The sequence below is a fragment of the Nocardia sp. CA-128927 genome (genome assembly GCF_050955855.1).
Classification (GTDB): Bacteria; Actinomycetota; Actinomycetes; order Mycobacteriales; family Mycobacteriaceae; genus Nocardia.
Genome location: NZ_CP192087.1, coordinates 451,152 through 1,373,897, shown reverse-complemented (window position 1 = coordinate 1,373,897; position 922,746 = coordinate 451,152). Strand labels below are relative to the sequence as shown.

793 protein-coding genes, 10 tRNA genes, 1 other RNA gene, 11 pseudogenes and 2 riboswitches (2 of these 817 running past the window's edge) are annotated in these 922,746 nt (G+C 67.1%); of the genes and pseudogenes, 359 read left to right on the top strand and 456 right to left on the bottom strand.

Features of this window, described 5'->3' with window-relative positions; genetic code table 11:
- Positions 1-332 carry the end of an SDR family NAD(P)-dependent oxidoreductase gene (locus ACQPW1_RS06330; RefSeq protein WP_433661805.1) on the top strand. 652 nt of this gene lie to the left of the window's left edge, so 332 of the gene's 984 nt are visible here — the last part of the coding sequence; its start codon lies beyond the left edge, outside the window; it ends in the stop codon at positions 330-332.
- Between the two features lie 39 nt (positions 333-371).
- Here the strand turns inward: ACQPW1_RS06330 and ACQPW1_RS06325 are convergent, their stop codons facing one another.
- The gene (locus tag ACQPW1_RS06325; RefSeq protein WP_433665165.1) at positions 372-1,247 is read right to left on the bottom strand and encodes a sucrase ferredoxin; all 876 of its coding nucleotides are present in this window, start codon (positions 1,245-1,247) and stop codon (positions 372-374) included.
- Positions 1,248-1,267: 20 nt separating this feature from the next.
- A complete protein-coding gene (locus tag ACQPW1_RS06320; protein ID WP_433661804.1) occupies positions 1,268-2,023 on the bottom strand; it encodes an alpha/beta fold hydrolase in 756 nt (251 codons plus the stop codon).
- Positions 2,024-2,235: 212 nt separating this feature from the next.
- On the opposite strand from ACQPW1_RS06320, the gene ACQPW1_RS06315 reads away from it, so the two are divergent.
- Complete coding sequence (locus ACQPW1_RS06315) at positions 2,236-2,937, top strand: class I SAM-dependent DNA methyltransferase (RefSeq protein WP_433661803.1); 702 nt, start codon at positions 2,236-2,238, stop codon at positions 2,935-2,937.
- On the opposite strand, the gene ACQPW1_RS06310 is transcribed toward ACQPW1_RS06315, so the two are convergent.
- Positions 2,934-4,631 (bottom strand): DNA polymerase Y family protein, encoded by a 1,698-nt coding sequence (locus ACQPW1_RS06310; protein ID WP_433661801.1) that lies wholly within the window; start codon positions 4,629-4,631, stop codon positions 2,934-2,936. The genes ACQPW1_RS06315 and ACQPW1_RS06310 overlap by 4 nt on opposite strands.
- 54 nt (positions 4,632-4,685) lie before the next feature.
- Positions 4,686-5,465, bottom strand: a complete 780-nt coding sequence (locus tag ACQPW1_RS06305; protein ID WP_433661800.1) for a hypothetical protein — start codon at positions 5,463-5,465, stop codon at positions 4,686-4,688.
- 418 nt (positions 5,466-5,883) lie between these two features.
- On the opposite strand from ACQPW1_RS06305, the gene ACQPW1_RS06300 reads away from it, so the two are divergent.
- Entirely contained in the window at positions 5,884-7,005 is a 1,122-nt protein-coding gene (locus tag ACQPW1_RS06300) for a serine/threonine-protein kinase (protein ID WP_433661798.1), read from the top strand.
- Positions 7,006-7,106: 101 nt separating this feature from the next.
- Here ACQPW1_RS06300 and ACQPW1_RS06295 read toward each other — a convergent pair whose 3' ends face one another.
- Positions 7,107-7,754 (bottom strand): response regulator, encoded by a 648-nt coding sequence (locus ACQPW1_RS06295; protein WP_433661797.1) that lies wholly within the window; start codon positions 7,752-7,754, stop codon positions 7,107-7,109.
- 217 nt (positions 7,755-7,971) lie between these two features.
- Complete coding sequence (locus ACQPW1_RS06290) at positions 7,972-9,237, bottom strand: ATP-binding protein (protein WP_433665164.1); 1,266 nt, start codon at positions 9,235-9,237, stop codon at positions 7,972-7,974.
- A gap of 275 nt (positions 9,238-9,512) precedes the next feature.
- On the opposite strand from ACQPW1_RS06290, the gene ACQPW1_RS06285 reads away from it, so the two are divergent.
- Both ACQPW1_RS06285 and ACQPW1_RS06280 read left to right on the top strand, forming a co-directional pair.
- On the top strand, positions 9,513-11,141 hold the full coding sequence (locus ACQPW1_RS06285; RefSeq protein ID WP_433661795.1) for a PspC domain-containing protein: 1,629 nt from the start codon (positions 9,513-9,515) through the stop codon (positions 11,139-11,141).
- Positions 11,134-11,346, top strand: coding sequence for a hypothetical protein (locus ACQPW1_RS06280; protein ID WP_433661794.1), 213 nt, complete (start codon positions 11,134-11,136; stop codon positions 11,344-11,346). The genes ACQPW1_RS06285 and ACQPW1_RS06280 overlap by 8 nt, the downstream gene beginning before the upstream one ends.
- 62 nt (positions 11,347-11,408) lie before the next feature.
- Here ACQPW1_RS06280 and guaA read toward each other — a convergent pair whose 3' ends face one another.
- Positions 11,409-12,977, bottom strand: coding sequence for a glutamine-hydrolyzing GMP synthase (guaA, locus tag ACQPW1_RS06275; protein ID WP_433661793.1), 1,569 nt, complete (start codon positions 12,975-12,977; stop codon positions 11,409-11,411).
- A 135-nt stretch (positions 12,978-13,112) separates the two neighbouring features.
- On the opposite strand from guaA, the gene ACQPW1_RS06270 reads away from it, so the two are divergent.
- Complete coding sequence (locus ACQPW1_RS06270) at positions 13,113-13,913, top strand: alpha/beta fold hydrolase (RefSeq protein ID WP_433661792.1); 801 nt, start codon at positions 13,113-13,115, stop codon at positions 13,911-13,913.
- Positions 13,914-13,916: 3 nt separating this feature from the next.
- Here ACQPW1_RS06270 and ACQPW1_RS06265 read toward each other — a convergent pair whose 3' ends face one another.
- Positions 13,917-15,071 carry a GuaB3 family IMP dehydrogenase-related protein gene (locus tag ACQPW1_RS06265; RefSeq protein WP_433661791.1) on the bottom strand — a complete coding sequence of 385 codons (1,155 nt, stop codon included), beginning with the start codon at positions 15,069-15,071 and terminating at the stop codon, positions 13,917-13,919.
- Positions 15,072-15,336: 265 nt separating this feature from the next.
- Positions 15,337-16,806 carry an IMP dehydrogenase gene (gene guaB / locus ACQPW1_RS06260; protein ID WP_433665163.1) on the bottom strand — a complete coding sequence of 490 codons (1,470 nt, stop codon included), beginning with the start codon at positions 16,804-16,806 and terminating at the stop codon, positions 15,337-15,339.
- A 387-nt stretch (positions 16,807-17,193) separates the two neighbouring features.
- Here guaB and ACQPW1_RS06255 point away from each other — a divergent pair, with 387 nt between their 5' ends.
- Positions 17,194-17,607, top strand: a complete 414-nt coding sequence (locus ACQPW1_RS06255; protein WP_433661790.1) for a DUF5319 domain-containing protein — start codon at positions 17,194-17,196, stop codon at positions 17,605-17,607.
- Positions 17,608-17,816: 209 nt separating this feature from the next.
- Here the strand turns inward: ACQPW1_RS06255 and ACQPW1_RS06250 are convergent, their stop codons facing one another.
- The 3 genes from ACQPW1_RS06250 to ACQPW1_RS06240 all read right to left on the bottom strand — a co-directional run bounded on the left by ACQPW1_RS06250 (position 17,817) and on the right by ACQPW1_RS06240 (position 20,571).
- Positions 17,817-18,899, bottom strand: a complete 1,083-nt coding sequence (locus ACQPW1_RS06250; RefSeq protein WP_433661789.1) for an anti-sigma-D factor RsdA — start codon at positions 18,897-18,899, stop codon at positions 17,817-17,819.
- Positions 18,892-19,470 carry a sigma-70 family RNA polymerase sigma factor gene (locus ACQPW1_RS06245; protein WP_357386413.1) on the bottom strand — a complete coding sequence of 193 codons (579 nt, stop codon included), beginning with the start codon at positions 19,468-19,470 and terminating at the stop codon, positions 18,892-18,894. Before ACQPW1_RS06245 ends, ACQPW1_RS06250 begins: the two co-directional genes overlap by 8 nt.
- A 225-nt stretch (positions 19,471-19,695) precedes the next feature.
- Positions 19,696-20,571 carry a hypothetical protein gene (locus ACQPW1_RS06240; RefSeq protein WP_433661788.1) on the bottom strand — a complete coding sequence of 292 codons (876 nt, stop codon included), beginning with the start codon at positions 20,569-20,571 and terminating at the stop codon, positions 19,696-19,698.
- 628 nt (positions 20,572-21,199) lie between these two features.
- Between ACQPW1_RS06240 and ACQPW1_RS06235 the strand changes: the two genes are divergently transcribed.
- From ACQPW1_RS06235 to ACQPW1_RS06225, 3 genes are all read left to right on the top strand, one after another.
- The gene (locus ACQPW1_RS06235; RefSeq protein WP_014981828.1) at positions 21,200-21,493 is read left to right on the top strand and encodes a WhiB family transcriptional regulator; all 294 of its coding nucleotides are present in this window, start codon (positions 21,200-21,202) and stop codon (positions 21,491-21,493) included.
- 364 nt (positions 21,494-21,857) lie between these two features.
- On the top strand, positions 21,858-22,433 hold the full coding sequence (locus tag ACQPW1_RS06230) for a sigma-70 family RNA polymerase sigma factor (RefSeq protein ID WP_433661787.1): 576 nt from the start codon (positions 21,858-21,860) through the stop codon (positions 22,431-22,433).
- Position 22,434: 1 nt separating this feature from the next.
- A complete protein-coding gene (locus ACQPW1_RS06225) occupies positions 22,435-22,668 on the top strand; it encodes an RskA family anti-sigma factor (protein WP_433661786.1) in 234 nt (77 codons plus the stop codon).
- Positions 22,669-22,733: 65 nt separating this feature from the next.
- On the opposite strand, the gene groL is transcribed toward ACQPW1_RS06225, so the two are convergent.
- Complete coding sequence (groL, locus tag ACQPW1_RS06220; RefSeq protein ID WP_433661785.1) at positions 22,734-24,344, bottom strand: chaperonin GroEL; 1,611 nt, start codon at positions 24,342-24,344, stop codon at positions 22,734-22,736.
- A 147-nt stretch (positions 24,345-24,491) separates the two neighbouring features.
- On the bottom strand, positions 24,492-24,791 hold the full coding sequence (gene groES / locus ACQPW1_RS06215) for a co-chaperone GroES (RefSeq protein WP_014981824.1): 300 nt from the start codon (positions 24,789-24,791) through the stop codon (positions 24,492-24,494).
- A 749-nt stretch (positions 24,792-25,540) separates the two neighbouring features.
- On the opposite strand from groES, the gene ACQPW1_RS06210 reads away from it, so the two are divergent.
- Positions 25,541-27,088: an Hsp70 family protein gene (locus ACQPW1_RS06210; protein ID WP_433661784.1), complete on the top strand. Its 1,548-nt coding sequence runs from the start codon at positions 25,541-25,543 to the stop codon at positions 27,086-27,088.
- Positions 27,089-27,117: 29 nt separating this feature from the next.
- Here ACQPW1_RS06210 and tsaD read toward each other — a convergent pair whose 3' ends face one another.
- The 7 genes from tsaD to ACQPW1_RS06175 form a co-directional block, all read right to left on the bottom strand.
- The gene (tsaD, locus tag ACQPW1_RS06205) at positions 27,118-28,161 is read right to left on the bottom strand and encodes a tRNA (adenosine(37)-N6)-threonylcarbamoyltransferase complex transferase subunit TsaD (protein WP_433661783.1); all 1,044 of its coding nucleotides are present in this window, start codon (positions 28,159-28,161) and stop codon (positions 27,118-27,120) included.
- Positions 28,158-28,652, bottom strand: a complete 495-nt coding sequence (gene rimI, locus ACQPW1_RS06200) for a ribosomal protein S18-alanine N-acetyltransferase (RefSeq protein WP_433661782.1) — start codon at positions 28,650-28,652, stop codon at positions 28,158-28,160. The genes tsaD and rimI overlap by 4 nt, the downstream gene beginning before the upstream one ends.
- A gap of 4 nt (positions 28,653-28,656) precedes the next feature.
- Positions 28,657-29,415: a tRNA (adenosine(37)-N6)-threonylcarbamoyltransferase complex dimerization subunit type 1 TsaB gene (tsaB, locus tag ACQPW1_RS06195; protein WP_433661781.1), complete on the bottom strand. Its 759-nt coding sequence runs from the start codon at positions 29,413-29,415 to the stop codon at positions 28,657-28,659.
- Positions 29,416-29,470: 55 nt separating this feature from the next.
- Positions 29,471-29,917 (bottom strand): tRNA (adenosine(37)-N6)-threonylcarbamoyltransferase complex ATPase subunit type 1 TsaE, encoded by a 447-nt coding sequence (tsaE, locus tag ACQPW1_RS06190; RefSeq protein ID WP_433661780.1) that lies wholly within the window; start codon positions 29,915-29,917, stop codon positions 29,471-29,473.
- Positions 29,910-30,998, bottom strand: coding sequence for an alpha/beta fold hydrolase (locus tag ACQPW1_RS06185; protein WP_433661779.1), 1,089 nt, complete (start codon positions 30,996-30,998; stop codon positions 29,910-29,912). The genes tsaE and ACQPW1_RS06185 overlap by 8 nt, the downstream gene beginning before the upstream one ends.
- Positions 30,995-32,206 (bottom strand): alanine racemase, encoded by a 1,212-nt coding sequence (gene alr / locus ACQPW1_RS06180; RefSeq protein ID WP_433665162.1) that lies wholly within the window; start codon positions 32,204-32,206, stop codon positions 30,995-30,997. Before alr ends, ACQPW1_RS06185 begins: the two co-directional genes overlap by 4 nt.
- A 288-nt stretch (positions 32,207-32,494) precedes the next feature.
- Positions 32,495-33,943 (bottom strand): NAD(P)H-hydrate dehydratase, encoded by a 1,449-nt coding sequence (locus ACQPW1_RS06175; RefSeq protein WP_433661778.1) that lies wholly within the window; start codon positions 33,941-33,943, stop codon positions 32,495-32,497.
- 103 nt (positions 33,944-34,046) lie between these two features.
- Between ACQPW1_RS06175 and ACQPW1_RS06170 the strand changes: the two genes are divergently transcribed.
- Positions 34,047-34,475 (top strand): plastocyanin/azurin family copper-binding protein, encoded by a 429-nt coding sequence (locus ACQPW1_RS06170; RefSeq protein ID WP_433661777.1) that lies wholly within the window; start codon positions 34,047-34,049, stop codon positions 34,473-34,475.
- A gap of 50 nt (positions 34,476-34,525) precedes the next feature.
- On the opposite strand, the gene ACQPW1_RS06165 is transcribed toward ACQPW1_RS06170, so the two are convergent.
- Positions 34,526-35,017 (bottom strand): MarR family winged helix-turn-helix transcriptional regulator, encoded by a 492-nt coding sequence (locus ACQPW1_RS06165; protein WP_433661776.1) that lies wholly within the window; start codon positions 35,015-35,017, stop codon positions 34,526-34,528.
- A gap of 138 nt (positions 35,018-35,155) precedes the next feature.
- On the opposite strand from ACQPW1_RS06165, the gene ACQPW1_RS06160 reads away from it, so the two are divergent.
- Positions 35,156-36,346 (top strand): MFS transporter, encoded by a 1,191-nt coding sequence (locus ACQPW1_RS06160; RefSeq protein ID WP_433661775.1) that lies wholly within the window; start codon positions 35,156-35,158, stop codon positions 36,344-36,346.
- A gap of 258 nt (positions 36,347-36,604) precedes the next feature.
- Here ACQPW1_RS06160 and glmS read toward each other — a convergent pair whose 3' ends face one another.
- A complete protein-coding gene (glmS, locus tag ACQPW1_RS06155; protein ID WP_433661774.1) occupies positions 36,605-38,488 on the bottom strand; it encodes a glutamine--fructose-6-phosphate transaminase (isomerizing) in 1,884 nt (627 codons plus the stop codon).
- 36 nt (positions 38,489-38,524) lie between these two features.
- On the opposite strand from glmS, the gene ACQPW1_RS06150 reads away from it, so the two are divergent.
- Positions 38,525-39,382, top strand: a complete 858-nt coding sequence (locus ACQPW1_RS06150) for a dienelactone hydrolase family protein (protein ID WP_433661773.1) — start codon at positions 38,525-38,527, stop codon at positions 39,380-39,382.
- Between the two features lie 13 nt (positions 39,383-39,395).
- Here the strand turns inward: ACQPW1_RS06150 and ACQPW1_RS06145 are convergent, their stop codons facing one another.
- The 5 genes from ACQPW1_RS06145 to ACQPW1_RS06125 form a co-directional block, all read right to left on the bottom strand.
- Positions 39,396-39,743, bottom strand: a complete 348-nt coding sequence (locus ACQPW1_RS06145; RefSeq protein WP_433661771.1) for a hypothetical protein — start codon at positions 39,741-39,743, stop codon at positions 39,396-39,398.
- A gap of 102 nt (positions 39,744-39,845) precedes the next feature.
- The gene (locus ACQPW1_RS06140; protein WP_433661770.1) at positions 39,846-41,522 is read right to left on the bottom strand and encodes a hypothetical protein; all 1,677 of its coding nucleotides are present in this window, start codon (positions 41,520-41,522) and stop codon (positions 39,846-39,848) included.
- 8 nt (positions 41,523-41,530) lie between these two features.
- Positions 41,531-41,857, bottom strand: coding sequence for a hypothetical protein (locus ACQPW1_RS06135; protein WP_433661769.1), 327 nt, complete (start codon positions 41,855-41,857; stop codon positions 41,531-41,533).
- Between the two features lie 176 nt (positions 41,858-42,033).
- On the bottom strand, positions 42,034-42,342 hold the full coding sequence (locus ACQPW1_RS06130; RefSeq protein WP_433661768.1) for a DUF6802 family protein: 309 nt from the start codon (positions 42,340-42,342) through the stop codon (positions 42,034-42,036).
- Between the two features lie 104 nt (positions 42,343-42,446).
- On the bottom strand, positions 42,447-42,638 hold the full coding sequence (locus ACQPW1_RS06125; RefSeq protein ID WP_433661767.1) for a PspC domain-containing protein: 192 nt from the start codon (positions 42,636-42,638) through the stop codon (positions 42,447-42,449).
- 177 nt (positions 42,639-42,815) lie between these two features.
- Here ACQPW1_RS06125 and ACQPW1_RS06120 point away from each other — a divergent pair, with 177 nt between their 5' ends.
- Positions 42,816-44,471: an ABC-F family ATP-binding cassette domain-containing protein gene (locus tag ACQPW1_RS06120; RefSeq protein ID WP_433661766.1), complete on the top strand. Its 1,656-nt coding sequence runs from the start codon at positions 42,816-42,818 to the stop codon at positions 44,469-44,471.
- Between the two features lie 57 nt (positions 44,472-44,528).
- Here the strand turns inward: ACQPW1_RS06120 and glmM are convergent, their stop codons facing one another.
- The 5 genes from glmM to ACQPW1_RS06095 all read right to left on the bottom strand — a co-directional run bounded on the left by glmM (position 44,529) and on the right by ACQPW1_RS06095 (position 51,660).
- Positions 44,529-45,905: a phosphoglucosamine mutase gene (glmM, locus tag ACQPW1_RS06115; protein ID WP_433661764.1), complete on the bottom strand. Its 1,377-nt coding sequence runs from the start codon at positions 45,903-45,905 to the stop codon at positions 44,529-44,531.
- Between the two features lie 280 nt (positions 45,906-46,185).
- Complete coding sequence (rpsI, locus tag ACQPW1_RS06110; RefSeq protein WP_433661763.1) at positions 46,186-46,701, bottom strand: 30S ribosomal protein S9; 516 nt, start codon at positions 46,699-46,701, stop codon at positions 46,186-46,188.
- The gene (gene rplM, locus ACQPW1_RS06105; RefSeq protein ID WP_135234871.1) at positions 46,698-47,141 is read right to left on the bottom strand and encodes a 50S ribosomal protein L13; all 444 of its coding nucleotides are present in this window, start codon (positions 47,139-47,141) and stop codon (positions 46,698-46,700) included. The genes rpsI and rplM overlap by 4 nt, the downstream gene beginning before the upstream one ends.
- Before the next feature lie 159 nt (positions 47,142-47,300).
- Positions 47,301-49,097: a hypothetical protein gene (locus ACQPW1_RS06100; protein ID WP_433661762.1), complete on the bottom strand. Its 1,797-nt coding sequence runs from the start codon at positions 49,095-49,097 to the stop codon at positions 47,301-47,303.
- A gap of 76 nt (positions 49,098-49,173) precedes the next feature.
- The gene (locus ACQPW1_RS06095; protein ID WP_433661761.1) at positions 49,174-51,660 is read right to left on the bottom strand and encodes an FHA domain-containing protein; all 2,487 of its coding nucleotides are present in this window, start codon (positions 51,658-51,660) and stop codon (positions 49,174-49,176) included.
- Between the two features lie 108 nt (positions 51,661-51,768).
- Between ACQPW1_RS06095 and ACQPW1_RS06090 the strand changes: the two genes are divergently transcribed.
- Positions 51,769-53,217: a metallopeptidase gene (locus tag ACQPW1_RS06090; RefSeq protein WP_433661760.1), complete on the top strand. Its 1,449-nt coding sequence runs from the start codon at positions 51,769-51,771 to the stop codon at positions 53,215-53,217.
- A 12-nt stretch (positions 53,218-53,229) separates the two neighbouring features.
- Here ACQPW1_RS06090 and ACQPW1_RS06085 read toward each other — a convergent pair whose 3' ends face one another.
- Positions 53,230-54,522, bottom strand: coding sequence for an FHA domain-containing protein (locus ACQPW1_RS06085; RefSeq protein ID WP_433661759.1), 1,293 nt, complete (start codon positions 54,520-54,522; stop codon positions 53,230-53,232).
- Positions 54,523-54,668: 146 nt separating this feature from the next.
- Here ACQPW1_RS06085 and ACQPW1_RS06080 point away from each other — a divergent pair, with 146 nt between their 5' ends.
- From ACQPW1_RS06080 to ACQPW1_RS06055, 6 genes are all read left to right on the top strand, one after another.
- The gene (locus ACQPW1_RS06080) at positions 54,669-55,874 is read left to right on the top strand and encodes a DUF7373 family lipoprotein (RefSeq protein ID WP_433661758.1); all 1,206 of its coding nucleotides are present in this window, start codon (positions 54,669-54,671) and stop codon (positions 55,872-55,874) included.
- Between the two features lie 83 nt (positions 55,875-55,957).
- Positions 55,958-57,172: a DUF7373 family lipoprotein gene (locus ACQPW1_RS06075; protein WP_433661757.1), complete on the top strand. Its 1,215-nt coding sequence runs from the start codon at positions 55,958-55,960 to the stop codon at positions 57,170-57,172.
- Entirely contained in the window at positions 57,169-58,392 is a 1,224-nt protein-coding gene (locus tag ACQPW1_RS06070) for a DUF7373 family lipoprotein (protein ID WP_433661756.1), read from the top strand. The genes ACQPW1_RS06075 and ACQPW1_RS06070 overlap by 4 nt, the downstream gene beginning before the upstream one ends.
- A 76-nt stretch (positions 58,393-58,468) precedes the next feature.
- Positions 58,469-60,028, top strand: coding sequence for a protein kinase domain-containing protein (locus ACQPW1_RS06065; RefSeq protein WP_433661755.1), 1,560 nt, complete (start codon positions 58,469-58,471; stop codon positions 60,026-60,028).
- Positions 60,029-60,524: 496 nt separating this feature from the next.
- A complete protein-coding gene (locus tag ACQPW1_RS06060; RefSeq protein WP_433661753.1) occupies positions 60,525-60,842 on the top strand; it encodes a WXG100 family type VII secretion target in 318 nt (105 codons plus the stop codon).
- Positions 60,843-60,881: 39 nt separating this feature from the next.
- Positions 60,882-61,184: a WXG100 family type VII secretion target gene (locus ACQPW1_RS06055; RefSeq protein ID WP_433661752.1), complete on the top strand. Its 303-nt coding sequence runs from the start codon at positions 60,882-60,884 to the stop codon at positions 61,182-61,184.
- A 111-nt stretch (positions 61,185-61,295) separates the two neighbouring features.
- Here the strand turns inward: ACQPW1_RS06055 and ACQPW1_RS06050 are convergent, their stop codons facing one another.
- Both ACQPW1_RS06050 and eccCa (ACQPW1_RS06045) read right to left on the bottom strand, forming a co-directional pair.
- On the bottom strand, positions 61,296-62,753 hold the full coding sequence (locus ACQPW1_RS06050) for a type VII secretion-associated protein (protein WP_433661750.1): 1,458 nt from the start codon (positions 62,751-62,753) through the stop codon (positions 61,296-61,298).
- Positions 62,753-66,784 carry a type VII secretion protein EccCa gene (gene eccCa / locus ACQPW1_RS06045; protein ID WP_433661749.1) on the bottom strand — a complete coding sequence of 1,344 codons (4,032 nt, stop codon included), beginning with the start codon at positions 66,782-66,784 and terminating at the stop codon, positions 62,753-62,755. The genes ACQPW1_RS06050 and eccCa (ACQPW1_RS06045) overlap by 1 nt, the downstream gene beginning before the upstream one ends.
- Positions 66,785-67,032: 248 nt before the next feature.
- Here eccCa (ACQPW1_RS06045) and eccD (ACQPW1_RS06040) point away from each other — a divergent pair, with 248 nt between their 5' ends.
- From eccD (ACQPW1_RS06040) to ACQPW1_RS06030, 3 genes are all read left to right on the top strand, one after another.
- On the top strand, positions 67,033-68,499 hold the full coding sequence (gene eccD, locus ACQPW1_RS06040) for a type VII secretion integral membrane protein EccD (protein WP_433661748.1): 1,467 nt from the start codon (positions 67,033-67,035) through the stop codon (positions 68,497-68,499).
- Positions 68,496-69,911 carry a type VII secretion-associated serine protease mycosin gene (gene mycP / locus ACQPW1_RS06035; protein ID WP_433661747.1) on the top strand — a complete coding sequence of 472 codons (1,416 nt, stop codon included), beginning with the start codon at positions 68,496-68,498 and terminating at the stop codon, positions 69,909-69,911. The genes eccD (ACQPW1_RS06040) and mycP (ACQPW1_RS06035) overlap by 4 nt, the downstream gene beginning before the upstream one ends.
- A gap of 164 nt (positions 69,912-70,075) precedes the next feature.
- Positions 70,076-70,858, top strand: a complete 783-nt coding sequence (locus tag ACQPW1_RS06030; RefSeq protein ID WP_433661746.1) for a potassium channel family protein — start codon at positions 70,076-70,078, stop codon at positions 70,856-70,858.
- Between the two features lie 5 nt (positions 70,859-70,863).
- Here the strand turns inward: ACQPW1_RS06030 and eccB (ACQPW1_RS06025) are convergent, their stop codons facing one another.
- A complete protein-coding gene (eccB, locus tag ACQPW1_RS06025) occupies positions 70,864-72,354 on the bottom strand; it encodes a type VII secretion protein EccB (protein ID WP_433661745.1) in 1,491 nt (496 codons plus the stop codon).
- Between the two features lie 112 nt (positions 72,355-72,466).
- Between eccB (ACQPW1_RS06025) and eccE (ACQPW1_RS06020) the strand changes: the two genes are divergently transcribed.
- On the top strand, positions 72,467-74,116 hold the full coding sequence (gene eccE, locus ACQPW1_RS06020) for a type VII secretion protein EccE (RefSeq protein ID WP_433661744.1): 1,650 nt from the start codon (positions 72,467-72,469) through the stop codon (positions 74,114-74,116).
- A 207-nt stretch (positions 74,117-74,323) separates the two neighbouring features.
- Here the strand turns inward: eccE (ACQPW1_RS06020) and ACQPW1_RS06015 are convergent, their stop codons facing one another.
- On the bottom strand, positions 74,324-74,884 hold the full coding sequence (locus tag ACQPW1_RS06015) for an NADPH-dependent FMN reductase (protein ID WP_433661743.1): 561 nt from the start codon (positions 74,882-74,884) through the stop codon (positions 74,324-74,326).
- A gap of 165 nt (positions 74,885-75,049) precedes the next feature.
- On the opposite strand from ACQPW1_RS06015, the gene ACQPW1_RS06010 reads away from it, so the two are divergent.
- On the top strand, positions 75,050-76,069 hold the full coding sequence (locus ACQPW1_RS06010; protein ID WP_433661742.1) for a GAF domain-containing protein: 1,020 nt from the start codon (positions 75,050-75,052) through the stop codon (positions 76,067-76,069).
- A 4-nt stretch (positions 76,070-76,073) separates the two neighbouring features.
- Here ACQPW1_RS06010 and ACQPW1_RS06005 read toward each other — a convergent pair whose 3' ends face one another.
- Both ACQPW1_RS06005 and ACQPW1_RS06000 read right to left on the bottom strand, forming a co-directional pair.
- Positions 76,074-77,090 (bottom strand): NAD-dependent epimerase/dehydratase family protein, encoded by a 1,017-nt coding sequence (locus ACQPW1_RS06005; RefSeq protein ID WP_433661741.1) that lies wholly within the window; start codon positions 77,088-77,090, stop codon positions 76,074-76,076.
- A gap of 32 nt (positions 77,091-77,122) precedes the next feature.
- Entirely contained in the window at positions 77,123-77,932 is an 810-nt protein-coding gene (locus ACQPW1_RS06000) for an S-methyl-5'-thioadenosine phosphorylase (protein WP_433661740.1), read from the bottom strand.
- Positions 77,933-78,121: 189 nt separating this feature from the next.
- On the opposite strand from ACQPW1_RS06000, the gene ACQPW1_RS05995 reads away from it, so the two are divergent.
- Positions 78,122-78,445, top strand: coding sequence for a metal-sensitive transcriptional regulator (locus ACQPW1_RS05995; protein ID WP_357386312.1), 324 nt, complete (start codon positions 78,122-78,124; stop codon positions 78,443-78,445).
- Between the two features lie 88 nt (positions 78,446-78,533).
- Here the strand turns inward: ACQPW1_RS05995 and ACQPW1_RS05990 are convergent, their stop codons facing one another.
- The 13 genes from ACQPW1_RS05990 to infA all read right to left on the bottom strand — a co-directional run bounded on the left by ACQPW1_RS05990 (position 78,534) and on the right by infA (position 89,437).
- The gene (locus ACQPW1_RS05990; RefSeq protein ID WP_433661739.1) at positions 78,534-79,448 is read right to left on the bottom strand and encodes a TAXI family TRAP transporter solute-binding subunit; all 915 of its coding nucleotides are present in this window, start codon (positions 79,446-79,448) and stop codon (positions 78,534-78,536) included.
- 346 nt (positions 79,449-79,794) lie between these two features.
- On the bottom strand, positions 79,795-81,225 hold the full coding sequence (locus ACQPW1_RS05985; protein WP_433661738.1) for a sensor histidine kinase: 1,431 nt from the start codon (positions 81,223-81,225) through the stop codon (positions 79,795-79,797).
- Positions 81,226-81,238: 13 nt separating this feature from the next.
- A complete protein-coding gene (locus ACQPW1_RS05980) occupies positions 81,239-81,898 on the bottom strand; it encodes a response regulator transcription factor (RefSeq protein ID WP_433665161.1) in 660 nt (219 codons plus the stop codon).
- Between the two features lie 46 nt (positions 81,899-81,944).
- Positions 81,945-83,408 (bottom strand): MFS transporter, encoded by a 1,464-nt coding sequence (locus ACQPW1_RS05975; RefSeq protein WP_433661737.1) that lies wholly within the window; start codon positions 83,406-83,408, stop codon positions 81,945-81,947.
- A gap of 224 nt (positions 83,409-83,632) precedes the next feature.
- A complete protein-coding gene (locus ACQPW1_RS05970; protein ID WP_433661736.1) occupies positions 83,633-84,463 on the bottom strand; it encodes an LLM class F420-dependent oxidoreductase in 831 nt (276 codons plus the stop codon).
- A gap of 63 nt (positions 84,464-84,526) precedes the next feature.
- A complete protein-coding gene (truA, locus tag ACQPW1_RS05965) occupies positions 84,527-85,423 on the bottom strand; it encodes a tRNA pseudouridine(38-40) synthase TruA (protein ID WP_433665160.1) in 897 nt (298 codons plus the stop codon).
- Between the two features lie 95 nt (positions 85,424-85,518).
- Positions 85,519-86,055 carry a 50S ribosomal protein L17 gene (gene rplQ, locus ACQPW1_RS05960; protein ID WP_357386302.1) on the bottom strand — a complete coding sequence of 179 codons (537 nt, stop codon included), beginning with the start codon at positions 86,053-86,055 and terminating at the stop codon, positions 85,519-85,521.
- Between the two features lie 49 nt (positions 86,056-86,104).
- A complete protein-coding gene (locus ACQPW1_RS05955; RefSeq protein WP_014981770.1) occupies positions 86,105-87,163 on the bottom strand; it encodes a DNA-directed RNA polymerase subunit alpha in 1,059 nt (352 codons plus the stop codon).
- Between the two features lie 139 nt (positions 87,164-87,302).
- The gene (rpsD, locus tag ACQPW1_RS05950; RefSeq protein ID WP_357386299.1) at positions 87,303-87,908 is read right to left on the bottom strand and encodes a 30S ribosomal protein S4; all 606 of its coding nucleotides are present in this window, start codon (positions 87,906-87,908) and stop codon (positions 87,303-87,305) included.
- Positions 87,909-87,930: 22 nt separating this feature from the next.
- Positions 87,931-88,344 carry a 30S ribosomal protein S11 gene (gene rpsK, locus ACQPW1_RS05945; RefSeq protein ID WP_040731638.1) on the bottom strand — a complete coding sequence of 138 codons (414 nt, stop codon included), beginning with the start codon at positions 88,342-88,344 and terminating at the stop codon, positions 87,931-87,933.
- A 10-nt stretch (positions 88,345-88,354) separates the two neighbouring features.
- Positions 88,355-88,729 carry a 30S ribosomal protein S13 gene (gene rpsM, locus ACQPW1_RS05940; protein WP_379286811.1) on the bottom strand — a complete coding sequence of 125 codons (375 nt, stop codon included), beginning with the start codon at positions 88,727-88,729 and terminating at the stop codon, positions 88,355-88,357.
- A gap of 217 nt (positions 88,730-88,946) precedes the next feature.
- Complete coding sequence (gene rpmJ / locus ACQPW1_RS05935; RefSeq protein ID WP_011207363.1) at positions 88,947-89,060, bottom strand: 50S ribosomal protein L36; 114 nt, start codon at positions 89,058-89,060, stop codon at positions 88,947-88,949.
- 155 nt (positions 89,061-89,215) lie between these two features.
- On the bottom strand, positions 89,216-89,437 hold the full coding sequence (gene infA / locus ACQPW1_RS05930) for a translation initiation factor IF-1 (protein ID WP_003418601.1): 222 nt from the start codon (positions 89,435-89,437) through the stop codon (positions 89,216-89,218).
- Positions 89,438-91,183: 1,746 nt separating this feature from the next.
- Between infA and ACQPW1_RS05925 the strand changes: the two genes are divergently transcribed.
- A complete protein-coding gene (locus ACQPW1_RS05925) occupies positions 91,184-92,680 on the top strand; it encodes an AAA family ATPase (protein WP_433665159.1) in 1,497 nt (498 codons plus the stop codon).
- A 304-nt stretch (positions 92,681-92,984) separates the two neighbouring features.
- On the opposite strand, the gene ACQPW1_RS05920 is transcribed toward ACQPW1_RS05925, so the two are convergent.
- Positions 92,985-93,377 carry a DUF4254 domain-containing protein gene (locus ACQPW1_RS05920; protein WP_218473858.1) on the bottom strand — a complete coding sequence of 131 codons (393 nt, stop codon included), beginning with the start codon at positions 93,375-93,377 and terminating at the stop codon, positions 92,985-92,987.
- Between the two features lie 278 nt (positions 93,378-93,655).
- Between ACQPW1_RS05920 and ACQPW1_RS05915 the strand changes: the two genes are divergently transcribed.
- Entirely contained in the window at positions 93,656-94,465 is an 810-nt protein-coding gene (locus ACQPW1_RS05915) for a GntR family transcriptional regulator (RefSeq protein WP_433661735.1), read from the top strand.
- A complete protein-coding gene (locus ACQPW1_RS05910) occupies positions 94,462-95,070 on the top strand; it encodes a GNAT family N-acetyltransferase (protein ID WP_433661734.1) in 609 nt (202 codons plus the stop codon). Before ACQPW1_RS05915 ends, ACQPW1_RS05910 begins: the two co-directional genes overlap by 4 nt.
- 3 nt (positions 95,071-95,073) lie before the next feature.
- Here the strand turns inward: ACQPW1_RS05910 and eccCa (ACQPW1_RS05905) are convergent, their stop codons facing one another.
- From eccCa (ACQPW1_RS05905) to eccD (ACQPW1_RS05895), 3 genes are read right to left on the bottom strand one after another with little or no spacing between them, the layout of a single operon-like run.
- Positions 95,074-99,150 (bottom strand): type VII secretion protein EccCa, encoded by a 4,077-nt coding sequence (gene eccCa / locus ACQPW1_RS05905; protein ID WP_433661733.1) that lies wholly within the window; start codon positions 99,148-99,150, stop codon positions 95,074-95,076.
- Positions 99,151-99,199: 49 nt separating this feature from the next.
- The gene (mycP, locus tag ACQPW1_RS05900) at positions 99,200-100,609 is read right to left on the bottom strand and encodes a type VII secretion-associated serine protease mycosin (RefSeq protein ID WP_433661732.1); all 1,410 of its coding nucleotides are present in this window, start codon (positions 100,607-100,609) and stop codon (positions 99,200-99,202) included.
- Between the two features lie 12 nt (positions 100,610-100,621).
- Entirely contained in the window at positions 100,622-102,097 is a 1,476-nt protein-coding gene (gene eccD, locus ACQPW1_RS05895; RefSeq protein ID WP_433661731.1) for a type VII secretion integral membrane protein EccD, read from the bottom strand.
- 242 nt (positions 102,098-102,339) lie between these two features.
- Here eccD (ACQPW1_RS05895) and eccA point away from each other — a divergent pair, with 242 nt between their 5' ends.
- The gene (gene eccA / locus ACQPW1_RS05890) at positions 102,340-104,172 is read left to right on the top strand and encodes a type VII secretion AAA-ATPase EccA (protein WP_433661730.1); all 1,833 of its coding nucleotides are present in this window, start codon (positions 102,340-102,342) and stop codon (positions 104,170-104,172) included.
- A 32-nt stretch (positions 104,173-104,204) separates the two neighbouring features.
- Here eccA and eccB (ACQPW1_RS05885) read toward each other — a convergent pair whose 3' ends face one another.
- Positions 104,205-105,722 carry a type VII secretion protein EccB gene (gene eccB / locus ACQPW1_RS05885; protein WP_433661729.1) on the bottom strand — a complete coding sequence of 506 codons (1,518 nt, stop codon included), beginning with the start codon at positions 105,720-105,722 and terminating at the stop codon, positions 104,205-104,207.
- Positions 105,723-105,848: 126 nt separating this feature from the next.
- Here eccB (ACQPW1_RS05885) and eccE (ACQPW1_RS05880) point away from each other — a divergent pair, with 126 nt between their 5' ends.
- Positions 105,849-107,648: a type VII secretion protein EccE gene (gene eccE, locus ACQPW1_RS05880; RefSeq protein WP_433661728.1), complete on the top strand. Its 1,800-nt coding sequence runs from the start codon at positions 105,849-105,851 to the stop codon at positions 107,646-107,648.
- Positions 107,649-107,740: 92 nt separating this feature from the next.
- Here the strand turns inward: eccE (ACQPW1_RS05880) and ACQPW1_RS05875 are convergent, their stop codons facing one another.
- The 22 genes from ACQPW1_RS05875 to ACQPW1_RS05770 all read right to left on the bottom strand — a co-directional run bounded on the left by ACQPW1_RS05875 (position 107,741) and on the right by ACQPW1_RS05770 (position 150,166).
- Positions 107,741-108,034 carry a WXG100 family type VII secretion target gene (locus ACQPW1_RS05875; protein WP_433661727.1) on the bottom strand — a complete coding sequence of 98 codons (294 nt, stop codon included), beginning with the start codon at positions 108,032-108,034 and terminating at the stop codon, positions 107,741-107,743.
- 50 nt (positions 108,035-108,084) lie between these two features.
- Complete coding sequence (locus tag ACQPW1_RS05870; RefSeq protein ID WP_150404153.1) at positions 108,085-108,381, bottom strand: WXG100 family type VII secretion target; 297 nt, start codon at positions 108,379-108,381, stop codon at positions 108,085-108,087.
- Between the two features lie 87 nt (positions 108,382-108,468).
- Positions 108,469-109,260: an ESX secretion-associated protein EspG gene (locus ACQPW1_RS05865; RefSeq protein ID WP_433661726.1), complete on the bottom strand. Its 792-nt coding sequence runs from the start codon at positions 109,258-109,260 to the stop codon at positions 108,469-108,471.
- On the bottom strand, positions 109,257-110,243 hold the full coding sequence (locus ACQPW1_RS05860; protein WP_433661725.1) for a PPE domain-containing protein: 987 nt from the start codon (positions 110,241-110,243) through the stop codon (positions 109,257-109,259). Before ACQPW1_RS05860 ends, ACQPW1_RS05865 begins: the two co-directional genes overlap by 4 nt.
- Positions 110,244-110,289: 46 nt before the next feature.
- On the bottom strand, positions 110,290-110,634 hold the full coding sequence (locus ACQPW1_RS05855) for a PE domain-containing protein (RefSeq protein ID WP_433661724.1): 345 nt from the start codon (positions 110,632-110,634) through the stop codon (positions 110,290-110,292).
- A gap of 14 nt (positions 110,635-110,648) precedes the next feature.
- The gene (locus tag ACQPW1_RS05850) at positions 110,649-112,040 is read right to left on the bottom strand and encodes a hypothetical protein (RefSeq protein WP_433661723.1); all 1,392 of its coding nucleotides are present in this window, start codon (positions 112,038-112,040) and stop codon (positions 110,649-110,651) included.
- Positions 112,037-112,354, bottom strand: a complete 318-nt coding sequence (locus tag ACQPW1_RS05845) for a type VII secretion target (RefSeq protein ID WP_433661722.1) — start codon at positions 112,352-112,354, stop codon at positions 112,037-112,039. The genes ACQPW1_RS05850 and ACQPW1_RS05845 overlap by 4 nt, the downstream gene beginning before the upstream one ends.
- A gap of 88 nt (positions 112,355-112,442) precedes the next feature.
- On the bottom strand, positions 112,443-112,745 hold the full coding sequence (locus ACQPW1_RS05840; protein ID WP_433661721.1) for a YbaB/EbfC family nucleoid-associated protein: 303 nt from the start codon (positions 112,743-112,745) through the stop codon (positions 112,443-112,445).
- A gap of 26 nt (positions 112,746-112,771) precedes the next feature.
- Positions 112,772-113,128, bottom strand: coding sequence for a hypothetical protein (locus ACQPW1_RS05835; RefSeq protein WP_433661720.1), 357 nt, complete (start codon positions 113,126-113,128; stop codon positions 112,772-112,774).
- A 67-nt stretch (positions 113,129-113,195) separates the two neighbouring features.
- Complete coding sequence (locus ACQPW1_RS05830; protein ID WP_433661719.1) at positions 113,196-113,978, bottom strand: ESX secretion-associated protein EspG; 783 nt, start codon at positions 113,976-113,978, stop codon at positions 113,196-113,198.
- Complete coding sequence (locus tag ACQPW1_RS05825) at positions 113,975-115,777, bottom strand: hypothetical protein (protein ID WP_433661718.1); 1,803 nt, start codon at positions 115,775-115,777, stop codon at positions 113,975-113,977. The genes ACQPW1_RS05830 and ACQPW1_RS05825 overlap by 4 nt, the downstream gene beginning before the upstream one ends.
- A gap of 306 nt (positions 115,778-116,083) precedes the next feature.
- Positions 116,084-116,350 carry a hypothetical protein gene (locus ACQPW1_RS05820; RefSeq protein WP_433661717.1) on the bottom strand — a complete coding sequence of 89 codons (267 nt, stop codon included), beginning with the start codon at positions 116,348-116,350 and terminating at the stop codon, positions 116,084-116,086.
- A gap of 18 nt (positions 116,351-116,368) precedes the next feature.
- On the bottom strand, positions 116,369-134,563 hold the full coding sequence (locus tag ACQPW1_RS05815) for a hypothetical protein (protein ID WP_433661716.1): 18,195 nt from the start codon (positions 134,561-134,563) through the stop codon (positions 116,369-116,371).
- A gap of 5 nt (positions 134,564-134,568) precedes the next feature.
- Positions 134,569-135,087: a YbaB/EbfC family nucleoid-associated protein gene (locus ACQPW1_RS05810; RefSeq protein ID WP_433661715.1), complete on the bottom strand. Its 519-nt coding sequence runs from the start codon at positions 135,085-135,087 to the stop codon at positions 134,569-134,571.
- A 16-nt stretch (positions 135,088-135,103) separates the two neighbouring features.
- A complete protein-coding gene (locus ACQPW1_RS05805) occupies positions 135,104-135,436 on the bottom strand; it encodes a hypothetical protein (RefSeq protein ID WP_433661714.1) in 333 nt (110 codons plus the stop codon).
- 188 nt (positions 135,437-135,624) lie between these two features.
- Positions 135,625-137,247, bottom strand: coding sequence for a hypothetical protein (locus ACQPW1_RS05800; RefSeq protein ID WP_433661713.1), 1,623 nt, complete (start codon positions 137,245-137,247; stop codon positions 135,625-135,627).
- 127 nt (positions 137,248-137,374) lie between these two features.
- Positions 137,375-137,824: a TY-Chap domain-containing protein gene (locus tag ACQPW1_RS05795; RefSeq protein WP_433661712.1), complete on the bottom strand. Its 450-nt coding sequence runs from the start codon at positions 137,822-137,824 to the stop codon at positions 137,375-137,377.
- Positions 137,821-138,312, bottom strand: coding sequence for a DUF6301 family protein (locus ACQPW1_RS05790; protein ID WP_433661711.1), 492 nt, complete (start codon positions 138,310-138,312; stop codon positions 137,821-137,823). The genes ACQPW1_RS05795 and ACQPW1_RS05790 overlap by 4 nt, the downstream gene beginning before the upstream one ends.
- A gap of 123 nt (positions 138,313-138,435) precedes the next feature.
- Positions 138,436-139,401: an alpha/beta hydrolase gene (locus ACQPW1_RS05785; RefSeq protein ID WP_433661710.1), complete on the bottom strand. Its 966-nt coding sequence runs from the start codon at positions 139,399-139,401 to the stop codon at positions 138,436-138,438.
- Positions 139,402-139,545: 144 nt separating this feature from the next.
- Complete coding sequence (locus ACQPW1_RS05780) at positions 139,546-148,536, bottom strand: hypothetical protein (RefSeq protein WP_433661709.1); 8,991 nt, start codon at positions 148,534-148,536, stop codon at positions 139,546-139,548.
- Between the two features lie 25 nt (positions 148,537-148,561).
- Complete coding sequence (locus ACQPW1_RS05775) at positions 148,562-148,885, bottom strand: hypothetical protein (protein WP_433661708.1); 324 nt, start codon at positions 148,883-148,885, stop codon at positions 148,562-148,564.
- A gap of 498 nt (positions 148,886-149,383) precedes the next feature.
- Complete coding sequence (locus ACQPW1_RS05770; RefSeq protein ID WP_433661707.1) at positions 149,384-150,166, bottom strand: MerR family transcriptional regulator; 783 nt, start codon at positions 150,164-150,166, stop codon at positions 149,384-149,386.
- A gap of 169 nt (positions 150,167-150,335) precedes the next feature.
- Between ACQPW1_RS05770 and ACQPW1_RS05765 the strand changes: the two are divergent.
- From ACQPW1_RS05765 to ACQPW1_RS05750, 4 genes and pseudogenes are all read left to right on the top strand, one after another.
- Positions 150,336-151,896 (top strand): annotated as a pseudogene (locus ACQPW1_RS05765) (amino acid permease).
- Between the two features lie 120 nt (positions 151,897-152,016).
- A complete protein-coding gene (locus ACQPW1_RS05760) occupies positions 152,017-154,329 on the top strand; it encodes a tetratricopeptide repeat protein (protein ID WP_433661705.1) in 2,313 nt (770 codons plus the stop codon).
- A gap of 63 nt (positions 154,330-154,392) precedes the next feature.
- Complete coding sequence (gene dtd / locus ACQPW1_RS05755; protein ID WP_433661704.1) at positions 154,393-154,836, top strand: D-aminoacyl-tRNA deacylase; 444 nt, start codon at positions 154,393-154,395, stop codon at positions 154,834-154,836.
- A gap of 112 nt (positions 154,837-154,948) precedes the next feature.
- Positions 154,949-156,472: a hypothetical protein gene (locus ACQPW1_RS05750; protein ID WP_433661703.1), complete on the top strand. Its 1,524-nt coding sequence runs from the start codon at positions 154,949-154,951 to the stop codon at positions 156,470-156,472.
- Between the two features lie 4 nt (positions 156,473-156,476).
- Here the strand turns inward: ACQPW1_RS05750 and ACQPW1_RS05745 are convergent, their stop codons facing one another.
- Positions 156,477-156,758: a PLDc N-terminal domain-containing protein gene (locus ACQPW1_RS05745; protein ID WP_433661702.1), complete on the bottom strand. Its 282-nt coding sequence runs from the start codon at positions 156,756-156,758 to the stop codon at positions 156,477-156,479.
- Between the two features lie 425 nt (positions 156,759-157,183).
- On the opposite strand from ACQPW1_RS05745, the gene ACQPW1_RS05740 reads away from it, so the two are divergent.
- Genes ACQPW1_RS05740 through ACQPW1_RS05730 form a run of 3 tightly spaced genes read left to right on the top strand, consistent with a single transcriptional unit; the run spans position 157,184 to position 158,901 of the window.
- The gene (locus tag ACQPW1_RS05740) at positions 157,184-157,642 is read left to right on the top strand and encodes a DNA-directed RNA polymerase subunit beta (protein WP_433661701.1); all 459 of its coding nucleotides are present in this window, start codon (positions 157,184-157,186) and stop codon (positions 157,640-157,642) included.
- The gene (locus ACQPW1_RS05735) at positions 157,639-158,067 is read left to right on the top strand and encodes a DUF4254 domain-containing protein (RefSeq protein WP_433661700.1); all 429 of its coding nucleotides are present in this window, start codon (positions 157,639-157,641) and stop codon (positions 158,065-158,067) included. Before ACQPW1_RS05740 ends, ACQPW1_RS05735 begins: the two co-directional genes overlap by 4 nt.
- A 42-nt stretch (positions 158,068-158,109) precedes the next feature.
- Positions 158,110-158,901 (top strand): class I SAM-dependent methyltransferase, encoded by a 792-nt coding sequence (locus tag ACQPW1_RS05730; RefSeq protein WP_433661699.1) that lies wholly within the window; start codon positions 158,110-158,112, stop codon positions 158,899-158,901.
- 539 nt (positions 158,902-159,440) lie between these two features.
- On the opposite strand, the gene map is transcribed toward ACQPW1_RS05730, so the two are convergent.
- The 9 genes from map to rpsH form a co-directional block, all read right to left on the bottom strand.
- The gene (gene map, locus ACQPW1_RS05725) at positions 159,441-160,241 is read right to left on the bottom strand and encodes a type I methionyl aminopeptidase (protein WP_433661698.1); all 801 of its coding nucleotides are present in this window, start codon (positions 160,239-160,241) and stop codon (positions 159,441-159,443) included.
- Positions 160,242-160,263: 22 nt separating this feature from the next.
- Positions 160,264-160,821: an adenylate kinase gene (locus ACQPW1_RS05720; RefSeq protein WP_433661697.1), complete on the bottom strand. Its 558-nt coding sequence runs from the start codon at positions 160,819-160,821 to the stop codon at positions 160,264-160,266.
- Positions 160,818-162,140, bottom strand: coding sequence for a preprotein translocase subunit SecY (secY, locus tag ACQPW1_RS05715; RefSeq protein ID WP_433661696.1), 1,323 nt, complete (start codon positions 162,138-162,140; stop codon positions 160,818-160,820). The genes ACQPW1_RS05720 and secY overlap by 4 nt, the downstream gene beginning before the upstream one ends.
- Before the next feature lie 182 nt (positions 162,141-162,322).
- Positions 162,323-162,766: a 50S ribosomal protein L15 gene (gene rplO / locus ACQPW1_RS05710; protein ID WP_379286737.1), complete on the bottom strand. Its 444-nt coding sequence runs from the start codon at positions 162,764-162,766 to the stop codon at positions 162,323-162,325.
- A 1-nt stretch (position 162,767) separates the two neighbouring features.
- On the bottom strand, positions 162,768-162,947 hold the full coding sequence (gene rpmD, locus ACQPW1_RS05705; RefSeq protein ID WP_396965266.1) for a 50S ribosomal protein L30: 180 nt from the start codon (positions 162,945-162,947) through the stop codon (positions 162,768-162,770).
- Positions 162,947-163,606, bottom strand: a complete 660-nt coding sequence (gene rpsE / locus ACQPW1_RS05700) for a 30S ribosomal protein S5 (RefSeq protein ID WP_194834058.1) — start codon at positions 163,604-163,606, stop codon at positions 162,947-162,949. The genes rpmD and rpsE overlap by 1 nt, the downstream gene beginning before the upstream one ends.
- A 28-nt stretch (positions 163,607-163,634) precedes the next feature.
- Positions 163,635-164,042, bottom strand: coding sequence for a 50S ribosomal protein L18 (gene rplR / locus ACQPW1_RS05695; RefSeq protein WP_433661695.1), 408 nt, complete (start codon positions 164,040-164,042; stop codon positions 163,635-163,637).
- A 2-nt stretch (positions 164,043-164,044) separates the two neighbouring features.
- The gene (gene rplF, locus ACQPW1_RS05690; RefSeq protein WP_433661694.1) at positions 164,045-164,584 is read right to left on the bottom strand and encodes a 50S ribosomal protein L6; all 540 of its coding nucleotides are present in this window, start codon (positions 164,582-164,584) and stop codon (positions 164,045-164,047) included.
- A gap of 14 nt (positions 164,585-164,598) precedes the next feature.
- Entirely contained in the window at positions 164,599-164,997 is a 399-nt protein-coding gene (gene rpsH, locus ACQPW1_RS05685; RefSeq protein WP_069161946.1) for a 30S ribosomal protein S8, read from the bottom strand.
- 621 nt (positions 164,998-165,618) lie between these two features.
- Here rpsH and ACQPW1_RS05680 point away from each other — a divergent pair.
- Entirely contained in the window at positions 165,619-166,440 is an 822-nt protein-coding gene (locus ACQPW1_RS05680) for a hypothetical protein (protein ID WP_433661693.1), read from the top strand.
- A 6-nt stretch (positions 166,441-166,446) separates the two neighbouring features.
- Here the strand turns inward: ACQPW1_RS05680 and ACQPW1_RS05675 are convergent, their stop codons facing one another.
- The 5 genes from ACQPW1_RS05675 to ACQPW1_RS05655 are packed head-to-tail and all read right to left on the bottom strand — an operon-like array spanning position 166,447 to position 169,480.
- Positions 166,447-166,860, bottom strand: coding sequence for a hypothetical protein (locus ACQPW1_RS05675; RefSeq protein ID WP_433661692.1), 414 nt, complete (start codon positions 166,858-166,860; stop codon positions 166,447-166,449).
- A complete protein-coding gene (locus tag ACQPW1_RS05670) occupies positions 166,860-168,179 on the bottom strand; it encodes a polymorphic toxin type 24 domain-containing protein (RefSeq protein WP_433661691.1) in 1,320 nt (439 codons plus the stop codon). The genes ACQPW1_RS05675 and ACQPW1_RS05670 overlap by 1 nt, the downstream gene beginning before the upstream one ends.
- Entirely contained in the window at positions 168,176-168,478 is a 303-nt protein-coding gene (locus ACQPW1_RS05665; RefSeq protein ID WP_433661690.1) for a WXG100 family type VII secretion target, read from the bottom strand. Before ACQPW1_RS05665 ends, ACQPW1_RS05670 begins: the two co-directional genes overlap by 4 nt.
- Positions 168,479-168,493: 15 nt before the next feature.
- Positions 168,494-168,805: a WXG100 family type VII secretion target gene (locus tag ACQPW1_RS05660; protein ID WP_433661689.1), complete on the bottom strand. Its 312-nt coding sequence runs from the start codon at positions 168,803-168,805 to the stop codon at positions 168,494-168,496.
- A 27-nt stretch (positions 168,806-168,832) separates the two neighbouring features.
- Positions 168,833-169,480 carry a TetR family transcriptional regulator gene (locus ACQPW1_RS05655; RefSeq protein ID WP_433665158.1) on the bottom strand — a complete coding sequence of 216 codons (648 nt, stop codon included), beginning with the start codon at positions 169,478-169,480 and terminating at the stop codon, positions 168,833-168,835.
- Positions 169,481-169,567: 87 nt separating this feature from the next.
- Here ACQPW1_RS05655 and ACQPW1_RS05650 point away from each other — a divergent pair, with 87 nt between their 5' ends.
- Positions 169,568-169,969: a nitroreductase family deazaflavin-dependent oxidoreductase gene (locus tag ACQPW1_RS05650; protein WP_433661688.1), complete on the top strand. Its 402-nt coding sequence runs from the start codon at positions 169,568-169,570 to the stop codon at positions 169,967-169,969.
- A 271-nt stretch (positions 169,970-170,240) separates the two neighbouring features.
- On the top strand, positions 170,241-170,447 hold the full coding sequence (locus ACQPW1_RS05645; RefSeq protein WP_433661687.1) for a hypothetical protein: 207 nt from the start codon (positions 170,241-170,243) through the stop codon (positions 170,445-170,447).
- Positions 170,448-170,546: 99 nt separating this feature from the next.
- Here the strand turns inward: ACQPW1_RS05645 and ACQPW1_RS05640 are convergent, their stop codons facing one another.
- From ACQPW1_RS05640 to rplN, 4 genes are read right to left on the bottom strand one after another with little or no spacing between them, the layout of a single operon-like run.
- The gene (locus ACQPW1_RS05640) at positions 170,547-170,732 is read right to left on the bottom strand and encodes a type Z 30S ribosomal protein S14 (RefSeq protein ID WP_040731429.1); all 186 of its coding nucleotides are present in this window, start codon (positions 170,730-170,732) and stop codon (positions 170,547-170,549) included.
- A 2-nt stretch (positions 170,733-170,734) separates the two neighbouring features.
- A complete protein-coding gene (gene rplE / locus ACQPW1_RS05635) occupies positions 170,735-171,298 on the bottom strand; it encodes a 50S ribosomal protein L5 (RefSeq protein WP_150404096.1) in 564 nt (187 codons plus the stop codon).
- Between the two features lies 1 nt (position 171,299).
- Entirely contained in the window at positions 171,300-171,617 is a 318-nt protein-coding gene (gene rplX / locus ACQPW1_RS05630) for a 50S ribosomal protein L24 (protein WP_150404095.1), read from the bottom strand.
- A 1-nt stretch (position 171,618) separates the two neighbouring features.
- Positions 171,619-171,987 (bottom strand): 50S ribosomal protein L14, encoded by a 369-nt coding sequence (gene rplN / locus ACQPW1_RS05625; protein ID WP_396995662.1) that lies wholly within the window; start codon positions 171,985-171,987, stop codon positions 171,619-171,621.
- Between the two features lie 429 nt (positions 171,988-172,416).
- Between rplN and ACQPW1_RS05620 the strand changes: the two genes are divergently transcribed.
- A complete protein-coding gene (locus ACQPW1_RS05620; RefSeq protein ID WP_433661686.1) occupies positions 172,417-174,465 on the top strand; it encodes a M13 family metallopeptidase in 2,049 nt (682 codons plus the stop codon).
- 97 nt (positions 174,466-174,562) lie between these two features.
- Positions 174,563-176,602: a M13 family metallopeptidase gene (locus ACQPW1_RS05615; protein WP_433661685.1), complete on the top strand. Its 2,040-nt coding sequence runs from the start codon at positions 174,563-174,565 to the stop codon at positions 176,600-176,602.
- On the opposite strand, the gene ACQPW1_RS05610 is transcribed toward ACQPW1_RS05615, so the two are convergent.
- Both ACQPW1_RS05610 and ACQPW1_RS05605 read right to left on the bottom strand, forming a co-directional pair.
- A complete protein-coding gene (locus tag ACQPW1_RS05610; protein ID WP_433661684.1) occupies positions 176,592-177,797 on the bottom strand; it encodes an MAB_1171c family putative transporter in 1,206 nt (401 codons plus the stop codon). The two genes, ACQPW1_RS05615 and ACQPW1_RS05610, sit on opposite strands and share 11 nt — an antisense overlap.
- Before the next feature lie 61 nt (positions 177,798-177,858).
- Positions 177,859-179,637 (bottom strand): MFS transporter, encoded by a 1,779-nt coding sequence (locus ACQPW1_RS05605; RefSeq protein WP_433665157.1) that lies wholly within the window; start codon positions 179,635-179,637, stop codon positions 177,859-177,861.
- 171 nt (positions 179,638-179,808) lie between these two features.
- Between ACQPW1_RS05605 and ACQPW1_RS05600 the strand changes: the two genes are divergently transcribed.
- The gene (locus ACQPW1_RS05600) at positions 179,809-180,786 is read left to right on the top strand and encodes an ABC transporter substrate-binding protein (protein ID WP_433661683.1); all 978 of its coding nucleotides are present in this window, start codon (positions 179,809-179,811) and stop codon (positions 180,784-180,786) included.
- Positions 180,787-180,831: 45 nt separating this feature from the next.
- On the top strand, positions 180,832-182,214 hold the full coding sequence (locus ACQPW1_RS05595; RefSeq protein ID WP_433661682.1) for a SagB family peptide dehydrogenase: 1,383 nt from the start codon (positions 180,832-180,834) through the stop codon (positions 182,212-182,214).
- Here ACQPW1_RS05595 and ACQPW1_RS05590 read toward each other — a convergent pair.
- The 7 genes from ACQPW1_RS05590 to ACQPW1_RS05560 form a co-directional block, all read right to left on the bottom strand.
- Positions 182,183-183,277 (bottom strand): MAB_1171c family putative transporter, encoded by a 1,095-nt coding sequence (locus ACQPW1_RS05590; protein WP_433661681.1) that lies wholly within the window; start codon positions 183,275-183,277, stop codon positions 182,183-182,185. The two genes, ACQPW1_RS05595 and ACQPW1_RS05590, sit on opposite strands and share 32 nt — an antisense overlap.
- Before the next feature lie 145 nt (positions 183,278-183,422).
- Complete coding sequence (locus tag ACQPW1_RS05585) at positions 183,423-184,514, bottom strand: MAB_1171c family putative transporter (RefSeq protein WP_433661680.1); 1,092 nt, start codon at positions 184,512-184,514, stop codon at positions 183,423-183,425.
- Between the two features lie 86 nt (positions 184,515-184,600).
- On the bottom strand, positions 184,601-189,148 hold the full coding sequence (locus ACQPW1_RS05580) for an amino acid adenylation domain-containing protein (protein ID WP_433661679.1): 4,548 nt from the start codon (positions 189,146-189,148) through the stop codon (positions 184,601-184,603).
- Positions 189,145-194,247, bottom strand: a complete 5,103-nt coding sequence (locus ACQPW1_RS05575) for an amino acid adenylation domain-containing protein (protein ID WP_433661678.1) — start codon at positions 194,245-194,247, stop codon at positions 189,145-189,147. Before ACQPW1_RS05575 ends, ACQPW1_RS05580 begins: the two co-directional genes overlap by 4 nt.
- An 18-nt stretch (positions 194,248-194,265) precedes the next feature.
- Complete coding sequence (nbtC, locus tag ACQPW1_RS05570; protein WP_433661677.1) at positions 194,266-197,358, bottom strand: nocobactin polyketide synthase NbtC; 3,093 nt, start codon at positions 197,356-197,358, stop codon at positions 194,266-194,268.
- Positions 197,351-198,676, bottom strand: coding sequence for a polyketide synthase (locus ACQPW1_RS05565; RefSeq protein WP_433665156.1), 1,326 nt, complete (start codon positions 198,674-198,676; stop codon positions 197,351-197,353). The genes nbtC and ACQPW1_RS05565 overlap by 8 nt, the downstream gene beginning before the upstream one ends.
- A 19-nt stretch (positions 198,677-198,695) precedes the next feature.
- On the bottom strand, positions 198,696-199,451 hold the full coding sequence (locus tag ACQPW1_RS05560) for a thioesterase II family protein (RefSeq protein ID WP_433661676.1): 756 nt from the start codon (positions 199,449-199,451) through the stop codon (positions 198,696-198,698).
- A gap of 246 nt (positions 199,452-199,697) precedes the next feature.
- Here ACQPW1_RS05560 and ACQPW1_RS05555 point away from each other — a divergent pair, with 246 nt between their 5' ends.
- Positions 199,698-200,363 (top strand): GNAT family N-acetyltransferase, encoded by a 666-nt coding sequence (locus ACQPW1_RS05555; RefSeq protein WP_433661675.1) that lies wholly within the window; start codon positions 199,698-199,700, stop codon positions 200,361-200,363.
- 10 nt (positions 200,364-200,373) lie between these two features.
- Here ACQPW1_RS05555 and ACQPW1_RS05550 read toward each other — a convergent pair whose 3' ends face one another.
- A complete protein-coding gene (locus tag ACQPW1_RS05550) occupies positions 200,374-201,678 on the bottom strand; it encodes a SidA/IucD/PvdA family monooxygenase (RefSeq protein WP_433661674.1) in 1,305 nt (434 codons plus the stop codon).
- A 150-nt stretch (positions 201,679-201,828) separates the two neighbouring features.
- Between ACQPW1_RS05550 and ACQPW1_RS05545 the strand changes: the two genes are divergently transcribed.
- From ACQPW1_RS05545 to ACQPW1_RS05535, 3 genes are all read left to right on the top strand, one after another.
- A complete protein-coding gene (locus tag ACQPW1_RS05545) occupies positions 201,829-202,308 on the top strand; it encodes a hypothetical protein (protein WP_433661673.1) in 480 nt (159 codons plus the stop codon).
- Positions 202,309-202,421: 113 nt separating this feature from the next.
- Positions 202,422-203,123 carry a siderophore-interacting protein gene (locus ACQPW1_RS05540; RefSeq protein ID WP_433661672.1) on the top strand — a complete coding sequence of 234 codons (702 nt, stop codon included), beginning with the start codon at positions 202,422-202,424 and terminating at the stop codon, positions 203,121-203,123.
- A gap of 169 nt (positions 203,124-203,292) precedes the next feature.
- Positions 203,293-204,699 carry an alpha/beta hydrolase family protein gene (locus ACQPW1_RS05535; RefSeq protein ID WP_433661671.1) on the top strand — a complete coding sequence of 469 codons (1,407 nt, stop codon included), beginning with the start codon at positions 203,293-203,295 and terminating at the stop codon, positions 204,697-204,699.
- Positions 204,700-204,750: 51 nt separating this feature from the next.
- On the opposite strand, the gene ACQPW1_RS05530 is transcribed toward ACQPW1_RS05535, so the two are convergent.
- Both ACQPW1_RS05530 and ACQPW1_RS05525 read right to left on the bottom strand, forming a co-directional pair.
- Positions 204,751-206,487: an ABC transporter ATP-binding protein gene (locus ACQPW1_RS05530; protein ID WP_433661670.1), complete on the bottom strand. Its 1,737-nt coding sequence runs from the start codon at positions 206,485-206,487 to the stop codon at positions 204,751-204,753.
- On the bottom strand, positions 206,484-208,334 hold the full coding sequence (locus ACQPW1_RS05525; protein WP_433661669.1) for an ABC transporter ATP-binding protein: 1,851 nt from the start codon (positions 208,332-208,334) through the stop codon (positions 206,484-206,486). Before ACQPW1_RS05525 ends, ACQPW1_RS05530 begins: the two co-directional genes overlap by 4 nt.
- 378 nt (positions 208,335-208,712) lie before the next feature.
- On the opposite strand from ACQPW1_RS05525, the gene ACQPW1_RS05520 reads away from it, so the two are divergent.
- From ACQPW1_RS05520 to ACQPW1_RS05490, 7 genes and pseudogenes are all read left to right on the top strand, one after another.
- Positions 208,713-208,880, top strand: a complete 168-nt coding sequence (locus tag ACQPW1_RS05520; RefSeq protein WP_433661668.1) for a hypothetical protein — start codon at positions 208,713-208,715, stop codon at positions 208,878-208,880.
- A gap of 38 nt (positions 208,881-208,918) precedes the next feature.
- Positions 208,919-209,371, top strand: coding sequence for a TIGR03667 family PPOX class F420-dependent oxidoreductase (locus ACQPW1_RS05515; protein ID WP_433661667.1), 453 nt, complete (start codon positions 208,919-208,921; stop codon positions 209,369-209,371).
- A 13-nt stretch (positions 209,372-209,384) separates the two neighbouring features.
- Positions 209,385-209,756: pseudogene (locus ACQPW1_RS05510) on the top strand (putative glycolipid-binding domain-containing protein); the annotation flags it as partial.
- 79 nt (positions 209,757-209,835) lie between these two features.
- Positions 209,836-210,003: a hypothetical protein gene (locus ACQPW1_RS05505; RefSeq protein ID WP_433665155.1), complete on the top strand. Its 168-nt coding sequence runs from the start codon at positions 209,836-209,838 to the stop codon at positions 210,001-210,003.
- Between the two features lie 11 nt (positions 210,004-210,014).
- Positions 210,015-210,944 (top strand): RluA family pseudouridine synthase, encoded by a 930-nt coding sequence (locus ACQPW1_RS05500; protein WP_433661666.1) that lies wholly within the window; start codon positions 210,015-210,017, stop codon positions 210,942-210,944.
- A gap of 207 nt (positions 210,945-211,151) precedes the next feature.
- The gene (locus ACQPW1_RS05495; protein ID WP_433661665.1) at positions 211,152-211,895 is read left to right on the top strand and encodes a lysostaphin resistance A-like protein; all 744 of its coding nucleotides are present in this window, start codon (positions 211,152-211,154) and stop codon (positions 211,893-211,895) included.
- A 236-nt stretch (positions 211,896-212,131) separates the two neighbouring features.
- Positions 212,132-214,768: a hypothetical protein gene (locus tag ACQPW1_RS05490; RefSeq protein ID WP_433661664.1), complete on the top strand. Its 2,637-nt coding sequence runs from the start codon at positions 212,132-212,134 to the stop codon at positions 214,766-214,768.
- 112 nt (positions 214,769-214,880) lie between these two features.
- Here ACQPW1_RS05490 and ACQPW1_RS05485 read toward each other — a convergent pair whose 3' ends face one another.
- The 5 genes from ACQPW1_RS05485 to ACQPW1_RS05465 all read right to left on the bottom strand — a co-directional run bounded on the left by ACQPW1_RS05485 (position 214,881) and on the right by ACQPW1_RS05465 (position 219,498).
- Complete coding sequence (locus ACQPW1_RS05485) at positions 214,881-217,073, bottom strand: MMPL family transporter (protein WP_433661663.1); 2,193 nt, start codon at positions 217,071-217,073, stop codon at positions 214,881-214,883.
- Between the two features lie 34 nt (positions 217,074-217,107).
- Positions 217,108-217,545, bottom strand: a complete 438-nt coding sequence (locus tag ACQPW1_RS05480) for an EXLDI protein (RefSeq protein ID WP_433661662.1) — start codon at positions 217,543-217,545, stop codon at positions 217,108-217,110.
- A 273-nt stretch (positions 217,546-217,818) separates the two neighbouring features.
- On the bottom strand, positions 217,819-218,286 hold the full coding sequence (locus ACQPW1_RS05475; protein WP_433661661.1) for an NUDIX domain-containing protein: 468 nt from the start codon (positions 218,284-218,286) through the stop codon (positions 217,819-217,821).
- 4 nt (positions 218,287-218,290) lie between these two features.
- The gene (locus ACQPW1_RS05470; RefSeq protein WP_433661660.1) at positions 218,291-219,226 is read right to left on the bottom strand and encodes a hypothetical protein; all 936 of its coding nucleotides are present in this window, start codon (positions 219,224-219,226) and stop codon (positions 218,291-218,293) included.
- A gap of 74 nt (positions 219,227-219,300) precedes the next feature.
- On the bottom strand, positions 219,301-219,498 hold the full coding sequence (locus tag ACQPW1_RS05465) for a helix-turn-helix domain-containing protein (RefSeq protein WP_433661659.1): 198 nt from the start codon (positions 219,496-219,498) through the stop codon (positions 219,301-219,303).
- Between the two features lie 113 nt (positions 219,499-219,611).
- Here ACQPW1_RS05465 and ACQPW1_RS05460 point away from each other — a divergent pair, with 113 nt between their 5' ends.
- Positions 219,612-220,076: a hypothetical protein gene (locus tag ACQPW1_RS05460; RefSeq protein ID WP_433661658.1), complete on the top strand. Its 465-nt coding sequence runs from the start codon at positions 219,612-219,614 to the stop codon at positions 220,074-220,076.
- 18 nt (positions 220,077-220,094) lie between these two features.
- Here ACQPW1_RS05460 and ACQPW1_RS05455 read toward each other — a convergent pair whose 3' ends face one another.
- The 17 genes from ACQPW1_RS05455 to ACQPW1_RS05375 form a co-directional block, all read right to left on the bottom strand.
- Positions 220,095-221,270 carry an MFS transporter gene (locus ACQPW1_RS05455; RefSeq protein WP_433661657.1) on the bottom strand — a complete coding sequence of 392 codons (1,176 nt, stop codon included), beginning with the start codon at positions 221,268-221,270 and terminating at the stop codon, positions 220,095-220,097.
- 358 nt (positions 221,271-221,628) lie between these two features.
- Positions 221,629-222,852 carry an IS110 family transposase gene (locus ACQPW1_RS05450; protein ID WP_433654210.1) on the bottom strand — a complete coding sequence of 408 codons (1,224 nt, stop codon included), beginning with the start codon at positions 222,850-222,852 and terminating at the stop codon, positions 221,629-221,631.
- A 275-nt stretch (positions 222,853-223,127) separates the two neighbouring features.
- Positions 223,128-223,931 carry a phosphatase gene (locus ACQPW1_RS05445; RefSeq protein ID WP_433665154.1) on the bottom strand — a complete coding sequence of 268 codons (804 nt, stop codon included), beginning with the start codon at positions 223,929-223,931 and terminating at the stop codon, positions 223,128-223,130.
- A 105-nt stretch (positions 223,932-224,036) separates the two neighbouring features.
- The gene (locus tag ACQPW1_RS05440) at positions 224,037-224,471 is read right to left on the bottom strand and encodes a PIN domain-containing protein (protein ID WP_433661656.1); all 435 of its coding nucleotides are present in this window, start codon (positions 224,469-224,471) and stop codon (positions 224,037-224,039) included.
- Positions 224,468-224,728 carry a DUF6364 family protein gene (locus tag ACQPW1_RS05435; protein WP_433661655.1) on the bottom strand — a complete coding sequence of 87 codons (261 nt, stop codon included), beginning with the start codon at positions 224,726-224,728 and terminating at the stop codon, positions 224,468-224,470. Before ACQPW1_RS05435 ends, ACQPW1_RS05440 begins: the two co-directional genes overlap by 4 nt.
- A 119-nt stretch (positions 224,729-224,847) precedes the next feature.
- A complete protein-coding gene (rpsQ, locus tag ACQPW1_RS05430) occupies positions 224,848-225,123 on the bottom strand; it encodes a 30S ribosomal protein S17 (protein WP_433661654.1) in 276 nt (91 codons plus the stop codon).
- Entirely contained in the window at positions 225,120-225,359 is a 240-nt protein-coding gene (gene rpmC / locus ACQPW1_RS05425) for a 50S ribosomal protein L29 (RefSeq protein ID WP_039822417.1), read from the bottom strand. The genes rpsQ and rpmC overlap by 4 nt, the downstream gene beginning before the upstream one ends.
- A complete protein-coding gene (rplP, locus tag ACQPW1_RS05420; protein WP_357386121.1) occupies positions 225,359-225,775 on the bottom strand; it encodes a 50S ribosomal protein L16 in 417 nt (138 codons plus the stop codon). Before rplP ends, rpmC begins: the two co-directional genes overlap by 1 nt.
- A 4-nt stretch (positions 225,776-225,779) precedes the next feature.
- Positions 225,780-226,583, bottom strand: coding sequence for a 30S ribosomal protein S3 (gene rpsC / locus ACQPW1_RS05415; RefSeq protein ID WP_040731339.1), 804 nt, complete (start codon positions 226,581-226,583; stop codon positions 225,780-225,782).
- Positions 226,584-226,985, bottom strand: coding sequence for a 50S ribosomal protein L22 (gene rplV / locus ACQPW1_RS05410; protein WP_357386119.1), 402 nt, complete (start codon positions 226,983-226,985; stop codon positions 226,584-226,586).
- A complete protein-coding gene (gene rpsS / locus ACQPW1_RS05405; protein WP_357386117.1) occupies positions 226,982-227,263 on the bottom strand; it encodes a 30S ribosomal protein S19 in 282 nt (93 codons plus the stop codon). Before rpsS ends, rplV begins: the two co-directional genes overlap by 4 nt.
- A 15-nt stretch (positions 227,264-227,278) precedes the next feature.
- On the bottom strand, positions 227,279-228,118 hold the full coding sequence (rplB, locus tag ACQPW1_RS05400) for a 50S ribosomal protein L2 (RefSeq protein ID WP_357386115.1): 840 nt from the start codon (positions 228,116-228,118) through the stop codon (positions 227,279-227,281).
- A 33-nt stretch (positions 228,119-228,151) separates the two neighbouring features.
- Positions 228,152-228,457, bottom strand: coding sequence for a 50S ribosomal protein L23 (gene rplW / locus ACQPW1_RS05395; RefSeq protein ID WP_040731336.1), 306 nt, complete (start codon positions 228,455-228,457; stop codon positions 228,152-228,154).
- Positions 228,454-229,128 carry a 50S ribosomal protein L4 gene (rplD, locus tag ACQPW1_RS05390; RefSeq protein WP_375918601.1) on the bottom strand — a complete coding sequence of 225 codons (675 nt, stop codon included), beginning with the start codon at positions 229,126-229,128 and terminating at the stop codon, positions 228,454-228,456. Before rplD ends, rplW begins: the two co-directional genes overlap by 4 nt.
- Positions 229,125-229,790 carry a 50S ribosomal protein L3 gene (gene rplC / locus ACQPW1_RS05385; RefSeq protein WP_433661653.1) on the bottom strand — a complete coding sequence of 222 codons (666 nt, stop codon included), beginning with the start codon at positions 229,788-229,790 and terminating at the stop codon, positions 229,125-229,127. The genes rplD and rplC overlap by 4 nt, the downstream gene beginning before the upstream one ends.
- Positions 229,791-229,804: 14 nt before the next feature.
- Complete coding sequence (gene rpsJ / locus ACQPW1_RS05380) at positions 229,805-230,110, bottom strand: 30S ribosomal protein S10 (protein ID WP_003938093.1); 306 nt, start codon at positions 230,108-230,110, stop codon at positions 229,805-229,807.
- A 536-nt stretch (positions 230,111-230,646) separates the two neighbouring features.
- The gene (locus ACQPW1_RS05375) at positions 230,647-231,063 is read right to left on the bottom strand and encodes a hypothetical protein (RefSeq protein ID WP_433661652.1); all 417 of its coding nucleotides are present in this window, start codon (positions 231,061-231,063) and stop codon (positions 230,647-230,649) included.
- A gap of 183 nt (positions 231,064-231,246) precedes the next feature.
- Here ACQPW1_RS05375 and ACQPW1_RS05370 point away from each other — a divergent pair, with 183 nt between their 5' ends.
- Positions 231,247-231,723 carry a hotdog fold domain-containing protein gene (locus ACQPW1_RS05370; protein ID WP_433661651.1) on the top strand — a complete coding sequence of 159 codons (477 nt, stop codon included), beginning with the start codon at positions 231,247-231,249 and terminating at the stop codon, positions 231,721-231,723.
- 9 nt (positions 231,724-231,732) lie between these two features.
- Here ACQPW1_RS05370 and ACQPW1_RS05365 read toward each other — a convergent pair whose 3' ends face one another.
- Both ACQPW1_RS05365 and ACQPW1_RS05360 read right to left on the bottom strand, forming a co-directional pair.
- A complete protein-coding gene (locus tag ACQPW1_RS05365; protein WP_433661650.1) occupies positions 231,733-232,668 on the bottom strand; it encodes an esterase/lipase family protein in 936 nt (311 codons plus the stop codon).
- Between the two features lies 1 nt (position 232,669).
- On the bottom strand, positions 232,670-233,674 hold the full coding sequence (locus ACQPW1_RS05360) for an alpha/beta hydrolase (RefSeq protein WP_433665153.1): 1,005 nt from the start codon (positions 233,672-233,674) through the stop codon (positions 232,670-232,672).
- Positions 233,675-233,908: 234 nt separating this feature from the next.
- On the opposite strand from ACQPW1_RS05360, the gene ACQPW1_RS05355 reads away from it, so the two are divergent.
- Positions 233,909-235,099 (top strand): lycopene cyclase family protein, encoded by a 1,191-nt coding sequence (locus ACQPW1_RS05355; protein ID WP_433661649.1) that lies wholly within the window; start codon positions 233,909-233,911, stop codon positions 235,097-235,099.
- Here ACQPW1_RS05355 and ACQPW1_RS05350 read toward each other — a convergent pair.
- The 3 genes from ACQPW1_RS05350 to ACQPW1_RS05340 are packed head-to-tail and all read right to left on the bottom strand — an operon-like array spanning position 235,069 to position 237,739.
- Positions 235,069-235,917, bottom strand: a complete 849-nt coding sequence (locus ACQPW1_RS05350; protein ID WP_433661648.1) for an ABC transporter permease — start codon at positions 235,915-235,917, stop codon at positions 235,069-235,071. The two genes, ACQPW1_RS05355 and ACQPW1_RS05350, sit on opposite strands and share 31 nt — an antisense overlap.
- Before the next feature lie 17 nt (positions 235,918-235,934).
- Entirely contained in the window at positions 235,935-236,759 is an 825-nt protein-coding gene (locus ACQPW1_RS05345) for an ABC transporter permease (RefSeq protein ID WP_433661647.1), read from the bottom strand.
- Positions 236,756-237,739, bottom strand: a complete 984-nt coding sequence (locus ACQPW1_RS05340) for an ATP-binding cassette domain-containing protein (protein WP_433661646.1) — start codon at positions 237,737-237,739, stop codon at positions 236,756-236,758. The genes ACQPW1_RS05345 and ACQPW1_RS05340 overlap by 4 nt, the downstream gene beginning before the upstream one ends.
- A gap of 365 nt (positions 237,740-238,104) precedes the next feature.
- Between ACQPW1_RS05340 and ACQPW1_RS05335 the strand changes: the two genes are divergently transcribed.
- A complete protein-coding gene (locus tag ACQPW1_RS05335) occupies positions 238,105-239,631 on the top strand; it encodes an aldehyde dehydrogenase family protein (protein ID WP_433661645.1) in 1,527 nt (508 codons plus the stop codon).
- 135 nt (positions 239,632-239,766) lie between these two features.
- On the top strand, positions 239,767-241,563 hold the full coding sequence (locus tag ACQPW1_RS05330; RefSeq protein ID WP_433665152.1) for a transposase: 1,797 nt from the start codon (positions 239,767-239,769) through the stop codon (positions 241,561-241,563).
- Between the two features lie 132 nt (positions 241,564-241,695).
- Here the strand turns inward: ACQPW1_RS05330 and ACQPW1_RS05325 are convergent, their stop codons facing one another.
- Entirely contained in the window at positions 241,696-242,904 is a 1,209-nt protein-coding gene (locus tag ACQPW1_RS05325) for a TetR/AcrR family transcriptional regulator (protein WP_433661644.1), read from the bottom strand.
- Positions 242,905-243,035: 131 nt separating this feature from the next.
- Between ACQPW1_RS05325 and ACQPW1_RS05320 the strand changes: the two genes are divergently transcribed.
- Positions 243,036-243,857 (top strand): enoyl-CoA hydratase-related protein, encoded by an 822-nt coding sequence (locus tag ACQPW1_RS05320; RefSeq protein ID WP_433661643.1) that lies wholly within the window; start codon positions 243,036-243,038, stop codon positions 243,855-243,857.
- Positions 243,858-244,165: 308 nt separating this feature from the next.
- Complete coding sequence (locus ACQPW1_RS05315; protein WP_433661642.1) at positions 244,166-245,191, top strand: SDR family oxidoreductase; 1,026 nt, start codon at positions 244,166-244,168, stop codon at positions 245,189-245,191.
- A gap of 910 nt (positions 245,192-246,101) precedes the next feature.
- Here the strand turns inward: ACQPW1_RS05315 and ACQPW1_RS05310 are convergent.
- The 7 genes from ACQPW1_RS05310 to ACQPW1_RS05280 form a co-directional block, all read right to left on the bottom strand.
- Positions 246,102-247,337, bottom strand: a complete 1,236-nt coding sequence (locus ACQPW1_RS05310; RefSeq protein WP_433665151.1) for an Nramp family divalent metal transporter — start codon at positions 247,335-247,337, stop codon at positions 246,102-246,104.
- A gap of 126 nt (positions 247,338-247,463) precedes the next feature.
- Positions 247,464-248,456 (bottom strand): alpha/beta hydrolase, encoded by a 993-nt coding sequence (locus ACQPW1_RS05305; protein ID WP_433665150.1) that lies wholly within the window; start codon positions 248,454-248,456, stop codon positions 247,464-247,466.
- A 371-nt stretch (positions 248,457-248,827) separates the two neighbouring features.
- Positions 248,828-265,663 (bottom strand): non-ribosomal peptide synthase/polyketide synthase, encoded by a 16,836-nt coding sequence (locus tag ACQPW1_RS05300; RefSeq protein WP_433665149.1) that lies wholly within the window; start codon positions 265,661-265,663, stop codon positions 248,828-248,830.
- 318 nt (positions 265,664-265,981) lie between these two features.
- Entirely contained in the window at positions 265,982-278,194 is a 12,213-nt protein-coding gene (locus ACQPW1_RS05295; protein ID WP_433665148.1) for an amino acid adenylation domain-containing protein, read from the bottom strand.
- A 267-nt stretch (positions 278,195-278,461) separates the two neighbouring features.
- Complete coding sequence (locus ACQPW1_RS05290) at positions 278,462-285,808, bottom strand: amino acid adenylation domain-containing protein (protein ID WP_433661641.1); 7,347 nt, start codon at positions 285,806-285,808, stop codon at positions 278,462-278,464.
- Positions 285,809-286,184: 376 nt separating this feature from the next.
- Entirely contained in the window at positions 286,185-287,171 is a 987-nt protein-coding gene (locus tag ACQPW1_RS05285; protein ID WP_433661640.1) for a DNA-binding response regulator, read from the bottom strand.
- A gap of 91 nt (positions 287,172-287,262) precedes the next feature.
- Complete coding sequence (locus ACQPW1_RS05280) at positions 287,263-288,093, bottom strand: M23 family metallopeptidase (protein WP_433661639.1); 831 nt, start codon at positions 288,091-288,093, stop codon at positions 287,263-287,265.
- A 248-nt stretch (positions 288,094-288,341) separates the two neighbouring features.
- Here ACQPW1_RS05280 and ACQPW1_RS05275 point away from each other — a divergent pair, with 248 nt between their 5' ends.
- Complete coding sequence (locus tag ACQPW1_RS05275; RefSeq protein ID WP_433661638.1) at positions 288,342-289,388, top strand: NAD(P)H-dependent flavin oxidoreductase; 1,047 nt, start codon at positions 288,342-288,344, stop codon at positions 289,386-289,388.
- A gap of 63 nt (positions 289,389-289,451) precedes the next feature.
- A complete protein-coding gene (locus ACQPW1_RS05270; protein ID WP_433661637.1) occupies positions 289,452-289,844 on the top strand; it encodes an SCO5389 family protein in 393 nt (130 codons plus the stop codon).
- Positions 289,845-289,898: 54 nt separating this feature from the next.
- On the opposite strand, the gene ACQPW1_RS05265 is transcribed toward ACQPW1_RS05270, so the two are convergent.
- The 4 genes from ACQPW1_RS05265 to ACQPW1_RS05250 all read right to left on the bottom strand — a co-directional run bounded on the left by ACQPW1_RS05265 (position 289,899) and on the right by ACQPW1_RS05250 (position 294,601).
- On the bottom strand, positions 289,899-291,536 hold the full coding sequence (locus tag ACQPW1_RS05265) for a long-chain fatty acid--CoA ligase (protein ID WP_433661636.1): 1,638 nt from the start codon (positions 291,534-291,536) through the stop codon (positions 289,899-289,901).
- 56 nt (positions 291,537-291,592) lie between these two features.
- Complete coding sequence (locus tag ACQPW1_RS05260; RefSeq protein WP_433661635.1) at positions 291,593-292,831, bottom strand: serine hydrolase domain-containing protein; 1,239 nt, start codon at positions 292,829-292,831, stop codon at positions 291,593-291,595.
- Between the two features lie 187 nt (positions 292,832-293,018).
- Complete coding sequence (locus ACQPW1_RS05255) at positions 293,019-294,128, bottom strand: cation diffusion facilitator family transporter (RefSeq protein ID WP_433665147.1); 1,110 nt, start codon at positions 294,126-294,128, stop codon at positions 293,019-293,021.
- Positions 294,129-294,205: 77 nt separating this feature from the next.
- Positions 294,206-294,601, bottom strand: a complete 396-nt coding sequence (locus tag ACQPW1_RS05250) for an ArsR/SmtB family transcription factor (RefSeq protein ID WP_433661634.1) — start codon at positions 294,599-294,601, stop codon at positions 294,206-294,208.
- 92 nt (positions 294,602-294,693) lie between these two features.
- Here ACQPW1_RS05250 and ACQPW1_RS05245 point away from each other — a divergent pair, with 92 nt between their 5' ends.
- A complete protein-coding gene (locus ACQPW1_RS05245; protein WP_433661633.1) occupies positions 294,694-294,924 on the top strand; it encodes a hypothetical protein in 231 nt (76 codons plus the stop codon).
- Between the two features lie 34 nt (positions 294,925-294,958).
- Here ACQPW1_RS05245 and ACQPW1_RS05240 read toward each other — a convergent pair whose 3' ends face one another.
- Positions 294,959-295,909, bottom strand: a complete 951-nt coding sequence (locus tag ACQPW1_RS05240; protein ID WP_433661632.1) for an extracellular catalytic domain type 1 short-chain-length polyhydroxyalkanoate depolymerase — start codon at positions 295,907-295,909, stop codon at positions 294,959-294,961.
- A gap of 173 nt (positions 295,910-296,082) precedes the next feature.
- Between ACQPW1_RS05240 and ACQPW1_RS05235 the strand changes: the two genes are divergently transcribed.
- From ACQPW1_RS05235 to ACQPW1_RS05210, 6 genes are all read left to right on the top strand, one after another.
- Positions 296,083-297,225, top strand: a complete 1,143-nt coding sequence (locus ACQPW1_RS05235; protein WP_433661631.1) for an acyl-CoA dehydrogenase family protein — start codon at positions 296,083-296,085, stop codon at positions 297,223-297,225.
- An 80-nt stretch (positions 297,226-297,305) separates the two neighbouring features.
- The gene (locus ACQPW1_RS05230) at positions 297,306-298,787 is read left to right on the top strand and encodes a flavin-containing monooxygenase (protein WP_433661630.1); all 1,482 of its coding nucleotides are present in this window, start codon (positions 297,306-297,308) and stop codon (positions 298,785-298,787) included.
- A gap of 97 nt (positions 298,788-298,884) precedes the next feature.
- On the top strand, positions 298,885-299,730 hold the full coding sequence (locus ACQPW1_RS05225; RefSeq protein ID WP_433665146.1) for a DUF1542 domain-containing protein: 846 nt from the start codon (positions 298,885-298,887) through the stop codon (positions 299,728-299,730).
- A gap of 84 nt (positions 299,731-299,814) precedes the next feature.
- Positions 299,815-301,188 carry a S41 family peptidase gene (locus tag ACQPW1_RS05220; protein WP_433661629.1) on the top strand — a complete coding sequence of 458 codons (1,374 nt, stop codon included), beginning with the start codon at positions 299,815-299,817 and terminating at the stop codon, positions 301,186-301,188.
- Between the two features lie 88 nt (positions 301,189-301,276).
- Positions 301,277-302,200: a methyltransferase domain-containing protein gene (locus tag ACQPW1_RS05215; protein WP_433661628.1), complete on the top strand. Its 924-nt coding sequence runs from the start codon at positions 301,277-301,279 to the stop codon at positions 302,198-302,200.
- Positions 302,201-302,274: 74 nt separating this feature from the next.
- A tRNA-Arg gene (locus ACQPW1_RS05210) sits at positions 302,275-302,347 on the top strand.
- A 46-nt stretch (positions 302,348-302,393) separates the two neighbouring features.
- On the opposite strand, the gene ACQPW1_RS05205 is transcribed toward ACQPW1_RS05210, so the two are convergent.
- Positions 302,394-302,657 (bottom strand): hypothetical protein, encoded by a 264-nt coding sequence (locus ACQPW1_RS05205; RefSeq protein WP_433661627.1) that lies wholly within the window; start codon positions 302,655-302,657, stop codon positions 302,394-302,396.
- A 684-nt stretch (positions 302,658-303,341) separates the two neighbouring features.
- Between ACQPW1_RS05205 and ACQPW1_RS05200 the strand changes: the two genes are divergently transcribed.
- Positions 303,342-307,433, top strand: coding sequence for an NACHT domain-containing protein (locus tag ACQPW1_RS05200; protein WP_433661626.1), 4,092 nt, complete (start codon positions 303,342-303,344; stop codon positions 307,431-307,433).
- 735 nt (positions 307,434-308,168) lie between these two features.
- Positions 308,169-308,579, top strand: a complete 411-nt coding sequence (locus ACQPW1_RS05195; RefSeq protein ID WP_433661625.1) for a hypothetical protein — start codon at positions 308,169-308,171, stop codon at positions 308,577-308,579.
- Between the two features lie 20 nt (positions 308,580-308,599).
- Here the strand turns inward: ACQPW1_RS05195 and ACQPW1_RS05190 are convergent, their stop codons facing one another.
- Positions 308,600-309,478: an alpha/beta fold hydrolase gene (locus ACQPW1_RS05190; protein ID WP_433661624.1), complete on the bottom strand. Its 879-nt coding sequence runs from the start codon at positions 309,476-309,478 to the stop codon at positions 308,600-308,602.
- A gap of 97 nt (positions 309,479-309,575) precedes the next feature.
- On the opposite strand from ACQPW1_RS05190, the gene ACQPW1_RS05185 reads away from it, so the two are divergent.
- The gene (locus ACQPW1_RS05185) at positions 309,576-310,247 is read left to right on the top strand and encodes an AfsR/SARP family transcriptional regulator (protein ID WP_433661623.1); all 672 of its coding nucleotides are present in this window, start codon (positions 309,576-309,578) and stop codon (positions 310,245-310,247) included.
- A 6-nt stretch (positions 310,248-310,253) separates the two neighbouring features.
- Entirely contained in the window at positions 310,254-312,824 is a 2,571-nt protein-coding gene (locus ACQPW1_RS05180; protein ID WP_433661622.1) for an ATP-binding protein, read from the top strand.
- Positions 312,825-312,827: 3 nt separating this feature from the next.
- On the opposite strand, the gene ACQPW1_RS05175 is transcribed toward ACQPW1_RS05180, so the two are convergent.
- Positions 312,828-313,151: a putative quinol monooxygenase gene (locus ACQPW1_RS05175; RefSeq protein ID WP_433661621.1), complete on the bottom strand. Its 324-nt coding sequence runs from the start codon at positions 313,149-313,151 to the stop codon at positions 312,828-312,830.
- A 126-nt stretch (positions 313,152-313,277) separates the two neighbouring features.
- Positions 313,278-314,165, bottom strand: coding sequence for an SDR family NAD(P)-dependent oxidoreductase (locus tag ACQPW1_RS05170; RefSeq protein WP_433661620.1), 888 nt, complete (start codon positions 314,163-314,165; stop codon positions 313,278-313,280).
- 70 nt (positions 314,166-314,235) lie between these two features.
- Here ACQPW1_RS05170 and ACQPW1_RS05165 point away from each other — a divergent pair, with 70 nt between their 5' ends.
- The 3 genes from ACQPW1_RS05165 to ACQPW1_RS05155 all read left to right on the top strand — a co-directional run bounded on the left by ACQPW1_RS05165 (position 314,236) and on the right by ACQPW1_RS05155 (position 317,232).
- Positions 314,236-315,159 (top strand): LysR family transcriptional regulator, encoded by a 924-nt coding sequence (locus ACQPW1_RS05165; protein ID WP_433661619.1) that lies wholly within the window; start codon positions 314,236-314,238, stop codon positions 315,157-315,159.
- Between the two features lie 158 nt (positions 315,160-315,317).
- A complete protein-coding gene (locus tag ACQPW1_RS05160; RefSeq protein WP_433661618.1) occupies positions 315,318-316,466 on the top strand; it encodes a lipase family protein in 1,149 nt (382 codons plus the stop codon).
- 106 nt (positions 316,467-316,572) lie between these two features.
- Positions 316,573-317,232 carry a DJ-1/PfpI family protein gene (locus ACQPW1_RS05155; RefSeq protein WP_433661617.1) on the top strand — a complete coding sequence of 220 codons (660 nt, stop codon included), beginning with the start codon at positions 316,573-316,575 and terminating at the stop codon, positions 317,230-317,232.
- Between the two features lie 88 nt (positions 317,233-317,320).
- On the opposite strand, the gene ACQPW1_RS05150 is transcribed toward ACQPW1_RS05155, so the two are convergent.
- A complete protein-coding gene (locus ACQPW1_RS05150) occupies positions 317,321-317,785 on the bottom strand; it encodes a hypothetical protein (RefSeq protein WP_433661616.1) in 465 nt (154 codons plus the stop codon).
- A 117-nt stretch (positions 317,786-317,902) separates the two neighbouring features.
- Between ACQPW1_RS05150 and ACQPW1_RS05145 the strand changes: the two genes are divergently transcribed.
- The 3 genes from ACQPW1_RS05145 (at position 317,903) to ACQPW1_RS05135 (ending at position 320,431) form a co-directional block, all read left to right on the top strand.
- Positions 317,903-318,523 (top strand): PadR family transcriptional regulator, encoded by a 621-nt coding sequence (locus tag ACQPW1_RS05145; RefSeq protein ID WP_433661615.1) that lies wholly within the window; start codon positions 317,903-317,905, stop codon positions 318,521-318,523.
- Between the two features lie 75 nt (positions 318,524-318,598).
- The gene (locus tag ACQPW1_RS05140) at positions 318,599-319,606 is read left to right on the top strand and encodes an adenylate/guanylate cyclase domain-containing protein (RefSeq protein WP_433661614.1); all 1,008 of its coding nucleotides are present in this window, start codon (positions 318,599-318,601) and stop codon (positions 319,604-319,606) included.
- 57 nt (positions 319,607-319,663) lie between these two features.
- A complete protein-coding gene (locus ACQPW1_RS05135; RefSeq protein ID WP_433665145.1) occupies positions 319,664-320,431 on the top strand; it encodes an RluA family pseudouridine synthase in 768 nt (255 codons plus the stop codon).
- Between the two features lies 1 nt (position 320,432).
- Here ACQPW1_RS05135 and ACQPW1_RS05130 read toward each other — a convergent pair whose 3' ends face one another.
- Positions 320,433-321,077, bottom strand: a complete 645-nt coding sequence (locus ACQPW1_RS05130) for a TIGR03086 family metal-binding protein (RefSeq protein WP_433661613.1) — start codon at positions 321,075-321,077, stop codon at positions 320,433-320,435.
- Positions 321,078-321,165: 88 nt separating this feature from the next.
- Between ACQPW1_RS05130 and ACQPW1_RS05125 the strand changes: the two genes are divergently transcribed.
- The gene (locus ACQPW1_RS05125; RefSeq protein ID WP_433661612.1) at positions 321,166-321,603 is read left to right on the top strand and encodes a MarR family winged helix-turn-helix transcriptional regulator; all 438 of its coding nucleotides are present in this window, start codon (positions 321,166-321,168) and stop codon (positions 321,601-321,603) included.
- 152 nt (positions 321,604-321,755) lie between these two features.
- A complete protein-coding gene (locus tag ACQPW1_RS05120; protein ID WP_433661611.1) occupies positions 321,756-322,535 on the top strand; it encodes a metallophosphoesterase in 780 nt (259 codons plus the stop codon).
- Between the two features lie 26 nt (positions 322,536-322,561).
- On the opposite strand, the gene ACQPW1_RS05115 is transcribed toward ACQPW1_RS05120, so the two are convergent.
- Entirely contained in the window at positions 322,562-323,620 is a 1,059-nt protein-coding gene (locus ACQPW1_RS05115; protein ID WP_433661610.1) for an AraC family transcriptional regulator, read from the bottom strand.
- A gap of 85 nt (positions 323,621-323,705) precedes the next feature.
- Between ACQPW1_RS05115 and ACQPW1_RS05110 the strand changes: the two genes are divergently transcribed.
- The 5 genes from ACQPW1_RS05110 (at position 323,706) to ACQPW1_RS05090 (ending at position 329,712) form a co-directional block, all read left to right on the top strand.
- Positions 323,706-325,172: a flavin-containing monooxygenase gene (locus tag ACQPW1_RS05110; protein WP_433661609.1), complete on the top strand. Its 1,467-nt coding sequence runs from the start codon at positions 323,706-323,708 to the stop codon at positions 325,170-325,172.
- 36 nt (positions 325,173-325,208) lie between these two features.
- Positions 325,209-327,341: an ATP-binding cassette domain-containing protein gene (locus ACQPW1_RS05105; RefSeq protein ID WP_433661608.1), complete on the top strand. Its 2,133-nt coding sequence runs from the start codon at positions 325,209-325,211 to the stop codon at positions 327,339-327,341.
- Positions 327,338-328,078 carry an energy-coupling factor transporter transmembrane component T family protein gene (locus ACQPW1_RS05100; RefSeq protein WP_433661607.1) on the top strand — a complete coding sequence of 247 codons (741 nt, stop codon included), beginning with the start codon at positions 327,338-327,340 and terminating at the stop codon, positions 328,076-328,078. The genes ACQPW1_RS05105 and ACQPW1_RS05100 overlap by 4 nt, the downstream gene beginning before the upstream one ends.
- A gap of 83 nt (positions 328,079-328,161) precedes the next feature.
- A complete protein-coding gene (locus ACQPW1_RS05095) occupies positions 328,162-328,836 on the top strand; it encodes a hypothetical protein (RefSeq protein WP_433661606.1) in 675 nt (224 codons plus the stop codon).
- 219 nt (positions 328,837-329,055) lie between these two features.
- Positions 329,056-329,712: an ammonium transporter gene (locus ACQPW1_RS05090; protein ID WP_433661605.1), complete on the top strand. Its 657-nt coding sequence runs from the start codon at positions 329,056-329,058 to the stop codon at positions 329,710-329,712.
- A gap of 100 nt (positions 329,713-329,812) precedes the next feature.
- On the opposite strand, the gene ACQPW1_RS05085 is transcribed toward ACQPW1_RS05090, so the two are convergent.
- A complete protein-coding gene (locus ACQPW1_RS05085) occupies positions 329,813-331,120 on the bottom strand; it encodes a lipase family protein (RefSeq protein ID WP_433661604.1) in 1,308 nt (435 codons plus the stop codon).
- Positions 331,121-331,523: 403 nt separating this feature from the next.
- On the opposite strand from ACQPW1_RS05085, the gene ACQPW1_RS05080 reads away from it, so the two are divergent.
- Positions 331,524-332,171, top strand: a complete 648-nt coding sequence (locus ACQPW1_RS05080) for a cysteine hydrolase family protein (protein WP_433661603.1) — start codon at positions 331,524-331,526, stop codon at positions 332,169-332,171.
- 52 nt (positions 332,172-332,223) lie between these two features.
- Here the strand turns inward: ACQPW1_RS05080 and ACQPW1_RS05075 are convergent, their stop codons facing one another.
- The 5 genes from ACQPW1_RS05075 to ACQPW1_RS05055 all read right to left on the bottom strand — a co-directional run bounded on the left by ACQPW1_RS05075 (position 332,224) and on the right by ACQPW1_RS05055 (position 337,072).
- Entirely contained in the window at positions 332,224-332,403 is a 180-nt protein-coding gene (locus ACQPW1_RS05075) for an antitoxin (RefSeq protein ID WP_433661602.1), read from the bottom strand.
- Positions 332,404-332,473: 70 nt separating this feature from the next.
- Positions 332,474-334,810, bottom strand: coding sequence for an ATP-dependent DNA ligase (locus ACQPW1_RS05070; protein ID WP_433661601.1), 2,337 nt, complete (start codon positions 334,808-334,810; stop codon positions 332,474-332,476).
- Between the two features lie 52 nt (positions 334,811-334,862).
- Positions 334,863-335,162, bottom strand: a complete 300-nt coding sequence (locus ACQPW1_RS05065) for an antitoxin (RefSeq protein WP_433661600.1) — start codon at positions 335,160-335,162, stop codon at positions 334,863-334,865.
- Between the two features lie 39 nt (positions 335,163-335,201).
- Positions 335,202-336,344, bottom strand: coding sequence for an MBL fold metallo-hydrolase (locus tag ACQPW1_RS05060; RefSeq protein WP_433661599.1), 1,143 nt, complete (start codon positions 336,342-336,344; stop codon positions 335,202-335,204).
- The gene (locus ACQPW1_RS05055; protein ID WP_433661598.1) at positions 336,344-337,072 is read right to left on the bottom strand and encodes an enoyl-CoA hydratase; all 729 of its coding nucleotides are present in this window, start codon (positions 337,070-337,072) and stop codon (positions 336,344-336,346) included. The genes ACQPW1_RS05060 and ACQPW1_RS05055 overlap by 1 nt, the downstream gene beginning before the upstream one ends.
- A 90-nt stretch (positions 337,073-337,162) precedes the next feature.
- Here ACQPW1_RS05055 and ACQPW1_RS05050 point away from each other — a divergent pair, with 90 nt between their 5' ends.
- On the top strand, positions 337,163-338,266 hold the full coding sequence (locus ACQPW1_RS05050) for an NAD(P)-binding domain-containing protein (protein ID WP_433661597.1): 1,104 nt from the start codon (positions 337,163-337,165) through the stop codon (positions 338,264-338,266).
- Here ACQPW1_RS05050 and ACQPW1_RS05045 read toward each other — a convergent pair.
- The 6 genes from ACQPW1_RS05045 to ACQPW1_RS05020 form a co-directional block, all read right to left on the bottom strand.
- Positions 338,263-339,117 carry an aldo/keto reductase gene (locus ACQPW1_RS05045; RefSeq protein WP_433661596.1) on the bottom strand — a complete coding sequence of 285 codons (855 nt, stop codon included), beginning with the start codon at positions 339,115-339,117 and terminating at the stop codon, positions 338,263-338,265. The two genes, ACQPW1_RS05050 and ACQPW1_RS05045, sit on opposite strands and share 4 nt — an antisense overlap.
- A gap of 221 nt (positions 339,118-339,338) precedes the next feature.
- Positions 339,339-340,853, bottom strand: a complete 1,515-nt coding sequence (locus ACQPW1_RS05040) for a carboxyl transferase domain-containing protein (protein WP_433661595.1) — start codon at positions 340,851-340,853, stop codon at positions 339,339-339,341.
- 51 nt (positions 340,854-340,904) lie between these two features.
- Positions 340,905-341,507 carry a GTP-binding protein gene (locus ACQPW1_RS05035; RefSeq protein ID WP_014981574.1) on the bottom strand — a complete coding sequence of 201 codons (603 nt, stop codon included), beginning with the start codon at positions 341,505-341,507 and terminating at the stop codon, positions 340,905-340,907.
- Positions 341,488-341,862 (bottom strand): DUF742 domain-containing protein, encoded by a 375-nt coding sequence (locus ACQPW1_RS05030; protein ID WP_040731099.1) that lies wholly within the window; start codon positions 341,860-341,862, stop codon positions 341,488-341,490. Before ACQPW1_RS05030 ends, ACQPW1_RS05035 begins: the two co-directional genes overlap by 20 nt.
- Positions 341,863-341,869: 7 nt before the next feature.
- A complete protein-coding gene (locus tag ACQPW1_RS05025; RefSeq protein ID WP_011207200.1) occupies positions 341,870-342,283 on the bottom strand; it encodes a roadblock/LC7 domain-containing protein in 414 nt (137 codons plus the stop codon).
- Entirely contained in the window at positions 342,280-345,981 is a 3,702-nt protein-coding gene (locus ACQPW1_RS05020) for an ATP-binding protein (RefSeq protein WP_433661594.1), read from the bottom strand. Before ACQPW1_RS05020 ends, ACQPW1_RS05025 begins: the two co-directional genes overlap by 4 nt.
- Positions 345,982-346,297: 316 nt before the next feature.
- Here ACQPW1_RS05020 and ACQPW1_RS05015 point away from each other — a divergent pair, with 316 nt between their 5' ends.
- The 5 genes from ACQPW1_RS05015 (at position 346,298) to ACQPW1_RS04995 (ending at position 352,437) form a co-directional block, all read left to right on the top strand.
- Positions 346,298-348,346, top strand: coding sequence for an AMP-binding protein (locus tag ACQPW1_RS05015; RefSeq protein ID WP_433661593.1), 2,049 nt, complete (start codon positions 346,298-346,300; stop codon positions 348,344-348,346).
- A gap of 143 nt (positions 348,347-348,489) precedes the next feature.
- Complete coding sequence (locus tag ACQPW1_RS05010) at positions 348,490-348,876, top strand: hemophore-related protein (RefSeq protein ID WP_433661592.1); 387 nt, start codon at positions 348,490-348,492, stop codon at positions 348,874-348,876.
- Positions 348,877-348,925: 49 nt separating this feature from the next.
- The gene (locus ACQPW1_RS05005; RefSeq protein ID WP_433661591.1) at positions 348,926-349,636 is read left to right on the top strand and encodes a response regulator transcription factor; all 711 of its coding nucleotides are present in this window, start codon (positions 348,926-348,928) and stop codon (positions 349,634-349,636) included.
- Positions 349,633-350,997 carry a sensor histidine kinase gene (locus ACQPW1_RS05000; protein ID WP_433661590.1) on the top strand — a complete coding sequence of 455 codons (1,365 nt, stop codon included), beginning with the start codon at positions 349,633-349,635 and terminating at the stop codon, positions 350,995-350,997. The genes ACQPW1_RS05005 and ACQPW1_RS05000 overlap by 4 nt, the downstream gene beginning before the upstream one ends.
- 270 nt (positions 350,998-351,267) lie before the next feature.
- Positions 351,268-352,437 carry a hypothetical protein gene (locus ACQPW1_RS04995; RefSeq protein ID WP_433661589.1) on the top strand — a complete coding sequence of 390 codons (1,170 nt, stop codon included), beginning with the start codon at positions 351,268-351,270 and terminating at the stop codon, positions 352,435-352,437.
- 57 nt (positions 352,438-352,494) lie between these two features.
- Here the strand turns inward: ACQPW1_RS04995 and ACQPW1_RS04990 are convergent, their stop codons facing one another.
- The 4 genes from ACQPW1_RS04990 to pdxH form a co-directional block, all read right to left on the bottom strand.
- Positions 352,495-352,854 carry an FKBP-type peptidyl-prolyl cis-trans isomerase gene (locus ACQPW1_RS04990; protein WP_433661588.1) on the bottom strand — a complete coding sequence of 120 codons (360 nt, stop codon included), beginning with the start codon at positions 352,852-352,854 and terminating at the stop codon, positions 352,495-352,497.
- 43 nt (positions 352,855-352,897) lie between these two features.
- Positions 352,898-354,208 (bottom strand): citrate synthase, encoded by a 1,311-nt coding sequence (locus tag ACQPW1_RS04985; RefSeq protein WP_433661587.1) that lies wholly within the window; start codon positions 354,206-354,208, stop codon positions 352,898-352,900.
- Positions 354,209-354,396: 188 nt separating this feature from the next.
- Positions 354,397-355,680 carry an MFS transporter gene (locus ACQPW1_RS04980; RefSeq protein WP_433661586.1) on the bottom strand — a complete coding sequence of 428 codons (1,284 nt, stop codon included), beginning with the start codon at positions 355,678-355,680 and terminating at the stop codon, positions 354,397-354,399.
- 70 nt (positions 355,681-355,750) lie between these two features.
- A complete protein-coding gene (pdxH, locus tag ACQPW1_RS04975) occupies positions 355,751-356,479 on the bottom strand; it encodes a pyridoxamine 5'-phosphate oxidase (RefSeq protein ID WP_433661585.1) in 729 nt (242 codons plus the stop codon).
- Positions 356,480-356,607: 128 nt separating this feature from the next.
- On the opposite strand from pdxH, the gene ACQPW1_RS04970 reads away from it, so the two are divergent.
- Entirely contained in the window at positions 356,608-357,756 is a 1,149-nt protein-coding gene (locus ACQPW1_RS04970; protein ID WP_433661584.1) for a citrate synthase 2, read from the top strand.
- Between the two features lie 102 nt (positions 357,757-357,858).
- On the top strand, positions 357,859-358,734 hold the full coding sequence (locus tag ACQPW1_RS04965; protein ID WP_433661583.1) for a polysaccharide deacetylase family protein: 876 nt from the start codon (positions 357,859-357,861) through the stop codon (positions 358,732-358,734).
- A gap of 77 nt (positions 358,735-358,811) precedes the next feature.
- Here the strand turns inward: ACQPW1_RS04965 and ACQPW1_RS04960 are convergent, their stop codons facing one another.
- Positions 358,812-359,480, bottom strand: a complete 669-nt coding sequence (locus ACQPW1_RS04960; protein ID WP_433661582.1) for a hypothetical protein — start codon at positions 359,478-359,480, stop codon at positions 358,812-358,814.
- A gap of 167 nt (positions 359,481-359,647) precedes the next feature.
- Here ACQPW1_RS04960 and serC point away from each other — a divergent pair, with 167 nt between their 5' ends.
- From serC to ACQPW1_RS04945, 3 genes are all read left to right on the top strand, one after another.
- Positions 359,648-360,772, top strand: coding sequence for a phosphoserine transaminase (gene serC / locus ACQPW1_RS04955; protein ID WP_433661581.1), 1,125 nt, complete (start codon positions 359,648-359,650; stop codon positions 360,770-360,772).
- Positions 360,773-360,971: 199 nt separating this feature from the next.
- The gene (gene sepH, locus ACQPW1_RS04950; RefSeq protein ID WP_433661580.1) at positions 360,972-362,045 is read left to right on the top strand and encodes a septation protein SepH; all 1,074 of its coding nucleotides are present in this window, start codon (positions 360,972-360,974) and stop codon (positions 362,043-362,045) included.
- A 442-nt stretch (positions 362,046-362,487) separates the two neighbouring features.
- Entirely contained in the window at positions 362,488-363,231 is a 744-nt protein-coding gene (locus tag ACQPW1_RS04945) for a DUF6928 family protein (protein ID WP_433661579.1), read from the top strand.
- Here ACQPW1_RS04945 and ACQPW1_RS04940 read toward each other — a convergent pair.
- Positions 363,228-363,512: a DUF2537 domain-containing protein gene (locus ACQPW1_RS04940; RefSeq protein WP_433661578.1), complete on the bottom strand. Its 285-nt coding sequence runs from the start codon at positions 363,510-363,512 to the stop codon at positions 363,228-363,230. The genes ACQPW1_RS04945 and ACQPW1_RS04940 overlap by 4 nt on opposite strands.
- The gene (locus ACQPW1_RS04935; protein ID WP_433661577.1) at positions 363,509-364,309 is read right to left on the bottom strand and encodes a TrmH family RNA methyltransferase; all 801 of its coding nucleotides are present in this window, start codon (positions 364,307-364,309) and stop codon (positions 363,509-363,511) included. The genes ACQPW1_RS04940 and ACQPW1_RS04935 overlap by 4 nt, the downstream gene beginning before the upstream one ends.
- Positions 364,310-364,414: 105 nt before the next feature.
- Between ACQPW1_RS04935 and ACQPW1_RS04930 the strand changes: the two genes are divergently transcribed.
- A complete protein-coding gene (locus ACQPW1_RS04930) occupies positions 364,415-365,620 on the top strand; it encodes a GNAT family N-acetyltransferase (RefSeq protein WP_433661576.1) in 1,206 nt (401 codons plus the stop codon).
- 124 nt (positions 365,621-365,744) lie between these two features.
- Positions 365,745-366,146, top strand: coding sequence for a YccF domain-containing protein (locus tag ACQPW1_RS04925; RefSeq protein WP_433661575.1), 402 nt, complete (start codon positions 365,745-365,747; stop codon positions 366,144-366,146).
- A gap of 1 nt (position 366,147) precedes the next feature.
- On the opposite strand, the gene ACQPW1_RS04920 is transcribed toward ACQPW1_RS04925, so the two are convergent.
- Positions 366,148-366,585 (bottom strand): MarR family winged helix-turn-helix transcriptional regulator, encoded by a 438-nt coding sequence (locus tag ACQPW1_RS04920; protein WP_040731040.1) that lies wholly within the window; start codon positions 366,583-366,585, stop codon positions 366,148-366,150.
- A gap of 62 nt (positions 366,586-366,647) precedes the next feature.
- Between ACQPW1_RS04920 and ACQPW1_RS04915 the strand changes: the two genes are divergently transcribed.
- On the top strand, positions 366,648-366,887 hold the full coding sequence (locus ACQPW1_RS04915; RefSeq protein ID WP_433661574.1) for a DUF2530 domain-containing protein: 240 nt from the start codon (positions 366,648-366,650) through the stop codon (positions 366,885-366,887).
- Positions 366,888-366,901: 14 nt separating this feature from the next.
- Here ACQPW1_RS04915 and ACQPW1_RS04910 read toward each other — a convergent pair whose 3' ends face one another.
- Positions 366,902-368,959: a neutral/alkaline ceramidase gene (locus ACQPW1_RS04910; protein WP_433661573.1), complete on the bottom strand. Its 2,058-nt coding sequence runs from the start codon at positions 368,957-368,959 to the stop codon at positions 366,902-366,904.
- A 125-nt stretch (positions 368,960-369,084) separates the two neighbouring features.
- On the opposite strand from ACQPW1_RS04910, the gene ACQPW1_RS04905 reads away from it, so the two are divergent.
- Positions 369,085-369,699 carry a TetR/AcrR family transcriptional regulator gene (locus tag ACQPW1_RS04905; protein ID WP_433661572.1) on the top strand — a complete coding sequence of 205 codons (615 nt, stop codon included), beginning with the start codon at positions 369,085-369,087 and terminating at the stop codon, positions 369,697-369,699.
- A 29-nt stretch (positions 369,700-369,728) separates the two neighbouring features.
- Here ACQPW1_RS04905 and ACQPW1_RS04900 read toward each other — a convergent pair whose 3' ends face one another.
- Positions 369,729-372,767: a sacsin N-terminal ATP-binding-like domain-containing protein gene (locus ACQPW1_RS04900; protein WP_433661571.1), complete on the bottom strand. Its 3,039-nt coding sequence runs from the start codon at positions 372,765-372,767 to the stop codon at positions 369,729-369,731.
- 1,091 nt (positions 372,768-373,858) lie between these two features.
- Positions 373,859-374,662: pseudogene (locus ACQPW1_RS04895) on the bottom strand (DUF3027 domain-containing protein); the annotation flags it as partial.
- A 17-nt stretch (positions 374,663-374,679) separates the two neighbouring features.
- Here ACQPW1_RS04895 and ACQPW1_RS04890 point away from each other — a divergent pair.
- The 3 genes from ACQPW1_RS04890 to ACQPW1_RS04880 all read left to right on the top strand — a co-directional run bounded on the left by ACQPW1_RS04890 (position 374,680) and on the right by ACQPW1_RS04880 (position 378,121).
- Positions 374,680-375,456, top strand: coding sequence for a glutaminyl-peptide cyclotransferase (locus tag ACQPW1_RS04890; protein WP_433661570.1), 777 nt, complete (start codon positions 374,680-374,682; stop codon positions 375,454-375,456).
- Positions 375,457-375,614: 158 nt separating this feature from the next.
- On the top strand, positions 375,615-377,609 hold the full coding sequence (locus ACQPW1_RS04885) for an MFS transporter (protein WP_433661569.1): 1,995 nt from the start codon (positions 375,615-375,617) through the stop codon (positions 377,607-377,609).
- On the top strand, positions 377,606-378,121 hold the full coding sequence (locus ACQPW1_RS04880) for a DUF2771 domain-containing protein (protein ID WP_433661568.1): 516 nt from the start codon (positions 377,606-377,608) through the stop codon (positions 378,119-378,121). The genes ACQPW1_RS04885 and ACQPW1_RS04880 overlap by 4 nt, the downstream gene beginning before the upstream one ends.
- Positions 378,122-378,217: 96 nt before the next feature.
- Here the strand turns inward: ACQPW1_RS04880 and ACQPW1_RS04875 are convergent, their stop codons facing one another.
- Positions 378,218-378,649: a cold-shock protein gene (locus ACQPW1_RS04875; protein ID WP_191094095.1), complete on the bottom strand. Its 432-nt coding sequence runs from the start codon at positions 378,647-378,649 to the stop codon at positions 378,218-378,220.
- Positions 378,650-378,851: 202 nt separating this feature from the next.
- Between ACQPW1_RS04875 and ACQPW1_RS04870 the strand changes: the two genes are divergently transcribed.
- On the top strand, positions 378,852-379,118 hold the full coding sequence (locus ACQPW1_RS04870; protein WP_433661567.1) for a hypothetical protein: 267 nt from the start codon (positions 378,852-378,854) through the stop codon (positions 379,116-379,118).
- A 453-nt stretch (positions 379,119-379,571) separates the two neighbouring features.
- Positions 379,572-380,204: a resuscitation-promoting factor Rpf1 domain-containing protein gene (locus tag ACQPW1_RS04865; RefSeq protein ID WP_433661566.1), complete on the top strand. Its 633-nt coding sequence runs from the start codon at positions 379,572-379,574 to the stop codon at positions 380,202-380,204.
- A 73-nt stretch (positions 380,205-380,277) separates the two neighbouring features.
- Here the strand turns inward: ACQPW1_RS04865 and ACQPW1_RS04860 are convergent, their stop codons facing one another.
- Positions 380,278-380,466 (bottom strand): hypothetical protein, encoded by a 189-nt coding sequence (locus ACQPW1_RS04860; RefSeq protein ID WP_433661565.1) that lies wholly within the window; start codon positions 380,464-380,466, stop codon positions 380,278-380,280.
- A gap of 350 nt (positions 380,467-380,816) precedes the next feature.
- Here ACQPW1_RS04860 and ACQPW1_RS04855 point away from each other — a divergent pair, with 350 nt between their 5' ends.
- Positions 380,817-383,111: a helicase-associated domain-containing protein gene (locus ACQPW1_RS04855; protein WP_433661564.1), complete on the top strand. Its 2,295-nt coding sequence runs from the start codon at positions 380,817-380,819 to the stop codon at positions 383,109-383,111.
- Here ACQPW1_RS04855 and ACQPW1_RS04850 read toward each other — a convergent pair whose 3' ends face one another.
- The gene (locus ACQPW1_RS04850; RefSeq protein WP_433661563.1) at positions 383,112-383,630 is read right to left on the bottom strand and encodes an LppU/SCO3897 family protein; all 519 of its coding nucleotides are present in this window, start codon (positions 383,628-383,630) and stop codon (positions 383,112-383,114) included.
- A gap of 301 nt (positions 383,631-383,931) precedes the next feature.
- Between ACQPW1_RS04850 and ACQPW1_RS04845 the strand changes: the two genes are divergently transcribed.
- Entirely contained in the window at positions 383,932-384,750 is an 819-nt protein-coding gene (locus ACQPW1_RS04845; protein WP_433661562.1) for a hypothetical protein, read from the top strand.
- Between the two features lie 30 nt (positions 384,751-384,780).
- Here ACQPW1_RS04845 and ACQPW1_RS04840 read toward each other — a convergent pair whose 3' ends face one another.
- From ACQPW1_RS04840 to ACQPW1_RS04820, 5 genes are all read right to left on the bottom strand, one after another.
- Entirely contained in the window at positions 384,781-386,184 is a 1,404-nt protein-coding gene (locus ACQPW1_RS04840) for a M1 family metallopeptidase (protein WP_433661561.1), read from the bottom strand.
- Positions 386,185-386,254: 70 nt separating this feature from the next.
- Complete coding sequence (locus ACQPW1_RS04835; protein ID WP_433661560.1) at positions 386,255-386,893, bottom strand: LysE family translocator; 639 nt, start codon at positions 386,891-386,893, stop codon at positions 386,255-386,257.
- Between the two features lie 50 nt (positions 386,894-386,943).
- Positions 386,944-387,612 (bottom strand): DUF3239 domain-containing protein, encoded by a 669-nt coding sequence (locus ACQPW1_RS04830; RefSeq protein WP_433661559.1) that lies wholly within the window; start codon positions 387,610-387,612, stop codon positions 386,944-386,946.
- 41 nt (positions 387,613-387,653) lie between these two features.
- The gene (locus tag ACQPW1_RS04825; RefSeq protein ID WP_433661558.1) at positions 387,654-389,312 is read right to left on the bottom strand and encodes a DNA repair helicase XPB; all 1,659 of its coding nucleotides are present in this window, start codon (positions 389,310-389,312) and stop codon (positions 387,654-387,656) included.
- Positions 389,313-389,427: 115 nt separating this feature from the next.
- A complete protein-coding gene (locus tag ACQPW1_RS04820) occupies positions 389,428-390,030 on the bottom strand; it encodes a GNAT family N-acetyltransferase (RefSeq protein ID WP_433661557.1) in 603 nt (200 codons plus the stop codon).
- 106 nt (positions 390,031-390,136) lie between these two features.
- Between ACQPW1_RS04820 and ACQPW1_RS04815 the strand changes: the two genes are divergently transcribed.
- Positions 390,137-391,042 (top strand): sigma-70 family RNA polymerase sigma factor, encoded by a 906-nt coding sequence (locus tag ACQPW1_RS04815; protein WP_433661556.1) that lies wholly within the window; start codon positions 390,137-390,139, stop codon positions 391,040-391,042.
- Positions 391,043-391,088: 46 nt separating this feature from the next.
- On the opposite strand, the gene ACQPW1_RS04810 is transcribed toward ACQPW1_RS04815, so the two are convergent.
- On the bottom strand, positions 391,089-391,292 hold the full coding sequence (locus ACQPW1_RS04810) for a hypothetical protein (RefSeq protein ID WP_433661555.1): 204 nt from the start codon (positions 391,290-391,292) through the stop codon (positions 391,089-391,091).
- Between the two features lie 173 nt (positions 391,293-391,465).
- On the opposite strand from ACQPW1_RS04810, the gene ACQPW1_RS04805 reads away from it, so the two are divergent.
- The gene (locus ACQPW1_RS04805) at positions 391,466-392,644 is read left to right on the top strand and encodes a pyridoxal phosphate-dependent aminotransferase (protein WP_433661554.1); all 1,179 of its coding nucleotides are present in this window, start codon (positions 391,466-391,468) and stop codon (positions 392,642-392,644) included.
- Between the two features lie 65 nt (positions 392,645-392,709).
- Entirely contained in the window at positions 392,710-393,255 is a 546-nt protein-coding gene (locus ACQPW1_RS04800) for a dihydrofolate reductase family protein (RefSeq protein WP_433661553.1), read from the top strand.
- A 36-nt stretch (positions 393,256-393,291) separates the two neighbouring features.
- Here the strand turns inward: ACQPW1_RS04800 and ACQPW1_RS04795 are convergent, their stop codons facing one another.
- The 4 genes from ACQPW1_RS04795 to ACQPW1_RS04780 all read right to left on the bottom strand — a co-directional run bounded on the left by ACQPW1_RS04795 (position 393,292) and on the right by ACQPW1_RS04780 (position 396,582).
- Entirely contained in the window at positions 393,292-393,963 is a 672-nt protein-coding gene (locus tag ACQPW1_RS04795; RefSeq protein ID WP_433661552.1) for a trimeric intracellular cation channel family protein, read from the bottom strand.
- Positions 393,964-394,029: 66 nt separating this feature from the next.
- On the bottom strand, positions 394,030-394,674 hold the full coding sequence (locus ACQPW1_RS04790) for a LysE family translocator (RefSeq protein WP_433661551.1): 645 nt from the start codon (positions 394,672-394,674) through the stop codon (positions 394,030-394,032).
- Positions 394,675-394,803: 129 nt separating this feature from the next.
- Positions 394,804-395,895 carry a 3-deoxy-7-phosphoheptulonate synthase gene (locus ACQPW1_RS04785; protein WP_433661550.1) on the bottom strand — a complete coding sequence of 364 codons (1,092 nt, stop codon included), beginning with the start codon at positions 395,893-395,895 and terminating at the stop codon, positions 394,804-394,806.
- Positions 395,896-396,111: 216 nt separating this feature from the next.
- Positions 396,112-396,582 carry a carboxymuconolactone decarboxylase family protein gene (locus tag ACQPW1_RS04780; protein ID WP_433665144.1) on the bottom strand — a complete coding sequence of 157 codons (471 nt, stop codon included), beginning with the start codon at positions 396,580-396,582 and terminating at the stop codon, positions 396,112-396,114.
- A gap of 178 nt (positions 396,583-396,760) precedes the next feature.
- On the opposite strand from ACQPW1_RS04780, the gene ACQPW1_RS04775 reads away from it, so the two are divergent.
- Together ACQPW1_RS04775 and ACQPW1_RS04770 are read left to right on the top strand one after the other, a co-directional pair.
- On the top strand, positions 396,761-396,925 hold the full coding sequence (locus tag ACQPW1_RS04775) for a DUF5993 family protein (protein ID WP_433661549.1): 165 nt from the start codon (positions 396,761-396,763) through the stop codon (positions 396,923-396,925).
- On the top strand, positions 396,925-397,554 hold the full coding sequence (locus tag ACQPW1_RS04770; RefSeq protein ID WP_433661548.1) for a disulfide bond formation protein B: 630 nt from the start codon (positions 396,925-396,927) through the stop codon (positions 397,552-397,554). Before ACQPW1_RS04775 ends, ACQPW1_RS04770 begins: the two co-directional genes overlap by 1 nt.
- 10 nt (positions 397,555-397,564) lie before the next feature.
- Here ACQPW1_RS04770 and ACQPW1_RS04765 read toward each other — a convergent pair whose 3' ends face one another.
- Both ACQPW1_RS04765 and ACQPW1_RS04760 read right to left on the bottom strand, forming a co-directional pair.
- A complete protein-coding gene (locus ACQPW1_RS04765) occupies positions 397,565-398,443 on the bottom strand; it encodes an oxidoreductase (RefSeq protein ID WP_433661547.1) in 879 nt (292 codons plus the stop codon).
- Between the two features lie 28 nt (positions 398,444-398,471).
- Complete coding sequence (locus ACQPW1_RS04760; RefSeq protein WP_433661546.1) at positions 398,472-401,936, bottom strand: amino acid adenylation domain-containing protein; 3,465 nt, start codon at positions 401,934-401,936, stop codon at positions 398,472-398,474.
- Positions 401,937-402,124: 188 nt separating this feature from the next.
- Here ACQPW1_RS04760 and ACQPW1_RS04755 point away from each other — a divergent pair, with 188 nt between their 5' ends.
- Positions 402,125-403,738, top strand: a complete 1,614-nt coding sequence (locus ACQPW1_RS04755; RefSeq protein ID WP_433661545.1) for a (2,3-dihydroxybenzoyl)adenylate synthase — start codon at positions 402,125-402,127, stop codon at positions 403,736-403,738.
- Between the two features lie 78 nt (positions 403,739-403,816).
- Here the strand turns inward: ACQPW1_RS04755 and ACQPW1_RS04750 are convergent, their stop codons facing one another.
- A complete protein-coding gene (locus tag ACQPW1_RS04750) occupies positions 403,817-405,133 on the bottom strand; it encodes a salicylate synthase (RefSeq protein WP_433661544.1) in 1,317 nt (438 codons plus the stop codon).
- Positions 405,134-405,259: 126 nt separating this feature from the next.
- A complete protein-coding gene (locus tag ACQPW1_RS04745; protein ID WP_433665143.1) occupies positions 405,260-406,024 on the bottom strand; it encodes a DUF2127 domain-containing protein in 765 nt (254 codons plus the stop codon).
- Between the two features lie 133 nt (positions 406,025-406,157).
- Here ACQPW1_RS04745 and ACQPW1_RS04740 point away from each other — a divergent pair, with 133 nt between their 5' ends.
- The 3 genes and pseudogenes from ACQPW1_RS04740 to ACQPW1_RS04730 all read left to right on the top strand — a co-directional run.
- On the top strand, positions 406,158-408,620 hold the full coding sequence (locus ACQPW1_RS04740; RefSeq protein ID WP_433661543.1) for a glycerol-3-phosphate 1-O-acyltransferase: 2,463 nt from the start codon (positions 406,158-406,160) through the stop codon (positions 408,618-408,620).
- Positions 408,617-410,044, top strand: a complete 1,428-nt coding sequence (locus ACQPW1_RS04735; RefSeq protein ID WP_433661542.1) for an HAD-IB family hydrolase — start codon at positions 408,617-408,619, stop codon at positions 410,042-410,044. The genes ACQPW1_RS04740 and ACQPW1_RS04735 overlap by 4 nt, the downstream gene beginning before the upstream one ends.
- A 141-nt stretch (positions 410,045-410,185) precedes the next feature.
- Positions 410,186-410,515, top strand: a pseudogene (locus ACQPW1_RS04730) (DUF6069 family protein); the annotation flags it as partial.
- A gap of 186 nt (positions 410,516-410,701) precedes the next feature.
- Here the strand turns inward: ACQPW1_RS04730 and ACQPW1_RS04725 are convergent.
- The 9 genes from ACQPW1_RS04725 to ACQPW1_RS04685 all read right to left on the bottom strand — a co-directional run bounded on the left by ACQPW1_RS04725 (position 410,702) and on the right by ACQPW1_RS04685 (position 415,091).
- A complete protein-coding gene (locus tag ACQPW1_RS04725; RefSeq protein ID WP_433665142.1) occupies positions 410,702-411,403 on the bottom strand; it encodes a polyprenol monophosphomannose synthase in 702 nt (233 codons plus the stop codon).
- Positions 411,404-411,686: 283 nt separating this feature from the next.
- Entirely contained in the window at positions 411,687-411,854 is a 168-nt protein-coding gene (locus tag ACQPW1_RS04720; RefSeq protein WP_433661541.1) for a hypothetical protein, read from the bottom strand.
- Between the two features lie 343 nt (positions 411,855-412,197).
- Entirely contained in the window at positions 412,198-412,692 is a 495-nt protein-coding gene (locus tag ACQPW1_RS04715; protein ID WP_433661540.1) for an SRPBCC domain-containing protein, read from the bottom strand.
- Complete coding sequence (locus ACQPW1_RS04710; RefSeq protein WP_433661539.1) at positions 412,689-413,006, bottom strand: ArsR/SmtB family transcription factor; 318 nt, start codon at positions 413,004-413,006, stop codon at positions 412,689-412,691. Before ACQPW1_RS04710 ends, ACQPW1_RS04715 begins: the two co-directional genes overlap by 4 nt.
- A 114-nt stretch (positions 413,007-413,120) precedes the next feature.
- Positions 413,121-413,702 carry an HD family phosphohydrolase gene (locus ACQPW1_RS04705; protein ID WP_433661538.1) on the bottom strand — a complete coding sequence of 194 codons (582 nt, stop codon included), beginning with the start codon at positions 413,700-413,702 and terminating at the stop codon, positions 413,121-413,123.
- A 320-nt stretch (positions 413,703-414,022) separates the two neighbouring features.
- Positions 414,023-414,096, bottom strand: a tRNA-Phe gene (locus ACQPW1_RS04700).
- A 59-nt stretch (positions 414,097-414,155) separates the two neighbouring features.
- Positions 414,156-414,229, bottom strand: a tRNA-Asp gene (locus ACQPW1_RS04695).
- A gap of 28 nt (positions 414,230-414,257) precedes the next feature.
- A tRNA-Glu gene (locus tag ACQPW1_RS04690) sits at positions 414,258-414,330 on the bottom strand.
- 95 nt (positions 414,331-414,425) lie between these two features.
- Positions 414,426-415,091 (bottom strand): TetR family transcriptional regulator, encoded by a 666-nt coding sequence (locus ACQPW1_RS04685; protein WP_433661537.1) that lies wholly within the window; start codon positions 415,089-415,091, stop codon positions 414,426-414,428.
- 859 nt (positions 415,092-415,950) lie between these two features.
- On the opposite strand from ACQPW1_RS04685, the gene ACQPW1_RS04680 reads away from it, so the two are divergent.
- From ACQPW1_RS04680 to ACQPW1_RS04660, 5 genes are all read left to right on the top strand, one after another.
- Positions 415,951-416,023: transfer RNA gene (locus ACQPW1_RS04680), tRNA-Lys, on the top strand.
- A 190-nt stretch (positions 416,024-416,213) separates the two neighbouring features.
- Positions 416,214-416,807: a DUF937 domain-containing protein gene (locus tag ACQPW1_RS04675; protein ID WP_433661536.1), complete on the top strand. Its 594-nt coding sequence runs from the start codon at positions 416,214-416,216 to the stop codon at positions 416,805-416,807.
- A 284-nt stretch (positions 416,808-417,091) separates the two neighbouring features.
- Positions 417,092-418,063, top strand: a complete 972-nt coding sequence (locus ACQPW1_RS04670; RefSeq protein ID WP_433661535.1) for an acyl-ACP desaturase — start codon at positions 417,092-417,094, stop codon at positions 418,061-418,063.
- A gap of 646 nt (positions 418,064-418,709) precedes the next feature.
- On the top strand, positions 418,710-419,855 hold the full coding sequence (locus ACQPW1_RS04665) for an acyl-CoA dehydrogenase family protein (RefSeq protein WP_433661534.1): 1,146 nt from the start codon (positions 418,710-418,712) through the stop codon (positions 419,853-419,855).
- 154 nt (positions 419,856-420,009) lie between these two features.
- Entirely contained in the window at positions 420,010-420,876 is an 867-nt protein-coding gene (locus ACQPW1_RS04660) for an SDR family oxidoreductase (RefSeq protein ID WP_433661533.1), read from the top strand.
- A gap of 5 nt (positions 420,877-420,881) precedes the next feature.
- Here ACQPW1_RS04660 and ACQPW1_RS04655 read toward each other — a convergent pair whose 3' ends face one another.
- Positions 420,882-421,934, bottom strand: a complete 1,053-nt coding sequence (locus tag ACQPW1_RS04655; RefSeq protein WP_433661532.1) for an AraC family transcriptional regulator — start codon at positions 421,932-421,934, stop codon at positions 420,882-420,884.
- 122 nt (positions 421,935-422,056) lie between these two features.
- Between ACQPW1_RS04655 and ACQPW1_RS04650 the strand changes: the two genes are divergently transcribed.
- From ACQPW1_RS04650 to ACQPW1_RS04635, 4 genes are all read left to right on the top strand, one after another.
- Entirely contained in the window at positions 422,057-422,977 is a 921-nt protein-coding gene (locus ACQPW1_RS04650) for a MaoC/PaaZ C-terminal domain-containing protein (RefSeq protein WP_433661531.1), read from the top strand.
- Positions 422,978-423,050: 73 nt separating this feature from the next.
- Positions 423,051-424,256 carry a lipid-transfer protein gene (locus ACQPW1_RS04645; protein WP_433661530.1) on the top strand — a complete coding sequence of 402 codons (1,206 nt, stop codon included), beginning with the start codon at positions 423,051-423,053 and terminating at the stop codon, positions 424,254-424,256.
- Positions 424,257-424,410: 154 nt separating this feature from the next.
- The gene (locus ACQPW1_RS04640; RefSeq protein WP_433661529.1) at positions 424,411-424,845 is read left to right on the top strand and encodes a type II toxin-antitoxin system Rv0910 family toxin; all 435 of its coding nucleotides are present in this window, start codon (positions 424,411-424,413) and stop codon (positions 424,843-424,845) included.
- 28 nt (positions 424,846-424,873) lie between these two features.
- Entirely contained in the window at positions 424,874-425,752 is an 879-nt protein-coding gene (locus ACQPW1_RS04635; protein WP_433661528.1) for an SDR family oxidoreductase, read from the top strand.
- Positions 425,753-425,762: 10 nt separating this feature from the next.
- Here ACQPW1_RS04635 and ACQPW1_RS04630 read toward each other — a convergent pair whose 3' ends face one another.
- Together ACQPW1_RS04630 and ACQPW1_RS04625 are read right to left on the bottom strand one after the other, a co-directional pair.
- Positions 425,763-426,131, bottom strand: coding sequence for a type II toxin-antitoxin system death-on-curing family toxin (locus ACQPW1_RS04630; protein WP_433661527.1), 369 nt, complete (start codon positions 426,129-426,131; stop codon positions 425,763-425,765).
- Positions 426,128-426,352 carry a toxin-antitoxin system HicB family antitoxin gene (locus tag ACQPW1_RS04625; protein WP_433661526.1) on the bottom strand — a complete coding sequence of 75 codons (225 nt, stop codon included), beginning with the start codon at positions 426,350-426,352 and terminating at the stop codon, positions 426,128-426,130. Before ACQPW1_RS04625 ends, ACQPW1_RS04630 begins: the two co-directional genes overlap by 4 nt.
- A 97-nt stretch (positions 426,353-426,449) precedes the next feature.
- Here ACQPW1_RS04625 and ACQPW1_RS04620 point away from each other — a divergent pair.
- The 3 genes and pseudogenes from ACQPW1_RS04620 to ACQPW1_RS04610 form a co-directional block, all read left to right on the top strand.
- Positions 426,450-426,785, top strand: a pseudogene (locus tag ACQPW1_RS04620) (tRNA-dihydrouridine synthase); the annotation flags it as partial.
- 78 nt (positions 426,786-426,863) lie between these two features.
- Entirely contained in the window at positions 426,864-427,127 is a 264-nt protein-coding gene (locus tag ACQPW1_RS04615; protein ID WP_433661525.1) for a type II toxin-antitoxin system Phd/YefM family antitoxin, read from the top strand.
- Positions 427,112-427,510 carry a PIN domain-containing protein gene (locus ACQPW1_RS04610; RefSeq protein WP_433661524.1) on the top strand — a complete coding sequence of 133 codons (399 nt, stop codon included), beginning with the start codon at positions 427,112-427,114 and terminating at the stop codon, positions 427,508-427,510. The genes ACQPW1_RS04615 and ACQPW1_RS04610 overlap by 16 nt, the downstream gene beginning before the upstream one ends.
- A 58-nt stretch (positions 427,511-427,568) precedes the next feature.
- On the opposite strand, the pseudogene ACQPW1_RS04605 reads toward ACQPW1_RS04610, so the two are convergent.
- Positions 427,569-427,847: pseudogene (locus ACQPW1_RS04605) on the bottom strand (IS110 family transposase); the annotation flags it as partial.
- 151 nt (positions 427,848-427,998) lie between these two features.
- Here ACQPW1_RS04605 and ACQPW1_RS04600 point away from each other — a divergent pair.
- From ACQPW1_RS04600 to phoU, 7 genes are all read left to right on the top strand, one after another.
- Positions 427,999-429,393 carry an acyltransferase domain-containing protein gene (locus tag ACQPW1_RS04600; protein ID WP_433661523.1) on the top strand — a complete coding sequence of 465 codons (1,395 nt, stop codon included), beginning with the start codon at positions 427,999-428,001 and terminating at the stop codon, positions 429,391-429,393.
- Positions 429,390-434,927: an SDR family oxidoreductase gene (locus tag ACQPW1_RS04595; RefSeq protein ID WP_433661522.1), complete on the top strand. Its 5,538-nt coding sequence runs from the start codon at positions 429,390-429,392 to the stop codon at positions 434,925-434,927. The genes ACQPW1_RS04600 and ACQPW1_RS04595 overlap by 4 nt, the downstream gene beginning before the upstream one ends.
- 24 nt (positions 434,928-434,951) lie before the next feature.
- Positions 434,952-435,728 carry an SDR family NAD(P)-dependent oxidoreductase gene (locus tag ACQPW1_RS04590; protein WP_433661521.1) on the top strand — a complete coding sequence of 259 codons (777 nt, stop codon included), beginning with the start codon at positions 434,952-434,954 and terminating at the stop codon, positions 435,726-435,728.
- 630 nt (positions 435,729-436,358) lie between these two features.
- Positions 436,359-437,561: a glutamate ABC transporter substrate-binding protein gene (locus ACQPW1_RS04585; RefSeq protein WP_433661520.1), complete on the top strand. Its 1,203-nt coding sequence runs from the start codon at positions 436,359-436,361 to the stop codon at positions 437,559-437,561.
- Positions 437,562-437,850: 289 nt separating this feature from the next.
- Positions 437,851-439,008 carry a tRNA dihydrouridine synthase DusB gene (gene dusB, locus ACQPW1_RS04580; RefSeq protein WP_433661519.1) on the top strand — a complete coding sequence of 386 codons (1,158 nt, stop codon included), beginning with the start codon at positions 437,851-437,853 and terminating at the stop codon, positions 439,006-439,008.
- A 191-nt stretch (positions 439,009-439,199) separates the two neighbouring features.
- Complete coding sequence (locus tag ACQPW1_RS04575) at positions 439,200-441,476, top strand: LCP family protein (protein ID WP_433661518.1); 2,277 nt, start codon at positions 439,200-439,202, stop codon at positions 441,474-441,476.
- A gap of 101 nt (positions 441,477-441,577) precedes the next feature.
- Complete coding sequence (gene phoU / locus ACQPW1_RS04570) at positions 441,578-442,240, top strand: phosphate signaling complex protein PhoU (RefSeq protein ID WP_357379486.1); 663 nt, start codon at positions 441,578-441,580, stop codon at positions 442,238-442,240.
- A gap of 136 nt (positions 442,241-442,376) precedes the next feature.
- On the opposite strand, the gene pstB is transcribed toward phoU, so the two are convergent.
- The 6 genes from pstB to ACQPW1_RS04540 all read right to left on the bottom strand — a co-directional run bounded on the left by pstB (position 442,377) and on the right by ACQPW1_RS04540 (position 448,377).
- Positions 442,377-443,153 (bottom strand): phosphate ABC transporter ATP-binding protein PstB, encoded by a 777-nt coding sequence (gene pstB / locus ACQPW1_RS04565; RefSeq protein WP_433661517.1) that lies wholly within the window; start codon positions 443,151-443,153, stop codon positions 442,377-442,379.
- Between the two features lie 9 nt (positions 443,154-443,162).
- Positions 443,163-444,065: a phosphate ABC transporter permease PstA gene (pstA, locus tag ACQPW1_RS04560; protein WP_433661516.1), complete on the bottom strand. Its 903-nt coding sequence runs from the start codon at positions 444,063-444,065 to the stop codon at positions 443,163-443,165.
- Complete coding sequence (gene pstC, locus ACQPW1_RS04555) at positions 444,065-445,036, bottom strand: phosphate ABC transporter permease subunit PstC (protein ID WP_433665141.1); 972 nt, start codon at positions 445,034-445,036, stop codon at positions 444,065-444,067. Before pstC ends, pstA begins: the two co-directional genes overlap by 1 nt.
- 94 nt (positions 445,037-445,130) lie before the next feature.
- A complete protein-coding gene (gene pstS / locus ACQPW1_RS04550; protein ID WP_433661515.1) occupies positions 445,131-446,243 on the bottom strand; it encodes a phosphate ABC transporter substrate-binding protein PstS in 1,113 nt (370 codons plus the stop codon).
- Between the two features lie 243 nt (positions 446,244-446,486).
- Complete coding sequence (mshD, locus tag ACQPW1_RS04545) at positions 446,487-447,407, bottom strand: mycothiol synthase (RefSeq protein ID WP_433661514.1); 921 nt, start codon at positions 447,405-447,407, stop codon at positions 446,487-446,489.
- A 205-nt stretch (positions 447,408-447,612) separates the two neighbouring features.
- Entirely contained in the window at positions 447,613-448,377 is a 765-nt protein-coding gene (locus ACQPW1_RS04540) for a winged helix-turn-helix transcriptional regulator (protein WP_433665140.1), read from the bottom strand.
- A gap of 233 nt (positions 448,378-448,610) precedes the next feature.
- Between ACQPW1_RS04540 and ACQPW1_RS04535 the strand changes: the two genes are divergently transcribed.
- From ACQPW1_RS04535 to ACQPW1_RS04510, 6 genes and pseudogenes are all read left to right on the top strand, one after another.
- A complete protein-coding gene (locus ACQPW1_RS04535) occupies positions 448,611-449,417 on the top strand; it encodes an LmeA family phospholipid-binding protein (protein ID WP_433661513.1) in 807 nt (268 codons plus the stop codon).
- Entirely contained in the window at positions 449,414-449,854 is a 441-nt protein-coding gene (locus ACQPW1_RS04530; protein WP_433661512.1) for a thioredoxin family protein, read from the top strand. Before ACQPW1_RS04535 ends, ACQPW1_RS04530 begins: the two co-directional genes overlap by 4 nt.
- A 288-nt stretch (positions 449,855-450,142) precedes the next feature.
- Positions 450,143-450,619: pseudogene (locus tag ACQPW1_RS04525) on the top strand (DUF4395 domain-containing protein); the annotation flags it as partial.
- Between the two features lie 124 nt (positions 450,620-450,743).
- The gene (locus ACQPW1_RS04520) at positions 450,744-451,577 is read left to right on the top strand and encodes a sulfurtransferase (protein WP_396964904.1); all 834 of its coding nucleotides are present in this window, start codon (positions 450,744-450,746) and stop codon (positions 451,575-451,577) included.
- Between the two features lie 4 nt (positions 451,578-451,581).
- A complete protein-coding gene (locus ACQPW1_RS04515) occupies positions 451,582-451,887 on the top strand; it encodes a DUF1416 domain-containing protein (RefSeq protein WP_433661511.1) in 306 nt (101 codons plus the stop codon).
- 268 nt (positions 451,888-452,155) lie between these two features.
- Positions 452,156-452,863, top strand: a complete 708-nt coding sequence (locus tag ACQPW1_RS04510) for an FABP family protein (RefSeq protein WP_433661510.1) — start codon at positions 452,156-452,158, stop codon at positions 452,861-452,863.
- A 362-nt stretch (positions 452,864-453,225) separates the two neighbouring features.
- Here the strand turns inward: ACQPW1_RS04510 and cydC are convergent, their stop codons facing one another.
- From cydC to ACQPW1_RS04485, 5 genes are all read right to left on the bottom strand, one after another.
- Positions 453,226-454,911 carry a thiol reductant ABC exporter subunit CydC gene (gene cydC / locus ACQPW1_RS04505; protein WP_433665139.1) on the bottom strand — a complete coding sequence of 562 codons (1,686 nt, stop codon included), beginning with the start codon at positions 454,909-454,911 and terminating at the stop codon, positions 453,226-453,228.
- 83 nt (positions 454,912-454,994) lie between these two features.
- The gene (locus ACQPW1_RS04500; protein ID WP_433661509.1) at positions 454,995-456,791 is read right to left on the bottom strand and encodes an ABC transporter ATP-binding protein/permease; all 1,797 of its coding nucleotides are present in this window, start codon (positions 456,789-456,791) and stop codon (positions 454,995-454,997) included.
- A gap of 2 nt (positions 456,792-456,793) precedes the next feature.
- Entirely contained in the window at positions 456,794-457,825 is a 1,032-nt protein-coding gene (gene cydB, locus ACQPW1_RS04495) for a cytochrome d ubiquinol oxidase subunit II (RefSeq protein WP_433661508.1), read from the bottom strand.
- A gap of 9 nt (positions 457,826-457,834) precedes the next feature.
- Positions 457,835-459,325 (bottom strand): cytochrome ubiquinol oxidase subunit I, encoded by a 1,491-nt coding sequence (locus ACQPW1_RS04490; RefSeq protein ID WP_433665138.1) that lies wholly within the window; start codon positions 459,323-459,325, stop codon positions 457,835-457,837.
- A 220-nt stretch (positions 459,326-459,545) separates the two neighbouring features.
- Positions 459,546-460,466 carry an aminodeoxychorismate lyase gene (locus tag ACQPW1_RS04485; RefSeq protein WP_433661507.1) on the bottom strand — a complete coding sequence of 307 codons (921 nt, stop codon included), beginning with the start codon at positions 460,464-460,466 and terminating at the stop codon, positions 459,546-459,548.
- A 279-nt stretch (positions 460,467-460,745) separates the two neighbouring features.
- Between ACQPW1_RS04485 and ACQPW1_RS04480 the strand changes: the two genes are divergently transcribed.
- The 4 genes from ACQPW1_RS04480 to ACQPW1_RS04465 all read left to right on the top strand — a co-directional run bounded on the left by ACQPW1_RS04480 (position 460,746) and on the right by ACQPW1_RS04465 (position 464,038).
- Positions 460,746-461,858 (top strand): YgfZ/GcvT domain-containing protein, encoded by a 1,113-nt coding sequence (locus ACQPW1_RS04480; RefSeq protein WP_433661506.1) that lies wholly within the window; start codon positions 460,746-460,748, stop codon positions 461,856-461,858.
- A 112-nt stretch (positions 461,859-461,970) separates the two neighbouring features.
- Positions 461,971-462,705: an MOSC domain-containing protein gene (locus tag ACQPW1_RS04475; RefSeq protein WP_433661505.1), complete on the top strand. Its 735-nt coding sequence runs from the start codon at positions 461,971-461,973 to the stop codon at positions 462,703-462,705.
- Positions 462,702-463,655 carry an asparaginase gene (locus ACQPW1_RS04470; RefSeq protein WP_433661504.1) on the top strand — a complete coding sequence of 318 codons (954 nt, stop codon included), beginning with the start codon at positions 462,702-462,704 and terminating at the stop codon, positions 463,653-463,655. The genes ACQPW1_RS04475 and ACQPW1_RS04470 overlap by 4 nt, the downstream gene beginning before the upstream one ends.
- 176 nt (positions 463,656-463,831) lie before the next feature.
- The gene (locus tag ACQPW1_RS04465) at positions 463,832-464,038 is read left to right on the top strand and encodes a DUF3073 domain-containing protein (protein ID WP_433661503.1); all 207 of its coding nucleotides are present in this window, start codon (positions 463,832-463,834) and stop codon (positions 464,036-464,038) included.
- 148 nt (positions 464,039-464,186) lie between these two features.
- Here ACQPW1_RS04465 and purM read toward each other — a convergent pair whose 3' ends face one another.
- The 6 genes and pseudogenes from purM to purF form a co-directional block, all read right to left on the bottom strand.
- A complete protein-coding gene (gene purM, locus ACQPW1_RS04460) occupies positions 464,187-465,263 on the bottom strand; it encodes a phosphoribosylformylglycinamidine cyclo-ligase (RefSeq protein ID WP_150403869.1) in 1,077 nt (358 codons plus the stop codon).
- 129 nt (positions 465,264-465,392) lie between these two features.
- On the bottom strand, positions 465,393-467,084 hold the full coding sequence (locus ACQPW1_RS04455; protein ID WP_433661502.1) for an ABC transporter ATP-binding protein: 1,692 nt from the start codon (positions 467,082-467,084) through the stop codon (positions 465,393-465,395).
- A 247-nt stretch (positions 467,085-467,331) separates the two neighbouring features.
- Positions 467,332-468,192: pseudogene (locus ACQPW1_RS04450) on the bottom strand (ABC transporter permease); the annotation flags it as partial.
- A gap of 92 nt (positions 468,193-468,284) precedes the next feature.
- A complete protein-coding gene (locus tag ACQPW1_RS04445) occupies positions 468,285-469,295 on the bottom strand; it encodes an ABC transporter permease (protein WP_433665137.1) in 1,011 nt (336 codons plus the stop codon).
- 122 nt (positions 469,296-469,417) lie between these two features.
- Positions 469,418-471,034, bottom strand: coding sequence for an ABC transporter substrate-binding protein (locus ACQPW1_RS04440; protein WP_433661501.1), 1,617 nt, complete (start codon positions 471,032-471,034; stop codon positions 469,418-469,420).
- 487 nt (positions 471,035-471,521) lie between these two features.
- Positions 471,522-473,102, bottom strand: coding sequence for an amidophosphoribosyltransferase (gene purF, locus ACQPW1_RS04435; protein ID WP_433661500.1), 1,581 nt, complete (start codon positions 473,100-473,102; stop codon positions 471,522-471,524).
- Between the two features lie 234 nt (positions 473,103-473,336).
- On the opposite strand from purF, the gene ACQPW1_RS04430 reads away from it, so the two are divergent.
- A complete protein-coding gene (locus tag ACQPW1_RS04430; protein WP_433665136.1) occupies positions 473,337-474,605 on the top strand; it encodes a YhgE/Pip domain-containing protein in 1,269 nt (422 codons plus the stop codon).
- Between the two features lies 1 nt (position 474,606).
- On the opposite strand, the gene ACQPW1_RS04425 is transcribed toward ACQPW1_RS04430, so the two are convergent.
- Positions 474,607-476,634 carry an ATP-binding protein gene (locus ACQPW1_RS04425; protein WP_433661499.1) on the bottom strand — a complete coding sequence of 676 codons (2,028 nt, stop codon included), beginning with the start codon at positions 476,632-476,634 and terminating at the stop codon, positions 474,607-474,609.
- 162 nt (positions 476,635-476,796) lie between these two features.
- The gene (locus ACQPW1_RS04420; RefSeq protein WP_433665135.1) at positions 476,797-477,189 is read right to left on the bottom strand and encodes a sterol carrier family protein; all 393 of its coding nucleotides are present in this window, start codon (positions 477,187-477,189) and stop codon (positions 476,797-476,799) included.
- Positions 477,190-477,335: 146 nt separating this feature from the next.
- Between ACQPW1_RS04420 and ACQPW1_RS04415 the strand changes: the two genes are divergently transcribed.
- Both ACQPW1_RS04415 and ACQPW1_RS04410 read left to right on the top strand, forming a co-directional pair.
- Positions 477,336-477,956 carry a TetR/AcrR family transcriptional regulator gene (locus ACQPW1_RS04415; protein ID WP_433661498.1) on the top strand — a complete coding sequence of 207 codons (621 nt, stop codon included), beginning with the start codon at positions 477,336-477,338 and terminating at the stop codon, positions 477,954-477,956.
- Between the two features lie 26 nt (positions 477,957-477,982).
- A complete protein-coding gene (locus ACQPW1_RS04410) occupies positions 477,983-479,146 on the top strand; it encodes an FAD-dependent oxidoreductase (RefSeq protein ID WP_433661497.1) in 1,164 nt (387 codons plus the stop codon).
- A 176-nt stretch (positions 479,147-479,322) separates the two neighbouring features.
- Here ACQPW1_RS04410 and ACQPW1_RS04405 read toward each other — a convergent pair whose 3' ends face one another.
- Positions 479,323-479,958 carry a lysostaphin resistance A-like protein gene (locus ACQPW1_RS04405; protein ID WP_433661496.1) on the bottom strand — a complete coding sequence of 212 codons (636 nt, stop codon included), beginning with the start codon at positions 479,956-479,958 and terminating at the stop codon, positions 479,323-479,325.
- Positions 479,955-481,640, bottom strand: coding sequence for an alpha/beta hydrolase (locus ACQPW1_RS04400; protein ID WP_433665134.1), 1,686 nt, complete (start codon positions 481,638-481,640; stop codon positions 479,955-479,957). Before ACQPW1_RS04400 ends, ACQPW1_RS04405 begins: the two co-directional genes overlap by 4 nt.
- 302 nt (positions 481,641-481,942) lie before the next feature.
- On the opposite strand from ACQPW1_RS04400, the gene ACQPW1_RS04395 reads away from it, so the two are divergent.
- On the top strand, positions 481,943-482,233 hold the full coding sequence (locus ACQPW1_RS04395) for a YiaA/YiaB family inner membrane protein (protein ID WP_433661495.1): 291 nt from the start codon (positions 481,943-481,945) through the stop codon (positions 482,231-482,233).
- A 54-nt stretch (positions 482,234-482,287) separates the two neighbouring features.
- Here ACQPW1_RS04395 and ACQPW1_RS04390 read toward each other — a convergent pair whose 3' ends face one another.
- Positions 482,288-483,982: an alpha/beta hydrolase gene (locus ACQPW1_RS04390; RefSeq protein ID WP_433661494.1), complete on the bottom strand. Its 1,695-nt coding sequence runs from the start codon at positions 483,980-483,982 to the stop codon at positions 482,288-482,290.
- 110 nt (positions 483,983-484,092) lie between these two features.
- Complete coding sequence (purL, locus tag ACQPW1_RS04385; RefSeq protein WP_433661493.1) at positions 484,093-486,429, bottom strand: phosphoribosylformylglycinamidine synthase subunit PurL; 2,337 nt, start codon at positions 486,427-486,429, stop codon at positions 484,093-484,095.
- A gap of 199 nt (positions 486,430-486,628) precedes the next feature.
- Between purL and ACQPW1_RS04380 the strand changes: the two genes are divergently transcribed.
- Complete coding sequence (locus ACQPW1_RS04380) at positions 486,629-487,936, top strand: glycosyltransferase 87 family protein (protein WP_433661492.1); 1,308 nt, start codon at positions 486,629-486,631, stop codon at positions 487,934-487,936.
- Positions 487,937-487,942: 6 nt separating this feature from the next.
- Here the strand turns inward: ACQPW1_RS04380 and ACQPW1_RS04375 are convergent, their stop codons facing one another.
- From ACQPW1_RS04375 to ACQPW1_RS04360, 4 genes are all read right to left on the bottom strand, one after another.
- A complete protein-coding gene (locus tag ACQPW1_RS04375; protein ID WP_433661491.1) occupies positions 487,943-489,364 on the bottom strand; it encodes a S1 family peptidase in 1,422 nt (473 codons plus the stop codon).
- Positions 489,365-489,513: 149 nt separating this feature from the next.
- A complete protein-coding gene (locus ACQPW1_RS04370) occupies positions 489,514-490,809 on the bottom strand; it encodes a M18 family aminopeptidase (protein ID WP_433661490.1) in 1,296 nt (431 codons plus the stop codon).
- Between the two features lie 150 nt (positions 490,810-490,959).
- A complete protein-coding gene (locus ACQPW1_RS04365; RefSeq protein WP_433661489.1) occupies positions 490,960-491,349 on the bottom strand; it encodes a hemophore-related protein in 390 nt (129 codons plus the stop codon).
- A 4-nt stretch (positions 491,350-491,353) separates the two neighbouring features.
- Positions 491,354-491,497: a hypothetical protein gene (locus ACQPW1_RS04360; protein ID WP_433661488.1), complete on the bottom strand. Its 144-nt coding sequence runs from the start codon at positions 491,495-491,497 to the stop codon at positions 491,354-491,356.
- A gap of 282 nt (positions 491,498-491,779) precedes the next feature.
- Between ACQPW1_RS04360 and ACQPW1_RS04355 the strand changes: the two genes are divergently transcribed.
- A complete protein-coding gene (locus ACQPW1_RS04355; RefSeq protein ID WP_433661487.1) occupies positions 491,780-492,775 on the top strand; it encodes an alpha/beta hydrolase in 996 nt (331 codons plus the stop codon).
- Positions 492,776-494,779: 2,004 nt separating this feature from the next.
- On the opposite strand, the gene ACQPW1_RS04350 is transcribed toward ACQPW1_RS04355, so the two are convergent.
- Positions 494,780-495,211 (bottom strand): MarR family winged helix-turn-helix transcriptional regulator, encoded by a 432-nt coding sequence (locus ACQPW1_RS04350; protein WP_433661486.1) that lies wholly within the window; start codon positions 495,209-495,211, stop codon positions 494,780-494,782.
- Positions 495,212-495,262: 51 nt separating this feature from the next.
- Here ACQPW1_RS04350 and ACQPW1_RS04345 point away from each other — a divergent pair, with 51 nt between their 5' ends.
- The gene (locus ACQPW1_RS04345; protein WP_433661485.1) at positions 495,263-496,339 is read left to right on the top strand and encodes a substrate-binding domain-containing protein; all 1,077 of its coding nucleotides are present in this window, start codon (positions 495,263-495,265) and stop codon (positions 496,337-496,339) included.
- Positions 496,340-496,409: 70 nt separating this feature from the next.
- Here the strand turns inward: ACQPW1_RS04345 and purQ are convergent, their stop codons facing one another.
- A complete protein-coding gene (purQ, locus tag ACQPW1_RS04340; protein ID WP_433661484.1) occupies positions 496,410-497,087 on the bottom strand; it encodes a phosphoribosylformylglycinamidine synthase subunit PurQ in 678 nt (225 codons plus the stop codon).
- Entirely contained in the window at positions 497,084-497,320 is a 237-nt protein-coding gene (gene purS / locus ACQPW1_RS04335) for a phosphoribosylformylglycinamidine synthase subunit PurS (protein WP_150403849.1), read from the bottom strand. Before purS ends, purQ begins: the two co-directional genes overlap by 4 nt.
- A 127-nt stretch (positions 497,321-497,447) precedes the next feature.
- Between purS and ACQPW1_RS04330 the strand changes: the two genes are divergently transcribed.
- Entirely contained in the window at positions 497,448-498,092 is a 645-nt protein-coding gene (locus ACQPW1_RS04330) for an MBL fold metallo-hydrolase (protein ID WP_433661483.1), read from the top strand.
- Between the two features lie 19 nt (positions 498,093-498,111).
- On the opposite strand, the gene ACQPW1_RS04325 is transcribed toward ACQPW1_RS04330, so the two are convergent.
- Positions 498,112-499,476, bottom strand: coding sequence for a dipeptidase (locus ACQPW1_RS04325; protein ID WP_433661482.1), 1,365 nt, complete (start codon positions 499,474-499,476; stop codon positions 498,112-498,114).
- A 223-nt stretch (positions 499,477-499,699) separates the two neighbouring features.
- Between ACQPW1_RS04325 and ACQPW1_RS04320 the strand changes: the two genes are divergently transcribed.
- On the top strand, positions 499,700-501,097 hold the full coding sequence (locus ACQPW1_RS04320) for a glutamate decarboxylase (RefSeq protein ID WP_433661481.1): 1,398 nt from the start codon (positions 499,700-499,702) through the stop codon (positions 501,095-501,097).
- 138 nt (positions 501,098-501,235) lie between these two features.
- Here ACQPW1_RS04320 and ACQPW1_RS04315 read toward each other — a convergent pair whose 3' ends face one another.
- Positions 501,236-501,937: a DUF2334 domain-containing protein gene (locus tag ACQPW1_RS04315; protein WP_433661480.1), complete on the bottom strand. Its 702-nt coding sequence runs from the start codon at positions 501,935-501,937 to the stop codon at positions 501,236-501,238.
- A 195-nt stretch (positions 501,938-502,132) separates the two neighbouring features.
- Here ACQPW1_RS04315 and ACQPW1_RS04310 point away from each other — a divergent pair, with 195 nt between their 5' ends.
- Together ACQPW1_RS04310 and ACQPW1_RS04305 are read left to right on the top strand one after the other, a co-directional pair.
- Positions 502,133-502,531 carry a type II toxin-antitoxin system Phd/YefM family antitoxin gene (locus ACQPW1_RS04310; protein ID WP_433661479.1) on the top strand — a complete coding sequence of 133 codons (399 nt, stop codon included), beginning with the start codon at positions 502,133-502,135 and terminating at the stop codon, positions 502,529-502,531.
- Positions 502,528-502,923: a type II toxin-antitoxin system VapC family toxin gene (locus ACQPW1_RS04305; protein ID WP_433661478.1), complete on the top strand. Its 396-nt coding sequence runs from the start codon at positions 502,528-502,530 to the stop codon at positions 502,921-502,923. Before ACQPW1_RS04310 ends, ACQPW1_RS04305 begins: the two co-directional genes overlap by 4 nt.
- 78 nt (positions 502,924-503,001) lie before the next feature.
- Here the strand turns inward: ACQPW1_RS04305 and ACQPW1_RS04300 are convergent, their stop codons facing one another.
- Positions 503,002-505,176 (bottom strand): S9 family peptidase, encoded by a 2,175-nt coding sequence (locus tag ACQPW1_RS04300; RefSeq protein WP_433661477.1) that lies wholly within the window; start codon positions 505,174-505,176, stop codon positions 503,002-503,004.
- Between the two features lie 89 nt (positions 505,177-505,265).
- Positions 505,266-505,649 (bottom strand): MerR family transcriptional regulator, encoded by a 384-nt coding sequence (locus ACQPW1_RS04295; protein ID WP_433661476.1) that lies wholly within the window; start codon positions 505,647-505,649, stop codon positions 505,266-505,268.
- Positions 505,650-505,695: 46 nt separating this feature from the next.
- On the opposite strand from ACQPW1_RS04295, the gene ACQPW1_RS04290 reads away from it, so the two are divergent.
- Positions 505,696-506,784, top strand: coding sequence for an alkene reductase (locus ACQPW1_RS04290; RefSeq protein WP_433661475.1), 1,089 nt, complete (start codon positions 505,696-505,698; stop codon positions 506,782-506,784).
- 121 nt (positions 506,785-506,905) lie between these two features.
- Here ACQPW1_RS04290 and ACQPW1_RS04285 read toward each other — a convergent pair whose 3' ends face one another.
- Positions 506,906-507,139 (bottom strand): hypothetical protein, encoded by a 234-nt coding sequence (locus ACQPW1_RS04285; protein WP_433661474.1) that lies wholly within the window; start codon positions 507,137-507,139, stop codon positions 506,906-506,908.
- 166 nt (positions 507,140-507,305) lie between these two features.
- On the opposite strand from ACQPW1_RS04285, the gene ACQPW1_RS04280 reads away from it, so the two are divergent.
- Both ACQPW1_RS04280 and ACQPW1_RS04275 read left to right on the top strand, forming a co-directional pair.
- A complete protein-coding gene (locus ACQPW1_RS04280) occupies positions 507,306-508,511 on the top strand; it encodes a sensor histidine kinase (protein WP_433661473.1) in 1,206 nt (401 codons plus the stop codon).
- Positions 508,508-509,173 carry a response regulator gene (locus tag ACQPW1_RS04275; RefSeq protein WP_433661472.1) on the top strand — a complete coding sequence of 222 codons (666 nt, stop codon included), beginning with the start codon at positions 508,508-508,510 and terminating at the stop codon, positions 509,171-509,173. The genes ACQPW1_RS04280 and ACQPW1_RS04275 overlap by 4 nt, the downstream gene beginning before the upstream one ends.
- A gap of 25 nt (positions 509,174-509,198) precedes the next feature.
- Here ACQPW1_RS04275 and ACQPW1_RS04270 read toward each other — a convergent pair whose 3' ends face one another.
- Complete coding sequence (locus ACQPW1_RS04270) at positions 509,199-510,158, bottom strand: alpha/beta hydrolase (RefSeq protein ID WP_433661471.1); 960 nt, start codon at positions 510,156-510,158, stop codon at positions 509,199-509,201.
- Positions 510,159-510,294: 136 nt separating this feature from the next.
- Complete coding sequence (locus ACQPW1_RS04265) at positions 510,295-510,717, bottom strand: HIT family protein (protein WP_433661470.1); 423 nt, start codon at positions 510,715-510,717, stop codon at positions 510,295-510,297.
- Positions 510,718-511,027: 310 nt separating this feature from the next.
- Here ACQPW1_RS04265 and ACQPW1_RS04260 point away from each other — a divergent pair, with 310 nt between their 5' ends.
- On the top strand, positions 511,028-511,465 hold the full coding sequence (locus tag ACQPW1_RS04260; protein WP_433661469.1) for a hypothetical protein: 438 nt from the start codon (positions 511,028-511,030) through the stop codon (positions 511,463-511,465).
- Between the two features lie 28 nt (positions 511,466-511,493).
- On the opposite strand, the gene purB is transcribed toward ACQPW1_RS04260, so the two are convergent.
- The 3 genes from purB to ACQPW1_RS04245 all read right to left on the bottom strand — a co-directional run bounded on the left by purB (position 511,494) and on the right by ACQPW1_RS04245 (position 514,935).
- On the bottom strand, positions 511,494-512,915 hold the full coding sequence (gene purB, locus ACQPW1_RS04255) for an adenylosuccinate lyase (protein ID WP_433661468.1): 1,422 nt from the start codon (positions 512,913-512,915) through the stop codon (positions 511,494-511,496).
- An 83-nt stretch (positions 512,916-512,998) separates the two neighbouring features.
- A complete protein-coding gene (locus ACQPW1_RS04250; RefSeq protein ID WP_405167493.1) occupies positions 512,999-513,643 on the bottom strand; it encodes a TetR/AcrR family transcriptional regulator in 645 nt (214 codons plus the stop codon).
- Positions 513,644-513,771: 128 nt separating this feature from the next.
- Positions 513,772-514,935: a pyridoxal phosphate-dependent aminotransferase gene (locus ACQPW1_RS04245; RefSeq protein WP_433661467.1), complete on the bottom strand. Its 1,164-nt coding sequence runs from the start codon at positions 514,933-514,935 to the stop codon at positions 513,772-513,774.
- Positions 514,936-515,073: 138 nt separating this feature from the next.
- On the opposite strand from ACQPW1_RS04245, the gene ACQPW1_RS04240 reads away from it, so the two are divergent.
- The gene (locus ACQPW1_RS04240; protein WP_433661466.1) at positions 515,074-516,072 is read left to right on the top strand and encodes a M23 family metallopeptidase; all 999 of its coding nucleotides are present in this window, start codon (positions 515,074-515,076) and stop codon (positions 516,070-516,072) included.
- Here the strand turns inward: ACQPW1_RS04240 and purD are convergent.
- On the bottom strand, positions 516,065-517,342 hold the full coding sequence (purD, locus tag ACQPW1_RS04235) for a phosphoribosylamine--glycine ligase (RefSeq protein WP_433661465.1): 1,278 nt from the start codon (positions 517,340-517,342) through the stop codon (positions 516,065-516,067). The genes ACQPW1_RS04240 and purD overlap by 8 nt on opposite strands.
- 160 nt (positions 517,343-517,502) lie before the next feature.
- On the opposite strand from purD, the gene ACQPW1_RS04230 reads away from it, so the two are divergent.
- The 3 genes and pseudogenes from ACQPW1_RS04230 to ACQPW1_RS04220 form a co-directional block, all read left to right on the top strand.
- Positions 517,503-517,880 (top strand): PH domain-containing protein, encoded by a 378-nt coding sequence (locus ACQPW1_RS04230; RefSeq protein ID WP_433661464.1) that lies wholly within the window; start codon positions 517,503-517,505, stop codon positions 517,878-517,880.
- Positions 517,881-517,920: 40 nt separating this feature from the next.
- A complete protein-coding gene (locus tag ACQPW1_RS04225) occupies positions 517,921-518,346 on the top strand; it encodes an HIT family protein (protein WP_433661463.1) in 426 nt (141 codons plus the stop codon).
- 703 nt (positions 518,347-519,049) lie between these two features.
- Positions 519,050-519,298: pseudogene (locus tag ACQPW1_RS04220) on the top strand (IS256 family transposase); the annotation flags it as partial.
- A 302-nt stretch (positions 519,299-519,600) separates the two neighbouring features.
- Here the strand turns inward: ACQPW1_RS04220 and ACQPW1_RS04215 are convergent.
- The 4 genes from ACQPW1_RS04215 to ACQPW1_RS04200 all read right to left on the bottom strand — a co-directional run bounded on the left by ACQPW1_RS04215 (position 519,601) and on the right by ACQPW1_RS04200 (position 522,924).
- Entirely contained in the window at positions 519,601-520,731 is a 1,131-nt protein-coding gene (locus tag ACQPW1_RS04215) for an AAA family ATPase (protein WP_433661462.1), read from the bottom strand.
- Between the two features lie 756 nt (positions 520,732-521,487).
- Positions 521,488-521,559 (bottom strand) — tRNA-Thr (locus ACQPW1_RS04210).
- Positions 521,560-521,674: 115 nt separating this feature from the next.
- Positions 521,675-521,917, bottom strand: coding sequence for an MbtH family protein (locus ACQPW1_RS04205; protein WP_011207082.1), 243 nt, complete (start codon positions 521,915-521,917; stop codon positions 521,675-521,677).
- Positions 521,918-522,090: 173 nt separating this feature from the next.
- A complete protein-coding gene (locus ACQPW1_RS04200; RefSeq protein WP_433661461.1) occupies positions 522,091-522,924 on the bottom strand; it encodes an alpha/beta fold hydrolase in 834 nt (277 codons plus the stop codon).
- A gap of 144 nt (positions 522,925-523,068) precedes the next feature.
- Between ACQPW1_RS04200 and ACQPW1_RS04195 the strand changes: the two genes are divergently transcribed.
- From ACQPW1_RS04195 to ACQPW1_RS04180, 4 genes are all read left to right on the top strand, one after another.
- Positions 523,069-523,260, top strand: a complete 192-nt coding sequence (locus ACQPW1_RS04195; protein ID WP_150403824.1) for a hypothetical protein — start codon at positions 523,069-523,071, stop codon at positions 523,258-523,260.
- 88 nt (positions 523,261-523,348) lie between these two features.
- A complete protein-coding gene (locus ACQPW1_RS04190; protein WP_433665133.1) occupies positions 523,349-524,905 on the top strand; it encodes an alpha,alpha-trehalose-phosphate synthase (UDP-forming) in 1,557 nt (518 codons plus the stop codon).
- A 231-nt stretch (positions 524,906-525,136) separates the two neighbouring features.
- Entirely contained in the window at positions 525,137-525,874 is a 738-nt protein-coding gene (locus tag ACQPW1_RS04185; RefSeq protein WP_150403823.1) for a response regulator transcription factor, read from the top strand.
- Entirely contained in the window at positions 525,871-527,328 is a 1,458-nt protein-coding gene (locus ACQPW1_RS04180) for a sensor histidine kinase (protein WP_433661460.1), read from the top strand. The genes ACQPW1_RS04185 and ACQPW1_RS04180 overlap by 4 nt, the downstream gene beginning before the upstream one ends.
- A 13-nt stretch (positions 527,329-527,341) precedes the next feature.
- Here the strand turns inward: ACQPW1_RS04180 and ACQPW1_RS04175 are convergent, their stop codons facing one another.
- From ACQPW1_RS04175 to ACQPW1_RS04120, 12 genes are all read right to left on the bottom strand, one after another.
- Positions 527,342-527,827, bottom strand: coding sequence for a h domain protein (locus ACQPW1_RS04175; protein ID WP_433661459.1), 486 nt, complete (start codon positions 527,825-527,827; stop codon positions 527,342-527,344).
- On the bottom strand, positions 527,824-528,627 hold the full coding sequence (locus tag ACQPW1_RS04170) for a hypothetical protein (RefSeq protein ID WP_433661458.1): 804 nt from the start codon (positions 528,625-528,627) through the stop codon (positions 527,824-527,826). The genes ACQPW1_RS04175 and ACQPW1_RS04170 overlap by 4 nt, the downstream gene beginning before the upstream one ends.
- Positions 528,624-530,051 carry an MCE family protein gene (locus tag ACQPW1_RS04165; RefSeq protein WP_433661457.1) on the bottom strand — a complete coding sequence of 476 codons (1,428 nt, stop codon included), beginning with the start codon at positions 530,049-530,051 and terminating at the stop codon, positions 528,624-528,626. The genes ACQPW1_RS04170 and ACQPW1_RS04165 overlap by 4 nt, the downstream gene beginning before the upstream one ends.
- On the bottom strand, positions 530,048-531,292 hold the full coding sequence (locus ACQPW1_RS04160; protein ID WP_433661456.1) for an MCE family protein: 1,245 nt from the start codon (positions 531,290-531,292) through the stop codon (positions 530,048-530,050). Before ACQPW1_RS04160 ends, ACQPW1_RS04165 begins: the two co-directional genes overlap by 4 nt.
- Positions 531,289-532,557, bottom strand: a complete 1,269-nt coding sequence (locus ACQPW1_RS04155) for an MCE family protein (RefSeq protein WP_433661455.1) — start codon at positions 532,555-532,557, stop codon at positions 531,289-531,291. Before ACQPW1_RS04155 ends, ACQPW1_RS04160 begins: the two co-directional genes overlap by 4 nt.
- Positions 532,554-533,618 carry an MCE family protein gene (locus ACQPW1_RS04150; RefSeq protein ID WP_433661454.1) on the bottom strand — a complete coding sequence of 355 codons (1,065 nt, stop codon included), beginning with the start codon at positions 533,616-533,618 and terminating at the stop codon, positions 532,554-532,556. Before ACQPW1_RS04150 ends, ACQPW1_RS04155 begins: the two co-directional genes overlap by 4 nt.
- Positions 533,618-534,640, bottom strand: a complete 1,023-nt coding sequence (locus ACQPW1_RS04145; RefSeq protein WP_433661453.1) for an MCE family protein — start codon at positions 534,638-534,640, stop codon at positions 533,618-533,620. Before ACQPW1_RS04145 ends, ACQPW1_RS04150 begins: the two co-directional genes overlap by 1 nt.
- Complete coding sequence (locus ACQPW1_RS04140; protein ID WP_433661452.1) at positions 534,637-535,833, bottom strand: MCE family protein; 1,197 nt, start codon at positions 535,831-535,833, stop codon at positions 534,637-534,639. The genes ACQPW1_RS04145 and ACQPW1_RS04140 overlap by 4 nt, the downstream gene beginning before the upstream one ends.
- A gap of 6 nt (positions 535,834-535,839) precedes the next feature.
- Positions 535,840-536,691, bottom strand: coding sequence for an MlaE family ABC transporter permease (locus ACQPW1_RS04135; RefSeq protein WP_150403814.1), 852 nt, complete (start codon positions 536,689-536,691; stop codon positions 535,840-535,842).
- Positions 536,692-536,695: 4 nt separating this feature from the next.
- Complete coding sequence (locus ACQPW1_RS04130) at positions 536,696-537,460, bottom strand: MlaE family ABC transporter permease (RefSeq protein WP_433661451.1); 765 nt, start codon at positions 537,458-537,460, stop codon at positions 536,696-536,698.
- A 342-nt stretch (positions 537,461-537,802) separates the two neighbouring features.
- Positions 537,803-538,705: a 3-oxoacyl-ACP reductase gene (locus ACQPW1_RS04125; protein ID WP_433661450.1), complete on the bottom strand. Its 903-nt coding sequence runs from the start codon at positions 538,703-538,705 to the stop codon at positions 537,803-537,805.
- A 45-nt stretch (positions 538,706-538,750) separates the two neighbouring features.
- A complete protein-coding gene (locus tag ACQPW1_RS04120) occupies positions 538,751-538,939 on the bottom strand; it encodes a ferredoxin (RefSeq protein WP_378742615.1) in 189 nt (62 codons plus the stop codon).
- Positions 538,940-539,095: 156 nt separating this feature from the next.
- Here ACQPW1_RS04120 and ACQPW1_RS04115 point away from each other — a divergent pair, with 156 nt between their 5' ends.
- Entirely contained in the window at positions 539,096-540,289 is a 1,194-nt protein-coding gene (locus ACQPW1_RS04115) for an acyl-CoA dehydrogenase family protein (protein WP_433661449.1), read from the top strand.
- A 21-nt stretch (positions 540,290-540,310) separates the two neighbouring features.
- Entirely contained in the window at positions 540,311-541,411 is a 1,101-nt protein-coding gene (locus tag ACQPW1_RS04110; RefSeq protein WP_433661448.1) for an acyl-CoA dehydrogenase family protein, read from the top strand.
- A gap of 121 nt (positions 541,412-541,532) precedes the next feature.
- Here ACQPW1_RS04110 and ACQPW1_RS04105 read toward each other — a convergent pair whose 3' ends face one another.
- Positions 541,533-542,123: a TetR family transcriptional regulator gene (locus tag ACQPW1_RS04105; RefSeq protein WP_433661447.1), complete on the bottom strand. Its 591-nt coding sequence runs from the start codon at positions 542,121-542,123 to the stop codon at positions 541,533-541,535.
- A 101-nt stretch (positions 542,124-542,224) separates the two neighbouring features.
- Here ACQPW1_RS04105 and ACQPW1_RS04100 point away from each other — a divergent pair, with 101 nt between their 5' ends.
- Complete coding sequence (locus ACQPW1_RS04100; RefSeq protein ID WP_433661446.1) at positions 542,225-543,406, top strand: FAD-dependent oxidoreductase; 1,182 nt, start codon at positions 542,225-542,227, stop codon at positions 543,404-543,406.
- Between the two features lie 40 nt (positions 543,407-543,446).
- Here ACQPW1_RS04100 and ACQPW1_RS04095 read toward each other — a convergent pair whose 3' ends face one another.
- Positions 543,447-544,277 carry an acyl-CoA thioesterase domain-containing protein gene (locus ACQPW1_RS04095; RefSeq protein ID WP_433661445.1) on the bottom strand — a complete coding sequence of 277 codons (831 nt, stop codon included), beginning with the start codon at positions 544,275-544,277 and terminating at the stop codon, positions 543,447-543,449.
- Positions 544,278-544,302: 25 nt separating this feature from the next.
- Complete coding sequence (locus ACQPW1_RS04090) at positions 544,303-545,955, bottom strand: acyl-CoA synthetase (protein WP_433665132.1); 1,653 nt, start codon at positions 545,953-545,955, stop codon at positions 544,303-544,305.
- A gap of 98 nt (positions 545,956-546,053) precedes the next feature.
- On the opposite strand from ACQPW1_RS04090, the gene ACQPW1_RS04085 reads away from it, so the two are divergent.
- On the top strand, positions 546,054-546,836 hold the full coding sequence (locus ACQPW1_RS04085; protein ID WP_433661444.1) for a crotonase/enoyl-CoA hydratase family protein: 783 nt from the start codon (positions 546,054-546,056) through the stop codon (positions 546,834-546,836).
- Between the two features lie 53 nt (positions 546,837-546,889).
- Here the strand turns inward: ACQPW1_RS04085 and ACQPW1_RS04080 are convergent, their stop codons facing one another.
- Positions 546,890-547,306 carry a VOC family protein gene (locus tag ACQPW1_RS04080; RefSeq protein WP_433661443.1) on the bottom strand — a complete coding sequence of 139 codons (417 nt, stop codon included), beginning with the start codon at positions 547,304-547,306 and terminating at the stop codon, positions 546,890-546,892.
- A 189-nt stretch (positions 547,307-547,495) separates the two neighbouring features.
- Here ACQPW1_RS04080 and ACQPW1_RS04075 point away from each other — a divergent pair, with 189 nt between their 5' ends.
- Entirely contained in the window at positions 547,496-548,494 is a 999-nt protein-coding gene (locus ACQPW1_RS04075; protein ID WP_433661442.1) for a sigma-70 family RNA polymerase sigma factor, read from the top strand.
- Between the two features lie 48 nt (positions 548,495-548,542).
- On the opposite strand, the gene ACQPW1_RS04070 is transcribed toward ACQPW1_RS04075, so the two are convergent.
- Complete coding sequence (locus ACQPW1_RS04070; RefSeq protein ID WP_433661441.1) at positions 548,543-550,099, bottom strand: acyl-CoA synthetase; 1,557 nt, start codon at positions 550,097-550,099, stop codon at positions 548,543-548,545.
- Between the two features lie 22 nt (positions 550,100-550,121).
- Positions 550,122-551,159, bottom strand: coding sequence for an LLM class F420-dependent oxidoreductase (locus ACQPW1_RS04065; RefSeq protein ID WP_433661440.1), 1,038 nt, complete (start codon positions 551,157-551,159; stop codon positions 550,122-550,124).
- Between the two features lie 142 nt (positions 551,160-551,301).
- Between ACQPW1_RS04065 and ACQPW1_RS04060 the strand changes: the two genes are divergently transcribed.
- From ACQPW1_RS04060 to ACQPW1_RS04040, 5 genes are all read left to right on the top strand, one after another.
- Positions 551,302-552,291, top strand: a complete 990-nt coding sequence (locus tag ACQPW1_RS04060; RefSeq protein ID WP_433661439.1) for a Zn-ribbon domain-containing OB-fold protein — start codon at positions 551,302-551,304, stop codon at positions 552,289-552,291.
- Positions 552,292-552,303: 12 nt separating this feature from the next.
- On the top strand, positions 552,304-553,341 hold the full coding sequence (locus ACQPW1_RS04055) for a thiolase domain-containing protein (RefSeq protein ID WP_433661438.1): 1,038 nt from the start codon (positions 552,304-552,306) through the stop codon (positions 553,339-553,341).
- A 74-nt stretch (positions 553,342-553,415) separates the two neighbouring features.
- A complete protein-coding gene (locus ACQPW1_RS04050) occupies positions 553,416-554,582 on the top strand; it encodes a thiolase domain-containing protein (RefSeq protein WP_433661437.1) in 1,167 nt (388 codons plus the stop codon).
- Positions 554,583-554,587: 5 nt separating this feature from the next.
- Entirely contained in the window at positions 554,588-555,478 is an 891-nt protein-coding gene (locus ACQPW1_RS04045; RefSeq protein ID WP_433665131.1) for a TIGR03619 family F420-dependent LLM class oxidoreductase, read from the top strand.
- Positions 555,475-555,894, top strand: a complete 420-nt coding sequence (locus ACQPW1_RS04040) for a nuclear transport factor 2 family protein (RefSeq protein ID WP_433661436.1) — start codon at positions 555,475-555,477, stop codon at positions 555,892-555,894. The genes ACQPW1_RS04045 and ACQPW1_RS04040 overlap by 4 nt, the downstream gene beginning before the upstream one ends.
- A gap of 82 nt (positions 555,895-555,976) precedes the next feature.
- On the opposite strand, the gene ACQPW1_RS04035 is transcribed toward ACQPW1_RS04040, so the two are convergent.
- Positions 555,977-557,278 carry a cytochrome P450 gene (locus tag ACQPW1_RS04035; protein WP_433661435.1) on the bottom strand — a complete coding sequence of 434 codons (1,302 nt, stop codon included), beginning with the start codon at positions 557,276-557,278 and terminating at the stop codon, positions 555,977-555,979.
- A gap of 97 nt (positions 557,279-557,375) precedes the next feature.
- Between ACQPW1_RS04035 and ACQPW1_RS04030 the strand changes: the two genes are divergently transcribed.
- Together ACQPW1_RS04030 and ACQPW1_RS04025 are read left to right on the top strand one after the other, a co-directional pair.
- The gene (locus ACQPW1_RS04030) at positions 557,376-558,539 is read left to right on the top strand and encodes a steroid 3-ketoacyl-CoA thiolase (protein WP_433661434.1); all 1,164 of its coding nucleotides are present in this window, start codon (positions 557,376-557,378) and stop codon (positions 558,537-558,539) included.
- A 362-nt stretch (positions 558,540-558,901) separates the two neighbouring features.
- On the top strand, positions 558,902-559,318 hold the full coding sequence (locus ACQPW1_RS04025; RefSeq protein WP_011207048.1) for a helix-turn-helix domain-containing protein: 417 nt from the start codon (positions 558,902-558,904) through the stop codon (positions 559,316-559,318).
- Positions 559,319-559,639: 321 nt separating this feature from the next.
- Here ACQPW1_RS04025 and ACQPW1_RS04020 read toward each other — a convergent pair whose 3' ends face one another.
- The 5 genes from ACQPW1_RS04020 to ACQPW1_RS04000 form a co-directional block, all read right to left on the bottom strand.
- Positions 559,640-560,650, bottom strand: a complete 1,011-nt coding sequence (locus tag ACQPW1_RS04020) for a hypothetical protein (RefSeq protein WP_433661433.1) — start codon at positions 560,648-560,650, stop codon at positions 559,640-559,642.
- Positions 560,647-561,162 carry an ImmA/IrrE family metallo-endopeptidase gene (locus ACQPW1_RS04015; protein ID WP_433661432.1) on the bottom strand — a complete coding sequence of 172 codons (516 nt, stop codon included), beginning with the start codon at positions 561,160-561,162 and terminating at the stop codon, positions 560,647-560,649. Before ACQPW1_RS04015 ends, ACQPW1_RS04020 begins: the two co-directional genes overlap by 4 nt.
- A gap of 87 nt (positions 561,163-561,249) precedes the next feature.
- Positions 561,250-562,134, bottom strand: a complete 885-nt coding sequence (locus tag ACQPW1_RS04010; protein ID WP_433661431.1) for a hypothetical protein — start codon at positions 562,132-562,134, stop codon at positions 561,250-561,252.
- Between the two features lie 332 nt (positions 562,135-562,466).
- Positions 562,467-563,378: an SDR family oxidoreductase gene (locus ACQPW1_RS04005; RefSeq protein ID WP_433661430.1), complete on the bottom strand. Its 912-nt coding sequence runs from the start codon at positions 563,376-563,378 to the stop codon at positions 562,467-562,469.
- 31 nt (positions 563,379-563,409) lie between these two features.
- On the bottom strand, positions 563,410-564,198 hold the full coding sequence (locus tag ACQPW1_RS04000; RefSeq protein ID WP_433661429.1) for an SDR family oxidoreductase: 789 nt from the start codon (positions 564,196-564,198) through the stop codon (positions 563,410-563,412).
- 98 nt (positions 564,199-564,296) lie between these two features.
- Between ACQPW1_RS04000 and ACQPW1_RS03995 the strand changes: the two genes are divergently transcribed.
- From ACQPW1_RS03995 to ACQPW1_RS03975, 5 genes are all read left to right on the top strand, one after another.
- Positions 564,297-565,061, top strand: a complete 765-nt coding sequence (locus tag ACQPW1_RS03995; protein WP_433661428.1) for an enoyl-CoA hydratase family protein — start codon at positions 564,297-564,299, stop codon at positions 565,059-565,061.
- 12 nt (positions 565,062-565,073) lie between these two features.
- The gene (ipdA, locus tag ACQPW1_RS03990) at positions 565,074-565,958 is read left to right on the top strand and encodes a cholesterol ring-cleaving hydrolase subunit IpdA (protein ID WP_433661427.1); all 885 of its coding nucleotides are present in this window, start codon (positions 565,074-565,076) and stop codon (positions 565,956-565,958) included.
- Entirely contained in the window at positions 565,955-566,713 is a 759-nt protein-coding gene (locus tag ACQPW1_RS03985) for a CoA-transferase subunit beta (RefSeq protein WP_433661426.1), read from the top strand. The genes ipdA and ACQPW1_RS03985 overlap by 4 nt, the downstream gene beginning before the upstream one ends.
- Positions 566,710-567,771 carry an NAD(P)H-dependent flavin oxidoreductase gene (locus tag ACQPW1_RS03980; RefSeq protein ID WP_433661425.1) on the top strand — a complete coding sequence of 354 codons (1,062 nt, stop codon included), beginning with the start codon at positions 566,710-566,712 and terminating at the stop codon, positions 567,769-567,771. The genes ACQPW1_RS03985 and ACQPW1_RS03980 overlap by 4 nt, the downstream gene beginning before the upstream one ends.
- 256 nt (positions 567,772-568,027) lie before the next feature.
- Positions 568,028-568,357: a YbjQ family protein gene (locus ACQPW1_RS03975; protein ID WP_433665130.1), complete on the top strand. Its 330-nt coding sequence runs from the start codon at positions 568,028-568,030 to the stop codon at positions 568,355-568,357.
- Here the strand turns inward: ACQPW1_RS03975 and ACQPW1_RS03970 are convergent, their stop codons facing one another.
- The 3 genes from ACQPW1_RS03970 to ACQPW1_RS03960 are packed head-to-tail and all read right to left on the bottom strand — an operon-like array spanning position 568,358 to position 571,660.
- Positions 568,358-569,830, bottom strand: coding sequence for a CoA transferase (locus ACQPW1_RS03970; protein WP_433661424.1), 1,473 nt, complete (start codon positions 569,828-569,830; stop codon positions 568,358-568,360). It lies immediately after the preceding gene.
- Positions 569,831-569,840: 10 nt separating this feature from the next.
- Positions 569,841-570,749 (bottom strand): 3-hydroxyacyl-CoA dehydrogenase NAD-binding domain-containing protein, encoded by a 909-nt coding sequence (locus tag ACQPW1_RS03965; protein ID WP_433661423.1) that lies wholly within the window; start codon positions 570,747-570,749, stop codon positions 569,841-569,843.
- Entirely contained in the window at positions 570,746-571,660 is a 915-nt protein-coding gene (locus ACQPW1_RS03960; protein WP_433661422.1) for a hypothetical protein, read from the bottom strand. The genes ACQPW1_RS03965 and ACQPW1_RS03960 overlap by 4 nt, the downstream gene beginning before the upstream one ends.
- A 223-nt stretch (positions 571,661-571,883) precedes the next feature.
- On the opposite strand from ACQPW1_RS03960, the gene ACQPW1_RS03955 reads away from it, so the two are divergent.
- On the top strand, positions 571,884-572,564 hold the full coding sequence (locus ACQPW1_RS03955; RefSeq protein ID WP_433661421.1) for a LysR family transcriptional regulator: 681 nt from the start codon (positions 571,884-571,886) through the stop codon (positions 572,562-572,564).
- A complete protein-coding gene (locus ACQPW1_RS03950) occupies positions 572,558-572,761 on the top strand; it encodes a hypothetical protein (RefSeq protein ID WP_433661420.1) in 204 nt (67 codons plus the stop codon). The genes ACQPW1_RS03955 and ACQPW1_RS03950 overlap by 7 nt, the downstream gene beginning before the upstream one ends.
- Positions 572,762-572,768: 7 nt before the next feature.
- Here ACQPW1_RS03950 and ACQPW1_RS03945 read toward each other — a convergent pair whose 3' ends face one another.
- The 3 genes from ACQPW1_RS03945 to ACQPW1_RS03935 all read right to left on the bottom strand — a co-directional run bounded on the left by ACQPW1_RS03945 (position 572,769) and on the right by ACQPW1_RS03935 (position 575,408).
- Positions 572,769-573,962, bottom strand: coding sequence for an acetyl-CoA C-acetyltransferase (locus ACQPW1_RS03945; RefSeq protein ID WP_433661419.1), 1,194 nt, complete (start codon positions 573,960-573,962; stop codon positions 572,769-572,771).
- 9 nt (positions 573,963-573,971) lie between these two features.
- Positions 573,972-574,586, bottom strand: a complete 615-nt coding sequence (locus ACQPW1_RS03940) for a TetR/AcrR family transcriptional regulator (RefSeq protein WP_433661418.1) — start codon at positions 574,584-574,586, stop codon at positions 573,972-573,974.
- Positions 574,587-574,679: 93 nt separating this feature from the next.
- Complete coding sequence (locus ACQPW1_RS03935) at positions 574,680-575,408, bottom strand: hypothetical protein (protein ID WP_433661417.1); 729 nt, start codon at positions 575,406-575,408, stop codon at positions 574,680-574,682.
- Between the two features lie 352 nt (positions 575,409-575,760).
- Between ACQPW1_RS03935 and ACQPW1_RS03930 the strand changes: the two genes are divergently transcribed.
- Entirely contained in the window at positions 575,761-575,916 is a 156-nt protein-coding gene (locus ACQPW1_RS03930) for a hypothetical protein (RefSeq protein WP_433661416.1), read from the top strand.
- A gap of 6 nt (positions 575,917-575,922) precedes the next feature.
- Here the strand turns inward: ACQPW1_RS03930 and ACQPW1_RS03925 are convergent, their stop codons facing one another.
- Both ACQPW1_RS03925 and ACQPW1_RS03920 read right to left on the bottom strand, forming a co-directional pair.
- Positions 575,923-576,717, bottom strand: coding sequence for an SDR family oxidoreductase (locus tag ACQPW1_RS03925; protein ID WP_433661415.1), 795 nt, complete (start codon positions 576,715-576,717; stop codon positions 575,923-575,925).
- On the bottom strand, positions 576,714-577,928 hold the full coding sequence (locus ACQPW1_RS03920; RefSeq protein ID WP_433661414.1) for an acyl-CoA dehydrogenase family protein: 1,215 nt from the start codon (positions 577,926-577,928) through the stop codon (positions 576,714-576,716). The genes ACQPW1_RS03925 and ACQPW1_RS03920 overlap by 4 nt, the downstream gene beginning before the upstream one ends.
- A 78-nt stretch (positions 577,929-578,006) precedes the next feature.
- On the opposite strand from ACQPW1_RS03920, the gene ACQPW1_RS03915 reads away from it, so the two are divergent.
- The 10 genes from ACQPW1_RS03915 (at position 578,007) to ACQPW1_RS03870 (ending at position 587,093) form a co-directional block, all read left to right on the top strand.
- Complete coding sequence (locus tag ACQPW1_RS03915) at positions 578,007-579,560, top strand: FadD3 family acyl-CoA ligase (RefSeq protein ID WP_433661413.1); 1,554 nt, start codon at positions 578,007-578,009, stop codon at positions 579,558-579,560.
- A complete protein-coding gene (locus tag ACQPW1_RS03910; RefSeq protein WP_433661412.1) occupies positions 579,560-580,441 on the top strand; it encodes an enoyl-CoA hydratase in 882 nt (293 codons plus the stop codon). Before ACQPW1_RS03915 ends, ACQPW1_RS03910 begins: the two co-directional genes overlap by 1 nt.
- Positions 580,442-581,584, top strand: coding sequence for an acyl-CoA dehydrogenase family protein (locus tag ACQPW1_RS03905; protein WP_433661411.1), 1,143 nt, complete (start codon positions 580,442-580,444; stop codon positions 581,582-581,584).
- Positions 581,581-582,600 (top strand): acyl-CoA dehydrogenase family protein, encoded by a 1,020-nt coding sequence (locus ACQPW1_RS03900; RefSeq protein WP_433661410.1) that lies wholly within the window; start codon positions 581,581-581,583, stop codon positions 582,598-582,600. Before ACQPW1_RS03905 ends, ACQPW1_RS03900 begins: the two co-directional genes overlap by 4 nt.
- Positions 582,597-583,652: an acyl-CoA dehydrogenase family protein gene (locus ACQPW1_RS03895; RefSeq protein ID WP_433661409.1), complete on the top strand. Its 1,056-nt coding sequence runs from the start codon at positions 582,597-582,599 to the stop codon at positions 583,650-583,652. Before ACQPW1_RS03900 ends, ACQPW1_RS03895 begins: the two co-directional genes overlap by 4 nt.
- A gap of 92 nt (positions 583,653-583,744) precedes the next feature.
- Complete coding sequence (locus tag ACQPW1_RS03890) at positions 583,745-584,011, top strand: hypothetical protein (RefSeq protein WP_433661408.1); 267 nt, start codon at positions 583,745-583,747, stop codon at positions 584,009-584,011.
- Complete coding sequence (locus ACQPW1_RS03885; RefSeq protein WP_433661407.1) at positions 584,002-584,418, top strand: type II toxin-antitoxin system VapC family toxin; 417 nt, start codon at positions 584,002-584,004, stop codon at positions 584,416-584,418. The genes ACQPW1_RS03890 and ACQPW1_RS03885 overlap by 10 nt, the downstream gene beginning before the upstream one ends.
- A gap of 124 nt (positions 584,419-584,542) precedes the next feature.
- On the top strand, positions 584,543-584,986 hold the full coding sequence (locus ACQPW1_RS03880; protein ID WP_433661406.1) for a MarR family winged helix-turn-helix transcriptional regulator: 444 nt from the start codon (positions 584,543-584,545) through the stop codon (positions 584,984-584,986).
- 9 nt (positions 584,987-584,995) lie between these two features.
- Positions 584,996-586,243, top strand: coding sequence for an MFS transporter (locus ACQPW1_RS03875; protein ID WP_433661405.1), 1,248 nt, complete (start codon positions 584,996-584,998; stop codon positions 586,241-586,243).
- A 97-nt stretch (positions 586,244-586,340) separates the two neighbouring features.
- Positions 586,341-587,093 (top strand): DUF427 domain-containing protein, encoded by a 753-nt coding sequence (locus ACQPW1_RS03870; protein WP_433661404.1) that lies wholly within the window; start codon positions 586,341-586,343, stop codon positions 587,091-587,093.
- A 101-nt stretch (positions 587,094-587,194) separates the two neighbouring features.
- Here ACQPW1_RS03870 and ACQPW1_RS03865 read toward each other — a convergent pair whose 3' ends face one another.
- The 3 genes from ACQPW1_RS03865 to ACQPW1_RS03855 all read right to left on the bottom strand — a co-directional run bounded on the left by ACQPW1_RS03865 (position 587,195) and on the right by ACQPW1_RS03855 (position 588,767).
- Positions 587,195-587,461 (bottom strand): type II toxin-antitoxin system RelE family toxin, encoded by a 267-nt coding sequence (locus ACQPW1_RS03865; protein WP_433661403.1) that lies wholly within the window; start codon positions 587,459-587,461, stop codon positions 587,195-587,197.
- Complete coding sequence (locus tag ACQPW1_RS03860; protein ID WP_433661402.1) at positions 587,458-587,712, bottom strand: type II toxin-antitoxin system Phd/YefM family antitoxin; 255 nt, start codon at positions 587,710-587,712, stop codon at positions 587,458-587,460. Before ACQPW1_RS03860 ends, ACQPW1_RS03865 begins: the two co-directional genes overlap by 4 nt.
- Positions 587,713-587,849: 137 nt before the next feature.
- The gene (locus ACQPW1_RS03855; RefSeq protein WP_433661401.1) at positions 587,850-588,767 is read right to left on the bottom strand and encodes an AraC family transcriptional regulator; all 918 of its coding nucleotides are present in this window, start codon (positions 588,765-588,767) and stop codon (positions 587,850-587,852) included.
- Between the two features lie 94 nt (positions 588,768-588,861).
- On the opposite strand from ACQPW1_RS03855, the gene ACQPW1_RS03850 reads away from it, so the two are divergent.
- A complete protein-coding gene (locus ACQPW1_RS03850) occupies positions 588,862-589,920 on the top strand; it encodes a saccharopine dehydrogenase NADP-binding domain-containing protein (RefSeq protein WP_433661400.1) in 1,059 nt (352 codons plus the stop codon).
- A gap of 40 nt (positions 589,921-589,960) precedes the next feature.
- On the opposite strand, the gene ACQPW1_RS03845 is transcribed toward ACQPW1_RS03850, so the two are convergent.
- Positions 589,961-590,034 (bottom strand) — tRNA-His (locus ACQPW1_RS03845).
- Between the two features lie 98 nt (positions 590,035-590,132).
- Between ACQPW1_RS03845 and ACQPW1_RS03840 the strand changes: the two genes are divergently transcribed.
- Positions 590,133-590,546 (top strand): cupin domain-containing protein, encoded by a 414-nt coding sequence (locus ACQPW1_RS03840; protein WP_433661399.1) that lies wholly within the window; start codon positions 590,133-590,135, stop codon positions 590,544-590,546.
- A gap of 3 nt (positions 590,547-590,549) precedes the next feature.
- Here ACQPW1_RS03840 and ACQPW1_RS03835 read toward each other — a convergent pair whose 3' ends face one another.
- From ACQPW1_RS03835 to ACQPW1_RS03825, 3 genes are all read right to left on the bottom strand, one after another.
- Positions 590,550-591,491 (bottom strand): NAD(P)H-dependent flavin oxidoreductase, encoded by a 942-nt coding sequence (locus ACQPW1_RS03835; protein WP_433661398.1) that lies wholly within the window; start codon positions 591,489-591,491, stop codon positions 590,550-590,552.
- Positions 591,492-591,616: 125 nt separating this feature from the next.
- The gene (locus tag ACQPW1_RS03830) at positions 591,617-591,946 is read right to left on the bottom strand and encodes a hypothetical protein (protein ID WP_433661397.1); all 330 of its coding nucleotides are present in this window, start codon (positions 591,944-591,946) and stop codon (positions 591,617-591,619) included.
- Positions 591,946-593,202, bottom strand: a complete 1,257-nt coding sequence (locus ACQPW1_RS03825; protein ID WP_433661396.1) for a Rieske 2Fe-2S domain-containing protein — start codon at positions 593,200-593,202, stop codon at positions 591,946-591,948. The genes ACQPW1_RS03830 and ACQPW1_RS03825 overlap by 1 nt, the downstream gene beginning before the upstream one ends.
- 198 nt (positions 593,203-593,400) lie before the next feature.
- On the opposite strand from ACQPW1_RS03825, the gene hsaA reads away from it, so the two are divergent.
- The 5 genes from hsaA to ACQPW1_RS03800 all read left to right on the top strand — a co-directional run bounded on the left by hsaA (position 593,401) and on the right by ACQPW1_RS03800 (position 597,269).
- Entirely contained in the window at positions 593,401-594,564 is a 1,164-nt protein-coding gene (hsaA, locus tag ACQPW1_RS03820; RefSeq protein ID WP_433661395.1) for a 3-hydroxy-9,10-secoandrosta-1,3,5(10)-triene-9,17-dione monooxygenase oxygenase subunit, read from the top strand.
- Between the two features lie 8 nt (positions 594,565-594,572).
- Positions 594,573-595,451, top strand: coding sequence for a 4,5:9,10-diseco-3-hydroxy-5,9,17-trioxoandrosta-1(10),2-diene-4-oate hydrolase (gene hsaD, locus ACQPW1_RS03815; RefSeq protein ID WP_433661394.1), 879 nt, complete (start codon positions 594,573-594,575; stop codon positions 595,449-595,451).
- Complete coding sequence (gene hsaC / locus ACQPW1_RS03810; protein WP_433661393.1) at positions 595,451-596,356, top strand: iron-dependent extradiol dioxygenase HsaC; 906 nt, start codon at positions 595,451-595,453, stop codon at positions 596,354-596,356. The genes hsaD and hsaC overlap by 1 nt, the downstream gene beginning before the upstream one ends.
- Positions 596,357-596,418: 62 nt before the next feature.
- The gene (gene hsaB, locus ACQPW1_RS03805; protein ID WP_433665129.1) at positions 596,419-596,985 is read left to right on the top strand and encodes a 3-hydroxy-9,10-secoandrosta-1,3,5(10)-triene-9,17-dione monooxygenase reductase subunit; all 567 of its coding nucleotides are present in this window, start codon (positions 596,419-596,421) and stop codon (positions 596,983-596,985) included.
- A gap of 41 nt (positions 596,986-597,026) precedes the next feature.
- On the top strand, positions 597,027-597,269 hold the full coding sequence (locus ACQPW1_RS03800) for a DUF433 domain-containing protein (RefSeq protein ID WP_433661392.1): 243 nt from the start codon (positions 597,027-597,029) through the stop codon (positions 597,267-597,269).
- 59 nt (positions 597,270-597,328) lie between these two features.
- Here ACQPW1_RS03800 and dmpG read toward each other — a convergent pair whose 3' ends face one another.
- Genes dmpG through ACQPW1_RS03780 form a run of 4 tightly spaced genes read right to left on the bottom strand, consistent with a single transcriptional unit; the run spans position 597,329 to position 601,722 of the window.
- Positions 597,329-598,369 carry a 4-hydroxy-2-oxovalerate aldolase gene (gene dmpG / locus ACQPW1_RS03795; protein ID WP_433661391.1) on the bottom strand — a complete coding sequence of 347 codons (1,041 nt, stop codon included), beginning with the start codon at positions 598,367-598,369 and terminating at the stop codon, positions 597,329-597,331.
- Between the two features lie 12 nt (positions 598,370-598,381).
- On the bottom strand, positions 598,382-599,293 hold the full coding sequence (locus tag ACQPW1_RS03790) for an acetaldehyde dehydrogenase (acetylating) (protein ID WP_433661390.1): 912 nt from the start codon (positions 599,291-599,293) through the stop codon (positions 598,382-598,384).
- A 10-nt stretch (positions 599,294-599,303) separates the two neighbouring features.
- Positions 599,304-600,089 carry a 2-keto-4-pentenoate hydratase gene (locus ACQPW1_RS03785; RefSeq protein ID WP_433661389.1) on the bottom strand — a complete coding sequence of 262 codons (786 nt, stop codon included), beginning with the start codon at positions 600,087-600,089 and terminating at the stop codon, positions 599,304-599,306.
- A gap of 1 nt (position 600,090) precedes the next feature.
- A complete protein-coding gene (locus tag ACQPW1_RS03780; RefSeq protein ID WP_433661388.1) occupies positions 600,091-601,722 on the bottom strand; it encodes an FAD-binding protein in 1,632 nt (543 codons plus the stop codon).
- Between the two features lie 104 nt (positions 601,723-601,826).
- On the opposite strand from ACQPW1_RS03780, the gene kstD reads away from it, so the two are divergent.
- Positions 601,827-603,545 (top strand): 3-oxosteroid 1-dehydrogenase, encoded by a 1,719-nt coding sequence (kstD, locus tag ACQPW1_RS03775; RefSeq protein ID WP_433661387.1) that lies wholly within the window; start codon positions 601,827-601,829, stop codon positions 603,543-603,545.
- The gene (locus ACQPW1_RS03770; protein WP_433661386.1) at positions 603,545-604,405 is read left to right on the top strand and encodes a MaoC/PaaZ C-terminal domain-containing protein; all 861 of its coding nucleotides are present in this window, start codon (positions 603,545-603,547) and stop codon (positions 604,403-604,405) included. Before kstD ends, ACQPW1_RS03770 begins: the two co-directional genes overlap by 1 nt.
- A 63-nt stretch (positions 604,406-604,468) precedes the next feature.
- On the opposite strand, the gene ACQPW1_RS03765 is transcribed toward ACQPW1_RS03770, so the two are convergent.
- The 6 genes from ACQPW1_RS03765 to zapE form a co-directional block, all read right to left on the bottom strand.
- Positions 604,469-604,948: a hypothetical protein gene (locus tag ACQPW1_RS03765; RefSeq protein ID WP_433661385.1), complete on the bottom strand. Its 480-nt coding sequence runs from the start codon at positions 604,946-604,948 to the stop codon at positions 604,469-604,471.
- Positions 604,945-606,219, bottom strand: coding sequence for a DUF58 domain-containing protein (locus ACQPW1_RS03760; protein WP_433661384.1), 1,275 nt, complete (start codon positions 606,217-606,219; stop codon positions 604,945-604,947). The genes ACQPW1_RS03765 and ACQPW1_RS03760 overlap by 4 nt, the downstream gene beginning before the upstream one ends.
- The gene (locus ACQPW1_RS03755; protein WP_433661383.1) at positions 606,216-607,178 is read right to left on the bottom strand and encodes an AAA family ATPase; all 963 of its coding nucleotides are present in this window, start codon (positions 607,176-607,178) and stop codon (positions 606,216-606,218) included. Before ACQPW1_RS03755 ends, ACQPW1_RS03760 begins: the two co-directional genes overlap by 4 nt.
- Before the next feature lie 29 nt (positions 607,179-607,207).
- Positions 607,208-607,705 (bottom strand): hypothetical protein, encoded by a 498-nt coding sequence (locus ACQPW1_RS03750; RefSeq protein ID WP_433661382.1) that lies wholly within the window; start codon positions 607,703-607,705, stop codon positions 607,208-607,210.
- Positions 607,702-608,622 (bottom strand): DUF4129 domain-containing protein, encoded by a 921-nt coding sequence (locus ACQPW1_RS03745; RefSeq protein ID WP_433665128.1) that lies wholly within the window; start codon positions 608,620-608,622, stop codon positions 607,702-607,704. Before ACQPW1_RS03745 ends, ACQPW1_RS03750 begins: the two co-directional genes overlap by 4 nt.
- A gap of 173 nt (positions 608,623-608,795) precedes the next feature.
- Positions 608,796-609,812 carry a cell division protein ZapE gene (gene zapE, locus ACQPW1_RS03740; protein WP_433661381.1) on the bottom strand — a complete coding sequence of 339 codons (1,017 nt, stop codon included), beginning with the start codon at positions 609,810-609,812 and terminating at the stop codon, positions 608,796-608,798.
- 63 nt (positions 609,813-609,875) lie between these two features.
- On the opposite strand from zapE, the gene ACQPW1_RS03735 reads away from it, so the two are divergent.
- Positions 609,876-610,463 carry a TetR/AcrR family transcriptional regulator gene (locus ACQPW1_RS03735; RefSeq protein WP_433661380.1) on the top strand — a complete coding sequence of 196 codons (588 nt, stop codon included), beginning with the start codon at positions 609,876-609,878 and terminating at the stop codon, positions 610,461-610,463.
- A 19-nt stretch (positions 610,464-610,482) separates the two neighbouring features.
- On the opposite strand, the gene ACQPW1_RS03730 is transcribed toward ACQPW1_RS03735, so the two are convergent.
- From ACQPW1_RS03730 to ACQPW1_RS03720, 3 genes and pseudogenes are all read right to left on the bottom strand, one after another.
- Positions 610,483-610,914, bottom strand: coding sequence for a type II toxin-antitoxin system VapC family toxin (locus ACQPW1_RS03730; protein WP_433661379.1), 432 nt, complete (start codon positions 610,912-610,914; stop codon positions 610,483-610,485).
- The gene (locus ACQPW1_RS03725) at positions 610,914-611,171 is read right to left on the bottom strand and encodes a type II toxin-antitoxin system Phd/YefM family antitoxin (protein ID WP_433661378.1); all 258 of its coding nucleotides are present in this window, start codon (positions 611,169-611,171) and stop codon (positions 610,914-610,916) included. Before ACQPW1_RS03725 ends, ACQPW1_RS03730 begins: the two co-directional genes overlap by 1 nt.
- A gap of 54 nt (positions 611,172-611,225) precedes the next feature.
- Positions 611,226-611,567: pseudogene (locus tag ACQPW1_RS03720) on the bottom strand (NUDIX domain-containing protein); the annotation flags it as partial.
- A 280-nt stretch (positions 611,568-611,847) separates the two neighbouring features.
- Between ACQPW1_RS03720 and ACQPW1_RS03715 the strand changes: the two are divergent.
- The 5 genes from ACQPW1_RS03715 (at position 611,848) to ACQPW1_RS03695 (ending at position 619,651) form a co-directional block, all read left to right on the top strand.
- A complete protein-coding gene (locus ACQPW1_RS03715; RefSeq protein WP_433661377.1) occupies positions 611,848-613,245 on the top strand; it encodes a site-specific integrase in 1,398 nt (465 codons plus the stop codon).
- A 305-nt stretch (positions 613,246-613,550) separates the two neighbouring features.
- Positions 613,551-615,089, top strand: coding sequence for a hypothetical protein (locus tag ACQPW1_RS03710; RefSeq protein WP_433661376.1), 1,539 nt, complete (start codon positions 613,551-613,553; stop codon positions 615,087-615,089).
- A 203-nt stretch (positions 615,090-615,292) separates the two neighbouring features.
- The gene (locus tag ACQPW1_RS03705) at positions 615,293-617,212 is read left to right on the top strand and encodes a hypothetical protein (protein ID WP_433661375.1); all 1,920 of its coding nucleotides are present in this window, start codon (positions 615,293-615,295) and stop codon (positions 617,210-617,212) included.
- A complete protein-coding gene (locus tag ACQPW1_RS03700) occupies positions 617,212-617,634 on the top strand; it encodes a hypothetical protein (RefSeq protein ID WP_433661374.1) in 423 nt (140 codons plus the stop codon). The genes ACQPW1_RS03705 and ACQPW1_RS03700 overlap by 1 nt, the downstream gene beginning before the upstream one ends.
- Before the next feature lie 115 nt (positions 617,635-617,749).
- The gene (locus tag ACQPW1_RS03695; protein WP_433661373.1) at positions 617,750-619,651 is read left to right on the top strand and encodes a hypothetical protein; all 1,902 of its coding nucleotides are present in this window, start codon (positions 617,750-617,752) and stop codon (positions 619,649-619,651) included.
- A gap of 197 nt (positions 619,652-619,848) precedes the next feature.
- On the opposite strand, the gene ACQPW1_RS03690 is transcribed toward ACQPW1_RS03695, so the two are convergent.
- Positions 619,849-620,094, bottom strand: coding sequence for a helix-turn-helix domain-containing protein (locus ACQPW1_RS03690; protein WP_433661372.1), 246 nt, complete (start codon positions 620,092-620,094; stop codon positions 619,849-619,851).
- A 224-nt stretch (positions 620,095-620,318) separates the two neighbouring features.
- On the opposite strand from ACQPW1_RS03690, the gene ACQPW1_RS03685 reads away from it, so the two are divergent.
- The 13 genes from ACQPW1_RS03685 (at position 620,319) to ACQPW1_RS03625 (ending at position 634,265) form a co-directional block, all read left to right on the top strand.
- Positions 620,319-620,795, top strand: a complete 477-nt coding sequence (locus ACQPW1_RS03685; protein WP_433661371.1) for a DUF3558 family protein — start codon at positions 620,319-620,321, stop codon at positions 620,793-620,795.
- A 135-nt stretch (positions 620,796-620,930) separates the two neighbouring features.
- On the top strand, positions 620,931-621,314 hold the full coding sequence (locus tag ACQPW1_RS03680) for a hypothetical protein (RefSeq protein WP_433661370.1): 384 nt from the start codon (positions 620,931-620,933) through the stop codon (positions 621,312-621,314).
- Positions 621,311-621,991: a DUF3558 domain-containing protein gene (locus ACQPW1_RS03675; RefSeq protein WP_433661369.1), complete on the top strand. Its 681-nt coding sequence runs from the start codon at positions 621,311-621,313 to the stop codon at positions 621,989-621,991. The genes ACQPW1_RS03680 and ACQPW1_RS03675 overlap by 4 nt, the downstream gene beginning before the upstream one ends.
- Before the next feature lie 14 nt (positions 621,992-622,005).
- Positions 622,006-623,361 (top strand): hypothetical protein, encoded by a 1,356-nt coding sequence (locus ACQPW1_RS03670; protein WP_433661368.1) that lies wholly within the window; start codon positions 622,006-622,008, stop codon positions 623,359-623,361.
- The gene (locus tag ACQPW1_RS03665; protein WP_433661367.1) at positions 623,361-624,077 is read left to right on the top strand and encodes an ESX secretion-associated protein EspG; all 717 of its coding nucleotides are present in this window, start codon (positions 623,361-623,363) and stop codon (positions 624,075-624,077) included. Before ACQPW1_RS03670 ends, ACQPW1_RS03665 begins: the two co-directional genes overlap by 1 nt.
- A gap of 154 nt (positions 624,078-624,231) precedes the next feature.
- Entirely contained in the window at positions 624,232-624,519 is a 288-nt protein-coding gene (locus ACQPW1_RS03660) for a hypothetical protein (protein WP_433661366.1), read from the top strand.
- On the top strand, positions 624,516-627,044 hold the full coding sequence (locus ACQPW1_RS03655) for a hypothetical protein (RefSeq protein WP_433661365.1): 2,529 nt from the start codon (positions 624,516-624,518) through the stop codon (positions 627,042-627,044). Before ACQPW1_RS03660 ends, ACQPW1_RS03655 begins: the two co-directional genes overlap by 4 nt.
- Position 627,045: 1 nt before the next feature.
- The gene (locus ACQPW1_RS03650) at positions 627,046-627,576 is read left to right on the top strand and encodes a DUF3558 family protein (protein ID WP_433661364.1); all 531 of its coding nucleotides are present in this window, start codon (positions 627,046-627,048) and stop codon (positions 627,574-627,576) included.
- Between the two features lie 13 nt (positions 627,577-627,589).
- Positions 627,590-628,123: a YbaB/EbfC family nucleoid-associated protein gene (locus ACQPW1_RS03645; RefSeq protein WP_433661363.1), complete on the top strand. Its 534-nt coding sequence runs from the start codon at positions 627,590-627,592 to the stop codon at positions 628,121-628,123.
- Positions 628,124-630,164: 2,041 nt separating this feature from the next.
- Positions 630,165-632,120, top strand: coding sequence for a DciA family protein (locus ACQPW1_RS03640; RefSeq protein ID WP_433661362.1), 1,956 nt, complete (start codon positions 630,165-630,167; stop codon positions 632,118-632,120).
- Positions 632,121-632,142: 22 nt separating this feature from the next.
- Positions 632,143-632,547 carry a hypothetical protein gene (locus ACQPW1_RS03635; RefSeq protein ID WP_433661361.1) on the top strand — a complete coding sequence of 135 codons (405 nt, stop codon included), beginning with the start codon at positions 632,143-632,145 and terminating at the stop codon, positions 632,545-632,547.
- A gap of 201 nt (positions 632,548-632,748) precedes the next feature.
- Positions 632,749-633,030, top strand: coding sequence for a hypothetical protein (locus ACQPW1_RS03630; RefSeq protein WP_433661360.1), 282 nt, complete (start codon positions 632,749-632,751; stop codon positions 633,028-633,030).
- A gap of 437 nt (positions 633,031-633,467) precedes the next feature.
- Positions 633,468-634,265, top strand: a complete 798-nt coding sequence (locus ACQPW1_RS03625; protein ID WP_433661359.1) for a restriction endonuclease — start codon at positions 633,468-633,470, stop codon at positions 634,263-634,265.
- Between the two features lie 145 nt (positions 634,266-634,410).
- On the opposite strand, the gene ACQPW1_RS03620 is transcribed toward ACQPW1_RS03625, so the two are convergent.
- Entirely contained in the window at positions 634,411-634,626 is a 216-nt protein-coding gene (locus ACQPW1_RS03620; RefSeq protein ID WP_433661358.1) for a helix-turn-helix domain-containing protein, read from the bottom strand.
- Positions 634,627-634,900: 274 nt separating this feature from the next.
- Between ACQPW1_RS03620 and ACQPW1_RS03615 the strand changes: the two genes are divergently transcribed.
- Positions 634,901-635,797: a hypothetical protein gene (locus tag ACQPW1_RS03615; RefSeq protein ID WP_433661357.1), complete on the top strand. Its 897-nt coding sequence runs from the start codon at positions 634,901-634,903 to the stop codon at positions 635,795-635,797.
- Positions 635,798-635,967: 170 nt separating this feature from the next.
- Here the strand turns inward: ACQPW1_RS03615 and ACQPW1_RS03610 are convergent, their stop codons facing one another.
- The 4 genes from ACQPW1_RS03610 to ACQPW1_RS03595 all read right to left on the bottom strand — a co-directional run bounded on the left by ACQPW1_RS03610 (position 635,968) and on the right by ACQPW1_RS03595 (position 637,775).
- Entirely contained in the window at positions 635,968-636,309 is a 342-nt protein-coding gene (locus ACQPW1_RS03610) for a DUF6247 family protein (protein WP_433661356.1), read from the bottom strand.
- 109 nt (positions 636,310-636,418) lie between these two features.
- Positions 636,419-636,940 (bottom strand): NUDIX hydrolase, encoded by a 522-nt coding sequence (locus ACQPW1_RS03605; RefSeq protein WP_433661355.1) that lies wholly within the window; start codon positions 636,938-636,940, stop codon positions 636,419-636,421.
- An 81-nt stretch (positions 636,941-637,021) separates the two neighbouring features.
- Positions 637,022-637,162: a hypothetical protein gene (locus ACQPW1_RS03600; RefSeq protein WP_433661354.1), complete on the bottom strand. Its 141-nt coding sequence runs from the start codon at positions 637,160-637,162 to the stop codon at positions 637,022-637,024.
- 37 nt (positions 637,163-637,199) lie between these two features.
- Entirely contained in the window at positions 637,200-637,775 is a 576-nt protein-coding gene (locus tag ACQPW1_RS03595; protein ID WP_433661353.1) for a TetR/AcrR family transcriptional regulator, read from the bottom strand.
- A gap of 91 nt (positions 637,776-637,866) precedes the next feature.
- On the opposite strand from ACQPW1_RS03595, the gene ACQPW1_RS03590 reads away from it, so the two are divergent.
- Positions 637,867-639,006 carry an agmatine deiminase family protein gene (locus ACQPW1_RS03590; RefSeq protein ID WP_433661352.1) on the top strand — a complete coding sequence of 380 codons (1,140 nt, stop codon included), beginning with the start codon at positions 637,867-637,869 and terminating at the stop codon, positions 639,004-639,006.
- Between the two features lie 8 nt (positions 639,007-639,014).
- On the opposite strand, the gene ACQPW1_RS03585 is transcribed toward ACQPW1_RS03590, so the two are convergent.
- The 6 genes from ACQPW1_RS03585 to ACQPW1_RS03560 form a co-directional block, all read right to left on the bottom strand.
- Complete coding sequence (locus ACQPW1_RS03585) at positions 639,015-640,193, bottom strand: lipid-transfer protein (protein WP_433661351.1); 1,179 nt, start codon at positions 640,191-640,193, stop codon at positions 639,015-639,017.
- Positions 640,186-640,605 carry a MaoC family dehydratase gene (locus ACQPW1_RS03580; RefSeq protein WP_433661350.1) on the bottom strand — a complete coding sequence of 140 codons (420 nt, stop codon included), beginning with the start codon at positions 640,603-640,605 and terminating at the stop codon, positions 640,186-640,188. Before ACQPW1_RS03580 ends, ACQPW1_RS03585 begins: the two co-directional genes overlap by 8 nt.
- Positions 640,602-641,537: a bifunctional MaoC family dehydratase N-terminal/OB-fold nucleic acid binding domain-containing protein gene (locus ACQPW1_RS03575; protein ID WP_433661349.1), complete on the bottom strand. Its 936-nt coding sequence runs from the start codon at positions 641,535-641,537 to the stop codon at positions 640,602-640,604. Before ACQPW1_RS03575 ends, ACQPW1_RS03580 begins: the two co-directional genes overlap by 4 nt.
- Before the next feature lie 33 nt (positions 641,538-641,570).
- Positions 641,571-642,731 (bottom strand): acyl-CoA dehydrogenase family protein, encoded by a 1,161-nt coding sequence (locus ACQPW1_RS03570; protein WP_433661348.1) that lies wholly within the window; start codon positions 642,729-642,731, stop codon positions 641,571-641,573.
- Positions 642,716-643,780, bottom strand: coding sequence for an acyl-CoA dehydrogenase family protein (locus ACQPW1_RS03565; protein ID WP_433661347.1), 1,065 nt, complete (start codon positions 643,778-643,780; stop codon positions 642,716-642,718). The genes ACQPW1_RS03570 and ACQPW1_RS03565 overlap by 16 nt, the downstream gene beginning before the upstream one ends.
- Before the next feature lie 77 nt (positions 643,781-643,857).
- Complete coding sequence (locus tag ACQPW1_RS03560) at positions 643,858-646,011, bottom strand: acyl-CoA dehydrogenase family protein (protein WP_433661346.1); 2,154 nt, start codon at positions 646,009-646,011, stop codon at positions 643,858-643,860.
- Positions 646,012-646,151: 140 nt separating this feature from the next.
- On the opposite strand from ACQPW1_RS03560, the gene kstR reads away from it, so the two are divergent.
- From kstR to ACQPW1_RS03525, 7 genes are all read left to right on the top strand, one after another.
- Positions 646,152-646,799, top strand: a complete 648-nt coding sequence (kstR, locus tag ACQPW1_RS03555) for a cholesterol catabolism transcriptional regulator KstR (RefSeq protein WP_364738632.1) — start codon at positions 646,152-646,154, stop codon at positions 646,797-646,799.
- A gap of 376 nt (positions 646,800-647,175) precedes the next feature.
- Positions 647,176-649,746 carry a trehalose-phosphatase gene (gene otsB, locus ACQPW1_RS03550; protein WP_433661345.1) on the top strand — a complete coding sequence of 857 codons (2,571 nt, stop codon included), beginning with the start codon at positions 647,176-647,178 and terminating at the stop codon, positions 649,744-649,746.
- 187 nt (positions 649,747-649,933) lie between these two features.
- On the top strand, positions 649,934-650,818 hold the full coding sequence (locus ACQPW1_RS03545) for a metal ABC transporter solute-binding protein, Zn/Mn family (RefSeq protein WP_433661344.1): 885 nt from the start codon (positions 649,934-649,936) through the stop codon (positions 650,816-650,818).
- A gap of 11 nt (positions 650,819-650,829) precedes the next feature.
- Positions 650,830-651,768 (top strand): metal ABC transporter ATP-binding protein, encoded by a 939-nt coding sequence (locus ACQPW1_RS03540; RefSeq protein ID WP_433661343.1) that lies wholly within the window; start codon positions 650,830-650,832, stop codon positions 651,766-651,768.
- A 29-nt stretch (positions 651,769-651,797) separates the two neighbouring features.
- Positions 651,798-652,634: a metal ABC transporter permease gene (locus ACQPW1_RS03535; protein ID WP_433665127.1), complete on the top strand. Its 837-nt coding sequence runs from the start codon at positions 651,798-651,800 to the stop codon at positions 652,632-652,634.
- A 757-nt stretch (positions 652,635-653,391) separates the two neighbouring features.
- Positions 653,392-654,564 carry an acyl-CoA dehydrogenase family protein gene (locus ACQPW1_RS03530; RefSeq protein ID WP_433661342.1) on the top strand — a complete coding sequence of 391 codons (1,173 nt, stop codon included), beginning with the start codon at positions 653,392-653,394 and terminating at the stop codon, positions 654,562-654,564.
- Between the two features lie 55 nt (positions 654,565-654,619).
- Entirely contained in the window at positions 654,620-655,429 is an 810-nt protein-coding gene (locus tag ACQPW1_RS03525; RefSeq protein ID WP_433661341.1) for an enoyl-CoA hydratase/isomerase family protein, read from the top strand.
- On the opposite strand, the gene ACQPW1_RS03520 is transcribed toward ACQPW1_RS03525, so the two are convergent.
- From ACQPW1_RS03520 to carD, 6 genes are all read right to left on the bottom strand, one after another.
- A complete protein-coding gene (locus tag ACQPW1_RS03520) occupies positions 655,426-655,704 on the bottom strand; it encodes a DUF4190 domain-containing protein (RefSeq protein ID WP_433661340.1) in 279 nt (92 codons plus the stop codon). The genes ACQPW1_RS03525 and ACQPW1_RS03520 overlap by 4 nt on opposite strands.
- Before the next feature lie 81 nt (positions 655,705-655,785).
- Complete coding sequence (rlmB, locus tag ACQPW1_RS03515; protein ID WP_433661339.1) at positions 655,786-656,760, bottom strand: 23S rRNA (guanosine(2251)-2'-O)-methyltransferase RlmB; 975 nt, start codon at positions 656,758-656,760, stop codon at positions 655,786-655,788.
- Positions 656,760-658,190, bottom strand: coding sequence for a cysteine--tRNA ligase (gene cysS, locus ACQPW1_RS03510; RefSeq protein ID WP_433661338.1), 1,431 nt, complete (start codon positions 658,188-658,190; stop codon positions 656,760-656,762). Before cysS ends, rlmB begins: the two co-directional genes overlap by 1 nt.
- A 64-nt stretch (positions 658,191-658,254) precedes the next feature.
- A complete protein-coding gene (gene ispF, locus ACQPW1_RS03505) occupies positions 658,255-658,722 on the bottom strand; it encodes a 2-C-methyl-D-erythritol 2,4-cyclodiphosphate synthase (protein ID WP_433665126.1) in 468 nt (155 codons plus the stop codon).
- Between the two features lie 2 nt (positions 658,723-658,724).
- A complete protein-coding gene (gene ispD / locus ACQPW1_RS03500; protein WP_433661337.1) occupies positions 658,725-659,450 on the bottom strand; it encodes a 2-C-methyl-D-erythritol 4-phosphate cytidylyltransferase in 726 nt (241 codons plus the stop codon).
- A gap of 2 nt (positions 659,451-659,452) precedes the next feature.
- The gene (carD, locus tag ACQPW1_RS03495; RefSeq protein WP_011206964.1) at positions 659,453-659,941 is read right to left on the bottom strand and encodes an RNA polymerase-binding transcription factor CarD; all 489 of its coding nucleotides are present in this window, start codon (positions 659,939-659,941) and stop codon (positions 659,453-659,455) included.
- A 360-nt stretch (positions 659,942-660,301) separates the two neighbouring features.
- Here carD and ACQPW1_RS03490 point away from each other — a divergent pair, with 360 nt between their 5' ends.
- Positions 660,302-661,009 (top strand): hypothetical protein, encoded by a 708-nt coding sequence (locus ACQPW1_RS03490; protein WP_433661336.1) that lies wholly within the window; start codon positions 660,302-660,304, stop codon positions 661,007-661,009.
- A gap of 121 nt (positions 661,010-661,130) precedes the next feature.
- Positions 661,131-662,543, top strand: coding sequence for a DNA repair protein RadA (gene radA / locus ACQPW1_RS03485; RefSeq protein WP_433661335.1), 1,413 nt, complete (start codon positions 661,131-661,133; stop codon positions 662,541-662,543).
- 25 nt (positions 662,544-662,568) lie between these two features.
- On the opposite strand, the gene ACQPW1_RS03480 is transcribed toward radA, so the two are convergent.
- Both ACQPW1_RS03480 and ACQPW1_RS03475 read right to left on the bottom strand, forming a co-directional pair.
- Positions 662,569-663,258: a hypothetical protein gene (locus ACQPW1_RS03480; RefSeq protein WP_433661334.1), complete on the bottom strand. Its 690-nt coding sequence runs from the start codon at positions 663,256-663,258 to the stop codon at positions 662,569-662,571.
- 122 nt (positions 663,259-663,380) lie between these two features.
- On the bottom strand, positions 663,381-664,004 hold the full coding sequence (locus tag ACQPW1_RS03475) for a carbonic anhydrase (protein ID WP_433661333.1): 624 nt from the start codon (positions 664,002-664,004) through the stop codon (positions 663,381-663,383).
- Between the two features lie 90 nt (positions 664,005-664,094).
- On the opposite strand from ACQPW1_RS03475, the gene ACQPW1_RS03470 reads away from it, so the two are divergent.
- Positions 664,095-664,985 carry an A/G-specific adenine glycosylase gene (locus ACQPW1_RS03470; RefSeq protein WP_433661332.1) on the top strand — a complete coding sequence of 297 codons (891 nt, stop codon included), beginning with the start codon at positions 664,095-664,097 and terminating at the stop codon, positions 664,983-664,985.
- Here the strand turns inward: ACQPW1_RS03470 and ACQPW1_RS03465 are convergent.
- On the bottom strand, positions 664,982-665,728 hold the full coding sequence (locus ACQPW1_RS03465; RefSeq protein WP_433661331.1) for an alpha/beta fold hydrolase: 747 nt from the start codon (positions 665,726-665,728) through the stop codon (positions 664,982-664,984). The genes ACQPW1_RS03470 and ACQPW1_RS03465 overlap by 4 nt on opposite strands.
- A gap of 93 nt (positions 665,729-665,821) precedes the next feature.
- Here ACQPW1_RS03465 and mhuD point away from each other — a divergent pair, with 93 nt between their 5' ends.
- The 4 genes from mhuD to ACQPW1_RS03445 all read left to right on the top strand — a co-directional run bounded on the left by mhuD (position 665,822) and on the right by ACQPW1_RS03445 (position 668,026).
- Positions 665,822-666,136, top strand: a complete 315-nt coding sequence (mhuD, locus tag ACQPW1_RS03460; RefSeq protein ID WP_433661330.1) for a mycobilin-forming heme oxygenase MhuD — start codon at positions 665,822-665,824, stop codon at positions 666,134-666,136.
- 73 nt (positions 666,137-666,209) lie between these two features.
- Positions 666,210-666,370: riboswitch (cobalamin riboswitch) on the top strand.
- A gap of 29 nt (positions 666,371-666,399) precedes the next feature.
- On the top strand, positions 666,400-666,594 hold the full coding sequence (locus ACQPW1_RS03455) for a CbtB domain-containing protein (protein WP_433661329.1): 195 nt from the start codon (positions 666,400-666,402) through the stop codon (positions 666,592-666,594).
- 56 nt (positions 666,595-666,650) lie between these two features.
- Positions 666,651-667,445, top strand: a complete 795-nt coding sequence (locus tag ACQPW1_RS03450) for a CbtA family protein (protein WP_433665125.1) — start codon at positions 666,651-666,653, stop codon at positions 667,443-667,445.
- A gap of 35 nt (positions 667,446-667,480) precedes the next feature.
- On the top strand, positions 667,481-668,026 hold the full coding sequence (locus ACQPW1_RS03445; RefSeq protein WP_433661328.1) for a hypothetical protein: 546 nt from the start codon (positions 667,481-667,483) through the stop codon (positions 668,024-668,026).
- Positions 668,027-668,151: 125 nt separating this feature from the next.
- Here the strand turns inward: ACQPW1_RS03445 and ACQPW1_RS03440 are convergent, their stop codons facing one another.
- The 3 genes from ACQPW1_RS03440 to ACQPW1_RS03430 all read right to left on the bottom strand — a co-directional run bounded on the left by ACQPW1_RS03440 (position 668,152) and on the right by ACQPW1_RS03430 (position 669,754).
- Positions 668,152-668,592: an OsmC family peroxiredoxin gene (locus ACQPW1_RS03440; RefSeq protein ID WP_433661327.1), complete on the bottom strand. Its 441-nt coding sequence runs from the start codon at positions 668,590-668,592 to the stop codon at positions 668,152-668,154.
- A gap of 192 nt (positions 668,593-668,784) precedes the next feature.
- A complete protein-coding gene (locus ACQPW1_RS03435) occupies positions 668,785-669,105 on the bottom strand; it encodes a DMT family transporter (protein WP_379281985.1) in 321 nt (106 codons plus the stop codon).
- A gap of 1 nt (position 669,106) precedes the next feature.
- Positions 669,107-669,754 carry an FMN-dependent NADH-azoreductase gene (locus tag ACQPW1_RS03430; RefSeq protein ID WP_433661326.1) on the bottom strand — a complete coding sequence of 216 codons (648 nt, stop codon included), beginning with the start codon at positions 669,752-669,754 and terminating at the stop codon, positions 669,107-669,109.
- Between the two features lie 152 nt (positions 669,755-669,906).
- On the opposite strand from ACQPW1_RS03430, the gene ACQPW1_RS03425 reads away from it, so the two are divergent.
- Complete coding sequence (locus tag ACQPW1_RS03425) at positions 669,907-670,524, top strand: TetR/AcrR family transcriptional regulator (protein WP_433661325.1); 618 nt, start codon at positions 669,907-669,909, stop codon at positions 670,522-670,524.
- 49 nt (positions 670,525-670,573) lie between these two features.
- Here the strand turns inward: ACQPW1_RS03425 and ACQPW1_RS03420 are convergent, their stop codons facing one another.
- Together ACQPW1_RS03420 and ACQPW1_RS03415 are read right to left on the bottom strand one after the other, a co-directional pair.
- Positions 670,574-671,425: an ABC transporter permease gene (locus ACQPW1_RS03420; protein WP_433661324.1), complete on the bottom strand. Its 852-nt coding sequence runs from the start codon at positions 671,423-671,425 to the stop codon at positions 670,574-670,576.
- Entirely contained in the window at positions 671,422-672,324 is a 903-nt protein-coding gene (locus ACQPW1_RS03415; protein WP_433661323.1) for an ABC transporter ATP-binding protein, read from the bottom strand. The genes ACQPW1_RS03420 and ACQPW1_RS03415 overlap by 4 nt, the downstream gene beginning before the upstream one ends.
- A 291-nt stretch (positions 672,325-672,615) precedes the next feature.
- On the opposite strand from ACQPW1_RS03415, the gene ACQPW1_RS03410 reads away from it, so the two are divergent.
- Entirely contained in the window at positions 672,616-674,076 is a 1,461-nt protein-coding gene (locus ACQPW1_RS03410) for a sensor histidine kinase (RefSeq protein WP_433661322.1), read from the top strand.
- A gap of 8 nt (positions 674,077-674,084) precedes the next feature.
- On the top strand, positions 674,085-674,747 hold the full coding sequence (locus ACQPW1_RS03405; protein ID WP_433661321.1) for a response regulator transcription factor: 663 nt from the start codon (positions 674,085-674,087) through the stop codon (positions 674,745-674,747).
- Here the strand turns inward: ACQPW1_RS03405 and ACQPW1_RS03400 are convergent, their stop codons facing one another.
- Positions 674,748-675,392, bottom strand: coding sequence for a vWA domain-containing protein (locus tag ACQPW1_RS03400; protein WP_433661320.1), 645 nt, complete (start codon positions 675,390-675,392; stop codon positions 674,748-674,750).
- A 124-nt stretch (positions 675,393-675,516) separates the two neighbouring features.
- On the opposite strand from ACQPW1_RS03400, the gene ACQPW1_RS03395 reads away from it, so the two are divergent.
- From ACQPW1_RS03395 to ACQPW1_RS03380, 4 genes are all read left to right on the top strand, one after another.
- Entirely contained in the window at positions 675,517-675,786 is a 270-nt protein-coding gene (locus ACQPW1_RS03395; protein ID WP_433661319.1) for a hypothetical protein, read from the top strand.
- A gap of 22 nt (positions 675,787-675,808) precedes the next feature.
- Positions 675,809-676,615, top strand: coding sequence for an LLM class flavin-dependent oxidoreductase (locus tag ACQPW1_RS03390; protein ID WP_433661318.1), 807 nt, complete (start codon positions 675,809-675,811; stop codon positions 676,613-676,615).
- Positions 676,616-676,748: 133 nt separating this feature from the next.
- The gene (locus ACQPW1_RS03385) at positions 676,749-678,335 is read left to right on the top strand and encodes a flavin-containing monooxygenase (protein ID WP_433661317.1); all 1,587 of its coding nucleotides are present in this window, start codon (positions 676,749-676,751) and stop codon (positions 678,333-678,335) included.
- A 14-nt stretch (positions 678,336-678,349) separates the two neighbouring features.
- Complete coding sequence (locus ACQPW1_RS03380) at positions 678,350-678,862, top strand: SRPBCC family protein (RefSeq protein ID WP_433661316.1); 513 nt, start codon at positions 678,350-678,352, stop codon at positions 678,860-678,862.
- Positions 678,863-678,926: 64 nt separating this feature from the next.
- Here ACQPW1_RS03380 and ACQPW1_RS03375 read toward each other — a convergent pair whose 3' ends face one another.
- The 19 genes from ACQPW1_RS03375 to ftsH form a co-directional block, all read right to left on the bottom strand.
- Positions 678,927-681,482 (bottom strand): ATP-dependent Clp protease ATP-binding subunit, encoded by a 2,556-nt coding sequence (locus ACQPW1_RS03375; RefSeq protein WP_433661315.1) that lies wholly within the window; start codon positions 681,480-681,482, stop codon positions 678,927-678,929.
- A gap of 275 nt (positions 681,483-681,757) precedes the next feature.
- On the bottom strand, positions 681,758-682,699 hold the full coding sequence (locus ACQPW1_RS03370) for an esterase/lipase family protein (RefSeq protein ID WP_433661314.1): 942 nt from the start codon (positions 682,697-682,699) through the stop codon (positions 681,758-681,760).
- Between the two features lie 100 nt (positions 682,700-682,799).
- Positions 682,800-683,378, bottom strand: coding sequence for a DUF1772 domain-containing protein (locus ACQPW1_RS03365; RefSeq protein ID WP_433661313.1), 579 nt, complete (start codon positions 683,376-683,378; stop codon positions 682,800-682,802).
- 130 nt (positions 683,379-683,508) lie between these two features.
- Positions 683,509-684,072: an FHA domain-containing protein gene (locus ACQPW1_RS03360; protein WP_433661312.1), complete on the bottom strand. Its 564-nt coding sequence runs from the start codon at positions 684,070-684,072 to the stop codon at positions 683,509-683,511.
- Between the two features lie 282 nt (positions 684,073-684,354).
- Complete coding sequence (locus tag ACQPW1_RS03355) at positions 684,355-684,714, bottom strand: histone-like nucleoid-structuring protein Lsr2 (RefSeq protein WP_396991883.1); 360 nt, start codon at positions 684,712-684,714, stop codon at positions 684,355-684,357.
- Positions 684,715-684,829: 115 nt separating this feature from the next.
- Positions 684,830-686,329, bottom strand: coding sequence for a lysine--tRNA ligase (gene lysS / locus ACQPW1_RS03350; RefSeq protein WP_433665124.1), 1,500 nt, complete (start codon positions 686,327-686,329; stop codon positions 684,830-684,832).
- A gap of 263 nt (positions 686,330-686,592) precedes the next feature.
- Positions 686,593-687,015: a rhodanese-like domain-containing protein gene (locus tag ACQPW1_RS03345; protein ID WP_433665123.1), complete on the bottom strand. Its 423-nt coding sequence runs from the start codon at positions 687,013-687,015 to the stop codon at positions 686,593-686,595.
- Positions 687,016-687,068: 53 nt separating this feature from the next.
- Positions 687,069-687,731, bottom strand: a complete 663-nt coding sequence (locus tag ACQPW1_RS03340) for a cysteine dioxygenase (protein WP_433661311.1) — start codon at positions 687,729-687,731, stop codon at positions 687,069-687,071.
- A gap of 182 nt (positions 687,732-687,913) precedes the next feature.
- Entirely contained in the window at positions 687,914-688,711 is a 798-nt protein-coding gene (locus ACQPW1_RS03335; RefSeq protein ID WP_433661310.1) for a type III pantothenate kinase, read from the bottom strand.
- A gap of 1 nt (position 688,712) precedes the next feature.
- Positions 688,713-689,132 carry an aspartate 1-decarboxylase gene (gene panD / locus ACQPW1_RS03330; protein WP_433661309.1) on the bottom strand — a complete coding sequence of 140 codons (420 nt, stop codon included), beginning with the start codon at positions 689,130-689,132 and terminating at the stop codon, positions 688,713-688,715.
- Positions 689,133-689,157: 25 nt separating this feature from the next.
- Positions 689,158-690,087 carry a pantoate--beta-alanine ligase gene (gene panC, locus ACQPW1_RS03325; protein WP_433661308.1) on the bottom strand — a complete coding sequence of 310 codons (930 nt, stop codon included), beginning with the start codon at positions 690,085-690,087 and terminating at the stop codon, positions 689,158-689,160.
- Positions 690,087-691,001: a Rossmann-like and DUF2520 domain-containing protein gene (locus ACQPW1_RS03320; protein WP_433665122.1), complete on the bottom strand. Its 915-nt coding sequence runs from the start codon at positions 690,999-691,001 to the stop codon at positions 690,087-690,089. Before ACQPW1_RS03320 ends, panC begins: the two co-directional genes overlap by 1 nt.
- Before the next feature lie 199 nt (positions 691,002-691,200).
- The gene (locus ACQPW1_RS03315) at positions 691,201-692,190 is read right to left on the bottom strand and encodes a DUF6779 domain-containing protein (protein ID WP_433661307.1); all 990 of its coding nucleotides are present in this window, start codon (positions 692,188-692,190) and stop codon (positions 691,201-691,203) included.
- Between the two features lie 70 nt (positions 692,191-692,260).
- Positions 692,261-692,731, bottom strand: a complete 471-nt coding sequence (locus tag ACQPW1_RS03310; protein ID WP_433665121.1) for a DUF3180 domain-containing protein — start codon at positions 692,729-692,731, stop codon at positions 692,261-692,263.
- On the bottom strand, positions 692,728-693,282 hold the full coding sequence (gene folK / locus ACQPW1_RS03305; RefSeq protein ID WP_433661306.1) for a 2-amino-4-hydroxy-6-hydroxymethyldihydropteridine diphosphokinase: 555 nt from the start codon (positions 693,280-693,282) through the stop codon (positions 692,728-692,730). Before folK ends, ACQPW1_RS03310 begins: the two co-directional genes overlap by 4 nt.
- Positions 693,283-693,355: 73 nt before the next feature.
- Complete coding sequence (gene folB, locus ACQPW1_RS03300) at positions 693,356-693,790, bottom strand: dihydroneopterin aldolase (protein WP_433661305.1); 435 nt, start codon at positions 693,788-693,790, stop codon at positions 693,356-693,358.
- Positions 693,787-694,674, bottom strand: a complete 888-nt coding sequence (gene folP / locus ACQPW1_RS03295) for a dihydropteroate synthase (protein ID WP_433661304.1) — start codon at positions 694,672-694,674, stop codon at positions 693,787-693,789. Before folP ends, folB begins: the two co-directional genes overlap by 4 nt.
- 11 nt (positions 694,675-694,685) lie before the next feature.
- Positions 694,686-695,291 (bottom strand): GTP cyclohydrolase I FolE, encoded by a 606-nt coding sequence (gene folE / locus ACQPW1_RS03290; RefSeq protein ID WP_433665120.1) that lies wholly within the window; start codon positions 695,289-695,291, stop codon positions 694,686-694,688.
- Between the two features lie 223 nt (positions 695,292-695,514).
- The gene (gene ftsH, locus ACQPW1_RS03285) at positions 695,515-697,926 is read right to left on the bottom strand and encodes an ATP-dependent zinc metalloprotease FtsH (RefSeq protein ID WP_433661303.1); all 2,412 of its coding nucleotides are present in this window, start codon (positions 697,924-697,926) and stop codon (positions 695,515-695,517) included.
- A gap of 360 nt (positions 697,927-698,286) precedes the next feature.
- Between ftsH and ACQPW1_RS03280 the strand changes: the two genes are divergently transcribed.
- Positions 698,287-699,234: a hypothetical protein gene (locus ACQPW1_RS03280; RefSeq protein WP_433661302.1), complete on the top strand. Its 948-nt coding sequence runs from the start codon at positions 698,287-698,289 to the stop codon at positions 699,232-699,234.
- A gap of 4 nt (positions 699,235-699,238) precedes the next feature.
- Here the strand turns inward: ACQPW1_RS03280 and ACQPW1_RS03275 are convergent, their stop codons facing one another.
- On the bottom strand, positions 699,239-700,075 hold the full coding sequence (locus ACQPW1_RS03275) for a DUF1266 domain-containing protein (RefSeq protein ID WP_396964538.1): 837 nt from the start codon (positions 700,073-700,075) through the stop codon (positions 699,239-699,241).
- A gap of 199 nt (positions 700,076-700,274) precedes the next feature.
- Here ACQPW1_RS03275 and ACQPW1_RS03270 point away from each other — a divergent pair, with 199 nt between their 5' ends.
- The gene (locus tag ACQPW1_RS03270; protein WP_433661301.1) at positions 700,275-700,538 is read left to right on the top strand and encodes a DUF2277 family protein; all 264 of its coding nucleotides are present in this window, start codon (positions 700,275-700,277) and stop codon (positions 700,536-700,538) included.
- A gap of 12 nt (positions 700,539-700,550) precedes the next feature.
- On the opposite strand, the gene ACQPW1_RS03265 is transcribed toward ACQPW1_RS03270, so the two are convergent.
- The gene (locus ACQPW1_RS03265; RefSeq protein ID WP_433661300.1) at positions 700,551-701,849 is read right to left on the bottom strand and encodes a PucR family transcriptional regulator; all 1,299 of its coding nucleotides are present in this window, start codon (positions 701,847-701,849) and stop codon (positions 700,551-700,553) included.
- A gap of 197 nt (positions 701,850-702,046) precedes the next feature.
- Here ACQPW1_RS03265 and ACQPW1_RS03260 point away from each other — a divergent pair, with 197 nt between their 5' ends.
- From ACQPW1_RS03260 to ACQPW1_RS03250, 3 genes are all read left to right on the top strand, one after another.
- Positions 702,047-703,702, top strand: coding sequence for an aldehyde dehydrogenase family protein (locus ACQPW1_RS03260; RefSeq protein WP_433661299.1), 1,656 nt, complete (start codon positions 702,047-702,049; stop codon positions 703,700-703,702).
- A gap of 64 nt (positions 703,703-703,766) precedes the next feature.
- Entirely contained in the window at positions 703,767-704,600 is an 834-nt protein-coding gene (locus ACQPW1_RS03255; protein ID WP_433661298.1) for an SDR family oxidoreductase, read from the top strand.
- Positions 704,601-705,036: 436 nt separating this feature from the next.
- On the top strand, positions 705,037-705,930 hold the full coding sequence (locus tag ACQPW1_RS03250; protein WP_433661297.1) for a LysR family transcriptional regulator: 894 nt from the start codon (positions 705,037-705,039) through the stop codon (positions 705,928-705,930).
- Here ACQPW1_RS03250 and ACQPW1_RS03245 read toward each other — a convergent pair whose 3' ends face one another.
- Positions 705,931-707,496 carry an amidase family protein gene (locus tag ACQPW1_RS03245; protein ID WP_433661296.1) on the bottom strand — a complete coding sequence of 522 codons (1,566 nt, stop codon included), beginning with the start codon at positions 707,494-707,496 and terminating at the stop codon, positions 705,931-705,933.
- A 182-nt stretch (positions 707,497-707,678) separates the two neighbouring features.
- On the opposite strand from ACQPW1_RS03245, the gene ACQPW1_RS03240 reads away from it, so the two are divergent.
- Genes ACQPW1_RS03240 through ACQPW1_RS03230 form a run of 3 tightly spaced genes read left to right on the top strand, consistent with a single transcriptional unit; the run spans position 707,679 to position 713,685 of the window.
- A complete protein-coding gene (locus ACQPW1_RS03240) occupies positions 707,679-710,258 on the top strand; it encodes a serine/threonine-protein kinase (RefSeq protein WP_433661295.1) in 2,580 nt (859 codons plus the stop codon).
- Positions 710,255-712,969, top strand: a complete 2,715-nt coding sequence (locus tag ACQPW1_RS03235) for a serine/threonine-protein kinase (protein WP_433661294.1) — start codon at positions 710,255-710,257, stop codon at positions 712,967-712,969. Before ACQPW1_RS03240 ends, ACQPW1_RS03235 begins: the two co-directional genes overlap by 4 nt.
- Entirely contained in the window at positions 712,966-713,685 is a 720-nt protein-coding gene (locus tag ACQPW1_RS03230; RefSeq protein WP_433661293.1) for a cyclase family protein, read from the top strand. Before ACQPW1_RS03235 ends, ACQPW1_RS03230 begins: the two co-directional genes overlap by 4 nt.
- Here the strand turns inward: ACQPW1_RS03230 and hpt are convergent.
- The 4 genes from hpt to dacB form a co-directional block, all read right to left on the bottom strand.
- On the bottom strand, positions 713,682-714,233 hold the full coding sequence (hpt, locus tag ACQPW1_RS03225) for a hypoxanthine phosphoribosyltransferase (RefSeq protein WP_433661292.1): 552 nt from the start codon (positions 714,231-714,233) through the stop codon (positions 713,682-713,684). The two genes, ACQPW1_RS03230 and hpt, sit on opposite strands and share 4 nt — an antisense overlap.
- A 117-nt stretch (positions 714,234-714,350) precedes the next feature.
- A complete protein-coding gene (gene tilS, locus ACQPW1_RS03220; protein WP_433661291.1) occupies positions 714,351-715,367 on the bottom strand; it encodes a tRNA lysidine(34) synthetase TilS in 1,017 nt (338 codons plus the stop codon).
- Between the two features lie 63 nt (positions 715,368-715,430).
- Positions 715,431-716,561: a zinc-dependent metalloprotease gene (locus tag ACQPW1_RS03215; protein WP_433661290.1), complete on the bottom strand. Its 1,131-nt coding sequence runs from the start codon at positions 716,559-716,561 to the stop codon at positions 715,431-715,433.
- Between the two features lie 13 nt (positions 716,562-716,574).
- Positions 716,575-718,014 (bottom strand): D-alanyl-D-alanine carboxypeptidase/D-alanyl-D-alanine endopeptidase, encoded by a 1,440-nt coding sequence (gene dacB / locus ACQPW1_RS03210; protein WP_433665119.1) that lies wholly within the window; start codon positions 718,012-718,014, stop codon positions 716,575-716,577.
- 173 nt (positions 718,015-718,187) lie between these two features.
- Between dacB and ACQPW1_RS03205 the strand changes: the two genes are divergently transcribed.
- Entirely contained in the window at positions 718,188-718,679 is a 492-nt protein-coding gene (locus ACQPW1_RS03205; protein ID WP_433661289.1) for an inorganic diphosphatase, read from the top strand.
- 55 nt (positions 718,680-718,734) lie between these two features.
- On the opposite strand, the gene ACQPW1_RS03200 is transcribed toward ACQPW1_RS03205, so the two are convergent.
- On the bottom strand, positions 718,735-721,797 hold the full coding sequence (locus ACQPW1_RS03200; protein ID WP_433661288.1) for an AfsR/SARP family transcriptional regulator: 3,063 nt from the start codon (positions 721,795-721,797) through the stop codon (positions 718,735-718,737).
- A gap of 469 nt (positions 721,798-722,266) precedes the next feature.
- Here ACQPW1_RS03200 and ACQPW1_RS03195 point away from each other — a divergent pair, with 469 nt between their 5' ends.
- Both ACQPW1_RS03195 and ACQPW1_RS03190 read left to right on the top strand, forming a co-directional pair.
- Positions 722,267-723,457 (top strand): serine hydrolase domain-containing protein, encoded by a 1,191-nt coding sequence (locus tag ACQPW1_RS03195; protein WP_433661287.1) that lies wholly within the window; start codon positions 722,267-722,269, stop codon positions 723,455-723,457.
- An 88-nt stretch (positions 723,458-723,545) separates the two neighbouring features.
- Positions 723,546-725,048, top strand: coding sequence for an alpha/beta fold hydrolase (locus tag ACQPW1_RS03190; RefSeq protein WP_433665118.1), 1,503 nt, complete (start codon positions 723,546-723,548; stop codon positions 725,046-725,048).
- A 41-nt stretch (positions 725,049-725,089) separates the two neighbouring features.
- Here ACQPW1_RS03190 and ACQPW1_RS03185 read toward each other — a convergent pair whose 3' ends face one another.
- From ACQPW1_RS03185 to ACQPW1_RS03165, 5 genes are all read right to left on the bottom strand, one after another.
- The gene (locus ACQPW1_RS03185) at positions 725,090-725,734 is read right to left on the bottom strand and encodes a response regulator (protein WP_433661286.1); all 645 of its coding nucleotides are present in this window, start codon (positions 725,732-725,734) and stop codon (positions 725,090-725,092) included.
- Positions 725,722-726,969 (bottom strand): sensor histidine kinase, encoded by a 1,248-nt coding sequence (locus ACQPW1_RS03180; protein ID WP_433661285.1) that lies wholly within the window; start codon positions 726,967-726,969, stop codon positions 725,722-725,724. The genes ACQPW1_RS03185 and ACQPW1_RS03180 overlap by 13 nt, the downstream gene beginning before the upstream one ends.
- Positions 726,970-727,045: 76 nt before the next feature.
- Positions 727,046-728,854 (bottom strand): MDR family MFS transporter, encoded by a 1,809-nt coding sequence (locus ACQPW1_RS03175; RefSeq protein ID WP_433661284.1) that lies wholly within the window; start codon positions 728,852-728,854, stop codon positions 727,046-727,048.
- Positions 728,841-729,356: a MarR family winged helix-turn-helix transcriptional regulator gene (locus tag ACQPW1_RS03170; protein WP_433661283.1), complete on the bottom strand. Its 516-nt coding sequence runs from the start codon at positions 729,354-729,356 to the stop codon at positions 728,841-728,843. Before ACQPW1_RS03170 ends, ACQPW1_RS03175 begins: the two co-directional genes overlap by 14 nt.
- Before the next feature lie 89 nt (positions 729,357-729,445).
- Entirely contained in the window at positions 729,446-730,267 is an 822-nt protein-coding gene (locus ACQPW1_RS03165; protein ID WP_433661282.1) for a crotonase/enoyl-CoA hydratase family protein, read from the bottom strand.
- Positions 730,268-730,613: 346 nt separating this feature from the next.
- On the opposite strand from ACQPW1_RS03165, the gene ACQPW1_RS03160 reads away from it, so the two are divergent.
- From ACQPW1_RS03160 to ACQPW1_RS03150, 3 genes are all read left to right on the top strand, one after another.
- Positions 730,614-730,934 carry a 2-oxo-4-hydroxy-4-carboxy-5-ureidoimidazoline decarboxylase gene (locus tag ACQPW1_RS03160; protein ID WP_433661281.1) on the top strand — a complete coding sequence of 107 codons (321 nt, stop codon included), beginning with the start codon at positions 730,614-730,616 and terminating at the stop codon, positions 730,932-730,934.
- 52 nt (positions 730,935-730,986) lie between these two features.
- Complete coding sequence (locus ACQPW1_RS03155) at positions 730,987-731,463, top strand: YbaK/EbsC family protein (protein ID WP_433661280.1); 477 nt, start codon at positions 730,987-730,989, stop codon at positions 731,461-731,463.
- Positions 731,464-731,646: 183 nt separating this feature from the next.
- On the top strand, positions 731,647-732,198 hold the full coding sequence (locus tag ACQPW1_RS03150; protein ID WP_433661279.1) for a flavin reductase family protein: 552 nt from the start codon (positions 731,647-731,649) through the stop codon (positions 732,196-732,198).
- A 40-nt stretch (positions 732,199-732,238) separates the two neighbouring features.
- Here the strand turns inward: ACQPW1_RS03150 and ACQPW1_RS03145 are convergent, their stop codons facing one another.
- Complete coding sequence (locus ACQPW1_RS03145) at positions 732,239-733,558, bottom strand: aminotransferase class V-fold PLP-dependent enzyme (RefSeq protein ID WP_433661278.1); 1,320 nt, start codon at positions 733,556-733,558, stop codon at positions 732,239-732,241.
- Positions 733,559-733,604: 46 nt separating this feature from the next.
- Positions 733,605-733,718: riboswitch (SAM riboswitch) on the bottom strand.
- A gap of 149 nt (positions 733,719-733,867) precedes the next feature.
- Here ACQPW1_RS03145 and ACQPW1_RS03140 point away from each other — a divergent pair.
- The 3 genes from ACQPW1_RS03140 (at position 733,868) to ACQPW1_RS03130 (ending at position 740,100) form a co-directional block, all read left to right on the top strand.
- Positions 733,868-734,515, top strand: a complete 648-nt coding sequence (locus ACQPW1_RS03140) for a LysE family translocator (RefSeq protein ID WP_433661277.1) — start codon at positions 733,868-733,870, stop codon at positions 734,513-734,515.
- A gap of 336 nt (positions 734,516-734,851) precedes the next feature.
- Positions 734,852-738,766, top strand: a complete 3,915-nt coding sequence (locus ACQPW1_RS03135) for a Pls/PosA family non-ribosomal peptide synthetase (RefSeq protein WP_433661276.1) — start codon at positions 734,852-734,854, stop codon at positions 738,764-738,766.
- Positions 738,766-740,100: a M1 family metallopeptidase gene (locus ACQPW1_RS03130; RefSeq protein WP_433661275.1), complete on the top strand. Its 1,335-nt coding sequence runs from the start codon at positions 738,766-738,768 to the stop codon at positions 740,098-740,100. The genes ACQPW1_RS03135 and ACQPW1_RS03130 overlap by 1 nt, the downstream gene beginning before the upstream one ends.
- Positions 740,101-740,106: 6 nt before the next feature.
- Here ACQPW1_RS03130 and ACQPW1_RS03125 read toward each other — a convergent pair whose 3' ends face one another.
- The 3 genes from ACQPW1_RS03125 to ACQPW1_RS03115 all read right to left on the bottom strand — a co-directional run bounded on the left by ACQPW1_RS03125 (position 740,107) and on the right by ACQPW1_RS03115 (position 741,255).
- Positions 740,107-740,295: a hypothetical protein gene (locus ACQPW1_RS03125; RefSeq protein WP_433661274.1), complete on the bottom strand. Its 189-nt coding sequence runs from the start codon at positions 740,293-740,295 to the stop codon at positions 740,107-740,109.
- Positions 740,296-740,350: 55 nt separating this feature from the next.
- Positions 740,351-740,812 carry a DUF2752 domain-containing protein gene (locus tag ACQPW1_RS03120; protein ID WP_433661273.1) on the bottom strand — a complete coding sequence of 154 codons (462 nt, stop codon included), beginning with the start codon at positions 740,810-740,812 and terminating at the stop codon, positions 740,351-740,353.
- Between the two features lie 62 nt (positions 740,813-740,874).
- Complete coding sequence (locus ACQPW1_RS03115) at positions 740,875-741,255, bottom strand: glyoxalase superfamily protein (RefSeq protein WP_433661272.1); 381 nt, start codon at positions 741,253-741,255, stop codon at positions 740,875-740,877.
- A gap of 75 nt (positions 741,256-741,330) precedes the next feature.
- On the opposite strand from ACQPW1_RS03115, the gene ACQPW1_RS03110 reads away from it, so the two are divergent.
- The 3 genes and pseudogenes from ACQPW1_RS03110 to ACQPW1_RS03100 form a co-directional block, all read left to right on the top strand.
- Positions 741,331-741,612 carry a hypothetical protein gene (locus ACQPW1_RS03110; RefSeq protein WP_433661271.1) on the top strand — a complete coding sequence of 94 codons (282 nt, stop codon included), beginning with the start codon at positions 741,331-741,333 and terminating at the stop codon, positions 741,610-741,612.
- Positions 741,613-741,850: 238 nt separating this feature from the next.
- Positions 741,851-742,903 (top strand): alpha/beta fold hydrolase, encoded by a 1,053-nt coding sequence (locus tag ACQPW1_RS03105; protein WP_433661270.1) that lies wholly within the window; start codon positions 741,851-741,853, stop codon positions 742,901-742,903.
- A gap of 133 nt (positions 742,904-743,036) precedes the next feature.
- Positions 743,037-743,177, top strand: a pseudogene (locus tag ACQPW1_RS03100) (putative quinol monooxygenase); the annotation flags it as partial.
- Between the two features lie 186 nt (positions 743,178-743,363).
- On the opposite strand, the gene ACQPW1_RS03095 reads toward ACQPW1_RS03100, so the two are convergent.
- The 6 genes from ACQPW1_RS03095 to ACQPW1_RS03070 all read right to left on the bottom strand — a co-directional run bounded on the left by ACQPW1_RS03095 (position 743,364) and on the right by ACQPW1_RS03070 (position 748,184).
- A complete protein-coding gene (locus ACQPW1_RS03095; RefSeq protein ID WP_433661269.1) occupies positions 743,364-744,017 on the bottom strand; it encodes a Uma2 family endonuclease in 654 nt (217 codons plus the stop codon).
- A gap of 91 nt (positions 744,018-744,108) precedes the next feature.
- On the bottom strand, positions 744,109-744,477 hold the full coding sequence (locus tag ACQPW1_RS03090; RefSeq protein WP_433661268.1) for a hypothetical protein: 369 nt from the start codon (positions 744,475-744,477) through the stop codon (positions 744,109-744,111).
- Positions 744,478-744,647: 170 nt separating this feature from the next.
- Complete coding sequence (locus tag ACQPW1_RS03085) at positions 744,648-745,931, bottom strand: RNA polymerase sigma factor (RefSeq protein WP_433661267.1); 1,284 nt, start codon at positions 745,929-745,931, stop codon at positions 744,648-744,650.
- Positions 745,932-745,946: 15 nt separating this feature from the next.
- On the bottom strand, positions 745,947-746,366 hold the full coding sequence (locus ACQPW1_RS03080; RefSeq protein WP_433661266.1) for a YciI family protein: 420 nt from the start codon (positions 746,364-746,366) through the stop codon (positions 745,947-745,949).
- Between the two features lie 454 nt (positions 746,367-746,820).
- Positions 746,821-746,896: transfer RNA gene (locus ACQPW1_RS03075), tRNA-Thr, on the bottom strand.
- Between the two features lie 82 nt (positions 746,897-746,978).
- Positions 746,979-748,184, bottom strand: a complete 1,206-nt coding sequence (locus ACQPW1_RS03070; protein ID WP_433661265.1) for a DNA polymerase III subunit delta' — start codon at positions 748,182-748,184, stop codon at positions 746,979-746,981.
- Between the two features lie 119 nt (positions 748,185-748,303).
- Here ACQPW1_RS03070 and ACQPW1_RS03065 point away from each other — a divergent pair, with 119 nt between their 5' ends.
- Entirely contained in the window at positions 748,304-748,849 is a 546-nt protein-coding gene (locus ACQPW1_RS03065) for a DJ-1/PfpI family protein (protein ID WP_433661264.1), read from the top strand.
- A gap of 58 nt (positions 748,850-748,907) precedes the next feature.
- On the opposite strand, the gene topA is transcribed toward ACQPW1_RS03065, so the two are convergent.
- Both topA and ACQPW1_RS03055 read right to left on the bottom strand, forming a co-directional pair.
- The gene (topA, locus tag ACQPW1_RS03060) at positions 748,908-751,829 is read right to left on the bottom strand and encodes a type I DNA topoisomerase (protein ID WP_433661263.1); all 2,922 of its coding nucleotides are present in this window, start codon (positions 751,827-751,829) and stop codon (positions 748,908-748,910) included.
- A 320-nt stretch (positions 751,830-752,149) separates the two neighbouring features.
- Positions 752,150-752,356: a cold-shock protein gene (locus ACQPW1_RS03055; RefSeq protein WP_011206895.1), complete on the bottom strand. Its 207-nt coding sequence runs from the start codon at positions 752,354-752,356 to the stop codon at positions 752,150-752,152.
- 436 nt (positions 752,357-752,792) lie between these two features.
- On the opposite strand from ACQPW1_RS03055, the gene ACQPW1_RS03050 reads away from it, so the two are divergent.
- A complete protein-coding gene (locus ACQPW1_RS03050) occupies positions 752,793-755,159 on the top strand; it encodes a DEAD/DEAH box helicase (RefSeq protein ID WP_433661262.1) in 2,367 nt (788 codons plus the stop codon).
- Positions 755,160-755,471: 312 nt separating this feature from the next.
- On the opposite strand, the gene ACQPW1_RS03045 is transcribed toward ACQPW1_RS03050, so the two are convergent.
- The 7 genes from ACQPW1_RS03045 to ssd all read right to left on the bottom strand — a co-directional run bounded on the left by ACQPW1_RS03045 (position 755,472) and on the right by ssd (position 761,865).
- Entirely contained in the window at positions 755,472-756,077 is a 606-nt protein-coding gene (locus ACQPW1_RS03045) for an Rv3654c family TadE-like protein (RefSeq protein WP_433661261.1), read from the bottom strand.
- 76 nt (positions 756,078-756,153) lie between these two features.
- A complete protein-coding gene (locus tag ACQPW1_RS03040) occupies positions 756,154-756,468 on the bottom strand; it encodes a TadE family type IV pilus minor pilin (RefSeq protein WP_433661260.1) in 315 nt (104 codons plus the stop codon).
- Between the two features lie 62 nt (positions 756,469-756,530).
- The gene (locus ACQPW1_RS03035) at positions 756,531-756,716 is read right to left on the bottom strand and encodes a DUF4244 domain-containing protein (protein ID WP_433661259.1); all 186 of its coding nucleotides are present in this window, start codon (positions 756,714-756,716) and stop codon (positions 756,531-756,533) included.
- Between the two features lie 269 nt (positions 756,717-756,985).
- The gene (locus ACQPW1_RS03030) at positions 756,986-757,609 is read right to left on the bottom strand and encodes a type II secretion system F family protein (protein WP_433661258.1); all 624 of its coding nucleotides are present in this window, start codon (positions 757,607-757,609) and stop codon (positions 756,986-756,988) included.
- Between the two features lie 726 nt (positions 757,610-758,335).
- Positions 758,336-759,127: a type II secretion system F family protein gene (locus tag ACQPW1_RS03025; RefSeq protein ID WP_433661257.1), complete on the bottom strand. Its 792-nt coding sequence runs from the start codon at positions 759,125-759,127 to the stop codon at positions 758,336-758,338.
- Positions 759,128-759,284: 157 nt separating this feature from the next.
- The gene (locus tag ACQPW1_RS03020; protein WP_433661256.1) at positions 759,285-760,469 is read right to left on the bottom strand and encodes a TadA family conjugal transfer-associated ATPase; all 1,185 of its coding nucleotides are present in this window, start codon (positions 760,467-760,469) and stop codon (positions 759,285-759,287) included.
- Positions 760,470-760,752: 283 nt separating this feature from the next.
- Positions 760,753-761,865, bottom strand: coding sequence for a septum site-determining protein Ssd (gene ssd, locus ACQPW1_RS03015; protein ID WP_433661255.1), 1,113 nt, complete (start codon positions 761,863-761,865; stop codon positions 760,753-760,755).
- A gap of 471 nt (positions 761,866-762,336) precedes the next feature.
- Here ssd and ACQPW1_RS03010 point away from each other — a divergent pair, with 471 nt between their 5' ends.
- Entirely contained in the window at positions 762,337-763,143 is an 807-nt protein-coding gene (locus ACQPW1_RS03010; protein ID WP_433661254.1) for an HAD-IB family hydrolase, read from the top strand.
- A gap of 503 nt (positions 763,144-763,646) precedes the next feature.
- Here the strand turns inward: ACQPW1_RS03010 and ACQPW1_RS03005 are convergent.
- The 5 genes from ACQPW1_RS03005 to ACQPW1_RS02985 form a co-directional block, all read right to left on the bottom strand.
- Complete coding sequence (locus ACQPW1_RS03005) at positions 763,647-764,393, bottom strand: oxidoreductase (protein ID WP_433661253.1); 747 nt, start codon at positions 764,391-764,393, stop codon at positions 763,647-763,649.
- A 142-nt stretch (positions 764,394-764,535) separates the two neighbouring features.
- Positions 764,536-766,242 carry a dipeptide ABC transporter ATP-binding protein gene (locus ACQPW1_RS03000; protein ID WP_433661252.1) on the bottom strand — a complete coding sequence of 569 codons (1,707 nt, stop codon included), beginning with the start codon at positions 766,240-766,242 and terminating at the stop codon, positions 764,536-764,538.
- Entirely contained in the window at positions 766,239-767,216 is a 978-nt protein-coding gene (locus tag ACQPW1_RS02995) for an ABC transporter permease (RefSeq protein ID WP_433661251.1), read from the bottom strand. The genes ACQPW1_RS03000 and ACQPW1_RS02995 overlap by 4 nt, the downstream gene beginning before the upstream one ends.
- The gene (locus ACQPW1_RS02990) at positions 767,209-768,135 is read right to left on the bottom strand and encodes an ABC transporter permease (RefSeq protein ID WP_433661250.1); all 927 of its coding nucleotides are present in this window, start codon (positions 768,133-768,135) and stop codon (positions 767,209-767,211) included. The genes ACQPW1_RS02995 and ACQPW1_RS02990 overlap by 8 nt, the downstream gene beginning before the upstream one ends.
- Positions 768,136-768,195: 60 nt before the next feature.
- A complete protein-coding gene (locus ACQPW1_RS02985) occupies positions 768,196-769,785 on the bottom strand; it encodes a peptide ABC transporter substrate-binding protein (RefSeq protein ID WP_433665117.1) in 1,590 nt (529 codons plus the stop codon).
- A gap of 413 nt (positions 769,786-770,198) precedes the next feature.
- On the opposite strand from ACQPW1_RS02985, the gene acs reads away from it, so the two are divergent.
- The 4 genes from acs to ACQPW1_RS02965 all read left to right on the top strand — a co-directional run bounded on the left by acs (position 770,199) and on the right by ACQPW1_RS02965 (position 775,076).
- Positions 770,199-772,151: an acetate--CoA ligase gene (acs, locus tag ACQPW1_RS02980; RefSeq protein ID WP_433661249.1), complete on the top strand. Its 1,953-nt coding sequence runs from the start codon at positions 770,199-770,201 to the stop codon at positions 772,149-772,151.
- A 179-nt stretch (positions 772,152-772,330) separates the two neighbouring features.
- Entirely contained in the window at positions 772,331-773,548 is a 1,218-nt protein-coding gene (gene nhaA, locus ACQPW1_RS02975; protein ID WP_433665116.1) for a Na+/H+ antiporter NhaA, read from the top strand.
- A 39-nt stretch (positions 773,549-773,587) separates the two neighbouring features.
- The gene (locus ACQPW1_RS02970) at positions 773,588-774,094 is read left to right on the top strand and encodes a phage holin family protein (protein WP_433661248.1); all 507 of its coding nucleotides are present in this window, start codon (positions 773,588-773,590) and stop codon (positions 774,092-774,094) included.
- 46 nt (positions 774,095-774,140) lie between these two features.
- The gene (locus ACQPW1_RS02965; protein WP_433661247.1) at positions 774,141-775,076 is read left to right on the top strand and encodes an alpha/beta fold hydrolase; all 936 of its coding nucleotides are present in this window, start codon (positions 774,141-774,143) and stop codon (positions 775,074-775,076) included.
- A 45-nt stretch (positions 775,077-775,121) separates the two neighbouring features.
- On the opposite strand, the gene ACQPW1_RS02960 is transcribed toward ACQPW1_RS02965, so the two are convergent.
- The 4 genes from ACQPW1_RS02960 to nth form a co-directional block, all read right to left on the bottom strand.
- Positions 775,122-776,315 carry a MarP family serine protease gene (locus tag ACQPW1_RS02960; protein WP_433661246.1) on the bottom strand — a complete coding sequence of 398 codons (1,194 nt, stop codon included), beginning with the start codon at positions 776,313-776,315 and terminating at the stop codon, positions 775,122-775,124.
- A 76-nt stretch (positions 776,316-776,391) separates the two neighbouring features.
- Positions 776,392-777,108 (bottom strand): NUDIX hydrolase, encoded by a 717-nt coding sequence (locus tag ACQPW1_RS02955; protein WP_433661245.1) that lies wholly within the window; start codon positions 777,106-777,108, stop codon positions 776,392-776,394.
- Complete coding sequence (locus tag ACQPW1_RS02950; protein WP_433661244.1) at positions 777,105-777,743, bottom strand: TlpA family protein disulfide reductase; 639 nt, start codon at positions 777,741-777,743, stop codon at positions 777,105-777,107. Before ACQPW1_RS02950 ends, ACQPW1_RS02955 begins: the two co-directional genes overlap by 4 nt.
- A complete protein-coding gene (gene nth / locus ACQPW1_RS02945) occupies positions 777,740-778,573 on the bottom strand; it encodes an endonuclease III (protein WP_357379819.1) in 834 nt (277 codons plus the stop codon). Before nth ends, ACQPW1_RS02950 begins: the two co-directional genes overlap by 4 nt.
- Positions 778,574-778,679: 106 nt before the next feature.
- On the opposite strand from nth, the gene ACQPW1_RS02940 reads away from it, so the two are divergent.
- Together ACQPW1_RS02940 and ACQPW1_RS02935 are read left to right on the top strand one after the other, a co-directional pair.
- Positions 778,680-778,907: a hypothetical protein gene (locus ACQPW1_RS02940; protein ID WP_014981184.1), complete on the top strand. Its 228-nt coding sequence runs from the start codon at positions 778,680-778,682 to the stop codon at positions 778,905-778,907.
- Positions 778,908-779,121: 214 nt separating this feature from the next.
- Positions 779,122-779,796 (top strand): Crp/Fnr family transcriptional regulator, encoded by a 675-nt coding sequence (locus tag ACQPW1_RS02935; RefSeq protein ID WP_011206875.1) that lies wholly within the window; start codon positions 779,122-779,124, stop codon positions 779,794-779,796.
- Between the two features lie 79 nt (positions 779,797-779,875).
- On the opposite strand, the gene ACQPW1_RS02930 is transcribed toward ACQPW1_RS02935, so the two are convergent.
- From ACQPW1_RS02930 to ACQPW1_RS02920, 3 genes are read right to left on the bottom strand one after another with little or no spacing between them, the layout of a single operon-like run.
- Positions 779,876-780,667, bottom strand: a complete 792-nt coding sequence (locus ACQPW1_RS02930; RefSeq protein ID WP_433661243.1) for an MBL fold metallo-hydrolase — start codon at positions 780,665-780,667, stop codon at positions 779,876-779,878.
- Positions 780,668-780,710: 43 nt separating this feature from the next.
- Positions 780,711-781,178, bottom strand: coding sequence for a RidA family protein (locus ACQPW1_RS02925; RefSeq protein ID WP_433661242.1), 468 nt, complete (start codon positions 781,176-781,178; stop codon positions 780,711-780,713).
- 12 nt (positions 781,179-781,190) lie between these two features.
- Positions 781,191-781,352, bottom strand: coding sequence for a DUF4177 domain-containing protein (locus tag ACQPW1_RS02920; RefSeq protein WP_150400783.1), 162 nt, complete (start codon positions 781,350-781,352; stop codon positions 781,191-781,193).
- 370 nt (positions 781,353-781,722) lie between these two features.
- Here ACQPW1_RS02920 and ACQPW1_RS02915 point away from each other — a divergent pair, with 370 nt between their 5' ends.
- Both ACQPW1_RS02915 and ACQPW1_RS02910 read left to right on the top strand, forming a co-directional pair.
- Positions 781,723-782,742: an ArsA-related P-loop ATPase gene (locus tag ACQPW1_RS02915; RefSeq protein ID WP_433665115.1), complete on the top strand. Its 1,020-nt coding sequence runs from the start codon at positions 781,723-781,725 to the stop codon at positions 782,740-782,742.
- Positions 782,739-783,869, top strand: a complete 1,131-nt coding sequence (locus tag ACQPW1_RS02910) for an ArsA family ATPase (RefSeq protein ID WP_433661241.1) — start codon at positions 782,739-782,741, stop codon at positions 783,867-783,869. Before ACQPW1_RS02915 ends, ACQPW1_RS02910 begins: the two co-directional genes overlap by 4 nt.
- A 95-nt stretch (positions 783,870-783,964) precedes the next feature.
- Here the strand turns inward: ACQPW1_RS02910 and ACQPW1_RS02905 are convergent, their stop codons facing one another.
- On the bottom strand, positions 783,965-784,288 hold the full coding sequence (locus ACQPW1_RS02905) for a WhiB family transcriptional regulator (RefSeq protein ID WP_014981178.1): 324 nt from the start codon (positions 784,286-784,288) through the stop codon (positions 783,965-783,967).
- 359 nt (positions 784,289-784,647) lie between these two features.
- On the opposite strand from ACQPW1_RS02905, the gene ACQPW1_RS02900 reads away from it, so the two are divergent.
- Positions 784,648-787,017, top strand: a complete 2,370-nt coding sequence (locus tag ACQPW1_RS02900; RefSeq protein ID WP_433661240.1) for a penicillin-binding protein — start codon at positions 784,648-784,650, stop codon at positions 787,015-787,017.
- Positions 787,018-787,073: 56 nt separating this feature from the next.
- Here ACQPW1_RS02900 and ACQPW1_RS02895 read toward each other — a convergent pair whose 3' ends face one another.
- Positions 787,074-787,538: a GatB/YqeY domain-containing protein gene (locus ACQPW1_RS02895; protein WP_433661239.1), complete on the bottom strand. Its 465-nt coding sequence runs from the start codon at positions 787,536-787,538 to the stop codon at positions 787,074-787,076.
- 158 nt (positions 787,539-787,696) lie between these two features.
- On the opposite strand from ACQPW1_RS02895, the gene ACQPW1_RS02890 reads away from it, so the two are divergent.
- The 3 genes from ACQPW1_RS02890 to ACQPW1_RS02880 all read left to right on the top strand — a co-directional run bounded on the left by ACQPW1_RS02890 (position 787,697) and on the right by ACQPW1_RS02880 (position 790,693).
- Positions 787,697-788,659, top strand: a complete 963-nt coding sequence (locus ACQPW1_RS02890; RefSeq protein WP_433661238.1) for a metallophosphoesterase — start codon at positions 787,697-787,699, stop codon at positions 788,657-788,659.
- Between the two features lie 38 nt (positions 788,660-788,697).
- Positions 788,698-790,524 carry a hypothetical protein gene (locus tag ACQPW1_RS02885; RefSeq protein ID WP_433661237.1) on the top strand — a complete coding sequence of 609 codons (1,827 nt, stop codon included), beginning with the start codon at positions 788,698-788,700 and terminating at the stop codon, positions 790,522-790,524.
- Between the two features lie 95 nt (positions 790,525-790,619).
- Positions 790,620-790,693 (top strand) — tRNA-Pro (locus tag ACQPW1_RS02880).
- A 412-nt stretch (positions 790,694-791,105) separates the two neighbouring features.
- Here the strand turns inward: ACQPW1_RS02880 and ACQPW1_RS02875 are convergent.
- Entirely contained in the window at positions 791,106-792,155 is a 1,050-nt protein-coding gene (locus tag ACQPW1_RS02875; protein WP_433661236.1) for a GAF domain-containing protein, read from the bottom strand.
- A gap of 248 nt (positions 792,156-792,403) precedes the next feature.
- On the opposite strand from ACQPW1_RS02875, the gene ACQPW1_RS02870 reads away from it, so the two are divergent.
- From ACQPW1_RS02870 to ACQPW1_RS02830, 9 genes are all read left to right on the top strand, one after another.
- Complete coding sequence (locus ACQPW1_RS02870; protein WP_433661235.1) at positions 792,404-793,417, top strand: acyl-CoA dehydrogenase family protein; 1,014 nt, start codon at positions 792,404-792,406, stop codon at positions 793,415-793,417.
- A 119-nt stretch (positions 793,418-793,536) separates the two neighbouring features.
- A complete protein-coding gene (locus ACQPW1_RS02865; protein ID WP_433661234.1) occupies positions 793,537-794,727 on the top strand; it encodes a DUF418 domain-containing protein in 1,191 nt (396 codons plus the stop codon).
- 87 nt (positions 794,728-794,814) lie between these two features.
- On the top strand, positions 794,815-795,546 hold the full coding sequence (locus tag ACQPW1_RS02860; protein WP_433661233.1) for an SDR family NAD(P)-dependent oxidoreductase: 732 nt from the start codon (positions 794,815-794,817) through the stop codon (positions 795,544-795,546).
- Between the two features lie 196 nt (positions 795,547-795,742).
- Positions 795,743-796,246, top strand: a complete 504-nt coding sequence (locus ACQPW1_RS02855; protein WP_433661232.1) for a GNAT family N-acetyltransferase — start codon at positions 795,743-795,745, stop codon at positions 796,244-796,246.
- Positions 796,247-796,568: 322 nt separating this feature from the next.
- Positions 796,569-797,708: a Fic family protein gene (locus ACQPW1_RS02850; protein WP_433661231.1), complete on the top strand. Its 1,140-nt coding sequence runs from the start codon at positions 796,569-796,571 to the stop codon at positions 797,706-797,708.
- Between the two features lie 88 nt (positions 797,709-797,796).
- The gene (locus tag ACQPW1_RS02845) at positions 797,797-798,498 is read left to right on the top strand and encodes a GntR family transcriptional regulator (RefSeq protein ID WP_433661230.1); all 702 of its coding nucleotides are present in this window, start codon (positions 797,797-797,799) and stop codon (positions 798,496-798,498) included.
- 25 nt (positions 798,499-798,523) lie between these two features.
- Complete coding sequence (gene uca / locus ACQPW1_RS02840) at positions 798,524-802,180, top strand: urea carboxylase (RefSeq protein WP_433661229.1); 3,657 nt, start codon at positions 798,524-798,526, stop codon at positions 802,178-802,180.
- Entirely contained in the window at positions 802,181-803,890 is a 1,710-nt protein-coding gene (gene atzF, locus ACQPW1_RS02835; protein ID WP_433661228.1) for an allophanate hydrolase, read from the top strand. It abuts the gene before it with no gap.
- Positions 803,891-804,184: 294 nt separating this feature from the next.
- Entirely contained in the window at positions 804,185-805,426 is a 1,242-nt protein-coding gene (locus tag ACQPW1_RS02830) for an FAD-dependent monooxygenase (protein ID WP_433661227.1), read from the top strand.
- A 49-nt stretch (positions 805,427-805,475) separates the two neighbouring features.
- Here the strand turns inward: ACQPW1_RS02830 and ACQPW1_RS02825 are convergent, their stop codons facing one another.
- Both ACQPW1_RS02825 and ACQPW1_RS02820 read right to left on the bottom strand, forming a co-directional pair.
- On the bottom strand, positions 805,476-806,066 hold the full coding sequence (locus ACQPW1_RS02825) for a TetR/AcrR family transcriptional regulator (RefSeq protein ID WP_433661226.1): 591 nt from the start codon (positions 806,064-806,066) through the stop codon (positions 805,476-805,478).
- Positions 806,063-807,289: a cytochrome P450 gene (locus ACQPW1_RS02820; protein WP_433661225.1), complete on the bottom strand. Its 1,227-nt coding sequence runs from the start codon at positions 807,287-807,289 to the stop codon at positions 806,063-806,065. The genes ACQPW1_RS02825 and ACQPW1_RS02820 overlap by 4 nt, the downstream gene beginning before the upstream one ends.
- 691 nt (positions 807,290-807,980) lie before the next feature.
- On the opposite strand from ACQPW1_RS02820, the gene ACQPW1_RS02815 reads away from it, so the two are divergent.
- A complete protein-coding gene (locus ACQPW1_RS02815; protein WP_433661224.1) occupies positions 807,981-808,421 on the top strand; it encodes a hypothetical protein in 441 nt (146 codons plus the stop codon).
- Positions 808,422-808,474: 53 nt separating this feature from the next.
- Here the strand turns inward: ACQPW1_RS02815 and bla are convergent, their stop codons facing one another.
- The 3 genes from bla to ACQPW1_RS02800 all read right to left on the bottom strand — a co-directional run bounded on the left by bla (position 808,475) and on the right by ACQPW1_RS02800 (position 811,515).
- A complete protein-coding gene (gene bla, locus ACQPW1_RS02810) occupies positions 808,475-809,398 on the bottom strand; it encodes a class A beta-lactamase (RefSeq protein ID WP_433661223.1) in 924 nt (307 codons plus the stop codon).
- Between the two features lie 130 nt (positions 809,399-809,528).
- Entirely contained in the window at positions 809,529-811,016 is a 1,488-nt protein-coding gene (locus tag ACQPW1_RS02805) for a catalase (RefSeq protein WP_433661222.1), read from the bottom strand.
- Positions 811,017-811,071: 55 nt separating this feature from the next.
- Positions 811,072-811,515, bottom strand: a complete 444-nt coding sequence (locus ACQPW1_RS02800; protein WP_433661221.1) for a Fur family transcriptional regulator — start codon at positions 811,513-811,515, stop codon at positions 811,072-811,074.
- Between the two features lie 358 nt (positions 811,516-811,873).
- Here ACQPW1_RS02800 and ACQPW1_RS02795 point away from each other — a divergent pair, with 358 nt between their 5' ends.
- Together ACQPW1_RS02795 and ACQPW1_RS02790 are read left to right on the top strand one after the other, a co-directional pair.
- Entirely contained in the window at positions 811,874-813,226 is a 1,353-nt protein-coding gene (locus ACQPW1_RS02795) for a serine hydrolase domain-containing protein (protein WP_433661220.1), read from the top strand.
- A 66-nt stretch (positions 813,227-813,292) separates the two neighbouring features.
- A complete protein-coding gene (locus tag ACQPW1_RS02790; protein WP_433661219.1) occupies positions 813,293-814,645 on the top strand; it encodes a serine hydrolase domain-containing protein in 1,353 nt (450 codons plus the stop codon).
- Position 814,646: 1 nt separating this feature from the next.
- On the opposite strand, the gene ACQPW1_RS02785 is transcribed toward ACQPW1_RS02790, so the two are convergent.
- Entirely contained in the window at positions 814,647-815,180 is a 534-nt protein-coding gene (locus tag ACQPW1_RS02785) for a PaaI family thioesterase (protein ID WP_433661218.1), read from the bottom strand.
- Between the two features lie 231 nt (positions 815,181-815,411).
- Between ACQPW1_RS02785 and ACQPW1_RS02780 the strand changes: the two genes are divergently transcribed.
- A complete protein-coding gene (locus ACQPW1_RS02780; protein ID WP_433661217.1) occupies positions 815,412-816,041 on the top strand; it encodes a TMEM175 family protein in 630 nt (209 codons plus the stop codon).
- 19 nt (positions 816,042-816,060) lie between these two features.
- Here ACQPW1_RS02780 and ACQPW1_RS02775 read toward each other — a convergent pair whose 3' ends face one another.
- The 3 genes from ACQPW1_RS02775 to ACQPW1_RS02765 form a co-directional block, all read right to left on the bottom strand.
- Positions 816,061-816,975, bottom strand: coding sequence for an aminotransferase class IV (locus tag ACQPW1_RS02775; protein ID WP_433661216.1), 915 nt, complete (start codon positions 816,973-816,975; stop codon positions 816,061-816,063).
- A gap of 77 nt (positions 816,976-817,052) precedes the next feature.
- The gene (locus tag ACQPW1_RS02770) at positions 817,053-817,310 is read right to left on the bottom strand and encodes a Txe/YoeB family addiction module toxin (RefSeq protein WP_433661215.1); all 258 of its coding nucleotides are present in this window, start codon (positions 817,308-817,310) and stop codon (positions 817,053-817,055) included.
- Positions 817,307-817,555, bottom strand: a complete 249-nt coding sequence (locus ACQPW1_RS02765; RefSeq protein WP_433661214.1) for a type II toxin-antitoxin system Phd/YefM family antitoxin — start codon at positions 817,553-817,555, stop codon at positions 817,307-817,309. Before ACQPW1_RS02765 ends, ACQPW1_RS02770 begins: the two co-directional genes overlap by 4 nt.
- 166 nt (positions 817,556-817,721) lie before the next feature.
- On the opposite strand from ACQPW1_RS02765, the gene ACQPW1_RS02760 reads away from it, so the two are divergent.
- The gene (locus ACQPW1_RS02760) at positions 817,722-820,160 is read left to right on the top strand and encodes a glycoside hydrolase family 3 protein (protein ID WP_433661213.1); all 2,439 of its coding nucleotides are present in this window, start codon (positions 817,722-817,724) and stop codon (positions 820,158-820,160) included.
- Positions 820,161-820,199: 39 nt separating this feature from the next.
- Here the strand turns inward: ACQPW1_RS02760 and ACQPW1_RS02755 are convergent, their stop codons facing one another.
- Positions 820,200-821,234 (bottom strand): aspartate-semialdehyde dehydrogenase, encoded by a 1,035-nt coding sequence (locus ACQPW1_RS02755; protein WP_433661212.1) that lies wholly within the window; start codon positions 821,232-821,234, stop codon positions 820,200-820,202.
- 78 nt (positions 821,235-821,312) lie between these two features.
- Entirely contained in the window at positions 821,313-822,578 is a 1,266-nt protein-coding gene (locus ACQPW1_RS02750; protein WP_433661211.1) for an aspartate kinase, read from the bottom strand.
- A gap of 289 nt (positions 822,579-822,867) precedes the next feature.
- Here ACQPW1_RS02750 and ACQPW1_RS02745 point away from each other — a divergent pair, with 289 nt between their 5' ends.
- Positions 822,868-823,284, top strand: a complete 417-nt coding sequence (locus ACQPW1_RS02745) for a secondary thiamine-phosphate synthase enzyme YjbQ (RefSeq protein ID WP_433661210.1) — start codon at positions 822,868-822,870, stop codon at positions 823,282-823,284.
- 1 nt (position 823,285) lies between these two features.
- Here the strand turns inward: ACQPW1_RS02745 and ACQPW1_RS02740 are convergent, their stop codons facing one another.
- Positions 823,286-825,994, bottom strand: a complete 2,709-nt coding sequence (locus tag ACQPW1_RS02740) for a helix-turn-helix transcriptional regulator (protein ID WP_433661209.1) — start codon at positions 825,992-825,994, stop codon at positions 823,286-823,288.
- 168 nt (positions 825,995-826,162) lie between these two features.
- On the opposite strand from ACQPW1_RS02740, the gene ACQPW1_RS02735 reads away from it, so the two are divergent.
- Complete coding sequence (locus ACQPW1_RS02735) at positions 826,163-826,768, top strand: dihydrofolate reductase family protein (protein ID WP_433661208.1); 606 nt, start codon at positions 826,163-826,165, stop codon at positions 826,766-826,768.
- A gap of 56 nt (positions 826,769-826,824) precedes the next feature.
- On the opposite strand, the gene ACQPW1_RS02730 is transcribed toward ACQPW1_RS02735, so the two are convergent.
- Both ACQPW1_RS02730 and ACQPW1_RS02725 read right to left on the bottom strand, forming a co-directional pair.
- Positions 826,825-827,400: a dihydrofolate reductase family protein gene (locus ACQPW1_RS02730; protein ID WP_433661207.1), complete on the bottom strand. Its 576-nt coding sequence runs from the start codon at positions 827,398-827,400 to the stop codon at positions 826,825-826,827.
- Positions 827,401-827,428: 28 nt separating this feature from the next.
- The gene (locus tag ACQPW1_RS02725; RefSeq protein WP_433661206.1) at positions 827,429-828,004 is read right to left on the bottom strand and encodes a dihydrofolate reductase family protein; all 576 of its coding nucleotides are present in this window, start codon (positions 828,002-828,004) and stop codon (positions 827,429-827,431) included.
- 59 nt (positions 828,005-828,063) lie between these two features.
- On the opposite strand from ACQPW1_RS02725, the gene ACQPW1_RS02720 reads away from it, so the two are divergent.
- The 4 genes from ACQPW1_RS02720 to ACQPW1_RS02705 all read left to right on the top strand — a co-directional run bounded on the left by ACQPW1_RS02720 (position 828,064) and on the right by ACQPW1_RS02705 (position 830,960).
- Positions 828,064-828,654, top strand: coding sequence for a TetR/AcrR family transcriptional regulator (locus ACQPW1_RS02720; RefSeq protein ID WP_433661205.1), 591 nt, complete (start codon positions 828,064-828,066; stop codon positions 828,652-828,654).
- A gap of 67 nt (positions 828,655-828,721) precedes the next feature.
- Complete coding sequence (locus ACQPW1_RS02715; protein ID WP_433661204.1) at positions 828,722-828,904, top strand: DUF1918 domain-containing protein; 183 nt, start codon at positions 828,722-828,724, stop codon at positions 828,902-828,904.
- 282 nt (positions 828,905-829,186) lie between these two features.
- On the top strand, positions 829,187-829,657 hold the full coding sequence (locus ACQPW1_RS02710) for an SRPBCC family protein (RefSeq protein WP_433661203.1): 471 nt from the start codon (positions 829,187-829,189) through the stop codon (positions 829,655-829,657).
- Positions 829,658-829,748: 91 nt separating this feature from the next.
- Positions 829,749-830,960: a low temperature requirement protein A gene (locus tag ACQPW1_RS02705; RefSeq protein ID WP_433661202.1), complete on the top strand. Its 1,212-nt coding sequence runs from the start codon at positions 829,749-829,751 to the stop codon at positions 830,958-830,960.
- Here the strand turns inward: ACQPW1_RS02705 and ACQPW1_RS02700 are convergent.
- The 4 genes from ACQPW1_RS02700 to ACQPW1_RS02685 all read right to left on the bottom strand — a co-directional run bounded on the left by ACQPW1_RS02700 (position 830,938) and on the right by ACQPW1_RS02685 (position 836,221).
- The gene (locus ACQPW1_RS02700; protein WP_433661201.1) at positions 830,938-831,777 is read right to left on the bottom strand and encodes an ion transporter; all 840 of its coding nucleotides are present in this window, start codon (positions 831,775-831,777) and stop codon (positions 830,938-830,940) included. The two genes, ACQPW1_RS02705 and ACQPW1_RS02700, sit on opposite strands and share 23 nt — an antisense overlap.
- Positions 831,778-831,848: 71 nt before the next feature.
- A complete protein-coding gene (locus ACQPW1_RS02695; protein ID WP_433661200.1) occupies positions 831,849-833,495 on the bottom strand; it encodes a GMC oxidoreductase in 1,647 nt (548 codons plus the stop codon).
- A 179-nt stretch (positions 833,496-833,674) separates the two neighbouring features.
- Positions 833,675-835,294 (bottom strand): alpha/beta hydrolase, encoded by a 1,620-nt coding sequence (locus ACQPW1_RS02690; protein WP_433661199.1) that lies wholly within the window; start codon positions 835,292-835,294, stop codon positions 833,675-833,677.
- A 159-nt stretch (positions 835,295-835,453) separates the two neighbouring features.
- A complete protein-coding gene (locus ACQPW1_RS02685; RefSeq protein WP_433661198.1) occupies positions 835,454-836,221 on the bottom strand; it encodes a sulfite exporter TauE/SafE family protein in 768 nt (255 codons plus the stop codon).
- A 267-nt stretch (positions 836,222-836,488) separates the two neighbouring features.
- Here ACQPW1_RS02685 and leuA point away from each other — a divergent pair, with 267 nt between their 5' ends.
- Together leuA and ACQPW1_RS02675 are read left to right on the top strand one after the other, a co-directional pair.
- Positions 836,489-838,282 carry a 2-isopropylmalate synthase gene (gene leuA, locus ACQPW1_RS02680; RefSeq protein ID WP_433661197.1) on the top strand — a complete coding sequence of 598 codons (1,794 nt, stop codon included), beginning with the start codon at positions 836,489-836,491 and terminating at the stop codon, positions 838,280-838,282.
- A gap of 505 nt (positions 838,283-838,787) precedes the next feature.
- Positions 838,788-840,269 carry a MinD/ParA family ATP-binding protein gene (locus tag ACQPW1_RS02675; RefSeq protein ID WP_433665114.1) on the top strand — a complete coding sequence of 494 codons (1,482 nt, stop codon included), beginning with the start codon at positions 838,788-838,790 and terminating at the stop codon, positions 840,267-840,269.
- 60 nt (positions 840,270-840,329) lie between these two features.
- Here the strand turns inward: ACQPW1_RS02675 and ACQPW1_RS02670 are convergent, their stop codons facing one another.
- Positions 840,330-841,589 (bottom strand): KasA/KasB family beta-ketoacyl-ACP synthase, encoded by a 1,260-nt coding sequence (locus ACQPW1_RS02670; protein ID WP_433661196.1) that lies wholly within the window; start codon positions 841,587-841,589, stop codon positions 840,330-840,332.
- Between the two features lie 246 nt (positions 841,590-841,835).
- On the bottom strand, positions 841,836-842,765 hold the full coding sequence (locus ACQPW1_RS02665; RefSeq protein ID WP_433661195.1) for a LysR family transcriptional regulator: 930 nt from the start codon (positions 842,763-842,765) through the stop codon (positions 841,836-841,838).
- A 133-nt stretch (positions 842,766-842,898) separates the two neighbouring features.
- Here ACQPW1_RS02665 and ACQPW1_RS02660 point away from each other — a divergent pair, with 133 nt between their 5' ends.
- The 10 genes from ACQPW1_RS02660 (at position 842,899) to ACQPW1_RS02615 (ending at position 852,941) form a co-directional block, all read left to right on the top strand.
- A complete protein-coding gene (locus ACQPW1_RS02660) occupies positions 842,899-843,846 on the top strand; it encodes an EamA family transporter (protein ID WP_433661194.1) in 948 nt (315 codons plus the stop codon).
- A 256-nt stretch (positions 843,847-844,102) separates the two neighbouring features.
- Positions 844,103-845,878, top strand: coding sequence for a hydroxysqualene dehydroxylase (locus ACQPW1_RS02655; RefSeq protein ID WP_433661193.1), 1,776 nt, complete (start codon positions 844,103-844,105; stop codon positions 845,876-845,878).
- A 46-nt stretch (positions 845,879-845,924) separates the two neighbouring features.
- Positions 845,925-846,575: a pyridoxamine 5'-phosphate oxidase family protein gene (locus tag ACQPW1_RS02650; RefSeq protein ID WP_433661192.1), complete on the top strand. Its 651-nt coding sequence runs from the start codon at positions 845,925-845,927 to the stop codon at positions 846,573-846,575.
- A gap of 69 nt (positions 846,576-846,644) precedes the next feature.
- The gene (locus ACQPW1_RS02645; RefSeq protein WP_433661191.1) at positions 846,645-847,922 is read left to right on the top strand and encodes a MurT ligase domain-containing protein; all 1,278 of its coding nucleotides are present in this window, start codon (positions 846,645-846,647) and stop codon (positions 847,920-847,922) included.
- 73 nt (positions 847,923-847,995) lie between these two features.
- Positions 847,996-848,706, top strand: a complete 711-nt coding sequence (locus ACQPW1_RS02640; RefSeq protein WP_433661190.1) for a type 1 glutamine amidotransferase — start codon at positions 847,996-847,998, stop codon at positions 848,704-848,706.
- A 112-nt stretch (positions 848,707-848,818) separates the two neighbouring features.
- On the top strand, positions 848,819-849,514 hold the full coding sequence (locus tag ACQPW1_RS02635; RefSeq protein WP_433661189.1) for a DUF2637 domain-containing protein: 696 nt from the start codon (positions 848,819-848,821) through the stop codon (positions 849,512-849,514).
- Positions 849,515-849,579: 65 nt separating this feature from the next.
- Entirely contained in the window at positions 849,580-850,014 is a 435-nt protein-coding gene (locus tag ACQPW1_RS02630; protein WP_433661188.1) for a hypothetical protein, read from the top strand.
- Between the two features lie 196 nt (positions 850,015-850,210).
- Positions 850,211-851,098, top strand: coding sequence for an ABC transporter permease (locus tag ACQPW1_RS02625; RefSeq protein WP_433661187.1), 888 nt, complete (start codon positions 850,211-850,213; stop codon positions 851,096-851,098).
- The gene (locus tag ACQPW1_RS02620; RefSeq protein ID WP_433661186.1) at positions 851,095-852,162 is read left to right on the top strand and encodes a taurine ABC transporter substrate-binding protein; all 1,068 of its coding nucleotides are present in this window, start codon (positions 851,095-851,097) and stop codon (positions 852,160-852,162) included. The genes ACQPW1_RS02625 and ACQPW1_RS02620 overlap by 4 nt, the downstream gene beginning before the upstream one ends.
- Positions 852,159-852,941, top strand: a complete 783-nt coding sequence (locus ACQPW1_RS02615) for an ABC transporter ATP-binding protein (protein ID WP_433661185.1) — start codon at positions 852,159-852,161, stop codon at positions 852,939-852,941. The genes ACQPW1_RS02620 and ACQPW1_RS02615 overlap by 4 nt, the downstream gene beginning before the upstream one ends.
- Before the next feature lie 7 nt (positions 852,942-852,948).
- Here the strand turns inward: ACQPW1_RS02615 and ACQPW1_RS02610 are convergent, their stop codons facing one another.
- The 6 genes from ACQPW1_RS02610 to ACQPW1_RS02585 all read right to left on the bottom strand — a co-directional run bounded on the left by ACQPW1_RS02610 (position 852,949) and on the right by ACQPW1_RS02585 (position 862,298).
- Entirely contained in the window at positions 852,949-853,323 is a 375-nt protein-coding gene (locus ACQPW1_RS02610; RefSeq protein WP_433661184.1) for a type II toxin-antitoxin system VapC family toxin, read from the bottom strand.
- Positions 853,320-853,577: a type II toxin-antitoxin system Phd/YefM family antitoxin gene (locus ACQPW1_RS02605; RefSeq protein ID WP_433661183.1), complete on the bottom strand. Its 258-nt coding sequence runs from the start codon at positions 853,575-853,577 to the stop codon at positions 853,320-853,322. The genes ACQPW1_RS02610 and ACQPW1_RS02605 overlap by 4 nt, the downstream gene beginning before the upstream one ends.
- Before the next feature lie 66 nt (positions 853,578-853,643).
- Positions 853,644-854,732, bottom strand: a complete 1,089-nt coding sequence (locus ACQPW1_RS02600) for a zinc-binding metallopeptidase family protein (RefSeq protein ID WP_433661182.1) — start codon at positions 854,730-854,732, stop codon at positions 853,644-853,646.
- Between the two features lie 5 nt (positions 854,733-854,737).
- Positions 854,738-855,652, bottom strand: coding sequence for a transglutaminase family protein (locus tag ACQPW1_RS02595; protein ID WP_433661181.1), 915 nt, complete (start codon positions 855,650-855,652; stop codon positions 854,738-854,740).
- Positions 855,649-858,654 (bottom strand): circularly permuted type 2 ATP-grasp protein, encoded by a 3,006-nt coding sequence (locus ACQPW1_RS02590; RefSeq protein WP_433665113.1) that lies wholly within the window; start codon positions 858,652-858,654, stop codon positions 855,649-855,651. Before ACQPW1_RS02590 ends, ACQPW1_RS02595 begins: the two co-directional genes overlap by 4 nt.
- Positions 858,655-858,692: 38 nt before the next feature.
- Positions 858,693-862,298, bottom strand: a complete 3,606-nt coding sequence (locus tag ACQPW1_RS02585; protein ID WP_433661180.1) for a DUF2126 domain-containing protein — start codon at positions 862,296-862,298, stop codon at positions 858,693-858,695.
- Positions 862,299-862,472: 174 nt separating this feature from the next.
- Between ACQPW1_RS02585 and ACQPW1_RS02580 the strand changes: the two genes are divergently transcribed.
- The gene (locus ACQPW1_RS02580) at positions 862,473-862,679 is read left to right on the top strand and encodes a hypothetical protein (protein WP_433661179.1); all 207 of its coding nucleotides are present in this window, start codon (positions 862,473-862,475) and stop codon (positions 862,677-862,679) included.
- A 25-nt stretch (positions 862,680-862,704) separates the two neighbouring features.
- Positions 862,705-863,349, top strand: a complete 645-nt coding sequence (locus ACQPW1_RS02575; RefSeq protein WP_433661178.1) for a hypothetical protein — start codon at positions 862,705-862,707, stop codon at positions 863,347-863,349.
- A 1-nt stretch (position 863,350) separates the two neighbouring features.
- Here the strand turns inward: ACQPW1_RS02575 and ACQPW1_RS02570 are convergent, their stop codons facing one another.
- From ACQPW1_RS02570 to ACQPW1_RS02560, 3 genes are all read right to left on the bottom strand, one after another.
- The gene (locus ACQPW1_RS02570) at positions 863,351-863,968 is read right to left on the bottom strand and encodes a LysE family translocator (protein WP_433661177.1); all 618 of its coding nucleotides are present in this window, start codon (positions 863,966-863,968) and stop codon (positions 863,351-863,353) included.
- A gap of 70 nt (positions 863,969-864,038) precedes the next feature.
- Positions 864,039-864,647: a recombination mediator RecR gene (recR, locus tag ACQPW1_RS02565; protein WP_433661176.1), complete on the bottom strand. Its 609-nt coding sequence runs from the start codon at positions 864,645-864,647 to the stop codon at positions 864,039-864,041.
- A 20-nt stretch (positions 864,648-864,667) separates the two neighbouring features.
- Positions 864,668-865,009, bottom strand: coding sequence for a YbaB/EbfC family nucleoid-associated protein (locus ACQPW1_RS02560; protein ID WP_433661175.1), 342 nt, complete (start codon positions 865,007-865,009; stop codon positions 864,668-864,670).
- A 238-nt stretch (positions 865,010-865,247) separates the two neighbouring features.
- Here ACQPW1_RS02560 and ACQPW1_RS02555 point away from each other — a divergent pair, with 238 nt between their 5' ends.
- The 4 genes from ACQPW1_RS02555 (at position 865,248) to ACQPW1_RS02540 (ending at position 867,642) form a co-directional block, all read left to right on the top strand.
- A complete protein-coding gene (locus tag ACQPW1_RS02555; RefSeq protein WP_433661174.1) occupies positions 865,248-865,829 on the top strand; it encodes a hypothetical protein in 582 nt (193 codons plus the stop codon).
- Between the two features lie 149 nt (positions 865,830-865,978).
- A complete protein-coding gene (locus ACQPW1_RS02550) occupies positions 865,979-866,389 on the top strand; it encodes a hypothetical protein (RefSeq protein ID WP_433661173.1) in 411 nt (136 codons plus the stop codon).
- 71 nt (positions 866,390-866,460) lie between these two features.
- Positions 866,461-867,276 carry a MerR family transcriptional regulator gene (locus tag ACQPW1_RS02545; protein ID WP_433661172.1) on the top strand — a complete coding sequence of 272 codons (816 nt, stop codon included), beginning with the start codon at positions 866,461-866,463 and terminating at the stop codon, positions 867,274-867,276.
- 15 nt (positions 867,277-867,291) lie between these two features.
- Entirely contained in the window at positions 867,292-867,642 is a 351-nt protein-coding gene (locus ACQPW1_RS02540) for a VOC family protein (protein ID WP_433661171.1), read from the top strand.
- 66 nt (positions 867,643-867,708) lie between these two features.
- Here the strand turns inward: ACQPW1_RS02540 and ACQPW1_RS02535 are convergent, their stop codons facing one another.
- On the bottom strand, positions 867,709-868,143 hold the full coding sequence (locus ACQPW1_RS02535) for an SRPBCC family protein (protein WP_433661170.1): 435 nt from the start codon (positions 868,141-868,143) through the stop codon (positions 867,709-867,711).
- A 207-nt stretch (positions 868,144-868,350) separates the two neighbouring features.
- On the opposite strand from ACQPW1_RS02535, the gene ACQPW1_RS02530 reads away from it, so the two are divergent.
- Both ACQPW1_RS02530 and ACQPW1_RS02525 read left to right on the top strand, forming a co-directional pair.
- Positions 868,351-869,790, top strand: a complete 1,440-nt coding sequence (locus ACQPW1_RS02530) for an FAD-binding oxidoreductase (RefSeq protein WP_433665112.1) — start codon at positions 868,351-868,353, stop codon at positions 869,788-869,790.
- On the top strand, positions 869,787-871,103 hold the full coding sequence (locus ACQPW1_RS02525) for a class I SAM-dependent methyltransferase (RefSeq protein WP_433661169.1): 1,317 nt from the start codon (positions 869,787-869,789) through the stop codon (positions 871,101-871,103). Before ACQPW1_RS02530 ends, ACQPW1_RS02525 begins: the two co-directional genes overlap by 4 nt.
- Before the next feature lie 8 nt (positions 871,104-871,111).
- On the opposite strand, the gene ACQPW1_RS02520 is transcribed toward ACQPW1_RS02525, so the two are convergent.
- The 3 genes from ACQPW1_RS02520 to ACQPW1_RS02510 all read right to left on the bottom strand — a co-directional run bounded on the left by ACQPW1_RS02520 (position 871,112) and on the right by ACQPW1_RS02510 (position 876,025).
- Positions 871,112-874,684 (bottom strand): protein kinase domain-containing protein, encoded by a 3,573-nt coding sequence (locus tag ACQPW1_RS02520; RefSeq protein WP_433661168.1) that lies wholly within the window; start codon positions 874,682-874,684, stop codon positions 871,112-871,114.
- A 197-nt stretch (positions 874,685-874,881) separates the two neighbouring features.
- Entirely contained in the window at positions 874,882-875,532 is a 651-nt protein-coding gene (locus ACQPW1_RS02515) for an SgcJ/EcaC family oxidoreductase (RefSeq protein WP_433661167.1), read from the bottom strand.
- Positions 875,533-875,563: 31 nt separating this feature from the next.
- The gene (locus ACQPW1_RS02510; protein WP_433661166.1) at positions 875,564-876,025 is read right to left on the bottom strand and encodes an SgcJ/EcaC family oxidoreductase; all 462 of its coding nucleotides are present in this window, start codon (positions 876,023-876,025) and stop codon (positions 875,564-875,566) included.
- A 93-nt stretch (positions 876,026-876,118) separates the two neighbouring features.
- On the opposite strand from ACQPW1_RS02510, the gene ACQPW1_RS02505 reads away from it, so the two are divergent.
- Positions 876,119-876,571 (top strand): MarR family winged helix-turn-helix transcriptional regulator, encoded by a 453-nt coding sequence (locus ACQPW1_RS02505; RefSeq protein ID WP_433661165.1) that lies wholly within the window; start codon positions 876,119-876,121, stop codon positions 876,569-876,571.
- Positions 876,572-876,687: 116 nt separating this feature from the next.
- On the opposite strand, the gene ACQPW1_RS02500 is transcribed toward ACQPW1_RS02505, so the two are convergent.
- The 4 genes from ACQPW1_RS02500 to ACQPW1_RS02485 form a co-directional block, all read right to left on the bottom strand.
- Positions 876,688-877,794: an esterase-like activity of phytase family protein gene (locus tag ACQPW1_RS02500; protein WP_433661164.1), complete on the bottom strand. Its 1,107-nt coding sequence runs from the start codon at positions 877,792-877,794 to the stop codon at positions 876,688-876,690.
- A 122-nt stretch (positions 877,795-877,916) separates the two neighbouring features.
- A complete protein-coding gene (locus tag ACQPW1_RS02495; protein WP_433665111.1) occupies positions 877,917-880,052 on the bottom strand; it encodes a 3-hydroxyacyl-CoA dehydrogenase NAD-binding domain-containing protein in 2,136 nt (711 codons plus the stop codon).
- 59 nt (positions 880,053-880,111) lie between these two features.
- Entirely contained in the window at positions 880,112-881,326 is a 1,215-nt protein-coding gene (locus ACQPW1_RS02490; RefSeq protein ID WP_150400710.1) for an acetyl-CoA C-acetyltransferase, read from the bottom strand.
- A gap of 291 nt (positions 881,327-881,617) precedes the next feature.
- The gene (locus ACQPW1_RS02485) at positions 881,618-884,488 is read right to left on the bottom strand and encodes a DNA polymerase III subunit gamma and tau (RefSeq protein ID WP_433661163.1); all 2,871 of its coding nucleotides are present in this window, start codon (positions 884,486-884,488) and stop codon (positions 881,618-881,620) included.
- A 467-nt stretch (positions 884,489-884,955) separates the two neighbouring features.
- On the opposite strand from ACQPW1_RS02485, the gene ACQPW1_RS02480 reads away from it, so the two are divergent.
- From ACQPW1_RS02480 to ACQPW1_RS02455, 6 genes are all read left to right on the top strand, one after another.
- Positions 884,956-885,780: a hypothetical protein gene (locus ACQPW1_RS02480; RefSeq protein ID WP_433661162.1), complete on the top strand. Its 825-nt coding sequence runs from the start codon at positions 884,956-884,958 to the stop codon at positions 885,778-885,780.
- Between the two features lie 132 nt (positions 885,781-885,912).
- Positions 885,913-887,214 carry an ammonium transporter gene (locus tag ACQPW1_RS02475; RefSeq protein WP_433661161.1) on the top strand — a complete coding sequence of 434 codons (1,302 nt, stop codon included), beginning with the start codon at positions 885,913-885,915 and terminating at the stop codon, positions 887,212-887,214.
- A gap of 86 nt (positions 887,215-887,300) precedes the next feature.
- Positions 887,301-889,583: an MMPL family transporter gene (locus tag ACQPW1_RS02470; RefSeq protein WP_433661160.1), complete on the top strand. Its 2,283-nt coding sequence runs from the start codon at positions 887,301-887,303 to the stop codon at positions 889,581-889,583.
- The gene (locus tag ACQPW1_RS02465) at positions 889,580-890,257 is read left to right on the top strand and encodes a TetR/AcrR family transcriptional regulator (protein WP_433661159.1); all 678 of its coding nucleotides are present in this window, start codon (positions 889,580-889,582) and stop codon (positions 890,255-890,257) included. The genes ACQPW1_RS02470 and ACQPW1_RS02465 overlap by 4 nt, the downstream gene beginning before the upstream one ends.
- 114 nt (positions 890,258-890,371) lie before the next feature.
- A complete protein-coding gene (locus ACQPW1_RS02460; RefSeq protein WP_433661158.1) occupies positions 890,372-891,076 on the top strand; it encodes a hypothetical protein in 705 nt (234 codons plus the stop codon).
- Between the two features lie 392 nt (positions 891,077-891,468).
- The gene (locus ACQPW1_RS02455; RefSeq protein WP_433661157.1) at positions 891,469-892,758 is read left to right on the top strand and encodes an ROK family protein; all 1,290 of its coding nucleotides are present in this window, start codon (positions 891,469-891,471) and stop codon (positions 892,756-892,758) included.
- Here the strand turns inward: ACQPW1_RS02455 and ACQPW1_RS02450 are convergent.
- Both ACQPW1_RS02450 and ACQPW1_RS02445 read right to left on the bottom strand, forming a co-directional pair.
- Entirely contained in the window at positions 892,696-893,073 is a 378-nt protein-coding gene (locus tag ACQPW1_RS02450) for an amidohydrolase family protein (RefSeq protein WP_433661156.1), read from the bottom strand. The two genes, ACQPW1_RS02455 and ACQPW1_RS02450, sit on opposite strands and share 63 nt — an antisense overlap.
- Entirely contained in the window at positions 892,988-893,539 is a 552-nt protein-coding gene (locus ACQPW1_RS02445) for an amidohydrolase family protein (RefSeq protein ID WP_433661155.1), read from the bottom strand. Before ACQPW1_RS02445 ends, ACQPW1_RS02450 begins: the two co-directional genes overlap by 86 nt.
- A 67-nt stretch (positions 893,540-893,606) precedes the next feature.
- Between ACQPW1_RS02445 and ACQPW1_RS02440 the strand changes: the two genes are divergently transcribed.
- Complete coding sequence (locus ACQPW1_RS02440; RefSeq protein WP_433661154.1) at positions 893,607-893,996, top strand: MerR family transcriptional regulator; 390 nt, start codon at positions 893,607-893,609, stop codon at positions 893,994-893,996.
- Positions 893,997-894,021: 25 nt separating this feature from the next.
- On the opposite strand, the gene ACQPW1_RS02435 is transcribed toward ACQPW1_RS02440, so the two are convergent.
- On the bottom strand, positions 894,022-895,653 hold the full coding sequence (locus ACQPW1_RS02435) for a DUF2207 family protein (protein WP_433661153.1): 1,632 nt from the start codon (positions 895,651-895,653) through the stop codon (positions 894,022-894,024).
- Between the two features lie 76 nt (positions 895,654-895,729).
- On the opposite strand from ACQPW1_RS02435, the gene ACQPW1_RS02430 reads away from it, so the two are divergent.
- On the top strand, positions 895,730-896,917 hold the full coding sequence (locus ACQPW1_RS02430; protein ID WP_433661152.1) for a neutral zinc metallopeptidase: 1,188 nt from the start codon (positions 895,730-895,732) through the stop codon (positions 896,915-896,917).
- 83 nt (positions 896,918-897,000) lie between these two features.
- Here the strand turns inward: ACQPW1_RS02430 and ACQPW1_RS02425 are convergent, their stop codons facing one another.
- Positions 897,001-897,351, bottom strand: coding sequence for a hypothetical protein (locus tag ACQPW1_RS02425; RefSeq protein WP_433661151.1), 351 nt, complete (start codon positions 897,349-897,351; stop codon positions 897,001-897,003).
- Between the two features lie 473 nt (positions 897,352-897,824).
- On the opposite strand from ACQPW1_RS02425, the gene ACQPW1_RS02420 reads away from it, so the two are divergent.
- Genes ACQPW1_RS02420 through ACQPW1_RS02410 form a run of 3 tightly spaced genes read left to right on the top strand, consistent with a single transcriptional unit; the run spans position 897,825 to position 899,510 of the window.
- Positions 897,825-898,151, top strand: a complete 327-nt coding sequence (locus ACQPW1_RS02420; RefSeq protein WP_433661150.1) for a hypothetical protein — start codon at positions 897,825-897,827, stop codon at positions 898,149-898,151.
- Positions 898,132-898,674: a DUF6879 family protein gene (locus ACQPW1_RS02415; RefSeq protein ID WP_433661149.1), complete on the top strand. Its 543-nt coding sequence runs from the start codon at positions 898,132-898,134 to the stop codon at positions 898,672-898,674. The genes ACQPW1_RS02420 and ACQPW1_RS02415 overlap by 20 nt, the downstream gene beginning before the upstream one ends.
- On the top strand, positions 898,671-899,510 hold the full coding sequence (locus ACQPW1_RS02410) for a helix-turn-helix domain-containing protein (RefSeq protein WP_433661148.1): 840 nt from the start codon (positions 898,671-898,673) through the stop codon (positions 899,508-899,510). Before ACQPW1_RS02415 ends, ACQPW1_RS02410 begins: the two co-directional genes overlap by 4 nt.
- An 80-nt stretch (positions 899,511-899,590) precedes the next feature.
- On the opposite strand, the gene ACQPW1_RS02405 is transcribed toward ACQPW1_RS02410, so the two are convergent.
- Positions 899,591-900,166, bottom strand: a complete 576-nt coding sequence (locus ACQPW1_RS02405; protein ID WP_433661147.1) for an HhH-GPD-type base excision DNA repair protein — start codon at positions 900,164-900,166, stop codon at positions 899,591-899,593.
- Between the two features lie 250 nt (positions 900,167-900,416).
- On the opposite strand from ACQPW1_RS02405, the gene ACQPW1_RS02400 reads away from it, so the two are divergent.
- Together ACQPW1_RS02400 and ACQPW1_RS02395 are read left to right on the top strand one after the other, a co-directional pair.
- Positions 900,417-900,998 (top strand): phosphatase PAP2 family protein, encoded by a 582-nt coding sequence (locus ACQPW1_RS02400; RefSeq protein WP_433661146.1) that lies wholly within the window; start codon positions 900,417-900,419, stop codon positions 900,996-900,998.
- Positions 900,999-901,173: 175 nt separating this feature from the next.
- Positions 901,174-901,980, top strand: coding sequence for a methyltransferase domain-containing protein (locus ACQPW1_RS02395; RefSeq protein ID WP_433661145.1), 807 nt, complete (start codon positions 901,174-901,176; stop codon positions 901,978-901,980).
- Between the two features lie 52 nt (positions 901,981-902,032).
- On the opposite strand, the gene ACQPW1_RS02390 is transcribed toward ACQPW1_RS02395, so the two are convergent.
- Both ACQPW1_RS02390 and ffs read right to left on the bottom strand, forming a co-directional pair.
- On the bottom strand, positions 902,033-903,322 hold the full coding sequence (locus ACQPW1_RS02390) for an aminotransferase class I/II-fold pyridoxal phosphate-dependent enzyme (protein ID WP_433661144.1): 1,290 nt from the start codon (positions 903,320-903,322) through the stop codon (positions 902,033-902,035).
- Between the two features lie 185 nt (positions 903,323-903,507).
- Positions 903,508-903,602, bottom strand: an RNA gene (gene ffs / locus ACQPW1_RS02385) — signal recognition particle sRNA small type.
- A gap of 139 nt (positions 903,603-903,741) precedes the next feature.
- On the opposite strand from ffs, the gene ACQPW1_RS02380 reads away from it, so the two are divergent.
- The 9 genes from ACQPW1_RS02380 to ACQPW1_RS02340 all read left to right on the top strand — a co-directional run bounded on the left by ACQPW1_RS02380 (position 903,742) and on the right by ACQPW1_RS02340 (position 909,492).
- Positions 903,742-903,826: transfer RNA gene (locus ACQPW1_RS02380), tRNA-Ser, on the top strand.
- 137 nt (positions 903,827-903,963) lie between these two features.
- Positions 903,964-905,205, top strand: a complete 1,242-nt coding sequence (locus ACQPW1_RS02375) for a tyrosine-type recombinase/integrase (protein ID WP_433661143.1) — start codon at positions 903,964-903,966, stop codon at positions 905,203-905,205.
- Positions 905,202-905,822: a hypothetical protein gene (locus ACQPW1_RS02370; protein ID WP_433661142.1), complete on the top strand. Its 621-nt coding sequence runs from the start codon at positions 905,202-905,204 to the stop codon at positions 905,820-905,822. Before ACQPW1_RS02375 ends, ACQPW1_RS02370 begins: the two co-directional genes overlap by 4 nt.
- A 119-nt stretch (positions 905,823-905,941) precedes the next feature.
- Positions 905,942-906,178: a hypothetical protein gene (locus ACQPW1_RS02365; protein ID WP_433661141.1), complete on the top strand. Its 237-nt coding sequence runs from the start codon at positions 905,942-905,944 to the stop codon at positions 906,176-906,178.
- A 96-nt stretch (positions 906,179-906,274) separates the two neighbouring features.
- On the top strand, positions 906,275-906,679 hold the full coding sequence (locus ACQPW1_RS02360) for a hypothetical protein (RefSeq protein WP_433661140.1): 405 nt from the start codon (positions 906,275-906,277) through the stop codon (positions 906,677-906,679).
- Positions 906,680-906,823: 144 nt separating this feature from the next.
- Positions 906,824-907,249, top strand: coding sequence for a helix-turn-helix transcriptional regulator (locus tag ACQPW1_RS02355; RefSeq protein ID WP_433661139.1), 426 nt, complete (start codon positions 906,824-906,826; stop codon positions 907,247-907,249).
- A 123-nt stretch (positions 907,250-907,372) separates the two neighbouring features.
- A complete protein-coding gene (locus tag ACQPW1_RS02350) occupies positions 907,373-907,762 on the top strand; it encodes a hypothetical protein (protein ID WP_433661138.1) in 390 nt (129 codons plus the stop codon).
- Between the two features lie 340 nt (positions 907,763-908,102).
- Positions 908,103-908,930 carry a hypothetical protein gene (locus ACQPW1_RS02345; RefSeq protein WP_433661137.1) on the top strand — a complete coding sequence of 276 codons (828 nt, stop codon included), beginning with the start codon at positions 908,103-908,105 and terminating at the stop codon, positions 908,928-908,930.
- 187 nt (positions 908,931-909,117) lie between these two features.
- A complete protein-coding gene (locus ACQPW1_RS02340) occupies positions 909,118-909,492 on the top strand; it encodes a hypothetical protein (RefSeq protein ID WP_433661136.1) in 375 nt (124 codons plus the stop codon).
- Between the two features lie 199 nt (positions 909,493-909,691).
- Here the strand turns inward: ACQPW1_RS02340 and ACQPW1_RS02335 are convergent, their stop codons facing one another.
- The 5 genes from ACQPW1_RS02335 to ACQPW1_RS02315 all read right to left on the bottom strand — a co-directional run bounded on the left by ACQPW1_RS02335 (position 909,692) and on the right by ACQPW1_RS02315 (position 915,771).
- Positions 909,692-910,636 (bottom strand): BsuBI/PstI family type II restriction endonuclease, encoded by a 945-nt coding sequence (locus ACQPW1_RS02335; RefSeq protein ID WP_433661135.1) that lies wholly within the window; start codon positions 910,634-910,636, stop codon positions 909,692-909,694.
- Positions 910,633-912,135 (bottom strand): Eco57I restriction-modification methylase domain-containing protein, encoded by a 1,503-nt coding sequence (locus tag ACQPW1_RS02330; protein WP_433661134.1) that lies wholly within the window; start codon positions 912,133-912,135, stop codon positions 910,633-910,635. The genes ACQPW1_RS02335 and ACQPW1_RS02330 overlap by 4 nt, the downstream gene beginning before the upstream one ends.
- Before the next feature lie 106 nt (positions 912,136-912,241).
- Entirely contained in the window at positions 912,242-913,471 is a 1,230-nt protein-coding gene (locus tag ACQPW1_RS02325; RefSeq protein WP_433661133.1) for an ImmA/IrrE family metallo-endopeptidase, read from the bottom strand.
- A 61-nt stretch (positions 913,472-913,532) separates the two neighbouring features.
- Entirely contained in the window at positions 913,533-914,216 is a 684-nt protein-coding gene (locus tag ACQPW1_RS02320; protein WP_433661132.1) for a hypothetical protein, read from the bottom strand.
- A 331-nt stretch (positions 914,217-914,547) separates the two neighbouring features.
- Positions 914,548-915,771: an IS110 family transposase gene (locus tag ACQPW1_RS02315; RefSeq protein ID WP_433654210.1), complete on the bottom strand. Its 1,224-nt coding sequence runs from the start codon at positions 915,769-915,771 to the stop codon at positions 914,548-914,550.
- A gap of 251 nt (positions 915,772-916,022) precedes the next feature.
- On the opposite strand from ACQPW1_RS02315, the gene ACQPW1_RS02310 reads away from it, so the two are divergent.
- Positions 916,023-916,208: a hypothetical protein gene (locus ACQPW1_RS02310; protein ID WP_433661131.1), complete on the top strand. Its 186-nt coding sequence runs from the start codon at positions 916,023-916,025 to the stop codon at positions 916,206-916,208.
- A gap of 57 nt (positions 916,209-916,265) precedes the next feature.
- On the opposite strand, the gene ACQPW1_RS02305 is transcribed toward ACQPW1_RS02310, so the two are convergent.
- The 4 genes from ACQPW1_RS02305 to ACQPW1_RS02290 form a co-directional block, all read right to left on the bottom strand.
- Complete coding sequence (locus tag ACQPW1_RS02305) at positions 916,266-916,517, bottom strand: hypothetical protein (protein ID WP_433661130.1); 252 nt, start codon at positions 916,515-916,517, stop codon at positions 916,266-916,268.
- Positions 916,514-916,837: a hypothetical protein gene (locus ACQPW1_RS02300; RefSeq protein ID WP_433661129.1), complete on the bottom strand. Its 324-nt coding sequence runs from the start codon at positions 916,835-916,837 to the stop codon at positions 916,514-916,516. The genes ACQPW1_RS02305 and ACQPW1_RS02300 overlap by 4 nt, the downstream gene beginning before the upstream one ends.
- Positions 916,830-917,207: a hypothetical protein gene (locus ACQPW1_RS02295; protein WP_433661128.1), complete on the bottom strand. Its 378-nt coding sequence runs from the start codon at positions 917,205-917,207 to the stop codon at positions 916,830-916,832. The genes ACQPW1_RS02300 and ACQPW1_RS02295 overlap by 8 nt, the downstream gene beginning before the upstream one ends.
- A gap of 88 nt (positions 917,208-917,295) precedes the next feature.
- On the bottom strand, positions 917,296-918,102 hold the full coding sequence (locus tag ACQPW1_RS02290) for a hypothetical protein (protein WP_433661127.1): 807 nt from the start codon (positions 918,100-918,102) through the stop codon (positions 917,296-917,298).
- 235 nt (positions 918,103-918,337) lie between these two features.
- Between ACQPW1_RS02290 and ACQPW1_RS02285 the strand changes: the two genes are divergently transcribed.
- Both ACQPW1_RS02285 and ACQPW1_RS02280 read left to right on the top strand, forming a co-directional pair.
- Positions 918,338-918,622, top strand: coding sequence for a hypothetical protein (locus ACQPW1_RS02285; protein WP_433661126.1), 285 nt, complete (start codon positions 918,338-918,340; stop codon positions 918,620-918,622).
- A 227-nt stretch (positions 918,623-918,849) separates the two neighbouring features.
- Positions 918,850-919,317 carry a hypothetical protein gene (locus ACQPW1_RS02280; RefSeq protein WP_433661125.1) on the top strand — a complete coding sequence of 156 codons (468 nt, stop codon included), beginning with the start codon at positions 918,850-918,852 and terminating at the stop codon, positions 919,315-919,317.
- 531 nt (positions 919,318-919,848) lie between these two features.
- On the opposite strand, the gene ACQPW1_RS02275 is transcribed toward ACQPW1_RS02280, so the two are convergent.
- Positions 919,849-920,283: an NUDIX hydrolase gene (locus ACQPW1_RS02275; RefSeq protein WP_433661124.1), complete on the bottom strand. Its 435-nt coding sequence runs from the start codon at positions 920,281-920,283 to the stop codon at positions 919,849-919,851.
- 271 nt (positions 920,284-920,554) lie between these two features.
- On the opposite strand from ACQPW1_RS02275, the gene ACQPW1_RS02270 reads away from it, so the two are divergent.
- A complete protein-coding gene (locus tag ACQPW1_RS02270; protein ID WP_433661123.1) occupies positions 920,555-920,929 on the top strand; it encodes a hypothetical protein in 375 nt (124 codons plus the stop codon).
- Between the two features lie 150 nt (positions 920,930-921,079).
- Here the strand turns inward: ACQPW1_RS02270 and ACQPW1_RS02265 are convergent, their stop codons facing one another.
- Positions 921,080-922,324, bottom strand: coding sequence for a hypothetical protein (locus tag ACQPW1_RS02265; RefSeq protein WP_433661122.1), 1,245 nt, complete (start codon positions 922,322-922,324; stop codon positions 921,080-921,082).
- A gap of 156 nt (positions 922,325-922,480) precedes the next feature.
- Here ACQPW1_RS02265 and ACQPW1_RS02260 point away from each other — a divergent pair, with 156 nt between their 5' ends.
- Positions 922,481-922,746: the beginning of a GNAT family N-acetyltransferase gene (locus ACQPW1_RS02260; protein ID WP_433661121.1), read on the top strand. 736 nt of this gene lie beyond the right edge of the window; only the first 266 of its 1,002 coding nucleotides appear in the window; its start codon is at positions 922,481-922,483; the stop codon falls past the right edge of the window.

The following is a 922,746-nucleotide window of genomic DNA, read 5'->3' as shown; positions in this document are numbered from 1 at the left end:
ATCAGGGCCAGCCCGCCGAATCTCCTGAGTGGGCGGCCGCGACGATCGTGCGCGCCCTGACCGAACGCCCCAAACGCATCGACGTGCCGATCGGCACCTTCGCCGAATACGGCGCCCTGCTCACCCCGAAGTTCCGCGACCGCATCCTGCACCGCTACTATCGCGCGCTGCCGGACTCCCCCGCCGCCAAGGGCGAACTGGTCGAAGAAGCCGAAGACAACGCGGAACCCGTTGTGCCCGAACGTGAACCACGCCCCCGCTCGGCCGCGCGCCGAGCCACCGGCACCGCGCTGCGCCGCGCGGCCCGCTGGGTCCCCGGGACCCATTGGTAAGCCGGACACAACGGCGCACTGGTGTTTTGCCTGAGGTGGTCAGGCGGTAGGTAGCTGCTCGATGGTGTCGACGACGAGGGCGGTTACGGGTTTGGCGGCGGCGGTGCAGCTGGCCTGGCGGGGCGGGAAGGTGATGGTGCAGGCGGTTACTCGCCAGCGGCGGCCGTCGCGGTGGGTGACCAGGGCGGCGTCGGCCGAGGTGGCGTCGGGGGCGACGGTGAGGTCGTTGGTTGTGGCGGAAATCTGTTCGCGTACAGCGACTTCCGCTAGTTGTTCGAGCGGCGGATAGCAGCTGCGGCCGCGCAGGCCGGTCAGTGAGACCTGGTCGCGGCGGGCGGCCTCGACCATCTCTTCGGCGGTTGCGGCGTCGAGTCGGCCGTAGGTGAGGCCGGAGGGTAGGAGTAACAGGGCGGGGGCGAAGCGGTGGCCGCCGGTGTGCGAGCACTCCCACACTTGCCCAGGGTATTTCGTGGCGAGTTCGGCGGCGATGGGGCGGCCGAGCAGGGCGCAGCACTGGTCGCGTTTTCCGTGTGCGCACACCAGTACCAGCGGATCGTGTACGGGCACACCGATTCCCGGCGGTGGGCCGTTCAGCAGGTGTAGGTCGATGTCGAGCAGTTGCTTCAGATCGGTGATCTCGAGGCGTTCGCACCAGGAGCCCTCGGGGCGCGAGCTGGCAAGCAAAACCGTTCGGGTGCCGGTGAATTCGTTGCGGCCGGGGCGGCGGATGAGGGTCGGGCGCACGTGCGCGGCGGCGGTGCGGGCCGCCAGTTCGGGCGTGAGCTCGGCGCCGAGCACCTCGTCGCCGATCACGTCGCGACCCCACGCGCCCGGATGCTCGACACAAAGCCAGCCGGTCACCTGGGTGGCGGTGCCCGGCAGCGGCGTTCCCGTCGCGGCGGCCGAGCAGAGCATCCCCTCGAATCCGGTGTTCCTCACTTCGCGAGGAACGGGTGAACGGCGGCGGCGAACTCGCGGTAGCGGTCGCGGTGGATGCTGTGGCCGCTGGCGACGGCGGTGACCGTGCAGTCGGGGATGGCGGCGCGCACGAGCTCGAGCTTCGCCGGGTCGACCATGCCGCCGGGGCCGCCGCGCAGCACCAGTGTGCGCGCGGCGATATCGGGCAGCCGGTCCCACCACTCCGGGTTCGGCTTGCGGAACTGTTCCAGCGCGGACCTGGTCATCGACCGGTCGAAGGCGAGCACGGCGCGCGGATGCCTGACCAGGCTGGTCGTCGCGTGCCAGAGTTCCGGCACGGTCGGGAAGCGACGGGTCAGCCGCAGCTCCTCGGCGCCGGACTGCAACGGCAGCGGGCACTCCTCGATGACGAGGCGACGCACCAGCTCCGGTCGCTCCTGCGCGACGCAGGAGACCGCGTAGCCGCCCAGCGAATGGCCGACCAGATCCACCGTGGACAGTTCCAGGCGTTCGCAGAGTTTCCGCACGTCGGCGCCGAATTCTTCGAACCGGTACGAATCGGTGTGCGAGCTGCGGCCGTGTCCGCGCAGGTCGGGAATGATGACCCGGCGGCCGGCCTGCACCAGTTCGCGCGCGAATCGGTCCCAGGTGTGTCCGTCGCCGCCCATGCCGTGCACCAGGACCACGGGCACGTCGGTAGCCGCGGTCGCCCCCGAATCCCGGAAGGCGATCCGCACGTCACCGAAGTCGAGTCTGGTCACCGTGAGATCCACGATCTTCGAGAATACTGGTGATGTCAGCTACCGGCCTGGAACTTGTTGCACGGATCACGTGAGCCCGGCGCCACATCGTACGTCCGGACGGTGCTCCATCGAGCGCATAACTGCGGAAACTGCGCCGAGGGGGCGGGCTTGATCGCATAGGCGCGGGATACCGACGAAGAAATCTTCTGGCGAATCCCGTTGTGCCGCGAAATACTCCGCGCATGCCGTCATTCGCGGACTACGACCGCCGAAACTATCCCACCGTCGATGTCGCCACCGGATATGACGGATGGGCACCGACGTACGAGCAAACCGTCATGGACGAGATGGATCTCGCGCTGCTGGCCCGGCTGCGGCGACCGGAGTGGTCACGGGTGCGACGGGCCGCCGACCTCGGCTGCGGGACCGGGCGAACCGGAGCTTGGCTGCGCAAGCAGGGGATTTCCCATATCGACGGGGTCGACGTGAGTACGGGAATGCTGGCGCGGGCAACGGAACGCGGGGCACACACCACGCTCACCCAGGCGGACGTGCGGGACACCGGACTGGCGGGCGAGGCCTACGACCTGGTGATCGCCTCGTTGATCGACGAGCACCTGCCCGAGTTGGCGCCGTTCTACGCCGAGGCGTGGCGGCTGGCCGCGCCCGGCGCGCGGTGCGTCCTGGTCAGCTTCCACCCGCAGTTCATGATGACGACCGGAATGCCGACGCACTACACGCCGCAGGGCGGTGCGCCGGTCGCGATCAGCACGAACCTGCACCTGCTCAGTGAGCACGTGACGGCGGCACTGGACGCGGGCTGGGTGCTCACCGAACTCACCGAGACGCTGATCGACGACACCTGGCTCACGGCCAAGCCGAAGTGGGCGGAGCTGCGCGGGCAGCCGTTCACCATGGCGACGGTGTGGGCGCGGCCCGCCTAGTCGTAAAGTCCTTCCGCGCGCCAGGTTTCGTCGTGGTAGACGAGCAGTAGCACTCGGACGTCGGACGGTTCGCCGTCGAGCTGGACCTGCGCGCGAGCGGTGAAAGTGGTTGGGGTGTCGTTGTTCTCGGCCGGTTCCGGCACCCACCAGCGTTCGTCCACCGGCCACGGGCCCGCCCATCCGGTCAGCTGCCATTGCCTGCTACCCCAGTGCAATCGGGACGGATCGGCGCTGAACAGGGCGCGGTCGGTGACCCGGATCGGATCGCCGTCGGCTGCTTCCAGGCGGACCAGTGGTCGGTTGAGCAGCAGCAGGGCGGGGGCAGGCTCGGGCATCCGGCCCGGCCACGGCAACGCGGGGTCGGCGGCGGGAATGGGTTCGTCGCCCAGCGCGACCAGGGTGATGCGCTCGGCGGGCCCGCGACCGCCGCTGAGCACGCCGACCCGCACCGCTTCGCCGCCGAGCAGACCCTGCACCCGGATCAGCGCACGCCGAGCCCGCTCGTCCTCCTCGCCGACGCCACCCCACAGTCCGAGTTGCAGCGCGCCCGCCGCCACCACCTCGACGGGTTCCAGGCGCAGCAGGGTGATCGGCGCGGTGGGCCGGTCGCGGCGGGTGAGCCAGCCGTCCAACTGCCAGCGCACCCGGTCGGCGGTGCCGTCCGGGGTCAGCGGTTCCGCACACCGCCAGATCCGCGAAAGCTCCTCCCCCGCATCGGTTTCCGCGAATATCGATAATCGGGTGCAGGCCAGGCCGGCGTTCGACAGCTCGGCATGCAGCCGGGTGGCGAGCATGCGGCCCGCGAAGGCGGCGGCATCGACCCGTTCGATCGGCGGGTCGCAGCGGTACTCCACCGTCAGGTCCTTGGGTGGCGGCCGCACGGAAGGCGGGCGCTCGGGTAGTGCCTGCGCGCAGCGATGCGCGAGCACGGCGTCGGCGCCGAACCGCGAGGCGACCTCGGCAGGGGTCAGCGCGGCGAAATCGCCTATTCGACGTAAGCCCAAGCGGTGCAACAGATCCACCAGGTCGGCGCGCTCCGGCGCGGCCAGGCTCGGCTCGACCGCGAGCTCACGCACCGGCATCGGCGCGAGAAACCGCGCCCCCGCCCCGGCGGGCACGAGCGCACCGCGCCGGGCGGCGATCACCGCTGTGGACAACTCGTCGGCGATGCCGATCTGCGCCTCCACCCCGGTGGCGGCCACCGCGTCGACGAGCCGCTCGGCCGCCGCCTCCTCGGAACCGAAAAACCTTGCGGCACCACGCGCCCCGAGCACCAACAGTCCGGGCCGCAGCACCTCGACCCCGGGCACCGTCGCGTCGACGGCCGCGACCACCGGCTCGAACAGCCGCGCGTCCCGATCCGGATCCGCCTGTGCGAGAAACAGATCCGGACACCGCCCCTGCGCCTCCCGCCGCTTCAACCCGCGCCGCACCCCATCGGCGCGCGCGATCGCCGAACACGCGATCACCCGATTGGCGAACAGCACCGCCACCGGCTGAGTCGCAGGCAACCGCGCCACCGCGGCGGCGGCAACCGCGGGCCAATCCGGACACCACAGCGCCAATACCCTTGCCGCCCCCTTCTCTCGGCCGGGAAGAATCACGGTGCCACACCACACATCTCGGCCCCGCCGCAAGCAGCAGCGGGCCCGATCGGTCGAGGTGAGCACCGCGGCACAGACATCGCTGCCCATCGGATCGCATGATCAGTCCGAATCATGCTGCGGCGCACACTATCTCGAGCCACATCACGACGCAGCCTCGCTGGCATCGGCCGGTTCGACGGCGCGGGTAACCGTTTCGTGCCGTGCCCATTCGACGCGGCCGGAGTTCGAGCGGAGGTCGAGGCGGCCGCGGCGGGGTGGGCCTGCTTTGCCGCGCACTTCTACCTCGAGGCCGAGGGAGCGCAGGCGGCCGCGGCCGTGACCGAGGCCCGCGTAACCGGCGATGCGGGCGTCGAGGTGCAGGGCGGCGCCGGGCCAGCGGCCGTCGGTGACCACGAGGGTGGCGCCCTTGTTGCGGGCGCGGGCGGCGATCACGCGGGTGCGGGCGGGGGCGACGGCGGCGCCGCCGAGGCCGAGCACGACCAGGTCGAGGCCGTCGAGCAACACGGCGGCCACCTCCACCGGGTCCGGGCCGGGATCGGGGATCACGGCCAGTCGTTCCAGCTGAGCACCCATCTCCACCGCGGCGAGCAGGCCGAGCCGGGGCACCCCGACCACCGCGGCATGCCCGCCGTCCTCGGTCACCGCGGCGAGCAGGCCCGCAAGCAGCGAACGCGCGCCCGTGTAGGACACGACGGAACCCTTGGTCAGGCCACCGCCGGGCAACAGCCCAGCCAGCGCGGGCGGCACCGCGAGCGACTCCCGGCGCAGTTCGGCGTCGAGCGGAATGCGCTCGGCCGCGGCCTCGCCGCGACCGGGTATCGCCGCCATTCTTCGGCGCAGCTCAGCCAGCGTCGGTGGGCTCGCCCGCCCCGACGTCGTATGCGGTTGTGCCCCCTCCTGCGGTTTCGCATCCGAACCCATCCCTACCACCTACTTCCCACGATGGACCCGAGGCGACGCGTACGGAACGACCCCGGAACAAGGGGATCAGCACCGATTCAGCTATCGATCCGTATCGAATATACGTTCGATACCTGCTCAGTAGAAACCGACCCCCGGGTTCCGTCAAGGCCCCACCCCCGCCACCGCGATTTCGCAACGATGCCGTTGTAAACGCTGGTAGGTCAGTTGCCCGGCCGTTATCGCGGCAGCGAACCGGACAACCCGCAGTCAAGCCGTGTCACAGTGACGAACGGCGCCGACCGCGCCCACCGCCCCGCCTCGCCGACCCGGCGGGCTCCAGCGGATGGGATCGGCTACTCGGCGAACTGCACAGAAACGGCGGGCGTTCGTGTCAGCAAACCCCGTAGGGCACCCTGTTTTCCGCTACCCTCGCACCGTGACCGAACGCGCTCGTCCCATTGTCGGCCCCGACTATCTTGTTGCCGGCCGCTACCGGCTGCAGTCGAAGCTGGGTGGCGGTGGCATGGGCGCGGTCTGGCTCGCGCACGACCGGCTGCTCGATCGGGACGTCGCCATCAAGCAGGTCATCTCGACGGCCGGACTCGACGAAGCCGAGGCCAACGAGATCCGCGCCCAGATCATGCACGAGGGCCGGGTCGCGGCCAAGCTCTCGCACGAGCACGCGATCGCCGTGTACGACGTGGTGCTGGAGGCGGGCGAGCCCTGGCTGGTGATGGAGCACTTACCCTCGCGCAGCGTGGCCAAGGCGCTCGCGCTGGTGGACACGCTGCCGCCGATCGAGGTGGCACAGATCGGCGCGCAGGTCGCCGACGCGCTGGCCGCCGCGCACGCGGCGGGCATCACGCACCGCGACATCAAGCCGGGCAATATCCTTGTCGCTGACCGCGGTCCGATCGTCGGCATGGCCAAGCTCAGCGACTTCGGCATCTCGCGCGGCGCGGGCGAGCACTCCGACGAACCCGACGGCGTGATCACCGGCACCCCCGCCTACCTGCCGCCGGAGGTGGCGCGCGGCGCGCAGCCGACCAAGGCCAGCGACGTATTCTCGCTCGGCGCAACGCTGTACACCGCGATCGAGGGGCAGCCGCCGTTCGGTCTCGACGAGGACAGCGATGTCCTGGTGCATCGCGCGGCCATGGCGCAGATCATTCCGCCGACCCGCAGCGGCATGCTCACCGAGGCGCTGCTGCACATGCTGGAGCCCGCGCCGCAACGACGGCCGACGATGGCCGAGGCCAGGGACGAAATCCTCACCGCGGCCTTCGGTCCCGGCACCGGGCCGTACATTCTCGGCGCACCGGTGCGCACCGAGGACGGCACGATTCCGGCGTGGGCGGCCCGGAATTCGGCGTCCGGCCTGCGCAGTCCGCACTCGACCCCGCTGCCGCGACCGCACCGCACCGCGGTGGGCGCCTCGGCGACACCCGCGCCGCAGCGGACCAAGGCGCCGCAGGCGAGCACCGCGCCGCTGGCGATCGCCGTCGGCCTGCTGATCGGGCTGATCATCATCATCGCGATCATCATCGCGATGATGTAAAGCCCTCCCCGCCAACGCGACCGACGTTTCGAGTCGGTTGATGCCCCGCACACCGAGCAGACGGTTGCGCAGCATGCGAGGGGTGAAGCGGCTCCGCGAAGTCAGTCGATGCGACGGTGATGCGCCCAACGCGTGAGCGCGTTGCGATTGGACTGCTGAGTCTTGCGAAGCACGTTGGAAGCGTGCGTCTCCACGGTTTTCACCGAGATGAACAGGTTTTCGGCGATTTCCCGGTAGGTGTAGCCACGGGCGAGCAACCGCAGCACCTCGAGTTCGCGCGGGGTCAGCGAATCCAGTTCCGGATCCAGCGGCGGCTCGGGCACCTGCGATTTTCCGGTGAACGAGTCGAGCACGAAACCGGCGAGCCGCGGGCTGAACACCGCGTCGCCGCCGGACACCCGGCGAATACCGTCGGCCAGTTCGGCGCCCGAAATCGTCTTGGTCACATAGCCTCTGGCACCTGCCCGGATCACCGCGATGACATCTTCGGCGGCATCGGACACGCTCAACGCCAGGCATACCGGCCCCTCTTCGATGCCCGCGAGCACCGCGACGCCACCACCGTCGGGCATGTGCACGTCGAGCAGCACCACATCGGGATTCGTCGCCTTGATGCCTGCGATCGCTTCGGCCACCCCACCTGCCTCGCCGACCACCTCCATGTCGGTTTCCCTGCTCAACTCCGCTCGCACACCCGACCGGAACACTGCGTGATCATCAACGAGAAAGACCCGCACGGCCACGCTCATCCGCCTCTCCGCGTATTTTGCCGGCCGTAAGAGCCGCGACAGTTTTGTCCGCGGGCCGACGGCAATGAACTGAGTCTAGTTCTGGACGTACCCGACGAGTTACCCATGTTCTCACGAAATCAACTGCCCCGTTTGTCGACCAATTGACCACATAGTTCGTCTGGCTCCGCACGGGCACAACACGATTGCCAAACCTGGGCCTGCCTGGGACACCGGGCTACCGCTCCCGCCCGGCAGCTGCGATATGCGGCTCAGGCGAATCCTCTGGCACATCAGCGGAGTCCGCTTCGGCAACCGTTTCATCACCACCGGAATCCGTGCGCGGCATGGTGATTCGCACCTCGGTGCCGCGGCCGGGATTGGACAGGATCTCCACTTGGCCGCCGCGGCGTTCGACCCGGCCGCGGATGGACTTCGCCAGGCCCTGCCGGTCCTGCGGCACCGCGGTGATGTCGAAACCGGCGCCGCGGTCGCGCACGAAGATGCTCACCTGGTGCGGCTCGGTCTCGGCGAACAGGTCGATCTCCGGGACTCCCGCGTGCTTGGCGGCGTTGACCAGCGCCTCCCGGCTGGCGCCGAGCAGCGCGGTGAAGTGCTCCTTCGGCAGGCCCGCACCGGTCTCGCCGATGTCCATCGACACATCGCCGACGGTCACCGGGGTCACCTTCACGCCGTGCTGGTCCTCCACCTCGCCCGCGATGGTGCGCAGCGCGGCGGCCAGACTCGATTGCGCCGGACCGGAATCCTCGAACAACCACTTGCGCAGTTCCCGCTCCTGGCTGCGGGCCAGCCGCACCACCTCCTGCGGGTCCTCGGCCTGGCGCTGGATCAGGGCCAGCGTCTGCAGCACCGAATCGTGCAGGTGCGAGGCGATCTCCTCGCGTTCCTCGTTGCGGATGCGCGCGGAGCGTTCGGCGTTCAGCGCCCGCATCATCCGCAACCACAGCGGCACCGTCAGCAACCCGGCACCGACCAGCGTCACGGCCACCGCGATCAACGCGGACCCGAGCGAACTCAGATCGATCCTGGCCAGCACCACCACGCCGAGCCCGGCCACGATCAGCGTGCCGCCCGCGACGATGCGCGCCCAGGTCACCACCGAGGGACGCGCGGGCAGCCCGAGCAGCGACCGCGGGCCGTCCGCGTCGTACTCCCGCCACACCAGCGCCGCGCCGATGGCGACGGCGATGATGGGCGCGATCACGCTCGCCGCGGTCCCGCTGAATATCCACGACACGCCGACGGCCAGACCGACGCCGAGCAACGCGAGCCCGATCGCCTGGCGCCGTTCGGAGCCGGACGGCTTCGCCACATCCGAGCCACCCGGCGTGAAGATCCACAGCAACCCGTAGGTGACGATGCCCGCTCCGAACGCGGACAGCAGTACGAACGCGATCCGCACCTTGAACACGTCGATCCCGAGGTGATCGGCGATTCCGCCCGCCACCCCGCCGACGATCCGGCCACCCGATCGCCGCGCCATCCGGGCAGGTGGCGGCCCCGGGTTCAACACCGGCGCCGGTCCGAAACCGCGCGCGGCGTCGAATCCCCGCGCGGCATCGAACCCTCGGGTGTCGAACGAGGGCGCAGACGGGTACATGCTCTCGATAGTGGCACGTCCCGGCGACAGCTAGCCATCAGGAATCTCCCTGATCTTCTGCCGAATGGCGGATGATTGGCCTGACCGGCCGGGTCCAAAAGGATCAGGAAATTCTTCAGGGTTCTCCCCGATGCGCGGATGTGCTGGTCAGGCACAGGATGGGAACCATGACGAAAACGAGCTTCGGGGATCAGCTCCAGCAGATCTGGCGTACACGGCCGGCGCGGTTGCCTCGGCAGGGGCCGATTGCTGGCGTGGCGGCCGGGTTCGCGCAGCGCTACAACGTCGATCCGGTGCTGGTGCGGGTGGCGTTCGTGGTGTCCGCGATATTCGGTGGTTCCGGGGTCGTGCTCTATCTGCTGGCCTGGCTGCTGCTGAGCGCCGCCGGTGACGAGTCGTCGGCGGCGGAGTCGCTGGTCGGCAAGGGACAGAGCTCGCAGTCGCAGACCAAGACGATCGTGTTGATCGTCGCGCTCGCCATCGCGGTGAGCACGATGGGTCCGGTCGGCGTCGGTCTCGGCGGCTCGGGGCTGATCAGCATGGCGTTGATGCTGGCGGGCTGGTGGATGCTGCACCTGCGCAATCCGGAACCGCCGCCCGGCACTACCAGTGAGTTCAGCGGATACATCGCGGACAGCGGGATCATGGCGACCGGCTACCCCGGCGCGGTCTTCCCGCAGGGCGCGCAGCGCACCGCGGGCGATATGTATGTGCCGCCGACCAGCGTGTACACGCCGTACACCAAGCTGCCGGACGCCTACACTCCGGAAGCGCCGAGCGAGCCTGAAACCGTTCTGCCGCAACGGGATTCCGTACCGACCGACCAGGTGCAACGCACCGACGCGGACACCGTCCTGCTACACAAGGGTGACCAGAACTCAGCGGACAGTGACGTGGCGCGACCCGAAAAGGGCAACGCCCCAGGCGAAGCCGTCCTGCTCGACAAGGGCGACAACACCACCGAGGTCATCGAGACCCGAAGTGCCTCAGGCCCAGCACCTTCCGGCCAAACCGACACCCCGTCACTCACCAAGGACGCTCCGGCACCGGGCAGCACTCGCCCCTCCGGCACATCCACCGCGCTGAAGCCCCCGACCCCGGCCACCATCGGCCGCACCACCCCGCCGTCCTGGGACCCGCTCGGCGTCGCCCCGCTCGCCTGGGACCTGCCCGAACCGACCCCGGTCCGCACCATCGTCGCTCCTCCCCCGAAGCGCCCCCGCTCCCGGCTGACCCCGGTGGTGATCGGCCTGGCCATCCTGGCCGCCGCCGGTGCCGGTGCGCTGGCCGCCTCGGGTGCCGAATGGATGACGCCCGGCCGGATCGCGGCGGTGGCGCTGGCGGTGATCGGGCTCGGCCTGATCCTCGGCGCGTTCCTGCGGCGCGGCTACGGCCTGCTGGTGCTGACCGCGCCGCTGGCCGGGTTCGTCCTGCTGGCCTCGGCGATCGGGCCGATCGACTTCGACCGCGGCGCGATGGGCGAGCACGTCTGGACACCGACCGCGGTCGGCCAGCTGGACTCGCATTACGTCGTGAATATGGGCTCGGGCACATTGGATCTGCGACAACTGAATCTGACCGAGAACCGCAAGGTCGACGTCGACGTCCGAATGGGTAACCTGCAGGTGTGGCTGCCCAACGGTATGAAGGTGGACACCAAGTGCACCGAGACCATGGGTAACGCCCAGTGCGTGAACGGCCTCAGCGGACCGGCCACCGAGGGCGCACCCGTGCTCGACCTGAACATCAACGTCCGAGCCGGAAACGCGGAGGTGCACCGTGGCTGACAAGTCCACCGAAACCGAGTCCCGCCGTGGACCTTCCGCGTCGCTGCTGATCATCGGCCTGCTCGCCCTGGGGGTGAGCGCGTGGGCCTTCATCGGCCCCGAGTCGTGGCCGTCGACCAGCGTGGTCCCGGTCGGCTGGATCGTGGTGCTCGCCGCCATCATCGTCGGCATCGTGCTGGTGGTTTCCCCGCGCAGACGCCACTGATCGACCAGACAAAGAATGGCCCGTCCGGCAGGACGGGCCATTCTTGTTGCGCTACTGGGGAATCACTCCCACTCGATGGTGCCCGGCGGCTTGCTGGTCACATCGAGGACGACCCGGTTGACCTCCGCCACCTCGTTGGTGATCCGGGTAGAGATCCGCTCGAGCACCTCGTACGGCAGCCGGGTCCAGTCCGCGGTCATCGCGTCCTCGCTGGAGACCGGGCGCAGCACGATCGGGTGGCCGTAGGTGCGGCCGTCGCCCTGCACGCCGACGCTGCGCACGTCCGCGAGCAGCACCACGGGGCACTGCCAGATCTGCTTGTCCAGCCCGGCCGCGGTGAGCTCCTCGCGCGCGATGGCGTCGGCCTGCCGCAGCGTGACCAGTCGATCCTCGGTGACCTCACCGACGATGCGAATGGCGAGACCGGGGCCGGGGAACGGCTGACGTCCGACGATCTCCTCGGGCAACCCGAGCTCGCGGCCGACCGCCCGCACCTCGTCCTTGAACAGCAGGCGCAGCGGCTCGACCAACTCGAATTCCAGGTCGTCCGGCAGACCGCCGACGTTGTGGTGGCTCTTGATGTTCGCGGTGCCGCTGCCGCCACCGGATTCGACGACGTCCGGGTACAGGGTGCCTTGGACCAGGAACTCGACCTTCGGTGTGGCGCCGTCCGCCTGTTCGATGACGACCTCGGAGACCGCGTCCTCGAAGGACCGGATGAACTCCCGCCCGATGACCTTGCGCTTCTCTTCGGGGTCGGTGACGCCCTTCAGCTCACCGAGGAACTTGTCGACCGCGTCGACGGTCACCAGTTTGGCACCGGTCGCGGCGACGAAGTCCTGCTGCACCTGCTCGCGTTCGCCCGACCGCAACAGGCCGTGATCGACGAAGACACAGGTCAGCCGGTCGCCGATGGCGCGCTGCACCAATGCGGCGGCGACCGCGGAGTCGACACCGCCGGACAGCCCGCAGATCGCATGCCCGTCGCCGATCTGCTCCCGCACCGAGGTGATCAGCGACTCGGCGATATTGGCCGGGGTCCAGGTGGCGCGGATGCCCGCGATTTCGTGCAGGAACCGGCTGAGCACCTGCTGCCCGTGCGGCGAATGCAGGACCTCGGGGTGGTACTGCACCCCGGCCAGACGTCGGGCCCGGTTCTCGAACGCGGCGACCGGAGCCCCCGCGGAGGTGCCGGTGACCTCGAAGCCCTCGGGCGCGTCGGTGACCGCGTCGCCGTGGCTCATCCAGACCGGCTGGATGGTGGGCAGGCCACCGTGCAGCACGCCACCGTCGACATTGAGCTCGGTCCGGCCGTATTCGCGGGTGCCGGTGTGCGAGACGGTGCCGCCGAGCGCCTGCGCCATCGCCTGGAAGCCGTAGCAGATGCCGAAGACCGGGATATCGAGATCGAACAGGCGCGCGTCCAATTGCGGTGCGCCCTCGGCATACACGCTGGACGGGCCGCCGGACAGGATCACCGCGAGCGGCTGCTTCTCGGCGATCTCCTCCACCGTGGTGGTGTGCGGGATCACCTCCGAGAACACACTCGACTCGCGGACCCGCCGGGCGATCAGCTGTGCGTATTGCGCGCCGAAGTCGACGACGAGGACCGGTCTCTGAGTTTGCGCCACGCGCACAGTTTAGTGAGGCGGCCACGCGGGCGAACCATCGGCACAGCACCTTCGCCGTGCCCAGCTCCAGCAAGCAAAAAGGCGAGCCAGCAAATCGCCCCACCCGCCCCCGTGCCGCTGGCTATCCTCGTGCTCGTGCCATTCGCCCGCGCGATCGACGCCGACATCCACTACGAGGACAGCGGCGGGAGCGGCCCGGTGGTGCTGCTAGCACATGAGTTCTTCATGGACCGGACGATGTTCGCGGCTCAGATGGCCGCGCTGGCACCGGAATTCCGGATCGTCTCGTGGGACGCGCGCGGCCACGGCCGCACCAGGGACGAGGGTTTGCCGTTCACCTATTGGACCGCCGCCCGCGACGCGCTGACCGTGCTGGACCACCTCGGCGCCGAGCGCGCGGTGGTCGGCGGCACCGCGCAGGGCGGCTTCACCGCGCTTCGCACCGCGCTCATCGCGCCGGAACGGGTGTCGGCGCTGATCCTGATCAGCACCGAGGCCAACGGCCCGACACCGGAGCAGTCCGACGCCACCCAGAAGTTCCTCGCGGAGTGGTACGACGACGGCTCGCGCCAGCAGGCGGCAAATCAGCTGGCGTCCTGGCTGATCGGCGACGACAACTGGTACCGGACGATCTGGACCACCCGCTGGCTGCTGCGCGACTGCCGCGGCATCGAGGTCGCGGCGGGCTGCCTGCTCAGCCGGGACTCGGTGCTGGAGCGGTTGACCGAAATCACCTGTCCCGCCTTGGTGATTCACGCCACCGACAGCGGCATCCCGCCCGACCGGGCCAGGCAGCTGACGCAGGGACTCACCGGCGCGAGCTACGTGGAGATCGCGGGCGCTCGGCTCGCGGTCACCATGACGCACCCGGAACCGGTGAACATCGCCATGCGCCAGTTCCTGCGCGAGCGGATCACGCCCTCACACGCCAGGTAGGGCTCACGCGCGAACGCTGAGCCCGACCTTCTGGAACTCCTTAAGGTCGGAGTAGCCCGCCTTCGCCATCGAACGGCGGAGCCCGCCAACCAGATTGAGCGAGCCGAACGGATCGTCGGAGGGGCCGTACAGCACCTGTTCGAGGCTGGGGCGCACGGCGTCGCCGGTGCCCTCCTCCAGCTCCCACTCGACGCCGAGCAGCGAGCCACGCGGCACCGAGGGGTGCGCGGCGGCCGACGGCCAGTACCAGCCGCGGCCGGGCGCCTCCGCGGACAGCGCCAGCGGCACCCCGAGCATCGCGGCGTCCGCGCCGCAGGCGATCGTCTTGGCCAGCTGACCGGAGGTCTCCACGTCGCCGTCGGCGATGACGTGCACGTAGCGTCCGCCGGTCTCGTCGAGGTAGTCGCGGCGCGCGGCCGCGGCGTCGGCGATCGCGGTGGCCATCGGCACGCCGATGCCGAGCACCTCGCGGGTCGTGGTCGCGCCGGGGAACGAGCCGTAGCCGACGATGACGCCGGCCGCGCCGGTGCGCATCAGGTGCAACGCGGTCCGGTGATCGCTGACCCCGCCGGCCACCACGGGCACGTCGAGCTCGGCGATGAAGGTCTTGAGGTTCAACGGTTCTCCGTCGCCGACGTGCTCGGCGGAGATGATGGTGCCGTGCACGACCAGCAGGTCGACTCCGGCCTGCACCAGCGCGGGGGTGAGCGCGCGGGCGTTCTGCGGGCTCACCCGCACCGCGACGGTCACCCCGGCCGCCTTGACCTGCGCCACGGCGGCCGCGAGCAGCTCAGGCTGCATGGGCGCGGCGTGCAGCTCCTGCAGCAGCGAGACGGCCCGCTCGTAGCCGCCCTTGCCGACGAGTTCGAGCAGCTGATCGATCTTCGCGGTGACGTCCGCGTGCCTGGCCCACAGGCCCTCGCCGTTGATGACGCCGAGGCCGCCGAGCCGCCCGAGCTCGATGGCGAACTCCGGCGAGACCAGCGCGTCGGTCGGGTGCGTGAGGAACGGGATCTCGAAGCGGTAGGCGTCGAGCTGCCAGGACAGCGACACCTGCTTCGACGAGCGGGTCCGGCGCGAGGGAACGATGTCGACATCGTCCAGCTCATAGGTACGCCGGGCGGTCCGGCCCATGCCGATCTCGACCATGTCGCGCACGCGAATTCTCCTTCGGTATTTGATTGCCGCGCCTGTGGCACGGCGGTTCGCGGGCAGCTGACTGTCAGCCACCGCGCACGGCCCACGGGCTTCCCCGGGCACGTGTCTTCCTTCCTCCGGGCACACCTGTGCCCTCGGGTAAGTCCGGACACAGCCGGACCCGCGGATCAGGTCGCTGCCTCACACGCGGCGCAACGACCCGATTGCCCGCGAACAGGGTCAATCATGCACGGACTGGGCGGTCCAGTACACAAGCTGGCGCGGGCTAGCCGCGACCAGTGTAGTTAGGGGCCTCGACGGTCATCGTGATGTCGTGCGGGTGGCTCTCTTTGAGACCCGCCGCGGTGATCTGCACGAACTGCGCGTCCTGCAGGTGCGCGATGGACTGCGAGCCGGTGTAGCCCATGGCCGCGCGCAGGCCGCCGACGAGCTGGTGGATGACCTGGTTGACCGGTCCGCGGAACGGCACCCGGCCCTCGATGCCCTCGGGGACCAGCTTGTCCTCGGCGAGCACGTCGTCCTGGAAGTAGCGGTCCTTGGAGAAGGACTTGGCCTGGCCGCGCCCCTGCATCGCGCCGAGCGAACCCATGCCGCGGTAGCTCTTGAACTGCTTGCCGCCCACCAGGATCAGCTCACCCGGCGATTCGGCGGTGCCCGCGAGCAGCGAGCCGAGCATCACGGTGGACGCGCCCGCGGCGATCGCCTTGGCGATGTCGCCGGAGAACTGGATGCCGCCGTCGGCGATCACCGGCACGCCGTGCGGCTTGCAGGCGGCGACGGCCTCGAGGATCGCGGTGATCTGCGGCGCGCCGACACCGGCGACCACGCGGGTGGTGCAGATGGAGCCGGGACCGACGCCGACCTTCACCGCGTCCGCGCCCGCCTCGACCAGGGCAAGGGCGCCGCCCCTGGTCGCGACGTTGCCGCCGACGATCTGGATCCGGTCGCCGACCTCGGCCTTGATCTTGGTGACCATCTGCAGCACCTGGGCCTGATGGCCGTGCGCGGTATCGACGATGAGCACGTCGACGCCCGCGTCGGACAGCGTCATGGCGCGCGACCAGGCGTCGTCACCGACACCGACCGCGGCGCCGACCAGCAGGCGGCCGTCTCGGTCCTTGGTGGCGTTCGGGTACTGATCGGTCTTGACGAAGTCCTTGACGGTGATGAGCCCGCGCAGCTTGCCGTTGCCGTCGACGATGGGCAGCTTCTCGATCTTGTGCCTGCGCAGCAGGCCGAGCGCGGCCTCCGCGGTGACGCCCTCCTGCGCGGTGATCAGCGGCGCCTTGGTCATCACCTCTTCGACCCGGCGGTTCTGATCGACCTCGAAACGCATGTCGCGGTTGGTGATGATGCCCACAAGGCTGCCGACCTCGTCCACCACCGGCAGACCGGAGATGCGGAACCGGGCGCACATGGCGTCGACCTCGGCGAGGGTGTCCGACGGTCGGCAGGTGACGGGGTCGGTCACCATGCCCGCCTCGGACCGCTTCACGGTCTCCACCTGGGCGGCCTGATCGGCGCCGGACAGGTTGCGGTGCAACACGCCCATGCCGCCCGCCCTGGCCATGGAGATGGCCATCCTGGCCTCGGTCACCGTGTCCATCGCCGAACTGACCAGCGGGGTCCGCAGCCGGATGTCCCTGGTCAATTGGCTGGAGGTCTCCACAGAGCTGGGGATGAGATCCGAGGCGGCGGGCAGCAACAGCACATCGTCGAATGTGAGGCCGAGCATGGCGATCTTGTTCGGATCGTCACCACCCGTAGATGGGCGGACAGTGTTCACCCACCCCGCCGGCTCCGCCGGCTGCCGTCCCCTAGCGGTGCGTTCGCCCGATACGGGATTACTCATTCGGATCGACTCCTCCTGGACGTCGACAGCGACCGGCGCCGGGGTCACCGGCGTCGCGCGCAGCTGATGGGATGGACTGGTGGCTCCGGGAATCGTGTCGGGTGCTCGCCGGGGCCTGACACCATGGTATCTGTCCCGCAAACTCGTCGGCGAAGTGAGCCCACCGGGGGATGGCGGGGAGGCGGAGCCGACCGGGGGTGGGTACGCACCGGCGAAACTTGCGGCCGACATAGCTGGCGCAGACCACCCTGTTCTGCGTACCGTGGGGATGTGCGTGACCATCTACCACCTGGCTTGCCGCCGGATCCGTTCGCCGGAGACCCCTCCGACCCGTCCGCCGCGCTCGACGCCATCGAGCCCGGTGAGCCGCTGGATCCCCACGAGCGCCTTGCGGTCGAGGAAGATCTCGCCGATCTGGCCGTCTACGAGGCGCTACTAGCGCACCGCGGTATCCGCGGACTCGTGGTGAGCTGCGAAGACTGTCGGCAGGATCATTACCACGACTGGGACATGTTGCGCGCCAACCTACTTCAACTGTTGGTCGACGGCACCGTGCGCCCCCACGAGCCCGCCTACGATCCGACGCCGGAAGCGTACGTCACCTGGGATTACTGCCGGGGATACGCGGATGCCTCGATGAACGAGGCCTTCCACGGCGACGGGTTCGACGGGTTCGAAAACTGAGGTTCGCACCACCGAACCGATGACGCGCCCCCTTCGGGGAGCTCGCGTAACGCGGCATACAACGCTGTGATCTTCGACGCACTCGCGCTGGATTTACGACGCATGGTCGCGGGGGCATGACACCCCGAACAGACAGAAAACCGACCGCCACTCGGCAATCGGTTCTTGTCTTGTTCGAGATTCTCTCGACGGTTGCTGACGCCCGCTTACTAGCTCGGGGTCGCCGCGCCGCCGGACCCGGGCGGTATGACGAACGTGGTGCCCGGATTGTTCTGTGTCGGTACCCGAGTCGGCACCACGGTCGGCGCGCCACCGTTGTCGCCGGTCGGCTCGACCACCGTGGGCTTGGACACGGTGGTCGGCGTCGCCGGCGGCTGCGTGGTCGGCTCCACCGTCGGCGGCGGTGTGGTCACCGTCGGCGGAGTCGGCTTGTCCTCGCTCGGGGGCGTGGTCGGTTCGGTGGGGTCGGTCGGCTTGTCGCCCGGCTGACTCGGCTTCGTATTCAGAATCGTCGGATCCACGGCGTCGGTCGGCGGCTTCGGCTTCGGCGTCACGCTGACGCTCGTCCCCGGCTCGGTCGGCTTGCCCGAGGTGCCCTGGTCCAGCTGATCGGCCAAATCGCCGTAACCGGCCGCCCGCAGCTGATCGACGAGGCGTTGCCACTCCGTCATCAGCTTGTCGTGCTTCTCCGGGCTGTCGACCTGGTCGGCGTTCACCTTCGCCTGCGCCAGGCGGTCCTTGGCCTGCACCGGATTCTGGGCGATCAGCTTCCCCGCTTCGTCCAGATCGGTGTTCGCTCGTTGCGCCACGGTGCTCTGCGCCGCCTGATTGAAGACGACTTCCTTGAGATTCCACAGCGGATCGCCGGGCTCGGACTGGTACGAGAACGCCGTCATGCCGCCGAAGACCAGGGCGAGTGCCGCCGCGGTTCCGAGCAATGGACGAACCAGCTTCAGTCGCCTGCTACCCGCACCGACCCGTGCGGCACGTGCCGCGCCGATCTCCTGATTGACCGCCGCGACGATCACATCGAGATCCGGTTCTGCGGTCATCGGCGGAGCGATGAGCTCCGCTCGCCAGTCCGCGAGCAACGTCGCGAGCTGATATTCCTCCGCGCTGTCGGTCCGTACCGGGCCATCGCTGGATATAGCGTCGATCAACGCGTCGTCGCGGCGTACCGCGGCGATGTCGACCGGACCGGTGTCTCCGGACGCGTCGGCGTAGGGACCGCTGTTTCGCGATCCAAGCCGCGCTTTCCAGTCACCCCGACCGCGCTCGCCATCCCTAGCCATACATTTCACCTGCCCTCGCCACTTGAGACTTAAGTTTCGCGAGTGCCCTGTGCTGGGCCACTCGTATCGCCCCCGCCGTACTGCCCACGGCGACTGCGGTTTCTTCGGCTGACAAACCCATGACCAATCGCAGGATCAGGATCTCTCGATGTTTCTCGGGGAGTGTCGCGAGCAGACGGTTCATCTGCCTGCTCGTCTCCGATTCGAGAGCTCGTTGTTCCGGACCATGGTCGGTGGATATGACATCTGGTACTTCGGCCATTGCCTCCGCCTTGTTACGGGCGGCGTTGCGATGGGCGTCGGCGACCTTGTGCGAAGCGATTCCGTAAACGAAGGCCATGAAGGGCCTGCCCTGGTCTTGATACCTGGGCAAGGCGGTCATCACGGCCAAACAGACCTCCTGCGCAACGTCATCCGCGGAGAGCTGCCCACGCTCCGCGGCTCCAATCCGCGCGCGGCAATAACGCACCACAAGCGGGCGGATCATCTCCAGTACCTGAGCTAAAGCGGATCTGTCGCCCTGCGCAGCCGCAGTGACGGCGAGGTCCAACTCTTCGCCCATGTTCGTCATCGTCAGAGAGATTCCCGGCGTTACAAGTGGCACGGTCGGTGATGACCAGTGCTTCCGCCGAAGGGGCGGAACGGAACTAACAATAGCGATACAGGGCGCGGAACAAGGCAACTGGGAGCGCTTGCGAGCGCGAATGCACGAGGCCGCGCGGTCGCCCTTCCGACGGCAGGGCCTGCACAACCTGGTGAAGTAGCACTTAAAGCGCTTGTGAGAGCCCGGCGGCGACTAGCCCGCCGTAGCCGGACGGAACCGGCCGCCACGTCGGACGATGGCCGCCGCGCAGTCCTCCGCCTCTGCCGCGGCGCCCTCGACCGCCAGCCCGGCGCGCAGCATCGCGCTCGCCCAGCGCAACGGCAACAGGCCGTGTTCGCGGCACTGCTCGGCAACCTGTTCGGCGAGCGCGCGCGACCGATCGTGCTCCCCCGCCGCCGCGGCCGCCGCGGCGACCAGCAGCCGGGACTTGACCAGGTGCCGCACCGACGGCCCCTGCTCGGCGAGTTCGAGCGCCGCCGCCGCGTGGGTCAGCGCGGGCTCGACAGTGCCTGCGGCGAGCGCGGTTTCGGCGCTGACCCACTGCCTGCGGATGGCGGGCCGCCAGCCGAGCCGGTCGTCCGGCAGCAGGTCCGCGCCGCGCCGCAGCAGCCGCCAGGCCAGCACGACCCGGCCGGTGCCGAGCGCGTCGGCCGCGAGCCCGGTCAGCGCGTCACAGATCGCGTCGCCGCGGTCGAAGGGGTAGCCGGATCCCTCGGGCCCGGGAGCCAGCGCCTGGTCGCCGATCGACCGCACGGAGAGCAGGGCGGCGGCCCGCCCGTCGCAGACGGCGGCGCGGGCATGCCAGCCGAGTTGGCGCAGCAGTGAGCCCTCCGTGCTGGCGGCCAGCGAAAGCACAATCGGATCGGTGCTGCGGGCGCGGGCAATTCGCAATTCGGCGCGGGCCGCGGCATATCGCCCCTGACCGCCGAGAACCACCGCTCGATACCAGGAACCCAGCGCGTCGGGCGCGGTCGGCAACTCGGCAGCGGCACGGCCGGGGTGTGCGCCGAAGGCGCTCTCGGCGAGTATCTCGAATCGGGTATCTCCGAGCGGAGCAGGTGCGAACACGGCCGAAACTCTATCCCGGGTCGTCGCTAGATGGCCGGGAGAAAGCGTGGACCCATCCAACTGGCAACCACTCAGCATTTCTGATCTCTATACGATGTTTCCATCAGGTAAAACTCGTACCGGCAATCACCGGGCGCCCGCGTTCGGAATTCACACGCGTTTCGCGCAATTAACCTCAACGCCCCGTTTACGCCATCTCGGATCTGCTCGCATCTCATGCCCCCGTGCGTCGCTGTGACCACGCCCACCGGACCCCCGCCGAGCTCCGATCGGACGATTGCCCCCAAAAATGGGGTCTACCAGCGGAAATAGGTCTCGATCCAGAGCAGCGACGAGCCATCGGCCACTGGTCAACCGATCAGTATCCCTGGAACCAATGCGAAAAGTAAACAGCTCAGAGGTTAAATTTCGCGGCCTAAGATTTGGGAAACTACTGCGTCGAACTATTGACGGAATTTCGCGGCTGGACCTAACGTAGCTCATCGCCACGGTCGGCGCCGCGCGAAATTGCAGCGACCGCAACGGGCGAGCACAGGGGCACCCGCCGACACAGCGCAGTGGCCTACCACACTTTGCAGAACAACTGCTCGACAACGCTGACGAGCTCGCACCACGAGGAGTTCACACAATGCCCATGCCGACCCACCTCCCCGGGCCGAACGCCGATGTCTGGGATTGGCAGATGCGAGGGTCCTGCCGCGGGCAGGACTCCGCCGTGTTCTTCCATCCCGACGGCGAACGTGGCCGAGCCCGTACCGCGCGCGAAATGCGCGCCAAAGAGATCTGCCGGGCCTGCCCGGTGCTGATGCAGTGCCGCAGCCACGCCCTCAAAGTCAGCGAGCCTTACGGCATCTGGGGTGGCATGTCCGAGACCGAGCGTGAGATGCACGCCCGCCGCAATCGGCGGCGCATGGCGGTGTAGTTGAAATTGTTCCCATCCATGGGGTGGGGCGCGCCGAATCCCTAGCAAACAACCGGCAGGCGATAAGCGGTCACCACCGCCACGCCTGCAGCGGCGACGACCCGAAGCCGCACACCCTGTCGAGCCCTGCGTTTCGCGTTTAGCTATCGGCGTGTCACGGCGTGTCTCTTGTTAGAGCCACCTGGCGTGTCGAAGTTTTCCGCAAAGTCGCTGGGCCACAGGTGGTTTGCCGACACCCCCAGCCGACGGGAGGTCATAGCGACCCGCTACGGTGGTGACCGATGACACAGAATGGAGCGTTGTGACAACGCGGCAGCCGGCCGCAGAGGGCGACTCGTTCCGAAGAGATGCCTTCCCACCCGGTGTGGATTCTGCGGTTACGGCCCGCGCCGCCGAAAGTATCGAGCTCGCCGACCTGCTACATCGTTGCGGCGAGTCCGACCAGGAAGCCTTCGCCGAGCTATACGACCGGACGTCCGCGCGCGTCTTCGGTCTGGTGCTGCGCGTCCTACACGATCCCGGCTACGCCGAGGAGACGACGCAGGAGGTCTACCTGCAGATCTGGCGTACCGCAGCCAGTTTCGACGCCGACAAGGGGTCGGCCGTGACGTGGCTGATGACGCTCGCGCACCGGCGGGCCGTCGACCGGGTGCGCGCCGAGCAGGCGCACACCCAACGCGAGGTCGCCTACGGAATCCGGGTGCTCGGTAACGAATTCGACGAAGTAACCGAAGAGGTAGAGCGAAGGCTCGAACAGCAGGCCGTCCTCGAAGGACTCGCGACCTTGACCGAGACCCAGCGAGAGGCCATCTCGCTCGCCTACTACGGCGGGCGGACCTACGCGGAGGTCGCGCACTACCTCGGAGTAGGGTTACCGACCGTTAAGTCCCGAATTCGGGACGGATTGACACGACTCAAAAAAAGTTTGGGGGTGACGTGAGATGAATGAACGCCAGGTCGATCTCGCGCACACCGTCGCGCTCGGATCGATCGACGACGTAGATCACCATGAGGTGCAGGAACTGCTCGACACCGAAGACCCCGCTCTACGCGCGGCGTTCATCCGGGAGATCGGGCAGACGAGAGAAGCGCTCGCCGCGCTCACCAGCGCGACGGCGACCCCACCACCCGCCACGCTACGCACCCGACTGCTCGCCGCCATCGCGGCCGAATAACCGCCCGTAGCCTATTAAAACGAAGGCCCCCGGACTGACGTCCGAGGGCCTTCTCTGGTTTCAGCTCAGTGGCTGTGACCGTGGTGGCTGTGGTCGTGCGCCTCTTCGGCGGGCTTCTCCACAATCGCGCTCTCGGTGGTGAGGATCATCCGCGCCACCGACGCCGCGTTCACGACGGCCGAGCGGGTCACCTTCACCGGATCGACGACACCGTCGGTCAGCAGGTCACCGTAGGTGAGGGTGGCGGCGTTGAAGCCTTCCTTGCCCTCGGCGACCTTGCTCACGACCACGGAACCGTCGACGCCCGCGTTGGTGGCGATCCAGAACAGCGGCGCCGACAGTGCGGTCCGCACTACCTCGACGCCGACCGCCTCGTCGCCGGACAGCGAGTCGCGCAGCTCGATCAGCTTCGCGGCCGCCTGCACCAGCGCGGAGCCGCCACCGGGCACGATGCCCTCCTCGACGGCGGCCTTGGCCGCGCTGACCGCGTCCTCGACCCGGTACTTGCGCTCCTTGAGCGCGGTCTCGGTGGCCGCGCCGACCTTGATCACCGCGACGCCGCCGGACAGCTTCGCCAGGCGCTCCTCGAGCTTCTCGCGATCCCAGTCGGAGTCGGTGGCCTCGATCTCGCGACGCAGCTGAGCGCCGCGGGCCGCGATGTCTTCCTTGGTGCCGACACCGTCGACGATCGTGGTGTCGTCCTTGGTGACCACGATGCGACGTGCCTGGCCCAGTGCGTCCAGGCCGGCCTCGCGCAGCGTGATGCCCAGGTCCGGGTTGATCACGGTGCCCGCGGTGACCACGGCCAGGTCGTCCAGGAACGCCTTGCGACGGTCACCGAAGAACGGCGCCTTCACCGCGACGGCCTTGATCGTCTTGCGGATCGAGTTGACCACCAGCGTGGACAGCGCCTCGCCCTCGACGTCCTCGGCGATGATCAGCACCGACTTGCCGGATTCGGCGATCTTCTCCAGCAGCGGCAGGAAGTCCGGCAGCGAGCTGATCTTCTCGCGGTGCAGCAGGATGAGCGCATCCTCCAGCACAGCCTGCTGGCTGTCGGTGTCGGTGACGAAGTAGGGCGAGAGGTAGCCCTTGTCGAACTGAACGCCTTCGGTGACAACGAGTTCGGTCTGCGTCGTGGAGGACTCCTCGACGGTGACCACGCCGTCCTTGCCGACCACGGTCAGCGCCTTGCCGACCATCTCGCCGATTTCCTCGTCGCGCGAGGAGACGGTGGCGACCTGGGCGATCGCCTTCTCGCCGGACACCGGGGTGGCCGCAGCGAGCAGCGCCGCGGAGACCGCGTCGGCGGCCTTGGCGATGCCGAGGCCGAGCGAGATCGGATTCGCGCCCGCGGCAACGTTCTTCAGGCCAGCGCGCACCAGCGCCTGGGCCAGCACGGTGGCGGTGGTGGTGCCGTCGCCCGCGACATCGTTGGTCTTGGTGGCGACGCTCTTGACCAGCTGCGCGCCGAGGTTCTCGAACGGATCTTCCAGGTCGATCTCGCGCGCGATGGTGACACCGTCGTTGGTCACGGTCGGGCCGCCGAAGGCCTTCGCGAGCACCACGTGGCGGCCGCGCGGGCCGAGGGTGACCTTGACGGCGTCGGCGAGCTTGTCGACGCCGCGTTCCAGAGCCCGGCGAGCCTTCTCGTCGAACTCGATCTGCTTTGGCATAAGTCCTATTCCTTGGATTGAGACGAGACTGCCCCGGTCCCCGCTCAGGGGAACCGGGGCAGTGTCATGACGACTCGATCCCGGCGGTCGGGTGAGCGTTCATCACTCGATTGCGGCTCGCGCCGCAACGACCGCGCGGAGCGCGGGTCACTTGGTGACGACGGCCAGCACGTCGCGCGCCGACAGGATGAGGTATTCCTCGCCCTGGTACTTGATCTCGGTGCCGCCGTACTTGCTGTAGATGACGGTGTCACCCTCCTTGACGTCGACCGGGATGCGGTCACCCTTGTCGGTGACGCGTCCTTCGCCGACGGCGATGACGGTGCCCTCCTGCGGCTTTTCCTTCGCCGTGTCGGGGATGACCAGGCCGGAGGCCGTCGTCGTCTCGGCCTCGTTGGCCTGGACGAGGATCTTGTCCTCGAGCGGCTTGATGTTCACGCTCGCCACGTTGAGCCCTCCACTTTCAGGGGATGTCGTCCGCAACTGTTGTTCCGGACCATCGGTATCAGGTTTTGATGCTGACCCTGTCGCATAGCCCCGTCGTCGCGGGTGCCGGGACCCCTGCTCAGTAGTCAAAATGCCTGGCACACGCACAGTGCGTCGGACGGATGAAATCCGGCCGCGCCCATCAGCAGTACCGACTAGCACTCTATACATGAGAGTGCCAGCGCTCAAGGCCGGGATGTGCCGATTTCAGATCCCGCGGCCTCGAACATTCGCTCGCGCGAGCGCTCCGACGAACACCCGCGCTCGCCCGACACGCCCAACGCACGCCCGGAGGGGTTTTCAACAGATCCGGAAAACTGTAACGTTCGGATAACGGATTGTGACAGTATTGACGACGGTCGCTGTCCGACCGCTGTGTTCGTCACGAACCAGTGCCGTCGGAGACCAGGGGTTGTCACAGAACGTACGTCGCTACACCGCTCGGCGTCACCGAATACCTCAGCGTGATCCGAAGTTCCGGCGTCATCGAACACCCAGCGTCAGAGAAGAACCAGCGCCATCAGAGCTGCACCAGAGAGCTAGCCACACGTGATCCCTCGCCGGTCCCCGCGACCCATCCGGATAACGGGACCGATCGGGTTTCGAGTCCGGATCGTCCGTCACGGCGAACCGGCAGTCCATTCGAGATGGTCGACGCAGCGAGCGCAGGCTCGCGGCCGCACCATCCGCTCGAAGGGAGGTGAATGAACATGCGAACATCCCTCGGCATCTCCGCCGGGTCCGAGGTCGTGTGCTCGGCGCTGGTCGCCACCGCGTCGAACGGCGCGCAGAGCTTCGACTACCGCGTCGTGTCCGCCGACGCGGCGCACTCCGACCTAGGCGACCTCGTCGCGTCCTCGATCGAGCTGATGACCACCCAGCTGCCGACCTCGCAGCTGACGCACGACGTCGGCTATCCGGTCGGCGCGCGCTTCGCCGGCGCGCAGCCACGCAACCTGGAATCGCCCACCAGTCGCCCGCCGACCAGCGTCGCCGTCGCCTACCGCAGCAAGGAACAGGCACAGGCGATCCGCGCGGCCACCGGCAAGCAGCGCGAACTACGGCTCGTCCCCGAAGGCACCGCGGCACTCACCTACCTGCGGCACACCGGCCTGCTCGACCGCTACGACACCGTCGCCATCGTCGACCTCGGCGCGACCGGACTCAGCGTCACCGTCGCCGACCAGGCCGACGGCACCGTGCTCCGGTCCGAGCGCACGATCACGATCAGCGGCAACGCCATCGACGATCTCATCTACCACCACCTGGTCGACCTGCACTACGCCCGGCGCGGCACCCGCCCCAACCGCGGCATGCTGACCAACCGCGGCCGCGCGGCCAAGGAACACCTGTCCATCGCGCCCGCCGTCACCATCGACCACGTCGCGGGCCGCCCGCTCAAGCTGACCAGGACCGACTTCGAGGAACTGATCGCCGAGCTGCTGCGCGAGACAGCGGTTTTCGCGGCCGCGGTGTTCGCCCGGGCGCCCAAGTTCCCGCAGGCGGTGACGGTGATCGGCGGCGGCGCCAACATTCCCGCGGTCGTCGACACGCTCGCCGCGCAGCTGGAGATTCCGGTGTTCACCGTGGAAGACCCCGACGCCGTGATCGCGAAAGGCGCCGCGCTGGTTGCCGATTCGGTGCAGCCGTCGATGTTCCCGGTGGCCGCGCTCGGCTCCGACGCGCCGGTCGGCACGTTCACCAAGGTGGTCGGCACGCTGGCCGGGGCGATCGTGGTGGTCGGGCTGATCATCGGCTACGGCGTGAAGACCTTCGCGCCCACCTCGGACGACGAGGTCTCCCCCGCGGGCACCACGAGCAGTGTGTCGCAGCTGCCGCCGTCGCCGGGCAGCATCGTGCCGCCGACCGGTGCGGGCACCTCGACCAGCGGACGGAACCAGGAAAGCACCAATCGTCCACCCGGCGGCAACATTCCGTCGATCACCCAGGACCGGGGCCAGCCGACGACCACCCCGGCCCAGGCGCCCGCCACCCCGCCGACCCAGCCGACGCTGCGCCCCGACCCGAACCTCCCGGTGATCCCGTTCCCGGAGCTGCTCGGCCCGCTGTTCGGCAATACCACTGGGCCACAGCCCGGTTCGTCCGGCCAGGACAAGAATCGGCCCGGCACGCAGACACCGTCGGTCGCGCCGACTCAGGCGCCCGCGCACTCGTACCTGCCGATGCCGCCGCGGCAGAACTCGGGCTCATCACACGCCGGTGCCGGGAATCCACGGCAGCCCGGCGAGACCGACTGACGCACCCGGCAACGTAGGTACCAGGAAGTTCAGCTGACCCGGCTGACCGAGACCGGCAGCCCCGGATCGGTCGCCACCGTCAACGGCGACGGCCGCGCGCCACCGCCGATCACATGCGCGCCGAGCGCCGCGATCATCACACCGTTGTCCGTGCACAGCCGCGGCCTGGGCACCCGAAGTGTCAACCCGGCCGCCGCGCAACGCTCTTCGGCCATCGATCGGATCCGCGAGTTGGCCGTCGCGCCGCCGCCCAGCACCAGCGTGTCCACGCCGACGTCCTGCGCCGCACGCACCGCCTTCATGGTGAGCACATCGGCGACCGCCTCCTGGAAGGAAGCCGCGATGTCCGGGATCGGCAGGTCCTCGGCGGTCAACCCGCTGCGCTGCGCCGACTCGACATAGCGGGCAACGGACGTCTTCAGACCGGAGAAGGAGAAGTCATAGCGCGCGTCCCGCGGCCCGGTCATCCCGCGCGGGAACGCGATCGCCCGCGAATCCCCCTGCGCCGCAGCCGCATCCAGCGCGGGACCGCCGGGGAAGCCGAGCCCGAGCAGCCGAGCCACCTTGTCGAACGCCTCGCCCGCCGCATCGTCGACGGTGCTACCCAGCTCGACGATCGGCTCGGCCAGATCGGTGACCTTCAGCAGATGGGTGTGCCCACCGGAGACGAGCAGCGCGACGCACGGCGGCATCGGACCGTGCTCCAGCGTGTCCACCGCGACATGCCCGCCGAGATGATTCAGCGCGTAGAACGGCACATCCCACGCCGCCGCATAGGCTTTCGCGGCCGCGACACCCACCAGCAACGCACCGGCCAGGCCGGGGCCGATGGTCACGGCCAGCGCGTCCGGCTTGGCGATGCCCGCGGCGGCGAGCGCCCGGCGCATGGCGGGCACGATCGCCTCGAGATGGGCCCGCGACGCGATCTCCGGCACCACGCCGCCAAAGCGCGCGTGCTGGTCGACGCTGGAGGCGACCTCGTCCGCGAGCAGCTCGCAGCTGCCGTCGTCGTGCCTGCGCACGACGCCGACTCCGGTTTCGTCGCAGGAACTTTCGATGCCCATGATGATCACGAAAGGACCTCGTCCGGGAGGGGCAGCGCGCTCAGCGCGGGCCTGCGCATGGTGTAGGCGTCGGCGCCGCTGGGGTGGTAGTAGTTCTTGCGCAACCCGATGATGTGGAAGCCGTGCTTGGCGTACAACGCGATCGCCGGGGTGTTGTCGGTGCGGACCTCGAGGAACATCGGCCCGCCCCGCTTGCCCGCCTCGGCGAGCAGCGCCTCGAGCAGCAGCGTGCCGATGCCGGCCCGCAGGCAGGTCGGGTCGACACCGATGGTGTGCACCTCGGCCTCGGGGTGTTCGTCATCACCGAGCAACGCGACGCCGGCGTAGCCGACCATTCGCCCGTCGTCGTCGCGAGCGGTGATGTAGCGATTGTGCGGTGCGGCCAGCTCCGACTGGAAAGCCACCGCGTGCCAGGGATCGTCCTCGGGAAACAGCAGCTGCTCGAGCTCGACGCAGCGCTCGATGTCCGCGACGACCATCGGCTCGATTCGGATAGTCATCGGGTCACGCTCCCGTCCGGTCCAAGGCGCGGTAGCTCTTCTCGACAGCGTCGGGCCTGCGCAGATACAGCGGCGCCAGCGCCTCGGGCACCGCGCGCGCGAGCAGATCGGCCGCGGCGACCTGGACCAGCCCGGCGGGCGACGGCGTCTCCACCGGCAGCACGGGTAGGTCGAAGAAGTCGACGTGCGAGGCGGATCCGGCGATCACCGTGGCCTGCGCCATATCCACCTCACTCGGCTTGGCCACGTCCGGCCCGGCGACGCGCGCGCCGTCGCGGTAGCGCGCCCAGTACACCTCGCGGCGGCGCGCGTCGGTGACCACCAGCAGCTCGCTGCCGGGTGTGAGGTCGGACACCGTGTCGGCCGCGATCGCGTCCAGGCTGCACACGCCGTACACCGGAATGCCCAGCGCGTCACCGAAGGCGGCGGCGGTCGCGATGCCGACGCGCAGCCCGGTGAACGGGCCCGGACCGACGCCGACCACGACCGCGTCGATGTCGGCCCTGGAACGTCCTGCCTCGGTGAGACATTCGAGAATCTGAGGGGTGAGCACCTCGGCATGCGCGCGCGGATCGACCCGTACCCGGGAGGCCAGGGTGCGGGTGTCGTATCGAGCGATCGATAAGCGTTCGCCTGCGCTGCCGTTGCCGGCGACCGGCAAGCGGTCGCCACCGACGGTGGCCGCGCCCGGTGCGGCCTGCTCCAGTTCCACCAATCCCGCTGTCACGGCGGGTGTCGCGGTGTCGACGCTTAATACCAGCATGATTGATCCAACGATACCGGTTGGTAGCTGCCGTCGGTGCGGAGCTACCAGGTAGTTAATCGACCCATTCCCATTCGGCGGTGCGCACGTCCGAATCCGGTTCGCGCGAAAGCAGCACCCGCAGGTGTCGGTCGGTCAGGTGCTCGACGACCCCGCGGCCCCACTCCACCACGACCACCGCCTGATCCAGATCGGTGTCGAGATCCAGGGCGTCCAGCTCGTCCAGGTCGCCGCCGAGTCGATAGGCGTCCACGTGCACCAGCGGCACCGCGCCGTCGCGCTCACCCGCCCGGTGCTGGCGGGCAATGATGAAGGTCGGCGAGCTGACCCGGCCCTGCACGCCGAGACCCGCGGCGATGCCCCTGGTGAGCGCGGTCTTGCCCGCGCCGAGCGGGCCGTCCAGCACCACCAGGTCGCCCGCGCCGAGCCCGGCCGCGAGCTCACGGCCGAGCGCTTCGGTGTCGGCGACGGTGGGCAGGATCCGCTGCTGCCGGTCAGCCACTGGTCACCTCCGAGGCGGATGCTTGGGTCGGTTCGATCGCGCCTGCGCGCACGAGCAAGCGATCGAGGGCGTCGTTGACGATATCCGGGTACTGCAGGTGCGGCATGTGCGCGGCGCCGACGAGCCGGATCAACTCGCAGCCCGGCAGCTCGTGCGACAGCGCGCGCGAGTTGCGGAACGGGATCACCAGATCGTGGGTGCCGCCGAGCACCAGCACCGGCAGTCGCGCGAGGGTGGGCAGCGCGGCCGATTCATCGTGCACCTGGATGGCTTTCAGGAACTTCACGATGGTCTCGACCGGCGTCCGGTCGATCATCATGGTGGTGAATCGGGACAGAGTGGGACTCACCTGGCCGTGATACGAGCTGACGTGCAGGATCGGCGTGATCACGTGCCGCGCCGTGGAACGGCCCGCCTGGACCAGCGCGGGCGCGGTGTGCACGACCATCTGGAAACCGTCGATCGCCGGATTGCGCAGCAGCTGGGTGATGCCCGCCGCGGTGACCTCGGCGGCGGCCGTGGACAGCAGCGCAACCCCGATCACCCGGTCCGCGAACAGATCCGGGAACTGCGCCGCGGCGGCGAGCACCGCCATCCCGCCCAGCGAATGCCCGACCAGCACCACCCGACCCGTCGGCGCGCTCGCCGCGATCACCGCGGCGAGGTCGCGGCCGAGCTGGGCGACGGTGCAGCTCTCGGTTTCCGGCGTGCCCGAGCGGCCGTGCCCGCGCAGGTCGAACAGCACCAGGCGCACGCTTGGCCCCCAACGCTTTTCGAGGTCGCGGCGCTGAAAGTGGAAGGACTCCATGGTGTTGCAGAAGCCGTGCACGAAGATCACGGTGACCGGCGCGTCCGCGGGGCCGCATTCGCGAGTGGCCAGGCGCACGCCGTCCTCGGTGAGCACCGCGCCGGAGCGGTCGTCATCGATGAGATCGAAGTTCTCGTCCCGGTATTCGTCGCGGCGGGCGGGCCAGAGCACGCGGGCGCCCGCGCGGCGCAGCGCGTGCACCCCGGCCAGCGCGCCGACCACACCCGCGGTGGCGAGGCCGCCGCGCAGTGCGGTGATCCGGGGACGTTTCACCGGGCACCGCCCACATAGCGGCGGACCGCGCGGCCGCGCGGCGAGCAGACCACCTCGTAGTTGATGGTGTCGAGCTGCACCGCCCAGTCCTCGACCCGCGGTTCGCCCTGACCGCCGCCGAACATGACGGCGACATCGCCCTCACGGACGTTCGCGGCGTTGTCACCGAGGTCGACGACGAACTGGTCCATGCAGACCCGGCCGACGTTCGGCCGCCGCGCGCCGCCGAGCCACACCTCGAAACGTCCACTCAGCGGCCGGAGTACACCGTCCGCATAGCCTGCGGGGATGAGGGCGACCGTGGTGTCGCGCGGGGCGATCCAGGTGTGTCCGTAGGAGACGCCCGCCCCGGCCGCGATCTGCTTGACCTGAACGACGCGGGCCTGGAACGTCATCGCCGGGCGCAGTCCGAAGTCGCCGAGGTCCGGGACCGGGGAAATGCCGTACACCGCGATGCCCGGGCGGACCATGTCGAAGGCGAGGTCGGGGCGGGTCAGCGTGGCAGGCGAGTTGGCCAGGTGCACCAGTTCCGGTTCCAGGCCGTGCTCCTTGGCGGCGGCGATGGCCTCCAGGAAGCGGTCGCGCTGCAGGTCATTGGTCGGATGCTCGGGTTCGTCGCCGCGGGCGAGGTGGGAGAAGATCGCCCGGAAGCGCACCGCCTGCTCGTCCACCAGGGTCCGCAGCTCGGCGAGGGCCTGCGGGTATTCGGCCGTCGACAGGCCGTTGCGATTGAGGCCGGTGTCCACCTTGAGGGTGACCGTCGCGGCGCGGGCGGTGCTCCTGGCCGCCGCTTCCACCGCCCGCAGCTGAGTGAGCGAGGAGACGCCGATCTCGATGTCGTTGGCGATCGCGGCGGCGTAGTCGCCACCGGAGTCGTTGAGCCAGCTCAGGATCGGCGCGGTGATCCCGGCGGCGCGCAGCAGCACGGCCTCTTCGATCGTGGTGACGCCCAATTCGGCGGCGCCCGCGGCCAATGCCGCCTTGCCGACCTCGACAGCGCCGTGGTTGTAACCGTCCGCCTTGACCACGGCCATCACGGCGGCGCCGCCCGCGTGCTCCCGCAGGATGCGCACGTTGTGGGCAATGGCATCGAGATCGACGACCGTCTCCACTTGCGCGTTCACGCTAGTCCGCCTCTCCGGGAATTCAGGCCAGACTTGGATGCCATGGCATCGGCGGCTGGCGGTGACGCGGCGGGCTGCGGTCAGCCCGTACCCGACGAGTTACCCATGTGCTGTCGAAGTCAGTCGTCACGATTGTTCTCGGTGAAGTCTATTGGCGAGGGGATGTCTGGTTGCGGCGAGTTGCCGCGGCCGTGTTCTGCGGCACAGCGGGGCGGTCGGTCCTATGACTGGGCTCGACAAGCACAGGCCGACATCGGAATGCGCGACGCGACGGCAAAACCGCAGTCCACCGTGGCGATCTGGACCCGCTTCGGCTGGAACACGAGCGGCGCACGGAGGCCGAACACGGGCCGACCGGACCGGCCGCTCGACTCAGAATTCCGGACGGGCGAGTGCACGGAGAGTGCGGATAGCCGGGCGGATGTGCTCAAGCAACGGGGTTGCCGAGATAGGGGCGGCTTCGGGGTGACCTTCGTGCGCGGCGAGGTTGGCGGCGAGGGAGTGCGCCCTCGCGGCGGCCGCAGCGGCCCATGCGGGGGTGTGGCCTGCCGCGAGGAGGGCGCCGATGATGCCGGAGAGGACGTCACCCGCGCCCGCGGTGGCGGCCCAGGAGGCGCCCGCCTCGTTGACGAGGGCGGGCTCACCCGGGGTAGCGACGAGGGTGGCGCGGCCCTTCAGGAGGACGGTGAGCTGCCAGTCGTCGGCGAGGGAGCGGACTGCGGCCACCCGATCGTCACCGACCTCGGCCCCGGTGAGGCGCGCGAATTCGCCTGCGTGCGGGGTCAATACGGTCGGCGCGGAGCGGCCACGGACCAGGTCGGGTTCGGCGGCGAGCAGGGTGAGGCCGTCCGCGTCCACGACGACGGGCAGGTCGGTGGCGAGGATCTCGACGAGACGTTTGTGCGCGTCGGCGTCGGTGCCCGCACCGGGCCCGAACACCCAGGCCTGGACCCGGCCGACATCCGAGACATGCTCGGTGGCAATGACTTCCGGGAAATGCGCAAGGACATCGGCGACACCGCGTCCGGCATAGCGGACCAGGCCCGAGGTCGCCGCGACGGCGGCCCCGGTGCACAACACCGCAGCCCCCGGATAGTCGGCGCTACCCGCGCAGACGCCGGTGACACCCTGGGAGTACTTGTCGTCGGTCGCCTCCGGCACCGGCCAGCCAGCGCCGATCGAAGCGGGTTCCAGCGCCGCGAGATTCGGCTCCGGCAGTCGTAAACCGATGGGCACCAGTTCGATTCGCCCGCAGTACGGCGCGGCCAGCACATGCACCGGCTTGTACGCGCCGAACGCGACGGTGACGTCGGCGCGGACGGCGGGCCCGGTGATTGCGCCGGTATCCGGATCCACCCCGCTCGGCAAATCCGCCGCAACGATCGGAACTCGCAGCCCCGCAACGAGTTCGGCCGCGTCCGGGCGCAACGCACCACGGCCGGAGATGCCGACGATGCCGTCGATCACCAAGTCCGGATCGCCGATCTCGTCGCGCACCCGCCCGCCCGCCTTGCGTAGCGCCGCAAGACCTTTCGCGTGGGCGCGGGCCGGATTCAGCAGCACCGCCGTCACCGCGACACCCCGGCGGCGCAGCATCGACCCGGCCCACAGCGCGTCACCGCCGTTGTCGCCGGACCCGACGAGCAAGGTCACCGAACGTCCCGCGACACCGCCGGTGCGTGCCCGCAGCTCGCCCGCGACGACAGTGGCCAGACCGTGCGCCGCGCGTTGCATGGGGACGCCGTCCGGGACTCGGGTGAACAGCTCGGCCTCGGCCGCGCGTACTTCGTCGGCGGTGAAATAACCGCGCTGCGTGGACATGGGAGATCCTCCACTTCGGTACTGCTCGTACGTCACCGCGGGCCCCCGAGGCGCCGATAGTGCCGCACAAGCCCGCAACGACAGCAGACTACGCTTGGCGATCATGCCTATGGTCAAGCCCCGTGCAAGGTCCACACAGGTTGTTACCGGATTCGCGCTGGCAGCGGCGCTGCTGGTCGCCGGCTGCGGCGGGAGCGACTCCGACGCCGCCGCGACCACCACGAAGCGGTCGCACCCGACCACCACGACCGCCCAGCCCTCGGGCGACGCCAAGTCCACCGACGTCACCGTCGAGGTGAACAACATGAAGTTCGCCCCCGCCGACGTCACCGTCAAAACCGGCGACACCGTCACCTGGCACTTCGCCGACAAGGCCCCGCACACCGTGCAGGGCATCGGCGACAAGGCGATGGGCCTCAACAGCCCCATCATCGACAAGGGCGACTGGAGCTACACCTTCACTGTCCCCGGCACCTACCGCTACCTCTGCTCCCTGCACCCGGAAATGCGCGGCACCGTCACCGTCCAGTAGCCGAACGGGACACAGCTGCTCCGGCATGTCCCGTTCGACGGCCAGGCCCGTTAGACCGGGCGATATTGACGGGTTCGGAGTCCGCGGGCGGAACTGGTGTTGAGCGCTTCGACAGCGGCCACGAGGGGAGCCAGTTCGGGATCGGCGGCGGCTTGGCCGAGTGCACTGGCGAGAGCGGCGTCGTGAGTGGGCCGGGCCTGTTCCAGCAGGGCCAAACCCGGCGGAGTGACGTCGGTGTAGATGCCCCGGCGGTCATCGGGGCACAGGTACCGCTGGAGCAGTCCCCGATCCTCTAGACGGGTGACGAGCCGGGTCGTGGCGCTCTGACTCAACACGACGGCCTCGGCGACCTGATTCATCCGTAGATGACCGCCCGGCCCGTCGTGCTGGCGGCTGAGCACGACCAGCAGCGAGTACTCGCGGACACTTAGGTCGTGGCCACCCTGTAGGGCCCGTTCGATGTGCGCCTCGATCCGATCGTGCAGCAGCGACAGTGCGTACCAGCCATCGGCCAGGCCGGTCAGGGCGGCGTCCGCGGTCATCGTGTTCCTTCCGCGTAGAGGTTGTCCCTCCAGGATAGATGAGCAACGCAATAGCCCGCGCTTGCAATTATCACGCGTGTGCAACTATTGTTGACGCCTGCAAGGCTCAGGCGCAACTTAACGTGGAGGCTCTCGCTCATGCCGCTCGCACTCCTCGCTTTGACACTCGGGGCATTCGGAATCGGCACCACCGAATTCGTCGTCGTGGGATTACTCCCCGATATCGCCGACACCTACGCGGTGTCCATCCCCACCGCGGGGCTGCTGGTCACCGGGTACGCGCTCGGCGTGGTGGTCGGCGCGCCCCTGATGACCGGGCTCGGCACGCGGGTCTCCCGCAAGCGGATGCTGCTCGGCATGCTGCTGCTCCTGGTGGCGGGCAACGTATTGTCCGCTGTCGCACCCACTTTCGGCCTGATGCTGACCGGACGGATCGTCGCCTCGCTGGCGCACGGCGCGTTCTTCGGCATCGGCGCAGTCGTCGCGGGCACCGTGGTTCGCCCGGACAAGCGGGCCGGGGCGATCGCCATCATGTTCACCGGACTCACCGTCGCCACCATGGTCGGCGTGCCGTTCGGCACCCTGCTCGGCCAGCAGTTCGGCTGGCGGCTCACCTTCCTGATCGTCGCGCTGGTCGGCCTGATCGGACTGGTCGGCATTGCACTGCTGGTGCCCGAACAGCCCGCGCCGCAGGATGCCCGGCTACGCACTGAGCTCGCCGTCTTCCGCAACCCGCAGGTGCTGCTCGCGATGGCGATGACCGTGCTCGGCTTCGGCGGCGTCTTCGCGGCGATCACCTATCTCGCGCCGATGATGACCGAGGTCACCGGTTTCGCGGACAGCTCGGTCATCTGGCTGCTGGTGCTGTTCGGGCTCGGCTTCTTCGCGGGCAACCTGATCGGCGGCAAGTTCGCCGACAAGCATCTGATGCCGATGCTCTACGTCTCCCTCGGCGGCCTGGCCGTGGTGCTCGCCCTGTTCACCCTCACCGCGCATAACAAGATCGCCGCCGCGATCACCGTCGTACTGATCGGCGCCCTCGGCTTCGCCACCGTCCCGCCGCTGCAGAAGCGCGTGCTCGACCAGGCTTCCGGCGCACCGACTTTGGCCTCCGCCGTCAATATCGGCGCCTTCAACCTCGGCAACGCCATCTCCGCCTGGCTCGGCGGCATCGTCATCGCCGCGGGCTTCGGCTACACCGCCCCCAACTGGGTCGGCGTCGTCCTGGTCGTCATCGCCCTCGCCCTGGCCGTCTGGTCCGGCGCCCTGGAACGCCGCGCGACCCAAACCCACCCAGCCGCAACCGAACCCCTGGCAGCCACCGTCTGACCCACCCGCCCCAACCCGGCGGCGTCCCCTCGCCGCCGGGTTTGCGCCGTGAGTGGCACATGATGGCGAGCCTCTCTCGCACTTCGCCGCAGCCATGTGCCACTCGCCAATTCCACGAGCAGTTGGCAGCGTCTATCGCGACATCACCGAACTTTGCCGCGCCCCTCGGCCACTGCCCACAGCCATGGCGCTCGATGCGAAACACCCCGAATTGCTTAGCAATTCGGGGTGTTTTCGGCGAACGGTTGTGGCTGTGCGCTATTCGACGGTGACGGACTTGGCCAAGTTACGTGGCTTGTCCACGTCGTAGCCGCGAGCCTGGGCAACCTCGGCGGCGAAGATCTGCAGCGGGACCGTCGACAGCAGCGGCTGGTACAGCGTTGGGGCCGTCGGGATCTCGATGAGGTCGTCGGCGAACGGGCGTACCGTGTCGTCACCCTCCTCGGCGATCACGATGGTGCGTGCGCCGCGCGCCTGGATCTCGCGAATGTTGCTGAGCAGCTTGGAGTGCAGCACCGCGCGCCCCTTGGGCGACGGCATCACCACGATCACCGGCAGGCCCTCTTCGATCAGCGCGATCGGGCCGTGCTTGAGCTCGCCCGCCGCGAAACCCTCGGCGTGCATGTACGCCAGCTCCTTGAGCTTGAGCGCACCCTCCAGCGCCACCGGGTAGCCGACGTGGCGACCGAGGAACAGCACCGTCGACACGTGCGCCAGCTCGCGCGCGATCGCCCGCACCTGCGGCGCCGTCTCCAGCACCCGCTCCACCAGCTTGGGCATCGCCTCGAGTTCGGCGAACTCGCGGGCCACCTCGTCCGGGTACTTGGTGCCGCGCGCCTGCGCCAAGGCCAGCCCGACCAGGTAGTTCGCGGTCACCTGAGCCAGGAACGCCTTGGTGGAGGCGACGCCGATCTCCGGCCCCGCCCTGGTGTAGAGCACCGCGTCGGCCTCGCGCGGAATCTGCGCGCCGTTGGTATTGCAGATCGCGAGCACGCGCGCCTTCTGCTCCTTGGCGTGCCGCACCGCCTCGAGCGTGTCGGCCGTCTCGCCCGACTGTGAGATCGCCACGACCAGCGTCGAACGATCCAGAACCGGGTCGCGGTAACGGAATTCGCTGGCCAGCTCCACCTCGACGGGCAGCCTGGTCCAGTGCTCGATCGCGTACTTGGCCAGCAGTCCGGAGTGGTAGGCGCTGCCGCAGGCGACGACGAAGACCTTGTCGAAATCGCGCAGTTCCTGATCGGCGAGGCGCTGCTCGTCCAGCACAATCCGGCCCGCGCCGTCGGAGTCCACGCTGAAATGCCCGATCAGCGTGTCCGCGACCGCGGTGGGCTGCTCCTCGATCTCCTTGAGCATGAAGTAGTCGTGACCGCCCTTCTCGGCGGCGGCCAGATCCCAGTCGATGGTGAACGGGCGGGTCCGCGTGGCCGCGTCGTCGCCCGCGAAATCGGTGACCGTGTAGCCGTCGGCGGTGATGACCACGGCTTGGTCCTGACCGAGCTCGACCGCCTCGCGGGTGTGCTCGATGAACGCCGTGACGTCCGAGGCGATGAACATCTCGCCCTTGCCGACACCGATCACCAGCGGCGTCGACCGACGCGCCGCGAAGATCAGGTCGGGGTGATCGGCATGGGTGAAGACCAGCGTGAACGCGCCTTCCAGCCGACGAACCACGGCGAGCGCGCTCGCCGCGAAGTCGCCCGCGGTCGGCCCCTCCGCGTATGCCCTGGCCACCAGGTGCACGGCGACCTCGGTGTCGGTGTCGCTGCGCAGCTCGACGCCCGCGTCCTCCAGCTCCCGGCGCAGCGGGGCGAAGTTCTCGATGATCCCGTTGTGCACGACGGCGACCTTGCCGCTGTCGTCACGATGCGGGTGCGCGTTGCGGTCGGTCGGCGCGCCGTGCGTCGCCCAGCGCGTATGTCCCATTCCGGTGGTGCCCGCGAATCGCGCCACCCCGATTTCGGCGAGCTCGGCCTCGAGATTCGCCAGCTTGCCTGCCTTGCGTTCCACAGCCAACGCACCAGCGCCGTCCACGATCGCCACACCCGCGGAGTCGTAGCCGCGATATTCCATGCGGCGCAACGCGTCAACGACAACGCCGAGCGCGTCCCGGTATCCGACGTACCCCACGATTCCGCACATGGCTCACCAGAGTACTTATCGGATAACGTTCTCGTCGTGTCGGCGTCTGTGAAATCACTCCTGAGCACCCTGACCAGCCGCGGCCCCCATCGGGTGCTGCGCGGCAATTTGGCCATCGCCGGGCAGCCGGGGGTGGTATTCACGCCCGAATCGGGGCTCAACCTGCCCGCCGTCGCGTTCGGGCACGGCTGGCTGACCGGCGCCGCCAACTATCGAGGCCTACTCGAGCACCTCGCGTCCTGGGGTTTCGTTGCCGCGGCCCCGGATACCGAGCGCGGTCCGATCCCGTCACATCTGGGCCTGGGCACCGACTTGCTCACTACTTTGGACATCTGCACGGGTGTGCGGCTGGGCGACGGCACGATCAGCGTGCACCCCGACCGTCTCGCGCTGGTCGGCCACGGCATGGGCGCGGGCGCCGCCGTCATCGCCGCAACCCAGCGCCAGGTCGCCGCGGTGGCCGCGCTGTTCCCGGCGCCGACCGCGCCGTCCGCCGAAAACCTCGCGCCCGACCTCGACACGCCCGCGCTGATCCTGGCCGGCGCCACCGATCTGGCCTCGGTCAGCTGCAACGCCATCCCGCTGGCCACCGCGTGGGGCGGGCCCTCGGTGTTCCGGGCGATCGACGGCGCTTCGCACAACGGCATCATCGAGGGTCGCCGCGTGCTGGCCGCCGTCGGCGCGGGCAAGCACGAGTCCAAGACCGCTCGCACCACCCGTGCCCTGCTCGCGGGCTACCTGCTCGCCACGGTGGCGGGCGACAAGACCTATCAGGCCTTCGCCGACCCGGAGGCGGACATCCCGCACACGGTGATCGTCGATCCGGAGGCCAAGGAAGAGCCGAAGGCACCCAAGCTGAAGATCGGCCAGCTGGCCAGTCTGCTGCGCCGGTAGTCGCGACCGCCGACTAGATCAGCCAGCTCTTGCGCTGGTAGAAGGCGGCTTCCTCGTCTTCCTCATCGATGGGCGCGACATCCCGGTTCGCGCGGCGGGCGGCCATCGAGCGGGCGATGGCTTCGCGCTGTTCGCGGGCTTCGGTCGCCAGCCGTTCCTGCTCCTCGGCCTCGGCGCGCGCCTTTTCCACCTCTTCGGCGTGCTCGGCCCAGTACTCGCGCATCTCGGCGGCCGATGTCTCGGCGAGTGCGCGGCTGGTGTCCGCGGTGCGCCGGTTGATCTCCTCGAACTCGTCCAGCAGCAGCGCGGAGCGGCGGCGGCATTCCTCGGCGACGCGCTCGATCTCCTCGGCATAACTCACGACGTTGATTCTCCCCGATCCGCAGCTGCCGCGCTGAGACAGCGCATCACAACGCCCCCTCGGCGTTCGGCACGGCATGCCGGACGCCGTTGGCTAGCTCACTCACAGCGGACCGGCCTCGGCCAATTCCGCACCGCTGTCGAAGTCCGGATTCTGTTCTCCCGGCATGGGTTTCGACTTGTGTTCGCCGTCTTCTTCGCGCCGCGTGTTCGGCGGAGCGCCGGTCGGGGTGCCCGGTTGGCCGGTGTTCTGCTCGGTCGGGGGCGCCTGCTGCACCGGTTCTTCCTTCGCCGGTGCGCTCGGCGCGGGGGCAGGCGCAGGCTGTTCGGGTTTCGGTGTTTCGGCGGTCGGCGCGGGCGGGGTCTCGGTCTTCGGCTCGTTCGTCGAGATGACCGGCACCCCGTGCTCGTCCAGCTTCACGCTGAACTCCTGTGGCTTCCCGTCGGCATCGGACATCACCAGTTTCAGCTGGCCGTCCGGCCCCATCTCGAACTTCAGATGCTTACCGGCAACGTCGAATTCGGCCGCGGGTTTGGCGTCCTTCTTGTCGTCCGGCTTGCCGTCGTGGTCCTTGTCCGCCTTCGTCGGGTCGATGCTCTCCTGGATCTTCTTCACCGCATCGTCGACACCACTCTTGATGGTGCCGGACAGTGAACTGATGCCCTGGGTGACCGCCGAGCTGAGCCCGGACGTCAACGGGGACAACGAACTCGCGACCTGGCTGAGCGAGGCGAGCCCGTCCAGCGACGGGATCTTCGTCGTGCTCGGCACGGTCGTCGTGGGTGTCGTGGTCGGTGTCTGCACGTTGCTCGGCACCGTGCTCGCCGGAGTGGTGGTGGTCGGCGTCGTGGGGTTTCCGGGCGGTCCAGGAGGTCCGGGCGGGCCGGGAGGTCCCGGCGGCGACTGCGTCGTGTCCTTCGGCTTGTCCGGTGCCGGAACACCTTCCGGACGCGGATAGGGAGCGACCGACATCAGGCTCATCGCATTGGTGATCGGGCTGTAGGTGTTCTTGACGGCCGTATCGGTGAGGTTGCACGCGTCGGTGAACTTCTGCGCCTTGGCCAGGTAATCGGGCTTGAACACGTTTTCCAGCCAGTGCTGGCAGCGCGCCTGAACATGCTGCTGGTACTCCGACCCCGGCAGAATTCCTAGGATATTCCGCGCAGCCCAGGCGTCAGATCCGCCGGTCAGATCCGGAAAGATTCGACCGAGCTTGCTGAGCAAGCTATCGCTTTGCCAACCATTGCTGACCGCAATACTCGTACCGGAGATAATGTCATCCACATCTTCCGGAGTCTTATCGGCGATTTTGACATCCTCGCCGTTCTCCAGGATGTAGCGCACCACCTCGGCCTTGATCTTGACCGCGGTCCGCAGCCCATTCCCCGCCGCCGCGATCGCCTTCCATGCATCGCCCGCGGTCTTCCAATCCGTGCCCGCACGATCGATCTGCTGGTGCAGCATGACGCTGGCGGCGTCGGCCGCCGTACCTTGCCAAAGACCCCCGAGCGCGTTCGACTGCGTGCGCTGCACATCCAGCTGCGAGTTCGCTTCTTGCAGAACCACTTGGAGCTTCTCTGCGACATTCCGCAGCTTGTCCTCGTTCATCCCGTTCTGCTCATAGAAGCGCTTGTGCAGCTGCTGGTAACTCGACAAGCCTGCGTCGTCACCGAATGCGCGCTTGAACCGCGGTTCGAACTTCTCGAAATACAGCAGGCTGCGCGACCCGATATCCAGATACTCTTTGACGGTCGCGTTCGCGGGAACACTGAAAGCCATGTCCGCCCCTATGCCTTGTTACCGTTGTCGATCTTGGCGATATCGAACGAGGTCTGTTGATCGGTATTCGAGTACCGCACCACCGACGCCCCCACGGCATCCCCCATGGCCAGCGTCGCCTCCGACCAGTTACCGAGCCACTTGTAGATCGTTTCGAGCCCGGCTTGAATCTTGCGCCCCTGATCGCCGTAGTTCTCCCCCGCGTCGGCCGGGCCGAACAGATTGTCGGCCACGTCCTTCGCGCGGTTCCGTACGGTCTGCCCCGACGTGCTCAGCTCGTTGGCGAGTCGCCCCAACTCCCCCGTCTTGACGCCGACCAACTCGGATCCGGCCACGCGATCCCCTCCGTCCCTGCCTCGTACGATCTCCCCGGACTTACGTCGGCGCCGGGTGTCCCCATACTTCTTTCGACGCGGCACGACGACGTTCGGTTCCATCGAATCCAGCACGAGGCCGTACCCGCAGGAAATCTACTGGTTGGGCCGGGTGGGAACAACCGGCCCCGGACGGCCTACGACCCGATCTTCCCGTGGTCGGTGCGCACCCACTCCGAGGTCCCGTCCGGATGCCGGTGGAACTCCCAGGCGGCATAGTCGCCGTCGTTCTCGACGACGGTGACGTGGTCGGCGAGACCATCGTGGTCGTAATCGGTCCAGACCTGCATGGCATCGCCACCGTTGGTGGTGATGGTGTCGAGCGTGCCATCACCGTCGATGTCCTGGGTGGGATGGTGCAGTTCGATGGCACCCAGGCCGTCCAGCGACGAGGACGCGTCGATGCCGGGTAGTTCCAGACCCGGCAATTCACCCGAGGTGATCATTACTCCTCCTCAGCAGGACTCGTGGTGCTGTCATCCAATGACCCGACAACAACGCTATCGCTCCATCCTGACATCCATAGGAGCCCGACGCAGCCCCCCTGGCCTCACTTCTTCGGCATCAGCAGCCACAACACCAGGTAGATGATGAACTGCGGGCCGGGCAGCAGGCACGAAATCACAAACAGCAGGCGCACGACATTGGCATTCCAGCCGAGGTATTCGGCGATGCCACCACAGACTCCGGCGATCCACTTGTCGTGGGTGGAGCGGGTGAAACGGCGGGCAGGTGCGGTCATGGTCTTCCCTCTCTCGGTGCTGATCTCTTCGAACTCCACTCTGCCGAGCCGAGTACCGTGCCGCATCGGTCCCTGGAGCGATCCAGACCCTGATTTCCAGTACCCAGGGGTCAGGGTGCAACCCCTAGTGGCCGACCGGGTGCGGGGTGAGCCTCCTTACACGGCAGACTTAGGAAAGTGAGCACCACACTGCATGCGCGCGGACTGTCTGCGGGCCACGGCGAACGCACCCTGTTCGACGACCTCGACCTCACCCTGGCACCGGGTGACGTGATCGGCCTGGTCGGCGCGAACGGCGCGGGCAAGTCGACGCTGCTGCGCATGCTCGCGGACCGGCGCGCACCCACCGGCAGCATCACGCTGAGCCCACCCGACGCCACCGTGGGCTATCTCGCCCAGGAACCCGAGCGGGTGCCCGGCGAGACCGTCCTCGAATTCCTCGGTCGCCGAACGGGTGTCACCGCGGCCCAGCAGACAATGGACGCCGCCGCGGAGAGCATCGCCGACGGCGGCGAGGACGAGTACACGCCCGCTCTAGAACGCTGGCTCGCGCTCGGCGGCGCGGATCTGGACCAGCGCGCCGCGGAGGTCGCCGCCGACCTCGGCCTGACCGCCAGCCTGCCCAACGGCCTGGACACCCCGATGACGGGCCTGTCCGGTGGCCAGGCGGCGCGCGCGGGACTCGCCTCGGTGTTGTTGTCGCGCTTCGACATTCTGCTGCTCGACGAGCCGACCAACGATCTGGACCTGGACGGGCTGGCCCGCCTGGAACAGTTCGTCACCGGTGTCCGGGTGCCGCTGGTGGTGATCAGCCATGACCGAGAGTTCTTGGCGCTGACCGTGAATCGGATCGTCGAGCTGGATCTGGCGCAGCAGCAGGTCGGCATCTACGACGGCGGCTACGAGGCCTACCTGGCCGAACGCGAGATCGCCCGCCAGCACGCCCGCGAGGCGTACGAGGACTTCGCCGACACCAAGGCGGGCCTGGAGGCGCGGGCCCAGATGCAGCGCAACTGGCTCGAACACGGGGTGCGCAACGCCCGTCGCAAAGCCCGCGATCCGAAGAAAGTCGACTCGGACAAGGCGGGCCGCAAGATGCGCGCCGAGTCCACCGAGAAGCAGGCCGCCAAGGCCCGCCAGACGCAGCGGCGCATCGAACGCCTGGACGCGGTCGAGGAGCCGCGCAAGGAGTGGGAGCTGCGGATGACCATCGGCGCCGCGCCCCGCAGCGGCTCGGTGGTGGCCACGCTGTCCGACGCGACCGTCACTCAGGGCGATTTCACCCTCGGCCCGATCACCGTCCAGGTCGATTGGGCCGACCGGATCGTGCTGACCGGCGCAAACGGCTCCGGCAAGTCGACGCTACTCGCCCTGCTGCTCGGAAAGCTCCAGCCGGACACCGGATCCGCCACGCTCGGCTCCGGCGTGGAGATCGGCGAGGTCGATCAGGCGCGCGGCTTGTTCCGCGGGACCACCTCGCTGGCAGACACTTTCGGCGCGCAGATGCCGGACTGGCCGGACGCCGAAGTCCGCACCCTGCTCGCCAAGTTCGGCCTGCGCGGCTCACATGCGTTGCGCGCCTGCGAAACCCTGTCCCCCGGCGAACGCACCCGCGCCGCCCTCGCGCTGCTGCAGGCCCGCGGCGTGAACCTGCTCGTGCTCGACGAACCGACCAACCACCTCGACCTGCCCGCTATCGAACAACTCGAGCAGGCCGTCGAATCCTTCACCGGCACACTGCTGCTGGTCACCCACGACCGCCGCATGCTGGACACCATCCAGGCCACCCGCCGCTGGCACATGGACTTCGGCAAGCTCACCGAAACCACCTGACACGCGCCACAGCACCGAGACCCGGCGTTTACCACTGGTAAACGCCGGTGCCGAGAATCAGACCGACGCGACGCGCTTGGCGAGATCGTCGGCGAGCTGCCTGGCCTGCGCGGGATCGGTAGCTTCGACCATCACCCGAACCAACTGCTCGGTTCCACTGGGCCGCAGCAGAACTCGGCCGGAATCACCGAGGATACGTTCGGCTTCCAACACCGCGTCCCGGACTTCTGGCGCCGCCGCGACCAGCGACTTGTCGCTGACCGGCACATTCACCAATACCTGTGGCACCGTCTGCAATACGGCGGCCAGGTCGGCGAGACTGCGCCGGGTCCGTGCCATCCGCGCCATCAGTTTCAGGCCGGTGAGGATGCCGTCGCCGGTGGTGCCGAACTTGGGGAAGATGACGTGCCCGGACTGTTCCCCGCCCAGCGTGTAACCGCCACGGCGCAGTTCCTCCAGCACATAGCGGTCACCAACGGCGGTGGTGAGCAAGGTGATTCCGGCTTCCCGCATGGCGATGTGCAGGCCCAGATTGCTCATCACGGTGCCGACCAGGGTGTTCTTCGCCAGTTCACCGGCCTCGTGCAGGTCGAGGGCGAGGATCGCCAGGATCACGTCACCGTCGACGACATTGCCGTCGCCATCGGCCGCGAGGCACCGGTCGGCGTCACCGTCGAGGGCCAGCCCCAGATCGGCGCCGTGCTCACGCACCGCCTGCTGGACCGTTTCCAAATGCGTTGAGCCGCAACCATCGTTGATGTTGAGGCCATCCGGCTCGGCATTGATCGCGATCACCGTCGCACCCGCCTCACGGAAGGCGGCGGGCCCGACCTCGGAAGCCGCGCCGTGCGCGCAGTCCACCACGACGGTCAGCCCGGACAGGTCCTGCCCGGTCGCCTCGACCAGGTGCTCGACGTACCGCTCGTGCGTGCCCGCGACGCTGTACTGGTCCGGAATCACCTGGCCGTGGTCGCGCGCGCCGGACGCGTTGACCACCCGCCCGATGCCGTGGCCGGTCGGTCGCAGCGGGTTGTCCTCGGCGAGCAGCGCCTCGATGCGGTCCTCGATGGCGTCGTCGAGCTTGTGCCCGCCGGCGGCGAAGATCTTGATGCCGTTGTCCGGCATGGGGTTGTGCGAGGCGGAGATCATCACGCCGAAGCACGCGTCGTAGAGGCCGGTGAGATAGGCGACGGCGGGGGTCGGCAGCACGCCGACCTGGAGCACGTTCACCCCGGCGGCGGTCAGGCCCGCGGTGACCGCGGCCTCCAGCATCTCACCGCTGGCCCGTGGATCGCGGCCGACGACCGCGAGGGGACGTTTCTTGCCACTGCTCAAAATCTGGGCGGCCGCACCCGAAACACGTAGCGCCAGTTCCGGACTCAACGACTCGTTGGCCAGCCCACGGATTCCGTCGGTGCCGAACAAACGTCCCATACCTCAGCCCCTCATCGGTGGATCCGCGGCGCGCCCGAGAGCAGAGCCTGTGCCACGATGGGCCTCGAAAACGCCGCGGGTTGATCTGCGGCGTAAGCGTCAGGCCCGGAGGAGGCAGCCTGTGTAACCACGTAGGGCTCGCGAACGCCGCACATTCTATACAGCACGAGAGCAGGCGACCAGCCGTTGCTGGAAGCCTGCTCTCGTACAGGTTGCCCGCCGACCGTACCGCCCCCGGCACCTCCAGGGTGCCGGATGACGGGGGTCGACGAGGCCAAAATCAGCGCTTCGAGTACTGCGGCGCCTTACGCGCCTTCTTCAGACCGTACTTCTTACGCTCCACGGCACGCGGGTCACGCGTCAGGAAGCCGGCCCGCTTCAGGGCGGGGCGGTCGTCCGGGGTGACCTCGATCAGCGCGCGGGCGATGGCCAGACGCAGGGCGCCGGCCTGTCCCGACGGGCCGCCACCGTGCAGCAGGGCGACGATGTCGAAGTTCTCGGCCCGCTCGACGGTCACCAGCGGCGACTTGACCAGCTGCTGGTGCACCTTGTTCGGGAAGTAGTCCTCGATGGTGCGGCCGTTGAGCACGAAGTTGCCGGAGCCCGGCACCATCCGCACGCGAACGACGGCTTCCTTACGACGGCCGACGGTCTGCACCGGGCGGTCGATCACGATGGGCGCGAAGGTCTCCGCGGCGACCTCGGCCTCTTCGTAGCCTTCGCCGTCCTCGACAACCTCGACGGCGTCGAATTCCTCGACGACGGCTTCGGCGTTGAATTCCTCGGGAGCGGTCACTGGGCCACCTGCTTGATCTCGAATGGAATGGGCTGCTGAGCGGCGTGCGGGTGGTTCGGGCCTGCGTAGACCTTCAGCTTGCCCGCGATCGCGTTACCGAGCTTGTTCTTCGGGATCATGCCCTTGACGGCCTTCTCCACGAGCCGATCCGGACGGCTCTCCAACACCTGACCGACAGTGCGCGACTTGAGGCCGCCCGGGTGCCCGCTGTGGTGGTGGATCAGCTTGTCCGCCTTCTTGTTGCCGGAGATGGCAACCTTCTCGGCGTTGATGATGATGACGAAATCGCCACCATCGAAGTTCGGTGCGTAGGTCGGCTTCGTCTTGCCACGCAGCAGATTCGCTGCTTGAACGGCGAGACGGCCGAGCACTACGTCAGTGGCATCGATGACGTACCACTGGCGGGTCACGTCACCAGCCTTGGGGCTGTACGTAGGCACAGTGCTTCCCTGTCTGTAGTCGGTGTTGCCGGCCAGGCATGTGGTCGAAGCTCCCGGCGGCCGGTGGAGACCCGGGATTCGATTGCACGACCGGTTGCCCAGCCGTCCATACGCCAACGATGCACGATACCAGCCCGGATCAGGCGAGGAGAAATCGCCTCAGATCTCGATCGGCGGTCCCGGATCGATCGCGCGCCGCGGCCCGGGCAGCAGGTAGCGCAGGGTGTCGATGCCCGGCTGCTTGCAGTCCTGGTCCGCGGTGCCCCGGTCGTTGCGCGGACCGCCGGACGAGTGACCGCGCGCGGACGAGATGCCGGGACGGACCTCGTTGGTCACGTACGGCGTCAACGGACACACGATCGGCTCGGCCGCGGCCAGCGGGCCCGGCATTGCCGCCATGCTCACCTCGGCCGAGACCAACTCGATGCGATCACCACCGGTCGGCAGCGCGACCACCGCCAGCGCCAGCGCGCCGACCACCGTGTGCGCCCCGAACAGGTTGTCCTTCATCTTGTTCCACAGCTTCCCCTTGCGGGGCCGGTCCTCGTCGTCGTCCTCGGACTCGGGCTCCCGCCATTGCCCGTGCCGCCCCTGCTCGGCGGCATCGGACTGGGGTGCCTGATACGAACGCGCACCGGGTGCCGGACCGGCGGGCGGCCCGCCCTGCGGCGCGCTGGTCGGCGGGCGGCCCTGCTGGTCCTCGGGGTACTGCCCCGGCGGCCGGGTGAAGCGACTGCCCAGCTCGGCGAGATTCGGCGGCAGCCGGGGCACGTCGTCGCGGGTGATCCTGGTCGTCGGGTCCTCACCCTGTGTCGGATAGCCGGGCCCGTACTGCACGGGCGGCACCGTGCGCGGCGGGGACGGATCCATGTGGGGTTGCGGCACGTCCGTTCGCCGCTGTGAGGACTCCGCTTGGCGCTGCGCCGATTCGGCCTGCCGATGCGCGGCACCGGCCTGACGCTGGCCAGGCGCGGCCTGCTGCGGTGCGGATTCGGCCCGATAGTGCCCGGCCGGGTCGCGGTACTGCGGTCCCGGGTCCTGGAACTGCGTGGGGTCCACCCGCGGCTGCGCGGGCTCGGCGTGCCGACCCGACGGTTCCGGTTCCTCGGCCTCCGTATCGGTCACCAGCAGGTGCGCCGCGCCGAGCACGAGCGCGTGCATCGGGTGATCGGCGACCTGCAATCGGTGGCCGAGATGGTTCTGGAAGGCCAGTCGCAGCGCGTCGTTGAAACACACGTTGCCCGACAGCAACACCGTCGAGGTGTCCGCGCCGATCGAGCGGGCCGCGGCCATCACCTCGATCACCACGTTGTCCGCCGACCTGGCGTCGCGCATGGATTCCATGGTCACCGGCACGTCGACCGATTCGGTCGGCTGTTCGTCGTCGCCGTGCACCGCGACCACCAGCACGGTCCGGCCGTCGGAGTACACCCCGGTCGCGCCGATGCCGTGCGGCCTGGCCTGGTCCGGCGGGTGCACCAGCCCGAGGGCGCGCACATAGCCGGACAACGCGACGCTCTCCGGCAGCGGCTCGACGGTCACGTCGAGCTGTTCCACCAGCGCGGCGTACACCTCGACCTTCTCGTCCGGCCAGCCGTCCGGGAACGGCAGCGCCACCAGGTCCGGCTTGCCGCGCAGGTGCTTACCGATCGCGGCCAGCGGGTTGTACATCCGGGCCCGGAACACCAGTTCGGCAGGCCAGGTCGCCCCGGCCACCACGATCTGTGGGTGGCCGAGGATGTCGCGCACATCGGCGATCGCCATGCCGAGGTCCGGGCGCTGCCGATCCACGCCCGCGGTATGCAACCGACCCGACGAATCCGCCAGCAGATATGCCGGCGGTGTCCACATGCCCTCCACCTGAACCGGGCGGATCGGTGTGCCACCGCCACCCGCGGCCACGGACACCACATCCCAGCCGAGATGTACTGCCCCTACTCGCACCGTCACAGGCATAAGTGTGCCTGGTGTGGAGCCGAGATGCTTGCTGTTGTCCGGAGCCCCCGGTAGTGGCGGGAAAATCGCTCGCGCATCATGCCGCCGACGACTTCAGTCGCAACCGCCGCCAGGTGATGATGGCCAGCACCAGCGTGATCAGCAGCAGCACGCCGACGTCCAGCGCCCAGATGCCCGGCGTGTGCTGCCACAACGTGTCCGGCTGTGCGTTGAGGAACACCTCACGAATGTTCACCGTCGACGCGCCTGCCGCGTACCCCCAGCGCGCCGGGAACAGCCAGGACACCTGCTCGAGCACGACCCGGCCGGTGACCGGGATCAACCCGCCCGCCATCACCAGCTGCACCATGATGGCGACCACCAGCAGCGGCATCACCTGCTCGTTCGACTTGGCCAGCGACGAAAGCAGCAGGCCGACAACGACACAGCACACCGCGGTCAACGCGATGTCGATGTACAACTCGCCGCTGCCCGACGCCAGCACCGACCCCTCGCCCGGCCGCTTCTTGCCCGCGAGCACGAGGCCGACCAGCACCGCCGACTGCAGCAGCGCGGTGAGACTGAACACCGCGATCTTCGCCGACAGATACGCCGACGGCAGCAGCCCGACCGCGCGTTCGCGCTGGAAGATGGTCCGCTCGCCGACCAGGTCGCGCACGGTGAGCGTGGAACCCATGAAGCAGGCGCCGAGGATCAGCACCACCAGCAGCTGCTGGGTCTCGCCGCCGCCGGTGGGCACAAAGGTGCCGTCCGGCAACGCCTTCAACGCGCCGCGCTGGAAACCGTCCTTGCCCGGCACCACCAGCGATAGCGCGCCGAGGATGAACGGCAGGATCACCAGGAACGACAGGTAGCCGCGGTCGGCCAGGATCAGCCGGATCTGTCTGCGCGACAGCGTCGAGAACTGTTTGCCGCCACTGGATTGCGGTGGCGAACCGGCGTTTCCGTACTGCTGTGGCGGCGGTGGCGGCGGTGGCGCGAACGCCTGCCTGGATCGGAAGGCGGCGAACGCCTGATCCGGATTGGCGGCCACGTTGGCGAAGATCTCCGCCCAGTCGGTGGTGCCGAGCGCGGATCCGACACCGGCCGGGTTGCCGCAGTAGGCGGTCTTGCCACCGGGCGCCAGAAGCAGCACCTGGTCGCACATGTCGAGGTGGGCGATGGAGTGGGTCACCACGATCACCACGCGGCCCGCGTCGGCCAGCTCGCGCAGCATCACCATCACCTGCCGGTCCAGCGCCGGGTCGAGGCCCGAGGTCGGCTCGTCCAGGATCAGCAGCGAGGGTCCGGTGAGCAGTTCCAGCGCGACCGACGCGCGTTTGCGCTGACCGCCGGAGAGCCGGTCCACCCTGGTGTCGGCGTGCTCGGTGAGTGAAAGCTCTTTCAGCACACCGTCGATCACCTGCTGCCGGTCGGCCCGGCTGTTGTCCGGCGGCAGCCGCAGCTCGGCCGCGTAGCCCAGCGCCTGGCGCACGGTGAGCTGCCGGTGCAGCACGTCGTCCTGCGGCACCATGCCGATCCGGGAACGCAGCGCCTCGTATTCGGCGTGCAGATTGCGTCCCTCGAAGGTGACCACACCGCCGGACGGCCGGGTGGTGCCCGCGATCAGCCTGGACAGCGTGGACTTGCCCGCGCCGGACGGACCGATCAGCGCGGTCAGCGTGCCCCGGCTGGCCTGCATGTTCACATCGACCAGCAGCTGCTTGTTGCCCTCGACGGTGAACCCGACCCCGTGCACCGCGAGCCCCTGCTCGGCCACCGGCTTCTGCCGCAGCACCAAAGTGCCCTGCTGGACAACGAAGTCGATGTTGCCGATGGTGATGATGTCGCGCTCGCGCAGCACCGAGCGCTGCTGGCGGTGGCCGTTGACGAAGGTGCCGTTCGCCGAGCCGAGATCCTCGATGGTCAGCCCGTCGGACGCGGCGACGAGGCGCGCGTGCTTGCGCGAGGCCAGCGGATCGTTGACGACGATCTGATTGTCGGTGGTGCGGCCGATCGACAGGCCACCGGCGGGCAGGCGATCACCCCTGGCGATCGCCGCGGTCGACGCCCGCGCGCGCACCGGCGGCATGTTCGAGGTGTCGGCCCGGGTGGTCATATTGATGTTGACCTGCGGCTGCGCGTCCTGCGGCGGCTGATACGCCGGGCGCTGGAACTGCTGGGCGGGCCGCTGGCCGGACATCGGCTGCCCCGACATCGGCTGCTGACCCGACTGCGGCGGCCGCACCGAAGGACGCTGCGGTGGTTGCGGATTGGCGGGCAATAGATGAAGTAGTGGTCCACTGATCGCGTCACCGAGCCGCACCTGCGTCGGCCGATCGATCGACACCGGTTGCGCGAGTCTGCGGGCGTCGACGAACACGCCGTTGGTGCTTCCGTTATCGCTCAGCACCCAGGCACTACCCTGCCAGGTGAGCGTCGCGTGCACCCGCGAAACAAGCGGGCTGTCGACGAAAAGCGTCACCTCCGGCGCACGGCCCATGGTGACCTGCTGGCTCGAATCGAAGACTCGTTCGTTTCCATCATGGCGCACGGTGATGGTCTGCGCCCCCGGTGAAGACATGCAGCGGATACTATTCCATCACCCGGACATCGGCGGTGCCCCCGACGCGCCTTTTGCCCCGATCCGGCGACCGATGTGAACGTGATACCGGCCGACTTAGGGGGAGCCTTGCCGAAAGTTCGTGCGACGGCGATCATTACCGCCGTCCTGATCGTCGTGGTGCTGGTCGCGGGCTGCACCAGACTGGTGGACGGCCGCGCCGTCTCGATCTACGACGACCCGTTCAAGGTGGCCGGATTGCCGACCACCGACGGCCCGAGCGGCCCACGAACCGGGGTCCCGGACAGCACGCTCACCGCCACCAACGGCGACGGCAGCGCCGAGGACACGCTGGCCCTCAACGCCGTCGACGACATCCAGACCTACTGGCACGCGGAATTCGGCAAGGAGTTCCAGAGCGGCGACTTCAAGCCGGTCGACACGCTGCTGTCCTGGAGCGCGAAGGCGCCACGCAGCGATGCCCGGGAATTCTGCAAGGAGACCACCTTTCACCTGGTGAACGCCGCGTACTGCCGACTCGACAACTCCATCGGCTGGGACCGCTCGGTGCTGCTGCCCGCCATGACGGACACCTTCGGCAAGATGGCGGTGGTCATGGTGCTCGCGCACGAATACGGGCACGCGGTGCAGACCATGGCCAGGCTCGTCGGCGCCAAAGACCCGGTGATCGTCAAGGAACAGCAGGCCGACTGCTTCGCGGGCGCGTTCATGCGCTCGGTCGCCGAGGGCAAATCCAAACACTTCACCATCAACACCTCCGACGGCCTCAATTCCGTCCTCGCCGCCACCGTCGCGATCCGCGACTCCGATCCCTCCGACCCGGAGAGCGTGCACGGCTCGGCCTTCGAACGCGTCACCGCGGTGCAGGCCGGTTTCACCGATGGCGCGAAGGGTTGCAAGCGCATCGATATGGACGAGATCAACCAGCGGCGTGGCGCTTTGCCGAAGACCTTCGACGGCGACACCGGCCGCGGCGAATACGAGATCAACAAGGAAACCCTGATCGAGCTCAGCAAGGCCCTCGCCGCCCTGCTGCCGACCAAGCCGTCGCCGACCTACGACTACTCCGGCGCGAAGATCGCCTGCCCGAGCGGCATCGCCACCGAACCGGTCAGCTACTGCCCGGACAAGAACACCATCGGCACCGATATCCCGTCGCTCGCCCAGCGCGGCACCTCGAACTGGGACGTCGACGACCCGCTGCCGCTGAAGGTGACCGGCGACTACAACGGCTACATCGTCTTCATCTCCCGCTACACCCTCGCGGTGCAGAAGAACCACGGGCAAGAACTGGTCGGCGCCAAGACCGGGCTGCGGGCGGCCTGCCTGTCCGGCGTGGTCACCGGCAAGCTCGCCGCACCGAACCGCCCCGCCTCGCAGGGTGACATCGGGCTGGCCGCAGGCGATCTCGACGAAGCGGTGTCCGGCCTGCTCACCGACGGGTTGGCGGCCAGCGATGTGACCGGCCAGACCGTGCCGAGCGGATTCGCCCGAGTGGACGCGTTCCGGGCGGGCGTGCTGTACGGCGAGAACACCTGCATGTCCCGGTATTCCTGAGCCGCAACGGTTTCAGCGGCCGAACGGTGGCGGCGCCGCGTGCTCGAAGCGCAGCACGCGGTTGCCGAGCATGACCTCGGCACCGGCCACCAGCACCATGGATTGGTTGGGGGCCAACCGAATCCAGTCGCGGTAGCCGGGCAAGCGGGTGCGCGTGCCGTTGGTGGAACCTCGATCCACCACGGTCACATCCCAATTCAACAGATGGATCTCGGCGTGGGCTCGGGACATGCCGCCCGAGGAGTCGTCCACCCGCAGCGGGACCAAACCGCGTTGCGCGGCATCGGAATGTTCTGGGTCGCGGCCGATCACGGCGTCCGCGGCCAGCACGTAGGTCATGCCGTCATCGAGGATCAGCATGCCGAGCGGCGGGCGGATCACCTCGATCAGCGCCTGGGTCTGGTCCACCGGCATGCCGCACACCGTGCAGAACGCCGCGCGCGGATCGCTGGGATGCGCTCTGGCGCACTTGAATCCCATCACCTTGACGGTGAGCGCGGTGGCCTTCGCCGTCGCCTCCAACCGGCGCTGCAACTCCGGATCGGGCGGTGGGGCCGGGGTGGTGCCGCCGATCTGGGTCTGCGCGCGATGCGGGTCCGGCTCCTCGTCGGGCCCGTGCGCGGCGGTCGAGGCCTGACTTCCGGTGTCCGGCTCCGGTTCTCGCTGCTGTTCCGGCGGGTCGTGATCGATCCGCGCGGTCGGCAGCGGCTCCTCGTCACCGCGTCGATGTGTTCCCGCGCGCGGCAGTCCCGACAGCGCGCGGGTCCGCACCTCGTCGGACCAGATGATCGCGCCGCCCGCCTGCGCGATGCCCTCGACCAGCCAGCCGATGCCGCGCTGTGCGGGCAGTTCGGGGATGCGGCCCTTCGCGTCGTCGACGAACAGTGCGACGGCCCGTGCTGGCACACCCGCTACCCGGTCCACGGTGAACGCCGCGTCACTGCCCCGATACCGCTCGACCGGACCGTCACCGGCCAGCACCGCGGTCACCGCGCCGTGCAGAAAGATCGCCACCCCACCGTTTTCCGCGGTGGACAGGATCCCGAAATCGATCGGCTCCCCCGGGCTGATCTGCTCGGCATGCTTCATCAGCCACCGCGTGGCCTGACGCGCTACCACCGCCCCCGGCCCCTTCGGCTCCTGCTCGGTCGCCTCGCGCACCAATTCGGCCAACGATTCCAAGGCGAGCACGGCGGGCGAATCCTGCGTCGGCCTGCCCGGCCCTCGATGCCCGACAACCACGACCGCCTCCGCGACGCGGACCACCGCATGACCACCGACGACGACCTCGACCTGCCGATCCATCAAAGGTATCGGTCTCTACCGAGAGCGCGGTTCGGGGTCGTCGTCACAGAAACCAGGGTATTGCAATCCCACAACTATCGACCCCCCTCCCAGGCGTCCGTCCGGTAACTTCAGTGGCAGCACGTGGAGGAAACGAGGGGCCCGTCATGGTTCGGACATCACGAATCGCGCTCACCGCGTCGTGTATCGCATTGGCTGGTCTTTTGACCGGGTGCGGTGGCGTACGGGGTACCGCTACCGCGGGCGAAGTCGACGTACGCCAGCTAGAAGTCGGCACCTACGCGGTCGACCGCCACCAGTACAACCAGGACCCCGGCGACAAGGCCGCGCTACTCGAGGGCATGCGGATGTCCGACGCGGTGGTGCCGACCGTGCAGGTCGACCCGTCGCTGAAGTTCGGCCGCGGCAGCACCGTGGTGGCCGACGCCGACCAGGCGCTCGATTTCGTCGCCAAGGCCTCCAAGCCGGTCTTCGACGACCGCAAGCTGATCACCGGCTACGCCGCGAGCGGCGCCGACAAGCCCGACCCGGCCGGGCAGACCAACCCGGCGCCCGACGCCACCGCGGTCACCGACGCGCTGTTCCGCTTCCCGGATCCGGCGATCGCGAAACTCGCCGCCCGCGAGCTCGAGGACGTCGACATCGCCATCTCGCCGGAGAACCGCAAACTTCCCTCGACCAAGTACCCGGACGCCTACATCCATTGGCGCCCAGGCGTTCCCACCGTCGGCACCTTCATGGCCTACAAGGAATTCGTCATCTCCCTGTTCATCCAGCGCCCGCGCGCCGACAGCGCCGACCTGGTGGGCTGGGTCGACAAGGCGCTCGCCGCGCAGGTCGCCCAGCTGGACAAGTTCCAGGCGACGCCGCAGGAGAAGATCAAGGACCTGAAGGTCGACCCCGACGGCCTGCTCGCCCGCGTCGCCGTCAGCGACCGCAAGAACCGCGCCCCCGACACCGCCACCTTCGCCATCTTCGGCCCGCACCACATGGTGCACCGCGCCGACGACGAATCCGCGCACCTGCGCCTGGTCGACGACGCGGGCGTCGACCACCAGGCCGTCGCCGACGACAGCTACGTCGCGCGCGCCAGGGACACCGCCGCCGCCCAGAAACTGGCCGACGGCCTGATGGAAAGCGAAGGCGCGCACTACGACACGCTCGGCGCACCCAAGGACGTGCCCGGCGCCAAATGCCTGCAGCTCAACAGCAAGGGCAACCCGGACCGCGAATACAAGTTCCGCTGCTATGTCTCGTACAAGCGTTATGTGGGTGTCGTGACCAGCGACAAAGAACCGGATGTCCGGCAGAAAGTGGCCGCCGAGTACGCGCTGCTGGCGAACAGTCTGTGAGGTCGGACCCCGAACGTTGTGATCAGGTATCGCGTCGACCGGTGACGTAGGATTCCGCGGGAAGCACAGTCGTCAGGGGAGGGATGTTGCAGCTCCGCGTGAACTCGATGCCGCGCCGGACGGCGTATGCACTGGTCATGGCGGCCACGCTGGCGATCGTCAGCGGCGGATGCGGGTCGGCTGAGCACGCCGCGGACGGCCCGGCCCCGGCCGTTGATCTCGGCAAGCTCGACGTGGGGAATTACGAGACGAAGCCGCGCCAATTGGGCACGGTGAAGAATCTCCAACAAGCCAAAACCATCGAGGCGGAACGACTCGGCAATTTCGTCCCGCCGCCGGTCGATATCGACCCCCGGTTCGTGCACAACGATCCGTTCATCGCAACGGTGTTCACCGATCCGAAGTACTCCATCGGCAAGATCATGGCCGTGGACCGGTTCGCCGAGGCGGCACCGGATTTCGTTTCCGGCTTCCTCAGTTTCGGCAGCACCGAAGAAGATTCCCGTGGCATCGATCTGATGAACGCGGTCATGATCTTCCCGGACGAGCAGAAGGCGGCCGACGCCGCCGTGGCGCTGGAGCGGGTCGATCTCGAGGCCGCCGAGCGCAACACAGCCGTGGCGATACCGAAGTACCCGGCGGCACACGCGCATTGGCAGCCGAACCAGCAATCGATCGGGTCCTGGTATGCCACCGGCAAATTCGTCGTCTATACGTGGATCTACGACTACCTGAAGATCCACATCGAAAAGGTCGATCTGCCCGCGCTGGTGGCGTTGGTGGAGCAGAGCCTCGACACGGTGGTTCCGTCGATCAGCAAGTTCAACCCGGCGCCGCTCGATCAACTGATGAGCCTGCAGATCGATGTGGACGGCATGCTGGATCGCACCATCGCCCGCCCGGCCGAGGACGGCTGGCTCAATCCGCCCGGGGCGTACAACGGCCACACCGCAATCCATTTCCTCAGCGACCTGGGCGATCGCAAAGCCATGGAGGAAGTCGGCGTGGACCGGTTCGCGACGAACGGAGTCGATCTCTATCGCGCCAGGGACGGCGCCGCCGCGGCGGTACTGCGGAAAGAGTTCGGTGGCGTCACGAAGAAGTTCACCGGGGCCGAGCCACCGGCGAATCTTCCTGCCGCCGAGTGCAAAGAGTACATCGGACGGCAGAACCTCGCGATCCGCTTCTACTGCTCGGTGTCCTACGGCCGCTACGCCGCATTCTCGGCGTCACACCAGTTGCTCGACGCACAACAGCGGATTTCCGCGGAGTACGCATTGCTGGTGAATTCCAAATGAGGCGCGCCATCATGCTGTCCTTCGCCGCCTTGTTGGCGACCGTCGTCACCGCCTGCGGATCGACCATGTCCGGGACATCGCAGCCCGCCGAAATCGACATTCGTAAGCTCGACACCGGTTCCTATCCCACCGAGCCGCTCAATGCGCACGATGACGACTACCAACCCGATTTCATCACGATGCCGCACATCGCCGCGATGCGGTTGTCGGACTACGTGTTACCCGCCTTTGAAATCGATCCGAGCCTGAAATACGGCCAACTGCCCGCCGAGATATCCCGCGGACTGCCGCCCAGCGAACTGGGTGACGAAGGCGCCATGAAAGCGGTCGCCGCGCGGAACAAGCTGCTGTTCGGCTTCCGGACAACCGGTTTCGACCAGAAGACCTCGATCATCGCGGCCGACTGGCCGAGAAAGACGACGCAGCGCGCGACGACCATCTCCACCATGGTCATGCAGTTTCCCGACGCGGCGCGGGCGGCAACGGCCGCAACCGAGTTCTACGACGCGGATCTGGGCGCCAACCGGGAGCAGAACCAGCCGGTGCCATTGCCCAAATACAATGCCGCCCACGCACACTGGCGGCCGGGCACGCCGTTTCTGCGCACCACCCTCGCGCACGGGCCCTACGTCGTCGCGTTCCTCGTCTCCACCCGCGAGCCGGACCTGACCGCACTTACCGCGCTGGCCGAGAAGTCCTATGACGCACAGCTTCCCGTGCTGGACCAGCTGAAGCCGCTCACCGACGAAGAGTTGTTCCAATTGCCATGGGACACCGACCATCTGCTGAGCCGCGCGCTGAATCCGAACAAGTTCGAGCGGCCCGCCGTCGGCAGTCAAGCGCTCTACAATCTGCGCGGCGTCATCCAATACGCCGATGACCTGAGTATCGCGAAGCAACGCTTCAGCGCGATGAACGCGGACCGCTTCGCCGTTTCCGATGGCACGATCGTCGTCCGCACGCCGGATTCGGCGGCGGCCAAGAAGATTGTTGCCGAAAGGCTCACCCCCGCACCGGTGGCGCGCGACGCCGATGCCCCACCGAATGTGCCGGATTCGATCTGTATCGAGAACAAACGCGATGACTTCGACTTCGATATGAAGCGATTCACCTGTGTCGTCGCCTATCGCCAATACGCGGGATTCGTGACCGGCAACCAGTTACTGGATGTGCAGCAACGCGCCGCCGCGCAGTACGCAATCTTCGCGAACAGCCGGTAATGCGACGCACCGAGCCGAATCCGAGCGGTCAAGTATGCTGCCGCGTGGGGAGCACCGACTCAGGAGATTGTGGATCATGGCGATAAGCCCCGGCACTATCGTGGGCGGGTACCGCGTCCAGGGCGTGCTCGGTGCGGGCGGCATGGGCACGGTCTACCTGGCCAAACATCCCAGTCTGCCGCGCATGGACGCGCTGAAGGTACTCAGCGGCGAACTCAGCAACGACCACGAGTTCCGCACCCGCTTCGAGCGCGAGGCCAATCTCGCCGCCGGGCTCGACCATCCGAACATCGTGGCGGTCTACAACCGCGGCGAAGAAGACGGCCAGCTGTGGATCGCCATGCAGTACGTCGACGGCACCGATGCCTCGGCCGAGTTGGCCCGCGACCGGCATTCGATGAATCCGCTACGCGCACTGCGCATCACCACCGAGGTCGGCAAGGGCCTCGACTACGCGCACCGAAAAGGCCTGCTGCACCGCGACGTCAAGCCCGCCAACTTCCTGCTCTCCGCCACCGAGGGTGACGAGGAACGCGTGCTGCTCACCGATTTCGGCGTCGCCAAGTCCAACGACGACACCACCGAGCTCACCCAGACCGGCAGCTTCGTCGCCACCATCGCCTACGCCCCGCCCGAGCAGCTGGTCGGCGGGCACCTCGACCATCGCGCCGATATCTACAGCCTGGCCTGCGCCTTCTTCAAGCTGCTCACCGGCCGAAACCCGTACCCGGCACCGCAACCCGCGCTGGTCATGATGGGTCACCTGCACGAGCCGCCGCCGCTGGCCACCGCGGTCGACCCCGGCCTGCCGCTCGCCATCGACCACGTCTTCGCCCGAGCACTGGCGAAGGACCCCACCCAGCGTTTCAACACCTGCCGCGAATTCACCGACGCGGCCGCGAGCGCCCTCACCCCCGGCTACAACCCGGTGCCCACCAGTACCTCGCCCACCTATCCGATCCAGGTCTTCGACCCACGGCCGAATACCGATCCGCGCGTTGCCGTCTCGGCGCCACACGCGCTTGCGACCACTCCGCCGAGCTCCCGCAAACGCTGGGTCATCGGCGCGGGCGTCGGCGCCGTCGTGGTCGCCCTGGCGGCGGGCATCGGGATCTGGGAGTTCGGCGGCAACGACTCCCCCGGCACCGACACCCCCATCGCGGCCAGCTCCACTGTCGCGGTCAGTTCGTTGCCGTCGATCGAACAGGCGCGAGCCACCAACCCTGCCTTCCGTGGCAAGACCATCACGGTGGTGGATGTGCCACGCACGACCGGTCCGAGCAAACAGGTGTCGATCTTCCTGGGCGGCACCGCGCAGACAAAGTTCCTCGAGGACCTGGGCTTCGTCTACAACTTGAACTACCTCAAGCAGGGGGACGAGCCGTCCCTGCGAGCGCTGCCGAGCTCGGGCTCGCTCGAGACGACGTCCGACAGCTACGTTCTCGCGGTCCGGACCGACGAGGAGGCCGGCGGCGGCGGGCTGCGCGGCCTGCCCTACCAGGTCGCGGGCACCCGAGCCACCGTCATCCCGCTGGACGATCCCGAGGCGGTGGGCGCATTCCGGAATTGGACGCCAGCCTCGGAACAGGTACTTCTCGACAAGTTGGTTCCGCTGCTGCAGAAGCGGGTCAAGTAGTCCGCGCGGGACAACAGTTCAAAACTGTATATACCCCTGAGCTTTCCGCTGATAACCTCCGGGCGATTACTCCAGGCTGCAAACAAGACGTCGCCGCGAAAAGGTTTCAGTGTGCTCCGCACCATCGAACCACTGGTTTTCGTGTCGATATCCCTGCGATCTGCTGTAGCGGCGACCATAGTGGTTGGGTAAGGTATACGCAGCCAGCCCACTCGCCAATCAGGACATCAGCGAGCAGGGGGAAGGAGGGGAGCCGAGCGCTGGCGTTGCAAGCATGCCAAGATGATCACGTCCGTGACCTGGCGAGCGGCCCGTATGCGGCCCCGACAGCACGGATGAGCAGGCAAAGGACACTGGGGCCTGATCTCCGTTGGGGGAGATCCAAACTTTCTCGAGTCGGATGGAACCGATCAGGCCTATCGAGCGTCCAATCAGATGTACAGGCCAACTGGGGGCTTCTGCCGTTGGCCGAGACGGGAAACCGAGAGGAGCCGAAATGGCAGGACAGCTTGAAGCGAATGACGAGGCCATCGCCAAGTTTGCAGATAACTGCAGGCAGCGCCACCTCGATCTGCAGAACGCGATCACCGCGCTGAACACCAAGTCGGATGACACCACCGCGACCTGGCAGGGCCAGGCCCGGGCCGCGTTCGATTCGCTCATGGACAACTACTTCGCCCAGGCGCGGAAGCTGAACGACCAGCTGGACCAGACCTCCGACAAGCTGACCAAGGCCGGCAAGGCCTTCTCGGCTCAGGACGAGCAGTTCGCCCAGCAAGTGGCGGCACAGGCATCCAGCCTGGACCTCCCCTAATCGATCAGCCGAACCACCAGATACAAGGAGAAGCTCCAGATGGCAGCAAACGATCCAGGCACAATTGCCTCTAACTTCGGCGCCGTCGAAGCAGGCGCCCAGTCCATCGTGTCCGAAGCCCGGAACATCACGAGCATGCTCGAGGATTTCCACAAGCAGGTCACCGACTTCGTGACCAACTACTGGAAGGGTGACGCGAACGACGCGTTCGCCCAGCTCCAGACGCAGTGGAACACGAGCGTCACCCAGCTGAACGCCACGCTGGAGACCGCTGGCCGGGCCGTCAGCACCGGCAACACGGACCTGCAGAGCACCGACACCAACCTCGCAGGCCTTTTCTGAGATCCTGTCTCGGTCAATTCGGGCCCCCGGCAAGCAATTGCCGGGGGCCCGAATTATGTGCGGGGAGTTTCCGGGGTGTGCGGCAGCAATGTTGTGCTGCCGCAGCGGAATTCACTGGATAACGCGCACCGAACTACCGAATTTCTCACACGTAGTCGATAAAGACTGCCAGTCGTCGCCGATGTATTGGCAACCGATGCTGACCTGAGTTCCATACTCCAGCAACACATGCCAGCGAACGACGGATCCGTCGCCGGGTAGTTCGGTATAGGCGAGGGTGGAGCGGCCGCCGTAGACGACATCGCGTTTCAGGTCGGACATCACGCCGGTGGGGCGTTGACTCATCTGGGTCTCGAGCTTCGCCGCGACCTGCTCGTAGCTCGCACCCGGAGCGACCGGGGTTTGCGTCACTGTGACGCGAAGGCGGGCACCGTCGTCCGGGGAGAGATCCACCCGGGAATTGCCGGTGGCGTCGGGCGGCGACGCGATATGCCAGCCTGCCGGGACTTGAAAGCGGATGCGGCCGTAGGTTTCCGGCGCGGCGGCGACAGTGGTCGTCGGCGCGGCGACGGTGCTGCTCGGTGCCGGTTCGCTGCTCGGGGCCGAGGTAGCGGGCGCGGCGGTCGGGCTGTCATCGGACCTGTTCAGGAAGACCACGCCACCAACAACGACCGCCGCGACCACGACCACCGCGGCGATGGCCGCGCCCACATAACCGACGCCGCCGCGGCGGGGCTGCTGGGCGGCTGCGCGTTCGCGCAGCGGCTGCATCCACTCGGCCTGCGGCAGCGCGGTCGGCAACTCCGACTGGTGGATCGGTTCGGTCTGGTGACCACGGATGAGATCGGGCCCGGTAAGCGCACGCAGCCCGACATTCGGCCCGCACCGCTGCTGAACGGCCGCGCGGAGCAGGTCGAGCTTCCCCGCATCGGTGACGCCGATGGATTGCGCGAGATCGGCGGGCTGCCCGTCGAGCAGCCGATCGATCAGCGCGCACAGGTCGGTGAAGCCCTGCGATTCCGGCAGTATCTCCGCGAGCGCGAGAGTTGGCTGGTGCTCGCAGGATTCGATGTGCACGCCCTCGTGGCTGCGAATGACCGCGGTGGCCGTGGTGGTGAGGGCGCCGAACTCCAGCACCAGCGTGCGACGGCTGTGGCTGGTGCCCTCGTCCGCCGCGACCGCCCGCGCCGCCAAGTCCTCGAACACGACGTCCGGGGTGAACCGACGAGCCGCCTGATCCAGGACGGCGCGACGCGACGCACCCCATTCGGTCGGACAGATCAGGGTGATCCGGTCGCACGGCGCGGCGACCCGCAGGTTCTCCAGCACCGCGGCGAACACGGCGGTCACCGCGTCGACGACGGACGGGACACGGGGCACCAACGCGATGGCCTCGGCGGGCACGTACTGCACCGCCGAACTCACCTGGGTCGGCGGTGTCAGCGACTCACCGACCACCAGATCGAACCCGTTGCTGCCCAGCACGATCGACGGCGGCACGTCCCAGTGCGTCGTCGCACCACGGGCCCAGACGCGCGTGTCGGTGACCACCAGCTCGACGGTGGACATCAGGTTTGCGGCATCCAGGCCGTCTGGATCAGACCCTCGCTATTTCTGGTGACGTACGTGCCACGCCCCGGCGGCATCGGACTCGGCCGGGTCGTGCCCATCAGCGAACCCTCGTCACGACTGCAGCTCATGATCAGACCGGCCGACCCGAGGTCCTTCATCCTGGCCAGCGTCGCCTCGAACATGGCGCGACCCGCGCCACCGGAACGCCGCGCGATGATCAGATGGAAGCCGAGGTCACGGGCGTGCGGCAGGTGTTCCACCAACGCCTGGACCGGATTGCCGCTGGAGGTGGACACCAGGTCGTAATCGTCGACGATCACGTACAACTCGGGCCCGCTCCACCACGAACGGTCCCGCAGCTGCTGCGGCGTCACATCCGGGCCCGGCGTGCGCTTGCTGACGTACGCGGCGAGATCGGCCATGTTCTGCGTGAACTGAGGCGCGGTCGAGCCGTAACCGGCGAGATGACCCTCGGGCACCATGCCGAGCATCGAACGCCGGTAGTCGCCCATGATGATCCGCGCCTGGTCCGGGGTATTCGACGCTGCGATGCCCTCGACGATGGAGCGCAGCAGCGTCGTCTTTCCCGACTCGGTATCGCCGATGATGATGAAGTGCGGGCTCTCGGCGAAGTCGATGTAGACCGGGGCCAACTCGGATTCGTTGATACCGATCGGGATTCGCGTGCACTTCACCGACTGGTCGACCTGGGTCGGCCAGTTGCCCGCCAGGTAGAGCAGCTGCTCGCGCGGGAGCTCTTCCGGCAGCATGCGCACCGGCGGCGCCGGGCGGCCCGGCGTCAGGCGGGCCATGGTCGCGACCGCGTCGCCGACCGCCTGGCCGATATTGGTCGGGTCCGAGCTGCCGTCGATGCGCGGCAGGCCGGTCAGCATGTGCAGGCAGTCCGGCGTCATACCGCGGCCGGGGCGGCCCTGCGGGACCATCGCGGCGAACTTGCGGCCGAGGTCGGAGTCCATCGGATCGCCGAGTCGCAGTTCGATTCTGGTGGCGATCTGATCCTTCAGCGCGGGCCGCGCCTCCGCCCATCGGTTGAGCGCGATGACGATGTGCACGCCATACGACAGACCCTGCACCGCCAGGTTCATGATCACCTGTTCGAGCAGCTCGAAGTCCTGGCGGATGGAGCCGAAGCCGTCGATCACCAGGAACACATCGCCGAACGGATCCTCGTGCGCACCGGTCGCGGCCGGGCTGCTGGCCGGATCCATGGCGCGCAGGCGACGGAACTCCGTCATCGACTCGATGCCGAGCTGGCGGAACCGCGCCTCACGCGTGCGCACGATGGTGGTCATCTCGGCGATGGTCCGCCGCACCTGGTCCGCGTCCAATCGGCTTGCGACAGAACCGACATGGGGCAGACCCTGCAGGCTCATCAGCGTGCCGCCACCGAAGTCGAGGCAGTAGAACTGCACCTGCTCGGCGGTGTGCGTCAGCGACATGGCCATGATCAGCGTGCGCAGCGCGGTCGACTTGCCGGACTGCGGGCCGCCGACGATGGCGACGTTGCCGCGTGCGCCGGACAGGTCGACCACCATCGGGTCACGCCGCTGGTCGTACGGCCGGTCGACGATGCCGATAGGCGCGCGCAGCGTGGCCACCGCGGCGTACTCGCCGGTGAGGATCGAGCGCGGGATGAGCTGATCGAGCGTCGGCGCCTCGTCCAACGGCGGCAGCCAGATCTCGTGTGCGGGACGGCCGTGGCTGTTGATCCGCGAGACCAGCATGGCCACGTTGGAGACCTGCTCGCCGTCGTCGCCCTGATGCTCGCTCTCGCCGGGCTCGGCGGGCAGCGGAACCCGGTCCACCGCACGGAAATCCACGTGCGTGGCGGTGAACGGCCGGGCCTTGATATCGATGTCGCCGGATTGGGTGGCGACGGTGATGTCGCGCTGCGAGCCGCCGCCGACATACGGACCGGAGACATAGGAGGCCTGGAACCGGACGATCTCGCCGGAGTCCGACTTCAGGTAGCCGCCACCGGGGTTGTTCGGCAGGTTGTAGGCGTCGGGGACACCGAGGACCTGGCGGGATTCGTTGGCAGAGAAGGTCTTCAGGCCGATCCGGTAGGAAAGGTGGCTCTCCAGACCCTTCAGCTTGCCCTCTTCCAGGCGCTGCGAGGCGAGCAGCAGATGCACGTGCAGCGAGCGGCCGAGCCGGCCGATCATCACGAACAGTTCCGCGAAATCCGGGTGCTGGGTGAGCAGTTCGGAGAACTCGTCGAGCACCACGAACAGCGCGGGCAGCGGATCGAGGTCGGCGCCCGCCGCGCGGGCCTTCTCGTATTCGGAGACGTTGGCGAAGTTGCCCGCGGCGCGCAGCACCTCCTGGCGGCGGTTCATCTCACCGGCCAGCGCGTCTTTCATCCGGTCGACGAGGTCGGCCTCTTCTTCCAGGTTGGTGATGACGGCCGCGACGTGCGGCACGCTGTCCAAGCCGAGGAAGGTCGCGCCGCCCTTGAAGTCGACGAGCACCAGGTTGAGCTGGTCCGGCGAATGGGTGGCGAGCAGGCTGAGCACCAGCGTGCGCAGGAACTCCGACTTACCGGAACCGGTGGCGCCGATGCACAGACCGTGCGGGCCCATGCCGTTCTCGGCGGCTTCCTTGATATCGAGTTCGACCGGCAGGCCGTCGGCGCCGACGCCGAAGGCGACTCGCAGCCGCTCCCGGCCGTAGCGCGGCCGCCAGGCGTGTTCGGGGTTGAACATGCCGATGTCGCCGAGGCCCATCAGCTGACTCCAGGTCGAAATGACCTCGGAGTCATCGGTTTCCACGTCGCTGCTGCGCTGGGTCGCGGCGCGGTACGGCGCGAGCCTGCGGGCCACCTGCTGCGCCTGCTGCGGGCTGATCCGGTCGATCAGCGCGAAGCGCTCCTGGTTACCGGTCGCGCCGCGGCCGACGCACTCGCCGTTCTCCACGATCATCTTGATGCCGCGCGACACCGCCAACCGCGGTGCGTATCCGCACAGGTCGATGATGGTGACGCCCTCATAGCCGGACTCGCGCAGCTGATCGTCCTCGGCCTCGAGCAGGCCGCCGTCGACGATGATCACGATGTGCACCATGTTGGCGTTGGCAGGCTGGTTGCGCGAGTACCGGACCCGGTTGCCGAGCAGCGGCTGCAAGCCCGCCATGGCCTCCCGGATCGAGCCGTAGAACATCCGCTGAGTGCCGATGCCGTCCTGCGCGTCGGGGTGCTGGGTGTGCGGGAGCCACTTGGTCCACTCCCACTCGCGCGCGGTGTCCGGGCCGCAGACCACCGCGACGAGCACCTGGTCCGGCGCCTGGAACATGCACAGCTGCAACAGCATCGCGCGCGTCATGTCCCTGGCCTCGACCCGGTCGCCGTCCAGCGCGATGGTCGCGAAGCCCTTGACCGCGATCGCGGTCGGCAGGTCGGGCACGGTCGAGTGCGCGCGCACGAAACGGCGCAGCGAGACGGCCGCGATCGGCTCCAGCTCCTCGACCGGTCCGGTCTCCGGCGCGACCAGGCGGGTCGCCAGCCGCTGCCCGCCGACGCCGATGCGGGCGTGGCAGAAATCCTTGTCGCCGGCCCGGCGCTCCCACATCCGGCTGGTGCCCGCGAGCATCCAGACCAGGCCGGGCTCTGGGTGGCTCCACTCGACCGAGGCGCGCTGCTGGGTCGAGGTGTTGTCGACGTCGCGGCGCACCTGATCCAGATAACGCAGATAGTCCTTGCGGTCCTCGTTCGCCTCGGCGGCCTTCGCCCCCTTGCCACCGCCCTGACCGGCGAACATGCCGACCATCGAGAACATCATCATCAGCGGGAACATCATGCTCATCGGGTTGGACCCGATGCCGCCGCCCTGGGTGAACAGCAGCGCCATCATGCCGACCATGCCGATGATCATCACGACCGGCATCAGCTTCATCAGCAGATTGCCCGGCGTCACCCGGGGGATCTCGGGCGGCGGCTGCAGGGTGACCTCGCCGCCGGGCGAACGCGGCATCTCCCGGCGCGCGCGACGCTGGAACCGGACGGTACTCATTCCTCCGCCTCGCTAGCGCTCGGCTCCGGAATGTGCACGGCACACTGGCACATGATTCGGTCGCGATGCTCCCTCATGGTGCGAGAATCCCCCTCCTCGACTGCTGTGATTCCGGCTCAGTGTAGAGGCCGTGCCCGACATGTCGTACAGTTCGACCAGCATTCTGCTGCCCGAACCGTGGGTTCGCAAACTCGACGTAGGGTCTCGGGTTTGCGAAAATACGAGGTAGAAGACGAGTTGGGGGAAGCTTGACGCACGCGCGACTTGACCACATCGATGAAAACTCCTCGCACGGCATCGTCCGCGCACCGGACCTCGCCCGGGTGACCATCCTCGCCAAGCACACCCAGGTGGACATGGCGATCCCGGTCGACGTGCCTGTCGCACTGGTGATCCCGAGCGTCGTCGACATGGTCGCACAGCACAGCCGCACCAACGACTTCGACAACGAGGGCGAGCGCTTCGAGCCCGCCGAGTGGGTGCTGGCGCGCATCGGTCATCCCCCCTTCTCCAATTCGCTGAGCCTCGGCGAGCACGGTGTCCGCGACGGCGAGCTGCTCATGTTGGAGAGCGCCTCGCACACCGCGCCGACGCCGCTGTTCGACGACATCATGTACAACGTCGCGATCGCCGACACCGACCATTACCGCAGCTGGACCCCGAAGGTCGCGCGGATCACCGGTTCGGTGCTCGCGGCACTCACCATGCTGGTCGGCTGTCTCGGCCTGCTCCTCTCTCCCGGCTCGCTGCCCTACTGGGTCAGCGGTTCGGTCGCGCTCGCCGTGACGATCCTGCTGGTGGTCGCGGCCATGGTGCTCAGCCGGATGTACGGCGACACCTCGACGGCACTGGTGCTCGGCGGCTGCGCGCTACCGACCGCGTTCACCGCGGGCATGCTCTACGTGCCCGACCATTACGGCTGGCCGCACATCCTGCTCGGCTCCGTATTGCTCGGCGCCACCGCGGTATTGGCGTGGCGGGTGAGCGGCGTCGGGCTCGCGCTGTTCATCGGCGCGACCACCCTCGCGGTGTACGCGGTGCCCGCCGCGCTGGTCGGGCTGCTCACCGCGCAGCCGGAACGCGCGATCGGCGCGGGCGCCGCGGCGCTCGGCCTGGCCGGCCTCGCCCTGGCACCGCGGATCTCCATGCTGCTCGCCAAGCTGCCGCTGCCGCCGGTCCCGTCGCCGGGCACCCCGATCGACCCCACCGAGGACGACCCCGACGATCACCGTGCCCTGCCGACCATGGAGGCACTGCGGGTGAAGTCGGAGCGAGCCCGGATGTACCTGGCCGGCCTGGTCGCCGCGACCACCCTGGTCACCGTCGTCGGCGCGCTGGCCGCCACCGACCCGCGGGCGGACGATCCGTACTGGCAGGGCATCGCCCTCGCGCTGGTGTGCGCGGCCGTGCTGATGTTCCGCAGCCGCACCTACGCGGGCGCCGAACAAGCTGTCGTGCTCATCGCGGGCGGCGCGGGCATCGTGCTGATCATGTTGGTGGGGGCCGGTTTCGCGATGGACCAGCCGCTCGCGGTGTTCGGCGCCGCGATGGTCATCCTGATCGCCGCGCTGATCCTCGGCCTCGTCATCCCGAACCAGTCGGCTACCCCGCCGATGCGCCGCGCCGTCGAACTACTCGAGTACGCCTTCGTGGCCGCCGTTCTCCCCCTGGTGTTCTGGGTGGCCAGCCTCTACTCCCTCGTCCGCGGGCTGTGAACCGGATCCTGCGCACCGGCGCGGCGGCAGCGGTGCTCGCGCTGAGCATGTCGTTCGGGTTGGGCGCGAGTCAGGGTGTGGCACATGCGGATCGGCCGCCGCCGGTCAATCCGGGCGCGCTGCTACCCGGCGACCCGGCGCGGCCGCCGGACAAGACCGAACATCCGGCCAACTCGCCCTGCTACTCCACCCAGCAGGGCGGCGAAGGCCCTACCGTGCCTGCTCCGCAACTGTCCCTCGGTCTGAAGCGAGCGCAGGAGTTCTCCCGGGGTGATGGCCAGCTCATCGCGGTCATCGACACCGGCGTCGCCCGTCATCCGCGGCTGCCCGATGTCGAGGCGGGCGGCGACTACGTGGCCGATCCCGGCGACGGCGTCAGCGAGGACTGCGATGCGCACGGCACCGTCGTCGCGGGCATCATCGCCGCGAAACCGGTAGACGGACAAGGCTTTTCCGGGGTCGCGCCGGACGCGCGCATCCTGTCGATTCGCCAGACCAGCGCGCTGTACGAGATACCGGGCAGGCAGGACAAGCGGCCCGAGGACCCGGCCAAGGGCTACGGCAATATCAATGCGCTCGCGTCGGCCATCCGCCGCGCCGCCGACCGGCATGCCTCGGTCATCAACATCTCCCTGGTTTCCTGCGTACCCGGCAGCCAGCAGCCCGACGACGCCGCGGTCGGTGCCGCGGTGCGCTACGCGACCCTGGAGATGAACTCCGTCGTGGTGGTCGCCGCGGGAAACACCGACGACAAGTGCAAGGGAGGCAACCCCAACGTCATCGATCCGCTGCATCCCGAGAACGATCCGTGGAAGAACCTCACCACCAACGTCACGCCCGCCCGCTTCGATGACTACGTGCTGTCTGTCGGATCGATCGACAACAACGGCGCGCCTTCGAAATTCACCGTCCCCGGCCCGTGGGTCGGCATCGCCGCACCCGGCGAGAACATCGTCTCGCTCGATCCCCGCGGCACCGGCACCATCACCGGCAAGTACGAGGGTGAACAGCTGGTACCCCTCAACGGCACCAGCTTTGCCGCGCCTTACGTGTCCGGTGTGGTCGCGTTGGTCCGCGCCCGCTTCCCCGAGCTGAGCGCACTCGAGGTGATCAAGCGCATCCAGGCCACGGCGCACGCACCCGGCGAGGGTTGGAACTCCTACGTCGGCTACGGCGCGATCGACCCGGTCGCGGCGCTCACCGCCGAAACCACGAAACCGCTACCGCCGAAACGGCCCACCGCGCCGAAGCAGGTGCAACTCGCGGTGCCCGCCCCGGCGCCGCCCCCGGACAACCACGCCCGCAACATCGCGCTGATCGGCAGCGGCACCGTCGCCATCCTGCTGATTCTCGGCATGCTCGCGTCCTTCCCGATCCGCCGCCGATTCGGCGTATCCGGCGACGACATGTAGTCGGCGAGACACACCGACCTCAACGGTTGCTGTTCCGGCCGTCGGGTACGGCTCGGCTCGGCGACTCGCGCGGCCTGACCGGGCGGCGGCCGAACTGCCTGTAGCGTCTGCACGGCAAACTGCGGTACACAGGGTGCCGGATCCGATCGACGCAGGTAGTCCCCATGGTGCACACAGAACAAGCAACCAGCAGCAGACTGAGCCGCAGGCAGGCGTGGGAGAAGGCCACCGGCGTCCCGATGGTGGTGCTCGCCGTGCTGTTCCTCGGCGTCTACGCCTGGTTCGTCCTCGATACCGGCGCCTCGCCACAGTTGGACGCCTGGCTCGGCCGGGTCGACGTGGTGATCTGGGTCCTGTTCGCGGTCGACTTCCTGGTGCGGTTCGGATTGTCCACTCGCCGTTGGGAATTCCTGCGCACCCACCCGGTGGAACTGTTGATCGTGCTCGTTCCGCCGTTTCGTCCGCTGCGGCTGGTGCGCGCGGCGGTACTGGTGCTCGGCACGCTGAATCGGCACACACTGACCCACCGCACTCGACTCTCGGTCTTCGTCGGCAGCAGCTCGGTACTGATCCTGTTCCTGTGCAGCCTGGCCTTCTTCGACGCCGAGTACGGCGTCGAGGGCAGCAAGGTGCTGAACTTCGGTGACGCGCTGTGGTGGTCGGCCGTCTCGGTCACCACGGTCGGCTACGGCGACGTCTACCCGGTCACCGTCGAGGGCAGGCTGATCTCGCTGGTGCTGATGACCTTCGGCATCGGCCTGATCTCCTTCGCCATCGGCACCACGACCAGCTGGGTGATCGATCAGCTGAAGACGGTCGAGGAGACCGCCGACCGCACCGACCGGGAGATCAACGTCCTGGTCGAGGAGGTCCGTGCGCTGCGCGCCGAAGTCGCGGCGCTGCACGCGACCGACGGCGCGAAACCCGTTGGCGCGGACGGCCGCTAGCTCGGCTACTTCGCCGAGGCGACCGGTTGCTTGGCGGGGCTCGGATCAGGCGCGATGCCGTCGTGCGCGACCATCGCCTCCTCGCGGCCCATCGTCGGCCCACCGGCGAGCAGACCCACGATCGGCCACGGCGCGGGTTCCGGCGTCACGCCCGATTCCGCGTCCATGCCAAGCGCTTTCGCCGCATCGCTGTTCTTGATGCCGTAGCGGACGCCGGTGTCGGAGACGTAGAACATGCTGTCCTTGCGGCGGCTGTCCGGTTCGATGCCGGTGGTCTGCACGAAGGCGCCCGAGCCCGGCTTGAAGTACACCGAGTCGACGTTGTCGCCCTTGCCGTCGGCCTGCGCGAGCGAAACCAGCTTGGCGCTCTTCGGCATCGGCAGGTCGGTGGCGTCGATGACCGACAGGTTCGCGCGCACGGCGACGTCGGAGTTACCCGCCGCACCGGCGATCGGCTGCCACGACAGGCAGCTGACCGGCCGCGAGTTCGGCTGGACGATCGTCGGCGCGGTCGCCGGGTAGGTGTCCACGCGCAACGCCTTGGACGGCGGCGGCAGGGTCACCTCGTTGTCGCTGACGGCCGTGCCGTGGTCCGGGTTCCGCTGCGAAACGCGAATGATCTCGGCGGTCAGCGGGTTGATCTGCTGCAAGCCGTCGCGCAGCAGCACGTAGTTCTGGTCTTCCTTGCCCGCCCGCTGAACTACCGTGCCGATCTTCAGGTTGTTGATCGAATAGCCGTTGGGGATCCCGCCCGGATCGTCGATCTTCGGCGGCATGATCGGATTCACTTCGGGAATGGCGTTCAGCAGGCCCTCGCTGATGGGTCGCGGCGTCGCGCCGCGGATCTTCAGCGGGCCGGTGACGTACGGGTCGTTCATGTCGACGCGGGCGCGCGTGTTGTTCCACACCAGGTAAGTCGCGTCCTTACCCTTCACCAGCAGCGCCTTGTCCTTCACCATGGGCGCGGCCTTGTCGCCGAGGTCGAGGTCGCCGATCAGCACGGAGGTGGTGCGGTCGTCGCTGCCGTCGGTCTTCAACGAATCGCAGACCGTCCAGGCTCGCCCCTTGCCCGCCTTGTCGAAGATCAGCGAACCGGGCGCGCCGGGGATGCCGATCAGCTGGCCGCGCGGCTTCTTGCCGAGCTCGGATTCCTTGACGATCGCGGGCTTGGACGCGTCCCCCGCGGCCAGGCGTGCCGAGGCCAGGTTGAGCGTGGGATACACGACGTCGTCGAGCATCACGTAGACGCCGCCGGACTCCTTGCCGATCAGGATCTTGCTGCTGCCGATCTTGTCCTGCGGACGCAGCAGTGCCAGCACACCGCAGCCGGCCAATACGACGATCGCCAAGACGAGCCCGGCCGCGAAGGCGCGCGACTGCGAGCGCATCGGGTCGTGCAGCATCCGCACATCCCGGCGGACCAGGGCGTGCTCCATCCGGCGGACCAGAAAGCGGTAGCCGCTCACCTGCCATCGAGTGGTGGGTTTTGAAGGCATTATTCCTCCCCCGAACAGTGCTCACGTTCGCGCAACACAGTACAGTTCCCGAGGACTCTTGTTCAGCTCGGCCACTACTAATCGGCCGACACCGGGTACTTGGGGGACGACGATGGCGGAACCTGCCGGGGCGGGACCACGGCCGCTCCTTGGCCGAATCTCGCTGCAGAATCTGTTGATTGCGCAGGTCATCGGGTTTGTAGCAGGCGTAGTCGCGCTGCTCGCCGGATTGCGGCCGCTGATCGCGCTCGGGGTGGGCATCGTCGTCGCGCTGATTCCGCTGATCCCGATCGCCAAGCGCACCGTGCTCGATTGGATTCTCACCTGGTGGCGCTACCTCACCAAGCGCGAGTACACGATCAGCCAGACCGTCGACTACCGCGGCACCGACGGGCGCTCGCTCGGGCTGTACTGGGACGGCAGCCGGGTGGTCACGGTCGTCGAGGTGCTCGCCCCACCCGGCGGGCTGACCAGGATCGCCCGCAACACCGTGCACGCCTCGCACCTGCTGCCGCTGCCGGAACTGGCGAAATGCCTCAACCAGCACGACATCCTGCTCAGCGGCATCGACATCGTCAGCCACGGACACCGCAGCCGGTCGGGCACGCCCGCGGGCAAGATCTACGAATCGCTGCTCGGTCCGTTGCCCGCCACCGCGCATCGCACCGTGTGGCTGGCCATCAGTTTCGACGCGGTGGCCTGTCCGGAGGCGGCGGCCCGGCGTGGCGGCGGCGCGGAGGGCGCCTCCCGCGCGGTCACCATCGCGACCCAGCGCATCATGCGCGCGCTGGAGGACGCCGACTGCAACGCGCGCATCCTGACCGCGCCGGAAATCCGCAAGGCGGTCCTGCAGATCACCAGCGGCTTCGATCCGCGCACCCTCGAACATCGTTGGCGCTACGCCGAAATCGGCAACAGTGTGAACATCGGCATGGCCGTCGACCCGAAGCGGCTCGGCTCCGACCTGCTCGCGCAGCTGTGGGTGGCCCCGTCGCGCGGCACCACGGTGGCGGTGCGGCTGCGGCCGGGTAGCTCGGCCGAGTCGGTGAGCATCGGCGCCGCATGGCGGCTGACCGCGCGCGAGCTGCCGGAGCGCAGCAAGCTCGCCGGCATGGTGTCGATGCACGGGCGGCACCGCGACGGGCTGCTGGCCCATCTGCCGCTGGCCGTGCCCGGCGTGGACGCCACCGTGCCGATGAGTGAATACCCGATCGACGTGATCGACGCGCTGCACTTGCCGTCCTCGGGCTGCGGTCAGCTGATCGGCTCCGACGACGAGGGCAACGGCGTCGCGGTCCGCATCGTCGGCGCGGGCATCTCGACCGTGTATGTGGCCGGAGAGCTTTATCTCGCACAGCAATTGGTGTTCCGCGCGCTCGCGGTCGGCGAACGCGTGCTGATCCGCACCGACCGCGCGCACGCGTGGGAGAACCTGGTCACCACCATCGGCAATCCGGAGCGGCTGACCCTCGCGGTCGAAACCCACCAGTCCGACGCGGGTTTCACCGCGACCGTGGTGGACGGCGTGCTCGCGCCCGCCCCGCACGCGGGTGTCACCACGATCTACGCCACCGGCGACCCGATGGGCTGGCCGGCCACCCGGCCCGACCTCTCCATCCACCAGCCCGGCGCGATCGGCAACCACGTCATCCTGCGCACCGGCACCGCCCAGGTCGACCTGACCCTCGTCTCCATCCCCCGCGAGGCCACCTACATCGGCCACCCGCGCGGCCGCCGCGGCACACCGGTCGCGGCAGGCTGACGCCGCGCACCCCCTGTCCCGCTGCGCACGAATTCACCAGCAATCTCGTGCGCGGCAGCACAATCGGTGCGCGCCAGGCACATCCGTACGCAGCACGCTGATCGGCGCGCAGCCGCGGACTTCAGCGGGCCGCGCATGTTCTGTCTCGGCGCGCACTAAATTGCCGACGATTTCGTGCGCGGCGCAACGATTGGTGCGCGGCGGTGATCAGCCAGGGTACGGGTCTGCGGTTCGAGCTGCGCGCAGAGTTTTTGCCCACCAAGACAATTGGCGGAGCATGCGGGTGGTGGCATCGATGGCGGCGCCGTCGTGAGTTTCGCCGTCGGCGTCGAACTGGCGCTTGGCCTGGTGGAAGCTGACTGTTTCGCGGATCGAGACCATGTGGATCTCGGCGACCACCTGACGCAGTTGCTCCACGGCGCGCAGGCCGCCGGAGAGTCCGCCGTAGGAGACGAAACCGATCGGCTTGGCACGCCATTCGTGTTTGGCGGTGTCGAAGGCGGTCTTCAATGCCGCCGGGTACCCGTGGTTGTACTCGGAGGTGATCGCGACGAACGCGTCCGCGGCGGCCAGGCGGGTCCGGTAGGCCGCGGCCTCGGGGGTGTCGGTGAGGTCGGTCGGCAGGTGGGTTTCCGCCAGATCTATGACGCCCGTGTCGAACTCGTCATGCGCGCGTATCGTGCGCAAGAACCAGTCGGCGACCACCGGAGCGAACCGCTCCGGACGCACGCTGGCCACGATGACCTCGAGCCGCAACGGAGTGTCCATCGCGTGAGCTTAACGCGGGCGGGGTGGTCCGATAAGGAACCCGATGGCACCGCCCGCGCGCACGCCGACGCCTTCGCCCGCTGACCCCGCAAGCGGACCCCCGGCACGGTCCGTAGTGCCGAATCAGGCACGATATGCACTGGCTATCAGCCTGACCGTGGCATAGTGTTCGACTCGGGAGGGGGATTCGTGATACTCGGGCGCTGGCTGCTCATCGAAACACTCGGCCATGTCGACACCTGGTCGCTGCTCGCGGTCGGCACGGCACCGCGCGAGTGGAAGTCGTTCCAGCGCGCCGTTTCCACCCGATTACAGCCGCTCGTCGCCACGGCCTACACCACCGGCACGAGCATCGACCAGCAACTGCCGCAGTCCCGGCACAACTGGTCGGGTCAACGCATTCTGGTGGTGCCGCTGCACGGTCCCGACGACCGGGTGCATGCGGTCCGCCTCTGGGTGGGCACGGGCGATCCGCCGCCGCCGGTGGGCGTTGCCGCGTTCGGCGTCGACGCGCGCGCCCGGCGGATCGAGGCCATCCCCTACGACCTCGGACCGCATTTCGAGCACGACCGCATCGTCTGGATCGGCGCGGAATCCTTCGAGCTGATCGAACGATTCGACGGCGCACTCGATCTCGTCGCCACGCTGGCCAGATCGGCACCCGGCGACCGGTGGCTCGACACGGCGACCGTGCGCGCCCGGACCGGCCCACGCACGCTGCTGCTTGCCGCCCGCAACCCCGACGAGAACCGGTACCGCTGGCTCGGTCTGGCCGTCGATGTCACCGACAGTGTTGCGCCGCAACGGAAATCGTTCGAGGCCGCGACCCTTGATCTGCTGCGCGGCGCCCAGCCGAACCTCTACCTCGCCATCGTCGATCTGGCCCAGGTGCGGCTGATCCGGTGGGTCACCGAACCCGTTCCCGGCTTGCGCTGGGGCCGCGGCACCGACGAGCGCACCGTGCCACACCCCGCCGACCGGGACCGAATCATTCTCGCCCGCAACGACATCCGCTCCGGCGTCGAGCGGGTGACGCTGACCGGGATGCGCCTGGCCACCGACACCGGCGACTGGCTCGTCGCCGACCTGGAGGCCTCACCGCTGCCCGGCGGCACCACCGGCACACCGACACCCGAATTCGCCCTGGTTCAGCTGGATATCATCGAGCGCCCGCAACCGGGGTGAGTCGTCAGCCGGCCGTCGCGGCCTGCACCGGTGCCGCCGCGAACTCGGCGAGCCCCTGCTGCGGCGGCACCGTCGCGGTGAAACCCAGTGTCCGCCTGGCACGTTCGGGGTCGGCGACGAAATGGCGCACGTCGCCGATGTGATACCGCCCGGTGACCACAGGCGCGGGACCGCCGCGCGCCTTCGCCATGATCGAGGCAACCTCCCACAGCGTGACCGGCCGCCCGGACGCGATGTTCAGCGGCACGAAACCGGGCAGTGCCTGCTCGATCGCCGCGAGCACGGCCGCGGCGGCGTCGCGCACGTGCACGAAATCCCGGACCTGCCCGCCGTCTTCGAACACCTGCGGTGCCTGACCCGCGTCCAACGCGGCGCGCACCTTGCCCACCATGCCGGCCCGCGCGCCGTCGCCGTAGACCTGATGCAGCCGCAGCGCCGTCACCGCGCCGCCGACGTTCAATCCCCAAGCGAAGGCATAGTTTTCCTGCGCCACCTTGCTCGCGCCGTAGCTGCCGCGCGGCCGCAGCGGCGCGTCCTCGCTCACCGGCTCCCAGGTCAGCACGTCCCCGGTGCGCGGAGCGCGATGATCGAACATGGCCCGATCCAGGTCCGCGCGCCTGCGCAGTCCCGGGCAGAACGGCCCGCCGCGCACGCTGCGGTAGCGGCCCTCGCCGTACACGGTGATCGAGGACGCGAGCACCAGCCTGCGCACCTTCGCCCGCTCCATGGCGCCGAGCAGCGCCGCGGTGCCGAGGTCGTTGTGGGTCGCGAAGTCGGCCGGGCCGCCGCCCGTGGTGACCGCGGCGAAATGACAGACAACGTCGATGCCCGCCAGCAGCGGCAGCAACGCGTCGGCGTCGCGCACGTCCACCCGCGCAACGCCGTCCGGCGGCTCCACGTCCGGCCCGTGCACCGCGTCGAGCATCAGATCGACCGCGATTACCTCATGCCCTGCGGAAGACACGGCCTTGCGCACGTGTGTTCCGAGGAAACCGGCCGCGCCGGTGATCAGCACTCTCATTCACCGCACCCTTGTTCGGCACCCCGCATGGGTCAGGGTAGCTCGAAGGGCAGCGACACTCCGGTATGAACGCGGCATCGATCGCAGGTGTCGGTTTCGGTGACCGCGGCCACCGAGCGCCGGATCAAGTCCTTGAACGGCACCAGATTGCGCTTGAACTCGGCGAACACGTCGACCGCGTGCACGCCGGTGCCCTCCTCCAGTCCGGCGTCCAGGTCCGTCACCAAAGCGACTGCGGCGTAGCACATCTCGAGTTCCCTGGCGAGCACGGCCTCGGGGTGTCCGGTCATGTTCACCAGGTCCCAGCCCTGCCCGGCGAACCAGCGGCTCTCCGCCCTGGTGGAGAACCGGGGGCCCTGCACGACGACCATCGTGCCCGCGCCCTTCATCGGCAGCACATCGTCGGCGGATTTGATCGTCGCGGTGCGGAGTTCGTCGCAGTACGGGTCGGCGAAGGAGACGTGCACGCCACCACCGTCGAAATAGGTCTGCGGGCGGCCGGAGGTGCGATCGACCACCTGGTCCGGCACCGCCACCGTGCCCGGCCCCCAGTCCGCGCGCAGGCTGCCCACCGCGCACGGCGCGAAGATCCGGCGCACGCCGAGCGAACGCAGCGCCCACATGTTGGCCTGGTACGGCAGGGTGTGCGGCGCGAATTCGTGCCGCTTGCCGTGCCGCGGCAGGAAGGCGACCGGCCGTCCCTGCACCTCGCCGACCGCGATCGGCGCACTCGGCGCACCGTAGGGGGTTGCTACCTCGACATCGGTCGCCCCGTTGTCGAAGAAATCGTAGAACCCGCTACCGCCGATGACGGCGAGCGCGGGCTTGGCATGCGAACTCATGCCGCAATTCTCTCGTCCCGGCCCGCCCGCCGCGCAACGGGGACCGTAACCGCAGGCACACAGCGGGCGGCAGATCACCCGCGCAACCCGGCGGACCAGGCGCCGACCTGACAACTCCGACCGGAAACTGTACCCTAGGGGGGTATTAATCCGGTCCGGCCGCAGACCGGCAGCCAGCGAGGAGACACGGTGACCCCCACCCCCCAGGACCACACCGCGCACGATCATGCCGCGCACGGCTACATCACCGCGAAGGACGACTACCTCAAGCGGCTGCGTCGCATCGAGGGGCAGGCGCGTGGGCTGCAGCGGATGGTGGAGGAGGAGAAGTACTGCATCGACATCCTCACCCAGGTCTCCGCGATGACCAAGGCGCTGCAGGCGGTCGCGATGGGGTTGCTCGAAGACCACATCAGTCATTGCGTGGTGGACGCCGCAGTAGCGGGTGGCCCGGAAGCCGAGGCGAAGATCAAAGAGGCCACCGACGCCATCGCCCGGCTGGTCCGCTCCTGACCACAGACGCACGGGCTTTGACACACGCACGGGTGTTAGTGCGGCGAGTCGGTGTGCGGGAAGTCAGAAGGTGTGCGGCTTTGTTGGGCTAACCGTGCCAGCGGCGGTAGACGTCGGCGGCACCTGGGTGCAGCGGGACGGGTGCCGTACCGATGAGGGAACGGCCGTCGAGGAATTGCGTGCCCGCCGCCTCGGTGGGCACCAGCGAATCCGCTTGGTACACCAGTAGTTCGACGATCGATGCGGCGACATCGTCGGGCATCGATGCGGCGGCGAGCAGGAAGTTAGCCACGCCGATGGTGTGCACGGCGACGCCGCCGGGATAGGCGTCGGCGGGGATCTCCACCCGGTCGTACACCGGTCCGAACCGCTCGCGCATCGGCACGGCCAGGTCACCCATGTCCACCAGGCGCATGCGTTTGGGAATCTCCAGCACGCTGGTCGGTACGCCCCCGGCCCACAGAAGCGCGTCCGCCTCTCCAGAAGTCAACTCCCCCATCGCATCCCGCAGCGACCGATGCGAAATCCGCACGTCCACTTCGGGATCCAGCCCGGCCACCCGCAGGATCCGATCGCCGGTCAACGCCGCCCCCGACCCTTCGGCCCCCAGGTTCACCCGGGTGCCACGCAGCGCCGCGACGCTTCCGATCGAACTATCCGATCGCACCACGAGCTGCAGATAGTTCTCATACACCCGCCCGAGCGCCAATACCCGATCCGTGGTGTCCCCCACCGAATCCGACAGCGCCAACGCCGCATTCACCTGCCCGTTGGCCAGCAACGCCAGGTTCTCCTGCGACCCCGACGTAGTCACCCGCTCGATCCGCACATCCCCCGCCCGAGCCGCAGCGGCAGCCAGCAATCCGGCAAACGCGTAGTAGAACCCGCCCACCTCACCCGACGCCAACCGCACAACCGGCCCACCTCCACTCGGCCCACACCCGACAATGCCCGCCGCCGCAGCCACACCACTCAGCGCCAGAAACCCTCGCCGCCGCATCATCACCACGACACCCCGCATCCGCCCGAAGCACCGAATGCCGCCCGCACCAACCGGTTCCGCGTTGCCATGCGCACCCCGCCGCGGACGGACTGCCGTGGACGCTGAGGGCGCACGTGTCGATCGCCGCCACGGCGAGAGCGCTGTACCAGCTCCGCCATGTGCTCACCACCGCAGGCCAACCGTCGCGAACAGCGACGCCGTGCAGGTCGACCGGAGTGCCGCACCGACCAGTCCCAGCGCTCGATCATGTGGACTCCGCAGCAGACTGCCTGATATGCGCGGCGAGGCTGTACGGGTCGATCGCCACTACGGCGAGAGTGCCGCACCATCCGATGCCAGCGCGCGATCATGTGGACTCCGCAGCTGGCAATCGGATCTGGACGGCAAGGCCTTGCGGGTCGATCGCTGCGACGGCCAGGGTGCCGCCGCGGGCCTGCGCGAGGGCGGCGGCGATGGGGAGGCCGAGGCCGGAGCCGCCGCTGACGGCCGTCGAGCCGCGGAAGAAGCGGGTGGTCAGCCGGTCGATCTCGTCGGCACGCACACCTGCGCCGTTGTCCTGCACGGTGAGGGCGACCCAGCCGGGGTCGGTGGTGACGGTGAGTACCGTCCGAGTGCCGGGTCCCGCGTAGCGGCACGAATTACTCAGGGGCACATCGAGGATCTGCGCAAGCACGTCGGCGGACACGGCGGCGTCGGCGTGTTCGGTAGACGGCGTGATGTGCAGTTCCTGCCCTGCGGCCTCATACGCCGAGCGCCACGCGTCGAAGCGGTCGGCGACCACTTGCACCGCGTCGCAATGATTGTCGTCCTCCCCGAGCTCGGCCAGGTCGAAGGCGGCGGGGGTTTCGGCGGAGGCGAGGGCGAGCAGGCCGTCGAGCAGCGCGGTCAGCCGTTCGACCTCCGCGCTGGCACTACGAAAGGTGTTCGCCGCGTTGCCGGGTATCGCATGCTCCAGCGAATCGAGTCGAATCATCAAGGCGGCCAATGGGTTGCGCATGGCGTGCGCGGTATCGGCGACGAGCTGGCGTTGCGCGTCCACCGAGTCCGCGACGGCCAGCGCCATGGCGTCGAACGATTCTGCGACGGCACGCATTTCGGGCGGACCGCCGTGATGCGTGGCGATCGACGCGTGATGTTTCGCGGCAACCGATTCGGCGCGCGGCTTGGGCAGGGTCGCGGTGAGATCGGCGACCGCGTGCGAGAGCGCCGCCAGCGGCCGCAGCACCCAGCGGCTCAAAGTCAGTGCGAGCAAGGTGAACAGGGCCATCGCGACCGCGCCGCCGAGCACGATCAACGCCCAGGTCCGCGCGATATCGGCGCGCGCCCGCGCGGTCGACGCCTGGATCACCACCGCGCCGCTCACCTGCACTCCGGTACCGACCGGGCGCGCGATCAGCATCGTCGGCTCGCCCCACGGCGTCAGCTGATCCACCGCGTGCGGACGCTGGTTGCGCCGGGCCGCCGCCACCGCAGCGCCGATGCCGGGATCCTCGATGTTCGCGCCGCCGTTGGCGGTTGTCGCCCCTTTGGCATCGACTACCAGCACGTTCTCGCCGTACAGCTCGTGATAGCGCCCGACTTCGTCGGACAGTGCACGACTGTCGCCGGCGGTCGAGGCGGCAGCGGCCAGATTGGCGAACCGGTCGGCATCACCGGAGCGGGCGAGCACCAACTGCTGAGTCCGGCTCGTCGCCACCGTCAGCGACAGCGGGACGGCGAACGCCAGCACCGCGATCGCGGCGAACACGGTCAGCGCGATGAGTAGGCGACGCCGCACGGCCTGCCCCTGGTCACTGCCCCCACCGATACCCGTAGCCGCGAATCGTAGTGATCAACCCCGGCCGATTCAGCTTGGCGCGCAACCCCGTCATGTGCACGTCCAGCGACCGCGAGACCGCGACGAACGCGTCGCCCCAGATCCGGTCCATCAGCTGCTGGCGGCTCACCGCGGCGCCCGGCCGCTCCACCAGCGCCTGCACCAGTTCGAATTCCTTCTGCGTCAACGTGATCGGCGCGCCGCCGACCTCGACCCCCCGCGCCTGCAGGTCCACCCGCACGTCCCCGGAGACCACCACCGCCTGCGCCGGTTGCGCCGCGGCGGCCGCGCGCCGGGTGACGGTTTCCAGCCTGGCCATCAGTTCCGCGATGCGCGGCGGCTTCACGATGTAGTCGTCCGCACCGCCACGCAACCCACGCACGATCGAACGTTCGTCGCTGCGCGCGGTCAGGATGAGCACCGGCACCTGACTCACTTCGCGCAACTGCCGCAGCACCTGGAGCCCGTCCGCATCGGGCAGGCCGAGGTCGAGAATGACCGCGTCATAACCGCGGTGCGACATCAGCAGATCCGCGCCGCGCCGTTTGCGCTCCGCCCGGTATCCCCGGGCGTTCAGCGCCTCGACCAGCGCGTCACCGACGCCGTCGTCATCTTCGACCACCGCAAGCCGCACGCGCCGATCGTCCCACAGCGGGTCGATCGGCGCGTGTGCCGGGCGGTCAGTCACGCACGGTGGCCAGCGGGCGGCTCGGCTCGGCACCCACCCCGATGTCGGTGGCGGCGGATCCCTCGGCCTCGATCGTCGACGACGCCGAGGTCTCCCGCATGAAGAAGTACGTGACCAGCGAGACGAGGATGCACCCCGCGACGTACCAGAAGTACACCGACTCGTGGTTCGCCTTCTTCAGCGCAAGGGCGATGGTTTCCGCGGTGCCGCCGAAGATGGCGACGGTCAGCGCGTAGGGCAGGCCGACACCGAGTGCGCGAATCTTGGTCGGGAACAGCTCGGCCTTCACGATGGCGTTGATCGAGGTGTAGCCGGTGATGATCACCAGGGCCAGCATCATCAGCGCGAACGCGGCAAGCACGTTCGTGGTGTGCGCGAGCACGGTCATGATCGGCACGGTCAGCAGCGTGCCCGCGACACCGAAGAAGATGAGCAGCTTGCGCCGCCCGATCCGGTCGGACAGCGCGCCCGCCAGTGGCTGCAGCACCACGAACACGAGCAGGGCGATGAAGTTGATCCAGGCGACCGTGCCCTTGGAGATGCCCGACGTGTTGATCATGAACTTCTGCATGTAGGTCGTGTACGTGTAGAACGCGACCGTTCCACCCAGCGTCAGACCCATCACCAGCAGACATTCACGTGGGTACTGCAACAGCATCCGCAACGAACCGCGCGCGGGCGGCGGCTTCGGCTCGCCCCGCTGCGCGGCGGCCGACTCGGCGGCCTTGTCCTTGCCGTACTGGTAGGCGTGCTCGGCGATCCCGTCGGTGATGAAGACCCGGTTCTCGGGGTCCGCGGCCGCGGCCTCGAACTGCTCGGACTCGTCCATGCTGCGCCGCAGCCACATCACGATGAGCGCGCCGGCCGCACCGATGAAGAACGGGATGCGCCAGCCCCAGTTGTTCATTTCCGCACTGGTCAGGAACTGTTGCAGGATGATCTGCACGCCGAGCGCGACGAGCTGGCCTGCGACCAGGGTGACGTACTGGAAGCTCGAGTAGAACCCGCGCTTGCCCGACGAGGCGACCTCGGACAGATACGTTGCGCTGGTGGCGTATTCACCGCCGACCGAAAGGCCTTGCAGCAGCCGGGCGATCAGCAGAATCGCCGGCGCGGCGAGGCCGATGGTCTGGTAGCCGGGGGTCACCGCGATCAGCAGCGAACCCGCCGCCATCACCGTCACCGACAGCGTCAGCGCGGAGCGGCGGCCGAACTTGTCGGCGTAGCGGCCGAGCAGCCAGCCGCCGATGGGACGCATCAGGAAGCCGACGGCGAAAACGGCCGCCGTAGAGAGCAGCTGCGCCGTCGGATCGTCCTTCGGGAAGAACGTTTTCGCGAAGTAGACGCTGAACGCGGCGTAGACGTACCAGTCGTACCACTCGACGAGGTTGCCGATGGATCCGCGCAGCACGTTCGCGACGACCCGCCGCTCGCTCACGGGCTTTGTCGTAGTCACAAGATCTCCTTCTTCGACGCATCAGCGCGTCAGCCGAGATCGAGTGTGTCTGCTGTCACAGCCGTGACGGAACAGTCCGGGCCTGTTCCTAACAGTCCCTTAGGGCGATTGCCCGCCGAAGGCGATTGCCCGCCGAACTTGCCCTGGCACAAAAACGCACCCCGGACAAGGTGTCTGGACCTTGTCCGGGGTGCGATTGGTGGCAGACTTCCCGCCTGCGCCGCTCAGCTGCCGGTGTTCAGCAGCGGGGCCAGCGTGCGGAGGGCGGACACGTAGTCGTCGTTCAGCACCTGCACCGCAACATGATTGCCACCGGCATCCAGGTGCGCCGTGAGCTGGGCGGCGACCTGCTCCGGCGTGCCGTGTGCGATGACGGCATCGAAGACGCGGCCGCCGGGGTTGGCGAGCTCTTCGTCGGTGAAGCCGAGCCTGGTCAGGTTCGAGGCGTAGTTCGTCAGGCCGAGGTAGAACCCGACGATGCCGTCCGCGAGCGAATGTGCTTGTTGCGCATCGTCGGTCAGCACGACCTTGTGCTCGGTGGCGATCCACGCATCCGGGCCGAGGGTGGCGCGGGCCTGCGCGGTGTGCGTCGACGGCACGAAGTAGGGCAGCGGTCCCGCGGAGCGCTCCGCGGCCAGCTTCAGCACCCGCGGGCCGAGGGCGGCCACAGCGCGGCGCTCGGCCGGAACGCCCAGTTCGTCGAGCTCATCGAGGTATTCGACGAGGGCGTCGTAGGGCTTGCGGTATGCACCGGTGTGCTCCGGGTGACCCGCGCCGACACCGAGCAGGAAACGTCCGGGGAACCGCGCCTCGATCCGATGGAACGACTCGGCGGCCTCCTTCGCGGGCGAGGACCAGATGTTCACGATGCTGGTCGCCACATTGATCGTCTCCGTCGCCGCGAGCAACGGCTCGACGGTCGACAGATCGGCGGGCGGCGACGACCCGAGCCACAGCGTCCCGTAGCCGGATTTCTCCAGCTCCTGTGCGTCTTCCGGAGTGAATAGGTTGTACGCCCGCCACACACCGAACCGTCCGAGACCCTCGTTTGTCATGCTTTGCGGAACCACCGTGCCATCGTTGGTATTCCGGCAAAGCGAAACCTCGGAGTGCGAGATTCAGCTGCCGCAACAGCCTTCGCCGGACGGCACCGTACGCACCTCTCTGGTCTGCGCGTTCCTGGCGGCGAGGTCCGCGTCGGCGGGGTAATCGACGGCGACCAGACTCAGGCCGTGCGCGGGAGCGACGGTGACCGAGCTGGAGCGTTCGGTTTCCGCGAGCAGACCGCCCACCCAGTCCGGGGTGCGGCGGCCCTCGCCCACCGCGAGCACGGCGCCGACCAAGCTACGAACCATGGACCAGCAGAAGGCGTCCGCGCTGACGTACGCGGTGAGCAGATCACCGTGCCGGGCCCAGTCGAAGCGCTGGAGTTCGCGGACCGTGGTCGCGCCCTCGCGGCGGCGGCAGAACGCGGCGAAGTTGTGCAGGCCCAACAGGTTTCGGGACGCCGCACGCATGGCCTCGATATCGACGTCGTGCCGGCAGGCGACGATGCCGCGCGCCTGCAACGGTTCGGCACCGTAGGGGGCGGTGGTCAGCCGGTATACGTAGTGGCGGCGAATCGCCGAGAAGCGAGCGTCGAATTCGGGTGGGGCGACGCGAATCTCCTTGATGCGCACGTCCTTCGGCAGGAAGCGCGCCATCCGGTGCACCAGCCGATCCGGGTCGATCTCGGCGGCCGTATCGAAGTGTGCGACTTGCCCTTCGGCGTGTACACCGGCATCGGTGCGGCCAGCGACGGTCAGCTGCACCGGTTCCCGGCACACCTTGCTCAGCGATTCCTCCAGCACACCCTGCACGGTGCGCAGCCCGGGCTGCCGCGCCCAGCCGGTGAAATCGGTTCCGTCGTAACTGATATCGAGCCGAAAGCGGCTCGACGGACGTGCGGTCGCGTCGACCGGTACCGAATCCTGCTTCGGCTCAGCCGAATCCGACGACGTTGCAGCCGACAGCATCGAGTCCTCCGCGCTCACTTCGATCTCCTCGTCAACGAACGAACCCGCCGACCCGCATAAGCGGGCGGCGGGCTCGTTCAGAACTGGACGCGACCTCAGGCCTTGTCTTCGTCCTTCTTGTCCTCAGCGGCCTCATCGGCAGCCGGAGCCTCGACCTCAGCGGTCTCGGCAACGGCCTCGTCAGCGGTCTCCTCGACAACCTCAGCGGCCGGAGCCTCTTCGGTCTTCTTGGACGACGCGACCCGACGAGCGCGGTCGGCCTCGTTGGTCACGGTCTTCTCGCGGACCAGCTCGATGATGGCCATCGGCGCATTGTCACCCTTACGCGGCAGCGTCTTGGTGATGCGCGTGTAGCCGCCCTCGCGACCCTCGAACGAGGGGCCGATCGTGGCGAAGAGCTCGTGCACGACGTCCTTGTTGCGGATCACCTTGAGCACCTCGCGACGGTCGGCAAGGGTGCCGCCCTTCGCCTTGGTGACAAGCTTCTCGGCGTAGGGGCGCAGCGCCTTGGCCTTGGACTCGGTGGTCGAAATACGACCGTGCTCGAAGAGCGCCGTCGCCAGATTGGCGAAGATCGCCTTCTGGTGCGACGCCGACCCGCCGAAGCGAGCACCCTTCTTGGGCTTGGGCATTGTTTGTTCTCCTTGTGTGAGGCCGGGCCGGGGTGCCTACCCCAGCGGCCTAGAGCTGTTCGGTCTCGGCGTAGTCCTGCTCGCCACCGTCGGTGTCACTGAACGTGCCGCTGTCGCTCCACGTTCCGGTGCTCGCGTCGTAACCCACCACAGACGAAGGATCGAACGACGCCGGGCTGTCCTTCAGCGAGAGGCCGAGCGCGTGCAGCTTGACCTTCACCTCGTCGATGGACTTCTGGCCGAAGTTGCGGATGTCCAGCAGGTCCGACTCGGTGCGGGCGACGAGCTCGCCCACGGTGTGCACACCCTCGCGCTTGAGGCAGTTGTAGGACCGGACGGTGAGGTCCAGGTCCTCGATCGGCAGGCCGAACGAGGCGATGTGGTCCGCCTCGGCCGGCGAAGGGCCGATCTCGATGCCTTCGGCTTCGACATTGAGCTCACGGGCCAGGCCGAAGAGCTCGACCAGGGTCTTGCCCGCCGAGGCGAGCGCGTCCCGTGCGCTGATGGAGTTCTTGGTCTCCACGTCCAGGATCAGACGGTCGAAGTCGGTGCGCTGTTCGACACGGGTGGCCTCGACCTTGTAGGTCACCTTGAGCACCGGCGAGTAGATCGAATCCACCGGGATCCGGCCGATTTCCGCGCCGGACGCCTTGTTCTGCACGGCGGGGACGTAGCCGCGACCGCGCTCGACAACGAGCTCGATCTCCAGCTTGCCCTTGTCGTTCAGGGTGGCGATGTGCATGTCCGGGTTGTGTACGACGACACCGGTCGGCGGCACGATGTCACCGGCGGTGACGGTGCCGGGGCCCTGCTTGCGCACGTACATCGTGACCGGCTCGTCCTCCTCCGAGGACACGACCAGACCCTTGAGGTTCAGGATGATGTCGGTGACATCTTCCTTCACGCCGGGGACGGTGGTGAACTCGTGCAGCACGCCGTCGATACGAATGCTCGTGACCGCGGCCCCCGGGATCGAGGACAGCAGGGTACGCCGAAGCGAATTGCCCAGGGTGTAACCGAAACCGGGCTCGAGCGGTTCGATGGTGAACTTCGAGCGGTTCTCGGCAACGACCTCTTCGGTCAGTGTCGGACGCTGTGAAATCAGCATTTAGGATCATCCTCCTGTTTGGGCGCCCGCTATTTGACGCCTCGTTTAAGGGGTTGTGTGTGATCCACCGACTCCGGCAGACCACACCTGCGCGTGTGCCGTCTGGCTGTAAACCAGGACGGCCCTCCGCACCGGGGTGTTACTTCGAGTAGTACTCGACGATCAGCTGTTCCGAGAGCGGCACATCGATCTGGGCGCGCTCGGGCTGCTGGTGCACCAGGATCCGCAGGCGGCCCGGGATGACCTGGAGCCAGCCGGGAACCGGACGGTCGCCGACGGTCTCGCGCGCCACCTGGAACGGCAGCGTGCTGAGCGACTTCTCCTTGACATCGATGATGTCGTACTGGGTCACCTGGAAGCTGGGAACGTTGACGCTCCGGTTGTTCACGGTGAAGTGACCGTGCGAGACCAGCTGGCGAGCCTGACGACGGGTACGGGCCAGACCGGCGCGGTACACGACGTTGTCCAGACGGCACTCGAGCAGACGCAGCAGGTTGTCACCGGTCTTGCCCTTGAGGCGGTTGGCCTCTTCGTAGTACCGGCGGAACTGCTTCTCCATGACGCCGTAGGAGAAGCGAGCCTTCTGCTTCTCCTGCAGCTGGAGCAGGTACTCGCTCTCCTTGATCCGCGCGCGGCCGTGCTGGCCGGGCGGGTAGGGGCGACGCTCGAACGCCTGGTCGCCGCCGACGAGGTCGACGCGCAGACGACGCGACTTGCGGGTGATGGGGCCTGTATAACGAGCCATTTGTTATCTGTTTCCTTTCCCGCTAGACGCGACGACGCTTGGGCGGACGGCAGCCGTTGTGCGGCTGAGGGGTGACATCGGAGATCGTGCCGACCTCGAGGCCCGCGGCCTGCAGCGAACGGATCGCGGTCTCGCGGCCCGAACCCGGGCCCTTCACGAAGACGTCGACCTTCTTGACGCCGTTCTCCTGCGCCTTGCGGGCAGCGTTCTCGGCGGCGAGCTGCGCGGCGAACGGGGTCGACTTGCGCGAACCCTTGAAGCCGACGTGGCCCGAGGACGCCCAGGAGATGACGTTTCCGGCCGGGTCGGTGATCGACACGATGGTGTTGTTGAACGTGCTCTTGATGTGTGCGTGGCCGTGCGGGACGTTCTTCTTTTCCCTGCGGCGCGACTTCTGAGTCTTCTTGGGGCCGGAGGCCCTGGACTTCGGAGGCATCGGTTATCCCCTACTTCTTCTTGCCGGCGACGGTGCGCTTCGGGCCCTTGCGGGTGCGCGCGTTGGTCTTGGTGCGCTGACCACGCACGGGCAGGCCACGACGGTGGCGCAGGCCCTGGTAGCAGCCGATCTCGATCTTGCGACGGATATCGGCCTGCACCTCGCGGCGCAGGTCACCTTCGACCTTGAGCTCGGGCGAGCTCTCGATGTAGTCACGCAGCTGCGTCACCTGGTCGTCGCTGAGGTCCTTGCTGCGCAGGTCCAGGCTGATGCCGGTGGCCGCGAGGATCTCCTTGGAGCGGGTACGGCCGACGCCGTAGATGTAAGTCAGCGCGATCTCCATGCGCTTTTCACGCGGGAGATCAACGCCCATGAGACGTGCCATGTGGCAGGTTCCTTAGCTGTTGCGGAGGTCTGCTCCCTGTCCGTCCCCTCGTCTTGGTGGGGCACCGGCCTCCGTACCGGTGGTTGGCGCGCACGCCTTCCGGGCGAACCCGGAATCCGCAGCGTGCGGCTGGAGCTGGGAGTTCTTCTTTAGTTGGCCAAGCCGATCAGTGATCGGTGCCCGGCTGGTGATCGACGGGGCGTCAGCCCCGACTTGATCAGCCCTGGCGCTGCTTGTGGCGCAGGTTGTCGCAGATCACCATGACCCGACCGTGACGGCGGATCACCTTGCACTTCTCGCAGATCTTCTTGACGCTCGGCTGAACCTTCACGTCCGTCCAATCTTGTTGTGGTTCACACGGGTGTGAACACAGTTTTTCCCCAGCCCAACCGGCTGGGGAAGTCTGTGGTGGGTCTTGTGACCCGACCCCCGGCTCACACCGGGGCTGGCTGCCGACTCACGCCGACATGACCGCGACGAACGCGATCACTTGTAGCGATAAACGATCCGGCCGCGCGACAGGTCGTAGGGAGACAGCTCGACGACCACACGGTCCTCGGGGAGGATACGAATGTAGTGCTGCCGCATCTTCCCGCTGATGTGCGCGAGAACTTTGTGACCGTTCTCGAGCTCGATCCGGAACATCGCATTGGGCAGCGGCTCGACAACTCGACCCTCGACCTCGATGGCCCCGTCTTTCTTCGCCATGTCCTCCGCGATCCCGGTTACGCTCAACCTGGTTTGTTTGGCTTGTTTCTGCTTACATGGATCTGTCGGTCGAGTTGACCGCTAGACACACAAACAGTCGGCGCATAGGTGCACCGCCGCTCCAGCTTACCGGTACCAGATGGTTCCGGCAAAAATGCCCCCTGCCAGCACCGGCCGCCGGTACTCTCTTCGCCCCGATCAGAGCACGGAATCGGGGCCCGTGAGCCTCTGGCCTCCTGCTCCCCTGTCGTGTCCGGACGTCGCGTAAACTGACCGCTGTCCAGGTAACAGGGTCGAGCAGATCGAGGGGGACTAGTGAGCCGGAACAACGACGGCCTCCCCATGCTGCCGCCGTGGCTGTCCGAGAGCGATGTCACACAGGTCGGCTACGAAGCGCCGGTACAGAATCTTCCGTCTGACGACGTAATCGAAGAGGGACCGAGCCGCCGACGCGGGCGTCAGGAAAAGCGCGGTAGACGCTGGGGGCGCGACAAGAACAACGAGCAGCCCGCCACCGAAGAGCAGCAGCCCGCACCGCAGGGACGCACGCCGGAACCGGCACCGCGCGGGCCGGAAGCGCCGCAGTCCGATTCCCCGCGGGACGATCCGTGGCGCCAGTCGGGTCTGGACGCATACGTCCAGCCGCGGCCGGACGACGCGTGGCAGGCCGGACCGCCGCAGCGCACCGAAGCACCCGCGCAGCGCTCCGAAGTACCCCCGCCGCGCAATGAAGCACCGCCGCAGCGCACTGAGGCACCGCAGCAACGTACCGAGGCACCCGCGCAAGGACTGCCGACCCGGAACCCCGGCCCACCGCCCCCGGCCTTCCAACCGCTGGGCAGGCGCACCGCTGGCGCCGAGCTACCGGCATCGAACGAGCCGACCACACGCCACACGCCAAGTCGGCCCGATCTGCCACCGCCACCGGCCCTTCCAGACCCGCCGCCGCAGGCATCGACGGCCATCCCGGACGCGCCGCCGCGTGGATCCACCGGCGTGCCACCGGCTCCCGTCGAGCGCGCGACACCGCCCGAGTCCAACGGCCCGCCGCCGTGGCTGGCCGGACCGAGGCCCGAGCAGCCCGCGACCGCCCCGGCAGAGCCGCCCCGGCGTCCACCGCTGCCCGATCCCCCACCGCCGCAGGGCAATCCGCCCGTCGATCGGTCGGCCGCGCCACCCGCCGAGCAGGCACCGCAGCGCGCACCGGAAGCACCTGCGCCGAGCCGGGAACCGCAGACGCCACGCGACAACGTCGCGTCCACCCAACCGGGTCCCGCGACGCCTCCGGCTGCTCAGGACCGGCCGGGACCGCAGGATCAGAGCCGCACACCAGGCGACAGAGTCGCGCCCGCCGAGCGGCCCAGTGCCGCAACAACTCCGGGACCTGCGCCGTACGCGCCGGATCGGGCGCAGCCCGGTGCCGAGCACGGTTCCGGTGCGGCGACACCGCCGAGCCAGGAACGCCCGAGCCGAGCACCGGCCGCGGAATACGGACCGTTGGCACCCGACGACATCAGCCCACTCGGTGTCCCGCAGTCCGAGCGCCCCGCCGCCGAGCGCGGCCAGAACGGCACGGCCGGTCCGCAACTGTCCGGCTGGTCGACCGAACAACCGAACAGCACCGAACGCCCGGAATCCGGCCAGCAGCAACGTGACTCCGCTCGCCAAGCGCCCGGCTGGGTGGCCTCGTCGAACGCCGGAACGTCTCGGACGACGAGCAGTGGGCGGCACCGCCAGCCCTCCGAGATCGAGGCGAGCCAGGGCGGCGTCGACGAATCCGGTCGACCGGCACCGCACCCGAACGACCTCGCACAGCCGCAGGCCGGTCCGTACGCACCCGTCGGCCAGGTCGACCCGACCGGCTACATACCTCCCAACATCGGCGGGCAGGCACCGGTCAGCGAGCAGCCCGGTCCCCCGGCTCCGGGCGAGCCGTGGCGCAACGCCGCGGCACCGGTGTGGGCAGACGAAAACGCCACTCCGACACCGCCCTTTGCGGGTGGACAAGCACCGGGCAGCGAACGACCGGGCCCCCCGCCCTGGCAGAACCAGGCAGCACCGGCGTCGTCAGACGAAAACGCCACTCGGACACCACCTTCCGTAGGTGGACAGGCACCGGGCAGCGAACAGCGCGGCCCGCAGCAGCCGACCGACGTGCCATCGCGCGCGCCCGGCGGCTTCGCCGGACCTCAGGTGGGTGGGCAGGCACCGGGCGGCGCATCGCCGACACCGCCTGCGCCGCTGGGACAGTGGGGCCGCCCGCCGGGCCCGACCGGTGGGCAGTATCAGCCTGGCGTGCAGTACCAGTCGGGCCCGCCGCCGTCGCTGGACGACGTGCCGATGCGGCGCGCCAAGAAGTCGCCGGGCAGTGGCTGGCGCAAGGCCGTGCATCACGTGTCGGGTGGCGCGATCAATCCCGGACTGTCCGCGGAGGAACTGCGACTACAGGAACTGGTCGCGCGGATCAGGCAACCGGTGCGTGGCGACTACCGCATCGCGACACTGTCGCTGAAGGGTGGCGTCGGAAAGACCACCACGACAATGGGTATCGGGTCGATCTTCGCGTCCATCCGGGGTGACCGGGTGATCGCAGTGGACGCCAATCCCGACTTCGGCACGCTGTCGCAGCGGGTGCCGCTGCAGACCAGGTCCACCGTGCGCGACCTGCTGCTCGATCCGTCGATCCAGCGTTACTCGGATGTGCGCAGGCACACGTCGCAAGCCACGAGTCGGCTGGAAGTGCTTGCCAGCGAACGAGATCCGGCGGCGTCGGAGGCGTTCAGCGAGGAGGAGTACCGCGCGGTCGCGCGCATCCTGCAGCGCTTCTACAACATCATCCTGACCGACTGCGGCACCGGGCTGATGCACTCCGCGATGTCCGGCGTGCTCGATCTCGCGCATTCGCTGGTGCTCATCTCCTCTCCCGCGATCGATGGGGCCCGCAGTGCCGCAGCGACTTTGGACTGGTTGTCGCTGCACGGACACGACCATCTGGTCCGCAACGCGGTGGTGGTGATCAACTCGCCGCGCGCCGGGTCACCGAATGTCGGCATCCAACAGCTGCGGGAGTACTTCCTGTCCCGCTGCCGCGCCGTGCACATCATCCCGTTCGACGCGCACATGTCCGAGGGCGCCGAGATCGATCTGCACCGCCTGCACAAGCAAACCAAGCGCGCCTACGTCGAACTCGCCGCGACCATCGCGGACGATTTCGCCACCGATCACCGCCGCTACCAACCCTGAAACCCCCCGTGTCACATCGTCACGTGACACGGGGCGCGCCTCCGGAGGATCCGCACTCCCTCTCGGGATCCGCCACCCGAAATAGGGCCCTAGAGCCAGTACGGATCCCGAGAGGGAGTGCGGATTCGTGGTGATGCGCCTCGCGGGCCGCAGCCCGTCCCCCGAGCCGAAAGCACTCGGAGCCAGGCGATTTCGGGCTATACCCACAGACCGTCCATACCCCTCACAGGGTTTACACGCCCTTGTGAGGGGTATGGACGGTCTGTGGGACCTCGCCGGAGGGCGTGGAAGGGGTTCGGGGGCGCTACCACTCGGGGAGACGACGTCGGCCGGCGAGGATGTCGCGGACCAGATCGTCGTAGGCATCGGCGAGTTCGGCAAGGTGATGCCAAGCGCCGTGCAGTCTTTCATCGTGCGCGTCGAGGGTCATCAGCGCGTGGTGCGCGCGCACCGAGGATTCGGCGAGGCGGTCGATGACCGCGCCGACGGTTTCGGTGTGCAGTGTCGCACCGAGCCGGTGCTGAGGCACGCTGCGCGCGACCCAGTCATCGATGGCCATGACCAATTCGACTCTGCGACGCTCGATTTCGAGGACCACCAGCGGGTCGGTGTCCACCGAACCGCCGCGGCCGACCAGTCGCCGCTCGTGCAGCACCGCGAGATCGCGGGCGAACCAGAGCAGCGGACCACCGACCACGCGGTGTCCACGACACGCCCGAACAAGTAGATCCGAAGTGGGAAGCAGCCCAGGAGCATGCGACTGCACCACCGAATCGGCACACCGCAGTGAGCCGGGAAGAGCCATTACGACTGTTGTATCCGAACCTGCCACGTTGCCTCGCCGTCATCGCCGCACAACACCGGATCAGGACGTTCATTACAATAAACCTCTGAAGGCACCTGTCAAGCGTTACCGGGCCGTAGGAAGTCACGAAGAGTACACTTCGTTACCTGCACGACTGACCGAGGAGCAAGATGGCGGACGGTCCGACGTACCACCGGATCGCAGACCTCCTCCGCGAGGAGATCCGCGCAGGCAAGTGGAAACCGGGTGATCGGTTACCCAGCCACACGGAGCTGGCCGAGCACATGCAGGTCTCGCTTACGACCGCTCGCAATGCGATTCAGGTGCTGGTCACCGAAAATCTGGTCTACACAGCGACTTCCCGCGGCACCATCGTGCGAAACCAGGAAGTCCTGGAATCGGTTGTCACCGACCACATTCGACAGGATCGGCCGAAATCGCCGCACGATATCTTCGAGGAGATCGCGCGCGCCGCCCACCGGATGCCGTCCAAGGAGTTCAGCGCCAAGATGGAACCGGCCGGTCCCGCGGTCGCGTTATGGCTCGGTGTACCGGAGGACTCCTGGGTGCTGGCCCGGACGGTCGTCCAGTATCTCGACAACGAGCCGTGGTCCTGGGAGGTCAGCTTCTATCCGCGAGACCTGGCCGAGGCCACCGGAATCGACTCACCGCACGACATTCCGGAGGGCACCACCCGACGGCTGGCCGACCGGGGCCACGCGGAGACCGCGCACCGCGACACGCTGACGGCGCGGCCCGCCTCCGCCGAGGAGGCCACCGTGCTCGGCGTGGCGGCAGGCACGATCCTGCTGGATCACCTGCGGATCGGCGCCAATCACGAGCGGGTCACCAGGGCGACCCGGCACCGCTCCATCGCCGCGAGCAACCGGCTCGCGTATCAACTCGGCGATGCCGAGGGCCTCGGCGTGATCGGTCGCACGCTCGGCGTGCCCTATGAACCAGGTATACCGTCGGTATGAGTGCTATCTTGCTGCGCCAGGCGACAATTGGCGATCTAGGCGTGATCTGTCGACTACGACTGCAACGTACCGCGTGGCTGACCGCGCGCGGCTCCGATCAATGGACGGTCGCGGGCCGTGGACTACCCATCGAGATCTTCGCGCGAGCGGTCGGCCGCTCGCTGGACGCGGGCGAGACCTGGATCGCGGAGATGGCGGGCGAACCGGCGGGCACCATCACCGTCAATCGGCACGCCGACCCGGGGCTCTGGTCGCCGTGGGAACTAACCGACGCGGTCGTCGTCCATTACATGATCGTCGACCTGCGTTTCGCCGGACACCGCATCGGCCACCACCTGCTCGCACACGCGGGAATGCTTGCACGCCAACAGGAACGTGACTGGGTTCGCCTCGACGCCTGGACCACCAACACCGAACTGCACGACTACTACCGCAGGGAGGGCTTCCAGTTCGCCCGCATCGCGGGCCCGATCGCGACCGGCCCGTCCCGCGCCCTGTTCGAACGTCGTGCCGACAGTTGGGATCTCGACGCGCCGGTTACCGTCCCCGCCGCGAGTGCCGTGCGGACCGCACCTAATCTCGGTGCGGTCCAACCGAATAACTGAGATCTACATCGTCGGCGGCATGTAGGCGATCTGCACCATCTCCTGCCCCCTGCTGCGGGACGCCAACGTGCCGCGGCCGGGTGGCAGCTTGCTCGGGCGGATCTCGCCGATGATCTTGCCCTCGTCGCGGGAGCCGCTCATGATCAGCGTGTCCACCGACATGTTCTTCAGGCCGCCGATGATCGGGTCGTAGAGCGCGCGCGAGACGCCACCCATCCGCCGGGTGACCACGAAGTGCATGCCGATGTCGCGGGCCTGCGGCAGGTATTCGATCAGCGGGGCAAAGGGATTGATGCCGCCGGTCGCCACCATGTCGTAGTCGTCGACCACGATGTAGATCTCCGGGCCCTCCCACCAGCTACGGTCGCGCAGCTGCTGCGGGGTGATGTCGGAATCGGGGATCCGCTTGGACAGGAACTCCGCGACCTCCTGGATCATCGGCCCGCAGGTCTGCGACGAGGTGGAGTATCCGGCGAGATGTTCGCCCTCGACCACGCCGAGCATGGTCCGGCGGTAGTCGATCATGATGATCTTCGCCTGGTCCGGCGTCGAGTTCTCCACCACGCCGGTCACGATGTTGCGCAGCAGGGTGGTCTTGCCCGACTCGACGTCGGCGAAGGCCATGAAGTGCGGATCCGTCCCGAAATCCAGGACCAGCGGCTGCAATTCGGATTCGCCGAGACCGACGACCACCTTGGTCGGGCTGAGCGTGATACCTAGTTCCCGGGTGGTGGCCAGCAGCGCGTCGCGGCCGAACTGCAGCGGCAGCATGCGCACCTCCGGCGCCTGCCTACCCGCGTGCAACTCCGCGAGTTCCTGCCGGGCCTGGGTGACACCGTCGGCCAGCGAGTCCGGATCGGAGTCGGAATCCAGTCGCGGCAAGGCGACCAGCATGTGCAGCTGTTCCGGGGTGAGACCGCGACCAGGGCGACCGACCGGAACCTGGAATGCGGTGCGCCGCCCCATCTCCGAGTCCGTCGGGTCACCGAGGCGCAGCTCCAGCCTGGTGCCGATCTGGTCCTTGACCACCGGCCGGATCTCGGCCCACCGGGAGGCGCCGATGATGAGGTGGATGCCGTACGACAGGCCCTGTGCCGCAATGGCGGTGACCTGCGGCTCCAGCACGTCGAACTCTTCCCGGATCACGGCCCAGCCGTCGATCACCAGGAACACGTCACCGAATCGGTCGTCGGCCAACGGATTACCGGCCGACGCCGCGCCGTCGGGCACGTGCGCCGCCGCCGCGAACTTGCGCCGCCGGAATTCGGCCATCGACTCGATGCCGAGCTCGGCGAACCGTTCCTCGCGCTGACGCATCAAGGTGGTGAGCTCGGCGATGGTGCGGCGCACCCGGTCGCCGTCGAGCCGACCGGCCACCGAGCCGACGTGCGGCAGCCCGACCAGACCGGCCATGCTGCCACCACCGAAGTCCAGGCAGTAGAACTGCACATGCTGCGGGGTGTGCGTCGCCGCGGCGGCCATGATGATGGTGCGCAGGGTGGTCGACTTACCCGACTGCGGGCCACCGACGACCGCCACATTGCCTTGCGCGCCGGCCAGACTGATGGTCAGCACGTCGCGCCGCTGCTCGTACGGCTTGTCGATCACGCCGATCGGCATCCACAGCTGGCCGTGCCGGTTGACCGGCGAGCGCCAGTCCGGGTCGGGCAGCAGCATGTCGACCGTCGGGGATTCGTCGAGCGGCGGCAGCCACACCTCGTGCGCCGGGCGGCCGTGCCCGGTCAGTCGCTTGACGACGGTGTCGAGCAGCGAGTCCGGAATCCCCTCCTCCGAGCCGGGCGCGGCGAGTGCCGACGGCGGCGGCGGGAGTTCGAGCAGCGGATTCGTCGGTGACGGCGGCAGATCCAGGGCCGAGTCGTTTTCGAGCGGTTCCGGCACCTCCACCGGCGCGGCGGTGAACATCGCGGGCCGCTGGCCGCCGACCGGACTGCCGTCCTCGCCGGTGACCGTGCCGAGCGGCGCGACATAGGGGCCGGACACGTAGCTTGCGTTGAACCGCAACGGATCCGAGGCATCGCTCTTCAGATATCCGGCGCCGGGCACGCTCGGCAGGTGGTAGGCATCGGTGATGCCGAGCACCGCACGCGATTCGTTGGCCGAGAAGGTACGCAGACCGATGCGGTAGGACAGATGCGACTCCAGGCCGCGCAGCTTGTTCTCCTCCAGCCGCTGCGAGGCGAGCAGCAGGTGCACGTGCAGCGAGCGGCCGAGTCGGCCGATCATCACGAACAACTCGGCGAAATCTGGCTTCTGCGAGAGCAATTCGGAGAACTCGTCGACCACGACGAACAGCGCGGGCAGCGGATCGAGCGGCACGCCCGCGGCGCGGGCCTTCTCGTAATCGGTGACGTTGGCGTAGTTGCCCGCCGACCGCAGCAGCTCCTGGCGCCGGTTCATCTCACCGGCGAGGGCGTCCTTCATGCGGTCTACCAGGGACAGTTCCTCTTCCAGGTTGGTGATCACCGCGGCGACGTGCGGCAGTGAGTCCAATCCGAGGAAGGTCGCGCCACCCTTGAAGTCGACCAGCACCAGGTTCAGCGCGTCCGGCGAGTGTGTGGTGACCAGCGAAAGGACAAGGGTGCGTAGGAATTCCGATTTACCCGAGCCGGTCGCGCCGATACACAGGCCGTGCGGGCCCATGCCGTTCTCGGCCGACTCCTTGATGTCGATCTCCACCGGCGTGCCGTCGGGGGTGATGCCGATCGGCACGCGCAGCCGTTCCCGCGCGGTGCGCGGCCGCCAGACCCGGGCCGGGTCGATCTGCGCCGCGTCCGGGATCTTCAGCAGGGCCATCAGCCCGGGATCGGCCGTCGAGCCCTCGCCGAGGCTGACGATCTGCGCCGCGGTGGCCAGCCGGTAACGCGACAGGGCCCGCGAAAACGCCTCGGCCTCAGCCGCACTCACCTCGTCGGCGGTGGCGAACTTCTCCACGCCCGCCGCGCTGCGGGCGGACACATCGCCGTCGGCGGCGACCAGTTGCAGCCCACGCCGCGCCGCGAGCCCGCCCTCGGGTGCGGTGAGGTCGAGCACGGTCACCGAGTCCAGGCCGGACTCGCTGATCAGCCGTTCGTTGCCGTTGACGTACCCGTCGTCGATGATCACCACCAGGTGCAACCGCCCCTGGGTGGGCTGCGGGTTGCGCATGAAGCGGCCCCGCTCCATCAGCTCGGCCGAGAGCGCGGTCTCCAGCTCGCCGAGCGAGGTGTACATCATCCGGGCCGAGCCCATGCCGTCGCGCAGGGTCGGATGTTGCAGGTGCGGAAGCCATTTCGCCCACGCCCACGGGCCGTCCGGGTCCGCGCAGACGATGGCGACCGCGAGGTGGTCGGGACCGTGGAAGGTGACCAGCTCCATCAGCATGGAGCTGGTCAGCATGCGCGCGTCCTTGGGCTGGCCGCTGATGTTGATCGCCGGGAAGGCGCGCAGCGACACCGCGGTCGGCAGGCTGTGCACCACCGAATGGGTGCGCACGAACCGGCGCAGCGCGACGGTGGAGACCGGCTCCAGATCCTCCAGCGGACCGGTTTCCGGCCGGGCCAGCTTGGTGGCCAGCCGATGGCTGCCCATGCCGACCCGGACGTGCCCGAAGTCGGGATCGTTGGGTCTGCGCTCCCACATCCGCCGCGTGCCGATCAGCGAGGGCAGGTCGGCCGGGTCCGGATGGCTCCAGGCCAGCGTCTCCAGCTGCTTGACGCCGGTGCGCCGCACATCCTTTCGGATCTGATCCAGGTAGCGGAAGTAGTCCTTGCGTTCCTCGTTGAGCTCGACCGCCCGCTTCCCGGTGCCGCCGCGGAAGCCGGCCATCATGCCGACCATCGACATCAGCATCATCATCGGGAACATCATGGACAGCGGATTGGCCAGCAGGTTGCGGCCCATCATGGCCATCATCGCGATCATGCCGACCACCGCGACCACCATGACGACCGGCATCAGCTTCATCATCAGCGGGGCAGGCAGCGCGCGCGAAATCTCCGGTGGCGGGGTCAGCGCCACCTCACCACCGGGTGCCCGTGGCGGCGCTATCCGGGGGCGTCGTACGAAACCTTCGGTAGCCATGGAGTCCTTCGATCAGTCGTGCTGTCTGTGTTCGGCGATGAGCCGTCGCTTACGGGTCGAATTCGGCGTCGATCTCCCGGCGTCTGCGGCGGTACGGAATCGCTACCGCGACACCGATTGCCAGGGCGGTCAGGCAGGTCAGCGAGCCGATCACCGCGATCCGGCGCGGCCGTGGATCGGGTCCGGGCGGGATGACGGGCGCGGCGATCGCGCGTTCGACGTCGGCGCCCTCGCTCACGGACTTGGCGGGCAGCTGCGCGGTCAGCGCGGCGAGCGGGTCGATCAGGCCCGCGCCGATCGCGTCGTCGTGGCCGGTGCCCGGCGCCTGCGCGGTACGCACGATGCGGTCCATCACCTGTCGGGCATCGAGATTCGGGAATCGCGACCGCACCAGGGCGGCCAGCCCGGCGACGTACGGCGCCGCGAAACTGGTGCCGTCCACCGGACGGATGCCCTCGTCGGTCTGCACCCCGTTGACCAGCCCGACGCCGTCACGCTTGCTGTCCAGCGAAACGATGTTGCGGCCGATCGCGGCGACAGCGATCCACGGGCCGTGCAACGAAAGGTCCGACGGCTTGCCGTCCGCGTCCACCGAGCCCACCGCGAGGACATACGGCGAGAACCACGCCGGGCTGGCCACGGTGGTGACCGAACCCCAGCCGGCACCCTCGTTCTGCTTCTGGCACGGCCCGTTGGACTCGACGTTCCCCGCGGCGGCCACCACGACGACATTGCGCTCGTAGGCGTACTTCACCGCGGCGCCGAGCGAGGCGTCGGCGGTGTCGGATCCGGCTGGGCTGCAGGCCACTTCGGAGATGTTGATGACGGTGGCGCCGAGGTCGACCGCCCGCACCACGGCCGCGGCCAGGGTGAGCACGCTGCCGTATCCGTCGGCGCGGATGGTGCCCAGCGGCCGCTCGCCGCCGCGATCCTTCTTCTCGTAGGCCAGGCTGAGCTGGCGGATGCTGAGGATCTCCGCATCGGGCGCCACCCCGGTGAACGCGTCGCCCGGACTCGGCTGGGCCGCGATGATGCCGGCCACCAGGGTGCCGTGCCCGTCGCAGTCGACGGTGCCGTCGGTATCGGAGACGTAGTCGCCGCCGGGTTGCAGGGCGGCCAAGCGCGGATGCCGCTGCACCCCGGTGTCGATGACCGCGACCTTCTGTCCCGCTCCCCTGCTGAACTGCCAGGCCGCGGGCAACTCGAGTACTCGCTGCGAGATCGGCGGCTCGTTCGGCGGCGATCCGGTGAGCGCGGGCTCGGCGCACTGGTCGGCCTGCTGGGTCGGCTCCAAGGGCGCGGGGTGACCGCTCAACGCCTGCGCGATACCCAGCGCACCCGGATCGATGCTCGGCGGCGCGAGCGCGGCGGCGGGCGGAGCGGGTGCGGCCACCACGCCCAGCACCGCGGTGGCGCAGACCATCCGCAGCAGGCTGCGACGGAAGGCGCTAGGTCCCATCTGTTCCCGCACTCATATGTTCCGGGCCATCGAGTAGACGTTCATGATCCACAGCACCAGCGGGATCAGCGAGATGATCAATACGTACTCGAAGATCTCGATCATTCGCCTGGTGATCGGGGTGACCTCGATATGCGGTCCGATCACGCCGAAGCCGATCGTGCCCGCCGCGAAGGCGACCAGCAGACCGACGGCGAGCATCTCGAATTCCGTGTCGCCCATGGCCGCGCCGACGATCAGCGCGACGAAGGTCAGGCAGCCGCCCGCGATCAGCGTCGCGGCCTGGGTGAGATCGGCGAACGACCGGCCACGCAGGCACAGGATGATCCCGGTGACGACGGCGAGCACGATGCCCTGCCAGCGCGCCGAGCCGAGCGGGTCGGCCGCGCCGAACGCGCCGATCACCGCGCTCAACGTGCACGCGATGATCAAACCGGATTGGTACTGGTTGGCCGCGCGGGCCCGTTCGCCGAGGCCGGCCGCCGACGGCAGCGCGGTGGCGCCGATCGCGCCGATGCCCTCGATGGTCGGGCGTTGTTCGTGATCGGCCGGGTCGATGGCGGCACCCGCGGTCGGCACCGGCGGGATCGGCAGCCGGGCCAGCCTGGCGGCCAGTCGCGGCACCATCGACAGCATCGCGATGCCGACCACCACCAGCCCACCGGACAGCTTCGGCAGGCCGGGATGCCAGACCAGATACACCGCGGCGGCGATACCCCCGATGATGCCGAGCGCGCCCGCGGCGGAGAACAGAGTGGCGCCCGTGCCGATGACCCGATAGCCGAGCACGGCGGCCACCAGCGTCACCGAACAGCCGAGCAGCAGATGCGCACTGCCCAGCGCGCCGGGCACGAAAAGCGCCGCGCCGCCGAACAGCAGCAGCAAACCATCCAGCGACAGCCAGGTGGCGGTGACCGTGTCGAGGTACTTGCGCGCGGCGAAGCCCGCGGCGACGAAGGCCCCGATACCCGCGGCCGACAGCACGAACGCGGGGGCGAGCGGATCGCCGTGCCCGCGCGAGATCACCAGCAGCGCCAAGGCGGTGAGCACCGTCAGCACGCCGGCGACCAGGCCCATCCAGCGCGCGGAGCTGCCGGTCCAGCTGCGGAATTCCTCGGCGGTGAGCCGGGATACCGCGTCGATCACGTCGTCGAAGAGCGCGGGCGATTCCTTCGCGGTGACCGAGCGCAGCACAAGCAACTCACCGTCGTGCACATCGGCATCGGTGAGGGTGCGGCTCGGCGCGAAGGCTTCCTGACCGACCCGCGCCAATGTCCAGTGCTGGGCCTGCAGCGGCACCGAGTCGTCCTCGGTGTCGAGCTGGTCGGGATTGCGTGATTCGATCAGGGCGACCAGGTCACCGATGAAACTGGCGATCGGGATGGTGGCGGGCAGGCCGACATCGAGCTGAGTGTTGCCGCCGATGACGGAAACCCGACTCAGCTCCGGCTCAGCGGCTCGTGTGCCACTGGTTGGTGACTCGATCAACGACCCCGGACCCCCGGCCTCTCCACTGACGATTGTTCACGCCCCGACTGCACTGGGTGGAACGTCTTCTGAGTGAACGACTTCGACACCAGTAAGACTCTCACCTAGACAACACTTGCGTTGCAACCTCCCGGCAGCTGAACCTAATGTAACGGACAGACCAGGCACTGCGCGATCGGTAGTCTGGGGGGCATAAAGAACTCATCCGCTACTACGAACGAAGACTTCGGGGTCCGACAGCCATGACCGGCAATCGCCAAGCACAACGCGCCTTCGACGCCGGAATTTTGTCGCTCGGATTGTCCATCGAAGGGCAGGAGTCCGCACGCGACCTCGAGTACGCGAAGCTCGCCTTCCAGCGTGCCACCGAGTGGGACCCCACCATGTGCGACGCCTGGCTCGGCCGGGCCGCCGCCGGTGAGCTCACCAAGGACGTCTTGTTCAACATGCACAAGACCAGCGCCAGCACGCTCTACCGGGAGCAGCGCAGGCTCGGCCTGCAGTCGCGCGACCTCGCGGGCCGGTTCCTGCCGGGCCTCTATATCGACTACCCGTTGGCCAGCTACACCGAGATCTGGCTCGCCTGGGCCGCGCAACTCATCGCGGACAAGGAATACGACGAGGCCGAGCGGGTGCTCAACGAACTCGACACGCACCGCCGGTCCCAGCTGAGCGACCCGGATCGCGAGATCGACAACCGCATCTGCGCCTACGTGCGCGGCGTGCTGCACTACAACACCCAGCGCTGGTCCGATGTGATGACCGTGCTGGCCAATTCGGCCGAGTGGGACGACCCGTATCTCGCGGCGGGCGCGAACGTCATGGTCGGCACCGCCTGCGCGCAGCTCGGTTTGTTCGGTGAGGCGATCCGCCGGATGGAACAGGCCGAGGCGGGCCCGATCCCCGCGGCGCGCTCCACCGCCATGTTCTGCCGCGGCCTGTGCCTGCGCGAATCCGGCAACGAAGAAGTGGCCCAGGGCCTGTTCGAGAAGGTGTACTCACAGGCCCCGGATTTCGAGGCGAACACCGCCGCGATGCGCGACCGCACCTACCGGATCAGCATCACCTCGCGCGAGACGATCGATGCGCGCACCAACAAGTGGGATCCGGCCTCCGCACCGTCGATGAAGGCGATCGAGCAGGCCGAGACCGAGGACCGGGCCAAGAAGATCCTGGCCGACGCCCGCGCCGAACTGGACTCCCAGATCGGTCTGGCCTCGGTGAAGACTCAGGTCGCCAAGCTGCAGTCGAGCGCGCAGATGGCGAAGATCCGCGCGGAAAAGGGCCTGGCCGCCGGGGCGCGCGGCCAGCACCTGGCCTTCACCGGTCCGCCCGGCACCGGCAAGACCACCATCGCCCGCGTGGTCGCCAAGATCTACTGCGGCGTCGGCATCTTGAAGACCGACAAGGTGGTCGAGGCCAAGCGCGTCGACTTCGTCGCCCAGCACCTCGGCGGCACCGCGGTCAAGTCGGAGGCGTTGATCGACAGCGCGATGGACGGCGTGCTGTTCATCGACGAGGCGTACACGCTGATCCAGACCGGCCTGCAGGGCGGCGACTCGTTCGGCCGGGAGGCCGTCGATACGCTGCTGGCCCGGATGGAGAACGACCGCGATCGGCTCGTGGTGATCATCGCCGGGTACGACGGCGAGATCGATCGCCTGCTCGCCGCCAACGACGGTCTGGCCTCCCGGTTTTCGAAGCGGGTACAGTTCCCGTCCTATACGCCCGAGGAGCTCGGCGAGATCGGCAAGGTCATCGCGACCAAGCGGGACTCGCAACTGTCCGACGACGCGCTCGAGCTGCTCGTCACGGCCTGCACCCAGCTCTACTCGTTACAGAGCACCGACCAGAGCGGTCAGCCGCGCCGCGGCGTCGACCTGGCGGGCAACGGCCGGTTCATCCGCAACGTCATCGAGTCCGCCGAGGAAGAGCGCGAGTTCCGGCTGGCCAACGACGAAACCCTGGATCTGGCCAACATCGACGAATCGATGCTGATGCGCATCGAGGCACCCGATATGCACACCGCGCTCACCGGCATCCTCGCCTCGCTGAACGTCGGCTTCACCGGCTGACGCGGCTTGGCTAGTGCCACAGCCACATTCGGCTAGTGCGGCGGCTCCAGCGGCAGCTGATCTCGCGCGGTGAGCGCTTCCTTCGCGGACAGGGTCGCGCCGGGCACCATCTGGCCGATGATCGCCCACGGCGCGAGCCGCGGGGTGTCCCCGAGGCCGAGTATCGCCGCGGTCGCCATGTCCGGGATGCCGTAGCGGACGCCGTTGTCGGCGACATAGAACAAGCTGCCGCGCCGCGGACTTCCCGGCCCCATGCCGGTCACCTGAACGAACTCACCGGTGCCCGGCGGGACGTACACCGCGTCGACTCGATCGCCGGTGCCGTCGGAGGTGGCCAGCGCGACGGTCTTCGCCGATTCCGCGATCGGGACGCGCACACCGGCCAGCAGGGTGACCGAGGCGCGTTCGGCGGGGCCGTCGCCCGCGTCGGCCTTGCGGTTGGCCGGGGCCGTGCCCGGCGTCTTGGACCAGGCCACACAGGCGACCGGGGCATCCTCGGCATTCAGGATCTTCGGGGTCTCCACCGGAAAGTCGTTGACCGGCAACACGTCATGGACCACACGCACCCGATCCAGCACGTCCGGCGGCATGGTCGGGATCTCACTCATCCCGTGCGAGTCCGCGAACCGGATCACCTGCGCGGTGAACGGGCTCACCGGCTGCAGCGCGTCGGCGAGCACGGCGTACAGCTCGGGTTTGCCGTCGCCGACATCGCGAATGGAGATGACGCCGCCGACCGGAATCTTCGAAAGCGGGCCCGGACCCGGCTGACCGGCCTGCGGAATCTGCGGCGCCGTGAGTGCGGGCACTTCCGTTGTCGCGCCGAGCATTCCGGTGCCGATCGGACGCGGCCGGTGCGTCGTCAGGTTCAGCGCGCGCACCAAAACCGAGTTGCCCGGGTCGATCTCGGCTCGCTTGCCGTCGTAGACCAGGTAGGTCTTGTCGCTGCGCTTCACCAGCAACGCCTCGTCCCGGCCGACCGTGCGGGTCCGCTCGCCGAGGGCGGGACGGCCCGCGATGACCGTGGTGGTGCCGCCGGTGGCCGAGGCCGCGCTGCCGCCCTGGGACAGCGCGATCGTCTCGCACAGTGCCCATTCCGACCGGGAGCCCTGCCCCGACCCGGGCAGCGCGCCCGGTGCACCGGGGATCCCGACCATCGGCCCGCGCGGCATGTCGTTGAGCTTGCTGTCCTTCACCGCGTTCGGCTCGGCATTGCTGCCGGTGATCAGCCGGGCCGAGGCCAGGTTCAAGACCGGGTGCAGCGTCTTCGCGCCGCCGTCGGACTGCACCACGACGTACAGCGCGCCGCTCTGCTTGCCCGAGACGATCAACGAGTCGCCGACCGCGCCTTGCGGCCGCAGGAAGCTCAGAATGGCCGCACCGGCGATCACCAGGATGCCGAGTACCAGGCCGACCCAGAGCGAGCGCACCTGGGACCGCATGGGATCGTGCAGCATTCGCACGTCGCGCCGCACCAGCGCGTGATCGAGTCGGCGCAACAGGAATCGGTACCCGTTGACCTGGGCTCGGGTGGTCAGCTGTGCCGGCACAAGGTCTCCATTGAACTGTCGAGAACCATCTTCATCGACACGGTACCGTAATTCCAGGACGGCCCTGAACCGATGATTTCATGGTCATGGGCGGTGGCCGTACAGGTGGCAGACAGGGACAACGCGGTGACGACAAGTGTGAACGAGACCAGGCCCGACGGGGCGACCGAACCGGAGGGCACCGGTGCGCCGACGCCACCGGCCGACCGTGCTTCGGCCTACGACACCCTGCGTGACCCGGAGTTCTGGCTGTTCCGCATCTATCCGCTGCGGGTGGTCGTGCCGGTGGTGGTGCTGGCCGCGACGCTGGCCTGGATCGTGCTCGCCACAACGCATTCGCTGTGGGGCGCGATCGGCGCGGGCGCGGTTTTCGCGCTGCTCTTCCTGCTCCCGATCCGCGGCCGTACCCCGGCCGGGCGGATCGGCGGCGCGCTGGCCCGGCGGCGCGGCGGGCTGCGTCCGGCCGAGCAGCTGACCCAGGCGCCCGCCTTCGATGTGCCGTTCAGCGAGGGCGGCGGTTACGGGGTGCGCTGGGACGGCGAGCTGCTGCTCACCATGTTGCGGATCGACCCGCCGCCGGACGCGTTGACACTGCTTCGCCGCGGCTCGCTGAGCACCGACCAGCTGCTGCCGCTCACCGAAATCGCGCGCTGTCTCGATCAATTCGACCTGACCCTGGCCAGCGTCGACGTGGTGAGCACGGGCGCGCGCACGGCGGGCACCGGCATCATCTCGCACCTGTACGACAGCATTCTGGGCCCGTTGCCCGCCATCGCGCACCGCACCCTCTGGCTGGTGCTGCGGCTGGATCCGCTGGCCAACGCCGAGGCGGTGGACAAACGCGGTGGCGGCGGCACCGGCGCCCTGCGCACCGCGATGATCGCCACCCGCCGGGTGGCGAACCGGCTAGCCGCGCACGACATCGCCACCTCAGTGCTGACCGCCACCGAAATGAACACCGCGGTCCGCGAACTCACCCATGGCTTCGAGCTCGATCAGCTCACCGAATCGCCGCAGTCACTGGAGTATCAGGGCCGCTACCTCACCCACTATCAGATCGGCGCGGACCTGATCGCCCCGCGCGGGCTTGCCGATATCTGGACGGTGCAGAGCCTGTCCACGACGGTGACGCTGCGGCTGCGGCCCGGCGCGCACCGGCACGACACACGCGCCGACCATCTCGGCACCGTGGTGCTCAACGCCGTGGTCCGGTTCGACACCACCTTCGAGCCGGAGGAGCCGCCGCTGCCCGGCCTGCGCGAACTGCCGGGCAATCAGCTGCGAATCCTGTTGGACACCTTGCCGATCGGGGCAGGCGGCCGCTGGGGCTCGGATACCGGGTACCGCGGCACCCTCACCGCGCTCACCGATATCGCGGTGCCGACCGCGGGCTGCGGTCAGCTGATCGGCGCCGACGAAATCGGCCAGGGCATCGCAGTACCGCTGGTCGGCGAGGGCACCAGGCACCTGGAGGTCATCGGCAACCTGGACCTGGCCCAGCAGGTGATCCTGCGGGCGACCGCGCTCGGCGCGCACGCCATCGTGCACACCGCGCGACCCGACGCATGGCACACCATGGTGACCAATCTCGATGCGCCGCATGTGATTTTGATCGCACCGCGGTCCGCCGGCGCCAGCTATCACGCGCCCGCGGCACCCCCGCTGCCCGCCGCGCCCTACCCGAGCACCACGGTCGTCGTGTTCGACGGGATCGCCCCGACCGCGCACGCGGGCGGCGCGACCATCGTGCATGTACGCACGCCGGATCAGCCGCCGGGCTCGATCGATGCCGACGTCACGCTGGTGCAGGATCCGGACGCGCCGAACCGGATCACCGTGCGCACCGCGACCGCGAGCGCGACGGTGTTCATGGTGACCACGCCGGACGAGATGCACTACATCGGCGAATCGCTCGCCGCGCGCTGACCCGGCGTCCCCCGAAAACCACAGCGTCCCCCGAAAACCGAAACGGCCGAACGGAACTGGATGTTCCGGTCGGCCGTCAGGTGACGGACATGTCAGAAAGCGGCGAAACCGTCGCCGACCTTGCCATCGGCCTCGAGCGCGCGGTTCAGCGCGTTCTCCACCTGGGCACCGAGGGCGTCCAGCTTCTGCAGGGTGTCCTCCAGGCCCGTGGTGAGGCTCTTGTGCGCGGCGTCGAAGCCCTGCGAGGCGTTCTCACCGGTCAGGTTGTCGTGGAACGCCTTGGCAGCGTCGTTGAGCGAGTCGATCTCGCCCTTCATCTTGCCGCCGTGCGTCTGCAGGTCGCTGTACAGCTCGTTCATGGCTGCGGGATCGTAAAGAATGGTCATTCGTCAATTCCTTCGAACGATGGGTTCCGAAACAGAGCGGAGCAGGCCGATCAGGCCTGGTCCATGGCCTGCAGGGTCGACTTGCCGTTGTTGACGGCCTCGGTGAACTGGTCGAGGCGCTTGTTCAGGTCTTCGGCCTCGTCGTGCCAGTCGCCGGCCACCTGAACGAACTTGTCGGACGCGTCGCCCTTCCAGCCCTTCAGCACATCCTGCGCGGCCTGGTCGATTTCCTTGACCGAGGTACGGAGGTTGTTGATCGCGGTCTCGAGATCGCCGACGACCTTCTGGACGCCGCCGGCCTCGACACCAACAGCCTTGCTCGAGCCACCGAGTGAGGTGAGGGACATTTCTTTGACCTTTCGTCATGTTTGATGATCGTTCTCATACAAACGATCTCGTTGAAATACGAGACAACCGAAGTTGCCACCCGAGAACTACTGCGGCAGCCACCTCCCCCCGGGCAGCCCCTCGATCAACGTGGCGACTGCTTGCGCAACCCGGTGGTCGGTACCCGGCGTGACCGTGGACCAGACCTGCTGGTCCGGGGAAACCGTCGGCGCCGCGACGATCCGCCCGCGGGCGGTGTCGTACACGGCGACGGCACCGGATGCCCGGGTGGTCACGCCATCCTCATGGGCGCACGCCACTATCTCGGCGTAAGCGTGCGTCGCACCGAAGGCGAGCCCCAATTTGGTGGCGTCGCGATCGGTGGCACCCAAGGCATAGAGAGCGTCGGTGAGCTCGCTGGACGTCGCGGCCGCGTTGAGCCGCTCGGCCAGCTCCGCTGCGGGGACGCTGAGATTGGGGATTTCGGCGGGCGGGCACGGATCCATGGCGGCGAGCAGCGGCCGCACCAAATCGGCGGCCGAGCCATCCGTCCACATCTGGCGCACCTCGAAGTCGTCGCCGGTGCGGACCGCGAGCGCGTGCAGGTGCCCGCGGCGCACCACACAGACTCGGCGCGAACCGTTTTCGGTGTAGATGCGGGCCACCAGCTCCTGCTCCGGCAGGGCCAGCGTGAACAGCGTCTCGGCCAGCTCGGCATCCACTTCGCCGTGCGCGTCGATCAGGCCGTCGTTGGTCAGCGTGGCCACCGCGTGCTCCTGCGCGCGCTGCCACTCATCGAACGAATCCTGCTGCGGCCCTACCGAAAGCGCCAGCGGCAGGGTCTGCACCCCGATCCGGTCGGCGACGGCGAGCAACGCGTCGTTGGTCAGCGTGGTCACGGCGCACCGCCGGATTCGGTCCGAGTTTCGGTGGGCGCCTTGGTCACCGACTCGGTCCCGCCGAGTACCGCAGGGGCGGCCTGGATTTCGCCCTCGAGCCCGATCTGGTCGGCCTCGCCAGCCAGGCTGGCGCGCGGGAACCGGGCCGAATCCTGTGCGCCACCGGCACCACCCATCGCCCCGGGCGCCATCGGCGCGGATTGGCCGGTCACGCTCGTCGTGCTGACCTGGGTCGACTTGGTGGTGGGCTCGGTGGTCGTGGTGGATTGCGAATAGACCGGCGCGCGGTAGGCGGACAGTGCCCGCGGCGGCAAGGTGGGCATCGCGATCGAGCCGATCGGCATACCGCCGAAGCCCGGCATCGCTTTCGGCGCCGCTGCCGCCGCGGCGGTGGCGGCCTGTTCGGCGGCCAACGCCTGCTCCGGCGCGATCTTCGGCGGTTCCTGGTGCTGCCACGGCGTCGCCAGCGGTTCGGCGGCCGTTTCGTAGCTGCGCATCACCCGCGACGCAACGGCTTTCGCCATATCCGCGTCCGCGTCGGTGTCCGCGGCGACCGCACGGATCGGTGCGCCGAGCATGGCGCCCATGCTTTCCAGCATGTGCTGCACCTGCTGGATCTGCTGGATGTCCGCGGTGTTCGGCATGGTCAGCTTCGCCACTTCATAAGCGGCGACCTGCGTTTGCAGCCGGGCGGCGTTCGAGGTTGCGGTGCTGGCCGCCTCTACCAGCCAATCCCGCAGGGTGGACACCTTTTCCATGACCTCGCCGCTGCGGCCGGACTGCCAGGCGCCGCGCAGCGCGGCAAGGACCCGCTCGTATTCGAGCACCGCCGCACCGAAAACCGTGGCCAGCCGCGCCCATTCGGCGGCCGCCTCGGCCATCGGCACAGAGCCCGGCCCCGTGGTGAGGTCTTGCGCGAGCCGCTCCGGCGGCCGAGCTTCCCACACCACGCCGGTGAACCCTGGCTTCGGTGGTTCGATCATTGCTGCGCTGTGCCTTTCCAAGACAGGCCTTTCCACGGACCTCGCCTCAGACGGACCTGCCGCCTGCGGCGTCGAAGTCCGCGACGCTGTCACTCTCCATCTGGCTGAACTCGTTGGTGTGCATCCGCAAGGTAGCGGCCAACTTTCGCATCTCCGTCACGCTGGCCTGTGCGCTCGCCAAGTACGACGACGCGACCTCGTTTGTGGTCTGCGCGGCCCGGCCGGAGACTTCATCGGCACCGGCCGGCTGGATCGTCAAGGCCTGCTCCGCGGCTGCCAGATCGGCGGCCAGCCGATCGGCGAGCACATCGAGCCCGCTCGATGCGCTGCCCGCGGCCGCGGCATCGAACTGGACGCTAGCGAACGCGTCTCCCGTCCCGTCACTACTCATGAGACCCTCCTTAGTCAGAGCGTGAGTTCTTTATCCGGCGGTGGTTCCGAAGTGGTGTCGGCCGCGCCGACCACCGGCAACGAGACCCCTTCGATCCGGCCGACCACTTCGTCGCCGTGCTGGCTGGTCACCATCTGGCCGCGCAGTGCCTCACTGCTCGACTCGCCGTCTTTGCCGAGGCCCGCCGCGCCCGCGGCACCGGACATCGGCATCATTCCGCTGCCACCGCTGCCACCCATGCCGCCGGTCGACATCGCCGCCGTCGTAGCGGGACTCGATCCTCCGCTCAGCCCGCTGAGCGAGCTCATCGAGCCGCTCGCGACGCGGGTGCCCTGCCATGGGTTCAACGGTTGGGCGGGTGCGGCCGCGACACCTGGGCCGGGGCCGCCGAAGGCACCGGGGCCACCGGCACCGCTTGCGGCTGCCGCCTTGGCCTTCTCCTCGTCGGAGAGTGGGCTGCCCTCATGGGTTTTCGGGTCGACGACCGGCTTCGGCGCGCTGAGCGCCGAACTCGCCTGGGCCAGTTGACCGAGCGACTGCGCCGCCGTGCTCGCGGTGCTGATCAGCGGTGTCACCATGCTCATCAGCTGACTCAGCTGGTCGGCGCCGCCCGCGCCCGCAACACCCTTGGGGGCGTTGGTGATCGGGACCTTGGTGCCGGTCGCGGTCATCGAGGCGCTGTGGCCGAGCAGTTCGCCCTTGGTCTTGACCGTGATGCCGAGCGCCTCGGCCATCGACTCGACCGCCGAGGCCGCCAGGAACACCTGTCCAGCCGGGGTTGCCGCGTACAGCGGTGCCAGGGCGAGGGTGGTAGAGAACTTCGCCACCACCGCGGACATCAGTCCGGCACCGGTGAAGACGCTGCCCGCCGCGTTGGTGATGCCCACCTTCTCCTGGGTGCTCTGCGCCTCCAACTTGCCCGCGTCCGTTTGCGCCTCGCCCGCCTTCTTCGCCGCCTCCATCGCCGCCATGCCCTGCCAGACCGACATCGCGGTCTGGATCGCGGAGGTGCCGACCTGCATCACCGTCTGCATGACGGTCGAGATGCCGGACAGCAACTGGGTCGGGTCGGGCGGCGGTGCGGGCGCCGCCGCGTTCTGCGTGCCGTCGGCGTTCGCGGCAGCGGGCGCCGGTGCGGGCGCGCCCAATTGGCCGCTGCCGAACGCGGCCGCCAGATCGGTCAGCGGCCGCATCAGCGCGGTGAAATCCAGTGGCGGCAGTGGCGGCAGCTCCGGCAGCTGGATGAACGAGGGCATCTCGGGCAGGTTGGGCAGACCCATGTCGTGCAGGATGTCGTTCACCGGCTGGTCGAGCATCGGGGCAAGGGCACTGCCCCGCAACAGATCCAACACGGACGGATCCAGCGGCTCCGCCCCCTGCGGTGGGATGGCCCCGGGGATAGTCATGACTTCGAGTTGACCGATCCGATGGCCGCACCGGACGCGCCGTCGGTGACCTCGTAGGTGCTCGCGGCCTCGTGCGCGGTCAACGCGGTACCCGCGTGCACCGCGGCCAATTCGGCCACCGAGCTCAGATGGTTCGCCTGCGCGAACGCATACGAGGCAAGGAACTCCTGGCCGATCAGGCCGAACACCGGTACGACCGTGGCGATGGTTGCCGCCTGGTCCACCGCGCCGGCCGAGGCGACGCCCGCCGCCATCGCGGCCGAGGCGGAGCCGTAGGCCCGAACCGCATCTGGAACAACTTCAATGTGATTCATGAGTGACATCCAATCCCTAAACACCCCAGGGTGTTTCGAACCTTACCTAGCGGAGCATGCATGCGCTGATCACGACGTAATATCTCGATCACTTCGCCGCGCTTTCCTCGTTATACGCGGTGACCAGCTCGGCCCGCTCGGCGAAGGCGCGGTAGGCCGCCGCCCGTGCGGTGTCGACCAGTGTCTTCTCGAAGTCGGCAGGCGAAAGCTTGGCTATCGCACCGGAAAGGCTCAGCCCGACCAGCGCGCCGTTACCGTCCACCGACGCGGTGACCGAACCGTCTTCCGACGTCTCGGTCATCAGGATCCCGGTGGTCGCGTCGTTGAGGTCGCGCAGCCGGTACATCTGCTGCTGCACCCGCGCGATCAACTCGTCCATCGTGTCGACCATGACTACCTCCCGAATTCCCGTCCTGGTCAGACTGATCGAAGCCAGCTCTGCGGCTCGGTCTCGTACTCCTGCTCTTCGATGATCTCTTGTCTGGCGACTTCCTGCTCGGTGGGCAGTCCCGTCATCGCCAGCATCTCGGAGGTGAAACCCGCGTCCCGCAGCTGCGTCCGGCGGGCCAGCCCGGCCCGGTTCGCCGACTGCTTGCACAGCCGCAGGATCTCGGCGGCCAACGCCGCCGGATCGCGCCGTAATTGATCCTGGTCCAGCTTGATACCCAAGGGCAGGCCCTGCTCGCTGGTGCGCACCGCGATCGAGCCGGTCAGCGAGGTCACGACGAATTCCGTCGGAAACTCCTGCGGCGCATCGCCATTGGGTGTCGTCACGGCCGCTCCCTCTTCGAACATGGGATCAATAACAGCGTCTCACGCATGTCAACTCCTTAACAACTCCTTATACGCGTTCGTCTTTGATGGCACGGACCACCTCGGCGATCTGATTGTTGATCAGTCCGGTCAACCGCCGGGTGTCCGCGGCGACAACGGTCGATGGATGACCGGGCACAATGACATAACGCCCGTCATCGACGAGGTCACGCCAAGCGAGATGGAAGCGACTGATACCGCGCGGACCGAATCGCGACTGTGCCTGCTCGACCTCGATTGTGCCGACGGTTGTCGCCGGCGCACGATTGAACGATTCGGTACGTTTCGCCTGCTCGTCACCGAGGTCTTGCACCTTCGAGCGTCCGTACGAGTAGTCCATGCCCGCACCGTTGTTCTGCCCGGCGAACTCGAAGTCCGCCTGTTTTCCCGCATCGACTTTCGGCAACGCGGCGGAGACGGTATCGGCCAGCGAAAGCACCTCGTGCTCGATGAGGGTGAAACCCGCCGCGTGCCAAATGGTTTCCCCGGGCTGCTGCACGATCAGATATGCGTTGTCACCCTTACGTGTGGCAAGCATTCTGATCGAGCCTTTCGGATTCTTCGCGTCACGGCCGTCGATACCGCGGATGATGACCCGAATATCCGGACGAACGACCGAGGCGAGCACGTCTTCCAATTCGTGGCCCCAGCGCGCGCGTATCCGCTGCCAGGCATCGATCTTCTCCTGGCGATGTTCGTCGTAGAGCTCGGTGCTACCGGTGTAGACGAACGGCTTGGGCAGGTACTCCTCCTTTATCGCCTCCCACGCGGCGGCGAATTCGACATCGGTGAATTCCCAAGTACGGTTCATTGCTCTACAACAGGTTTGACTACGACCGGAGCGTCACCGATCGCGTCTTCCAGGTGCTCGGTGGAATCGAGGTAGTCGGCGCGCTTGTGCTCCTTCTGCTGACCCTGGGCGCCCGGACCGGGGCCGGGGCCCATGCCCATTCCGGCACCCGACGCGAGACCCGCCCGCGCACCGGTCGCGGCCGCGTTCGTCACCGCCTCGGCGCGTGGGAACAACTTGGAGGCCTTGTCCAGGTTCTGGCCGACGCCGCCCGGTTTCGCGGCGCTGCCGGGGCCGGGGCCACCGGCGCCCTTGGACGACGCGGTGCCGAGGGCCTTCTTCGCCTGCTCCTCCAGATCCTTCATGCTCGGCAGGGTGGGCAGGGTGGGCAGTCCGGCCAACCCTGCTTGCTGCGCGGCTTGCTGTGCGGCACTGGCCAGTTGCTGCCCCATCTGCTGCGCGGCCTGCGAGAGCTGCTGGCCGATCTGCGACGCCATCTGGGTGGCTTGCTGACTCGCCTGCTGCGCGGCCTGTTGCGTGGCCCGCTGCTGCTCTTGCTTCTGCTGCAGTGCGGCGCGCTGCTCCTGCTCCTGCCGCACCCGCTGCATCTGGTCTTCCATGTCTTTGCGCTGCTGGTCGGCCTGCTCTTTGAGCTTGCGCTGCTGCTCGGCGTTCGCCTGCAGCTGCTGCTGGTTCAGTCCGGGCGGTCCGGGCGGTCCCGGCGGGCCGCCCGGTGTCGAGGTCTTGCCCGGCTCCCCCGGCTGCTGACCGGTTGTCGGCGAAATGGCAGGCGGCAGTATCGCGATTTTGCTGTCGGTGTTTCGCAGCCCCGGCAGGTACGCGTCATTCATCGCCATGATGGCGCGCTGCCGAATGTTTTCGTGCTGGCGCTGTTCGAACTGCTGGGGTGTCTCACCGTCTTTTTGGTAGATCTCGTCCCAGTCGCCCATATCGTGCGCGGTCGCCCAAATCCACTGTGACGTGTACTCCAGCATGTCGCCGATGACGCCCATATTCGCGATGAGATCGTCGGTGTGCTTGCCGTAGGCGACCACCGCGGCCCGCGCCTTCTCGGCACCGCCGTTCTCGTTCGGGCTCTTCCAGTCATTGTCGACGCTGATCATCTTGTTGACGAGATCGTCGAACTTCTCGTTCAACTCGCTGGCCAACCAACGCCAATCGGCAGCGCCCTGCGCCGCTTGCACGAACGACGCACTCGGGTTGTCCGCCATGGTTTCGCTCTTCCACATCGATTCGTGGATCTCGACGTACCGTTCGTACGAAATGGGATTCGGGTCCTCCGGGTGCACTTTGGACCCGTCGAATTTCACCCCGTTCGGCGGCTCCAGCGCACTCTTCGGCATCCCGCCGTTTTCCATGCTGCCGTAGCGGTATTCGGGTGAATGCAGCTCCTTGCTGAGCTTCGGCCCCGGCCGATCCTTGTTCGTCAGCGCACCCGGCTTGTCGACAATCGACTTCTGCAACTTGTCGAAGTCGACTTTGCTGTCGGTGTCGGTGTTCTTGTAGTGCTTTCCCGCCGCGATGAACGTGTCCATCATGTCGTTGAGAATCTCGACGTGATCGTCGAGTATCTTCCCCAGCTCCCGGCCCCTATCCGAGAACCGCTGCGCCAATGCCTCACTCGACCCGAGCTTCGAGAACGGTTTCACATTGTCGACGAGGTTGACCTGGCCACGCACGGCGAGCACTCTGCCGAGGGCATTGTTCACCTCCCCGGCGAGCCCTTCGAGCACGCCGGGATTCAGTTGCAGTACGCCGTCCTTCGCCTGACCGGACAGGCCTTCCCACGGACTGGTCACGGCCGCACCCCTGACCGACTCGAAGTTCCGAATGCGGCGACGGCAGGCTGCCCGCCCGCCCTCGGCACTGAATCACGGTCTTGCGCCGGATCACTCATCCGCTACTGGCCCTCCTCGTAGCTACGACGCTGCTGACGTTGTGTGCGCACGTCGGCATCGCAGCCAGTTCCTACAGCGTGCCAATTCTATGGGTACTAGCGTCCACCCCGCATGTACAGACCCGAATCTTGGTGGCACGCTTGCGCTGAACGCACTTTGACCAGCGGATTTGCCGGTGACCGCGGGGGTGTTGTGGCTAGGTCCGCCTCACTCGTTCCCCTCGAACGCACGGTCGATCGCGGCTTGCCGCGCCGCCGCGTTGGAGCCGTCCAGTTGGCCCGCGAAGGCGGCGTCGGCGGCCGCGATCAGATCGTCGGGGACGCGCGGATAGGCGTCGGCTATCTGCCACAGCGCGTTCGCGGTGCGCAGGTCGAGACCGTTGTCCGAGGAGACGCCGCCACCGCTACGGACCGAGGCGAGCGCCTCAGCGAAGCTTTGCCGCAGTTCGTCCTCGGCCGGGTAGTCCAAGTGCATGATTCCTCCTCATCCGGCTCAATGGAAGACTCCAGCACATTGTCGCGGGTCGGCCAAAACGTCGCGGATCAGCAGACCCAGGTCGTTCCCCGGGCCCTGGAGCGGGTAGGGGAAATCGACGACGGGCTCGCCGTCGACGCGCACCTGGAAGCGCGCACGCTGCGGACCGAGGTGCTCCCAGCCGACGTTGACGGCGGGAGCATCGAGGTCGAACTCGTTGGCGCCCAGGCGCAAGGTCAATCGGCCCGACTTTCGGTAGAACACGGCGAGGACGTCGCCGAAGTAGCCGAGAACTCCACCCACCGGGCCGGTGGCCGTCGGGATCGCGCGCAATGATCCGGTTTCCGGATCGAACGTCGCCAGGCGGCCGCCGTCGAGCGGCTGGATGACGATTTCGCTACTGCGCGAATCGTTCTCGCCGTTCCAGCGGCGGCGGTCGCCGGTGCGTGAGCTCGCGGCGCCGGGCCCTGGTCCTGCCATCGGCGGCATCATCGGGGGCGGCATCATCGGCTGCTGGGGGTCGGCGGGCGGCGTGCCGTTGGTCTGCCACTGGTTCGGCGGTTGCCCGTTCTGGCCGAGGTATTGGGGCTGGCCGGGCTGTCCCGGGTGCGACGGCTGGCCTGGGAATGGTGCTGCCCCAGGCTGTCCCGGGTAGGGGGGAAGCTCTTGGAATGGGTTCGACGGCAGATCGGGCAGGCCGGGGGGCAGCGATGGATTCGGCGACGTCGGAGGTGTCGTCGGAGGAGTGGTGGGAGGTGTCGTCGGCGGAGTGGTCGGCGGCGTCGTCGGCGGAGTGGTCGGCGGCGTCGTCGGCGGAGTGGTCGGCGGCGTCGTCGGCGGAGTGGTCGGCGGCGTCGTCGGCGGAGTGGTCGGCGGCGTCGTCGGCGGAGTGGTCGGCGGCGTCGTCGGCGGAGTGGTCGGCGGAGTCGTCGGCGGCGTCGGCCGTGTCGTCGGCGTGGTCGGTCGCGGCGTGTGCGGCGGTGTCGGAGGCACCGGATTCCGTGGCGGAACCGGTGTCGTCGGCGGAACGCGCGGGGGCACAGGGGGTTGCGGCGGCTCCACCTTGTCCGGAACATCCGGCATCGGTACGTGAATCTTCAGCGGCGGCCCCACCTCCGGCGGGAACTCGAACTCGTAGTCGTGCGGCGGATGCGGTATGTGCGAACGGAACATCGGCGCGTTCGGCTCACCGCCGCCGCCGAAACGATCGCGGTCCCCGCCGCCAACGTCACCGTTGTCAGACCCGCGATCGCGATTCGAACCACCATCGTCGGTCCCGCGGTCCGACCCTGCCTCATCCGACTGCTCGTCAGTCTCCGAATCACGATCCGAGTCCGGTTCGGCCTCCCGATCCCGATGCAGCGCAGATCCCGAATCAGCTGACGACTCAGCATCATCGGAATCATCAGCACCGTCGCGATCACGATCCGTCGCCGAGCCCGGATCAAGTGGTTGCTCAGAGCGATCGGAATCATCACCACCATCGTGGTCACGGTTCACCATCGAACCCGAATCAGCTGACTGCTCAGCATGATCGGAGGCGTCGCGGTCAGGGCCGGGACGTGCGGGCTTTGAATCACCCAGCGGTTCTTGCTGGTTCGCGTTCTCCGCGTCCGAACGGATCCGATCACCGGTGCTCGGATCGAGCGGTGTCAGAGCTTCGGCACGAGTCTCGGCGCGCCCCAGTTCCTCTTCGATGCGCCCCACTTCGGCTTCGGCGATCAAGAAGTCCTTGGCCGCCCGCTCGAGTTCGGCGACCTTGGCCAGCCGGGCCTGCTGCTCGGTGACGTCCAACGTCCGCGCCCGCAAATCCTCTGCGCGCGCTTCGATTTCACTGTCGGAGCGCAGTTCGTGCGGCTCGATAGTCATGGACAGACTCTCGGCGGCCTCGGCGCGCGCCGCTTCGGCGCGATCGAGTCGATCCTGAGCCTGCCCCAGATCCGCTTCGAGACGCTCCCGGAGTTCCTCCACCTCACGCCGGGCGTCGGCATCCCGTTGCGCGTCAGCATCCCGTTGTGCATCCGCGTGGCGTTGCGCATCGGCATCGTCCCGATCACCCGACGGCGTCTCCGCAACCGGAAGTTCCGGCTGCCCGCTCCGCACCAACGCGCGTGCTTGCTCGAGCGCGGCGTCGTGGCGTGCGACGTTCTGCTCGTGCCGCCGCACCTCCGCGGCCGCGTCCTCGAAGTCGCGGAACGCCTGCTCCAGATCGTCCACCCGCTGCCGGCCGTCCGCGTCCGGCTGCTGCGCCCGCAGCTCCGCGAACCGTGCGTCGACGGGCTCGTCGGTGTCGAACAGCCAGGACGGGTCGAGGCCCATGCGCTGTTCCAGCGCGAGCAGCGCATCGGTGCGTGCGCTCAAAGTGCCTCGCGCCTCGGACAATTCGAGCTGGTAGCGGTCGCGCGGCAGGAACGGCGTCGACTCCGGCAGCGGTGCGGCCGCGTACGGGATGCCCGTGCGCCAGTCGGTCAGTGGCGGTCGGTCCGCGTCCCAGTGGAAGCCGAGGCCGACCGCGTGCGTGTTCGCGTCGTGCCAGGTCTTGTTCCGATTCTCGGGGTCACGCAGGAACTCCGATTCGGCCAGCGCGTCGTACAGCAGCACGATGTCCTGCTTCAGCGGCTCGCCCGCCAGCAGACGGTTGATCGCCTCGGCGACGTCGGCCAGTTGATCCATCCGCCGCTTCACCACTCGCCCAGTCGGATCGGCGTAATCGGTGACCAGATGCTCGTCGTTCATGAGGTGATCGAGCACCTGCTGGATCTGCTCCCTGGTGAAGCGCGGCGGCGGCAGGGCACCTTCGGCGGTGGCGTCATGCCACATGTTCGGCGCCAGCTCCTCGGCCATCCGATTGAGCAGGTCTTCGGTGATGCGGCCGTTGTTCTGGGCATCGAGCAGCAGGTTTCGGATGTCGGCGACGGTGTCGCGCACCGCGATTCGATCATTGCTGTCGAACAGGCCGAGCACGCGCCCGGCCAGGTCGTCGATCTGCCGGTCGACCCGATCCAGTTGCTCGGCGACGTCGGGCCGGGTCGGGTCGATGCCGCGGTGCGCGTCCACCAGTTCCTTGCGCACCATGTCGATGAGTTTGCGCGCGCCTGCCTGCTGCTGATCTTCGCCGTAGTGCGCCAGTTGCTCGGCGATCTTGTCGGCCAGCCGGTCGTCGGCGCGGAACCTGTCGTATTCACCGTCGGCCCAGTCCTGGACCCGCTGCCAGTCGGCGATCTCCCGATCGAAGACCTGCTGCAACCACTCGGGGATCTCGACATGCGCGTCGAGGGGCGAGTGTTCGCCGGCCTCCCAGTCGCGGAACAGCGGCTGGATATTGGTCTCCGGTGGCTTGTGCCAGTCGAAACCGGCCCACACCGTCCCGAACGGAGGCAGCCGCTGCAGCCACGGCCGGGCCTTGACCCAGTCCCCGATCGCCGGGTGCCCCTGGATCCACCTCTTCACCATCGGGTGCCGGATCGCCTCGAGCAGCGTGCGGATATCCCGTTGGATGGCATAGAAATCGCCACCGACGTGGATATCGACGATGTCGTCGGGCCGGACACCGCCCTCGAAGTACTCGACCGGCGCGCTCATCGGGTTCATCGGCAGCATGTTCTTCGCGATATGCCCCGGCGGGATATCGGCGAAAGGTGTTGCCAGGTCATTGATGTAGTCGGCGAGGCCGGCCCACCAATCCGGGTTGCCCGGGTCGTAGTTCTTCCTAAGATCGCCACGACGCAACCTGCCCTCGTCGTCGACGTTGACCGTCCAGTCGGGCCTGCTCGGGTTGACCGAATGCCAGTTCCCGTCATTGTCGCGCCAGCGGACCACCAGCATGCCGGGGTCTCCGTTGATCCAGCCCGTCGCCGTCCGCTCCACCGGCGGTCCCGGGTGGACCACAGTGTCTCGCCCGGGCGTGGTCTGCCGGTATTCGATCTGCGGATGCCGCAACATCGCCTGCGCGACCGCGGAATTCGTGCGGATCGCGTGTTCGAGCGCGGCATCGTGCAGGGCGCGTGGACCCGCGGACTCGGGCTGCTGGCCGAAGACCACGATCCGGGGCAGGTCGCCCTCGATGATGCCGACCCGGTCGGTCGCCATCCGCCCGCCCTCGGCGCCGATGGTGTCGCGCCATTCGACAACCTCGTGCCACCGGTCGGTGAGCTGGGTCATCTGGTCTTGTCGGCGGGTCATCGCGTTGTCGGCCCTGATCACGTCGGCTGCGGCGTTCCCGAGCTCCTCGAGCAGCGCCGGCCGGTGCGGATCGGTGCCGTCGTCGAGCTCCCGCTGGCGCTGCATCGTCTCGGCCAGCCGCTGGGGTTCCGGTCCGAGATCGGACAGCGGCACATCCAGCCGCTCGGCCAGGTCTTCCATGACCGTGCGCCGTCGCCTGCTCTCTTGGAAGATGGCTGCCTGCTCACGGGCCAGCCGATCCAGTGCGGCGACAACGTCATCGGCGAGCGGACGGTCTCGGTTCACCTTGTCGCGGTGCAGTTCATCGAGCCTGGTGTCGATCCGGCCGACCGCCTCGTCGAGCCTGCTGAACTCCTCGACAGCCTGGACCAATTGGCGAATGGCTCGGTCGCGCATCTCCCGCTCCGGCCCGGCCACCTGTTCGTGCACGACCTTGCCGGGACTGTCGAGGTTGCTCGGCACTTGGACCGTCCTGCTGCGCGCCTCGTTGTGTAGCTCGAGCACGCGCCGGTCGAACGCATCGCCGGTCAGGTTGTTCACATTGAGTCGCCGAGCAAGCTCATCCCTTGTCGCGCGGGCGGTTTCGCGCTCGCGCGCACGCTCGCCCCGCTCCTCGAGCAGGCGGTCGTATTCGGCCTCGCGGGTTTCCCGCGGACCGTGCTCGGCATCCATTCGGGCCAGTTCGGCAGTCAACCGCTCGATCGTTGCCTCGGACTCGGGTACCCGGTTGGACAACCGTTCCAGTTCTTCGACGCGGAGCTGGTCGTGCGGCATCCACTCCTGCCCGTCGGGATGGCGGTGATGCAACTCCCGCAGGGTCTCGGCGAGGTTCTCGCCCGGCCGCAGTGCCGCCCAATCATCGGCCGGGTCGACGCCGAGGAACTCGGCCAGCTCGTTGCGCCTGCGGAGCGCGACGTCGAGGTCTTCGACGGCGAGATCCCGCGCTTCGACCAATTCGGCGCGGCGTTCGGCGTTATCCGCCTCGTGCACCGGGGCGGGATCGGGTTGCGGGGTGCCGTCGGGTTGCGGGGTGCCTTCAGGTCGCGATGCGCCGTCCGGTTGCGGGGTGCCCTCGGGGCGCGATGCGCCGTCAGGTTGCGGAGAACCCTCGGGACTCGGTGCGCCACTGCGGTTTTCGGGGGCCCCGGGCCGCTCGGGACCACCGGGGCGTTGCGGGCTGCCGCCACCTGGTTTGTCCGGCCTGTCGGATGGGCCGTCCGACTGGGGCGGATCGGTGTCCGGCCGCACGTTCTGCTCGAGCTTCGTCAACCGGTCGAGGACGGACTGATGCCAGTCCGGGTGATCCGCGAATTCCGGTTCCAGCGCCTCGATCCGGCCGCGGATCTCGGCCAGCTCGGCCGCGCTCAGGTCGTGCTGACGCCACTGCAGCGTGCCGTCGGGGCCGGGCTCGAGGAAGTGATGGGCGAACCCGCTGCTGGTCTCGGCGTCGGGGCGCCGACCGCCGCCGAAGGCGAGACTGTGGTCGATAGCGCTGATCAGTCCGTCCGGGGTGACCAGCCAGTTCGTCATGCCGCGGTCCGGCATCCGGATCAGCGTGTCGAGCAGGCCGAGGCGGACCCCGCCCGGCGTTTCGGTCAGCCCGGTCTGCTGCGGGCTCCACGCACCGGGGTGCAGCGCGCTGGCCCAATCGCCCGGCATGACCTGCATGTAGATCACGTTGTCGCTGACCCGGACGATATGCGGCACGTTGGCGCCCACGGCGCGACCGATCAGTGCCGCAAGCACTTCCGCGTCCGCGTGCTGAACATTGCTGAGCGTCTTACGGATCAGCTGGGTGCCGTCGTCGAGGGTGATCAGCTCGACCCGCTCGGCCATCAGCATCGCGCCCTCGCTGAGCACCTCGACACGGAGTGCTTCACCGGACGTCGGCGCGGCCTCGACCCGAGCCACCGCGTGCGCGAGATCCGCAGCACCGGAATCGGATTCGTGCGGCTGGCCGGGGGGCCCACCCTCCGGCGGACGCTGCCCGGCACCGTTGGAATCACCGTCACCGGGATCGCCGACCATCGGCGGCGTCGGCGGTTGCGGGGGCTTCTTCCCGCCACCGCCACCGTCACCGTCGGCCGCGGGCTGCACGGCCGAATCCGCCGGTGCCTCATCGGCTTTCACCTCGCCGCGGCGAGCTTCGTCGCCCGAACGTGGCCCCTCGCTCGGCGGCTTGTTCGCTCCCGCACCGTCATTCGACTCGCCGGTCCGGGCCGGTGTGCCACCGCCGGGTGCAGGCGGGGTCGACTGGATCGGTCCGCCCGCGGGGTCCGGACCGCTCGGTGGCACCAGATCGACGACAGACACCCGCCCCTGATCGTCGACCAGCACCTGCCGGTAGGCGACCTCGACACCCTGTCGAGCCAGCTGGGCACGCAGGTCGGAACCGAGAATGTGGTCCGGCGCCTGGGACGGTGAAGCCACCAGCAACCGCTGTGCGTCGCCGGGCAGCACGGCGACACCGTCAGCATTGGGCAGCGGCTGCCCCTCCGCCGCGAGCACATCGCGCGCGATCACCCTGGCCGCCTCGACGCGCAGTTCACCCTTGGCCCGCATCGACTCGTGGTACTGGCCCAACGTCCGCGTCACTTCGCCGGTCGCTCGCGCGACCTCGCCGTAGTGCTGCTGTGCCGCCTTCAGATCGTCGAAGTACCGCACCATCTCCTCGGACGGCACGTGCTGCTGGTTTTGCAGTGCCGTGACCCGGGCCTCGGCGCTGTCCGAAGCTGCCCGAGCGGCCTGCTCCAGCTCGCGAGCGTTCATGCCGTCCGGGTTCACGCCGAGTCCGCGCAGCGTCGTGCGCGCCTGGTCGAGCAGGCGCTGACCGTTGTCGGCGGCCGCGGTGATCTGGTCGACGAGCCCCTCGAACTCCGCATTCCGGGTGGTCGGCGTGTAGGGCCGCGGCTCGCCCGCCGTCGACCACTGTCCGGACTGCTCGCCGACCGGTGGACGGTTGCCACTGCCCGGATCACCTGGATCACCCGGACTGCTCGGATCACCGGACTGCTGGGCGGCCGCGGGGTCGGCGCTACCTTCATCGCCTGACGTGTGTGGCTGCGGTGGCCTGTTCGCCGCGCCTTCCTCAGCAGGCTCGGGCGTCTCGCTTACCGGTCGGTCGGCCTCTCCTGGCCTATCCGCCTCTCCCGCAGGCTTGTTCGACTCGCTGACAGGCTTGTCCACCGCACCCGAGTCTTCGCCCGGCTTCGCTTGTGCCGCAGCATCATCCGCGGCCGGGGTGCTCTGCACCTCGCTCGGCTCCGGCACCTCACCGGTCGGCGGCTTCTTCGCACCACCATCACTCGGCGCATCGGGCTCTGGACGGGATGCGGCCAACGGTGGCGCGTCCGGCGGATCGAACCGGTGCACCTGCGTACGACCGTCTTCGCCGGGAACGAGGCGGAAAGTGATGACGTTGTCCCGGTTCGGCCCAACGAGATCGTCGAGCTCAGGGTGCACCGCGGCGGCCCGATCGATCAGCGTCGTCGGGTCGGCCGATTCGCCGCGCACCACGACTACTGCCTGCGGCGGATCGCCCGGGATGATGCCGATCGGGGGCACTCCGTCGAGCGGCTCCGCACCTGCTTCGAGCAGAGTGTCTTTCCGCAGCTGATCGGTGAGTTGCTGATCTCGCTCGGCCGCGTCGCGTACGGCGTGCTGCTGCTGTTCGAAAGCTTGCTCGGCTTCGGCCTGGTCGCGCGCCTGGCGCAGTTGTTCTTCGGCCTGGTCCCTGGCGCGCAAGGCGTCGGCCTTGGCTCGCTCTAGCCGATCGATCTCGTTGCGCCGGTGCTGTGCCTCTGCCTCGGCAACCCTTTGCTGTTGTGCGGATTTCTCGGCAACCCGTTGCTGCTGTGCGGATTCCTCGGACGGTTCCGGTCGTTTGTTCGAATCCGCTTCCCACGCAGGCAGTTCCGGTCGCGCGTGCGAATCCGGGTCCGACGCAGGCAGTTCCGGCACCTCGCCGCGAGCCACCGCGCGCGCCCGGTCGAGGTAAACATCGTGTTGCTCGATGCGTTGCTCGAGTCGCAGCACCTCCGCGCCCGCGTCGTCGAACGCGTCGAGTGCCCGCGTTACCTCGTCGATGCGCCGCTGACCGGCCGCGTCCGGTTGCTGTGCCCGGAGGTCGGCCAAGTGGGCAGCGGGATCGTCGGCGCCGAACAGGGCCGCCTGATCGATCCCGGCCAACCGCACGGCGTCGAGCAGTGCGGTGGTGCGCACCTCCCAACGGTCCCGTGCCTTGGACAGTTCCAACTCGTAGCGGTCCCGCGGCAGGAACGGTTCCGGTGCCGCGAGCGGTTCCGGCGCGTATGGAACACCGGCGCGGTCGCCGGTCAACGGCGGCCGGTTCGCGTCCCAGTGGAAGCCCTCGGCGACCGCGTACGCGTTGGCGTCGTGCCAGGTCTTGCCCTTGTTCGCCGGATCGCGCAGATAGTCGGATTCGGCGAGCGCGTCGAGCATGAGGACGACGTCCTGTGGCAGCGGCCTGCCGCCCACGATCCGGTTGATCGCCTCGGCCACATCGGCGAGCTGATCCATCCGCTGCTTCACCGGCTTGCCACTGGGGTCGGTGTAGTCGCTGGCCAGGTGCTCGTCGCGCATCAGGTGATCGAGGATCTGCTGCAGCTGATCCCTGGTGAACTCCGGGAATTCCGGTCTCGGCGTTGCCGATTCGCCGTCCACGGTGTCGCGGAACGGATCCGGCTTCGCGTGGTCGTCGATCTTCGGCGGCAACGGGCGCATGCCGGGGGCCAACTCGTCGACGATCCGGGTGATGTCGGCGGCGGTGATGGGGCGTTCGTTCCGGATATCCAGCAGTTGCTGCCGGATGTCGGCGACCGTATCCCTGATGTCGGCCGGAGCATCGGAGCTGAACTGGTCGACGACGTCCCTGGCGATCCGGTTGATGTCCTCGTTGATCACCTGCAGCTGCCGGTCGACATCGGGTCGGCCCATATCGACGCCGCGATGCGGGTCGACCAGTTCCTTCCGGATCCGATCGACCAACTCCTGTGCACCGACCCGCCGCTGCTCTTCCCGGTATTCGGCCAGCGGTTCGACCATCCGGTCCGCGAGCTGATCGTCCGCGCGGAAGCGGTCGTATTCGGCGTCCGCCCAATCCTGGACCCGCCGCCAGTTCGCCACGTCGGTGTCGATCGAGCGCTGCAACCAGTCGGGGATCTCGACCCGATGATCGGCCCTGGCGTGCTCGGCCGGCTCCCACCGGCGGAACATCGGCTGAATGTTGGTCTCCGGCGGCCGATGCCACTGGAACGACGACCACACGGTGCCGAACGGCGGGATCTTCTGCAGCCACGGCCGCGCCTCGACCCAGCCGCCGATCGCCGGGTGCCGGTGGATCCAATCCCGGACGGCGGGATGGTCGATGGCCGCGAGCAGGGTGCGGATATTCCGTTGGATGGCATAGAAATCGCCACCGACGTGGATATCGACAACGTCGTCGGGCCGGACACCGCCCTCGAAGTACTCGACCGGCGCGCTCATCGGGTTCATCGGAAGCATGTTCTTCGCGATGTGGCCCGGCGGGATGTCCTCGAAGGGCGTCGCCACGTCGTTGATGAAGTCGGCGAGGCCGGCCCACCAGTCCGGATCACCCTGGTTGTAAGCGTCGGGTGTGTCGTTGTTGCGGTTGGTGCGCCAGTCCGGTCGGGTCGGATCGACTGCGTGCCACTGGCCTTCGCCGTCCTGCCAGCGGACGACCAGCATGCCGGGGTCGCCGTTGATCCAGCCGGTGGCGGTGCGCTCGACGGTGGGGCCACCCATCGGCACCTGTCGCCACGTGCCGTCCTGCTCGGTCACGACCTGCCGGTACTCGATCCGCGGGTGCCGCAACATCGCCTGCGCCACCGACGGATCTGTGCGGATGGCGTGCGCGAGATCGCGGTCGTGGCCTGCCCGCGGGTGGTCGAATTCCGCGCGCGGACCGAACACGACGATCCGCGGGCGCTCGCCGTAGACGATGCCGACGCGGTCGTTCACCATCCGGCCGCCCTCGGCCTCGATGAGCTCGCGCCACAGGCCGGTGATCCGGGCCATGTCGTCCTGCAGCCTGCCCATGGCGTTGTCGGCGTCCAGCACGTCGCGCGCGGCGTCCTCCAGCGCGTCGCGCATCCGGTGCCGTTCGGCCATCTCACCGTTGTCCACCCGCATCGTTCGCGAGCGGTGATACTCCAGCGTCTCTTCCAGCTGACGTGGATGCGGGCCGAGCTCCGATTCCGAAATCCCCAGCCGCCGTGCCAGATCCGACATCATCGAGCGCCGCGCCTTGGTGTCGCGGAAGATGTCGGCCCGCTCGCGCGCCATCCGATCGAGGTCGGAGGCGAGGTCGTCGGCGGGCGGGCGATCGCGGCCGACGCCCTGGTCGTGCAGTTGCGCGAGGCGCGCGTCCTTCTCCGCGACGGCGGCGTCGAGCCGGTCGAATTCCGCGACGGCCTCGACCAGTTTGCGGATCGCGCGGTTGTGCATTTCGAGTTCGGAACCGGTGATCGGGTCGCGACGGATCCGTTCCGGCGAGTCCAGGCTGCCGGGGATTCGGGTCGTCTTCGTCCGCCCCTCCTCGTAGAGTTCGAGCACCCTGCGCTCGAACGCGTCGCCGGACAGCTCCCGCACATCGAGGTGGTCGGCCCGCTCATCGCGCTTGGCCCTGGCGAATTCGCGCTCACGCGCCAGCTCGCGCCGTTCCTCGAGCAGGCGGTCGTACTCCGCCTCCGGGCTTTCATGCCGGGCGGCCGCTTCCCGTTCGGCATCCAGCAACGCCAGGTCGCGATCGATCCTGGCGATATCGGCATCGGCGTCGGCGACCCGGTTGGCCAGCTGCTCCAGCTCGTCTATGCGGGCGAGCTCGCGCGGCATCTCCTCGCGCACCTCCATGGTGCGCCCCCGCAACTCCTCCAGGGTTCCCGACAGGTTGTCCGGATGCAGTGCGGCCCAGTCGTTTTCCGAGGAGACCCGGAGACGACCGGCCAGCTCGTCGCGCTGGCGCTGCAGCGCGTCCCGGTCGGCGACGGCCCGATCACGCTCGGCGTTCAGCTCGTGCTGGCGTGCGTCGATCGTGTCCTCGGGGCGCGGCGTGCCGTCGGCCTCCGGCTGCGGCGACTCGTCACCAGGCTGCCGATCGCTGTGGTTCGCGCCGTCGTCACCCGGATCGCCAACGGGCGGAGTCGATTCCGGCGGTTTCTTGCCGCCACCGGCGCCATCGGCCTCCGGCTGCGCGGATGAATCCTCGCGCGGCCACACCTTCACATCGCCCGGCTCCGGGACTTCGCTGTCCGGCTCGGGCGCCCGATGCTTGCCCGCCTCCTCCGGCGACACCTCGGCCGCGGGCCGTGGCAGCACACCGTCGGCGATATCGCGGGAGAACTCCGCACGCAGCGCCAACATCCGAGCCCGCCATTCGGCATGGTCGGCCGCCATCTGCGTCGCCCAGTCCACCGGCTCGGTATCCGCGATCCGGCGCATCTCGACCGCGTGCTCGGCGGCCATTCGCGCTGTCCACTCGGCATTTTCGGCCCGCATGCGCGCGGCCCAATCCTCGGTGCTCTCGTGCCGACGGCCGCTGTCGTCGCCCGAGGAGTCGGGATCGCGCGGCGGATCGGCCGCCATCCTGGCCGGCTCGTCCGCGCGTGGATGTGGCGCGGCCCCGTCGCCGTGCTGCGGTGGGACCAGCACTCGGGGATCGGGACCCATTTTCGCCAAGTCGGTCAGCATCTTGTGCATGACCCGTGCGGGCTCACTCGCACGCTCGCCACGCAGCTCGACATCCTTGAAGGCGTCGGCGACGGCTTCGCCCGGACTGAAGACGCCGTCCTTGTCGAAGCTGTACGGACTGAGCTGGCGCAGCCACTCGCGGTACCCCGCGGCGGTGTCGGGCAGCGACGGGTCCTGCGCTGCTCTGTTCCGATAGTGGTCCTGCAGGACCTTGTCGGTATAGGTCAACGAATTCGGATCGCTCGGGTCCACCGGATGCAGCGCGAATCGCTGTCCGTGGAAGTCCACCACGTGGCCGAATTCGTGCAGCACCATCTGGAAGACCGGACGGGTCGTGGCGGACTCGTCGAACCGCCCGTTGTCGACGCCCCACTGGACCTCCGCCCGGAAGTCGGCCAAGCTACGGACGAATTCCTGGTTGATCCGGATCGTTTGCCCGTACCGCATCCCGGTCTCGGGGTGCACGCTCGGCGACACTTCCGCCATGTTCCGGCTCAGGAACTCGCCGATACCGATGCTGTCCAGCGCGACGTGCGGGTACTTGGCCCGCATTTCGACTATGCCCCTGGCGATTTCGCGGGCCACCTCGGCATCTACCCGCAGATCGAACCCGTACACCGTCAGACCGGTCTGCCTGGCCAACTCCTCGCCGACCTGTGCCGCGTCCAGCGGCGTCCACTTGTCGACGATATGCGGCTCCGGCTGCCCGCCGTCGGTGTGCACACTGCCATCCGTGGCGTCGACCGGCGCCCCTGAACGACGCGGCGGCAGCATGTGCGAAGCGGACTCACGCTCACGCGAAAGATGGTCGGCCGGGACCTTGTTCGGCTCCCCCACCCCGGCGCGCGGCCGCGGCTCCGATGCCGAATCTCCTTGTGGCCGAGGTACTTCTGCCGGGCGACGCGGCGGCAGCATGTGCGAAGCGGACTCGCGCTCACGCGAGAGATGGCTGGGCGGCGTCTTGTTCGGGTCCTCCACCGACGGGCGCGGCCGTGGCTCGGACGCCGAATCGCCTTGCGGCCGAGACGCATCCGCCGGACGCACATCCCGATCCCGGCCGTCGCTCGGCTCGACGGGGGCCTCGGGCGTCTGCTTCGGGTCGGCGGGCTGTTCGCGCGGGGCACGCTCGGACTCCGGATGCGGCAGTCGGTCGGTGGGCTGACCGGCCGGGTCGTCGATGATCGGCGTTTCCAGTGGTTTCCGGACGCCCGAGCCATCGGCCTCGGGGATCAGTCCCTTTTCCGCGAGTTCGCGCACTCGGTCGGCCGCCCGATCGGCTTCCGCGCGCAGGGCCTCGTCCTGTGGGTATTGATCGGCGAGCCTGCGCAGCGACTCGGCCTCTTCGACCTGCACGCGGGGCGGCAACTCCGCATCCTCGTCGCGCACCCGGGGAGCTGAGTCGTCGGTGGTGTCGTGGCGCGGCGTGGTCGCGTCGTGCGGCGTGGTCGTGTCGTGCGGCGTGGTCGTGTCGTGCGGCGTGGTCGCGTCGTGCGGCGTGGTCGTGTCGTGCGGCGTGGTCGTGTCGTGCGGCGTGGTCGTGTCGTGCGGCGTGGTCGTGTCGTGCGGCCGCCCGTCGAAGGGCTGGCCGACCCTGTCCAGGTAGGTGGCATTCGCATGCGACGCGGCCTCGATTGACAACCGGGCTCGATCCATCGCGCTCAGCGGACGGTCGGGCTTCCCCTGCCCGTCGAACACGATGGCGTGCGAGCCGTTCGTGTTCGACGACGCCTGCGGCGGGTAGGGGTGATCGGCCAGTCCGGCACCGGGGTCGCGCACGACGATCTCGCCGCCCTGGTTCACCAGCAGATAGGCGTGGGCGCCAACGCCGTACGCGTCTCTGGCACCCGAATACGTGTCGACAATCAGCGCCGACGAACCGTCCCCGAGGTCGAGCAGTCGCTGGTATGTGTCCGCATGGGTGGTCGGCTGTAGGTGACCGCCCGCGCCTAGTTGCAGTTCCTCCGGGGTCATGCCGTCCGGGCCGATTGTGCGTTCCGGCATCTGAATACCGTCGCCGCCGTACAGCGCCCGCAACTCTTGCAACGACAATTCGCCACAGCGCCCGCGGCGATCATCCGGATGGTTGACCGAGTTGTCCGGCGCCTGCGGGACCGGACCGTTCGCGGTGGGGTCAGGACCACTCGGATCCGGCGCACTGGGCTGATTCAGCGCGTCCAGGCTGTGCTGGGAGACGACACCGCCGATTTCGTGCATCGGAACCGGCACACCGTCCCGGCGGAGGCTGTACTGCGTCCACTTCGCCTCGCCTTTTATGTCGACATGCACCTTGTGGTAGTCGAATTGCAATGTGCCGTCGTGATGCGCCGCGAGCAGTTTGTTGCGAGCTTCCAGCAGCGCGGCGCCTTCGGGCCGCTGGAGCAGTTCTGCCTCGGGTTCGGTCAGGATCTTCTCGAGATTTTCATCGATGGCGAGGGTGCGGCGCAGGTATTCCGGACTGCCCTGCTGTGCCCTGCCCTCGGGTGTCACGGCGCTGCCCAGATCCGAGCCGACACCCTTGGCCTCGATGATTACCAGCCTGGCGGGAGTGTCGCCCTGCGCGGGTAGGAAGATCGCGATGTCGACGGAATTGTTGCCGTCGAACGCGCCCTCGAACGGCGAGATCTGAATCGCACCCGGGTGCCGTAGGGGGTCGAGACCGTATGCCTTTGCGCCCAATTCACCGAGCGTCTTGGACGTCTCGACCATTTGCTTGCCGATTTTGTTGTAATCGTGCGCGTTCGACTCCATGACGTTCAGACGCCGGAGCTTTTCGGCCTTTTGCTCGGGTGTCAGGTGCCCTGGTTTGTCCGCGGGGAGTCGCGCCTGGCTCTCGATCTCCCGCCGGAGCCGCGGCAGCAGCTTCTTGAGCTTTTCCTCACTCAACCCATGGAAATCGTGTTTGCCGTCCTTCTTGACTTTGAACTCGTCCATTGCCGGCCGGAGCTTATCGGCGACGAGATCACGATCTTCGCCTTGCTTGATCCGCTTGGCGGACTCCTCACCCAACTTGATCTGGGCCGTCCGGTCTTCGACCTTGTATTTGTCCCCAGCGATGGGCTCGGCCTTGAACGCCAAGTCCTTGCCGGAGAGATGATCCTTGATCCAGTTCTTGCCGTCGGTCAGACGGAAGCCCTTGTCGCGGAACGTTCCCGGTGCGTCGCCGACGTGGTGCCATTTGCCGTCGGGCGTGCGAAAGACCTGGGGCGGATCATTGGGTAGCCGTAACAGCCCGTCCGTGCCGCGCTGCATGCCTTGTGGCACAGGCTGATCCGCAGGGAAGAAACCGTGGTGCTGTCCTGGCAGATTGCCGATCCGCCCCGCACCGGCGAGGTCGCTCGGGTGGGCGAGCAGTTCGTCCCGAATGTGGCTGGGCACCTTGTCGACCGGCGTGCCGTCCGGTTTGAACATGATCGCGCTGGAGCTGTGCACTTCCTTCGGTGTCCGCGGCGGGAAACCGTGGTCCGCCCCCATGCCGGGGTCGTGCACCTTGATCTGGCCACCCTCGTTCACCATGAGGTACGCGTGCGCGCCGACACCGTGCTCGTCCCGCGGCCCCGTGTAGGTGTCCACGACGAGCGCCCTTGCGCCGTCGCCCATCCGGAGCAGCTGCCGTGAGATGGCGTCGTGGCCGCCCTCGAAATGGCGCAACTGCCCGCCCGCGGCGCCGACCAGCTCACGTGATGTCATGCCGTCCGCGCCAATTGTCCGCTCCGGCAATCGAATTCGATCACCGAACAGGTCATGCAGGCGCTTCAGTACGAGCTCGCCGCACTTGCCGCGGTTCGGATCGTCGGGCTGCAGCGGTCGCTTGTTCTCGCTGTCGCCGTCCTGGCGCGGCGCCGGACCGTCGCCGTCGGCGCCGTGCTGACGCGGCGTGCCGTCGGCTCCCGCCTGGCGCGGGTGCGCGGCCGCGCCGGCGTCGGCGACCGGGACGATCTGCACGTCGTCGTGGCGTGGGCGACCATCGGCGTCATCGCCGTCGGTACGCCGCGCGGAATCTCCGTCGCCTGGCCGATTCGGTGCATCGCCTACCGGCTGCGAGTCGTTTGCGCCGGGGCGGGCGGCATCCTCCCCGGCGCGTGGCTCGGCCCCGGCTCGCGGCCGGTCATGTTGCGGTGCACCGTCTTCCGGCTTGTTCCTGACTTCCGGACCGTCCGTATCCAGGTGTGCCCGAACGTTCTCGTCCGCATCCGAATGCGCCCGCACATGCTCGTCCGCCGCGCCGGCCGACTGTTCCGGCGCCCTGGACACTTCGGAGCCGCTGGACTCGGCGTGTACTCCGGGAGTCGAATCATCGCCTGCCCGAACACCATTCGCGTCGGAGACGCCCGCGCGCGAATCGCTGCGCGAGCGATCGGTGCTGGACTTGGCGTCCGGTGATCCGGCCCGCGAGTCGGCTGCCCGTGGTTCACCGCCCGACTGGGGCCTGGCGTCGCCACCACGCACCGGATCCGCACCGGCGGGTCGCGCTGTCGCACCGTCACCGGTTTGCCGAGGCGCGGCGCCGTCGCCACTGTGTCGAGGTGCCGCGCTGTCACCGCCGGGCCGGGATGTCGCGGCATCGCCGCCGGGCCGCGCTGCCGCAGCATCACCGCCAGGTCGCCCGGCATCGACCGAATTATGCGTTGGCGCAGCACTTCCCGGCTCCACACCGACATGCTGCTGCGGCGTCACCGACCGGTCGGCGCCGTTGCCCGTCTCGCTGGTGCCGTCGTGGATGGTACCGCCGTCGGCTAGGCCCGCGCGACTGCTGTCTGCCCGGGCGCCGTCGGATCCGCCAGGTTCGGCTCCTGCATGCTGCTGGCCGCCGTCGTTGCCGCGGCTCTCCGAACCGCCGTGCTGTTGGCCGCCGTCATTACCGCGACTCTCCGAACCACCCTGCTGCTGCCCGCCGTCATTACCGCGACTCTCCGAACCACCCTGCTGCTGCCCGCCGTCATTACCGCGACTCTCCGAACCACCCTGCTGCTGCCCGCCGTCGTTACCACGACTGTCCGCACCGCTGCTCTGCTGGCGGTCGTTGTCGGTGCTGTATGTCCGGTCCGAGTCGCCCGCGCGGGAGTCGGAATCGCCACTGCGCGAAGAGGAGTCGTCGGTCCGCGAGGATGATCCGTCGCCGTTGCCGCGGTTGTTCGCCCCACCGCCTGCGCCGTCGCCGCCGGTCCGGTCGCCGCCCGTGCCGTGGTCACCCTGGCCGACCGCACCATTCTGCGACGGCGCGTCGACTCCGTTGACACCGGCGGGACGCATGTCCGGACCGCCGTGTGTCGTGCCGAGACCTTCGGGCGAGAGACCCGCGCCGCCGATCCGCGGGGCGTTGATCGGACCGACACCGGCCGGCGTTCCCATCCGGTCGAAGTGAAACTGGGTGGCGCGCGCCTTGTTTGCGCCCGACATCGCGCCGTTCGACAGACCGGCGGTGATCATCCGAGGGTCGAAGTTGTCGAGCGCGTTGCCCCAGCCGTTCTTCAGGCCGTCCATCACGAATTGCGGCGCGAACCCGGCGGCCGCTCCGAAGGCGCCCGCGCCGAGCCCGGTGATCGCACCCTTCATCCCAGGGCCCAAACCGACGTTCTTCAAACCCTTTCCGATGAAGTGGCCGCCCGCAGCACCACCGAGCGCACCGGCCCCCGAGGAAATCGCGGTCATCTTGACCTGGTCCCAGTCGATCGACTTGCGGTTGCCCATCTCCTTCTGGATCCACTGGATCCCGAGGTCCTGGATGGTGCCGAGCGCGAGGTCGAGCGCGACGTGCTTGAAGAGGAACTTGACGCCCTTGGTGATGGCCATCTTGAGGACGTGCTTGAGGGCCGCCAAGAGCGACTGCCGGGCGATCATCCGGATCGTTATCCGGGTAGCGCCGATGGCGGCCAGCTCCACGGCGGGCGCGGTGGGCGGAAACAGCCACGCGGCAGCGAGTTCGATCGCCAGTAGGCCCAACGAGGACCACATCATCCACTTGGCGTACTCGATTTCGGTACCGACGCCGTCCGCGGATTCGCCGATCTTGTCGAAGAACTCCGCGAGCTTCTTGAGGTTGTTGTTCACCTCGTCGCCGCTGGCGCCGGTGCCATCCTTCATCTTGTTGAACGCGCCGGCGATCTCGTCGCGCGCCTCACCGGACGGATACGCGCCGAGCGCGGCATACTTCGCCGCGTCGATGTCGGACATGATGCCGCGCAGCTCTTGCGCGGCTTTGCGCCAGTCGTCGGCCAGCGTGCGCATGCCGGTTTCGGAGCCCTCGGGCCAGTCGCTACCGGCGACCCACCCGAGGGTTTCGAGGAGTCCGTCCCAGAAGTCCATCTAGATCACCAACCGGAATCGGTGACCCCACGCTCCCGGGACTTCACATTGTCGAGCGGCTCGACGTTGTCGAATGTCATGGCGGCGCTGTCGGTTTCGGCAGCGGTGGCCCGCTCCAACGAGTCGGGCTTGCTCAGTGGCGCATACGTCTGCGCGGGCATCTGACTGCTCAGGTCGGGCATTCCCTCGACCAGATCCGACAGTTTCGGCAAGCGCGCCCGCTCCTGTTGGAACGGCGCAAGCAATTCCTGCGACTGGCGCCGCACATCCGCGGTGGCCTCTTGTGCCGCCTGCGTGACGGCACGCGCCAATTCCGCGTATTCCAGTTCCTCGACGCCGCGACCGAACTTGGTCTCGATGACATTGCCATCCGCGTTCACCACGACGGTCACCCGGCCGCCGCGCACGGTGGCCTTACCCATCAGCGCAACCCGCTGTTGCTGCAATCGCGCGATCGAATGGAGCTGCGATTGCACCTCTTCCATCAGGTCGGCGACGTCTCCCCGAGAAAAATCGTGTGCCACGACTACCGGCCCTTACTCACTTATCGAAGCTTTCGCCATTGCGCTTGTCGAGGTCGTGCTGCAACTGGTCGGCGACCTTCCGCTGGTCTTTGGCCACGTCTTTGAAGGTGCCCGCCATACCGGTGACGCCGTCGGTGAGGTTCTTCTTCGAAGACAGGTATCCGTCGTCGCCGCCGGGGCCGTTCGCGAACTGGTTGCCCATCTTGTCGTCACCCCACGGGGCACCGCGACCGGAGATCGTCGACTTCAAGTTGGTCACCACGTCGGTAATCCGGTCGCCGACGTGGGCCGTCTTGCCCGCGGCCTTACGGAATTCGTCTGGATCGAACTCGAATCTTTCATCCGCCACAATGCACCCTTTCCCGCAGTGCGAGGGAAGCCAACCCCCGGCTCGATCCTGAAATCATTGGCGGAGTTCATGATCAATTCACCCGCGCTCCGCCGTCAGTCAATAAACCGTAACACCAACCGTACTGGTGGACCACTCCAACAGAACACCCCAGTCCTGGGGGCATCGGCGTCGAATCGTCGGCACGATCAGGCGTCTACCTGGCCATTTCTCCGCTGGAATCGCTGCTCGAACTCGGCGATGTACAGCGACGGCGCCACCGAGGACGACGACTGTTCCAGCACACCATCGTCGGCAATGTAGAACAACGCGCGGCCGATCGCGATCTCGCCCGGCGCGGTCGGCACGTACACCATCCACCCGATGCTGATCCGATCCGCACGCAGACCGTCCACCGGATATCGGGCGGTGTCGATGTTGCTGTCCAGGATGAACTGCCGCACCCGGGCGATCGCGTCCTCCTGCGGCATCGGCTCCGGCACCGTCATCGTCACGCCCGCCATGGTGAGCTGAAAGAGGGCGCTGTCGATATCGAAGGTGCCGTCCGCGCCGAAGACATCGACCAGGGTGGATCGGGTGACGACGCCGATCTCCGCGGCGGACACCAGATTGGCGACGGCCTGCCGCTGGCGCGGGCTCGGCGATTCCGCGATCAGGCCGGACACGATGCCGACCACGGATTCCGACGACCACATGCCGGGCACCGCGTCGCTGAGCTCGTCCGCGATCGGCGACATCCCGCGATACCAGTTGCCGCCTTCCCACCAGTAGCAGAACGACAGCAGGCCATTGGCCGCGCGCGAGTTCAGCACCTGATTGGCTACCCATTCCGGTGCGCCCGCGTACAAGGCGGGCATCGGCACGCCGCGGTTGTAGACCGCGTTCAATTCCGGTGCGTTCCACACCCCACCCGACAGCACGGCCCGGCCGCCCGGCAGCGCGTACAGCGTGGAGCCGCTGCGCTTGGAGCCTTCGAACCAGCTCAAGGCGGGCAGGACGCGCGGGCCGAGCGGCGATCCCGCCGCGACAAAGGCCGCGGCGATGACTGCCCAACGGGCCGCGAGCAGCGGGTACGCCGGAAAGTCGTTGGCCGCCAAGACCCCGCGCCTGCCCGCGTCTCGATCCGCGCGCGCCTGGGCCGCGGCCTGCTGCGGGGTCCGCGACTGGCGATCGGCGTGCCCGATGTAAGCCGCCAGCCACACCGGCAGCGCATCGCGCGGATAGACCTCGAGGTCGGCGCGATAGATCTCCGGCGCGAAGAGTTGTTCGTCCGGGAACGGTTCGTCGCCGTAGTCGTAGTCGACTTCGACCTGTCCGGTGCTGGTCAGCGTCATGACGTAGCGCCACCACGGGCCGTCGCTGAGCTGGGCCGACACGTGCCGGTGCTGACGGACCAGCGCCAGCACGTCCTCGGTCGGATACGCCCGCGCCATGCGGTCCTCGTCGTCGGTGAAAACTGCCAGCGCCACCTCGGCCGCGACGGTCACCGCGAAGACCGCCTCCAACCGCTGCCAACCGGGCGGGCCGTCGGCCGCCAACTCTCGGACGATCTGATGGCTGATCGCCGTCGCGAGCTCGGCGGGATCCTGGACCGGCGGCGGGGTGGGCAGCGCGCCGGCGAGGGTGAAGCCGACGTCGGGTTCCTGATCGTCCGCGCCGTCGCCCGGTTCGGGATCAACGGGCTCGCCAGGTTCGGCAATGCTGCCTCGGTCGTCGGAGGAGACCAGGAACTGCTTCATGAAAGCGGCTTGGGCAGCGGTCGTCTCGTCGCGGGGCCTGCTGTCCGGAGCTTGGTCGTCTGGACTGGTCACGTCGCGGAAATCTCCTCATGTGCACGTCGAACGGCGACCGATCCGAAGAGGAAGCCGCCCCGGCGTCAATCCTGGCACAGATCGCCGAGCGGCGAGCCCCGCATCAGCGGACGAGCGGCGGCTCGCCTCAGTCCTCGGGTTGCAGTCCGAGGCGGGGCAACTCGATCGGGCTGTTCTCCGATTTCTCGTTCCACGCCTGATAGACCAGCGGCGTGGGATCGGCGATCCGGAAACCGTCACGCAGCCCGGTCACCACCATCTCCGCGAGTCGGCGATAGCCTGCCGTGGATACCGGCCAGGGCACCTCGACCCACCAATTCTCGATGTGGTCGTCGTCGGGTTCCTGCCAGCCCGCCGCGCGAATCAGGTGCCGTCCCGCCTCGCCCGCCTGTACCTCGGGATCGAGCCAGCGGTCACCGGCCAGCTGGGCCCAGACGCTGTCGTCGAACTGCCGGAACTGCGCGGTTCTGCTCTTGTCCGACGATATCGGGGCCTCACCGACGATCACCACCGCACCGGACGGCAGCGTCGCCAGTTGCTCGGCCAATCCGTCGGTGAACTCCGCCCATTCGATCAAAGCAGCCCCTGTTCCTCCAGGTCGATGAGCCCGTCCTGCTCGGCAAGCCATGCGTTGGTCATCAAGAACAACTCCACCATGACGGCGGGATCGCGCAGCACGAGAGTTGTTTCCGCACCCGCCCAGCGGACCTCGGGTACGTCACCCGGAATCCGTGCGGTCGGCTCGCCGAACGCGCCGGTCAGCGCCGCGACCATGCCGACGAACGCGTCCCGTGTCTGGGCCTCGCCCGCCGCGTCATCGTCGGCGAAATCGGTCACCTGCACCATGATTTCCCCGACTTGATCGCCGCTGCCGGTCAGCTTGGCGCTCCCCGCGCCGAACCCGGCGTCGAGCATGACCCAGTCGTCGCCCGTCATGACCACTTCCCAGCCGAACGCCGATGCGAGCACGGCCGCGTCGGCGAGCTGCCAAGACCAATCGAGTGACCGCAATCGAGTGGCCAGCTCGACGATTTCCGCGTCGGTCAACGCACGCAATTCCGTCATGCAATCACCCTAGCTCTACCGTCGGACCTCGTCTTTTCCGCGCGATCGACTGTGCCACAACGAGTAATCATGCACAACAGAATGGCCTCGGCGGGCCGACCGAAGTCGTGCGCACCGGCTGGACTAGGCCGAAAGCGGGCCCTCTTCGGCCGCCGCACGCTCGACTTCGGCGACGAACCGCTCCACTCCATCAAGGGCTGCCCGAGCCTCCGGCAGGAACCGGTGACCCACCTGGAATACGTGGAACATGCCTGGCCACAGCTGCACCTCGCACCGACCGCCCGCCGCACGTTGCGCGGCGCCGTAGTGTTCGGCGTCGGCGCTGAGCATCTCGCTGCCGCCGGCCTGCAGCAGCATCGGCGGTAGGTCGGAGCCGACGTGGGCGGCCACGTTCAGGCGTGGATCATCGAAATGGGTTGTGCCGGTGTAGAGGCCGGTCATTCGGGTGGCGAGGCCGAAGGACATGAAGGCCTCGTCCACTTCGGCGCGGCGGGCGTCGGCCAGCGACCAGGTCGAATCGACCAGTGCCGAGAAGCCGACCAGCGCCTTTGGTTGCGGCAGACCGAGTTCGCGGAGCTGCACGCACAAGCCGAGCGCCATGTGCCCGCCGGCCGAATCGCCCATCAGCACAATGTCTTGCGCGGCATGTCCCTGTTCGAGCAGCCATAGATAGCCGTTCAGCACGTCGTCGTGCGCCGCGGGGAATCGGTGTTCCGGGGCGCGCCGGTAGCGCAGGGTGAACGCGGAGCGGTCCAGTCGTCGCGCCAGCTCGGACACCAGGCCGCGGTGGGTGGCCGGGCTGCAACCGACGTAGCCGCTGCCGTGCAGGTAGTAGATGAGAGATTGGCCCGGTCGCGGCACCGCGCCGACCCACTCCCCCATGGCCCGGCCGCGCGGTCCGGCGACATCGACCGGTGTGGTCGGCAGTGTGTGGTCGAACCAGATCCGGCAGGCGACAGCCAATCCGAGCCGCGCACCGGCGACACCGAGCCGGTTGGCGGGCAGCCGCGCGCCGAGGGGCCGCAGGGTGGAATGCAGCGCGAAGATCACGCCGCGACTTGCTCGGGACACCGGATCACCATTGACCATCTATCGATTGAACCGAACCGCACCCAGGCCTGGCAATAACGGACAGATCTACCGGGCATAGTGCACAAAAGTGTCGACTACCTGCTGTCCGATGTCACATGCACTCAACGGTTTCACCGTCAGGTGCGCCTCGGCGTTGCGCGGTCAGGCGAAGATGGCAGCGCGCCTGGATGCGTCGGCAAGGACGTCGCGGACCAGCAAGCCGAGATCCATATCAGCGGGGAGGGAACGGTAGATCACGTCGAAGGCGGGGACGCCCGCGACGCTGACCACGAACCTGGTGTTGCGCTGATCGTAGGGGTACCAGTCGACGGCGACCGGGCCATCGAGATCGATATCCTGGCCGCCGACGCGCAACCCCAGCCTGCCGTGGTGCCGGTAGAGCACCACCGGGGCGTCACCTAGATCGGCATAAACACCGCCGAGTTGGCTCGCACCGGCGGGCGTTGCCCGCAGCGCACCGGTCATCGGATCGAACTCGGCAAACACGCCGTAGCCGACGTACGGGCGCACCACAATCGTTGCGCCGCCGCCGTTTTCGCTGGTGTACGACCGTTGACCATTGCCGTTGCCGCCGTTGCGACGACCGTTGCCGCCCGCATGTGGCCCGCCACCCATTGGCGGCGGAGGCATGGGAGACCATGGCGGTAGCGATGATCCCGGCGGATCGTTCGACGGAATCGGTCCGCCTGGTAGTGGATTCGACGGCACAGGTATTCCGGGGACACCGGGCGGGATCGGTCCGCCTGGCGACGGAGGCGGGTGCGGCAGGGTCGGCAGCACCGGAACATGCGGCGGCGACGGCAAGTTCGGTGGCACCGGCGCCTCTGGTGGCACTGGCAAGTTCGGCGGCACAGGTATCTGTGGCGGCTCCGGCAGATTCGGCGGATCCGGCAGACCTGGCGGCTCCGGCAAGTTCGGCGGAACCGGCACCTGTGGGGGAACAGGCAGATTCGGCGGTACAGGTATCTGCGGCGGCACCGGCGGATCCGGCGGCACCGGAACCTGTGGCGGGACTGGCAGGTCCGGCGGCACCGGAACATGCGGTGGCACCGGCGGATCCGGCGGCACAGGGACCGGCGGCCGCGGTGGCACAGGTGCGTGCGGTGGATTCGGCAGCACCGGAACATGCGGTGGCACCGGGGGACGCGGGGGTTGCGGTGGCTTCGGCGGAGGCGGCGGCGGAACCGCCGGGGGCTGGGGATCAGGCACCGGCCACGGTTTCGGCGCGGAATCCACCAGCCTCGGGAACTCGAACTCGTAGTCCCGCGGCGGATGCGGAATATGCGACCTCAGCGCCCGACCAGGCAACTGCGGCGGCCGCGAATCCCGGTGCCCCGTACCCGATTCCGGCGGCTCACCACCATCTCCTCGACTCGTACGCGCACCACCATCACCGGTGTCCGACCTCGGCGTGGACTCGTCTGTTGACCCCGACTTGCGCGGCGGCGACTGTTCGGTCCTCGTGTTGGATTCTCGAGGCTCACCGTCGACTCCTCGGTTCGCACGCGCGCCATCGTCACCGGTCTGCTGTGGTGGCGCGGACTCATCTGCTGACCCGAGCTCGCGCGGCGACTGTTCGGAGCCCGACTCGGACTCTCGGTTGGTCGGCGATTCAGAGCCTGGCTTGGGCTGCCGTGCCTGCTCGGAATCGTCCGTGGCGTCTCGGTTCGACGGCAGTTCAGCGCCTGGCTTGGGTTGGGGTGACTGTTCGGAGTCTGTCGAGGTCTTCTGGTTCGACGGCGGCTCGGTGCCTGCCGACAGGTCCTTGCCTGGGGCAGGATCTGGGTGGGCTGATGGGTCGTGGCTTGCCGACCCTGGTGGGTCTGATGGTGGACCCTGTGGCAGCACGGCAGTGGTGGGGGGTTCTTCGTCTGGTCCGTTGGAGTCGCGGCGGGCGAGTTCGTCGAACTTGGCGGTCATCTCGCGATGGGCGTTGTCGAGGTCGGCCATCAGGCGCTGGTGGTCGGTCTGCGCGGCGAGGTCGTTGAGGATCTGCTCGAGATGATCGAGGGCGCGGCGGAGGTCGGCATCGGACGACTCGGCGTGGCGGCGGTATGCCTCGTCCAGTTTCGCCAGCTCACGCGCTAGTGCTTCGTCGATTCGCGTGCTCGGTTCGGTCGAATCGGGCTCCGGTGCAACGTTATGCGTATCGAGCTGCCCGGCCAGATCACGCGCGATCTGGTCGAGATGATCGAGCACTCGCTGTAGTTCGGCGTCGGCCTCGTCCGAATGACGCCGGTAGGACTCGTCGAGCGCGGCCAACTCACGCGCCAGCGCCGCATCGATTCGCGAGCTCGGGTTCGCCGAATCCGATGGCGGCACAACATCGTGCTGTCCAGCCAACTCACGACCAACCTGCTCCAGATGGTCGAGCACCCGGCGCAGTTCGGCATCGGACTCGTCGGCATGACGCCGGTACGCTTCGTCCACCTTGGCTACTTCGCGGGCCAATGCTTCATCGATCCGTGTGCTCGGCTCGACCGAATCCGACTCCGGCACAACATCATGTCCATCGAGCTGCCCGGCCAGATCACGACCGATCTGATCCAGATGATCGAGCACCCGCTGCAATTCGGCATCGGCCTCTTCCGAACGACGCCGGTAGGACTCATCGAGCGCGGCCAGCTCACGCGCGAGTGCCTCATCGATCCGTGTGCGCGGGGCCGGTTGCTGATCCGCGCCCGACCGATCGTCGCGTACTTCCGATTTGGCGCTTGCCGGATCCTCGGGAACCGGCTCCGACGTCTTCGCCGGGTCACCAGGTTCGGTGGGCAAACGTCGCGAATCCTGCTGCTGCACCGCATTATCCGGGTCTGAGCGCTCGCGTGGACCATCACCTTCGATGATCGGTCGCTCGGCGGCATCGCCTGATCCGGGCCGACGCGGTGCCGGTTCGATCGGGGTCGGGGTGGGCGCCGGACCATCCTCGTCGGGCCCATCCAGCCTGGGCGGAGTAGCACCGTCCCCGGGATGTCCGGGCTGGTCGCCCGCTGGAAGCTGCTCGGGCGCCCGGTAGAACTCCTCGGCCAGGTCGGCAAGATCCCGGATCTGCGCCGCCCGCTGCCGAACCTCGTCCCGCATCTTCGCGATTTCCGCGGCCAGCTCCTTGGGGCTCAGCCCCTCGTGCTTCTCGATCTTGCCGTCGCGGTATGCCTCGTACACCTTGCGGAACGTCGCATCATCAGCCCCGGCGAGATCGACGCCGACGAGCCGGGCCCAGTCCCGATTGGGGTCGGGTCGCCCGCTCTCGCGGTCGCTGTCGCGATCCCAGGTGCCGTCACCCTCGGGTCGCCCGGGATGGTCCGCAAGGGTTTGCCCGAAGTCGAGGGTATCCCCGGAATGCAGTGCGTCCCTGATGATGTCGCGCAGCCCATGGATCGCCTCGGGATCGTGGATCGGCGGCTCACCGGTCACCCGCGGGTCGGCGGACAGATCACCGCGCGGCACCTCGGAATACGGATCGATCTTGATCAGGGCGTCGGCGTACTCGGTGAGCGCGTTCTTCAACAGGTCGTGTTTGCCGTCGCGCTCCATCTGCGCCAGCAACTTGCGCAGCTTCTTCGGATCCAGGCTGTTCGAGTCCAGCCCGTGCACCAGCCTGCCCGCATCGTTCTTGCTGTACTTCGGCGGGAACAGTTCCGACGGCTCGACGCCGAGCCGCTTCGCCAGTTGGTCGCGGGCGGCGACGAAGGCGGCCGGATCGAGATCGCGCAGCTGCTTGGCGTACGCGACGAGGTCGCCTACCTGTTGCGCCCGCAACGCATTTCGGAACGAGCTGTCGGTCAACGCTTCGCCGAGGCGCTGCGGGGTCAACTCCGCTTCGGGAATGCCGAGGCGGGTGGCCAATTGACTACGCGCATCACCGATGTCGTTGAACGACTCGATAGCGTTCATCGAGCGGGCGAAGTCGGCCAGCGCCTCGATCTGCCCGGCCCGAACGGCGTTGTCCAGCTTCATATCCGCGATCGTCTGCGCCAGCCGCTCCGGATGCAGTGCGTCCGGCTGCAACCCGAGTGTCCGCGCCAGATCCACCAGATCCGTGAGGACTTCGGCGCGCGGCCGCGGCGGCGTTTCCGGCGCATCCGCGGCCAACGGCTCGGTGTGCGGTGCGTCGGTATTGTCGAGCACGACCGGCCGCCACTGACCGTCGCTGTCGCGCAACAGAGTTACCGCCAGGTCGCGGCCGTCGATCCTCTCGCGGTGGTGATAGACGTCGGGCGTCTCGACCGGCTCGAGATGGATATGGCCGTTCCGATCCGTGCGCGCCTTGTGGTAGTCGACCTGAACATCGCCGCGGTTCACCGCCTGCGCGAGATCCGGATGCTCGGCGAGCACACGAGCCAGCGCGGCGGCGCGGTCCTGCGGCCCATCGATGACCACGAGCCGATCCGGCACGCCCTCGCCGACCGGGAGCCGCACGACCTGGTCGCCGAACGGTTCGCCGACCGGCGGCTGATCGTCGGACTCGGGATGCAGGCGGATCTCGGCGGCATCGGCGAACTCGGCGAGCCGGTCGGCGCGCGCCTGATTCGCAGCCCGCAATTCGTCGATCCGCTGGGTGGTCACCGAGTCGTTGTCGAGCCCGAACATCTGTGCCCAGGTGGACAATTCGTCACGCAGCTGGTCGCGACGCAACGCGTGTTCGAAGTATGCCCGCGGTCCCTGGTCGCGGCCGAGCTCGTTGTCGTCCGGCCCGATATCACCCCACTCTTTCAGTGGGTCCGCGCCGTTGCCGACCGGCGTGTAATGCTGCACCCCCGAGGCACCGTCGAAGGCCGCGTTGAGCTCTTTGAGGAAGCGGCCCATCGGGTTGTCGTCGAAGAAGCTGACTTCGTCGGAGTACGGGACAGGCCGCCCGGCCGGGTCGGGCTCGCCAACGCGGACGGGACGGCGGTCGTATGCGTCGTCGTCGAACTCGTCCTCGTCGAGGAAGAAGTCCTCGTCTTCCTCGTCGCGCCGCCGTGCGTCAGGTCCTTCGAGTTCACCGGGCGGCCGATTGCGCTGCTCACCCTCATCGAGTGCGGGCCGCGAGTCCTCCCCTGCCACATCCTCTTTGGTGTATGGCCTGGTCTGTTCCTCGTTGTAGCGCCGGTGTGCGTCGGCGAGTCCTTCGATCGCCGCGGCCTCGCGCAGCGTCCGGTACTCCTGCTCGTCGATGACCCGGCGCACCGTCGCCGGATCGTCATCGGGTAGATCGAAGCCGAGCCGATCGGCCAGCTCCGAGAGCGACTCGTGCTCGGGCGGTGGGCCATCCGGCTCGCGCGGCAGCTCCGGATGCTCGGGCGGTTCCTGCTCGAGCACCCTGGCCTCGTCCTCGGAGACCAGACCCAACCGCTCCATATCGTCGACGATCCGCTGACGCTGTTCCGGATCGGACACGGAGAGAGCGTCTTCCAGGACCGCCCTGGCCTCCTCCGCCGAAATCTGTTGCACCTCGAAGAGATCGGTGATCGTCTCGCGGACCAGGTCCGGATCGGCATCGCTGACCCAGAACCGATACTCCTCACCGTCCGCGGTGCGCGGCGCCACGAAATCGCCCGCGACATCGGGGGTCCGGCCCGACAGCTGGCCAAGGATCGGCAAGTGCTCGCGGTTCTTCCAGATCGTCGCGCCCTCTTTCAGGATGCGAGCGACGTTGGGCGCCTTGTCCGATGAGTCCGGCGCGGGTCCCATGTGCGGGACATCCGGCGACTGCGGCACGTGCGGCGCGGGAGCGGGCGACGGCTCGAACAGGTGTGGGGCGTTGGCGACCCCATCGCGCAGGGCCGTCTGTCCGCGGCCGTCCTCACCCGAACCCGACGGGTACTTGGGGTTGTCACCTTCGTAGCCGCGAATGTAGATCCGGTCTCGAATGCGTTCCCACGCTCGACGAACCGGCGACTTCTTCTCGACCTCGCCCGAACCCTCCTGCCGCGCGGGCGGTTCCGCTTCATCGGCGGGCACCGCGCGCCAACGGTCCTCGCCGTCCGGATGAAGTGCCAGCGGCACCTGCTCGCCGTCGACATCGAGAGCGAGCGGATGGGTGTCGTCGGCGAGCACCACCGAGTCCGGCTCCAACACCGGGGGTGCACCGGAGTCGTTGTCGCGGTTGGTTTTCGACGTCGAGCCGTCGCCAGGGTCGTCGGGCGAAGCGAGTGGCGGCAGTTCCGCGGGCGGCTTCTTTCCACCGCCGTCCGAGCCCGATGCCGGCTCGACGGGATCACCGTCCGGGCCGGGCGGCCGTTGTCCGACATCGACATTGCGCAACGCCGGTTCCCGAGACGGCACGTCGGCATCTCCGCGCTGCTGCGGAATTCCGTTCTCGTCGAACAGGATTGTGCGGGTGACCTGCACCGGGTAGTCGCCACCCGGCAATATCGGCGGGAAGCCGTGCCGCAGGCCTGCGGTCGGATCGTGCACCACGATCTCGCCGTTTTCCTTGAGCAGCACGTAGGCGTGCGCGCCGACGTTGTGCTCGTCGGTCTTGCCGTAGACATCCACCACCAGCGCGGCCACCCCGTCGGGGCGCTCGATCCGGTTGCCGTCGGAATCGAGTACGAAACTGCCGTCCGGCCTGGTCTCGTACATCAGCGCATCGCGAATCTCGTTGTGATTCTCGACATCTCGCAGCGGCGCGTTGGCCGCCCGCTCGATCTCGCTCTGGGACACACCGTCCGGGCCGATTTCCCTGGTCGGCACGTCGATCACGTCGCTGCCGGTGAGCTGACGGATCAGCTCGAGACTGCGGATTGCGCAGTCGCGTGGCTGCTCGGTGTCCGACGGATCCGGCCGCGCGGCGGTGTGGTCGTCATCGCCGCCTACGACAGGGTCCGGGCGTGTGGTGGTCCGATCCGCGCGCGGCGGCGCGTCCGCGCCGGACACCGCGGCCAGTGGCAGTAGACCGGCCGCATCGAGCGGCGATGGACCGTCGCCCTCATGCCGCGATTGCGGACCATCGGTGGGGAGCGCAGCGTCGGCCGCCTGCTGGGTGGTAGAACCGTCCTCCGTGGTCCGGGCCCGCGGCGCGTGCTCGCCGCTAGAGCCCGATTGCAGGGCCGACTGCTGGTTCGCGCCACGTGGAGTGCCTGCTACGCCGGTGCGACTCGGCTCGCTGGTACGCGGGGCAGTGCCGTCGCCACGGGCCTCACCCGTGCGGGGACGATCGGCGCTGGGACGCGCCTCTCCCGCGGGTCGACCGTCCGGAGCGCCAGCCCGAGGCTCCAGGCCCGTTTGCGTCCTCGGTTGCTCGACGCGCGGCGGCGCGTCCGACCCGGTGTGGGCACGCACCTCCCCCGGTCCCGGGCGGGCCGAACTGGATGCCGCTGGGGTGCTGCGGCTTTCGCCGCCCGCAGCGGGATTGGTCGACGCCTGATGGGCGGGAGCAGACCCTGGGTTGGTCGGAGCGGAGCCCGGGTTGGTGGGCGGCGCCGCATGGGTCGGCGCGTTGGTGGCAAGTCCGCCATCCACATCGCGCACCGAGACCGGCTCGTTGCCAGTCGATGTGGCGTCTATTCGCTCGTCGGAACCGACCCCGTGCACGGCATCCGCCTGCGGTGCCACGCCTGCCCGCTGGTTCACGGCATCGCCCGAACCGGTCTGCGCCGCAACCCGGTCGGGGTTCGAGGCGGCACCGTCGACCGGCCGCGTGCTGCCGTCGCCGGTCCGGGTTTGACCATCGCTATCGGCATGAGCAGGCGTCGAATCCCCGGCGGCCCGGTCCCTACCTGTGGTCGCCGCGTCGCTCGATCGGCTTCCGGCATCGCCCGACCTACTATCACCGGATCCGTCGGACTCACCCGAATTCCGGCCGTCACCCGATCCCCGACTATCGCCAGATCCGTTGTTCGCGCTCGAATTCCGGCCATCACCCGAACCTCGACTATCGCCAGATCCGTTGCCGTCAATCGAATTCCGGCCGATGGCCGCGTCCGCGCCGGGCTGTCGAGCACCGGCATCTCCGCCAGCACGTCCGTTGCCGTCGGCACCCGTGGTTCCGGCAGGCCTGGTCGCACCCGCGTCTCCCGTCGTGCCTCGACCGCTACCGTCCCCGGCGGGCAGTCCGGCACCATCCGGCCGAAGCCCGACACGCGTTCCGTCACTCGAATTCGCCCCGTCACCACCGGAACCGTTGAAAACGTCATCGAAGCGACCCCCGAACCCGGGCCTGCTGAACAGATCCGGCCGCATGTTCCCCCAAGCATGCTGCGCCCCAACCTTGTTCAACCCGGACATCGCGCCGTTCGAAGCACCCGCGGTGAACATCCGCCAATCGACCTGGGTGTTCTTCAGGTTGTTCCACGCATCGCCCCAGCCGTTCCTGGCGGCATCGATGCCGAACTGCGTGCCGGTCGCGGCGACGAAACCCGCACCCGCACCGACCAATCCGGCGGCGGGGCCGGTGATTGCGGCACGCATCCAAGGCTTCATCTCCGAGCTGAGCCGGTTGCCGAGCCAGTCGCCGAACGGGCCCGCCGCGGCGCCGCCCGCGGCAGAGCTCACCGCGGTGACCGCGACCTGGTCCCAGTTGATCGACTTGCGGTGACCGTGGTCGACCTGCCACTGCTGGACGCCGAGCTCCTGCAGCGTGCCGAGCATCGTGTCGATCGCCACGTGCCGCAGCAGAAACTTCGCCAACTTCGACGCGACGAGCTTGCCTGCGTGCCGGATGATCGCGGAGACGACCCGCTCACCGATGATGCGCACCGCTATCCGGGTGAGCCCGATCGCGGCCGCCTCGACCGCGGGCGCGGTGGGCGGAAACAGCCACGCCGCAGCGAGTTCGCCGGCCAGTAGGCCCAACGACGACCAGTACATCAGCTTGGCGTACTCGATCTCGGTGCCGACCCCGTTGGCGGATTCACCGATCTGATCGAAGAGCTCGGCCAGCTTGTTCAGCGACTGATCCTTGTCGGACCCGTCGCCGGAACGCATGCTGTCGAAGCCCTTGATCATCTCCTCGACGCCCTCGCCGACGGGATAGGCGGTCAGCGAGGCGTTCTTCGCCGCATCGATATCGCTGAGGATGGTGCGTAGATCCGCGGCGGCGGTGTGCCAGTCCTGGGCCAGGGCCCACATCTGGTCTTCGTTGCCCTCGGGCCACTCCATGCCGACTATCGGCTCGAGCCACTCCAGGAAGCCCGGCAGTTCGATCATGTTCGACCCGTGCCCAGCCCGTAGGTCAGGAGAAACCGTCGCGGTTGCCGTGTTCCATCTTCTCGAGCAGCTTGGCGCTCTTGGTCTGCCCGGCCGAGAAGTTGTCGAGCGAGCCCGCGATGTTCCCGGCGCCGGTGATCATGTTGTCCCGCGAGGAGGTGTAGCCGCCCGAACCGTCCGGCCCGTTCGCGAAGTTACGGCCGAGTGTGTCGTTGCCCCAAGGGTTTCCGCGTGCGTTGAGGGACGCCTGCAGGGTGTGCAGCACCGCGTTGATTCGGTCGCGCGCGTCCCCGGTCTTCTTCGCTGCCTTGAAGAACAGATCCGAGTCGTACTGGACTTTGTCCGCCACCGCGTTCCCTCCGCGTATGTGCGGTCAACCCCGCACCTACATCAGTTCGTACGCATTCGACGATGACACCCGATAGCAGCTCGCCTGTTGCTCGCACATGAACGGAAAGTGCCGCGACAGTTACATGCAACAACCGGGTACACCTGGGCGTTCACTTCGCGAAATGTGCTATGCGCGTTGGCGTTCAGTGACGCACCGGCACCGATACAGCTACCGATCGGTGTGCCGCCTACACGACCTCTGACCTGGTCGACAAGGGCTGATCACTGCTGGAAGTCTCAACCGCGCACCGCATCAACCACTTCGGCTGATCACTGGCGGGAGTCAGCGGGCGCCAACGAGGGCTGCCCGGGGTTTCCAGGTTCCGAGGGCATACGCAGATTGGCGTCGCTTTGCATGCCCCCGGATCCCGACTAAAACGTTACATCAAGCAATGCGCCGCTGTCCAGCGGCAAGGTTTGCGACGGGTGCGCCACCCATCGGCACACCAACCCGGGCCTACTGGCCGGGCAGCTCGTCCGCCAGTTCCGCGATATCGCGTTCGAGATACCACGCGACGAATCGATTCACCAGCTCAGCCGCCGCCTGACCAGGCACAACCCGGGCGGCAGCGACCCGCTCGGCGAGCTCCGCCCGATCCTGCGGCGTGCGCCCCGACTGCTGGAACGACTGCCAAGCGGTCCGCTCGAATACGTCCACGAAGCGACGGGCGATACGGTCGCAATCGCCCCGCAACCGCTCGACCTCGTCGAGCACCTGGGCGGGCGACGCCCCCGCCGCCGCCAATTGCTCGGCGATCCGAACGAGCTGACGGTCGGCCACGACATAGGTGGCGGCGTCGAGCGGCTCATACATTCCGGTCCCGACAACCCGCGCCAGACCATGCGGAACGTCACGGTATAGATCCGCGAGTTCCGTTGCGGCAACGACCTTTTCGCTGACGTCCGGCACCACACTCGGATCGCTCGACGCGCCGAGCTCGGCCACCACGTCGGGATGCGCGAGGCCCTCCGGTTCGGGCACGCCGAGGATGTCACCGAGGTCGTCGCCGCGATCCCAGGCCTCCAGGAGTTCCCTGATGCCGTTGAGCTTGATGCCCCGATCCAGCAACCGGCCGATGGTGCGTACTCGGTTGAGATGGTCGGATCCGTAGAAGCCGGTGCGCCCCTTCACCTGCGGCGGCGGCAGCACGCCGCGCTCGTGATAGACGCGCAGGCTCCGCACGGTCGTGCCGGCCTCGCGCGCCAGCTCGTCGATCGTAAACTCCGTACCTGCTGCCATAGCTCAAGGAAACCACACCGAAACCTGCGCTGACCGCTGGTCGTGGTCAGCCGAGCCTTCATGACGATCGAGTTTCATGAGATGACATTCATGTACATCTATTGAACGTGCCGTTAAACAACGGTACGTTACTGAGCGATATGACTGCCGTCACATGAAAGGCCCTGGCATGACCATCGTTCGACCTCCCACAGAGACGCAGGCGCCAGCCGCGCGGGCCCTGCACGCCGAGGACGCGGGCTATCACAAGGCGCTACGCCCACGCCAACTGCAGATGATCGCCATCGGCGGCGCGAGGCACCGGGCTGTTCCTAGGTGCGGGCGGCAGACTGAAAGACGCTGGCGCAGGGCTTTTCCTGGCGTATGCGGTGTGCGGCATCTTCGTGTTCTTCATCCTGCGGGCGCTGGGTGAGCTGATCCTGCATCGTCCGTCGTCGGGCTCGTTCGTCTCCTACGCCCGCGAGTTCTACGGCGAGAAGCTGGCGTTCGGCGTCGGCTGGATGTACTTCTTCCACTGGTGTATGACCGGCATCGTCGACATCACCGCGATCGCCACCTACGTCCACTACTGGGGCAGCCTGCAGGTGATCCCGCAGTGGACGATCGCGCTCATCGCGCTGGCCCTGGTGGTCAGCATCAACATGGTGTCGGTGCGCTGGTTCGGCGAGATGGAATTCTGGGCGGCGCTGATCAAGGTGGTCGCGCTGATGGGCTTCCTCATCGTCGGCACCATCTTCCTCGCGGGCCGGTTCCCGGTCGAAGGCGCGAGCACCGGGATCAGCGTGATCAGCGTGATCAGCGTGATCAGCGATCATGGTGGCCTGCTGCCGAACGGCACGATTCCACTGGTGCTGTCCACCACCGGCGTCATCTTCGCCTACGCCGCGGTGGAACTGATCGGCACCGCGGCCGGTGAGACGGAAGACCCGGCCAAGATCATGCCGCGGGCCATCAACTCGGTCATCGCCCGCATCGCGCTGTTCTACGTCGGCTCGCTGGTGCTGCTCTCACTGCTGTTGCCCTACACCGCTTTCAAGTCCGGTGAGAGCCCGTTCGTCACCTTCTTCTCCACGATCGGTGTCGGCGGCGCGGGCACGATGATGAACCTGGTCGTGCTGACCGCGGCGTTCTCCAGCCTCAACGCCGGGCTGTACTCGACCGGGCGCATCCTGCGCTCGATGTCGATGAACGGCAGTGCCCCCGCCATGGCGGGCCTGATGTCCAAACGGGGCGTGCCCTATGTGGGCATCCTGGCCACCGGCGCGGTCGCGCTGATCAGTGTCGGACTCAACGCCCTGGTCCCGGAGAAGGCGTTCGAGATCGTGCTGAACATGTCGGCGCTGGGCACCATCACGGCGTGGGCGGCGACCGTCGTCTGCCAGCTCAAGCTGTGGCAGTGGTCGAAGCAGGGACGGATGGTGCGCCCCTCGTTCCGGCTGATCGGCGCGCCCTACACCAGCATCGCGACGCTGATATTCCTGGTCGTGGTGGTGCTGCTCATGCTGTTCGGCAAGAGCGATGTGCAGCGTGGCGCCGTCATCGCGATGGGGGTGATCATGGTCCCGGCCATGATCATCGGCTGGTTCTTCGCGCGACGCCGGGTCATGCACCTCGCGGCCGTGCGCGAAGGCTATACCGGCGCGTTTCCGGTGGTTGCCGAGCGACCGATGGAACATCGCGACCCGCGTATCGCCGATATATCCGGCGCAAGCAACGACCGCAACGCGTAATGAGGCAGAATCGCGCTAAGGCCGACCTGACCCGCCCGCGCCGCCGCAACGGTTATTCACCGATGCGCGGCGCGGAGCGGGGTCGGCCCGCAGTTGTACGCGTGGCGCGGAGAGGGTCGAATGCCGGAACACATCAGTGGCTCCGATGACATTCGCCCGGCCGCTCAGTCGAACACTCTGATCCAGGATCCCGCGGAAATGACGTATCGGGCCACCTTCCCCTGGGCTACCCGGCGGGCATCGCCCACCGAGACCAGTCCTTGGACACCCGATCAGGACGATTCGATATCGGCGGCCGAACCAAGCTCGGAACGTAGCGTTCGATCCCGGCCGAGTGTTCGCCGACTCACCGCGGGACTCGTCGACCTCCCCCGGGTATCGCAGGTCGACCCGTCCGCCGCGATCCTGCGCAATCCCGAAGTACCCGAGGACAAACGGTTCTGCTGGAAATGCCAGAAGCCGGTCGGCCGATCTGCCGCAAACGGTCCGGTCACCTCGGCGGGCAAATGCCCGAATTGCGGATCGCCATTCAACTTTCGGCCGCTGTTGACCCCCGGCGACCTGGTGGCCGATCAGTACGAAGTGCAGGGCTGCCTCGCGTACGGCGGCATGGGATGGATATTCCTCGCCCGCGATCGCAATGTCAGCGACCGCTGGGTGGTCCTGAAAGGGCTGCAGAATCCCCTCGATTTCGAAGCCCACGTGGTGGCGCTGGCCGAACGTCAGTTCCTGTCGGAAATGGCGCACCCGAGCATCGTGAAGATCTTCAACTTCGTCAAACATCGGTCGGCGGACGGAATTCCGTGCGGATACATCGTGATGGAATACGTGGGCGGGCAATCGCTGAAGGAAATGCTCGACCTGCGCGCACCTGAACACATTCCGGTGGCCGAGGCCATCGCGTATGTGATGGAGGTGCTGCCCGCACTGGATTACCTGCATTCGTTCGGCCTGGCCTACAACGATCTGAAACCCGACAACATCATGGTCACCGAGGACGAGGTCAAACTCATCGACCTCGGCGCGGTGGCGGCCAGGGAATCCGGCGGCAGTCTCTACGGCACCCTGGGATATCAGGCACCCGAGTTCACCAGCACCGGCCCGACGGTGGCCTCCGACATCCACACGGTCGGCCGGACATTGGCCGCGCTGACCCTGAATATGCCCACCGAAAAGCTCGGCCCGAAACTTCCCGGCATCCCGACCGCCGACGAGGAACCGGTGCTGCGCCGCTATCCCGCCTTCCAGCGGCTGCTGTTGCGGGCGACCGACCCCGATCCGGCACAGCGTTTTCCGTCCGCCTACGCGATGTACCGCCAACTCGGCGGCGTGCTCCGCGCGGTCCTCGCCGAGGACACCAACCGCGAATACCCGCAGACCTCCGCCGTATTCGGTTCGCTGCGCGGCGACTTCGGCATCGACACCTTGATTCGGCAGACCGAAGGCGTCATCGAGGGTGTGCATCCGGTGCCCACGCTCGACCCGCCGAGTGTCGTTGCGGCACTGCCGGTGCCGCTGATCGACAGCGAGGACCCGAGCGCGGAACTGCTGACTCCCCTGCTGCACGGCGATCCCCAGCAAACACTCGACACGCTGCGGCAGAGCACCGCCGATATGAGCGCGGGAGCCATCGGCACACCCGAAACCTTCGATCTGGAAGGCACATTGGCCGCGGTCCGGGCACACCTGGATCTGCGCGAGGTCGAGCAGGCACGGGAGAACCTCGCGCACCTGCTGCCGGACTATCGCGCGGACTGGCGGATCGACTGGTACACGGGCATCGCCGATCTGTCCTGCGCCGACTACGCACAGGCATACGAGCGTTTCGATCGCGTCCACTCCATGGTCCCCGGTGAGATCGCGCCGCTGCTTGCGCTGGCCGCGACCGCCGAGCTCCTGCTGCAGACCGACACCGACGAACCGAACCAGTGGCGACAGGCGGCGACGGAGTACTACCGATCGGTCTGGCGAAACACCCGCGGTGTGGCGAGCGCGGCGTTCGGTCTGGCGCGCAGGCTGGCCGTCGACGGCGACATCTTCACCGCCGTTTCCACGCTGCAGCAGGTGCCGGATTCGTCGCGGCATCACAACGCCGCGCGCATGACCGCATGCCTGCTCCTGGTCACCCGGCCGGTGCCCGAGCTGACCCAAACGGATCTCGACGCGGCAGCGGCACACCTGCACGCGCTGCCGGACGAGCCACGACAGATGCAGTTGCAGGCAATCGTTTTGAGCGCCGCGCTGGTCTGGCTGAACCGGGGCGGGCAGCCGGAACCACGCAGCACGATCCTCGGGTTCCGCTATACCGAATCGGGCCTGCGCGGCGGACTGGAATCGGTGCTGCGCGCGGTGGCACGGTCCACCTCGAATCGGCTGCATCGGTACGCGCTGATCGATCTGGCGAACGGCATTCGTCCCCGCTCCTTGTGGTGAGCAGCGGTACTCGACCGCACGCCGCAGTTCTCCTCGCAGTCCGGCACGGCATGATCGATAGCTGTGCGAGTTCTGCTGCAACGAGTGACCTCGGCCCAGGTGACCGTCGACGACGAGAGCGTCGGCCGCATCGACCCGGCCGCGTCCGGGCTGCCACACGGCCTGCTCGCGCTGGTCGGCGCCACCCACGGCGACACCGAGGCGACCGCGAAAACCCTTGCGGACAAGGTATGGCGGCTGCGGATTCTCGACGGCGAACGCTCCGCCGCCGACCTGGCCGCGCCGATTCTGGTGGTTAGCCAGTTCACCCTGTATGCCGACACTGCCAAGGGTCGCCGCCCGTCCTGGAACGCGGCCGCGCCGGGGCCCGTCGCGCAGCCACTCTTCGAGGCCTTCGTCCAAGCATTGCGCGCACTCGGCGCCACCGTCGCGACCGGCCGGTTCGGCGCGCACATGCACGTCGAACTCGTCAACGACGGACCGGTCACACTGCTACTGGAAGGCTGACCGCGCACGAGCACAGCGGCGGCGAAGGATCCTGGTGCGCCGAGCCGATAACCGTGACAGACTCGTGCGCAGAAGGTGCGGGTGGCGCGCTGCCGCCGGTTAGCGGAGGATCATGCTGGAAACGAGGGACGCGATGGATCTGGACGCGCTGGAGCGTCGGGTCGCCGCGGATCGGTATGCGGCGCTTGATCGTTCGATCGAGGCGGATCTGCAACTGGCCACCTCGCTCGCCGATCTGGCGAAAGGCTTCATCGCCACCAAGACCAACGGGTCGGTACGCGATCGGACCAGGGACGCACTGGCGCCCGCCGAGGAGGCGGTCGCCATTCGGCTGCGCCTGCTCTCCACCGGGCAGGTGCTGAACGCCCGGCTCGCGGGCGAGTTGAACGAGGCGCTCCGCTCGGTCGAACTCGCGGCCAGGCACAGCGGTCGCCGCGAACTCGCGACCACCACCATCCGGCGCGCGTGCGACGCCTACCGACAGGTGGCGCGCATCCATCCGGAAGTCGCGGGACTGTGCGCCGACGGACTGTCGAAGTGTGGTGTGTGGCTCGGCCGCCTCGATCAGGATGCCGCGGTCGCGGCCACCGAAGAGGCGGCGCGGATTCGCAGCGCGCTGGCCGCGGCGACGCCGGAGCTCTCGGGTAAGTACCTGGCCAGCCTGAGCACGTTGCTGCGGACACTGATGGTCGGCCGTTCGCGCAAGCAGGCCCTGTCGATGTATCGCGAGCGGTACTCCGCATTCACCTCGACCGGCATGTCGATCCGGTTGCGCGCGTGCGGGGTTCAAGACCTCGACCTGACTCCGAAGTCGTACAAGGCGCTCGCCGAACTCGGTGTCCGCACCCTGGAGCAGGCCGGGCGGCTGACTCAGCAGCAGATCCTGTTCAAGTCCTCGGGCGATCTGTCGACCGTCGAGGAGATCAACTGGAAGCTGGCCCTCGTCGGCCTGCGACCGCTACTGCCCGGCGCGGAACCCGATCCGCCGTCGATGCCGGTGCAGATCGGCACCAGCTTCGGCGCGCTGAGCGTGTACTGCCCGGTGCCGGACGCGATCGCGCAGATCCGCGCGGCGATCATCGGCGCGTACGCGACCGACGACGCCTATCCGCTGGATCGGGAGAGCTATCTCGGTGAGCGCGAGGAACATTGGAAGATCACCGACGCCGAGGTGAATACCGCGGAGAAGCTCAGCGACGACGTGGTGCTGATCGATCAGCCCTACGGCGGCTGGGTGACGGTGATGAGTCTGCACTGGGAGCTGACGCCGGTCGGCAAGCACCCGCTGGCGATGCGGCTGTCCCAGGACTGGCCGGTGGCCGCGATCACGGTGACCGAGCACGTCGCCTACGAGCTGTGCTGGTACGAGCACGGCGCGGCCACCCAGTACGCCGCGCTCGGCAGGCCGGCCGGGCAGGCGCCGCTGGACAAACCGCTGGCGCCGTTGGACTTCAAGATGCTGGCCGATCTGAACGCCGACCGCGCGAACGAGACGAAACTTCGCGCGGCGTTCGGCAATACCCAGATGTTCGCCAACCTCACCTATCTTCCGTCGAGCGGCCTGCGGCAGATCAGCGCGACCACCCCGCTCGCCGAGCACGGTGATCGCGTGCTGTTCTTCCGTACGACGCCGTGAGGCGTCACCCGGCGGTGATCGGCTGCACCGGCTGAATGGTCGAGTTGCGTCCCCAGATGAACCACACCACCGGGCCGAGGAACGGGAACGCGAGCATGAGCAGCACCCAAATCGCCTTACCGGCCGCCGCGTAGTTGCTGGACCGTAGCGCGCTCACCACACCGGCGATGAACAATATGATGGCGCCGACGGCGACGGCGATTGCGAAGACGCCGAAGGCGATTGAGCCCGCGGTTTCGGCGGCACTGGCCAGGGCGGGAGCGGAAGCGAGAGCAATTGTTGTCATGCCGATAAGCGTAGGAGCCGACCCCGGCGCAGCACATCGGTGACTAACCCTGAAATTGCTGTCGCCGATATGCCCACCGGTATACGCCGCGGGGATGACCTCGGGTGATACGTGAGGATCGGCTATGCGCTTTCGACATCAGGGTCGCGCCGACAATTCAGTATTAAAGTACCCGTGATCGCGAATCCACCGTGCGCGATGAATACCGGAATCGCGGAACGACGTGCGATCCGCACGTCAACTGGGCGCACGGCCCGAAACTCACCGGCGAACTTCTCGAGAACTAATTGAACGGAACGTTAATGCCCTGCCATGGAGTGCTCTACTGAGATCACGCCCGAACGGTGTTGTAGGTCACCCTCCGTGTCATGCAACACCGGTTCGGGCGGCTTCACCAGACAACGATGCTAGTCGAGGCTCTTCTCATGGATCAACTGGCGTTGGCGGAGACCCCAGCCGCCCGATGCGCCTATTACCGCCATACCTGCGACCTACCTGCCGGATTCCTTCCGGAGATCGGCCGGATCATCGTCCGGGCCGGATTCGTCGGCGCGATCACCATGCCCGCCGCGCTTGGTCAGCAGGTCCACGACGATTTGATACATCATCGAAATCCATTGGGCCCCGTCATTTCCCATGTGCGCTCGAAACGGTGGACCTTTCTGATCCGGCCCGACCTGCCCGACGACGTACGCCTGTTCGCCGAGCTGTTCCGGCTCAACGTGTCGATCGTGCCGATCGGCGGCGAGATCGCGCTGCCCTCCCCCGCCGACGCGCAGGCCGGTTACCGCGAGTGGGTTGTCGCCCCGGAGAACAACTTTCGGCCGTCCGGTGCGGCCATCGTGGACACCGTGCGCTCCTGCCGGAACATGGGACCGCGATGACGACGGGACAGCTTCCCGCGAAACATCAAGTGCTGCAAGCATGCCGAGGCGAGCACCCGCAGAACAATCCGCTCTTGCGGTGCGCGCACGAGCTGACCACGCTGCACGAACGACGGCTCGGCGCGGGCCGCGAGGTGACCGACGAAATCGACGCGCTCCGAGCGAGTTTGGTGCGTGACATCGACCGCTGGATCACCGTTCAGCTGCCGCCCGCGCACGGTGCCGCACACGTGCACACCGAGACGGTCGGCGCCGTGATCGACCGCCTCGCCCAGTTCACCGCCAATGCCTACGCGGCGCTGGCGAGTGCCTCCGAGTGGGACCTGTGGGATGCCTGGCAGCGCCTCGCCGAACTGGCCGTCGGCTACGACGACCTGGCCGCCGAGGTCAGCGCAGGTGTGCGCCGTTTGCCAGGCGCGTCGTAAATCTCACCCACCCGGTAGCCGCCCGGACTTAGGGTGGGGCGCATGGGGAATACGACTGATCGAGATGCGAGCAAACGTGCCCTGCATGCCCGGCGGGCAGCCTCATTCGGTGCCAAGGCGATGGACTACGCCGAGCACCGGCCCGACTATCCCTTAGCCGCCATCCGATGGGCGCTGGAGCAGGTGCCGTCCGTCCCTGCTCCGATAGTCCTCGACCTCGGTGCGGGCACCGGAAAGCTCACTGAGGGGCTGCGCGCCGCTGGTGCCTCGGTGATCGCCGTCGAACCCGACGACGGCATGCGCGTCGAACTGATGCGACGGCTGCCCGGCGTGCGCGTGCATGAGGGCACGGCGGAGGCGATTCCGCTCCCCGACGGTTCGGTGGACGCGATCGTAGCCGGGCAGGCGTTCCACTGGTTTGATCAGCAGCGCGCTTTTCCAGAGTTCGCGCGCGTGTTGCAGAAAGGCGGCATTTTCGCCGCACTGTGGAACACCGACGACACCACGGTCGACTGGGTCGCCGAATTGGGACGCGTCGCACGCTCCGAGGCCTCGGCACCGCCGCTGGAATTGGGTTCGGGGCAGCTGCCCGAGCACCCACTGTTCGAGCCTTTCGAGAGCGCCAAGTTTCCGCACACGCAGCGGCGGACCGTCGAGTCGTTGACCGCGACCATCGGAACACACTCGCACACCCTGGTGGTGTCGCCGCAGCAGCGGACCGAGGTGCTCGGCCGCATCACCGAATTCCTGCGCAGCAGGCCGGAGACGGCCGAAGGCGAATTCGACCTTCCCCTGGTGACTTTGGTGCTTCGCGCCACGCTTCGGTCGCGCTGACCGGTTCGTCGAATCTTGCGGCCGGTCAGATGGCCCGCCGCTGACTACCTGCCGCAAGGGAATTCGCACACCACACACAATTTCCGGACCCCGCGCCAGCCGAACGAAAGGTGGCGCGGGCCCGAACCGCGTGGTGCGCCAACCGGATTCGAGTAGTGGTCTACTCGCGTCGCACCACTTGCCCGAACATACGCTAGCGGCATAGTTCAGAACCGTAGCGATCAGGCATCAACGTCGACCTGATCCGACACCGGGCAACGTCGCCCGACTCAACGTCACGGTCGTGCGCCACGGGCGCAAGGAACGACGACACCGATCCAGCGATGCGGCTGGGTATCGCCATCAGGCGAGATCGTCCAGCACGGGACCACCGGGCTGGCGTCGGTGCGGATCGACTCCTCGCCACGCAGCGTCACCGACCGCCAGTGTTCGAATAATGTTGCGCCGCTCGATCTTCCGCAAGGAGGGGTCGGCAGGGTCGAGCGGCGCCAATGGTGTGCGGGGTAGACCGCACAGTTTCGAATCGTGCCGGGGGGTAGTTACTCCGGGCGCAGCGTGAGGATGCGTGGGCCGTTTTCGGTGACGGCGACCGTGTGCTCCCAATGTGCGGCACGGGTGCCGTCGACGGTGACGACGGTCCAGTCGTCGTCGAGCACCTGGGTCTGCGTGGTGCCGAGGGTCAGCATCGGTTCGATCGCGAGGACCGATCCCACCACGAGTTTCGGGCCCTTGCCCGGGTCACCCTCGTTGGCCAGGAACGGATCCAGATGCATTTCGCGGCCGATGGCGTGCCCGCCGTAGCCGTCGACGATGCCGTAGGCGCGACCGTGCTGCTGCTCGGCCGCGCGGGTGCCGAGCTCGATGGCATGCGAGACGTCGGAGAGCCGATTACCGGGCACCATGGCCTCGATACCGGATTCCATGGACAGCTTGGTCGCCTCGCTCAGCAGCCGGTCGGCGTCGATGATGTTGCCGACGCCGAACGTCCACGCCGAATCACCGTGCCAGCCGTCGAGAATGGCGCCGCAGTCGATGGAGACCAGGTCGCCCTCGGTCAGGATCTCGCCCGCGGTCGGAATCCCGTGCACCACACGGTCGTTCACCGACGCGCAGATGGAACCGGGGAAACCGTGGTAACCCTTGAACGACGGCACCGCACCCGCGTCGCGGATGAGCTGCTCGGCGACCTCGTCGAGCTCCAGGGTGGACACCCCGGGCTTGGCGGCCGCGCGCACGGCGACCAGGGCGCGACCGACGATCGCGCCCGCCGCCGCCATGGCGTCGAGTTCACCGCTGGTGCGAAAAGGCACCACCTTCTTGCTTTTACGGCCGAAGACCATCAGTGTCCCGTCGTGAACAGCATCAGCGGCCCAGGGCCTGCAGCACGCGCGTGTGCACCTCGTCGATCGTGCCGACCGCATCCACCGGGACGACGATCCCGTCGTAGTGCTCGAGCAGCGGTGCGGTCTCCTCGCGGTAGACCACCATGCGGTTGTGGATGACTTCCGCGTTGTCGTCGCTGCGACCGCTGGTGCGACCGCGGTCGACCAAGCGCTCGATCAGGATTTCCTCGGGCACATCGAAGCTCAGCACCGCGTCGAGCTTCTTGTCCATCTCGGCGAGGATCTTCTCCAGCGCGTCGGCCTGATCGACCGTGCGCGGGTAGCCGTCCAGCACAAAGCCGTTGGCAGCGTCGGTCTCGTTGACCCGCGCCTCGACCATGCGGTTGGTGACATCGCTGGGCACCAGATCGCCCGCGTCCATGTACTTCTGTGCTTCGCGGCCGAGCAGTGTCTGCTGGCTGATGTTCGCGCGGAACAGATCCCCGGTGGAGATGTGCGGGACGCCCAGTGTTTCCGAAAGCAGGACGGCCTGAGTGCCCTTGCCGGCACCCGGCGGACCGAGCAGTACAACTCTCACTTGAGGAACCCTTCGTAATTTCGATTCATCAGCTGACTTTCGATCTGCTTCACCGTGTCCAGCCCGACACTCACCATGATCAGCACCGCGGTGCCGCCGAAGGGGAGGTTCTGGCCGTTACCGGAAGCGCCGATATCGAGGAAAAGATTCGGCAGGACAGCAACGAGACCGAGGTAGATCGAGCCGGGGAGGGTGATGCGGCTCAGCACATGATTGAGGTAGTCCGCGGTGGGCTTGCCGGGGCGGTACCCCGGGATGAAGCCACCGAACTTCTTCATCTCGTCCGCGCGTTCCTCCGGGTTGAAGGTGATCGCGACGTAGAAGTAGGTGAAGAACACGATCAGACCGAAGTAGATCGCGATGTAGACCGGGTTGCCCGGGTTCACCAGGTACTTGGCGATGATCTCCTGCCACCAGCTCGGATCGGGGTTGTTCCGCGAGGAGGTGAGCTGGGAGACCAGGTTGGGCAGGTACAGCAGCGAGGACGCGAAGATCACCGGGATGACACCGGCCTGGTTGACCTTCAACGGCAGGTAGGTCGAGGAGCCGCCGTACATCTTCCGGCCGACCACGCGTTTGGCGTACTGCACCGGAATACGACGTTGGCCCTGCTCGACGAAGATGACCGCGGTGATGATCGCGAACGCGGCCACACACACCAGGCCGAACACCAGACCGCCGCGGCTGTCCAGGATCTGCTTGCCCTCGGTGGGGATGCGCGCCGCGATACCGGCGAAGATCAGCAGCGACATGCCGTTGCCGACACCGCGCTCGGTGATCTGCTCGCCGAACCACATGACCAGGGCGGCACCGGCGGTCATCACCAGCACGATGATGATCATGCCGAAGATGCCGTTGTCGGCGATGATGTCCTTGTCACAGCCCTGCAGCAGCTGCTTGCGGGAGGCCAGCGCGACGAGACCGGTGGCCTGCAGGATCGCCAGCGCGATCGACAGGTACCTGGTGTACTGCGTCATCTTGTTCTGGCCGGACTGGCCTTCCTTGCGCAGTTCCTCGAACCGCGGGATGACGACGGTCAGCAGCTGGATGATGATGCTCGCGGTGATGTACGGCATGATGCCGATCGCGAACACGGACAGCTGCAACAGCGCGCCACCGGAGAACAGGTTGATCAGCTGGTAGATACCGGCGGAATCACCACCGGACACCTGCTTGATGCAGTCCTGGACGGCCCTGTAGTCGACGCCGGGGGACGGCAGCGCGGCACCCATACGGTACAGCGCGATCAACCCCAGCGTGAAGAGAATCTTCCGCCGTAAGTCCGGAGTCCGGAAGGCCGATACGAAGGCGGAAAGCACAGATCCTCCTGGCGAACGACATGGTGGTCAGGACATGGTTTGTCAAGCAATACCCCACAACCGAAGATTCGGCATGTGGGGACGCTGAAAACCATGACGAGGCTTGGCAGACAACAACTTGAACTCTAACAGTGGCACCGGACGAGCTTTCACTCGTCCGGTGCCACTGAGTCAGAGTACCGTCAGCCCAGCTCGGTGACAGAGCCACCGGCCGCAGTGATCTTTTCCTTGGCCGCGCCGGTCACCTTGTCGACGGTCACCTGGACCGCGACGCCGATCTCGCCGTCGCCGAGGACCTTCACCAGCTGGTTCTTGCGAACCGCGCCGGCGGCCACGAGCTCGGCCTTGCCGATCTCGCCACCCTCGGGGAACAGCTTCGCGATCACACCGACGTTCACGACCTGGTATTCCGTGCGGAACCGGTTCGTGAAGCCCTTGAGCTTGGGCAGCCGCATGTGCAGCGGCATCTGCCCGCCCTCGAAGGACGCGGGGACGTTCTTGCGTGCCTTGGTGCCCTTGGTACCACGGCCCGCGGTCTTACCCTTGGAACCCTCACCACGGCCGACCCGAGTCTTCTCGGTCTTGGCACCGGGCGCGGGACGCAGGTGATGCAACTTGATGGTCATGTCAGACCTCCTCAACTGTCACGAGGTGGCGCACGACGTTGATGAGTCCCCGGTTCTGCGAGTTGTCCTCGCGAACCACGGTCTGCCGGATCTTGCGCAGACCGAGCGTGCGCATACTGTCACGCTGGTTCTTCTTGGCGCCGATCGTGCTCTTGATCTGGGTCACCTTGAGATCTGCCATTACCTGGCACCTCCCGCAGCCTGGGCGCGCGCACGCAGCATGCCCGCAGGGGCAACGTCCTCGAGCGGCAGGCCACGGCGAGCCGCGACCTCTTCCGGACGCTGCAGCATCTTGAGCGCCGCAACGGTCGCGTGCACGACGTTGATGGCGTTGTCGCTACCGAGCGACTTCGCCAGGATGTCATGGATGCCAGCGCATTCCAGCACAGCACGAGCCGCACCACCGGCGATCACACCGGTACCGGGCGAGGCCGGACGCAGCATGACGACACCGGCCGCCGCCTCACCCTGAACCGGGTGGACGATGGTGCTGCCGATCATCGGGACGCGGAAGAAGCTCTTACGAGCCTCCTCGACACCCTTCTGGATGGCCGCGGGAACTTCCTTGGCCTTGCCGTAGCCGACGCCGACCAGACCGTTGCCGTCACCGACGATCACGAGGGCGGTGAAGCTGAAGCGACGACCACCCTTCACGACCTTCGAGACACGGTTGATCGCGACTACGCGCTCCAGCTGGTTCTTCTCGGCCTGCTGGTCGCGACGGTCGTTGCCGCCACGACGGTCGCGGCCACCGCCGCGCTGGTTGTCGCCGCCACCGGCGGCACCATTCTGCTGTCCGGCGGGTCCGCTGCCGCCGTCACGCCGTTGACGTCCCGGCATCAGACGTTCCTTCCGTTGGTCTTGATCATCAGAACTTCAACCCACCTTCGCGAGCAGCGTCGGCGAGCGCCGCGATGCGGCCGTGGTAGTCGTGACCACCACGGTCGAACACGACGGCCTCGACACCGGCGGCCTTGGCACGCTCGGCCAGCAGTGCGCCGACCTTCTTGCTCTTGGCCGACTTGTCGCCGTCCAGCGCACGCACGTCGGCCTCGATCGAGGACGCGGCGGCGATGGTCTTGCCTACCGAGTCGTCGATCAGCTGCGCGTGCAGGTGCCGCGAGGAGCGGTTGACCACCAGGCGCGGCCGCTCGGTGGTGCCTTCGACCTTCTTGCGCAGACGGAAGTGACGGCGGGTCTTCGACAGACGACGCGTGGTGGACGCGTCCTTGCCACGCGGCTTGCGCTTGGCAATCTGGTTTTCGGTTTGCGCCATGATCACTTACCCGTCTTTCCGACCTTGCGGCGAACGACCTCGCCGGCGTAGCGGATGCCCTTGCCCTTGTACGGGTCGGGCTTGCGCAGTCCGTGGATCACAGCGGAGATCTGACCGACCGCCTGCTTGTCGATTCCGGACACGGAGAACTTGGTGGGCGATTCCACCGCGAAGGTGATGCCTGCCGGCGCCTCGATCGGCACCGGGTGGCTGTAGCCCAGAGCGAACTCCAGGTTCGAGCCCTTGGCCTGCACGCGGTAACCGACGCCGAAGATTTCCATCTTCTTCTCGTAGCCCTTGGTCACGCCTTCGACCATGTTGGCGACGAGGGTACGGGTCAGGCCGTGCAGCGAGCGGTTCTGACGCTCGTCGTTCGGGCGAACGACCTCGAGCTGGCCGTCCTCACCCTTGCTGATGGTGATGGGCTCGGCGACGGTGAGCGACAGGGTTCCCTTGGGCCCCTTCACCGAGACGTCCTGGCCGTCGATGGTGATCTCGACACCGGCCGGGATTGCGATGGGCTTCTTGCCGATACGCGACATTTGTCTACCTCCCCTTACCAGACGTAGGCGAGGACTTCCCCGCCTACACCTTGCTTGGCCGCCTGGCGATCCGTGAGCAGACCGGTCGACGTGGAGATGATCGCCACGCCGAGGCCGCCCAGGACCTTGGGCAGGTTGGTGGACTTCGCGTACACACGCAGACCCGGCTTCGAGACGCGGCGCAGGCCCTGCAGGCTGCGCTCACGGCTGGGGCCGTACTTGAGGTCGACAACGAGGGCCTTGCCCACGGTCGCGTCCTCGGTCCGGTAATCGGCGATGTAACCCTCGCGCTTGAGGATCTCGGCGATGTTCGCCTTGAGCTTCGAGTGCGGAGCCTTCACCTGATCGTGGTACGCCGAGTTGGCGTTGCGCAGACGAGTCAAGAAGTCCGCGATCGGATCAGTCATGGTCATGGTTAGACCTCGACACCTTTCTCGCTACGGTTCCCATGCAGCACCGGCGAGCACAAGGCATGCCGATCGTGGGCCTACAGCAATTGGGCTGGTCCGGCCGACGCTTGCCGACCGGATGAGTTCTCGAAATGAGTTCTCGGTGCCAGGACGGGCCGCAGGAGTCTGGCCATCACTGCACACAGACCTGCGGGCACAGAGGTGCCCAGGCAACCGGTCTAGTGTAGACAACGCCCAGCTGGTGGCCAAATCCGGGTCGGATCGACGATTCGACACAGGGCATGAAGGAGCCCCAGGCGCGTGATTACTCAGAGGCGACACTGGGGCGTTCGAAAGCTACGATACCAGCCATGACGGGGGGTCGTCGACGACGGCGATACAAGGGTGTGGGAACTTCTCTCGGAACCGCGCACAGCGCCGTATCTGCGTGCTAGCAACGGGGACCGCGATGCGGCTCTCGCCCTATACGTATGGAGCGCTCGAACCGCAGCAGCATCCTTCGAGGTGCTGGGCCACTTGGAAGTGTTGCTACGGAATGCGCTGGACGGAGCACTCCGCGAACACTGCGATGAGCGTTCATGCGGTATCCCCTGGTTTCTCTTGCCGACGCCAGGTGGCGAGGTCGTGTCCAGCGCGGTCGAGGTGGTTCGGACGCGGCTGCGCCCGCAGGGACGGGAGACTCGCGATCAGATCGTCGCCGGTTTGAGCTTCGGGTTCTGGTCCGGACTACTGGGCGTCAAATACGAGCAACTGTGGCGTGACTGTCTGCACCTTGCGTTTCCCAACTCCTCAGGGCGCCGGAAGCAAGTCGCGAGTGCGCTCGAGGGCGTGCGCAAGTTCAGAAACCGGCTCGCACACCATGATTCGATGCTCAACCTCGATGTGCCATTCGAGATTCGCCGAATCATCGAGGTCGCAGGCTATATCGATCGTGACGCCGAAGAATGGCTTACCCATACCAGCGCTGCTATGGAGGTATATGCCGAGCGTCCGATCACGGCATCCGACACCGTAGTTGTGGCCGCGCGCTCGGCATGGCCGCTGTACCAAGACTGTCACGCATACGTATGCCAAGCGGGTCGCACCTTTCGACCCGTTGAGCGGATAGCGTTCTATACCGACTCCGTCATTCATGAAGAAGTGCCGATGGTTCGACATAGGCGTGACGGGGTTGTCTGGTCAGCGGATTCAGCCGCGAGTCTCAGCGTTTCGCAAGATTCGAATGATCGCAAGATTGCGTCGGTCATCGAGATATCCCGCGGGCTCGGCTGGACCGACGGGGTCTACCAAGTATTCCTACTGTCTCGCCAAGGCGACCCACAACACCGGTCCTTACCCGGCCCGATCAGGCATCAAGGTATAGGGCGTGGATCAGCGTTTACGCAGAAGCAGCGCTACGTTTCGTTGCACGCACTCGAAACCGCGGTGACCACCGCCGACCTCTAACCCTGCCTATTTCTGCATGAGTTCACGGAGGTGCTGCAGTCCAAGCTTTGCTTCGGGAGACATAAGCTTTTGGTCGATTGACAACGCCTTACTGAGAACTGGAAATTCGTCGAAATTTTCGAGCTCACTCAGCATATACGCCGTGTAGTCTACGTCTGGATCTGCACTCCGCCGACCCAGCTCATTAAGCACTGCAAGGAGACCGCTTTCCCCGCCGTGCCGAGCTAGCTGCTCGGCAGCGTCGACGCGCATGGTCACGATTTCGTCATTCACCATGATTTCTTCCAGTCGCTCCCGAGCACTATAGCGATCTATAAAACGGCCGAGCTCCGGAATCGCGTTAACTCGCGTTGCGTTGTCAGCACTCCTAGAATTGTCCAATATACTGGACAATTCTGTTTCGAAGGCTTCGATTTCCACTACGGAATCTCCTCGGGTCGCGCGGGTCTGACATTGTTGCGATCGGTTCTGGCGAAGATCTCTCCTGTTTCCGGCTTCACGTACTTCTGGACATCTACAACGTGTGGGGTCGGAATAGTTTGACCTGTTGCTTTATTGAAATGCGAATCGCCAGTCAAGTCTACACGTTTAGTCGCTACGCCATCCCCGTCATAGTACGAGTAATTTGTTATGTTTCCATCAGCGTCACGCTTGACGAGATACCCGTTCGGCGGCCCGTCCTTGGTTGGCAGATTTCCGCCGGTCCACGTTTTGGCGTTATCCAGCTCGTTCTTCAGAGCGACTTTCGGCGACTTTCCGACATCATCGGCCTTCTTCCCCAGCCGGTCGCGCAAGTCTTTGACGGCCTGTCTGCCCTTTGCGAGCGCCACTTTCGCGTCGTCGGCAAGTCCTCTGAGCTGCAGGGCCTTACGTGCTCGCCAAGCAGAGACGGCCGCTTTGATCTTCACGGCCCATTTTCGGGCCGATTCCACTGCTTTGGCGCCGGCGATCAGGCCGCCGACACCGGTTAGGCAGGTGGCGATGATGGTTACCGCGGCGTCGATGGCGGCTTCTTGGATGATGGATTCGATGAATCCTTTGATCTCGTTGCGGAGTTCGACGATCGAATCTTTGTAGTCGGTGCAGGTCTTGCTGATTGCTTTGCAGGTGTCGAGGAGTTGGCCGATGGACGTTTCCAAGGTCTTGAGGTCTTCTCGGACCTGGACCGCGTCTTTGGACGTCACGTCGTCGAAAAGGCTTGCGGCGATGGTGATTTTGTCTTTGGCGTTGGTGTTTTGGTAGATGGTGCCGAGGCGGTCCCAGGCGTCGGCGGCTTTGACGAGGGTGTCGGTGTTGCCGTCCGGGAGGGGGCAATTGATGGCGTCGAGTACTTCGATGGAGGTTTTGGCGAGGCCTTGTGGGGTGCCGCCGGCTGCCGATGCTGGGAGCGCGTAGGGGCCGAAGGTCAGTGTTGATGCGGAATCGGCCGGGCGGTCCGGCTGGGCCGTACCTTTCAGCGCGGCATCGGATTTGGCGTGTTCGAAACCTAGGTCGTTGAGGGCGGTGCCGTAGGCGCGCAGGGTGGCGAAGGTCTGGTCGAAGAAGGACACGGCGTCGCGGGACGACTCGTCGTAGGACGTTGCCCAGGCGCGGCCGTCTTCGTCTCGGCCTGCCATCTGCCCGCAGCTGTTGAGTTCGCCGAAAACGTATTTGAAGCTGTCGTTCAGCGCGGCGGCGGCGTCGAAGCAGTTGGTGGCGGCCCGGTAGTAGACCTTGGGATCTACCTCGAGCTTGGTCATATGCCGAGAATCCGCAGGGTCTGGGATGCGGCATTGGTGTAGCTGTCATGGGCGGTTTTCAAGGCTGCTTCCAGCGCCGCTAGTCCATCTTGCATATCGGTAACCCCCGCCACCCACTCCGTGTGCGCCTCGCTATAGGCCACCGCTGCCGCGCCGACCCACACGCCTTCGACTTCCTTGGCTTTGGCCTCGAGCTCGGCGAGGCGATCGGCGACCGCGGCCTTGTATGCGCGCATCCGTGCGGCCAGCTCCTCCAGTTTGTCGAGTTCGACCGAAAATGCTGGTGTATCAGCCGTCATGAGACCCTCCCCCGTTCACGGCAGGTCCAGGGAGCTGACGCCTGTGGCGAACGACTGGTCGGCCGCGCGGAGAGTATCCGCGGTCACGCCCAGCTTCTCGGCCAGCTCGAACAACGCATCCCACACCTGATCGGCGCCTTCGTGGAACTCCTCCCACGCGGCGGTGAAAACGCCTGCGTTGTTCCCGGCCCAGCTGTCGATGGTGACCTTCGTGTCGGTTACCAGCGACGAATACCCGGACTTCAATTCGTCCGCGATCTGGTAAGCCATGCGCCCCAGCGCTTTCACCTCTTCGGGCTCAACCGAAAGCGACGATGGATCTCCCATAGCCGACCCCCTCCTTTCGATGGCGACTCAGGCGGTTTCTCCGTCCCTACTATGACGCACCCGATGCCGCCCCGGTTCCGCCGGATTCTGCACCCGATCCACATCCAGATGAGCTTTGATCACCGGAGCAACTCGCGCCGTCAACTCGTCCAGTCCTTCCGAGGCGATGGGTTCCACCCGCAGGATGTAGCGGAGATAGGCGATGCCCAGCAGTTGCGCCATCGCCAGGTCGATCCGCAATTCCGCATCCGCACCCGGTAGCACTGCCGCGATCTGGGCATATACCCGTCCCTGGATGAATTCCCGCACCAGGTTGGCGGACTCCTCGTGGGTTGCGGCGCCGCGCAGGATTGCCAGCAACGGGGCGCGTGTTTCCGGTCGGTCCCACGCTTCGAAGAACACCCGGGTCAGCCGCTCCCCCGTTCCGCTCGGGTCGCCCTCGGTGATTCGCGCCGCGATATCCGCCGGCTCGAACGGCCACCCCATGGTGGCCCGGAACAGGTCGGCCTTGCTGCCGAAGTAGTGCCTGATCAGCGCAGGGTCGACGCCGGCGGCAGCGGCGATCGTGCGCACGGTCGTCTTGTCATAGCCGGCTTCGGCGAAGATACGTCGCGCCGTCGCCAGCAGCACTTCCCGGGTATCGGCCTTGCCCGGCCGTCGTCCAATCGGAGGCATAATGCCAGAAACTCTACAACCGTTGATTTCCTGCTTGCCGCCGCGATACGCTGAAAGCAGTAATTCCACAAGTGAGAAGTTCTTGAGATGCCTGCTCCACGCTGGGTCGCTCGCGCCAACCGGATCGGACTCAACCGGCTCACCAGGTTCATCGCCCCGTGGGCACCGGGATGGGCGCTGGTGGTTCATCGTGGACGTAAGTCTGGCCGGATCTTCCGGACACCGCTATGGGCCTTCCGACGAGAGGGCGGATACGTGATCGCACTGACCTATGGTCCCGAATCCGATTGGGTGCGAAACGTTCTCGCCGCCGGCGGTTGCCAACTCGAGTCCGGGCGTCGGCGCTACGAGGTCGATACCCCGCGCGTGTACCGCGACGACAGCGCCGCCGACACGCCGCCGTTCATCCGCTTCATGCTCCGCAGCGTGCTCGCAGCACCGGATTTTCTCAGCGTCGACATCCGCCGCGAACTGAAATCCGCGCACTGACGTGCAAGCCCACTGATCGGCAATCATGCAGCACATTGGATGCAACGATGCCGCAATGCGGCTGTGTACGGGCGTTCTACCTGGGCTGAAACCCCTTCGACGCGACCCAGCAACCTTGATAGGACAGATCAGCGAACACCACGTGACCTCTATTGAGCAGGCGACAGAGCCGCACATACTACGTAGGTACTCGCGACCGGCGTAACACTCCGAACGCAGGTCACGGTGTACCCAACGAACCATCTGCAACATTGTCGAGAAGGGACCGCGGGTGAACGTCCTGGTCGAAATGACCGCCCTGACTCTGAGCCGCCCCACTGCCGAGGCCGGCGACATCGAGCGCGCGGCTTGGTACGAGGCCAAAGCCAATCTGCACACGTACCTCGCCGGACAAGGCGGCTCCGACGCCGCGCGGGAGTCCGCCTTGGCAGTCAGCGCGCACCAGCGCTCGCTGGAATTGCTGGGCCAGCAGAACTGACGATCGACGGCGATAAACGCACAAAGGCACGGCCTCCACTGGAGACCGTGCCTTTGTTCAGTTTTCCGCTTACGCGGGTGTGCTCAGCCGAGCACTAGCTCACCAGGAGCTCTTGTGCACGCCCGGCAGCTCACCGCGGTGCGCCATCTCGCGAAGGCAGACACGGCAGAGGCCGAACTTGCGGTAGACCGCGTGCGGGCGACCGCAACGCTGGCAGCGGGTGTAGGCGCGAACGGCGAACTTCGGCTTGGCCTCAGCCTTGATCCGCAGTGCTTTCTTGGCCATCGTCAGTTCTCCTTGAACGGGAAGCCGAGGTGCTTGAGCAGGGCGCGGCCCTCTTCGTTGTTCGTCGCGGTGGTCACGACGGTGATGTCCATACCGCGCGGACGGTCGATGGAGTCCACGTCGATCTCGTGGAACATCGACTGCTCGCTGAGGCCGAACGTGTAGTTGCCGTTGCCGTCGAACTGCTTCGGCGACAGGCCGCGGAAGTCGCGGATACGGGGCAGCGCGATGGAGACCAGACGATCCAGGAACTCCCACATGCGATCGCCACGCAGCGTGACCTTCGCACCGATGGGCATGCCCTCACGCAGCTTGAACTGCGCGATCGACTTGGTCGCCTTGCGGATCTCCGGCTTCTGACCGGTGATCAGCTCCAGGTCCTTGACCGCACCGTTGATCAGCTTCGCGTCGCGGGCGGCGTCACCGACACCCATGTTCACGACAACCTTGACCACACCGGGGATCTGCATCACGTTGGCGTAGTCGAACTCGCTGTTGAGCGCGTCCTTGATCTCGGCCCGGTAGCGCGCCTTCAGGCGCGGCTGGGTCTGCTCAGAGGTAGTCATGTCAGATGTCCTTCCCGTTGTTACGGGAGATCCGGACCCGCTTGCCGCTCTCCTCGTCGGTCCGGTAACCGACGCGGGTCGGCTTGCCATCGGAGTCGACGATCATCACGTTGGACACGTGGATCGGAGCTTCCTGGGTCACGATGCCGCCCGAAGAGGCGCCACGCTGGTTGGTGGAGTTCGCGACGTGCTTCTTGATCCGGTTGACGCCCTCGACCAGGATCCGGTTGCGCTCCGGGTAGGCCTGAATGACCTTGCCCTTGGCGCCCTTGTCCTTACCCGAGATGACGAGCACGGTGTCGCCCTTGTGCACCTTCATGTCAGAGCACCTCCGGGGCCAGCGAAACGATCTTCATGAACTTCTTCTCGCGCAGCTCGCGGCCGACCGGGCCGAAGATGCGAGTGCCACGCGGGTCGTTGTCCGGCTTGATCAGCACGGCCGCGTTCTCGTCGAACTTGATGTAGGAACCGTCCGGGCGACGGCGCTCCTTGGTGGTGCGCACGATGACGGCCTTGACGACCTCACCCTTCTTGACGTTGCCACCGGGGACAGCGTCCTTCACGGTAGCGACGATGATGTCGCCGATACCGGCATAGCGACGCGACGAACCACCGAGAACGCGGATGCAAAGGATTTCCTTCGCGCCCGTGTTGTCGGCGACGCGCAGTCGCGACTCCTGCTGAATCACTTCAGCTCCTCCTGGACCTGGATGTAAACGCACGCCGGATTGCCGACCCGACGGGCATGGTCAGTTGCCCTCCGGACGCGCGCCTGCCAGCGGTTTCGTGGATCCGAATGTGCAACTCGAGAACCAACCACTGGGGGTTCACTGCCGGATTGCGGGCATAGCTCCCGCAGGCAACTGGTCCAGTGTAGGTGAATCCGCAGGTCGTCCCAAATCGGCCCCCCTACGCGCCGACGACCTCCAGGTCCAGCGAGCGCCAACCGACTCTCAACTTCGAGGTCGACCTAATCGTGAGCGTTCCAGACCTCGCAACAACAGAAAACATTAGGAGGGCCGTCTTGGAAACCTGGGTCGGTCAAACGCGGATACCCTCGGATCGAGCAAGATCAGTTAAGGAGAAGCACCGTTCAGCTCGACCGTACCGAAAAGGGGATGCTCTTGAGCTCGTCCGCTCGTCTCGATCGCCGCGCCTTCCTGCTCGCTCTCGCGGCTGTGCCCGCCGCGGCGACATTGGCCTCCTGCTCGCAGGACTCACAAGCCTCGGAGGTCCGCCTCACCGGCGTCGACCTCGCCGGAGCGGACCCCGCGATCCGACCGCAGGACGACCTCTACCGGCACGTCAACGGCAACTGGCTGCGCGAGTATCGGCTGCCACCGGACAAGTCGTCGTTCGGTTCCTTCGACGAGGCCAACGACCGCACCGAGCAGCAGCTGCGCGGCATCGTCGAGGACATCCGGAACCCGAAGGCCGGTTCCACCGAGCAGCAGATCCGCGACCTCTACGACGCCAGGCTCGATCGCGACGAGATCGAGCGGCTCGGCATGACGCCGGTCGCCGATCTGATCGCCGCGATCGACGGCGCGGCGACCAAGGCGGATCTCGCCCGCGTGATGGGCTCGCTGCCGATCGCGGGTCTCATGGGACTCCAGGTCGTCGTCGACCAGAAGAACTCCGCCAACTACATCGCGATGGTCAGCCAGTCCGGCATCGACGCCAACCTGGACGAGCAGTACTACCGCAAGCCCGAGTACGCCGAGCAGCTCGCGGCCTACCGGACGTACCTGGAGAAGGTCGCCGCGGGCGCGGGCCTGGCCGATCCCGCAGGCACCGCGCAACGGGTGCTCGACCTGGAGACCCGCATCGCCGCCGGTTACTGGGACAGCGTCCGCGACCGCGATCCCGACACCACCTACAACCTGCTCGCCTGGGCCGAATTGATCAAGCTCGCACCGCAATTCGACTGGGACCCGTGGCTGGCGGGCAGCACCGATCGACCCAAGCAGCTGTTCGACAGCGTGGTGGTCCGGCAGCCCTCGTTCGTCACGACCGCCGGCCAGTTGTGGGCCGACGTCGATATCGCGCAGTGGCGCGACTACCTGCGAATCTCGGTCGTCAAGGAGTTCGCGCGCTACCTGCCCAAAGCCATCTCGGACGCGGCGTTCGAGTTCGTCGACAAGACGCTGCAGGGCCGTGACGAGCGCCAGGAGCCCTGGAAGGACGGTCTCGCGACGGTCAGCCAGAACCTCGGCGAACCGTTCGGCAAACTCTATGTGGCCCAGCACTTTCCGGCGACGGCCAAGGAGCGTGCCAAGGCGCTGGTCGCCGATCTGATGGCGGCGTACCGGCAGGACTTCACCAACTCCGCGTGGATGTCGCCGCCCACCAAGACGGCCGCCCTCGCGAAGCTCGACAAGATCGTCGCCAAGATCGGCTACCCGGACAAGTGGATCGACTACTCCGGGCTGAAGATCACCAAGGGCAAGCTGGTCGAATCCGTCCGCGCGGTAAGGGTTTTCGAGGTCGCTCGCGCGTTCGACAAGCTCGGTACCCCGGTCGACAAGACCGAATGGGGCTTCCCGCCGCAGACGGTGAACGCCATGTACGACCCGACCGCCAACCAGATCACCTTCCCCGCCGCCATCCTGCAGACGCCGTTCTTCGACGCCGACGCCGCAGCCGCGGTCAACTTCGGCGGCATCGGCGCGGTGATCGGCCACGAGATCGGGCACGGCTTCGACGACCAGGGCGCGAAGTACGACGGCGACGGCAATCGGCGCGACTGGTGGACGCCAGAGGACACGGCCGCGTTCGAGGCCAAGACCAAGCAACTCATCGAGCAGTACAACGCGCTGGTGCCCGAGGGCCTGGATCCGAGCAAGCACGTCAACGGCGCGCTGACCGTCGGCGAGAACCTCGCCGACCTGCGCGGACTGCAGATCGCGCTGGCCGCGTACCGCGCCGCGGCCGAACGCGACGGCAAGCAACCCGACCTCGAGACGGTTTTCCTGTCCTGGGCCAGGGTCTGGCGACAGCAGGCGACCACCCAGACCAAGGAGATGCTGCTCGCCAGGGACGTGCACTCGCCCAACGAGTTTCGCGCCAACCAGGTGGTCCGCAACATCGCCGAGTTCTACGCCACCTTCGGCGTGGTGGCGGGCGACAAGCTCTTCCTGGCGCAGGACCAGCGCGTCACGCTCTGAGATGGGCAGCCGGTGAGCGCCGGCGGCGGGTAGCCTCGGGCGAACAAATTGCGCCTGACGAGGATGCGGCGGGACCGCATCGGGAGAGGAAATCCTCGTGACACGTCTCGGACACCTGGACCGTCGTGCCTTCCTGATCGCGCTCGGGGCGGTGCCTGCCGCCGCCGCGCTCGCATCCTGCTCGAGCGACAGCAAAGAGGCGAGCAAGCCGCTCACCGGCGTCGACATGGGTGGCGCGGACGAGGCGATCCGTCCGCAGGACGACCTGTACCGGCACGTCAACGGGAAGTGGCTGCGCGACTACCAGTTGCCGCCGGACAAGGTCGCCTTCGGTTCGACCAGTGAGGCGTCCGAACGCACCGAGCAGCAGCTGCGCGAGATCATCGACGGCATCAAGGATCCCAAGCCGGGGTCCGAGGAGCAGCAGATCCGCGACCTGTTCGACGCCAGGGTGGATTGGGACGAGATCGAGCGGCTCGGCATGACCCCGCTGGCCGGGCTGTTCGCCAAGATCGACGGTGCCGCGACCAAGGCCGACCTGGCCAAGGTGATGGCCGAGCTGCCGATCGCCGGTCTGATCGGCATCGGCATCGGCACCGACCGGAAGAACTCGAACGCCTACATCCCGTCGGTCGGGCAGTCCGGACTGGGTCTCGGCGAGCAGTACTACCGGAAGCCCGAGTACGCCGATGTGCTCGCGCAGTATCGAATCTTCCTGGGGCGCATCGCCGCAGGCGCGGGGCTGCCGGATCCGGAGGGCTTGGCGCAGCGGGTGTTCGACCTGGAGAAGCGGATCGCGCCCGCGCACTGGGACAACGTACGGACCCGCGATACCGACGCGACGTACAACGTGTTCAAGTGGGCCGATATGACCGCTCTCGCACCGGGTTTCGACTGGGACCCGTGGATGGCGGGCAACACCGACCGGCCGCGTTCGCTGTTCGAGACGATGGTGGTGGGCGAGCCTTCGTTCATCACGGCGGCCGGTCAGTTGTGGACCGAGGTCGACATCGCCACGTGGCGTGACTATCTGAAGATCAACGTGATTCGCGACTTCGCGCCGTATCTGCCGAAGGCCGTCAACGACGCGAACTTCGAGTTCAAGGGCAAGGTGCTCAACGGTCAGGAGGAGCGCCCGGACCGCTGGAAGTACGGCGTTGGGATCGTCGACGACAAGCTGGGCGAGCAGCTCGGAAAAGTCTACGTGGACAAGCACTTTCCGCCCGAGGCCAAGCAGCGGGCCAAGGAGATGCTCGACGATGTGATCGCCGCGTATCGGGAGAACTTCACCAACTCGACGTGGATGTCCCCGGCGACCAGGACGGCGTCCATCGCGAAGCTGGACAAGATCGATCCCAAGATCGGTTACCCGGACAAGTGGGTCGACTACTCGCAGATGAAGATCACCCGGGGCAAGCTGGTCGAATCACTGCTGTCCATCAACACTTTCGAGTCCAAGCGGGCGTTCGCCCGCCTCGGCACCCCGGTCGACAAGACCGAGTGGGGGATGTCGCCGCAGACGGTGAACGCCTACTACTCGTCGACCTCGAACCAGATCGTGTTTCCCGCCGCGTATCTCCAGGCGCCGTTCTTCGACAAGGACGCCGAACCCGCCGTCAACTTCGGCGCGGTCGGCGCGACCATCGGCCACGAGATCGGGCACGGCTTCGACGACCAGGGCTCCAAGTACGACGGTGACGGCAACCGGCGCGACTGGTGGGCGCCCGAGGATCGGGCCGCGTTCGACGCCAAGGCCAAGCAGCTCATCGATCAGTTCAACGTCCTGGTGCCCGAGGGTCTCGACCCGAGCCAGCACGTCAACGGCGAGCTCACCGTCGGCGAAAACCTGGCCGACCTGCGCGGCCTGCAGATCACCTTGGCGGCCTTCCGCATCGCGGAGAAGCGGCGCGGCATCGACAACCCCGACTACAAGACCATGTTCCTGTCCTGGGCCCGCAGCTGGCGGGAAAAGCAGACCAAGGAACTGACCATCCGCTACCTCGCCTCCGACACCCACTCCCCCGCCGAATTCCGCTGCAACCAGGTCGTCCGCAACCTGACGGAGTTCTACAACACCTTCGGTGTGAAGGAAGGCGACAAGCTCTTCCTGCCCGCGGATCAGCGCATCACGTTCTGATCCCCCGTCGGCTTCCCGCACATGGTTTCGCATGCGATTCGGTGTGCGGGAAGTCGATACGGCACCGATCGACCGAGCTGCTTCCAGGTAGGTGCTCGGCGACTTCCGGATGCACGGCCGCGGCCTGGGCGCGAGGCCATGCACGCGATAAGGCAAGCAGATTACGCAGTTCGGCCGTGCGGTCCTCGGCCGGAGGATGAATTGCGCTGGGGGACTGCTCGGTTCGCCGCAGCGCCGGGATACCCCGCCGCTTCAGCTCGACGGCTTCGGCGATCCGCAGGGCATAGGCGCTGATGGTTTCGGCACGGGGCGATTCGGTGTCCGGGGCGAACTGCCGCAGATGCATTAGGGCATCGCCGATTTCGACCGTCATGCGGTACCGGCGGGAGGCGGAGTCCCGGCGCGCGGACTCCGCGGAGTGCAGCACCACCTCGGGGACGGCGGCGGTGAGATCGCGCCACAGTGGGCGCAGCCGACGACACTGCCGACCCGCCCGATCCAGCTCGGCCCAGGCAGCAATGGCATTGATCAACGGGATCGCGACCAACGCGCAAAGCAGACCCATGCCGATGAACGATCCCACGGCCGCGAACAACCCCGGCCGGCCCGGTGACTCACCGGCCGACAGTTTCAGGATCCCGTAGAACACGCTGTCGACGCAGTAGACGCCGAAGACCAGTAAGGCCGAGTAGGTCAGCTTTTCTCGCCTCGCCGGTGCCCCGCTACGAAGCTCACGAACGCAGGCACGAACGAGCAGCACCCCGGTCCACGCGAGGACCAGAGAGACCACTACCCACGCCACCCGCTCCCAATCGACGATGCGGTGCAGATGCAGACCGGCCTCCTCGGCCGCGGCGCAGATCACCACCAACAGTCCGAAAGACCCGGCGATCGTGTCGAATCGGCGCTGACGGCCGCGCGACGTCCGCGGTTCGGCTCCGTCGAGCAACGCGGCGAACCCGAAGAAACTGGACAGCGATAACGCACCTATCGCGACGAACAGCCGCTGTCCGAAATCCGGATAGCCGAGCAGCGCGGCGACCGCGTATCCGAGAATCGAGCCGATGTCCAAGCTCAGGCCGCGGTTGATCAAGTGATCGGCGGTCGTCTCGTTGACGAGCAACCAACGACCACTGACGACGAGGCCGCCCAACAGGACGACGATCGCCGAGAAGAGAGGCGGCGCGGAGTTCATCGTCGTGACAATAGGTGCCGCGCACACCCGCCCGGAACCACAGGGCGGGTGTGACCTCCGATCAGCGCGCGGGAACGGGTGCGCTGTGCGCGAGTTCCTCGGCCTCGGCGAGTTCGGACTGCTCGTCGTGCACGTACTTGTTGCCTGCGAAGAACGAGGCGGCCGCGGCCAGGAACATCATGATCGCGGCGGCAATGAAGACGACGACCAGACCGGTGTGGAACGGGCCGGTGAGCAAGTGCGGGAAGAACTCCTGGCCGGTCAGGGTGTCGGCGTGCACGCCGGGCTTGGCCAATTCGCCGGTGGGGCCGAGCAATTCCTGGATCGGGTTGTAGCCGAGGAACGCGGCGAACATGCTGGCCACCGGAGGCAGCCCGGCAACGTCGGCGGCGGCTCCCGCGGAAACACCCTGGGCGCGCAGGCCCGCGTCCAGTGCCGAGGGCAGGCTGGCGGCGAGGCCGACGACCATGAGCGAGAAGAAGATTCCCATGGACAGCGCGTTGCCACCGTTGAACAGGGTGCCGCGCATGCCGGAGGCCGCACCGCGCTGCGCGGCGGGCACGCTGGACATGATGGCCGCGGTGTTCGGTGAGAAGAACAGTCCGCTGCCGATCCCGTTCAACAGGATGATCGCGGCGAAGACCCAGTAGTTGAAGTCGACGGGCACGATCAGCAGCAGGATGAAGGTGAGTCCGGCGATGAACGCACCGCCGGTGGTGAACAGACGCGAACCGTAGCGATCCGACAGCCAGCCCGAGATCGGCCCCGCCGCAAGGAATCCCACGGTCAGCGGCAACAGATAGATACCCGCCCACAGCGGCGTCGACTCGAAGCTGAAGCCGTGCAACGGAAGCCAGATGCCTTGCAACCAGATGATCAACATGAACTGCATGCCGCCGCGGCCGATGGAAACCATCAGGTTGCTGAAGTTGCCGAGCCCGAACGCGCGGTTGCGGAACAGGGCGAGGTGGAACATCGGGTCGGCGACCTTGCTCTCCACCACACAGAACACCCCGAGCAGCGCGATACCGCCGATCACCGACCCGAGCACCCAGGGACTGGACCAGCCGGTGGCGTTGCCGCCGTAGGGCTGAATGCCGTAGGTGATGCCGGTGAGCAGCGCGGTGAGCCCGAGCCCGAAGGTGATCGTGCCCGCCCAGTCGATCTTGCCCTTCGACCGGATACCCACCTCGTGCAGCGAGCGGTACGACCAGAACGCGCCGAGCACGCCGATCGGCACGCTCACCCAGAACACCGCGCGCCAATCCCATTCCGAGAGCACGCCACCGATGAGCAGACCGAGGAACGAACCCGCGACCGCCGCGACCATGTTGATGCCGAGCGCGGTGCCGCGCTGCTTCGCCGGGAAGGCATCGGTGAGGATGGCGGTGGCGTTCGCGGTCAGCATCGCGCCGCCGACGCCTTGGACCACGCGCCAGATGATGATCCACATGGCGCCCGCCCCACCGTGGAACGGATCGAAGGACAACGCGAGCGCGCAGAACGCGAAGACCGCAAAACCCAAGTTGTACACGCGAACTCGGCCGAAGAGGTCGCCGAGCCTGCCGAACATGACGACCAGCACCGCCGTCGCGAGCAGGTAGCCCATCAGCATCCACAGCAGGTACCCGACATTGCCCGCGTCCAGCGGGTTCAGCCCGACACCGCGGAAGATCGCGGGCAGCGAGATCAGCACGATGGACGAGTTGATCGCGGTGAGCAGCACCCCGAGCGTGGTGTTGGTCAGCACGATCCACTTGTAGTGCGGATGATCCCGGTCGTACCGCAATCTGCGGCGGATGGTGCTGACCTCGCCAAGATCGAGATCGGTGGATGGCATCGTCACGGCGTCCCCTCGCGGATGGTTATCTCCGCAAACTATATAGTTAGCGGATCTAACCATCAAGAGGGGCTGGTCACGCGACGGGCTAGATAGGTTAGCCTTGGCTGAATTACGCTGGCAGTATCTCGACCGAGCCGGCGGAGCATGTCCTGTGAAGGGGGCCAACTGATGGAGTCTGTTCGGATGTCGCGCTGGGCCAGAACGACGGTGGTCGCCGTCGCTGCCGCGCTGACACTGGGCCTGGCCGCCTGCGGTTCATCGAGCGACGACGCCGGTTCCGGCGACGAACCGGTCACCATCACCCACGCGCGTGGCTCGACCACGGTGCCGAGCACACCGAAGAAGATCGTCGTCCTCGGCAATCAGTGGCTCGACACCACGTTGGCGCTCGGCGTGACGCCGATCGGGTACGTGGACAACGTCGCAACGGTGTCCAAGAGCACACCGCCGTGGGAGCCGAAGGCGCTGGAGAACGCGAAGGCCCTGAACCCGGTGGGCAATGTCGCCGAACAGGTTGCCGCGCTGGAGCCGGACCTCATCCTCGCCGATCCGTTCGTCGCCGACCAGAAGACCTATGACGAGCTCTCCAAGGTCGCCCCGACCCTGCCCGCGCTCGGCAAAGACGCGGTGACGCCGTGGCCGGACCTGGTGACCACGCTCGGCAAGGTGCTGCACAAGCAGGACGCGGCCACGAAGGTCATCGCCGATGTCGACAAGAAGATCGACGCGATCGCCCAGGCCAACCCCGGGCTGAAGGGCAAGACCTTCGCCACCACCTGGTTGGCGAGCGCCACCCAGCTCATGGTGGTCACCGACCCGAATGACGGCTCCAGCAAGCTGTTCACGAAGTTGGGCATGGGCATTCCGAAGGACCTCACCGACCTCCCCGCCAACCAGGGCCGGGTGGCGCTGTCGCCGGAACGGGCCGACAAGCTCACCGCCGACCTGCTGCTCGCGGGCTACTCCCCCGGCTTGGACGAGAAGTACCGGCAGCTACCCGGCTACGCCGACCTGCCCGCGGTGCGCAAGGGCTCGGTCGTGTTCCTCACCACCCAGGAGATCAGCGCGATCAACCAGCCGACCGCGCTGTCGGTGCCCTACATGCTCGACAAACTGGCGCCCGCCTTCGCCACCGCGGCGAAATAGGCAGCGCTTCCACCACATCGGATCGACAAGCGGAGGTCAGCGGTTTTGTCCGCCGTCACATATCCCGACCAGACCAGGTACGCACTGCGTGAGGGCGTCACCTGCCTGACCACGCCCGCGGGCGCGCTGCTGCTCAATCCGCCGCGCAACGAGAAGCTGTCCGGACTCGGCAGTGGCCAGCTACATGCGTTGCGAACGCTGAACCAGGGACCCGCGACGGTCTCCGAACTGTCCGCCGGATCGGGCACCGAGGATGTCGCCGGGCTGATGGACCGGCTCACCGACGGCGGCTGGCTGTCGGTCACCGTGCGCGACGGCGGCCGCAACCTCTACAGCATCCGGCCGTTCGGACAGCCACCTGCCCGCCCGGCCACCAGGCTTCCGTGGCGCGCGACGCTGTCGAAATTTGCTGTGCTGCACAGGGATTCGGATGGCTTCGTACTCGAGCACCCGCTGTCCTGGTGCGACGTGCGGATCCATGACCCGAGGCTGCTTTCCCTGCTCGACGGTTTCGGCGCGGCCGAGTCGCCGCTGGCCGTCTCGATCAAGTCGCAGCTCGCCGCCGATCTGCACTGGTGTGGATTCCTCGTCGCGGATCCGGACGAGGAGGAGCGAGAGTTCGCCTCCCGCAGCTGGAATGCCGCCGACCTGTGGTTCCACCGGCGCAGCACGCTCGGCGAGCGCACCGTCACCTGGGATCACTTCGGCCCGACCAAGTGGGCCAAGGACAGCTTCCCGCAGCCACCCGCACGGAAGCCGAACTACCCCGGCGAACCGGTGCCGCTCGCACAGCCCGACCTCGCCGCGCTGCGCGCCAACGACCCGACATTGACTGCGGTGCTGGAAGATCGGCAATCCACCCGCGCGTTCGACGACGCCAACCCGATCACCCACGACCAGCTGGCCGAGCTGCTGTATCGGACGGCCCGCACCCGCGGTGTCCGAAGTGCCGGTCCCGGTGAGGAATTGGCGTCGCGCCCCTACCCATCCGGCGGCAGTGTCTACGAGCTCGAGCTCTACCCGATCGTGCGGCACGTCGACGGACTCGCGGCCGGCATGTACCACTACGACTCGTTCGACCATGTGCTGCGCCCGGTCGCCGACCTGGATTCGCCTGCGGTGCAACGACTCCTGCGGGCCACCTCGGCAACCCTCGCGGAGGGCGGCGAACCGCAACTGGTGCTACTGCTCGCCGCGCGGTCGGGGCGCGTCATGTGGACCTACGAGCAGGTGGCGTACGCCAGCATCTTGAAGCACGTCGGCGTCGTCATGCAGACCGTGTACCTCGCCGCGACTGCGATGGGACTCGGCGCGTGCGCCCAAGGTTTCAGCGACACAGCCGCTTTCGCCGCCGCGGCGAACGTGGACGAGCTGACCGAATGCGCGGTCGGCAGCATCATTGTCGGCTCACCTGCACACGACCGCTGACCACGGCGCGTGCCCTCGGCCAGTGCCGGGCCAGGTCGAGCAGGTAGCCGAGCTCGGAGGTCATGTCCCGCGCGGAGATCTGCTGAAAGTGCGACGGCGGCGCACCCAACGGAGTGATCCCCCGCTCGCGGGCGCGCGCCGCTCGGGCGATCTGCGTGGCGTAGCTCTCGACGGATGACTCGGGCACGTCGTCGACCGACAGATGCGGTCGCAGATGCAGCAACGCGTCTCGGATCTCCACGGTCATCCGGTACAGCCGTGACTCGGGATCACGACCGAGCCCGACGCCTGCGGGCAGCACGACCTCCGGCACCGCCGTGGTGAGGTCCCGCCACAACGGTTCCAGCTGACGAAGGTTTCGCCCGGTTTGATCCCAGCCGGCCCGCGCCAGCATCATCTGGGCCAGCGGTACCGCCACCACGTGCGCGACCAGCACGCAGAACAGGCACGACACCCAACTCCACTCGATCGATATGGCGCCGGGTGGTTTGCCGTCGAACGCCTGCACCACCGTGAGTCCCGCGCCGACGAACCACCCCGCCGCCAGCACGAGCAGACCGAGGTATGGAACCTGCTTCAGCAGTGAGGCTTCGACCCGAATGTCACGCAGACAGGCCCGCATGATGTGCACCCCCGCCACCAGCAGCGGCACATTGAACACCGTCCAGCTGACCACCGCCCGCAACCAGAAGCCCGCTCCGCCATCGCCTTCCGACTGACCGATGAGCAGCGCCGTAGTACCGGCGACCACGGCCGTAATGTCGTAGCGCCGCTGACGATCACGGGCACCCGCCGGATCCGCACCGACGAAAAGCTTTGCCAGACCATAGACATTGGCCACCGACAACACCGAGCAGAACAGGAAGTACTGAACCGCCGCCCCTTCGTGTCCGGCCGCAAGCACGCTGTACTGCACCACCGCGCCGATCGATATCCAGGTGACCGCACGAGTGACGAGCCGAGCTGTCGGCGTGCTGTCGATGAGAATCCATCGAGCCAGCGTGACCGCACACAGCACCGCGATCGCCGCGATGACGACCGCCATCGGCGCGGGCGTGGTCACCGGTGCGGTCCAAACGGGCGGGGTAAAGCGGGGTCGGCAGGCACCGGTGGGGACATCGGCACCTCCGTACGCGTTCGACTGATCAGGCGGGAGCCGATCTTACGGTATCGACATGACCTCGACAGCGGCCCGAAGCAGCCTCTGGTCAGCTCACGAGGGTGTCAGCCGAGGCCGCAGCGCGAGCAGTCGGCCAGACCCGAGCCAGTTCGAGCAGACGGTCCAGCTCGGTGCCCCTGTCCCCGGTGATGAGCCCTGGCAGGTCCCCCGCCGCAACCGTGGCGACCGGTTCCACGCCGCGATGTTTGGCTTCGACGGCCCTTGCGATCTGGACGGCGTGGATGCCGACGGACTGTTCGCGCCGATCGGCCGGCGGCATGTACAGCTTCAAATGCTGTAGTGCGTCCTGGATCTCGACGGACATGCGGTACAGGCGGAGCTCGGGATCACGGCGATCAATTCCGTCGTCCAGCACGATGCTGGGCACGACCGCAGTGAGGTCGCGCCACAACGGCCACAATCGCCGACAGCGGCGGCCGATGCGATCCCATCCTGCCCGTGCGAGCAAGACGTTGACCACCGGCACCGACAGCAAAACAGTGATCACGAAAAAGCAGAGACAGGACGCCGTGGTCCAGTCCGCAGGTGGGCTGTCGGACGGTCGGCCGCCGAGTACCTGAACACCGGACCCGACAGCAGCGAAGGACGCATATGCTGCGGCCAGAAACAGAGCCGAGAAGACCAGCCGCTCATAGACTCGGCTCTCCGCCACCCGGAGCTCACGCACGCAGGCGCGAATGACGTGTAATCCGAACAGCGCCATCGGAACGTTGAAGATCGCCCAGACCAGCGGAGCCTGCCAGCCGAAGCCCGGCTGCATGGGGTCCGCCGGACGGCCGGTCAGGACGACGATTACGGCACATACGAGGAATACGGTGTTGATGATCGGCTGTCGTCGTCGAGCCTTGTCGATGTCCGCATCGGCGAACACTGCCGCGATGCCGTAGAGGTAACCGAGCGTTATCGCACCGGCGCCGAGGAATGCTCGGTACGTCACGTCGGCGAGATAGGTGCCCGAACCGAGAACCTCGATGGCGGCGCCTCCGATCTGCCAGCCCAGTGCTCGGTTGACCAGACGATTTCCGAATGCGTCGTGCACCAAAAACCAACGGGCCACCACGACTACGAAGGCGAACATCAGCGCCGAAGCCGCGAGTTCGGTCGACACCGGCGGGGTCATCGAGCCTCCATACACGTCGAACCAACAGCGGCACAGGATCTTACGGTATCGCTCTGACGTGGGTAATCTCTCGAAGTGCAGTGGTGTCAGGTCGCGAGAGCCGCCGCCAAGGCTACGACAGCGCGCTGCCACAAATCGGCGAGACGGTCCGCGTCCGATGCGGCGAACAGGGCGTCGCTCCAGCGCCAATTGGTGGTCAGCTGCGGGCCTTCCGGAGTGGTGCCGATACCGGAGATGACGTCGAGTGCGTAGCGCAGCGGTAGGTCGGGTTCCGGATCGAGCGGCAGCGCGTCCCGGTGCGCGTCGGTGATCAGCGACCATGGCTGATTCGCGGTGCCGCTCAGGTCGACTCGGCCGAGGTAGTTGAACTCGACCTGCGGCTCGGCGGCCTGCAGTTCCGGTGTCCGGTCGACGTACCGGAGCAGACCGTAGTCCAGACCGTCGACAGGAATCGAGCCGATCTGCGCGACGACCGAATTCAGCAGCGCACGTGCCGCACTCGGGTCCGCCTCCGCCTGCGCCACCTCGACGGACTCCTCGCCCACACCGAGGCGGACCGGGAACACACTGGTGAACCAGCCGAGGGTGTTCGCGGTGTCGGTGCCGAGCACACCATCCGCTCGACCGTGCCCCTCCAATGCGATCAGCGCTCCGGCCTCGGCGTTCTGGTTCCGTTCCCGACGCCAGCTGGCCAGCGTCATGGTGAGCGCCGCGAGCAGGAACTCACGGACACCTTCTTCCTTCGACAAGGACGCCAGGACGCGGGCAGTGACCGAGACCGGGGTGATCGCCGAAGTGACGCGCAGCGAAGACCACGTGTCTGTGGTCGGATCCGGGCGCCGTCGGCCGAGCGCCGGATCGGGCGCACTGACCTGGCCGGCCCAGTACCCGCGCTGCGCAAGTACCTCGGGCGCACCGGCACGCTGCCACATGAGCTCGGACCACCGGCGATAAGAAGTGAACTCGGGCAACGGCTTCGGCGCCGCGCCGGCCTCGACCATGGCCCACGCCTCGGCGAGACCGCCGAGCAGGGCATGCCAGGAAACGACATCGACCGCCAGATGGTGGATGGCCAGCAACAGGATGTCACCACGGTGTGAGCCGGTGAACCGCACCGCCCGGACAATGGCGCCGGTGCGTGGATCGATCTCGTCCATCGCGGTCCGAGCGGAGGCCGCGATCACCGCATCGAGTTCCGCATCGGAGGCGACCTGGCAGTCGAATCGGTCGAGCAGGTCGGCGGCCGACACCGATCCCGGTGCGCGGGTGATCAGGCGTAGGCCGTCCGTCGTCTCTGCCAGGATGGACCGCAGGGTGTCGTGCCCGTCGAGCATGGCCTGCAGAACAGATTCCACAGCCGCGTGCTGGATGCCGGTGGGGAGCCGCAACAACGTGGTCTGCGTGAACCGGCGGTAGTTGCCGTACTCGTACATCCAGGACACCACGGGAAGCGGGAGAACTTCCCCGTACTCGGCGGCCTCGACGCTGACGGACCCGGATGCGGCGTCAACCGATACCGCGAGTTCGCGAATGGTCGGGTTCGCCAACACCATTCGCGGACTCAGCGCGATTCCGCGCCGCCGGGCTTTGTTGACCAGAGAGATGGCCACGATGCTGTCCACACCGAGCGCGAAGAAGTCGTCGTCGGTGCCGGGAGCGCGACCGTCGAACAACTCTGCCAGGACTTCACACAGTGCGAGTTCGGTCTCGGTGACCGCGGTAGCGCTCGCCCCCGCGGACCCGTCAACGGATAATGCCTGCTCGGCGAGTCGAGCCAGTTCGTGACCGTCCAGCTTGCCGTTCGCGTTGACCGGCAGCAGGTCGAGGACAACGATCCGCGCCGGAATCATGTATGTGGGAAGACGTTCCGCCAAGGTGACCCTGATGCGTCCCGGGTCGATGTCTCGGTTCGGTTGGCCGACAACGAAACCGACCAGACTCGCGCCACCGGCGCGGCGCACCACGGTGACCGCCGCGGTGGCCACGCCGGACAGCCGATGCAACGCGGTTTCGATTTCGCCGATCTCGATCCGATACCCGCGTACTTTGACCTGTGCGTCCGCCCGGCCCAGATAGCCGAAGCCGCCGTGCGGTAGCCGCCGCACCAGGTCACCGGTGCGGTACATACGCTGGCCAGGCCGCAGTGGGTCGGCCACGAACCGATCAGCGGTAAGAGCGGCCTTTCCGACGTAGCCTCGGGCGAGTTGCCCACCGGAGAGGTAGAGCTCACCGACCACGCCGCGCGGCACCGGCCGCAGCATGGAATCGAGTACATAGCCATACATTCCGGCGGTCGGGGCACCGATGGTCGGCGTCTCGGTGTCGGCGACGGCGGCGACAACGGCCTCGACGGTCGTCTCGGTCGGCCCGTAGCAGTTGTGCACCGCGGTACCGGTCAATGCCCGCAGCCGCGACCACAGCGCGGTGTCGATGGCCTCGCCGCCCAAGGCGAGTACCGGCAAGTCCCGCTCCAGCAGGCCCGCCGCGCTCAGTTGCGCGAACATCGACGGTGTCGTGTCGATCATGTCGATGTCGTACCGGGCCATGCCCGCGACAAGCAGGTGCGCGTCGCGCATCTCGTCGGCGTCGAACAGGTGGATCGTCTGACCGGCGAGCAAGCCGACCATAGGCTGCCATGAAGCGTCGAAGCTGAACGACCAGGCGTGGGCGATCCGCAGTGGCCGACCGAGCCTGGCCATCGCGGGCCGGTAGAAGCGGTCGAGATGGTCAGCGAAGTAGCCGGTCAACGCGGCGTTGGTGCCGATGACACCCTTGGGTTCACCGGTAGAGCCGGAGGTGAAGATCAGATACGCACTGTGCGATGGGTGTCGTCGCACAGCTGGAGCGACTGCGGGCTGCCGCGAGATACGTTCGGCGACAATCGGATCGTCGAGCACCAGGGTGTCGATCGACGTTCCGGACAGCAGGTCACGACAGCCTTCGACCACAACGGTCAGGGTGGGTTGTGCCTGCCGCAGGATCGATGCGATGCGCGCCGCGGGCAGCGAAATGTCCACCGGCACATAGGCCGCACCGGCGGCGAATGTCGCGAGGATGGCCACGACGGACTGCGTCGATCGTGGCAGCACCAGCGCCACAATGGTTTCCGGACCGACACTGTGCTCGGCGAACTCGCGGCCCAGCCGGCACGCGGCCGCATGCAGCTCGCGATAGGTGTGCCGCTCCCCGGTACCGGCAGTCAGCGCAGCTGCTTCGGGTATCGCGTCGACCTGCCGCTCGAACAGCTCCCACACTGTCGAATGCGCCTGAACCACGGACTCTGTTCCAGCAGTACGGAACTCAGCATGCTCACGGGCCGACAGGAGATCGATCGCGTCCGGTGTCGCGTCGCCGATGTCCGGCAGTTGCCGCAGCACCGCAAGCAGCCGCTCGCCGATCTCGGCGGAGCCGAGGTGCGGTAGCGCAGCCGAAATCGCCTCCACTTGAACCACCAGGTCGCCCTCGTACAGATGCGACACCACCGTCAACGGGTAGTGCGCCAGGCTTTCCATCTCGATCGGCCGAAAGCGGGCGCCATCCGGGGCGGTGACGCTGTGGATCGCGTCGTCGATCGGCGCGTTCTCGAACACGAACATGGTGTCGAACAGGGCACCGTGCCCGATGGCGCGCTGCACCGATGACAGGCTCACATAGCCGACTTCGCGCATGGCGGCGGATTCCCGCTGCAACCGTACGCATTGGTCCAGCACAGATGCCGAACGCTCGAGCCGGTGAGCGACCGGAACGGTGTTGACGAACAGGCCGACCATGCCCTCCACCCCGGCGAGCTGATCCGGCCGCCCGGAGATGGTGGTGCCGAATACGACGTCGCGGCGGTCGGTGAGTCTGCCCAGCACCACCGTCCAGGCAAACTGCACGGCGGTATTGAGCGTCAACCCGTGCGCACGTGCCCACCGCTGCAGGCGCGCGGTGTCGTTGGCGGGCAACAACAGTCGCGTCTTCTCCGGCACGTCGCCCGCGACCGCGGTCGCCTCGGCGATCATCAACGGACCGCTGAGGTCGCCCAGATATTCGACCCACCGGCGCATCGCCGCATCGCTGTCCTGCGCGGCCAGCCAGCCGATGTAATCGCGGTACGGCCGCGGCGCGGGCAGCGAATCCGTCGAACCACCAGCCTGATACGCCGCGAGCAGCTCGGTGAAGAACACCGCGACCGCCCAGCCGTCCATCAGGATGTGGTGCGCCGTGAGGATCATGCGCCGCTGCGGCGGTGTCGTGTCCGGCACGGTCAACAGCACAATCCGCAATGCGGGACCGTGACTCAGGTCGAACGGCCGCCGCCGCTCCGCTTCCGCGATCGCCGAGAATTCGGCAGGCTGCGCGATCCGTTCTGACCATGGCAACTCGGCATGCGTCGGCACGATCTGCACCGGTTTCGGTACATCCCTGTCCCAGAACGAGACTCGCAGATTCGGATGCCGTCCGAGCATCGCCTGCGCGCTGTCGCGCAACCGCGCCACATCCACCAGCCCGTCGATATCTACGACGAACTGCATGGTGTACAGGTCGATTCCGGCACCGGTCAGCTGCGCCAGCGAGAAGAGACCCTCCTGCAGCGGGCTGAGCGCGAGCACGTCCTCGATCTGCGGCGGTACCGTGTCTGCCGCGGTCACGACTTCGCCTGCCACGATGCGGTGAGCGCGGCCAATGCGTCGGCGTCCAGACCGGACGCACTCATCGGCGCGTGCTCGACCTGCCCCGGCTGTGCGGAATCCGACTCCGGTGCAGGCTGTTCCGCCGCCGCGTCGACCGCCGCGGCCAGCTCGGCGATCGTCAGATGCTCGAAAACCAGTTGGGGCGTGAGCGGCAGCCCGAGTGCGGCCGCTCGGGCCGACCACTGGATGGAGATCACGCTGTCGCCGCCCAACGCGAAGAATCCGTCATCGGCCTCGACGTCGCTTACTTCCAGCAGCTCCTCGAGCAGCTCGATGAGGGTCCGCTCGGTGGCCGTCTGCGGCTCGTCACTCGCTGCGCGCGGCAGCTCGGCCGCCGCCGACGGCATGGCGGCCGGCGGCTCGAGCAGCCGCTCGAGGTCGTCCTGCGCCAGGACCCGCAGCTCAGCGACGGTGCGATCCGGGACGGTGGCGTACGCGTCCAGCGTCGTGGCCACGGCGTCGGCGATCAACTGCGTGGTCGCCGGATCATAGAGATCCGCGTTCGCGACGACCCGTACATCCAGGCCGCCGCCCACGGTCACATTGAAACTCAGGTTCAGATCCAGAAACGAGATATCGAAGTCCACCGGCAAGACGGTGATCGTGGTGTCGCCGGCGGCACTCAGATCGACCGTCGCCGGTGCCCAATCGGCGCCACGGAAATGGATCATGCTCTGGAACAACGGATTCCGCGAGCGCGACCGGGTCGGGTTGAGCGCCTCCACCAGGCGTTCGATCGGCATCTCCTGGTGTCCGTAGGCGTCGAGCACGACATCGCGACCCCGAATCACCGTGTCCCGCAGGGTCGGATTGCCGGACAAGTCGTTGCGCAGCACGACCATATTCGCGAAGAGGCCGACCAGGTTGCCCGCTGCTTCGTCGACCCTGGCGGCCACCGGGGTGCCGAGCGGGATGTCGGTCCCGCCGCCGAGCTTGTGCAGCACGGTCGCCAGCACGGCGTCATACACCATGAATTCGCTTGCGCCGCACTGTTCAGCGAGTGCCGTCAGGCCGTTGCGCCGCACCGGTGGCACGGTGAACGTGACGACCTCACCCTGCTTGCCGAGCACCCGCGGTCGCGGGCGATCGGGCGCCACCGAGATCTCGTCCGGCACGTCGGCCAGTTTCGTACGCCAGTAGTCGATCTGGGACTGGCCGAAGGGGCTCGGTGTACCCGCCGTCCCCGTATCGAAGACATCCCGTTGCCACAGTGCGTAATCGGTGTACTGGATGGACAGCGGCGCCCACTGCGGAGCTCCACCGTCGACGCGCGACCGATAAGCGGCGATCAGATCCGCGAGGAAAATGCCGAACGACGCATGGTCTGCCACGATGTGGTGCACCAGCAGCGAAAGCACCGAGCTCTGCGCGTCGAGCAGCAGTAGCCGTGCCCGGATAAGCGGCTCACCATCCAGCGCGAACCGATACGTGGCGATCTCGGCCAGTTCCGCATCCAGGCGATCGGCGGCGATGCGCGTACTCGGCACCGGTACCTCGAGCACCGGATGGACGAACTGGTAAGGCAAACCGTCGCGTTCGGGGAACGTGGTGCGCAGCGCCTCGTGCCTGGCCACCACGTCGCCGATCGCGGCAGCCAGCGCACCGCTGTCGAGCGCACCGTCCAACCGCACCGCGAAGGGCAGGTTGCCCACCGTACTCGGGCCCTCCATACGATGTTGGCACCACATCGCGAGCTGCGAATACGACAGCGGTACAACGCCTTCGCGCGGCCGACCGCCGAGTTGCGGCCGTTCCGATCCGGTCGCTGCGCCGGAATCGTCGGACTCGCCCGGTGCGACCTCGTCCATATCCATCGCATCGAGATCAATGCCGAACTCGTCGCGGAATCGCGCGACCAACCGCACCGCGAGACCTGCGGCCGTCGGGGTGTCGAAGACGCTACGGACGTCCAGTTCGACGCCGAACTCGGCCCGAATCCGCGCGACCAGTCGAGCGGCGAGCAGCGAGTGGCCGCCGAGTTCGAAGAACGAGTAATCCGCGCCCACCCGCTGCACGGCGAACAGTTGCGCGAATATCGCGCATATCCGCCGTTCGGTCGCTGTCGCCGGTTCCCGGTACTGCCGCTCGGTGGCCGATGTCGGAGCGGGCAGCGCACGCTTGTCGAGCTTGCCGTTGACCGTCAGTGGAATCTTGTCGATCACCAAGAAGGCACTGGGCACCATGTATTCCGGCAGGGCGGCCGCGGTGTGGGCACGCACCTGTTCGAGATCGATATCCCCGGCCGCGCCGAGGTCTGCCGCAGGCACCACATACGCGGCAAGGATCGGTCCCGCAGCGAGGTTGTCGCTGATCACGACCACACAGTGGCCGATCGCCGGATGCGCCGCGATGGTGGCCTCGATCTCGCCGGGCTCGATCCGGAATCCACGCACCTTGAACTGCTGGTCGGCGCGACCGATGAAATCGAGCTGGCCGACATTGTTGCGGCGCGCGAGGTCTCCGGTCCGATAAAGCCGCGCGCCGGCCTGGAACGGATCTGCGACAAAACGTTCCGCAGTTGCGCTCGACCGGCCCAGGTAACCGCGGGCCAGCTGCACACCACCCAAATAGATTTCGCCGACCACGCCGGCGGGCACCAACTGGAGCGCTTCGTCCAACACATACGCGTAGACGTTGCGGTTCGGAAAGCCGATCGATACGGTACCCACACCCTGCGGCCCCTCGACCGGCATATGCGTGGCGCAAACGACTGCCTCGGTGGGACCGTAGTGGTTTCGTAGCTCGGCGTCGAAGGCGCTCGTGAACTTGTCGGCCACCTCACCGGCCAGCGCCTCGCCGCCGACCGGAACACGCTGCAGCGCACGCCATTCACTCATCTCGGGGAGCAACATCAAGGTGCTCAGCATCGACGGCACCAGCTGCAACACCGTCACTCCGCGGCGGGCGATCAGATCGGCGACGTAGCGGACATCTTCGAAGGCATCAGGTTTCGGGACGATCAATCGTGCACCCAATGCCAAGGTGACGAAGATGTCCCCGACCGAGGCGTCGAAACTGACCGACGCGGACTGCAGTACTCGATCGTCGGCGGTCATTTCCCACTCGGCGGCGAAGCCCGCGATATGGTCGGCGATGGCGGCGTGTGGCACTGGTACCCCCTTGGGCTGCCCCGTCGAGCCCGAGGTGTAGATGACATACGCGAGATGCGCGGGCCGCAATGGCCGGACCCGTTCGGCATCGGTCGGATTCGATTCCGGGAGCTGCGTCGCCGCCGCCGTTGCTTCAGCCAACTCGCTCGGACCGAGGACCAGCAGCGGAGCGCTGTCCTCGATGAGGTAGTCGATACGGTCATCGGGGTAAGCGGGATTGATCGGTAGGTAGGCAGCGCCGGCCTTGAGCACCGCGAGGACTGCGACGATGAATTCCACCGAAGTCACCAGGCGTAGACCGACAATGTCGTCGCTCCCGACGCCCTGGCGGATCAGCCAATGCGCCAAGCGGTTCGACCGCCGATGCAATTCGGCGTAGGTCATTTCGTCGGCGTCGGATACCAGGGCGAGCGCTTCTGGTGCCGCTGCCGCGCGGCCTTCGAGAAGGTCGATCAGGGTGGTCGGCGCGCTGTCGACGAGTTCACCGTGCGACAACCGCAGAATCGCTGCCCGGTCGGACGGGCCGAGCATGTCCAGTTCGCCGAGCCGACGGTCCGGCTCCGCCAACCCGCAGTCCAGCAACTGTACGAAGTGCAGTAGCAATTGCTTCACCAGCGGCCGCCCCAACACGTCGACCTGGTATTCCGCCTCCAACCGCGATTTGCCGTCGGAGTTCAGCACGACCGCCAACGCGAGCGGGATCTGAGCCGTCGAAGCACCGAGCGCCAATTCTGTGGCGGTGACGCCGGATAACGCGAAACCCGCCGTACTCTGACGCACGCTGAAACCCAGGCGAACGAGCTGTTCCATCGCATCTCGTCCGGCGAACCGCTCCGGATTCGCCTCGCGGATAACTCGATCGATCCCGACGCCCTGATGGGTGAATGCCCCGACGCAGGCCTCGCGCACCGAGTCGACGAGGGTGGTGAATGTGTCTTCCGATCGCATGGTGGCGCGCAGCAGCAGAGTATTGCCGAGGTATCCGATCAGGCCTTCGGCCGAGGCGCGGCGATTGGTCACCGGAATGGAAACCAGGAAATCCGTGGCCGCGGTATAGCGCTGGATCAGCGCATCGAAAGCGGCGAGCAACACCATGAACGGTGTCGCGGCTCGTGCGCGGGCGAAGGCGTCGACGCGGGCGAGCAACTCGGCAGGCAGTTCTTCGGCGCAGCGCTCGGCCCGCTTCGATGGTATGGCTTTGGCCGAGCCCGGCAGCTCCAACGGCTCGGGTAGCGGCCGCAGTGTGTCCCGCCAGTATTCGATATCCGCGGGCGCGGCATCGGCCGGTGCGTCGAGCACCTCCACGGCTACGAATTGTGCTGTGGTGTCGGACATCTCGCCATCGCCGCGGTAAGCAGCATTGAGCTCTCCGAAGAACACCGCCCATGAATCGTCGTCCCAGCAGATGTGGTGAATAACGAGGACGAGCACGAACTCGTATGCCCCGGTGCGCACCAGCGTGACGCGCAGCGGCAGCTCGCGGGACCGGTCGAACGGCCGACCGAACTCCCGGCGCGCAAGCACCTCGACTCGGCGCGCGCGACCCAGCTCCGGGAGGTCGGTCAGGTCGTGTGATACCCAGTCGATCTCCGCATCGTCCTGGAAGACCTGAAACGGCTCACCTTCATCATCCACACCGTAGGTTGTCCGCAGAATGTCGTGCCGGGCAACAATTCTGGCGACGACAGTCTGCAACCTGACCTCGTCGAGCGCTCCGGTCAGCCGGTAAGCGAGGCAGATGTTGAGCGTGGGGTCCGCAAGGTCGCGCGACTGCAGGAACCACATCCGGCGCTGGCCGGGCGCCAGCGGGTGGCGCTCACCCGCAGCGACCCGTCGCACCGGCGACGGTGTTGATTCTGTTGTGGTCAAACCACTTTCACGCATACGCCGCTGCAACAGTTGCTTGCGCCGCTGCAGCGCGGTCATGGTGGCATCGGTGTCAGACATGAAACTTGCCCCTCAGCCCTAGTGGGTGTGCTCTGCCATCAGCAGCACAACGTCGTTCAGTGATGCGCCGCCCAGAATCGCGGCGACCGGAAGATCACGGTCCAGTTCTGATTTGATCCGTTTGCGGAGATCGAGTGCCTGCAGCGAGTCCAGCCCGAGCGCCACCAACGGCACCGAGCCGTCGATGGTTTCGGTGCCGTCAGCACCCATGACCTTCGTCAGTTCGGCCAGCATCCGAGACGAGAACGACGGTTCGTGCTCAGCCGTCTTGCTGATCGGAACGGGGGCCGCGGCGACGGGCTCGCGGGCAGTGGACTGCGCGGCCAACGGTTCCGGCTCGTGTGTCAACGACGAAAACACGTCCGCCTGTCCGTAGATGCCTGTCACTTCATTCAGGAGTTGCCAATCAGCCGACAGGACGACCGCGTCACCCCACTGCTCGGTCAGTCCGACCTCGATGGCCTCGTCCGGATCCATCGGGAATACACCAGCACCTTCGGTGCGGGCTATGCCTGCCGCGTCGAGCGGCCCGACGACGCTCCACAGGCCCCACTGCAGCGACACGCTGTCGATACCCTGTTTCCGCAGTTTGCGGGCAGTGACGTCCAGCATCCGGTTGGTCACGGCGTACAGAATCTGGCCACGTCCGCCCAGTGTGGCCGTGAGCGAAGAACACAGCAGCACTCGGCAGTCCGCAGCCCTCGGCACCGATCGCAACACGGTTTCCAGCCCGACGATCTTCGAACCCGCCGCCGTTGTCACCAGATCTGCTGTGATGTCGGCCAATTCGGCATCAACGTAATTGACCGCGGCATGGATCAGGAACGTCACCGGCCGATCGGCACAGTCTCCGGCGATCCGGCGTACCGCGTCGGGGTCAGTGACATCACAACTCACCGTGACGATCTCGGTATCACCGAGGCCACGAATCCCGCGCAGTTCCTCGGTGCTCGAGTCGGACTCGCCCGTCCTGCTGAACAGCGTGATCCGACCAGCTCCGGCCTTGGCGAAATGCTCGCAGAACCGCATACCGAGCTGGCCGGTGCCGCCGATGATCAGCACATGGCCGAGGTCCGTACCATCGGCGCGGTCTGCGGTGGGAGCTCCTGGTACGAGCCGCTTCACGTGCACCTTGCCCGCGCGCAGCGCGATCTCATCGGTTCCCTTGGTGTGTAGCGCCGCGATGATCCTGGCCGCCTGATCCGAACCCGCTTCGTCGACAGCCAAATCGAGATGTCGCAACAGCACACCGGGGCGCTCTATGCCGACACAGCGGAAACCCGCGGCGACCGCGCCGTGGAACAGCCCCGGCACCGGATCATCGTCCAGCACCGCTTCGCCGCCGACGGTGACCAACCAGCACTCGGCACCTGGCCGCAATTGATCCAACGCGGGCAGCCAGCTGCGCTCGGCGAAGAACTCCGTGACATCGGCGATAGCGGCCACGCCGTCGCCGTCCGCCGATGGCGGTAACAAGATGACCGCGGTGTCGAAGTCCGCGGCAGTCGGGCCGGCAGCGAACACACGCGCCGTCGCACCGTGCCGGTCGGCCGCGGCGACCAGCGCGGCCGCGAGTTCTGTACAGCGCCCGGTGTGGTCGACCAGCGCGAGACGACGCGGCGGCACCAGGGAACGTCGTTCGACCAGTGCCCATTCCTCCACCAGGCGTTGCGGTTTCGGAGATCGGCGCGGTGCGGGAACTACTGTGCCCGCAGCACGGGTACCAGGCGACGCCCACAGCCTCTTGGCATTCATCACGGTGTGCGGGAAGTCGTGTAGCGGCAATGTGACGGCACCGTCGGCGGACTCTTGTCGCAGCGCATCCCACCGATAGTTCAGGTCGGCCACCGCGACCGCGGCCACATTGCGGGTGAACTCGCGCAGGTCCGCTGCGGTCCGCAGCGACGTGCCGAACACGCGGAAGTCACGCGCGGGCACCGAGGGTGGCACCAGAGTCAGATTCTCCTGCAACGCAAGCTGGAGCATGGGATGCTCGGCGATCTCGATCAGCGTGTCGACCCCGTCGGTCGCCGCAGCGACCACGACACGATCGAACCGAACCCGATTACGCAGGTTCCAGTACCAGTACTGCTGGTGTACCAGCTCGGGTGTGATCAAACCACCGAGTGTCGCCCCATAGCTCGGGATATCCGTCGCCTCGAAATGCCGGCTACTCAGTTCATCGTTCAGTGCCGCCTCCAGGCCGGCCCGGTACTCCCGCACCACCGAGGTGTGCGCCGGGTAGCCGACCCGAATCTCCTTGGCGAACCGGCCTTTCGCGTTCGCGGTCGAGACCATCTCGACAATCGTGTCGCGATCGCCGGAGATGGCCAGGATGTGCGGCGAGTTGACCACTGACAGCTCGGCCCAGCCCGAACTCCTGGCCAGCAGGGCCTCGCACTCGTCCCGGTCCATGCCGAGCACGGCCATCGAGTACCCGTTCGGGACGATGCGACTGACCATCCGTGCGCGGTGCGTCACGGCGAGAACCGCATCACGCAGCGACATCGCACCGGAGACGGCGCAAGCTGCCAGCTCGCCCTGGCTGTGGCCGATCGTCGCGCTCGGACGAACTCCGGCCGCCTGCCACATGGCGGCGAGGCCGACCATATGGAACATCAGCGCGGGCTGTACCTCGGGCAGTACGTCGTCGTATTCGCCGTCGTCGCCGAGCAGGTAGTGCAACGGCTTCGAATTGCCGAACCGGTCCAGGTGAATCGCGACGCATTCGTCGACGCCGACCCGATAGTGCGGCGAGATGTCGTAGTACCGCCTGCCCATGCCGGGCCACTGGCTGCCTTGGCCCGGGAACACGAAGCCGATGCGGCGCGCAGTCGCCGGGCCGTCGGCGGAAACCACGGCCGGATGTGCCGAGCCGGTGGCGACCGAGTGCAGCGCTTCGAGCAGTTCACCACGGTGTGTCACCATTGCCAGCGCGCGATAGCGGCGGGCCACTCTGGTACGAAACAGCATGTCCACCACCCGATCCGGGGTGGCGGGGTGGTCTTCTGAGTAAGCCGCGATGGCCGTGGCTTCGCGACGAAGTCCTGCCGCGCTGTCGGAGGACAGCAGGACCGGGATGGTGCCATCCGGAAGTCGATAGCTAGACATCTGGGTCCTCCTGGAGTACCGGCATGCCGATGATGGCGTGTGCGTTGGTTCCCGCGACACCGAAGGAGGACACAGCGCCATAGCGGATGCCATCGATCGGCTCCCACGGTTCGAGCTCGGTGGCCAGGCGCAGACTGGTCGCGTCCCAATCGATTTCGGTAGTCGGGTGCTGCGCCCACAGGCTCGGCGCGATCTGACCGTTCGCGCCGCACAACAGCACCTTGATCAAGCCGAGCATGCCCGAGGCCGCTTGTGCGTGACCGACATTCGACTTGACCGAGCCGAGCAGCGCTCCGGCACCTGGCCGGTCGATCGATCCATAGGTCCGGCACAAGGCGGCCAGCTCGAGTGGATCGCCGACCGGAGTCCCAGTGCCGTGCCCCTCGACCATGCCGATCATTTCCGGTACGACGTCCGCCACGGCGAGGGTGTCACTGATAAGGCGTTCCTGCGCGACCGCACTCGGCACGGCGATCGGCGCGCCCTTGCCGTTGTGATTGATCCGGGAGCCGAGCAGCCGCCCGTAGACCCGGTGCCCGAGCTCCCGTGCACGCGACTCTCGCTCCAGCACAACCACTCCCGCACCTTCGCCCCAGAGCGTTCCGGTCGCGTCCGCGGCATAGGCACGGCAGTGACCGTCGGTGGCCAGGGCGTTGTTCTTCGAGAATTCGAAAAACGCGCCGGCAGTGCCCATTACGCACACAGCACCGGCCAGCGCCCAGGCACACTCCCCCGCGCGGACGGCCGCCGCCGCCTGGTGTACCGCCGTCAGCGACGACGCGCACGCGGTGTCCACACTGATCGAAGAACCGATCAGGCCGAGGCCGTGCGAGATTCGGCCCGCTACCGCGCCGAGGGCGGTTCCGGTGGCGCGGTAGCCGCTGTGTTCATTGACGCTCGCCGCCGAGGGCCCGTACTCGATGGCCGATACGCCCATCCAACAACCGGCTTGCGCACCGTCGAGTCCGCCGGGATTGATTCCCGCGTTCTCCAGCGCTCGCCAGGCGACCCGCATGGCGACTCGCTGCTGCGGATCCATCGCCGTCGCCTCGCGCGGCGTAATGCCGAAGAACTGCGCGTCGAATTCCGTTGCGCCGGTGAGGAAGCCACCGGCATCCTGTACCGTGCGCCAACCGTCTATGCGGCCGAGTGCGAGCAGCTGATCGATCGGCCATTCTCGATCACGTGGAAAAGGTCCTATCTTTTCTTGCGATCGTGCCAACGTCGCCCAGAATTCCGGAAGACTGTCGATTCCGCCCGGAGCCTCAACGGCCATTCCGACAACGACGATGGGATCGTCCGTACTGGATATGCTCATCATGCCCTTCAGGTGATCGCTATGCGACCGTGCTCGCTTCCGGCACAAGCAATTCCGCGATGCTGTCGATATGGTCGTTCAGATAGAAATGGCCGCCGGTGAACATGGTCACCTCGATGTCGGCACGAGTGTGCGCCGACCAGGCGTACAGGTCACGCGGCGCGACAAAGGGATCATCGTCACCGCCGAGCACCTGAATGGGCGCGCCTATCTCGATGTCGGCGGCGCAGGAATAGCCGTCGAAGGCTCGGTAGTCCGCTTTCATGACGGGCAACGCCATGCGCATGACGTCGCGGCTGGCCATGACATCGGAACCGGTTCCGCTGAGCGCGCTCATATGGTCGAGGAGTTGTTCGTCCTCGGTCGGATGCGGTGGCAGGTCGGCCACCCGGCTCGGCGCGACCGCCGCCGACACACCGAGCAGACGCACCTGCCGACCTGCGGCTTCGGCAAGCCGGACGAATTCGAAGGCGGTGATCGCGCCCATGCTGTGCCCGAAAACGGTGAGCGGCTGTGCCTGATCGTGCGACGAGGAACGAAACGCCTCGAACGCACCCTGCGCAATGCCGTGCAGGCTCGTCTCCGGTGCTTCGCGGGCCCGATCTTGCCGCCCGGGATACTGGAAGACAACAACATCGAAGGCGTCGCTCAACTGTTTTGCGAACACCCGATAAGCCGATGCGCCGGCACCAGCGTGCGGAAAGATCAGCAATGGTGCCGAGGCGGCAGATCGCGGCGTTTGAAATTGCCTGAGCCATCCGAGTTCCCGTGCCATGCCCTACTCTCTCCTGCACGCCGCTGATATCGCACCAGCGGCCGTTTACGCCTGATCTGCTCGCCGACCGAAATGCGGAGCCGGACATTCGCGACGTCGTCGCCTCGGCGAAATGTCTTGCACGCCTGGTGGGCAACCTTCCGCCGGTACTGGTCATCGGCGTGCACAATCTTACAGCGTCATCTTAGTATGGGCTAGCCTTACCTACGGGGTGATCTTAGTAACGGCCGAACGGAGCGCATGTCGATGAACGAAACGAGTACGCCGTACGTCTTTCCACGCGAGCAGACCGACATTTCGGACGAGATCCGCACTGCCCCAGCACCAGTGGTGCCGCGTTTCCCTGAGCCATTCCAGCTGCGTGTCGCGGATCCCGACAGTACCGACCCGGAAACCATCGCCGAATGGATGTCACGGCCACACCTGGTCGAGACCTGGGATCAGCCATGGCCGACCAGCCGTCGCCGGGCGGACATCAGCGCGCAACTGGCCGGAACCTATTCGCGGCCATGCATACTCAGCTTCGACTTTGCCTCCATCGATCAACCCGAACTCGGCCGTCGCGAGGTCGGATACGCCGAGTTCTATCGCGCCGCGAAGGACGAGATCGCGCGCTTCTACCACGCCGATCCCCGAGATATGGGTGCCCACATAGCGACGGCCGATCTGAACGCAGTAGGACGGGGCGTCATGTCGAGGTGGCTCCGGAATATGGCAACCGGAATCTTCACCGCCGAGCCGGAATGCCGCCGCATCATGGGTGATCCCGACTACCGCAACGTTCCGATACGCAGGGCCTTGGAGAAGATCGGATGGCTGCACCTCGGCGAATTCGACGTGCGACCGGGCCGACGGATCGCGTTGTACACCCTGCCGCGCGAACCGGAAGACATCCCCCCGATCCGGCAGTGACGCATATATTTCAGTGTGCGCCCGAGTTCGCGGCGACCTGACCAACCGCCGCCGAAGGACGCGACCCCGCGGCGTGCACCGGTTCCAAGCGCAGCACGCGATCCGAAAGCTGCCCGAGACAACTGAGATTCGGAAACCCGGGCCCCTGCGTGAGTGCCGCGAGATTCGGCAGATACAGCTTCGGCGCCAGGCCCGACACCGCCAGGTCGTAGCCGATCGACGTCTCGATCCGCGACTGGGTCAGTGGGCCGCCGACCGCCAGTTCCAGCAGATCCATTGCGTAGGAGTCGAACAGCTCGAGGAACCACAGCGGCTGGCCACCGGTGGCATCGATCGCCATGTCGAAGGTGTGCACCCGGTCCGCGCGTAGCTCGTTGCGCAGAGTCATCGCTACGCCGTCGCCGTGGTCGGCGACACGGACCACCCGACCTTGCAGGTGATGAACTCGATTGTCGCCCAACAAGCTTTCCTGCACCCGCACCGAGAACACACCACGGTCGGTGCGGCGGATGACATCTCGGCGCTCCTGCATGCTCAGCGCCGCCCACTTGCCCGGATCGCTGAAAAGTGCGTTCTCGAAATAGCTTTCGCCGCGGGTGTAGATGGTCGCCATCGGCGAGATCACCGAGATGGTCAGCATCTCGTGCCGGACCAGCTCGTCCAGCGCCGAGCCCGCCGTCTCGCCGCCACCGATCACCGCGACCCGCGAGGCGGCGGGCAGCTTGCGTCGGCCTGCGAGCTCCCAGAATTCGGCGATGCTGAGGATCTTCGGGTGCTCGGCCAGCGCCTTGGTGCTGCGCCCCGGTCCCGTGATCATGAGGCCGTCGGCGGCGATATCGGCGTGGTGGCCGTCCGCGTCGGTCACCGAGACCGACCAGCCGCTGTCCCGCTGACGGATCGATTGCGCGGTGCCGATCACCAGGTCTAGGTCGATCGCGCGGGCGATCCACTGCAGGTACTTGGCCCAGGTGTGGTGCTGCGGGCTCGGTCGGCCGCGATCGATCCATTCGGCGAAAGTGCCGTGCTCCACCAGGAACGACGTCCAGCTGTAGGCCTTCATCGCCTCGTTGATCGCTTGGTTGTGGCCACGCGCCCAGGTCGAGTGATAGGGGAAACCGATGTCCTTCTCCGGGCTGGTGCCCAGTCGGTGCTGCCCGTCGGTCCAGCCACCGCTCGGCAACCAGTTGCCGCCGACGGCGTGCGACTCGATCACGATCACCCGTGGCGCAGGCAACTTCAGCTTCCGCAGCACATGCGATTTAGCCGCCACCGCAAGGGATTTCGGGCCCGCGCCGACTATCAGAAGTGTCTCCACCGGTTCACCAACTCTCTTGTGAGCGCACTTCCCCGGGTGTTTGTGCCCACAATGTCAATCCCTTCTCGGATATATTTGCATAGGCTTACCTAATATGGCGAGTGACTCGCAGCACTGCGTCAGTCAGCACGAAATGATGGGATGAAAAGAATGCTCAGCATCACCGGAAAGAAGCCCGTTGCGGCCATTGCCCTCGCCGCAGCAACCCTCATGGGCGCGCTCGGATCGGTCGCGGTCGCCACTCCGGCGAGCGCGGCACCGATCGTTGCCCCGCTGCACGCCAGCGCGCCCGGAACCGGCGAGTTGAAGGCAAAACTGCAGGTAGCGCTCAACACTGGAGCTCCGCGCGTCGCCCGCGCCGCGGAACTCGAGGCGGGCGAGGCGGGCTTGCCGCTGGTCGACCAGGTCGGCACCGCAATGGCTGCCACACCGCCCAGCTTCCGCTGGAACATCCTCGGTCCGGTCACCGTCAATGGCGATATCCTCGGCGCCACACTGGAAACGGCGGTCGACGGCTACGACCCCTTCCATTTCGATCTCACCTGGAAGAATATCGACGGCACCTGGAAGCTGACCCGCGAAGCGGAATGCACCGTCGCCAGCGTGGCATTCCTGCCTTGCACCGTGTAAATAACTGCGCGACAACGGAAATGCCCCCCTGCGCACCGGGGGTCATTTCCGTCTCGACTTTGTGGCGCAGGACACACGCCATTTTCAGGCCTACTTAGGCTAACCTTACTCACATGGGTAGAGGATTCGAAGGTTTGCTCCTGAAGGCGTGGCGCGCCGAGGACTACCGACTCACCGTCACCTCGACCGAGACCGTCACGGACAAGTTCGTGCGGCTCGGGTTCTCCGCCGGGGGGCTGCTGAAAGACCACGCCGTTCATCCGACGCAGTGGGTCCGGCTGTGGATTCCCAACGGCGAGAAGGAACATCAGCGTGGCTACACGCTGGTCGATCCGGACCCGGCGGGTGACCGCTTCTGGATCGAGTTCGCGATCCACAACGGTCCGGCCGCGGAGTGGGCGCGGAACGCCGCCGTCGGTTCCGAGATCGACGTGTCGGTGCTGGGTTCGGACTTCCAGCTGCCGGAGCCGATGCCGAGCGAGTTCGTCGTCTTCGGTGATACCGCCTCGCTGCCCGCGATCAACTCACTGCTCGACGCGATCGGCGATACCCCGGCGCGGGTGTGGCTGGAATGGCAGTACGAGTCCGACCAGACGCTGCCGGTGCGGAACAAGCCGCATCATCAGGTGACCTGGTTGCAGCGCATCGACAACGGGCGGTTGCTGCGCGAACAGGCGCAGGAGCTGGACTGCCCGTCGGACGCGTTCGCCTGGGTGGCCTGCGATGGCCACAGCACGCGCTCGATCGTCAAGACGCTCAAGACGACTCACGGTCTGCCGAAGACCTCGATCAAGTCGCAGGCCTACTGGCGGTAGACCACGCGGTAGCCGATCGGGGGGGTGGTCCCTCATCCCGCAGGATGACCTCGATCGCGACCTGCTGTCGACGCGCGCACGGTGGTCAGTGCCGCAGGCTGGTATTCGGGTTCGGGGCCGGTCACGCGATAGCCGCGCGGCCGGTGACGGAGCGGGAGGTCAGCCAGGCATGTCGATCATGGATGTTCTACTCGCGCTCGGCGCCATCGCGTTCGCGGTGACGGCGGTCGCGTCTCGGCGGATCGCGCGCCGGGTGGCACCTGTGGCGCTGCCGTTGCTGCTCGTCGGCTGTGTGGTTCAGTGGCTGGTCGAGGGGTTCTACTGGCAGTTGGCGCCGACGTATCTGTTGCTCGGTGCCGCCGCCGGACTCGTTGTCGGACAGGTGAAGTGGGTCGGCGACTCGACGAGGTCACGTCGCGTGCTGATGGCGTTTGCCCGCGGCGGTGTCGGCCTGTTGGTGGTGCCAGCGGCGATCGCCTGGTCGGTGGTTCCGGTGCCCGACCTGCCGCGGCCGACCGGGCCGTATGCGGTGGGCACCGAGGTCTTTCGCTGGGTCGACAAGGATCGGCCGGAGACGGCAACGGATTCCGCCGAGGATCGTCGCAATGTCGTTGTGCAGGCGTGGTATCCGGCCGATCCGGCGTCGCGCGGACGGCGCTCCGCGTATCTGGACGGGCTGGACCAGCTGCCGGAGCAAGTCACGGTGCTGCCCCGATTCCTCATGCGCAGGTATGACCGCATCGACACTCATGGACGGATGGAAGTCCCGATCAGCCCGGACCGCGCGCGCTGGCCCGTTGTGCTGTTCTCGCCCGGATACGGCGCTCCGCGTGCCTTTTACACCGGGCTGATCACCGATCTGGCGAGCCGGGGCTTCGTGGTGCTCGCCGTCGATCATCCGTACGAGGTCGCGGTCACCCAGCTCGCCGATGGGACCATCGCGACGCCGCGTGAGCACTTCTTGGACAACGACCCGGACCAAACCCGCTACATGAGTGGACAGCTCGATGTTCGAGCGGCGGATCTGCGCTTCGTGGTCGATCAGCTGCTGCGGCCGGACACGTTGGGTCCGCGCCTGTCCGGTCATCTCGACACCGATCATGTTGCCGCTATCGGTCATTCGTTCGGTGGTGCGGCTGCGGCGGCCGCGCTCGCGAGTGACCCTCGATTGAAAGCGGCCGCGAACATCGATGGGACGTTGTACGGCGCGCTGCCCCAGCAGTCGCTGACGAAGCCGTTCCTGTTGGTGGAGAGCGATCATTCGGAAACGGGGCACTCCGATCAGTTCCTGAACGGCAATGGCTCGCTACTCGACCGGATGACCGCGGGCGGCTTCCGCTACGAGATCGCCGAGGCGAACCACTACAGCTTCACCGACGCGCCACGATTCCTCGCCGACCCGGCCAGATTCCTGGCGGCACAGCTCATCGGTGGATCACGCGGACCACGGCAGACGCAGCGGGCCACCAACGACATCCTGGTGGCGTTCCTGCAGGAGCCGTTCGGCGCGAGCCCGGCCGATCCCGATGTCGCGGCGGCCCGCTACCGGAATATCTATGGTGGACGGGTGCACTGAACGCCGGAGACCCCTTGTGCCACGGTCGATCTCCGGCGTTCGACAATCCGATCAGACCGGAGCAGGTTCGAGCCGCCATCCGGTCGCGCGGGAGCGCTCGTTCCAGAAGTCGGCGTAGCGGCCGTTTGCCGCCAAAAGCTCACTGTGCGTGCCGCGTTCGACGATGCGCCCACCGTCCAGGAACAGGATCTGGTCGGCGTGTGCGATGGTGGCGAGCCGGTGTGCGACGACGATCACCGTTCTGTCCCTGGTGAGTTCGTGCATGCCTCGCACCACCACGGCTTCACTGTGCGGGTCGAGCGCGCTGGTCGCTTCGTCGAGCAGCACGATCGGGGCGTCCTTGAGCAACGCACGGGCGATGGAAACCCGTTGCCGCTCACCGCCGGACAGGCTGGCGCCGCCCTCGCCGACCATGCTGTCCCAGCCGTCCGGGAGCCGGTCGACGATCTCGTCCACCCTGGCCGCCGCGGCCGCACGGCGCACCTCGTCGTCGGTGGCGTCGGGTTTTCCGATGCGGATGTTGTCGGCCACCGACTGATCGAACAGATACACGTTCTGGAAGACCAGGGACAGCTGGTTCAGCAGCGTCTCCGATGGTTGCTCGCGCACGTCGTGCTCGCCGACTTCGACTCGGCCGGAGTCGATGTCGTAGAACCGGGCCACCAGTCGCAGCAGGGTGGTCTTGCCCGCACCGCTCGGCCCGACGATCGCCGTGGTGGTGCCCGCAGGCACGTTGAACGTGATGTCGGAGACGACGGGTTCGCCAGTCCGGTAGCCGAAGCTCACCTTGTCGAACACGACCGACGGCGCACCGGGCGTTACCGCCGTCTTCGCCTCCGGCAGTACGGGTTCCGCGAGCAGCGTGGTGACCCGGTCCGACGCGGCAGCTGCCGAGCGCAGCGCATTGGCAAGTTGCGCAGCCTGATTCAGCGGCTCGATGAACCGGGAACTCACCGCGATCAACGCGATCGCGGCAGCCGCCGAGATCGCGCCCTCGGTCACCCGGCCGACGGCGACGTAGACCAGGACGAGAAAGACCGCCTGCACGAACAACCCGAACACGATCAGGCCGGGGACGGTCGCGAACATCAGCCGTGAGATCGCCGAACGCTGCCCGGCCAGTGCGGCCTCCAGCGCACGGTTGCCGGAGCCGACCGCGCCGAACGCCCGCAGCACCGGCTGGGCCTGCGCGAATTCGAGTACCCGAGAGTCGGCTTCGGCGGCAGCAGCATGCATCTGCGCGTCGGATCGGGTGTACGCGCGGTTGGCAAAGCTGTTGATCAGGTACAGCACCGGGGCCGCCAGCAACATGGCGACCGAGATCCGCCAGTCGATGAACAGCATGCCCACCGCGACACCGAGCGGCACCAGGATGCTGGTGATCACCTTGGTGAGCAGGTATGCCACCAAACCCTGGATTTCCCGGACGTTTTCGACGACGACCCGGGACAACGGGCCCGCGCTCTGCGACTCGAACCAGCCGAGCGGCAGCGCGTTGAGGTGATCACCGAGTCTGGTCTGCAAGCCACGTTGCATGCCGACGCCGATGCGCAGCCCGATCACCGCCTGGAGGAAGCCGAACACGACGACGGCCGAGACCGCCGCCACCATCCACAGCGTCCACACCCAGGCGCGGCCGAGGTCGTCGGCGAACAACGCCTCCAGCACCGGAACCAGCAACAGGTAGGCCGCCGCCTGACTCAGTGCCTGCGCGACGATGGCGGCGAGCAACTTCGGTGTCAGCGCGTCGAATTCGGCGGGCACCAGCCCGAGCACCTTGCGAATCATCGCCCCTCCGCCGTCTCGGCGAATGCGATCGCGCCGAGCGCTTCCTCGTTGATTTCCCACAGCCGCTGATAGGTCCCGCCCGCATCCCGCAGGGTGCGGTGGTCGCCCTGTTCGACCACGGTCCCGTTCTCCAGCACCAGGATCCGGTCGACACCGGTGATGGTGTGCAGCCGATGCGCGATGACCAGCACGGTGCGCCCGGCGACCAGCACCGCGAGCGCATCCTGCACCGCGGCCTCTGATTCCGGGTCGGCGAAGGCAGTAGCCTCGTCCAGTACGAGCACGGGTGTGTCAGCCAGCAATGCGCGCGCGATCGAAAGTCGTTGTGCTTCACCGCCGGACAGCACGGCATCGACGCCGATCTCGGAGTCGTAGCCGCGCGGCAACGCCATGATGCGGTCGTGGATCTGAGCGGCGCGCGCGGCCTGCGTCAGCGCGGCGTCGTCGGCGTCCGGACGGGCCAGCCGCAGGTTGTCCCGAACGGTGCCACCGATCAGCCGGACATCCTGGAATACGAAACCGACTGTGCGATAGAGCTCTTCGGTCGAGTAGTCGCGAATGTCGCGGCCCGCGATGGTGATCCGGCCGGAGCCGACGTCGTAGAAGCGGGGCAGCAGCTTGGCGAGGGTGGATTTGCCCGACCCGCTCGGGCCGACCAGCGCGGTGAGCGTGCCGGGGGCGAGTTCGATGTCGATGTCGCGCAACACTTCATGGTCTTTGCGATAGCCGAAGGTGACACTCTCGAAGCGAACGACACCGGCCGCTGCGGGCACCTGGCTGTCGGAAGCCGTTGCCTCCGTGCTCAATTCGGGCTCCTGTTGCAGCTCGTGCAGCCGGACTGCGGCGGCACCGGCGGTGCGCAACGCCTGCGTGCCGTAGCCGAGGCCGAGTAGCGAGCTGCCCAGGCCGAGACCGACCAGCAGGAACGGCAGCACATCGACCGGCGCCAGCCAGTGCAGCCCCACCCCGGCCAGGCCGGCGACCACGATCACCAGCATGACGAATACCGGCGCGACCACCAGATCGGAGGCCGCCTGCAATCGGATGACCGGCGCCTTCATCCGGCGCACGGCCTGCGCCTGACCGTCCACCGCGTCCTGGAATACCTTGTGCGCCTTGCCTGCCTGACCGAACGCGCGCACCACCTGGATGCCGTCGACGAATTCGACCGTCACTTCCTGCGTGCGCCGCTCCCAGCGGTTGTAGACCGCGATCCGGTCGCGGCCGTCCTGGTCCAGCATCCTGCTGAAGATCACGGCGTAGGCGACGAGCGGTACGAGCAGCACGAGGGTCAGCCGCCACTCCACGGTGAACAGGTAGCCGAGCGTGACCAGCGGGACGGTGAGTGCACCGACGAATTCGAGCCGCGCGTGTGCCACCAGATAGTGCAGCGCCTCGACGTCGTCCTGCAGCAGCTTCTTCACCTCACCGGCGGACCGCTCGCCGAACCAGCCGAGCGGCACCCTGGTCAGTTTGGCCGCGAGCAGCCTGCGCAGCGTCAGCTGGTAGTTCGCGTCCACCAGGTGCGACCAGGTGAGCGCCACCGCCTGCAACACGCCGCGCACGACCAGCACGACCACGGCGATGAGCAGGAGTCGCCAGACCCGGTCGGTATCGACCTGGTCGGCGAGCAGCTCCCGGCAGGCCTCGACGATCAGCACGAACGGCACCACGGTGCACACCGACGCAACGGCCACGATGATGCTCGCAAGGGTGAGCGGCCGCCGCACGGGCGCCAGGATCTCCTTGCGTGCCAGCGCTTCCTCTTGCTTCCGCGTCCGCTGAGCCGCCTTTGGCGGCCGGTTCCCCGCCTCCGCCGCCGGAAGCGGCGCGACCTCCACCGTCATAAGTTGCTGCCTCTCGCCATCGTTGTGCCTCCCCCGAATCGCACTCATCCTCACACAAGACGAGCCGAGAATGTAGGTTAGCCTAAGTTACCTTCGGCACGAGCTGGCAGCGCATCGCGATCGACGACAGCGCGCACCCGAGTCACTTTCAGAAATGCTCGCGTTTATCGCGGAATTGCCTGTCGCACTGTGGACTTGTTTCGGCCATCTGCGAAAACAGTGCGATACCCGAGCCTTTCGACCGCCCATCACATTGGGGAATGCTCCATGAACGACCGCCCAACCAGGCCCGATAGCGGTGACACATGGCTACCTTCTGCATACAGAAGAACTGCGTTGGGAGTCGTGAATATGTTTGTTACACAGGTTATTTCCACAATGGCGCAATGCTCGGTCGATCCCGGCGAGCTCACACCTAAGCAGGCACACCGCGCCATGCAGGTGCATTTGAATTGCAGCGTGGACGTGTGCCGGGTGCGCCGTCGCGCACGCCGGACGCTGGTCGAGACGCGGCGGATGGTGCTCGACGAGCGGGCGACGCCCTAGCGCGGAATCCTCCGGGCCGTCGTGGTGTTGTTCCGCACATGACCACAACGGCATCCGACCGCTCCGCCGCGCCCGTCGTCGACCCCAGCACCGCCTTCGGTGCCAAGGTCGTCGAGCGCCTCGACAAGGAACCAGTCATCTGGCTGACCACCGTCGGCTCCACCGGGACCCCGCAACCCAACCCGGTGTGGTTCCAGTGGCGCGACGACGAGTTCCTGTTGTTCAGCAAGCCCGATCAGGCCAAGCTGCGCAACCTCGTTCGCAATCCGCGGGTTTCGCTGCACTTCAACAGCACCGAATGGGGCAGCGACGTAGCGGTGTTCACCGGCACCGCACGCATCGATGACGTCGCCGCGTCGCCCGACGAAATCGCTACGTACACAACAAAATACGTCGAGGGCCTGAAGGACATCAAGATGACCGCCGAGCAGTTCTTCGCCGAGTACTCGACAGTCGTCCGCATTCGCCCGGATCGCTTGCGCGGCTTCTGAATCGGAGCCCGTGATGTTCGCGCCACCAGCCCCGACTGCCGCGTGGCAGCATCGCGGCGCACGCACCGGTTTCGAGATCGCCTACTTCAAGGTGACCGAGTCCGGCGTGCAGATCGACGGATGCACCACTGCGGTGGAAGACGGCGAGGTATGGGCGGTGGATTACCAGATCGTCCTCGATCCGTCGTGGCACACCAGGCGAGCCACCGTCGCGACCCGTCGTCGCGGTGGCTGGCACACGGTCGAACTGGACACCGACGGAGCGGGTAACTGGACGGTGGACGGCCTGCCGAACACCGCGTTGAGTGGCTGCCTCGATGTCGATCTGGAAGCTTCGGCGCTGACCAACGCGTTTCCGATACATCGGTTCGGTCTGCAAGTCGGTGCGACCACCGACGCGCCCGCGGCCTACGTGCGCGCCGTCGGGCTGGAGGTGACCCGGCTCGGATCAGGTCTACCACCGGATCGACGACGACGGTCCACACCAGCGGTTCGCGTACACCGCACCGCAGTTCGACTTCACCAGCACGCTCACCTACGACGAGTCCGGCTTCGTCATCGACTACCCCGGCATGCCCTGCGCGTGCACTGACCCGAGGGCGGCAGCGCCTGGTGAAATGGCCGACGACTAGGGTCGATGCCGATGAGAAGGCGGCAGAAACCGCCGTTGCCCAAGCGGCACGGCCTGGACCCGGCCCGGCTCCGGCTGCCGGAGGACGGCGACTGGGCGACGATTCGCGACCATTTGGTCGAGCGGCTGCCCCGGGTGGATCCGGCACGCATCGATGAGCTGTTGAGTGAAGGTGGGATCGTCGATCTCGACGGTCCGATCGCGCCGGACGCGCCGTACGCACCCGGCAGTGCGGTGTGGTTTCACCGCGATCTGCCCATCGAGACGCCGGTACCGTTCGATATCACCATCGTGCATCGCGACGAGGACCTGCTCGTCGTGGACAAGCCGCACTTTCTCGCGACCATCCCGCGTGGCCAGCACATTCTGCAGACCGCGCTGGTGCGGCTGCGCCGTGAACTGGAGCTGCCGGATCTGATCCCGGCGCATCGGCTGGACCGGGTGACGGCGGGGCTGGTCCTTTTCATCATCAACCCGGCACGCCGCGGGGCGTATCAGACGATGTTCCACAAGCGAACGGTCCGTAAGGAATACGAGGCGATCGCGCCGTTCGATCCCGCGCTGACGCTGCCCCGCGTGGTGCGTAGTCGGATCGTGAAAGAGAAGCATGTGCTCGCGGCGCAGGAGGTCGAGGGCGAGCCCAATGCCGAGACCTCGATCGAGCTGCTCGAGCATCGTGACGGGCTCGGGCGATATCGGCTGCGGCCGCTGACCGGGCGCACCCATCAGCTGCGGCTGCACATGAACGGTCTCGGCGTCCCGATCCTCGGCGACGACTTCTATCCGGTGATCACCGACAAGCCCGTGGACGATTTCACCCGTCCGCTACAGCTGCTCGCGGCGTCGCTCGAGTTCACCGATCCGATCAGTCATGAGCCGCGCCGCTTCGACACCACCCGCAAGCTGCAAGCCTGGACGGATCCGGGTGGGTGGGCCGGCTGACGGCACTGGATGTCAGCCGACCCATGCGCCCGCCGCGGGGCTCAGGCCACGCCGGGCGCGGCTCGTTGAACTGAAACAAGTTCCAGTCAGAGTAACCCGTGCGGTTCGACGCCACATCGAGACCCGTATATCGGGCGGATTCAGGTAGGCCGACAGCAAATGACCACTCGACCGGCGGCCCCGGCACCCATCCGTACACTGGGCGGGATGCTCGCACAGGACCTCGAGGAAGCGGCTCCGCCCCGCCACAAACTACATGCGTATGCCGATGTGGCCGTGGTTGTCGCCGTCCTGGCGGGCACCAACCTGATCGCGCACTTCACCACCGCCTGGGCCAGCATTGTGACCGTGCCCGTGGCCGCCGTCGTGCTGCTGGCGATGATGCGTCGGCGCGGACTGCATTGGCATGAGCTCGGCCTCTCACCCCGCCACTGGCGGCGCGGGACGCTCTACGCGCTCGGCGCGGTCGGCGTTGTCCTTGCCGCGGTCGCCATCGGGGCGGCGCTGCCGGTCACTCGCCCGTTCTTCCTGGCCGATCGCTACGCCACCATCTCCGGCGCGCTGATCGCCTCGATGATCGTGATTCCGTTGCAGACGGCGATTCCCGAGGAGCTGGCATTCCGCGGGGTGCTGCACGGCACGCTGGATCGGGTTTATGGCGTGCGTGGCGTGTTCGCGGCGGGGTCGCTGCTTTTCGGACTCTGGCATATTGCCTCGTCGCTCGGCTTGACCAGTAGTAATCGCGGGCTTTCCGGGTTTGTCGGCGGCGGTGTCGTTGGTCAGATCATCGGGATTCTGCTTGCCGTTGTCGCCACCGCGGCGGCGGGTGTCGTCTTTACCTGGTTGCGTCGCCGTAGCGGCAGCCTGCTCGCGCCGATCGCTCTGCATTGGTCGGTCAATGGCGCGGGCGCGCTCGCCGCTGCCATTGTTTGGCATACAACTTTGACCTGAGGGCGACGCCGGACAGGTCGAAATCGGGCACGGCCCATCGGAATTCCCGCCGCATTCAGAGCCGATTCCCGACGGCGTGTTGCCCTAATCGGCGTGTCACAAGATCACCGTAGATATTCGCACTGGTTTTCGAGCGTCAGCATTGACCTCGGCCGGTGGCCGGTTTAGCCTCATTGCGATCACACATACGTTCGAGCAAGTAGGTCTGCTGACGATCTGCTCCGGGAAGGCTCGCGATGCGCGACGAACAATCCACCGGCAGTTCCGAGATCGCCGCGTTGGCGCAGCGGGTCGAGACGGCTCGCGGCAAACTACCGCTGCAGCACGACGCCGCGCTGTTCGAGGTGCTGTCCGAAAGCGAGATCGGGGCGGAGCGCGAACTCGCGGAATGGGTCCGGGCGCAGCGGCGTAAGCAGCGGCGACGGTCGGTCGAAGAGGAACTGGCCGCGGAGAAGCGAGATCGACGCAGCGCGGCCGTTATTCGGCGGTCCGACGAAGCGGACGAGCGGTGGCATCGGCGGGCGCTGGCCGCGCGACGGCGAGTGTCCAGCGAGGACGCGCGGCTGGCGCAGTTGTACCGGCGCGCCGAGTGGTCGTCGCGGGCGCTGATCGCCGTAGTCGTGCTCGGCATGGTGTGGGCCGGCGTGAACGTGCAGCACAACCTGGTGCCCAGCGGGGACATGTCCGACCCGCTGTACTGGTTGAGCTACGGGATCGAGGCAATGATCTCGATCCCCATCATCACCATCATGGTCGCCGCGACCACCGCCGCCCGCTGGGGGCGCGAGCTCGCGCGCGGCAAGGTGGTGTTCTTCGAGACCGCGTTGCTCGGCACCACCATCGCGCTGAACGCGGGGCCGCACCTGGCCTCGGGTTCGTTCGGACGCGCTGCGGAGTACGCGATCGCGCCGGTCATGGTCGGGGTCGTGATCTGGTTGCACGCTTGGGTTTCCGCGCGGTATGCGCTGCTCATCGATGGGGCGCCGGTGGTGGATCGGGACGCGACGGTGGTTCGGCATCGCGTCAGCGACCGGGAGTCGCATGTTGGGCTTACCGTCGATGCGCCGGATGATCGTCGGTGGTTGCTCAGCGGGGTGGATCCGTACGCGGCGACGACCGCTGCTGGATTGCACGGTGCGGATTCGGTAGGCGGCTTCGACAGGCAGTCGGATCAACCGCTGACTGACCATGCTGTCGCTCCATCGACTAACGGGCATGCGGTGCAGTCGTTCTCGGGCGACGCTGCACCCCGACTGTCTGATGCCGACGACGGCCACGATTCGCGATCGGCCGCCAACGGGTATGCCGTTCAGGCGGTTCCGGTTGACACTGCCGGTCGGCTGCCAGATGTGCCCGTCGGCTACGACTCCCGTCCTGCCACCAACGGACATGCCGTGCGGTCGTTTTCGGCCGACACCGCCCACCAGCCGCTCGACGCGCCCAGTGACTCCCGACCGCCGACCAATGGACATGCCGTTTCGGCTGACAATCGGCACGCGGACCGGCCGCCGGTCGAAGCACACGAGCCCACCAATGGCTCTGTCGCGGTTCCGTTCTCGACGATCAACGGCCACCAGCTGCCCGTTGAACTGCGCGACCCACGTTCCGCCGGACCAGTCGACAACCCTCGCTCCTCGGTTAATGGGATTGCGGCACAGCCTGACTCAGCGAACAGCTTTCGCCAGGAGGCGGTGACCGAACCGGGCACTGCCGAGACATCCGCTCAACCGTCGCCGCAGCCTGCCGCGTCGAGCAACGGGCATAGGTCCTCGGCCAACGGCCAGGTGGGGACCAACGGCCACGCTGCCATCAACGGACACGCGGTAGCGAACGGCCACTCAGCGACGAATGGCCATGCCGTCACCGATAGCCGCCCAACCTCGCCGACGACCAACCACACGGTGACAGACGGCCACGCGGTCACCGACCCTGCGACGAGTGGTCACCCTGTCATCGATAGCCGCCCAACCTCGCCGACGACCAACCGCGCAGTGACAAACGGCCACGCCCTGACCGACAACCACCGAACCGCCCCGACGAATGGTCACCCCGCCACCAACAATGGCCAGGCCGCGCCGACAGATGGCCACGCGGTGACAAACAGTCAGCCTGTCGTGGACACCGATCCGACCTCGTCGACGAACGGCCAGCCGGTCATGGGGATCAATCACGCCACGCCGACCAACGGCGACGCGGCACTCACCAACGGCCACGCTCTCGACGGTGGGCGAGTCGCACCGACCAACGGCGACGCCGCGCTCAATGGCCATGCCATGCAGTTGTTTCCGGTGAGCGAGGTCCCGCGCAGGCTCACTGAGCCCGGCACCGTCGCCCCGGCGCCCGACACCACTGCGGACGCCCACCGCGGCGACCAGCCCGAGGAGCCTCACCCTAGCGACGCCATCAGCAAGGCCGCCGCCACTATCGCTGATGCTGTCGCCCAGGCGATCTCGGGTGAGACCGCCGCTCGCCCCAGCACCGGCCGCCGAAAGTCGGCCGCGCCGAGCGTCGCCGACGCCGAGATCGAACAACTCGTCTTCGACGAGAACCCCGAGCCGCCGCGTCCCACCCAGCGCACCGAGCCTGCCAGCATTGTCGGCCGCATCGCCGCCGAGCCGGAGGTGGAACCGGAGCTCCTGGACGACGAGGACGAGATCGACGAGGACGACGAAATCACCGCTCTCGCACACGAGATCGCACGTCGCGGGATGTCGAACCTTTCCGTCGAGCAGCTCACCCAGATCTTTCGCCTCGCCGACGAATCCTGGCTGACTCCGGGCATCGCCAACGAAGTGGGCGTCTCCCGCGCCGCCGTAGCGCGGGCCGTAGAGGCGGGGATCAAGGTCCGCCGCCCGTACGCCATCAGCGGCTGACGTTCACGCGAACTCGGGTCGCGCTGATTCTCCCGCGAACAGCGAAAGTCTCCCGCGAACAGCGAAAGGGCTGCCCTCCGAAGTAACCGGAGGACAGCCCTTTTCGTCTTACTTACCGACGTTCGCCGGTGTTCGACCGACCGTGACCGCTGGGTGCGGTCAACGTACGGTCACCGTCACCTTGCGGAACGTAAACCGCCTCGCCCCGCTCGGACTTCTCGTCCCCATGCCCCGGCCACCACGCACGATGCCCGAGCAATGCCGTCAGCGCCGGGGTGAAGAACATCGCCATCACGAAGGCGGCGATCCCGATACCGACCGAGATGGCGAACCCCATCTGCGAGAGAACGTTGTTGCCCGCCAACATCATCGAGGCGAAGGTCCCGGCGAGGATCAGGCCCGCCGCCGCGACCGTCGGACCGGTGTGCCGCAGGGCCAGTGCCGCAGCCTGTTTCGGGTCGTTGCCCTCGCGAGCCTCTTCCCGCAGGCGCGCCACCATCAGGATGTTGTAGTCCGTGCCGAGCGCGACCACGAACAGGTACATGATCACCGGCAGCGTGAAGATCAGCCCGGATTCACCCTGAATGTGCTGGAACACCAACACCGCCGCGCCGAGCGTGGCCGCGAACCCGAGGAACACCGACGCCATCAGATACCACGGCGCGACCAGGCTGCGCAGCAGCAGAGCGAGCACGATCATGATCAAGATGGCGGCCACCGGGAAGACGATGGCGTAGTCGTGATTCATCGCGTCCTGGAAGTCCACGAAGACCGCCGTCATCCCGCCGACGGCCGCGGTTGTTCCGGCCGGTGCCGCCGCATGCGCGGCATCCCGCAGCGGACTGCGGACCGTCTCGATCGCGGCATCCGATTCGGGGGCGGACGTGAGCGTCACCTGGAAGTTGGCGGTCGCCTTGTCCGCGGACAACTGCGGCTCCGCCACCTGGCCCACGCCGGGCACGGTGCTGAGCGCCGCACGGTAGGTCGTCAGCTGGTCACTGCTCAGCGCACCACCGGTCGAGCGGAGCAGCACATCCGACGGCTGGGTGGCACCGGCGGGCATGCCCTTGAGCAATTCCTTGTTGTAGACCACTGATTCGGACGCATCCGAGGTCGAGCCCGAGCTCAGATCGAAGGTCGGGTTGAACCCGACGGCCACGATGCCCAGCGCGACGAGCACGCCACCGGAGACCAAGGCGAACGCCGCCGGACGACGCCCGAGCGCGGCACCGAGCGCGGCGAACCGCGCACCCTTCGGCTCCGACTGCCAGGCCTTGGACGGCCAGAACACCTTGGTACCCAACAGCGAGACGATGGCGGGGACCAGCGTGAGCCCGGCCAGCAGCGCCACCGCGACCGCGATCGCCAATGCGGGACCCAGCGCCCGGAACATCCCGAGCGTGGACAGGGTCAGCGCCGTGAACGCGATGATCACCGCGGCCGCCGCGGAGGTGATGGCCTCGCCGACTCGAGTCACGGCACTGACCATGGCGGTCTTCGGGTCCTCCCCCGCCCGCAGCCGTTCCCGGTAGCGGAACATCAGGAACAGGATGTAGTCGGTGCCGACGCCGAACAGCACCACCAGCAGAATGGCGTTGACCGAGCTGTCGATCTTGAGGTCGAAAGCCTTGGCCACCATGGCGATCAGGCCGGTGACGACACTCGAGACCGCACCGATGGTGATGATCGGCAGCAGCGCGATCACCGGACTGCGGAAGATGATCAGCAACAGCACCAGAATCAACACGATCGTCGCGACGCCGATGATCGCCATGCCCTTGTTGCTCGACTCCACCTGATCCAGCATCTGCGCCGCCTGGCCGGTGATGCCCGCCTTCAGGTCGGTGCCTTGCACGTCTGCTTTCAGCGCGTCACGCAGTGCCTTGACCGCGTCGCCCTGTTTCATGTCACCCGCGCTGGTCACCTTGGTCATCTGCACCGCGATGATCTGAATGAGCCGATTCTCCGACGGCGGCACCGTCTGTAAACCGGTGACATCCTTGATATTCGCGTCGGTGAGTTTCGTGCCGATCGCCGCGACCGCGGCTGAATCCCCGTCGCTCAGCTGCGCGCCGTCGGCGCGTGCGAAAACGATGAGCGCCGCCGGTGCCGCGCTCTGCGGAAAGGCCTTTTGCTGCATATCGAGTGCCTGAATCGACTCGTAATGCGAAGGCAGGAAGTCGGATTGGTCGGTGGTCGAGGTGAGCTGCGGCGCCGCGGCCACCACTCCGACGATGATGAGCAGCCACAGGCCGATCACCTTCCACGGATGGTGTACGACCAACTGCCCGAGTCGAGCAAACATGGGGGACAAGTCCTTTCGGTATCCGAGCCGCAGCTCAGATGTCGAGATCCTCGATGGGCGGGCGTTCGGTCGCGTCGATCAGCGTGCGGTAGATCTTGGCCGGAACCCGATCCCGCAGGTCCTCGATCGAATCCACCACCTCCAGGGTGTAGTCGCCCCAGCTCTGGTCATCGAGTTCGAACCCGTTGCGCCAGTCCTTCTTCTTGAATTCCTTGACCCAATCGGTCATCACCGAGAAGTCGGTCCAGTCCGTCGCCTGCTTGTGCACCACATACTTGCCCTTGCGGCTCAGATAAACCCGGACCTGCTCGACCCCCACCCTGGTGAACTGGGTCGACTCCCCCAGGCGCCGCCCGACAAACCGCTGCGCCCGCCCACCCCCGGGCCCCACCTTCACCACCACCTCTCGAAACTCGTCCGAATCCCCCTTCTCGAAGTTCACAACCTCATCAACCACGTGCTGCGAATCCATGATGACTCCATCCATAAATGAGTGCGCATGCGCGCATAGACCCAGCAGTCGACGAACCCCTCACCGGTCCCCGCCGACCCCCTCAGATCTCCAGTTCTTCCCTTTACCCGAGCCGCCACATCCAGCGCCCCGTCCGGAACTCACTATATGTAGATGTATACGCATAGCGCAAGACCTGGAAGCAAGCCGTTCTCACGCACGCTCCCACTCACCGATCTCAGCAGGTCAACGGGGGAAGGCCGATCCAACAAGCGTTGCGCGACACCCACCCCGCTAGCGATCCCGCGGCGCCGGCTCACCATGTTCGAGATACAAAGCCGTGCCCTGCACATACGCGGCGTGCGCTTGCCTCAGCCGTCGTGCCAGCCTCGGGATGACGTAGTCGTCGACCTCGTTGACGGCCACCCACTCCCAGAGATCCAGCTCGGATTCCTGAAGCGTGATGTTCCGCTCGTCCCCGAGCTCTCCACAATCGAACAGAAAGAGGATCTTGTCGCCGTCACCTGGATTCGGCGCCCAATCGTGAACCAGCAATCGCCGCGGCGGACGGTCGATTCCGAGTTCCTCGAGCACCTCACGGTGACAGGCCGCGGCAGGCGCCTCACCTGGCTCGACGTATCCGCCCGGGATATCCCAACCACTGCCATAAGTCTTGTGCACCAGCAGAATTCGATCGCCAAGTACAAACAGCGCGCCTGCCGCCAGCCTTGCGCGTGCAAACTGGTTGTCCGCGTCGCTCATCGATTCACCTCACAATTCGCATACGTTGGGCAAGGGCCTGCAGTGCCGACGATGGACTACCGCGAGTGTTGCGGATCCAGGTCAGGACGAGTTGCCGACTCAGGTAGTGTCGCCGGACCTGTTCTGGAGCCACTTGCTCGGCATCGAGCACTGACGTGATCGAATCCTGTTGACGGCCAGCGAGATTGAACGCCCGAGCAAGTTCGAGACGGTGACGAACCTGGCGCTCCACCGGAAGATCCGAGGTATCCAGGTCAGGACCGAGGCGGAGGGCAACCTGCACGTCTCCGAGTTCCATCGCCGTGCTGACTCGATGGATTGCGACGTTGGTCGGTCCGAAGGCTGTCCACAGGCAATTACGGTCGCCACCCAACCTGATTGCCGCCTGATCTGCCTCGGCCAGGAATTCCTGTGTTGCGCCGCGCCGGTTGTTTCGCGCGGCTGCCATCGATCCGACCAACAACAGAGTCCCGTACGCGGACAGGACATCGTCACGACCATCGACAAGATGCGATTGCAAGTAGGTCGTTCCGGCTTCCACCAGGTCGATCGCCGGTTCCATACGGCCCGTTGACATCACAGCAAACGCCACGGACCGCATCGACGAACCGATGATCGCTGGATCATCGGCGTGCTGCGCGGCCACGAGACTGCGTTCCGCGGCATTCCAGGCCAGATCCGACTCGCCGAGTTTGGTCAACAACGACGCGGCTGCCTGGTAGCTCAATGCCAAGAGCCGATGCGCTCGTTCATCGCTCCTTCGTCGGGCGAGCGACAGCGCGGCGGATAGCAGTGCGGGCAATCGTCCAGCGACGCAACCGAATTTGGCTGCCTGATAGGCGTCGAACACGTCAGTGAGCTCACGCTCGAGTGTCGGAAATCGGAGCGGTTCAGCGTCACTACTCGGTGCGAGCGCGGGTATCAGATGGCCGTAGTCCATCAGAGCGGCACGAAGCGTCGGAATCGTGGCGCTCCCGCTGTCGGTAGTCCACTCGAGCAACGTCGGCTCACCGATCAGGTCGCCGAGCGATACGTCGAGTGAATCAGCAAGCAGACGGATGACCGAAGCCGATCCAAGGGAATTCGGTTGTTCTCAACCTTGCCCATCCAGTCATCCGTACGTCCGACCAAACCCGCCAATACGTCCTGAGACATACCGCGTCGACGGCGGTACCAAGCCACCCGCTCACCGATGGTGAGGTTCTGTGTCATTCCGCGCACAAGACGATCTTTCACCTCGGTTGGCAAAGATCCCGGAAGGAAATTCGGGGAACGAACCGGATCTGGCCTCACGCTACTGCCAAACCCAACGACATCAGTGCTGGATGAGGCGGAACACCGTGGACATCGAAGAGCTGGAGAGCGTGCGCGACTGGGCGGCTTACTACCGCCAATGGTTTCATCTGGCCGCCGAGGAGCGCGGCGGATACGTCATGTTGCCGATCACAAGCACGTTGGCGATTGTCCACATGCCGGAGCTGCTCGCCGAGCGAGTGCTGGCGTCGCTCCGGCGGCAAAGCTCACCCGGCCCGTTGCTGGCCCGACAGATCCGATGGAGCTTCGTCACGGCTGTCGACTACTCCCCCGGATACCAGATCTTGGACCTGCTGGCCCGGAACAATATCTGCGTTCCAGCGGTCGGAAATGCCTTGATGATCCCGACAAGCTTGGGGCGATGGACCCGGGAGGGCGCACATTGGGTGAATCCACCCCATCGCGACGAACCTCTTCCGTCGTTGTCCACGGTCATCACCACCGCGCTGGCGGTTGCCACCGGACATCGCTTCTAGCCGTACACAACTCGAGGTTCAGGCGCCGACTTGGCTAGCGGCTGCTGGTTCTTTCTGGATTGCAGGGCGGCGGCGTTCGCGGAGGGTGAGGAGTAGGGGGATGCCTAGGCCTACGAGGAGGCCTAGGGTTGCGGCGGCGCCGAAGCCGGCGGGGAAGCCGCCGGCGTCGATGGCTATGCCGGCTAGGGAGCTGCCGATGCCGTTGCCGAGGGTTAGGGCGGCGCTGTGCCAGCCGATGGCTTCGCCGCGGCCGCCTTCGGGGACGATTCGGCTCATTTGGTCGATGGAGGCGGTGATTGTTGGGGCGCAGCAGAATCCGGCTATGAGGCCGGTGATGGCGAGGGAGATGGGGCCGGCGGCGAAGGCCATCGGGATGGTGACCGCGCCGAGGGCGGCGAGGAGGAGGTAGGTGGAGATGGGGCGGTGTAGTGCGCCGTAGATGAGGCCGCCGACGACCGAGCCGAAGCCCCAGATGGCGAGGACTACGCCGAGCCACTGCTGTGCTTGGAACTCGCGGATGGCGGAGACGAAGCTCAGTTCGGAGGCGGCGAGTACGGCGATGGCCGCGCTGGCGCCGACGCACAGGGCGACGAATTCGATGCGGAACCAGCTGCGGCGTGGCACGGCAACGGAATTCGAGTGGTCGGCCGCTGTGGCAGAACGCAGAGGCGGATTCCGTACCCACAGGAGAATGCCCGCGAGCACCAAAGTCATCTGCACGAAGAACAACACCATCGTCGTCGACCAGATGCCTGCGGCTGCGACGCCGACGATCGGTCCGACCATGAAGGCGCACTCGACGGACACCGATTCCAGCGCGAGCGCGGGCTGCCGGTTCTCTTCGGTCGTCGCGGCGATGACCGCCTGCCGGACGACGGTGAAAATCGGGACGTTGAAGAGTCCGGCGATGGCGGCGAGGATGAGCAGCGGTACGTACCCGACGAACGGCGCGATCGACCAGCACACTGCGCCGATCAGGATGGACGGTGCGATGGTGCGGCGCAGCCCGAACCGGTCGAGCAGCCGCCCGCGCCACGGCCCGCTCAGCGCGATGCAGACTGTGACGATCGTGCTCAGCGCACCGGCCTGCACATACGAACCGTGCAGCGTCTGCACGACGTGCAGCACGAGCAGCACAGCCCCGGCGAAGAACGGGATACGCACCAAGGCCCCGAGCAGCAGTACATTACGCACCGCCGCACTCGACAAAACCACCCGATAGGACCGCACCAAGCGAGCTTGTCACGCCCCACCGACAACCCGCCAGCGATTTATCCCATGAATTCTGCCGCCTCAGCAGTACGCCGCCGTACCGCCCAACGAGCAAGCGTTGGTACACGTTTCACCTCTGCCGACGACACCTGGAGTGGGTATCCAGTAGGCGCCACTCGCCGAGATCCACACCCCGATCCCACGCCGTTCATGATCATGGGGAACTGATGCTGGGCGCCTCGGGCAATGCCGACACCGGTTCCCCATGATCATGAACTGTCCCTACTGGACGCCCAGGGAGAGTGCGGATCCCGAGAAAGACATCCCAGGAGCTTGAATGTCAAGCAGCGGACTGCTGAGCTGGGTCGGGCCAGGCTGTGGTCTCGTTGTAGAGGGTTCCGGTTTTGAGGCAGCCGTGCAGGATCCCGACGAGTCGGTTGGCGAGCTGGCGTAGCGCGGCGTAGTGACCGACACCGCGGGCTCGCTGACGGTCGTAGTAGTCGCGGGCGCCCCGGGACCACATCAGCGCGGATTGCGCCTGGGTGGTGAGGGCGTCGATGAGCCGGTCGTTGTGTACGAACCGGGCCAGGGCGACCTTCTTCTTGCCCGACGCGCGGGTGATCGGGGAGGTGCCCGCGTAGTTCTTGCGGGCTTTGGCGCTGCGGTAGCGGTCGGGGTCGTCACCGAACTCTGCGAGCACCCGGGCACCGAGGACCTGTCCCAAACCGGGCTGGGACGCGATGATCTCAGCGGCCGGGTGCTGCCCAAAATGCGCCTCGACCTGCCCCTGCAACGTCTTGATCTGGGTGTTGAGGACAGTCAGGACCGCCAGCAGCGCCTGGACCGAGGCTGCGTAGGCCTGCGCCACGACCTCGGGCTGGCCGAGCTGCTCGCTGCGCAGTGCGGCCGCAATAGCGGTGGCTTTGTCGGCGACGTTGCGGCGGCGCGCCCGCTTCAACGCGGCACTGATCTGGGGGATCGTGAGCCGGGCCGCCGCAGCTGGGGTGGGTGCTTTGGCGAGCAGTTCCAGGGTGTCGGCGGCGTCGAGGTCGTCGAACGCGGCCAGCGCGGCGGGGAAGTAGTCACGCAGAGCGTGACGCAACCGCTGGGTGTGGCGAGTTCGGTCCCAGATCATCGTCTTGTGAGCACGGGCCACCACCTTCACGGCCTCGGCTCGCGCGGAATCCCCAGCGACAGGTCGCAATTCGTGGGAATGGGTGCGGACCATATCCGCCAGCACGTGAGCGTCACCAGCGTCGCTTTTGGCACCCGAGACTCCCAGCCGGTCCCGAAACCTGGCCGCCTGCAATGGATTCACCGCCAGTACCGTGTATCCGGCGGCGACCAGCGCCCCGACCCAGGGACCGCGGTCGGTCTCGATCCCGACCAGGACCTCGACCTCGTCGGCGTCGTCGACCAGGCCGCCGAGGATCGCGTGCAGTCTCGCCATTCCGGCGACGCCCTCGGGCACGCGCGTTTTGGCCAGGCGGCGCCCGGCGGTGTCCATCACCTCCACGTCGTGGTGGTCTTCAGCCCAGTCATCTCCTACGAACAGTCGCAACAATCCTCCAATTGCTAATGCCGATCACCGTCGAGCAGCCAGCAGGAGAACCATCAGCGACCTAATCAAGCAGTGCTCACGCCCATTCGGGCGGGCACGACATCCCAGCAGCGATCAACTCTCCCGGCCTACCGGCAGGGGCACGGTCTTTCTCCAGGACTCGAAGTCCAGGGTGCGAAAGTGCTCACCTACCGGCCGGCTACTACCAGGAGTGTGCCGGATAGCTCACTCCCAGAACTGATTAGAGTGCGGCTGTTGACTATCGCGGACGGGAGCGTTCAGTCCGCGAGCCCGGCCCGATCGAGCAGGTAGTCGGTCATGGGCTCGTAGTACTCGGGGAAGACGCCGTCGTCGAGGGGGACGGTGACGGCGATTTTGCCCTCGGCGTGGCCTGCGAAGAGGGCGGGGTCGTTGGAGTCGGCGAAGCCGACGGTGTCGATGCCTGCTTCGCCCGCGGTCCCGGCCCAGCCGTGGTCGGCGATGACGAGGTCGGGCCAGGTGCGGGGTTCGGGGCTGTCCCGCAGTTCCTGCAGCATGGCCTGCATCGGGTTCGGGTCGTGGGTGTGCTGGAATCGGCCGCCGGTGCTGAGCGCGGCAACGCCTGAGGTGTAGACGATTTCGCGGACCCGCGAGCCGTTCGCGGTGATGACCTGGTACGACCATCCGGCGGCGGGGGTCAGCACAGTGCAGCCCGCGGCGTGCAGCGCATCCTCGACAGCTCGGTAGACACCCATGAGCGGGCCGGGGTGACCGGTGGCCAGCAGCACCGTCTCCTGATCGCGCGCCGCACGCCCGATTCTGGCACCCATCTCATCGAGCGCCGCGATGGTCAGATCCACGCCGATGGTGTCGGCTCCCTGCCGGTGCCGCGGATCGGGGTTGACTCCGCACAGCCGCGCCATCATGTCCAACGTCTCGTCGAACGTCCAATCCTTCAGCGTCAACCCGAACTGGTACCCAGGATCCTTCGCCACCATCCGGCGGTAGTGCGCCAGGTTCCCCTCTCGCGGTGTCGCGACGTCCCCCGCTATCCGAGTCTGCAGCAGATGCTTCCGCAACAGCGCCCGATCATATGGCTGCACCAACAATCCCACCTCCGCATCGGCCGACGCTGCTACCGAGGCCAGGCGCATCGACGCAGTTTCGCCGTCAACACGACACTACAAGGAGGGAGCTGGGCTGTCCGACTACTCCGCTCGCTCCAGGAAGGGGTTTCGAATCTCGAGACCGAGAAAGTCACGGCCGTGCTGAAGATCTTCCGACAGTAGGTATTTCGCGCCGGACTGGGACGCGGCCTCGATGATCAACGCGTCCCACCAGGACACCTTGTGTGTTTCCATCAGGAATGAGGCGTTCATGACGATCAGGGGATCCGTATCGCGGGCGCACCATTCGCTGTACAACGCAATGACGCGGCGAGCATCGGCCGCGCTCAACGGCGGCTTGAACTTGCGCGTCGCAACGGAATAGAACTCCTGGAGCACCTGAGTGCTCAGCAAGCCGACTTTCCGCTCCCACAGATCCGCCAGGACTTCGCGAGCGATCGTGCTGCGAGTGTCGTCTCCAGGCTCATAGGCATAGAGCAGGACGTTGGTATCTATGAAGACTCGTTCCGACCTCATCGGACCCGAGCCTCGTCGCGGTCATAGAGGTCTTCACGCCGCCACGTGATGCGACCACCACTCCCCCGCCCCGCAGCGTCCGCCATGAGCTGCAACGCCTGAACCTTCGCGGCCTCGTAGCGAGCGAAGTCGGCGGCGATCTCGCGCACTTGTTGCGCCAATAGCGCGCTGACCGAGGTCCCCTGCCTGGCCGCGATCACCTTCGCCTGCGCGATCACCTCTTCATCCAGCTGCAGCGTGAGATTCCTTTTGGCCATGCCACAGGATATAACGTGGACCACGTGAAAGTCACGTGGTAGTCAGATCTACCCAGGAAATGTCGAAGGCCCGCCTCCCCGAACGGGAAGCGGGCCTTCGACATTCAGACCGGAAAGGCTTACTTGGCCTTCTCCAGCACCTCGACCAGACGCCAGCGCTTGGTCGCCGACAGCGGTCGGGTCTCCATCAGCTGGACGCGGTCGCCGATGCCGGCGATCTCGTTCTCGTCATGCGCCTTCACCTTGGAGGTGGTGCGAATGATCTTGCCGTAGAGCTTGTGCCGGTTACGGTCTTCCAGCTCGACGACAATCGTCTTGGTCATCTTGTCCGAGACAACGTAACCGACGCGTACCTTGCGGCTGGCGCGCTGCTCTTCCACTTTCTGTTCGGTCATGCCGCATCTCCCTTGTCAGCGGGTCCGGAGGCCAGACCGAGCTCGCGCTCGCGCATGACCGTGTAGATGCGCGCGATCTCGTGACGAACCACGCGCAGCCGACGGTTGTTGTCCAGCTGACCCGTCGCCATCTGGAAGCGCAGGTTGAACAGCTCTTCCTTGGAGTCGCGCAGCTTCTGCACCAACTCTTCTTCGGTGAGCTCGCGGAGCTCTGCGGCCGGTGTTTCGGTAGCCATCAGAACTGCTCCTCCCTGGTCACGATCCTGCACTTCATCGGGAGCTTGTGCATCGCGCGGCGCAGGGCCTCGCGAGCGATCTCCTCACTGGGGTAACTCATCTCGAACATCACGCGACCGGGCTTGACGTTCGCGATCCACCACTCCGGCGAACCCTTACCGGAACCCATGCGGGTTTCGGCAGGCTTCTTGGTGAGCGGGCGATCCGGGTAGATGTTGATCCAGATCTTGCCGCCACGCTTGATGTGGCGGGTCATCGCGATACGAGCCGACTCGATCTGCCGGTTGGTCACGTAAGCCGGCTCCAGCGCCTGGATGCCGTACTCACCGAACGCCACCGAGGTGCCGCCCTTGGCCATGCCGGAACGACCGGGGTGATGCTGCTTGCGGTGCTTGACCTTACGAGGCATCAGCATTGCGTCAGCCCTCCTGTGTCTCTGCCGGAGCGTCCACCACCGCGGTGGCGGCGCGCCCGGCCTCGGTGCTGGTCGCCGTGGTACCGGCGGAGCCGGACCGACGCGGGCGAGACGGACGCTCACGACGCGGACGATCACGATCGCCGGCCGGTGCGCTGGCGGCGGCGAGCTCACGCTTGCCACCGACGATGTCGCCCTTGTAGATCCAGACCTTCACGCCGATGCGACCGAAGGTGGTCTTGGCCTCGTAGAGGCCGTAGTCGATGTCGGCACGCAGCGTGTGCAGCGGGACGCGACCCTCGCGGTAGAACTCCGAGCGCGACATTTCGGCGCCACCGAGGCGGCCCGAGCACTGCACGCGGATGCCCTTGACGTTCGGCGAACGCATGGCCGACTGGATGGCCTTACGCATCGCACGACGGAACGCCACACGGTTCGACAGCTGCTCGGCCACGGCCTGAGCAACCAGCTGCGCATCCGACTCGGGGTTCTTGACCTCGAGGATGTTCAGCTGCACCTGCTTCTTGGTGAGCTTCTCCAGCTCGGCCCGGATGCGATCGGCTTCGGCGCCACGGCGACCGATGACGATGCCCGGACGAGCGGTGTGGATATCGACGCGAACCCGATCACGGGTGCGCTCGATCTCCACCTTGGAGATGCCCGCCCGCTCCATGCCGGTGGCGAGGAGCTTACGGATGGCGACATCTTCCTTGACGTAGTCCGCGTACTGCTTGTCCGCGTACCAACGCGACTTCCAGTCGGTGGTGATACCGAGGCGGAAGCCATGGGGATTGATTTTCTGTCCCATTTACTTTGCCCCTCCCTTCCGGCGGTTGCGAGTTGCTCCACCGGCGGTGGGGATGCTCTCGACCTCGATGGTGATGTGGCTGGTGCGCTTGCGAATGCGGAACGCACGACCCTGGGCACGCGGCTGGAACCGCTTCATGGTCGCGCCCTCGTCGACGTAGGCCGTCGAGATGACCAGGGTGGCCGGGTTCAGGCCGAGGTTGTTCTCGGCGTTCGCCGCGGCGCTGGCCACGACCTTGGCAACCGGCTCGCTCGCGGCTTGCGGCGCGAACCGGAGGATCGCCAGTGCGTCCTCGACTCGCTTGCCGCGGACCAGGTCCACGACACGGCGAGCCTTCATCGGGGTCACGCGAACGTGCTTGGCCGTTGCGCGTGCGGTCGGGTTCTGAGTCTCAGTCGTCATCGCCGCTTGCTCTTCCGGTCGTCCTTGATGTGGCTTCGGAACGTCCTGGTCGGCGCGAACTCACCGAGCTTGTGCCCAACCATGTTGTCCGAGACGAACACCGGCACGTGCTTGCGACCGTCATGGACGGCGAAGGTGTGACCGATGAAATCGGGGATGATGGTCGAACGACGCGACCAGGTCTTGATGACCTGCTTCGTGCCCTTCTCGTTCTGCACGTCCACCTTCGCGAGGAGGTGGTCGTCGACGAACGGGCCTTTCTTGAGGCTGCGTGGCATTTCTTACCTCCTCCTTCAGCGCTTGTTCTTGCCGGACTTGCGGCGGCGGACGATGAGCTTGTCGCTCGGGCGGTTGGGCTTGCGGGTACGGCCTTCCGGCTGTCCCCACGGCGAGACCGGGTGGCGACCACCGGAGGTCTTGCCTTCACCACCACCGTGCGGGTGGTCGACCGGGTTCATCACGACACCACGGACGGTGGGGCGACGGCCCTTCCAGCGCATACGGCCGGCCTTGCCCCAGTTGATGTTCGACTGCTCGGCGTTGCCGACCTCGCCGACGGTGGCGCGGCAGCGCACGTCGACGCGACGGATTTCACCGGACGGCATACGCAGCGTGGCGTAGGTGCCTTCCTTACCGAGCAGCTGGATGCTGGATCCGGCCGAACGAGCCATCTTCGCGCCGCCACCCGGACGCAGTTCCACCGCATGGATGGTGGTACCGGTCGGGATGTTGCGCAGCGGCAGGTTGTTACCCGGCTTGATGTCGGCCGTGGGGCCGGACTCGATCGGGGTGCCCTGCGCGATGCCCTTGGGCGCGATGATGTATCGCTTCTCGCCGTCCACGAAGTGGAGCAGCGCGATGTTCGCGGTGCGGTTCGGGTCGTACTCGATGTGTGCGACCTTGGCCGGGATGCCGTCCTTGTCCAGTCGACGGAAGTCGATCAGACGGTAGGCGCGCTTGTGGCCGCCACCGCGGTGCCGGGTGGTGATGCGACCGTGCGCATTACGACCACCCTTGCTGTGCAGCGGACGGATCAGCGACTTCTCGGGGGTCGACCGAGTGATCTCAGCGAAGTCCGAAACGGACGACCCGCGGCGGCCGGGGGTTGTCGGCTTGTACTTACGAATTGCCATGAGTTCTTCTCTTCTTTCTGGAGTCCCAGGCGCTTACGCGACCGGGCCTCCGAAGATCTCGATGGGCTTGCTGTCGGCCGAGATGGTCACGAGCGCGCGCTTGGTGTTCTTGCGCTTGCCGTAACCGAAGCGGGTCCGCTTGCGCTTGCCCTGACGGTTGGCGGTGTTGACGCTGGTAACCGTGACACCGAAGACCTTCTCGACGGCGATCTTGATCTGCGTCTTGTTGGAATCCGGGTGCACGATGAAGGTGTAGGTGCCTTCCTCGATGAGTCCGTAGGACTTCTCCGAGATGACCGGCGCCAGCAGGATGTCGCGGGGGTCGGCGATGGTGGTCACTTGCTCTCCTCCTGTGCCGCCTCGGCGGGGCCGTGCACGAAGGCGTTGAGTGCCTCCACGCTGAATACGACCTCGTCGCTTTCCAGCACGTCATAGGTGTTGAGCTGGTCCGGCGCGATCGGGTGCACGAACTCGAGGTTCTGCACGCTCTTCCAGGCCGCGATGTCCTCACGTCCGAGGACGAGGAGGAACTTCTTGCGGTCCGACAGCTCCGCGAGGAAGCTCTTGGCCGTCTTGGTCGACGGGTCCTGCCCGGCAACCAGTTCGGTGATCACGTGGATGCGCTCGTTGCGCGCCCGGTCCGAAAGTGCTCCACGCAGTGCGGCGCGGATCATCTTCTTGGGGGTGCGCTGGCTGTAGTCGCGCGGCTGCGGGCCGTGCACGACGCCACCACCGGTGAACTGCGGTGCGCGGGTCGAGCCCTGACGGGCGCGGCCGGTGCCCTTCTGCCGGTACGGCTTCTTGCCACCACCGCGAACTTCACCGCGGGTCTTGGTCGAGTGCGTGCCCTGGCGAGCCGCAGCCAGCTGCGCGATGACCACCTGGTGCATCAGCGAGATGTTCGCGGTCACGTCGAAGATCTCCGCGGGGAGCTCGACGGTGCCATTGGTCTTGCCGCCCAGTTCCTTGACCGGCAGGCTCAGGTTGGCCTTCTTCTCGAGGCTGGTCATGCGTGCGCACCACCCTTCACTGCGCTCTTGACGATCACGACATTGCCGCGACGACCCGGGATCGCTCCCTTGATCAGCAGCAGGCCGTTTTCGGCGTCAACCTTGTGAACCGAGAGGTTCTGCGTGGTGACGCGGTCGTTGCCCATCCGGCCCGACATGCGCATGCCCTTGAACACGCGGCCGGGGGTGGCACAGCCACCGATGGAGCCCGGGCGACGGTGCACAGCCTGCGCACCGTGCGAAGCGCCCTGACCGGCGAAGCCGTGACGCTTCATGGTGCCGGCGAAGCCCTTGCCCTTGCTGGTACCCGTCACGTCGACGTAGGCGCCCTCTTCGAAGACGTCGGCGTTGATCTCCTGGCCGACCTCGAAGGTGGAGGCGTCGGCGACGCGGATCTCAGCGACGTGGCGGCGCGGTGTGACACCGGCCTTGGTGAACTGGCCGGAGACCGGCTTGTTCACCTTGCGCGGGTCGATGGCGCCGAAAGCGACCTGGACGGCGCTGTAGCCGTCGCGCTCCACGGTGCGGATCTGGGTGATTACGTTCGGTCCGGCCTTGATGACGGTCACGGGAACGACGCGATTCTTCTCGTCGAACACCTGGGTCATCCCGAGCTTGGTGCCAAGGATGCCGGCCGCGGGCCTGTTCTTGTTGTCAGTCATATCTCCAGTCCCCGTCACTGAATGTTGACGTCGACGCTGGCCGGCAGGTCGATGCGCATCAGCGCGTCGACCGTCTTCGGCGTCGGGTCGAGGATGTCGATAAGCCGCTTGTGCGTACGCATCTCGAAGTGCTCGCGCGAGTCCTTGTACTTGTGCGGCGAACGGATGACGCAGTACACGTTCTTCTCGGTCGGCAACGGCACCGGCCCGACGACACGGGCCCCAGTGCGGGTCACCGTCTCAACGATCTTGCGCGCTGACGCGTCGATCGCCTCGTGGTCGTAGGCCTTGAGCCTGATGCGGATCTTCTGTCCCGCCACGCTAAGTGTCCTTTTCTCCGCTTATACCTTCGTGATCCGGAAGCTGGCTTCCGTACCACCCTCAATTTGCACAGCCCGAACACACGAAGACGTCTCACGAGAGACCGCGATCAGGCACGCATGCCTGACCCTCGCCGCTGTTCATCTGTCATGGTTCTCCGGTCCACGCGGTCGGGCGTGTCGTTCTGGTCTCCGACCAGAATTGACACAGCCGCTCATTCCTCGGCCCCGGATAAAACTTCATCTCAGGCCTGGAACCGTGTTCCCGGACGTACCCACACCGGTTGACCCAGTGAGGTACACGATTGTTGGTACTCGCCTCGCCTAGCCATCCCGTCTCACACGGAAACAGGCACGGCACTGGTACAAGGCAACCCGAACAGTATGCCCGACGCGGTCGGCTACTTCAAATCCGGCCCCCGCGAGCAGCTCCGCCCAGGTCACGGGCATGCACCCAGGGACGCAAACGGCGGCGCGACGGACTTTCGCCCACCGCGCCGCCGTCGATCAGATCAGTTCCGGGTGCCCGTTATCGGTCAGTCGAGGAACTGCACGAGCAGCAGGTTGCGACCCTGGAACGCCGGGAGGTTCATCTCGTACAGCCGGGCCGGGTCGACGATGCCGATATTGACCGATCCGTATCGGAAGGCGGCCGCCTCGTCGATCGCGTCGGAGAAGTCGGCATAGATCACGTCATCGTCCGACGCGTACAGCGAGCGCGGGTCGATGTCGATCAGCCCGCGGTCCCGCCACAGTTGATCCACCATGCCGGGCAGCGGCGAGTTCCGCAGCGCCACGGTCTCCGAGTGATCGAGGGTCACGCCGAGATAGACGCCGTTTTGCGGCTCGATCACGGGCTGAAACGCGGCGGCTTGGCCGGCCCCGAACGATGCCGCGGTGGCGGCCAGCCCCGCCGCGATGCCCAACGTCGCGACGGCAGCACGAATACGCATGATGGAAACTCCAACTTTCTTATGCGCCAACGGAAATGGTGTTGACCCCCAGCTGCGTCAGCAGTTCGCCGCAACGCCAAAACATAGCAAACGAACTCCTGCCGAAATAGCGGATTCGTCCGTTTTCGACATGAGCTACGACACAGTGGACGAGCCGAACTTACTCCGCAGTAAGATGAGCCCATGACGAAAGAGACTGCCACCCTCCGCAGCTGGAAGAAGCTGCCGGACAATCGGCTCGGTCACACCCTGTTCTCGCTGGGCATGGTGGCGCGGGTGCCGTATTTCGGCACGGTGCTGCCGAGCGTCGTGCGGCTCGAGCCGGGATTGTGCGAGGTGACCTCGCCGAAGTGGTTCGGCATCCACAACCACCTCGGCACCTATCACGCCATCGCGGCGTGCAACCTGGCCGAGGTGGCGATGGGCATGCTGAGCGAGGCGACCGTGCCGAGCACCCACCGCTGGATCCCGAAGGCGATGAACGTGCAGTACCTGGCCAAGGCGGAGACCAGCCTGCGGGCCGTCGCGAAGCTGGACGAGATCCCCGACTTCACCACGATCACCGAGGGCCGGAACCTGATCGTGCCGGTCTCGGTCTACGACAAGCACGGCCTCGAGGTCGTGCACGCCGACATCACCACCTGGGTCACCCCGCAGTAGGGCCGTTCCTCAACAGGGCAGGGCGCGGTTGTCGTTCGCCAGTGCGCTGAGCACTATCGCGGCGACCCGCGTATCCCCCAGCAGGCCACTGTGATTGGCGATGTCGGTCGGGCAGCCGTCTTGCAGCCAGATGTTGCGATTGCCGCCGGTGGGCGATGCGAGCAGCGCGGTCTCCTGCGGGGTGATGATTTCGTCGGCGCGGGAGGCGAGGGCCGTGTACCGGACACCGGGCACGGTCTCGCCTCCCACGTTCAGCCGGCTCAGCAACGGTGACCCAACCACCTGTTGCTGACCCGGAGTTCCGAAGACCTGGGCCGCGATCTGCGCGTTCTCCAGGCCGAGTGAGGCGAGATCCGGATAGTTCGTCCGGAGTCCCGCCCAGGTCGAGCCCCGATACGGGGTACCGAGGGTGATCACCTGGGTCACCGCGTCCGTGCCCTGCGCGCGCAGGTATTGACGGATCACGGTGCCGCCGGTGGAGTGGCCGACCAGCGCGACCTGGCGTGCGCCGGTAGCGCTGCGCACGGCCTGCACGACTTCGTTCAGGTCGGCTGCCATGCGATCGATGTCGCCGACGCCGTAGATGGTGCGACCGAGCATCGCGGCACCGACCGGGCCGATACCCATTGAGCCCGAACCCGCTTGGCCGCTCACGACATCACGCAACCCGGGCGTCGGGCCCAGATTCGCCGCGAACACACAGTGACCTTCGGCCCGCAGCAGCGGCGCGAGCAGGGCGAAACTGTTGGCCGCGTCGGTGCCCGAGCCGTGCACGAGCACGACCGGCTGTGGGCGTTCCGCGGACGGATGGCAGGCCCAGTCGTTGGCGCCCGCGAATGCCGGAATCGGCGGGGCGGCCACCGCGGCCGGTGCGTGCAGTACGGCCGCACCGGCGGCAGCGAGAATCAGGCCTGCGATTCTCGCGGCCTGTTTCCGAATCCACATCTTAAATTCCCAACGGTGCAGACAGCGCAGGCCACGAGTTCTTCAACGCGTCTTCCCAATATCCCCAAGAATGGGTGCCGTCCGGGTGAATATCGAAAGTCGCCGGAATGCCCAATTTGGTCAGGCGAGTCTGCATATTGCGTGAGCAGTAATTCGTGCCCGCTTCGATGACGCCACCCTTTATGAGCTGCGCCGCGTAACCGTCTACGCCGGGCAATGCGTATTTGCCGTTCAATTCATCGTACTTTCCGGGCAGCCCGCCGCCGCTGGAAATGTAGATCGACTTGCCGCGCAGCCCCTCGGCCTGCACGTAGGGATCATTGGCCGCCCAGCGCGGATCGCCTGCCACGCCGTACATGTTGGACACGTTGGCCCAGCCCCAGGTCTCCACGGTGAGCCGGACGAACTCCTGGCCGACCGGGTCGCTGATCTGCGCGCAACCGCTGTAAGCGGCGACGCTGGAGTACAAGTCGCCGCTGGTGGCGGCGAGCGCGAGGGTGGTGGTGCCCGCCATCGAGAAGCCCGCGATCGCGTTGCGACCGTTGGTCACGAGGTACTTGTCGATGAGCGGCGGCATTTCGCGGGTCAGGAAGGTCTTCCACTTCTGCTTGCCGAGGCGCGGATCGTCGTTGACCCAGTCCGCGTAGTAGCTGAACATGCCGCCGATCGGCGAGACCACGTGCACGTTCTTGGTCGAAAGGAACTGCATCGCATCGGTTTCCGTCGCCCAGGTGACGCCGTCCTCGCCGCCGCTCGCGCCCTGCAGCAGGTAGAGGACCGGGCGCGGCACGCTGGTGTCGGCCGCGCGCTGCGTCTCCACCTGGATATCGCGATCCATCGCCGCGGAATGAATTGTCAACGTGAGCTTTCGCGCATCGTGCTCTTGCACCGCGACAATTGCCGACTCGGCTGGCGCCCCGTGCGCCGGTGCAGGCATAATCGCTATAACAGCTGCACCGACTGTGACCGCGAGCACACTTAGCAAGCCGCGGTTGCTGCCTCTCATGATTCCCCTTCTCCCGGACACGGAAACCACCCGCGTCCGACGTTGAGATTACGGGGCGAAACAACACTTTTTCATCACTGAAGTTGCTGGGCCACCAATTCTGGGGGCAGGATTGCGCGCAATTGTCGGAATGCGTGCTTTCACTTTGTTTCCTTTGCCGCGAGACCCGATTTCCGGGGGCCCGATGTGCCGGGATAGTTGCGTCGGCCATGCCGCAGCGGATTGAATGCCTGCATGGGTGTCAGCGCGGTCCGGGATGTCGACGTATGCGTGGTCGGGCTCGGTCCGACCGGCCGGGCGCTGGCGCATCGCGCGATGCGGGCCGGACTCCGGGTGACCGCCGTGGATCCGCGACCGGACCGGCTGTGGCCGCCGACCTACTCCTGCTGGGTCGACGAGCTGCCGAACTGGCTGCCGTCGAGCGCGATCGCGAGCACGATTCCGCAGCCGACGGTCTGGGCCAAGTCCGAACACCGCATCGATCGCGCCTACTGCGTGCTGTCGAAAACCGGTTTGCGTGAGGCACTCCCGCTGGATGACGCCACCGTGCTCACCGGCCGTGCCACCAGGGTCGACGCGCACACCGTCGAACTCGCCGACGGCACGACGATCACCGCGGCCACGGTGTTCGACACCCGCGGCCTACCCACCCTCGGCCGACGCCGGGCCGCCAGCGCGCACGGCATCTTCGTCGCCGCCGAAACGGCCGCGCCGATGGTCGAGGAGGGTGAGGGGCTACTACTGGACTGGCGGCCGGAGAACGGCGCGGGCCCCGACGAGCCGCCGTCGTTCCTGTACTCCGTGCCGCTCGGCGACGGCACCGTGATCTTCGAGGAAACCAGCCTCGGACTGCGCGGCGGTATGCCGCAGCACGAACTGCGCAGGCGCACGTTGAGTCGCCTTGCCGCGCACGGCATTCGACTGACCGGTGACGAGCCGACCGAGGCCGCGCACTATCCGCTGGATCAGCCGCCGCCGAAAAAGGGCGTCGCCCATGCGGTTCCGTTCGGCTCGCGCGGCGGCATGATGCACCCCTGCACCGGTTACAGCGTCGCCGACTCCCTCGCGCTGGTGGACACCGCGATCACTGCGGTACAGCAGGGCAGCGACCCGATCGCCGAACTGTGGCCGCGCCGAGCCAGATTGGTGTACTGGATGCGGATGCGCGGGCTATGGGGCCTCGGCCGCCTGACCACCGAACAGTCGATCGCCATGTTCGACGCGTTCTTCACCGCTTCGCCGCGCGGACAGCGCGCACTGCTGTCCGCGCACGACGACTACACCGCCCTCGGTGCGGTCCTGTTCAACACCGTCGCGCACACTTGGCCGTTCCGTTGGCGCTACGACCTGGTCGGCTGGACCAACCGCAACCGCTGGCTGGACTACGACTTCGATCAGGCGCCGGTCTCCGCGGCCCGGCGATAGCCGCGCACCGCGGGGTAGGCGAACACCACGATCAGGCCGACCGTCCACAGCACGGTCTTCATCAGTGGATCGGCGACCGGTCCGCCGTACGACAGTCCGCGCATCGCGTCGATCGCACAGCTCATCGGCTGGTTCTGGATCGTCGACTGGAGCCAGATCGGATAGGCGAAGGCCGGTGCGAAGCCGGTGTTGAAGAACATCAGCAGCGTGTTGATGATGCCGATGATGTTCACCAGCATCACGCCCTCGGTGATCGTGGCCAGCGCGGTGACGAGCACGGCGAAGGCGACGCCGAACAGCACCGGGATGCCGACCAGCGCGATACCGGCGAGCAGGCCGTGGTTGAACCGGAAGCCGAGCAGCAGGCCGACGCCGATGACGAACAGGGTGGTGACCAGTACGCGAACGGCCTCGGCCAGTAGCCGTCCGGTAAGACCGGCCGCCCGGTGAATCGGCATGGTCCAGAACCGGCCGAGCAGGCCCGTCATCTTCTCGCCCTTGAAGCCGAGCGCGCTCACGACCGCACCCGACATCGCGGCGACCAGCGTGAGCAACGCCATCTGGGCGTAGATGCTCGGCTGGCCCGTGTAGCTGGTGATCGACTTGCCGAGCACGATCTTGAACATCAGCAGCGTCAGCGCCGGATAGACCAGCGTCTGGATCGTCGTCGCGGGATCGCGGGCCCAGACCAGCAGCAATCGCTTGCACTGGATCAGGCTGTGCGTGACCCAGTTGCTCAGCGAGTTCTCGGGTTTCGCCGTCACCTCGGGCAACAGCGTGTTCCACGAGATCTTGTCGGTCTCTTCGATCGGTGCCATGGGGGCCTCTACAGAACTCATGATCGCCTCACGCTCGCCCAGATTGCCAGCGGGATGAAGACGAGCGCGAGCCCGATCACCCAGACCAGCGGCACCCACAACACTTGCCAGCTCACTCCGCCAGAGGCCATGTCGCGCAACGCGAAGGAGAACTGCGAGACCGGCTGATTACGCACGAACCCCTGAATCCACGTCGGGAAACTACGTTCCGGGACGAATCCGCAGGAGAGCATGCCGAAGATCAGCGTGGGCAGGGTCAGCGCCTGGCTCAACGATTCCGGGCTCTTGGTCAGACTGCCGAGCGCGTCGGCGCCGAGCGCGAGCGTGGTGCCGACCGCCAGGGAGAACAGGCAGAACAGCGCGGCCTGGCCGAACCCCTCGGTGAAGCGGAAGCCGATCACGTACCCGAAGACCAGCGCCGCGGTCAGTGAGGTGATCGAGCGAATCAACCCGGCCGCGATCCGCGCGGACAGCGGAACGAGCATGCCGATCGGCATGGTCTGCATCCGGGTGCTCAACCCGGTCAACGCCTCGAACGCGGCCAACTGCGCGTTCGACATCATCGTGAAGGCCATCGTCTGCAACACGATGATCGGCATGACGTACTGGGCGTAGTCGATGCCCTGGAACTTCATCACGAAGCGCAGCGGCAGATAGAACCCGAGCGTGAACACCAGCGGCGTCACCACCGCGACGATCAGCTCGCCCTTGGTGGCCATGGTCCAGACGATGCGGCCGGACAGCGCGCGCCACTGCGCGAACGAGGACAGCCGCGCCTCGGGTAGATCCGCGAACAACGCGGCCGCGTCGGCGGCCCGGTCCGGAGCGGTGGCAGTGGTCACGCCGTCCCACCCGAACGTCCGGTGATGGACAGGAAGACGTCGTCGAGCGAAGGCCTGCGCAGCGCGATGTCGGCGAGCTCGATGCCCGCGGTGTCGAGTCGGCGCAGCGCCTCGGTCAGCGTGGCCGCGCCCTCCGGCGCCGGAATCGAGAGCCGGTCACCGCCGTTGAGGCCGGCCAGCACAGCGGCAGGCACCAGGTCGCCGAGCGCGGTGGCGGTCGGGCGCAGCTGCGTCGGGTCCAGCGGGACCACCTCGCAGTAGCTGCCGCCGGTCTTCTCCTTGAGCTCGTCGGCGGTGCCCTCGGCGATCACCGTGCCCTTGTCGATGACGATGATGTTGTCGCTGAGCACGTCGGCTTCTTCGAGGTACTGCGTAGTGAGCAGAACCGTGATGCCCTGTGCCTTCAGCGCGTTCACCAGATCCCAGACGCCTTGGCGGCTGCGCGGATCCAGGCCGGTGGTCGGCTCGTCGAGGAACACCACCTCCGGCCGCACCACCAGACCGCACGCGATGTCGACCCGGCGGCGCATGCCGCCCGAGTAGTGGCGCACCGCCCTTCGGCCCGCGCTCACCAGGTCGAATTCCTCGAGCAGGGTGTCGGCCCGCTTGCGGGCGGCGGACTTGCTCAGACCCATCAGGCGGCCGAACAGTTCCAGGTTCTCCCGGCCGGAGAGGTTCTCGTCGAGCGCGGCGTACTGGCCGGTCATCATGATCGACCGGCGCACCCCCGCGGCGTCCTTCAGCACGTCGTGCCCGGCGACCACGGCGGTGCCCGAGTCCGGGCGCAGCAGCGTGGACAGGATCTTCACCATCGTCGTCTTACCGGCACCGTTCGGTCCGAGGATGCCGAGGACGGAGGCGCGGTCGGCAACGAAGCTGACCCCCTGCAGTGCATGCACATCGCCGAACGACTTCCGCACGTCCGTTACCCGGACCGCTGGCTCACTCGCGTGCAGATCTGCTTGGTTCAAGCTCGGCATCAACTCTCCACTATCGGCATTTTGCGGCGACTCGTGGTCGCCGGAGCGCGCGCGTATACGTCCCCATTAGTGATCCGTAGCGCTTGGCGTGATGTTACCGGCATGCAGGGTTCGCACCGGGCCGCCCGCACGGTACCCAACAGGGGGCTGAACTAAATGTGTCCTTACTCACACCCATCGATATCGGTCCGGCGCGACGCAGATCGGCGCTGGTGGGCCGTGTCAAGGGCAGCGCGGTGGGGGCGCAGGAGCCTTGTCGGCCCGTCGCGGCGACCATAGTCTGCTAATCGGGGGAACACTCACTCGTCCGCGGCGGCCGCCTCGCAAGTGGCCATCCGCCGATTTCGATACTGCGAGAGGTGATCATGGCCGAGTCCGCGCAGCCACAAGTGGCGGCGCAGCCCGGAGGATCGGGCCGATCGAACGTCTTGACGTCCTACGACCCGCGCACCGGCGAGACCGTCGGCAACTACGCCGTGATGGGCGCGGGCGAAATCAACCGGACCGTGCGCGCCGGCCGCGCGGCCGAAAAATGGTGGGCCGAGCTGGGATTCAGCGGCCGCAAACGCTGGCTGCTCGACTGGAAGCGCGATATCGCGCGGCGCGCAGGCGAATTGGTCGAGATCCTGTCCGAGGAGACCGGAAAACCGGAGGCGGACGCGGCGATCGAGGTGATGCTCGCGGTCGAGAACCTGGACTGGGCGGCCCGGAACGCGGCGCGCGCGCTCGGCAGGCACAAGCTCGGCTCCACCTGGCTGACCCGCAATCAGCAGGCCTCGGTCGGCTACCTGCCGCTCGGCGTGATCGGGGTGCTCGGTCCGTGGAACAACCCGGTCTTCACGCCGATGGGATCGATCGCCTACGCGATGGCCGCGGGCAACACGGTGGTGTTCAAACCGCACGAGCTGACCACCGGCGTCGGCGTCTGGCTGGCCGACAGCTGGGCCAGGCTGGCGCCGAATCAGCCGGTGCTGCAGGTGGTTACCGGTGACCACGCGACCGGCAACGCGCTGTGCCGGGCCAAGGTGGACAAGATCGCCTACGCCGGTTCGGATGCCGGTGCGCGCGAGGTGATCGCGCTGTGTACGCAGACGATGACGCCGGTGGTGGTGGAGCGCAGCGGCAAGGGCAGCATGGTCGTGCACGTCGACGCGAAGCTCGATGACGCCGCCGAGGCCGCGGTGTTCGGGGCGATGGCCAATGCCGGGCAGAACGCCACCGGGATTCAGCGAGCCTATGTCGCGGAGTCGGTGTACGAACCGTTCCTGGAGCTCGTGGTGGCGCAGGCCGCCAAGCTGCGCCCCGGCGCCGACAAGCGCGCTTCCTACGGTCCGATGATCCTGGAGTCGCAAGTCGAGGTGGTGCGCAGGCAGATTCGCGACGCGCTGGCCCGCGGCGGGCGCGCGGTGGTCGGCGGACTGGATTCGATTCGCGAGCCGTACATCGAACCAGTGGTGCTCGCCGAGGTGCCCGAGGAGAGCCTGGCGATCACCGGCGAGGGCATCGGACCGGTGCTGGTGGTGAACAAGGTGACCAGCATGGAGGACGCAGCGCAGCGCATCAACGCCGTCGGCAACGATGTCGCGGTCTCGGTGTTCACCAGGGACGTGCACGAGATCGAGACCTTCGCCGAGCATCTGCGCGTCGGCGTGGTCACCATCAATTCCTCGACCGCCTACGCGGGCATTCCCGCGCTGCCCTTCGGCGGCGTCGGCGAATACGGGCAAGGCCACAGTCACGGCGATCAGGGCCTGCGCGAGTTCAGCCACACCCTGGCCATCGCCCGCAAGCGCTACAAGGCGCCGGTCAATCTGTCCACCTTCGACCGGCACCCGCGCCATTTACGCTTGGCCAAGACCATCTTTCGAATCCGCCATGGGCGTCGCACCTGAATTGCCGCACACCCCTTGATTTCCCGCACCTGGCGGGCTGTTGCGAAATGGTGGGTGGGTGTTGTCCGGCCGCGTAGCGGCCGGACAACAGGATTTGTGGGTTGTTGGGTGTGTCGAGGGTTGGTGATCGATGATGTGTTGGTGGCCAAGGGTTATCGCTGGGTGGATCGTGATCAGCAGTTTTTGATGCCGCCGGATATGCGTGAGTGGTTGAGTGATTCCGATCCGGTGTGGCTGGTGATCGAGGCGGTGGCGGGGTTGGACACTTCGCGGTTGCATGCCAAACGCCGCACTGGTGGTGTGGGGCGTGCGGGGTATGACCCGGATATGTTGCTGACGTTGTTGATTTGGGCGTGGGCCCAAGGCCAGCGGTCCTCGCGCAAGATCGAGTGGTTGTGCTCGCGTGATGTCACCTTCCGGGTGATCTGTGGCGGGGATGTGCCTGATCATGTGACCATTGCCCGGTTCCGTGGCGAGCTGGCTGATGTGGTGGAGGAGTTGTTCACCCAGGTCCTGGTGTTGTGCGCGCGTCTGGGTATGGGCCGGTTGGGGGTGGTGGCGATGGATTCGGTGAAGATCGCCTCGAACGCGTCGTTGAGCGCGAACCGCACCGAGGAGGGGTTGCGGGCGGCTGCTGGCGAGCAAGCCGTCGCTGATGCGGCGCGGGCGGCCGCGCGGGCGGCGGCGGCCGAGCATGCGGCCACCGATGCCGCCGAGGACGAGCAGTTCGGGCCCGATGAGCGTGGTGGGGGCATGTCCACGGAGTTGGTCGAGCCCTCGGCTCGGGCGGCGCGGATCGCTGCGGCGTTGGCGGAGTTGGAGGCTGAAAACGCCGCTCGCGCCGAGGCGCGTGAGGGGGCCGGGGCCCGTCGGCGCGAGCGTGAGCAGGCCAGGCAGGTCGCTCGTGATGCGATGGTCGCTGACTATCAGCGCCGTCGTGACGAGCGGGGGCCCCGGGTCGGGTTGCCCCCGGCCGAGATCCGGGTGCAGGTGCTGACCCGCAACTGGGAACAGGCCCGCGCCGCGCAGCAAGCCAAGATCGAGCGCTGGCTGGCGGCGGGCGGGCGCGGGCGCCGGCCCGCCCCGGTGGATGAGGAGTACGCGGTCAAACGCGTGCGCCGGGCATTGGATCGTGCGGTCGCCGCGCAGGCGGTAACCGCGCAGGCCGAGGCGGTGACCCGGGCTGGGGCGGCCCGCAAGGCCGCCGAGCGGGCCGGCAACGATAAAGACGCCCAGCGCAATATCACCGACCCCGAGTCTCGCCCGATGCCGCTGCGCGGCGGGGGATGGTTGCAGGGATTCAACTGTCAGGCCGTCACCTGCGGCGACGGACTGATCATCGCTACCGGGGTCGCCAACAATCCCAGCGACTGTCCCGCCTTCGCCGAGATGATGGGCAAGGCCGCTACCGCCGCCGACCTCATCACCGCCCACCATCCCGTAGACACACACGAAAACCCTTCTATCGCAACACTTCTCAACGACTACACGGCCGCGGTAACAGCCCCGGCCGGTCCCGACACCACTGGTGAAACCTCACCCGCCCCGATCGGAATGCTGCTCGCCGACGCCGGCTACCTGAGCACCGATAACCTCACCGCCGCCGGGCCCGCCCGGCTCATCGCCATCGGCAAACGCCGTGACCTGGCCACCGCCGCCCGCACCCGGCCCACCACCGGCCCCCCGCCCACCGACGCGCCGGTGATCGAGCAAATGGATCACCGGCTGCGCACACCAGAAGGCGCCGCCCTCTACAAACAACGCAGCCACATCGCCGAAACCCCCTTCGGCCACGCCAAACACAACCTCGGCTTCCGACGCTTCACCAGCCGCGGAACCAGCCGGGCCGCAGCAGAATTCAGCTTCCACGCCCTCGTTCACAACCTGTTCAAAGCCATCGGAACCCGCCACCTCACCCTGGCGCCCTGCTGACAAGCAGGACCGGGAGGATCTACCAACCCCGTGTTGCCGGCCACTACGCGGCCCGCAACACCAGCACCCATTTCGCAACAGCCCGCTGGAATCGCATGCGATTTCCGGTGCGGGAAATCAGAAGGTTTGCGGCTATGCCTTGTTGCCGAGGAGAACGGCTTGCATGAGGGCGGTAACCCGGGCCAATTGCGGTGGGCGGGAGTCGAATCGAAGCAGGCGGCCGACGTCGATTACCTGGCCGATGGCGGCGTGCACTCGGAAGCGTGCCTCGACCGGATCGCCGTCCAGCAGGTTGGCCCATTCGAGGACGTTCTGGCGTTGAATGGCGCGCAGTTTGTGTTGTTCGGCCGGTGGCAGGTTGCTGAATTCGGCGTAATAGACCGGCATGATCTCCGGCATCGCGAAAGTGAGCCGGGCTTGGCGCTCGGCGATGCGGCGCACGGCGTCCTCGCGGCTGGTCGCCTCGGCCAATGCCTCGGTGATCGCGAGGGCGACCCGGTCGCCGGTCCGGTAGAACGCGGCGGCGAGCAGGTCGGACTTGCTGGCGAAGTAGCGGTACACGCTGGAGGCGTTGATGCCGACGGCCGCACCGATCTCCTCGATGCTGGCCTCGTGATAGCCCTGCCTGCCGAAGATCCGAATCGCCTCGGTGAGTAGCTGTTCGCGTTTCGACGACACCGGCAGGCCGCGGGTGACCGGTCCCGGATCCGGTTCCGGCGGCGCGGGCGGCAGCTCGGCGCGCAGGATCGCCCACGCCATGTCGTGCAACAGCGGCAGCAGCCTGGCACCGGACAGCGCGCTGCGATGCGCGGAGATGCTGGCGATCGCGCTGAGCACGGCGGCGGCCAGCATCGCGACATCGGCGGGCGGCGCGTCGGGGCGCAGCAGCGCGATGGGTTCGGCGAGTGTGCCGTTCAGGTCGTCGTAGATCTTCCTGATCCGGACTCGATCTTCGCGTTCCAGGTAGCGCCGCTCCCAGCGGTACAGCCCGGCCTCGCGGCGGATCTCGATGGTGTGTTCGCTGATCGCCCGGATCAGCGCATCCAGGCGCTTGTCCGGATCCAGCTGCGCGTCGTCCGCGGCGCGGGCGACGTTGAGCAGGTGTCGCGCGCCCTCTTCGGCGGCCGCGACGAGCAACGCGTATTTGTTCGTGAAGTGCCGATACAGCGCTGGTCCGGAGATCCCCACCTCGGCGGCGATCTCGTCGACCCCGACCGGGTAGTACCCGCGATCGCTGAACGCGCGCGCGGCCGCCCGGATGATCTGTACCTTGCGATCCTTGGGGCGACGGCGCACCGGGCGCGCGGAAGCGAGGCCGACCTCGCTGCGTTCCGCGACCATGCACCTCTCCGTTCTCCAGGCGGCTCCGCTGGTTGACAGGGCCCGACAATGGAACCTAAGTTAACCACAATTCGCAAAGTTAACCAGTATTCATGGCAGGGTAGCCGCTGAGTTCCAGCGTAGGAGCAGACATGAGCAATACCGATTCCGCGGCCGTGGCCGCGTCCTCCACGCCCGCGACGCGGTTTTCGGCGGTGCTCGACGGCAAGGTGCTGCGGGTGACGATCACCAACCCGAAGCGCAAGAACGCCGTCGACTACGACACCATGCTGGCCCTCGGCGACACCTTCGTGAACGCGGCCAAGGACAAGTCCGTCCGGGTGATCGTGCTGACCGGCGACGGCGGCGATTTCTGCACCGGCGCCGACCTCTCGGCCACCGTGCGCGAGGCCCAGCGCGGCATCACCCCCGATATGACGATGGACGCCGCGAACCGCTTGGTGAAGGCCATCGTCGACGCCCCGATCCCGGTGATCGCCCGCGTCAAGGGCGCCGCGGCAGGCGTCGGCGTCGCCCTCGCGCTGGCCGCCGACCTCGTCTACGCCAGCGACGACGCCTATCTCCTCCTGGCCTTCATCAACATCGGCCTGATGCCCGACGGCGGCGCGGCCGCCATGATCGCCGCCGCCGCGGGCCGCCCCCTCGCCGCCGAGATGGCCCTCCTCGGCGAGCGCCTCCCCGCCCCCGCCGCCAAACAGGCAGGCCTCTTCACCGCGGTAGTCCCCGAACCCGACCTCGACGCAAAGGTCGAAGCCGCCGCCACCAAGATCGCCACCGGCCCCCGCCGCGCCCTGGAACTGACCAAGCAAGCCCTCAACCAAGCAACTCTGACCGCCCTCGACCCCGCCCTCGCAGCCGAAAAGTCCGGCCAGACCGAACTTTTGAAGTCCCCCGACTTCCTCGAGGGAGCCACCGCAATGCTCACCAAGCGCAAGCCGGTCTTCGAAGACTGAAGACCGGCCAACCCCGAACCATGCCGACGCGACAACTGATTTCGCAAGAACATGGGTAACTCACCGAGTACCGGCGAACTCAACCCACCACTGCACCGCCGGTCGCCAACGCCACGGTCAGCGCGCACGAGTCTGGCCTGAAGTCGCGGAGAGGCGGACCAGCCAACTGATTTCGCGACAACATGGGTAACTCACCGGGCACCGGCTAACACAACCCACCACCGAACCGCCGGTCGCCAACGCGACACCTACCGCACACGAGTCTGGCCTGAAGTCCCGGAGAGGCGGGACGGCTAAGCTCCTCGGCTATGGGCTACCTGGTTACCGGGGCAACTGGGTTCATCGGTCGGTTCCTCATCCCCGAGCTGCTGAAACGCGAGGGTGCTATCCATGTGCTGGTGCGGCCGGGCGCCGAGTCCGCCGACCGGTTCACCTGTTGTGCCCGCGAGTGGGACGGCGGTGATCGGGTGCGGCCGGTGCCCGGTGATCTCGGCGCGCCCGGTCTAGGTATCGATCCGGCGTGGCTGGCCGAGCATCGCGGCTCGATCGATCATGTCTTCCATCTGGCGTCCAGCTTCGATCTCGCCGAGCGTAGCGATGGCACCCGGCATTTGGTCGATGTTGCCGAGGGCTTGAAAGCCGTTCTGCTGCATCATGTCTCGACGGTGGAGGTGGCCGGTTCGGCGGAGGGCCTGTTCACCGAGGACATGTTCGACGAGGGCCAGGTGTTGGCCACGCCGACGCAGCGGACCAAGTTCGAGGCCGAGCGGATCGTCCGCGATGCCGCGCTGCCCTGGCGCATCTATCGCCCGTCGATCGTGATCGGCCATTCCAGGACCGGCGAGATCGATCGGATCGACGGCCCCTACTACTTCTTCCGGCTGCTGCGGATGGGCGCGCAGCTGCCGAGAATCCTGCCGGTGCTGGTGCCCAAGCTCGGCGAAACCAACATGGTCCCGGTCGATTTCGTGGCCCGCGCGCTGGATCATATTGCGCACCAACCCGGCTCGGACGCGACGACCTACCATCTGGTCGATCCGCGCAGACAGAGCGTGGCCGAGGCGATGAACCTCTTCGCCGACGAGGCCGGTGCCCCACATCTCGTCGAGGTGATGCCGAAACGCGCACTCGACATGGTTCTGCAAGTACCGGGCGCGAGCTGGGTCCTCCCCCGCGTCGGTGTCCCCCGAGATGTCTTGGAGCACAGCGAATTCACCTGCTGGTTCGACTGCCAGCGCACCACCGCCGCGCTAGCGGGCACCGACATCAAGGTGCCCCCACTGGCCGGCTACGCCCCACTGATCTGGAAGTACTGGATCGAGAACTGGGTCTGACGCCGCAACCGACTCACCTCCAATCGAGGTGAGTCATATGGTCGCTAAAAGATCTTGGGCAGCAACCATTTCACTCGCCTCGATCGGGCCCAACCACCTTGCGTCCCTCCTCTTTCCCCAGCCTCTCTCAACCGGACCACAGCCAGTCCTCACGCTGGAACCCGAACGTTGCCCATCCCAGGCCGCGGAAGAGAAAGCCGGGTATGGCAGGCGACGTGCTCAGCACTACTCGATCATTCCCCGGATAGGTGTACCTACCGGGTAAGTACAACTAAGGACGACCCAACGCGACCAGCCCAGAAAACTGAAGACCTACCCCGGTTTTCCCGTGAGTAGTGTGGGCGCGTCGTGTGCCGTACCCGGCTTTAGGTGCACGTCAGGTGCGTGGTGTCGCGTTCCCGGGGTGGTCATCTGGCTGTGGTTGCGTCACAAGCGCTTTGGACAAGAGGTGGGTGGTCGAGTGGCGGTTGGGTTGTCGATCAGACCCGCCGAGCGAACCCCGGCATTGCCCAACATCTGCACTCTTTCTCGGGATCCGCACTCGGAATAGGGCCCTAAAGCCGGTGCGGATCCCGAGAAAGAGTGCGGATCCCGAGAGAGGGTGCGGATTCTGTTGTCAGCGTGGCGAGTTGAGGGGTGCACACCCTTTGTCTAGGCCGCACACCCCGTGTACGGGGTGTGCGGCCTAGACAAAGGGTGTGCAGTTCCGGCGGGATCAGCTGGTGCGGCTGTGGCCAGGCCTGTTCGCATACCTGCTGTTTCTTCCACATACCTCGTGGCGTGATGAGGGGTGTGTAGAGGAAGAAGCAGGTGTGCGAAGGCGACCTATCTGTCGCTTGGTCTCTGGTTGTTGTTGAGGGTTGTTTGCAACCGGTTGTGGATGGTGAATGGTTGGGCGGCGGTTCGGGTTTCAGGCGCCGGTGATCGTCAGGTAGATCAGGGCGACGTTGAGGGCCGAGATGATGGCTGCGATCAGCCAAGCCAGGGCGGTGGTGATGCGGTGGTTGACGTCGTTGCCCATCAGGACTCGGTCGCTGGTGAAGCGGACCAGGGGGATCAGGGCGAAGGGGATGCCGAAGGACAGGACCACCTGGGAGATGATCAGTGCTCGGGTGGGATCGATGCCGATGGCGAGGATGACCAGGGCCGGGATCAGGGTGACCAGGCGGCGCAGCAGCAGCGGGATGTGGCGGCGCAGCAGGCCCTGCATGATCATCGCGCCCGCGTAGGCGCCGACCGAGGTCGAGGCGAGGCCGGAGGCGAGCAGGCCGATGGCGAGGAGCAGTGCCGCGACCGGGCCGAGCGCGTCGCCGACGGCGGTGTGCGCGTCCTGCAGTGTCTCGATCTCGCGGTCGCGCAACGTGTTCGCGGCCATCAGCAGCATCGCCAGATTGACCGTGCCCGCCAGCACCATCGCCAGCACGACGTCGATCTTGGTGATCTTCAGCAGCCGCACCCGCATCGGTCCGGCGGCCGGGTGGCCGTGCCGGTCCCTGGCCAGGCCGGAGTGCAGGTACACCGCGTGCGGCATGACGGTCGCGCCGATCATGGCCGCGGCGAGCAGCACGCTCTCCGAGCCCTGGAACCTCGGCAGCAGTCCGCCGAGGGTGCCACCGACCGAGGGCGGTGAGATGAAGATGCTGGCCAGGAAGCCGATCGCGATGACGGCGAGCAGCCCGGTGATCACCCGCTCGAACGGCCGCTGCCCGCGCCGGTCCTGCACCAGCAGCAGACCCATCGACACCACGCCGGTGATCACGCCGCCGACCAGCAGCGGCAGCTGGAACAGCAGGTTGAGCGCGATCGCGCCGCCTACCACCTCGGCCAGGTCGGTGGCCATCGCGACGGTCTCGGCCTGCCCCCAGTAGGCCAGCCGGGTCGTGCGGCCCGACCGTTCCCGCACCGCCTCCGGCAGCGACATGCCGGTCACCAAACCCAGCTTGGCCGAAAGGAATTGGACGAGTCCGGCCATCACGTTGGCCATCACGATGACCCACACCAGCAGGTACCCGAACTGGGCGCCCGCGCTGATGTTCGACGCGACATTGCCCGGGTCGACATACGCGATCGCGGCCACGAAGGCGGGCCCGAGCAAGAGGCTGGCCGCACGGGCCCGCTGGGACGCAGATCTAGCGGATTCGACCAAGGTTGTACTCACAGAACAGAATTTTACGGGTTCCCGAACTTTTTCGTTAGTAGTACCCGTAAAACCAAACCGCCTGGTCATACCCAAAGGTATAACCAGGCGGTCGGTCGGTATTTACTGGGTCGGTCAGATGCCCAGGCCGCGGGCCAGCACCGGCCAGGACAGCTGGAACTCGTCGCGCCAGTAGCCCCACGAGTGGGTGCCGCTGTTGCGGAAGTTGTAGGTCGCCGGGATGCCCAGCGAATCCAGCTTGCCCTTGAGGTTGTTGGTGCAGAAGTTGGTGCCCGCCTCGATCACGCCGCCGATGATGATCTGGTTGGCCAGACCGTAGGCGCCGGGGAGCGCGTACTTACCGTCGAGCGTGTCGTACTGGCCGGGCAGACCGTTGCCGGTCGAGATGTAGAGGTCCAGTCCGCGCAGGCCCTCGGCGTGCACGTACGGATCGTTGGCCGCCCACTCCGGCGAACCCTGCGGGCCCCACATGTTGTTGGTGTCGCCACCACCCCAGGTCTCGACGGTGAGCTTGACGAACTCCGAGCCGACCGGGTCACTGGTCTGGGCGCAGCCACTGTAGGCCGCGGCCGCCTTGTACAGGCCGGGCTTGGCGATCGGCAGCGCGAGCACGGTGGTGCCCGAGGTGGACAGACCGGAGATCGCGTTCACGCCGTTGGTGCCGAGCGCGCCGTCGACCAGCGGCGGCAGCTCCTCGGTGAAGAAGGTCTTCCACTTGTTGCGGCCGAGCGTCGGGTCGTCCTTGATCCAGTCGGTGTAGTAGCTCCACTTGCCACCGATCGGCTGGATGACATTGACGTTCTTGTCCGAAAGGAATTGCAGCGCATCGGTCTTCGCCTGCCAGGAGGCATCGTCCTGGCCGCCGCCCGCTCCGTTGAGCAGGTACAGGGCCGGGCGCGGCACCGAGGCGTCGGCCGGGCGCTGGACGTCGATGATGACCTTCTGATCCATCGCCGCCGAGTACACGTACAGCCGGATGTTGCGGTCATCCTTGTACTCGGCCTTGGTGATCTTCGAGCCGTCCGGTGCGGTCGGGTTGGCGAGCAGGCTCTTGCCATCGATGATCGGATCAGCGGCCGAAGCGGAGGTCACGCCGAGGCCGGTCATCACTCCCGCAAGGACCGCTGTTGCCGCGATCGCCGCGGCGGCACGCAGGCCACTGCGCCGGGTCTGTCGACGTATCAATTTCACACCTTCGCTTCGTCTCGAGATTCCATCTGCATTTCCCTTGGAGCGCTTGCGAGCCGCGAATGCGCGAGGCCGCACCCGCCCGCGGTGGATGCCCTGAACACACCACGGCAGACCATACGGGGTATGAGGTCGTGGCAAAAGAGGTCATCGTTACCGCAGCGTCGCCCATCATGCCTGAGCAACCCCGATCTTCGCGCGCCCGACGCACCTTCGGCCGGAGGGCTCGCGAGCCGCGAAAGCACGCGGCCGCTCGGAGCGCTTGCGCGCGCGAATACGCGAGGCCGCATCTAATGTGCCCGTGGATCAAGCAGATCGGACAGACTCGGGCCGATCTCGGCCAGCGCCTCCGGCGTGGTCATCTGGTCATGCGCGACACCGATCGGGTGATCTTCGACACGGCCGTCGACGAACGGTTGCCAGCCGAGTGCCGCGGTGTCGTGCCCGGCCGCGCTGTAGTAATCCAGCCTGCCGTGGAACACCTCCGGGCGATGCTCGGCGATGAGCTCGGCCGAACGCACCGCGCTGCGGTAGATCCGGCGCACCCGCTCCGGCGTGAGCACGGCCATGTCCGGCGGGATGGTGGCGTGCAGCGCGGCGAGCGCCTCGTCGCTGAGGTCGTGGATGTCGCCGTCGCTGGGCAGCAGCGCGTCCGCGCCGATGCCGAGCTCGCTCAGCGCCTCCCGGATCGCCGCACGGAAGTCCGTGACGTCGATATCGGGATGACTGTCCAGCATCGCCAGCAACGCGACCTGCTCACCCTCGGCCTGCAATTCGGTCGCGATGGCGTGCGCGAGCACACCCCCGAGCGACCAGCCGAGCAGCCGGTACGGCCCCTGCGGTTGCACGGCGCGGATCTCCGCGACGTACCGGCTCGCCATCTCGGCCAGTGATGCGGGCAGGTAGCCGTCCTCCGACAGCGCGGGCGACTGCAGGCCGAAGATCGGCCTGCTGGCAGGCACGTAGCGGGCCAGACCCGCGTAGCACCAGGACAATCCGTACATCGGGTGGATGCAGAACAGCGGCTCGGCGGCGGCCATATCGTGCGGCACCCGGGTGCGGATGGGCAGCAGCACGCCGAGTGCAGCGTTCGAGTCGAGGTCGTAGTCGTGGTCACCGGCGAGCGCGGCGAGGATCCGGGTGGCCAGCGCGCCGGGGGTGGAGTCGGTGAAGAACCACTGCACCCGGACCTCGGCGCCGGTGAGCGTGCGCAACCGGCTGACCGCGCGGGTCGCGACCAGCGAATTGCCACCCAGATCGAAGAAGTCGTCATCGAGTCCGGCCCGATCGACACCCAGGATCTCGGCGAAGACCTCGACGATGGTCCGCTCCAGCGGGGTGGTCGGCGGCCGGTACGGACGGGCGGCGAGTTCGGGGACCGGGAGCGCCTTGCGGTCGAGCTTGCCGCTGGCGTTGAGCGGCAACTCATCCAGCACCAGGAACGCCGACGGCACCATGTACGACGGCAGCGAACCACGCGCGTGCAGCAGCGCCGCGGTTTGGTCGATGGTCTCCCCTGGCATTGCGACCAAGTAGGCGACGAGCCGGTCTCCGGTGGTGCCGTTGACCAGGGCTACGGCGGCATGGCGCACCGAGTCCAGGCCGAGCAGCACAGTTTCGATCTCACCGAGCTCGACCCGCTGACCACGCAGCTTGACCTGGAAGTCACTGCGGCCCAAGTACTCCAGCGCACCATCACGCCAGCGGACGATGTCACCGGTGCGATAGAGGCGCGCACCGCTCTCGTGCGCGACGAAACGCTCCGCGGTGAGGGCAGGGGCACCGAGGTAGCCGCGAGCCAGCTGGACGCCCGCGATGTACAACTCGCCCGCGGCACCGGGTGGCACCGGGCACAGCTGCCGATCGAGCACGTGCACCTGCGTGTTGGCGACCGGCGCACCGATCGGAACCGCCACCGCCGCAGCGTCTTCCACCGGATAGTCGGTGACCACGGTCGCCTCGGCGGGCCCGTACCAGTTCACCAGCCTGGTGTCCGGCAGGGCGGCGGCGAAGGACGTCACGGTCTCCGCGGTGAGCGCCTCACCCGCGGCGAACACGCGACGCAGGCTCGGGAATTCCGCCGCCGACTCCGGACCCAGGAAGGCGTCCAGCATCGAGGGCACGAAATGCACCGTGCTCACGTTGTTTTCGGCGATGGTCTCGGCCAGGTACGCCGGGTCACGATGGCCGTCCGGTTCGGCGACGACGATCGACGCGCCGGTCTGCAAGGGCCAGAACAGTTCCCAGGTGGAGATGTCGAAGGTGATCGGCGTCTTGTGCAGCACCACGTCGCCCGCGTCGTGCGGGTAGGTCCGCTGCGCCCAGCGGAACTGGTTGACCATCTGCCGGTGCGTGATCACCACACCCTTGGGGCGGCCGGTGGAACCTGACGTGTAGATGACGTAAGCGACGTTGTCCGGGTGAATGTCGGTGTCCACGAAGGAGACCGACTCCAGCGGCAGGTACAGCGTGTCCACCGCAACGACCGCGATGTCGGTATCGGTCACGAAGCCGTCGGCGCTGGTGGTCAGCACGCAGGCCGGGTTGGCACTGGCCAGCACGTATTCATTGCGTTCGGCCGGGTGATCCGGGTCGATCGGCAGATAGCCCGCGCCGGCCCGCAGCACCCCGTAGATGGTGACGACCAGGTCGACGCCGCGCCGCATGGCCACGCCGACCCGCGATTCCGCGCCGATGCCCCAGCGGCCGATTTCCCCGGCCAGCGCCCGTGAGCGCAGGTCGAGATCGGCGTAGCTGAGCGTGACGTCGCCGTAGCGCACCGCGGGCGCGTCCGGCGTGCGCGCCACCTGCGCGTCGAACAGCGACAGCAGCGTCGCGTCGTCCAGCAGCTCCGGCACCTCGGTGGCGTTGCGGGTGGCCAGCTCGGTGCGTTCGCTGTCGAGCAGCACGTCGATGTCGGCGATGCGGGCCTGCGGGTTGGTCACGAAACGCCGGATCAACGCCGAAAGCCGTTGCGCGAGTGCCTGTGCCGCCGTCTCGTCGAACAGGTCGCGCAGGTACTTCACCGACACGCGCAGCTGGCTGTCCAGCACCACCATGATGGTGAGCGGGTAGTGGGTGCCGTTGACCGCGCCGACGCCGGTGACGCTCAGGCCGTCGATATCGCTGGCCTTGTCCAGGCCGTCCCGGTCGACGGGGAACGATTCGAACACCACCAGGGAGTCGAAAAGCCCTTCCACATCGATGATTTCTTGAATGTCGCTCAGCCCGAGGTAGTGGTGATCGAGCAGCCCGGCCTGCTCCCCTTGCAGCTGGCGCAGCAGCCCGCCGAGGGTGTCGGTGGCGCCGAGGCGCACCCGCACCGGGATCGCATTGAGGAACAACCCGACCATGCTCTCGACGCCGTCCAACTGCGGCGGTCGGCCGGACACGGTGGCGCCGAAGACCACATCGTCGCGATCGACACTGCGGCCGATCAGCAGACCCCAGGCCGCCTGCACGACCGTGTTCACCGTAACGCCCAGACCCGACGCGAGCCGGGTGAGCGCGGTGGTGTCGGACTGGGCCAGCTCGAAGCCGACTTCGCCTACCCCGGCGGAGATTTCGCGGCCGGGATCGACCGGCGCCAGCGGCGTCGGCTCGGTGATACCGGTGAGCGCGGTGCGCCAGGCCTCGCGCGCCGAATCGGCCTTCTGCGCGACCAGCCAGGCCAGGTAGCCCCGGTACGACGGCACCTTGGGCAGATGCCGGGAATTGCCGCCGAGCGCGTACAGCGTCAGCAGGTCCTTCATCAGCAGCGGCATCGACCAGCCGTCGATCAGGATGTGGTGGCTGGTCACCAGCAGGTGGAACGCGTCGGCGGACGAGCGGATCAGCGCGAACCGCAGCAGCGGCGCGGTCCGCATGTCGAAGTGATCGGCCAGGTCGGCCGCCTTGATGTCGGCCAGTTCCTGCGCCGCGGCTTCGGGCTCGAGCTGGACGAGATCGATGAGCCGCCAGGGCACGTCGAGCGAATCCTGCACGATCTGCAGCGGATTGCCCGCGGCGTCCTCGGCGAAGGCGACGCGCAGGTTGTCGTGCCGGTCCAGCACCGCCTGTGCCGCCCGGTGCATCCGGCCCGGGTCCACATCGCCGCCGAGGTCGAGGACGAACTGGGTGGTGTAGACGTCCACCGAGGACTCGGCGAGCAGCGCGTGGAACAGCATGCCCGACTGCAGCGGGGTCACCGGCCACACGTCGGTGAGGTTCGGGTAGGTGGCGGCGAGCCGGTCGATGTCGGTCTGCTTCAGGCGAACCAGCGTGAAGTCCGACGGCGTGAAGGTGACGCCCTCCGCGCGCAGGCCGTGCTCGGCCAGCCCGCCGAGCGCGTAGATCCAGTGCTCGGCAAAGGTTTTCACCGCGTCACCGGCGAATGCCGCTGAGGCGTAGTCGAACCGGGCGACCAGGCCGTCGTCGGCGGCGTCGACGGTGAGGTCGAGCAGCAGGTCCTCGGCCGTGGTGTCGGTGTGCACCCGGGCCGGTCGCAGATCCCGGTAGCGCAGCGCGAACCGGCCGCGGCCGAGCTCGCCCAGTTCGGCGGCGGTCTCCGCGTTCAGGTAGCGCAGCAGGCCGTAGCCGACGCCCTGCGAGGGCACCGATCGGCGCAGCTCCTTGATCTGCGCGAGGGCGGCGCCCGCGGCCGGGCCGCCGACGAGTGCGTCGTCGGCGTCGATCCTGGTGAGCCGCAACGGCAGTGGGAACTCGGTGGTGAAGCCGCCGACCATGTTCTCGTCGGCGTTGGTCGCGGACCGCTCGTCGGCGGACAGCCGGATCACCGAGCCGAGGGCGCGCGTGACGGGATCGCCCGCCGACGTCTGCAGCGCCAGCGCGACCGCGGTGAGCAGAACGTCGTCCACAGTTGCGTGATAGGCGGCCGCTGCGGCTGCCACCGCGGCGGCACCTTCCGCCGTGATGGCCAGCGAGACGCGGCTGCGGGCCCGCAGATCACGCCCGTCGGCGACGGTCCCCTCGGGGATGGACGCCAAAATCCGCTCCCACCAGCCCAACTCGCCGACGGTCCGCAGATCGTGGGCCTTGGCCGACAGGGCGCGGATGAGCACGCCGAGGCCGGACTCCGGCGCCGCAGGGGCGGCGTGGCGGCCGCGGCTCCAGGCCGCGGTCAGCTGGTCGACGATGGTCCGCCACGAGATGTCGTCCACGACAAGGCCGTTGGCGACGACGATCAGGGTCGACCGACCCTCCAACCCGCCGGTCAGCACGAAGTGGATGTTGCGTCCCTGCTCGGGATCGAGTGCCGCGGCGGCGGCCTGCACCACATCGTCGATGGGCAACGTGGTTTCGCCGTCGTCGAGGCGGCGGAAGGCCTCGCCAGTGCGTTCGTCGGCAGGCGGGATCCGAAGCACGGGGGTGTCGCCCTCGCGGTCCAGCCGCACCCACAGCATCGGATGCTGCTCGAGCACCTTGCCGACCGCGGTGTGCACCGCTTCGACGGCGCAGCTCTCCGGCACGTCGAGTGCGATGGCGCGGACCTCGACACCGGTATCGAGCAGTCGGGCCGCGTGCGGGGTCAACGGCAGGTCGCCGGATTCGTCGCCCGGTCCGTCCTCGACCACGGCGGCCTTGGCCAGCGCGGCCACGGTGCGCGACTCGAAAACGTCACGGGGCGTGAAGGTCACGCCGCGGCCGCGCGAGCGCGACACCACCTGGATGGAGACGATGCTGTCGCCGCCGAGGGCGAAGAAGTCGTCGTCGAGCCCGACCCGCTCGATGCCGAGCACCTCGCCGATCACCTCGGCGATGGTCAGTTCCGCCATGGTCTGCGGCGCACGGTAGGCGGTGGTCTCGAGGGCCGGTTCGGGCAGCGCGCGCCGATCCAGCTTGCCGACCGGGGTCAGCGGGATCTCGTCCAGCACAACGATCGCCGTCGGCACCATGTACTCCGGCAGGGTGGTGCCCAGTGCGTCCGCCAGCGTCGCGACATCGAGCGTCGCGCCCTTGGCGGGCAACACGTAGGAGACCAGCATCGTCGCGCCGGAACCGGATTCGCGGCCGAGGGTGACCGCGAACTCGACGCCGGGCTGGGCGGCGAGCGCGGTGTCGATCTCGCCGAGCTCGATCCGGAAGCCGCGCACCTTCACCTGGAAGTCGTTGCGGCCCACGTACTCCACCAACGGCTGGTCGCCGCCGCGGGCCCAGCGCACCACGTCGCCGGTGCGGTAGAGCCGCTCGCCGGGCCGACCGTACGGGTCGGCGATGAACCGAGCCGCGGTGAGTCCCGGCCTGGCGTGATAGCCGCGTGCCAGCTGGATGCCGCCCAGATACAGTTCGCCCGCAACACCTTCGGGCACCGGGCGCAGCCTGCGGTCCAGCACCAGCGAACGCATGCCGCGGATCGGGCCGCCGATGGTGACCGGCTCCCCCGGGCGCAGCGGGTCGCTGATGTTGGTCATGATCGTGGTCTCGGTGGGCCCATAACCGTTGTGGAAGCGCCGGTTCTCGGCGACCGCCCACTTGGCGACCAGGTCGGCGGGCACCGCTTCGCCGCCCGCGACGATGGCCTGCATGCCGGACAGCGCTTCCTGGTCGAGTGAGGCCAGCACGGAGGGGGTGAGGAAGGCGTGCGTCACCCCTTCGTCCCGGATCAGTTCGGCCAGTTCGTCGCCGCCGAAGGTCTGCGGCGGCGCGACCACCAGTGCGCCCGCCGAGCCGAGCGCAAGGAGCAGCTCCAGCATCGAGGCGTCGAACGACGGGGACGCGAAAGCCAGTGCGCGCGTGGTCTGGTCGAGTTCGTAGCGCTCGACCTGTTCGGCACTGAAGTTGGCCAGACCCGCGTGCGTGACCACCACGCCCTTGGGCAGGCCGGTGGAGCCGGACGTGTAGATCACGTACGCGGCGTTGGTGCTTCGGATCGGGCCGTGGCGTTCGGTGAGGCTGATCGGGCGGTCCGAGCGGGACGCGACATCGAAGGTGAAGTCGCGATCGTCGAGCACGAACCAGGGGCGGCCACCCGCCATCGGAGGCAGGCCACCGAGCTCGGCGGTCAGCGTGACGCCCAGTGCCGCACCGGAGTCGTTGACCATGTGCGCGATGCGGTCGGCCGGGTAGGTCGGGTCGATCGGCACGAGCGCCGCACCGGTCTTGGCCACCGCCCACAGCGCGAGCAAGGACTCGACCGAACGCCGGATCGCCAGGGCGATCAGAACGTCCGGGCCCGCACCGCGATCGATCAGCGTGCGCGCCAATTGGGAAGAGGCGGCGTCGAGTTCGACGTAGCTGAAGGAACGGCCCCCGACGACGAGGGCGGCGCCGGTGGGGTTCCTGGTGACCGCGGAAGCCATCAGCTCCGGCAGGCTGCGCGGTGCCGCTGCCTCGGCGCCCGTGCGGGAGATCAGGTCGGCGCGCTCCGACTCGTCCAGGATCTCCAGGTCGTCCACCGCGGTACCCGGGTCCTGCGCGACGGCGGCCAGGATGCCGCGGAAGCGGCGGCCGAACTCGGTGACCGTCTGCTCGTCGAACAGGTCACGGGCGTAAGTGAATTCGGCGGCCAGCCCGGCTTCGGCACCCGCTTCGGTGCGCTGCTCACGCATGGTCAGCAGCAGATCGAACTTGGCGGTGTCGGCCGCCGGGTCGAGTGCGGCGAAGTTGAGGCCGGGCAGTTCGAAGCTTGTCGCGGCGAGGTTTTCGAAGGACAGCGCCACCTGGAACAGCGGGTGGCGACCCGCGGAGCGCTCCGGATCGAGCACCTCGACCAGCCGCTCGAACGGAGTGTCCGCGTTGGCGAAGGCCCGCAGGTCGGTTTCCCGGTTGGCGGCGAGCAACTCGGTGAAGCCGAGGTCGGCCGCGACCCGGGTGCGCAGGACCAGGGTGTTGACGAACATGCCGATCAGATCGTCGAGTTCGGCTTCGCCGCGACCCGCGATGGGGGTGCCGATGGCCACGTCCTCGGTACCGGACATGCGAGCCAGGAACACCGCGAGCGCAGTGTGCACAACCATGAACAGGGTGGCGTTGTGCTGCTTGGCCAGCGCGACCAGCGCGGCGTGCACGTCGGCTTCGACGACGAAATCCGTTTTGCCGCCCGCGAAACTCTGTGCCGCGGGGCGCGGCCGGTCGGTGGGCAGGTTCAGCTCGTCCGGCAGGTCGGCGAGTTCGGTTGTCCAGTAGGCGAGTTGCGCGCCGGCCAGGGACTCGGGGTCGTCGTCGCTGCCGAGCACGCTGCGCTGCCACAACGCGTAGTCGGCGTACTGGATGGGCAGCGGTGACCAGGACGGTGCCTCGCCGCCGCTACGAGCGGCATAGGCCAGCATCAGGTCTCGGGTCAGCGGGCCCATCGACCAGCCGTCCGCGCTGATGTGGTGCGCGACGAACACCAGCACGTATTCGCTGGCCGCGAGCTGGAACAGCCGGGCGCGGAACGGCACCTCCATGGTGACGTCGAAACCGGCGGAGACGATGCGCTGCACCTCGTGCGCGACCCGTTCCTCACCGATCTGCGCGGGCGCCAGATCCACTGAAACCTCGTGTGGCGCAAGGATTCGCTGCTCCGGGCCCGCCAGGGTCTCCGGGTAGACGGTGCGCATGATCTCGTGGCGCGCGACGAGGTCGGCGACGGCCTCCTGCAACGCGTCGACATCCAGGTCACCGGAGAGGCGGATGGCGGCCGGGATGTTGTAGACGGCGGCGGTGGTGTCGAACTGGTTGAGGAACCACATCCGCTGCTGGGCGGAGGACAGCGGAATGTGGTCGGGGCGTGGCTGTGCGACGAGCGGGTTGCGGGTGTGCTCGCTGGTGGTGTGTTCGACCTTGACCGCGAGTCCGGCCACGGTGGACGCCTCGAACAGGGCGCGCACGGGGACTCGCGAATCCAGCGCGGCGCCGATCCGGGCGGCCACCTGGGTCGCCAGCAGCGAGTTGCCGCCGAGGGCGAAGAAGTCGTCGTCGGCGCCCACGCGTTCGACACCGAGCACGTCGGCATACACCGACGCCACGATCTCCTCGATCGGCGTCGACGGCGCACGGAAGACCAGTGCCTCGAACTCGGGCTCCGGCAACGCCTTTCGATCCAACTTGCCGTTCACATTCAGCGGCAGCTCATCCAGCACCACGAACGCCGACGGCACCATGTACGACGGCAGTGCGGCGCTCAGTGCCGACTTCACCTGCGCCACATCGAGACCGGCGGAATCGTCCGGCACCCCCGCCTCCGCGGCGGCTTGCGCGGCGAAGGCAGCGGCCTGGACGGCAAAGGAAGTGGCCGGGCCCGCCGGGGCCGCAGGTTCGGCGGCGGCGACCAGATAGGCCACCAGGCGATCACCAGTCTTGGGATCGGACTTCGCGACCACCGCGGTCTGCGCGATCTCCGGCAACGCCAGCAGCGCGGCCTCGATCTCACCCAGCTCGATGCGGAAGCCACGGATCTTCACCTGGAAGTCGGTGCGGCCCTGGTACTCCAGCTCACCGTCGGTGTTCCAGGCCACCAGGTCACCGGTGCGGTACATGCGCGTGCCGGACTGGAACGGGTTGGCCACAAACCGATCCGCGGTCAGATCGGCGCGATCGAAGTAGCCGCGTGCGAGCTGACTACCCGCCAGGTACAGCTCGCCGAAGATGCCGACCGGCACCGGACGAAGCCGACCGTCGAGCACATAGGCCTGGCTGTTCCATTCGGACGCGCCGATCGGCACGGAGCCCTGGTCGGCATCGGTGACCCGATGGCGGGTGATCGACACGGCGGCCTCGGTCGGCCCGTACAGGTTGTCCAGCAACACATCTGGATGCGCCGTCAAGAACCGCTGCGCCAGTGCGGCGGGCAGCGCCTCGCCGATGGCGAGCACTCGCCGCAGCGGTGACGGTTCCGGCTCGGCCTCGGTGCCGGTGTGCACCAGCAGGGCATCCAGCATGGACGGGACGACGTGCAGCGTCGTCACCGATTCCCGGGTGATCAGGTCGTTGAGGTAGGCCGGATCGCGGTGCCCGCCCGGCGCGGCGATCACCAGCTTGCCCGCGCAGACCACCGCCGACCAGAACTCCCACACCGAGAGGTCGAAGGTCGCCGCCGTCTTGAGCAGTACGGCGTCGTCGTCGGACAGCCCGAATTCGGCTGCCTTCCACTGCAACTGGTTCGCGATCGCGGCGTGCGAGACGGCCACGCCCTTGGGGCGACCGGTCGAACCCGACGTGAAGATCACGTACGCGGTGTTGTCGGGGTGCAACGGCGCGACGCGCTCGGTGTCGGCGAGTGGTCCGCTCGCGAAGGAACCCAGGACGAGCTCGTCGATGGGCACCAGGGGTGCGACCTCGGTGTCGAAGTCCGCGTCCGCGTTGGTCAGCACACACACGGGTGCCGCGGTCTCGAGGATGTAGTCGGTGCGCTCGGCGGCCTGGTCCGGGTCGACCGGCACGTACGCGCCACCGGCTTTGGCGACCGCGTACATCGCGACGACCAGGTCGATCGAACGGCGGAAGGCAAGTGCCACCCGGGATTCCGGGCCGACGCCGATCGAGATCAGGTACCGGGCAAGACGATTCACCCTGGTGTCGAGCTCGACGTAGTTCAGCTCGTGGCGGGCGCCGTTAGGTAGGTCGGCCACCACGGCGACAGCCTCGGGCGCCGCGGCGAGCACCGCGCGTTGCAGGAACGACGGCAGCGTCGCGGCGGTATCGACGGTGTGCGCGGTGTCGTTCCACCGCACCAGGACCGAGTCACGTTCGTCGGCCGCGAGCAGGTCGATATCGCCGACCGGTGTCGCGGCGTCGGCGACGACGGTGGCGAGGATCCGCGACAGTCGCTCGGCGAAGCTCTGCACGGTCGCGGCGTCGAAGAGATCGGTGGCATAGGTGAAGAAGCCGCCGATGCCGGTGGGCGCGCCGGATTCGTCGTAGCCGTCGCCCACGATGAGGTGCAGATCGAACTGCGACACAGCGAGATCCGCGTCGACCCCGGCCACGGCGAGGCCGGGCAGTTCGAGCGCGGTGCGGGCGATGTTCTGGAACGACAGACCGACCTGGAACAGCGGGTGGTGCGCCGTCGAGCGTGGCGGGTTGAGCACCTCTACCAGGCGCTCGAACGGGATGTCCGCGTGCGCGAACGCCTGCAGGTCGGTATCGCGTTGCCGCGCAAGCACTTCGGTGAACGATTCGCCGCCGTCGAAGGTGGCCCGGAAGACCACGGTGTTGACGAACATGCCGATCAGGTCGTCGAGTTCACGTTCGCCACGACCGGCCACCGGGGTGCCGATGGCGATATCGCCGGTACCGGAGAGCCTAGCGAGCAGGACGGCGAGGGCGGTGTGCACGACCATGAACAACGTCGCACTATGCGCGCGAGCGAGTTCCACGAGACCGGCGTGCGTGGCCGCATCGATCCGCACGTCTACCCGCGCACCGGCCATCGTCGCGATGGCGGGCCGGGGCCGGTCGGTCGGCAATTCCAGCAGATCCGGCAAACCCGCGAGCTGCTTGCGCCAGAACTGGATCTGTTGCGCGGCAATCGATTCCGGGTCGGTCTCGTCGCCGAGCACCGCACGCTGCCACAGCGCATAGTCGGCGTACTGCACCGGCAACGGATTCCAGCCGGGTGCCTCGCCCGCGGTCCGCGCGGCGTAGGCGATCATCACGTCGCGCACCAGCGGGCCCATCGAGGACGCGTCGGCAGCGATGTGGTGCACCACCACCGCGAGTACGTAGTCCGATCCCGCTGTGCCGTCGATGATTTCGAGCAGCCGCACGCGCACCGGCACCTCGTCGGTCACATCGAACGGCGTCGACGCCAAGGCATACACCTCGCCGGGCACCGCGGCCGCGGCGACGGGATGAGCGGTGACATCCAGGGTTACCCGGCTGGCAGGCAGCACGACCTGCACGGGGCCGTCGGCGTTCTCCGGGTACACGGTGCGCAGCACTTCGTGCCTGCTGACCACATCGTCGAGTGCCGCACCGAGTGCCGCGACATCCAGCGCACCGGTCAGCCGCAAGGCGAACGGCAGGTTGTAGGCGGCCGAACCGACCGCCGCGTCGTCATCGTCGGACTGGTCGAAGCGGTTGAGGAACCACATCCGGCGCTGCGCCAGCGACAACGGCAGCTGCTCGGGCCGGGCGATGCTGCCGAGCAGGATGCCCCGCTCGTCATACGTCCGCGATTCGATCGCGGCGGCCAGCGACTCCACGGTCGGCGTCTCGAACAGCGTGCGCACCGGCACTTTGGTGTCCATCGCGGCACCGAGCCGGGCCACCAGCTGGGTAGCGATCAGCGAGTTGCCACCGAGCGCGAAGAAGTCGTCGTCGGCACCGACCCGGTCCCGTCCGAGCACCTCACCGAACACTCCGGCGACGATCTCCTCGACCGGCGTTGCCGGCGCGCGGAATTCGCGCGCGGTGAAGGTCGGTTCGGGCAGTGCCCGGCGATCCAGCTTGCCGCTCGGGTTCAGCGGAAAGGCGTCCAACGCGACGAGCGCCGTCGGAATCATGTAGGCGGGCAGCGTTTCCGCGATCGCCGCGAGCAGTTCCGGCTGCTCGACCGAATGTCCCGGCGCGGCAACAACGTAGGCCACCAGCTGGTCGCCCAGCGTGGACTGGCTGACCAGCGCCACCGCCTGGTTGACGGAAGGCTGGGCCAGCAGCGCGGTTTCGATCTCGCCGAGCTCGATGCGCTGGCCGCGGAACTTCACCTGAAAGTCGGTGCGGCCGAGGTAATCCAGCCGATGCGAGCGATCGGCGCTGCCATCACGCCACACCACCAGATCTCCGGTGCGGTACATGCGCTCGCCGAAGCCGAACGGGTCGGCCACGAAGCGATCGGAGGTCAGATCCGGACGCCGAACGTACCCGCGCGCCAACTGATCACCGGCGAGGTACAGCTCGCCGGGCACCCCGGCGGGCACCGGGCGCAACCGCGCGTCGAGCACGTAGACCTGAGTGTTCCACTGCGGCAACCCGATCGGCACCGAGCGGGTATCCGAACCATCGGCGGGCCAGTAGGTCACCGACACGGCGGCTTCGGTCGGGCCGTAGAGGTTGTGCACCCGCGCGTCCGACACCGCACCGAACGCGCCGACGGTCTCCGGCGGCAGGGCCTCGCCGATCACGAAGACGTCCCGCAGGCTCGGGCAGGCACTTACCGCGGTGTGCGCGGCGAATACGGTCAGCATCGACGGCACGAAGTCGGTGACCGTGACGCGCTGCGCGGCAATGGTTTCCGCGACGTACACCGGATCACGATGCCCGTCGTGGGTGGCGACGACCAGCTTCGCGCCGACCCGCAGCGGCATGAAGAAGCCCCACAGCGACACGTCGAAGGTGGTCGCGGTCTTCTGCAGGTACACATCGTCGACACCGAGCGGGTACTCCGCCAGCATCCACTCGATCTGGTTGTTGATCGCGGCGTGCGAGATCGCGACGCCCTTTGGCCGTCCTGTCGAACCCGAGGTGAAGATGACGTAAGCGGGGTGCTGCGGCAGTACCGTCCGCAGCAGTTCCTCCTGACGCACCGGCGCACCGTCGAAGGCGCTGGTGTCGACCGCATCCAAGGTCAGCACCGTGGTGCCGACCGGGACCTCGATCGCGTCCGCCGAGGTGGTCACCACGCAGGCAGGCTGTGCCGTGTCGAGAATGTGCGCGATCCGCTCAGCCGGATGATCCGGATCCAACGGCACGTAGGCGCCACCCGCGGTCACGATCGCGTACATGCCGACAACGAGGTCGAGCGAGCGACGAATCGCCAAGCCCACCAGCGACTCCGCGCCTACACCCTGCGAAATCAGCAACCGGGCAAGCTGATTGACCCGCTCATCGAACTCGCGATAGGTGAGCGTCGCACCCTCGTGTGCCAACGCGACGGCGTCCGGATGGGCGGCCGCTGCCCGCCGATATCCGTCCAGCAACAGCTCCGGCGCGACCGCGTGCCGGGTCTCGTTCCACCCGACCAGAACCCGCGCCAGCTCCGCCGGAGCCAGCAGGTCGATCTCACCGACCGCGTGTTCCGGGTCGGCACCCACCGCGACGAGCAGCCGCTCGAAGCGCTGGGCGAACTCCGCGATCGTCGCCTCGTCGAACAGATCCGTGGCATACAGGAACTGCGCCGAGAAGCCGTTCTCCGCCTTGGGCACCACCGTCAGCTGCAGGTCGAACTTGGCCACCGCGCCGTCGAATTCGACGGCGCGCGCGGACAATCCGGGCAGCTCGACCTGGGCCCTGCTCATGTTCTGGAAGAACAGCGCCACCTGGAACAACGGGTGATGGGCCTGCGAGCGCACCGGGTCGAGCACCTCTACCAGGCGCTCGAACGGCAGCTCGGCGTGCGAAAACGCCGCCAGGTCCGTCTCTTTGGTGGCGGCGAGCAGGTCGAGGAACGAGGCGCCGGGATCGATCGGCGTGCGCAACACCAGGGTGTTGACGAACATGCCGATGAGCCCGTCGAGCTCCCGCTCGCCACGACCCGCGACCGGTGTGCCGATGGTGATGTCGTCGGTGCCGGTGAGCCGGGCGAGCAGGGCCGCGAACGCGGCGTGCACCACCATGAATTCCGAAGCGCCGGAACGCTGGGCGAGCTCGATGAGCCCGCGATGCACCTCGGCGGACACCTCGAAGGTGTACTCCGCGCCCCCGCCGGAGGCGACGGCCGGGCGCGAACGATCAGCGGGGAGTTCGAGCCGATCCGGGATGCCCGCCAGGGCGTTGCGCCAGTACGCGATCTGCGCGGCGGCCACCGAGTCCGGGTCGTTCTCGTCGCCGAGCACCTCGCGCTGCCACAGCGTGTAGTCGGCGTACTGCACCGGCAGCGGCGGCACCGCGGGCGGGGCGCCGTTGCGCCGAGACAGGAAGGCGCCGAGCAGATCCCGCAGGAACGGAGCGACCGAGGCACCGTCGGCGGCGATGTGATGCACGACCACCACGACCACGTGCTCGCTCGGCGAGAGCTCGGCCAGCGCGATGCGCAACGGCACCTCGGCGGCGACGTCGAACCCGGCCAGCGCGAACCCGCGCAGCCAGTCCGCCACCTCGTGCTCGGCCAACGGCTTCGGCGCGAGATCCGGAACGGCATGCGCCGCAGGCAATACCACCTGGTAGCCGGTGCCGTCGATGGCCGGGTACACGGTGCGCAGCGTCTCGTGCCGCTCGATCACGTCGGTGATCGCGGCCTGCAACGCCGACACATCCAGTGAGCCGGTCAACCGGATGGCGAACGGAATGTTGTTCGCCGCCGACGCCGTGTCGAACTGGTTCAGGAACCACATCCGCTGCTGCGCCAGCGACAGCGGAATGTGCTCCGGCCGCTCGGTCGGCGCGAGCACACGCCGATCGCCCGCGCCCTTCAACGACTCCATCCGCTCGGCAAGACCGGCGACCGTTGGCGTTTCGAAGATCAGCCGCGCGGGCACCCGCGCCGAGAGCGCCGCGCCGAGCCGGGCGGCGGCCTGCGTCGCGATGAGCGAGTTGCCGCCGAGTTCGAAGAAGTTGTCGTCGGCGCCGACCGGGGCGCCCGGCCCGAGCAGCTCGGCGAAGACGTCGGCGACCAGTTCCTCCAGCGGACCGACCGGCGCGCGAAAGACTTTGGTCTGCAGGCGCGGCGAGGGCAGCGCGGCCCGGTCCAGCTTGCCGACCGGCGTCAGCGGGATGGCGGCGAGCACCATGACTACCGTCGGCACCATGTGCGCGGGCAGGCTCCGCTCGGCGACCGCGGCCAGTTCGGCGGCGTCCGCGTCCATGCCGGGCGCGGAATGCACGTAGGAGACGAGAATCGTTGCGCCGCTGTCCAGGTCGTGCCCGACGGTGACCGCGAAGTCGACGGTCTCGTGCGCGGCGAGCACCGCGTCGATCTCGCCGAGCTCGATCCGGAAGCCACGGATCTTCACCTGGAAGTCGTTGCGGCCGAGGTACTCCAATTCACCGGAGCTGGTGGAGCGCACCAGGTCGCCGGTGCGGTACAGCCGGGAGCCGTTGGCATCGAACGGATTCGCGACGAACCTGGCCGCCGTCAGCCCGGCTCGATCGTGATATCCCCTGGCCAGCTGCGCGCCGGTGATGTACAGCTCGCCGACTGCCCCGTCTGGCACCGGCACCAACTGCTCGTCCAGCACGTATTCGGTGATCGCGCGGATCGGCCCGCCGATGGTCACCGGTGCGTCCGGGGTCAGCGGCGCACTGATGTTCGTCATGATCGTGGTCTCGGTGGGCCCGTACCCGTTGAAGAACTCCCGGATTCGCCTGCCGGACACCGATACCGCCCAGCGCCGCACCAACTCCGGCGGGCACGCCTCACCGCCCGCGACCACCACGCGCAACTCGTCCAGCCCGGCCGGGTCCACCGACGCCAGCGCGGCGGGCGTGATGAACGCGTGCGTCACACCCTCCCGGCGGATCAGCGCAGCGAGCTCCTCGCCGCCGAACACCGTCGGCGCCACCACCACCATGGTGGCCGCGCCGCCGATCGCGAGCAGCAACTCCAGCACGGACGCGTCGAACGACGGCGACGCGAAATGCGATGTCCGCGAATCACTCGTCACCCGATACCGCTCGCGCTGCTCATCGCAGAAGCTCGACAGGCCGGCCTGGGTGACGACGACGCCCTTGGGTTTGCCGGTCGAGCCCGACGTATAGATCACATAGGCCGGGTGCTCGGCCCGCAGCGGCCGCACCCGATCGATGTAGGTCACCGGGTCCGCGGGAAACTCCTCCAGCAGCCTGGCGCAGTCGGCGGTGTCGATCGGCAGCCAGTCGACCCGGTCCGGCAGGTCGCCGCGCACCGCGGCGACGGTCAGTCCGAAGACCGCGCCGGAGTCGACGATCATGTGCTCGACCCGGTCGGCCGGATAGTTCGGGTCCACCGGCACGAAGCCCGCGCCTGCCTTGGCTACCGCCCAGACCGCGACCACGGATTCGATCGACCGCGGAATGCCGACGGCCACCAGGTCCTCGGGTCCGATGCCGCGGCCGATCAGTAGTCGGGCCAGCCTGGTCGATCGGTCATCGAGCTCGGCGTAGCTCAGCTCCGTCAGCGTGCCGGTGGCGTCGACCAGGGCGACCCCGATGCCGCTCGGGTTCGCCTCGACCGCAGTCGCCATCAGCTGCGGCAGTGTGGTGACCCTGGATCGCCTGGTTCGGGTCGGCCGAACCCGTGCCGGTCGGGTCATGACTCCACCTCGCTGGCGCTCGGCTCCGTCATGCCCCAGGCGGGCTGTGACATCGCTCCCTCGCTGCGCTCGGTCACGCGCACACCGCTTCACGCGCGTCGTCATACCGCTGCCCGACCGACCGAACCATGGAGAAGCCTCACCCTGCCTGTTGTCGCCGCAAACCCGCCTCGATGCTCCCCACCCCCATGATCATCGAACGCGCGCATGCCCATCGTTACCGACCCCACCGGCGCACGCCGAACACAGCCCGTGCGATCCATCAAGCGGACCGCGACCCGACCGCGCGAAACACGCGCCGGGGACGATTATTCCCTGCCGACGCGCGATTGGTGACCTCACGTCGACAGCACCTGCTCAGCTCAGCCGACCGAGCAGAATCGCCAGCTCGGCGCCGATCTCGGCCAGGGCCTCCGGCGCGGTCATCTGCGCGTGCGTCACGCCGACCGGCCGATCGACCACCGCGCCCGTCACGTGCGGCGACCAGTCGGTGGCAGTGGCGCGAAGCACATCCGCGGGATCGGCCACGGCCGCGCTGAAGTACTCCAGTGTGCCGTCGAACACCCCTGGACGGTGCTGGGCGATCAGTTCCGCTGAGCGGACCGCGCTGCGATAGATACGACGCAACCGTTCGGGGGTCAGGGCGACCAGTTCCGGCGGGATCATCGCGTGCAGTGCGGCCAGCGCCTGGTCGCTGAGGTCGTAGATGTCGTCCTCGGCCCCGATGAGGTCGCCGCCGAGCCCGAGTTCGGCCAGCGCGCCGCGCACCGCCGCGCGGAAACCCGCGACGTCGGGGTTCGGGTGGCTGTCCATCATGGCGAGCAGCGCGACCTGTTCGCCGCCGGCCTGTAGCTCGGTGGCGATCGCGTGCGCGAGCACGCCGCCGAGCGACCAGCCGAGCAACCGGTACGGGCCGTGCGGCTGCACGGTCCTGATCTCGGCGACGTAGCGGTGCGCCAGCTCGGCGATCGAGTCCGGCAGGTCGCCGTCCTCGGACAGAGCTGGCGACTGCACGCCGTAGATCGGCTGCTCGGCGGGCAGGTGCTGGGTGAGCCCGGCATAGCTCCAGGCCAGGCCGTACATCGGGTGCAGGCAGAACAGCGGCGCCGCGGTGCCGGTGCTGCGGATCGGCAGCAGGATGTTCATGGCGGCGTCGGGGTCGGTCTCCCCCGTTGTCTGCGTGTCGATCCGCGTAGCCAGTCCGGCCACCGTGGCGTCGGTGAAGAACCATTGCACGCTGACCGTCGCGCCGGTGACCTCGCGCAGTCGGCCGACCGCCTGCGCGGCGAGCAGCGAGTTGCCGCCGAGGGTGAAGAAGTCGTCATCGAGGCCGACGGTCTCGGCGCCGAGCAGGTCCGCGAATACCGCGGCGATGGACTGCTCCAATGCCGAGCTCGGCGCGCGGAAGGTGTGCGCGCTGACGAATTCCGGTGCGGGCAGCGCCTTTCGGTCCAGCTTGCCGTTCGGCGTCAGCGGGAGCGAGTCCAGGACCACGATCGCGTCCGGGACCATGTAGCCGGTGAGGAACTCGGCGACCCTGGAACGGACGGTCACCGGATCAATGTCGGCAGCACCATCGGACACCACGTAACCGATGAGCCGGTCGCCGTGCGCATCCGAACGGACCAGGGCGACGGCCTGATTCACGCCGTCGCAGCGCACCAGCGCCGCCTCGATCTCGCCGAGTTCGATGCGGAAGCCACGCAGCTGCACCTGCTGGTCGCTGCGCCCGGCGTATTCGAGCAGCGCCTTGTCGCCGCAGTCCCGCCAGCGACCGACGTCGCCGGTGCGGTACATGCGAGAACCGGGCGCGCCGAACGGGTTTGCCACGAATCGGGCCGCGGTGAGGCCCGGCTTGCCCAGGTAGCCGCGGGACAGCTGCGCGCCGACGACGTGGATCTCGCCCGGCACGTCGAGCGGGGTCGGGTGCAGGCGCGGGTCGAGCACGTAGGCGTCCAGGCCGGGGATGGCACGGCCGATGACGCTGGCCGCGTTGCGCCGGTCCTGCTCGTCCAGCGGCAGGAACGACACGTGCACCGTGGTCTCGGTGATGCCGTACATGTTGACCAAACGGGTTGTCGCGCCGTGCCGTTCGTACCAGCGCTCGAGCTTGCGCAGGTCCAGGGCCTCGCCGCCGAACACGACGTAGCGGAGCGCCAGCGCACTCGGCTCGGCGGACCGGTCGGCCTCCACCAATTGGTAGAAGGCGGACGGGGTTTGGTTCAGCACCGTCACGCGCTCGCGAATCAGCAACTCGCGGAACTGTTCCGGCGACCGCGAGGTGACGTAGTCGACCACGACGACCGAGCCGCCGTGTGCGAGGCCGCACCACAGCTCCCACACCGAGAAGTCGAATGCGAACGAGTGGAACAGGGTCCAGACGTCATGTTCGTCGAAGCGGAACAGGGTTTGGGTGTTCGCGAACAGCTCGACGACATTGCGGTGTGCGACACCGACGCCCTTCGGCACGCCGGTCGAGCCGGACGTGTAGATGACGTAGGCCAGGTTGTCGGGATGCAGCGGTGCGAGCCGGTCGGCATCGTGCACGGGCGCGTCGGCGAATGCCGTTGTCTCCTCGAACAAGACGACGGGCAGGTCACCGGTGGGCACCACGGCGCGTTCGTCCGCCGTGGTCAGCACGCAGACCGGGGCGGCGTCGGCGAGCATGAATTCCAGCCGTTGCGCCGGGTAGGCGGAGTCGATCGGCAGGTACGCGGCACCGGTGGCGAGGACGCCGAGCAGGGCGACCGGCAGATCCTCGGTGCGTGGCACCGCAACGGCCACCAGCGATTCCGGGCCCGCGCCCTGGGCGATCAGTGCTCGGGCGACCTGGTTGGCGCGGCGCTGCAATTCACGGAAGGTGAGGGTGCGGTCGCCGAATCTGATGGCGACCGCGTCCGGGCGGCGCCAGACCTGATCGGCGATGAGGCCGGGCAGCGTGGCACCGGGCACCCAGGCGCCGAGTGAATTCCATTCGTGCAGTACGAGTTCGCGTTCACCGGCGGCGAGCACGTCGATATCGCCGACCACCACTGCGGCATCGGCGGCCACCGCAGCGAGGATGCGGCGGAAGCGGTCGGCGAAGTTCTGCACCGTCGCGGCGTCGAACAGGTCCGTCGCGTAGGTGAGGATCGCCGAAATGCCTTGGGTATCAGGCTGCTCCGCGACGGTGAGCTGAAGGTCGAACTTCGCGGCCTGGACCTGCGGATCGATGCCGGACACGGTGAGTCCGGGCAGCTCGAGCGAGGCCTGGGCCAGGTTCTGGAAGACCAGCATCACCTGGAACAGCGGGTGCCTGGCCGCCGAGCGGACCGGATCAAGCAGTTCGACCAGGCGCTCGAACGGCAGGTCGGCGTGGCCGAAGGCCGCGACATCGGTGTCCCGCACATCGGCGAGCAACGCGTCGAAAGTGGCACCGGGCTCGATCTCGTTGCGCAGCACCAGGGTGTTGACGAACATACCGATCATGTCGTCGAGTTCGGCCTCGCCGCGACCGGCCACCGGGGTGCCGATCGCGATGTCGGTGCTGCCGGACAGCCGGGCGAGCAGCACCGCGAGCGCGGCGTGCACCACCATGAACAGGGTCGAATTGTGCTGCTGGGCAACGCGGTCGAGGGCGGCGTGTAGTTCCGCATCGATCTCGAAGTCCAGCGTCGCGCCGCGGTACGAGGCCGCGGCGGGTCGCGGGCGGTCCGCCGGGAGTGCCAGTTCGTCCGGCAGCGCGGCCAGCGCGATGCGCCAGTAGTCGGCCTGCTGGGTGATCAGGCTCTGCGGATCGGCCTCGTCGCCGAGCACCTCGCGCTGCCAGATGCTGTAGTCCGCGTACTGGACCGGGAGCGGCGCCCAGGCCGGTGCGGCGCCGCCGGTGCGGGCGGCATAGGCCAGCATCAGATCCCGGGTCAGCGGGCCCATCGACCAGCCGTCGGCGCTGATGTGGTGCGCCACGAAGACCAAGACGTAGTCGGCGGTGTCGGTGACCTGGAACAGCTTGGCGCGGAACGGAACCTCGGTGGTGACGTCGAAACCCGCTGCGACGACGCGATATACCGCATCCACCACGTCCGCGCCGCCGATCTGCGCGGGCGTGAGGTCGACCGGCACCTGTGCGGCGATGGATTGCACCGGGCCGTGCTGGGTCTGCGGGTAGGTGGTGCGCAGGATCTCGTGGCGGGCCACCAAGTCGGTCACCGCGGCTTGCAGTGCGGCGACATCGAGTTCGCCGGACAGGCGGATGGCGGCCGGGATGTTGTAGACGGCGGAGCCGGTGTCGAACTGGTTCAGGAACCACATGCGCTGCTGTGCCAGCGATAGTGGAATCTGTTCCGGGCGTGGGCCTGCGACCAGCGCCTTGCGGCCGCCGGTGCCTGCGTACCGTTCGACCTTGGCTGCCAGACCGGCGACGGTCGACGCTTCGAACAGGGTCCGCACGGGGACACGGGAATCCAGCGCGGCGCCGATGCGGGCGGCGACCTGCGTGGCCAGCAGCGAGTTACCACCCAGACCGAAGAAGTCGTCATCTGCACCGACCTGCTCGACACCGAGCACCTCGGCGTACACCGAGGCCACGATCTCCTCGATCGGAGTCGACGGTGCACGGAACGCCTGAGCCTCGAACTCGGGCTCCGGCAGCGCCTTTCGATCCAGCTTGCCGTTCACATTGAGCGGCAATGCATCGAGAACGACGAACGCAGCGGGCACCATGTACGACGGCAAACCAGCGGTCAGCGCCGATTTCACCTCGGCGACATCGACATCGGCGGCTGCCGGGACCAGGTAGGCGACCAGGCGATCGCCGGTGCGCGGGTCCGACTTCGCGATGACCGCGGCCTGCGCGATCTGCGGCAGCGCGAGCAGCGCCGCGTCGATCTCCGCGAGTTCGATGCGGAAGCCACGAATCTTGACCTGGAAGTCGGTGCGGCCCCGGTACTCCAGCTCACCGGAGGCGTGCCACGCGACCAGGTCACCGGTGCGATACATCCGGGCACCGGTCTGGAACGGATTGGCCACGAACCGATCCGACGTCAGATCCGCCCGACCGAAGTACCCACGCGCAAGCTGCGCACCGGCCAGGTAAAGCTCACCGGATACGCCGACCGGCACCGGCCGCAGTCGCGAATCCAGCACGAAGACTTGGCTGTTCCACTCCGGCGCACCAACGGGCACCGACGCCTGATCGATTCGGGTGACCCGGTGGCTGGTGACGGACACCGCGGCCTCGGTCGGGCCGTACAGGTTGAACAGTTCGACGCGCGGATAGTCGCGCAGGAAGCGCTGCGCCAAGCCGGACGGCAGCGCCTCACCGATCGCCAGCACCCGCCACAGCGACGTCGGGAAGTCGCCCACGGTGAGCGCGTCGAGCATCGACGGCACCACATGCAGCGTGGTGACCCACTCGCGCGACATCAGGTCGTTCAGGTAGGCCGGATCTCGATGACCGTCATGAGCCGCGATGACCAAACGGCCACCGCAGACCGCCGCAGACCAGAACTCCCACACCGAAAGGTCGAACGTGGCAGCGGTCTTCAGCAGAATCGCATCAGCGGCGTCCAGACCGAACTCGGTGACCTTCCATTGCAACTGATTCGCGATCGCGCCATGCGAAACCGCAACGCCCTTCGGACGACCCGTCGAACCCGACGTGAAGATCACGTACGCGGTGTTCTCCGGATGCAACGGCGCCACCCGTTCACCATCGGTGACCGGGGACGCATCCAGTCCATCGAGGTCGAGTTCATCGATCCGCACCAAAGGCGCGACATCCGTGCCGAATTCGGCATCGGCGTTGGTCAGCACGCACACCGGTGCCGCGGTCTCGAGGATGTAACTCGTCCGCTCGGCGCCCTGATCCGGATCCACCGGCACATACGCGCCACCGGACTTCGCCACCGCGTACATGGCCACGACCAGGTCCGCCGAACGACGGAAGGCGAGCGCCACCCGCGACTCCGGGCCGACGCCCACCGAGATCAGGTACCGGGCAAGGCGATTCACCCGAGCATCCAGCTCTTCGTAGGTCACCTTCTCCCGACCAGCGGGCAGATCGACCACGAGCGCCACGGATCGCGGATCGGCCGCCACGGCGGCGTCCAGCAGCGAAACCAATGTCGCCGACTGGTCGACCTGCTGCTCGGTGGCGTTCCATCGACCGAGCACATCGTCGCGCTCGATCTCGTCGAGCACCTCGATATCCCCGACCGGCGTCGTCGCATCAGCCACCACGGCCGCGAGGATCCGGGCGAACCGCTCGGCGAAGCCCTGCACGGTCGCGGCATCGAAAAGGTCTGTCGCATAGGTGAAGAACCCACCCATGCCCGTCGGCACACCGGATTCGTCGTAGCCGTCGCCCACGATCAGATGCAGATCGAACTGCGACACAGCCAGATCCGCGTCCAGTCCCGACACCGCGAGCCCGGGCAGTTCGAGCGCGGCGCGAGCGATGTTCTGGAACGACAGCCCCACCTGGAACAGCGGATGATGCGCCGTCGAGCGCGGCGGGTTGAGCACCTCTACCAGGCGCTCGAACGGGATGTCCGCGTGCGCGAATGCCTGCAGATCGGATTCCCGCTGCCTGCCGAGCAATTCGACGAACGACTCACCCGACTCGAACTGCGTCCGGAACACCACCGTGTTCACGAACATGCCGATCAGGTCGTCGAGCTCACGCTCACCACGGCCCGCCAACGGCGTACCGATAGCAACGTCGGCCGAACCCGAGAGCCGGGCCAGCAGGACGGCCAGCGCGGTGTGTACGACCATGAACAACGTCGCACCATGCGCGCGAGCAAGTTCCACGAGACCGGCATGGGTGGCCGCGTCGATCTCCACATCCACCCGTGCACCGGCCATCGACGCGATCGCAGGACGCGGCCGATCCGTCGGCAACTCCAGCAGATCCGGCAGGTCGGCCAGGTGCGAGCGCCAGAAGCTGATCTGCTGCGCGGCAATCGATTCGGCGTCGGCCTCGTCGCCGAGCACCGCACGCTGCCACAGCGCGTAATCGGCGTACTGCACCCGCAGCGGCGCCCAGCTCGGCGCCTCGCCCGCGGTCCGCGCGGCGTAGGCGATCATCACGTCACGCACCAGTGGGCCCATCGAGGACCCGTCGGCGGCGATGTGATGCACCACTACGGCAAGCACATACGCGTCCGCGTAGCCGTCGACCTGAAGCAGCGCCACCCGCACCGGGACCTCGGTGGTCACGTCGAACGAACTCGACGCCAGCGCGTACACCGCGCTCGCCACGTCGGTCTCGCTCAGCAGCCGCGGCGTGACATCGAGCGCAACCTCGTTGGGCGGCAACACAACCTGGATCGGGCCATCGGCTGTCTCGGGGTAGACGGTGCGCAGCACCTCGTGCCGCGCCACCACATCGTGCAGTGCCGCACCGAGCGCGGCCACATCCAGCGCGCCGGTCAGCCGCAAGGCGAACGGCAGGTTGTAGGCGGCCGACCCGGCCGTCTCGTCGTCGGACTGGTCGAAGCGGTTGAGGAACCACATCCGGCGCTGCGCCAACGACAGCGGCAGCTCGTCCGGCCGCGCGATGCTGCCGAGCTCGACCCCGGGACGGCTGTGCACCTGCGAGTCGACCACGGCCGCGAGACCGGCAACGGTGGGTGCTTCGAACAGCGTCCGCACCGGCACACGGCCGCCGATGGCGGCACCCAGCCGCGCCACCACCTGGGTGGCGATCAGCGAGTTGCCGCCGAGCGCGAAGAAGTCGTCGTCGGCGCCGACCCGGGTCAGTCCGAGCACCTCACCGAAGACGCCGGCCACGATCTCCTCGACCGGCGTTGCGGGCGCGCGGAATTCGCGCGCCGTGAACATCGGCTCGGGCAGCGCCTTGCGATCCAGCTTGCCGCTGGGGTTCAGCGGCAACTCGTCGAGCGCGACGATGGCGGACGGAACCATGTAGGTGGGCAGCGTTTCCGCGATGGCGGCCCGCAACTCCTGCGGGTCGATCCGGTCGCCGGGCGCGGCGACGGCGTAGGCGACCAGCTGGTCACCGAGCGTCGACTGGCTGACCAGCGCGACGGACTGGCTCACCGAAGGCTGGGCGAGCAGCGCGGTTTCGATCTCGCCGAGCTCGATCCGCTGACCGCGGAACTTCACCTGGAAGTCGGTGCGCCCGAGGTAGTCGAGCACCATGTCCTCGTCGGCGTCCGCGCCGGAGGCCTTGCGCCACACCACGAGGTCGCCGGTGCGATACATGCGCTGACCGGTGCCGAACGGATTCGCCACGAAGCGATCCGCCGTCAGATCGGGCCTGCGCACGTACCCACGCGCCAGTTGATCACCGGCCAGGTACAGCTCGCCCGCGACACCGTCGGGTACCGGGCGCAGCCGCGCGTCGAGCACGTACACGCGAGTGTTCCACTGCGGCAACCCGATCGGCACCGAGCGGGTATCGGAGCCGTCGGCGGGCCAGTAGGTCACCGACACGGCGGCCTCGGTGGGACCGTAGAGGTTGTGCACGTCGGCGTCGATCACCGCGTGCACCGCGGTGACCGTCTCCGGTGGCAATGCCTCACCGATCACGAAGATCTGCTCCAGCGTCGGGATGGCGCCCTTGGCGGTGTGCGCGGCGAAGATCGTCAGCATCGACGGCACGAAGTCGGTGACCGTCACCGACTGCGCGGCAATGGTTTCCGCGACGTAGGCCGGGTCACGATGACCGTCCGGCGTCGCGACGACCAGCTTCGCGCCCACGCGCAGCGGCATGAAGAAGCCCCACAGCGACACGTCGAAGGTGGTCGCGGTCTTCTGCAGGTAGACGTCGTCTTGGTTGAGCGGGTACTCGGCGAGCATCCATTCGATCTGGTTGTTGATCGCCGCGTGTGACACCGCGACGCCCTTGGGGCGACCGGTGGAGCCGGAGGTGAAGATGACGTACGCGGGGTTCAGCGGCGATACCGGCCGCAGCAGCTCGTCCGCGCGAACCGGCGTGCCATCGAATCGCGCGAGGTCGGCGGTATCGATAGCGACCGCCGCAATGCCGTCCGGCAAGGCGACCGCGTCGGCGGAAGTTGTGACGACACAGGCGGGTTGGGCGGTGTCGAGGATGTGCGCGATCCGCTCGGCCGGATGATTCGGATCCAACGGCACGTACGCGCCGCCCGCGGTCACGATCGCGTACATGCCGACGACGAGGTCGATGGACCGACGAATCGCCAGACCCACCAGCGACTCCGCGCCGACACCCTGCGAAATCAGCAACCGGGCAAGCTTGTTGACCCGCTCATCGAACTCGCGATAGGTGAGCTCGGTGCCCTCATAGGCGAGCGCAACAGCCTCCGGGTTGGCGGCCACCGTCTGCCGATAGCCGTCGAGCAGCAGATGCGGCGCCACCCGTTGCCGGGTGTCGTTCCACTCGAACAGGATTCGATCCCGCTCGACCAGCGATAGCAGGTCGGCATCGCCCACCGCCCGGTCCGGATCGGCGGTGACCGCGCGCAGCAGTCGGCGGAATCGGGCGGCGAACCGCGCCACCGTCGCCTCGTCGAACAGGTCGGTGGCGTAGCTGAACATGGCCGAGAGGCCGGTGTTCTCGCCCTCGTGCGGGGTGACCGTCAACTGCAGGTCGAACTTGGCTGCCGCACCGTCGAGATCCAAAGCCGACGCGGACAGCCCCGGTAGTTCCAACGCGGGTTTCTCCATGTTCTGGAAGAACAGCGCCACTTGGAACAGCGGATGATGCGCCTGCGAACGCGCGGGATCGAGCACCTCGACGAGCCGCTCGAACGGTAGCTCCACATGCGAAAAAGCCGCGAGGTCAACCTTTTTGGCCGACTCGACCAGCTCACGGAACGATGCACCCGGCGCGCTCTCGGTGCGCAGCACGAGCATGTTGACGAACATGCCGATCAGGCCGTCCAGCTCCGCCTCGCCGCGGCCCGCCACCGGCGTACCGATGGCGATGTCGGTGGAACCCGACAGCCGGGTCAGCAATGCCGCGAAGGCCGCGTGCACCACCATGAACAGCGAGGCACCCGTGTCCTGCGCGATCGCGTCGAGCTTGGCGGTGGTCTGGGCATCCACCTCGAACGTGTAGACGCCGCCTCGACTGGAAGCCAATGCGGGCCGTGGCCGATCCGCGGGCAGCTCGAGCCTGCCGGGCAGACCCGCCAAAGCGTTTCGCCAGTAACCGATCTGCTCGGCGGCCACCGACTTGGGATCGTTCTCGTCGCCGAGCATCGCGCGCTGCCACAGGGCATAGTCGGCGTATTGCACCGGCAACGGCGCCCAGCCGGGCGCGGCGCCCGCGGTGCGGGCGAAGTACGCGACGGTCAGGTCCTGCACCATCGGCGCCATCGAGGTACCGTCGGCCGCGATGTGGTGCACGACCACCGCGAGCACGTAGTCGTCACTGCCCAAGTGGAGCAACGCCATTCGCAGCGGCACTTCGACCGCGACATCGAATCCGGCCAGCATGAACTCGGCCAGCTTGCTCGGCAGCTCGGACTCGGAGATCTCGGAGATCGACAGCTCGGGCGTCGCCTGTTCTGCGGGCAACACCACCTGGTAGCCGGTGCCGTCCACCGCCGGGTAGACCGTGCGCAGGGTCTCGTGCCGCTCGACCAGATCGGCGACCGCCGCCCGCAGCGCGGGCACGTCCAGCGCGCCGGAGAGCCGGATCGCGAACGGAATGTTGTTCGCCGCCGACGCGGTGTCGAACTGGTTCAGGAACCACATCCGCTGCTGCGCCAGCGACAACGGAATGTGTTCGGGGCGTGGCATCCGCGCCAGCGCCTGCCTGCCGCCCGACCCGGTGAGCGGGGCGAGCCGCTCGGCCAGACCGGCGACCGTCGGCGCCTCGAAGACGGTCCGCGCGGGCACCCTGGCGCCGATCTGCGCGCCGATCCTGGCCACCACCTTGGTGGCGATCAGCGAGTTGCCGCCGAGCTCGAAGAAGTCGTCGTCGGCGCCGATCGGCGCGCCGGCGTCCAGCAGCTCCGCGAAGATCTGCGCGACCAGCTGCTCCAGTTGCCCACTCGGCGCGCGGAATTCCTTGGTCTGCAGCTGCGGTGCGGGCAGTGCGCGCCGGTCCAGCTTGCCGGTCGGCGACAGCGGGATCTCGTCCAGCACCGTGATGATGGTCGGCACCATGTGCGCGGGCAACCGGTGCTCGGCGACCGCGATCAGCTCGTCGGTGTCCACCGCCGCGCCGGGCGCGGCCAGCACGTAGGACGCCAGAATCGTTGTCCCGCTGTCGAGCTGATGCCCGACGGTCACCGCGAAGTCGACGCTGTCGTGGGTGGCGAGCACCGCGTCGATCTCGCCGAGCTCGATGCGGAAACCACGCACCTTCACCTGGAGGTCGTTGCGCCCCGCATACTCCAGCCGACCCTCCGCCGGCCCACCCGTCGCCCGACCACCACCCCCCATCGAATCGCTTCGCGATGCATCCACCCATCTGACCAGGTCGCCGGAGCGATACAGCCGAGACCCGTTGGGATCGAACGGATTCGCCACGAAGTGAGTGGCGGTGAGCGCCGGTCGCTCGTGGTAGCCGCGGGCCACCTGCGCGCCCGCGATGTACAGCTCGCCGACCACACCGTCCGGCACCGGCGAAAGCCGTTCGTCCAGCACATATTCGGTGACGCCGCGAATCGGCCCGCCGATGGTCAGCGGGGCGTCGAGCACCAGCGGCGTACCGATATTCACCACGATGGTGGTCTCCGTGGGCCCGTATACGTTGAACAGCGCGCGAACGCCGCCGGAGACCGGAAGTATCCAGCGCCGCACCAGATCCGGCGGCCAGGCCTCGCCACCGACGGCGACCACCCCGAGATCGTCGAGACCGGCGGGATCGATCGAGGCCAGCGCGGCGGGCGTGATGAACGCGTGCGTCACCCGTTCGCGGCGCAGCAGCTCGGCGAGATCGTCACCGCCGAACACCGTCGGGGCCACCACGACCATGGTCGCCGCGCCGCCGAGCGCGAGCAGCAGCTCCAGCATCGACGCGTCGAACGAGGGCGACGAAAAGTGCAGGGTCCGTGCGGTACTCGTGACGCCGTAGTGGGTGCGCTGCTCCTCGCAGAACCCGGCCAGCCCGGCCTGGGTGGCGACGACGCCCTTCGGCACCCCGGTCGAACCGGAGGTGTAGATCACCCAGGCCGGATGCTCGGCGCGCAGCTGGCGCACCCGATCGGCGTTGGTGATCGGCTCGGTCGAGTGCCGTTCGAGCGAGCGCAGGGTGGTGTCGCTATCGATGACAAGCCATTCGACCTGCCCCGGCAGCTGGGTGGCGGCCTGAGCCGTCGTCAGGCCGAAGACCGCGCCGGAGTCCTTCACCATGTGTTCGATGCGGTCGGCCGGGTAGTTCGGGTCCACCGGCACGAAGCCTGCGCCGGACTTGGCCACCGCCCAGACCGCGAGTACGGATTCGATCGAGCGCGGAACACCGATCGCGACAAGATCTTCCGGGCCGACGCCGCGCTCGATCAGCAGCCGCGCCAAGCGGGTCGACCGCTCGTCGAGCTCGGCGTAGCTCAGTTGCGCCAGTGTCGTGGTCGCGTCGGCATAGGTGAGGGCGACGCCGTCAGGGTTCGCTTCGACGGCGGTCGCCATCAGCTGCGGCAGTGTGATGACCCGGGGCCGCCGGGTCCGAGCTGGGCGGACACGAGCGGAACGCGTCATGCGTTCACCAGTGCCAGGATCTTGCTTCCCCGCCGACCAATCCGACGCACGTCCCCCAAAACACGAACCATGAAACTCTGCTCATCCTGCCTGTCGAACATGTTGAAGCCACACCTTGCAACGGCCGCCCTGATTCGGCAAACCGGTCCCGAGTGACCCTAGTCATGTTTTTAGGGGCTTGCACCCGGTACCAGCCGGGTTTTACCCCGCACGCAGCACATCGGACAGCGCGACCACCGTCGCCACCTGCGTCCATGCGCTACTGACATCGCCGCCGTCGGCGAGCACCACGGCCCGCAGATCCTCCAGGGCCGTCGGATCGAGGGTACTGGCTCCCGCGCGGTCGGTCAGCAGGTGGCTGACCCACTCGTCCGCGAGCGCCTCGGTCAGGTCGGCATCGTCCGGCACGAGCACCATGGAGGCCCCGCACGATCCCGCCGCGACCACCTCGATCAACGCCAGCTCCGCCGGACCGCCGAACTGGAAGGTGCGCGATTCGAAGGTCAGCTCGGTGCCCGTGCGCAACTGGTCTGCCGCACCGGCCAGCTCGTCGTAGCCGATCGTGCGCGCCCCGACGAAGGCCGGATCGGTGCCGCGCAGCACTCGCGTGCGGTGCGCGTAGGTCACCGGCCGCGGCGACTCGGCCGCGATCTGGGCGGCCACCGCGGGATCGTCGAGCACGAGCCAGTCGACATCGCCTGCCGTCGGGGCCGCAGCACTGGTGAGCCCGACCTTGACGACCGGAGCGGCCGGAATCGGTGCGTCGACCGATGCCAGCGGCACTACGGCGGCACCGGCCTTGAGCACGGCCCAGGTCGCCACCACCGCGTCGACACCGCGATCGAACCGGAGCGCGACACCGTCGCCGGGGCCGCAGCCACGGGCGGCGAGCACCCGGGCCAGGCGGGACGACCGTGCGTCGAGTTCCTGGTAGGACACCGCGTCCTCACCGGCGACCAGCGCGGGACCATCCGGGTCGTCCTCGACCACGGCGGTCAGTGCCTGCGTCAGCGCGGTTCCGGTGGTGGTCGTCGCGCCCGAGGTGGCGGGCTCCTGTGCCGATTCCGCAGCGGACTGCACCCGCTCGCGCTCCTGAGCGTCGAGCAGATCGATATCGCCCACCCGCACCTGCGGATCGGCGACCACCGCGGTCAGCACCCGCTCCAGCCTGCGGCACAGCGCCTGCACCGTGGACTCGTCGAAAAGGTCTGTCGCGTAGGTGATCGCGGTGATCAGCTCGTCCGGCGCGCCCTCGGCGTTGTGCCGCGGGTCGACGTTCACCTGCAGGTCGAACTTGGCCGCGATCTCGCCGCCGTCCAGTCCGGTGATCGTCAGGCCGGGCAGTTCCAGCTTCGGTTGCTCGTTGTTCTGGAACGACAGCACCACGCCGAACAGCGGGTTGTAGACCGTCGCGTGACCGGCGGCGACCACCTCGGCGACCCGCTCGAACGGGATGTCGGCGTTGGCGAAGGCGGCCAGGTCGGTCTCGCGGGCCCGATCGACGAGTTCGGCGAAGGACACGCTCGGCTCGACGGCGGTGCGCAGGGTGAGCGTGTTGACGAACATGCCGACCAGCTCGTCCAGCGCGCGTTCGCCGCGACCCGCGATCGGCGTGCCGATGGCGATATCGCTGTTGTTCGACTGCCGGGCCAGCAGCACCGCCAGCGCGGCGTGCACGACCATGAACAACGTCGAATTGTGTTCGCGCGCAAGCCGAACCAGCGCCGCGTGCACCTCCGGCGAGACGGCGAAGCCGGTCGAGGCGCCGCGCATCGACGGAACGGCGGGGCGCGGGCGGTCCAGCGGCAGGTTCAGCTCGCCGGTCAGTCCGGCCAGCTGCTCGCGCCAGTACGCCAATTGCCGTGCGGCGATAGAGTTCTCGTCGTCATCGGTGCCGATGACGGTGCGCTGCCAGCTGGCGAAGTCCGCGTACTGCACCTCCAGCGGCGACCAGCGCGGCGAATTGCCGCCGATCCGCGCGAGATACGCGGTCACCAGGTCGCGCGCCAGCGGGGCCATCGAGGCACCGTCGGCGGAGATGTGATGCACGACCAGCGCGAGCAGGTGCTCGTCCTGGCCGACCGCGAGCAGCAGTGCGCGCACCGGAACCTGTTGCGTCACATCGAATCCGGTGGCCAGCAGCTCGGTGATGCGGCCGATCGGGTCCGCGGTGGACACGGTCTCCAGGCCGCCGGGCAGCGACTCGCGGACCGACAGGATCTCCTGGTGGGCCACCCCGGACGGGTCCGCGGGGTAACGGGTGCGCAGGGTCTCGTGCCGCTCCAGCACGTCGGCGACGGCGTTGCGCAGCGCGGGCACGTCGAGCACGCCGGACAGCCGGATGGCGAGGGGGATGTTGTAGGCGGGCGAGTCCGGATCGAACTGGTTGAGCACCCACATCCGTTGCTGGGCAAGGGACAACGGCACCTGATCGGTGCGCGGCATCCGCGCCAGCGGCGGTCGGGCGCCGGACGCCTTGGCCGCGCCGGGCACGACGCGGGCGGCCAGCGCGGCGACAGTGGGCGACTCGAACAGTTCGCGCACGACGAGGTTCGCGTCGAGCGCCTCGTTGATCCGGGCGACCACCCTGGTGGCCAGCAGCGAGTTGCCGCCGAGGCCGAAGAAGTCGTCGTCCAGGCCGATCTCGTTGGCGCCGAGCAGTCCGGCGAACACCTCGGCGACCGCCTGTTCGACCGGCGAACTCGGCGCGCGGAAGGCTGCGGTGCTGAGGAATTCCGGTGCGGGCAGGGCCTTTCGGTCCAGCTTGCCGTTCGGCGTCAGCGGGAGCGCGTCCAGGACCACGATCGCGTCCGGCACCATGTAGCCGGTGAGGAATTCGCCGACCTGGCTGCGCAATTCGACCGGGTCGAGCTGAGATCCGGTGTCGGGCACGACGTATCCGATGAGCCGGTCACCCGCGTTCTCGTCGGCGAGCACCAGCACCACCGCCTGGCTCACGCCGGGGCAGCGCACCAGCGCCGACTCGATCTCGCCGAGCTCGATGCGGAAGCCGCGCAACTGCACCTGCTGGTCGCCGCGACCGGCGTACTCCAGCGTCGCCTGCCCGCCGAAGCCGACCCAGCGGCCGATGTCGCCGGTGCGGTACATCCGAGTTCCAGGCGCGCCGAACGGATTCGCGACGAACCTGGTCGCGGCGAGCGCGGGACGGCCGAGGTAGCCGCGGGACAGCTGGGTCCCGGCGACGTAGATCTCGCCTGCCACGCCGACCGGCGAGGGGTGCAGCCGGTCCTCGAGCACGTAGGCGTCCAGGCCGGGCAGCGCGCGGCCGATGACGCTGGCCGCGTTGTCGACCATCTGCTCGTCCAGCGACAGGAACGACACGTGCACCGTGGTTTCGGTGATGCCGTACATGTTGACCAGCCACGGGGCGTCCACCGCGTGCCGCTCGTACCAGCGCTGCAGCTGGCGCAGGTCCAGTGCCTCACCGCCGAACACCACGTAGCGCAGCGCGAACTTGGCCTGATCGGCGGCCTGCGCGGCGCGGTCGGCCTCGGCGAGCTGATAGAACGCCGACGGGGTCTGGTTGAGCACGGTGACCTGCTCGCGAATCAGCAACTCGCGGAACAGTTCCGGCGACCGGGAGGTCAGGTAATCGACCACCACGACGGTGCCGCCGTTGGCCAGCGCGCACCACAGCTCCCAGACCGAGAAGTCGAACGCGAACGAGTGGAACAGCGTCCACACGTCGGTCTCGTCGAATTCGAACAGCCCCTGGGTGTTCGCGAACAGCTGCACCACATTGCGGTGCGCGACGCCGACACCCTTGGGCACGCCGGTCGAACCGGAGGTGTAGATGACGTAGGCCAGGTTGTCCGGCCGCAGCGGTGCGGTCCGCTCGGCGGTACGGACCCGACCATCGGCGAAGTCGTCCGCGTCCTCCAGCAGGATTACCGGAATATCGCCCGCCGGAACGGATTCCAGCTCGCTCGCGGTGGTCAGGACGCACGCCGGAGCGGCGTCAGAGAGCATGAACTCCAACCGCTGCGCGGGGTAGGTGGTATCGATCGGCAGGTATCCAGCGCCCGCGGTGAGCACCGCGAGCAGCGCGATCGGCAGCTCCTCGGTGCGCGGAACCGCAACGGCGACCAGTGATTCCGGGCCGACGCCCTGCGCGATCAGTGCCCGCGCCACCTTGTTGGCGCGGCGCTGCAACTCGCCGAAGGTGAGTGTGGTGTCCCCGTAGCGGATCGCGCCCGCGTCCGGTCGCCTGCGGGCCTGGGCACCGATGAGATCGACCAGGGTGACCTCGGGCACCGAGGCGCCCGGGCTGTTCCACTCGTGCAGCACCAGCTCGCGTTCACCCGGCGCGAGCACGTCGATATCGCCGACGGTGATATCGGAATCGCCTGCGACCGCGGCCAGGATCCGGCCGAAGCGGTCGGCGAAGTCCTGCACGGTCGCCTCGTCGAACAGGTCGGTGGCGTAGGTGAAGGCCGCCGAAATGCCTTCGGCCGCACCATGTCTGTCGATCCGCTCGACCAAGGCCAGCTGCAGATCGAACTTGGCAAGGGGCATCGCGAGATCCACCGCCGACGCCGAGAGGCCGGGCAGTTCCAGTTCGGTGCGCGCCAGGTTCTGGAAGGTCAGCATCACCTGGAACAGCGGGTGCCTGGCCGCGGAACGCGCCGGATCCAGCAGCTCCACCAGCCGCTCGAACGGCACGTCGGCGTGGCCGAACGCCTCGACGTCGATCCGGCGCACCTCGCGCAGCAGCTCGTCGAACGTCACGCCGGAGTCGATATCGGTGCGCAGCACCAGGGTGTTGACGAACATGCCGATCAGATCGTCCAGCGCGGCCTCACCGCGACCGGCGACCGGGGTGCCGACGGCGATGTCCTTGGTGTCGGACAGGCGGGCGAGTAGCACCGCGAGCGCGGCGTGCACAACCATGAACAGGGTCGAATTGTGGCCGTGCGCAAGGCGGCTCAGCGCGGCGTGCACGTCCGGGCCGATCTCGAAGGCCAGGGTGGCGCCGCGGTTGGACGCGACCGCGGGCCGCGGCCGGTCCGCGGGCAGTTCCAATTGCTCGGGCAGCGCGGCCAATTCGGTGCGCCAGTAGTCGATCTGCTTGGCCAGCACCGATTCCGGGTCGTCCTCGGCGCCGAGAATCTCGCGCTGCCAGATCGCGTAGTCGGCGTACTGCACCTCGAGCGGCGGCCATTCCGGTGCGCCACCGCGCATCCGGTCCAGGTAGGCGGCCATCAGGTCGCGGGTCAGCGGGCCCATCGAGAAGCCGTCACCGGCAATGTGGTGCACCACGCAGACCAGCACGTGCTCGGTCTCGCTCAGCTCGAGCAGCCGCACCCGCACCGGCGGCGCGACGGTCACGTCGAAGCCCTCGGTCACCGCCGCGGCGACCAGCCCGGGCAGCTCGGCCTCGGTCGCCTGCTCGACCACGAATTCCGGTACCGCGCGCGGATCTCCGGTCGCCAGCACCCGCTGGTAACCCTCGCCGTCGACCTCGGGGTACAGGGTGCGCAGCACCTCGTGCCGCTCCGCGAGGTCGCGCACGGCGGCGCGCATCGCGTCGATATCGAGCTGGCCGGACAACCGCACCGCGGCCGGAACGTTGTTGACGGCACTGGCCGGATCGAACCGGTTCAGGAACCACATCCGCTGCTGCGCGTAGGACAGCGGCACCTTGGACGGGCGCGGCCGGGCGTGCAACGCCTGACCGGCGGCCGAACCCGCGTGCTGCTCGACTCGTTCGGCGAGCGCGGCAACGGTGGTCGCCTCGAACAGCAGCTGCACCGGCACTCGCACCTGCAGCGCCGACCCGATCCGGGCGGCGGCCTGCGCGGCGAGCAGCGAATTGCCGCCGAGTTCGAAGAAGTCGTCGTCCACGCCGACCCGGCCCTCGTCGCCGGTCATCAGCAGCGCCGCGAACACGTCGGCGACGATCTCCTCCACCGGGGTGGACGGGGCGCGGAAAGCCTTGGCGGCGAACACCGGCGCGGGCAGTGCCGCGCGGTCCAGCTTGCCGACCGGGGTCAGCGGGATCTCGTCGAGCACCATGATGGCGGCCGGAATCATGTACGCGGCCAGCGACTCTCCGATGAACTCGGCGAGTTCGCCGGTGTCGACGGTGGTTCCGGCGCGCGGCAGCACGTAGGACACCAGCGCGGTCGCGCCGGACGGCAGTGTCTTGCCGAGGGTGGCGGCGTAGTCGATGTCCGGGTGCGCGGTCAGCGCGTTGTCGATCTCGCCGAGTTCGATACGGAAGCCGCGGATCTTGACCTGGAAGTCGGAGCGGCCGAGGTACTCGATGACGCCGCCGTCTTCGGATTCGGTGCGGCGCACCAGGTCTCCGGTGCGGTACAGCCGCGCGCCCGGCGTATCGGTGTCGGCGCCGAACGGGCTGGCCACGAAGCGTTCCGCGGTGAGCCCCGGCTTGCCGAGATACCCCTGGGCGAGCGCGGGACCGGACAGGTACAGCTCGCCGACCACCCCGGCGGGCACCGGCCGCAGCCGCGAATCCAGCACGAACGCACCGACTCCCGGAATCGCCGAGCCGATGGTGATGGCGTCGTTCGGCAGCATCCGCGCCGAGCTCGTCGCGAGAATGGAGGCCTCGGTGGGCCCGTAGCCGTTGTAGAACTCGCGGTCCGCGGCCCAGCGGCCGACCAGTTCCGGGCCGAACTTGTCACCGGCCACCACCACGACGCGCAGGTCGTCCAGGTCGGTCGGGTCGACCGATTCCAGCGCGCCCGGCGTGATCAGCATGTGCGTGACGCGTTCGCGGCGCAGCAGGTCGGCGAGCTCGTATCCGCCGAACACCGACGGCGGCGCGATCACCAGCGTCGCGCCCGTCGAGAAGGCGAGCAGCAACTCCAGGATCGACACATCGAAGTTCGGCGAGCACACATGCAGCACTCGCGAATCGGCGGTCACGCCGTAGTGGTCGCGTTCGGCGGCCACCAGGCCCGCCAGTCCGGTGTGGGTGACCACGACGCCCTTGGGGCGACCGGTCGAACCGGAGGTGTAGATGACGTAGGCCGGGTGCCGCTCGTCCAGCGGACGCACCCGGTCGGTGTAGGAGATCGGGTGCTCGGGGCGGGCGGCGATGCGCGCGGCCTGCACCGGGTCGTCCAGTTCGATCCAGTACACGCCGGTGCCGAGCACCGGGCGGTGCGCCGAAGTGGTCAGGCCGACCGTGGCGCCGGAGTCGGACAGGATGTGGTTGATGCGATCGGTCGGGTACGCCGGGTCCACCGGCACGTACGCCGCGCCGGTCTTCGCGATCGCCCACACGGCGACCACGGACTGCAGGCTGCGGGCGATGCCGATGGCGACCACGTCGCCGGGACCGATACCGCGTTCGATCAGTTCCCTGGCCAGCCGCGAGGAAGTGGCGTCCAGTTGGGCGTAGGTCAGCTGGCGTTCGTCGTCGAGCTGACCCGACGGATTGAAGCGAACGGCGACCTCATTGGCCTCGGATTCAACGGCGGCGGTCAGCAACTGCCCGAACAGCGGGCTGCCCGACCTGCGGCGACGGCTACCACGAGCGGAACGACGGGCAGTTTCCATTCGAGTGCATTCACCTCTCGCATCGAGCTAGGACCCGGCCCTACCCATATCGAGGGCGTATCGTCCGGGGCCAGCGCGGTCCGAGCAATCATATAAGGGACTGATCGGTTGCCACGCCTGCTGTCTTGGATTACTACGGCCCGCACACGACTGCGCCTCGCTGGCGCTCGGCTCCGTCGTGCGCGGAAGACCGCGCTGTGTCTTTGGTTCGCTCGCTGCGCTCCCTCACATGCGGTCCGCGCCCCCCTTGTTCGGCTCCTGTTCTTCGTCACACATCCGCCGCTACCCCCATGGAAGCGGTGTCCAGCCAGATGCCAGGGTTTATATCGGTATCGAACCGGTCGTGTTGCAGGAGTACCCGGATCGGTGAACTAGTTCACAACCAACCACGCCGGGTTGCCTGCACCCCGGCCTGGAATCGGGTGCTCGCGCCGAGCCGCTCCAGTAGTCGCGCGGTCCGGCGGACCACAGTACGCCGAGACATCCCGAGCCGTCGCGCGATGGTGTCGTCGGTGGCACCGAGACCCATCAGCGTGAGGATCGCGCGGTCGCGTTCGTCGAGGGCCTCCGCGGTCGGGTTCACCGAGATGGGCGCGGCCAGCGACCACAGCACGTCGAACGTTTTGATCAGCAGGTCCAGCGCGGGTGAGCCGGTGATCCGCAAGCCCATGGGGTCCGGGCGGCGTTCGTCGACGTGCAGCACCAGGCTAGCGCGTTCGTCGTCGCTGATGATCATTTTGAACGGCGGCTCGGGCAACGTCCGGGCCTGTGCCCCACTGGCATTGGTGGACAGCGCGTGGCGCAGCCGTTCCGCGTCCTGATAGATGGTGTCCTGGTAGAGCGTCTGGTAGCGGATGCCCTCGCCGAGCCGATTCCGCTTGAGCTGGAACAGCTGTCGCTCGCGCTCGACGTCGCTGAGATAGGGCCCGCGCTCGACCACCTTGACGCAGGTGCGTGCGCTGGTCTGCATCTCCTCGAAATCGGCGAGCATTTCCAGGCGTTCGAAGACCGGCACCACGGCGCCGTTGCTGCGCGGCGAGCGGCGCACCGAGCGGAACGTCTCGCTGAGCCGCGCTGCGGCGGTGTGCATCTGGTTGATCTGCTGTTGCCGTCGCCGAGCCTCGGCCTCGGACAACGACTCCGGGGCATGGGCGTCCCACACCGCGGACGCGCCGTCGGGGGCCGACACGCGCACGGCGGCGCGCAGGTCGGCAAGCACGTTCAACGAGGCCGCTGCGGTCTCCTCCGAAACGCCCAGGTACTGCGCGATATCGGCAAGACTCGATCGCGGATGATGCACCAGCACGGCATAGGTGCGGCCGTGCGGCGATCCAGGCTCGAAGATGTCGCCCAGCTCTGTCACGACCCGAGCCTATCGACCGACCGGTCCTGGTGGGGAGCCATGGCCACAAGCGGGTGCGAAGATCGGCGGAATATCAAGCCGGGCAGCGGAATCAGTGCGCCGAGGGGCCCCACTGCAGCGGCACTCCCTTGGCTGCCAAGTACGGCATCGGGTCGATCTTGTTGCCGCCCTGATCCCAGATCTCCAGATGCAAGTGGGGGCCGGTCGAGTTGCCCCGGTTGCCGACGGTGGCGATCACATCGCCCGCGTTGACCCGCTGGCCGACGTGCGCGAGCATCTCGTTGACGTGGCCGTAGACGGCGGTGGTGCCGTCGTCCTGCTGCACGCGCACCCACAGGCCGAAGCCGGACGCGGGGCCCGCCTCGATCACGGTGCCGTTGCTCACCGAGTGGATGGGGGCGCCGATCTGATCGGCGAAGTCGAGGCCGTAGTGCATTTCGCCCCAGCGGCTGCCGAATCCGGAGCTGATCTCGCCGCCGACCGGACGCACCGCGCCCATCGGGGCGGCGGGGGGCGCGACCTGCTGCTGCACACCCTTGAGGATCTGCTCGGCCTGGGCCAGCGGGCCCGCGATCTCCGGCGGCAGGTTCGGCAGGCCGAACGGTGCGGCGACGGAAGCGGCGACCTGGGTGGCGACCGGCGCCTCGGGGGCCGGGGCCTCCGGTGCGGGGGTGGCGACCTTGGTCTGGGCGACCGGGAGAATGCCGGTGCCGCGGAAGGTCATGGGAGCGTCGGCCTCGTCGCCGTCGTGCGCGCCGGGGAGCAGCGGGCTGGCGACGGCCGGGGCGATCTGCGAGACGGTGCCGATCAGGGCGCCCGCGGCGACCGCGACACCGGCGGCGACCTTCACCCGCTCGGTCGCGGTCGACTCGACGCGATGCCGCGTCGGCCGACCCGAGATATCATCGCCGATAAGGCTCATGACGGTAATAGAACTGGGGCCTACCCGATGATGCGACAAAGCTGCGTCCTTGCGTCCGAAGAACTAGTGGTTCAGCGGTGCCGGGCCTGTCGCGGACCGGTTCGGTAACGATCCGGTGAAGCTTGCGATGTAACGGTTTGGCATCCGTTGTGACGGGAACTCTACCCCGTCGTGACCATTCCGCAACCTTCTGCGGCAAAGACGCAGGTAAATACCGGGTCACCCGTCCAGTAGGCCAAACTGGAGTCGTGATCATCGATGACTTGCGTGTCCCGATTGTCCTTGCCCCGATGGCCGGTGGCCCCTCTACTCCCGAGTTGACCGCCGCGGTCGCCGAAGCCGGTGGCTTCGGCCTGCTGGCCGCCGGTTATCTGAGCGCGACCGACACCGCCGCCCGGATCACCGCCACCCGCGCCGCGACCGACTCCCCCTTCGGCGTCAATCTCTTCGTGCCCGGCCCGGCTACGCCCGCGGCCGCATTCGCCGACTACCTTGCCGAGCTCGCGCGAGACCATCAGGTCGGCGACGCGAAGTGCGACACCGACGACTGGGACGCCAAGCTGGATCTGCTCGTCGCCGATCCGGTCGCGGTCGTCTCCTTCACCTTCGGCTGCCCGACCGCCGAGGAGATCGCCCGGCTGCGTGCCGTCGGCTCCGAGAGCTGGGTGACCGTGACCTCGGCGGCCGAAGCGCAGATCGCGGTCGAGCGCGGTGCCGATGTACTGATCGCGCAGGGCGCGGAGGCGGGCGGGCATCGCGCCACCTTCGTCGACCGGACCGAGGACGACGCCACCGATCCGCTCAGCGTGCTGGCGCTGCTGCAAATCCTGACCGCGGCGACGGACAAGCCGGTGGTCGCCACCGGTGGCATCAGCACGGGCGCCGGCATCGCGGCAGCACTCGCCGCGGGCGCGGCGGCCGTGCAACTCGGCACGGTGTTCCTGCGCTGCCCCGAGGCGGGCACCAATCCGGTGCACCGCGCCGCACTCGCCGCCGACACCCCAACCATGCTCACCCGCGCCTTCACCGGTCGCCGGGCCCGTGGCCTGCGCAACCGATTCATGGTCGAGCACAGCGCGACCGCGCCCGTCGCGTATCCGGAAATCCATTACGCCACCGCGCCTTTGCGGGCCGAAGCGCGGGCCGCGGGCAACCCGGAGAACGTGAACCTCTGGGCCGGACAAACCCACACCCTGGCACCCGAGTTACCGGCTGGCGAACTGGTCCGCACCCTGGCGACGGATACGAAAACCGCACTGAAAGCAGCACTTTCGCGGCGAATCCAGGATTGTTGACAACGACTTTCGATTAGAATCGGGACGCATCGCATCAGCCATCCACCCTTGGAGGAGAGCGCTATGTCCCTCGATGTCCCCGCCCCACTGCTCGAACGCGCCGAACGCGGTGAAGTCGACGACGCCGATTTCGTCGAGGTGGTGCGCCAGTCGCTGCCCTACGCCTGGGAAGTGGTCAGCCGGGTAGCCGGTGAACTGCGTTCCGGCACCGAAGAATACGCCGACAACCTGGTCGCGCCGCCGGACGAGGTGGCGCGTGGGCAGCTGCTGCGCGCCATGGCCTCCGACGCGATCCGCGGCGGGCTGGAACGGCACTTCGGCGTGAAAATCGCCTTCCAGAACTGCCATCGGGTGGCCGTCTTCCCGCTTTCCGCGGTCGGTGGCGAGACCTACAGCACGTTCATCGGCACCAGGGCTCAGCTGCTGAATCAGAGCCCGGAACTGCGTAACTGCTGATCGCCTACGCAGTAGCCCGGCGCGGCAAGTACTTTCGCGCCGGGCTCACCGCGATCAGGACAGCGTGGTGACCGTCAGGTCGCCATCGGCGTACTGGGCGCGCAGGCGCTTCTTGTCGAACTTGCCGACGCTGGTCTTCGGCACCTCGGCGATGAACGTCCAGCGTTCCGGCAGTTGCCATTTCGCGAACTTGTCGGCCAGGAAGTCGCGCAGCTCATCGGCTTTCGCCTCGGCGCCCTCGGCGAGCACGATCGCCACCAGCGGCCGCTCGTCCCACTTCTCGTCCGGCACGCCGATCACGGCCGCCTCGGCGACGGCCGGGTGACCCATCACGGCGTTCTCCAGGTCCACCGACGAAATCCATTCGCCGCCGGACTTGATCACGTCCTTGGACCGGTCCACCAGGGTGAGGTAGCCGTCCTGGCTGATCTTGCCCACGTCACCGGTGCGCAGCCAGCCGTCGTCGAACTTGTCCGGGTCGACCTCGGCGCCGTCCGGCGAGTAGTAGGAGCCGGTGATCCACGGGCCGCGAACCTCCAGCTCGCCGAGCGCTTCGCCGTCGTTCGGGACCACGCTGCCATCGTCGCCGACCAGCCTGGCCTGCACGCTCGCCGGGAATCGGCCCTGGGTGTAGCGATACTCCCACTCGTCCTCGCCGGTCACGCCGGTCGGCGGATGCGCGACGCTGCCCAGCGGTGAGGTCTCGGTCATGCCCCACGCATGCAGGATTCGCACGCCGTGCTTTTCCTGGAAGGTCCGCATCATCGACGGCGGCACCGCGGAACCACCGACCACCGCAGTGCGCAGGTGGGTGATGTCCTGCGGGTGCGCGGCCAGGCCGGCCAGCACGCCGCCCCAGATGGTCGGCACCGCGGCGGCGAACGTCGGCTTCTCCGAGGCCATCAGCTCGAGCAGCGGGCCCGGCTGTAGGAAGCGGTCCGGCATCAGCACATTCGCGCCCGACATCAGCGCCGCGTACGGGATGCCCCAGGCGTTCGCGTGGAACAGCGGGACGATGGCGAGGATGGTGTCGCGGCCGGTGAAGGCCATACCGCTCGGCGAGCACACCTGCATCGCGTGCAGCCAGTTCGAGCGGTGCGAATACACCACACCCTTCGGGTCACCGGTGGTACCGGAGGTGTAACACATTGCCGCGGCGGAACGTTCGTCGATCACCGGGAAGTCGTAGGTATCCGACTGCGCGGCAAGGAGTTCGGTGTAGGAGTGCACCTGCACGCCGTCCGGGGCGGACAGTGTGGACGCGTCGCCGTTGACCACGATGACGTGCCGGACCGTCTTCAGGTTCGGCAGGTACTGGGCGAACATCGGCAGCAGTGTGCCGTCGACGAGCACCACCTTGTCCTCGGCGTGATTGGCCACGTAGACCAGCTGATCGGGGAACAGCCGGATGTTGAGCGCGTGCAGCACCGCCCCCATCGCGGGTGCCGCGATGTAGGCCACCATGTGCTCGTTGTTGTTCCACATGAAGGTGCCGACTCGATCGCCGATGCCGATGCCCAGCTCGCGCAACGCGTTCGCCAGCCGCGCCGCGTCCGCGCCGAGCTCGCGATAGGTCATGGTGCGCACGCCCGTACCGGTCCAGGTGGACACGGTCGAATCGCCGACAAACGTCGATGCGTAGCGCAGCAACGTCGCCAGCGACAAAGGCTCGTCCTGCATGGTGCTCAACATCGGAACTCCTTTTTCTTCAGTGACCTGTCCCGCCTCTCCGCGGATTCAGGCCAGACTCAGGTGCCACGGTAGTTCCGTTGGCGGCCGGCGGTAGTGCGGTGGGCGGAATTAGCCCGTCCCCGGCGAGTTACCCATGTGCTCGCGAAATCAGTCGGCGAACGAGTTGGACGCAGCCTGCGTGGGCCTAGGCCATACCGACTCACCACCCGGCCACCGAGCATCGGGCCGTAACCGAAGCCGAAGTTCATGCCGAGCGACAGGTCGGGCTCGATCCGGGACTGCGGAACCAGCGCGGCCGCAATGGTTTCCGGCCGCATCACCCGGACGCCGTCGAGTTCGCCGCCGCGCCGAAAGATCTCGTAGAAGCGCGACAGCTCGTTCGCGGTGCTGACCACGTTCGCCGCGGGCGCGATGATGCCCAGATAGGCGGGATCGTTGCCGGTTTCGACGGCCTCGGCGAAGGACACCCCGAGCAGACGTTCCATCGCGAGCGACAGCGGCGGCATCGGGGTGATCCCGGTCCGATAGTTCCTGGCGAGCGCGGGCAAATCCTGCGGCGCCACACCGTAATTGGTCCAGCGGAAGGACAGCGGGCGCAGGATCTCCTCGTCCAGCACGGTGCGGATGTCCTGGCCGGTGACCCGGTAGACCACCTCGCCGAGGATGAATCCACCGGATAGTGCGTGGTAGGACTGGAATCGGCCGGGCGGTACGGACGGCCGCACCGCGCACAGATTCCGCACCAGCAGTTCACGATCCGCGACCGCCTCGGCCGTCAACGCCTCCCTCGGCAAGTTCGCCACGCCGGAGCGGTGCGCGAGAACCTGGCCGACGGTGATGGATTCCTTACCGTGGCAACCGTATTCGGAGATGTACTTGCTGATCGGCGCGTTCAGCTCGATCAGCCCGCGGTCGACGAGCAGATGCACGACGAATGCCGTGACGCCCTTCGAAGCCGAGTAGGTGACGAACGGGGTGCTCGGGGTGGCGGGCACCTTCGGCGTATCCGCGTCGTCGTCCGGGCCGTTGCCGAGAGCATGGCCGAGTGCTCGGTCGAAGACGACCACGCCGTGCCGACGGATACACACCTGGACGGCCGGATGGACGCCGCTGCGATACACCAGCTGCATTCGCCGCCAGATCCGCTCGGCGTAGTCGGCCGGCAAACCGAGAGCAGTCGGCTCCGCCTCGGCGCCGATGGCCGCGACGGACTCGAGATCGTCCGGGATCCGGCTCCGATGGAGCAGGTCAGGCAGCTTCGAGAGGTCCGGACGCGCGTCAGCATGGTTCAGCACATACCAGCCATGAGCCACGTCACATCGCGAATGCTACCTGTCCCGCCTCTCCGCGTATCCAGGCCAGATTCATGTGCCACGATCGTTGCGTCGGCGACCGGCGGTGGCGCTGTGGGTGTGTCAGCCCGTCCCCGGCGAGTTACCCATGTGCTCGCGAAATCAGTCGGCTGAGGTGATCGTTTGGGACTCATACCGCGTGGGCCGGGTAGGCGTGCACGACGGCGGTGTTGAGTTTGGGGACGACGTGGGTGAGCGTGTGCTCGGCCTCGTGGGCGACGCGGTGGGCGTCGGCGAGGGTGATGGTCGGGGCGACGTCCAATTCGACGTCGGCGTGCAGGCGATGGCCGATCCAGCGCATCCGCAGGCTGCGGACGCCCTGCACGTCCGGCTCGGCGGCGAGGGCCTGTTCGGCGGCGGTGACCAGGCCCGGCTCGACCGCATCCATCAGGCGGCGCAGCACATCTCGGGCCGCGGTGCGCAGCACGGCGAGGATGGCGACGGTGATCAGCAGGCCGATGATCGGGTCGGCGAGGGGGAAGCCGAGCGCGACGCCTGCCGCACCGAGCAGCACCGCGAGCGAGGTGAAGCCGTCGGTGCGGGCGTGCAGGCCGTCGGCGATCAGCGCGGCCGAGCCGATTCGCCGCCCGACCCGGATGCGGTACAGCGCGACGGTCTCGTTGCCGAGGAAGCCGATCACCCCGGCGAGGGCGACCCAGCCCAGATGCTCGATCGGCACCGGCGACAGCAATCTGCGGACGGCCTCGTACCCGGCGATCATGGCGGACAGCGCGATCATCGCGACGACGAACAGGCCCGCGAGGTCCTCGGCGCGACCGAATCCGTAGGTATAGCGCCGGGTGGCCGCGCGCCGTCCGAGCGCGAACGCGATCCACAGCGGGACCGCGGTCAACGCGTCGGAGAAGTTGTGAATCGTGTCGGCCGCCAACGCCACCGAACTCGATGCCGCCACCGCCAGTACCTGCAATACCGCGGTCACGGCGAGCACCGCGAGGCTGATCTTCACCGCCCGAATGCCGACGGCACTGGCCTCCAATGCGTCGTCGACACTGTCGGCCGCGTCGTGGCTGTGCGGGACGAAGATCTCCCGGATGATCCCGCGCAATCCCGTTGGATGCTCATGGGTGTGCTGGTGCCCGAACGCTCCGTGGGGCCCGACGCTTTCACTGTGCGTGTGCGCCCCGTGGTCATGACTGTGCCCGAGCTTCTCGCCATGCGAGTGCGGACGCCCGTGGTCGAATCCTTCACCGTGCCTATGGCTTTCGCCGTGCTTATGCATGTGGTCGCCGTGCCCATCTCTTGCATTCACCACGTCACGCTCCGAGATCCGTTGCCCAGTAGCCTATTTCGTGCAGGTCATTCCGCTGTTCCGGTCCGATGTGTCGGTAACTCCCGCACGGTGGCGTCGCCACGATGGTGCGGCGGCACACCGGGACCCGCGTGCTCGGCGTTGTGGACGGCATCCACGACCAGCTGCCGGACGTGCTCGTTCTCCAGGCTGTAGTAGATCGTGGTCCCCGAGCGGCGGGTGCTGACCAGGCGTGCCATGCGTAGCTTGGCCAGATGCTGGGAGACCGAGGGCGCGGGTTTGCCCACGTAGCCCGCGAGGTCGTTCACCGACAACTCGCGGTCGACAAGTGCCCACAGCACCTGAACCCGAGTCGCGTCGGCCAGCATCCGGAAAACCTCGACAACCAGGCCGACCTGGTCCTCCGCCAGCAGCGGCCGACCTTCCTGGCTATCTGCATTCATACGCAGATAATAGACCAGCCGGATAGGTCGCGGCCACCCCCGAATTGCCTGGCTCATCCCCACCGGACCGGAATGGCGGCGACACCCCCTGCGTGGCCGCCGACATGCCGGTCCGTCCCCATCGAACCGTTCACTGTCTTAGTCGCTTTGGCGCGAGTGCGCCAGCTAACCTGCCGAACAACATCCGAATGAGACAAAACCCGCCGATCGACGATGGCTGGCCAATCGACGGCTATCGCCGTGACCAGCGCGAATTCGCCCGCGCCGCAGCAACGCTCGAACTCGCGAAATGCAATTACATCTGCACGCCTATAGCGATCTGACCGGTCGTCTATGTCGGATTTACCGACAGAATATCTACCCGCACGCCTGGTGCGGTCCGCCGAGCCGGTGTGCCAGTAGGAAATTCATCAGCGCGCGTTGCAGCTCGATTCCGCGCTCGGACTGCATCAGCAGACCGCCGCCGATGTGGTCGGGCCCGATCGGCGTCCGGAATTCGGCGAGGGCACAGCTACCCGCGTCATACCGTTCGACCGTAGTCGGTACCGGATCGGTGGTCACCGTGACCGCGCCGGGCACCGCGGCCGCTCCGGCGAGACGGTACGCGCCGAGCCACTGCGTCAGGTTGGCGCGTCCGATCGGATACAGGCTGGTCTGATCGGCCAAGTCCTGCAAGAAGAATCCGGGCACCGGCCGGGCCCGCGGCCCCATCGCCGCGACGATCGACGCGCCACTCAGATCAGCGCTGAACGTCTGCGGATCCAGTTGGTACGGCCCACCCGCCATCGGTGCGATCGCCGCGTACAGGTCCGGATAGGCCGCCGCCAGCACCGTGGACATCGCCCCGCCCGCGGAGTATCCGCCGACGTACACGCGCGAACGGTCCAGCCCGAACTCGCCGATCAAGGCGGTGGTGAGGTCGGCGATGATCGACGACTCCCCTTGTCCCCGTGGCTGATTCGCCGGATCGAACCAGTTCCAGCAGTATCGCTCGTTGGCCGCCTCGGTCTGGATCGGGTAGGCGAGCACGAACCCGAGCTCGTCGGCGATCCTGGTCAGCGAGAATCCGGTGTCGGCGAGCTGACGCTGCGGATCGGTGCAACCGTGCAGGTAGATCATCAGCGGCTTGCCCGTCGGATCGCCGGGCGGAACGTGCAGGTAGTAGTCCCGTGCGCCCGCGGCGTTGGCGAAGGTGCGTTCGACCGGCGTCGTCTGCGCTGAGGACGGCGCGGCCAGCAGGAACGGCATGCTCAGCGCCACCAGCGCGAGCACGACGATCGTCAGGCGACCGCGAGGGATACCGCGCACCATCGAGTTCCTTCCAGCGAGGTTGTCGTCGAATGTACCGTCCGCCGGATAGCGAACGGGCACAGCAGGTTCCACGCACGCTGAGCGATCGATCACAACGCGCCCGCCCGGCCGCCCGGGTGGCGGCACCGGCCTGACGCCCGCGACGGCGGTCGGCTCGCTAGCGTAGGGGTATGCCAGTGGATCGAATGCTGCCGACGTCCGAGGCTCGGGACCTGCTCGAGCTGACCCGCGATATCGCCGACAAGGTGCTCGAACCACGGGTGGTCGAGTGCGAGAAGACCGAGACGTTCCCCGACGGCGTCTTTCCCGCCCTCGGCGCGGCCGGCCTGCTGAGCCTGCCGTACCCCGAGGAATTCGGCGGCGGCGCCCAGCCCTACGAGGTGTACCTGCAGGTGCTGGAGGAACTCGCGGCGCGCTGGGCGGCGGTCGCGGTGGCGGTCAGCGTGCACAGCCTGTCCTGCCATCCGCTGTTCACGTTCGGCACCGAGGCGCAGCAGCAACGCTGGCTCGCGACCATGCTCTCCGGCGAAACCATCGGCGCCTACAGCCTTTCCGAGCCGCACGCGGGTTCCGACGCGGCCGCGCTGCGCTGCCGGGCGACGAAAGTCGATGGCGGCTACCGGATCAACGGCGCGAAGGCGTGGATCACCAACGGCGGCCGCGCCGATTTCTACACCCTGTTCGCGCGCACCGGCGAAGGCTCGCGCGGCATTTCATGCTTCCTGGTGCCGCGCGACACCGAGGGCCTGAGCTTCGGCAAGCCCGAGGAGAAGATGGGCCTGCGCGCCGTGCCGACCACCACCGCCGCCTACGACGACGCGTTCCTGCCCACCGAGCGACTGATCGGCGAAGAGGGACAAGGACTTTCGATCGCCTTCAGCGCGCTGGACTCCGGCCGCCTCGGCATCGCCGCCGTCGCAACAGGTTTGGCGCAGCGCGCGCTCGACGACGCGGTCGCCTACGCCAAGGAGCGAGAGGCGTTCGGCCGCCACATCATCGACCATCAGGGCCTCGGCTTCGTGCTCGCCGATATGGCCGCCGCCGTCGATTCGGCCCGCGCCACCTACCTCGACGCCGCCCGCCGCCGCGACGCCGGACTCCCCTACTCGCGCCAGGCCAGCGTCGCGAAGCTCATCGCCACCGACGCCGCCATGAAGGTCACCACCGACGCCGTCCAGGTCTTCGGCGGCTACGGCTACACCCAGGACTTCCCGGTCGAGCGCTACATGCGCGAGGCCAAGGTGATGCAGATCTTCGAGGGCACCAACCAGATCCAGCGGCTCGTGATCGCCCGCCAACTCGCCGGAAAGTAACCGCCGCGCGTGGCCGAAAATGCCGATTCATTGACCGCGGATCTCTTCGGACCTGCGGGTTCGGCATTTAGGCTCGGATCATGACAACGCCGTCCATCATCATTGTCGGAGCGGGATTCGCCGGGCTCGGCGTGGCGCTCGAGCTGCGGCGGGCCGGGCTGGACTCGTTCACCATCCTGGAGCGCGCCGCGGATCTGGGCGGTGTGTGGCGGGAGAACACCTACCCCGGCGCCGCGTGCGACGTGCCTTCGCCGCTGTACTCCTGGTCGTTCGAGCCGAAATCCGATTGGCCCCGGCGGTTTTCGGAGCAGCGCGACATTCATGAGTACATGCGCGGCGTTGCCGAGAAGCACGACCTGACGTGGTTCATCCGGTTCGGCACCGAGGTGACCGATGCCGAGTTCGACGAGCAGACCGGCCGCTGGACCGTGACCACCGCGGACGGCGCCCGGCTCACCGCCGACATCTTCGTGCCCGCGGTCGGCCAGCTGTCGCGGCCCGCCATGCCGAACATTCCCGGCATCGATACCTTCGCGGGCCCCGCCTTCCACTCCGCCGAGTGGGATCACACCGTCGACCTGACCGGCAAGCGCGTCGCCTGCATCGGCACCGGAGCCAGTGCGATCCAATACATTCCGCGCATCCAGCCCGCAGCCGCGCACCTCACGCTGTTCCAGCGCTCGGCGGCGTGGGTGCTGCCGAAGTTCGATACCGAATACAGCAGCAAGCACAAGGCGGTGTTCAAGTACCTGCCGCCGACTCGATTGGCCGAACGATTCGCGATCTGGTCGCTGTTCGAGGTGCTCGCGCTGGCGCTCACCGACATCCCGGCGATGAAGACCCCGGTGGTCGCGCTGGCCGATCGGCACCGGGCCAAGCAGGTGCCCGACGCCGAGCTACGTGAGAAGCTGACCCCCGACTACGCGGCGGGTTGCAAGCGCGGCCTGTTCTCCAACGAGTACTTCCCGGCGCTGGCCCAGCCGAACGTCACGGTGGAGACCACCGCGATCGAGGCGATCACCCCGACCGGCATCCGCACCGCGGACGGCGTCGAGCACGCGGTCGATGTCATCGTCTACGGCACCGGGTTCAAGGGCACCGAGTTCCTCGCGCCGATGAACATCTACGGCGTCGGCGGCCGCAAGCTGGCCGACGTCTGGGGAGACGAGGGGGCGCGCGCCTTCCTCGGCCTGTCCGTGCCGAACTTCCCGAATCTGTTCATGATGTACGGCCCGAACACCAATGTCGGCTCCGGTTCGATCATCTACATGCTGGAATCGCAGGCGCGCTACATCCGGCAGGTGGTGCAGTACCTCACCGACCGGCCGGGCCGCTATCTCGCCGCCCGCGCGAACGCCGAACAGCATTGGGACGACTGGCTGCAACGGCGGCTGAAAGACACGCCGTGGAACTTCTGTTCCAGCTGGTATCGCAACGCGGCCGGCCGCATCACCAACAACTGGCCGGGCGCAACCGTGCTCTATCGCTGGAAGACAAAGGCTTTCGACCTGGCCGACTACGACGAGGCGCAGGCTGAACGCCCGCTGGCCGAGGTACGTTAGTTCTCGTACCGTACCGTCTGTTTTCAGCCGGATCTCAGCAAGTGCCCAGTAAACTGGACATTGTTCGGGTCCGGCAATGGAAGAGGTGCGCACGGTGTTGTGGCTACTGATCGTTGTGGTGATCGTGGCGGTGGGCGCCCTCATCGTGGTGCAATCCCGGCAGCGCAAGCAGCGCACGGCCAACCAGCTCGCCGACGCGCTGGCCGACGCCCGCCAGGTCAACGAGCGGCTCGGCGGCCAGATCTACAACCTCACCGGCTCGAACGAGGCCGCCAAGCAGGCCCTGGTCGACGCCTCCGAACGACATCTCGCCGCCGGATCGCAACTCGATCAGGCGCGCACGCCCGCCCAGGCGCGGCTGGCCAAGCAGACCGCGCTGGAAGGGCTCTATTACATTCGCGCCGCGCGTAGTGCGATGGGCATGGACCCCGGCCCCGAGGTCGCCGCCCTCGACGGGCAGGACGCGGCGGGCAAGGTCACCGAGCAGCGGGTCGTCGAACACGATGGCCGGGAGATCGCGGCCTCGCCGGACCCCTCGCCGGCGACACCGAACTACTACCCGGGCGGTCGAGTCGCGGGACGCCCGGTGCCCGCGGGGTGGTACTCCGAGCCGTGGTGGAAGCCCGCGCTGATCGGCGGCGCCTGGGGACTCGGTTCGGCGCTGCTGTTCTCCTCACTGTTCTCCGGGATGTCCGGAGTCGGCTACGACGCACAAGGTTTCGAGAACGGGTACGGCGACGGCTACCAGGACGGGTTGGCCGCCTCGAACAACGACGGCGGGTACGACTCGAGCGGAGACGTCGGCGGCTCCGACTCCGGTGACGCCTCCGGCTACGACTCCGGCAGTGACGCAGGCGGATACGACGGTGGCGGCTGGGACGGCGGCGGGTTCGACAGCGGTGGCTTCGACGGCGGTGGCGGGTTCGACGGGGGCAGTTTCTGAGCCCTACGGCTAGCCACACCGCCGGTCCGCCTGCCTATACGGTTGCCGACGCGGTGCGCTGTGGCGGACGGTTGACGAATGATCATGCAGCGCAAGAGGACCGCGGTCGCCGCCGCACTGGTAGCCGTCGGCACGATCACCACGGGCTGTGGCGACACTGCTGACGCGCCGGTAGTGGCCGATTTTCCGGTCGGGTTCTGGCAAGTGGACGACTATGGCAGCGCGCTCGCCGTGCACGCCGATGGTCTGGAGACCTATCAGCTGACCGCGCTGAGCTGCCTGAAGGGCGAGACCGCCGCCCGCTCCGGAGACCCCGGCCGCTACGTCACGGAAGGCAAGGACGTGCTTACGCTGCGTCCCGGCGGTCAGCCGGATCGGGCCACGCTGCACATCGACGGGTCGCCGGGCGACCGCACGCTACGGCGCCTCCCCGCCTTGCCGACGACATGCACTGGCGCGACCGAGCCCACCGCCTTCGATGTCTTCTGGCAGACGTTTCAGGAGAACTATCCGTTCTTCGCGGCGAAAGGTATTGACTGGCAACAGGTTCAGGACCGATTCCGCGATCGCGCCACCCGCGCCGAACAGCGTGGCGACGACAACGAGCTCTTCGCGGTGTTGCGGGACATGGTCGCACCGCTGAACGACGCGCACGTGGTCGTGTCGGCAGGCGAGAGCGGATTCTTCGGCACGGGCAGGCCCGGAACGATCGTCCCGAGCCGGCAACTCGATCAACAGGTGAAAGAGCACGTCCAGCGTCGCGACCTCCAACAGCATCCGCTCACCGAGTACGCCAACGGGCGCATCGGCTATGCGGATCTGCCCGGGCAGGACCTCGGCTACCTGCGGGTTTCCTCGTTCAGCGGCTACACCGCCGAACGGACCTTCGCCGCAGACAGCGCCGAGCTCGACCGCGCCCTCGACGCGATCTTCACCGCGGACCGACGGACCCGGCTGCGCGGATTGATCCTGGACCTGCGGATCAATGGTGGTGGCTCAGACAGCCTCGGCCTACAACTGGCCGCCCGACTCACCGATCGACCGTATTTCGCTTACGCGAAGAAGACCCGCAGCACTGAACCCCAGCCGCAGCACGTCGAACCGGCCCGCCCCGGTTTCCCGGGCCCTATCGCGATTCTGACCGGCGGCTCCACCGTCAGCGCTGGCGAGACCTTCACCCAGGCGATGCTGGAACGCCCTTCGCGCACAACAAGAATCGGCCAGTCAACCCAAGGCGTGTTCTCCGATGTGATGGAGCGCAAGCTGCCCAGTGCCCGGCACGCGGACTGGTGGTTCGGCCTACCGAATGAGGAATTCGCAACCTCGGACGGACGCACCTTCGACAGTACGGGCATCCCGCCCGAGCTGACCGAGCCGGTCTTCACCGATGAGGAATTCAGCCAGCAGCGCGACTCCGCTTTCGACCGCGCAGTCAGCTGGCTGACCAGCGGCTCTTGACGCCGCCTCGAAACTGTCTGAGACTGTCAGCATCTCGAATCCAGATTGGCTGGCGGCAACTGGTCGAGAGCGAGCGCTGGGAGAACTCATGACGCTGACCACAGCCGATATTCCGGTCGAGGATTTCCGAACTCGGTCGCGGCGCTGGGCCACGGAATGCTACGAGTGGTCGAAGGTGCCGTTCCTGCCGTCGAGCGAGCGGGTCGGCCGGGTCTACGACGTAGTCGGCCCGCAGAACCTGTTCGGCGAGGACTCGCTGTTCATCAATCTCGGCTACTGGCGCGACAATCCGGCCACCCTCGACGAGGCGAGCAAGGACCTGGCCCGGCTGGTCGCCCGCGAGGCGGAACTCGGCCCCGACGACATCCAGCTCGATGTCGGCTTCGGCTACGGCGACCAGAACTTCCTGTGGGCCGAGGAGTTCAAGCCCAAGCAGATCATCGGCATGAACATCGCGGTCGAACAGATCGAGATCGCGAGCAGGCGCGCCGCCGAACTCGGCCTGGACCACCGCATCCGCTACGAATACGGCTCCGCGATCGACCTACCGCGCGAGAACGAGTCCTGCACCAAAGTCACGGCCCTCGAGTCCGCCTTCCATTTCCCTTCGTACACAAAGTTTTTCGCCGAGGCCTACCGGGTGCTACAGCCAGGCGGCAAGCTCGTCACCGCGGATATCGTCCCCCGAACCAACCGAGCCTCGAAAGCCATCGTCCGCCTCTCCGACCGCCCCGGCGTCCGCCGCCTCCCCGGCACCCTGCACGAACGCGACTTCTTCGACATCCACCACTACCGCCAGGCCCTGATCGACGCAGGCTTCAGCAACGTCACCACCTACTCCATCCGCCGCGAGGTCTACACCCCCCTCGCCACCTACCTCACCAAACGCCTCCGCGACCACGACATGCGCCGGGTAAACCCCGCCCTCCGCCTAGCCTTCAGCCGCCCCGGCCTCACCCTCTGGGGCCCCTGGGCCGACTACATCATCGCCGTCGGCACCAAGAAACCCTGAATCCGTTTCGGTCCCAGCCCCCTCGACCCGGTAGACTCCCCGACGTCCCGGTGCGCACCACCGCCACCAGGCCAGCCCTCGTAGCTCAGGGGATAGAGCACCGCTCTCCTAAAGCGGGTGTCGCAGGTTCGAATCCTGCCGAGGGCACAGCATCATTGCAGGTCAGCGGCATGGTTTCCGGAGATTGACTACCTCAGATGCCGGTTCGGTACGCAGTAGCGAATTCGGCGCGTGCCGAATTCAGTCGGTTCGCTACCTCATCAAGGTCGTCATCGAACAAGTCGGCGTAGAAATCCAGTGTCGTACTCGGCTTGTCGTGTCCGAGCATCCGCTGAACGCCGAGCACCGAAGCGCCTTGCGGTACAGCCAGTGACGCCGCCATGTGCCGCATCTCCTGCGGGGTGATGCCCCGCATACCGGCCGTGACCGCGGCATTGTTCCACCAGGCCCGCCGCATGTTCCAAACGCGGAGAATCTCTCCTCGCCGAGATGTGAAGATCTCAGGCCCAAGACTTTCCCCTCCAGATACGCCGCCATCGACTCTACGAGCAACGCCGAAACGGCACACTGCGTCGCCGATGGGTTGTTCGGAGGCCTGACCACAGGCACCCCATCGACTTCAGTGATCGGGCGCTCGATCTGGAGCGGCCGCAGCAAGTGTGTATGCCGGAGACTTGCAAGCCAGCCAGCCCGGCCAACCGCAGTCCGCAGTGGGGCGAGCAAGCCGGTAGTCACCAGTGCACTCTGCTAATCGCTCCACATCCACGCCAGAGAGGTAGTGGCGCTTGGCGATGCGTTGCTTGGGCCGGTTCACCGTCGAACATGGATTGACCGCAATGCGCCTGGAAGCCACTGCATAACCGCCATCTAGGACAACATTCCGAGATTCTTTCTGACGAATCCGCCAGCGACGCCGTGGGCAACCCGGATGGTGACCATTGCTGAAACGCGTCGTGCGTGAGCTGGATCGGTAGCGTCCGAATAGCAGCCATCGCAGTCGAGACGGGGCCTGGGCTGACCAAGCGCGGCAGCTGGTTTTCGTCCGCTTGACTCCGATCCGCATCCAGCCCTCGTAGGACGTGCTTCGATAGACGCTAACGGCGCGACTGACTTTTTAACAGACCTGTGGGAGGGCAAGCCCGTGGACTACGATTTGAGGAACCTTGGCGAGAAGCAGTTTGAGCATCTAGCACAAGCGCTTCTGGTCAGCAATCTGGGGGCGGACATAGATATATACGGTGCGGGCCCCGACGGTGGTCGTGAGGCCACGTGGGAGGGGCCATGTACGGTTCCGGAAAATGCACCGAATCTACTGCCCGGACGGTGGGACGGATACAACGTCGCACAAGCCAAGTATTGCAATAATGTAGGCAATACTCGCACAAACGCCGCCTGGATCACTAATCATATCAAACGAGAGTTTGACGAATGGACAGATCCGGATACTAAACGTAGCCGCAAACCAGAATCTTACTTGATCATAACCAACGTGAAGCTTTCCGCAGTACCGAGAACGGGCGTCGATAAAGTCAGCAAAGTTCTGTTGAGCTATGCTGCAGATAAAGGGCTCCCGTTGAAGTCCTTGTCAATATGGCACTACGATAAAATACGTGTACTACTCGACAATTCGGCAGATATTCGTGCGGCATATACGGCATGGATAACGCCAGGAGACGTGCTATCGAGGATCCTCGATTCGTCGTCAACCATATCCGAGAACTTCCGCACGGCGTTGCAAACTCATGCCGCAAAACTGCTAATAGACGATGTGAGATTGAACCTCACACAAGCGGGATCGGTAAGCGATGGAAGCATCGACGTCGCCGACGTCTACATTGAGTTGCCGGCTAATCCAATCATCTCCGAGCATGCTACGCAACCATTCGATGGCAACGTTCCGAGTGCCTCTATGGGAATTACCGAGGAACTAATTGCCACTGCAAATCAAAAGCTAGATTCCATCGCCATAAAGGCGGAGAAAGGACTGAGTCGCTCGTGTCGAATTGTACTGATAGGCGGACCCGGTCAGGGCAAGAGCACGGTCACTCAATATCTAACGCAGCTATATCGGGCGTTCTTTATAAAAGACACTCCCGTAGTGGACACGCCTGAGGTAAGATCCGCTTGCGAATCAGTGAAGAATCATGCAACGACAATCGACATCGCCCATCCAATTGCGCGGCGGTGGCCAGTTAGAATAACCCTTACCGAGCTTGCGGACTCTCTTTCCAAAGAGGCATCCGCCTCGGTACTTGAATATCTCTCCTCGGAGATATCCAAGAGATCATCAATGATCGCCTCTTTGGCTAACCTTCGTGCCTGGTTGAAGTTGTATCCGTGGCTCGTGATCTTCGATGGGCTGGACGAAGTTCCAGAATCGAGCAATCGAAGCGAAGTACTAAAAGCAATATCAGACTTCTATATAGATGCCCGCGGCCTCGAAGCTGATATCGTGATTATCACAACAACTCGACCCCAGGGCTACAACAACGACTTCAATAAGATCGAGTGTCGACACTACGAATTGGAACCGCTGCCACTAGAAATAGCACGATCATACGCACACTCGCTGATAAATCGAAGGCTAGGGGAAGACAGTGACCGGTCTAGACGTGTCCGAAGTAGACTCGAAAAAGCGTTTGCCGATGAGAGCACATCCATACTTACGTCTACGCCCCTGCAGACCACAATACTAACAATCCTGGTCGAGCGCATAGGAACCGCGCCTAAAGATCGATGGCGACTCTTCTCAAACTACTATAGAGTGATCTACCAGCGTGAACAGGAAAAGGGCGGTCTGCTGGCCGAGATACTTGAGGAATACGAATCCGACATACACGCTATACATTTCGAGATAGGATTCATATTGCAGCGTCGGGGAGAGTCGTCCGGCGATGCTACCAGCAGTATATCAAAATCGGACTTTGCGAAGATAATCTCGGAAAGAATGCGGGTAAACGGGAATTCGAGAACCGAAGCAGACCGCCTGGCCGATCAGATTACCAAGGTCGCCACCGACCGATTGGTTTTTCTCGCGGTTCTGCGTTCGAACGCTGTAGGATTCGAGATTAGGAGCCTACAGGAGTACATGGCGGCCGAACGAATCGTTACAGGCCCTGAAGGCGCTATCGAGTCAGACATTCGGTCTATAGCGGAATCAGATTACTGGCAGAATGTCCTGCTGTTCGTAGCAGGAAACATCTTTGCCAACAAGAATCACCTCTGTTCGACTATCGTCACTTTGTGCCACGACCTAAACACCGCATCAACCGCGCACACACTCGCCCATCTTGGAAGCAACCTCGCATACGCACTCCTTGTTGAGCGTGTCGCATCGAAGAAGCCCGTGTATTCCCGATTGCTCGCAAGTATGGTTGTCGACCTCCAAAAGTATCCGCCAGATGAACGCATAAGCGCAAAGGTCGCACATATCGCGGAGCTTGGCCATCCCAACGAGGTTAAGATCGCACTGCGCCAGGCTATTGCAAGTTCAGCCACGCAGCGCCTGTCCGCAGCCCTGACTCTCAGCATGCTAGAGGAGCGCGGTACTGCTTGGGCGAATGGCATCCTCGCAGATTTGGTGAACTCGGCTCCTAAAGAATTGCAGCGAGAGTTGATTCACCTTGCTGGCCTACACGAGCAATTACCTCTGCTACGGCATCTAACGCCTATACTGGCTGGAATGAATTTTCGGTCAGTGGTCGATCTCCATATCGAACATTTTGGACACAGTTGGTTTCGTCTCACATCAAGAATAGAAGGATTTCCGGAATACCTGAAAGGCCTTGGTCGATATAACAGCCAGTTCGATGATGACGATTACGAGGGAAATACCACAACGCACATATATCTGAAAGGGTTGCGCAATCTCAACGTAAGTCTTGACCACCTGAAGCATGCGACGAGTAACCTGCTAATGCAGGGAGACTACGCTGGAGACGACCCGACGTGGCGTACTGTCGCGGCGATATCGAAGTTCGCAGCTGGCTACAGCGCGGATGATCTTGCATGCGCACTGACCATCGCGCGCACCATGGATATCCCATCGTTAGTCGGAATAGCGCAGGGCCTCCCTTGGCCGTTCAACATATGCCTCGAAGAATTGGCAGGATACCCTGACGGCAATGAGTCAGGTGAACTGCAAACTGACTGCGTGCGCGAATATCGAGACGCAAGAGCAGCCGAATTGATTAGCGCGGCTAGGCGTGGCGATCTGGGCAACACTGAAATGTGGCGCGCCTTGGCTCAATCTCCACCCAAGCAGATTGATATTTCAACTATTTCCCAAGTTGGTAGTAAGATCGGGGAGATTACAGGCGTTCCACTTCCGGTCGGTGAGTCGCTCTCGCCGGCGGCAAATATATTTGCATCTTTTCCGACCTTCTCCTATACATTTTCCGAAGGCAATGACGACATTGTCGAATGGATACAGTCGAGCGCCGAACCAATTTCCGAGCTCCAGTTTTCCACTCTGCAACGAAAGTTGTTGGAGCTCACCCGTTTTCTTGCCAGCGTGTTCACCAGATCTAATATTTACAGAGATTCCAGAGGTAAGCGTCAAAACACTACGGCCGGTGCTGTACGAATACCACTAACCGGCAATGCCATGCATTCAATTATGCAGGTCTTAGGGCGATATAAATATCTCGGGTCGACGGCGTGGTTGACCTTGGCTGATAAGTCGGGTACTTATACCTTCGACGATATCTTGTCCGAATTCCTAAAGTCTGGCAAGGTTGTATCCGACTCTCCGCTAAACGCTGAAGATTTCTTAAGCAGGTGGTCCGTCGGGAAGATTCCATGGAGAATCGCCGGCCTTCTCCTAACGGCCCACATCCTTCCAGTGGAATATATTGATCGAGTAGATTTTACGGAAGAAGACAACCCCGAGGCTGCGGAGCGCTGCAGGTACGCAATGGAAATTTCACGGATCCTCAACGCCGAATCACAAGCAGAGCTTGATGCGTGGATGAGCGAGCGCCTACCAATTCTGATGATGTCCGATAAAATGGAGCGTGAATCTGCATATTATCCCGCTTCAACGCAAGAACCTTTTGGTATTACCTGGCTAGTCCAGCGGCTAGAGAATGGACTAACCTACAGTCAATTACCATTCGTAGCCGAGATTGTCGTCCAGCTGATTAGTGTGCATCCGAGGCAAGTGGATGAGTTGATGGATGAAATAGCGCAGATTATATCTTCTCAAACAGCCGCAGCGCTCTCATTCGAATAGATCCGCATTGGTCGGAAGTGTCCCGATGTTTCGACTGGCATCATTGCTTAAGGCACGACGCGGCGAATAGGTACTTCATCGCCCTACTTGAGTACGGCGACACTTCTCCGTCCTTACAGGCTGTGATGGCGACAGACTGCGAGTACCACGCAGCGAACAGGTGATATATAGCGGCGATCCGCTTTTTGGATCAGCGCTAAAGAGCAGCGGCCGATGCCTCGACAACGCTCGCCAGCCCCTCGGTGCCGAAATGCACCCCGACTGGCTGGCGATAACGACCATATGGACGGCAGCCCGTCCACCAGTACCGGCACGGCACCTGACCGCGTGCACCTGCGGGGCCCAGATACGCACGTAGTGCGCAGCGCTGTCGTGATCATCCAAGTCTCACCGATGTCGCCAACAGAAGAATGCAGATCAGGAAAGACATGGCCAACGGCACATATCCCGCCAAAGCGATAACCGGATCTAAACCGCTCTCCTAAATGGAGCGTCACAGGTTCGCAACCTGCCGAGGGCGCAAGAGATCTTGTGTTCGCACGCTTGCGGGCTCTGAATCGGCAGAATGCAACGACCTTGTCGACTTCGGTCGAGCGCTTTGCGTGTCGGATCGTCCCCATCTGTGTTGGATGGCACTGTTGCGGTAGCGGCACCATGGTGCCGAGGATGATGACCAGCCTTGATCCATCGACTGCAAGGTAGGGAACTGTGCGCTCTCGCCGTTTGTTCGCTGGGATGCTGACCATTGCCACGCTTGCGTTCGTCGGTCCAGGGTTGGGGGCGGCGGATGCGGCGCCGCTTTCGGCGGCGGAGTTGAAGAAGGTGAAGACGTGCGTCGATGCGCGGCTCAACGAGAGCAATGCGATGTGTAAGTTGACCGACGCGCAGCTGAGTACGCTCATCGGAATCGTCAATACCGAGATGAACAAGATCGAATCGAATCCGTCGGCGTCGGAGCAGGCCGCGATCGTGAACTCAGTGGGGGCGCAGGCGAAGATGAAGATGCCTGATGTCTCGAAGGATGTCATCGACAAGGTTCTGGTCGACCTGAAGAAGAGCGTGCAGGTCTGCCGGCGGTGGATCCAAGGAATAGCGTTGTGTCGGTGGCAATTCGGGTTGGCTAGGCGTGCCGCCCGGACTGTGTGACCAGTGCGGGCGGCAGTGCGTCAGCGGGTCAGGAGCTCGCGTAGCGCTTGGGTGACCGTGGCCGGGGACTCCTCGGCCATGAAGTGGCCGCAGCCTACGGTGGCGTGCTTCAGATCGGGGGCCCAAGCTCGCCACAGGGATTCGGCGTCGAAGCCGAGGGCAGCGCCCCAATCCTGTTGAAGGACTGAGACTGGCATGCGGAGGTGGTTGCCTGCGGTGCGGTCGGTTCGGTCGTGGTCTAGGTCGATGTTTGCGGAAGCGCGATAGTCGGCGACGATGCTGGGGATTGCGGAGGCGGAGGCGCGAAGGTAGGCGGCGCGGATTTCGGGTGGGATGGCGGCGGGGTCTCGGGTCCAGATGTCGAGGAAGTGGCTGAAGAAGGCATCGGGTGTAGCCGCGATCATCTGTTCGGGGAGGCCTGGGGGTTGGGCCATGAGGTAGAGGTGGAAGCCGACTGCGGCGGTGACGCCGTGCATGACGTTCCACATGTCGAGGGTGGGGAGGACGTCGAGGGAGGCCAGGTGGGTGATGGTGTCGGGGTGGTCGAGGGCGGCGCGGATGGCGACGAGAGCGCCGCGGTCGTGGCCGGCCAGGGCGAAGCGGTCGTGGCCGAGGGTGTGGGCGGCGGCGATGATGTCGGCGGCCATCGTGCGCTTCGAGTAGGTGGTGCCATCGGTGTCGAGCGGCTTGTCGCTGTCGCCGTAGCCGCGCAGGTCGGGACAGATGACGGTGTGGTCGGCGGCCAGGTCGGCGGCGACGTGGCGCCACATCAGATGGGTTTGCGGGAAGCCGTGCAGGAGCACGACGGGGGTGCCCGAGCCGCCTACCGCGACATTGAGTTCGACCTGGTCGGCGACGGGGATTCGCTGGTAGGTGAATCCGGTAATCTTCGGTGTCATGAGGTGTCCTTCCGGTGTTCGTGGGTGACGCCGGACAGTCTTTTCGTGCGCACTCAGCAACTGGTCAGCAGCGACTGAGTACGCGGTCGGTGGGCGCGTGACGCAGCTGCGTTTCGGCGTCCTCGGACCCATCAGCGCCGAACGCGCCGGGGAATCGCTGCCGTTGAAGGGGCCGCGGCATCGCGCGGTATTGGCGCGATTGCTCGTCGCGCGGGGGCGGATGGTCTCGATGGACCAGTTGATCGACGATCTGTGGGAGCGGCCGCCGCGGGGCGCGGTGGGGGCGATTCAGACGTTCGTCGCCGATCTGCGGCGGGTGCTGGAGCCCGATCGCGCGCCGCGTTCCCCGGCCGAGGTGCTGGTGACGGTCGCGCCCGGGTATGCGCTGCGCACCGAGAACGTTGACGCGGACCGGTTCGAGGCTGCCGTCGTCCGCACCGCCGAACTGCTCGCGACCGAACACTTCGACCGAGCGTTGTCGACGGCCGATGCGGCATTGGCGTTGTGGCGAGGACCGGCATATGCGGAATTCGCCGAACAAGGTTGGGCGCGTGCGGAAGTCGATCGGCTCGACGGACTGCGACTGCTGGCTATCGAACATCGCGCCGCCGCGCTGATCGACCTCGCGCGGCCCGCCGAAGCCGTGCCCGCACTGAATACCCTGCTCGCTGAGCATCCTTTGCGTGAACACGCCTGGCAGTTGCTCGCTATCGCGCTGTACCGATCTGGCAGGCAGAGCGATGCCCTGGCCGCGCTACGCCGCATCTGACACCTCTTGCGCACCGAATTGGGTGCCGACCCAGGTCCGAAACTCCAGCGCGTCGAGGCGGACATCCTGGCGCACGCGCCACATCTACTCCCCTCGTCCACCCGAACTTCTTCTCCCGGAACGGATTTCGTCGGTCGTCGGCTAGAGTTCGCCGCGATACAACATGCCGCCAACGACGCTGCCCGGCACGGCCGGGTCCGGTTGGCGCTAGTCGCAGGCGAGGCCGGGTCCGGTAAAAGCTCACTCGCCGAGGAGATTTCGTCCGCGCTGACCGGCAGCGGCTGGCTCGCCGCGTACGGCGAGAGCCCAGCGGACCTCGGTGTCCCGCCGGGCTGGGCATGGACCAGGATCCGCACAGCACTGACCACTGCGGGGGCAGCACCGCCCCCAGCAGCTCGTCCCCCCGATCAGATGGCCAGCGAGTTGGCGACCACAGACCCGGCCGAGGCGCGTTTCCTGTTTCACCGTGCCGCAGCCGAATACCTGACGTCGGTGTCCCAAACCGCCCCGGTGCTGCTGGTTTTCGACGACATCCACAACGCCGGTGCGGAAACCCTGGACCTCCTCGCCGCCCTCGTCACCGGAGGCACAGCGGGCCCAGTACTCATCCTGGCGACCTATCGCAGCACGGAGATCAGCACCGAACTCACCGCAATGCTGGGCAAGGTGGCGCCGTTCGAACCGGTTCGTGTGTATCTGAGCGGTCTGTCCGAAACGGACACCACCACCCTGGTGCGCGAGATCGCCGGACCGGATATCAACGAGCACGACAGTCGTCGAATTTACCAGCGCAGCAATGGGAATCCCTTCTTCGTGCGCGAGCTCGCGCGGCTGCTCCGCGACGAAGGGCCCGACGCGCTCGATGCCGTTCCGGCGGGCGTCCGCGAGGTCATCCGGCATCGCATGGCAACGCTGCCACCGGCCGCGCAGACCCTGGTCCAGCAGGCCGCTGTGCTCGGCGAAGACGTCGATCGCGAGATCCTCATCGACCTCACCGGAGGCGCGGGCAGCGCACTCGACGGCCTCGAAAGCTCGCTGTCGGCCGGACTGTTCACCGAAATGCCCGGCGGATCACTCCGCTTCACCCACACCCTGGTTCGCGACACTGTGTATAACGACATCAGCGGCCCACGCCGCGCCCAGTGGCACAGCGACATCGGCGGCTTGCTCGAAACGATCAGCACCACAGACGTTTCCGTACTGGCCCACCATTTCGTCCGAGCACACAGCCGCGCCACCGCCGCGAGCGCGGCCCGGTACGCCGGGATCGCAGCGATGGAGGCTGAACGAGGCTTCGCCCTCGCCGAGGCGGTACGGCAATGGCGCGCGGCCCTCGACGCCTTCGACCGAATGCCCGAACCTGACCTGCCCGCGCAACTCGACGCGACCATCGGACTCGCCAGGGCGCTAGCCGTCACGGGCAATCTCGCCGAGGCCCGCCACTACCGCGAACTGGCCATCACGCAGACGGAGCAATGGGCCGATCCCGTGCAAGCGGCACGCGTAATCAGCGCCTTCGACGTCCCCGCTGTGTGGACCACCAACGACGACCCCGACCTATCCAGCCACGTCGTCACCGCAGCCGAACACACCCTTGCCGTCCTACCCGCCGAACACCGCGAGCTACGCGCCAGGTTGTGCACAACGATCGCCCTCGAACTGCGCGGCGCCGCAGACAACCGCGGACTCCGCGCAGCCGGGGAGGCCGAGACGATCGCCAGGGCGCTCGACGATCCCGCACTGCTGGCCTTCGCCCTCAACGGCCGCTTCATGCACACCTACCAACGCACCGGCCTGAGCGCGGAACGCGGCCGCATCGGCGACGAACTCATCGCACTCAGACGGCACCGCCTGATCGCCTTCGAGGTCCTCGGCCATCTCATTCGAATCCAATCAGACTGCGCAACAGCAGATTTCGATTCAGCAGACACTCATGCAGCCGCCGCGGACCAACTGGCCGCCGACTACGACCTGCCGATGGTCGGCGTGTTCACGCACTGGTACACCGCCCTGCGCACCACGATCACCGGCAGCTACCACGACGCAGACACCGCGTACCGTGCCGCGGCCAAGATGCTCACCGGCAGCGGGATGCCTGGAGTCGAACAGGGCCTACTCCCCCTCGCCCTGCTCTGCCTGCGACTGCAGCACGGAATGCCAACCGACGACGCGCATACGACATGGGGACCATACGAACCTTGGGTCCGCCCGATCATCCTGTTGGACAAAGGACTTCACAACGAAGCAGCCGCAGCGCTGAAGGACATCCCCGACTCACCACGAGACCTGCTACTCGAACTACGCACCTGCCTCATCGCCCGAGCCGCCCACACCCTCGGCGACGAATCGACAATGCGCCGCTGCTACGACCAATTACTGCCCGCCGCAACAGAACTCGCCGGAGCAGGCAGCGGCCTGGTCACCCTCGAGCCGGTCGCCCACTGCCTCGCCGAACTCGCCACCGCTCTCGACAGACCGGACGCCGCCGAGGAACACCGGCAGCAAGCACTCACCCTCGCCCGCCGAGCACACTCGACCCATCTCATCGCGGCCGTCAGCGCACCAGCTCCCGAATAGCGCTCACTCCACCGTCATTTCCCCCATCTCGGACCAGTCACTCGCGTCGATCGTCTGGCTGATGATCTTCGGCGTGGATGCCAACGCCGGTGGCAATTCGGTCATCGCAGCTTTGAAATGCGCACTACCAACGTGAGCCTCACCTGCCGCTTGATCGAAAAACGCCTCCACCAATACGAATTCGTTCGGGTCATCGACACTGCGCGACCAGTCGAACCAGAGGTTGCCCGCTTCGGCACGGGTGAGGGCGGTGAACGGGCCGACGAGGTCGAGCCACCGATCCGCCCATTCCGGCTTGGTCTTGAACTTGACGACGATGAAGATCATGACGCTCCTCCTGCGGTGGGCCGGGCTGCCGCGACACAGCCCGACTCCCGCGGGTGCCGGGCTGCGATCGTTGCGAACACCCCATTGTCGGACGATCAGTAGATGTTGGAGGGCCGAACGAGCCCCTCACGGGGTGAGCAGTAGATCCTGCTCGGCCAGTGGTGCGCCGGAATGCCAGGGGACGACCTTGCCGAAGCGGATCAGTTCGCCGTACCGCGCCGGGTCGACGCCCGGTGTCAGCGCCAGCTCGAGGACGGCACGGGCGGCTTCGGCCGGGGTCTGGGCCTGGCTGTAGTCGCTGAACCACGGGCGGGACGTGGCGGTGTCGACCATGCCGGGACAGACCGAGGCGATCAGAGTGCCGGTGGCCAGGTCGTCGGCGCGCCGCTCGGCGGCTACCGCGCGCACCGCGGCGACCTGGGCGACCTTCGAGGGGACGTTCAGCCAGCGCGGCCAGCCCGCTTCCTCGGCGGTCTTCGAATGGATTGCGCTGCGCCAGGATTCGACGGCGTACTCGACCTGGTCGAGGGTGGCGTTGTCGAACAGTGGGTGCAGCCGTTCGGATAGGTGGCCGAGGGTGCCCAGCGAGCTGGCCACGACGAGCAGACGGCCGCCGGGGCGCAGGATCGGGGTGAAGGCACGCAGGATTGCGTGGGTGGCGGTGTTCGCGACGTCGATGTACTCATCGGCCATCGCGGACTGGGACTGATCCGGCAGCAGCCGGGTGGTGGCGTTGGAGAGCAGAATGTCTACTCCGCCTTGGGTTTCCCGCAGTTCGGCGGCGAGTGCCGCGATGCTGTCGGCGTCGGCGACGTCGAGAACCCGGCCCTGCACCTGGCTGCGCGTGCCGGGTGCGGCGGCGACCTCAGCCGCGGCGTCCGCGACCCGCTGCGGGTTGCGTCCGGTCAGCAGCACCAGATCCGCGGGGTCCATTCGGGCGGCGAGGCCCTCGGCGAGTGCCCGGCCCAGACCTTGATTCGCCCCGGTCACCAGGGCAATACGTGCGTTACTCATGACTCCAAGTTAGGAAGCCGCCATCCATGAGTCCAACGAGAGTTGGGCACACGTGGTATGCGTAGAAGTCATGGGCTTCACCGATGTCTCGCTGACCGCGCTGCGCGTCTTTCGCGCCGTCGCCGAGCAGGGCACCTTCACCGCGGCGGCGGGCGCGCTCGGCTACACACAGTCCGCGGTGTCGCGGCAGATCGCCTCGATCGAGCGGGCGGCGGGCGCAGAGCTGTTGGAGCGGCATCGTGAGGGGGTAAAGCTCACGGCAGCAGGGCATCTCGTGTTACGTCGGGCCACCGCTGTGCTCGATCAGATCGACGCGACCGCGCGGGAGTTGTCGGGGTTGCCCGCCCAGGCCGCGACGGTACGGGTCGGCTGGTTCCCCAGCGCGGGTGCCGCCCTGCTGCCGAAGGCCATCGCGGCGCTGCGCCAGACTCATCCCGGCATTCATGTCCAGAGCCGGGAAGGCAGCACGCCCGCGCTGGTGCGCGCGCTGCGTGCGGGCAGCGTCGACCTGGCCTTACTCGGCTCAGAGCCGCCGTTCCGGCCGCCGGACACCGAGTCGCCCGCGCTGATCCTGCGCACCCTCACCGAGCGCAGTCTGTGCGTAGCCGTGCCCGCAACGCACCCGCTCGCGCGCGGCGACTACATCGATGTCGCGGACCTGCACGGCCAGCAATGGATCGCCGGACCGAACACCAGCCACGACCGGTTGATGGGTGTCTGGCCCGGCCTGGACGAACGGCCCGAGATCGCGCACACCGTCCGTGACTGGCTCGCCAAACTCCAATTGGTCGCCGCCGGTTGCGGATTGACGACCATCCCGGCCGTCCTCGCTCCCGCCGCCCTGCCCGGCGTGCGCGTCCTTCCGGTCCGCGGCGGCCCACAGGAGCAACGGCGACTTCTACTCGCCCGCCTGCCGTCTCCACTCACCGAGGCGGCGGCACGAACCGCCGAGGCACTGCGGGCCGCCGCGATCGAGCTGGACGTACCCCAGTAACTGCGCGGAGTTACTCGACCGCCTTCCCCCTTATCCGCGGCGGCGCGCGGTAGCGTGGGTTTGCTTACAGTTCGCCAACTATCGATGTGGTAGATACACAACCCGCCCTAAGCTGCTCTTCAACTGGACGACCGTCCAGCACCAAGGAGAAGTCTTCGATGCGCGTTAATCGTGGTTGGAAGAGTTCTGTGGCTGTGGCCACGGTCTCGGCAAGCGTCATGCTCGGGTTGCAGGCGGCTCCGGCCGCCGCGGAAACTCCGGGGATGCTGATCTCGGCGACTCCGCAGGCGGATGGCTGGCGGCCGATGCCGAACGGGTCGGTGATCACCTACTGGATGGCCGGGTCGGACGGCTCGCCGCGGCAGGCCAGCGGGGCGTTGTTCATCCCGAATGGCACGCCGCCGCCCGGCGGGTGGCCGGTCATCGCGTTCGACCACGGCACGACCGGGCTCGGGCGCGGGTGTGGCGGTGAATCCGATCCGAGCACGGCGCCGAACTCGCATTGGCATACCGAAGAAGACGGCATCATGCAGCACCTGATCGAGCAGGGCTTCGCGGTGGTGGCCCCGGACTATCTGGGTCTCGGCCTGTTCGATACCGGGCCGCACCCGTACCTCGAACTGCAGACCGAGGCGACCGCGACCATCGACCTGCTGCGCGCCGCGCGTTCCGCGCATCCCGAGCTGTCGCGTACCTGGGCCGCGCTCGGCCCCTCACAGGGCGGGCACGCGGCGCTCGGCACCGGCTATCTGCAGGCGAGCTACGCGCCGGACCTCGACTACCGCGGCACGGTCGCGATCGACCCGGCGTCGGATGCCGAAAAGGTGCTGCCCATCGCGGGACCCGTGATTCCGACGGTGCCGGGCACGGCGGAAACGCTCGGCTTCGTGTCGACCATCTTCGCCGGAGTCCGGGCCGCGCGAACCGACATCGACTTCAACCAGTATCTGAGCCCGGTCGGGCACGAGTTGCTCGATGAGATCGCCACCATGTGCAAGCCGGAGATCGAGGCGCGGGTGGAGGGCATGGGCATCGGTGAGATGCTGTCGAAGCCGTTGTCCGACAGTCGGGTTCGCACTGCGTACGAGTCCTACCTGACCGTGCCGACCACTGGCTATGATGCCCCGATCCTGTTGCTGCTCAACGTCACCGATACGACGGTGCCGTCGCCGCTGCACGCGACGCTCGCCGCCCAGTTCGCCGCCAACGGCGTCGACTTCCAGACCGTCACGGGCACCGGTACGCATACCCAGCTCAACCCGCAGATGTGGTCCGCCATCGACGCTTTCCTGGCGCGCATCAAGTAATCGGTACCCGCCTGGCGGGAATCCGTTGCAAGCTGACGATCGAGCTACTTCTCGCGGACCCGTGCGCCACCTAGCGTCGTAATCACCGAGGTAGAAGGAGATTTCGATGCTCGCACAGTTCGTGCTGTTCGATGGATTCGATCCGCTGGACGTGATCGCACCGTTCGAGGTGCTCGGCGCCGGTGGCACGGTCACCGGCGGCCTGCTCGAGGTCGAGCTGGTGTCCGCGGCGGGAGCGCGCGAGGTGCCGAGCGGGGTGCACCCGATCTCGTTGCGGGCCACCGGAAAACTGGATCCGCACCGCGCGGACTTGGTTATCGTGCCCGGCGGGATGGGCCGCATGCCGACGGACGCGGACGATCACGGCGACGACAGCGTCCTGACCGTCCTCACCCGTGCCCTCGGCACCGAACTCCCCGCGCTGTTGAAGGACGCCGTCGACCGGCCGGGTGTGACCGTCGCGAGCGTCTGCGGCGGCTCGTTGTTGCTCGGGTTCGCCGGTCTACTCGCAGGCCGTCCGGCAACCACGCATCCACTCGGCATGGCGGCCCTCGCACGAACCGGCGCAATCGTGGTGCCCGCCCGCGTAATCGACGACGGCGACCTGATCTGCGGCGCAGGCGTGACCTCCGGCCTGGACGTCGGCCTGTATCTACTGGAACGCGAACTCGGCCCCCGCGTCGCGCACGCCGTCGAGCAGCTGATCTCCTACGAACGTCGCGGAACCGTCTGGCAGAACACAGGTTCCGCACCAGTCGCCGTCTGATCCCTTGTCCGAACCGGCGGTTCGCCGCCGATCGCCGAAACCGAGAATGCCCCGGACTCGAAAGTCCGGGGCGTTCTTGCGTTTTCGGTCAACGGGGAGCGTTGGCCGGGTCGGCGAGGGTCGGGGTGCGGCCCTCGCGATTGGCGCGGCGGGCGTCCTCGAAGAACTCGCGGGAGAACATCGCGGACAGCACCGCGATGCCGCCGCGGTGGACGCGGAATTCGCTGGTCGTGCTGGTGCCGATGAGCCGGATGACGCGGCCTGCGGCGTGCTGCGGGCGGGCGAAGTCCTTCACTCGGCCGCGACCGGTCCACTGCAGCGCCGACTGGTCGATGACGGCGTCGTCGGGGACGAGCAGCTTGACCATGGCGTGGTCGAGGTTCGCGTACACCTCGATATCGCCGTCGCCGGCGAGCTGCGGCGAGCGCAGATCGATGACGGCGCTGCCGTAGCGGACGGTGACGTCGAAGGCGGTCGCGTCGGTCCAGTCGCCGAGGCGCTTGGTGGTGCCGTGATCGACGTGGATCTGCGTGTGAGTGGTCTTGGTGGTCATGTCGGGAAGTCCTTTCGGGGCGGTTCCTCGTGCTGAATCAATAGTGACATGAGAACTAGTTTCTTTGCAACTAGTTTCTGACACCCTAGTTGTTCGGCAACCACTAGAATGGGTCGTATGACGGCATCGGCGCAGTTCAAGCGCTCCCCCTTGGCGATGGTCGTGCTCGGCATCCTGAATCTCGAGCCGATGCACCCGTACGCCATCCAGCGCCGGATCAAGGAGTGGGGCAAGGACAAGGTCGTCAACGTCGCGCAGCGTGCCGCGCTCTACAAGACGATCGGCAGGCTGCAGGAGGCCGGGCTGGTCGCGGTGCGCGAGACGGGACGCGACCAGCAGTACCCGGAACGCACGGTCTACGAGATCACCGACGCGGGCCGGGCCGCCTGCACGAGTTGGCTGGCCGAGATGATCGCGGTGCCGCGCAACGAGTACCCCGAGTTCCCGGCCGCGCTGTCATTCCTGATGCTGCTCGGGCCGGACAGCGCGCGGACCGAATTGGAGCGGCGCGCAAAGACTTTGCGCGACCAGCTGACCGAGATGGCCGCCGATGCCGAGCAGGCGGCGAGCATGGACCTGCCGCGCGTGGTGATGCTGGAGGACGAATACCTGCGCGCTGTCACCGAGGCCGAATTGCGCTGGATCGACGGTGTTGTCGGCGATCTGGCCGCGGGCACGCTGACCTGGTCCTGGGATTCGCTCGCAGCCTATCGTGGCGAATCCGCCGAGGCGGAGTGATCCGGCCGCTGTGAGGTCGCCCAATGGTGGCGGTGTTTGCGGCGGGTAGTGGGGTGGTCGTCGTAAGGTACGGGCATGGTGCCCACCGAGAAGTCCGAGTTGGTGCAGTCGATCGTCGAGTCGTATCTGCTGGACGGGAACCGGCAGTACAGCCGCACCGATGTGGCCGCGCAGGCGGGGACCACCACGGCGCTGACCAAGCGGCTGTGGACGGCCCTCGGCTTCCCGGCGGGGCTGGACGACGACGCCGTCGACTACACCGACGCCGACATCTCGGCGCTGCGGAACTTCCGCGACCTGAACATCCTGTCCTCGGCCGATGCCCGGCAGCAGGCCGCGACCGCACGCACTCTCGGCCAGGGCATGGCGCGGCTGGCGGAATGGCAGGTCGACCTGGTGCTCGCCGAGATCGGCGAACGCATTGCCGCGGCGGGTCCGGACGCCGACGCCGAGGAAACCATTCGTACCGCCACCGAGGGCACCATCGCGACGCTCGAGCAGCTCAACACCTACGCATGGCGCCGTCACCTCGCCGCCGCGTTGTCGCGCTCGCTCGACCCGGGCACCTCGGCGGGCGAAACCGTGCGCCAGCTGGCGGTCGGCTTCGCGGACATGGTCGGCTACACACGACTGACCAGGCACCTGCACCCCGACGAGCTCTCGCTGCTGCTGGAGTCGTTCGAGTCCACTACCACCGCCGCGATCACCGAGAACGGCGGTTGGGTGGTCAAGAACGTCGGCGACGAGGTGATGTTCGCCGCGAACAGCGCGGCCAACGCGGCCCGGATCGCGCTGGCCATCCAGGAGTCCACGATGATGGTCGGCGGCACCCCCGAACTGCGTGTCGCCGTGGCGTACGGCGAGGTGTTGCAGCGGTTCGGCGACCTGTACGGCTCGGTCGTGAACATCGCGTCCCGCCTCACCGGCGTCGCCCGGCCCGGCACCGTGCTCATCGATGACGAAGCCGCCGCCGCGCTCGACGGCGACCCCGAGTTCATCATCAAGAACCTGCGCAGCGTCCGCGTCCGCGGTTTCAATCGGCTGCGCCCGCACATCCTGCGTCGCAACGAGAAAAACAACTGAGCCAGGCACCGCCTTCGAGCCCGGCCACCGCCTCGACCTAAGCTCGTGCCAGTGGAAATGGACTGGTCCGAGCTGCGTGCGCGATTCCTTGTCGAAGAGGACGACGCGATTCTGGCGCTGCACAAGCCCGCCGGGATCTCCGTCACCGGGGAGCGGCACGACACCGATCTCGTCGAGCTGGCGGCCGCGGCGGGCGAGACGCTCTACCCGGTACACCGGATCGACAAGGTGACCTCCGGGCTGGTGCTGCTCGCCAAGGAGCTCGGCGCGCACGGCCAGTTGACCAGGCAGTTCAACAAGCAGACCGCGGAAAAGGCGTACCTCGCCATCGTCGCGTCGAGCGAGCTGCCCGAGGCCGGGGTGATCGACCTGCCGCTCAGCGTCGGACGCAAGAACCGCGTCCGCATCGCGGCGCCGCGGGAGAGCATTCGCCGCGACGCGGACCGCTGGTTCGTCGAGGACGCCGATCTGCTCGACACCAAGAACTATCCGTCACGCACCGATTTCACGACGGTGCTCCGCCGCGACGACTACGCGGTGCTCGCGCTGCGCCCGATCACCGGCCGCCGCCACCAGATTCGGGTGCAGCTGGCGTGGATCGGCCACCCCATCGTCGGCGATCCGCTCTTCGACAAGTCGGACGCGCACGAGCGGACGTACCTGCATTCGTGGCGACTCGGCCTGACGGCGGACTGGCGCACCCCGCCGGAGCTCGCCCTGGAAGCGACGCCCGACGCGGACTTCTGGCGTCCGATCCAGGCCGAGCCGCACGAGCCCGACGAAATGCTGCGCCGCGCAAGCGAATTGCTCCGCAGTATCGACTAGCTCAGCGCGGCCACTCCGGTGACCGGCCCAGCATCGCGACGATCTGGTCCAGCCGATCCGCACTGGACCACGCGACCTCCGGGCCGAACGCGGCACCGGGCGCCAGCCGGATGTCACCACCGGGGACCGCTTGCGCCACCGGGAACACCGCCTCGATCAGCTCGTCGTCGAACTGCACGGTCAGTCCCAAAGTCTTTGCCACATCCCAGGAATGGACGACGTAGTCGATGAAGTGGAAGCTCACCGCCTGCGCACCGGAGAACTCGTAGTCGGCGCTGAACTCAGCCAGCGGAAACTTCCGGTCGAGCACGCCGGGCTCCGCGAACGCCTCGATGACGTGCTCGGCCGCATCCCGATAGCTCTGCACCGGATCGGCGCCGAGCGCGCGCACTTTCCACAGGACCGGGTCGCCGTCGCCACGAGACGCCGCGGCGAATCCGTAGTGCTGGGCGATCATGTGCGTCAACAGGCCGTGCAGCGTCCACTCGGCGCACGGCGTCGGCTTGCTCAGGTCCGCGGCGGTGAGCTGCTCGACCAGGTCGATGCTCGTCCGCACCGCCGCCGCGTCCAACGCGACGAGGTCGACGGTGTCCTGCAATGCGTCGAGGGTGCGCAGCTCAGCGCTGATATTCGGGTCGGTCGCCATCGAATGACTTCTCTCTGCTCGCCTCAATGATAAGTACGAGCCTATCGTATGCATCCGCTTATCATCTATCAAGCAGTATTTTCTATCCATGTCCGAAGTCCCGCGCCCCGACCTCGCCGCCATGATCGCTCCGTTCATGCGGACGCTCTTGGCGGTGGAACTGCCCGTGCTCGAACGGCACGGGGTGTCGATGTGGGGATACGCCGTACTGCTCGGGCTCGGCAAGGAACCCGTGTACACGCAAGCCGCGCTGGCCAAGTCGATCAATGCGGACAAGACCCGGATCATCGGGGTGCTGGACGAACTGCAACAGAGCGGGCTGATTGTGCGCGAACCGGATCCGGCGGATCGGCGGGTCAATCTGGTGTCGATCACCCCGGTCGGGCGCAGCCTGCGCGACCGGGTGCAGGCCGATATCCAGGAGCAGGAGAATCGCCTGCTCGAGCAGCTGCCCGTGGCGGATCGGCGGGCCTTTCTGCGGTCGTTGCAGACGCTGTCGGTGACCGCCGGCGAACAGCCCGGGTGAGCGCGCACACAGACCGCTGTGCAGGTTTCCGCTGGTGGCGAGCCTCATGGCGACGCGTAACACGCAGGTCAACTAGCCTTGGTACGTGCCGCGCACGGGAGGCGGGCACACTCTGACGCAACGGAGCGATCCCCCAGAGAAAGCGAACGCCGATGATCCTGGTGGCTCAGGTCAGCGACACTCATTTCGATCTCGGCGCCCGCAACGCCGAACGGGTCGAACAGGTCATGACCTTTCTCGCGGGCTTGCGCCGCAGGCCGGACGCGATTCTGGTGACCGGTGACGTCACCGATTCCGGCAAGTCCGAGCAGTACGCCGAGGCCAGGCTCGCGTTCGACATCGACATTCCGGTGTACGCCATTCCGGGCAACCACGACGATCGCGCCGCGTTCCGCACCACGCTGCTCGGCGAATCCGCGTCGACCGCGCCGATCAACCACGCGCACCGGGTCGGGGATCTGACCGTCGCACTGCTGGATTCGAGCATTCCCGGCGAGCCGAGCGGCCGGATCGCCGACGAGACGTACACCTGGCTGCACGGCGTGCTCGCCACCGCCCCGGCCGACAAGCCGATCCTGCTCGCGCTGCACCACCCGCCCGCATACCTGTTCAGCCCGGTCGTCGACGAGATCTCGCTCGAGGAGCCGGAGAAGTTCGCCGAACTGGTGGCCAGCGACAAACGCATTATCGCCGTGCTCACCGGCCACGCACACTCCTCGGCCACAACAACATTCGCGGGCCGTCCGCTGCTGGTGGCACCGAGCACCGCGTCGGTCCTCGGCGGTCTCTGGGAACTCGATCTGCCCGACCACGTGATGGACTACGCGCCCGACCCCGCCGTCGCACTGCACCTGATCGATGAAAAACACAGCCTGACAACGCATTTCCGCAGCGTCCCGATGGGCGGCTGGCTCGGCGTGCCACCGACCTGACGGGCGGTTCGTTCAGCTACCCCAGGTCAACGGCGGATTGCCCGCTCGCGGCGATAGGCAGCAGGTGTCGCGCCGGTCCAGCGCTTGAACGCGTAGATGAACGTGGAGGATTCCGCGTAGCCGAGCCGGATCGCCACATCGCTCACCGAAAGCGGTGTAGCGGAGAGCATTTCCTCGGCCAGTGCGCGGCGCACCTCGTCGAGCAGGGCGCGATAGCTGGTGCCTGCCGTGTCGAGGCGGCGGCGCAGGGTTCGGGTGCTCATATTGAGATTGCGTGCGACGGAGTCGATTCCGGGCGGACCGGAGAATCCTTCGGTGCCGCCGGGGACCAGTAGCCCGCGCACCTCGGCGGCGATGCCGGTGCGGGCGCGGCGGCGGTGCACCAGGTCCCGGCACTGGGCCAGGCACATGGCCCAGGTCTGCTCGTTCGCCTGCGGCAGTGGCTGATCCAGCACGGCGGGGTCGATCGCGAACAGGTTGCGCGGCCGCCCGAACCGCGGCCGCACCACCGTGACCTCTTCGATCCGATCGGCGTAATCCGGTTCCGGAAAACGGAACTCGGCCCTGGCGAGCGGCAGGTGCCTGCCGAGCAGATCGCTCATCACCTGATGCATGGCGGTGACGTCGCGTTCGACCAGGAACTGCCGCACATCGGCCGGAATCAGCTCGTCGTGCACCCAGGCCACGAACTCCCCTTCCCGCCATTCGGCGACGGGCAGGCAGAAGGTGAAGCTCAACTCCATATACCGCAGCGCGAACGAGATCGCCTCGCCGAGCGTCGGGCTGCTGACGCACGCGAAACCGAAGATGCCGAAGGTGGTGATCCGATAGCGGCGGCCGACCTCGACGCCGAGCGCGGGCCGGTCGGCGAGTTCGCGCACCAGATTGCGGACCACGGTGAGTTCGATGTGTGCGTCGATCTGCGCGTCCGGGTCACGCAGCGCAGGCTCGGACAACCCCGTTCCGGCCAGCATGCGCCCGGTGGGCACGCCGCACTCGGCCGCGTAGCCGACCATCAGCGCCACGCTGGCTATCCCGCGCGGAAAGTTCCAGTCGCGGATTCCCGGATCCTGCACCCGCTCCACAGCGGACAGTATGGCCGAATTTCTCGATCGACTACCCGGACGCCCCCTAGAGTGGATCTATCTTCGGTCCTGTGAGGAGCATCACATGACAACGGGCAATCGGCCATCGGTCCTCATCATCGGCGCGGGCTTCGGCGGCATCGGCATGGCGATAGAGCTGCGCCGCAACGGTTTCCAGGACATCACCATCTTGGAGCGGGCCGCCGACCTCGGCGGGGTGTGGCGCGAGAACACCTATCCCGGCGCTGCCTGCGACGTGCCGTCCCCGCTGTATTCCTTCTCGTTCGAGCCGAAGCCGGACTGGCCGCAGCGCTACTCCGGCCGCGACGCCATCCACGCCTATCTGCGCGGTGTCGCGGAGCGCAACGGCGTGTTGGACGCGATCGAATTCGGGGTCGAGGTGACCGACGCCGAATTCGACGACGCGGCCGGGCGCTGGACCATTCGCACCGCCGACGGCGCGGCCCGGACCGTGGACGTGCTGATCTCGGCGGTCGGCCAGCTGTCGCGGCCCGCGCTGCCGAACATCCCCGGCATCGACACCTTCGCGGGCGCGGCATTCCATTCCGCCGAATGGGACCACGGGGTCGAGCTGACCGGCAAGCGCGTCGCCTGCATCGGCACCGGTGCCAGCGCCATCCAGTACATCCCGGAGATCCAACCGAAGGTCGCCCAGCTCACCCTGTTCCAGCGCACTCCGGCCTGGGTGATCCCCAAGTTCGACACCGACTACTCGCCGATTCAGCACAGGCTGTTCGCCCGGGTGCCCGGCGCGCTGCTGGTCGAGCGCTTCGGCTGGTGGTCGATCGCCGAGTTCATCTCGCTCGGCCTGGTCGAATTCCCGGCCATCACGGGGCTGGTGTCCACCCTGGCCGGGCGGCATCTGCGCAAGCAGGTGGCCGATCCGGAGTTGCGGGCCAAACTCACCCCCGACTATCCGATCGGCTGCAAGCGCGGGCTGTTCTCCAACGACTACTACCCCGCGTTGACCCAGCCGAACGTGCACGTCGAGACCACCGCGATCACCGAGGTGCTGCCTAAGGGAGTGCGCACCGCAGACGGCACCGTGCACGAGGTGGACGTGATCATCTACGGCACCGGATTCAAGGGCACCGAATTCCTCTGGCCGATGCGGATTTACGGCCGCGCGGGCCGCAAGCTGTCCGATGCCTGGGCCGACGGCGCGCACGCCTACTACGGCATCTCGGTGCCGGACTTCCCGAATCTGTTCCTGGTCTACGGGCCGAACACCAACCTCGGTGTCGGCTCGATCATCTACATGATCGAATCGCAGACCAGCTACATCCGCCAGGCCGTCGAGCTGCTCGGCCGACGACCGGGACACTGCCTCGAGGTCCGCGCGGACCAGGAGCAGCGGCACAACACGGCGCTGCAGGAACGCCTCGCCCGCACCCCATGGAACTTCTGCTCCAGCTGGTATCGCAATGCGGCGGGACGGATCACCAACAACTGGCCGGGCTCGCAGCTCAGCTACCGCCGTCGCCTCCGCAAGCTCGACCCGGCCGACTACACCCTCAGCCGGGCCGCTTGACGGCGCGCCGAGCGCGCACACTGGCAGACTTGTGCCGTGACTGGACGCCCGATAGCTGACGGATCGGCCGAACGCGGGCCGCTACGACCGATCGAGCTGGCCGTGGGCGCCGTGCTGGGCGGTGCCACCGTCGGGTTGGTCACCGTCGGCTCGGTGATTCCGTTCGCGGCCGCGCTGAACCTGGTGGCCGCGGTGCCGATGGGGCTGATCGCGCAGCGCTACCGGCTGCGCGCGCTGCTCACCGCCGCCGCGGCGGCGACGGTGGTCACCTTCGTCGCGACCGGCCTGGTGGCCACCACCGGCCTGATGGCGACGGCGACGATCGCGGGCATCATCGGTACGACGAAACGGCGCGGCGGCGGGTTCGCCTCGGTGCTCGCTCTTTCGACCATCGCGGGCCTGGTGTGGGCCGGCTTCGCGGTCGGCATGCTGCAGTTGTTCTCCGCGGGGCGGAATCTGTTCTTCGACACCCTCCGCAACACCTCGCGCGGCATCCAGGAACTCGCGGCGCGCCAGCAGCAGCTCGAGCCGCTCGGGCGTGCGGCGGCCGATATCACCGATTCCGTATTGCGCTGGTGGTGGGCCTGGGTCGGCGGCGGGGTCGCGACGGGCATGGTGGCGACCGCGATCTTCTCCTGGTTCGTGCTCGGCTCGGTGCTGGACCGGCTGACCTGGCTGCCCGGCCACGACCGACTGGATGCGCCGACGGACGACCGCGCGATCGCGCCGCTGCCGGTGACCTTGCGCGGCGCGGCCTTCCGCTACCCGGGTGCGGTGCGCGACGCGCTGCGCGAGATCGACCTCACCGTGTCGGTCGGTGAGTTCGTCGCGGTCGTCGGGCACAACGGCTCCGGGAAATCGACGCTGACCCGGCTGCTCGCCGGACTCCCACCCACCGCGGGCACGGTCGAACGGCCCGGCTCGGCAGGGCTCGGACATCAAGGCGGCACCGCGCTGGTCTTGCAGCGGCCGGAGAGTCAGACGCTCGGCGTGCTCGTCGCCGACGACGTGGTGTGGGGCCTGTCGACGGAACTCGCCGCCGAGGTCGATGTCGCCGCGTTGCTCGGCGAGGTGGGCCTGGACGGCATGGGCGACAAGGAAACCGCCACCCTGTCCGGCGGACAGCAGCAGCGGCTCGCGGTCGCCGCGGCGCTCGCCAGGAAACCGGCGCTGCTCATCGCCGACGAGGCCACCTCGATGATCGATCCGGAGGGACGACGCGAGCTCGTCGAACTCCTTGCGGCACTGCCGAAACGGCATTCGATGGCGGTGGTGCTGGTGACCCACCACGAGGCCGACGCGGCCGCGGCCGGACGCGTGGTGCACCTGGCGCACGGGCGCGCGGTCGAGCGGCTGGCCGTCTGGCCTCGGCCGGTGCGGGATGTGCGGCGCAGGCCGATGGGCGACACGATCCTCGAACTGCGCGACGTCCAATACACCTACAATCGCGGAACACCATGGGAGGCAGCGGCTCTGCACTCGGTCGACCTGACGGTGCGGCGCGGTGAGGCGCTGCTCATCGTCGGCGGCAACGGGTCAGGCAAGTCCACCCTCGCCTGGATCATGGCCGGATTGATCGAACCCAGTTCCGGCCGTTGTGAACTCGCGGGCAAGGCGGTCACCAAGCAGATCGGCCGAGTCGAGTTGGCGTTCCAGCATTCTCGGCTGCAACTGCAGAAGCAGACGGTCGGCGCGGAGATCGCGGACTGGGGCGGGCGGGCCACCGGGTCCGGCGCGGTCGGCCGGGCATTGGACGCTGTCGGCCTGGATCGTTCGCTCGCCGCGCGATCCATCGAAGAACTCAGTGGCGGGCAAGCCAAACGGGTGGTGCTCGCCGCGATCGTCGCCAGCCACCCACAGGTGGTCGTGCTCGATGAGCCGCTGGCCGGGCTGGACCCGGAAGGCCGCGCGGACATCGTGGAACTGCTTGCGCGACTGCGGGATTCCGGATTGACGCTGATCGTCATCTCACATGACGTGGAGGACATGTCCGCGGTGTGTGACCGGACGGTGCACCTGCGGTCCGGGCGCCTGCTCGCGGCCGACTCGGTGGCCGACACCGCCACCGTCGCCAATGACGCGGCGCACCAGCAAGATTCACGTCCTGCCGCACCGTTGCGGCAGCCCAGAGACGCCGCATGGCGGCTCGAGCGCGGAGGCCGATCATGAGTTTGGTGCTGTTTCGCCGGGTCCCGGTGCCCAGCCCGATACACAACCTGTGGGCGGGCACCAAGATGATCAGCGCGTTCCTGATCAGCTTCCTGCTGATGTTCCTGCCGACCTGGCCGGTGCTCGGCGTGATGATCGTGTTCCTGGTGTTCATCGGGGTGCTGGCCCGGCTTCCGCTCGGCACCCTGCCGCGCCTGCCGTGGTGGTTCTGGGGGTTGCTCGCGCTCGGAGCGCTGATCAACGTGCCGGTCGGCACCCAGGCCGTGGTGCGCTACGCGCAGACGGTGGTCTTCGCCCTGATCATGGTCGCCGCGTCGTTCGTGGTCGCCTGGACCACGCCGATGAGCGATATCGCCCCCGCACTCGCCAAACTCGGTGCGCCACTGCGCAAACTCCGGGTGCCGGTGGACGAATGGGCCGTCGTCGTCGCCCTCACCCTGCGCGGCCTGCCGCTGCTGATGGAGGAGATCCGGGTGCTGCGCGCGGCCCGCAAGCTGCGCCCCAAGGACAACCTGCTCGCGCTGGCCACCGAGAACCCGCTGATCGACATCCTCACCGCCGCCATGGCCGTATCCACCCGCCGCGCAGGCGAACTCGGCGAGGCGATCACCGCGCGCGGCGGCACCGGCGAACTCGCCGCCTACCCCAGCTCGCCCGGGCGCGGCGACGCCATCGCGCTGATCGTCGTCGTCGCGGTCTGCGCGAGTGCCTTCGCACTCGGCTTCGCACTGATCTAGCCGCCGGGGAGCGCTTGCGCGGACGAATGTCCGAGGCCGCCTGCCTAACGCACGGGCGGACCGCCACGGGCGATACTGGCCGGGTGAGCGACGGCGACGACGTACCGGCTTGGCAGCGGCGGACCGCTGGGGAATCGCGACTTGCCGCGACGGCCGCGGTAATAGCGATTATCGGGTTGCAGGTGGTGTTGCCGGATCGATTCTTGCCCGAGCCTGGATGGTTGCTGCCTGGGTTGGAGGGTCTGCTTTTGGTGGTTCTGCTGGTCGCGAACCCGGTGCGGATCGACCGGGAGGAGAAGTGGCTGCGGTGGCTCGGGCTGGTGTTGGTCGGGCTGATCGGGGTGGCGACGGCGTACTCGGCGGATCGACTGGTGGTCGGACTGATCGACGGGACGCTCAGTGACGATCCGGCCCGCCTGCTGGGGTCGGGCGGCGCGGTCTGGCTGACCAACGTGGTGGTGTTCGGCCTCGGCTACTGGGAGTTCGACCGTGGCGGCCCGGCGGCCCGGGCGCACGCCCGAAAGGCGCTGCCGGACTTCATGTTTGTCCAGATGCAGAATCCAGAACTGGCGAGCCCGGAGTGGGAGCCGCAGTTCATGGACTACCTGTATCTGTCGTTCACCAACGCCACGGCGTTCAGTCCGACCGACGTGATGCCGATGTCGCGCTGGGCGAAGGCGATGATGATGGCGCAGTCCGCGATCTCGCTGATTCTGGCGGCCCTGGTCATCGCGCGCGCGATCAATGTACTGCATTGACCAATCTGTATAGCCTACTGCTATAACCCTATTCGCGGTTTCCAACCACAAGCTACGCCCCCTAATTCAGGGGCTAAACCACTTGTCGAGCGGTAGGGTTATCTGTGGAGTAGCTGTTCTCTGGATCACATCATTGCCGCGCACCGCAGTGGGGGAAAGGAATTCGACGTGCGCGGTGTTCTCCAATGCTTGAAACCTGATGAAGAATGGAACACCCGAATGATTCTCCGCAAATTCACCGCGGCCGCCGTGCCCCTCGTCGCCGCCGTCGCGGTCGGCGCGGGCACCGTCCAGGCTCAGCCCGCCGTCGCGCAGGCTCCCGAGATCGGGTATGAGGCAAAGCTGGTGGGAGACAAGATCATCACCACACTGACCGGGGGATCGTTCGAAGTGGTCGGCGACGTCGTCGACCTCAAGGACGAAGCAGGGAACACGGTGGTCACGATGCCACTGGCGTTCCGGCAGGACGGCATGGAGTTCCCACTACCGCACGCGGTGCGCGACGCGGGCCGCGTGCTGGAACTGACCGTGGTCAAGGACGTCGCCCAGGCGCGCCCGGTCACGGCGACCCAGATCGCCTCGCCGTTCGAGAACCAGCGCGCCCAGGACGCCTTCCTGACCCAGTTCGGTATCGCCACCGCGGTCGGCGGTTTCATCGGCACCGTGATCGGCGCGCTGGTCGGGCTGACCGGCATCCTCGCCGGGCCGGGCGTGATCGCCAGCGTGCTGGCCGGCGCGGCGGTCGGCGGGATCATCGGCACCATCATCGCGGGCGGCCCGACGCTGATCGTGGCGGGCATCGACCTGCTCAGCACGCTCGCCGCGCCGCCGGGGTCGACCAAGTGGATGGACGAAACCGGCCGTTCCAAGAACTGACGCGCACGGACCGACGCGGCCCGCACCGAATCCTCGGTGCGGGCCGCGTCATTGTCTGCGCACCAACACAATTGGTGAACCGACCACTCGGGATAGTGCATTACCGCTCGTGGCAGCCGGGCACAACCGGCACGCCCGCCACCCGGTCCGCCAGGTAGGCCATCGCGCCGAACGACTCACCGACGGCGGCCGGGTTGTGGCCGGGCAGCGCGGAATGCACCGAGGTGATGGCGGCGCCCTGGGCGCAATACCGGCCGAGCAGGTCGGTGAACCCGGCAACAGGCACCACATCGTCACTGGTGCTGTGGTACAGGTACATCGGGATGGCCGGAGCGGGCGCGCCGAGTTCGTGCGGATCGGTCGCCGCACGGAAGGCCGGGTGCCCCAACAGGTTCGGCACCGCGGCGAAGTCGTCGACGCGGGCGTTGACGTACTTCGTCACCAAATCTGGGCCGCAGGCGGCACTGTCGGCGGCGATCATCGCGCGGCCGCGGTCGTTGAGCAGGTCCATGATGCCTGCGCTCGGATTGTCGCGGGTGGCCGCGATGACGACCAGCATGGCCAGGCCCGCCTGCATGGTGCCGTCCACGTGCTGGGCGATGGCGGGCCAGTTCGACGGGACACCGCCCGCGGCGATGCCCGCGAAATGGATGTCCGGCGCGTACTGCGGCTGCATCTGCGCCGCCCACAGGGTGGCGAAGGCGCCGCCCGAATAGCCCCACGCGGCAAGGGGAGTCGCTGGACCGAGTCCCGCGGCCGGCAGGTCGCGCGCGGCCCGGATACCGTCCAGCACGCCGCGCCCGGAGTTGACGCCGTCGAGGAATCGGGACTGCGGGCCCTCGTGATCGCTGGTCACCACGGCCCAGCCGCGGCGCAGCGCGTCGGCCATGAACGGGGTATCGATCAAGGCCTGGGTGCCGCCGGGGTCGCCGCCGCCGCGCAACGCGTACGACGGCGCGCAGCGGGAGCCGAGGCTGTCCTCGGCGATCTGATACGACAGCAGCGGACGCGGACCCGGGCCGAGCCACGGCAGCATCGGCACCATGACGGTGGCCACGTCGGCCACCGCGGCGCCGCTCGCGTCGGTGCTGCGGTACTTCACCTGCCAGGTCGAAACCGGCAGCGGCAGACCGAACAACGCGCTCTGGCGCGACTCCACGATCGCGCCCTCGGGATAGGCGGCGAGGTCGGCGGGCGCCGCGTAGAACGGATCCGCGTCGGGCGGCGGCACCTGGGCGTGCGCGGCGGGCGCCGTGCTCAGCGACAAGGCCAGCACCAGCGCGGCCGCGACGGCCGCGGACGAGCCGACCCTGGCTAGCGCCGCGCCGATGCGCCGGACCGGCGTGTCGGATGTTGCCGTGCTGCCGAGGAGCGATGTCCCCCTACCGATTCCGTCCGGAGTCGCCATGGCAGGCAACCTACCTTGCCGCCCGCCGAACCCGTCGGCACTCGCTGGATGTTTCGCCGACACCCCTAATTTGTTGCCGGAACGACACATTCGGCCCACCCGTGCGGCTAGCGCAGGCTGGTCGACCCCGGCCGCTCCGTTGATGCTGCGCATGGCGGCCTCCCTGTCCGGCGAGGCGCGACGGCGTGCGCCGGGTGCAACTCTGCGCCAACGCACTCCGGCCTCGGGGGATTCACGGTACTGGCAGATCAGCGGCCCGAGCAACGGTCATTCACGGTCAGACCCATCGCCGTGGATGTCCTTCGCCCACTGGCTAGAGTGATCGAAAGTGCCCTTGGCGCAGTCGAATCGCGGGCGAGTTGCGCCGCGGTGGCCAGGGTGCCCCGAGGAGGAGTAGCTGAGTATGCGGCACGGCAACGGACTGGACATTCCCGAAGGACTCGCCGATGTGTGCGCGCCGGACCGGCTGGCGGTGATCGTCTACGACATGCAGGTCGGGGTGCTCAGTCAGCTGCCGGAGGGGCCGGAGATCATCGATCGGGTGGTCCGGGTGGTGGACGCGGCGCGCAGCGGTGGCTATCCCGTGGTCTTTCTGCGGCATTTCTTCCTGCCCGAGCAGCTGAGCGGGGCGTTCGCGCTGCGCATGGCGATGAACTGGCAGCAGGTCGATTCGGTGGACAAGGTCCGCTTCATCCTGCAGCGGGATACCCCGGCCTTCGAGCTGGTGCCCGAGCTGCGGCCGCGCCGCGACGAGGTGGTGTTCGACAAGACGTCGATGTCCGCGTTCGAGGGCACCCCGCTGGCCGCCATGCTGCGCGACCTGCGGATCGGCGCCTATGCCATCGCGGGCGTCGCGCTGGAGATCGGCATCGCGCCGACCATCACGCACTCCACCGATCTCGGCTTCGTGCCCGTCGTGATCAGCGACGCCGTCGGCGGCCGCGACAAGGAAGCCATGGCCCGCGCCTACGAGGACTTCGAGTTCCAGGGCCACGCCATGATCACCGATCTGGCCACCATCACTCCGCTGCTGGCGGGCACCTCGGCCTGACCCGGCACCGCGAACGGGACATCGCGCGCGGCCATGTCCCGTTCGGCGGAGGTCACTTCTGCTGGTGCAGGGCCTTCTTGGCGGCCTCCTGGGCCGAATCGACCTGGCTGGCGTACTTGCCGTCGGTCCTCTTGTCGACCAGATCGCCCGCCTTCTCGATGACGGTCTCCACCTTGTCCGCGTTCTGCTGGGCCAGGTCGATCGCCTTGTTCGCCAGGTTCTTGAAGTCCACTACGCGCTCCTCGTTCGAGATGGTTCCAACCGCGAATCACTGTAATCGGCGCGGTCGGACGGAGCCGTGCTCAGTCCGAGGTCCCCAACCACGCCGGATGCCAAAGGCGGCCGGTCTCGGTCCAGTTCATGAAGCGCACCGTGCCAGCGATTTTCGGCGTCACCCAGACCGCTTCCTTCAGTTCCTCGGCGGTCAGGTCGTTGTCGAACGGACTGGTCTTGCGCTCCATGGTGCCGAGGCGCTTGGCCAGTTCGCGCATGTCGGAATCGTTGAATCCGGTGCCGACTCGGCCCACGTAGATCAGCCTGCCCTCGTACGGGATGCCGACGAGCAGTGACTTGAAGTCGCGGGCGTCGCTGCGCCGCCAGCCGCCGATGACCACCGCCTGGGTGCGCCAGTTGCGCTGCTTCACCCACGAATGACCGCGCTTGCCCGGCAGATACACCGAATCCTTGCGCTTGGCGACGACGCCCTCCATGCCGTGTTCCTGGCTGTAGCGCACCGCGTCGGCGCCGGAACCGTCCAGCCGGGGCGGCACGGTGATCGAGGGCGCGGTGCCTGCGAGCGCCTCCAGCACCCGGCGCCGATCCGAATACCGTTTGCGGACAAGCGAAGTGCCGTCCAGATACAGCACGTCGAAGGCGACGAACACGGCCCGCGCCGCATCCGCCTGCAGCAAGCCGAGATTGGCGACACCGTGGTCGTCGAAGACCACCGCCTCGCCGTCCAATACGACACTGTGCCCGGCCAATTCGTCGGCCAGTGCCGCCATCGCCGGGTACCGGTCGTTCACCACGATGCCTTTGCGGCTGCGCAATGTGAGTGTGCCGGAATCGATTTCAGCGATCAGTCGAAATCCGTCCCACTTGGTCTCGAAGCACCATTCGTCGGTGGTCAAGTCGGCGACGTCGCCGGGGGTCGCGAGCATCGGTGCGATGCCCCGCGGAAAAGGCGAAGGGCCGCTGGATATTCGGATGATGCGACCCGATGGTTTGGCGGGTTCGGTACCGAGACTGCTCGCAGCCTTGTCCGCGTCGTTCGGGTCGGCGTCGGTGTGCTGCTCGCGCATCAGATGCATCAGCCACTGGTTGCCGTTGGTCTGGATCAGCGCGTAACGCCCGTTGAGCCGCTGCCCGTGGAACTCGACGATCACCTCGTCGTCGCGCCACTTCTCGGTGTCGTAGGTGCCGGAATCCCAGATCGTCATCTCCCCCGCGCCGTACTGTCCCCTCGGGATGTCGCCGTGGAAGTCCAGGTACTCCAGCGGGTGGTCCTCGGTGTGCACGGCGAGCCGATTCTGGTCCGAGGTGGTCGGCGGGCCCTTCGGCACCGCCCAGGACACCAGCACGCCGCCGCGTTCCAGCCGCACGTCCCAATGCAGCCGCCGCGCATGATGTTCCTGCACGACGTAGCGATTGCCCGCACTCGGTTCCGGCCGGTCGGCGGGCACGGGCTCGGGTGTCCGCGCCGGGTCACGCATCGACCGATACTTGGCCAGTGCGTCGGCACCGGATTCCGCCGACCCGGTGGCGCCCTTCGGCAGCGGCGGATCGAGCTCGGCGAGCAGGTCGCCGTCGTCCTGCCAGCGGGCGAGGACCTCGTCGAAGCGTAAGTGCCGCAGCTTCTTCCGGTTCTCGATTTCCTTCCAGGAGCGTGGCGCCGCCGCGTTGGGCTGGGCGCGTCCGCGCATCGAGTACGGCGCGATGGTCGTCTTCGACGCGTTGTTCTGGCTCCAGTCCAGGAAGATCTTCCCGCCGCGCACCGATTTCGACATCGTCGCGGTCACCAGATCCGGGTGCAGCCGTTCGAGATTGGTGGCCACCTGCTTGGCCACGGTGGACGCGCCGCTCGAGCTCACCTCGCGATCCAGCGGCACGTAGATGTGAATTCCCTTGCTACCACTGGTAACCGGGAACGCGTGCAGCCCGATGTCCTCGATCATGTCGCGTACCGCGAGCGCGACCCGCGCGCAATCGGCCAGCTCCGCGCCGGGCCCCGGATCGAGATCGAACACCAGCCTGGTCGCCGGTCCCACCGCGTCGCCGTCGAAACGCCATTGCTGCACATGGACTTCCAGCGCCGCCTGCTGGCCGAGCCAGGCCAGCCCGGCTTCGGAATCGATCACGGGGTAGGTGACCTTACGGTCGGAATGCTGGATGGTGTGCCGTTCGAGCCAGGACGGCGCGTGCGCGGGCAGGTTCTTCTCGAAGAAGGAAGGCTCGTCGACCCCGTTGGGCCAGCGCTTCCTGGTGACCGGGCGGCCGGCGATGTGCGGGAGCATCGCGGGCGCGATCGCCGAGTAATAGGCGATGACTTCGCCTTTGGTGGTGCCGGTGGCCGGGTACAGCACTTTGTCGAGGTTGCTTAGTTCAACCTCGATGCCACCGAAGCTCCGGCGGGACGCCATGGGAACGATTTTAGAGGCGGGGACCGACAAGTTGCCGGGTCCCCGCCGCTCGTCAGATCGCCGAACCCGACGGGTCGGTGCCCGGGGTGTCCGTGGCGGTCGGCGTCTCGGGCGTGGTGCCCGGTGCACCGGCACCGCCCGGCTGGCCCGGCGCACCCGGCTGATCCTCCGGCGGGACCACCTTCTTGGCGGCCTCCTTGCCCTTCGCGATCTTGTCCGAGTACTTGCCCTGGGTCTTCTGATCGATGAAGTCGCCGCCCTTGTCGATGGCGTCGTTGATCTTGTCGGCGTTCTTGGCCGCCGCGTCCTTGCCCTTGCCGACGAGGCCCTTCAGAGTATCCGCGAAGCTCATAGCGTTCGTTCCTTCCTCTAGCCCACTAGCAGGATGTCGTCAACCCACATCTTCCCACCACGAATCCCGTGGTGGGGCACTACCTGGGTCGACCCGCTGACCGGGCATCGGCACCGCGATCGCGGTGCCTGCCACCTCGGCCGCCGTGATCATCCGCCGCACCGGCTCCGACCATCCGTGGAACGCGAGATTGAAGGTCGCCCAGTGGATCGGCACCAGCAGGCCGTGAGCCGGGTCGCCCGCGCACAGATCGGCGTGCGCGCGAACCGCCTCCTCCGGGTTCATGTGCACGTCGCGCCAGCGCTCGTCGTAGGCGCCGATCGGCAGCAGCGTCAGGTCGAACGGGCCAAGTGCCGCACCGGCTTCCGCGAACGCCTTGGTGTATCCGGTGTCGCCGCCGAAGTACGCCCGCTTGGTCGGGCCGACGATCGACCACGACGCCCACAGCGTGGTGTTGCGGACCAGGCCGCGTCCGGAGAAGTGCCGCGCCTCGGTACAGGTCAACACCAGGTCCGAGCCCTCGTGCGCCCGGCCGAGCGCGGACAGCGAAACCGAACCGCTCCAATCCAATTCGATGATCCGGTGTTCCGGCACACCCCAGTGCCGCAGGTGCGCGCCGATGCCGACCGGAACCAGGAACGGTGCGGTCTGGCGCAGCACCAGCTCGCGGACGGTGTCCTTGTCCAGATGGTCGTAGTGATCGTGCGAGATGAGCACCGCGTCGAGCGCGGGCAGCTCCATCAGCGGCGTCGGCACCGGATGCATCCGAGTCGGGCCGACCAGCGCGGACGGCGAAACCCGTTCGCTCCAGACCGGATCGGTGAGCACCCGGTAGCCGTCGATCTCGATGAGCGCGGTGGCGTGCCCGAACCAGGTGACCGCCAGGTCGGCGGCCGACTCGGGCAGCTGCGGCGTCTGCAGCGGGATCACCCCCGTCGGGCGGCCCGCGTTGCGCCTGGTGAGCGCCGAAACCAGCAGGGACGGAGCCGATCCCGCGGCCAGCTGACTACTCGGCTCGGTGTTGTGGAACTGGCGGTTGCGGTAGGTGGCCGCGCCCGTCGCGTACGGCTGGATGGCGGAGATCGAGGCGCCCATCGCGGACGGGATCCCCCATGCCGCGCGGACCACCCAGGTGAGACCGAGCGCGCCCGCCGCCGCGCCGACAATGCTGCGGATGTTCATCATCGCCCCACGAACTTCGCGGCACGCTTCTCTTGTCTGGCCAGCCGGCCCTCCTGCGCGTCGGCGCTGGACCAGGCCGCCTCGAGCGCGGCGCGCTGCTGCGCGTTGTCCGGCTCGCGGGTGCCGTCGTCGTTGAGCACCAGCTTCATGTGCCGCAGCGAGAGCGGCGCGAGCTGGGCGATCTGCTTGGCCCAGGCCTGCGCGTCGGCCAGCGAGCCGAGCCGGTTGGCGAAGCCGAAGCTGTAGGCATCGGCCGCCGTCACCGACTCCGCGCCGAGCAGGATGGTCCGGGCCGGGCCGCCGCCGATCAGCGACACCAGCCTGCGCACCGTCCACCGATCCACCGAGATGCCGAGCTTGGCCGCGGGCACCGCGATGTAGGCCTCCGGCGAGATGACCCGCAGATCCGAGGCGAGCGCAAGTTGCACGCCCGCGCCGAGCGCGCCACCGTTGATCGCCGAGATCACCGGCACCGGGACCGACTCGATGGTGTGCAACATGTCCTGCAGGCCTCCGAGGAACTCCTCGGAGTAGACGCCGGACAAGTCCGCGCCCGCGCTGAAGATCGGGCCGCGCCCGGTGATCACGATTACCCGCGCGTCGTCGGCGACGGCGGCAAGAACGGCTTCGCGCAGCAGCGTGATCAGCTCGAGGTTGAGCGCATTGCGCCGCTCCTCGCGCTGAAGTTCGATGGTCACTACGTCACCGTCCCGGCTAACTCCGAGCATGCGACCTCCCCAACTGAACGATCCGTCTAGTTACATTCACTTTGCCACAGCCGACGGCGCAGACCGCTGAAGCGGATACGATCTTCGGCTGTGCCGACAGACTTCAACATCCTGGTGATCGGCGCTGGTCAGGCAGGACTGTCGGCCGGGTATCACCTCCAGCGCCTCGGGCTGCGCCCCGAGCAGGACTTTCTCATCGTGGACCATGCACCTGGTCCGGGCGGGGCCTGGCAGTTCCGCTGGCCTTCGCTCACCCTGACCACGGTCAATCGGGTGCACGACCTGCCGGGCATGTCGTTCGCGGAAACCCTGCCACCGGGATCCGACGCCGCGCCTGCGGCGACCGCGGTACCGCACTACTACGAGCTTTACGAAAAGCGCTTCGACCTGCGGGTACGCCGACAGGTATCGGTCAACGTGGTGTGTGACCGGACCGAGGACGGCAGTCCGGCCGAGCACGGCCCGATCCTCAATGTCGAGACCGACTCGGCGGGCACGATCCGGGTGCGCGGGCTGATCAACGGGACCGGCACCTGGGAACATCCCTTCATCCCGCGCTATCGCGGCGCGGAAACCTTTGCCGGACGGCAGCTGCACACCCACGACTACCGCACGGCGGCGGAGTTCGCGGGCAAGCACGTGGTGGTGGTCGGCGGCGGTATCTCGGCCGTGCAGTTGCTCGACGAGATCTCCCAGGTGACCTCCACCACCTGGGTGACGCGGACCGAGCCGATCTTCCGCGACGCGTCGTTCGGTCCGGAGGACGGCCGCGCGGCCGTCGCCAAAGTGGAGGACCGGGTACGCCGCGGTCTGCCGCCGGGATCGGTGGTCTCGGTGACCGGGCTACGGCTCGACGACCGGCTCCGGGCCGCCAAAGCGCGCGGCGCGTTGCACCGGCTGCCGATGTTCGATCACATCGAACCAGACGGGGTGCGCTGGGCGGACAGCTCGTTCCAGCACGCGGAGGTGATCCTCTGGGCCACCGGATTCCGCAGCGCGCTGGACCATTTGGCGCCGCTGCGACTACGCGGGCCCGGCGGCGGCATCACCATGACCGGTCGGCTCGCCACCCAGGTGGCAGCCGATCCGCGCATCCATCTGATCGGTTATGGACCGTCCGCGAGCACGATCGGTGCGAACCGCGCGGGGCGGGCAGCGGCCGTGGAGCTGACGGAATACCTGGGCCTGGGCTAGTTCAGGCCCGCGGTCATGGTGTCCGGGTCGGCGCCGACGCGGGCGCCGCTGTCCAGCGCGTTGATCGCGTCCATCTGGTCGCGGGTGAGTTCGAAGCCGAAGACGTCGAAGTTCTCCGCGATCCGGGACGGGGTGACCGACTTCGGGATGACGATATTGCCGAGCTGCAGGTGCCAGCGGATGATCACCTGGGCCGGGGTGCGCCCGACCGCGGCGGCGATCGAGGCGATGGTCTTGTCGTCGAGCAGCGTGCCCTGGCCGAGCGGGCTCCACGCCTCGGTGGCGATGGCATGGCCCGCGTGGAATTCGCGCAGTTCGCGCTGGGCCAGCCGCGGATGTAGCTCGATCTGGTTCACCACCGGGGTCTCCCCGGTCTCGCCGATGAGCCGCTCCAGGTGGGCGGCGGTGAAGTTCGAGACCCCGATCGACTTGATGCGGCCCTGCGACTTCAGTGCCTGGAAGGCGCGGAACGTGTCGATATAGCGATCGGCCACCGCCACCGGCCAGTGGATGAGGTACAGGTCGAGGTAGTCCAGGCCGAGCTTCTTCATGCTGGTGTCGAACGCGCGCAGCGTCGAATCGAAGCCCTGCTCGGAGTTCCAGAGCTTGGTGGTGACGTAGATTTCATCGCGCGGCAGGCCGAACTCGCGGATCGCGCGACCGGTGCCTTCCTCGTTGCCGTAGATCGCGGCGGTGTCGATGCTGCGGTAGCCGGCCTCCAGTGCGGCGGTGACAACCGGGTACACATCGTCGTCGGGCACCTGGAAAACGCCGAAGCCCAGTTGCGGGATCACGTTGCCGTCGTTGAGCACGATCGAGGGGATGGCGGAGGTCTCGCTTCTGAAGGTCACCCTGCGACGGTAGAAGTGTGGCGGCGAGCCGTCAACGCTGCCCCCTGGCGTGTTGGCCCCCGGTTTACCGCTCGACCTGCGCTTTTCCATCGACCGACAGTGACGGTCGTGACTTGGTAAGCCTCGCTAAGCGACTCGATAAGCCCTACTAAGTACTGCGGTCGGCGGGCGAGACCGAGGCGTCCGAGGCCTCGCCGATATAGCGGCGATCGGCAGACGACCTAGCCGTCGATCACGTTCGGCACGCCGAGTCTGCGATAGCGCTCCTTGCGCAACGCGAGCAGTTCGGCGTCGGGCCGCCGACGCAGCATGGTGAGTTCGTCGGCGATGGCGGCGACCATACGGCGGGCGAAGTCCACCGCTTCGTCGGCCGCGTCGGGGAACTCGGGCACGATGCGATCGACGACGCCATCGGCGCGCAGGTCGGCGGCGCGGATCCGTTGCGACTGAGCGAGTTCCGCGGCGTGTTCGGTGTCGCGGTAGACGATGGCGCTGGCGCCCTCCGGCGGCAGCGGGGCCAGCCAGCCGTGGGTGGCGGCCAGGACGCGGTCGGCGGGCAGCAGCGCCAGTGCGCCGCCGCCGGTGCCCTGGCCGAGCAGCACCGAGATGGTCGGCGTGTCCAACGTCACCAAATCCGCGATGCTGCGTGCGATTTCGGGGGCCAATCCGCGCTCCTCGGCCTCCTTCGACAGGGCCGCGCCGGCCGTGTCGATCACCAGCACGAGGGGCAACCGCAACTCTTCAGCAAGCGCCATGCTGCGCCGCGCTTCCCGTAATGCGGCGGGTCCCATGGAGTACCCGCCCTGCTGCCCGGAGCGGTCGTGTCCGAACACCACACACGGCTGGCCACGGAAGCGCGCCAGTGCATGCACCACCGTCCGATCGGACTCGCCCTGCCCGGTGCCACTCAGCGGAACCCGTTGTGTCACATGACGTAACAGGTCACGAATGCCCGGCCGGTCCGGCCGTCGGGAAATCACCACGGATTCCCACGCCGAGACGGCTTCGGCCGCGTACTTCTCCGCACGGTGCGAAACATGTTCACCCGCAGTCGAATCCGGCACCGGGATGCCGCCGAAGACGCTGAGCGCCCGATGCGCGATGCGCCGGAAGATGGAGATCGTGACGACACCGTCGATAACGCCACGGCGGTAAAGGTTCTCGGCCGTCTGTACGCCTTCGGGAAACGGTTGTCCGTACAGAGCCTGATAGACGCGGGGACCGAGGAACCCGATCAGCGCGCCGGGTTCGGCAAAAGTCATGTGGCCCAACGAACCCCACGACGCGAAGACGCCGCCCATGGTGGGGTTGCGCAGGTAGACCAGATAGGGGTGGCCCGCCGCCTTGTGCGCGGCGACGGCACCGGCGATCTTCACCATCTGCACGAAGGCGACGGTGCCCTCCTGCATGCGGGTGCCGCCGGAGGTCGGCGAGGCGACGAGGGGCAGCCCGAGTTCGGTGGCCCGCTCGACCGCCGAGACGATCCGTTCCGCCGCGGCGACGCCGATCGAACCCGCCAAAAACCCGAACTCGCAAGCGATTACGGCGACGCGACGGCCACGCAGCAGTCCTTCGCCGGTGAGCACCGACTCATCGGTGCCCGCCGCGACCGCAGCCTTGCGCAACGCCTCGCGGTACGGCGGGGTCGCGGCCACCGTGATCGGTGGCCGGTCCCAGCTGACATACGAGTCGGTGTCGAGCAGTTGCCCGAGCAGCTCGCGCGCCGAAATCCTCACCGAGGGAGCTTATCCACTCGGCTTCCGGCGGACGGGATGCCGCGCGAGCAATCAGTAGCCTTGCATCACCTTGCGCAGGGCGTACTCGGTGAGCGCGACCAAGGCCTGCTTGGCCGGCTCGCGCCGCCGGGCGTCGATGGACAGGATCGGCACGTCCGCGGGCACCGCGAGGGCCTGCCGGATGTCCTCGATCGGATACCGCGGCGCGTCGTCGAATTCGTTGAGCGCCACCAGGAATGGTAGGCCGCGCGCTTCGAAGTAGTCGACGGCCGCGAAGCTGTCCTCGAGTCTGCGGGTGTCGACCAGCACCACGGCGCCGATGGCACCGCGGATCAGGTCGTCCCACATGAACCAGAATCGGTACTGGCCCGGTGTTCCGAAGAGATACAGCACCAGATCGTCGGCGAGGCTGATCCGACCGAAGTCCATCGCCACTGTGGTGGTCGACTTCATCGGAATGCCTGTCAGATTATCGATTCCGGTACTGGCATTGGTCACCAATGCCTCGGTGCGCAGCGGAACGATCTCCGAGACAGCACCGACCATGGTCGTCTTACCGACACCGAAGCCACCCGCGACAACGATCTTCGCCGACGTTGGCTTGCTGGTGCGGGTGTCGACCTGCGCCGTCGAATCAAATACGCCGGAGTCCACTGAGAACCCTTTCGATCAGCTCGCGACGTTCATCGTCGCTGGAATCGTCTTTCAAAGTCGCCGAAACGCGTACATGCCCGGCCTCGATCAGGTCGGCAACCAGCACGCGAGCCACCCCGATGGGGATACCCAGTCGGGCTGCTACCTCGGCGACGGACGGCGATTCTCTGCACAACTCCACGATTGACGTCTCGATGTTGGTCAGTTCGAACTGCCGCTCCAGGGCGACCGGATGCGATGCAACGAGGGCCTCCAACGCCAACTCGACCGCGGGCCTCGTTCGGCCTGCGGTCAACGAGTATGGGCGTACGAGACTGGGCTCGGCGCTCCCCAAGCGGTGATCTTCTATGTCCATCCCACCATCAGGAACCCATCGTGACACGTGGCGTGGCCTGCACTGTCTGGCCAACCCGCTCGACCAACAACGCCATCTCGTAGCCGACCTGACCGATGTCGCACGACGTGTTGGTCAGCACGGCAAGGTACGAGCCGTCGCCGACAGCCATGAGTAGCAGGTAGCCGTGCTCCATCTCGACGACGGACTGCAGCACGGTGCCGCCCTCGAACAGGTTCGAGACGCCGACCGAGAGGCTGGCCAGTCCGGCGGTGACGGCCGAGAGCTGCTCGGCACGGTCGACGGGCAGCTGAGCGCTCGCGGCCATGAGTAGGCCGTCAGCCGAGACCAGGACGGCATGGGCTACGCCAGGAACCTCGTTGGCGAAGTTCGAAACCAGCCAATCCAGCTGACGATTCGTACCACCTAGATCGGGGTTCATCGGTCTCCTTTATCTCCGGTTAAGTTCATTGCTCTCATTGCGCGGCCATCCCGGACGCCCTGCTGATGGCGACTCAGGCTGGACCTGATCGTTTCTGGATCGCGGCTCGGTGCTCGTTCCACCGCACCGTTGACGGCGCCCGGGACCAGCCTTCCGCCCGGATTGCGTTGCGGCAACCCGGCCGCCGTCCTTGTTTCGGATTGTGCCTCGCTGGCCGCGCGGGCCGCCTGCCAACCTTCATCACCCGGTGATTCGAAGGAGGCGGCCACGGTGGACCTGTCCATATTGGGATCTGAAAGCCACGCCGACATCATTTCCGCGAAAATCGGTGTGCCGCCCATGACGGAATCTCCGGTTTCGACCGCGGGCTGGAGCCTGGTCTGGAAGAACGACGCGGTCCTGGTCGGGTTGGCTCGGTAGCTGTGCCTGCCTGGATCGCCTCCTGCGGCCTCCGCGTCCTTCGACTGCTCGTCGTTGCCGGGCAGCGTACCCCGACCACGTTGCGAGAGACCAAGACCCGGCGAAGATTCCCGTTGCGGCAGACCGTCGCCCGGCTCGCGCTGCGGCAGGTTCGGCGGCACCTGGGTGCCCGGCTGACGCTGTGGCAGGCCGGTCGGCGTCTCCCGCTGCGGCAGACTCGCCGATGCGGCGTGCCGCTGTGGCAGGCCACCGGCGGCCGGATCACGCTGCGGCAGACTCGAATCGCGTTGCGGCAAGCCACCCGCGCTCGGATCACGCTGCGGCAGACCACCGGCACCGGGATCGCGCTGTGGCAAGCCACCGGACGCGGATTCCCGTTGCGGCAGACCACCGGAGCTCGGATCACGCTGCGGCAGACTCGAATCGCGTTGCGGCAAGCCACCCGCGCTCGGATCGCGTTGCGGCAGACCACCCGCGCTGGGATCGCGCTGTGGCAAGCCACCGGACGCGGAATCCCGTTGCGGCAGACCGTTCTCGCCGCGGTGACGCCTCGGCAGGCCACCCGCGGTCGGATCGCGCTGCGGCAGGCCACCCGCGTTGGGGTCACGCTGCGGCAGGCCACCGGCACTCGGATCACGCTGCGGCAGATCACTGGCGCTCGGGTCCCGCTGCGGCAGACCACCCGCATTCGGGTCACGCTGCGGCAAGCCCTCACGCTGCGGCAGACCATTGGGCCCGGTCTGCCGTGGCGGCAGGCCACCGGAGCCGCTGCCGCGTTGCGGCAGTCCACCCGCGCTCGGATCACGCTGCGGCAGATCGCCGGGCGCGGAATCCCGCTGCGGCAGACCGTTCTCGCCACGCTGACGCTGCGGCAGACCACTCGGCGGCTGTGCGAGCCCGCTGATGCTCGGCTGCGGCACTCCATTGCTGCCCGGCTGACGCTTGGGCAGGTCGCCCGAATTCGCGTCTCGCGGCGGCAGACCCGTCACGGTCGGCTCGGCCGGTCCACCCGGTTGGCGCGGCGGCGGACCGCCGGGGCCGAGGTTGCGCTTGGGTAGGTTCGCGGCGGCGAGCTTGCCGCGCTGCGGCGCACCGGACGGCGGCTGCTGACCCGGTGTGGGTCGCAGCGTCGGACCGGACGCGTTCGCCTGCAGTCCGGACGCCATCGAGTTACCCGGCTGCCGCTGCGGCAGCCCGCCACCGGCCGGAATCGGCCCGCTGGACGTGGCATTCGGATTGCTGACCGGGATCGGCCCGCTCACGCCCGGGTCGACGGTCACCATGACATTGCCGCCGGGGGTCCGGGTGATCGCCCGCATCTGCATCGACGACGGACCGGACGGCCGCGGCCGCTCGGGCGTCTGCGGCGACGGGGTGACGGGCTGGGCGGTGATCGGCTTGCCCGCGACGATCAGGCCGCCGGGGACGTGCACGGTCACCGTGACACCCGGGTCGCGCGCGGTGTCGAAGGTGGGACGCAGCCGCACGGTGAGACCGTGCCGCTCGGCCAGCCTGCCGACCACGAAAAGACCCATGTGCCGGGCGGTATCGGGGCCGGGCTCGGCGGTCTGTTCCAACCGCCGGTTGATATCGGCCATCTCCGACGGCGGCATACCGATGCCTCGGTCGGCCACCTCGATGAGCATGCCCTGGTCGTGCGCCTGCGCGAAGGTGAACTTCACGTCGGTCTCCGGCGGGGAGGCACGCAGCGCGTTGTCCAGCAGCTCGGCGAACAGGTGCGCCATATCGGACGCGGCGGGCTCGACCAGCGAACCACGTGGCGTGGCACCCAGTTTCACTCGCTCGTAGTCCTCCACCTCGGAGATCGCGGCGCGCAGCACGTCGGCGATCTCGACCGGGGCGGACTTGGCGCGGCGCTGCCTGGTGCCGGCGAGGATGAGCAGGTTGTCGCCGTTACGGCGCATACGAGCGGCGAGATGGTCCAGCCGGAAGAGGTTCTCCAGCAGGCGTGGATCCTTCTCGTCGTACTCCATCGCCTCGATCAGGCTGAGCTGATGGTCGACCAGCGACTTGGATCGCCGGGCCAGCGTCTCGAACATGTCGTTGACCTGTGAACGCATCTGTGCCTGGTCACTCGCGAGCCGTAGCGCCTGGCCGTGGATGTCGTCGACGGCGCGGGCCAGCTGGCCGATCTCCTCGGTGCTGCGCACCGGCATCGGTTCCAGCGGAACCTCTTCCGGCGAGGCGCCGGTGCGGAGCTGGGCCACCTCGTGTGGCAGGTCGCTTTCGGCGACCCGCAGCGCGGCCAGCCGCAGCCGGTGCAGCGGCACGATCATCGAACGCGCGACGAACACGGCGAGCAGCAGCGCGGCGAGGATGGTGGCGACGACGACCGCGGTGTAGGTCCACGCGTCGCGCTGCGCGGTGGACACCAGCGAGTTCATCGCGGTGTCGATGTCCTTGGTCGCCCGGCTCACCACGAGCTCGTAGACCGCGAGGCTGTCGGTGAGCGACTTCTTCAGATCACCGACCGGAATCTGACCGGCCTGCGACTGCGGGCTGTTCAGCAGCGTCACTCGGGTGTTGATGCCCGCCACCAGATCGGCGATCGATGTGTCGCCGTCGGAGAACCGGTGCGACAGCACGCCGAGCAGCGAGCGCTCGGTGTTGGCCGCGGTGAGGAAGCCAGGGGTGCCTGCCTTCGGGTCCTTCAACACATCCGGGAACGCGGCGACCTCGCCGACCAGCGTGGCACGGGTGTTGAGCGAGTCGACCAGCCGCAGCTTGGCGGTGTCGACGGCGGTGTCACTGACCTGGCCGACCGTCGTCTCGACGATCCGCACGCTGTCGTTGCGCACCCGGTCGATCAGACTGATGGCGTCGGAACTGGGTCCGGTGCTGACGTTCTTGCCCTGCTGGCGCACGGCTTTGGCCTGGTTCAGCATGCTGTCCAGGGCCGCGCGGGCACCGGAAACACCGGCGAGCTTGTCCGCGGCCTTCTCCGCGTTGGCGATCGCCTTGTCGAGATCGGCGAGGTTCTGATCGGTCACCACGGACACATTCGGCGCGATGGCGATCATCTGCGAGCCGACTGTCGTCGCCGTCTGCGCACTCAGCGCCGTGACCGCGGGGATGGCCCCCACGTTCTCGGCGACGTCGGCAAGCCGACCGGAATTGGTGAACTCCGACGAAATCCTGGACACGCCAAGGCCTACCGCGACGGCCAGTGGGACGGCAAGTACTGCCGTCACCTTCCAGCGCAGGTCCCAGTTGCCGAGCGCCCAGCGCCTTCTGCCGGACCTAGCGGCCTCACGCATCTCCCACTCACTTTCCAAACTGGCCCCAACCACGCGCCATCAGCGAACCTCCACACGCATACTGGCTCGACAGGCGGAGCTGGCCGAGAACTGCGGCTGGCCGAGAAATTGCGTCTACGACGGCCCAAATAAGTGACATCAGATTCTAACGGATCAATAACTTCTTGGGTGACTCCGAGTAAGCATGCGATCCTTGACCTGGCCGTTCCAGGCAAAACCAAAGGTCACAACACCCACCCGGGCGTCGCGTGAAGTCTGCCACAATCAACCAGATCTATCGAGGCGGGCATCGAGGCGAGGCTAGGGAGTCACGGGTTTGAACGTGCGGCACGAGTACCGACCGGTCTATCAGACCAGCTTGGTCGACCCCGCCGAGTTCTGGGCCGGAGCGGCTGAAGCGATCGACTGGGTGGTGCCACCAACCCAAATCATCGACCCGGCTGCTCGTCCGGTGGCCAGGTGGTTCACCGACGCTCGCCTCAACACCTCCTTCAACGCCCTCGACCGGCATGTGCACGGTGGCGCTGCGGCGGAGGGGGGCTTAGCGGATCAGCCCGCCTTAATATACGACTCCGCTATGACCGGCACCAGAGGCGTTTTCACCTACGCCGAACTGCTCGAAAAGGTAGCCGGGTTCGCCGGCGCGATGAGTCGACTCGGGGTCGTCGCGGGCGACCGCGTCATCATCTACCTGCCGATGATTCCCGAAGCCGTAATCGCCATGCTGGCCTGCGCGCGGATCGGCGCGGTGCACTCGGTGGTGTTCGGCGGCTTCGCCGCACCGGAGCTCGCGGCGCGCATCGACGACGCCGAGCCCGTGTTGATCATCACAGCATCGGGCGGACTGGAACCGGGCAAACAGCTCGAATATCCGCCGATTGTGTTGCAAGCCTTGGACCTCGCGGAGACCACCGCGCCGCGCACGGTGATCGTGAAGCAGCGGCCGCAGTTCCCGACGATCCACTTCTCCGCGCCACAGGCCGCGACCGAATCACTGCCGAGTTCCGCGCAGACCGTCGCGGCACAATGGCTCGATTGGGACGACGCCGTCCGAGATGCGCCACTTGCCGAACCGGTCCCGGTCGCCGCGACCGATCCGCTCTACATCCTCTACACCTCGGGCACCACCGGGAAACCCAAAGGGGTGGTTCGGGACAACGGCGGACACGCGGTTGCCCTCGCCTGGTCCATGCGCAACATCTACGACGTCGGCCCGGGCCAGGTGATGTGGACGGCCTCCGATGTCGGCTGGGTCGTCGGACACTCCTACATCGTCTACGCGCCGCTGCTGGTCGGCGCGACCACGCTGCTGTACGAAGGCAAGCCGATCGGCACGCCCGACGCGGGTGCCTACTGGCGAGTGATCGCCGAACACAATGTTCGCGTACTGTTCACCGCCCCGACCGCGCTGCGCGCCATCCGCAAGGCCGATCCGGAGGCGGAGCTGGCGCACGGCCACGACCTGTCGTCGCTGCGCGCGCTGTTCTGCGCGGGCGAACGACTAGATCCCGCGACCTACGCCTGGGCCGACGAGGTGCTGCTCGCCGATCGACCGGACTGCCCGGTCGTCGACCACTGGTGGCAGACCGAGACCGGCTGGCCGATCTGCGCGAATCCGCTTGGTCTGCAACAACTTCCGATCAAGGCGGGCTCGGCCTCGGTGCCGGTGCCCGGCTTCCGGCTGCGGGTGCTCGATGCCTCGGGCAACCCGGTGGCGCCGAATGTCGAGGGCAACATCGTGATCGGGCTGCCGCTGCCACCCGGCACGCTCACCGGACTGTGGAACGACGACGAGCGCTACAAGCGTTCGTATCTGTCCGCCTACCCCGGCCACTACCTCACCGGCGACTCCGGCTACTTCGACGAGGACGGCTACCTCTACGTCCTCGGCCGCAGCGACGATGTGATCAATATGGCCGGACACCGGTTGTCGGCGGGCAGCATCGAGGCGGCCATCGCGGGCCACGAGGCGATCGCCGAGTGCGCGGTGATCGGGCTGCCGGACGAGCTCAAGGGTCACCGGCCGCTGGCGTACGTGGTGCTCAAGTCGGGGGTCGAGGTCGATCCGGCGCAGCTGCGCGACGAGCTGATCGAGCGGGTGCGCACGCAGATCGGTGCGATCGCGACGCTGCACGACGCCGTCATCGTGACCGCGCTGCCGAAGACCAGGTCCGGCAAGATCCTGCGGAAGACGATTCGGCAGATCACCTCCGGCGAACCGTACGAGGTGCCGTCGACCATCGAGGATCCCGCGGTGCTCGAGGCCCTCGAAGAGCAGATTCACGCGGCCAGGCCTGCCCGGACCGAGCCGGTTACGCCGGACCCGGACTCGGTGGTGACACCGGACGTGGGCTCGCCTGCGTAGTCTTTCCGCGCGAAATCGTTCGTCCCGCTTAGGGATTGGCTCGAGCTCAGAGAATCCTTAGGGAACGTTCACACGGGTGCCAGTGCGGCGGCATAGCGTCGAGGGCGCTAGTTGTTAACCCCTCGACGAACTGGAGTCACACCATGAAGCGTTCCGTTGGCCGCCCCGCCGTCGCCGCACTCGCCGCGGGCGGGCTGGCCACCGTCGCCGTGTTCCTCAGCCCGGCCATCGCGTCCGCCGGTCCGATGGAGCTCGCCGGTCCGCTGCTGAACTCGGACTGTTCGTTCGCCCAGGTCGACGCCGCGCTGCACGCCAAGGCACCGCAGCTCGCCTCGATGCTGGACTCGAACCCGTCGCAGAAGGCCGAACTGCAGCGCAAGTTCGATCAGCCGGTCGAGCAGCGGCGCGCGGAACTGCAGCAGGCCATCGACGCGAACCCGGACGCGGTACAGCAGGCCCAGAACGACCCGCGCTACGCGCAGCTGCGCGACACCATCCAGACAGTCGCGGACACTTGCCACAACTACTGACCGGCGCGCGAGTCCTACCTGACCAGCTGGACCGTTCGGTGACGGCAGAATGACAGACGTGACACCAGCGACTCCGACCGTCCTCGTCGTCGATGACGACGAGGACGTGCTCGCGTCGGTCGAGCGTGGGCTGCGGCTTTCCGGCTTCCACGTGCTGGTGGCCAGGGATGGGGCGCAGGCGCTGCGCAGCGTGAACGAGCACGCGCCGGACGCGATCGTGCTCGATATGAACATGCCGGTGCTCGACGGCGCCGGGGTGGTGACCGCGTTGCGGGCGATGGGCAACGAGGTGCCGATCTGCGTGCTCAGCGCGCGGGCCTCGGTGGACGACCGCATCTCGGGGCTGGAATCGGGGGCCGACGACTATCTGGTCAAGCCGTTCGTGCTCGCCGAACTCGTCGCGCGGATCAAGGCGCTGCTGCGCAGGCGAACCGATACCCAGTCGCCGACCACGCCCGGCGCGATCACCGTCGGCCCGCTCGAGGTCGATGTCGCGGGCTACCGCGCAATGCTGCACGGCAACGAAATCGAGCTCACCAAGCGGGAATTCGAACTGCTGTCCACGCTGGCGCGCAACGTCGGCGTGGTGCTGAGCCGGGAACGACTGCTGGAACTGGTGTGGGGCTACGACTTCGCGGCCGACACCAATGTGGTCGACGTTTTCGTCGGCTATCTGCGGCGCAAGCTGGAGGTGGATGGCGCGCCGCGGTTGTTGCACACGATCCGCGGGGTCGGGTTCGTCTTGCGGGCACCCAAATGACGCAGGTGCCCGCGCCGAAAACCCTTCGGCGCCCAGCCTTTTCGTTGCGGACCCGGGTCGCGGGCGCGGCCGCCGCCGGTGCGGTCGTGATCGTCTCGGTGATCAGCGTGATCAGTATTCACGCGATCGAACGCAACAATGTGCGGCAATCCGATCAGCAGCTGGCGATCGCCGCGCGCATCGTGCTGATCGAGCCGGTCATCGTGGTCCGGTTCATCAGCCTGGTGCCGGGACTGAGCAAAGACATCGCCGTCACCGTGCGCGACGACGGCAACGTCATCGCCAGCACCCCGACCCAATTGCCCGAGCTGGCACCGGATTCGCGGACCCTCCCGGTCGGCGGCACGCCCTATCGAATCCTCTCGACCACCGAGCATCAGCCTGCGGGCCGGGTGGTTTCGATGGGCCTGCCGACCGCCTCGTCGGCCGCGGCGACCGCCGAGCAGCAGCGCTGGGTGCTCGGCGGCGCATTGTTCGCCATCGCCGCCGCGGCGGCGCTCGGCTGGCTGCTGGCCGGGCGCGCGGTGCGTCCGATCGTGCGGCTCACCCGCCAGGTCGGCGCACGCAGCGGCCTGCCCGACCCACGGAACCCGCAGACGCCGGTGGACGGGTCGGGTGTGCGGGAGGCGGAAAAGCTTGCGGACGCGGTGAATACGATGCTGCAGCGGGTGGACCAGGCGCAATCGGCGACCGCGGCCGCGCTGGAGACCGCGCGCGATTTCGCCGCCGTGTCCGCGCACGAACTGCGCACACCGCTCACCGCTATGCGCACCGATCTGGAAGTCCTGCGCACCCTCGACCTGGACGAGGCACAACGCTCGGAGATCCTCGCCGACCTGCAACGCAGCCAAGGCCGGGTGGAAACCACCCTCGCCGCGCTGGAGCGGCTCGCCACCGGCGACCTCACCAACGAACGCGACCACGTCGCCACCGATGTCGGCGACCTGTGCGACCAGGCCGCGCACGACGCCATGCGGCACTTCGCCGGGTTGAAAGTTCGCATCGACAGCGACACCGAGCTGGTCACCCGCGGTCTTCCCGCAGGTCTGCGCCTCGCGGTGGACAACGCGCTGGCCAACTCGGTCAAGCACGGCCGCGCCACCGAAGCACTGGTGTCCGCGCACCGAGCACCGAACGGGCACATCATCATCAGCGTCGACGACAACGGTCGCGGAATTCCGCCGCACGAGCGCCAAGCCGTCTTCGACCGCTTCTTCCGCGGCAGCCAGGCGAGCAAGGGCGGCTCCGGCCTCGGCCTCGCCCTGGTTGCCCAGCAGGCCCAATTACACGGCGGCCAAGCCTATTTCGACGAAGGCGCCCTAGGCGGCATCCGCCTAGTCCTAGACCTCCCCGCCCCCTGACCGCCGCGCACATCTCCGCGCCCCGCGCACGAAACAGCCAGCAAATCCGTGCGCAGCCTGCGGAATCGTGCGCGGCCTGCGGAATCGTGCGCGCGGCACTCCGATCACCTCGCCGCATACATTTTGGTGCGCGGCGCACATCTCCTCGGGCCGCGCACGAATTCGCTAGCGAATTCGTGCGCGAGGCGCGAAACCGTGCGCGGGGGTCCTTAGTGAACTCTCATGGAAACGCCAGTGGTTGGGTTATGCGGGGGTTCTATGGTCAGGGCTGTGATCGGAAAACGCGCCCGCTGGGGTCTTCTCGCCGTTGCTCTTGTCAGTGCTGGCGCGCTCGGCGCTGGGCTCAGCGCGTGTAGTCGATCCGACCACGGCCCCACTGGCATTGCCCTGGTCAATGCCGATACCGGGCCGACGGGCGCGCGGGTCGTCAAGGCGTTGCAGGACGCGGGCGGATACGAGTGGACCGCGGCCAAGCCGGGCGAGGCGAGTACCGACGACTACGCCGCAGTCATCACCCTGCCCGCCGACCTCACCGAATCCATGGGCACGCTGGCCGGTCCACAACCGCGCCGGGCCAAGGTCACCGTGGACACGCACAAGGGCGCGGACCGCGAGGAAGTGAACGGCGCGGTCACCGAGGTGACGCACCGGGTCGGCGCGGCCGGGGTCGATGCCGCGCTGTCCGCGGTCGGGCAGGCGCGCAGCCAGATGACGCAGGTGCAGTTCACCGCCCAGTTGCTGAAGGCCGGGGTGAACGCAGCGGCTTCGGGCACCGAGCAGTTCAGCTCGGGCGCCGATCAGCTGCTCGGCTTCCTGAACTTCGCCAAAGAGGGCTCCGCCCAACTGACTTCGGCCATCGCGCTGCTGAACTCGACCGTCGACGGCGCGACCGCGCAGGCGAATCAGCTTGCCGCCGCGCTGGATTCGACCGGCATCACGATAGCGCAGGTGGAGCAGACCGCGAACACGGTGAGCACCGGCCTCGACCAGATCCTGCCGCCGCTGCGCGCGCTCCCCTTCGCCAACGATCCGGCCCTCGCCGACATCATCAAGAAGCTCGAAGCCCTGCAGGGCATTTCGGGCCAGGCCGGATCCCAGCTCACCGGCCTCGGCTCGCTGGTCGGCGGCGCGGTCGACCCGAACACCGATCTGGGCACCCTGCTGCACACCGTGGTCGACCGATTGACCAGCGCCAGTGCGCAATTGAACGAGGGCGCGAAACTGGCCGAGGACCTGCCCCGGCTGGCCGACCAGGGTGGCGCCCAATTGGTCAGCGCCATCAGCCAACTCACCGGCGGCGTCACCCAGCTGCAGACCATCGTCGGCAACCTGAGCACGCAGACCGACAAGGCCGTCGCGGCCCTCCCCCAGCGCAGCTCGACCCAGCAGTCCGCCCTCGCTCTCGCGCTCACCGATCCGGTCGAGGTCGTCCGCAACTGACACGACCGCGGCCCGTGCTCCACCGAGTGGAACACGGGCCGCGGTAAGCGTTTTCGGCTAGCTGGCGTCCAGCAGGTCGATGATGAAGACCAGCGTCTTGCCGGCCAGCGGGTGCCCCGCACCGGCCGGGCCGTAGGCGAGCGCCGGCGGGATGGTGAGCTGGCGGCGGCCGCCGACCTTCATGCCGGGGATGCCGTCCTGCCAGCCCTGGATCAGGCCGCGCAGCGGGAAGTTGATGGATTCGCCGCGGTTCCACGAGGAGTCGAATTCCTCGCCGGAGTCGAACTCCACGCCGACGTAGTGCACCTCGACGTTGCCGCCGGGCACGGCTTCTTTGCCTTCGCCTTCGATGATGTCCTTGATCACCAGCTCGGCCGGCGCGGGGCCGCCCTGGAACTCGATCTCCGGCTTGGTCATTCGGCGTATCCCCTTCGATAGGTGATGGTGGGTGAGGGTGGAACTAACGATTGGTGATCTCGCGGTAATCGCGGGCGCCATAGCCGGTGTAGATCTGCCGCGGGCGGCCGATCTTCAGTGGCTCGCTGTGCATTTCGCGCCAGTGCGCGATCCAGCCCGGCAGCCGGCCCATCGCGAACAGCACGGTGAACATGCGGGTCGGGAAGCCCATCGCCTTGTAGATGACGCCGGTGTAGAAGTCGACGTTCGGGTACAGGCGGCGCTCGACGAAGTACTCGTCGGTGAGCGCGGCTTCCTCCAGTGCCTGGGCGATGTCGAACAGCTCGTCGTTGCCGAGCTTGTTCAGGATCGCGTCGGCGTGCTTCTTGGCGATCGCGGCGCGCGGGTCGTAGTTGCGGTAGACGCGGTGCCCGAAGCCCATCAGCTTCACGCCGTCTTCCTTGTTCTTGACCTTGCGGATGAATTCCTTGACGTCGCCGCCGCTGGCCTTGATGCCGTCCAGCATTTCCAGCACGGCCTGGTTCGCGCCGCCGTGCAGCGGGCCCCACAGGGCGTTGATGCCGCCGGACACCGAGGTGAACAGGTTGGCGTCGGAGGAGCCGACGAGCCGGACCGTCGAGGTGGAGCAGTTCTGCTCGTGGTCAGCGTGCAGGATGAGCAGCATGTCCAGCGCCGCGGCGACCTCGGGGTCGACCTCGTACGGCTCGGCCGGGAACCCGAAGGTCATCCGCAGGAAGTTCTCCACCAGGCTCAGCGAGTTGTCCGGGTAGAGGAACGGCTGGCCGACCGACTTCTTGTACGAGTAGGCCGCGATGGTGGGCAGCTTGGCCAGCAACCGGATGGTGGACAGCTCGACCTGCTCGGGGTCGCGCGGATCCAGCGAATCCTGGTAGTAGGCCGACAGCGCGTTCACCGCGGAGGACAGCACCGGCATCGGGTGCGCGTTGCGCGGGAAGCCGTCGAAGAATCGCTTCAGATCCTCGTGCAGCAGGGTGTGCCTGCGGATCCGGTCGGTGAAGTCTTCCAGCTGCGTCTGCGTGGGCAGCTCGCCGTAGATCAGCAGATAGCTGACCTCGATGAAGGTCGACGTGCCCGCCAGCTGGTCGATCGGGTAACCGCGGTAGCGCAGGATGCCCGCCTCACCGTCGATGTAGGTGATCGCCGACTTGGTCGGGGCGGTGTTCATGAAGCCCGGGTCGTAGGTGACGTATCCCGTGCTGGCCAGGAGCTTTCCCAGCTCGATTCCGTCGTTGCCTTCGGCGGCCTTGGCGACCGTCATCGGGAACTCCCCGCCGGGGTAGGTAAGCACCGGCTTGGCGTCTTCGTCGACGTTGATGATGTTCTCAGCGGGCACGGAAGGATCCCTCTCAGGCTAGAACCGTAGGCACCGTCGCGGTCGGCGCACGATGCACTTGTCTCAACGCTAGACGTTCACCGACACGGACAACCAGGAGGGTAGTCCTGCGGCTCCTCACAATCACCTCGTGGCGGAGTGAGGTTCGAACAACTCGTCCAACAGCAGTTGCCGAATGTTCGCCGAGCTCATGGTGCCACTATTTCCGCATGTGCGCGGCCTACCCGGTATCGCACGAATGCCGGGAACGCCACGGCCGCGATCACCACGCCGATCACCACCAGACCGCCACCACCCGCCGCGGCGACGGCGGTACCCAGACTGGCTGCCGCAAAACCGTGGGCAACATCACCGATTCGCGGCCCACCTGCGACAACCACGATGAACACGCCCTGCAGCCTGCCGCGCATCTCGTCGGTGGCGACCTGCTGCAGCATGGTCACCCGCAGCGCGGCCGAGACCATGTCCACCGCGCCGCCGAAGGCCGAGCAGATCAGCGCGAGCCACAGCCCGACGCCGAGGCCGAGCCCGTGCCCGGTGAAGCCGACGGCCACGCCGAAGCCGACCATGGCCAGGCCCCACAGCGCGATGCAGACGAGCACGGCCAGGCCCTGCCGCCGGATTCGCGGTATCCAGCCGGAGAACACCCCACCCAGCACCGCGCCCGCCGACATGGACGCGAACAGCAGACCGAGCGCGACGCCGCCGGTGGTCGGATCGCCGAACGTCTCGTGCGCGATCTGCGGGAACAGCGCGCGCGGCATGCCGAACACCATGGCGATCACGTCCACCGCGAACGAGGCGAGCAGCACCCGCTGCGTCGCCAGGTAGCCGAAACCGTCCAGCACCGTGCGGAATCCGGCCTTGCGCGCGGAACCGGTCGGCGGCAGCGCGGGCAGTTTCCACACCGCCCAGATCGTGGCGAGCAGCGCGATGGAGTCGATCAGGTAGAGGGTGGACAGCCCGACCACCGGGATCAGCACGCCCGCCAGCACCGGTCCGGCGATGGCGCCGAACTGCATCACCGTCATGCTCAGCGAATTGGCCGCGGCCAGTTGGTCTTCCGGCAGCAGCCGCGGGATGGTCGCGCTGCGGGTCGGCTGGTTCACCGCGAAGAAGGCCTGCTGCACCGCGAACAGGCCGAGCACCACCCACACGTTGTCGATGCCGGACGCGGCCTGCGCCCAGAACGCCACCGCGGTGAGCCCGGTGCCCGCGTTGGTGATGAGCATCAGCTTGCGCCGGTCCATCACATCCGCGAGCGCGCCGCCCCACAGCCCGAAGACGATCAGCGGCACCAGGCCGAACAGCCCGGCCAAGCCGACATAGCCCGAGCTGCCGGTGATCTGGAAGATCTGCTGCGGCACCGCGACGATGGACAGCTGCGCACCGATGATGGTGACGACACCCGAGGTCCACAGGCGCCGATAATCGGGATTTCGCAGCGGTGTCGTGTCGGCCAGCAGTCTCACCGGCGGCAGCATATCGAGTCGAGACCGCTCGGCCGGCTACGACATATCTCACGTGCCGATCGGGAATAGGTCAGGGTTGTAGTCGCTCCACGGTCATCGCGTCCTTCTCGATGAGCACCCGAATCCGGTTGTGCAGCCTGCCCCGTCGGCCCTGCCAGAACTCCACCTCGTCCGGGCGGAGCAGGAAGCCACCCCAGTGCGGCGGCACCGGGATCTCGTCGACATCGTCGAAGCGCGCGATCGTCTCGGCCATCAGCCGGTCCAGCTCGGCACGCGACCCGATCGTCTTGGACTGCCGCGAGGCCCACGCGCCGAGCTGCGAGTCACGCGGGCGGGAGCGCCAATACACCGCGGTCGTCTCGGCGGCGACCCGTTCGATCGCGCCGCGCACGTGCACCTGCCGGCCGAGCGCGGGCCAGACGAAGGTGGCCGCGGCGAACGGGACCGCCGCGAGCTGGCTGCCCTTGGCCGAGTCGTAGTTGGTGTAGAAAGTCACACCCTCCGGTGAGAGGCCTTTACACAGCACCGTCCTGGCGACTGGTCGCGGCGTGCCGTCGGCCAGTGACACGGTGGCGAGCACCATGGCGTTCGGCTCCGCGACGCCGACCGCGGTCGCCTGCTCGATCCAGTGGCGCAGCAACGGCTCCCAGCCGCCGGCCAGCCAGGTCTCGTCCAAATCGACGTCTTCGCCACTGCCGAACGGGGCGCCGCCGTAGTCGGCGCGCATGCCCGCGAGATCGGTGCTCGGCGGGGTATCGGCCGTCTCCTGGCCGCCGGGTGAATTGTCCAGGTCACGCATGGGCCAGACGTTACTCCGCGGTAGCAAGGATCTAAGGTGTTGATGATCGGCATGTGCTCGGCGAGCCTCACCACCCCCTCATCGACCGGAGCATCATGCGGCCCGAAGTTGCAAGGAGAAGTCACAACATGACTACCACCCCCGCGGTGCCTACCGGGCAGACCGCCGTACCCAGCGATTTCGTCAGCGGCCTGGAGGGCGTGGTGGCTTTCACCACCGACATCGCCGAGCCCGACAAGGACGGCGGCGCGCTGCGCTACCGCGGCGTCGACATCGAGAACCTGGTCGAGGGCCAGGTGACCTTCGGTGATGTATGGGCCCTGCTGGTCGACGGCGAGTTCGGCCGCGGCCTGCCGCCCGCCGAGCCCTTCCCGCTGCCGGTGCACACCGGTGACGTGCGCGTCGACGTGCAGGCCGGCCTGGCCATGCTCGCCCCGATCTGGGGCTACCAGCCGCTGCTCGACATCGACGACGAGACCGCCAGGGACAACCTGGCCCGCGCCTCGGTGATGGCGCTGTCCTACGTCGCGCAGTCCGCGCGTGGCATCTACCAGCCCGCGGTCCCGCAGAAGAAGATCGACGAGTGCAAGACGGTCACCGAGCGGTTCATGACCCGCTGGAAAGGTGACCCGGACCCGAAGCACACCGAGGCGATCGACGCCTACTGGGTCTCCGCCGCCGAACACGGCATGAACGCCTCCACCTTTACCGCGCGCGTGATCGCCTCCACCGGCGCCGACGTCGCGGCCTCGCTGTCCGGCGCGATCGGCGCGATGTCCGGCCCGCTGCACGGTGGCGCCCCCGCCCGGGTGCTGCCGATGATCGAAGAGGTCGAAAAGACCGGCGACGCACGGGCTCTGGTCAAGGGCATCCTGGACCGCAAGGAAAAGCTGATGGGCTTCGGGCACCGGGTGTACCGGGCCGAGGACCCGCGCGCCCGCGTGCTGCGTGCCACCGCCAAGCGCCTCGCCGCCCCGCGCTACGAGGTGGCCGCCGCGCTAGAGCAGGCCGCGCTCGCCGAGCTGCGCGAGCGTCGCCCGGACCGGGCGATCGAGACCAACGTCGAGTTCTGGGCCGCGGTGATCCTCGACTTCGCCGAGGTGCCCGCGCACATGATGCCCGCCATGTTCACCTGTGGCCGCACCGCCGGTTGGTGCGCGCACATCCTCGAGCAGAAGCAGCTCGGCAAGCTGGTGCGCCCGGCGGCCATCTACACCGGACCGGCGCCGCGCCGCCCGGCGGATGTCGTGGGCTGGGCGAGCATCTCGCACGCATAGCAATAGCCGAACAGCATTACCCCGCGAGCCGAATGTCCTGCACCACTTGGACGTTCGGCTCGCGTAGCATCCGTGACTGACTTCGGAAAGAGGGGTTGACGGATGCTGGAAAAGGGAATGTCGCGGCGGCGGATGTTCGGCGTGGGCGCCGCGCTCGCCGGGTTCGCCGTCTCCGGATGCGGTACGACGCAAAGCAATACGGCCGCGGCGGAGCCGAGTTCGACCAGTCCCTACCCGATCGCGGGCGATTCCGCCGTGGTCGCCAAGGCCGCGCCCGCCCCGGCGAACAACTCCCCCGCCGCGGTCGCCGCCAGGCACGCGGGCGAACAGCCGCAGCAGTGGGGCGTCGAGATGCCCGGCATCATCAGCACGTTCGCGGCCACCGGCAAGCAGCTGGCGCTGACCTTCGACGCGTGCGGCGGGCCGGGGAACAACGACATTGATGAATCGTTGGTGAACTTTCTGATCGCCCAGCAGATTCCGGCCACGCTGTTCCTGAACAAGCGCTGGATCGACGCGAATCAGGCGCGGGCCGCCCAACTCGCGGTGAATCCGCTGTTCGAACTGGCCAATCACGGTGTGGCACACCGGCCGCTGTCGGTGACCGGCCGGGCCGCCTACGGGATCAACGGCACCGGGTCGGCGCAGGAAGCGGCGGACGAGGTCTGGGCCAACCACGAGCGGCTGGCCGGGCTGGTCGGCAAGCCGCCGCGGTTCTTCCGCGCGGGCACGGCGCACTACGACGAGGTCGCGGTCGCCATCGTGAACGAATTGGGGGAAACCCCGGTCGGTTTCAGCATCAACGCCGACTACGGCGCGTCGGCCAGCGCCGCCAAGGTGCAGGCCGCGATGAATGCCGTTGCGCCGGGAGCGATTTCGCTGGCACACATGCACCGTCCGCAGTCCGGCACCGGCGCGGGCATGATCGCCGCCCTGCCCACCATCCGCGACATGGGGTTTACGTTCGTGCACCTCTGAGCCGCACGCCTTTCGTCGAGCCGCACCGAGAATCGCATGCGATTCTCGGTGCGGGAAATCAGAAAGCGTGCGGCCGGTCAGTCCTCGCCGAGGGAAGCGGACCAATCGACGGCCACCGATTCGCCGTGGTCGACGGTGAAGAAGGCGACCTCCAGGTGCTGGCCGAGATCGACGAGGCCGATCGCGGCCAGCGGCACCGGCTGGACCAGGCGGACGAGCCACGGAGTCGGCTCATCCCAGGCGCGCAGTTCGAGGTCGAGGCGCAGCACCGGATCGTCGCGACCGGAGTAGTCCGCCGCGACCGGGGCCGCGGCGAGCACCGTGGCGTCGGCGCGGCGGCCGTCGGCGAGGATCTTCGAGATGCTGGCCCGGCCGGTCTCCGCGAAGTCGGGGACGTAGAGCACCAACCGATCCCGGTCACCCGGATCGACCCGGCAGCACACCACGTCGCCGGGCTGCATCCATTCCAGGTTCGCCTCGGACACCCGCTGCCGCACCCTGGTTTCGTAGGGCGGAATCCCGTCGACCAGTACCCGAACCCAGAACACATGCCCGGGTGCCCCGTTCGGGTCGGTGGTCGCGGCCCGGGAACTCGGCCGCGCGCCGAGGATCGTCGCCGAACCCAGCGCGCCACGCATCAGCAACTCCCGCCGCGCGGCATCGGAAATCGCGCCGATGCGCATCCCGAAGGTCCGTGGCCGCCGACCGAGCAATCGCCACCCCGAGTTCGCCGACGCCATGTTCATGGGCGCAAAGGTTAGCGGGAGTGTGGTCGGCGACACAGCAATACCACCGCAACCCGAGCTGACCGCGACAATTCCGGCGTGGCGCGGCCGCGCGGGCGCCGGTGGCCGACGGCACAGCTGTCGACCCACACGAACCGGGCTGGTCCGACACGCTTTACCCTGTTCGCATGACCACTGCGTTCCCGACGATTCCCGACGACCTCAAGCCCGCCGACGGACGGTTCGGCTGCGGCCCCTCCAAGGTGCGCCCGGAGCAGTTGCAGTCTCTGGTGAGCGTCGGCGCCTCGGTGTTCGGCACCAGTCATCGGCAGAAGCCGGTGAAAGATGTGGTCGCGCGGGTGCGCTCGGGTCTACGCGAGCTGTTCGGGCTGCCCGACGGTTACGAGGTGGTGCTCGGCAACGGTGGCACCACGGCTTTCTGGGACGCGGCCGCGTTCGGCCTGATCCGGGAGCGTTCGCTGCACCTCACCAACGGTGAGTTCAGCTCGAAGTTCGCCAGCGTGGCCAAGGGCAACCCGTTCATCGGCGACCCGATCGTCATCTCGGCCGAGCCGGGCAGCGCGCCGGAGCCGGTGTCGGATCCGTCGGTCGACCTGATCGGCTGGGCGCACAACGAAACCTCCACCGGTGTCGCCATTCCGGTGCAGCGCCCGGCAGGTTCGGAGAACGCGCTGATCGCCATCGACGCCACCTCGGGCGCGGGCGGTCTGCCGGTGAACATCACCGACGCCGATGTCTACTACTTCGCCCCGCAGAAGTGCTTCGCCGCCGACGGCGGCCTGTGGGTCGCGCTGATGAGCCCCGCCGCGCTGGCCCGGGTCGACGAGATCAAGGCCTCGGGCCGGTGGACGCCGGAGTTCCTGTCGCTGCCGATCGCGATCGACAACAGCACCAAGGACCAGACCTACAACACCCCGGCGCTGGCCACCCTGCTGCTGTTCGCCGACCAGATCGAGTGGATGAACGGCAACGGCGGCCTGGACTGGGCGGTCAAGCGGACGCTGGATTCGTCCTCGCGCCTGTACAACTGGGCCGAGTCGAGCGAATTCGCCACGCCGTACGTCACCGACCCGGCACACCGCTCGCAGGTGGTCGGCACCATCGACTTCGCCGACTCGGTCGACGCGGCCGCGGTGGCGAAGGTGCTGCGCGCCAACGGAATCGTCGACACCGAGCCGTACCGCAAGCTGGGTCGTAACCAGCTGCGCGTCGGCATGTTCCCGGCCATCGATCCCGAAGACGTCAGCCAGCTCACGCGCAGCATCGATTGGGTCGTGCAGAATCTCGGCTGACACACTCGAATACAACGCGACACGCCCTAGATGACACGCCGCGCCGGAAAGTGCGGTAAGTCGAACAGAGCAGATTAGCGGGGTGCGGGAGTCTCTTCGGAGATTTCCGCCCCGCGTGTCTCGCCCCACGAATCCCAGAAGTGCACTACTGTTTCGGAAAGTGGGCGGTGTCGCGGGTCGACGCGGTAAGGAGGTAACGGTGCGTGAACTTCGAGTGATCGGGGTGACGCCCGACTCCACGCACATCGTGTGTATCGACACCGAGTCCGGCGCGAAGTACCGGCTTCCCGCCGACGACAAGCTACGAGCCGCAGCGCGCGGAGACCTTGCCCGATTCGGCCAGATCGAGATCGAAATGGAAGCAACTATGCGTCCTCGCGATATTCAGGCTCGTATCCGTGCCGGCGCCTCCGTCGACCAGGTCACCGAAGAATCCGGCATGCCGGCCAGCCGCGTCGAGCGGTTCGCCTACCCGGTGTTGCTGGAACGTGCCCGCGCAGCCGAACTCGCGCAGAAGGCGCACCCCGTCCGCCCCGACGGCCCCGCCGTGGAAACCCTCATCGATGTCGTCACCGCCGCCTTCACCGAGCGCGGCCACAACATCGAGGGCGCCGAATGGGACGCCTGGAAGGACGAGAAGGGCTTCTGGGTCGCCCAACTGCAGTGGCAGAACGGACGTTCCGAAATCGCCGCGCACTGGCGCTACCAGCCGGACGCGCACGGCGGCTCGGTCTCCCCGCTCGACGACCCGGCCTCCGATCTGATCGATCCCGACTTCGGCCGCGCGCTACGCGGCCTGGCCACCATCCAGCTCGCCGAGGCCGAGGCACCGGCGCCCGCACCGCAGCCCGAGCCGACGGTCGAACCGCGTCCCACCCCCGCCGCGCCGCCCGCCCGCACCGCCGCACGGCAGCAGAGCCAGCCCACCCTGGACGAGTACTACGAACAGCGTGCCGTCGCCGCCGGTGGTGCGAACACGCCTGCCATCACGGCGGGCACGACCACGACCCCCACTGCCGCAACCACCGCGACGCCCACCGCGGCCAACCCGGCACCCGCACCGAGCGCGCCCGCGCCGACGACCCCGAGCACTCCTCCGGCGGAGACCACTCCCGAGGCGCCTGCCGCGTCGACGAAGCCCGCCGCCGAGGAGCCCGCGAAGCCTGCTGCGAATGGCAAAGCGCCTGCTAAGTCCGCGCGTACCAAGCGTGGCAAGGCACCCATGCCGTCCTGGGAAGACGTGCTGCTCGGAGTCCGCAGCTCCGGCCACTGAGAAGGCTGTTCCGCCTCTCCGCGTATTCAGGCCGGACTTAGGTGCGTTGTCGGTTGCGTTGGCGACTGGCGGTGCTGTGGTGGTTGGGTAAGCCCGTCCCCGGTGAGTTACCCATGTGCTCGCGAAATCAGTTGGTGCGCTGAGGGCCTGTGCGCCGGGCGACTCGTCCGGTCCGCGAGGCGCGCCTCAGCGGCTGAAATCGGTTTGCTGACAGGGCTGCCGGGTTTGCTGGAGCTGTCGGGGCACGAATTTCTGAGCACCGCTGGCGTGTTCAGTGGCCGAAGGTCGGTCGAGAGCGGTGCAGGGCGGGTACCTTTTTAAGGTGTGGTCGACGACGTGCTAGGCGCCGAGCGGAGCACCGATGCGGTGAATTGCTCGACACCACAGTGCGTTGCTCGAAGTTCGCGGAGCTGATTCGTGCAACCATCGGGAGGTGCCGGAAATGCTATCGAAAGCTTCGTCGCTCTGGTACGTCGACGCACCCGATCCGTTGACGGTCCTGCGCGCCAACCATGATCCGGATCCCGATGCCGCACTGGCGCTTGCGAAACAGTTGCACAGCGACCGGGACGTGCTGCCGATCATGGTCGGCACCCTCGCGGGCTGCGCCGGTCCGGACCTCGACGAGGTGTACATCGGTTGCTACCCGGGCGTGACGGTGGTGTGCTCGGCGCAGGCGGCGCGGGTGCACCCGACCGAGATCCCGGAACTGCTGGTCCGCCCGCTGGCCTCCGAGCACACCTTCCTGGTGTCGTTCGACACCGCGCACGGCTGGGGCGCGTTCGCGCATTGGGAGCGCGGCGAATTCCGCAGAGCGTTCAGTTCCAGCCGGGTGAACATCCTGGAGGACGAGGGCCTGCCGCTGGTGTGGGAGCGGCCGTACTGGGCGGGTGAGCATCCGGTGCGCTGGCACGCCGGTGAGTTGCCGGACCCGCAGACGCTGCCGTTCGACCCACCCGATTTCGCCGACGCCGCCAACAACGAATGGCTCGGCTTCCACTACCGCTCACCCGCCGCCGAAGGCGCCCTGGTCCCCGGCGACGTCGCGGTCTGCGGGTTCACGCTGTACCCGAAAGGCCAAGCGCCCGACCCCGCCACCCTCGTCCCAGCACAGCAGGAGCCGGAAATCGTGCGACCCAGACGCGGCCTGTTCGGCTGGCTACGCGGCCACGACCGCGTCTCCTAACCCACCAACCCATTGATCAGCAGCGCAACCCAGCCGAGCAACACACCGACCGCGCCGCCGCCGACCACCCACCTGGTCACCGGCGACCAACGCCACCGCCACGCGGTCGGCGCGGCACCTCCCGCCGCGATCAGATTCACCGCCACCGCGAGCAGCGGATGCACCTCGGCGAGCGCACGTCCGAAGGAGAACACCGCGGTCGCGGTCAGCAGCGCGACCATGATCGCGACGGTGATCCCGGTGCCCCACGGGGTCGGGCCCTGATACGGCGGGTAGTTCACGTCCGCACCCGCTCGTAGAACGCCATCGCGGCCGCGGTGGCCACGTTGAGCGAGTCGGTGCCCGGTGACATCGGAATTCGCGCCCGCACATCGGTGGCTCGCATCGCGTCCTCGCTCAACCCCGGACCTTCGGCGCCGAGCAACAATGCCACCCGTTCACCCGTCATCGCCGTGGCCAGATTCACCGCGGCCGGGTTCGGGGTAAGAGCGACGATCTGGAAACCCTTGCGCCGCAGTATATCCAGACCGTGCGGCCAATCGGGTACGGAAGCGAACGGCACCCGCAACACATGCCCCATGGACACCCGCACCGCACGCCGGTACAGCGGGTCGGCACACCGGTCACCGAACAGGATGGCCTCGGCGCCGAGACCGGCCGCGTTGCGGAACATCGAACCGAGGTTCTCGTGATCGTTGACGCCCTCCAGCACGGCCACCGTGCGCGCCCGTTCGAGCACGTCGTCGAGGGTGAGCGGCGCGGGTCGCGGCGCCACCGCGAGCACGCCGCGGTTGAGGTGGAAGCCGACGACCTCCGCCATCACCTCGGCGGAGGCGCGGTAGTACGGCATGTCGGCACCGGCCAGTTCGTCGGCCAGTTCCTGACGCCGCTTCTCGACGCCGAGAAACGCGGTCGGCGTGAATCGCGAATCCAGCATCCGCTGCACGACAACGACGCCCTCGGCGATCACCAGACCCTTGCGGCCCGGCAGATCGGGGCGGCGGTCGGCGGAATTGAGGTCGCGGAAGTCATCGACCCGGGGATCGGCGGGGTCGTCGATATCGATCACTTCGGCCACGGCTACATCCTGCCTGGACACGCCGCCCGGCGCCGCCATCGGTTCGGTCGAGTCGCCGGTGGTAATTCGAATGCGGCCCGGACCGCGGCGTGCGAAAGTCGTGCCATGACGCTGCCAAACGGAATCACCATTCGGTCGGCTACTTCGGACGACGACGCCGCCGTCACGCGGCTCGCCGATACCGCCTTCGGTATGCGATTGCCCTCGGGCCTGCAGTCACCGGCCACCCGGGTCTTCGCCATCGAGGACGCGGTGGTCGCGGTCGACGGCGGACGGGTCGTCGGGGCGACGAAGGCGGCGCGGATGACGCTGACGGTGCCGGGCGAACGCACGGTCGAGGTGTGCGGCATCGCGGGAGTCTGTGTCGCGCCGACGCATCGGCGGCGCGGCATCCTGCGGGCGATGTACACCGAGCAGCATCGGCGCACCGAGGCGGACGGGTTGCCGCTGACCATCTTCACGGTGAGCCAGGGCACCATCTACGGGCGCTTCGGCTACGGGCCGACGGTGCGGGAGAACGCGGTCAGCATCGATCGGCGGTTCGCCGAATTCCGGCCGACGGCGCCGGATCCGGGCGGCGTCGAACTCGCCACTCTCGCCGAGGTGACCGATCAGGTGCGGGCCGTCTACGACCGGTGGCGCCGGATCGTGCCCGGTGCGCAGGCGCGTCCGGAGGCCCGCTGGGCGATGCTGTTCGCCGACCCCGCGGAGTTCCGGGGCGGCAGTACCGATCTCTTCGCGATGGTGCACCCGGACGGTTACGTGCTGTACCGCTACGGCCGTGCCCAGGACGTCAACGTCGCCGAGGTGGTCGAGATGCGGACGGTGACCCCCGACGCGCATGCCGCGCTGTGGCGGGCCCTGCTCGGACTGGAGCTGGTGACCCGGGTCGACACGGTACTCACCGACAACGACCCGCTGCCCTACCTGCTCACCGATCTGCGGCTGGTCAACACCACCGCGCGCTATGACGCACTGTGGTTGCGGCTCATGGACATTCCGGCCGCGCTGACCGCCCGCACCTACCAGCGCGACCTGGATGTCGTACTCGCGGTGACCGATCCGTTCCGCGGCGCGGGCGGCAGCTTCGCCCTCACCGTCCGCGACGGCATCGCCGAATGCACGCCGACCACCTGGTCGGCCGATATCGAGCTCGGCATCGACGTGCTCGCCAGCATGTACCTCGGCGCCTACCCCGCACGGACCTTCGCGGAAGCAAACCGCTTGCAGGCCAAGGATTCCGCGACAGTACGCGCCATCGACGAGGCCTTCGCCACCGAACGCGACGCCATCCTCGGCTGGTTCTTCTGAGCTCACCGGCGAGTGGCACATGGTGGCGGGGCCTACTCGGCCGATGCCGCCGTCATGTGCCACACGCCGGAGTGTGACCTAGGAGAAATGTCCGGATCGGCGGTCTGCTGGCATGCTGGTGGGCATGAAGCCGATTCAGCTCATCCTCAACATCCTCTGGCTGGTGTTCGTCGGGTTCTGGATGGCACTGGGCTACATCCTGGCCGGGATCATCTGCTGCATCCTGATCATCACCATCCCGTGGGGCATCGCGTCGTTCCGGATCGCGACGTACGCGCTGTGGCCGTTCGGCCGGACCACGGTGGAGAAGCCGGGCGCGGGCGCGGGATCGCTGGTCGGCAATGTCATCTGGGTGATCGTCGCGGGCTGGTGGCTCGCCCTCGGCCACCTGCTGACCAGTATTCCGCTGTTCATCTCGATCATCGGAATCCCGTTCGGCTGGGCCAATTTGAAGCTCATCCCGCTGTCGCTGTTCCCGCTCGGGCGCGACATCGTGGACAGTGACCAGCCGTTCGGCGCTCGCTAACTCATTCGGATTCGGCGACGATCTGCTTCATGATGCCGACGGCGCGGGTGAGCACCACGATCTGATCCTCGGTGAGACCGGAGAGCTGCTCGGTCATCCAGGCCTCGCGGGCGTGTGTCTCGTCGGCGATGAGCGCGCTGCCCGCCTCGGACAGCGACACGATGATCTGGCGGCCGTCGGTGGGGTGCGGCTTGCGCTCGACCATCCCCAGGTCGGTGAGCGAAGCGATCACGCGCGTCATCGACGGCGGTTGCACCCGTTCTCTCGCGGCAAGCGCCCCGGGAGTCATCGCGCCGTCGCGCGCCAGGGTCGCGAGGGCGGAGAGCTGGGTCAGCGAAATCTGGGAGTCGGCGCGGCGGCCGCGCAGATGACGCGTCAGTCGGACCACTGCCAGTGAGAGCTCACCAGCGAGGGCCCGAACATCGGATGGCGTTGTCACAGAGGTGAACGATACGGGACCGCTGCGCGTCGGACGCCCGTTCTCGCAGCTACGCTGGTGCCGTGACTGAGAAAGTGCCGCAGATCCCGCCGCGGCTGACCGATCCGCGCCCGGTGCTCGCGGTCGGCAGCGCGCTGTGGTTGCTGGCCACCCTGGTGGTGTGGGCGAGCGGCGATCGATGGGCCTCGGTGCTGCCGGTCTGCCTGATGGGGATGGTCGTCGGCGTGCTCGCCCTGGGGATCTTCCTGATCCAGCGGCGCGGGGCCCGCCGGGGCGACAAGGGTGCGCAGACCGGGCTGTAGCGGACGCACGGGCGTCAGCCGACCTCGAAGTCGTTGGTAGTTCCGGTGAAAGGGTGCAGCGCGCCATCGGGGCTCAGGCTGTCGGCGTAATGCTGAAACCGATAACGTCCGGGCGTGGCGTCGGTCGGGATGTCCCAGGTGAAGCGCGCCACGGATTCGGTCGCACCGCGCTTGCTCCAGAAGTACTTCACCGCCCATTCGCCCTCGTTGGCCTCGCGCACCCACTCCCCGGACACGTTCTGCCGCTGCACCTCCAGGAAGGTGCTGTTGCGGCGCGTGTTGTGTTTCGGGTGGGCGGAAACGAATTCGGCGGCGACCTGGGTGCCGCGGGCGTAAACCGGGGCGGGCTGGGTCAATACGTCGCCGAAGTTGCGACCGAGCGGAGTGGTGTCCGGGCCCGCGCCCGGCTGGAAGTTCGGCTGCAGGTTGGACACGTCACGCGGCGCCGGACCGCGCGGGACGACCTGACGAGCCGCGAATGCTGTTGCCAGCCTGGTGAATTCCTGCTGGTAAGCGGGAAGGGTGTAGCGGCCGAACATGGTCGAGGCGCCCTCGTACTGCTGAGAATCGTATTCCTCAGGGGTGGTGACGTATTCGTGGTAGGCGTTCGCGTAGCCCTGCATCAGCACCTGCTCCAGCGGCACGCCGAGCGCGTCCGCGACCGCGCGGCGCACCCGAAGACCCGAGGTGATGGTGAATTCCCCACCTGCGGCGGCCAAGTAGAGCTCGCCGAGCCGAACGATCTGAATCGGCAACACATTCGGCACCCAGGCAACCGGCGGCATCAGGCCGAGCGGCGCGGCAATCGCCTTGGGCGCCTGGGCATCCGCGAGCCAGGCGGGGGTGGGGGTGTTGGCACCGCCGAGCGCGTCCAGGAACGGATTGCGGACGCCTTCCGGGATCGGGGCGCCGGGAAAACCCGGGCCGTCCTCGATGCTGCCTGCGATGAGCGAGACGCCCGCCGCCGCGGTCGCGGTGTGCCTCGGCTGTCCGTCCGGGGTGAACCGGCCGTCGACGGCGATGTCGGCCAGGTCGATGTAACAGAGCATGGAGTCGATCGGTCCGCTCATCGACCGCGCCTGCGCCAGCGCGGCTTTCGACGCCTGGTACTGGCGCTCGCCGATGATGCGGGTATTCTCGAACTCGTTCTCGGTGGGGCCGGAGCCGGGGCGCAGGTTCAGGTTCGGGGACATGTCGCCCGCGTTGGTCTGGGCGAAGGCGGCGACGAAATCCGGTGCGCCGTCGAGGTAGCGGACGCCGTGCTCGAGGTGCTCGTAGGAGAACGACGCGTAACCCTTGTTGTCCGCGCTGATCAGCCGGTTCTCGTTGGTCATCGAGGTGCAGTGGGTGGCGAACCAGGTGATGGCGCCGACCTGCCGACCGCCCTTGACGAGCGAAAGGACGGTCACCGCCGGGTCGATGGCCGCGGGAAAGTGTTCTTTGTCGGCAACGGGATTGAGCTCCCAGGCCACCCGCGATCTGTTCACGCTCGCGTCGTGCAGCTCACCGTGCCCGAGCGCCAGCGCGCCAGGGCCGAGATCGGCGTCGGCGGCCGCGATGGCCTCGACGATGCCGTTGACCTCCGCGTCGTACACCTGCTGCTGAAAACCCAAGATGGACAGGTTGTATGCGTAATCGTTACTGGAGCCGCCACAGGTCGCGTGCGAGTGCGTGGAGGTGAGCACCAGATTCTGCTCGGTGTACCGATCGCCGAACCGTCGGGCCAGCTCCGCGAGCACGCCACGGTGCACGGATTGGAAGATCATGCCGTTCTCGGCGACCACGAATACGACGCGCAGTCCGGCGCTGCCGATGATGAACGCCCTGGCCCGCGGGCGCAGGTGGATGCCCGCCGTCTGCTGCTCCAGCTGGGAATAGCCCATCATTCCGCATTCCGCGGCAGGCCCGGTGATGTCGGATATACCGACACCTATCTCGTAGCCGCCGGAACCCGGAGCGGCCGCCGCCTGCGCACCGAACGGGCCGGACATGGCGGGTACCGCCGCCGCGGCGGCGAGCGTCGCCGAACCGACAACGGTTCGGGCAAGAACGGTTCTGCGCGACAGCGGCATACGCGTCTCCTTCGATCCTGATGGCAGCGAACCATACAACTGGTCACTCGTCCAGTCGAGATTTTTCTACCGGCGAATTGACTGCACGCTCCCCGAGCGCTTAACTCCCTGGGGTGTCCTCCCGATTGAGCGTCGAAGAAAGACGGGCCCACCTTATCGAGGCCGCTATCGGTCTTGCCGAAAAAAAGGGCGTTGCGGGCGTGACCACGCGCGATGTCGCCCAAGCGGCAGGAGTCTCGCTTGGTGTGGTGCATTACTGTTTCGAAAACAAGGACGCGCTGATGACCGAGCTGGTCAAGGCGTTGTCGATGGAATTACGTGATTCTGTCGACGCCAATGAAACAGTATGGCAAGACGTCGGAAGTGGAAAAGAAGCACTTCAAAAATTGATCCGTGCGGGGCTGGAACTGATGTGGCTCAACATAGAAGCCACTCCGGAACGTCAACTGCTCACTTACGAAACCACCACTTACGCACTGCGTGAAGGGGAACAAACTCCGGCGAAACTCGCGATCGCCCGCGAGCAGTACAACTTCAACGACTCCACCGTCGCCGACATCCTGGAACACGCGCGCGACGCGACCGCGAACCAGTGGTCGGTCCCGCTCAAGTCGCTGAGCCGATTCACCCTCAATGTGATCGACGGCGTGGTGCTGCGCTGGCTGGTGGACAACGACAGCGAGTGCGTGCGTTCGCAGCTCGATCTGCTCAGTCAGATGATCGCCGAGTACGCGGCTTAATCGCTGCGGGACAGTCGAATTCGCCAGCGCTACTGCTGCACCCGGAAGTGCACGGTGTCGCCCTCGCGCCACCAGGGAACCGACGCGGTGGTCTCGACCGCGTCGTGCAGGCGCACCTTCAGGTCGTCGTGCAGCACCAGGTCGCCTGCCTGCGGAGGCAACGAGAAGAGTTGCCGCAGTACGACTCCGAGCGGCTCGGCGGACCAGGTGGTGCGACGACCGGTGGTCAGCACCTCGGCGGTGACGGACTCGGAGACCAGCGGCAGGTCGAGCAGGGTCGCCAGGGCCGGTGCGGTGTCGATATCGCCTACCACCAAGCGATCTGACGGAATCGCGAAGCCGAACCAGGGCTGATCGAGGACCAGCGCTTGCGCCGGATCGATGACGGCACCGGACAGGGCACGCACCCGGTCGGGCAGGTCGAGGTCGGTGAGATCCAGGTGATCCGCGGCGATCGCTGCGGCCAATCTCGCGTGAGTACGCGAAATCACCTCGGGGGTAGGCATTTTCGATGGGTCGGCGAGCGCGTTGAGCAGCGCCGCGGCCAACTCTGGGGTGATCACGGCCGAGTCGGCCAATATCGCACGCATCGCCGCGGCGTCGTCGGCGAGACCGGGGACGGCGAATGTCGGCAGCAGCCCGGCGAATTGGGTGTCCGACGGGTGGCGGAGCAGGCCGAGGGGCGTGCCGTCGATGCGCGCGTTGGTGCGCAACCACCAGGCGGTGTAACCGTCGCGATCGGTGAGCAGGCGGCGGGTGCGCGGCGCGGAAGCCAACTGCCACAACGCCTCCGGCCAGGCCGCGTCGTCCACCAGGTCGAGATCGCGAATCGCGGCCAGCTCCGGCGGATCCTCCGACAGCGTCGACCACCAGAGGTCCTCGTCGTCCAGATCGTGATCCGGGCCGGTCGGATCGGCCTCGACCTGCACGGTGAAATCCCAGCCGACGCCGATGGCCCGCAACGCTTGCGCGCCATAGCCTTCCACCACGGCCGGGTCGATCGAACTGAACGGTGAATCCTCGACCAGCAACTCGCGCAACGGTGCGTCGGGCAGCAGCAACTCGTCGGCCGGGCGCAATTCGCCGTCGACATCGGGCAATTCGATCAGACGGAGCCAGGACGGGAGTGCCGTTGGATCGGCGAGCACCGCCAGGCGGAGGACCGCGTCGATGGTGTCCGCGTCGTCCGGGTGATCTTCCAGTTCGGCGCGTAAAGCGGGTTCGCTCAACAGATCTTCGGCGGTGGCCGAGCGCGCGCCGAGCCGGGCCAGCAGCGGATGTGCGGCCTCGGGGTGCACGAGCCTGGCCCAGTGGACCGGGATCGCGACCTCTAGCTGGTCATCGAGGACAGTTGTGCGTGGCCCGGTGACCAGGCGTCCGTCGGCCAGCGGAACCGCAAGCGCCCCCAGCTCTTCGGCGGCCAGCGGGTCCACCACAAACGGCTCCAGTGCTGCGTACAGCGCGTACCACCACTGCGGTGCCCGTTCCAGGCCGCTCGACAACTCCGCCAGTCGCGCCAAGCCGAGTCGATGCACGTCCAGCACGCCCAGTGCCTCGGCCTGTCCGCGACCGGACAGCTCCGGAATCACCAACGGGCCGACCACATCATCGAGGAGGCGTGCCAGTTCCTCGGTCAGGCCGGTGAGGGCGCTCGCTCGCGTCGGTATAGCAACGTCGGCCAGGTCAGTGGTCGGTTCGTCGAACAAGTCTGAACTGTCGAGCAGCTCGATGCTCCGGGCAGACGACTCATCGCCGGTCCACACCGGTGCGTCCGCAGCATTGGGCGACGATGGGGCGCCTGCTGCGTCGAACAAGCCTTGGCTGACGTGGGATTCGGCATGCGCGGACAGGTCGTCGCCGGGCGAAGTCGCCAGAGCGGTTTCTGGCGAGCTTTCCGCGGTGGACGAGTCATGTTGTGGCACCGGGCCGAACAGGGCGGCTGCGGCGTCCTCAGCCGCCCGGTCGGCGGTACTGGTGGTGGCCGGATGCGTGACGACGATCGGCAGCCAGGGGTGCGTTTGGAGCTCTCGGATGAGGGCTTCGCGGAGGAGGCCGTCGGCCTCGCTGCGGGCGAAGGCGGGGGTGGGGACCAGGACGAGGCGGTCGCGGGGTGGCAGGGCGCGGGCGAAATCCGCGTAGCCGGTGGCCAGTTCGGTGAGGCGGGCGCCGGGGAGGAGGCGGCGGCGGTCCGGCTGCATGGCGATGTCGGCGATCAGCAGGGCCGGGAGGGAGAGCTCCTCGTCGGAGCGGGTCGGTGCGCGCAGCACATCGGGGGCGGCAGCGATGGGCCTGCCGTTGCGGAGCGGGAGGAGCCAGCGGGCGTGGGGTGCGCGGTGCTGCCACCAAGCCCGGTGCTTATCGCCTGGGCCGTCGACTCGGAGCTCTTGCAGGTCGTTGCCGAGATCGGTGGTGGTGCTGGTGAATTCCGCAGTCTCGATCGTGATGTGTTGCAGTGCGGGCAGTTCCAGCAGCAGGTCGATGGCTTCCGCGTGCATGCCGGCGAGTAGCGCGGCGGCATCGATGTCCGGGCGCAGGCGCAGCACGACTTCGGTGTCGAAGCCGTCTGCGGGCGCGGCCTCGGTCGGCCAGGCCATCCGCAGCACCGGCGGTGCGAAACCGTCCGCTGTGTCGTCGGCCGAGCTGTCGGGGACGCGGATGTTGTGCTGCCGCAGGGCATCCCAGGTCAGGTCGCGGGAGAACCGGAGCGAACCGGTGGTGGAGCGCAGTTCGATCTCGTCGCTGACCGACAGCACCGCGGTGAAGCCGACACCGAACCGGCCGACGGCCGTGACATCCGACTTCCCCGATGCCCGCAACGCGGTGAGTGCGTGCACGCCGGAAAGATCCAGCGGCGCACCGGTATTGGCGATACGCAGATCGCCACCGTCGAGCCGGACCACCAACCGACCCGTGACACCGGCCTTCGCGGCAGCGTCGGCCGCGTTCTGAGCCAGCTCGGTCAGCAGCCGATCCCGGTAACCGGCGCGCACCAGATCCGCCTCGGTCGCCGCGTCTTCCCGCAGCCGGGTCGGCGAATCACGCCAGGCGGCAAGAACTCCCGCCCGCAACGCCGAAGTGCCGAACGGATCGGCCGTCTCGGTCAGCTCTGCGGCGATGACTCGACCGCCCGGCCATCGGCCTCGTCGGCCCCGCCGTCCACGACCTGCGCGTCACCTGAAGACGCCTGCGCGGCATCCGCACCGGTTCCCGCAGCACTGTCAGCATCCGCTTCGGCGTCACTGTCGGCAGTCACACCGACTCCCGCAGCATTGTCGGCACCGGCTTCGGCGCCGCTGTCGGCGACAACGGCGGCCTGCGACGCCGCATCGACGGCATCGACGGCATCGACGGCATCGACCGAGGCTGCCGCGGTATCCACAGGGCCAGAGCCACTTTCGTCGCCAACCTGCGCATCGGCACTCGGCTCGACAACGGAGTCACCGCTGTCGGCGAGAGCGGTCTCTTCCACGCTCGGCTCGGCCACAACCTCGACGCTGGGCTCGGCATCCGCGACAACATCGCTATCCGCAGCGCAACCTTCGGCACCGGCCTGCACATCCGCGCTCAGCCCGGCCTCGGCGTCCGGCACGACCGCAGCACCCGCGGAAGCACTTTCAACCTCAGTGACGGCAGCATCCACACTCGGCGCAGCGGCGACATCCGTCTCGGCCGAGACAGACCCGCTGTCCACAGTGGCAGCGCCACCTTCGGCAGCGGCCTGCACATCCGCACTCAGCCCGGCCTCGGCATCCGGCACGACCGCAGCACCCGCGGAAGCACTTTCAACCTCGATGACCGCAGCATCCACACTCGGCGCAGCGGCGACATCCGCCTCGGCCGAGACAGACCCGGTATCCACAGTGGCAGCGCCACCTTCGGCACCGGCGTGCACATCCGCACTCAGCGCGGCGTCAGGAACAACCGCGGCCGCGCTGTCGGACTCGGCGTCCGCACTTGGCAGGTCGGCGACGGCCGCAGCCGATTCGACGACGCTGGATGCGTCTGCGGCCGGTGCGGCGTTCGCCTCCGCTACAGCTGGCGCATCCACCGATTCCACATCAGCGACAGGGCTTTCGGCATTCGGCACAGCCTGCGCATCGACCGATTCGGCCTCGACACTGGACGCTTCCTCGACCGGCGCCACATCGACATCCGCTACCGCCGATTCGACCTCGGCCACAGCGGCTTCCTCGACCGGTGCCTCGGGCGCGACAAGCGTTTCGGTCGGGATCATCTCCACGGCCGCGTCATCGAACGCCTCGTACAACGGCGAACCACCGCCCGTGGGAGCCACGGTGTCGGAGTGGGCGCCACACCCGTAGGCGGCGTGCACGACGTGTCCGTCCGCGCCCATGGCATTGCCGCAAACGCCGAACGCCGCGCGCAGGGAACCGGCGAGCGGGAGATAGAAGCCACACAGGCCACAGGTGGACGGTGCCGCCTTGGCCATGTCGGCCTCGGGACCGAACTCGGCGTGCCAGCGCTCGGCGGCCTCTTCGCGACCCTCGAGGCTCATCACCTGGGTGCGGCCGAGGCCGATGTCCATGGCGACCTCGTCGACGGCCGGGTCGCCGTTGGCGACGTAGCCGGGCACCAGGCGCGGGTCGTTGGGCGGCGGGGCGAGCAGGTCGCCCGGCGCCAGATCACCTGGCCTGACCCGCTGGTCCCACGGCACGAAGTCGGGCGCGACCAGGGCATCCGGGCCCGGCAGCAGAGCCGATTCGCTCACCGTCGCATAGTCGGCCTCCGGTGGGGCGGCCACGACGACCGCCCACTGCCAGCCGCGATAGCCGGGCAGGGTGGCCTCGAAGCGGTGGGTTGCCGCGCTGTCGTCCTCGGTAGCCACGCCGAGATGCGCCCCGACACCGGCTGGTTCCAGCTCAAGGAGCGCACGGCGGGCCAGATCGACGGCATCGGCCAGAATCGGCCTGACACCGGACTCAGAAACAGAAACTGCGCTCACGGCCTACATTTTGCCGTATGAAACGCAATCGGCGGACGTTGGCCATCGGTGTGCTGGTCGGTCTGGTCATCTGGGGCGGGTGTGCGGCCGCCGAAGATGCGTCGCCCGCGATGAATGTCGAGGTCGTGGCCACCCGGTCGCATGATCCGCGCGCGTTCACCCAGGGTTTGGAAATCGACGGCGACGTTCTCTACGAAGGCACCGGCCTGTCGGGCGCGTCGAGCGTGCGCGCGACGAACCGCGACACCGGTGCGGAATTGGCGCGGGTCGAGCTGCCCGCGCCGTACTTCGGTGAGGGGCTCACCGTCGCGGGGAACATTCTGTGGCAGCTGACCTGGCAGGACCACACGGCCTTCGCCAGGGATCCGCGCACCCTGGCCGAAGTCGGCCGGGTGTCCTACGAGGGCGAGGGCTGGGGGCTGTGCACCCGCAAGGGCAGGCTGGTGATGAGCAACGGCACCGACACGCTCACCTTCCGTGATCCGGTCACCTTCGCGCCGACCGGTTCGATCCGGCTCACCAGCAACCAGTCCGCGCGGCTCAATGAACTCGATTGCGCCGAGGACGGTTCGGTGTACGCCAACGACTGGCCGAGCGACCACATCCTGCGCATCGACCCGGACACCGGCGAGGTGCTGGATCTGATCAACGCGAGCGGCCTGCTCCCGCCGACCGTCCCCAGAACGAGTCAGGACACGCTCAACGGAATCGCCCAGATTCCCGGCACCGACCGGTTCCTGCTGGCCGGTAAGAACTGGCCGACCACCTTCGAGGTGCGCTTCGTGCCCGCCTGATCCCACGTGACTTCCCGCACAGCGATTCGCATGCGATTCGCTGTGCGGGGAAGTCCAGGGACATGCACCGCCGTCTACGACGCGATGAACGTCACCATCCGCCGACACCTCCGAGAGCGAGTGAACACCCAGCACCGAAGTACGACAGAATTGAGGACGTGACTACTCCCCGCGAACCTTCCGGTCCCGACCGTGATCGGTGGGACGGCGAGGAGTACCCGCCGATCGAACGGCATCCCGGTTTCGACCGGTATCCGCCGCCCAACACGCCGTCCGGCCGCAGGCCGCTGCCGCCGTTGGACCCCGATCGCGGCACGCGCCGGCCGGACCCGCAAACCTCGCGACCCGACCTATCGGACGCCGAGACCCGCCGACACGCCACACCCGACCCCTCCGATGCCGAGACTCGCCGACACGCCACGCCGGACCCAGCGGATGCCAAGACCCGCCGTCATGGGACGCCACGCTGGGGAGTCCGGCGCGAAGACGAGGCTCATGCCGAAACCCCGCGCCACGTCTTCCCGCATCGCCCGGAACCGCCGCGCCACCCGGAGCCGGATCACTCGGCTCCTCCCCCGGCCACGCCAGCGGCCCCACCCCCGACCGCACCGCTACCCGAGCAATCGGCGGCCGACGCGTCTGGGGAATCCCCCACTCCGCCTGGCACCCAACGCGTTCCGCGCAAACTCACAGTCACCCGCGTCGCCGCCATGCGCGGCCGCCAGCTGACCGAAAAAGGCATCGCCACCTTCCAGCGCGCGGCGAAGGCGGACGGCGCCGACAAGTCCGGTCTCACCGCACTGACCTACGCGACGATGGCGAACTTCGCGCTCGACGCCGCGGTCGCCGTCTCGCTGGCCAACACCCTGTTCTTCGCCAGCGCCACCGCGGAGAGCAAGACGAAAGTCGCGCTGTACCTGCTGATCACGATCGCCCCGTTCGCGGTGATCGCCCCGCTGATCGGCCCAATGCTGGACCGGCTGCAGCACGGTCGGCGGGTGGCGCTGGCCACCTCGTTCGCGTTGCGCGCCGTGGTCGCGGTGGTGCTGATCCTCGAATTCGACAGCTGGGCACTGTATCCGCTCGCGTTGTGCATGCTGATCGGCAGTAAATCGTTCTCGGTGCTGAAGAGCGCGGTGACGCCACGCGTACTGCCGCCCGATATCGACCTGGTGCGCACCAACTCTCGGCTCACGGTCTTCGGTTTGGTCGGCGGCACCATCGGCGCGGGCGCGATCGCCGCGCTGTCCGCCGCGATCGCCGGATCCAGCGGCGCGCTGATCTTCGCGACGGTGATCGCCTGCGCCGGAACGTATCTCAGCCTGCGCATCCCGTCCTGGGTCGAGGTCACCGAGGGCGAGGTGCCCGCGACGCTGAGCTACCACGCACCCACCGAGGTGCTCTCGCCCGAGAAGGAATCCGCGACGCCGCCGCGCAAACGCAGGCAGCCGCTCGGCAGGTCGGTGGTGACCTCGCTGTGGGGCAACAGCGCCATCCGGGTGCTGACCGGATTCCTCACCTTCTATGTCGCCTTCGTCGCCAAGGCCACCGAACACCGCCCGGCCCAGCAGGCCGCGATGCTCGGAGTGGTCGGCGCGGCAGCGGCGATCGGCAACTTCACCGGCAATGCGACCGGCGCCCGGCTCAAGCTCGGCAAGCCGACGCTGATCGTGCTCGGCTGCACCGCGGCCTGCACGCTGGTCGCGCTGTTCGCGACCTTCGCCAACAACCTGCTCGGTGCGGCGCTGGCCACCCTGGTCGCGGCGGGCACGAGCGCGCTGGCGAAGGTGTCCCTGGATGCCTCGATCCAGGACGATCTGCCGCCCGAGTCGATCGCCTCCGGTTTCGGCCGTTCGGAGACTGTGCTGCAGCTCAGCTGGGTTGTCGGCGGCGCGGCGGGCGTGCTGCTGCCGACCGACTACTGGAAGGGTTTCGCGGTCGTCACCGCGATCCTCGTGATCGGCCTCGTGCAGACCTTCGTCAGTTACCGCGGCCATTCGCTGCTGCCCGGCCTCGGCGGAAATCGTCCGCAACACGCGGAACAGGAAGTCCCCGCGACCCGGCCGATGCCACACACTTCGAACACATACCGCCGACCAGGCGCGAGCGGCGGAGAGACACGTATTCAAGGAATAGGAGACCCTAGCCAGTGAGCAGCAAGCTGAGCCCTCGCGCTATCGGCGCGCTGGTCGTTGCCGCACTACTCGTGGTCACCGTGGCCTTCGTCGGCGTACTGGTGGTGCTGGTGCGCGACGCGGAGAAGCACGATCCGGTGATCACCGCGTACGCCCACGGCAAGACGGTGAACGTCACGCCGTATGTGTACTGCTCGGTGCGGATGGAGGACTGCCGGTACGGGCAGACCGTCGCGCTCGAGGTGCCCAAGGACTACCCGTTGCAGCTGTCGTTGCCGAAGCAGATCGCGGACGCGCCGTGGCTGGCCCAGCTGGTCTACGCGCTGCCCAACGGTGACCGGATCGACCGCGTGATCAGCCACACCGACTTCGCGGCGGGCGCGCTGGCCGTCACCATCGAGTCGCATCCGGAACCGGACCTGCGGCTGGTCGGGGTCGAGCTGCAGCTGCCGATCCTGGCCAGGGACAAGGACACCGGCAAGGAGTTCTACCTCCCGCACGCGGCCTGGTCGATCAGCACCGCGGCCTGACACGCCGACAAGCGCGTTGGCTCGCGAACGAGCCAACGCGCTGTGGCCTATCGATCAGTTGGTCGGCGAAGCGCCGAGCCGGTAACGCCCGACGACTCAGTGATCGAGTTCGCGCGCTACCGCGCGGACGACCTCTGAAATGCGTTGCGCCGTCTTGCGATCCGGGTAACGCCCCTTGCGCAGGTCCGGCTGCACCGTCGCCTCGAGCAGGGTGATCATGTCCTCGACCATCCCGTGCAGCTCGTCCGGCGTGTGCTTGCGGGCGACGGGCTCCTTGCGGACACGCTCGCGTTCCTGACGCTCCTGGCCCTGCCGAACCGACGGCGGGGCCTCCAGCAGCTTCAGGCTCAGCGCCTGCGGGCCACGACGGCCCGCGGCCATGCCGAATTCGACGCGCTGCCCCGGCTTGAGTCCCTCGACGCCATCGGGCAACGCGGACGAACGGACATAGACGTCCTCACCCTCGTCCTGGGAAAGGAAGCCGAAGCCCTTTTCGACGTCGTACCACTTCACCCTGCCGGTCGGCACTGCGCTCACCCGTTCATCATCGAAAAACTCGAACCCCACCGGCCCGAGCACATCTACACACGGAACCCGCTGCGGCACAACGCCGGGAACAGGTTCTCTTCTGTTTGCGAAAAGAACGCGCCCAGCAGTGATGCGGGACGCGCGTGCCTACGAGTCTACCCCGGTGCCTATAACGCAAGCACATCAGTTTTACGGTCGTCCGGTGACGAACCCTTCCGCTCCACCACCGCCGCGCGACGCCGATCCCTCGTCGACCGGGGGTGGGCAGCGCAAGCCGGGTGACTGGTTGCTACAGCTCGCGCTCGGCCTGTTCGCGCTGGGATTGCTGGCGATCATCGCGATCTTTCTGATCCCGGTGCTCTCCGATGGATCGCCGGGGCTGTGGCTCTACTTCGCCGCGCTGCTCGCACCGCTCGGGTTCCTGATCGCGGTGGTTTTCGCGCTGCGTTCAGGTCGGCGCTCGCGCTGATCGGCCCAGTGGTCGCGGTGATCTGACCTGGCGTTCGGCAGTTATCTGACCAAAAGGTCGCCGATGCGCTGCGAACGGGTTACCCGTGTCTGTCGTTACCAAATCCAGGTTGTGATCCTCGTCACATAACGGAGAGGTCACGGGCCGGTGACGGCCCGGCGCTGGTCCGAGCGCACCGCTTCTAGCTGCAAAGAAGGGTCGACCGCCGGGCCGAGACCGCACCGAGACCGGCTCGTACACGCCGGTTACCAAATGGTGATTTTTCCCGGCGATCGTCGTACGGTTCTTAGCGAGCCGGGACAACCGGCACACACCGGCCCGCCGCACCGAACCTCGCCCCGCGGGACACCGGAAACCCGACGGAAACGTAGGGGCGAGGGCGGGCATGACGACCTCTCAGTCCAGCCCATACCGATGACCTCGTAGGTGCGTCGAGAGGAAGACGAACCCGATATGAGTGGACGCCATCGCAAGCCAAGCTCCACCGGTCGCACGGTAGCCAAGGTTGCCGTGACCGGTGCGATCATGGGCACCGCAGGTGTGGCCCTCGCTGGCACTGCCAGCGCGGCACCCGACTCCGACTGGGATCGCCTCGCGCAGTGTGAGGCCGGCGGTAACTGGGGCATCAATACCGGCAACGGTTTCGAAGGTGGACTGCAGTTCTCCCCGAGCACCTGGCGGGCCCACGGCGGCGGCGAGTACGCGGCCAGCGCCAACCAGGCCTCCCGCGAGCAGCAGATCGCCGTCGCCGAGAAGGTGCTCGCCTCCCAAGGCTGGGGCGCCTGGCCGAGCTGCTCCTCCAACCTGGGCCTGAGCAGCGCGCCCACCCAGCGCACTGCCCCCACCACCAACGAAACCCCGCGCTGGAACCCCGCACCCGCGCCGCAGGCCGCCCAGGCCGCGCCGGACAGCACCCAGCAGGTCTTCACGGCCGTCGACCGCGCACTCGAGGTCGTGCAGAACCAGGGCGTCCAGGTTCCCAAGGAAGCCTTCGACTTCTTCAACGCAGCCAAGGCGAGCAACACCAAGCTCGATCCCGCCATCGTGAACTTCTACGAGGCGAACAAGGGTCTGCTCCCCTCCTGATCAACCGCGAATAAGGCCCCGCATCCTCGGATGCGGGGCCTTATTCGTTTCTTCGGACTTCTCCGTCCGGAAATCAGCGGTTGATGACCGTGTTCGGGTGCATGTAAGGCAGCTGATCTGCCGGGAGCGGAAACTCGGTGTCCTCACCGTACGGCGAGAGCCCACCGGAACGGGTCGACGAGAGTTCGGTGACGGCGTGGTCACCTTCGGCGACCTTCGGCCAGCCTTTGTCGACATAAGGTTTCTTCGATTTGTTCACCACGTCCCCATTCTGGCATGCGCGGCCCCCTGAGCAACTTTGCCGCTGCCATAAAGGCGGCCCTGTCTCCGCACGGCGGTATGCGGGCTGCGTCTATTAGGCTGAAGGATCGGATTGCGACGCAACGACTGATCTCGGGAGCACATGGGTAACCCTCCCCCGCCTCTCCGCGCCTTCAGGCCAGACCTAGGTGGTGCACCGGCAGCGTTGGCGGTCGGCGGTAAGACAGTGACAAGTCAGCCGGTACCCCACGAGTTACCCATGTGCCTCCGAAATCAGTCGTCACGGCGTTCTTCGACCTGCTCACGGCTCCGCAGCGGCATGCGTTCCGCCGAGACCGTACGCTGGATCGGATGACCGCGACCTCCCTTGCCGGATGGCTCGGTGCACGCAGTGATGCCCAGTTGGTAACGCTGCTCGAACTCCGGCCTGATCTGGCTGTGCCGCTGCCCTCCTCGATGGCTGTGCTGGCCGCGCGCGCAGAGCAGCGTGCTTCTGTGCTGCGCGCCACCGATGACCTGGACACACTCGATTTCGCGATCCTGGAAACCCTTGCCGTGCACGGGGTGACCCGCACCGAAAGCAATGGCGCCCCGCTGACCCGCGCCGAGTTGCACGTGCAGCTGAGAGAACGCGTGCCGACCCCCGCGATCGACGCCGCGATCGAACGACTGACCGCCCGCGCACTGGTCTGGACCAGCGACGATGGGCTGCACCTGATCACCGCCGCAGTCGAGGCGTTGCCCTGGCCGATCGGCAGCACCACCGAGATCCCCGACTCGCTCACCGAACCCGAGGTCCGCGACGCGCTGCCCGAGCTCACCTCGGCCGCCCGAGCGCTGCTGGACAAGCTGGCCACCACCGGCCCACGCGGACGCACCAGGGACGCCGCGCCAGGCACCCCGGCCGACCGCCCGATCCAGCAGCTACTTGCCCGCAGGCTGTTGAATCGGATCGACGACGAGACGGTGGAGCTGCCCGTCACCGTCGGTCAGGTGCTGCGCAACGAGCCGGTGACGCACCCGCACGCGCTGACGCCACCCACCCCGAAGCCGAAGAAACAGACCTCCGCCGACGTGAACGCCGTCGCCGCAGGCGAAGTGGGCGAACTACTCCGGCACTGCACCGCGATCCTGGACAGCCTCGGTCAGGCGCCCGCACCCGCCTTGCGCGCCGGCGGACTCGGCGTCCGGGAGCTCCGCCGCATCGCCAAACAGACCGGTGTCGACGAGCCGCGAGCGGGTTTGCTGGTCGAACTGCTGGCGGCCGCGCGACTGATCGAAAAGGGTTTGCCGGACCCGCCGCCGGAGGTCGATTCGACCGACGATTACTGGGCGCCGACCCCCGCCGTCGACGCCTGGCTGGAGGCCCCGCTGGCCCGGCGCTGGGCCGCGCTGGCCATCGCGTGGCTCGAATTGGACCGGATGCCCTGGATGATCGGCCTGCGCGACGCCAACGACAAACCACTCGCGGCCCTCTCGCTGGAGCTGCGTACCCCGCACGCGCCACGCGACCGGCACGCCATCCTCGGCCTGCTCGCCGAGTATCCGTCCGGCAACGCGCTCACCCCCGCCGATATCGGCCGCGTGCTCGCCTGGCGACAACCGCGCTGGCGCAGGCACTTTCGGCTGGCGGCGGTGGAACAGACCCTGGCCGAGGCCGCCGCGCTCGGCTTCGTCGGCCGCGGCGCGCTCGGCTCACCGGCCCGCGCGCTGCTGCACGGCACGCCGACCAGCGTCGCCGATGCCGAGGCCGCGATGGAATCGGCATTGCCCGCGCCGGTCGATCACGTGCTGGTCCAAGCGGACCTGACGGTGATCGCTCCCGGCCCGCTCACCGCGGATCTACAGCAGCGAATCGAGCTGGTCGCCGACATCGAATCCGCCGGTGCGGCAACGGTTTACCGAGTCGGCGAGACATCGGTGCGGCGCGCGCTCGACGCCGGACTCACCGCGGCCGAAATGCACGCGCTGTTCACCAAGCACTCGCGAACCCCGATTCCGCAGGCGCTGACCTACCTGATCGATGACGTCGCCCGGCGGCACGGGCAGCTGCGCGCCGGAATGGCACAGTCGTTCCTGCGCAGCGACGACCCGGCGTTGCTCGCCCAGGTGCTCGCCGCACCGGTCGCGGGGACGCTGGCGCTGCGGGCCATCGCGCCCACGGTGGCGATCGCCCAGGCGCCGCTCGGCGAGGTGCTCGAGCAACTCCGCGCGGCCGGTTTCGCACCGGCGGGCGAGGATTCGGCGGGCATCATCGTGGATCTGCGGCAGCGGGGCGCCCGGATCTCCGCCCGGCCCAATGCCAGGCCGCCGTGGCGGCCGACGCCGCCGAGCACCGAACAGCTGGAACTACTCGTCACCGAACTCCGCGCGGCCGAACGCGCCACCAGCGCCCGCTCCGGACAGTCGGTGCGGATGGACGGCACCCGCACCAATACCGCGGCGACCCTGGCCCTGCTGCAACTGGCGGCGCGGGTGCGGCGCTCGGTGAATATCGGCTACGTCGACGCGTCCGGAGTCGCGACGCAGCGCGTGGTGGAACCGCTCAAGGTCGGCAACGGCCAGCTCGACGCGCTGGACCCGGTGACCGGCGCGATCCGGCACTTCACGCTGCACCGGATCGCGTCCGTCGCCCTGCTGGAATGATCAGGCCTTGGGCTTGGCCAGGCAGAAGGTGGTCTTCGGGGCCTCGGAGATGAGGCGGAAGCTGTCCGCGTCGGTCCCGCACAGCAGCTCGTCGGCCTCGCCGTCGATCCGCTTCACCACCTTGAAACTGGCCTCGGTGGAAGTGCAATCCACGTTCTTGACCCCGGCGGTGCTGCTCTCGCTGTAGCAGCTGCCCTGCTTGAAGTTGGGCGCCAGGCACAGGAAGGCGCTGCTACCGTCCGCGAGGCTCGCCTGGTAGCCGGAGTAGTCCGTCGCGCAGTCGACCTTCTTGTCGGAACTCTGCGCGATCTTGTAGACGGCCTTCTCCGACGAGCAGTCGACCGTCTCGGTCTTGGCATCGGCCGAGGCACCCTTGACGATGCAGTCGCCGACCTTGGCCGAACCGGACTTGCTGTCATCCTTGGCCGACGAACAGCCGACCACCGTGACGATCACCGCCGCCATCGCTACGAGGGCAAGCACCACGCGTGCCAGCAGCCTCGCTCCTGGAAACTTCACCTGAAAACCTCTCTCACCGAACACATTCACGCCGCTCGCGAACGCGGTGAGGATACCCGGACGCCGAGTGCGACCGCATCGGCGCTACGGGTGATATCGAACTACGGGGGTGCGGCGGACTACCAGGTTCCCCACATGCCGAGCAACGCGTACCCGAGGATGCTCGGAAGCAGACGGCCGAGCAATTGGAATCCAAAAGAGTTCACTAGCAATGCCTTTCGCGTACTACCCATAACGTGGACATTCGTCCAACTTGTGGATTCTGTCGCTTCGACGGACCGAGACGTTACGCTTGGCCAGTATGACGCTGGACGACGTTGCCCGCGACTTGTACGGACTCGCTCCGAGCGAGTTCGTCGCTGCCCGCACGGCCCAGGTCGAACAGGCCAAGGAAGCGGGCGACAAGGCGCTCGCCACCGCCATCGGCAAACTGCGCAAACCGACCGTCACCGCGTGGACGGTGAATCTGCTGGCCCGCGAGGCGCCCGAGGACGTCGAAGCCCTGCTCCAACTGGGTGCGGCACTGCGCTCGGCACAGCGGAAACTGTCCGGCAGCGAGCTGCGCGAACTCACCGGGCAGCGGCAGCAGGCGGTCAACGCGCTGGCGAAGAAGGCGGGAGCGCTGGCCGCCGAGCACGACCGTCCGGTGAGCGAGACCGTGCTGCGCGAGATCGGGCAGACATTGAACGCGGCACTGGCCGATCCGGATGTCGCCGAGCAGGTGCATGCCGGAACGTTGACGACCGCCGCGACCTACGAGGGGTTCGGCCCCGCTGGTCCCGGCCTGGTCGCGGTGGACGATGCGCCAGCCGAGCCTGCCGACGACACGGCGGAGGACAATCCGCGCCAAGAGCTGGACGAAGCGCTGGAAGCGCTCGAATCCGCCCGCGCGGCAAGGGATTCAGCGCACGAGGACGCCGAGGGCGCGGCGGATCAGCTGGGCGACATCGACTCCCGGATCGCCGAACTGAAGGAAGCCCTCGCCCAGGCCGAACAGGAGCGGCAGTTCAGTCGCACGGCCGAACGCGCGGCGCAGGATCAGCTGCGTTCAGCCCAAAAGCAACTCGATCGAGCCGAACGCTGGGTGGAACGCGCACGCGAGCGCGTCGACGGCGAGTGACGAGATACGCCCGCTACCATGGGTTTCCGGTCAGCCGCGCAGGCCGCCGGGAAAGAGGTACTCGTCCGCGGGCTGGGTGGTGCGGTTGAGCCAGGCGTCGAAGAAGCCGGTCAGATCCGTCGGCGACTTGGACTGGACGAAGGTGCGGAACTCCGGCATGGACGCGTTCCCGTACACATGGGCCGCGTTGAAATCCCGTACCGCCGCGAAGAACACGCCGTCACCGAGCTGCCTGCGCAGCGCGTGCAGGAACAGCGGACCGCGGTAGTAGACGGCCGTGAATTCCTTTCCGGCACCAGGGTTTTCCAGCGGGATATCCCAGAACTCGTTGTTGCCCTGGTACTTCTGGATGGTCTGCCGGTACTCCGCGTCGACGTCCTTGCCTTCCTTCTGCTCCGGCCACAGGTAATCGGCGGTGTAGCTGGCGAAGCATTCGTTCAGGCAGACGTCGGACCACTGCCGCACCGACACCGAATCGCCCCACCACTGGTGGGTGATCTCGTGCACCGCGGTCGGCAGGTCCGTCCACGGCGCGTAGATCGGGCGGGTCTGGGTTTCCAGCGAGAACAGGATGTCGGCGTCCACGTAGATGCCGCCCGACGACTCGAACGGGTAAGGGCCGTAGAGGCTTTCGATGAAGTCGAGGATCTCCGGCAGTCGCTGCTCGGTCTCCCGGTTCCGTTCCGCCTGCGGGGCGAAGGCGCTGATCAGCGGGGTGCCGTTGGCGCGCCGCTGCTCCAGGAAACTGAACTTGTCGATCGCGACGGTGGTCAGATAACCGAGCACCGGCTGACGCGCCTCCCAGCTGACCGTCCGCCGCTCGCCCTGCACCGCGTCCTGGGTGCGCAGGCCGTTGGAGACGACCTCCCATTCCGCGGGGACGGTCGCGTGCAGCGCGAAGGTGGCCTTGTCCAGCGGGGTGTCGTTGAGCGGGTACCAGGTGGTCGCGGAGTGCGGCTCGCCCGCGGCGAACGCGCCACCGCTCGGCGCGTACGTCCAGCCCTCGCCCTCGGTGTTCGCTGCGATGCCCGCGTAATCCACGGTCACCGTGAACGGAAGTCCGGGCAGCAGCGGCAGCAGCGGTGTCACGGTGAGTTCGTGCTCGCCGTTGCGGTTGAACGCGGCGGGCTGATTGTTCACCGACACCGTCCGCACGTCGGGCCCGGCGAAGTCCAGGTTGAACGCGCGCAGCGCCTGGGTCGAGACGGCGTCGATGCGGGTCGTCCCGGTGAGCTGGTGGCTCGGCGGGTCGTAGTCGATGGTGACGTCGTAGTGGCGGGCGTCGTAGCCGCCGTTACCGTCCTCGGGGTAGTACGGGTCGCCTAGTCCGGACGATCCGGTGAACGGATCGGGCGGCGGGTCGGCGGCCGCGGGCCCCGTTGCGGTGACGAGCGCGCCGACCATCGCGGCACATACCCAGCCGGACAACCTCATTCGACAACCACCCCTTTTCGCCCCCCACGTTTCGGTACGGCCGTACCGACCTCGCTAGATGCTAGTCGGTTCAGTCCGTGGTTCCGGTCAACGCCACCGAAGCGCCGAGGCCCACGATCATCATCCCGCCTGCCCCGCCGACCGCCTCCAGCCTGCGCGGCGAGCCGGCGAACCAGCTGCGCGCCGACGACGCGAGCAGCGCCCACGCGCTATCCGAAATCAGCGCGACGGCCAGGAAGATCGAGCCGAGAATCAGGAATTGCAGCGGCAGCGACCCGGCGGCGGGATCGGCGAAGTGCGGCAGGATCGCCGCGAAGAAGATGATCGCCTTCGGGTTGGTCACCCCGACGATGACGCTCTGGCGCAACACCTTCGAGTCCGGCACCACATCGACCTTGGCACCCAGCGCGTCGAGCAGCGACTTACGTTCGCGAATCGCCTGAACGCCGATGTACATCAGATACAGCGCGCCGGCGAACTTGATCACGGTGAGCGCGAGCGACGAGGCCATCAGCAGCGTGCCGAGCCCCACCGCGACGAGCAGCAGCGCAACGAACACGCCCATGCAGTGCCCGGCCACCGATAGCAGCGCCGCCCGCCGGCCGAGCGTGAGCGCGCGCCCGATGGTGAACAGAACCCCAGGTCCGGGGACGATGATGAGGACGGTGGCCGCCGCGAGAAACGCCAGCAGGTTGGACATCGGAACCATCTTCGGAGTCTAAGCGGCGGCGCAACCCGAAATAGGCGATTGTTCCGGCATCAGGAACCGAGATCGTCCGGCAGCTGGTGCGGATCGAGCAGCAGACGCTTGGCCGGCGCGCGCCTGACCTTGTCGGTGAGCGCGAGATTGTCGGTGAGCAAACGCCATTCGGCATCGCTGATCGCCGCGCGGGCGCGCGCGATGACCTCTTCGTCGGTAGTGCCCCAGGCGATCGGCATGGCGCTGACCGACTGCCAGCGCTCGCCGACCTGCCGCGGCGCCCGGTCGGTGCGCACCGCGACCGAGGGCACCCGCTCCCCCGCGGCCATCTCGTGCCCCGGCAGCGCGCGGACCCGGCGGATCACCAGCGCGTAGCGCGGATCGGCGGCGTCCGGCTTGGCCACGTCGACCAGGGCGAGCAGCACCACGCTGGCCGGATAGGTCTCCGAGACCACCGCGGGCACCAGCTCACCGTCGGTGTACAGCTTGTCGATGCTGGCGTGCCGCGCGGTCCAGAAGGCCACCCACAGCGCCACCACCGCGCCGAGGATGAACGCGATGGTGAGCAGATAGGCCCACGGGTGGTCCAGATAGATCAGATATGCCGCGCCTGCGGTCGCGATGACCGCCGCGGCAATCGCCCCTATACGTAGTCGACGCTGGTCGGCGAAGACTTCGTTGACCGCGCGGGCATGCTTGCGGTCGACCGGGAATTCGAAGCGTCGCACGTCCCTATTCCTAGCACATTTTGCGGAGAAGGTGCCTCCACTTATCCGATGGGCGGACCGAGCAGGTCGTCGGCGTCCATGATGCGGTAGGCATACCCCTGTTCGGCCAGAAAACGCTGGCGATGTGCGGCATATTCCGCGTCGAGAGTGTCCCGGGCCACCACCGAATAGAAATGGGCTTGGCCGCCATCATGTTTCGGCCGCAGCAGCCTGCCGAGGCGTTGAGCCTCCTCCTGGCGGGAGCCGAAGGTACCCGAAACCTGTACCGCGACAGACGCTTCCGGCAGGTCGATGGAGAAGTTCGCCACCTTGCTCACCACCAGCACCGGGATCTCGCCCTGCCGGAACGCCTCGAAGAGTTCTTCGCGCTCTTTGGTTTTCGTCGAACCCTGGATGATCGGGGCGTTCAGCGCGGCACCCAGCTCGTCCAGCTGGTCGAGGTAGGCGCCGATCACCAGGGTCGGCGCGTCGGCATGCTTGGCCAGGATCGACTGCACCACGGGAATCTTCGTGCGTGCGGTCGAGCACAGCTTGTAGCGCTCCTCCGGCTCGGCGGTCGCGTAGGACATCCGCTCGGCGTCGGTGAGCGTCACCCGCACCTCGATGCACTCGGCGGGCGCGATCCAGCCCTGCGCCTCGATGTCCTTCCACGGCGCGTCGTAGCGTTTCGGGCCGATCAGCGAGAACACATCGCCCTCGCGGCCGTCCTCACGGACCAGGGTCGCGGTCAGGCCGAGGCGGCGGCGCGACTGTAGGTCGGCGGTCATCCGGAAGACCGGCGCGGGCAGCAGGTGCACCTCGTCGTAGATGACCAAGCCCCAGTCGCGGCTGTCGAACAGCTCGAGATGCTTGTATTCGCCCTTGGTGCGGCGGGTGATCACCTGGTAGGTCGCGATGGTGACCGGGCGGATCTCCTTGCGCTCGCCGGAGTACTCGCCGATCTCCTCCTCGGTCAGCGAGGTGCGCGCCAGCAGCTCGCGCCGCCACTGCCGACCCGCGACGGTGTTGGTGACCAGGATCAGCGTGGTCGCCTTGGCCTTCGCCATCGCGGCGGCGCCGACCATCGTCTTGCCAGCACCACACGGCAGCACCACCACGCCGGATCCGCCCGCCCAGAACGAGTCGGCGGCCATCTGCTGATAGTCGCGCAGGTGCCACTTGTCGTCGGTGTAGTCCAGTTCGATCGGGTGCGCTTCGCCGTCGACGTAGCCGGCCAGGTCCTCGGCGGGCCAGCCGATCTTCAGCAGCATCTGCTTGATCCGGCCGCGCTCGGAGCCGTGCACGACCACCGTGTCGTCGTCGAGCCTGGTCCCGAACATCGGCGCGAGCTTCTTGTGCCGCAGCACCTCCTCGAGCACCGCGCGGTCCAGGCTGACCAGCACCAGCCCGTGCGCCGGATGCTTGACCAGCTGCAACCGCCCGTAGCGCGCCATCGTGTCGACGATGTCGACCAGCAACGGCTGCGGCACCGCATAACGCGAGAAGCTGACCAGCGCGTCGACCACCTGCTCGGCGTCGTGCCCCGCCGCCCGCGCGTTCCACAGCGCCAGCGGCGTCACCCGATAGGTATGCACGTGCTCGGGCGCCCGCTCCAACTCGGCGAACGGCGCGATCGCCTGCCGCGCCGCGTCGGCCAACTCGTGGTCGACCTCCAACAGCAGCGTCTTGTCGCTCTGCACAATCAGCGGACCGTCCGTCACAGCCCCTCCTCGCATCGATTCCGGACCATTCTCCCTGAGACCCCCGACAGCCCGGCACGGCCGGTCCCCTGACCACGACGATTACCACCCGTCGAGGGGCCGATCGAGGTGCGACTCAGCGCGGTTCGGGGGCTCGCTGGAGGGCGTGGTCGAACTCGGCGGGCCAGTCGAGCGCGGGGCCCGGCGGGTCGCTGGGCAGGCGGGCGGCCAGCCAGTGGTCGCGGCGGCGGCCGCGTTGCAGGCTGCCACGGCGGGCCATGCCTTCGTAGTGGAAACCGGCGCGGCGGGCCACGGCGGCGGACGGATAGTTGCCGACGAAGGCGCGCCAGCTGACGCGTTGCAGGGCCAGGCCGGTGGGGCGGAAGGCGTAGTCGCAGACCAGGTTTACCGCCTGGGTCATCAGGCCGCGGGAGCGTTCGCTCGGGGCCAGCCAGAAGCCGATCTCGGCGGACGACTCGTCGCGTTCGCCGAGGCCGATCATGCCGACCACGCTGCCGCCCTCGTGCAGGCGCAGCGCCCAGGTCGGACTGCGGCCCGCCCAGCCGGGACGGACGATGTCGTCGACGAAGGTCTGGGCGTTGTCGCGGGTGTAGGGCACCGGAATGGTCACCCACTCCCCGATGGACGGATGCTGGCAACACTCGGTGATGGCATCGATGTCCGTCGCGGTGGGGATCGACAGCCAGACCGTTCCGTTCGACAGCGCGCGTGCGTCCATCGAGTCATGTTGTCACGAATCGCCCGGCCCGAGCATCGGCTTTACCGCGCGTCCGTCGGCGGCACCGCGGTAAACCGGCGGTCCGGGAGATCGTAGAATCTCCCTGATGGTTGCCGCTCTGCTTGCCGGATTGTTCGAATCACATCGAGCGCATCTGCTCTCGGTCGCGTATCGGCTGACGGGCAGCGTCGGCGACGCCGAGGACGCGGTGCAGGAGAGCTGGCTGCGGCTGGCCGGCGCCCACCAGTCCGAGATCGATGATCCGCGCGCCTGGTTGACCACGGTGGTGAGCCGAATCTGCCTGGACCGCTTGCGCAGTGCCGCGGTGCGCCGGGAAAGCTATGTGGGGCAATGGCTGCCGGAGCCGGTGGTGACCGGTCGCACGCCGTCGAGCACGCCGGATCCGCTGGAGACGGTGGTCCGCAAGCAGGAGTACCGCCTCGCGGCCATGGTGGTGCTGGACAGCCTGACGCCGCCGCAGCGGGTGGCTTTCGTACTGCACGACGGACTTTCGGTGCCGTTCGACGAGATCGCCGAGATCCTCGACGTGTCGGCCGAGGCCGCGCGACAGCTCGCGGTCCGGGCCCGCAAGGCCGTGGCGGACACGCCGCCACCGGTGCCCGATGCCGAGCACGAGGTCGCGGTGCAGCGCTTCCTGACCGCGCTGCGTTCCGGTGACGTGGCCGCGGTTACCGCTGCGCTGCACCCGGATTCGGTGGTGATCGGCGATGCCGACGGCACCACGTCCACCGCGGTGAACGTCCTGCGCGGTGCGGATCGGATCGCGCGTTTCTACTTGGGGCTGGTGCGTAAGTACGGACTGGACGGCGCTGATGTGGACCCGGCTTACAACTACGAATTCGCCTCGGTCAATGGACAATTGGGCTTGGTGGTCACCGCCGGATACGGGCATCCGCCCCGGGTAATGGGTTTCACCATCCGCGACGGACTGGTCTGGGGCACTTATGATCTCGCTAATCCGGCCAAGCTGACCGGCATTCGGCTGGGCTGAGCCCGCCGGGCCTGTTCGCCATCCCATGGCCCGACGGGCCCCGCTATCAGGGTGTGGCCGAGCCGGAGAACCAGTTGCCGGTCGAGGAACCGGCGCCGGGATTACCCGTCGAGGAACCGAGGCCCCAATCCGGGGTAGAGGAGCCGAAGCCCGAGATGAATTCCTGCATGACGTGTCGTAGCAAACCGAGTGCGGATCCGGCGACCTCCGACGTGGCCGGATTCACAACAAGGTCGAGAACTGAGGCCATGAATGCCCCTTTCGAGATACCCGCAGATGCGGAACTGTGAGGTAGAACACGGCGAGGATAGCTGTCGCTGGGAAACTGCACAACCATGCAGGTAGAAGCCTCAAAACAGAAGTGAAGCATAGCTATTCGCTATTGAATAGCAACAATGGCGAATGCTGAGCTAGTCTCCGGATATGCCTCCGCAACCCGCTACCGTTGCTCGCCTGCGCCCCTTTGCCTCCACGATCTTCGCGGAGATGACCGAGCTGGCCGTTCGATTCGACGCGGTCAACTTAGGCCAAGGATTCCCGGACGCCGACGGCCCTGCGGCGATGCTCGAGGTCGCCCGGCAGGCCATCGCCGACGGCCTCAACCAGTACCCGCCGGGGCGCGGCATGCCGGTGCTGCGGCGCGCCATCGCCGACGACCGGGCTCGCCGCTACGGCACCCACTACGACCCCGACACCCAGGTGCTGGTGACCGTCGGGGCGACCGAGGCGATCGCCGCCGCCATCCTCGGCCTGGTCGAGCCGGGCTCCGAGGTGGTGCTGATCGAGCCGTACTACGACTCTTACGCTGCCGCAGTAGCTTTGGCGGGTGCGCAGCGGCGCACCGCGCGCCTGGTCGCCGGCGGCGATGGCTTCGTACTCGACCTGGACAGCCTGCGCGCCGCGATCACCCCGGCAACGCGGATGCTGGTCGTCAATTTCCCGCACAACCCGACCGGCACCGTGCTCGGCCGCGCAGACCTGGAAGCGATCGCCGAAATCGCCTGCGAGCACGACATTCTGGTGCTCACCGACGAGGTGTACGAGCACCTCGTCTACGACGGCACCGAGCACATCAGCCTGGCCACCCTGCCCGGCATGGCCGAGCGCACCGTCGTGGTGTCCAGTGCGGCAAAGACATTCAACGTCACCGGCTGGAAGATCGGCTGGGCCTGTGGGCCTGCCGAGTTGATCAACAGTGTGCTCGCCGCCAAGCAGTTCATGACCTTCGTCGGCGGCGGGCCGTTCCAGCCCGCGGTCGCGCACGCGCTCAATCACGAGCTCGACTGGGTGGCGGGATTGCGGGATACGTTGTCCGACAGACGACTTCGGCTTTCCGCTGCACTCGCCGATACGGGGCTCGGGGTGAAGTCCAGTTCGGGCGGCTATTTCGTGTGCGCTGACATCACCCCGCTCGGCGCGACCGACGGCCTGGCCTTCTGCCGGGAACTGCCCAAGCGGCTCGGCATCGCCGCCGTCCCGGTCAGCGTCTTCGCCGACGATGCCGCGGCGTGGAGCCACCTGGTGCGCTTCACCTTCTGCAAACGAGACGAGACCCTCGACGAAGGCGTGCGCAGGCTCCGCGCGGGCGCGCGATCAGCCTGAGCCGCGGGAAACTCGGCGGGAAACCTTGCCATACCTTGTCAGGTTTCGCTGACAAGGTATGGCTCATGGCTACCCAATACTTCACCGCAACCAGCCTCGATGGCTACATCGCCGACGAGAACAACTCGCTCAGCTGGCTGTTCGAGGTCGACGACGACGGCTCCGCCGAGAGCAACATCGCCGAATTCCTCGAGCACGTCGGCGCGATGTGTATGGGCGCGACCACCTACGAATGGATCATGGCCAACGATCCGCCGGAGAACTGGGCCAAGACCTACGGCGACATCCCGTGCTGGGTCTTCACCCATCGCACGCTGCCCGCCATCCCCGGCGCCAACCTGCGTTTCGTGTCGGGTGCGGTCGAGCCGGTGCACCGGGAGATGGCGGAAGCCGCTGGCGAGCAGCACATCTGGATCATCGGTGGCGGCGAGCTGGCGGGGCTGTTCGCCGACGCCGGACTGCTCGACGAGATCATCGCGGGTGTCGCTCCGGTGACGTTGGGGGCTGGTGCGCCGGTGCTGCCGCGCCGAATTCCGGCCGCACGGATGAAGCTCGTCGAAGTCTCGCAGATGGGTCAGTTCGCGCAGCTGCGCTATCAGCTGGCGCACTAGCCGGTCGCCCGCTGATCTCTCGCGTACCGCGGGAGATCAGGACGGGTGCGGCAGTGTCGGGTCGGCAGGCGGCCTGGTGCGCGGATACCGACGGGCTTGCGGCGCATGCCATCCGAAGCGCAGCGCGAGCAGGCGAAAGGTGACCGCGCCGAGCGCGGCCAGTGCACCGGTCCAGGCCTGGTAGACGCCAAAATGCAGCAGCGCCGCCGTGGTGACGGCACCGAGCAGTGGGGGCACCGCGTAGATCTGGTCGGGCCGAAGCACATTCGGCGTCTGGCCGCCGAGCAGATCTCGGATCACGCCGCCGCCGATCGCGGTGACCAGGCCGAGCAACGCCGCCGACGGCGCGCCGAGCCCGTGCGAGTAGGCGATGACCGTCCCTGTCACGCAGAACAATCCGAGTCCGAAGGCGTCGGCGACCTCGAGCGGCCCTCGGGTCAGCCGCCGGGACGGATGCCAGAAGAAGATCACCGCCGCGGCGAGCACGGCGGTCCACAGATAGCTGAGATCGACGAACGCGGCGGGCGGTGTCCGGCCGATCAGCAGATCCCGGATGATGCCGCCGCCGAGCGCGGTGGCACACGCGAGCACCACGATGCCGAAGATGTCGAAATCGCGCCGCACGGCGAGCAGCGCGCCCGAACTCGCGAACGCGAACACCCCGAACAACTCCCCCGCATGCTGCGCCGCCGCACCGAAATCCACCATGCCGCTCACCGTGTCACATCACGCCACGCGCTCCCCGCCGACAGGCCCCGCGCGTGGCGCGCGACGTCAGGCCGGGGTGGGGCGGGCGCGGTCGGTGGCGACGAGGACCGCGATGGTGCCGAGCATGGTGCCCATGAAGTAGCGCTGGGCGCGCAGCCAGAGGGGTCGGCCGGTGAGGAAGGTCGAGATGCCCGCCGCGCCGAGCACGATCATCGCGTCGATGCTGAGCCCCACCGCGATCTGCACCGAGCCGAGGACCAGGCTCTGCAACCAGACCTGCCCGTGGTCGGGCACCACGAACTGCGGGATCAGCGCCATGTACAGGATCGCGATCTTCGGATTCAGCAGGTTCGTCAGAAACCCCATCATGAACAGCTTCCGCGACGGATCCTCCGGCAGCGTCGTCGGCTCGAAAACCGAAGTGCCGCCGGGCCGCAGCGCCTGCCAGGCCAACCAGAGCAGGTACACCGCACCGGCCAGCTTCACCGCCATATACAACCCGGGCACCACCGCGAACACCGCGGTGATCCCCACGGTGGCCGCGATCAGATACACCCCGAACCCGGCCGCGACACCGCCGAGCGACACCAACCCGGCGCGCCGCCCCTGCGACACGGTCCGGGAAACCAAATACATCATGTTCGGCCCCGGCGTCAGAACCAATCCCAACGCCACGGCCGCAACTCCGAGAACTGCCGCCATTTCGATCACGCTGTCGATCCTCGCCGACCCGTGCCACCGGCGTCTCGGTCCACTTCGAGGTTGCTGGTCCGGTGCTCCTGCCCCGAACCGGCATTCAGCTTCCCGCCCGGATCAACCGCGCGGGAAGCCGTCCGTCCTTCAGGGATTGCGGCGCCGCTCGACCGCGTCGGCCAGCCGATCGAGCTGGGTTGCGGTGGTGTCCCAATCGAGGCAGGCGTCGGTGATGGACTGGCCGTAGGTGAGCTCATCGGCGTGACCGAGGGTGAGATCCTGCCGACCGGCGACGAGGAAGCTCTCCAGCATCACGCCGACCACACCGCGCTCGCCCGCGGCGAGCCGACCCGCGATATCGGTGACCACGTCGACCTGCTTGTTGTGGTCCTTGTTGCTGTTGCCATGACTGGCATCAACGACCAAACGCTGTGCGAGCCCGGCCTTCTCCAGTCGTACGCACGCCTCGGCGACCGACGCCGCGTCGTAGTTCGTGCCGGAGGTGCCACCGCGCAGGATGACGTGGCAGTCGGGGTTGCCGGTGGTGCGGATCAGTGCGGCGCGGCCGTCCAGGTCGGTGCCGGGGAACACGTGGCTGGCCGCGGCGGCGCGGACTCCGTCGACGGCCACCTGCACGTCGCCGTCGGTGCCGTTCTTGATGCCGACCGGCATGGACAGCGCGCTGCTCAGCTGGCGGTGCACCTGGCTGGCCGCGGTGCGGGCGCCGATCGCGCCGTAGGAGACCAGGTCCGCGATGTACTGCGGGGTGATCGGGTCGAGGAACTCGCACGCCACCGGCAGGCCGAGGCCGGTGATGTCGGCCAGCAGCTTGCGGCCGAAGCCGAGGCCGGTGTTGACGTCGAAGGAGCCGTCCAGGTGCGGATCGTTGATCAGCCCCTTCCAGCCCAGGGTGGTGCGCGGCTTCTCGAAGTACACCCGCATCACCACGTGCAGCCGGTCGTCGAGCTCGGCGGCCTTGGTGGCCAGGCGGCGCGCGTAGTCGAGGGCGGCGGCGGGATCGTGCACCGAGCACGGGCCGACGATCACCATCAGGCGATCGTCGGCACCGTTCAGCACATCGACAGTAGCCGCGCGGCCCCTGCGCACCGTGTTCGCGAGCGCGTCGGTGATCGGGTGCACCTGGCGTACTTCGGCGGGCGAGCGCAGCGGGCTCACGCTCAACGTGCGTTGGTCGTCCAGATCGGAATGCCGTGGATCGACGTCAACAGCGGTAGTCATGTGGGTTCCTTTTCTTCGGCCGACCCACGGACGCGAAACCCCGTCGAGCCGGTCTGTCCGGCTCGGGGTGGAATGTCGTCAGCGCAAGTGGTTGCCGCAGACTGGCCCACCCAGGGCCAGCTTGCTAAACCAGAAATAGACGCGCTGCACGTCAGGGACTGTACCAGGCAGCGATCGACGGTTGGATCGACCGTGCCGCATGCCACACGCTCAACCTCAGCCCCACTGACCGGGCTCGTAGTCGCCCGCCGGGGTGCGCGCGATGACGTTCATCCGGTTCCAGGCGTTGATCATCGCGATGGCGGCGATCAGGGCGGCGGACTGGTCCTCGTCGTAGTGCTTGCGCACGTCCTGCCACACCTCGTCGCTGACGCCGCGGCCGTCGGCGATCCGGGTGGCCTCCTCGGTCAGCGCGAGCGCGGCCCGCTCGGCCTCGGTGAACACGGTGGCCTCGCGCCAGGCGGCGACCAGGTTGAGCCGCACCGAGGTCTCGCCGTTGTGCGTGGCGTCCTTGGTGTGCATGTCGGTGCAGTAGCCACAGCCGTTGATCTGGCTGGCGCGGATCTTGATCAGCTCGTGGGTGGCGGCAGGCAGCGTGGAGTCGTTGATGATCCGGGCCGCGTTGTTGAGGCGCTTGGTGAAGCTGCCGGTGACCGGGTTGGTGAAGAGGTTGATGCGGGCGTCCATGATGTGCCTTCCGTCGTGGTTGTGCTGCGTCTTCACAGAGAGGACGACACGGGTCGGCGATGTGTGACATTGATGGGGTCGGTGGCCTGAGTCACTCCTCATTCCGATCCATCGTCCCAGCTCAGGGCGCGGCGTGTCCACGGCCGACGTCCCCAGGCGCAAGTAGTGTCCGTCAGCTATGGACACGTTGATCTTCGGCGGGCTGCTCGCGGCCCTGGTCGTGCTGTACCGGCAGCGCTCCCGGCGCGCGGTGCTCGGCGCCTGGTGGGTGCTGCTGCTCGCCACGGTCCTGCTGCTCGCGCATCACATCACCGGCGGTCTCGGCCTCGGGTTGACCTACTGATGGCCACCACGACCGTGCCCGACCGGACCACGGGAACCGTTGTGGGACAACTGCAGTACTGGCTGGCCGTGGTTTTCGTGATCGGCTGGACCGGCGTGATCTGCGGCGGTCTCGCCGTGCAGTTCATCGGCCGGGAGTATCCGTGTCCGATGTGCATGGTGCAGCGCATGTTCATGGCGTTGGCCGCGCTGGGCGCCGCGGTCATCGTCCGCAAGGGCATGACGAGGACGGTCGCCGCGCGCGACTACGCGATGGGCTGGGGCCTGGCCGTGGTCGGCTGTGTGGCAGGCGGATTCGCGTCCTGGCGGCAGACCATGCTGCACATCCTGCCCGGCGACCCCGGCTACGGCGAGCCCGTGCTCGGGCTGCACCTGTATGTCTGGGCGTGGATCCTGTTCGTCGCGGCGATCGCGACCGTCGGTGCGGTGCTGGCGTTTTCACACAGCACCGCGGCGGGGACGATCCCGGCTACACCGAATCGGTTGGTGGGACTGGTCGCGCTGTGGTTCCTAGGCATTGTGCTGGCGATCAACCTGGTGATGATCTTCCTGCTGGAAGGCTTCCACTGGTTCCTGCCGGACGATCCGAGTCGATACCAGTTGTTCTACGACCTGCACATCCTGAGCTGACGCGCGGCGGTTACTTCGTGAGGTCGTAGGTGACGCCGGTCAGCTTCTCCGACAGCTCCCACAGCCCACGGGCCACAGCCTCGTCCCGCGACGCCTTGGACGAACCCGAGCGGCCCGGGTAGCCGCGCAGGCCACGCCAGCCGGTCGGCCCGTAGTAGCGGCCGGGCTCGACTTCCGTCGTCGCGGCGTAAAGCGTTGGCAACGCGCCCATCTCGGCACTCTGCGCGAGCAGCAGGTTACCGAGCCGCATCACCGCGTCCTGGATCGACTCGGTGTGCGACATCAGCTCGGTCGCGGCGTAACCCGGGTGCGCGGCGACCGAGATCTTCGGCGAGCCCGCCGCGGTCAGCCTGCGGTGCAGCTCGTAGGCGAACATCAGGTTTGCCAGCTTCGCCTGCCCGTAGGCGGGCCAGCGCTGATACTTGCGCCGCTCCCAGTTGAGGTCGTCCAGGTCGATCTTGCCGATGATGTGCGCCCCGCTGGCGACGGTGACGATCCGCTCCGAAATCTTTTCCAGCAGTAAGCCGGTCAGCGCGAAGTGGCCGAGATGGTTTGTGCCGACCTGCATTTCGAAGCCGTCGGCGGTCCGCAGCTCCGGCAGCGCCATCACCCCGGCATTGTTGATCAGCACATCGGCCCGATCCGTCGCCTCGGCGAACTCCCGCACCGACGCCAGATCCGCGAGATCCAGCTTCCGCACCACCGCGCGATCGCCGAACGGCGCGGCCACCTGCTCCGCCTTGGCCACGTTCCGACAGGCGAGCACTACCTGTGCCCCGGCCCCGGCCAGCGCCCGCACGGTGGCCGCCCCCAGCCCGCTGTTCGCGCCGGTCACGATGAACGTGCGGCCGGTCTGATCGGGCATCTTCGAGGTATCCCACCTGCTCATGCCGGGGAGTCTAAACCGAGACGTCGCGTCACACCTGGGCCAGCACCTCGTCGTCGCTCATCGACGCAATCTCCAGATAGAGCGCCGCCACGCCGGGCAGCCGATCGGGCGTGCCGAGCTCGATTTCCCTGGCCGAGAGCCGCTGCGCGAGGTCGGCGACGGTGCGGCCGATCAGGATGTCCGCCACCAGTGCATGCTCGACGTCGAGCCATTCGCGCACGCGTGCGATGGCCGTGGTGGCCAGCACCGAATCGCCACCCGCGGCGAAGAAGTCGTCGTGTACGCCGATCCGGTCGACGCCGAGCACCTCCGCGACGATCGCGGCCAGCGCGGCCTCGAGCGGGCCGCTCGGCTCCGCGTCCCGTACTTCGGTGGCGGCCGGTTCGAGCAGGGCAAACACGGCGCGGCGGTCCAGTTTTCCGTTGTCGGTCAGCGGCATTCGGTCGAGGATCTCGATGCGCGTCGGAATCATGTAGCCAGGCAACAGGTCCGATACCGCCGCGACGATCTCGGCGGCGGTGCCGGTCGCGCCGGCGACCGCGGCGACGAGTTTCCGTGCGCCGCCACCGACCACCGCGGCGACCGCGTGCCGGACACCGGGGGCGGTGCGCAGCCCGCTCTCCACCTCACCGAGTTCCACTCGATAGCCGCGGATCTGCACCTGATGGTCGGCGCGGCCGAGGAATTCGATGGTGCCGTCCGGCCAGTACCGCGCCATGTCACCGGTCCGATACCAGCGGATGTCGTTGTGCAGGACGAAGCGTTCGGCGGTTCGCTCCGGATCGTTGCGGTAACCGGCGGCGACATTCGCACCGCCAACCCAGAACTCACCGGGGACCCAATCGGGGCAGTCGCGACCGGACGCGTTGACCACCCGGCAACGCACGTTGCGCAGCGGTACGCCGAAAGGCACGGTCGCCCAATGCGCGGGCGGGTCGGCGACCTCGCAAATGGTGTTGTGTATCGAGGTTTCGGTCGCGCCGCCGAGTCCGGCGAATCGGCAGCCGGGCACCTGCCGGGCCAGCCTGCGCGCCAGGTCGGCGCCGACCCAGTCGCCGCCGAGGGTCACCGCGCGCAGTGAATCACCGAGTTGGTCGCCGCCGACCTCCAGGATCATGTCCAGCATGCTCGGCACGCAGTTGAGGATCGAAACCCGATGGTGGCGAAGCAGTTCCACCCAGGTGGTGGCCTCGGCGCGCTGCTCGGCGGCCAGTGTGACCACTGCGCCGCCCACCGCGAACATGCCGAACATGTCGTAGACCGAGGCGTCGAATTCCAGCGCGGACAGTCCGAGCACCCGGTCGCTCGCGCCGACCTCGAACCAGATGTTCACCGCGTCGATGGTGTTCATCGCACCGCTGTGCGGCACGTCGACCCCCTTCGGCACGCCGGTGGAACCGGAGGTGAACAGCACGTAGGCGATCGCGTCGGGATCGGGAAATACCGGTTCCGGCAGCGGATTCGGATGGCTTCGCGCCGCCGACAGCGGTAGGCAGGTGACGTCGGCGTTGCCCATGTCCGCGCCGTCGACGGTGAGTGCGGCGACCACATCGCCGGTGCGCAGGATCTCCGCGCGCCGCCCGACGGGCTGGTCGAATCCGATCGGGACGTAGGCGGCACCGGCGGCCAGCACACCGAGCACGGCCAGGATCTGATCGGGGCCCTTCGGTAGTTGCACCGCCACCGTCTGTCCGGGGCGAACCCCGTTGTCCCGCAACGCACCCGCCACCGCGAGGGCCTGCGTGGCCAGTTCCCGGTAGCTCCAGCCGCCGTCGACGCCGTCGAACTGCCACAGCACCGCGGGCGCATCGGGCGTGGTTCCGGCGTGCTGGAACAGGCCCTCGTGCAGCACCCGGCCGCTCACCGGTCCGTCCGTGGCGTTCACCGCGGCGCGCACCGACGCCTGCGAAACCGGCAGCCGCACCGCGGCTTCGGCATCCCAACCGGCCGCGCCCGCGCCGAGCCGGTCGATCGCGTGGGTGTAGCTGGCGAACATCGCGTCGATCATCCCGGCGGGGAACGCCGATTCCCGGACATCCCAGTTGAGTAGCAGCCCGCCGCGCACCTCGGTGACCTGGGCGTCCAGCAGCACCTGCGGGCCCTGCGAGATGATCCAGACCGGCTCGCCGAAGGTCTCGGTCACCGACGCGGCGAACAGCTCGCCCAGGTTGAGCGCGCTCGTGTAGACGATCGGCGCGAGCACCGGCTCGCCGCGCTGACGTCCGAGGTCGCGCAGCACCTCCAAGCCGGAATAGGTGGTGTGCGCGCCACTTTCGTGCATGGCGCGCTGCAATGCCTTGGCCCGCTCCGCGACCGTCACGTCCGCGCTGACATCCACCTCGAGCATGATCGACGAGGTGAAATCGCCGATCACCCGATCCACCTCGGGGTGCACCGGTTCCCGATGGAACAGCGGCACATTCAGCAGGAACCGGCTCTGCGCCGACCACCCGCCGATGGTCTCGGCGAACACCGCGGCCAATGCCATCGCGGGCGTGATGCCGCGGGCATGCGCCGCGGCGAGCAGGCGATCCTTCGCTTCCGGCGCGAGCCAATGGTCGTATCGGACGGTCCGGTGTGGGTCGGTGCGTTCGCTGACCGGAATCGTCGGCAGCTCAGGCGCTCCGGGTAGTTCGGGCAGGCGCTGCTGCCACCACTGCCGGTCCCGCTCTCGCGCGGCGGTGTCCGCGGTGCGCTCGGTGCGGTAGCGCCGGTAGCTGTAGTCCTGCGGCGGCAGGGTCGCGCCGTGGTACAGCTCGGCGAGGTCGGCGATCAGCACGCGGTAGCTCATCGCGTCACCGGCCAGCATGTCGACGTCGAGGTGCAGGCGAGTGCGCTCGTCGGCGACCAGGGTCAGCGTCACATCCAGGACTTGGCCGTCCTCGATGGCCAGCCGCTGGTGGGTCTTGGTGTCGCGCAGGCGGGTCAGTTCCGCCTCGGCGGCGTCGCCGGAGTGTCCGCGCAGGTCGACCACCGAGAAGACCTGGCGCCCCGGGGCGGCCATCGTCTGCTGGGTGCCGTCCGGCAGAAACCTCGTTCGTAGCATCGGATGTGCCGCGACAAGCTCGTCGACGGCCCGCGCTAGCCTCTCCGGAACTACTGCGGCGCCGTCGAATTCGACGTAGAGGTGGGCCGCCACACCGCCGATATCCTGCTCGTCGGAGCGGCCGATCCAGTAGGCGTGCTGCATCGTCGCCAGCGGGAACGGATCGGATTCGTCGCCGGACGCCGTTGGCGGATCAGGGATTTCGGCATCGATCGCGGCGTTGCCGTCGTCGGCACCGAGCAGGCGCGCCCATTCCGCGACCGTCGGCGCCGCCGCGAGCTGGGCGAAGTTCACGTCGACCCCGCGCTTGCGCCAACCACCGGCCAGCTTCATGGTGCGGATGGAGTCCAGGCCCAGCTGGATGAGGTCGGCGTCGTCGTCGATCGAGTCGGCGAGCACGTCGAGGTGGTCGGCGATGGCGGCGCGGATATCCGCGCGATCGATCATCGGCGCTGCGCTTTCCGTACTGTCCGCCCCGGCCCCCGGTCGCTGTGCTGGCTCCATCTGGCCCTGTCACTCCTTGGTCGCCGCCGTGTCCGGCGGATCGAGACTGCTCGATCCAGCGTATCGCATTGAGATAGGGTTGCCTTACCTATGTTCACCGAGCCGAGCTCGGGTTAGCCGTGAGGTAGACCGTGACTTCGACATCCACCCCGCATCGCGACGGTTACGTGCCCTTTCCCACCGAAGTCGGCGCGGCCTATCGAGCGGCCGGTTACTGGTCCGGGCGTGGGCTGGGTGATCTGCTGCGGGAGGCGGCGCAGCGGCATCCGCACCGGCCTGCGCTGCTCGAGGCCGGGGGCGCGCGCAGTTATGCGTGGCTGGACACGGAGGCCGATCGGATGGCGCACGGGCTGCTCGCGCTCGGGATCGCGCCGGGCGACCGCGTGGTGGTGCAGCTGCCGAACGTGCCGGAGTTTCTGACCGTGCTGTTCGGACTACTGCGGGCCGGGATCATTCCGGTGCTGACGCTGCCCGCGCACCGGCGGGCCGAAATCGAGCATCTGGCGGCGCTTTCCGAGGCCGTCGCCTACATCGTCGTCGACCGGCTCGGCGATTTCGACTACCGCGAACTGGCCGCGACCGTGCAGTCGGCGGTGCCGTCGCTGCGGCACATACTGGTGCTCGGCGAGCCCGGATTCGGCATCGACTTGAATTCGGTACCGCGCGAGGGTGGTTCGCTCCCGGCGATCGACCCGAGCGATATCGCGTTGATGCTGGTCTCCGGCGGTACCACGGGCCTGCCGAAGCTGATCGCCCGCACGCACGACGACTACGCCTACAACGCCACCGCGAGCGCCGAGGTGTGCGCACTCACCGAGGACGACGTCTACCTCGCGACTTTGCCCGCAGCGCACAACTTTCCGCTGGCCTGCCCGGGCATCCTCGGCACGGTGAGCGTCGGCGGCGCGGTCGCCTTCGTCACCGATCCGAGTCCGGAGAGCGCCTTCGCCGCCATCGAACGGCATCGGGTGACGGTCACCGCCGTCGTCCCGCCGCTGGCCCAGCTGTGGTGTGCCGCAACCGAATGGGAGGCGGCCGACCTGAGCTCGCTGCGACTGCTCCAGGTCGGCGGCGCCCGGCTGGCCGAGGTCAATGCCCGCGAGGTGACACCCGCACTCGGCGCCACCTTGCAGCAGGTGTTCGGCATGGCCGAGGGACTGCTCAACTACACCCGACTCGACGATGCGGCCGAACTGCTGCACACCACGCAGGGCCGGGCGCTGTCCCCCGCCGACGAGATCAGGGTGGTGGACGCGGACGGCAACGAGGTCGCACCGGGCGCCGAGGGCGAGCTGCTCACCAAGGGCCCGTACACCATTCGCGGCTACTACCGCGCGCCCGAACACAACGCCCGCGCCTTCACCCCCGACGGCTACTACCGCAGCGGCGATCTGGTGCGCAAGCTGCCGAGCGGACACCTCGTGGTCTCCGGCCGGATCAAGGACGTGATCAATCGCGGCGGCGAGAACATCTCCTGCGACGAGCTCGAGGAGCATCTGCTCGCCCATCCGGCCGTCCGGCACGCCGCGGCGGTCGGACTGCCCGACTCGTCGCTCGGCGAGAAGGTCTGCGCCGTACTGGTTGTCGATGGCGAGATGCCGACGCTTGCCGAGATCAAGACCTTTCTCGCGGCCCGCGGCCTGGCGACGTACAAGCTGCCCGATGTGCTGCGCCGCGCGGACCGGCTGCCGATCACGGCCGTCGGGAAGATCGACAAGAAGGCGCTGCGGACCGCTGAGAGCTGATCCGCGGACTGCCCTGCACGGGAAAAGCAACGGGCAGCGCACCTTTCGATGCGCTGCCCGCCGGCCGATCCACTCCGCTTACTGCGCGGGCACCACGTAAGGCGCGATGCTGCCGAGCTTCTCGCAGGTCTCTTCGAATTCCCGCTCCGGCAGGGACTGCGCGACAATGCCCGCACCCGCGCGCAACCAGGCACCCTCCGTCGTCTGATAGATCGCGCGCAGCACGAGGGTCGCCTCCAGTGCGCCGCTCGACGAAACCGTCACCACCGCACCGGAATACAGCCCACGCGGATCATGGTCCAGCCGGAATACCGAATCGATGCCCGCCCGCTTGGGAATCCCGGACGCGGTGACCGAGGGGAACAGCACCTCGAGCGCCTCCCAGCTGGACCGTTCGGCTGCCAGCGTGCCGCACACGGTGGAGGACAGATGCTGCACGCTGCCGCGCTCACGCACCGCCATGAAATCGGTGACCGCGACGGTGCCCGGATCGGCCACCGCGGCCATCTCCGCGAACGAGGTCTGCACCGAAATCGCGTGCTCCACGATCTCTTTGGGGTCGGCGAGCAGGTCGGCGCGCGCGGCCGCGTCGATTTCCGCGCCACGACCGAAGGCCCGGGTGCCCGCGACCGGCTCGGTGGTCACCAAACGGTTCTCGTCGACCGAGGCCACCAGCTCCGGGCTGAACCCGGCCGCCTCGAGCCCGCCGAGCCGCAGCAGGAACGAGCGGGCGGGCGTGTTGTGCGCGCGCCCGAGCCGATAGGTCGCCGGGATGTCCACCACGAACGGCAGATCGACCTTCCGCGACAGGATGACCTTCTGATAGCGGTTCGCCTGGATCTCGCCGACCGCTTCGGCCACCCGGCCCGCGTAGCCGGTCGGATCGAGCCGGACGTCCGTCGGATGCGGCCGCGGCAGTTCGGTTTCCTGCGATTCGGTGATCAGATCGTGGATGTCGCCGGTCTCCGCCGGGGTGGCGCCGGCCACCCGAATGCCGAACTCACCGATCCGCACCTCGATGCGCGGAATCATCAACTGCACCAAGGTGGTCCGTGGATCCAGGTGCGCGGTCGCTTCGTATGCCCAAGCGCAGAACTCGAATCCGATCCAGCCGTAGGCATTCCGGCCGTCGAGCAGCAACGCGCCGAGCGCCCGATCGACGACACCGGCCGGGCGGCCTTCCCACTTGGTGGCGGTGGTCTGCCCATCCCAGGTGACCCGCAGCTCTTCGACATCGAGTTCGATGCCGCCGATCGGATCGGCCGCGAATACCCACTCACCCGGCCGTTCGTACATCACGTACTCACCGAACCGATCGGCCCCCGCCAGCCGGGACATCGCTGCCGCCGGATCGGTCACATACTCCACCCGCAAGCGTTCGTCCGTGGTCGACAACGATCCTCCAAAGTTCCAACTGGCCTTACTTTGGAGGTAAGGTTAGCATTACCTGATTAGCTTGACCCTGTGCCCGCAACCACACCTATCGACCATCGCAGGGTCACTTCGTCGCGACTTGAACGGTCATTTCGCCGGGACCGCCAGAGCCGAACGCTCGACACTCAGCAAACTCTCCGCGCCGTGTTCCGCGTGGTACGCGGCCGCGCCACCGCGCAGCTTGAACAGCCGCTTCGAGTAGAGCAGCCAGACCACCGCGGCGATATTGACCAGCAGCGCGCCGATCCGCAGCGCGGTTACCTTCTCGGTCAACTCGTAGATCTCCAGCGGCAGAAAGAGACTCGTCGCGACGACCGCGAAGTACTCACCCCAGCGCTTCATCAACCACAGGCCGAGCGCCTCGATCCCTTGCAGCCCCGCGTAAACGAAGATGCCGACCGCCACCCACAGCAGCGTCGTATTCGACAGCGAGAAGGCCTGATCGATCAGGTGCACGACCTTCGATCGGTCGATATCCCAGCCGAGTTGGTCGGCCAGCGGACGCAACAGCGGCAGATCCCGGTCGAACGCGGCCCGCATGGTCTCCCGCGACGTCCGGAACTTCAGCACCCCGAACGCCGCGACAACCAGCACCAACCCGCGCAGCAACCGCTCGATCGCCAAGGCGCGCATCAGCCAGCGGTCCCGCAGCAGTCGCCCGCGCGGCACCTCCGGCGCGTGGTCGGCCGGACCCGAGCCGACCGGGTCGCCCGGCACGAAGGTCCCGCAGCGCAGGCAGCGCCAGGCCACCCCCGCCACGGTGTCGACCCGCAGCCGGTCGGCCAGGTCCGTCTCATCCGGTGCGTAGGTGTAATGGCCGTGCCAGCCACACGCGCGTAGGGCCCAATCCATATGCGCAGCGTAATTCGCCATGCCGACGGAACGCGGGATCATGGCCGCGCGTTCAACTTGCAGGCCCGAGTGCCTGCGGGAAAACAGTCCGAGGGGATTCAATGGGGAGATCGTCAGTCGGAGGGACAAGGTCATGATCGAGCACCGTGGCGGATCGCCCGCGGATATCGAGCGCGCGACGGCACCGGGGTCGGTGGTGGCGCTGGTCGACGCGGCGTCCGCGGTGGAGCGCGAACTCATCGGCACCTGGTTGACCGAGGGCGGGATCGCCAAGGAGTTCGGCACCGACGCCCCGATCACCCAGCTGGATCTGGACGCGGGCGCCGTCGCCTCCCGGCTGGTCGGACGGCACGACGATCCGCTCGTTGTCCCGGTGCGCGTGCTCTGGCGGCCGCCGGAGCGCGACGGCGTCCGCCGGATCACCTTCGCGGACATGGCGTTGCTGACCAACCCGCGCAAGCCGAATCGGCTCGCGCAGCGCAAGCTGGTCGGTCAGCCGAACCGGCACGTGGTGCTCACAGGGCAGCCCGCGCTGCTCAGCGAGTTGCGCACGAACAACCCGGAAGCCGCCGCGCTGGTCAACAAAGGCACGGCCGAGCCGTTCGCCCGTGCCATCGTGCGCGCCGCGGTGGTGGCGCTGGAGCGGGCCGAACGCACCATCATCGGCGACCGCTACAAGGTGCCCCGGCTGGTGGCCGAGGAGATCCTCGACTCCCCCGACTTCGTGCGCAGGCTCGAGCTCATCGCCGACCAGATCGGCGCCAGCCCACACGAGGTGTATCGCCGCGCGGAGAAGGCGTTGAACGAACTCGTCGCCGCGCAAAGCAGATTGGTCTCCGACCTGTTCACCCAGGCGATGCGGCCGATCCACGCGTCGACCTGGAAGGTGGACTCCGACGATTCTGGACTGACCGCGCTGCGCGATCTCAACCGCCGCTATCCGCTGGTCTTCCTGCCCTCGCACCGCTCCTACGTCGACGCGTTCGTGCTCGGTGATGTGCTGGCCCGCAACGACTTCCCGCCGAACCACGTGATCGGCGGCGCGAACCTCAGCTTCTGGCCGATGGGGCCGATCGCCCGGCGCACCGGAACCGTGTTCATCCGGCGCAGTTTCGGCGACGACGAGGTGTACAAGGCGGTCGTCGAGGAGTACTTCGCCTACCTGCTGGCCAAGCGATTCAACCTGGAGTGGTACTTCGAAGGCGGCCGGTCGCGCACCGGCAAGCTGCGCCCGCCGCGCTACGGACTGCTGAATTACCTTGCGGCGGCGGTACGGGCGGACCGGGTCGAGGACGTCATGCTGGTGCCGGTGTCGATCACCTACGAGCGGCTCAACGAGCTCGGCGCCATCTCGACCGAACAGGTCGGCGGCAAGAAGAAGCCGGAGGGGCTCGCCTGGCTCGCGCGTTATGTACGCAGCCAACAACATTCGGCCGGGCACGTGTATGTGCGCTTCGGCGAACCGCTTTCGGCCCGCGACCGGCTCACGGCGCACGGCGATCCGCTCACCACGCCGCCGTTGACCATCCCGCTGCACCGCACCGAGCCCGCGCCCGCCGGACTCACCGAGACCGGACAGGGCGAACCGGACGCACCCGATATCGCCGAGCTGGAGCGTAAGGCCGTGCAGCGGTTGGCGTTCGAGATCGCCGTCGGCATCAACGCGGTCACCCCGGTGACGGTCAACGCGCTGGTCACCCTCGCGCTGCTCGGCGTGCACGAGCGCGCCCTCACCCTCGGCGAGGTGCGCACGGTGCTCGCGCCGGTGCTCGGCTATATCGAGAAGCGCGATCTGCCGCACGGCGAGCTCGCGGCGTTGCGCGACGATCAGGGTCTCGCCGTTGTGCTGGAACAACTCTCGCTGGCCAAGGTGGTGACGGTGTATCGCGGCGGGCTGGAGCCGGTGTACTCGATCGAGGCGGGCGCGCACCTCGAGGCCGCGTTCTATCGCAACAGCGCGGTGCACTGGTTCGTCAACCGCGCCATCCTCGAACTGTCCATCCTGGCCGCGCTCGACAGCGACGGCGCCGACCAGCTGACCACCGGCTGGGACGAGGCGTTCCGGCTGCGCGACCTGCTGAAGTTCGAGTTCTTCTTCCCCGAACGGGCCGAGTTCGCCGAGCAGATGACGGCCGAGATGCTGCTGCTGGATCCGGAGTGGCACAGCCACACCCGCGACAACACCCTCGGCTCCGAAGTGATGGCCAAGCTCACCGGTTCCGGATTCATGATGGCGCACCGCGTACTTCGCTCGTTCTTCGACGCGCAACTGGTGGTGGCCGAGCGGCTCGCCGCCCGCGACCCCGAGACCGAACTCGACCGCAAGCAGTTCATCGCCGACTGCGTCGCGGTCGGCAAACAGATGATGCTGCAGCAGCGGTTGCACAGCCCTGAGTCGGTCTCCACCGAATTGTTCACCAGCGCACTGAAACTCGCCGACAACTACGGGCTACTCGAAAGGGTTTCCGATGACTCCGCCAAGCGCAGGGCCGAATTGACCGAGCGCCGAGTGGAATTCGCAGATCGGCTGCGCACCATCGGTGCCCGCATCTCGCAGGCCGCCGCGCTCGATCCGTCCAACCGGGAGACGCGGTGAGCGACGAGCTAGACGGCACGATCGCCGAGATCCGCTCCGGGCCACAGGGTGCGCAGGTCGCCGCGATCTTCGACTTCGGCGGTACCGTCGTCGACGGCTTTCCACGCCAGGGACCGTTTCGGCGATTGTTCCGCCGCCGCAGCACCGAGGAGGTCCTGCTGCGCGGCATCAGCAACGGCACGACCGACGGCGAGTACGGCCGGTTGCTGAACCAGCTCACCGAGGTGCTCGCGGGCAAACCGGAGGCGGACCTGGACGCGCTCGGCGAGCGGCTGTTCCGGCGCACGGTGTACGGGCACCTGCATTTCGAAGCGTGGCAACTGATTCGGACGCATCAGGCGGCCGGGCACACGGTGGTACTGGTCAGCTCGCTGACCCGCTTCCAGGTGGCGCCCGCGGCGGCCGAGCTCGGCATCGAGCACGTGCTGACCACCCCGATGGCGGTCCAAGACGGCATCCTCACCGGGCACCCGGATGGAAAGACGTTGTGGCGCAACGGCAAGGCCGAATCGGTCCGCGAATTCGCCATCGACCACGACCTGGATCTCGCCCGCAGCTACGCCTACGCCGACAGCACCGCCGATCTGCCGCTGCTGTCCCTGGTAGGCCATCCGGTGCCGGTGAACCCCGATGATCAGCTCACCGCCGTTGCCGCAGAACGCGATTGGCCGACGCTGCACTTCAGCCCGCGCCAGGGCGCGCGTCCGGTCGACTATGCCCGCACCACAGCGGGATTCGCCGGTCTGCTGGGTGGCGCGTTCTATGGTGTCGCCGCCAAGTGGCCGACCAGGGACCATCGGCAGATGGCCGACGGACTGCTGGAGCACGCTGCGGGTAATACGCTCAGCCTCTCCGGTGTGCGCCTGCGGGTGACGGGCACCGCGAACGCGCGCGCACCGAGGCCCGCGGTGTTCTTGTTCAACCACCAGAGCCAGTTCGACATCATCATCGTCCCCGAGGTGCTCCGCGGCGGGGTCACCGGCATCGGCAAGAAGGAACTGACCCGCAACCCGATCTTCGGCCCGCTGATGCGCTTCGTCGGCGTGACCTTCATCGATCGGTCGAGCACCGACAAGGCCAAGGCCGCGCTGGCCCCGGTGGTCGACACGCTGCGCGGTGGCCTATCGATCGCGGTCGCGCCCGAGGGCACTCGCTCCTACACGCCCGAAGTCGGACCGTTCAAGAAGGGCGCGTTCCACATCGCTATCCAGGCGGGCGTGCCGATCATCCCCATCGTGATCCGCAATGCGGGTGAAATCTGTTGGCGCAACTCGATGGTCGCGCGGCCGGGCACCGTGGACGTGGCGATCCTCGACCCCATCGATGTCAGCGCCTGGGATCCGAACGACATGGACGACAAGGTGGCCGCGGTTCGTCAGCTGTATCTGGACACGCTGCTGAACTGGCCGAAGCCCGACGCCTGAGCCGCGCGAACCCCGCGTTGCCACGCCGAATTCCGTTGCGGCGGTTTCCGGCTGGGTGACGCAGCCCACAGTCGCCGCGATTTGACCTCAACAATTGTTTGGGTTTCAAGATTGTTCTCAGTACCAAGCACATAGCTTCGGATGAGGGAGAACATCATGACCATCACACAAACCGCCGCACCCGCCCTGCATATCCCGGCCGTCAACCGGCCGACCGCCGTCATCGGCAGCGTGGTTGTCGCCGTCGCCGTCAACCTGGTCGTCTGGCTGCTCGGCGAGGCCGCGGGCGGCTCGTTCGAGGTGGTCGACAAGGGCGTCGCCGCGGCCGTCGGAGCGGGCGGGGTGATCGCCTCCTCCGGTGTGCCACTGCTCATCGGCATGACCCTCGCAGCGCTGGTGTCGTACTTCTGGGCCGGTGCGCTGCGGGTCGCCCAGGTCGTCGGCGCGGTCCTCGCCATCGCGACCATCAGCCTGACCGTCTCCGCCTCGTTCGACACCGCGACCACCATCGCGCTGTCGGTCATGCACGTGGGTGCTCGCGCCGGTGCTCGTCGTCGGCCTGGAAGCGATGCGCCGTGGACTGTCCGCCAACTGAACCCCGCGAACGACGCAGGGCCCCACATCCATTGCGGATGCGGGGCCCTGCTGATGTCAGTACTAGACCGAGCGGCCGAACAGCAGCTTCCACGGCATGAGCGCCGACTCCAGCTGCACCTTCAGACTCATCTTGGAGGCGCCGAGGGTGCGCTCCTCGAAACGGATCGGCACCTCGGCGATCTCGATGCCCTTCTTGACCGTCCGGTAGTTCATCTCGACCTGGAACGAGTAGCCGTTGCTACGGATCGAGGCGACATTGATGGCACGCAGCGTGTCCGCCTTCCACGCTTTGAAACCGGCGGTGGCGTCTTTCACGCCCAGCCGCAGGATCAGGTTCACGTAGAAGTTGGCCCACGCGGACAGCGCCTTGCGGTGCCACTTCCATTCGTCGGCGGTGGAGCCACCCGGCACATAGCGCGAACCGAGCACCACACCGGCGTCGGTCGTCGTCAGCTTCTCCAGCATCGCCGGAATCACCTCCGCCGGATGCGAAAGGTCGGCGTCCATCTGGATGACCACGTCGGCGCCTTCGTCCAGCGCCCGGGTGATCCCCGCGATGTAGGCCCGCCCGAGCCCGTCCTTCTCGGTCCGGTGCAGCACGCCGACCACGTTCGGCAGCTCCGCGGCCAGCTTGTCGGCGACGTCACCGGTACCGTCCGGCGAACTGTCGTCGACCACGAGCACGTGCAGGTCGGGCACCGGCAGCGCGGTCAGCCGCTCCACCGCAACCGGCAGATTCTCCCGCTCGTTGTAGGTCGGCACAACAACGGTAACCCTCAAGGGTCGCCCTCCCTGCTGATCCTGGTCCAGCTCGCAGCCCACGTCAGGACCACCGAGCATTAGTTTGAGTTCTGAGAAACCGTACTTGATCGCTCTGAACAACGCCTGAGTGGATCTACCTGGTCACCGATACCGCGCACGCATCGTCGCGCGTCACAAGATCACTTTCGCCACGTGGTTTCCGCCCGGTGCCGACCACCGCGCCCACCGCCGCGACCAGATCACTTGCCGCACAGCGGACTACCCGCCCGCAGTCACTACAGCGTCAATCCGCGTCCCTGGCGTCGGCCTGCGCATTGCGCGCCTTGACGATCTCCAACGCACGTTCCGCGGTCGCCTGATCCGGATACGGCCCCATCCGATCCTGGAACCAGCACTGCCGCCCCTTCTCGGCCCGCTTGTGCTTCAAGCAGTAATACCAGCGCTCAGCCATACCCCCCAGCATTCCACCGCCACCGCCCCCACAACCCCATTTCCAAGATCACCGGCCGGGTCGTCCGCCGTGTTTGGCACACCACGGAGCGGTCTACTCGCGATTCGCCGCAGCCATGTGCCACTCACGGACCGGATCACCAGAGGTGGCGGGAGTGGATGAGTGCGTCGGCACGGGAACTGTGCCGAAGAGCACGAAAAGGGCCCGCGATGCAGACGGAACGTATCGAGTGAGCACCCGCACGATCAAGCGGTGGACCCGTCGGGCCCTGCGCCTCCACCGAACGGGACATGACGGCGGCGCTACTCGCACTTTGCCGCCGTCATGTCCCGTTCGTGGTGGATCAGTCGGTGGGCGGGCCGGATTGGGGGCCGACGAGGGGTTCGAAGGTCGCGGCGTAGGTGTCGAAGCGCGATTTCCAGTCGCCGGGCTCGATTCCGGCGATGCGGTCGAGGCACTCGTCCCAACCGGCGGCGTTGCGGGCCGCCGCATCCGCGGGCAGCTCATCGGTCAAGACCAGGTGCGTCCCACTCCCGTCCGGCGTCAATTCGAACTGCAACCGTTCTTCGCCCCAACTGAACGCCAAGAGCTTCGGCTCGTCGACGGCGAATACCTCACCGGTGAGCGTCATTCCGCTCATCTCGGTGCCGAAGTCGAATGCGATCGCCGCCCCGACCTCCCACACACCGCCGACCACCTCCACGTCGCACGGGAACCAGGCCCGCAGCTGTTCCCGCTCGGTGATCGCCTGCCACACCACCGCCGGCGGGTCCGCCAACTTTCGTTCCAGCCGTACCGCCGGCCGCGCCCCATCGGTACGAAGCTCTGCCTGAGTCATTCCTGCCTCCGTCGCTCGAGATGTTCTTCCAGTAGATCGAGATGCCTGTTCCACAGCTCGCGATACGGCGCCAACCAATCGTCCACCTGCACAAGCGGTTCCGTCCTGATCCGATACAGCCGCCGCTGCGCATCGACCCGAACCTCAACCAGCCCCGCTTCCTTCAACACCCGAAGATGCTTGGAAACCGCAGGCTGACTGATCCCCAACCGCCCCACCAACTCCCCAACAGGCCGCTCCCCCTCCCGCAAAACCTCCAGAATCGCCAACCTGCTCGGCTCCCCCAACACCTGAAAAACGCTAGCCGTGGTCACCCGCCCGATAATTCCACTCCAGTTATATAACTGTCAAGGCATATTCAAGGCGGCAGTACGCCGACCATCAGGTAGTCGATGGAGTCGGCGCAGACCCGCACCGCGCTTGTCAGGTCAGGGCTCGACCTGCGCTATACGCCGCAGAGTGGGACCAGAACGCCAGAAGGGCAGTGGATTCCCCGGATGGGTCAAGGCATGCCGCACGATCTTTATCCCGCTGTCGATAGCGAACTTTCGCATCGGCAAAGCCCGCTGGGTGCGCCGGACAAGGTCACGGGAGAGCCCGGACCGCAGCAGTCCCGCAGAGCATTCGATCCAGTCGGCGCGACGGATACCTTCGACCAGCCATGCCGCCTCACCACGGTAGGGCCGGATCCGGTGATGCAAAGTCATCGCCAGCGCGATCTCGCGATACCACTCCGGACGCCCGTAAGCAGCCAGCCAGGCACGCATCGGTTCCAGATCCAGATCGAGATAGTCCACAGTACGAAGCGCAGCGATGTCATGGAATGCCGCGGCAATCGCGATCCGTTCGTCAACCTCAACCCCCGGAGCCGTCAGCTCCCGAGCAAACAAAAACACCCGCTGCGCGTGGTTTCGATACCCCGCCCACCCCTCGTCATCCCCACACGACCAATCCTCGCGATGTTCGGCAAGGATCTCGTCGATCAAGCCACTAGTCATCAGCTCAGACATGGCCCAATCCTGCCCTGGCCGAACTGCTCTCCCATGCAACCGCGCCAAGCAGGACGCGGAGTAGCGCTCGAGGGATGGTCCGGGACGAAGCCCACCGACCGGGCATGGACTGAGTCCGCAGCTCACCTACCCGACGCGACCACAGTCTGGGGTCAGGGGGACAAAGCCCCGACGAGCGGGGCGCGGGAGGGCGGCATACGACGGAGGGGGTCCGGGGGCGAAGCCCGCCGGGCGGGGCGTGGGGGTTGCACCCCCACAAGAAACGAACGAAACGAGCCCGGCACGCGCTTTCTGCGTGCAGGGCTCGCCTACGAGTGGAGTGGCCAGGGCCGGGATCGAACCGGCGACCTTCCGCTTTTCAGGCGGACGCTCGTACCAACTGAGCTACCTGGCCGCAGGCACCCGAGTTGAATGCCATACGCGAAACGCCGGATTGCTCCGGCGCCTCACTTGCGACCCTGACGGGACTCGAACCCGCGACCTCCGCCGTGACAGGGCGGCGCGCTAACCAACTGCGCCACAGGGCCTTGCTTACTACCAACGGTCCGAAGACCGTACCCCCTACGGGATTCGAACCCGCGCTACCGCCTTGAAAGGGCGGCGTCCTAGGCCGCTAGACGAAGGGGGCTCGCCTCCGGATTTCTCCGGAACCGGCTTCAACGGCTGTCCGTTGGGAGCCCGGTTAGCTTATGACAGACCGGACTCGATTCCCAAATCGGCTGTTCAGAGTCCCAAACTGAGCTCTTCGAGGCGTGCGTGGGCGCGCCAGCCGTCGTTGCGGAACTTCTCGGCCCACTCGGGGGTGGCCATGGATTCGACGACCACCTCGAGTGCTTCCTCGAAGCGGGCGCGCAGGTCGATGGCGCTGCCTTGCGCGTCGACCATGTAGCGCTGGCCGGCCAGCGCGGCGGTCAGCGTGCGGGTGAACCGGTCCGCGTCCGCGTTGGCACGCAGCTGGCCCTGGTCGATGGCGCGGACCGTGAGCGCGCGGGTGGCGCGCCCGAGTATTCGGCCGCCACCGGTTTGCACGTCCCGATAGAAGTCGGGTTCGATGATCAACCGGTATTCGGCCTGCACGATGATGTCGTGCTCGAGCCGTAATGCCATCTCGTCGATCATGCCGTGCATGACGTCCAGTGGTCCGAGATCCGTTCGGCCGAGCCAACGCTCGGCCGATGCGCGATAGCGTTCGACCGCCGTCTCCAGTACGGCGCGCGCGAGATCTTCCTTGGAATCGAAATGGAAGTACATGGCGCCCTTGGTGGCACGCGACCCTTCCAATATGCGGTTGAGCGATGCAGCGGCATAGCCGCTCTTCCCGAACTCAACGGCGGCGGACCTGATAATCGCCGCACGTGTCCGGCGGGCCCGCTCTTGCTGCCGTGCCATGCTCGAAACGCCTCCGAAGCCTACTCGCCGCCAATCAGCCACCCCCAAAGGAACGGGCCCTTGGCGCGAAGTTATGAGTTTTATCAATACTTCAAACCGGGTTTTCGCCCAGTTTCAAACTTTCGGTACGAAAACTTGCGAAAAACCTGAAACACACCAGCTGGTATAGTTTTCCTGCCCGGGTGCGCCGCAGGGGGTGCGCACCCGGGTATTTCTTCGTCTCGGATCTGCCTCCTGCGGCGTTGTCTTCAGGGAAGCCACGATCGGCCGGACCGGTCGCGACACGTTCGGGCACATCAACGATAAGCCGAATTCAGAATCACCGAACCAGTCGGCGATTCTTACTGAATTCATCAAGTCGTCACCGTACCCGGAAACCCCATCCGACACGCGGCAAACCGACGAGTCAGGTAACTGACCGGCCCGGTTTACTGTTACAGCAAACATCGCGCAACCAAACTTCCCTCGGTACCCGTTCCCCCAATTCGACAGCGGCCCAGCAACGTTCACCCGACAAGACCGGACGACCGGAACGCCGGCCGGCGGCAGCGAGCCTGCCCGCTCACCCACCCGCACGTGCACCCGAGCTCAGGCCACCCACCCCCGCAAATCCAAAGACATTGCTACCCAACATGATTGGATGGTAGCCAATTCTCGGCGCAATGAACAAAGTTGGGTACCAAATGTTTACCGGCAAGATCGTGAGCCACACATCGCGCGTTACTAGGCGCGACAACAAGTCTCGGCGTCAGATTGCCACCACTCGCCGACCGTCGCGATCCGAGGCACAGCCGACCCGCGACACTGCCCGCTCCCCCATTTGGGCCATCGCGCCGCGCCCACTACACTGGCCCACCGCGCCCCTATAGCTCAGTTGGTAGAGCTACGGACTTTTAATCCGCAGGTCGTAGGTTCGAGCCCTACTGGGGGCACTCGTCGGGCGCCCGGTTCCACCGGGCGCCCGCTCTCGTTTCCGGAGGGCTGTCGCTGCCCTATCGCGAGGTCCATACTTGAGAACGCGCCTCGGCGCGCGGGTCTGAAACACCACACTCCATCCGGGCATTCCCCTACTGTGAGCGCGACACGGGCAATCCCGGGTCATCCCTCGACAAGGCGGAGCTGATGACTTCCTTCGATGATTTGCTCTCCCAGGTACCCATCGCCCAGATCGCGTCGAAGCTCGGCGTCGACGAGAGCACCGCGACCAACGCGGTGAAAGCGGCACTGCCCACCCTGCTCGGCGGGCTGCAGGCGAATGCGACCGAACCCGAAGGCGCGGCCTCGCTCGTCGGTGCCCTGGACAACCACGGCGACCTGGTCGAGGGCGAGGGGCAGGTCGATATCGACAAGGTCGACGTCGCCGACGGATCGAAGATCGTCCAAAACGTCTTCGGCGCAGAGCAGAACACCGTGATCAGCACCCTCGGCGCGACCGAGGGCACCGGTGGCAACGACCTGATCGCCAAGCTGATGCCCATCCTCGCCCCGATCGTGCTCGCCTACCTGGCCAAGCAGATGACCGGTGGCGGCGGCAACGCGGCCCCGCAGACCCAGCCGCAGTCCGGCAACGGCGGCATCGGCGATGTGCTCGGCGGGCTACTCGGCGGCAGCAGCAAGAGCGGCGGCATCGGCGGGGCGATCGGCGAAGCACTGGCCAAGAACGCCGGTGGCGCGCTGGGGAACGTTCTCGGAGGCCTGTTCGGCGGGAAACACTGAGCGGGGCGGCCTATACATTTCACGGCGGCGTGTGCAGTACAGCACGCCGCGCTAACACTCCTCGGCCCGTAGCGATAGTCCCCTAGCTGCGGGCCGAGGCCATACACTCGACAGTGGTCGCCGAACGCCAACGACGGCGTATGACGTGCATCACGGGGCATCAACAGGCATTCGGATGCGTTTCGCATCACACCTACGGTGCCGTAAGGTATGGCCGCACGGCATCGGTCTACCTTGGGGGGATGACCTAGCACGACCGGACGCACAGACTGAAGGGTTCATACATGGCAAGGGATCTGACTCAACTCGAGCTTCTTACGGAGTTGGAGCCGGTTGCCGCAGAAAACGTCAACCGGCACTTCTCCTTGGCAAAGGAATGGCATCCGCACGACTACGTCCCGTGGGATGAAGGCCGCAATTTCGCCGCACTCGGGGGTATCGACTGGGATCCGGAACAGTCCCGGTTGAGCGAGGTGGCGAAAGCCGCCATGGTCACCAACCTGCTGACCGAGGACAATCTCCCCTCTTACCACCGCGAGATCGCCGAGAACTTCTCGCAGGACGGCGCGTGGGGCACCTGGGTCGGCCGCTGGACCGCCGAGGAGAACCGGCACGGCATCGTGATGCGCGACTACCTGGTGGTCACCCGCGGCGTCGACCCGGTCGCCCTCGAAGAGGCGCGGATGGTCCACATGACCAACGGCTTCGCGTCGCCCACCGAGGCCGACGCGGGCTTCCTGCACTCCGTCGCGTACGTGACCTTCCAGGAGCTGGCCACCCGCGTCAGCCACCGCAACACCGGCAAGGTCTGTGACGACCCGATCGCCGACCGCATGCTCCAGCGCGTCGCCGCGGACGAGAACCTGCACATGATCTTCTACCGCAACATGTGCGCCGCCGCGCTCGACCTGTCCCCGGACCAGGCGATCGAGGCCATCACGCTGATCCTGGAGAACTTCCAGATGCCCGGCGCCGGGATGCCCAACTTCCGCCGCAACGGCGTGCTGATGGCCAAGCACGGCATCTACGACCTGCGCCAGCACATGGAAGAGGTCGTGCAGCCGGTGCTCAAGAAGTGGAGCATCTTCGAGCGCGAGGACTTCACCGGCCGCGGTGAGGCCTGCCGCGAGCGGCTCGCCGCGTACCTCGACCGGCTCGGCAAGGATGTGCTGAAGTTCGAAGAGCAGCGCGACCGCATGCTCGCCCGCGAGGCCGCCAAGGCCGAACGCCAGATGGCCAGCAGCACCGCGAGCTGAGCTCGCACCCCCGATCGACATCGAGCCGCCGCCCGGGTCACCGGGCGGCGGCTCGCGTATGTCCGGCTATCGCCGGGTCCAGCTATTTCCGACTTCGAAGGTTTATTGCGTCGAAGATTAGGTTCGACGCAATAAACCTCTAAACGTTGGCCTTGCCGCAATAGACGCGCCCGCTTACTTCAACGGGACAGCGCCGTCGACTCCACCGACATCGGCGATCCGCCAATCGGGTTCTTGTTCATCTAGACGTTGTCGGTTGCGACGTATTCATACCTTCCGGATTCCATGCGATTGTGCTACTCGCGTTCACAAACACATTCGCGACGCAGATGTTCGAAAACGACCTTCGCACTGAATCTGTTCGAGCTCGGACCTCACCGCGTGGTATTCGACTTCAGCCGGTTCACCCACCATTGATGTCCTGGTAGTTCAGCGTTGCGACACCAATCGAGCAATCGGTCGATATCTGCGCATGAGCCACCCTTACCTTTTCGGTCGGCGATATCGCCGCCGGTCGGGCAGGGAAAGGCTGGGCGAGAGCGCTCCGGTCATCGGATTCGGGCGGCTCGGTCCTACCCACCCGACCTGGCAGTTCCTACGGTGAGGGCACGACGAGGACGTCGGCTGCGCGAAGGGACGGGCGAACATGACGAGGCACCGCTCACGGTGGATGGATGCGGAGATGGACGCGCTGGCCGAGCTGTCGCGCGACTTCTTCGGCAAGGAATGCGCGCCGCACGAGGAGCGGTGGGCCCAGCAGCAGCACATCGACCGCGAGGTCTGGTTGCGCGCGGGCGAGCTCGGCCTGCTGTGCCCCAGCGTCCCGGAGGAGTTCGGCGGCGGGGGCGGCGACTTCCGGCATGACGCGGTGATCGCCATCGAGCAGGTGCGCGCGCTGGCGCCCAGCTTCGGCGGGCCGGTGCACAGCACGATCATCGCGCACTACATCGCCGGGTACGGCACGGACGAGCAGAAGAAGACCTGGCTGCCGAAGCTGGCCTCCGGCGAGATCGTCGCGGCCATCGCGATGACCGAGCCGGGCACCGGATCGGACCTGCAGGCGATCCGCACCACCGCGACGGTGCAGGGCGACGAGTACGTCGTCAACGGCGCGAAAACGTTCATTTCCAACGGTTTTCTGGCCGACCTGGTGCTGGTGGTCGCCAAGACCAACGAGGCGGGCGGCGCGGGTGGTCTCTCGCTCATCGCGGTCGAGACCAGCCGGGAGGGCTTCCGGCGCGGGCGCAACCTGCACAAGATCGGCCAGCACGGGCAGGACACCTGCGAGCTGTTCTTCGACGAGGTGCGGGTGCCGCGCACCAACCTGATCGGCGAGGCCGAGAACATGGGCTTCATCCAGCTGATGCAGCAGCTCGCGCAGGAGCGGCTGATCATCGCGGTCACCGCGATGGCGACGATGGAGAAGACGGTCGAGCTCACCCTGGAGTACACCAAGCAGCGATCCGCCTTCGGCAAGCCGCTTTTCGCGTTTCAGAACACCAAATTCACACTGGCCGAATGTGATACGGCGGTCACCGTCGGCTGGAGTTTCCTCGACGACTGCGTCGAGAAGCACGTCACCGGTGATCTTGATATCCCCACCGCCGCCAAAGCCAAGCTATGGCTTTCGGAGCAGCAGAACATCCTGGCCGACCGCTGTCTGCAGCTGTTCGGCGGCTACGGATACATGGCCGAATATCCGATCGCGCGGATCTTCACCGATTCTCGGATCCAGAAGATCTACGGCGGCACCAACGAGATCATGAAGGAGATCATCGCGCGCGGGCTCTGAGCGACTCAGTTCCGCTCGGCCGCTTCGTGATTGCCGAATCCGCCGATGATCCGTCGATGAACGCCGACACTGGGGGTATTGCGCCGCACCGGTCGGCCGTGTGTCCGCCGCCTGGTGCGTGCTCGATCGATCACGAAATGGGAAGGCCGAGAATATGACCAGTGCACCGAACGGCGACGGCTCGCTCACCGGAAAGGTCGTCGCGATCACCGGCGGGGCCCGCGGCATCGGCCGCGCCACGGCGGAGGCGTTTCTCGGGGCGGGCGCCGCGGTCGCGATCGGGGACATCGATGTGGAGCTGGTCGCCAAGACGGCGGTGGAGCTCGGCGCGGACCCGGCCGCCAAGATCATCGGCCTGCCGCTGAACGTCACCGACCGGGCGTCGTTCGCCGCGTTCCTCGATCAGCTCGAAGAGGAACTCGGGCCGCTGGATGTGCTCGTCAACAACGCGGGCATCATGCCGACCGGGTTGTTCGCGGACGAGGACGAGGCGATGACCGACCGGATCGTCGACATCAACCTGCGCGGCGTGATCCACGGATCGAGGCTGGCCACCCAGCGCTTCCTGGCGCGCGGCTGCGGGCATCTGATCAACATCGCGTCCTTGGCTGGGACGCAAGGCTTTCCGGGGCTGGCCACCTACTGCGCGACCAAGCACGCGGTGGTCGGCTTCACCTCGGCGCTGCATCTGGAGATGAAGGAGCACGGCGTGCAGGTCTCGGCGGTGCTGCCGGGCATCGTGCGCACCGAACTGTCGGCCGGCGCGAACATGCCGAGCTGGATCGAGCCGATGACGACCGTGGACCCCGAGGACGTCGCGCAGGCGATCGTGCGGACGGTGGTCAAGGGGAAACCGATGGTGACGGTGCCGCGCAGGCTGGCCGCGATCATCAAGACCGCGCAGCTGTTGCCGTATCGGGCGCAGCTGGTCGTCGCGCGATTCACCGGGGCGACAACGGCTTACGCGCAGCCGGATCCCGAGATCAGGGAGAAGTACCACCGTCGGTTGCGCGGCCAGTAGGAGACTCAACCCGACTTCGGCCGGGAACCACGGTAGGAGCCGGGCGGGCTGCCGGTCCAGCGGCGGAACGCGCGCCGGAACGCGCTCGGTTCGGAGAAGCCGAGCCGGGCCGAGAGCGCCTCGACCGTCTCGTCGCCGCGCACCAGGCTGGCCACCGCTGCGTCGCGCAGGATGTCCTCGCGGATCTGGGTGATCGAGGTGCCCTCCTCGCCGAGCTTGCGGCGCACCGTCTGTGGGCTCATGGCCAACCGCTTGGCCATCTCGTCGGCGGTCGGCCAGTGTTCACCCACCCTGCCGGCTCCGCCGTCTGCCGTCCCCTGGCCACCACGCAGACCGCGGGTGAGGATCTTGCGCACCTGTTCGGCGAGCGAGGTGCCGTAGTCGCGGCGGGACAGCACGTCGACGGGGGCGTTGCGGGCCCAGTCGATGAGGTCTTCTTCGGTCCGGGTGAGCGGCGCGCTCAGTAGCTCGCTGTCGAAGGTGATGGCCGCGGTGGCGGCCTCGAAGACGAACGGGGCGCCGAAGACGAGATCGTAGTCGGCGATATTGCGCGGCCGCGGATACGGAAACTCGACCTGGCGCAAGGCAACTCGGCGGCCGATGCCCCAGGAGATCATCCGGTGCACCGCCGCGAGCAGGAACACGGTGAGCAGCTCTTCGCCCGCGGCGAGCACGCTGGTGTCGAGCGTGCACCGGGTGCGCCCGCCGTCGATGGTCATCGCCATCAGCGGCAGGCCGGGCAGCAGTCGTTGGTATTCGCCGAACCGTGCGATCGCCGAGCCCAGATCGCGGCAGGCGAGCAAGCCGAAGCCGACCAGCCGGGTCGACCCGCGCGGCACCGGGGCCGGGCCGAGGCCGAACAGTTCGTCGTCGGTGATCCGCCACAGTTGGCGCATGGTCGTGGCCACCTGATCGACCGTCACCCGCGCCCGATCCTGGGCGAGCAGCTCGGGCGCGACGCCCACGCTGGCGAGCAGCTGCTCGATGTCGACGCCTTGGCGCTGGGCGGTGGCGACGGCGGAGCGTACGAAGTCGATCGGCACCGTCCTTGCCGCCACCACAACCTCCTGCGTCCCTGGTCGACGCGAACCTACCAGGCCGGATGCGGTGAGCGCGGCGGTCACCGAACGTGCGCCGCGCGGTCATCCCGGCCGCGGCCGCCGATTCCTAGCGTTGCGGTATGGGCAATGACGAGTCGACCGGTGCGGCGGCAGTGACGGACGGGACGACCTTCAACCTGGAGCGGTTGGGCAACTGGGGTGCGCGCGACACGTTCGAGGTGGAGCGGGAACGCACCATCGCCTATGCGGCAGCCACGAACGATCCGCTCGAGCAGCATGTCGACGGGATATACGCGCCACCGGTTTTCGCGGTGGTGCCGATCACGGTGATGATGGCCGACGCGGCCATGTCGGTGGTGCCCGACGATCTGATGCTGCGGATCCTGCACGGCGAGCACGACTTCCGGTTCCACCGGCCGATCGAACCCGGCGAGACCCTGGAGGTGCGGGCCAGGCCGATCGGGATCGAGGGCAAATCCTCGGGCGTGGTGGTCACCTCGCACATCGAGACCTACAGCGTCGGCAGCGGCGACCTCGTCAACGAGCAGTACTTCGTCGGCTTCTTCCGCGGCGGCCAATTCGACGGCGCCCGAGGCGAACCGAGTCCTGCGCACTCGTTCGACGAGAACCTGCGGTCCCGCGAACCGGACTTCCGCGCGGCGCAGACCTTCGACGCGGACCAGACCTTCCGCTACGCCCGGCCCGCGGGCGATCCGATGCCGATCCACCTCGTCGACGAGTTCGCCAAGGCGATGGGGTTGCCGGGCATCATCATCCACGGGTTGTGCACCATCGCGTTCATCTCGCACGCGTTGATCAGCCGGATCAGCCCGGACGATCCGACCCGCCTGAAAAGGCTTGCCGTGCGGCTGAGTTCGCCCGCGTTCCCGGAGCAGACCATCACCACCGCGGCGTGGGCGACCGACCAGCAGGACGGGCGCGATCGCTACGCCTTCGAAACCTGTTCCGACAGCGACCAATTCGTCATCCAGGACGGGCTCGCGGAGTTCGAGCCCGCATTCGACAAGGAAACGATATGAGCGAGCACAGCGAGCGAATCATGTGTCAGTGCGCGTTGCGCATGCTGGAACCGAGCGCCAGCGAGGTGGAAGCATGAGCAACAGGGTTTTCGTCATCGGGGTCGGCATGACCAAGTTCGAGAAGCCCGGCCGCCGCGAGGGCTGGGACTACCCGGCCATGGCGCAGGAATCGGGCAGCAAGGCGCTCGCCGACGCGGGCATCCGCTACGACCAGGTGCAGGAGGCGTATGTCGGCTACGTCTACGGCGATTCGACCAGCGGGCAACGCGCCATCTACGAGCTCGGGCTGACCGGGCTGCCGGTGGTCAACGTGAACAACAACTGTTCCACCGGGTCCTCGGCGCTGTACCTGGCGGCCAGGGCGATTCGCGGCGGGCTCGCCGACTGCGCCATGGCGCTCGGCTTCGAGAAGATGCAGTCCGGTTCGCTGGAGGCGGGCTACACCGACCGGGAGCAGCCGCTGCTGCGCCACATCGAGGCGCTGGCCCAGCTGCGCGAGTTCGCGATGCCGGTGGCGCCGTGGATGTTCGGCGCGGCCGGGGTCGAGCACATGGAGCAATACGGCTCCACCCCTGCGCATTTCGCCAAGATCGCGGAGAAGAACCACCGGCATTCGGCGAACAACCCGTACGCGCAGTTCCGGGATGTGTACACGTTCGACGAGATCACCAGCGCCAAAATGGTTTACGAGCCGCTCGGCCTGACTCGGCTGCAGTGCTCGCCCACCTCCGACGGTTCGGGCGCGGCGGTGCTGGCCAGTGAACGCTTCGTCGACGAGCACGACCTCGGCGATCGGGCCGTGGAAATCGTCGGCCAGGCTTTGGTGACCGACCTCGAGTCCACCTTCGCCACCAAGACGGCGCGCTCGCTGGTCGGCGTCGACATGACCGCCGCCGCGGCCCGAAAGGTGTACGAGCAGGCCGACATCGGCCCCGACGACCTCGACGTGATCGAGCTGCACGACTGCTTCTCCCCCAACGAGCTGCTCACCTACGAGGCGCTCGGCCTGTGTGGTGCGGGCGAGGGACACAAGCTGATCGACGCCGAAGACACCACCTATGGCGGGCGCTGGGTGGTCAACCCGTCCGGCGGCCTGATCTCCAAGGGACACCCGCTCGGCGCCACCGGCCTGGCCCAGTGCGCCGAACTGACCTGGCAGTTGCGCGGCGAGGCCGAGGCCCGCCAGGTCGGCGACGCGAAAGTCGCACTCGCCCACAACATCGGCCTCGGCGGGGCGGCGATCGTCACCGCCTACCGGCTAGCCCGCCTCTCCGCGTAATCAGGCCAGACCTAGGTGCCAAAACAGTTGCGTTGGCGCCCGGCGGCGATGCGGAAGGCGCGCTGGCCTGTCCCCGACGAGTTACCCATGTACCCACGAAATCGGTAGCTGCGCTGGGACACCCACCAAAACACCCGAAGTAAGGATCAATCTCATGGCACAAGCCAAGGTATCCAAGGAGTTTCCGGCCGCGCAGGAGAAGGTGTGGGCGGTGCTGTCCGACCCGAACCGCTTCGAGGAGTGGCTGACCGTACACACCAAGTGGAAGGAGCTGCCGCCCGCGCAGCTGTCCACCGGGGCCACCATGACCGAGGTACTCACCATCATGGGGATGGCGAACACCATCACCTTCACCGTGGACGCCTACGACGCCCCGAACTCGACGAAGTTCTCCGGCGTCGGCCTGGCGGGCGCGAAGATCAGCTTCACGCTCACCGTGGCAGCCAAGGGCGACAACGCCTCTCTGGTCACCATCGACGCGGAGTTCATCAGCCAGATGATGGTCGGCGCCATCGGCGGCGCGATCGAACGCGCCTCCACCAAGGAACTCGACGCCTCCCTCGGCAACCTCGCCGGTCTGCTCGCCTGAGCACGGTCCCCACCTCGAAAGGAACACCATGGGTTCGCTGGACGGACGCGTCGCCATCGTCACCGGCGCAGGCCGCGGCATCGGCCGGGCACACGCGCTGCGGCTCGCCGCCGAAGGAGCCGCGGTCGTGGTCAACGACCTCGGCGGCAACAACGAGGGCGTCGGCGCCGACGCCGGGCCCGCGCAGCAGGTGGTCGACGAGATCATCGCGGCGGGCGGGCGCGCGGTCGCCGACACTGCGAACATCGCCGACTGGGCGGGTGCGAAAGCCCTTGTCGAACAGGCGATCAGCGCCTTCGGCGGGCTGGACATCCTGGTCAACAACGCGGGCATCCTGCGCGACGCGTTCATCGCCGCGATGGACGAGGCGCAGTGGGACGCGGTGATCGCGGTGCACCTCAAGGGCCACTTCGCGGTGCTGCACCACGCCGCCGCGTACTGGAAGGAACAGTCGAAGGCCGGCCAGCAGGTAGCGGCGTCGGTGATCAACACCGCGTCCGCCTCGGGCACCTTCATGCCCAATCCCGGTCAGGCGAACTACGGCGCGGCCAAGGCGGGCATCGCCGCGCTCACCCAGGTCGCCGCGCTCGAACTGGAGCGATACGGCGTGCGCGCCAACGCCATTGCCCCGGTCGCCCGCACCCGACTCACCCTGGCCACCCCCGGCATGGGCGCCATGTTCGCCGAGGAGGTCCCCGCGGGCGAGTTCGATGCCTTTGCGCCGGAGAACATCTCACCCATCGTCGCCTACCTGGCCCAGGAGAAGTGCCCGATCACCGGCCAGGTCTTCGCGGTCCAGGGCGGCGCGATCTCCGCGCTCAACGGATGGACCGCCACCAAGACCATCGAAACCGACGGTCCGTGGCAACTCGACGATCTGGCCACGCGCCTACCCGAACTGGGCTGATCGACTGGCCTCAGACTACGTGCAGAGCTGCTGCGATATCGCCGACCTCGATGTCCGAGCATGTCGTAGCGGTTCTGATCACAAGGTCGAAAGCGTCATCGTCGGAAAGCGAAGTACGGTATCCGTTCGCGAGTAGGAAGGCTTCGCACGCCACCCAGCCGGTTCGCTTGTTGCCGTCCACGAACGGGTGGTTGCACACAATCGAGTGCAACAACGCGGCCGCCTTGTGATCGATGGCCGGGTACGCCTCGACACCGAATGCGACCGTCGCTGGGCGCGCCACTGCTGAGGCGACCAGACCGACATCGCGCACAGCCGGACTCCCGCCGAGCTGCAATCCATTGATTCGGATCACATCTTCGGTGGTCAGGTAGATCATGCGTCCCGCAGGCGCGCCAGCAGCTCACTGCGCCGGGCCATCACGTCGTCCACTGCGTACGCGACAATCTGACCGTGCGCACGCTCGGTGGCCCACAGCTCGGCAGCCTGAACCAGCGCTGCGTTCAGGCTGATGTGATCAGCCTCCGCCAATGCGGAAACGCGCGCATGCACATCGTTCGGCAGTCGCAGCGTCACAGGTGTGGTCGGCTTGATGGTCATGCCTCCAGCATACCGGCCATGGTTGCAATTTGACACCACACAGGCGAGGGGACACAACAGCGTCGACGCTGTCAATGAGACACTGGACGACGTGACGATGACTACCGGGGCGAAGAGCGCGCTGCGGATCGGGCCGTATCCGGTCGATCCGGCGGTGGTGCTCGCGCCGATGGCGGGCATCACGAATCTGGCGTTCCGCAAGCTGTGCCGCGAGTTCGGTAGCCCTACCTCTATCTATGTCTGCGAGATGATCACCGCGCGGGCGGTGGTCGAGCGCAACGAGAAGACCCTGGAGATGATGGCGTTCGACGCCGACGAGTCGCCGCGGTCGATGCAGCTCTACGGCGTAGACCCGGCCACCCTCGCCGAGGCGGTGCGGATCATCGTCGGCGAGGGCTGGGCCGATCACATCGACATGAACTTCGGCTGCCCAAAATCAACACATTGACAACATCGCCGATACTGCAGCGGCCGGGGCGACACTTCATTGCGATTCAGATATTCTGAATCCATGACCACGATAACGGCTGCCGAGGCATCGCGGAACTTCTCCGCCGTGCTCGACCGCGCCGAGCACGGTGAGACCATCACCATCGTGCGACACGGGCGCACTGTCGCCACCATCACGCCCGCACCGAAACGAACAGGCCGCAACCTGCGACTCGCCTTGGAGAACACCGACACACCGCCGTTCGACGAGGACTACGAGTCCGACATCACCGACGCATTATCAGTGGTTTCCGACGACATGAGGGACCCGTGGGCCGAAGCCTGATCCTCGACACCGGAGTCCTGATCGCCTACGAGCGGGCAAAGATCGACAGGACCGTGTTCGACGACGACGAACTCGCGGTGGCTGCGGTGACCGTAGCGGAGTTCCGGGTGGGTATCGAGCTCGCCGACACCCCGGAGCGGGCGGCTGCCCGCTCGCGCCGACTGGATTTGCTCCTGGCAGACATCGATGTGCTGGACTACAGCAAGCGGACGGCTGCTCATCATGCCCAACTCATAGCCCACACCCGTCGCGTCGGCACGCCGCGTGGCGCCCACGATCTGATCATCGCGGCGCACGCAGCCGAGACCGGTCGAACCGTCGTTTCCCTCGATGCCAAAGCAAGGTTCGGGCAACTGCCCGGCGTCACGGAAATCAACCCATAACCAGGAACCACTAACCTGGTCAGGCCACGCGACCGACAACGGTCAGAATGATATCGACGGCGCGAGCGAGCGCGGCGAGGGCGTCCCGGTCGGCGAGGTCGTCGAACGCGAGCAAGGCGGCCGGGTAGTACTCGCGCAACACCAAGTGCAGCGCGGTGGTGTGGCGGTTACATGCCCAGATCAGGTTTGATGACCGCGAGCCAGGATGTTGATCGCTTCGGCGGTGGGGCTGTCATCGGTGACCGGGCAGGGTGTGACGGTCGGTGCGGCCCAGATCGGCCAGCAGCCTGGCGCCCCCGGCATCGGATTTCGCGCCGGAAACGTGGTGGCGGCAACGGGGGCACCGTAACGAACCCGGCACACAACGTTCGAGATTCTCTTGGCGTGTCTCCCAACTCCCCGTTAACGTAGAGCAACGGCACGTGTCACAGATCACATCTCGTCGGCGTTTTCCGTACGGAACACATTCCTGACGAAAGGACTTTGTCGTGGTACTTGATCCGATATTTCTTTTCCCCGGTCAAGGGGCCTATCTGCCTGGCGTGTTCGCGGATCTGGCGAACACTCACCGTTCAGTGGCGGAAACACTCAGCTCGGTTGATCGTGCAGCTCGCCGCTGTGGCAATCCCAGCGTCACGAACATCCTCACGGATCGAAGCGCATTGCCGCTCGCTGACCTCGTCCGCACTGATCCGCGCTCGCTGCATCTCGCGATATTTACCATCGAGCTTGCGCTATTCAAGCTCCTTACCGAGGAGGTCGGCGTCGAACCAGCGGCGCTCGTCGGCCATAGCTTCGGGGAGCTTGTTGCGCTGACAGCCGCAGAGATATTCAGCTTAGAGGACGGGGTCTCGCTCGTGATTGCCCGTGACGATGCGCTGGCCAAGTGCCCGCCGCCCGCCGGCGGCATGCTCGCCGTTGCAACCTCCGCGGTGCGTGTCCGTCATCTCCTCGAAGCTCTGTCCGAATGGAATGTCACGATAGCGGCCGAGAATGGGTCGAATCAGACAGTCGTATCCGGGCCGGACGCGGCGCTGTCGCGGATGGAGCAGGCAGCCGTCGCCATTGGAATTCAAGCCACCCGGCTTAATGCGGCCTATCCCTTCCACCACCGGTCGCTTGCCCCGGCTGCCAAGCTATTCGCCGAGGCCGCATCTCACTTGCCTGCCCGTCCGCCGAGGTATCGGGTAATTTCCTCGATTCTCGGCCGTGAAGTGGACACCCCTGAGGATGCGGTGACGCTGGTTGCGGCACATCTGACGCGGCCGACTCGGTTCGAAGGTTGCTTGCTTGATCTGCAAGCCCGCGGGCGCACTGCTTTTATTGAATGCGGAGCGCGATCCATTCTTTGCGGGCTGGTCTCGGAGGTGCTCCCGAGAGCGAAGGTGCTCGCTCCGCTCGGCTCACGCGCAACCGCAACCGACGTCGCAGCAGTTGTCGCCGAATACATGTCTGTACAGCGTGAGGTCGATGATCTACCCGATGACAGCAGGCTGAGTACGCCTCCTGTTCCGTCATCGGTTGTACTGCACTCGAGGTCTGCCTCCGCCTTGATGTCTGACGAGACAAATGCCTCGAACAGTCAGCCGGTTGCCCCGGATGGAGCGAGTGACGACATCCTTGCCAGGCTACGAGAAATGTACGGGGACGCACTCGGCTACCCAGCTTCCGTCTTCACTGCTCACGCCGACCTGGAGGCCGACCTCGGCATCGATTCGATTAAACGCACCGAGCTGATTTCTCGTGCCGCAGCACGATTCGGTCGCGACCTTCCTCGAACAGGTCACAGACTGACGGCCTATACGACGCTGGAGTCCGTCGTGGAATTCATCGCACAGCTTCCGGTATCGGCAGGGACCGCACAAGAGACTGTGCTGTCATGACCGACGCCCAGCTCGGCTCACTGGAGGGCAAGGTTGCACTCGTCACCGGGGGAGGGAGAGGCGTTGGGGCGGCGATCAGCAAGGAACTCGCTCGCCGCGGTGCCCATGTCATCGTCAACTGGTTTCACTCGAAAGACAGCGCCGAGCAGACTATTGCCGACATCTGCGCCGACGGAGGCCTGGCATCAGGCCTGCGTGCGACTGTGGCGAAGCTGGAATCGGTTGCTGAGATGTTTGTCGAGATCGGACGCCGTCACGGAGGCCTCGACATTTTGGTCAACAATGCGGCCTGTGGTGTATTTGCCGCCCCTGAAGATGTCAGTGAGCAAGAGTGGCAACGAGCGCTTGATGTAAACGTGCACGGGGCAAGGTGGTGTGCAATACATGCCGCGCCGCTGATGACCAAGCGCGGCGGCGGAGCGATTGTGAACCTATCGTCAATTGGTGCTGGTATGGCTGTCGACAACTATATGGTCGTCGGTGTCTGCAAGGCGGCTGTCGAAGCGCTCACGCGATACCTCGCCGCTGATCTCGGTCGACACAACATCCGGGTCAACACTGCTTCCGCCGGCTTCCTAGACGGCCCGACAACTCAGCTTTTCCCCGATGCCGACACCTTACGGGCCACCTGCGCGGCAGCGGCTCCCCTGGGTCGGGTTGGCAAGGTGGAAGAGCTCGCCAAACTGGTCGCATTCCTCGCTTCACCGGATGCAAGCTGGGTGTGCGGTCAGTCATATCTAGCCGACGGCGGCCTGTCAGTGGGTCGTGCCATGTTGACCCCTACCCCTGGGATGCCGAGGCCGCAAACTTGCGAACTCATAGCGAATCCGGACGATTATGGTTGCGACGCAGTCGCGATCGTGGGTGTAGGTGTCGTCGTGCCGGGAGCTCGAACGGCCAAGGAGTTCTGGGAACTACTCGGGCGTGGCGAATCAGTTTTCACCGAACCGGGGGATCGTTTCGACGTGGAGGCATTCTGGTCTCCCGGCAATGTTCAACCGGACCGCACCTATAGCCGAGTAGCCGGATACATCGACGAAAGCACCGGACCTTCGGCGGATTATGTCACCACCTGGCTCGGCGATACTCTTTTACAATGCGACCAGAATCGACTTACTCGTCACGCTGAGTCGCAAATCGCATGCTTCCTCGGCGCATGGAATGAAGGCAGCCAGCATGTTGAGGAAAGCCTCGTTGTCGAAGCCGCAACAGCGGGGATCGCGGCGCACTGGCCGGGCCGTGCTGACCCGGATACGATCGCGCAGATTCGCGCCGCTCTCCGCGGACATTATCGCCACGCTGGAGACGTTTCCCGCCATCTGCCGTACCGGGCTGCGCGTGCCGCCGTTGACGCGATGTTTTCCGCGACCACGCCGTTAACACTGGTCGACACTGCGTGCTCCTCCTCGCTGTATGCCATCGACCTCGGCATACGCGCTGTCTTGGACGGTGAGTGTGATGTTGCCTTCTGCGGTGGGGTGTTCGCTCTCGGTCCACGGCTGGGGATTCTGTTTTCCCAACTGCACGGGCTCAGCGAAACCGGCCGTGTCCTTGCGTTCGACGACAAAGCAGACGGTGTGTTGTTCTCCGACGGCGCAGGCATGGTCGCACTCAAACGCCTCGACCGGGCCCGCAGAGACGGCGACCAGGTCCTTGCGGTACTCGCCGGTTGCGGAGCGGCATCAGATGGTCAAGGAAAGGCCGTTCATGCGCCTAGTACCGCTGGCCAGGTTCGCGCCGTAGCCCGCGCGCACGGCGTCAACGGCATCAACGCCGATCAGATCGACTGGATTGTCGCGCATGCGACCGGCACCCCCGTGGGCGACGCCGTGGAACGCGAAAGCATTGCGCAAATGGCTCCGGACATCGGATGGGAGTGCACCTCGAACAAGTCGATCATCGGGCACACCGGGTGGTCGGCAGGCGTTGTGTCTGTGATCCACGCAATTCTCGCTATGCAGCACGACATGATCCCAGCGCAGGCCCCCCTCACGGCAAGCCCCAGCAGTACCCCCGGCATCCACATTCCCGATCGACCGGTTCCTTTCCCTCCGCGCTCCGATCGTCCCCGCACTGTCGGGGTATCAGCCTTCGGATTCGGCGGGACCAACGCGCATATCCTGGTGCAGGAGCCAAGTGCGCAGGCGGCGCAATTGCGCTCCGCCCCACCCCAACTGACCACCGACACCGACATAGTGATCGTCGGTTGGCACGCCCACGTACCCGGCGGACTCACTCAGAGCCAGATCGCGCTGAGGATCACCTCCGGACAGTCACCTTCACCCGAACGAACATTCGGTGACCCCTATCCGCTTCCTCCCGTGTCAGAAGTTCGGATGCCACCGCGCACGGCGCAGGCAATCGACCCGACGCACCTCATGGCACTGCAGGCGGCTTCGGCGTTGGCGACGGCGGATGGCTCCGAATTCTGGCAAGGCCATGAGGATAGGACCGGAGTTTTCGCAGCATACACCGGGCTTCCTGGGAGCTCGGCTGACCTGACTGTGCGCTGCTATAAGGAATCACTCCAACAAGCCATCAATGCATCCGATGTATTCGGTTCCGAACTTCGAGAAGCGGCGCAGGCCTATCTGCGAGCTGTTGACGATCGTTGCTCCCCTGCTGGAGAAGACACGCTGCCTGGCGTGATGCCAAACGTCCTAGCTGCACGGATCGCGGGTGTCTACGATTTGCACGGCCCGACAATGGCGGTCGACTCCGGGCCAACGTCTGGACGCGAGGCGCTCCGCGCCGCGTCCGCGTATCTGCGCCGCGGCGACATCGATCTGGCAGCTGTCGTAGGTGTGGGCGGTAGGGCTGATCCACTCTACGAAGAAACTCACGGCATCGACCCCGGAGTGGCACACGAAGGTGCGATAATTCTCGTCCTTACTCGTGCAGCCGTTGCAAACGAGCACCGATGGCCCGTGCTTGCGACACTACCGCAATGCCTACAAGCTCTGCCCGACCGAAATACTATCGGTCCCTTTCTCGCAGCCGACGATCTGATTGACGCTATTCGGGTCTGCGAGCTGAACCGAGTAGCGCATGCTCCCGAAATAACCCGGCATGTGCCACGGTGGCGCGCGGCCGGGGTAACACGGGCCGGACATGTCCAGACCGGTGCCCTGATCGTCACCGACCCGCGGTGCTCGACGGCCACCAGAAAAATCGACGACGACGACGTCACCCACATTTACACCGTTACCGTCACCCCAGGCCAGGCCGCGGAGGAAGCGCTCGCACCGATCATCAGTAGCGGGCGTGTCTTCCGACACCTGCGGATCGTCTTATCGCTGCATGAGGCTACGCAATGGCCGGCCCGGCCCACTCAGGAGCTACTTGCGTTGCAGGAGACAGTATTCCTCGCCATCAAAACGGCGCGAGATGGGCTGACTCAGCTCGGTACCTTGGGCATCGCCCTGTTGAGCCCCTTCAGCAATGAAGCACCGCATCCCCAGTGTGGGTTGTTCACCGGATTCGTGAAAAGCCTGGCGTGGGAACTGGACGGCTGCACTACGGCGGCCCTGATCACCGACCTACAGGACCCCGCGACCGCACTTGCCGCTTTAGAAGGGGAATTGGCAGATCCCGACACGTTCCCTGTCACACTGCACCGCGAAGGTCGGCGATTCGTGCAACGATTGAGTGCCGACCGTTCGGATCTCGGGAGTTTTCCAATATTGCCAGACGCTGTTGTCGTTGCCACCGGCGGTGCTCGCGGAATCACTGCAGCGTGCATGCTCGGCCTCGCGGCCGAAGCCAAAGTCCGACTCTGGCTGCTCGGATCAAGCGATGTGACCGACGCCCCGGCACATCTACTGGAGGCTGCCGACGAAGAACTTCCTACGTTGCGTGCTCAATATATCGCCGAACAGCTCCAACAGTCACCTACCTCGCTTGTGCGAGACATCAATACGCAATTCAATCGATTACTGCGGGCAAGGGAATCGCAGCTCAATCTGCATAAGCTGCGAAAACTCTGCGGCGATGCGAATCTACACTTCCGCACCTGCGACGTGACCGACTACGACGCTGTCGCATGCGTAGCCGATGAAATCCGGCGTACAGAGGGTCGTGTCGACCTTCTCGTACACGGAGCCGGACTGCACCACCCTGGCGAAATCGGCAGTCTCGATCTCTCCGCACTCAGGTATGTGCGCGGTGTCAAGCTCGACGGCTACCACAATCTGCGCGACACATTCAACGGCGCGATCCGACCGAGTCTGTGGTGCAACTTCGGATCTATGGCTTCCGTCATAGGGCTGCCAGGGGAAAGCGCCTACGCCGCTGCGAATGATTTTCTTGCCTGTGCGTCTGGAGCGGCAGGATATTCGGCCGGGGAATACACCATCGGCTGGACCCTCTGGGGCGAGACAGGGCTCGGCGCCGGCGAAATCGCTGAGTCATACGCTGCTCGGACAGCACGGCTGACTAGAACAACAACACGCGAAGGTGTCGCACATTTCCTCGATGAATTGCGCCGTCAGCCCGGCGAGCCATTGTGCGGATTCATCGGCAAGGCTGAGCATTCAGCCCTCGACCAGCGATTCCCGGGATTTGTCGAGCAAGTAGGTGCCCCCGAGCTCTTGTTGACCCCGACCCTGCGAACCGTCCGACCAACATCAGTTCACGGACTTCTTGCAGAGCCAGCCGAACAAACCGCCGACTCCGCACAATGGTTGCTAACGCTTGATCTCGGACGGCAAAACTATATTCAGCACCATCTGATCGACGGCAAACCAACCGTACCCGGCGCGATGCTCGTTGCGATCGCTGCTGAAGCGGCACGTAAACTCGCCCCGGACCTGCCGCTACGAGAAATCCGCAACGTTGCTTTCAACGCATTCGTCCGGATGCATACCAGCCGACACCCCACTGCGCTTCGGATTACGGCCTACCGGCGTATCAACCACACGCTGGGGCGACAGGCCGTATTCGTAGTCGGCTCAACAGATATTTTCGCACCGGATGGCTCGATACTGGTCCGTAACCGGAGGAATTTCCACGCTGTAGTGATCCTCGGGGGACCATGCTCATTACCTGAACCCATACCGCTGACGACCAACATGGACTGGCAGACAGTACTCGATCCTCATTATCAGTCCGATTCGCCGGTGCAACTGACCGGGCCGTTCGCCGCGACCGTCGGATATGGTTGCACCCCCGAAGCGGCTACCGCGATCTGGATGGCGCCTTTTCCCGAGGCTATGCCGGAAATGGCGATACCAACAATACTTCTCGACTCCCTGATACGCACTCGAGCCCTCCGACCGGAAGCCGATGGCAACCACGCTGTGATAGTGCCCAGATCATTCGACAGGATCGTCATCGAGGATGCTACGACCGATACAGCCATCGCGCGCATGTATCCGGAAGGAGTCAGGCTCATCCACTCATTCTCGACTGAAATTTCTTCTGCTCTCACCGCTGATGAGAAAGTAATCATGCAAGTATGCGGACTACGCGGAACCGTCGCCGGCTACGTGAAATCACGCGAAATATATCCCGCTCTCGCCGCTGTCAGTGAATGAGCTACGACCTAAAAGGAGCACATCATGGACCTTGCGGGTAAGACTGCGCTCGTAACGGGTGGCACACGCGGTATAGGTTTGGCTATAGCCCAAAGGCTTCTGGTCGCGGGGGCAAATGTCATGATCACTGGCCGGAACCGAAAGACTGGAATCTCGGCGCTCAAAGAATTGGATGCAGGCGAGCCTTCGGATTTCTATAATGGCGATGCATGCCGTCGTGACGAGGCCGAACTGGCGGTCCAAGAAACCGTGAGCCGATTCGGTGGGCTCGATATAGTAGTCAATAACGTCGGAGGTGCCGATGGCGCAGCTTTCGTAGCGCAAATGTCTGACGAACTATGGCATGAGACGCTGGCAATAAACCTCGACCCCACACTCTACACAACACGCAAAGCGCTCGAGTACCTGATGCCGCAGGGATCGGGGCGGATCATCAATATTTCCTCTATAGAAGGCAGGCTCGGCGATCCGGGCCTATCCGCCTACGCTGCGGCAAAACACGCGGTCATCGGCTTTACCCGGAGCCTCGCACGGGAAGTAGGCCCCCTCGGGATCACTGCCAACTGTGTCTGTCCGGGAATTACTTCCACGGACTGGATAATGGAGAAAGGCCCAGGGGCCGCCGCCGTAATCGGCACGGACCTCCAAGGTCTCATCCAATATTTCATCGCCCGCACTGCACTTGGCCGTATCACTCATCGCGAGGAGGTGGCAGCTGTCGTCCATATGTTGGCGTCGGATGCCGGGAGCGGAATAACCGGCGCCAACATCCCAGTGGACGGAGGAAGTACCATCATGTGAAGATAATGCCGACGGAATAAGTTAATCTGACCGGCCCTGTCACGCAACACTCCGAGCGCAGAATTCATATGTTGGAGGCAAGGAGGGAAGAAGGAATGCTGGCGTTACTCAATAATTCTGAGCGGAGTCGCATCGAACACGCCATCAAGGACACACCCCCCCCCGGAGGATTTCGCCAAATATCCGATGCACCACATCCATTCAGGGTACGATTATAGAGTTCGTGCACCAATACTTCGATCGCCACGGCGTGCGCTTTATTTTCACCTTCCTGGCAGGTCTAACAACAAAATAGGCGGCGGTAAAGAAATGGCGTGGGTTGCAAGCATGGATATATCACTGTCAATTTCACCGTGTACTCGCCGGATAAGACGGCCGGAAATCCTGCGATTTGTCGTAGATCCGGCCAACCGTGTCATGTCGCAGCCGGTCGTCTCGGTTGGCGAGGATTCGCCGTTCCGCCAACCCATTCTCCTCATATCACCGCACCGGATCCAATTCCCGTTGCACTCGGAGCTCGCCCGACGCCGACGTGGATCGAAGCATCAAGGCATGCGCCGAGGTTCGTGGCAGCTTCGGCGCGACTCCACCCCACCGTTCGATCTCGGCAGAGACAGGAGTTGATACTCGATGAAGCGTGTGATCCTCACTGCCGCTCTCGCGGCCAGCCTGGTGTTAGGCACAGCGTGCGCCAAGAATAACGACAAGTCACCGCACTTCACTATCGGCATCAAGTACGACCAGCCGGGTCTGTCCGTTATGGGGGCGGACGGAACGCCGCAGGGATTCGATGTTGACACCGCCATCTACATTGCGAAGAACCTCGGGGTGCAGCCTGCTGACATCATCTGGAAGGAGGCGCAGTCCGGCCGACGAGAGGAGCTCTTGAGCTCGGGCGCGGTCGATTTCGTCGTCGCGTCGTACTCGATTACTGCTTATCGCCAGAAGCAGGTGTCGTTCGCTGGGCCGTATCTGACGACCGGGCAGGATCTGATCGTGCGCCAGGACGAAGTCGGCATAGATCGCCCGGAGGCTCTCGGCGGCCGAACAGTCTGTACCGCAACGGGTTCCACGTCGGCGGATAAGATCAAGAAAGATTTCGCCAGCGACGCGAAACTGACCACCCGTGACACCTATTCCGCGTGTATCGACGACCTACTTGCCGGCACTGTCGACGCCGTGACCACCGACGACGTGATCCTTGCAGGCTTTGCCGCCGCGCATCCGGGTCGGCTGCGCGTAGTTGGCCACCCGTTCTCCCGTGAGCGGTACGGCGTCGGTGTCAAGAAGGGGAACGTCGATCTTCAAAGGCGGATCACGACGGCGATCCAGGCCATGATCGGCGACGGATCGTGGCAGCGCTCGATGGACGCCGCTATCAAACCGTCCGGTTACCAGTCGGCGCCGCCCCCGCCACTATTCAACGCCCCTGACGCTCCAATTGCCACCGGAGACTCGACGACCCTGAGCCCGGACCTGGTGAAGACCGCGAACGCGGTGGTCGATATGGCGACTGCGCAGAACTGGGAAAGTCTGCAGAAGCTTGTTTGCCCGGAGCTCCAAGATGCGGTGGGCCAGCAGATCACCCAGTACGCCCCGCAGTACGACAAGAATTTAGGTCCTGACGCCAAGGAAGTCAGCTTCATCATCTCGGTCACTGGCATCAGTCAAACCGGCCCGGATTCGGCCACCTTCTTAGCCCATGAGACATTCGACAATGTGCCCGAAAAGTACAAACATTACTTCAAGGATATCGACTACACCGCTAAGATGGTCCGCCGCGACGGCGAGTGGAAGATGTGCGGCCTAGCCTCCGACTTCGTCGAATCCTGATCTCTCGGACATCTCGTAGACCATGCCATTGTAGGGCGGCGACGAGGGAATCGCATCGGCGCGTACGAGGAATGAACGACACGTCCGCCCCGGCCAGCGACGGCCCGGGCGGACCGTTCGTCTCACCACGAGCCCGGGGTGACAGGGTCGTGTCGTCCTGGCGACGACGCTTGATATGGCCGCGGGTCGTGGCGGTGACCACTGTCTCCTCGAACTCCGCGGTGATGACCCAGGGAACCTGCCCCACGACACCACCCTGCGAACACCAGCCGACGCTCTGTCAAGGACAATGACATCCGTGCACTCTGTCGCCCAGAAGCAAGCAAGCCTACGGATCGGCCCCTACCCGGTCGATCCGCCAGTCGTGCTCGCCCCCATGGCAGGCATCACCAACCTCGCCTTCCGCCAACTCTGCCGCGAATTCGGCAGCCCCACCTCGATCTATGTCTGCGAGATGATCACCGCCCGAGCCATCGTGGGGCGTGACCCGAAGACGATGCACATGATGACCTTCGGCGAGAACGAGTACCCGCGCTCCGTACAGCTCTACGGCGTAGACCCGACCACGATGGCCGAAGCAGTCAAGATCATCGTAAGCGAAAATCTCGCCGACCACATCGATACGAACTATGGCTGCCCGGTGCCCAAGGTCACCCGGCTCGGCGGCGGTGCCGCACTGCCCTACAAGCGGGCGCTGTTCAGCCAGATCGTGCGGGCCATGGTGCACGCCGCCGAGCCGGCGGGCGTCCCGGTGACGGTGAAGTTCCGGATCGGCATCGACGACGAACACCTGACCTACCTGGACGCCGGACGCATCGCGGAAGCCGAAGGCGCGCAAGCGGTTGCGCTGCACGCCAGGACCGCCGCGCAGCGCTACTCCGGCCAGGCCGACTGGTCGGCCATCGCGCGACTCAAGGAAGCCGTCGGCACGATCCCGGTGCTCGGCAACGGCGATATCTTCTCCGCCGCCGACGCGGTCCGGATGATGGACGAGACCGGCTGCGACGGCGTCGTGGTCGGCCGCGGCTGTCTGGGCCGCCCGTGGCTGTTCGCCGAACTCCAGGCGGCGCTGCGCGGCGAGGCGCTGCCCGAGCCGCCGAACCTCGGCCGGGTCGGCGAGGTGCTCTATCGGCATGCCGCGCTGCTGGCCGAGCTCCTGGGCGAGGACAAGGCCATGCGCGACCTACGCAAGCACATGGCCTGGTACCTGATGGGCTTCCCGGTCGGCGCCGATCTGCGGCGCTCGTTCGCCATGGTGTCCAGACTCACCGAGCTGGAAGACCTTGTCGGACAGCTGGATCCGACGGCTCCGTTCCCCAGGGATGCCGAGGGTCCGCGCGGAAGACAAGGCTCCCCAGGCAAAGTCGCGTTGCCGCACGGTTGGCTGGACGACCCGCAGGACCCCTCGGTCCCGCACGGCGCCGACGTAATGCACAGCGGCGGCTGAGAAACCGAGCGCGCGCGGCCGGCTGATACCCAGGCGAAGCGACCGCAAATCGGGTATCCAAACCACACTGTGGCCAATTCGATTTCGCACTCAGGTGGCCCGCCGTGGCGGAATCGTTATCATTGCGGAATCGGTCATGCCGGTCGAGTACGGCCCAAGGCGGCGACGTAGACGAAAAGCGAGGTTCGTTGGTGGGTGACGATCGGCACGGGCGTTCGCCACGGCCCGGAGATCGCGCCCCGTGGGAGCGCTATCCCACGGAGGACAACACCGATCGAGACGACTCCCGGTCGTCCCGACGATCCCGTCACACCGATGCCACCGCCGACGCCGGCAACGCACCGCTGACCGTGCAGGATCTGGTGCAGAAGGTCGACAACGAGCGCACCGGCCGCCGCGGCCGACGCGCCGCGCAGGCACCCGAGACCGGCGCCGCGCCGAGCCGGGGCGGACGCCGCGGTGAATCCGCACCGGCCGACCCGCGGCCCGCCGAGCAACGGCGTCCGAACGACCAGCCGCGACGGCAAGGCGACCAGCCGCGCCAGCCCGACCCCGCCGCCCGCCGCCAAGGTGACGCGCCGCGTCAACCGGACCCGGCGGCCCGCCGCCAGGGCGATCCGGCCGCTCGACGCCAAGCCGCGCCCGCCCGCCCCACCGAGCAGGCCCCCAGACGCCCCGCCGACGGCCCACCGGCGCGCACGGCAGGTTCACCGGTCGTCCAGGACATCGCGGGCGCACCGGCGGCACGCACCCCTAGTCGACGCGGCCCGGCCGAGGAGAGCCGCAAGGCCACCCCACCGGCCCGGGCGAAGCAGGAAACGGCCGAAGAGGTCACCGACATCCTGCCGCCGCTCGCCGAGACCACCCGCGCCAAGCGCAAGAAGACCGAGTGGCCGACCAACGACGAAAGCGGTGCCGCACAACCCAAGTCCGTCGGTGCCGCGCCACTGTCCCGCCTGGCCGCCAGCAAACAGCGCCGCAACAAGCGGCTGCGCCTCGCGGGCCGCAGCGCCCTGGCGATGTTCGCGGTGCTCTGCCTGCTCACCACCGGCGGTGGCTGGAGCTACCTGCGGACCACCGGCAACAACTTCACCCAGATCTCCGCGATCGTCGACAACAACGATGACGTCGTCGACTCGGACGCGCAGCTGGGCGACGAGAACTATCTGCTCGTCGGCACCGACACCCGCGCGGGCGTGAACAGTCAGGTCGGCGCGGGCACGCTGGACGACGCCGAGGGATCCCGCGCGGACACCGTGATGCTGGTGAACATCCCGAAGAACCGTTCGCGGGTCGTGGTCGTCTCGTTCCCGCGCGACCTCGACGTCACCAGGCCGCAGTGCAACGGCTGGGACAACGACAAGGCCCAGTACACCAGCGAGACCTTCCCGTCGGCCATCGGCGACAAGCTCAACGCGGTCTACGCGCTCGGCGGACCCAAGTGCCTGTTCACCACGATCCAGCGGATGACCGGTAGCGCGATCAACCACTTCATCGCGGTCGACTTCGCGGGCTTCGAGGCCATGGTCGATCAGATCGGCGGCGTCGAGGTGTGCTCGCCGAAGCCGATCAATGACGAGATCCTCGGCACCGTGCTGGAGAACCCGGGCAAGCAGAAGGTCAACGGCGCGACCGCGCTCAATTACGTACGCGCACGCCATGTCTACGGCGAAGAGCGCAGCGACTACGACCGGATCAACCGGCAGCAACGCTTCATGGCCTCGCTATTACGTGGCGCGCTGTCCAGCAAGGTGCTCTTCGACCCCGGCAAGCTGAACGGCTTCATCAACGCGTTCACCAACCACACCTCGGTCGACCGGGTCACGCCCCAGGACCTGCTCACCCTCGGTCGCTCGCTGCAGAAGCTGGACGCGGGCACCGTCACCTTCCTGACCATCCCGACCGCGGGCACCACCTCCTACGGCAACGAGATCCCGCGCGAGCAGGACATCAAGGCGATCTTCAAGGCCGTCCGCGACGATCAGCCGCTGCCTGGCGAGAAGAAGATCACCCCCGCCCCCGGCTCCATCCCGTCGGCACCGCCCACCCCGCCCAAGCTGACCGCCGTCGATCCGAGCACGGTGTCGCTGCTGGTCTCCAATGGTTCGGGCACCTCGGGTCTGGCACAGCGGGCGGCGACCAAGCTCGGCAGCCAGGGCTTCGGCATCTTCAATATCGGCAACTACTCCGGCGGCAGCGAGGTCACCTCCAAGATCCGTTACGGGGCCGGGCAGGAGGCCGCCGCGGCCACGGTGGCCAGCTCGATCCCCGGCGCGCTGATGGAGTCGGCCAGCGATCTCGGCGGCATCGTCGAGGTCGTCATCGGCGGCGACTTCACCGGAACGGTGCGCGCGCCGACGCCGGTCGGCGATCCGATCTCGAACATGCCCACGATGGCGCCTGCGACGCCGGTCACCCTGCCGTCCGACCTGGAGCACGTCAACGCGGCGGACGAGACCTGCAAGTAACCGGCCACGCGACCTGCGGCAACACCGGCGCAAACGTTAAGCACCGGTCATTCACCCTCTGTTCGTGACTTGGTCAGCGCGGGGAACTAATGTCTGGTTTTATGCGTGTCATCTACAACGAGCAAATGGCCGATCTTGCCCACCTGCTGGGTGAGATGGCCGGTCTGGCTGGGTCGGCCATGGACCGGGCCACCCAGTCACTGCTCCAGGCCGACCTCGCTCTGGCAGAGCAGGTGATCACCGAGTCCGACCGAATCGCCGAGCTGATCCAGGACGCCGAGGAGCGGGCGTTCGCACTGCTCGCGCTGCAGGCACCGGTCGCCGGTGACCTCCGGCAGGTGGTGAGCGCGATCCAGATCGTGGCCGACGTCAACCGGATGGGCGCGCTCGCGCTGCACGTGGCCAAGGTGGCCCGGCGGCGCCACCCCAATCACGCGCTGCCCGAGGCGGTCAACGGCTACTTCGCCGAGATGGGCCGCATCGCGGTCAACATGGGCGCGGGCGCCAAAGAGGTACTGGAGACCCGTGATCCGGAGCGCGCCGCGCAGCTCAACGAGGACGACGAGGCGATGGACGATCTGCACCGTCACCTCTTCACGCTGCTGATGGACCGCGACTGGAAGTACGGCGTCGCCGCCGCCGTCGACGTCACCCTGCTCGGCCGCTACTACGAGCGCTTCGCCGACCACGCCGTCGAGATCGGCCGCCGCGTCATCTTCCTGGTCACCGGCGTCCTCCCCCCGGACCCCGACGTCGAAGCCTGAGTTACCCCGGGCCGCAGCTGATTTCGCGAGGGCACGGACCGTTCGTCCCTGCCGCTCCCGAAATCAGCTGCGGCACAGCATTGTCGAACATACGAAAAGGCCCGCACCCTGAGGTGCGGGCCTTTTCGCTTGTTGCTTAACCGAAGCGACCGGAGATGTAATCCTCCGTCGCCTTCTGGCCGGGGTTGGAGAAGATCTTCTCGGTGTCGTCGATCTCGATCAGCCGGCCCGGCTTGCCCTGGGCCTCCAGGTTGAAGAAGCCGGTCTGGTCACTCACCCGCGCAGCCTGCTGCATGTTGTGGGTGACGATGACGATGGTGAATTCCTTCTTCAGCTCGGTGATCAGGTCCTCGATCGCCAGCGTGGAGATCGGGTCCAGGGCCGAACAGGGCTCGTCCATCAGCAGCACGTCCGGGGACACCGCGATCGCGCGGGCGATGCACAGTCGCTGCTGCTGACCGCCGGACAGGCCGCCGCCCGGCTTGTCCAGGCGATCCTTGACCTCGTTCCAGAGGTTCGCGCCACGCAGCGAGCGCTCGGCGACCTCGTCGAGCTCCTTCTTGCTGCGCATGCCCTGCAGCTTCAGCCCGGCCACCACGTTGTCGCGAATCGACATGGTGGGGAACGGGTTCGGGCGCTGGAAGACCATGCCGATGGTGCGCCGCACGCCGACCGGGTCGACCTGCGAGCCGTAGATGTCCTCGCCGTCCAGCAGCACCGCGCCCTCGACGCGGGCGTTCGGCGTCACCTCGTGCATGCGGTTGAGCGACCGCAGCACGGTGGACTTACCGCAACCGGACGGGCCGATGAAGGCGGTGACACTGCGCGGCAGCACGGTCAGGTCCACGTCGGCGACCGCGTGGAACTTTGCGTAGAAGATGTTCAGGTCTTTGACGTCGATCCGCTTGGCCATCTGAGTTTCCTATCGATTCCGCGTGAGCAGCTTGTTGACGACCGCGGCCGCCGCGTACAGCAGCGCGATGAGCAGGATCAGCGTCAATGCCGCACCCCACACCCTGGCCCGGCCCGCAGGCTCCGGGTTCGCCAGCTCCTGGTAGATCAGCAGCGGCAGCGAGGCCATGTTGCCGTCGAAGAGATTGCCGTTGATCGACTTGCTGTAGCCGACCAGCACCAGCACCGGCGCCGTCTCACCCATGACGCGGGCGAGGGCGAGCAGGATGCCGCTGATCATGCCGGGCAGCGCGGTCGGCACCACGATCCGCGCGATGGTCTTCCACTTCGGGATGCCGAGCGCGTAGGAGGCCTCGCGCAGTTCGTCCGGCACCAGCTTCAGCATCTCCTCGGAGCTGCGCACCACCACCGGCAGCATCAGCAGCACCAAGGCCAGCGACACCGCGAACGCGCTCTGCGGTGCGCCGAGGGTGGCGATCCACAGCGCGAAGATGAACAGCGCCGCGACGATGGACGGCACACCCGCGAGGATGTCCACCATGAAGGTGGTGGTCTTGGCCAGCCAGCCGCGGCCGTACTCGACCAGGTAGACGGCCGCCATGATGCCGAGCGGCACCGCGATCACCGCGGCGACCGCCGACTGCACGATGGTGCCGTAGATGGCGTGGTACACACCGCCACCGGACTGATCGGGCAGGATGCCCTTCTGCGACTTCTGCCACCAGTCAAGGGAGACAACCGATTCGAAGCCCTTGCTCACCACCATGATGAGCACCCAGGCCAGCGGGACCAGCGCGATGGCGAAGCACAGCCAGACCACGCCGGTCGCGAGGTTGTTGCGGATCTTGCGGCTGGTGCTGACGTCACGGAACGTCGGCGCCTTGATCGGCTTGTCGAGCGTTGTCGAGGTCATCACCCGTTCACCCTTCCGCCCGCGGCGAGCCGCGCCAGCGCGTTGACGACGAAGGTCAGCGCGAACAACACGAAGCCGGCCGCGATGTAGGCGCCGGTCGGCAGCGGCGAACTGAATTCCGAAGCCGCGGAGGCGATCTTGGACGCGAACGTGTAGCCGCCGTCGAACACCGACCAGTGTCCGGCCTGGGCCGAGGTACGCAGCACGACCAGCACCGCGATGGTCTCACCGAGCGCGCGGCCGAGGCCGAGCATGGAGCCCGCGATCACACCGCTGCGCCCGTAGGGCAGCACCGTCATCCGCACCATCTCCCACTTCGTGGCACCCAGCGCGTGGGCCGCCTCGATGTGCGCGGGCGGGGTGAGGTTGAAGACCTCGCGGGACACCGAGGTGATGATCGGCAGGATCATCACCGCGAGCACGACGCCCGCGGTGAAGATGGTGCCGCCACCGGCGATCGAGACATTGCCGTCGGAGAAGAGGAAGAACCAGCCGAGCTTGTCGTTCAAGAACGTCTGGACCGGTTCGATCTGCGGCGCGAGCACCAGGAAGCCCCACAGGCCGAACACGATCGACGGCACCGCGGCAAGCAGGTCGACGAGCATCGCGAACGGCCGCGCCAGCACCTTCGGCGCGTAGTGGGTCAGGAAGAGCGCGATGCCGACACCGATCGGCACCGCGATCACCAGCGCGAAGATCGCGCTCAACACCGTCACCATGAACAGGTCACGGATGCCGAACCGCAGGTGGTCGGCGTTGGTGGTGTTGAACTCGGTGCTGGTGAAGAAGTTCGCGTCGTTCGCCATGACCGAGGGCACCGCGCGGATCAGCAGGAATAGTGCGATCAGCGCGATGGCGGCGACGATGGTCGCCCCCGAAGCCGTGGCAAGAGACCGGAAGACGGTCTCGGCCCGATTGTTATGGGCGGGGCGAGCCTTTTTGGCCGGCTCGGTGCCGGGTTCACTCGACATGGGGGCAATGTCTCCGGCCGCCCGCGGGCCCGTCGAATCCGACGAGCCTGCGGCGGTCACCTCAGGGTGCACGGTCATGGCTGCGGCGCTGCGATCAGGAGATGGCGTTGATGGCGGTGGTCAGGCGGGTCTTGAACTTGTCGGGGATCGGGACGTACCCGGCCTCGTCGAGACCCTTCTGGCCGTTGGTGGTCGCCGAGGTCAGGAACGCCTTGACCGCCTTGGCGACGTCGGCATCCTTGTACTTCGAGCAGACGATCTCGTAGGTGGGCAGGATGATCGGGTAGGCGCCCGCCTCGGTCGGCTTGTAGAACGAGCTGGTGTCGAGCACCAGGTCGTTGCCCTCGCCCTTGATCTTCGCGCTGTCGATGGCCTTGCCCGCGGACGCGGCGGTCAGCTTGACCGGGTCCTTGGAGGCCGAGGTGATGATCTGCGCGATGGACAGGTTCTGCGACTTGGCGAAGGACCACTCGTTGTAGGTGATCGAGTTCTTGGTGCTCTTGATGGCGGCCGAGGTGCCCTCGTTGCCCTTCGCACCCTCACCGACACCGCCGGCGAACGCCTTGCCCGCACCCTTGCCCCAGGCGCCGTCCGACGCCGCGTCCAGGTACAGCTGGAAGTTGTCGGTGGTGCCCGACTCGTCGCTGCGGAAGATCACCGCGATCTTGTCCGACGGCAGCTTCGCGCTCGGGTTGAGCGCCTTGATCTCCGGGGCGTCCCAGGTGGTGACGGCGCCGTTGAACACCTTGGCGGCGGTCGGGCCGTCGAGCACCAGGTCGGTCACGCCGTCGATGTTGTAGGTGACGGCGATCGGGCCGAACACGGTCGGCAGGTTCCAGGCCGGGGCGCCGCAGCGGTCCTGCGCCTTGGTGGTCTCGTCCTTCTTCGCGTTGAGCGGCGAGTCGGAGCCACCGAAATCGGTCTGGCCGCCGATGAACTCGTTGACGCCCGCGCCGGAGCCGCTGGAGGTGTAGTTCAGCGTGTTGCCGTCGCAGTTGGATTCGTAGGCGGCGACGAAGCGATCCATCGCGTTCTTCTGCGCCGAGGAACCGCTGGACTTCAGCGCCTTCTTGCCACCACAGGCGATGTCCGACTTGGCGGTGGTGCCGTTGCTGCTGGTCGTGTTGTCGTCACTGCCACACCCGACGAGGGTCATGGCACCAACGGCCAGCACACCAACGAGGGCGCTGCTGCGCTTGAGATTCACTAATTCCTCCGGAAAGGCGTCCTACTCGTCCGGTCCCTCACCTGGCCCGGACGGGTGATGTGGTGCTGTTCACGGGGAACTTGCGCACCAGGCAGCCGTGGGCTGCCCATCAATCAACGTAAAGTCACGTGGTTGACAGTTGGACCGACCTGAGTGAACGGCGAGTGAACAGGCAAGCGCGATTGGGGCGTTATGTGTGACATTAGCCCCAGTTTTACTCAGACGCCCCCGAGCAGGCCCCTGCTATTCAGCTGAGGCCGCCGAATAGGCGGCATCGATGTGTGCGGGAGCGAAGCCGAGCCGGGTGTAGGTGTGCACCGCCGCGGTGTTGTCGGCCTCGGTGTAGAGCAACACTTCGGCGAGATCGCGGTCGCGCAGATAGTGCAGGCCGACCAGGGTCAGCAGGCGGCCGAGTCCGCGGCCCTGCGCGGCCGGATCGATGCCGACGACGTAGACCTCGCCGACCGCCGGGCTCTCATCGTAATGCACCTTGGTCCAATGGAATCCGAGGACGCGGCCGGGTTCGGCGGTGTCGGTCGCGAGGAACAGGCCCTTCGGGTCGAACCACGGCTCGGCGCGACGCGCCTCGAGGTCACGTGCGGTCCAGCCGCCCTGCTCCGGATGCCAGGCGAACGCGGCGTTGTTCACCCGCAGCAATTCGGCGTCGTCGGCGGGGCCCGCGTAGGTACGAATCGTCACCCGGCCGCGCGCGGCAATCTCCGGTAGCTCAGGTGTTGCCAGCGGTCGGCGCATCTGCCACAGCTCGCGCGCGGTGAACAAGCCGAGTCGCGCCGAAACCGCCTTGGCGGCGGGCAGATTTCCGTGTGCCCAGACCCTGGTGCCCGGACCGCCCTCGGCGAGCGCGGCGGCGACCAAGCCGGTGCCGATACCCTGCCCGCGCGCGGGCGGATCGACCGCGACCTCGGCCATCGCCGGGTGTTCGCCATGGGCCGGAACGAGATTCGCGTAGCCGGTGATCACGTCGTCGCGCACGGCGATCAGGTGCCGCACCGCGGGGTCATCGCCCGCGCTCAACGACAGGACCGCCTGTTCGGAAATGGGGGCGACGCCGTCGGCGGCGACCGCGCGCTCGAGCAGTTGCCGGACGTCAGCGGCGGCGTCCGATGCCAGCCGCTCGGTCCACTGTGTTGCCACGCCGTTCATCGGGCTCCATTCCTCGCGCTCCGCGGCACCCCGAGTGGGATCCCTACCCGGACAACGTCATTGCGTAGCCCTGCATTTCGTGACCGGCCGAGACCGGCAGGCGGCCTCGTCACGGCACTTCGAACACCATCTCCATCGCGCTGAACACGACGCGAACACATAATGACGTGGCGGTGTTTCGGATTGGGCGGCGGGCCCACCGAACTCACTGCAAGGAGCCGTTGACCGGAGCCAGCGGCGCGTCGTCCGTACCCTCCGTCTCGTCCTCCGTGAAGGAAGCCGACTCGCCCTTGGCGGCCGTCCTGGACGGGCGCACCGCCTTGTAGCCGACATTGCGCACGGTGCCGATGAGCGATTCGTACTCGGTACCGAGCTTGGCGCGCAGCCGTCGCACGTGTACGTCGACGGTGCGGGTGCCGCCGAAGAAGTCGTAGCCCCACACCTCTTGCAGCAGCTGGGCCCTGGTGAACACCCGGCCAGCGTGCTGCGCGAGGTACTTGAGTAGCTCGAATTCCTTGTAGGTCAGGTCGAGTGGGCGGCCGCGCAGGCGGGCGGTGTAGGTGCCCTCGTCGATCACCAGCTCGCCGAGGGTGATCTTGCCGGAGTTCTCCGGGCTGGCCACGCCGCCGTTGCGGCCGACCAGCAGCCGCAGCCTGGCGTCCAGCTCGGCCGGGCCGGTGCCGGGCAGCAGGATGTCGTCGAGTCCCCAGTCGGCGTTCACCGCGACCAGGCCACCCTCGGTGAGCACGGCGACCACCGGCACCGACGATCCGGTGCTGCCGAGCAGGCGGCACAGGCCGCGCGCGGCGGCCAGATCGGTCCGCGCGTCCACCAGTGCGACGTCCGCGGTACCCGCCTCCAGCAGGGACGAGACCTCGGTCGGCGCCGGACGCACGTTGTGCGCCAGCAACGACAACGAGGGCAACACCGCGTCGGGGTTGGGGTCGGAGGTCAGCAGGAGCAGCTCCACAAGCTCTCCTCCCATCTAGTAGCTCCGAGGACAACAGCCGCACTGCCGGGGGCCACGTCGCTGATCACAGGTAATTCGGATGCAAGATTAGCGCGTCAACCCCGATGACCTCGCCATCCGGGTCGCCGAGTCATCTCGAGTGATATGTCTGATACCAGAAACGCACCATAGCGCGGGGTTGTCGAAGCGGCCTCGGGCATACGCGCCCGCAACCCCTCGAATAAGGTTCAGCAATGCGCAAGCTCATCATCGGGCTGCTGATTCTCGCGGGACTGGCAGTTGTCATTGATTTCAGCGTCGCGGCCTATTCGGAATATCGGGTCTCGCGCGCGCTACGCCAGGGCGCCGATCTGCCCGCCGATCCGGCGGTGGCCATCCGCGGGGTGTCATTCCTCGCGCAGGCGGTCGACGGCCGCTACGACAACATCTGGATCAAGGCGGGCGGCAACCGCCCGCACACGTCGGGGGAGTACGAATTCGAAACGAACCTGTACGGCGTGCGGCTACCGCTGCGTGATCTGGTCGACGGCAGCCTGCGCAACGTGCCGGTGGAGCGGGTCGAGAGCTCGCTGCGGATCGGACCGACCGAGCTCGGCCGGCTGTTCACCATCCCCGACCTGCAGGTGCGCGGGCCCGAGCGGGACAAGTCCGACGGCACGGGCGGCTCCGGCGGCTCCGGCATGACCACCACCGGCGACGAGCCGCTGTGCCTGCTCGGCAGCCTGCCCGACTTGCCGAACACCCAGTACGACACCACCAAGGTCTTCGTCCAGGCCGACCTCTCGATCGAGGGTGACCAGGTCAAGGTAGTCGCGACGGGCTTCTGCCCGCAGCCCGGCAACGAGAAGACGATTCCGGAGACGGCCATCCCGGAGCCCAATCGCCAAGCGGTGCTCGCGCGCTTCACCCGTACTATCGACATCAAGGAATTGCCGTTCGGTGTCCACCCCACCAAGGTGAGCGCGCAAGGCGGGTGGATCGTAGTGGAGGGCAAGGGCGTGAACGTGACGATCGACCTCGACCGATGGCAGCGATCATGATCGAAATCACAATTCTGGCAGTGATGTTGCTCGCCGCCGTGGCGGTGGGCATCGCGTTGCGTCGCCGCGACGGCAAGGTACGCGCGGCCGATGTCGTCGAAACACAGTCGGCGCGGGCCGATCTACTCGCGTCCGTCGGCGTGACCGGATCCGGTCCGGCCGTAGTGCATTTCTCCGCCGACTGGTGCGGACCCTGTGCCGCGGTGCGCCGCGTCGTCGCCGATGTCACCGGGCAACTGGCCGAGTCGGCACAACCGCCGCTGGACATCGAGGTCGACATCGACGCCGAGCCCGTGCTGGCCAAGGAACTCAACGTGCTCTCGCTGCCGACCACCTTCGTTTTCGATAGTGAAGGGCGCGAACGCTTTCGGATCTCCGGCGTGCCGAAGGTGACCGATCTTCGTTCCGCGCTGGAGCCGCTGACCATCGCCGCTTAGCGGCCTTGACAGGTTCCCCGGAAAGCTGTGATCAACCCGGGGTCCTTTTCTCCCGCTCGATTAGGTAAACTGCATTCGTGCTTTACAACCACGAGCTGATGCTCACCCGACGCCGCACGGTTGACCTGTGCCGCCTCGGTGGTTGTTGCTGCCTGTGCCGCTGAGCGGTCGGCTCTTCTCAGATTTCCTGACGCCGACCTATGTCCGCCGTGCGAGTGATCTCGTTGATCCCCCGGCGAACTGGCAATTTTCCAGCCATCAGTCGCATCCAGCGCAGGAGTACGCACAATGTCCACCGAAATCGGTAAAACTTCGCAGAATCAGCCAATTGCCAACGGGCAGGTAGATGTTCGCGGCCCCCGCTTCGCCGCGTGGGTCACCACCGCCGTCCTCGTATTGGTGCTGATCGCCGCCATCTTCTCCCCCATCGCCGCCGCGGTGCTTATCGCCATCCAGGCCGTGGTCTTCGCGATCGGCGCCGCCTACGGACCGCGCAAGCATCCGTACGGCCGCATCTACGCGAAGTTCGTCGCGCCGCGGGTGGCACCGACCACCGAGACCGAACCCGTGCCGCCGCTGAAGTTCGCGCAGCTGCTCGGCCTGGTCTTCGCCGCGGTCAGCCTGCTGGGCTTCGCGCTCGGCTCCACAGTTGTCGGCGCGGTCTTCGCCGGCTTTGCCCTGTTCGCCGCGTTCTTGAACGCGGCGTTCGGGATCTGCCTGGGTTGCCAGATCTATCCCCTGGTAGCTCGTTTCCGCCGGACTGCTGCTCCTACTGGCGGTGTTCACGGCCCCTCCGTGGTTACGCAAGCTACCGCCTCCGGGTCTGACGCTCACACCGCCGGGTCCCCGGCACCGAACTGATCCGCAAGTCATCTCTGAAAGGAACAACATGGCTCGCTCCGATGTCCTGGTCTCCGTGGACTGGGCCGAAGAGAACCTCAACGCCCCCGGCATCGTCTTCGTCGAGGTCGACGAGGACACCTCCGCCTACGACGGTGGCCACATCGAAGGTGCCGTCCGGCTCGACTGGAAGAAGGACCTGCAGGATCAAGTTCGTCGTGACTTCGTGAACCAGGAGCAGTTCTCCGACCTGCTCTCGGCGCGCGGCATCGCGAACGACGACGAGGTAGTCCTGTACGGCGGCAACAACAACTGGTTCGCCGCGTACGCCTACTGGTACTTCAAGCTGTACGGCCACAACAACGTCAAGCTGCTCGACGGTGGCCGCAAGAAGTGGGAGCTCGACGGTCGCCCGCTGTCCACCGACGGCGTCAACCGCCCGGCTACCCAGTACAAGGCCGCCGCCCCCGACGTGACCATCCGCGCGTTCCGCGACGAGGTCATCGCCGCCATCGGCACCAAGAACCTGGTCGACGTCCGTTCGCCCGACGAGTTCTCCGGCAAGATCCTGGCCCCCGCGCACCTGCCGCAGGAACAGAGCCAGCGTCCCGGCCACATCCCCACCGCGATCAACGTGCCGTGGAGCAAGGCCGCGAACGAGGACGGCACCTTCAAGTCCGACTCCGAGCTCACCGAGATCTACAAAGAAGCGGGCCTGGACGGCGAGAAGGAGACCATCGCCTACTGCCGCATCGGCGAGCGTTCCTCGCACACCTGGTTCGTGCTGCAGGAACTGCTCGGCCACAGCAATGTCAAGAACTACGACGGGAGCTGGACCGAATACGGCTCCCTCGTCGGTGCACCGATCGAGTTGGGAGCGTAAAACCATGTGCGCAGCACCTACCCAGGGTCAGGCCATTCCCGTCGGCGTCGATGTGGAGAAGGAGACGGTCATCACCGGCCGTGTCCTGAGCACCGACGGGCAGCCGGTCGGCGGCGCGTTCGTGCGCCTGCTCGACGGCAACGGTGACTTCACCGCCGAGGTCGTCGCCTCGGGCACCGGCGACTTCCGCTTCTTCGCCGCGCCGGGTGCGTGGACGTTGCGGGCGCTCTCCTCGGCCGGCAACGGCTCCGCGGAGGTTCGTCCGGAAGGCGCGGGCATCCACCCCGTGGACGTCGCGGTCGCCAAGTAAGCAGACCTTTCGCAGCTAACGGCCCCGGGCTTCCCCACTATGACGGGAAGGACCGGGGTCGTCTGTGTATGCGGCGCTGGTTGTCGTTAGACTCCAAAGGTGGTCCTCTTCTTCGAGATTCTGCTGGTGGCCGTCGCCATCCTCATCGGCTGGTTCGGCCTGTACGTCTTCTACCGGCTGTTCACCGAGTCATGAGCGAGCGCAGCGAGCGAATCATGTCGCAGTGCGCATCGCGCATGCCTGAGGTGAGCGCCAGCGAGGCTCAGGCATGAGCGATCTCGCGAGCGAAGGTTCAAACCCGGCCGAGCAAGCGAGTGAACAACTGAACGGCAACGGCTCGGCCGATCCGGCTGGTCGCCGGAGCGGTGATAAGGCCGTGTCCGAGGCCGTCGAGCGGGCGAAGGCGACCGGGGCCCGCAACATTCCTGCGCTGCCCGATCTGCCGCTGCCCGTGGACACCGCTAACCTGCGGCTCGGGCCGGATCTGAGTTCCTCCATGCTGGCGCTGCTGCCCATGGTCGGCGTGTGGCGCGGCGAGGGCGAGGGTCATCATCCCGAGCGTGGCGACTACCGCTTCGGCCAGCAGATCATCGTGGCGCACGACGGCGGCGACTACCTGTCCTGGGAGTCCCGCTCCTGGGTGCTCGACACCGAGGGCAACTACTCCGGACCCGATCTGCGCGAGAGCGGCTTCTGGCGGGTCGGCATCGACGGCAACGACGAGGTGATCGAGCTGCTGCTCACGCACAGCACCGGCATCGTCGAACTCTTCTACGGTCAGGCCCTCACCCAGTCCTCCTGGGAGCTCGCCACCGACGTGGTCATCCGCAGCCAGTCCGGCATCGTCGTCGGCGGCGCGAAGCGCCTCTACGGCATCGTCGAGGGCGGCGACCTGGCCTACGTCGAGGAGCGCGTGGTGGCCGACGGTCCGCTGGAGCCCCGCCTCTCGGCTCGTCTGCAGCGCTACATCGGCTAGATGATCGAAACTCGCCCACTGATTTCGCGAGCACATGGGTAACTCACCGGGCACCGGCTAACTCAACCCACCGCATCACCGCTGGGCGCCAACGCAACTAGCGCGGCACACGAGTCTGGCCTGAATACGCGGAGAGGCGGAAAGGAACGACCCCCGAGCCTTACCGGTGCGGGGTTAGTGCACGGGTCCCGTTCGGACTCAAACGGGGGCTCGGGGGCCGGGTGACTGCGTGGTATTCGCTAACGCTCGCGCGGCGAATCACCTGCAGCGGTGGCGCTAGCGCGCAGCCACCTCACGAGTCCTTTGAACATACATTCGTCGAACCACCTCCTTCCTTGTGTACTGACGAATTTAGCGAGGAGTCAGCGGGTCGGCAACGGAATTTCTCGGTGGGCTGAAGTGGGGACTCCGTGATCCAGGAAATCGGCCCGTACCTGCGCCGATGCTTCGACTCGGACGATCACGTCGGCGCGGTGGTCCGGCGGCAGTTGATGTGTGACGACGACCACAGTTCGATCGGGTTCGACCAGTCCGCTGTCTACATCGAGCAAGTCGCACAGCAACTGTGCGCCCGCCTCGGCTTCGAGGTGTTCGGTGGGTTCGTCGAGCAGCAACACTCGGGCGGGTGATACCAGTGCTCGGGCCAGCAGGATGCGGCGGCGTTGTCCGCCGGAGACTGCGGCCGCGCCACCGACCAGATCGGTGTGGACACCCTTCGGCAGGGAGCCGAGCCAGTCGCCGAGACCTACTGTGCGCAGGGCGCTTTCGGCCTCTTCCTCGGTGACGTCGCCGCGTGCCACGCGCAGGTTCTCCAGCACCGAGGTACCGAACAGGTGGGCGTCCTCCGCGAAGAGGGTGACACCGGTTCGAGGTGTATCGAACAGACCCGCCCATAGCATCAGCAGCGTGGTCTTTCCGGCTCCGCTCGGGCCGACTACGGCGATTCGGCGACCCGTCGGCAGCTCCGGGAGTTGTTGCGCGAGAAGGCCTTCCAGCGCGGCAGCACCACTTGCTGACCTGTCGACCTTCGCATCGTCGTTCGCAGCTTGCACCCGAGTGCCACCGTCGAGCCGGACCAGCCGATGCAGGGCCGCACGGGCTGTGGTCAGCGACTGCGCCGCGGCGGGCAACGGGCCGACCGCCTCGAAAGCCGAGAGTGGCAGCAGGACAAGCACGGTGAGCGCCATCGGTGTCATCGCGCCTGGTGCGCCGCCGGACGGGCCGTAGAGGGTGATGCCGATCAACAAGGCCCCCAGCACGCTCGCGCCGATCGAGAGCGGAGTGGCCGCCGCCGACCACGCACTGCGTGCGGCCGCCGCATCCTCCGCCGCGACCGCTCGTCGAGATGCCTTGGTAGCGGCGTCGAGTGCCGCGTCCAGCCGACCCGCGACGCGCAGTTCGGCCGCATGGTCGAGCACGGTGAGGGCCTGCGCGGTGAACTCCGCCCGGTCCGCGCGCACGGCTTGCTCCGCTTCGCGCGCGGCCTTCGCCGACAGCCAAGGGGCAAGAATCCCGGAAAGCGCCAGTGCCCCCGCCAGAATCGCGGCCGCGGCCACCGAGATCGTGGCGAGCAGACCGATCGCGATCACGGACAACACGCCAGCGACCGCGACCGGAACGAATACTCGAACCACGACGGCACCGAGATCGTCTATGTCGCTACCGATCCGGACGAGCAGATCACCGCGCCGCAGTGGCCCGGCAGCACCGGAGCGCCCCGCCGCCGAGCGCGAACCAGTTGGCCTGCGCAACCAGAAGTCCGAGCCTGCCAACGTCCGATAGACCGTGGTCCGCGCCGTCGCCATCGCCCACAACGCAACATCATGCGTGGCAAGCCGTTCCAGATACCGGGCCAACCCTCGCGAAATCCCCAGCGCCCGCACGGTCACCACCGCAATGCTCAAATCCAGCACCGGCGGCATCTGCCACGCACGGGCAATCAACCACGCGGCAAGCGCCGCCAACCCGAGCCCGCTGCCGAGCGCCAGCACGCCCCACGCGATCGCCACCGCAACCCGCCACCGAGACAGGTCGAGCAGCCGCCACATTCGCCGCAGATCACTGAGCAGTGCAGAACGGTCGCTCGTGGTCGGCGGCGTGCCGCGCCGAGCAGTCGAATTGCCCATCACGATCATCGGATCGCCACCCCCGCTAGATCGTTGGCGGCGCGTACTTGAACCACATGGTCGCCAGCGGCGAGAACCGTTGGGCGGTGGCCGATCACGATTACGGTCGCGCCGTCTCGGGCGCGCTGTCGCAGGGCCGCGAGGACCGCGGTTTCGCTGTCGGCGTCGAGGTGGGCGGTCGGCTCGTCGAGGAGCAGGATCGGGCGGTCCGTGGCCAGCACCCTGGTCAGCGCGAGCCGTTGGCGCTGGCCGAGGGATAGGCCGACGCCGCCCGGACCGACCACGGTGTCCCATCGGTCGGGCAGCTCGTTCAGTACCGCGTCGAAACCGGTAGCGACGCAGGCGGCTTCGAGGTCGTCGACGATGCGGGTCGGTCCGTGCGCGACAGGGGTGTCGGCCTTTGCACCGAACAGCTCGAGATTCTCCCGCAGCGTGCCGGGCACCAGGACCGGGCGCTGGGGCAGCCAGGCGACGCGTGCCCACCACTCGTGCTGGTCCAACTCGCGCACATCGATGCCGTCGACGATCACGGTGCCACGGTCCGGCTCGATCAATCCCAGGATCGCCTGCACCGCTGTCGATTTCCCACTGCCGTTGGGCCCGGAAAGCACCGTGAGCACCCCGGGCCGGAGCTGTGCCGACAACCCGTCGGGCGCGCACCCGTTTCGCGCACGGACGGACAGGTCCCGCAGTTCGACAACCCCGGCGAAGTGCCGTACCTCCGCACCGCCGGAACCCGTTGCTTCCGGCGCGGATTCGAGGACAGCGAAAGCCTTGTCCGCGGCCGCCATTCCGTCCTGTGCGGCATGGAACCGCTCCCCCACCATTCGCAGTGGCAGATACACCTCCGGAGCCAGCACCAGGGCAACCAGGCCCGCGTACAGGCTCATCTCGCCGTACACCAGCCGCAGGCCGATGGACACCGCGATCAGCGCCACGCTCAACGTCGCGAGCAGCTCGAGCACCATCGAGGAGAGGAAGGCGATCCGCAACGCCCGCATGGTCCGCTGCCGCAACGCATCTCCCAGCGCACGCACGCGATGCGCCATCGTGCCGAGACGCATCCCCGACGCATCGGCCTCACCCGCCACGGCGACGCCGCTACCCGGCCTCGAATCCTGTTCGTTCAGAACCGATTCGCCCCGCTCCCGCCCCAGCGCCCGCAGCGTCGGCATGCCCGCGAACAGATCGAGCAGTTGATCCGACAGCCGCGTGGTGGCGGCGAGCGTCGCCTCGGCACGCCCCTGGGTCAGCAACCCGATCAGGATCATGAACACCGGGATCAGCGGCAGCGTGATCACCACGATGAGTCCCGAGATCGGATCGTGGATCGCGATGACCGCCAACACGATCGGCGGAACGAGAACCGCAAGCAGCAGTGCGGGAACGTATCCGATCAGATACCCGCGCAACCCGGACAGTCCGGTACCGACCACGACCGCGAGTTCGGTTCTGCGCGTTTCGAGTTCTCGCGGTGGCAGCCGCGCACCCGCGGTGAGCACGGCGGTTTCCAGCTCCGCCACCACACCCGCACCCGCCCGGTGTGCCAGCCGCGATTGCAGCCAGGTGGCGAGCACCCGGCAGGCGATGGCGAGCGCGAGCACCAGCAGTTCCGTCGTCCACTCGCCGAGCGTGCACCGGCCGGGATCGGTGATGACCCCGGCCAGCACGCGGGCCAGCATGACCGCCGCGACCACGATCGAACCGGTGATCACCACGGACAGTGCGACACTCAGCGCCAAGTAGCGGCGGGCCGAGCGGGCGTACCGCCACAGGCGCGGGTCGACAGGCGGGCGGGCCATGTTCAGTCCTTCACGGGTCCCAGCGGCAAGCCGACCGGTGCGGGGATCTGGTCGACGGTGATCCGCTGGCGGAACACCCAGTACGTCCAGCCCTGGTAGACCAGCACGACCGGCGTGACGAGCACCGCCGCCCAGCTCATCACCTTCAGCGTGTACGGGGTGGACGACGCGTTGTGGATGGTCAGGTTGAACGCCGCATCGATGGTGGAGGGCAACACATTCGGGAACAGCGACCCGAACAGCAGCGTGGTCGCCGCCGCCACCGTGATCGTGGTGCCGAGGAAGGCCCACCCGTCGCGATCGGCGAACACCGCCACCGCGGCGGCGACGAGCCCGATCACCGCGAGCGCCAACGGAATCCACGTCCACCCGGTGCCGTAGGCCAGCTGCGTCCAGAATCCGAACACCCCGACGACCACAGCCGTCGGCACCAGCAGCAGCTTCGCCGTGCGTTGCGCGTCGTCGCGCACCTCGCCGCCGGTCTTCAGCCCGAGGAACACCGCGCCGTGCAAGGCGAACAGCAGCCCCGTGGTCAACCCGCCGAGCAGGGCGTACGGACCGAGCAGGTCCCACACCGAACCGGCGAACTGCTTCTTCTCGTTCAGCGGCACCCCGCGCACGATATTGGCGAACACCCATCCCCACGCGAGAGCCGGTATCCAGGAACCGATTCCGATGCCGAGATCACAGCGGGCCCGCCAGCGCGGATCGTTGATCTTGCCGCGATACTCGATCGCGCAGATGCGCAGGATGAGCGCGACGAGCAGCAACAGCAGCGCCAGATAGAACCCGGAGAACATGCTGGCGTACCACTCGGGGAAGGCCGCGAACATGGCACCGCCCGCGGTGATCACCCACACCTCGTTGCCGTCCCACACCGGACCAATCGTGTTGAGCACCACCCGCCTTCGCGTATCGGAACCCCGACCGAGAATCGGCATCAGCATGCCGACCCCGAAGTCGAAGCCCTCCAGCACGAAGTAACCGGTGAACAGCACCCCGATCAGCACGAACCAGAACTCTTGCAGACTCATCGTCGGCTCCTAGTAGGCGAACGAAAGTTGTTCGACGGCAGGCTCTTCGGCACGATGCCCACCCGACCCATCGGTATCGTCGGGCCCCTCGGCGACCACCGGAGCCGGATCAGGCCCGTGGATCACGTAGCGCCGCATCAGGTAGAACCACACCACCGCCAGCGCGCCGTACAGCAGCGTGAAAACGATCAGCGAGAACAGCACCACACCGGCCGAATGGTTCGAGACGCCCTGTTGCACCATCAGTCGCAGGTTCGGATCGCCGGTCGGGTTCGGCACGACAACCCAAGGCTGGCGGCCCATTTCGGTGAACACCCAGCCCGCGCTGTTGGCCAGGAACGGCGTCGGAATCATCAGGATGCTGAGCCAGGAGAACCAGCGCTGGTTCGGCACCCGGCCGCGGCGGGTGAGCCACAGCCCGGCCAGCGCCAGCAGTGCCGAGCCCGCGGCCAGGCCGATCATCGCCCGGAACGACCAGTAGGTGACGAACAGGTTCGGCCGGTAGTCGCCGACGCCGTACTTCTCGTTGTATTCCTTTTGCAGGTCGATCACGCCGGGCAGGGTGACGCCGCTGAACTCGCCCTTGGCCAGGTACGGGAGCACGAAGGGCACCTCGAGCACGTGCGTGACGCTGTCGCAGTTGTTGTGCGTGCCGACCGTCAGGATGGAGAAATCGGGATCGGTTTCGGTGTGGCACAACGATTCCGCCGAGGCCATCTTCATCGGCTGCTGCTCGAACATCAGCTTGCCCTGGGTGTCGCCGGTGAAGAACAACCCGACCAGCGACAGCATCATCACCCAGATGCCGACCAGCGCCGCCGGTCGCCACATGGTGCGCGCCTCCGCCAACTGGGCGGCATCGCCGCTGCGCGCCTTGCGCACCATCCACCAGCCCGCGATACCCGCCACGAAAGTGCCTGCCGTGACGAAGGATCCGGCGACAACGTGCGGAAAGGCCGCCAGCAGTGTGTTGTTCGTGAGCACCGCGACGATGCTTTCGAGTTCGGCCCGTCCGGTCTCCGGATTGAACCGCGCCCCCACCGGATGCTGCATGAACGAGTTCGCGGCGACAATGAAGTACGCCGACGCGTTCACGCCGATCGCCACCATCCAGATGGTGGCCAGGTGCGCGAGTTTCGGCAATCGGGACCAGCCGAAGATCCACAGCCCGAGGAAGGTCGACTCCATGAAGAAGGCGACCAGACCCTCGAGCGCGAGCGGTGCGCCGAACACGTCGCCGACGAAGCGGGAGTACTCGCTCCAGTTCATTCCGAACTGGAATTCCTGCACGATGCCGGTGGCGACACCCAGCGCGAAGTTGATCAGGAACAGCTTGCCGAAGAACTTGGTCAGCCGCAGCCAGTGATCCTTACCGGTGATCACCCAGGCCGTCTGCATGGCGGCGACCAAAGGAGCAAGTCCGATAGTCAGCGGCACCAACAGAAAGTGGTAGACCGTCGTGATGCCGAACTGCCATCGAGAGATGTCCAGGGCGTTCAACACGACCTCCTCGTCGTCTACGACATGACGTAGTAATACTACGTCGGAGGCAGTTCAGAACAATGAGTCCTACGCCACGACACACCGGGACTTTCGGCCTTAAACAGCGGTTTTCCGAGCTCGCACCCCCGGCAAAGCCGTGCAAGTAGGACGCACATCACGCCGGTGGATTCCCCGTCAGCGCCCGGTGCGGGCAGTCACCGGTCGCCCGAGGAGAACCTCACCAATCGCCGATGGCGCCCGCTCGCTCGATACCGCGACCAACCAAATCGATGATCTCCTGCGCGTTGTCCGGCGCCGACATCCGCAGCCCGTCCAACGAATTCACCCGCGCCGCCAGCGAGACGCTGGACATCATCCACACGCTGTCACAGGTGAGCAGGTCGGCGGTGAACAGCGACTTGTAGACGCACTCCCACCCCGCCTTCTCCGCCTCGACGAACAGCGCGCGCTGGGTGACACCCGGCAGCACGCCGTTTTTCGCGGGCGGCGTGATCAGCTGCTTGTCCCGCGCGATCACCACGGACGAGCGCGGGCCTTCCAGCACCCGGTTCTCGGTGCTGGTGAAGATCACGTCGTCGGCGCCCATCCGCGCCGCGAACCGCAGCGCCGCCATATTGGACGCATAGGACAGCGTCTTCGCGCCGAGCAGCTGCCACGGCGCGGCCTGCGCCAGATCGATCGAGATGCCGCGGGACAGCGTCACCACGGAGACACCTTCGGTGCGCGCCTTCTGCACCCGATCCGGCACCGGAAGCACGAGCACATACGCGGTGGGCACCGGAACGGCGGCGGCGAGATCGCCGCTCGTCACCTTCTCGGCCACACCCGATAGCTCACTGTCGCGCCCGCGGGTGAGCACCAGCCGCATCACGCCTTCGCGGTCGGTGCCCCACTCCTTCGCGGCGCGCTCGACCGCTTCCCGCCAGCGCCCGATCTCGGGCTCGGGCAGATCCAGCGCCTGCGCCGAGCGGCGCAGCCTGCCTAGATGAAATTCGATCGCGCACGCGTTGCCCGCGCGCACCAGCACTGTTTCGAAAATACCGTCGCCACGCAATACGCCGATGTCGTCCGCATACAACAACGGCGCGTCCGCGTCCCGGACCGCGCCGTCGAGAGAGACAAGAACCCGATCTACCATGCGTCGAGACTAGGCGGTGTTGCAATGTCTCGCCTAGGTCACGGCAGACTTCGCGGCATCTTTTATAACCTGCCCCTTCAGGTTCACTCACACGCCTTCAGCTCGCCTTCACGAACGTCCCTGCGCGGCCCCGCGCCGACGCGCTCGCGAGCGCGTCGGCGCGGGGCCTAGCGCATCGTCGCTCGCAACCACTCTCGGCGGCCTCGCGCAACCGCGCCCACAAGCCCGCCCCGCGCCCCGGTTCCGACACCACGGTCCGACCCCGCCTACAGTGGAAACGTGTCCGTGGTCGTTGCACCCAGCCCTATCCTCGCTGTTTCGGGAGCCGTCGCGGGAGCGCCGGGGTCCCCCGACGCCGCCGTCGCCTGGCACTACGGCGATCCGCTCGGTGAACAGCGAGCCGCCGTCGAACGCGCGGCGGTCATCGATCGCTCGCACCGTTTCGTCCTGCAGATCACCGGCGCCGAGCGGCTGACCTGGCTGCACACCATCAGCAGCCAGCACATCGCCGCCCTGCGCGACGGACAGTCCGCGGAGAACCTCGACCTCGATCTCAACGGCCGGGTGCTGAACCACTTCGTGCTCACCGACCTGGACAGCACGGTCTGGATCGACACCGAAGCCGACCGCGGCCAGGCCCTGCTGGACTTCCTGAAGAAGATGGTCTTCTGGGCCGACGCGCAGCCGACCGAGTCCGATCACGCGGTGCTGAGCCTGCTCGGCCCGAAGGCCACCGAGGTGCTCGCCGCCCTCGGTGTCGCCACCCTGCCCGGCACCTACGAGGCCGTGGCGCTGCCCGGCGGCGGCTTCCTCCGGCGCATGCCGTGGCCGACCGCCGACTCCTTCGATCTGCTCATCCCGCGCGACCGGCTCACCGAGTGGTGGACCCGCCTGACCGAAGCGGGCGCCGAGCCGGCGGGCATGTGGACCTTCGAGGCCCTGCGGGTCGCCGCCGTGCGACCGCGGATCGGACTCGACACCGACGAACGCACCATCCCGCACGAGGCCCGCTGGATCGGCGGGGTCACCGAATACGGCGCCGTGCATCTGGACAAGGGCTGCTACCGCGGCCAGGAAACCGTGGCGCGGGTGCACAACCTGGGCAAGCCGCCGCGGCACCTGGTGCTGCTGCACCTGGACGGTTCGGCCGACGAGCGCCCCGAGACCGGCGCCGACATCGCCGCGGGTGGCCGCACGATCGGCCGCCTCGGCACCGTCATCGACCACTACGAACTCGGCCCGATCGCGCTCGCACTGATCAAACGCACCGTCTCTGCCGACACCGCGCTGACCGCCGGATCGTCCGCCGCCGCCATCGACCCGGATTCGGTGCCGACCGACGACTCACCGCAGGCGGGCAGGCTCGCCGTCGATCGGCTCCGCGGACGCTGACGCGGCCATGACCGTCGAATACCGAAGGGGCGCAAGCTCCGCGTGCGCGCTGAGCGATGCCTTCGGCACCCCGAATCCCTGGCCCGACTACGTGACGAGAGGAGTGACTCCGATGCGAACCGGTGATACCGGCCAGGTGCTGGCCGTGTGTGTGGTGCACGCCGAGCTCGACGTACCGGGCCGAGTCGGCAAGAGCGCGATCGACAAGCGCCCGATGCCGGGCCGGGTACCGGTGCGCGCGCTCGGTCTCGACGGCGATCACGTGTGCAACACCGAGCACCACGGCGGCGTGCACCAGGCCGTCTACGCCTACGCCGACGAAGACGCCCGCCGCTGGGGCAACGCGCTCGATCGCGAGTTGCCCGCGGGCTGGTTCGGCGAGAACCTGCGCATCGCGGGCCTCGCGGTCAGCGACGCGGTACTCGGCGCCCGCTGGGCCATCGGCGACACGCTGCTCGAGGTGAGCGCGCCGCGGGTTCCATGCGCCACCTTCCAGCACTGGAGCGGAGAAGCCCAGTGGGTCAAGCGATTCACCCGGCAGGCCGACACCGGCGCCTACCTGCGTGTGCTGACCGAGGGCACGATCGGCGCGGGCGACACCGTGTCGGTGGTGTCCGTCCCGGACCACGGCATCACCGTCCGCGACCTGTTCAACGGCGACGACCCGGACCTGCTGGCGATCCTGCTCACCGACGAGCCGACCCTCTCCGACGACGCGCGCATGCAGATCGAACGCCACGCCCGCCGACACGCGAACGCCGACCGCGCGGCGCGCCGCCGAACCGACGAACAAACCGATCCGGCCACGCGACGTGGCGCCGAACTCGACACGGGAGCGCAACTGTGAGTGTGGAACTGGTCGAAGTAGTCCGCTCCGGCTTCCGCGAGTGCGTGCACCGCGGCTCGGCCGTCATCCTCGATCCCGCGGGCGAGCCGACCCTCGCGCTCGGCGAGGTGCACCTGCCGATCTTCCCGCGCTCGACCAACAAGCCGATGCAGGCGATCACCTTGCTGCGCCACGGGTTCGAGCCGGTCGACGACGCCGAGCTGGCCATCGCGACCGCCTCGCACTACGGCGAACCGGATCATGTCGCGCTGGTGCGCCGGCTGCTCGACCGGTTCGGCTTCGACGAGAAGTCCCTGGAATGCCCGCCCGATCTGCCGGTCGACGACAAGGCGCGCGCGGCCGTGCTTTCGGGTTCGCACGAACCTCGCCGGATCTACATGAACTGCTCGGGCAAGCACGCCGCGATGCTGGCGACCTGCGCGATCAACGGCTGGCCGACCGAGGGCTATCTCGACGAGGCGCATCCGCTGCAGCAGGCGGTGATCGCCACCGTCGCCGATCTCACCGGCGAACCCGAGACCGATCTCGGCATCGATGGCTGTGGCCTGCCGATCATTCCGGTGTCGCTGGTGAACCTCGCCCGGGTGTTCGCGACCATGGCGACCGCTGATCCCGACGCGCCGGAGCGCCGCGTCGCCGACGCCATCCGCGCCCATCCGCGAGTGATTTCCGGCACCAACGCACCCGATCTGCTGACCATGCAGGCCACCCCCGGACTGGTCTGCAAGATCGGCGCGGATGGTGTGCACGCCGGTGCGCTGCCCGACGGAACGGCCTTCGCGTACAAGATCGAGGACGGCAGCGACCGTGCCCGAATACCCCTGACGCTGGCCATTTTGCACCGGATCGGGGTCGACTGGACCGACGCGCACACCGAGCTGGCGGCCCCCGCGGTGCTCGGCGGCGGCGCCCGAGTCGGCGTGATTCGCGCGATCCCCGGGGTGCTCTGACCGGACGGACCGGGGGCGACAAACGGGCAAACGGAACCACTTCGGAGGTTCTTCACCCACTCCTGGAAGCGGGACGGCCGGACACACGCTAAAGTGTCTGTCAGGAAGAGTATTAATTCGAACGGGGCCGCCAACCAAACCCCAGGCCGCCCCGCAGTGACGCGAGGGGGTCAGCCATGGGCCGTGGCCGGGCTAAGGCAAAGCAGACCAAAGTCGCACGCGAGCTGAAGTACAGCAGCCCGCCGAGCGATTTCGCGAGCCTTCAGCGCGAGCTTTCGGGAAGCCCCCACTCCCAACGGAGTGGTGTGCTGTCCGATGAGCACGACGCGGACAAGTCCTCTAACCAATTCGAAGAGGACGACTACGACGACTGGCGCCGCTGACTCGAAGCAACGTTCGAAAGGGGAGGTCAGCGTGCCTCCTCTTTCTGCCGTTGCCGCGCGTTGACGGATAACGCCGAAAAAGCTTAGAACACACCAGCGTCCCGCATCTGAGCGATGCGGGACGCTGGTTTGCGTTTGTGTAGTGGTCTCAGAAGCGCGGGTGTTCGCCCACCAGAACGGCACGCAGGGCGTCGGAATCCTTCGCCTTCTTCACGGTGCCCAGCGTCCAGCACTCGATGTGCCGCGCGGTCAGCACGGCCAGCGCCCGGTCCACGTCCTCGGGCGCGACGATGGCGACCATGCCGACGCCCATGTTGAACGTCTTCTCCATCTCGACCCGCTCGACCCGGCCGCGCTGCGCGATCATCTTGAACACCGGCGCCGGGTTCCAGGTGCCGCGATCCAGCTCGGCCACCATGCCCGCGGGCAGCACCCGGCCCAGGTTGGCGGCCAGTCCGCCGCCGGTGACATGCGCGAAGGTGCGCACGTCGGTCTCGGCGATCAGCGCGAGGCAGTCCTTGGCGTAGATCCGGGTCGGCTCGAGCAGTTCCTCGCCGAGCGTGCGGCCGAACTCCTCGATGTGCCCGGTGAGCGACATCCGGTCGATGTCGAGCAGCACCTTGCGGGCCAGGCTGTAGCCGTTGGAGTGCAGGCCCGAGGAGCCCATCGCGATGACCACGTCACCGGGACGCACCCGGTCCGGGCCGAGCACCGCGTCGGCCTCGACCACGCCGACACCGGTCGCGGACAGGTCGTAGTCGTCCGGGTCCATCAGGCCGGGGTGTTCGGCGGTCTCGCCGCCGAGCAGCGCGCAGCCGGCCCGGACACAGCCCTCGGCGATGCCGGAGACCAGCTCGGCGACCTTCTCCGGGACGACCTTGCCGATGGCGATGTAGTCCTGCAGGAACAGCGGCTCGGCACCGCACACGACGAGGTCGTCGACGACCATCGCGACCAGGTCGAGGCCGACGGTGTCGTGCTTGTCCATCGCCTGCGCTACCGCGATCTTGGTGCCGACCCCGTCGGTGGACGCGGCGAGTAGCGGTTCGCGGTAGCCGCCCTTGAGTGCGAACAGCCCGGCAAACCCGCCGAGGCCGCCCTGGACCTCGGGGCGGCTCGCCTTCTTCGCCAATGGCCCGAACAACTCGACTGCGCGGTCACCTGCCTCGATATCCACGCCTGCCGCGGCGTAAGAGGCACCACCACTGGGGGTCTGTTCAGTCATTTTCGGGGAAAGCTCCAAACCGAATCGGCGGATAGATGCCTGCTCACGCTACCGGAACCCGATAACGACGTTGCACCGGTATTGGCTCACCCTATTGACAATCGGGTGAGCCAAACCGTATTGCGACAATCAGGTAGCGGCGTTCGCGAACAGCGCCGCGGTCTCCGCGCGTCGTCTGCGCTGCTCCACCGGATCCGGCACCGGCACCGCGGCCACCAGGCGCTGCGTGTACTCCTCGGTCGGCGCCCGCAGGATGCGATCACGATCACCCTGTTCGACCACCGCGCCGTTGCGCAGCACCACGATCCGGTCGGCCAGCTGGTCGACCACCGCGAGATCGTGGCTGATGAACAGGCAGGCCCAGCCGCATTCGCGCTGTAGCTGCCCGAACAACTCCAGCACCGCGGCCTGCACGGAGACGTCCAGCGCGCTGGTCGGCTCGTCGGCGACCAGCAGATCCGGATCCAGGACCAGGGCCCTGGCCAGGCTCGCGCGCTGGCGCTGACCACCCGACAGCTCGTGCGGATACCGGCGCTCGGTACCCGCGGGCAGCTGCACATCGTCGAGCAGTTTGCGCACCCGCGCCTTGATCTCCGCCGCGCTGCCCATCTTGTGCACGAGCAGCGGCTCGGCGACGCACTCGCCGACGGTGAGCCGCGGATTCAGCGAGCTGGCCGGGTCCTGGAACACGAACCCGAAGCGCCGCCGGATCGGCTTCATCTTGCGACCGGACATGCCCGCGATGTCCTGTCCGCGGATCTTCACCACGCCCGAGGTCGGGCGTTGCAGCGCGGCGACACAGCGGCCGATGGTCGACTTGCCCGAGCCGGATTCGCCCACCAGGCCGAGGGTTTCGCCCGGACCGATGCAGAGATTCACATCGTCGACCGCGCGGAACGGGGGCCGCCCGAACGAGCCGGGGAACTCGACCACCAGATCGCACACCTCGAGCACCGGCTCGGCGGTCGCGGCCACTTCTTCGGCCGGACCGTGCGCCAGTTGCTCGGTGCCGAGGTGCGGCACGGCCGCGAGCAGCGCCCGGGTGTAGTCCGCCTTCGGACTGGCGAACAGTTCGTCCACCGGAGCCTGCTCGACCACCTTGCCGTTGCGCATCACCACGACGCGGTCGGCCAGGTCGGCCACCACGCCCATGTTGTGCGTGATCAACACGATGGCACTGCCGATCCGGTCGCGCAGGTCACGCAGCAGCTCCAGGATCTCCGCCTGCACCGTCACGTCGAGCGCCGTGGTCGGTTCGTCGGCGATGATCACCTTCGGCTCGCAGGCGATCGCGATGGCGATCACCACGCGCTGCTTCTGGCCGCCGGAGAGCTGGTGCGGGTAGTAGTTCACCCGATGCTCCGGGTCCGGTAGACCCACCATGCGCAGGAGTTCGATCGCGCGCGCCTTCGCGTCCTTCTTGCTCATCTTCGAATGCGCGCGCAGCGCCTCGCAGATCTGGAAGCCCACGGTGAACAGCGGGTCGAGCGCGAGGCCCGGCTCCTGGAACACCATCGATATCGCGCCGCCGCGCAGCGCGGTGAGCTGTCGCTCGTTCATCGAGGTGATGTTCTCGGTGCCGAGGGTGACCAGACCGCGCACCCGCGCGGTCAGCGGCAACAGGCCCATCGCGGTGCGCGAACTCACCGACTTGCCCGAGCCGGACTCACCGACGATGGCGAGCACCTCGCCGGGGAACACTTCATAGGAGACGTCGGTGACCGCGTAGACGGGTCCGGCGTCGGTGGCGAAGGTGACCGACAGCGATTCGATGGACAGCGCCGGCTTGCTGCGGTCGGTGACCACTGGTGCCTTACTCATGACTGCGCCTCGCTAGCGCTCGGCTCCGTCACGCGCAAGGCACGCTGTGTCATGATTCGCTCGCTTCGCTCACTCATGGTGTGTCCTTCCCAGCGGTGCGGTCCTTGACCAGATCGACGTCGTCGCCAACGGCTTTCGCGCCACCGGACTCGATATCGGCTGTGTCGCTCGCACTTTCGAGCTCGTTCGGGTCGGCGACCTCGATGCCCGCGACGGTGATCGCGTCGCCCGGCGCCGCGGCGACCGCGCGTCGAGTCCGCAACACCGGGTTGAGCACCTCGTTGAGGCTCTCCCCGACCAGCGTCATGCCGAGCACCACCAGCACGATGGCGAAACCGGGGAAGATACCGGTCCACCAGATGCCGTTGGACACATCGGACAACGCCTTGTTCAGGTCGTAGCCCCACTCGGCGGCCTGGGTCGGCTCGATGCCGAACCCGAGGAAGCCGAGGCCCGCGAGGGTGAGGATGGCCTCGGACCCGTTGAGGGTGACGATGACCGGCAGCGACTGGGTGACGTTGGCGAAGATGTGCCGGAACAGGATTCGCGCGGTCGACGCGCCGGTCACCCGGGCCGCGTCCACGTACGGCTCGTTCTTCACCGACACGGTCGCGTTGCGCACCACCCGAAAGTATTGCGGCACAAAGACCGCCGTGATGGCCACCGCCGCGGACAGCACGCCGCCCAGGCTGGTGGACCGGCCGCCCGCGACCACGATGGACACCACGATCGCCAGCAGCAGCGTCGGGAAGGCGTACATCGCGTCCATGAACAGCACGAGCACCCGGTCGAACCAGCGACCGAGGTAGCCGGAGAGCAGGCCGAGCGGCACGCCGATGAACAGCGAGAGCACCAGCGAGATCACGATCACGAACAGCGCGGTGCGGGCACCCCAGATCACCCGGGAGAACACGTCCTCGCCGCGCACCGAGGTGCCGAACCAGTGGTCCGCCGACGGCGCCTGCTGACGGACGAAATCGACACCGTCGGTGGCGCTTTGCGCGAAACCGTAGGGCGCGATCAGCGGTGCGAAGACGGCCGTGAGCACGAAGATCGCAACCAGCACCAAACCGAGGATCAGGGTCGCGCGTTGCAAGCCCGCGGTCATAGTGAACAGCCGGAGGCCGGGGATGCCGCGTTTGGCCGACGGCGGAACCACCGGCACAGTGACGGGCTCGTTCAACAATTCCGGTGCGGTCATCAGAACCTCACCCTCGGATCGATCAGTGCCACAAGGGCATCCACCAGGAAGCTCATCAACGCGACGAAGATCGCGATGAACGCGACGATGCCCTGCACCGCCACGAAGTCACGGGCGGTCAGATACTGCGCGAGCTGATAGCCGAGGCCCTTCCACTCGAAGGTGGTCTCGGTCAGCACCGCGCCGCCGAGCATCATGGCGATCTGCATGCCCATCACGGTGACGATCGGAATCATCGCGTTGCGGAACGCGTGTCGCCCGGTGACCACCCGTTGGGAGAGGCCACGCGCTCGCGCGGCATCCACGTAATCCGAACGCAGCGTCTGGATCAGGTTGATCCGCACCAGCCGCAGGAAGATGCCCGCGGTGAGCAGCCCGAGCGCGATCGCCGGTAGGACAGCGTGTTTCAGCACGTCGATGATGTAATCGGTGTCCCCGTAAAGGAACCCGTCGACCAGCATGATGTTGGTCTTCGGTGAGACGTGCTGCAGTTGCAGTTCGACATTCGTGCTCGCCCGACCCGCGACCGGCAGCCAGCCGAGCTTCACCGCGAAGACCAGCTTGAGCAGCAGACCGACGAAGAACACCGGCGCCGCGTAGGCCAGGATGGCGAACAATCGCAGACCGGTGTCCGAGATCGAATCCCGGTGTGTCGCCGCGTATCTGCCCAGCGGGATGCCGATCGCGAAGGCCACGATGAGCGCCCAGAACATCAGCTCCGCCGACGCCGCACCGTAGGTGGTGATCACGTCGCTGATCTGCCGGTTGTCCTGCGACTTACCGAAATCCCCTTGCAGCAGACCGGAGATGTAGTCCCAGTACTGCGACATGATCGGCCGGTTCAGCCCGGCCGCCTCTTTGCGAATCTCGATCTGCTCCTGGGTCATTCGACCACCCATGGCCGCACTGATCGGATCGCCCGCCACGCGCATCAGGAAGAACACGACGGTGGCCAGGATCCACGCGGTCACCGGGATCAGCAGCAGTCGCACGCCCAGGTAGCGCAGCAGTGCGAGCTGGCGGGAATCGCTCCCGCCCTTCCTTGGTCGTGGCACGCCGAAGCGCCGGGCCCGGGCCGGCGCTGGCTTCGTTTCTGGAGCAGCTATCGTCCCGGGCCCGGCTTCGCCGGATGTCACTTGCTCAGCACCGTGTAACGGAACTTGAAGGACGCGTCGAGAGTCTGTTCAACGCCCTGCACGTTCTTGCCGGAGACGGCGATCTGCTTGCCGGACAACAGCGGAAGGATCGGCACGAAGTTCTGCGCCAGGTCCGTCTGCACGCCCTTGAGGATCTCGAGCCGCTTGGTCTTGTCCGTCGTCGTGGTCTCCGCGAGCAGCTGGGCGGTGATGCCCGGGTTCTCGAAGTGCGACTGCAGGAAGTTGTTCGGCGCGAAGAACGGGGTCAGGTAGTTGTCCGGGTCCGGAAAGTCCGGGAACCAGCCGAATTGGTACAGCGGGTAGGAGTCGCGGGCGCGCTCACGCTGGTAGCTCACCCATTCGGTGGACTGCAGGTTCACCCGGAACAGGCCGCTGGCCTCGAGCTGCGACTTGAGCGCCGCGTATTCCTCGGAGCTGCTCGAACCGTAGTGGTCCGGGTTGTACTGCAGGTTCAGCTCGACCGGCGTCGCGACACCGGCGTCGGCGAGGAACTTCGCCGCCTTGTCCTTGCTCGGGCCCGCGCCGTAGATGTCCTTGTACGGCTCGGTCGCACCCGGAACGCCCTGCGGGATCGAGGAATACGCGGGCAGGTAGGTGCCCTTGTAGACACCCTCGGCCAGCGCGGCGCGGTCGACGGTGGAGGCGAGCGCCTTGCGCACGGCCAGCTTCTGCTCCGGCGTGCCGCCCGGCATGGTGTTCATGTTGAACACGATGTAGCGCAGTTCACCGCCGGGGCCCTCGTGCACCGCGACCTTGTTGTCGCCGCGCAGCGAGCCGATGTCGGTCGGGGTGAAGGACCGGTAGCCGACGTCGAGCGACCCGTTCTGCAACTCGAGCTTCATGTTGTCGGTGGTCGCGTAGTACTTGGTGGAGACGTTCTTGGTCTTCGGGGTACCGAGGATGCCGTTGTAATCCGGGAACGCCGTGTACTCGACCAGCTTGTTCTTGTCGTAGCTTGCGATGGTGTACGGGCCGGAGTAGCCCTTGTTCTTCACCACGTCTTCGTCGGCCATCACCTTGTCGGGTGCGTAGACCTTCTCGTCCACGATCGGACCCGCCTGGGTAGGCAGGATCGCCGGGAAGGTCTGGTCGTTGGCGACCTTCAGGGTGAAGTTGACCGTCTTGTCGTCCGGCGCCTCGGTCTTCTCGAGGTTGCCGAGCAGCGAGGCCGGACCGTTCGGGTCATTGATCTTGAGCATCCGGTCGAACGAGAACTTGACGCTCTTCGCGGTCAACGGGTTGCCGTTGGCAAACTTCAGGCCCGGCTTCATGGTGCAGCTGTACACCGTGGGGGAGGTGAAATCGCACTTCTCCGCAGCGTCCGGCTTCGGCGTGGCATCGCCGGGCGCGAAGTTCAGCACGTACTGGTAGAACTGCGTTTCCGCGACCAGGGAGCCGTTGTCATAGGCGGCCGCCGGATCGAGCGAGAAGATTTTGTCCGTGGTGCCGGCCACCAGGCCACCACCTTCACCACCATCACCGGTCCGGCCGGAACCGCAGCCGGCCAAGGCAGACGCAACCAGCGTCGCCAGGCCGACGGCCGCGATAGTTCGCGTCCGGGTCCGGCCCCCAGGTGTTCTAGAAACCAACATCAGGGCCCCACTTCTCGAGCGCCACACCGCGTTGTCCTGGATCGCAGGACAGGTGCGGACACAATGAACTTCCGATCTGACGGGCACCGTACCCACGAACCATTTCCGGCACGTTGCGTTTTCACAGAAAAAATTGCCGGGGTGTTAGACCGCGTTGCGTATAGCGCACCGCAGGGGCCAGATCACCGGACGAATGTCCAGGAACGCGTTATATCGTCGGTTCTGGTGTCTCGAAGACGCCACGACCCGAAATCGGACAAAACACGCCGGGTAACCGCGACGCGCGTGATCGACCCGCCGTGCGCACGCCATGTTTTGGGCACGACCGAGCGCCCTGGCAGCGGGTCGCCGAAGAGCGGAAATCCGCTCGAAATCGAGACAGCGATGTGCTCGAAAACGAGACGGCTATGTGCTGGGAATCGAAACAGCTATGTGTCGGTTTTACCGGCACTCGACGGGCGGCCGTGCGTCACGACCGCCCGATGGATCACGGACGGCTCAGTGCGCTCGCGTTCGCGTTCTCGCCCAAAAGCAGTGCCTCTGACTGACCGGTGAGCATGCCTTCGAGCAGGTTCTTGCCGATGGCCGCCTCGGAGGGCAGTTCGATCGGGTAGGTACCGTCGAAGCAGGCGCAGCACAACCGCGAGCGCGGCTGTTCGGTGGCGGCGATCATGCCCTCGGTGGAGATGTAGCCGAGCGTGTCGGCGCCGATCGAACGGCGCACGCCCTCCACCATCTCGTCGAAGCTGCCTTCGGCTCCGGAGCCGTTGGCGATGAGCTCGGCGGGCGAGGCGAAGTCGATGCCGTAGAAGCACGGCCACTTGACCGGCGGCGACGCGATCCGAACGTGGATCTCCAGCGCGCCCGCCTCGCGCAGCATGCGGATGAGCGCGCGCTGGGTGTTGCCACGCACGATCGAGTCGTCCACCACGATGAGCCGCTTGCCGCGGATGACCTCGCGCAGCGGGTTGAGCTTGAGCCGGATGCCCAGCTGACGAATGGTCTGGCTCGGCTGGATGAAGGTGCGCCCGACGTAGGCGTTCTTCATCAGGCCCTGGCCGTAGGGCACGCCGGATCCTTGCGCGTAACCGACGGCGGCCGGGGTGCCGGATTCGGGCACCGGGATCACCAGGTCCGCGTCGACCGGATGCTCGTGCGCGAGCAGGCGGCCGATCTCGACGCGGGTGGCGTGCACCGAACGGCCGGAGATGGTGCTGTCCGGCCTGGCCAGGTAGACGAATTCGAAGACGCAGCCCTTGGGCTCGGGGTTGGCGAAGCGCATCGAACGGACGCCGTCGGCGTCGATCGCCAGCAGTTCGCCGGGCTCGATCTCCCGGACGAACGCGGCGCCGACGATGTCGAGTGCGGCGGTTTCGCTGGCAACAACCCAGCCACGGTCCAGCCTGCCGAGGCACAGCGGGCGGACACCGTGCGGGTCACGCGCGGCGTAGAGGGTGTGCTCGTCCATGAAGGTCAGGCAGAACGCGCCCTTCAGCGTCGGCAGCAACTCCATCGCCGCCTGCTCGATGCTGGAGTCGCCGGAGGCGTGTGCCAGCAGCGCGGTGATCACGTCGGAGTCGGAGGTCGCGGCGATCGGCTGCGGGCGGCCGTTGGCCACCGTCGCGCCGATGAGCCCGAATTCCCTTGCCCGGCCCGCCAATTCGGCGGTGTTGACCAGATTGCCGTTGTGGCCCAAGGCAAGTCCGGAACCGACCGAGGTGGTCCGGAAGATGGGCTGGGCGTTTTCCCAGGTCACACCACCGGTGGTGGAGTAGCGGCAGTGGCCGACGGCGATGTGGCCCGGCATGGCCGCGAGGGTCTGTTCGTCGAATACCTGACTGACCAGACCGAGATCCTTGAAGACCAAGATCTGCGAACCGTCGGATACCGCGATGCCCGCCGCCTCCTGCCCGCGGTGTTGCAGCGCGTACAAGCCGTAGTACGTGAGCTTCGCCACGTCCTCGCTCGGCGCCCAGACTCCGAACACACCACACTCTTCGCGTGGCTCGTTCTCGACCTGATCGGGGGTGGCGGAAATAGCGTCAACCGGCAGTTCGGCCTTGGTCACCGTTTGCTCCCTGTTCGGGCGGGCTGGGGGCATGGTCCAGTCTACGGGTGAATGTTCGATCACGATCACCCCCACCGCATACGAGCAGCAATCGGGGTGGCGGGTGAGCCAGGGAATTCGGACTCGGCAGCTGTTACGGTGCGAGCCGTGACGACTACCGACAGCGCGGATTCAGGCAGCGGGGCGGGATCGACCACCGGGGGAACGCCGCCGCAGCGCAGGCCATGGGCTCGAATGGTGCTGTTTCCCATCGCGGTGCTCACGCTGCTGACGGCGCTGCTCGGCATCATGTATCTGGATTACGTCGTCGATCCGGAGAAGAATCTGCACGATTTTCCGATCGCGCTGGTGAACCAAGATGTGGGCGATGTCATCAAAACGGCGGATCGCCAGCAGCAGGTGAACTTCGGTAACCAGATCACCGACGCACTCGAAAAGGGGGTGCCGTCGGACAAGGTCGACCTGCGCGTGCTCAGCATCAGCGAGGCCGAGCGGCAGATGCAGTCCGGCGAGGTCTACGGCTCGCTCGTCATCCCCGGCGATTTCAGCAAGCGCCTCGGCATCCTCGGCGTCGGCAGCGTGATTCCCGGCGAGATGGAACGCCCGATCATCACCATGCAGACCAATCCGCGCACCGGCGCGTTCGGCACCCAGATCGTGCTGCGGGTTGGCAATCAGGCGCTGACCGAGGTGAACAAGCAGGTCGGCAAGCAGCTCACCGACCAGGTGACCGAGCAGCTGAAACCGCAACCCGGTGCGCCGCCCGCGCCCGAGCTGTCCGGCGCGGCCCGCGTCGCGCTCGCCGATCCGGTGAAAGTTGTTGTCCAGCAGTATCACCCGCTGCCCGACGGCACCGGTCAAGGGCTCAGTGCGTTCTTCTACGCGCTGCTGTTGCTGCTCGCCGGAGTGGTCGGCGCGATGGTCATCCACACCATGATCGACGCCCAACTCGGTTTCATCCCCACCGAATACGGGCCGTGGTTCGTGCACTACCCGCCGACGCCGATCTCTCGCTTCCACACCCTGCTGATCAAGTGGGGCGTCATGGTGGTGACCGCGAACATCGTCTCGGCGGTCTTCCTGATTGTCGGCAAGATCCTGGATATGCCGATCGACCACCCGCTGGCCTTGTTCCTCTACAGCGCGCTGGCCATCATCGCCGTCGGCGTCACCGGTCTGTCCACCCTCGCCGCCATCGGCTCGGCCGGCCTGCTGGTGAACCTGATCCTGTTCATCATTCTCGGCCTGCCGTCCTCCGGCGGCACCGTCCCGATCGAGGCGACCCCGCAGTACTTCGGCTGGCTGGCCTCCTTCGAACCGATGCACCAGGTGTTCCTCGGCATCCGCGCCATCCTCTACTTCGACGCCAGTTTCGAAGCCGGCCTCAGCCGCGGCGTCTGGATGGCCGTCCTCGGTCTCGCCATCGGCCTGGCCTTCGGCGCCGTCATCACCCGCTTTTACGACTACAAGGGCCTGCACCGCAGCAACCGCGGCACGGCCTGATTCACCCGGTGCTGACGTCGGCCTCGGCCTGTTCGCCCACGCGCATCGCGTAGACGCGATCGAGGAAGTCGCGGTGCGCGCGCAGGGTGGAGTCGAGCAGCTCGCGCCAGGTACGCCGGTCGATGCGGCGGTCGCTGTCCAAGGAGGACAGCGAGGTCGGGCGCAGCCGGTCCACGTGATCGACGATGAAGGTGAGCCTGCGCCGCGGGAATTGCTCACCGATGCGCGGGTTTTCGTTCAGGAAGGTGTCGAGCGAGTACAGATAGTTGATCGCGCGGTTGTACTCCTCGTCGGTGAGGTGATAGTCCATCCGCTTGATCTCGACGATCCACAGCTCCCCCGCGTCGTGCAGCAGCACGAAATCCGGCTCCCGCTTCTCGCTGCCGATCGCGGTGGTGAGCAGGGTGGCGCCAAACTTCTGCCGATACCACCGCTCGAAGCTGGCGCGGACCCGCTTGAGCGATTCGTTCATGCCGAGCGGGGTCCACTCCGGCGCGAGTAGCCAGGGCGCCCGCTCGATCAGCTCCTGGAACGGCCGCTCCAGCGAATGCCGGTCATCGATCAGGGTCTGCAGCCGGTGCACCACCGCGACCCGCTCGGAGGCGATCTGGCCGAGCGAGTAGACCTCGGCGACCCTGGCCGTTTCGAACAGCGCGACAACCACATCGAGCTGATTGTCGGTGTCCTCGGCCACCTCCTTCAGCGTCTCCAGCAGGCTGCGCTGCGGGCCGAGCGAAAGGGCAAGCCGGACAATGCTGTCGATGTGTGTCTTGTCCTCCAGCGCAGCACGGTCCTTGTTGTTCACTAGGATTCGCGCCGCGTCCATCACCGACTTGCGAAACAGCCGGTCCTGCGGCGCGATCGCCTGCAGCGTCGCGTGGATGCCGGACTTCTCGACGAATTCCTCCCACACCCGGCGCTTCACCGAATGCTCGCCGAGCCTGCCGAGTTCGCGGACCAGGTTGCGGCCCCATACCGAAAGTGCCTCGCCCCGTTCGGAATTCCAGATGATGTCCTGACGGTCGGAGCGGACCAGATCCTCCTCGTCGTCCAGCCAGTCGACGTGCACCGCGCCGACCAGATAGGAGCGCAGCTTGTATTCGCCAGTGAAGCCTTCGGTGATGCCGAAGTCGCGGGTCTGCGCGACCAGTTTGCCGCGCGCGTAGATCCGCACACCCGCCATCGCGTCGTCCCGGTAGGGCTGCTTGGAGTAGGCGGCCCAGCCGGTGACAGGCAGGAACCGGTCGCCCAACCGGACCGGGCGCTTGGCCACGTCGATCCTGGTCTCGGCCAGCAGATCGATGGGCAGATCGCGGAGCACGAACCGTTGCGGCACACCGCGTTCGGCGATGCTGTTGTGCACCTGCACCTGCCAGTCGCTGCGCTCCAGCCCGAACCGGGCGGCGAGCTGGCGGCTGAGTTCGGGTCCGGTGCCGACGCGCTTGCGCAGGAAGTCACGCAGGATCACGGTGGTGCCGCGCACGGTGCCGAAGGTGCCATCGCGCGGACCCGGGCGCGGGTGGTAGTCGCGTTCGGTGTCGGACACCATGTCGTCGAGGCTCATCACGATGTTCGCCACCGGCCAGCCCGCGGGCGTGCGCTCGCTGTCCGCGCCGCCCACCGAGATCACCTCGATGGTGCGGCAGATCCCGAACGGGGCGAGTTTGCCGATGCCCTTGCGCCCCATCACCGGTCGCTCCAGCCGCCGGGACAGATCGGAGCCGACCCGGATCCGGCGATCCGAGCCGACTCGCAGATAGTGTTCGTTGATCTCGGCCGCCGTCATGCCGTGGCCGTTGTCGCGCACCACGATTCGATACGGCTCGTGTTCGGCCGCGTGCAAGGTGCCCGCCAGCATCACGCCCCAGGGCAGCGACACCTCCACCGTGGTGGCGTCGGCGTCGTAGGAGTTGGCGATCAGTTCGGCGAGGACCGCGGATACGCGGTCGTAGAGGCGGATACCGAGCTTGTCGATGGTGAGTCGACTGATCCGCATCGTGTACTTGTGCTGTCCGTCGATGTCTTCCATGGTCGGCCCCCAATGCTCGAGCGGTAGCCGAGAATCCGCTCGAGACCTATCCTCGTCCCGCCGGTTGTCCGCCGCCTGAACATCTGACCTCCGCTTCATAACGGACGGTCCGGTTCCGGTGTCGATTTCGGCAACCGGCGCGCGATCGTGCGGGCGCCGGGTTCAGCCTTCGGCCGGGCGGGCGATCGGGAGCCAGTGCGCGACTTCGGCGGCGCGGCTGCCGGATGCGGTGAGGGCGCCGGAGTCGAGGGCGGTGACGAAATCCAGCAGGCCGGTGGCCAGCAGAAGCCAGGTGCGCGGGTCGGTTTCGACGACGTTGGGCGGGGTGCCTCTGGTGTGCCGCGGGCCCTCGATGCATTGGACCGCGACGAAGGGCGGCACCCGCACCTCTACCGAATGGCCCGGGGCCGAGGCGGCCAGGGTGCGCGCGGTGGTGCGCACCGCCGCCGCGAGTTCGGTGCGCGCGGGGGCATCCACCGAGTCGTCTCGCAGCCATTCGCTCACCGCATCCACTGCCGACCGCAGGTCGGCCGGACTCACCGATTGTCGCGCCACCTCGTCGAGATTACCGGGCTCGGGTGGGTCCGCGGCCACCCGGCGATGCTCGTGCGCGAGCGTACCGATGTGCGGATTTCGGAAAGGGTTGTGCGGCTGAGCCGCTCGGTCCTACAGTAAGTAAGCAATTACTTATCGAGGTAGGCATGACGGGATCGACACGGGATCGGGTCATCGAAGCGGCGCTGCGCCTGTTCGGGGAGCAGGGCTTCGCGCGGACCACCGTGACGCAGATCGAGCGGGCCGCCGGGCTTTCGGGTGGGTCGGGGGCGATGTACCGGCATTTCCGGTCCAAGGACGAGCTGTTGGTCGAGGCGGTCCGATCGCGGCTGACGGATCGGGGCCAATGGGCGGCGTTCCTGGCACCGGACTTCTCGGTGCTGGCCTGGCTCTACTCACTCGAGCCGCAGGGCTCGACCGTCGACAAGTTGACCCTGCTGTTCCGGATCGGCCTGGCCAGGCTCGAGCACGACCGCGATATCAACCGAATCCTGATGCGCGACAACTCGATCGGCACCGACGTGCTCGAGGTGTTCCGGCGCGAGGAGTACCTGGTGTTCGTCTCGGCGGTGCTGCGCGGGCTGGTCGAACTCGCGGATCCCGAGCTGCGTGACCAGGACTGGGAAGCGGCGGCCGCAGTGGTCGTCGGCGCGGTCGCGCACTACTGGCTGATCAGTGACACCTTCGGCGGTCACCATCCCACCGAGGTGGACGCGGACCGCTATCTGCGGTCCATTGCCGAGATGGTCGTCGCCCGGCTGCGATAGACGGGCGCACAGGGAGAGGGAGCACCATGAACACACACGTCACGGTGATCGGCGGGGGCCTGGCCGGCTTGACAGCGGCAATCGCGGTCGCCGAAACCGGTGCCGCGGTCCGGCTACACGAGGCGCACCAGACCCTCGGTGGACGCGGAAGGGCCACTGCCCCACCGTATGTCGTGCACGACGGTGCGCACGTGTTCTACGCCGACGGACCGCATTACACATGGATGAAGCAGCATGGATTCGTCAGCGATCTGGGCTGGCCCCGGCTCGGCGACTGGGCGCGCGCGGGTTTCCGGGTCTACGGTCGCGTGCGATCGCTGCCACCGATGCGGATGCTGCGGGCGCAGGCGCGCGGCAGGCTCACCGCGCCGGTCGACCAAGACTTCCGCGGCTGGGCTTCGGCCAGGTGGGGCGAGGTCACCGCCGAGCAGCTGGCCAACGCGATCGGCGTGGTGACCTACGACGCCGACACCGGCCGCCTGTCCGCGGCATTCGTGTGGGAGCTGTTCCAGCGCGTGTTCGGTGCCAACATCCCCGCGGTGCGCTGGGTACGCGGCGGATGGCAGCGGGTCATCGATCAGATGGCAGCTCGCGCAACCGAACTCGGTGTCACCATCGAGACCGGCGCACGGGTCGACCAGCTGCCCACCGATGGGCCGGTGATCATCGCCACCGATCTGCACGCGGCCCGGACGTTGCTCGGCGACGACAGTCTGCACTGGACCAGCGGTCACTGCGCCCTGCTCGATATCGCGGTCACCGCGTCGCGTGGCGACCGAACCCTGGTGTTCGATCTCGACGAAGGCGGCTTCCACGAGAGCTACACCATGCAGGACGACACCATCGCGCCGCCCGGCGAGTCGCTGTTCCAACTCCAAATGCCCACCCGCACCGGCGAATCCGCCAGCCTCACGCAAACCCGGCTGGAACGCTTCGCCGACACCGTCGTGCCGGATTGGCGTGACCGCACCACCTTCCAACGCGCCGCGACCGCGAAGGGCCGCACCGGCGCACTCGACCTGCCCGGCCAGACGTGGCGCGACCGGCCCGCCATCGACCGCGGCAACGACGTCTACCTGATCGGCGACCAGGTCGCCGCGCCGGGGATGCGCGGCGAAATCTCCATCAACAGCGCGCTGCTCGCGGCCCGCGACGCCGCGGCGTCCCTCACCGCCAAGACCAGTACCTGAAACCGTCCACGCACACCGAAAGGGCCGGGGGCCCTTCGGTTTTCGTGAACAATCAGTTGGTGCTCGCCTGCTTCGGCGTGACGCGCATGCCGACGAAGCGAGCGGACGAGTCGCTACGGCCAATGGAGCTGATGCAGGTCAGCGCAGAACCCGCGGAATCGCACCGCGAAGGCCGCCTACGTGCGGGCAGCGCCGATCACCCGGGCCAGACGGGGTGCAATGGCGCCACCCGCATTGGTGGCCAGATGGAGCAGGGCCGGGGCAGTGACGCTTCCGGTACGACGGCGCAGCCAGCCGAGCGCGACACCGCCCGCAGCCGTTGCACCGACCGCGACAGGGACACTGTCGCCCGCGGCGCGAGCCGGGTGGATATGCCAGAGACCGAAGGTCAGTGCGCCGAGCACCGAGCCCGCACGTGAACCGAATGCGTTGTCCAGCAATGGATCCAGGGTGGCGCGGAAGATCATCTCTTCGCTGTAGACGGTACCGATCGGGATATGCACCGCGATCCATTCAGCGGGAGAGACTTCCGGCCCACGATCTTCGAACTCGTGCAAACCCTTCCGCACCGACGGAATCGCCAGGGCCACACTGTAACCGGCGACGACGAGCGAAGCAGAGACGATACCGTACCGAAACCCCTTCGCAGAGCGCCAATTCGGCACGCCATGGAACGCAGCGGCATAGGCGGTGGCGAATCCCGCGTTGGCGACGGTCCTGCCCCGCACCCCGAGCCCGAGCTTCGGTAGCGCCCAGTTACTCCAAGCCAGCGGAAGACCACTGGCAGCAACAGTTTTCGGAACTCTACTCACTTGGTCTTCCGTTCGAAGTCCTCGGCGGCCTCGATCTCCACCCGGATCCGGTCGGACATCGCCGCGTTCCAATCCGGCGGTGCGGCAATGGCCGCCCACCCGTCGAGCACGAGATTGCCGTAGCGGTGCCCGTGTCCGTCGGTCACGCCCTGGGCGTTGGTCAGATCGGCGGCGACCTGCCAGAAGGTGACGAACGGCCACCAGCGCATCTGCGAGGAAACGTCCGCACCGCGCGGCTCGGACAGCCAATCCGGTTGCGAGAAAATGAGATCCGTCGACCACCAGACGATCGGATCCGACGCGTGCTGCAGGTAGGCGATCCGCGGCGGCCGCCACTCGGTGGACGGTCGCGCGAGATCGGCACTGTCCGAGGCGAATCGGACGACCAGACCGTCGGCGTACACCGGCTCGATCTCCCGCGAGCCGGGGTCGCGTCGCGAAACGAACTGCTCCCACAGTCGATTCGAGTTCGGCGGCCCGACCCACAACGCGCCGTCCACCTTCGTGCGTAGGTCGGCGAGCCCGTCGAAGGCGGCCTCGGAACCCTGCGAGCCCAGGCTTTCCCCGTACACCAGCAGCTTCGGCCGCTGCTCCGCGGGCCGCGCGTTCCAGTGCCGGTAGATCGCGTCGAACATCGCCCGACCCGCGGTCGTCGCCTTGCCGCGGTCCGCGAGGAACGACAGCACGCTGGGCAGATACGAGTACTGCGAGGCGACGATCGCGCTGTCGCCGCCGTACATGTACTCGATCGCCCCGGCCGCCATGCCGTTCACCCACCCGGTGCCGGTGGTGGTCACCACCACCAGCACCTTCCGATCGAACGCGCCGGTGCGCTCCAGCTCCGCGGCGGCCAGTTCCGCCGGATCCTGGTCGGCCTTGGCCGATTCCAGTCCCACGTAGGCGCGGATCGGCTCGCGGGCCGGCTTGCCGGTCACCTCGCTGATCTTGCTCGCGGTCGGCCCGTGCGAAACAAACCAGCGCCCCTCGTAACCGAGCGTCTCCCATTTCGCCAGCGAGGCGGGGCTGCCGGAGCGCTCGGGCTGCACCGGCTGGATCGCGTTCGCCGAGGTGTGGTCGTTGCGCACGCTGAACGCGGAGTTCGCGACCGCGAAGAACGCCCGCGAGGCGACGCCGTTGAAGATGGTTACAGCCAGCACGACCAGCACCAGAAACCCGGCGGCGGGCGCCAATTCGCGCGGCACCCGCACCCACTGATTGAGCAGGCGGGCCAGGAACCGGATGATCTCGCGCACCGTCCGATACACCGCGACGACCGCCATGCCGACGGACAGACTCAGCAACCCGGTGCGCAGGTACGCGGGCGTTGTGGTCCCCTCCATGCCCATCAACGCGGTGATCTCGCGCTGCCAGCGCGCCGACTGGACGAGCATCAGCGCCGCGCTGAGCCCGGCGGTGATCAGGATCGCGGACTTCACCGCGTAGCGGACCCAGGTGGGCGGCGGCGGAATCTTGGTGAGCCGCGGCCGCACCCACAGCCGGAACAACCACTCCAGCACACAGCCGACGCCGTAACCGAGCGCGGCATTGATCCCACTGATCAGGCCTTGGAACAGCCAGTCACGCGGCAGCAGGGACGGCGTCACCGACAGCGCGAAGAACACCGTCGCGAAGACCAGCCCGACGTAGTTCAGATCGATGATGTCTTCCGCGCGCCGCACCATGACGACGCCGCGCGCACGCAGCTTCGTCAGGGTGGCGGTGGTCGCGAGCACGAGAGCTCAGCGCGGGCCGAGGTCGGGCGCGGACGGCGGGTCCTTAGCGATCATCATCGGAATAGTATGGCGTTCCAGTACGGTCGACGCGGCGTGCCCGGGCCGCCACGCGGTGCGTCGACACAGATCACAATCGATCGGGCGGCCACCGCGCCAGATCGCCGGAATCGACGGGCGATCGGCAACTACCCACCCCGCTCGAGTAGTTGTACACGGTTGCCCGCGAGCGCGTGTCGGCAAGATTCTTACCCATGAGCACTCCCAACGCACAGCCGAAGACCACCTCGGCCTTCATCGCGCAGGCCGCGATCGCGTTCGGCGTCAGCTTCTTCGGGGTCGGCGTCGGCATCTGTTATCTCCCACTGGACATGTGGCAGCGCGGTTTTCTCGCGATGTCCCTGCTGTTCCTGGTGACCAGCACCTTCACCTTGTCGAAGGTGGTGCGTGACCAGCACGAGGCCGCGACCGTACACGGTCGCATCGATCAGGCACGGTTGGAAAAGCTGCTCGCAGAGCACGATCCGTTCAACACCGTGTCCTGACGCACCTGGGCGGGCCTTGTGCACGAGGGGTCCTGGTCCGCCCAGGTTCGCGTCTTACTTGAGTGAGCGTTCCCGAATCGCGGACTGCTCCAAGTAGTTTCGGATCCGGTCCGACAGATCGGCCGACCAGTCCGGCGGTTCGGCGAGCGCGGCCCAGGCGTCGAGCACCAGTGTGCCGTAGCGGTGGCCGTGCCCGTCGGTGACGCCCTGCGCATTGGGCAGATCCGCGGCGACCTGCCAGAACGTGACGATCGGATACCACGCCATGGTCGGCGACACGTCCGACCCGCGTGGCTCGCGCAGCCAATCCGGTTCGGTGAACAGCAGATCCGGCGACCACCAGACCACCGGATCGGACGCGTGCTGCAGATAGGCGATGCGCGGCGTGAGCCAGGTGCTCGACGGCTGCCACAGATCGCCGCGGCCGTCGGCGAACCGCACCACCAGTCCGTCCGCGTAGGTCGGCAGCACCTCGGGTGAGCCCGGATCGCGGCGGGCGACGAATTCGCCCCACAGCCGGTTCGAGTTGGGCGGCCCGACCCACAGCACCTCGTCGGCCTTGGTGCGCAGGTCGGCCAGGCCGTTGAACGCGCCCTCCGAGCCTTGCGAGCCGAGGCTCTCGCCATAGACGAGCAGCTTCGGCCGCGACTGTGCCGGACGCGCCGACCAATGCTCATAGACCTTGTCGAACACCAGCTTTCCCATCCGCGTCGCCTTCGCCTTGTCCGAGAGGAAGGACAGCACGCTGGGCAGATACGAGTACTGGGTGGCCACGATCGCGGTGTCGCCGCCGTACATCATCTCGACGGATTCGGCGCTGGTCGAGTCGACCCAGCCGGTGCCCGTCGTGGTCACCACCACCAGTGCCTTGCGGTCGAAGGCGCCGGTGCGCTCGAGTTCGGCGGCGGCCAGTTCGGCCTGCGAATCGGGACTGTTCGCCGACTCCAGGCCGGTGTACACCCGGATGGGCTCGCGTGCGGGTTTGCCGGTGACCCTGGCGATATCGTCCGCGCTCGGCACATAGGAGACGAACCAGCGGCCCTCCGAGCCGAGCGTCTCCCACTTCGCCAGCGAGTTCGGGCTGCCGGATCGTTCCGCAAGCTGCGGCTGGGTGGCATTCGGCGAGGTGTGGCTGTTGCGCACGCTGAACGCCGAATTCGTCACTGCGAAAAAGCCTTTGGCGAGCACGCCGTTGAACAGCGTGACCGCGATGATGGTGACGATCAGAAAACCGATGGGCAGCGCGAACTTTCGCGGGATGTGCACCCGCTCGGTCAGCTCGCCGGCCACCCAGCGCACCAGCCACCGCACGGCGCGGAACACCCCGATCACCAACGCGATCACCGCGGCGCTCAGCGCACCGGTGCGCAGGAAGCCGGTGGTCGTGGTGTCGGCCATGTTCATCAACTCGGTGATCTCGCGCTGCCAGCGTGCCGACTGGATCAGCATCACGATCGCGACGACCACGCAGGCGATCACCACGACCGCCTTGACCACACCCGGCACCCATGTGGGCAGATCGGCGAAAACCTTTGTCACCGAAGCGGGCAACCGCGGCCGAACCCAGCTGCGGAAGGCCCACTCCAGCAGACAGCCCACGCCGTAGCCGATGGCCGCGTTGACGCCGCCGATGAGGCCTTCGAACAGCCAATCCCGCGGCAGCAGTGACGGAGTCAGCGACAACGAGAAGAACAGCGTGGCGATGACCAGCCCGAACGCCGAAAAGGACAACTGATTTCGCACGAACATGGGTAACTCACCGGGTACCAGCTGACTCAGCCAACTCCCGACCGCCGGACGCCAACGCTGCGCCGCCCGCACCTAAGTCTGGCCTGAATACGCGGAGAGGCGGGAATGCATCAGATCGCGCTTGCCCCGAACAACTTCGGCAGCGTGCCCTCGTGCGCGGCACGCAGCTCGTCCATGGGGACGGAGAACTGTCCTTGTACCTCAATGGAATCCGTGCCCTGGTCGACCACGCCGATGCGCGTCCACGGCAGGCCGCGGGCGGTGCACATCTTGGTGAACCGGGTCTCCTCCGAACGCGGCACCGCGACGAGCACGCGGCCCGCCGACTCGGAGAACAGCGTCACGAACGGGTCGGCATCCTCGGGAAGCAGCACGCGGCAACCGGTTTCGCCGGCCAGCGCGGCCTCGACGACGGTCTGGATCAGCCCGCCCTCCGAAAGGTCGTGCGCGGCACTGATCATGCCGTCGCGCGAACCCGCGGTGAGCACCTCGGCCAGCAGCTGCTCGCGCGCGAAGTCGACCACCGGCGGCACGCCACCGAGGTGGTCGTGCACGACCTGCGACCAGATGGAGCCGCCGAATTCGTCGCGGGTGTCGCCGAGCAGGATCAGCGTCTCGCCCGGCTCCAGGCCGAGGCCGGTCGGGATGCGCCGGTGCACGTCGTCGATGACGCCGAGCACGCCGACCACCGGGGTCGGCAGGATGGCGGTCTGCCCGGTCTGGTTGTAGAAGCTGACGTTGCCGCCGGTGACCGGAATGCCCAGTGCCACACAGCCGTCCGCGAGACCGCGGACCGCCTGCTGGAACTGCCACATCACGCCCGGATCCTCCGGCGAACCGAAGTTGAGGCAGTTGGTGACGGCCTTGGGGGTGGCGCCGGTGGTGGCGACATTGCGGTAGGCCTCGGCCAGCGCGAGCTGCGCGCCGGTGTACGGGTCCAGCTTGGTGTAGCGGCCGGACGCATCGGTGGCCAGCGCGATGCCCAGACCGGTCTCCTCGTCGATCCGGATGACGCCCGCGTCGGCATGCTCGGCGAGCACCGTGTTGCCGCGCACGTAGCGGTCGTACTGCTCGGTTATCCACTTGCGGCTGCACAGCTGCGGGCTGGCCAGCATCTGCAGCAGCGTCGCGCGCAGTTCGTCGCCGGTCTTCGGGCGGGTCAGCTTGTCGGTGCTGTCGGCGATCAGCGCATCCTGCTCGTCGGGACGCTGCACCGGGCGCTCGTACACCGGGCCCTCGTGCGCGACGGTGCGCGGCGGCACGTCGACCACGGTCTCGCCGTGCCAGGTGATGACGAGGCGGTCACCGTCGGTGACCTCGCCGATCACCGTGGCGAGGGTGTCCCACTTGCGGCACACCGCCATGAACGCGTCCACGTTCTCCGGGGTGACCACCGCGCACATGCGCTCCTGCGATTCGCTGGAGAGCACCTCGGCCGGGTTCATCCCGGTGGCGCGCATCGGCACCCGCTCCAGGTCGATGTGCATGCCACCGTCGCCGGCCGCCGCGAGTTCGGAAGTGGCACAGGACAACCCGGCGCCGCCGAGGTCCTGGATGCCGACCACCAGCTTGGCCGCGTACAGCTCGAGACAGCACTCGATGAGCACCTTCTCGGTGAACGGGTCGCCGACCTGCACGCTGGGCAGCTTCTTGCGGGCTTGCCTTTCCCGCCCCGCCGACTCCGTCGGCTGCCATCCCCCTGTGCCGGACTCGTCACCGGAGAAGGTGTCCGAGGCGAGCACGGAAACGCCGCCGATGCCGTCCAGGCCGGTGCGCGCGCCGAACAGAATGATCTTGTTGCCGGTGCCGGAGGCGAAGGCCAGGTGCAGATCCTCGACCCGCATCACGCCCGCGCACAGCGCGTTCACCAGCGGATTGCCTTGGTAGGACGCGTCGAACACGGTCTCGCCGCCGATGTTCGGCAGGCCGAGCGAGTTGCCGTAACCGCCGACGCCGCGCACCACACCGTCGACCACGCGCCGGGTGTCGGCCGCGTCCGCCGCGCCGAAGCGCAGCTGGTCCATCACCGCGATCGGCCGGGCGCCCATCGCCATGATGTCGCGCACGATGCCGCCGACGCCGGTCGCCGCGCCCTGATACGGCTCGACGTAGGACGGATGGTTGTGGCTCTCCACCTTGAAGGTGACCGCCCAGCCGTCGCCGATGTCGACGACGCCCGCGTTCTCACCGATGCCCGCGAGCATCGAGGACCGCATCTGCTCGGTGGTGGTTTCGCCGAAGTAGCGCAGGTGCACCTTCGACGACTTGTAGGAGCAGTGCTCGCTCCACATCACCGAGTACATCGCCAGTTCGGCGTCGGTCGGCCGACGGCCGAGGATTTCCTTGATGCGGGCGTACTCGTCGTCCTTCAGACCCAGCTCTTTATAGGGTTGCGGCACGTCAGGAGTTGCTGCGGCTGCGCTGACAGTGTCGACCTGCGAAGTCACGGGGAACCAGGGTCCTTTCGGGCCGGGAGCGCGAAGCTGGGGATTCAGCTGGAAGTTTAGCCGTGACCGTTGCTGGGCAGCGGGCCGCATCGACATCGCGCCCGGTTCGCCGGATTCCTGTGCGCCAGGTCACAGGCGGCAACCGTGCCCTCGCGCGCCGACGGAGGTCACACCACCGGTCACAGATACTCTGGGCCCCGTGAACGAACGATCGGGGGTTGCGGATTCCGCTGAGCCGGTTGCCTCGAAGAACCTGAATGCCGATGGCGCGTCCGCCGCGCCGACCGTCGCCGCGCGCGTTCCGTTGTCGCGCGAGCAGCGGCGCTGGCTACTGGCCGCGGTCGTCCTCTTCGCCGCGTCGGCGGCGCTGTCGCTACTGGTCCACTGGTGGTCCGGCTACATCGATCTACAGGTGTACCGCAACGGCGCCCGGGTCTGGCTCGACGACGGCGAGCTGTACGGGCCGATGCCGCCGGTCGCCGGAATCGGCTTGCCGTTCACCTATCCCCCGCTCGCCGCGCTGTTCTTCGCGCCGCTCGCGCTGATCCCGCTGCCGGTCGCCGAGGTGCTGGTGCTGGTGACCTCGCTGGCCAGCCTCGGTGCCACGCTGTGGGTGGTGCTCGCGCGGATCCGGCCCGAGCTGCCCCGGGTCACCGCGCTGACGATCGTCATCGGTGCGGTCGCGGTGCTGCAGACCTTCGAACCGCTGCGCCAGACCTTCGGCTTCGGCCAGATCAATCTGGTGCTGATGGCCGCGATCACGCTGGACTGCTTGGTGCGCAAGCCATTCTGGCCGCGCGGCATGCTGATCGGCATCGCGGTGTCGGTGAAGCTGATTCCCGGCGGGTACCTGCTGTACTTCCTGCTGCGCAAGGACTGGAAGGCGGCGGGCACGCTGGTCGTCTCCGCGATCGGGGCGGTGGGTCTGGGTTTCCTGCTGTTCCCGAGTGATTCGGCCGAGTACTGGTTCCACACGCTCGCCGACACCGGCCGGATCGGGCCGCCGTACTTCGCGGGCAACCAGTCGATCAAGGGCCTGGTGTTCCGACTCGGCATCGCCGACTCGGTGGCCACCGTGCTGTGGATCGCGCTGTCGCTGGTGGCCATCGCGCTAGCCGCCGTCTGGATGCGCAGGCTGATCGACGCGGGCGCGAACGTGGCCGCGCTGATGGTGAATGCCGCGGTGGTGCTGCTGGTTTCGCCGGTCTCCTGGTCACACCACTGGGTGTGGATCGCGCCCGCGCTGGTGGTGACGGCGGACGCGATCGTGCGCGGCCGACGCAGCCCGCTGTTCCTGGGCGCCGTCGGCGCGCTGACCGTCATGTTCCTCATCGGACCGCAGTGGCTGCTGCCGCACTCCGAAGACAAGGAACTCGGCTGGGCCTGGTGGCAGCAGCTCATCGGCAGCAGTTACGTGCTCGCCACCCTCGCGGTGTTCGTCGTCGCGGTGGCGACCTATCACCCGGTGCCGCAGGAAACGCAGAAGGCAGCGGGCGCCCCGGCGTAGACCAGGTCAGCTGGTCCGGATGGTCATGCCCGGATTGTCCCGCAGCACAGTGCTGATCGGCTGCCCGACCAGCACCGGAAGGTGACCGCACGCGCCGTCCAGCGGGGTGACGTTCGGGACGATGGCGCTGTTGATGCCGACCGCCTTGGTACCCGCCATGATCGGGCCGCCGCTGTCACCGCGCTGGGCACACACGCTGGTGTAGAACATGTCCTGCACCTGGACCGGGTCATCATTGCCCGGCAGTCCGCGCATCATGCCGATCTGCCCGGCGGCGATCACGAAGCCGCAGGAGTATCCGGACCTGAATCCGGATTTGCACACGGCGCTGCCTGCCACCGGTTCAGTCGTTCCGTCGATCCGCACGACCTCTTCCCGTTCCGCACCGGCACCGCTACTTCCCGCTGGCAGCTGCCCGATGCTGCTGCCGGTGTCCACCGAGGACGAGGGCCGCGGCAGCTGCCGGGCCGATACCAGGTTGTTCCGGAACCGGGGCGCGTCCGCCTTGTTGATGCGCACGATCGCGTAGTCGTGCGGATTGAACCTGGAGACGTCGAAGTAACCGAGTTCGGTACCGCGCCGGGGCAGTTCGCCCGCTGCGACCTCGGCGCGGTCGCGCGGCTGAGTTGCGAAGACGCGCTGGGGTTCTGCTGTCTTCTTCGCCGGTTCGACGAGATTGCCTGGATCGCAGTGTCCGGCGGTGATGTTCACCGCATTGCCTGCGCCGTCGGTGCCGTTGAAGCCGAACGAACAATAGGCGGTCTTGCCGCCGAGTTCGACGGCGTAGGCCTGGCCGCCGATGACGTCACCGGCGGCTTCCTCGGCGGCAATGGTTTGCGCGCTGATGGGTGTGTCATCAGGCCTGGCTTCGGGCAGCACCGCCGCTACCGACCGGACCGGCCCCGCCTCGGCCGGCAACTGCACGTCCTTGGCCAGGCGAACCGCGACACTGTTGTGTGCCACGTCGATGCCGTATCCGACGATGGACTCGGCGACGGAGCGAGTCTGCCCGGCCAGCCACCGTTCGAAGACGGTGCGCCTGCCGCGCAGGGTGGCCTCGCTGTCGGCAACGGTTTCCACGGTGAATCCGGCTTCCTCGGCCGCCGTCCGCGCGCGTTCGGCGCTCACCCCGTCGGTGAGCGAGACGATTGGACGGTCGCCTTCCATCCGGACTCCGGCGAAGGCCACCGGATGCGCGATGCGCGCCGCTTTGCCGAACTCGGCCAGCCGATGTGTGCGTTCGGCGCGGGTCAGATACTCGGCCGGGTCGATGCCGAGGTCTCGTTTCACTGCCTCGCTCAAGCCTGGTGGCAGCACGAGGTCCGCGGATCGCGGGTCCGCCGCGGCCGGAGAGGCCAACGATCCAGCCGCGACCAGTGCCACACAGCAACTCAGCGCCGTGCGGCGCGCAACGGTTCCGAACTCCATTCGAGCGGCCTCCTGACGAACCCGACATTGGTGTGCGGCCGCTGACGTTACGTCACACCAGTCACAAAACGGACCAACTAGTACTTATGCGTGTCCGTATTGCGCGGTGAGCTCGCCCTCGCGGTGTTCGTCGTCGCGGTGGCGACCTATCACCCGGTGACGGCGGGCGTCAGGAAAGCGGCCAGCGCCGCGGCGTAGGCCGGAACGTCCGCGGCGCCCATGATTTCGCGCGCCGAATGCATGGCCAGCTGGGCCGCGCCCACGTCGACCGTCGTCATACCGGTGCCCGCGGCCGTCATCGGGCCGATGGTCGAGCCGCACGGCAGATCGGCACGATGGACATAGCGCTGCAACGGAACTCCCGCCTGCGCGCAGGCCAGCGCGAACGCGCCCGCGCCGACGGCGTCGGTGGCGTAGCGCAGGTTCTGGTTGACCTTGAGCACCGGTCCGCCGTTCACCTGGATCCGATGCGCGGGCTCGTGCCGCTCGGGGTAGTTGGGGTGCGTCGCGTGCGCCATATCGCCGGAGGCACAGACCGAACCGGCAACGGCGGCAAAGAATTCGGACCGGTCGCCGCCGCGCGACAGCACGATCCGCTCCAGCACCGTCGGCAGCAGATCGGATTGGGCGCCGCGATCGGACTGGCTGCCGACCTCTTCGTGGTCGAACGTGGCGAACACGGGAATGGCCGCGCCGGGCGCTTCGACCGCGGCGAGGAAGGCCTGTAGACCCGCGTAGCAGGTGACCTGGTTGTCCAGCCGGGGCGCGCTGACCAGATCCTGGTCGCGGCCGATGATTCGGCTCGGCGCCAGATCGTGCGTCATCAGTTCCCAGCCGAGCAGCGTGGCCGGGTCGAGCTCCGCGCGCTCGGCGACGAAGGCGAGGAACGAACGCGGCTCGCGGCCGACGCCCCAGATCGCGTTGACGTGCCGCTGCGGATCCAGCGTGACGCCCTTACGGTCGTCGGACAGATGAATGGCCAGCTGGGGCACGCGCAGGATCGGCTCGTCGATGCGAACCAGCTGCTCGCGCACCGTATCTCCGTCGCGCACGCTGAGCCGACCGGAGATGCCGAGCTCGCGATCCAGCCAAGAGTTGAGCCAGGCTCCGCCGTAGGGTTCGAGGCCGACCAGCTGCCACCCGGCCGACGCCAGATCGGGATGCTGCTTGACCCGCAGGTTCGGGCTGTCGGTGTGTGCACCGACCACTCGGAACGGGGTCACCCCCGCGGCGTCCGCTGTCGCCCACGCGATCAGCGAACCGCCGCGCACCACGTAGTGCTTGCTCGGGCCGTCCGACGGCCACGGGGCCGATTCGTCGAGGCGGGTGAAGCCGTTGGCGTCCAGCTCGCGCGCCACCGTCCGGCACACATGGAAGGGCGAGGGCGACTCATCGATGAACGCGCACAACCCGGTGGCCGTGGCAGCAGTGGTGGAAACGGGCATGTCTGCGATCCTAGGGTCCGGTGATCTTGTGCACCGGAAGTGCCGATCAGGGCAGGGCCGGTGGCGTTCCCGCCAGGCGCGAACGCCGACCTGCCCACCTGTCTAGCTGCTAAGTCATGCGCTGCTGCTCGATGGTCCGCGTGGGACTTGCTAGACCGTGTAGGTCTGGCAGGTCTTGGCGACCTCGCTCATCTTGGTGCCCAGGTCGGGGCTGGCGGCGAGGGCGGTATCCATGCCGTTCTTCTGCTTCTGCGCGGAGAATTCCTGGAACGCCTTGGTGCGCGTCTCCATCGGCACGTTGTATGCCATTTCCAGCACGCCCTTCTGGACCGGCGATGCGTCCAGGCGTGCGGCCATCTCGGGCGCCGAGACGTGCATTGCGGCGTCGATTTGCTTGAAGGAGCAGGTGGAGCCGAGCAGCGGGCTCAGATCGTCGATCATATCCGCGCTGGCAATTCCGGTTCCGAACAACGAAGCACCTGCCGCGATCCCGCTGATGGCGAGAGTGGCGAAGGCGTAACGCGGGTTGAGCATCTTCATGAATTCACCCTTCGGAGAGCTCGATCGGATGTTCGGGGCTGAATACCCCGGCGGTGATGGTACCCAAGCAATTCCGCGGGCCGCCGACCACGTCCGTTAAGCGCAGGATCGGTCCGGATTCACCGAGCATGATTTGCAGGTCGGACATGGGAAGATCGCCGCGAACATTTCCGTATGGACCCATCCGGAGGGGTTGGCGCGTCGAACATCGTTGCGCCCCAAGGCGGCAACCGATACCGCCGCATGTCAACTGACCAGTTCGTAAGCAATTCTACGTAATTCGGACATTACATCGTGTCGCCACACGAACAGTACGAGCGACGTGCTAAAAGCTTGTCCTATGAATTGGAGCGTAAACGCAGAAGCGCACAACTCCCGCAGATCACGTTCCGTAGCCACCATCGCGGCATCCGGACTGATCGCCTGCGCTATGACAACACTTGGTGTATCGACGGCTGCGGCCGATCCGACCATCGATGCGAAACTCGTGACCACCTCGGTTACTTCACCGGATGGTTCCCGGATAACCGACACCGAGTCCATCGACGATCGTAATATCCGACTTCAGGTTTATTCCGCGGCAATGGACAAGACCTTCCCGGTCGAGATTCAGCTGCCCGCCGACACTTCGGTACCGCGGCCGGCCCTGTATCTGCTCAGCGGCGCGGGCGGCGGTATCGACATCGCCTCGTGGCAGGCGCAAAGTGATGCCCGCCAGTTCATGGCGGACAAGAACGTGAACCTGGTGCTGCCGATCGGCGGCATGTTCAGTTATTACACCGACTGGATCAAGGATGACCCGGTACTCGGGCGCAACAAGTGGAAGACCTACCTGACCGAAGAACTGCCGCCCATCATCGACGCGGCACTCGGCACCAACGGCCTGAATTCCATCGCGGGCATCTCCACTTCGGCCACCACGGTGCTCGCCCTGCCGATCGCCAAGCCGGGTCTCTACAAAGCCGCTGCCGCCTATAGCGGCTGCGCCCAGACCAGCGACCCGCTCGGTTCCCGGTTCGTGAAATTCGTGGTCGACGGATACGGCAATGCCAACCACGAAAACATGTGGGGGCCGACGGGTTCGCCCGAATGGCTCGCCAACGATCCGTACATACACGCCGAGGGCCTGCGCGGCACCGATCTGTACATCTCCTCGGGTAATGGCCTGCCGGGGCGTTACGACACCCTGGACGGCCCGCACACCCAGCCGGGCGTGAACGGTCTGGCCAATCAGATTCTCATCGGCGGCATGATCGAGGCGGCTACCAACCACTGCGCGCAGAATCTGCGGACGAAGCTGGACGAGCTCGGCATCCCAGCCACATTCGCGCTGCGGGATTCGGGCACGCACTCGTGGGGCTACTGGCAGGACGAGCTGAAGGCGTCCTGGCCGGTGCTCGCGCGCGGCATGGGCTTGCCCGCGTAACGGGTTCGACCAGCAGTTAGACGGTCCTGGAGGACCGGGTACGGCCGGTACGTCGGCCGCCCGGTCCTCCTTTGCGTTCGCGGGTGCGAGTTGCTGTGCGGGACAAGCAGACCGCAGTACGAGGTGGGCCACGGACTAGCACGGACGAGTTGTCCGGCAGCACGGACGTGGACGCCGACAATGCGGCAGGGATTCGGAGTGGTCGAGTGGCGCGATACAGCCGCGGCCGTTATCTCGACGAGAAGAGCGCCGCCGGGTTCTCTGAGCTACGACATCGAGAGTCACCCACGCAGGCGCACATTGCTTTCATCGTGCGAAGACCTATACCCGGAAACGAGACGTGCCGGACGCCTGCAGTGCGTCCGGCACGATCTCGATCTGTCCAGCTAGGCAGGGGCCCAGCTGGGCGGGTGCAAACTAGACGACCGCGATGATGATTGCGAGAATCACACCGAGGGCGGCAACAGCGGCACCGAGAAAACTACCAACACCGGGGAGCAGCATTTTTCCTCCTGATTGTGGATTGATCCACTGCGGCAAGCAGTGGCGATCATCGCCATTTGTGGCTTTTGAATGTCGAACAGCCTCAGTCTGGAGGCGTTCACGATCTCGGCCTGCTCGGAGACTGCCAGTTGGACGCTCGATTCTGCGGAGCATCCGACACGATCTCGATCGCAGCCGGCCGGACGGTTTCTAGCTAGACGACGGCGATGATGATTGCGAGAATCACGCCGAGGGCCGCAACGGCAGCACCCAGAAAACTACCAACACCGGGCAGAAGCACAGTTCCTCCTGTTTGTCGGTCGAGCTTACTGATCAGATTTCGAGCTGCCTCGACCTCAGAGAATCAGCCGAGGTTCGCCTCGTCGAAGAGGCATTTGACGAACTCAGCTAGCTGGAAGGCAGCTGACTAGACGACGGCGATGATGATCGCCAGAATCACGCCGAGGGCCGCGACAGCAGCACCGAGGAAACTACCAACACCGGGGAGCAGCATTTTTTCTCCTGTTTGTCGGTTGATCGATTGATCGAACAGTTGCGTGCACGCCGACTGCCGATTGAAGACTGTAGAACATTCACGGCCGATAAGAAAATCGGCCGATGCCGCCTCGCACAGGAGGCGGCGTCGTGAGCTCGCTCAGCTCAGAAAGCTAGATAACCGCGATGATGATGCCGAGAATCACGGTCAGAGCGGCAACAGCGGCACCGGCCATACTTCCAACCACGGGCAGCAGCATTGTTCCTCCAGATAGTAGGTCGAACCATTCGTCGGCAGCGGTCTGCCACCGTCGATTTCGTACCGTCGACTTCCTCGACATATCAGAAAGTAGCCGACGTTGCCTCACATCGGAGGCGTTTGACGAACTCGGTCAGCTGAAAAGCTAGATGACCGCGATGATGATGCCGAGAATCACGGTCAGAGCGGCAACAGCGGCACCGGCCATACTTCCAACCACGGGCAGCAGCATTGTTCCTCCTGATAGTAGGTCGATCCATGGATGACTTAGCGTTGGTGATCATGCCAACTGTCGAGGAACAAACCTCGAACCGACTCGGCGTGTCGGCAAATTGAACGACACACCCCCGTTGTGGGCGGCGAATTTAATTGGATGCCAATGCTCATTAATCGAATTGGACGATCGACCGGCCAGCCGAATGCCCAACCGGCGCAAGCAAATCCATCGAACGCGACCCCACCGGACAATCCCCATACCACCCCTCCCGCACGGAATGCAAAAGCGCAGGGGAGGACAGATAGTCCGCCGGGCGACAAAGATCGCCACAGCGCGCAACGAGAGGGGTGAACAGTCCCGCGATCAGCGCGCGCGGACCGCAAACACACAGACGGCTCCGCGTCAACAACGCGAATCAGAAAGGTTTACGCTTCGGATTTACCGAATCGTTCGCAGTCGATCAATTCCACACAGAATTGACGAGTGGGCGGCCGATTCGGGCAAACGCCGACGGATCGGACTTTCGGGACATTCGTCTACCGAATTAGTGCTACTCCGGGTTCACTGAAACAAGTTCCAGCAAACGCATCAGTTCGGTGTAGCGCCGCGCCCCGATCCGGGACCGCAGTTCCTGTTCCGCCCGCGCTTCCTCGGCGCGCACCGAGGCAACCAACTCCGAGCCGAGCCGGCTCAGCCCGATCAGTATCCGCCGACGGTCGTCCTGCGCCGCCAGCCGGAAGATCAGACCACGCTCGGCCAGGTAGTCCGCGTGCCTGGTCGCCGAGGACGGCGCCAGCTGCGACCTGGCCGCAAGCTCGCTCATGGTGATGCCGGTCTCACTGGAGAGATTCGACAACATCGACCACTGGTCGGGTGTTAGCTGCCTGGCACACAGTGCGGCGTCCAAGTGACGCAGCCAACCGCGTTCCGCGGCACGCAGCGCACCATGCAGCGTCGAATATCCGCTTACAATGGTCGTCATTGTTATTCCTGCCTGCCATGAATTTCGCTCTAACGAGAAGAAGAGTACCGAATGCCGGCGTTCGGCGAGAGCCCAGAGGGCACTATCGAGATCCTGAACATAGTCCCGATGCAGGGACCTGGCGGTATCGTGGCCCCCTCCTGTGACGCGGCGATTTCCCTTGCGGTCGACGAAATCAACCGGGGCACAGGAATTCTCGGGCGCGAAATTCGTACTACGAATATCGATGGAGGGCGTGCACCGCACGAGGTGGCGAGCGAGGTTTCCGCGCTGTTGGCCACCGGCATGGTGGACGCGATCACCGGTTGGCACACCTCTGCGGTGCGGCGGGTGGTGGCCCGGGCGACCGCGAGCCGGGTGCCCTATTTATTCGCCACCGGGCACGAGGGTCTACCCGACGAACTACCCGGGGTGTTGATGCTCGGCGAGCACCCGGCGGGGCAGACGCTGCCCGCCCTGCGCTGGCTCGCCCGCGAGCACGGCGTGCGGCGCTGGGCCATCATCGGCAACGACTACATCTGGCCGCGCGAGTCGGCCAAGGCGATCCGCAACAGCCTGGCCGACCCCGACGACGTCGTGCTGGAACGGTTCGTGCCGCTCGGCGCACCCGATTTCGGCGACTTCCTGTCCGATCCGGCGCTGGATCAGGCCGACGGCGTGGTGATCCTGATGGTCGGCGCGGATGTGTCCCGGTTCAACCGGCAGTTCGCCGCGACCGGGCGCGCGGCCGAGCAGCTGCGGATCAGCCCGGCCGCCGACGAGAACGTGTTACTGGCTGGTGGTGCGGGCGCCAACCACAACTTCTATGTCGCGTCCAGCTTCTTCATCGACGAGCACACCGCGGACGGGCGGGACCGGGTCGACCGCTATCGCAAGCTGCACGGCGAGTTCGCGCCCGCGCTGACCAGTTTCAGCAATATGACCTACGAGGCCATCCACACGCTGGCTGGGCTCGCGCACGCGGTGGGTTCGCTGCGGGTGCCCGATGTGCTCGGCGCGATCGATCACGGCGTGCTGTTGGAGACCCCGGGCGGCCAGCGCGCGTTCCAGGGCAACCAGGCCATCCAGCACGGTTACATCGCCCGGGCGAACGGCGTCCGGTTCGATATCGTCGACAGAATCACCTGAGCCGCACCTTCTTCGAGCTCCCGCGCGCTGAGGCGGCGCGGTGGATCGAAAAGTGTGCGGCTCGTGGTGGTTACGCGGAGACCAGCGTGTCCAGCACCGAGAGGAACAGGCCGAGGCCGTCGTCGCTCGGTCCGGTCAGTGCTTCGGTGGCATGTTCCGGGTGCGGCATCAGGCCGACGATGCGGCCGTCGGCCGACGCGATGCCCGCGATACCGCGCTGCGAACCGTTCGGGTTGTCGCCCGCGTAGCGGAAGACCACCCGGCCCTCGCCCTCCAGCTCGTCGAGCACGGCGGTCGATGCCTGGAAGCGGCCCTCGCCGGACTTCAACGGGATCAGGATCTGCGCACCGGCCTCGTAGCGCGAAGTCCACAGCGTCGACGCCGATTCCACCCGCAGCCATTCGTCGCGGCAGATGAAGTGCAGCCCCTCGTTGCGGGTCAGCGCGCCGGGCAGCAGCCCGGCCTCGCACAGCACCTGGAAGCCGTTGCAGATGCCGAGCACCGGCAGGCCGGTCTTCGCGGCCCGCACGACCTCGCCCATCACCGGCGCGAACCGGGCGATGGCGCCCGCGCGCAAGTAGTCACCGTAGGAGAAGCCGCCGGGCACGATCACCGCGTCGACGTTCTTCAGATCCGCGTCCGCGTGCCACAGGCTGACCGCCTCGGCACCGGCCAAGCGCACCGCCCGGGCCGCGTCGACATCGTCGAGCGTGCCCGGAAACGTGATGACCCCGATACGCGCGGTCATGACAGCCGGGTGACTTTCCACTCTTCGATCACGGTGTTGCACAGCAGTGCTTCCGCGATCTGCTCGAGCTCGGCGTCACCGACACTGTCGTCGACATCGAGTTCGAATCGCTTGCCCTGCCGTACATCCGAGATGCCCTCGAATCCCAGGCGCGGGAGCGCACCGACGATGGCCTGTCCCTGGGGGTCCAGGATCTCGGCCTTCGGCATCACCTCGACCACGACTCGTGCCACGCGTTGCTCCTCATGTGGTGGTGGGGGGGTTACCTGAGCAGCGTAGTTGTGCTGGTTGCCCGCGGCATCCGCGGGGTGGGCCAAGATTCGCCGCGTGTGCCCGAACTTCGCGCAATAACATGGCGGGATGCGCATAGCTCACTTCGGCCACTCCTGTCTCCTCGTCGAGCTGCACGGCAAGAAGGTGCTGTTCGATCCGGGCACCTTCTCGCACGGCTTCGAGGGGCTCACCGATCTGGACGCCATCGCGATCACCCATCAGCATCCCGACCACATCGATCCGAATCGGATCGAGGCGCTGGTCGACGCCAATCCCGGCGCCCGGCTGCTCTCGGATCCGCAGACCGCGCAGCAGCGCGGCGAGAAGTGGGAGGCGGTGCACGCGGGCAACGTGCTCAGCATCGGCGACCTGCAGATCACCGGCGGTGGCGGCAGGCACGCGGTGATCCACCCGGAGGTTCCGGTGGTCGACAACACCGTGTTCCAGCTGGGCACCCCCGACGATCCGGCGCAGCTGGTGCATCCCGGTGACTCGCTGTGGGTGCCGCCCGTCCAGGTAGGCGTGCTCGCGCTCCCCGCGGCCGCGCCATGGATGAAGCTCAGCGAGGCGGTGGACTACCTGCGGGCGGTCTCACCGCGGACCGCGCTGCCCATCCACTACGGCATCATCGCGCCGGAGGCACAGGGCATCTACTTCGGCCGGTTGTCCGAAATGGGGCCTGCCGACACGGAATTCACCGTGGTGGAGCCGGAAGACCAGCGCGAGTTCTAGTTCTTCCGGCTCCGCGTCGCTATCCGGACTGGTCGGCGTAGTTCAGCAGGAACAGCGCCTCGGCCAGTGCCAAGTGCTCGATTTCGGACGGGTCCACGCTCTCGTTGGGGGCGTGGATCAGGCACGTCGGTTCCTCGACGCCGAGCAGCATGATCTCGGCGTCCGGGTAGGTGTCGGCGAAGACGTTGCACAGCGGAATCGATCCGCCCTGCCCCTGGGTAGTTGCCGCACGGCCGTACGAGGCGGCCAACGCCGCCTCCATCGCCTCGCGCGCCGGACCGCCGTTGCCGGAGCGGAACGGCGCGCCGATGCCCTCCAGCTCGATGGTGAGCTCGGCATTCCACGGAGTGTTCGCCTCGAGGTGCGCGACGAGCGCCTTGTGCGCCTGCTCCGGGTCGGTGCCCGGCGGAATGCGCAGATTGAGCCTGGCCCGCGCCGACGGCTGGATGGCGCCGGCCGAGCCGACCACCGGCGGGGCGTCGATCCCGAGCACCGTCAAAGCCGTTCGCGCCCAGAGCATGTCGGCGACGGCGCCGTCCCCGATCAGCTCGACGCCGCGCAGTACGCCTGCGTCGGTGCGGAATTGGTCCTCCGGGTACTGCACGCCGGACCAGCGCTGATCGTTCGGCAGCCCGGCCACCGTGGTGTTGCCGTGCTCGTCGCGCAGCGTGGCGAGCAGGTGGATCAGCGCGGCGAGCGCGTCCGGTGACGGTCCGCCGAACATGCCGGAATGCAGTGAGCCCGCGAGGGTTTGCACGGTGACGACGACATTCACGCTGCCGCGCAACGTTTCCGTCAGCGTCGGCACGCCCGCGGCGAAGTTTCCGCAGTCGCCGATCACGATCGCGTCGGCCCGCAACAGGTCGGGGTTGGCCTCGACGAAACGCTCCAGCCCGCCGGTGCCCTGCTCCTCGGAGCCCTCGGCGACCACCATGACACCGAGCGGCAGGTCGGGACCCAGCGCACGCAGCGCGGTCAGATGCATGACGATGTTGCCCTTGCAGTCCGCGCTGCCCCGGCCGTACCAGCGGCCGTTCTTCTCGGTCAGCTCCCAGACCGGAGTGCGCCAGGCCGCGCCGTCCAGCGGCGGCTGCACGTCGTAGTGGCAGTACAGCAGCACCGTCGGCGCACCGGGCGGCGCGGGACGGGCGGCGATGACGGCCTTGCTGCCGTCCGGTGTCTCGTGCAGACCGGCCCGGGTCAGCCCCGCCGCGACGAACGCGTCCGCGACCCACTGCGCGGCCCGCTCGCATTCCGACGGCGGGAACTGCCGCGGATCGGCCACCGACCTGAACGAAACAAGCTGCGTCAGATCGGTTTTCGCCTGCGGCATGAGCGCGGCGACCTTCGCGCGCAGCTCGGCGGTGCGGGAATCGTCGGTCATGGCCAGCGCCTCACTTCTTCGTGTCGTCGCGCTCGGTGTCCAGCGCCGCTGACCCAACTCTCGCACGAACCGATCGGTACAAAGCCGGAAATCTAGTCGACCGAGCAGTTCGTGTCGCCCGACTTTCGGCGGCGGCATCGGCTGCTCGACCGACCGGGTGTGATTGTGTTGGGTGACTGCCGTTCGGTACCACCACGCGAGCCGATACTCCGGAGGCCATCCGATGTCCCACAGTGCAGATTCCGACGACCTGTTCACCCTGCCGGGCATGAGCCGGGTCGCCCCCAAGGGCGGCTTCCCGGAGCTCGGGCTCTTCGCCGAGGTCGCCTACGAGATCGTGCACGACGAACTCATGCTCGACGGCGTCTCCCGGATGAATCTGGCCACCTTCTGCACCACCTGGGTGGACGAGCAGGCCCGCAAGGTGATGGTCGAGTCGCTGGACAAGAACATTGTCGACAAGGACGAATACCCGCAGACCGCGGAGCTCGAGCGCCGCTGTGTCCGGATGATCGCGGACCTGTGGCACTCCCCCGACCCGGCAGGCACGCACGGCACCTCGACCACCGGGTCCAGCGAGGCCGCGATGCTCGGCGGGCTGGCGGCCAAGTTCCGCTGGCGGCAGCGCGGCGGCACCGGCACACCCAATTTCGTATGTGGGCCGGTGCAGGTTTGCTGGGAGAAGTTCGCGCGCTATTTCGATGTCGAGATCCGGCAGATTCCGCTGCGCGGCGACCGCCTGACCATGCACCCGGACGACGTCGCCGCCCACTGCGACGAGCGAACCATCATGGTGGTGCCGACATTCGGGCAGACCTTCACCGGACTGTTCGAGGACGTCGCCGGGATCAGCCGCGTCCTCGACCGGGTGCAGGAGGTGAGCGGCTGGGACATTCCGATCCACGTCGACGCGGCCAGCGGCGGCTTCCTCGCCCCGTTCACGGCGCCGGATCTGGTCTGGGACTTCCGGCTGCCGCGGGTGAAGTCGATCAACGCCTCCGGCCACAAGACCGGGCTCGCACCGCTCGGCGTCGGCTGGGCGATCTGGCGCGAGGCCGCCGATCTGCCCGCCGAGCTGATCTTCGACGTGGACTATCTCGGCGGCAGTATCGGCACCTTCAACCTCAACTTCTCGCGACCAGGTGGGCAGGCGATCACGCAGTACTACGAGTTCATCCGGCTGGGCCGGATCGGGTACACCCGCGTGCAATCGGCCATTTACCGAGCGGCACAGCACCTTGCGACGGGTCTGCGTGACCTCGGGGTGTTCGAGATGATCCACGACGGCGATCCGCACCGGGGCATCACCGCCGTGGCGTGGCGGTTGACCGGCGATCCCGGATTCAACCTGTACGACCTGTCGGATCGGCTGCGCAGCAGGGGCTGGCTGATCGCCGCGTATCCACTACCCGCGGACCGGGAGGACGAGACGATCATGCGTGCGGTGATCCGGCACGGCTTCACCGTCGACATGGCCGATCTGCTGCTGGCCGATTTCGAGCGGTGCATGAAACTGCTGGTGCAACATCCGTTTTCGACCTCGCTCACCCGGCAGGAGGCGGGCGGCTTCACGCACAGTGCGCGGGCCGCGGTGCCGACCACGAAGGCCGAGCCTGCCTGAATCGCTTGGCGCACAACGGCGCTGGAGCGCCGCCGCCCGATTCACGCCATTCACGAGCGGCGGCGCCGATCGGCCACGCTCGGCGGTGCCGATAACCACGGAGCCGCGATGCCCGACCACATCACGCCGCGGCGTCTTTCAGGCCGCGCGCGCGATGGCGGGCGGCTCCCAGCGGTAGACCGCGCCGGTCGCGCCGTGGAACAGGGCCAGATCGACGGCGTCAAGCATGGCCTGGCGCGGGCCAGAACGTTCCAGTTGTGCGGCCGAAACGGCAAGGCGCAGCATGCCGCCGCGGCGCGCGGTACGCGCGGCACCCATCACCAGGGCGCGACACCACCACGGTTCGGCGCGGAAACCCTCGCCGATGCCGTACACCCGAACCTTCTGTGCCACATTGTGTTCCAGGTCCAGGATCGAGGTCAGGCCGAGCGCGACCCGGAAGCCGACCTCGGGTAGCGCCTCGATGGCGCCCGCGGAGACGTCCCAGCGCGGCGCCGCGAACAGCCGGGTGCGCAGCTCCACCCGCTCCATCACCCGGTCCGCCGCCATCAGCCGCAGCCGCGCCTCATGCCTTGGCAGACTGGCGAATTCGGCCCTGCGGCGCTTGGTCGCCGCCTGGTCGTAGCCGTGCAGCACGATCGCGTCGCCGCGGGCCCGGCGGCCGCGCAGCCAGGCCTGCGTCGCGGGATCCTCGACCAGCTTGTACTTGCCCTTCAACCGGGGCGCCACGAGCAGCGACAGTGGCACACCGCGCTGGTCCATCTCGGCGGCGAACTCGATCGCCGCGTCCCGAGTGGTGTCCCGGATCCCGGAAATGGATACGACCAGCTCAGCGTTCATGAATTTACGGTGCCAGGGGCAGATGTACTGGGCGTGCAGCCGGGATGACCGGGCGACGAACACCGTGACACACGTTCTCGCCGAAATCCCTTTCCGCGATGCGCTTACACGTTGTACCCTCGTGTAAGCACGTTGTCGGGCTCGGCGCTCGCCGATTCAGCCCGTGGGACCCTCGATCGAGGGGAGACGAATCGGATGCGGACAGTTTCTGTCAGGGAATTCTCTTACAACCCGAGCGCGATACTCGCGGCAGTCGAGCAGGGGGAAACAATCCAAGTGACCAAACACGGTAAGACCATTGCTGTTCTCTCGCCACCATTCGATGAGATGAGCACGTATGACCGTCTGGTGGCGCAAGGTGTGATCATCGAGCCGCCGGGCGGCGCCCGGACCGTCGGGCAGATGCTCGATACCTTCGAGAAGTACAAGCACGTCGAGTTCGATCAGGCCAAATTCGACGCATGGGAGCGACGCAGTGCCAGGCTCGATGAGCGGAAAGAAGAACTGTTTCGCCGGATCGTCGCAGGTGAAGACCTATCCACCCTCGAGGACGCCTTTCCTGATCTGGCCGACGACGAGGATATCGACAAGTGATCCTGTATCTGGACGCGTCCGCAATTATCACCAAGGTTGCCGGCCGTGAACACGCTGCTGCTCTCGATCATTACCTGAACCAGTACCCCACGGCCAGACCAGCAACCAGCATTATCGGATTCATCGAGTCGGTGCGCGAATGCGATCGGCTCGGCAGCTATCCGACGCTGATGCGTGAGCTGATAACTGAGTATGTGAGCATCCCGGTGAGCAGCCGCATCCGCGACCTTGCTGCCTATCTTCCTGGCGGGCTGAAGACGCTGGACGCCATTCATGTGGCCAGTGCAACGCAGTTGGGATCCGAGTTGCTCGCGCTGGTTACTTACGACAGGACGATGGCGAAGGTCGCACGGCAACATGGCTTGCCGATCGCGATGCCGGGGATCGTCTAACGCACAATCCGGATCCGCCTTACCTTCGAGACAGTTCCCGGCGTGCGACCGGCCTGCGAGCCGGTCGCACGCTGAGGACTACGCGTCGGCCAAACCGACCCGGTCCAGCACCCACGCGTACTCGAAGGCGACTTCCTTCCACTTCTCGTAACGACCACTGACACCACCGTGGCCCGCGCTCATCTCGGTTTTCAGCAGCAACTGCGCATCACCGGTCTTGGTGGCGCGGAGTTTCGCAACCCACTTGGCAGGCTCGACGTAGAGCACGCGGGTGTCGTTGAGGCTGGTGATGGCCAGGATGGCCGGGTAATCCTTGACCTCGATGTTCTCGTACGGGGCGTAGGACTTCATGTAGTCGTAGACATCCTTGTCCGCCAACGGGTTACCCCACTCGTCCCATTCGATGACCGTCAACGGCAACGACGGGTCGAGAATCGAGGTGAGCGGGTCGACGAAGGGAACATTCGCCAGGATGCCCGCGAACAGCTCCGGAGCCAGGTTCGCCACCGCGCCCATCAGCAGACCGCCCGCACTACCACCGTCGGCGATCATCCGATCCGCCGCGGTCTTGCCGGTATCGATCAAATGCCGTGCGCACGAAACGAAATCGGTGAAGGTGTTCTTCTTGGTGAGCGTCTTGCCGTTCTCGTACCAGAGCCGGCCCATCTCGCCGCCGCCACGCACGTGCGCGACCGCGAACACCATGCCGCGATCCAGCAGCGACAGCCGCGAGACGGAGAAGGAGGGATCCATGCTCGCCTCGTAGGAGCCGTACCCGTAGAGCAGCAAGGGCTTCGGGGTGTCCACCGCGAGCCCCTTCTTCCACACCAGCGAGATCGGGATCCGGGTGCCGTCCTCGGCGATCGCCCAATCCCGGTGCTGCTCATAATCGTTGGCGTCGTACCCGCCGAGCACCGGCTGCTCCTTGCGCAGCAGCAGGTCGCCGGTGGCAGGCACGTAGTCGAACACCTGCACCGGCGTGATGAACGAGGTCAGCCCGATGCGCAGGGTCGGCTGCGCCCACTCCGGATTCGCGCCCGCGCCGACCGCGAAGAGTTCCAGATCGAATTCGAGCTCGCGGCGCTCGCCGTATCCGCTGTCGGTCAACGGCCACACCGCGACCCGGGTCAGCGCCTCGCGCCGGTAGCTCAGCACCAGGTGATCGGCGTAGGCGTCGACATCCTCGAGCCGCACGTCGTCGCGGTGCTCGATCAGCAGCGTCAGATCCGACGGATCGGCGACCGGGGCGTCGGCGAGCACGAAGTTCTCCGCCTTCACCCCGTCGACCACGTCGTTGTGCAGGATCAGGAACCGATCCTCGCCGCCGACCACCGCGTGCTCGGCCGAGTACTCGACACCCTCGCGGCGCGGCAGGATGACCCGGAATTCGCCCTCGGGATCATCGGATTCGAGCACCCAACCCTCGGTGGTGATCTTGGAGCCGACCCAGATCATCAGGTACTTCTCCGAGCGGGTCGAGGTGATGCTCACCCAGTAGCGCTCGTCCGGCTCGTGGAACACCTTCACATCGCTGACCGTCGGGCTGCCGAGGCGGTGCCGCCACACGGTGTCGGGACGCCAGGACTCGTCGACGGTTTGGTAGAAGACGTGCGTGCCGTCCAGCGACCAGGTCGCGCCGGGCGCCGTCTCGGCGATCGCGTCGGACAGCATCTCGCCGGTGCGCAGGTCCTTGAAGCGCAGCACGTACCGCTCGTCACCGACGGTGTCCACGGAGAAGGCGAGCAGGTTGCCGTCATGGCTGAGCGAGAACGCGCCGAGCGCGAAGAAGTCGTGCCCCTCGGCGACCACATTGCTGTCCAGCAGGATCTGCTCGCCGGGCACCTCGGTGCCCGCCTCCAGCTGGGGCGGGGTCCAGGCGTCGATGCCCTCGGCGTCGGCCGCGATCGGACAGCGGCAGTGCACGCCGTACTGCTTGCCCTCGAAGCTGCGCGAGTAGTACCAGTACTCGCCCATCCTGGTCGGCACGGACAGGTCCGTCTCCTGGGTGCGGCCCTTGATCTCGTCGAAGATCGAGTCGCGCAGCTCGGCCAGGTGCGCGGTCTGCGCCTCGGTGTACGCGTTCTCGGCCTCGAGGTGCGAGATGACCTCGGGGTTCTCCTTGTCCCGCAGCCACTCGTACTCGTCGACGAACACGTCGCCGTGATGCACGCGTTCGGTGGGCACCGTCTTGGCGATCGGCGCCGTCACCCCGTCGAGGTCTGAGATCGTTCCGGTACCGCTGTCGAGAGCCATGGGCTCCACCGTAGCGGCGCGGACCCCGCTCGTCCCGCCAGGACCCGGCAACTCCGCTGCTCGAGCTGTCGCACTTAGCAATTCCTGATCTACAGCTGACCTTCGACGCGTGGCTTGGCGCCGGAGGCGGCCTGGATGACGTCGTCGAGTACGGCGCGGGTGCGGTCCAGGTCACGCATGGCCTGTTCGATCCGCTCGCGTTCCCCGGTCAGCTTCTCCACCAGGAACGGAGTGGCCGACGCGGTCGGCGTGCCGTCCACGTCGTGGATGCAGGGCAGCAGTTCCCCGACGGTGTCGCTGTGCAGGCCGGCGGCGAACATCTCCTGGATGCGCCGGACCCGGTCGACGGCCGCCTCCGCGTATTCGCGCTGTCCGCCCGATGTCCGGTCCGACGCGAGCAGTCCCTTGGTTTCGTAATACCGCAGCGACCGGACGCTGACGCCGGTCCGCTCGGCCAGTTCACCGATGCGCACGATCTCTCCTTGACCTGACATTGATGTCAGGTTTTACGGTACAGGAATGCTGCTGCTGACCGAATACCGCAATCCCACCCGCACCCTGCCCAATCGGATCGTCATGTCGCCGATGACCAGGCTGCGCTCACTGCCTGACGGCTCGCCGACCAGCGATGTCGTCGACTACTACGCCCAGCGGGCGACGGCCGGGCTCATCGTTACCGAGGGCATCTGGCCCCATTCGACCGGGCAGAGCGAGGCCTGGGTGCCCGGGTTGCAAACCGAACAGCACGTCACGGCGTGGCGCCGGGTCACAGACGCCGTACACGGGAACGGCGGGCGAATCTTCGCGCAGCTGATGCACGGCGGCCGCAAAGGTCATCCGCTCGCGCGGATCGACGGCTCCTGGCCCGCCGGTCCGTCCGCGGTGCTGGACGAGGATCGGGTGCACCTGATCGAGGGCGGCAAGGGCGACCCGATCACACCGGCGGTGCTCGACCGCGCCGACATCGACGCGGCCGTCGAGCAGCACGCCGTCGCCGCCCGCAACGCCATCGCCGCGGGCTTCGACGGCGTCGAAATCCACGGCGCCAACAGCTATTTCGTGCATCAGTTCCTGGCCGACAACACCAACCTGCGCACCGACGAATTCGGCGGCTCGATCGAGAACCGGATGCGCCTGCCGCTGGCCGTCGTCGACGCCGTGACCGCCGAGATCGGCGCGCACCGCACCGGAATCCGCCTGTCCCCCGGCAACCCGCAATTCAACATGTTCGAAGCCGATCCGGCCCCGCTCTACCGCACGCTGGTCACCGAACTCGACCGGCGCGGGCTCGCCCACCTGCACCTGACCGACAACGACAACTACCCCGCGCTGGACGACCTCCGGCCACGCTGGCGCGGCACCCTCATCGCCAACGTCGGCGAAAACCGTGCGGCGACAACGGCCGAGGCCGCCGAGGAAGTGCTGCGCTCGGGCCTCGCCGACCTGGTGTCGTTCGGCCGCCCCTTCATCTCGAACCCCGACCTCGTCCATCGCATCACCCACAGCCTCCCGCTCGCACCCATCCGCGAGCACCTGCTCTACGGCCGCACCGCCGAGGGCTACAGCGACTACCCGCACTGGCAGCCCGCCGAGGTATCGGCCCACTGATTCCGCGCGCACGAATCATCCAGCCGCGCACAGAATTGCAAACAGTTATGTGCGCGGCAGGAGGTTTCGTACTCGGCATCAGGGTTTTCCCGGAATCGCTATCGGGGTCTTCCCCCTCGATTCAGGCTTCGAGCAGTTTCACCTTGTTGTTCGACCGTTCGGCGAGGACGGCGCCACCGGCGGCGAGCACGACGAGCACCACGAGCTGACCACCCCAGCCGCCGGGCACCCAGTCGAGCAGGCCCCACACCTGGGATTTGCGGTGATCGATGAGCAGGCGGATGACGGCTTGGGCCGACGCGACCATCAAGACCATGCCGACGATCTGCAGTCCGACCCAAACGTTCTTGCCCATCACACTCTCCATTCCCACGATGCCCGGTAACGACCTATCTCATGGTTGCCCCGACGCAGGTCATCGCACATCGGCCGTCGGTCGGCGGATGGTTCATCCTTTGGTCGATCCGAATTCGCCCTGCAGGCCGATGCGCGGGTGAACGCGTGCCACTTACAGTCGCGTCATGTCCACCGCACCGCTGTCGTCGGCGCCACCGCTTCGGCTGTGGTCGCACGCCTGGCGAATGGTGGCGGTCGCCGGCATCGGCCTGCTGGCGTGGTCGACCACCAAGGGGGACATGGCGCCGATCCACGGCGCGCTGCTGACCTGGTTCCAGATCGGGGATCCGCTGCTCGGTGTGGCCTGCATGCTGCTCACGCTGCTGCGGCGCCGGTATCCGGTGGCCATCGCGGCGATCGTGACGGTGGCGTCCACCGCATCGGTCACCGCCAATGGCGCGGCGGCGCTGGTGCTGTGTTCGCTGGCCACCCGGCGGCGCTACGCCGAGACCAGCGCGCTGGCCATCGTCAGCATCGGGACCGGCGTACTCACCGACAGCGTGATCTACCCGAGTAATACCGACTCGGAACCGTATTGGGTCGGGCCTGCGGTGATCACGGCGGCCATCGCCACCATTGTCGCGATCGGCCTCGCGGTCGGCGCACGGCGAGATCTGTTGTGGTCGTTGCGTTCTCGCGCCGAGACCGCCGAGCGGGAACAGCACGCGCGGGCGGCCGAGGCCCGGTTGCTGGAACGCAATCGCATCGCGCGCGAGATGCACGACGTACTGGCGCACCGGATTTCGGTGGTGGCCATGCATGCCGGTGCGCTCGGTTTCCGCACCGACCTGACCAGGGAGCAGACCGCCGCGACGGCGAAAACCATTGCCGAGAACGCACATCTCGCGTTGCAGGAGCTGCGTGAGGTGCTCGGCGTGCTGCGCACCGGCGACGACGCGCTCACGGACACTCCGGAACCGCCGCAGCCCACCCTCGCCGATCTCGCGCGATTGGTCGACGAGGCACGCTCGGCGGGCATGGACGTCTCGATCACCGACACCACGACGGCCGACCTCCCGGCGACCAGCGCGCGCACGGCGTATCGCATCGCGCAGGAGGGATTGACCAACGCGCGCAAGCACTCTCCCGGCGCCGCGGTCCGGGTGCGCATCGACGGCGGACCGGGCCAGGACCTGATCGTCGACGTCGGCAACGCCGCGCCGCGCCATCCCGGCCTCGCGCTGCCGTCCTCCGGCTACGGCCTGCTCGGTCTCACCGAACGGGCCGAACTCGTCGGCGGCACACTGGATTACGGCCCCGATCCGACCGGCGGTTTCCGGTTGCGTGCGGTGTTGCCGTGGCCTGCCGTCACCGCGAAGAGCGACAGATGAACGCACGCATCCGCGTGGTCGTCGTCGACGACGAGCCGCTGGCTCGCTCGGCGCTGACGATGATCCTCGGCGGCGATCCGGAGCTGGAGCTGGTCGGCGAAGCTGCCAACGGCGCGCAAGCGCTGGCGGTGATCCGCGAACAGTCACCCGACATCGTGCTGATGGATATCCGGATGCCGGTGCGGGACGGGCTCGACGCCACCCGCGAACTACTGAGCTGGGCCAACCCGCCCCGAGTGCTGGTGCTGACCACGTTCGACGCCGATGACATGGTGTTGCAGGCGTTGCGGATCGGCGCACACGGCTTCCTGCTCAAGGACACACCGCCCGCCGATATCGTCGCCGCGGTCAAACAGGTGGCGGCGGGTCGGCCGATGCTCTCGCCGAGCGTTACCGCGCAACTGATCTCGGTCGCCACCGCTGGGTCGAGTGCCGACGCCGCGGCACGCGACCGGGCCCGCAATGCCCTCACCTCGCTGACCGATCGCGAACGCGATGTCGCCGAGGCCATCAGTCGTGGCCTGTCCAACTCCGATATCGCCAAGGAGATGCACCTGAGTATCGCGACGGTGAAGTCGTACACCAGCAGGCTGCTCACCAAGCTCGATGCCGAAAACCGGGTTCAGATAGCGATTGTCGTGCTCAATGCGGGGCGCAACTAGGGAATCGGCTGCGCCCCTTCGTAACTCAGGCTCCGATGGCGGGCGCGATGGTCGACCAGGACGCGTGCAGCGTGTCCTGCCAGTAGGACCACGAGTGAGTTCCGGTGGCGCTGTAGTCGACTCGGGCCGGGATGCCGAGTCCGCGCAGGCGCTGCTCGAACGCGACCACGCAGGCGTTGACGCCCATCTCGACCGGGCCGCCGAGGAAGATGTTCTCGGCCAGTTGGGGTTTGATCTCCGTCTCGTGCGGGCCGGGGATGCCGGTGCCGCTAGACAGGTAGATTGTCTTGCCGCGCAGGCGTTCTGCCAGCAGGGCCGGGTCGTGCTCGGCCCAGGCCGGGCTGCCGGGCGGGCCCCACATGTTGACCGGGTTACCGCCGCGGTTGGCGATGGAGAACATCACCGCGCCCATCGCCAGGCCGGTGTCGGGGCAGGCACTGTAGCCCGCGACGGCGCGGTACAGCCACGGGTGGCGGGCGGCCAGGATGAAGGCGGCGTTGCCGCCCATCGAGAGTCCGCCGATCGCGTTGATGCCGTTGCCGTTGAAGCGGGCGTTGATCAGCGGGGGCAGTTCCTCGGTCAGGAACGTTTCCCACGCGTAGTGACCGAGTTGCGGATCGTCCTGTTGCCAGTCGGTGTAGTAGCTGGCTTCGCCGCCGACCGGCAGCACGACATTGACGTTCGAGCCCGCGAAGAAGCGCTCCGCGTCGGTGGCGTTGGTCCAGGTGCTCTGGGTTGTGCCGGGGTCGAGCCCGTCCAGCAGGTAGTACGCGGGGCGCGGACCGCCGCCCGCCGGATGCAGCACCTGAACTTGGACGGTTCGTCCCATCGCGGGTGAGTAGATGAACACCGCGGCCCGCGTCGGGGTCAGGTTGTCGACACGCTCGATCTGCGCGGCCGAGGCCGTCGCAGACCCGATCACCGCCGGGCCGATCAAGCCGAGCGCCACGGTCAGCACTGCCACAGCAACTGGTGTTCGACGCATGGTCACACCTCCATCACCGCATCAGAACGGCTTTTAAAGGTAGCTCACCAGGTGTTATTGCGGTAGCGATCTGCACCTCTGGCGCGCACTCAGCAAACCAGCCGGTACGTAACAAACTTCCCGCTGATACCACCGCTCAGCGACTCAGCGCACCGCGAATCGACCCGGCCAGATAATCCAGATCGGCCCGCTGCGGACTGGTCGGCCGCCCCCGCAACCCGAACCCGTCCCCCGGCGTCCGCGGAATCACATGCAGATGCACATGGAACACCTCCTGCCCCGCCGTCACCCCGTCGGCAAGAAAGAAGTTCACCCCGTCACACCCCACCTCACTGGCCCGCAACGCCGCCGCCAACCGCTGCCCCACCTGAAACAGCTTCCCCCCGACCACCGGATCCAACTCCGCCAAACTCCGCGCCGCCACCTTCGGCACCACCAGCAGATGCCCCGGCGTCATCGGCCGAATATCCATGAACGCCAACACATCATCGTCCTCATACACCCGACTGGCCGCAGCCCGCCCAGCAATGATCTCCCCAAATACCGTGTACGGATTCACGCCGAAACCCTAGCGCGGGTTTCGGGCAGTCCAAGGCCCGATGCCGCCTCGCATAGCGTCCGCGCAATTCCATAGCCATCAAACATCGAATGCAGTAGTATCGAGTCAGCTCTTGGCACTAGCCGGGAGAAGTGGACCCGGGTCCTGGCCGGACGACCAGCATCCGGGTTTCGCGCTGTAACGGGGGGCTATCCACGTCGTAGATCAGTCGCACGAGCGGCGTGATCGCTGTCTTCCACTTGCCGCCAGCCCCGAACGCCCAAGCTGCTGCGTCTGCCCACTACAAGCATGGCTCGGTGTGCGGTGGCATGTGCGCGTACTGAAGTTCCGCAGACGTTTTACGCAGAACCGAGGCGATGGAGTGCCGGTCCCGTTGATCTTGGCTCTCTCGCGATTCCACGACCAGCCGATTGGCTTTGATGTCAACCAGATCCGTCACAAGTTCGGTCATGCAGTCATGCCGAGTTCCGACCTCTGGACCACGACCTTTATAGATCGCAACCGCCACGCCTCGGCAGCGAGCCATCGCAGCGATGATCTGTCGCTGTCGCTGCTCCGACTCATCGTTGAAGTGCCAACGGCGTTGGCCAGGAAGACAAAACCCGCGAACCAGCGCCCGCGCCTGGTGCAGTTGTTCACCTGGGATCAACACGGCACACAGGATGTATCTGTCCCGGCGGATCGATTCGTCCACGAAGGCGTGAATGGTCACCGTGGGACGATACCGGTCGGCTATGACACCTGCTAGCGAATTCGCGGCGAAACAGCCTCTCCCGCTACAGGATCGGCGACGGGGTGTAGTTGGCGGCGGTGGGGTTTTGGTCGACGAGTTTCTGGACTGCGGCGATGACGTCGGCGACCTGGGCTTCGGCGGCGCCGATGAAGGCGGACTTGTCGGCGAGGGCGGTGTCGAGAGCGGCGCGGTCGAGGGGCAGGCGGGGGTCGGCGGCGAGGCGGTCGAGGAGGTCGGGTTCGCGGCCCTGCTCGCGCATCGCGAGGGCTACCGCGACCGCGTGTTCCTTGATGACCTCGTGCGCGGTTTCGCGGCCGACGCCGGCCCGGACCGCGGCCATCAGGATGCGGGTGGTGGCGAGGAAGGGGAGGTAGCGGTCCAGTTCGCGGGCGATGACGGCGGGGTAGGCGCCGAATTCGGCGAGCACGGTGAGGAAGGTTTCCATCATGCCGTCGATGGCGAAGAAGGCGTCCGGCAGCGCGACGCGGCGGACCACCGAGCAGAAGACGTCGCCCTCGTTCCATTGCGCGCCGGCCAGTTCGGCGGCCATCGAGGCGTAGCCGCGCAGCACCACCTGCAGGCCGTTGACGCGCTCGCACGAGCGGGTGTTCATCTTGTGCGGCATCGCCGAGCTGCCCACCTGGCCGGGCTGGAAGCCCTCGGTGACCAGCTCGTTTCCGGCCATCAGCCGGATGGTGTGCGCGAACGAGGACGGGCCGGCGCCCACCTGGACCAGCGCGGAGAGCACGTCGTGGTCGAGCGAGCGCGGGTACACCTGGCCGACGCTGGTGAGCACGGTCGCGAAGCCGAGATGCCTGGCCACCTGCTGCTCCAGCTTGGACAGCTTGGCCGGATCGCCGCCGAGCAGGTCGAGCATGTCCTGGGCGGTGCCCATCGGACCCTTGATGCCGCGCAGCGGGTAGCGGTCGATCAGCTCACGCACCCTGGTCAGCGCGATCAGCAGTTCGTCGGCGGCCGAGGCGAACCGCTTGCCGAGGGTGGTGGCCTGCGCGGCGACATTGTGCGAGCGACCCGCCATCACCAGCGTCTGGTATTCGGCGGCGCGCTCGGTGAGCCGGGCCGCGATCGCGATGCCGTGTGCGTGCACGTGCTCGAGCGAGAGCCGGATCTGCAGCTGCTCGACGTTTTCGGTGAGGTCGCGGCTGGTCATGCCCTTGTGCACGTGCTCGTGCCCGGCCAGCGCGTTGAACTCCTCGATGCGCGCCTTGACGTCGTGCCGGGTGACCCGCTCACGCTCGGCGATCGAGGCCAGATCGACCTGGTCGATCACCCGCTCGTAGTCGTCGAGTACGCCCGCGGGAAGCTCGATGCCGAGTTCCGACTGGGCCCGCAACACCTCCAGCCACAGTCGCCGCTCGAGCACGATTTTGTTCTCGGGCGACCACAGCTGCACCAGTTCAGGACTGGCGTATCGGGTGGCAAGGACGTTCGGGACGAGGCTCACGACTCCGCCTCGCTGACGCTCGGCTCCGTCGTGCCCCTGGGCACTGTGTCTATGGTTCCCTCGCTACGCTCGCTCACGTCTTGTCAGTCTAATGCGCGGAAACGGTCCACTTGCTGGGGCGTCGCCGGTGCGACGATATCGATCACCTCGAGCAGCGCGCCACGGGCCATTCGGCGCGGTTCGGGCTCCATTTCGGTCAGCGCCGCGACCACCGCGCCGTCCACCACCGCGACCAACCTGCGCAGTTGCTCGGGCCGCACCAGTCGGTCGGAGCGGCGCAGTACATCGGCGAGCAGCTCGTCGAGCTGAGCCCTGAGCCGTAGCTGCACTTCCCGTAGCTCAGGGTGTCGCGCGGACGCCACCGATCGCTCGTACCGTGCGATCAACTGCCCGCGCGCGCCCTCGTCGTGCCAGTGCCCGTCGGCGCCGACCAGCAGATCGAGTACCAGATCGACGGTCGCCTCGGCGCCGCGGCGGCGATGGCTGACCTCGCCGACCCGGCGGCGCATCGCGTCGAGTTCCACGTTGCCGCTGAATTCGACCGCGCGCGCGATCAGATCTTCCAGCGATTCGAAGTAGTAGGTGGTCGACGCCAGTGGCAGATCGGCACGGGTCGCGACCGACCGATGCCGCACCGCCTCGAACCCGCCTTCGAGCAACAACTCGGCGGCGGCAGCTACCAAAGCCTGGCGACGCCGTTCGCCTTTCGGGGTCGTCGCGGTGATCACCGTGCCATCGTGCCAGTCGTCATCAGTTCTTCCAGGGGAAATCAGCGAGGAAAAGCAACCATCGATGTTCTACCGTATCCGCGCGGCCACGGTGCCGAACTGCGGAAAGTTGTTGCCGTACACGACGATCAAACACCTAGATAGTGCCCTAGACGAACCAGGGCCTGCTCGATGTCGGTGGTCGCACCCGCGAAAGAGAAGCGAACTGTCCGATTTCCGTGCACCGTATCGAAGTCGATGCCCGGCGCGAGCGCGACTCCGGTGTGGTCGAGCACGTCGGCACACCACTTGCGCGCATCGTCGGTGAGATGGCTGATATCCGCGTAGGCGTAGAAGGCGCCATCGGCCGGAGCCAGCTCGGTGATGCCGATTTTCGGCAGCCCCTCCAGCAGTAACTGCCGGTTGATCGCATAGCGGCGCACGTGGCCGTCGAGCTCGGCCTTGGCCTCCGCGCCGAACGCGTGCAGCGCCGCGTACTGCGAGATCGCGGGCGGGCACACGGTGAGATTGGAGGCCAGCCGTTGCAAGGCGGGCCGTAAACCGCTGGGCGCCAACATCCAACCGAGCCGCCAGCCGGTCATCGAGAAGTACTTGGAGACCGAGCCGATGACGACCGATTCGCGGGAGGTCTCCCAGGACGAGGAGGTTCCGGTGTCCGAGCTGTCGTAGGTGATGCCGTGGTAGATCTCGTCGGAGATGAGCAGGGTGCCGTGCGCGTCGCACCAGCGGGCCAGCGCGGCCAGTTCGGCTGGCGCGATCATGGTGCCGGTCGGGTTGGCCGGGCTCGCGACCACCAGTCCCGCCGGGGCTTCGGGTAACGCGTCCAGCATGGCGACCGTCGGCTGGAACCTGGTTTCCGCGCCGCAATCCAGTTCCACCACGCGGCAACCGAGCGCGGTGAGCGTGTTGCGGTAGGCGGGATAGCCGGGGCGGGCCACCACCACGGTGTCGCCGGGGTCGAAGGCGGCCAGGAAGATCAGCGAGAACGCACCGGACGAACCGGTCGTGACCACCACGTCGTCCGGGTCTACGGCGTAGCCGTAGGTCTCGGTGTGGTGCTGGGCGATCGCCTCGCGCAACGGCAGGATGCCGAAAGTCTCGGTGTAGCCGAGCAATTCGGACTCGATCGCGGCCTTCGTCGCGCGCAGCACCGGCGCGGGTGCGGGCGTCGACGGCTGTCCGGCGGCCAGCACGAGCACATCCCCGTGCGTTCTGGCACGTTGCGCAGCAGCTTTCCAGACGTCCATCACGTAGAAAGGTGGAATGGTCGACCGGCGAGATTCTCTGGACACCCGTCAGACGGTAGACGGTGGCGCACGACGGCACCCCGGTGACGGTCGCCTTTCGTCTCGCCCCACAGACTCCGGCCCAGCCCGCCGGACCCAGCGCCGGTCGTGCGCTCCCCTGCCGCCGGGGTTATGGTCGGCTTGATGCTCGAGAATGCTCGACGAGCTGGGCTCGACCGGGTGCGCGGAGTGGGTGGCATCGGGGTCATTCCGCCGGACTGGCGTGCCCGGCTCCGGGAACGACCGGCGCGCGGCCCACGGGCCCTGCTCGATCGGCGCAACGTCCAGGAGATCCTGCGACGGCGCCCCGATCCGCGGGAACTGTGGCGGCGGCGCTCCGAGCTGCGCGAACACCTGCGCGAACAGTGGGACAAGCGCCCCGATCGCGACAAGTTCCTGGCACTGCTGCGCAAGCATCGCGTACTGCTGGCCGGGCTCGCTGTGACCGCCGTCTTCGCCGCGGGCGACGCCTCGTTCGCGGGCACGATCAGCGGTGGCATCCCGGACGAGGGGCATGCGCAGCGCGTCGCCGTGGCCTATCCGCTACAGGTCCAGTCGACGCCGCCATCGGTGCGCCGGTACCTGAACGCCATCGACAACGGTGAACGCCTGCGCGAACAGGCCGTGGTCGCGGCCGCCGCGCGCGCCACCCTGGAACGCGCCAAGGCCGAGGCCGCCGCCGCGGCAGCGGGTGAATGGCAGCCGTGGATGGGCGGCGGCGCGACGACGACTCCCGGCGCGGTCCTGCCGGGCATCGGCGGCTTCGTCATGCCCGCGAAGGGCACCCTCACCTCCGGATTCGGTTCCCGCTGGGGCACTTTCCACGCGGGCATCGACATCGCGGGCCCTATCGGCACGCCGATCTACGCGGTCGCCAACGGCACCGTCATCGATGCGGGCCCGGCCGAGGGCTTCGGGCTCTGGGTGCGCATCCGCCACGACGACGGCACCATCACCGTGTACGGCCACATGTACGACTTCTTCGTCTCGCGCGGCGAACGCGTCCCGGCCGGGATGCAGATCGCCCGCATCGGCAACCGCGGCGACTCGACCGGGCCGCACCTGCACTTCGAGGTGATCGTCGGCGGGCAGCACATCGACCCACAACAGTGGCTGGCCCTACACGGGCTCACCTTCAGCTAGGGACGGCGATCCGATCCTCGACGGCGGCGAGGCCGATGTCGGTGCGGTAGTGGCTGCCCGGCAGTTTGATCGAGGCGATGCGGGCGTAAGCGTTGGTGCGCGCCTCGGCGAGATCGGCGCCGACGCCGACCACATTGAGCACGCGACCGCCTGAGGAGACCAGGGCGCCGTCCTCGCGCAGCGCAGTTCCGGCGTGCAGCACCGCGGCGGAGTCGTCGATCGCGCCGTCGCCCGCACCAGTGATGACATCGCCGATGCGCGGACGGCCCGGGTAGTTCTCGGCGGCGAGCACCACGGTGATCGCGGAGCCGGTACGCCAGCGCGGCGGTTCCACCTCGGCGAGCGTGCCGGTGGCGGTGGCGTTGAGCAGCTCGGCCAGCGGGCTTTCCAGCAGGGCGAGCACGGCCTGGGTCTCGGGATCGCCGAAGCGGCAATTGAATTCGACCACCGCGGGTCCGGCGACACCCATCGCGAGACCGGCGTAGAGCAGACCGGAGAATCCGCTGCCGCGGCGAACCAGCTCGGCCGCAACGGGTTTCACCACGTCATCGACGATCGCGGTCACCGCTTCATCGGACAGCCAGGGCAGCGGCGTGTACGCGCCCATGCCGCCGGTGTTCGGCCCGGTGTCCCCGTCGCCGACCCGCTTGTGATCCTGCGCGGGCAGCAGCGGCACCACCGTCTCGCCGTCGACCAGGCAGAACAGCGAAACCTCCGGCCCGTCCAGGAACGATTCCAGCAGCACCGGGTGCCCCTGCTCCAGCAGTTCGGCGCCGTGATCGCGGGCCGCGGAACGGTCGGCGGTGACCACCACTCCCTTGCCCGCGGCGAGACCGTCGTCCTTCACCACCCAGGTCGGCCCGAACCGGCTCAGCGCGGCATCGAGGTCGGCCGGGGTGTCCACGATCTCGCTGTGCGCGGTCCGCACCCCCGCCGCCGCCATCACATCCTTGGCGAAGGCCTTGGAGCCCTCGATCCGCGCGGCCGCGGCCGACGGTCCGAAACAGGCGAACCCGGCCGCGCGCACCGCGTCGGCGACACCGAGCACCAGCGGCACCTCGGGTCCGATCACCACGAGATCGGCCGCCGCCTCGGTGGCCAGCGCGACCACCGCTTCGGCGGAGCAGGGATCGACCGGCCGCGTCTGCGCGTGCTGCGCGATACCCGCGTTGCCCGGAGCAGCGACGATCCCGCTGACCGCCGGGTCGCGGCGCAGCGCGAGGACGAGGGCATGTTCACGGGCTCCGGAACCGATGACGAGTACGCGCACGGCAGACAGCTTAGGTGAAGGCCCAGGAGGACCTGCGCTCACTCATGAACAGCAGTCGACCATCGAATATCGGTCTCGCGACATGGATGATGGAAAGGGATGGTTCCGGCATACCGCAGCCGGACCACGCCACCCACACCGCGCGAAGGATGTGCACACGATGGGTCTGATCGACGGACTGATGGGCAATGCCGGACGGATCGATCCCGGCCGGGCGCAACAGGAATACGCGAAACTGATGGGCGAAGGTGAACAGGTCTACGCCGCATACCTTTTGGTGCGCGATGCGATCCTGTTCACGAACCGGCGCCTGATCCTGGTCGACAAGCAGGGCATGACCGGCCGTAAGGTCAGCTATCACAGCATTCCCTACCGCGCGATCACCCACTTCTCGGTGGAAACCGCAGGCACCTTCGACCTGGATGCCGAGCTCTGCATCTGGATCTCCGGCAGCCACGAGCCGTTGCAGAAGCGGTTCAACCGCCAGGTCGACATCTACGAGGTGCAGGGCATCCTGTCGCATTTCGCGGCGGTGTAGTCGCTTCGCCGCGAAACCCGCGGCGCGTAGCCTGCGGAGCATGGCTTCTGTCTTCAGCGCGATCATCGCCGGTCAGCTACCAGGTCGATTCGTTTGGGAGGACGACGAATTCGTCGGTTTCCTCACCATCGCACCGGTCACCCCCGGGCACACCCTGGTGGTGCCCCGCAAGGAGATCGATCAGTGGCAGGACGTCGACGCGGACACCTTCGCCCGCCTCAACGTCGTCGCCCAGAAGATCGGCCAGGCCGTGCGCGCGGCCTGGGACGCACCCCGCGCCGGCCTGCTCATCGCCGGCCTCGAGGTGCCACACCTGCACGTGCACGTCTTCCCGGCCTTCACCATGGGCAACTTCGACATCTCCGGCGCCGACACCGACCCGACCCCCGAATCCATGGACGAGGCGCAAACCAAGATCAAGCAGGCCCTGCGCGACCTCGGCTACGGAGCCAACGTCCCCGACTGAACGCCGTTCCGGCCCAACGCAAAAGGGTGGTCAGACCGAGTTCGGTCTGACCACCCTTTTTGGATGAGCCCCTGTCAGGATTGAACTGACGACCTTTCGCTTAGACGACATCGGCAATTCTGGCAGCTCCGCGATCGCCAGCAACGACCTAGGTTGTTCGCTCGTCATCGACGACTAAAGCTTCGCGACCGCCGACATCCACCACATCGTGCCCCACCACCTTGGTCCGCCGCTAACCCGTGACGCAGTCACCGCCACGCTAAACCTGCTGGCCGAGGCTTCACCGACTATCGTCGCGGATTCGCTGGCGGTCTGCGACAAAGATCTCTTCCGGACTGTACGTCCGGCCCGCAGTTCTTGCGACCCGCCCGCTTTCAACAGCAACTAATGTACTTCGTCTTACGGATAGCCGACGACGTTTCGCGCACGAGGTTTTCGTCGCGCCAAGTACGTGTCGGTCCGATCCCGGACATGTCCGTAAGCAATGCTGCCAGGATCCAGGACCTCGAGTTCGAAAGAAATCTTATTATCGTGGTCATGATGCACCACAAGCGAATCCGGCATAACTTGGTACAGTTCGCGGATTTCTCCGAGAAATGATCAAGACCTGTGGATGACGGGAAGGACGCACCTTCCCGGATGATCTATCTGTCCGAAGTCTTGATCATGCCGGCGCGCCAACGCCGGTCGGGAAGGTACGTCCGTGTTTACGGTAGTTCAGAACACCCCCTCAGCAAACGATGCGGCTGGTTCGACCCGGTCGTTGCTCGATGAGATCGTGCGTGACGGTGCCCGGCAGATGCTCGCGGCGGCGTTGAAGGCCGAGGTCGCGGCCTATGTTGCCCAGTTCGCCGATCAGCTCGACGAGAACGGCCACCGCCTGGTGGTGCGCAACGGTTACCACGCCGAACGGGAGGTCCTCACGGCGGCGGGCGCGGTGAGGGTGAAGGCTACCGGTCGGCTCCCCACAGCTGTCATTTGCATTGTCACGAGCAGCTGTGCCGGATAGCCGCTCTTGGACAGGTAGGCGGGATGCAGGGTGGCGATAGCGACGGTCAGATCATCTGGGCAGGCGAGGTCAGGAAGGTCGTCGGCAGCATCGCTCGCCCGGACCATCATGCCGCCGATCCGTTCACGAGCCTCCTCGACGGTGTAGGGGGCAGGAGTGGAGCTGCCGCTGGGAGCAGGAACAACCGGCTCAGTTAGACGCTCACCGAATCCAATTAAGAACCGCGGTCCAGGCATCCACTCCCCCTAGTGACTTGTGGTTGATCTTTCCTGAGCAAATCCACGGATAGTGTCGCGCGACACTCCAGTCATCAAGCTTATTTGACGCTGCGACAAGGTACCGGCTTCTGCCAAAGTCGTCGCTACTTGCAGCCGCTCAGCGCGTGGCAGATCCTGCACAACTTGCCCCCAGTGCTTGAGCATCAAGTCTTCCAGCGGCGCGTTATCGAGCACCGAGCGCCGACGCAGCTGCATCGTTACTCGCTCGATGTCGTTGTAGGACTTTCCTTTTGAAGCCGTCGTGGCTAGTTCGACGACCGAGCCCGGTAGAGGCTGTGCCGCGAAGCGCCGGATAGCGTCGCGACGCTGGTCAGGACCTGGCAGAGGGAAACCGACACTGACGTCGAAGCGTCGCCATACAGCGGGATCGAGTAGCTCTGCGTGATTGGTAGCGCCAATGACCAAGCCCGCTCCGGCCGGCCAGTCGTCGATCTGCTGCAGCAGTACCGTGACCAAGCGTTTCAGTTCACCGACATCTCGATCGTCATCGCGCCGTTTGGCGATCGCATCGAGTTCGTCGAGAAGCAACACGCAGGGGCGCTGCTTTGCATAATCGATGGCATGCCGCAAGTTCGTCCCAGTCTTGCCAAGCAGGCTGCTCATCACTGTGGCGAGATCCAGGATCACTAGGGGCAGTGACAATCTCGCCGCAATCCAAGTGGCCGCCATAGTCTTGCCGACACCAGGTGGTCCGACAAACAGCACTGTGCGCGCTGGCGACAAGTCTGCTGCGGCGAGGCGTTCCGAAGCACCGCGCTCATCCACGATCTGCTGTAGCGGTCTGAAGACCTCCTCGGCAAGGATCGGCTGCTCGACGTCGGTCCCCTCGTGAATGATGCTCAGCAGCGGCAGACGACTGTCTCCATCTACTGGTACGGGCGAGCTGATCTCACCACGCAGCGGCGACGCACGGGTGGGACTCTGCCTGAGCACACCTATGAGTGCCTCAGCCATGTCTGGCATAGCCTGACGATTCCGCCGAGCGACCCGGCGGACAAACATCGCGACGTCCTGCTCGCGACCAGCCATAGCGAGTCGAGTCAGGTGGACGAAATCATCAGAAAGCCGACTACTATCGTCCGCCGATGCGGTTTCCATAGGGTTTGACATGCACCTATTCCGATCGATGAACTGGACAACTTACTGTCTAGTACTATGCTACGTCGTCCATATCCCGGCCACTAGGCCGACGGCAGGATTGACCCTACGTTGCCGCGAGTATGAATCGCACAATCTAGCCAAAAGCTTCCGCCGCGCCGATCAGTCCCGTGCACCGGCTTGAGCTCACCGACCCAAATGCGATAGCAGCGGAGTTGTCACCTATTCGGCCCAGGACCGATGGAGGATGGGTGCGCACAGCAAAAGAGCAGCGGCATCCCAGCGTGGCGGAGGTGTGGCGGACTCAGCCCAAACTCGTCATGTAACGGGCAGCAAGACCGCACGACCTCCCGCGCCCTGACACCCGATGGCCGGAACATCCATAGACAGCCCGCAACCTGATACAGGGCCGAGTAGCAGCCCATCGTGCCGCGCAACTGCTCGGTTCCGGGTGTCGCTGTGCCACTTGCATGTCGTCCATACAAAGTTCGACGGGCCGACCGGAGGCCCGGTTCCTCCGGCGATCTGGTTGTCCTACTGGTCGCCTCTCGTGACACGCGACCTGGACCTCAAGTACGCAATGAGCAACCCAACCACCAGTACATCAGCCAGCGCCACAGAGGCGAGGCGCAAACCAAGATCAAGCAGGCCCTGCGCGACCTCGGCTACGGAGCCAACGTCCCCGACTGAACGTCGTTCCGGCCCAAAGCAAACGGGTGGTCAGACCGAGTTCGGTCTGACCACCCTTTCAATCTGAGCCCCCTGTCAGGATTGAACTGACGACCTTTCGCTTACAAGGCGAGTGCTCTACCACTGAGCTAAGGAGGCGGGTGCCTTCGGAAAGCGGTTGCCATCATAGCCGGGCACACCGACTGCGTGACACCGGCTTTACGGCATCACGCAGTCGGCAAGTGTCCCGGCGCAGTATTCGGCTACCGCGAGATCAGGACTGGGCGCCCTGACGGGCCGCGTCATCGGCGGCCATGGCGTCGCGCAGGCTCTTCGGACGCATATCGGTCCAGTTCTTCTCGACGTATTCGACGCAGGCAGCGCGGCTGTCCTCGCCGAACACGACGCGCCATCCGGCCGGGACCTCCGCGAAGGCAGGCCACAGGGAATGCTGTTCTTCGTCGTTGACCAGGACGAAGAAGCGGCCGTCTTCGTCATCGAAGGGGTTGGTGCTCAATTTCACCTCACTGGATACTGGCGCTGTGTACGGGATCGCTCTTGGATCCTCCGGCGCCGGGTCCGACGAACCGAGGGGTTCCGCGGACTTGCGCGCCGTTGGAGTCCCGAGCGTTGTTTCGACCCTAGCAAGGGAGACGTTACGCCTGGGCGGTTACCTCTGGCCGAGGAATCTCAGCTCGCGAAGAAGTCGAGCAGAATCTTGTTCACTGTCTCAGGACGCTCCAGGTAGCCGAAGTGACCCGCGTCCGGAACTTCTTGATACCGCGCACCCGGGATGACCTCGGCAACTTCCCTGGACAGGTAGGGCGGGATCATCCGGTCGTCGGCGAAGCCAACGGCCAAGCACGGCACCGTGATCCCGCGGTAGGCCTGCACCCGATCGAAATCGTGATCCATCCGACGTTGCGCGCGGATGCCGGGCGTGACCGGACCGCCGGTGAACTCGAACAGGTCGAGCCAGTCGCGGGCCGAGTTCGGTTCGGCCAGCGTCGCGGGCGACAGGTTCATCACCGCGGTCACCGCCGCCTCGTACTTCTCCGGCAGCTTCACCCCGCTGGCGTCGAGGTCGTGCTCGCCGAGCGAGAGCGTCTTCTGGAACTGGTCGAGGCGCCCGTGGCCCGCCATGAAGACGGCCTTGCGCACCAGTTCGGGGCGGGCGAGCGCCAGTTCCTGCGCGACCCGCGCACCCATCGAGGTGCCGACCACCAGGGCGGGACCTTCGTCGAGGAGCTCGATCAGCGCGGCGGTATCGGCGACCAGCTGGTCGATGGTCATACCCGTCGCGGCCTCGAAGGAGGGCGCGATCCCGCGGTTGTCGAAGGTGCACACCCGGTAGCCGGCCGCGACCAGCGCGGGCACCTGATGCAGTTCCCAGACTCGGCCCGGACTGCCGGTGCCCATGATCATGACCACAAGCGGCCCCGAACCCTTGACATCGGTACCCCGCGCGCGGTCACCTTTGACCTGGTAGTTGAGGGAAATTCCGTTCACCGTGGCCAGCGGCATATCGACCCTTTCGTGGAGTTGATGCTCCGTCCCACGGTATAGGGACGGATGGAGTCGGCACACCGGCCGGGGGCCGGTCTGACGCGGGTGCCACCCGCGCCTGCTGACGCCAGATACCATTGACTATTCGCAGGTACGAGCGTAGTGAACCGGGAGGACTTGAAGATGGCCGCGAAGGGCAGCGCGAACGACATCGCGGACGACGATCTGGAACCACTTGCCGACGAAACCGCACGTCAGGCACAGCGCGTTGTTGCGGCCTACGCCGAGGACGCCGACGAGTGCCGGATGCTGTTGTCGATGCTCGGCATCGCACCGAGCGCCCGGGCAGAATAAGCCCAGCCTTTCGACGCCAACGGCGACGTCGACTTACCGGATTCTCCGGGGGACCCAGCGACGCGCAAAGGATGCGTGAGTGGACCAGATGACTTCGTCCGACGACTCCGACCCCGCCCTAGATACCGCACCTGACGACACCAGCACCGCGAGCACCGGCCCGGCCGAATCCGGTTCCGGTTTCGTCGTCGTGGCCAATCGGCTCCCGGTCGACCTGGAACGGCTGCCCGACGGCAGCACTCGGTGGAAGCGCAGCCCCGGCGGTCTGGTCACGGCGCTGGAACCGGTGCTGCGCAGCAACAAAGGCGCCTGGGTCGGCTGGGCGGGGGTGCCCGACGCGGACGTCGATCCGATCATCGAGGACGGCCTGGAGCTGCATCCGGTGCCGCTGACGGCGCAGGAAGTGGCCGACTACTACGAGGGCTTCTCCAACGGCACGCTGTGGCCGCTGTACCACGATGTGATCGTGCGTCCGGTCTACGACCGCAAGTGGTGGGCCGCCTACGTCACGGTGAACCGGCGCTTCGCCGAGGCGACCGCGAAGGTGGCCGCCGAGGGCGCCACCGTGTGGGTGCAGGACTACCAGCTGCAGCTGGTGCCGAAGATGCTCCGGATGCTGCGCCCCGACTTGACCATCGGCTTCTTCCTGCACATCCCGTTCCCGCCGGTCGAGCTGTTCATGCAGATGCCGTGGCGCACCGAGATCGTGGAGGGCCTGCTCGGCGCCGACCTGATCGGCTTCCACCTGCCGGGCGGCGCGCAGAACTTCCTGTACCTGGCCCGCAGGCTGGCCGGGCAGCCGACCTCGCGCGGCACCGTCGGCGTCCGGTCCAAGCTCGGCGTCGTGCAGGTCGGCTTCCGCACGGTCCGGGTCGGCGCGTTCCCGATCTCGATCTCCTCGGCCGAACTCGACGAGCACTCCCGCCGCCGCTCCATCCGCGAGCGCGCCGCGAAAATCCGTGCGGAACTGGGCAATCCGAAGAACATCCTGCTCGGCGTCGACCGCCTCGACTACACCAAGGGCATCGACATCCGGCTGAACGCACTCGAAGAGCTGCTGCTGGAGGAGCGGATCGATCCGTCCGAGACCGTCATGGTCCAGCTGGCCACGCCGAGCCGCGAACGGGTGGAGAGCTACATCCAGATGCGCGGCGACATCGAGCGCCAGGTCGGCCGGATCAACGGCGAGTTCGCCCAGGTCGGCTACCCGGTGGTGCACTATCTGCACCGGCCCATCCCGCGCGACGAGCTGATCGCCTTCTTCGTCGCCGCCGACGTGATGCTGGTGACACCGCTGCGCGACGGCATGAACCTGGTCGCCAAGGAGTACGTCGCCTGCCACAGCGGCCTCAACGGCGCGCTGGTGCTCAGCGAATTCACCGGCGCCGCAGCCGAATTGCGGCAGTCCTACCTGTGCAACCCGCACGACCTGGACAGCGTCAAGGACGCCATCGTCTCCGCCATCGAGGACGATCGCGACACCAAACGCCGCCGCATGCGCTCGCTGCGCCGCCAGGTCTTGGCGCACGACGTGGACCGCTGGGCCCGCGCCTTCCTCGAGGCGCTGGCGCAAGGTCAGGTCGCGGGCAGCGCGCTGCTGACCGACGACGACACGTACCCGGAGGAGCGCCAACCCTCCCGCTAGCCACACGTAGTCCACTGGAGGTGCGAGTTTTGCGAGCGCCGTTCGTGGCCCGTCTCGCGTCCGAGTGGCCGAAGCGCATGCGCCGCAGGCGCGAGTCTCGGCCGCTCGGACGCGAGACACCCGGGGGCCGCGAACACGCAGCGCCGCAGGCGCTGCAAATCCGACAGGGCTCACAGGAATCACCCAGGTTTGGTCCAGCAAGTTCGCAGCCGGATACCGGACTATGAACCCATGAGTGGTGCGCCTGCGGAGCAGGCACCCGAGGCACGGGTGCTGGTGGTGGACGACGAGCCGATGATCGTGGAGCTGCTCGCGGTGAGCCTGCGTTACCAGGGCTTCGCGGTGGACACGGCCGTCGACGGGGCGCAGGCGCTGGACAAGGCGCGCAGTTTCCGGCCGCAGGCACTGATCGTCGACGTGATGATGCCGGGCATGGACGGCTTCGGCCTGCTGCGCCGGCTACGCGCCGACGGCATCGACTCCCCCGTCCTGTTCCTGACCGCACGCGACGAGGTGCAGGACAAGATCACCGGGCTCACCCTCGGCGCCGACGACTACGTCACCAAGCCGTTCAGCCTGGAGGAAGTGGTGGCCCGGCTGCGGGTGATCCTGCGCCGCGCCGGGCACGCCGCACCGCAGCGGGAGAGCTCCCGGCTCCGGTTCGAGGACATCGAACTCGACGACGACACCCACGAGGTGTGGAAGGCGGGCGAGCCGGTCGCGCTGTCCCCCACCGAGTTCACCCTGCTGCGCTACTTCATGGTCAACGCGGGCACGGTACTGAGCAAGCCGCGCATCCTCGATCACGTGTGGCGCTACGACTTCGGCGGCGAGGTCGGCGTGGTGGAGACATACGTGTCGTATCTGCGCAAGAAGGTCGACACCGGCGACGAGCGGCTCATCCACACCCTGCGCGGGGTCGGCTATGTGATGCGCGCGCCGAGCCGCAGCCGGTCGGCCGGGAAATGACCGAAGGCCGGATCGCGGCGCTGCGCGCCAAGACCTCCGGTGTGTTGTCGGCGATCCCGTTGCGGGTGACGCTGATGCTGATTCTGGTCGCCACCGCGGGACTCGGGCTGCTGATCTCCGGCATGGTGGTCACCTCGGGGCTGGAACGCTCGCTCACCGACCGCACCGATCAGCAACTGCGCAACGGCGCGATCGAATGGTCCCGCCGCAAGCTGCCCCCGCCGCCCGTGGTGCCGGGCGATCCGCGGCACACCAGCCAGTTCTACGTCCGCACGGTGCAGGACGACGGCCGGGTCTTCGTGATCAAGGCGTTCGGCATCGATGCCGATCCCACCCTGCCCGATTCGCCGGAGATCGGACCGCTGAGTGTGCGCTCCGTCGGCGGCGGACCGATCGAGTGGCGCACCTTGACCGTCCGCACCCCGGACGGCACCACCACGGTGGCGCTGCCGCTGAACCAGAACTTCGACATCGTGCAACGCCTCGTCATGCTGGAACTGGTCGTCGGGCTGATCGTGCTGACCGCGTTGGCCATCGCCGCGTACTTCGTGATCCGGCGCAGCCTGCGCCCGCTGCTGCGCGTGGAGAACACCGCCGCCGCCATCGCCCGCGGTGACCTGTATCGCCGAGTTCCGGTGCACGGCAGCAACACCGAGGTCGACCGGCTGTCCCACTCGCTCAACGGCATGCTCAGCCAGATCCAGCAGGCGTTCGCGAAGACCGAGGCCTCCGAGGCCGCCGCCAAGCGTTCGGAGGCGAAGATGCGCCAGTTCGTCGCCGACGCCAGCCACGAACTACGCACCCCGCTCACCACCATCCGCGGTTTCGCCGAGCTCTACCGCCAGGGCGCGACCGCCGACCCAGACCTCTTCATGGACCGCATCGAACGCGAATCCCAGCGCATGGGCGTGCTCGTCGAGGACCTGCTGATGCTGGCCAGGCTGGACGCACAGCGCCCATTGGAACAGGGCCAGGTCGATCTGCTCGCCGTGGCCAGCGACGCCGTGCACAGCGCGCGGGCGATGGCGGCCGCCGCGCACCCGAACGGCTCGAGCCGCCGCATCGAACTCGAAATCGAAACCGGTGAAGGCACTTTGGAGATCGTCGGCGACGAGACCCGGCTCCGCCAGGTGCTGGCCAACCTGCTCAACAACGCGCTCACGCACACCCCGCCGGACGCCTCGGTCGCGGTCCGCCTCACCCCCACCGCCCGCGAGGTCCTCCTGGAAGTCGCCGACACCGGCCCGGGCCTACCCGCCGACGAGGCCGATCGCATCTTCGAACGCTTCTACCGCACCGACAACTCCCGCGCCCGCACCAGCGGCGGCGCCGGCCTCGGCCTGTCCATCGTGCAGGCGCTGGTCACCGCGCACGGTGGCACGGTCGACGTGCGCAGCACCGAGGGGGTCGGCACCACCTTCACCGTCCGGCTGCCACGCGAAAGCAGTGCGTGACAACCGTTTCCGATCAGACCGGGGTGACCTGGTCGACCAGCCAGCGGTCGCCGTCCTTGTCCACCGTGGCCCGGACCCGGCTGCCGGTCGTGGTGCCCTCCGGCGAATCCTTGCTCGTCGTAACCTGATTCAGGAACAGCAGCACAATCACGTGTGACTTGTCACCGGAGACGACGCCACCCGCCTGAGTGGTCGCCTTGACGTTGAGCTGTTTTTCCTTGGCGCCCGGGGCAATTGCCTGTTCGATCAGCTTCAGGTAGTCGTCGCGGAACTTCGGCGAGAGGTTGTCGGCCGCCTTCGGCAGTTCCTTGTCCACCGTCTGATAGTCATAGGTGAACATGGCCGAGACCGTGCGGCTCGCGGCCGTCACCGCGTCCTTGCGGGCCTGCTCGGCCTGGTTGTCGTTCCAGATCCGGAATCCGCTGACGCCGAGCACGACTACCGCCGCGAGGGCGAGCACGCTCAGTGTCGCCAGGAGGATCTTGCCGCGCGTCTTCATCCCACAAACTCCACTTTGGAAACCGTCAGACCGGCGTCGCCGCGGCTCACGGTGACCCGGAACCGGTAGAACCGCGTCTGCTCGCCCTGCTGACCCGCGTTGGTGAGCGACTGCTTGGCGGCGACCAGCACGGTCGCGGAATCGTCGCTGTCGTTTTCCAGCGCCGCGTCGATGATCTCGCCGTTGGAGACGACCTTGGCCTGCTGCACGATATTCATGAACGGGTCGACCCGGCCGTCGAATTCGGTCTTGAACTGGCCGGAGGCCACCGAGAGGATCCGGTCGATGTCGGCCTTGGCCGAATCGGCCCGGATGGTGGTGAGGTTCAGGATGGCCTGGCGGGCGGTCTGCTCGTATTCGCCGCGACGCTCGTCGCGGGCGTCGATCGACCGCACCTTCATCCCGGCGAAGCCCGCACCGATCAGCAGGGCGAGCACCAGGACCGCGGCGGCCGCGACGCCGACGATGCGCCATACGCCGAGCCGGGTCGGTTCGGGTGCGACATCCTGCGCATCGGGGTTCGGCACGCCCTTCGCGAGGTCGACAGCCTTGTCGTCCAACGCGTCGGCGACAACAGCGTCGGTAGGTGCCGCGTCCACACTGTTCGTTTCCGGCACGGAAGCCGTGACACCGGACGCCTTTTCAGTGTCGGCTGCCGACGGCGCGGCACCGGCCGTAGCCGCCTTCCCGGTGACCGGAACCGACGTCACAGCGGGGCTCGCCGTCTCTTCCACCGGTGGACCCACCGAGCGCACCGCGCGTCGCCGCGTACGGTGCTGATCTGCGTTGCTATCGCTCATTTCTGCTGCTCCTCGAGCATCGCCTGCCAGCTCGACGGTACCGTGCCCGAACCGCCCGGTCCGATATCGCCCTGTCGGTAGGTGCGGCCGTCCGGGCCGATGTACTGGCCGGTGGACGGATCATAGGATCTCGCGGCAGCGGGCGTGCCGGTGCCGTACGCGGCGGGTGCCACCTGTGTCGCTTCCGGTGCAGCCGGCGCGGACGCGGGCGCTACCGGGCGCGGCGGACCGAACGCGGGGTTGTCCCCTTCTGGGACATAGCCGGTCCGGCAGAGCTCGGGTGTCGGCGCTCGCACGCCGGGGAATTCCGCGCACGGCGTGTTGCGGATGCCGCGCACGTCGACCTGCGAGTCCTGCGGCACTTTGCAGTACAGGCCGGGCGGTGAGGGGATCGAGTCCAGCTCGCTCGGCGAGCGTCGCTCGTTGGGCGGCAGGAATCCGGTGGTGCAGGCGGGCGGGTCGTTGACCACCACCATGAAGTCGACCATGGCGCCGTATTCCACCGGTCCGCGGATGATCGTCCGCAGTGCGGCGATCAGCGGCGGGAAGACCACCAGGAGTTGTTCCAGCCCAGCGTGATACGTGACGCCGACCTGCCCGGTGCTGACCAGATTGTTCAGCAGCAGCGGCAGGGTCGGCCGCAACGATTCGAACTGCGCGCTGACCCGCTGCATCGCGGACGGCCCGTCGCGCAACACATTGCGCAGCGACGGATCGTGTGCCCGCAACTGGTCGGTGACGGTGGCCAGGTCGCTGGTCCACGACCGGATGGCCGCGTCGGACCGGGTCTGGGTGTCCAGCAGTGGTCCTATCTGATCGATCAGCTTCTTCGTCGGTTCCGCGCTGTTCTGCGCCTCCTGCACCAGCAGCGACGCCGAGTCGATGAACCGCTGCAGGTCCGGGCCCGCGCCGTTGAACGCCTTGAACGCCTCGTCGATCACCTGCCGCAGCCGGGTGTCGGCGACGCTGGACAGCAGCCGGTCGGACTGGTCGAGCAGCGTGCCGACGTCCTGCGGAAGTTTGGTGCGGCCCACCGGAATCACCGCGCCGTCGGCCAGGTTTCCGGCGGCCGGGTGGTCGGACGGAATCAGGTCGACGTACTGCTCGCCGATCGCGGAGACGCTGCGCACCCAGGCGTTGACATCCGACGGGACCTTGTAGTCGCTGTCGATGGACAGCTTCGCCTCGACCCCGCTCGGGGTGAGCCGAACATCCTGCACCACACCGACATTGGTGCCGCGGTAGGCGACGTTGGCGGTCGGGTAGAGACCACCTGTCGCCTCCAGCTGCACCGTGACGTCGTAGCGGCCGATGCCGAACATGGCGGGCACCTTCACATACACCCCGCCCATGATCGCCAGGCCGATCACCGTGAGCACGGCGAAGATCGACAGCTGGACGCGGACGAATCGGGTGAGTGTCATCGGCCCGGACCCCCTTGTGGCGCAGTGTTTCCCGGCAGCGGCACGGTCAGCCCAGGAATGGCGGGCAGACCGGGAATCGGCGGCAGGCCGGGAATGGTCGGCGCGGGCTGTGCGCCGGGGGCGGGCCCCGGCTGCAGCGGTCCGGTCGCCGGATTGCCGCTCTGTGTCGCGGTATCCGGCGCGAAACTGCCGATCACACCCTCGACGCCGCCGAATCGACCGCCGAGCGGAGTGCCGGTCAACCAGTTGCTGTCCAGGCGTTTTCCGGTGAGGTCGACCGTGATGAACAGGTTCAGGTAGTCGCCCATGATCGCTTTGTCGAGGTTCTTCATCGGGAACGGGAAGGTCGGGATGATCTTCAGCGACTCGACGAGGTTGCTCCCCGTGTCGGCCAGCGTCTGCAACACCGGGGCGAGGCTGCGCAGGTTGGCCTTCAGGTTGTCGCCGCTGCTGGCGATGAGCCGATCGGTGACATCGCTGAGGTCACCGAGCGCGTTGATCGTCGCGGTGATGTTCTTGGTGCGGTCGGCGAGCACGGTGAGCGCGGGGTGGATCCGCTCGATGGCGGCGGCGACCACGTCACGCTGCTGGGCCAGTTGCCCGCCCAGGCGGTCCAGTCCGCTCATCGCCGCGATGATGTCGTTGCGCTGCTTGTCCAGGTTGGTGGTCAGCTCGTTGAGTTGCGGCAGCAGGTCGCGGATGTCGTTGGCCCGGCCGTTGAGTGCGGAATTCAGTTCGCGGGTAATCGTTTCCAGCTGCGAGATGCCACCGCCGTTGAGCACCACCGACAGTGACGAGAGCACCTGCTCCGTCGTCGGATAGGCCCCGGCCCGCTCCAGCGGTATGAGGTCGCCGTCCTTCAACTGTCCCTGCGGCACAGCGTCGCTCGGCGGGGCCAGCTCGACGTGGTTGCTGCCGAGCAGGCTGGTCTGGCCGATCTTGGCGACGGCATTGGCGGGTAGTCGCACGCTCGGATTCAGCGTGACGGTGACCAGCGCGTGCCAGCCCTCCACCTCGATGTTCGACACGGTGCCGACGGTGACGTCGTCGACCCGGACCGGTGAATTCCTGGTCAGCGTGGTCACATTCGGCATCTGGATGCGCACCTTGTACGCGCCGTCCATCGTGCCCTCGGTGCCCGGCATCGGCAGCGAGTTCAACCCGTCCCACTCACAGCCCGAAATACCAAGGGCCACCGCGAGACCCACCACCAGCATTGCCATCCGGCGAGGCCGCTTCATCGCCCTCCTCCTGGAATAGCCAGCCCGGTAAGGCCGTTCGGCACCGTCACCGGAGCCGGTCCCGGCGCCGGACCCGGCGGTGCCGTCTGCCCGGCCAGGCTCGGCGGGCTGTAGGTCAGCTGGTTCGGGAACGCGTGCACACCGGTCGCCGGATTCAGCATGATCGGCGCGTAATTCATTGCGAGCGAGCTGATCACCGGCGCGAGGTACTGCGCGCACAGATCGGCGGAGCGATCCGAGTCGTTGGTTTCCAGCGCCCGCACCGAGCCGCAGAGGAAGCCGAGCGGATCGGCCGTGTTGTTGAGCGAGACCGCGCCGGCCAGCGTGCCCTGGGCCGGCTTGTAGATCTGATAGAAGTTCACCAGCGCCGTCGGCCCCGAATGCAGCACGCGCTCGAGCTCGGGCCGCTTGTCCACCAGCTGCTGGGTGACATCGGCCAGCCGCTGCACACCCCCGGTGAGTTCGGCGCCGCTGCCGTCCAGGAACCGCTTCACATCGCCGAGCGCGGTATCCAGATTGTCCAGTCCCGCACCGAGTTCCTGCGAGGTGCCGGCCAGCACCGAGGACACCGACGCGAGCCTGCCGCCGAACTGCACGATCTGCTCGTTGCTCGCCGACAGCACGTCGACGAACTTCTGCAGATTGCGAATGGTGCCGAACAGATCGGTGCGCCCGTCCGACAACGTGTTCAGGGTCGCGGACAACTCGCGCAACGTGTCGCGCAGCTTCTGCCCGTTGCCGTCCATATTGTCGGCGGCGGTGTTGACGAAGCGACCGAACGAGCCCTGCGAGTCGTCGCCGACCGGACCCAGAGTCGTTGACAGCTTGGACAGTTCGGCCTTGATGTCGTCCCACTCGACCGGCACGGCCGTGTGCTCGAGCGGAATCTCCGCGCCGTCACGCATTTTCGGCCCGCCGACGTAGGCGGGCGCCACCTGGATGAAGCGCGCCGAGACCAGCGACGGCGAAATGATCACCGCGCGAGCGTCGACCGGGATACTGATCCCGCGATCCACGGTCATCTTGACCTTGACCCGGTCCTTGCCCGGTTCGATCGAGTCGATCCGCCCGACGTTGACGCCGAGCACCCTGACCTCGTCGCCCTGGTACAGCCCGGACGTCGACGGGAAGTACGCGGTGATCGAGGTCTTCCCGATCCGGGTCACGCCGCTGTAGACGCCGGCCAGCACCAGCACGGCGACCAGCCCACCGGCGACCAGCAGCGCCCAGCGCGGCAGTTTGCGAGCTCTGTCCAGCATGTTCATCGCGGTGGCTCCTGAATGGCGGGCCCGATCGACGGCGGTGCCGGGTTGGTGAAGATGTTGCGCAGGTCCTCGGGCAGATGCTCCGGCCACACCAGCGCGTCGACCAGCGGCTGCAACTCGGTGCTGGTGGCGTTGACGACGTAGGCGTTGAACCACGGCCCGTTGCCGACCTGCTCGCCGAGCGCCGCGGCGTACGGACCGAGGCTGTCGAGCGCGTCGGAGATGTTCTGCTTGTTGCGTTGCAGGAGGCCGAGCACCGAATTGAGTTTGTCCAGTGCGGGTTTCAGGATCGGCTCGTTGTCCGAGACCAGACCGGAGAGCTGCTTGGCCACCTCGTTGATGTAGACGATCAGCTGTCCGATCGCGGCGCGGCGCCGGTCCAGCTCGCCGAGCAGGTTGTTGCCGTCCAGCAGCAGCGCGTTGATCTGGTTGCTCCGGTCGGCCAGGATCTTGGTGACGTTCTGTGCCCGGGTCAGCAGCTCCGTCAGGGCCTGGTCGCGGGCATTGATGCTGCGCGACAACGCGGTAACGCCGTCCAGCGCCGCGCGCAGCGGCGCCGGGGTGTCGGCGAAGGTCGCCGACAGCGTGTCCAGGGTCTTGTCCACCTGATCCATATCCAGCCCCTGCACCGTGCGACCGAGGTCGCCGAGTGCGTCGTTGAGCGAGTACGGAGAAGTGGTGCGGTCCAACGGAATCGGGTCGGTGCGCCGCAGCGTGCCAGAGCCGGTCGGGGTCAGCTCGAGCGACTTGCGGCCGAGCACGGTATTGGTCTTGATCGCGGCGGATGTCTTCTGGCCGAGCACGATCGACTCGTCGAGGGTGAAGCGGACCAGCACCTTGGCGCCGTCCAGGTGCACGTCGTCCACCTCGCCGGACCGCACCCCGGCCACCTGGACCGCGTCGCCGGGCAGCAGGCCGCCCGCGTCGGCGAAGTACGCGGTGTAGGTCGCGCCGCCGCGAATGAACGGCAGCTTGCTGAACTGCAAGGCCGACAAGGCAACACACGCCGCGACGACCAGCCCGACGATGCCGATGGTGACGGCGCGCGATCGCTCGTTCATCAGGGCGTGCACCTTCCGGTCGTCTGCTTACCCGGCAGGTTCACCTGCATCGGCTGCCCGTTCGGGCCGTCCACGACCAGGTTGGTCCCGCAGACATAGAGCTGCAGGAACGAGCCGTAGGCGCCGATGCGGATCAGCTTCTTGTAGGTATCCGGCAACTTGTCGAGCACCCACTGGATGGTGTCGGAGCCATCGTCGAGATTGGTGGACAGCCGCCCCGTCTGCTCGATGGTGGATCTCAAATCCGGCCGCGCCGTCTGGAGCAGTCCGGTCAGGTCGCGGGTAGCGCCCGCGATACGCGGCAACGCGTCACCGATCGGATCGCGATCGGCGGCCAAACCGCTGACCAGGCGCTGCAATTCGTCGAGCGTGGTGGCGAACTGGTCGCCGCGCTGATCGATGGTCGCCAGCACCGTGTTCAGGTTGTTGATCACGTTGCCGATCAACTCGTCGCGGTCCGCGAGCGTCTTGGCGAACGAGCCGCCGCTGTTGAGCAGCGAAACCAGGGTGCCGCCCTGGCCCTGGAAGATCTGCAGCAGCGCGGCGGTCAGGTCGTTCACCTGGGCCGGATCCAGGCCGCGCAGCAGCGGCCGGAACCCGCCGAGCAGCATGTCCAGGTCCAGCGCCGGCGCCGTCTTGTCCTTGCCGATGGTGCCGCCGTCGGGCAGCACCTCGTTCGTGCCCGGCCCCTCCAGCAGCTCCAGATACCGGTCACCGACCAGGTTTTCGTAGCGGACGGTGGCGCGGGTGCTGGTGAGCAGCCGGTACTTGCGGTCGACGTCGAACTCGACGTGCGCGAGATGGTCCTTGCCCACCTTCACCGAGGAGACCGAGCCGACCGGCACCCCGGCGATGCGCACCTTCGAGCCGGGCAGCATCCCCGACGAACTGGTGAACACGGCGTGGTAGCCGTACTCCCTGGCGAAGCGCATCTGGCTGAAAACGACCACCAGCCCGGCGAACACCAGCGCCATCACCAGCGTGAAGATGACCAGTTTCACGGTCGTCGCGGTGTTCTTCACAGCGAGCCCACCCCCGGTAGCCCGGCGAACAACAGCTGGAACACCTTCGGTGCTTCGTTGGGCTTGGGGAAACCCGTGTTCGGCACGTACGGCGCTCCCTCGTTCGTGTCGGTGACGACGTAACCCGCGTGACTGTCCGGCACCCGATCCACCACGCCCTCGCAGTGCGGGCCGCCGGTCGCGTTCACCTTCGGCAGGTCGTCCGGATACTTGTAGGGCTGCGCGCCGAACATGAAGTTGGTGTTCATCCCGATGCCGGGCAGCTTGCCGCCGAACACCTCCTCGGCCAGCGGCATCATCGGGCCGAGGCCGTTGATGATGCAGCTGAGCGCGGGAGCGTACTCGAACAGCAGGCTCGTGGTCGGCCGCAGCAGGTCGAGCGCGGTGCTGAAGTTGCCTTCGTTCTCGCGCAAGACCGAACCGGTGGTGTCGGCCAGGCCGATCAGGTTGGCCAGCACGTTGTCCAGGCTCTGCTGCTCGTCGACCAGCGTCTGGCTGGTGACGGTGGCGTTGTCGACGGTGCGCAACAGGTCGGGGACGGTGTCCGCGTACAGGTTGGTGACGTCGCCGGTCTTCACCAGATCCTGTTGCAGCGTGGGCAGATACGGGTTGATGTCGCGCAGGTAGGCGTCGCTGCGGGCGAGCAGGTCGCCCAGCTTCTCGCCGCGGCCCTGCAGCGCCGTGCCGAGCGCGGACAGCGTCGCGTTCAGCTTCTCCGGCTCCACCTTGGCCAGCACGTCGGACAGGTGCTGGAACAGCGTGTTGAACTCGACGGTCACGTGCTGCGCGGTCACCCGCGCGCCCGGCTGCAGCGAGCTCGACGAAGGCTGTTGCGGCACGGTGAAGTTCACGTACTTCGCGCCGAAGACGGTGGTGGAGCGGATATCAACGCCTGCGTTGGCCGGAACCAGCTTCAGCTGTTGGGGATTCAGCGCCAGCTTCAGGCTGGCGCCGTCGGCGGTCTGGTCGATCGCGACCACCCGGCCGATCTCCACCCCGCGGATCTTCACCTTGGCGTCGGGATCGAGCACGAGTCCGCTGCGTGGCGCGTCGATCGTCACGGTGGCCGTCGAGGTGAAACCACCGACGAACATCACCAACGCGACGGCGATGATCGCGACCAGCGCGAGCACCATCGCGGCACCGGCCAACTTGTATCCCACTGCTGCGCGCACTTTGTTCGAATCCGCCATCTCGCTTTACCCGGACAGGTGAAAGTTGCCGGAGGTGCCGTAGATGGCCAGCGAGATCAGCAGGGTCACCGTGACCACTGCGACCAGCGAGGCGCGCACCGCGTTGCCGACCGCGACGCCGACCCCGACCGGTCCGCCCGCGGCATGGAAGCCGTAATAGGTGTGGATCAGCATGACCGCCAGCGCCATGAAGATCGCCTGGGCGAACGACCAGAGGATGTCGCTCGGGATCAGGAAGGTGGAGAAGTAGTGGTCGTAGACGCCCGCCGACTGCCCGTAGATGACCACCGTGGCGAACCGGCTGGCCAGGAACGACGCGATCACCGCGAGGGCGTACAGCGGCACGATCGCGATCATCCCGGCGAGCACCCTGGTGCCGACCAGATACGGCACCGGCCGGATCGCCATCGACTCCAGCGCGTCGATCTCCTCGGCCACCCGCATGGCGCCCAGCTGCGCCGTCGACCCGGCCCCGATGGTGGCGGCCAGCCCGATGCCGGAAATCACCGGCGCCGCGATGCGGACATTGATGAAGGCCGCGAAGAAGCCGGTGAGCGCCTCGACGCCGATATTGCCGAGCGAGCTGTAACCCTGCACGGCGATGGTGCCGCCCGCGAACAACGTCAGGAAGCCGACGATCACCACGGTGCCACCGATCACCGCCAAAGCGCCGCTGCCCATGCTGATTTCGGCGATCAGCCGAATGGTTTCGGTGCGGTAGTGCGTCAAGGCACGCGGAATAGCCCCCAGTGCCTGTGCATAGAACACAGCGTGTTTACCAACAGAATCGAGCGAGTCCGACATCCGACGCACTCGTCGCACGGTACGCGGGAAGCGGGATTCGATCACGAAGGCCATGCGGTCACCGCGCCGTGAACTTGATACCAACGGCGGTGACCACGACGTTCACCACGAACAAAGCCATAAAGGCGAAGACAACGGTCTGATTCACCGCATCACCGACACTCTTGGGACCACCCTTGACATTCAGACCCAGATAACAGGCCACCAGCCCGGCGATCAGCCCGAACAATCCGGCCTTCACCTCCGAGATGACCAATTCGGGCAAATGGGTCAGCAGCGTGATGCCGTTGACGAACGCGCCGGGGTTGACGTCCTGGAGAAAAACCGAGAACAGAAATCCGCCGACGATACCGATGGTGCAGACCAGGCTGTTGAGCATCAGCGCGACGAACATCGACGCCAGTACGCGCGGCACCACCAGTCGCTGCACCGGGTTGATGCCGAGCACCCGCATCGCGTCGATTTCCTCGCGAATCGTGCGGGCGCCCAGGTCAGCGCAGATGGCGGTGGCGCCGGCCCCCGCAACGATCAGCACAGTGACGATCGGGCCGACCTGGGTGACCGAGCCGAATGCCGCGCCCGCCCCGCTGAGGTCGGCCGCGCCGATCTCGCGCAACAAGATGTTCAGCGTGAAGCTCACCAAAACGGTGAATGGAATCGCGACCAACAGCGTGGGCACGATCGAAACGCGTGCGATGAACCAGGACTGGTCGATGAACTCGCGTCCTTGAAATGGCCTGCGCACACTGGAACGCGCTACTTCGGCCGTCAGTTCGAAGAACCCACCGACTGCCCGCAATGGCACAGCAAGGACCTCGTTCAACTTTGAACCTCCTTGCTGAAATCTGCGCGTACTACTCACGGCACGATTCTTCACCGAGGCCGCACCGCCTCAACGATTAGAACACGTTCACTGCGCTGCCGGAAGATGTTTGCCACTTTTGAGCTGCACTTTTTCTTTGCATCGGCATATGAATTTGGAACGAGTGTCAGGAGAATGATCCCACCTTTGTGAGGCGGCACACATCTCACCCACCAATGTCTACCAAGTGCCCGACCCTTGATCAACAGTTGGACGGCTGATCAGCAGTTCATTGTCAGCGGGTCTTGCAGATGTCGGTCCTCGCTGCGCATGTTTCGCGCAGCGCGGCCGGATCGAACGAACTCAGCCTAGATCCATCAAGGCCGAGGCCGAGAATGTCTGCCCGGCAGGGCGTTCGGCGAAATAGCCGCCGAGTGTCGCGGCGAGATCATCGGCGGACCATTGCCCGCCGGCGGCGTCGAATCGTTGCTCGACGATGGGTGCCGCCATGAGCGCGACCATCCCCCCGTAGACCACGAACAGTTGGCCGTTCACCGAGTCGGCGGCGGGCGAAGCAAGGTAGGCGACCAGCCGCGCCACATGATCGGGCGAGAGCGGGTCCACCTCACCCTCGGGCGCAGCGCTGAACACGGCCTCGGTCATCGCGGTGCGCGCACGGGGCGCGATCGCGTTGGCGCGCACGCCGTAACGGGACAGCGCCCGCGACGCCGACAGGGTCAGCGCGGTGATGCCCGCCTTGGCGGCGCCGTAGTTGGCCTGCCCCTCCGGTCCGAGCAGGCCCGCCTCGGAGGAGGTGTTGATCAGCCTGCCGTAGACCGGCGCCCCGGCCGCCTTGGACTTGCCGCGCCAGTACGTTGCGGCGTTGCGGGACAACAGGAAATGACCGCGCAGGTGAACCGCGACGACAGCGTCGAAGTCCTCGTCGGACATGTTGAACAGCATCCGGTCCCTGGTGATGCCCGCGTTGTTCACCACGATGTCGACGCTGCCGAAGGCCTCGTCGGCGGTGCGGATCAACGCGTCCGCGGTGGCTCGCTCGGCGATGCTGCCCGCGACGAACTCCGCCTTGGCGCCGAGCGCGCGGATGTCGGACAGGGTGTCGGACACCGCGTCGGATTCGGATAGATCGTTGACCACCACGGAAGCACCAGCCCCGGCCAGCGCAAGCGCCTCTGCCCGCCCCAGCCCAGCGCCGGCCCCCGTAACGATCGCCACCCGGCCCGCAAGACTCACATCATCACTCACGAGCCCGACCCTAGAACGTGTTCCATTCCATGGCAAGGGTCGGTCTCACTGGAGCCGCAGCGCCGCTTTCGGGCACTGCGCCACCGCGTCCTCAACGTCGGCCAACCGGTCCGCCGGAACGTCGGCCTCGAGGATGTGCAGCTGGTCCTCGTCATCGAGTTCGAACACGTCGGGGGCGATTCCGACACAGATTCCGTTCGCTTCGCACTGGTCCAGATCGACGCTGACCTTCATGAGAACTCCTTTACCGCGATCCTTGCCGAAGCCTAACAAGCCGAGGCCGCCGCAGGTGGCGGCATCGACCCGATTCAACCTCAATACTGGAACATGTTTCAGTCCATATGCAATGATCGGGTGAACCCACATCGACGAAGGCCTGAGGTATTTGCCATGCGCATTGCGTACACGCCGCAGCAGGAGGAGCTACGCGCGGAGCTGCGCGACTACTTCGCGCGACTCATCACTCCGGAGCGCCGGGCTGCGCTCAGCGCGCAGACCGGTGAGTACGGCCAGGGCAACGTCTATCGCGAGGTCGTGCAGGAGATGGGCCGCGACGGCTGGCTCACGCTGGCCTGGCCGAAGGAGTTCGGCGGCCAGGACCGGCCGACGATGGATCAGCTGATCTTCACCGACGAGGCGGCCATCGCGGGCGCGCCGGTGCCGTTCCTGACCATCAACTCGGTCGCGCCGACGATCATGCACTACGGCAGCGAGGAGCAGAAGCGCTTCTTCCTGCCCAAGATCGCGGCGGGCGAGCTGCACTTCGCCATCGGCTACTCCGAGCCCGGCGCGGGCACCGACCTGGCCAGCCTGCGCACCAGCGCGGTGCACGACGGCGACGACTACGTGATCAACGGTCAGAAGATGTGGACCAGTCTGATCGCGTACGCGGACTACGTCTGGCTGGCGGTGCGCACCGATCCGAATGCCAAGAAGCACAAGGGCATCAGCATGCTCATCGTGCCGACCACGGCCGAGGGCTTCTCCTGGACACCCGTGCACACGATGGCGGGGCCGGACACCAGTGCGACCTACTACCAGGACGTCCGGGTGCCCGCGAGCGCCCTCGTCGGCCAGGAGAACGGCGGCTGGTCGCTGATCACCAACCAGCTCAATCACGAGCGCGTCGCGCTGACCTCGGCGGGACCGCTGGGTCTCGCCGTGAGCCAGACCGTCGAATGGGCCCGTAACACCAAGGCGGGCAATGGTTCCCGCGTGATCGACCAGGAATGGGTGCAGCTCAACCTGGCGCGCGTGCACGCCAAGGTCGAGTACCTGAAGCTGTTGAACTGGGAGATCGCCAGCCGGGCCGACGCGGGTGGGGATGCCGCGCCGCGGCCGTGGGACGCCTCCACCTGCAAGGTGTACGGCACCGAACTGGCCACCGAGGCGTACCGGTTGCTCATGGAAGTTCTGGGCCCGCAGGCGTATCTGCGCCAGGACTCGCACGGCGAGGCATTGCGCGGCCGGCTCGAGCGGATGCATCGGGCCGCGCTGATCCTCACGTTCGGCGGCGGCACCAACGAGGTGCAGCGCGACATCATCGCCATGACCGCCCTCAAGCAGCCCGCCTCGGCGCGCTGAGTCGGAAAGCAGGTAGCAGACATGGATTTCACTCCCACCGAGGCTCAGCTCGACCTGGCCCGCCTGACCGGCGAGGTGTGCGGCAAGCTCGTCACGTCCGACCGGCTGCGCGAACTCGACACCGCGGCTGAGCGATTCGACGAGGGGCTGTGGAGCTCGCTCGCCGAGACCGGGGTGCTCGCGGCGGCGCTGCCCGAGGCCGTGGGCGGCGGCGACTTCGGCGTGCTCGAGCAGACCGCGGTGCTGCGGGAGCTCGGCAAGTACGTCGCCGCGGTGCCGTACCTGTGGTCGATCGTGGTCGGTGCCGGTGCGCTGGCGCGATTCGGCGATGCGGCGCAACAGGATCGAGCTACCCAGGCAGGCGCGGGTCAGGTGATACTGACCGCCGCGCTCACCGAAGAACACAACTGGGAGCCCGCCAAGCCCACCACCACGGCCGTCGAGGCGGACGGCGGCTGGCGGCTCACCGGTGCCAAGATCACCGTGCCGTTCGCGAATCGGGCCGACCGAATCCTGGTTCCGGCCACCGTGTCCGGCGTCGCCGCGGTATTCCTGGTCGATCCCGCGGCGGCGACGGTGACCGCGCAGCAGGTGGTCGACCGCACCCCCGAGTACGCCGTCGAACTCACCGACACCCCGGCCGAGCTGATCGGCACCGTCGAGAACGGCGCCGAGATCCTCGACTGGCTGCTCACCCGCGCCTGGCTCGGTCTCAGCGCCCTCCAACTCGGCACGCTGGAGCGCGCGCTCGATCTGGTCGCCGAATATGCCCGTGAGCGTGAGCAATTCGGCAAGGCCGTCGGCAGTTTCCAGGCCGTGGCTCAGCGTCTCGCCGATGCCTACATCGACGTCCAGGGGCTTCGACTGGCCGTCACGCAGGCAGCATGGCAACTCTCCGAGGGCCTCTCCGGTGCCGAAGCCGTGCACACCGCGAAGTTCTGGGCCGCCGATGCAGGTCATCGCGTGTCCCACACCGTCATTCACGTCCACGGCGGTGTCGGTATCGATCGAGACCACATCGTGCACAACTACTTCACCGCTGCCAAACACCATGAATTCGCTCTTGGCGGCGGTACCGATCACCTTCGTGCCCTCGGCGCGCTGTTGGCCACACCGTCCTGATCAGTCGTTTTGACGAACGCCCCGCCGGTACCCGGCGGGGCGTTCTTCGTCTGCGCCGCGCTCGCTCGAGATCTAAATGCGCTGCACGCAAGCCACTTCCAGCATCGGCAGGCTGCGCGCGTCAGGCCGCGGTCGGCGGCGAACTCAGGTAGCGCTGGAGGGTAGGTGCGATGTCTGCGATGAGCTCGTCACGGGTGAACGCGACGACCGGCGGTATGCGCAGAATGTAGCGGCAGAGGGCTATGCCGAGCAGTTGGGTGACGACGAGGGCGCTGCGGCGTGGGGCGTCATCGGGGTCGCCGAAGCGGAGGACTGCGGGGAGGACCTGCTGGGCGAAGACGTTGCGGAAGCGTTCGGTGACGGCTTCGTCGGTGATGGACGAGCGCAGCAAGGTCAGTAGGACCGCGTTGCCGGGGGGCTCCTCCCAGAGGGCGAGGAAGCGGCGGATCAGTAGCTCGCCGACAGCGCTCTGGTCGGCGGCGGCCAGGTCGGGCAGGGCGAGATCAATGTCGACCGCCGCGGCGAACAGGCCGTCCTTGCTGCCGAAGTAGCGCATGACCATGGACGGGTCGATGGCGGCATCGGCGGCGATGGCGCGGATGGTCGCCTTGCCGTAGCCCGCCGCGGCGAACCGGGCGCGGGCGGCGTCGAGGATGGCCGCGCGGGTCGCATCGGAGCGGCGCGCAGGCTGTTGATCAGGCTCGATCGTCATGCCAACGAGTGTAGGCCAACAACTGTTGACTTCATAACGCGGGGCGCGCTACCGTTATGCCAACAAGCGTTGGCCCACAGATGTCGACTTCAGGAGTTCCGATGAACACCACCCCGCTGCCGGACACCACCTCCGTCGCGATCGTCGGCGCAGGCCCCGCCGGACTAACCGCGGCGATCACCCTGGCCGACGCCGGAGTCGACTTCGCGCTGCTGGACCGGCTTGCCGAGGGCGCCAACACCTCTCGCGCCGCCGTCGTGCATGCCAGAACCCTCGAGGTGTTGCACGAGCTCGGCATCGCCGAGGAGCTCATCGCGAAAGGCATTGTGGTGCCGCGATTCACCGTGCACGACGGGGCCCGCACCCTGGCGACCATCCGCTTCGACGACCTCCCGACGCAGTTCCCCTACACCCTGATGGCACCGCAGGACACCACCGAGGCAGTACTGCTGGCCAGGCTGCGCAAAACGGGTGGCGACGTCCATCGGCCGTACCAGGTGACCCGCGTCGCCGACGAAAACAACGGCGTCACTCTCGAATACACCGACGGCGCGGGCACCACCGGCACGCTCCTCGCCGACTACGTGATCGGCGCCGACGGCATGCACAGCGTCGTCCGCGACCAGGCAGGGATCGGATTCACCGGCGACACCTACCCCGCCTCGTTCGTGCTCGCCGATGTCCGTATGGATTGGCCGATCGCCCGCAATGAAGTGGCCCTGCATCTTTCACCGGAAGGCGTCACCGTCGTCGCACCGCTGCCCGACGAATCCGAACCGGACCGCTACCGCGTCGTCGCCACCGTCGATGAGGCACCCGAACACCCCACCCGCGACGACATCCAGACCATCCTCGACACCCGCGGCCCCGGCGGCGACATCAAAGTCCTCGAGGTGCTGTGGAGCTCACGCTTCCGCGTCCACCACCGCGTCGCCGACCACTACCGCGCAGGCCGAATCTTCCTGGCAGGCGACGCCGCCCACGTGCACAGCCCCGCAGGCGGCCAGGGCATGAACACCGGCATCCAAGACGCCGCCACCCTCGGCCCCCTACTCGCCCGAGTCCTCGACGGCGAACCAACGACCCTGCTCGACACCTACGAAACAACCAGGCGCCCAATAGCTCTCGGCGTAGTCACCTTCACCGACCGGATGACCCGCATGGCCACCCTCCGCCCCCGCCCCGCCCGCGCCCTCCGCAACCTGGCCATGTCCACCCTCACCCGCATCCCCGCCGTCCGCAACGCCCTCGCCTACCGCCTGGCCGAACTCGCCAACCGCTGAACGTCGAGCCCGCTCGGTACCTCGAGCGGGCCGAAAGCCGTTACTGGATACCGGCCTTCGCCGCGATGACGTCACCGTTGGTGAAGTCGACCTGACGCCGGGCGTTGGACAGTGCGGTCACCACGCAGGTGCCGAAGGATCCGGTTCGGTCGAAGAGGGTGGCGCTGCCGACCGCGACGCCGTCGACACTGATGTGGCTGTCGGCCTCTACGCCGACCTCGGACCCCACCGGCTGCCGGGCCAGGGCCAGGGTCATGTCGGTGTTGATGAAGCCGATCCCGGCGCTGCCCCAGTTGGTCATCAGACTCGTCGCCTCGCCGATTACCACCGCACCGACGAACGGCGACGGTGTCTCGCCCTCGATCACCCACATCGGCACCTGCCACATGCGCTTTCGACTGGCGTTCTGGTGCTCGCCGATCTCGGACGACCAGCCTTCGGCGTGGGCGTCACTGCCCCACAGCGGGCGCGTGGGTTCGGTGGCGACCGGCACGGACGGCGGCTGTGGCACCGCCGCCCGCGTCCACAACTGTCCCGGCGGCTGGACCGACCGCTTGAGAAAGACGACGGTCGACCTGGCGACGTCCACACCGTCCTGCATCAGCGCGGCATCGGCGACGCGGATGCGCTGTCCGTCCCGCACCAGCTCCGTCACCACGGTCAGCGGTTTGGCCTGGGTGGGCCGGAACAGATCGACGGTCAGCCTGGCAGGCATGAAGCCCGCCGAACAGTGTTGCTGCTCCAGCGTTCTGGCCATCAGTCCACAGACCGCTGGTCCGTTGATCATCGTGGGCGACCAGGCGCTCGCGGCGAACGGCAGCGGCTCGAAGCCGCGCGCGGTCTCCTCGAAAAACCCATAGCGGACTGCCAATTCGTTCCCCCCGTTCCCGATGGTCCTACTTGCTGCTCGCCTCGGCGTGCTCATCCGCCGGGCGCTCCTCGGTTTGGGACTTGGCCCAGCGGTAGTCGGGCTTGCCCGCGGGCGAGCGCTTGATCTCGTCCACGAACCACAGGCTGCGAGGCGCCTTGTAGGGGGCGATCTCCTTGGTGAGGAAGGGACGCAAATCGTCGATGGTGGGGCGGTTTTCGCCGCGGCACTGCACGACCGCCACGACGCGCTGACCCCAGCGCTCGTCGTCGACACCGACGACGAGGGCGTCGAAGATCTCGGGGTGCGTCTTGAGGGCGCCCTCGACCTCCTCCGGGTAGATCTTCTCGCCGCCGCTGTTGATGCTGACCGAGCCGCGGCCGAGCATGGTGACGCTGCCGTCCTCCTCGACCCTGGCGTAGTCGCCGGGGATGGCGTAGCGAATTCCGTTGTACTCCTTGAAGGTTGCCGCCGTCTTCGCCTCGTCCTTGTAGTAGCCGACCGGAATGTGCCCGCGGCGGGCCAGAATTCCGACCACGCCCGAGCCGGGCTGCACCGGGTTTCCGTCCTCGTCGAGCACCTCGGTGGAGCCGTCGATCTTCACCCGCGGTCCGCCGGTGTGGTTGACGCCCTTGGCCACGATCGACAGACCGCCGAAACCCGTCTCCGAGGAGCCGATGGAATCGGAGATCATCCGGTTCGGCAGCAGCTCGAGGAACTGGTCCTTGAGCGCGGGCGAGAACAGCGCCGCGCTGCTCGCCATCACGTAGAGGCTCGAAAGGTCATAGGGCTTACCGGTTTCCGGATTGCCCTCGATCAGCGCGTCCAGCATCGGCCGCGCCATCGCGTCGCCGGTGATGAAGATCAGGTTGATCTTGTGACGGTCGATCGCCTGCCACACGACGTGCCCGCTGAACTCGGGCAGCATCACGGCCTTGCCGCCGTCGAACAGGCTGTGGAAGGTGGCCGTCTGCGAGCCGCCGTGGATCATCGGCGGAATCGGGAACCGGACCATGCTCGGGTTGTTGGCCGCGCCGACCTTGGACTGCTGCCATTCGTCCTCGATGGGCTCACCGGTGATGAAGTTGATGCCACCACCGAGCACCCGCCACCAGTCCTCGTGCCGCCACATCACGCCCTTCGGCAGTCCGGTGGTGCCGCCGGTGTAGAGCATGAAGATGTCGTCGGGCGAACGCTCGCCGAAGTCCCGCTCGCCGGAGGAGGCCGCCAGCGCCGTCTCGTATTCGACCGAATCCGCTGCGGTCGCGATGCTGCCGGTCGTATCGTCGTCGACGACGAGAACCGTCTTCAGCTGCGGAGTCTTCGGTCGAACCCCGGCCACCCGGTCGCTGTAGCGGCGCTCGTGGATCAGCGCGACCATGTCCGAATTGTCGAAGATGTATTGCAACTCGTTCTCGACGTATCGGAAGTTCACGTTGATCATCACCGCGCGTGCCTTGAACACCGCGACCATGGCCTCGACGGCCTCGATCGTGTTGCGCGAGTAGATGCCCACCTTGTCGCCCGGCTCGACACCGTGTTCGAGCAGGTAGTGAGCCAACTTGTTGGCGCGCTCCTCCAGCTGTGCGTAGGTCACCTCGCGGCCGTCGTCAGCGAGCGCGACGCGGTCGGGCATCAGGTCGATGGCGTGTTCGACAAGGTCCGCTATGTTGTAGCTCACAAGGCTAAAAATAGAACGTGTTACCGTTCCTGGCAAGGCCGTAGCGACTGCTTGCAGGTCGCTCGAAACGATCTGCGCGAACGTCAGGAGATTCGTCAATGCCACACTGCCTCGTCGAGAAACGCGACCATGTCCTCATCGTGACGATGAATCGCCCCGAGGCGCGCAACGCGCTGTCGGCGGAGATGATGGCGATCATGCGCGACGCCTGGGACCAGGTGGACAGCGATCCGGACATCCGGGTGGCGATCCTGACCGGCGCGGGCGGCGCGTTCTGCGCGGGCGCGGACCTGAAGGCGATGACCACCCAGCACCCCGGCGACTCGTTCGCTGGCGGCGGCTGGGATCTGTCCAAGATCGAGGCGCTGCTCAAGGGCCGCAGGCTCACCAAGCCGCTGATCGCGGCGGTCGAGGGCGCGGCCATCGCGGGCGGCACCGAGATCCTGCAGGGCACCGACATCCGAGTGGCCGGCGAAAGCGCGAAATTCGGTGTGTCCGAAGCGCGCTGGGGGTTGTTCCCGCTCGGCGGGTCCGCGGTGCGGCTGGTCCGTCAGATTCCGTACACCGTTGCCGCGGACATTCTGCTGACCGGCAGGCACGTCACCGCCGCCGAGGCCAAGGAGATCGGGCTGATCGGGCACGTGGTGCCGGACGGCGGCGCGCTGGACAAGGCACTAGAGCTCGCCGCGATGATCGCCGCCAACGGACCGCTGGCGGTGCAGGCCATCCTGCGCACCATCCGGGACACCGAGGGCATGCACGAGGAAGAGGCGTTCCAGATCGACGCGAAGCTCGGCACCGCCGTCTTCCGCTCGACCGACGCCAAGGAGGGCCCGAAGGCCTTCGCGGAGAAGCGCAAGCCGACCTTCACCGGCAGCTGAGAAACGAACGCCCCCGGCACCTTCCGGTACCGGGGGCGGCTCCGCGTCGTGGCTCAACAGGCCTGATAGTCCATCCAGAACGGCTCCCACTGATGGCCGTCCGGGTCGAGGAAGGTGCGGCTGTACATGCCGACCTGCTCTTCCTGCGAGCGCTTGGCCTCGTTGATCTCCTCGGTACCGCCGCCGGCCAAAGCCGCCGCCGCGAGCGCGTCCACCTCGGCGACGCTGGTCAGCGCCAAAGCGTAGCTGGCGCCGATCTTCTCGGTGGTGTCGGCGACCGGACGTTGGCTGAAAGTGGTGAAGTACTGTCTGGTCAGCAGCATGAGGCAGATGTTGTCGTCGATCACGATGCAGGCCGCGTTGTCGTCGGAGAATTCCTGGTTGACCTTCCAGCCCAGCGCCTCGTAGAAATTCTTCGACCGGTGCAGCTCGGCGACGGGTAGGTTGAGAAAAATCATCCGGCTGGTCATGTCGGCACCTTTTCGTAGTCCGCCTGTTTAGTTGCGCACAAATAGAGACGAACCCCGGCGGCGGAACTCATCGCTCGCCCACACGATGTGACAGGCCGCACTGCGGCGGCCCGACCGATGATCTTGATCGTGCTGGTCGAAGGCTTTTGGGTCTGGGATGTGTCGGTGGGCTGTGGCAGGGTGACACCCATGACCGACTTGTCCGGCCCGTCCGCCGGCCTCGCTCCCGACGTGCTCGAATCCTTCGAGAAGCACCGCCGGGAACTATGCGCTTACGCCTACCGCATGCTCGGCTCGTCCTTCGAGGCCGAGGATGCCGTGCAGGAGACCTTCACCCGTGCGTGGAAGTCCTACGACTCCTTCGAGGGACGCGCGAGCCTGCGCTCCTGGCTGTATCGAATCACCACCAACGTCTGCCTCGACATGCTCGACGGACCGCAGCGGCGAGCCCGGCCGATGGACCTGTCCGGGCCGTCGCGACCCGATTCACCGCTACCCGCGCCGCAGCCGGACTACGTCTGGATCGAGCCGATCCCGAACGCCCTGGCCTTCGGCGCCGACCCGGCCGACCACGCCTCGGCCAAGGACACGCTGCGGCTGGCCTTCGTCGCGGCCTGTCAGCACCTGCCCGCCACCCAGCGCGCGATCCTGATCATGCGGGAGGTGCTGCGGTTCTCCGCCAACGAAACCGCCGAGGCCCTCACCATGTCCCCCGCGTCGGTGAACAGTGCGCTGCAACGCGCCAGGGCCACCATGTCGAAGGTGCAGCCCGCCGCCACCGACACCTACGACGAATCGAACGAGGACCAGCGCAAGCTGGTCGACAACTTCGTCAAGGCGTTCGAGGCCTACGACATGGACACCCTCACCACGCTGCTCAAGACCGACGTGTCGCTGTCCATGCCGCCGCTCGAATTCTGGGTCTCCGGCCCGGCCAACGTGACCGCGTTCATGCTCGGCCACGGCAGCGCCTGCCGCGACTCCCGGATGATCCGCCTGGAAGGCGCCAACGGCGAACCGGCCTTCGGTCAGTACAAGCCCGGCGACGAGCCGGGCGTGTGGATCCCGTGGTCGGTCATTGTGCTCGAGCTGGACGCCGATGCCATTTCGGGTATGTGCTTCTTCCTCGATACGGAGAAGCTGTTCCCGCTCTTCGGCCTGCCGCCGGAGCTGCGCGAACCGGTCTGACGCACAGCGAAGGCGACCTCCACGGTCCGGAGGTCGCCTTCGATGGCCTTACGACGCGGGGACGTACCGCTCGCGGAGTTTGCGCTTGTAGAGCTTGCCGTTCGGGTCGCGTGGTAGTTCGGCGAGGTAGTCGACCGACTTCGGCATCTTGTACTTCGCCAATTGGGTTGCGGCGAAGGCGAGTAGCTCGGCAGTGAGTTCGTCGGTGCCTTCGATGCCCTCGGCGGTCTGCACCACGGCCTTCACCTCGGCGCCCCAATCCGGGTGCGGGATACCGAAGACCGCGACATCGCCGACCTTCGGGTGGGTGATCAGCACGTTTTCGATCTCGGCCGGGTAGATGTTCACGCCGCCGGACAGGATCAGGTCGGAGCGGCGGTCGTGCAGGTACAGGTAGCCGTCCTCGTCGAGGTGGCCGATGTCGCCGACGGTGAACAGGTCGCCGACGCGCGAATCCTCGGTCTTGGCCTTGTCGTGGTGGTACTCGAAACTCGAAGCGCCCATCCGCATGTAGACCAGGCCGGGCTCACCGGCGGGCACCTCGGTGCCGTCTTCCTCGCTGAGCACCTTGATCACCGACCACGGCCAGGCCTTGCCGACCGAGCCGGGCTTCTGCAGCCACTCGGTTCCGTTGATCACCGTGCCACCGCCCTCGGTGGCCGCGTAGTACTCGGTGACCGTCGGCCCCCACCACTCGAGCATCTTCCGCTTGGTCTCCTGCGGGCACGGCGCGGCGCCGTGCACCATGCTGCGCAGCGAGGACACGTCGTACTTGGCGCGCACCGCCTCGGGCAGCGCGAGCAGCCGGTGGAACTGGGTCGGCACCATGTGACTGTGCGTCACCCGATACTTGTCGATCAGCCGCAACATCTCCTCGGCTTCCCACCGATCCATCAGCACGAGCTTGTGCCCCAACTGAATCGAGATGGTCGCGAAGTTCAGCACCGCGGTGTGATAGAGCGGCGAGCCGCAGATGTGCACGTGATCGTCGTAGGGCGCCAGCTCGAACAGGCTGAAGAACGCGTTGGTATGCGGCGGCACGACATCGGGGTCGGCGCCGGTGAGCGGGCGGCGAACGCCCTTGGGCCGCCCCGTGGTTCCGGAGGTGTAGAGCATCGGCGCGCCGGTGCTGCGGTCGGCCGGTCGCCCGGTGTCCGCGGCGCCCAGCCAGGCCACCGACTTGAAGCCCTCGATCTCGCCCACCGAAAAGCGCGCCGCGGCAGGCAATTTCGCCTCGTCGGCGGCGGCCGTCCCGGTAGCGGCGAACCGATCGCTGACCAGGAACGCCTTCGCCTCGCTGTCCTGCAGGATGTAGGCGACCTCCGGTCCGGTGAGGTGCCAGTTCACCGCGACGATGTACAGCCCGGCCTGGTACGCCGCGAAGTAGGCGGCGATCGCCTCGACGCAGTTGTGCACCATGCTCACCAGCACGTCGCCGGTTTCCAGGCCGAGCCCGCGCAGGCCGGTGGCATATCGGTCGGCGAGCGTGGCCAATTCGCGATACGTCACCTCCCGGCCCGCCGGATCGACCATGGCGATCCGATCGGGTTCGGCTTCGGCGATGTTCCAGAGACCGAGAACTTTAACTGACTCCTGCGTCGTCACGCTATTGAATCTAGAACGTGTTCTACATATCGACAAGGGGTGTGAGCCGACGTAATTGCTCGACATCGGGTGCCGACACCAACATCATGGTGACACCGGACGCCGACCAGACCCCGAGTTGCTTACGGACATGCTCTTCGTCGCCGATGATCGCGGTATCCAGAATCATCTCGTCCGGCACCACCGCCGCCGCCTCGGCCTTCTTACCTGCCATGAACAGCCGGCCGATCTCGTCGACCTCCCGCTCGTAACCCATCCGCCGATAGACCTGCGCGTGGAAGTTCTGTTCCGGCGCACCCATGCCGCCGATGTAGAGCGATATGATCCAGCGCATCTTCTCGAGCTCGCTCGCGGCGTCGTCGGTGATCACTACCTGGCAACTCGCGGCGATCTCGAAGTCCTCGCGCGACCGGCGCGCGCCGGCCCTGGCGAAACCCTCGTCCAGCCAGTCGTTGTACATGTTCGCCAGCCGCGGCGCGTAGTAGATCGCCAGCCACCCGTCGGCGATCTCCGCGGTCAGCGCCACGTTCTTCGGACCTTCCGCGCCGAGCCAGATCGGCAAATCCGCACGTAGCGGATGCACTATCGGCTTGAGCGGCTTGCCGAGTCCGGTCGATCCCGGCCCGGTGTAGGGCAGCGGATAGTTCGGCCCGGCATTGGTGACCGGCGCCTGCCGCTCGAGGATGCGCCGGATGATCCCGACGTATTCGCGGGTGCGCTGCAACGGCTTGGCGAACGGCTGCCCGTACCAGCCCTCGACCACCTGCGGCCCGGAAACACCGAGCCCGAGGATGGCCCGGCCACCGCTGAGATGGTCCAGCGTGAGCGCGTGCATCGCGGTCGCGGCGGGCGTGCGGGCCGACATCTGCACGACGGAGGTCCCCAGCCGCACCCGCTCGGTCGACGATCCCCACCAGGTCAGCGGCCCGAACGCGTCCGATCCCCAGGATTCCGCGGCGAACACGGCGTCGAACCCGGCCGCCTCGGCCGCGACCACCAACTCCCCCGCGTGCTGCGGCGGCTGTGCCATCCAGTACCCGAGTTGCAATCCGAACTTCATGGAACACCCTTTCCGAGCCAACTGCTTGCCAGCAGAATAAGAACCTGTTCTACTCGACATTGTGACTCAGGGGAATACTGCATCCGGCGTAATCGCGGATGAGAGAGGGGCGAAATTGAACACAGCTTCGCGCAGCGATTCCATGAGGGGTGGCGGTCGGGCGACGGGTGGGCACACCGCACCCGATGTGCTCAGCGCGCCCCTTCGGGTGCGATTCGACTACACCCGGTCCGTCGGACCGACGATCGGCAACTTTCTGACCAACCTGCGCGCCCGCAAGGTCGTCGGCGTGCGCGGGTCGGACGGGCGGGTGCTGGTGCCGCCGCCGGAATACGATCCGGTGACCGCCGAACCGCTAACGGAGTTCGTCGACGTCGCCGAAGCGGGCACCGTCGAAACGTGGACATGGGTGCGCGAGCCGCTGCCGGGCCAGCCGTTCGACCGGCCGTTCGCGTGGGCGTTGATCCGGCTCGACGGCGCGGACACCACGCTGCTGCACGCCGTCGACGTGGCCACACCAAACGACATCCACACCGGCCTGCGCGTGCGCGTCCGGTGGGCCGCCGAGACCACCGGCAGCATCCACGACATCGCATGCTTCGAGCCCGGCGAAAAGGCCGACGCGCCTGTGCAAGCCGCGGTCGACGGCGACCCGATCACGGTGATCACCACCCCCGTCGACCTCGCCTATATGCACACCGCGTCGCCGCAGGAGACCGTCTACCTGCGCGGACTGGCCGAAGGCAAGCTGCTGGGCGGCCGCACCGATGCCGCGGGCAAGGTGTACTTCCCGCCGCGCGGCGCCAACCCGACCGACGGCAGGCCCACCTCCGAGGTCATCGAGCTGCCCGACCGCGGCACGGTCACCACGTTCTGCATCGTGAACGTGCCGTTCCTGGGGCAGCGGATCAAGCCGCCGTACGTCGCGGCCTATGTGCTGCTGGACGGCGCGGACATCCCGGTGTTGCACCTCGTACTCGGTTGCGAGGCAAGCGAAGTGCGGATGGGCATGCGGGTGGAAGCCGTGTGGAAGCCGCGCGAGGAGTGGGGCTTCGGGCTGGAGAACGTGGACCACTTCCGTCCCTCCGGCGAGCCCGATGCCGAGTACGACACCTACAAGCACCACCTCTGAGAGAGGCGCACGTTGACTGACAACGCCACCGACATCGCGGTCGTGGGTTTCGCCCACGCGCCGCACGTGCCGGAGACCTTCGGCACCACCAATGGTGTGGAGATGCTGGTGCCCTGCTTCCAGCAGATCTACAGCCAGCTCGGCATCACCAAGTCCGATATCGACTTCTGGTGCTCCGGCTCCTCGGATTATCTTGCTGGACGTGCCTTTTCGTTCATCTCGGCGATCGACGCGATCGGCGCGGTACCGCCGATCAACGAATCACACGTCGAGATGGACGCCGCATGGGCGCTGTACGAGGCGTGGGTGAAACTGCGCTCGGGACAGGCGACGACCGCGCTGGTGTACGGCTTCGGCAAGTCCTCGGCGGGCACGCTGCGCCAGGTGCTCACCATGCAGCTCGATCCGTACCTGGTGACCCCGCTGTGGCCGGACGCGTGGTCCATCGCGGGCTTGCAGGCCAGGGCCGGGCTCGACGCGGGCCGCTGGACCGAACGGGATATGGCGGCGGTGGCCGCGGGCGAAGGCGGCGACGTCGAAAGCCTGCTCGGCGCACCGTATATCGCCGACCCACTGCGAGCCCACGACGTAGCCCCGATCACCGATGGCGCTGCTGCCATCGTGCTCGCGGTCGGCGACCGCGCCCGTGAACTTTGCGAACGTCCGGCCTGGATCACGGGCATGGCGCACCGGGTGGACACCTCGATGCTCGGCGCGCGCGATCTCACCGTCTCCCCCTCCACTTCGGCTGCGGCGCAGGCGGTTACCGGCGGCGACACCAACTTCGACATCGCCGAGTTGCACGCACCGTTCAGTCATCAGCAGCTGATCCTCGCCGAGGCGATCGGTCTGAAGAACGGCACCAAGGTGAATCCGTCGGGTGGCGCGCTCGCCGCGAACCCGATGTTCGCCGCCGGGCTGGAGCGCATCGGCTTCGCGGCCAAGGCGATCATGGGCGGTTCCGCGAATCGCGCGCTCGCCCACGCCACCAGTGGCCCCGCGTTGCAGCAAAACCTTGTGACAGTTCTGGATTCGGAGGCGAACCAGTGAGCGAGCGCAGCGAGGGAACCATCAACACAGCGTCCGAAGGGAACGCCGGAGCCGAGCGTCAGCGAGGCGCAGGCGTGAGTTTCCCGGCCGCGGTGCTCGGCACCGGACAAACCCATCACGTGACGAAACGAACCGATGTATCGATGGCGGGCATGTGCCGCGAAGCCATCGATCGCGCGCTCGAAGACTCCGGACTCACCATCGCCGACATCGACGCCGTAGTAGTCGGTAAGGCGCCGGATCTCTTCGAGGGCGTCATGATGCCCGAGCTGTATCTGGCGGATGCGTTGGGCGCCACCGGAAAACCGCTGCTCCGGGTGCACACCGCAGGTTCGGTCGGCGGCTCCACCGGCGTGGTCGCCGCCAATCTGGTGCAGGCCGGAGTACACAAACGGGTGCTCGCGATCGCCTGGGAGAAGCAGTCGGAGTCGAATGCCATGTGGGCGTTGTCGATTCCGGTGCCCTTCACCATGCCGGTCGGCGCGGGCGCGGGCGGCTACTTCGCCCCGCACGTGCGATCCTACATCCGGCGCTCCAACGCACCGAGCCACATCGGCGCGATGGTCGCGGTCAAGGACCGCCGCAACGGCGCCAAGAACCCGCTCGCACACCTGAAACAGCCCGACATCACCCTGGAGTCGGTGCTGGCCTCGCAAATGCTGTGGGACCCCATCCGTTTCGACGAGACCTGCCCGTCCTCCGACGGCGCGTGCGCCGTGGTGATCGGCGACGAAGAGGCGGCCACCGCGGTCGAAGCCACCGGCAAGAAGGTCGCGTGGGTGCACGGCACCGCGATGCGCACCGAGCCGACCACCTTCGCCGGACGCGATCAGGTGAACCCGCAGGCCGGGCAGGACGCGGCCGCCGCGCTCTGGAAGGCTGCCGGAATCACCGACCCGCTCAACGAGATCGACGTGGCCGAGATCTACGTGCCGTTCTCCTGGTTCGAGCCGATGTGGCTGGAGAACCTCGGCTTCGTGCCGCAGGGCGACGGCTGGAAACTCACCGACAAGGGCGAAACCGAGATCGGCGGCATTCTGCCGGTCAACCCGTCCGGCGGCGTACTCTCCTCCAACCCGATCGGCGCGTCCGGCCTCATCCGGTTCGCCGAGGCAGCCAAGCAGGTCATGGGTCGAGCAGGCGCCTGCCAGGTCGAGGGTGCGCGCAAGGCACTCGGACACGCCTATGGCGGTGGGTCCCAGTACTTCTCGATGTGGGTCGTCGGGTCGGACAAGCGATGAGCCCGCTGCAGTTCAGCCTCGGCATTGCGCTGAGCCCGCTGGAACAGCTCCCCGAACTGGCGAAAACCGCTGAGGAGTGCGGGTTCTCGTCGATCGCGCTGCCGGACTCGCTGTTCTATATGAAGTCCGCGGCGGCGAAGTACCCGTATACCGCTGACGGCAGCAGGTTCTGGGGCCCGGAGACGCCATGGGTCGACCCGCTCATCGGGGCGACTGCCATGGCAGCGGTGACCAGCCGGATCCGGTTCTACACCAATGTGCTCAAGCTGGGTTCCCGTAACCCGCTGCTGCTGGCCCGCCAGGTCGGGTCGGTGGCCAACCTCTCCGGCAACCGTTTCGGCTTCGGCGTCGGAATCGGCTGGGCGCCGGAGGAATTCGAATGGTGCGGAGTGCCGTACAAGCGCCGCGGCGCGCGGGTCGACGAGATGATCGAGGTCATCAGGCTGGTCCTCGGCGGTGGCATGGTCGAATTCCACGGCGAGTTCTTCGATTTCGACGAGTTGCAGGTCAGCCCCGCACCGACCGAGCCGGTGCCGTTCTATATCGGCGGGCACACCGAGGCGGCACTGCGCCGCGCGGCCAGGGTCGGCGACGGCTGGACCTCGGCGATGATGACCTACGAAGAGCTGTGCGGCACCATCGGCAAGCTCGACGCGCTGCGCGCCGAATTCGGCCGCGGCGATGCGCCATTCGAGATCCAGGCGGTGTGCATCGACCGGTTCGGCCGTTCGGGCTATCAGGACCTCGCCAACGCGGGCGTGACCGACGCGATCGTGGTGCCCTGGCTCTTCGACGGCATCGGCTTCGACGGCGAACTCGCCGCCAAACAGGACTCGCTGCGCCGATTCGCCGCGGCGAACATCGAGGACCCGATCGTCGCGGAGGTATCGAAATGACCACCACCACCGACCATCCGGCCCGGACCGCCGGACTCGCCTCCCAGGCCGCGGTGCGGGCCAGGGACAAGGACGCGTGGGTCGCGCTGTTCGCCGAGGACGGCATAGTCGAGGACCCCATCGGCCCTTCGGGTTTCGACCCCGAGGGCAAGGGCCATCGCGGCAAGGAGGCGATCGCGGCGTTCTGGGACAAGGCGATCGCGCAGACGGAGCTGATCGAGTTCCTGTTCGGCGACTCGTTCGCCTGCGGGAACGAGATCGCGTTCACCGGGACCATCCGCAGCACGCTCGGCGGTCACCAGATCGACGCCGATGGTGTTTTCACCTACCGGGTCGACGAAACAGGCAAAATCGCTGCGCTGCGGGCATTTTGGGAAGTCGATCGCGCGATGGCGACCGCGAAGAAGATCGGCTGACGACAGACCAACGGGCGAAGGGCCCTCGAACCGGAGTGGGGACTTCCGGTGCGAGGGCCCTTTTCGTCGGTACCCGCGAGCCTCAGTGCGCGACGGGACAGGTCTTGAAATCGACCGGGAATTCCTTGATCCCGTTGAGCCAACCGGACCGCAGCCGCTTCGGGTCACCGATCTTGGTGATATCCGGCAGGTGATCGGCGATGGCGTTGAAGATCAGGTCGACCTCCAGCCTGGCCAGGTTCGCACCGACACAGAAGTGCGCGCCGGTACCGCCGAAGGACACGTGCTGGTTGTCCTTTCGCATGATGTCGAACTTCTCCGGGTTCTCGAACACCTCGTCGTCGAAGTTGGCCGACCGGTACAGCATCACCAGCCGCTGCCCCTTCTTGATCTGCACCCCACCGAGTTCGGTGTCCTCCAGCGCGGTTCGCTGGAACGAGATGATCGGGGAGGCCCACCGGATGATCTCGTCGACGGCGGTCGCCGGACGCTCCTTCTTGTACAGCTCCCATTGATCCGGGTTGTCCAGGAACGCCATCATGCCGTGGGTGATCGCGTTGCGCGTGGTCTCGTTGCCCGCGACCGCGAGCAGGATCACGAAGAAGCCGAACTCCTCCGGCGTCAGTTGATCGCCGTCCACGTCGGCCTCGACCAGCTTGGTGACGATGTCGTCGGCCGGACAGGCCTTGCGATCGGCCGCCATTTGGTAGGCGTAGCCGAGGATTTCGGCGGACGAGGCGACCGGGTCGACGTTGATATCCGGGTCGTCGTAGCCGGTCATCTCGTTCGACCAGGTGAAGACCTTCATCCGGTCCTCCTGCGGGATGCCGATCAGCTCGGCGATCGCCTGCAGCGGCAGCTCGCACGCGACCTTGGCGACGAAGTCACCGGACCCGGATTCGGCTGCCGCCTGGACGATCTCGTGCGCACGTGCCGAAAGTTGTGCGCGCAGACCGTTGATCGCGCGCGGGGTGAAGCCGCGCGAGATGATTTTGCGCAGCTTCGTGTGTTCCGGAGCGTCCTTGTTGAGCAGGACAAACCGCTGCAGTTCGATCTGCTCGCGGGTGATGTCGTCATTGAAGCGCGGGATGGCGGTGTTCTCGAAGGTGGAGAACACCTCGCCGCGGCGCGACACCTCTTTGACGTCGGCGTGCTTGCTGACCACCCAGAAGCCCTCGTCGTGGAAGCCACTGACCTCGACCGGCTGCGGATTCCACCAGACCGGGGCGGTCCGGCGCAGCTCGGCGAACTCCTCGACCGGAATCCGCTCGGCGTAGATGTCGGGGTCTGTGACGTCGAATCCGTCCGGCAGATTCGGCCGGACATTCCGAGGGTCTACCACCAGATGTCTCCTTCGACAAACTGAAACACGTTCTATAATCATTGAAGCATAGGCGGCAGGATCAGGAAAGAAACCGGACAGAACCGCCTACCAACTACATGAACTCGTTTCAGTTTCTGTCCCGTACGAAAGGTTGGACATGGGCACACCCGTCATCGTCGAGGCCGCTCGAACCCCCATCGGCAAGCGCGGCGGCTGGCTGTCCGGCCTGCACGCCGCCGAACTACTCGGCCTGGCCCAGCGCGGCCTGCTCGAGCGGGCGCACCTGGATCCGGCGCAGGTCGAGCAGGTCATCGGCGGCTGCGTCACCCAGGCCGGCGAGCAGTCCAACAACATCACCCGGGTCGCGTGGCTGCACGCCGGACTGCCCTGGCAGGTCGGCGCGACCACCATCGACGCGCAGTGCGGCTCGGCGCAGCAGGCCAACCACCTCATCGCCGGGCTCATCGCGACCGGCGCGATCGACGTCGGTGTCGCCTGCGGCATCGAGGCCATGAGCCGAGTTCCGTTGGGCGCCAACGTCGGCGAGCACGCCGGGCCACGCAGGCCCGCATCGTGGAATATCGACCTGCCCAATCAGTTCGAGGCGGCCGAGCGGATTGCCAAGCGGCGCGGCATCACTCGCGCCGACGTCGACGCGTTCGGCGCCCGTTCGCAGCGCCTGGCCGGGCAGGCCTGGGCCGAGGGCCGCTTCGATCGCGAGGTGCTCACGGTCACCGCGCCCGCGGTCGACAAGGCGGGAAACCTGACCGGCGAGAAGCTGGACGTGTCACGCGACCAAGGCCTGCGCGAGACGACCGTCGAGGGACTGGCCAAGCTGAAGCCGGTGCTGGAGGGCGGCATCCACACAGCAGGCAGCTCGTCGCAGATCTCCGACGGCGCCGCCGCGGTGCTACTGATGGACGAAAAGGCCGCGCAGCGAGCCGGATTGCGGCCGCGGGCGCGGATCGTCACCCAGGCACTGGTCGGCTCCGAGCCGGAGTTCCATCTCGACGGCCCGGTGCAGGCGTGCTCGCGCCTTTTGGAGCGATCGGGTATGACCATCTCGGACATCGATCTCTTCGAAATCAATGAGGCGTTCGCATCGGTGGCGTTGTCGTGGGCCTCGGTGCACCAGCCGGACATGGACCGGGTGAACGTCAACGGCGGCGCGATCGCGATCGGCCATCCGGTCGGCTCGACCGGATCCCGGCTCATCACAACGGCTTTGCACGAGCTGGAGCGAACCGGCCGCAGCACCGCCATGGTGCTGATGTGTGCCGGTGGCGCATTGGCGACAGGGACCATCATCGAGCGGATTTAGGGCCTTCAACCCCCGGAAACGGGTTTGTTGAACGTTCATCTCCCAGCCCCGGAAACGTGTCGTACGCCACATGGCCGCTACGACTTGCAACTAGATGAGACGTCAGCTATCTTTCCGCTATCAGGACCGTATCGGGGAAGACCTCCGCGACGGGCCAGAACCGGTCCGTACCTCGGCTTCTCGAGAGCCGTTGGGGTGACCCGCAAACGCAACGGTCCCAGTACCTTCGCGGGACCGGCACCTAGAAGCTTCAAGGAAATCCGGAATCAGGCGTAGGTTTTCAGTTACTGAGCCGCTAATATCAATGATACGTATCCGAGATAACGACTGTTAGTACAGCGAAGGGAATTGGGCGGCTCACAATGGCTGATTTCGCGGCGCGGCTGAACAAGCTGTTCGAAACCGTGCATCCCCCGGGGCGTAAGCCGCACACCAACGCGGAGGTTGCGGCTGCGCTGACGGCCTCCGGACATCCGATCTCGAAACCGTACCTGTCGCAGTTGCGGTCGGGACAACGGACGAACCCGTCCGATGAGACGGTGGCCGCCCTGGCGAAGTTCTTCAAGGTCAAGCCGGACTACTTCTTCAACGACATCTATGCCGCCAAGATCGATCATGATCTGGAGTTGCTGTCCCAGCTGCAGGGCTACGGACTGCGACGGCTGTCGAGTAGAGCGTTCGACCTGTCCGAAGAATCTCAGAACCTACTCACCTCCATGGCGGAGAAGTTGCGGGCAAGTGAAGGCTTGCCTGAAATTCCTCCGGATGGCACCGAATAGGTTCGCTTGCACGTCAAGCACAGTGCGACCCCTCCGGGTCGCACTGTGCTGTGTTATGTGTGCGTCCAATGCAGCGCAGGACAGGACATGCCCAGGGAAATAGGGGCATGTCCTGTCAAGGCCTCTGACGTTGTCCGAACACGTCCGGATGCAAGCACATTCGAAAATCTTGGAACTAGCTCGCGCGCAAGTTTTGCTCGGACAACTGATTTCGCGAGTGTGTGGGTACGCGCAGAACTCAGCCGCCTGCGCGACCACCGAACCGCACCGCAGATCTCGCGAACGCACTAGTGCGCGGAATACCGCCGACTGGCCGTCGGCTCAATTTCTGACGTGCTCCAGGGATGTCGCGTCATACGCCCGAGCGATGGCCTGGACCCAGCCGCGGGGACTAATCCCCTCCGGCGGAGCAATCCATCGCGCGTCGACCGCCACATCGCCCAATGGGTTTCTCGCCCACTCCGCCACGGTGTCCGCGCGCTCGGCGACCGATCGCGGCGGCACCGCCACCGCGGCGAGCACTACGCCGCCACCGGATTGCAGATAAAGAGCGTCCATGATCTGCGCCACTTGGTCGGACGCCTTCAACTGAGTGGACGTACCGGTCTGGTCGTGCGCGACCACCTCCGGGAAGCGGCCGACCATGATGCGGTGCAGCGGCCGAATCTGGCGCAGCAGTAACCGCGCTCGCACCCACAGCTCCACCACGATCCACACGGCGCCGAAGGCGATGAGCAGGCTCGCGATTTCCCATGCCTGCCAGGCCCAGTTCGGCTCGCCCGGCGGCACCGGCGCCGCGTCGGTGAACGCGCGCCGGATCTCCAGCACCGCGAGCACCGCGACGACCGCGGCTCCGGTGGTGTAGATCGCGATGCCACGGCCGAGCGTGGTCCAGTCGAGGTTGCGCAGGCCGGTGATGACGATGAACACCGCGCCGAACGCGACGACCTCCCAGCCGAAGGTGAACGACCAGGCGATGGCGGCCGCCACCGCGACCAGACCGATGCTGTAGATCACCATGGCGACCTGACGCAGGTTCTGCCGGGAGACGACCGGCCAGGCGGCCGAGGCGACCACCGAGGTGGCCGTGACGAAGGCGATCCAGGCCGACACCACGACACCGTCGGACAGCCAGCCCGCGTGCACGCCGTGCGGACGCAGGTTGTCGATGGCCACCGCGATCTCGGGGACCGCGACGGTGGCGGCCAGCGCGACGGCGGCGACCGCGACCACGATGGCCACCCGGGCCGTCGTGGCGGGCTTGACCAGCACACGCCCTACTCGCGCTCCTGCCGCCATCCACACCAGCAGAGCCGTCAACCAGAGGGTCATCCCAGAGCCTCATCGAATCGAAGGACCGAGACGCCTGCGCCACGGCTGTTGAACACGCGGAGTCGGGTCATCAACATGGCGGCGAAGGTCTCGGCCTCCCACTCGGCGAGCTCGTCCGCGCCGTCGTCGACGATCTGCTGGTGCGCCCGCTGGCTCAGCATGTAGGCGATCAGATCGTCGCTGGCTTCGAGTGTCACCTCGGGCGCGGGCGCGCCCTCGTGGTTGAACACGATGTGCCCCAACTCATGTGCCAGGGTGTGCTCCCGGCTTGGCAGTGAGTGGGCGAGCACGATCACGTCGCGATCGGGGTAGAGCCTGCGCTGACCGCACACCCCGGGGCCCAATTCCGCACTGGCGATTTCGATTTCGCGATGCCGCTCGCTGGCGATGGCGAGCACCACCTCGTCGAGGGTGGTGGCGTCAGAGTCCGCCGCCACTGCGCACACGGCATCCACAGCGGCCGCAACCCGACGGTACGACCGCGAGCTACTTTGCGTCTTACTTTCACTCATGCCTGCACCTCGCTAGCGCTCGGTTCCGGCATGCGCGAAGCACGCTGCGTCATGATTCGTTCGCTTCGCTCACTCATGCCACACCCCTCACGGCCTCGGGAAGAACATGGCACGGGCGGCGTCGACTCGGGCCTGCGCGGCCGAGGCACCCTGGAAACTGACCGCACCGGAACCGGCTCCGGCCAACCCGAGTGCGAGTAGGCCGCCGATCACCGACAGCAGCTTGGGTTTCGGGAGGCCGTCGTTGGCGCTGGTCGGCCGCACGTCGGGGTTGGGCTTGGCGGGTGCCGCCTGCACCGGGGCGGGCGGCGGGGGCGGAGGCGGCGGGGGCACCGCTGCCGGAGCCGCTGCCGGGGCGGGCGCGAGGACGGGGAGTCCGGGGATGCTCGGCAGGACCGGCGCAGGCACCGGCGGGACCGCGATGGGCGGCAACACGGGCGGAACCGGCGGCGCGGGAATCGGGATCAAAAGCAGCAGCAGCGGGGCGGCCGAACCGACCGCGGCCGAACCAACGGCGGCGGAACCCACTGCGGCAGAACCTGTTGCGGCCGAACCGACGCCCGCGGAGCCGACGCCTGCCGAACCGACACCCGCGGAACCCACACCGGCCGAGCCGACACCTGCGGAACCCACCGCGGCCGAACCTGTTGCGCCGACACCGATTCCGGCGGAACCCACTGCGGCGGAGCCCGTTGCCAACGCGCCGACTCCCGCGGATCCGGTGATGCCGAGCCCGGCCGAGCCGGTACCGAGGACGATGCCGAGTCCGGCCGAACCCGATCCGAGCGTCAAGCCGAGTCCGGCGGAACCGGTACCCAACACAGCGCCGAGTCCGGCGGAACCGGCGGCTCCTGCCGCAGCCGAGCCACCGGCCGCCGCAGACCCACCGGCGGCAGATCCTCCGGCCGCGGCCGAACCGACGGCTGCCGAGCCAGCGGCAGAACCCGAACCGATCGCGGGATTAGTAGGCACCGCACTGACATCTGACGGCTGCCCGGGCACCGACAGTGGGTACCAGGGATCTCCGGTGTCATAGGGCGGCGGAGCGGGGTCTACGGCGCACCCTGGACAACGTTCCGAGGGCTGTGCCTCGGCCGCCACCGGGCCGAGTAGCGCAAAGCCGGCCACAGTCCCAGCTACTGCAACCACACGGAACGTGCGACCAACGGCCATGCGCCGAGCCTTCCCCTCATTCGTAAAGCGCAGATCTCACCCGGTCGCGACTCTCACACGGGACTTTTAACGGATGGGGGCCATAGTAAACCCCTATCGTTACGTGCGCAGGAAGAAGGTCGGAAGCCCGGTCAGGCCCCGTACACCGGCTCGGGCGGCATCCCCTTGGCAATCAGGTCAGCTACTACCGGGCCTAGCTCGGCGGGCGACCACCGGGCGCCCCTATCGACCGCGACGCCGTGCCGCCAGCCGTCCGCGAGTGCCACTTTCCCGCCCTCGACCTCGAACATGCGTCCGGTGACCGCCGCGGATTGGGTGCTGCCGAGCCAGACGACCAGCGGCGAGATGTTCTCCGGAGCCATCGCGTCGAAGCCGTCCTCCGGCCGTGCCATCGTGTCGGCAAACACGGTCTCGGTCATCCTGGTCCGAGCCGCAGGTGCGATGGAATTCACAGTGACGCCGTAGCGGCCGAACTCCGCGGACGCGGTCAGCGTCAGTCCCGCGATGCCCGCCTTGGCCGCGCCGTAGTTGCCCTGGCCGACGCTGCCTTGCAGACCCGCGCCGGAGCTGGTGTTGATGATCCGGCCGTCGACCGGGCGACCGGCCTTGGACTCGCCGCGCCAGTACTCGATGGCATGCCGCATGGTGACGAAATGGCCCTTGAGGTGCACGCGGATCACCGCGTCCCACTCGTCCTCGCCGAGGTTGACCAGCATCCGGTCGCGGACGAAACCGGCGTTGTTGACCAGCACGTCCAGGCCGCCGAAAGTGTCCACCGCCTGCCGGATAAGTCGTTGTCCGCCTTGCCAATCCGCGATGTCGTCGCCGTTGGCCACGGCGGTGCCGCCGAGCGCCGCGATCTCCGCGACGACCTGCTCGGCGGGGGTCTCGCCGGTCGCGGCGCCGTCGAGCGCCGAACCGAGATCGTTGACCACCACGCGCGCCCCGGCGGCGGCGAAGGCGAGCGCGTGCGCGCGCCCGATGCCGCGGCCCGCGCCGGTGACGATGACGGTGCGGCCTGCGCAGATCTGCTCGGTGTCCATACCTATGTCCTCTTCGTGTGTGTCCGGTGGATCAGGACTGCTGACCGACGGCCGCGGTGGACGCGGCCAGGAAGGCTGGGCGCTCGCCGCCGCCGTGCACCAGCAGGGCGGCCCCGCTGACGTAACCAGCCAGCGGGGAGGCGAGGAAGGCGGCGCAGCGGCCGACGTCGTCCGGCTGGGCCATCCGGCCGAGCGGGATGGTCTCCCCCACCGCGTCGATGCCCGCCTGGTCGCCGTAGTGCAGCTCGCTCTGCTCGGTCACCACCGGGCCGACGATGAGCGAGTTGACCCGAACCTTGGGCGCCCATTCGACGGCGAGCGACGAGGTGAGGCTGTCTATCCCCGCCTTGGCGGCGCCGTAGGCGGCAGTGCCCGGCGACGGACGGTGGCCGCTGACGCTGGAGATGTTGACGATCGAGCCGCCGTCGTCCTGTTGCTGCATCACCGCATTCGCCGCCTGGGAAACCAGCAGTGGCGCAAGCAGATTCAGCTCGACGATCTTGGCGTGGAAGTTCTTGCTCGCCGTGGCGGCCAGCGCGAACGGCGCCCCGCCCGCGTTGTTGACCAGGTGGTCGAGGCGGCCGTGCCGCTCGATGACCGTATCGATCAGCCCCTGCACCGCATCGGCGTCGCGAATATCACAGGGCAGGAATTCGATGGCACGACCGTCGGCCTCCACCGGCGCATCCGCGGGACGTCGAGCGCAGGCGATGACCGTCGCGCCCGCCCCGAGGAACGCCCTGCCCACACCGGCACCCACGCCGCGGACGCCGCCGGTCACCAGAACGACGCGGTCGGCCAGATCGATTTCGAGTGCCACCGTGCTAACCTACCAAGCAACTGCTTGCTTTGCCAACGCTGGGCTCAGGCCAAGCCGGTCGATCACGATGGGCTGGGGCCTTCACGAAGGGATAGGCGATGGGGATCAACCATCACTCCGAATCAACCGGCATCACCGTGGTCACGGTCGACTACCCGCCGGTCAACGCCATACCGACGGACGGCTGGTTCGATATCGCCGACGCGATCCGGGAGGCGGGCCGGGACAAGGAAACGCGAGTCGTGGTGCTACGCGCCGAGAATCGCGGTTTCAACGCGGGTGTCGACATCAAGGAGATCCAGAGCAAGCCGGGTCATCAGGCACTGATCGACGCGAATCATGGCTGCTTCGAGGCGTTTGCGGCGGTCTACGACTGCCCGGTGCCGGTGATCGCGGTGGTGCAGGGCTTCTGCCTCGGCGGCGGAATCGGCCTGGTCGGCAACGCGGATGTCGTGATCGCCTCGGACGACGCCACTTTCGGACTGCCCGAGGTGGACCGTGGCGCGCTCGGTGCGGCCACCCACCTGTCCCGGCTGGTGCCGCAACATCTGATGCGGGCGCTGTTCTACACCGCGAGCACCATCACGGCACAGCAGTTGCAGCACTTCGGGTCGGTGTATCAGGTGGTGCCGCGCGCCGAACTCGATGCCGCGGCAATGGAAGTCGCCAAGAACATCGCGGCCAAGGACGGCCGGGTGATCCGCGCGGCGAAACGGGCGCTGAACGGCATCGATCCGCAGGACGTGCACCGCAGCTACCGCTACGAGCAGGGATTCACCTTCGAACTCAATCTCGCCGGTGTCGCCGACGAGATCCGCGCCCGGTTCGACGACGATCTGGCCGCGCGCAAGGCCGAGCAGTAAGGGATCAAATTCATGCGAGACAAGCGAATGTCACTCGACGAGGTCGTCGGCGAGTTGCGCAGCGGAATGACCATCGGGATCGGCGGCTGGGGGTCGCGGCGCAAGCCGATGGCGCTGGTGCGGGCCATCCTGCGGTCGGATGTCACCGATCTGACGGTGGTCAGTTACGGCGGACCGGATCTGGGGTTGTTGTGTTCGGCGGGCAAGGTGCGCAAGGCGTATTACGGCTTCGTGTCGCTGGATTCGGCGCCGTTCTACGATCCGTGGTTCGCGCAGGCCAGAACCTCCGGTGCGCTGGCGGCGCGCGAGATGGACGAGGGCATGCTCAAGTGCGGGCTGGAGGCGGCCGCGGCGCGGTTGCCGTTCCTGCCGATCCGGGCGGGACTCGGCTCGGATGTGCCGAACTTCTGGGACGGTGAATTACGCACGGTCGCTTCGCCTTACCCCGACGCCGATGGCAAGACCGAGACCTTGATCGCGATGCCCGCGCTGAATCTCGATGCGGCGCTGGTACATCTGAACATCGGTGACCGGCACGGCAATGCCGCCTACACCGGCGTCGACCCGTATTTCGATGACCTGTACTGCCTGGCCGCCGAGCGGCGCTACATGTCGGTCGAGCGGATCGTCGAGACCGACGAGCTGGTGAAAACCGTTCCGCTGCAGTCGCTGCTGCTCAACCGGATGATGGTGGACGGCGTGGTCGAGGCGCCCAACGGCGCGCACTTCACCCTGGCCGGTGACAGCTACGGCCGGGACGAGAAGTTCCAGAAGCACTACGTGCAGTCGGCGAAGACACCCGAGACCTGGCAGCAGTTCGTCGACAAGTATCTGGCCGGTTCCGAGGACGAGTACCAGGCCGCCGTACGCGAGTTCGCACAGGAGGCTTCGCGATGACGAGCACCGAGACCATCACCCGCGCCGAAGTGTGCGCGGTCGCCTGCGCGGAGATCTTCAGTGGCGCAGGCGAAATCATGGCCAGCCCGATGTCGCCGATGTCGATCATCGGCGCCCGCCTCGCCAAGCTGACCACCGAACCGGATCTGCTGCTCTCCGACGGTGAGGCCCTGTTCTTCGCCGACACTCCCCCGCTGGGCGGCAAGGCACCGATCGAGGGCTGGATTCCGTTCCGGCGCGTATTCGACGTGGTGGCCTCCGGTAGGCGGCACGTGGTGATGGGCGCCAATCAGATCGACCGCTACGGCAATCAGAACCTGTCCGCGTTCGGCGCGTTGCAGCAGCCGACCCGGCAGATGTTCGGCGTCCGTGGCGCGCCGGGCAACACGATCAATCACGCGACCAGCTACTGGGTTTCGCGGCACACCAACCGGGTGTTCACCGATCGGGTCGACATCGTCTCCGGCATCGGCTACGACAAGGTGGACCCGGCCAACCCGGCCTTCCGGTTCCACCACCTGCACCGGGTGGTCACCAACCTGGGCGTCTTCGACTTCGAGGGCCCCGACCACACCATGCGGGCCCGCAGCCTGCACCCGGGCGTGACCGCCGCCGAGGTCGCCGAGAACACGTCGTTCGAGATCCACGGACTGGCCGACGCCGCGGAGTCCCGGCTGCCCACCGCCGAGGAACTGCGGCTGATCCGGGACGTGCTGGATCCCAAGAAGATTCGCGACACCGAGGTGCCGTCATGACCGGTCGGTTGCGAACCCCGCTGACCGAGCTGGTCGGCGTCGAACATCCCGTCGTGCAGACCGGCATGGGCTGGGTGGCGGGTCCGAGCCTGGTCGCGGCCACCGCGGAGGCGGGCGGGCTCGGCATCCTCGCCTCGGCGACCATGACCTACCCGGAGCTCGAGGCCGCGATCGCGAAGACCAAGGCGCACACCGCGAAACCGTTCGGCGTGAACATCCGCGCCGACGCCTCGGACGCACCCGAGCGCATCGATCTGCTGATCCGCGAGAAGGTGGCCGTCGCGTCGTTCGCGCTCGCACCCAAGAAGGATCTCATCGCCAAGCTGAAAGACGCTGGCGTGGTGGTGATTCCGTCGATCGGCGCGGCCAAGCACGCGGTGAAGGTCGCGTCCTGGGGCGCCGACGCGGTGATCGTGCAGGGTGGCGAAGGCGGTGGGCACACCGGTCCGGTGGCCACCACGCTGCTGCTGCCATCGGTGCTGGACGCGGTCGACATCCCGGTGGTCGCCGCGGGCGGCTTCTTCGACGGCCGTGGCCTGGCCGCCGCGCTGGCCTACGGTGCGGCGGGTGTCGCGATGGGCACCCGCTTCCTACTGACGCAGGAGAGCACCGTGCCCGAGGCCGTCAAGCAGGAGTACCTGCGCAGGCAGCTGCAGGACACCGTGGTCTCCACCAAGGTCGACGGGATGCCGCACCGGGTGCTGAACACCGAACTGGTGCAGCGCCTGGAACATTCGGGCCGCACCCGCGGTCTGGCCGCCGCGGTGGCCAATGCCGCCAAGTTCAAGAACATGACCGGCATGAAGTGGTCCACCCTGGTCCGCGACGGGCTGTCCATGCGAAAGACCAAGGACCTCACCTGGTCTCAGGTCGTGATGGCCGCCAATACGCCGATGTTGTTGCGCGCCGGTCTGGTCGAGGGCAACACCCAGGCGGGCGTGCTCGCCGCCGGTCAGGTCACCGGCATCATCGAGGACCTGCCCACCTGTCAGGAGCTGATCGACCGCATCGTCGCCGACGCGATCGCCCGGATCGAAGCGCTGCAGAAGAACCTCTGAGCCCGTCACGCGAATGCCCCGCTCCCGCCCAGGGTGCGGGGCATTTCGCGACTCGCATTACCGGTACCCGCCCACCCGCACAAGCCAGGCAAACTACAGTCGCCGCACACCGCTCCGGGCCCGTACGATCCGCCTCATGAACCAGCCGATGCCCCCGCAACAACCGCAGTATCCGCAGCAGCAGCCCGGATACCAACAGCCGCCGCCGGGGTACCAGCAACAGCCGCCGCAGCAACAGCCCGCCCCGCAGTTCCCCATCCTCGTCTCCACCATGAACGACGTACCCGGCCACAAGGTCGTCCGGGTGTTCGGCGAAGTGGCGGGCCTTACTGTGCGCAGCCGCGGCATCGGCTCCAACCTCGCCGCCGGTTTCCGCTCCCTCGGCGGCGGTGAGATCACCGAATACACCCAGCTGCTCTACCACTCCCGGCACGAAGCGATCATGCGAATGTGCCAGCACGCCATGTCCTTCGGCGCCAACGGCATTCTCGCCATGCGCTTCGACTGCAACGAGATCGCCAACACCATGAGCGAGGTGGCCGCCTACGGAACGGCGGTGCTGCTCGAGCCCGCCGACAAGGCGTAGTTACGCGGCGAGCCATTCCGGGCGGCTGGAGCCGCGGAGTGCCAGGCCGAACGGGTACTGGCCGGGCGTCCGCGACATCTGCACCTGCTCGGTGACGCCCTGGTACCTCCCCGCGGAACCGTCCATGGTGAAGATGTCCGGGTCGAGGTAGCGGTGGTCGTCGTCGGAGTCGAGCGTGGCCGCGACGTAGTCTTTGTCGAAGATGCCCAGGCTCAGCGTCCAGAGCGCGACGCGGGCCAGGCTCAGGTGCACCCGATAGCTGCCGCCCTCCTCGGCCCGGCGCTGCAACGCGGCGGCGATGCCGACGGTCGACAGCATGGGCATGATCCAGTCGTTCACCACCCCGAGGACCGGCAGTCGCGGCGCGTCGAGGCTGCCCTCCAGGATGGTCATCCCGGTCGCGACTCCCGCGTTCTGATCGAACCCGACGCGATCGGCCCACGGCCCGGTCTGCCCGAAGAGCGAATTGCTGACGTGGATGATGCCGGGCCGGATCTCTGCGGCATCGGCAGGCGAGAGCCCGTGCCGGTCGAGGTAGCCCACCCGCCGGTTGGCGTAGAAGATATCGGCTCCCCGCAACAGTTCTCGCAGCTTCTTCGCGTCGTCGGCGTTGTCGAAGTCGAGGAACGAGGAGCGCACGCCGACATTGGCGGTTCGATAGAGCGTCTCGATTTCCCCTTCCCCCGCACGCCAGATGTTGAGCACGTCGGCACCGTGCAGGGCAAGGGTGCGGCCGATCCCCGCGCCGGCGATGATGTGCGCGTGGCCGAGCGCCCGGAGCCCGTCCAGCGGTGCGGTGCCGCCGGATGGCAGCGGCTCCGGATCGCTGTCGCCGATCTTCTCGAGCGCGATCAACGGCATATTCGCCAGCACCTCGGTGAACTGTCGTTCGGCCATCAGCTCTTCCAGGCCGAGCGCTTTGGTCAGCACCACGCCCGCGTCGGCGGCAGCGTCCTCCAGTTCGGTGGAATTCCACGTACGGATTTGGCGGGCAACGGATTCGGGGCTGTCGACGGCGCCGAGCAGTGCCAGCAGGTCGGACTTCAGCTTCGGATAGACCGGCATCGGCATCACGTGCCGGTCGTCGGCGGTGCGATAGAACCGTGGCACGCCCACCGTCGCCGGGTCCGTGATCTGCGGCAGCGCGCCGTTGAGCTTTTCCCATTTACGGTCGTAGAAGGGACACAGCCGGTGCGGCGCTTTGCGCAGGTCCATGCTGATGTCCTGGCCTGGGCCGCCCCGCAGCTGCCATAGCTTGGCGATGGCGACCGACTTGCCGACCAGCGCAATACCGGGCGAGGCGGCCAGGCTCAGCGGGCTCGACACGATCGGGTCGGCGCCGACGAAGGTGATCTCGCCGCCAGAATCCTCGGCGGTGAGCCCGACGCCGCCGAGCACCTCCTGCAATTCGGCGTGCGGGTCGACCGGCTGGTTCTTGTTGTGCAGCGCGTTCTTCAGACGTTGAGTGAGCATGGCTTACCTCTCAGACGTTCGGGCTTGCGTGGACGGCTGGCCGGTCGTCGACCTTCGCCAGCGCTTCGAGTACCGCGTTCGTGCGTCGATCGCGTTTGTCGACGAGACGCCGATAGTTCTGTTCGCCGGAGCCGTAAGCGTTTTCGATGCTCTCGATGAGCTGTTCCCTGGCCTCGGGGTCCGCCGAGGGCTTGCCCAGTTCGACCTCGGCGCCCACCCCCGCGAAGAGATGCCGCGCACCGCCGGGACCGCCGCCGAGAACGTTGCCTTCGAAGAGACCGATGGTGGCCCAGCGCAGGCCGAGGGAGTTCTGCAGGATGGTGTCGAGATCCTCGACGCTGACCACGCCGGACTGCACCAGATACCTAGCCTCGGCGGACAGTGCCATTTGCAGCCGATTGGCGACGAATCCCGGCATCGCCTTACGAATTACGACCGGCACCCGGTCGAGCTCGGAGTAGAGCGCGACGGCGCGGGTGACGGTCGATTCGTCGGTCTTCTTGCCGGGCAGCACCTCCACCAGCGGCATGAGCTCCGGTGGGTTGAACGGATGCCCGACCAGGATGCGTCCGGCGTTGTCCAGATCGGCGGCGATCAGCGAGGCGGTGATCGATGAGCTGGAGGTGGCCAGCACCGCGTCGGCGGGTGCGGCACGCAGAATCTCGGCGAAGAGCTGTTGCTTGACGGCCAGCCGCTCGGGGCCGTTTTCCTGGACCAGGTCGGCCGATCGCACCGCTTCGGTCAGGTCCGCGGTCCAGGACACGCGATCGTCGCTACCGAATTCGGCCGCGACGAGCTCGCCGAGGTCAGGGCGCGGGTCGGTGATCGCCACCCGCCAGCCGTGCCGGTGCGCCAGCCGGGCCCAGGACAGACCGATGACGCCCGCACCGACCACAGCCATGGTTCGCTGACTACTCATTGGACACCAACGATTCCGGTCAGCGACTGACCCTCGAATTTCGCAATGACGCTGTCGGACGAACGGTCCAACGCCACGGCGCGCACGCTGCCGCCGAGGTCGGTGACATAGGCGAGGCCCGCCTCGAGATCGACGGCGAGACCGATGGCCTCGGCGAAGCCGCGGGCCAGGATTTCCGGGGTCCCGCCGGACTCGCCGCGTGCTGGGATCGGCGCGCGATTGAGCGTGTTTCCGGCAGGCTCGGCGCCGCGGTCGGTCCAGTAAAGGTAGCCGTTGGTGGTGTCTAGCCAGAGGTCGATCGGCTCGGGCAGGTGGTTCCAGAGCACCTCGATATCGGTGCGGTTTGCTGCCGTCTGCCCCTCTGGCACAACGAGATTCGCACGGAAGATGCGACCGCGGCCGCCCTTCGCGGGACCTTTCTGGGTCCAGTACAGCGCGTTTCCGGCCGGGTCGATCGCGATGCCGACGCATTCCTCGGCCTTGTCTCCGGTCGCGGGATTGACCACCAGGTCGGTCGATCCGGTGCCTTCGACACCTACTCGGCTCACTCGGCGACCTTCGCGGTCACTCCAATACAGTTGCCCGGCAACGAAATCGGCGTCCAGTTGCTTGCCGGTCGTCAGCGCGCCGACGGGGAGGATCTGCCTGCGATCGGTGCCATCGAGCGCGGCGGACTCGAGTGAACCGTTCTTCGGCGAGAAGTCGAAGTTGTGGTCGTCGAGCGGCAGCTCGGGATCGAAATCGGGCGTGCCCATCGTGGTCCAGTAGATGCGCCCGGCAGTGCGGTCGTATGCGATGCCGTCGGGAACCGATCCGGTATCGCCAACGACCGTCGTCACGGATCCGTCGGCCAGCTCGATGCGAGCGATGGTGCGATTTACGATGTTGAGCACCAATAACGCCTGGAACACGAGGTACCTCCATGGTGTGGCCGTCTGCTCGAGCGGATCGACTCCACGCTAATTCGATAGATCAGCTAACGGAATAACCATGTTCATCAGTGTCGTTATGTCCACGCCGATAACAAATCGAAAACGGCGTCTAGCTGGCATTTTACCGGAGTGGGCGAAATGCCGGATATGCCCGAGGCGGACAACCGGAACACCATCGAGCCAGATAGCTACCATGTCGCAAATGGAGATCTACCATCTGCGCTACTTCCTGACGGTCGCCAGCGAACTGAATTTCACCAGGGCGGCACAGGCGTTGCAGATGTCGGTCCCACCGTTGAGCCAACGCATCAAAGCCCTCGAAACCGAGCTCGGCGCGGCACTGTTCGAACGCTCCACCCGACACGTCCGGCTGACTCCGGCGGGCGAACAGCTCGTGCCACTGGCCCGCTCGATCGTCACCGACTTCGACGCGCTACGTGACCGACTAGCCGCCCCGAACGATCAGCCGATCGACGTGCGCTTCGCCATTCCGGAGTTGCTCGGCACCGACATCAGCCACCGGCTCACCGCCGCGATGACCGACCTCGCGCCCGACTACACCTTTGCGCTCGAGCAGCTGCGCTCCGCCGATATCGGGGCGAGCCTGCGCAGCAACCACATCGACCTCGCGCTGTCGCACATCCCGTCCGCCGGAACGGGAGTCGAGTCCGTCGTCATCGCTACCGAACCGGTCGGCGTCCTGGTCGATGCCACCCTGTTCACCGGGCGAACCTCGGTGCGAGTGGCCGATTTACGCGGCTTCACCCACATCCAGGGGCCCAACACTGGGAACTCTCCCTCGGTGACGGCGCCAGGACCACACTGTCCGGCGCGGGTAGCAGCGAAGGCAGCGGCCGTTTCCGGACCATCGACGGCATGCTGATGATGTTGCGCCAAACCCGCGCCTTCATCATCGCCCCGTTCGACTCCGAGGGCCTGCACGCCGTCGACCGCGCCGAGTTCCGCTTCCTCCCCGTCGAAGACCTGAACCTCGACGTGAGCACCGCGTTGCTCTGGCGCACCGACGACGTGCGGTTCGGTCGGCTCGCCGCTGACCTCGCCGCACTACTGCCCGGCTAGCGCCGGCTCAGCTGCCGAGCCGCTCGATGATGGTGACGTTCGCGGTGCCGCCGCCCTCACAGATGGTGAGCAGGCCGTAGCGGCCGTTGACCCGCTCCAGTTCGTTGAGCAGAGACGCGAAAAGCTTTGCGCCGGTGGCACCGAGGGGGTGACCGAGGGCGATCGCGCCGCCGTTGACATTGACCCGCTCCGGGTCCGCGCCGGTCTCCTTCAACCAGGCGAGCACGACCGGGGCGAAGGCCTCGTTGATCTCCACCACGTCGATGTCGTCGATGGTGAGTCCGGTCTTCTCCAGCGCCCACTTGGTCGCCGGGATCGGCGCGGTGAGCATGAAGATCGGGTCGGCGCCGCGCGCGCTGACGTGATGAATCCGGGCCCGCGGCGTCAATCCGTAAGCCTCGACGGCCCATTCGGACGCGAGCAGGGCGGCACTCGCGCCGTCGGAGATCTGGCTCGCGACCGCCGCGGTCAGCGGGCTCCCCTCGGCCAGCGGCTGAAGCGACGCCATCTTCTCCAGGCTGGTCTCGCGCGGTCCCTGATCGATCCAGAAGTCGCCGACCGGCACGATCTCCCGATCGAAGCGGCCGTTCTTGATGGCGTCGCGGGCCCGCTCATGGCTGCGCAAAGCCCAGCGCTCCATGTCTTCTCGGCTGATGTTCCACTTCTCGGCGATCAGCTGGGCGGCCCGGAACTGGGTGACCTCGGCGGTGCCGTAGCGATGGTCCCAGCCCGCCGAACCGACGAACGGCGAGTCGAACCCGTACTCCTTGCCCGCGTACATGGCGGCCGAGATCGGGATGGCGCTCATGTTCTGCAGCCCGCCCGCGACGATCACCTCGGCAGTGCCGCTCATGATGGCCTGCGCGCCGAAGTTGATGGCCTGCTGGCTGGATCCGCACTGGCGGTCGACGGTGACGCCGGGCACCTCCTCCGGATAGCCCGCGGCCAACCATGCGGTGCGGCCGACGTTTCCGGCCTGCGGGCCGACATTGTCGACGCAGCCGACGATCACGTCGTCGACATTGCCCGGGTCGATCGTGTTGCGGTCCAACAGGCCTCGCAGCGCGGCCGCGCCGAGGTCGGCGGGGTGCACGGCGGCCAGGGCGCCGCCGCGCTTGCCGACCGGGGTGCGCACCGCGTCGATCACGTAGGCGTCCCGCAGCGGGGTGTAGGGGCGGCGGGGTGCGGATGGTGCTGACATCTGGAACTCCTACGTGGTGTGCTCGGCCGTGGCCAGCGTGAGGCCGTCGAGCACGATGGTCAGATACTGCTTGGCGAGGTTGTCTACGGTGATGGGTCCGCCCGGCTGGTACCAGCGCACCGCGACCCACACGGTGTCGCGCAGGAATCGGTAGGCCAGTTCGACATCGATCTCGGGCCGGAAGCTGCCGTCGGTCACGCCGTTGGTCAGCACCCGGTGCCAGAGCTCGCGGAATTCGCGGTTGTAGTCGGCGATGTAGCTGAACCGCTCGGCGGTGCGCAGCCGCTTCGCCTCGGCCTGGTAGATCGCCACCGCGGCGTGATGCCGATCGAACGACTGGTAGGACGCGAGCACCAAGGCTTCCAAGGTGTCTCGCGGGCTGAGCCCGGCGCCGACGATCTCGCGGTAGTGCCCGAACAGGTCGTCGAGGAAGCCGCGCAGGATCTCGTCCACCATCGACTCTTTGGAATCGAAGTGGTGGTAGAGACTCCCCGATAGAATTCCGGCCGCGTCGGCGATATCGCGCACGGTGGTGGCGCGCAGTCCTCGCTCGGCGAACAGTTCGGCCGCCAGCGTGAGCAGTTCATTGCGCCGTGCTGATTTCGAAGCCTCGGGTGCGGTCACATCGGCCATAATACAACCAAGCGTTTGCTTGGTACAGGGTGGCGCGCTAGTGAGCTACCCAGCATCGGGTTGGTAGGTCGGGTCGGAACGTGCTCAGCGCACTGAATAGCGCAGCGGGGAGGACACGGATAGGTCCGCTAGCAGCCGGTCGCAGATCACCACCGGCGCGATACCCGCTCTGGCCATGCGCGCGACCAACGCGAGTCGGCGTTCGCAGCTGTCCCACTCGACGGTGAGTTGCCCGCGCCCCGGCCCGGCGTCCACGGTCGCCATCACGCGCGGCGGGCCGTAGGCCATCGGCTCTTCGATCAGCTTGAGCACCATGCCGCGCTGCCACGCCTGGTAGGTGTCCATGTCGGCGCCGATCACCAGCTTGTCGGTGGCGGCGCAAAGACCCTGGGAGATTTCCTCGTCGAAGGCCACCCGGTCGAACCGGAACTTCCGGCACTTCGCCACCACGTTGAGCAGGTCCGCGCGCACCTCGTACAGCAGCGCGCACTGCCGATGCCTGCGCTGGTCCTGCGCCGACTCCGCGGGGTCGGCGCCGAGGCCGATCTGTTTGGCCCGCTCCCGATCTCGCGCCATGTCGGCGCGCAGCGCGCCCCGCGGGTCGCGCGTCACCTCGCGCTCATCAATGGCGTATTGCTCGAGAATCTGTGCCGCGCGCATCGCGGTCGCACATTCGGAGGTGTGCTCCATCAATTCGGCGCCGAGAGTTAGCGCGGCGAGCACCATGCTGTCCAGCCTGCGCCTGGCTAGCACCACTTCGCGCACCAATTCGAGTTCCAGTTGTTCGCGGGCAGCTGGGCTATCCAGGCCCATAGCCATCGCCCCTTTGGAGAGTGCGGGATCCGATCTAAACCAGCATCGCACACCCCGGGGGCTTCTGGCGCGGCCTTTTCTACCTGATCAGCCGCCCATTTGCTCGATGTGCGCGGGAAGCTGGAAGGCGATCGCACTTTGGCGCAGCCAGCCGCCCGTCCAGTCTGTCGCGCCATGCGACACGGCCACGCAGCCAACGACCGGCAATGCGAAAGTGATTCGGCCGACCGATAGCGAAAAATGTTGCGCGCTACGACAGATCGCCGAAACTTCGCGTGTATGGCACCGGTTATGCGCGAAGATCGCGGAAAATCACTCGAGCGTCCGATGCCCGCGCCACGAAGCGATATTCATGCGTTTTGCCACCGCGCCACGACCGCTCGCCGTCGCCGCGCTGGCCGCGGTGCCGGTGCTCGCCACCGCGACGCCGGCCGCCGCCGCGCCAGCTGGGGAATCGTGGGACACGATTTTCACCGTCGCCAGATCCGGGCTCTGCGTCGGGAACTGAACCGGCTCAGGCGCGTTGGCTGCTGACCGAGACGACCTCGCCGGTCAGGTACGAGGTGTAGTCGCTGGCCAGCATCGCGATGGTGGCCGCGACCTCCCACGGCTCGGCGGCCCGGCCGAAGGCTTCGCGCTCGGACAACCGGTCCAACAGTTCGGTCGAGCTGACCTTGTCCAGGAAGGCGTGCCTGGCGATGCTCGGGGCCACCGCGTTGATCCGCACACCGAGTTCGGCGGCCTCGACCGCGCTGCATCGGGTCAGCGCCATCACGCCCGCCTTGGCCGCGGCGTAGTGCGCCTGGCCGTGCTGCGCGCGCCAGCCGAGCACGCTGGCGTTGTTGACGATCACGCCGCCGTGGCCCGCGTCGCGGAAGTAGCCGAGCGCGGCGCGGGTGCAGCGGAAGGTGCCGTTGAGGGTGATGTCGAGGACGCGATCCCACTGCTCGTCGGTCATGTCGACCACCGGGGTCTCGCCGCCGAGTCCGGCATTGTTGACCATGATGTCGATCCGGCCGATCGCCGCGGCCGCGCCGCGCACCAGCGCGTTGACCTGTTCGGTGCTCTGCACGTCGCAGGCGATCGAGGCGACCTTGCGCTCCGGGAACTCGGCCGCGAGCTCGGTGGCCGTCTCGGCCAAACGCCGCTCGTGCCAATCGGAGACGACCACGTCGGCGCCCTCGGCGAGCAGCCTGCGCGCGGTGGCCGAGCCGATGCCGGTGCCCGCCGCGGCGGTGATGACGGCGGCGCGTCCGGTCAGCAGGCCGTGTCCAGGAATCGGCTGGGGCGCAACAGAGAGGTCGGTCATGGTCGTGCCTCCCGCGGCAGGCCGAGCACGCGCTCGGCGATGATGTTGCGCTGCACTTCGTTCGAACCTCCGTAGATCGTGTCGGCGCGGGTGAACAGGTACATCCGCTGCCATTCGTTCAGGTCGTTCTCGTCGGCCACCATGCCCGCGGGGCCGAGCACCGCCATGGCGAGTTCGCCGAGACCGCGATGCCAGTTGGCCCACAACAGTTTTGCGACCGAGGCTTGTCCCCCGTCGTCGACGCCAGCGCCCTCCATGGTTCGGATGGCGTGGGCACGCAACACCCGCAGACCGACCCAGGCCTGGTCGATCCGATCGGCGATGAGCGGGTCCTCGGCGGCACCGGTGCGGCGGGCCAGCGCCTCGACATCGGCGAGTTCCCTGGCGAACCGGATCTGCTGGCCGAGCGTGGAGATGCCGCGTTCGAAGGTCAGTGTGCCCATGGCGATGCGCCAGCCCTCGCCCGGCGCGCCGATCACCAGATCCGCGGCGGTGCGCGCGTTGTCGAAGAAGACCTCGTTGAACTCCGAGGTGCCGGTCAGCTGGATGATCGGGCGCACGTCGACGCCCGGCTGATGCATCGGAACCAGCAGGTAGGACAGGCCCTTGTGCCGAACCGAGCCGCGCTCCGTGCGCGCGATCACGAAGCACCAGTCGGCGATGTGGGCCAGCGAGGTCCAGATCTTCTGGCCGTTGATCGACCATTCGCCGCCGTCGAGCTGGGCCGCGGTGGTGATCGCGGCCAGGTCCGAACCGGCGCCCGGCTCGGAATAGCCCTGACACCACAGCTCGGTCACGTTGCGGATGCCGGGCAGGAAGCGTTCCTTCTGCGCCTGGGTGCCGAAGGCGAGCACGGTCGGCCCGAGCAGTTCCTCGCCGACGTGCGAAACCCGCGACGGCGCGTTCGCTTTCGCGTACTCCTCGTGGAAGATCACCTGCTGGCGCACGGTCGCCTCGCGGCCGCCGTACTCCTTGGGCCAGCCGAGGCAGGTCCAGCCAGCGGCGGCGAGGTGCCGGTCCCAGGCCAGTCGCTCCTCGAAGGCCTCGTGTTCGCGGCCTGGTCCGCCGAGCCCGCGCAGTTCGCGGAACTCGCCGTTCAGGTTTTCGGCCAGCCACTCACGCACGTCGGCGGCGAATTGCGCGTCTTGCGTCGCGGAAAACCGCCCGCCCTGCGCGGCGGTGTCGGATTCTGAGGTCTGGATCGCACCCACGCCGGTAGGATAACCTACCAAGCACTTGCTTTGTAGGGCGCTTGCATGAGTGCCCCGACACGGACGGTAAGGACAACCGTGACAACCCCTGCACTTACGACACCGCTGGCGCTGCAGCATGCCGCACACACCTTCGGTACCGCTCCCGCCCTGGCCGACGGGCCGGTCCGGCTGGACTGGGCCCAGCTGCTGGCCGCGGTCCAGGAGGTGGCGCGGGCGCTCATCGCGCGCGGCGTGCAATCGGGCGACCGGGTGGCGATGTGGGCGCCCAACACCCACCACTGGGTCGTCGCGGCGTTGGGCGCGCACTATGTCGGTGCCTCGCTGGTGCCGTTGAACACCCGCTATGTCGCCGACGAGGCCGCCGATGTGCTGGGCCGGGTCGACGCGCGGGCGTTGTTCATCGCGGGCACCTTCCTCGGTCGCGATCGGCTCGCCGAATTGCGTTCGGCCGCACCGGGACTCGATATCGAGACGGTGGTCGTCATCCCGGTCGAGCCGGGCAGCACGACCGGCGACGAGACCGCGTTCGACTGGTCCGAGCTCGCCGGGGTCGCCGAGAAAGCCACCCTGGCCGAGGCCGAAGAACGTGCGGCGGCGGTGAGTCCCGACGACACCGCCGACATCCTGTTCACCTCCGGCACCACCGGCCGCAGCAAGGGCACCGTGGTGGCGCATCGGCAGGCGCTGTCGGTGGTGCGGGCCTGGGCGGAATGCACGACACTCAACGGCGACGACCGGTATCTGGTGGTGAGTCCGTTCTTCCACAACTTCGGTTACAAGGCGGGCATTCTCGCGTGCCTGGTCACCGGTGCCGCGATCGTCCCGCAGGCGGTGTTCGACGTGCCCGCCACCATGCGGCTGGTGAGCGAGGAGAAGATCACCGTGCTGCCCGGGCCGCCGACGATCTATCAGACGATTCTCGACTTCCCGAACCGCGCCGACTTCGACCTCGGCACGCTGCGCGTCGCCGTGACCGGGGCGGCCACAGTGCCGGTGGTGCTGGTCGAGCGGATGCGCTCGGAGCTCGACTTCGATGTCGTCATCACCGGTTACGGGCTGTCCGAGGCGTCGGGATTCGGCACCATGTGCCGCGCGGACGACGACGCCGAGACCATCGCGGGTACCTGCGGACGACCGATCGCGGACTTCGAACTCCGGCTCGCGCCCAACGGCGAGGTGCTGCTGCGCGGGCCGAACGTCATGCTCGGCTACCTCGACGATCCCGAAAGTACCGCCGAGGCAATCGATTCCGACGGCTGGCTGCACACCGGTGACGTCGGCACAGTGGACGAGCGCGGCTATCTGAAGATCACCGACCGACTCAAGGACATGTACATCTCCGGCGGGTTCAACGTGTATCCGGCCGAGATCGAGCAGGCCCTCGCGCGGCTGGACGGCATCGCCGAATCCGCGGTGATCGGGGTGCCGGACAACCGAATGGGCGAGGTGGGCAAGGCGTTCGTGGTCCGCAAGGCGGGCGCGCAGCTCACCGCGGATCAGGTGCTCGCCCACGCCACCACCGTGCTGGCCAACTTCAAGGTGCCGCGGTTCATCGAATTCCGCGACCAGCTGCCCTACAGCGCCGCCGGGAAAGTGCTCAAGCGTCAACTACGTGAGGAGATTTCGTAATGTCGGAACCGATCCCGGACGAGGGTGACGTCGTCACGTACGAGGTGCGTGGTCGCACGGCGATCGTCACGCTGAACCGGCCGGACTACCGCAACGCGCAGAACTCGGTGATGACCTACGCGCTCGACGCCGCCTTCGAGCGGGCCGTCGAGGATCCCGAGGTCGGCGTGATCGTGTTGGCGGGCAACGGCAAACACTTCAGCGCGGGGCACGACATCGGCACCCCGGGCCGCGATCATCACATCCACTACCCGAACAAGGCCGCGCTGTGGTGGGACCACGTCGACAAGGTCGGCGGCGATCAGCGCTTCGCACGTGAGCTCGAGGTGTACCTCGGCATGTGCCGGCGCTGGCGGGAGATTCCCAAGCCGACCATCGCCATGGTGCAGGGCGCCTGCATCGCGGGCGGGCTGATGCTGGCCTGGGTGTGCGATCTGATCATCGCCTCCGATGACGCGTTCTTCTCCGATCCGGTTGTGCGGATGGGGATTCCGGGTGTCGAGTACTTCGCACATCCGTGGGTGATGGGGCCGCGGGCGGCGAAGGAGTTCCTGTTCACCGGGGACCGGTTCGGCGCGGCACAGGCCAAGGAATGGGGCATGGTCAACCGGGTCGTGCCACGTGCCGAGCTGGAGGCCGAGACCCTCACGCTTGCCGAAAAGATCGGCACCATGCCGCAATTCGGCCTCGCGCTGACGAAGAAGGCGGTGAATCAGGCCGAGGACCAGATGGGCATGCGCAACGGCATGGATTCGGTGTTCGGGCTGCATCACTTCGCGCACGCGCACAATGCCGAGGTCGGCGCGGACTCGCTGGGCGGTATGAACGCCAAAACGATGAAGGCTCAGGCGAGCTCGACCGGCGAGAACGGGGCGTCGTAAGTGGATCTCGATATCGACCAGGCGACACAGGAATTCCAGACCGAGGTCCGAGAGTTCCTGGCCGCCAACAAGCCTGCGCAGCCGATGCCCTCGATGGACACCAAGGCCGGGTTCGAGGCGCATCGCGCCTGGGAAAGCACCCTCGCCGATGCTCGTCTCTCTGTCGTCGCCTGGCCCGAGGAGTACGGCGGCCGTGATGCCTCGCTGCTGGAATGGGTGCTGTTCGAGCAGGAGTACTACGCTGCGGGCGCGCCGGGGCGGGTGAGCCAGAACGGCATCTTCCTGCTGGCACCAACGCTTTTCGAGCACGGCACGCCCGAGCAGCTGGACCGGATCATGCCGCGGATGGCGCGCGGTGAGGACATCTGGGCCCAGGCGTGGTCGGAGCCGGAGGCGGGCAGCGATCTCGCGGGCATCCGCTCGACCGCGCGACGCACCAATGGCGGCTGGCTGCTCAGCGGGCAGAAGACGTGGAGTTCGCGAGCGGCCTATGCGGACTGGGCCTTCGGGCTGTTCCGCAGCGATCCCGAGGCGGAGCGGCACAAAGGGCTGACCTATGTGATGTTCCCGCTGTCGGCGGATGGTGTTTCGGTGCGCCCGATCCCGCAGCTGGACGGCGAACCCGGCTTCGCGGAGATCTTCCTCGACGAGGTGTTCGTGCCCGATCGCGACGTGATCGGTGCGCCCGGCGAGGGCTGGCGCGTGGCGATGAGCACGTCGAGCAATGAGCGCGGCCTGTCGCTGCGCAGCCCGGGGCGGTTCAGTGCGACGGCCCAACGGTTGATCGATCTGTGGCTCGATACCGGCGACGAGGCCAACACCGCGCAGCGAGATGCCGTGGTGGACGCCTGGATCGGCAGCGAGGCATACCGGCTGCACACCTTCGGCACGGTCACCCGGCTGAACGAAGGCGGCAAGCTCGGCGCGGAATCCTCGATCACCAAGGTGTTCTGGTCCGAGCTCGACATCGCCATGCACGAGACCGCACTGGAGGTGCTCGGCGCGACCGCCGAACGCTCCGGACCGTGGACCGACGGCTACCTGTTCTCGCTGTCCGGACCGATCTACGCGGGCACCAACGAGATTCAGCGCAACATCATCGCCGAGCGGCTGCTCGGACTACCGAGAGGGAGCAGCCGATGAGATTCGCGCTCAGTCCCGAACAACTCGACTTCGGCACCAGCGTGCGCAAGCTGCTCGACGCGGGACGCACGCCCGCCGCGGTGCGCGGCTGGGCGACCGGCGATCCGCGCCTGGGGCGCGGCCTGATCCGTCAGCTGGCTGGTGCGGGTGTGCTCGGTCTGGCCATCGACGACGAGCACGGTGGCGTCGGTGCCGAACCGATCGATCTCGTGGTCGCGTTCGTCGAGCTCGGTCGCGCTGCCGCGCCCGGTCCACTGGTGGAGACGGCGGCCGCGATACCCGCGCTGCTGCAAGCACTTCCGGACCAGAGCCTGGCCGCACGCTGGCTGCCCGGCTTCGCCGAGGGTGCCGAGATGGGCACCATCGCTTTCGCGGCGCCGGACCACAGTGGCGTGGCATTGGACGCCGATAGCGCCGAGGTGGTGCTGATCGCCGATGGCGGGCAGCTGCACACCGCGCATCGGACCGGACTGGTGCGGTCGATCGATCCGGCGCGCCGCCTCTTCGCCGTCGCGGCCGACGAGTCGGTCGCCGAGGACGTTGCCGACGCCATTGCCACCGGGTTCGACACCGGCGCGCTGGCCTGCGCGGCGCAGTTGCTCGGCGCCGGGCGCGCACTGCTGGACTCCACCACCGGATATGCCAAGCAGCGCAAGCAGTTCGGCAAGCCGATCGGCGAATTCCAGGCCGTCAAGCAGAAGCTCGCCGATGTGCTGATCGGGCTGGACCTGGCCGAGCCGCTGCTCTACCGCGCCGCACTCACCATGGGCGAATCGACGCGCAGCCGCGACGTTTCGGCCGCAGTGATCGCCTGCGGTGACGCGGCATACCGGGCGGCCAGGGCGGCGCTGCAAGTGCACGGCGCGATCGGCTACACCGCCGAATACGACCTGTCGCTGTGGCTGACCAAGGTCACCGCGCTCCGTTCCGCCTGGGGCACACCAGATCTGCACCGCGCACGGATCGCCGATTTCCTCCGCGACGAAGCGGAGCGGCAACTACGAGGGACGGCATGACCAGCACCGAACACCAGGAGTTCACCGCATCGGTGCGCGCACTGCTCACCAAGCACGCCGGATCCGCCGCGGTGCGTGCGGCAATGGACACCGAACTCGGCTACGACCCGGCGCTGTGGCAGCGGCTGTGCGAGCAGATCGGGGTGGCCGCGCTGGCCATTCCCGAGGAATACGGCGGGGTCGGCGCGAGCCTGGTCGAATCCCTGCTGGTGGTAGGCGAACTCGGCCACACCCTCGCCGGTGTCCCGATGCTCGGCTCCGCCGTCCTCGGCACCCAAGCCCTGCTGCTGTCGGCCGACGCAGAGGCCTGCGCCCGCCTACTCCCCGAAGTCGCCGAGGGCACCCGCACCCTCGCCGTGTGCTGGGCGAGCGAAACTGGTTGGGACGAGCCAGGAGTCCGCGAATCGGACGGAACCCTCACCGGCACCGCCCATTACGTGCTCGACGGCCACACCGCCGACACCTTGATCGTGCTCACCCCCACCGGCTTCTTCGAGGTCGACCCCACCACCTCCGGGGTCACCCGCCGCGTCGTCCCCACCATGGACCCGACTCGCAAACTGACCGAAATCACCTTCACCACAGCCGAAGCCCACCCCCTCGGCACCGCCGATCCCACCCCCGCCATCACCCGCCTACGCGAAATCGCCTGGGCCGCGGTAGCCGCCGAACAGGTAGGCGCCGCAGACCACTGCCTCCAGATGACCGTCGACTACACCAAGTCCCGAGTCCAATTCGGCCGCCCCATCGGCAGCTTCCAAGCCCTCAAACACCGCATGGCCGACATGTACGTCCTACTCGAGTCAGCCAAGTCCGCCGCCGCCGCCGCCACCCTCGCGGTAGCCGAAGCCAGCCCCACCGCCGCCGAAGACGTCTGGGTAGCCCGCCGCCACTGCTCCACCGCCCTGACCACCATCGTCGCCGAAACCGTCCAACTACACGGCGGCATAGCCATCACCTGGGAACACGACGCCCACCTCTTCTTCAAACGCGCCCACGGCGACGCCCAACTCTTCGGCACACCGCGCCGACCGGTGGCCACACCGGCATAGAGCGCACCTCGTACTTCTCACGGTCATGAGCATCGATATAGAGGATGACCTGGCCTAGCAAGTCGGACGCGACAGTCCCTAAACTGACGGCTATGACCTCCGCACACGACTACGAGGAGCTACACCACCTGGTAGACCGGCTGACTCCGGCTCAGGCGCGGCATCTTCGCCTGCTCGTGTCGGAGGATCCCGAGTTGTCCACAACAGCTCCGGCGCAGGACGACGCCGAAGATCGAGGCGTGACCGAGGGCTTGCGGTCACTCACCGGCATCTGGGATTCCGGCAGGACCGACACCGCCGAGCGCCACGATGACTACATCCGCGAACGCCTGCGTCAGCGGCGCGACGAATGGCAGTAACCACCACCGTGCTGGACACCGGTCCGCTGGTAGCCCTGATGGACCGCAGTGACAACCGGCACGCCGAATGCGCCCAGTTCTTCGCAACCCTGCGGGGCCGACTCTTGCTGCCCACGTCGGTAATGATCGAGGTCTGCTGGCTGCTGGAGGAACGTCCCGATGTGGAGGCCGCCTTTCTCGACAGAGTCGAGGAGGATGTCTTCGAACTGGTCTCGTTCACGAAACCGGACGTCGACCGGATCGCCGAGTTAGTGCGTCGATATGCCGACTTCCCTCTGGGGTCGGTCGATGCATCCGTCATAGCCGTCGCCGAACAATTCGAGACCGACAGGGTCGCGACGCTCGACCGCAAGCACTTCAGCGTGGTTCGCCCCGCCCACGTGCAGACGTTCGCATTGCTACCCTAACTCCTGAAAGCCCAGTTCACAGCCCCGGTACGCTTTGCGGCCGGGGCTTTGGCGTGTCCGTGATCGAGTTCACGAGACATATATAGTTAGCTTATGTAATAATATCTGGGTGGAGCAGGCTCAGGTGAACACAGCGGATGACATTGTCGTCGATCTACTCGTAACCGCGGGCAGGCTCACTCGGCTGGCCGGGGTGATCAGCGGCGACGACCTGCCGCGGGCGGTGTTGCGGGCACTTGCGGTGCTCGACGAACACGGCGCCGTGCGGGTCAGTGAGTTCGCCAGGATCGACCGTTGTTCCCAGCCGGCAGCAACGACGCTGATCGGCAGGCTGGTCGCGGATGGCTTCGCGACCCGACGCAAGGACTCGGCCGATTCCCGAGCCGTCGTCGTCGAACTCACCCCGGCCGGACGCAACCGGCTCACCCAGGCACGGCAGGCCTTCGCCGCCGCGCTCACCACGCGACTGGACGGCTTCGACATCGAACGCCTGGCCCGCATGGACACCGATCTGAACGAACTGCTGGAGGCCCTGAAAACGGCTACGCCGCAGCACCATCCGATATAGAGGGACTTGATGAGCACCTTGGCTCCTGATCGCGCCGTCGGCGCGGAAACCACCTCGACCAACCGCCAACCGAAAGCCGTGTGGGCTGTCGCGTTCGCGAGCGTGATCGCCTTCATGGGAATCGGGCTGGTAGACCCGATTCTGAAACCGATCGGCGAACAACTGCACGCCTCGCCGTCGCAAGTATCGCTGCTGTTCACCAGCTACATGCTGGTGACGGGCGTGGCCATGTTGATCACGGGCGTGGTGTCCAGCCGGTTCGGTGCGAAGAAGACCCTGGTGGCCGGTCTGGCCATCATCATCGTGTTCGCGGCGCTGGCGGGGTTGTCCGACACCGTCACTCAGATCGTCGGATTCCGCGCGGGCTGGGGCCTCGGCAACGCCCTGTTCATCGCCACCGCGCTGGCCACCATCGTCGGCGCGGCCAGCGGCGGCGTCGCCCGCGCGATCATCCTCTACGAGGCCGCGCTCGGCATCGGCATCGCCACCGGACCGCTGCTCGGCGGCGTGCTCGGCGGAATCAGCTGGCGTGGACCGTTTTTCGGCGTCTCGGTACTGATGGCCGTGGCCTTGGTCAGCATCGTCGTGCTGCTGCCTGAGGGCCCGAAGCCGACGCATCACACCTCGATCGCCGCCCCGTTCCTCGCGCTGCGGCACCGCGGCCTGCTGACCGTCAGCCTCACCGCCCTGCTCTACAACTTCGGCTTCTTCACCCTGCTCGCCTACACCCCGTTCCCGCTGGACATGGGCACCTACGCGATCGGCTTCATCTTCTGCGGCTGGGGCATCCTGCTCGCGCTCTCGTCGGTGTTCCTGGCGCCGCGGTTGCAGCGGCGGTTCGGTTCGCTGCCGATGATGGGTCTGTCGATCGCGCTGTTCGCCGCGGACCTCGCGGTGATGGCGGCCTTCGCCGAGCACAAGCCGGTGCTGATCATCGGCACCGTGCTGGCCGGACTGTTCCTCGGGGTGAACAACACCCTGATCACCGAGGCCGTGATGATCTCCGCGCCGGTCGAGCGGTCGACCGCGTCGGCGGCCTACAGCTTCGTCCGCTTCGCCGGCGGCGCGGCCGCGCCGTACCTCGCGGGCAAGCTCGGCGAGCACAGCATCGCGCTGCCGTTCTGGGTCGGCGCCGCCTGCACCGCGGGCGCGGTGCTCGTCCTGCTGGCCGGGCGCGCGGCACTCGCGCACATCGACGACCACGCCTCGGCGCCGCACAGCGTCGCCGAGGCGGAAGCGATCACCGTCGGCGACTGAGCCGATCAACAGCTGCCTGGACCCGCACGGGGGTTCAGGCAGCTGCGCTGTCTGCGATACCTGCTCGCGACGCTGCTCGGGAGTACCGTCGGATGTCATGGGCGATACGCAGCGAGGCCGGGTAAAGATCGAAACCAGCCAGAAGCGAGTTCGGGTATTTCTCGGTGGCCGGGTAGTGGCCGATACGACCCAGCCGGTGCTGGTGTGGGAGGGTCCGCACTATCCGGCCTACTACGTCCCGGCCGCGGATCTGCAAGCAAAACTCGAGCCGACCGGCAAATCCCACCACTCCCCCAGCCGCGGTGACGCGACGGAGTACGACGTGGTCGTCGACGGCACGACCGCAGCCGCTGCCGCACTGCGCTACCACGATTCACCGCTGACCGAACTCAACGATCTGGTGCGGCTCGAGTGGGACAAGATGGACGAGTGGTTCGAGGAAGACGAGCCGGTCTACGTCCACCCCCGTAGCCCCTACACCCGAGTGGACATCCTCGGCAGCTCCCGGCACGTGCGCGTCGAGATCGACGGCGTCACCGTCGCGGATTCGCACTCCCCGCGCATCCTCTTCGAAACCGGCCTGCCCGCAAGGTATTACCTCCCGATGACCGACGTCCGGATGGACCTGCTGCACCCGTCGGACACCCACACCAGCTGCCCGTACAAGGGCACCGCCGACTATTGGACTGTTCGGGTCGGCGACAACGAGTACAAGGACTACGTGTGGGGCTACCGCACGCCGCTGCCGGAGAGCCAGAAGGTCGCGGGGCTGGTGTGCTTCTACAACGAGAAGGTCGACACCTACCTCGACGGTGAACTTCAGGAACGTCCGAAGACACCGTTCACCTGAGGCTTTCAGCGATAGCCGCTCGAGCCGTCCGCCAGCTCTTCGGCACACGGGTAAAAAGGCAGCCCACAGTCACTATCGACTGTGGGCTGCTTCAATGCTGGTCAGAGATCGCGGTACACGTCCCGACGCCACCCGACCTTCACGACCAGGATCACCAACACATCGTCCTGCACTTGGTAGACGACCCGGAAGCGGCCGACCCGCAGGCGATAGGCGTCCACGTTCACCAACTTTCGGACGGCAAGCCCCTCGGCGTACGGATCGTCGCCAAGGACAGTGAACGCGGTGAGGATGCGCATCGCATCTCGTTGTTCCAGGTCTCGCAGTTCAGGCCGGGCCGACTCGAGGAACTGAAACGTGTACTTCACTTACGCGCCTCGAAAATGTCCGCGAGCACTTCGGCCATGCTGTAGGCCTTCTCACCGGCGGCGAGGCGGGCGGTGGCCTCACGGGCCAACATTTCGTCTTCGGCGTCGTCGACCGCTTCCACCACGGACAGGGGTACCAACGCGGCAGCAGGAGTGCCGTCGCGGAGAATGATCACTTGCTCCCCAGCCTCGGCGGCGTCGATGTATTTCGCCAGGTTGGTGCGTAGTTCGCGGGTGCTGATCTCACTCATACCTAGAGTGTACACGCAACTGTGTACACATCCCTGATCGCTGCCCTTACCCACCTACAGCCGCACATCTCCTGATTTCTGGCACCGAGAATCGCATGCGATTTCCGGTGCGGGAAATCAGAAGGCGTGCGGCGGCCTCAGACCGCGACGAGCGGAGGCTTGTCCTCGGCACGCCGGTATTGCCCTGGGGCGACACCATATTCGCGCTTGAACGCCTTGGCGAAGGCGAATTCGGAGGTGTAGCCGACCTTTCGGGCCACCGTGCCGAGCGGGCCGTCGGTGTCGCGGAGGAGACGGGCGGCGGTGAGCATGCGCCACCGGGTGACGTAGGCCAGCGGCGGCTCGCCGACGGTCGCGGTGAATCGTCGCGCGAGGGTGGCCCGGGAGACGCCCGCGACGTCGCTGAGATCCGGAACGGTCCAGGAGCGGGCAGGCTCCTCGTGCACGGCCCGCAGCGCGGCGGCGACCGCCGGATCGGCGAAAGCGCCTGCCCAGCCAGCGGATTGAGCGTTGGCCTGTTCATCTAGCCAGGCGCGCAGAATGAAGAGCAACAGCGTTTCGAGTATCGCCGGAACAGCGGCATCGCTACCCGGTCGCGGTTCGGCGATTTCAGCGGCGAGCAGGTCGACCGCGCCGCGCAATGCAGGATGACGACCAGGACGAGCCGGAAGGTGGATGAATTCCGGCAGCTCATCGAGCAGCGGATGGGTGCGCTGCCTGCCGAGTTCGTATGCGCCGCACAGCAATGCGGTGCGCACCCCGGGTCCGGTGAGCTCCCTCGGTTCCCCCGGCCGCGCCAGCTCGGTCACCGGACTGTCGAGGCTGTCGACTAGGTCGTGGTCGGCGCCGCGCGGCATGAACACGACATCGCCGACGCCGAGCGCCATCGGCACGCCGCCCGGCGGCACCAACCAGCAGGAGCCCTGCAGCACGACATGGAAACCGGCGCCGGGCACCACGGGGTAGCTGCGTCCCCACGGGGCGTGCCGGATGAACATCCCGGAGGTCGGGCTGCCCGTGCGGATGGCGGCAATGGTTTCGCTGAGAATGTCCACCCGTTCACCATAGCGCTCCACAGTGAGTTTTTGAGATATACCAGCGAGCAATACAGCCATTGGTTAACTCACACAGCGGTCATAGGTTTGAGCCATGACATTGACGAGCGCCACCGAATCCACCAAGACCATCGCCATCTACGGCGCCACTGGCATCACCGGTGGTTACCTCCTCACCGAATTGCGCCGTCGCGGTCTGACCCCGATCCTGGTGGGCCGCAACGCAGCCCGCATCCGCGCCGCCGCCGAGGCCGCCGACCTCCCGAATGCTGAAGTCCGGGTGGCCGATCTCGCCGACCACGACGCACTGGTGACCGCGTTCCTCGGCGTCGACGTGGTGATCAGCAGCCTGCCCGCGTACGTGACACACGGTCCGGCCGTGCTGGCAGCAGCGATCGAGGCCGGGGCGCACTACACCGACATGTCCGGCGAGCAGCTGTTCCTGAAGCAGGTGTTCGACGAGTTCGGTCCGCGGGCCGAAGCGGCCGGGGTCACCCTGATCTCCGGCGTCACCGACAGCAATCTGCCCGGCGACCTGCTCGGTTACTTGACGACCCGTCGGGTCGCCGGTCCGGCCGAGGTCGTGGTCAGCCATCTGAGCAAGAGCGGCGGCAACGGTTCCAAGGGCAGCGCGAAGACGGAACTGGCCAGCCTGGACTGGTTCCGCAGCGGCGGCTGGAACTACGCCGACGGCGAATTCCACACCGGCGCAACGGCTCGGCACTCCTCTATGACCTTCCCCGGCGACACCGCCTCGACCGCGGTCGCGAAATTCCCACAGCCGCCGGTACTTACGATCCCGCGCCACTCGGACGTCTCCTATGTCGAAGGCGTGCTTGCCACTTCGATCCTCGACACGTTGAGCGGCTTCACCGCCGACGTCATCGACTCGCTGCCCGACGCACCGAGCGCGGACCTGCGCTACGACCTGGTCGTCGATGCGTTCGGCGTGGACGGCCGCACGGTCCGCGGCGTCGTGAGCGGCGTGCACTCCTACCGCGATTCGGCACTGATGGCGGTGGAGGTCGCCGTCCGGCTGGCGGATGGCGCCACGAAGCCGGGTGCGCTGGCACCGGCCGAGGCTTTCGACGCGACCGACTTCCTCGACACGCTGGCACCGTTCGGCATCACCTGGCGCATCGCGGAGCGCTGACCTCGCGGTCCGGAAAGGCGCCGGTCCGGCGCCTCTTTCGGGTGAGTGACCGGATTTGAACCCGCGACCTCCTGGATCACAACCAGGCGCTCTAACCAACTGAGCTACACCCACCATGGTGTTCAGCAAAGGTAGCGCGACAGTTCAGCTCCGGTCATCTGGTTTTTCACCGGGACGTACGGCACCACCGTCCGCACATCAGGCATAGTCGAATGATGACCGACAACCGACCCGAACTCGCCGCAGCCCTCGACCTCGCACCACACCCGGAGGGTGGCTGGTTCCGCGAAACCTGGCGCAGCGCTGTGGAATTCAAGCCGGAGGGTTACGACGGCGCGCGGTCCAGCGCGACCGCGATCTACTTTCTGCTACTGCCCGGCGAGCAGTCCGCGCCGCATACGGTCCGCTCGGACGAGCTGTGGCTCTGGCATCGCGGCGGCCCACTGGTGCTGAACATCGGCGGCGAGGAGATCATCCTCGGCCCCGATGTCGAGCACGGTCAGGTGCTACAGGCCGTGATACCGGGCGGGGTCAGTCAAGCCGCTCGACCCGCGGGCGACGAGTACGTGCTGGTCAGCTGCTTCGTCTCGCCAGGTTTCGACTTCGCCGACTTCCAAATGGACTGAGCTCTACGCTCCCGCGTATTCACGCCGCGTCCGGTCGACGAGTTCGGCGACGCCGAGCACCTCGGTGACGCCGGACGCGGCGTGGCCCGCGCTCCAGATCTCCGACCAGTTCTTCGGAGCGGCAGAGTCGGCGAAATGCGCTGCGGTGTCGAAGGTTCCGGCTCGTAAGGCGGCGACATCGATGCCGAGCGCCTGCATCGAGCCCGCCAGCATGTTGGTCGGCAGGCCGGTGAAGGCAGAGGTCAACACCACATCGTCGAGGCTGGACGCGGCCACCAGGTCCTTGTGCGCGGGCGAGGCCATGCTCTCGGCCGTGGCGAGGAACTTGGTGCCCATGTAGGCCAGGTCCGCGCCGAGGGTGATCGCCGCCCGCAAGGCGACGCCGTCGGAGACGCCACCGGCCAAAACCACCGGCCCATCGAAGAATTCGCGAACGGCGCGGACGAACGCGAAGGGATTCGCCCATCCCGTCTGCCCGCCCGCGCCGGCGGTCAGCAAGATCAGTCCGTCGGCCCCGCACTCCACCGCACGCACCGCATGATGCACCGACGCCACATCCGCGAGGACCAGCGAACCCACCTCGTGCAGCGGCTCGACCACATCGCGCGGCGTGCCGACCGAGGTGATCACGATCTCCGTCGGCTGCTCCCGCAGCACCTGCAGATCCGGCAGCAGCCGCGCATTCCCCGGGTGCACAATCAGATTCGCCGCGACCGGCGCGGGACGCGGGCCAGTGCCCGACGTCAGCGCGGCGTCGATCTCCGACAACCACTGCGAGAGTTGTTCTGTCGTACGGGCATTCACCGTGGGGAACGCACCGACCACACCCGCTCGACAGGCCGCGATCACCAGCTCCGGCCCGGAGACCTGGAACATCGGCGCCGCGATCAACGGCACCGTCAGCCGTGCCGTGAGTTCGGCGAATCCCGCCGTCTGCGTGGCCATTGCGCGCCCCAATCTCCGGAACAGTTCCGTTCCGGACAATAGAGCAGCGCCCGCGACATGGGAAAACGGTCAGTTACAGCCTTGGCGAACTGCCTATAAGGCTGGCACCGAAGTTGTCGTATCGCCTACTCAGGCACCTCGACCACACCCTCGTCCACGGCCCACTTGATGGTCTTCTCCAACTGCGGACAGGAGTCGGGACGACCGAGGCCGTGCCCGTTCCTGCTGAGCTCCGCGAAGACCGGGCAGTGCGTCTGCGGCGGCTCGGTCCACTGCACCGAGGTCTGATGCGAACTGCTCTTGCGCACCATCACCTGGCTCTGGCAGGCCTGACACCGCAACGGTGTCAGGCCCTGTTCCAGATAGTGCTGCTTGTCGACCACCGTCTGGGCGCGCACTTCGGCCTGCCGCGCCGGTTGGTCGGCGAAGTCGGGTGCTTTCGCCCAGGTGGCCATCAGACCCCGGCCTCCGCCTGATTGGCCGCGGCCTCGTCGGCCTCGCGCTTGCGGCGCAGGTTCTCCGCGACCTCGGCCTCCCACACCTCGTTGGCCTTGGTGGTGTCCACCTCGAACTCGAAACGCTGGGTCATCTTCTCGGTGACGTCGGCGAGATCGACATAGAACTGGTCGTACCAGCGACGCAGCTGGTAGACCGGGCCGTCCTCCTCGCACAGCAGCGGATTCTCGACCTTGGACTTGTGCTTCCAGATCTCGACATCCTGCAGGAAGCCGACGCTGATGCCCTCGGTCATCTTCGCGGCCAGCTTGTCGGCCATCTCGCCCTCGACGCCCTGCGGCTTCTCCAGCGTGATGCCCCACTGCAGCACGAAGGAGTCCTGGCTCACCGGGTAGTGGCAGTTGATCAGCACGCTCTTGACCTCGTACCCGGTGTACAGGTTGACCAGCGGATTGATCATGTAGGACGGCCCGAAGTACGAGGCCTCCGAGGTCAGCGTGGTGTCGCCGCCGTACTTGGAGGCCATCCCGATGTCCGGCCTGCCCTTGGTGTTCAAGTACTGAGTGGCGATGTGCCCCTCGAAGATGTTCTTGAAGAAGGTCGGGAAGGCGAAGTGGATGTAGAAGAAGTGCGCCATGTCGACGACGTTGTCGATGATCTCGCGGCAGTTCGCGCCCTCGATCAGCATGGAATTCCAGGTCCAGTCGGTCCAGCCGCTGTCGAGTTGCTCGACCGGGTTGCCGTCCGCATCGGTGTAAGGGCCCTTGATATGCGGGATGGTCACCTCGGGCGGCGGCTGGCTGCCCTCGACGTCATGCCAGACGAACAGCTGACCGTTGCGCTCCAGCGTGGTCCACTTCCGGGTGCGCGCCAGCGGTGGCACGCGCTTCCCATACGGAATCGCGGTGCACTTGCCGTTCGTGCCGGACCAGCGCCAGTCGTGGAACGGGCAGGCGATGTCGTCACCCTTGACCTCGCCCATGCTCAGATCGCCACCCATATGCCTGCAGTAGGCATCGAGCACCCGCAGCTCATCGCTGCTGTCGGCCCAGATCACGAGTTTGGTGCCGAACACATTCACCGCGTGCGGCTTGCCGTCGCGGAACGACTTGGCCAGACCGAGGCAATGCCATCCCCTCGCATAGCGGGTGGGCACGGTACCGACATCGAGCTCCCTGGGCTTACCCACCCCGTCGGCTGCGCCTCCTGCCGTCCCCCTTTCCTTCGCACCGCTCCCCTGTGGGGTAACTGCCATCGCGAATCCTCCTCCTTCTGTACTAGAACACGTTACAAAAATGCGGCGCTCCACGCCAGCGATTCCCGTCACTTCCTGCACATGTCCACTTACGGCCCGTCATCGACACCCGTTCTCGACAGAAATAGGAACCTGTTCTAGTCTCAGAGGCAAATGAGTACCGGTTATCCAATTGACCAGGCAGGAGCAGGTCCCGAGATGACGCAAGAAGTGACCGAACGGGTCGACGCGCTGTTGCCGACCCTGCGCGAGCGCGCGCAGGAGGCCGAGGACCTGCGGCGCATCCCCGACGAATCAATGAAGGCGTTGCAGGAGACCGGGTTCTTCCGGCTGCTGCAGCCCAAGCAGTGGGGCGGTCACGCGGCCGACCCGGTGGTCTTCTACGACACGGTGCGCAAGCTGGCCAGCGCGTGCGGATCCACCGGCTGGGTGGCAGGCATTGTCGGCGTACACAATTGGCACCTGGCGCTGTTCGACCAGCAGGCGCAGGAAGACGTCTGGGGCGAGGACACCGAGGTGCGGATCTCCTCGTCGTACGCGCCGATGGGTGCGGGCGTGGTGACCGAGGGCGGCTACCTCGTCAACGGCTCGTGGGCCTGGTCGTCGGGTTCCGATCACGCCACCTGGGCGGTGCTCGGCGGTCCGGTGATCAAGGACGGCAAGCCGGTCGACTTCGGCAGCTTCCTCATCCCGCGCGACGACTATCAGATCGATGACGTCTGGAACGTCGTCGGGCTGCGCGGCACCGGCTCCAATACCGTTGTGGTGAAGGACGTTTTCGTCCCGACGCACCGCTTCCTCAGCTTCCGCAAGATGAGCGAGCAGAAATCGCCCGGCCTGGCCCAGAACACCGACCCGGTGTACAAGATGCCGTGGGGCACCATCCATCCCACGACCATCGCCACCCCCATCGTCGGCATGGCCTACGGCGCGTACGACGCTCACGTCGAGCACCAGGGCAAGCGGATTCGCGCGGCCTACGCGGGCGAGAAGGCGAAGGACGATCCGTTCGCCAAAGTGCGCATCGCGGAGGCGTCGAGCGATATCGACGCGGCCTGGCGGCAGCTGTCCGGCAATGTCGCCGACGAGTACACACTGTTGTTGGCGGGCAAGGAGGTTCCCTTCGACCTGCGGGTGCGGGCACGCCGCGACCAGGTACGCGCCACCGGGCGTTCGATCGCCGCAATCGACAAGCTCTTCGAGAGCTCCGGTGCCACCGCGCTGGCCAATGGCACTCCGCTGCAACGCTTCTGGCGCGACGCGCACGCCGGCCGGGTGCACGCGGCGAACGATCCCGAGCGGGCTTACCAGATGTACGGCCAGCACGAGTTCGGGCTGCCCGTCACCGACGCGATGGTCTAGGGGCTGCTGTGACTTCTACTGTGGAAATCACCGCCGAATCGACCTCCCGCTTCGCCCAGGTACGGCCGGATCTGCGGCTGCACTACCACGAGGCGGGCGTCGGCAACGGCCCGACGATCGTGCTGCTGCACGGCGGCGGGCCCGGCGCGTCCTCCTGGTCCAACTTCTCCCGCAACATCCCGGTGCTGGCACAGAACTTTCACGTGCTCGCCGTGGATCAACCCGGATACGGGCAGTCGGACAAGCCGACCGAGCATCCGCAGTACTTCGTGCACAGCGCCTCGGCGCTGCACGATCTGCTCGCGCACCTGGAGATCACCTCGCGGGTGCACCTGCTCGGCAATTCGCTCGGCGGCGGCGCGGCCGTGCGGTTCGCGCTGGACTATCCGGATCAAGCCGGGAAGCTGGTGCTGATGGGCCCGGGTGGGTTGAGCACCAACCTGTTCGCGCCCGACCCGACCGAGGGCGTGAAGCTGCTCGGCAAGTTCAGCTACCAGCCGACCAGGGAGAACCTGGAGGCGTTCCTGCGGATCATGGTCTTCGATCAGTCGCTGATCACCGAAGAGCTGATCGATGAGCGCTTCGCCGCGGCGAGCACGCCGGAATCGCTGGCTGCCGCCCGTGCGATGGGGAAGTCTTTCGCCAGTGCGGATTTCGAGAAGGGCATGCTCTGGCGCGACGCTTACAAGTTGCGTCAGCCGGTGCTGCTGATCTGGGGTCGTGAGGACCGGGTGAATCCGCTCGACGGCGCGCTGGTCGCGACCAAGCTGATTCCGCGCGCGCAGTTGCACGTCTTCGGCGGCTGTGGACACTGGGCACAGTTGGAGAAGTTCCACGAATTCAACCGGCTGACAATCGACTTCCTCGCCGGTTCCAAGGAGAAGTGATGGGGATACGGTCACTGGCCTACCTGCGCATCGAGGCGACCGATATGGCCGCCTGGCGCGAGTACGGGCTCAAGGTGCTCGGCATGATCGAAGGCAAGGGCGGGAATCCGGACGCGCTGTACCTGCGGATGGATGAGTTCCCGGCTCGGCTGGTGATCGTGCCCGGCGAGAAGGACGAACTGCAGATCTCGGGATGGGAAACCGCCAATGCCGCAGAGCTGCAGGACATTCGGACTCGGCTCGAAACCGCGGGCGTGCCTTACAAAGAGGGCACCGCGGCGGAACTGGCCGATCGGCGGGTGCACGAGCTGATCCGTTTCGACGATCCCTCCGGGAACACCCTGGAGGCGTTTCACGGTGCGGCACTGGAACATCGGCGCGTAGTGAGCCCGTACGGGCACCGGTTCGTCACCGAGGAGCAGGGGCTCGGCCACGTGGTGCTCAGCACCAAGGACGATCAGGCCGCGCTGGAGTTCTACCGGGACGTACTCGGCTTCCGGCTGCGCGACTCGATGCGGTTGCCGCCGCAGATGGTCGGGCGCCCGGCCGACGGTGAGCCCGCCTGGCTGCGCTTCTTCGGCTGCAACCCGCGGCACCACTCGCTGGCGTTCCTGCCCATGCCGACGTCGAGCGGCATCGTGCACCTGATGCTCGAGGTCGAAGAGGCCGACGACGTCGGGCTGTGCCTGGATCGCGCGCTGCGCAAGAAAGTTCGCATGTCGGCGACCCTCGGCAGGCACGTCAACGACAAGATGCTCTCCTTCTACATGAAGACGCCGGGCGGCTTCGACGTCGAATTCGGCTGCGAGGGACTCGAAGTCGACGACAATGATTGGATTGCCCGCGAATCCACCGCCGTGAGCCTGTGGGGCCACGACTTCACGGTCGGGCAGCGCCAGCAGTGACCGACAAGGGGACGGCAGACGGCGAAGCCGGCGGGGTGGGTGAGCACAGCGCGAGCGAAACCATGACCCAACCCGAGATCGACGCACGGGCCTTCCGCAATGTGCTCGGCCAGTTCTGCACCGGCATCACCGTCATCACCACCTTCGACGATGCCGAAGCGCCGATCGGTTTCGCCTGCCAGTCCTTCGCCGCCCTCTCCCTCGACCCACCCCTGATCCTGTTCTGCCCCACCAAGACGTCCCGCTCCTGGGCGGCCATCGAACAATCCGGCCGCTTCTGCGTCAACGTCCTGGCCGAAGAACAACGAGACCTGTGCGCCCGCTTCGGTTCCCGCGAACCCGACAAGTTCGCCGGCGCCCCCTGGCACACCTCAGCTCTCACCCTCCCCGTCCTCGACGACGCACTCGCCACCATCGAATGCACAGTCGACAGCGTGGTAGACGGCGGCGACCACTACATCGTCGTCGGCCGAGTCCAAGCCCTGACGGAATCAACAGCCTCCGGCCGCCCCCTCCTGTTCTACCGAGGCCAATACACCGCCATCGAACCCGACAAGACCACCCCCGCCCCCTGGCGAGCCGACCTCGAACACTTCCTCACCACAACCACCCTCGACACCTGGTTGTAAAACACCGGGCGATAGATCCGGTACCTACATACAGTGGGCCGATGTCCCTGCTCGGCCGGATCACCATCGACCCCGCCCTCTGTCACGGCAAACCCGTCGTGCGTGGCCTGCGCTACCCCGTGGAGTTAATCCTGGGCCTGCTGGCATCGGGGATGACCACCGATGAAATCATCGTGGACTACCCCGAGCTGGAGACTGCGGACGTCCTGGCCGCGCTGGAATACGCTGCGGCAGTGGTGCGCCGCGGCGCAACCGTCGACGAACTACTCAGGTGGCAGGACTAGCGAATTCAGCCCGGGGACCGCTGATGTCGCGGTGGGGTGCCGCGACATCAGCTGATCGGTCAGGTGGCGGGGACTGTTTCCTTCTCGCGCTGGAGTTCCAGGGCGATATCGATGAGTTGGTCCTCTTGGCCGCCGACGAGTTTGCGTTTGCCTGCGCGGACGAGCATTTCGGCGGCGGAGACGCCGTAGCGTTCGGCTTGGCGTTCGGCGTGCTTGAGGAAGCTGGAGTAGACGCCTGCGTAGCCCATCATCAGGGAGGAGCGGTCCAGGAGGCATTCCTGGGGCATGGCGGGGCGGACTACGTCTTCGGCGGCGTCGGCGATGGCGTAGAAGTCGATGCCGGTCTTGATGTCGAGCTTGTCGCAGACACCGACGAGGGCCTCGACGGGGGTGTTGCCCGCGCCCGCACCGAAACGACGTGCGCTGCCGTCGATTTGGGTGGCGCCGGCGCGGATGGCGTAGATGGAGTTGGCGACGGCGAGGTCGAGGTTCTCGTGGCCGTGGAAGCCGACCTGGGCGTCGCTGCCGAGTTCGGCGACCAGGGCGGCGACGCGGTCGGTGACCTGATCGAGCACGAGAGCACCTGCGGAGTCGACGACGTAGACGCACTGGCAGCCCGCGTCGGCCATGATGCGGGCCTGCTTGGCCAGCACCTCGGGCGGCTGGGAGTGCGACATCATCAGGAAGCCGACGGTTTCCAGGCCGAGCTCGCGGGCCAGGCCGAAGTGCTGGATGGAGACGTCGGCCTCGGTGCAGTGGGTGGCGATGCGGCAGATCGAGGCGCCGTTGTCCTGGGAGATCTTGATGTCCTCCTTGACGCCGACACCGGGCAGCATCAGGACCGCGATCTTGGCCTGGGTCGCCGTCTCGGCGGCGATCTTGATCAGTTCCTGCTCAGGGGTTTTGGAGAACCCGTAGTTGAACGAGGAACCGCCGAGTCCGTCGCCATGGGTGACCTCGATGACCGGAACCTTGGCGCCGTCGAGGGCGGCGACGATATCGCGGACCTCGGTGGCGGTGAACTGGTGACGCTTGTGGTGCGATCCGTCGCGCAGCGAGGTGTCGGTGACGCGGATGTCGAGTTCTGCTGAGTAAGCCATGTTTTCGCTCCTTTACACCCGGGCCGAGACGATCTGACCGGCGATGACCTCGCCGACCTGCGTCGCGGCGGCGGTCATGATGTCGAGGTTGCCCGCGTACGGCGGCAGGAAGTCGCCCGCGCCTTCGACCTCGACGAACACCGAAACCTTCGCCATGCCACCGGAGATCACCGACGGCGGGTCGAACTGCGGGTCGTTGAGCAGGCGGTAGCCGGGCACGTACTTCTGGATGTCGGCGACCATCCGATGGATGGAGTCGGTGATCGCGTCGGTGTCAGCGTCCTCGGGGATGGCGCAGAAGATGGTGTCGCGCATGATCATCGGCGGCTCGGCCGGATTCAGGATGATGATCGCCTTGCCACGCTGTGCGCCACCGATGGTTTCGACGCCGCGGCTGGTGGTCTTGGTGAACTCATCGATGTTGGCGCGGGTACCCGGGCCTGCCGAAACCGACGACACCGAGGCGACGATCTCCGCGTAAACGACCGGCACCACGCGGGATACGGCGGCGACGATCGGGATGGTGGCCTGCCCACCGCAGGTGATCATGTTGACGTTCGGCGCATCCAGATTCGCGCCGAGGTTCACCGGCGGCACCACGGCGGGACCGACGGCGGCCGGGGTGAGATCCACCGCCCGGATACCGGCTTCGGCGTACCTCGGCGCGGCCGCGCGATGCACGTATGCCGAGGTGGCCTCGAAAATCAGGTCGGGCAGCTCGGATTGGCCCAGCAGCCAGTCCACCCCCTCGGCCGAGGTCGCCAACCCCAACCTGCGGGCCCGCTTCAAACCCTCACTGTCGGGATCGATCCCGATCATCCACCGCGGCTCGATCGCCTCTGACCGCAGCAGTTTGTAGAGCAGATCGGTACTGATGTTGCCGGACCCGACGATCGCGGCGGTGACGGTCCCGTTGACGGACACCACAAGCCTCCTAGATGAATTGCAAACGGACAGAGCCGAGTCCAGCGAACTCGGCATGGAACTTGTCGCCCGGCCGGGCGTCGATGGCGCGGGTGCACGAGCCGGGCAGCACGATGTCGCCCGCCTTCAACCGCACCCCGAAACTCGCGACCTTGCGAGCCAGCCAGGCCACCGCGATCACCGGGTCGCCGAGCACGGCGTCGCTACGCCCCTCGGCCACCACCTCGTCGTTGCGGGTGAGCACCGCGTCGATCGCCCTGACGTCGATATCCTTGGGCGCCACCCGTTCCGGGCCGAGCACATAACCCGCTGAAGAAGCGTTGTCGGAGATGGTGTCGGTCAGGCCGATCTTCCAGTCCTTGATCCGCGAGTCGATCAGCTCGATGGCGGGCGCGAAAGCGACTGTCGCGGCGAGCACGTCGGCCTCGGTGCAGTCCGCGCCGGGCAGGTCGGCGCCGAGCACGAAGCCGACCTCCACCTCGACGCGGGGGAACAGATAGTTTCCGGCCTCGACCGGAACATCTTCGTAGACTTCCATTTCCGCGAGCAGATGACCGTAGTCGGGTTCATCCACACCCATCATCTGCTGCATAGCCTTGGACGACAGGCCGACCTTGTGCCCGACGATCCTGGCGCCGGTGTCGAGCCTGCGCCGGATATTGATCAGCTGGATCTCGTAGGCATCGACCACGTCGATGTCCGGATACCGGGCGACCAGTGGATCGATCGCCACCCGATCCCGTTCGGCGAGCTCGAGCTCATCGGCCAATTCGGTTCGTACCGCGTCGGACAGCACGCTAGTTTCCTTCCACTGTTGCTGGATCGAGTTCATCGGACAGCGCTTGTTCACCGGCGGCGGACCGACCGGCCCGGCGGCCGGAGAAGATGCAGTCGGACAGCGACAGCCCGCTGACATAGGACTCCGAGCAGATGCCGATGGCGGTCCTGCCTGCCGCGAAGAGCCCCGGAATATTGTTTCCGGCAGTCGATTTCACCGCGCCGGTGTGCTCGTGCACGACGACGCCGCCGAGGGTGAGCATCGGACACGGATTGGCCAGGCTCGGTTTGATGCCCACATCCAACAACCAGAACGGCCCGGTGCGAAGCGGTTTGGTGAACTCCGCGGGCTTGCCGACGGGATCCGGCGTGCCGTCTTCGATCGCGGCATTGTGCGCGTCCACCGTCGCCCGCAGCCCGGCCACGTCAATCCCGGCCTTGGCCGCGATCGCTTCGAGGGTTGCGCCGCGAATCGCGGTGCGCCGCATCGCCTCGAACTGACCGCGCTGGAACCAGGCGCCCTGCTTACCGATCTGGTCGATCGCGGTCCGCATCAGCTCGTCGTCGGCGAGCAGCCAGCCCTTGCCGTCGTGTTCGGTGATGAGCGCGTGGCCCACCGCCGCGCCGTATCTGGTCTCGTCGATGACCCGGCGGCCCGCGGCATCGACCAGCACCGCACCGGTAAAGGCGCTGGGCGGCAACAGGAACCGCCACGCGGAGACGTTGCCCATCCGATCGGTGGCCGCGCCGACCCGCTGGGCGAGCAGGATGCCGCTGCCGTCGTCACCGGTGGTGCCGAGCGCGAGCCCGCCGCGATAGTCCGGCGCGTATTCGCGCAGCATCGCGCGATTGGCGATGAAACCGCCCGCACTGAGCACCACGCCACGGCGAGCAAGTACCCGAACTGTCTTGCCGTACTGGCGATCCAATCGGTCGAGTCGCTTCTCCAGCGCGGCACGCAGCGGCGGATAGTAGATGCCGGGCTTGGCCGCGACCTTCGCCATCCGCGTGTACCGATCGCGGACACGACCCGGTGCGTCACGCAACGTCCGGCACTCGACCCCGATCACGGTGCCCGCGTCGTCGACGATCAGTTGGGTTGCCTGCGTGAGGGTTTCGACCCGGACCCCGAGCCGGGACGCGGCGGCGGTGAGCGGCCCCGTCAGCTGCTTGCCGGAGGTACCCTTGCCCTTGACCCGATGCCCACGCTGCGCCGCCGGGATGTCCCGGAACGCGCCGGAGATCTCACTGCCCGAGTAGTACAGGTAGTAGCTGTCGTTCGGATACGACGTCTTGTACGGGCACAGCGACGCCTCGAACGGAACGCCATGGCCCTTCAGCCACTCGATCATCGCCGGGCTGCCGTCCACGAAACGGCGCAGCGTCTCGGGCGACACCGCGTCGCCGACCTCACGCTCCAGATACGCGAGCATCGCCTCCGGCGTATCCGCGACACCGGCCTCCTGCTGCACCGACGTCCCGCCGCCCGCGTAGATGATGCCGCCGGACAACGCCGACGCCCCGCCCCCGGCGAACCGCTCCAGCGCGAGCACCTGCGCGCCGTCGGCCGCGGCCTCCAGCGCGGCGGCGGCACCGGCCGCGCCGAAACCGACGACGACCACGTCGGCAACCAGGTCCCAATCGAACCCCATGTAGTTCACTCCGGTCTGAAACTGAAACGAGTTTCTCAGCAAACGGAAAGCCGAGTAAGTCTTCTGCCTCACAACATAGACCAACGGCGGCATCATTCTATAACGTGTTCTACATGATTGATCGGGAATACGATGTGGTGGTCGTCGGCAGCGGCGCTGCGGGCATGACCGCCGCCCTCACCGCCGCCCACCACGGGCTCAGCGTGGTGCTCATCGAGAAGGCCGCGCACTACGGCGGGTCCACCGCACGCTCCGGCGGTGGCGTCTGGATCCCCGGCAACAAGGCGCTGCGCGCGTCCGGCCGACCTGACGACCGCGAGGCAGCCCGCACCTACCTGCACAGCATCATCGGCGACGTGGTGCCCAAGGAGCGGATCGACACCTACATCGACCGGGGTCCGGAGGCGTTCGACTTCGTGCTCGACCACACCCCGCTGAAGATGAAGTGGGTGCCGGGCTACTCCGACTACTACCCCGAGGCGCCCGGCGGGCTCGGCCAGGGCCGTTCGTGTGAACCGGCCCCGTTCAATGCCAAGGTGCTCGGCGCGGAGCTGGCCAACCTGGAGCCGCCCTACGCCAAGGCGCCGCTGAACGTCGTCGTCATGCAGGCCGATTTCGTCCGGCTCAACCTGATCCGCAGGCACCCGAAGGGCATCGCACGCGCGCTGCGGGTCGGTGCGCGCACCTACTGGGCCAAGGCCACCGGCAAGCACATCGTCGGCATGGGCCAGGCGATCATCGCCGCCATGCGCAAGGGGCTGCTCGACGCGAATGTGCCGGTACTGCTGAACACTCCGCTGACCGGGCTCGTCGTGGAGAACGGCGCGGTCACCGGCGTCGAGGCCGAGCACGAGGGCCAGCCCGTCACCTTCACCGCGCGCTACGGCGTGGTGCTCGGCAGCGGCGGTTTCGAGCACAGCGCCGAGTTGCGCACCAAGTACCAGCGCCAGCCGATCACCACCGAGTGGACCACCGGCGCGGCCGCCAATACCGGCGACGGGATCGTCGCGGGCATGGCGGCGGGCGGCGACGTCGGCTTCATGGAGGACGCCTGGTGGGGTCCGACCATCTTCAAGGGCGGGCGGCCGTGGTTCGCGCTGGCCGAGCGCAATCTGCCGGGCACCATCATGGTCAACGCCGAGGGCAAGCGCTTCGGCAACGAGTCCGCGCCCTACGTCGAGGCCGTGCACACCATGTACGGCGGCGAGTACGGGCAGGGCGAGGGACCGGGCGACAACATCCCGGCTTGGCTGGTCTTCGATCAGCGCTACCGCAACCGCTACATCTTCGCCGGATTGCAGCCGGGCCAGCGCTTTCCGTCGCGCTGGATGGAGAACGACAACATCGTCAAGGCGGACACGCTCGAGGAGCTGGCCACCAGGATCGGTGTCCCGTCGGCCGACCTCGCCGCCACCGTCGCCCGCTTCAACACCTTCGCCGAGACCGGCAAGGACACCGACTTCGGCCGCGGCGACAGCCACTACGACCGGTACTACGGCGATCCGACGGTGAAGCCGAACCCGTGCCTGGCCGCGCTGGTGCAAGGTCCGTTCTATGCCGCCAAGATCGTGCCCGGCGACCTGGGCACCAAGGGCGGTCTGGTCGCCGACACCTCGGGCCGGGTGTTGCGCGAGGATGGCAGCCCGATCGTCGGGCTGTACGCCGCGGGCAACAGCTCGACGCCGGTGATGGGCCACACCTACGCGGGCCCCGGCGCCACCATCGGACCCGCGCTCACCTTCGGCTACCTGGCGGTGCTCGACATCGTCGAGAAGCGGGCCGCGCAGCCCACCCGCCCGTTGCCGTCCGCCAAGGAGTCCTGATGCCCATCGATCCGAAAGTCGCGCTCGGCGCGGCACTTCCGCGTCGTGAGTTCGCGTGGACACCGTCCGAGGTGCAGCTGTATCAGCTCGGCCTCGGCGCGGGCACGCGGTGGACCGATCCGGCTGAACTGCGCTATCTCGACGACCGCGGACCGCAGGTGCTGCCGACATTCGCGACGGTCGCGCCGACGCTGCACGAGACCGAGCCGCCGCGAGTCAGCTTCCCCGGCATCGACATCGACCTGGCGAAGGTGGTGCACGGCCATCAGGAGGTGGAGGTGCATCGCCCGATCCCGGCCGCGGGCAAGGCGACGAGCACGGGGCGGATCACCGAGCTCTGGGACAAGGGTTCCGCGGCGGTGGTCGTGCAGGAGCAGACCGTCACCGGTTCCGACGGCGAGCCGCTGTGGACCACGCGTTCGTCGATCTTCGCCCGTGGCGAGGGTGGTTTCGGTGGTGAGCGCGGGCCGAGCACCAAGTCCGAACTGCCCGATCGCGCACCGGATTTCGATGTGACCACGCCGACGTTGCCGCAGCAGGCCTTGCTCTATCGAATGTGCGGGGACCGCAATCCGCTGCACTCGGATCCCGAATTCGCCCGCGCCGCTGGGTTTCCCGCGCCCATCCTGCACGGTCTGTGCACGTACGGCATCGTCTGCAAGACGGCTACCGACACAGTGCTCGGTTCGGATGCCAGCCGGGTCACCGGTTTCCGTGCCCGCTTCGCGGGTGTGCTCTACCCGGGCGAGACGATCCGCACCCGCATCTGGCAGCAGGACGGTGAACTGACCATCGCCGCAACGGTGGTCGAGCGCGAGGACGCCCCCGTCCTCGGCGACGTGACCCTGCGGTTCCGCTGACGTTTCCCGCACATCTCCTGATCTGCCGCACACGGATTCGCATGCGATTCGATGTGCGGTAGGTCAGGGGGTGTGCGGCTGTGGTTGGGTGCTGACCGGGTGGGGTGCGCCGTCGTTGCGGGCGCGCCGGATGGCTGCGCCGTGAACTACCAAGGCGTACAACAGGATCACCAGGACCGGGGCGGCGAGTGGGGCCCAGGCCAGGCGCAGCGGGACCAGGGCGGCACCGACGCCTACGGCTGCGAAGCCGACCGCGCCGGTCACCGAGGGGACGGTGGTCGGCACCACGCCGTGTGGGGCGGTGACGGTGGCGGCGTTGAGCAGATAGGTGGTGGCGACGAGTCCCATTGCCGCGGCGGCGAGTACGCCGGGGTTCGCGACGGCGAGCACGCCGATGGCCAACAGCACGGCGGCCACCGCCACCGGGCGGAACCACCAGCCGAGCGAGACCAGGACGAGCGCGGGGACGGCCGCCCACGGTTCCAGCAGCGCCACCGACGTCACCAGCAGTACACCCGACAGAACGGCGAGGAATCGGGTCATCGGCGCACCCGCACGGTGCGGCGGTGCTCCGGCAGCACCCGCATGATCTGATCGAGCCGGGTGTCCGCGGGCCAAGCCACGATGTCGACGCCGACGGTCCCCATGTCGCGATACATGGAGGCCCGCTCGAGCTGCCACATCTTGGCCAACGTCGGATCCAGCAGCCCGCGAAATGGTGTGCCGCGCAAGACATCTACCACCACGACAACATGCCCGCGCTTGCGCAGATCGATCAGCGCGAGCGCGAACTGGGTGTCGAGCAGCGTGGAGAAGGCGACCACGATGGCACCCAGTGGCACGGCCGAGTGCGGCGCGAGGGTGCCGGTGGTCGGGATGTACTCGTCGCCGACGTCGAGCACGGTGTCGACGATCCGATAGAACTGGCGACGCCCGATATCCGGCCGCAGCCAGCGCGGGCCCTGACCGAGGCAGACGACCGCCGTCCGGTCTCCGGCCTGCAAGGTGGACTGCACCACCTGTGCCGCGCCGCGCACGGACAGTTCCAGGGAATCGGTGGCGGGGCCTGGTGCCTGCTGCGAGGTATCCACCAGCACAACGACATCCGCAGAACGGTTGGTCAGCCGCTCGGTGACGTACAGCCTGCCGCGCCGCGCACTCACCGGCCAGTTCACGATGCGCAGCTGGTCGCCGGGCGCGTAGGCGCGGATGTCGGCGTACTCGACGCCGGGTCCGTGCCGACGGGTCAGGTGGGTGCCGAGGCGCTCCGGAAGTTCGGTGCGCGGCAATCGCATTCGCTGCGGATCGGTGATCGGGTAGACGAACAGCTGCCCCGCGGGCAGCACGACGTTCGCGACCGACAGACCCGCCGGGCTGAGCGCGGAGACCCGCACCGACACCGGATAGCGACCCCACCGGTCCGCCGACAGCGCGAGTCGCAGACCGGCCGGGGCGGGGCCGGAATCGTTCGCCTCCTCGACCTCGATGCCCAGTGCCGCAATCTTTTCCGGCTTGAGCCGCAGCAGCGCATGTCCCTTTTCGACGAAGGCGGCGACGGTCAGCACGACCTCTTCGGATTCGAAGCACCGCAGCGTCCCGCCGCCGTCGACCTGGATCCTGGTCGAGGACTGCTGCCACGGCGCGGTGGCCAGCACACCGAGCAGCGGCGCGGCGAAGACGACCAGCTGCCAGCGCCCGAGCACGACCGCGAGCACCAGCGCCGCCGCGGCGCAGATGGCCAGCATGAAGACCAACGGTGCCGGGCGCCACCGCAATTCGGCCTCGACCGCGGTGCTGGCGTCGCGATGCCTCATGTCACGGTGGCGCGCGGAACAGGCAGGCGGCGCAGCAGTTCGGTGATCACGTCCTCGCCGCGGATCCGGCGCACCCACATCTCCGGGCGCAGGGTGATCCGGTGCGCCATGGCCGGAATCGCCAGTGCCTTCACGTCTTCGGGAATCACATAGTCGCGGCCGAGCAGCAGCGCGCGGGCTCGCGACATCTGTACCAGGTCCAGCTCGGCACGCGGACTCGCGCCGACCTCCACCTGCGGGTGCGCCCTGGTGGCCGAGGCCAGCGCGACTACGTAGCTCACCACGTCCGGATGCACCGTGACGTACTCGACCGATTGGCGCATCTCCATCAGCCCGTTCGCGTCCACCACCTGGGTGACCTGCGGCGTTGTCGAGCCACGCTCCAGCCTGCGCCGGATCATCTGCTTCTCGTCCTGTTCGGACAGGTAGCCGAGCCGGAGCTGGATCGCGAACCGGTCCAGCTGGGCCTCCGGCAGCGGGTAGGTGCCCTCGTACTCGATCGGGTTGTCGGTCGCCAGCACGATGAAAGGCTGTGGCAGCTGGAAGGTTTCGCCGTCGATGCTGACCTGTCCCTCGGCCATCGACTCCAGCAGCGCGGCTTGGGTTTTCGGTGGGGTCCGGTTGATCTCGTCGGCGAGCAGCACATTGGTGAAGACCGGGCCGCGGCGAAAGGTGAAGCGGCCGGAGGTCATGTCGTAGATGGTCGACCCGAGCAGGTCGGCGGGTAGCAGGTCGGGCGTGAACTGCACGCGGGTGAATTGCAGGCCGAGCGCCGCGGCGAACGATCTGGCGATCAATGTCTTGCCGAGCCCGGGTAGGTCCTCGATCAGGACGTGACCGCCGGCGAGCACCGCGATCATGATCAACCGCATCTCTTCCTGCTTGCCAACGATGACCCGGGATAGCTCCCTGAGCACGGCATCGCTGCGCTGGACTGTGACATCCATCGGCATCGTCATGTGTGTACCCGCACTTGCCTCAACCCATTTCACATTCTCTGCAGGCGGCTCAGGATCTCGTCCAGCGCCGCCCGTCCCGGTGCCCTAGTGGTCTGATCACGCAATGCCGAGTTGGCCGGGTCTACCCAGCGCCACAGTTCCGGCCCGAACAGGTGGATGCCCGCGGCCTCGGTCGCCCGCCGATTCTTCGCGACCCGCTGCCCGCTGGACAGCTCGAACTCCTTGGCCAGCAACGGGCGCAGGTGCCGGTCCCAGTCGGCGCGGGTGCCGTCGGCGCGGTCGGCGAGCATCTGCGCCCTGGCGTGCCAGCGGCGCAGCATCTCGGCCGGACCGTTCTCGATCTCGTCGATATCCTGATAGCCGCGCGGCTCCGCACGCTCGAGCAGCGACCAGACGAGCCAGGCGAAGGCCACCGCCACGGGTACCGCCGCGACGATCAGCAGCACCCCGCGGGCTCGGTCGAGGGTGACGAGTTCGATCAGCGCGATGACGATCGCGGCACTGATGACGATGGCCGTTCGATTCAAGCTGCCGCCTCTCCTTGCAAGTCCGCCAGGACGATTCGCAATAGCTGCTCGGCCCGCATCCGCTGCCACTCGAGCATCGCGTGCGGGCTGAACCTGGCCTCCTCGAACAGCGAGACCAGCTCCCGCGCGGACGCGTCGTGCAGCGCGCCGCGCTCGAAGGCGCGGGCCAGCACCTCCATCGGGGTGTCCGAAACCAGTGGCGCGGCGGCCCGATCGAAGGCGAGTCCGCGTTCCATCGCGACGTAGCAGGCGATGATCGCGGCGCGCGGCTCCTGGCCGGGCACATTCATTGCGGCCAAGCCCATTTCGGCGGCCCTGGCGAGTGAGTCGACCGCGGTGGGCGCGACCGGGACCAGCGGCAGCGGGGCAGGGGCGGGCTTACGTCGGGAGGCCACCGCGACCACGATCAGCCCGGTCATCGCCACGCCGAGCAGTGCGATCGCCGCGATGACGGTCAGCAGTAAGGCGGTGCCGGTCAGTTCGGCGGGGGTGCTGCCGGGGTCCGGTGTCGCGGTGGCGAACTCGTCCGGCGGTTGACCGGTGGTGGGGGCCGATGCCGGTGGTGGGGGCGCGCTTTCGCGTCCGACGCCGACGAAGAACACCGCGGAGGCGGCCGCGAGGACAAGAGACAGTGCCGCGAGCGCGGCCAGCACCAGCAGGCCGACGCGGCCGAGGCGCCACTGCTGGCGGTCGGTGTCGCGGTCGGGCTCGGGCATGGCCAGCGGCAGGCGGTGCTGGCTGGCGATCACCCCGGCGAGCAGGATCACCATGGAAACGGTGAGCAGCACCGGCATCAGCGCCACCGACAATGCCGAAGAGGCGGGGCGATTATCGCGGGATTCGGTCACTCCTGGGATGTATCCGTGCAGGGTGAACGCGGCAAGGGCCAGCAGCGTGATCAGCACGATCACGCGCATTATCGGCGCTCGCGCCCCAGCCACTGATTACCACCAAATCTGAGTACTGCACAAAACAGCCACATAGTTACATGCCGGACGGTCCGCTCGGGAGGGAATCGAATACTTCGGAATACATCCTCTTAAACCGTGCACGATGCGGCTCCGGCCCAGGTCGTCCGTGCCTTGCACAACTATCCGATGGGCGAAGGTTCTAATTGGGATAGTTCACAAAGACGGCTGTTGAGTCGCGCGATATCGGGGACATTCCGGACACCGTCGACCAAGTCCGCCAACGGTACTCGTGCCCGCACGGTGAGTTCTCGGTCCGCGTCGTAGAGCACGTCGACCACATTGACGAAACGCGTCGCCCAGTCGGGTGGTACTTCGCGCAGGGGTGGGGCGTCGCAGATGGTCCACTGTTGAAAGCGCTGGGCCAGTTCGACATAGTCGGCGGGGGCGGTGGGAGTGCCGCAGAGCGAGGCGAATTCGATGGTGAGTGCGGTATCGGTGGTGGATCGGGCGCGTAGTCGGCGGGTGCCGATCTGCACCCAGATCGCGTCCGGGCTCACAGCGTCGCGGGTCTGTGCGTGATCGGATCGGGTCGCGGGATCGATCCGATATCGACCGGCCGCGAAACCTGTTCGCCGGGTGCGTGATCGGCCTGCCCGCGTGCGATAGTCCAGCGGCCCGTCGACCGAGACAACGTCCAGATTCGCGGTGATCCGGGCGATCGTCGGCAGAAACCGCTCGTGGAACAGCGGATTCGGCAGCAGTTCTTCGGGTGGGTAATTCGACGTCACCACCAGGGTCACCCGCCGCGCGAACAAAGCGTCGAGCATTCGCGCGATGAGCATCGCGTCGCCGATGTCGTGCACATGGAATTCGTCGAAGCAGACCAGCCGCGCATCACCGAGCAGCGCGGCCACCGCCTTATCGATGGAGCCGGACGCATGCACCGCCGCGTGCAACCGCACAAAGAACTGATGAAAGTGATAGCGGCGCTTACGATCCGACGCGACTTCGGCAAAGAACCGATCCATCACCATCGTCTTCCCCCGCCCCGGCCTGCCATACAGGTAAATCCCCCGATGCCGCTTGATCGGCCGACCCCGCCGATCGATCAACTCCCCCAGCCGTGCCACCGCCCGCACCTGATCCACGTCTAGGACGACCCCCGAAGCCGCGCCGGTCGCACCGTTGATTTCCATGGCACCTCCTTTTCCTCTACATTTGTAGAGGACACCGCCGAGGCGAGGCCAGGAAAGGTGACCATGTCCACAACCGACCGCCGCACACTGATCGTCGACGCCGCAATCGATCTGATTGCCACCCAAGGCCTTCGAGCACTCACCCACCGAGCCCTCGACACCGCCCTCGACCTCCCCACCGGCTCGGCCTCCTACTACTTCCGCACGAAACGCGCCCTAATCGAAGCGATCGTCGACCGAATCACCACCCGCTCCCGCGAAGACTTCACCGCCGCCCAACTCACCCCGACCGACCCCATCGATCCCGACACCACCGCCGCCGGAATCGCCGTCTGGCTCGACCGCCTACTAACCGACCGCCGCAATCACCTGATAACCCGCCACGCCCTCACCCTCGACCTACTATCCGACCCCGACCTACACCCCCGCCTAGCCCGCAGTCTGTTCTCCACCGAACGCGCCCGAAACCTGTTCGACGCCATGGGTATCCGAGATCCAGCGACCGCCGCAGCCGACTTCATCGCCCTACTCGAAGGCGCAATCTTCGACCGCTTCGCAGGCAGCCGCGCGAGCCTGGCAGCAGGCACCCCAGAAAGCATTCGCCAACTCACCAACTTGGTGACGATCTGCTTCCGAGGAGTCATGCCCTAGCCCCAGAGCGGCTATCGGATCAGCTGGCTGCGGACGACTCCCAGGGATCGAGGATCGACACACCAGTGGGTTCGAAGTCGCGCGCGTTGCGGGTAGCCACGGTCATCCCGTGCACTAACGCGGTAGCAGCGATGAGCGCGTCACGGAACGGCCTTGTGTTCGGAACGTGCAATCCGGCGCTTCGTCGAGCCACTGCTGCATCGACGGGCAGAATTCGCTCGGCAAACGATGGCAATACCTGCGACTCCAGCCAGGTCCGCAGCATCGCCCCCTGCGCGGGGTCACGTCGCTCGACTCGTAGCACGCCGATCTCCAACTCCTGGACAGTGATTGCCGAGACGAACAAGCCGGCTACCGGATTGTCGGCCGCCCATGCCCGCACGTTCTTGTCCAGCTTGCCGGACTTGGCCTTCCGGAGCTCGGAGACCACATTGGTGTCGAGGAGGAACATCAGTCGAGATCAGCACCCTGAGCATGTTCCCGAAAATCAGGCAGGTCCAGCTCGATGTCCTCGGCACCTTCAGGCAGGCCGAGCAGGTCGAGAATCGTCACGCCACCCCCCGTAAGTCGCTCGTAGTCCGCATAACTCAGCAACACATGCACAGGACGCCCCCGATCCGTGATGATGACTGGCCCACTCGACGCGGCCCGCTTGGCGCGACCGGTGTCTTGGTTGAACTCTCGACTCGTCATAGTGGTGGCCGTCATTTGACCTCCTAAACACGCAATGTAGGTATGTTACTACATTGCTAAATGGCGTTGTCAATCTTCGGTAGGCGAGATGTGCGTTGACGCGTACCAGCCGCGTTCGCTGTAGGTGGTGCCGGTGAAGTGGGCGCGGATGCCTGCGGCGGGGTAGGCGATTATGGCGTCGGGGAGAGCGTCCAGGGGGAACCAGTGGAGTTCGTGGCACTTGTCTGGTTCGCGATTGGTGGGGTTGCCGGTCCAGTGGCGGGCTTCGAAGAAGAGGCCTAGGCGGGGGTCGCGGCCGGAGCCGACTACGTGGGAGGTGTGGATGTGGCGTAGGTCGGCGGGGTCGATGTGGACGCCGGTTTCTTCGTTCGCCTCGCGGGCCGCGGCGGCGGTGGCGGATTCGCCTGCTTCGAGTTTGCCTGCGGTTCTCTAGGCTTCCTTCAGCTGTCGGTTCATGTATGACACAAACTAGTGTTCGGGGGTCTCAGTGAGTGGCTCAACACGTTGGTCGGTGGACTTCTACAACTTCTTCGATTCTTCTCCTACGGTTGATTTTTCAGAGCTGGAGTGGTTTGGCGGTCTGCACGAGCGCGCCGCGCGCAACGGGGCGAGGCACGGCACGCCGATCCTGTCGCCGTCGGCGGGAACTCGGCCGGATTCGCGAATCAACTTGTTCTTCAGGACCGGAGCTATGGCAGGAGCGGCGGTTACGACGTGGCGGCGGTACGCGTACTCATTGGCGGTGTGGCTGGACTTCTTGGGGGTGTTCGGCCGGTGCTGGGATGAGGCGACCATTGGCGATGTGGAGGCGTTCAAGGACTGGCGGTTGACCGATGCGCGCAATGAGGGCCGGGTCCAGGCCAGCAGTTTCGACGCTGACCGCGCCGCGCTGAACTGCTTCTATGAGTGGGCGTCGGCTCGCTACGGCGTTTTTAATCCGGTGCCGACGATACGAGTACGGCGTACTGGGCCTCGACAGCACGGCCATGTCGGTGGTGGTTCCGGCTTCGGTGGACGCGATCCGCTGCGGCCAGCGGGCGCGTCGCGGCGTCAGGTGAAGTGGTTGCTTCGACCGGCGTTTGAGCAGTGGCGCAACATCGGTTTGCGCGGTTACGGATTCGATGGTTTACGGCGCACGGGCTGGCAGGGGTTCAACGAGGACCGTGATGTCGCGTTCGTTGACGGCCTGTACGGGACGGGTCTGCGGTTGCGGGAATGGGCCAGCATCCTCGACGTCGAGATACCTGTGTCAGAGAGTGGGCGCAGTGCTCGAATGTGGTTGTCGGCAGCGTGCATCAAGGGCGGCCGCGAAGGACGGGTCTACCGGATTCCGCGGCGAGCGCTCGCCGCGGTGAACGCCTGTCTGGATCCGGTAGAGGGGTCGCGGGCTGAGGTGATTCGGCGAGCACAGCGGTCCGGTCGCTACGACCGACTGCCCGGAATCCGCGTGGTCACCGGCTACAACCTGCCCAGCAGGACGCTGCATATCGAAGGAACTGCTAGTTCGGAGTTGCTGTCGCTAGATGTGGTCGGCCCCGACGAGCGCCGCAAGCTGTTCCGTACGACACCGGCGGGGCTGGAACCGCTGGCAGTGTGGTTGGCGCCGAACGGATTGCCGAAAAAGGTTCACGGTTGGGAGGACACGTTCGACCACGCCAATACCCGGGTAACGCGGGCCTGGCACGTCAGCGACCCGAACCATGGTGGTGATCGGGCCAGAATGCCATGCCCGCTCTGGGCCCGGCCCCATATGCTGCGACATTCCTTCTGCCTGAAATGGTTTTCGGTCTTGTCGCTGGTCTGGGAACAGAAGGTGAAGGGGTTCACCACCGACGAGTTGAAGGATCTGCGCGAGGAACTCGGCGATATCTGGTATCAGCTGGCGACCTTGATGGGTCACGCGAGCCCGTCGGTGACCCGCGACTATTATCTCGAGCCATTCACCGGGCTCCAGGTCGACTATCTGATGTCGTTGCTGGACGAGGACGAACAGACCGCTGTCGATGCGCTGGTACGTGCGGTCGCCGAAGACAGCGGCAGGGTCGTCACGGGAGTGGCGCCTTCCCCGCCTTCCGGTGGCATCCGGTGAGGGCGGGGCGGCGAGCCGCGCTTCCGGATCCGAACTGGCGGCCGCCGCAACGATTGCTGGATGGCTGCGACGGAACGTCGGTGCGGTTCGTCGAGGAATCTGGCGGACGCACAAAGACATTCGACTTTTCCGGCTTGCCCGTCGAACCTGGCATACAGCGGTGGCTGGCGCGGATATTCGCGCGTGAGATCGGCGCTCGCTCGGCGGTGAAACGTGTGAAGAGCGCGGAAGGACGCTACGCCACGCTTCAGCAGTTCGCGGCGTCGTTAACCGACTCCCAGCCCCGGCCGCGAGGTCCCCTGGAATTGACGGCTGCGCATATCCAGGTGTTCGTCGACCGTTACGCCGACATACCGTCGCAGCACGAATACCTCAAGCGGTTGCGCACCACGTTCAGGCACGATCCGGAATTGCCGCCAGCCGCACGAGCGGCGCTGCTAGCTGCTCGCGTTCCCGTCCCCGCATCCACTACCCGTGCGCCCTACGACGACGCTGCATGGCAGCTGATCACGACAGCCTTGCGTAGGGATGTTCGGACAGCGCGGAATCGGATCCGGGCCGGGCGCGCCCTGCTCGACGGCTTCCGTTGCGGCACAACGAGCGGTCGCGAGGCTGAACTGGGTCGGTTACTGGATTTCTTCGACCGCACTGGGGATCTACCCCGGGCGCCATCCGGTCATTGCGTCGCGATAGTCGCACGCCTAGGTGGGCTCGGCCAGGTGGTCTCCAACCTTTGTCTGACTCAGGGTGAGGCGACCGCATTCGCGCTGCTGCTCACCGCGCTCACCGGGGAGAACTTCGGCACGGTGGCTTCGTGGCCGGCAGTTCACCACCGCGGCGATGGCACCCACACCGAGCACGGCATCGCCTTGCTAGAAACGAGTAAACCGCGACGCGGTCCCGACCGTGAACACATGATCACCGCTTTGGAAGACCTCCCGCCAGGTTTGGCGGATGTGCTCGAAGACGATGAAACAGAGCATCGACTGTTTCGGTCACCTCTGCGCGTCTACCGGCTGCTGCTCGACCTTACCGAACTGACACGCCGCCACGGCGGGCACAGCACGGCAATCACCGCCTACATCCCCACTCCTGGCCGCTGGGGACACCGATGGCCGCAGGCAGCCAACGCCAAAGACGTCGCGCGCTGGGCGCATAACCGTGGCTTTCCAACGGCGAAACACGATGGGCGAGAAGGCAAACCAGCAATCAATGTCGTCCGGATGCGACTGACGGTGATCGAACGCCGACGCCGCCCCGTCGCACACACCCGCCAAACCATGAACGACAGTTATCTGCGACCGAGCCGAACAGTTCAGGCCGACAGCCGTGTCATCGTCGGCGCAGCATTACGCGACCAGGTCGACAAAGCCCGCCAGCGGCAAGGCGGCACAGTGCTCACCGCAGAATTCCTCGCTCGCGCGGAAAATGACCTCACCAGCGCATCCAGCGAAGCCGGAGTGAGCCCGCAGACTCTGCGCAGCCTGATCACCGGTGAGCAAGATACCGCCCTGGCTGCCTGCATCGACCACCGCGCTGGCCCGTACACAGAACCCGGAGAACCGTGCCCCGCTTCATTTCTTAACTGCCTTAACTGCGAAAACGCTCGCGCGTTGCCACATCAACTACCCATTCAGATCACCGTCAAGGACCGAATCGACGCCCTACGGGCACACATGGACCCCGACACCTGGACTCACCGCTACCAGGATGCGCTCGACGGCCTCCACGACATCCTGCGCCACTACACACCGGCTGAACACCACCGGGCACGCCGCGACCTCACCGCGGCCCAGCTGCACCTCATCGATGACCTCATCAACGGAAGGTTCGATCTGCGGTGACCCACGTCCACAACCTGGCGGTCGAATCTGACGACGAATGGCCAGCCGACGACACGGTGGTACTACACAACCGAACCGTTCGGGCCGGGACCCACCAAGCGTCACTGTCGCGGTTCAGCGATGCCATCTGGCACATCAAACCGGCACATCCCGACGCTCACCTAAACGTCTCCCCGCTACGCTGGACACGATACCCAGACCAGATGGTGACAACCTTCAAGGCATTTTTCCTCGCTGCCCTGAATCATGACTATCCACCAGGTCCGGGTGCCCGACGACCGGGGGAGCGCGCCAGCGTCAAGACCGTGTCCTACTGGTTCGGTGATCTGCGCGTCTTCGCGGTTTGGCTCGTCGATCGCGGCATCACCCACCTCGGCGACGTCACCGACGGCGATCTGGACACTTACCGAACTCACATTCACGCTCTGGCGCGCCGAGAAGACCGCAAGGCCGACCTGCTCCAAGTTGTCCGCACGTTCTGGCTTTTCCGCGAGCACATCCCCAAACCTGCACGCCCACGCGCCAACTATCCCTGGGCCGGCGTCTCCGACAAGGACCTAGTCGCCCGCCTCGGCACCGGGTTCGAAAACAAGACCCCGCGCATCCACCCCGACACCATGGAGGCGCTGCTTGCCTGGGCCCTGCGCATGGTCGAAGTCCTCGGACCCGATATCAGCGACGCTTGGATCGAACATCGCCAACTCGACGAGGGAACCCACTCCTCGCAAGCCGTCTACGTGGGCACACTCGGCTCACGACTTCCGACCTTCCTTGATCGGTTGCGCGCTACAGGCGGCTCGCTGCCTGGCAAGCTCGACGGCGGGTTGAATTTCGGTGCGGTCCTACGCCTGGTCGGCGTCCCGGACGACAAGCGCGGAGGATTGTCGAAGCGTCAGAAACGAATGATCGAGCAATCGGGACTTCCGGTCGCCGACGACACCTACATCGGCACGATCACCGGGCACATCGACGGACAGCCATGGCGGAGCCGTCCGATCAGCGTCGCGGAACTGCCGACCCTGGTGCGGTTGCTGTATGCCGCCTGCTTCACCATCGTTTGCTACCTATCCGGACTACGCCCGGGAGAGGCTCTCAACCTGGTCCGCGGCTGCCGAGACCGTGATCCAGAAACCGGCGAACTGCTGATCGTCGGCCGCCGCGGTAAAGGCTTCGACCGTAATCCCCTCGCACCCGACGACGATCCCCAGGATCGTCCCTGGGTAGTCGTCGAGCCCGTTCACACAGCCATAGCCATGCTCGAAAACCTCGGCGAGTATCCGCTGCTGTTTCCGGCAAGCCCGCATCACCCTCATGCGGTCCGCCCCAACCAGCACAATGCCAGATCCGCAGCGATGATGCTCCTGGACCTCAGAGACTTTGTGGCCTGGGTGAACTCGACATTCCGACCCGTCGACGGCAGCCTGCCGATCCCGCCTGACCCGACCAAACATCTACATACCTCTCGTTTCCGGCGCAGCCTCGCCTATTTCATCGTCCGCCGACCACGAGGTCTCATTGCCGCGGCATTGCAATATGGGCACGTCAGCACCAAAGTCACCATGAATTACGCAGGCAGGGCGGACATGTCATGGATGGACGACCTGTCCGTCGAGCGGCTGGAGATGGTGCTCGAACAAATCGATGACGACACTGCCCTTCTCGCTGACGGCGAGCACGTCTCTGGACCGTCCGCGCGTTATTACCGCGAGCGCATCGAGCGCAGCGCCCGTTTCGCCGGTCGAGTCACCACCAACATCCGCAACGTCGAACGGCTTCTCGCCAAAGCGGATCCCAACATTCACCACGGCGACGGCATAACCTGCGTCTGGCGGGCCGAGACCGCAGCCTGCCGACAAGCAAAGCTCGAGGCCGGGCTGGCCGCCGAGGACCAGCCCGATGAGTCCGAATGCCGTTCGAACTGCCTGAATCTGGCGTTCACCGACCGCGACATCGATCAGCAACGAAAGAACGCGCAGCAGTGGGAAGCCGCTGCCGCGGACCCACTGGCACCGGCACCCCTGCGGGACCGGGCCGCGGCACTGGCTACGCGTGCACGCGTGATCATCGACCGCCACGACCACCGCCGCGACATCCGGCCAACCAGGGCAGCGGAAGGCAGCTGATGGCACGGACCCCTCGCGACCGCACCGCCGAAGCCTCAGCGATCAACGCGGCTACCGACCGGCTTCTGGCCGGCACCCCCTTACGATCGGCGTCGGGGAAACTCACCATCAGCGAACTCATCGCCGAATCCGGGCTTCGCCGTGACGTCGTCTACGAACACCCCGGTCTCGTCGATTTGTTCAAGGCCAGGGCTAAAGCCCAGGACGCGACCCCTGCAGCGATGCAGGAGCTCGCTGACGAGAACAGGGCATTGCATGGCAAAAACGACAAGCTCACATACGAACTCACAACCGAACGCGGCATCACCGCAGCACTACGCAAGATCGCTGCCGAACTATCACTCGAACTCGATCAAGCCAAAGGACAGCTCTCCGCAGCCACAGCCGTGACGCAACTGAACAGCCGCCACCGGAATCAATAGCCAACTATCGAAACATTCTGTCCTGCAATCAATTTAGTCGTCGATGTTCGCAAGGATCTGGCGGCGTTCGTCCAGGGCACGGCATACTGCACGAGTTAGCGATCACCGGTGGTGGATGATCATCGACGTCGCCGACCTGCGGGCGGCGATGATCCCAGAATTCGAACGCGACTGCCCTGGACGCGACCGGACACCGAGAACAACGCGTTCACCACACAAGACGCCGTGTCCAAACCTCTCAGATCGCTCATCGCCGCCAGGATCACCATGGGGTGCACCGGCATACGCTGATCTGGTGAGCATGCCGTCGATCCCCGGATATACGACCCCGCCCCTGAACAACACCCTGGCTGACCTCTGGCCGAAGCCGGTCGCCGAGTTCCCGGCGGAACTATGGCCAAATGATGCTCTGCGAACGATTACGATCCAGCCGTCCGGGTGGCTGACGATCGAAGAACTCACTGTCAGTGGAGATATTCGGGACGGACGCAGGTGTGTCCTGATTGTTCCGGCCCACGCTGAGCCGGCACTGGACGACACCGGCTGGGTCGGGCGCGGCCTCGGGCAGTTCGAGGTGTGGTCGGACGGGTCAGGCACTGAGGGGTTCGGTTCTGGCCTCGCTGAAACCCGGAAGGGTGTCGACATGGAGTTCTTCGCGCAGGTCCGGCAGCCGCAAGGAGCGCCGACGCCGCTGGTCGAGATCGCCCAGCCGTTCCTGTGGTACTGGGATGCGTATCCGACCGCGACCAGCTGGGAATATGCCGATCAGGCTGGTCGGAAGCATGACCTGATCCACTACGACGTAGCGAAAGATCGCTGGAAGGTTGAGGTTCGGGTACTCGAATTCCGCCAGTACCTCGCCGCAGTGGGGAAAAGCGCCATCCTCCAGCTAGATCTGGTTCGGTACTCAGATCAGGACGGATTCGAACGGGTTTCCGATACGTTCCGAAACGAGTGGGCGCACTTGCACTTCGGCGTGGCCTCCGGCGGATTGCTGAGTCGTCCGTCTTGCTCCCGGGCGTTGGGCCAGTACATCCTCACTGGCCGACGTGGTCCCCGCGTGCCGCGGTTTGAGCAGTTCGATCGCGAGGACGTCGACTACCCCTCGTTCATTTACGACGTGGATCCCGACTCGTACGCTCCGATCAGGCATACCTGTGACCCCGAGCAACTCGGGACGTACTTTGACCCCGACGGCAGTCGTCCGCACTACCTGACACCGATCTACTTCAACCGTGCAGTACTGGCGCCGTATGCAGCCGAGCCGACGGCCTACCGAATCACGGCAACCCACCTGAGTTGCGACAACCTGTGGGGTGTCGATATCGGCTTCAATACAGTTGGCCTGGTCGAGGTCTACCTGGGTGATATCGGCCAGCGGCTGCCGTCCGAAGAGTGGAACCACTGGCTGGCCCACAACGTTCCGCCCGAGGGGCACATGGAGGAAGGGCGCTTCAGGCGGGACATCCTGAACCAGTCGGCGAGCTCCAAGGACATCCCGGGCGATCTCCGGCGGGCGCGTCAGCGCGCGGCCGGAGTCTCGGAACAGCTACTCGGCAAACCCATCTGGCGCGCACTGCGAGACGACCAGCTTGCCGAGTGGGAGTCGATGATCGGCCCGCTGAACGAGGACTCGACGTCACTCGGCAAGTCCCTCCTCTTGCTTGTGATCGCGATGATCGACGGCATCGACCCGAAGCCGTTGAAGACGTACCTCGGCGGCGCAAGGGAGAATGAACGATCGATGGGCCTGCTACAGCGCTTCACCGAGGTGTTGGGCGATGACAGCAACTGCACCGCGATCCTTCGGCAGCTGTATGACTTCCGGTCCAGCGGCGGTGTCGCGCACTTCGCCGGATCGGAGGCTCGGAAAACGCGCGTGGCCCTCGGAATCGACGGCATGACGAATCTGCAGGCGTTCGAGTCGGTCGTCCAGCGAACCACCGACATGCTCAACACCATCGTGGACTTGATGGAAAAGAAGCTGCTGGCGGAGGGCGAGAGCCCGGCCAGCTAGGCGTTGATGCTCCCGGCCACCTCTGCGGGCTGTCGGGAGCATTCGGCTAAAAGCATGACGTCGGGGCATCCACCAGTACAGATGCCAGCCGAGGCGGCGGCCGCCGCCACCTCTGACCAACGAACATCCTTTCCCGCTTATGTGTACACGCCGCGTCCGTACTCTCCGGGCGGCAGCGTGAAGTCGTCAATCAGAAGTCAGCCGCGGCCAGTTGTTGCGGTCGGTGACAGGTGCTTCTCGGCGTCGGCCAGGAGTACCGACGGCGTAGTGGACAATGCCTCGGCGAGATCCCACAGCCGATCGATCTGGACGCTGCTGGTTCCCAACTCGATGCGAGCAAGAGCGGGTTGCGATACACCGGAGACCTTGGCCAGATCATCTCGCGTCATCCCGGCCAACTCACGGGCGCGACGAATAGCACCGCCGACAGCGTCCCGCCTCATCTTGCGCACCCTCCTCTGCTGTGGAGACAGCGAGGCTTCTGGCACCGGCATGGCCGCATCATCGCACGCCTGACCTGACCGATCTCGTGAGCTCGCTGCACAGCACGACGTATGTACGGTAGCGCGAATGTATCGCATGCGATACAAAGGGCATGTAGGAACCATTATTTCTACCTAAAGTTCCGCAGAGCCGCTGGCCTAGCTGGCGGTACAGGAGGCGCGGCATGCAGGACAAAGCGGAAACCATCGCAGCCGTCGTAGGCGCGGGCAGTGCACCCTTGGATGACTTGTGGGATCCCTGCCTGATCGGCGAGGAAGTCTGGCGGCAGATCGGCGTCGATCCGGGCACACTCAGCTCCGACATCGGCGGTATCGACCGGATCGAAGGGTTCAGACGATGCGGCGGTCACGACCAGCCGCGGACTTACTCGGTCGACGTGTGGTCGCAGGTCTACACAGTCGACGACTTCACCCGCAAGGAAGCGGGAACCGAGTTTCTACCTGTCACGATCGCGGACCGCAACGGCCTGCGATACCGCCCGGGGTCCGACAGAACCGGCGACCAGTGCAACCTGACCTTCCCCTCGATTTTGGGCTCGTTCAGCATCGTGGTGCTGCGATTGGACCCACGAAGCCGTGTCGCTCCACACGACCGCGCGATCGAGGTCGCGAACGTCGTGGTCCCGTTGCTGCTCCGCTGAGCACGAGAGACAAGTACAAGGTCAAGCCAGGCGGAAGGTCAGTACCCAATGCCGGCACACGCGCACTGATACGCTTTTCGGACCGAAGCCGGGTTAGTAATGCCCGGCTGTCGAGACCGGAGGGGATGTACGGTCATGGCGCTACCGGACAAGGGGCAGAAGAACGCCCAAGCGGCCTACGACGCGGCCACCGCTGGCACGTTCGAGATGCCAGCAGAAGGCGCTACCCGCCTCGCGGCCTCCTGCGACAAGCTGGCGGCAGGGTTGCAAGACGAGATCATGGCCGCCTCGCTTCTCAACAACGTGACGGGTTTCCCCGATCTCCCCTCAGGGCATGCGCTAGCCAAGGGGTTCAGCGCCAAAGGGCGCGAGTACATCGAAACGTTGACCGCATTCCAGGAAACGGTCCTGCGCTACAAAGCGGCCTACCTGGTAGCCGGGAAGCAACTCGAACAAGCCGACGCCGCGAACCGAGCAGCGATCAAAGTCGCAGCCAGCCAACTCGAGGATCCCGCATGACAGTCGCAAAAGCGTTGCAAACCAAGAGTTTTCGCCGCTTCTCGACTGCCTCGCTTCTGGTCTTGAGCGTGTTGACAGCAGCCGGATGCACTTCGTCAGGGGACGGCAACCCAGTGTCGAGCTCCCCCGCCATGACAGCCTCGGGATCTGGCTCGACCGCGGCGAGCACAGCCGGTCGGCCACCGTTCCCGACGTTGACCGCGCCCGAGCTGCAGCCGCCGAAGCAGCAGAACCAGAACCGCCCAGACGTTGCTTTCGACCCCTGTACCTGGATCGACGACGAGACAATCAGCCATCTCGGATACGACTCGCGCTCACGCAAACGCTCGACCGACATCCACGCCGAGTACACATTCCGGGGCTGCGAGTTCAAGTCCGCAGACAAGGCGTACAGCTTGGGCATCCTGTCGGGCAACCGAACCCTGGATGAGGGGCGTGCGAAGTTCACCGCAGACGGCGCACAGATCGAGGACACGACAATCGATGGTCACGCTGCGCTGATCGCGCGACCGAAGGCACCCGCCACCGGTTGCGATGTTCTGCTGCAGACCAAGGTGGGTTACATCGACTTCAACCGTGTCATCGCCGCGTATCTCATCGACGGACCAACACCTGAAAGATGTTCGGGGATGGTCGATTTGGTGCGCGGGATTATTCCGCGTGTCGGGGACAGCTGAATCGGGAGGGCGTCGTGGGCAGACGGACGAGCAAAGAGATCGCTGACGACATTCGCGAGCAGCAGAGCCAGCTTGCTCACGTGAGCGGATTCGGGGCCGCAGGGGTCGACCCGGCTTATGTTCCCGATCGCGAATCGTTCGACAGCTACATACACCAGCAGATCTGGGATCTGGTGCACGAGAAGCTGGATCCGGGTGCGATGGGACAGATCGCGAGTGAATGGAGCTACCGGGCCGACAAGCTGCACGAACTGTTCGACGCATTCTCCCGCGAGGTGAAGAGCGAGTTCGCTTCCTGGTCAGGCGCATTCGCCTCGACCGCCCAGCAGTCGACCGCCGCGTTCGTGAGCGCAGGAGCCGAACAGCACGACACAGCCCGGACGGTTCAGCGCCTGATTGCCCTCAATTCCAGCGCCGCGCAGACGGTCAAATCCGCGATCCCGCCGCCGCCTCCGCCATATCAGGAGGACCCCGACCCGGTGAAGGAGTCCGCGGACGGAGCGGCCCGGCGCACGGCCTACAACGTCGCGGCAGCCGAAGCCCAAGCAAGCGCGCAGGACACGATGAACTTCGTGTACAACCCGACCATGCCTGCCTCCGGTGACAGTGTTCCCCGGTTCGTTCCGCTGCCCCCTGGCCCTGGCGCGCCGAGCCCTGGTGATGTCAATCAGCAGCCGAGTGAGAGCCCCGGCGGAGTCGACGGTGGCAACAGTGCCGGAGACCCCACCAAAAACAGCAAAAATAGTGAACCCGGAGACGGGAATGGCGAGACCGGAGACGGCAAGCCAGCCGAGCAGCCGCCTGGAGAAAATCCGCAACCAAACAACGCCACGACGCCTGCGCAGACGACGACATCGTCACTGAATGACCCTGCCGCAACGAACGCAACGAAGCCGTCGTCAACCCCGAACACACCGACGGTCCCCGCAGGCGTCAACCCTGTGGACAAAACGCAGGCATCACCTTCGCCCACAGTGCCTTCCGTCCCCGGATCGCCCGGCTCCCGAGTACCGAGTACCCCTCGGGTCACCAGCGGCGCCCCCGGATCGCCCGGCAATCGCCCAGGCGGCCCAGGGATCTCGATACCTGGACAACCACAGTCACCTGCGGGAACCAACCCAGCCGTCCCCGCTGGTGTCCGCTCAACAACGGGCAGTTCGACCGCGCCGATGAGCGGGATGCCGGGGGCAAGCCGTGGACAAGGTTCAGATTCTGACCGCAGCAAGGGCAGCCCTGACTATTTGCGGCGTACGCACGAGGAGCTCGTCCAGGTCGATCCGACGATGCCCGCGGTCATCGGTTGGGACGCAACCGACGACGAGCCACCCCCAAGTGGGAAGTCCGATAACAGGACACGAGGAGATGGCTAGTGCGGTGGGTGTTCACCCCGGACGAATTCAGTCATGTCTGGGCGACCGAGACCAGGCACGATCGCCGTCCATACCCGATCAATCTCGCACCCAGGGGCACGGTAGGCACTGAAAGCGCAAGGGCGGCATTGCAACTCGCCGAGCGGTTCCCGCTCAACGGTGACCCGGACCTGACCGGCACATTGACGTTCCTCGCCCGTACCGATGTCACGACGATCGCGGTGTTCGGCGACCGCTACCTCGGCGGACAGCGACTGCCTGACCCGATCCTGGCGCTGGGAGCCGCCTTCTCTGACTGGGGCGCGGCCATCCTTGCCACGACCGACACGGTCACGGTGGTGTCCTGCCACGCCCGCAACGTCGCCAAACACCTGATTACCGCGATCGGCTCGGCGCCTGCGGGCAGGCTCGACGCCCTGCGAGAAGCTCGGCGGTCGGTGTTGTTCACCGATGCAAGCCAATGGCAAGAGACCGAGGACAGTCGCCGCGCCAAACGGTTTCGGCACGTCTTGCGCCGACCGATCGACGCTCGCGGCTACTTCACTATCACTGTCGCCCCAGAGGATCCGATGTCACCGCCGCCGCGGCACCGCACCTGGCTGGACTTCACCAGCGACGGCCGTTACTTGCTCACTATCGGTCATGACATGACACTCACCCCCGTCGGCGACAGCGAGCTCGCCCAGCACCTCGCCCAGCTCGCCGAAATCCGCTAATCACCAGCTCAGTCCATACTGAATCGGCCCAGCTCAGCTGCCTATTTCACTCTCAAATCTTGGCAGCATCCACACCCGGCATCGTCCAGTAATCCTGTGATAGCGTCGGCCCCAGACTGATATCTGCGAGGGAGAGGTACGTCTGTTGGGGGAAATGCTGCAGGCCGATCTCGATGCGCTACGACAGTTGGCGCAGGACTTGTCGGGCAAGGCCGATGCCATCGCGCACATACCGATGCCCGGTCTTACGCAGGTAGTGATGCCCGACAGTGGTCTCGGCGAAGTGGCCACCGATGTGGCCCAAAAGTTCACTGCCACCTTTGGGCGACAAGCCGACAGCCTTCGAGCGATGTCCGATGCCGCCGCTACCAGCGCCACCGACTACGAGACCGTCGAACAAGCGTTTACCGACCAGCTGAACAAGCTGCGGGCAGAGCTATGACGATCCAAATTCCAACCCTCGGCCAGGTCTACAATTGGCAGCCCGAGACCCTGACTCAGGCCGGCAACGACCTGGAAGCCGCCGGGAAGAACTTCTCGGATCGGATGGCCGAAGCTCAACGCGCAGTGGACAATACGGCACTCCGCTGGCAAGGCAACGCGGCCTCCGCGGCCTCAGCGCGTGCTCTGACCGAATTCCTCGCTGCGTCCAGGGCCTTCCGTGCCGCCGATGCCGTCGCCCAGTCGTTCATCTCCGCTGGATCGACGATTGCCGGGTACAAGGCCGCACTGGTCAAGATCCATGGCGAAGCTTCCAGCGCCGGTATGTCGGTGTGGCCCGACGGCGGTGTGACGGCACCGGATTTCCCGAACGCCAAGACCGACCCAACGGCTGCGATGATGCAGGGCAACCTCAATCGCGCGGCCGCCGATTTTCAGACCCGCCTCAAAGAGCAGCTGGCCAATGCCGGCTCAGCGATCGCAGCGGCGAAAGCCACTATCGCGGCAGGCCTCGACGACCTCGCCGCGCACGGCGGCCCCGGCGGGGGCAAGGACAGCGGTGGTACACCACTGAGCGGGCCGGCAGGAGCGGCCCTGGGCAAGAAGATCCATGACGCTGTTGCCTCCGGCCAGCCGATCCCGCCAGAGCTACTGACCGAACTCGGCGAGGACATGAAAGCCTCCGGCGTGCCCCCCGAACAGCTCGCCGCCTACCTCCAAGGCAACGGCGCCACCATCCCCGCGGCGACGCAAGAGTTCACCCAGCAGTTCTTCAACAATGCCGGTGCCGACGGCTTCATCGCCGCCAGCGAACAGCTCAAAGCCCAAGGCCCGGCTGGACAGACCAGCGCGGCGGCCATGAGCAATGCGCTGCTGATGCTCTCCGACGAGAAGGTCGGCACCGGCCGCGACAGGAACGGCAAACCGACCTCGCCAGGTAGCTACGACCGGCTGCCCACCGATATCAAGCAACTGATCTCCACCCGGGTCGGCACCCAAGGGCCCGACGCCAACACCCAGCAATACCCCGACATGGGACAGCGTCCCGAGAACGCGAACATGAACGCGTTCCTCACCAAACAGAACAAATTGCTCGACGCACTCGGCATGTCCGACCAGGGCATCGAACCGGGTACCAAAACCTCGACCGAGTTGTATCGCCAGGGTTCGCACCTGTCCTGGCAGCAGACCCACAACAACCAGCTGAATCCGGATTCTGGCTACCCGCTCGATGATTCGATCAGCAAGTCCGTCGAGATCGCCGCCCGCAACCACGAAGGAACCACCGCCATCCTCACCGGCCAAGGCGGCCCGGAGATCCTTGGCTCCGGCTACCACGCCGACACCGACGTGATGCCGCTACTGCAACGGCATTGGCCCGACGGACCCAACGGACCAGCGATCAACTCGATGCTCGACTGGATCCACCAAGACGCACAAGTCACCGTCGCGCCCGGCGATCCGCACTACCAATCGCAGCTCACCAACGCCGAGCTTGCCGGCAGATCCGCGCACGGTTTGTCACAGATCCTGTCCACCACACACTCCTCCGACGGCACCAACAACTTCAACGTCCTGTCCACTGGTGAGAACTCCGCCGACCTCAAGATGCCCCACGGCGCGCAAATGACCCCAGGCGTGGCCCAACACGTCGCCGGGGCACTCGCACCCTACGTCGGCAACATGGCAGGTGCGGCGGAAAACCTCACCGGCACACACGGATTCGGCACATTGAACCCAGTCGAATCGACGCGCATCTTTACCTTACTCGACGGCGATCCGAAGGCTGCGGCAATCATCAACGGGGCCGCCATAGCCCAAGCGCACAACTTCGATCGCGCGTTCGCCCTCGGGCAAGGAGGACCGGAACTGGCCCTCGAGTCAGGTCGCTTACGCGGGCTCGTCGAAGGCGGTATCGCCGCCGAGAGTGGACTGCACGGCTATGACGATCAATCGGCAAGTGCCCACCGCAAAGAGCAGCTCGGCGCCGGATTCATGACCGCCAAGGAGTACATCAACCTGGGAGTCAAGGCCCTGCCCTATGAGAAGTACGTGTGGTCCCCGATGGCGAACTCCATCGAGGCCTTCCTCAAAGACCCCACGGTAGGCGCAATCAACGACAAACCCTCCACTCCCTACCCAGCCATCAGCTACGACAACTTCGACCTCACCGAACAGCAAACCGATGTACGCGCTGACGCCGGCCGCCGATACACGATGCTGCAATCACTCGTCGACGCAGGCCGCGTCGACCCCAACGCGCTGCCCGGCAACTTCACCGACCACGGCGCTCTCAAACCCTTCGAAGATCTCAAAAGCGGTGATCTTGCTTCGGTCCCCAAGATTCTCGAGGGGGCCGGCCTGAACAGGGACGACTCCAATCAGTACGTCATCGACGCCCGATCAGGGGACAACGAGATCAATCAGATCGTCTTCGGCGGCAACATGACCACCGCTGACCAACAGTTATTCGTCTCCGTACTGCGAGGCGACAAGGTGCCCGCCCACGTCAACCAGTGGAAGTGAGATGGCGACCATCAGCTGCTCAGTCCACTCGAAATCCAAAGCCATCACCGCCCTCACCGCAGCCTTAGCCGCGACTACTGTCCTCATCACGGCATGCGACGGGGACCACAGACCAGCAGAGGCGCCGCCATGGGATCCCTGCTCCGCGTTTCCTGACACCACGTTGCGCGACGCTGGAGTGAATCCAGAACGGAAGTCGCAAGGACAGTTCCCCGGGGAAAGTTGCACGTGGCTCAGCCAGGCCAATCCCGACTTTTCTCTCGGTATCCGTTACGCCAGCGGTGACGGCGCCGCGGAATGGAAGAAGGGAAAGGACCGGGATTTGGCGCCGATCACCGTCGGCACCCATCGCGGCGACCTGGACCATCGAACCGGTGAGAATCGAAAGTTCGTGTGTCTCATGAGGCTTGATACCGTCGGCGGATATGTCACCTTCGAGTTCAATGACATGAATGCCGAACGACCAGACCCGTGCACTGATCTGACACGCATAGCGACCGTGCTGGAACCGCACATCCCGCCCGCCAACTGACGGAAGGCTGATCATGTCGAGTCCCCACGACGAGGTCGGTATCAAGATCCTGCGAGCGCAGCAGGCATTGGCTCAGATCCGAGGGTCGGCCCGGACCGGTGGCGTATCAATCGAGGTCGATTCGAAAGGCCACCTGCAGGCAATATCGATCGACGCCCAAGCCATCGCAGGTGGCCCGAACGGACTGTGCAACCTGATCTTGCACGCATACCAGCAGGCAGTTCAGGATGCCGAACCGCGTGCCGCGACGGCGATGCAGGAACTGATGGACGATCCACAGGTCGCCCGAGTAGTGGACATGACCGTTCAGCCAGACCCCCTGACGCGCGCCACGGTGCAGCCGACGGCGGCGCAATCGGATGCGCACGAGCGACGCTGGACCACTCCCACGACAACACCGGGAATAGAGAGTCCTCATCGCGCGCCACTGTCTGCGCCAGTCACAAAGACATCAACGGGGTCAGCTACGGACCGAGACAATGACGACTGGGACGAAGAAGACGACTACTACGCGCGCAAGCGACGCCAGGGGTGGCTCGAGCCCTGACGCCTCTCCGAACACCCTGCCGGGTTGTCCACGGTTGCCGCCAGTGAGCTCTGCGAACACCACAGAGCCTGAGCAGCCCCGTTCACGCCGGATGGCTGCTACCGAGATGCCAGCGGGTCACCGCGCCGTCACCGGAAGCCTCCTCGACATGGCGCAGGGCCGCCAGGTGCCGACGCAGCTCGCGGTCCCTAGCAGATCGCTCCCCCGAAACTTCCTACGCCCCAGGGGATTCGAGTGTCAAGCATCTGCGCATGCTCTCGACACAGAGATCTCATCGGTGCCCCGTACAAGCGGGCTATAGCCACTACCTCATCCACCCGGGGAGTCTGCCGGTTCTGAGGACCGATCCTTCGAGATGTAGGTGAACCGACAATCGCACCCGAGGTGCACCGAATGCTCCCTTGATCGAACCCCCTTGTGGCTTGGTCGCTGTGTCGGGTGCAAGACCACCGGGATGGTGGTGCAGTCCGATGGCGTATGCCCAGGCCGTGACATCCGAGCACAAGCACCGAACATGACACGGTGATCGGCGGCAATCCTCGGTGGCGAGACTCCCACAGGCTCGAGCAGGCCGCCTACTCCACTCGCCACATCATCGAAGCCTCTCGGGCGTGGCGTCCACGGCCTTGACACGTTGTGTGATCAAATGGCCCCGTCGAGGGCTACCCCCGCTGTTGGAGGGGAACACCGCAGTATCGCGCGTGGAAATGTATTCAATCTACCCACAGTGAAAGGCCATCATGAAGCGTGTACGTGGGTCGTACGCTGCCATCGTCGAGCAAGAGCGTGCAGCGCGCGAGATCATGGAGCACCTGGCGAAGTTCTTCGAGGCCGCACAAGCTCTGGGGGATTCGGTCTACCCGAGCAAAGCCACCCAGACGGTGTGCCAGCGGTTGATGGCCTTGTCGCCTGCCGGGCCAGCCCCCGATTCGCCCGCCGGACAGCGGGCACCCTCACCCAAACGGCCGTCGAGTCAACAACCCAAGCGGGCCTCAGGAAGTCGCGCACCAGCCGGCACGTTGACGAAGTTGCTGCAGGGTGCGCTAGCTTCCCATCCTGGACAGGATTTGGCGGTGCGCGATCTGGCGACATGGATGATCGAACGCGGGTGGGCCGAGCCGATGCGGCCCGGACACGCCATCCACCGAGCCCTTGTCAAGCTGGCGGCCAAGGAAGGAAGCGGAGTATCGCGAGTCGGTCGAGCGTCGTGGCGATATGATCCGCAACCTACACCGACCTCGGCAGCAGCTCCGCCGACGGCAATATGGCTGGAGCCGCCGAATAGCCCCGCATACTTCGAAGCCGCAGGCGCGCGGCAGTTCGTTGGCGCGGCAGAGGTTGAGCGCGACAGGACGACCGTCGTGTTCCCATTGGTCCCCGCCACTGTGTAGCTGAGTCGCCGCCCGCCCTTGCGGTCGGTTCACGGCGCGCTGCGACGTCGGCTCAGGAAGGTGAAACCCCGCCCGATGCTTGTCGAGGGCGCGGGCGGGGTTCCGCGCGTGAATCGTCAGTATTCGAAACGACCCAGGTGTCACCGTACCTGCTCGCTCGCGTGGGCTCGGGCAGGCTCGCGGGAGTGGAGATCCACTCGGGGGATTCCGGCTGCCTTCAACCGGCAGGCCGGCGGCCCCGCTCCAGCGCGGAGCCGCCGCCGAAGACCGATCCGGCACGACAACACGGCGCCGGTGATGACCCCGCCGATCGAAGGACAAAGGACGATAGGAGTAGCACATACTCAAGCTGTTCTTAAATGGTTGCAATTCCAGAATTCAAGCATTCAGTAAAATCTGAAGGCTTGAGAAACGACATCCAGGCACGGAAATAGTTCTTTCATTTAGCTAGAATGCGTACTGCATTCTAGTCAAATGGCGTGCGCAGAGTATTTTTACAGCCATCCGGCAGATATCGGCACAAATATCCGAAGACCTTCCTGAACAGCCTCAACAGGTAGGAGTCAGCGAATTACATGCATGATTCCGACATAACACGCCGGGGTAAATATCCGTTATTTTAAGCGAACCTGAGTGTACAAATCTCAGTCATGAGTAAGAGATCGCAACGAAAGCCCGCAAACCGGCAACGGCCTGGGCGCGCCGTCGGAAAAAAGGACAACGCGACCGCGCAGCCGGTGGCACAGAAAGGCCTGAATACAACCGAACCTGTCCCATTTCCCTCACCGGCAGATACGCAGAGAGCCACCGCACAATCCGGACTGTGCTTCATCCAGCAGAGGTGGGCAGAGCTCCTCGGCCAAGACACCGCGGCGACGGCCACGCCCACGTCGTTGGTAGGCGGAGTGCTGACCGTCCAGTGCGCGACGAAGGCACGGACTGCTCATCTTCGGATCACATCAGCCCAGCTGATCGCGATGATCAACGGTGCCGCGGGTGACAAGCTCATCTCCAACATCAAGATCCTCGGCCCGGAACGGGCTGATACCAGGGCGCCGACCGGTCTCGCACCGGCCCTCGCCACGGGAAATGCGGCTGTAGCCGGACCGAAAGTTGTTGCTGGGGAACCGACACCGGAGCAGCATGCGGCCATGGCTGCCTTCGGGACCGACAAGCACCTCGCTATCCAGGCTGGCGCAGGAACCGGCAAGACAACCACGCTGCAGTTGCTGGGGGCGAGTACCCCGAGGCGGGGGCTGTACATCGCATTCAACAAGGCTGTCGCCGACGAAGCCCGTCGGCGTTTCCCACGCAATATCGACTGCCGCACAACGCATTCGCTGGCCTTCGGAGCAGTCGGACAGCGCTACCGTGACCGACTCAATGCCCCACGAACCCCGTCACGTCAAGTAGCCGTCGAGCTCGGTATACGCAACGAAGTCCGCATCGGGGAACGACTTGCAAGTGTCTCCGCCCAGTACTACGCCACGATGAGAGCGGTGGCCAAGTACTGCCACTCCGGCGACGACACGATCAACGCTCGGCACGTGCCGCGGATGCGGGGCATCGAAACCGACGAACACCACCACGCTTTCACGAATCTCATCCTGCCCTTCGCCCGGCGAGCATGGAACGATCTTCAGAACCCCACATTCGGACACGTGCGGTTCGAGCACGATCATTACCTGAAGATGTGGGCCCTCACCCTTCCGGAGCTGGACTATGAATTTCTTCTGCTCGACGAAGCACAGGATACGAACCCGTGTATCGAGCAGATCTTCATCGCCCAACGAGGCCGGGCACAGCTGATCATGGTGGGTGACTCAGCGCAGGCGATCTATGGGTGGCGCGGAGCTCGTGACGTCATGTCCGGCTTCGACGGGATGCATCTGGGCCTGACGCAGTCGTTCCGTTTCGGGGCCGCGGTAGCCGACGTCGCGAATCTGTGGCTACATGCCATCGACGCGCCGATCCGACTCACTGGCAGCGAGCAGTTGTCCACCGAGGTCGGGGTTGTCGATGAACCCGACGCGATTGTCTGCCGGACCAACGCGGGAGCGATGTGCGAAGTGATCGCGGCCCTCGATGCGGGCATCAAGGTTGCTCTGGTCGGTGGGGGTGGCACGTTGCGCTCGCTCGCCGAAGCCGCTCGCGACCTCAAAGCTGGACGGCGCGCAACCCATCATGAACTCTCGTTGTTCGAATCGTGGGGAGAGGTGCAGTACTACGCGAGCGGCGACCCCCAGGGCGGCGATCTTCTCCCGTTCGTCAAGCTCATCGACGAACACGGTGTCGAAGCGATTCTGGCCGCTATCAACAAGCTCAGCGATGAACCCAGCGCTCAATTGACGATCTCCACCGCACACAAAGCGAAGGGGCGTGAATGGAGGAAACTCCGCATCGCCAGCGACTTCAACGAGCCGGCGAAGACTGATGACGGACAGCCCGGACCCATCCATGACGACGATGCCCGCCTGGCCTACGTCGCAGTAACTCGAGCTCGTCTGCACCTCGATCTCGGCAGCCTCGCCTGGATCCACAATCATCCCGCCGGCCGACCGAACGACGAATCCGACGAATCCGACGACGACGGCGAAGCCGCGTGACAACTGAAGGGGCCGATCAGTAGTGCATTACGTGAGTGCCCACGGCTGCCACAACGGCTGGCTCGGCAAGGATGACGACAAGAAACCAATCCCCTGCGTCATCTGCCGACCACATCTGATGAAAACCGCACACATCAACGATTGCGGCCAAGCACAAGAGCCGCTGCGCCGCCACCCGATCGAAGACGTGTGGCTCAGCGCAATCACTGCCGAGTTCGCTGACGAGCCCTTGCTCGACCGGAACGAGATGCCGATCCCAGCTGGACTGAACAACACAACGCTAGTGATCTCGACCGTTTCGTTGCCCTGGGCATCGGCCATCCGCGCCCGCACCGAATCACTGATCGGGCGGATCAACTCGCGACCCGGGCTCGAGGCGATATCCACGATCATCATCACCACCGAGACAGCTGCACCGTGCACCTAGGCAACCTCCGGTAGATCAGCGTAGCCCGCGCTGGGCACTGGGGATATCGAGTTTGCAACTCGTTATACCCAGTGCCCCCGGTGCGGGCCGGCCTTGCTGGCGGTCTGCGCCGAGAGCTGGACCCATGGCTTGACTCAACTGTTCACGAGACTGGAGGGATTGACTGTGAAGGATCCATGGACCGAAGGGGAGACCGACCCCATGGAGGAGCTCGAAGCCCAGATGCGGGCGGCTTACGGACCCGACTGGCGCGACGAGTTCCTCAAGAACGTGCGCGTGGACCCCGACGCCGCGCCAATCGAGCTGCCACCAGTCGATCAGGAGATCGTGATTGTCCGGAAGATCTTCCTGAGGCTGCCCGCCAGCCTGTACAAGCGCTTCGAACAGCTCGGCCGGGCCCAAGATCTCGGCCCAAGCCAACTGGTCTCAGCCTGGGTAGCTGACCGCATCAACGATCGGCCCCTCGGTTGGGGCGCCGACTAGGCAGTGGGTGTGCGCTCGACTTCTAATGTGACCGAGAGCCCGCGGTGACGCTGTCCATGCTGATCTGATCGGACATATCTCAAGCTGTCAACGGCAGCTGAATCCTGGCTCTGGCACATATTTCGTGATCAGCTCTCCTGGCGGCCTCGGTTCGTGGATCTGCGCCGCCGGGGGCGCAGCAGCTCCCGAAGGCAGCGATCAGACCGCCCACCGCAAACGTAGGGGCAACGGTGGCCGGGCGCGCGCCGGATTTGCCGCGACAGCGTCATCCGGCTGACAGTGGCCGCCAGAAGCCGGGTCATCCGGCCACCCGCCTGAACTAGTGTGAGTCAAGCCAGGCCACGATGGGCCGGAGGCAAAGACTCGCAAGGCCCAGAGACGTTGCGCGGCAGGGGAGTACGCACGTGGAACACATAAGCTCCGCTGAGGAAGCAGAGATGAACGCAACGAGTCAAATGCGTTCGCTCGGATACCGCGATGCCCAAGTGACCGCACGCGGCGCAGACAGCGGCATCGATGTCCGCGCTACTGGGGCCGTAGCGCAGGTGAAATGGCGTACAGCTCAAGCTGGTCGACCCGACCTGCAACGGCTATTTGGCGCACGAGGTATGAGACTTGATCTGCAGATGCTCTTCTTTGCTGCCTCAGGCTACAGCGCTCACGCGGTCGATTACGCCGACGCGCACGACATAGCATTGTTCACCTACCTTCCGAACGGAACTATTACGCCGATCAACATCGTCGCCAAACATATTGCGGGGGCGCGCGATAGAGAACAGACCCCTCGGCAGCGACCTGCAACCTCAGCTGAACTGCCCGAACTGACCGAGGAGCGGCTCGCCAAACTTATTGCGAAGAATCGCAATAAAGCTCACAAGAGAGGACAGATCGCTCAGCGACGGTCTGGAGCCTCGAACGGGCACGTGCCCGTAGCGAGCGCGGCTTTGCATCAACAGCGTTCACGGGCGTCTCGAAGCAAGGCGGTCTTCGCCGACACCCGACACAGCATGCATGCGACGGCAGCCGCAAATCAAGCTATTGGTGCCACCGGGGGAACCCCTCGCCAGCCTCCAGCACGCGGACATGTCGGCCATCTTGTGCTCGCGGTTCTAAACGCTGTTTTGGCGTCCATGTTGGTAGTCCTCGGCGCGATCGGCAATAGCATAGGTTTCGCCTTCGCTCTCGTGTTTGCCGTATGCGGGTGCTGGCAGTACCGCGAGTATCTGAACTCGTAGACCTGCCGCACACAAGTAGCGGCTGGAAATCGCGGAGACCCAAGCTACCCACGCCATGAGAGCCTGCGCGCCGTTCCGTAGGCATAACCGATCACGAAATGTGTGCCAGAGCCAGTATTGACGTGCTGTCGACACAAGCAGGCGCTCAAGGCGCTGGCGGCACAGGCAGACCATCCATCAGTTGGCCTGGTGTCGTCTGCAACCCCATCGCGAACCTCATAATATTTTCGACCCGCGGGCTGCGCCGCCCGCGTTCGACCTGACCTAGATAAGTCCAGTGGACGCCGCACTCGTGTGCAGCCACTTCCTGACTCCACCCGAGCTCGGTGCGCCGGGCACGCACCCGCGCTCCGAACGCCATAGCGGTCGGATTGCGGGGTGGCTTGCCTGGGCTCGACATACGGGACCAACCACATACGTCCCGCGCATAATGATCCAGAGCGTAAACGTCCTATGCTCTTTCATCCCATGCATAAATGTCGTACTATGCTCGTCCCGACGCCACGTGCGCCCCTCACGACCGGACCGATCTGAGCAGTCCGCGCAAGCCGAGCTCGGCGAGCGTCCGTCGTGGATCGACTCGCTTCGAGTGACTGACCACATCACACGAGATCGGAGCTAGAGCGTTGTCCACAGTGATTTTGAAAGGACGCCGGGCCGGCGTCGACCAGACGGCCCAGTCTTGGCTGACCGCCACTGAGTTGGCCGGCGATACCGTCGCCGCAGCACGGTTGTCGCGAGCGATCGACCCGGCTCGCTATGGCTTCGCCAAACGTGCGCCGCTGGATCTAGCGCTGTACACCGGCGAAGCTGCCGCGGTCATCATCGAGTTGCTGGAGGCCGGGCAGGTACCGACGCCGGACGCAGTGAACGCTGCGGTGACGACCCTGCCGGGCAATAGGGTCTGTGCAGTCCGCGACGAGGAGCGGGTTGAGATCAAACAGTTCGAGGCGTTGATTCGCACCGATGTCGACTCACTCGGTGAGGCGATGTCGTCGTCCATCTCGCTGCAATGGGCCAATTACGGCGTCGGCCCGACCTGGCAGGAAGCCTGGCAATCCGACCCAGTTGTGGACTGGTGGATCCTGGCACTCGGCGAGGTGCCCGAGTATCGGCTGGCCAGGAAACCGACATTCACCATCCTCGACCGGGCCGGGTGGATCACATCGAATCGCACCCCTCGCTCCCTGTGCACCGGCCGACGGTTTTACAACCGCTTCCACGGCGACCATGTCTCGCCCGCTTCCGCAGCAACTGTGGGCCACCTCGTCGCCCGCTACATCGGAATCTATCGACGACTCCATGGGGATCAAAGCCCGAGCTGGGAGCAGATCGCCGCGTCAACCGCCGACCGGAAGGGCATCCCGTTGTTCTTCAGCGCCGCCGACGGCCGGGCGCAACAACGATGGCTAATAACCCAGGGGTGGATTCGCATACAGGATGATCAACTCCGGCGCGGTGAACGCGCCAAGGCCGAAACCAACCGCCGCACGGCCTTGCGAAAGGCTTCCGCCTCACTGCAAGCGGCCTGAAGCCTATTGGCACCGACCGCCGTACCTGCGTGTTGCTAGCGGCCATCTCCCATCAGATGGCCGCCAGCACTCGTTAGTTGTCGGATCGGCATAGGACACCAGCGCGATCGTTGAGATTGCCATCGATCCGTTCGCGGGCGCCGGAAGCGATCTCGTAGGAAGTCATCGGCCTACAAGCCGAGCTTGGCGTAGATCTCCGCTCGGTGCGTGGCCGCGGCGGTGGTATTGGCGACATCCCGACCCTGCTGGAGGTCCGTGACGTGAGCGAGCATCCGGATGTGCGCGTCGGTGCCGTGACGTCGGGTGATCTCGGCGACCTCGCGGAAGCTGTCCAACACCGCGAATACGCCCGTCAGGTCCAGTGACGAGGCTGCGGCCACCAACTCCTCGCCGTAACGGCGCTCGAAGTCGACACGTTCTGAACCGACAAGAGCATTACGAATCTCGCGGAGTGCGGACGGCACCGACGGTTCGGTTAACGCCGACGAACCTGACGACTCGCGGAGTTCCACGTCAACACCATAGCCCCATCGCTGCTTACTGAGGTTTCGTGGCGTCTCACGACCATCTGCCGATAGCCGTCACTGAACTCTATGACAGGCCACTGAACTCTTCACCGTCCTAACCGGGCAGATTGTTCTCTTCGATGACGTTCCACAGCAACACCTTTGGTGGAACAGATTCAGTGATCTCGGCCAGTTCTGTCCAGCCATCGAGGGAGAACTGGCGTCCTTGGGCGATTTGGAGAAGGGCCGCAGCGCTATAGGGGACGGTTGCTGCGGGCGGATCAGCTGGCTCGACCCAAAGGAGACCAGCACATTTATGCGGCTCGCGATTGGTCGGTTCGCCGTCCCAAGTATCGACGAGGAAGAAAAAGCCGACGCGGCCCACCTGTTCCGGGCTTCGATGGTGCACTACATGGACGAAGGTCAGATCAGCTGGCGTGATGACAACACCGACCTCCTCATGCGCCTCTCGGATTGCTCCGGCCATCACCGACTCACCTTCCTCAAGGTGACCGCTGGGCGGGCAGAGCTGCCCGTCGGCATATCCGGTGTTGGCGCGCTCCATCAACAGGACACGGCCATCAGCTCGGCGCAGGAGAACGTAGACGTCGACGAAGCTGCGATAGCGCTCAACCACGATCGACTCCCAGCCGCTCAGGCGCGGCCCAACCGGGCTCGCGCCACCCCACAGACAGACGACCAACGAAGCCGACAAACATCATTCCGACACCCGACTTGCCAAATGAAGGAGGTGCCAGAGGCCGTCGAATTCGTCGTCGCTGCGGCGCTTGCTGAGCAGCAGGCGACCATCGCGGATGAGCAGGACGTGGACGTCGACGATGTGCCGAGCGGTGGTCATGGGGCTCCTCCCGTGCGGCGAGCGTGCCGTTTCCAACTTACCGCCGCACGCCTAGTTCGAGAGCGATTGCGCCGCGCACCAATTCGCGGGCGCGGTCGAGTTCGAGCGAACCGCTGAGCCAGCGCATGCTCACGCCCTCGACCAGCGCGGTGAGACGTTCGGCGGCATCGTCGGGTGCGATATCGGCGGGGACGGTGCCGCGATCTCGGGCACTGCGAATCAGTCCGCTCAAGCAATCGGTCCAGCGGACGGTGGCGCTGCGGAGTTGGTCGCGCAGCTCGGGCTGGAAGACGGCGGTGGCGCGGGACTCGCCCCACGCGGTGCTGTTCTCGACGACCAATGGGGTGTCCTGGAGCTCGAGCAGCAGCAATTCCTCGAGATGTCCGAGTGGGTCGGCGGCCGAGTCGATGCCGGACTCGGTGTAGCGCTCGGCCCGGGCGCTGATGAAATCCAGGGTCTGCGCGAGCAGGCCCGCCCGGTCCTTGAAGTGGTAGTAGATCAGCGAGGTGGAGACACCGGCCGCTTCGGCCAGCTCCTCCACGCGCAGGCCACGGATACCGCGCTGCGCGACCACGCGGGCGGCCGACTCCAGGATCGAATCACGACGAGACATGCGATCAATGGTACCGTGAAATCCTGACTGAAATTTCAGTCAGGATCTTGACCAGGATCCTCGACTATCGGAGCCCGTGATGGAGAACCACATGTCCCGCCGATCTGCCTTCAGCGTCCTCGCCGGCCTGCTCGCCGCAGGCGTCTCGGCATGCGGCTCATCCGAGCCGTCGGCCCCCAGCGGCGACCCCACTGCCCCTGAGCCGGAGCCGGCGGGGCCCGGCGGCCGATTCGGTGCCGAGTGGGAAAGCCACGCGCGCACCTACATGTCGTGGCCCGCCCAGGCGGCGATCTGGGGGCGGTACCTCGGCGACGTCCGCGACGACATCGCGGGACTGGCCCGCGAGATCGCCGAGTACGAGCAGGTGGTCATGCTGGCCAGGGACGACCAGCGCGACGCCGCGCAGCGCGCGTGCGGCAGCGGCGTCGAGGTGATTTCGCTTGCCGTGGACGATCTTTGGGCCCGCGACACCATCCCGGTCTTCGTCGAGCAGGCGGGCAAGGTGGTCGGCGTCGACCTTGGCTTCAACGGCTGGGGCAACAAGCAGCGCCACGACAACGACGGCCCGCTCGGCCGGAAACTGCTGTCGCGCTACCAGATTCCGCGCTACACGGCGCCCTTCGTCGCCGAGGGCGGCGCGCTGGAGACCGACGGCGAGGGCACCCTGCTCGTCACCGAGAGCTCGATCGTCAACGACAACCGCAATCCCGGCAAGAGCCGCGACCAGCTCGAGGCCGAGCTGAAGCAGACCCTCGGCATCGAGAAGGTGATCTGGTGCGCGGGTGTGTGCGGCGAGGACATCACCGATGCCCACATCGACTGCCTGGTCCGCTACGTGGCGCCCGGAGTTGTCCTGCTGGACACCGCGTTTCCCGGTTCGCCCGCCGACTCCTGGTCACGATCGAGCGAGCAGGCCCGGCAGGTGCTCGCGCAGTCCACCGACGCACGTGGACGCAAGCTGGAGGTGATCGACCTGCCGCAGCCCGATCCCGACCGGATCACCGGCCAGGGCGATGAGTTCGTGTCCAGCTACGCGAACTTCTACATCGCCAATGGCGCGGTGTTCCTGCCCGAATTCGGTGACCGGCAGGCCGACGATCGAGCGCAGGGCATCCTGCGCGATCATCTGCCGGGCCGGGACATCGTCCCGGTCCCGATCGATGAGATCGCCGCGGGCGGCGGTGGCATCCACTGCTCGACGCACGACCAGCCGGGCGCGCCGCTGCGTTAGCGCACGGCTCAGTTGGCGCTGAGCACCAGACCCGAGGTCGGTACGCCGGTACCCGCGGTGACCACGATGTTCTCCAGGTTCGCCACGGGATTCACCGAGGTGCCGCGAATCTGGCGTACCGCCTCGGCGATTCCGTTCATGCCGTGGATGTAGGCCTCGCCGAGTTGTCCACCGTGCGTGTTCAACGGCAGCCTGCCGCCGACCTCGATGGCACCGTCGGCGATGAAGTCCTTCGCCTCGCCGCGACCGCAGAAACCGAGTTCCTCCAGCTGCATGAGGACGAACGGAGTGAAGTGGTCGTAGAGGATGGCGGCCTGCATATCGTCAGGGCGCAAACCACTTTGGGCCCAGAGCTGGTCGCCGACCAGACCCATCTCCGGCAGGCCGGACATCGCGTCGCGATAGTAGCTCGTCATGACGTATTGGTCGGCGCCGGAACCCTGTGCGGCGGCGGTGATTACCGCCGGGCGCTGCGGCAGGTCACGGGCGCGTTCGGCACTGGTAACCACGATGGCGACCCCGCCGTCGGACTCCTGGCAGCAGTCCAGCAGATGCAGGGGTTCGGCGATCCACCGCGAATTCTGGTGGTCTTCCAGGGTGATCGGCTTGCCGTAGAAGAAGGCGGCCGGGTTCACCGCGGCGTGCTTGCGGTCGGCCACCGCGACCTGTCCGAAATCCGCACTGGTGGCACCGTATACGTGCATGTAGCGCCTGGCCACCATGGCGACCTGCGCGGCAGGCGTGCCGAGTCCCTGCGGGTAGGACCAGCCCGCGTCGATCCCCGACGAGGTGGGGGCGGACGCCAAAGCCGTGGAGAACTGGCCGAACCGGGACACCGAGCGTTCGTTGAAGGCCCGGTAGGCCACCACCACATCGGCGACACCGGTGGCCACTGCCATGGCGGCCTGCTGGATGGTGGCGCAGGCCGCGCCGCCGCCATATCCGATGTGGCTGAAGAACTTCAGCTGCGGAATGCCGACGGCCCTGGCGACGGCGGCCTGGGTGTTGGTGTCCATGGTGAAGGTGGTCAGGCCGTCGACGTCGTCGGGCGTCAGACCCGCATCGGCCAGCGCCGCGGTGACCGCCTCGGCGGCCAAGCGCAATTCGCTGCGGCCGGAGTCTTTGGAGAAGTCGGTGGCGCCGATGCCGACGATGGCCGCGCAGCCCGAGATGCCGTGCTCACTCATGCGAACTCCGGTAAGCGATAACGGCTTTCGCCGTGATGTGGTCGCCGAGGCTGTCCTTGCCGACCACGTCGATGTGGATGTCGCCGCCGTCGATGGCGGTCACGATCCCGGACAGGGTGAGCGTGTCACCCGCGTACAGCGGCACGCCGAGGCGCAGCGCGATCGACTTCAGCACCGCGCGTGGCCCGGCCCAGTCGGTGACGAAACGCTGCACCAGCCCGGTGTCGGTGAGAATGTTGACGAAGATGTCCTTGGAACCGCGGGCTACCGCCTTGTCCCTGTCGTGGTGTACATCCTGAAAGTCCCTGGTGGCCAAGGCCGTACTGACCACGAAGGTCGGATCGGCGAGGATCGCCAGCTCGGGCAGCACGGTACCGACCTGCACGTCGGCCGGTACGACAGTCGTAGTCATGCGATCACCTGCCAGACGGGCAGCGTCGCCTCGTCGTCGAGCTTCTCGAACTCCACCCGGACGGGCAGGCCGACCTGCACTTCCGCGGGATCGATACCGCGCAGCTCGCCGAGCATCCGCACCCCTTCCTCCAATTCGACCAGCGCGACGACGAACGGCAGTTGCCGCCCAGGCACTTTCGGCGCGTGGTGCACGACATAGCTGAATACGGTGCCGCGCCCCGAGGCGACGACGTAGTCGGTCTGCTCCGACTTGTCTTTCCACAGGGCCGGGATCGGCGGATGCCGCAACGAACCGTCGGGCAGCTTCTGAATGCGCAGCTCGCCCGCTTTCGCTCCCTCCCAGAAGAATTCGGTGTCCCAGGAGACCAACGGCTTGACCCGCTCGCCCGCGGGCGCCGACGGCGCAGCGGTGCCGGGCGCGAATTTCAGCAGCCGGAACAGCATTTCGGCGACGAGTTCGTCGCCGACGTGCCAGCTGGTCAGGAAGGTGACGAACCACCCCTCGCCCAGCGCCGTCCGCTTCGGACCGCGGATCTCAGACAACCTGCTGGTCGCCGACACCTGCTCGCCGACATTCAGATACCGGTGATAGGTCTGCTGGCAGTCGGTGGCGACGACAGAGGTGTATCCGGCCGCGTCCAGCAGTTCGGTGGCCTCGCCCATCGGATCGTCTTTGGGGCGAACACCGTTGAGCCCGAACATGGTCCACACCTGTGCCATGGCCGGCGGTGCGACGATGCCCGGATGTCCCGCCGCCTTGGCGGCCGCCTCGTCCACGTAGATGGGATTGGTGTCGCCGATCGCCTCGACCCAGTTGTTGATCATCGGCTGGTTCACCGGGTCACGCCCGAAACGCGGTGTGCAATCGCCGACCGCCTTGATCCGTTCGGCCTCGGCGACAATCGCTTCCGGACTGGTAGTTTCCGGCACGCGCGGCTCCTTCTCGACTAGCACTGTCTATGGCTATCTGGGTACTCGCGGCAGCTTCAGCCCGGCCGTGGCGACCAACTCGCGCATGACCTCGTTGACGCCGCCGCCGAAGGTCACCACCAGGTTCTGCTTGGTTCGCCGGTCCAGCCAGGTGAGCAGCTCGGCGGTACCGGCCTCGGCAGGATCGCCGTAGCGGCCGACGATCTCCTCGGCCAGGCGGCCCGCTTCTTGCAGCGCCTCGGTGGAGAACACCTTGGTGGCCGAGGCATCCGCGATCACGCTGGCCGGGTCGCCGTCGACGGTCGCGGCCACCTGCCAGTTCAACAGCTCGTTCAACCGGACCATGGCGTGGATGCGGCCCAGTGAGCGGCGCACATCGATCTCGCCGAGCACCCCGCGCGGCTGCGCCCAATCGCGCACCCGGTCGTAGAGCTGCTCGATCTTGCCGGACGGACCGAGGCTGACCCGCTCGTGGTTGAGCTGGGTGGTGATCAGCCGCCAGCCTGCGTTCTCCTCACCGACCAGCATGTCCGCGGGCACCCGGACATCGTCGAAGTAGGTCGCGTTGGTGTGGTGCGCGCCGTCGCAGGTGATGATCGGCGTCCACGAGTAGCCGGGATCGGTGGTGTCCACGATCAGGATGGTGATGCCGCGGTGCCGTGACTCAACCGTTCCGGTGCGGCAGGCCAGCCAGACGAAGTCGGCCTCGTGCGCGCCGGTGGTGAAGATCTTCTGCCCGTTGACGATCCAGTCGCCGGAGTCGTCCCGCACCGCGGAGGTGCGCAGCGAGGCCAGGTCGGTGCCCGCCTCCGGCTCGGAGTAGCCGATCGCGAAATGAACATCACCGGAAAGGATTCCGGGTAGGAACTTCTTCTTCTGTGCGTCGGTGCCGAACTGCTGCAAGGTCGGGCCGACCGTCAACAGCGTGACCAGCGGCAGCGGAACATCCGCGCGCACTGCCTCATTGAAGAAGATCTGCTGTTCGACGGGGCCGAAACCCTGCCCGCCGTACTGCTTGGGCCAGCCGACGCCGAGCCAGCCGTCGCGGCCCATCCGGCGCACCACCTCGCGGTAGGCGTCGCCATGCCGGTTCACCGCCATCGCGGCTTCCTCGTCCGGTGTGACGAGATCGGCGAAGTACGAACGCAATTCGCCGCGCAGCTGGCGCTGCTCGGTGGTCAGGTCGATGAACATCTGGCCCCCAAACGATCTAGTCGGAACGATGCGCCGCCGAGCCAGCGAGCGATGTCCTTGGCTTGTGAGTAGTAGCGGTGCATCGGGTGGGTCATGTCCACGCCGAGACCGCCGTGCAGGTGATGACACTTCTGCATGGCGGCAGGTAGATCGGCAGCCACGCTGTAGGCGAGGACGTCGAGATCGTCGTCGATCCGCGCCTGGTGCTCCTGGCTGGAATCGTCCTGCGCCAGTGCCCAATTCGCCGATACCGCGGCCACGTGCAGGGTGCGCGAGACGACGTACAGATCGGCGATCTGCTGGGCGACGGCCTGGAATTCGGCCAGCGGCCTGCCGAATTGGCGCCGGGTCCGCAGATGTTCGGCGGTCATCACGAGCGCGCCCTTGAGCAGCCCGTCCGCGACGGAGCCGATCGACGCGAGGGCTAGTCGGTGCAGGTCCGCGAGGCCACCGGGTAGTAGCTGCTCGGCCGGGATCTGCACCCGATCCAGCCGCACGGTGCATTCGGGGATGTCACCGGAGACCGGCGAGGGCACCCGGATCAACCCTTTGGCATCCGAATCGATCAGTGCGATACCGGAATTGGTCGGGATCAGCAGCCATCGGGCCTCCTCCGCATAGGGCACGGCGATCTTGTGGCCGGTGATCCGCACCGAATCGCCGTCGGCGACGGCCGCCGTCTCCGGCTTGACCGCGAACGGTGCGGCCGGCTCGCTGAGCGCCGCGGTGAGCACCGCACCCTCGGCCACCTCGGGGAACACCCGCTGGGCCAGGCTGTCCGGCAACAGCGACAGCAGTGGCAGCAGCCCGAAGCCCAACGTCGGCAATGCGGGCACCGCGACGGCGTCGGTGGCCAGCTCGGTCAGCAGCACCGATACCTCGGAAAGGCCCATCCCGTCGCCGCCGAAACGCTCCGGCACGGCGACCGAAAGCAGGCCGGTGTCGACCAGGCTCGGCCATAACGCGAAATCACGGGCCGGTTCCCGTTCCAACAAACTCACGACGACCTCGGCCACCGCGTCCTGGCCCTCGTCCCTGGTGAAATCCATGCTTATATCTCCAGTTAGTTCAGTATCGCTCCGCGATTCGATGAGGGGTGGTGGTCGGGCGACGGGCGGGCTCGTCGCTAGCTGTCCGTGTCGCGAGGTAGCCCGAGAATCCGCTCACCGGCGACGGTCAGCAGGATTTGTTCGGTGCCGCCTGCAATCGATAAACAGCGTGTGAGCAGGAATTCTTTTACCACTTCCGAGTCCTGTGCACCGGCGGGACCTGCCGACTCGGCAGCGAATTCCGCGACCGCCTGCCGATGCCGGACGCCGACGAGTTTGCGCACGCTGCTCTGCGCGCCCGGATCGGCGCCTGCCAACATTTTTACGGCGGCGCGCTGCTCCAGCAGTAAACCTGCAATCGCATCGGCGACGAATCCGCCGAGACGGTCGTTCACCAATTCCGCACCGGGTCCGGTCGCGGGCGATTTCGCGATCAACTCTTCGAGCACCGGGCCGATGCCGTTGCCACCCATTGCCACCCGCTCGGTCGACAGCGTCGATCTGGCGATCTTCCAGCCGTTGTTCAGTGCGCCGACCACGCCATCATCCGGAACGAAGACGTCATCGAGGAACACCTCGCTGAACCGCGCCTCGCCGGTGATCTGCACCAGCGGACGCACCTCCAGTCCGGCGCTGTGCATGTCGACCAGGAAGTAGCTGATGCCGCGGTGCTTCGGCGCGTCGGGATCGGTGCGGGCCAGGCAGATCGCCCAGTTCGCCTTGTCGCCCAACGAGGTCCACACCTTCTGCCCGTTCAGCACCCAGCCGCCGTCCACCTTCTTGGCGGTGGTGCGCAACGCGGCCAGGTCGGACCCGGCGCCCGGTTCGCTGAACAGCTGGCACCAGACGACCTCGCCGCGCAATGTCGGCCAGGCGAAGCGATCGATCTGCTCCTGCGTGCCGTGCTGCAACAGCGTGGGCACGGCCCAGCCGCCGATGGCCAGGTCGGGCGCGGCGAGACCGGCCCGGCGCAGCTCTTCCGAGATCAGCAGGCCCGTCATCGGATCCGCACCGCGACCGTACGGGTGCGGCCAGTGCGGCATGGCCAGACCGGCATCCACCAGCGCGCCCCGCTGCTGGTCGACGGGCAGTGCGGCGATTCGCGAGACCTCCGCCGCCAGCTCGTCGGCGCTGTTGCCGTCAACGGCCGCAACGCCTTCGGCGGCGAAGACCCGATCGGCACCGGTGGTGCGGCGCTGACCCGCGCGAGTCAGTTCGGTCAACCTGGCCCGCCAGCGCGCCGACCCACCGAGCAGCTGGCGCAAGGCCACCGCCCGGCGCAGGTACAGATGCGCGTCGTGCTCCCAGGTGAAGCCGATGCCGCCGAGCACCTGAATGCAGTCCTTGGCGGTATCGACCGCGGCGTCCAGCGAAATGGCGGCGGCGATCGCGGCCGCGACGGGCAGCTCCGCACCGCCCTCGTCCACCGCGGCCGCGGCGTCGGCCGCGACGGCACGGATCAACTCGGCCCGGCACAGCATCCAGGCGCAGATGTGCTTGACCGCCTGGAACGACCCGATCTTGCGGCCGAATTGCTCACGGACCTTTGCGTATTCGACCGCGGTCTCGAGGCACCAGCCCGCCAGCCCGGCCAGTTCGGCCGCGGCCAGAACCACGACCAGATCCTCGACCGCGTGCGGTGACGCGAAGATCTGCTCGGCCGATACCCGCACGTCGGTGCAGTGCACCCGAGCGAGCGGTGTGCTCAGGTCGAGCGGCGAAAGCGGTTCGACCCGAAGCCCTTCGGTATCCGGCTCTAGCAAGATCCAGCGCTGTCCGTGCGGGGCGGAAACCGGAAGCAGCACAGCGGTTTCCGGTGCCGCGCCGAGTACCGAATCCCAGGAACCCGTGAGCGACAGGTCGCCGTCGGCGGCCGGTACGCTGACCTGCGCGCCGACAACGAAGTCGAGCGCGACCCCGCACGGTAACCGCTCGTCGAGCCGCCCCGCGGTGATCAGATTGGCCAATGCCGTTGCCAGCACCGGCCCGCCGACCAGATCGTGCGCGGCCTGCTCGACCAGCACGGCGAGGTCGGCCACCGAGCCGCCCGCGCCGCCCGAGTCCTCGGCCACGGCGACCCGGAAGATGCCGAGATCGGCGAGGCCGGGCCAGTACGCGCGCCAGAAGGCGCTCGGATCGGTTCGCATTGTTGCAATTGGACGCACCGATCCGGCCCACCCACGCATCGACTCCTGGACGGCTTTATGCTCGTCAGTGGTGGCGATGGTCACACTCCGTACCGCCTTCCCGGCGTGACTCCCACACCTAGAACATGTTCTAATATCCTAGCTGTGCGGAAGTCAAGAGACGACCGCCGAGCCGATACTCGGGCCAGTTACACCAACGACGTCTCCGGAAAGGACTCTCACCGATGGCCAGTCCCTCCCGATCGCAGCCGGCCGACTCCAACGCGGCACCGGCTACCGCGACCGTTACGACGCTCAGTGAAGACGAGCTGAGTTCGGCCGCGCAGCGGGAACGGCGTAAGCGGATTCTCGACGCGACGCTGGCGCTGGCCTCGAAGGGCGGCTACGACGCGGTGCAGATGCGCGCCGTGGCCGAACGCGCCGATGTCGCAGTAGGGACGCTGTACCGGTATTTCCCCTCGAAGGTGCACCTGCTGGTGTCCGCGCTCTCCCGGGAATTCGAGCAGATCGAAGGCAAGCGCAAGCCGCTTGCCGGGCAGTCGCCGCAGGAGCGCATGCACCTGCTGCTGCAGCAGATCACCCGGATGATGCAGCGCGACCCGCTGCTCACCGAGGCCATGACGCGCGCGTTCATGTTCGCCGACGCGTCGGCGGCCGCGGAGGTCGATCGGGTCGGCAAGGTGATGGATCGGGTATTCGCCCGCGCCATGAACGACGGCGAACCCGACGAACGTCAGCTGGCCATTGCCAGGGTGATAAGCGATGTGTGGCTGTCGAACCTGGTTGCTTGGCTGACCCGGCGCGCTTCCGCGACCGATGTGACCGAACGCCTCGAACTGACCGTCGACCTTCTACTGGGCGACCGCACATAGCATTCGGACAGCCAGCGCATACCCGGCAAATTCGGGCCGAACGCCGGGTTCGTGCGGAAAATCACAATCACACCGACGGCGGGTGCGGGCACACGGAATTCGTGCCGGCGCCCGCCGCTCGGCGTACCGGGGTAGCGCGAGTTTTGCGAGCACCGTGCGGGACCCATCGCGGGTCCGCATGATCGCAGCGCACACGATGAAGTGACCAGTCGTGGCCGCTCGGACCCGAGTTCGGACGGTCGGCGCGCACTCTCGGTCGAAGTCGCGGAAAATCAGATACAGCGCACGCATAGCGGCGGGCGTCGGTGCGGCAAATTCAACCCAGTATTGTTCTGCCCGCCCATGAAAAAACTCCTCCGATCACTAGGTTGGATGCGTGAGCGCACAGGATCTGCCACTGGAACTTCGTCGTGCACTGTCGACGGTCGCGCGAGTGCCAAGACTCTTGGTCGCGTCGGACTATGACGGGACGCTTGCGCCCATCGTGTCCGACCCGGCGAAGGCCTTTCCACACCGGGAATCGGTGAGCGCGTTACGCGCGCTCGCCGGGCTCACCGGTACAACCGCCGCGGTCATTTCCGGCCGCGCCCTGCGGGATCTCGCGGCTTTGTCGCGACTTCCGGTCGAAGTACAACTCATCGGTAGCCACGGGTCGGAATTCGACGTCGGTTTCGTGCACGCCATCGACAATGACGCCAAACAACTGCTCCAAGAGGTGCAGACCGCGCTGACCCAGGTCTCCGCGGAGAACCCGGGCGTCACCGTCGAGATCAAACCGGCCAGCGTCGCGCTGCACGTGCGCAACGCCAGCCCGGAGATCGGACATCGGGCGTTGACCCAGGTCCGGCAGGGTCCGGCGCTGTGGTTCGGCGTGCAGGTGACCGAGGGTAAGGCCGTCATCGAGCTGGCCGTGGTGCAAACCGACAAGGGCACCGCACTCGACACCATCCGGCACCAGGCCGCCGCGTCCGCCGCGGTGTTCTTCGGTGACGACGTGACCGACGAGAAGGCGTTCCGTGTGCTGTCCGGCCCCGACCTCGGCATCAAGGTCGGCGAAGGCGACAGCCAGGCCAGGCACCGGGTCGACAGCACCGAGGCGGTGTCCTGCGCACTCGCCTTCCTGCTCGAGGAGCGGCGCACCTGGCTGGCCGGCGCCAGCGCGCCCCGGATCGAACGGCTGACCATGCTGGCCAGCCCGCGCTCGGTGGCGCTGCTGACCCCCGACGCGACGGTCACCTGGTTCTGTCATCCGGAGCCGGATTCGGCCGCGGTGTTCGCGCATCTGCTCGGCGGACCGCAAGCCGGGCACTTCACCATCGAGCCGGAGCGGCCGGGTCTGCCGCTCTCGCAGCGCTACATCGACAGCACCATGACGGTCGAAACCCGTTGGGCCAAGCTGCAAGTGGTGGACTACCTGCCGCACGATGTGGCCGCGACGCGCACCGACCTGACCCGGGTGATCACCGGTGACGCCAAGGCCGTCGTGACGTTCGCGCCGCGACCGGAATTCGGCCAGGTGCCGGTGAGCATCGAGGCGTCGGAGCACGGGCTGCGGGTGCTCGGCACCAACGATCCGATGGTGCTGCGCTCCCCCGGACTGACCTGGGAGATCATCAGCGACGGCACGCACGATTCCGCGCGCGCCGTGGTCGATCCGTCCAAGGGCCCGATCGTGCTGGAAATGCGTTGCGGCACCTCCGATCTCAAGCCGGCCAAGACCGACGAGCTGGAGCGGCGCCGGATCGCGGAGAGCTACTGGTCGCAGTGGGCGGGCAAGTTGCAGCTGCCGCCGCTGAAGCCGGATCTGATGAAGCGTTCCGCACTCACGCTGCGTGGGCTCGTGCACGCGCCGTCCGGTTCGATTCTGGCCGCGGCCACCACGTCGCTGCCGGAAGACATTGGCGGCGTGCGTAACTGGGATTACCGGTACTGCTGGCTGCGCGACGCGTCGCTCACCGCGCAGGCGCTGGTGTCGCTCGGGTCGCTCGGCGAGGCCGAGCAATTCCTCGACTGGGTGCACAAGGTGCTCGAGACGCTGCCCGGCCCGGAACGGCTGCACCCGCTGTACACGCTGTACGGCGAGACGCTGCCGCCCGAGGCCGTGATCGACCAGCTGCCCGGTTACGCGGGTTCGCGCCCGGTCCGGGTCGGCAACGCGGCCAATATGCAGGTGCAGCTGGACGTGTTCGGTCCGATCGTCGATCTCATCGCGAGCCTGTCGCACGCGCGGGAGTTGCAGGGCATCACCGATCCGGCGGCGGCGCTGCCGGACGCGGACTGGGAACTGGTGCGCGCCATGGTTTCCGCGGTGCAGCGGCGCTGGCAGGAACCCGACCACGGCATCTGGGAGATCCGCGGCAACCCGCGCCACCACGTGTACTCGAAGGTGATGGGCTGGCTGACCATCGACCGGGCGCTCACCCTGGCGCAGAAGTTCGCGCGCGAGGTCGACCCGGCCTGGGCGGTGCTGCGCGAGACGATCGCCGACGAGGTGAAGTCGAAGGGCTGGAACGACGAGGTCCAGTCGTTCACCGCGGCCTACGACGGCACCGACCTGGACGCGGCGACCCTGCACATCGGGCTGAGCGGACTGATCGACCCGTCCGATCCGCGCTTCGCCGCGACCGTCGTCGCGACCGAGGCCGAATTGCGCAGCGGCTCAACGGTGTACCGGTACCACCACGACGACGGCCTGCCCGGCGGCGAGGGTGGCTTCCACCTCTGCGCGGCCTGGCTGGTCGAGGCGTACCTGCTGATCGGCAAGCGTTCCGACGCCGAGGCGCTGTTCGCTCAGCTGGTCGACGTGGCCGGACCGACCGGACTGCTCAGCGAGGAGTACGACCCGGTGGCCGAACGCTCGCTCGGCAATCATCCACAGGCCTACAGCCATCTCGGCCTGCTGCGCTGTGCCCAACTGCTCGGCCAGTCGGTGGAGGTGCTCGTCTAACCGGCTCCATCGCAGTTCTCCCGGGCCCGTCGACGGCCGCGCAAGTGCGCGTCCCGGTCGGCGGGCCCGGACTCGTCTCGGCGGCGCGCAGTTGCTAAAGTGAAACAGAAACCATTTCCATTAAGCTGCGTAGTGTCACCCGCTCGAGTGCGTCACCAGCTGTTGAGCGTCACAGGAGTGCCCCCGCGTGAAGACAAGCCTTGCCATACGGTTCGCCGGTGTCGCCGTGGGGGTTGTCGCCGCACTCTCGCTGACCGCCTGCGGCAACGATGCGAAGGATTCGGGTAAGCCGTCCGTCATCGCCTCCACCAACGTCTGGGGCGATATCGCTGCCACGATCGCGGGACCGGACGCCACCGTCGAGTCGATCATCAGTGATCCGTCCGCCGACCCGCACTCGCACGAGACCTCGGCCGTCGAGTCCGCCAAGCTGCGCGACGCCGACCTGGTCGTCTACAACGGCGGCGGCTACGACGAGTTCGCCGAGAAGGCCGTGGCGGGGCGGGACAAGCGCACCGTCGACGCGTTCGAATCCCGGCCGAACAAGGGCGACCAGAACGAGCACGTCTTCTACGACATGAGCACCGTCGCCGCGGTCGCGGATCGAATCGCGGGCAGCCTCGGCGAGCTGGCCCCCGGCGCCGCTAGCGCTTTCACCGAGCGCGCGGCCACCTTCAAGAGCGGGCTGGCCGGGATCACCGCGATCGCGGGCAAACTCGCCGCCGAGCACCCGAAAACGCCGGTGCTGCAGACCGAACCGCTGGCGCACTACCTGTTGCTCGCCGCCGGAGTCGAGGATCGGACGCCGCACGAGTTCCAGGAGGCGATCGAGCAGGAGACCGATCCCGCGCCCGCCGCGGTCGCCGCGACCCGGGAGCTGTTGACCGGCAAGCAGGTTCGCGCACTCGTGTACAACGTGCAGACGCAGGACAAGATCACCAAGGACCTGCGTTCGGTGGCGCAGTCCAACGGGTTGCAGGTCGTCGAGGTGACCGAAACCCTGCCTGCCGGAGTCGATTACCTGCAATGGCAGACCAAGAACGCCCAGGCACTCAGCGCGGCGTTGAGTTGACGAGCACTGCGATGAACCAGGGGGTCGCGGTGAGCGAACACACCGAACCGGCGCGGCGGCAAGCACTTTCGAACACTTCGGCGGTACGGCTCAATGGGGCCCGGTTGTCGTTCGGTGAACGCACGCTCTGGCAGGAACTGGATCTCGACGTCGCGCCAGGCGAATTCGTCGCCGTCCTCGGGCCCAACGGCTCCGGCAAGACCTCGTTGATGAAGGTGCTGCTCGGCCAGCTCGGGCTCAGTGCCGGTACCGCCGAGATCGCGGGCGGGCCCGCGCGGACCGGCAACCCCGACATCGGCTATGTGCCGCAACAGAAGACGATCGATGCCGGGGTGCAGCTGCGCGGCGTCGACCTCGTCGGGTTGGGCTACGACGGGCACCGCTGGGGCCTCGGGCTCCGGGCGCGGGCCGACCGCAAGCGCAAGGTCGCGGCCGCGATCGCCGATGTCGGCGCGGAGAGGTTCGCGCACGCGCCGTTGGAGACCATGTCCGGCGGCGAGCAGCAGCGGCTGCGGGTGGCGCAGGCGCTGGTCGGCGATCCGAAGGTGCTGCTCTGCGACGAACCGCTGCTGAGCCTGGACCTGGCCAACCAGCGACTGGTGGCGGAGCTGATCGACAAGCGCAGGCGCAGCCACGACACCGCGGTGCTTTTCGTGACACACGAGATCAATCCGATTCTGCCGCTGGTGGATCGGGTGCTGTACCTGGTGGACGGCAAGTTCCGGATCGGCACGCCGGAGGAAGTCATGACCTCCGCGGTGCTGTCGGAGCTGTATCAGACCGAGGTCGATGTGCTGCGGGTGCGCGGGCGGCTGGTGGTCGTCGGCACCGGGGACACGATGGACGCGCTCGGCACGGCGGGGGCGCACTGCCACGGTGCCGCGGGCGACGGCCATCGCGCCCCGGAAGTCGCCGGTGCCGAACAGGATTCGAGCGTGGTGCGCTCGTGATCGACAAGCTATCCGGTGTGCTCGGCAAGATGTTCGACTTCGGCACCACCGCGAACCTGCTCTCCTACGACTTCGTGCAGCAGGCGGTGCTCGCCGCCGCGCTGCTCGGGCTGCTGTCCGGGGTGATCGGGCCGCTGATCATCAGCAGGCAGATGTCGTTCGCGGTGCACGGCACCAGCGAACTGTCGCTGACCGGTGCGGCCGCCGCGCTGCTCGCCGGAATCGGGGTCGGTGTGGGTGCCATCGCCGGGTCGGTGGTCGCGGCCGTGCTGTTCGGGTTGCTGGGAACGCGTGCCCGAGAACGCGATTCGGTGATCGCGGTGGTGTTGTCGTTCGGGCTCGGGTTGTCCGTGCTGTTCCTGTGGCTCGGCCCGGATCGGGCTGGCTCGAAGTTCTCGCTGCTGACCGGGCAGGTTGTCAGCGTCGGCAACAGCGGGATCACCTTGCTCGCGGCCTGCACCGTCGGCGTGCTCGCGGTGCTCGCGATCGTCTACCGCCCGTTGCTGTTCGCCAGCTCCGACCCGGAAGTGGCAGTGGCGCGCGGGGTTCCGGTGCGGACGCTCTCGATCGTGTTCGCGGTGCTGCTCGGCATCACCGCCGCCTTCGGGGTGCAGATCGTCGGTGCGTTGCTGGTGCTGGCGTTGTTGATCACGCCCGCCGCAGCAGCCGCGCAACTGACCGCTAATCCGGTGCGGGCCACGGTGCTTGCGGTGGTCTTCGCCGAAATCGCCGCAGTAGGCGGCATTTTGCTGTCACTCGCGCCCGGCGTCCCGGTGTCGACCTTCGTCACCACGATCTCATTCCTGATCTACCTGGTCAGCCGAATGGTAGGCACCCGCCGCCGCCACTTAGCCCGAGCTCGCTGATCCCACAGAGCCCCCATACCCTTCACAGACCCCCAACGTCAACACCCTGTGAATGGTATGCACGCTCTGTGAACCCCCTGCTCTCGTCCAAAGCGCTTGGGACGCAACCACAGCCAGATGACCACCTCGGGAGCTGGACACCACGCACCTGACGAGTAACTAAAGCCGGGTACGGCAGGCGACGCGCTCAGCACTACTTCACAGGAAAACGTGGACAGGCCTTCAGCTCACTGGACTGTTCACCTCTGAAGTCCTTTGAAGCTCTCGCCCGGATAGGTGCACCTTTACGGGGAGCTCTAGGTGTACTGATCCGGATTCGTGCACTGAGAGATCTCCGATGGTGTGCTGTCCCAAAGGTTTTCGACAGGTTCGTGGGATGACCGGAGTAGTGCTGGGCGCGTGAGGTGGGGTACCCGACCTTCTCTGCCGCAGCCTGGGCACTGGAGGTGGTGGTTGGGAGCAGGAGGACTGGCTGTGGTGCTGTTCTCGAGATTTCCATCATTGAGTCGAGTCAAATGGTTGCTCTTGGAGATCAACTAGCGACTATATGACTCGACTCGATTGGGAGTGGAAGTTGGCCGGGGATCTCTATGTGGTCGGCGCGGGGGGTGCATAGCGTTCGGGTAGCGGCCCGGCGGGGCGTTGAGGGCGGGTGCCTTCAGTCGCTCTGCCTGGGTTTCGTATGCTCGACGCACGCGGCCTCGCGCATGCGCGCTCGCAAGCGCTCCAAGCACCCCCGAACGATTGGTGACCAACGATGATCGACTTCTCGATTCCCGCCGAGCTCGCCGCCGAACGCGATCGAGTACGCCAGTTCGTCATCGACAAGATCGTTCCGTTCGAGCGGGATCCGCGGCTCACCGCGCACGGGCCGACCGACGAGCTCCGGCAGGAACTGGTCGAGCTGGCGCGGGCCGAGAAGCTGCTCACCGTGCAGGCGCCGGAGTCGCTCGGCGGGCGCGGGCTGTCGCATATCGGGCAGGCGGTGATCTACGAGGCGGCGGGCTGGTCCACCCTCGGCCCGATCGCGATGAACTGCGCGGCGCCGGACGAGGGCAACATGTTCCTGCTGTCCAAGGTCGCGAACCCGGAACAGGTCGAGCGGCACCTCGCGCCGATGGTCGCCGGGCACCAGCGCTCGGTCTTCGCGATGACCGAACCGGACGGCGCGGGCTCGGACCCGGCCCAGCTGGCCACCACCGCCACCTTCGACGGCGAGAACTTCACCATCAACGGCCGCAAATGGCTGATCACCGGGGCCAACGGCGCCAAGACGTGGATCATCATGGCGCGGCTCGCGGAGAACCCGCACCTGCCCGCCGGTCCGACGCTGTTCCTCACCGACGGCGACCAGCCGGGCATCGTCATCGAACGCACGATGAACACGATGGACCGGAACTACGTCGCCGGGCACGGCGTCGTCCGCTTCGACAACCTCACGCTGCCGCAGTCAGCGCTGCTCGGCGACACCGGTCAGGCGTTGCGCTACGCCCAGCTGCGCCTGGCCCCGGCCCGGCTCACCCACTGCATGCGCTGGCTCGGTGCGGCCGAGCGGGCGCAGAGCATCGCGGTGGACCACGCGCGCACCCGCACCGCGTTCGGCAAGCCGATCGGCGAGCACGAGGGTGTGTCGTTCATGTTGGCGGACAACGAGATCGCGCTGCACCAGTGCAGGCTGACCATCTGGCACGCCTGCTGGCTGATGGACCAGGGCGAGAAGGCGCGGCACGAGAGCTCGATCGCGAAGTCGTACGTCTCCGAGGAGCTGTTCAAGGTGGCCGACCGGTGCGTGCAGGTGCTGGGCGGCATCGGCATCAGCGACGAGACGGTGGTCGAGATGATCTTCCGCGACATCCGCGCGTTCCGCCTCTACGACGGGCCGACCGAGGTGCACAAGTACGCGATCGGGCGCAAAGTACTGCGTGGCTGAACGAGGTTTTTCGGGCCAGGGCCAGGGCGGGTCCGGCTCGACTAACATCGCTGGCATGAGTTCGGAACTGCACGTCGATGTCTCCGCGGGCATCGCCGTGCTCACGCTCAATCGGCCCGCTCAGCAGAACGCCTTCACCCCGACGATGGCCGCCGAACTGAGTTCCGCGTTGCAGCGTTGCGATGTCGAGGACAACATCCGGGTCGTCGTGATCACCGGCACCCCGCCCGCGTTCTGCGCGGGCGCGGATCTATCCAGCCGGGTCGGCGACGTCAGCGCCACCATCGAGCCCGCGCCCTGGCGGGTGCGCAAACCGGTGATCGCCGCGGTCAACGGGCACGCGGTCGGCATCGGCCTCGCCCTGGCGTTGCAGTGCGACCTGCGGTACATGGCGCGGGACGCGGTCTACGGGCTCAACCAGGTCCGCCGCGGCGTGCTCGCCGACGGCTACTCGCACTGGACGCTGCCCCGCCTGGTCGGCATGGCCAATGCCGCGGACATCATGCTGACCGGCCGCACCTTCGACGGCGACGAGGCCAAGGCGATGGGCCTGGCCAACGGCTGTATGCCCGGCGGCGAGGTGCTGCCGATGGCGCTGGCCATCGCGCACGACATCGCCAACGGGTCCGCGCCGCTGCCGGTGGCGATGTCCAAGCGGCTGCTGTGGGAAGGGCTCGGGATGAGCCCGACCATGGTCGGGCAGCTGGAGACCGACCTGAACGAGCACGTCGGCAAGAGCATCGACGGCGGCGAGGCGATGGCGGCGTTCAAGGAACGCAGGCAACCCAACTGGACCGGCAGCGTCAGCGAGGAATGGCCGGCCTGGGATGAACGGGGCGACCAGGAACGTCCCAGCCTCGATTAAGCGTTGCCGCCGAGCAGGATCATCAGATACAGCAGCGCGAAGACGATCATCAAGACGGTGCCGATGATGCCGAGGATGTACCCGACCACCACCTGAACGCGGCCACCGTAGGCGCCGTGGGATTCCTCGATCTGGTCCAGCGCCCGCTTGCCCATCGCCCATGCCACCGGCCCGAGCACGCCGCAGCAGAGCACGCTCGCCGCACCGAGCCACAACACCGCCGTCGCGTTCGGATGCTCGACCGGATTCCCGATGGGCTGGTTGGGTATCACCACGAGCCGAATTCTACGGGGACAGCGCGCCCCGCCGCGTCTATTGCCGTGTGCCGAGGGGCGTTTCGCGCTTGCGGCGCAGTATCAAGAACGGCGTTGGCGGGCGATTTCGGCGAGGACGACGCCTGCGGCGACCGAGGCGTTGAGGGATTCGACCGGGCCGGCCATCGGGATGCCGAGGATCGAGTCGCAGTTCTCGCGGACCAGGCGGGACAGGCCCTTGCCCTCCGAACCGACCACGATGACGGTGGGTTCGCGGCCGTCGAAGTCGTCGAGGGTGGTGTCGCCACCCGCGTCGAGGCCGACCACCTGGATGCCCTGGGAAGCCCAATCCTTCAGCGTGCGAGTCAGATTGGTGGCGCGGCCGACGGGCAGCCGAGCGGCGGCACCGGCGCTGGTCCGCCAGGCGACCGCGCTGACGCTCGCGCTGCGGCGCTGCGGGATCAGCACGCCCTGACCGCCGAAGGCGGCGACGGAGCGGATGACGGCACCGAGGTTGCGCGGGTCGGTGATGTTGTCCAGGGCCACCAGCAGGGCGGGCTCCGGCGAATTGCGGACCTCGGCGAGCAGGTCGTCCGGGTGGGCGTAGCGGTACGGCGGCACCTGCAGGGCGACGCCCTGGTGCAAACCGTTGGCGCTCAACCGGTCCAGATCGCCGCGCGGCACCTCGAGAATCGAGATACCCGCGTCGGCGGCCATCTGCACGCTCTCGGACAGCCGCTCGTCGTTCTCGACGCCGAGTGCGACATACAGCGCGGTGGCGGGCACGCCCGCGCGCAGGCATTCGACCACCGGGTTGCGCCCGAGCACCATTTCCGGGCTGTCGTCGTCCTTGCGTCCGGCCGCGCGGCCCGAGCTGCCCCGGGGACCCCCCTTGGCGGCGGCCTTCGCCGCGGCGGCGGCGCGCTTGGCCGCGGGATGCTTGGTGCGCTCGACGGCGGGCGGGGTCGCGCCGCGACCCTCGAGCCCGCGCCTGCGCTTACCGCCGGAGCCGACGACGGCGCCCTTCTTGGTTCCACCCTTACGGATCGCACCACGACGCTGCGAATTGCCTGCCATTACTTGGCCTTTCCAGGTTGTAGCGCGTCCGGCGCCGTAAGCGGCGCAGCGCCAAGGGCCCATTCCGGCCCATTTTGCGTGTCGGTGACCTCGATTCCGGCTGCCTGCAATCGATCGCGGGCGGCATCGGCGCTCGCCCAATCCTTGTCTGCTCGCGCCTGTTGACGGCGGTCGAGCTCGGCGCGCACCAGCACGTCGAGCGCGCCCTGTGCCGCCGACGAGTCGCGTGGGGTGAACCAGTGCGGATCCAGCGGGTCGACACCGAGGATACCGAGCATGGCGCGGAGCTGTCCGGCCAGGTCCCGTGCGCTGTCGATGGCACCGGCCTCGAGCGCCTTGTTGCCCTCGTGCACGATGCGGTGGATTTCGGCCAAGGCCTTCGGCACGGCGAGGTCGTCATCGATGGCCGCGGCGAACGCGTCGGTCCACTTGCCCACCGGGATATCGCCCGCGCGGTCGGCGGTCCGGTGCACGAAGGCCTCGATGCGCTGGTAGGACTGGGCCGCGTCGTTGAGGGCCTTGTCCGAGTACTCCAGCATCGAGCGGTAGTGCGCGCTGCCGAGGTAGAACCGCAGCTCCACGGCGCGCACGTGGGTGAGCACGTTCGGCACGGAGAGCACGTTGCCCAGCGACTTGGACATCTTCTCCCCGCCCATGGTCACCCAGCCGTTGTGCAGCCAGTACTGGGCGAAGCCGTCGCCTGCCGCCTTGGACTGGGCGATCTCGTTCTCGTGGTGCGGGAACACCAGATCCATACCGCCGCAATGGATATCGAATTCGGGGCCGAGGTAGAACTCGGCCATCGCGGAGCATTCCAGGTGCCAGCCGGGGCGGCCCGGTCCCCACGGCGACGGCCAGGTCGGCTCGCCGGGCTTGGCGGCCTTCCACAGGGTGAAGTCGCGCGGGTCGCGCTTGCCCGCGCCCGCGCTCTCGCCCTGGTGCACGTCGTCGAGGCGGTGGCCGGACAGGCTGCCGTAGTCGGGGTAGCTGACCACATCGAAGTAGACGTTGCCCTCGGAGGCGTACGCGTGCCCGCGATCGATCAGACGCTGCATCATGTCGACCATCTGGGTGATGTGGCCGGTAGCCCGTGGCTCCACGGACGGCGGCAGCACGCCGAGGGTCTCGTAGGCGTTGTCGAAGGCGCGCTCGTAGGTGGCGGCCCACTCCCACCACGGCCGGCCCGCCTCGGCGGCCTTGGTGAGGATCTTGTCCTCGATGTCGGTGACGTTGCGGATGAACCACACGTCGTAGTCGTGCGCGAGCAGCCAGCGGCGCAGCACGTCGAAGGCGACGCCGCTGCGCACGTGGCCGATGTGTGGCGCGCCCTGCACGGTGGCACCACACAGGTACACCGAGGCACGGCCGGGGACCAAGGGCGCGAAGTCGCGCATGGTCCGCGTGTCGGTGTCAAAAAGGCGCAGCGTCACGGCGTTCGATCCTAGCTGGTAGATAAGCCTGTACCCGGACCGGCTCAGGTCCGTCGGAGCGGGGTCAGCGACAGGATTGCAGCAGGGCGGTTGCCATGGCGGCAATGCCGTCGCCGCGGCCGGTGAGTCCGAGGCCGTCGGTGGTGGTGCCGGAAACCGAAACCGGGGCGCCGAGCAGCTCGCCGAGCAGTTGCTGGGCCTCGGCGCGGCGCGGTCCGATCTTGGGTCGATTGCCGATCACCTGGACCGCCGCGTTGACGACCTCGTAGCCGGCCTCGCCGAGCAGCCTGCGCACTTCCTTCAGCATGGCGGCGCCGGAGACGCCCGCCCATTCCGGGCGGTCGGTGCCGAAGACCGAGCCGAGGTCGCCGAGTCCGGCCGCCGACAGCAGTGCGTCGCAGAGCGCGTGGGCGGCGACGTCGCCGTCGGAGTGGCCGGCGCAGCCGTCGTCGCCGTCGAAGAGCAGTCCCGCCATCCAGCAGGGGCGGCCCGGTTCGATCGGGTGCACGTCGCTGCCGATGCCGACTCGCATATTCACTGGGCCACCGCCCGGCGGACGTCGGCGCCGTCGAGTACCGCGTGGGCGAGCAACAGGTCGAGCGGGGTGGTGATCTTGAAAGCTAAGGGGTCGCCAGGGATGGTGTGCACCTGGTTGCCGAGCAGTTCGACCAGTCCGGCGTCGTCGGTGGCCTGGACGCCTTCGGACAGGTAGGCGGCGCGCAGCAGTCCGGCCGCGAAACCTTGCGGGGTTTGGATGGCGCGCAGTTGCGCGCGGTCCGGGGTGCCGGTGACCGCGCCCGCGGCGTCGACCGACTTGATGGTGTCGGTGACCGGAAGCGCGGGGACCACGGCGAGATGTCCGGCGCGCAACTCGGCGGCGACCCGGGCGATGAGCTCGGGTGGGGTGAGGGCGCGCGCGGCATCGTGCACGAGGTAGTAGGCGGCCTCGGGTGCGGCGGCGATGCCTGCCCGCACCGAGTCGATGCGTTCGGCGCCGCCGACGACCACGTGTACCGAATCCGAGGGCGGCAGCAGGGCAACGGCGCTCTCGACGAATTCGGCGGGAACCATAACGATGATCCGGTCGACCGCTCCGGAGGCGATCAAGCCTTCGACAGCGAGTCGGACCATAGGGCTGCCGCCGACCGGGACGAACGCTTTGGGCGTGGCTTCACCCAGGCGGACGCCGCGACCGGCGGCAGGCACCAAAGCAACGACGGTTCCGTCGGTGAGACGAGCACCGTTGTCGAGTTTGTTCACGGTCAGGAAGCCGCGGCGAGGACCTCGTCCAGCAGCGTCTCGGCCTTGCCGTCATCGGTCCCCTCGGCGAGCGCGAGCTCACCGACGAGGATCTGACGGGCCTTGGCGAGCATCCGCTTCTCACCGGCGGACAGGCCGCGATCCTGCTCTCGACGCCACAGGTCGCGGACGACCTCGGCCACCTTGTTCACATCGCCGGAGGCGAGCTTCTCCAGGTTGGCCTTGTAACGGCGGGACCAGTTGGTCGGCTCCTCCGTGTGCGGCGCGCGCAGAACCTGGAAGACTCGATCGAGACCCTCCTGGCCGACGACATCACGTACGCCGACGTATTCAGCGTTCTCTGCGGGAACCCGAACAGTCAGATCGCCTTGGGCGACCTTCAGGACCAGATACTCTTTTTGCTCACCCTTGATGGTGCGAGTCTCGATAGCTTCGATCAGCGCCGCTCCGTGGTGGGGGTAAACGACGGTGTCTCCGACCTTAAAAATCATGTGTCCCGTGCCCCTTTCGATGTTCACAGTTTAACATGCGACTCGGTAACGGCGCGATCAACTGTGCAGGTCAGGGCCACAACGAGGCAGCGGCGGGGCTTGACAATGACCGCCTGTTGTGCATTATGTTGTGCCAGAACAGGTTACCTCCCCGCACTGCCCCCGTCCCGGCCCCCCGACCTGACCTGGCAATGCTCCCGTCATCCGCTGATGCTCGACCGATCTGTTACCAACGACCCGCGCGTCGCGAGCCCCGGCTCCCGGTCCGGAGCGGGAACTACTACGCTGCCTAGTTATTACTCTCCCTTGCGGAGTGACCCGGTCGACATGGAGGGACAACCCGTGACTGCCCTGAAAGCTGTGACCGCCCTGAAAAAGGCGCGACGTCGCATGGTGCCGGTTGCCGCACTCGCCGCAGGTGCGGCGATCGCGCTGACCGGCTGTAGCTCGGGCCAGATCTCGCAGACCGCGGACCAGGTCGCCGCGATCAATGGCAACCACGCCGACGTCGGCAAGATCGCGCTGCGCAACGTGCACATCGTCTTCCCCGCCCAGGGCACCGAGTACAACAACACCAAGGGCGGCAAGGCGATCATCGCGCTGTCGATCATCAACAACAGCCCGTCGGTGCCCGACGAGCTGACCAGTCTCACCACCGACCTGGGCACCGTCAAGATCACCCCGGCGGCCGGCAAGTCGACGGTGGAGCTGGCCCCGCAGCAAACCGTGGTCGCGGCCACCAAGCCGGTCAAGCCGACGACGCCCGCGGCCGACTCGCACGGCGCGAGCCCGACGTCGGCCGCGCCGACCTCGGCCAAGCCCGACGCGCACGGCACCGACCATGCCGACGTCGCCGAGGCGACCACGGATCCCGAGGCGAAGCCGATCCTGATCGAGATCACCGGCCTGACCAAGGACATCACGCCCGGCCTCACCTACAACGTGGCCTTCAACTTCAAGCAGAACGGCACCGTGCAGGTCCAGGTGCCGGTCGACGCGGGCGCCACCGAGCGGCACGAGTCGGACAAGTCCGGCGCGACCGAGGCCGAGCACAAGAGCGGACACTGAGCGTCTAGCCCCCTTACGGAGACGGCTGCCACACCCATCGGGTGCGGCAGCCGTTCTTTTATCCGGCCCGGTGCGAGCCGAGGGCGGACAAGTTGTCGGATGCGGTACGTAAGGTGCGCGTGTGGCAAAGACCAGGTCGATCTTCCGGTGCTCCGCCTGCACGCACGAGGTCGCCAAGTGGGTGGGTAAGTGCCCCGACTGCGGCGCGTGGGGCACCGTCGACGAGGTAGCCGTCGCGGCGACGGGTGCGGGCGCCCCGGCCAGGCGCGCGATGCTGCCCAGTACCGCCGCCGCGCCGATCTCCACCATCGACTCCCAGGTCACCCAGGCGCGGCCGACCGGGGTCAGCGAGCTGGACCGGGTGCTCGGCGGTGGCGTGGTCCCCGGCTCGGTGGTGCTGCTGTCCGGTGAGCCCGGCGTCGGCAAGTCGACGCTGTTGCTCGAGGTCGCGCACCGCTGGGCCCGGCAGCACGACGCGAAGTCGCTCTACGTCACCGCGGAGGAATCGGCCGGGCAGGTGCGGCTGCGCGCCGACCGCACCGGCGCGGTGCACGAACGGGTGTATCTGGCCGCGGAATCCGATCTTTCGATCGTGCTCGGGCACGTCGAGCAGGTGCAGCCGACGCTGCTGGTGGTCGACTCGGTGCAGACCATGCTCGCGCCCGACGTGGACGGCGTGATCGGCGGTGTCACCCAGGTGCGCGCGGTGACCTCCGCGCTGACCTCGCTGGCCAAGGCGAGCGGGATCGCGGTGCTGCTGGTCGGGCACGTCACCAAGGACGGCAATATCGCCGGCCCGCGCACGCTGGAACACCTCGTCGACGTGGTGCTGCAGTTCGAGGGCGACAAGAACTCGTCGCTACGGATGGTGCGCGGCATCAAGAACCGGTTCGGCGGCGCCGACGAGGTCGGCTGTTTCGAGCTGCACGAGGACGGCATCGCCTGCGTCGACGACCCGTCCGGGCTGTTCCTGCACCACCGCACCGATTCGGTGCCCGGCACCGCCGTCACCGTCGCGATGGACGGCAAGCGGCCGCTGGTGGCCGAGGTCCAGGGCCTGACGGTGGAGACCGAGATTCCGAATCCGCGCCGCGCGGTCAGCGGACTCGACTACAACCGGGTCGCGATGGTGCTGGCCGTGCTGCAGAGCCGCGGCAAGGTGTTCCTGGGCAAGTCCGATGTCTATGCCGCCACCGTCGGCGGCATGCGGCTGCTGGAGCCCGCCGCCGACCTGGCCATCACGCTCGCCATCGCCAGCGCCAACTCCGAGGTGGCCATTCCGGCGGGCTGGGTGATCCTCGGCGAGGTCGGGCTGGCCGGCGAGGTACGCAAGGTGACCGGGCTGGAACGCAGGCTGGCCGAGGCCGAGCGGCTCGGCTTCACCACTGCGCTGGTGCCGCCCGGTTTCACCCCGCTCAAGCGCAGTGGCATGAAGATCCACGAGGTCGCCGACGTCCGCTCGGCCATCCGCATCACCGGCACGCGCAAACGGCGCGCGCCGAAGGAGGCGAAGGAAGTGGCACCCGATTTCTAACGGGCCCAATCGAATCCGGGGTCGCTCAGGCCGGGGTCAGATTGAACGGCTCCGGCGAGCTGTGCAGCGATCCGAATTGCGCGATGACCTGATACGCGCCAGCGGGCACCGGCACGCGCTCGCCGACGCAGCCCTGCTGCGAGGTGGTACCCGACCAGCGCACCGTGAACAGCGCCTGCTCACCGGGTTTCAGGTTCCGCTGGTTCGACTCGTCGACGGGCGAACAATCCGAACTGGTCCAGAAGCGGCGCTGGCCGTCCAGCGACAGCACCGACGCCTGGATCTGTGCCAGGTTCATGTCCCGCTGGCACTGCGAGCTGGAGATGTTGGTGATGACGATCCGGAAGTTCGGCTGCTCGCCGACCCGGTAGGTCGGCTGGTCCACACTGATCTTGATCGCCAGCGACTGGTCCGAGCACTGCCCCGGCCCCGCGGCCGGTTCGTTCGACGCGGACGGGGAGACGCTCGACGTCGCGGGCGCGCCGGATTCGCTGGGGCCTGCGGCCTTTGTCGTCGAGGCATCGGCGGGCTTACTCGTCGTCGAGGACGACGCACCGGCGGCGACGGGCTTCGTGTCGCCGGGCGAGTCGCCACCGCGGGCCACCGTCAGCACGAGCCAGATGACCAGCGCCAGCGCGACGACCAGGGCACCGATCGCCAATGCGCGACGACGCCAATAGATCTCCGGTGGCAGCGGTCCATTCGGTTCCAGCACGCCTCAACGGTAAGGGCACGACCGGGCGCGATGACTCATGCGGGCGGCGTGTCGGTCCGGATCACGCGATCGTGGCGAGTAAATTGCCGCCCGCACGCTGGGCAAACATCGACGACCTCGGCTCAGGCGAGCTCGCCGATGTTGCCGACGACACGCTGCAACTTCACCTGGCCGTCGGCGAGCTTGTATGTGACACAGGCGATCGCGCATTCGCCGGTCGCGACGCGCTGCGAGATGATCATCGACCGCTGCATCAGCAGCCTGCTCGTCTCCACCACGTGCCTGGCCTCCATCTCGTCGACGGTGGACAGGCCCTCCCGGCGGCCGATCAGAATGGACGGCGTGACCCGTTCGACCACGCTGCGGATGAATCCGCCGGGTACCTCGCCGCCGTCCAGCGCGTCGATGGTGGCCTTCACCGCGCCGCAGCTGTCGTGCCCGAGCACCACGATCAGCGGAACGTCGAGTACCTGTACGCCGTACTCGATCGAACCGAGCACCGAGCTGTCCACGACGTGGCCCGCGGTGCGCACGACGAACATGTCGCCGAGGCCCTGGTCGAAGATCAACTCGGCGGCGACCCTGGAGTCACCGCAGCCGAACAGGATCGCGGACGGATGCTGGCCGCTGACGAGCTTAGCTCGGTCGGAGGCGCCCTGGCTAGGATGCTGCAGCGCACCGGAGACGAAACGGTCGTTGCCTTCGCGCAAAGACTTCCAGGCACTGACCGGATTTGAATCAGGCATACCGACCATTGTGCACAAGGCTTGTGTTACCAGCCAGTTCGTTTGGTTACGGGTCGGCAAATACCGACCGGCGGCAGTAGGGCAGGAACAGTGAGGAAAGCACCGAACAGCATCGATGCGGACGTATTGCTCGACTGGTACGAGGAGACCGCACGCGATCTACCGTGGCGCCGCGCCGAGGTCACCGCGTGGCAGATCCTGATGAGCGAGATCATGCTGCAGCAGACCCCGGTGGTCCGGGTCGAGCCGATCTGGCGGGAGTGGGTCGCGCGCTGGCCGGTGCCCTCGGCGATGGCGGCCTCCTCGCAGGCCGAGGTGCTGCGCGCGTGGGGCAAGCTCGGTTATCCGCGCCGGGCGCTGCGGCTACACGAGTGCGCCCGGGTGCTCGCGACGGAGCACGGCGACGAGGTGCCCACCGACGTGGACGTGCTGCTCGGGCTGCCCGGCATCGGGGCGTACACGGCGCGGGCGGTCGCGTGTTTCGCCTATGGGCAACGAGTTCCGGTGGTGGACACCAATGTTCGCCGGGTGGTCGCCCGCGCCGTGCACGGTCGCGCCGAGGCTGGCAATCCGTCGTCGCGTGATCTGCCGGAGACGGAAGCGCTACTGCCGCAACAGATCGACCGTGCGGCGATGTTCTCGGCCGCGTTGATGGAGCTGGGTGCGACGGTGTGCACCGCACGCACACCTGACTGCTCACGCTGCCCCTTGCCGAGTTGTGCATGGGTCGCCGCGGGCCGCCCCGTCTCCGAAATCGTCCGGCGCACACAGAAATACGAGGGCACCGACCGGCAAGCACGCGGCAGGCTGCTCGACGTCCTGCGCGGCGCGACAGGTCCGGTCGAGCGCGTCAGTCTCGACCTCGCCTGGCCACGCGACCCCGGTCAGCGAGCCCGCGCCCTGGACTCGCTTCTGGTCGACGGCCTGATCGAGCAGACGCAGGACGGCCTCTTCGCCCTCGCAGGCGAAGGCGGCAACTAGACCTTCAGCACGCGGCGCAGGAAGCGCTCGACGGCAGCGCGGTACTGATCGGGCTGGTCGTCGTGCACGAGATGCGCTGCGCCAGAGACGAGTACGTGCTCGGCGTCGGGATGGGTCGCGGCCATCTGACGCATCTGGCCGGGTGGGGTGATGGTGAATTCGCCCTCGAGCAGCAGCACGGGCACTCGGATGGCGTGCCATTGCGGCCAGAAGTCGCGGCTCCCCCACTCCTCCGAGATGTCGCGGAACGTCGCGACCGAGCCGTGCAGCCGATACCCGTCCGGACCGTGCTCGAACGAGTTCAGGAAGTACCGCCCGGCGACCGGCCCGAAGAACTTCAGTACCGCATCGGCGTTCGGAAACGGTTGTGGCCAAGCCTCGATCATCGCCGCCCAGTCCGCCGCCGTGCGGCCGGTGAAATCCGGAGCGATGTCCTCGATCACCAGCGCGCGGACCCGCTCGGGGTGCGCCGCGGCGAACACCCAGCCGTGCAGCGCGCCCATCGAATGCCCGATCACCACCATCGGTTCGGTGATGCCCGCCGTCGCGGCGGTCAGATCGGCGACGAAGGCCTCGGTGGTCAGCTCGTCCGGTGCGGGCCTGCCGTGCCCCGCCGCGTCGAAGGTGTAGACGTGGCCGTAGTCGCGCAACCAGTCCAGCTGATCGTGCCAGGTCCTGGCGCTGCCCATCAATCCGTGCAACAGCAGGATCGGCACACCCGCTCCGCCTTCGTCGTGCAACACCCCGCTGATTCTGCCGGGCGCGCGTTCATCGTGTGCGGTACCCCCGATACGGCCCATACCGGACGGACGCTCAGGGGTCGTATTGTCGAGCCCATGGCTGTTGTGAAGATCAACGCGATCGAGGTTCCCGAGGGCGCGGGCCCCGAGCTGGAAAAGCGGTTCGCCCACCGTGCGCACGCGGTCGAGGGCTCGCCGGGATTCCTCGGCTTCCAGTTGCTCCGGCCGGTCGCCGGTGACAAGCGGTACTTCGTTGTCACCCAGTGGGATTCGGAAGAAGCGTTCGCGGCATGGCGGGACGGGCCCGCGCGCGAGGCACATGCGGGCGAGCGGCAGAAGCCGGTCTCCACGGGTGCTTCGCTGCTGGAATTCGAGGTCGTCCTCGACGTGACCGCGAAGCCGGCCAACTGACGTACCGAACACTGCCGGGCAGGCTGACCTGCCCGGCGACTCGCCCGACGCCGGGGCGCGATCAGCGCTGGTCGTGTTGACGTCGGGTGCCTCCGGGTGTCACAGTTCGAATGACAAAACGCGAGGGTGATGCGGTAATCCGGTGAAAATCCGGAGCGGTCGCGCCACTGTGTTCCATGCACCGAGTCCTTGGGTGCCGGAAAGCCAGACACCGGCATCTTCGCAACCCATTCGACGGGACGCGCATCCCTAGGAGGACTCGCATGGCTATCGCGCATTCGCCGAGCCGGGCAAACGAATCACTGGCCACTGTGCTCGTCACAGTTGGTGTCGTTCTACTCGCACTGCTCACGCTGTACCTGGTCGGCTTCGATCAGGGCGTCATCTCGCGCAGCGGGATGTACATGCATGAGTTGATGCACGACGGACGTCACCTGCTGGGGCTTCCGTGCCACTGAATTCATCCACGGCTGTCCCCCTGAACTCACCCACCCCGCCGACTCCGTCGGCTGCCATCCCCCTGGCCGGTTCCCTCAAGACCCTGCTGCTGCGCGGTCTGCTGGCCGGTCTCATCGCGGGTCTGCTGGCCGCGTCGGTCGGCTTCTTCGTCGGTGAACCGAAGATCAACGCCGCCATCGCCATCGAGGAAGCCGGTTCCGCCGCTGCGGATCATCCGCACGGCGCGGAAGCGGAGGCGACCAACGGGCATTCGCACGGTGACGAGGAAGAACCGCTGGTCAGCCGCACCGGGCAGAAGGCGGGACAGTTCCTCGCTCTCAGCCTGGCCGGTCTCGCACTCGGCGCGATCTTCGCCTCGGTCGCGCATTTCGCGCGTCGCTACAGCACGCTCTCCGGGCCGAAGCTCGCGCTCGGACTCGGGCTCGGCGGCTGGGCCGCGATCGTGGCGGTGCCGTTCTTCAAGTACCCGGCGAACCCACCCGCGGTCGGCGATCCGGAGACGATCAACCAGCGCACCCTGCTCTGGGTGGCCGCTGTGCTGCTCGGCTTGGTGGCCGTCGGCGCGAGCGTCTATGTCTACAAGTTGCTGCGCGGCCAGCTGAGCACCTTGCGGCTGATCGGCGGACTCGCCGCTTTCCTCATCGTCACGATCGCGGGCTACATCCTGCTGCCCGGCATCAACGAGGTGAAGGCGGACTTCCCGGCCGCGCTGCTGTGGCAGTTCCGGGCGGCGTCGCTCGGCGAGACCGCGACGCTGTGGGCCTGCCTGGCCCTCGGCTTCGCCGCACTCAGCGAATTCGCCACGCGCAGTGATACTCCGGTACGAGAGTCGATCGCTACCGCGGGCTGATCCGCATCCGGAATACGAAGGGCAGTGTCGGTGTCATGACCGGCACTGCCCTTTCCCTTTGGCCCGCACCACTGCGTACGGGCGCACCAACGCAACCACCGCGCGCGGTGCTCGTCGCGTTCGTCGGCCTCGTCGTCGCCCTGCTCGCCGGGGTCGCCGAGGCGATCGAACAGACCGCGCTGCTGCTGGAGCGCGACGAGATCGACGTGGCAGGCTTGGCCACCGGACTCGCCGTGCGGCTGGGGATCTACCTGGTCGTGCTGGTGGTCGCCATCCGCATGACACACGGCGCCCGCTGGGCCCGGCTGCTGCTGACCTTCGGCATCGGCGTGATCGGCCTGCTCTCACTGATCATCGAGCCACTGGCGGCGCTGCTGTCCGCAGACAAGTTCGGCGACCTCTTCGCCGACCTGACCATGGAGTCGGCGGTGATCGGCCTGTTCCGCACGATTCACGTGGTCGCGGTCCTGATCGCCATCCCCGCGATGTACCGCCCCGCCGCCCGCCAGTACTTTTCCGCCTCTCCGCGTATTCAGGCCAGACTCGAGCGCGGTGGTAGTGACGTTGGCGACCGGCGGTGACGTGGCAGGTGGGTTAGCCCGTCCCCGACGAGTTACCCATGTCCTCACGAAATCAGTTGTCATATAAAGCAACTGCCCGGCCCGCGCACAATCGTGCGCGAGCCGGGCAGTTGTATGTGCAGCTGTTACGCCAGAGCTGCGTCGAGCAGGATGTGGTCGACGCCCGCAAGCGCCTTGCTGACCGGGCAGCCCGCCTTGGCGGCCTCGGCCGCGGCGGCGAACGCCTCGGCGTCGATACCGGAGACCTTGCCGCGGACGGTCAGCTTGATGCCGCTGATCCGAAAGCCACCGGCCGGGTCCGGGCCGAGCGTCACGTCGGCGGAGACATCGAGGCTCTCCGGGGTGCCGCCCGCATTACCGATCTGCGCCGAGAGGGCCATCGCGTAGCAGGACGAATGCGCCGCCGCGATGAGCTCCTCCGGGCTGGTGGTGCCGTCGGCGTCGTCGGCCGAACGCTTCGGGAACGACACGTCGTACTTGCCGACCCCGGAACTGGCCAGCTCGACCTGTCCCGAACCCTCCTGCAGAGTGCCGGTCCAAGCGGTACGCGCGGTACGTGTAGGCATCACGGTCCTTTCTCATCCGCCTCTCCGCGTATTTAGGCCAGATTTAGGTGCCACGGCTGTTCCGTCGGCGGCCGACGGTGAGGCGGTCGTCACGTTACCCGGTCCCCGGTGAGTTACCCATGTGCATACGAGACCAGTTGTCACGTCTGTCTCTTGGGGCACACCGGATCTGGCGCGGGGTCCGCCGGAACGTCACTCGGGATTGGTGACCCTGGCCAGCACGATGCCACCGATGATCAGCGAGAGCGCGAACACCCGGCCCGCGCTGAGCGGGTCCTTGTTGAACACGATGCCGAGGCCGATGGCGCCGACCGCGCCGATCCCGGTGAAGATCGCGTACGCGGTGCCGACCGGCAGCGTCTGCATGGCCCTGGACAGCAGATACACGGCGGTGACGCCGAGCACGAAGCAGATCACCGTCGGCACCAGGCGGGTGAAGTTCTCCGTCGGTTTGATGCTCTGCGACCAGACGATCTCGACCAGGCCCGCGATGCCGAGGACGACCCAGTTCATGTCAGTACTCCTTCGCGAGATTGCGCGCGGTTTCGAGAGCGAGCGCGTACGACTCGTCGTGCTTGCCGCGCAGGTGCGCCAGCGCGGGATCCTGCCGGGCATTGGCCAATTCGGCATTGATGAAAACCGTGTCCTGGACGGCGAAATGACCCGCGAAGAAGTCGCGCAGGAAGCGCTCCTGATAGTCGTAGGCGGCCTTCGGCGCACCGGGTGAATAGGCGCCGCCACGGGCGGTCGCGACAACGAAACGGCGGTGGCCCAACGACATTCGCGGGAACGTCACTTGGTCCAGCCACGCCTTGAGGGCGGCCGGAATCGAGTAGTTGTACATCGGGGTGCCGATCAGGATGACGTCCGCGGCCAGCACCTCGGCCAGCAGCGTTTCCACGATCGACCACGCCACGGCCTGCTTCGGCGTACGCACCAGTTCGCTGAGCCGACGCAGGTCGGTGGTTTCCTGCGCGAGCACCGCATCGCACAGCTCGGTCCAGGCCTCGTCGATGAACGGCACCGGGTCGGCCGCCAGATCCCGGTAGCGGTAGACACCGTCGGGGTTCTCGGCGCGCCACGCATCGGCGAACACGGCGCTCAGCTCCCGGCTGATGGAACGGGTACGGGCGCTCGCGTCCAGGTGCAACAACGTACTCATGACAAGACCTCACTCTGTGTTTCCGTGCCGCCGGGTGCGGGTTAAAGGCATCAGCTCCAAATGGACGTCGCGTCCACTTAGTGCCGAGTCCGACTGTATCCACAAATGGACACAGTGTCCACTTATTCCGGAACTCGGGTACAGTCAGCGGCATGACCAGCCACACGGATCTGCTCACCGGGCAAGCGGCGGCCCCCTCGGCCGCCCCGCCCGAGCGCGCGGACGCGGCCCGCAACCGGGCCAAGGTGCTCGCCGCGGCGGCCGAGCTGTTCGCCACCCGCGACCCGCGCACCGTGACGATGGACGACATCGCCAAGGCGGCAGGCGTCGGCCGTGGCACGCTGTATCGCCGCTACCCGGACCGGAATTCGATCGCCGTCGCCCTGCTCGACGAACACGAACGGGCGCTGCAAGAGCAGCTGATCGGCGGCCCGCCGCCGCTCGGACCCGGTGCGTCGCCCGCGGCACGGCTGGCCGCGTTCTACGCCGCGATGGTCGAATTGCTGGACGCCCACGCGGATTTGGTGCTCGGCGCGGAAACCGGCGGGGCACGATTCGCGACGGGCTCCTATGGGTTCTGGTACGCCCACGTGCGAGCGCTGTTGCTGGCGGGCAAGATTCGCGAGCCCGATGCGCTCATCGATCCGCTGCTCGCCCCGTTGGGTGCGGAGATCTACCAGCAGCAGCGCAGCCGCGGCCTGACCTCCGAGCAGATCGCGGCCGCGCTACGCCGCCTCGCGCACTCCGTGTTCGGCGAGACGCTCGACTGACACGCGAAAGCCGTTGGTAGTTGTCCACCAACGGCTTTCGGCCGGTTGCTCACACCAGATCGCGTCTGCGCATCAGCCACATGGTTCCCGCGACGAAGAGCGCGATGTAGATCCCGAGCATGATCAGCGATTCGGTGCGCGACAGGATGTCGAGCACACCGGGCGTCCCGGCGCCGACCGTGCGCATTGCCCCCGCCATGGATCCGGCGGCGGTGCCGGGCAGGTGATCGGTGATGACCGCGATCGGCGAGAAGATCGCCGCCACACCGCGCAGCAGGTTCTCCACCACCAGCACCCACACCAGGCCCAGCCCGACGGCCAGCGCGGGACCACGAGCGATGGTGCCGATCAGCGCACCCGCCAACGTCCACATGCCGAGAATTGCGATGCCCGTGAGGATTCCGAGCGCCGACTGGTTCAGTGATGGCAGCGTGAGCGCCTGCGACTGGGTCACGCCGATCAGCGACGCCACCCCGATGTCGACCACGAACGCGGTGAGCACCAGCCCGACCACCACGACGAACAAGCTCACCAGCACGCCGCCGACCGCGCTGATCCGCGACGGTCCCTGGGTGAACACGGTTTTCCAAGTGCCCCAGCCGTATCCGCTTCCGGTCGTCAGCGCGCCGAGCACCAGCATCAGCGCGCCACCGAACATCGCCATGCCCTGGGTGAACACCCCCGGCACCGCAGCGGGCAACATCTGTTGCAGCAGCACGTCTTTCGGCAGACCGTTCGACATCCGGCTCGACTCGCCCGAGGTGTAGGCGAGACAGTTGAACAGGTACGCGAAGGTGAGGTTCAGCAGAATCCAGGTGCCGAGGATGATCCAGAACGCCGGCCACTTACGCAGCCGCAGCGCCTCCGCCTTCGTGCTCGCCAACAGGTCTTTCACGGTCATTTCGCCACTTCCAGCTGAGTCATTTCGAAAAACACTTCTTCCAGGGACTTTTCGTCGATCCGCAGCTCGAGCAGATCCGCGCCGGCCTCGATGACCGCCCGCGCCACCGCGGGTGCGGTGCCGTTGCCGCCTTCGATCCGGATGCCGCTCGACGTCAGCATCGCGGCGCGCTCACCGACCACCCCGCGTACGGCCGGGAACGCCACCTCCATCGGCTCGGCCCGCAGCAAAAGCGATGAGGCGCCGCGCAGTTCGGTGACCGTCGACTCGACGAGCAGCTTGCCCTGCGAGATCACGCCCACCCGATCGCAGATCTCCTGCACCTCGCTGAGCATGTGGCTCGACAGCAGCACGGTGTGCCCGTCGGCGGCGAGAGTGGTGATCAGCTCCCGCATTTCGGCCATGCCCTGCGGGTCGAGGCCGTTCGTCGGCTCGTCCAGAATCAGCAGATCGGGCCTGCCGAGCAGGGCGGCACCGACGCCCAGGCGCTGTTTCATGCCGAGGGAGTAGGTGCGGAACTTGTCGTCGGCGCGCTTGGCCAGGCCGACCCGGTCCAACGCCTCCTCGACCTCGGAGTTGTCGATGCCGCGGTATTTCCCGAGCACCCGCAGGTTGTCCCGGCCGGAAAGGTACGGATAGAAGCCGGGGCCCTCGATGAGGACGCCGATCCGGCGGACCACGGCGGGATCGCCCGGCGCGTGCCCGGCCACCGTCGCGGTGCCGTCGCTGGGCCGGATGAGCCCGACCAGCATGCGCAGCGTGGTCGTCTTGCCCGCGCCGTTCGGACCGAGGAACCCGTAGATCTCACCGGCCGCGACGCTCATGCTCACGCCGTCGACGGCGGCGTGCGTGCCGTAGCGTTTGGTCAACCCTCGGGTGACCACGATCGAATCTGTCATGCACCGAGAATCCGCTCCAGACCACCTCCACCACATCCGTCGCGCGGCGACGGTCGGCATACGTAATGCGGACGATGACCGATACTTCGAGCAGTCGTAGGCTCGGAACAGGCGCGACACGAGAGCGGCCACGAGCACGTCCGAGACGCTACTGTCTGTGAACGCAACAACTGATTTCGTATGTACATGGGTAACTCGCCGGGCACATGCTCACTCGCCGGGCACGTAACCGCCAGCCGCCGACGCCACTGGCGCGGCACCTGTGTCTGGCCTGAATACGCGGAGAGGCGGATGAGCATAACGAGTCGAGGCTCGCTGGGATGGGACTGGGGTGTGGCACTTGTGGTGGCCGCGCTCCAAATCGTCGGCGGCACATTCGCGAATATGAGGATGGGCGAGAATTCTCTCGACGTCCTCGGCTACCTGCTACTACTCGCGGGTCCGGTGGCGCTCATCTGGCGGCGGTCGCGGCCGATGCCGGTGCTGCTCGTCGCGCTCGGCGCATGTGCGGCCTACCTGGCGCTCGGCTACGGGTACGGGCCGATCTTCTTCTCGTTGGTCATCGCATTCCTGACCGCGGCGAGCACCGGATCACGCTGGTGGACTTACCCGCTCGTGCCGGTCGGCTACCTCGTGCTGGTCTGGCCGGTACCCGAACTGTTCGGCCGTGGCGCGAATGTGTGGCAGATCTTCGCGCTGATGGCCTGGCTTTCGGTGCTGCTGTGCGTGGTCGAGGGCATTCGGCAGCGCAAGGCCGTGCTGGTAGCGCGCAGGCAGCGGGCCGAGGCCGCGCGCCGCGACGAGGAGGCGCAGCGGGAACGGCGGTCCAGCGAGGAACGCCTCGCCATCGCCCGCGAGCTGCACGACGTACTGGCGCACAGCCTTTCGCTGATCAACGTGCAATCCTCGGTGGCGCTCGAGCTGTTCGACAAGAAGCCGGAGCAGGCCGCCAGCGCCCTGGACGCGATCAAGACAGCCAGCCGGGACGCGCTCGCGGAGGTGCACACGCTGCTGCACTCGATCCGCACCGGCGGCCCCGTCGCGGGCGAATCCGACAGCGACGAGGGCGAATTCGCCGACGTCGAGCGCAGCGCACCGAGCAGGCGCCGGCCGCGTGGCTGGAGTGGCCGCAATTCAGCTGGTACCGAACGTATTTCGGCGGAAGATGAGCAAACGAGCAGGGCCGCTGGCGAATCCGCCGAGGCCGAGGCTCGCCCCGCGGCACCGCGGACGCCCGCGCCGAGCATCGCCGAGCTGGACACCTTGCTCCAGCGGGCTCGCGCGGCCGGTTTGTCGGTGAGTACCAAGATCATCGGCGAACCGCAGCAGCTGCCCAGCGTGATCGACGTGGCGGCCGCGCGGATCATCCAGGAGTCGCTGACCAATGTGGTGCGGCACGCGCCGGGCGCGGAAGCCACGGTGATGGTGCGCTACGCGGCGCAATCCGTCGACATCACCGTCGACAACGCCCGCCCGACCGCACCGGTATCGCGGTCGGGGACCAGCGGCGGCAACGGGATCATCGGTATGCGCGAGCGCACCCACGCCCTCGGCGGCGCACTCACCGCGGGCCCACGCCCGAGCGGCGGTTTCCGGGTCGCGGCGCGACTGCCGTTGCGGCCCATCGCACCGAGCGAACGCAAGCAGCCACCGAGCCGGTCCGACAACGCGCCCCGGCCCGACAACGTGCGGCCGATCAGGCCCGACGACAAGGCGCAGCAGCCCAGCGCGCACGGGCCCGCGGCGCAGTAGGACGGGCAATGACGATCCGGGTCCTGGTTGCCGACGACCAAGCGCTGGTACGCGGCGGTTTCGTCGCCCTGCTGGAGGCGCAGGACGGCATCGAGGTGGTCGGCGAGGCGGACAACGGCGAACAAGCCGTGCGGATGACCCGCAGCCTCCTGCCGGACGTGGTGCTGATGGACATCAGGATGCCGATCCTCGACGGCCTCGCCGCCACCAGGATGATCGCCGAGGACGACAAGCTGGCCGAGGTGAAGGTGGTCGTGCTGACCACCTTCGAGCTCGACGAATACGTCTTCGAGGCGATGCGCGCGGGCGCGACGGGTTTCCTGGTCAAGCACACCGAACCGGCCGACCTGGTGCGGGCGGTCCGGGTGGTCGCGGACGGCGACGCGCTGCTCTCCCCCGGCGTCACCCGCCGCCTGATCGCCGAATTCTCCGCGCACGCCAAAACCCCGCCGCCCGCAACGCTTTCCGAACTCACCGAACGCGAGCGCGAGGTGATGGTGCTGGTCGCCGAGGGGCTCACCAACGCCGAAATCGGTGAGCGGCTCTTCATGAGCCCCGCCACCGCCCGCACGCACGTCAGCCGCATTCTGATGAAACTCGGTGCCCGCGACCGCACCCAATTGGTCGTCATGGCTTACGAATCCGGCGTGGTGCGCCCCGGCTGGCAGTGACTACGCGCTACCGGGATTCGACTGTTCGCGCTCCGCTTCGGTGAATCCGCGCTTCGCTTCGCTGGACCTGGTCTGCAGCCGGGCCGAACTGGCCGACGCCGCGCGGAAAACTCCCGAAACACCCTGCGGCGCAGCGGCATAGGTGATCGAGTTGGCGGGGTCGAAACCCATTTGGGCGCCGATCGCAACCGCGTCCATATTCGCGCCGAGGAACAGGAAATTCCAGTTGTAGACATCCTGCTGCTGGGTGATCAGCGATTTCACCGCGGTATGCGACCACTCCTTGCTGGAATTCTCGTGACCGTCGGTGAGCACGACGACAATCACCGTGCCCGGCCGTTCGTTTTCGGGCCGTTTCGCGAGTTCCGCGCCGATGTCGGTGACCAGTCTGCCCACCGCGTCATATAGCGCGGTCATGCCGCGTGGTTGCAGATCGAGCGACGGCACCTGCGCGAGCGGACGGTTCGCGTAGACGCATTCGTATTCGGTGTCGAACCGCGCCAGCGTCACCTCGATCGTCTTCGGCACCTTGCGCTGTTCCTCGATGAAGGCGTTGAAACCGCCCTCGGTGTCGGATTTGATCGACTGCATCGATCCGGAACGGTCGAGCAGTACGGCGATCAGTGTCAGATCGGGATTCGTCATTCGGCACCCCCGGGTCGGTTCTATGAACCCCATCCAAAGTACCCCGGTATACGTGCCGAGGCGTACGGCGAGCAGCGCCGCGCGACCGATGCCGCGGGGTGGGTCGGCGGCGCAGGCTTTGCGCATGAGCATTTCGACACAACCCGAGGTCATGACCTTCCTGGCCGACCATTACGACGGCAGCTGGCACCCGTGGCCGTTCTTCTGGATCTTCCCGCTGCTGTTCTGGATCACCTTCATCACCCTGGCGTTCTTCGGGCGGCGGCGGTTCATCGGCCGCGAGAGCGGAGTCGGCGCCCTGCGCACCGCGTTCGCCCGCGGCGAGATCACCGAGGACCAGTACCGCAGCCGCCTCGAGGTGCTGCGCGAACCGAAGCGACCGGCCAAGAGCTGACGCGGGAAGACGGGAGACCACCATGAAATTCGGCATTGTCATCACCCCGCGCTCCGGCGCCGAATGGGCCACCGCCGCAAAGGATGCCGAGCAGCAGGGCTACCAGACGATCCTGCTGCCGGACACGCTGAACACACCATCGCCCTTCCCGACACTGGCCGCCGCGGCAGCCGTCACCAGCACGGTCCGGCTGCGCCCCAACGTGCTCGCCGTCCCGCTGCGCACCGCTGCCGCGACCGTCCGGGAAACCGCTGCACTGCAACTGCTTTCGGACGGACGCTTCGAGCTGGGCATCGGCTCCGGCCGACCGGACGCGAGTTCGGAGGCCGAACGCCTCGGCATGCCATGGGGTTCCGCCGCAGAACGGCGCGCGCAGCTGGCCGACACCATCGCGGCGGTCCGCGCGCAGGTCGACCCGGCCCCGCCGGTCATCGTGGCCGCCAGCGGGCCGCGAATGCTGGCCGCGGCAGCGGAATTCGCGGATCGCATCCTGCTCGCCGCCGGGCCGCGGGTTACCGAGGCGGAGCTGGCCGACATGGTCCGCATCGTCCGCGACCACACCGACCGGGACATCCCGTTCAGCCATCAGCTGATCGGGATCGGCGACCGGCTGCCCTACTGGACGAGCACCCGGCTCGGCCTCAGTACGGACGAGTTGCGGGCGGCGGGTGCGGCGGGTGTCCTCGACGCCGACCCGGCGGCTGCCGCGGAGGTGCTCGAAACCCGCAGAGAGAAGTACGGAATCGATGAGGTGATCATCCCCGGCGAGTTGTCCGACGCCTTCGTTCCGGTGCTCGCGCGTTACGCGGCCACGCTCGGCGATCACTGACTGGCGCCCGGTGCCGACCGAGTCGGCACCGGGCCCAGACACCGAAAATCCCCGATTACCACCATTCCTTGACGTATCGACCCTGTAACGGCTTCAATCTAGAAGTACTGTCTCAGACACTTCAGGAGCCGCTATGCCGGGACTATCCGCGCCAGGGCAGGAAAAACCACAGTTCGAGGTGGCGATCATCGGCGCGGGAGCGGGCGGGATCTGTGCGGGCATCAAACTCGCCGAGATCGGCATCAACGATTTCGTGCTGGTCGACCGGGCCGCCGATTTCGGCGGCACCTGGCTGTTCAACACCTACCCGGGGGTCGGGGCGGATCTGCCGACGCTGGCCTACCAGTTCTCCTTCGCGCGCAAGCACGACTGGAAGCGATTCTTCGCCGACGGCAAGGAGATTCAGGACTATCACGTCGGGCTGGCATATCGGGCGGGGCTGCCGGGGAAGACGCTGTTCGATACCGACATCGTCAGGGAGGAATGGGACGAGGCGAATCACCTCTGGCGCCTGCACATCTCGGACGGCAGCCAGCTCACCGCCCGCTTCGTGATCAGCGCGGTGGGTGCGTATCTGCGGCCCAAGGACCGGCCCGCGATACCGGGGCTGGACGAGTTCCGCGGTGAGGTGATGATTCCGTCCCGGTGGAACCACAACTACGACTTCGCCGGTAAGCGGGTGGCGATCGTCGGCGTCGGCTCCAGCACCGTGCAGATCGCACCGGCCATCGCCGCTGACGTGGCGAATCTGGATGTGTACCAGCGCACCACGCAGTGGTATTTCCCGAAGCCGGACTTCCGAATGGCCCGATGGATGCAGCAGACGCTGCGGATTCCCGGGCTCTCCGCGCTACTGCACGGGGTCGCGCTAGCCGGGGTCGAGGTCGGCCTGCGCGGCCTGGTCTACACGCCGAATCGGCTGTTCCGCGCCGGTTCCTGGCCCGTGGACGCCGGTGCTCGGGCGCTGTATCGGGGGTGGCTGCGGTACAAGGTGCGTGATCCAGAGGTTCGCGCGAAGCTGGTGCCCGGCTACGGACCCGGCTGTACGCGTGGCACTCTCGGCGGCGACTATCTCCCGATCTTCAACCGCGACAACGTCGAGCTGGTCACCGACTCCATCGCGCGGATCACCGAGAACGCGATCGTGACGGCCGACGGCACGCACCGCCCGATCGACGCGTTGGTGCTGGCGACCGGCTACGAGGTGTTCTCCGATCCGGAGAGCTACCGCGAGGGCACGGTGGTCGGCGCGGACGGCTTCGACCTCGGCACGTTCTTCAATACCGAAGGGCTGCAGGCGTATCACAGCACGGCCGTGGCGGGCCTGCCGAACCGCTGGATGATGGTCGGGCCGTATTCGTGGACCGGGACGGCGTTCCACTACATCCTGGAAAACGCCATGCGCAATATCAACCGGGCCATCGACACCGCCCGTACTCGCGGCGCGACCAGGACCGAAGTCCGCCGCGAAGCGCAGCAGCGCTATCACGCCATGCTGATGCGGCGCGGCCGGAATATCGCGTACTACTTCTCCGTGCACTGCGCCGGTTCGAACACGTATTTCGTGAATTCCCAAGGTGATTCGCCGTATGTCCGGCCGAGCAGTCTGCTGCAGGCCCGGCGGGAGGGCGTGACCTATCCCCTCGACGACTACACCTACGAAACACTGCCCGCGGTGGTAGCGAACCGCACCGAGCACGCCGCACCTGCGACCGTCTAGGGAGACGAAAGAGCATGCGCTTCAAAGCATCCCCGATCGATCGCGATACCTACCCGGTCTTCTTCGCCACCGCCCCGTTCGTGAGCCGACTCCAATACGACTACGACGCAACACCCGATGATGTGTGGTCGGTGATCTCCGGTCCACGCATGTGGTCCTGGCTCCCGACGGTATGGGGCTGCCGCTACCCGGACGGTGAGACACCAGGACCGGGCACCGTGCGCGACTTCCAGATGTACCTGGATCGCTGGCTGTTCTACGCCCAGCACGAACGGATCCTGCACTGGGACAAGGGCAGCCGCATCGTCTACACCGCCACCGATGCCACGTTGCCGTTCTTCGGCTCGTGGTGTGAGGAGTACGCGATCGAGTCCCTCGACGCAGGCCGCCGCACCCGCCTGAATTGGACGCTGGCCGTCCGCCCGCGCTATATCGGCTGGCTGCCAGCCCAGTGGGTCGCCACCTTCCTGAAGCCCGCCTTCCGCTTCGAACTCGGCGCACTCCCCCGCGAACTCCCCATGCGCTGACAACTGAAGCCACACAACGGAAAAGGCCCGCCCCCGAAGGGAGCGGGCCTTTCTCGTAGTGCTTTTACTCGCCGGAGGCTTCCGCGGCGCCTTCAGCGGCACCGGTCAGCACGACCTCGGGCTTTTCCTCGTCCTTGTCCGCCTTGGTCAGCTTCGCCTTGGGGGTGAAGGTGAACTTGGCGTCCTCGCCGGAGCCTTCGCCGTCCCAGCCCTCGACATCGACGAACACGGTCTGACCGGGGCCGATCTCGCCGAAGAGGATCTTCTCCGACAGCTGGTCCTCGATCTCGCGCTGGATGGTCCGGCGCAGCGGCCGGGCCCCGAGCACGGGGTCGAAGCCACGCTTGGCCAGCAGCGCCTTGCCCTGCTCGGACAGCTCCATCGACATGTCCTTGTTCTTCAACTGGACGCCGACGCGGCCGATCATCAGGTCCACCATCTGCACGATCTGGTCGGTCGTGAGCTGGTGGAAGACGATGACATCGTCGATGCGGTTGAGGAACTCGGGCCGGAAGTGCTTCTTCAGCTCGTCGTTGACCTTGAGCTTCATCCGCTCGTAGTTCGAGCCCTGGATGTTGGACTGGGTGAAGCCCAGACCAACCGCCTTGGAGATATCCGAGGTGCCCAGGTTGGACGTGAAGATCAGCACGGTGTTCTTGAAGTCGACCGTGCGTCCCTGGCCGTCGGTGAGACGACCGTCCTCGAGGACCTGCAACAGGGTGTTGTAGATCTCCTGGTGTGCCTTTTCGATCTCGTCGAACAGAACGACGGAGAACGGCTTGCGGCGCACCTTCTCGGTGAGCTGGCCGCCCTCTTCGTAGCCGACGTACCCGGGAGGGGCACCGAACAGCCGCGATGCGGTGAAGCGGTCGTGGAACTCGCCCATGTCGATCTGGATGAGCGCGTCGTCGTCGCCGAACAGGAAGTTCGCCAGCGACTTGGCCAGCTCGGTCTTACCGACACCGGACGGACCGGCGAAGATGAACGAGCCGGACGGACGCTTCGGATCCTTCAGGCCGGCGCGAGTGCGGCGGATCGCCTTGGAGACGGCCTTGACGGCATCCTCCTGGCCGATGATCCGCTTGTGCAGCTCGTCCTCCATGCGGAGCAGACGGGTGGTCTCCTCCTCGGTGAGCTTGAAGACGGGGATACCGGTCCAGTTGGCCAGCACCTCCGCGATCTGCTCGTCGTCGACCTCGGCAACCACGTCGAGATCACCGGAGCGCCACTGCTTTTCCCGCTCGGCGCGCTTGGCGACCAGTTGCTTTTCCTTGTCGCGCAGTCGCGCCGCCTTCTCGAAGTCCTGCGCGTCGATAGCGCTTTCCTTCTCCCGGCGCGCATCGGCGATCTTGTCGTCGAATTCGCGCAGGTCCGGCGGAGCGGTCATGCGACGGATGCGCATGCGCGCACCGGCCTCGTCGATCAGGTCGATCGCCTTGTCCGGCAGGAACCGGTCGTTGATGTAGCGGTCGGCCAGGGTCGCCGCGGCCACCAGCGCGCCATCGGTGATGGAAACCCGGTGGTGTGCCTCGTAGCGGTCGCGCAGACCCTTCAGGATGTTGATGGTGTGCTCGACCGTCGGCTCGCCGACCTGGACCGGCTGGAACCGGCGCTCCAGCGCGGCATCCTTCTCGATGTACTTGCGGTACTCGTCGAGCGTGGTCGCGCCGATGGTCTGCAGCTCGCCACGGGCCAGCTTCGGCTTCAGGATGGACGCGGCGTCGATCGCGCCCTCGGCGGCACCCGCCCCGACGAGCGTGTGCAGCTCGTCGATGAACAGGATGATGTCGCCGCGGGTGTTGATCTCCTTGAGCACCTTCTTGAGGCGCTCTTCGAAGTCACCGCGGTAGCGGCTGCCCGCGACCAGGGAACCCAGGTCGAGGGTGTACAGCTGCTTGTCCTTCAGCGTCTCGGGAACCTCGCCGTTGACGATGGCCTGCGCGAGGCCCTCGACGACGGCGGTCTTACCGACACCGGGCTCACCGATCAGCACCGGGTTGTTCTTGGTGCGGCGGCTCAGCACCTGCATGACGCGCTCGATTTCCTTCGAGCGGCCGATGACGGGGTCGAGCTTGCCCTCCAGCGCGGCCTGGGTCAGGTTTCGGCCGAACTGATCGAGCACCAGCGAGGTGGACGGAGTGCCCGCCTCGCCGCGGGAACCGGATTCGACCGGCTCCTTGCCCTGGTACCCGGACAGCAGCTGGATGACCTGCTGCCGCACCCGGTTGAGATCGGCGCCCAGTTTGACGAGCACCTGCGCGGCAACGCCCTCACCCTCGCGGATGAGACCGAGCAGGATGTGCTCGGTACCGATGTAGTTGTGGCCGAGTTGCAACGCTTCGCGCAGACTCAGCTCCAAGACTTTTTTGGCCCTCGGGGTGAACGGGATGTGACCGGATGGAGCCTGCTGGCCCTGTCCGATGATCTCCTCCACCTGGCTGCGCACGCCCTCCAGCGAAATGCCGAGCGATTCCAGCGACTTGGCCGCGACACCCTCACCCTCATGGATCAGCCCCAGCAGGATGTGCTCGGTGCCGATGTAGTTGTGGTTGAGCATCCGGGCCTCTTCCTGGGCCAGGACAACGACACGCCTCGCGCGGTCGGTGAACCTCTCGAACATCGCTCCCTCACTCTCCTGCTCCGACATTCTGGCAACAGACGCCGCAGTGTGCTGTGTAACAACCGTGGGCGTCAGCCTGCCATGAAGCCCGGGGGTTGCGGCCCCCGCCTTCCACTCTAGTTGGCGGGGGATGCTGCCGCCGCCAGTCCACCCTATTGGCGACCAGCGTCAGCACGGTCATTCACTCTTAACGTGAGCATTGCATGATTCGTTTCCGAATCGGGTTTTGCCCTCAGCGAACACGGCTCGCCCGGCGGTGACCGTTCGCCCGGGTGCTACCCCGTGAACGGCGGGATGAAACCGCATGGCACGTCGTGCGGGTGTGCCGGATCCAGGGCGTTGAGCACGTAAGCCGCGGCACGTGGACTGCCCGCGATGCCCGCGTGTTCGGAAAAGTCCTGGGCACAGCCGTCTTGCACCACGATGTTAGTCACGTTCGGGCCGGGCACCAGGCCCGAGGTGTAGGGCACCACGAGCTCGTCGAGGCGGGTGGCGATATTGGTGTAGGTAACGGCCGGGTCGTAGACGCCGTCCGCGTTGAGTGCCCGCACGAAGTCCGAACCGGCGAAGACCTGGCGGCAGGCCTGGCAGAGCGAGCCGACCAGCGCGTCGAACGCCGGTCCGGCGCCGAGACGCTGGCTGAAGGCCGCGATCTCGGCGACGCCCGCGACGTCCGAACCGAGCCACGGCGGCGCGAGGGCGACCAGTTTGTCCACCTTGGCCGCGCCACCGAGCCGTTTGATGAAGTAATTGCCGATGAAATTGCCCTGCGAGTGGCCGACGATGTCGACCCGCTGCGCGCCGGTCACGGCGAGCACCCGGTCCACGAAGGCGGCGAACTGCGGCGCGCTCTGTTCCATCGGCAGCATGCCGCCGATGGCGGAGATCGGCCACGGCAGGTCGTAGGCGCCGTAGGTCATCGAGTACACGCAGTAGCCCTGATTGGCCAGCAGCGGCGCATATACGCCCCAATTCGTCTGTGCCCCACCGCCGGTGCCGTGTGCGAGCACCACCGGGTTCGGGTGCTCGGCGCTCGGGCGGCAGGACCAGTCGTTGGATCCGGGCAGCGAGCCGCCCGGCTGGGTCAGTTCGTTCGGGATGCCCGCGAAGAAGTTGTAGTCGACCGGATATTGCTCGGCCTGCGCGGGCGCCGCGGCGGCGGTCCACAGCGCGGCGAGTAGAACGACGAGAAAGGAAAAGCCTGGAACGCGCCGCACAGTAGCCTCCAAATCTGGAACGTGTTCCAGAAAGCTACCGTGCGGCGGGTTCCAGGCGCGGTCTAGTCGCGAAACTGGTTGCGGCCGTTGATGTCCAGCTCTACCGGTAAGTCGGGGCGCCCGGCTGGCCGGGGAACTGGCCCTGCGCCACCTGCGGGCCGGGGGCCGCCGCGCTCGCCTTGCCCTGCTGGATACCCGAGACGAACAGCGCACCGCAGAGCACCAGGAAGGCCAGCGTGTGCAGCACCGCGCGGACGATATTCCAACGCACCCAAGTGGATTCGAAGTCGGCCCGGACCTTGGCCAGGTCGGCGATCTGCGCCGGATCGCCCGCGGCGGCCAGCTGATCGTTCAGCGGCACGTTCAGGCCGGAGGTGACCGCGAAGGCGATGATGTTGATGACCAGGCCGACGCCGATCCAGATCAGCGTGGTGCGCTGGTCCTTACCCAGATGCAGTGCCGCGGCCAGAATCGAGAAGCCGACGGTGCCGAGGAACCCGATCATGAACACCGGGTTGATGATGACCACGTTGATCTTCTGCATCACGTCGATCATGGTGCGATCGTCGGTCTGATTCAGCGCGGGCATCACCGAGTTCGCGTAGCCGTAGAAAAGGCCGGCGATCAGGCCGGTGGCCAGGGTGGCGGCGACCAAGGCGGCCAAGCGTGCGGCGGTCATAATTCCTCCTGAGTGGAAACCCGACCGGAGCCCTCATCGCTCCGGTTCGATGGGTCTAAGTCAAGCCGGTTTCGACACGGCTCTCCATGGCCGAGACACTCGGCTGACTAAGCGATCGTCTACCGGAGGGTCACAGGTCCCGGTCGGAGATGAGTCCACTTTGGATCGCCAGGAAGGCCAGGCGGACGCGTTTCGCGTTCTGCGGCAGGTCCTCGACGCCGAACTTGGCGAACAGCGCGCGCAGATGCGTCTTGATCGCGTCGACGCTGAGGAACAATTCCTCGGCGATCTGCTGATTGGACGCGGGCGTCGCGAAGGCGGCGCCGTTCTTGTACGGCCGGCACAGCGCGATCAGCACCGAGCGCTGAGTTTCGGTGAGCTGACGAAAGCTCGGCGGGACGGTGCCGCTGGAGACGCGGGTGATGTCGTCGGCGACGCCACCGAAATCGTGGAAGGACACCCGCGAGGTGCCGACCCGGATCACGTCGCCCGCCATCAGCCTGCGCCTGCCGACCAGTCGGTCGCCGTTGACGAAAGTGCCGTTGCGGGAAAGGCCGTCGTCCACGATGGTCCACTGGGCGCCCAGATATTCGATCGCGGCGTGCAGCCGGGAAACCTCGGCGTCCCAGGGCAGCGCGAGGTCGGCCTGCGGCGAGCGACCGATCGTCACGCGTTCCTGATCGGCGGTGAGCATGAGCTCATGCTGACGACCCGTGTCATCTTGGAATCGCAAAAATGATCCGACGAATCCAGTCACTGCGCCGATACCTCGCTTCTCCATACCGCCAGTGACCGTCGCACGTTTCCATGGTGCCGCGTCCTGGAACCACGAGCAAGATCGATCCGCGCGCCACTTCGAGCAGCGTGTCACCGCGCCGCGCGGTTATATCAGCAGCCTATGAGCCGCCGGACAAAGAGAAAAACCGCCGCCCCGGCGTCGCACGATTCGCTGGGACGGCGGCTGAAAAATATGAAACTAACTCTTCGCGGCCTTGTTGTACGCGTCGGTGATGTCGGCGGAGATACGCCCCCGCGCGGACACCTTGTGTCCATTCCGACGAGCCCACTCGCGAATTGCTGCACTTTGTTCCCGATCGATCGAGACCCGACTCTTCGGGGCACCCGTCGCGGTCGCGGCGGCCTTGACCCGGCGACGGCCACTCACGCGACGCGCGCTCGAAACCCACTCTTCCAGCCCGTCGCGCAGCTTCGCGGCATTTGCCGACGACAGGTCGATCTCGTACGAAACACCGTCGATCGCAAACTCGATGGTCTCGTCCGCGATGGACTCCCCATCGACATCGTCGATCAGGCTAACGGTGACCTTCTTTGCCATGAGATGAACGTCCTCTCGAAATCGTGCGACCCGCATACTAGGCCGATTACCCGAGGCAAGAATACCTCGAAATTCAAATTTTCCAAGACGAGGCCGAGATTTTGCAATCAGCTGGTCACCGAGTGACCGGTCGCACAATTGGGAACAGTATTGTTTCCCGGATTCCGAGACCCGTCAACGCCATCAACAGACGATCGATTCCCATACCTGTACCGGTGGTCGGCGGCATGCCGTGCTCCATCGCGGCAAGGAAGTCCTCGTCCAACGCCATCGCTTCGTCGTCGCCTTGCGCGGCAAGTCGCGCCTGATCCACGAAGCGCTCGCGCTGGATCACCGGATCCACCAACTCCGAATAGCCAGTAGCCAACTCGAAGCCACGGACATAGAGATCCCACTTCTCGGTGACCCCGGCCTTGGTCCGATGCTGTCTGGTGAGCGGTGAGGTCTCCACCGGGAAGTCGCGTACGAAAGTCGGTGCGTAGAGCTTGTCGCCGTACTGGTGTTCCCAGAGTTCCTCGACGAGTTTGCCGTGGCCGTAGCCCTTGCCGTCGGGAATTTCCAGTCCGACTCGATCGGCGAGCTCGCGTAATTCGGCGATCGAAGTTTCCGGTGTCACGGAGACGCCGAGGGCGTCTGAGAGAGACGGGTACATCTCCACCGTCGCCCACTCGCCGCGCAGGTCGTATTCGGTGCCGTCGGCAAGCGTGACCACCTGGCTGCCGAACACCTCCTGGGCGACTTCCTGCACCAATTCCCGGGTCATCCGCGCCGAGTCGTCGTAGGTGCCGTAGGCCTCGTACGTTTCCAGCATCGCGAACTCGGGGGAATGGGTGGAGTCCGAACCCTCGTTGCGGAAGTTCCGGTTGATCTCGAAGACCTGCTCCAGGCCGCCGACCACGCAGCGCTTCAGGAACAGCTCCGGCGCGATACGCAGGTAGAGATCGATATCCAGGGCATTGGAATGGGTGACGAACGGCCGGGCCGCGGCGCCGCCGTGCAGCGTCTGCAGCATCGGCGTCTCCACCTCGAGGAAGCCGCGCCGTTCCAGCGCATTGCGCATCGCGCGCACCACCGCGATGCGCGTTCGTGCCATTTCCCTGGCCTCAGGGCGCACGATCAGATCGACATAGCGCTGCCGGACCCGCGACTCCTCGTTCATCTCCTTGTGCGCCACCGGCAGCGGCCGCAGCGACTTGGCCGCCATGAACCAGGAATCGGCCATGACGCTCAATTCCCCGGTCCGCGACGAGATCACCTCGCCGTGCACGAAAACGAAGTCACCGAGGTCGACATCGGACTTCCAGGCCGCGAGCGCGTCGGCGCCGACACCGTTCAGGCTGATCATCGCCTGCAGCTTGGTGCCGTCCCCCTCCTGCAGCGTCGCGAAACACAGCTTGCCGGTATTACGCATGAATATGACGCGACCAGCGACACCCGCCTGCAGTCCGGTCTGGGTGTCGGACGCCAGATCCGGATATGCGGCTCGAATTTCGGCGAGGGTATGCGTGCGCGGCACGACGACGGGATAGGCGTCACCGCCGTCCGCGAGCAACCGCTCCCGCTTCTCCTTGCGAATCCGTATCTGCTCCGGGGCATCGTCGGCGTCGGGCGCCACGGCAGGCCGCGAATCCGATGCGGGATCGCTGGACGAGGAAGTGTCGCTGGTGCTCACATCCAACAACCCTAGCGTGCACCGGAAATCGTTTTGCGGGCCGCCCGGCCTACTTCACGGAGTAACGAAGCGGTCTCGGTTCCGGCCTGCGGCCGCCGCCGGATTTGTGCGGTCCGGTATCACCGGAAATAGCGGGCATGCATCGATGGACGCACGAAAACGCTTGTGCGCCCTGATGTTTCGAGATGGAAGCGATGTGGTAGTAATTACAGCGAGGCGAGCGAGTCCACCTCGCGCGCGAAGTGCGGCGCCCGGATTCCGATGTGTAGTAGACCGGCCGCCTTCAATGCGTGGAAGCCGCCGACCAGATCGGTCGCCCGGTGCAGCCCGAGTTGTTGCAGCGCGTACGCGGCAAGGCTGGAGGTATAGCCCTCGGAGCAGGCGACGATCCATTCCACATCATGATCGGTGGCCAGTGCCAAGCGCGCCGAGCTGGTCGGATCGAGCCGCCATTCCAGCACATTCCGCTCGATCACCAGGGCACCGGGCAACGCGCCCTCACGCACGCGCTGCGCCTGCGGCCTGATGTCCACCAGAATCGCGCCCCTGGCGAGCGCCTGTGGCAATTCGAAGGCATAGATCCGGTCGAGCTGGGCCCGCGCGTTGTCGAGCATCTGATCGATGGTCAAACGGGTCAGGCCCGTGGGCGCTGTATTGATGATTTGCTCACTGCGTTCGCTCATTACATGTCACCTTCGGGCTGGTCGGTGAGAACGGTTCGGGTGCGCCGCAGGGTGCCGTGGCCAGTGACGTCGTAATAGGACATGGCGGTGAGCGGCGGAGAATAGGCGTGCACGCTGAGCGTGGGTTCGAGCAGTGCAGGGTCGATCGACTCGCTGGTACTGCCTGCCACGGACTGCGCCGGGGCACGCATTACATCGTGCACCCAGCCGATCGGAAATGACGCTTGATCGCCCGCGGCGAGTATGCGTCGGCGTAGTTCGGTGCCGTTCCAGCGGAACTCCGATAGCGCCCCGCTGAGCACGGTCAATGCACCGAGTGAGCCGGCATGGTCGTGCAGTTCGGTCGATTTTCCGGGCGTCCAGCTGATCAGCCAGACATCCACTTCGTCATCGGTGAGCAGGCGGGCCGCCCAGCGTTCATCGGCCGGCCATATGCCATTCGACGGGAGCAGGTGGTCATACCGCCCGGCCAGTACGTCTTCGGCGCCCTCATCGGTCAACCGCAGTAAATCGGCGGGCCGCAGGCGCGTCGGCAATGCGGAGGCCACGGCGCGTTCCAGTGGACCGGGGACGGCAGCCGACGAAGTCGGCGGGGTGGGTAAGCGCGAGCTGGCCGAATAGGCGTCCCGGGCTGAGGAAAGGGAGAGAACGGAAGAACGCATGAGCGAATCTCCAGGAGGTAGCGATCGGTCGAGGGCGGTAGTCAGCCTCGATCGGTCGAGGCCAGGTCAGCCTCGACAACACTCCTGGGTGCGCACGCGGAAATACACGGTGGTGAGTGTATCAGCATCGTGGGCGGTTTCGGCAAGCGTCAACTGGTGCGACAAACCCGACATCGCGAAAATCAGACAGCGCCCTTGCGGCGTTGGTTTCGCTCGTATACGTGACGCAGGCCGGTCAGCGTGAGGTACGGATCGTGGTCATCGATGGTCTCCGATTCCGCGACGATCAGCGCCGCGGTCGGGCCGGTCGCGACCACCGCGACATCATTGCCCGCGAAAGCCTCGAACTCGTCGCGAATCCGGTCGATCAGCCCGTCCACCATCCCGGCGAAACCGAAAACCGCGCCGGACTGCATGGCTTCCATACTGTTCTTCCCCAGCACCGAACGCGGCCGCGCCAGTTCGACCCGGCGCAGTGCGCTGCGTTCCACCAGGGCTTCGGTGGAAATCTCCACGCCGGGCGCGATGATGCCGCCGAGGAACTCGCCTTTCGCCGAGACCAGGTCGACGCAGATCGCGGTGCCGAAATCGATAACGATCGCCGGTGCGGAATAGCGCTGATAGGCGGCGAGGCAGTTCACGATCCGGTCCGCGCCAACCTCTTTCGGGTTATCCACCAGCAGCGGAATACCCGTGCGGACGCCGGGCTCGACCAGTACGTGCGGCACATGGCCCCAATACTCACTGAGCATCGTGCGCAGTTCACGCAGCACCGGCGGCACCGTGGCCAGCGCGGAAACTCCGATCACCTCGTCCAGCTGCGGGCCGATCAGGCCGCGCACCTGCATGGCGAATTCGTCGGCGGTCAGCAGTGGATTGGTGTGGATCCGCCAGTGCCGCACCAGTTTCGAATGCGCGCCGGTGCCCGAGAAAAGGCCGAGCACGATACTGGTATTACGGACATCGATTGTCAGCAGCATGTCAGGCGAGCGACAGCGAGCGCGGCGAGGTCAGGCCGGAACCTTCCGGCGCGTGCGCCGGATCGGAGCCGAGTTCGACCGGGCGATTGCGTTCGTCCACGAAAACGACCTTCGGGGCGTATTCCGCGATTTCCTGCTCGTTCAGCTGGGCATAGGCAATAAGGATCACCAAATCGCCGGGCTGCACCAGATGGGCGGCGGCGCCGTTGATCCCGATCACGCCGGATCCGCGTTCACCCGCGATGACATAGGTCTCCAGGCGGGCGCCGTTGTCGATGTCGACGATGCAGACCTGCTCGCCTTCCAGCAGATCGGCGGCGTCGAGCAGATCCTGGTCCACCGTCACCGAGCCGACGTAGTGCAGGTCGGCGTGGGTCACCGTGGCGCGGTGGATCTTCGACTTCATCATGGTGCGCAGCATTGCGTCCCTTTCGTTGGTTCGTCGCCTATGCAGGCTGAGAGGTCCGCTGGGCGGAAACGTTGGGGTGGCCGTCGATCGGCGCGCCGAGGGTGACGGCGACATTGTCGATCAGCCGGGTCGGGCCGACCTTGGCGGCGATGAGCAGCCGGGCGTTGCCGGTCGCCGGGGCGGGGCCGAGACTGGTGGAGCGCAGTTCGAGGTAGTCGAGCTCGACGCCGGGCACCGCGTCGAGCACTTGACGGGCCGCGGCGACCACCGATTCGGGGCCGAGGCCGCCCGCGTGCTTGCCCGCGGCCAGCGCCGCCGACAGGCCGAGCGCCGATTCACGCTGTGCCGCATCGAGATACCGGTTCCGCGAGGACATGGCCAGACCGTCGGGCTCGCGCACGGTGGCGATCGGCTTGATCTTCACATCGAAGTTCAGATCGCGGACCAGCTGCCGGACCAGCGTGAGTTGCTGGTAGTCCTTCTCGCCGAAGTACACCTCGGTCGGCCGCGCGATCTGCAGCAGCTTGGCTACTACGGTCAGCATGCCCGCGAAATGCGTTGGCCTGGTTGCACCTTCGAGCTCGGCGCCGATCGGTCCCGGGTGCACGGTGGTGCGCGGGCCGTCCGGGTACATATCGGCCACGCTCGGCGCGAACACCAGCCCGACCCCCTCCGCGCGCAGCAGCGCCACGTCGGAGTCGAGGGTGCGCGGATACTTGTCGAGGTCCTCGTTCGCGCCGAACTGCAACGGATTCACGAAGATCGAGACGATGACGACCTGATTGTTCCGCTTGGCCGTCCGCACGATTTCCAAATGGCCCTCGTGCAGCGCGCCCATGGTCGGCACCAGCGCGACGGTGCGGCCGACGCTGCGCAGCGCGTTGGACACCTGGGTGAGCACGGCGGGGTCGTGGTGCACGGTCAATTCACCGGGCTTATAAGCGCCACGCAATTTCGTATCGAACATCAGCGCCCTTTCAGCAGCTCGATGACGGCGGGATTGGTACCCGCCCGTTCGGCGGTCCGCAGCGACAGCGCGCGGTAACCCTCGGCCAGGCGGGGGTCGACGGACTCCAGTGCGGTCAGGTGGGCGGCGACGGCGTCCGCGTCACCGCGGGCCACCGGGCCGGTCAGCGCGGACTGCCCGCGCCGTAACGCGTTGTCCAGCGCGGCGGAGGCGAGCGGGGCCAGCAGTCGCTCGGCCAGCCCGTTCGGCTGATCGTCGACGATCTGCTGCCCGAGCAAGCCCGGCCCCTCCAGTGCGACCCGAAGTGCGGCAAGGGCATCCACGATCACCGTGACCAGGTGATTACTGCCGTGCGCGAGGGCCGCGTGATAGAGCGCGCGATGCTGTTCCTGCACCCGGACCGGCTCGCCGCCCATTTCGATCACCAGCGCCTGCGCGATGGCGTAGCCGATCTCGTCGGCGGCGGTGATGCCGAAACACGCGTTGCCGAGTCGTGCCAGGTCTTCGTCGTGGCCGGTGAAGGTCATCGCCGGATGAATGGCCAGTGGCATGGCACCGATTTCGGCGAGCGGGGCGAGCACGCCGACACCATTGGCGCCGGAGGTGTGCGCCACGATCGTGCCCGGCCGGACCACATTCGCGCCGGCCAGGCCGCGCGCCAAACCGGCCAGCTCGGTATCGGGCACGGCGAGCAGCAGCAGTTCGCTGCGCGCCGCCACGTCCTCCACCGGCAGGATCTCCGAATCGGGCAGCCGGGACTGCGCGCGGCGCACCGAGGCGTCGGATATCGCGGCGACGCCGAACACCACGTGTCCGGCGCGTTCGAGTGCCGCGCCCAGTGCGGAGCCCACGCGTCCCGCCGAGACGATTCCCACCGTCAGGCGTGCGGGCGCGAGATCACCACCGGCGACCAATTGCGGGTCGCTCGAAACGGGGTAGCCCGAAGCCGCGTCGTCAGAATTCACGCTTCTCGAGGTCAACAGTGTCCTCTCGATTTCGTTCCAGTCCCGCCGAGCGGGTACCGGACGTACGCCATCGAGAATATCGGCCCGATGTTTGCCAGTGCCACGGACCTGGGCAGTGATTTACAACGCAGCGTTCGATCGGCGGTGTTCACCGCCGATCGCGACTCTTCTCCTCGGATTGCAGGTTGGCCATGATCTCGGCGACCGAAAGCCGGCGCTCGGGCACATCGGAATCCGCGTCGGCTTCGGCGCGACGCCGCCTGCGCGAGCTGGCGGTGCCGACCGTCGGGCCCTCCGTCGTCGGCCAGGCCGAGGGCCGGGTCGTCTGATACGAGGGCTTGGGGGTCGGCCGCGGTGTCGGCGTCGGCTGGATGACCGGGCCCTCGGTGAAGGCGTCGGCCCAGCCGGATCCGGATCGGTCCGGATCGTCGTTGTGCCGTTCGGTCATGTTGACGTCGGTGACTTCGGTGTCGTTCTCGTCGTCATCGATCGAGACCGCGGACGTCTCGGCGGTGACCGGGTCGTCGAAGGGGCTGGCGAAAAGCGGCGGCTCGGGATGGTCCGGCACGAACACCGGGGTCACGCTGCTGCGCGGTTGCTGGTGCGGCGGTACGGACCAGGGTCCGGCATTCGCGGAGCTATTGTTCGCCGGATCGCCGACCGCGCTGGTCAGCTCTTGAATCCGGGTCGCGTCGGCGCGCAGGGCCGGCCGATCCATCGGCAGATCGCCGTCGAAGAGCCGCTGCAGGCTCGTTCGGAGCACGGTGAGCTCGGCGCGCAGCGCGGCCAGCTCGGTGGCGTCGGCGCCGACTTCCTCGCGCACGCGCGACTCGATACCGAGCTCGAATTCGCGCCGGGCGGTGACCTCACGCTCGAGTTGCAACTCGTAAACCGTCTGCAGGTCGCGAACCTTGGCCTTGTCGATCGTCGCTTCCTTGCGATACCTCGTCGCAGCTAACGCGCCGATGACCGCCGCCCACAGGGCCGCTACCAAACCGATCCGGACGAACTGCAGGCTGTTGCTGAAGACCAGGAAAACGCTGGCAACCAGCCCGAGCAAAATCAATACGCCGATGAACAATTTTCCCGCGTCGTCCCGCCGTCGACGGGAAGTGCTGGTACGGGAGGGTGAAACCATGCAAGCCAGGGTAGCTTGATCGACTCGTCACGCCCACAACTCGCCTCGGCAATTCCGAACGGCATATTTGCTATGTGGTTGCCGGATCGTCTGTCGGGTCCTCTGGAGCACGGCAGCAATACTCGAGCCACAGGGCTGCAGCAACCAAAGCCACCCCCGCCAGCATCCCTACGATCGCGCCAGGACTGTCCGCGGCGGCCGCGCCGAGCGTGCCGCGCTGCGGGAAGACCCAGCAGAGGAAACCGAGCCACACGCCCGCCGCGATCGAACCGACTTGCAGCGACGCCTTGGCCAGCGCGACCGCGCGGGCCGCGGTGATCGGGTGCAGCTGATGCCTGCCGTTGCCGAGCTGGTTGTCGTTGACCCTCGCCCGGATCACGAAGCCCAGCACCGCCTCGATGGCCGCGACCGGATACAGCGACGCACCCGCGTAGGTCGAGATCGGCGGAAAGCTGTTGTAGGCCATCCGCGTCGCGACCCAGGCGACGATCGCGGCGATGACCACGTTCGCCACCAGGTCGAGGATTCGCGTGGGTTTCAGCTGCACGACGCCGAACCTTCGGCGGCAGGCGACAAGGTCAGCTCGGTCCGGACCAGGCCGGTGCGCTCGTCGACGGGCAGTTCGTCGAGCAGGTCGGTGACAGCCTGCGCTCTGCCGTCGACCTCGAGCACCGCGTCCGGTTCCACATCCAGCCACGGGACCAGGACGAACGCACGGTTGTGCGCCTCGGGATGCGGCAACGTCAGTTCCGGATCGGCGCTGCTGATGGCCACCAGCTCACCGTCTGTGCGCTCCGCACACCAGACCACGTCGACGTCGAGTGTCCGTGGGCCCCAGTGCACTTCGCGGACCCGCTCGGCGGCCTGCTCGAGCCGCTGACCGTGCCGCAGCCAGTCGATACCGGCGAACGCCGGATCATCCACCACGAGAACGGCATTGAGGTAGTCGTCCTGTTCGACGCCGCCCCACGGCGGGGTCGAGTACACCGGCGACACGGCGACGACCCGATCGCCGAAGCCGTCCACCACGGTGCGCAGATGCGCCAGCCGGTCCCCCATATTGGAACCAATGGAGAGCACGGCGCGGGTCACGACTCCGCCTCGCTGACGCTCGGCTCCGCTGTGCCCCGTGGCGCTGTGCCGATGGCTCGCTCGCTGCGCTCGCTCACAAAGGCTCCCCGCGGTGTCGCGAGGTGACGACGCGGACATCGGCGAAGGTGTGCGGGATCGGCGCGGACGGCTTGTGCACAACCACCTCGACCGAGGTGATGCGCGGATCGGTCATCACGTCGTCGGCGATCTCGGAGGCCACGGTTTCGATGAGGTTGCGCGGTGGGCCCTCGATGATTCGCACGGCGTTCCCGGCGAGCTCGCCGTAGTGCGCGGTGGCGAGCAGGTCGTCGGTGGCCGCGGCGACGGAGAAGTCCAGCCACACGGTTAGATCGACGATGAATTCCTGGCCGTCGCGGCGTTCGTGATCGAACACCCCGTGATGGCCGACGGCGCGTAACCCGCGCAGCTCGATGCGGTCGGCGCCGCGCCGGACCGCCGAATTCTCCTGCGCCGCAGCCTGCTCAGCGGTGGCGGGGGTCGGGTTCATCGGTGCGCTCCTTGCGATGGGGCAGTGCGGCGCCGGGCGGCGGCCTGCCAGGCGTCGGTAACGGTGATGGCGTCCAGCGAGGCGCGCACGTCGTGCACCCGCACGCCCCAGGCGCCGTGCATGGCGACCAGCGCCGAGACGGTCGCGGTGGCGGTCTCGCGGCCGTCGGGCGGGCGCGGGCCGGAGTCGTCGGCGAGCAGCGAACCGAGGAAGCGTTTGCGGGAGGCGCCGATGAGGATCGGCAGTCCGTTGCCGATCAGTTCGGGCAGCGCGCCGAGCAGGGCCCAGTTGTGCTCGGCGTTCTTGGCGAAGCCGAGGCCGGGATCGAGAATCAGGCGCGACGGGTCGACGCCGGCGGCGACGGCCAGGTCCACCTGGGTGGTCAGCTCGGCGAGCACCTCGGCGACCACGTCGTCGTAGTGGTCGGCCGGGCCGGTGTGCCGGTAGTCGGCGCCCGCCCGCCAGTGCATGAGGATCCACGGGACATCGGCGGCGGCAACGACTTTCACCATGTCGGGATCGGCACGGCCGCCGGACACGTCGTTCACCACCGAGACGCCCGCGGCCAATGCGGCCTCGGCCACGCTGGCCCGCATGGTGTCGACGCTGGTCGGCACGCCCGCCGCAACCAAGCCGCGGATCACCGGAACGACCCGTTGCGCTTCGGTTTCCGGATCGATGCGTACCGCGCCCGGCCTCGTCGACTCGCCGCCGATGTCGACCAGGTCGGCACCCGCCGCGTACAACTCGACGCCGTGCGCGATGGCCAGCTCGGGATCGAGGTAGCGGCCGCCGTCGGAGAACGAATCACTGGTGACGTTGACGACGCCCATCACCACACAGGAGCGACCGCCACGCGCGAAGCTGCTCCCACCTAAGGTCATCTGATCCTCGTTCACTTCCGAAGAATGAGATCGAGAGCCTCGGAGCGCGAGGACGGGCTGGACTGGAGCAGGCCACGGACCGCCGAGGTGGTGGTGCTCGCGCCCGGCTTGCGGATGCCGCGCATGGCCATGCACAGGTGCTCGGCCTCGATCACCACGATGGCGCCGCGCGGGTCCAGCTTGCGCATCACCGCGTCGGCGATCTGGCTAGTGAGTCGCTCCTGCACCTGCGGGCGCTTGGCGTACAGATCGACAACGCGGGCCAGCTTGGACAGCCCGGTGACCCGGCCGTGCTTGCCGGGGATGTAGCCGACGTGCGCGACACCGTGGAACGACACCAGGTGGTGTTCACAGGTGGAGTACATGGGGATGTCGCGGACGACCACCAGTTCCTGGTGCCCCTCGTCGAACGTGGTGTTCAGCACCGCGTCCGGCTCGACGTAGAGCCCGGCGAACATCTCGCGGTAGGCGCGGGCGACGCGGGCGGGGGTATCGAGCAAGCCGGGCCGGTCGGGGTTCTCGCCGACCGCGAGCAGCAACTCGCGCACCGCGGCTTCGGCCCTGGCCTGGTCGAACGGCTCACCGGTTTCCAGAGCGATGAGCTCCGGCCTGGTCACGCCGTTGCCGGAGCCGTTTTCGTCAACACCGTCCGAATCGGCGAGCGCGTGGCCGCCGACGTGATTGTTGGCCGACAATCGAGGACACCTCCAAAATCTCGGGTCCCGGCAATCACTCGGCACCCCGATGGTCGAGCCTAATCGTCACTGCTCACGGCGCGAGCAAGAGGCCCGGAGGCGGCCGCTCGCGTGACCTCGGAGGTCCCGCGAGCGCCGCCCTACTTCAGTGCCGACCGTTGTTCGGGCCATCCCACTCGCCGTTGTCGCCCTCACCGTTCGGGTTCGGGCGACCCGGCTCTTCGTAACCGGGGTGGTCGCCGTAGTTGCCACGCTCGTAGCCACCGTCCGGCTGAGCGCCCTGCGGGCCCCACGACGGCTGGTAACCCTGGCGCTGCTGCGGCTCGGTCCAGCCACTCGGCTGGCCCGGCTGCTGCTGCTCGTCCCGCGGCGGCCAGCCGGGGGCCGACCAACCGGCGGGCGCGCCATAGTCCGGCCGCGAGCCGTGCGTGCCACCGCGTTGCGGGTAGCCACCCTGCGCGGGCCCCTGCGGTGCCGGGTAACCGGACGCGGGCGGTGCCGGGTAACCGTATTGCGGCTGCGCGGTGTAGGCACCCTCGTCCGGATAGCCGTTGGCGGGCTGGTTGTCCCGGGCCACGCCCGCGGGCAGCGGCGCCGGGATCTGCTCCGGCGGCGGCCACGGCTCGCCGCGCTCCAGCGCCAGCTCGCCCGGGGTCTTCACCGGCGGCTTGGTCGAGGGCACGCGGTCGCCGAAGTCGTTGAACGCGGTGATCCGCGGCCGCTTCTGCACCGCGGCGAGCAGGGTCTCGAGCTCCTTGCGGTGCAACGTCTCCTTCTCCAGCAGCGCCGTCGCCAGCACGTCGAGCACGTCGCGGTACTCGTTGAGGATGGCCCACGCCTCGGTGTGCGCGGCCTCGATCAGGTTGCGCACCTCCACGTCGATGGCGCCCGCGACCTCGTGCGAGTAGTCCGAGCTCTGGCCCATCGAGCGACCGAGGAACGGGTCGCCCGCTTCCTGGCCGTAGCGCACCGCGCCGAGGCGCGAGCTCATGCCGTACTCGGTCACCATCGCGCGAGCGATCTTGGTGGCCTGGTCGATATCGGAGGACGCGCCGGTGGTCGGCTCGTGGAACACCAGTTCCTCGGCCGCGCGGCCGCCCATCGCCATCACCAGGCGGGCGATCATCTCCGAGCGGGTCATCAGGCCCTTGTCGTCCTCGGGCACCGTCATGGCATGGCCGCCGGTGCGGCCGCGGGCCAGGATGGTCACCTTGTAGACGGGCTCGATATCCGGCATCGCCCAGGCGGCCAGCGTGTGCCCGCCCTCGTGGTACGCGGTGATCTTCTTCTCGTGCTCGCTGATGATCCGGCTCTTGCGGCGCGGGCCACCGACCACGCGGTCCACCGATTCCTCGAGCGAGTCGCCGGTGATGACGGCGCCGTTCTCGCGGGCGGTGAGCAGCGCGGCCTCGTTGATCACGTTGGCCAGGTCGGCGCCGGACATGCCGACGGTGCGCTTGGCCAGACCGTCGAGGTCGGCGTCGGGCGAGATCGGCTTGCCCTGCGAGTGCACCCGCAGGATGGCGCGGCGACCCGCCAGGTCGGGGTTGCCGACCGGGATCTGCCGGTCGAACCGGCCGGGGCGCAGCAGCGCGGGGTCGAGGATGTCCGGGCGGTTGGTCGCCGCGATCAGGATGACGCCGGTGCGGTCACCGAAGCCGTCCATCTCGACGAGCAGCTGGTTCAGCGTCTGCTCACGTTCGTCGTGCCCGCCGCCGAGGCCGGCGCCGCGCTGGCGGCCGACCGCGTCGATCTCGTCGACGAAGATGATGCACGGGCTGTTCTGCTTGGCCTGTTCGAACAGGTCACGCACGCGGGACGCGCCGACACCGACGAACATCTCGACGAAGTCCGAACCGGAGATGGTGAAGAACGGCACGCCCGCCTCGCCGGCCACGGCGCGCGCGAGCAGCGTCTTACCGGTTCCGGGCGGGCCGTACAGCAGCACGCCCTTCGGGATCTTGGCGCCGAGGGCCTGGTAGCGGACCGGGTTCTGGAGGAAGTCCTTGATCTCGTAGAGCTCTTCGACCGCCTCGTCGGCACCGGCCACGTCACCGAACGTGGTCTTGGGCATGTCTTTGGACAGCTGCTTGGCCTTCGACTTGCCGAAGCCCATCATGCCGCCGCGACCACCACCCTGCATGCGGGCCATGACGAAGACGAACAGGCCGAGCAGGATGATCATCGGCAGCACGAACAGCAGGATCTGGGTGAGCCAGCTGTCCTGCTTGACCACGGTGTTATAGGTGGCGCCGGAATTCTTCACGGCGTCGAAGACCTGTCCGGAACTCGCGCTGCCGCCGGGGTATTTGGCGATGATCTTGCTCTGGCCACTGGTCGCGTCGTTGCCGTTCTTCAGCTCGATGCGCAGTTGCTGTTCACGATCATCGATCTGAACATTCTTGACGTTGCTCTTGTCGTTCAGCTGGCTCAATGCGACGGACGTATCGACGCTCTTCCAGCCGCGCGTGTCGTTGCCGAAATAGCTGAACGCATAGATCACGAGCAAGATGCCCGAGACTATGGCCAGGGTGCGAAACACAGTCTTGCGGTTCATAGAGCGTCGGCCGGTCCGGCCAGTCCTTTCCGGTGTCTCCGGTTCGTGCTAGCGATGCGTCGGGCGCGTCCGGCTCCGGGAGGGTTCGGATGCGGACATGCCACGTTACCGCGTACGGTCTAGTCGATACATCGCGCAGTTCGGCTGCAGGTGCAGTTAAAGGGGTAAACGGTCAAGGGACCTCGGTGGTTCCCGAAGACCCCGGTCCGGGTTACTCCAACTGGTCACAATCATGGCATGTTCGGCCTATCGTGAGCGACGACACAACACCGCAGTGCGAACGACGGGCACCGACGCGGTAGCTTGCGTAACGAGCTAATGGCCCCGCGAGCACCGTAAACCCAACAGAGCGCAGGGGGTATGGACATAGTTGAGCTACGGACACCCACAGCGATAGTGCGTCACGGCCGCGGGCGATTGATCGTGCTGCGCCCTGGCTCCGATGGCGAGCGGGTGCTCGACGTACCGGTCTCGGATCTGTTGAAGGTCCGCTTGAATCGACGCGCCGACGACGCCGTTGTCATCGAGATATACCTGAGATACCCGACACCCGTGCTGACCGGCGTGCCCGCCGACCGCACTCCGCTGCCGGTGCTCATCGCCGAGCACGACGTGCCGGCGGCGACCGAGATCGTGGACCGGATCAACAGCCAGATCCTGGCCACCCAGCGCATCGACGTGGCCGCCCCCGACCTGAATCCGCCCGCCCCGACCTGGGGCAAATCCGGCCCGACCCGCGCCGACGTGGACCGCGCCGTGCGCCGGATGGCGCCGCACCGCGAGGCCAAGACGGCCATCGCCGCGCTGCATCGATACGTCACGCCGGACGAGTACGTGCTGGAAACCGCGATCGCCACCGCGCACAAGCCCGCGGGCACCGGCCCCGGCCTGCTCGCCGCGACCACCGGACGGCTGCTGTTCATCTCGATCGGCACCGGCACCCGCTACGCGCACGAACTGCCCATCCCGGCGGTGCTGTGGGCCCGCAATACCGACGGCACGCCAGTGGTGGCGGGCGAGATCGGCGCGGTCCGCGGCGAGACCGGGATGGATGTGCACGACGGCAACATCACCCTGCATTTCACCGGCAGCGACCGAGCCGACACCGAACGCGTCACCCTGGCGGTGAACTTCGCGGTCCGCCGCGATTCCGCGGACGGTGGCGCGGGCCCGGCCGATCCCGGTGTGGCCCAGCTGTATTCGGAATGGGAGCTGCTCGTCGAGCGGCACTCGCTGGGCATGGTGGACGACGCGCAGTTCCAGCGCTACGGCCGCGGCATCCTCCGCTCCCTGCCCGACGGCGGCTAACCCGTCAGGACTGCACCACCGGCGGCACGGTCAGACTGATCCGCCGCCACGGGCTGGTCGGCCGCATCCACAGGCGCAGCAGTTCCATCCGGCGGTCGACGCCGCCGTTCTTCAGTTCGGCGAGGTCTTCGCACGCCTGCCAGTAGGTCCAGCCGGTGAGGTAGGCGTCGCCGAACTGGCGCCAGTTGCGGTACTTGGCCTGTGCGATGGGCAGTGCCCGGGCCAGGTAGTCCCAGGCCAGATCGGCGTCGAGATATCCGGCGGTGAAGGCCATCCGCGCGACGGCCACAACACGGGCCAGATCCCACGCGTGGATGTCGCTGGGCAGCGGGCGGGCGAGATGATCGGTGAAGCCGATCTTGATGGCCTGGGACCAGATGTCGTAGTCGCGGACCAGCGCCTCCGGGTTGTCCATGCCGCGGAACGAGCCGACCTGACGCAGGAACGCCCGGTGCCGATCGGCGCGCTCGCCGAACCGGTCCCGCTCGCTGGCATTGATCGAGGCCATCACCAACGGATGCACCAGCGCGTACAGCGGCGCGTGCATGCCGTCCAGCAACTGCTCCATCGAGGCCTGCGCCTCGGTCGCGTCGGTGATGCCCCAGGCGCCGGTGAGCGTGTCGATGGCGAGCTCGCGGCGATCGCCGAGCGGATGCTCGCGCTCCGGGCCGAGCAGCAACGCGTCGTGGAAGGCGTCCCAGCGTGCGGAGTAGAAGGCGCCGAGGGCCAGCGCCCGCAATTCGTCATCGGCGACGGCGGCGCCGGACCAGTGGTCCTCTTCGCGCTGATCCAGCTCCTCGTACGGGAAGGTTGTCAACGTGGGTACACCGCGGGCAGGCATGTTCCCGATTGTTCACCATAGATCTTGGAAGAGCCTGTGTAACGGGACGAATTCTGCGTGTCCTTGCTGGCGCGCCGGAGTTTGCTCGCCCGTCTTCGATTACTCGGGCCCGGCACGCGTGTCGTCGGCGCGAACCGATTTTCGCACCCGGTAGTTTCTTGCCCTGCCGCATACCGTGCTCGAGAGCTACTGTGCTCGCATGAGTAGTAACATCACCCTCCTTCGCGGCCTGGAGCCTGCCCCTACCGAGCAGGAAATCTATGCTGCCGCACTGCAGTACGTGCGCACGGTCGGTGGTGTGTCCGGCCTGAGCTCCACGACCAAGGTCGCCGTCGACAAGGCCGTCACGGCCATTGCCGCGGCCACCACCCAGCTGCTGGCCGACCTACCCGATCGCCCGGTCGCCGCGCCGACGGAGCCGCCGTTGCGCCGCGTCGCCGCGGGTGAAGCGACGACCGACTGATCGCTCACCGATTCAGGGCAGCGCGTCTACCCCGTAGGCGGCGACGCAGGCCAGTGCGACCGCCAACGGCAAGCTGCGCTGCTCGATCGGATGACCGAGTAGTTCCTCGATCCGCTGGATCCGGTAGCGAACCGTGTTCTTGTGCACCCCAAGCAGTTTCGCCGTGGCCTCCGGGCTGCGATGGCTCGCCAGATAGGCGTGCAGCGTCTCGCGCAGCCGCGCCGCGTTCGGGTCCGATCCGGACAGCGTGCGCAATTCCCGGCCGATCAGGCCACGCATCGCCGCGTCGTCGGCACCGGCCAGGTAGGCGATCTCCACCTCGCGATAACCGATGACCCGCGCCGCCGTGGCCGGGCCGCGCTCGGCCACCTGTCTGGCCGCCACCGCCTCGCGATGGCTCTGCCGGAATCCGGCGACCTGCCCGGCGGGCACCCCGAAGGCGACCCGGACCGGCGATTCGACCAACCCGGCGGCGACCAATTCCAGTGCGCCGGGCTCTTCCTCGATGCGGACGGCGTCGGGTAGCTCATCCAGACCAGCCCACGCCCACATGCCGCTGGACCCGGACGCGACGGTGAGCACCCGGCCGTTGCCGATCTCGGCCGCCACCCGGGTCGCGACCCGCTCGAGCAGGCCGACGACTTCGCCGTCGCCACTGCCGGATTCGCTCTCGTCGGTCCACAACACGAAGGCGATGTGCCGCTGGTTGAGCCGGTACCCGAGCCGGGCCGAGGCCTGATCCAGGTCGAGCTCGTCACCGGCCAGCAACGCGCGGATGGTCTCGGTGCGCCGGTTGAGCGCGGCCCGCAGGACGCGCTCGCGCTCCTCCATGTAGGTGTCGGTGAGCAATTCGACCGAGAAGCTGACCCACTTCGTCGCCCGCTCGAACATCCGCAGCATCACCGCCCGCTCGATCTCCTGCGGCGCCGGGCGCTCATCGATGGTCTCGGTCATGTAGTCGAGCACGGCTTCCATGCCGACGTGGTAGGTCCGCAGCAGCATGCGCAGCTCGAAGCCGCGGCGGGCGATGGTGCGCGCGAAGGTGTGTGCCTCTTCGGGCAGCGCGTATTCGAAAGTGTCGCTGGTGATTCCGCTCAGCATGACCCTGGCGTGCGCGCGGGTGCTCGCGGCGAGGTCGCGGCGCACGTCACGGTCGGCGAGCTCCGGGACCTGCGCGATGATCGCGTTGTCGAGCCGGTGCACGATGTGCTCGATCGACTCGGTGCGCATCGTCTCGTAGACGTACTCCGCCAGCCAGTCGCGCACGACTTCGCTGTTCGGCCCGATCCGCGCGGGTGATGCGGCGGTCACATCTCCTCCAATTTGTTCTCTGAGCACAAACAAGCCCGCATTCATTGACAAACCGAGCCAAGAATCTCGCCATATGTTGTGTCAACATCATAGTTCAGTGGCCTGATTCCTCCGCGTATACATTGCGTTGCACGGCGATGACGGCCCTCCGGCGTGGTCAACGTCTACGCCATCAATTAGCGCAGTGGGAGAACAGCGTGACCAATACCGACCCAGCGCCCGCCGCGGCAAAGAAGGCACCAGCACGGAAGACGGCCGCGAAGAAGGTGGCCACCCCGGCGACCGAGGCCGCGGAGCCGGTGCGCCCGGAGCCTGTTGCCGACGCCGTCATCGAGGTGCGCAATCCCGGCACCGGCGAGCTCGTCGGGACGGTGCCCGTGGTGAGCGCGGACGAGGTCGCGGCCAAGGTGCGCGAGCTGCGGCTGTTCCAGCCGGAGTGGGAGGCCATCGGCCCGAACGGCCGCAAGGAATGGCTGCTGAAGTTCCAGGACTGGCTGATCGACAACACCGACACCCTCGCGGATGTGGTGCAGTCCGAAACGGGCAAGCCGCGCGTCGACTCACTGATCGATCCGGCCTTCGCAACCGACCTGGTCGGCTACTACGCGCGCCGCGCCGCCAAGTTCCTGGCCGACGACCATCCGTCGCCGCACAGCCCGCTGGCCCGGGTCAAGAAGCTGACCACCGTGTACAAGCCGTACCCGGTCGTCGGCGTGATCACCCCGTGGAACTTCCCGCTCGCGATGCCCGCGCTCGATGTGTTCCCCGCGCTGGCCGCGGGCGCCGCCGTGATCCTCAAGCCGTCCGAGGTGACCCCGCTGTCCGCGCTCGAAATGGCAAGGGGCTGGGCCGAAATCGGCGCCCCACCGATCTTCGCCGTGGTCACCGGCGCGGGCGCGACCGGCGGCGCCGTCGTCGGCAACGCCGACTACGTCCAGTTCACCGGCTCGACCGCGACCGGTCGCAAGATCGCGGTGGCCTGTGCCGAGCGGATGGTCCCGTACAGCCTGGAACTCGGCGGCAAGGATCCGGCCATCGTGCTGGCCGACGCCGACATCGATCGGGCCGCGCACGGCATCGCGTTCGGTGGCATGTTCAACTCCGGCCAGGTGTGTATCTCGGTGGAGCGGGTGTACGTCGAGGCGCCGGTCTACGACGAGTTCGTGGCCAAGCTGACCGCGAACGTCAAGGCGCTGCGGCAGGGCATCGACGGGCGCGAGTCCAAGCACGATGTCGGCGCGCTGGCCAACGAGAACCAGACGAACATCGTGCAACGCCACGTCGACGAGGCCGTCGCGGCCGGGGCACGGGTGCTCACCGGCGGCAAGCGGGCCGGGTTCGGCACCGCGTTCGAGCCGACCGTGCTCGTCGATGTCGACCACACCATGTCCTGCATCACCGAGGAGACCTTCGGGCCGACCCTGCCGGTGATGAAGGTGGCCGACGAGGCGGAAGCCGTTCGGCTGGCCAATGATTCGATCTACGGGCTGTCCGCGTCGGTGTGGACCGGCGACAAGGAGCGCGGCGAGCGAATCGGCAGGCAGCTCAACGCGGGCGCGGTGAACATCAACGACGTCTTCAGCAACCTGTTCAACTTCGCGCTGCCGATGGGCGGCTGGGGCCAGTCCGGCCTCGGCGCGCGCTGGGGCGGCGCCAACGGCGTCCGCAAGTACTGCCGTCAGCAGGCGATCACCGCGCCGATGCTGCCGACCCAGGACAAAGAACTGTTCTGGTACCCGTACTCGATGCCGAAGCTGCTCTTCGCGCTCGGCGCCATGCGCGCCGCCGGTGCCCGCGGCCTGCGCCGCATCGACCTGCCCGCCGTGCTGAAACTCAAGGGAGACAACAAGTGAGCCAGCGAACCGAAGACACAGCACGCCCCGTCGTGACGGAGCCGAGCGCCAGCGAGGCGCAGTCATGACGGACACTTCGAAGATTCGCGGCAAGGTCGTCGTCATCACCGGCGGCGCCCGCGGCATCGGGCTGGCCACCGCCACCGCGCTGCAGACGCTCGGCGCCAAGATAGCGATCGGCGATATCGACGAGGCCACCGTCAAGGAGTCCGGCACCGCCCGCGACTTCGACCTGTACGGCAGGCTCGACGTCACCGATCCCGCCTCGTTCGAGAGTTTCCTGGGCGAGGTCGAGCGCAGCGTCGGCCCGATCGACGTGTTGATCAACAACGCGGGCATCATGCCGACCGGCAAGCTGGTCGACGAGCCGGATCAGATCACCCGCCGCATCCTGGACATCAATGTCTACGGCGTAATCCTCGGCTCCAAGCTGGGTCTGGCCCGGATGCTGCCGCGCAAGCGCGGGCATGTCATCAACATCGCCTCGCTCGCGGGCGAGACGCACATCCCCGGCCTGGCCACCTACAACGCGAGCAAGCACGCGGTGCTCGGGTTCACCGACACGCTGCGCGAGGAGTACCGGGATTCCGGCGTGCGGTTCTCCTCGGTGCTGCCGACGCTGACCAACACCGAGCTCGGCGCGGGCGTCACCGCGCCGAAGCTGTTGCGGCCGGCCGAGCCGGAGGAGATCGCCGACGCGATCGTCGGGCTGATCGTCGCGCCGAAGTCGAAGGTCCGGGTGACCGCGGTGGCGGGCATCGTCTCGCAGTTGGTCGGGCTGCTGCCGGCGGCGATCGGCGACGGCATCGGCCGGGCGCTCGGTGCGGGCCACGCGTTCCTCGACGACGTCGACGCGGACAAGCGCAAGGCGTACGAGGACCGAGCGCGCAGCGTATAGATCGGCATCTCGCAGCGGCGCTGCGATCGCGGAAACATCGCGGCCGCAGCGCCTTTTTGCGTGTCCGGGAGGGGCTCGGGAGGCGATCCGATCGACAATACAAACCAAATTGTGACGAAAATCACTATAGAGGGGCAAATGACCGCACGTCGACCATAAGGGGGTGTCCAGCTGACGAACGGCAATCGCACAGACCGCCAGTTCCAGCTCTCGCAGCGCGCGACGAGCAATCATCCTTGCTGGTCACACGCCCAACTGTGCCGAAGCGGCCGGTTCGGCGGTCGCATGCCGAAGATTCGCGGAGTCGATGGTGCGCCCCACCATCACAAGCAATATGCTGTCTCTAACAAACCTGTCGAATGTTTTGATACCCGTATCCGAACTTTCTGGCCTGATAAGGCTGGAAATTCAGGACTGATTCTGATAGCAAGGGGCTATGGACCCGCATTTGCGCGACCTGCGGTATTTCGTCGCCGTCGCTGAGGAACTGCACTTCACCAACGCCGCTCAGCGGCTGCACATCGCTCAACCCACCCTGTCGCGTCAGATCCGGCAGCTGGAACGCCAGCTCGACGTGGTCCTGTTCGACCGCAACCAGCGCAGCGTCGCCCTGACCGTCGCAGGCAAGGAACTCCTGGAAGGCGCTCGCAAGATCCTGGAGCTGTGGGAAGTCACCAACGTCTCGCTGCAGGAGGCGGGTGAGGTGCTGCGCGTCGGCATCCAGTCCGCGCTCGGCCGCGGCCTGCTGAACGACCTGGAGAGCGCCAGCGGCCATCGACTAGCGCTGCACGCGGCCTCGTGGACCGACCCGTCCAGCGGGCTGTCCGGTCGGCAGGCGGACCTGTCGCTGGTGTGGCTGCCGCTGCCCGACCCGAACCGCTACCGCTGGCAGGTGCTGCGCACCGAGCCGCGCTGGGTGCTCCTCCCGGAGAACCACCCGCTGGCCGATCGGGAAATCATCGAGTTCACCGACCTGCTCGACGAGCCGTTCATCGCGCTGCCCACCGAAGCCGGTGCGGTGCGCGACTTCTGGCTCGGCAACGACGCGCGCAACGGACGTCAGCCGAAGATCGGCGCCGAGGCGGCGACCCCCGAGGACAAGCTGGAGGCCGTGAGCCTCGGCCTCGGCGTCTGCCTGCTCGCCGAGAACAACGTGCCGATGTACCGCTGGCCCGGCCTCACCGCGCGACCGGTGGCCGGCCTCGCACCGTGCGAACTGGCCGTCGCGTGGCGGGCCGACGACACCCGCCCGACCATCCTCGAATTCGCCGGGCGCGCAGTGAACGGCGGATTCTCCGAACAGCAGCCGCAACCCGCCATCAGCGCCTGATCAGTTGATGGTGCGCCGCCAGGGGTGCAGCGTTTCCAGTTGCGCGGACAACCGCAGCAGAGTGGATTCGCTCCCCGGCGGACCGGCCAGCTGAGCGCCGACCGGCGTCCCGACATCGGGATGCATGCCCATCGGAATGGACGCGGCGGGCCAGCCGACCAGGTTCCACAGCGGGGTGAACGGGGAAAACCGTGCGGTGGCAAGCACATTGGCCAGCCAGCCACGGCTGTGCCAGGCCCGCGCCTTGGGCGGCGGGCAGGCGAGCGTGGGCGTGATCACCACGTCGTAGCGTTCGAAGTACTCGAGCAGTCGCGCCTCGACCCGGTCGACCTGACCCGGTCGAACCAGGCGTAGTCGCTGCACCAGGCGGCCGAGCGCGAGGTGGCGGCGGGTGCGCGGTTGTAGTCGGTCGGGATGGGGTAGCGCGGCGGCGTCCCGGGAACCAACGGCCAACCAGCGCAAGAAGATCGACAACATCGCGTCGCCGTAGGGCAACGCGGTCGGCTCGACCAGATGGCCGGCCGCCGCGGCGACCGAGGCCGCGGTGCGGGCGGCGTTGGTCCAGTGCCGGTCGACCGGAAAGCAGCGATACGGCGGAGCCACGGCTAGACCGATGCGTAGTCGGCCGGGCGGCTCCACCTCGGCTAGGTCCGGTCGCGCGGCGAGCACCGACAGCGCGAGCGCCGCGTCGCCGACTGTCGTTGCGAGCACACCGTTTTCGAACATGCCGGCCCACGCGTCCACGCCGATCTCCGCGGGCACCGTGTAGCGGCCCGGCTTGATGCCGAACACCCCGCAGCAGGCCGCGGGAATGCGGATCGAACCGAGTCCGTCGTTGCCGTGCGCGATCGGCACCAGCCCGGCGGCGACCGCCGCGGCCGAACCGCCGGACGAGCCGCCCGCGCTGCGCGCGACATTCCACGGATTGCCGGTGATCCGTTCCGGGGTATCGGTGGTGCCCCACAGTCCGAGCTCCGGCACGGTGGTAAGTCCGACGATCACGGCACCGGCGGCCCGCAGCCTGCGCACCACCGAATGGTCGTCGGCGACCGGACGAGCATCGGTGGCCGCCGAGCCCGAACGCATGGTCTCGCCAGCCACCGCGATGTTGTGCTTGATCGCGATCGGCACCCCGGCCAGCGGGAGCACGTCGAGATCGGCGCGCTGCTCCAGCGAGGCCGCCTCGGACCGGGCCTTCTCGGTGCGAATAACGCTGAAGGCATTGGTGTTCCGGTGCTCGGCGACGATCCGCGCCAGGGTGGTTTCCACCACCTCCGTCGCGGTGAGCGAACCGTCGCGCACGCTCGCCGCGATGGTCGCGGCCGGGCCGCGCGCCGTGTCCTTCTCGGACGGGATTTGGTCGTTCGCGCCTAGCGGACTATCTTGAGCGGGCGTTGTCGCCTCGGCTCCCGATCGGGTACGCGGTGATTGCGCGACAACTGTCTGCTGTTTCTGAGTACCTTGCGCGACCGCCGAGTGCTTGGTCGGCTTCTGCGCGGCTGTCTCCGTGCCGGAGGTTTCGGTTTTCGCCGAAGCATCCGCCACCACTGTGGCCTTGATCTGCATGTGCTGGTCGTCCCCCGTCGCATCGTTGTCGAATTCGGGTGATCGCTCTCAAGCCGCAAGTTATCATTCCGAATACTGCTCGGGGGACGATGGCGTCGGGTGTGGCGGAGAATTTCTCCGACACATCCACCGACCGACCAGTGCGGATTCTTCGGTGTCCGCCGCAGCCACTAGGTCCGAGAATGAGTGCCGACTCCGATAGAAGTTCCGATTCCGCCGCAGCTTTCGATGCGAGCGCTGGTATTGGCAACCACCCGCTGCGTACCGAATTCAGCGTCGTGGCAGCCTTCTCCGCCGCGTGGGAAGACGCCGCCTACGAATCCACCCGCCGCCCGCCCGAGATCGCCGAGTACCTGCCCGACGCGCGCACGCTGCGCACCGAGGCGCTGCTCGAGCTGATCCGCGTCGACCTGCGGCATCGCTGGTTGCGCCGAACCGTGCTCGGAACCAGCCCGTCGGCAGAGCCCGAGCCCCGCAAACGTCTCGCCGAATACTGCGCCGAATTTCCAGAACTCGAAGCGGGCAGTATCCCGGCCGGTCTGGTGTACGAAGAGTTCGTCATCCGCAGGCACAGCGGCGAACGGGTGGATCCGCGCGAATGTCTGCGCGAATATCCACACCAGGCGACCGAACTTCGGGCGTTGCTGAACGCCGATGATGTCGATCAGAGCACCCGCCGGGCGGCGCTGGAGGATTCCACCCGGACCGCGCTCGCGCGCACCAGAGCCGCGTTCGTCGATAACGAATTGAACCGAACCACCGAGCCCACTCGTAGTTCAGAAGTGACCCGAGCGACCACCACCGATCTGACGGGAACGGCGACAGCCATGCCCACCACGGTCGGCACCGGGCCGGGCCGGCTCGACCTGCTCGACCGCATCGAAATCGGCCAGCGGATCGATGATTTCGACCTGTTGACCGGGCTGGGCAGCGGCGCGTTCGCCCGTGTCTTCCTGGCCAGGCAGCGCTCGCTGCAGCGACTGGTCGCGGTGAAGATCTCCGCCGATCACGGCACCGAGCCGCAGACGCTGGCCCAGCTCGACCACGACTACATCGTGCGGGTCTTCGACCAGCGGCTGCTCGAGGATGCCGGTGGCGGTGCCGCGCGCCGGCTGCGGCTGCTCTACATGCAGTTCCTGCCCGGTGGCACGCTGCTCGGCGTGCTGCGCTGGGTGCGGGCCACCCCGCCCGAGGAACGCAGCGGTCAGCTGCTGCTCGACGCGGTCGACGCGGCGATGGAGGAGAAGGGCGAGATCCGGCCGACGGACTCCAGCGTGCGCGCCGAGATCGCCGCGCTCAGCTGGCCGGAGACGGTCGCGTGGCTGGGCCGCAGGCTGGCCGAGGCGCTCGACTACGCTTCGGCGCACGGCGTGCTGCACCGCGACGTGAAACCGGCCAATGTGCTGCTGACCGCCGAGGCGGTGCCGAAGCTCGCCGACTTCAACATCAGCTTCAGCCGCAATGTCGAGGGCACCAGTCCGGTGGCCTATTTCGGCGGCTCGCTGGCGTACATGTCGCCAGAGCAACTGGAGGCCTGCCATCCCGGATTCGGCCGCAGCGCGGCGGATTTGGATACGCGCGCGGATATCTACTCGCTCGGGGTGGTGCTGTGGGAACTGCTCACCGGCGCGAAACCGTTCGACGACAGCACCGCGGGCGCCGACAACCCCGGCGACGATACGACGCTGGAGGCCATGCTGGAGCGGCGCAGCGCCGGGGTGGACGCGGCTGCGCTGGAACGGGTTCCGTCGGATTGCCCGGCGGCGCTGCGGCGGGTGCTGCTGAGTTGTCTTTCGCCGGAGCGGACGCAGCGGTGGGCGAACGGTTCGGTGCTGGCCAAGCAATTGGACCTGTGCATGGATGCCCGCGCGCGCGAACTGGTCGATCCGGCCCCCGACAGCTGGCGGCGCCGACTGCGCCCGTGGCTCGTGCTGGTGGTCGTCCTCGCCATCGGACTGCCGAATGTTCTTGCCGCGGTGTACAACATCCAGCACAACCAACACCTGATCATCGACCGGCTCAACCAGGACGCCCAGCACACCTTTGTCATCGTCACGAGCGTGGTGAACGCGGTTTTCTGGCCGTTCGGCATCGCGCTCATGGTGTACATGTCGCGATATCTGCTGACGGTGCCGCGCGGGCTGCGTAAAGGGCGTCGGTACGACCCGGAGACACTTCGGCGGGCCAGATCCGACGCGCTGCGGCTCGGCGACCGAGCAGTGATCGTGGCCTTTTCGCTGTGGGTGGTTGCGGGCCTTACCTTCCCGATCGCGATGCAACTGGCGACCGGCGACGTACCGGCGCGCGCGGTGGTGCACTTTCTCGCGTCACTGGTGGTGTGTGGCGCCATCGCGGTGGCGTACCCGTTCTTCCTGGTGACCTTCTACATGGTCCGCTGCATCTACCCGATCTTCCTGCGGCATGGGGAGATCAGCGCCGAGGATGCGGTGCGGCTGCGTGGGCTCGACCGCAGGTGCAACGGATACCTCGCGGTCGCGGCGTCGGTGCCACTGCTCGCAGTGGCGGGGGTGACTTTCCTTCCGCCGTCCGATATTCCGATGGTGATCTTCGCGGTCCGGGTGTTGTGTGCGGGCGGCATCATCGCGTTCGTCGTCTCCTACCTGCTGTTCCGCGCACTGGAGTCCGATCTGCGCGCGCTGGAGCGGGTCGTCGCGCCGGACTGGGCCGGGGCGAATACCGTTGCGGTAGAACCAGCCGACCTCGATGAAAGCGGGCCGACCGTGGTGGAGACTCGCACGTGAGCTCGTCGCGCGCCGATGCCGTCGCCCGGTTCGCCGCCGATTGGCAACGCAGCCTGCGCGCCGAGCTCTTCGCGCCGCCGCGCATCGCGGACTACGTGCCCGACGGCAGCCAGGTGCGCCTCGCGGTGCTGGCCGATCTGCTGCGCATCGACCTGCGCGAGCGTTGGGCCAGGGATGCCGAGCTCGGCAAGCGGATTGCCGAGTACCGCAAGGAATTTCCGGAGGTCGAGCACTGTCCCGGGCTGGCCGACCTGCTCTGCGAGGAGTTCCTGGCGCGCCGCCGCCACGCGCCGCTGGCCATCGAGGAATTCCTCACCGAGTACCCCGATCTCGCGGCCGAGGTACGAGAACGCCTCGCCGCCTTCGACATCGACGACAGCACGGCCGACTACGGCACGGCGGAATCGACCGAAGCCGTTGCCGCACTGGCCGATCTGGCCCCCGGTCGGCAGATCGACGACTTCGACCTGATCACCGACCTGGGCACCGGCGTCCTCGGCCGCGTCTTCCTGGCCAGGCAGCGCTCCATGCAACGACTTGTCGCGGTGCGCCTTTCGGCGGGCCGGGCGACCGCGCCGCACACCATGGCGCAGCTCGATCACGCGCACATCGTCCGCGTCTTCGACCAGCGACTGCTGAGCACCGGCCCATCTCAGGACCTCGACGACCCGTTCGTCTGGGAGACAGACGCTTCCGTCCGCGACACCGGTGATCGACCGGGACTGGTCGCCCGCTCACACGCACCCGGCTTCCACAGCGTGCCGCGCCCGGTCACGGACGACGCCACCGTCGCCAACCCGCTCGCTTTCGACGCCGAGAGCACCGCGACCAGCCGCAGGTCATCGGCCGACGATGCCACCGTCGCGGGTGGTGACGCCACCGTCGCCAGCTCGCCTGGCCGCGACCCAGACGAAACCGCACGCGACGGTAGTCCGACAGGCGACGACACGGTCGACTCCGATCGCACTGCGGTGAGCGGTAATCCACTGGGACACAACGACGACGCGACGGCCGCCACCCCGCGTGGTCGCAGCACCGACTTCCCACGACCCACGCGAACGGACGCTCTGGCCTTCCCCGGCGGACGCGTCGCACGAGACAGCGGCACCCCAGTCGACACCGCCCGCTCGCTCCTCGGCGCCGGCGCGCCCCGCCTCGTCTACATGCAGTACCTGCCCGGCGGAACCGCGGTCGGCGTACTCGACCAGCGACGCACCGGTCCCGAGTCCGACGGCGGCGCGCTGCTGCTGCTGGCCATCGATGCGGCGATGGAGGCGAAAGGCGAGATCCGGCCGTCGGATTCGAGTGTGCGGGCCGAGATCGCGGCGTTGAGCTGGCCGGAGACGGTGGCCTGGGTGGGCAGGCGGCTGGCCGACGCGCTGGACTACGCGGAGCACCACGGGGTGCTGCACCACGACATCAAACCCGCGAACGTGCTGTTCACCGCCGAGGGTATTCCGAAACTGGCCGACTTCGCGTTGAGCGAATCGGGCCCACGCCCGGCAGGGGTGAATTCGACTCAGCACGTGGATGATTCGCTGCCGTACCGGTCGCCGGAACAGCTGGCCAGACTCGTCGACCCGAGCGTGCCCGCACCGGGCACCCGCAGTGATATCTACTCGCTGGGCGTGTTGCTGTGGGAAATGCTCACGGGCGCAAGCCCGTTCGACGACACCCCGCGAGCAAGCGAAACACCGGCCGAGACCTACGCGCGAATGCTCGCCGTACGCCGCGACGGCGTCACCGCGACGGCGCTGTCCCAACTGACCGCAGACACACCGGCGGCTCTGCGCCGAGTGCTGCTGGACTGCCTGCACGCCGAGCCGAAACGACGCTGGCGCAATGGCGCCGAACTGGCCGGGCAGCTCGACCTGTGCCTGGACGCCCGCGCCCGGAACCTGGCCGATCCGCCGCCGACCAGCCTGGCCCACCGGGCGCGCGGCTGGCTGATCCCGTTCGCGGCGTTGTGCATCGGCGTGCCGAACGTGCTCGCGAGTTGGTACAACATCCAGCTGAATCAGTCCCTGATCATCGATCGGATGTCGGAGGCGGATCAGCACAAGTTCGCCACGGTCGGGTTGGTCAACAACCTGATCGCCTTCCCGGTCGCGGCACTACTGCTGATCTTCCTCACCCGCAGGCCGCTGACCATCGGATTCCGGTTGGCCCGCGGCCGTGAGTATTCCGCGCGCACGCTGGCGAAGGCGCGCCGCGACACCTTGCTGATGGGCGACTGGGCGGTGCTGGTGCCGTTCGGCTTCTGGCTCGCCGCGGGCGTGATCTGGCCGCTCGGCCTGGCCTTCACCGGTGTCGATCTGCCACCGAAGACGTTCCTGCATTTCTTTGCGGCACAGGTGGTTTGCGCCGCCATCGCGCTGGCCTATCCGTTCTTCCCGATCATGGTCTACGCGGTACGCTCGGTGTATCCACAGTTGCTGGTGCGCGGCGGAATCGGTCCCGGCGACGAACGCCAGCTGCGAAATCTGGCCCGGCGCGGCAACTTCTACCTCGGCGTCGCGGCGTCGGTGCCGCTGCTCGGGGTGGCGGGCGCGACCTTCGTCGACGCCGGGGATCTGGAGTTGGTGATCGTTCCGGTGCGCTTGCTCAGCGTGGGTGGCATTCTGGCTTTCGTGGTTACCTACCGGTTGTTCCGCTGGCTCGAGGCCGACCTGCTGGCGCTCGCGCGGGCCATCCCGCAGCGGAAGCGATGACCTCGCCGCGCCCGCTCGGCCGGCTGGTGAGCCTGTCGCACGTGCACGACCCGGCCACCACGCCGCTGTATCCGGACGATCCGGAGTTCCGCACCGATATCGTCGCGACGGTCGCCAACGACGGCTACTACCTGCGCTATATCCAGCAGGGCGAGCACACCGGAACCCATTGGGGCGCACCGATTCACTTCCACTCCGACGGTCTCGGCGCGGACGAACTCGAGCTCGATGATCTACTGCTGCCCGCGGTGAAGATCGACGTCCGCGAGCGGTGCGCCAGCGATCGCGACTATCCGATCACGGTCGCCGATCTGAAGCAGTGGGAGGGGCGGCACGGGCGCATCCCGAATGGCGCGGCGGTGATCGCTTGGACGGGCTGGGATAGCAAGTGGGGCACCGCGGAGTTCCTCGGCACGGCCGAATTCGCAGGCCATCAGCCGGGTTTCGCGGTCGAGACCATCGAGTGGCTGCTGCGCACCGGACGGCTCGGCCATCGTGGCGCGCTCGGCATCGATACGTTCGGCCCCGACCTGGGCACCGATGAGACCTACGCGGTGTCCAAGCTGCTCTACGGCGATCACCGGATCAGCCTGGAATGCCTGGCCAACCTGGCCGCGATTCCCGCGACCGGCGCCTGGATCCTGGTCGGCGGACCCATCTATCGCCGCGGTTCCGGTTCTCCCGCAACGATTTTCGGCATCCTGCCGGACCGCTAGGAGTAGACCTTCGGGTCGAGGGTGCCGATGTAGGGCAGGTCGCGGTAGCGCTCCGCGTAGTCGAGGCCGTAGCCGACGACGAATTCGTTCGGGATGTCGAAGCCGACGTGCGCGACGTCGACGTGGGTGCGTAGCGCGTCCGGCTTGCGCAGCAGGGTGACCACCTCGAGCGAGGCCGGGTTGCGGGTGGACAGGTTGCGCTTGAGCCAGGACAGCGTCAGGCCCGAGTCGATGATGTCCTCGACGATCAGCACATTGCGGCCCGCGATGTCCTTGTCCAGGTCTTTCATGATGCGGACCACGCCGGAGGACGAGGTGGACGACCCGTACGACGAGACGGCCATGAACTCCATCTGGGTCGGGATCGGCAGCGCCTTGGCCAGGTCGGTCATGAAGAAGATCGCACCCTTGAGCACGCCTATCAGCAGCAGGTCGCCCTCGGGGGCATCGGCGGGATAGCGCTTGGCGATGAGCTCGGCCAGCTCATTCGTCTTGGCGGCGATCTCTTCCTCGGTGATCAGAACAGACGCGATGTCGTCCCCGTACACGTCAGCTGTTCCCTTCTGGTTTTCGCTCCCGGACGGCCGACCCATTATGTGTCATCAGCCGCTGCGCAGACGCAGTAACACTGGCGGCGTTCCCTGGCCCTGCGTGGTCACGCTTCGCTACCGCCTTCGGGCCTGACGCTCACGCCGCAGTGTCAGCCTGCCATGTTCACGCGCCGCGACCAACCTGCTCCCCGCGCGCCCGCCACCCACCGCGATCCCACCCTGCCCACGCCAATCGGTGATCAGCTCATCCACCGCATGTAAATGCTTGCCGGTCAGCGCTTTCGCCCCGCCCGCGAGCAGCCACGCCCGGATCGCCCGGCGGCGCAACGCGGCGGGCGCAGTGGCGAGCGTCTCGATCGACAACGTCTCCCCATCACTCGCGGTGTGCAGCAGCTCACCCGCGAGCGCGTCGAGCACCGCGCCGTCCTCGCGCAGCTGATCGGCGGTCCGCGCGAGCGCCGCGGCGACCCCGCCACCGAGCACGTCCTCCAGCAGCGGCAACACCTCGGTGCGCAATCGAACCCTGGTGAACTCGGGCGCCGCGTTGTGCGGATCTTCGTACGGTGACACCGCCAGGTCCGCACACAACTGCCGCGTCACCGCCCGCCGCACTCCGAGCAGCGGACGACCCCAAGGCTCGGCCCATGCGGCCATCCCGTGAATCGAACGCCCGCCGGACCCGCGCGCCAGCCCGAGCAACACGGTTTCGGCCTGATCATCGAGGGTGTGCCCGAGCAGAACCGGCAGCCCACCCCGCGCCTCGTCCAACGCCGCATAGCGAGCACGCCGAGCGGCCGCCTCCATTCCCCCGTTGCCCTCGACCTGCACCGCGATCACCCGAGCCGACCGACATCCGAGCGCGAGCGCCGCCGCAGCAGCATCCGCGGCAACCACTTCGGAGCCAGCTTGCAATTGGTGGTCGATCACTAGGGCGTCGACCGCTCCCACCTCGACAACGGCCGCAGCGGTGAGAGCCAACGAATCCGCCCCGCCGGACAGCGCGACCGCTGTCTCAGCGCCGCCACCCGGCGCGTACGAGACAACCCAGTCCCGGACAGCGCGCCGCACCGCCAGCACCGCCGCCGTCTCCGGCAACCGACGCGGCTCAGCTACCGGTCCACGCGAACCCATAACCGGAGCGTACCGACCCCACCTGAACGGCTTCGAGGAGTCGATCGGTGCACGATCGCGGTGCTAGCCGAGGACGCGGGTGACCCAGCGTTCGGGGGTCTCGATTTCGTCTGTGCGGGGCAGGGTTTCGGCGTTGGTCCAGATGGTGTTGAAACGTTCCATGCCGACCCGGCCTACGACGTCGTCCACGAATGCCTTGCCACGGACGTACTGCGCGACCTTCGCGTCCACCCCGAGCAGTGCGCGCATGATCCGCTGCAACGGGTTGGTCGGACGCTTACGCCGCTGGTCGAACGCGGAGCGAATCTGTTCGACCGAGGGAACGACGGCGGGCCCAACGGCGTCCATGACGTGATCGGCGTGCCCTTCCAGCAGCGTGCCGAGCATGAGCAGCCGATCGAGAGCCTCGCGCTGCGGCGGAGCCTGAGTGGCCCGCAGTAGGCCGACCACGCCACGAGCAGCAGGATCGTCGGGGGTTGTCCCGCGACGTCGATCGCGGACTTCCTCCAGCAATCGGGACAGCATCTCGTTGAGCGGCTCGTCGCCGACGTCACCGAGCACCTCGACATTGGCGCGCATGTAATCGGCCAGCCACGGTGCCGAGGAGAACTGCACCCGGTGCGTCACCTCGTGCAAGCAGACCCAGAGCCGGAAGTCGCTCGGCGAGACGCCTAGCGCGCGCTCCACCGCCATGATGTTCGGCGCGACGAGCAGCAGCGTGCCGTCCGGCCCGGTGAACGGGTCGTACTGGCCGAGGATCGCGGTGGACAGGAACGCGAGCATCGCGCCCGCCTGCACGCCCGCCGGTTTGCCTTGCAGCAGCCCGCGGTCGCCGGTGTCGCCGCCGGTGCCGGTCAGCTGGGCCATCGAGTCGGCGGCCGCCTCGATCCAGCCGGGCCGGTCGACGATCCGGGCGGCGGGCACCGGCTGGTCGTCGAGCAGCCCGCTCACTTCCCGGACCGGTCCCTCGGCCCGCTCGGAAGCGACGGCCAATTCGGCGACGACCTGCTCGGCCGAGTAGCGCGAGGTGCGCGGGCCGGACGGCACCAGGGCGGCGCCGGTCTTGGCGGCCAGCTTCCAGTCGACGGCACCGGAGAACCCCGAGCGGGCCTTGGACTTCTCGACCACACCGTTGGCGGCGGGCTCGACCGAACCCGTGCCGGTATCAGCTGGGTCGGAACTTTCTCCGTGCATTGTCAACCACCCGTCACGAGCATCCACAGTTGCGTAGCGTGCCTGCGATCGCGTCCAATGCGGGCCTGCTCACCTCCGGCGGTCGATCGTTCGACATCAACGCGAAGGTCAGCACCCGCCCATCGGCGTCGAGCACATACCCGACCAACGCGCTGGACACCGACAGAGTTCCGGTCTTGGCCCGGACGAACCCGGCGCCCTGCCGATTGTTTGCGACATAGCGGCTGGTCAACGAGCCGGTCGCGCCCGCGATCGGCAGGTCGTCCAGCAGCGGCGCCAAAGTCGATGCGAGCCGGTCGTTTTCGGGCCGCGCCATGGTGTTGGCGGGCTGCACCGCCGTCGACGCGCTCGGCTTGGCCGCCGTCGCGACGACCCGGTCGAGCAGCTTGGCCGGAATGCGGTCGTCCACCGACAACCCGCTGTTGTCGTGCATATCCAGCCCGGCCAGGTCGAAGCCCGCCTTGCCGAGCGCGGTGCTCACCGCGGTCACCGCCCCGGTGAACGAGGCCTCGCCGCCGGTCGCGACGGAGATCTCGCGCCCGACCGCCTCGGCGAGGATGTTGTCGGAGTAGACCATCATGTCGCGCAGCCGGTCGCGCAGCGGCGCGGACTGCACGCTCGCCACCTCGGCGGCGGCGGGCGCCGCATTGCCGATGCGCACGCGGGCGGGGTCGAGACCGAGCTCGGTGGCCAGCCTGCGCCCGGCATCGAGCGCGGGCGTCGGGGTGCGCGGCGAGTACTCGACCAGCGGTTGCAGTCGGCCGCCGTCGATCATCACCGACTCCATCGGCGCGATCGAGCCGTCGTGGATGTCGATCGGGTCCCAGCCCTTCGCCATGCTCGGCCCGGTGTAGGCCGAGGTGTCGACCACGATCGTGTCGACGGCCCGGCCCGAGTTCTTGATCTGGGCGACCAGGTCGGACACCCGCGCACCCTTCGGGTAGTAGCCCTTGCCCTCCGGCTCGGCGGTGAGCGTCGGATCGCCGCCGCCGACCAGCACCAGCTCGTTCGGCGCGGCGCCCGCGACCACCTTGGTGATCAGCCGATGGTCGTCCGGCAGCGTCAGCAGCGCGGCGGCCGTGGTCAGGATCTTCGCGGTCGACGATGGAATCATCGGCCGGGTCGGGTCGCCGCTCCACAGCACCGTCGCGCTGTCGGCGTCGGTGACCTGCCCGGCGAAGGCGCCGAGATCGGGATTGCCGATGACCGCGGCGAGCGCGGCGGCCACCCCGGCCGGGCTCGGCGCTGGCGCGTTCGACGGCGCGGGCGCGACCTGTGGGTACGGGCGGACCGGTGCGGGCGGCGCGGCCGTGCTCAGCCCGCCGTGCCGGAATTCGTCGGTCCACGGCTTCACCGTGAGCAGCACGCCACCACCCGCCGCGAGGACGACGGCGAGCGTGACGCCGAGTCCGATCCAGATGTTGCGGCGCCGCCGGGCAGCCAAGCCACCGATGTTCTTACCAACCACAGCCCGCAGCTCTCCTCGACTGATTTCCGCAGCAGCCGCCTGCCGCACCCATGTCCCCGCCGACCACACTATCCTCGTTGCGCAACCGTTCCCCCGAACAACCTGGCGAGTCGGCAGTCGTGACTGCTCATGCTCATAGATGCACCGAAGGAGATGGCGTGGAGTTCGACGTCACCATCGAGATCCCCAAGGGCTCTCGGAACAAGTACGAGGTCGATCACGAGACCGGACGGGTCCGGCTCGATCGGCACCTCTACACGTCCATGGTCTACCCCGCCGACTACGGCTACATCGAGAACACCCTCGGCGAGGACGGTGACCCGCTGGACGCGCTGGTCCTGCTGCCCGAGTCGGTGTTCCCCGGCTGCCTCATCGAGGTGCGCCCGGTGGCGATGTACAAGATGGTCGACGAGGCAGGCGGCGACGACAAGGTGCTGTGCGTGCCGGCCGGCGATCCCCGCTGGGAGCACATCCAGGACCTGAAGGATGTGCCCGAGTTCGAGCTGGCCGCGATCAAGCACTTCTTCGAGCGCTACAAGGATCTCGAGCCCGGCAAGTTCGTCAAGGGCTCCGAGTGGGTCGGCCGCACCGAGGCCGAGACCGAGGTGACCGCCTCGATCCAGCGGCTGAAGGACAACGGCGGCCACTGAGCCTGCTTTCGACAACGAAAGCGGGAAGTCCATTCGGGCTTCCCGCTTTTCGTAGTTATCCGGCGCCCGGGCCGCTGGCGCGGCGCTGATTACGTTCGGCGATCACCTGGTCGAGGTGCTCGCCGAGCAGCGCCAGGATCGGCGCCTCCACCTCGCCGTTGAGCCGCTCGTGGGTGAAGTGCGCGTCCTCCATCAACGCGAAAGCCTCTGCCGCCGAACGGTATACGCAATACGCCTGATGGGTCCGGCCGACCGCCTGCAGGATCAGCCCGTGCATCACCAGCACCCGGGCCCTGGACAGCGGCCCGATCGCGCGGTTGAGCATCCGGATCGCCGCGTCGGCGATCGGTTCGGCCTCGACCAGCTCCCCGGCCATCATGTGCACGTGTGCCAGCCGCGCCAGCGCCCAGCCTTCGCGCAGTTCCACCCCGCTGAGCCGGGCCAGCTGGACCGACTCGCGGCACAGCTCGATGGCGTGCCGATGGTCGCCCTGGTATCCGCGACTCGCGCCGAGCTCGTGTGTCGCCATCGCCTCCAGCGCGGCGTTGCCGACCTTGGCGGCCAGGGTCTTCGCCTCGGTGGCCCGCTCCTGGGACTCGGTGTATTTGCCTGCGTCCGAGAGGGTTTTGGCCATGTGCACCAGGCTGGCGCATTCGACCGCGGGGTCCTCCACCCGCCGGGCCAGCCGGATCGCGCGTTGCGCGTGCGCGATCGAGGCCGCCGTCTCGCTGCCCATCCTGGTCGACGAGGCGAGCAGCTGCCCGGCGAACGCGATCAGCCGGACGTCACTGGCCGAGGCCGGTGACAGGGACAGCGCGACGCGCACGTGATCGCGGCCTTGGCGCAGCGTGCCGAGGGAGTAGCTGTAGATCGTGCCGAGGGTCACCCGGACCCGGCATTCGGCGCGACGGTCCCCGGCCCGCACGGTCGAGTCGAGCAGCTTGTTCAGCGCCCGCGACAGTTCCTGGCAGTGCGGCCCGCCGTCGATCAATTCCGCGCTGGCCCAGGCGATATCGGCGGCGAGCGCGAGCGCGGGACCGCCCACCCGTGCGGTCTGCTCGTAAATCGAGATCAGGTTCGGTCGCTCGATATCCAGCCAGTATTGTGCGGCGATACTGTCGGTGAAGGACAGCCCGGCAGCGGCGGTGTCTACCAGGTGTTCCGGTAGTCGTGACCCCGGATTGCACACCGCCATCAGGTTTTTCATGGTAGCCAGATAGAAGTCGAGCAGCCGGATCAGCACGCCGGACACCGGCTCGGTGGCGTCGTGGCCGAGGTGCAGTTCGCGCGCGAACAGGCGGGGCAGATCGTGGTAGGTGTAGCGCCCGGACGCGCTGGTCTCCATCAGGTTCAGGTCGACGAGCGACTCGCAGAGTTCCTCGACCAGCATCCGATCCGAGCCGAGGATCGCGGCCGCGCCGTCCAGGGAGATCTCCGCGACCTCCGGCACCGCCAACATCCGAAAGGCCCTGGCCTGTGCGCAATCGAGCTGGTCGTAGCTGAGCCGGAACGCCGCCTCGACCGCGAGGTCGCCGCTGCGCAGGGTGCCGAGCCGTTGCTTCTCGTCCTCCAGCCGCTCGGCCAGGCTGCTGATGCTCCAGCTCGGCCGGGCCGCCAGCCGCGCGCCGACGATCCGGACGGCCAGCGGCAGCCCGCCGCACGCGGTGAGCACGCTGTCCACCGCGCCGGGTTCGGCGGCGACGCGACGCAACCCCGCGATCCCGGCGAGCAGGGTGCGCGCCTCGGGTCGGGCAAGCACATCGAGTCGTACGCCGAGAACACCAACCACGCAGGGTAATTCGGGCATGGACGAGCGGCTGGTGATGAGCACCGCAGAGCCCGGCGTGCCGGGGATCAGCGGGGCCACCTGGTCGCTGTCGCGCGCGTTGTCCAGCACGACGAGCACCCGCTTGCCGTCGAGGAAGCTGCGGAACTGGGCCGAGCGCTCGGCGAGCGTCGGCGCGATCTCGCCCTCCGGAATGCCGAGGGCGCGCAGGAAATCGCCGAGCGTGTCGGCGGCCGGGGTGCCGGAGCGGCAGCCAGGACCGCGACCACGGGCCTGCGCGAAGCCGTGCATATCGACGTGCAGTTGGCCGTCCGGGAACCGGTCCCGGACGCGATGGCCGACGTGTACCGCCAACGCGCTCTTGCCGATTCCGCCCATGCCGCCGATCACGCACACCGGCACCGCGAAACCGTCCGTGCGGGTGAGCCATTCGCTGATCCGCCGGACCGTATCGGTGCGGCCGGTGAAGTCGACGACGTCGGCGGGCAGCTGCGCGACCCGGCCCACCGTGCGGCGCGGCGGCCGCACGATCACCGCCGCGTTCTCGGTATCTCGTTGTGGCGCACGCAGATCCGCCCGCAGGATGCGCTGGTGCAGTTCGGCGAGCTGCTGTCCGGGTTCGATGCCGAGCCGTTCGATGAGCACCTTGCGGGTGTCGGCGTACACCGCGAGCGCCTCGGCCTGCCTGCCCGCGTGGTACATAGCGGTCATCAGCAGGCCGCGCAGCTGCTCGCGCATCGGGTGCTCGCCGCACAGCGGGGTCAGCTCCGCGATCACCTCCGGATAGCGGCCGAGGCGCAGGTCCAGCTCGATCCGCTGTTCCAGCAGCGCGACCCGCCGTTCGATCAGCTGGGTACGCTGCCGATCCGCGAACGGACCCGGCAGCCCGGCCAGCGGCGTGCCCGACCAGAGCCGCAGCGCGGCATCGAGTCGTTCGCGGACCAGCTCGACCGCGTGCGCGGGCTCCGTGCCGATCCGTTCCGGCTGGACCTCGAGCAGCATGTCCTCGACCGTCTCCACGTCGACCACGCCCGGCGGCAGCCGCAGCGCGTAGCCGCCGCCGAACCCGACGAGCACCGTGGCGGGCGCGCCGGACGCGCGGTCCGGCTCGAGTGCCCGGCGCAGATGCAGGATGTGGTTGCGCAGCGCGCCGATCGCACTCGGCGTCGGATGCTCGCCCCAGACGCCGTCGATGAGTTCCGGCACCGTCGCCGAACGTCCGCTGCGCAGCAACAAAGCTGCCAGCAAGGCTCGGCGCTGCTTGGAGCCGAGATCGAGCTCCAGCTCATCACGCCACGCACGCACCTCGCCGAGTACAGCGAACTTCAGCATTCGGTCCTCTCTCCGACCGTCGATCGTTCGACAGTGAACGTAGACAATCGTCCGACGTCTCCGGCCACCTTGCCCCTACTAAGTCTCCGATGAGCCAATGATGAACTCACGTCATAGATCAGACATCCAACCAATGGTTTGGTGAGTTTTTCGTGACGGCCAATTGATCCGGCCCTGGTATGGACCGGAAAGGGGACACCCGACTCGGCCAGGCGTCCCCTTTCGGCAGCTCGGGATCGGTAGAAGATGTACAGATCCCAGTCACCGTATGTTTGCACGCACTCTGAGCGGTCGCCACTCATTGCGCACCGGACTGCCGTGGTGGTGCTAGCTACACCACGCAAGGCCAGCAGGCGATACCCGGTATTCGGGTGCGCGTGGCATGGGCGGGACGGGTGCCGATTCCTAGGCTCGAAAGCGTCGGGGATGCACCCATGCCTCCGGCTCGAACAGGAGGAAATCACTGCTCATGAACCCATTTCGGCGTAACTCCGGGAAAGCGGCCCTGGCGGCCGTAGCGGTCGGCGCGGTGCTCGCCGCGTCCGCGTGTGGCGGTGCGACGTCGGAGGGTACGTCGGATACTTCGGCGAAAACGGCACCGCCCGCCGTCGCCACCGCGATGGATAGCGTGGTGCGCAACGGTTTTCCCGGTGTGCAGGTGGTGATCGACGGACCCGGCGGGCATCGCACCTTCACCGCGGGAGTCGGCGACCGGGACACCGGCGCACCGTTCCCGGACGACGGTCGCGTCCGAATCGGTAGCAACACAAAGACATTCGTGTCGACAGTGATCATGCAGTTGGTCGCCGAGGGCAAGGTGGAACTGGACGCGCCGATCGAGCGGTACCTGCCCGGGGTGGTACAGGGCAATGGCAACGACGGCAACCGGATCTCGGTGCGCCAGCTGTTGCAGCACACCAGCGGCATTCCGGACTACCTCGGCCACGGCAGCGCCGACGGCGTCCAGCGGGATCATTCCGAACAGCTGAACCCGGACGACGAGGCCCTGCGGTGGCAGCACTTCGAGATGGCCGATCTGGTCCGCCGGGCGATGACGGCGCCGCCGAACTTCGAACCCGGCGCGAAAGCGGTGTACACCAACACCAACTACCTGGTGGCCGGCCTGCTGATCGAGCGGGTCACCGGCAATCCGGCCGCCGCCGAGATCGGCCGCCGGATCATCGAGCCGCTCGGTCTGCGCGATACCTACGTGCCCGCCGCGCGCGAAACGTCCATCCGCGGTTCGCATCCCAAGGGCTATCACGAGGTAGGCGGTAAGTCGGTCGATTTCACCGACCTCGACCCGTCCTGGGGTGGCACCGCAGGCGATATGGTCGCCACGCCGACCGATCTGAACCGGTTCTTCACCGCGCTGCTGGCCGGAAAGCTTTTGGCGCCTGCGCAATTGGCCGAGATGCAGCGCACCGTGCCGTTCGACCGGATGCCCGGCGCCGATTACGGTCTCGCCCTCATCCATCGGACCACGCCGTGCGGCAAAGAGGTGTGGGGCCACGGCGGCAGCATTCCCGGCTTCGAGACGCGCAACGGCGTGACCGCCGACGGCACCGCGGTGACCGTCACGGTGAACCAGCTGCCGACCAGCGAAGCGGGCGCCGAGGCGGTCAACAGCGTGCTCGATGCCGCCCTGTGCGCCTCGTGATCTGCCCACACACCAGTACCGCGATTCAGTGCCGCCGCTCCGATATCGGTTGCGGCCGAATGACTTTCGAGGAGTAACAGTGAGACGTATGAAAGGGCTGACGGTCGCCTTGGCCGGTCTGGTGGCCTGTGCCGGTCTGATCGGCTGCGCCGGACCCGAGGCCGAGGCGCAACCGGAAACCCCTGCACCGGACCGCTTCTACAGCCAGCAGCTGGATTGGCAGGCCTGCGGAGATCCGAAACTGGACGAGGCGGGCGCGCAGTGCGCGAACGTCAGCGTGCCGCTGAATTACGCTGAGCCGCAAGGCGCCACCCTTACCGTGGCGATATCCCGGCTCGCCGCCACCGATCCCGCACAGAAGCGCGGCGTCATGCTGTCCAACCCCGGCGGGCCCGGCGGCGCGGGCCTGGACTTCATGGTCGACGTCAGCAAGGCGATGACCCCCGACGTGCGGGCTCGCTACGACCTGATCGGCATGGACCCGCGCGGCGTCGGCCGCTCCTCCCCCATCAAGTGCCACTGGCCGGTCGGCGTCGGGTTGCAGTCGGCAGGTGTCGATGCGGCAGGGTTCGCGGAATCGGTTGTGGCGCAGGGTGATCTGGCCGCTCGCTGCGTGGCGACGGAGGCGGCTCGGCTGCCCTACATCACCACCCGCAACACCGCGCGGGACATGGACGTGATCCGCGGCATCTTCGGCGTCGACCGAATCAGTTTCTACGGCACCTCGTACGGCACCTACCTAGGCGCGGTGTTCACCCAGATGTTCCCCGAACGCAGCGACCGATTCGTGCTGGACAGCGCGGCGGATCCGGACAACTACGGGACGGTCGGCATGATGCAGGCGATGGGACCCGCCAACGAGGCCGCGCTCGATCTCTGGGCGGATTGGGTCGCGGCGCGCGACGGCGAGTACCACTTCGGTACCAGCCGGGCCCAGGTCCGCGGCGCGGTGCAGGACCTCATCCGAGAGGCTGCGGACAAGCCGATCCGGTTGGGCGAGTACGAGATCGACGATCATTGGCTGCCACTGGTGCTGTTCGTCGGGCTGGACAGCCCGCAGCAGTACGGCATGCTCGCCGGTCAGATCCGGACGATCGCCGACGCGGCCGCAGGCAAGCCGGTCGAGCTGGACAAGACGTTGGACGCGACCCTCGGGTACGCGTTGAAGGCGCGGCCGGAAGACAACTCGTCGCAGATGGCCATCATGTGCGGCGATGTGGCCACACCGCGGGATCCTGAATTCTATTGGCGCAACATCGAAGCCGCCCGCCCCGCTCAACCGGTGTTCGGCGCGTTCACCAACAACATCACACCGTGCGCGTTCTGGGCCCCGCCCGCCGAACCCACTACCGTGGTGCGCAATTCGGTGCCTGCCCAGATCGTGCAGTCCACCGGTGACACCCGCACCGCCTACGACGGCGCGGTCAACCTGCACAAGGAGCTAAGCGCGTCCCGCTTGGTCACCCTCCAGGATGTCCCGATCCACTGGATCTTCGGGCGCTACCAGAATGCTTGCACGTACTCGGCGGTGAACACCTACTTCCGGGACGGCACCATGCCCGCCACCGATATCACCTGCCACGCGGACTGACCACAGCGCGTAAAGGCCTGATCCCCAACGGGTTCAGGCCTTCACGCGTTCAAGTAGGCCAGCACGGCGAGCACCCGACGATGGCCGACGTCCTCGGTGGACAGTCCGAGTTTGGCGAAGATGCTCCGAATGTGTTTGTGCACAGCGCCTTCGCTGACCACCAGCCGCTCGGCGATGGTCGCGTTGTTGTGGCCCTCGGCCATCAGCGCGAGCACCTCACGCTCGCGGGCGGTCAGCGCCGCCAACGGGTCATCGGCTTTACGCCGCACCAGCAGTTGCGAAATCACCTCGGGATCCATCGCGGTGCCGCCCGCGGCGACCCGGCGCAACGAATCGAGGAAGCGATCGACCTTGCCGACCCGCTCCTTGAGCAGATAGCCGACCCCGCCCGCGCCGTCGCCGAGCAGTTCGGCGGCATAGCTGTCCTCGACCCACGACGACAACACCAGTACCGGCAGGCCGGGATGCAGTTTCCGGGCGCTGACGGCCGCGCGCAGGCCGTCGTCGGTGAACGTCGGCGGCAACCGGATGTCGACGACCACCGCGTCCGGCCGGTCCGCGGCCACCGCGACGAGGAAGTCGTCGGCGTTGTCCACGGCGGCGACCACCTCGATGCCCGCGGTACTCAGCAACAGCACGAGACCCTCGCGCAGGAGGGTGTCGTCCTCGGCGATCATGACCCGCACGGCAACTCCACCCGCAACACAGTAGGGCCACCGGGCGGACTGGTCAGCACCATGCTGCCGTCGAGCGCCTCGGCCCGGCGCCGGATACCGGCCAGACCGCCGCCGTAGGTCTCCACGGCACCGCCGACGCCGTCGTCGCGGATCTCGATCCGCAGCAGCTCGGGCGGACCGCCGAGCACCAGGGAAATGCCTTCGGCGCCTGAATGTTTGGTGGCGTTGGTGAGGGCCTCGGTGATGACGAAGTAGGCCGCCGCCTCCACCGCCGCGGGCCGCCTGCCCACCTCGCTCGAGTCGAGCACACACGGGATCGGGCTGCGCGCGGCGATCGCCGAGATCGCGCTCACCAGCCCGCGATCGGAGAGCACCGGCGGATACACGTTGCGGACCACGTCACGCAGTTCGGCGAGCGCGGCCGTCGCGGTGTCCTGCGCCTTGCGGACCAGGCCCTGCGCCGCCTCGGGATCCTGTTCGCGCAGTTGGTCGGCCAGGCCGAGCTGCATGATCACCGCCGCGATCCTGGCCTGCGCGCCGTCGTGCAGGTCGCGCTCGATCCGGCGCAGTTCCGCGCCGTGCGCGTCCAGCGCGGCACCCCTGGTCGCGGTCAGCGCGGCGACCCGATCGGCGAGCACGACCCCCTCGCCGGGACCGAGCAGGGCACGAGCCAGCAGGGCCTGCCAGCGCGCCACGACCGGAATCTGCAACGTCAGGAGGCCGACCGGGAACGCGATCAAGAAGCTGAGCAGCGCGGTCGGCCACGAGTTGACCTCGAAACCGAAACTGGTCAGCTCGCCTTCTGGAACGTGCTGCCAGATCGCCGGGGTCGCCAGCTGAACGAGCGTGCTGACGGGGAACGCGAGGGCGAAGACCGCGACGAACATCCCGGTCACCGCTTGCGCGACCAGCCAGGCGAAGTCGCGGCGATTGGCCGGATCGGTGAACACCGTCGCCACCCGCTGCCACAGCCCACCCGTGAAGGGTTGATAGACCTCGACGATCGGCTCGCCGAGTTGCTTTGCCGCCCTGCGCCGTTCGAACGACACCAACGGCCGGACCACCCGAATCGCCTCGGGCAAAGCCGGAATTCCGACGCCGATCAAGCAGAACGCGGCGACGATCAGCAGGCCGATCACCGCGAACAGTGCGACCACCGACGTCACGCCGCCGACCACCAGGTACCCGATCGCACCCGGCAGCCGCCAAACTCTGTCGCGCACCGTGCGCAGGATCGCCTTCACCCTGATGATGCTGTCAGAGCGGTCGCCACCGCACCCGAGTCCCTCATCGACCCGGGCGCGGTGGGACCGGATTCGGTCACGCCGAACCGGCGCCGTCCGTCGATCTACCCGCGGCACCGTCGCGCTGACCGCTCCCGTTCGGCGGGCTCACCGCCTCGCCACCGCCGAGCAGCAGCCCGGCCTGATCCACCACGCGGGCCTCGGCGTCGAGCGCCGAGTTCGACTCGCCGGCCGCCGCGTCCTTCGCCGCCTGGATGCCGCTGACCATCCGCAACGGCACCTCACGCCAGAACAGCACCAGGATCAGCGCGATCAGCGCGATACCGGTCGCCGACAGGAACACCGTCGACATGGACTCCGCGAAGCCGACCTTGAACGGGCGGGCCAGATCCGGGCTCAGCTGCTGGATGATCGAGCTGTCCTTCAACACGTTGCCCGCGGCCGAAGTGTCTTGCGCGAGCAAGCCTTTCGCCAACGCGGCATCGGCGGGGTTGCTGCTCTGCGCGCCCTCGACCACCGCGTGCTGGAACTGCGGATCGGCTGCCGCACTGCGCATCTCGTCGGAGATGTTCGGCGTCAGCTGCGCGAACAGGATGGAGAGGAACACCGCGACACCGAGCGTGCCGCCGATCTGCCGGAAGAAGGTGGCGGCCGCGGTGGACACGCCCATGTCCTTGGGCGGCAACGCGTTCTGCAGCGCCAGCGTGAGCGGCTGCATCAGGTTGCCGAGCCCGAATCCGGTGCACGCCATGAAGACCATCGCGAGCCACAGCGGGGTATCGGCGGTCAGGAAGTGCAGCAGGAACAGGCCGAGCGTCAGCATGGACGCGCCGATGATGGTGAAGCTGCGGTAGCGGCCGGTCCGCGAGATCAGCTGGCCGGACACCACGGAACCGGTCATCAGGCCGAGCACCATCGGCAGCATCTGCAGACCCGCCAGCGTCGGGCTCGCGCCGCGCACCACCTGCAGGTACTGCGGCAGCAGCGAGATGCCACCGAACATGCCCGCGCCGACCACGAACGAGATCACCACGCCGAGCGCGAAGGTCTTGTTCTTGAAGATCCGCAGCGGGATCAGCGCGGCATCGCGCAGCCCCTTCTCGACCAGCACGAACCCGATGATGCCGAGCACGCCGATCACGTAGCAGGTGATGGAACGGCCACTGGCCCAACCCCATTCGCGGCCCTGCTCGGCCACGATGAGCAGCGGGACGAGGCCGACCGCCAGCACGAACACACCCCACCAGTCCACCCGGTCGGTGGAATGCGGCCGCTTCGGCAGCTTCAGCACCCGGTACACCACCGCCAGCGCGATCAGGCCGATCGGCACGTTCACCAGGAACACCCAGCGCCAGCCGCTGACCCCGAGGATGGTGTCCTGCCCGGCCAGCACGCCGCCGAGCACCGGGCCGATCACGCTCGAGGTACCGAACACGGCCAGGAAGTACCCCTGGTACTTGGCGCGTTCGCGCGGCCCGACGATATCGCCGAGGATGGTCAGCGCCAGCGACATCAACCCGCCCGCGCCGATGCCCTGCACGGCGCGGAACGCCGCCAGCTCGTACATCGACTGGGAGATCGTGCACAGCAGCGAACCCACGATGAAGATCGCGATGGCCAGCATGAAGAACTGCTTGCGGCCGAACATGTCGGACAACTTGCCGTACAGCGGTGTCGCCAGCGTCGCGGTGATCAGGTAGGCGGTGGTCGCCCACGCCTGCAGCGAGTAGCCGTTGAGGTCGTCGGCGATGGTGCGGATCGCGGTGGACACGATGGTCTGGTCCAGTGCCGCGAGCAGCATCCCGAGCATCAACCCGCTCAGGATCACCAGGATCTGTCGATGGGTGAATGCGGGTGGTGCCTCCACCTTCTCAGCTGTCGTCACGTATGTTCTCCGTCCCAGTAAAGGTCTGATCCCAATTGCGGCGCATCGCTGCGATCATCTCGGGTCTGGTGCGCTCGAAGTCGTCGACGAACTGCTCGAGCAGCTGGGCGAAATCGGCCCGGGATTGCGGGGCCCAATCGGCCATCACCCGGGTCAGGTTCTCGTTGCGACGCCTCCGGACTTCCTCGGCGACAGCGCGGCCACGTTCGGTGACGACGAGCACGGTGGCCCGGCCGTCCGCCGGGTCGGCCTGCCGCTCGACCAGTTGCTTGGCGACCAGCTGAGCCACCTGACGACTGACCGTCGACGCGTCCGAGTGCAACGCACCGGCCAGCGCGCCCGATCGCATCGGTCCGTCACAGCACAGCCGAAGCAGCGTGCCGAATGCGGCGGGCTCGAGACCGTCCTTGGTCCACGTACCGATCTGGGCCGCGGTGCGGTCCCGGATCCGCTGCAATCGGGTGAGCTGCATCGCGATCGTGTCGATCGTTTGCTCGTCCAAACCCTAAACCTTTGCTTGCATCAATCAATTAGTTGCGCGATGCAAGTATGCGGACGAGCCGCCTACTGGGGCAAGTGATTTACGGGCCTTTACTTGCCCTTGAACTCCGGTGCCCGCTTCTCGAACACCGCTTTGATCGCCTCGGTGAGGTCTTCCGACGGCAGGAACGCGGAGTTCCACGCGGACACGTAGCGCAGCCCGGCGGCCACCTGATCCTTGTTCCGCTGATCCAGCACGTCCTTCACACCCTGCACCACCAGCGGCGGGTTGGTGGCGATTTCGCGTGCCGTGGCGTGTGCCGCGTCCAGTGCCGCTTCCTGATCCGCGAAAACGTCGTTGACCAGGCCGATCTTCTCCGCCCGCGCCGCGTCGATGTCCTTGCCGGTGTACGCGAGTTCGCGCAGCTGGCCCTCGCCGATGATGCCCGGCAGCCGATGCAGCGAGCCGATGTCGGCGACGATCGCGACCTTCGCCTCGCGCAGGCTGAACTTCGCCTCCGCACTGGCGTAGCGGATGTCGACGGCGGCGATCAGGTCGAGCCCGCCGCCGATGCACCAGCCCGAGATCGCCGCGATCACCGGCTTGCGGCAGTCCGCCACCGCGGTCACCGACGCCTGCATCTTGCGCAGCTCGACCAGGAACTCGGTGCGCGGCGCGGCAAACGCCTTGTCGGCCATCAGCGGACCGAACGTGCCCGCCATCGCGGGCAGATCGAGGCCATAGGAGAAGTGCTTGCCCGAGCCGGTCAGCACGATCGCGCGCACTTCGGGGTCGGCGTCGAGCCCCTGGAAGATCTCCGGCAGCTCCCGCCAGAAGTCGGGGCCCATCGCATTGCCCTTGCCGGGACCCGTCAATGTCACCTGCGCGACGTGGTCCTTCGTTTCTACGGTGAAAGCCTGCCAATCAGTCATTTGTACAGCGTATCGAGAAGGGCCGAGACGGACACTGCGCATCCCGGAACCGTCGGTAAACACCCATGTGGTGCCGTCGCCGCACATCCGAACCACCACAGCGCGAGGTCTGCGAGCGCCGTTCGTGGCCCGTCTCGCGTCCGAGCGGTCGAAGCGCATGCGCCGCAGGCGCGAGTCTCGACCGCTCGGACGCGAGACTCCGGGGGCCACGAACACGCCGCGCCCGCGCGGCCAAAGACACGTGTAAACCCTGCGCAAAATCGGTGCGGCGCACTAGGTCCCACCTAGCGCTCGAGCGGATCATGGAGACAGTCAGCAAACCTCAATCCTCGATTCGGAGGCCATCATGCTGATGCATCAAGGAATCGGTCTCGAGCGGTTCAACGAAATCTCCCGCGCCCGTGCGATACACGTCCTCTTCTCCTGCTGCTCCAATGTCACCTGGTCCGCCAAGCTCGCGGACGCGCGGCCCTATCCGGACCGGGACGCGCTGCTGGCCAAGGCCGATGTCGAGTTGCTCGCGTTGTCGCAGGGTGATCTGGATCGGGCGTTCGAAGCAGTTGCGCACGAACAGGTCTCGGACGGCAGCGTGACCGAGCTCGCGCGGATCGCGCGGGGCCGCATCGCGCGGATGCTCGGGCCGATCGAGGGCTATCCGGAATACTGACGCATTCTCGAGTAGCTCGGCGCACCATCCGCAATCGCTCTACTCTGGTGGCATGCGCAGGTCGACATTGCCACCGATCGCCTGCCGAGTCGCGGACACCCTCATCGCCCGAGGCCATCACGGTGTCATCGTGACCCAGCCGGCACCAACGCCCACTGTCGCGGATGCGGCGCGAACGCTCGGTGTCGAGGTGGGCGCCATCACCACCTCGCTGGTGTTCCTGCTGGACGAGGATCCGGTGCTGCTGCTGGTCTCCGGCGTGCACGAGGTCGATCTCGAGTCCACCGGAAAACGCCTGGAGGGCACGCTCACTCCGGCGCCCGTCGAGATGGTGCGCGAGGTGACCGGGCAGCCGGTCGGCGGCGTCGCCCCGGTCGGCCACCCCACCAACCTGCCCACCTGGGTAGACACCGCGCTCTCGAATCACCGCGAGGTGTGGGCCGCGGGCGGTCACCCGAACACGGTCTTCCGCACGTCATTTCATGAGCTGGTCCGCATCACCGCAGGCTTGCCGATAGACGTCGACTGATCACGCATCTGTGGCAGCTGGTCTTTTACCCGTCAGTTCCACTGATCTCGCGAGCACATGGGTAACTCACCGGGCACGGGCTAACCCAACCCACGTCGATCCCGCCGGTCGCCAACGTCACTCGCCCCGCGCCTAGGTCTGGCCTGAATACGCGGAGAGGCGGGGGAGCGTAGTTTTGGACGCGTGACCGAAGCAGAACGGCCCGCCACGGATTTCCAGATCCCTGATGATCTGAGCGGGATCACCGCCGAGCAGTTCCGCGCATCGATGCGCCACTATCCGGCGGGCGTCACGGTTGTCACGCTGAACTCACCGAACGGCCCGATCGGCTTCACCGCGACGTCCTTCGCGTCCCTGTCGCTGGCGCCGCCGCTCGTCTCCTTCAACATCGCGCACACCTCGTCGAGCCTCGCCGCGCTGCTCGATGCCGACTCGGTCGTCATCCACTTCCTCGGCGAACACCAGCACGACCTGGCCCAGCGCTTCGCCCGCACCGCCGCGGACCGCTTCACCGACCGGTCCCTGTGGACCACCCTCGACACCGGCGAACCCGTCCTGCACGGCACCCCCATCTGGCTCCGCGCCACCATCCACCAACTGATCCCCCTCGGCGACCACACCCTCGTCGTCGGCTTGGTGACCCGAGTCCACGACAACACCAACGAAACCCCCGCCGCCGCCCCGCTCCTCTACTACAACGGCCGCTACCACCGCCCCACCAAACTCGGCGACTGACAGACGCGGCCACCCCGACGGGGCGACCGCGATCGCTCGACTAGCCGACGAGGCAGGGGGCGGCGCCGGTCGGGGCCTGGGACGTGAAGGGGCGGGTTTCGGGGGCCGGGTTCCAGAGGCCCTGGGTGGTGGCGTAGTTCCAGGCCGGGCCGGTGCCGACGAGGGTGGCGATGGCTTGGATCAGGCGGTCTACATCGGCGGGGGTGGTGCCGAGGCCGATGCTGGCGCGGAGAGCGCCGTCGAGTTCTAGGCGGGCGAGCAGGGGGTGCGCGCAGAAGCGGCCGTCGCGGACACCGATGCCGTGTTCGGCGGAGAGGTAGGCGGCGACGTGGCCGGGGACGAAGCCGTCCAGGGTGAAGGCGACGATGCCGACGGTGTCGGGGGCGTCGGTCCAGATGCGCAGCAGGTTGACGCCGGGGATGGCGGCGAGGCCGTCGCGCAGGCGGTCGGCGAGCTGATGTTCGTGGGCTGCGAGGGTGTCGGCGTCGATCTCGCTGAGGGCGTCACAGGCGGCGGCGAGCGCGGCGGCGCCGAGCACGTTGGGCGAACCGCCCTCGTGCCGCTGCGGGGCGGGCGCCCACTCGGCACCGGTGGTGGTGACCTCGCGGACCGCGCCGCCACCGGCCAGGTACGGCTCCGCGTTGTCGAGCCAGTCACGGCGGCCGACCAGCACGCCCGCGCCGAACGGCGCGTACAGCTTGTGGCCGGAGAACGCGAGGTAGTCGATGCCGGTGTCGCGCAGGCTGATTCGCCGATGCGGCGCGAGCTGCGCGGCGTCGACGAGGATGCGGGCGCCGCACTGGTGGGCGATGGTGGCCAGGCGCTCCAGCGGCAGCACCTCGCCGGTCACGTTGGACGCGCCGGTGACCGCGAGCAGCGCGGCGGGCTTGCTACACAGCTCGGCGACGAGCCGCCCGATGGTCTCCTCGACGGTGGCCGCGGCCTGCACGACGCGGCGGCCGTGCCTGGTCCACGGCAGGAAGTTGGCGTGATGCTCGATGTCGAGCACCACGGTGTCGCCGGGCACACAGGACGCGAGCAGGTTCAGCGAGTCGGTGGTGTTGCGGGTGAACACCACCACCTGGTCGTCGGCCGCGTCGAGGAAGCGGGTCACCGAACCGCGGGCCGCCTCGTAGCACTCGGTGGAGATCCGCGAGGCGTAGCCGGCGCCGCGGTGCACGCTCGCGTAGAACGGCAGCAGCTGCTGCACCCGGTCGGTGACCTGGGCCAATGCGGGGGCGCTCGCGGCGTAGTCGAAGTTGGCGTAGGTGGTCGTCCCGCCCTGGACGAGCGGTACCTGGAGGTCGTCACCGGAAACCCTGGCGAGGGGGGCACAGGTCTGGGTGGCCACAGCAGTCATCACGAAATCCCGTCGGCTCTGGGACTCGTGATCAGAAGATTCGTCGAGTCCGCGCTTGCCGCACCCGGTCGGGCGTCGGCCTGGTCGTCACCCGGAGCACCCCACCGCGGAGGAGGGTTGCCGACCAGCAAGCCGGGGCTGAACGCTGGTACTCATGACCTGACCCGAGATTGGCAGATGTCCCCCGGCCCTGTCAACTGGTCCGCGACGCCGCGTGTTCGCCCGGAAAACCCGTCCGCGCTGGTCACCCGCGGCGGGCGCGGGTGGAAATCCGTTGCTTATCCGGCGACTTTGCGGTCACATCATGAGGTGTCACTTTCGCTCCTGATCAGCTTCATCGGCCTGTGCGTCCTGCTGGCGCTCACCCCGGGCCCGGATTCGTTTCTCGTGCTGCGGTTCTCGCTGGTAGACGCCCGACCGGGGATCGCGGCGGCGATCGGGTCGGCGCTGGGCGGGATCCTGTGGGCGGTGGTGGTCGCGGCCGGTGTCGCCGCGGTGCTGGAGCAGTCGGCGACCGCGTACCGCGCGCTCAAGGTGGTCGGCGGAATCTACTTGGTGTACTTGGGTATCCGCGCGCTGCTCGATCAGCGGCGGCAGCGCAGGGCGGGGCTGGCGGCCGAGGGCGCCGAGGGCCTCGCGCAGGCGGGCGGCGGCACCCGCGTATCGGTTCGCTCGGCGTTCACCGCGGGCGTTTTCTCGTGCATGTTCAACCCGAAAGTCGGCCTGTTCTATCTCGCCGTGCTGCCCCAGTTCCTGACCGAGGTCACCTTCGCCAACACCCTCGCGCTCGGCGCCGTCGAATCGACCATTGCCGCGGTAGCGATGGTGCTCCTGGCCCTGGCCGCGTCCCGCGCGGTCGCGCTGCTGCGCCGCCCGAAGATCCGGGATCGGCTCGAACAGGCCAGCGCCGCCATCCTGACCGCCCTCGGCATCGGCACCGCCGCCTCCGCGGCCTGATCGATTCCGCTCGAAACGCCCTGAGCTGCAAGATCACCAGGTCGATGTGGGGAATCACACCGGCCTGAGCGGATCGACGCAGCGATCACCTGGCGAACCCGCCGGGCAACCCGCCCACCAGGGGTTGCTTCGGCGCGTCCGGCGGAAATCGCCACGACCTGCAACAACCCCGCCTGCGGCCGGAAGACCGGCAACCGCGCCGGTGAACAACAAACGTCGACAACCCCGAGTACCGTGGACAACTGGTCACCGTGGTGTTTGCCCACTGGTAACCCAGCTATGACACAAACAACAGGGAAGTGCGAGGCAGGTCGAATGGGAGGTGGGCAGGGCGTCATGCTCCAACCACAGGTTGATGTGACGGTGGACCCACTACTTCGGACCGAGCACACGCCACCGGCCCGGACCCTGGTCGACATCCTGACCGCGACCGCGCTGACCCATCCCGACGCACCCGCCATCGATGACGGCCAGGTGGTGCTCAGCTACCTCGAACTCGTCGTCGAGATCGAGAAGACCATGGCCCGGCTCGCCACGGCGGGCGTGCGGCCCGGCGACCGGGTCGGCGTGCGGATGCCGTCCGGCTCCCGCGAGCTTTACCTGACCATCCTCGCCGTGCTGTACGCGGGCGCCGCCTACGTGCCGGTCGATGCGGACGACCCGGACGAGCGGGCCCAGCTGGTCTTCGGCGAGGCCCAGGTCACCGCGATCGTCACGGCGGCGGGCATCGAAACGACACCCGCGGGCATCCGTGCCGCAGCGGACAATCCGGTCGACGCGAGCACGAGCACCCTGCCCACCCCCGCCGACGACGCCTGGATCATCTTCACCTCCGGCTCCACCGGAACGCCGAAAGGTGTTGCGGTGACCCATCGCAACGCCGCCGCGTTCGTCGATGCCGAGGCACGGCTCTTCCTGCCGGACGCCCCGATCGGCCCCGGCGACCGGGTGCTCGCCGGACTCTCCGTCGCCTTCGACGCCTCCTGCGAGGAGATGTGGCTGGCCTGGCGCAACGGCGCCTGCCTCGTCCCCGCCCCGCGCGACCTGGTGCGCACCGGCGCCGACCTCGGCCCGTGGCTGGTCCGCCGGGAAATCAGCATCGTCTCCACCGTGCCGACGCTGGCCGCCACCTGGCCCGCCGAGGCACTGGACGCGGTCCGGCTGTTGATCTTCGGCGGCGAGGCGGTGCCGCCCGAACTCGCCGAACGCCTTGCCGGCAACGGTGATACGGATCGCGAGGTATGGAACACCTACGGCCCCACCGAGGCAACGGTGGTCGCCTGCGCCGCGCTGCTCGACGGCGAATGGCCCATCCGGATCGGCCTGCCGCTCGACGGCTGGGACCTCGTAGTGATCGACGCCGCCGGAAACCCGGTGGGCGAGGGCGAATCCGGCGAACTGGTGATCGGCGGCGTCGGCCTGGCCCGCTACCTCGATCCCGCGAAGGACGCCGAGAAGTACGCGCCACTGCCCTCGGTCGGCTGGGACCGCGCCTACCGCAGCGGCGATCTGGTCCGCAACGACAGCGCCGGCCTGGTCTTCCTCGGCCGCGCCGACGATCAGATCAAGCTCGGCGGCCGCCGCATCGAACTCGGCGAGATCGACAACGCGCTGCAACACCTACCCGGCGTCACCGGCGCGGCCGCCGCGATCCGAACGACCAAGGCGGGCAACAAGATCCTGGTCGGCTACCTCGCGGGCACCGGTCCCGATTTCGACAGCAAGGCGGCCAGAGCCCAACTCGCCGAACAGCTTCCGGCGCCGCTGGTCCCCCGGCTCGCGGTGGTCGACGAACTGCCGACCCGCACCTCGGGCAAGGTCGACCGCAACGCCCTGCCCTGGCCGCTGCCGAACAACACCGACGACGACGAGAACGACCTGACCGGCACCGCGCAATGGGTTGCCGGACTGTGGGATTCGGTGCTCGGCGGCGAGGTCACCGACCTCGATGCCGACTTCTTCGACCTGGGCGGCGGCTCGCTGGCGGCGGCTCAGATGGTCACCGCACTGCGTGCGCGTTATCCACAGATCACCGTCGCCGACCTCTACGACCATCCCCGCCTCGGCGCGCTGGTGGAACTGCTGGAGCAGAGCACACCGGCCGTCGCCGTCGAGGAACGTGTCGTGCGTCCGACGCCGCGGCGGGCCCAGTGGATGCAGGTGCTTGCCACCATCCCGCTCACCACGCTCACCGGCCTGCAATGGCTCACCTGGCTGGCCATCGTCGGCAATATCGCTGCCTGGTCCGGCTCGCTGCCGTGGCTGCCCCAGTTGCCCTGGTGGTGGACGCTGGCGGCGTTCCTGCTCTTCATCTCGCCCCCTGGCCGGATGGGGATCTGCGTGGTCGGCGCTCGACTACTGCTGCGCGGGGCCGCCCCCGGCCGGTATCCGCGCGGCGGCTCGGTGCATCTGCGGCTGTGGGCCGCGGTACGCCTCTCCGAGGCCAGCGGTGCCGAAAACCTCTCGGGCGCACCATGGATGGTGCCGTTCGCGCGGGCGCTCGGCGCCAAGATCGGCAAGGGCGTCGACCTGCACACCCTCCCGCCGGTGACCGGCATGCTCGAACTGGGCGACGGCTGCAGCGTGGAACCCGAGGTCGACCTGTCCGGCTACTGGATCGACGGCGACGTCGTACACCTCGGCCCGATCACCATCGGCGCGGGCGCGGTAATCGGCGCCCGATCGATCCTGTTGCCCGGCACCAGGATCGGCAAGAACGCCGAAATCGCGCCGGGCTCCGCGGTATCCGGCAAGGTCAAGGCCGAGCAGGAGTGGGCGGGCTCGCCCGCCGCGAAAATCGGTAAGGCACACCACCGCTGGCCCGCGCACACGCCCGATCGGGCGGCGCACTGGGTGGCGATCTTCGGCATCACCTCGATGGCGCTGGCCGCGGTGCCGATCCTCGGCATCGGTTCGGGTGGCCTCTTCATCGCCTGGTTCATCCGCGACACCCGCACCCTCGCGGGCGGTTTGGGACGTGCCTTCGCGATCCTGCCGGTCGCGACGCTGCTCAGCCTCGCGGTCTACGCGGCGGTCACCATCATCCTGGTGCGGCTGCTCAGCTTCCGATTGCGCGAGGGCTATCACCCGGTGCGCAGCCGGACCGGGTGGCAGGTGTGGTCCACCGAGCGGCTGCTGGATTCCGCGCGCACCTTCCTGTTCCCGCTGTACGCGAGCCTGCTCACGCCGATCTGGCTGCGCCTGCTCGGCGCGAAGATCGGTCAGGGCGTCGAGGCGTCCACGGTGCTGTTGCTGCCCAAGTTCACCACAGTCGCCGACGGCGCGTTCCTGGCCGACGACACCATGATCGCCAGCTACGAACTCGGCGGCGGCTGGCTGCGGATCGGCGAGGCGAAGGTCGGCAAGCGCGCCTTCCTCGGCAACTCGGGCATGACCGCGCCCGGTCGCCGGGTGCCGAAAAACGGCCTGGTCGCGGTCCTTTCGGCCGCGCCGTCCAAGTCGAAGGCAGGCTCGTCCTGGCTGGGCAGCCCGCCGGTGCGGTTGCGCCGCGCGCCGGAAAGCTCGGACACCGCACGCACTTTCGATCCGCCGCCGAAGCTGCGGATCGCCCGCGCCGTCGTCGAGACCTGCCGCCTGATCCCGGTGCTGGTGACCTTCGCCATCGGGCTGGGCGTGCTGTTCACCCTCGCCTGGCTCGCGCAGAGCCTCGGCCACCTGCCCACCGCGCTGCTCAGCGGGTTCGTGCTGCTGGCCGCCGGTGCGCTCGCCGGCGCGAGTTCGGTGGCCGCGAAGTGGTTGCTGATCGGCCGGATTCGGGCCGAGGAGCATCCGCTGTGGAGTTCGTTCGTCTGGCGCAACGAGGTCTCCGACACCTTCGTGGAAACCGTTGCCGCGCCGTGGTTCGCGCGCGCCGCGACGGGTACACCGGTGCTGAACCTGTGGCTTCGCGGACTCGGTGCCAAGATCGGCCGCGGGGTATGGTGCGAGTCCTATTGGCTACCGGAGGCGGACCTGGTGACACTCGGTGACGGCGCGACCGTGGAACGCGGCTGCGTCGTGCAGACCCATCTCTTCCACGACCGCATCATGTCCATGGACACCGTCACCCTCGGTGCCGGTGCCACGCTCGGCCCGCACTGCGTCGCGCTGCCCGCCTCGACCATCGGCGAGGGCGCGACCATCGGCCCCGCCTCGCTGGTCATGCGCGGCGACACCGTTCCCCCGTCCACTCGCTGGTGGGGCAACCCGATCGCGCCTTGGTTCGGAGGCGACCCGGGAGCGGCCCGCTGATGCCGGGGAAGTTCTACGAAGCACCTATCGACGAATACCTGCCGCAGAACGGAAATCGGGGCTACCGGGTATCGCGGTACGAGCTCGACCTCACCTACAAGGTGGCCAGCAACCGGTTGGCGGGCCGCGCGGAGATCACCGCCGTGACCACCGCTGTGCAGCCGCGGTTCTCGCTGGATCTGTCGCAGGCGCTCACCGTGTCCAAGGTGTTCGTCAACGGTGCCAAGGCCACGAAATACACCCACCAGCGCGGCAAATTGGTGATCACGCCGCAGCAGCGGATTCCGGCGGGCGGCGTGCTCTCGCTGGTCGTGCAATACGGCGGCATCCCGCGGCCGGTGCGCGGACCGTGGGGCGCGGTCGGCTGGGAAGAGCTCACCGAGGGCGCGCTGGTGGCCAGCCAGCCGAACGGCGCGGCGTCCTGGTTCCCGTGTGACGACCATCCGAGTTCCAAAGCCAGCTACCGGATTTCGATCACCACCGACAGTCCGTACTACGCGCTGGCCAACGGCACGCTGCTGCGCAAGCAGGTCAAGGCCAGCCAGACCACCTGGGTGTACGAGCAGGCCGAGCCGATGTCGACCTATCTGGCGACCATCCAGGTCGGGCCGTATCAGAAGCACCGCATCGTGTCCCCACCCAATTCGGTGCCCATGCATGCCGTCGCCCCGGCCCGGTTGCGCGCCAACTTCGAGCACGACTTCGCCCGGCAGCCGCAGATGATGGAGATCTTCATCGAAAGGTTCGGGCCGTACCCGTTCGAGGCGTACACCGTGGTCGTCACCGATGACGATCTGGAGATTCCGATCGAGGCGCAGGGCATCTCCATCTTCGGCGCCAACCACTGCGACGGCAGGCGCGGCGCCGAACGGCTGGTCGCGCACGAGTTGGCGCACCAGTGGTTCGGCAACAGCCTCACCATCCGGCAGTGGCGCGATATCTGGCTACACGAGGGCTTCGCCTGTTACGCGGAATGGATCTGGTCCGAGGAGGCGGGCGGTCCGACGGCCGATCAACTCGCCCGCGCGGCCCGGCACAATCTGTCCAGGCAGCCGCAGGACATCGCCGTCGGCGATCCGGGGCCGCAGCACATGTTCGACGATCGGGTCTACAAGCGCGGCGCGCTCACGCTGCACGCGTTGCGGCTGCAGCTGGGCGATCTCGGCTTCTACGATCTGTTGCGGGAGTGGACGATTCGCTACCGGCACGCCTCGGTGAGTACCGAGGATTTCACCGATCTGGCCGGGCATTACAGCCGGATTCCGTTGCGGCCGCTGTGGGACAGCTGGCTGGTCGAGAAGCCGCTGCCGCAACTTCCGCCCTCGGCGGCGTAGGTCCCGTCAGAACACCAGGTAGCGCGAGGCGAGTTCTTCGACGAGGGGGTCGTCGTCGGGGACACTGTTGAGTGCCTCGAGGTCGGATTCGACCGAGAGCTGGCGGGGATCGTCCTGTTCGGTGTCCGGTGCGCCGTCTTCCGCCAGCTGGCGCAGTAGCTTCGAGCGGACACGGTCCTTCAGCGAATCACTCATGGGTGTAGCTTGCCCGGTCCGCAGCGGGCAAACCGCAGGGCTCGCCGTCTGCCGACTAGACCGGGGTGAACCAGGTGCCCCACGGCGTATTGCGCAGCACGGTGTAGACCGTCAGCAGGGCGAAGAAGCTCCACATCGTTGCGCGGTTGATCGAGGGCAGGCGCATGCGCTGGCCGCGTCGGGCGCGCAGGGTCCAGTCGCTTATCCACAGCACGAAGGCGAGGACCAGCGGGATGGCAAGCAGGTTGCTGTGCACCGCATCCAGCAGGTGGCCGTCGGTCAGGTTGTGGATCGCCCGCATGCCGCCGCAGCCGGGGCACCACCACCCGGTCAGCGCGTAGACGGGGCACACGCCGTAGGAACCGTCGATGTGTGGGTCGCGCACGTGCAGCAGCACGCCGATCCCGATGCCGACGCCCGCCACCAACAGCGGCACGCCTACGCCGCGCAAACCGGGCTTGGTCGGTGCTGATTCCTGCTGCGCCGCCGGTTCCGGTGCCACGTGCGTGCTGTCCACAGCACCAACGGTAACTGCGCGCCGTGGGTCACCGCCACACCGATGGTGCGGCCCACGCGGCGCTATTCGTCGGGCTGGGCGAAGCGCAGGGTGTTGCCGGAGGGGTCGGCCAGCCCGAATCCGGGACCAGCAGGGCCATCCTCCGGCGGCCCGGGCTTGGCGTAGCGGTATTCCTTACCTGCTAGCTCGGCATACCACGCCTTGACGTCGGCCACCTCGATCCACACCACGGTGCCCGGTGTGCCGTCGCCGTGATGCTCGCTGAGGTGGAACACCGCCGACCCCCGGGAGACCTGGGCGTAGAGCGGGAAGTTGTCGCCGAACCGGTGCTCCCAGTCGACGGTGAAACCCAGGTAGTCGCAATAGAACTCGTACGCCCGCGCGACATCGAATATGCGCAATACGGGGATGGGTGCTGCGAAGCCGATCTCATCGGAAGCCACCCGACGATCATCGCACCGGGGTCAGACAAGATCGAACATGTTTACTATCTTCGCAGGTAGGGTATGATTTCCGTTGTGGATGCCGCTGGTTTTACCCGGCTCGACGGATTCGCGGTCAACGCGACTCGCAGGCTCGATTTCGGGCATGTGGGGCACTGGTCCGCACCCAAGCATCACGATCTCGACGACGACAGCGGCCGGATGGTCGCGGTCGAAATCGATCCCGGCGACGGTTCCTCGGTCGTGGTCTTCGTTCGCGCGCCCAACCGCAGCGACGTGCCGAGCGACTTCCATCCGGACGACCAGGTGTGCCTGGTGCTCCCCGAGGTGATCGCCGCCTTGTACTCCACCAGTTGAGCGAGTTCCCGGAAACTGTTACTGGATCGCCACTTTCGCGGGCTAACGGAGCCGTCCGCGCGGTGCGATGTAGTCAGCAGAGCTATCTCCGACGCGATTTTTTGTGAAAAGAGACGGTGTCACTGCACCGAATTCCGGGTAATCAACCCAGTGAGCCAGAAGTTCCGCTGCGGCGCGCTTGCACTAGCAAGCACTCAGCTTGCACTGTACTGTGGCGGCAGACACAAAGGAGTGCCCGATGCTGGTGAAGTCGATGAAGACTTTGGCGGACGCGCGTAATGGCGCCCTGACCGCCGCCTACCGTGCTGGATTGCGATCACGCACCTTCCGCACCGCGTCGTTGAACGCTCCCACCGCGCCCCTGGAAATCATCCCGGTGACCACCGTGGACGGTGCCCGCCTGCGGGTGCACGCCTACGGTCCCGCCGACGGCGACGTCATCGTGCTGATCCACGGCTGGAGCTGCAGCATCGAGTACTGGAATCCGCAGATCAACGCGTTCGCCGACCGGTATCGGGTGGTCTGCTACGACCAGCGCGGGCACGGCGCCAGCGAGCTCGGCGCCCGCATGCCGAGCCGGGACACCCTGGCCGACGACCTGTCCTCCGTGCTCGATGCCACCCTGCGTCCCGGCCAGCGCGCCGTGCTCGCGGGCCACAGCATGGGCGGAATCACCGTGCAGGCGTGGGCAGCTCGCTACCCCGAGCAGGTCGCCCGCCGTGCCGCCGCGGCCATTCTGCTGAACACCACCGCGGGCAACATCCGGTACGACACCGATCTGCTCCCGCTGCTGAACAAGCAGCTCACCGTGCAGAACAAGCCGGTCACGTTGCTCGGCGCCCCCGTCCGCCTGCCCACCTTCGTCTCCGAGACGGTGCTGACCAGCCCGGTCCCGCTGCCCGGCGGCTGGCTGGTCGGCGCGGTGCTCAAGGACCGGATGATGAGCAAGCACGCCACCGCCGACGAGGTGAACTTCGCCCTCGGCATCGTCCGCTCCTGTCGCCCGCTGGCCCGCGGCAAGCACGCCGCCGCACTGGCCGACCTCGACGTCAGCGACGGTGCGGCGCATCTGACCATCCCCACCACGGTCATCTCGGGCAGCCACGACCGGCTGCTGCCGGAGCGGATGGCCCGCCGGATCGCCGACACCCTGTCCAAGACCGGCCACCTCGCCGCCTATCACAGCTGGCCGACCGGCCATCTCGGCAATATCGAGGCAGCCGACCGTTTCAACGCGGAACTCGAGCTCGTCGTCCAACAGGCCACGCAGCGCACAGCTGTCGCCGGCTGACCCCACTCGTTCTCCTGGGCTGGTCAACGGCGCCCAGCCCAGGAGCAACACCCACGCGCCGATCAGTTCGCCGAGTCGACGTCGTCCTTACTGCTGAGCAGGCAATCACCCCTCGGCAGAAGAGGTTTCACGAATGTTGATCATCTCCGGATACACGGAAGTCGACCCCACCCAGCGCGACGCGTTGGTGAGCGCCTTCCACGACTTGCTCAGCCGCTGCCGATCCGCCCCCGGCTGCCTCGACTGCGCCTTCAGCGCCGACCCCATCGACCCGGGCCGCGTGAACATCCTCGAGCGCTGGGACACCCCCGAAAACCTCGAAGCCTGGCGAGCCAAGGCCAACGCCCCCGACCCCGGCATCCCCATCAAGAACAACCACGTCCATGAAGTACACCGTCACCGACGAACGCCCGCCCTTCGACTGAGCTCGGCGAGCCCGCACCTTCCGGTCGCTCAACTGTCAGAACTCGACCTCGGACCATGGAATGTTGATCGAGAACGGAAACTCGATCTCGATACCAGCAGGGTCGGCGGGAGTCCATTCACCGGCCAAGATGTAGTTGACCGGACGGAGCGGGTGGACTCCGTCAGGAAGCTGCCCGTGACCGGTTTCGAGTGCATAGGCACGAACGGTCGCGATCGCGCTCGACTCCCGCGCCAGGCTCACCTCCCAGTACCAAGGAATCTTCGCGCTGGCGTAGCGGCCCTTCTTGGCCTCCATATCGGACTGCGTGTTCGACGGGGACAGCACCTCACCGACCAGCAAGGCATCGGCGGCACGAACATCCTGATACGAGGACTCGAGGCAGCGGTGGACCAAGAAGTCGGGTGTCAGGAAGTCCGACTTTCCGGTATGTCCCAGAAAGACGTTCGTCTCGAAGGTCACTCGCCAACAGGACTCCGGGTGCTCCGACATTCCTTTCCGTGAGCAACGCTCCAGAGCGGCCCACAGACGTCCGGTGAGAACCTGATGCTCGCTGGGACCGCGACGAACCCAGACGACGCGACCATCCCATAGCTCGATCTGCTCGGCGATCTCCTCTGGGAGTCGCTGCAACTCCTCCCAGGTCATGTACTCAGGGAGGTCCGGCCGCTCGATGCTCGGGAGAGACATGCCGCAATAGTAGTTGTCCGACTGGCCGCCTAGCCAGGGAGTTTGCCCGCAACGCCAGCGAACGGAACACGGCGGCGTGCCGTCCGGCGGGTCAGTCGCGGTATATCGCTACGTACGCGTTGGTGGCGGTTCCGATGCTGGTGGGACCGAGGCAGGAGGCCGAGCCTTGACCGGACGGGCTGAAGGAACCGCCCCACGAGCCGCGATAGGGGCCGATGGCCATGAGCGGAAAGGCGTTCGGCACGCCTGCCAGCCCGAAGCATTCGACAACCAGGGTGTACTCCCGGCCGGGAGGTGCGTCGTTGTCATGGCACGTCGCCGTCGCACTGACCAGATCCCGCGTGACGACGCAGTCCTGCGGGGCGGCCTGGGCCGTACCGGACCCGACCACCGCGGCAAAACCCAGCACCGTCACTGCGGCAGCCGTGACTCGCCCGGCCGCAATCATCGAATTCCTCATATGAATCCCACCCTCTCAGCTTGGTCCTTGGGAGTCGGCCACGAGCACCGAGTCGTTACCAAACTGTCGGCTGAAGAGCCGTCATCATCGAGAACAACCGCAGCGTATACCAGCGTCGCACCATCGCTGCCGGATACGCGGGACTCGGGCGTTTGCCCGCCACCTCGTGCTCAGTCCAGGCCCGCGAGCTTGTCGGACAGGACCGCGCGCTCACGGTCGTTGCCGCACAAGGTGATTGCGTGCGTCAGCGCCTCGCGTGCTTCCGATTTTCGGCCCAGCTGGATCAGTAGTTCGCCGCGCACGCTCGGCAACAGATGTGAGCCCGAAAGTGCTGGGGCGGTAGATAACTCGTCGACAATCATTAGCGCGGCCGCCGGTCCCTGCGCCATGGATACGGCCACCGCACGGTTGAGGTCGACCACCGGCGACGGTGCCAGGCGGCCGAGTGCTTCGTACAGCAGCACGATGCGATCCCACGCTGTCTCCTCGACTGATGGTGCGACAGAGTGACATTCGGCGATTGCGGCTTGCAGGCCGTAGGCGCCGAGACCTCGGCCGACCCGACCGGCGCGTTCCAAGGCGGCGCGGCCACGGCGGATCGCGGCGCGGTCCCAGCGACGACGGTCCTGCTGCGCCAACAGGACCGGATGCCCGTCCGGTCCGGTGCGTGCGGGAAAGCGCGCCGCGGTGAGCTCGAGCAGGGCCAGAAGTCCTTGTGCCTCAGGCTCGTTCGGCACCAACCGGGCGAGCACCCGCGCCAGTCGCTGTGCCTCGCCCGCGAGTTCGGATCGGATCAGCTCGCTGCCGGAGCTGGCCGAAGATCCTTCGGTGAAGATCAGATACACGACATTGAGCACCGAACTGAGCCGCGCGGCCCGCTCCTGCGCCGACGGCACCTCGAACCGCACCTTGGCCGCTGCGAGGGTCTTCTTCGCCCGGGTGATGCGCGCCTGCACGGTCGCGGTCGGCACCAGGCACGCCTTGGCGATCTCGTCGCTGGTCAGACCGCCGACAACGCGCAGCGTGAGCGCGACCTGGGCGTCCCTGGACAGCGTCGGATGGCAGGAGATGAACATCAGCGCGAGGATGTCGTCGTCGATCTGGTCCGGATCCCACAGCACGTCACCGGCGGCCGCCGGCTCGGCCGGTTCGCTACCCGAGACGGCACCGCCCTCGCCCAGGTTGTGGGCGAGTGCGGTGTATCGGTCGTCGAGGGCGGAGCGCCGCCGGAACGCGTCGATGGCCCGCCGCCTGCCGACGGTGAGCAACCATCCCGCGGGATTGTTCGGCACCCCGTCGCGCGGCCAGGTCAACAGCGCTTCGGCCAGCGCTTCCTGCGCGAGGTCCTCGGCGAGCGAGAAATCGCCGGTGTAGCGCGCCAGCGCACCGACGATCCGCGCGGATTCGATCCGCCAGACGGCGGCGACGGCCTCACGACCAGTGTGCTCGGCCATCGCCCGCCGCCCCGTTCAGAGCTGACCGGTGGCTTCGCGCCACGCCCGCTCCTTCTGAATCCACTCGTTGTCCTGCGGGAATTCGTCGATCGAGGAAACCCGCCTGATCTCGGTCTTGAAGCCGGGCCCGGCCATCGGCATGCGCTTGGCCCACTCGATCGCCTCCTCCTTCGACGCCACATTGAGAATGTAGAAGCCGCCGAACAACTCCTTGGTCTCACCGTAGGGGCCATCGGTGACGATGGGCTGCTCGGACGAGTAGTCCACGACCACACTCTCGGCCGGATCCTCGAGCCCCTCGGCCGCGAGCAGCACCCCAGCCCGGATCAGCTCCTCGTTGAACCGCCCCACTATCTCCAGCATCTTCTCGAAGTCGATCTCCCCCATCCCCGCGTACGCCTCGTCCGTCGCGCGCATCACCAGCATGTACTTCATGGTTTCGTCTCCTCGGTTCATCCGGGTCCCCTGTGGACCCTTTCACCCTTAGGTCGAACGGGCGACGCCGAAGATCGACACGTCCTCGAGATTTCTTTTTCGGGCATCGAACGGGACATGGCGGCGGGCGTTGCGCGTGTCACCGCCACCATCTCCCGGCGGAGGAGCTGCCGGGGTTGGCGTGGGTGGTGGGCGACGTCGGCGCTGGTGGTCAGCCTGGCAACGGAGGCTGGCGAAGTGGGCCGGAACGGCGGAACGCTCGGCGGCGCTGCACTGCCCGACGCGTCGTTGAGCGAGGACCCGACTAGATGATCACGCGGGACGGATGCCCTGAACCGCAGCGATCCCGGCTGATCCGCTGGTGCGCCGAGCGACTTGATCGGGACTTAGTCGGGAGTTCAGCCACCTAGGTTGAACTCCGGTGAGGCCGAAATTCGGCCCTCAACTGGGTGTATGGAGCCGCCTGCGAGAATCGAACTCGCGACCTTTTCATTACGAGTGAAGCGCTCTACCGACTGAGCTAAGGCGGCGTGCCTTTCGGCGTGGCGAGTCTATCGTCTTGGGGGGTGGATCGCGAAAACGGGTGGTCACCGGGTCGGATCGGGCAGCGTGTCAGCCGGATTGGGCGGCCATCAGGGCGGCGGCCAGGGCGGCCAGGGCGAAGCGGGGTTTGACGTTGACGTCGAGGGCTTCGCGGCAGGCCAGCACGGCGTCGATGGATTTGAGCAGGCCCTCGGGGCGGACGCGGTCGGCCAGGTCGTAGATCTGGTCGGACATGTCCGGGTGGGTGAGGGCGACGCCGGAGCCGTTGCGAGCGGCGCCGAAGCGGACGGCGAGGGCGTCGCGGTAGACGCCGGCCACGTCGATGAGGGCCCGGTCGAGCGAGTCGCGGCCGGTGCGGGTGGCGCGCGACTTCTGGCGGCGCTCCAGGTCTTTCAGCACGCCGGCGGATCCACGGGTGGCGCCCGCGGCGCCCTTGCCGGTGCCGCCCGCGCCCATCGCGGTCGCCAGTTCTTCGCGCTCGCGGTCGTCGCGGCCCGCGCTCATCTGTTTGGCTTCGTCGTCGGCGGCCTTGACCAGTTCGTCGGCGGCGGCATAGGCGGCACCGGGCTTGGAGGCGGCAGCGACCAGGGCCAGCGCCCGCTGGCGACGGGCGCGTGCTTCCTCGTCGGTGGCCAGGCGCCGGGCCCGGCCGACGTGTCCGCCGCTGATCGAGGCCGCCCAGTTGGCGGTCTTCTCGTCGAGCTTGTCGCGTTCCCGCAGCACCCGCGCGATGGCGGGCACCGACGGCGTAACCAGGTGCACGTGCCTGCAGCGGGAGCGCAGGGTGACCGAGATGTCCTCGGGGTCGACCGACGGCGCGCAGAGCAGGAACACCGTTCGGTCCGGCGGCTCCTCGACCACCTTGAGCAGCACGTTGCCCGCGGCCTCGGTCAACCGGTCGGCGTCCTCGATGACGACCACCTGCCAGCGTCCGGTGCTCGGCCGGCGCGAGGCGATCTGCACGATCTCGCGCATCTCCTTGGTGCTGATGCTCAGCCCCTCCGGGATCACCCGGCGCACGTCGCCGTGCGTGCCCGCCATGGTGGTGGTGCAGGCATGGCAGTGGCCGCATCCCGGTGTGCCGGGATCGGTGCACTGCAGCGCGGCCGCGAAGCACAGCGCCGCAACGGATCTCCCCGATCCGGGCGGGCCGGTGAACAGCCACGAGTGCGTCATCGCCCCTTGGACGACCTCCGCACGGGCCGCGACGGAAGCGGCCGTCAGCGCGGACTCGACCGCATCCTGGCCGACCAACCGATCGAAGACACCTGCCACGCCGTACACCCTAGCCGCCCGCACCGACACGGATCGCCCGGTCAGGTCGGGGCGACGCGCACGCGGGTATTGACCGTGCCGTCGGCCGGGCGGATCCTCGAGAAGGAGGTGGAATCACCGTGAGAATTCTGTTGATCACCGGCGATGCGGCCGAAGACCTCGAGGTCATGTACCCGTATCAGCGCCTACTCGAAGAGGGCCACGAGGTGGATATCGCGGCCCCGGCCGTCAAGAAGCTGCAGTTCGTGGTGCACGACTTCGTCGACGGCTTCGATACTTACACCGAAAAGCTCGGACACAGTTGGCCTGCCGATGTCGCGTTCGCCGACGTCGATCCGGCCACCTACGACGCGTTGGTCGTGCCGGGTGGCCGGGCGCCGGAGTACCTGCGCAACAACCCGGACTGCCAGCGCCTGGCGCGGCACTTCGCGGAGGCGGGCAAGCCCATCGCGGCGCTGTGCCACGGGCCGCTGATCCTCGCTGCCGCAGGCGTTTTGGTCGGCCGCTCGTGCAGCGCGTACCCGGCGTTGGCGCCGGATATCGAGGCGGCCGGGGCAAAGTTCGTGGACAGCGAGGCCTACGTGGACGAGAACATCGTCACCGGCCGCGCCTGGCCCGATCACCCCGCCTGGATGCGCGAATTCCTCAGGGTGCTCGGCAAGTAGCGCGAAATCCCTTCGCGGGTCGGGTAACTCGGACTGTCAGCCCGCCCGACCCGCGAACTCAGGATTTCCCGACGCCGGTCTTCTTCGCCGCCGTCTTCTGCGCGGTGGTCTTCTTGGCGACCGTCTTGGTGGTCGTCGACTTGCTGGCCGTCGTCTTCTTGGCCGTCGTCTTCTTGGCCGCTGTCTTCTTCGCCGCGGTCTTCTTGGCGGGCGCCTTCTTGGCGGCGGCCTTCTTCTTCACCGGTCCGCGTGCCCGCCGATCCGCGAGCAACTCCATCGCCCGCTCCGGGGTGATCGACTCGATCTCGTCACCCTTGCGCAGCGTGGCATTGGTCTCGCCGTCGGTGACGTACGGACCGAAACGTCCGTCCTTGATCACCATCGGCTGGCCCGAGGCGGAGTCGTTGCCCAACTCGCGCAGCGGCGCCGCGGCGGACGCCTGCCGCCCGCGCCGCTTCGGCTCGGCGTAGATCTTCAGCGCCTCGTCGAGCGTGACGTCGAAGATCTGATCCTCGCCGGTGAGCGAACGAGAGTCGGTGCCCTTCTTCAGATATGGGCCGTAGCGACCGTTCTGCGCGGTGATCTCCTCGCCGGAGGTCGGATCCGCGCCGACCACGCGCGGCAACGACAGCAGCTTGAGTGCGTCGTCGAGCGTGACGGTGGCCAGGTCCATCGACTTGAACAGCGACCCGGTGCGCGGCTTGGGCGCGGCCGCCTTCTTCGCCGTCTTCTTGGCGGGCGCCGGCGTTTCGTCGGCGCCGGGTTCGGGCAGCACCTCGGTGACGTACGGGCCGAAACGTCCTTCCTTGGCGACGATTTCGTGCCCGGACGCCGGATCCGTGCCCAGCGAGCGTCCCTCCTGTGGCGTCGAGAACAGCTTCTCGGCGACCTCCATGGTCAGCTCGTCCGGCGGCAGATCGTCGGGCAGGTTGGCCCGCTGCGAGATCGAATTGCCTTCGGGGTCATCGGGATTGATGACCATCCGCTCCAGATACGGCCCATAGCGGCCGACCCGGACGACGACGTCGCGTCCCTCGTCGTCGGCAAAGAGCTTGATGGAGTTGATTTCTCGCGCGTCGATGTCGTCGAGTCGCTCGCCGACCATCTTCTTCAGACCGCCGGAGCGCGCGACCGAACCCTCGGCACCGGTCTCGCCGCCGAAATAGAAGCTGGACAACCAACTTCCGCGCTGCTCGCGACCACCGGCGATGGCGTCGAGGTCGTCCTCCATGCCCGCGGTGAAGTCGAAGTCGACCAGTCGGCCGAAATGCTCTTCCAGCAGCCCGATTACGGCGAACGCCACCCACGACGGCACCAGCGCGCTGCCGCGCTTGTACACATAGCCGCGGTCGAGAATCGTCTTGATGATCGACGCGTAGGTCGAAGGGCGGCCGATGCCGAGCTCTTCGAGCGTCTTGATCAGCGACGCTTCGGTGTATCTGGCGGGCGGATTCGTGCTGTGCCCATCGGGATTCAGCTCGACCGCGGTGACGCGCTGGCCCTCGTCGAGCGCGGGCAGCCGGGATTCGGCGTCGTCGGATTGACCGCCTGCCTCCTCGTCCACGCTCTCCACGTAGGCCTTGAGGAAGCCCGCGAAGGTGATGGTGCGACCCGAGGCGGAGAACACGCATTCCTCGCCGGTGGTCGCGACGCCGGTGATGCGCAGCGTCAGCGTGGTGCCCCTGGCGTCGGCCATCTGCGAGGCGACCGTGCGCTGCCAGATCATCTCGTAGAGCCGGAACTCGTCGTTGTCCAGCCGCGCGTGCAACTGGCCCGGGGTGGCGAAGGTGTCACCGGACGGGCGGATCGCCTCGTGTGCCTCCTGCGCGTTCTTCACCTTGCGGGTGTATTGCCGCGGTGTCGGATGCACGTACTCGGCGCCGTACAGCTGGGTCGCCTGCGAGCGCGCCGCGGCGATGGCCGACTCCGACAGCGTGGTCGAGTCGGTACGCATGTAGGTGATGTAGCCGTTTTCGTACAGTCGCTGCGCGACCCGCATCGTGCGCTCGGAGTTGAAGCGCAGCTTGCGCCCGGCCTCCTGCTGCAGCGTCGAGGTCATGAACGGCGGATACGGCTTGCGGGAGTACGGCTTGGCCTCCGCGGAGGAGACCACCAGATCGGCGCCGTCGAGGGCCTGCGCCAGGCGGTGCGCGTATGCCTCGTCCAGCACGACCACGCCGGAGGCGGTCTTGAGCTGGCCGTCCGAGCTGAAGTCGCGACCGGTCGCGACGCGCGCGCCGGCCACGTTCACCAGCCGGGCCCCGAAGGTCCGCGGGTTGCTGGTGTCACCGTCTTCGCCGGGGCCCGCGTCGAGTTTCGCGGCGATATCCCAGTACTCGGCGGAGCGGAAGGCCATCCGCTCGCGCTCGCGCTGGACGATCACCCTGGTGGCGACCGACTGCACGCGGCCCGCCGACAGTCGCGGCATGACCTTTTTCCACAGCACCGGACTGACTTCGTAGCCGTACAGCCGGTCCAGGATGCGGCGGGTCTCCTGCGCGTCGACCAGGTCGTTGTCCAGGTCACGCGTGTCGGCCGCGGCCGCCTGGATGGCGGGCTCGGTGATCTCGTGGAACACCATCCGCCGGACCGGGACCTTGGGCTTGAGCGTCTCCAGCAGGTGCCAGGCGATCGCCTCGCCCTCGCGGTCGGGGTCGGTGGCGAGATAGAGCTCGTCGGCGTCCTTCAGCAAGCTCTTGAGCTCGGCGACCTTGGCCTTCTTATCGGGGCTCACCACATAGATGGCCTCGAAGTCGTGGTCCACGTCGACGCCGAGGCGCGCCCAGGACTCACCCTTGTATTTGGCGGGAACGTCCGCCGCCCCACGCGGCAGGTCCCGGATATGTCCCACCGAGGCCTCGACCGTGTAGTTACGGCCTAGGTAGGGAGCTATCTTGCGGGCCTTGGTTGGGGACTCGACGATCACGAGACGACGCAGGGGACGGCCCTGGTCGGCTGCACCGCGGTCTCGTGTTGCCACCGGCGAATACACCTTTCCTGTCGACCCGCGTTGGCGCTTTTCGGCGCCGTGCGCGGCTGGGGCAAGCGGGGACGACGGCTGGGCGTCGCCACCAGACACGTTTATACCTTGACGCTACGTGTGGCCGAGTACTTGCGACTGAACCACAGAGCGTACGCGCGTCACTGCGAATCAGTATGCCTTGTGTTGAGGCCCCGGCTGCGCCACGGCGTGTTCACAACGCTCTGACCTGAGTCGCATGGTGTGTCTTTACCCTAGATATAGCTCGTCCCCCACCTCCGGGTTACCGGCGGTGAGGGACGAGAGTTGGATTGCGTCGCTCAGCTGAGCGCGCGAACTCCGGTGGCCTGCGGGCCCTTGGTGCCCTGGCCGACCTCGAACTCGACCTTCTGGTTCTCTTCGAGGGTGCGGAAGCCCGACCCCTGAATTTCGGAGTAGTGGACGAAGACGTCAGCGGAGCCGTCCTCGGGCGCGATGAAGCCGAACCCCTTCTCCGCGTTGAACCACTTCACAGTTCCCTGTGCCATTCTGTTCCTTCTCTTTTCTTACCGGAACGGCGGACAACTGGGTTCGTCCACCGGGCCCGTTCCGACCGCTGTACTGTTGGTTCCCCCTGCAGGAAAGCACCAAGCACACCGTTCGCAACATAGATCCTGCTGACGGTTTGGACTTTGGATCCGACCCTCGAACACAGAAGCTTGCGACCAGGAACCAGTGAACCATGTCTTCGAGCAATTCAACAGTCGAGTTACCGACTATTTGCAAAAAAGTTGATCTTGCGAATGCGCAGGTGAGGGACACAATGCCAGAATCCAGACTTGAGGTTCGTTTGCCTCCCGATAACCGAGTGGGCGTATGGCAAACAGCCTGTGACCCAGGTCGCTATTTGGTATCGAATTGGCAGGTAGGGCTTCCTAACCGCGCACGTTTCACACTTTCTCAGCGTGTCGCGGCGCGCGCCGCATGAATCCGACGAACTCGACCGCCCGTACGGGACTCCCTAACGACCTCAGCTATGGGACATCGTTGCTGAATCGTGTCCTAGCCGGAGCACCTTCCGACGACCCTCGGCTAACCCATGTCGTAGAGCTACCGGCACGCGCCGCCGAGGTCACCACCTGGCCTGATTGGACATCGCCAGAAGTGATCTCGGCATTACTGGACACCGGAGTGGCCGCGCCGTGGAGTCATCAGACCCGCACCGCGGACCTCGCGTTCGGTGGCGCGCATGTCGTGGTCAGCACCGGCACGGCATCCGGCAAGTCGATGGGTTATCAGCTGCCGGTATTGACCGCGTTGCGTGAAGACCCACGTGCCACCGCTATTTATCTGTCACCTACCAAAGCACTCGGTGCGGATCAGCTGCGTGCCATCGGCGCGCTGACGCACGAGGGACCGCTGCGCGATATTCATCCAGCTACCTATGACGGCGATACTCCGGCCGAGATCAGGCAGTGGGTGCGGGCGAACGCACGCTGGGTTTTCACCAATCCCGACATGCTGCACGTGGGCATCCTGCGCTCGCATCAGCGCTGGGCACGGGTGCTCCGCAGGCTGCAGTACGTAGTAGTGGACGAGTGCCATGCCTATCGCGGCGTTTTCGGTTCCCACGTGGCGCTGGTGCTGCGCAGGCTGCGGCGGATCGCCGCGCGTTACGGCGCCGACCCGGTGTTCGTGCTGTGTTCGGCGACCACGGCGGAGCCAGCGGCCGCCGCCTCCCGGCTGATCGGGGCGCCGTGCGTCGCGGTCACCGAGGACGGGTCGCCGCAGGGGCCGCGCACCGTCGCATTGTGGGAGCCGCCCCTGCTCACCACGGTGACCGGCGAAAACGGCGCACCGGTCCGGCGGGCGGCCACCACGGAGGCCGCGCGGATCATGGCGGACCTGGTGGTCGAGGGCGCGCGGACGTTGACGTTCGTGCGGTCGCGGCGGGCCGCCGAGCTCACCGCGATGGACGCCCGGCGGCTGCTGAGCGAGGTCGATCCGAGCCTTGCCGAGCGCGTTGCCGCCTATCGGGCGGGGTATCTGGCGGAGGATCGGCGCGACCTGGAGACGGCGCTGTCGGACGGTTCGCTGCTCGGTGCGGCGACCACCAACGCGCTCGAACTCGGGGTCGATATCGCCGGGCTCGATGCCGTGGTGATCTGCGGTTTTCCCGGGACCGTTGCGTCGTTCTGGCAGCAGGCGGGGCGGGCGGGGCGACGTACCCAGGGGTCGTTGGTACTGCTCGTGGCCAGGGACGATCCGCTGGATACCTATCTTGTGCATCATCCGGAAGCGCTGCTGGAGAAGCCCGTCGAGGCCACCATCACCGATCCGCGCAACCCCTATGTACTGGGTCCGCAATTGCTCTGTGCCGCGTTGGAACTGCCGCTCACCGATGTCGAGGTGGACGAGCTCGGTGCTCGCGAGGTGCTCACCGGCCTGGCCGAGAAAGGGCTGATCAGGCGGCGGGTGGGTGCCGAGGGCCGGGGGCGTTGGTATGTCACCGCGGAGACGCAGCCGCACGACGCCATCGATGTTCGTGGCGGGATCGGTACGCCGGTCGCCATCGTCGACGGGGAGACCGGCAGATTGCTCGGCACCGCCGATGCCGGGCGGGCGCCGGCGACGCTGCATCAGGGTGCCGTTCATCTGCATCAAGGCGAGACCTATGTCGTCGATGAGCTGGATATCGAGGACGGCGTCGCGTTCGTGCACGCCGCCGAACCGGGGTGGACCACCAGTGCTCGGGCGGTCACCTCGATCGCCATCGACGAGATGACCGACGAACGCCGCCACGGCCACGTGATGACCGGGTTGGCCCAGGTCAGGGTGACCAGTCAGGTGATCGGTTATCTGCGCACCCTGGTCACCGGCGAGGTTCTCGACATGGTCGAACTCGATATGCCCGAGCACACGCTGCCCACCAGGGCGGTGCTGTACACGGTGAGCCCGGAGTTGTTGGCGCTGGCCGGAATCGACGCGGCGGACGTGCCGGGCGCGTTGCATGCCGCCGAGCACGCGGCGATCGGGCTGTTGCCGCTGGTGGCGACCTGCGACCGGTGGGATATCGGCGGGGTCTCCACCGCCGAGCATCCGGACACCGGGCTGCCGACGGTGTTCGTCTATGACGGCCAGCCGGGTGGGGCGGGGTTCGCCGAGCGCGGGTTCGCCCAGCTGCAGCGATGGCTGTCGGCGACCCTCGCCGTCATCGAGTCCTGCGCCTGCACTGCGGGGTGTCCGTCCTGCGTGCAGTCGCCCAAGTGCGGGAACGGGAACCACCCGCTCGACAAGGCCTGCGCCGCACGGTTACTCACCGCGGTGCTGGCCGAGCTGTCCGTCAGGTGACGGCGCGGAGCTCGGTTCGTGACGATGCCGAGCTCCGCGTGTGATCAGTTATCGTCCTGACCTGCGGGATCTCCGTCGAAGCCCGGCGGTGCGCTGGCGGACCGCGGTCCGGGCGGCCGGGTCGAATAAAGAGGAATGGTTTCAGGTTAACTGCGCTATTGCCACATCGTCGTCTGCGTACATGCGCATTCATTCCATTCTTTATCCGCATACCTGCGGACAATTGTGCCGTCCGAAATTATTTGGCCAGGGCATTTACCGATTTCCGCTACTCGAGACAACGCGCGGAGTGTGTCCGCACTTAGGTTTCTCTCAGTCTTCAACGGGTCCGGCCCGTGCGACAGCGCGCACCATGCGGACTCCTAACAGACCTATTGGTACATTCCTGTTAACAATCACAGTTGCGTCCCACTCCGCGACTGCGCACCCTTCCATCTGCGCACCCATCCGCCGGACAACCTCACCGGCCGCGCGACATCCCGCATCAACCCCCTCGGCCAATCCCCCGGCCGCCGCGAGTGCCGCCAAGTCCGCCGCCGCCTGCGCCCGATGCCGAGTGACAACCACCACACCCACCTGGCCGACCATCAACGTCGCCGCGATGAGCCCGGCCAGCGCGAGACACGCAAACACTGTCGCCGCGCCGGTGTCGGCCCGCAGCCTGATCACCGCGCCCGCCATCCGCGCAGACCCACTGCCACGATGCGAGCGGCGGCGCCCAGGCCAGTGACCCGGAGCGAGCTGACCGATACTCGAGCAGTGCTGTCGTCCGTGAAGCGCCTGGTGAGTACGGCGGACCGCGCCGGTCGTCGAGTTCGCCATCCGAGTGGCGGACGAGGTCAGCCGCATGGGCGTGGTGGAGCCGACGCTGTGGGCGCCGCTGCCACCGCCCGACGGCCGCTCCGTCGATCCACTCACGGCTCCGCCTAGCTGACGCACGATTCCGTCGTTTGCACCGGCACATTGCGTTGTCGGCCCACTCATCGCCGCTCGCTCATGGTGCCGTTCCAGGTTCGCGGGATGCGATGGCATCGGCATGGAGTGTCAGTAGGGGTAGGAGTGGGGTGCGGGTGGTGACGCGGGCGATTACGTGGTTGCCCTCGGTGCGGACCGAGATGTCGGCGGCCGGCGGTGCGACGCTGCGGGCGGCGGCGATCGCGTTCGCTTCGTCGCCGCGGGCGGACAGGCGGGCCGCCTCGCGAGCGGCGTCGACGCAGCGAACCTGTGTCGACGCCGCCAGCAATGCTCCGACGCACAGCACGACCGCGACGACGAGGGTGGCGAGGGCGATCGCCGCCTCTACCGTCACCGAACCGCGATCGTCATCGATAAGCGTTGCACCACAACGGCTTACCTTGCACGACCGCGCTATCAGACGGCGGTGTTGAGGGCCCGATCGATAATCTTCGTGAGCGCGTTCACGATGCTGTCGCCGGTCACCACCCCGTACAGAACGGCTCCGAACGCCGCTGCCGCGATGGTGCCGATCGCGTACTCCGCCGTGCTCATTCCGTCGTCGGCCATCGCCGCGTGCATGATTCGCAAACGCAGCTCCATATATACAGCCCCCAAGCCGTGGATTGCGTGGCTCGTCGTTCGCTCGATTCGCACCTGATTCCCCTCTCACTTCATCCTGCGCGGCGGATCCGCGCGGGCATGTTCCGGTGGGCACCGCGGTCCGCGTGTACACGGCTCCGGCCGCGCCCATGACGCGCTCTCTCACGACCCACCTCGCTGAACCGCGGCTCCGTCAGGCAAGAGGGCGCACTGTGCGGTCGATTCGCATCGCCGATGGTCACTGATGCCCGCGCCGCGCTGAGGCCCGCTCACAGCAGTCCACCCCCAAGCACTCGGCCAGCCAGGCCGATCACAACGGGGACGATGCCGAGGCAGACGAATGCCGGTAGGAAGCACAGGCCGAGCGGGCCGCCGATCAATACCCCAGCCCGCTCCGCACGTGCAGCGGCAGCATCCTCGACCGCAGCCCGGCGCTGTTCGGCCAGCTCCCCGACCGCGACCGCCAGCGAGGCGCCCGACCGCGCCGACCGTCGCGCCATCCGCGCCAACGACTCGACCTCCTCGGCACCCGGACGCCCGGCCGCGTCTGCCGCCGCTCGCTCCCAAGCCGTTGCGGCATCCGCCCCGAGCGCAAGTAGGTCCGCAGCCCGGCGCAGCGCCTCCCCCAACAGTTCCGGCGCACCGGGCGCCACCGCTCGCGCCGCACCCGCCATCGGCAGCCCGGCTCGCAGACACGCGGCCAACAGGTCGAACACCGACGCCGATGCGAGCGGATCGAGCTTCTCCTTCGACGCGGGCACGGTGACTCGCACCAGCTCCGGCTCCCGAAGCGCCCGCAGTCGCCGACTCACCGCCACCCGGCCGGGCAACAGGAGCAACGCAACCGCAAGCAGCAAGGTCGGCAGCACCGGATACCCCACAGCCACCTCCACCCTGAACCTCCTCACACACGCCATTGCCCGAATGACCCTTGAGCGCTGGACAATTCGGATCCGCAAAGGTCAGGTCTGCAGTACGCACCGAATCCACGCCCGCATGGCCGAACGCGTCACTCGCTCGCCGACACCGCCCCCTTTGCCCTAACCCACCGCCGTACTTGCCATACGCGCGGCTTGCAAACCTTCCGTCCGACCACATCGTCCAACCGCGAGCAAACCCTGACGGCGCATCGGAAAACCTCAGCGCCGCAACGAAATCTGCCGAACGAGGCGCACCACAGTGCTGGACATGTACGCGATCACCAGGTCCCCTGTCCGACCGCGTCGACCGACCTTGGACACGCTGCTCGGCTTCAGAAAACCTCAGCGTCCGAATACCCGCGCACCCGGTCTCGGCACAAGACCACCTCAGCGCCGTAATGGAATCCACCGAACGACGCTCACCCCAGTGCTGGCCCAGTGCGCCGTCAGCGGGCCAGTCGTCCGACGGCGCTGGCCAAGCATGTGGACGCCGCGATCTTGCATCGGAAAACCATGGCGCCGTAGACGAATTCGCCGACCAGGGTCTTCCAGAGTGCCGGACTGGACAGTCAACGGGCCTCTTACCCGACCACGTCATCCGACTACTGGCAGGCTGCGCGACACCGGAAAACTGAAGCGGCGTAGTCATATTCACTTGCCGCATGTTGACTCGATCACGCGTGAGGCAACGAGGTCGGTTCATACGAGCACCTTTCGGGTGATGACATCGGTCCACAGCAGGCCGGCGCAGTCTAGGGCGGCACCGAGGGGGAGCAGGAGCGTGCCCGCTGGTGAGGCGAAGAGGACGTGTAGTGGTGCGGCGCCCATCAGTTGGCCGAGGCCGATGCCGAGGAGGGGCAGGGCGGCTAGGACGGTGGCGGTTGCGCGGGCGCCGGCGAGGGCGGCGGTGGTGCGGCCGTGGAAACGGATGCGGCCCACAAGGTCTGTGCGTGCGGCGGACAACAGTTCGGCGAGGGCCAGGCCGTGCTGCTCCGCGACCTGCCATGCGTCGGCGATGCGTGACAGTTCGCCGGCGACGATGGAATCCGGATGGCGCAGGCCCCCGGCCGCGGAACCACCCAACCTGCTGCGCCCCGCACTCACCGCGAAAGCCATGGCGGATTCGCCCCGCGCCTCCCCCGCCGCGGCTTCGGCCGCCGCGCTCGGGTGCGCGCCGACCCGCAACTCCCCGATCACCGCCTCCAATGCGTCCAGCAGATGGACACATTCGACGTTCCTGCGCCGATCCCGGCCCGCCCGCCGAACCCGGAACCCCACGGTCCCCGCCACCATCGCCGCTGCGAGAAACGGGCCGAGCCCGAAGACCAACACAGCCACGACACCACCACAACCAACGAACCGAAGTACCTTGTCGCGCCGCACTTTTCCGGTAACGATCGGCTCCGCGAACAGACCGTCGAATCGACGACGCGAAGTCGAAGCAGGCGCCGCAAGCAGTGCGAGCGCAAGACACGTCAACGCCGCGCTCATCGGCTGACCCACCCGCCGGGCCGAACACCAGCGCCACGAGACTGCCGCCTCCGCATGTGCGCTGGCAGCGTGAAGATCTGCTCGCAGCGTTGGCGGGGACCGTGCGATTCGACCAGATCGCACAATGGTTTCGGGGCCGCGCCAGTCCGTCGGGCGATCATCGGTCGAGCCTTTCGTCGAGGAGCCGGGCCAGATCCCGGGCAGCGGGAGCCGGGGCGGATGCGTGCCAGGCGGGAGCGATGTGCACGCGGCCGTTGTCGTTTCGGTGGACGAGCCCGATTTCGCGGAGCCCTCGCGAGCCGTCCGCGCGACGGTGCACATGCAGGACGACCTGGACAGCGGCGGCAAGTTGACTGTGCAGGGCGGCGCGGTCCATTCCGCCCAGGGCCGCAAGGGCTTCCAGGCGGGCAGGCACTTCCTGTGGCGAGTTCGCGTGGACTGTTCCGGCGCCGCCGTCATGACCGGTGTTCAGCGCAGTCAGCAGGTCGACGACCTCGGCGCCCCTGACCTCGCCGACGACGATCCGATCCGGCCGCATGCGCAGCGCCTGCCGCACCAGGTCGCGAACGGTCACCGCGCCGACGCCCTCGACGTTCGCGGTGCGCGCGACGAGTCGCACCACATGCGGATGCGGCGGTGCGAGTTCGGCGGCGTCCTCCACGCACACGATCCGCTCGCTCGGACCGACCTTGGCGAGCAGACCGGACAGCAGCGTCGTCTTGCCCGCGCCGGTGCCACCGACCACCAGAAACGCCAATCGCGCCTGAATGATCCGCTCCAGCAGCCGCTTTGCGTCAGCCGGTACCGCACCCGCGGCAGCCAACGCGTCCAGGCCCTGGGTGGCGGGCCGCAACACGCGCAGCGACAAGCAGGTGCCACCGTGCGCAACCGGCGCGAGCACCGCATGCAGTCGCACACCGAACGAATCACCCAGCGCCGCTCCGGTTCCGGACAGCCTGCCGTCCACCCACGGCTGTGCGTCGTCGAGCCGCCGTCCGGCCGAGAGTGCCAACCGCTGCGCAAGCCTGCGCACCGCCGCCTCGTCCGGAAAGGTGATCGACGTCTTCTCCAGACCGTGCCCGCGATCTATCCACACCGCATCCGGCCCCGTCACCAACACATCAGCAACCTGTGGATCGTGCAGCAATGGCTCGAGTACGCCAGCCCCGGTCATCTCGGTCTGCAGCAGACGCAACGCCCGCAGCAGATCCGTGTCCCCGAGCACCCCACCCGCCTCAGCCCGAATAGCGGCCGCTACCTGCGCTGGATCCGGATCCCCCGCTCCCCCGGACAACCGCTCCCGCACCCGATCCAGCAACTCCGACGTCACCAACGCGCTCATCGCCGCCCCCGCTCCGCAGCGTCACCGGCACGATCCACGGTCACGCAGCGCTCATCGGTGATGTGACATCCGCGCCGATCGCGCGCCATCCACAGGCTCGGCCTCTCGCCGTGCGGGTCTACCGATCGTTGATCCATCACCGCCGCTGATCCGACGGAGTTCGGCATACACAGTGCAAGTTCCTGTCCCCAAGCCACACTCGGCAACCACGCCGCTCCGATATCGATCGACAGTCGGTTGCGCCACTGCCACTGACAGCCATGCGGACCTCCACACTCGGCTCTCATCTCCGCTGCCCCGCAGGCGCGCTCAACACATCGAGCACCGCATCGGCCGCATCACGCAGCGGTCCACGGCGGTGCACGGTCAGTCCGCCGCGTTCCAGGCGGCCCGCCAGACCGGATTGGGCGCGGACGGCGGCGAGTAACGGGAGGTCGAGCACCTCCGCGACCTCCGGACCGCGCAGACCGCCCGGGGCGGGGCCACGGACTATCAAGCCCTGGTTCGGGTTTCGGCGGCCGATGTGGGCGGAGACGGCCTCGGCGGCGGCGATGGCGCGCAACCGCGCCGGGACGACCAGTACGACGAGGTCGGCGGAGTCGAGCATTTGGTCGGCGTGTGGGCCGCGTTCGCCGGATATGTCGCAAATCACCAAATCGCCTGCGGCACGGCCTGCTTCGATGACGGCGCGCACGGCGGCTGGTCCGATCTCGCGTGGCAACCGGCCCGCACCGCAGCGGCCGCAGGCCAGTACCGCCAAGCCTGGTGCGGCGGTGGGCAGGGCGGAGTGCAGGGCCGCGGCGGAGACTCTGCCGTCTTCGACGACCAAGTCCGGCCAGCGCAGTCCGGTGGTTGTTTCGATGCCGAGCAGCAGGTCGAGGCCGCCGCCGAGTGGTGCGCCGTCGACCAGGATGGTGTCGCGGCGGAACTGTTCGGCGGCGGATCGCAGTGCCAATGCGGCGGCGAGCGTGGACGCTCCGGCACCTCCGGCGGCGCCCGCTACAGCGACCACGACACCGTCTCCGGTGCGGTGTTCGCCGTACTCAGCAAACATCTCGATAAGTCCCTCGGCGGCACCGGGCAGCGCGATGACGCGCTCGGCGCCGACGGCCGCAGCGGCTTGCCAATCGAGCAATTCGGGTTCGCCGTCGGTGACCAGCACGACGCCGACTCGGCGCAGATACCCGGCTTCGGCTGCCGCTCGCGCCGTGAGTGTGTCCAGGATCACCAGTGGCGCCCCGGTCCACGCGTGCCTGCCGACGGGCAGCGCGCGTTCGTCTAGGCCGCGCTCGGCCGCTGCGGCGACGCGGCGTACTTCGTCGCGCAGCCGGGGGTCGTGCAGGAGCACGAGTGCCGGTGGCGGGCTGCTGTTGTCCGGCGCCACTTCAAGATTCATGCGGCCGAGCGTGGCGGAAATCGGGCGAGGGCAGAAGAGGCGATGCGCCGATTGTGGATAACTCGGGGGTGTGGAGAACTTTTGCGTGCTGCGGCGCGGGATTCGAATGCGGCCGAGCGGGACGCGAACCGTCCCTTGAATAGAGGACGGCCCCAGCCGGGGGGGGAGGAGGCTGGGGCCGTCGGGTTCAGCCCCGGGGGGTCGGGCTGAACGCGCCTGGACCATGTCCAGGTGCCAGCAATACTACACCCAAGCCCCGCCCACAACGCAAGTCTGTCGCGGCAGAAGTTTACGGCGATTACGGGCCCCGCGGCTGCGGGGCAAACTCCCCGCTCGCGGCTGCGGACGCGGTCCGGAAACTGGCACGGACGACACCCGCCGCGGTCCCCAGAGAGTCCCCAGTTCCGCACCGCGCGGCACCCGCGCCGAGCACCGCCCGATCGGGTGCCGCTGTACGCCTATGCTGGTCGGGTGGACTCACCCACCGCGGACGGACGCGTCGCCGCCTTCTTCGATCTCGACAAGACCGTGATCGCGAAATCGAGCACGTTCGTTTTCAGCAAGCCCTTCTACGCGCAAGGCCTGTTGAACCGCCGCGACGTGCTCGAAAGCAGCTACGCCCACTTCCTGTTCATGCTGTCCGGCGCCGACCACGACCAAATGGAGCGGATGCGCGCCCATCTCACGAACATGTGCGCCGGGTGGGACGTGGAGCAGGTGAAAACCATTGTGGCCGAGACACTTCACGAGTTGGTGGATCCACTGATCTACGCTGAGGCGGCCGATCTCATTGCCGACCACAAGATCCGGGGCCACGACGTGGTGATCGTGTCGGCGTCGGGCGAGGAGATCGTCGGACCGATCGCGGAGGTGCTCGGCGCCTCGCACACCGCGGCCACCCGGATGGTCGTCGCGGACGGCAAGTACACCGGCGAGGTCGAGTTCTACTGCTACGGCGAGGGCAAGGTCGCCGCGATCGAAAAGCTCGCCGCCAGTGAGGGTTACGATCTCGCGCGCTGTTACGCGTATTCCGATTCGGTGACGGATCTGCCGCTGCTGAGCGCGGTCGGCCATCCGACGGCGGTCAACCCGGATCGCAATCTGCGCCGCGAGGCGGCCGCCAAAGGTTGGCCGATCCTGACGTTTTCGAATCCGGTGTCGTTGTGGGCCCGCTTCCAGGCGCCCTCGTCCACCACCCTTGCCGCTACCGCGGTGGTCGGCTTGAGCGCGGTCCTGGCCGGCGCGATCAGTTATCGATTGCTGCGCCGCCGCAGCTGAGCCTTAGCCAACGCGCTTTACTCGGCGACCCGCGCTGCTCGAGCGGAAGCGGGGTGCTTGCGGAAGAGGTTTGCTGACCGAACGCGGAAGAACTCGCGACCAGGCATTGAACCACGAAACGCCGATCGACACGCCGAATACTGAATGTCTTCCCAGCTATTGATGTGAGGGCCGTCACAGGGTAGAAAGGTAACTACGGAAGGTCGGAAGGCCAAGGCAGGACCGGAAGAGAAGGTTCAGTCTCCCAGCCCATCCTTCCCAGCACGGGCACCAGGCACCCACGCGGAGCGCGCCGCGACAAGGGCAGAAGCGTTGTGGGCCTGCGAAATCCGGGTCTTCGTCGGCGAGGGCCTCGCACAGGTTGCGGGGATGAACCGCCGGAGTTCGGACTATCGCCGAGGCCGCAAGAACACAACCCACCCAGCACGCTTGGTAACCGGGTAGTCCGTGCTACGCGGGCGGCGAGGTCGGCAACGACAACGCCGCCCGTTTTGATGTGTGGGTCAGCCCGACGCCGAATCGGCGATCGATGTCGCTTCCCGAGCACCGTCCTCCAGCGCACCGCAGCACAGCATCACCCAGCCGCCGACCGCGTCCGCGGCACCGCTCCCGAATGCCGCCGCGGCATCGAGATACGCCTGCCGCCGCCGCAGCCAGAAAACCTCGGGCACTCCCAAACTGTGCGGGTCCAGCCCACTCGACACCGCCACCAGCCGCGATGCCGCCCGCGCCACCACACCGTCGGCGGTCCCGAACGGCCGCAGCGCGAGCAGCTCCCCGTGCACCACCGCCGCGATCACCGGCGCGGGCGCACTCGACCCGTGCACCGCCTGCACCAGCAGATCGAGCCGCTCCGCCACACCGTCATCCGCGCGCGGCCTGCCGAGCGACTCCTCGTCGGCAACGAGATCGGCTGCGGCGAGCAGATGCAGCCGGGCCAGCGCCTGCAACGGTGCCCGCTGCCAGGTGCCCACCAGATTGCGCAGCGCATCACTGTCCAACGCCTGCCCGACCCGCAGCGAACCGGCCAGAATCGGATCCCCGACCTGGCCGTCAGCGGGAAGCTCGATGCTGCCGCCGTCGATGGCAGCGGACGATCGAGCCGCGCGTACCGCGGCCTCAGCCGCCGTGGTCGGCCACCCGCGCCGATTCGCCTTGTGCCGATGCACCTCGGCGAGCGCGTCACGGGCACGGTCGGCGGCGGCGCGAACACCGGGCAGATCGACGAGAGGCTGTAGCGGATCGGTCACGGCTTACGAGGCTACTTGCGTCCGTGCGGCCGCCGAACCCAGCCCGTTCCGGAGCCCCCTGCGCTATGGCCGCCGGAAACGCAACGGCCACCCCGACCCGCTGGGTCAGGATGGCCGCTGCACGCTTCGGCGAACCGATTCCTCAGCTCACCAACAGATCTCGGCCGGGGATGGCATCCAGCAGCCGCCGGGTGTACTCCTCCCGCGGGTTGTCGAAGACCTCCTCGGTGGAGGCCGCCTCGACCACCTTGCCGGTCTGCATGACCAGCACGTTGTCGGCGATCTGCCGGACAACGGCAAGGTCGTGGGTGATGAACACATACGACAGACCCAGCTCGGCCTGCAGATCGTTCAGCAACCGCAGGATCTGCGCCTGGACCAGCACGTCGAGCGCGGAAACCGCCTCGTCACAGACCACGACCTCGGGCGAGAGCGCGAGGGCCCGGGCGACGGCGACACGCTGACGCTGACCACCGGACAACTCGTTCGGGTACCGGCGCATCACGGTGGACGGCAGCGACACCTTCTCGAGCAACTCGCGAACCGTGGCCTCCCGCTCCTTCGGCGAGCCGATGTTGTGCGTGCGCAACGGCTCCTCGATGGTGCGGTAGATCGAGTACATCGGGTCCAGCGAGCCGTACGGATCCTGGAAGATCGGCTGCACCCGGCGCCGGAACGCGAAGGCGCTCTTGCGATCCAGCTTCGCCACTTCCTTGCCGTCGAACACGACCTTGCCCGAGGTCGGCTCGAGCAGGCCCAGGATCATCTGCGCGACAGTCGATTTGCCCGAACCCGATTCGCCCACGATCGCGGTCGTGGTGCCACGCCGCAGCCGGAACGAAACATCCTGCACCGCAATGAAGTCCGTCGATTTCCACGGCGCGTTGCCGCGGATCTTGAAGGCCTTGGTGAGGTTGTCGACGACAACGACGTCATCCGGAACAGTGGCCAATTCGGTATCGGCCGCCGCGATCTGCTCGGCGACCTGCACCGCCTGCTCGCGAATCTCGATGCGCTGCTTCACCGAAGACAGCCGCTGCGAGGCGAGCGAGGGTGCGGAGTTCACCAGCCGCTTGGTGTACAGATGCTGCGGTTCCCGCAAAATCTGCAGTGCCGGACCGGATTCCACCACTCGGCCGCGATACATCACCACCAGATGCTCCGCACGTTCGGCGGCGAGGCCGAGATCGTGCGTGATCAGCAGCACCGCGGTACCGAGCTCGTTGGTCAGGCCCTCGAGGTGATCGAGGATCTGGCGCTGCACGGTGACGTCGAGCGCCGAGGTCGGCTCGTCGGCGATCAACAGCTTCGGGCGGCAGGCCAACCCGATGGCGATGAGCGCACGCTGACGCATACCACCGGAGAACTCGTGCGGATACTGGTTCACCCGCCGCTCGCCGTCGGACATGCCCGCTTCGTGCAGCAGCTCGATGGCCCGCTGCTTGGCGGCCTTGCCCTTGGCGATCCCGTTGGCCTCCAACGTCTCCCGGATCTGGAAGCCGATCTTCCACACCGGGTTCAGGTTGGACATCGGGTCCTGCGGCACCAGCCCGATGCCGCTGCCACGGATCGCGACGACGTCCTTCTTGGACGCCTTCGCGAGGTCCTTGCCGTCGAACATGATGTTGCCGGAGGTGACCTGCCCGGTGCCGGGCAGCAGGTCGATGATCGCGTGCGCCGTGGTGGACTTACCCGAACCGGATTCGCCCACGATCGCGACGGTCTGGCCCGGATACACCGAGAGGTTCACATCGCGGACCGCGGGGATCTTCTTGCCGTCCGAGGTGAAACAGACGTTGAGGTCTTTGATTTCGAGCAGGGGCGACTGTGCGCTGCGAAACTCGCTCATCGCTTCCTCGCCTTCGGGTCGAGAGCGTCGCGCACGGCGTCGCCCAGCATGATGAAGCTCAGCACGGTGAGCGCCAAAGCCGCCGAGGGATAGAACAGGATCGCAGAGGTGCGAATCTCCTTCTGCCCGGAGGCGATATCGGCGCCCCACGACACGATGGTGCGCGGCAAACCGACGCCGAGGTAGGACAACGTCGCCTCGGTGACGATGAAGACGCCGAGCCAGATCGTGGTGACCACGATCAGCGGGCCCGCCGCGTTCGGCAGCACGTGCCGAATCAGCGTGCGTATTCGGGAAACGCCCAATGCCTTTGCCGCCGTGACGTAATCACTGTTCTTCGCCTGGATCACCGCGCTGCGTGCGATCCGGGCCGCCTGCGGCCAGGTGAACCCGGCGAGGATGACGATCACGGTCCAGATGGTCCGCGAATCGAGCAGCTGCATGATCACGATCGCGGCCAGCATCAGCGGGATCGCGTAGAAGATCTCGGCGACGCGGGACACGACCGAGTCGAGGAAGCCACCGTAGAAGCCGGCCAGCGCGCCGAGCACACCGCCGATCAGCACGAAGGCGATCGTTGAGCCGACCCCGGCCATCACCGAAGCCCTTGCGCCGTACACGGTTCGGGCGTAGATGTCGCAGCCCTGCTTGTCGAAGCCGAACGGATGACCCGCGCCGCGCGGATTCATGCTGAAGTCGCCGTTGCAATACCGGGGATCCTGACTGGTGAACAGGCCGGGCCAGATCACCACGACGAGCACGAACAGGATCATCAGCGCCGCGACGATGAAGATCGGGTTGCGCCGCAGCTGCCGCCACGCGTCATACCAGATGCTGCTCGGCGAGCCCTGGTCGACGACCATGTCGGTGGCGAGCACCTCGACCTCGTCGGGCGGCGCGACGAAGTAGGTCTGCCTACCCCGGGCCGCACTCTCCGCGAGGTCGATTCCTTGTCCTTTGTCGAGGTCAGGCATAGCGGATCCTCGGATCGAGTGCGGCGTAGAGCAGGTCGACGATCAGGTTCGAGACCAAGAAGATGATGATCAGAACCGTGACGAACGAGACGACCGTCGGCGGTTCGCCTCGGGTGATCGCCTGGTACAGCGTGCCGCCGACGCCGGGAATGTTGAAGATGCCTTCGGTGACGATGGCACCGCCCATCAACGAGCCGAGTTCGGCGCCGAGGAAGGTGATCACCGGGATCATCGAGTTGCGCAGGATGTGCACGGTCACCACGCGGCGCCTGCTCAACCCCTTCGCGGTCGCGGTGCGTACATAGTCGGCGGACATGTTCTCCGCCACCGAGTTCCGGGTCAGTCGCAGCACGTAGGCGAACGACAGCGACCCGAGCACGAACGCCGGGACAAGCAACTCGGTGAAACTCGCCTTGCCTGTGACGGTCACCGGCGCGATCCCCCACTTCACGCCGAGCAGGAACTGCGCGAGGAAGCCGACCACGAAGATCGGCACTGCGATCACGATCAGGCTGACGACCAGCATGGTCGAGTCGAACAGCTTGCCCTTGCGCAGGCCGGCGATCAGGCCGAACGCCACGCCGAACACGGCCTCGATGACCACCGCCATGGCGGCGAGCTTGATCGTGATGGGGAAGGCGCGAGCCAACTCCGCGCGCACCGGCCTGCCGGAGAAGGCGGTGCCGAAGTCGAACGTGACAATGCCCTTCAGATACAGCAGATACTGCATGATGAAGGGCTGGTCGAGGTGGTACCGCGCGCGGAGCTGGGCCTCCACCGCGGGGGTCATCGGTTTGTCGCCGGCGAGCGCGTGAATCGGATCGCCGGGGACGAGGAATACCAGGGCATAGATGAGCAACGTCGCCCCGAGGAACACGGGGATCATTTGAAGCAGACGCCGCACGATATACCAGGCCATTTTCGCCTCCTGGGTTCAGTGATGAGCCGCGCCGCGCGGGGCGGCGCGGCTCACCAGCGGCTACTTCTCGATGTTTTCGAACGCGAACAGGCCGTTCCAGGCCAGTGGCGCGGTCTGCACCTTGTCCGACCGACCGGCGGACGCGATGTAGTCGAGCACCGGGATGTCGGCCATCTGCTGCAGCATCATCGTCTGCGCCTGCGCGACGATCTTGTAGGACTCCTCCTGCGTCGGCGCGGCCAGCGCGGCATCGAGCAGCTTGTCGAACTCCGGCACCTTCCAGTCGACGTTGTTGGTCTCGGAGTAGCTGTAGTACTGCGAGGTGAGGAACTGCAGCATGGTCGGGTAGTCGCCCTGCCAGCCGTAGCGGAACGCCTTGCCGATGGTCTTGGCGTTCACCTCATCGCGGATGTTCTTGAAGGTCGGGTACGGGAAGCCGATGGACTCGATGCCGAGCGTGTTCTTGATGCTGTTGGCAACGGCTTCGATCCAGGCCTGGTGGCCGCCGTCGGAGTTGTAGGCGATCTCGTAGCGACCCGACCACGGGGAGATGGCGTTGGCCTGGGCCCACAGCTTCTTCGCCTCGTCGGGGTTGTACTTCAGGAACTCGGAGCCGGGCAGGCTGCCGTTGAAGCCGGGCAGCGAGGCGGAGGTGAAGTCACGCGCGGGCAGCCGGGTGCCGTGGAAGATGTTCTCGCAGATCTGCTCTCGGTTGATCGCCATCGAGAGGGCCTTGCGGCGCAGCACGCCTTCTTCGCCGCCGAAGTGCGGAACGTTGGTCTGGATGCCGATGTGCTGGTTCTGCGCGGTCGGCTTGGTGATCGCCCGATCGCCGAGATCATTCTTGTAGGAGGTGATCGCGCTGTCCGGGATGGTGTCGAGGGTGTCCAGGTTGCCCGCGATCAGATCGGCGTATGCGGTGTCGTAGGACTGGTACATCACGAAGCGCAGGCCCTTGTTCTTGGGCGCGCGGCCACCCTTGTAGTCCGGGTTGGGCACCAGGTCGATCTGCACGTTGTGCTGCCAGGCGCCGTTCTTCGCGAACTTGTACGGGCCGTTGCCGATCGGGTTCTCACCGAACGCCTTGATGTCCTTGAACGCCGCCTCGGGCAGCGGGTAGAACGGCGCGTAGCCGAGCTCGGTCTCGAAGTCGATGGAGGGCGACTTGAGCGCGACGGTGAAGGTCTTGTCGTCGACCACCTTCAGCCCCGACAGGGTCTGCGCCGTCGGCTTCTCCGCCGACACCTCGTCGAACCCGACGATCGGGGAGAACACGTAGCTCTGCAACTGAGCGTTGGTGCCGAGGGCGCCGTAGTTCCAGGCGTCGACGAACGACTTCGCGGTCACCGTCGTGCCGTCGGAGAACTTCCAGTCCGGCTTGATGGTGATCGTGTAGTTCTTGCGGTCGGTCGTCTCGATCTTCTGCGCCATCTCGTCGTGCGCGACGCCGTCAGCGTCGTAGTACTTCAGGCCGGCGAACAATCGGTCGACGACGCGGCCGCCCATGTTCTCGTTGGTGTTGGTGGGCACCAACGGGTTCTGCGGCTCACCACCGTTGGTGGTGACGATGCTCGCGTCGGCACTGTCGTCCGACGAGCATGCGGACAGTCCGAGGCTGGTAGCCAGCAGGGCTGCCGCAGTCAGCGCCATTGCTCTGTTGAATCTCAACGCGTTCTCCCGATTTCGAAAAGGACGGAACCTGTGGCACGCGCATGAGGTCACCAGGCGCATGCCGGCACAATCCGCCTTGGGTGTCTCGCAGATTAACCACAAGTACGGCCCTTGTCACCGTATTGACCAAGGTTCGTTCCACTTGTTACCAATCCGGCAACATGGTCGAAACACGAAAAACATCGCGCGAAAATGGCCCAACGACCGGAACATTGCCTCCGTAGAGACCGTCCGGTGTGTCCGGGCCGGGCCGCTCCGTTGCGGATTACGCGACGGCGCGACGAGACCGAAACCCGGTGGAAACACCGGACGCGGCGTAGGTCACAGTTGATTACTGTCGAACTTGCTGCGTTTGAATCGTGAGCTCAGGCTACGTGGAAAGAAGATACGAGATGACCGAAACCGCCGACCACAGGGACTCGTACCCGCCGAGCGCGGAGTTCGCGGCCGCGGCGAACGCCGATGCCGCGCTCTATGAGCAGGCGTCGGCCGATCGTGACGCGTTCTGGGCCGAGCAGGCGAGTCGGTTGCACTGGCATCAGCCGGCGAGTCAGGTGCTGGACTGGAGCGACGCGCCGGTGGCGAAGTGGTTCGCCGACGGCAAGCTCAATGTCGCCTACAACTGCGTCGACCGGCACGTGCTGGACGGGCACGGCGACCAGGTCGCGATCCACTGGGAGGGCGAGCCGGGCGACTCGCGCGCGGTCACCTACCGCGAGCTGCTCGCCGAAGTCAGCCAGGCCGCGAACTACTTCACCGAGCTCGGCCTGGAAGCGGGCGATCGCGTCGCCATCTATATGCCGATGGTGCCCGAGGCCATCGTCGCGATGCTGGCCTGCGCGCGGCTCGGCCTCACCCACTCGGTGGTGTTCGCGGGCTTCTCGCCCACCGCGCTGCGCCAGCGGGTCGACGACGCGAGCGCCCGGCTGATCATCACCACCGACGGGCAGTGGCGCCGCGGCAAGTCCGCCCCGCTCAAGGAGGCGGTGGACGAGGCGCTGTTCGCGAACGGCGACGTGCCGCACAGCGTCGAACACGTAATCGTGGTGCGCCGCACCAACATCGAGGTGCCGTGGACCGACGGCCGCGACCTGTGGTGGCACGAGACGATCGCGCAGGCGTCCCCGGAACACGAGGCGCAGCCGTTCGATGCCGAGCATCCGCTGTTCATCCTCTACACCTCCGGCACCACCGGAAAGCCCAAGGGCATCCTGCACACCTCGGGCGGATACCTGACCCAGGCGTCCTACACCCACCACACCGTCTTCGATCACAAAGCGGGACAAGACGTCTACTGGTGCACCGCCGACATCGGCTGGGTCACCGGGCACAGCTACATCGTCTACGGGCCGCTGTCCAACCGCGCCACCCAGGTGGTCTACGAGGGCACGCCGAACTTCCCGGACGAGCACCGGCATTGGCAGATCGTCGAAAAGTACGGCGTCAGTATCTATTACACGGCGCCGACGCTGGTCCGCACGTTCATGAAGTGGGGCCGCGAGATTCCGGCCGCGCACGATCTGTCCAGCATCCGGCTGCTCGGCTCGGTGGGCGAGCCGATCAACCCGGAGGCCTGGCGCTGGTACCGCGACGTGATCGGCGCGGGCAAGACGCCGATCGTGGACACCTGGTGGCAGACCGAGACCGGCGCGATCATGATCTCGCCGTTGCCCGGCGTCACCGCGACCAAGCCCGGTGCGGCGATGGCCGCGCTGCCCGGTATCTCGGCGCTGGTCGTCGATGAAGAGGGCAAGCCGGTGCAGCGCGGTGAGACCGAGGCGAACGGTTACCTCGTGCTCGATCAGCCGTGGCCGTCGATGCTGCGCGGCATCTGGGGCGATATGGAGCGGTACCGGGCCACCTACTGGGAGCGCTACGCCGAGCAGGGCTGGTACTTCGCCGGTGACGGCGCCAAGCTCGACGCCGACGGCGACCTCTGGGTGCTCGGCCGGGTCGACGACGTGATGAACGTGTCCGGCCACCGGATCTCCACCGCCGAGGTGGAATCGGCGCTGGTCGGGCACTCCGGCGTCGCGGAGGCCGCGGTGGTCGGCGCCAGTGACGAGACCACCGGTCAGGGCATCGTCGCGTTCGTCATCCTGACCGCCGAGGCCAAGGACACCGGCGCGGCGCTGGTCGACGAGCTGAAGGCGGAGGTGTCGCGCGAGATCAGCCCGATCGCGCGGCCGCGGGAGATCCACGTGGTGCCCGAGCTGCCCAAGACGCGCAGCGGCAAGATCATGCGCCGGTTGCTGCGCGACGTCGCCGAGGGCAGGGAACTCGGCGACACCTCGACGCTGGTCGATCCCAACGTCTTCGAGGCGATCCGGGCGACCAAGGCGTAGCCCGAACCGATAGGCGAGGCAGTTTAGGGCCGGTGGCGTGATTCGTCACCGGCCCTACCCGTTAGGATTGCGTAAGGTGTGCCGGGAAGTCTGGTCGGCATGCGATCGCGTACCTGACAGCCGAATCGCTGAACGGCGTGGTCGCAGCGTTGACCGACCCTGCCGAAAGGTTCCCCGTGATCACGCAAGTGCGCTCGGAACTGTCCCGCTATCTCCGGACCGAAACAGTCGGCGGTGCAATCCTTCTCATCGCGGCCGCCGCGGCGTTGCTGTGGGTGAATTCGCCCTGGGGCGACAGCTACGTGACGATGACGCACACGACGCTCGCCATCCCGCCGCTACACCTGGACCTCACGCTGGCCGAGTGGACCGCGGACGGCCTGCTCGCCGTCTTCTTCTTCGTCGCCGGACTGGAACTCAAACGCGAACTCGTCGTCGGTGAGCTGGCCGACCCCAAACGGGCCGCGCTGCCGATCATCGCCGCGGTCGGCGGCGTGGTCACCCCGGCGTTGATCGCCCTGGTTGTCGGCCTCGGTGTGCCGGGGATGGACCGCGGCTGGGCCATTCCGGTGGCCACCGATATCGCGTTCGCGCTGGCCGTGCTGGCCATGACCGGTTCGCGCATCCCGGCGAGCGCGCGGGTGTTCCTGCTCAGCCTCGCCGTGGTCGACGATCTGATGGCCATCATTCTGATCGCCATCCTGTTCACCACGACGCTGGCCCTGCTGTGGCTGTCGGTCGCCGCGGCCTGCTTCGCGGGGTGGGCGCTGGCGCAGCACAAACGGATCAGCACGCCCTGGCTGTACGTCCCGCTGGCGCTGGTCGCCTGGTACGCGCTGCACGAGGCGGGCATCCACCCGACGCTGGCCGGCGTGGCGCTCGGGCTGCTCACCAGGGTGCGGCCCGACCCCGGTGAAGAGGAAGCGCCGGCCACCCGGTTGGAGCATCTGATCCAGCCGATCTCGGCCGGGCTGTGTGTGCCGCTGTTCGCGTTGTTCGCCTCCGGAGTTCCGTTGGACGGCAAGGTGTTCGGCGAGCTGTTCAGCGACAGGCTGGCGCTGGCCATCATTCTCGGGTTGTTGCTCGGCAAGACCATCGGAATCTTCGGGATCAGCTGGCTCGCAATCCGGTTCGGTATCGCGAAGCGCCCGGCCGGACTGGGCTATCGCGACATGTTCGCCCTGTCGGTGCTCGGCGCGATCGGGTTCACCGTTAGCCTTCTGGTGGCAGAACTCGCGCTGGCCGACGTCGGAGACGGCTCCGAAGTCGAATTGGCGAAGGCCGCTGTGTTGGTCACATCAATGGCGGCGTCGCTCGCCGGTTCGGCGCTACTGTTGCGACGTGGGCGTGTCCATCAGGCGCGGCGGGACGCTCGTGCGCTACAACGAGAAGAGTGAGGCGGAAGCAGTGCCTGGACAGGGAGAAGGGTCTACCAAGTGAGTTTCACAAACGGCGGTAACGGGAACGACGCACAGCGCGGTCGTACGGTGACCTCCATTCCCTTGTCCGACGCCAATCCCAGCGGTAGCGCCAGCTTCGGCACGCTGGTGCGCGACGCCACCGAACAGATGTCGACCCTGGTCCGCGCCGAGGTCGCGCTGGCCAAGGCCGAGGTCACCGGCGAGATCAAGAAGGGGCTGCAGGGCAGCGTCTACTTCATCCTCGCGCTGACCGTGCTGCTGTTCAGCACGTTCTTCTTTTTCTTCTTCCTCGGCGAACTGCTCGACGTGTGGCTGGCCCGCTGGGCGGCGTTCCTGATCGTGTTCCTGCTGATGATCGTCGCGACCGCGTTGCTCGCCTTGCTCGGCTATCTGCGGGTGAAGAAGCTGCGCGCGCCGGAGAAGACGATCGACTCGCTCAAGCAGGCCCGCGCGGTGCTGCCGCACGGGCTCGGGGCTTCCGCCCACGGCGATCCCGTCTCGCTGCAAAAACCCGCTTCGTAACCGCTCGCTCGCGCGCGGATACCCCGAACTACTAGGCTGCATCGGCGTGTCGTCGCACCATATTCCGGATCCGTCCAGCGTCCGTTTCGACGGCCCATGGGCGCATCGGGACGTTCATGCCAACGGCATCCGCTTCCACGTCGTCGATGCCGCTCCCGAGCGCACCGATGCACCGCTGGTCGTGCTGTTGCACGGCTTCGCCGACTTCTGGTGGTCCTGGCGGCATCAGCTGACCGGGCTCGCCGAACTCGGCTATCGCGCGGTGGCCGTCGACCTGCGCGGCTACGGCGACAGCGACAAACCGCCGCGCGGCTACGACGGCTGGACCCTGGCCGGCGATATCGCCGGGCTCATCCGCGCGCTCGGCTACACCGACGCGACGCTGGTCGGGCATGCCGACGGCGGTCTGGTGTGCTGGGCGACCGCGGTGCTGCAACCCCGGTTGGTCAGTTCCATCGCGGTGGTGAGTTCACCGCATCCCGCCGCGCTCAAGAGCGCGGTGCTGCGCAACCGGCACCAGCGCGCGACCTGGCTGCCCAACTTCCTGCGCTACCAGCTGCCCCGCTACGGCGAGCGGCTGCTGACCACCCATGACGGCTTCGAGGTCGAGCGGATGCTGCGGCAGCGGGCGAGCGGATCGTGGTCCGGCACCACCGAATTCGTCGACACCGCGCGCCGGATGCGCTCGGCCATCCAGATTCCCGGCGCCGCGCACTGTGCGCTGGAATATCAGCGCTGGGCGTTCCGTAGCCAGTGGCGTCCGGACGGCCGCCGCTTCATGGCCACCATGCGCGAACCCATCCGTATCCCCGTCCTCGCCATGCGTGGCGACCTGGACCCCTATGTGCTCACCAGCACCTTCCGCCGCGGCCAGCATCTCTCGCCGGACCGCCGCCTGGCCACCATTCCCGGCGCGGGCCACTATGCCCACCAGGAGAACCCGGACTTGGTGACCGCCGAGCTGGCGAAGCTGCTCGCCTAGATCCGGGCCGCATCCGTTTCTGACGGATACGCCCCGGACCGCGAATCAGCTGAGCACGCAGGCGCCGGTGCCGACCGGGACGTTGGACCCGGATGCGGCGTCCAGCTGGGCGCGTACCTCGGCCAACGTGAGTACGTAGCCGGTGTCGTCGTCGGTTACGGCGGCGCCGAAGACGACGCCGAGCACCTCGCCCGACGTATCCACCAGTGGCCCACCGGAGTTGCCCGCGCGGACCCGGCCGCGCACGGTGTAGACCTCACGCTCCACGGTTCCGTCGCGGTAGATCGTCGGACCGGTGAGGTCCAACGTCTCCCGAACACGGGCCGCGCTGGCCGTGTACGGACCACCGCCGGGGTAACCGAGCACGATGGCACTGTCACCCGGCCGCGCGGCCGACGGCGCCTGCGGCACCACCGGGGCGGTCAGTCCGGGCACCGCGAGCACCGCCACGTCCGTGGACGGATCGAACAGCACCACGTTCGCCTCCAGCGGGCCACGCGAGGTGTCCACCTTCACGCTGGTGGTGCCCGCGACCACGTGGGCGTTGGTCATGATCCGTTCGGGGGCGATCACGAAGCCCGAACCCTCCAGCGCGCGCTGGCAACTCGGTGCGACGCCGCTGATGCGCAGCACGCTGTCGCGCAGCGAGGCGGCGACCGGGCTGGACAGCACGCTGCCGTCCGGCGGTTCGACCGCCGCGATCGGGGCGCGGCCGAAGGGGCCGATCACGTCCGGCAGGCCGGAGGTGTTGAGCAGCTTGGAGAACTCGTTGGGCAGGCGGCGCAACCAGTTCGGCGCGACGTCGTTGACGTCGGTCAGCACCCGCGAACCGTTGATCGCGGTGGCGATCGACGGCTGCGACGCGGTGGCCAGCGGCAGCGCGAGCAGCCACGCGGTGACCAGCACGGCCACCGCCTGCAGCACGGCGCCGACCACGCTGTCCACGCTGCGGGTGAACGGATGTCGCATGCCGCCGCGCGCGGCGCGGCCGAGCACCATGCCCGCGACCTCGCCGATGATCACCAGCAGCACGATCAGCGCCACGCCGGTGAGCACCCTGGTGCGGCCCTCGTCGACATGGATCAGGATGTGCGGCGCGATCAGGATGCCCGCGACCGCGCCGAGCACCACACCGAGGAACGCAAGGGCCGATGCCACCGCACCCTGTCGCCATCCCGAGGAGGCGGCCAGCAGCGCGAGAAGTACAACCGCGATATCGAGCCAAGCCGAGGTGCTCACGACTCCACCTCGCTAACGCTCGGCTCCGTCGTGCGCCCCAGCGCGCTGTATCCGCGATTCGCTCGCTGACGCTCGCTCATAAGGTCATCCCCACGTCGGCAAGGGCGGTCTCTAGGTCACGAACATCCTGATGATCCCAATCTTGTTCCCAGCCAGCGGCTTTGAAGATTCCGGCGAGGATGCCGCCGGTGAGACCCCAGACCAGCATGCCGTCCACCTGGAAGGCGGGGCTCTGGTAGCCGAGGCTGCCGCGGACCAGGAAGCGGTTCGCCGGATCGAGCAGGTCGGCCAGCGGCACGCGCACCACCCGTTCGGTCTCGCTCTCGTCGACCACCCCGACCTCGCTCGGCATGCGCCAGTAGGCAACTACGGGTGTCACGTCGAAACGCGACGGCGGCACGAACAACTTCGGCAGCACCGCAAGGGGTTCCACGCCGGAACGATCGAGCCCGGTCTCCTCGCACGCCTCGCGCAACGCGGTGTCGATCGGTCCGGTGTCACCCGGATCCACCGCGCCGCCGGGGAACGCGATCTGGCCGCGATGCTGGCGCAGCGTGGCGGCGCGCTGGGTGAGCAGCACCTCCGCGTCGGCGGGCAAGCCGCCCGATGCGTCGGGGTCGGCTTCGGGCGATCCGCCGAACAGCACCAGGACCGCCGCCTGCCGCGGCGTCGCGGTGAGGGCCATGGCGCGACGCAGGGTGCGCGCCAGCGTGAGGGTGTCCGACGTGTCCGACGCGGGCTCGGAGGCTTTGCTCAGCCACTTCGGAATGTCTTGCGGCACAGGGATGGTCACGCGGCCACCCCCAGCTCTTGGGCGACCGTGTTCGCGATGTCGTCCACCCCGGCGAACGCGCGCACCTCGACCCGCGCGACCGAGCCGTCGGCCCGCACCAGCAGCGAAATCGGTAGCACCGCGGGGGCGCCGACGGCGGTGCGCACGCGCGCGTCGGCATCGAGCACACCGGGGAGTTTCACGTTCAGTCCAGTCAGCCGTGAAATTGCCTTGGCCTCATCAGGGTCGCTGTGCACGGTCAGCACGGTAATCGCGTTTCCGGCGCGCTGGGCGAACTGCTGCAAATACGGCAATTCTTGCGCACACGGTCCGCACCAGTAGGCCCAGAGGTTCAGCAGCGCAGGCTTACCCGCCAGCGCGGCGGCCAGGTCGACGCGCCCGCCGTCGGCCAGGCAGTCGACGCTGATCCCGGCCAGCGGGCCGGACCCGGCGCTACCCGGCGCGGGTCGCGGGCACGCCGCGAGGTTCGCGGCGAGACGTTGCTGCTCGGATACCCCGGCACTCATCCGTGCCTGCTGTCCGTTGTCCGCCGAGGTGTCGGTGTCCCGGCCCCGCGGCCACAGGGCGGCCGCCAGCGCGACCACAGCGATCAATCCCGCCAGCGCCCATCGCCAGGCAACCGGGAGTTGTCTCACCGGCCCACCAGCTCGAGCAGATGCTCCCGCTCCGGACCCTTCACCAGCTCGGCCGCCGTGTCCGGGTCGGTGGGCCCGGCGCCGAACGACGGGCAATCCTTGGCCAGCACGCAGACCCCGCAGGCCGGTTTGCGGGCATGACACACCCGCCGGCCGTGGAAGATCACCCGGTGCGACAGCATCGTCCAGTCTTTGCGCTCGATGAGCTCGCCGATGATGTGCTCGACCTTCACCGGGTCTTCCTCGGTGGTCCAGCCCCAGCGCCGCACCAGGCGGCCGAAATGCGTGTCGACGGTGATGCCCGGCACGCCGAACGCGTTGCCGAGAATGACGTTGGCGGTCTTGCGGCCGATCCCGGGCAACTTCACGAGTTCGTCCATGGTGTGAGGCAATTCACCATCATGGTGTTCCAGTAGCGCCTGACCGAGGCCGATCAGCGAGCTGGCCTTGTTGCGGAAGAAACCGGTCGAGCGGATGTATTCCTCCAGCTCGGCACGGTTCGCCTCGGCATAGGCACGCGCGTCCGGGTACTTCGCGAACAGGGCGGGGGTGGTGAGATTCACCCGCACATCCGTGGACTGCGCGGAAAGTATTGTCGCGACCGCCAATTCAAGCGGATTCGTGAAGTCCAGCTCACAATGCGCATCCGGGAAAGCATCCGCCAATGTCCGATTCATTCGGCGCGCTCGACGAACTAGTCCGAGTTGAGTTTCCGCCTGTCGCGCGCGGGATTTCCGTTTCGGAGCGGCGACCGGGCCGGGTTGCGCATCGGTCGCCTCGGGGGCGGACGCACGCCCGTTCCCGGCGGCTGTGGAGGGGGTGACACGCACCTGTCCACCATACGGAACCATCGGCGAACGTTGCCCGTCCAGTTCGGTTGCCGTGTTCCATCTGAGACCTAGACCGTGTTTACTCCTCCGTATGCAAGGACTCGCTGTGGTGCTCTTCCCAGTGCTGTTGATGCTGTTCGCACTGGGTATGGAGCGGGTCGAGAACCGGCTCCGCAAACTTCTCGAACCCGACGAAGAGGTTCAGCAGTACCTGGACAAAGCAAGCAACGCAGAAGTGAAAGAGCTGACGAGACTCGGCCTGCCAGCGGCCGTTGCCCGGATGCGTAAACGCCGCGCCCGCGGCGAAGAGCTGGATGTGGCACGGGCAAGCTGACGCGTGACCGACAGACCTGGCGGCTAGAGCTGGGGTAACCGTAGAGGTGCCCGCGAATGCCAAGATCAGAAACTGGTACGGTTCTTCGCTGCGCCACGCAATCCACACGTTACGTGGTGTCTGTCACTACGCTGTCATCATGCCGCGTAGACTGCGCTGTTGGCCGAGTCGCTTTCGGTCCAGTACAGAGCCATTTCCCATAAGGAGCACATAAGTGGACGAGGCCCTCGCCAGAGCAGGCATCTTCCAGGGCGTCGAGCCCACTGCGGTGGCCGCCCTCGCCAAGCAATTGCAGCCGGTGGATTTTCCGCGCGGCCACGTCATCTTCAACGAGGGTGAGCCAGGAGATCGGCTCTACATCATCACCTCGGGCAAGGTGAAGATCGGCCGCAGATCCCCGGACGGCCGGGAGAACCTGTTGACCATCATGGGCCCGTCGGACATGTTCGGCGAGCTGTCGATCTTCGATCCGGGCCCGCGGACCTCCACCGCGACCACGGTGACCGAGGTTCGCGCCGTCACCATGGACCGGGACGCCCTGAAATCCTGGATCGACCAGCGGCCCGAGATCGCCGAGCAGTTGCTCCGCGTGCTCGCCCGGCGCCTGCGTCGTACCAACAACAACCTGGCCGACCTCATCTTCACCGACGTCCCCGGCCGGGTCGCCAAGGCGCTGCTGCAGCTCGCACAGCGGTTCGGCACCCAGGAGGCCGGTGCGCTGCGGGTCACCCACGACCTGACCCAGGAGGAGATCGCCCAGCTGGTCGGCGCCTCCCGCGAGACCGTGAACAAGGCGCTTGCCGACTTCGCGCACCGCGGTTGGTTGCGGCTGGAGGGCAAGAGCGTGCTCATCTCCGACTCGGAGCGGCTGGCGCGCCGCGCGCGCTGACCCTCTACCAGACCGAACAACACGCTGGGCTCCTAGCTCCTAGAGCCCAGCGTGTTGTCGTGTTCGGAGCCGGCGCGAATCAGCCTTCGGCGCGCAGGTATTCCAGCTGCGCCTGTACCGAGCTGCGCGCGGCCAGCCACAGTCGCTTGTCGACATCGGCGTAGACGCGACGGACGACCGCCATCGCGCCCGCGTTCGGGCCCAGCACCCGCAAGGCCTCGCGGACCTGATCGAGGCGTTCCCGCCGGTGCGTGATGTAGTACCGGGCCACCGGTTCGAGATCGGGATGGTCCGGGCCGTGCGCGGGCAGCAGTGCCTTGCCCGCGCCGATTTCCACCAGTCGGTCCAGCGAGGCGAGGTAGTCGGCCAGCGTTCCGTCGCTCGAATCGAGCACGGTGGTTCCGCTGCCGAGAATCGTGTCACCGGTCAGCACGGCGTCGTCGAGCACGAAAGTCGTCGAATCACCGGTGTGGCCCGGCGTGGCCACGACCGTGATCCGCAGACCGGCGGCCTCGATCACCTCGCCGTCGACCAGCGGTGCGTCCGAACCGCGCAGGAACTCGGTTTCCTTGGCGCGCACCGGGGTTCCGGTCAGCTTGACGAGGTGATCGATGCCACCGGTGTGATCGTGATGCCGATGGGTGATCAGTGTGAGGGCGATATCGCCCCCGGTGACCTCGGCGATCTTGGCGCCGTGCGCCTTGTCCTTCGGACCGGGATCGATCACCACACAATCCGATCGGCCCGGTGCGCGCAGGATCCAGGTGTTGGTGCCCTGCAGCGTCATCTGGCCCGGGTTGTCCGCCAGCAGCACCGCTGCCGTCGGGGTGACCTGCCGTAGTTGTCCGTACGCGGGATGAGTCAGCGTCATCGATGTACCCCAGTCGATCGAATCCCAGTCCGGGACCTTTGGTTCAACGCACCTCTACGATGATCTCTACTTCAACGGGGGTGTTCTTCGGCAATTCCGACACGCCCACCGCGGAACGCGCATGTACGCCCGCGTCACCGAAGACCTCGCCGAGGAATTCCGACGCGCCGTTGATGACGATCGGCTGGTCGTTGTATCCCGGTGCGGAGGCGACGAATCCGACCACCTTCACGACACGCACCACCGCGTCGAGCCCGACCAGATCATGCACCGCCGCCAACGCGTTGAGCGCGCACAGTTGCGCGGCGTCCTTGGCCTGCTCGGTGCTCACCTCGGCGCCGACCTTGCCCGCCACGGTCAGCTGACCGTCCGCCATCGGCAGCTGGCCGGAGGTGTAGACCAGCGAGCCGGTGCGAATCGCCGGGATGTAGGTGGCCACGGGCGCCACGACCGGAGGCAGGGTCACTCCGAGCTTCGCGAGATTGCTCTCCCACTCAGTCACTGCGGTCATTCCCCTTCTCCTTTACTTCGGGCGCTTGAGGTAGGCGACGTGCTGCTCGCCGGTCGGGCCGGGCAGCACCGACACCAGCTCCCAACCGTCGGCGCCCCACTGATCGAGAATCTGCTTGGTCGCGTGCGTCAACAGCGGCACGGTCGCGTACTCCCATACGGTCGCTTCACTCATGTGGGTGAGCGTAGCTCTGTCTAATTTGCGGCGCCTGCGGCGCCTGCGGCACCGCGTGTTCGCGGCCCCCGGGTGTCTCGCGTCCGAGCAGCCGAGATTCGCGCCTGCGGCGCATGCACTTCGGCCACTCGGACGCGAGACGGGCCGCGAACGGGAATGCTCGATCTCGCTTCGCTCGAAACCTGTGCACTACCGAGTACTCCGATGTCGGATTCACCGGCGGCACGAGGTGAACCTCTCCATGTTGCCTATGGCGCAACCAGCCCGCTGTCTGGTACAGACACACGCCCTGGACCAGGCACTAGGCGGATCCCTCGGGCGCGATCTCAGAACGGGTTATAGGCTCGCGAGCGTGGGAGTACCAACAGCAGTGCCTCTTTCGGCGGAGCCGGGACTGGAAACAGGGTGGCCGAAGCGTGCGGAAAAGGCCCGCTTGCACTATGTCTCCGGAAAGGGAGGCACGGGCAAGTCCACGGTGGCCGCGGCGCTCGCCTTGGCGTTGGCCGCGGGTGGGCGCCGGGTGCTGTTGGTGGAGGTGGAGAGCCGGCAGTCGATTGCGCAGCTGTTCGATCTGCCGCCGCTGCCGCCGACCGAGACCAGGATCGCCACCGCGGACGGTGGCGGCGAGGTGGTCGCGCTCGCGCTCGACATCGAGCACGCGTTCCTCGAGTACCTGGACATGTTCTACAACCTCGGCTTCGCGGGCCGGGCGATGCGCCGGATGGGCGCCATCGAATTCGTCACCACCATCGCGCCCGGTCTGCGTGACGTCATCCTGACCGGCAAGATCAAGGAGACCGCGGTCCGGGTGGACAAGGCGGGCAAGCGGGTCTACGACGAGATCGTGGTGGACGCCCCGCCGACCGGCCGGATCGCCGGCTTCCTCGACGTCACCCAGGCCATGCTGGAGGTCGCCAAGGGCGGGCCGATCGCCTCGCAGGCGGAGGGCGTTTCGAAGCTGCTGCACTCGGACCAGACGATGATCCACCTGGTCACCCTGCTCGAGGCGCTGCCGGTGCAGGAGACCGCCGACGCCGTCGCGGAGTTGAAGGCGGCGGATCTGCGCATCGGCACGGTGATCGTGAACCGCGCCACCGAGGGCCAGTTGCCGTCGGAGCTGCGCGCCAAGGCCGCGCAGGGTGACGTCGACACCGATGCTATCCGGGCCGGTTTGGCCGCGACCGGAATCACCCTGTCGGACAATGACTTCCAAGGCTTGGTCACCGAAACCATCGAGCACGCAGCGACTTTGCAGGCGCAGGACGACAGCGCCGCCGAGCTCGCCAAGGTCGACGTGTCCCGGCTGTATCTGCCCGCCCTGCCGGAGGGCATGGACCTCGGCGGCCTGTACGAACTGGCCGAACATCTCAGCACACAGGGGGTCCGGTGAGTACTCCGATTGTGGCTGCGCCACTTGATGTTTCGGACATCATCAACGATCGGACCGCGAAGGTGGTGGTCTGCTGCGGCTCCGGCGGTGTCGGGAAGACGACCACCGCGGCGGCGATCGCGTTGCGTGCGGCGGAGCAGGGTCGCAAGGTGGTCGTTCTCACCATCGATCCGGCCCGGCGACTGGCCCAGTCACTCGGTGTCGCCGATCTCGGCAACACCCCGCAGCGGGTGCCGCTCGGCCCGGAGGCCAAGGGCGAACTGCACGCGATGATGCTGAACATGCGACGCACGTTCGACGACATGGTGCTCGAACACACCAGTCCCGAGAAGGCCGAGCAGATCTTCGCCAACCCGTTCTACCAAACTGTCGCGTCCTCGTTCGGCGGGACGCAGGAGTACATGGCGATGGAGAAGCTCGGGCAGCTGGCCGGGCGCAAGGAGTGGGACCTGATCGTGGTCGACACTCCCCCGTCGCGCAACGCGCTCGACTTCCTCGACGCACCGAAGCGGCTCGGAAACTTCTTGAACGGCAGGATGATCCGGGTCATCATGGCGCCGGGTCGCGGCGTCACCCGACTGGTCACCGGCGCGATGAGCCTGGCGGTGCGCGGGGTGTCCACCATCGTCGGCGGGCAGATGCTCAAGGACGCGTCGAACTTCCTGCAGTCGCTCGACTCGTTGTTCGGCGGCTTCCAGGATCGAGCGGACCGCACCTACGCGATGCTGTCCAAGCCGGGCACGCACTTCCTGGTGGTCGCCGCCGCCGAGCCGGACGCGCTGCGCGAGGCGTCGTTCTTCGTCGACCGGCTCTCCACCGAGCGGATGCCGCTGGCCGGCCTGGTGCTCAACCGGACGCATCCGGCGCTGAGTTCGCTGTCGGCCGATCACGCGTTGACCGCGGCCGAGCAACTGGCCGACGGTGATCCGCTCACCTCGGCCGTACTGCGCATCCATGCTCGGCGGGTCGCCACCGACAAGCGCGAACAGCATCTGCTGCACCGGTTTACCGGCGCGCATCCGCGGGTACCGATCGTGGCGGTGACCGCGTTGCCGTTCGAGGTGTCGGATCTGGAGGCGCTGCGCGTGGTCGGCGATCAACTCACCGGCAACCGAGCATCTGCTTGATACATAGATGCATTGGCTATCGCACACCGAAGTAATTGCGCTTTAAACGGAACTGAGCCCGCGTCAGCAGGCTCAGTTCCGAACGGCTACCGGGGCTACATTGCCACCTGATGCTGGCGCTGGGCCTGGAAGAAGTCGGCCCAGGAGGTCACCTCGGGATGCTGCTTAAGCAGCGCACGACGCTGCCGCTCGGTCATACCGCCCCACACACCGAACTCCACTCGATTGTCGAGAGCGTCAGCACCACACTGCATCAGCACCGGGCAGTGCCTGCAGATCGTCGCGGCTTTGCGCTGCGCAGCCCCGCGGACGAACAACTGATCGGGATCCACTTCCTTGCATCGGGCCTGGGCTACCCAGGCGATCCTTGCTTCGGCCTGCTCCACGTCCAATCGAGCGATGGGGGTTGTCATGTGCATTTGGTGTGCCCCTTTGCAGTCCGAACACCGGGTCAACGGCGCTCCAGAATCGCGTGTCAGCGTCGCAGCAACCCAAACCCCGCTGCGCTCTGCACCACATTCCACTTTGAGTGTTAGCTCTATCACACTGGGTTCTCAATCTAGGTAAAGGTATGGCCCGAGCGCAAGACCGCCCCCGGAATTTTTGGTACGTCCGTCCCTGCAAAATGCCGCGAGCGGCGGCAGGTCCGGCACATTCGCGGCGCGCCGTCCCGCGACACGCCAGACTCGCCCCCGCGACACGCCCAATCGCTGATGCGAATCGCCTTCGGGTAAACGCACGGAAGAGCGCTCGGAGCCCACCCCGTAGGCTGGGGTTCGTGCCGATCACACAAACGCTCGCGAGGCTGGCCGGCAGCTGCGCGCTGGCCGCCGTGCTCGTCGCCGGGTTGATGTTCCCGCTCGCAGGTGGCTTCGGATTCGTCTCGAACCGAGCCGCCGACGCCGTGGACAACGTGTCCTCGGAGTTGGTGGAGGGCACCGCGCCTGCCGTCTCGACCATGGTCGACGCGAGTGGCACACCGATCGCCTGGCTCTACGAGCAGCGCCGCTTCGAGGTTCCCAGCGACAAGATCTCCAACGACATGAAGCTGGCGATCGTCTCCATCGAGGACCGGCGCTTCGCCGAACACGAGGGTGTGGACTGGCAGGGCACGTTGCGCGCGTTCCTGACCAACACCAGCAGCGGCGAGGTCCAGCAGGGCGCGTCGACGCTCGACCAGCAGTATGTGAAGAACTTCCAGCTGCTCGTCGTGGCCAAGACCGACGCCGAACGCCGGGCCGCCATCGAGACCACGCCCGCCCGCAAGATCCGCGAGATCCGGATGGCGCTCACGCTGGATCGCGAGCTGACCAAGGACGAGATCCTCACCCGGTACCTGAACCTGGTGCCGTTCGGTAACTCCTCCTACGGCATCCAGGACGCCGCGCAGACCTACTTCGGCGTCGACGCCTCCGAGTTGAACGTGTCGCAGGCGGCGATGCTGGCGGGCATGGTGCAGAGCTCCTCCAAGCTCAACCCCTACAGCAACACCGAGGGCGTGCTGGCCCGGCGCAACACGGTGCTGGACACGATGATCCAGAACATCCCCAGCCGCGCCGAGGAGTTCCGCGAGGCCAAGACCAAGCCGCTCGGCGTGCTGCCGGAGCCGAAGGGCCTGCCGCGCGGCTGCATCGCCGCCAACGACCGCGGCTTCTTCTGCGACTACGCCGTCCAGTACCTGGCCAACGCGGGCATCAGCAGGGAGCAGATCGACAAGGGCGGCTACCTGATCAAGACCACGCTCGACCCGGCCGTGCAGGACTCGGTGAAGCGGTCGGTGACCGACGCGGCCAATCCGAACCTGGACAACATCGCCCAGGTCATGTCGGTCGTCGCGCCCGGCCAGGACTCGCATCCGCTGCTCGCGATGGCGAGCAGCCGCACCTACGGCCTGAACCGCGACGCGAACGAAACCGTGCAGCCACAGCCGTATTCGATGGTCGGTGACGGCGCGGGCTCGATTTTCAAGATCTTCACCACCGCCGCGGCCATGGAGAAGGGCCTCGGCATCAACGCCCAGCTCGATGTGCCGTCCCGCTTCGAGGCCAAGGGCATGGGTAACGGTGGTGCGCGCGGCTGCCCGGTCGCCACGTACTGCGTCGAGAACGCCGGCAAGTACAAGTCGCCGATGTCGGTGACCGAGGCGCTGGCGACCTCACCGAACACCGCGTTCGTCAAGCTCATCCAGGCCGTCGGCGTGACGCCGACCGTCGACATGGCGGTCCGGCTCGGCATGCGGTCCTACACCGAGGCGGGCAGCTCGGGCCACGGCAACCAGAGCCTCGCCGACATGATGAAGGAACAGAACCTCGGTTCGTTCACCCTCGGCCCGGTCGCGATCAACCCGCTCGAACTGTCCAATGTCGCGGCCACGCTCGGCTCCGGCGGCAAATGGTGCCCGCCGAACCCGATCAAGGAGGTCGTCGACCGCCTGGGCAAGCTGGTGCCGCTCACCCAGCAGGCCTGCGAGCAGGTCATCGAGCCCGGCCTGGCCAACACCCTGGCCAACGCGATGAGCAAGGACGACATCAGCGGTACGGCGGCGGGCGCCGCCCAGTCCGCGGGCTGGAACGCACCGCTGTCCGGCAAGACCGGCACCACCGAGAGCCACCGCTCGTCGGCCTTCGTCGGCTTCACCAACTCGCTGGCCGCCGCCACCTATGTCTACGGCGACAGCCCGACGCCCGGCGAGATCTGCTCGTTCCCGCTGCGCAACTGCGGCGACGGAAACCTGTTCGGCGGTAACGAACCCGCGCGGACCTGGTTCAACTCGATCAAGCCGGTGCTGAACCGTTTCCCGCCGCCCGGGCTGCCGCCGCTGGACGACAAGTACGTCCGCGGGTCGAACAACGCGCAGGTGCCGGACGTGGCCGGGATGACCCAGGGCCAGGCGACCGGGGCACTGGTCGGCGCGGGCTTCCAGGTGACACCGGTAACCGGTCCCGGCGCTCAGGCCAAGGGCACCGTGATGGGGACCTCGCCGAACGGATCCGCGATCCCCGGTTCGGTGATCACGCTCTACATCAGTGACGGCACCCAACGGGCCGCGCCACCGCCGGGCCCGCCGCCAGGGCCACCGGGGATCCCGGGGCTGCCGCCGCCACCGCTGCTGCCGCCCATCCCGATCCCCATACCCATCCCACGCTGAGCAAAGGGGCCGCGAACCTGATCGGTTCGCGGCCCCTTTGCGTGACAGGTGCGTTGCTAGAGCCTGGACTTCACCGCGGCCGAGAGCCGCGAGCCGTCGGCCTTGCCCTCCGCCAGCGCCGTGGCAACCTTCATGACCTGGCCCATCTGACGCATGCCCGGCCGCTCACCGAGCTCCTCGGCGACCTGCGCGATCGCGGTGTCAGCGACATCCGCGACCTCCGCCTCGCTCAGCTGGGTCGGCAGGTACTCGTCGATGATGTGCGCCTCGGCGTGCTCGTTGGCCGCCAGCTCACCGCGCCCGTTCTGGGTGTAGATCTCGGCCGACTCGCTGCGCTTCTTCGCCTCTTTCTGCAGCACGGCGATCACGTCGGCATCGGAGAGTTCGCGCGCCTCGGAGCCTGCGGTCTCGGCCGTCTGGATGGCGGCGAGCAGCATCCGCAACGTGGCGAGACGCAGCGTGTCCTTGGCTTTCATCGCGGCGGTCATGTCCGTCCGCAGTTGCGCTTTGAGTTCCGACATGAGGCTCACGGTAGCCGGTCCTTCGCAACCGGCCCACCACATTTGCGCTGCTGCGACGAATCGTGGCGCTGTTTTCCGGGGTGGTCCTCTGCCTCCGCGCAAGCACTTGTGCGTAAACACACTCGGCGTTCCGCAACGGGGTCACCTATGCTGGGCAAATGCCCGTAATCTCGACCTCTGCTGTCCGCACGACCGCGTTGGGAGCCGCCGGGGCGGCCGTGGCCGGAATCGGCTACGCCTCGTTGGTCGAACGCAACGCCTTCGTTCTGCGGGAGGCCACCATGCCGGTCCTTGCGCCGGGGTCGTCGTCGCTGCGGGTGCTACACATCAGCGATCTGCACATGACGCCCGGCCAGCAGCGCAAGCAGCAGTGGCTGCGCGAACTGGATCGGCTGGAGCCGGATCTGGTCATCAACACCGGTGACAACCTCTCGCATCAGAAGTCGGTACCCGCGGTAGTCCAGGCCCTCGGCGGATTGCTTTCCCGCCCGGGGCTTTTCGTTTTCGGGAGCAACGACTACTTCGCGCCGGTCGCGAAGAACCCGATGAAGTACTTCAAGAAGGACCACCGCCGGGTCTACGGCGCCCCGCTGCCGTGGAAGGACCTGCGCGCGGCCTTCACCGAGCGCGGCTGGCTCGACCTGACGCACATCCGCCGCGACCTCGAGGTCGCCGGCATCCGGATCGCCACCGCGGGCGTCGACGACCCGCACCTGCACCGCGACCGCTACGACACCATCGCGGGCGCACCGAACCCGTTGGCCACCTTGCGCATCGGCCTCACCCACTCCCCCGAGCCGCGGGTGCTCGATCGCTTCGCCGAGGACGGCTACGACCTGGTCATGGCCGGGCACACGCACGGCGGTCAGCTGTGCCTGCCCGGGTACGGCGCGCTCGTCACCAACTGCGGCATCGACCGGTCCCGGGTGAAGGGCGCGTCCAAGTGGGGCGAGCACACCCAGCTGCACGTCTCCGCGGGCGTCGGCACCTCGCCGTGGGCGCCGTACCGCTTCTGCTGCCGCCCGGAGGCCACCCTGTTGACGCTGGTCGCCGCGCCGCCGAAGCGGCCGTCGGCCGACACAGGCCAGGGCGTGTCCACATCGGAGGCCGTCGCCCGCTAAGGTCGCGTGCCGAGACGTGTGTCAGGCAGGGGACAACTGTGAGTGGATTCGACGACCGGCGCGACGACCCGACCGTTCTGGGCCAGCCCGGTGCGGCGCACCCATACCAACAGTCATACGGCGCAGACCAATTCGACCCGGCCGGGTCGGACGACGAAACCGCCGAGCAGCCCGCACCCGCGCGACCGTGGAAACGAGATTCGGGTTTCCACGAGCAGGTGCAGTGGCCGCTGCGGGCACCCGGGCCTGGGCAGCCCGATCCGACCGTCCAGTGGCAGCCAGGAGCGGCCGCGGGCGGGTCGGCCACCGCCGACCCCATCTCGCAGCAGCAACCTGAGCAGGCGCCCAGCTACCAATGGCAGCCGAGTCCCGGCGGGCAAGGGCAGTCCGCCCCGACCGCGCAGTGGCAGCCGGGCGGTTCGACACCCGCAACCAGCTCGCAGTGGCAGCCGAGTGGCGGCGGTTCAACCCCGGCACCGAACGCACAGTGGCAGCCCGGCGGTTCGACACCCGCATCTAACGCCCAGTGGCAGCCCAGCAGTGGCGGTTCCACACCCAACGCCCAATGGCAGCCGGGCGGCAGCAGTCAGCCGCAGCAATGGCAGGCTCCCGCAGCGGATTCCGGCCGAGCCGACCCAACCCTCATGGCACAGCCGGTATCCGGCGGTCCGGCTCAGCAATGGCAGGCCCCCGCAGCCGGTTCGGGCCGAGCCGACCCAACTCTCATGGCACAGCCCGTATCCGGCGGTCAGGCACCGGCCGGGCAGTGGCCCGCGCCCGCCACGCCAGGGCAGGCCGACCCAACCCTGTTGGCACAGCCGCAGTCTCGCGGTTCCGGTGAACCGGCCGGCCTCTGGCAGCCGAGCCTCGGCACCCCCGAGCCGAGCCAGAACGCGCCGGGCGAAGCGGCCCCGACCATGCTCGGGTATCCCAACGCCACTCGACTAGGCCAGCCCGATCCCGCGCCGCAATGGCAGTCCTCGGCGCCTACCTATGCCGCGCCGCAGTACGGACAGCCGGTAGGTGCCTACGCGCCACAGAGCGGGTTCGGCGGCCCACCGCAGCAGCTGCCACCCGGCCACGGCACGAGCGGGCCACCGCCCAGCGGGCGCGGCAAGGCGATACTGCTGATCGGACTGGTGGTGCTGCTGGTCGCGGCAGGCGCGGTAACCGCGGTGACGCTCGCCAAGCGCGGCTCCAACAACGCGGACTCCCAACGCAACTCGCCTTCCATGGTGAGCGCGCTCACCACCAGCGAAGGCGCGCAACCGACCCCGTCGAAGACCAGCTCGGCGCAACCGACCCCGAGCAACTCGGGCCGCAACGAGCCGTCCCTCATCCCCGGCTACCAGGTGGTCGTCGCGCCCGACCGCGGCGCGGCCTACGACGTGCCCGCGGGCTGGACGATCGCACCGGAGACCGCCATCGGCGGGTTCGGTGAACCGCCGAACGCGGTCGCGGGCAAGGGCTACGCCAGCGACGGCAAGGGCTACTGCCCGGGATCGACTCGCACCGCGTCGTTCCTCACCGGCTCGAAGGACGCCGATTCCGGCACCGCCGCAACCGATCTCGGCATCAGAACCGCCAAGCTCGCCTACACCGCCTCCGCCGACCCCCGCCCGGCCCCGCCGGCCCCGCTGGCATCGCTGGACGGTTCGCAGCACGGCATGTTCGTGGAGACCAAGGGCACCGTCACCCAGGCCAAGCCGGGCTGCGCCACCGCGTACTCCGTCTTCACCGCCGCGTTCCCCACCGAGAACGGCAGCTTCGTCATGGTGATCGCCGCCGACACCGGCGTCCCGAACGCCCTCGACGCGGATACCGCCAAGCGCATCTTCACCAGCATCCGCCCGCACGACGGGTGATCCACCCACCCCGGAATCGGTTCGTGATACCCCCGTTGAGCTGGGGGTTTAACGTCTACGCCGTCCTTGTTGTAAGGTAGTCCAGGTTCGATTCACGGGGTGTGGCGCAGCTTGGTAGCGCGCTTCGTTCGGGACGAAGAGGTCGCAGGTTCAAATCCTGTCACCCCGACTCGTGGTTGAGACGAACGGTCTGCCCCCTGCCCTCATCGGCAGGGGGCAGACCCGTTTCCGGAGTCCTGCACATCGGCACCCGACCACATCGACACCCCTCCGACCGACGTGATTCGAGAACCGAACAACGGGCATGAGGCGGTAGCAACGCAGCCAGATCTGCGGATGCGGAAGAAGGTCATTTGCGCACGCCTCAGCCTCGTCAGTGTCAGCTCGTCACCGAGCCTTGATCACCACAGAGCGCAGGCGGCGTCCCCCGGGGACGGACCACACAACCTCGAATCGAGGTACGCGGGGCACCGGAAACCTGGAAATTGGCCGATCGGGCCAGACCTCACGAGTGGTACCGGTGTTTGCGACGTTAATCGATTTCGCGCGAACGATCCAGCGCTTGGCAGCTCGCACAGAATCTATTCATCGAGTTTGTCTGCCGTGGTAACCAACGCCAGCGCAAGTGTCGGAGAAACCTCGGGATCGATGACCTGTGCGACAAAGTTGGCGATCAACCAGCCGCCGCCGAACTTCCGAATTCGTACACTGTCACGCACTATTCGCTCGCTTTGCGCGCGCTGCACGAGCTCCGGAATACGCAGGATGTCGTCGGGATGCATGCCCGGGGTCTGACCGGTCGCCAGGCCGTGCCCCATGCCGGGCGCCCACGCGGTCAGCCACTTCAACGGCATCGTCGAGGGGTACCGCGTCTCCAGCACCACGCCGAAGACCTCGTTCGCCTCGAACGCGACCCTGGCAATGGTCAGGTCCAGCATGTCGACGCGCAGCTGCCGCTGATCGACCGTGGCCGTGACGTCCTGGCAGATCGCCCGCAGCCGGGGACCGACATCGGTCGGCACATAACGCTGGGCGTACAGCATCATCGCGGGCCTGCCGGTCCCGGTCAGGATGCTCACGGTGCCGGACTCGGCGTAGCCCGGCGCGGCATCGACGATCGCCTGCCACATGTGCACCACATCCGGCATCCGCGCCACCCGGCCGAAGAAGTCCAGCGGGCCGAAGACGCTGCGGTCCAGGTGGTCCTCCGGTACTTCCAGCAGCTCGATGGCCGCGGGTGTCAGGTGCAGTCGAGGCGGACCGCCCGCCAGGTCGAGTTCCCACTGGAAAGCGCTGGCCCGCGTGGTCGACGGGCCGACATCGGTGCCGTACACCAGCTGGACACCCGCGACGATGTTGTCCGGTCCGGCCACCGGGTATCCCGCATACCGGCGTTCCACCGATCCCCCGCCGCCCTGTGGATCGGGCACCTGCGCGGATCGCTGCACCGGCGCGCCCGTCCGCACCACCTCGGCGACCAGACTCGTCACGGTCCGCCCCTCGACCGGGCGCAGCACGCTGGAGATCTTCCGGAAATCGCGTACCCGGCCGTTCTCCGCGACCACGCGCGGTTCCGGACCCAGCGTTTCGATCAGCAGCTCGTCGCGGTTCGGCACTCCTCGATCCTGCATGACACAATCCGGTAGTTCGCGCCAACTGGGCAAACAATTGTGAATCGCTATCCTCGGACGCGAATGTTCCCCGCCGCCGACCGGCGATTCGATTCGAGCGGCGGTGGTCGAATTCACTGTGCGCGCGCAATTCCGGACGTTTCCACCATCTGCGGTCCGGCCAACGCTCCGATAGCATCGGGACGGGCCGACGGAGCGCGCATACGGCCGCGGTTGGACGTAAGCCAGCTAATGGAGGGTGCAGGGGCATGCCGAAAGTCTGGACACGCGAAGCGGAACTGCTCGTCGAAGAAGTTCTGGATCGGCAAGCGGCCGAGGTGGATCGCACCGGCACCATCCCGCCCGAGCACTTCGACGAACTCGGCCGTCGGGGGTTCTACGGGTTCCTGCTGTCCGAGGGCATGACGCCCGACATTCTGATCGACACCGTGTCCACCGTCCTGAGCGGCTGCCTGGCGACCGGATTCGTTTGGGCGCAGCACCTCGGCGCGGTTCGCGCGGTCGCGTTCACTGACAATGCGGCGCTGCGCGACCGGTACCTGCCTGCGATGACGAGCGGTGCGTACCGCTGCGGGGTGTCCTACGCGGGCGCACGCACGACGCCGACGCTGTTCGCCGAACGAACCGACAAGGGGTTCGTTCTGGACGGGACCGCACCGTTCGTCACCGGGTGGGGTCACATCAGCGGCTTGGCCACCTCGGTGCGGGTGCGTGAGGCAGCTGGCGAATCGGTTGTCACACTGTTGATTCCGTTGGATGAGGTCGACGGCCTGACGCCGACACCTATTCCACTGATCGCGGCGAACGCGAGTGCCACCGTCCGTCTCGCGTTCGAGCAGACCGTCGTCGACGACAGTCGCGTCATCGCCACTACGCCGGTCGGCGAGTTCCGGTCGAGCCGAGAAGGAGTGGCGGACTGGATCAATGGTGCGTTGCCGCTCGGCGTGCTCGCGGGTTGTATTCGCGAGCTCAAGGAACACGGCGTGGATGTGACCGCCTACGAGGCTCAATACGCGTCCCTGCGAGCACGATTCGCCCCGGCGCTGGGTAACGCCGACGCCACGTACACGCTCCGGGCCGACATCGCGCACGCGGCCGTCGCCGCCGCCGCTGCCGCGGTCGTCGCGGCGGGCAGCCGGGCCGTCGTGATCCAGGCGACGCCCGAACGCCTGATGCGGCAGGCCACGTTCGCGCTCGTCTGCACCACCCGCGATCCGATCAAAACCGCGTTGTTGAGCCGACTCACACCCGACGCGGGGTGAGTCGGCAGGAGAACTACCCCGCCTGAAGGAGTCCACAGGACCGATTCCTTGTTGCGCCTCCAGTTAGTATCTGTCATATACTATCTGCCAGATACTTACTCTCGGCCCGAAAGACACCCATGACCGAACAACTGGTCGAGGCTCGCTCCCGCATCTACGACGTAGACGCACTGCGCGGCTTCGCGCTGTTGGGGATCTTCATCGTCAACATCACCTTCATGTCCTCCGGGTATCCCGGCAACCTGGTGACCGACCCCGCCTTCGCCTCGCCGCTGGACGACCTGGTTCGCGCGCTGTCGTCGGTGTTCGTCGACATGAAGTTCTATCTGCTGTTCTCGTTTCTGTTCGGCTACAGCTTCACGCTGCAGATGACCTCGGCGGCACGGGCCGGCGCGGCCTTCGAACCACGGATGCTGCGCCGGATCGTGGGTCTGTTCGCCCTCGGTGCGCTGCACATCGTGTTCCTCTACGCCGGTGACGTGCTCACCACCTACGCACTCGCCTGCCTGGTCCTGTTCTGGATGCGCGGGGTCGGCGACCGCACGGCACTGCGGGTCGCCGCCGCGCTGTACGCCTTCGTCGTGGCGAGCTTGCTGCTGAGTGCCTTTCTGCTGGACACCTCGGCGATGTTGCCCTCGACGGCAGAGGCACAAGACAACGGCAGGCAGGCGACCGCGACGATGCTCGGCGGCTGGGGCGACATCATCGGCGACCATCTCGCCGGACTCCCGCTGCTCGTGCTGCAAGCGGTCACCCTGCAAGGACCGACCGCGCTCGCCATGTTCCTGCTCGGCATGGTCGCAGGCCGCCGGAAACTGCTGGCGCGGGTGCGCGGCGACGAACCGATCCTGCGCCGCATCCAATGGATCGGATTCCCGGTGGGTTTGGCGGGCAGCGTGATCTACACCCTCGGTGGTGGCACCGGCACCGCGCTGCCCGTCGCGGTCAGTGTCCTCACCGCACCGTTGCTGGCCGCTGCATACGTCGCGACCCTGCTGCGAGTTATGCACAGCCCACGCACCAGCTGGATCCGTACCGCACTCGCACCCGCCGGACGGATCGCGCTGACCAACTACCTCGGCCAATCCGCCATCGGGTTGCTCCTGTTCACCGGTATCGGATTCGGTCTCGCAGGCACTCTGTCACCACTGGCCACACTGGCGGTGGCGCTGCTCGTCTTCGCGGCCCAATTGGCGGTCAGCGCAGTGTGGTTGCGCCGGTATCGATATGGGCCCGCCGAGTGGCTGCTGCGCTGGATCACCAACGCCCGCCGCCCCGCCTGGCGCGCCGCGGAAAGCCGAACGGTGTAGCGAACCAGTCGATTTTGGGCAGACCGGGAATGCATACTGGCTCTGCTGGGCACCCAGCGGCGAATGTGGAGAGGCAAGGTTATGACTGTGACCGGCCCGCTTGCTGGGAAAACGGCCCTGATCACCGGTGCGGACACCGGAATCGGCAGGTCCATCGCCAAAACTCTTGCCGGGCAAGGGGCGCAGGTGGTGATCCAGCATCCGCACACCCCGGAGTCGGCCGCCGACGTGGTCAAGGAGATCACCAATGCCGGTGGCTCGGCGCTGGCCCTCGCGGCCGATATCGGTGATCGGGCCGAATACGAAGAGCTGATCCAGGCCCTGTTGGAAGAGTGCGGGCACTGGGATGTGCTGGTGCACACCACGGCGGCCGCGATCACCGCGCCGCTGCAGGAGATCTCCGAGGAACAGTTCGATCTCGGTTTCGCCGCACCGGCCAAATCCGTTTTCTACGGCATACAACTCGCCGCCGCGCACCTGTCCGAGGGTGGCCGCATCATCACCGTCGGAAGTTCTACGGCGTCCGGCAACGCCGTCGACAACGCCGCGACGGGGGCCATCGCGGAGTTCACCCGTGCGCTCGCTACGGATTTCACGACGCGGCACATCGCCGTCAACGCGGTCAGCCCCGGCGCGGGCGGCCAGCAGACGGTCGCCGAAGACAAGAGCGAGCACGAAGCGAGCTACGTCATGGGGAAGAGCCCACTCGAACGGCTCGGGGCGGCAACCGAGATCACCGACGTGGTGGCCTTCCTGGTAAGCGACGACGCCGAAGCGGTAACCGCGCAGCACATTCGAGTCGGCGGCGATACCGCCTGAAACCGACCCGTGACCGGGGCAAACCGCCGGTGAAACCTGGGCAACGCGGGCAGTTCGGCCCGTTCAGGCCGAACGGTCACCGGACGGTTCCGCGGTTGCCCTGCGGGACCGCGAGACTCCGCCTGAACGATCTCGATCCGGATCGTGCACACCGGGTTCGCCGCAGCCAAGCGAGCAAACGCTTACGCTGTGATTTATGACTCGTGTTACCGCGCAAGGGAGCACAGTGGGCAGCGCGACGACGTCACCGACGCCGGTCTATCGGAGTGCTGGGATTTCCGATCTCGCCGATGTCGCGGCGATCGAGGCCGAACGCTTCGGCGATCAGGCCTATCCGTACTTCGTGCTGCGCCAGCTCTACGACCTGCACGGCGCCAACTGGCTGATCGCTGAGGTCGACGGCATCGTCCTCGGCCATGTGCTGGTCGCGCTCACCCCCGACCGCCGCGGCTGGCTGCTCAGCCTCGCCGTCCGCGCCCAGAGTTGCGGTCGCGGCCACGGGTCCACCCTGCTCGCCGAAGCAATCAACCTATGCAGGCAACGAGCCATGCGCAGCGTCCTCATCACCGTCCGCCCGACCAACCAGTCGGCATACAACCTCTACCGCCGCATCGGCTTCGCCTGGACCGGCTACGAGGAACGCTACTTCGGCGCCGGCGAACCCCGCGACGTCCTCGAATACAAACTGGCCAACGCCTGACCCACCGCTCGACACCCACACCCGCCGCGGACAACCCCGCAGCACCTTCCCGCCCACCGAATCCCGTTTGGGCACAGTCGCTCTCGCTCCCCTCCGCATTGCCGACCCGACTATCGGGCTGTGCCGCAGAGAATTCCGATAACCACTCGCAGTAGGTGGAAAGCAGCGACCGCCGCACCTGCACGAGCTGCTGTCGCGGCTCGGCCATCAAGACTGCGGCACCGCATTTTCGCAGGTAGCCATGTCCTGATGTCTCTAATTTAGAGCCAAAAGACAGATTTTGTCCTAAGATTAGAGACATCAGGACATTGGAGGGTGACCCGTGCTGTACGCGACACCCGAGCTCGACGCCACCGACCAGGCCGTGCTGACCGGCATCTACCAGCGGCGCGCCAGCCTCGCGTCGGCCATGCGGGTGCCGAAAAGCTGGCCGGGACTGCTGCGGCGCAATCTCATGGCCCGGGCCATCCGCGGTTCGAACAGCATCGAGGGCTATCGGGTGGAAACCGATGACGCGGCCGCCGCCGTCGACTACGAGGAAGCGCTCACCGCGGACGAGCAGACCTTCGCCGAGATTCGCGGCTACCGGCAGGCACTCGGCTATGTGCTCACGGTGGCACAGAGCGCGGCGCCGGTCGACGAATCCACCATCAGGGCACTGCATTTCATGCTGCTCGGGCACGACCTCACGAAGAGCCCCGGCCAGTATCGGACCGGACCGATCTACGTGCGCGAGGACACCAGCGGCGACACCGTCTACGAAGGTCCCGGTTCGGCCCTGGTTCCTGGATTGATGGCCGAACTCGCCGGCGCGCTCGAGTCCGACACCGACCCGATCGTGGCAGGCGCCATGGCGCATCTGAACCTGGTGATGATCCACCCCTTCCGCGACGGCAATGGGCGAATGGCGCGCGCCCTGCAGACCCTGGTCGTGTCTCGCGGCGGGATCGCCGAACCGACGTTCTGCAGCATCGAGGAATGGCTCGGCGTCAACACCGATGACTACTACCGCATCCTGGCAGTCACCAGAGCGGGCGCCTGGTCACCGGAGCGCGACGCCGGGTTGTGGTTGAAGTACAATCTGCGCGCGCACGATATTCAGGCGCAGACCGTCGAGGGCCGGATGCGTCGCACGGAGCGCGCCTGGTTACACCTCGACGACCTCGTCGACACCCACAGATTGCCGGAACGGGCCGCCGACATCTTGTACGACGCCTTGATCGGGTTCCGTATCCGCCGGCACGGATATCTCACGCGTGCCCAGATCGACGAGCGAACCGCCTCCCGCGACCTCAAGGCACTGACCGACCTCGGACTTCTCGCCGCGCGTGGCGAGACCCGTGGCCGCCACTATGTGGCCGGTGACCAACTCACGGAGCTCCGATCGGTGCTCCGTGCGGAAGTGCCGCGGCACATCGTCGATCCGTATCCCGGACTCAGGGCCGAATTGGTGCAGCCGTAGCCGGAACGTCGCAGCGGTGAGCAGACCCTTACGCCTTGCTAACCTGTTGTCACATTGCTGAAACGCGAGCTCCATAGCGTATACAGGCATGTCGACACGGGTGGCCACACTGGAAGATGGGGCGGGGCGGCCGCTGCGGGACGTGGTGTATGCGGCGCTGCGTAGCGAGTTGATGAATGGGGACATCAAGTTCGGGGAGCGGCTCACCGAGCCGAAGTTGTCGGCGCGGTTCGGGATTTCGCGGACGCCTATTCGGGAAGCGCTGACGGTGCTGTGTTCCGATGGGCTGCTGCAACGTGAGGAGTACGGGTTCAGCCCGGTGCGGCCGAGTATCCCGTTGATTCGCGACCTGTATGAGCTGCGAATCACGGTGGAGCTCGGCGGGATACAGCGGGCGATGACCAATCCCGCGGTCAGCCACGATCGGGAACTGCTCGAGGTCGAACGCGACGCCTGGCTGGAGTTGCGGGCCGACCCGCCGGTGCAGGAGCCGGGATTCGTGGTGCGCGACGAGGAATTCCACGTCACCCTGCTCACCGCGGCGGGCAACGCCGAGATGGTGCGGGCGCTGAAGGCGGTGAACTCCCGCATCCGGCACGTCCGGATGTACGACTTCATGGTCAACAACCGCATCGAGACCACCATCGCCGAACACCTCGGCATCTTGGAAGCCGTGCTGGCCGAAGACCTTTCCCTCGCCTACCGGCTGCTGCACACGCACATCGGCGAATCGCTCGACGTGGTGCTCGAACGAGTCACCCGGGCCATCGCCGCGATGGCCGCCGAATAACGCTCAACTGAATAGGGAGAAGCACGTGAGGCTGGAATTCGATACGGTGCTGGTCGCCAACCGTGGCGAGATCGCCTGCCGGATAATGCGATCCGCCAAGGCGCTGGGCCTGAAGACGGTCGCCGTCTACTCCGACGCCGACACCGGCGCGGCCCATGTCGAAATGGCCGATGTCGCAATGCGTCTGGGGCCCGGGCCAGCCGCCGAGTCCTATCTATGCGCGGACCGGGTGATCGAGGCTGCGCTGGCAACCGGCGCGGGCGCCATCCATCCCGGTTACGGATTCCTGTCGGAGAACGCGGATTTCGCCACAACGGTGGCCTCGTCGGGTCTGCGGTTCGTCGGCCCGACCCCGGAGCAACTGCGCGTCTTCGGCGACAAACACACCGCGCGGGAAGCCGCACGAGCAGTAGGCGTGCCTCTCATTCCCGGCAGCGGCCTGCTCGGCTCGGCCGAGCACGCGGCTTCGGAGGCCGACCGGATCGGCTACCCGGTGATGCTCAAGGCGGTCGGCGGCGGTGGCGGCATCGGCATGCAGGCCTGCTTCGGCGCGGATGAGCTGCGCGCCGCCTACCAGCGGGTCCAGCGCCTGGCGGCCACGAACTTCGCCTCGACCGGCGTCTTCCTGGAACGCTTCGTAGCGCGGGCCAGGCACGTCGAAGTGCAGTTGTTCGGCGACGGCCACGGCCGCGTGGTCAGCCTCGGCACCAGGGATTGTTCGCTGCAACGGCGCAATCAGAAGGTGCTCGAGGAAGCACCGGCGCCTGGCCTCAGTCCTGCGCTGACGGACCAATTGCTCTCGGCATCAAGGGAACTCGCACGATCAGTCGACTACCGCTCGGCCGGAACAGTGGAGTTCGTCTACGACGCCGAACACGGCACCGCCTCGTTCCTGGAGATGAATACCCGTCTGCAGGTGGAACATCCGGTGACGGAGGCGGTGACCGGCGTCGACCTGGTGGCCTGGATGCTGCGCCTGGCCGGTGGCGACACCTCGATGGTGGACGAACAGCCGGAGAGCGGTCCGCCGATCACCGGCTGGGCCGTGGAAGCCCGCGTCTACGCGGAAGATCCGGGCCACGACTACCGGCCGAGCGCCGGATTGATCACTGCCGCCGCCTTCCCGGTCGAGACCTACACGGGTGCCGAAACGAACAGGACCGAGCCGACCGGCATCCGCGTCGACACCTGGGTAGGTACCGGCACCGAGGTGAGTCCGTACTACGACCCGTTGCTGGCCAAGGTGATCGCGGCAGGTGACAGCCGCGATCACGCCTTCGCCCGCCTCACGGACGCACTCACGGACTCTCGGATCTATGGCGTGCAGACCAACCTTCCCCAACTGCGCCAGGCGGCACGCGACCCACGCGTGCTGAGTGCAGAACACGTCACGACCACGCTTGCCGATATCCGTCCCGTCGGCCGCCGCATCGATGTCCTGCGCGGCGGCACCATGACGACGGTGCAGGACTACCCGGGCCGAATCGGCCTGTGGCAGGTCGGCATTCCACCGTCCGGTCCGATGGATGATCTCTCGTTCACCCTCGCCAACACCGCAGTCGGCAATCCGATCGGCGTGCCCGCGCTGGAATGCACGTTGCAGGGCCCGCAGCTGCGCTTCTCCGACACCGCGGTGGTGTGCGTGACCGGCGCACCCACCCCGGTCACCGTCGACGGACAACCAGTCGACATGTGGCAGCCGATCACCGTGCCCACCGGTGCGATGCTCGACATCGGCGCACCGACCGACTCCGGCCTGCGTACCTACCTGGCGGTGCGCGGCGGCATCGATGCCCCGCTCTACCACGGCAGCGCCGCCACCTTCACCCTCGGCTGCTTCGGCGGCGTCACCGGCAAAGCCGTTGTGGCAGGCGATGTTCTAGGCATAGCGCCAACGGACGAGAGCACCCTCGGCACCCCCGCCGAGGTCCCGATGCGGGAACGCCCCGACTTCACCCACGACTGGCAACTCGCCGTCGGCGAGGGACCGCAAACCTCCCCCGCCTACTTCACCGACGCCGACATGACCCAGTTCTATACACACCCTTGGCAAGTCGGCAGCCACGCCAACCGCACCGGCATCCGTCTCGAAGGCCCCAAACCGACCTGGTCGCGCACCGACGGCGGCGACGCCGGACTGCACCCGTCCAACCTGCACGACAACCCGTACAGCGTCGGCACATTGAACGTTTCCGGCGACACCCCCATCCTGCTCGGTCCCGACGGCCCGAGCCTCGGCGGCTTCGCCTGCCCGCTGACCGTGGTCTCGGCCCACCGCTGGAAGCTCGGCCAGCTGCGCCCCGGCGACACTCTCCGGTTCGTCCCCGTCACCGACGACGAGGCGGTCACGCTGTGCGAATCGAACACCGCCCGCGCCCACGACATCGCTCCGAATCCCCTTGCTGCACTGCGTGATCACGGCATTCTGGGCTCCATCGACGGTGAAGGCGATCGACCGCGAGTCGCGTACCTACGCGGCGGCGACGACAACATCCTGGTCGAATACGGCGACATGGTGCTGGATCTGGGCTTACGCATGCGGGTGCACGCGCTCGCCGAGGCACTCGCGGCAACCGGCTTACCCGGCATCCTCGACGTCACCCCTGGCGTCCGCTCGCTGCACATCCACTTCGATCCCGAAGTGCTGCCGCAATATCGGCTGCTCGGCACGCTGTACGAGCTCGAACTCGCACTGCCCGCGACCACCGACCTGGTGGTGCCGAGTCGCACGATCCGGTTGCCGCTCTCGTTCGACGATCCGTCCATCGCCGAGGCGATCGACCGCTACCGCAGCGGCGTGCGCGACACCGCACCGTGGCTGCCGTCGAACACCGAATTCATCCGCCGCATAAACGGACTCGACAGTGTCGATGATGTGCGCGCTACCGTGTTCGACGCCGAATACCTCGTGCTAGGCCTCGGTGATGTGTATCTCGGTGCGCCGCTGGCGGTTCCGCTCGATCCGCGACATCGCCTGGTAACCACCAAATACAACCCTGCCCGCACCTGGACACCCTCGGACGCGGTCGGCATCGGCGGCAAGTACCTGTGCGTCTACGGCATGGCCTCGCCCGGCGGATATCAGCTGATCGGACGCACCGTGCCGATCTGGTCCAGCTACCGCCAGTCCGCGCCGTTCGAGCCGGGCACGCCCTGGCTGTTCCGGTTCTTCGACCGCATCGTCTGGGAACCGGTGAGCGCCGACCAACTGCTCGACCATCGCGAGGCCGCGAAGGCAGGCCGGTTCGATGCGGAGGTCAGCGACGGCACCTTCGCGCTGGCCGATCACCTGCGGCTACTCAGCGAGGAAGCCGATTCCATCGCCGAATTCGAGTCGAAGCAGGCGGCGGCGTTCGCGGCGGAGAAGGCCGCCTGGCGCGCGGCGGGCGAATTCGACCGCCCCACCGCGACCGCACCCGTGGCTGAGCCAATCGACGACCCGCTGGCGGGTATGCCCCCTGGCGCGACGGTGGTGACGGCGCCGATGATCGGCAATGTCTGGCGGATCGAAGTCGAAGCGGGACAACGACTCTCCGCGGGCACGCCGATCGCCGTGCTGGAGGCGATGAAACTCGAACTGCCGGTGCACAGCCCGGGCGCAGGCACGGTTTTGAAGATACTTGCCACACCAGGTGCCAAGGTAGAACCGGGAACCCCACTAGCAGTGATCGGAGTCGACTGAATGGCCGCCGGCGAGCAGTCCCTACCCACCGAGCGGGTGACCGCCGCATACCGGCGGATCGCCGAGGTGGATCGGCCCGAGGTGTGGATCACCCTGCGCCCGGAGAGCGAGGTCGCCGCCGACGCGGTAGCGGTGGAACAGCGCCTTGCCGACGGCGCATCGCTCCCGCTGGCCGGTGTGCTGGTGGCGGTCAAGGACAACATCGACGTCGCCGGGCTGCCGACGACCGCGGCCTGCCCCGAATTCGCCTACACCGCCAAGGTGACCGCGGCCGCGATCGAGCGACTGGTCGCTGCGGGTGCGATCGTGCTCGGCAAGACCAACCTCGACCAGTTCGCCACCGGATTGGTCGGCACGCGCAGCCCATACGGCGCCGTACGGAACGCGCACGATCCCGCGCTGATCTCCGGTGGTTCCAGTTCGGGTTCAGCGGTGGCGGTAGCGCTCGGCATCGCCGATATCGGAATCGGCACCGACACAGCGGGTTCCGGTCGGGTGCCTGCCGCGCTGCACGGAATCGTCGGCATCAAGGCAACTTTGGGCATCATCCCGGTGCACGGTGTCGTGCCCGCCTGCGCGGACTACGACGCGGTCACCGTCTTCGCTACGGACTTGGCGGACGCGGTGGCGGCCGCCGCGGTGATGTCGGGACCCGAACCGCGTGATCCGCGCAGTCGCGCATGGCCAGCAGACGTTCGACTGGCGGCACCGCTGGCCGCGCGCATCGCGATCCCGCGCGCCGCGGACCTCGCCTTGCTGAGCGGACCGTACCGGGACGCTTTCGCGCGGACCGCCGCTGTCGTCGCGGATTCCGGCGCGAAGATCGAAGAGGTCGACATCTCCGGCCTGCTCGAGGCCGCGCTGCTGCTCTACGACGGCGCGATCGTCGCCGAGCGCTACGCCGCGGTCGGGGCCTTCCTGGCGACCGCGCCCGCCGGTGCCGACCCCACGGTCGCCGCGATCATCGAATCAGCCGGTGCCACCACAGGTCCCGCGTTCGCCGCCGATCTCGACACCTTGGCTCGCGCCCGTGCGTCGGCCACCGAACTGCTCAACGGCTTCGATGCACTACTGCTGCCGACGACCACTGAACACCCGAGTATCGCTGCGGTGGAAGCGGATCCGCTGGGTATCAACAGGCGCTTGGGTACCTACACCAACTTCTGCAACCTGCTCGACATGACATCGATCGCGATCCCCGGCGAACCCACCGCCGACGGTTCACCGTTCGGCGTCATGCTGGTGACGCCCGCCTTCACCGACCAGGTCGCCGTCGATCTCGCCGCCCGCATGCTCGGCGCCGAGACCACCCCCTTGCTGGTCGAACGCGGCGTCGAGCTGGCCGTCTTCGGCGCGCACCTGCGCGGCCAGCCACTGCACTGGCAGCTCGAACAGATCGGCGCCCGCTTCGCCGGCGATATCCACACCACCGACGCCTACCGCCTGACCGCCCTGGACACCACACCCCCGAAACCAGGACTCGTCCGCCACGGCGACGGCCTGGGCGCCCGCATCCTCGGCGAGCTCTTCCGCGTCTCCGAGGCCGGACTCGGCAGCTTCCTCGCCGCCCTCCCCGCCCCCATGGCGCTGACCAGCATCGAACTAGCCGACGGCCGTTCGGTAATCGGCTTCGCCTGTACCTACGACGCCGCCACCACCGCCACCGACATCACCACCTTCGGCGGCTGGAAGGCCTACCTCGCCCAGTAGCGCGCCGTGAGTGGCACACCAGCGTGCGGCCTCCTCGCGTTTGCCGCAGCCGTGTGCCACTCACAGCCATACCCCTAGACATGGGGCTAGCCGTGGTGAGTTCTGCCCGCCTCGATGGCGCTGTCGTTCCCGTGAATCCACGCTGTTAGATGCACTTGCGGGCGGTGCCGAGCGCTGCTTCTCTGTCCCCACGCCGCTCGCCGAACGAGCGTCTTACACATTTGTACTATACATCCGTGCAAGTGTGCTGTAGACATACGTCTAAGACATTCAGCGTCAAGCAAGGGACAGACCATGAGCACCAACCACTCCGCCGCTACCGAGCTCCGTATCCTGATCGCCGGCGGCGGCATCGGCGGCAATGCGGTTGCGCTGCAACTGCTTCGGGCAGGAATCCGGGCCACCGTGGTGGAGCGGGCCGACGCGCCGCGGCCGGGCGGGCAGGCCGTCGACCTGCGCGGGCCGAGCACCGAGGTGGCCGAGCGGATGGGCCTGATGCGGGGCATCCGCAAATACCAGCTGGACGAGCGCGGCATGAAGTTCGTGGACGCGGCGGGCCGCGATCTCGTGCGGATGCCGACCGAGCTGTTCGAGGGCAAGGGTGGCGTCGCCGAAATCGAGCTCACCCGAGGCGATTTCAACCAGGTGCTGCTCGACGCGCTGGCCGAGGCGGGCGGCGTGGACTACCGCTACGGCGAGTGGATCACCGAGCTCGCGCAGGACGAGGCGGGCGTCGACGTCACCTTCGCCTCCGGCGCGCAGCAGCGCTTCGACATCGTGATCGGAGCCGACGGACTGCATTCCGGCACCCGCCGGATGGTGTTCGGCCCGGAGGAGGAGTTCTCCACCTACCTCGGCGGCTACATGTCCTTCTTCACCCTGCCCTCCCCGGAGAGCGTGGAGAACAACTGGTTCACCATGCACTCGCTGGTCGGCGCCACCAACATCGGGCTTCGCCCGGACGCCGACCCGGTGACCTGCAAGGCCCTGGTCACCATCCGCACCGACGCCGATCCCGCACTGCGCCGCGATGTGCCAGCCCAGCAGGACCTGATCCGGCAGCGGCTGGCCGGCGGCGGCTGGGAGTCGGACCGGATCACCGGCGCTATGGCCGAGGCGACCGACTTCTACTTCGACGAGCTGGCCCGGATCGACATGCCGACCTGGTCGAAGGGCCGGGTCGTGTTGCTCGGCGACGCCGGGTACTGCGGTTCGCCGCTCACCGGCAACGGCACCGCGATGGCGCTGATCGGCGCGTACGTGCTCGCCGGTGAAATCGCCACGCACGCAGGCGATCCCGAGCAGGCGCTGGCCCGCTACGAGGAGGTGCTGCGCCCGTTCATCGCAAAGGCCCAGGAGCTCCCGCCGGGTGGGCTGAAGGCCATGACGCCCAAGACCAGCTTCGGCATTCGCGCGGGCCAGACCGTCAGCAAGCTGATGACCTCGAGGGTGATGAAGCCGCTGATGATGAAGATGCTCACCAAGACCGAGTCCTACGACCTGCCCGACTACTCCGCGCAGACCGTCGGCCGGTAGCCCCGAACCCGCAACGACCGGAACCGTTCAACACGGTTCCGGTCGTTGGCTATTCGATGACGGTTCGCTGGTCGAGCAGGAACGGCAGGGCGAAGGTGCGCAGCATCGCTCGCTCTTCGTCTTCGCCCGCACCGGGCAGGGTCAGCAGGGAAACCATCACGCGGACGAACCATTGGCCGAGCCGACGAGCGGCGGGCGCGGGCAGGTCCGGCCGGAAGCCGCTGACGAAGTCGGTCGCGAGGGTATCCACCACCTCCGATGAATTCGACAGCTGCGCAACGATTCCCGCGTTGGCAGGCGCGAACCACACGGCGAGGTGCGGGGTCTTCCGGACCTCCGCGATCAGAGCGGTTAGACCGTCGAGCAGTTGCTCACCGGGATCGGCGGCCGCACTGACGGCCGGATCACGCCACACCCGCTCGACCACCTGACGCGCCTCGCGACCGGCGAACGCGACGTACAGGGCCTGCCGATTGTCGAAGTAGCGGTAGAGCGTCGCCCTGGAACAGCCTGCGGCCTCGGCGACTTCGGCCATGCCGACGCCGCTGACCCCCTTGTCGATGAACAGCGCGCGGACCGCGTCGAGGATGCGTTCACTCGCCAGTTCCGCGCGATCGTCCGCCAGCCAGCCTCCGGTCATGCCGCGCACCGGAACGGGACGGTGGTCGGCCGCCGGACGTAGGGACCCGGCGCGTACTCGACCGCGTCGATATCCACCGTGAAGTTCGGGAAGCGATCGAGCAGTTCCTCCAGCGCGACCCGGGCCTGCATCCGGGCCGCCGCCGCACCCAGGCAGTGATGTGCTCCGTGCCCGAAAGTGAGGATTCGCTGCGGATTCCGGTCGATATCGAGGGCCGCCGCGTCGGCACCGAAGGCCCGTTCGTCGCGATTGGCGGAGCCGAACACCAGCAATACCTTGCGGCCCTTGGAGATTGTCTCGCCGCGCAACTCGACATCACGTGTGACAGTCCGCGCCAGACCTTGCACCGGCGCGGTCAGCCTGGCGAATTCCTCTACCGCCGTGCGGATTCGGTCCTGGTCCGCGGCCAGCGCGGCCCGCTGCTCCGGATGTTGTTGCAGCAGTTGCACCGCGCCGCCGAGTAGACCCGTCGTGGTGTCATTGCCCCCGGCGACCATCGTCCAGGTGTAGGCCAGGATCTGCACCAGGCCACGCACATCCGCGTCGTCGGCCGCCATGCCCGCCTGCACGAGCAGCGACACCGTGTCCTCCCCCGGGTCGGTGCGGCGGCGTTTGATGAGTTCGGCGAAGTAACCCATCATCTCCATCGAGGCGGGCAGGGCCTGGGTTTGCGCGCGGTCGATGCTGCCCGCGACCACCGCGTCGGTCCAGCCGTCGAACCGCGCCCGATCCTCGTCGGGCACCCCGAGGTAGTAGGCCACCACCATGCTGGGCAGCGGCTTGAACACCTGCTTGACGATGTCGCCGCCGCCGTCCTCGGCGATCCGGTCCAGGCGGTCGCGGACGAATCGGCGCACCACCGGCTCCACCTCGCTGACCTGGCGTGGCGTGAACCCGCGAGCGACGAGTTTGCGAAAGTCGGTGTGCTCCGGCGGATCCTGCATCACCAGCGGCGGATTGTCGGTGAGCCCGATCTGCTCCAGCTCGCCGTATTCCACGGTCAGCCCGTCGCGCGAGGAGTAGGTCTCGCTGTCGCGGGCCGCCGCGTACACGTCCTCGTGCCGGGTGAGCACCCAGTAGTCGTGGTCGGAACGCGTCGGCGGCACCACGTGGTGCACCGGATCCTGTTCGCGCAGCGCGGCATACATCTCCCACGGCGACGTCCAGGTGGCGCCGGAGCGGAGCTCGAAGACGGGAGCAGGCCGATACGCATCGATCAACATGTCGTGACGGTAAGACAAATAGGCGAAAGTGTCTAGAACGAGTTCTAATCCGTGGCGCCGGGCCGATTACCCTCCGAAACCGGTCCGGCCACCCTTCCGAGTCGGGACCGTTGCCGCGCACCCGCGGTTACCTTCAGCAGTGGCAACACGGTGCTCGTTGCCGGTCAGCTCCCGGAAGAGCCAGCGAAAGCGTGTCCGGTTTCCCGAGTGGCCTGCCAGGCCGGACACCCCTCGTGGACCGGCCCGGCAAGCACTCTCCCCGAAGCCCGACCTGTCAACCCCTCGAAGACAGGTCGCGCCTCGTTCCCCACCCCCGGTGGTGGCTCGCCCACCGCCACTCCGGAACTTCCGCCCGGTGTGTTCGGTGTTGACACAAACAATGCACGCGCGGGCTTAGCACGGACTTAAGAACACCTTGCAGGCGGAACACCGCCGTTGATACCGCCATGTGGGCGGCGAATGCGCCGAGTTGTAGCAACGGGGCCCGGATAGCGGATGATGGAGACAAGAGCGCCAAGGAGATTGGGAGCAACAATGGAAACCGTGGTGGTCTGGGTACTGGCCTGCCTGCTCTATTGGTGGGGCCTGCTGTAACCGCTGGCAGAAACCTGGTCGAAATCGGCCAGGTCTACTACACTCTGTCGTAGAGTTGCGCGTAGTCATATCCGCGTCTCGTCCGATGGGGGTCACCATGGCTTACCCGACAGCGGCCCGCCCGGATCTCGGCACCGGGCCCGCCTACTCCCAATTACGCTGGGCTACCGGCTTGTTCGCGGTAGCGCTGCTCATCCACGGCGCCGATCATCTGCGGCGCGGCATGGACACCATTTCCAGCACCGTAATGGCGCTCGGCACAGTGCAATCCGTCCTCGCGGTGGTGACCATCGTGCTGGTGTTCACCGGCCACCGCTGGGCCGCGGCCGCGGCCATCGCCGTCGGCTTCGTCAGTGCGGCCGGATTCACCCTGGTGCACCTTTTCCCGGACTGGTTCGGCCCGCTCAGCGACAGCTTCATCAATCCGCCCGCCTCGGCCAAGGTCAACGGATTCTCTTGGTTCGCGGCGGTTTTCGAGATCATCGCCGATCTGCTGATCGGCACCGCCGGACTACGCGCACGGCGCGCAATCGCCTGACAAGACCGGGTTCCGCTGTCCGCCAAAAGGACTGACGGACAGCGGAACCGATGTCAGCGCAGGGCCTTGACCGCGACCTTGGTGGCGTCGGCGACCAGGTCGTTGCTCCCCTCGGCCTCCTTGACGGACTTGCGGGTCTGGATGGCGATGACGAGTGGCGCGCGGGCACCGTCCGGCCAGGTGATCGCCGCGTCGTTGGCGCAGCCGTAGTCACCGGTGCCGGTCTTGTCGCCGGTGGTCCAGCCCGCAGGCACGCCCGCGCGAACTCGCTTGCCGCCGGTGGTGTTCGCCTTCAGCCAGGTGATCAGCTTGTCCCGCTCCGGCGCACCGAGGACGTCGCCGAGCACGACCGCGCGATAGTCGGCGGCGAGCGCGGCCGGGGTGGTGGTGTCACGCTCATCGCCGGGGATCGCGGTATTCAGCTCGGTTTCCCAGCGATCGAGGTGGCTCACCTGATCGCCGAGAGTGCGCAGGAAGTCGGTAAACCCTTGCGGGCCACCGAGTTCGCGCAGCATCAGGTTGCCCGCGGTGTTGTCACTCTGGGTGATCCCGGCCTCGGCCAGCTGGGCGATGGTCATACCCTCGGCCACCTTGGTGCTGGTCACCGGCGAGTAGTTGACGAGATCGGCCTCGGTGTAGTGGATTACGCGGTCGAAGTAGCCGGTGGCGAGCGGGTGCGCCTTCAACAAGGCAGCGGCGGCGAGTCCCTTGAAGGTGGACAGGAACGGGAAGCGTTCGTCCCCGCGTGCGGCGACGGTCTTGCCGGTGCCGGTGTCGACCGCGAACAGGCCGAGCTGTGCGTCGTACTGCTTCTCCAGCGCGGCCAGGTCGGCGGCGGCGGAGTTGTCGGCCTGCGCGCTGGCGCTCGGCGAGTCGGTATGGGCTGCGGAGGAATCGGTGCCGCAGGCGGCGAGCAACGGTAGGACGAGAACGGCGGTGGCCAAGGCCACCCGGGAATCACGCGTCAGCCGAAACATCCCATCACTGTTGCAGGCAAGCCAGTGCCGGGCAAACAGGAACCTCGGTCCGCATGACCTGCGGCTATCACCGAGGCAGGTGCGCACCACCCGGGTACGCACCTGCCTCGGTATCGAATTACGGCGTCGTTCAGCCCTGCGCGGGCGGCGGCGTCGGACCGCCGTCGAGGCCCGCCCGGACCCCCTCCTCGACGCGCTTGCCGAGATCGGGATCCACGTTCGTCCAGTACTCGAACACCCGGCCCAGCACCGGCTCCTGCACCCCGCCGAGCACGTGCCCGACGATGTTGTTCACCAGACGGTCGCGCTGCTCATCGTTCAAGACCTCACGCACCATGGTGCCCGCCTGGGTGAAGTCGCCGTCCTCGGCGTGCTGCACATAACCCGCGCGCACCATCGTCGGGTCGAACTCCCACAGACCACCGTCGGGCGCCTGCGTGGGATCGGCATGCGGGCCACCGAAGGAGTTCGGCGCGTACACCGGCACGCTCGCGTCGTTGTAGAAGTACCGCATCGCACCCTCCTTGGAGTAGGAGTTCACCTCTGCGGCCCGCGGCAGGTTCGGCGGCAACTGCGCATAGTTGGTCCCGATCCGGTAGCGGTGCGCGTCCGCGTAGGAGAACACCCGGCCGAGCAGCATCTTGTCCGGCGAAAAACCGATGCCGGGAACGACATTCGACGGCTCGAAGGCGGCCTGCTCGATGTCGACGAAGTAGTTGCCCGGGTTGCGGTTCAGCGTCCACTTGCCGACCTCGATCAGCGGGTAATCCTTGTGCGACCACACCTTGGTCAGATCGAACGGGTTGAACCGATAGCCCTCGGCGTCGGCGACCGGCATCACCTGCACGTGCAGCGTCCAGCTCGGGAACTCGCCGCGCTCGATCGCGTCCCACAGGTCCTTGCGGTGGTAGTCGGCGTTCTCGCCCGCGATCCGGTCCGCGTCGGCCTGGGTGAGGTAGTCGATGCCCTGGTCGGTCTTGAAGTGGTACTTCACCCAGAAGCGCTCGCCCGCCGCGTTGATCCACTGGTAGGTGTGCGAGCCGTAGCCATTCATGTGCCGGTAGGTCTTCGGGATGCCGCGATCACCCATCAGCCAGGTCACCTGGTGCGCCGTTTCCGGGCGCAGGGTCCAGAAGTCCCACTGCATGTTGTGGTCGCGAAGTCCGTTGCCGGGCAGGCGCTTCTGCGACCGGATGAAGTCGGGGAACTTGATCGGGTCCTTGATGAAGAAGACCGGGGTGTTGTTGCCGACGAGGTCGTAGTTGCCGTCCTCGGTGTAGAACTTCACCGCGAAACCCCGTGGGTCACGCCAGGTGTCGGGGCTGCCCTGCTCACCGGCGACGGTGGAGAACCGGACCAGCGACTCGGTCCGCGCACCCGGCTGGAACAGCTTGGCCTTGGTGTAGCGGCTGACATCGTTGGTCACCACCAACTCGCCGTAGGCGCCCGCGCCCTTGGCGTGCACGATCCGCTCCGGCACCCGCTCGCGGTTGAACTGGGCCAGCTTCTCGATCAGGTAGTGGTCGTGCAGCAGGATCGGGCCCTGGGTGCCCGCGGTGAGCGACTCGTTGTCGCTCTCCACCGGCGTTCCGGTGTTGGTGGTTGTCGGCTTGGTCATTCTCGAAGCCTCCTCGTCGGTGTGAATGCCCGGGGGTGGGCTGTACCCCCGGGGCTCAATCAGGATTGATGCCGCTCTTCGTGCGACAGGTCGGGCACAGACCCCAGAAAACGACCTCCGCCTCGTCGACCGCGAATCCGTGGTCGTCGGCGGGTTGCAGGCAGGGGGCGCTACCCACGACACAGTCGACATCGACGACCGTGTCGCAGCTGCGGCACACCAGGTGGTGATGGTTGTCCCCGGCTCGGGTCTCGTACAGCGCGGCCGAACCGGCCGGCTCGATGCGCCGCAGGAGTCCGGCGTTCACACAGGCCCGCAATACGTCATAGACGGCCTGCGTGGACACCGAACCCAGGGCTGCCCGAACGGTGGCCGCGACCCGATCCGCATCCGAATGCGGTGCGGCCGCGACCGCGTCCAACACCGCGATCCGCGGGGCGGTGACCCGTAGACCGGCCGCGCGCAACTGCGCTCGGGGATCGGTGTGGTTGGTGTGCATGAATCCGATACTCCCCCTTTTCTGGAATTAGTCAAGAAAAGGATTGCGGGAGTGTTCGGCCAGGACGTGGAATACATCTGGGTGGGCGGTCGTTGATCACCACTGTCGGCGTCCGGACAGCCCCGGGCCTCACCCCTTTGTCGCTACGAGCGACCACCCGCCGAGAGGCGCTTGTGGGACGTCGACGCAGAGTCGTGACGCTGGCCTGTTGGAGCGCTTGCGAGAGCGAATGCGCGAGGCCGCGCGTCCGGCGACTCAGCGCCGCCAGGTTTTGCGACCTGGCGGCGTTTGTGTTTTCCGCCCGGCTCGCCGCCTCGGTGGCCCGGTCCCGGCGAGCTTGCGCGATAGCCTCGTGCGCATGGGGCGATTCGGTGGGTTCCTCGTTGGGTTCGCTGTGTTATCGCTGGTCGCGGGCAATGTATTCGCCGCGAGCGCGCAGGCGGCGCCCAGCCGCGTGTCCGGTGAGGTGCGGTGCACCCCGCAGTCCGGGCGCGAGTTCGCGCGGGCGCAGCCGGAGCAGGTCGGCCTGGATTCGGAACGGCTCGCGGACGCGCTGACTTTCGCCGCCACCCGAAATCGGTTGAACGTGCAGGTGTTTCGGCACAACTGCCTGATCGGCGAGGGACCGACGAACGCGCAGACCGGGAACGTGGCGTGGAACATCTGGAGCTCCACCAAGAGCGTCGTCTCGATGCTCGCGGGCATCGCGTGGGATCAGGGGAAGCTCGAGATCTCCGCACCGATCGATCGGTATCTGCCGCCGGAACTCGGTGACGCCGAGCATCGCTCGATCACTGTGGAGAATCTGCTCACCGAGTCATCGGGCCTTGCGGTCGGCGCGCTCACCGAGGGCATCACCGGGGTGGTTCCGATCGATCCGAACAGCGCGGTGCAAGCGTTGGGTATGCCGCTGGACAACCCACCCGGCACGGAATTCAGCTACAGCCAGCGCAACGTCGATCTACTCAGCTACGTACTGGAATTGGCTGTCGGCGAGCCGTTGCAGCAATTCGCGCAGCGCGAGCTGTTCGATCCGCTGGGGATCGAAAGGGGCGACTACTACTGGGCCCGCGATCGCTCCGGGCACACCTACGGCTACGCCCATCTGATGATCCCGCCGAACGATTTCGCCAAACTCGGCCTGCTCGTCAGCAATGACGGGCGTTGGGGCACACAGCAACTCGTCTCGTCACGATATCTGCGGCTGGCGCTCAAACCGTCATCGGCCAACGAATGCTACGGATACCTTTTCTGGCTCGGGCCTGAATGCGCGGCGCCGCTCTATAACGTGCCGCCCGACGTGTTCATGATGGACGGACTCGGGATGCAGAACGTTTTCGGCATTCCGAGCCTCGACCTCACGGTGGTCTGGACCGGTTTCTTCGGCAATCGCAGCAGCAAGGGCCTGACCGGCACTTTGCAGAACCAGGCGGAATTGCCGTACGAGTTCTTCCGTAAACTGTTCGCGGCGTTCCACGACCGGCCCATGCCCGACCCGGGCCCGTTCGTCGAGCCCCCGGTGCGCTTGGATCCCAGAACGTATGTCGACCCCGACATTCTGCTCGCGGTGTTCGGCATCGGCCCGGGCGCCTATCCGGGCTGCAATGTCTTCTCCTGCCTGGACTACCCGCTGGAGCCGCCGTTTTGGGACACCGCACCGGGTTGCGCGATTCTCGCGTGCCTCGGCCCGGACGCGCCGGGGATCCGGTGAAGCTCGGGCACACCGTAACTCGCCATTCGCCCGTCACCGCCCAGCGCGCGCGATAGCCTCGTGCGCATGGGGCGATTCGGTGGGTTCCTCGTTGGGTTCGCTGTGTTATCGCTGGTCGCTGGGAATGTCTGCACCGGCGGCGGGCAGGCGTCCGCCGAGCCCGTGAACGATCCGGTGAGTTGCGCGGTGCAATCCGGCCGCGAATTGGCGCGCGCACAGCCGGAGCAGGTCGGCCTCGACAGCGCGCGGCTCGCGGACGCGTTGGCCTTCGCCGCGAGCCGAAACCGCATCAATGTTCAGGTATTTCGGCACAACTGCCTGATCGGCGAGGGACCGACGAACGCGCAGACCGGCAATGTGGCGTGGAATATCTGGAGCGCCACCAAGAGCGTTGTCTCGCTGCTCGCCGGGATCGCCTGGGACCAGGGCAAGCTCGATCTCGCCGCACCGATCGATCGATATCTGCCGCCGGAACTCGGTGACGCCGAGCATCGCTCGATCACCGTGCAGAACCTGCTCACCGAGTCGTCGGGGATGAAGGTCGGCGTGTTGACCGAGGGTGCCACCGGTGTCGTGCCGATCGACCCGAACAGCGCGGTGCAGGCGCTCGGTGTGCCGCTGGACAATCCGCCCGGCGCGGTATTCAGCTACAGCCAGCGCAATGTCGATCTACTCTCCTACGTCCTCGAATTGGCCATCGGCGAACCGCTGCAGCAATTCGCGCAACGGGAACTCTTCGGTCCGCTCGGTATCGAACGTGGCGACTACTACTGGGCGCGTGATCGAGCCGGGCACACCTACGGCTACGCGCATCTGTTGATCCCGCCGAACGATTTCGCCAAACTCGGCCTGCTCGTCAGCAACGACGGACGTTGGGGCACACAGCAACTCGTCTCGACCGAGTATCTGCGGCAGGCGCGTCAGCCGTCACCGGCCAACAAGTGCTACGGCTATCTGTTCTGGCTCGGACCCGGTTGCGCGGAAGCCGCGAGCATCCTGCCGTCCGACGTGTACATGATGGCCGGGCTCGGCATGCAGAACGTCTTCGTCATGCCGAGCCTGGACCTGATGGTGGTGTGGACCGGGTTCTACGGCAATGTCAGCCAGTCCGGGCTGACCGGCACCATCCAGAACACCGCGGAACTGCCGTACGAGTTCTTCCGCAGGTTGTTCGCGGCGTTCGATGAGCCGCCCATCCCCGACCCGGGGCCGTATGTCGAACCGCCGGTGCGGCTCAATCCGAGCCAGTTCGTCGACCTGAACTTCGTGCTCGCGGTATTCGGCGCCGGGCCGTTCGCCTACCCGGGCTGCAATGTCCTGTCCTGCTTGAATTTCCCGCTGGCGCCGCCCTTCGCGGATAACGCACCGGGGTGCGCGATCATGGCCTGCCTCGGCCCCGGCGCTCCCGGCATCCGCTGAATCACACACCGAGGAAAGGCAACTCACCGTCCTTGGCGCCGTGCACGCGGAAGTGGTCCGGGGAGACGACGATGAACAGCGCGTCCGACTCGGCGATGAGCTCGCCGTCGAGTTCGAGCCGCGCGTAGATGTGCAGCTTGCGGGCGCCCTCGCGGCGATCCACGTGCGCGGAGACCGTCATCTGGCGGTGCAGCGGAGCGGGTTTGACGTAGTTCACCGTGAGTTTGGCGGTCACCGCGGGAATCCCGCTCCGGGTCGGCACGCTGCCCGATGCCTCGTCCAGCACCGCCGCGACCACGCCACCATGCGCCAGACCCGGTGCGCCCTGGTGTTTTTCGTCGAAGGTGCAGGTGCCGACGAGGCGCCCGTCCACCAGCGTCGACACCATGGCGACCCCGGCGCGATTTCCCGGCCCGCAGCCGAAGCATTGATCGCCGTGCGCGGACTTCGCGCCCTCGGGCTCGTGGCCGCTCGCGGCGACATCGAGCGGCGCACTCTCCATGCCGCGATCGGACGCTTCGGCAAGACCGGTCATGCGCACCCCTCAATCAGGAATCAACTGTGTCCCGATTGAAGCTACGGCATCTCCGGCCATCGCTCTCGCCGACCGATTCCCGGTCGCGTGATCAGCACATCTTCCCGTAGCAGGACCGGCGGCCGGTGATCCGATACGGTTCAACCGATTACCGCGTTGCCGTTAGGAGCTGTGCAGTGACCGACCGCGTAGTGCCCCCCTGCCAGGGACGAGGATTTCAGCGCCCATCGGATGGGCGCGTTCGCCGACGCGGTTCTCGCGATCGCGATCACGCTGCTCGTCATCGAGATCAAACGGCCCGAGGGCGAGGAGCTGGCGAGTCCGCACGCCCTGGCCGACTTCCTCTGGCATGAGAAGGCGTCGTTCGTCGCCTTCGTGCTGGCGTTCTTCCTGCTGTGGTCGGTGTGGCGCAGGCACCACATCTTCATCGACGAGGTCGAGGGGCTGGACCGGGCGACCACCGCGGCGCACGCGCCACTGCTGCTGTTCGCCGCCTTCCTGCCGTTCCCGACCGCGATATTCGGGCACGCGCCGGACAACAAGCTGGCCGCGTGCCTGTTCGCCGCGACTGCCGCGGCGCTGTTCGGCAGCGAGGCGGTCATGAAGGAATTCGCCTGGCGGCGTGCGGTACTGCGCCCCGGCGTCGATCCGGTGCAGCTCCGGATCAGCGCCAACGCGTCCGCGGCGGTCACCTCCGTCTTCGTGGTGACCGCCGGGCTGGTGTGGGTCACGCCGTACATCTGGTACGCCTGGTTCTTCGCTCCGATGGCTGCCGCGTTCGGTGGGAAGCTGCTCGAACGCGTCCGTCCTGACCTCCCCCCGCGAGTGCGCGAACGCCGGGCCGAGCACGCGCAGGGGTAGCCCGGACGCTCGCGCGTGGTCAGTCGAGCGGGGTGATCCAGCCGTGCAGGTCGTCGGTGCGCAGCGCGGCGGCGTGCCGCTTGCGCAGGGCCTGGGAGATCGGGCCGGGCTGCCCGTCGGCGACCGTGCGCCCGTCGACCTCGAAGACCGGGGCCGCGCCCGCGGAGGTGCCGGTGACGAAGACCTCGTCGGCGATGTAGAGCTCGGTCAGGTCGACGGTGCGCTCGATGACCGGGATGCCGTCCTCGGCCGCCAGGGTGAGGATGGTTCGGCGGTTGATGCCGTCGAGGATGTCGCAGGACACGTCGGGGGTGATCAGCGTGCCGTTGCGGACCAGGAAGATGTTGGCCGCACTGAGCTCGCAGAGGTGGCCGTTGCCGTCGAGGAAGATGCAGTCGTCGTAACCGCTGTCGATCGCGTCCTGCTTGGCCAGCACCGAATTCACGTATGCGCCGTTGACTTTCGCGCGGGACGGAATCGCGTTGTCCGGAATGCGCCGCCACGGACTGGATTTCAGCCGCATGCCGTCCTGCGGGACGATCGGCACCGCGTCGTAGATGAACAGGCTGACCTGGATCGCACAGCCGCGCACCCTGGTGCCCGGAATCGACTCGACGACATGCACGGTGGCGCGCACGAATACGTCATCGGTCGGGGCATTGCGGCCGACGAGCTCGACGACCGCGGCGTAGAACCGGTCGTAATCCCATTCCACCGCGAACCGATCGATCCCGATGATCTTGCAGGACTCCTCCAGCCGCCGGAAGTGATCCGCCAGCCGAAATGCCGTATGTGCTGCCCCCGCCACGTGAACCGGGAAGACGGTGTAGACGCTGAGCCCGTACAGCACCGCCGACGATGCGACACCAACCGTGGCCGCCTCGGCCGCAACGATTCGGTCACCTAGATACACATGGGGATAAGGGTTCGCCATCGGCGGAGGCTAACAGCCGCGAGGGCGGGCAGGCGACCGGATTTCGGCGGTCACCTGCCCGCCCGGCTGCGGCAACATCATTCGTAGTGTTTACCGACTTTCGCAATCCACAACGCATCCTCGACAACTTTGTAGACGATGCGGTGCTCCTGCGTAATCCGGCGAGACCAGTATCCGGCGAGGTCGTGCTTCAGCGGCTCAGGTTTGCCGATCCCCTCGAAGGGGTCGCTCATAATCGCCTTGATCAGCGCGTTCACCGTCTTCAGCACAGTGCGGTCGCGCTGCAGCCAAGCGGTGTATTCCTCCCAAGCCGATTCGGAGAAAACGAGCCTCATTCGAGGAGCTCGCGGGCGGTCCCGCCACCACCCTCGAGCTCTTGAATCGATCGTCGTAGCCGTGCGCCATCGGGTCCGCTGAGCAATTGGACCGTGGTCATCAGCGAGTCGTAGTCTTCCTTGGACATCAGCACCGCATTACCCCCCTTCGACACGATCTCCACCGTGTCATGGTCCTCATTTACCTGCTTGACCAGAGGAAACAGGTGCTTGCGCGCCTCACTTGCCGTAATCGCAGCGGCCACGAATCCTCCTCATAACGGTACGACATATGGTACCACTCTCGGCCGGCTACGTCATCTATGGACAACTTCGCGCCGAGCCACTGTCTTAGACCGCGATCATGGACCCAGGGGGCAGCGCTCACCCAGGCCCAGCAGGACAACGGGGCGACCGACAAAGGAGTTCATCATGAGTCCAGCCGACGAGACCCGCGAGGAGGCCGTGACGGCGGCCCTCGGGAAGCTCGACCTTCCGGCCAAAGCCCGGCTGCTGATGGGGCAGGACATGTGGTCGCTGCCCGCGCTGCCCGAGATCGGGTTGCGGTCGCTGGTGATGTCCGACGGGCCGATCGGCGTGCGCGGGATCCACTGGACCGCCGATGATCCGTCCATCGCGCTGCCGTCGCCGACCGCGCTGGCCGCGAGCTGGGATCCGGAACTGGCCAGGCGGGCCGGTCGGCTGCTCGCGCAGGAGGCCAGGCGCAAAGCCGTGCACGTGCTGCTCGCGCCGACCGTCAATCTGCACCGATCACCTTTGGGTGGAAGGCATTTCGAGAGCTACTCCGAGGATCCGTATCTGACCGGCCGCATCGGGACCGGTTACGTGAGCGGCGTGCAGGACGGCGGAATCGGCACCACCGTAAAGCATTTCGTCGCCAATGACGCCGAGACCGAACGCTTCACCGTGAACAACGTCGTCTCCGCACGCGCGCTGCGCGAGCTCTATCTCGCGCCGTTCGAGGCGATGGTTCGCGATGCCGGTCCGTGGGGGGTGATGGCCGCCTACAACAAGGTCAACGGCACGACGATGACCGAGCACGGCGAGCTGTTGAACGGAATACTGCGCGGGGAATGGGGTTTCGACGGCATCGTCGTCTCCGACTGGACGGCCGCCAGGTCGACGGTCGGCACGATCACCGCGGGCCTGGATGTCGCGATGCCGGGGCCGCAGGGCGTGTACGGGGACGCGCTGGTCGAGGCGGTGCGCAACGGCGACGTAGACGAGTCAGCGGTCGACGCGGCGGTGCGCAATGTGCTGCGGCTCGCGGCCCGGATCGGCCTGCTGGACGGCGCCGAGCCCGTGGTGACCACGCCGCCGGAGCAGATCGACGGGGTGGCCTTGGCACGTGAGATCGCCTCTCGCGGTTTCGTTCTGGTGCGCAACGAGACGGTCGGCCAGCGCCCCGCGCTCCCCCTCGACGCGGCACGGACGACGGTCGCGCTGAGCGGTCTCGCCGCCAGGGACGCCCGCATTCTCGGCGGCGGCTCGGCCACCGTCTTCCCCGCATCCGTGGTTTCGCCGCTCGACGGATTGACCGCCGCGCTGCCGGACGGCGCGCTGACCTACTCGATCGGCGCTGCCCCGAGCGACGACCTCGGTGCCGCGGATCGCGGATTCGACCTGCGCGCCCGCGTTTTCGATGCCGACGGCGCCTTGCTCGGGGAGAGCTCGCTGCCCAACGGCATGGTCAACTGGCTCGGCGAACTGCCCGAGGGCATCGACTACGACGCACTGCATACCGTCGAGGTGCACGGCACCTTCACGCCGGAGGAGTCCGGTGCGCATGCGTTCGGCACCAAGGGAATCGGTGACTTCCGGCTCGCCGTCGGCGACACCGTGCTGTTCGACGGCGCCGAAACACTCACGGGCGCAGACCCGTTCGACGCCTTCTTCGGCACGCCGACCGAACGTGGCACGGTCGAGCTCACGGCGGGAACGCGGGTCGAGGTGACCATGACCCATACGCCGATGAAGTTCGCGGGCATGCCCATTCAGGCCATCCTGTTCACTCTCGCGCACGGCGAACCGAGGCGTGATCCGGACGACCTGATCGCCGAGGCCGTCGAGGCGGCGCGGGCGGCCGATGTCGCGGTAGTCGTTGTCGCGACCACCGAGCAGGTCGAGTCCGAGGGCTTCGATCGCACCAGCCTGAAGCTGCCCGGCCGCCAAGACGAACTGGTCAGCCGGGTGGTCGCGGCCAACCCGAACACCATCGTGGTGGTGAATGCCGGGTCGCCGGTGGAAATGCCGTGGCGGAACGAGGTTCCCGCGATTCTGCTGACCTGGTTCCCCGGTCAGGAGGCGGGGGCCGCACTCGCCGAGGTACTGCTCGGCGTTACCGAGCCCGGCGGTCGATTGCCGACCACCTGGCCTGCCACGCTGGCCGACTGCCCGGTCTCGGAGGTCACCCCGACCGACGGCGAGCTCGTCTACCGGGAGGACGTGTTCATCGGCTATCGCGCGTGGGAGCGGGCAGGCACCACTCCTGCCTTCCCGTTCGGGCACGGATCGGGTTACACCACATGGGATTACGAGTCGATCGCCAACGAGGGCACTGCGGTGACGGTCCGGCTGCGCAATACCGGCGCGCGCCGGGGCGGTGAGGTGGTGCAGGTCTACCTTGCGCCCGTGGCGGATTCGGTGGTCCGGCCCGCCCGCTGGCTGACCGGTTTCGCCCGCGTCGAAGCCGAGCCGGGTGAGACGGTCGAGGCGCAGATCCGGATCCCGGATCGGGCGTTCGAGATCTGGGACGACGGCGGGTGGCGAAAAGTGCTCGGCGCCTACGAGATCGAGGCGGGCCATTCGTTCGCCGAGCGCCTACTGAGCACCCGCTACGACGCCAACTAAGGATGATTGCGGCCGTGCGCGAGGCACGGCCGCAGCACCTCAGCGATTGCTGAGCAGGACCTCGGCGATCTGAATGGTGTTGAGGGCGGCACCCTTACGCAGGTTGTCGCAGGAGATGAAGAGGGCGAGACCGCGACCGTCCGGCACACCCGGATCCTGGCGGATCCGGCCGACGAGCGAGTCGTCGACACCGGCCGCCTGCAGCGGGGTCGGCACCTCGACGAGCTTGACGCCGGGCGCCTTGGCCAGGATCTCCTTGGCCTGTTCGACCGAAATCGGCTGGTCGAACTCGGCATTCACCGACAGCGAGTGTCCGGTGAACACCGGGACGCGCACGCAGGTGCCGCTCACCAGCAGGTCGGGCAGGCCGAGAATCTTGCGGCTCTCGTTGCGCAGCTTCTGATCCTCGTCGGTCTCGCCGGAGCCGTCGTCGACCAGCGCACCGGCCAGTGGCAGCACGTTGAACGCGATGGGCGCGACGTACTTGTTCGGCGCGGGGAAGTCCACGGCGCTGCCGTCGTGGGTCAGCTTCTCGACGTCGTCGATCACCGCGCGCGCTTGCGTCGCAAGCTCTTCCACGCCGGCCAGGCCGCTACCGGACACCGCCTGGTAGCTGGACACGATCAGACGGCGCAGCCCGGCGATGTCGTGCAGCGGCTTCAGCACCGGCATCGCGGCCATGGTGGTGCAGTTCGGGTTCGCGATGATGCCCTTGACCAGATTGCGGGTCGCCTCGGGGTTGACCTCGCTGACCACCAGCGGAACGTCGGGGTCCTTGCGGAAGGCCGACGAGTTGTCGATCACGGTGACACCCGCCGCGGCGAAGCGCGGGGCCTGCACGCGAGACATGGTGGCACCGGCCGAGAACAGCGCGATGTCCAGCCCGGACGGGTCGGCGAGCTCGGTGTCTTCCACCACGATCTCGCCGCCGCGCCACGGCAGCGCCTTACCCGCCGAGCGCGAGGACGCGAAGAACCGCACCTCGTCGGCCGGGAAGTTGCGCTCCTCCAGCAGTTTTCGCATGACGGCGCCGACCTGTCCGGTCGCGCCGACGACACCTACTCGAATGCCCATCGCTGTGTCCCTTTCGACATGATCGGGAGCGCTGCGTGGTCACGCTGCGCTACCGCCTCCGCGCTTGACCCGATCATGTCAACGTCCTGTTCCCGCGTGCACCACGGCGACCTCGTCGCCGCCCAGATTGAAGGCCCGGTGCAGCACCTGGACCGCCTCGTCCAGCTCGGTGTCGCGGACCAGCACCGAGATCCGGATCTCGGAGGTGGAGATCAGATCGATGTTCACGCCCGCGTCGGCCAGCGCCTCACAGAACGTGGCGGTGACGCCGGGGTGGCTCTTCATGCCCGCGCCGACCAGCGACACCTTGCCGATGTGGTCGTCGTAGAGCACCTGCGAGAAGCCGATCTCGTCCTGCTGCTTGGTCAGCATCTCGACGGCGCGCGCGCCGTCGGTCTTGGGCAGGGTGAAGGTGATGTCGGTCTTGCCGGTATCGATCTTGGAGACGTTCTGCAGCACCATGTCGATATTGATCTCGGCATCGGCGACCGCGCGGAACACCTTGGCGGCGTAGCCGGGCACGTCGGGCAGCCCGACCACGGTCACCTTGGCCTCGCTGCGGTCGTGCGCGACGCCCGTGAGGATTGCTTGCTCCAAGGGGATGTCCTCCATCGATCCGTAAACGTAGGTGCCGGGCTTGTCGGTATAGGACGAGCGAACATGCACAGGCACGTTGTACCGGCGCGCGTATTCGACGCAGCGCAGCATCAGCACCTTCGCGCCGCAGGCCGCGAGTTCCAGCATCTCCTCGTAGGAGACCTGCTCGAGCCGCTGCGCGTCCGGCACGATCCGCGGGTCGGCGGTGAAGACGCCGTCCACGTCGGTGTAGATCTCGCAGACGTCGGCCTCCAGCGCCGCGGCCAGCGCGACCGCGGTGGTGTCGGAGCCGCCGCGACCGAGCGTGGTGACGTCCTTGCTGTCCTGGCTGACGCCCTGGAACCCGGCGACGAGCACGATCTGCCCGTCGTCCAGCGCCTGGCGCAGCCGGCCCGGGGTGACGTCGATGATCTTGGCGTTGCCGTGCGCGCCGGTGGTGATCACGCCGGCCTGCGAGCCGGTGAACGAGCGAGCCTCGGCGCCGAGCGAGTGGATGGCCATCGCGACCAGCGCGTTCGAGATGCGCTCACCCGAGGTGAGCAGCATGTCCATTTCCCTCGCCGGTGGCGCGGGCGCCACCTGCTGGGCGAGGTCGAGCAGTTCGTCGGTGGTATCGCCCATGGCCGAGCAGACGACCACCACGTCGTGGCCTGCCTTCTTGGTCTCGACGATCCGTTCAGCGACGCGCCGGATGCGCTCGGCGGTAGCCACCGAGGATCCTCCGTACTTCTGAACAACGAGAGCCACGACAGGGTCCTCCAAGATCGACTACCAGCTGCTAACAGCAACCCAGCGTACCGGCCGTCGTCCAGCGGATTCCGGCTACCTCCTCAGCCGACCGGCGCGGCGGAGCTGTTTCGCTGGTCGGACTTGGCCATACACTGATTAAGGGGTGGCCACGCAACAACTGATTTCGCAAGCACATGGGTAACTCGCCAGGTATGGGCTAGCGCAACCCGGCATGCCGCCGCCGGCCGCCGACGTCACTGTTACCGCGCCCAAATCTGGCCTGAATACGCGGAGAGGCGGGCAGGTGATGAAGAGCACGGTATTCACGGTGACCACCGGACGGACCGAGGTCGTGCAGGACATCACCGGGCAGTGCGCGACGTTCGTGCGCGAAGCCTCCGGCGGCGGTGACGGGCTGCTGAATGTGTTCGTGCCGCACGCGACCGCGGGTATCGCGGTGATGGAGTTGGGTGCGCGCAGCGATGACGACCTGCTGGCCGCGCTGGGCGATCTGCTGCCCGCCGACGATCGGTGGCGGCACGCGCACGGGTCGCGCGGGCACGGGCGCTCACATGTGATGCCCGCGCTGATCCCGCCCTACGCGACGATTCCGGTGATCGGCGGTGCGATGGCCTTGGGTACCTGGCAGTCCGTCGCGTTCGTCGATCTCAATGTCGACAATCCCGAGCGTCAGGTCCGGCTGTCGTTTCTCGGCGACGGATGACCTAAGCGCGCCCCGCCGCGGGCACGTGCAGCCGGGCGAGCTCGGTTCTGTTGGCGATGCTGAGTTTGGCGTAGACGTGCGCGAGGTGGGTCTTGACCGTGCCGCGGCTGATGAACAGGCGGGCGGCGATCTCCGGGTTGGACAGGCCGGAGACGGCGAGATCGACGACGGACCGTTCCATCGGGGTCAGGCTCGCCCAGCCGGAATCCGGGCGATTGCGTTTGCCGCGCGCCTTGGTGGCGTAGTCGACGGCCTGCGTGATGTCCATGGTTCGGCCGCGGTCGCGGTAGTCGGCCAGATCTTCTTCGGCGACAAGAGAACTCAGCAGTGCGCGGGCAGTGCCTACGGATCGTCCCGGTACCGATCCGGTATCCGAGCGGGCGCGTTCGACGGCGCCGAGGAGAACGGCGGCCGATTCGACGGTGCCGCGCCGAGCCAGCGCCACCGCGAGCGCCTCGAGGCTTGCCGCGCAACCGAGTACGAGTTCGTGCTCGGCCCGGATGCGGAGCGCTTCGTGGTGCAGACGTAGCGCGTGCTCGATATCGCTGTGGTGCAACAGGAATGCTTGCTGGTCGAGCACGTCGGCGTACACCGAGGGCAGCGCGCGGATCATCGGCTCGATCGCCAGCGGGTCGAGAAGCGCTGCCGCCGCATCGGATTCGCGTGCGTCCGGTTGTTCTTCGCTCAGTTGACGCAGCGCCGTGGCAAGCACCACCTGGGTCCACGGGGTGAGCGGCCCATCGGCGGTATCGCCGGGCGTGCGCCCCTCCCGACGGCACCACGCGATGGCTTCCGCCGGGTTCCCGGCCGCCAGCGCCAGCATGCCGTGCACGCGTTCCCAGCCCGGCACGAACGGCGATGCTTCCCCGTCGAGCAGGCGATCGATCGGGGCGAGTGCGGCGGCGGCATCGTCGAGACGGCCTTGGCGCACCCGTATTTCGGCGAGCGCCGCCCGGGCCGATCCCATGTGGTGGAAGTCGTGCAGCGGCTGCGCGGTCGCGACGGCGTTCTCCGCGAGTTCGGCGGCGCGCGACAAGTCGCCCGACTGCGCGGTCGCGGTGGCGAGCCAGGTGAGCGCGAAGGAGACGAAGCCGCGGTCGTTGCGCTTGCGCATGCCGACGAGCGCCTGGTCGAGTTGTTCGATGGCGCTGCGGTATTCGTCGCGGAACAGGTGGATCAGCCCGAGCAACGCCTGCGTCGAATCGGCGATGAATGCGTCGCCGAACCGCAGCGCGTCCCGGTGCAACGCGTCGGCGTCGGCGTACGCCCGTTCCAGGTCGATGCCGAGTTGCTCGACCGCGCACAGCGAGCGCGCCAGCCTGCCGACCTCGGCGGCGCCGACCTCGGCGGCCAATGCCGCTGCGGCACGGGCCGATTCGTAGCCGACGAAGCCGTAGACAGCGGTGTCGCAGACCAGTGCCAGGCCGACCAGCACCCGGGCTTGCAGCTCATCACGCGCCCCGGCGCCGCGGTCGACGGCCAGTTGCAACACCCGCACCCCTTCGAGGCCGCGCGGTTCGAGGTACCAGAACCACGCCATCGCGGCGGCCAGCCTGCGCCCACCGGATGGATCGTCGCGGCGCAGACCCCAGTCGATGGCGGCACGAATGTTGTTTAATTCCAGCGTGATTCGGGCTCGCCAGGAGTCCTGGTCACTGCTGCGCAGGGGTTCGACGCGCTCGACCAACGCGAGGTACCCCGCGAGATGACGTTCACGCAGCAGCTCGGTCTCGTCGGCCTTCGCAAGCTGTAGCAGCGCGTAATCCCGCACCACGCCGAGCATTCGGTAGCGCGCCACCGCACCGGTCGTGTCCGCCGAGACCAGCGACTTGTCGATCAACCCGCGCAGGGTCCGCAACGCGCGACCCGGCGTCGCGTCCAACTCGGCCACCTCGTCGGCGGCAAAGCCTGGCTCGAACACCCCGAGCCTGCGGAACAGCACTCGTTCGTCGTCGTCGAGCAGGTCATGGCTCCAGCGCATCGATTCCGCGAGGGTCTGCTGCCGGAACGGGGCGGTGCGGGAACCGCCGTCGAGCACCGCGAAGGGCTCGTGCAGCGAGTCCGCGAGCTGGGCAAGCGACAGCGTGCCGGTCCAGCCTGCGGCGAGCTCGAGGGCAAGGGGCAGCCGGTCGAGGCGGTCACACACGCGGCGGGCCGCGGTGCGTGCCTCCGGTGTCGGCTCGCCCGCGTGCGCACGCGCGAGGAACAGCGTCAACGCGTCGGCCAGTGCGAGCGGGGGCACCCGGCGCACCTGCTCGCCGCCGACCCCTAGCGGCGCACGGCTTGTCGCGAGCACACCGAGTTGTGGACAACGCCCGAGCAGTCCGGTGACCAACGCCGCGACGCCGTCTCCGAGTTGTTCGCAGTTGTCCAGTACCAGCAGGGTTTCGCGGTCGGCGAGCCCGCGGGCCACGGTCGCGACGGGATCGGCGCCGGTGGGCACCAGCACGCCCAGCGCCGCGGCCACCCGGTGCACGACCGCCGCGTCGTCGTGTTCATCCTCCAGCGCAACCCAGCGGACACCATCCGGCCAGGTCTCGAACACAGTGCGGGCCACTCGGAGCGCGAGCCGCGTCTTGCCGCAGCCGCCGGGACCGACCAGCGTGACGACCTTGCCCGGCGCAACCACAGCGGCCATCGCCTCGACTTCCTCGGTGCGGCCGATGAACGAGGACAGCTCGGTAGGTAGTGCGTCGGCGGAGTCTGGCATCGCGTCAGCAGTCTGACATGCCGAGCCTGTGCACGCGACCCTCCCGGGCCGACAGATCGGCCACCTCGGCCACCACGTATCGGCCAGGTGGCAGATGTTCCGGCGCCCGTCCGGCGGAAGTATCTATCTCAACGACGCGGACAGCGTCACAGACAAGAAGGAAACATCATGACGAACACAGGAAACCGCCGGGTCGTTGCCAACATCACCCTCTCGCTGGACGGCCGTACCAACGGCCCCGGCGGCGACTACGACATGAGCTGGATCGTGCCGCACGCCGTGAGCGACACCGCCCGCGACCGGATGGTGCAGATGACCGAGGCGGCCACCACCGCGCTGCTCGGCCGCAAGAACTACCAGGGTTTCGGCGGCTACTGGCCGACCGTGGCCGTCGACGAGAACGCCGACCCGCGCGACCGCGCCTTCGGGCAGTGGCTGGACGCCGTGGAGAAGGTGGTCTTCTCCACCACGCTCACCGAATCCCCGTGGCAGCACTCGCGGATCGCGGACGCCGACCCGGTGGAAACGGTGAAGCAGCTGCGCCAGCAGCCCGGCGGCGACATCGTCGTGCTGGCCAGCAGCAGCGTCATCAAGGCACTGCTCGCGGCCGACGAGGTCGACCGGATCACCATCACCCAGTGCCCGGAGATCGCCGGCGGCGGGTCCCGGCTCTTCGAGGACGGCCTCGCGGCATCGAGCTGGTCGCTGACCGATCTGTCCACCACCGAATCCGGTGCGCTGTACCTGATCTACGACCGGGTCCGCGGCGCATGATCTCCCCCGACGGCGACGGCCGCGGCGAAAGCTGTTCGGCCGTCGCCATTGTCGGGTCAGGCGCGAGTCAACCAGGTGACCTGGTTGCCGTTGCCGAATTCCTTGCGATCGGTCGGCTCGAACAGCGTCGGCCGGAATTCACCGTCGAAGGCCGGGATGCCGGTACCCGCGACAACCGGGTAGCTCTTGATCACCATTTCATCGATCTCACCGAGCAGGGCGGCGGCCAGCTTCCCGCCGCCAGCGAGCCAGATATCCAGGCCCGCTTCCTGTTTCAGCTGCCGCACCAGCGCGACAGGATCCTGCTCGACCAGTTCGACGGCCGGGTCATCGATCCGGCCGAGCGTGCTCGACACCACGTACTGCCGCATATGACCGTACGGGCTGGTCAGCCCGACGGACAGGGCAGGCTCGTAGGTGCCACGACCCATCACCAGCGTGTCGAACTTCTGATTCGGCGCATCCGCCGCAACTCCGAAATGCGCACGGGCGTGCGTGGGCAGGGTTTCCGGGTATTCCCGACCGATCCATTCGGTGAAGTCCGCGGGCAGCGGATAGAAGCTGATATCGCCATCGGGTGCGGCGATGTAGCCGTCGAGCGACATGCCGACGAAGTAGACGAGTTTTCGCATAGCAGAACCTCTTTCGAAATGGTGGCGGTCAGGCGCGGGTGAACCAGGTGACCTGTGCGCCGTTGCCGAATTCCTTGCGCTGGGTCGGCTTGAAAAGGGTCGGCCGGAACTCACCGGCAAAGACGGAGATGCCACCGCCCGCGACGACCGGATAGCTCTTGATGATCATCTCGTCGATCTCACCGAGCAGTTGGCTGGCTAGGTTGCCACCGCCGCAAAGCCAGATATCTTGGCCCTCCTCCTTTTTGAGCCGCTGCACCAGGCCGAGCGGGTCGGCCTCGACCAGTTCGACGGCCGGGTCATCGATCCGGCCGAGCGTGGTCGACACGACGTACTGCTTCATGTGCGCGTACGGGCTGGGGAAACCGGCGAACAGGCCGGGCTCATAGGTGCCGCGGCCCATGATCACCGTGTCGAAGTGCTTGTTCGGCGCGTCCAGCGCCAGCCCCACGTGTGGTCGGAATTCCGACGGGACGAACTCCGGGTACTCCGCGTTGATCGACGCGCCCATCGCCTCGTCCACCGGGTAGAAGTCGTACTCGCCGCCCGGACCTGCGATGTATCCGTCGAGAGAGACACCGACGTAGTAGACAAGCTTTCGCATCCCGGTACCGCCTAATCTGTCGTACTCTGTCTGTAGTGATTTGAAATGTAGTACTACGGATGGAGTGGTGTCAAGTGCGGACCAATACCGAGCGTCGACAGGCGCTGCTCGATGCGGCGATCGAGGTCCTGGCCAGCGACGGGGCGCGCGGACTCACCTTCCGCGCGGTGGACAAGAAGGCGGCGGTGCCTGCCGGAACCGCCTCGAACTACTTCGCCAACCGCGACGACCTACTGACCCAGGCGGGCAGCCGCTTCTACGAGCGACTGACGCCGAGCGCGGCGACCATGGCCCAGCTGACCGACGGCCCGAAGAACCGCGCGCACATCACCAAGCTGATGCAGGACATCGTCGAGCGCATCGAGGCGTTCCGCACCGGCTACCTCGCACTGCTCGAGCTGCGCCTGGAGGCGACGCGGCGACCGGAACTGCGCGCAGTACTGACCGAGCGGGTGCGCGCGGACATGGAATTCAACGTGCGCAACCACCTCGACGCCGGGCTGCCCGGCGACGAAAAGTCCGTCCAACTGCTCTATTTGGCACTGAACTGGCTGATCGTGGACCGGCTCACGCTGCCGGGGGTGTTCACCGAGGAGCAGAGTCAGGAGCTGATCGCGGCCGCGGTCGATCGCGTCATCGTCGACGCGTGAAGACCGCGCGGTCTCCATGGTCGAATCCTTGTGACCCGCGTCACCGGCATCCGATAATGAGTCGATGATGGCGAATGTCGGAGACCGACTGCTCGTGCACGGACACGTTGTGGGCCGGGGTGATCGCCAAGGAGAGATCATCGAGGTCCGCGGGCCGGAAGGATCGCCGCCCTACCTCGTGCGTTATGCCGACGGGCGCGAGTCGCTGGTCTACCCGGGGCCCGACGCGATAGTCGAACCGGCCCACTGACGCCAGGCCTGCCGCGCCCGCCGACGCGACAGGACCGCTCGGCGATTCGGCGCTGCGGATAGCGCATCGACTTTCGACGTCATCAGCGCTGCACCCGACCCCGGAGATGTCGCAAATCTTCCGCGTGGAACTTGTTCACATACTTCCGGTGTCCGCTTTTGGACACATAAGACCACGTCGGTCGCGCCAACGGACTATCGACCACAGCGACGAGGTTGACGAATCAGATAACCGATAGAGAGAATCGGGCTGAGTTGTCCATCGGGGGTCGGAAGGTTTTGCATGCGCACGAGAACCGATATTCGATTCGTCGTCGACGCCGATTCCGCGCAAGTGATGGATGCGCTGGCCGCTGTCGAAATGCTCCCGGAATGGTCGCCGGGATATACCGATGCCCGAGTCGCATCACGTGACGCAGCCGGCAGGCCGGTTCGAGTATTCGTCAAGACCGAACTGTTGGGCAGTTCGGATCTGCAAGTGCTGGAATACGATTGGACCGACCTGCGATCATCGTGGCAGGTCACCGACAGTACCCGGGGCGCGAAGGGCGGCGGCTGGTTCGAGGTCAGCGGCGGCGCGGACGGCACCGACGTCTGGTTCCACGCGGAGGTCTACCTACCCATCCCGGTCCCCGGGCTACTACTCAAGCGCACCGTGCGGAAGCAGAACGAGATCGCGGTGCAGAATTTCATCGAGTTCGCCGAGGCGTTTCCGGAAGCGGAAACAATGAAGCCGTATAGCTATAACGAATAACTGTCGGTAGCCCGCACGCTCATAGTGAAATCAGGCGACGCGCAGCCCAGCAAGCGGGCGGCGACCCGATCGGGGTGCGACGATGTGCATCATGATCGGTACCAAACGGGTTCGACTTCAGGCAGTCGCCGAAGGTGAATCGGTGACGCAGCTCGAGCTGTTCTTCGACCTGGTGATCGTGTTCGCGTTCACCATGGTCACCGACCTGGCGGCGGAAGAGACCAGCGCGAAGAACATGCTGCGCGCGTTTCTCGTGCTCGCCGTGATGTGGTGGTTGTGGATCGCCTACTCCTGGCTCGGCAACGTGATTCGCGCTGATGAGGGCTTCGCCAGGGTCGCGATGTTCGTCGCGATGGGCGGCGCTTTCCTTGCCGCGCTGACGATTCCCGAGGCGTTCCACGATCTGCCCGGCGGCTGGTTCGGCCCACTGGTATTCGCGATCGCGTATCTCGTTGTGCGGCTGGTGCAGGTCGTCGTGTTCTGGATGGCCAGTGTCGAGGATAAACAGCTGCGTAACCAGGTGCTGCGCTGGGCGATCGGTTCGCTCACCATCGGCACCACGCTGTTGGTGATCGCCGCGATGACCTCCGGCACGGCACAGATCGTCCTGTGGATCATCGCGATCGTCGGCGACTATCTGTGGACCCTGGTGTCGGGCACCGACTGGCGATTGAATTCAGCGACCCATTTCGCCGAACGCTACGGGCTGATCATCATTGTGGCGCTGGGTGAATCGATCGTTTCGATCGGTATCGGCGTGACGGATCTGCCTATCTCGTGGCCGATCGCGGTGGGTGCGCTGCTCGGACTCGCGGTATCCGGACTGCTGTGGTGGACGTATTTCGATGTCGCGGCACTGTCCATCGAACACGAGCTGAAGCATGCCGACGGTGCGCGGCAGATCAAGATCGCGCGGGGCGCCTACACCTTTTGGCATTTCCCGATGATCGTCGGGATCATCGCGCTCTCACTGGGTTTGAAGAAAGTCCTCTACTATGTCGGCGACGCTTCACACCACACACTGAAAGACGCGTTGTACGGAATTCCGTTGTTCGCGTTGTACGGCGGAGTTGTGCTGTATCTGATCGCGTTGGTCGGGGCGAAACATTATGCGACAGGGCAGATCAGCGTGCCGCGAGTGATCGCCATCGTCGTGCTGCTCGCACTGATCCCACTGGCGGCCGCGCTGCCCGCACTGGCGTCCCTCGCCATACTGTGCGCCGTACTCGGCGCACTGATCCTCTGGGAGACAATCCGATTGGCGCAGCCGCGGGACGAGATCAGGCACGGGGTATCCGAGTGAGGTGATGCCGGACGCTGTGTTCGGCGGGCGTCGGGCCGTACGCGGACGGCGGCACCCGGATATCGTGTTTCACCGCCGTCCGGATCTGATCGATGTTCTCGCGCAACACATCCGAGACCAGTTCGTCGGTGCGCGGATCCTCCAGCACCTGGAACAGGATGCGGAACGTGGTGTCGGCGATCAGCCGGATGATGTCGTCGTGGAACGGGATGTAGCGCACCCGGCCGGCCTGCGGGTCCTTCTTGATCAGCTCCAGGATCATCTCGTCCAGCTCGGCGCGGTTCTCCTGTAGCGCCGCCGCGATATTGCGGGTGTAGTGGCCGGTGCGCATTACCGAGGCGACCTCGTCCATCACCGCGATGGTCATCGGCCGCTTGATCGTGTCCACGATGGTCATCACGAACCGGTTGACCAGCGCGGCGGTGATCCGGTCGCCGAAGACGCGGTCGGCCACGCGGCCGAGCCGGACCACGATCACCACGATCCGCAGCAGCCGGAACCCGCGGAAGAACGGGCTGGTCACCGGGATCATGCCGAGGATCTCATACCAGTAGATGAACGGGAACGTCCACGGCCAGCCGGCCCGGCGCCAGCGCCACACGAACTCGACGGCGAACACCCCGCACACCGTCCAGTCGACGATCACGATCGTGCGGTAGGTCTGGTCGGACACCGTGCAGAAGGTGATCCAGGCGACCAGCGCCACCGACACGATGGCCAGCGCCAACATGAAGAAGTCGGTCCACAGGGCGGGCGGCTTACGTGGGTAGTCGCCCTCCGGCAGTTCCTCGCGCACCGGAGTGGTCGCAGCTGTCACCTGAAGTGTCCCTTCAACGCCGAACGGTCAGGCCGAGGGTAGTCGGCCTGACCCCGCCGCAGCTGGACCTCTTACTTGCCGGTGCGGATGATCGCCTCGATATTGCGCTCGGCGAGCGCGGCGATGGTCAGCGACGGATTCACGGTGCCGGTGCTGCCCGGAATGGAGGCACCATCCATCACATACAGACCCGGATGCCCGTGCACCCTGCCGTAGCTGTCGGTCGCCTTGCCGAGCACCGCGCCGCCCAGCGGGTGCGCGGTGAACAGCGCGTTCGCGTCGTAACCGAGGGCACCGTATTCGAGGACGGCGTCGGCCCGTTCGGCGATCCGGTGGTCGACCGCGCGGGCCGCGGCCACCATGTCGTCCCGGTTGCGGGACGGCCAGGACAGGCCGACCCGGTTCGCGGCGGCGTCGTAGCCGAACCGCGCGCGGGCCGGGTCGAGGACCATGCCTAGCGAGGCGAGCGCGCCCGTCTCGAACGGAATGCCGGGGATGTACCAGCTTTCCAGGCTGAGCGGCAGGCCCGACTCGTCGAAGATCCGGCTCGCGCTCGGCACGCCCTGACCGAAACCGGCCAGCGCGCTCGCACCGCGGCCGAGCACCACGTCCCCGTTGGTGCCCCAGCCGTCGCCGACGTGCTCGTTGAGGTTGGGTAGTGCACCGGTCGCCTGCGCCCGCACCAGCAGCTCCGAGGTGCCGACCGAGCCAGCGCCGAGGAACAGCTGATCGCAGGTGAGTGTGCGGGTGCCGAGCACCTCGCCGGTCGGCGCCAGCTTCGTCACCCGCACCGAGTACCGGCCGCCCGGCTCCTGCGCGATGGACTCGACCTGGTGGCCGGGGAAGATCCCGGTCCGGCCGGTGCCCTCCGCGTACCTCAGATAGTTCTGATTGAGGTCGAACTTGGCGCCGTTGGAGTTACCGAGATTGCTGCGGGCGGCGGTGGCCGACGCCCGGGAGCCGCCGGCCAGTTCGGCGCGCAGGATGTCCCAGTTGAAGATCGAGTCGTTGGGCGTCGGCTGGTAGCCGGCCTTGCGGACCTGGTCGTCCCACGCCCTGGAGTGCGCGAACGGCTTGGCGCCGTAGATGTCCCCCGGCATCGAGTTCAGCCGCAGCATCTCCCGCACCCGCGGGTAGTAGACGCGGTCCAGTTCGCCGTATTCGACCGTGCCGCCGAAGAGGTGGTCGAAGAAGCGACGTTCCGGGGCGACCATCGCGCCGGTGAAGACCACCGAGCCGCCGCCGACCGCGGCCGCGCGCCACACGTCGATGCCGGGGTAGGTGGTGCAGTCGAGGACACCGCCGAAGCTGGCGAACGTCATCGGCACCTTGCTGACCCCGGTGAAGTTGGTGCGATGCCAGAAGCCGCGCCCGTCCGGCAGGTCGTCGCCGGTGAAGATCTCCCGCCATGGATCGTTGGGCCAGCGCGACCCGCGCTCCAGCACCGTGTTGGCGATACCCGCCTCGGCCAGCCGCAACGCGGTGACCGCGGCACCGAAACCGGAGCCGATCACGATCGCGGGCGTGTGCTCGGGTGGGTCGGGTATCGGGGCGAAGATCTCCGGTACCCAGGATTGGAACAGCAGGTTCCAGACGGGATCCGCCGACGCCGGTCCGGTTGACTGCAGCGTTCCCGCGACAGCACCGAACAGCGCGGCCGTACCCGCTGCTTTGAAGAAGGCGCGTCTGCGCACCCAGCCACCTCCCTCATCACGCATGGCCGAGCGCAGATTACCGGTATTCCGGCTGGCTGAACAGTCGTTGCCGGACCGTCATCCGTTGTCTCCCTTCCATTGTCCCGCCGGATGGGACCGCGGCCGCGCTCGGCGGAGGGAACGACAGAGTGACGGGCAGGCCACCGAATGCCCGCGGCAGATGGACAGCAGGGGTCGGCGACTTACTCCGCGAACGGCGCCCGATCGGGTTTGCAGGTCGCGCCGGGCGCGGGAAGTTGCTGGTCGATGAGGTAGCGCTCCTGCAGGCGCCGGGTGCAGTCGACGGTGGTGTCGTGCCCGTAACCGCCGTCGATAACGACGAGGCGCGCGTTCACCAGTGCCTGCTGCGCCTTGCGCGCCGCGGTGAGCGGAGTGACCGGATCGAACCGGTTGTTGAACAGCAGCGCGGGCACGTCGGAGCGCAGGATCCACGGACCGGCGTAGCGCTGCGGGTAGCCGCCCTGCGGGGTCGGCCACGAGGCGCACGGCTGCCGCAGGTACAGCCAGAACGCGCTGAAGGTGGACCCGTCCGCGCCCAATTCCTTTGCCATTGCGGGCCATTGCTCCGGCTCGCGTGGAAAAGTGTTGTCCGCGCAGGAGATTGCGGTGAACGAGTCGAGGAAGCCGGGCGGCACCGCGTTCGCGTCGAGGATCGCGCGCACGACATCGGGGTTGCCCGCGGCGCCGCGGTCGAGTTCGGCGAGGAGCTGAGCCAGTGCGGGCCAGCCGTCCTTGGGGTCGTACAGCATCAGCGTGTGCGGGGAGATGACGTCGGCGTAGGTGACCGGGCGAGCGCGCTCCCCCTCACCGACCACCACGGGTCCTTGCCGCAGCCGATCCAGCAATGCCATGTCCCGGGCGCGCAAATCCTCACCGCCGCTTGCCTTTTGCTCGCTGCGAATCTGCCCGATCGGGTCGGCAAGCGGCTTGCCCGTGCCAGCGAAGGCGCAGCGCGGCTGACCCGCCTGGGCGCACAGCCGGAAGAACTCCGACAGCACCTCGTCGGTGCCCGCCGCCGCGGTGGCGACCTCGGTGCGGGTGTCGGAGGTGTAGGCGTCCGGGTCGATCATCGAACTCAGGCTCAGCGCACGCACGCGATCACCGAAGACCGCGCCGTACACCTCGCCGAGATAGCTTGCGTACGAACCACCTTCGTAGGTCAGCCGTTTGTCACCGACGGCGCGGCGCAGCAGATCCAGGTCGCGGGCGGCGTCGACGGTGGTGAGATGCGGCAGCAAGGCCGCGCTGTTCGCGGCGCAGCTCGCCGAGAGGTCCCGGCTGAAGCGCGCCTGCGCGGCCTCCTGCTCGGCGTTCACCGGCGGAATCCACACACCGGCCCAGAATCGTTGCGCCGCAGCGGGATCGGCGAAGCACCGCACCTGCGAGCTGCGCCCGATGCCACGTTGATCGAAGGTCACCACGTCGAAGCGGCGGGCGATCTCGCCGGGGAACATCTCGCCGCCGCTCGCCCAATGAATACCGGAGGCGCCCGGCCCGCCTGCCGCCGAGAAGAGAGTCCCGATGCGACGCGACTGGTCGGTCGCGGGCTGCCGGACGAGCGCGAGCCCGAGCGTCGGACCGTCCGGGTGCGCGTAGTCGATCGGCACCGTCGCTGTGGCGCATTGCAGCTTGCTCAGGGTTTTCTCCTGGCACGGCGCCCAGTCCAGCCGCGGCGTCGGCGCGGCGTCGGCCTGGGCGACCAGGTCGGCCACGGCCTGCTCGTGCTTCTTCGGCGTTCCACAACCACTCGCCGCCAACGTCGCTGCCAGCGCGGCAACGACGACGATCCTCCACCCACGCATACCGATCATCTTGTGCCGCAACGGCACGGCCGTCGTCCGCCACAGGGATGAATTGCACCCTGAGATCCCCGATGCTGCCGACCCTGAGGGCACCACTAGGCCGACGCCCGGCGCGGCACCGGCTTTACGCCGCAGTTCGCCGAAGTCACGTGCCACCTCCTACGACATCAACAATCGGACCACCGCGATGAGGCCGACCACGACGATGACCGCGCGCAACGCGATCGGCGGCATCCGCCTGCCCATCTTCGCACCGAGCTGCCCGCCGATGATGGAGCCGAGCGCGATCAACAGCACCGCCCGCCAGTCCACGTCGGCGATCACGATGAAGATCGCCGCGGCCACCCCGTTCACGATGGTCGCGAGCACGTTCTTGATGCCGTTGAGTCGCTGCATGTCGTCGTGCACGAACACGCCGAGCAGCCCCATCAGCAGCACGCCCTGCGCGGCGCCGAAGTAGCCGCCGTAGATGCCGGTCGCGAAGATCGCCACGAACAGGATCGGGCCACCGTGCTTCGGCGCCGGGCTGTCGCCGTTCTCCCGCCGGTCCTTGACCCAGCGCGACAGCCTCGGCTGCACGACGACCAGCACCAGCGCCGCGATGATCAGCACCGGCACGATCGCCTTGAACGCGGTCGCGGGCAGCGTGAGCAGCAGCACCGCGCCGGTGATGCCGCCGAGCAGCGACGCGGTGCCGAAGCGCAGCAGGCGTTCGCGTTGTCCGGCGAGTTCCCGGCGATAGCCGTGCACACCGCTGAGCGAGCCGGGGACCAGGCCGATCGTGTTGGACACGTTCGCGGTCACCGGCGGCAGCCCGAAGGCGAGCAGCACCGGGAAGGTGATCAGGGTGCCCGAACCGACGATGGCGTTGATGCCGCCCGCCGCGATGCCCGCACCGAAGACCGCGAGCTGTTCCAGCCAAGTCATATATGAATCCGTTCGACGTCCCGTCGGACCAAACGGTCCGTACAAGCGTTTGCTCCGCTCGAACGCTAGTGGCTATGTCGATCGAACGGACGACGGGACCGGGGTTCCGCAGGTGTATTGCCACACGGTAAACTCGCCGACATCATGCAGCGGGCACTTCTTCTCAGCCGCCGCGACGGGGTCTGATCGGACCGGCTCCCGTCGCGGGGTTTCGCCGCGCCGGTCGACCCACCCTTTGGGAAACACCACACCCTCGGAGTAATCGCCATGTCCCCTGCTGACGCTTTCGTATCCGGCTTGCGCACCATCACGCCGCCGTCCAAGCCCGCTCCCGCCGACCAGGCCGGCTGGAACGCGCAGAAGAACTCCTCTATGCCGACCTTCCGGTACCGGCCCTTCGCCGAGGAGGTCGAGCCGGTCACGGTGCCCGACCGCACCTGGCCGGACAAGATCATCGATGCCGCGCCCGGCTGGTGCGCCGTCGACCTGCGCGACGGCAACCAGGCCCTGATCGACCCGATGAGCCCGGCCCGCAAGCGCCGCATGTTCGACCTGCTGGTGCGGATGGGCTACAAGGAGATCGAGGTCGGCTTCCCGTCGGCCAGCCAGACCGACTTCGACTTCGTCCGCGAGATCATCGAGGACGGCGCGATCCCCGACGACGTCTCCATCCAGGTGCTGACCCAGTGTCGCGCCGAGCTGATCGAGCGCACCTTCGAGGCCTGCGCCGGCGCGCAGAACGTGATCGTGCACTTCTACAACTCCACCTCGATCCTGCAGCGGAAAGTGGTGTTCCGCGCCGATCGTGCCGCAGTGAAGAAGATCGCCACCGACGCGGCGGCCCTGTGCCTGGAAATCGAACAGCGCTACCCCGACACCAACTGGCGCTATGAATACAGCCCGGAGTCCTACACCGGCACCGAACTGGAATACGCCAAAGAGGTCTGCGACGCGGTCTCCGAGATCATCGCGCCGACCCCGGCCAAGCCGCTGATCATCAACCTGCCCGCCACCGTCGAGATGGCGACACCGAACGTCTACGCCGACTCGATCGAGTGGATGAGCCGCAACCTGGCCCGCCGCGACTCGATCGTGCTGTCGCTGCACCCGCACAACGATCGCGGCACCGCCGTGGCCGCCGCCGAGCTGGGCTACCAGGCCGGCGCGGACCGGATCGAGGGCTGCCTGTTCGGCAACGGCGAGCGCACCGGCAACGTCTGCCTGGTCACCCTGGGCATGAACCTGTTCTCCCGCGGCGTCGACCCGCAGATCAACTTCTCCGACATCGACGAGATCCGCCGCACCGTCGAGTACTGCAACCAGCTGCCGGTCGCCGAGCGCCACCCGTACGGCGGCGACCTGGTCTACACCGCTTTCTCCGGCAGCCACCAGGACGCCATCAACAAGGGCCTGGACGCGATGAAGGTCGCGGCCGACGACGCGGACTCCGACGTGGACGACATGATCTGGGCGGTGCCGTACCTGCCGATCGACCCGAAGGACGTCGGCCGCACCTACGAGGCCGTCATCCGGGTCAACTCGCAGTCCGGCAAGGGCGGCGTGGCCTACATCATGAAGACCGATCACGGCCTGGCGCTGCCGCGGCGGCTGCAGATCGAGTTCTCCCAGGCGGTCCAGCGGATCACCGACGGCGAGGGCGGCGAGGTCACCCCGAAGGAGATGTGGGACGTCTTCGCCGACGAATACCTGAGCCCGATCCGGCCGCTGGAGCGGATCCGGCAGAAGGTCACCGCGTCCGAGACCGACGGCGGCACCGACACCATCTCCGTGGTGGTCAAGGTCGACGGGGTCGAGCAGGAGATCACCGGCACCGGCAACGGCCCGCTCGCCGCGTTCATCGACGCGATCGCCGCGGTCGGTTTCGACGTGCGCGTGCTGGACTACTCCGAGCACGCCATGTCCGCGGGTGACGACGCGCAGGCCGCCGCGTACGTGGAGTGCGCGATCGGCGACAAGGTGGTGTGGGGCGTCGGCATCGCGACGTCGATTACCACCGCGTCGTTGCGTGCGGTGGTCTCCGCGGTGAACCGCGCACACTGACAGCAACCGCGATGACGCGTGCGGTGGTCTCCTGGGCCAACCGAGCACGCCGATAGCGCAGGTCGAGTACGGTAGAGCCGGGCACGGTGGTCGTTGATCGACCCCGTGTCCGGCTCTCGATCTTGCTGTCGGAGACCAGATATCGGCGGCGTGTCACTAGGGCGCGTCCGCCGTCCATACCGCGACGCGAGCCCGCGAACCCCGTGCTAGCGTTGGTTTCGCACTCAAGCGCCGAGCTCTCTGCTCGTAGTCCCGAGCAGATGGGGGAACTGTGACAACAAACGACCACAACCCGACCTCACCGCCCTGGCTGCAGAGTCAATCGGTGGACACGGCCGACGGCACCGAGTCGGAGCAAGCCGCCGACCCGTCGGCAGAGCAGCCCGGCGACGTGGAAGTGACGGACTCCGAGGCCGCCGACAAGCCGGACCAGTCGGACAAGGAACCGGCCGAGCCCGACTTCAGCGGCTCGACGGACCAGACCGTGTCCTACCCGCACGCGGCCATGCCGCCGCAGTCCTACGGCCCGCCCGAGGGATTCGCGCCGCCCGGCCCCGCCGAGCAATACGGCCCGACCGAGCAGTACGGCGGCTACGCACCGCCGAACGCCGGTCCGTTCGCGCCTCCTGGCGCATATGAGCCATACCAGACCGGCCAGTACCAGCCGGTGAACGCGCACAGCGGTAGCCACCAGATCGCGCCCGAGCCGCAGAACCAGGGCTATGGCGAGTACCGGCAGGAGATCGGCCCCGACGGCCTGGTCCGCCGGGTGCCGCAGGAACACGCCGAAGCCGGTGCGCCCCAAGCGGATCAGCCGAGCGGACCGATCTACAGCTGGGCGCCGCCGCCACCGCCGGTGACCCACCAGCCGCCGCCACCGCCCGCGTATCAGCCGCCGCCCGCGCCGATGGGCCAGCAGCCGCCGCCCGGACCGCCGATGGGGCAGGTGCCGCCGCCGAGCTGGCAGGGCGGCCCGAATCCGCACCAGCCGTCGCAGCCGTTCCAGCCGCAGCATGTGCCCGCGCCCGGTCAGCCCGGTCACTCGGTCAACGACCTGAACCTGCTCAAGCGCGCCCGCCGCGCGCCGCGCAGTGGTTGGCGCCGTGCCGTGCACAAGGCCACCGGCGGCGTGCTCAACCCCGGCGAGTCCGCGGCCGACGTCGTCTACCGCGACCTCGTCGACCGGGTGAATCAGCCGGTGCGCGGCGACTACCGGATCGCGATCCTGTCGCTCAAGGGCGGTGTCGGCAAGACCACCACCACGGTCGGCCTCGGCTCCACCTTCGCGTCGCTGCGCGGTGACCGCGTCATCGCGATCGACGCCAACCCCGACCTCGGCACGCTCGCGCACCGGGTGCCACGCCAGACCCGCTCCACCGTGCGCAACCTGCTCGAGGACCAGCACATCAGCAGGTACTCCGACGTCCGCGCACACACGTCGCAGGCGCCCAGCCGCCTGGAAGTGCTTGCCAGCGAACAGGATCCGGCGGTCTCCGAGGCGTTCAGCGAGGCCGACTACCGCAAGGCCATCGGCATCCTGCAGTCGTTCTACAACATCATCCTGACCGACTGCGGCACCGGCCTGATGCACTCGGCCATGGCCGGCGTGCTGGACATGGCCAGTTCGCTGGTGCTGGTCACCTCGCCCGCCATCGACGGCGCGCGCAGCGCCTCGGCCACGCTGGACTGGCTGGACCACCACGGCTACGGCAAGCTCGTCGAACGCACCGTCGTCGTGGTCAACGCCTCCCGCCGCGGCGCCTCCACGGTCGACCTCGACCAGCTCCGCAAGCTCTTCCTCGACCGCACCCGCGCGGTCCAGGTGGTGCCCTTCGACGATCACCTCGCCGAGGGCGCGGAGATCGACCTGGAACTGGTGAGCAAGCCGACCCGGCGGGCGCTGTTGGAACTGGCCGCGATGGTCGCCGACGACTTCGGTTACGTCGGCGCGCAGCAGTACCACCACCCCGGCCCGATGGGTCACTAGCAGCATCGAAAACTGTTGCGGCCCGGTGCATCTTGCACCGGGCCGCACTGCTTTCCGGTGCTAGTACTTGCCGAACAACACCGCGGCGTTGTGGCCGCCGAAGCCGTAAGAGTTGTTCATCACGTACTGGACATCGGCGTATCGCGCTGCGCCACTGACGATATCGAGATCAATGTCGACGTCCTGGTTGTCCAGGTTCAGGGTCGGCGGAATCACCCCGTCGCGCAGGCTCAGCACCGAGATCGCCGCTTCCAACGCGCCGACCGCGCCGACGGAATGGCCGAGCGCCGATTTGGGCGCGTACACCGCCGGATGCTTGCCGATCGCGGCGGCAATTCCCTTGGCCTCGGCCAGATCTCCGAACGGCGTGCCGGTGGCGTGCGCGTTGACGTGGTCGACATCGGCACCGTCGACGCCCGCGGTCTCCAGCGCGCGACGCATGGCGCGGGCGTTGCCCCGGCCCTCCGGATCCGGCGCGACCAGGTGGTAGCCGTCGGCGGTCAGACCCGCGCCGAGCAATCGAGCCAGCGGCCGGGCCCCACGCGCCAGGGCATGTTCTTCGGACTCCAGCACGAGCAAGGCCGCGGACTCGCCGAAGACGAAACCGTCCCGGTCGCGGTCGAACGGACGCGACGCGCGTTCCGGTTCCGCCACCCGCGAACTCAGCGCACGCATATTCGTAAAGCCCGCCAGCGCAAGGGCATTGATCCGCCCCTCGACGCCACCCGCCACGATGATGTCGGCCTCGCCGAGGATGATCGACCGCCAGGCATGCACCAGAGCTTCACAACCCGACGAACAGGCGGACACCGGCGTGACCACGCTCGCTCGCGCGCCGAGCTCGAGCCCGAGCACCGCGGCGGGACCGTTCGGCATGGCCATCGGTATGGCGAACGGTGAGACCTTGCGATACCCCTGATCACGCATGAGGTCGTTCGAGTCGACGATCACCTCGGCACCGCCGACGCCAGTGCCGATCGAGATACCGAGCCGGTCGTGGTCCACCTCGGGCGCACCCGCCGTCGCCCACAGCCGCTTGCCCATGACATAGGCGACCTGCTGGACGTAGGACATGCGGCGCTTCTTGATTCGATCCAGCTCGGCGGTCGGGTCGCTCTTGAACTTCGCACCGATATTGATCGGCAGCTGCCTGGCCTCGACCTCCGGATCGTCGAGCACCCGAACACCGCTCTCACCCGCCAATAGGCCCTTCCAAGTGGACTCCGCATCGGCGCCGAGCGCGGACGAGACCTCGACCGCGGTCACCACCACGCTTCGGAATCCGCCGTTGCGAGTGGAGAACTCGGAGATATCACGCATCGTGTCAAAGATCCTTCATCGATTTCGGACGGCCTGTCCTGCAATCTATTTCGCGGGTTCATGATCGCGACATGTGCGGAACTCTCACAGGTCGCACCCGGCAGTTGTGGGAATGTGCCAACGACGCAACAGGGTTCGGGCACCTAAGCTCGACACCTGGCAGCTGTACCTGCACATTCCCGACTACGTCGCCCCATCGTCGCAGAACCACCTGTGGAAAGCCGACAATCGCCGCGGCCGACGAAATCAGCTCTCGCGCCGCGCGGTCGATCGAGGCACCGACTCCGCGACGACGCTCGCCGCGGCATCGCGGAAGGCGGCGAGCACCGCGGCGATGGCCGGGCTGCGCTCGGCCCGGGGCCGGGTGGCCAGCTCGAACATCCGGGCGGCACGGACGCCGGTGAGACGCAGCAGCGACAGGTCCGGATGCACCACCGAGTAGCGGGGCATCAACGCGACGCTGTAACCGCTGATCACCAAAGCCTCGATGACCCGGAAGTCATTGAGCCGCTGCACTATTCGTGGTTGCACCCCGGTCAGCGTGGCGATCGAGCGCAGCACATCGTCGATCGGATAACCGCCACGCACGCTCAACCAGGTTTCATCGGCCAGTTCCTCGGGGGCCACCGCGACGTGCCCGGCCAGCCGATGGAATGGCGCGACAACGACATCGATCGGTTCGCGCATCAGGACGCGGACGGCGACGCGCGGGTCGGCGATGGGCGCGGCCCGCTCGTCGCGATGGGTGAGCACCACGTCGAAGTCGGCGAGCAGCCGAGGGGCCTCGGAGGGCGGCAGGTCGACGTCGCTCGCGACGAGGTCGACGCCGCTGTCCGCGAGCGCGGACAGCACCAGCGGCAGCAGCAGCGCGCCCGCCGAGGGGAACAACGCGACCCGGACCCGGCCGCGCGGCGAACCTCGATAGTTGGCCATCTCCGCGACGGCGCGATCCATCGCGGCGAGTACCTCGTCCGCGCGCACCACCAGCGCCCGGCCCGCGTCGGTCAGCCGGACCCGGCGACCGTCGGGCTCCAGCAGCGCGACGCCCGCCTCCTTGGCGAGCACCTTGAGCTGCTGGGAGACAGCCGACGGAGTCATCGAGAGCGCGGTTGCCACGGCGGCGATGGTGCCGCGATCGGCGAATTCGCGCAGCACCCGCAGCCGGTCAACCGACATCGGCGGCCCATCCAGCTGGTCAGCCACCGTTTTGCCCCGGCAACGGACACACTGCGATCATGAAGTAAAACTACATTAATAGTCCATATTTATTCGATTGTTCTGATGGTTAGTCGCGCGCACGATTGACCACATGACCGCTCGTGACCGCCTGCTCGGACTGACCGTCGTCCTGCTCTGGGGACTGAACTTCCTCGCACTGCGCGCGGGGCTCGACCACTTCCCGCCGTTCTTCTTCGCGGCCCTGCGCTTCGCGGTCATCGCGGTTCCGGTGTTGCTGTTCGTCCCGCGCCCCAAGGTCCGGCTGCGCTGGCTCCTGTTGTACGGCACGGGTTTCGGCATCCTCCAGTTCGCGTTCCTGTTCACCGCGATGCGCGCGGGCATGCCGACCGGGCTGGCCTCGCTGGTGCTGCAGTCGTCCGCACCGTTCACCGTGCTGCTCGGCGCGCTGTTCCTGCGTGAGCGGATCCGGCCGGTACAGGTCGCCGGCATCGTGGTGGCGATGACCGGCATGGCGGTGATCGGCTGGGATCGACTCGAACACGCCTCGGTGCTGCCGGTGCTGCTGACGCTGGCGGCCGGGCTCGGCTGGGCCTTCGGCAATATCGGTGCGCGGCAGGCCACGGTCGAATCCCCCGGCCTCAACACCATGCACCTGACGTTGTGGATCGCCGTTGTCCCGCCGCTGCCGATGTTCGTGCTGTCCGCCGCGACCGAGGGCCCGACCACCGGCCTGCGCGCGGTGGTCGATTCCTTCTCCGCGACCGGCTGGCCCGCGATCGCTGCGGTCGCCTACACCGCCATCCTCGCGACCGTGGTCGGCAGCGGCCTGTGGACATACCTGATGAGTCGCTACCCCGCCGGTGTCGTCGCGCCGTTCACCCTGTTGGTGCCGATCGTCGGCATCGCCGCAGCGTGGGCCTTCCTCGACGAGACCCCGACACCGCTGTCGCTGATCGGCGGCGTGATCGTGATCGCGGGCGCGTTCGCCGCGACCGCGGGCAAGCGCTCGAAGGTCGACCCCGCCCAGGCCGTGGAACTCGATGCGGCGGCGGGTGCGCCGGAACTCGTCAAGGCCTAGAGCCGCGCGTGCCGCCCGCTCCGCTCGGGCCACCGAGCGCGGCGGGCGGCTCGGATATTTATGTGTGCCAAGAGGTTCGAGAAACCGTCGTCACAGGTTTGCCTATCCGATCGCCGACATCGCTATGCTCACATCCGCCGTCCGAATCAGCCTTCACCTCGGGCCAGGCACGGGGCGGGTACGCCGGTGCGGACCTGCCGCTTTACAGTAGTGACAACGTGTAATAAAGGTCCCGAGGCTAGGCACAGAGCAGCGCATGGCAGAAAATCGGTGGACCGTATCGCGGAGGACAGTACTTCGCGGAACGGCTGTGGCGGGGGTGGCGACAGCGGGGGCACTGACGGCCGGTGCGCTCAGACCGGCGCCTGCCGCGGCTGGTCCGGGCGGCAGGCGGGTCGCGGTACTAGGCGGTGGTGTCGCGGGCTTGACCGCGGCACACGAGCTGATCGAACGTGGCTTCCAGGTAACGATTTTCGAGCGCCGCGCGTGGGGCGGCAAGGCGCGCAGCGTGCCGGTGCCCGGCACCGGTTCCGGCGGTCGGCCCGAGCTGCCCGGCGAGCACGGCTTCCGCTTCTTCCCCGGCTTCTATCAGCATGTGCCGGACACCATGCGGCGAATCCCCTTCGCGGACAACCCGAATGGGGTGTGGAACAACCTGGTCGCGGTGCCCGAGGCGCGCTTCGCCCGGCGCGACGGCGACGACTTCCGGCTGCCGCTCGGCCCGCGGTCCCGAATGGCGTTCAGCCCGGACAGCTTCCGCGAGACCCTCGGCGCCACCATCTCGACCACGCTGAATATGCCTGCCAGCGAAGGCATCTACTTCGCCAACCGCCTGCTCGTCTTCAACAGCAGTTGCGATGCCCGCCGCCTCGGCCAGTGGGAGCACACCTCCTGGCGCGACTACGTCGGCGGCAACGCGCGCTCGCACGAGTTCCGCGCGCTGCTCTCCCGCACGCTGACCAGCATCATGGTCGCCGCGAAGGAGGACGTCGCCAGCGTCCGCACCATCGGCAACATGGGCGAACAGTTCCTCGGCAACCCGGCCGAGATCGGCAACGACGGCGGCCTCGACCGAGTGCTGAACGGGCCGACCAACGCCGTCTGGATCGAGCCGTGGCTGCAGCGGATGCGCGAGCTCGGCGTGCGATTCGAGCTCGGCGCCGAGGTACGCGGGCTCGACGTGCGCGACCGGCGGATCACCGCGGCCCGCATCGTGGACCAGAGCGGCGCGCAACGCACCATCGACGCCGACTACTTCGTGGTCGCCCTGCCCGCCGAACAGGCGCGCGCCCTGTGGTCGCCCGACGTGCTCGCCGTGCGCCCCGAATTGGCCGCGATGGACCGGCTTTTCAGCGACTGGATGAACGGCATCCAGTTCTATCTGCGCAGGCCCGCCGATATCTCCAAGGGCCACACCGCCTACATCGACGCGCCGTGGGCGCTCACCTCGATCAACCAGAACCAGTTGTGGGCCCGCAAATTCACCGATTTCGGCGACGGCACCGTGCAGGACTGCCTGTCGGTCGACATCTCCGACTGGAACACGCCGGGCATGCTCTACGGCAAGCCCGCCAAGGAGTGCACCCACGACGAGATCGCCCGCGAGGTCTGGGCACAGATCGCGGCCCATCTCAACGACCGCGGCGACCTGCTGCGCGACGCCGACCTGCACTCCTGGCACCTCGACCCCGGCATCACCTGGCAGGAGGGTCAGCACCGCAACGCCAACGCCGACCCGCTGCTGATCAATACCGCAGGCTCCTGGGAGTTCCGGCCGGAACCGCACGGCGCACTCGAAAACCTGTTCCTGGCAGGCGATTACGTGCGCACCAACGTGGACCTGGCCACCATGGAAGGCGCCAACGAGTCGGCACGGGCGGCGGTGAACACGCTGCTCGACGTGGCGGGCTCGAATGCCGAACGCTGCAAGATGTTCACGCTGTACCGCGCGACCGAGCTCGAACCACTGCGCCGGATGGACGTGGATCGCTACGCCGCCGGACAACCCAACATGTTCGACGTCCAGCTCTGATGTGACCGATCTCCTCGCGGCATAACGGGATTCGAGCGTCGCGACGATGCTTGAATCGGGTATGCGCGCGAACTCCGATCTGATCACCGACCCCGCCGACCTGCGGAAACTGCTCGGCGAGGTGAACCCCCGCGCCGCGAACAAGGAGCGGGTCTCGCTGCACCCCAGGGATCGGGACTGGATCGCGGCCACCCCGTTCCTCGTCATGAGCACCAGCGACGCCGCGGGCAATTGCGACGCGTCGCCGAAGGGCGACCCGGCGGGCTTCGTGCGGGTCCTCGACGACCGGACCCTCGCCATTCCCGAACGCCCGGGCAACCGCCGGGCCGACGGCTACCTCAACATCCTCGACAATCCGCACATCGGCCTGCTGTTCGTCATCCCGGGCCGGAGCCAGACCCTGCGGATCAACGGGCACGCCCGGCTCGTCCGCGATGCCCCCTACTTCGACGACATGGTGGTGCGCGGCCACCGCCCGATCCTGGCCGTCGAGGTCGACATCGAGCAGATCTACTTCCACTGCGCGAAGGCCTTCCTGCGCAGCCATCTGTGGCAGCCGGAGCAGTGGCCCGACGACGGCCTGCCCAGCTGGCCGCACCTGGTCAAAGAGGTGCACTCGGATACCACCGAGACCATCGAGGAACTCGAACGCCACTACGCCCCCGCCAACTACAACAGCAAGCTGTACCAGGGCTAGCCGCGCCGGGTGGGCTACGCCACTGGCCCGGGCCGCGCCGGTAACCCGCGTCGAACATAGACTCGCGGCGTGGCAGACATTTCGGTGCGTGGGCGAATCGCACTGCGGGCCGCGGCGGCAGCGTCGTGGGCCTCGCAGAAGGCGGGACGCGGCAAGGGATCGATGATCGGCGGGCTCATCGCGCTGCAGATCGATAAGACGATCATGGACCAGCTCGGCCGCGGCCGGCGCACGGTCCTGGTGACCGGCACCAACGGCAAGTCAACCACCACTCGGATGACGACCGCGGCGCTCAGCACGCTCGGCGACGTCGCCACCCAGGCCGACGGCGCCAACATGGACGCGGGCATCGTCGCCGCGCTCAGCGTCAATCGGAGCGCGCGGCTCGCCGCGATCGAGGTGGACGAGCTGCACCTGCCGCACGTGACCGACGCGCTGAACCCGGCCGCGGTGGTGCTGCTCAACCTGAGCCGCGACCAGCTGGACCGGGTCGGCGAGATCAACATGATCGAGCGCAAGCTGCGCGCGGGCCTGGCCAGGCACCCGGACACCGTGGTGATCGCCAACTGCGACGACGTGCTGGTGACCTCGATCGCCTACGACCATCCGAACGTGGTGTGGGTGGCCGCGGGCAGCGGCTGGTCGATGGACGCGACCAGCTGCCCGCGCAGCGGCGAGCCGATCCTCTGGGAGGGCGAGCGCGAGGGGACGGCAGCCGGCGAAGCCGGCGGGGTGGGTAAACACTGGCGTAGCACCGGCGCGGATTTCGAACGGCCGGAACCGGATTGGTGGCTGGACGGCGAAGAGCTGGTCGGCCCCGATGCGCAGCGGTTCCCGCTGAAACTCGCACTGCCGGGCCGGGCCAACCGTGGCAACGCCGCGCAAGCCGTCGCCGCGGCGATCGCGCTCGGCGCCGATCCGGCGGCCGCGGTCACCGCGACGGGCACGGTGCGTGAGATCGCGGGCCGCTACCGGACGGTGCAGGTCGGCGAGCACGCCGCCCGACTGCTGCTGGCGAAGAACCCGGCGGGCTGGCAGGAAGCGTTGTCGATGATCGAACCGACCTCGGCCGGACTGGTGATCGCGGTGAACGGGCAGGTGCCCGACGGCGAAGACCTGTCCTGGCTGTGGGACGTGCGGTTCGAGCATTTCGAGGGCGTCCAGGTGGTCGCCTCCGGCGAGCGCGCCACCGACCTCGCCGTGCGCCTCACCTACGCGGGCGTCGAGCACACGACGGTGCCGAATCCGTTGCGCGCCATCGCCTCCTGCCCGGCGGGCCACGTCGAGGTGCTGGCAAACTACACCGCATTCCGGGATCTCAACCGCGACCTCGAGGCCAAGTCATGAGAGAGCGCAGCGAACGAATCATGAAACAGCCTGCTTCAGGCATGACGGAGCCGAGCGCCAGCGAGGTGCAGGAATGACTGAATCGACCGTCCGCATCGGCCTGGTGCTGCCCGATGTGATGGGCACCTACGGCGACGGCGGCAACGCGCTGGTGCTGCGGCAGCGGTTGCGGCTGCGCGGCTACGACGCCGAGGTCGTCGAAATCACCCTGGCCGACCCGGTTCCCGACTCGCTGGACATCTATACCCTTGGCGGCGCCGAGGATTCGGCGCAGCGGCTGGCCACCCGGCACCTGCAGCGCTATCCCGGTTTGCAGCAGGCGGCCGCGAACGGCACTCCGGTGCTTGCCATCTGCGCCGCCATCCAGGTGCTCGGCCAGTGGTACGAGACCTCGTCGGGTGAGCGCGTCGACGGTGTCGGCATGATCGACGTCACCACCTCGCCGCAGCCCAAGCGCGCGATCGGCGAGGTGACCACCGGTCCGCTGCTGTCCGGGCTCACCGCGGCACTCACCGGATTCGAAAACCACCGTGGCGGCACGAAACTCGGCGGCGACGCGACCGGACTGGCGAAGGTCACCCGCGGCGTCGGCAACGGCGTCGGCGACGGCCTCGAAGGCGTGGTGCAGGGTTCGGTGATCGGCACCTATATGCACGGTCCCGCACTGGCGCGCAATCCCGAACTGGCCGATCTGCTGCTGGCGCGAGCACTGGGCGGCACGGAATTGGCGCCACTGCCGATGCCGGAAGTCGAGCAACTTCGTCGTGAACGTCTGCGCGCGTAGGTACTCCAGCACCAGATAACACAATGCCAGGTGGTGTCGCGATCGATTCACAATCGCGACTCGACCGATAGGCTCCGGGGTGCTGGGCTATTCGCACGCTACGCTCCCCGCTATGACGACGATCACGCCGGGGTTGCCTGCCGAATCAATGGCGCAGCCGGTAATGCCACGCCGTCCACCGATATGGACTCGCTGGCGCAGCACCCTACGGCCGCGCCCGTTGTATCTTTCGCTGATCGTTTCGTCGGTAGTCGCGCTCAAGGCGTTCGAGATGTCTTTTGCCGCACTGCACCATCTGGCGGTGCGCAACCTGGTGGAAGCCGATCTGGCGTCGAATGTGCCGATCGCCATCGACGGCCTTGTGGTCGGTTCCATCGTCGCCACCGCGTCATTCCCGAAACGCAGTGCGGGCTGGTGGTATGCGACTGGGCTTTTCGTCATTTCCACGCTGGTATCGGTGGCCGGGAATATCGAATACGCGCGCGAGATCGGCGGCGGTCCGGTGTCGTTGATCATCTACGCCGGAATGCCACTGACCCTGCTGTTCGCGGTGCACCTCACCCTGATTCTGCTGGCGCGCAGCACCGCTCCGCGTACTGTCCCGGTCCCGGTCGCCGCGGAAGTAGAACAACTCGTATTGGCCGACGAGGTACCGGAGATGGTGACGTCGCCGCAGCTCAACGGTCATCCACAGGCCAACGGGCTCGATGTCGCGAAGCCCGCGGCGCCCTTCGCCACCGGACCGAACACACCGATGCGTTTCAACACCTTCGACGCCGACGGCCGAAAGCTGGTCAACCACCGATAATCACGCGGCGACGTCCAGGTAGTTAGTAACTCACCCACGCTCGACTACTTCGATGGAGAAAACGCATGTCTCTCACAGTCTGGCAGGACCAGGACGTCGATCAGTTTCGTGAAGTAGCGAGCAGGCTCGCCTCGGTGATCCAAAGCAGTGTGGATCGATCGGGTGCGCTGAGCCAACTCACCGAGGCGGTGGAAAGCGGTGACGCGTTCACCGACCTGTTGATCGAATTCGCCGGTCGCTGGTTCCACGAGACCGGTGGGCAATCGGTGTTGATCGGGCCGGAATTGTTCTGGCTGCTGTCGGAACCGAACCTGCGCAAAGGCATCAGCAGTGCGCTGCGCGGTCCGGAAACCGCGCCCGATCTCGAGTACTCGGTCAGCAGGCGCAGTCGAAAGCTGTTGCTGATCTGCGTTTTCGAGACATTGGCGCAGAACCAGTGGTTGGCGGGCAACATCGGCGAGCACGTCGGCATGAACGGCAGCGTCAACGGATTAGGTTGATCAGCACACCGCGGGCCCACGACGACCAATTAAGTTCACGGCGTTCTTAACTCTCCCCTCGGCCGCCTCGGCACGGATAGCGTCGAGGTTTGCCGAGTTTTGAGGAGAGTGCCGTGTCCGACGTGGGCCTGCGGCCTTGCGCATTCGCGCTCGCAAGCGCTTCTAAGCATCGGCGTGGACTGCCACCGAGCGCCGCATGACCGCGATCACCACGCCGGACGCACCGACGGTGGGTGCGGACGCGCCCACCGTCGCACCGCGGCGTCCGAAGAACTTTCGCCGCCTGCTCGGGCCGGTGCTGACGCGCGTCGGCGCGCTGGCGCTGGTGCTCGGCCTGTGGGCGGTGATCACGGCGGCCGGCTTGGTCGATCCGCTGTATCTGCCGTCGCCGCACGCGGTGTGGGATGCGTTCGTGCGGGCCAACTCTCGGCATCAGATCGCGGCGGGCGTCGATCGCACGGTGATCGGTGAGCAGAACTACTACCTGTGGGAGCACCTGCTGGCCAGCCTGCAGCGGATCGCCGCGGGCGTCGGCCTGGCCATCGTGGCCGGCCCGCTGGTCGGGTTCGTGATGGGCATGCTCACCCCGGTGCGGCTGGTCACCGAGCCGATCCTGAACTTTCTGCGATCGCTGCCGCCGCTCGGCTATATCGGTCTGCTGATCGTCTGGTTCGGCATCGGCGACATGTCGAAGATCTGGCTGCTGTTCCTCGCCGCGTTCCCGCCCATCGCCGTCGCGACGCTCAGCGGTGTCACCGGGGTCAAGCAGGACTATCTCAATGCCGCCCGCTCGCTGGGCGCCGGTCGCGCCCAGGTCATTTCGCGGGTGGTGCTGCCCGCGACGCTGCCCGAGGTGATCGGCGGCATCCGGATCGCCACCGCGTTCGCCTGGACCACCGTGGTCGCCGCCGAGCTCAACAACGGCATCCCCGGCATCGGCGGCCTCGCGTATATCGCGGGCACGCAGCTGAATACGCCGCTGACCATCGCGTGCATCATCGTGATCGGCTGCGCCGCACTCGTACTCGATTCGGTCATCAAATTCCTTGGTGCCAAAGCAGTTCCGTGGAAAGGCAAGGTATGAAATCCGCAGCCCGCCGGGTGGTCACCGCTGGTCTCGCCGTGGCGGCCGTTGTCGCGACGACCGCCGGGTGCGTCGAATCCGGCCGCGGCGACACCGGATCTGCCGGGGCACAGGCCGTCTGCCCGTTCGCGGCGGATCCCAGTGTGACCACGGAGGCCCGGATCGGTTTCCAGGCGATCCCCAATGCCGATCTGTTCGTGAAGGATCAAGGCCTGCTGGCGGCCTGCCTGCCGAACGCGAAAGTGGCGTGGAGCCAGTTCTCCTCGGGTGCCGATGTGGTCCAGGCGTTCGGCGCGGGCAGCCTCGACATCGGCACCATGGGGTCGAGTCCGGCGACCAAGGCGTTGTCGGCGCCGCTGAACCTGCCGGTGCGGGTGCTGTGGATCCACGATGTGATCGGTAAGTCGGAATCGCTGGTCGCCAAGGACAAGTCGATCACCTCGCTGGCCGGGCTGCGCGGCAAGCGCATCGCGACGCCGTTCGGCAGCACCGCGCACTACAGCCTGCTCGCCGCGCTCGGCAAGGCGGGTCTGGCCGCTGACGTGCAGTTGATCAACATGCAGCCCGATGCGATTCCCGGTGCCTGGAACGGCGATCAGATCGACGCGGCCTGGGTGTGGGATCCGACGCTGTCGAAGCTCACCGAATCCGGTGGCCACATCGTCACGTCCAGCGCCGACACCGCGGCTGCCGGTGCGCCGACGTTCGATCTGGCGGTCGCGAGCAAGAAGTTCCTCGACCAGAACGCGCGATTCGCGGTGGTCTGGGCGAAGTTGCAGGATTACGCGGTGACGCAGCTGCGGACCAAGCCCGCGGAGGCCGCCGTCTCGATCGGCGCGCAGCTCGGCATCGAGCCCAAGCTGGTCGGGCCGCAGCTGGCCGGGTACACCTACCTCGGCGCGGCCGAACAGGCCGACTCGAAGTACCTGGGCGGCGGATTCGGCGGCGACTTGCACAAGACGGCTGAATTCCTGTTGAGCCAGGGCGGGATCGAAGCGATCGGCGACGAATCCGCCTATCGCACCGGCATTTACGCCGACGCGGCCAAGGGCGCGACCTCGTGACCGACGACCTCCGGGTCACTCTTGCCGGGGTGAGCAAGAGCTACCCCGGCGACGACGGTCCGACCCAGGTGCTCGCCCCGACCGACCTGACCATCGACGGCGGCGAATTCGTCTGTGTTGTAGGCCCTTCCGGCTGTGGCAAGTCGACTCTGCTGAACATCCTCGCCGGATTCCTCGAGCCGACCGAAGGCTCGGTGCAGGTCGGCGGCAACCCGGTCACCGGTCCCGATCCTGACCGCGGCGTCGTCTTCCAACAGCCCAACCTCTACCCGTGGCTGTCGGTCCGCCAGAACGTCGAGTTCGGCCCGAAAGTCCGTGGCGTGCCCCGCGATCAACGCAGCACCGACGCCGAACGCATGCTGACCCTGGTCGGCCTGGATCACCTGGTCAACCGCCGCCCCTACGAACTCTCCGGCGGCCAGCAGCAACGCGCTCAGATCGCTCGAGTCCTGGTCAACGATCCCCGAATCATCCTGATGGACGAGCCTTTCGGCGCCCTCGATGCCCTGACCCGCGAGAAACTCCAGGGCGAACTCCGCACCCTCTGGCGAGACCGTAGAAAAACCGTTCTCTTCGTCACCCACAGCATCGACGAGGCCCTGCTCCTGGGCACCCGTGTCCTGGTCATGGGCACCCGTCCCGGCCGCATAATCTACGACGAGCCGACCACTTTCAAGACGGCCCTCCCCGACCCCACCTTCGCCACCCTGCGTGCCCACCCCGATTTCATCCACATGCGCGACGAAGTCTCCGCCCACATCTACGCCGCGCACGTATAACGCAGTCTCACACCGGGAGAACGGCAACCTCGTACCGCTGACACCACGGGTCGCGCGTGACCAGCGTGAGGTCCTCACATTGCGCCTGCGCCACCAGCATTCGATCGAACGGGTCCCGATGGATCAGGGGCAGCCGACCGGCCGCGGCCGCATGGTCGAGGCCGATCGGTAGCGGGATGAACCCGCCGTTCCCGATGTAGTCCGCCAGCCCGACCGGCCCGTTCAGCTTGCCGAGGGCCTGTTTGATGGCGACCTCCCAGATCGTTGCCGCACTCACCAGGATGTCCGGGTCGTTGGTGATCCGCTGCTTCAGTTCGTCGGAGAGCGCCGGATCGTCGGTCAGCCACCACAGCACCACGTGGGTGTCGAGCAACAACCTCACGGCACCATCCCGAAGTCGTCGGCGATCTGGGCGTTGGTCTCGGCGGAGTCCCAATCGGGGGTGAGGATCAGCCGCCCGCTCAGCGAGCCGCGGCCGCCCCGGTTCGCGGTGCGACTCAGCGGGACCACTTTGGCGACCGGCTTACCGGCGCGGCTGATGATGATCTCCTCGCCGCGTTCGACTCGCTCGATGATGCGCGACAGGTTCGTCTTGGCGTCGTGGATATTGAACTGTTCCGCTGCGTTGCCAGACACGGCCCCACCTCCTTAGCTAAGAGGTTAGTCCACCATCGAGTGGCAAGGCAACACAGTTCGCGATGGTCAGCGGGTGGGCGTGGCGCAGAGGTCGTGCGCCAGGCGCATCTTGTCCAGGACGGGGTCGGGGAGGACGAACGGGTAGAGGTCGGGGTGACCCATGGAGCGGTTGACCATGTTGAGGGACCAGGCCAGGGGGAGCCAGAGGTCGATGATCTTGTCGAAGCCCGCGCGGCCGACCTGGGGGCGGTCCAGCGAGGCGCCCGCGGGGGCGATGCCGAAGGCGGCGGCGGTGTCGAGGGTGTCGCGGATGTGCAGGTAGTGGGCGAAGGTTTCGGCCCAGTCCTCGGAGGCGTGCATGGTGGCGTAGGAGGAGACGTAGGCGGACTCCCAGCCTGCCGGTGCGCCTTCGGAGTAGTGGCGGTTCAGCGCGGCCTGGTAGTCGGCGTCGGGGTCGCCGAAGAGGTCGCGGAACCGCTGGGCTGCTTCGTCGGTGGTGACGAGGACCATGTAGTAGTAGTGGCCGATCTCGTGGCGGAAGTGGCCGAACAGGGTGCGGTAGGGCTCGTCCATTTCGATGCGCAGTTGTTCGCGGTGCGGGTCGTTGGCCTCGGCCAGGTCGAGGGTGATCACGCCGTTCTTGTGGCCGGTGATGACCTTGCCGCTGGCACTGGTCAGCAGGTCGAAGGCCAGCCCGCGGTCCGGGTCCCGGTCGCGGCCGACGATGGGCAGGCCGAGCTCGGTCAGCTCGACGATCAGCCGACGCTTGGCCGCCTCGGCCTCGGCGAAGGCGGCCAGACCGGCGGCATCGAGGTCATTGGGGCGGGTACGGGTGAGTCGGCAGGACTCGCACAGCACCGGTATCCCGTTGCCCGTCGAATTGCCGTTCGAGGCCTGCGCCGCGGGTTCGGATCCCTGTTCCGGCACCGCGACGAGCCAATTGCATTGCGCCACATGGAGGTTGTCACAGAGCCGGAAGCGACTGGCATCCACGACACCGGACGTCGGGTCGCCGGAGCCGGTACTCGGTGGCGCACCGATCACCACCAGGGCGATGTCGGCGAGGCTGAAACCCAGTGGGCTGGAACAGGACAGGCACACCGAGTTCTCGAAGGCCAACTGCTGGCCGCAGTTGGGACAGGCGAAATCGCGCACGCGGGTTACACCTCCACCGGAGAGACATCGACCGAGACGGTAATTGTGCTCTCCTTGGCGTCGGTATAGATGATGCCGCGCAGCGGCGGCACGTCCGCATAGTCGCGGCCCCACGCGACGGTGACGTAGCGCTCGTCGCCGAATTGGTCGTTGGTGGGGTCGAAGTCGATCCAGTAGCCGGTCCGGTCCTGCGCGTCGGCGGCGGGCACCCACACGGCCGACCAGGCGTGGGTGGCGTCCACGCCGACCATGCGTTCCTTGCCGGGCGGCGGGTCGGTGGCCAGGTAACCCGACACGTAGCGGCCGGCCAGGCCGTGTGATCGCAAGCAGGCCAAGCCGATTCGCGCGAAGTCCTGGCAGACCCCGGCTCGGGCCGCGAACACGTCGGCGACCTTGGTGGAGACGGTGGTCGAGCCGGACTTGTAGGTGAAGTCGGTGTGGATGCGGCTGTTGAGTTCGGTCACCGCGTCGAGCAGCGGGCGGCCGGGGGTCAGCGATTCGGCCGCGTACGCCTTGACCGCGGGGGTGATCTCGGGTGGTTGCAGATCGAGGGTGAACTCCACGGCGAGCGGGCCGGTCGCACCGGTCGGGCGGGCTTGCTCCCACGGCCGGGCCGCCGGGCCGTCCGCGCCGCGGTCGGGACGGTCGACCTCGACCAGCGATTCGCCGGTGACCACCAGGGTCCGGTGTTCGGCGGTGACATGGAAGTAGGACGTGGTGTTGCCGTACACATCCGGGCCGACCGACTGATCCGAGGGCACCGGGTCGATCGAGATGTCGTGCGAAAGCAGCCGCTGCCCAGGGAATTCGCGCGGCGTCAGGTATGCGCGCCCGTAGGAGCTGGTGACCTCGTCGGAGTAGCAGTACGTGGTGCGGTGCGCCACCCGGTAGCGCCGGGCGGAACCGTTGCGGCCGCTCATCCGACCACCCGGGTGCTACCCCACAGCGGCTGGAAGCCCGCGGGCAGCGACAGTTTCGACGTCTCGAACGATTCGGACAGCTTGCGCAGCCGCAGGTGCACGCCCTCCAGCAACTCGAGCAGTTCGGTGCGCATGCCGTCCTCGTCGGTGACATCGAGATCGTCCGGGTCGACGCGACGCAACATCCGCTGCGCGTCGGCCAGCAAGCGTTGCGGCCGAGACGCTCCCGACGCGCCGGGCAGCGCCTGCAGGTCGGAGTCGAGCCGGTCCAACTGATAGGCCAGCGAGCGCGGATTGGCGGTGTCGAAGAGCAGCAGTCCGGCCACTGCGGAGATGCGCACCGAATCACCGTGCCGCCGACGGTAACTCACCTGCGACTCGGTGGCCCGCAGCACCGACTCGGTGACCACCCGCTCGGCCTCGTTCGGATAGGTCTGCGTCAGTGCCGCCGACATCAGCGCGGTCAGTGCCAACCCGCGTTCGATCCGCTTGCCGATATCCATGACGTACCAACCGGAGTCGCGCACCAGCGATTCGGCGCCGATGCCGGACAGCGACAGCAGCGCCGCCAAGGTCAGCGAATGCACCGCCGACAGCGCGGTTTCCTTGTCCCCGTGCGTGCCCCGGTACTCCGCGAGCGCCCGATCCACGGCGCTGAGAATCATCCAGGTATCGGTGGACAGCTGGTCACGAACGGCCCGGGCGGCGTTCTCGTATCGATCGATCGCGAAGGCCAGCGAGCCGGGCAGTTCACGGTCGATTGTCAACGCCGCCAAGTATTCGTAGCCCTCGCGAGACGCCCCGGCCACGGCGGGTGTCCACACCGGCGCGGGGGCCGTGACACCCTGTTCCTCGGCGGCGCTCGCCGCAGCTACGATCGCTCGCTGCAGCACCCCGGGTCGGATCGTGACGTTCATTTCCTCGGCAATACCCGAGCCCGCGTCGTCGACACCTGCCGCATCAGGATCCCGCCGCTCATCCGAATCGGATTCGGTCCCAGGCGAAGTCGCTCGGCCGCCTATCGACTGCGACTGCCCGCGACTCGAACTCGTCTGCGTCATCCCGGACTGCGTCTGCGTCATCCCGGTACTCGATATCGATTGAGCTTGCGAGCTCGACACTGTGCCCTCGGCTTCGCTATCCGCCGAATCCTGTGCTGCCGCAGCATCATCGACCCCGAACAACACCGCCGCAGGTGCGACGGTCGCGGTAGCGCGCGCCAGTGCCGCCATCAAGACCGGCACGGCCTCGGCACCCTCCAACCACGGCCGGTAGCGATAGTCCTGATACCGAGCGTGCGTGGCGATGAGCAGCCGGGCCGCCGACTCGGCCCGCTCGCTGTACCGACCCATCCAGAACAGATCGTTGAGCACACGCGGCGAACTGATCGCCATCACCACCGGAGCGGCCCGCCGCTCGCGTTCCTCGTGCGGCGCCTCGGTACCGACCGCGGGCACCGCCGTGGGTGCCGCCCGGACCCAAATGTCTTTGGCGGCAATCTTTATCACCGCGCGATCGGGCAATGTGCGCTGATGCAACTGCCCGAGACCGCCCGCCATCGCCGTATAACCGCTGCGTCGCGCCATCGAGAACAGTCGCATGCCGACGGGCGCCGGTGCCAAGCCGCCGTAGCCCTCGACGGCAGGCGCCACCGAGAACTGCGCGGGTTCCTGACCGACCCACTGCCAGCCGCTGTCCTCGATCTCGGCCCGCAGGTCGGCGCGCTGCCTGATCGACAACTCGGGGCCGAAGACGGTCGCGCCGTCCACCGCGGAACGAATGATCAACCGGTGCAGGTTCTTTGTCAGATGAGCGCGCTCCTTCTCGTCACCGCCCCAATAGGTCGGCGCGCTCTCCAGCATCAGGTCCTCGCCGAGCAGCGCCCGGGACAGCCGCGGCAGGAACCCGGTCAGCGCCGGATTCTCCAGCAGGCCGCTGCCCAAGGTGTTCACCACGGTGACCGCGCCCCTGCGCAACACCTCTACCAGGCCGACCACGCCGAGCCGCGAATCCGGCCGCAGGTCTAGCGGATCGGAGAACTCGGCGTCCACCCGGCGCAGCACCACGTCGACCCGGCGCAGCGTGCCGAGCGAACGCATCCACAGCGCGGCGTCGCGCACCACCAGATCCGCGCTCTCCACCAGCGGGAAGCCGAGCATCGACGCAAGATTGGCCTGATCGAACGCGGTCTCGGAATGCACGCCGGGACTCAGCACCACGACGAACGGGTCGTCGGCCTCGCCCTCCTGCGCCGACTCGATCAGCATCAACCGCATCGCCCTGGCGAACGGAGTGAGCGGGCGCGGATTGGAATGCTCGAACGCCTCCGGGATCGCCGTGGACACCACCCGCCGGTCGGCCAGCGCATACCCGGCCCCGGACGGTGCCTGCGCCCAGTCCGCGGTCACCCGGAACTCGCCGTCGCTCCAGCGGCTGATATCGCAGCCGTGCAGGAACAGCTGATGCCGCCCCGGCACCGTAATCCCATGTGCCGCACGGACATAGCCGCGATAGCCGAAGATCACCTCGGGCGGCAGCAGCCCGCTGGTGAGCGTGCGACGCGGGCCGTAGACATCGGTGAGCACCTCGTCGAGCACCCGCGAGCGCTGCACCAGGCCCGCCTCGAGCCGGGTCCAGTCGTCCGCGGAGATCAGCAGCGGGATCGGATCGAGCCGCCACGGCGTCGTCACCGGCTGCTCGCCCGACCCGGGAACCTCGGTGTAGGTGATGCCGTCATCCTCGATCAGCCTGCGCACCCGGCTGTCGAGTCGGCCCAGTCCGGTGGTGCCGAGCTCGACGAAATCGGCGGACAGCTCCGACCACATCCGGCGCACCTTGCCGCCTGCGTCGACGAGTTCGTCGTAGTAGCCCTCGGTGGGTCTGCCGCATTCGTCGTAGGGCGCGGACTCGACGCCGCCGGTCCGGTACCGCGCGAACTGCTCGGCCACCTGCTCGCGCACACTGGGGCCCGCAGTTGTCCCCCGGAGCGCGTCTTCGCGCATCGTCACCGCGCCGACCTCACTTCCGCTGCCAGACGTGCCTAACGGTCGCCGACCAATCCCCAGACGGTCCGCGCCCGGCGCAGATCGAGGATGCCTGCCACACCGCTGTCCGTGGATTGTGCCGCTATTTTCGCACGTAGTTCTCCCGGATCGACCCGTGCCGTGGTGTGTCCGGCCGCCTCGAAGCGCCGGTTGCGCCGCGATTGCGCCGCCACCGCGTTGACCGGAGGTTCGTCGTAGGCCATGCCGCCCGGGTGTGCCACGTGGTAGGTGCAGCCGCCGCGGGACAGCCCGGTAGCGGCATCGATCAGGTCGAAGACGAGCGGCACGTCGACGGTGATCGACGGATGCAGCGAGTTCGGCGGCTGCCAGGCCCGGTAGCGCACGCCCGCCACCTGGACGTCGGCTTTGTCGGTGGCCAGCAGCGGGATGGGCATGCCGTTGCAGGTCACCACGTAGCGTCCGCGATCGGCACCGACCACCCGCACTTGCAGGCGCTCCACCGAGGAGTCGACGTACCGCGCGGTGCCCGCCGTAGTTGTCTGCTCGCCGAGGGTGTTCCACGGTTCGATGGCGCCGCGCAACTCGATCTCGATATCGCCGAGCATGACCGTGCCGATGCGCGGAAAGCGGAACTCGGTGAACGGATCCAGCCAGCTCGCGTCGAAATCGATGCCGTGCGCGCGCAGATCGGCGGCGACCTCGGCGATATCGGCAAGCACGAAGTGCGGCAGCAGATACCGTCCGTGCAGATTCGCGCCGTGCCGAATCAGCGGTGCCCGCAACGGTTCCGACCAGAATCGAGCGACCAGGCCGCGCACCAGCAGCGACTGCACCATCGCCATTTGGAAGTGCGGCGGCATCTCGAAGCCGCGCATCTCCACCAATCCGAGCCTGCCCCTGGCGGTTTCGGGACTGTAGAGCTTGTCGATGCAGAACTCGGCGCGGTGCGTGTTGCCGGTGAGGTCGGTCAGCAGATGCCGCAGGGCGCGATCGATGTGCCACGGCGCGGAACCCACCGAGCGGCTCGCCGAATCCGCTACCTGCGCAAGCCGACTCGACTTGGCCAGCCGCGCGATTTCGGCGAACGCGATCTCCAGCTCGTAGAGGGTCTCTTCGCGTCCCTCGTCCACCCGCGGCGCCTGCGAGGTCGGGCCGACGAAACGACCCGCGAACAGGTAGGACAGCGACGGATGCCGCTGCCAGTACGTCAGCATGGACACCAGCAGGTCGGGGCGGCGCAGCATCGGTGAGCGCGCCGGCGTGGCACCGCCGAGCGTGATGTGGTTGCCGCCGCCCGTGCCGCTGTGCGTACCGTCGACATCGAACGACTCGGTGCTCAACCGGGCCAGCCGCGCCTGCTCGTACAGGGTGGACAGCAGTTCGGCCTGCTCGGCGAACGAGACGGTCGGCTGCACGTTGACCTCGATCACGCCGGGATCGGGTGTGACGGAGAGGGTTCGGAGCCGGGCGTCGACAGGTGGGGCGTAGCCCTCCAGCACCACCGGTCGATCGACCGCCACCGCGGCGGCTTCGATCCGGCGCACCAGGTCGAGGAAGTCGTCGAGTTCCGCGATGGGCGGCAGGAATACGTGCAGTCGGCCGTTGCGCACCTCGCCGACCAACGCGGTTGTCGGTTCCCAGTCGGCGCGTTCCACCACCGCGGGTGGGTCGGCCCGATCGACGGTCAACGGCTCGGCGAACAGTGGGTCGCGGTCGGGGCGTTCGCGTGGCGTGTGCCAGGAGATCGAGTCGAGTGGCAGCCGTAGCCCGGCCGGAGAATCGCCCTCGGTCAACACGATTCGCCCGGCAGGTTGGTCGGCGGAGCTGCCGCGGCGCATGCGCCAGTCCGCGCTCGCCCAGCCGGAACCGTCGTCGCGGCGATACAGCGACAGCACGTAGGCGGACGGCTCGGTGACCTCGGCGTCCAGTCGGGTCAGCAGTTCCTCGCGGGCCTGTGCCGAGTCCTTGTCCGGGTCGAGATCATTGACCGAGTCGACCGGATCTCCTTCGGGGGCACGGACTTTACCGGCCAATCGCAGCAGCGGATCCTCGAAGGCCGGACGGACTTGGCCGTCCGGCAATCCTAGGCTCGCGGCCACGTGCGCGATCAAGACTCGTGCGACGTCGGGTTCGACAGGTGGGTATGTGCTCTGCGCGGCAGCCGCTTCGGCGTTCTCGGATAGCTGCGGACCACCGTCGGACAGCACAGCGGCCCGTCCGGCGGGCTCGGGTGATTGCGTGGCCTGCGTTACCCCGACGACCGCCGGGGTGGTCGAAGTTATTGTGGTACTGGGTCTTTCGATAGCAGCCGGTCGACCTACCCCTGCGCTTACAGACGACTGGTCGCTCACCGAATGCCCGAACGAGGTCCACGGGTCGGCCAGCAGATCCTGCCGCGTCCACACCGGCTCGTCATCGGCCCGCCATGCGACCGCGATCTCCCAGCGCGGCAACGGCTCTCCCGGATACCACTTGCCCTGCCGATACTGCACCAACCCGGTCGGCGCGTAGATCCGCCGCAACCGATCGGCGAGGTCGACCGCGCGTTCGCGCTTGTGCGTGCCGTCGGCCTCGGTGGTCCACTCCGGACCGGTCTGGTCGTCGATGGAGACGAACGTCGGTTCACCGCCAACGGTCAATCCCACGTCTTCGGCAGCCATCCGCGCGTCGACCGCCGCACCCGACGCGGTGATCCGCTCCCACTGAGATCCGTTGTAGGGCAAGGTAACCCGAGGGTCTTCATGAAACCGCCGGACGGTATTGGAGAACTCCATGGTGGCCACGGTCGGCCCGGTCGCCCCGGTGATCGGCGCGGAGGACACCGGATGCGGCGTCGCCGCCAACGGGATGTGCCCCTCCCCCGCGAACAGCCCGGAGGTGGGGTCGAGCCCGACCCAGCCCGCGCCGGGCAGATACACCTCGGTCCAGGCGTGCAGGTCGGTGAAGTCGGCGGGCGGTCCCGACGGACCGTCCAACGACGGCACATCCTGCGCCAGCTGGACTAGATACCCCGACACGAACCGCGCCGCCAGCCCGAGTTCACGCAGGATCGACACCAGCAACCAGGCCGAATCCCGGCACGACCCGAGCGCGCCGCGCAGGGTGTGATCGGGCGTCTGCACACCGGCTTCCATCCGGATCGTGTAGCCGACGTCCTGACGCAGCGCCTGGTTGATGTCGACCAGGAAGTCGATGGTGCGCGGCCGATCCGCCACATCGTGTGCGCGTACCCAGTCCTTGACCAGCTGGCCGGGCCCGGAACCCGGCCCCGACTCGTCCACCGGCCGCAGATACGGCTCCAGATCGGCGAGCAGTTCCGCGCTGTACCCGAACGGGTAGTGCTCGGCGTAGTCCTCGATGAAGAAGTCGAACGGGTTGACCACCTCGAGGTCGGCGATCAGCCCGATGGTGATCGACAGCTCCCGCGCGGGCGCCGGAAACACCAGCCGCGCAAGGAAATTGCCGAACGCGTCCTGCTGCCAGTTACAGAAGTGCTCGGCGGGCGTCACCCGCATCGAATAGGCGTCGATCTTGGTCCGCGAATGCGGCGCCGGGCGCAGCCGCACCACGTGCGGATGTACCGCCACCGGCCGGTCGAAGGTGTAAATGGTCCGGTGCTCGAGCGACACCTTGATGCCCATGCAGCAAGTTCACCACATGGTGGACGCGGTGTGAGACACAATCGCGCAGCGGTCGCGCCGTCGGCGAACTGGGTAAACGACGTCCACCGGCCGACACACGTGGCCGACCTCCCCCAGCGTGCGGCGCGGAAGTGGTAGACAAAGGTAACGAACCGATCTCGTCTGGAGGTCACCATGCGTGCGCCGGATTGTTCGTCCTGCGAATCCGCCGTCGACCACTGCCACGGCACCCTGATCGTCCATCCCGGCAGGCTCACCGAATGCACCGAGGGCGACTGCGTGGACCTCGACTACGTCAGGCACACCTTCGTCGTCGACTGCGCCGACGTGGCCGGTGGCTGCGCCTGTGCCGAGCCCGCTACGGCCCGTCGCCTGGCCTGAATCGCCGCGTACGTACCCTGTCCGGGTGAGCTATGACCACGTCTTGCTGCCGTCCGGTGTCGCGTCATCGATCTCCGAGGTCGACGCTTACCTCAGCACTCAGCAGGGACTTCCCCAGGCGGGCATGGTCGCGCAGATCGCGGCCGAGCTGAACAAGGCCAACGCGGAGGTCCCGGAGTCCGACAGCTTCCTCAGCGTGCACCCGGTCGGCGGCGTGCCGACCGGCGCGGCGCTCCAGGTGCCCGCCCCGTACGACGCGATCGGCTTCGTCCGGCAGCTGCTGTTCGCGATCGCGACGCCGCTGGACTACGCGGTCTACGATCCCCAGCTGGCCTGGCTGATCGACCCGGCCGGGCACGTGCCCGCCACGGTCACCCACGGCGGCGCGGGCGAGTTCCCCTACCTGACCAAAACCCTTGCCGATCAGTGGGTTTCCGAGCTGGCCCCACCGAATCCGTATCTCGTGGTGGAACGCGACGAGCAGGTCTACATGCAGACCTACCGGGAGAAGACCGGCGCGTTCACCCTCGAATACCGAGATGGCTCCCCGGACAAGCACTTCGGCACCACGGTGCTGGACGCGCCGACGGTGTCCGCGGTCATCTGGGACTGGGCCACCGACGACCGCACCCGCATGCAGACCCTGCCCTGGTCGCGCGTCGAACTCTGACTCACTGGTTCTGCACGGCCAACCGCCCGGCCAGCGCGATGAAGGACGCGCCGAACACCCGGCGCATCCAGGTCACCACGACGGGCCGGGAGATGACGTGGTTGCGCAACGCCGAAGCGCACACCCCGTAGATCGCGAACACCACGAACGTGGTGAGCATGAAGACCCCGCTCAGTTCGAGCATGCGCGCCAACGCATTCGGTGATCCGTTCGGCACGAACTGCGGCAGGAACGCGAACGCGAAGATGGTCAGCTTCGGGTTGAGCAGATTGATAAGCACCGCCGAGGTGACCACCTTGCGGATCGACTGCGTGCCCTGATCCTGCTCCTCCGGCACGGTGAGCGCGCCCTTGTCCCGGAAGGTGCTCCACGCCATGTAGATCAGGTACGCGACACCGAGGTACTTCAAGGTCTGGAACGCGACCGCGCTCGCGTTGAGCAGCGCGGCCAAGCCGGTCATCGCCGCGACCAAGTGCGGCACGGTACCGATGGTGCAGCCGAATGCCGCGATCACGCTGGCCTTCGTGCCCCTGGAGAGCCCCGCCGCCAGGGTGAACAGCGCGCCGGTGCCCGGCGTGACGCAGATGACGAGCGTGGTCAGCAGGAATTCGATGCTCATCCCCGACACAGTAACCCGTGCACGGTGCGCCGCAACCCCCCGTAGATTCGGGGCTGGACCTGCGACGAAGTTAGAGCGCGCGCCGACCGGACAGCGCGCGGCCCAGCGTCAGTTCGTCCGCGAATTCCAGATCGCCGCCCATCGGCAGACCCGACGCCAGCCTGGTCACGCTCAAACCCGGGAAGTCGCGCAGCATTCGCACCAGGTAGGTGGCCGTCGCCTCGCCCTCGGTGTTCGGGTCGGTCGCGATGATCACCTCGGTGACATCGATGCCTTCCTCTTGATTACCGATGCGCGCCAACAACTCCCGGATCCGCAGCTGGTCCGGTCCGATGCCGCTCAGCGGGTCGAGCGCGCCGCCGAGCACGTGGTATCGACCACGGAACTCGCGGGTGCGCTCGATCGCCTGCACGTCCTTGGGCTCCTCGACCACGCAGATCATGGTGCGGTCGCGGCGCGCGTCCGAGCAGATGCGGCACTTCTCGCCATCGGAGACGGTGCCGCAGACCACGCAGAACTGCACGCCATCGCGCACCTTCTGCAGGGCGGCCTGCAGCCGGTCGATTTCCGGCGGCTCCACCTGGAGGAGGTGAAAAGCGATGCGCTGTGCGCTCTTCGGACCGACGCCGGGCAGCTTGCCCAGCTCATCGATCAGATCCTGAACCGGACCCTCGTACAACGGCTATGTCCCCGTGGCTATCAGAAGCCCGGCAGCCCGGGCAGCGAACCGCCGCCGAGCCCACCCGAGAGCGGACCGAGCCGCTCGGCCGCCAGCTGCTGCGCGTTGGCCATCGCATCGTTGACCGCGCCGATCACCAAGTCCTGCAACGTCTCCACGTCCTCCGGATCGACCGCCCGCGGGTCGATGGTCAGCGCAACGACCTCGCCGGACGCCTTGATGGTGACCTTGACCAGCCCGCCACCGGCCTGGCCGTCCACCTCGGCCGCGGAGATCTCGGCCTGGGCTTCCATCACCGCCTGTTGCATCTGCTGCGCTTGGGCGAGTAACTGCTGCATGTCGAACTGACCACCGGGCTGCACGGCATATTCCTCTCTGGGGAAAGTGTCATTGATCAGCGTAGTCCCTGACGCGCGCGCGCCGCCGCGCCGCCTCGACCGGTCGCCGGGCGTGCGCACGCGAAACCCATTCGGCGATATAGCTCCCGACCGTTCGTTATGTCCTCGATGCATGGCCGGTAACAGGTTGAGTACGTCCGGGTTCAGAACAACAAGATCGACCTACCATCGGGAAGTAGGTCGGGAGTTCTGGAGTACCGATATGAGCAAGATGAGGGCGCGTTTCCTGAGCACCGCGGTGCTTTCCCTGGGGGTTCCCGGCATTTTCCTCGGCATTGCCGCACCGACGGCGACCGCCGACCCCGGTATCACCGAGGCGGCCGCCGATTACGGCGGTGGCTGTGTCCTCTATCCGGACAATCGCGGGGCCACCATCGACTCGCTGCGCTTCCGCTGTTCGCCCGAACAACAGGACGCAGTCTTCCGGGACGCGGACCGCGGCGACGTGCCGATGGGCGTGAAGAACGGCTGGGTGACCAGGCCACCGACGATTCAAGGCATCGCGCCCGCCTTCTGGATCGGCAAGACCTTCTACACCGGCCCCGACGGCGGCCTGCTGACCAACCGGGTGACCGGCGCGGGCTACGAAGCCTTCCCCGCGTACGTGTACACCGCGCCTGCGATGCTCGACGGCAGGCCGACCTGGGCACTCGACTACGCCCCGTCCCCCACCCCGCAGGTCTACGACGAGATCCGGGAGATCACCCCCGGCGTCTGGTTCGGCTACTCGTGGTGGCGCGGCGCCTTCCAGAACACCATCCTGCTCACGTTCGTCCTGGGCTGATTGTCCGTCAGGCCCCCGTCCACCGGACGCTCGTCAACGAATACAGCTCGTGGCTCACCTGCGTCCCACCCTCGTCCTTGCGGCCTGTGCTGTCGCGGCCCTGAACGCCGTCGGCCTGGCGGTTCCGGCCGGAGCTGCCCCGTCCTTCGATGTTCGTGCCACGCCCCGCCAACCGCAACGCGATCAGGGATGTCCTGTGCACCGCCGATAACTTCGATACCAAAAAGCAGCAGGAGTTCGAGGATTTGTACCGGACGCTCCCGGTAGTTTTCGGAACCTTCGAGAACGAAGCGGACCCGCTCACCGCGGCTCGCACCGAAGTCCTCGGCGGCCCAGACATCACCAACGAGATCCGCCACAAGCTTTGCAACGACAAGGCATTGATGCGCAAGTACTACACAGCCGTCACCCGCCTCGTCGACAAAGCGGGAGTCACTTTCTACCCCGACTACAGCGATCCAGAGGGGGGATCGAAGGAACTCGAGAGCCTCTGGACCAAGAAACTCACCGGCTATGAGACGGCCGGTGCCCCATGGCTCAAGGGCGCGAAGTTCGAATGAACTCCGGCACACGGCAAACCTCGGCAGCCGAAAGTTGACACTCCAGCTACTGGAGGGTGTTCGCTGAAGGCATGACAGCGACCGTCTCCATCGGGGAGTTCGCCAGGCTGACGTACCTGACCGTGAAAACGCTCCGGTACTACCACGACATCGAACTGCTCGAGCCAGTCGAGATCGATACGGGGTCCGGCTATCGGCGCTACTCGACCGACCAAGTGGCACAGGCCCATCTGATCCGGCGGCTGCGCCAGCTCGACATGCCGTTGCCCGAGATCAAGGCGGTGCTGGCCGCCCCCGACGACGACGTCCGCAACGTCGCGCTGCGCGCGCATCTGGAGCGGATGGAGGCCGAGCTGGCCAGGACGCGTTCGGTGGTGGCGTCGTTGCGGTCACTGCTCACCCCGTCCGCGCCGATCGCCGTCGAATATCGCTCGATCCCCGCCTTTTCCGCGCTGGCGCTCACCGAGGTGGTCAGCCGGGACGACATCGACAAGTGGTGCCAGGCGGCATACCCGCTGCTGCACCAGACGGTGCTCGCCGCGGGCATCGAGCCCGACGGCGTGGACGGCGCCACCTACTCGATGGACTTCTTCGCAAACGACCTCGGCGAGGTGGTCGCCTACGTCCCGATCCCGGCCACCGCCCGGATCGAACCGGCGGACCGAGTGTCGGTCATCGAGCTACCGGCGCGCCGCTTCGCCATCGCGCTGCACGAAGGGGATTTCGAGGACTTCGACCGCACCTACGGCGCGCTGGGCAGCTACGTCGCCGAACACGACACCGCGCTGGCCGAGCCCGTCCGGGAGCGCTACCTGCTCAGCCCCGACGACACCGACGACCCGAACAGTTACCGAACCGAAGTCTGCTGGCCCATCGGCCTGCTCTGAGAAGTGGAGAAACCCATGACACTGTCACTCGCACACATCACTGTCGACTGCAATGATGCCGCCGCCCTCGCCGGATTCTGGGCCGAGCTGCTCGATCAGCCGGTCGACCCGGACGCCTCCGTGCACTTCGCCACCGTCGGGAAGGCGGCAGGCGCGGCGCCGCTGCTGATGTTCATCCAGGTGCCCGACAAGACCCCGGGCAAGAACGTCATCCATCTCGACTTCCATGCCGCGGACTGGCATCAGCACGTCGAGCGCGCGGTCAGCCTGGGCGCCAAGCGGATCGGCGACTTCGACGAGTACGGCGCGCAATGGACAACGCTGGCCGACCCGGAAGGCAACCTCTTCGACATCGGCGCGGAATAGGCCCCAGACCCGAAAGCGCAGCCCGACACGAGGGGTCGGGCTGCGCTTTACGTTATGGCTTGTGCGTCAGGCGAGTTCGCGCTGCAGGTTGCCCAGCACCTCGGCCTGGATCTTCTTCAGGCCGAGCGGCGCGAAGATCCCCTCGAAGATGCCCGCCACGCCGCCCGCGCCCTGCCAGGTGGTGCGCAGGGTGACCTGCGAGCCCGCGCCGTCCGGCGTCACGGTCCAGGTGTTGACCATGGTGGAGTTCGAATCGCGCTCGGTGACAATGGAATCCGCCACCGTCACGACCGCGTGCACGTTGCGCGAGCGCTTCTCGGTGGCCTGCAGCGTCCACTCGGCCACGGTGCCCGCGCCCTTGCCGCCCTCGACGACCTTGTAGTCGTGGTAGTGCGACGACAGAATTCGCGGCCGCACCGTCTCGTAGTCCGCGATGGCCTCGAGGGTGCGCTGCGGGTCCGCCGTAACGGCGATCGAACTACTGGCGCTGACCTGTCCCACAATGAGCTCCTTGTCCGGGTACGGTATGTCGACCGGTCTCCATCCTGCCCTGTAGCGGCCACCACACCGCATGCCGGTCGAGAGCTGTGGCGAACTTCTCCGAGCCGGTCGGTATTCCGGTTCGCAACATATGCGTGACATTTCTCCCGAGACCCTGCCCTCGCGGTGGTCTCACACTGAGGTGCGTACTAGCGTCGAGGGGTGGCAGTGAGTCTGTTGGGGAAGGCCGGACACGCTCCGGCCGCACATGAATCCGGGTTTGCCGCGCATCGGGCTGGAGTGGACCGACTCCTGGCGAGTTATCGCGCGATTCCCGGGGACGCGAATGTGCGGCTGGCGAAGAAGACCTCGAACTTGTTCCGGGCCAGGGCGAAAAACCCCGCGCCCGGTCTCGACGTATCCGGACTGGCCCAGGTGATCGCGGTGGACCCGGTGGCGAAAACCGCCGACGTGGCCGGCATGACCACCTACGAGAACCTGGTCGCCGCGACCCTGCCCTACGGCCTCGCGCCGCTGGTGGTACCGCAGCTCAAGACGATCACGCTGGGCGGCGCGGTGACCGGCCTCGGCATCGAGTCGACCTCGTTCCGCAGCGGCCTGCCGCACGAGTCGGTACTGGAGATGGACATCCTGACCGGGTCGGGCGAGATCATCACCGCCACCCCGGACAACGAGCACGCCGACCTGTTCCGCGGCTTCCCCAACTCCTACGGCACCCTCGGCTATTCGGTCCGGCTGAAGATCCAGCTGGAGACCGTGCAGCCGTACGTGGCCATGCGCCACCTGCGCTTCCACGACCTGCGCGAGCTGGAGCGCACGCTCGCCACCATCGTCGACGAGAAGACCTATGACGGCGAACAAGTGGACTACCTCGACGGCGTGGTGTTCACCGCCGACGAGAGCTACCTGACCCTCGGCCGCCAGACCGACGAGCCCGGCCCGGTCAGCGACTACACCGACATGGACATCTTCTACCGGTCCATCCAGCACGACGACGTCGTACCCAAGCGCGACCGGCTGACCATCCACGACTACCTGTGGCGCTGGGACACCGACTGGTTCTGGTGCTCGCGCGCGTTCGGCACGCAGAACCCGAAGATCCGCCGGTTCTGGCCGAAGCGCTACCGGCGCAGCAGCTTCTACTGGAAGCTGATCGCGCTCGATCACAAGTACCACATCGCCGACAAGCTGGAGGCCCGGAAGGGCAAGCCGCCGCAGGAGAAGGTGGTGCAGGACATCGAGGTACCGATGCAGCGCACCGCGGACTTCGTCGAGTGGTTCCTGCGCGACATTCCGATCGAGCCGATCTGGCTGTGCCCGCTGCGGCTGCGCGAGACCGACGCGCCCGCGACGACCGAGCGCACCTGGCCGCTCTACCCCCTCGAGCCGAACCGGACGTACGTCAACGTCGGGTTCTGGTCCGCCGTCCCCACCGTGCCCGGACAGCAGGAAGGAGCGGCCAACCGTGCGATCGAGCGCACCGTGACCGACTTCGACGGACATAAGTCGCTGTACTCCGATTCCTACTACGACAAAGATGAGTTCGCGGCGCTGTACGGCGGCAATACCTACACCGAATTGAAGAAACGCTACGACCCAGACCAGCGGCTGCTGGATTTGTATTCGAAGGCGGTGCAACGCAAATGACGACATTCAAGGACCGTTCGGACGTTTTAGGTGACCTCGGAGCCAAACTCAGCATCGCCGAGATCTTCGAGACGCTGATCGACGGCGAGGTACCGATCCGGCTGACCGCGTACGACGGCAGCGCGACCGGTCCCGAGGACTCGAAGTACGCGCTGGACATCAAGACGCCACGCGGCATCAACTACCTGGCGACCGCGCCCGGCGATCTCGGCATGGCCCGCGCCTACATCGCCGGCGACATGACCGCCGACGGGGTGCATCCCGGCGATCCCTACGACATCCTGAAGGCGATGGACGGGCTCAAGTTCCACCGTCCGTCCGCGCTCGCGCTGGTCACCATCGCCCGCTCGCTGGGCTGGGAGCGGCTCAAGCCGATCGCGCCGCCGCCGCAGGAGACGCTGCCGCGCTGGCGCCGGATCGCGCTGGAAGGCCTGCGGCACTCCAAGACTCGCGACGCCGAGGCGATCCATCACCACTACGACGTCTCGAACAAGTTCTACGAGTACGTGCTCGGCCCGTCGATGACCTACACCTGTGCGTGTTACGGCGACGAGGACTGGACGCTGGAACAGGCGCAGGAGAACAAGTACCGCCTCGTCTTCGAGAAGCTGCGGCTGAAGGAAGGCGACCGGCTGCTCGACATCGGTTGCGGCTGGGGCGGCATGGTCCGCTACGCGGCCAAGCGCGGCGTCAAGGTGATCGGCGCGACGCTGTCGGCCGAGCAGGCCGAGTGGGCGCAGCAGAAGATCGCCGAGCAGGGGCTTTCCGAGCTCGCCGAGGTGCGCCACTCCGATTATCGGGACATCCCCGAGGGCCAGTTCGACGCCGTGTCCTCGATCGGGCTGACCGAGCACATCGGGGTGCACAACTACCCGTACTACTTCGATTTCATGAAGACCAAGCTGCGCGACGGCGGCCTGTTCTTGAACCACAGCATCACCCGCCCGGACAACACCAGGACCACCAAGGCCGGTGACTTCATCGACCGCTACGTGTTCCCGGACGGCGAGCTGATCGGCTCCGGCCGGATCATCTCCGAGATCCAGAACACCGGGCTGGAAGTGCTGCACGAGGAGAACCTGCGCGAGCACTACGCGCTGACCCTGCACGAATGGTGCAAGAACCTGGTGGCGAACTGGGACGCGTGCGTCGCCGAGGTCGGCGAGGGCACCGCGAAGGTGTGGGGCCTGTACATGGCCGGTTGCCGACTCGGCTTCCAGCGCAACGTGGTTCAGCTGCACCAGGTACTCGGCGTGAAGCTGCCCGCAGACGGCGACTGGACCGTGCCACTGCGGCCCTGGTGGCAGCCGTAGTTTTCGCGTTACTGCCCGTCCGCTTCCAGGAGTTCTGCCAGGAAGTGGGCGGGCAGTTCTATGTCTCCGGTATGGGCTGCGGCGGAAGGCATTTCGGCGTGCAACACGCGCAGGATCGAGACCACGCCGGGGCCTGCGTCGAGTAACGGCCTGGTCCAGCCCAATCCGGCGCAGGTGGCGGCGGCGGGCAGCAGCAGGCCGGTGGCCTCGCCGACCCAGCCGGATGCGGCAAGGCATTCGGCGAGCAGCAGGGCGGCGTCCAATTGTGCTCGGGGGCGGCCCTTGTCGAGCATGCGGCCGTGCAGGGCGCGGGATCGGCGGACCGCGCGGTCGTCCGAGCCGAGCCTGCCCTGGGCCAGCAGGGTGCGGATCGCGGCGATCTCTTCGGCCTCCGCGGTCAGCACGGCGGTGCCGGACATTCTACGACCGGAATGCATTGGCGCCGAGGGTGATTCGGATTCGAAGGGCTGCTCGTCCGCGGGGTCCAGTAAGCCGAGGCGCAGCCGTTCGGCGCGGATGTGCGCGGCGAGCCGGAACAGCCGGTTGTCGTGGGCGATCCGCGCGCCCTCGTCAAGTCGGGTTGCGGCGGTGTACAAGTCGCCGCGCACCGCCTTGACCCGGGCGCCGATGACGAACGTCGAGATCAGGAAGTCCACCGGGCCGACCCGGGCGACCAGCTGATGGCTCTCGTCGAGCAGCTGTTCGGCGAGATCGAGATCGCCACAGCGGTAGTTCAATTCGCCGAGCATCGCGGCCGCCACCCGCACCGCGTGCGAGCGCGGGCCGGACCGCTGGTTGGCGACCTCCCACGCGTCCTGGAAACACTGTGTCGCCGTGGAGATGTCGAGCTGCTCGTAGGCGGCGGCGCCGCGCCCGCACAGCCCGAAGACCGCGCCGAGCGGATCCTTGGACCGCGCGTGGTATTCCGCCGCCCAGTCCTGCATTTCCCGGGCGCCGTCGAAGTCGAACTCGCACAGCCGCACGAACGAGGTCAGGTTCGCCGCGGTGGACACCGTCCAGGCGGGCAGGCCGTCCGGCGTCTTCAGGCACTCCGCCACCCGATCCAGCACGCCCTCGGTGTGATCACGGGCGATCTGATCGGCGGCGCCGAGCACGGCGGCCTGGCAACGCTGCCGGTCCACGTCCTCGTCGGTGGCCGAGCCGCGCGCGAGAATGTTGGACAGCCTGCCGAGCGCGGTGCGGGCCGCGCCGGACTGCTGCAGGTTCACGTTGGCCCTGGCCACCGCCATCAACAGCTTGGATCGCGAAGCCACCTGCTGCATCGGCAGTTTCGAGACCGTGCCGAGCAGCGTGGCCAGCCGGGACTTGTCGATCAGGTCCATGCCGCCGGTCTCGAGCAGGTCGAGGGCCATCTTGAAATCGGTGGCGGCCAGCGCGTGATCGACCGACTTGCGCAGCAGCTGATGTTCGGCGTACCAGCGGGAAGCCTTGCGGTGCAACGACTTCGACCGCCCCGGCTGCGCGCGCTCCAGCCTGGCCCGCAGATGCTCGGCGAACAGCGGCTGCACCCGGAACCACTCCGGGTCGTGCACGATCCGGCGCAGGAACAGCTCGCGCTGCTCGGCCTGTTCCAGGAGTTGTTCGGCGTCCGCGTCCTCGGACAGCGCCGCGGCCAGCGAGCCGCACACCCGCTCGGTCACCGAGATCGCCATCAGGAAGTCGAGCATCCTGGGTTCCAGTGTGTCCAAGACGTTTTCGGCAAGGTACTCGCGGATGCCGTGGTTGCCCTCGGACAGATTGGCGATCAGCTGCGCCGGGTCGGCCTTGCCGCGCAGCGACAGGCTGACCAACTGAATGGCGGCGGGCCAGCCGTCGGTGGCCGCGTGGATCTGTTCGACCTGGGTGCCGGAGAGCGGAAACCCGTGGTGCTGCACCAGGATCTCCGTGGTCTCCTCGATGGTCAGGCGCAGCGCGGCCGAGCCGATCTCGACCAGCTCGTCGTGCACCCGCATCCGGCTGGTCGGCAGGCCGGACTGTTCCCGGCTGGTCACCACGAAGCGCAGATGGTGACATCCGTTGTCCAGCAACGCTTCCATCGCCCGGTGTGCACCCGGGTCGGTGACCCGATGCCAGTCGTCGACCACCACGACGACCGTGCTGCCGCCGGCATGGATCTCGTCGATGAGCGTCGAGATCACGAAGGCGGCCGCGTCGGCGGGGCGTTCCTCGAGCACCTGATCCAGGCCGGCGCCCACGTCCGGGCGGACCCGGCGGATCGCCTGGATGAGGTGGGCGAGGAACCAGATCGCGTTGTCGTCGTCCTGATCGACGCCGATCCAGGCGACCGGGATGCCGCGCTCGGTCAGATCGGTCCGCCACTGGGCGGCGATGGTGCTCTTGCCGAAACCGGCGGGCGCGTGGATGGCGGCGAGCCTGCGCCGACCGCCCGCCCGGAGGATGTCCAGCAGCCGCGGACGCGGTACCGGCTCGCGGGCCGGAGTCGGCGGCCGAAATTTGGTGGTCGCGGTCGGCGGCAAGGTGGTGGCCGACCCGGCGCCGGTGTGCGGGGAGACCGAGGGGCGCAGCGTCAGCGGCCAGCTGCGCCGGGCCGTCACCGCGGGCCTGGACTTGGTCGAGGCCGAGGACTCGATCGGATGGACCATCGGCTCGGGCGCGGCGATGGTTTCCAGCAGCGCCATCTCGTCGGGCATCTGGTCGTGCTCGCGCTGCACCGCGCGCAGCAGTTGCCCGAAGTCGTAGGCCGAGGGCGGGCGTTCGCCGGGGTCGATGGACATGGCGTGCTGGATCACCTCGGCCACGTCCGGCGGGATGTCGTGCTCGCGCAGATCCGGCACCGGCTGGGTGGTGATCCGCAGGAACTGCGCGACCACCTTCTCCCCCGCCTGCCGCTCGAACGCGGCATGCCCGGTGAGCAGCGCGAACAGCGTCGCGCCGAGGCCGTAGACGTCGGAGCGGATGGTCGGGTCGTCGCCCTTGAGCACTTCGGGCGCGGTGAAGGCGGGCGAGCCGGTGATCAGGCTGCTGGAGGTCTGGAAGCCGCCGGGGATTCTGGCGATGCCGAAGTCGGTCAGCTGCGGCTCGCCGTAGCCGCTGAGCAGTACGTTCGCCGGTTTCACGTCGCGGTGCAGGATCTGGGCGCGGTGCGCGCTCTCGATCGCGCCGGCCAGTTTCACCCCGGCCCGCAATGAATCGGCCCAGGTGAGCGGGCCCTGATCGCGGATGACCTGCTCCAGCGAACCGCGGGTGCAGTACGGCATCACGATGAACGGCAGACCGCTCAGCGTGACGTCGACCTGCAGGATGTCGACGATATTCGGGTGGCCGGACAGCCTGCCCATGGCTTGTTCCTCGCGCAGGAAGCGTTCGCGGCTCTCTGCCTCGATTTCCGAGGAGAGCACCTTCACCGCGACGACCCGTTCCAGTGCCCGCTGAATACAGCGATAGACCACGCCGAAGCCGCCCCGGCCGATCTCCTTCGCCTCCGACAGGCCCATCGCCTCCAGCTCGTCGGTAATCCCGATGAGCGGGTGGCGCTGGGTATCCGAGTCGGCCGGGGTCGAGTCGGGGCCGACTTCGCCCGTACGCGTCCGTGGTTTCACGTGACCACCTCGAACTCACATCGAATCGGCGTCACCGTCGAACAACAAGCACGCCGACGCACGGACATCACCCGGAAACCCCGCGCGATGTCCGATATGTCTGCGCATACTCCAACGTAGCGCGGGCGCGGCATCCGGTGGGAGAAGTTTCGGAACAGGATGTTTTCCACCTCGACCTTCCCCCTGATTCGCCCAGCTCAGCGCTCCAGCGCGGGCCTGGTGTCCGGTGCGATCAGGAACGAGATTCGTTCCATTACATTCTGCCGCTTGGTGTTGTGGAAGGACGCAATTTCCCAGCGACCGGCCTGGCGGACCAGCGTGTAGGTCTGCGTCTTCGACAGGTCGGCCTGCTGCTTGCGCTCACCCTTATAAGTGTCGCCCCGGCTGGTTACCACTGCGGTGTCCGCGCCGTGAAACCGGATGTCGAGGAAGGAGTCGGCCAGCTTCGTGCCTTTGAGGAAGCCGCCGAACAGGGCGCGGTGGCCCTCGGTGAGGTCGGCGCGGCCTTGGTAGTGCGTGCCGACATAGCTGGTGTAAGTGGCGTTCTCGGTGAACAGGCTGCCATAGGCGTCCGCGTCGCCGCGGGCCCAGGCCGCGGTGAGATCGTCCAGGAGAGTGCAGACCTCGTGTAGCGACTGGGGTGTCGCGGCGGGGCCGGACGGGGTGACGGTGTTGCATTCGGTGGTGCCGAGGTTGTGCACGACGGCGGTTTTGTCCAGCCAGAGGTAGCCACCGCCTGCGGCGACGCCGAGGGTGATGACCGAGGCGGCAAGTACGCGGGCGACGGTGCGGCGGCGCGAGCGGGGTTTGGCCTTGGGTGCGTCGGCCTGAATTTCGGTGGTGTTCATGGTTTCTCCGTTAGTTGCTTGGTCGGCGAGGTCAGCGCTGAGCGGCGGGGCGAGCGCCGGGGGCGAAGCGGAAGGTGAAGCGCTCCATGAGCTTCTTGCGCTTGGTGTTCTGGAAGCTGGCGATCAGCCACTGCCCGTCCTGGCGGACGAGCGTGTAGGTCTGCACCTTGCCCAGCTGGTCCGGCGTCTTCGGGTTGCCCTTGTAGAGGTCGCCTCGGCTGTTGACCACCGCGGTGTCGGGGCCGTAGAGGCGGATGTCGACTACGTCCTCGGCCATCTTGGTGCCCTTCAGGAAGCTGCCGAACAGGGCGCGGTGGGATTCGACGATGTCGGTGCGGCCCTGGAAGAGGGTGCCGAACCAGGCGGTGTAGGTGGCGTCCTCGGTGAAGACCGCGCCGTAGGCGTCGGCGTCGCCGCGGCCCCAGGCGTCGACCATTTCGGCGAAGACGGTGCGGATTTCCTGGCTCTGCTGATCGAGGTTGTTGCTGCTCATGATGGCCTCCGTGGTAGATTCTCTGCCTAGAGGAGCTTTCTTCTTTGAAGAAATCTCTTCGTTGAAGAAGAGATTATGAGATGGAGGTATGCCGTGTCAACACCCCCCGCGCGATCGGATGCGAGCAAGGTCTACAGCCGCTATTTGAGTGCGGTCATGCTGCACGGACAGGCCGGCGCGCGGGCCGTCGACCTGGGCGCGACCGATCTGTACGCGCTGAACATCCTGGAGTTGACCGGGCCGATGACGCCCGGCGAACTCGGCACGCGCAGCGGACTGACCACCGGTCCTACGACACGGCTGATCGATCGGCTGGCGGATGCGGGTTACGTACGCCGGGTGCCGGTGCCCGGCGATCGGCGCAAGGTGCTCGTCGAATTAGTCGGCACGCCAGCCGAATTGGACAAGGTACTGGCACCGGCCCGCCGTCGGATCGGCGAAATCGTCAGCGGCTACACCCCCGAACAGCGCGAGGTGCTGTTCGACTACTTCACTCGCGCCGCCGACGCGTACCGCGACGCGACCGAGGACCTGCGCGCCGACTGACGCCAGCACGCCGAGGCGGCCGTGCGGAATTAGCGCCGCGAATGTTCTGCCGTGCCGCGCACGATTTCGCTGACGATTTCATGCGCGGCACGCTGATTCGTGCGCGGCGGCGCTGTCTAGCGGACAGCGAGGGCGATGAACTGGGTGATCTGGTTGTCGGCGAAGTTGTTGTCGCTCACCAGGATCAGGGTGCGTTCACCGGAGGGCAGGCGCGGGCCCCAGGTCATGCCTTCGACATTGTCGAGGTTGTGCACACCGACGTCGGCCAGGTCGACCAGCAGGCGCTTGGTGACCGGGCGGGCGTTGCCGAGCGGTGCGTCGAGCACGTTGGTGGCGGCGCTCAGATCGGCCTCGTAGATCCGGGTCTTGTTGCCGACGCCGAAGACGAAAGAGCGTTCCAGCACCAGGATTTTCGATGGATCGACCGGGTCTACCGCCAGGATCGAGGCGATGCCGTTCATGCCGAGGTCGGGCTGTGGGCGCGACTCGGCGAACACCGGCTCCATCGGATACGCGTACTGGGCCAGCAGTTGGCCGGAGCGCGCCTGCACGGTGAGCCGCGAGGTCGCGCCCGCGGTCGTCGTCGCGAGCGGACCGTCCTGCAGCAACGGGCCTTCCACCGAGGTCACGAACAGCGAGCCACCGGCGGCAAACGTCGCACCTTCTAGGGCCAGGTTCTGCCGTGGGCCCGAGTTCGGCTGCATCCGTTCGTTGTTCGGAATCGGCAGCTCGGCCGCGAAGGCGCCATCGGGACGCGTGACCCGAACCGACGGATCGGCGAGCACGGTATCGGTGCGCTCCCCCTCCTGCGTCCAGTAGTAGTCACCGGTCCACGGGTCGATCCGAATCTCCTCGGGGTCCACCGACTTCGGGCCGTACGCGACGCCACCGGCGGTCAGCAGCGGCCGGGTATCGGTGAATGTCACCGGGCCGAGGCCGTTTTCGCCGACCTCGAACCGAGCCTTGTAGAAGCGGGCCGGATTGCGCTCCGAGCGGTCGTCGCTGATCAGCACGTAATCGCCGGTGCGCGCGTCGAAGTCGATGCCGGACAGGCCGCCGACCGCGGTGCCCTGGAACACCAGGTCGTTGGGCACCACCTGCTCGCCGAGCAGCCGGACCGCGGGGGCCGACTCCGGCGCCGCGGCGGCGGGCGCTACGCCGAGCGCCACCGCGATCGTCGCGACCAACAGAGCTTGCCCACGTCGTGCCTGTCCACGTCTCACCCGCATCACGCTATCCACAATGCAGTACCAGCAGGTGAACAGCAGCCGAATCAGCCGAACCAGCCCGGAACGGCGAAAGCCCGCCACCGCGAAACACGGTGGCGGGCTTTGCCGTTGGTGACTTACTTACGCAGCGAAGCCGGAACCTCGAAGCGATCGCCGTAGGTCTTGGCGAGGTAGTCGGCGCGCTCGACGAACGCCGCCTGCCCACCCGGGTAACCGACGATGAACTGGTGCACACCACCGGTCCAGGCCGGGAATCCGATGCCGAAGATCGAGCCGATGTTGGCGTCGGCGGTGGTCTCCAGCACACCCTCGTCGAAACACTTCTGGGTCTCGATCGCCTCCGCGAACAGCATGCGGTCGATCAGATCCTGCAGCGGGACAGTGAAGTCCGCCGTGGTCTTGAAGTGATCGCGCAGGCCCTGCCAGATGCCGGTGCGCTTGCCGTCTTCGTCGTACTCGTAGAAGCCGGCCTTCTCCAGGCGACCCGGACGACCCTCGGACACCAGGTAGTCGATGACGTCCTGAGCCGGGTGACGCTTCTTGCCCATCGTGGTGTCGCCGTGCTCGGCGGCCTCGATGGTCTCCTTGGCGATCTTCTGCATGAGCTTGAGGTTCAGCTCATCCGACAGCTGCAGCGGCGCGGCCGGGTAACCCGCCTGCAGACCGGCCTGCTCGATGGTCGCGGGCTCGATGCCCTCGGTGAGCATGGCGATCGCCTCGTTGACGAAGGTGCCGATCACGCGCGAGGTGAAGAAGCCACGGCTGTCGTTGACGACGATCGGGGTCTTCTTGATCGCCAGGGTGTAGTCGAACACCCGCGCCAGCGCCTCGGGCGAGGTCTTCTCGCCCTTGATGATCTCCACCAGCGGCATCTTGTCGACCGGCGAGAAGAAGTGGATGCCGATGAAATCTTCCTGGCGCTTCACACCGGCGGCGAGGCCGGTGATCGGCAGGGTCGAGGTGTTCGAGCCCAGCAGCGCGTCCGGGGTGACGATGTCCTCGATCTCCTGGAACACCTTGTGCTTGAGCTCGGTGTTCTCGAAGACCGCCTCGATCACGAAGTCGACGCCGTCGAAGTCCTTGGGATCGGCCGACGGGGTGATCCGCGCCAGCAGCGCCTTGGACTTCTCCTCGGTGGTCTTACCGCGGGAGAGGGCCTTGGCCTCGATCTTCTCGGAGTAGTTCTTGCCGCGCTCGGCCGCCTCGATGGTGACGTCCTTGAGCACGACGTCGTAGCCCGCCTTGGCGGAGACGTACGCGATGCCCGCGCCCATCATGCCCGCGCCGAGCACACCGATCTTCTTGATGTCCTTCTTCGGGACATCCTTCGGCCGCGAGCCACCGTTGTTGATGGACTGCAGGTCGAAGAAGAACGCCTGGATCATGTTCTTCGCGACCGGGCCGGTGAGCAGGTGCACGAAGTAGCGCGACTCGATCAGCGACGCGTTGTCGATGTCGACCTGCGCGCCCTCGACCGCGGCGGACATGATCGCCCGCGGCGCAGGCATGTTGGTGCCCTTGAGCTGCTTGCGCAGGTTGGCCGGGAACGCGGGCAGGTTCGCCGCGAAGGCCGGGGTGGACGGGGTGCCACCGGGGATCTTGTAGCCCTTCTTGTCCCACGGCTGCACGCCACCCTCGGGGTTGGCCTTGATCCACGCCTTGGCGGCGGGCACCAGTTCCTCGACCGAGCCGACGACCTCGTTGATCAGGCCGATTTCCTTGGCCTTCTCGGGGCGGTACTTGTTGCCCTGCAGCAGCAGCTGCATGAGCGCGTTCTGCAGGCCGAGCATGCGCACGGTGCGGGTGACGCCACCACCGGCGGGCAGCAGGCCGAGGCTCACCTCGGGCAGGCCGAGCTGCACGCCCGGCACGTCGGCGGCGATCCGGTAGTGGGTCGCCAGGGTGATCTCCAGGCCACCGCCGAGCGCGGCGCCGTTGATGGCGGCGACGACCGGCTTGCCGAGGGTCTCCAGGCGACGCAGCGCGTCCTTGATGGCGAAGAGCTCGTCCATCAGGCCCTGGCCGTCTTCCGGGCCGACCTTCATCATGTTCTTGAGGTCGCCGCCGGCGAAGAAGGTCTTCTTCGCGGAGGTCAGCACCACGCCCGTGATGTTGTCCTTCTCGGCCTCGAGCTTCTCGACGGTCGCGGTCATCGACGTCTTGTACAGCTCGTTCATCGTGTTGGCGCCCTGGTTCGGGTCGTCCATCGTCAGCGTGACGATGCCGTCCGAATCCTGCTCCCAACCGATCATGTTGGTTTCGGTGCTGGTCACAGCTCTGTGTCTCCCTTGATTCTCAGCTGTCGGTTGGGTTAGACGCGCTCGATGATGGTGGCAACGCCCATGCCGCCACCGATGCACAGGGTGATCAGCGCGTAGCGGCCGTTGCGGCGCTCCAGCTCGTCGACCATGGTGCCGGTGATCATCGCGCCGGTGGCACCCAGCGGGTGGCCCATCGCGATCGCGCCACCGTTGACGTTCAGCTTCTCGTCCGGGACGTTCAGGTCCTTCTGGAACTTCAGCACAACCGAGGCGAACGCCTCGTTGATCTCGACGAGGTCCATGTCCTCGATCGTCAGACCCGCCTTGGCCAGCGCCTTCTTGGCGGCCGGGGTGGGGCCGGTGAGCATGATGGTCGAGTCGGCGCCGCTGGTCGCGGTCGCGACGACGCGCGCACGCGGGGTCAGGCCGGAGGCCTTGCCTGCCTCTTCGGTGCCGACGAGCACCAGCGCGGCACCGTCGACGATGCCCGAGCTGTTGCCACCGTGGTGCACGTGGTTGATCTTCTCGACGAAGTAGAACTTCTGCAGCGCTACGGCGTCGAAGCCACCCATCTCACCGATCACGGCGAAGGACGGGTTGAGCTTGGCCAGGTCCTCGGCGGTGGTGCCGGGACGCATGTGCTCGTCCTTGTCCAGCACGACGATGCCGTTCTGGTCCTTGACCGGGACGACCGACTTGGCGAAGTAGCCGCCGGTGGTGGCCTTGGCGGCCAGCTCCTGCGAGCGCACCGCGTAGGCGTCCACGTCATCGCGGCTGAAGCCCTCGATGGTGGCGATCAGGTCGGCCGAAACACCCTGCGGCACAAAGTAGGTGTCGTAGTTGGTGGCCGGGTCGAGCGCCCACGCGCCGCCGTCGGAGCCCATGGCCACGCGGGACATGGACTCGACGCCGCCGGCCAGCACCAGGTCGTCGAAGCCGGAGCGCACCTTCTGCGCGGCCAGGTTGACGGCCTCGAGGCCGGAGGCACAGAAGCGGTTGAGCTGGAAGCCGCCGACGGTGTCGGGCAGGCCCGCCACCGTCACCGCGGTGCGGGCGATGTCCATGCCCTGGTCACCGACGGGGCTGACGACACCGAGGATCAGATCCGAGATCCGGTCTTCGTCGAGGTTCGGGAAGCGGCCGCGCAGCTCCTGGATCAGACCAACAGTCAAGTCGATCGGCTTGACCGAATGCAGCGAGCCGTTCTTCTTGCCGCGGCCGCGCGGAGTGCGGATGGCCTCGTAAATGTAGGCCTCTGTGGTCATATCGGAGTGTTCCTTCCTTAAAGGTGCGGCGGCCGGACGTCGTCCGTCCGAGCGCTCTGTGCCGCTACTCCGCGCGATGCGGGGTAGCCGCTGGTAACCTCGCCGACCGGTCCTGCGACCGACCGTCCTGACGCTGTACAAAACGCGGCATGCGACGGCGGACGCAGGTTCCGATCGCCCATACGCCTGGCCCAACCATAGAACCTCGTCGTACCGGAGCTCACGGCCACCCGTTCATACTACCGTGGTGTGCGAACTCCGGTTAACTTAACGTCCTGGCGGCGGTGGTTGTCAACCACTCAGCCGTGTGGCACCGAGCTCACTCTTGAGCAATTCGAGGGCAGCCTCGTCGGGGTCGCGCCGATCCTCCGGGGCCACCGGGACCGCCGCGGCCCGGATCATCTCCTCTTCGTCCTCGGGCGTGGTCTCCGGTACCACCCCGCCCGGCGCCCAGCCGGCGCCGTTACCTGCATCGTTGCCGACCTGGGGCTGCGCCGACTCGGGCGGCGCAGCGTCAAAAGGGCCGGGATCATCCGGTAGATCGGGGAAATCGGGCGGCGGAATGTCGTCATCGCCGCCGAACGAACGCGGCTTGTTGGCACCGGCCGCCTTGTCCGCGGCGGCGTTCTTGGCCTGGCTCGGCCGCGAGAAGCGCGGCGGCGCAGGCGCATCCGGGCTGCGCTCGGCCGCGTTGCCGGATTCACGCGCCGCCGGTTGCGCGGCACTGCGCTGTGGTTTAGCCGCCCCGCCTGCCCGCTGTGTTGCCGCAGGTCGTGCCGCGGCGCTACCCGCTTCCCAGCGCACGTCGTGCTGGCGGCCGAGTACCGCGTGGACCGCCGAGCGCACCGCGTCCAGGTTGCGCGGGTCGGAGAGCCGCTGGGCCAGCGGCGCGTGCTGATGCGCGAACACGATCGTGTCGCCTTCGATGCGCGACACCGAGGCACCGGCCAGCATCGCCTGCACGGCGGCGCCGAATTCGCGCACCTTGGCTCGGATATCCGCCCAGGCGGCCTCGACCTCGCGCAGCAGGTCCGCGTTCGATCCGGCGGGTGCGGCCGACTCTTCCGGCTCGGGCTCTGGAGCATCGACAGGCGCAGCGGCCGTCACTGGCTCCGGTTGCGCGGCGGCGATCGGCTCGGCGGGCGCGGACGACTGCTCGGCAACCTCTCCGCCATCCGATTCTGCTGCGGAAACCGCCCGTGCCGCTTGGTCTTCGGTCGCCTCCGCAGCAGGAATGGGCTCGCGCGAATCCGCCGGAACATGCTCCGGCGCAGTATCTGCTTGCCCCGGCCCGGACTGCGTGCCATCAGCGGATTCGGGCTCGACCGGAGTCGACCCGCTCGGTTGATCGACCGAGGTGCCCGACCCGACGAGCGACGCCGCGGCAGCGGGATCCGCACCGACATCAGCAGGGTCAGCGGGCCGGGCTTCCCCGGCCGCACGAATCATGTCGTCATCGTGAGCAAGCGGCGTGCCGCTCTCGGCCGACGCGCCAGCGGCCGAAGCACTAGCGCCTGCCGGAGTACCAGCGGGCTGCGCTCCTGCCTCGTGGCCAGTCGGTGCAGCACCCGAGCCGGTCGAACCGTCAGCAGGTCGGGTTCCCGCCGCCTCGTTGCCAATTCGTGGCGCATCCGCGTCGCTCGCGGATGTCGTACCAGCGGTCGAAGCATCCGATTCGGTCGGACTATCAGCAGCTCCCGCCGCCGCGCCAACACTCTCGGGGCCACTCCGCGCGGCACTTGCGCCGCTCGAGGGTGGGGCCGAAGCTGTGGAAGTTTCGGGCCGCGCCACGGCCGCGCCACCGGCACCCGCGCTGTCGGCGGGTGCCGGTGCGGCACCACCTGACCCCGCGGTCTCACGGCGGATTGCGGCCAACGCCTCCGCGCCGCGTCGACGGGTCGATTCGGGCGATGTGCTGATGGGTGCGATCCGGGGCGCTGACGTTGCGGGAGCCGCGGCAGCGGGCACCGCACCCGGTGATGCCGCAGGCGCGGCAGCCACCGCCCCGCCCGCGAATCCGCGTTCGAGCCGCTCCAACCGCTGCAACGTGGCCGACTCGGCATCGGACACCGACGGCAGCAACATCCGCGCGCAGACGACCTCCAGCAGCAGCCGCGGCGAGGTCGCGCCGCGCATTTCACCGAGCGCCTCGTGCAGCAACTCCGCGTAACGAGCCAACGTGGCCGGCCCGAGCCGCCCGGCTTGGTCACTCATCCGATCGAGCACATCGCCGGGGCCGGAGACCAGGCCACGCTGGATGGCATCGGGCACCGCGCGCATCAGGATCAGATCGCGCAACCGCTCGAGCAGGTCGACGGCGAACCGGCGCGGATCGTGCCCCGCCTCCATCACCCGGTCGACCGTGCCGAACAGCTCCGCACCGTCGTTGTCGGCCAGCGCGATGACCGCGTCGTCGATCAGCGCGACATCGGTGACGCCGAGCAGCGAGACCGCCCTGGAATAGGTGACGCCCTCGGGCCCGGCACCGGCCAGCAGCTGGTCGAGCACGCTGAGGCTGTCGCGCGGGGAACCACCGCCCGCGCGAATCACCAACGGGTACACCGCTTCTTCGACGGTGACCTGCTCCTGGTCGCAGATCTTGCCGAGCAGTCCGCGCATGGTGGCGGGCGGCAGCAGCCGGAACGGGTAGTGGTGGGTGCGCGAGCGGATGGTCGGCAGCACCTTGTCCGGCTCGGTGGTGGCGAAGATGAAGATCAGGTGGGCGGGCGGCTCCTCGACGATCTTGAGCAGCGCGTTGAAGCCCGCCGTGGTGACCATGTGCGCCTCGTCGACGATGAACACCCGGTAGCGGGATTCGGCGGGCGCGTAGAAGGCGCGATCGCGCAGCTCGCGGGTGTCGTCGACGCCACCGTGACTCGCGGCGTCGAGTTCGATCACGTCGAGGTTGCCCGGACCGCCCGGCCCGAGCGCGATGCAGGACGGGCACACGCCACACGGCTTCGAGGTCGGACCCTCGACGCAGTTCAGTGACCGCGCCAGGATGCGCGCCGACGATGTCTTGCCACACCCGCGCGGGCCGGAGAACAGGTAGGCATGACTGATCCGGCCGGTGTCCAGGGCGATGCTCAGTGGGTCGGTGACGTGCTCCTGACCCACTACCTCAGCGAACGTTGCCGGTCGGTACTTCCGGTACAGAGCCACGGCCAGAGGTTACCGGCGCGCACCGACAAAGAACATTCGTGCTGCGCGCCGGGCCCGGCGCGGCGGAACGGCAACAGCGGAGACACCGAGGTGTGATCCAAATCACAAGATTCCAGAGCCCTTCTTAACCCCCGCTGACCGACAGCGACAGTGGCAACGCATGAGCTATCACTGACGAGACACCGGTCGAAAGCGGGAAATTACCGCCCAGCTCCCCCTTGTAGACCGAAAAATATGTACTCACGCCCCGATTCACCGCAAGTTTGTGGAGATAACGAAAGCGTCAACGAGGGTGACACCGACGCAATCGGCTGGCTACCGTGGCAATCGGCAACTTCGGTAGCCAAACCTTCATCAGGTTGGTTGCCCCGGCCGGTCCCTCATCCCGACCGGGGCACAACCAAAGTTCCCGCACCGCCAAGTTCCAGCGCAACCGAGTTCCACATCCATCGGAGGAACTTCTCACCGTGCAAACGCCTGATGACATCGCCACCGCGTTGCTTTCCAGCACCGACTTCGCCGGCGATCGCTCCGCGGTCGACCTGCTGAGCCGCGCGATCAGCCCGCAGGACTTCGCGATCAAACGCGACTCGCTGCCCGTCGCCGCCGCGGCCGATCCCGCCACCTCCGCCGCCATCCTCGAGCTGCTCGAACGCGGCCAGGTGCCCACCATGGCCGCGATCCGCACCCTCACCGCGCAGAACGAGATGCGCCGCGAGGCCGAACGCATCGAGCGCCTCGGCCGCCGCGCCCAGCGCAGCATCGACGACTTCGGCCGCGCACTGGCCACCCTGGCCGACGCGCACTGGACCGCACACGGCATCGGCCCCACCCGCCGCGACGTGCTGTCCTCCGAGCAGGTCATGACCTTGATCCGGACGCGCATCGGCGACATCGCCCCCGCGGCCGTGAAACACCTCTGGCTGATCGAGCGCGCCCAGCGGGCAGGCTGGATCGCCTCCAACGCCAACGCCGGATCGCTGTGCGCCGGTCGGCGCTTCCACTCCGACCAGTACGGCAACCGAGTCTCGCTGCGCCCGGTCAACACGATCGGCACCGCGGTGGCCGCCTACCTCGGCGACTACCTGACCGAACACGGACGCGCCCCACGCTGGTCCACCGTCGCCCAGGAATTGCGCGACGATCGCGGCCGCCGGATCTTCCACAACACCGCCGACGCCCGCGCTCAGGAACTGTGGCTGACCACCGCCGAATGGGTCGCCATTCAGGACGAACTGCCCGTGCCCGGCAAGCGTGGGCAACGCGCGGTAGCCCGTAAGTCCCGCGTCTGAGCAGACCCGGTCGAACCACGTCCATCGGTAAACATCCCATGTCCGAACTTGCGCAACTCGTAGACCAGCGCAAATCCGGCGGTGAGCATTCGGTAATTTCCTTGCAACGCATTCCGCGTGGAAGGAGCTCCCGTGTCCACATCTCTGGATCCCGCGGCCACCGCCTGGCTGCTCATCAGCACCGCCCTGGTGCTGCTGATGACGCCGGCGCTTGCGCTGTTCTACGGCGGGATGGTGCGCTCGACCGGCGTGCTCAACATGCTGATGATGAACTTCATCGCGATCCCGCTGGTGACCGTCGCCTGGCTGCTGTTCGGCTACAGCCTGGCCTTCAGCGACGACGCGGGCGGCGGCCTGATCGGCAATCTCGATCACCTCGCCATGGCCGACATCGATCCGAACACCCCGCACGGCGCGGTACCTGAGCTGCTGTTCGCCACCTTCCAGCTGACCTTCGCCATCCTGACCGCAGCGCTGGTCAGCGGCGCGATCGCCGATCGGGCGAAGTTCGCCGCGTGGATGATCTTCGTGCCGGTGTGGGCGCTGGTGGTCTACGCCCCGATCGCGCACTGGGTGTGGGGTCCGGACGGCTGGCTGGCCTCGTTCGGCGCGCTGGACTACGCGGGTGGCCTGGTCGTCGAGATCGCTTCCGGCGCTTCGGCACTCGCACTCGCCCTGGTGCTCGGCCCGCGCATCGGATTCAAGACCGACGCGATGCGGCCGCACAACCTGCCCTTCGTGCTGCTCGGTGCCGGCCTGCTGTGGTTCGGCTGGTTCGGCTTCAACGCGGGCTCGGCGTTGTCCGCGAATGGTGTTGCGGCGGCGGTCTTTCTGAACACCCTGGTGGCGGGCTGCCTCGGCATGCTCGGCTGGCTCGCGGTCGAGCAGATCCGCGACGGCAGGCCGACCACCTTCGGTGCGGCGTCCGGCGTGGTGGCCGGTCTGGTCGCGATCACGCCGTCCTGTGGATCGGTGAACACGCTCGGCGCGCTGATCGTCGGGCTCACCGCCGGTGTGGTGTGTTCGTTCGCGGTCGGCTGGAAGTTCAAGGCGGGCTATGACGATTCGCTCGACGTGGTCGGCGTGCACTTCGTCGGTGGCATCGTCGGCACGGTGCTGATCGGCCTGCTCGCCACCCAGGTGATGACCGGCGGCGGCGAGGGGCTGTTCTTCGGCGGCGGGCTGGCGCAGCTCGGCAAGCAGCTGGTCGGCGTGCTCGTCGTCGCGGTGTTCGCGTTCGTGGTGACCTTCGCGCTCGGCAAGCTGATCGACCGCACCATCGGCTTCCGGGTGAGTCAGGAAGACGAGACCGCGGGCATCGACTTCGCGCTGCACGCCGAGACCGCCTACGCGGAGGGTGTGCACGGCCACTCGCCCCGGCGGTTCGGCGAAGGGCATTTCGGTCAGGGCCCGATGGGTGACCGGGATCACTGAACGCCCGGCGGCTCCCTCTGTTCGCGCCCGGTTAACAGCGTTACGCTAACGCCGTTAACAGACTGCGTCGAGCAAGGGAGCCGCGCGTGCTGATTCGGATCGCACAGATCGTCACCCGATATCCACGAGCGATCCTGCTCGCGGCGGCCGCACTCGCGATCCTCTGCGGGGTGTTCGGCGCGACGGCGGCGTCGCATTTGAAGTCCGCCGGATTCACCTCGCCCGACGCCGAGTCGTCCCAGGTCGCACGGTTGCTCGCGGACAACTTCGACGGCGCCGCGCCGAACTACGTGCTGCTGGTCAGCTCGGACGCGGGTGCCGACGCGCCGGCCACCCGCGCCGTCGGCCTCCACCTGACGGACACCCTGCGCGCCCGCACCGACGTCAAGGGCGTGCAGTCCTACTGGACCGCCCCGCCGACTGTGGCCGCCGCGCTGCGCAGCACCAACGGCAAGGACGCGCTGGTCTTCGCCTATCTGACCGGCGACGACACGCAGGCCCAAGTGGCCGCCGGCGAGCTCACCGAACAACTCGCCGGCACCACTGACGGCATCACAGTCCGGCAGAGCGGCATCGCCGCCGTCTTCCACGACGTGAACAAACAGATCACGCACGACCTCGCCATCGCCGAGGGTGTCGCGATACCGGTGTCGCTGATCGTGCTGATCGTGGTGTTCGGCAGCGTGATCGCCGCCGCGCTGCCGCTGGCGGTCGGCATCTTCGCCATCCTCACCACCCTGGCCATCCTGCGGATGTTCACACTCGTCACCGACGTGTCCATCTACGCGCTGAACATGACCACCGCGCTGGGTCTCGCACTCGCCATCGACTACAGCCTGTTCATCGTCAGCCGGTATCGCGAGGAGCTCGCCAACGGCCTCGATCCGCTGCCCGCGACCATTCGCGCCGTCCAGACCGCGGGCCGCACGGTGCTGTATTCCGCCCTCACCGTTGCCCTTTCGCTGGCCGTGCTCAGCATCTTCGACGTCTATTTCCTGCGGTCGTTCGCCTACGCCGGAGTCGGCGTTGTCGTCGCGGCCGCCGCGGCGGCGATCCTGATCCTGCCCGCCGCGCTGGTGCTGCTCGGACATCGGGTGAACTCGCTCGACATCCGAGTTCCGTTGCGCCGCATGTTCGGTCGGCCCACCCCCGATCCGCTGGCGCGGCTGAAGCCGGAACAGAGCCGGTGGTATCGGATGGTGACCTGGGTGACGGGGCACGCCATACCGGTCGCGGTGGTGCTGATCGCGCTGTTCCTCGCGCTCGGATCGCCTTTCCTCTCCGTGAAATTCGGCTATCCCGACGACCGGGTGCTGCCGACCACTTCCGCCAGCCGCCAGGTCGGTGACGTGCTGCGCGCCGAGTTCCCCGCGGTCAACTCGGGCAACAACACCACCGTCGTGCTGGACGGATATCACGGCGGGCCGGGGCCGATCGGCGAGTACGCCAAGGCGTTGTCCCGAACGGACGGAGTATCGGCGGTGCTGTCCAGCGCCGGTGTCTTCATCAAGGAAAAGCGAATGGGCGGTGGACCACCCGGAATGGCAAACGGCACTGGCGAATACATCAGTATCGCGACCCGCGTCGACCCGTTCTCGCCCGCGGGCGAAGCGCAATTGCGGGAGCTGCGGGCCGTATCCGCCCCGGCGCCGGCGCTGTTCGGCGGCGGCGCGGCGATCAATGCCGATGCCCTCGACTCACTCGGCAAGCGGCTGCCGCTGGCCGTCGCCCTCATCGCGCTCGCCACCTTCGTGGTGCTGTTCCTGTTCACCGGCAGCCTGGTGCTGCCACTGAAAGCCCTTGTGCTGAACACGCTTTCACTGACAGCCGCGTTCGGCGCGATGGTCTGGATCTTCCAGGACGGTCACCTGTCCGGCCTGCTCGGCTTCACCCCGGTCGGCTATATGACGCCGCACATGCCGATCCTGATGTTCTGCCTCGCGTTCGGCATGTCGATGGACTACGAGGTGTTCCTGCTCTCTCGCATCCGCGAGGAGTGGCTCGCGTCCGGCCGCGTGGTCGACGGCGTCACCGTGCGCACCGCGAAGGACAACGTGCACGCGCTCGCCGTCGGCGTCGCCAAGACCGGCCGAATCTTCACCGCCGCAGCCCTGCTCATGGCCATCGTGCTCGGTGCGTTGATCACCTCGAAGGTGTCGTTCATCCAGTTGATGGGCGTCGGCCTCACCCTGACCGTGCTCGCCGACGCCACCCTCATCCGCACCATGCTCGCGCCCGCCCTGATGAAACTGATGGGCACCGCGAACTGGTGGGCCCCCGCGCCGCTGGCCCGCCTGCACGCCCGATTCGGGTTGCGCGAGGAGACCGACCCCGATCCCGCCGAACCTGTGCTGGCCGGGCGCGAATGATCGGTGCGGGCAGGTCGCGGTCGGCCCGCGGCACCGGCGCCCAGCTGCGCACCGAAATCCTGGACGCCGCACGGGAATTGCTGGCCCGTACCGGCCATGCCGACGCGGTGTCGATCCGCGAGATCAGCAAGCGGGTCGGCGTGAGCGCACCCTCGATCTACCGGCATTTCGCCGACAAGGACGAGCTCATCGAGGCGGTGGTCGCGCAGGTCTTCGAGGACCTGGACGCCGCGATACGGGCCGAGACCGATCCCACGGTCTCCCCGATCACGCGGCTGTACCAGCAGGGGCTGGCCTACGTCCGGTTCGCCAGGGACCACCCCGAGCAGTATCGGCTGGGCACCAACCCGACCGTGTCCGGCGGCGCGGTGGATCAGGTACTCAGTAGCGGTGCGTTCCAGCGGTTTTCGCGGTCGGTGCAGGAATGCATGGACGCGGGCGTGATCACACCGGGCGACCCGCTGCCGGTCGTGCTCGACCTGTGGGCGGCCGCGCACGGCATCGCGTCGCTGCTGATCGCCAAACCGTTCATCCCGTGGGGCGATACCGAGGCGGTGGCGAATCGCGTGCTGCGCGCCGCGTGCATCGGCCATGTGGTGGTGGACATGATCGGTAGCGATCCGCAACCGGATGAGGTCGCGGACTGGCTCGGCGAGCTGCGCCGCAAGCTCTGAGCGTCGAACGGGGTGTCGCGCTTTGGAATCTGCGTGCGTTTTTCCCTCGTTCTCCTGGGCTTTCTCATCGATGCTTTGCCTCGACAGAGCCATCTAGATGAGGGATTGCAGTACATGAGGATGAGGAAGCTTGCCGTGGTCGCGGCGCTGGTGACCATGGCGACCGGAGTCGCCGCTGGCACTTCCGTCGCCGCACCGTCGACCAACGAGGGCCCGGTGAACTTCACCGCGCACGCCACCGACACGTCATCGGTCATCACGACCGACTCCGGGTCGCTGGTGGTCGAGGACGACGCGCTGAAGATCAAGGCGGCCGATGGCACCGTCGTGGCGGGCACCCCGCTGAAGTTCCGGCTCGATGACTTCGAATTCCCGATCGCCGCACAGATTTCCCAGCGCACCGCGACGCTGACCCCGCAGCTCGATCCGGCACAGGCCGTCTACAAGCCGGTCGCGCTGCCGTTCGAGGACAAGGCGCCGTGGAAGTCCGAATACGACCGTGAGCAGGCCGCCTGGAGCCGCCTCACCAGCACGATCAGCCTGGGCGCCAGCATCGGCACGCTGGTCGGCGGGCTCGGCGGCGCGGCTGTCGGTTGCGTTCTCGGTGGCGCGCTCGGCGGCACCATCGTCGCGGGCACCATCGTCGGCCTGTTCGGTCCCTTCGTCGGCGGCATCATCGCCGGCTGCCTCGGCGGCGCGGCCGCCATCGGCGCCCTCGGTGTGATCGGGGGTCAGATCTTCGTGACCGCACCGGTCGCGATTGCCGCGGCGATCCAGTACTTCACCACGATCAACCAGCCGTTCGCCCCGGCGAAATAGCTCGCGGTCGCCACTGCCGCGACAAGGCCCCGCCCAGCACTCCTCTCGCCTGGGCGGGGCTTTTTCGTGCGCGGTCATGGCCTGACGGCGGACTCTGTGTCTTTACGGCTCGTCCGTGACCTGGGAAAACACTGTGTGCGACAACACAGCGGCGGATTGAGGCTTGGTGAGTCGCGGTCAGCGGTGTTAATTTCATTTACATGTCTGCTGGCCGATCGAACGCGCTGCGGGTCACCTACGTGACCGCCGCGCTGGGTCTTCGGCTGCCGCTGACTCGCGAACTGTGTTGTCGCCCTTGCTGCAGCTGAGCTGTTCTTCCAGCTCGTTTGCTGCCTAGTCGCCCATGTAGGCACGTCCCGCCAGTCGCGGGACCTCGGCAAGGAATCTTCACCATGACCCTCCCTACCCTTGAACGATCCGTCGCCAGGGTCGCCAGCGGTCGCATCCGTGTCCAGCGCCCCGTCGTCGCCCCGGAACTGCGCATCGGCGACAACCCGGCCGCGGCGGTGCTGCGGTCCGCCACCGGTGGTCCCGTCTCCCGCGACAATGCCGCGCGTTCAACGGGATTGAGCATCGCGACGGTCAACCGTCAGGTGTCCGCGTTGCTTGCCGCCGGTTTGCTGCGCGAACGACCGGACCTCACCGCGTCTGGTGCGGTCGGCCGTCCGCGGGTGCCCTTCGAGATCGACCACGAGGCGTACCTGACCCTCGGCATCCACATCGGCGCCGCGGTCACCAAGATCGTCGCGGCCGACCTGCGCGGCCGCATCCTCGGCGGCCTGGCCATCGCAACCCCGCAGACCGGCCAGGAATTCGCCACCACCACCGTCGCGCGCAGCGCCAAGGCGTTTCTGCAGCGGTGGCATCGGCGCAAGCCGCTCTGGGCCGGCGTCGCCATCGGCGGCCGGGTCGACCCGCTCACCGGCGTGGTCGACCATCCCAAGCTGGAATGGCAGGGCGCGCAGATCGGCGCCGTGCTCGGCGAGGTGCTCGAGCTGCCCGTCTCAGTGGCGCCGCATGTCGAGGCGATGGCGGCCTCGGAGTTGTTGCTGCCGACCATCGAATCGCGCGATGCGGCGAACGGCCGCGTCGCCGGCCCGGAACGCGGCAGCAGCCTGTACTTCTACGTCCGCGAAACCGCCGGTGTCGCGGTGACTTTGGACGGTCGCGTGCACACGCCGAGCAACGGTCCCGGCTCGATCGCGCACCTGCCGACCGGCTCGGATGTCGAATGCACCTGCGGCAGGCGCGGCTGCCTCGAGGTGACCGTCGGCGATCGTTCGCTGCACTCGCGGGCGGTCGGGCGCGGAATCATCCCGGCGCACAACGGAACCGCGGGCTCGACCATCCTCGACCTGTACCGTGCCGCCGAATCGGGCTCGGAACCGGCGCGTGAACTGCTCGCCGAGCGGGCGACCATCCTCGGCAACACGGTGGCCATGGTCCGGGACATGCTCAACCCGGACCGGGTGATCCTCGGCGGTCAGGCCTTCACCGGCTATCGGCCCGCCGTCGCGCACGTGGCCCGCGCGTTCAACCAAGGCTCCACCCTCCCGCCCACCGACATCCGGATCAGCGGATTCGGCGGCAAGGTCCAGGAATTCGCCGCAGTGGTTACTTCACTGAGCGTGCTCTACGCGGACCCGCTCGCCGCCATCCGCCGGACGACGCTCAGCGACTGAACGCTGGGACGGCGTCAAACTCAGCAGCAGCTGCTGAGCGGTGCCGCCGAGGACCAGTTCACGTACTTGTGGTGAGCGAGTGGCACGTTCGACGGTGAGGCGGGCGATGACCGAGTCACCGTAGGGCGCGTCCGAGCCGAAGAGGGTGCGCTCCGGAATCTCGGTGATGGCCAGCCGGACGGCGAAAACAATGCTGGCGGTGGACAGTTCGAGGTACATGCTGGGCGTGTCACGGACCAGCTCGATGGCGTCCATCCAGTGCGCGCCGCCGAGCTGGGACACCACGAGCGGCACCCGCGGGTAGCGGCGCGCCAAATCGGCCAGGGTGTGCAGGTCGGCAGCGGTGGTGGGTGCGGGCGCCATGAACGACCACGGGGAGCCCGTCGTGGTCGGTGGCGGCCCGCAATACCGGCTCGAGCAGAGCAGCCTGGTCCGGCGGTGGCGTCAACTCACCGATGCCGCGTAGTCCCCGGCCGACCACATCGCGCTCGACGAGCGCGCCGACATCGGGTGCGTCGAGCGGCACCGAGCCGAAGCCGATGAATCGGTCCGGGTACGCGGTGAGCGCCGCATCGAGCTCGCGCCAGGCTGTTTCGTGTCCCGCGCCGCCACCTCCGGCGAGCGCTTGGTGCAGCAGGTCCATCTCCTGACGCAGCGCGGCCAGGTCTCGAGCCCGCGGCCGGGACATGAAGAGCACGGTCTTGTCCACACCCGCCTCGTCGAGCAGCGCGATGTGGTCCTCGACCGGGACGTGTACGTGGCTGTGTGCGTCGATGATCAACGGTCCTCCTCAGGAATCGACTTGCATCGCCGAGTGTTGATCCCTGACATCATGGGAAGGTCAAATCATGCTGATCGGTGAGCTCGCCGATCGCACCGGCATCAGCGAGCGCCTGCTGCGCTACTACGAACGCGTCGGCCTGCTCTCGGCCGAACGCCGCAGCAACGGGTACCGCGAGTACGACGAGGATGCCGAACGACGCGTCACACAGATCCGCGCCCTGCTCGCCGTCGGACTTCCCACCCGGGTAATCAGTCAGCTGCTCCCCTGCACCCAGGACGATGGTGCCCTACGCGCCTGCCCCGGCGTACTCCCCGCGCTTCAAGATCGACTGACCGAATTAGACCGTCGCGCAGCGGAACTGGCCACGGCCCGCGATCTGCTCCGACATACCATCGTGGACACCGAGCGCTCAGCCCTCGGCACGCAGCCAGCTGATCACCGTGCGCCACAATGACATTCCCGAACACGCAACGCGGGAGTCAGCGGTGCGGGTCACCTGCGGTGGCGAAGAGTCCTTCCAAAGCCGTGATGAAGAACGGGAAGTGACCTGCGAAGCGTTGCATATTGCGGTCGCGATCGAAGCCGCCGAACCAGTAGAGGCCGGGCTGGGAGTCGGCCGAGGGGTTCAGGTCACGGAAGGCACGGATCCAGTTGTCGGCGCGGCCGCCGATCACCATGAAGGGCAGGGCGCGGGAGAACACCGTCTCCTGATCGATCGGCGGAACCTGTTCGCGCCGAGTCGATTCCAGACCGCGCTGGAGCGCGCGGATCTGTCCGGTCAATGCGAGACCGTGCGTCGTCCGGACGGGTAGGTACTTCGGCAGCAGCACGGCGGCGATACCGGCGAGCGCGATCGCGACGCCGACCAGTGCATGACCCGAGGTGAGGGCCAGCGCGATCGTCGCAACAACACCGGCAACGATCAACGCACCGCCCAGCGCCATCGCCAGGCCGGGCCGACGGCGATTGATGAAAGTACCGCGGGTGACGGCGTCGGCAACGAAGGCATCGCGCACGGGTCCGGACTGAACTCGTCCCGGTGCACGCAGTTCGGTGATGGTCACCGCATCGGTACCGTCGGGCAGCAGCGCCTGATAGACGGTCTTCTCGTAGTCCCGCAATTGATCATCGGGCGCGTTGACCCGGGTGATCCGCCAGTCGGTCTCCCCCAGCGGCGTCACCCAGATGTACCGGCGCACCGCGAGATCCACCACCGTGGCGGCGATATCGACCGGGTCGACGTGCTCGTCCAGCAGCAGGCCCGCCTCGCCGGGCAGCACCCCGTCGGGCGAGGTGAACTGCACCCGCTCGCCGTCACGCACCAGCGGGTCGATCGTCTCCGATCCCGTTCCGGCAGCGGCATTTTGGCGCCGCGCACGCAGTACGAAGGCGGCCAGTCCGGCCAGCGCGAGCAGCAGCACGCCGAACGCGATGAGCACCGGCGTGGTGATCGCGAACGGCCCGGACGCGCCGGTGTCGCGCACATCGGCGTTGCTCGGCACACTGCCCGGCGGCAGTTGCAGGGTGAGGTCGATGGCGTCACCCTTCTTCAGATCGGTCTGCTCCAGATGGAGCACGCCGTCGACCTCGGTCTTCACGTCGGCGCACGGCTTGGTGTTGCCGGGCGGGCCGAGTTTGCAGTCCACGATGCCCATTTCGAAGCTCGGGCTGATCAACGTGGCGCTGATCGACGCGATATCGCTGCCCATCACGCCGAGCCAGTTGAACACCTGGCTGCCGGGTGCGTCGTTGACGAGGTTGTGCACCGAATAGGTGAACGTCGACTCACCGGGTTTCGCCTCGATGGTGAATTGATCGTTCGCCACCGTCGCCGTGCCCGCGCCCTTGGTGTCCACATCGGTGACCTTGAAATAGCGCTCGACGTCGTCGCTCACCTGCAGTCGCAACGGCAGCGACATCCGGAACGAGCCGTCCGCGGGCACATCGACCTGCTCGACCACCTCGAGTACACCCTCGCGGCTGAGCTTCAGATCGGCGATGATGGTGACACCGCTCGGGGCGGGCTGGGTGTGGGCGATCGGGGCGGTCGCGAGCAATCCCACGGTGGCGAGCAGCAGCGCGCCTACGGCGCCCCCCCGAAAAGTCAACATGGCTGCCTACTTTAGACAGCTTGCTATTCTGCGTCATCGGCTGTCGGTGATCATTGAGACGAGGGGGTACGGGGGCGTGACACAACCACCGTACGGATACGGACCGGTTCCGCCTGGTGGGCGTCCGGTTCCGCCCCCGCCTGGGTACGGTCAGCCTGCCGGGCCCGGATATGGGCCGCCGCCGGGATACGGTCCGCCACCGGGGTACGGCCAGCAGCCCGGCTACGGACCGCCGCCCGGCTACGGCCAACAGCCCGGTTATGGTCCGCCGCCGGGATATGGTCCGCCACCTGGCTATTCGCCGCCCGGCTACGGTCCCCCGCCGGGACATCGCGCACCACCGCCGATGCCCTATGGTCCGCCCGGACGTCCGCCGCACTCCCCGCGCCGCAGGTCCGGTGGTGGCGGCGCCTGGATCGCCGTGCTGGTCGTCGTGGTCTTCCTCGTCGCGGGCGGCTTGGTACGCAACGCGATTTCGACCGGCGAGCCCGACAGCAACGCCTCCGGTCCGGCACCCAGCCTCACCTTCGCCCCCGACGGCGGGACGGGTCCGGCCGAGACCGGCGCCAACCCGCTGCTCGCAGACCCGAATGCCACGCTCATCCCCTCGCGCTGCGCGTACTCGCCCTGGGGCACCCAGGTGGATGCCGCGCGCAAGTTCTTCGAAAGCGCCGCGGGCTGCCTCGAGTCGGCCTGGAAACCGGTGCTGCAGAAGGCGAATCTGCCGTTCACCGCGCCCGCACTCAACGTCAGCGCGACCACCACCGGCATCACCACCCCGTGCACCGGATCCACCAGCAACTTCGCCGCCTTCTACTGCCCGGCGAACAAGACCATCTACATGCCGATCAGCCAGCTGCAGACCGACTTCTTCAAAGACAACTGGATCGTCTACCTGTCGGTGTTCGCGCACGAGTACGGCCACCACGTGCAAGCCATGTCCGGCATCCTGCGCAAAGCCAACAGCGACCGCGCCGACGCGGGCCCGCGCAGCACCCGCGGCCTCGAGCTCTCCCGCCGAGTCGAGTTGCAGGCCAACTGCTTCGACGGCATGTACCTCAACTCGTCGGCCGGCGGCGGCTCCCTCTCCAACTCCCAAACCAACCTCGCCCGCAAGGACGCCTACGGTCGCGGCGACCAATCAGGCGACATGCGCGACCACGGCACCTCGGAAAACGGCGGCCAATGGTTCGAGACCGGTCTGGACAAAAACCGTGCCGCCCAATGCAATACCTTCACCGCCTCGGCCTCGGCCGTGAGCTGATCGGCCGCACACAGTTCCGCCGCCTTTCACACACCGGACAACCAATCGTCGAATGTGTGAAGGGCCAACCAATTCTGCGAAGCTCAAGCGGGCCGCGGGCCTTCCACACCGTCCGTGAAAGCAGCGGTCGGGCGGCGGGCATAGGTGTATTCCGGTGCCACAGTGATGACATCGCACACCTGCACCAGTTCGTCCGGCACATCCCCACCGAGATGCTCCGTGCTCGGCACGATCACCGCATCCGTATCGAGCCGCTGCGCCACCGTCATCAACCGCCCGATCACGTCCTCGGTCTCCGCACCGAAAACCACGGTCTTGGCCAGATCATAACCGAACCGCTGCGCCAGACTCCGGATAAGCACCTCATCCCACTGCTGCCGCGCCCCCGAAACATCTCGACGCAAATACCCCACCGCCGCTGGACGTCGCCTCATCAGACCACTCCCTTCCGCCCAAAACCATCCCGGTAAACCGCGTTCCCCAGCAATGCCCGCCCACTGCCAGTAACCCGCCACTGCACCGGATTCCGCCGAAACCTGTGCGCCAGCCCCGCCGCCCACAGAGCCCCGACAGCATCCCGGATACGCCCCTCCGCGAACCCGGACCTACCAGATAGCTCACGCACCGTCAGCCCCCGCATCCCTCCCACCGAACCCAACTCCGCCAAAACCTTGACCTGCGTTTCAGTCAGCGCCATATCAACCCCCTGAACTGTTGTGGGTGGTAGGCGGCTCGGGACCAGGAACCGCCACCGGTCCCAAGCGCCACTCTTGACGCTACGACCGGCGGATCACATTGCTCCACAGGATTTCTCGAGGTTTCTCCACCTCGTCAATTCTCGTGACATGAGTAGCGGCCAAGGTGAGAATTGAAGTCTCCAAGGAAACTTCGAGCAAGGATGACTGCGATGCAATTGCGATTCCTCGGCAACGACAGCAAGAGCGGTGGGTCTCCAACTCTCTACGCCAGTGACCACGGAACCTATGTGGTGCAGGGCTGGCGCACCGATACCGCGAATACGATCGAGATTCCCCACGGACTGATCCGGCACCTCCAGCCGGACACTTGCCTGGGCGCACTTCTGCACGACACCGGACACGGAACATTCACGCTCACCGGGCGACCCGTAACCGACTCTGCCGCACTCGCGCAGCTGAAGACCCCTGATCATGAGACCAGCGTGGAAGTGCCCGTAGGACAGGAGATTCGACCTGATGCAACACCTCGAGGGTGACGACTTCGAACAGCTGTTTCGCGATTGCCGACGCCAGGCCTTCCGACTCGAGACTCAGGACTCGTACTCCAGTCCCGAAGAGGACGAACCATTTCGCAAGTTTCTCGCAGGCGAACCGGACGACCTGGCATGGGCAGAGCCATGGGACGAACTCATGCGCGAAATCACAAGCAGCGGACGGAGAGTGGAGCGAGTTCGCGTGGTGACCGTGCCACACAGCGACTACACCCGGTTCCTGCTCGCTCTTGCGCCGGACAGCCTGGCGTCCGGGGAAGACATTCGGTGGGTACCCCGCCACCTCACCGAACCTGCGGACACCGCGACCGGCGACTACTGGCTATTCGATGACGACATAGCCGCATTCAACCTCTTCACCACTGACGGAGAGTGGACAGGTGTAGCCGTCACCACTGATCCGGTGATCGTCGGCCACTGCTGCTCGGTACGTGACCGTATGCAGCGCATCGGGATTCCCCACCGCGACTACATACATACCGAGCACGTCACCGCTTTGCCATCGTGACCGGTGTTGACCAGGCCCGCGAAAACCTAGGTGCCCGACTGCGTGAACTCCGGCGCGATTCCGGACTGGACGGGCGACAGCTCGCCGCACTCGCGGGCTGGAACCCGCCCAAGGTCTCGAAAATCGAACACGGCAGACAAACGCCCAGCGAGAACGATATCCGCGTCTGGTGCGCCCATACCAACGCAGAACTCCACATACCCGACCTGATCGCATCCGTTCGCAACATCAACGCGGCCTATCTCGAATGGAAGCGGCTGTGCGCGAGCGGACACAGCCGCCGCCAGCAGCAATCGGTAGCGCTGGAAGCTAAGACAGAACTGGTCCGTGGCTACGACCCCGACGTATTCCAAGGGCTACTGCAGACGCCTGAATATGCCGCAGCCGTACTACAAGCCAGTATCGACCTTTACCAGGTACTCGATGATCTGGAGGCGGCCGTCGCCGTGCGGATGAAACGTCAACAGGTTCTTCGCGCAGGCATCCACCGATTCCATTTCATCGTGGACGAGCGCGTATTGACGACAACCGTGGGCAACAATCAAGTGATGATCGGCCAGCTCCAGCGAATGCTCGAGCTCATCGAACTGCCGCGGCTCCTGTTCGCCGTGATCCCCCGCTACTCCGAATATCGGGTGCCTGCAACGAACTTCCTCATGTATGACCGCCGCCTCGTCCACGTCGAGACCGTCACCGCTGAGTTGACGATCACCCAGCCGCGCGAGCTCGTCTTGTACGAAAGGACTTTCCAGACGCTCGCAAAACAGTCCGTGATCGGCGCGGCCGCCCGCGCATTGATCAGCTCAGCGCTGGACGAGCGGCTACGTCAATCCTGAGGACATCACCGATAGAACGGTGCGATCATCGTGCAACGGTGCGTGGCATGCGGCAGTACCACACGCTGAGTACCTCGGTGCTAACCCTGTTTCGCCGCCGCCTTCGCCTGCTTCTTGAATTCCCGGACCTGGGCCAGGGATTCGGCGTCGGTCACGTCGGCGACGGAGCGGCGGGAACCTTCGTCCCCGTAGGCGCCTGCCGCTTCCCGCCAACCGACCGGTTGCACCCCGCGCTGCTTACCGAGTAGGGACAGGAAGATCTTGGCCTTCTGTTCGCCGAAACCGGGCAGTGCCTTCAAACGGCGCAGCACCTCGGCTCCGTCGGGCTTGTCTTTCTTCCACAGGTTTTCGGTTTTCGCGTCGTAGTTCTCGATGATGTAGCGGGCGAGTTCCTGGGCGCGGCGCGCCATCGAGCGTCCGTAGCGGTGGATGGCGGGCGGGGTGGCACAGAGGTCTTCGAATTCCTTGGTGTCGGCCTCGGCGATGCGGTGGATGTCGAAGCCGCCCATCCGGTCGGCGATCTTCTTCGGGCCACGGAAGGCGTGTTCCATCGGATACTGCTGGTCGAGCAGCATGCCGAGCAGGGTGGCGAAGTGGTCCTCGGTCAATAGCTCATCCGCCTCGACGTCTTGCGCCAGGCAAAGCTTGCGACTCATCGCCATTCCTTCCCACCGTGACAAACATGCTCGGACGGATTCGATCATCTCACTTGTCAAGACGGAGTGAAGGCGTCCTGATCATCGCGCTTTCAGCCGAATTTGCGCGCTGTCCCCGTAGGCGAAGTGGTGGTGGGCGTCGCGGGTCTGCGCGTGGTTGGATGACGGCATGCAAGGGGGGTATGCGCTCGATCACGTCTTCGTCATGGCGTCAGCTGAGGATTCGCTGTCCCCGGACGAGAGGTAGGGCGTGACGGAGACAGCTGTGGCGCGGTCCGCGCGGGTGACCACCGAACTCGGGGCACCGTGGATGGTCAACATCATCACCTCGGTGATCGCCGGGTTCGCGGTGCACGCACCGGCGTGGGGATTGTTCGTCGCGACGATCTCGGGAGTGATTCCGATGCTCGTCATCCTGCTGGGTGTGCGGCGCGGCATCGCGAGCGATCGCCATGTGACCGAGATCGAGGACCGCCACTGGGTGATACCGGCGATTCTGGCGATCGTGTGCCTCGGCCTCATCATCGAGATCCTGCGGGGCGCACCCCGCGAGCTGATCGCGTGGACCGTGGCCGCACTGGTTGTGCTGGTCGGGATCGGCATCGTGACGATTCGCGGCGGATGGAAGGTCAGCGTTCACACGGCGGTCGCCGCGGGCACGACAGTCCTGTTGGCAATGATCGCTGCCCCGTGGTTCCTGCTCGCGCTGCCGCTGACCGGTTTGCTCGGCTGGTCGCGGGTCTGGCTCGGCGATCACACCCGCGGCCAGGTGGTCGTCGGCGCCGGACTCGGCGCGGTGCTGGCCGCCGCCGCGTACCTGCTCGCTTCCTGATCGAAATGCCGCAGCCGGGTGCCGCTGATCATGAACCGAACCTGGTGACGGGCCTCACATACCTGGCGTGCGTCGCCATGAGGCCGCGCGTAGGCTCCTGCGCATGCCTCAGCAGACGGCAGTACCTACATCGGCACCCCACGAGGTGGCCACGGCTAGGGATGGACACGGGCCCATGGACACCTACACTTTGCGCCCCGATCGGTTCGATCGAGCAGGCCAGGATCAACTCGTCGACGTTCGCGACTTACAAGCCGCGCTGCCCGGTATCCGCAGGTTGCGGGACTGGGCCCACGACGCACTCGCGCTGCGACCCGGCGAACGCGCGCTCGATATCGGCTCCGGCACCGGCACGGAGGTGATGGCCTTCGCGGACGTGGTCGGCCCCGACGGAGCGGCGGTGGGCGTCGAGCCCGACCCGAATCTGCTCGCCTCCGCGGAACGCCGCGCCGCGCAGACGGGTTCGCCCGCCAAGTTCCATTCCGGCGATGCCTACGGCCTGCCGTTCGGCGCGGGCAGTTTCGACGCCGCGTTGTGCGAGCGGGTGTTTCAGCACCTGACCGCGCCCGCCCGCGCCGCCAACGAGATCGCGCGCGTGCTGCGACCCGGCGGCCGCGTCGTCGTGGTGGACAGCGACTGGGGCACCGCGATCATGCATCCGGGCGAGCGTCAGGTGGTCCGCGAGGTGGTCGACACGTTGATCTCCGCGACCACCAACCCGTTCTCCGGCCGCAGGCTGCCCGGGCAACTGACCAAGGCGGGCTTGGTGATCGACGAGATCGGCTCGCACGCGCTGGTGCAGGATCGCACCGTCGGTGTCGGCTCGCTGGTCACCCGCATCTCGGCGATGGCGGTGGCGCGCGGCGTGATCACCGAGGAGCAGCGCACCCGGCTGGTCGAGGACCTCGAGGCAGGCGCGGCCAGCGGCGACATCCACCTCTCGGTGACGATGTTCGCCGTGCTGGCGCACAAGCCCAGCTGACCGCGGACAGCACAGCGGGCGCGTACCCCGGTACGCGCCCGCTGTTTTCGTTCTACTTGTCGAGCAGCTTCTCGGTGGCCGCCAGCAGCACGCAGGTGGCCAGGCCGTCCATCGCCTCCTCCAGCTCGGGCAGCTTCGGGAAGCTCGGCGCGATCCGAATGTTCTTGTCCTCCGGGTCATTCCGGTACGGGAACGCCGAACCGGCGGCGGTGAGCGCGATACCCGCATCCTTGGCCAGGGCGATCACCCGTCCCGCGGTGCCCTCCATGACATCCAGGCTGACGAAGTAGCCGCCCTTCGGCTCCGTCCAGGACGCGACCTTGGACGCGCCCAGCCGGTCCTCCAGAATCCGCAGCACCGCAGCGAATTTCGGCTCCAGAATGGCGCGGTGCTTCTGCATGTGTGCCCGCACACCGTCGGCGTCCTTGAAGAAACGCAGATGGCGCAGCTGGTTGATCTTGTCCGGGCCGATGCTCTTCTTGCCCGCATGTCCGAGGTACCAGTTCAGGTTCGCGGTGGAACCACCGAGGAAGCTGACGCCCGAACCGGCGAAGGTGATCTTCGAGGTGGAGGCGAATACCAAGGGGCGGTTGGGGTTTCCGGCCGCGGCAGCAAGACCGAGCACGTCGTACACTGGGGCCGCGGTGTCGGTCAGCGGGTGCACGGCGTAGGCGTTGTCCCAGATCAGACGGAAGTCCGGTGCCGCGGCGGGCATCGAAACCAGTTCCCGGACAACCTCTTCGGAGTAGGTCCCGCCGGACGGGTTGGAGTAGTTCGGCACCACCCACATGCCCTTGATCTGCGGGTCGTTCGCGATCAGCTCGGCAATGGCGTGCGTGTCCGGGCCGTCGTGGTACACCGGCATCGGGATCATCTCGAAGCCGAGCACCTCGGTGATCGAGAAGTGCCGGTCGTAGCCGGGGCTCGGACACAGGAACTTCAGCTTCTCCTCGGCGGCCCAGCGGCGCTCGGAGTCGTTGGTGCCGTACAGCATCGCGAAGGCGAGCACGTCGTGCATCAGCTCGAGGCTGGCGTTGTTGCCTGCCAGCAGGTTGTCCACCGGGATGCCGAGCAGCTCACCGAAGATCGCGCGCAACTCCGGAAGTCCGTGCTGGCCACCGTAATTGCGGCAGTCGGTGCCGGTGCCGTCCCGATAGTCGCCGTCGCCGGGTAAGGAGAGCAGCTCGAGGGACAGGTCGAGTTGTTCCGGCGAGGGTTTCCCTCTCGTCAGGTCCAGCGTGAGCTTCTCGGTCTTGAGCGTCGCATAGTTCGCGTCCTGAGTCTCGTGTTCGGACACGAGTTCCTCGTGGCTCATCAAACCGATCTGCGTTTGCCGGGGCATCCTGGGCAGCCTTTCGAAGCAGCGGGGACGTGGGTTGTGTGGCCGGACCGGTGTGCGGCGGCCAGACGTTCAGCCTGCCGAGCGCATCGGACGTCGACGGACCATAGTTCACGTTACCCGTGCGTTGCTCGGATTTGGAGGCGTTATTCGACAGCCGGACCTCGGTCCGTGCGGGCCCCCAGAAATTAAGGGGACCCCGCGCACCCGGCAGAGCCCATTGACCCTTGCTGCCTTCCGGCCCTGGGGGAGTTCACAGGATGCGCGCCGCGCGGGATCCGTCGGCCAGTGTAGCCGCTCCCCCGCCGATCCCCCTCCTCCGGGTACCCGAAACGGGGTGAAAACCGAGCCGAACTGGGACTTTCCTGGTCCGAACGGACCCGTTTGGCGTCTACCCTCCTCCACCCGGTATGCTGCTCCACGGAGGATTCGCCTAGTGGCCTATGGCGCTCGCCTGGAACGCGGGTTGGGTTAACGCCCTCAGGGGTTCAAATCCCCTATCCTCCGCAGAGAAGACGCAGGTCGGGGGCTATTTTCGGATAGCCCCCGGGTTGCGGTCAACATGCGGTCAACACGACCGTTGCATCTGAGGCTCGATTCGGCGCACCCACACAACCCTGTAGGCGCGACCCAGAGGTAACCAGATGTCGAGTATCCGCGAACGCACCACCAAGCGCGGCCCCTCCTATTTCCAAGTCCTGTACCGCCACAACAAACGTCAGTGCTCCGAACGCTTCGACACCCTCGACGAAGCGCAGCGCTGGCAGTCGGTCCTGGGCCTCTACGGTCCGGCCGAGGCGCTGAACTTCCTCTACACCGAAGCCGAGAAGGCCGACGACGCGGCGGCGGTGCCGAATATCCACGACGCCTTCACCGAGATCATCGATGCCATGACCGGTGTCGAGCCGGGCACCCGGCACCGCTACCGCCGCGTACTGGTCAACGACATCGAGCCGTTCTTCGGAGCCCTCTCCCCGGTGACCGTGTTCTGCGAAACGGTGATCGGACGCTGGATCAACCACCTCGCCGAGAACGTCGGCAACGCCGCGAAAACCATTGCCAACAAACACGGTGTCCTGTTCGGCATCCTCAAGAAACTCGCCCGCCGAGGTGTCATCCCGTCCAACCCGTGCGAGCAGACCGAGCTGCCGCGCGTGGTGCGCGCGGAGATGGACCACCTCGAACCCGAGGAGTTCGCCGCCCTACTACGCGCGCTACCCGAGCGGTGGCGACTACTCGTGGAATTCATGGTCGCCTCGGGCGCACGCTGGGGCGAGGTCACCGCGCTGCGGGTGCGCGACATCAACCGCCGCGCGGCCACCGCGCGAATCCACAAGGCGTGGAAGTACACCGGCGGCAAACGCCGCCTCGGCCCGCCGAAAACCAAGAAGTCCACCCGCACCATCAACCTGCCCCTCGGGCTGGTGGCCAAGCTGCCCCTGGACGGACGCGACCTCGACGCGTGGCTGTTCTGCACCGGAGACGGTGAGCCGGTGAGCATCTCGCACTTCTACAAGGACGTATGGGTGCCCACCCGCGACGCACTCTCCCTCGCGGCCAACGACCCCCTCAGCGGCAAGAGCCCCCGCATCCACGATCTACGCCACACCTGCGCGGCGTGGATGCTCTCGGCCGGAGTGCCGATCCACGTGGTGCAGGCCCACCTCGGGCACGAGTCGATCAAGACCACCGTCGACACCTACGGTCACCTCGACCGCCGGGCCGCCGCCGACGCGGCAGCGGTGATCGGCGCGAAACTCGCACCCCAGCCCAGCGCGCCCGCACCGCTGCCGCCCGAGCTCACCCCGCTGCCGCCCGCCCTGGCGAAGGTGATCTCGCTGCCCGCCCCGGTCTATGACACCCCGGCGTTCACGAAGGTGGCGTGATCACCATGGAGCACAACAACATCGGCGGTGTTCCCGCTGCCGCCCGCCGTGGAGCCAGGCGGGCACCGACGCCGCTGCGGCGCGCGCAGTACGCCGCGATCATCGAGCGGATGCCCGCGCACCCGTGGCGGCTGTTGACCGACTATCTGGCCTTGTCCGGCGAGCGATTGTCCGAAGCGTTCGCCCATGCCGACACCGACATCGACCCCGGCAGCGGGGCGTGTGAAGTCGCCCGCTACTGGCGGCGGCTCGGCGATCGGTGGGTGCTGGTGGATTCGCCCGCGCCACGCCGGATCTGGCTGCCCGAGGGGTTGGTGGCGCGGCTGGAGCTGGCCGGGACCGGCGAGGAGTTGTTCCGCATCGACGGGGCGAGTGGGCCGGGGTTGCTCCGGCGTTATGTGCGCCGGGTCTGGACTCCGGCGGTCGCGGCGGTGTCCGACGAGGTGCTCGGCGGGGCGCGTCCCGGCGTGGAGGTGCTGCGCGTGACGTGCGCGCAGTGGATGGCCGAGGCGGGGGTGCCGTGGCCGGTGATCGCGGCACGCCTGGGCTTCGGCAACGCCGCCGGTTTCCTGCGGGCGCATCCGCAGGTGCTGGCCACGGCGGCGGGCGAACAGTAGGCACAAGGCCGCAGGCAATCCGGCGGGGCGGCTCGGCGAGATCCGGGGCGCCCCGCTGTCGTGGCCGACACCGTCGCGCCACACCGATCGAGAGAGAGAGATGGACAAGAATGACGCTCATGACAGTGGAGCGGGTGCAGGTGCGGTGCATCCTGGTGTACGGCGAGGGCGCGGACGCGGTGGCGCAGCTGGCGACGCCGTGGCATCAGGGCCGTGCGCCGCTGCTGGTCGCGGCGTCGGTGATCGCCGAGCAGGCGGGACTGCCCGCGGGCGAGTTGCCCGGCCGGCACTTCTGGGCCACCGGTGACGAGGCGGGACTCGACGGGTTCGAGCTGGTGAACGACCCCCGCCATTAGCGTTGTAATCACTACTCTTTCGTTGTAATGTGGGTGTTGCCAGACGGGGTCGGACCCGCCCGGCAGGCAAATCACCAACAACCGGAAGAGGCTCACATGAGCAACGAACACGACGACCTGGTGGCCACGCTCAGCGAGGTCACCGACCGTAACCACGCCCGCATCGCCAAGGTCCTGCTACTCCTGGACATCCCGATCAAGATCGAGGTGCCCGAGGACGCGCAGGACTCCGCAGCCATCGACGCCCTGCTCAACGCCCGCCAGCTCATACGCGAGCTGCCAACGCACCCGGTACACGAGGGCGTGCTGAACACGGCGATACTCGATTTCCTGGGCGGACTGACCTTGACCAACACCGCCTTCGAGCACCCCGGCGACGCGGAGTGGCTGCTGCGCGCGGCACTGCTGAGCATGTACCGGGCCAACGAGCAGGTGGCCATCGCCTACGGCCTGCTCACCGGCCAGATCTCGACCGAGGAGCTCGACGGCTTGCAGGACTGAACGACAGCGGATGCCCGGCGCGCGCTGCGCGCCGGGCATCCGCCCGTTGAAGGTTTGGACGGCCAGCGGGGCGAGGCGAACCTCTAAGTCGGAACCCCGCTGGCCAGACAAATCGACCAACCCAAGAAAGGGGGTCAACACACGATGGTAAGCCCAGACGGCCCCGCCGCGCCACGGTGGATCGCACCCGAAATCGCCCAGCGCTACGGTCGCGCCCTGACCACGGTGCAGAAGGTCTGGATGGTCAAACCCGCCTGGCCCGCCCCCGCCGGGCGGCGCGGGCACTGGAACGAGTACCTCGCCGCCGACGTCGAAGCCGCGATCGGGCCAGTACCGGCCGCCACCGAGACCCCGGGCGCACCCGGCGATCCGGACGAGTTGCTGACCATCTCCCAGATCGCGGTCTACACCGGCAAGGCCCGAGGCACGATCGCCGCCTACGTCTCGCGAGGCCAGTACCCCGACCCGGACGAGGACGCCGACGGCGTCAAGCGCTGGCGTCGCGCTACCGTCGACGCCGACCTCACCGGACGCCGGGGATATCTTCGCCGACACCATGAAAACTCTTGAGGGACAGTCTATTTCGTTGATCATGTCGTTGTAATCACTACTCTTCCATCGTAGTGTTGGTGCCGTCGGGCGGGGTCGGATCCGCCCGGCGGACAAATCACCGACAACCAGGAAGGGCTCCCCATGAGCTACCTCTACGACGACGAGCGCCCCCAGGAATTCACTCTGGACAAGTTCGGCGCATTGACCAGGCACGCCCACGGTGTCATCGCGGAGATCCTTGCCGCACTGCCGATCCCGATCACGGTGACCCCGCTCCCGATCGCCGACCCCAATGACGCGCTCGACGAGTTCGCCAGCGCGCGTACAGCGATGCGCGACATGCCGATCGGCGCGGCGACCGGCGACGCGGTCGTGGCGGTGCTGCTCGGCTGGCTCACCGCCGTGACGATCGCGGCCGTCGAACCCGACGACGACGGCAGCGACGACTGGATTCTCGAAGCGGCCTACTACCAGATGATGGCCGTCGAACTGCGTGCCCACCTCGCATTGGACATGGTGACCTCGATCTGACGATCCATCACGACGATGCCCGGCGCGCACTCCAGCGCGCCGGGCATCGCCTCGTCGAGGACGTCACGATCAGACACGCCCTCGGCCGATATCCGGACTAAAATCATTGTCCCACAACAGTTTTCACTGCCACGATGCTTCCGTGATCGCCATTCCATTTGTAGTGTCGATGTCGCCGGACGGGGTCGGACCCGCCCGGCACGACAGATCACCGACGACGGAAAGGGTTCGCGATGAACCTCGACAGCACCCACATTCACGGCAAGGTATTCCGGGAATCGCGAATATTGGGCCACCGCAGCATCGTTCGGCTCTCTCGCCGCCATGGGGGTGCATGCGCATGAGCAGGCACGAGAAGCCGCGCGAGGATCGCTACGAGTGGGAAAGGACGCGCGGCATGATCAGCGCGTTCGGCGAGGCCAAGACCGTGAACCAATGGGCTGCCGACCCCCGGTGCGCGGTCAAGCGAGAGGCGTTACGCAATCGGCTCGCCCTGGGCTGGGAACCGGCAGTCGCAATCACACGGCCCAAATACGAGCGGCCTGTCCTCGAATTCACCCACAACGGCCACACCCGGACCCTGCGTGGCTGGGCCGAGCAGAGCGGGATCAACTATCACACTCTCTACCGGCGAATCACCAAGGGCAGCATGACATTCCCCGACGCGCTCGCCAAAGGACCTGACGGGCCACACTTCACCATCCCGGTGAGCGCGTTCGGTGAGACGAAACCGCTGCACCAATGGGGAGTCGACGAGCGGGCCAATTGCACCGCGCAGACCATCGGGAGGCGGATACGGCGGGGCTGGGATCCCGAACAGGCAATCACCCAGGAGCCCGACTCCCGCAGCACGCTGGGTACCGGCGTCCCGCTCGACGCCTTCGGTCGCCGTATGGGCATCGAGGACTGGGCACGGCTGTCCCAGATCCCGACGGGCGTCATCACACAACGGATGGACAGCCACGGCCTCACCCTCGAAACAGCCCTGCAATCGCTGGGTTGGGTGCCGGACGAAACAGACGCCGCGCTGCCGGATCTGATGCGGACTCCGGCCGGCGAGCTGCGCCCCGGCGACACCATCGTGGCCGTCACCCAGGACCCTGGCACCGATCACCTGTGCTTCACCGTGCGCCGGATCGAGATACCCGAACTCGCAGCCGACGCCTGAGCACGTATTGCCCTGGGCGGATCGCCGATTCGCCCAGGGCAGTACGCGTCGTGAAAACTGTTGTAGTAGATGAGTTTTCGCTGAGCATTGCGTTGTAATAACTACTGGTTCGCTGTAATGTGGGTGTCGTTGGGCGGGGTCGGACCCGCCCGACGCGACAGATCACCACACAACGAAAGGGATCGAGATGAACCTCGACCAGTACGACAACGACGCCGAGAAGATCACCGCGCTCGCCATGCACACCTACGACGAGATCGCCGGGTTCCTCGGCACACTCCCCCAGCCGATCCAGGTGCCGCCGATGATGGAGGTGAGCATCGGCGACGCACTCACCGCGATGGTCGACGCCCGCCGAAAGCTGCGCAGCGAGCCGGTATCCGAGGACGCCCGGAACGCGGCGATCATGGCGATCTTGACCTGGATCAGCGGAGTGAACCTGGTGATGATCCAGCGAGAGCCCGACGGCAGCGAGAGCTATTTGCTCGAAGCGGCAGCGTTCCAGCTACTGGAAACCGCGCACTACACGCAGAAGGTCCACAAGCTGCTTACCACGCGCTGACCAACGTATTGCCCTGGGCGACACCCGCCCAGGGCAATACGCGCCGCACCACCACGCCGTCTCCCAAAACCCTCGACCCGCGGCGCCCTGGCTACGCCCCCGTCCCGGCTGGACAATATGACGCCATTGTGAGAACTCTTCTACAGCTCCCAAATCAGTGAAGTTGCGAGCACCCGTACGCCACTTCTTCCTCGTCCGATCATTCGTATGGTCCCAGAAACCGCTCACCGTTGAAGTGGATCAGGTGGGTTGGGTCTTCAGAGCACCAGGTATCGGTCTCCCACGCGATCTGAGGGAGGTACTGACGCATCTTTCTCCGGTCCGGAAAGCACGACACGAATACCAGCCCCGGGGTCGCGGCGTTGAACAGAGCAGCGAGTTCGCTACGGCGTTGGGAATCGACAGGCCCGTGGGACGAAGCCGCTTCCAGGAGGACGAGCCAGTCTTTATCAGGCATGTACACGACGAGATCGGGCATTTTTCCGTGCTGGTCGACGGTGACGCCGAGTTCAGCGAGTCGCTCCTCCTCGAAGAGTGCCCACTTGGTGTCGGCATCGCCGATGTAGAGCACTTCAGCACCGGGAGTGAACAGGGGGCAGAACTCCTCAACCATCTGCTTTATAAGCACATTCTGTCCACCAGGAGAAAGTGTGAACAACTCGCCATTCGGCAATGTGAGCGGAATCCGGTTCATCTCCCGGGCGGCGGCATACTGCGCTTTCAGCCCCGGTACCTGCTCAAGGTAGTCGACCAAAGCGACGTCAAAGCCGGACGATCCATAGCGCTGGATTACCGCCAGCGCTTGCGGAGTCACCTGGTAATTCCACTTCGGTGAGTTCACCGCGCGGTCTGGCTTGTCGGGATTCTGCTGGATCAGCAGGGCATCGGCGAACTGGTGGAGCGTGAACCGGCGGATGGTCTCACGAGAGTTGGCGGCGTAATCTTTACCGTACTGGTCACGAATCCAGTCCATGATCGCGCGCGTCCCCAACATCGGATTGGCAGCATCCGCCCAATCGTCATCCTGCTGAAGATGTAAGAGGGCCAGCAGCGTCAGCGCTGATCGCTCGTTGCAGCGCTCGGAGTCCATGCCGAGTGCCTCAAGCAGCAGGCTGGCTTGCTGAGTTCTGTCCGAGCCACTCATACGGCCGCTGCCCCCACCACATCGAGAACCTTATTGACGAGAATGTCGATCTCGGTTTGCACCGGTAGCTGATGAGGCGCGAGTCGTCCTAGATCGTGTAGCGATTGAGAGTCCGGAAATCTCAAAGTCCTCAAATCAGTGGCATTGACCTGGGTGTGGCCGGAGAACGTTCGGAAGAACTTGTCTACTAGCGAGGAATTGAGCCACAGCGAAAGCCCGAATGCCATCTCGCGGTCGAGACCCCCTCCGTTGATGTGAAAGACGTTGACGTGATTTTCGAATGCCACCGGCCCGGCGGTCTGCTCGGGTGACCAGACCGCCGCCACGATGCGCCGTCGCTCTTCCTTTGAAGAGAACCTCTTAACCACGCAATACCAGCCCTGCGGGACGAGGAATTTCTCGTCCTTGTCGGTAACCGGTCGAAACCATTGCGGTTTGCGGATTGCACGAGGCCATGTCACTAACCCATCCCGGATGTTGCCTGGGTAGATGAGTGGCACTGCGCCCTCCGTGGCCTCCGTGAGCAGACATTCCCGCGATCGGAAGTCGACCACCCTGCCCGTGGAGACAGTGAGCCCAAGGGAGACCAGTGTGTCTGGCAGCGACAGCATCTGCTCGGCCACCGCGGTGTCTTCGTCGTTTGCAGCAATTCGGATAAACCTGTGCGGGTCCTCGGGGTGCACCACTTCGGCGTAGTTGACCGTACGGTGAGAGGCGTCGTCCTGGTGTCCACTGCTGGTGGACAAGGTCACCTGGTTGCGGGCACCTTCCTTGGTGCCGGAAAAGATCACGTTCTCTTGTAGCACACCGGTATCGGCGAAAACCGTTGAACGGGACTCGAATACATGGACGCGATCAAGAGCGATCTGATCCAAGAGGTAGGACCGGAAGGCCCCGAAATATGGTCCGTTGCAGAACGAGCGGGGCGTGATCGCCACCAGTTGACCGCCTGGTTTCAGCGCGGCGGCGGCCAGGGCAAGGAACGCCGCATACAGGTTCGGCGCATCGGCACCTACCTCGCGGACCGAAGCCCTACCTGCTGACGAGGCGGCTAGCTTCGCATAGGGCGGATTCTGGATCACGAGGTCGAACTCAGCGAGCCGATCATCCGCATTGACACCGGTCGACGCGGTGATGTAGTCAGCTTCGACAACCTCGTAGGTGACCCTGCCGTCCCCTGCTTCTTTGCACGCCTCGAGAGTGGTCATCAGGTAGGGCAGGACAGTGTCGTCGCACTCCACGGCAATGATGTGCATGGACAGATCGGGGCGCTCTGCCAGCACACGAACCGCTATCGCGGCTGACAGCATCCCGGAACCAGCACCAGGGTCGAGCACCTTGATATGGCCGGTCTCTGGAAGGCGTGGGGCCATCGCGATCAGTGCTGCCGCACGAGCCGGGGTAAAGAACTGTCCCAGTGATTCCTGGGTCTTAGGCTCAAGTCCAGACAGCGCTGCTACGCGAGTGCGCTCAGCCAAGGCGAGAAGGTCGCTCTGCATGCAGACATCATGCCGCACCATTAGCAACTCCAACCTCGACAGCCGGTTGTGGTGCGGCGTCAGTCGTTGAGCCCACCTGTTCGTCTTGAGCGATCTCGGTACTTTCCTACGCGCGGCGACGCTGCCGGAACCGGTCGATGGCGATCACAGTTCCACCGTCGCTCACGGATTGGGACGATGGTATCGCTGTGGGCGTGCCGCGATTGGGCGAGGGGCGTTGCCCGGCAAGGAAATCCTCAAGGAGGTCCTGGGGCCACATCAACTGATGCGGTGCGAGCATGGCCGCCGTCGTGGCGCCGTAGCAACGCTCGACCCAGCGTGAGATCAGCCGCGGACGTTCGGGTTCGCGGGCGTCCCATCCGGGTTCGGTCTTGCCCCAGGTATGTCCGGTGTCGGGGTTGAGGCGGGTGTACAGCTGGCGGCGCAGCATCTCGTAGCGCTGCTGCTCGATCAGCTCTGAGGCGGCCAGGTGACGGATCAGCGCGCCGATGGAGATGCCCCACTTCAACTTCAGCGGGACAAGGTTCAGCAGCGAAGGCACTTTCGGCACTTCGGCGGCTATCGCCTTGGCGGGAGCGATCAGCTCGGAGGCGAACCGTGACGCTTCCAATTCCTGATCCTCGGTGACCTCCCCGCCACCGGCATGCAGCACGAGATGGCCGATCTCGTGGCCGACCGTCCAGCGCATGCGCTCCCAGGAAGCACTGGCACGCACCACCACCAGCGGGCGGTCCCCGTATTCACCGACCCGCGTCGAGTAGCCCAGATGTTTCTCCGAGAGCCCGGCGTCGTCATCGACAGGATCCAAGCTCAACGCTCCGGTAGAGCGGCTGCGCCGCAAGCGCTGCACCACCGGAATCCCGCAACGCTCGGCCTCGTAGGTCAGATACGAGATCGGCGCGTCTGGATCGATGCCCATCCGTTCGCGCACCAGCTCGGCGGCCGAGCTGATCGAAGTGCTGGCGTCGACCACTGGCAGCTTTACCGGCGGCAAAGGCCAGCCGGAATCGAGACCGTCGAGGAAATCGCCGACGACCGCCGCAAACTGCGCCAGGTACTCCTTCTCGCCCGCGGTCGTCGCGCGCGGCGCCCGGAACAACAGGTCACCGGCGTCGACCCGAGAGGCCGGCGGGGTAGTGAAGAACAGCGCGGGGAACCGCAGCACCTCCGTCACACGGAGGAAGTCCTCCATATCCAGCGACGACACCTCGGCCTGCTCCAACCGCGTCTGGCGCGCGCCCTTCCATCCCAGCTCAGCCATCACCGCCTTGCTGGTCATTCGGCGCAACACCCGCGCCTGCCTCACTCGGCTTCCGTACACCTCAACAGTTGTCATCGCAGCTTCGATTCAACAAGATCGCCGGTCGCCGCGCGCAGCGACCCGCCCATAGACCGGCTCACGCCGGATCGTTACCGGTCTCCTCAGCGTCGCCATCGAACTCGCCGAAGTCGTCGAACAGGGACTGATCGTCGGCATTGGGATCAGACGGTGCCACGAACTTGGCCGGGGCGGGCAACGGCGCGGTCGCCAAGATCCGCACCGTTTTCGAGTCATCGATCGCCACCACGGCGGCCAGTTCGGCCTCCGCCAGCCCGATCTGTTCGCCGTCAAGCTGCCACAGCACGAACAACTCGAAGGGCAACCTCGTCGGGTCCAGCACGAACACCGGCTCGGCCATGCCCTCGTCGAGGGCCAGCTGCACAGCCTCGGCCGCTTCCCGCTGGCCAGGCGGCGGCGTCCGAATCGCACGCGTCCGCTTGCCGAGCAGGTAACTCGGGTACTTCCGCACCCGGACCAGATGCCCAGCCCGATCTTTCAGTACAACCGACATCCCCTGCCCCAGCGACATCTCCATCGTCAGACCCGCCTCGGCCGATCTGCTCGTGTCCATGTGCAGCAGGGTCTGGCGTACGGTCACGCAGCGGGTGAGCCCACTCATCTCGGCGGGGTCGGAGAACCGATCCGCCCACCGCGTCGCGGATTCGAGCACCGCCTCGTGCAGGTCGGCGTGCAAGCGCGCAAACACGGCATCGTGCTGGCGCACCAGCTCATCCACCAGCAACTGCGGCTGTAGGTTCATGTAGGAAATATTTCATATGTTCTCCTACACGGCAAGAGGCTGCCAGAACCTGGTTCGCCCCCGGTAATCACTGGAGAACTCGACGGGCAGCACGCTAACGTTGAACCACACGGCCGACCGCCCGCTCCCGCACCAGGGAGGGACGGTCGGTTCTCGTTTACCCAACCTCCGCCGCCGTCCGGCAAGTGCCAGCGCTCATCCTCGATGGTTCTCGTAATGCGCTGTACGCCAACTAATTACAGCTGACGCCCGTTGACTTTCTCGCCCGTCAGAGGGTTCATGGTGTGGACGAAACAACCACAGCGAGAAAGACATCCCAGGAGCTTGAATGTCAAGCAGCGGACTGCTGAGCTGGGTCGGGCCAGGCTGTGGTCTCGTTGTAGAGGGTTCCGGTTTTGAGGCAGCCGTGCAGGATCCCGACGAGTCGGTTGGCGAGCTGGCGTAGCGCGGCGTAGTGACCGACACCGCGGGCTCGCTGACGGTCGTAGTAGTCGCGGGCGCCCCGGGACCACATCAGCGCGGATTGCGCCTGGGTGGTGAGGGCGTCGATGAGCCGGTCGTTGTGTACGAACCGGGCCAGGGCGACCTTCTTCTTGCCCGACGCGCGGGTGATCGGGGAGGTGCCCGCGTAGTTCTTGCGGGCTTTGGCGCTGCGGTAGCGGTCGGGGTCGTCACCGAACTCTGCGAGCACCCGGGCACCGAGGACCTGTCCCAAACCGGGCTGGGACGCGATGATCTCAGCGGCCGGGTGCTGCCCAAAATGCGCCTCGACCTGCCCCTGCAACGTCTTGATCTGGGTGTTGAGGACAGTCAGGACCGCCAGCAGCGCCTGGACCGAGGCTGCGTAGGCCTGCGCCACGACCTCGGGCTGGCCGAGCTGCTCGCTGCGCAGTGCGGCCGCAATAGCGGTGGCTTTGTCGGCGACGTTGCGGCGGCGCGCCCGCTTCAACGCGGCACTGATCTGGGGGATCGTGAGCCGGGCCGCCGCAGCTGGGGTGGGTGCTTTGGCGAGCAGTTCCAGAGTGTCGGCGGCGTCGAGGTCGTCGAACGCGGCCAGCGCGGCGGGGAAGTAGTCACGCAGAGCGTGACGCAACCGCTGGGTGTGGCGAGTTCGGTCCCAGATCATCGTCTTGTGAGCACGGGCCACCACCTTCACGGCCTCGGCTCGCGCGGAATCCCCAGCGACAGGTCGCAATTCGTGGGAATGGGTGCGGACCATATCCGCCAGCACGTGAGCGTCACCAGCGTCGCTTTTGGCACCCGAGACTCCCAGCCGGTCCCGAAACCTGGCCGCCTGCAATGGATTCACCGCCAGTACCGTGTATCCGGCGGCGACCAGCGCCCCGACCCAGGGACCGCGGTCGGTCTCGATCCCGACCAGGACCTCGACCTCGTCGGCGTCGTCGACCAGGCCGCCGAGGATCGCGTGCAGTCTCGCCATTCCGGCGACGCCCTCGGGCACGCGCGTTTTGGCCAGGCGGCGCCCGGCGGTGTCCATCACCTCCACGTCGTGGTGGTCTTCAGCCCAGTCATCTCCTACGAACAGTCGCAACAATCCTCCAATTGCTAATGCCGATCACCGTCGAGCAGCCAGCAGGAGAACCATCAGCGACCTAATCAAGCAGTGCTCACGCCCATTCGGGCGGGCACGACATCCCAGCAGCGATCAACTCTCCCGGCCTACCGGCAGGGGCACGGTCTTTCTCCAGGACTCGAAGTCCAGGGTGCGAAAGTGCTCACCTACCGGCCGGCTACTACCAGGAGTGTGCCGGATAGCTCACTCCCAGAACTGATTAGGGCGCGGCGATGACCAACAATCTCTACATCGTGCAGGAGTACGACAACAACGGGATGCCCTTCGACGAGGCCCTCTCCGAAACCGAGTATTTCGACGACGCGGATTTCGGCGGCGACGCCGAGGCGGCGGCCGTCGCCGCCTGGGAGGCCGCCGCCGCGCGCGGCGGGATCTGGAAGCTGCTCAAGATCGGGTAAGCCCCGACAAGCCGCGATGCCGCCCGGTACGCCGGGCGGCATCGCTCGTCCGGGGGGTCAGCCCCATTCACCGGCCAGCGCCAGCGCGGCGGTCTCGGCGGTGTCGAAGAACGGGCCGCGCGTGCGACCGGTGCCGTCGCTGACCTTGCGCCAGCCGGTGGGTACGCGGGCGATGTGCCCGCACGGCCAATCGTTGACCCGGACCTCACACCGCAGAGGCCCGTCGGCGTCGGCGTCGGCTTCGGCTTCGGCTTCGGCTTCGGCTTCGACAACGGTGAGCACGACCCGGATCTCGGTTCGCCCGCTCATTTCCGTATCCCCTTGTCCTGCAAAGCCTTCAGATACCGCACCAGGGCGGAGGCGGCGGCGATGCTGGGCTCGGCTTGTCCGGCATGTGGCCAATCATCGCGATGGAGGCCGAGGTCATCGAGGAGCTTGCGCGCGTCGCTGAGCAGGGTTGTCGGGTCGATCGCGGTGACGCCGCAGACCCATCGATACAACTCGCGGCAGTAATGCTGGCCGACCCATCCGGCGGCGACGACTCTGGCTTCGGCGTCGGTGAGGGTGAATCCCGGCGACTCGTCACGATAGGCGCGGCGGGCGACGTCGTTGTAGGTCGGCTTAGTCATGCTTGCCTGGCCCTGCGTGCAGGAACTCGGCCAGGGCAGCGACGGCCAGGGCGGCGGTGTGCGGGTCGCCTGTCGGATCCCAGGTGTGCCATCGCGCGGCGATAGCCGGATGCCGGACTTCGGCCAGCAGGCGCTCGGCTTCGGCGGCCAGCTGGCTGCGGGCGATCTGCTCGGCGTGCCGTCCCCCGTCGCACCAATGGGCGAGGCTGAAGAATTCCTCGCCGTTCCAGGGGGTGCCGCCGTAGAAGTCGGTGAACCAGCGCCACGCGATGGTCCGGGCCTCGGCGTGGGTGATCCGCGCGCCGGGGTCGGCGGCAAGCTTGGCGATGACCTCGCCATAGGTCTGATATCGGATATCGCTGTCGGGCATGGGTTTGCGCCCCTTTCGATGTGGGTTCCAACGGCCAGCCAGGTGCACCGGCCGGTCGGCCGGTGCCCGAGGCTGGGCGTTGGATCCGCTACTCGTCGGCGGCGTCGTCGTCGTCGGCGAGGGTGTAGCGCTTGGGCGCTTCGCAGGTCCGGATGGCGGTGCCCTCGGCGACCAGCTTTTCCAGGGCGTTGTGGATGGCCCCGGCGGAGCGCTCCAGGTTCTTGGCGATCTCGCCGGGGGTGAATTCCCGCCCCTGGCAGTCGGTCAGGAAGTCCTCGATCATCCCCCGCAGCACTCCCTTGCCCAGTCGCTTCGGCTTGTCCTCCGACGCCTCGGTGTCCGAAGTCGCGTCGGCGTCGGCGTCGGTCTCGTCGGTCGCCGATTCGGTGACGTCGTCGGGCTCGGCCGGTTCGGTGTTCTGCGTGGCAGGCTCGGCGCTGGTAGCGGTGGCCTCGTCGGGGTCGGTGGCTTCGGCGAGATCCGTAGCGGCGGAGTCGATCCCGGTCTCCGTGGTATCGGCCTCGTCCTCGCTCGCTGTCGCGTCGTCCTCGCCGGTGGTGGGCGTGGCCGGGTCTTGGGCCGTTGTGGCGGTGTCGGCCGTTTCAGCGGGGAGTTCGGCGGTCTCGTCGGCGAGGGTCTCGTTCTCGCCGTCGGTGTCGCCGGAGTCGGTGTTGGGCCACCAGCGGTCGGCGAGGCGGCGGGCGCTGCCGTCGGATTCGCCTTCGGTGCGGTACGCGCCGCCGGTGCGTTCCAGGGCGACCAGGAGCTTGCGGGCGGTGGAGCCGCCGATTCCGGCGATTTCGGCGAGCTTGGCCGAGGTCGCGCCGGGCTCGTAGTGCAGTGCCGCCCAGAGCATTTCGGCGGTGGTGAGCTGGGGGCGGGCGGTGTCGGACATGGCTTCTCCTCGAAAGGTGTTGGAGGTGGTCACGCCCCGGTCGGGGCGGTAGCCCCCGGTGTGCTGCCGGTGTGTTCGGGCTACGACACCATGAACGCTCTCGACGCCACCGAAGTCAAGTCGGTTGTTAGCGAATTATGTTGCGCCACAATGTTTTTAAGTGAATAAGGGTTGACTCGTCGGCGGTTCGGAGCGTTCATGGTGTGGCGAGCATCGAACCGACCCGGAGGCAGACATGGCGACCTACGAACACTTCATCTACGCCAGCACCGAACGCGCCCTAGCGGCGGTAGCCGCGGAACTCATCGCCGCCGGATACATGGTCCCCAACCCACCCGAGTACGACCCGTGGCCCTTCGCCCACCGGCCCGAGATCGACTGGCAGCTGGTGGCCTACGGCACCGTCGAGCAGGCGTTCGCCGACGGAGGTCGCGACGATATCGAGGCCGCCTGCGAGAAGCACGGCGCTAAGTACGACGGCGGCGGCTGCTTCCTCGCACCGCCCAACCCGCACAGCTGAGCCGGGAGGCGGCCCTCACGGGCCGCCCGAACCCGCACCCGCCACACGCGTACAGCCGGGCCACCGCCGTCCACATCAGCAGTCGGCGACGTCGACTCGCCAATTGTCCAAACATGTTGCAGACCAATATGTTTGGTGCAAGAACGGTCCGGCTTTCGGCTTGACTTCGTGCGCTGAACAGAGCGTTCATGGTCTCGCAGCAATCAACCAGCAAGAAAGAGGCCGACATGACCAGCAACGCGAACCCGACCGCACTGCCCGACTTGTTGACCGGCCTGGCTCTCGCCGACTTCGCCGAGACACTGGCGGGGCATTGGGGGCCGGGCTGGACGCTCTACCCGTACATGAACGGCGAGCGCGAGGCGTACCTCAACGGACCGCAGCGCCAGAAGATCCGGGTATCACCGGTCGGCAAGCACCGGGTAGAGGTAGTCGGGCTCACCTACGACCTGCCAGACCTCTACTACGACGAGAACCGCGAGAACTGGCACGAGCGCATCAAGGTGAGCACCAAGCGCCCCATCGACAAGGTCGCCGCCAAGGTCCAGGCCGAGTTCCTCGAAGGCGAGAACGGATATCTCGCCCACCACACCTACCTGCGCGACCTGCGCGACCGCCTGCGCGCCGAGGAGAAGTGGCCCGGCACCGACCCCGAAACCTTCCCCAGCCCCCACTACGCGACCCGCGTCCGCTGAGCGGGAAACGACCCGGCGGGTAGAGCGACAGCACGCTCTACCCGCCGCATCCATTCACACGCGCGGCCTCGTCCCGCGTAGGCCCGATAGCCACGCCTCGACAGGTGCCGGTCGACTCCGGCGCGCCGCCGCCGCATTCGGATCGCGAACCAAGAGCGGGCCGCGAGTGCGGGACGCACGAAACTTACTCTGCGACATCCCTTTTAGTTGGGTCTAGCTCGACGCGGGGTTGACTTCCGGTCTGGTTCAGAGCGTTCATTGACAGGCCGATCCACGTGCTTTATCACAAGCCACTGACAGATAAGGACAGGTCCATGCGCGCGTACGGGGTTACCCGAGCCGATCAGGAATGCTGCTGGGGTCACAGCCGATACCCGGCGGGCTACAGCTCGCGTGCCTCGCGTCGCCGCCACGCGCGGCTAACGGCGAAAGCCCATCGCCGCGCACGTCACGCCGTGCAAGCCGCCCTGCGCGTTCACCGCCGCTGAACTGGCGGATCCGCGCGCGCACCTAGGGTTGATCGTCGTCGGCTCAGTCGACGAGTCGACCGAGCAATGCGCCCTGTCCCGATTGCAGGACATGCGCGGCCTCCAAAGGTATCCAGAAGCATTCGAACTTTGTCGGCTCGCCCTGACCGTCGTGGTCTTCCTGGCTCATCCACCGCTCCGGTGCCTGCTCGTGCAGTTCAAGTTCGAAGAAGTAGCGGTTCTGAATCTCGAAACGGTAAGGGCTGATGTCATATTCGGCCTCACCGAGCTTGCGTCGAATCGAGAAGTTGCTGAGCCCGGTCTCCTCTCGAGCTTCACGAAGAGCCGCATCTTCGGGAGCTTCTCCGGCCCGGATACTGCCCGCAGGCACCTGCACACCGACTTCTTCCCACGAGTAGTCACTGTGCCGGAAAACCAGCAGCTTGCCGTCACGAACGATGTAACACAAGACCTTGTCCCGGACGACCTTGTCGGGCATGGTGAGGAACCTTCCTAATCTGTAGTCGACGGATCTAAGGCAAGCGCCCGATGCCCGGACCGTTGCCGAGGTCAAGATGGAGCTGCCGCTGATTTCGAGCTCGCGCCCGGCGCTGCGTCGCGTTCACAACCAGGTCTACTCCTGCGAGAGCTCGGCCACTGTGACGGGCCACAGTTCCTGACTGTTCGTGCCCGGCTGCACGCCGAAGGGTTCGCCTTCCTTTCGGGGCACATCGTGATCCCGGTCCGACAGAGTGTGTTAGGCATGGTGTATGGATCATGCGGCGGCGTGGATGGCGGCGGTGCTGCAGGTGATCGAGGATGAGATCGAGGAGCTTGCCGAGGCCGGGCAGACTGTGATGACGCAGCCGATTACCGCGCTCGACATCTATCGGGTGGTGCGCCGCACGGTCGATCCGCCGCCGAGCGTGGACGAGGTCGCCGCCGTGCTCGAGTTTCTGTCCTCGCCGCTGGTGGGCGGTGTATTGAAAACCGAGGGCGGGTATCTGCCCGGGTTGGAGGCCGAGACGGTCGCCCAGCGGTTGCTTGACTTGGCCGAGCCGCTCGTCGGTGCCCAGGAACGGGCGACGGCGACGGCCGCCTACTACGGGCGTCTTCCGGACGACGAGGACGACGACCGCTTCTGAGGGTTCGGGCCGGCCGAACTTGTCGGACCCGAGGTCTATAGTCGGCGGCCGTAGAGTCCGTAGCAGCTGCCGTCGCCGAATCGTCGGAGCATCACTGCCCTCGACCGCATCGAACGGCCACCGGCGCCGGGGACTTCCCCCGATCGAAACCTATCGGTGTTTCCTGCGGCCGAGCCCGCGGACGAAGTGTGCGGCACCGAGGAGAGTCACGAGGAAGATCGCCAAGCTGCCGCCGAGCACGACGACTTGCCATTGCCGATCCGCGAGCCCGAGATCGTGCCCGGTCTGGGCATTCGAGGACGCCGTCATGAACGCTGCGGCGCAGCCGAACAGTGCCAGCGCCAACACGATCCGCGTCATCGAGCTCGACAACGTGCCGTGGCGATCGACCACTGCGGCGGCGTGCTCGACCTGCTCTATCCGCTCGGGCACCGTACTGAGTATTTTGTCGGCGCGATCCTCCGACGCCGCGAATGCCGCCGATGCGTCGCGGCTTGTCGAAATCGCGTGTCGTAGATCGCGGTAGCGGGCCATGACCCTGAGATAGTCGCTGGTGTCGCTGCTCGACGGAATCCGTTGCACCGCTTCGTCGATGGCGTGCAGGGCGTCGTCGTAGTCTCCGCAGATGTATAATCCCCTGGCCAGAAGGTAGAGGAACGTGTGCGAGCCGGAGTAGGCGGCGACGGCAGCTGCGGCGTAACGACGTAATAGTTCGCCGTGCCCGTCGAACGGCGGCGCGAGGTCGAGGCCGTCGGTGAGGATGTCGACCGATGCGCGGGTCCGGGCCGAGGAAGTCCACACCCGCTCCACCAATTCCAGTGCGTAGCCAGTGTGGCGGGTCCTGCTGCCTAACAGGCCCGAAGCCCGCAGTGCCGTGAAGACCGGGGAGCCGTCGTCGAAGTCGGCGATGCCCGCGATCGGTGCGGCGTCCAGGAAGGTCAGCAGCTCCTCGAAGCGATAGTTCAAGCGCAGTTTGCACGCGTGGTAGAGACAGATCATCTGCAGCCCGGAGCGATCGAGGTAACCGTCGGCGAGCTCGGCGACAAAGGGCACAACCCCGTCCATCGGCTGGACCAGATACTTTGTGCTGTCGGCGAACTCGACACTCCACTGCTCGCACACCGTCTCGCGATGTTCGGGCGTGAGGTGAGCGGCAAGCCAGCTCGCACACTCGGCAACGACCGCGACTGTCGGCTCGTCGAGTAGGCGCCTGCGCCAATAGTGGCTCGCGCACACCAGATTCGGGTCGGTGGTGAAGTCCTGTGTGCCGATATCGAACTGCGGGACTTCGCCCGCGGCAAGATAAAGCCGGGCGATGCCATCGCACTGGCGATCGTTGCCGATGATGTCGAGCCTGATCGAGGCGAGTGACGCCTCCACTGCTGCGTGATCCATGCCTTCCTCCCACCCGTCGATCTGTCCTGGTCTGCCTACCACACGGCGGCCATCGCCGGGTTCGTACAACCCCGGCCGAGACGAGACTTCCCACTCGCCAAAGTTGTCTCACGATATTGCGTTGCGGTGCTCGCTTGGCCTGCGCACGATCGACCGATGACCGTACGCCGGGTGGACACGAATGAATGGCGGCTCGTGCGTGCGGTGCGCCTGGGGGCGTTGGCCGAGGCGCGAGCTGGCGTGTTCGGTTCGGCGTTCGAGGTCGCCTCGGCGTGGGATGAAGGGCAATGGAGACGTTGGATGGATCGGCAGGCACTGTTCGTCGCCGAAGCCGACGGCGCTGCACTCGGTTCGGCCGGCGGCGTCCCCGGCGCCGAAGGCCCGTCGGTGGGTTCGGTGTGGGTTCATCCGGGCGCCCGCGG

What these genes read in the sequence shown, in the direction of transcription:
- ACQPW1_RS06325 (WP_433665165.1), bottom strand. Translation starts at nt 1,247, where the DNA reads ATGCTCTGCTCGGCCGCCGCGACGGGAACGCCGCTGCCGGGCACCGCC.
- ACQPW1_RS06315 (WP_433661803.1), top strand. Translation starts at nt 2,236, where the DNA reads ATGCCGTCATTCGCGGACTACGACCGCCGAAACTATCCCACCGTCGAT.
- ACQPW1_RS06310 (WP_433661801.1), bottom strand. Translation starts at nt 4,631, where the DNA reads ATGGGCAGCGATGTCTGTGCCGCGGTGCTCACCTCGACCGATCGGGCC.
- ACQPW1_RS06305 (WP_433661800.1), bottom strand. Translation starts at nt 5,465, where the DNA reads ATGGGTTCGGATGCGAAACCGCAGGAGGGGGCACAACCGCATACGACG.
- ACQPW1_RS06295 (WP_433661797.1), bottom strand. Translation starts at nt 7,754, where the DNA reads ATGAGCGTGGCCGTGCGGGTCTTTCTCGTTGATGATCACGCAGTGTTC.
- ACQPW1_RS06290 (WP_433665164.1), bottom strand. Translation starts at nt 9,237, where the DNA reads ATGGCGCGGCGATCGGGTGGCCGGATCGTCGGCGGGGTGGCGGGCGGA.
- ACQPW1_RS06285 (WP_433661795.1), top strand. Translation starts at nt 9,513, where the DNA reads ATGGGAACCATGACGAAAACGAGCTTCGGGGATCAGCTCCAGCAGATC.
- guaB (WP_433665163.1), bottom strand. Translation starts at nt 16,806, where the DNA reads ATGCTCGGCCTCACATTCGACGATGTGCTGTTGCTGCCCGCCGCCTCG.
- ACQPW1_RS06250 (WP_433661789.1), bottom strand. Translation starts at nt 18,899, where the DNA reads ATGGCTAGGGATGGCGAGCGCGGTCGGGGTGACTGGAAAGCGCGGCTT.
- ACQPW1_RS06245 (WP_357386413.1), bottom strand. Translation starts at nt 19,470, where the DNA reads ATGACGAACATGGGCGAAGAGTTGGACCTCGCCGTCACTGCGGCTGCG.
- ACQPW1_RS06235 (WP_014981828.1), top strand. Translation starts at nt 21,200, where the DNA reads ATGCCCATGCCGACCCACCTCCCCGGGCCGAACGCCGATGTCTGGGAT.
- ACQPW1_RS06225 (WP_433661786.1), top strand. Translation starts at nt 22,435, where the DNA reads ATGAATGAACGCCAGGTCGATCTCGCGCACACCGTCGCGCTCGGATCG.
- groL (WP_433661785.1), bottom strand. Translation starts at nt 24,344, where the DNA reads ATGCCAAAGCAGATCGAGTTCGACGAGAAGGCTCGCCGGGCTCTGGAA.
- ACQPW1_RS06210 (WP_433661784.1), top strand. Translation starts at nt 25,541, where the DNA reads ATGCGAACATCCCTCGGCATCTCCGCCGGGTCCGAGGTCGTGTGCTCG.
- rimI (WP_433661782.1), bottom strand. Translation starts at nt 28,652, where the DNA reads ATGACTATCCGAATCGAGCCGATGGTCGTCGCGGACATCGAGCGCTGC.
- tsaB (WP_433661781.1), bottom strand. Translation starts at nt 29,415, where the DNA reads ATGCTGGTATTAAGCGTCGACACCGCGACACCCGCCGTGACAGCGGGA.
- ACQPW1_RS06175 (WP_433661778.1), bottom strand. Translation starts at nt 33,943, where the DNA reads ATGTCCACGCAGCGCGGTTATTTCACCGCCGACGAAGTACGCGCGGCC.
- ACQPW1_RS06170 (WP_433661777.1), top strand. Translation starts at nt 34,047, where the DNA reads ATGCCTATGGTCAAGCCCCGTGCAAGGTCCACACAGGTTGTTACCGGA.
- ACQPW1_RS06165 (WP_433661776.1), bottom strand. Translation starts at nt 35,017, where the DNA reads ATGACCGCGGACGCCGCCCTGACCGGCCTGGCCGATGGCTGGTACGCA.
- ACQPW1_RS06160 (WP_433661775.1), top strand. Translation starts at nt 35,156, where the DNA reads ATGCCGCTCGCACTCCTCGCTTTGACACTCGGGGCATTCGGAATCGGC.
- glmS (WP_433661774.1), bottom strand. Translation starts at nt 38,488, where the DNA reads ATGTGCGGAATCGTGGGGTACGTCGGATACCGGGACGCGCTCGGCGTT.
- ACQPW1_RS06140 (WP_433661770.1), bottom strand. Translation starts at nt 41,522, where the DNA reads ATGGCTTTCAGTGTTCCCGCGAACGCGACCGTCAAAGAGTATCTGGAT.
- ACQPW1_RS06130 (WP_433661768.1), bottom strand. Translation starts at nt 42,342, where the DNA reads ATGATCACCTCGGGTGAATTGCCGGGTCTGGAACTACCCGGCATCGAC.
- ACQPW1_RS06125 (WP_433661767.1), bottom strand. Translation starts at nt 42,638, where the DNA reads ATGACCGCACCTGCCCGCCGTTTCACCCGCTCCACCCACGACAAGTGG.
- glmM (WP_433661764.1), bottom strand. Translation starts at nt 45,905, where the DNA reads ATGGGACGTTTGTTCGGCACCGACGGAATCCGTGGGCTGGCCAACGAG.
- ACQPW1_RS06100 (WP_433661762.1), bottom strand. Translation starts at nt 49,097, where the DNA reads ATGCCTGTGACGGTGCGAGTAGGGGCAGTACATCTCGGCTGGGATGTG.
- ACQPW1_RS06095 (WP_433661761.1), bottom strand. Translation starts at nt 51,660, where the DNA reads ATGTCTTCACCGGGGGCGCAGACCATCACCGTGCGCCATGATGGAAAC.
- ACQPW1_RS06085 (WP_433661759.1), bottom strand. Translation starts at nt 54,522, where the DNA reads ATGGATCGGCAGGTCGAGGTCGTCGTCGGTGGTCATGCGGTGGTCCGC.
- ACQPW1_RS06080 (WP_433661758.1), top strand. Translation starts at nt 54,669, where the DNA reads ATGGTTCGGACATCACGAATCGCGCTCACCGCGTCGTGTATCGCATTG.
- ACQPW1_RS06075 (WP_433661757.1), top strand. Translation starts at nt 55,958, where the DNA reads ATGTTGCAGCTCCGCGTGAACTCGATGCCGCGCCGGACGGCGTATGCA.
- ACQPW1_RS06070 (WP_433661756.1), top strand. Translation starts at nt 57,169, where the DNA reads ATGAGGCGCGCCATCATGCTGTCCTTCGCCGCCTTGTTGGCGACCGTC.
- ACQPW1_RS06065 (WP_433661755.1), top strand. Translation starts at nt 58,469, where the DNA reads ATGGCGATAAGCCCCGGCACTATCGTGGGCGGGTACCGCGTCCAGGGC.
- ACQPW1_RS06060 (WP_433661753.1), top strand. Translation starts at nt 60,525, where the DNA reads ATGGCAGGACAGCTTGAAGCGAATGACGAGGCCATCGCCAAGTTTGCA.
- ACQPW1_RS06055 (WP_433661752.1), top strand. Translation starts at nt 60,882, where the DNA reads ATGGCAGCAAACGATCCAGGCACAATTGCCTCTAACTTCGGCGCCGTC.
- ACQPW1_RS06050 (WP_433661750.1), bottom strand. Translation starts at nt 62,753, where the DNA reads ATGTCCACCGTCGAGCTGGTGGTCACCGACACGCGCGTCTGGGCCCGT.
- eccCa (WP_433661749.1), bottom strand. Translation starts at nt 66,784, where the DNA reads ATGAGTACCGTCCGGTTCCAGCGTCGCGCGCGCCGGGAGATGCCGCGT.
- ACQPW1_RS06030 (WP_433661746.1), top strand. Translation starts at nt 70,076, where the DNA reads ATGGTGCACACAGAACAAGCAACCAGCAGCAGACTGAGCCGCAGGCAG.
- eccB (WP_433661745.1), bottom strand. Translation starts at nt 72,354, where the DNA reads ATGCCTTCAAAACCCACCACTCGATGGCAGGTGAGCGGCTACCGCTTT.
- eccE (WP_433661744.1), top strand. Translation starts at nt 72,467, where the DNA reads ATGGCGGAACCTGCCGGGGCGGGACCACGGCCGCTCCTTGGCCGAATC.
- ACQPW1_RS06015 (WP_433661743.1), bottom strand. Translation starts at nt 74,884, where the DNA reads ATGGACACTCCGTTGCGGCTCGAGGTCATCGTGGCCAGCGTGCGTCCG.
- ACQPW1_RS06005 (WP_433661741.1), bottom strand. Translation starts at nt 77,090, where the DNA reads ATGAGAGTGCTGATCACCGGCGCGGCCGGTTTCCTCGGAACACACGTG.
- ACQPW1_RS06000 (WP_433661740.1), bottom strand. Translation starts at nt 77,932, where the DNA reads ATGAGTTCGCATGCCAAGCCCGCGCTCGCCGTCATCGGCGGTAGCGGG.
- ACQPW1_RS05990 (WP_433661739.1), bottom strand. Translation starts at nt 79,448, where the DNA reads ATGATGCGGCGGCGAGGGTTTCTGGCGCTGAGTGGTGTGGCTGCGGCG.
- ACQPW1_RS05970 (WP_433661736.1), bottom strand. Translation starts at nt 84,463, where the DNA reads ATGACAAACGAGGGTCTCGGACGGTTCGGTGTGTGGCGGGCGTACAAC.
- truA (WP_433665160.1), bottom strand. Translation starts at nt 85,423, where the DNA reads ATGCTGTCGGCTGCAACGTCGTCGGATTCGGCTGAGCCGAAGCAGGAT.
- rplQ (WP_357386302.1), bottom strand. Translation starts at nt 86,055, where the DNA reads ATGCCCAAGCCCAAGAAGGGTGCTCGCTTCGGCGGGTCGGCGTCGCAC.
- ACQPW1_RS05955 (WP_014981770.1), bottom strand. Translation starts at nt 87,163, where the DNA reads ATGCTGATTTCACAGCGTCCGACACTGACCGAAGAGGTCGTTGCCGAG.
- rpsD (WP_357386299.1), bottom strand. Translation starts at nt 87,908, where the DNA reads ATGGCTCGTTATACAGGCCCCATCACCCGCAAGTCGCGTCGTCTGCGC.
- rpsK (WP_040731638.1), bottom strand. Translation starts at nt 88,344, where the DNA reads ATGCCTCCGAAGTCCAGGGCCTCCGGCCCCAAGAAGACTCAGAAGTCG.
- rpsM (WP_379286811.1), bottom strand. Translation starts at nt 88,729, where the DNA reads ATGGCACGTCTCATGGGCGTTGATCTCCCGCGTGAAAAGCGCATGGAG.
- infA (WP_003418601.1), bottom strand. Translation starts at nt 89,437, where the DNA reads ATGGCGAAGAAAGACGGGGCCATCGAGGTCGAGGGTCGAGTTGTCGAG.
- ACQPW1_RS05915 (WP_433661735.1), top strand. Translation starts at nt 93,656, where the DNA reads ATGGCGGACGGTCCGACGTACCACCGGATCGCAGACCTCCTCCGCGAG.
- ACQPW1_RS05910 (WP_433661734.1), top strand. Translation starts at nt 94,462, where the DNA reads ATGAGTGCTATCTTGCTGCGCCAGGCGACAATTGGCGATCTAGGCGTG.
- eccCa (WP_433661733.1), bottom strand. Translation starts at nt 99,150, where the DNA reads ATGGCTACCGAAGGTTTCGTACGACGCCCCCGGATAGCGCCGCCACGG.
- mycP (WP_433661732.1), bottom strand. Translation starts at nt 100,609, where the DNA reads ATGGGACCTAGCGCCTTCCGTCGCAGCCTGCTGCGGATGGTCTGCGCC.
- eccA (WP_433661730.1), top strand. Translation starts at nt 102,340, where the DNA reads ATGACCGGCAATCGCCAAGCACAACGCGCCTTCGACGCCGGAATTTTG.
- ACQPW1_RS05875 (WP_433661727.1), bottom strand. Translation starts at nt 108,034, where the DNA reads ATGACCATTCTTTACGATCCCGCAGCCATGAACGAGCTGTACAGCGAC.
- ACQPW1_RS05870 (WP_150404153.1), bottom strand. Translation starts at nt 108,381, where the DNA reads ATGTCCCTCACCTCACTCGGTGGCTCGAGCAAGGCTGTTGGTGTCGAG.
- ACQPW1_RS05860 (WP_433661725.1), bottom strand. Translation starts at nt 110,243, where the DNA reads ATGATCGAACCACCGAAGCCAGGGTTCACCGGCGTGGTGTGGGAAGCT.
- ACQPW1_RS05855 (WP_433661724.1), bottom strand. Translation starts at nt 110,634, where the DNA reads ATGAGTAGTGACGGGACGGGAGACGCGTTCGCTAGCGTCCAGTTCGAT.
- ACQPW1_RS05850 (WP_433661723.1), bottom strand. Translation starts at nt 112,040, where the DNA reads ATGACTATCCCCGGGGCCATCCCACCGCAGGGGGCGGAGCCGCTGGAT.
- ACQPW1_RS05845 (WP_433661722.1), bottom strand. Translation starts at nt 112,354, where the DNA reads ATGAATCACATTGAAGTTGTTCCAGATGCGGTTCGGGCCTACGGCTCC.
- ACQPW1_RS05840 (WP_433661721.1), bottom strand. Translation starts at nt 112,745, where the DNA reads ATGGTCGACACGATGGACGAGTTGATCGCGCGGGTGCAGCAGCAGATG.
- ACQPW1_RS05830 (WP_433661719.1), bottom strand. Translation starts at nt 113,978, where the DNA reads ATGAACCGTACTTGGGAATTCACCGATGTCGAATTCGCCGCCGCGTGG.
- ACQPW1_RS05820 (WP_433661717.1), bottom strand. Translation starts at nt 116,350, where the DNA reads ATGCACTTGGACTACCCGGCCGAGGACGAACTGCGGCAAAGCTTCGCT.
- ACQPW1_RS05815 (WP_433661716.1), bottom strand. Translation starts at nt 134,563, where the DNA reads ATGGACTTCTGGGACGGACTCCTCGAAACCCTCGGGTGGGTCGCCGGT.
- ACQPW1_RS05790 (WP_433661711.1), bottom strand. Translation starts at nt 138,312, where the DNA reads ATGACGGAATTGCGTGCGTTGACCGACGCGGAAATCGTCGAGCTGGCC.
- ACQPW1_RS05785 (WP_433661710.1), bottom strand. Translation starts at nt 139,401, where the DNA reads ATGGTCAATGGTGATCCGGTGTCCCGAGCAAGTCGCGGCGTGATCTTC.
- ACQPW1_RS05780 (WP_433661709.1), bottom strand. Translation starts at nt 148,536, where the DNA reads ATGATCGAACTGCCGGGCTTCCTGGAGTGGCTCGAGCCGATAGTCGGC.
- ACQPW1_RS05770 (WP_433661707.1), bottom strand. Translation starts at nt 150,166, where the DNA reads ATGGCAGCAGGTACGGAGTTTACGATCGACGAGCTGGCGCGCGAGGCC.
- ACQPW1_RS05760 (WP_433661705.1), top strand. Translation starts at nt 152,017, where the DNA reads ATGCCGGAACACATCAGTGGCTCCGATGACATTCGCCCGGCCGCTCAG.
- ACQPW1_RS05750 (WP_433661703.1), top strand. Translation starts at nt 154,949, where the DNA reads ATGCTGGAAACGAGGGACGCGATGGATCTGGACGCGCTGGAGCGTCGG.
- ACQPW1_RS05745 (WP_433661702.1), bottom strand. Translation starts at nt 156,758, where the DNA reads ATGACAACAATTGCTCTCGCTTCCGCTCCCGCCCTGGCCAGTGCCGCC.
- ACQPW1_RS05740 (WP_433661701.1), top strand. Translation starts at nt 157,184, where the DNA reads ATGGATCAACTGGCGTTGGCGGAGACCCCAGCCGCCCGATGCGCCTAT.
- ACQPW1_RS05735 (WP_433661700.1), top strand. Translation starts at nt 157,639, where the DNA reads ATGACGACGGGACAGCTTCCCGCGAAACATCAAGTGCTGCAAGCATGC.
- ACQPW1_RS05730 (WP_433661699.1), top strand. Translation starts at nt 158,110, where the DNA reads ATGGGGAATACGACTGATCGAGATGCGAGCAAACGTGCCCTGCATGCC.
- map (WP_433661698.1), bottom strand. Translation starts at nt 160,241, where the DNA reads ATGGTCTTCGGCCGTAAAAGCAAGAAGGTGGTGCCTTTTCGCACCAGC.
- rplO (WP_379286737.1), bottom strand. Translation starts at nt 162,766, where the DNA reads ATGACCATCAAGTTGCATCACCTGCGTCCCGCGCCCGGTGCCAAGACC.
- rpmD (WP_396965266.1), bottom strand. Translation starts at nt 162,947, where the DNA reads ATGGCAGATCTCAAGGTGACCCAGATCAAGAGCACGATCGGCGCCAAG.
- rpsE (WP_194834058.1), bottom strand. Translation starts at nt 163,606, where the DNA reads ATGCCGGGACGTCAACGGCGTGACGGCGGCAGCGGACCCGCCGGACAG.
- rplR (WP_433661695.1), bottom strand. Translation starts at nt 164,042, where the DNA reads ATGGCGCAAACCGAAAACCAGATTGCCAAGCGCAAGCCGCGTGGCAAG.
- rplF (WP_433661694.1), bottom strand. Translation starts at nt 164,584, where the DNA reads ATGTCGCGTATCGGCAAGAAGCCCATCGCAATCCCGGCCGGTGTCGAG.
- rpsH (WP_069161946.1), bottom strand. Translation starts at nt 164,997, where the DNA reads ATGACCATGACTGATCCGATCGCGGACTTCTTGACTCGTCTGCGCAAC.
- ACQPW1_RS05670 (WP_433661691.1), bottom strand. Translation starts at nt 168,179, where the DNA reads ATGACCAAGCTCGAGGTAGATCCCAAGGTCTACTACCGGGCCGCCACC.
- ACQPW1_RS05665 (WP_433661690.1), bottom strand. Translation starts at nt 168,478, where the DNA reads ATGACGGCTGATACACCAGCATTTTCGGTCGAACTCGACAAACTGGAG.
- ACQPW1_RS05660 (WP_433661689.1), bottom strand. Translation starts at nt 168,805, where the DNA reads ATGGGAGATCCATCGTCGCTTTCGGTTGAGCCCGAAGAGGTGAAAGCG.
- ACQPW1_RS05655 (WP_433665158.1), bottom strand. Translation starts at nt 169,480, where the DNA reads ATGCCTCCGATTGGACGACGGCCGGGCAAGGCCGATACCCGGGAAGTG.
- ACQPW1_RS05650 (WP_433661688.1), top strand. Translation starts at nt 169,568, where the DNA reads ATGCCTGCTCCACGCTGGGTCGCTCGCGCCAACCGGATCGGACTCAAC.
- ACQPW1_RS05640 (WP_040731429.1), bottom strand. Translation starts at nt 170,732, where the DNA reads ATGGCCAAGAAAGCACTGCGGATCAAGGCTGAGGCCAAGCCGAAGTTC.
- rplE (WP_150404096.1), bottom strand. Translation starts at nt 171,298, where the DNA reads ATGACTACCTCTGAGCAGACCCAGCCGCGCCTGAAGGCGCGCTACCGG.
- rplX (WP_150404095.1), bottom strand. Translation starts at nt 171,617, where the DNA reads ATGAAGGTGCACAAGGGCGACACCGTGCTCGTCATCTCGGGTAAGGAC.
- ACQPW1_RS05620 (WP_433661686.1), top strand. Translation starts at nt 172,417, where the DNA reads ATGCTCTTGAGCTCGTCCGCTCGTCTCGATCGCCGCGCCTTCCTGCTC.
- ACQPW1_RS05610 (WP_433661684.1), bottom strand. Translation starts at nt 177,797, where the DNA reads ATGAACTCCGCGCCGCCTCTCTTCTCGGCGATCGTCGTCCTGTTGGGC.
- ACQPW1_RS05605 (WP_433665157.1), bottom strand. Translation starts at nt 179,637, where the DNA reads ATGCCATCCACCGATCTCGATCTTGGCGAGGTCAGCACCATCCGCCGC.
- ACQPW1_RS05600 (WP_433661683.1), top strand. Translation starts at nt 179,809, where the DNA reads ATGGAGTCTGTTCGGATGTCGCGCTGGGCCAGAACGACGGTGGTCGCC.
- ACQPW1_RS05585 (WP_433661680.1), bottom strand. Translation starts at nt 184,514, where the DNA reads ATGACCCCGCCGGTGTCGACCGAACTCGCGGCTTCGGCGCTGATGTTC.
- ACQPW1_RS05575 (WP_433661678.1), bottom strand. Translation starts at nt 194,247, where the DNA reads ATGTCTGACACCGATGCCACCATGACCGCGCTGCAGCGGCGCAAGCAA.
- nbtC (WP_433661677.1), bottom strand. Translation starts at nt 197,358, where the DNA reads ATGTCTAGCTATCGACTTCCGGATGGCACCATCCCGGTCCTGCTGTCC.
- ACQPW1_RS05565 (WP_433665156.1), bottom strand. Translation starts at nt 198,676, where the DNA reads ATGAGCATATCCAGTACGGACGATCCCATCGTCGTTGTCGGAATGGCC.
- ACQPW1_RS05560 (WP_433661676.1), bottom strand. Translation starts at nt 199,451, where the DNA reads ATGGCACGGGAACTCGGATGGCTCAGGCAATTTCAAACGCCGCGATCT.
- ACQPW1_RS05555 (WP_433661675.1), top strand. Translation starts at nt 199,698, where the DNA reads ATGAACGAAACGAGTACGCCGTACGTCTTTCCACGCGAGCAGACCGAC.
- ACQPW1_RS05545 (WP_433661673.1), top strand. Translation starts at nt 201,829, where the DNA reads ATGCTCAGCATCACCGGAAAGAAGCCCGTTGCGGCCATTGCCCTCGCC.
- ACQPW1_RS05540 (WP_433661672.1), top strand. Translation starts at nt 202,422, where the DNA reads ATGGGTAGAGGATTCGAAGGTTTGCTCCTGAAGGCGTGGCGCGCCGAG.
- ACQPW1_RS05535 (WP_433661671.1), top strand. Translation starts at nt 203,293, where the DNA reads ATGTCGATCATGGATGTTCTACTCGCGCTCGGCGCCATCGCGTTCGCG.
- ACQPW1_RS05530 (WP_433661670.1), bottom strand. Translation starts at nt 206,487, where the DNA reads ATGATTCGCAAGGTGCTCGGGCTGGTGCCCGCCGAATTCGACGCGCTG.
- ACQPW1_RS05525 (WP_433661669.1), bottom strand. Translation starts at nt 208,334, where the DNA reads ATGACGGTGGAGGTCGCGCCGCTTCCGGCGGCGGAGGCGGGGAACCGG.
- ACQPW1_RS05520 (WP_433661668.1), top strand. Translation starts at nt 208,713, where the DNA reads ATGGCGCAATGCTCGGTCGATCCCGGCGAGCTCACACCTAAGCAGGCA.
- ACQPW1_RS05515 (WP_433661667.1), top strand. Translation starts at nt 208,919, where the DNA reads ATGACCACAACGGCATCCGACCGCTCCGCCGCGCCCGTCGTCGACCCC.
- ACQPW1_RS05500 (WP_433661666.1), top strand. Translation starts at nt 210,015, where the DNA reads ATGAGAAGGCGGCAGAAACCGCCGTTGCCCAAGCGGCACGGCCTGGAC.
- ACQPW1_RS05495 (WP_433661665.1), top strand. Translation starts at nt 211,152, where the DNA reads ATGCTCGCACAGGACCTCGAGGAAGCGGCTCCGCCCCGCCACAAACTA.
- ACQPW1_RS05490 (WP_433661664.1), top strand. Translation starts at nt 212,132, where the DNA reads ATGCGCGACGAACAATCCACCGGCAGTTCCGAGATCGCCGCGTTGGCG.
- ACQPW1_RS05485 (WP_433661663.1), bottom strand. Translation starts at nt 217,073, where the DNA reads ATGTTTGCTCGACTCGGGCAGTTGGTCGTACACCATCCGTGGAAGGTG.
- ACQPW1_RS05480 (WP_433661662.1), bottom strand. Translation starts at nt 217,545, where the DNA reads ATGGATTCGCAGCACGTGGTTGATGAGGTTGTGAACTTCGAGAAGGGG.
- ACQPW1_RS05475 (WP_433661661.1), bottom strand. Translation starts at nt 218,286, where the DNA reads ATGAGCGACGCGGACAACCAGTTTGCACGCGCAAGGCTGGCGGCAGGC.
- ACQPW1_RS05470 (WP_433661660.1), bottom strand. Translation starts at nt 219,226, where the DNA reads ATGGACTACGGCCATCTGATACCCGCGCTCGCACCGAGTAGTGACGCT.
- ACQPW1_RS05465 (WP_433661659.1), bottom strand. Translation starts at nt 219,498, where the DNA reads ATGACACAGAACCTCACCATCGGTGAGCGGGTGGCTTGGTACCGCCGT.
- ACQPW1_RS05460 (WP_433661658.1), top strand. Translation starts at nt 219,612, where the DNA reads ATGAGGCGGAACACCGTGGACATCGAAGAGCTGGAGAGCGTGCGCGAC.
- ACQPW1_RS05440 (WP_433661656.1), bottom strand. Translation starts at nt 224,471, where the DNA reads ATGAGGTCGGAACGAGTCTTCATAGATACCAACGTCCTGCTCTATGCC.
- ACQPW1_RS05435 (WP_433661655.1), bottom strand. Translation starts at nt 224,728, where the DNA reads ATGGCCAAAAGGAATCTCACGCTGCAGCTGGATGAAGAGGTGATCGCG.
- rpsQ (WP_433661654.1), bottom strand. Translation starts at nt 225,123, where the DNA reads ATGACCGAACAGAAAGTGGAAGAGCAGCGCGCCAGCCGCAAGGTACGC.
- rpmC (WP_039822417.1), bottom strand. Translation starts at nt 225,359, where the DNA reads ATGGCTACCGAAACACCGGCCGCAGAGCTCCGCGAGCTCACCGAAGAA.
- rplP (WP_357386121.1), bottom strand. Translation starts at nt 225,775, where the DNA reads ATGCTGATGCCTCGTAAGGTCAAGCACCGCAAGCAGCATCACCCCGGT.
- rpsC (WP_040731339.1), bottom strand. Translation starts at nt 226,583, where the DNA reads ATGGGACAGAAAATCAATCCCCATGGCTTCCGCCTCGGTATCACCACC.
- rplV (WP_357386119.1), bottom strand. Translation starts at nt 226,985, where the DNA reads ATGACGACTGAGACTCAGAACCCGACCGCACGCGCAACGGCCAAGCAC.
- rpsS (WP_357386117.1), bottom strand. Translation starts at nt 227,263, where the DNA reads ATGCCACGCAGCCTCAAGAAAGGCCCGTTCGTCGACGACCACCTCCTC.
- rplB (WP_357386115.1), bottom strand. Translation starts at nt 228,118, where the DNA reads ATGGCAATTCGTAAGTACAAGCCGACAACCCCCGGCCGCCGCGGGTCG.
- rplD (WP_375918601.1), bottom strand. Translation starts at nt 229,128, where the DNA reads ATGACCAGCCTCGAGAAGAAGGCCAACCTGAGCCTGCCGGTCAAGGAA.
- rplC (WP_433661653.1), bottom strand. Translation starts at nt 229,790, where the DNA reads ATGACTGACAACAAGAACAGGCCCGCGGCCGGCATCCTTGGCACCAAG.
- ACQPW1_RS05375 (WP_433661652.1), bottom strand. Translation starts at nt 231,063, where the DNA reads ATGCGTATTCGTGCTGCCGTCGCGACGTTGGGCATCGCGGCGGGGCTG.
- ACQPW1_RS05370 (WP_433661651.1), top strand. Translation starts at nt 231,247, where the DNA reads ATGACGAAAGAGACTGCCACCCTCCGCAGCTGGAAGAAGCTGCCGGAC.
- ACQPW1_RS05365 (WP_433661650.1), bottom strand. Translation starts at nt 232,668, where the DNA reads ATGTGGATTCGGAAACAGGCCGCGAGAATCGCAGGCCTGATTCTCGCT.
- ACQPW1_RS05360 (WP_433665153.1), bottom strand. Translation starts at nt 233,674, where the DNA reads ATGAGAGGCAGCAACCGCGGCTTGCTAAGTGTGCTCGCGGTCACAGTC.
- ACQPW1_RS05355 (WP_433661649.1), top strand. Translation starts at nt 233,909, where the DNA reads ATGGGTGTCAGCGCGGTCCGGGATGTCGACGTATGCGTGGTCGGGCTC.
- ACQPW1_RS05350 (WP_433661648.1), bottom strand. Translation starts at nt 235,917, where the DNA reads ATGGCACCGATCGAAGAGACCGACAAGATCTCGTGGAACACGCTGTTG.
- ACQPW1_RS05340 (WP_433661646.1), bottom strand. Translation starts at nt 237,739, where the DNA reads ATGCCGAGCTTGAACCAAGCAGATCTGCACGCGAGTGAGCCAGCGGTC.
- ACQPW1_RS05335 (WP_433661645.1), top strand. Translation starts at nt 238,105, where the DNA reads ATGGCCGAGTCCGCGCAGCCACAAGTGGCGGCGCAGCCCGGAGGATCG.
- ACQPW1_RS05325 (WP_433661644.1), bottom strand. Translation starts at nt 242,904, where the DNA reads ATGGTCGCGGAACGCAGCGAGGTCGGCCTCGCTTCCGCGCGCCCGGTG.
- ACQPW1_RS05320 (WP_433661643.1), top strand. Translation starts at nt 243,036, where the DNA reads ATGAGCAATACCGATTCCGCGGCCGTGGCCGCGTCCTCCACGCCCGCG.
- ACQPW1_RS05315 (WP_433661642.1), top strand. Translation starts at nt 244,166, where the DNA reads ATGGGCTACCTGGTTACCGGGGCAACTGGGTTCATCGGTCGGTTCCTC.
- ACQPW1_RS05305 (WP_433665150.1), bottom strand. Translation starts at nt 248,456, where the DNA reads ATGACCGGCCTCGGCGTGACCTCCGCTTCGGCCGCTGATCCGATCATC.
- ACQPW1_RS05290 (WP_433661641.1), bottom strand. Translation starts at nt 285,808, where the DNA reads ATGGAAACTGCCCGTCGTTCCGCTCGTGGTAGCCGTCGCCGCAGGTCG.
- ACQPW1_RS05280 (WP_433661639.1), bottom strand. Translation starts at nt 288,093, where the DNA reads ATGAGCCTTATCGGCGATGATATCTCGGGTCGGCCGACGCGGCATCGC.
- ACQPW1_RS05270 (WP_433661637.1), top strand. Translation starts at nt 289,452, where the DNA reads ATGTCCCTCGATGTCCCCGCCCCACTGCTCGAACGCGCCGAACGCGGT.
- ACQPW1_RS05265 (WP_433661636.1), bottom strand. Translation starts at nt 291,536, where the DNA reads ATGTTGAGCACCATGCAGGACGAGCCTTTGTCGCTGGCGACGTTGCTG.
- ACQPW1_RS05255 (WP_433665147.1), bottom strand. Translation starts at nt 294,128, where the DNA reads ATGCATAAGCACGGCGAAAGCCATAGGCACGGTGAAGGATTCGACCAC.
- ACQPW1_RS05250 (WP_433661634.1), bottom strand. Translation starts at nt 294,601, where the DNA reads ATGAATGCAGATAGCCAGGAAGGTCGGCCGCTGCTGGCGGAGGACCAG.
- ACQPW1_RS05235 (WP_433661631.1), top strand. Translation starts at nt 296,083, where the DNA reads ATGCCAGTGGATCGAATGCTGCCGACGTCCGAGGCTCGGGACCTGCTC.
- ACQPW1_RS05230 (WP_433661630.1), top strand. Translation starts at nt 297,306, where the DNA reads ATGACAACGCCGTCCATCATCATTGTCGGAGCGGGATTCGCCGGGCTC.
- ACQPW1_RS05220 (WP_433661629.1), top strand. Translation starts at nt 299,815, where the DNA reads ATGCAGCGCAAGAGGACCGCGGTCGCCGCCGCACTGGTAGCCGTCGGC.
- ACQPW1_RS05215 (WP_433661628.1), top strand. Translation starts at nt 301,277, where the DNA reads ATGACGCTGACCACAGCCGATATTCCGGTCGAGGATTTCCGAACTCGG.
- ACQPW1_RS05205 (WP_433661627.1), bottom strand. Translation starts at nt 302,657, where the DNA reads ATGCGGCGGGCCTGGTGGAACAATGCCGCGGTCACGGCCGGTATGCGG.
- ACQPW1_RS05195 (WP_433661625.1), top strand. Translation starts at nt 308,169, where the DNA reads ATGCTGACCATTGCCACGCTTGCGTTCGTCGGTCCAGGGTTGGGGGCG.
- ACQPW1_RS05190 (WP_433661624.1), bottom strand. Translation starts at nt 309,478, where the DNA reads ATGACACCGAAGATTACCGGATTCACCTACCAGCGAATCCCCGTCGCC.
- ACQPW1_RS05175 (WP_433661621.1), bottom strand. Translation starts at nt 313,151, where the DNA reads ATGATCTTCATCGTCGTCAAGTTCAAGACCAAGCCGGAATGGGCGGAT.
- ACQPW1_RS05170 (WP_433661620.1), bottom strand. Translation starts at nt 314,165, where the DNA reads ATGAGTAACGCACGTATTGCCCTGGTGACCGGGGCGAATCAAGGTCTG.
- ACQPW1_RS05165 (WP_433661619.1), top strand. Translation starts at nt 314,236, where the DNA reads ATGGGCTTCACCGATGTCTCGCTGACCGCGCTGCGCGTCTTTCGCGCC.
- ACQPW1_RS05160 (WP_433661618.1), top strand. Translation starts at nt 315,318, where the DNA reads ATGCGCGTTAATCGTGGTTGGAAGAGTTCTGTGGCTGTGGCCACGGTC.
- ACQPW1_RS05155 (WP_433661617.1), top strand. Translation starts at nt 316,573, where the DNA reads ATGCTCGCACAGTTCGTGCTGTTCGATGGATTCGATCCGCTGGACGTG.
- ACQPW1_RS05150 (WP_433661616.1), bottom strand. Translation starts at nt 317,785, where the DNA reads ATGACCACCAAGACCACTCACACGCAGATCCACGTCGATCACGGCACC.
- ACQPW1_RS05145 (WP_433661615.1), top strand. Translation starts at nt 317,903, where the DNA reads ATGACGGCATCGGCGCAGTTCAAGCGCTCCCCCTTGGCGATGGTCGTG.
- ACQPW1_RS05140 (WP_433661614.1), top strand. Translation starts at nt 318,599, where the DNA reads ATGGTGCCCACCGAGAAGTCCGAGTTGGTGCAGTCGATCGTCGAGTCG.
- ACQPW1_RS05135 (WP_433665145.1), top strand. Translation starts at nt 319,664, where the DNA reads ATGGACTGGTCCGAGCTGCGTGCGCGATTCCTTGTCGAAGAGGACGAC.
- ACQPW1_RS05130 (WP_433661613.1), bottom strand. Translation starts at nt 321,077, where the DNA reads ATGGCGACCGACCCGAATATCAGCGCTGAGCTGCGCACCCTCGACGCA.
- ACQPW1_RS05125 (WP_433661612.1), top strand. Translation starts at nt 321,166, where the DNA reads ATGTCCGAAGTCCCGCGCCCCGACCTCGCCGCCATGATCGCTCCGTTC.
- ACQPW1_RS05120 (WP_433661611.1), top strand. Translation starts at nt 321,756, where the DNA reads ATGATCCTGGTGGCTCAGGTCAGCGACACTCATTTCGATCTCGGCGCC.
- ACQPW1_RS05110 (WP_433661609.1), top strand. Translation starts at nt 323,706, where the DNA reads ATGACAACGGGCAATCGGCCATCGGTCCTCATCATCGGCGCGGGCTTC.
- ACQPW1_RS05100 (WP_433661607.1), top strand. Translation starts at nt 327,338, where the DNA reads ATGAGTTTGGTGCTGTTTCGCCGGGTCCCGGTGCCCAGCCCGATACAC.
- ACQPW1_RS05090 (WP_433661605.1), top strand. Translation starts at nt 329,056, where the DNA reads ATGATTCTCCGCAAATTCACCGCGGCCGCCGTGCCCCTCGTCGCCGCC.
- ACQPW1_RS05085 (WP_433661604.1), bottom strand. Translation starts at nt 331,120, where the DNA reads ATGGCGACTCCGGACGGAATCGGTAGGGGGACATCGCTCCTCGGCAGC.
- ACQPW1_RS05080 (WP_433661603.1), top strand. Translation starts at nt 331,524, where the DNA reads ATGCGGCACGGCAACGGACTGGACATTCCCGAAGGACTCGCCGATGTG.
- ACQPW1_RS05070 (WP_433661601.1), bottom strand. Translation starts at nt 334,810, where the DNA reads ATGGCGTCCCGCCGGAGCTTCGGTGGCATCGAGGTTGAACTAAGCAAC.
- ACQPW1_RS05065 (WP_433661600.1), bottom strand. Translation starts at nt 335,162, where the DNA reads ATGAGCTTCGCGGATACTCTGAAGGGCCTCGTCGGCAAGGGCAAGGAC.
- ACQPW1_RS05060 (WP_433661599.1), bottom strand. Translation starts at nt 336,344, where the DNA reads ATGAACATCCGCAGCATTGTCGGCGCGGCGGCGGGCGCGCTCGGTCTC.
- ACQPW1_RS05055 (WP_433661598.1), bottom strand. Translation starts at nt 337,072, where the DNA reads ATGCTCGGAGTTAGCCGGGACGGTGACGTAGTGACCATCGAACTTCAG.
- ACQPW1_RS05030 (WP_040731099.1), bottom strand. Translation starts at nt 341,862, where the DNA reads ATGGACATAGAAGATCACCGCTTGGGGAGCGCCGAGCCCAGTCTCGTA.
- ACQPW1_RS05025 (WP_011207200.1), bottom strand. Translation starts at nt 342,283, where the DNA reads ATGAACCCCGATCTAGGTGGTACGAATCGTCAGCTGGATTGGCTGGTT.
- ACQPW1_RS05020 (WP_433661594.1), bottom strand. Translation starts at nt 345,981, where the DNA reads ATGCGTGAGGCCGCTAGGTCCGGCAGAAGGCGCTGGGCGCTCGGCAAC.
- ACQPW1_RS05010 (WP_433661592.1), top strand. Translation starts at nt 348,490, where the DNA reads ATGAAGCGTTCCGTTGGCCGCCCCGCCGTCGCCGCACTCGCCGCGGGC.
- ACQPW1_RS05005 (WP_433661591.1), top strand. Translation starts at nt 348,926, where the DNA reads ATGACAGACGTGACACCAGCGACTCCGACCGTCCTCGTCGTCGATGAC.
- ACQPW1_RS05000 (WP_433661590.1), top strand. Translation starts at nt 349,633, where the DNA reads ATGACGCAGGTGCCCGCGCCGAAAACCCTTCGGCGCCCAGCCTTTTCG.
- ACQPW1_RS04990 (WP_433661588.1), bottom strand. Translation starts at nt 352,854, where the DNA reads ATGACCAAGCCGGAGATCGAGTTCCAGGGCGGCCCCGCGCCGGCCGAG.
- pdxH (WP_433661585.1), bottom strand. Translation starts at nt 356,479, where the DNA reads ATGCGTGACCTGGACAATTCACCCGGCGGCCAGGAGACGGCCGATACC.
- ACQPW1_RS04970 (WP_433661584.1), top strand. Translation starts at nt 356,608, where the DNA reads ATGACTACCACCCCCGCGGTGCCTACCGGGCAGACCGCCGTACCCAGC.
- ACQPW1_RS04965 (WP_433661583.1), top strand. Translation starts at nt 357,859, where the DNA reads ATGCTGGAAAAGGGAATGTCGCGGCGGCGGATGTTCGGCGTGGGCGCC.
- ACQPW1_RS04960 (WP_433661582.1), bottom strand. Translation starts at nt 359,480, where the DNA reads ATGAACATGGCGTCGGCGAACTCGGGGTGGCGATTGCTCGGTCGGCGG.
- serC (WP_433661581.1), top strand. Translation starts at nt 359,648, where the DNA reads ATGACCACTGCGTTCCCGACGATTCCCGACGACCTCAAGCCCGCCGAC.
- ACQPW1_RS04945 (WP_433661579.1), top strand. Translation starts at nt 362,488, where the DNA reads ATGCTATCGAAAGCTTCGTCGCTCTGGTACGTCGACGCACCCGATCCG.
- ACQPW1_RS04930 (WP_433661576.1), top strand. Translation starts at nt 364,415, where the DNA reads ATGACGCTGCCAAACGGAATCACCATTCGGTCGGCTACTTCGGACGAC.
- ACQPW1_RS04925 (WP_433661575.1), top strand. Translation starts at nt 365,745, where the DNA reads ATGAAGCCGATTCAGCTCATCCTCAACATCCTCTGGCTGGTGTTCGTC.
- ACQPW1_RS04910 (WP_433661573.1), bottom strand. Translation starts at nt 368,959, where the DNA reads ATGCCGCTGTCGCGCAGAACCGTTCTTGCCCGAACCGTTGTCGGTTCG.
- ACQPW1_RS04890 (WP_433661570.1), top strand. Translation starts at nt 374,680, where the DNA reads ATGAAACGCAATCGGCGGACGTTGGCCATCGGTGTGCTGGTCGGTCTG.
- ACQPW1_RS04865 (WP_433661566.1), top strand. Translation starts at nt 379,572, where the DNA reads ATGAGTGGACGCCATCGCAAGCCAAGCTCCACCGGTCGCACGGTAGCC.
- ACQPW1_RS04855 (WP_433661564.1), top strand. Translation starts at nt 380,817, where the DNA reads ATGACCGCGACCTCCCTTGCCGGATGGCTCGGTGCACGCAGTGATGCC.
- ACQPW1_RS04845 (WP_433661562.1), top strand. Translation starts at nt 383,932, where the DNA reads ATGACGCTGGACGACGTTGCCCGCGACTTGTACGGACTCGCTCCGAGC.
- ACQPW1_RS04840 (WP_433661561.1), bottom strand. Translation starts at nt 386,184, where the DNA reads ATGAGGTTGTCCGGCTGGGTATGTGCCGCGATGGTCGGCGCGCTCGTC.
- ACQPW1_RS04835 (WP_433661560.1), bottom strand. Translation starts at nt 386,893, where the DNA reads ATGGTTCCGATGTCCAACCTGCTGGCGTTTCTCGCGGCGGCCACCGTC.
- ACQPW1_RS04820 (WP_433661557.1), bottom strand. Translation starts at nt 390,030, where the DNA reads ATGGACGCACGCGCGCTGTCGAACGGAACGGTCTGGCTGTCGATCCCC.
- ACQPW1_RS04815 (WP_433661556.1), top strand. Translation starts at nt 390,137, where the DNA reads ATGGTTGCCGCTCTGCTTGCCGGATTGTTCGAATCACATCGAGCGCAT.
- ACQPW1_RS04810 (WP_433661555.1), bottom strand. Translation starts at nt 391,292, where the DNA reads ATGGCCTCAGTTCTCGACCTTGTTGTGAATCCGGCCACGTCGGAGGTC.
- ACQPW1_RS04805 (WP_433661554.1), top strand. Translation starts at nt 391,466, where the DNA reads ATGCCTCCGCAACCCGCTACCGTTGCTCGCCTGCGCCCCTTTGCCTCC.
- ACQPW1_RS04800 (WP_433661553.1), top strand. Translation starts at nt 392,710, where the DNA reads ATGGCTACCCAATACTTCACCGCAACCAGCCTCGATGGCTACATCGCC.
- ACQPW1_RS04795 (WP_433661552.1), bottom strand. Translation starts at nt 393,963, where the DNA reads ATGGTGGATTTCGGTGCGGCGGCGCAGCATGCGGGGGAGTTGTTCGGG.
- ACQPW1_RS04785 (WP_433661550.1), bottom strand. Translation starts at nt 395,895, where the DNA reads ATGACTACCGCTGTTGACGTCGATCCACGGCATTCCGATCTGGACGAC.
- ACQPW1_RS04780 (WP_433665144.1), bottom strand. Translation starts at nt 396,582, where the DNA reads ATGGACGCCCGCATCAACCTCTTCACCAACCCGGTCACCGGCAGCTTC.
- ACQPW1_RS04775 (WP_433661549.1), top strand. Translation starts at nt 396,761, where the DNA reads ATGGACACGTTGATCTTCGGCGGGCTGCTCGCGGCCCTGGTCGTGCTG.
- ACQPW1_RS04770 (WP_433661548.1), top strand. Translation starts at nt 396,925, where the DNA reads ATGGCCACCACGACCGTGCCCGACCGGACCACGGGAACCGTTGTGGGA.
- ACQPW1_RS04765 (WP_433661547.1), bottom strand. Translation starts at nt 398,443, where the DNA reads ATGAGCAGGTGGGATACCTCGAAGATGCCCGATCAGACCGGCCGCACG.
- ACQPW1_RS04760 (WP_433661546.1), bottom strand. Translation starts at nt 401,936, where the DNA reads ATGATCGATCGCGCGGATATCCGCGCCGCCATCGCCGACCACCTCGAC.
- ACQPW1_RS04745 (WP_433665143.1), bottom strand. Translation starts at nt 406,024, where the DNA reads ATGGATTGGGCCCTACGCGCGTGTGGCTGGCACGGCCATTACACCTAC.
- ACQPW1_RS04740 (WP_433661543.1), top strand. Translation starts at nt 406,158, where the DNA reads ATGATCGAGCACCGTGGCGGATCGCCCGCGGATATCGAGCGCGCGACG.
- ACQPW1_RS04720 (WP_433661541.1), bottom strand. Translation starts at nt 411,854, where the DNA reads ATGGCTGAGCGCTGGTATTACTGCTTGAAGCACAAGCGGGCCGAGAAG.
- ACQPW1_RS04715 (WP_433661540.1), bottom strand. Translation starts at nt 412,692, where the DNA reads ATGACTCAGGCAGAGCTTCGTACCGATGGGGCGCGGCCGGCGGTACGG.
- ACQPW1_RS04705 (WP_433661538.1), bottom strand. Translation starts at nt 413,702, where the DNA reads ATGTCTGAGCTGATGACTAGTGGCTTGATCGACGAGATCCTTGCCGAA.
- ACQPW1_RS04685 (WP_433661537.1), bottom strand. Translation starts at nt 415,091, where the DNA reads ATGGCACGGCAGCAAGAGCGGGCCCGCCGGACACGTGCGGCGATTATC.
- ACQPW1_RS04675 (WP_433661536.1), top strand. Translation starts at nt 416,214, where the DNA reads ATGACTTCCTTCGATGATTTGCTCTCCCAGGTACCCATCGCCCAGATC.
- ACQPW1_RS04670 (WP_433661535.1), top strand. Translation starts at nt 417,092, where the DNA reads ATGGCAAGGGATCTGACTCAACTCGAGCTTCTTACGGAGTTGGAGCCG.
- ACQPW1_RS04665 (WP_433661534.1), top strand. Translation starts at nt 418,710, where the DNA reads ATGACGAGGCACCGCTCACGGTGGATGGATGCGGAGATGGACGCGCTG.
- ACQPW1_RS04660 (WP_433661533.1), top strand. Translation starts at nt 420,010, where the DNA reads ATGACCAGTGCACCGAACGGCGACGGCTCGCTCACCGGAAAGGTCGTC.
- ACQPW1_RS04650 (WP_433661531.1), top strand. Translation starts at nt 422,057, where the DNA reads ATGGGCAATGACGAGTCGACCGGTGCGGCGGCAGTGACGGACGGGACG.
- ACQPW1_RS04645 (WP_433661530.1), top strand. Translation starts at nt 423,051, where the DNA reads ATGAGCAACAGGGTTTTCGTCATCGGGGTCGGCATGACCAAGTTCGAG.
- ACQPW1_RS04640 (WP_433661529.1), top strand. Translation starts at nt 424,411, where the DNA reads ATGGCACAAGCCAAGGTATCCAAGGAGTTTCCGGCCGCGCAGGAGAAG.
- ACQPW1_RS04635 (WP_433661528.1), top strand. Translation starts at nt 424,874, where the DNA reads ATGGGTTCGCTGGACGGACGCGTCGCCATCGTCACCGGCGCAGGCCGC.
- ACQPW1_RS04630 (WP_433661527.1), bottom strand. Translation starts at nt 426,131, where the DNA reads ATGATCTACCTGACCACCGAAGATGTGATCCGAATCAATGGATTGCAG.
- ACQPW1_RS04625 (WP_433661526.1), bottom strand. Translation starts at nt 426,352, where the DNA reads ATGACCATCAAGCCGACCACACCTGTGACGCTGCGACTGCCGAACGAT.
- ACQPW1_RS04615 (WP_433661525.1), top strand. Translation starts at nt 426,864, where the DNA reads ATGACCACGATAACGGCTGCCGAGGCATCGCGGAACTTCTCCGCCGTG.
- ACQPW1_RS04595 (WP_433661522.1), top strand. Translation starts at nt 429,390, where the DNA reads ATGACCGACGCCCAGCTCGGCTCACTGGAGGGCAAGGTTGCACTCGTC.
- ACQPW1_RS04590 (WP_433661521.1), top strand. Translation starts at nt 434,952, where the DNA reads ATGGACCTTGCGGGTAAGACTGCGCTCGTAACGGGTGGCACACGCGGT.
- ACQPW1_RS04585 (WP_433661520.1), top strand. Translation starts at nt 436,359, where the DNA reads ATGAAGCGTGTGATCCTCACTGCCGCTCTCGCGGCCAGCCTGGTGTTA.
- dusB (WP_433661519.1), top strand. Translation starts at nt 437,851, where the DNA reads ATGACATCCGTGCACTCTGTCGCCCAGAAGCAAGCAAGCCTACGGATC.
- phoU (WP_357379486.1), top strand. Translation starts at nt 441,578, where the DNA reads ATGCGTGTCATCTACAACGAGCAAATGGCCGATCTTGCCCACCTGCTG.
- pstB (WP_433661517.1), bottom strand. Translation starts at nt 443,153, where the DNA reads ATGGCCAAGCGGATCGACGTCAAAGACCTGAACATCTTCTACGCAAAG.
- pstA (WP_433661516.1), bottom strand. Translation starts at nt 444,065, where the DNA reads ATGACCTCGACAACGCTCGACAAGCCGATCAAGGCGCCGACGTTCCGT.
- pstC (WP_433665141.1), bottom strand. Translation starts at nt 445,036, where the DNA reads ATGTCGAGTGAACCCGGCACCGAGCCGGCCAAAAAGGCTCGCCCCGCC.
- mshD (WP_433661514.1), bottom strand. Translation starts at nt 447,407, where the DNA reads ATGAACGGCGTGGCAACACAGTGGACCGAGCGGCTGGCATCGGACGCC.
- ACQPW1_RS04535 (WP_433661513.1), top strand. Translation starts at nt 448,611, where the DNA reads ATGCGCAAGCTCATCATCGGGCTGCTGATTCTCGCGGGACTGGCAGTT.
- ACQPW1_RS04530 (WP_433661512.1), top strand. Translation starts at nt 449,414, where the DNA reads ATGATCGAAATCACAATTCTGGCAGTGATGTTGCTCGCCGCCGTGGCG.
- ACQPW1_RS04520 (WP_396964904.1), top strand. Translation starts at nt 450,744, where the DNA reads ATGGCTCGCTCCGATGTCCTGGTCTCCGTGGACTGGGCCGAAGAGAAC.
- ACQPW1_RS04515 (WP_433661511.1), top strand. Translation starts at nt 451,582, where the DNA reads ATGTGCGCAGCACCTACCCAGGGTCAGGCCATTCCCGTCGGCGTCGAT.
- ACQPW1_RS04510 (WP_433661510.1), top strand. Translation starts at nt 452,156, where the DNA reads ATGAGCGATCTCGCGAGCGAAGGTTCAAACCCGGCCGAGCAAGCGAGT.
- cydC (WP_433665139.1), bottom strand. Translation starts at nt 454,911, where the DNA reads ATGTGGCGGCTGCTCGACCTGTCTCGGTGGCGGGTTGCGGTGGCGATC.
- ACQPW1_RS04500 (WP_433661509.1), bottom strand. Translation starts at nt 456,791, where the DNA reads ATGGCCCGCCCGCCTGTCGACCCGCGCCTGTGGCGGTACGCCCGCTCG.
- cydB (WP_433661508.1), bottom strand. Translation starts at nt 457,825, where the DNA reads ATGAGTCTGCAAGAGTTCTGGTTCGTGCTGATCGGGGTGCTGTTCACC.
- ACQPW1_RS04485 (WP_433661507.1), bottom strand. Translation starts at nt 460,466, where the DNA reads ATGGTAGATCGGGTTCTTGTCTCTCTCGACGGCGCGGTCCGGGACGCG.
- ACQPW1_RS04475 (WP_433661505.1), top strand. Translation starts at nt 461,971, where the DNA reads ATGCGAACCGGTGATACCGGCCAGGTGCTGGCCGTGTGTGTGGTGCAC.
- ACQPW1_RS04465 (WP_433661503.1), top strand. Translation starts at nt 463,832, where the DNA reads ATGGGCCGTGGCCGGGCTAAGGCAAAGCAGACCAAAGTCGCACGCGAG.
- purM (WP_150403869.1), bottom strand. Translation starts at nt 465,263, where the DNA reads ATGACTGAACAGACCCCCAGTGGTGGTGCCTCTTACGCCGCGGCAGGC.
- ACQPW1_RS04455 (WP_433661502.1), bottom strand. Translation starts at nt 467,084, where the DNA reads ATGAGTAAGGCACCAGTGGTCACCGACCGCAGCAAGCCGGCGCTGTCC.
- ACQPW1_RS04440 (WP_433661501.1), bottom strand. Translation starts at nt 471,034, where the DNA reads ATGTTGGTTTCTAGAACACCTGGGGGCCGGACCCGGACGCGAACTATC.
- ACQPW1_RS04430 (WP_433665136.1), top strand. Translation starts at nt 473,337, where the DNA reads ATGGTGCTGTTTCCCATCGCGGTGCTCACGCTGCTGACGGCGCTGCTC.
- ACQPW1_RS04425 (WP_433661499.1), bottom strand. Translation starts at nt 476,634, where the DNA reads ATGGAAGACATCGACGGACAGCACAAGTACACGATGCGGATCAGTCGA.
- ACQPW1_RS04415 (WP_433661498.1), top strand. Translation starts at nt 477,336, where the DNA reads ATGACGGGATCGACACGGGATCGGGTCATCGAAGCGGCGCTGCGCCTG.
- ACQPW1_RS04410 (WP_433661497.1), top strand. Translation starts at nt 477,983, where the DNA reads ATGAACACACACGTCACGGTGATCGGCGGGGGCCTGGCCGGCTTGACA.
- ACQPW1_RS04400 (WP_433665134.1), bottom strand. Translation starts at nt 481,640, where the DNA reads ATGGTGCGGCGCGCGGAAGACATCATCGATCTGAACTACGTCGGGCTG.
- ACQPW1_RS04395 (WP_433661495.1), top strand. Translation starts at nt 481,943, where the DNA reads ATGAGCACTCCCAACGCACAGCCGAAGACCACCTCGGCCTTCATCGCG.
- ACQPW1_RS04390 (WP_433661494.1), bottom strand. Translation starts at nt 483,982, where the DNA reads ATGTTCGTGCGAAATCAGTTGTCCTTTTCGGCGTTCGGGCTGGTCATC.
- ACQPW1_RS04375 (WP_433661491.1), bottom strand. Translation starts at nt 489,364, where the DNA reads ATGGAGTTCGGAACCGTTGCGCGCCGCACGGCGCTGAGTTGCTGTGTG.
- ACQPW1_RS04370 (WP_433661490.1), bottom strand. Translation starts at nt 490,809, where the DNA reads ATGCCCGTTTCCACCACTGCTGCCACGGCCACCGGGTTGTGCGCGTTC.
- ACQPW1_RS04365 (WP_433661489.1), bottom strand. Translation starts at nt 491,349, where the DNA reads ATGAAGATGCTCAACCCGCGTTACGCCTTCGCCACTCTCGCCATCAGC.
- ACQPW1_RS04360 (WP_433661488.1), bottom strand. Translation starts at nt 491,497, where the DNA reads ATGTCCGACCTGCAAATCATGCTCGGTGAATCCGGACCGATCCTGCGC.
- ACQPW1_RS04355 (WP_433661487.1), top strand. Translation starts at nt 491,780, where the DNA reads ATGACAACACTTGGTGTATCGACGGCTGCGGCCGATCCGACCATCGAT.
- ACQPW1_RS04350 (WP_433661486.1), bottom strand. Translation starts at nt 495,211, where the DNA reads ATGACGACCATTGTAAGCGGATATTCGACGCTGCATGGTGCGCTGCGT.
- ACQPW1_RS04345 (WP_433661485.1), top strand. Translation starts at nt 495,263, where the DNA reads ATGCCGGCGTTCGGCGAGAGCCCAGAGGGCACTATCGAGATCCTGAAC.
- purQ (WP_433661484.1), bottom strand. Translation starts at nt 497,087, where the DNA reads ATGACCGCGCGTATCGGGGTCATCACGTTTCCGGGCACGCTCGACGAT.
- ACQPW1_RS04330 (WP_433661483.1), top strand. Translation starts at nt 497,448, where the DNA reads ATGCGCATAGCTCACTTCGGCCACTCCTGTCTCCTCGTCGAGCTGCAC.
- ACQPW1_RS04325 (WP_433661482.1), bottom strand. Translation starts at nt 499,476, where the DNA reads ATGACCGACGATTCCCGCACCGCCGAGCTGCGCGCGAAGGTCGCCGCG.
- ACQPW1_RS04320 (WP_433661481.1), top strand. Translation starts at nt 499,700, where the DNA reads ATGTCCCACAGTGCAGATTCCGACGACCTGTTCACCCTGCCGGGCATG.
- ACQPW1_RS04315 (WP_433661480.1), bottom strand. Translation starts at nt 501,937, where the DNA reads ATGAACGCTGAGCTGGTCGTATCCATTTCCGGGATCCGGGACACCACT.
- ACQPW1_RS04310 (WP_433661479.1), top strand. Translation starts at nt 502,133, where the DNA reads ATGCGGACAGTTTCTGTCAGGGAATTCTCTTACAACCCGAGCGCGATA.
- ACQPW1_RS04300 (WP_433661477.1), bottom strand. Translation starts at nt 505,176, where the DNA reads ATGGCTCTCGACAGCGGTACCGGAACGATCTCAGACCTCGACGGGGTG.
- ACQPW1_RS04290 (WP_433661475.1), top strand. Translation starts at nt 505,696, where the DNA reads ATGCTGCTGCTGACCGAATACCGCAATCCCACCCGCACCCTGCCCAAT.
- ACQPW1_RS04285 (WP_433661474.1), bottom strand. Translation starts at nt 507,139, where the DNA reads ATGGGCAAGAACGTTTGGGTCGGACTGCAGATCGTCGGCATGGTCTTG.
- ACQPW1_RS04280 (WP_433661473.1), top strand. Translation starts at nt 507,306, where the DNA reads ATGTCCACCGCACCGCTGTCGTCGGCGCCACCGCTTCGGCTGTGGTCG.
- ACQPW1_RS04275 (WP_433661472.1), top strand. Translation starts at nt 508,508, where the DNA reads ATGAACGCACGCATCCGCGTGGTCGTCGTCGACGACGAGCCGCTGGCT.
- ACQPW1_RS04270 (WP_433661471.1), bottom strand. Translation starts at nt 510,158, where the DNA reads ATGCGTCGAACACCAGTTGCTGTGGCAGTGCTGACCGTGGCGCTCGGC.
- ACQPW1_RS04240 (WP_433661466.1), top strand. Translation starts at nt 515,074, where the DNA reads ATGCTCGAGAATGCTCGACGAGCTGGGCTCGACCGGGTGCGCGGAGTG.
- ACQPW1_RS04230 (WP_433661464.1), top strand. Translation starts at nt 517,503, where the DNA reads ATGGGTCTGATCGACGGACTGATGGGCAATGCCGGACGGATCGATCCC.
- ACQPW1_RS04225 (WP_433661463.1), top strand. Translation starts at nt 517,921, where the DNA reads ATGGCTTCTGTCTTCAGCGCGATCATCGCCGGTCAGCTACCAGGTCGA.
- ACQPW1_RS04215 (WP_433661462.1), bottom strand. Translation starts at nt 520,731, where the DNA reads ATGGAAACCGCATCGGCGGACGATAGTAGTCGGCTTTCTGATGATTTC.
- ACQPW1_RS04200 (WP_433661461.1), bottom strand. Translation starts at nt 522,924, where the DNA reads ATGCCGCTGGCCACGGTGAACGGAATTTCCCTCAACTACCAGGTCAAA.
- ACQPW1_RS04190 (WP_433665133.1), top strand. Translation starts at nt 523,349, where the DNA reads ATGACTTCGTCCGACGACTCCGACCCCGCCCTAGATACCGCACCTGAC.
- ACQPW1_RS04185 (WP_150403823.1), top strand. Translation starts at nt 525,137, where the DNA reads ATGAGTGGTGCGCCTGCGGAGCAGGCACCCGAGGCACGGGTGCTGGTG.
- ACQPW1_RS04180 (WP_433661460.1), top strand. Translation starts at nt 525,871, where the DNA reads ATGACCGAAGGCCGGATCGCGGCGCTGCGCGCCAAGACCTCCGGTGTG.
- ACQPW1_RS04175 (WP_433661459.1), bottom strand. Translation starts at nt 527,827, where the DNA reads ATGAAGACGCGCGGCAAGATCCTCCTGGCGACACTGAGCGTGCTCGCC.
- ACQPW1_RS04170 (WP_433661458.1), bottom strand. Translation starts at nt 528,627, where the DNA reads ATGAGCGATAGCAACGCAGATCAGCACCGTACGCGGCGACGCGCGGTG.
- ACQPW1_RS04165 (WP_433661457.1), bottom strand. Translation starts at nt 530,051, where the DNA reads ATGACACTCACCCGATTCGTCCGCGTCCAGCTGTCGATCTTCGCCGTG.
- ACQPW1_RS04160 (WP_433661456.1), bottom strand. Translation starts at nt 531,292, where the DNA reads ATGAAGCGGCCTCGCCGGATGGCAATGCTGGTGGTGGGTCTCGCGGTG.
- ACQPW1_RS04155 (WP_433661455.1), bottom strand. Translation starts at nt 532,557, where the DNA reads ATGAACATGCTGGACAGAGCTCGCAAACTGCCGCGCTGGGCGCTGCTG.
- ACQPW1_RS04150 (WP_433661454.1), bottom strand. Translation starts at nt 533,618, where the DNA reads ATGAACGAGCGATCGCGCGCCGTCACCATCGGCATCGTCGGGCTGGTC.
- ACQPW1_RS04140 (WP_433661452.1), bottom strand. Translation starts at nt 535,833, where the DNA reads ATGGCGGATTCGAACAAAGTGCGCGCAGCAGTGGGATACAAGTTGGCC.
- ACQPW1_RS04135 (WP_150403814.1), bottom strand. Translation starts at nt 536,691, where the DNA reads ATGGCCTTCGTGATCGAATCCCGCTTCCCGCGTACCGTGCGACGAGTG.
- ACQPW1_RS04120 (WP_378742615.1), bottom strand. Translation starts at nt 538,939, where the DNA reads ATGAAGGTCAGCGTCGATCTGGACCAGTGCGAAGCGAACGGAATCTGT.
- ACQPW1_RS04115 (WP_433661449.1), top strand. Translation starts at nt 539,096, where the DNA reads ATGCGCATTGCGTACACGCCGCAGCAGGAGGAGCTACGCGCGGAGCTG.
- ACQPW1_RS04110 (WP_433661448.1), top strand. Translation starts at nt 540,311, where the DNA reads ATGGATTTCACTCCCACCGAGGCTCAGCTCGACCTGGCCCGCCTGACC.
- ACQPW1_RS04105 (WP_433661447.1), bottom strand. Translation starts at nt 542,123, where the DNA reads ATGACGATCGAGCCTGATCAACAGCCTGCGCGCCGCTCCGATGCGACC.
- ACQPW1_RS04100 (WP_433661446.1), top strand. Translation starts at nt 542,225, where the DNA reads ATGAACACCACCCCGCTGCCGGACACCACCTCCGTCGCGATCGTCGGC.
- ACQPW1_RS04085 (WP_433661444.1), top strand. Translation starts at nt 546,054, where the DNA reads ATGCCACACTGCCTCGTCGAGAAACGCGACCATGTCCTCATCGTGACG.
- ACQPW1_RS04080 (WP_433661443.1), bottom strand. Translation starts at nt 547,306, where the DNA reads ATGACCAGCCGGATGATTTTTCTCAACCTACCCGTCGCCGAGCTGCAC.
- ACQPW1_RS04075 (WP_433661442.1), top strand. Translation starts at nt 547,496, where the DNA reads ATGACCGACTTGTCCGGCCCGTCCGCCGGCCTCGCTCCCGACGTGCTC.
- ACQPW1_RS04065 (WP_433661440.1), bottom strand. Translation starts at nt 551,159, where the DNA reads ATGAAGTTCGGATTGCAACTCGGGTACTGGATGGCACAGCCGCCGCAG.
- ACQPW1_RS04060 (WP_433661439.1), top strand. Translation starts at nt 551,302, where the DNA reads ATGAGGGGTGGCGGTCGGGCGACGGGTGGGCACACCGCACCCGATGTG.
- ACQPW1_RS04040 (WP_433661436.1), top strand. Translation starts at nt 555,475, where the DNA reads ATGACCACCACCACCGACCATCCGGCCCGGACCGCCGGACTCGCCTCC.
- ACQPW1_RS04035 (WP_433661435.1), bottom strand. Translation starts at nt 557,278, where the DNA reads ATGATTATAGAACGTGTTTCAGTTTGTCGAAGGAGACATCTGGTGGTA.
- ACQPW1_RS04030 (WP_433661434.1), top strand. Translation starts at nt 557,376, where the DNA reads ATGGGCACACCCGTCATCGTCGAGGCCGCTCGAACCCCCATCGGCAAG.
- ACQPW1_RS04025 (WP_011207048.1), top strand. Translation starts at nt 558,902, where the DNA reads ATGGCTGATTTCGCGGCGCGGCTGAACAAGCTGTTCGAAACCGTGCAT.
- ACQPW1_RS04020 (WP_433661433.1), bottom strand. Translation starts at nt 560,650, where the DNA reads ATGACCCTCTGGTTGACGGCTCTGCTGGTGTGGATGGCGGCAGGAGCG.
- ACQPW1_RS04015 (WP_433661432.1), bottom strand. Translation starts at nt 561,162, where the DNA reads ATGAGTGAAAGTAAGACGCAAAGTAGCTCGCGGTCGTACCGTCGGGTT.
- ACQPW1_RS04005 (WP_433661430.1), bottom strand. Translation starts at nt 563,378, where the DNA reads ATGGACACCGAGCAGATCTGCGCAGGCCGCACCGTCATCGTCACCGGC.
- ACQPW1_RS03995 (WP_433661428.1), top strand. Translation starts at nt 564,297, where the DNA reads ATGGGGATCAACCATCACTCCGAATCAACCGGCATCACCGTGGTCACG.
- ipdA (WP_433661427.1), top strand. Translation starts at nt 565,074, where the DNA reads ATGCGAGACAAGCGAATGTCACTCGACGAGGTCGTCGGCGAGTTGCGC.
- ACQPW1_RS03985 (WP_433661426.1), top strand. Translation starts at nt 565,955, where the DNA reads ATGACGAGCACCGAGACCATCACCCGCGCCGAAGTGTGCGCGGTCGCC.
- ACQPW1_RS03980 (WP_433661425.1), top strand. Translation starts at nt 566,710, where the DNA reads ATGACCGGTCGGTTGCGAACCCCGCTGACCGAGCTGGTCGGCGTCGAA.
- ACQPW1_RS03970 (WP_433661424.1), bottom strand. Translation starts at nt 569,830, where the DNA reads ATGCTCACTCAACGTCTGAAGAACGCGCTGCACAACAAGAACCAGCCG.
- ACQPW1_RS03965 (WP_433661423.1), bottom strand. Translation starts at nt 570,749, where the DNA reads ATGAGTAGTCAGCGAACCATGGCTGTGGTCGGTGCGGGCGTCATCGGT.
- ACQPW1_RS03955 (WP_433661421.1), top strand. Translation starts at nt 571,884, where the DNA reads ATGGAGATCTACCATCTGCGCTACTTCCTGACGGTCGCCAGCGAACTG.
- ACQPW1_RS03950 (WP_433661420.1), top strand. Translation starts at nt 572,558, where the DNA reads ATGCTGATGATGTTGCGCCAAACCCGCGCCTTCATCATCGCCCCGTTC.
- ACQPW1_RS03945 (WP_433661419.1), bottom strand. Translation starts at nt 573,962, where the DNA reads ATGTCAGCACCATCCGCACCCCGCCGCCCCTACACCCCGCTGCGGGAC.
- ACQPW1_RS03935 (WP_433661417.1), bottom strand. Translation starts at nt 575,408, where the DNA reads ATGGGCCTGGATAGCCCAGCTGCCCGCGAACAACTGGAACTCGAATTG.
- ACQPW1_RS03930 (WP_433661416.1), top strand. Translation starts at nt 575,761, where the DNA reads ATGCGTTTTGCCACCGCGCCACGACCGCTCGCCGTCGCCGCGCTGGCC.
- ACQPW1_RS03925 (WP_433661415.1), bottom strand. Translation starts at nt 576,717, where the DNA reads ATGACCGACCTCTCTGTTGCGCCCCAGCCGATTCCTGGACACGGCCTG.
- ACQPW1_RS03910 (WP_433661412.1), top strand. Translation starts at nt 579,560, where the DNA reads ATGTCGGAACCGATCCCGGACGAGGGTGACGTCGTCACGTACGAGGTG.
- ACQPW1_RS03900 (WP_433661410.1), top strand. Translation starts at nt 581,581, where the DNA reads ATGAGATTCGCGCTCAGTCCCGAACAACTCGACTTCGGCACCAGCGTG.
- ACQPW1_RS03895 (WP_433661409.1), top strand. Translation starts at nt 582,597, where the DNA reads ATGACCAGCACCGAACACCAGGAGTTCACCGCATCGGTGCGCGCACTG.
- ACQPW1_RS03890 (WP_433661408.1), top strand. Translation starts at nt 583,745, where the DNA reads ATGACCTCCGCACACGACTACGAGGAGCTACACCACCTGGTAGACCGG.
- ACQPW1_RS03885 (WP_433661407.1), top strand. Translation starts at nt 584,002, where the DNA reads ATGGCAGTAACCACCACCGTGCTGGACACCGGTCCGCTGGTAGCCCTG.
- ACQPW1_RS03875 (WP_433661405.1), top strand. Translation starts at nt 584,996, where the DNA reads ATGAGCACCTTGGCTCCTGATCGCGCCGTCGGCGCGGAAACCACCTCG.
- ACQPW1_RS03870 (WP_433661404.1), top strand. Translation starts at nt 586,341, where the DNA reads ATGGGCGATACGCAGCGAGGCCGGGTAAAGATCGAAACCAGCCAGAAG.
- ACQPW1_RS03860 (WP_433661402.1), bottom strand. Translation starts at nt 587,712, where the DNA reads ATGAGTGAGATCAGCACCCGCGAACTACGCACCAACCTGGCGAAATAC.
- ACQPW1_RS03850 (WP_433661400.1), top strand. Translation starts at nt 588,862, where the DNA reads ATGACATTGACGAGCGCCACCGAATCCACCAAGACCATCGCCATCTAC.
- ACQPW1_RS03840 (WP_433661399.1), top strand. Translation starts at nt 590,133, where the DNA reads ATGATGACCGACAACCGACCCGAACTCGCCGCAGCCCTCGACCTCGCA.
- ACQPW1_RS03835 (WP_433661398.1), bottom strand. Translation starts at nt 591,491, where the DNA reads ATGGCCACGCAGACGGCGGGATTCGCCGAACTCACGGCACGGCTGACG.
- ACQPW1_RS03830 (WP_433661397.1), bottom strand. Translation starts at nt 591,946, where the DNA reads ATGGCCACCTGGGCGAAAGCACCCGACTTCGCCGACCAACCGGCGCGG.
- ACQPW1_RS03825 (WP_433661396.1), bottom strand. Translation starts at nt 593,202, where the DNA reads ATGGCAGTTACCCCACAGGGGAGCGGTGCGAAGGAAAGGGGGACGGCA.
- hsaA (WP_433661395.1), top strand. Translation starts at nt 593,401, where the DNA reads ATGACGCAAGAAGTGACCGAACGGGTCGACGCGCTGTTGCCGACCCTG.
- hsaC (WP_433661393.1), top strand. Translation starts at nt 595,451, where the DNA reads ATGGGGATACGGTCACTGGCCTACCTGCGCATCGAGGCGACCGATATG.
- hsaB (WP_433665129.1), top strand. Translation starts at nt 596,419, where the DNA reads ATGACCCAACCCGAGATCGACGCACGGGCCTTCCGCAATGTGCTCGGC.
- ACQPW1_RS03800 (WP_433661392.1), top strand. Translation starts at nt 597,027, where the DNA reads ATGTCCCTGCTCGGCCGGATCACCATCGACCCCGCCCTCTGTCACGGC.
- dmpG (WP_433661391.1), bottom strand. Translation starts at nt 598,369, where the DNA reads ATGGCTTACTCAGCAGAACTCGACATCCGCGTCACCGACACCTCGCTG.
- ACQPW1_RS03780 (WP_433661388.1), bottom strand. Translation starts at nt 601,722, where the DNA reads ATGGGGTTCGATTGGGACCTGGTTGCCGACGTGGTCGTCGTCGGTTTC.
- ACQPW1_RS03770 (WP_433661386.1), top strand. Translation starts at nt 603,545, where the DNA reads ATGCCCATCGATCCGAAAGTCGCGCTCGGCGCGGCACTTCCGCGTCGT.
- ACQPW1_RS03765 (WP_433661385.1), bottom strand. Translation starts at nt 604,948, where the DNA reads ATGACCCGATTCCTCGCCGTTCTGTCGGGTGTACTGCTGGTGACGTCG.
- ACQPW1_RS03760 (WP_433661384.1), bottom strand. Translation starts at nt 606,219, where the DNA reads ATGAGGCATCGCGACGCCAGCACCGCGGTCGAGGCCGAATTGCGGTGG.
- ACQPW1_RS03755 (WP_433661383.1), bottom strand. Translation starts at nt 607,178, where the DNA reads ATGACGATGCCGATGGATGTCACAGTCCAGCGCAGCGATGCCGTGCTC.
- ACQPW1_RS03745 (WP_433665128.1), bottom strand. Translation starts at nt 608,622, where the DNA reads ATGCGCGTGATCGTGCTGATCACGCTGCTGGCCCTTGCCGCGTTCACC.
- zapE (WP_433661381.1), bottom strand. Translation starts at nt 609,812, where the DNA reads ATGGAAATCAACGGTGCGACCGGCGCGGCTTCGGGGGTCGTCCTAGAC.
- ACQPW1_RS03735 (WP_433661380.1), top strand. Translation starts at nt 609,876, where the DNA reads ATGTCCACAACCGACCGCCGCACACTGATCGTCGACGCCGCAATCGAT.
- ACQPW1_RS03730 (WP_433661379.1), bottom strand. Translation starts at nt 610,914, where the DNA reads ATGTTCCTCCTCGACACCAATGTGGTCTCCGAGCTCCGGAAGGCCAAG.
- ACQPW1_RS03725 (WP_433661378.1), bottom strand. Translation starts at nt 611,171, where the DNA reads ATGACGGCCACCACTATGACGAGTCGAGAGTTCAACCAAGACACCGGT.
- ACQPW1_RS03715 (WP_433661377.1), top strand. Translation starts at nt 611,848, where the DNA reads ATGGCAGGAGCGGCGGTTACGACGTGGCGGCGGTACGCGTACTCATTG.
- ACQPW1_RS03705 (WP_433661375.1), top strand. Translation starts at nt 615,293, where the DNA reads ATGGTGACAACCTTCAAGGCATTTTTCCTCGCTGCCCTGAATCATGAC.
- ACQPW1_RS03700 (WP_433661374.1), top strand. Translation starts at nt 617,212, where the DNA reads ATGGCACGGACCCCTCGCGACCGCACCGCCGAAGCCTCAGCGATCAAC.
- ACQPW1_RS03695 (WP_433661373.1), top strand. Translation starts at nt 617,750, where the DNA reads ATGATCATCGACGTCGCCGACCTGCGGGCGGCGATGATCCCAGAATTC.
- ACQPW1_RS03690 (WP_433661372.1), bottom strand. Translation starts at nt 620,094, where the DNA reads ATGAGGCGGGACGCTGTCGGCGGTGCTATTCGTCGCGCCCGTGAGTTG.
- ACQPW1_RS03685 (WP_433661371.1), top strand. Translation starts at nt 620,319, where the DNA reads ATGCAGGACAAAGCGGAAACCATCGCAGCCGTCGTAGGCGCGGGCAGT.
- ACQPW1_RS03680 (WP_433661370.1), top strand. Translation starts at nt 620,931, where the DNA reads ATGGCGCTACCGGACAAGGGGCAGAAGAACGCCCAAGCGGCCTACGAC.
- ACQPW1_RS03675 (WP_433661369.1), top strand. Translation starts at nt 621,311, where the DNA reads ATGACAGTCGCAAAAGCGTTGCAAACCAAGAGTTTTCGCCGCTTCTCG.
- ACQPW1_RS03660 (WP_433661366.1), top strand. Translation starts at nt 624,232, where the DNA reads ATGCTGCAGGCCGATCTCGATGCGCTACGACAGTTGGCGCAGGACTTG.
- ACQPW1_RS03655 (WP_433661365.1), top strand. Translation starts at nt 624,516, where the DNA reads ATGACGATCCAAATTCCAACCCTCGGCCAGGTCTACAATTGGCAGCCC.
- ACQPW1_RS03650 (WP_433661364.1), top strand. Translation starts at nt 627,046, where the DNA reads ATGGCGACCATCAGCTGCTCAGTCCACTCGAAATCCAAAGCCATCACC.
- ACQPW1_RS03645 (WP_433661363.1), top strand. Translation starts at nt 627,590, where the DNA reads ATGTCGAGTCCCCACGACGAGGTCGGTATCAAGATCCTGCGAGCGCAG.
- ACQPW1_RS03640 (WP_433661362.1), top strand. Translation starts at nt 630,165, where the DNA reads ATGAGTAAGAGATCGCAACGAAAGCCCGCAAACCGGCAACGGCCTGGG.
- ACQPW1_RS03630 (WP_433661360.1), top strand. Translation starts at nt 632,749, where the DNA reads ATGGAGGAGCTCGAAGCCCAGATGCGGGCGGCTTACGGACCCGACTGG.
- ACQPW1_RS03625 (WP_433661359.1), top strand. Translation starts at nt 633,468, where the DNA reads ATGAACGCAACGAGTCAAATGCGTTCGCTCGGATACCGCGATGCCCAA.
- ACQPW1_RS03620 (WP_433661358.1), bottom strand. Translation starts at nt 634,626, where the DNA reads ATGGCGTTCGGAGCGCGGGTGCGTGCCCGGCGCACCGAGCTCGGGTGG.
- ACQPW1_RS03600 (WP_433661354.1), bottom strand. Translation starts at nt 637,162, where the DNA reads ATGACCACCGCTCGGCACATCGTCGACGTCCACGTCCTGCTCATCCGC.
- ACQPW1_RS03595 (WP_433661353.1), bottom strand. Translation starts at nt 637,775, where the DNA reads ATGTCTCGTCGTGATTCGATCCTGGAGTCGGCCGCCCGCGTGGTCGCG.
- ACQPW1_RS03590 (WP_433661352.1), top strand. Translation starts at nt 637,867, where the DNA reads ATGTCCCGCCGATCTGCCTTCAGCGTCCTCGCCGGCCTGCTCGCCGCA.
- ACQPW1_RS03585 (WP_433661351.1), bottom strand. Translation starts at nt 640,193, where the DNA reads ATGAGTGAGCACGGCATCTCGGGCTGCGCGGCCATCGTCGGCATCGGC.
- ACQPW1_RS03580 (WP_433661350.1), bottom strand. Translation starts at nt 640,605, where the DNA reads ATGACTACGACTGTCGTACCGGCCGACGTGCAGGTCGGTACCGTGCTG.
- ACQPW1_RS03570 (WP_433661348.1), bottom strand. Translation starts at nt 642,731, where the DNA reads ATGTTCATCGACCTGACCACCGAGCAGCGCCAGCTGCGCGGCGAATTG.
- ACQPW1_RS03565 (WP_433661347.1), bottom strand. Translation starts at nt 643,780, where the DNA reads ATGGATTTCACCAGGGACGAGGGCCAGGACGCGGTGGCCGAGGTCGTC.
- kstR (WP_364738632.1), top strand. Translation starts at nt 646,152, where the DNA reads ATGGCCAGTCCCTCCCGATCGCAGCCGGCCGACTCCAACGCGGCACCG.
- ACQPW1_RS03540 (WP_433661343.1), top strand. Translation starts at nt 650,830, where the DNA reads ATGAACCAGGGGGTCGCGGTGAGCGAACACACCGAACCGGCGCGGCGG.
- ACQPW1_RS03535 (WP_433665127.1), top strand. Translation starts at nt 651,798, where the DNA reads ATGTTCGACTTCGGCACCACCGCGAACCTGCTCTCCTACGACTTCGTG.
- ACQPW1_RS03530 (WP_433661342.1), top strand. Translation starts at nt 653,392, where the DNA reads ATGATCGACTTCTCGATTCCCGCCGAGCTCGCCGCCGAACGCGATCGA.
- ACQPW1_RS03525 (WP_433661341.1), top strand. Translation starts at nt 654,620, where the DNA reads ATGAGTTCGGAACTGCACGTCGATGTCTCCGCGGGCATCGCCGTGCTC.
- rlmB (WP_433661339.1), bottom strand. Translation starts at nt 656,760, where the DNA reads ATGGCAGGCAATTCGCAGCGTCGTGGTGCGATCCGTAAGGGTGGAACC.
- ispF (WP_433665126.1), bottom strand. Translation starts at nt 658,722, where the DNA reads ATGCGAGTCGGCATCGGCAGCGACGTGCACCCGATCGAACCGGGCCGC.
- carD (WP_011206964.1), bottom strand. Translation starts at nt 659,941, where the DNA reads ATGATTTTTAAGGTCGGAGACACCGTCGTTTACCCCCACCACGGAGCG.
- ACQPW1_RS03475 (WP_433661333.1), bottom strand. Translation starts at nt 664,004, where the DNA reads ATGCCTGATTCAAATCCGGTCAGTGCCTGGAAGTCTTTGCGCGAAGGC.
- mhuD (WP_433661330.1), top strand. Translation starts at nt 665,822, where the DNA reads ATGGCTGTTGTGAAGATCAACGCGATCGAGGTTCCCGAGGGCGCGGGC.
- ACQPW1_RS03455 (WP_433661329.1), top strand. Translation starts at nt 666,400, where the DNA reads ATGGCTATCGCGCATTCGCCGAGCCGGGCAAACGAATCACTGGCCACT.
- ACQPW1_RS03445 (WP_433661328.1), top strand. Translation starts at nt 667,481, where the DNA reads ATGACCGGCACTGCCCTTTCCCTTTGGCCCGCACCACTGCGTACGGGC.
- ACQPW1_RS03440 (WP_433661327.1), bottom strand. Translation starts at nt 668,592, where the DNA reads ATGCCTACACGTACCGCGCGTACCGCTTGGACCGGCACTCTGCAGGAG.
- ACQPW1_RS03435 (WP_379281985.1), bottom strand. Translation starts at nt 669,105, where the DNA reads ATGAACTGGGTCGTCCTCGGCATCGCGGGCCTGGTCGAGATCGTCTGG.
- ACQPW1_RS03430 (WP_433661326.1), bottom strand. Translation starts at nt 669,754, where the DNA reads ATGAGTACGTTGTTGCACCTGGACGCGAGCGCCCGTACCCGTTCCATC.
- ACQPW1_RS03425 (WP_433661325.1), top strand. Translation starts at nt 669,907, where the DNA reads ATGACCAGCCACACGGATCTGCTCACCGGGCAAGCGGCGGCCCCCTCG.
- ACQPW1_RS03420 (WP_433661324.1), bottom strand. Translation starts at nt 671,425, where the DNA reads ATGACCGTGAAAGACCTGTTGGCGAGCACGAAGGCGGAGGCGCTGCGG.
- ACQPW1_RS03415 (WP_433661323.1), bottom strand. Translation starts at nt 672,324, where the DNA reads ATGACAGATTCGATCGTGGTCACCCGAGGGTTGACCAAACGCTACGGC.
- ACQPW1_RS03410 (WP_433661322.1), top strand. Translation starts at nt 672,616, where the DNA reads ATGAGCATAACGAGTCGAGGCTCGCTGGGATGGGACTGGGGTGTGGCA.
- ACQPW1_RS03405 (WP_433661321.1), top strand. Translation starts at nt 674,085, where the DNA reads ATGACGATCCGGGTCCTGGTTGCCGACGACCAAGCGCTGGTACGCGGC.
- ACQPW1_RS03400 (WP_433661320.1), bottom strand. Translation starts at nt 675,392, where the DNA reads ATGACGAATCCCGATCTGACACTGATCGCCGTACTGCTCGACCGTTCC.
- ACQPW1_RS03395 (WP_433661319.1), top strand. Translation starts at nt 675,517, where the DNA reads ATGAGCATTTCGACACAACCCGAGGTCATGACCTTCCTGGCCGACCAT.
- ACQPW1_RS03390 (WP_433661318.1), top strand. Translation starts at nt 675,809, where the DNA reads ATGAAATTCGGCATTGTCATCACCCCGCGCTCCGGCGCCGAATGGGCC.
- ACQPW1_RS03385 (WP_433661317.1), top strand. Translation starts at nt 676,749, where the DNA reads ATGCCGGGACTATCCGCGCCAGGGCAGGAAAAACCACAGTTCGAGGTG.
- ACQPW1_RS03380 (WP_433661316.1), top strand. Translation starts at nt 678,350, where the DNA reads ATGCGCTTCAAAGCATCCCCGATCGATCGCGATACCTACCCGGTCTTC.
- ACQPW1_RS03375 (WP_433661315.1), bottom strand. Translation starts at nt 681,482, where the DNA reads ATGTTCGAGAGGTTCACCGACCGCGCGAGGCGTGTCGTTGTCCTGGCC.
- ACQPW1_RS03365 (WP_433661313.1), bottom strand. Translation starts at nt 683,378, where the DNA reads ATGACCGCCGCACGCTTGGCCGCCTTGGTCGCCGCCACCCTGGCCACC.
- ACQPW1_RS03360 (WP_433661312.1), bottom strand. Translation starts at nt 684,072, where the DNA reads ATGCTCACCGCCGATCAGGAACGCGTGACGATCGGTCGCTCGCCGCAG.
- ACQPW1_RS03355 (WP_396991883.1), bottom strand. Translation starts at nt 684,714, where the DNA reads ATGGCAAAGAAGGTCACCGTTAGCCTGATCGACGATGTCGATGGGGAG.
- ACQPW1_RS03340 (WP_433661311.1), bottom strand. Translation starts at nt 687,731, where the DNA reads ATGCGTTCTTCCGTTCTCTCCCTTTCCTCAGCCCGGGACGCCTATTCG.
- ACQPW1_RS03335 (WP_433661310.1), bottom strand. Translation starts at nt 688,711, where the DNA reads ATGCTGCTGACAATCGATGTCCGTAATACCAGTATCGTGCTCGGCCTT.
- panD (WP_433661309.1), bottom strand. Translation starts at nt 689,132, where the DNA reads ATGCTGCGCACCATGATGAAGTCGAAGATCCACCGCGCCACGGTGACC.
- panC (WP_433661308.1), bottom strand. Translation starts at nt 690,087, where the DNA reads ATGTTCGATACGAAATTGCGTGGCGCTTATAAGCCCGGTGAATTGACC.
- ACQPW1_RS03315 (WP_433661307.1), bottom strand. Translation starts at nt 692,190, where the DNA reads ATGGTTTCACCCTCCCGTACCAGCACTTCCCGTCGACGGCGGGACGAC.
- folB (WP_433661305.1), bottom strand. Translation starts at nt 693,790, where the DNA reads ATGAACCCGACCCCCGCCACCGCTGAGCAGGCTGCGGCGCAGGAGAAT.
- folP (WP_433661304.1), bottom strand. Translation starts at nt 694,674, where the DNA reads ATGACCTTAGGTGGGAGCAGCTTCGCGCGTGGCGGTCGCTCCTGTGTG.
- ftsH (WP_433661303.1), bottom strand. Translation starts at nt 697,926, where the DNA reads ATGAACCGCAAGACTGTGTTTCGCACCCTGGCCATAGTCTCGGGCATC.
- ACQPW1_RS03280 (WP_433661302.1), top strand. Translation starts at nt 698,287, where the DNA reads ATGGACATAGTTGAGCTACGGACACCCACAGCGATAGTGCGTCACGGC.
- ACQPW1_RS03275 (WP_396964538.1), bottom strand. Translation starts at nt 700,075, where the DNA reads ATGCCTGCCCGCGGTGTACCCACGTTGACAACCTTCCCGTACGAGGAG.
- ACQPW1_RS03270 (WP_433661301.1), top strand. Translation starts at nt 700,275, where the DNA reads ATGAGTAGTAACATCACCCTCCTTCGCGGCCTGGAGCCTGCCCCTACC.
- ACQPW1_RS03255 (WP_433661298.1), top strand. Translation starts at nt 703,767, where the DNA reads ATGACGGACACTTCGAAGATTCGCGGCAAGGTCGTCGTCATCACCGGC.
- ACQPW1_RS03250 (WP_433661297.1), top strand. Translation starts at nt 705,037, where the DNA reads ATGGACCCGCATTTGCGCGACCTGCGGTATTTCGTCGCCGTCGCTGAG.
- ACQPW1_RS03245 (WP_433661296.1), bottom strand. Translation starts at nt 707,496, where the DNA reads ATGCAGATCAAGGCCACAGTGGTGGCGGATGCTTCGGCGAAAACCGAA.
- ACQPW1_RS03240 (WP_433661295.1), top strand. Translation starts at nt 707,679, where the DNA reads ATGAGTGCCGACTCCGATAGAAGTTCCGATTCCGCCGCAGCTTTCGAT.
- ACQPW1_RS03230 (WP_433661293.1), top strand. Translation starts at nt 712,966, where the DNA reads ATGACCTCGCCGCGCCCGCTCGGCCGGCTGGTGAGCCTGTCGCACGTG.
- tilS (WP_433661291.1), bottom strand. Translation starts at nt 715,367, where the DNA reads ATGGGTTCGCGTGGACCGGTAGCTGAGCCGCGTCGGTTGCCGGAGACG.
- ACQPW1_RS03215 (WP_433661290.1), bottom strand. Translation starts at nt 716,561, where the DNA reads ATGCACGGAGAAAGTTCCGACCCAGCTGATACCGGCACGGGTTCGGTC.
- ACQPW1_RS03200 (WP_433661288.1), bottom strand. Translation starts at nt 721,797, where the DNA reads ATGCTGAAGTTCGCTGTACTCGGCGAGGTGCGTGCGTGGCGTGATGAG.
- ACQPW1_RS03195 (WP_433661287.1), top strand. Translation starts at nt 722,267, where the DNA reads ATGAACCCATTTCGGCGTAACTCCGGGAAAGCGGCCCTGGCGGCCGTA.
- ACQPW1_RS03190 (WP_433665118.1), top strand. Translation starts at nt 723,546, where the DNA reads ATGAAAGGGCTGACGGTCGCCTTGGCCGGTCTGGTGGCCTGTGCCGGT.
- ACQPW1_RS03165 (WP_433661282.1), bottom strand. Translation starts at nt 730,267, where the DNA reads ATGACTGATTGGCAGGCTTTCACCGTAGAAACGAAGGACCACGTCGCG.
- ACQPW1_RS03160 (WP_433661281.1), top strand. Translation starts at nt 730,614, where the DNA reads ATGCTGATGCATCAAGGAATCGGTCTCGAGCGGTTCAACGAAATCTCC.
- ACQPW1_RS03155 (WP_433661280.1), top strand. Translation starts at nt 730,987, where the DNA reads ATGCGCAGGTCGACATTGCCACCGATCGCCTGCCGAGTCGCGGACACC.
- ACQPW1_RS03145 (WP_433661278.1), bottom strand. Translation starts at nt 733,558, where the DNA reads ATGACTGCTGTGGCCACCCAGACCTGTGCCCCCCTCGCCAGGGTTTCC.
- ACQPW1_RS03135 (WP_433661276.1), top strand. Translation starts at nt 734,852, where the DNA reads ATGCTCCAACCACAGGTTGATGTGACGGTGGACCCACTACTTCGGACC.
- ACQPW1_RS03130 (WP_433661275.1), top strand. Translation starts at nt 738,766, where the DNA reads ATGCCGGGGAAGTTCTACGAAGCACCTATCGACGAATACCTGCCGCAG.
- ACQPW1_RS03125 (WP_433661274.1), bottom strand. Translation starts at nt 740,295, where the DNA reads ATGAGTGATTCGCTGAAGGACCGTGTCCGCTCGAAGCTACTGCGCCAG.
- ACQPW1_RS03105 (WP_433661270.1), top strand. Translation starts at nt 741,851, where the DNA reads ATGCTGGTGAAGTCGATGAAGACTTTGGCGGACGCGCGTAATGGCGCC.
- ACQPW1_RS03095 (WP_433661269.1), bottom strand. Translation starts at nt 744,017, where the DNA reads ATGTCTCTCCCGAGCATCGAGCGGCCGGACCTCCCTGAGTACATGACC.
- ACQPW1_RS03090 (WP_433661268.1), bottom strand. Translation starts at nt 744,477, where the DNA reads ATGAGGAATTCGATGATTGCGGCCGGGCGAGTCACGGCTGCCGCAGTG.
- ACQPW1_RS03085 (WP_433661267.1), bottom strand. Translation starts at nt 745,931, where the DNA reads ATGGCCGAGCACACTGGTCGTGAGGCCGTCGCCGCCGTCTGGCGGATC.
- ACQPW1_RS03080 (WP_433661266.1), bottom strand. Translation starts at nt 746,366, where the DNA reads ATGAAGTACATGCTGGTGATGCGCGCGACGGACGAGGCGTACGCGGGG.
- ACQPW1_RS03055 (WP_011206895.1), bottom strand. Translation starts at nt 752,356, where the DNA reads ATGGCACAGGGAACTGTGAAGTGGTTCAACGCGGAGAAGGGGTTCGGC.
- ACQPW1_RS03050 (WP_433661262.1), top strand. Translation starts at nt 752,793, where the DNA reads ATGAATCCGACGAACTCGACCGCCCGTACGGGACTCCCTAACGACCTC.
- ACQPW1_RS03035 (WP_433661259.1), bottom strand. Translation starts at nt 756,716, where the DNA reads ATGGAGCTGCGTTTGCGAATCATGCACGCGGCGATGGCCGACGACGGA.
- ACQPW1_RS03025 (WP_433661257.1), bottom strand. Translation starts at nt 759,127, where the DNA reads ATGAGCGCGGCGTTGACGTGTCTTGCGCTCGCACTGCTTGCGGCGCCT.
- ACQPW1_RS03020 (WP_433661256.1), bottom strand. Translation starts at nt 760,469, where the DNA reads ATGAGCGCGTTGGTGACGTCGGAGTTGCTGGATCGGGTGCGGGAGCGG.
- ssd (WP_433661255.1), bottom strand. Translation starts at nt 761,865, where the DNA reads ATGAATCTTGAAGTGGCGCCGGACAACAGCAGCCCGCCACCGGCACTC.
- ACQPW1_RS03000 (WP_433661252.1), bottom strand. Translation starts at nt 766,242, where the DNA reads ATGAGCGAGTTTCGCAGCGCACAGTCGCCCCTGCTCGAAATCAAAGAC.
- ACQPW1_RS02995 (WP_433661251.1), bottom strand. Translation starts at nt 767,216, where the DNA reads ATGCCTGACCTCGACAAAGGACAAGGAATCGACCTCGCGGAGAGTGCG.
- ACQPW1_RS02990 (WP_433661250.1), bottom strand. Translation starts at nt 768,135, where the DNA reads ATGGCCTGGTATATCGTGCGGCGTCTGCTTCAAATGATCCCCGTGTTC.
- ACQPW1_RS02985 (WP_433665117.1), bottom strand. Translation starts at nt 769,785, where the DNA reads ATGGCGCTGACTGCGGCAGCCCTGCTGGCTACCAGCCTCGGACTGTCC.
- acs (WP_433661249.1), top strand. Translation starts at nt 770,199, where the DNA reads ATGACCGAAACCGCCGACCACAGGGACTCGTACCCGCCGAGCGCGGAG.
- ACQPW1_RS02930 (WP_433661243.1), bottom strand. Translation starts at nt 780,667, where the DNA reads ATGACGCTGACTCATCCCGCGTACGGACAACTACGGCAGGTCACCCCG.
- ACQPW1_RS02925 (WP_433661242.1), bottom strand. Translation starts at nt 781,178, where the DNA reads ATGACCGCAGTGACTGAGTGGGAGAGCAATCTCGCGAAGCTCGGAGTG.
- ACQPW1_RS02920 (WP_150400783.1), bottom strand. Translation starts at nt 781,352, where the DNA reads ATGAGTGAAGCGACCGTATGGGAGTACGCGACCGTGCCGCTGTTGACG.
- ACQPW1_RS02905 (WP_014981178.1), bottom strand. Translation starts at nt 784,288, where the DNA reads ATGCACATGACAACCCCCATCGCTCGATTGGACGTGGAGCAGGCCGAA.
- ACQPW1_RS02895 (WP_433661239.1), bottom strand. Translation starts at nt 787,538, where the DNA reads ATGTCGGAACTCAAAGCGCAACTGCGGACGGACATGACCGCCGCGATG.
- ACQPW1_RS02890 (WP_433661238.1), top strand. Translation starts at nt 787,697, where the DNA reads ATGCCCGTAATCTCGACCTCTGCTGTCCGCACGACCGCGTTGGGAGCC.
- ACQPW1_RS02875 (WP_433661236.1), bottom strand. Translation starts at nt 792,155, where the DNA reads ATGCAGGATCGAGGAGTGCCGAACCGCGACGAGCTGCTGATCGAAACG.
- ACQPW1_RS02870 (WP_433661235.1), top strand. Translation starts at nt 792,404, where the DNA reads ATGCCGAAAGTCTGGACACGCGAAGCGGAACTGCTCGTCGAAGAAGTT.
- ACQPW1_RS02865 (WP_433661234.1), top strand. Translation starts at nt 793,537, where the DNA reads ATGACCGAACAACTGGTCGAGGCTCGCTCCCGCATCTACGACGTAGAC.
- ACQPW1_RS02855 (WP_433661232.1), top strand. Translation starts at nt 795,743, where the DNA reads ATGACTCGTGTTACCGCGCAAGGGAGCACAGTGGGCAGCGCGACGACG.
- ACQPW1_RS02845 (WP_433661230.1), top strand. Translation starts at nt 797,797, where the DNA reads ATGTCGACACGGGTGGCCACACTGGAAGATGGGGCGGGGCGGCCGCTG.
- atzF (WP_433661228.1), top strand. Translation starts at nt 802,181, where the DNA reads ATGGCCGCCGGCGAGCAGTCCCTACCCACCGAGCGGGTGACCGCCGCA.
- ACQPW1_RS02830 (WP_433661227.1), top strand. Translation starts at nt 804,185, where the DNA reads ATGAGCACCAACCACTCCGCCGCTACCGAGCTCCGTATCCTGATCGCC.
- ACQPW1_RS02825 (WP_433661226.1), bottom strand. Translation starts at nt 806,066, where the DNA reads ATGACCGGAGGCTGGCTGGCGGACGATCGCGCGGAACTGGCGAGTGAA.
- ACQPW1_RS02820 (WP_433661225.1), bottom strand. Translation starts at nt 807,289, where the DNA reads ATGTTGATCGATGCGTATCGGCCTGCTCCCGTCTTCGAGCTCCGCTCC.
- ACQPW1_RS02815 (WP_433661224.1), top strand. Translation starts at nt 807,981, where the DNA reads ATGGCTTACCCGACAGCGGCCCGCCCGGATCTCGGCACCGGGCCCGCC.
- bla (WP_433661223.1), bottom strand. Translation starts at nt 809,398, where the DNA reads ATGTTTCGGCTGACGCGTGATTCCCGGGTGGCCTTGGCCACCGCCGTT.
- ACQPW1_RS02805 (WP_433661222.1), bottom strand. Translation starts at nt 811,016, where the DNA reads ATGACCAAGCCGACAACCACCAACACCGGAACGCCGGTGGAGAGCGAC.
- ACQPW1_RS02800 (WP_433661221.1), bottom strand. Translation starts at nt 811,515, where the DNA reads ATGCACACCAACCACACCGATCCCCGAGCGCAGTTGCGCGCGGCCGGT.
- ACQPW1_RS02795 (WP_433661220.1), top strand. Translation starts at nt 811,874, where the DNA reads ATGGGGCGATTCGGTGGGTTCCTCGTTGGGTTCGCTGTGTTATCGCTG.
- ACQPW1_RS02790 (WP_433661219.1), top strand. Translation starts at nt 813,293, where the DNA reads ATGGGGCGATTCGGTGGGTTCCTCGTTGGGTTCGCTGTGTTATCGCTG.
- ACQPW1_RS02785 (WP_433661218.1), bottom strand. Translation starts at nt 815,180, where the DNA reads ATGACCGGTCTTGCCGAAGCGTCCGATCGCGGCATGGAGAGTGCGCCG.
- ACQPW1_RS02780 (WP_433661217.1), top strand. Translation starts at nt 815,412, where the DNA reads ATGGGCGCGTTCGCCGACGCGGTTCTCGCGATCGCGATCACGCTGCTC.
- ACQPW1_RS02775 (WP_433661216.1), bottom strand. Translation starts at nt 816,975, where the DNA reads ATGGCGAACCCTTATCCCCATGTGTATCTAGGTGACCGAATCGTTGCG.
- ACQPW1_RS02770 (WP_433661215.1), bottom strand. Translation starts at nt 817,310, where the DNA reads ATGAGGCTCGTTTTCTCCGAATCGGCTTGGGAGGAATACACCGCTTGG.
- ACQPW1_RS02760 (WP_433661213.1), top strand. Translation starts at nt 817,722, where the DNA reads ATGAGTCCAGCCGACGAGACCCGCGAGGAGGCCGTGACGGCGGCCCTC.
- ACQPW1_RS02755 (WP_433661212.1), bottom strand. Translation starts at nt 821,234, where the DNA reads ATGGGCATTCGAGTAGGTGTCGTCGGCGCGACCGGACAGGTCGGCGCC.
- ACQPW1_RS02745 (WP_433661210.1), top strand. Translation starts at nt 822,868, where the DNA reads ATGAAGAGCACGGTATTCACGGTGACCACCGGACGGACCGAGGTCGTG.
- ACQPW1_RS02740 (WP_433661209.1), bottom strand. Translation starts at nt 825,994, where the DNA reads ATGCCAGACTCCGCCGACGCACTACCTACCGAGCTGTCCTCGTTCATC.
- ACQPW1_RS02735 (WP_433661208.1), top strand. Translation starts at nt 826,163, where the DNA reads ATGACGAACACAGGAAACCGCCGGGTCGTTGCCAACATCACCCTCTCG.
- ACQPW1_RS02730 (WP_433661207.1), bottom strand. Translation starts at nt 827,400, where the DNA reads ATGCGAAAACTCGTCTACTTCGTCGGCATGTCGCTCGACGGCTACATC.
- ACQPW1_RS02725 (WP_433661206.1), bottom strand. Translation starts at nt 828,004, where the DNA reads ATGCGAAAGCTTGTCTACTACGTCGGTGTCTCTCTCGACGGATACATC.
- ACQPW1_RS02720 (WP_433661205.1), top strand. Translation starts at nt 828,064, where the DNA reads ATGGAGTGGTGTCAAGTGCGGACCAATACCGAGCGTCGACAGGCGCTG.
- ACQPW1_RS02715 (WP_433661204.1), top strand. Translation starts at nt 828,722, where the DNA reads ATGGCGAATGTCGGAGACCGACTGCTCGTGCACGGACACGTTGTGGGC.
- ACQPW1_RS02710 (WP_433661203.1), top strand. Translation starts at nt 829,187, where the DNA reads ATGCGCACGAGAACCGATATTCGATTCGTCGTCGACGCCGATTCCGCG.
- ACQPW1_RS02705 (WP_433661202.1), top strand. Translation starts at nt 829,749, where the DNA reads ATGATCGGTACCAAACGGGTTCGACTTCAGGCAGTCGCCGAAGGTGAA.
- ACQPW1_RS02695 (WP_433661200.1), bottom strand. Translation starts at nt 833,495, where the DNA reads ATGCGTGATGAGGGAGGTGGCTGGGTGCGCAGACGCGCCTTCTTCAAA.
- ACQPW1_RS02690 (WP_433661199.1), bottom strand. Translation starts at nt 835,294, where the DNA reads ATGCGTGGGTGGAGGATCGTCGTCGTTGCCGCGCTGGCAGCGACGTTG.
- ACQPW1_RS02685 (WP_433661198.1), bottom strand. Translation starts at nt 836,221, where the DNA reads ATGACTTGGCTGGAACAGCTCGCGGTCTTCGGTGCGGGCATCGCGGCG.
- leuA (WP_433661197.1), top strand. Translation starts at nt 836,489, where the DNA reads ATGTCCCCTGCTGACGCTTTCGTATCCGGCTTGCGCACCATCACGCCG.
- ACQPW1_RS02675 (WP_433665114.1), top strand. Translation starts at nt 838,788, where the DNA reads ATGCCGCCGCAGTCCTACGGCCCGCCCGAGGGATTCGCGCCGCCCGGC.
- ACQPW1_RS02670 (WP_433661196.1), bottom strand. Translation starts at nt 841,589, where the DNA reads ATGCGTGATATCTCCGAGTTCTCCACTCGCAACGGCGGATTCCGAAGC.
- ACQPW1_RS02665 (WP_433661195.1), bottom strand. Translation starts at nt 842,765, where the DNA reads ATGTCGGTTGACCGGCTGCGGGTGCTGCGCGAATTCGCCGATCGCGGC.
- ACQPW1_RS02660 (WP_433661194.1), top strand. Translation starts at nt 842,899, where the DNA reads ATGACCGCTCGTGACCGCCTGCTCGGACTGACCGTCGTCCTGCTCTGG.
- ACQPW1_RS02655 (WP_433661193.1), top strand. Translation starts at nt 844,103, where the DNA reads ATGGCAGAAAATCGGTGGACCGTATCGCGGAGGACAGTACTTCGCGGA.
- ACQPW1_RS02650 (WP_433661192.1), top strand. Translation starts at nt 845,925, where the DNA reads ATGCTTGAATCGGGTATGCGCGCGAACTCCGATCTGATCACCGACCCC.
- ACQPW1_RS02640 (WP_433661190.1), top strand. Translation starts at nt 847,996, where the DNA reads ATGACTGAATCGACCGTCCGCATCGGCCTGGTGCTGCCCGATGTGATG.
- ACQPW1_RS02635 (WP_433661189.1), top strand. Translation starts at nt 848,819, where the DNA reads ATGACGACGATCACGCCGGGGTTGCCTGCCGAATCAATGGCGCAGCCG.
- ACQPW1_RS02630 (WP_433661188.1), top strand. Translation starts at nt 849,580, where the DNA reads ATGTCTCTCACAGTCTGGCAGGACCAGGACGTCGATCAGTTTCGTGAA.
- ACQPW1_RS02625 (WP_433661187.1), top strand. Translation starts at nt 850,211, where the DNA reads ATGACCGCGATCACCACGCCGGACGCACCGACGGTGGGTGCGGACGCG.
- ACQPW1_RS02620 (WP_433661186.1), top strand. Translation starts at nt 851,095, where the DNA reads ATGAAATCCGCAGCCCGCCGGGTGGTCACCGCTGGTCTCGCCGTGGCG.
- ACQPW1_RS02595 (WP_433661181.1), bottom strand. Translation starts at nt 855,652, where the DNA reads ATGAGCGGCCGCAACGGTTCCGCCCGGCGCTACCGGGTGGCGCACCGC.
- ACQPW1_RS02590 (WP_433665113.1), bottom strand. Translation starts at nt 858,654, where the DNA reads ATGCGCGAAGACGCGCTCCGGGGGACAACTGCGGGCCCCAGTGTGCGC.
- ACQPW1_RS02585 (WP_433661180.1), bottom strand. Translation starts at nt 862,298, where the DNA reads ATGGGCATCAAGGTGTCGCTCGAGCACCGGACCATTTACACCTTCGAC.
- ACQPW1_RS02580 (WP_433661179.1), top strand. Translation starts at nt 862,473, where the DNA reads ATGCGTGCGCCGGATTGTTCGTCCTGCGAATCCGCCGTCGACCACTGC.
- ACQPW1_RS02570 (WP_433661177.1), bottom strand. Translation starts at nt 863,968, where the DNA reads ATGAGCATCGAATTCCTGCTGACCACGCTCGTCATCTGCGTCACGCCG.
- ACQPW1_RS02555 (WP_433661174.1), top strand. Translation starts at nt 865,248, where the DNA reads ATGAGCAAGATGAGGGCGCGTTTCCTGAGCACCGCGGTGCTTTCCCTG.
- ACQPW1_RS02550 (WP_433661173.1), top strand. Translation starts at nt 865,979, where the DNA reads ATGTTCGTGCCACGCCCCGCCAACCGCAACGCGATCAGGGATGTCCTG.
- ACQPW1_RS02545 (WP_433661172.1), top strand. Translation starts at nt 866,461, where the DNA reads ATGACAGCGACCGTCTCCATCGGGGAGTTCGCCAGGCTGACGTACCTG.
- ACQPW1_RS02540 (WP_433661171.1), top strand. Translation starts at nt 867,292, where the DNA reads ATGACACTGTCACTCGCACACATCACTGTCGACTGCAATGATGCCGCC.
- ACQPW1_RS02525 (WP_433661169.1), top strand. Translation starts at nt 869,787, where the DNA reads ATGACGACATTCAAGGACCGTTCGGACGTTTTAGGTGACCTCGGAGCC.
- ACQPW1_RS02515 (WP_433661167.1), bottom strand. Translation starts at nt 875,532, where the DNA reads ATGAACACCACCGAAATTCAGGCCGACGCACCCAAGGCCAAACCCCGC.
- ACQPW1_RS02510 (WP_433661166.1), bottom strand. Translation starts at nt 876,025, where the DNA reads ATGAGCAGCAACAACCTCGATCAGCAGAGCCAGGAAATCCGCACCGTC.
- ACQPW1_RS02495 (WP_433665111.1), bottom strand. Translation starts at nt 880,052, where the DNA reads ATGATCGGTTGGGAGCAGGATTCGGACGGCATCGTCACGCTGACGATG.
- ACQPW1_RS02490 (WP_150400710.1), bottom strand. Translation starts at nt 881,326, where the DNA reads ATGACCACAGAGGCCTACATTTACGAGGCCATCCGCACTCCGCGCGGC.
- ACQPW1_RS02465 (WP_433661159.1), top strand. Translation starts at nt 889,580, where the DNA reads ATGATCGGTGCGGGCAGGTCGCGGTCGGCCCGCGGCACCGGCGCCCAG.
- ACQPW1_RS02460 (WP_433661158.1), top strand. Translation starts at nt 890,372, where the DNA reads ATGAGGATGAGGAAGCTTGCCGTGGTCGCGGCGCTGGTGACCATGGCG.
- ACQPW1_RS02455 (WP_433661157.1), top strand. Translation starts at nt 891,469, where the DNA reads ATGACCCTCCCTACCCTTGAACGATCCGTCGCCAGGGTCGCCAGCGGT.
- ACQPW1_RS02440 (WP_433661154.1), top strand. Translation starts at nt 893,607, where the DNA reads ATGCTGATCGGTGAGCTCGCCGATCGCACCGGCATCAGCGAGCGCCTG.
- ACQPW1_RS02435 (WP_433661153.1), bottom strand. Translation starts at nt 895,653, where the DNA reads ATGTTGACTTTTCGGGGGGGCGCCGTAGGCGCGCTGCTGCTCGCCACC.
- ACQPW1_RS02425 (WP_433661151.1), bottom strand. Translation starts at nt 897,351, where the DNA reads ATGAGGCGACGTCCAGCGGCGGTGGGGTATTTGCGTCGAGATGTTTCG.
- ACQPW1_RS02420 (WP_433661150.1), top strand. Translation starts at nt 897,825, where the DNA reads ATGCAATTGCGATTCCTCGGCAACGACAGCAAGAGCGGTGGGTCTCCA.
- ACQPW1_RS02415 (WP_433661149.1), top strand. Translation starts at nt 898,132, where the DNA reads ATGCAACACCTCGAGGGTGACGACTTCGAACAGCTGTTTCGCGATTGC.
- ACQPW1_RS02405 (WP_433661147.1), bottom strand. Translation starts at nt 900,166, where the DNA reads ATGAGTCGCAAGCTTTGCCTGGCGCAAGACGTCGAGGCGGATGAGCTA.
- ACQPW1_RS02395 (WP_433661145.1), top strand. Translation starts at nt 901,174, where the DNA reads ATGGACACCTACACTTTGCGCCCCGATCGGTTCGATCGAGCAGGCCAG.
- ACQPW1_RS02390 (WP_433661144.1), bottom strand. Translation starts at nt 903,322, where the DNA reads ATGCCCCGGCAAACGCAGATCGGTTTGATGAGCCACGAGGAACTCGTG.
- ACQPW1_RS02375 (WP_433661143.1), top strand. Translation starts at nt 903,964, where the DNA reads ATGTCGAGTATCCGCGAACGCACCACCAAGCGCGGCCCCTCCTATTTC.
- ACQPW1_RS02365 (WP_433661141.1), top strand. Translation starts at nt 905,942, where the DNA reads ATGACAGTGGAGCGGGTGCAGGTGCGGTGCATCCTGGTGTACGGCGAG.
- ACQPW1_RS02360 (WP_433661140.1), top strand. Translation starts at nt 906,275, where the DNA reads ATGAGCAACGAACACGACGACCTGGTGGCCACGCTCAGCGAGGTCACC.
- ACQPW1_RS02355 (WP_433661139.1), top strand. Translation starts at nt 906,824, where the DNA reads ATGGTAAGCCCAGACGGCCCCGCCGCGCCACGGTGGATCGCACCCGAA.
- ACQPW1_RS02350 (WP_433661138.1), top strand. Translation starts at nt 907,373, where the DNA reads ATGAGCTACCTCTACGACGACGAGCGCCCCCAGGAATTCACTCTGGAC.
- ACQPW1_RS02345 (WP_433661137.1), top strand. Translation starts at nt 908,103, where the DNA reads ATGAGCAGGCACGAGAAGCCGCGCGAGGATCGCTACGAGTGGGAAAGG.
- ACQPW1_RS02340 (WP_433661136.1), top strand. Translation starts at nt 909,118, where the DNA reads ATGAACCTCGACCAGTACGACAACGACGCCGAGAAGATCACCGCGCTC.
- ACQPW1_RS02335 (WP_433661135.1), bottom strand. Translation starts at nt 910,636, where the DNA reads ATGAGTGGCTCGGACAGAACTCAGCAAGCCAGCCTGCTGCTTGAGGCA.
- ACQPW1_RS02330 (WP_433661134.1), bottom strand. Translation starts at nt 912,135, where the DNA reads ATGCAGAGCGACCTTCTCGCCTTGGCTGAGCGCACTCGCGTAGCAGCG.
- ACQPW1_RS02325 (WP_433661133.1), bottom strand. Translation starts at nt 913,471, where the DNA reads ATGACAACTGTTGAGGTGTACGGAAGCCGAGTGAGGCAGGCGCGGGTG.
- ACQPW1_RS02320 (WP_433661132.1), bottom strand. Translation starts at nt 914,216, where the DNA reads ATGAACCTACAGCCGCAGTTGCTGGTGGATGAGCTGGTGCGCCAGCAC.
- ACQPW1_RS02310 (WP_433661131.1), top strand. Translation starts at nt 916,023, where the DNA reads ATGACCAACAATCTCTACATCGTGCAGGAGTACGACAACAACGGGATG.
- ACQPW1_RS02305 (WP_433661130.1), bottom strand. Translation starts at nt 916,517, where the DNA reads ATGAGCGGGCGAACCGAGATCCGGGTCGTGCTCACCGTTGTCGAAGCC.
- ACQPW1_RS02300 (WP_433661129.1), bottom strand. Translation starts at nt 916,837, where the DNA reads ATGACTAAGCCGACCTACAACGACGTCGCCCGCCGCGCCTATCGTGAC.
- ACQPW1_RS02295 (WP_433661128.1), bottom strand. Translation starts at nt 917,207, where the DNA reads ATGCCCGACAGCGATATCCGATATCAGACCTATGGCGAGGTCATCGCC.
- ACQPW1_RS02290 (WP_433661127.1), bottom strand. Translation starts at nt 918,102, where the DNA reads ATGTCCGACACCGCCCGCCCCCAGCTCACCACCGCCGAAATGCTCTGG.
- ACQPW1_RS02285 (WP_433661126.1), top strand. Translation starts at nt 918,338, where the DNA reads ATGGCGACCTACGAACACTTCATCTACGCCAGCACCGAACGCGCCCTA.
- ACQPW1_RS02280 (WP_433661125.1), top strand. Translation starts at nt 918,850, where the DNA reads ATGACCAGCAACGCGAACCCGACCGCACTGCCCGACTTGTTGACCGGC.
- ACQPW1_RS02275 (WP_433661124.1), bottom strand. Translation starts at nt 920,283, where the DNA reads ATGCCCGACAAGGTCGTCCGGGACAAGGTCTTGTGTTACATCGTTCGT.
- ACQPW1_RS02270 (WP_433661123.1), top strand. Translation starts at nt 920,555, where the DNA reads ATGGATCATGCGGCGGCGTGGATGGCGGCGGTGCTGCAGGTGATCGAG.
- ACQPW1_RS02265 (WP_433661122.1), bottom strand. Translation starts at nt 922,324, where the DNA reads ATGGATCACGCAGCAGTGGAGGCGTCACTCGCCTCGATCAGGCTCGAC.